Origin of the sequence: Paenibacillus sp. OK076 (assembly GCF_900110055.1) — a bacterium.
Classification (GTDB): domain Bacteria; phylum Bacillota; class Bacilli; order Paenibacillales; family Paenibacillaceae; genus Paenibacillus.
In genome coordinates this window covers 1960649-2883394 of the sequence record NZ_FOCH01000001.1, presented here as the reverse complement: position 1 = coordinate 2883394, position 922746 = coordinate 1960649, and the positions used below count along the sequence as shown (strand labels likewise).

The 922746-nt window shown below is 44.9% G+C and carries 747 protein-coding genes, 16 pseudogenes, 4 riboswitches and 2 other annotated features (1 of these 769 running past the window's edge); of the genes and pseudogenes, 281 read left to right on the top strand and 482 right to left on the bottom strand.

Annotation, left to right across the window (positions count from 1 at the left end; all coding sequences use genetic code 11):
* The first annotated feature begins 188 nt into the window (after nt 1–188).
* The 10 genes from BMY78_RS12760 (at nt 189) to BMY78_RS12720 (ending at nt 10050) form a co-directional block, all read left to right on the top strand.
* Nucleotides 189–503, top strand: coding sequence for a hypothetical protein (locus tag BMY78_RS12760; RefSeq protein ID WP_143067029.1), 315 nt, complete (start codon nt 189–191; stop codon nt 501–503).
* A 462-nt stretch (nt 504–965) separates the two neighbouring features.
* Entirely contained in the window at nt 966–2426 is a 1461-nt protein-coding gene (locus tag BMY78_RS12755) for a spore germination protein (RefSeq protein ID WP_090898936.1), read from the top strand.
* Nucleotides 2423–3538 carry a GerAB/ArcD/ProY family transporter gene (locus BMY78_RS12750; RefSeq protein ID WP_090898934.1) on the top strand — a complete coding sequence of 372 codons (1116 nt, stop codon included), beginning with the start codon at nt 2423–2425 and terminating at the stop codon, nt 3536–3538. Before BMY78_RS12755 ends, BMY78_RS12750 begins: the two co-directional genes overlap by 4 nt.
* Nucleotides 3539–3540: 2 nt before the next feature.
* Nucleotides 3541–4635, top strand: coding sequence for a Ger(x)C family spore germination protein (locus tag BMY78_RS12745; protein WP_090898931.1), 1095 nt, complete (start codon nt 3541–3543; stop codon nt 4633–4635).
* A 556-nt stretch (nt 4636–5191) separates the two neighbouring features.
* A complete protein-coding gene (locus BMY78_RS12740) occupies nt 5192–5827 on the top strand; it encodes a phosphotransferase enzyme family protein (protein ID WP_143067028.1) in 636 nt (211 codons plus the stop codon).
* Entirely contained in the window at nt 5824–6057 is a 234-nt protein-coding gene (locus BMY78_RS33740; RefSeq protein ID WP_177185729.1) for a phosphotransferase, read from the top strand. The genes BMY78_RS12740 and BMY78_RS33740 overlap by 4 nt, the downstream gene beginning before the upstream one ends.
* 237 nt (nt 6058–6294) lie before the next feature.
* Nucleotides 6295–6597 (top strand): immunity 53 family protein, encoded by a 303-nt coding sequence (locus tag BMY78_RS12735; RefSeq protein WP_256222085.1) that lies wholly within the window; start codon nt 6295–6297, stop codon nt 6595–6597.
* Nucleotides 6598–6659: 62 nt separating this feature from the next.
* Nucleotides 6660–6896 carry a hypothetical protein gene (locus BMY78_RS12730; protein ID WP_090898924.1) on the top strand — a complete coding sequence of 79 codons (237 nt, stop codon included), beginning with the start codon at nt 6660–6662 and terminating at the stop codon, nt 6894–6896.
* A gap of 205 nt (nt 6897–7101) precedes the next feature.
* Nucleotides 7102–7833, top strand: coding sequence for a hypothetical protein (locus tag BMY78_RS12725; RefSeq protein ID WP_090898921.1), 732 nt, complete (start codon nt 7102–7104; stop codon nt 7831–7833).
* A 285-nt stretch (nt 7834–8118) separates the two neighbouring features.
* Entirely contained in the window at nt 8119–10050 is a 1932-nt protein-coding gene (locus BMY78_RS12720) for a fructose-1,6-bisphosphatase (protein WP_090898918.1), read from the top strand.
* A gap of 383 nt (nt 10051–10433) precedes the next feature.
* Here BMY78_RS12720 and BMY78_RS12715 read toward each other — a convergent pair whose 3' ends face one another.
* The gene (locus BMY78_RS12715; protein WP_090898915.1) at nt 10434–11285 is read right to left on the bottom strand and encodes an aldo/keto reductase; all 852 of its coding nucleotides are present in this window, start codon (nt 11283–11285) and stop codon (nt 10434–10436) included.
* 173 nt (nt 11286–11458) lie between these two features.
* Between BMY78_RS12715 and BMY78_RS12710 the strand changes: the two genes are divergently transcribed.
* Nucleotides 11459–11908 carry a MerR family transcriptional regulator gene (locus BMY78_RS12710; RefSeq protein ID WP_090898911.1) on the top strand — a complete coding sequence of 150 codons (450 nt, stop codon included), beginning with the start codon at nt 11459–11461 and terminating at the stop codon, nt 11906–11908.
* A 106-nt stretch (nt 11909–12014) separates the two neighbouring features.
* On the opposite strand, the pseudogene BMY78_RS12705 reads toward BMY78_RS12710, so the two are convergent.
* A pseudogene (locus tag BMY78_RS12705) lies at nt 12015–12850 on the bottom strand (NAD(P)-dependent oxidoreductase).
* Between the two features lie 344 nt (nt 12851–13194).
* Between BMY78_RS12705 and BMY78_RS33275 the strand changes: the two are divergent.
* From BMY78_RS33275 to BMY78_RS12690, 3 genes are all read left to right on the top strand, one after another.
* Nucleotides 13195–13326 carry a RodZ family helix-turn-helix domain-containing protein gene (locus BMY78_RS33275; RefSeq protein ID WP_256222084.1) on the top strand — a complete coding sequence of 44 codons (132 nt, stop codon included), beginning with the start codon at nt 13195–13197 and terminating at the stop codon, nt 13324–13326.
* Between the two features lie 700 nt (nt 13327–14026).
* Complete coding sequence (locus BMY78_RS32830; protein ID WP_177185728.1) at nt 14027–14188, top strand: hypothetical protein; 162 nt, start codon at nt 14027–14029, stop codon at nt 14186–14188.
* Between the two features lie 108 nt (nt 14189–14296).
* Complete coding sequence (locus tag BMY78_RS12690; RefSeq protein ID WP_143067027.1) at nt 14297–14536, top strand: hypothetical protein; 240 nt, start codon at nt 14297–14299, stop codon at nt 14534–14536.
* A 360-nt stretch (nt 14537–14896) separates the two neighbouring features.
* On the opposite strand, the gene BMY78_RS12685 is transcribed toward BMY78_RS12690, so the two are convergent.
* From BMY78_RS12685 to BMY78_RS12660, 6 genes are all read right to left on the bottom strand, one after another.
* Nucleotides 14897–15997: a sensor histidine kinase gene (locus BMY78_RS12685; protein WP_256222083.1), complete on the bottom strand. Its 1101-nt coding sequence runs from the start codon at nt 15995–15997 to the stop codon at nt 14897–14899.
* Nucleotides 15990–16670, bottom strand: coding sequence for a response regulator transcription factor (locus BMY78_RS12680; RefSeq protein WP_090898902.1), 681 nt, complete (start codon nt 16668–16670; stop codon nt 15990–15992). Before BMY78_RS12680 ends, BMY78_RS12685 begins: the two co-directional genes overlap by 8 nt.
* Nucleotides 16671–16760: 90 nt before the next feature.
* On the bottom strand, nt 16761–17327 hold the full coding sequence (locus BMY78_RS12675) for a class I SAM-dependent methyltransferase (protein ID WP_090898899.1): 567 nt from the start codon (nt 17325–17327) through the stop codon (nt 16761–16763).
* 45 nt (nt 17328–17372) lie between these two features.
* Nucleotides 17373–17876, bottom strand: coding sequence for a DedA family protein (locus BMY78_RS12670; protein ID WP_090898896.1), 504 nt, complete (start codon nt 17874–17876; stop codon nt 17373–17375).
* A gap of 183 nt (nt 17877–18059) precedes the next feature.
* The gene (locus BMY78_RS32825) at nt 18060–18392 is read right to left on the bottom strand and encodes a histidine kinase dimerization/phospho-acceptor domain-containing protein (protein WP_177185727.1); all 333 of its coding nucleotides are present in this window, start codon (nt 18390–18392) and stop codon (nt 18060–18062) included.
* Between the two features lie 299 nt (nt 18393–18691).
* Nucleotides 18692–19327, bottom strand: a complete 636-nt coding sequence (locus BMY78_RS12660; protein WP_090898890.1) for a phosphatase PAP2 family protein — start codon at nt 19325–19327, stop codon at nt 18692–18694.
* A 371-nt stretch (nt 19328–19698) separates the two neighbouring features.
* Between BMY78_RS12660 and BMY78_RS12655 the strand changes: the two genes are divergently transcribed.
* From BMY78_RS12655 to BMY78_RS12640, 4 genes are all read left to right on the top strand, one after another.
* Nucleotides 19699–20226: a DinB family protein gene (locus BMY78_RS12655; protein ID WP_090898887.1), complete on the top strand. Its 528-nt coding sequence runs from the start codon at nt 19699–19701 to the stop codon at nt 20224–20226.
* A 410-nt stretch (nt 20227–20636) separates the two neighbouring features.
* Nucleotides 20637–21590 carry a hypothetical protein gene (locus tag BMY78_RS12650; RefSeq protein WP_256222082.1) on the top strand — a complete coding sequence of 318 codons (954 nt, stop codon included), beginning with the start codon at nt 20637–20639 and terminating at the stop codon, nt 21588–21590.
* Nucleotides 21591–21643: 53 nt separating this feature from the next.
* Nucleotides 21644–22477 carry a DMT family transporter gene (locus BMY78_RS12645; RefSeq protein WP_177185726.1) on the top strand — a complete coding sequence of 278 codons (834 nt, stop codon included), beginning with the start codon at nt 21644–21646 and terminating at the stop codon, nt 22475–22477.
* Between the two features lie 13 nt (nt 22478–22490).
* Nucleotides 22491–22916, top strand: a complete 426-nt coding sequence (locus BMY78_RS12640) for an NUDIX hydrolase (RefSeq protein WP_090898881.1) — start codon at nt 22491–22493, stop codon at nt 22914–22916.
* 102 nt (nt 22917–23018) lie between these two features.
* On the opposite strand, the gene BMY78_RS12635 is transcribed toward BMY78_RS12640, so the two are convergent.
* A complete protein-coding gene (locus BMY78_RS12635; RefSeq protein WP_090898879.1) occupies nt 23019–24410 on the bottom strand; it encodes a MocR-like pyridoxine biosynthesis transcription factor PdxR in 1392 nt (463 codons plus the stop codon).
* A 125-nt stretch (nt 24411–24535) separates the two neighbouring features.
* Here BMY78_RS12635 and BMY78_RS12630 point away from each other — a divergent pair, with 125 nt between their 5' ends.
* The 3 genes from BMY78_RS12630 to BMY78_RS12620 all read left to right on the top strand — a co-directional run bounded on the left by BMY78_RS12630 (nt 24536) and on the right by BMY78_RS12620 (nt 27740).
* Nucleotides 24536–25804 carry an MFS transporter gene (locus tag BMY78_RS12630; RefSeq protein ID WP_177185725.1) on the top strand — a complete coding sequence of 423 codons (1269 nt, stop codon included), beginning with the start codon at nt 24536–24538 and terminating at the stop codon, nt 25802–25804.
* Nucleotides 25805–25872: 68 nt separating this feature from the next.
* Nucleotides 25873–26727: an NAD-dependent epimerase/dehydratase family protein gene (locus BMY78_RS12625; RefSeq protein WP_090898875.1), complete on the top strand. Its 855-nt coding sequence runs from the start codon at nt 25873–25875 to the stop codon at nt 26725–26727.
* Nucleotides 26728–27176: 449 nt separating this feature from the next.
* Nucleotides 27177–27740 (top strand): GNAT family N-acetyltransferase, encoded by a 564-nt coding sequence (locus tag BMY78_RS12620; protein WP_090898873.1) that lies wholly within the window; start codon nt 27177–27179, stop codon nt 27738–27740.
* Nucleotides 27741–27867: 127 nt separating this feature from the next.
* Here the strand turns inward: BMY78_RS12620 and BMY78_RS12615 are convergent, their stop codons facing one another.
* Both BMY78_RS12615 and BMY78_RS12610 read right to left on the bottom strand, forming a co-directional pair.
* On the bottom strand, nt 27868–29013 hold the full coding sequence (locus tag BMY78_RS12615) for an alpha/beta hydrolase (RefSeq protein WP_090898870.1): 1146 nt from the start codon (nt 29011–29013) through the stop codon (nt 27868–27870).
* Nucleotides 29014–29125: 112 nt separating this feature from the next.
* The gene (locus BMY78_RS12610) at nt 29126–29785 is read right to left on the bottom strand and encodes a TetR/AcrR family transcriptional regulator (protein ID WP_090898867.1); all 660 of its coding nucleotides are present in this window, start codon (nt 29783–29785) and stop codon (nt 29126–29128) included.
* Nucleotides 29786–30021: 236 nt separating this feature from the next.
* On the opposite strand from BMY78_RS12610, the gene BMY78_RS12605 reads away from it, so the two are divergent.
* The 3 genes from BMY78_RS12605 (at nt 30022) to BMY78_RS12595 (ending at nt 33021) form a co-directional block, all read left to right on the top strand.
* On the top strand, nt 30022–30771 hold the full coding sequence (locus BMY78_RS12605; RefSeq protein ID WP_090898864.1) for a pentapeptide repeat-containing protein: 750 nt from the start codon (nt 30022–30024) through the stop codon (nt 30769–30771).
* A 243-nt stretch (nt 30772–31014) separates the two neighbouring features.
* On the top strand, nt 31015–31950 hold the full coding sequence (locus BMY78_RS12600; RefSeq protein WP_090898862.1) for an NADP-dependent oxidoreductase: 936 nt from the start codon (nt 31015–31017) through the stop codon (nt 31948–31950).
* A 348-nt stretch (nt 31951–32298) separates the two neighbouring features.
* Nucleotides 32299–33021, top strand: coding sequence for a class I SAM-dependent methyltransferase (locus tag BMY78_RS12595; protein ID WP_177185724.1), 723 nt, complete (start codon nt 32299–32301; stop codon nt 33019–33021).
* 231 nt (nt 33022–33252) lie between these two features.
* Here BMY78_RS12595 and BMY78_RS12590 read toward each other — a convergent pair whose 3' ends face one another.
* Both BMY78_RS12590 and gap read right to left on the bottom strand, forming a co-directional pair.
* A complete protein-coding gene (locus BMY78_RS12590; RefSeq protein WP_090898856.1) occupies nt 33253–34233 on the bottom strand; it encodes an NAD-dependent epimerase/dehydratase family protein in 981 nt (326 codons plus the stop codon).
* 176 nt (nt 34234–34409) lie between these two features.
* Nucleotides 34410–35420 (bottom strand): type I glyceraldehyde-3-phosphate dehydrogenase, encoded by a 1011-nt coding sequence (gene gap / locus BMY78_RS12585; protein ID WP_090898853.1) that lies wholly within the window; start codon nt 35418–35420, stop codon nt 34410–34412.
* Nucleotides 35421–35675: 255 nt separating this feature from the next.
* Here gap and BMY78_RS12580 point away from each other — a divergent pair, with 255 nt between their 5' ends.
* Nucleotides 35676–36239, top strand: a complete 564-nt coding sequence (locus BMY78_RS12580) for a TetR/AcrR family transcriptional regulator (RefSeq protein ID WP_306459211.1) — start codon at nt 35676–35678, stop codon at nt 36237–36239.
* A 293-nt stretch (nt 36240–36532) separates the two neighbouring features.
* On the opposite strand, the pseudogene BMY78_RS33270 reads toward BMY78_RS12580, so the two are convergent.
* Nucleotides 36533–36742: pseudogene (locus BMY78_RS33270) on the bottom strand (hypothetical protein); the annotation flags it as partial.
* Nucleotides 36743–36878: 136 nt separating this feature from the next.
* Complete coding sequence (locus BMY78_RS12570) at nt 36879–38435, bottom strand: glycine betaine uptake BCCT transporter (RefSeq protein WP_090898846.1); 1557 nt, start codon at nt 38433–38435, stop codon at nt 36879–36881.
* A 246-nt stretch (nt 38436–38681) separates the two neighbouring features.
* Between BMY78_RS12570 and BMY78_RS12565 the strand changes: the two genes are divergently transcribed.
* The 3 genes from BMY78_RS12565 to BMY78_RS12555 all read left to right on the top strand — a co-directional run bounded on the left by BMY78_RS12565 (nt 38682) and on the right by BMY78_RS12555 (nt 41371).
* Nucleotides 38682–39311 carry a histidine phosphatase family protein gene (locus BMY78_RS12565; RefSeq protein WP_090898843.1) on the top strand — a complete coding sequence of 210 codons (630 nt, stop codon included), beginning with the start codon at nt 38682–38684 and terminating at the stop codon, nt 39309–39311.
* 238 nt (nt 39312–39549) lie between these two features.
* Complete coding sequence (locus tag BMY78_RS12560; RefSeq protein ID WP_090898840.1) at nt 39550–40125, top strand: TetR/AcrR family transcriptional regulator; 576 nt, start codon at nt 39550–39552, stop codon at nt 40123–40125.
* 205 nt (nt 40126–40330) lie between these two features.
* Nucleotides 40331–41371 carry an NADH:flavin oxidoreductase gene (locus BMY78_RS12555; RefSeq protein WP_177185723.1) on the top strand — a complete coding sequence of 347 codons (1041 nt, stop codon included), beginning with the start codon at nt 40331–40333 and terminating at the stop codon, nt 41369–41371.
* A 457-nt stretch (nt 41372–41828) separates the two neighbouring features.
* Here BMY78_RS12555 and BMY78_RS12550 read toward each other — a convergent pair whose 3' ends face one another.
* Both BMY78_RS12550 and BMY78_RS12545 read right to left on the bottom strand, forming a co-directional pair.
* On the bottom strand, nt 41829–42776 hold the full coding sequence (locus tag BMY78_RS12550) for an NAD(P)-dependent oxidoreductase (protein ID WP_090898837.1): 948 nt from the start codon (nt 42774–42776) through the stop codon (nt 41829–41831).
* Nucleotides 42777–42963: 187 nt separating this feature from the next.
* Nucleotides 42964–43177: pseudogene (locus tag BMY78_RS12545) on the bottom strand (GlsB/YeaQ/YmgE family stress response membrane protein).
* Between the two features lie 154 nt (nt 43178–43331).
* Here BMY78_RS12545 and BMY78_RS12540 point away from each other — a divergent pair.
* From BMY78_RS12540 to BMY78_RS12530, 3 genes are all read left to right on the top strand, one after another.
* On the top strand, nt 43332–44039 hold the full coding sequence (locus tag BMY78_RS12540) for a response regulator transcription factor (RefSeq protein ID WP_090898835.1): 708 nt from the start codon (nt 43332–43334) through the stop codon (nt 44037–44039).
* Nucleotides 44040–44158: 119 nt separating this feature from the next.
* Entirely contained in the window at nt 44159–45463 is a 1305-nt protein-coding gene (locus tag BMY78_RS12535; protein ID WP_256222081.1) for a sensor histidine kinase, read from the top strand.
* A 126-nt stretch (nt 45464–45589) separates the two neighbouring features.
* Nucleotides 45590–46309 carry a hypothetical protein gene (locus tag BMY78_RS12530; protein WP_090898828.1) on the top strand — a complete coding sequence of 240 codons (720 nt, stop codon included), beginning with the start codon at nt 45590–45592 and terminating at the stop codon, nt 46307–46309.
* Between the two features lie 318 nt (nt 46310–46627).
* Here the strand turns inward: BMY78_RS12530 and BMY78_RS12525 are convergent, their stop codons facing one another.
* Complete coding sequence (locus tag BMY78_RS12525; RefSeq protein WP_090898826.1) at nt 46628–47647, bottom strand: alpha/beta fold hydrolase; 1020 nt, start codon at nt 47645–47647, stop codon at nt 46628–46630.
* Between the two features lie 143 nt (nt 47648–47790).
* Between BMY78_RS12525 and BMY78_RS12520 the strand changes: the two genes are divergently transcribed.
* The 10 genes from BMY78_RS12520 to pgmB all read left to right on the top strand — a co-directional run bounded on the left by BMY78_RS12520 (nt 47791) and on the right by pgmB (nt 59669).
* Nucleotides 47791–48717 carry a LysR family transcriptional regulator gene (locus BMY78_RS12520; RefSeq protein ID WP_090898823.1) on the top strand — a complete coding sequence of 309 codons (927 nt, stop codon included), beginning with the start codon at nt 47791–47793 and terminating at the stop codon, nt 48715–48717.
* 352 nt (nt 48718–49069) lie between these two features.
* Nucleotides 49070–49165, top strand: a complete 96-nt coding sequence (locus BMY78_RS33735; protein WP_371129165.1) for an IS3 family transposase — start codon at nt 49070–49072, stop codon at nt 49163–49165.
* A 149-nt stretch (nt 49166–49314) separates the two neighbouring features.
* A complete protein-coding gene (locus tag BMY78_RS12515) occupies nt 49315–49968 on the top strand; it encodes a TetR/AcrR family transcriptional regulator (protein WP_177185722.1) in 654 nt (217 codons plus the stop codon).
* A gap of 306 nt (nt 49969–50274) precedes the next feature.
* Nucleotides 50275–51207, top strand: a complete 933-nt coding sequence (locus tag BMY78_RS12510; protein WP_090898817.1) for an ABC transporter permease — start codon at nt 50275–50277, stop codon at nt 51205–51207.
* 15 nt (nt 51208–51222) lie between these two features.
* Nucleotides 51223–52110 (top strand): carbohydrate ABC transporter permease, encoded by an 888-nt coding sequence (locus BMY78_RS12505; protein ID WP_256222080.1) that lies wholly within the window; start codon nt 51223–51225, stop codon nt 52108–52110.
* A 65-nt stretch (nt 52111–52175) separates the two neighbouring features.
* Entirely contained in the window at nt 52176–53669 is a 1494-nt protein-coding gene (locus BMY78_RS12500) for an ABC transporter substrate-binding protein (protein WP_090902377.1), read from the top strand.
* A 27-nt stretch (nt 53670–53696) separates the two neighbouring features.
* Complete coding sequence (gene galA, locus BMY78_RS12495; RefSeq protein ID WP_090898814.1) at nt 53697–56171, top strand: beta-galactosidase GalA; 2475 nt, start codon at nt 53697–53699, stop codon at nt 56169–56171.
* A 61-nt stretch (nt 56172–56232) separates the two neighbouring features.
* A complete protein-coding gene (locus BMY78_RS12490; protein WP_090898811.1) occupies nt 56233–57069 on the top strand; it encodes a tyrosine-protein phosphatase in 837 nt (278 codons plus the stop codon).
* A gap of 239 nt (nt 57070–57308) precedes the next feature.
* Entirely contained in the window at nt 57309–59003 is a 1695-nt protein-coding gene (locus BMY78_RS12485) for a glycoside hydrolase family 3 protein (protein ID WP_256222079.1), read from the top strand.
* A gap of 21 nt (nt 59004–59024) precedes the next feature.
* A complete protein-coding gene (gene pgmB / locus BMY78_RS12480) occupies nt 59025–59669 on the top strand; it encodes a beta-phosphoglucomutase (protein WP_090898805.1) in 645 nt (214 codons plus the stop codon).
* 325 nt (nt 59670–59994) lie between these two features.
* On the opposite strand, the gene BMY78_RS12475 is transcribed toward pgmB, so the two are convergent.
* Nucleotides 59995–60516: a TetR/AcrR family transcriptional regulator gene (locus BMY78_RS12475; protein ID WP_256222213.1), complete on the bottom strand. Its 522-nt coding sequence runs from the start codon at nt 60514–60516 to the stop codon at nt 59995–59997.
* 126 nt (nt 60517–60642) lie between these two features.
* Nucleotides 60643–60762, bottom strand: coding sequence for a dihydrofolate reductase family protein (locus BMY78_RS33730; protein ID WP_090898798.1), 120 nt, complete (start codon nt 60760–60762; stop codon nt 60643–60645).
* A 339-nt stretch (nt 60763–61101) separates the two neighbouring features.
* Here BMY78_RS33730 and BMY78_RS12465 point away from each other — a divergent pair, with 339 nt between their 5' ends.
* Nucleotides 61102–61476 carry a TetR family transcriptional regulator C-terminal domain-containing protein gene (locus BMY78_RS12465; protein ID WP_256222078.1) on the top strand — a complete coding sequence of 125 codons (375 nt, stop codon included), beginning with the start codon at nt 61102–61104 and terminating at the stop codon, nt 61474–61476.
* 494 nt (nt 61477–61970) lie between these two features.
* Here the strand turns inward: BMY78_RS12465 and BMY78_RS12460 are convergent, their stop codons facing one another.
* On the bottom strand, nt 61971–63635 hold the full coding sequence (locus BMY78_RS12460; RefSeq protein WP_177185721.1) for a PucR family transcriptional regulator: 1665 nt from the start codon (nt 63633–63635) through the stop codon (nt 61971–61973).
* Between the two features lie 202 nt (nt 63636–63837).
* Between BMY78_RS12460 and BMY78_RS12455 the strand changes: the two genes are divergently transcribed.
* The 6 genes from BMY78_RS12455 to BMY78_RS12430 all read left to right on the top strand — a co-directional run bounded on the left by BMY78_RS12455 (nt 63838) and on the right by BMY78_RS12430 (nt 71035).
* Nucleotides 63838–65097, top strand: a complete 1260-nt coding sequence (locus BMY78_RS12455; protein WP_090898792.1) for an amidohydrolase family protein — start codon at nt 63838–63840, stop codon at nt 65095–65097.
* A gap of 23 nt (nt 65098–65120) precedes the next feature.
* Entirely contained in the window at nt 65121–66341 is a 1221-nt protein-coding gene (locus BMY78_RS12450; RefSeq protein WP_090898790.1) for an amidohydrolase family protein, read from the top strand.
* Between the two features lie 332 nt (nt 66342–66673).
* Nucleotides 66674–67606 carry an ABC transporter permease gene (locus BMY78_RS12445; RefSeq protein WP_256222077.1) on the top strand — a complete coding sequence of 311 codons (933 nt, stop codon included), beginning with the start codon at nt 66674–66676 and terminating at the stop codon, nt 67604–67606.
* 18 nt (nt 67607–67624) lie between these two features.
* Nucleotides 67625–68506, top strand: a complete 882-nt coding sequence (locus BMY78_RS12440; protein ID WP_090898787.1) for a carbohydrate ABC transporter permease — start codon at nt 67625–67627, stop codon at nt 68504–68506.
* Between the two features lie 56 nt (nt 68507–68562).
* Nucleotides 68563–70056: an ABC transporter substrate-binding protein gene (locus BMY78_RS12435; protein ID WP_177185720.1), complete on the top strand. Its 1494-nt coding sequence runs from the start codon at nt 68563–68565 to the stop codon at nt 70054–70056.
* Nucleotides 70057–70072: 16 nt separating this feature from the next.
* Nucleotides 70073–71035 carry an amidohydrolase family protein gene (locus tag BMY78_RS12430; protein ID WP_090898781.1) on the top strand — a complete coding sequence of 321 codons (963 nt, stop codon included), beginning with the start codon at nt 70073–70075 and terminating at the stop codon, nt 71033–71035.
* Nucleotides 71036–71101: 66 nt separating this feature from the next.
* Here the strand turns inward: BMY78_RS12430 and arr are convergent.
* Nucleotides 71102–71419, bottom strand: a pseudogene (gene arr, locus BMY78_RS12425) (NAD(+)--rifampin ADP-ribosyltransferase); the annotation flags it as partial.
* A gap of 76 nt (nt 71420–71495) precedes the next feature.
* On the opposite strand from arr, the gene BMY78_RS12420 reads away from it, so the two are divergent.
* From BMY78_RS12420 to BMY78_RS12395, 6 genes are all read left to right on the top strand, one after another.
* Complete coding sequence (locus tag BMY78_RS12420) at nt 71496–71951, top strand: DinB/UmuC family translesion DNA polymerase (RefSeq protein ID WP_256222076.1); 456 nt, start codon at nt 71496–71498, stop codon at nt 71949–71951.
* Nucleotides 71952–72363: 412 nt separating this feature from the next.
* A complete protein-coding gene (locus BMY78_RS12415; RefSeq protein WP_090898779.1) occupies nt 72364–72552 on the top strand; it encodes a hypothetical protein in 189 nt (62 codons plus the stop codon).
* A gap of 110 nt (nt 72553–72662) precedes the next feature.
* Nucleotides 72663–73127: a hypothetical protein gene (locus BMY78_RS32820; protein WP_177185719.1), complete on the top strand. Its 465-nt coding sequence runs from the start codon at nt 72663–72665 to the stop codon at nt 73125–73127.
* Between the two features lie 759 nt (nt 73128–73886).
* Nucleotides 73887–75053, top strand: a complete 1167-nt coding sequence (locus BMY78_RS12405; protein ID WP_090898776.1) for a cytochrome P450 — start codon at nt 73887–73889, stop codon at nt 75051–75053.
* 274 nt (nt 75054–75327) lie between these two features.
* A complete protein-coding gene (locus BMY78_RS12400) occupies nt 75328–76470 on the top strand; it encodes a glycine amidinotransferase (RefSeq protein ID WP_090898772.1) in 1143 nt (380 codons plus the stop codon).
* Nucleotides 76467–77798 carry a preATP grasp domain-containing protein gene (locus tag BMY78_RS12395; RefSeq protein ID WP_090898768.1) on the top strand — a complete coding sequence of 444 codons (1332 nt, stop codon included), beginning with the start codon at nt 76467–76469 and terminating at the stop codon, nt 77796–77798. The genes BMY78_RS12400 and BMY78_RS12395 overlap by 4 nt, the downstream gene beginning before the upstream one ends.
* Nucleotides 77799–77983: 185 nt before the next feature.
* Here the strand turns inward: BMY78_RS12395 and BMY78_RS12390 are convergent, their stop codons facing one another.
* On the bottom strand, nt 77984–79261 hold the full coding sequence (locus BMY78_RS12390) for an MDR family MFS transporter (RefSeq protein WP_090898764.1): 1278 nt from the start codon (nt 79259–79261) through the stop codon (nt 77984–77986).
* A gap of 553 nt (nt 79262–79814) precedes the next feature.
* Between BMY78_RS12390 and BMY78_RS12385 the strand changes: the two genes are divergently transcribed.
* From BMY78_RS12385 to BMY78_RS12375, 3 genes and pseudogenes are all read left to right on the top strand, one after another.
* Nucleotides 79815–80345 carry an S-layer homology domain-containing protein gene (locus BMY78_RS12385; protein ID WP_090898761.1) on the top strand — a complete coding sequence of 177 codons (531 nt, stop codon included), beginning with the start codon at nt 79815–79817 and terminating at the stop codon, nt 80343–80345.
* Nucleotides 80346–80410: 65 nt separating this feature from the next.
* Entirely contained in the window at nt 80411–80878 is a 468-nt protein-coding gene (locus tag BMY78_RS12380; RefSeq protein WP_090898759.1) for a hypothetical protein, read from the top strand.
* A 108-nt stretch (nt 80879–80986) separates the two neighbouring features.
* Nucleotides 80987–82347 (top strand): annotated as a pseudogene (locus BMY78_RS12375) (IS3 family transposase).
* A gap of 151 nt (nt 82348–82498) precedes the next feature.
* On the opposite strand, the gene BMY78_RS12370 reads toward BMY78_RS12375, so the two are convergent.
* A complete protein-coding gene (locus BMY78_RS12370; RefSeq protein ID WP_090898756.1) occupies nt 82499–83521 on the bottom strand; it encodes an MBL fold metallo-hydrolase in 1023 nt (340 codons plus the stop codon).
* A gap of 166 nt (nt 83522–83687) precedes the next feature.
* On the opposite strand from BMY78_RS12370, the gene BMY78_RS12365 reads away from it, so the two are divergent.
* From BMY78_RS12365 to BMY78_RS32815, 3 genes are all read left to right on the top strand, one after another.
* Nucleotides 83688–84698 (top strand): fumarylacetoacetate hydrolase family protein, encoded by a 1011-nt coding sequence (locus tag BMY78_RS12365; protein WP_090898753.1) that lies wholly within the window; start codon nt 83688–83690, stop codon nt 84696–84698.
* Between the two features lie 92 nt (nt 84699–84790).
* A complete protein-coding gene (locus BMY78_RS12360) occupies nt 84791–85372 on the top strand; it encodes a TetR/AcrR family transcriptional regulator (protein WP_090898749.1) in 582 nt (193 codons plus the stop codon).
* Between the two features lie 143 nt (nt 85373–85515).
* On the top strand, nt 85516–85671 hold the full coding sequence (locus BMY78_RS32815; protein ID WP_177185718.1) for a hypothetical protein: 156 nt from the start codon (nt 85516–85518) through the stop codon (nt 85669–85671).
* A 573-nt stretch (nt 85672–86244) separates the two neighbouring features.
* On the opposite strand, the gene BMY78_RS12355 is transcribed toward BMY78_RS32815, so the two are convergent.
* The 3 genes from BMY78_RS12355 to BMY78_RS12345 all read right to left on the bottom strand — a co-directional run bounded on the left by BMY78_RS12355 (nt 86245) and on the right by BMY78_RS12345 (nt 89159).
* Entirely contained in the window at nt 86245–86445 is a 201-nt protein-coding gene (locus BMY78_RS12355) for a hypothetical protein (protein WP_090898746.1), read from the bottom strand.
* A gap of 507 nt (nt 86446–86952) precedes the next feature.
* Entirely contained in the window at nt 86953–88332 is a 1380-nt protein-coding gene (locus tag BMY78_RS12350; protein ID WP_090898740.1) for a sugar phosphate nucleotidyltransferase, read from the bottom strand.
* A 17-nt stretch (nt 88333–88349) separates the two neighbouring features.
* A complete protein-coding gene (locus BMY78_RS12345) occupies nt 88350–89159 on the bottom strand; it encodes a DUF6492 family protein (protein ID WP_090898737.1) in 810 nt (269 codons plus the stop codon).
* 202 nt (nt 89160–89361) lie between these two features.
* On the opposite strand from BMY78_RS12345, the gene BMY78_RS12340 reads away from it, so the two are divergent.
* The 7 genes and pseudogenes from BMY78_RS12340 (at nt 89362) to BMY78_RS12310 (ending at nt 95910) form a co-directional block, all read left to right on the top strand.
* On the top strand, nt 89362–90126 hold the full coding sequence (locus BMY78_RS12340; protein WP_256222074.1) for a YheC/YheD family protein: 765 nt from the start codon (nt 89362–89364) through the stop codon (nt 90124–90126).
* Between the two features lie 110 nt (nt 90127–90236).
* Nucleotides 90237–90320, top strand: a pseudogene (locus BMY78_RS33265) (DNA-binding response regulator); the annotation flags it as partial.
* Between the two features lie 712 nt (nt 90321–91032).
* A complete protein-coding gene (locus BMY78_RS12330; protein WP_090898728.1) occupies nt 91033–92223 on the top strand; it encodes a glycine C-acetyltransferase in 1191 nt (396 codons plus the stop codon).
* Nucleotides 92224–92260: 37 nt separating this feature from the next.
* Nucleotides 92261–93220 (top strand): L-threonine 3-dehydrogenase, encoded by a 960-nt coding sequence (locus tag BMY78_RS12325; RefSeq protein ID WP_090898725.1) that lies wholly within the window; start codon nt 92261–92263, stop codon nt 93218–93220.
* A 416-nt stretch (nt 93221–93636) separates the two neighbouring features.
* Nucleotides 93637–93879, top strand: a complete 243-nt coding sequence (locus tag BMY78_RS12320; protein ID WP_090898722.1) for a hypothetical protein — start codon at nt 93637–93639, stop codon at nt 93877–93879.
* Between the two features lie 313 nt (nt 93880–94192).
* Nucleotides 94193–94390: a transcription initiation factor TFIIIB gene (locus BMY78_RS12315; RefSeq protein ID WP_090898719.1), complete on the top strand. Its 198-nt coding sequence runs from the start codon at nt 94193–94195 to the stop codon at nt 94388–94390.
* A 686-nt stretch (nt 94391–95076) separates the two neighbouring features.
* Entirely contained in the window at nt 95077–95910 is an 834-nt protein-coding gene (locus BMY78_RS12310; RefSeq protein WP_090898716.1) for an SPL family radical SAM protein, read from the top strand.
* A 228-nt stretch (nt 95911–96138) separates the two neighbouring features.
* Here the strand turns inward: BMY78_RS12310 and BMY78_RS12305 are convergent, their stop codons facing one another.
* Nucleotides 96139–96495, bottom strand: a complete 357-nt coding sequence (locus BMY78_RS12305) for a winged helix-turn-helix transcriptional regulator (protein ID WP_090898713.1) — start codon at nt 96493–96495, stop codon at nt 96139–96141.
* A gap of 137 nt (nt 96496–96632) precedes the next feature.
* Here BMY78_RS12305 and BMY78_RS12300 point away from each other — a divergent pair, with 137 nt between their 5' ends.
* From BMY78_RS12300 to BMY78_RS12275, 6 genes are read left to right on the top strand one after another with little or no spacing between them, the layout of a single operon-like run.
* Entirely contained in the window at nt 96633–97289 is a 657-nt protein-coding gene (locus BMY78_RS12300; protein WP_090898712.1) for an ABC transporter permease, read from the top strand.
* An 11-nt stretch (nt 97290–97300) separates the two neighbouring features.
* Nucleotides 97301–98206: a glycine betaine ABC transporter substrate-binding protein gene (locus BMY78_RS12295; RefSeq protein WP_090898709.1), complete on the top strand. Its 906-nt coding sequence runs from the start codon at nt 97301–97303 to the stop codon at nt 98204–98206.
* Nucleotides 98172–98990: an ABC transporter ATP-binding protein gene (locus BMY78_RS12290; protein ID WP_256222073.1), complete on the top strand. Its 819-nt coding sequence runs from the start codon at nt 98172–98174 to the stop codon at nt 98988–98990. The genes BMY78_RS12295 and BMY78_RS12290 overlap by 35 nt, the downstream gene beginning before the upstream one ends.
* Nucleotides 98987–99613 (top strand): ABC transporter permease, encoded by a 627-nt coding sequence (locus tag BMY78_RS12285; protein WP_090898706.1) that lies wholly within the window; start codon nt 98987–98989, stop codon nt 99611–99613. The genes BMY78_RS12290 and BMY78_RS12285 overlap by 4 nt, the downstream gene beginning before the upstream one ends.
* Before the next feature lie 3 nt (nt 99614–99616).
* Nucleotides 99617–100591, top strand: a complete 975-nt coding sequence (locus BMY78_RS12280; RefSeq protein WP_090898703.1) for a zinc-binding alcohol dehydrogenase family protein — start codon at nt 99617–99619, stop codon at nt 100589–100591.
* Nucleotides 100592–100611: 20 nt separating this feature from the next.
* A complete protein-coding gene (locus BMY78_RS12275; protein WP_090898700.1) occupies nt 100612–101031 on the top strand; it encodes an ester cyclase in 420 nt (139 codons plus the stop codon).
* 632 nt (nt 101032–101663) lie between these two features.
* Here BMY78_RS12275 and BMY78_RS12270 read toward each other — a convergent pair.
* Entirely contained in the window at nt 101664–102242 is a 579-nt protein-coding gene (locus tag BMY78_RS12270; RefSeq protein WP_090898698.1) for an isochorismatase family protein, read from the bottom strand.
* Between the two features lie 130 nt (nt 102243–102372).
* Between BMY78_RS12270 and BMY78_RS12265 the strand changes: the two genes are divergently transcribed.
* Complete coding sequence (locus BMY78_RS12265) at nt 102373–103254, top strand: TetR/AcrR family transcriptional regulator (protein ID WP_090898695.1); 882 nt, start codon at nt 102373–102375, stop codon at nt 103252–103254.
* Between the two features lie 317 nt (nt 103255–103571).
* On the opposite strand, the gene BMY78_RS12255 is transcribed toward BMY78_RS12265, so the two are convergent.
* Nucleotides 103572–104420: an AhlS family quorum-quenching N-acyl homoserine lactonase gene (locus tag BMY78_RS12255; RefSeq protein ID WP_090898692.1), complete on the bottom strand. Its 849-nt coding sequence runs from the start codon at nt 104418–104420 to the stop codon at nt 103572–103574.
* Nucleotides 104421–104647: 227 nt separating this feature from the next.
* On the opposite strand from BMY78_RS12255, the gene BMY78_RS12250 reads away from it, so the two are divergent.
* The 11 genes and pseudogenes from BMY78_RS12250 (at nt 104648) to BMY78_RS33725 (ending at nt 113855) form a co-directional block, all read left to right on the top strand.
* Nucleotides 104648–105052, top strand: a complete 405-nt coding sequence (locus tag BMY78_RS12250; RefSeq protein WP_256222072.1) for a winged helix-turn-helix transcriptional regulator — start codon at nt 104648–104650, stop codon at nt 105050–105052.
* A gap of 610 nt (nt 105053–105662) precedes the next feature.
* Nucleotides 105663–105906, top strand: a binding site (T-box leader).
* Nucleotides 105907–106015: 109 nt separating this feature from the next.
* Nucleotides 106016–107887, top strand: coding sequence for an alanine--tRNA ligase (locus BMY78_RS12245; protein WP_177185716.1), 1872 nt, complete (start codon nt 106016–106018; stop codon nt 107885–107887).
* A gap of 59 nt (nt 107888–107946) precedes the next feature.
* Nucleotides 107947–108078, top strand: coding sequence for a hypothetical protein (locus BMY78_RS33260; RefSeq protein ID WP_256222071.1), 132 nt, complete (start codon nt 107947–107949; stop codon nt 108076–108078).
* Nucleotides 108079–108308: 230 nt separating this feature from the next.
* Nucleotides 108309–108656, top strand: a complete 348-nt coding sequence (locus BMY78_RS12240; protein ID WP_090898686.1) for a winged helix-turn-helix transcriptional regulator — start codon at nt 108309–108311, stop codon at nt 108654–108656.
* A gap of 163 nt (nt 108657–108819) precedes the next feature.
* Entirely contained in the window at nt 108820–109161 is a 342-nt protein-coding gene (locus BMY78_RS12235) for a putative quinol monooxygenase (protein ID WP_090898683.1), read from the top strand.
* Nucleotides 109162–109380: 219 nt separating this feature from the next.
* On the top strand, nt 109381–109776 hold the full coding sequence (locus BMY78_RS12230; RefSeq protein ID WP_090898678.1) for an NADPH-dependent F420 reductase: 396 nt from the start codon (nt 109381–109383) through the stop codon (nt 109774–109776).
* A 69-nt stretch (nt 109777–109845) separates the two neighbouring features.
* The gene (locus BMY78_RS12225) at nt 109846–110718 is read left to right on the top strand and encodes an SDR family oxidoreductase (RefSeq protein WP_090898675.1); all 873 of its coding nucleotides are present in this window, start codon (nt 109846–109848) and stop codon (nt 110716–110718) included.
* Between the two features lie 608 nt (nt 110719–111326).
* Nucleotides 111327–111569, top strand: a pseudogene (locus BMY78_RS12220) (RHS repeat-associated core domain-containing protein); the annotation flags it as partial.
* 1089 nt (nt 111570–112658) lie between these two features.
* Nucleotides 112659–113102, top strand: coding sequence for an ASCH domain-containing protein (locus BMY78_RS12210; RefSeq protein ID WP_090898665.1), 444 nt, complete (start codon nt 112659–112661; stop codon nt 113100–113102).
* Nucleotides 113103–113204: 102 nt separating this feature from the next.
* Nucleotides 113205–113381 (top strand): hypothetical protein, encoded by a 177-nt coding sequence (locus BMY78_RS32810; protein ID WP_177185715.1) that lies wholly within the window; start codon nt 113205–113207, stop codon nt 113379–113381.
* Between the two features lie 42 nt (nt 113382–113423).
* Complete coding sequence (locus BMY78_RS33725; protein WP_143067056.1) at nt 113424–113855, top strand: DNRLRE domain-containing protein; 432 nt, start codon at nt 113424–113426, stop codon at nt 113853–113855.
* Between the two features lie 347 nt (nt 113856–114202).
* On the opposite strand, the gene BMY78_RS12205 is transcribed toward BMY78_RS33725, so the two are convergent.
* From BMY78_RS12205 to BMY78_RS12190, 4 genes are all read right to left on the bottom strand, one after another.
* Complete coding sequence (locus BMY78_RS12205; protein ID WP_090898662.1) at nt 114203–114673, bottom strand: DinB family protein; 471 nt, start codon at nt 114671–114673, stop codon at nt 114203–114205.
* A 100-nt stretch (nt 114674–114773) separates the two neighbouring features.
* Nucleotides 114774–115355 (bottom strand): TetR/AcrR family transcriptional regulator, encoded by a 582-nt coding sequence (locus tag BMY78_RS12200; protein WP_090898657.1) that lies wholly within the window; start codon nt 115353–115355, stop codon nt 114774–114776.
* Entirely contained in the window at nt 115352–115813 is a 462-nt protein-coding gene (locus tag BMY78_RS12195; RefSeq protein WP_090898654.1) for a nuclear transport factor 2 family protein, read from the bottom strand. Before BMY78_RS12195 ends, BMY78_RS12200 begins: the two co-directional genes overlap by 4 nt.
* 299 nt (nt 115814–116112) lie before the next feature.
* Nucleotides 116113–116949, bottom strand: coding sequence for an alpha/beta fold hydrolase (locus BMY78_RS12190; RefSeq protein ID WP_090898651.1), 837 nt, complete (start codon nt 116947–116949; stop codon nt 116113–116115).
* A 284-nt stretch (nt 116950–117233) separates the two neighbouring features.
* Between BMY78_RS12190 and BMY78_RS12185 the strand changes: the two genes are divergently transcribed.
* The 3 genes from BMY78_RS12185 to BMY78_RS32540 all read left to right on the top strand — a co-directional run bounded on the left by BMY78_RS12185 (nt 117234) and on the right by BMY78_RS32540 (nt 118960).
* The gene (locus tag BMY78_RS12185) at nt 117234–117800 is read left to right on the top strand and encodes an NADPH-dependent FMN reductase (protein WP_090898648.1); all 567 of its coding nucleotides are present in this window, start codon (nt 117234–117236) and stop codon (nt 117798–117800) included.
* Nucleotides 117801–117808: 8 nt separating this feature from the next.
* Nucleotides 117809–118330: a riboflavin kinase gene (locus BMY78_RS12180; RefSeq protein WP_090898645.1), complete on the top strand. Its 522-nt coding sequence runs from the start codon at nt 117809–117811 to the stop codon at nt 118328–118330.
* Between the two features lie 489 nt (nt 118331–118819).
* A complete protein-coding gene (locus tag BMY78_RS32540) occupies nt 118820–118960 on the top strand; it encodes a recombinase family protein (protein WP_143067026.1) in 141 nt (46 codons plus the stop codon).
* 149 nt (nt 118961–119109) lie between these two features.
* On the opposite strand, the gene BMY78_RS12175 is transcribed toward BMY78_RS32540, so the two are convergent.
* Nucleotides 119110–119412 carry a hypothetical protein gene (locus BMY78_RS12175; RefSeq protein ID WP_090898642.1) on the bottom strand — a complete coding sequence of 101 codons (303 nt, stop codon included), beginning with the start codon at nt 119410–119412 and terminating at the stop codon, nt 119110–119112.
* 516 nt (nt 119413–119928) lie between these two features.
* On the opposite strand from BMY78_RS12175, the gene BMY78_RS12165 reads away from it, so the two are divergent.
* Entirely contained in the window at nt 119929–120597 is a 669-nt protein-coding gene (locus BMY78_RS12165) for a hypothetical protein (RefSeq protein WP_090898636.1), read from the top strand.
* A gap of 999 nt (nt 120598–121596) precedes the next feature.
* Here the strand turns inward: BMY78_RS12165 and BMY78_RS12160 are convergent.
* A complete protein-coding gene (locus BMY78_RS12160; protein ID WP_218152273.1) occupies nt 121597–122196 on the bottom strand; it encodes a TetR/AcrR family transcriptional regulator in 600 nt (199 codons plus the stop codon).
* A 202-nt stretch (nt 122197–122398) separates the two neighbouring features.
* Here BMY78_RS12160 and BMY78_RS12155 point away from each other — a divergent pair, with 202 nt between their 5' ends.
* From BMY78_RS12155 to BMY78_RS12135, 5 genes are all read left to right on the top strand, one after another.
* On the top strand, nt 122399–123400 hold the full coding sequence (locus BMY78_RS12155) for an NADP-dependent oxidoreductase (RefSeq protein WP_090898632.1): 1002 nt from the start codon (nt 122399–122401) through the stop codon (nt 123398–123400).
* 18 nt (nt 123401–123418) lie between these two features.
* A complete protein-coding gene (locus tag BMY78_RS12150) occupies nt 123419–124198 on the top strand; it encodes an SDR family oxidoreductase (protein WP_090898629.1) in 780 nt (259 codons plus the stop codon).
* A gap of 81 nt (nt 124199–124279) precedes the next feature.
* Nucleotides 124280–124858: a TetR/AcrR family transcriptional regulator gene (locus BMY78_RS12145; RefSeq protein WP_090898626.1), complete on the top strand. Its 579-nt coding sequence runs from the start codon at nt 124280–124282 to the stop codon at nt 124856–124858.
* A 223-nt stretch (nt 124859–125081) separates the two neighbouring features.
* Nucleotides 125082–125780, top strand: a complete 699-nt coding sequence (locus tag BMY78_RS12140) for an SDR family oxidoreductase (RefSeq protein ID WP_090898624.1) — start codon at nt 125082–125084, stop codon at nt 125778–125780.
* 45 nt (nt 125781–125825) lie between these two features.
* On the top strand, nt 125826–126905 hold the full coding sequence (locus BMY78_RS12135; protein WP_090898622.1) for an alkene reductase: 1080 nt from the start codon (nt 125826–125828) through the stop codon (nt 126903–126905).
* A 347-nt stretch (nt 126906–127252) separates the two neighbouring features.
* On the opposite strand, the gene BMY78_RS12130 is transcribed toward BMY78_RS12135, so the two are convergent.
* A complete protein-coding gene (locus BMY78_RS12130) occupies nt 127253–127870 on the bottom strand; it encodes a TetR/AcrR family transcriptional regulator (RefSeq protein ID WP_090898619.1) in 618 nt (205 codons plus the stop codon).
* Nucleotides 127871–128009: 139 nt separating this feature from the next.
* A complete protein-coding gene (locus tag BMY78_RS12125) occupies nt 128010–128768 on the bottom strand; it encodes an SDR family oxidoreductase (RefSeq protein WP_090898616.1) in 759 nt (252 codons plus the stop codon).
* 503 nt (nt 128769–129271) lie between these two features.
* Here BMY78_RS12125 and BMY78_RS12120 point away from each other — a divergent pair.
* Complete coding sequence (locus BMY78_RS12120; protein WP_256222212.1) at nt 129272–129940, top strand: SDR family NAD(P)-dependent oxidoreductase; 669 nt, start codon at nt 129272–129274, stop codon at nt 129938–129940.
* A gap of 209 nt (nt 129941–130149) precedes the next feature.
* On the opposite strand, the gene BMY78_RS12115 is transcribed toward BMY78_RS12120, so the two are convergent.
* On the bottom strand, nt 130150–130314 hold the full coding sequence (locus BMY78_RS12115) for a transposase (protein ID WP_143067025.1): 165 nt from the start codon (nt 130312–130314) through the stop codon (nt 130150–130152).
* 145 nt (nt 130315–130459) lie between these two features.
* Here BMY78_RS12115 and BMY78_RS33255 point away from each other — a divergent pair, with 145 nt between their 5' ends.
* The 12 genes from BMY78_RS33255 (at nt 130460) to BMY78_RS12060 (ending at nt 148196) form a co-directional block, all read left to right on the top strand.
* Nucleotides 130460–130591 (top strand): hypothetical protein, encoded by a 132-nt coding sequence (locus BMY78_RS33255; RefSeq protein WP_256222070.1) that lies wholly within the window; start codon nt 130460–130462, stop codon nt 130589–130591.
* Nucleotides 130592–130626: 35 nt separating this feature from the next.
* Entirely contained in the window at nt 130627–130968 is a 342-nt protein-coding gene (locus tag BMY78_RS12110) for a hypothetical protein (RefSeq protein WP_090898610.1), read from the top strand.
* On the top strand, nt 130902–131309 hold the full coding sequence (locus tag BMY78_RS33720) for an S-layer homology domain-containing protein (RefSeq protein ID WP_090902357.1): 408 nt from the start codon (nt 130902–130904) through the stop codon (nt 131307–131309). Before BMY78_RS12110 ends, BMY78_RS33720 begins: the two co-directional genes overlap by 67 nt.
* A 98-nt stretch (nt 131310–131407) precedes the next feature.
* Complete coding sequence (locus BMY78_RS12100) at nt 131408–132376, top strand: LacI family DNA-binding transcriptional regulator (RefSeq protein WP_090898607.1); 969 nt, start codon at nt 131408–131410, stop codon at nt 132374–132376.
* A gap of 197 nt (nt 132377–132573) precedes the next feature.
* Entirely contained in the window at nt 132574–133530 is a 957-nt protein-coding gene (locus BMY78_RS12095) for an ABC transporter permease (RefSeq protein ID WP_192264214.1), read from the top strand.
* Nucleotides 133531–133542: 12 nt separating this feature from the next.
* Nucleotides 133543–134439, top strand: a complete 897-nt coding sequence (locus tag BMY78_RS12090; RefSeq protein WP_090898601.1) for a carbohydrate ABC transporter permease — start codon at nt 133543–133545, stop codon at nt 134437–134439.
* A 125-nt stretch (nt 134440–134564) separates the two neighbouring features.
* Nucleotides 134565–136175 (top strand): ABC transporter substrate-binding protein, encoded by a 1611-nt coding sequence (locus tag BMY78_RS12085; RefSeq protein WP_090898598.1) that lies wholly within the window; start codon nt 134565–134567, stop codon nt 136173–136175.
* A gap of 104 nt (nt 136176–136279) precedes the next feature.
* The gene (locus BMY78_RS12080; RefSeq protein WP_371129164.1) at nt 136280–137782 is read left to right on the top strand and encodes a glycoside hydrolase family 32 protein; all 1503 of its coding nucleotides are present in this window, start codon (nt 136280–136282) and stop codon (nt 137780–137782) included.
* A 29-nt stretch (nt 137783–137811) separates the two neighbouring features.
* Entirely contained in the window at nt 137812–140058 is a 2247-nt protein-coding gene (locus tag BMY78_RS12075; RefSeq protein ID WP_371129163.1) for a GH32 C-terminal domain-containing protein, read from the top strand.
* Nucleotides 140059–140262: 204 nt separating this feature from the next.
* A complete protein-coding gene (locus BMY78_RS33250) occupies nt 140263–144939 on the top strand; it encodes a GH32 C-terminal domain-containing protein (RefSeq protein WP_256222069.1) in 4677 nt (1558 codons plus the stop codon).
* Between the two features lie 165 nt (nt 144940–145104).
* Nucleotides 145105–146775 carry a glycoside hydrolase family 172 protein gene (locus tag BMY78_RS12065; RefSeq protein ID WP_090898586.1) on the top strand — a complete coding sequence of 557 codons (1671 nt, stop codon included), beginning with the start codon at nt 145105–145107 and terminating at the stop codon, nt 146773–146775.
* Nucleotides 146772–148196, top strand: coding sequence for a glycoside hydrolase family 32 protein (locus tag BMY78_RS12060; protein ID WP_090898583.1), 1425 nt, complete (start codon nt 146772–146774; stop codon nt 148194–148196). Before BMY78_RS12065 ends, BMY78_RS12060 begins: the two co-directional genes overlap by 4 nt.
* A gap of 306 nt (nt 148197–148502) precedes the next feature.
* On the opposite strand, the gene BMY78_RS12055 is transcribed toward BMY78_RS12060, so the two are convergent.
* A complete protein-coding gene (locus BMY78_RS12055) occupies nt 148503–148856 on the bottom strand; it encodes a winged helix-turn-helix transcriptional regulator (protein WP_090898580.1) in 354 nt (117 codons plus the stop codon).
* Between the two features lie 249 nt (nt 148857–149105).
* On the opposite strand from BMY78_RS12055, the gene BMY78_RS12050 reads away from it, so the two are divergent.
* From BMY78_RS12050 to BMY78_RS12005, 11 genes are all read left to right on the top strand, one after another.
* Nucleotides 149106–150191, top strand: a complete 1086-nt coding sequence (locus BMY78_RS12050; RefSeq protein ID WP_090898577.1) for an LLM class flavin-dependent oxidoreductase — start codon at nt 149106–149108, stop codon at nt 150189–150191.
* Nucleotides 150167–151294, top strand: a complete 1128-nt coding sequence (locus BMY78_RS12045) for an NtaA/DmoA family FMN-dependent monooxygenase (protein WP_090898574.1) — start codon at nt 150167–150169, stop codon at nt 151292–151294. The genes BMY78_RS12050 and BMY78_RS12045 overlap by 25 nt, the downstream gene beginning before the upstream one ends.
* Nucleotides 151295–151504: 210 nt before the next feature.
* Nucleotides 151505–152608, top strand: coding sequence for a Gfo/Idh/MocA family protein (locus BMY78_RS12040; protein WP_090898571.1), 1104 nt, complete (start codon nt 151505–151507; stop codon nt 152606–152608).
* A gap of 326 nt (nt 152609–152934) precedes the next feature.
* A complete protein-coding gene (nfsA, locus tag BMY78_RS12035) occupies nt 152935–153675 on the top strand; it encodes an oxygen-insensitive NADPH nitroreductase (RefSeq protein ID WP_090898568.1) in 741 nt (246 codons plus the stop codon).
* A gap of 139 nt (nt 153676–153814) precedes the next feature.
* The gene (locus tag BMY78_RS12030; protein ID WP_090898565.1) at nt 153815–154240 is read left to right on the top strand and encodes a MarR family winged helix-turn-helix transcriptional regulator; all 426 of its coding nucleotides are present in this window, start codon (nt 153815–153817) and stop codon (nt 154238–154240) included.
* Between the two features lie 309 nt (nt 154241–154549).
* Nucleotides 154550–154726 (top strand): hypothetical protein, encoded by a 177-nt coding sequence (locus BMY78_RS32805; RefSeq protein ID WP_177185714.1) that lies wholly within the window; start codon nt 154550–154552, stop codon nt 154724–154726.
* A 2-nt stretch (nt 154727–154728) separates the two neighbouring features.
* The gene (locus BMY78_RS32800; protein WP_177185713.1) at nt 154729–154902 is read left to right on the top strand and encodes a hypothetical protein; all 174 of its coding nucleotides are present in this window, start codon (nt 154729–154731) and stop codon (nt 154900–154902) included.
* Nucleotides 154880–155353, top strand: coding sequence for an Imm26 family immunity protein (locus tag BMY78_RS12025; RefSeq protein ID WP_090898562.1), 474 nt, complete (start codon nt 154880–154882; stop codon nt 155351–155353). Before BMY78_RS32800 ends, BMY78_RS12025 begins: the two co-directional genes overlap by 23 nt.
* A 476-nt stretch (nt 155354–155829) precedes the next feature.
* A complete protein-coding gene (locus BMY78_RS33080) occupies nt 155830–155937 on the top strand; it encodes a recombinase family protein (RefSeq protein WP_143067024.1) in 108 nt (35 codons plus the stop codon).
* 1174 nt (nt 155938–157111) lie between these two features.
* A complete protein-coding gene (locus BMY78_RS32795; protein ID WP_177185712.1) occupies nt 157112–157717 on the top strand; it encodes a hypothetical protein in 606 nt (201 codons plus the stop codon).
* A gap of 905 nt (nt 157718–158622) precedes the next feature.
* The gene (locus BMY78_RS12005; RefSeq protein WP_090898553.1) at nt 158623–159537 is read left to right on the top strand and encodes a phosphotransferase; all 915 of its coding nucleotides are present in this window, start codon (nt 158623–158625) and stop codon (nt 159535–159537) included.
* Nucleotides 159538–159644: 107 nt separating this feature from the next.
* On the opposite strand, the gene BMY78_RS33715 is transcribed toward BMY78_RS12005, so the two are convergent.
* The 3 genes from BMY78_RS33715 to BMY78_RS12000 form a co-directional block, all read right to left on the bottom strand.
* Nucleotides 159645–159812, bottom strand: a complete 168-nt coding sequence (locus BMY78_RS33715) for an aldehyde dehydrogenase family protein (RefSeq protein WP_371129162.1) — start codon at nt 159810–159812, stop codon at nt 159645–159647.
* A gap of 19 nt (nt 159813–159831) precedes the next feature.
* Entirely contained in the window at nt 159832–160020 is a 189-nt protein-coding gene (locus tag BMY78_RS33710; RefSeq protein WP_143067023.1) for an aldehyde dehydrogenase family protein, read from the bottom strand.
* 119 nt (nt 160021–160139) lie between these two features.
* Nucleotides 160140–160931, bottom strand: coding sequence for an SDR family NAD(P)-dependent oxidoreductase (locus BMY78_RS12000; protein ID WP_090898550.1), 792 nt, complete (start codon nt 160929–160931; stop codon nt 160140–160142).
* 260 nt (nt 160932–161191) lie between these two features.
* Between BMY78_RS12000 and BMY78_RS11995 the strand changes: the two genes are divergently transcribed.
* The gene (locus BMY78_RS11995; RefSeq protein WP_090898548.1) at nt 161192–161749 is read left to right on the top strand and encodes a TetR/AcrR family transcriptional regulator; all 558 of its coding nucleotides are present in this window, start codon (nt 161192–161194) and stop codon (nt 161747–161749) included.
* A gap of 635 nt (nt 161750–162384) precedes the next feature.
* Here BMY78_RS11995 and BMY78_RS11990 read toward each other — a convergent pair.
* Nucleotides 162385–163983, bottom strand: coding sequence for a PucR family transcriptional regulator (locus BMY78_RS11990; protein WP_177185711.1), 1599 nt, complete (start codon nt 163981–163983; stop codon nt 162385–162387).
* Between the two features lie 272 nt (nt 163984–164255).
* Here BMY78_RS11990 and BMY78_RS11985 point away from each other — a divergent pair, with 272 nt between their 5' ends.
* The 13 genes from BMY78_RS11985 (at nt 164256) to ggt (BMY78_RS11925) (ending at nt 178542) form a co-directional block, all read left to right on the top strand.
* Entirely contained in the window at nt 164256–165053 is a 798-nt protein-coding gene (locus tag BMY78_RS11985; protein ID WP_090898542.1) for an ABC transporter ATP-binding protein, read from the top strand.
* Nucleotides 165054–165083: 30 nt separating this feature from the next.
* Nucleotides 165084–165962: an ABC transporter permease gene (locus tag BMY78_RS11980; RefSeq protein WP_090898539.1), complete on the top strand. Its 879-nt coding sequence runs from the start codon at nt 165084–165086 to the stop codon at nt 165960–165962.
* Nucleotides 165963–165988: 26 nt separating this feature from the next.
* Nucleotides 165989–167017, top strand: coding sequence for an ABC transporter substrate-binding protein (locus BMY78_RS11975; protein WP_090898537.1), 1029 nt, complete (start codon nt 165989–165991; stop codon nt 167015–167017).
* A 62-nt stretch (nt 167018–167079) separates the two neighbouring features.
* Nucleotides 167080–167892 carry a cysteine hydrolase family protein gene (locus tag BMY78_RS11970; RefSeq protein ID WP_090898535.1) on the top strand — a complete coding sequence of 271 codons (813 nt, stop codon included), beginning with the start codon at nt 167080–167082 and terminating at the stop codon, nt 167890–167892.
* A gap of 21 nt (nt 167893–167913) precedes the next feature.
* Nucleotides 167914–169101, top strand: a complete 1188-nt coding sequence (locus BMY78_RS11965) for an amidase (RefSeq protein WP_090898533.1) — start codon at nt 167914–167916, stop codon at nt 169099–169101.
* 71 nt (nt 169102–169172) lie between these two features.
* Nucleotides 169173–170015, top strand: coding sequence for a creatininase family protein (locus BMY78_RS11960; protein WP_090898530.1), 843 nt, complete (start codon nt 169173–169175; stop codon nt 170013–170015).
* Nucleotides 170012–170878: a fumarylacetoacetate hydrolase family protein gene (locus BMY78_RS11955; RefSeq protein WP_090898527.1), complete on the top strand. Its 867-nt coding sequence runs from the start codon at nt 170012–170014 to the stop codon at nt 170876–170878. The genes BMY78_RS11960 and BMY78_RS11955 overlap by 4 nt, the downstream gene beginning before the upstream one ends.
* A gap of 35 nt (nt 170879–170913) precedes the next feature.
* Entirely contained in the window at nt 170914–171930 is a 1017-nt protein-coding gene (locus tag BMY78_RS11950) for an ABC transporter substrate-binding protein (RefSeq protein WP_090898524.1), read from the top strand.
* Between the two features lie 48 nt (nt 171931–171978).
* The gene (locus tag BMY78_RS11945; RefSeq protein WP_090898521.1) at nt 171979–173313 is read left to right on the top strand and encodes an FAD-binding oxidoreductase; all 1335 of its coding nucleotides are present in this window, start codon (nt 171979–171981) and stop codon (nt 173311–173313) included.
* A 97-nt stretch (nt 173314–173410) separates the two neighbouring features.
* Complete coding sequence (locus tag BMY78_RS11940) at nt 173411–175093, top strand: CocE/NonD family hydrolase (protein ID WP_090898518.1); 1683 nt, start codon at nt 173411–173413, stop codon at nt 175091–175093.
* Nucleotides 175094–175139: 46 nt separating this feature from the next.
* Nucleotides 175140–175580: a cupin domain-containing protein gene (locus BMY78_RS11935; protein WP_090898515.1), complete on the top strand. Its 441-nt coding sequence runs from the start codon at nt 175140–175142 to the stop codon at nt 175578–175580.
* Nucleotides 175577–176899, top strand: a complete 1323-nt coding sequence (locus BMY78_RS11930; RefSeq protein WP_090898512.1) for an amidohydrolase family protein — start codon at nt 175577–175579, stop codon at nt 176897–176899. The genes BMY78_RS11935 and BMY78_RS11930 overlap by 4 nt, the downstream gene beginning before the upstream one ends.
* Before the next feature lie 62 nt (nt 176900–176961).
* Nucleotides 176962–178542, top strand: a complete 1581-nt coding sequence (ggt, locus tag BMY78_RS11925; protein ID WP_090898509.1) for a gamma-glutamyltransferase — start codon at nt 176962–176964, stop codon at nt 178540–178542.
* A 311-nt stretch (nt 178543–178853) separates the two neighbouring features.
* On the opposite strand, the gene BMY78_RS11920 is transcribed toward ggt (BMY78_RS11925), so the two are convergent.
* Nucleotides 178854–179855 (bottom strand): carotenoid biosynthesis protein, encoded by a 1002-nt coding sequence (locus BMY78_RS11920; protein ID WP_090898506.1) that lies wholly within the window; start codon nt 179853–179855, stop codon nt 178854–178856.
* Nucleotides 179856–180010: 155 nt separating this feature from the next.
* On the opposite strand from BMY78_RS11920, the gene BMY78_RS11915 reads away from it, so the two are divergent.
* The 4 genes and pseudogenes from BMY78_RS11915 to BMY78_RS11900 all read left to right on the top strand — a co-directional run.
* The gene (locus BMY78_RS11915; RefSeq protein ID WP_218152272.1) at nt 180011–180580 is read left to right on the top strand and encodes a TetR/AcrR family transcriptional regulator; all 570 of its coding nucleotides are present in this window, start codon (nt 180011–180013) and stop codon (nt 180578–180580) included.
* An 804-nt stretch (nt 180581–181384) separates the two neighbouring features.
* Nucleotides 181385–182581, top strand: a complete 1197-nt coding sequence (locus BMY78_RS11910; RefSeq protein WP_177185710.1) for a sensor histidine kinase — start codon at nt 181385–181387, stop codon at nt 182579–182581.
* Between the two features lie 25 nt (nt 182582–182606).
* Nucleotides 182607–182927, top strand: a pseudogene (locus BMY78_RS11905) (response regulator transcription factor); the annotation flags it as partial.
* Nucleotides 182924–183631: pseudogene (locus tag BMY78_RS11900) on the top strand (family 1 glycosylhydrolase); the annotation flags it as partial. The pseudogenes BMY78_RS11905 and BMY78_RS11900, both read left to right, overlap by 4 nt.
* 584 nt (nt 183632–184215) lie before the next feature.
* Here the strand turns inward: BMY78_RS11900 and BMY78_RS11895 are convergent.
* Nucleotides 184216–185007 (bottom strand): DUF7402 domain-containing protein, encoded by a 792-nt coding sequence (locus BMY78_RS11895; protein ID WP_090898494.1) that lies wholly within the window; start codon nt 185005–185007, stop codon nt 184216–184218.
* Nucleotides 185008–185475: 468 nt separating this feature from the next.
* Between BMY78_RS11895 and BMY78_RS11890 the strand changes: the two genes are divergently transcribed.
* The 3 genes from BMY78_RS11890 to BMY78_RS11880 all read left to right on the top strand — a co-directional run bounded on the left by BMY78_RS11890 (nt 185476) and on the right by BMY78_RS11880 (nt 194061).
* On the top strand, nt 185476–190827 hold the full coding sequence (locus BMY78_RS11890; protein WP_090898492.1) for a carbohydrate-binding protein: 5352 nt from the start codon (nt 185476–185478) through the stop codon (nt 190825–190827).
* A gap of 67 nt (nt 190828–190894) precedes the next feature.
* Nucleotides 190895–191932 carry an S-layer homology domain-containing protein gene (locus tag BMY78_RS11885; protein WP_090898488.1) on the top strand — a complete coding sequence of 346 codons (1038 nt, stop codon included), beginning with the start codon at nt 190895–190897 and terminating at the stop codon, nt 191930–191932.
* Nucleotides 191933–192087: 155 nt separating this feature from the next.
* Nucleotides 192088–194061 carry an alginate lyase family protein gene (locus BMY78_RS11880; protein ID WP_090898485.1) on the top strand — a complete coding sequence of 658 codons (1974 nt, stop codon included), beginning with the start codon at nt 192088–192090 and terminating at the stop codon, nt 194059–194061.
* Nucleotides 194062–194181: 120 nt separating this feature from the next.
* On the opposite strand, the gene BMY78_RS11875 is transcribed toward BMY78_RS11880, so the two are convergent.
* A complete protein-coding gene (locus BMY78_RS11875) occupies nt 194182–195072 on the bottom strand; it encodes an AraC family transcriptional regulator (protein WP_090898482.1) in 891 nt (296 codons plus the stop codon).
* A 179-nt stretch (nt 195073–195251) separates the two neighbouring features.
* Between BMY78_RS11875 and BMY78_RS11870 the strand changes: the two genes are divergently transcribed.
* The 10 genes from BMY78_RS11870 (at nt 195252) to BMY78_RS11825 (ending at nt 214900) form a co-directional block, all read left to right on the top strand.
* The gene (locus BMY78_RS11870) at nt 195252–196409 is read left to right on the top strand and encodes a glycoside hydrolase family 88 protein (RefSeq protein ID WP_090898479.1); all 1158 of its coding nucleotides are present in this window, start codon (nt 195252–195254) and stop codon (nt 196407–196409) included.
* A gap of 224 nt (nt 196410–196633) precedes the next feature.
* On the top strand, nt 196634–197590 hold the full coding sequence (locus BMY78_RS11865; protein ID WP_256222068.1) for an ABC transporter permease: 957 nt from the start codon (nt 196634–196636) through the stop codon (nt 197588–197590).
* A gap of 10 nt (nt 197591–197600) precedes the next feature.
* Nucleotides 197601–198464, top strand: a complete 864-nt coding sequence (locus BMY78_RS11860) for a carbohydrate ABC transporter permease (protein WP_177185709.1) — start codon at nt 197601–197603, stop codon at nt 198462–198464.
* A gap of 75 nt (nt 198465–198539) precedes the next feature.
* Nucleotides 198540–200108: an extracellular solute-binding protein gene (locus BMY78_RS11855; RefSeq protein ID WP_090898473.1), complete on the top strand. Its 1569-nt coding sequence runs from the start codon at nt 198540–198542 to the stop codon at nt 200106–200108.
* 111 nt (nt 200109–200219) lie between these two features.
* Nucleotides 200220–201980, top strand: coding sequence for a sensor histidine kinase (locus tag BMY78_RS11850; RefSeq protein ID WP_177185708.1), 1761 nt, complete (start codon nt 200220–200222; stop codon nt 201978–201980).
* Nucleotide 201981: 1 nt separating this feature from the next.
* Nucleotides 201982–203586 (top strand): response regulator, encoded by a 1605-nt coding sequence (locus BMY78_RS11845; protein ID WP_090898466.1) that lies wholly within the window; start codon nt 201982–201984, stop codon nt 203584–203586.
* Nucleotides 203587–203895: 309 nt separating this feature from the next.
* Nucleotides 203896–206940 carry a glycoside hydrolase family 2 TIM barrel-domain containing protein gene (locus tag BMY78_RS11840; RefSeq protein WP_090898463.1) on the top strand — a complete coding sequence of 1015 codons (3045 nt, stop codon included), beginning with the start codon at nt 203896–203898 and terminating at the stop codon, nt 206938–206940.
* 36 nt (nt 206941–206976) lie between these two features.
* Entirely contained in the window at nt 206977–209325 is a 2349-nt protein-coding gene (locus BMY78_RS11835) for a glycoside hydrolase family 95 protein (protein WP_090898460.1), read from the top strand.
* 60 nt (nt 209326–209385) lie between these two features.
* Nucleotides 209386–210954, top strand: coding sequence for a GH39 family glycosyl hydrolase (locus BMY78_RS11830; protein ID WP_090898458.1), 1569 nt, complete (start codon nt 209386–209388; stop codon nt 210952–210954).
* 34 nt (nt 210955–210988) lie between these two features.
* Nucleotides 210989–214900 (top strand): heparinase II/III domain-containing protein, encoded by a 3912-nt coding sequence (locus BMY78_RS11825; RefSeq protein ID WP_090898455.1) that lies wholly within the window; start codon nt 210989–210991, stop codon nt 214898–214900.
* Nucleotides 214901–215143: 243 nt separating this feature from the next.
* Here the strand turns inward: BMY78_RS11825 and BMY78_RS11820 are convergent, their stop codons facing one another.
* Nucleotides 215144–216832, bottom strand: a complete 1689-nt coding sequence (locus BMY78_RS11820) for a glycoside hydrolase family 2 protein (protein WP_090898452.1) — start codon at nt 216830–216832, stop codon at nt 215144–215146.
* Nucleotides 216833–217005: 173 nt separating this feature from the next.
* Here BMY78_RS11820 and BMY78_RS11815 point away from each other — a divergent pair, with 173 nt between their 5' ends.
* Nucleotides 217006–217827, top strand: a complete 822-nt coding sequence (locus BMY78_RS11815) for an AraC family transcriptional regulator (protein ID WP_090898449.1) — start codon at nt 217006–217008, stop codon at nt 217825–217827.
* 175 nt (nt 217828–218002) lie between these two features.
* Here BMY78_RS11815 and BMY78_RS11810 read toward each other — a convergent pair whose 3' ends face one another.
* The gene (locus BMY78_RS11810) at nt 218003–218764 is read right to left on the bottom strand and encodes an SDR family NAD(P)-dependent oxidoreductase (RefSeq protein ID WP_090898446.1); all 762 of its coding nucleotides are present in this window, start codon (nt 218762–218764) and stop codon (nt 218003–218005) included.
* Nucleotides 218765–219068: 304 nt separating this feature from the next.
* Here BMY78_RS11810 and BMY78_RS11805 point away from each other — a divergent pair, with 304 nt between their 5' ends.
* The 9 genes from BMY78_RS11805 to BMY78_RS11765 all read left to right on the top strand — a co-directional run bounded on the left by BMY78_RS11805 (nt 219069) and on the right by BMY78_RS11765 (nt 231434).
* Nucleotides 219069–219653: a TetR/AcrR family transcriptional regulator gene (locus BMY78_RS11805; RefSeq protein ID WP_090898443.1), complete on the top strand. Its 585-nt coding sequence runs from the start codon at nt 219069–219071 to the stop codon at nt 219651–219653.
* A 191-nt stretch (nt 219654–219844) separates the two neighbouring features.
* On the top strand, nt 219845–222109 hold the full coding sequence (locus BMY78_RS11800) for an AraC family transcriptional regulator (RefSeq protein ID WP_090898440.1): 2265 nt from the start codon (nt 219845–219847) through the stop codon (nt 222107–222109).
* 268 nt (nt 222110–222377) lie between these two features.
* Entirely contained in the window at nt 222378–223340 is a 963-nt protein-coding gene (locus BMY78_RS11795) for an ABC transporter permease (RefSeq protein ID WP_090898437.1), read from the top strand.
* Between the two features lie 19 nt (nt 223341–223359).
* Complete coding sequence (locus BMY78_RS11790; protein WP_090898431.1) at nt 223360–224256, top strand: carbohydrate ABC transporter permease; 897 nt, start codon at nt 223360–223362, stop codon at nt 224254–224256.
* 67 nt (nt 224257–224323) lie between these two features.
* Nucleotides 224324–225979, top strand: coding sequence for an ABC transporter substrate-binding protein (locus BMY78_RS11785; RefSeq protein ID WP_090898428.1), 1656 nt, complete (start codon nt 224324–224326; stop codon nt 225977–225979).
* 133 nt (nt 225980–226112) lie between these two features.
* Nucleotides 226113–226847, top strand: a complete 735-nt coding sequence (locus tag BMY78_RS11780) for a hypothetical protein (protein WP_090898425.1) — start codon at nt 226113–226115, stop codon at nt 226845–226847.
* On the top strand, nt 226822–228795 hold the full coding sequence (locus tag BMY78_RS11775; RefSeq protein ID WP_090898422.1) for a hypothetical protein: 1974 nt from the start codon (nt 226822–226824) through the stop codon (nt 228793–228795). The genes BMY78_RS11780 and BMY78_RS11775 overlap by 26 nt, the downstream gene beginning before the upstream one ends.
* A gap of 14 nt (nt 228796–228809) precedes the next feature.
* Entirely contained in the window at nt 228810–229793 is a 984-nt protein-coding gene (locus BMY78_RS11770) for an ATP-binding protein (protein ID WP_063563841.1), read from the top strand.
* 33 nt (nt 229794–229826) lie between these two features.
* The gene (locus BMY78_RS11765; RefSeq protein ID WP_090898419.1) at nt 229827–231434 is read left to right on the top strand and encodes a hypothetical protein; all 1608 of its coding nucleotides are present in this window, start codon (nt 229827–229829) and stop codon (nt 231432–231434) included.
* A 2-nt stretch (nt 231435–231436) separates the two neighbouring features.
* Here the strand turns inward: BMY78_RS11765 and BMY78_RS11760 are convergent, their stop codons facing one another.
* On the bottom strand, nt 231437–232435 hold the full coding sequence (locus BMY78_RS11760; protein ID WP_090898416.1) for a DGQHR domain-containing protein: 999 nt from the start codon (nt 232433–232435) through the stop codon (nt 231437–231439).
* Nucleotides 232436–232576: 141 nt separating this feature from the next.
* Here BMY78_RS11760 and BMY78_RS11755 point away from each other — a divergent pair, with 141 nt between their 5' ends.
* The 7 genes from BMY78_RS11755 (at nt 232577) to xerS (ending at nt 245671) form a co-directional block, all read left to right on the top strand.
* Complete coding sequence (locus tag BMY78_RS11755) at nt 232577–232939, top strand: helix-turn-helix domain-containing protein (protein WP_063563844.1); 363 nt, start codon at nt 232577–232579, stop codon at nt 232937–232939.
* A gap of 8 nt (nt 232940–232947) precedes the next feature.
* The gene (locus BMY78_RS11750) at nt 232948–233643 is read left to right on the top strand and encodes a hypothetical protein (RefSeq protein WP_090898410.1); all 696 of its coding nucleotides are present in this window, start codon (nt 232948–232950) and stop codon (nt 233641–233643) included.
* 21 nt (nt 233644–233664) lie between these two features.
* Nucleotides 233665–237441, top strand: coding sequence for a hypothetical protein (locus BMY78_RS11745; RefSeq protein WP_090898408.1), 3777 nt, complete (start codon nt 233665–233667; stop codon nt 237439–237441).
* 126 nt (nt 237442–237567) lie between these two features.
* Nucleotides 237568–241101 (top strand): hypothetical protein, encoded by a 3534-nt coding sequence (locus BMY78_RS11740; protein WP_090898405.1) that lies wholly within the window; start codon nt 237568–237570, stop codon nt 241099–241101.
* Between the two features lie 80 nt (nt 241102–241181).
* Nucleotides 241182–242744 carry an RNA-directed DNA polymerase gene (locus BMY78_RS11735; RefSeq protein ID WP_218152271.1) on the top strand — a complete coding sequence of 521 codons (1563 nt, stop codon included), beginning with the start codon at nt 241182–241184 and terminating at the stop codon, nt 242742–242744.
* Between the two features lie 91 nt (nt 242745–242835).
* Nucleotides 242836–244440 (top strand): protein kinase domain-containing protein, encoded by a 1605-nt coding sequence (locus BMY78_RS11730; RefSeq protein WP_090898403.1) that lies wholly within the window; start codon nt 242836–242838, stop codon nt 244438–244440.
* 157 nt (nt 244441–244597) lie between these two features.
* Nucleotides 244598–245671, top strand: a complete 1074-nt coding sequence (xerS, locus tag BMY78_RS11725; RefSeq protein WP_090898400.1) for a tyrosine recombinase XerS — start codon at nt 244598–244600, stop codon at nt 245669–245671.
* Between the two features lie 565 nt (nt 245672–246236).
* Here xerS and BMY78_RS11720 read toward each other — a convergent pair.
* The 8 genes from BMY78_RS11720 to BMY78_RS11685 all read right to left on the bottom strand — a co-directional run bounded on the left by BMY78_RS11720 (nt 246237) and on the right by BMY78_RS11685 (nt 258725).
* On the bottom strand, nt 246237–248903 hold the full coding sequence (locus BMY78_RS11720; protein WP_090898397.1) for a discoidin domain-containing protein: 2667 nt from the start codon (nt 248901–248903) through the stop codon (nt 246237–246239).
* Between the two features lie 195 nt (nt 248904–249098).
* Nucleotides 249099–250748 carry an extracellular solute-binding protein gene (locus BMY78_RS11715; RefSeq protein WP_177185707.1) on the bottom strand — a complete coding sequence of 550 codons (1650 nt, stop codon included), beginning with the start codon at nt 250746–250748 and terminating at the stop codon, nt 249099–249101.
* A 23-nt stretch (nt 250749–250771) separates the two neighbouring features.
* Entirely contained in the window at nt 250772–253072 is a 2301-nt protein-coding gene (locus BMY78_RS11710) for a helix-turn-helix domain-containing protein (protein ID WP_256222065.1), read from the bottom strand.
* Nucleotides 253073–253348: 276 nt separating this feature from the next.
* On the bottom strand, nt 253349–254470 hold the full coding sequence (locus BMY78_RS11705; RefSeq protein ID WP_090898388.1) for a glycoside hydrolase family 88 protein: 1122 nt from the start codon (nt 254468–254470) through the stop codon (nt 253349–253351).
* Nucleotides 254471–254509: 39 nt separating this feature from the next.
* Complete coding sequence (locus BMY78_RS11700; protein ID WP_063563855.1) at nt 254510–255391, bottom strand: carbohydrate ABC transporter permease; 882 nt, start codon at nt 255389–255391, stop codon at nt 254510–254512.
* Between the two features lie 10 nt (nt 255392–255401).
* On the bottom strand, nt 255402–256325 hold the full coding sequence (locus BMY78_RS11695; RefSeq protein WP_090898385.1) for an ABC transporter permease: 924 nt from the start codon (nt 256323–256325) through the stop codon (nt 255402–255404).
* 56 nt (nt 256326–256381) lie between these two features.
* Nucleotides 256382–258007 (bottom strand): extracellular solute-binding protein, encoded by a 1626-nt coding sequence (locus BMY78_RS11690; protein WP_090898382.1) that lies wholly within the window; start codon nt 258005–258007, stop codon nt 256382–256384.
* A 319-nt stretch (nt 258008–258326) separates the two neighbouring features.
* Nucleotides 258327–258725 (bottom strand): RDD family protein, encoded by a 399-nt coding sequence (locus BMY78_RS11685; protein ID WP_090898378.1) that lies wholly within the window; start codon nt 258723–258725, stop codon nt 258327–258329.
* Between the two features lie 276 nt (nt 258726–259001).
* Here BMY78_RS11685 and BMY78_RS11680 point away from each other — a divergent pair, with 276 nt between their 5' ends.
* On the top strand, nt 259002–259304 hold the full coding sequence (locus tag BMY78_RS11680) for a DUF2642 domain-containing protein (RefSeq protein ID WP_090898375.1): 303 nt from the start codon (nt 259002–259004) through the stop codon (nt 259302–259304).
* A gap of 102 nt (nt 259305–259406) precedes the next feature.
* On the opposite strand, the gene BMY78_RS11675 is transcribed toward BMY78_RS11680, so the two are convergent.
* From BMY78_RS11675 to BMY78_RS11645, 7 genes are all read right to left on the bottom strand, one after another.
* Nucleotides 259407–261911: a WG repeat-containing protein gene (locus tag BMY78_RS11675; protein ID WP_090898372.1), complete on the bottom strand. Its 2505-nt coding sequence runs from the start codon at nt 261909–261911 to the stop codon at nt 259407–259409.
* A gap of 179 nt (nt 261912–262090) precedes the next feature.
* Entirely contained in the window at nt 262091–262369 is a 279-nt protein-coding gene (locus BMY78_RS11670; protein WP_143067022.1) for a hypothetical protein, read from the bottom strand.
* Nucleotides 262356–264137: a hypothetical protein gene (locus BMY78_RS11665; protein WP_090898367.1), complete on the bottom strand. Its 1782-nt coding sequence runs from the start codon at nt 264135–264137 to the stop codon at nt 262356–262358. The genes BMY78_RS11670 and BMY78_RS11665 overlap by 14 nt, the downstream gene beginning before the upstream one ends.
* Nucleotides 264138–264141: 4 nt before the next feature.
* Complete coding sequence (locus BMY78_RS11660) at nt 264142–267657, bottom strand: DUF4132 domain-containing protein (protein WP_090898364.1); 3516 nt, start codon at nt 267655–267657, stop codon at nt 264142–264144.
* A 51-nt stretch (nt 267658–267708) separates the two neighbouring features.
* Entirely contained in the window at nt 267709–268860 is a 1152-nt protein-coding gene (locus tag BMY78_RS11655) for a VWA domain-containing protein (protein ID WP_256222210.1), read from the bottom strand.
* 23 nt (nt 268861–268883) lie between these two features.
* Nucleotides 268884–271286: a DUF5682 family protein gene (locus tag BMY78_RS11650; RefSeq protein WP_090898358.1), complete on the bottom strand. Its 2403-nt coding sequence runs from the start codon at nt 271284–271286 to the stop codon at nt 268884–268886.
* A complete protein-coding gene (locus BMY78_RS11645) occupies nt 271274–272374 on the bottom strand; it encodes an ATP-binding protein (protein WP_090898355.1) in 1101 nt (366 codons plus the stop codon). Before BMY78_RS11645 ends, BMY78_RS11650 begins: the two co-directional genes overlap by 13 nt.
* A gap of 568 nt (nt 272375–272942) precedes the next feature.
* On the opposite strand from BMY78_RS11645, the gene BMY78_RS11640 reads away from it, so the two are divergent.
* The 4 genes from BMY78_RS11640 (at nt 272943) to BMY78_RS11625 (ending at nt 276408) form a co-directional block, all read left to right on the top strand.
* Complete coding sequence (locus tag BMY78_RS11640) at nt 272943–274133, top strand: cytochrome P450 family protein (protein ID WP_090898352.1); 1191 nt, start codon at nt 272943–272945, stop codon at nt 274131–274133.
* Between the two features lie 39 nt (nt 274134–274172).
* Nucleotides 274173–274523, top strand: a complete 351-nt coding sequence (locus tag BMY78_RS11635) for a hypothetical protein (protein ID WP_090898349.1) — start codon at nt 274173–274175, stop codon at nt 274521–274523.
* Between the two features lie 171 nt (nt 274524–274694).
* Nucleotides 274695–274979, top strand: a complete 285-nt coding sequence (locus tag BMY78_RS11630) for an ArsR/SmtB family transcription factor (protein WP_177185705.1) — start codon at nt 274695–274697, stop codon at nt 274977–274979.
* Nucleotides 274980–275226: 247 nt separating this feature from the next.
* Nucleotides 275227–276408 carry an MFS transporter gene (locus BMY78_RS11625; protein ID WP_090898346.1) on the top strand — a complete coding sequence of 394 codons (1182 nt, stop codon included), beginning with the start codon at nt 275227–275229 and terminating at the stop codon, nt 276406–276408.
* 97 nt (nt 276409–276505) lie between these two features.
* Here BMY78_RS11625 and BMY78_RS11620 read toward each other — a convergent pair whose 3' ends face one another.
* The 9 genes from BMY78_RS11620 to BMY78_RS11580 all read right to left on the bottom strand — a co-directional run bounded on the left by BMY78_RS11620 (nt 276506) and on the right by BMY78_RS11580 (nt 287349).
* On the bottom strand, nt 276506–277261 hold the full coding sequence (locus BMY78_RS11620; protein WP_090898343.1) for an SDR family NAD(P)-dependent oxidoreductase: 756 nt from the start codon (nt 277259–277261) through the stop codon (nt 276506–276508).
* Between the two features lie 337 nt (nt 277262–277598).
* Nucleotides 277599–279326: a ubiquinone-dependent pyruvate dehydrogenase gene (poxB, locus tag BMY78_RS11615; RefSeq protein ID WP_090898340.1), complete on the bottom strand. Its 1728-nt coding sequence runs from the start codon at nt 279324–279326 to the stop codon at nt 277599–277601.
* Nucleotides 279327–279550: 224 nt separating this feature from the next.
* On the bottom strand, nt 279551–280312 hold the full coding sequence (locus BMY78_RS11610; RefSeq protein ID WP_090898337.1) for an SDR family NAD(P)-dependent oxidoreductase: 762 nt from the start codon (nt 280310–280312) through the stop codon (nt 279551–279553).
* A gap of 172 nt (nt 280313–280484) precedes the next feature.
* Nucleotides 280485–280790, bottom strand: a complete 306-nt coding sequence (locus BMY78_RS11605) for a Dabb family protein (protein WP_090898334.1) — start codon at nt 280788–280790, stop codon at nt 280485–280487.
* A gap of 215 nt (nt 280791–281005) precedes the next feature.
* Nucleotides 281006–281254, bottom strand: coding sequence for a type B 50S ribosomal protein L31 (locus tag BMY78_RS11600; protein ID WP_063563876.1), 249 nt, complete (start codon nt 281252–281254; stop codon nt 281006–281008).
* Nucleotides 281255–281398: 144 nt separating this feature from the next.
* Nucleotides 281399–281665 carry an HPr family phosphocarrier protein gene (locus tag BMY78_RS11595; RefSeq protein ID WP_256222063.1) on the bottom strand — a complete coding sequence of 89 codons (267 nt, stop codon included), beginning with the start codon at nt 281663–281665 and terminating at the stop codon, nt 281399–281401.
* Nucleotides 281666–281832: 167 nt separating this feature from the next.
* Nucleotides 281833–282900: an NAD(P)-dependent alcohol dehydrogenase gene (locus BMY78_RS11590; RefSeq protein WP_090898331.1), complete on the bottom strand. Its 1068-nt coding sequence runs from the start codon at nt 282898–282900 to the stop codon at nt 281833–281835.
* A gap of 70 nt (nt 282901–282970) precedes the next feature.
* Nucleotides 282971–285121: an alpha-glucuronidase family glycosyl hydrolase gene (locus BMY78_RS11585; RefSeq protein ID WP_090898328.1), complete on the bottom strand. Its 2151-nt coding sequence runs from the start codon at nt 285119–285121 to the stop codon at nt 282971–282973.
* The gene (locus BMY78_RS11580; RefSeq protein WP_090898325.1) at nt 285118–287349 is read right to left on the bottom strand and encodes a glycoside hydrolase family 52 protein; all 2232 of its coding nucleotides are present in this window, start codon (nt 287347–287349) and stop codon (nt 285118–285120) included. Before BMY78_RS11580 ends, BMY78_RS11585 begins: the two co-directional genes overlap by 4 nt.
* Nucleotides 287350–287528: 179 nt before the next feature.
* Here BMY78_RS11580 and BMY78_RS11575 point away from each other — a divergent pair, with 179 nt between their 5' ends.
* Nucleotides 287529–288440: a helix-turn-helix domain-containing protein gene (locus BMY78_RS11575; RefSeq protein ID WP_090898322.1), complete on the top strand. Its 912-nt coding sequence runs from the start codon at nt 287529–287531 to the stop codon at nt 288438–288440.
* A 65-nt stretch (nt 288441–288505) separates the two neighbouring features.
* Here the strand turns inward: BMY78_RS11575 and BMY78_RS11570 are convergent, their stop codons facing one another.
* Complete coding sequence (locus BMY78_RS11570; protein WP_090902338.1) at nt 288506–289897, bottom strand: aldehyde dehydrogenase; 1392 nt, start codon at nt 289895–289897, stop codon at nt 288506–288508.
* Between the two features lie 98 nt (nt 289898–289995).
* A complete protein-coding gene (locus BMY78_RS11565; RefSeq protein ID WP_076288684.1) occupies nt 289996–290298 on the bottom strand; it encodes an ArsR/SmtB family transcription factor in 303 nt (100 codons plus the stop codon).
* A gap of 196 nt (nt 290299–290494) precedes the next feature.
* Here BMY78_RS11565 and BMY78_RS11560 point away from each other — a divergent pair, with 196 nt between their 5' ends.
* The 5 genes from BMY78_RS11560 to BMY78_RS11540 all read left to right on the top strand — a co-directional run bounded on the left by BMY78_RS11560 (nt 290495) and on the right by BMY78_RS11540 (nt 294559).
* Nucleotides 290495–291226, top strand: coding sequence for a GntR family transcriptional regulator (locus tag BMY78_RS11560; protein ID WP_090898318.1), 732 nt, complete (start codon nt 290495–290497; stop codon nt 291224–291226).
* 47 nt (nt 291227–291273) lie between these two features.
* On the top strand, nt 291274–292341 hold the full coding sequence (gene uxuA, locus BMY78_RS11555; protein WP_090898315.1) for a mannonate dehydratase: 1068 nt from the start codon (nt 291274–291276) through the stop codon (nt 292339–292341).
* Nucleotides 292338–293201 carry an SDR family oxidoreductase gene (locus BMY78_RS11550; RefSeq protein WP_090898312.1) on the top strand — a complete coding sequence of 288 codons (864 nt, stop codon included), beginning with the start codon at nt 292338–292340 and terminating at the stop codon, nt 293199–293201. The genes uxuA and BMY78_RS11550 overlap by 4 nt, the downstream gene beginning before the upstream one ends.
* Nucleotides 293202–293435: 234 nt before the next feature.
* Nucleotides 293436–294164 (top strand): DUF421 domain-containing protein, encoded by a 729-nt coding sequence (locus BMY78_RS11545; RefSeq protein ID WP_090898309.1) that lies wholly within the window; start codon nt 293436–293438, stop codon nt 294162–294164.
* A gap of 23 nt (nt 294165–294187) precedes the next feature.
* Nucleotides 294188–294559, top strand: coding sequence for a DUF4363 family protein (locus BMY78_RS11540; protein ID WP_090898306.1), 372 nt, complete (start codon nt 294188–294190; stop codon nt 294557–294559).
* Between the two features lie 58 nt (nt 294560–294617).
* Here the strand turns inward: BMY78_RS11540 and BMY78_RS11535 are convergent, their stop codons facing one another.
* From BMY78_RS11535 to BMY78_RS11505, 7 genes are all read right to left on the bottom strand, one after another.
* A complete protein-coding gene (locus BMY78_RS11535; protein ID WP_090898304.1) occupies nt 294618–295325 on the bottom strand; it encodes a M50 family metallopeptidase in 708 nt (235 codons plus the stop codon).
* Between the two features lie 48 nt (nt 295326–295373).
* Nucleotides 295374–295850: a hypothetical protein gene (locus BMY78_RS11530; protein ID WP_090898301.1), complete on the bottom strand. Its 477-nt coding sequence runs from the start codon at nt 295848–295850 to the stop codon at nt 295374–295376.
* 202 nt (nt 295851–296052) lie between these two features.
* Nucleotides 296053–297132, bottom strand: coding sequence for a metal ABC transporter substrate-binding protein (locus BMY78_RS11525; protein WP_090898298.1), 1080 nt, complete (start codon nt 297130–297132; stop codon nt 296053–296055).
* On the bottom strand, nt 297119–298012 hold the full coding sequence (locus BMY78_RS11520) for a metal ABC transporter permease (protein WP_090898295.1): 894 nt from the start codon (nt 298010–298012) through the stop codon (nt 297119–297121). The genes BMY78_RS11525 and BMY78_RS11520 overlap by 14 nt, the downstream gene beginning before the upstream one ends.
* Entirely contained in the window at nt 297958–298665 is a 708-nt protein-coding gene (locus tag BMY78_RS11515) for a metal ABC transporter ATP-binding protein (protein WP_090898292.1), read from the bottom strand. The genes BMY78_RS11520 and BMY78_RS11515 overlap by 55 nt, the downstream gene beginning before the upstream one ends.
* 50 nt (nt 298666–298715) lie before the next feature.
* On the bottom strand, nt 298716–298865 hold the full coding sequence (gene rpmG / locus BMY78_RS11510; protein ID WP_024631975.1) for a 50S ribosomal protein L33: 150 nt from the start codon (nt 298863–298865) through the stop codon (nt 298716–298718).
* A 74-nt stretch (nt 298866–298939) separates the two neighbouring features.
* Nucleotides 298940–300139, bottom strand: coding sequence for a GTP-binding protein (locus tag BMY78_RS11505; RefSeq protein WP_256222061.1), 1200 nt, complete (start codon nt 300137–300139; stop codon nt 298940–298942).
* 277 nt (nt 300140–300416) lie between these two features.
* Here BMY78_RS11505 and BMY78_RS11500 point away from each other — a divergent pair, with 277 nt between their 5' ends.
* Both BMY78_RS11500 and BMY78_RS11495 read left to right on the top strand, forming a co-directional pair.
* On the top strand, nt 300417–301451 hold the full coding sequence (locus BMY78_RS11500; protein WP_090898285.1) for a permease: 1035 nt from the start codon (nt 300417–300419) through the stop codon (nt 301449–301451).
* 39 nt (nt 301452–301490) lie between these two features.
* Complete coding sequence (locus tag BMY78_RS11495) at nt 301491–302474, top strand: TIGR03943 family putative permease subunit (protein WP_090898281.1); 984 nt, start codon at nt 301491–301493, stop codon at nt 302472–302474.
* Between the two features lie 79 nt (nt 302475–302553).
* Here BMY78_RS11495 and BMY78_RS11490 read toward each other — a convergent pair whose 3' ends face one another.
* The 6 genes from BMY78_RS11490 to BMY78_RS11465 all read right to left on the bottom strand — a co-directional run bounded on the left by BMY78_RS11490 (nt 302554) and on the right by BMY78_RS11465 (nt 309699).
* Nucleotides 302554–303855 carry a pyrimidine-nucleoside phosphorylase gene (locus tag BMY78_RS11490; protein WP_090898278.1) on the bottom strand — a complete coding sequence of 434 codons (1302 nt, stop codon included), beginning with the start codon at nt 303853–303855 and terminating at the stop codon, nt 302554–302556.
* Nucleotides 303856–304332: 477 nt separating this feature from the next.
* Nucleotides 304333–305040, bottom strand: coding sequence for a purine-nucleoside phosphorylase (gene deoD, locus BMY78_RS11485; protein ID WP_090898275.1), 708 nt, complete (start codon nt 305038–305040; stop codon nt 304333–304335).
* A gap of 146 nt (nt 305041–305186) precedes the next feature.
* The gene (gene deoB / locus BMY78_RS11480) at nt 305187–306365 is read right to left on the bottom strand and encodes a phosphopentomutase (protein WP_090898272.1); all 1179 of its coding nucleotides are present in this window, start codon (nt 306363–306365) and stop codon (nt 305187–305189) included.
* Between the two features lie 30 nt (nt 306366–306395).
* Entirely contained in the window at nt 306396–307586 is a 1191-nt protein-coding gene (locus BMY78_RS11475; RefSeq protein WP_090898269.1) for a NupC/NupG family nucleoside CNT transporter, read from the bottom strand.
* Nucleotides 307587–307857: 271 nt separating this feature from the next.
* Nucleotides 307858–308508, bottom strand: a complete 651-nt coding sequence (gene deoC, locus BMY78_RS11470) for a deoxyribose-phosphate aldolase (protein WP_063563980.1) — start codon at nt 308506–308508, stop codon at nt 307858–307860.
* 252 nt (nt 308509–308760) lie between these two features.
* The gene (locus BMY78_RS11465) at nt 308761–309699 is read right to left on the bottom strand and encodes a sugar-binding transcriptional regulator (RefSeq protein ID WP_090902335.1); all 939 of its coding nucleotides are present in this window, start codon (nt 309697–309699) and stop codon (nt 308761–308763) included.
* Between the two features lie 187 nt (nt 309700–309886).
* On the opposite strand from BMY78_RS11465, the gene BMY78_RS11460 reads away from it, so the two are divergent.
* On the top strand, nt 309887–310513 hold the full coding sequence (locus BMY78_RS11460; RefSeq protein ID WP_090898265.1) for an FMN-dependent NADH-azoreductase: 627 nt from the start codon (nt 309887–309889) through the stop codon (nt 310511–310513).
* Between the two features lie 111 nt (nt 310514–310624).
* On the opposite strand, the gene BMY78_RS11455 is transcribed toward BMY78_RS11460, so the two are convergent.
* The 13 genes from BMY78_RS11455 to BMY78_RS11395 form a co-directional block, all read right to left on the bottom strand.
* Nucleotides 310625–310975: a hypothetical protein gene (locus BMY78_RS11455; RefSeq protein WP_090898262.1), complete on the bottom strand. Its 351-nt coding sequence runs from the start codon at nt 310973–310975 to the stop codon at nt 310625–310627.
* Between the two features lie 165 nt (nt 310976–311140).
* Nucleotides 311141–312337 carry an MFS transporter gene (locus BMY78_RS11450; RefSeq protein WP_090902333.1) on the bottom strand — a complete coding sequence of 399 codons (1197 nt, stop codon included), beginning with the start codon at nt 312335–312337 and terminating at the stop codon, nt 311141–311143.
* A 78-nt stretch (nt 312338–312415) separates the two neighbouring features.
* Nucleotides 312416–313633 carry a M24 family metallopeptidase gene (locus tag BMY78_RS11445; RefSeq protein WP_090898259.1) on the bottom strand — a complete coding sequence of 406 codons (1218 nt, stop codon included), beginning with the start codon at nt 313631–313633 and terminating at the stop codon, nt 312416–312418.
* The gene (locus BMY78_RS11440; protein WP_090898256.1) at nt 313630–314469 is read right to left on the bottom strand and encodes an ABC transporter permease; all 840 of its coding nucleotides are present in this window, start codon (nt 314467–314469) and stop codon (nt 313630–313632) included. The genes BMY78_RS11445 and BMY78_RS11440 overlap by 4 nt, the downstream gene beginning before the upstream one ends.
* Complete coding sequence (locus BMY78_RS11435) at nt 314462–315379, bottom strand: ABC transporter permease (protein ID WP_090898253.1); 918 nt, start codon at nt 315377–315379, stop codon at nt 314462–314464. The genes BMY78_RS11440 and BMY78_RS11435 overlap by 8 nt, the downstream gene beginning before the upstream one ends.
* A complete protein-coding gene (locus BMY78_RS11430) occupies nt 315376–316509 on the bottom strand; it encodes an ABC transporter ATP-binding protein (protein WP_090898250.1) in 1134 nt (377 codons plus the stop codon). Before BMY78_RS11430 ends, BMY78_RS11435 begins: the two co-directional genes overlap by 4 nt.
* A 70-nt stretch (nt 316510–316579) precedes the next feature.
* Nucleotides 316580–317710: an ABC transporter substrate-binding protein gene (locus tag BMY78_RS11425; protein WP_090898247.1), complete on the bottom strand. Its 1131-nt coding sequence runs from the start codon at nt 317708–317710 to the stop codon at nt 316580–316582.
* Between the two features lie 74 nt (nt 317711–317784).
* Nucleotides 317785–319758, bottom strand: coding sequence for a hydantoinase B/oxoprolinase family protein (locus tag BMY78_RS11420; RefSeq protein WP_090898244.1), 1974 nt, complete (start codon nt 319756–319758; stop codon nt 317785–317787).
* On the bottom strand, nt 319755–321791 hold the full coding sequence (locus BMY78_RS11415; protein WP_256222209.1) for a hydantoinase/oxoprolinase family protein: 2037 nt from the start codon (nt 321789–321791) through the stop codon (nt 319755–319757). The genes BMY78_RS11420 and BMY78_RS11415 overlap by 4 nt, the downstream gene beginning before the upstream one ends.
* Before the next feature lie 25 nt (nt 321792–321816).
* Nucleotides 321817–322569 (bottom strand): FadR/GntR family transcriptional regulator, encoded by a 753-nt coding sequence (locus BMY78_RS11410; protein WP_090898238.1) that lies wholly within the window; start codon nt 322567–322569, stop codon nt 321817–321819.
* A gap of 260 nt (nt 322570–322829) precedes the next feature.
* Nucleotides 322830–323492, bottom strand: coding sequence for a class II aldolase/adducin family protein (locus BMY78_RS11405; RefSeq protein ID WP_090898235.1), 663 nt, complete (start codon nt 323490–323492; stop codon nt 322830–322832).
* A gap of 53 nt (nt 323493–323545) precedes the next feature.
* Nucleotides 323546–325048, bottom strand: a complete 1503-nt coding sequence (locus BMY78_RS11400) for a rhamnulokinase (RefSeq protein WP_090898231.1) — start codon at nt 325046–325048, stop codon at nt 323546–323548.
* Between the two features lie 41 nt (nt 325049–325089).
* Nucleotides 325090–326880, bottom strand: coding sequence for an L-fucose isomerase (locus BMY78_RS11395; protein WP_090898228.1), 1791 nt, complete (start codon nt 326878–326880; stop codon nt 325090–325092).
* Between the two features lie 407 nt (nt 326881–327287).
* Here BMY78_RS11395 and BMY78_RS11390 point away from each other — a divergent pair, with 407 nt between their 5' ends.
* Nucleotides 327288–328298, top strand: coding sequence for a LacI family DNA-binding transcriptional regulator (locus tag BMY78_RS11390; RefSeq protein ID WP_090898225.1), 1011 nt, complete (start codon nt 327288–327290; stop codon nt 328296–328298).
* A gap of 364 nt (nt 328299–328662) precedes the next feature.
* On the opposite strand, the gene BMY78_RS11385 is transcribed toward BMY78_RS11390, so the two are convergent.
* The 3 genes from BMY78_RS11385 to BMY78_RS11375 form a co-directional block, all read right to left on the bottom strand.
* Entirely contained in the window at nt 328663–329556 is an 894-nt protein-coding gene (locus BMY78_RS11385; protein WP_090898222.1) for an NAD-dependent epimerase/dehydratase family protein, read from the bottom strand.
* A 93-nt stretch (nt 329557–329649) separates the two neighbouring features.
* Complete coding sequence (locus BMY78_RS11380) at nt 329650–330366, bottom strand: SAM-dependent methyltransferase (protein WP_090898219.1); 717 nt, start codon at nt 330364–330366, stop codon at nt 329650–329652.
* Nucleotides 330367–330390: 24 nt separating this feature from the next.
* Nucleotides 330391–331371 carry a Gfo/Idh/MocA family protein gene (locus tag BMY78_RS11375; RefSeq protein WP_090898216.1) on the bottom strand — a complete coding sequence of 327 codons (981 nt, stop codon included), beginning with the start codon at nt 331369–331371 and terminating at the stop codon, nt 330391–330393.
* A gap of 174 nt (nt 331372–331545) precedes the next feature.
* Between BMY78_RS11375 and BMY78_RS11370 the strand changes: the two genes are divergently transcribed.
* Entirely contained in the window at nt 331546–332142 is a 597-nt protein-coding gene (locus tag BMY78_RS11370; RefSeq protein ID WP_371129131.1) for a bifunctional transcriptional activator/DNA repair enzyme AdaA, read from the top strand.
* Nucleotides 332139–332957 (top strand): SPL family radical SAM protein, encoded by an 819-nt coding sequence (locus BMY78_RS11365; RefSeq protein ID WP_090898210.1) that lies wholly within the window; start codon nt 332139–332141, stop codon nt 332955–332957. Before BMY78_RS11370 ends, BMY78_RS11365 begins: the two co-directional genes overlap by 4 nt.
* An 85-nt stretch (nt 332958–333042) precedes the next feature.
* Here BMY78_RS11365 and BMY78_RS11360 read toward each other — a convergent pair whose 3' ends face one another.
* From BMY78_RS11360 to BMY78_RS11235, 26 genes are all read right to left on the bottom strand, one after another.
* Complete coding sequence (locus BMY78_RS11360) at nt 333043–334149, bottom strand: Gfo/Idh/MocA family protein (protein WP_090898207.1); 1107 nt, start codon at nt 334147–334149, stop codon at nt 333043–333045.
* Between the two features lie 113 nt (nt 334150–334262).
* On the bottom strand, nt 334263–334991 hold the full coding sequence (locus BMY78_RS11355; protein WP_090898204.1) for a ThuA domain-containing protein: 729 nt from the start codon (nt 334989–334991) through the stop codon (nt 334263–334265).
* 166 nt (nt 334992–335157) lie between these two features.
* On the bottom strand, nt 335158–336330 hold the full coding sequence (locus BMY78_RS11350) for a Gfo/Idh/MocA family protein (RefSeq protein WP_090898201.1): 1173 nt from the start codon (nt 336328–336330) through the stop codon (nt 335158–335160).
* A gap of 36 nt (nt 336331–336366) precedes the next feature.
* Entirely contained in the window at nt 336367–337413 is a 1047-nt protein-coding gene (locus tag BMY78_RS11345; protein ID WP_090898198.1) for a LacI family DNA-binding transcriptional regulator, read from the bottom strand.
* A 259-nt stretch (nt 337414–337672) separates the two neighbouring features.
* A complete protein-coding gene (glpX, locus tag BMY78_RS11340) occupies nt 337673–338749 on the bottom strand; it encodes a class II fructose-bisphosphatase (protein WP_079695983.1) in 1077 nt (358 codons plus the stop codon).
* 583 nt (nt 338750–339332) lie between these two features.
* On the bottom strand, nt 339333–339899 hold the full coding sequence (locus tag BMY78_RS11335; RefSeq protein ID WP_371129130.1) for an EVE domain-containing protein: 567 nt from the start codon (nt 339897–339899) through the stop codon (nt 339333–339335).
* Nucleotides 339896–340462, bottom strand: coding sequence for a DinB family protein (locus BMY78_RS11330; protein ID WP_090898195.1), 567 nt, complete (start codon nt 340460–340462; stop codon nt 339896–339898). Before BMY78_RS11330 ends, BMY78_RS11335 begins: the two co-directional genes overlap by 4 nt.
* Before the next feature lie 66 nt (nt 340463–340528).
* Nucleotides 340529–341476: a helix-turn-helix transcriptional regulator gene (locus BMY78_RS11325; protein ID WP_090898192.1), complete on the bottom strand. Its 948-nt coding sequence runs from the start codon at nt 341474–341476 to the stop codon at nt 340529–340531.
* 258 nt (nt 341477–341734) lie between these two features.
* The gene (locus BMY78_RS11320; RefSeq protein ID WP_090898189.1) at nt 341735–342238 is read right to left on the bottom strand and encodes a (2Fe-2S)-binding protein; all 504 of its coding nucleotides are present in this window, start codon (nt 342236–342238) and stop codon (nt 341735–341737) included.
* Nucleotides 342235–344568 (bottom strand): xanthine dehydrogenase subunit D, encoded by a 2334-nt coding sequence (pucD, locus tag BMY78_RS11315; protein WP_090898186.1) that lies wholly within the window; start codon nt 344566–344568, stop codon nt 342235–342237. Before pucD ends, BMY78_RS11320 begins: the two co-directional genes overlap by 4 nt.
* A 71-nt stretch (nt 344569–344639) precedes the next feature.
* Nucleotides 344640–345554 carry an FAD binding domain-containing protein gene (locus tag BMY78_RS11310; RefSeq protein ID WP_090898184.1) on the bottom strand — a complete coding sequence of 305 codons (915 nt, stop codon included), beginning with the start codon at nt 345552–345554 and terminating at the stop codon, nt 344640–344642.
* A gap of 309 nt (nt 345555–345863) precedes the next feature.
* Entirely contained in the window at nt 345864–346508 is a 645-nt protein-coding gene (locus BMY78_RS11305; RefSeq protein ID WP_090898181.1) for a nucleotidyltransferase family protein, read from the bottom strand.
* Nucleotides 346474–347655, bottom strand: a complete 1182-nt coding sequence (locus tag BMY78_RS32790; protein ID WP_177185704.1) for an XdhC family protein — start codon at nt 347653–347655, stop codon at nt 346474–346476. The genes BMY78_RS11305 and BMY78_RS32790 overlap by 35 nt, the downstream gene beginning before the upstream one ends.
* 128 nt (nt 347656–347783) lie before the next feature.
* The gene (locus tag BMY78_RS11295) at nt 347784–349106 is read right to left on the bottom strand and encodes a 5'-deoxyadenosine deaminase (protein ID WP_090898178.1); all 1323 of its coding nucleotides are present in this window, start codon (nt 349104–349106) and stop codon (nt 347784–347786) included.
* A gap of 107 nt (nt 349107–349213) precedes the next feature.
* The gene (ggt, locus tag BMY78_RS11290) at nt 349214–350809 is read right to left on the bottom strand and encodes a gamma-glutamyltransferase (RefSeq protein WP_090898175.1); all 1596 of its coding nucleotides are present in this window, start codon (nt 350807–350809) and stop codon (nt 349214–349216) included.
* A complete protein-coding gene (locus BMY78_RS11285) occupies nt 350803–352044 on the bottom strand; it encodes a pyridoxal-phosphate-dependent aminotransferase family protein (RefSeq protein WP_090898172.1) in 1242 nt (413 codons plus the stop codon). The genes ggt (BMY78_RS11290) and BMY78_RS11285 overlap by 7 nt, the downstream gene beginning before the upstream one ends.
* A 6-nt stretch (nt 352045–352050) precedes the next feature.
* Nucleotides 352051–353364 carry a Zn-dependent hydrolase gene (locus BMY78_RS11280; RefSeq protein ID WP_090898169.1) on the bottom strand — a complete coding sequence of 438 codons (1314 nt, stop codon included), beginning with the start codon at nt 353362–353364 and terminating at the stop codon, nt 352051–352053.
* On the bottom strand, nt 353361–354767 hold the full coding sequence (gene allB / locus BMY78_RS11275) for an allantoinase AllB (protein ID WP_090898166.1): 1407 nt from the start codon (nt 354765–354767) through the stop codon (nt 353361–353363). Before allB ends, BMY78_RS11280 begins: the two co-directional genes overlap by 4 nt.
* A 40-nt stretch (nt 354768–354807) precedes the next feature.
* Nucleotides 354808–355185 (bottom strand): hydroxyisourate hydrolase, encoded by a 378-nt coding sequence (gene uraH / locus BMY78_RS11270; RefSeq protein WP_090898163.1) that lies wholly within the window; start codon nt 355183–355185, stop codon nt 354808–354810.
* Nucleotides 355185–356690 carry a factor-independent urate hydroxylase gene (gene pucL / locus BMY78_RS11265; RefSeq protein ID WP_090898160.1) on the bottom strand — a complete coding sequence of 502 codons (1506 nt, stop codon included), beginning with the start codon at nt 356688–356690 and terminating at the stop codon, nt 355185–355187. Before pucL ends, uraH begins: the two co-directional genes overlap by 1 nt.
* Nucleotides 356691–356985: 295 nt before the next feature.
* Entirely contained in the window at nt 356986–358608 is a 1623-nt protein-coding gene (locus BMY78_RS11260; RefSeq protein WP_090898157.1) for a PucR family transcriptional regulator, read from the bottom strand.
* 257 nt (nt 358609–358865) lie between these two features.
* A complete protein-coding gene (locus BMY78_RS11255) occupies nt 358866–361610 on the bottom strand; it encodes a CHASE3 domain-containing protein (protein WP_090898154.1) in 2745 nt (914 codons plus the stop codon).
* A gap of 177 nt (nt 361611–361787) precedes the next feature.
* Nucleotides 361788–363176, bottom strand: coding sequence for a class II fumarate hydratase (gene fumC, locus BMY78_RS11250; protein ID WP_090898151.1), 1389 nt, complete (start codon nt 363174–363176; stop codon nt 361788–361790).
* Between the two features lie 224 nt (nt 363177–363400).
* Nucleotides 363401–364411: an aldose 1-epimerase gene (locus tag BMY78_RS11245; RefSeq protein WP_090898148.1), complete on the bottom strand. Its 1011-nt coding sequence runs from the start codon at nt 364409–364411 to the stop codon at nt 363401–363403.
* Between the two features lie 214 nt (nt 364412–364625).
* Nucleotides 364626–365435, bottom strand: a complete 810-nt coding sequence (locus BMY78_RS11240) for an MBL fold metallo-hydrolase (protein ID WP_090898145.1) — start codon at nt 365433–365435, stop codon at nt 364626–364628.
* A 184-nt stretch (nt 365436–365619) separates the two neighbouring features.
* Nucleotides 365620–365886 carry a hypothetical protein gene (locus BMY78_RS11235; protein ID WP_083678844.1) on the bottom strand — a complete coding sequence of 89 codons (267 nt, stop codon included), beginning with the start codon at nt 365884–365886 and terminating at the stop codon, nt 365620–365622.
* Between the two features lie 214 nt (nt 365887–366100).
* Here BMY78_RS11235 and BMY78_RS11230 point away from each other — a divergent pair, with 214 nt between their 5' ends.
* The 4 genes from BMY78_RS11230 (at nt 366101) to BMY78_RS11215 (ending at nt 370397) form a co-directional block, all read left to right on the top strand.
* Nucleotides 366101–367333, top strand: a complete 1233-nt coding sequence (locus tag BMY78_RS11230) for an aminopeptidase (protein ID WP_090898139.1) — start codon at nt 366101–366103, stop codon at nt 367331–367333.
* An 83-nt stretch (nt 367334–367416) separates the two neighbouring features.
* Nucleotides 367417–368649, top strand: a complete 1233-nt coding sequence (locus tag BMY78_RS11225) for an aminopeptidase (protein WP_090898136.1) — start codon at nt 367417–367419, stop codon at nt 368647–368649.
* A 211-nt stretch (nt 368650–368860) separates the two neighbouring features.
* Nucleotides 368861–369451: an RNA polymerase sigma factor gene (locus tag BMY78_RS11220; protein WP_090898134.1), complete on the top strand. Its 591-nt coding sequence runs from the start codon at nt 368861–368863 to the stop codon at nt 369449–369451.
* The gene (locus BMY78_RS11215; RefSeq protein ID WP_090898131.1) at nt 369429–370397 is read left to right on the top strand and encodes a hypothetical protein; all 969 of its coding nucleotides are present in this window, start codon (nt 369429–369431) and stop codon (nt 370395–370397) included. The genes BMY78_RS11220 and BMY78_RS11215 overlap by 23 nt, the downstream gene beginning before the upstream one ends.
* A gap of 6 nt (nt 370398–370403) precedes the next feature.
* On the opposite strand, the gene BMY78_RS11210 is transcribed toward BMY78_RS11215, so the two are convergent.
* The 8 genes from BMY78_RS11210 to BMY78_RS11175 form a co-directional block, all read right to left on the bottom strand.
* Nucleotides 370404–370898, bottom strand: a complete 495-nt coding sequence (locus BMY78_RS11210; protein ID WP_090898128.1) for a hypothetical protein — start codon at nt 370896–370898, stop codon at nt 370404–370406.
* Between the two features lie 273 nt (nt 370899–371171).
* Nucleotides 371172–372137: an ABC transporter ATP-binding protein gene (locus BMY78_RS11205; protein ID WP_090898125.1), complete on the bottom strand. Its 966-nt coding sequence runs from the start codon at nt 372135–372137 to the stop codon at nt 371172–371174.
* Nucleotides 372130–373113, bottom strand: a complete 984-nt coding sequence (locus tag BMY78_RS11200) for an ABC transporter ATP-binding protein (protein WP_090898122.1) — start codon at nt 373111–373113, stop codon at nt 372130–372132. The genes BMY78_RS11205 and BMY78_RS11200 overlap by 8 nt, the downstream gene beginning before the upstream one ends.
* Before the next feature lie 9 nt (nt 373114–373122).
* Nucleotides 373123–374064 carry an oligopeptide ABC transporter permease gene (opp4C, locus tag BMY78_RS11195; RefSeq protein WP_090898120.1) on the bottom strand — a complete coding sequence of 314 codons (942 nt, stop codon included), beginning with the start codon at nt 374062–374064 and terminating at the stop codon, nt 373123–373125.
* A gap of 14 nt (nt 374065–374078) precedes the next feature.
* Nucleotides 374079–375035, bottom strand: coding sequence for an ABC transporter permease (locus BMY78_RS11190; RefSeq protein ID WP_090898117.1), 957 nt, complete (start codon nt 375033–375035; stop codon nt 374079–374081).
* A gap of 101 nt (nt 375036–375136) precedes the next feature.
* On the bottom strand, nt 375137–376861 hold the full coding sequence (locus tag BMY78_RS11185) for an ABC transporter substrate-binding protein (protein ID WP_090898114.1): 1725 nt from the start codon (nt 376859–376861) through the stop codon (nt 375137–375139).
* 322 nt (nt 376862–377183) lie between these two features.
* The gene (locus tag BMY78_RS11180; RefSeq protein WP_256222060.1) at nt 377184–378092 is read right to left on the bottom strand and encodes an ArsR/SmtB family transcription factor; all 909 of its coding nucleotides are present in this window, start codon (nt 378090–378092) and stop codon (nt 377184–377186) included.
* 159 nt (nt 378093–378251) lie between these two features.
* Nucleotides 378252–379568, bottom strand: coding sequence for a hemolysin family protein (locus tag BMY78_RS11175; RefSeq protein WP_090898111.1), 1317 nt, complete (start codon nt 379566–379568; stop codon nt 378252–378254).
* Between the two features lie 378 nt (nt 379569–379946).
* Here BMY78_RS11175 and BMY78_RS11170 point away from each other — a divergent pair, with 378 nt between their 5' ends.
* On the top strand, nt 379947–381803 hold the full coding sequence (locus BMY78_RS11170; protein WP_177185703.1) for an alkaline phosphatase: 1857 nt from the start codon (nt 379947–379949) through the stop codon (nt 381801–381803).
* Between the two features lie 193 nt (nt 381804–381996).
* Here the strand turns inward: BMY78_RS11170 and BMY78_RS11165 are convergent, their stop codons facing one another.
* From BMY78_RS11165 to BMY78_RS11110, 11 genes and pseudogenes are all read right to left on the bottom strand, one after another.
* Nucleotides 381997–383568 carry a sigma-70 family RNA polymerase sigma factor gene (locus BMY78_RS11165; RefSeq protein ID WP_090898105.1) on the bottom strand — a complete coding sequence of 524 codons (1572 nt, stop codon included), beginning with the start codon at nt 383566–383568 and terminating at the stop codon, nt 381997–381999.
* A gap of 239 nt (nt 383569–383807) precedes the next feature.
* Complete coding sequence (gerQ, locus tag BMY78_RS11160) at nt 383808–384299, bottom strand: spore coat protein GerQ (RefSeq protein WP_371129161.1); 492 nt, start codon at nt 384297–384299, stop codon at nt 383808–383810.
* Nucleotides 384300–384317: 18 nt separating this feature from the next.
* Nucleotides 384318–384740, bottom strand: a complete 423-nt coding sequence (locus BMY78_RS11155; protein WP_090898102.1) for a cell wall hydrolase — start codon at nt 384738–384740, stop codon at nt 384318–384320.
* Between the two features lie 159 nt (nt 384741–384899).
* The gene (locus tag BMY78_RS11150) at nt 384900–386585 is read right to left on the bottom strand and encodes a hypothetical protein (RefSeq protein WP_256222059.1); all 1686 of its coding nucleotides are present in this window, start codon (nt 386583–386585) and stop codon (nt 384900–384902) included.
* Nucleotides 386586–386789: 204 nt separating this feature from the next.
* Entirely contained in the window at nt 386790–387539 is a 750-nt protein-coding gene (locus BMY78_RS11145) for an SDR family NAD(P)-dependent oxidoreductase (RefSeq protein ID WP_090898097.1), read from the bottom strand.
* A 184-nt stretch (nt 387540–387723) separates the two neighbouring features.
* The gene (locus BMY78_RS11140; RefSeq protein ID WP_062319566.1) at nt 387724–388116 is read right to left on the bottom strand and encodes a DUF2500 domain-containing protein; all 393 of its coding nucleotides are present in this window, start codon (nt 388114–388116) and stop codon (nt 387724–387726) included.
* A gap of 323 nt (nt 388117–388439) precedes the next feature.
* On the bottom strand, nt 388440–389588 hold the full coding sequence (locus BMY78_RS11135) for a collagen-like domain-containing protein (RefSeq protein ID WP_143067021.1): 1149 nt from the start codon (nt 389586–389588) through the stop codon (nt 388440–388442).
* Nucleotides 389589–390049: 461 nt separating this feature from the next.
* Complete coding sequence (locus BMY78_RS11130) at nt 390050–390259, bottom strand: YolD-like family protein (RefSeq protein WP_256222058.1); 210 nt, start codon at nt 390257–390259, stop codon at nt 390050–390052.
* A 496-nt stretch (nt 390260–390755) separates the two neighbouring features.
* A complete protein-coding gene (locus tag BMY78_RS11120; RefSeq protein WP_090898053.1) occupies nt 390756–391988 on the bottom strand; it encodes a sialidase family protein in 1233 nt (410 codons plus the stop codon).
* A gap of 23 nt (nt 391989–392011) precedes the next feature.
* The gene (locus BMY78_RS11115; protein WP_090898051.1) at nt 392012–392380 is read right to left on the bottom strand and encodes a hypothetical protein; all 369 of its coding nucleotides are present in this window, start codon (nt 392378–392380) and stop codon (nt 392012–392014) included.
* A 398-nt stretch (nt 392381–392778) separates the two neighbouring features.
* Nucleotides 392779–392978 (bottom strand): annotated as a pseudogene (locus BMY78_RS11110) (phage holin family protein); the annotation flags it as partial.
* A gap of 220 nt (nt 392979–393198) precedes the next feature.
* On the opposite strand from BMY78_RS11110, the gene BMY78_RS11105 reads away from it, so the two are divergent.
* Nucleotides 393199–393645 carry a hypothetical protein gene (locus BMY78_RS11105; RefSeq protein ID WP_090898048.1) on the top strand — a complete coding sequence of 149 codons (447 nt, stop codon included), beginning with the start codon at nt 393199–393201 and terminating at the stop codon, nt 393643–393645.
* 46 nt (nt 393646–393691) lie between these two features.
* Nucleotides 393692–394144: a hypothetical protein gene (locus BMY78_RS11100; protein ID WP_090898045.1), complete on the top strand. Its 453-nt coding sequence runs from the start codon at nt 393692–393694 to the stop codon at nt 394142–394144.
* A 454-nt stretch (nt 394145–394598) separates the two neighbouring features.
* On the opposite strand, the gene BMY78_RS11095 is transcribed toward BMY78_RS11100, so the two are convergent.
* Both BMY78_RS11095 and BMY78_RS11090 read right to left on the bottom strand, forming a co-directional pair.
* Entirely contained in the window at nt 394599–394808 is a 210-nt protein-coding gene (locus BMY78_RS11095) for a hypothetical protein (protein WP_090898042.1), read from the bottom strand.
* 135 nt (nt 394809–394943) lie between these two features.
* Complete coding sequence (locus BMY78_RS11090; RefSeq protein ID WP_090898039.1) at nt 394944–396221, bottom strand: VPS10 domain-containing protein; 1278 nt, start codon at nt 396219–396221, stop codon at nt 394944–394946.
* A gap of 312 nt (nt 396222–396533) precedes the next feature.
* On the opposite strand from BMY78_RS11090, the gene BMY78_RS11085 reads away from it, so the two are divergent.
* On the top strand, nt 396534–397463 hold the full coding sequence (locus tag BMY78_RS11085; protein ID WP_090898036.1) for an L-lactate dehydrogenase: 930 nt from the start codon (nt 396534–396536) through the stop codon (nt 397461–397463).
* Nucleotides 397464–397636: 173 nt separating this feature from the next.
* On the opposite strand, the gene BMY78_RS11080 is transcribed toward BMY78_RS11085, so the two are convergent.
* Both BMY78_RS11080 and BMY78_RS33625 read right to left on the bottom strand, forming a co-directional pair.
* Complete coding sequence (locus BMY78_RS11080; protein WP_090898033.1) at nt 397637–398845, bottom strand: hypothetical protein; 1209 nt, start codon at nt 398843–398845, stop codon at nt 397637–397639.
* A gap of 64 nt (nt 398846–398909) precedes the next feature.
* Nucleotides 398910–402485 (bottom strand): collagen-like triple helix repeat-containing protein, encoded by a 3576-nt coding sequence (locus BMY78_RS33625; protein ID WP_090898031.1) that lies wholly within the window; start codon nt 402483–402485, stop codon nt 398910–398912.
* Between the two features lie 239 nt (nt 402486–402724).
* On the opposite strand from BMY78_RS33625, the pseudogene BMY78_RS11065 reads away from it, so the two are divergent.
* Nucleotides 402725–403811, top strand: a pseudogene (locus tag BMY78_RS11065) (IS3 family transposase).
* An 89-nt stretch (nt 403812–403900) separates the two neighbouring features.
* On the opposite strand, the gene BMY78_RS11055 reads toward BMY78_RS11065, so the two are convergent.
* The 5 genes from BMY78_RS11055 to BMY78_RS11035 all read right to left on the bottom strand — a co-directional run bounded on the left by BMY78_RS11055 (nt 403901) and on the right by BMY78_RS11035 (nt 410387).
* Nucleotides 403901–404833 carry a tyrosine-type recombinase/integrase gene (locus BMY78_RS11055; RefSeq protein ID WP_090898019.1) on the bottom strand — a complete coding sequence of 311 codons (933 nt, stop codon included), beginning with the start codon at nt 404831–404833 and terminating at the stop codon, nt 403901–403903.
* Nucleotides 404834–404860: 27 nt separating this feature from the next.
* Entirely contained in the window at nt 404861–405934 is a 1074-nt protein-coding gene (locus BMY78_RS11050) for a hypothetical protein (RefSeq protein WP_090898016.1), read from the bottom strand.
* Between the two features lie 312 nt (nt 405935–406246).
* A complete protein-coding gene (locus BMY78_RS11045) occupies nt 406247–407686 on the bottom strand; it encodes a branched-chain amino acid transporter BcaP (protein WP_090898013.1) in 1440 nt (479 codons plus the stop codon).
* Between the two features lie 542 nt (nt 407687–408228).
* On the bottom strand, nt 408229–409605 hold the full coding sequence (locus tag BMY78_RS11040; protein ID WP_090898011.1) for an amidohydrolase family protein: 1377 nt from the start codon (nt 409603–409605) through the stop codon (nt 408229–408231).
* A gap of 221 nt (nt 409606–409826) precedes the next feature.
* The gene (locus tag BMY78_RS11035; protein ID WP_090898008.1) at nt 409827–410387 is read right to left on the bottom strand and encodes a CGNR zinc finger domain-containing protein; all 561 of its coding nucleotides are present in this window, start codon (nt 410385–410387) and stop codon (nt 409827–409829) included.
* A gap of 136 nt (nt 410388–410523) precedes the next feature.
* On the opposite strand from BMY78_RS11035, the gene BMY78_RS11030 reads away from it, so the two are divergent.
* From BMY78_RS11030 to BMY78_RS11005, 6 genes are all read left to right on the top strand, one after another.
* The gene (locus BMY78_RS11030; protein ID WP_090898005.1) at nt 410524–411021 is read left to right on the top strand and encodes a DinB family protein; all 498 of its coding nucleotides are present in this window, start codon (nt 410524–410526) and stop codon (nt 411019–411021) included.
* A gap of 83 nt (nt 411022–411104) precedes the next feature.
* Nucleotides 411105–411256: riboswitch (FMN riboswitch) on the top strand.
* 144 nt (nt 411257–411400) lie between these two features.
* Entirely contained in the window at nt 411401–412381 is a 981-nt protein-coding gene (locus BMY78_RS11025; RefSeq protein ID WP_090898002.1) for a DMT family transporter, read from the top strand.
* Nucleotides 412382–412517: 136 nt separating this feature from the next.
* Nucleotides 412518–414023, top strand: coding sequence for an amidase (locus BMY78_RS11020; RefSeq protein ID WP_090897999.1), 1506 nt, complete (start codon nt 412518–412520; stop codon nt 414021–414023).
* Between the two features lie 111 nt (nt 414024–414134).
* Nucleotides 414135–414758, top strand: coding sequence for a DUF1989 domain-containing protein (locus tag BMY78_RS11015; RefSeq protein ID WP_256222056.1), 624 nt, complete (start codon nt 414135–414137; stop codon nt 414756–414758).
* Between the two features lie 112 nt (nt 414759–414870).
* The gene (locus BMY78_RS11010; RefSeq protein ID WP_090897996.1) at nt 414871–415497 is read left to right on the top strand and encodes a LysE family transporter; all 627 of its coding nucleotides are present in this window, start codon (nt 414871–414873) and stop codon (nt 415495–415497) included.
* An 83-nt stretch (nt 415498–415580) separates the two neighbouring features.
* A complete protein-coding gene (locus BMY78_RS11005; RefSeq protein WP_090897993.1) occupies nt 415581–416342 on the top strand; it encodes a YqcI/YcgG family protein in 762 nt (253 codons plus the stop codon).
* Between the two features lie 18 nt (nt 416343–416360).
* On the opposite strand, the gene BMY78_RS11000 is transcribed toward BMY78_RS11005, so the two are convergent.
* The 3 genes from BMY78_RS11000 to helD all read right to left on the bottom strand — a co-directional run bounded on the left by BMY78_RS11000 (nt 416361) and on the right by helD (nt 423379).
* Nucleotides 416361–417710: an amino acid permease gene (locus BMY78_RS11000; protein WP_090897991.1), complete on the bottom strand. Its 1350-nt coding sequence runs from the start codon at nt 417708–417710 to the stop codon at nt 416361–416363.
* Between the two features lie 120 nt (nt 417711–417830).
* The gene (locus BMY78_RS10995) at nt 417831–420686 is read right to left on the bottom strand and encodes a glycoside hydrolase family 2 TIM barrel-domain containing protein (RefSeq protein ID WP_090897987.1); all 2856 of its coding nucleotides are present in this window, start codon (nt 420684–420686) and stop codon (nt 417831–417833) included.
* A 263-nt stretch (nt 420687–420949) separates the two neighbouring features.
* Nucleotides 420950–423379 carry an RNA polymerase recycling motor HelD gene (gene helD / locus BMY78_RS10990; RefSeq protein WP_090897984.1) on the bottom strand — a complete coding sequence of 810 codons (2430 nt, stop codon included), beginning with the start codon at nt 423377–423379 and terminating at the stop codon, nt 420950–420952.
* A gap of 335 nt (nt 423380–423714) precedes the next feature.
* On the opposite strand from helD, the gene BMY78_RS10980 reads away from it, so the two are divergent.
* On the top strand, nt 423715–424560 hold the full coding sequence (locus tag BMY78_RS10980; protein ID WP_090897978.1) for an AraC family transcriptional regulator: 846 nt from the start codon (nt 423715–423717) through the stop codon (nt 424558–424560).
* A gap of 104 nt (nt 424561–424664) precedes the next feature.
* Here BMY78_RS10980 and BMY78_RS10975 read toward each other — a convergent pair whose 3' ends face one another.
* The 3 genes from BMY78_RS10975 to BMY78_RS10965 form a co-directional block, all read right to left on the bottom strand.
* Entirely contained in the window at nt 424665–425666 is a 1002-nt protein-coding gene (locus BMY78_RS10975; protein WP_090897976.1) for an NADP-dependent oxidoreductase, read from the bottom strand.
* A gap of 202 nt (nt 425667–425868) precedes the next feature.
* Nucleotides 425869–427200, bottom strand: a complete 1332-nt coding sequence (locus tag BMY78_RS10970) for a sensor histidine kinase (RefSeq protein ID WP_090897973.1) — start codon at nt 427198–427200, stop codon at nt 425869–425871.
* Between the two features lies 1 nt (nt 427201).
* Complete coding sequence (locus BMY78_RS10965) at nt 427202–427888, bottom strand: response regulator transcription factor (protein ID WP_090897970.1); 687 nt, start codon at nt 427886–427888, stop codon at nt 427202–427204.
* A 259-nt stretch (nt 427889–428147) separates the two neighbouring features.
* On the opposite strand from BMY78_RS10965, the gene BMY78_RS10960 reads away from it, so the two are divergent.
* Complete coding sequence (locus BMY78_RS10960) at nt 428148–429182, top strand: DJ-1/PfpI family protein (protein WP_090897967.1); 1035 nt, start codon at nt 428148–428150, stop codon at nt 429180–429182.
* A gap of 49 nt (nt 429183–429231) precedes the next feature.
* Nucleotides 429232–429873 carry a DUF2306 domain-containing protein gene (locus BMY78_RS10955; protein WP_090897964.1) on the top strand — a complete coding sequence of 214 codons (642 nt, stop codon included), beginning with the start codon at nt 429232–429234 and terminating at the stop codon, nt 429871–429873.
* Nucleotides 429874–429949: 76 nt separating this feature from the next.
* On the opposite strand, the gene BMY78_RS10950 is transcribed toward BMY78_RS10955, so the two are convergent.
* The 3 genes from BMY78_RS10950 to BMY78_RS10940 all read right to left on the bottom strand — a co-directional run bounded on the left by BMY78_RS10950 (nt 429950) and on the right by BMY78_RS10940 (nt 432619).
* Nucleotides 429950–431140, bottom strand: a complete 1191-nt coding sequence (locus tag BMY78_RS10950) for a glycoside hydrolase family 5 protein (protein ID WP_090897961.1) — start codon at nt 431138–431140, stop codon at nt 429950–429952.
* Between the two features lie 192 nt (nt 431141–431332).
* The gene (gene csaA, locus BMY78_RS10945) at nt 431333–431665 is read right to left on the bottom strand and encodes a chaperone CsaA (protein ID WP_090897959.1); all 333 of its coding nucleotides are present in this window, start codon (nt 431663–431665) and stop codon (nt 431333–431335) included.
* Nucleotides 431666–431716: 51 nt separating this feature from the next.
* The gene (locus tag BMY78_RS10940; RefSeq protein ID WP_256222055.1) at nt 431717–432619 is read right to left on the bottom strand and encodes a DMT family transporter; all 903 of its coding nucleotides are present in this window, start codon (nt 432617–432619) and stop codon (nt 431717–431719) included.
* Between the two features lie 161 nt (nt 432620–432780).
* Here BMY78_RS10940 and BMY78_RS10935 point away from each other — a divergent pair, with 161 nt between their 5' ends.
* A complete protein-coding gene (locus tag BMY78_RS10935) occupies nt 432781–433671 on the top strand; it encodes an AraC family transcriptional regulator (protein WP_090897953.1) in 891 nt (296 codons plus the stop codon).
* A gap of 181 nt (nt 433672–433852) precedes the next feature.
* Here BMY78_RS10935 and BMY78_RS10930 read toward each other — a convergent pair whose 3' ends face one another.
* From BMY78_RS10930 to BMY78_RS10905, 6 genes are all read right to left on the bottom strand, one after another.
* Nucleotides 433853–435208 (bottom strand): DJ-1/PfpI family protein, encoded by a 1356-nt coding sequence (locus BMY78_RS10930; protein WP_090897950.1) that lies wholly within the window; start codon nt 435206–435208, stop codon nt 433853–433855.
* 177 nt (nt 435209–435385) lie between these two features.
* Entirely contained in the window at nt 435386–436381 is a 996-nt protein-coding gene (locus BMY78_RS10925; protein ID WP_090897947.1) for an aldo/keto reductase, read from the bottom strand.
* Between the two features lie 228 nt (nt 436382–436609).
* Nucleotides 436610–437518: a helix-turn-helix domain-containing protein gene (locus BMY78_RS10920; RefSeq protein WP_090897944.1), complete on the bottom strand. Its 909-nt coding sequence runs from the start codon at nt 437516–437518 to the stop codon at nt 436610–436612.
* 16 nt (nt 437519–437534) lie between these two features.
* The gene (locus BMY78_RS10915; protein WP_090897941.1) at nt 437535–438536 is read right to left on the bottom strand and encodes a LacI family DNA-binding transcriptional regulator; all 1002 of its coding nucleotides are present in this window, start codon (nt 438534–438536) and stop codon (nt 437535–437537) included.
* Between the two features lie 135 nt (nt 438537–438671).
* The gene (locus tag BMY78_RS10910) at nt 438672–439658 is read right to left on the bottom strand and encodes a Gfo/Idh/MocA family protein (RefSeq protein ID WP_090897938.1); all 987 of its coding nucleotides are present in this window, start codon (nt 439656–439658) and stop codon (nt 438672–438674) included.
* A 1-nt stretch (nt 439659) separates the two neighbouring features.
* On the bottom strand, nt 439660–440679 hold the full coding sequence (locus tag BMY78_RS10905) for a Gfo/Idh/MocA family oxidoreductase (RefSeq protein WP_090897936.1): 1020 nt from the start codon (nt 440677–440679) through the stop codon (nt 439660–439662).
* Between the two features lie 180 nt (nt 440680–440859).
* Here BMY78_RS10905 and BMY78_RS10900 point away from each other — a divergent pair, with 180 nt between their 5' ends.
* Nucleotides 440860–441711 carry a MurR/RpiR family transcriptional regulator gene (locus BMY78_RS10900; protein WP_090897933.1) on the top strand — a complete coding sequence of 284 codons (852 nt, stop codon included), beginning with the start codon at nt 440860–440862 and terminating at the stop codon, nt 441709–441711.
* Nucleotides 441712–441868: 157 nt separating this feature from the next.
* On the opposite strand, the gene BMY78_RS10895 is transcribed toward BMY78_RS10900, so the two are convergent.
* The 4 genes and pseudogenes from BMY78_RS10895 to BMY78_RS10880 form a co-directional block, all read right to left on the bottom strand.
* On the bottom strand, nt 441869–442597 hold the full coding sequence (locus tag BMY78_RS10895; RefSeq protein WP_090897930.1) for an amino acid ABC transporter ATP-binding protein: 729 nt from the start codon (nt 442595–442597) through the stop codon (nt 441869–441871).
* A complete protein-coding gene (locus BMY78_RS10890; protein WP_090897927.1) occupies nt 442590–444035 on the bottom strand; it encodes an amino acid ABC transporter substrate-binding protein/permease in 1446 nt (481 codons plus the stop codon). Before BMY78_RS10890 ends, BMY78_RS10895 begins: the two co-directional genes overlap by 8 nt.
* 348 nt (nt 444036–444383) lie before the next feature.
* Nucleotides 444384–446525, bottom strand: coding sequence for a M1 family metallopeptidase (locus BMY78_RS10885; RefSeq protein WP_090897925.1), 2142 nt, complete (start codon nt 446523–446525; stop codon nt 444384–444386).
* A 281-nt stretch (nt 446526–446806) separates the two neighbouring features.
* A pseudogene (locus BMY78_RS10880) lies at nt 446807–448749 on the bottom strand (glycoside hydrolase family 127 protein).
* 126 nt (nt 448750–448875) lie between these two features.
* On the opposite strand from BMY78_RS10880, the gene BMY78_RS10875 reads away from it, so the two are divergent.
* Nucleotides 448876–449739: a helix-turn-helix domain-containing protein gene (locus BMY78_RS10875; RefSeq protein WP_256222054.1), complete on the top strand. Its 864-nt coding sequence runs from the start codon at nt 448876–448878 to the stop codon at nt 449737–449739.
* 24 nt (nt 449740–449763) lie between these two features.
* On the opposite strand, the gene BMY78_RS10870 is transcribed toward BMY78_RS10875, so the two are convergent.
* Complete coding sequence (locus BMY78_RS10870) at nt 449764–451149, bottom strand: MFS transporter (RefSeq protein ID WP_090897922.1); 1386 nt, start codon at nt 451147–451149, stop codon at nt 449764–449766.
* Nucleotides 451150–451260: 111 nt separating this feature from the next.
* Here BMY78_RS10870 and BMY78_RS10865 point away from each other — a divergent pair, with 111 nt between their 5' ends.
* Nucleotides 451261–452151: a LysR family transcriptional regulator gene (locus BMY78_RS10865; RefSeq protein WP_090897920.1), complete on the top strand. Its 891-nt coding sequence runs from the start codon at nt 451261–451263 to the stop codon at nt 452149–452151.
* A 70-nt stretch (nt 452152–452221) separates the two neighbouring features.
* Here the strand turns inward: BMY78_RS10865 and BMY78_RS10860 are convergent, their stop codons facing one another.
* The 4 genes and pseudogenes from BMY78_RS10860 to BMY78_RS10845 all read right to left on the bottom strand — a co-directional run bounded on the left by BMY78_RS10860 (nt 452222) and on the right by BMY78_RS10845 (nt 455396).
* A complete protein-coding gene (locus BMY78_RS10860) occupies nt 452222–452593 on the bottom strand; it encodes an iron chaperone (RefSeq protein ID WP_063565000.1) in 372 nt (123 codons plus the stop codon).
* A 123-nt stretch (nt 452594–452716) separates the two neighbouring features.
* Nucleotides 452717–453745 (bottom strand): ABC transporter substrate-binding protein, encoded by a 1029-nt coding sequence (locus BMY78_RS10855; RefSeq protein ID WP_090897917.1) that lies wholly within the window; start codon nt 453743–453745, stop codon nt 452717–452719.
* Between the two features lie 185 nt (nt 453746–453930).
* Nucleotides 453931–454524, bottom strand: a pseudogene (locus BMY78_RS10850) (YdeI family protein).
* Nucleotides 454525–454769: 245 nt separating this feature from the next.
* Nucleotides 454770–455396, bottom strand: coding sequence for a hypothetical protein (locus BMY78_RS10845; RefSeq protein WP_090897914.1), 627 nt, complete (start codon nt 455394–455396; stop codon nt 454770–454772).
* A 236-nt stretch (nt 455397–455632) separates the two neighbouring features.
* Here BMY78_RS10845 and BMY78_RS10840 point away from each other — a divergent pair, with 236 nt between their 5' ends.
* Both BMY78_RS10840 and BMY78_RS10835 read left to right on the top strand, forming a co-directional pair.
* Nucleotides 455633–456007: a BlaI/MecI/CopY family transcriptional regulator gene (locus tag BMY78_RS10840; protein WP_090897911.1), complete on the top strand. Its 375-nt coding sequence runs from the start codon at nt 455633–455635 to the stop codon at nt 456005–456007.
* Nucleotides 456008–456016: 9 nt separating this feature from the next.
* Entirely contained in the window at nt 456017–457408 is a 1392-nt protein-coding gene (locus BMY78_RS10835; RefSeq protein WP_090897908.1) for a M56 family metallopeptidase, read from the top strand.
* Between the two features lie 258 nt (nt 457409–457666).
* Here the strand turns inward: BMY78_RS10835 and BMY78_RS10830 are convergent, their stop codons facing one another.
* The 4 genes from BMY78_RS10830 to BMY78_RS10815 all read right to left on the bottom strand — a co-directional run bounded on the left by BMY78_RS10830 (nt 457667) and on the right by BMY78_RS10815 (nt 465019).
* Complete coding sequence (locus BMY78_RS10830) at nt 457667–459715, bottom strand: glycoside hydrolase family 16 protein (RefSeq protein WP_256222052.1); 2049 nt, start codon at nt 459713–459715, stop codon at nt 457667–457669.
* Nucleotides 459716–459872: 157 nt separating this feature from the next.
* The gene (locus BMY78_RS10825; protein WP_143067018.1) at nt 459873–461444 is read right to left on the bottom strand and encodes a response regulator; all 1572 of its coding nucleotides are present in this window, start codon (nt 461442–461444) and stop codon (nt 459873–459875) included.
* 2 nt (nt 461445–461446) lie between these two features.
* Complete coding sequence (locus BMY78_RS10820) at nt 461447–463282, bottom strand: sensor histidine kinase (protein WP_090897903.1); 1836 nt, start codon at nt 463280–463282, stop codon at nt 461447–461449.
* Nucleotides 463283–463357: 75 nt separating this feature from the next.
* Nucleotides 463358–465019, bottom strand: coding sequence for an extracellular solute-binding protein (locus BMY78_RS10815; protein WP_090897900.1), 1662 nt, complete (start codon nt 465017–465019; stop codon nt 463358–463360).
* A 199-nt stretch (nt 465020–465218) separates the two neighbouring features.
* Here BMY78_RS10815 and BMY78_RS10810 point away from each other — a divergent pair, with 199 nt between their 5' ends.
* Nucleotides 465219–465476 carry a GlsB/YeaQ/YmgE family stress response membrane protein gene (locus tag BMY78_RS10810; protein WP_090897897.1) on the top strand — a complete coding sequence of 86 codons (258 nt, stop codon included), beginning with the start codon at nt 465219–465221 and terminating at the stop codon, nt 465474–465476.
* A 151-nt stretch (nt 465477–465627) separates the two neighbouring features.
* Here BMY78_RS10810 and BMY78_RS10805 read toward each other — a convergent pair whose 3' ends face one another.
* The 5 genes from BMY78_RS10805 to BMY78_RS10780 form a co-directional block, all read right to left on the bottom strand.
* Nucleotides 465628–468279: an ABC transporter permease gene (locus BMY78_RS10805; protein ID WP_090897894.1), complete on the bottom strand. Its 2652-nt coding sequence runs from the start codon at nt 468277–468279 to the stop codon at nt 465628–465630.
* Nucleotides 468272–468961 (bottom strand): ABC transporter ATP-binding protein, encoded by a 690-nt coding sequence (locus BMY78_RS10800; RefSeq protein ID WP_090897891.1) that lies wholly within the window; start codon nt 468959–468961, stop codon nt 468272–468274. Before BMY78_RS10800 ends, BMY78_RS10805 begins: the two co-directional genes overlap by 8 nt.
* Before the next feature lie 98 nt (nt 468962–469059).
* A complete protein-coding gene (locus BMY78_RS10795) occupies nt 469060–470319 on the bottom strand; it encodes a HAMP domain-containing sensor histidine kinase (protein ID WP_090897888.1) in 1260 nt (419 codons plus the stop codon).
* Nucleotides 470319–471020, bottom strand: coding sequence for a response regulator transcription factor (locus BMY78_RS10790; RefSeq protein ID WP_090897885.1), 702 nt, complete (start codon nt 471018–471020; stop codon nt 470319–470321). Before BMY78_RS10790 ends, BMY78_RS10795 begins: the two co-directional genes overlap by 1 nt.
* Before the next feature lie 359 nt (nt 471021–471379).
* Complete coding sequence (locus BMY78_RS10780; RefSeq protein ID WP_256222050.1) at nt 471380–472120, bottom strand: class I SAM-dependent methyltransferase; 741 nt, start codon at nt 472118–472120, stop codon at nt 471380–471382.
* A 113-nt stretch (nt 472121–472233) separates the two neighbouring features.
* Here BMY78_RS10780 and BMY78_RS10775 point away from each other — a divergent pair, with 113 nt between their 5' ends.
* Both BMY78_RS10775 and BMY78_RS10770 read left to right on the top strand, forming a co-directional pair.
* Nucleotides 472234–473436, top strand: a complete 1203-nt coding sequence (locus BMY78_RS10775; protein ID WP_090897879.1) for an MFS transporter — start codon at nt 472234–472236, stop codon at nt 473434–473436.
* Nucleotides 473429–474070, top strand: a complete 642-nt coding sequence (locus tag BMY78_RS10770) for a TetR/AcrR family transcriptional regulator (RefSeq protein WP_090897876.1) — start codon at nt 473429–473431, stop codon at nt 474068–474070. The genes BMY78_RS10775 and BMY78_RS10770 overlap by 8 nt, the downstream gene beginning before the upstream one ends.
* A gap of 198 nt (nt 474071–474268) precedes the next feature.
* Here the strand turns inward: BMY78_RS10770 and BMY78_RS10765 are convergent, their stop codons facing one another.
* The 10 genes from BMY78_RS10765 to fba all read right to left on the bottom strand — a co-directional run bounded on the left by BMY78_RS10765 (nt 474269) and on the right by fba (nt 485047).
* The gene (locus BMY78_RS10765) at nt 474269–474898 is read right to left on the bottom strand and encodes a hypothetical protein (protein WP_090897873.1); all 630 of its coding nucleotides are present in this window, start codon (nt 474896–474898) and stop codon (nt 474269–474271) included.
* Nucleotides 474899–475237: 339 nt separating this feature from the next.
* Nucleotides 475238–476785, bottom strand: coding sequence for a right-handed parallel beta-helix repeat-containing protein (locus BMY78_RS10760; protein ID WP_090897870.1), 1548 nt, complete (start codon nt 476783–476785; stop codon nt 475238–475240).
* A gap of 50 nt (nt 476786–476835) precedes the next feature.
* Nucleotides 476836–477792: a carbohydrate kinase family protein gene (locus BMY78_RS10755; RefSeq protein WP_090897867.1), complete on the bottom strand. Its 957-nt coding sequence runs from the start codon at nt 477790–477792 to the stop codon at nt 476836–476838.
* Entirely contained in the window at nt 477789–479090 is a 1302-nt protein-coding gene (gene melA, locus BMY78_RS10750) for an alpha-galactosidase (RefSeq protein ID WP_090897864.1), read from the bottom strand. Before melA ends, BMY78_RS10755 begins: the two co-directional genes overlap by 4 nt.
* A gap of 18 nt (nt 479091–479108) precedes the next feature.
* A complete protein-coding gene (locus BMY78_RS10745; protein ID WP_076288557.1) occupies nt 479109–479933 on the bottom strand; it encodes a carbohydrate ABC transporter permease in 825 nt (274 codons plus the stop codon).
* Between the two features lie 22 nt (nt 479934–479955).
* Complete coding sequence (locus tag BMY78_RS10740) at nt 479956–480891, bottom strand: carbohydrate ABC transporter permease (protein WP_090897861.1); 936 nt, start codon at nt 480889–480891, stop codon at nt 479956–479958.
* Between the two features lie 15 nt (nt 480892–480906).
* Nucleotides 480907–482199 carry an ABC transporter substrate-binding protein gene (locus BMY78_RS10735; protein WP_090897858.1) on the bottom strand — a complete coding sequence of 431 codons (1293 nt, stop codon included), beginning with the start codon at nt 482197–482199 and terminating at the stop codon, nt 480907–480909.
* Nucleotides 482200–482269: 70 nt separating this feature from the next.
* Nucleotides 482270–483070, bottom strand: coding sequence for a DeoR/GlpR family DNA-binding transcription regulator (locus BMY78_RS10730; RefSeq protein ID WP_090897855.1), 801 nt, complete (start codon nt 483068–483070; stop codon nt 482270–482272).
* Nucleotides 483071–483254: 184 nt separating this feature from the next.
* The gene (locus BMY78_RS10725) at nt 483255–484217 is read right to left on the bottom strand and encodes a 1-phosphofructokinase family hexose kinase (RefSeq protein WP_090902309.1); all 963 of its coding nucleotides are present in this window, start codon (nt 484215–484217) and stop codon (nt 483255–483257) included.
* Nucleotides 484181–485047 carry a class II fructose-1,6-bisphosphate aldolase gene (gene fba / locus BMY78_RS10720; protein ID WP_090897852.1) on the bottom strand — a complete coding sequence of 289 codons (867 nt, stop codon included), beginning with the start codon at nt 485045–485047 and terminating at the stop codon, nt 484181–484183. Before fba ends, BMY78_RS10725 begins: the two co-directional genes overlap by 37 nt.
* 280 nt (nt 485048–485327) lie before the next feature.
* On the opposite strand from fba, the gene BMY78_RS10715 reads away from it, so the two are divergent.
* Both BMY78_RS10715 and BMY78_RS10710 read left to right on the top strand, forming a co-directional pair.
* Complete coding sequence (locus tag BMY78_RS10715; protein ID WP_090897849.1) at nt 485328–486371, top strand: SIS domain-containing protein; 1044 nt, start codon at nt 485328–485330, stop codon at nt 486369–486371.
* Nucleotides 486372–486595: 224 nt separating this feature from the next.
* A complete protein-coding gene (locus BMY78_RS10710) occupies nt 486596–487447 on the top strand; it encodes an aldo/keto reductase (protein ID WP_090897846.1) in 852 nt (283 codons plus the stop codon).
* A gap of 69 nt (nt 487448–487516) precedes the next feature.
* Here BMY78_RS10710 and BMY78_RS10705 read toward each other — a convergent pair whose 3' ends face one another.
* Nucleotides 487517–487972 (bottom strand): hypothetical protein, encoded by a 456-nt coding sequence (locus tag BMY78_RS10705; RefSeq protein WP_339852364.1) that lies wholly within the window; start codon nt 487970–487972, stop codon nt 487517–487519.
* 264 nt (nt 487973–488236) lie between these two features.
* Nucleotides 488237–489151, bottom strand: a complete 915-nt coding sequence (locus BMY78_RS10700) for an arginase family protein (protein WP_090897842.1) — start codon at nt 489149–489151, stop codon at nt 488237–488239.
* 105 nt (nt 489152–489256) lie between these two features.
* On the opposite strand from BMY78_RS10700, the gene BMY78_RS10695 reads away from it, so the two are divergent.
* The gene (locus BMY78_RS10695) at nt 489257–489619 is read left to right on the top strand and encodes a winged helix-turn-helix transcriptional regulator (protein WP_090897839.1); all 363 of its coding nucleotides are present in this window, start codon (nt 489257–489259) and stop codon (nt 489617–489619) included.
* Nucleotides 489612–489995 carry a winged helix-turn-helix transcriptional regulator gene (locus BMY78_RS10690; RefSeq protein WP_090897836.1) on the top strand — a complete coding sequence of 128 codons (384 nt, stop codon included), beginning with the start codon at nt 489612–489614 and terminating at the stop codon, nt 489993–489995. The genes BMY78_RS10695 and BMY78_RS10690 overlap by 8 nt, the downstream gene beginning before the upstream one ends.
* 81 nt (nt 489996–490076) lie before the next feature.
* Here the strand turns inward: BMY78_RS10690 and BMY78_RS10685 are convergent, their stop codons facing one another.
* The 4 genes from BMY78_RS10685 to BMY78_RS10670 form a co-directional block, all read right to left on the bottom strand.
* A complete protein-coding gene (locus BMY78_RS10685; protein ID WP_090897833.1) occupies nt 490077–491507 on the bottom strand; it encodes a hypothetical protein in 1431 nt (476 codons plus the stop codon).
* 345 nt (nt 491508–491852) lie between these two features.
* Nucleotides 491853–492695 carry a formylglycine-generating enzyme family protein gene (locus tag BMY78_RS10680; RefSeq protein ID WP_090897831.1) on the bottom strand — a complete coding sequence of 281 codons (843 nt, stop codon included), beginning with the start codon at nt 492693–492695 and terminating at the stop codon, nt 491853–491855.
* Between the two features lie 203 nt (nt 492696–492898).
* Nucleotides 492899–493531, bottom strand: a complete 633-nt coding sequence (locus BMY78_RS10675; protein ID WP_090897828.1) for a glycoside hydrolase family 11 protein — start codon at nt 493529–493531, stop codon at nt 492899–492901.
* 284 nt (nt 493532–493815) lie between these two features.
* A complete protein-coding gene (locus BMY78_RS10670) occupies nt 493816–494733 on the bottom strand; it encodes a hypothetical protein (RefSeq protein ID WP_090897825.1) in 918 nt (305 codons plus the stop codon).
* Nucleotides 494734–495048: 315 nt separating this feature from the next.
* On the opposite strand from BMY78_RS10670, the gene BMY78_RS10665 reads away from it, so the two are divergent.
* From BMY78_RS10665 to BMY78_RS10655, 3 genes are all read left to right on the top strand, one after another.
* A complete protein-coding gene (locus tag BMY78_RS10665; RefSeq protein WP_090897822.1) occupies nt 495049–495711 on the top strand; it encodes an MBL fold metallo-hydrolase in 663 nt (220 codons plus the stop codon).
* A gap of 256 nt (nt 495712–495967) precedes the next feature.
* Nucleotides 495968–496873 carry an ArsR/SmtB family transcription factor gene (locus BMY78_RS10660; protein ID WP_090897820.1) on the top strand — a complete coding sequence of 302 codons (906 nt, stop codon included), beginning with the start codon at nt 495968–495970 and terminating at the stop codon, nt 496871–496873.
* A gap of 39 nt (nt 496874–496912) precedes the next feature.
* Nucleotides 496913–498175 carry an MFS transporter gene (locus tag BMY78_RS10655; RefSeq protein ID WP_090897818.1) on the top strand — a complete coding sequence of 421 codons (1263 nt, stop codon included), beginning with the start codon at nt 496913–496915 and terminating at the stop codon, nt 498173–498175.
* Nucleotides 498176–498345: 170 nt separating this feature from the next.
* Here BMY78_RS10655 and BMY78_RS10650 read toward each other — a convergent pair whose 3' ends face one another.
* From BMY78_RS10650 to BMY78_RS10640, 3 genes are read right to left on the bottom strand one after another with little or no spacing between them, the layout of a single operon-like run.
* Nucleotides 498346–498831, bottom strand: coding sequence for a nitroreductase family protein (locus BMY78_RS10650; protein ID WP_090897815.1), 486 nt, complete (start codon nt 498829–498831; stop codon nt 498346–498348).
* A gap of 17 nt (nt 498832–498848) precedes the next feature.
* Nucleotides 498849–499433 (bottom strand): nitroreductase family protein, encoded by a 585-nt coding sequence (locus BMY78_RS10645; RefSeq protein WP_256222047.1) that lies wholly within the window; start codon nt 499431–499433, stop codon nt 498849–498851.
* Nucleotides 499434–499444: 11 nt separating this feature from the next.
* Nucleotides 499445–499927 (bottom strand): MarR family transcriptional regulator, encoded by a 483-nt coding sequence (locus BMY78_RS10640; protein ID WP_090897809.1) that lies wholly within the window; start codon nt 499925–499927, stop codon nt 499445–499447.
* Between the two features lie 241 nt (nt 499928–500168).
* A riboswitch (ZMP/ZTP riboswitch) is annotated at nt 500169–500250 on the top strand.
* A gap of 51 nt (nt 500251–500301) precedes the next feature.
* On the opposite strand from BMY78_RS10640, the gene BMY78_RS10635 reads away from it, so the two are divergent.
* From BMY78_RS10635 to BMY78_RS10625, 3 genes are all read left to right on the top strand, one after another.
* Nucleotides 500302–501153 (top strand): bifunctional 5,10-methylenetetrahydrofolate dehydrogenase/5,10-methenyltetrahydrofolate cyclohydrolase, encoded by an 852-nt coding sequence (locus tag BMY78_RS10635; RefSeq protein ID WP_090897806.1) that lies wholly within the window; start codon nt 500302–500304, stop codon nt 501151–501153.
* A 133-nt stretch (nt 501154–501286) separates the two neighbouring features.
* Complete coding sequence (locus BMY78_RS10630) at nt 501287–502084, top strand: DUF817 domain-containing protein (protein WP_371129129.1); 798 nt, start codon at nt 501287–501289, stop codon at nt 502082–502084.
* A 16-nt stretch (nt 502085–502100) separates the two neighbouring features.
* Nucleotides 502101–502913: an undecaprenyl-diphosphate phosphatase gene (locus BMY78_RS10625; protein ID WP_090897800.1), complete on the top strand. Its 813-nt coding sequence runs from the start codon at nt 502101–502103 to the stop codon at nt 502911–502913.
* Between the two features lie 117 nt (nt 502914–503030).
* Here BMY78_RS10625 and BMY78_RS10620 read toward each other — a convergent pair whose 3' ends face one another.
* From BMY78_RS10620 to BMY78_RS10555, 14 genes are all read right to left on the bottom strand, one after another.
* On the bottom strand, nt 503031–503723 hold the full coding sequence (locus BMY78_RS10620) for a hypothetical protein (protein WP_090897797.1): 693 nt from the start codon (nt 503721–503723) through the stop codon (nt 503031–503033).
* A 267-nt stretch (nt 503724–503990) separates the two neighbouring features.
* Nucleotides 503991–504665 carry a bacillithiol biosynthesis deacetylase BshB2 gene (gene bshB2, locus BMY78_RS10615; RefSeq protein WP_090902303.1) on the bottom strand — a complete coding sequence of 225 codons (675 nt, stop codon included), beginning with the start codon at nt 504663–504665 and terminating at the stop codon, nt 503991–503993.
* A 23-nt stretch (nt 504666–504688) separates the two neighbouring features.
* Nucleotides 504689–505033: a YojF family protein gene (locus BMY78_RS10610; protein WP_024631702.1), complete on the bottom strand. Its 345-nt coding sequence runs from the start codon at nt 505031–505033 to the stop codon at nt 504689–504691.
* A 101-nt stretch (nt 505034–505134) separates the two neighbouring features.
* A complete protein-coding gene (locus tag BMY78_RS10605) occupies nt 505135–506052 on the bottom strand; it encodes a deoxyribonuclease IV (RefSeq protein WP_177185702.1) in 918 nt (305 codons plus the stop codon).
* A 217-nt stretch (nt 506053–506269) separates the two neighbouring features.
* Complete coding sequence (locus BMY78_RS10600; RefSeq protein ID WP_256222046.1) at nt 506270–508741, bottom strand: family 43 glycosylhydrolase; 2472 nt, start codon at nt 508739–508741, stop codon at nt 506270–506272.
* Between the two features lie 336 nt (nt 508742–509077).
* Nucleotides 509078–510406: a family 43 glycosylhydrolase gene (locus BMY78_RS10595; RefSeq protein WP_090897791.1), complete on the bottom strand. Its 1329-nt coding sequence runs from the start codon at nt 510404–510406 to the stop codon at nt 509078–509080.
* Between the two features lie 51 nt (nt 510407–510457).
* Nucleotides 510458–512149, bottom strand: a complete 1692-nt coding sequence (locus BMY78_RS10590; RefSeq protein WP_090897788.1) for a carbohydrate-binding protein — start codon at nt 512147–512149, stop codon at nt 510458–510460.
* Between the two features lie 18 nt (nt 512150–512167).
* Complete coding sequence (locus BMY78_RS10585) at nt 512168–513028, bottom strand: NAD-dependent epimerase/dehydratase family protein (protein WP_090897785.1); 861 nt, start codon at nt 513026–513028, stop codon at nt 512168–512170.
* A 34-nt stretch (nt 513029–513062) separates the two neighbouring features.
* A complete protein-coding gene (locus tag BMY78_RS10580; protein WP_090897782.1) occupies nt 513063–514286 on the bottom strand; it encodes an enolase C-terminal domain-like protein in 1224 nt (407 codons plus the stop codon).
* A gap of 45 nt (nt 514287–514331) precedes the next feature.
* Nucleotides 514332–519887 (bottom strand): glycosyl hydrolase family 28-related protein, encoded by a 5556-nt coding sequence (locus BMY78_RS10575; protein WP_177185701.1) that lies wholly within the window; start codon nt 519885–519887, stop codon nt 514332–514334.
* Between the two features lie 123 nt (nt 519888–520010).
* Nucleotides 520011–522770: an alpha-mannosidase gene (locus tag BMY78_RS10570; protein ID WP_090897776.1), complete on the bottom strand. Its 2760-nt coding sequence runs from the start codon at nt 522768–522770 to the stop codon at nt 520011–520013.
* 40 nt (nt 522771–522810) lie between these two features.
* A complete protein-coding gene (locus BMY78_RS10565) occupies nt 522811–523629 on the bottom strand; it encodes a carbohydrate ABC transporter permease (RefSeq protein WP_024631711.1) in 819 nt (272 codons plus the stop codon).
* A gap of 12 nt (nt 523630–523641) precedes the next feature.
* A complete protein-coding gene (locus BMY78_RS10560) occupies nt 523642–524535 on the bottom strand; it encodes a carbohydrate ABC transporter permease (protein WP_024631712.1) in 894 nt (297 codons plus the stop codon).
* Between the two features lie 71 nt (nt 524536–524606).
* The gene (locus BMY78_RS10555; protein WP_090897773.1) at nt 524607–525986 is read right to left on the bottom strand and encodes an ABC transporter substrate-binding protein; all 1380 of its coding nucleotides are present in this window, start codon (nt 525984–525986) and stop codon (nt 524607–524609) included.
* Nucleotides 525987–526393: 407 nt separating this feature from the next.
* Here BMY78_RS10555 and BMY78_RS10550 point away from each other — a divergent pair, with 407 nt between their 5' ends.
* Nucleotides 526394–527509 carry a GntR family transcriptional regulator gene (locus BMY78_RS10550; protein WP_090897770.1) on the top strand — a complete coding sequence of 372 codons (1116 nt, stop codon included), beginning with the start codon at nt 526394–526396 and terminating at the stop codon, nt 527507–527509.
* Between the two features lie 133 nt (nt 527510–527642).
* On the opposite strand, the gene BMY78_RS10545 is transcribed toward BMY78_RS10550, so the two are convergent.
* On the bottom strand, nt 527643–528557 hold the full coding sequence (locus BMY78_RS10545; RefSeq protein ID WP_177185700.1) for a poly(ethylene terephthalate) hydrolase family protein: 915 nt from the start codon (nt 528555–528557) through the stop codon (nt 527643–527645).
* 280 nt (nt 528558–528837) lie between these two features.
* On the opposite strand from BMY78_RS10545, the gene BMY78_RS10540 reads away from it, so the two are divergent.
* Nucleotides 528838–529419 carry a TetR/AcrR family transcriptional regulator gene (locus BMY78_RS10540; protein ID WP_090897767.1) on the top strand — a complete coding sequence of 194 codons (582 nt, stop codon included), beginning with the start codon at nt 528838–528840 and terminating at the stop codon, nt 529417–529419.
* Between the two features lie 24 nt (nt 529420–529443).
* On the top strand, nt 529444–530070 hold the full coding sequence (locus tag BMY78_RS10535; RefSeq protein ID WP_090897765.1) for an HXXEE domain-containing protein: 627 nt from the start codon (nt 529444–529446) through the stop codon (nt 530068–530070).
* A gap of 202 nt (nt 530071–530272) precedes the next feature.
* Here BMY78_RS10535 and BMY78_RS10530 read toward each other — a convergent pair whose 3' ends face one another.
* From BMY78_RS10530 to BMY78_RS10485, 10 genes are all read right to left on the bottom strand, one after another.
* Entirely contained in the window at nt 530273–531253 is a 981-nt protein-coding gene (locus BMY78_RS10530; RefSeq protein ID WP_090897762.1) for an SDR family NAD(P)-dependent oxidoreductase, read from the bottom strand.
* Nucleotides 531254–531432: 179 nt separating this feature from the next.
* Nucleotides 531433–532656, bottom strand: a complete 1224-nt coding sequence (locus tag BMY78_RS10525) for an RNA polymerase sigma factor (RefSeq protein ID WP_090897759.1) — start codon at nt 532654–532656, stop codon at nt 531433–531435.
* A 202-nt stretch (nt 532657–532858) separates the two neighbouring features.
* Nucleotides 532859–534265, bottom strand: a complete 1407-nt coding sequence (locus BMY78_RS10520) for an outer membrane protein assembly factor BamB family protein (RefSeq protein WP_090897756.1) — start codon at nt 534263–534265, stop codon at nt 532859–532861.
* A 182-nt stretch (nt 534266–534447) separates the two neighbouring features.
* Nucleotides 534448–534996 carry an NADPH-dependent FMN reductase gene (locus BMY78_RS10515; protein WP_090902294.1) on the bottom strand — a complete coding sequence of 183 codons (549 nt, stop codon included), beginning with the start codon at nt 534994–534996 and terminating at the stop codon, nt 534448–534450.
* Nucleotides 534997–535000: 4 nt separating this feature from the next.
* Nucleotides 535001–535462, bottom strand: coding sequence for an Rrf2 family transcriptional regulator (locus BMY78_RS10510; protein WP_090897753.1), 462 nt, complete (start codon nt 535460–535462; stop codon nt 535001–535003).
* Nucleotides 535463–535468: 6 nt separating this feature from the next.
* Nucleotides 535469–536359, bottom strand: a complete 891-nt coding sequence (gene murB / locus BMY78_RS10505; protein WP_090897751.1) for a UDP-N-acetylmuramate dehydrogenase — start codon at nt 536357–536359, stop codon at nt 535469–535471.
* A gap of 113 nt (nt 536360–536472) precedes the next feature.
* On the bottom strand, nt 536473–536829 hold the full coding sequence (locus tag BMY78_RS10500) for a HesB/IscA family protein (protein WP_090897748.1): 357 nt from the start codon (nt 536827–536829) through the stop codon (nt 536473–536475).
* Nucleotides 536830–536873: 44 nt separating this feature from the next.
* The gene (locus tag BMY78_RS10495) at nt 536874–537212 is read right to left on the bottom strand and encodes a hypothetical protein (RefSeq protein WP_090897745.1); all 339 of its coding nucleotides are present in this window, start codon (nt 537210–537212) and stop codon (nt 536874–536876) included.
* A 53-nt stretch (nt 537213–537265) separates the two neighbouring features.
* Complete coding sequence (locus BMY78_RS10490; protein WP_090897742.1) at nt 537266–537571, bottom strand: winged helix-turn-helix transcriptional regulator; 306 nt, start codon at nt 537569–537571, stop codon at nt 537266–537268.
* Nucleotides 537572–537604: 33 nt separating this feature from the next.
* Nucleotides 537605–539008, bottom strand: coding sequence for an MFS transporter (locus BMY78_RS10485; RefSeq protein WP_090897739.1), 1404 nt, complete (start codon nt 539006–539008; stop codon nt 537605–537607).
* 165 nt (nt 539009–539173) lie between these two features.
* Here BMY78_RS10485 and BMY78_RS10480 point away from each other — a divergent pair, with 165 nt between their 5' ends.
* Nucleotides 539174–539833: a helix-turn-helix transcriptional regulator gene (locus tag BMY78_RS10480; RefSeq protein WP_090897736.1), complete on the top strand. Its 660-nt coding sequence runs from the start codon at nt 539174–539176 to the stop codon at nt 539831–539833.
* Nucleotides 539834–540005: 172 nt separating this feature from the next.
* Here BMY78_RS10480 and BMY78_RS10475 read toward each other — a convergent pair whose 3' ends face one another.
* The 11 genes from BMY78_RS10475 to BMY78_RS10425 form a co-directional block, all read right to left on the bottom strand.
* Nucleotides 540006–540800, bottom strand: a complete 795-nt coding sequence (locus BMY78_RS10475) for an SDR family NAD(P)-dependent oxidoreductase (protein ID WP_090897733.1) — start codon at nt 540798–540800, stop codon at nt 540006–540008.
* A 168-nt stretch (nt 540801–540968) separates the two neighbouring features.
* Nucleotides 540969–542018: an AraC family transcriptional regulator gene (locus tag BMY78_RS10470; RefSeq protein ID WP_090897731.1), complete on the bottom strand. Its 1050-nt coding sequence runs from the start codon at nt 542016–542018 to the stop codon at nt 540969–540971.
* A gap of 160 nt (nt 542019–542178) precedes the next feature.
* Nucleotides 542179–546246: an S-layer homology domain-containing protein gene (locus BMY78_RS10465; RefSeq protein ID WP_090897728.1), complete on the bottom strand. Its 4068-nt coding sequence runs from the start codon at nt 546244–546246 to the stop codon at nt 542179–542181.
* 370 nt (nt 546247–546616) lie between these two features.
* Entirely contained in the window at nt 546617–549865 is a 3249-nt protein-coding gene (locus BMY78_RS10460; protein ID WP_090897725.1) for a glycosyl hydrolase, read from the bottom strand.
* Nucleotides 549862–551880, bottom strand: a complete 2019-nt coding sequence (locus BMY78_RS10455) for a glutaminase family protein (RefSeq protein ID WP_305729128.1) — start codon at nt 551878–551880, stop codon at nt 549862–549864. Before BMY78_RS10455 ends, BMY78_RS10460 begins: the two co-directional genes overlap by 4 nt.
* Nucleotides 551881–552013: 133 nt before the next feature.
* Entirely contained in the window at nt 552014–553657 is a 1644-nt protein-coding gene (locus tag BMY78_RS10450) for an extracellular solute-binding protein (RefSeq protein WP_090897720.1), read from the bottom strand.
* A 62-nt stretch (nt 553658–553719) separates the two neighbouring features.
* Entirely contained in the window at nt 553720–554616 is an 897-nt protein-coding gene (locus BMY78_RS10445; protein WP_063565068.1) for a carbohydrate ABC transporter permease, read from the bottom strand.
* 12 nt (nt 554617–554628) lie between these two features.
* Nucleotides 554629–555555, bottom strand: a complete 927-nt coding sequence (locus BMY78_RS10440) for an ABC transporter permease (protein ID WP_082935088.1) — start codon at nt 555553–555555, stop codon at nt 554629–554631.
* 44 nt (nt 555556–555599) lie between these two features.
* Complete coding sequence (locus tag BMY78_RS10435; protein WP_090897717.1) at nt 555600–558683, bottom strand: alpha-mannosidase; 3084 nt, start codon at nt 558681–558683, stop codon at nt 555600–555602.
* A gap of 46 nt (nt 558684–558729) precedes the next feature.
* Nucleotides 558730–560931: a hypothetical protein gene (locus BMY78_RS10430; RefSeq protein ID WP_090897714.1), complete on the bottom strand. Its 2202-nt coding sequence runs from the start codon at nt 560929–560931 to the stop codon at nt 558730–558732.
* Between the two features lie 166 nt (nt 560932–561097).
* Complete coding sequence (locus BMY78_RS10425) at nt 561098–562246, bottom strand: GntR family transcriptional regulator (protein ID WP_090897711.1); 1149 nt, start codon at nt 562244–562246, stop codon at nt 561098–561100.
* Between the two features lie 306 nt (nt 562247–562552).
* Here BMY78_RS10425 and BMY78_RS10420 point away from each other — a divergent pair, with 306 nt between their 5' ends.
* Complete coding sequence (locus BMY78_RS10420) at nt 562553–564607, top strand: GxGYxYP domain-containing protein (RefSeq protein WP_090897709.1); 2055 nt, start codon at nt 562553–562555, stop codon at nt 564605–564607.
* A gap of 225 nt (nt 564608–564832) precedes the next feature.
* On the opposite strand, the gene BMY78_RS10415 is transcribed toward BMY78_RS10420, so the two are convergent.
* The 14 genes from BMY78_RS10415 to BMY78_RS10350 form a co-directional block, all read right to left on the bottom strand.
* Nucleotides 564833–565981 (bottom strand): glycoside hydrolase family 76 protein, encoded by a 1149-nt coding sequence (locus tag BMY78_RS10415; protein ID WP_177185699.1) that lies wholly within the window; start codon nt 565979–565981, stop codon nt 564833–564835.
* 162 nt (nt 565982–566143) lie between these two features.
* On the bottom strand, nt 566144–567031 hold the full coding sequence (locus BMY78_RS10410) for a carbohydrate ABC transporter permease (RefSeq protein WP_090897704.1): 888 nt from the start codon (nt 567029–567031) through the stop codon (nt 566144–566146).
* Nucleotides 567032–567041: 10 nt separating this feature from the next.
* Nucleotides 567042–567983: an ABC transporter permease gene (locus tag BMY78_RS10405; protein ID WP_371129160.1), complete on the bottom strand. Its 942-nt coding sequence runs from the start codon at nt 567981–567983 to the stop codon at nt 567042–567044.
* 118 nt (nt 567984–568101) lie between these two features.
* On the bottom strand, nt 568102–569739 hold the full coding sequence (locus tag BMY78_RS10400) for an extracellular solute-binding protein (RefSeq protein WP_090897701.1): 1638 nt from the start codon (nt 569737–569739) through the stop codon (nt 568102–568104).
* Nucleotides 569740–569957: 218 nt separating this feature from the next.
* A complete protein-coding gene (locus tag BMY78_RS10395) occupies nt 569958–571610 on the bottom strand; it encodes a sensor histidine kinase (RefSeq protein ID WP_090897698.1) in 1653 nt (550 codons plus the stop codon).
* Nucleotides 571579–572331: a response regulator transcription factor gene (locus BMY78_RS10390; RefSeq protein ID WP_090897695.1), complete on the bottom strand. Its 753-nt coding sequence runs from the start codon at nt 572329–572331 to the stop codon at nt 571579–571581. Before BMY78_RS10390 ends, BMY78_RS10395 begins: the two co-directional genes overlap by 32 nt.
* Before the next feature lie 233 nt (nt 572332–572564).
* Entirely contained in the window at nt 572565–573446 is an 882-nt protein-coding gene (locus BMY78_RS10385) for a carbohydrate ABC transporter permease (RefSeq protein WP_090897692.1), read from the bottom strand.
* Nucleotides 573447–573461: 15 nt separating this feature from the next.
* Nucleotides 573462–574352, bottom strand: coding sequence for a carbohydrate ABC transporter permease (locus tag BMY78_RS10380; RefSeq protein WP_090897689.1), 891 nt, complete (start codon nt 574350–574352; stop codon nt 573462–573464).
* A gap of 52 nt (nt 574353–574404) precedes the next feature.
* The gene (locus BMY78_RS10375; protein WP_256222041.1) at nt 574405–575679 is read right to left on the bottom strand and encodes an ABC transporter substrate-binding protein; all 1275 of its coding nucleotides are present in this window, start codon (nt 575677–575679) and stop codon (nt 574405–574407) included.
* An 85-nt stretch (nt 575680–575764) separates the two neighbouring features.
* Entirely contained in the window at nt 575765–576643 is an 879-nt protein-coding gene (locus BMY78_RS10370; protein ID WP_090897686.1) for a helix-turn-helix transcriptional regulator, read from the bottom strand.
* Nucleotides 576644–577098: 455 nt separating this feature from the next.
* Entirely contained in the window at nt 577099–578064 is a 966-nt protein-coding gene (locus BMY78_RS10365; RefSeq protein WP_090897683.1) for an MBL fold metallo-hydrolase, read from the bottom strand.
* A 105-nt stretch (nt 578065–578169) separates the two neighbouring features.
* A complete protein-coding gene (locus tag BMY78_RS10360) occupies nt 578170–578712 on the bottom strand; it encodes a TetR/AcrR family transcriptional regulator (protein ID WP_090897680.1) in 543 nt (180 codons plus the stop codon).
* 28 nt (nt 578713–578740) lie between these two features.
* Complete coding sequence (locus BMY78_RS10355; RefSeq protein ID WP_090897677.1) at nt 578741–579091, bottom strand: DMT family transporter; 351 nt, start codon at nt 579089–579091, stop codon at nt 578741–578743.
* A gap of 21 nt (nt 579092–579112) precedes the next feature.
* Nucleotides 579113–579433, bottom strand: coding sequence for a DMT family transporter (locus BMY78_RS10350; RefSeq protein ID WP_090897674.1), 321 nt, complete (start codon nt 579431–579433; stop codon nt 579113–579115).
* Nucleotides 579434–579663: 230 nt separating this feature from the next.
* Between BMY78_RS10350 and metE the strand changes: the two genes are divergently transcribed.
* The gene (metE, locus tag BMY78_RS10345) at nt 579664–581955 is read left to right on the top strand and encodes a 5-methyltetrahydropteroyltriglutamate--homocysteine S-methyltransferase (protein WP_090897671.1); all 2292 of its coding nucleotides are present in this window, start codon (nt 579664–579666) and stop codon (nt 581953–581955) included.
* 140 nt (nt 581956–582095) lie between these two features.
* Here metE and vanG read toward each other — a convergent pair whose 3' ends face one another.
* From vanG to BMY78_RS10310, 7 genes are all read right to left on the bottom strand, one after another.
* Nucleotides 582096–583148, bottom strand: a complete 1053-nt coding sequence (gene vanG, locus BMY78_RS10340; RefSeq protein WP_090897668.1) for a D-alanine--D-serine ligase VanG — start codon at nt 583146–583148, stop codon at nt 582096–582098.
* Nucleotides 583149–583200: 52 nt separating this feature from the next.
* The gene (locus tag BMY78_RS10335) at nt 583201–584007 is read right to left on the bottom strand and encodes a D-alanyl-D-alanine carboxypeptidase family protein (RefSeq protein WP_090897665.1); all 807 of its coding nucleotides are present in this window, start codon (nt 584005–584007) and stop codon (nt 583201–583203) included.
* The gene (gene alr / locus BMY78_RS10330) at nt 583973–585127 is read right to left on the bottom strand and encodes an alanine racemase (protein WP_090897662.1); all 1155 of its coding nucleotides are present in this window, start codon (nt 585125–585127) and stop codon (nt 583973–583975) included. Before alr ends, BMY78_RS10335 begins: the two co-directional genes overlap by 35 nt.
* Before the next feature lie 320 nt (nt 585128–585447).
* Nucleotides 585448–586299 (bottom strand): hypothetical protein, encoded by an 852-nt coding sequence (locus BMY78_RS10325; RefSeq protein ID WP_090897659.1) that lies wholly within the window; start codon nt 586297–586299, stop codon nt 585448–585450.
* Nucleotides 586296–586403 (bottom strand): hypothetical protein, encoded by a 108-nt coding sequence (locus tag BMY78_RS33705; protein WP_371129159.1) that lies wholly within the window; start codon nt 586401–586403, stop codon nt 586296–586298. The genes BMY78_RS10325 and BMY78_RS33705 overlap by 4 nt, the downstream gene beginning before the upstream one ends.
* A gap of 29 nt (nt 586404–586432) precedes the next feature.
* Entirely contained in the window at nt 586433–586801 is a 369-nt protein-coding gene (locus tag BMY78_RS10320) for a sigma factor (protein ID WP_371129128.1), read from the bottom strand.
* A gap of 585 nt (nt 586802–587386) precedes the next feature.
* On the bottom strand, nt 587387–588616 hold the full coding sequence (locus BMY78_RS10310) for an aminopeptidase (protein WP_371129158.1): 1230 nt from the start codon (nt 588614–588616) through the stop codon (nt 587387–587389).
* 190 nt (nt 588617–588806) lie between these two features.
* Between BMY78_RS10310 and BMY78_RS10305 the strand changes: the two genes are divergently transcribed.
* Nucleotides 588807–590081: a stalk domain-containing protein gene (locus BMY78_RS10305; RefSeq protein ID WP_090897651.1), complete on the top strand. Its 1275-nt coding sequence runs from the start codon at nt 588807–588809 to the stop codon at nt 590079–590081.
* Nucleotides 590082–590189: 108 nt separating this feature from the next.
* Here the strand turns inward: BMY78_RS10305 and BMY78_RS10300 are convergent, their stop codons facing one another.
* From BMY78_RS10300 to BMY78_RS10265, 8 genes are all read right to left on the bottom strand, one after another.
* Complete coding sequence (locus tag BMY78_RS10300; protein WP_090897649.1) at nt 590190–590690, bottom strand: GNAT family N-acetyltransferase; 501 nt, start codon at nt 590688–590690, stop codon at nt 590190–590192.
* Nucleotides 590691–590903: 213 nt separating this feature from the next.
* Nucleotides 590904–591212 (bottom strand): hypothetical protein, encoded by a 309-nt coding sequence (locus BMY78_RS10295; RefSeq protein ID WP_090897646.1) that lies wholly within the window; start codon nt 591210–591212, stop codon nt 590904–590906.
* Between the two features lie 15 nt (nt 591213–591227).
* A complete protein-coding gene (locus BMY78_RS10290) occupies nt 591228–592412 on the bottom strand; it encodes an aminotransferase-like domain-containing protein (protein ID WP_090897643.1) in 1185 nt (394 codons plus the stop codon).
* Nucleotides 592413–592601: 189 nt separating this feature from the next.
* Nucleotides 592602–593756 carry an NAD(P)/FAD-dependent oxidoreductase gene (locus BMY78_RS10285; RefSeq protein ID WP_090897640.1) on the bottom strand — a complete coding sequence of 385 codons (1155 nt, stop codon included), beginning with the start codon at nt 593754–593756 and terminating at the stop codon, nt 592602–592604.
* Nucleotides 593757–593814: 58 nt separating this feature from the next.
* Nucleotides 593815–594540 carry a methyltransferase domain-containing protein gene (locus tag BMY78_RS10280; protein ID WP_090897637.1) on the bottom strand — a complete coding sequence of 242 codons (726 nt, stop codon included), beginning with the start codon at nt 594538–594540 and terminating at the stop codon, nt 593815–593817.
* Between the two features lie 350 nt (nt 594541–594890).
* Complete coding sequence (locus BMY78_RS10275) at nt 594891–595985, bottom strand: Ger(x)C family spore germination protein (protein ID WP_177185698.1); 1095 nt, start codon at nt 595983–595985, stop codon at nt 594891–594893.
* The gene (locus tag BMY78_RS10270) at nt 595982–597052 is read right to left on the bottom strand and encodes a GerAB/ArcD/ProY family transporter (RefSeq protein WP_090897632.1); all 1071 of its coding nucleotides are present in this window, start codon (nt 597050–597052) and stop codon (nt 595982–595984) included. Before BMY78_RS10270 ends, BMY78_RS10275 begins: the two co-directional genes overlap by 4 nt.
* A complete protein-coding gene (locus BMY78_RS10265) occupies nt 597045–598391 on the bottom strand; it encodes a spore germination protein (RefSeq protein WP_090897630.1) in 1347 nt (448 codons plus the stop codon). Before BMY78_RS10265 ends, BMY78_RS10270 begins: the two co-directional genes overlap by 8 nt.
* 199 nt (nt 598392–598590) lie before the next feature.
* Here BMY78_RS10265 and BMY78_RS10260 point away from each other — a divergent pair, with 199 nt between their 5' ends.
* Nucleotides 598591–599064, top strand: coding sequence for a MarR family transcriptional regulator (locus BMY78_RS10260; RefSeq protein WP_090897627.1), 474 nt, complete (start codon nt 598591–598593; stop codon nt 599062–599064).
* Between the two features lie 157 nt (nt 599065–599221).
* Nucleotides 599222–600463, top strand: coding sequence for an MFS transporter (locus BMY78_RS10255; RefSeq protein WP_090897625.1), 1242 nt, complete (start codon nt 599222–599224; stop codon nt 600461–600463).
* Nucleotides 600464–600780: 317 nt separating this feature from the next.
* Here the strand turns inward: BMY78_RS10255 and BMY78_RS10250 are convergent, their stop codons facing one another.
* Entirely contained in the window at nt 600781–601635 is an 855-nt protein-coding gene (locus BMY78_RS10250) for an AraC family transcriptional regulator (protein ID WP_090902288.1), read from the bottom strand.
* Nucleotides 601636–601741: 106 nt separating this feature from the next.
* Here BMY78_RS10250 and BMY78_RS10245 point away from each other — a divergent pair, with 106 nt between their 5' ends.
* The gene (locus BMY78_RS10245) at nt 601742–601984 is read left to right on the top strand and encodes a chromate transporter (RefSeq protein WP_256222040.1); all 243 of its coding nucleotides are present in this window, start codon (nt 601742–601744) and stop codon (nt 601982–601984) included.
* Between the two features lie 195 nt (nt 601985–602179).
* On the opposite strand, the gene BMY78_RS10240 is transcribed toward BMY78_RS10245, so the two are convergent.
* The 8 genes from BMY78_RS10240 to BMY78_RS10205 form a co-directional block, all read right to left on the bottom strand.
* Nucleotides 602180–603190, bottom strand: a complete 1011-nt coding sequence (locus BMY78_RS10240) for an aldose 1-epimerase (protein ID WP_090897622.1) — start codon at nt 603188–603190, stop codon at nt 602180–602182.
* 219 nt (nt 603191–603409) lie between these two features.
* Nucleotides 603410–605176, bottom strand: a complete 1767-nt coding sequence (locus BMY78_RS10235) for a glycoside hydrolase family 2 protein (protein ID WP_090897619.1) — start codon at nt 605174–605176, stop codon at nt 603410–603412.
* Nucleotides 605177–605226: 50 nt separating this feature from the next.
* Nucleotides 605227–606033 carry a carbohydrate ABC transporter permease gene (locus tag BMY78_RS10230; RefSeq protein ID WP_062318999.1) on the bottom strand — a complete coding sequence of 269 codons (807 nt, stop codon included), beginning with the start codon at nt 606031–606033 and terminating at the stop codon, nt 605227–605229.
* Nucleotides 606033–606923 (bottom strand): carbohydrate ABC transporter permease, encoded by an 891-nt coding sequence (locus BMY78_RS10225; RefSeq protein ID WP_090897617.1) that lies wholly within the window; start codon nt 606921–606923, stop codon nt 606033–606035. Before BMY78_RS10225 ends, BMY78_RS10230 begins: the two co-directional genes overlap by 1 nt.
* Before the next feature lie 87 nt (nt 606924–607010).
* The gene (locus BMY78_RS10220; RefSeq protein WP_090897614.1) at nt 607011–608303 is read right to left on the bottom strand and encodes an ABC transporter substrate-binding protein; all 1293 of its coding nucleotides are present in this window, start codon (nt 608301–608303) and stop codon (nt 607011–607013) included.
* A 198-nt stretch (nt 608304–608501) separates the two neighbouring features.
* On the bottom strand, nt 608502–609431 hold the full coding sequence (locus tag BMY78_RS10215) for an ArsR/SmtB family transcription factor (RefSeq protein ID WP_090897611.1): 930 nt from the start codon (nt 609429–609431) through the stop codon (nt 608502–608504).
* Nucleotides 609432–609748: 317 nt separating this feature from the next.
* Entirely contained in the window at nt 609749–611011 is a 1263-nt protein-coding gene (locus tag BMY78_RS10210; protein WP_090897608.1) for a cytochrome P450 family protein, read from the bottom strand.
* Nucleotides 611012–611046: 35 nt separating this feature from the next.
* On the bottom strand, nt 611047–611628 hold the full coding sequence (locus BMY78_RS10205; protein ID WP_090897605.1) for a cysteine hydrolase family protein: 582 nt from the start codon (nt 611626–611628) through the stop codon (nt 611047–611049).
* A 129-nt stretch (nt 611629–611757) separates the two neighbouring features.
* On the opposite strand from BMY78_RS10205, the gene BMY78_RS10200 reads away from it, so the two are divergent.
* Nucleotides 611758–612354, top strand: a complete 597-nt coding sequence (locus tag BMY78_RS10200) for a TetR/AcrR family transcriptional regulator (RefSeq protein ID WP_090897602.1) — start codon at nt 611758–611760, stop codon at nt 612352–612354.
* A 92-nt stretch (nt 612355–612446) separates the two neighbouring features.
* Here the strand turns inward: BMY78_RS10200 and BMY78_RS10195 are convergent, their stop codons facing one another.
* Both BMY78_RS10195 and BMY78_RS10190 read right to left on the bottom strand, forming a co-directional pair.
* On the bottom strand, nt 612447–612917 hold the full coding sequence (locus BMY78_RS10195; protein WP_090897599.1) for a GNAT family N-acetyltransferase: 471 nt from the start codon (nt 612915–612917) through the stop codon (nt 612447–612449).
* A gap of 86 nt (nt 612918–613003) precedes the next feature.
* Entirely contained in the window at nt 613004–614179 is a 1176-nt protein-coding gene (locus BMY78_RS10190; RefSeq protein ID WP_090897596.1) for an MFS transporter, read from the bottom strand.
* A gap of 204 nt (nt 614180–614383) precedes the next feature.
* Between BMY78_RS10190 and BMY78_RS10185 the strand changes: the two genes are divergently transcribed.
* The gene (locus BMY78_RS10185) at nt 614384–614932 is read left to right on the top strand and encodes a TetR/AcrR family transcriptional regulator (protein ID WP_090897593.1); all 549 of its coding nucleotides are present in this window, start codon (nt 614384–614386) and stop codon (nt 614930–614932) included.
* A gap of 150 nt (nt 614933–615082) precedes the next feature.
* On the opposite strand, the gene BMY78_RS10180 is transcribed toward BMY78_RS10185, so the two are convergent.
* The 7 genes from BMY78_RS10180 to BMY78_RS10145 all read right to left on the bottom strand — a co-directional run bounded on the left by BMY78_RS10180 (nt 615083) and on the right by BMY78_RS10145 (nt 620493).
* On the bottom strand, nt 615083–615433 hold the full coding sequence (locus BMY78_RS10180; RefSeq protein WP_090897590.1) for an MmcQ/YjbR family DNA-binding protein: 351 nt from the start codon (nt 615431–615433) through the stop codon (nt 615083–615085).
* Between the two features lie 131 nt (nt 615434–615564).
* On the bottom strand, nt 615565–616287 hold the full coding sequence (locus BMY78_RS10175) for a class I SAM-dependent methyltransferase (protein ID WP_256222207.1): 723 nt from the start codon (nt 616285–616287) through the stop codon (nt 615565–615567).
* A gap of 256 nt (nt 616288–616543) precedes the next feature.
* Complete coding sequence (locus tag BMY78_RS10170) at nt 616544–616828, bottom strand: antibiotic biosynthesis monooxygenase (RefSeq protein WP_090897584.1); 285 nt, start codon at nt 616826–616828, stop codon at nt 616544–616546.
* 120 nt (nt 616829–616948) lie between these two features.
* Entirely contained in the window at nt 616949–618313 is a 1365-nt protein-coding gene (locus BMY78_RS10165) for a DEAD/DEAH box helicase (protein ID WP_090897581.1), read from the bottom strand.
* A 130-nt stretch (nt 618314–618443) separates the two neighbouring features.
* Entirely contained in the window at nt 618444–618758 is a 315-nt protein-coding gene (locus BMY78_RS10160; RefSeq protein ID WP_090897579.1) for a DMT family transporter, read from the bottom strand.
* Complete coding sequence (locus BMY78_RS10155; RefSeq protein WP_090897576.1) at nt 618755–619096, bottom strand: DMT family transporter; 342 nt, start codon at nt 619094–619096, stop codon at nt 618755–618757. The genes BMY78_RS10160 and BMY78_RS10155 overlap by 4 nt, the downstream gene beginning before the upstream one ends.
* 97 nt (nt 619097–619193) lie before the next feature.
* Nucleotides 619194–619294, bottom strand: a riboswitch (guanidine-I (ykkC/yxkD leader).
* Nucleotides 619295–619506: 212 nt separating this feature from the next.
* A complete protein-coding gene (locus BMY78_RS10145; protein WP_177185793.1) occupies nt 619507–620493 on the bottom strand; it encodes an aldo/keto reductase in 987 nt (328 codons plus the stop codon).
* Nucleotides 620494–620728: 235 nt separating this feature from the next.
* On the opposite strand from BMY78_RS10145, the gene BMY78_RS10140 reads away from it, so the two are divergent.
* Together BMY78_RS10140 and BMY78_RS10135 are read left to right on the top strand one after the other, a co-directional pair.
* Nucleotides 620729–621646 carry an AraC family transcriptional regulator gene (locus BMY78_RS10140; RefSeq protein ID WP_090897566.1) on the top strand — a complete coding sequence of 306 codons (918 nt, stop codon included), beginning with the start codon at nt 620729–620731 and terminating at the stop codon, nt 621644–621646.
* Nucleotides 621647–621828: 182 nt separating this feature from the next.
* Nucleotides 621829–622287, top strand: a complete 459-nt coding sequence (locus BMY78_RS10135) for an OsmC family protein (RefSeq protein ID WP_090897563.1) — start codon at nt 621829–621831, stop codon at nt 622285–622287.
* 155 nt (nt 622288–622442) lie between these two features.
* On the opposite strand, the gene BMY78_RS10130 is transcribed toward BMY78_RS10135, so the two are convergent.
* From BMY78_RS10130 to BMY78_RS10125, 3 genes and pseudogenes are all read right to left on the bottom strand, one after another.
* Entirely contained in the window at nt 622443–622667 is a 225-nt protein-coding gene (locus BMY78_RS10130) for an S-layer homology domain-containing protein (protein ID WP_143067052.1), read from the bottom strand.
* Nucleotides 622668–622673: 6 nt separating this feature from the next.
* Nucleotides 622674–622775 (bottom strand): annotated as a pseudogene (locus tag BMY78_RS33700) (S-layer homology domain-containing protein); the annotation flags it as partial.
* A gap of 62 nt (nt 622776–622837) precedes the next feature.
* Nucleotides 622838–624349 (bottom strand): glycoside hydrolase family 30 protein, encoded by a 1512-nt coding sequence (locus BMY78_RS10125; RefSeq protein ID WP_090897557.1) that lies wholly within the window; start codon nt 624347–624349, stop codon nt 622838–622840.
* 354 nt (nt 624350–624703) lie between these two features.
* Between BMY78_RS10125 and shc the strand changes: the two genes are divergently transcribed.
* Nucleotides 624704–626599, top strand: a complete 1896-nt coding sequence (gene shc / locus BMY78_RS10120; protein WP_090897554.1) for a squalene--hopene cyclase — start codon at nt 624704–624706, stop codon at nt 626597–626599.
* A 125-nt stretch (nt 626600–626724) separates the two neighbouring features.
* On the opposite strand, the gene BMY78_RS10115 is transcribed toward shc, so the two are convergent.
* Both BMY78_RS10115 and BMY78_RS10110 read right to left on the bottom strand, forming a co-directional pair.
* Nucleotides 626725–630105 (bottom strand): discoidin domain-containing protein, encoded by a 3381-nt coding sequence (locus BMY78_RS10115; protein ID WP_090897551.1) that lies wholly within the window; start codon nt 630103–630105, stop codon nt 626725–626727.
* A 575-nt stretch (nt 630106–630680) separates the two neighbouring features.
* Complete coding sequence (locus BMY78_RS10110) at nt 630681–631736, bottom strand: YeiH family protein (RefSeq protein ID WP_090897548.1); 1056 nt, start codon at nt 631734–631736, stop codon at nt 630681–630683.
* 181 nt (nt 631737–631917) lie between these two features.
* Between BMY78_RS10110 and BMY78_RS10105 the strand changes: the two genes are divergently transcribed.
* Nucleotides 631918–632811 (top strand): LysR family transcriptional regulator, encoded by an 894-nt coding sequence (locus tag BMY78_RS10105; RefSeq protein ID WP_090897545.1) that lies wholly within the window; start codon nt 631918–631920, stop codon nt 632809–632811.
* Between the two features lie 29 nt (nt 632812–632840).
* Here BMY78_RS10105 and BMY78_RS10100 read toward each other — a convergent pair whose 3' ends face one another.
* From BMY78_RS10100 to BMY78_RS10065, 8 genes are all read right to left on the bottom strand, one after another.
* Nucleotides 632841–634463 (bottom strand): glycoside hydrolase family 13 protein, encoded by a 1623-nt coding sequence (locus tag BMY78_RS10100; protein WP_090897544.1) that lies wholly within the window; start codon nt 634461–634463, stop codon nt 632841–632843.
* Between the two features lie 59 nt (nt 634464–634522).
* Nucleotides 634523–635416: a carbohydrate ABC transporter permease gene (locus BMY78_RS10095; RefSeq protein WP_090897539.1), complete on the bottom strand. Its 894-nt coding sequence runs from the start codon at nt 635414–635416 to the stop codon at nt 634523–634525.
* Between the two features lie 13 nt (nt 635417–635429).
* On the bottom strand, nt 635430–636344 hold the full coding sequence (locus BMY78_RS10090) for an ABC transporter permease (RefSeq protein ID WP_063565144.1): 915 nt from the start codon (nt 636342–636344) through the stop codon (nt 635430–635432).
* A gap of 61 nt (nt 636345–636405) precedes the next feature.
* Nucleotides 636406–638142 (bottom strand): type 2 periplasmic-binding domain-containing protein, encoded by a 1737-nt coding sequence (locus BMY78_RS10085; protein WP_090897536.1) that lies wholly within the window; start codon nt 638140–638142, stop codon nt 636406–636408.
* Nucleotides 638143–638487: 345 nt separating this feature from the next.
* The gene (locus tag BMY78_RS10080; protein ID WP_256222039.1) at nt 638488–640146 is read right to left on the bottom strand and encodes an extracellular solute-binding protein; all 1659 of its coding nucleotides are present in this window, start codon (nt 640144–640146) and stop codon (nt 638488–638490) included.
* 49 nt (nt 640147–640195) lie between these two features.
* Entirely contained in the window at nt 640196–641602 is a 1407-nt protein-coding gene (locus BMY78_RS10075; RefSeq protein WP_090897532.1) for a response regulator transcription factor, read from the bottom strand.
* Between the two features lie 2 nt (nt 641603–641604).
* Nucleotides 641605–643311, bottom strand: a complete 1707-nt coding sequence (locus BMY78_RS10070) for a sensor histidine kinase (protein ID WP_090897530.1) — start codon at nt 643309–643311, stop codon at nt 641605–641607.
* A gap of 158 nt (nt 643312–643469) precedes the next feature.
* Complete coding sequence (locus BMY78_RS10065; RefSeq protein ID WP_079697598.1) at nt 643470–643592, bottom strand: sporulation protein YjcZ; 123 nt, start codon at nt 643590–643592, stop codon at nt 643470–643472.
* A gap of 233 nt (nt 643593–643825) precedes the next feature.
* Between BMY78_RS10065 and BMY78_RS10060 the strand changes: the two genes are divergently transcribed.
* The gene (locus BMY78_RS10060; protein WP_143067017.1) at nt 643826–644311 is read left to right on the top strand and encodes a CcdC protein domain-containing protein; all 486 of its coding nucleotides are present in this window, start codon (nt 643826–643828) and stop codon (nt 644309–644311) included.
* A gap of 224 nt (nt 644312–644535) precedes the next feature.
* Nucleotides 644536–645717, top strand: coding sequence for a multidrug effflux MFS transporter (locus BMY78_RS10055; RefSeq protein ID WP_090897523.1), 1182 nt, complete (start codon nt 644536–644538; stop codon nt 645715–645717).
* A 322-nt stretch (nt 645718–646039) separates the two neighbouring features.
* On the opposite strand, the gene BMY78_RS10050 is transcribed toward BMY78_RS10055, so the two are convergent.
* Nucleotides 646040–646918, bottom strand: coding sequence for a helix-turn-helix transcriptional regulator (locus BMY78_RS10050; protein WP_090897519.1), 879 nt, complete (start codon nt 646916–646918; stop codon nt 646040–646042).
* A 135-nt stretch (nt 646919–647053) separates the two neighbouring features.
* Between BMY78_RS10050 and BMY78_RS10045 the strand changes: the two genes are divergently transcribed.
* Nucleotides 647054–649033, top strand: coding sequence for an alpha-amylase family protein (locus BMY78_RS10045; protein WP_090897515.1), 1980 nt, complete (start codon nt 647054–647056; stop codon nt 649031–649033).
* Nucleotides 649034–649144: 111 nt separating this feature from the next.
* On the opposite strand, the gene BMY78_RS10040 is transcribed toward BMY78_RS10045, so the two are convergent.
* The 4 genes from BMY78_RS10040 to BMY78_RS10025 form a co-directional block, all read right to left on the bottom strand.
* On the bottom strand, nt 649145–650203 hold the full coding sequence (locus BMY78_RS10040; RefSeq protein WP_090897513.1) for a threonine aldolase family protein: 1059 nt from the start codon (nt 650201–650203) through the stop codon (nt 649145–649147).
* Entirely contained in the window at nt 650200–650634 is a 435-nt protein-coding gene (locus tag BMY78_RS10035; protein ID WP_231952523.1) for a MarR family winged helix-turn-helix transcriptional regulator, read from the bottom strand. Before BMY78_RS10035 ends, BMY78_RS10040 begins: the two co-directional genes overlap by 4 nt.
* Before the next feature lie 189 nt (nt 650635–650823).
* Nucleotides 650824–652542: an ABC transporter ATP-binding protein gene (locus BMY78_RS10030; protein ID WP_090897509.1), complete on the bottom strand. Its 1719-nt coding sequence runs from the start codon at nt 652540–652542 to the stop codon at nt 650824–650826.
* 2 nt (nt 652543–652544) lie between these two features.
* Nucleotides 652545–652949 (bottom strand): hypothetical protein, encoded by a 405-nt coding sequence (locus BMY78_RS10025; protein WP_143067016.1) that lies wholly within the window; start codon nt 652947–652949, stop codon nt 652545–652547.
* A gap of 195 nt (nt 652950–653144) precedes the next feature.
* On the opposite strand from BMY78_RS10025, the gene BMY78_RS10020 reads away from it, so the two are divergent.
* Nucleotides 653145–655244 carry a serine hydrolase domain-containing protein gene (locus tag BMY78_RS10020; RefSeq protein ID WP_177185697.1) on the top strand — a complete coding sequence of 700 codons (2100 nt, stop codon included), beginning with the start codon at nt 653145–653147 and terminating at the stop codon, nt 655242–655244.
* 103 nt (nt 655245–655347) lie between these two features.
* Here the strand turns inward: BMY78_RS10020 and BMY78_RS10015 are convergent, their stop codons facing one another.
* The 17 genes from BMY78_RS10015 to BMY78_RS09935 all read right to left on the bottom strand — a co-directional run bounded on the left by BMY78_RS10015 (nt 655348) and on the right by BMY78_RS09935 (nt 677320).
* Nucleotides 655348–656289: an alpha/beta hydrolase gene (locus BMY78_RS10015; RefSeq protein WP_090897503.1), complete on the bottom strand. Its 942-nt coding sequence runs from the start codon at nt 656287–656289 to the stop codon at nt 655348–655350.
* Nucleotides 656290–656355: 66 nt separating this feature from the next.
* The gene (locus BMY78_RS10010; RefSeq protein ID WP_090897498.1) at nt 656356–658482 is read right to left on the bottom strand and encodes a serine hydrolase domain-containing protein; all 2127 of its coding nucleotides are present in this window, start codon (nt 658480–658482) and stop codon (nt 656356–656358) included.
* Between the two features lie 260 nt (nt 658483–658742).
* Nucleotides 658743–660833, bottom strand: a complete 2091-nt coding sequence (locus tag BMY78_RS10005; RefSeq protein WP_090897493.1) for a serine hydrolase domain-containing protein — start codon at nt 660831–660833, stop codon at nt 658743–658745.
* Nucleotides 660834–660867: 34 nt separating this feature from the next.
* Nucleotides 660868–662322, bottom strand: coding sequence for an alpha/beta hydrolase family protein (locus BMY78_RS10000; RefSeq protein ID WP_090897489.1), 1455 nt, complete (start codon nt 662320–662322; stop codon nt 660868–660870).
* Between the two features lie 132 nt (nt 662323–662454).
* Nucleotides 662455–663438 (bottom strand): alpha/beta hydrolase, encoded by a 984-nt coding sequence (locus BMY78_RS09995; protein WP_090897486.1) that lies wholly within the window; start codon nt 663436–663438, stop codon nt 662455–662457.
* A gap of 130 nt (nt 663439–663568) precedes the next feature.
* Complete coding sequence (locus BMY78_RS09990) at nt 663569–664555, bottom strand: alpha/beta hydrolase (protein ID WP_090897482.1); 987 nt, start codon at nt 664553–664555, stop codon at nt 663569–663571.
* A gap of 224 nt (nt 664556–664779) precedes the next feature.
* Nucleotides 664780–666147 carry a sensor histidine kinase gene (locus BMY78_RS09985; protein WP_090897479.1) on the bottom strand — a complete coding sequence of 456 codons (1368 nt, stop codon included), beginning with the start codon at nt 666145–666147 and terminating at the stop codon, nt 664780–664782.
* Nucleotides 666144–666818, bottom strand: a complete 675-nt coding sequence (locus BMY78_RS09980; RefSeq protein ID WP_090897475.1) for a response regulator transcription factor — start codon at nt 666816–666818, stop codon at nt 666144–666146. Before BMY78_RS09980 ends, BMY78_RS09985 begins: the two co-directional genes overlap by 4 nt.
* Nucleotides 666819–666904: 86 nt before the next feature.
* Nucleotides 666905–667657: a hypothetical protein gene (locus BMY78_RS09975; RefSeq protein ID WP_256222038.1), complete on the bottom strand. Its 753-nt coding sequence runs from the start codon at nt 667655–667657 to the stop codon at nt 666905–666907.
* A 131-nt stretch (nt 667658–667788) separates the two neighbouring features.
* A complete protein-coding gene (locus BMY78_RS09970; protein ID WP_090897471.1) occupies nt 667789–668862 on the bottom strand; it encodes a sensor histidine kinase in 1074 nt (357 codons plus the stop codon).
* Complete coding sequence (locus BMY78_RS09965; protein ID WP_090897466.1) at nt 668859–669533, bottom strand: response regulator transcription factor; 675 nt, start codon at nt 669531–669533, stop codon at nt 668859–668861. Before BMY78_RS09965 ends, BMY78_RS09970 begins: the two co-directional genes overlap by 4 nt.
* Before the next feature lie 131 nt (nt 669534–669664).
* Entirely contained in the window at nt 669665–670480 is an 816-nt protein-coding gene (locus tag BMY78_RS09960) for an ABC transporter permease (RefSeq protein WP_090897463.1), read from the bottom strand.
* Complete coding sequence (locus BMY78_RS09955) at nt 670477–671508, bottom strand: ATP-binding cassette domain-containing protein (RefSeq protein WP_090897459.1); 1032 nt, start codon at nt 671506–671508, stop codon at nt 670477–670479. Before BMY78_RS09955 ends, BMY78_RS09960 begins: the two co-directional genes overlap by 4 nt.
* A gap of 152 nt (nt 671509–671660) precedes the next feature.
* Complete coding sequence (locus BMY78_RS09950; protein WP_090897456.1) at nt 671661–673061, bottom strand: family 43 glycosylhydrolase; 1401 nt, start codon at nt 673059–673061, stop codon at nt 671661–671663.
* Nucleotides 673062–673117: 56 nt separating this feature from the next.
* A complete protein-coding gene (locus BMY78_RS09945) occupies nt 673118–674872 on the bottom strand; it encodes a glycoside hydrolase family 2 protein (RefSeq protein WP_305729127.1) in 1755 nt (584 codons plus the stop codon).
* Between the two features lie 362 nt (nt 674873–675234).
* Entirely contained in the window at nt 675235–676185 is a 951-nt protein-coding gene (locus tag BMY78_RS09940) for a glycoside hydrolase family 43 protein (protein ID WP_090897453.1), read from the bottom strand.
* Nucleotides 676186–676360: 175 nt separating this feature from the next.
* A complete protein-coding gene (locus tag BMY78_RS09935) occupies nt 676361–677320 on the bottom strand; it encodes an ArsR/SmtB family transcription factor (RefSeq protein ID WP_090897450.1) in 960 nt (319 codons plus the stop codon).
* 207 nt (nt 677321–677527) lie between these two features.
* On the opposite strand from BMY78_RS09935, the gene BMY78_RS09930 reads away from it, so the two are divergent.
* Together BMY78_RS09930 and BMY78_RS09925 are read left to right on the top strand one after the other, a co-directional pair.
* A complete protein-coding gene (locus tag BMY78_RS09930) occupies nt 677528–677803 on the top strand; it encodes a hypothetical protein (RefSeq protein ID WP_090897446.1) in 276 nt (91 codons plus the stop codon).
* Nucleotides 677804–677986: 183 nt separating this feature from the next.
* Complete coding sequence (locus tag BMY78_RS09925; protein ID WP_090897443.1) at nt 677987–678646, top strand: hypothetical protein; 660 nt, start codon at nt 677987–677989, stop codon at nt 678644–678646.
* A 68-nt stretch (nt 678647–678714) separates the two neighbouring features.
* On the opposite strand, the gene BMY78_RS09920 is transcribed toward BMY78_RS09925, so the two are convergent.
* A complete protein-coding gene (locus BMY78_RS09920) occupies nt 678715–679320 on the bottom strand; it encodes a TetR/AcrR family transcriptional regulator (protein WP_090897441.1) in 606 nt (201 codons plus the stop codon).
* A 281-nt stretch (nt 679321–679601) separates the two neighbouring features.
* Between BMY78_RS09920 and BMY78_RS09915 the strand changes: the two genes are divergently transcribed.
* Nucleotides 679602–681041 carry a DHA2 family efflux MFS transporter permease subunit gene (locus BMY78_RS09915; protein ID WP_090902273.1) on the top strand — a complete coding sequence of 480 codons (1440 nt, stop codon included), beginning with the start codon at nt 679602–679604 and terminating at the stop codon, nt 681039–681041.
* Nucleotides 681042–681075: 34 nt separating this feature from the next.
* Here the strand turns inward: BMY78_RS09915 and BMY78_RS09910 are convergent, their stop codons facing one another.
* The 5 genes from BMY78_RS09910 to BMY78_RS09890 form a co-directional block, all read right to left on the bottom strand.
* Complete coding sequence (locus BMY78_RS09910; protein WP_090897438.1) at nt 681076–681510, bottom strand: TetR/AcrR family transcriptional regulator; 435 nt, start codon at nt 681508–681510, stop codon at nt 681076–681078.
* A 49-nt stretch (nt 681511–681559) separates the two neighbouring features.
* Complete coding sequence (locus BMY78_RS09905; protein ID WP_090897434.1) at nt 681560–682093, bottom strand: GNAT family N-acetyltransferase; 534 nt, start codon at nt 682091–682093, stop codon at nt 681560–681562.
* 50 nt (nt 682094–682143) lie between these two features.
* Nucleotides 682144–682815, bottom strand: a complete 672-nt coding sequence (gene tenA / locus BMY78_RS09900; RefSeq protein ID WP_090897431.1) for a thiaminase II — start codon at nt 682813–682815, stop codon at nt 682144–682146.
* A 121-nt stretch (nt 682816–682936) separates the two neighbouring features.
* A riboswitch (TPP riboswitch) is annotated at nt 682937–683035 on the bottom strand.
* A gap of 46 nt (nt 683036–683081) precedes the next feature.
* Nucleotides 683082–683372 carry a hypothetical protein gene (locus BMY78_RS09895; RefSeq protein WP_090897429.1) on the bottom strand — a complete coding sequence of 97 codons (291 nt, stop codon included), beginning with the start codon at nt 683370–683372 and terminating at the stop codon, nt 683082–683084.
* Nucleotides 683373–683394: 22 nt separating this feature from the next.
* Nucleotides 683395–684525 carry an NAD(P)/FAD-dependent oxidoreductase gene (locus BMY78_RS09890; protein WP_090897426.1) on the bottom strand — a complete coding sequence of 377 codons (1131 nt, stop codon included), beginning with the start codon at nt 684523–684525 and terminating at the stop codon, nt 683395–683397.
* 242 nt (nt 684526–684767) lie between these two features.
* On the opposite strand from BMY78_RS09890, the gene BMY78_RS09885 reads away from it, so the two are divergent.
* The gene (locus BMY78_RS09885) at nt 684768–685583 is read left to right on the top strand and encodes an AraC family transcriptional regulator (protein WP_177185696.1); all 816 of its coding nucleotides are present in this window, start codon (nt 684768–684770) and stop codon (nt 685581–685583) included.
* Here the strand turns inward: BMY78_RS09885 and BMY78_RS09880 are convergent.
* The 24 genes and pseudogenes from BMY78_RS09880 to BMY78_RS09765 all read right to left on the bottom strand — a co-directional run.
* On the bottom strand, nt 685580–686221 hold the full coding sequence (locus tag BMY78_RS09880) for an HAD family hydrolase (protein WP_177185695.1): 642 nt from the start codon (nt 686219–686221) through the stop codon (nt 685580–685582). The two genes, BMY78_RS09885 and BMY78_RS09880, sit on opposite strands and share 4 nt — an antisense overlap.
* 47 nt (nt 686222–686268) lie before the next feature.
* Nucleotides 686269–686862, bottom strand: coding sequence for a DUF1349 domain-containing protein (locus tag BMY78_RS09875; RefSeq protein WP_090897415.1), 594 nt, complete (start codon nt 686860–686862; stop codon nt 686269–686271).
* A 65-nt stretch (nt 686863–686927) separates the two neighbouring features.
* The gene (locus BMY78_RS09870) at nt 686928–688172 is read right to left on the bottom strand and encodes an MFS transporter (RefSeq protein ID WP_090897411.1); all 1245 of its coding nucleotides are present in this window, start codon (nt 688170–688172) and stop codon (nt 686928–686930) included.
* Nucleotides 688173–688256: 84 nt separating this feature from the next.
* Nucleotides 688257–689288, bottom strand: a complete 1032-nt coding sequence (locus BMY78_RS09865) for a zinc-dependent alcohol dehydrogenase (RefSeq protein WP_090897408.1) — start codon at nt 689286–689288, stop codon at nt 688257–688259.
* 249 nt (nt 689289–689537) lie between these two features.
* Nucleotides 689538–690818: an aminotransferase class III-fold pyridoxal phosphate-dependent enzyme gene (locus tag BMY78_RS09860; RefSeq protein ID WP_090897406.1), complete on the bottom strand. Its 1281-nt coding sequence runs from the start codon at nt 690816–690818 to the stop codon at nt 689538–689540.
* Nucleotides 690819–690851: 33 nt separating this feature from the next.
* Complete coding sequence (locus BMY78_RS09855; RefSeq protein ID WP_090897403.1) at nt 690852–692006, bottom strand: glycosyltransferase family 2 protein; 1155 nt, start codon at nt 692004–692006, stop codon at nt 690852–690854.
* A gap of 384 nt (nt 692007–692390) precedes the next feature.
* A complete protein-coding gene (locus tag BMY78_RS09850) occupies nt 692391–693869 on the bottom strand; it encodes an Lsa family ABC-F type ribosomal protection protein (protein ID WP_090897400.1) in 1479 nt (492 codons plus the stop codon).
* A gap of 533 nt (nt 693870–694402) precedes the next feature.
* Nucleotides 694403–696103 carry an NAD-dependent malic enzyme gene (locus BMY78_RS09845; protein WP_090897398.1) on the bottom strand — a complete coding sequence of 567 codons (1701 nt, stop codon included), beginning with the start codon at nt 696101–696103 and terminating at the stop codon, nt 694403–694405.
* Nucleotides 696104–696432: 329 nt separating this feature from the next.
* Nucleotides 696433–696969 carry a GNAT family N-acetyltransferase gene (locus BMY78_RS09840; protein WP_090897394.1) on the bottom strand — a complete coding sequence of 179 codons (537 nt, stop codon included), beginning with the start codon at nt 696967–696969 and terminating at the stop codon, nt 696433–696435.
* 68 nt (nt 696970–697037) lie between these two features.
* On the bottom strand, nt 697038–697421 hold the full coding sequence (locus tag BMY78_RS09835; RefSeq protein ID WP_090897390.1) for a hypothetical protein: 384 nt from the start codon (nt 697419–697421) through the stop codon (nt 697038–697040).
* Nucleotides 697422–697606: 185 nt separating this feature from the next.
* Nucleotides 697607–698212, bottom strand: coding sequence for a pentapeptide repeat-containing protein (locus tag BMY78_RS09830; protein WP_090902270.1), 606 nt, complete (start codon nt 698210–698212; stop codon nt 697607–697609).
* A 187-nt stretch (nt 698213–698399) separates the two neighbouring features.
* Nucleotides 698400–698876 (bottom strand): hypothetical protein, encoded by a 477-nt coding sequence (locus BMY78_RS09825; RefSeq protein WP_090897388.1) that lies wholly within the window; start codon nt 698874–698876, stop codon nt 698400–698402.
* The gene (locus BMY78_RS09820; protein WP_256222037.1) at nt 698873–700912 is read right to left on the bottom strand and encodes an alpha/beta hydrolase family protein; all 2040 of its coding nucleotides are present in this window, start codon (nt 700910–700912) and stop codon (nt 698873–698875) included. The genes BMY78_RS09825 and BMY78_RS09820 overlap by 4 nt, the downstream gene beginning before the upstream one ends.
* Before the next feature lie 21 nt (nt 700913–700933).
* The gene (locus tag BMY78_RS09815) at nt 700934–701839 is read right to left on the bottom strand and encodes an ABC transporter permease (RefSeq protein ID WP_371129157.1); all 906 of its coding nucleotides are present in this window, start codon (nt 701837–701839) and stop codon (nt 700934–700936) included.
* A 39-nt stretch (nt 701840–701878) separates the two neighbouring features.
* Nucleotides 701879–702796, bottom strand: a complete 918-nt coding sequence (locus tag BMY78_RS09810) for an ABC transporter permease (RefSeq protein WP_063565206.1) — start codon at nt 702794–702796, stop codon at nt 701879–701881.
* Between the two features lie 99 nt (nt 702797–702895).
* Nucleotides 702896–704461 (bottom strand): ABC transporter substrate-binding protein, encoded by a 1566-nt coding sequence (locus BMY78_RS09805; protein WP_090897382.1) that lies wholly within the window; start codon nt 704459–704461, stop codon nt 702896–702898.
* Nucleotides 704458–705669: a M20 metallopeptidase family protein gene (locus tag BMY78_RS09800; RefSeq protein WP_090897379.1), complete on the bottom strand. Its 1212-nt coding sequence runs from the start codon at nt 705667–705669 to the stop codon at nt 704458–704460. Before BMY78_RS09800 ends, BMY78_RS09805 begins: the two co-directional genes overlap by 4 nt.
* Entirely contained in the window at nt 705669–706418 is a 750-nt protein-coding gene (locus tag BMY78_RS09795) for a FadR/GntR family transcriptional regulator (RefSeq protein ID WP_090897374.1), read from the bottom strand. The genes BMY78_RS09800 and BMY78_RS09795 overlap by 1 nt, the downstream gene beginning before the upstream one ends.
* 181 nt (nt 706419–706599) lie before the next feature.
* Entirely contained in the window at nt 706600–707313 is a 714-nt protein-coding gene (locus tag BMY78_RS09790; RefSeq protein WP_090897370.1) for a glycosyltransferase family 2 protein, read from the bottom strand.
* 146 nt (nt 707314–707459) lie between these two features.
* On the bottom strand, nt 707460–708551 hold the full coding sequence (locus BMY78_RS09785) for a Gfo/Idh/MocA family protein (RefSeq protein WP_090897368.1): 1092 nt from the start codon (nt 708549–708551) through the stop codon (nt 707460–707462).
* A gap of 12 nt (nt 708552–708563) precedes the next feature.
* Nucleotides 708564–709487, bottom strand: coding sequence for an AraC family transcriptional regulator (locus tag BMY78_RS09780; RefSeq protein ID WP_256222035.1), 924 nt, complete (start codon nt 709485–709487; stop codon nt 708564–708566).
* 18 nt (nt 709488–709505) lie between these two features.
* Nucleotides 709506–710510 carry a Gfo/Idh/MocA family protein gene (locus tag BMY78_RS09775; RefSeq protein ID WP_256222034.1) on the bottom strand — a complete coding sequence of 335 codons (1005 nt, stop codon included), beginning with the start codon at nt 710508–710510 and terminating at the stop codon, nt 709506–709508.
* A 771-nt stretch (nt 710511–711281) separates the two neighbouring features.
* Nucleotides 711282–716480, bottom strand: a complete 5199-nt coding sequence (locus BMY78_RS09770; protein ID WP_090897362.1) for a S8 family serine peptidase — start codon at nt 716478–716480, stop codon at nt 711282–711284.
* A 658-nt stretch (nt 716481–717138) separates the two neighbouring features.
* Nucleotides 717139–717309, bottom strand: a pseudogene (locus BMY78_RS09765) (YkvA family protein); the annotation flags it as partial.
* 1 nt (nt 717310) lies between these two features.
* Between BMY78_RS09765 and BMY78_RS33695 the strand changes: the two are divergent.
* Nucleotides 717311–717475 (top strand): annotated as a pseudogene (locus BMY78_RS33695) (sporulation membrane protein YtaF); the annotation flags it as partial.
* 120 nt (nt 717476–717595) lie between these two features.
* Here the strand turns inward: BMY78_RS33695 and BMY78_RS09755 are convergent.
* The 4 genes from BMY78_RS09755 to BMY78_RS09740 all read right to left on the bottom strand — a co-directional run bounded on the left by BMY78_RS09755 (nt 717596) and on the right by BMY78_RS09740 (nt 721776).
* Nucleotides 717596–718189: a hydrolase gene (locus tag BMY78_RS09755; protein ID WP_090897359.1), complete on the bottom strand. Its 594-nt coding sequence runs from the start codon at nt 718187–718189 to the stop codon at nt 717596–717598.
* Nucleotides 718161–719390: a multidrug efflux MFS transporter gene (locus tag BMY78_RS09750; RefSeq protein WP_090897355.1), complete on the bottom strand. Its 1230-nt coding sequence runs from the start codon at nt 719388–719390 to the stop codon at nt 718161–718163. Before BMY78_RS09750 ends, BMY78_RS09755 begins: the two co-directional genes overlap by 29 nt.
* Before the next feature lie 76 nt (nt 719391–719466).
* The gene (locus BMY78_RS09745; protein ID WP_090897351.1) at nt 719467–720297 is read right to left on the bottom strand and encodes an AraC family transcriptional regulator; all 831 of its coding nucleotides are present in this window, start codon (nt 720295–720297) and stop codon (nt 719467–719469) included.
* Between the two features lie 225 nt (nt 720298–720522).
* Complete coding sequence (locus BMY78_RS09740) at nt 720523–721776, bottom strand: RICIN domain-containing protein (RefSeq protein ID WP_167434799.1); 1254 nt, start codon at nt 721774–721776, stop codon at nt 720523–720525.
* Nucleotides 721777–722019: 243 nt separating this feature from the next.
* Here BMY78_RS09740 and BMY78_RS09735 point away from each other — a divergent pair, with 243 nt between their 5' ends.
* On the top strand, nt 722020–722955 hold the full coding sequence (locus tag BMY78_RS09735) for a carbohydrate deacetylase (protein WP_090897345.1): 936 nt from the start codon (nt 722020–722022) through the stop codon (nt 722953–722955).
* Nucleotides 722956–723033: 78 nt separating this feature from the next.
* Here BMY78_RS09735 and BMY78_RS09730 read toward each other — a convergent pair whose 3' ends face one another.
* Nucleotides 723034–724494 carry an alpha-L-fucosidase gene (locus tag BMY78_RS09730; protein WP_371129156.1) on the bottom strand — a complete coding sequence of 487 codons (1461 nt, stop codon included), beginning with the start codon at nt 724492–724494 and terminating at the stop codon, nt 723034–723036.
* A gap of 130 nt (nt 724495–724624) precedes the next feature.
* Here BMY78_RS09730 and BMY78_RS09725 point away from each other — a divergent pair, with 130 nt between their 5' ends.
* Nucleotides 724625–725449 carry an AraC family transcriptional regulator gene (locus BMY78_RS09725; protein ID WP_090897341.1) on the top strand — a complete coding sequence of 275 codons (825 nt, stop codon included), beginning with the start codon at nt 724625–724627 and terminating at the stop codon, nt 725447–725449.
* A 69-nt stretch (nt 725450–725518) separates the two neighbouring features.
* Here BMY78_RS09725 and BMY78_RS09720 read toward each other — a convergent pair whose 3' ends face one another.
* Nucleotides 725519–726589 (bottom strand): glycosyltransferase WbsX family protein, encoded by a 1071-nt coding sequence (locus BMY78_RS09720; RefSeq protein WP_090897338.1) that lies wholly within the window; start codon nt 726587–726589, stop codon nt 725519–725521.
* A gap of 28 nt (nt 726590–726617) precedes the next feature.
* The gene (locus tag BMY78_RS09715) at nt 726618–727727 is read right to left on the bottom strand and encodes a glycosyltransferase family protein (protein ID WP_090897335.1); all 1110 of its coding nucleotides are present in this window, start codon (nt 727725–727727) and stop codon (nt 726618–726620) included.
* 222 nt (nt 727728–727949) lie between these two features.
* Between BMY78_RS09715 and BMY78_RS09710 the strand changes: the two genes are divergently transcribed.
* On the top strand, nt 727950–728348 hold the full coding sequence (locus BMY78_RS09710) for a hypothetical protein (RefSeq protein ID WP_090897333.1): 399 nt from the start codon (nt 727950–727952) through the stop codon (nt 728346–728348).
* A gap of 301 nt (nt 728349–728649) precedes the next feature.
* On the opposite strand, the gene BMY78_RS09705 is transcribed toward BMY78_RS09710, so the two are convergent.
* The 6 genes from BMY78_RS09705 to BMY78_RS09680 all read right to left on the bottom strand — a co-directional run bounded on the left by BMY78_RS09705 (nt 728650) and on the right by BMY78_RS09680 (nt 735312).
* Nucleotides 728650–729999, bottom strand: a complete 1350-nt coding sequence (locus tag BMY78_RS09705) for a glycoside hydrolase family 30 protein (protein WP_090897331.1) — start codon at nt 729997–729999, stop codon at nt 728650–728652.
* A gap of 22 nt (nt 730000–730021) precedes the next feature.
* Nucleotides 730022–731665, bottom strand: a complete 1644-nt coding sequence (locus BMY78_RS09700; RefSeq protein ID WP_090897328.1) for a type 2 periplasmic-binding domain-containing protein — start codon at nt 731663–731665, stop codon at nt 730022–730024.
* Nucleotides 731666–731735: 70 nt separating this feature from the next.
* The gene (locus BMY78_RS09695; protein ID WP_090897325.1) at nt 731736–732623 is read right to left on the bottom strand and encodes a carbohydrate ABC transporter permease; all 888 of its coding nucleotides are present in this window, start codon (nt 732621–732623) and stop codon (nt 731736–731738) included.
* A gap of 15 nt (nt 732624–732638) precedes the next feature.
* Complete coding sequence (locus BMY78_RS09690) at nt 732639–733631, bottom strand: ABC transporter permease (RefSeq protein WP_177185694.1); 993 nt, start codon at nt 733629–733631, stop codon at nt 732639–732641.
* Between the two features lie 117 nt (nt 733632–733748).
* Entirely contained in the window at nt 733749–734771 is a 1023-nt protein-coding gene (locus tag BMY78_RS09685) for a LacI family DNA-binding transcriptional regulator (protein WP_090897322.1), read from the bottom strand.
* Nucleotides 734772–734958: 187 nt separating this feature from the next.
* Complete coding sequence (locus BMY78_RS09680) at nt 734959–735312, bottom strand: thioredoxin family protein (RefSeq protein ID WP_090897318.1); 354 nt, start codon at nt 735310–735312, stop codon at nt 734959–734961.
* Nucleotides 735313–735477: 165 nt separating this feature from the next.
* Here BMY78_RS09680 and BMY78_RS32780 point away from each other — a divergent pair, with 165 nt between their 5' ends.
* On the top strand, nt 735478–735615 hold the full coding sequence (locus tag BMY78_RS32780; protein ID WP_177185693.1) for a hypothetical protein: 138 nt from the start codon (nt 735478–735480) through the stop codon (nt 735613–735615).
* 115 nt (nt 735616–735730) lie between these two features.
* Here BMY78_RS32780 and BMY78_RS09675 read toward each other — a convergent pair whose 3' ends face one another.
* The 3 genes from BMY78_RS09675 to BMY78_RS09665 form a co-directional block, all read right to left on the bottom strand.
* Nucleotides 735731–736024, bottom strand: coding sequence for a DUF3817 domain-containing protein (locus BMY78_RS09675; RefSeq protein ID WP_090897315.1), 294 nt, complete (start codon nt 736022–736024; stop codon nt 735731–735733).
* 176 nt (nt 736025–736200) lie between these two features.
* Nucleotides 736201–737409 (bottom strand): macrolide family glycosyltransferase, encoded by a 1209-nt coding sequence (locus BMY78_RS09670; RefSeq protein WP_090897312.1) that lies wholly within the window; start codon nt 737407–737409, stop codon nt 736201–736203.
* Nucleotides 737410–737495: 86 nt separating this feature from the next.
* Nucleotides 737496–738464, bottom strand: coding sequence for a LacI family DNA-binding transcriptional regulator (locus BMY78_RS09665; RefSeq protein WP_090897308.1), 969 nt, complete (start codon nt 738462–738464; stop codon nt 737496–737498).
* Between the two features lie 166 nt (nt 738465–738630).
* Between BMY78_RS09665 and BMY78_RS09660 the strand changes: the two genes are divergently transcribed.
* The gene (locus BMY78_RS09660) at nt 738631–740064 is read left to right on the top strand and encodes a glycoside hydrolase family 1 protein (protein WP_090897305.1); all 1434 of its coding nucleotides are present in this window, start codon (nt 738631–738633) and stop codon (nt 740062–740064) included.
* Nucleotides 740065–740188: 124 nt separating this feature from the next.
* On the opposite strand, the gene BMY78_RS09655 is transcribed toward BMY78_RS09660, so the two are convergent.
* The 4 genes from BMY78_RS09655 to BMY78_RS09640 all read right to left on the bottom strand — a co-directional run bounded on the left by BMY78_RS09655 (nt 740189) and on the right by BMY78_RS09640 (nt 744010).
* Nucleotides 740189–741193, bottom strand: coding sequence for an ROK family protein (locus BMY78_RS09655; RefSeq protein ID WP_090897302.1), 1005 nt, complete (start codon nt 741191–741193; stop codon nt 740189–740191).
* Nucleotides 741194–741311: 118 nt separating this feature from the next.
* The gene (locus BMY78_RS09650; protein WP_090897300.1) at nt 741312–741899 is read right to left on the bottom strand and encodes a sugar O-acetyltransferase; all 588 of its coding nucleotides are present in this window, start codon (nt 741897–741899) and stop codon (nt 741312–741314) included.
* 82 nt (nt 741900–741981) lie between these two features.
* Complete coding sequence (locus tag BMY78_RS09645) at nt 741982–743145, bottom strand: MFS transporter (protein WP_090897297.1); 1164 nt, start codon at nt 743143–743145, stop codon at nt 741982–741984.
* A gap of 106 nt (nt 743146–743251) precedes the next feature.
* Nucleotides 743252–744010 (bottom strand): TrmB family transcriptional regulator, encoded by a 759-nt coding sequence (locus BMY78_RS09640; protein WP_090897293.1) that lies wholly within the window; start codon nt 744008–744010, stop codon nt 743252–743254.
* A gap of 171 nt (nt 744011–744181) precedes the next feature.
* On the opposite strand from BMY78_RS09640, the gene BMY78_RS09635 reads away from it, so the two are divergent.
* Nucleotides 744182–744310, top strand: a complete 129-nt coding sequence (locus BMY78_RS09635) for a DUF4023 family protein (RefSeq protein ID WP_090897290.1) — start codon at nt 744182–744184, stop codon at nt 744308–744310.
* 138 nt (nt 744311–744448) lie between these two features.
* On the opposite strand, the gene BMY78_RS09630 is transcribed toward BMY78_RS09635, so the two are convergent.
* Nucleotides 744449–746485: a catalase gene (locus tag BMY78_RS09630; RefSeq protein ID WP_371129127.1), complete on the bottom strand. Its 2037-nt coding sequence runs from the start codon at nt 746483–746485 to the stop codon at nt 744449–744451.
* A 233-nt stretch (nt 746486–746718) separates the two neighbouring features.
* Here BMY78_RS09630 and BMY78_RS09625 point away from each other — a divergent pair, with 233 nt between their 5' ends.
* Nucleotides 746719–746982 (top strand): hypothetical protein, encoded by a 264-nt coding sequence (locus BMY78_RS09625; protein WP_090897288.1) that lies wholly within the window; start codon nt 746719–746721, stop codon nt 746980–746982.
* Nucleotides 746983–747064: 82 nt separating this feature from the next.
* On the opposite strand, the gene BMY78_RS09620 is transcribed toward BMY78_RS09625, so the two are convergent.
* From BMY78_RS09620 to BMY78_RS09610, 3 genes are read right to left on the bottom strand one after another with little or no spacing between them, the layout of a single operon-like run.
* Nucleotides 747065–748678: a type 2 periplasmic-binding domain-containing protein gene (locus BMY78_RS09620; protein ID WP_090897285.1), complete on the bottom strand. Its 1614-nt coding sequence runs from the start codon at nt 748676–748678 to the stop codon at nt 747065–747067.
* A 39-nt stretch (nt 748679–748717) separates the two neighbouring features.
* Nucleotides 748718–749614, bottom strand: coding sequence for a carbohydrate ABC transporter permease (locus BMY78_RS09615; RefSeq protein ID WP_256222206.1), 897 nt, complete (start codon nt 749612–749614; stop codon nt 748718–748720).
* A gap of 40 nt (nt 749615–749654) precedes the next feature.
* A complete protein-coding gene (locus BMY78_RS09610; protein ID WP_090897279.1) occupies nt 749655–750578 on the bottom strand; it encodes an ABC transporter permease in 924 nt (307 codons plus the stop codon).
* 335 nt (nt 750579–750913) lie between these two features.
* On the opposite strand from BMY78_RS09610, the gene BMY78_RS09605 reads away from it, so the two are divergent.
* Together BMY78_RS09605 and BMY78_RS09600 are read left to right on the top strand one after the other, a co-directional pair.
* On the top strand, nt 750914–752665 hold the full coding sequence (locus tag BMY78_RS09605) for a sensor histidine kinase (RefSeq protein ID WP_256222032.1): 1752 nt from the start codon (nt 750914–750916) through the stop codon (nt 752663–752665).
* Nucleotides 752646–754256: a response regulator gene (locus BMY78_RS09600; protein WP_090897276.1), complete on the top strand. Its 1611-nt coding sequence runs from the start codon at nt 752646–752648 to the stop codon at nt 754254–754256. The genes BMY78_RS09605 and BMY78_RS09600 overlap by 20 nt, the downstream gene beginning before the upstream one ends.
* A gap of 90 nt (nt 754257–754346) precedes the next feature.
* On the opposite strand, the gene BMY78_RS09595 is transcribed toward BMY78_RS09600, so the two are convergent.
* From BMY78_RS09595 to BMY78_RS09570, 6 genes are all read right to left on the bottom strand, one after another.
* On the bottom strand, nt 754347–755990 hold the full coding sequence (locus tag BMY78_RS09595; RefSeq protein WP_090897272.1) for an extracellular solute-binding protein: 1644 nt from the start codon (nt 755988–755990) through the stop codon (nt 754347–754349).
* A 108-nt stretch (nt 755991–756098) separates the two neighbouring features.
* On the bottom strand, nt 756099–757769 hold the full coding sequence (locus tag BMY78_RS09590) for a response regulator (protein WP_090897267.1): 1671 nt from the start codon (nt 757767–757769) through the stop codon (nt 756099–756101).
* A gap of 4 nt (nt 757770–757773) precedes the next feature.
* Nucleotides 757774–759525: a sensor histidine kinase gene (locus tag BMY78_RS09585; RefSeq protein ID WP_090902245.1), complete on the bottom strand. Its 1752-nt coding sequence runs from the start codon at nt 759523–759525 to the stop codon at nt 757774–757776.
* Nucleotides 759526–759601: 76 nt separating this feature from the next.
* Nucleotides 759602–760492 carry a carbohydrate ABC transporter permease gene (locus BMY78_RS09580; protein WP_090897262.1) on the bottom strand — a complete coding sequence of 297 codons (891 nt, stop codon included), beginning with the start codon at nt 760490–760492 and terminating at the stop codon, nt 759602–759604.
* A gap of 15 nt (nt 760493–760507) precedes the next feature.
* Nucleotides 760508–761413 carry an ABC transporter permease gene (locus tag BMY78_RS09575; RefSeq protein WP_090897259.1) on the bottom strand — a complete coding sequence of 302 codons (906 nt, stop codon included), beginning with the start codon at nt 761411–761413 and terminating at the stop codon, nt 760508–760510.
* 357 nt (nt 761414–761770) lie between these two features.
* Nucleotides 761771–765628 (bottom strand): alpha-L-arabinofuranosidase C-terminal domain-containing protein, encoded by a 3858-nt coding sequence (locus BMY78_RS09570; protein ID WP_090897254.1) that lies wholly within the window; start codon nt 765626–765628, stop codon nt 761771–761773.
* Nucleotides 765629–766015: 387 nt separating this feature from the next.
* On the opposite strand from BMY78_RS09570, the gene BMY78_RS09565 reads away from it, so the two are divergent.
* Entirely contained in the window at nt 766016–768430 is a 2415-nt protein-coding gene (locus BMY78_RS09565) for an arabinan endo-1,5-alpha-L-arabinosidase AbnB (RefSeq protein WP_090897251.1), read from the top strand.
* Between the two features lie 98 nt (nt 768431–768528).
* On the opposite strand, the gene BMY78_RS09560 is transcribed toward BMY78_RS09565, so the two are convergent.
* On the bottom strand, nt 768529–769083 hold the full coding sequence (locus BMY78_RS09560; RefSeq protein ID WP_076288336.1) for a helix-turn-helix domain-containing protein: 555 nt from the start codon (nt 769081–769083) through the stop codon (nt 768529–768531).
* 133 nt (nt 769084–769216) lie between these two features.
* Between BMY78_RS09560 and BMY78_RS09555 the strand changes: the two genes are divergently transcribed.
* The gene (locus tag BMY78_RS09555) at nt 769217–769798 is read left to right on the top strand and encodes a LysE family transporter (RefSeq protein ID WP_090897248.1); all 582 of its coding nucleotides are present in this window, start codon (nt 769217–769219) and stop codon (nt 769796–769798) included.
* 64 nt (nt 769799–769862) lie between these two features.
* Here the strand turns inward: BMY78_RS09555 and BMY78_RS09550 are convergent, their stop codons facing one another.
* The gene (locus BMY78_RS09550) at nt 769863–770834 is read right to left on the bottom strand and encodes an MBL fold metallo-hydrolase (protein ID WP_090897245.1); all 972 of its coding nucleotides are present in this window, start codon (nt 770832–770834) and stop codon (nt 769863–769865) included.
* A gap of 322 nt (nt 770835–771156) precedes the next feature.
* Between BMY78_RS09550 and BMY78_RS09545 the strand changes: the two genes are divergently transcribed.
* Nucleotides 771157–772101 (top strand): alpha/beta fold hydrolase, encoded by a 945-nt coding sequence (locus BMY78_RS09545; RefSeq protein WP_244192935.1) that lies wholly within the window; start codon nt 771157–771159, stop codon nt 772099–772101.
* A 120-nt stretch (nt 772102–772221) separates the two neighbouring features.
* On the opposite strand, the gene BMY78_RS09540 is transcribed toward BMY78_RS09545, so the two are convergent.
* From BMY78_RS09540 to BMY78_RS09530, 3 genes are all read right to left on the bottom strand, one after another.
* On the bottom strand, nt 772222–772875 hold the full coding sequence (locus tag BMY78_RS09540; RefSeq protein WP_090897237.1) for a serine/threonine-protein kinase: 654 nt from the start codon (nt 772873–772875) through the stop codon (nt 772222–772224).
* A gap of 274 nt (nt 772876–773149) precedes the next feature.
* On the bottom strand, nt 773150–774631 hold the full coding sequence (locus BMY78_RS09535; RefSeq protein WP_090902243.1) for a DHA2 family efflux MFS transporter permease subunit: 1482 nt from the start codon (nt 774629–774631) through the stop codon (nt 773150–773152).
* Nucleotides 774632–774693: 62 nt separating this feature from the next.
* Nucleotides 774694–775281 (bottom strand): TetR/AcrR family transcriptional regulator, encoded by a 588-nt coding sequence (locus BMY78_RS09530; RefSeq protein WP_090897234.1) that lies wholly within the window; start codon nt 775279–775281, stop codon nt 774694–774696.
* 420 nt (nt 775282–775701) lie between these two features.
* Between BMY78_RS09530 and BMY78_RS33620 the strand changes: the two genes are divergently transcribed.
* A complete protein-coding gene (locus BMY78_RS33620; protein ID WP_305729126.1) occupies nt 775702–777375 on the top strand; it encodes an MDR/zinc-dependent alcohol dehydrogenase-like family protein in 1674 nt (557 codons plus the stop codon).
* Between the two features lie 361 nt (nt 777376–777736).
* Here BMY78_RS33620 and BMY78_RS09520 read toward each other — a convergent pair whose 3' ends face one another.
* Nucleotides 777737–778954, bottom strand: a complete 1218-nt coding sequence (locus BMY78_RS09520) for an MFS transporter (RefSeq protein WP_177185692.1) — start codon at nt 778952–778954, stop codon at nt 777737–777739.
* A gap of 322 nt (nt 778955–779276) precedes the next feature.
* The gene (locus BMY78_RS09515) at nt 779277–780206 is read right to left on the bottom strand and encodes an NAD(P)/FAD-dependent oxidoreductase (RefSeq protein WP_090897231.1); all 930 of its coding nucleotides are present in this window, start codon (nt 780204–780206) and stop codon (nt 779277–779279) included.
* Between the two features lie 396 nt (nt 780207–780602).
* On the opposite strand from BMY78_RS09515, the gene cyoE reads away from it, so the two are divergent.
* Nucleotides 780603–781526 carry a heme o synthase gene (gene cyoE / locus BMY78_RS09510; RefSeq protein WP_371129155.1) on the top strand — a complete coding sequence of 308 codons (924 nt, stop codon included), beginning with the start codon at nt 780603–780605 and terminating at the stop codon, nt 781524–781526.
* 101 nt (nt 781527–781627) lie between these two features.
* Here the strand turns inward: cyoE and BMY78_RS09505 are convergent, their stop codons facing one another.
* The 5 genes from BMY78_RS09505 to BMY78_RS09485 all read right to left on the bottom strand — a co-directional run bounded on the left by BMY78_RS09505 (nt 781628) and on the right by BMY78_RS09485 (nt 788637).
* Nucleotides 781628–783397, bottom strand: coding sequence for an ABC transporter ATP-binding protein (locus BMY78_RS09505; RefSeq protein ID WP_090897225.1), 1770 nt, complete (start codon nt 783395–783397; stop codon nt 781628–781630).
* Entirely contained in the window at nt 783394–785139 is a 1746-nt protein-coding gene (locus BMY78_RS09500; protein WP_090897222.1) for an ABC transporter ATP-binding protein, read from the bottom strand. Before BMY78_RS09500 ends, BMY78_RS09505 begins: the two co-directional genes overlap by 4 nt.
* 136 nt (nt 785140–785275) lie before the next feature.
* The gene (locus tag BMY78_RS09495) at nt 785276–786007 is read right to left on the bottom strand and encodes a Stf0 family sulfotransferase (RefSeq protein WP_090897219.1); all 732 of its coding nucleotides are present in this window, start codon (nt 786005–786007) and stop codon (nt 785276–785278) included.
* A 448-nt stretch (nt 786008–786455) separates the two neighbouring features.
* On the bottom strand, nt 786456–787280 hold the full coding sequence (locus BMY78_RS09490; RefSeq protein WP_090897214.1) for a stalk domain-containing protein: 825 nt from the start codon (nt 787278–787280) through the stop codon (nt 786456–786458).
* A gap of 121 nt (nt 787281–787401) precedes the next feature.
* Nucleotides 787402–788637, bottom strand: a complete 1236-nt coding sequence (locus BMY78_RS09485; RefSeq protein WP_090897210.1) for an MDR family MFS transporter — start codon at nt 788635–788637, stop codon at nt 787402–787404.
* A gap of 148 nt (nt 788638–788785) precedes the next feature.
* On the opposite strand from BMY78_RS09485, the gene BMY78_RS09480 reads away from it, so the two are divergent.
* Entirely contained in the window at nt 788786–790552 is a 1767-nt protein-coding gene (locus BMY78_RS09480; RefSeq protein ID WP_090897207.1) for an ABC transporter substrate-binding protein, read from the top strand.
* A gap of 78 nt (nt 790553–790630) precedes the next feature.
* On the opposite strand, the gene BMY78_RS09475 is transcribed toward BMY78_RS09480, so the two are convergent.
* The 5 genes from BMY78_RS09475 to BMY78_RS09450 form a co-directional block, all read right to left on the bottom strand.
* Nucleotides 790631–793300 carry a PAS domain S-box protein gene (locus BMY78_RS09475; RefSeq protein WP_090897205.1) on the bottom strand — a complete coding sequence of 890 codons (2670 nt, stop codon included), beginning with the start codon at nt 793298–793300 and terminating at the stop codon, nt 790631–790633.
* Nucleotides 793301–793501: 201 nt separating this feature from the next.
* Complete coding sequence (locus BMY78_RS09470; protein WP_090897200.1) at nt 793502–795886, bottom strand: polyprenyl synthetase family protein; 2385 nt, start codon at nt 795884–795886, stop codon at nt 793502–793504.
* 189 nt (nt 795887–796075) lie between these two features.
* Entirely contained in the window at nt 796076–796873 is a 798-nt protein-coding gene (locus tag BMY78_RS09465; protein WP_090897196.1) for a sulfite exporter TauE/SafE family protein, read from the bottom strand.
* Between the two features lie 732 nt (nt 796874–797605).
* Complete coding sequence (locus BMY78_RS09460) at nt 797606–798361, bottom strand: SDR family NAD(P)-dependent oxidoreductase (RefSeq protein ID WP_090897193.1); 756 nt, start codon at nt 798359–798361, stop codon at nt 797606–797608.
* 606 nt (nt 798362–798967) lie between these two features.
* A complete protein-coding gene (locus BMY78_RS09450; protein ID WP_177185691.1) occupies nt 798968–799450 on the bottom strand; it encodes a DUF6376 family protein in 483 nt (160 codons plus the stop codon).
* A 135-nt stretch (nt 799451–799585) separates the two neighbouring features.
* Here BMY78_RS09450 and BMY78_RS09445 point away from each other — a divergent pair, with 135 nt between their 5' ends.
* Nucleotides 799586–800554, top strand: a complete 969-nt coding sequence (locus BMY78_RS09445) for a bile acid:sodium symporter family protein (RefSeq protein ID WP_090897187.1) — start codon at nt 799586–799588, stop codon at nt 800552–800554.
* Between the two features lie 89 nt (nt 800555–800643).
* On the opposite strand, the gene BMY78_RS09440 is transcribed toward BMY78_RS09445, so the two are convergent.
* From BMY78_RS09440 to BMY78_RS09390, 11 genes are all read right to left on the bottom strand, one after another.
* Complete coding sequence (locus BMY78_RS09440; RefSeq protein WP_256222030.1) at nt 800644–800904, bottom strand: hypothetical protein; 261 nt, start codon at nt 800902–800904, stop codon at nt 800644–800646.
* 395 nt (nt 800905–801299) lie between these two features.
* Nucleotides 801300–802316, bottom strand: a complete 1017-nt coding sequence (locus tag BMY78_RS09435) for a sugar kinase (protein ID WP_090897185.1) — start codon at nt 802314–802316, stop codon at nt 801300–801302.
* Nucleotides 802309–803061, bottom strand: coding sequence for a 2-dehydro-3-deoxy-phosphogluconate aldolase (locus tag BMY78_RS09430; RefSeq protein WP_090897182.1), 753 nt, complete (start codon nt 803059–803061; stop codon nt 802309–802311). The genes BMY78_RS09435 and BMY78_RS09430 overlap by 8 nt, the downstream gene beginning before the upstream one ends.
* Nucleotides 803054–804166 carry a DgaE family pyridoxal phosphate-dependent ammonia lyase gene (locus BMY78_RS09425; RefSeq protein ID WP_090897177.1) on the bottom strand — a complete coding sequence of 371 codons (1113 nt, stop codon included), beginning with the start codon at nt 804164–804166 and terminating at the stop codon, nt 803054–803056. The genes BMY78_RS09430 and BMY78_RS09425 overlap by 8 nt, the downstream gene beginning before the upstream one ends.
* Nucleotides 804144–805247, bottom strand: coding sequence for an amidohydrolase/deacetylase family metallohydrolase (locus BMY78_RS09420; protein WP_090902235.1), 1104 nt, complete (start codon nt 805245–805247; stop codon nt 804144–804146). The genes BMY78_RS09425 and BMY78_RS09420 overlap by 23 nt, the downstream gene beginning before the upstream one ends.
* A gap of 186 nt (nt 805248–805433) precedes the next feature.
* Nucleotides 805434–806519, bottom strand: coding sequence for an aspartate-semialdehyde dehydrogenase (asd, locus tag BMY78_RS09415; RefSeq protein ID WP_063563527.1), 1086 nt, complete (start codon nt 806517–806519; stop codon nt 805434–805436).
* A 117-nt stretch (nt 806520–806636) separates the two neighbouring features.
* Nucleotides 806637–806918 (bottom strand) — a binding site (T-box leader).
* A 191-nt stretch (nt 806919–807109) separates the two neighbouring features.
* Nucleotides 807110–807955 carry a class I SAM-dependent methyltransferase gene (locus tag BMY78_RS09410; protein ID WP_090897173.1) on the bottom strand — a complete coding sequence of 282 codons (846 nt, stop codon included), beginning with the start codon at nt 807953–807955 and terminating at the stop codon, nt 807110–807112.
* A 147-nt stretch (nt 807956–808102) separates the two neighbouring features.
* Nucleotides 808103–808975, bottom strand: coding sequence for a UTP--glucose-1-phosphate uridylyltransferase GalU (gene galU / locus BMY78_RS09405; RefSeq protein ID WP_090897170.1), 873 nt, complete (start codon nt 808973–808975; stop codon nt 808103–808105).
* A 1-nt stretch (nt 808976) separates the two neighbouring features.
* Nucleotides 808977–809414: a GtrA family protein gene (locus BMY78_RS09400; RefSeq protein ID WP_090897167.1), complete on the bottom strand. Its 438-nt coding sequence runs from the start codon at nt 809412–809414 to the stop codon at nt 808977–808979.
* Nucleotides 809407–810393: a glycosyltransferase family 2 protein gene (locus tag BMY78_RS09395; protein WP_090897165.1), complete on the bottom strand. Its 987-nt coding sequence runs from the start codon at nt 810391–810393 to the stop codon at nt 809407–809409. Before BMY78_RS09395 ends, BMY78_RS09400 begins: the two co-directional genes overlap by 8 nt.
* Nucleotides 810394–810426: 33 nt before the next feature.
* Nucleotides 810427–812694 (bottom strand): glycosyltransferase family 39 protein, encoded by a 2268-nt coding sequence (locus BMY78_RS09390; protein ID WP_090897163.1) that lies wholly within the window; start codon nt 812692–812694, stop codon nt 810427–810429.
* A 203-nt stretch (nt 812695–812897) separates the two neighbouring features.
* Here BMY78_RS09390 and BMY78_RS09385 point away from each other — a divergent pair, with 203 nt between their 5' ends.
* Together BMY78_RS09385 and BMY78_RS09380 are read left to right on the top strand one after the other, a co-directional pair.
* The gene (locus tag BMY78_RS09385) at nt 812898–813581 is read left to right on the top strand and encodes a response regulator transcription factor (protein ID WP_090897159.1); all 684 of its coding nucleotides are present in this window, start codon (nt 812898–812900) and stop codon (nt 813579–813581) included.
* Entirely contained in the window at nt 813581–815107 is a 1527-nt protein-coding gene (locus BMY78_RS09380) for a sensor histidine kinase (RefSeq protein WP_090897156.1), read from the top strand. Before BMY78_RS09385 ends, BMY78_RS09380 begins: the two co-directional genes overlap by 1 nt.
* Before the next feature lie 148 nt (nt 815108–815255).
* Here the strand turns inward: BMY78_RS09380 and BMY78_RS09375 are convergent, their stop codons facing one another.
* From BMY78_RS09375 to BMY78_RS09340, 8 genes are all read right to left on the bottom strand, one after another.
* Nucleotides 815256–815846, bottom strand: a complete 591-nt coding sequence (locus tag BMY78_RS09375) for an HAD family hydrolase (RefSeq protein ID WP_090897153.1) — start codon at nt 815844–815846, stop codon at nt 815256–815258.
* A 42-nt stretch (nt 815847–815888) separates the two neighbouring features.
* Nucleotides 815889–816464: a GNAT family N-acetyltransferase gene (locus BMY78_RS09370; protein ID WP_090897149.1), complete on the bottom strand. Its 576-nt coding sequence runs from the start codon at nt 816462–816464 to the stop codon at nt 815889–815891.
* A gap of 40 nt (nt 816465–816504) precedes the next feature.
* Nucleotides 816505–817971: a S8 family serine peptidase gene (locus BMY78_RS09365; RefSeq protein ID WP_090897146.1), complete on the bottom strand. Its 1467-nt coding sequence runs from the start codon at nt 817969–817971 to the stop codon at nt 816505–816507.
* A 65-nt stretch (nt 817972–818036) separates the two neighbouring features.
* Nucleotides 818037–818387 (bottom strand): VOC family protein, encoded by a 351-nt coding sequence (locus BMY78_RS09360; protein WP_090897142.1) that lies wholly within the window; start codon nt 818385–818387, stop codon nt 818037–818039.
* Nucleotides 818384–818959 carry a GNAT family N-acetyltransferase gene (locus tag BMY78_RS09355; protein WP_090897140.1) on the bottom strand — a complete coding sequence of 192 codons (576 nt, stop codon included), beginning with the start codon at nt 818957–818959 and terminating at the stop codon, nt 818384–818386. The genes BMY78_RS09360 and BMY78_RS09355 overlap by 4 nt, the downstream gene beginning before the upstream one ends.
* 173 nt (nt 818960–819132) lie before the next feature.
* The gene (locus BMY78_RS09350; RefSeq protein WP_064638752.1) at nt 819133–819438 is read right to left on the bottom strand and encodes a hypothetical protein; all 306 of its coding nucleotides are present in this window, start codon (nt 819436–819438) and stop codon (nt 819133–819135) included.
* A 98-nt stretch (nt 819439–819536) separates the two neighbouring features.
* Nucleotides 819537–821291 carry an ATP-binding cassette domain-containing protein gene (locus BMY78_RS09345; protein ID WP_090897137.1) on the bottom strand — a complete coding sequence of 585 codons (1755 nt, stop codon included), beginning with the start codon at nt 821289–821291 and terminating at the stop codon, nt 819537–819539.
* Nucleotides 821276–822139, bottom strand: a complete 864-nt coding sequence (locus tag BMY78_RS09340) for an energy-coupling factor ABC transporter ATP-binding protein (protein WP_177185690.1) — start codon at nt 822137–822139, stop codon at nt 821276–821278. Before BMY78_RS09340 ends, BMY78_RS09345 begins: the two co-directional genes overlap by 16 nt.
* Nucleotides 822140–822251: 112 nt before the next feature.
* On the opposite strand from BMY78_RS09340, the gene BMY78_RS09335 reads away from it, so the two are divergent.
* A complete protein-coding gene (locus BMY78_RS09335) occupies nt 822252–822842 on the top strand; it encodes a biotin transporter BioY (protein WP_090897131.1) in 591 nt (196 codons plus the stop codon).
* Nucleotides 822843–822944: 102 nt separating this feature from the next.
* Here the strand turns inward: BMY78_RS09335 and BMY78_RS09330 are convergent, their stop codons facing one another.
* The 4 genes from BMY78_RS09330 to BMY78_RS09315 all read right to left on the bottom strand — a co-directional run bounded on the left by BMY78_RS09330 (nt 822945) and on the right by BMY78_RS09315 (nt 828905).
* Complete coding sequence (locus BMY78_RS09330) at nt 822945–824834, bottom strand: beta-glucoside-specific PTS transporter subunit IIABC (RefSeq protein ID WP_090897128.1); 1890 nt, start codon at nt 824832–824834, stop codon at nt 822945–822947.
* 214 nt (nt 824835–825048) lie between these two features.
* On the bottom strand, nt 825049–825879 hold the full coding sequence (gene licT / locus BMY78_RS09325) for a BglG family transcription antiterminator LicT (protein ID WP_090902232.1): 831 nt from the start codon (nt 825877–825879) through the stop codon (nt 825049–825051).
* A 286-nt stretch (nt 825880–826165) separates the two neighbouring features.
* Entirely contained in the window at nt 826166–827608 is a 1443-nt protein-coding gene (locus BMY78_RS09320) for a 6-phospho-beta-glucosidase (RefSeq protein WP_090897127.1), read from the bottom strand.
* Between the two features lie 466 nt (nt 827609–828074).
* The gene (locus tag BMY78_RS09315; RefSeq protein ID WP_090897126.1) at nt 828075–828905 is read right to left on the bottom strand and encodes an amidohydrolase family protein; all 831 of its coding nucleotides are present in this window, start codon (nt 828903–828905) and stop codon (nt 828075–828077) included.
* A 307-nt stretch (nt 828906–829212) separates the two neighbouring features.
* Here BMY78_RS09315 and BMY78_RS09310 point away from each other — a divergent pair, with 307 nt between their 5' ends.
* Nucleotides 829213–830943: a cellulase family glycosylhydrolase gene (locus tag BMY78_RS09310; RefSeq protein ID WP_371129126.1), complete on the top strand. Its 1731-nt coding sequence runs from the start codon at nt 829213–829215 to the stop codon at nt 830941–830943.
* Nucleotides 830944–831092: 149 nt separating this feature from the next.
* Here the strand turns inward: BMY78_RS09310 and BMY78_RS09305 are convergent, their stop codons facing one another.
* Entirely contained in the window at nt 831093–831488 is a 396-nt protein-coding gene (locus BMY78_RS09305; RefSeq protein ID WP_143067014.1) for a Rossmann-fold NAD(P)-binding domain-containing protein, read from the bottom strand.
* Between the two features lie 420 nt (nt 831489–831908).
* Here BMY78_RS09305 and BMY78_RS09300 point away from each other — a divergent pair, with 420 nt between their 5' ends.
* Nucleotides 831909–832355 (top strand): hypothetical protein, encoded by a 447-nt coding sequence (locus BMY78_RS09300; protein WP_090897115.1) that lies wholly within the window; start codon nt 831909–831911, stop codon nt 832353–832355.
* A gap of 107 nt (nt 832356–832462) precedes the next feature.
* Here the strand turns inward: BMY78_RS09300 and BMY78_RS09295 are convergent, their stop codons facing one another.
* The 3 genes from BMY78_RS09295 to BMY78_RS09285 form a co-directional block, all read right to left on the bottom strand.
* Nucleotides 832463–834430: a sucrose-specific PTS transporter subunit IIBC gene (locus BMY78_RS09295; RefSeq protein ID WP_090897112.1), complete on the bottom strand. Its 1968-nt coding sequence runs from the start codon at nt 834428–834430 to the stop codon at nt 832463–832465.
* A gap of 26 nt (nt 834431–834456) precedes the next feature.
* Nucleotides 834457–835932 (bottom strand): glycoside hydrolase family 32 protein, encoded by a 1476-nt coding sequence (locus tag BMY78_RS09290; protein WP_090897107.1) that lies wholly within the window; start codon nt 835930–835932, stop codon nt 834457–834459.
* Between the two features lie 175 nt (nt 835933–836107).
* Complete coding sequence (locus BMY78_RS09285; protein WP_090897103.1) at nt 836108–837091, bottom strand: LacI family DNA-binding transcriptional regulator; 984 nt, start codon at nt 837089–837091, stop codon at nt 836108–836110.
* Nucleotides 837092–837670: 579 nt separating this feature from the next.
* On the opposite strand from BMY78_RS09285, the gene BMY78_RS09280 reads away from it, so the two are divergent.
* Nucleotides 837671–838753: a bifunctional 3-deoxy-7-phosphoheptulonate synthase/chorismate mutase gene (locus BMY78_RS09280; RefSeq protein ID WP_090897101.1), complete on the top strand. Its 1083-nt coding sequence runs from the start codon at nt 837671–837673 to the stop codon at nt 838751–838753.
* A 170-nt stretch (nt 838754–838923) separates the two neighbouring features.
* Here BMY78_RS09280 and BMY78_RS09275 read toward each other — a convergent pair whose 3' ends face one another.
* The 15 genes from BMY78_RS09275 to BMY78_RS09205 all read right to left on the bottom strand — a co-directional run bounded on the left by BMY78_RS09275 (nt 838924) and on the right by BMY78_RS09205 (nt 866484).
* Nucleotides 838924–840597, bottom strand: a complete 1674-nt coding sequence (locus tag BMY78_RS09275) for a ribonuclease J (RefSeq protein ID WP_090897099.1) — start codon at nt 840595–840597, stop codon at nt 838924–838926.
* A gap of 161 nt (nt 840598–840758) precedes the next feature.
* Complete coding sequence (gene rhaA / locus BMY78_RS09270) at nt 840759–842030, bottom strand: L-rhamnose isomerase (RefSeq protein WP_090897095.1); 1272 nt, start codon at nt 842028–842030, stop codon at nt 840759–840761.
* Nucleotides 842031–842048: 18 nt separating this feature from the next.
* Complete coding sequence (locus BMY78_RS09265; protein WP_090897093.1) at nt 842049–844118, bottom strand: bifunctional aldolase/short-chain dehydrogenase; 2070 nt, start codon at nt 844116–844118, stop codon at nt 842049–842051.
* A gap of 250 nt (nt 844119–844368) precedes the next feature.
* A complete protein-coding gene (locus BMY78_RS09260) occupies nt 844369–845301 on the bottom strand; it encodes a glycoside hydrolase family 5 protein (protein ID WP_371129154.1) in 933 nt (310 codons plus the stop codon).
* A gap of 368 nt (nt 845302–845669) precedes the next feature.
* The gene (gene treR, locus BMY78_RS09255; protein ID WP_090897085.1) at nt 845670–846380 is read right to left on the bottom strand and encodes a trehalose operon repressor; all 711 of its coding nucleotides are present in this window, start codon (nt 846378–846380) and stop codon (nt 845670–845672) included.
* Nucleotides 846381–846501: 121 nt separating this feature from the next.
* Entirely contained in the window at nt 846502–854061 is a 7560-nt protein-coding gene (locus BMY78_RS09250) for a fibronectin type III domain-containing protein (protein ID WP_177185689.1), read from the bottom strand.
* 172 nt (nt 854062–854233) lie between these two features.
* Nucleotides 854234–854890: a carboxylesterase family protein gene (locus tag BMY78_RS09245; RefSeq protein WP_090897077.1), complete on the bottom strand. Its 657-nt coding sequence runs from the start codon at nt 854888–854890 to the stop codon at nt 854234–854236.
* Nucleotides 854891–854899: 9 nt separating this feature from the next.
* Complete coding sequence (locus tag BMY78_RS09240) at nt 854900–855922, bottom strand: SDR family oxidoreductase (protein ID WP_090897073.1); 1023 nt, start codon at nt 855920–855922, stop codon at nt 854900–854902.
* A gap of 96 nt (nt 855923–856018) precedes the next feature.
* Nucleotides 856019–856444: a cupredoxin domain-containing protein gene (locus tag BMY78_RS09235; protein ID WP_090897070.1), complete on the bottom strand. Its 426-nt coding sequence runs from the start codon at nt 856442–856444 to the stop codon at nt 856019–856021.
* A gap of 203 nt (nt 856445–856647) precedes the next feature.
* A complete protein-coding gene (locus tag BMY78_RS09230) occupies nt 856648–857601 on the bottom strand; it encodes an EamA family transporter (RefSeq protein ID WP_090897067.1) in 954 nt (317 codons plus the stop codon).
* A gap of 337 nt (nt 857602–857938) precedes the next feature.
* Complete coding sequence (locus BMY78_RS09225; RefSeq protein ID WP_090897065.1) at nt 857939–860152, bottom strand: DEAD/DEAH box helicase; 2214 nt, start codon at nt 860150–860152, stop codon at nt 857939–857941.
* Entirely contained in the window at nt 860149–861489 is a 1341-nt protein-coding gene (locus tag BMY78_RS09220) for an ATP-binding protein (RefSeq protein ID WP_090897061.1), read from the bottom strand. The genes BMY78_RS09225 and BMY78_RS09220 overlap by 4 nt, the downstream gene beginning before the upstream one ends.
* Nucleotides 861490–861496: 7 nt before the next feature.
* Nucleotides 861497–863137: a TerB N-terminal domain-containing protein gene (locus BMY78_RS09215; protein ID WP_090897057.1), complete on the bottom strand. Its 1641-nt coding sequence runs from the start codon at nt 863135–863137 to the stop codon at nt 861497–861499.
* A gap of 154 nt (nt 863138–863291) precedes the next feature.
* Nucleotides 863292–865799, bottom strand: coding sequence for a diguanylate cyclase domain-containing protein (locus BMY78_RS09210; protein WP_256222028.1), 2508 nt, complete (start codon nt 865797–865799; stop codon nt 863292–863294).
* Nucleotides 865800–865884: 85 nt separating this feature from the next.
* Entirely contained in the window at nt 865885–866484 is a 600-nt protein-coding gene (locus BMY78_RS09205; RefSeq protein ID WP_090897050.1) for a biliverdin-producing heme oxygenase, read from the bottom strand.
* Nucleotides 866485–866814: 330 nt separating this feature from the next.
* On the opposite strand from BMY78_RS09205, the gene BMY78_RS09200 reads away from it, so the two are divergent.
* From BMY78_RS09200 to BMY78_RS09185, 4 genes are all read left to right on the top strand, one after another.
* Complete coding sequence (locus BMY78_RS09200) at nt 866815–867612, top strand: Nif3-like dinuclear metal center hexameric protein (protein ID WP_090897046.1); 798 nt, start codon at nt 866815–866817, stop codon at nt 867610–867612.
* Nucleotides 867613–867780: 168 nt separating this feature from the next.
* Nucleotides 867781–868206 carry a DMT family transporter gene (locus BMY78_RS09195; protein WP_024633836.1) on the top strand — a complete coding sequence of 142 codons (426 nt, stop codon included), beginning with the start codon at nt 867781–867783 and terminating at the stop codon, nt 868204–868206.
* A gap of 34 nt (nt 868207–868240) precedes the next feature.
* Nucleotides 868241–868939: a Crp/Fnr family transcriptional regulator gene (locus BMY78_RS09190; protein ID WP_090897041.1), complete on the top strand. Its 699-nt coding sequence runs from the start codon at nt 868241–868243 to the stop codon at nt 868937–868939.
* Nucleotides 868940–868957: 18 nt separating this feature from the next.
* A complete protein-coding gene (locus BMY78_RS09185) occupies nt 868958–869443 on the top strand; it encodes a DMT family transporter (protein WP_076291148.1) in 486 nt (161 codons plus the stop codon).
* 94 nt (nt 869444–869537) lie between these two features.
* On the opposite strand, the gene BMY78_RS09180 is transcribed toward BMY78_RS09185, so the two are convergent.
* From BMY78_RS09180 to BMY78_RS09160, 4 genes are all read right to left on the bottom strand, one after another.
* On the bottom strand, nt 869538–870254 hold the full coding sequence (locus tag BMY78_RS09180) for a YebC/PmpR family DNA-binding transcriptional regulator (protein WP_064640900.1): 717 nt from the start codon (nt 870252–870254) through the stop codon (nt 869538–869540).
* Nucleotides 870255–870464: 210 nt separating this feature from the next.
* Nucleotides 870465–872186 carry an assimilatory sulfite reductase (NADPH) hemoprotein subunit gene (cysI, locus tag BMY78_RS09175; RefSeq protein ID WP_090897035.1) on the bottom strand — a complete coding sequence of 574 codons (1722 nt, stop codon included), beginning with the start codon at nt 872184–872186 and terminating at the stop codon, nt 870465–870467.
* A gap of 54 nt (nt 872187–872240) precedes the next feature.
* Complete coding sequence (locus tag BMY78_RS09170; protein WP_090897031.1) at nt 872241–874082, bottom strand: assimilatory sulfite reductase (NADPH) flavoprotein subunit; 1842 nt, start codon at nt 874080–874082, stop codon at nt 872241–872243.
* Nucleotides 874083–874294: 212 nt separating this feature from the next.
* Complete coding sequence (locus BMY78_RS09160; RefSeq protein WP_256222027.1) at nt 874295–874684, bottom strand: winged helix-turn-helix transcriptional regulator; 390 nt, start codon at nt 874682–874684, stop codon at nt 874295–874297.
* A 177-nt stretch (nt 874685–874861) separates the two neighbouring features.
* On the opposite strand from BMY78_RS09160, the gene BMY78_RS09155 reads away from it, so the two are divergent.
* On the top strand, nt 874862–875422 hold the full coding sequence (locus BMY78_RS09155) for an NAD(P)H oxidoreductase (protein WP_090897025.1): 561 nt from the start codon (nt 874862–874864) through the stop codon (nt 875420–875422).
* A gap of 191 nt (nt 875423–875613) precedes the next feature.
* Here the strand turns inward: BMY78_RS09155 and BMY78_RS09150 are convergent, their stop codons facing one another.
* Together BMY78_RS09150 and BMY78_RS09145 are read right to left on the bottom strand one after the other, a co-directional pair.
* Nucleotides 875614–880827, bottom strand: coding sequence for an S-layer homology domain-containing protein (locus tag BMY78_RS09150; RefSeq protein WP_090897022.1), 5214 nt, complete (start codon nt 880825–880827; stop codon nt 875614–875616).
* 425 nt (nt 880828–881252) lie between these two features.
* Complete coding sequence (locus tag BMY78_RS09145; protein ID WP_063563476.1) at nt 881253–882809, bottom strand: ABC-F family ATP-binding cassette domain-containing protein; 1557 nt, start codon at nt 882807–882809, stop codon at nt 881253–881255.
* A 245-nt stretch (nt 882810–883054) separates the two neighbouring features.
* Here BMY78_RS09145 and BMY78_RS09140 point away from each other — a divergent pair, with 245 nt between their 5' ends.
* Nucleotides 883055–883528 carry an SET domain-containing protein gene (locus BMY78_RS09140; RefSeq protein WP_090902226.1) on the top strand — a complete coding sequence of 158 codons (474 nt, stop codon included), beginning with the start codon at nt 883055–883057 and terminating at the stop codon, nt 883526–883528.
* Nucleotides 883529–883733: 205 nt separating this feature from the next.
* On the opposite strand, the gene BMY78_RS09135 is transcribed toward BMY78_RS09140, so the two are convergent.
* The 4 genes from BMY78_RS09135 to BMY78_RS09120 all read right to left on the bottom strand — a co-directional run bounded on the left by BMY78_RS09135 (nt 883734) and on the right by BMY78_RS09120 (nt 888537).
* On the bottom strand, nt 883734–884342 hold the full coding sequence (locus tag BMY78_RS09135; protein WP_090897019.1) for a DUF1349 domain-containing protein: 609 nt from the start codon (nt 884340–884342) through the stop codon (nt 883734–883736).
* Nucleotides 884343–884603: 261 nt separating this feature from the next.
* Complete coding sequence (locus BMY78_RS09130; RefSeq protein ID WP_090897015.1) at nt 884604–885947, bottom strand: dihydrolipoyl dehydrogenase family protein; 1344 nt, start codon at nt 885945–885947, stop codon at nt 884604–884606.
* Nucleotides 885948–885986: 39 nt separating this feature from the next.
* Nucleotides 885987–887501, bottom strand: coding sequence for an osmoprotectant update ABC transporter permease/substrate-binding subunit OpuFB (gene opuFB, locus BMY78_RS09125; protein ID WP_090897011.1), 1515 nt, complete (start codon nt 887499–887501; stop codon nt 885987–885989).
* The gene (locus BMY78_RS09120; RefSeq protein WP_090897006.1) at nt 887494–888537 is read right to left on the bottom strand and encodes an ABC transporter ATP-binding protein; all 1044 of its coding nucleotides are present in this window, start codon (nt 888535–888537) and stop codon (nt 887494–887496) included. The genes opuFB and BMY78_RS09120 overlap by 8 nt, the downstream gene beginning before the upstream one ends.
* Nucleotides 888538–889153: 616 nt before the next feature.
* Between BMY78_RS09120 and BMY78_RS09115 the strand changes: the two genes are divergently transcribed.
* A complete protein-coding gene (locus BMY78_RS09115; protein WP_090897004.1) occupies nt 889154–889516 on the top strand; it encodes an iron-sulfur cluster biosynthesis family protein in 363 nt (120 codons plus the stop codon).
* 245 nt (nt 889517–889761) lie between these two features.
* Nucleotides 889762–890538 (top strand): M15 family metallopeptidase, encoded by a 777-nt coding sequence (locus tag BMY78_RS09110; RefSeq protein ID WP_090897001.1) that lies wholly within the window; start codon nt 889762–889764, stop codon nt 890536–890538.
* Nucleotides 890539–890741: 203 nt separating this feature from the next.
* Here BMY78_RS09110 and BMY78_RS09105 read toward each other — a convergent pair whose 3' ends face one another.
* On the bottom strand, nt 890742–891512 hold the full coding sequence (locus BMY78_RS09105) for an alpha/beta fold hydrolase (protein ID WP_256222025.1): 771 nt from the start codon (nt 891510–891512) through the stop codon (nt 890742–890744).
* Nucleotides 891513–891661: 149 nt separating this feature from the next.
* Here BMY78_RS09105 and BMY78_RS09100 point away from each other — a divergent pair, with 149 nt between their 5' ends.
* Nucleotides 891662–892282 (top strand): TetR/AcrR family transcriptional regulator, encoded by a 621-nt coding sequence (locus BMY78_RS09100; RefSeq protein ID WP_256222023.1) that lies wholly within the window; start codon nt 891662–891664, stop codon nt 892280–892282.
* 258 nt (nt 892283–892540) lie between these two features.
* Here the strand turns inward: BMY78_RS09100 and BMY78_RS09095 are convergent, their stop codons facing one another.
* The gene (locus BMY78_RS09095; protein ID WP_090896996.1) at nt 892541–892816 is read right to left on the bottom strand and encodes a hypothetical protein; all 276 of its coding nucleotides are present in this window, start codon (nt 892814–892816) and stop codon (nt 892541–892543) included.
* A 130-nt stretch (nt 892817–892946) separates the two neighbouring features.
* On the opposite strand from BMY78_RS09095, the gene BMY78_RS09090 reads away from it, so the two are divergent.
* Both BMY78_RS09090 and BMY78_RS09085 read left to right on the top strand, forming a co-directional pair.
* A complete protein-coding gene (locus BMY78_RS09090) occupies nt 892947–893579 on the top strand; it encodes a nitroreductase family protein (RefSeq protein ID WP_090896992.1) in 633 nt (210 codons plus the stop codon).
* Nucleotides 893580–893789: 210 nt separating this feature from the next.
* Entirely contained in the window at nt 893790–894254 is a 465-nt protein-coding gene (locus tag BMY78_RS09085; protein ID WP_090896988.1) for an AraC family transcriptional regulator, read from the top strand.
* Between the two features lie 91 nt (nt 894255–894345).
* Here the strand turns inward: BMY78_RS09085 and BMY78_RS09080 are convergent, their stop codons facing one another.
* The 3 genes from BMY78_RS09080 to BMY78_RS09070 all read right to left on the bottom strand — a co-directional run bounded on the left by BMY78_RS09080 (nt 894346) and on the right by BMY78_RS09070 (nt 898584).
* Entirely contained in the window at nt 894346–895590 is a 1245-nt protein-coding gene (locus BMY78_RS09080) for an aminopeptidase (protein ID WP_090896985.1), read from the bottom strand.
* 101 nt (nt 895591–895691) lie between these two features.
* On the bottom strand, nt 895692–897233 hold the full coding sequence (locus tag BMY78_RS09075; protein ID WP_256222205.1) for an acetate--CoA ligase: 1542 nt from the start codon (nt 897231–897233) through the stop codon (nt 895692–895694).
* A gap of 346 nt (nt 897234–897579) precedes the next feature.
* Complete coding sequence (locus BMY78_RS09070) at nt 897580–898584, bottom strand: aldo/keto reductase (protein WP_090896978.1); 1005 nt, start codon at nt 898582–898584, stop codon at nt 897580–897582.
* A gap of 203 nt (nt 898585–898787) precedes the next feature.
* Here BMY78_RS09070 and BMY78_RS09065 point away from each other — a divergent pair, with 203 nt between their 5' ends.
* Nucleotides 898788–899633, top strand: a complete 846-nt coding sequence (locus BMY78_RS09065) for an AraC family transcriptional regulator (RefSeq protein WP_090896974.1) — start codon at nt 898788–898790, stop codon at nt 899631–899633.
* An 87-nt stretch (nt 899634–899720) separates the two neighbouring features.
* On the opposite strand, the gene BMY78_RS09060 is transcribed toward BMY78_RS09065, so the two are convergent.
* The 13 genes from BMY78_RS09060 to BMY78_RS09000 all read right to left on the bottom strand — a co-directional run bounded on the left by BMY78_RS09060 (nt 899721) and on the right by BMY78_RS09000 (nt 915731).
* Nucleotides 899721–900119, bottom strand: coding sequence for an Asp23/Gls24 family envelope stress response protein (locus BMY78_RS09060; RefSeq protein ID WP_053782092.1), 399 nt, complete (start codon nt 900117–900119; stop codon nt 899721–899723).
* A 33-nt stretch (nt 900120–900152) separates the two neighbouring features.
* Nucleotides 900153–901232 (bottom strand): AI-2E family transporter, encoded by a 1080-nt coding sequence (locus BMY78_RS09055; RefSeq protein WP_090896971.1) that lies wholly within the window; start codon nt 901230–901232, stop codon nt 900153–900155.
* Nucleotides 901233–901332: 100 nt separating this feature from the next.
* On the bottom strand, nt 901333–902784 hold the full coding sequence (locus tag BMY78_RS09050; RefSeq protein WP_076291047.1) for a HAMP domain-containing sensor histidine kinase: 1452 nt from the start codon (nt 902782–902784) through the stop codon (nt 901333–901335).
* The gene (locus BMY78_RS09045; protein ID WP_090896968.1) at nt 902762–903469 is read right to left on the bottom strand and encodes a response regulator transcription factor; all 708 of its coding nucleotides are present in this window, start codon (nt 903467–903469) and stop codon (nt 902762–902764) included. Before BMY78_RS09045 ends, BMY78_RS09050 begins: the two co-directional genes overlap by 23 nt.
* Nucleotides 903470–903688: 219 nt before the next feature.
* Complete coding sequence (locus tag BMY78_RS09040; RefSeq protein ID WP_090902217.1) at nt 903689–905116, bottom strand: 4-hydroxyphenylacetate 3-hydroxylase family protein; 1428 nt, start codon at nt 905114–905116, stop codon at nt 903689–903691.
* Nucleotides 905117–905313: 197 nt separating this feature from the next.
* Nucleotides 905314–907266 (bottom strand): ABC transporter permease, encoded by a 1953-nt coding sequence (locus tag BMY78_RS09035; protein WP_090896965.1) that lies wholly within the window; start codon nt 907264–907266, stop codon nt 905314–905316.
* A complete protein-coding gene (locus tag BMY78_RS09030; protein ID WP_090896962.1) occupies nt 907241–908011 on the bottom strand; it encodes an ABC transporter ATP-binding protein in 771 nt (256 codons plus the stop codon). The genes BMY78_RS09035 and BMY78_RS09030 overlap by 26 nt, the downstream gene beginning before the upstream one ends.
* 277 nt (nt 908012–908288) lie before the next feature.
* Nucleotides 908289–909275 (bottom strand): sensor histidine kinase, encoded by a 987-nt coding sequence (locus tag BMY78_RS09025; protein WP_090896955.1) that lies wholly within the window; start codon nt 909273–909275, stop codon nt 908289–908291.
* Complete coding sequence (locus BMY78_RS09020; protein ID WP_053782085.1) at nt 909272–909976, bottom strand: response regulator transcription factor; 705 nt, start codon at nt 909974–909976, stop codon at nt 909272–909274. The genes BMY78_RS09025 and BMY78_RS09020 overlap by 4 nt, the downstream gene beginning before the upstream one ends.
* Before the next feature lie 73 nt (nt 909977–910049).
* Complete coding sequence (nagZ, locus tag BMY78_RS09015) at nt 910050–911387, bottom strand: beta-N-acetylhexosaminidase (RefSeq protein ID WP_256222021.1); 1338 nt, start codon at nt 911385–911387, stop codon at nt 910050–910052.
* 396 nt (nt 911388–911783) lie between these two features.
* A complete protein-coding gene (locus BMY78_RS09010; protein ID WP_090896951.1) occupies nt 911784–912887 on the bottom strand; it encodes an NADH:flavin oxidoreductase in 1104 nt (367 codons plus the stop codon).
* A 196-nt stretch (nt 912888–913083) separates the two neighbouring features.
* Entirely contained in the window at nt 913084–914397 is a 1314-nt protein-coding gene (locus tag BMY78_RS09005) for a hypothetical protein (RefSeq protein ID WP_090896947.1), read from the bottom strand.
* Nucleotides 914398–914681: 284 nt separating this feature from the next.
* The gene (locus BMY78_RS09000) at nt 914682–915731 is read right to left on the bottom strand and encodes a 2,3-butanediol dehydrogenase (RefSeq protein ID WP_090896944.1); all 1050 of its coding nucleotides are present in this window, start codon (nt 915729–915731) and stop codon (nt 914682–914684) included.
* A 419-nt stretch (nt 915732–916150) separates the two neighbouring features.
* Between BMY78_RS09000 and BMY78_RS08995 the strand changes: the two genes are divergently transcribed.
* The gene (locus tag BMY78_RS08995; RefSeq protein WP_090896941.1) at nt 916151–917188 is read left to right on the top strand and encodes a LacI family DNA-binding transcriptional regulator; all 1038 of its coding nucleotides are present in this window, start codon (nt 916151–916153) and stop codon (nt 917186–917188) included.
* Nucleotides 917189–917337: 149 nt separating this feature from the next.
* Here BMY78_RS08995 and BMY78_RS08990 read toward each other — a convergent pair whose 3' ends face one another.
* The 3 genes from BMY78_RS08990 to BMY78_RS08980 all read right to left on the bottom strand — a co-directional run bounded on the left by BMY78_RS08990 (nt 917338) and on the right by BMY78_RS08980 (nt 919370).
* Nucleotides 917338–918312, bottom strand: a complete 975-nt coding sequence (locus tag BMY78_RS08990) for a D-2-hydroxyacid dehydrogenase family protein (protein ID WP_090896937.1) — start codon at nt 918310–918312, stop codon at nt 917338–917340.
* A 188-nt stretch (nt 918313–918500) separates the two neighbouring features.
* Nucleotides 918501–918752, bottom strand: a complete 252-nt coding sequence (locus tag BMY78_RS08985) for a hypothetical protein (RefSeq protein WP_090896933.1) — start codon at nt 918750–918752, stop codon at nt 918501–918503.
* Nucleotides 918753–918785: 33 nt separating this feature from the next.
* Complete coding sequence (locus tag BMY78_RS08980; protein ID WP_090896930.1) at nt 918786–919370, bottom strand: TetR/AcrR family transcriptional regulator; 585 nt, start codon at nt 919368–919370, stop codon at nt 918786–918788.
* A gap of 243 nt (nt 919371–919613) precedes the next feature.
* On the opposite strand from BMY78_RS08980, the gene BMY78_RS08975 reads away from it, so the two are divergent.
* Nucleotides 919614–920834: an MFS transporter gene (locus tag BMY78_RS08975; protein WP_090896926.1), complete on the top strand. Its 1221-nt coding sequence runs from the start codon at nt 919614–919616 to the stop codon at nt 920832–920834.
* A gap of 6 nt (nt 920835–920840) precedes the next feature.
* Here BMY78_RS08975 and BMY78_RS32775 read toward each other — a convergent pair whose 3' ends face one another.
* The 3 genes from BMY78_RS32775 to BMY78_RS08965 form a co-directional block, all read right to left on the bottom strand.
* Nucleotides 920841–920999 carry a hypothetical protein gene (locus tag BMY78_RS32775; RefSeq protein WP_175382611.1) on the bottom strand — a complete coding sequence of 53 codons (159 nt, stop codon included), beginning with the start codon at nt 920997–920999 and terminating at the stop codon, nt 920841–920843.
* A gap of 30 nt (nt 921000–921029) precedes the next feature.
* A complete protein-coding gene (locus BMY78_RS08970) occupies nt 921030–921479 on the bottom strand; it encodes an SRPBCC family protein (protein ID WP_371129153.1) in 450 nt (149 codons plus the stop codon).
* 183 nt (nt 921480–921662) lie between these two features.
* Nucleotides 921663–922746: the 3' portion of an HD-GYP domain-containing protein gene (locus tag BMY78_RS08965; RefSeq protein ID WP_090896920.1), read on the bottom strand. It continues 8 nt past the right edge of the window; only the last 1084 of its 1092 coding nucleotides appear in the window; its start codon lies off the right edge, out of view — the gene reads right to left on this strand; it ends in the stop codon at nt 921663–921665.

The window sequence follows — 922746 nt, the reverse complement described above, 5'->3', positions numbered from 1 at the left end:
TTGTCTAACTACAACTGATTAATTTGAAGTTCGGAATAAAAGGAGTATTCCCGGATTCAGTTAATTCAAAGTGGAAACTATATTATAATGACCTGTTTCGCGATATTGAGATTATTGGCTAATGCTCATGGGAAACGTCAACCTGAAAAGTCCGTTACCCTGAACAATTAATCAATACCTGTCTGGATATGTTTATTAGTCAACAATTGCCTTTGTCGGAGCTGGAGTTTACCTTCAATCAACTGGACTGGCTGTATACTTTCATCAGTGCTAAGGAGCAAACAGAGCATCGAGGGGATGAGGCAGCGGCGATGATTAACCAGGTCTCCGAACAATTAATTCAGTTCATTTTGTGTAAATCCGCTGAGGAAGAACCTTATGGAGATTTGCATAGTTTATGCGGTGCTGTATGTGCCTTGGCACTTGTTCAATCCGTGCTTCCCGAACAGGTAATCAGTGACCGAATCTTGAATAAAGTACTGGACCGTAGGCCCTTTATTTAAGGGTAATACAGAAATTCTGACGAAATTGAGATAGGACAGGTATCAGTTGATGCCTGTCTTTTTGTTTTTTGCTCCCGAGAGGAAGCCGGTGATAGATGCAAAGGGTACCTTAATGCCATCATTCCATTAATCTGGCAGCATGTTGTTCCCGATATTGCTGGTCCTGCGTAGCTGGCAATGTCATAGCTCGGTCGATTTTCCGTATTCATGAACAAGAGCGAATAATAATTAAGATTTTCAATGTATTTCAAAATTCCAATAATTGTAAGCCTGTGGTGAGGAGCGTGAATCATTTTGTACCACATGCATTCTCACCGAAAAAAGAATCCTGATCCAGATTTCTACCTCATTCTCGAACGTTGTACGGTTTAAAATACAAATTGCCGGTCGTATGATTTTCTAGTTGCAGGGTAAGATAACAACCATATGATGGTTTTGATTACTTTAATAAAGGAGAAGACCATGGTTGAAAAACACGACCCTCAAATGAAAAATCATCAAATGTCTACATGGCTTGATGATTTAAAACAGAAATTAAACCATATGGATGATGCCGAAATCATTGAGCACAGAATAGGTACCGGTGCTTCAGTCCATCTTTTATTTATAAAAACGTTAATTGATCAAGAGCGTTTAAACGAGGCGATTCTTCAGCCACTTCAGCGATCTGCTGGCCATTCGGTTTCATCATGCATAATCAATTCCAAAGTTTCTGAAGTTATATCGATTGAAGATGCTGGGCAAAAAATAATGCAAGGATTTATTCTTCTATACGATTCAGTCAACGATCAATGGCTAGGCGTACAATTGGAAAATCCTCTTGGTCGGGCAGTTGAACCTTCCCAAACGGAAACTGTTATATATGGAGCGAAAGACAGCTTCAGCGAACAAATCGATAAAAACATTACAATGTTGCGCAGGCGTTTGCCTATAACGACATTAAAAACGGAAAGCTTCACTATCGGATCACTAAGTAAAACGAAGGTTGTGTTAATGTACATAGACGGAATAATTAATCCGGAATTTGTTTCCCTTGCAAGAGAGAAAATTGAAAGTGTGGATTTCGATCAGTTTTTAGACTCCGCACAGCTTGCAGCTTTTATTGAAGATCATAACCATACAGTCTTTCCGCAGTTTCTACAAACGGATCGGCCGGATGCCTGTGCGTACGCCTTAGGTGAGGGTAAGCTGACTCTATTAGTCTCCAATTCACCGTTTGCCTTAATTTGTCCCATTACATTATTTCATCTATTTCAATCGCCAGAAGACTACTTCCTTCGTTGGCCGGTAGCCAGTTTTTTACGTTTAATGAGGTATGGAAGTTTTATTATTTCTTTGACGATGATTCCTTTTTATGTTGCGTTAACGACATTTCATTACCAAATGGTTCCACTACCGATTCTCTTCGTATTATTGGAATCGAGAAGCAAATTGCCCTTTACTCCGTTTGTGGAAGGAATTTTCATGATCGTAACGCTGGAAATCATCAAAGAAGCAAGTTTGCGAATGCCGACCAAAACCAGTCAAACTTTAGGGGTTATTGGTGGTATTGTCATTGGACAAGCAGCTGTAGAAGCAGGCTTTGCAAGTAAAGTATTAATTGTTTTGATGGGTATATCCGCTATTGCTTTCTTTTTAGTTCCCAATTATCAAATGACAAAATCCATGGTTCTGTTGCAAGTGCTTCTTCTTATCCTTGCATCGTTTCTTGGGTTGCCGGGAATCGTGATCGGGCTGATCGGGATTCTTGCACATATCCATGCATTAACGTCATTAGGTCAACCTTATTTAGCGCCGCTTTCTCCTTTTTATGGAAAGGATTGGATTGACCTCTTTATTCGCGGACCTTTGATTTGGATGAAAACGCGTCCGAATAATCTAAAACCACTACAGAAATGGCGACAGGAGAAGATGAAGAAATGAAGACTTTATCCTTATTCAATCAAACTTTCACCCTTGGCGGCATCCATTTCCTTTTATTGGTCAATCGCACGCAAATGCATTACTTTATTTTAATCATGCCGGTTTATTTGGTTCATTCGTATATGGTTTGGGGAATTGTCGCCTTGGGGTTACTGTCCCAACTTAATTTGATGATGCTGTGCAAATGGTTTACTTCCAGTTATGCAAAGAGAGGCTATCAAGGAATTGTACAGCTTTTTGGGAAACGGACAGTTCAAGTTTTCGCAATATTTGGTTTTTTGATCATATTGTTAAAAATCTCAATCATAACACTGGGTTACGTTGAAATGCTCCATAATTTTATTTATCCATCAATGAATAAAAAGTGGCTGATCTTTTTTATTCTTTCGATCAGCTTATTTGTGGCTTCACATGGAATGGAGAAAACATTGCGGTTTGTCGTCATCGCCTTTTTTTGTGGGGCTTGGATCTTAATCATGTTTATACCTTTTTTCTTTCCGCCGATTGCAAATTACCGCGATTTATATCCTCTAATACCCACCGAATGGTCTGGACAATCATGGCAGGGTTTGTTGTTTATTTGGTCGGCATTTTCCGGTCCAGTATATTTGGTCTTTATGGTTCCATGGTTAAGCTCCAATCAAAAAATATCGAAATATCTTGTCATTGGAAACATGCTGACGATTATCGAATATTCATTATTATTCATTGCTACGGTATTGTTTTACGGTTCGAACTTCTTAAACAAGATCAATTTTCCGGTAGTATATATGGGAAGATACATTCAAACGAGCGGTTTAGAACGAATCGATTACATACTTATCTCTTTCCATATGTTTAATTATGTATTTGACATTTCAATTCTTCTGTTGTGTTTTTATGGAGCAGGAAGAGTCTTTATGAAAAAAATGAATGCACGCACAACTCGGATCGGATTATTGTCGAGTTGGTTCGTCATTTTGATAAGTATCATCATAATGGATCAATGGTTATGGCAAACGGTTCCGGGTCAAAAGATGTTACTGAACATTCAAATTTGGCTCGGCGCAATCATTTATTTACTTGTTCCTACGATCCTTTTCACTGTGGTTAAACGAAAGGAGAGTATGTAGGCATGATACCATACAAGCATTATGGTTTATTGGCGATTGTAAGCCTTATGTGGATAGTCGGTTGCTCTTCTCCATATGTCGAGAACAATATGATCGAAGAGATCGCTCCGGTAGTTTTCTGGTCGATTGACAAGGGGACGGAAGGAAAGTTTAAAATCAGCACTTTAGTACCACCACTCATCAAAGAAAAAAAACGATTTCTCTCCAAGGAAGTTGATCTGTTAAAGCAGGGAGGCAAGGAGTTTAATTTAATTTATTATCGAGAATTGAAGCAGGGACAGCTGCGAATGTTATTAATCAATGAGGAACTGGCAAAAGAAGGTGGCATTGAAAAGCTGATCAATACGATATTGGTTGATCCCGATATTTCAATGCGTGTCTATTTATTGATTGTCAGAGGCGATTTTGATGAATACATAAAAAATCAATTGACGAAGCAAGAAAACCAAGATTATTTTCTTTATCGGATGTTAAAGCATTACGAGGAGCATAACCAAGGTGAAATGAGCATTGTCAATATTCATCAATTTATGAAGATGTTATATTCCCCTCTTAAGGATCCGATCGTGCCGGTTTTTCATGCGGATAAGAACAATTTCAATTACGTAGGAACGGCCTTCTTCCGAAATGATAAAGAAGTAATGGTCACTCAAGACGTAAGCGATGAAATTTTTCAACTTCTGGATAACGATCATTTCTTGAAAGTTTTGGCCATTCCAAAGTTATCTATCAGTTTAGGACGTGTTCGATCCAATATTCGCATGAAACTATCGAGTGACTATTCATCCTTGTCTTTACATGTAGGATTGAAAGGAAGAATTGAGGAATACCAGGGAGAAAAGAATATTCAAAGCGAGGAACCATTGGAACATTTAATTCATGAGATTGAGGTATACCTTGAGGAACAAACGTCAGAATTATTAAAAAGTATGCAACGGTTGAAAGTGGATCCCTTAGAGGTCGGAACACATTCACTTAAGCCGTTTTCTAAAGAACTAACGGAAGAGCAATGGTTGAAATATTGGGGAAATATGAAAATTAATGTTGACTTCGACATCAAAATACAGCCTTTAATTAATGTTGAACGGCTGTCGTGATTCAAAACAAGACAATCATTCCGAGCCGCTTGATATAAGCGGTTTTTGTTTGCAAAAAAATGGATGACTCTTGTGTCAATACGCTAGATACAGGGTTATCTACTGCTACGAAGGGACTGAGACAGCCGAAGTGGGAGCTTGCATGCTCTTTGCTGATACTTTTTATTGATACTTCGATGAATTATAGAGTCCAAACACTGATTTATACGTCATGTGAGAATAAAGAGATTTTAATCGAAACAAAATAACACATTCGTCCATATGATATTAAAAATTAAAAAAATCACTTTTTCCCATATAAGATGTAACTCTAAATAACATTAAAACCTCAATGCTCTGGTTCACTTTCGGATAAGCCAATTCACGATCCAATTGGAGAATGCGACAAACAGCAGCTGATCAGAAAATCAGCTGCTGTTTTCATTAAACGAACGGGCAGGATATCAGGGAAATAAGTGGAATTTTATATGATATGTTTTAAGCATTCACGAATGGATCGATTAGATGGTCGTCAAAATTTACGATTGAAAGAATTATGAAGCTACTTAAATTATAAATGAAAGAAGGGATAGAAGATGATACGAGAAATCAAGTATACTATCAATTATCTCGATCGCCCTTGCAGAAGCAATTTACTGAAGAGATTCTTACCGAAGCAACAAAGCGATATGACATTAATAATGACACTGTTCGTTTATTAGGGGGGTATGAAAGCTTTGTTTATGAATACCAGAAAAACAATGCATTTTTCATCTTAAAAATCTCACATACAATTAGAAGATCAAGAAATAATATACGGGGTGAAATTGAATTTTTAAATTTTTTGTCCAATAAAGGACTGGCAGTTTCAAATGCTGTTCCATCGACCAGGGGTAATATGGCCGAAGAAATTGCTGCAGAAAATGGTTCGTTCCTAGCCATTTCATACGAAATGGCTCTTGGGAAAGAAGTGTCGGATGCAGATTGGAATGAATCGCTTTACGAAAAATGGGGCGAATTTCTGGGGAAAATCCATCATGCCACTAAGGGTTATAAATGGAGCAATCCGGCGTTTAAACGACAGACCTGGGACCAAGAAGTTCAATTAAAGGCGGAGAAATACCTGCGACCTGATGATGTAATGATTTCAATTCTAAAAGAAAGATTAACAAGCTTAATTCTCTGCCCAAGTCCAAAGATACATACGGTTTGACTCACACTGATTTTCATCAAAGTAATTTTTATCTGCATAACGGAGACATTTATTTGTTCGATTTTGATGATTGCGGTTATACGTATTTCGTAAACGATATTGGGATTACATTGTATTATGCACTTTCTTATCCGTTTAAGGAATTTGAAAATAAAACGGAATATTATAAATTGTTTTTCCGCCATTTTATGAAAGGATATCTGAAGGAAAATACAATGTGTCAAATTTAAATGAAGAATCAATGAACTGGTTAAAAGAGCTTCAACGAGTAGCCGCTTCTGATGACCCTATGCTGCCGATTGATTTTGTTCAAGAATTAAAAAAACATTTATAATAGTATTTATTAACCTGGGAGCATCACATTTCACTAACGGGAAACGATAGTTCAAAATGACCTGTAGAGGAAATTAAGAATGTATCCGAGATAGACCAGCTATACTTGAAGAAATTCCGAATAAGAGGTAAGTATGATGAACACATTAAAATGGTTTCAGAACTGGTATCTTGAAAACTGTAATGGTGATTGGGAGCATTCATACGGTGTGAAAATTGATACTGTGGATAATCCCGGTTGGTCTGTCGAAATCGACTTGACAGATACTTATTTAGAAGACGTACCGTTTGAGTCAATTGAAGAAGAGAGAAATGAAGAAGATTGGTTCTATTGTATTGTGAGAGATGGAGTGTTTCACGGTGCAGGGGGAGCAACAAATTTAGAAGAGATACTAGATTCCTTTAAAACTTGGGTTTTGAGTTTGGAAAGAAGTTAATTATGCAGTAACCGAAGATGAGACATTGAAAGGTCCTTGGAGATAGTGAAGGGAGACACAAGGTGTATAGTTACAACGAATTCACCGAAGATTTAAATCTCGGACATGAAATAGAATTTATCTTGAATGATACTCATTTCTTAATCAGTTATAATGTAAGTGGTTGTTACTGTATTAAGGAAAATGAAGAAGCACAAGTTATGTACGAATCAGTTGAACAACTATTAAATCAAGTTAAGATTAATGGTAAAACATTAAAAAGTTTATGGGGAAATATCATTGTGAGTGACGTGTTTTGACTGAAATTAATCAAAAGGCCATTTCATGTAAACAAATAAAACAATCTTGATTTTTAAACCCCTGTTGATATTATCTTAGAATCAACGGGGGTTTTTATTGCATGCTTAAATCAGCGCAAATGCGCAGAAACTATGGGATAAGGGCAATTCAATAGGTAAACACCAAAAATCACGCCAATGGGAGTCATATAAGGAGAGGATCAAAATGTATCTAAAAGAATTTGATTTAGATATACCATATATTGTTGATGATGAAAATATTGAATCTATAATAAAAAAACAAAAATGTGAGTACCACGAAGCAACAAAATTAGATTATGAGTTGAATTGGAAATGGAAGAGACGTTCATTCAGATTGGAAACTCGCTGTATTACAGCGATGTATGAACGTTTATTTGGGAAGTACAAAACGAAAGATTGTTGGAAAGTCCTAATAGAATGTGTAGAAAACATTTCGGACGAAAGGATTGTTAACGATTCAGGTGTGTGTTCGGTGCCAATCCAATGTAGTTTGAATGACTTCGATGCAAAAAGTGAGTTGGAGAAAAAAAAGACTACGCTTCGACTGCTAATGGATGGGATAGAAAAACTTGCTCTAAGTAACAATTGGGACATTAAACCATTTCAAGATATCGCTTTGCAAATAGAGCAGTTAGGTTATGTTAATGAATGGACTTGGAAGAAAAACATCAAGAGCCCTAATAAGAAGTACTATGCTGAAGTCATATGCCATCATAATGTAGAAAGCATGGATATATTTATATCTATTTTACAACGAGATGGTACTCAAGTACTTTTAGAGAAGGTCATTTCAGAGCAACCAGATGAATTCGCTTATGCTAGACATTTAGGCGACCTTAAATGGGTATCTGATTTTGAAGTTGCTTTGATTAATAAAAAAGGCACTGGAAAGTTTTTGGCAACCCTAGAGCATTAATTATTTTGTCATTAGAAAGAGAGGTGTCGCGGGACAAGAACTTATTCCTATTGAAGTAAATCCATTCAATGAAATTTGTTCATATATGAGGAACTGGAGTATGATGGGGAAGGCAATGCTGATCATCACCATATAATAAATAATTTTATTTTTATTGTTAACCATACAGTAAAGAGTTACCAAAAACCTAATGCTTTTCTTCTTAGCTATTGTTCAAAAGGATTTCCCTTGGAAATTCCCTATAAAATCAATACCACATAACTTCCTTGAAGGGGGACATCTGTTTTGGATGAGCAATTTTTAGATCTACTGGCCGAGAAATATGATACGGAAGAAAAAATCATAACAGAGATCATCAACCTCGAAGCGATCTCCAATCTGCCGAAGGGAACTGAGCATTTTGTCAGTGATTTGCATGGGGAGTTTCAGGCTTTTCAGCATGTACTAAGAAACGGTTCAGGTACGGTAAAAGAGAAAATCAAAGAGTTATTCCGGAAGGTTTGGACGGATCAAGAAATCAATGATTTTGCAGCGTTGGTCTATTATCCGGAAGAAAAAATAAAGCTGGTCATAGGGGAGCTGAGCAATAAACAGGCTCTGAACCAGTGGTACAGACAAACGATTGAACACATGCTTAAGCTTATTTCTTACGCCTCTTCCAAGTATACACGCTCGAAATTGCGTAAAGCTCTGCCGGAGCAGTATGTATATATTGTAGAAGAGCTTCTATACAAGACGGATTCGACCAACAATAAAGATCCTTATTACGAGGAAATATATCGGCAAATTATATCTTTGGGCCAGGCGGACAATCTCATAATCGGCCTTGCTTATACGACCCAGCGCCTGGTGGTTGACCATCTTCATGTGGTTGGCGATATTTATGATCGGGGGCCGGACCCCGATAAAATTATGGATACGTTAATCAACTACCATTCTGTAGACATTCAGTGGGGGAACCATGATGTGCTCTGGATAGGCGCCTACGCAGGTTCTCTGGTCTGCCTTGCGAATATTATCCGGATCTGCGCCAGATACGACAATCTGGATATCATCGAAGATGTATACGGAATCAATCTTCGCCCACTGCTAAACTTGGCGGAGAAATACTATGAGGACAATCTATCGTTCAGACCTAAGCTACAGGCTGGTCATAACCTATCGGAGCAGGAAATTCTGCAGATCACCAAAATTCATCAAGCCATTGCCATGATCCAGTTTAAACTTGAAATCCCGATTATCAAGAGACGCCCATACTTTAATATGTCTGAAAGACTTTTGCTGGAGCAGGTTGATTACGACAAAAATGAAATCAACATCTGCGGCAAAACATACCTGCTGGAAAACACCTGTTTCGCAACCGTAAATCCGCAGAAGCCTGAACAATTGCTGGAGGAAGAACGCCAGGTGATGGAAAAGCTGCTGTTCTCCGTTCAGCATTCCGAAAAGCTGGCCAGACATATGAACTTTCTTATGAAAAAGGGCAGCCTTTATTTAAAATACAACGGGAATTTGTTAATCCATGGCTGTATTCCTTTGGATGAAGAAGGAAATATGGAAGAAATGCAGATTGAAGACAAGACGTATGCGGGCCGTCAGTTGCTCGATGTTTTTGAAGATCACTTACGTTACGCCTTTGCCCATCCGGAAGAGACAGAAGATCTGGCGACGGATATGGTATGGTACATCTGGACAGGGGAATGTTCCTCGCTCTTTGGAAAGAGAGAAATGACCACTTTTGAACGGTATTTTATCCAAGATAAAGAAGCACATAAGGAGAGAAAGAACCCTTACTACCATTTACGTGAAAATGAAGAGATCACTCGAAAAATTTTGCAGGAGTTTGATTTGAATCCAGATCACGGACATGTCATTAACGGTCACACGCCAGTCAAAGAAAGTCGTGGAGAGAGTCCTGTTAAAGCAAACGGAAAAATGATCGTGATTGACGGCGGTTTTTCCAAAGCCTATCAGTCCACAACGGGCATTGCCGGATATACCTTGTTGTACAATTCCTTTGGCATGCAGCTCGTCGCCCATCAGAAATTTAATTCAAAAGAAGATGTGTTATGTAACGGAACGGACGTGTTATCTCTAAAAAGATTGGTGGACAAAGAACTGGAGCGGAAGCTGGTGAGGGAAACCAATGTCGGGGAGAAGCTGCTGCGGAAAATCTCAAACTTGAAGGATCTATTAGAATATCGCTACATGAAATGAAACGATTGCTCAAAGTACACACCCGGATCAACCGTTTGAGTGCATTTGACGTAAACGCTCGTATTGGGCAGGGAAATCATCATACCCTGCCTTGCGAGCCTTTTCTTTTTTATAGAGTGATTTGACACAAAGCAGGGCATAGTGAAGGTTGGCTGAAGCCAGAAAAGTCACCAGTTAAGCTCGCTGCTATAGGCCTCCAACTGGCAATATAGGTGTGGTGTATCGCAACGAGCACGTCATCGAATAGAAGCTTTAAGCACTGAAACCCTTTCTTTTATTATGACGTTAATCGATAAGAAGATGATTATAGCACCTTCCCAAAGTTCGCTCTCCGTTAGACCAGCTTCTAGTTCACCACACGTAATATGAGGTTTTATTCAGGTTTACAGATCAATTTTCCAGTTACCCATCATTTTGGCGACTTCTGGATCGCGGTACGATAAGAAAAGACTCTCCCGTGTATCCAGCGCCGAAATTTGTTCAATATCTTCGGTACTCAACTCAAAATCGAATATGTTGAAATTTTCGACGATCCGCTCTTTATTCACTGATTTTGGAATTACAACGATTCCACGCTGAACAAGCCAACGCAACACGACCTGTGCGACAGACTTACTGTGTTTTGCGGCAATCGATGTCAGCACTTCGTTGCCAAACATGTTATTAAGCCCTTCAGCGAACGGAGCCCATGACTGATGTTGAACTCCTTGTTCTTTCATAAAGGTAGCGCTCTCGGTTTGCTGATAGAACGGGTGCGTTTCGACCTGGTTAACAGCTGGCACAATTTCATTGTGCACGATAAGGTCCATCAGACGGTCGGGCAGGAAGTTACTGACACCGATCGCCTTGATTTTACCTTCACTATACAGTTCTTCCATTGCACGCCAAGCGCCGTAGTAATCGCCAAACGGCTGGTGAATTAGATATAAATCGAGATAATCTAACTGTAGCTTACTCAAGGATTTGGTGAAAGCCAGCTTAGCACTCTCGTAACTGGCATCCTGAACCCAGAGTTTGGTCGTGATGAACAGCTCCTCACGTGGCACGCCACTGCGCTTAATCGCACGTCCAACCGCTTCCTCATTCAAATAACCGGATGCAGTGTCAATCAACCGATAACCTGCCATCAGCGCTTCATATACTGCATTCTCGCATGCTTCAGCATCTGGAACTTGGTAAACACCAAAGCCGATCATCGGCATTTTCACACCATTGTTTAATGTTACGGTTTGCATTGTAATTCCTCCTAATGTTTAAATGTAGTATGCAACAGCCCTTAGATTCAAAATTTGGGCACCTCAACAGGGCTTTCCCTTAATGGTATAGTTGCATTACAATAAACCTATCACCTTCGTGTTACACGAAGGCAAGCATACTTCGCAATTTATTTTTTCAAGGAGGTCTTCTCATGCACACCGTCAAAGAAGCCGCGCAGATAACAGGACTTACCGAGCATGCTATTCGCTTTTATACAGATAAAGGCTTGGTGCCAAGTGTACAGCGCAATCAGAATAATATTCGAATGTTTGACGAAGAATCAATCAACTGGTTACATGGGATTAAATGTCTCAAACAATCCGGGATGCCGATCGAAATCATTAAGATATATGTTGATTTCTGTCTCGAAGGAGATTCAACGATTCCACAACGTTACACACTTATGATGGAGCATAGGGAAGCAGCTCTTGCCAAGTTTGAAGAAGCCAAACAGCACTTAGCTCATTTGGAAGAAAAAACTGCTCTATATCAAGCAATAATGGAGAACCGATCCCTAGACACAACCAATCCCGCAAACTGGGATAGAATTAAACACATGCATGGAGACGTATTTTATGCTTCCTCTGCTGGTGAGGTCTAAAATATAAAAGGGTGGATAGACAGCTAACGAAATTAAAAAGCTGCTGAGATTGGTATCATTGAAGGTAAGGGAGTAGGGGACGATCAATTTTCATTGCATCAAAACATCATAACTGATTGAGCTTGCTTTCAGGCTCCTCACCATTTTCTACACGTTTTATATTCTTGATAAAGAAATCATATCTTGTTTTATGATAATTCCGACCATCAGGCATTCCTGCTGTATGGGGAGTAAGTATCACATTACCCAGATTCCGGAGCTCACTATCAATAGGAAGCGGTTCAGATTCAAAAACATCCAGGCATGCGCCTGAAATATCCCTGTTTTTTAATGCATCAATCAAGTCTCTTTCGTTGACAATGCCGCCGCGGGCTGTATTGATAAAAAGAGAGGTATTCTTCATTTTTTTGAATGCCGTTTTGTTGATCAGCTGTTTGGTTTGCTGATTCAAGGGTACATGTACACTGACTATGTCCGATGTGCTTACAAGAGTATCGAAATCCGTCAATTTCACAAAACCGTCCGATTGTACAATGGCAGTTCTCGCATACGCCAGCACATTCATATCAAAAACCTTGCAAAACGCAGCTACTTTTTTCCGATAGCGCCCAAACCAATAATCCCAATCGTTTTGCCTTTTAATTCACTGCTTGTATAGTCCAATTGATTTTCATCCATCTTGTTTTTCATGAAAGTATCAAGAAAAGGTATGTTTTTATAGTAAGAAAATATCAACGCCATTACGTGTTCGGCCACTGCCTGGGCATTCACTCCTGCAGCATTGGCCACCCAAATGCCGAGCTGTGTACAGGCAGGGACATCCACATTATCAAATCCTGCACCCGTCTGTATCAATTTTAATTTTTTGGCGTTTGAAAGCAGGCTGTGATCCACTTTAATATGTTCAGGAATGATTACCTGGCAATCTTCAATATGATGCATCATTTCTTCTCCGGGCGGGACAATTACGACGTCCAGTCTTGTGGAAAACACCTTTCATAACCGATACCATTCTTAGAATAAAACCCGTTTGATGCTCGTCATTTTATCCTTTTAATTCAATTTTATCAAGATAATCTTATCACGTTCTATTGAACCGGAATGGACTAGAACATAATTCGATTTTTGATTAGAAGAATATCTAATTTAATCGCAAGAAATCGATCAGTTGTTTTATACGTTGCCAAGCATTTTCGCATCCCTTGATAAGAACGTTAGGGAAGTATGGAAGAGTCTAGATAAACAATATACTAGCTATATAGTTTTTTTGTTGAGGTGAATTTCAAATGGATGAAATCGATGAATCAAAACAAATTGTATTACAAATTGGCGGTGCATTGAAAAAGTACAGAAAAGAAAAAAACATGACCTTAGACGATTTATCGGAATTAACAGGCGCTGTGGGTATGTTTTACTAAAACATACGGATTTCACATCTGCAGTGCGCGCAGTAACAAACCCTGCTGATCCATTGTTAAATCCAGAAATATGGATTGCTGATCTTCAACAGAGAATGGCTCAGTCAACAGATCATGATCTTAGCAGACCTTCCTCGTCTAACCTTCATGTCAACGAGCAGCGCACATTCGAAAAAAAGGAATACGAGCAATTACACGAAATTTTCGTTACCGGGCATACCGCTCTCCTCCGTGCACCGTTCCACAGACGTTTATTGGCTATTATGATCATAGGCATACTCCTATCTCTATTGGTAATCATTTTCAAAGATCATCTTTCACTAGATTCAATTGAAAGATTCTCACCTTTACTCATTATGGCCATGCTAAATCTGACAGTAGGCAGCCAGATTTGTAAGGCTCTATTCTGCCATTGTGATAAGCCGCTGATGCGTTATCCATTTTACCGTCAGCATGCGAAGCAGCACTTTCTGTTAAGATTTAGAAGTATATTAAGCATAAATCTAAATTTAGGTTCTTGTTTAGCAGTTCTGAAAAAACTCTTTTACAATCTTTGTCAGTACGTTATAATACAAACACCAAGCAAATTACCCAACAAAAAAGTGAAATACTGTAATTGATTTATGAAGTCTAAGTTACTAAAAGCGGAACATCGTGTTGGGTAATGGACACCTGTAAATAAATATGGGAGGTATGGGTTATGATCAAGAAGAAACTTTCCGCAGTTCTCAGCACAGCTTTAATCGTTTCTATGCTGACTACTGGCGTGATCGTCGCTATCCAAGGTAAAACAACGTTAGAGGTAGCGAAGACAGCAGGAGATAAAAAGGTTGAAGTTATTAAAGGTATTCAAAGCGCCTGATGCAAATTTAAGGGAATTAGAACACTCCAACAGTGTTGGTAACTAAAGAAAACTTCAGCTTGGTTAACCTAGCTGAGGTTTTTTCATTATCATTATGTATTGATGCAGATGGCCATTGGTGACAATGATTGGGACAACTGGACGAGGTTGAAAGCAAATGGAGAGGAGATGGCGGCAAGCCTGCCAGAAGTCGAACTCGTAAAAAGCATCCTGCAAGGATCTGTTCGTACTACGAGAAAAAAAAGAAAAGAGGACAAGCCCTACCAAGGTGGACGTGATCGCTTGCGCAAACAAACTGTTACATCACATTTTCGCCATCTTGCAAAAGGGCAGCCCTATCAAACATAATTTTTTCTTCATATAAAGGGAGTGCTGATATAAGACTAACACGCCTCCAGGCTTTAATACCGTAGTGATCTGAGAAAGGATATATTCTCTCATTTCCCTTGAAAAATTAAAAAACGGTAATCCGCAAATAATGCAATCAAGCTGATGGACACGCTCTTGATTCATTCTTTTCAATAAATAGGATGCATTGGAATGGAACATGAAATCAGGATATTCCACCCTAAGATGATTCCTCATGTTTTTGTCTCTTTCAAACAAAAACACTGTTGCTGAGTTTGCTAAGTTTTCTTTCATTTCGTGGTATTCATTGACATGTTCCAATCGAGCTCTGAAAGATGAAGGGACGAGTTAAGGTAAATATCACTTGACGTTGGAAGGCAAGTTTAACTGGAACGTAAATACGTTATGCGTATGTTGAAGCGTCAAGGTACCTTGATGTAGCTCCGCAATATTTTTTGCTATCGAAAGACCCAGACCTGAACCCGTTTGAATGCCTTCGCTGCTTCTTGAATAATCCACCTTATAAAAACGATCAAACAGTTTGTCTTTTTGCTCCATTGTGAGCGGCGCACTTTTATTTTCGACTTCAATGGTAATGTGCTCATGGTGCATACTCATTCGAATGTGAATCTCACCAGGTTTAAAGGAATACTTCAGAGCGTTCATGAGAAGATTATCGATAGCCCGAGCAATCTTATCACTATCCACGCAGGCCATAATGGGGGCATTGCCGATCTCTTTCTCGATATGGATACCATTCTCCTGAGCTAAAGGTTCAAATTCAAACAACAACTGGTCTAATAGCTGATATAGGTCAACCTTTTTTAAATCCAATTGGGTATCTACTGAGGTTAGACGCGTGTATTCAAATAGATCATCGAGCAGCTTCTTTAGATGCGTTGCTTTGTTATAGGTGTTCTGAATGAAGCGGTCATACTCTGCTTTGTCTTGAAATGATTCTGTTCTAAGAAGCTCAATATAGCCGATGATACTGGTAAGCGGTGTGCGCAGGTCATGAGAGATACCCGTAATCATGTCCATCTTGGATTTCTCCAGCTCACGCTCCTTAATGATCTGCATCTGCAACTGTTCAGTCATATGATTGATATTGGAAGCGACGCGTCCAAGTTCATCTTGTCGATTGACGGGTACACGGTAGTCCAGATTGCCCTCCGAAATGAATTGAAGCCCTTGCTCCAAGTGAATGATATCTTTAACCATTCGACGTGTTAAAAATAGAAAGGTTAAGATAAAAGTTAATATGAAAATTGGAGCAATAACATACGGAAGCGAATTGCGGAACCAGGCTTGCTCCCAGGCTTTGAAAACATCTATAGATAGGTAAATGAGCATATTATTGAAGCCAGCTGCAGCAATGGTACTCAAAATGATTCGGATCAAAATGTTAACCTGAATTTTCTTCTTTCGAGTTCGATGAGAAGAGTTAGATCGTTTAATCAATTTTATAACCCACTCCCCATACCGTTTTAATATACTGAGGTTCTCGTGGATTCACTTCCAGCTTTTCTCGCAGGTTACGAATATGAACCATCACCGTATTATCTGAATACCCGTAAGGTTCTTTCCATACGGTTTCGTAAATCTTCTCGGAGCTAAATACTTGTCCAGGATGGCTGGCAAGCAACACCAAAATAGAAAACTCCAGTGGTGTAAGCGAAATGTCATTTTCTTTGAGCTTCACGGAATGTTTACTTGTATCAATGACAAGGTCCTTGATCAGGATAAGTGAATTGAATTCAGCTTTGCCAATCAGTGTTTGACGTCGTAACTGAGCTTTAACGCGAGCCAGTAATTCTAGCGGATTAAACGGTTTGACCATGTAATCGTCAGCCCCGGTAGTCAGGCCTGTGATTTTATCTATGTCTTCTTCCTTGGCGGATAACATAATAATCGGAGTGGATGATACTTCTCTTATTTTGAAGCAGGCTTTGATTCCATCCATAATAGGCATCATGACATCCAGTATTATGAGTTGGACCGATGTTGTTTTAATAATATTTAGCGCTTCTTCACCATTGGCTGCTTCAATGACATGATATCCTTCGTTACGTAAATAGACATGAATGACATCACGGATATCGGGTTCATCATCAACCACGAGAACGGTATTCACAATTCAACACTCCTTTTATGACCTGTTTTAAATTGATTTATATTTCTTATAAAGGGGATAATATTCAGTGTAAACGATAGTCTAAGATGTTTAAATTGTTTCCTTTTTGCGACAGACATAAACGAACGCAGGTGGGATATTCAAAGGCACTAATTCTATTTTTTCGATGATAAAGTGCTCGGATAATATTTTTTTCATTTGAAGTGAATATTGAAAGGCGATGAATAACCCTCCAGGTTTGAGTGCCATACAGATCTGTTCTACCAACGTATTTCTTAATTCAGGCTCAAAGTTGAAGAAGGGCAATCCGCTAAAAATGTAATCCAGTTGCTGAACGCCCTCTTGATTCATGGATTCTACTAATCGAGCGGCATCTGGATAACAGGAGTATTCAGGGTATGCGGTGTGCAGATTATTTCTCATTGTTTCGTTCATCTCAAACAATAGGACTTTAGTGGAGTCCTGCACCTTTTGTTGAATATAACGAGTGATAGCACCTGTACCCGATCCGAGTTCGGCCACTGTTTTTGCCTCTAGCCAAGACGCTTGATTCACCATATTGTTGGCAAGAAACCGCGAACTGGGTATGATGCTGCCAACATGTTTAGGACTTTGAAGAAAGCTTTTCAGAAATAAAATGGGTTCATTGGAATTCATGTTTGTGGTTCCTCCGTATATGTGATGGTAAGTTATCAGACCAAGTTAGAAATGGAATAATTGAAGCGTGGATAGAATGGGAACGCCAAAGTAGATGCCCGCTGTAAAATACGTTATGGTCCATAGCAAAGCACTGGAATATGAGATGAGGGCAAATTTCCGATACTGCACGCCGCTCATTCCAATAAGCAAAGGGAGAACATATCGCACGATTGGAATGAATAAACCGAGGCACATCGCCCAATTGCCGCGTTTATTTAGAATCAGTTCAGCCTTGACGAAGTGTTTATGATGTTGAAATCTGTGTTTTATCTTGGTTCCGAATAACTTCCCTGCAAAATAAGCAAAGGTAATGGCCGTTAACAGTCCTGATAAAATACAGAAGTATGTGATCCACGAATGGATAACTCCCGTGTGGCTTAAAATGGCACCACTGATAATCGTGATTTCATTCGGAATTGGAATGCCGAAAGGCCCTAATGAGAAGGCAAAATAAAAAATCAGATATCCATACTGGTGAAGTAGCTCTAAGATCGTATTACTGATCATTGTTTTGCCTCCTCTCTTGTTGATATAGAAATCATAATGAAAAAAACTAAGGAATTAATGATCATATTTCTGAAGAAAATCTAAAGAATACATAAGTAAAGCCAAACAACTACGCTGAAGACAAAAAAGTCTTTCCAATTTACTGGAAAGACTTGATGAGGTGCATATATTCAGGAGCGGTAATCAAGTGACACGGGTATCATTAGAAGATAATCGAGCATATTGAAATAAATCATTGATTAACTTGCGTAATTGGGATGCCGCAGTATAGATTACATTTAGAATCTGCACATATTCTTCTTTGTCTTGATATGATTTTAATAACTCTACGTTTCCGATGATATCCGCCAGAGGTTTGTGCAACTCATTGGTTATTTTTTCGATCCATTCTCTTTTGGAGATCTCTTCCTCACGTTCCTTTATCATCTGCTCTTGTAGATACTCCACCATGGAATTGACCTGAAACGAGAACCCCCTTAACTCAATGAGCAGCATTGGAGGTACTCGATGGTTCAAGTTCCCCTCCGATATGACTTGTATCGCACTCTCCAAACTCATGATTTCTCTAACGACGTGATGAGTCAAAATGAAAAAAGATAATACAAAGATAACAGTGAATATGATCGGAATAAGGTATGCCAGGTGAAATTGAAATTCATACAGTTTACCTAGAGGATGGAATGCAGCAAGCAAAAATGTAAACATAAAGGTCATGAAGAAGGCAACTAATAAACTGAAACCAAAACTGATGATAATATTCATACGAATACTATTTTTTCGGAGCAGCCATGGTAAATGAATTGTCAATGTTCATATCACTCCATTTTATGAGATGAGATCGAAATGCGGGCAATGCCCGCCAACCGGAAACAAAGCTCTCCGACCAGAATACCACCCGCAATATCTGCCGCTACATGTTGTTTCACGAGCACGGTTGATACCATAATAAGAATGGAAAGGGTGGAAGTCATCGCCCATATGGCTCGTCTAAATACACGCGTTCCTCTAAGAATCAGGTAACTGGTGAGCACATGAATACTTGGAAAACAGTTGTATGGTTGATCTTGACTGTAGATGTAACTGACCATAGTGTAGATAAAGCCTTTTTCATTCCGTATATCCGGCCGATCAATCGCTGTCTGGAACAGAGCGAAGAAAATGTACGAGATCACCAGACCGCTGCAAAGTGCGATTAACGTTTGAAAGTAGGTTCTCTTGTCCTTGAATGCAAGTGCTATTAATGCACCTGTAATGAACGGGTACCATAATACATATAGGATGATAAAGGATGGGACAAAAGGGATCATGTGGTCCAGACTTGTTGCAAGACTATTGACATGATCACCAGGCCGATTTAATACACCGTAGAAAATATTTAATATTGGAACTGCTGAAAGCCAAATCAGTGAAAGCCATGCTGATTTAGTGTATGAATGATTAGAAAGCTTCAAATGCTCAACTCCTATACGGATTTATTAACGTATCCATAGTAGAGATAAACTCTGAAGAACTTGAAAGGAATTTTCTAAAGAAATTCTGAATATGGAGTGAAGTTTGTCTCGAAAAGGAGCGGAAAAAGCATTGCAGCTACCGAAATTGACCGATAGCGCAGAGATAATTTCTAAAAAAACTTTACCGATTATTCTGATGACAAGAAGGAACAAGGGCAAATGCTAAAGAAAGAATCTAATAGAAGCATCTCCACCAGGATGCCATTGAGCTGTTTTGTAGGTCTCCGTTCGAGAAGCCTGTAAAGCATAAAGGTATGTGGAGCAGTAAGAAATGATGGAATGTATTATTTAGGACAGAGAGGTGCATTGAAATTAATTTTCATTTAAATGAAGCTATTGAAATTTTGGAGCGCACGCCGCAAACTCTGGAACGTTTCTTATCTGGTCTGTCTGAAGGATGGCTGCAAAGCAATGAAGGTGAAGGAACCTGGAATACACACGAAGTGGTTGAACACTTCATTGAAGCAGAGAAGCATAACTGGATTCCGCGAGTGGAATCCATTTTATTCGAAGGGGAAAACCATCTGTTTCCTGCATTTGACCGCTTCTCCCACTTGAAGAACATTTCTAAAAGAACCGTTGAAGAGGCCCTGCAAGAGTTCGGCAGCATCAGAATGAAGAACCTCTCCAAGCTAAAGGAGTTCCTTCAATCAACTTCCTATCTTGAAAAGACTGGCCTACATCCGGAATTCGGCATCGTTAAGTTGAAGGAGCTGCTCTCTGCATGGGTCGTTCATGATTTTACGCATATGGCGCAAATTGTTAGGGTGATGGCAGAGAGATACAGAACTGATGTTGGACCTTGGAGTGCATATCTGGGCATTTTGAAAAGGAATTGATTTTCTTGAGCAACCAAAGTACGAACTTTCCACTTTGTTGAAGTGATGAAGGATAAGATTCACATTGAGAAATCAGCCGTGGACAACATACTCTGATTAAAGTCGCTAATGTAGCGACTTTTTATTTTACCGTTACACGATCGTGTCCAAGCTAAGGACAATAACTGATTTGCTAGCAAATACGTCCGGTTCAAGGATTGTTCCGTTTGCCTTAATAAAGAAAGATGAAACTCCCTTCGGCAGATTTATGAGAATCTCAAAAATTGGTATGCAAAAAAATGCATATAGTGGTACTTAAAACATTCAAAAGGTTCATGTTAGCATAAATCTAACAGCATGCTGTTCAACTATACAACAATTTAATGATCCAGCAGGAGCAATGGTTTGAGGTTGGAATGGAAGGGGAGCATATGAATGTAACAGATCCCGCAATGAACAAAACAGGCAAGCTGCCTTACGTTCATGCGATATCATTTATTCTATTGATGGTTAGTTTATCCGTATGGTTACAACATGCAGAGATTATTTTACCAGAGGTTGCAGCAATGGCTATAGCCATGTGGGTATACAGAGAACCAGGGTGGATCAGACGTCCTTCCGTCATTTTCATTGCACCGACCGTAACTGCTGCGATCGGTCTGGGCATGAATCAGTTCCAAACCAATTATCCGATAAAGGTAATGCTTACTCTATCTATAATGATGTTATTTCTGAGATTAATACACTCGAATCTTGCACCCGCCATTGCTACAGGTCTATTACCACTTGCTATTCATACAGAAGATTGGTCATTTGTATCAATTGTCTTTGTGTTCACACTGACCTTAATGGCCGGAGTTGTCGTGTTTCAGCTCCATAAAAATCTCGCAGCAAAGTCGAAGGTCCAATACAAATACATGGTAATCTTCTTAGCCATTTCACTATGCTGGCTCTGTATTTGCTGGTTACTGGGTTATGAACAGATGGCAGTGATTCCACCTATTTTTGTTGTGGTTTACGAATCGCTCCAAAAGCCGATCTACACAGCAAAAATGGCGTTTAAGCAAGGATTTACCCTAACCCTATCTGCATCCGTTGGCGTTCTCATTGTTATACAGGTGGATTCGCCGGTTCTGGCTGCGTTCATTGATATGTTTTTAGTCGTCGTGATAACACGCCTTTTTCATGTCCGAATTCCTGCCTTATACGCTATACCGCTACTAACCTTTGTATTTCCTGAAGATAAAGTTTGGAGTTTACCTCTTGTCACACTTTTTGCAAGTCTGTTTATGTTTAGCTTTGTATTGTTATACAAGTATGGGGAAAAGAGGACTTTGAACCGTAAAAATAAGGGTAGTAGCCGGAGTTCTGTGTCGCCATCATAATTAATAAATAACTCGGATTCATGGGCAGAAAGCTAAACTTGGAGGATAAACGTATGTTATTTGGCCTGATTGCAGCACTATGTTTTGGTTTATCGGACTTTATGGTTACCCAGGCCACCAGAAAGGTTCAAACTTTGCCTGCCCTGCTGGGGATTCAGTTCATTGCCTCACTCCTGCTGGGAGGGTATGTACTTACACAATCACCTCATATTGATCAAAACTCCATGGTATGGATTGGAATAGCAGGCATCAGTGTAGTCAACTTTGTAGGTACATTATTGTTATATCGAGCTTTTGAAAAGGGAACCTTGTCCATCGTTTCTCCCATCGGCTCTGGATTTGCTGTGGTGACTGCCATTCTCGCTTTTATTGGCGGTGAACGATTGCCTTTCAATTCAATTATCGGTGTCATGCTGCTGATCATTGGTGTGTTGACGGTAACGAGATCAAGCAAAAGCGTCGGACAACAAGTGACGTTGTCGGGCATACCAGAAGCCATTATCGCCTCAATCTGCATCGGTTTTTATTTTTGGGCGATCGGATACATTACTCCTCATCTGGGTGTGATTCTTCCTGTACTCGTCACACGGATCATACAATTTTTCTGTGCGTTTGTACTTCTACGGGTAAAAAGAATTCAACTCCCGCGCATAGGCCTGTCTACCGGTCTGATTCTGGTTGCAGCAGCCCTGCTGGATACAGGAGCTTTACTCTCTTTTAATATGGGACAATCCGTTGATTATACAACGAGCACAACAGCACTTACTTCATTATATAGTGTCGTTACCATACTTATGGCCGGCTTGATTTTAAAAGAAAAGCTGACGAAAAGCCAATGGGCGGGCATTGCTATTATTCTACTCGGGGTCATTATCGTAAGCATCTAGAAAGGATTATAAGATGGACAGAGTGCATACCGTTTATTCATTGATCACCAATCCGAACGATTCACATCTATTAATGGTTCAAAACAAAGGCTCAGAGGCGTGGTCTCTTCCGGGAGGTAAAGTTGAACCTTATGAAACGTTAGAAGTCGCTGCTATTCGTGAAGTATGCGAGGAAACCGGCTTACATGTACAGCTCAAAGGAGTAGTAGCTATTAATGAGTATCAAAAGAGAGATGGTTCAGAACACGGGATATGTGTAACCTTCAAGGCATGTATTGTGAGCGGAGCAGAGAGCATTTCAAGACCAGATGAGATCAGACAAATAGCCTGGATTCGTCTTGAAGAAGCGGATGCGCTAATGCCATTTTATGAGGAAAGTCTACAAGAAATCGTCAGGAAAAATGTGCAGGTATCCTATTTCGATGAAGGAATCATCTGATTGTACAATGAAATGAATGTTAATAAAGGAAGGGCAGAGGCCCTTCCTTTTTACTTGCATTTTTTAGACAGTCAGGTTAGCTGATCATAACGGCTTACTGTCTTATATAAATTGCGCAAGAGTTTGAACCCCTTCGGTAATCTGTGCCTCGTTTACATTGCCAAACCCCATGATAAGACTCTCGTTGTACTGATCTTTGCGAATGGTATATCGCTCGGCAGGGTAGATTTTGATACGATGCTCCTCAAGCTCCATTGCAGTCAGAAGATCAGCGTTTCGGCCTGGCCAAGTTGCAATAAGATGCAACCCCGCAGCATCACCCGATATTTGTACCTTTTCTCCAAACGTCTCCGTTAACGCCGTAATCAGGTGAGTTCTTCGTTTATTATAGATTCGTTTCATCCGCAAAATATGACGTTTCAGATGCCCTTCGTTCATAAAGCGGGCTAAAGTTAATTGCGATAAGGCAGGACATTGCATATCATTCGTACGTTTTAGCTGCACGATCGGGTCTACCAGCTCTTGCGGAGCTACAATATAACCAAGCCTTAGTGCAGGAAACATATTTTTACTAAACGTCCCTACGTAGATTACCCGCTCTGCATCAAGCTCACGCAAGGCATGAACAGGCATCCCGCCATAACGAAACTCACTATCATAATCATCCTCTATAATGTAAGCTCCTGAGCTTCGAGCATAGTCAAGTAATTGGAGGCGCCTGCTGATCGACAGAATACTCCCGAACGGAAATTGATGAGAAGGTGTCACAAAGATACATCTGGGCTTCACATCGGTTGGCAGCTGCTCTACACACAGACCATTGTCATCGACGGGCACAGGTATAATTCGGGAGTTCGTTTCAGCGAAAAGGTTATAAATAAATGTTGCCGTGGGGTCCTCTATTGCAACCGTTTCACCAGGCCTTAATAAAAGCTTGCTGAGTATCGAAAACGCCTGGGTTGCGCCAGCCGTGACGATAATTTGCGAAGGTAGACAGTGAAGGCCTTTGATATGGAGAAGATGCTCACAAATGGCTTGTCGAAGCTCAATGTCGCCAGCCATATCCTCCTGGTACCCCAGCATAGAAGGGGGAAGATCATGATACACATCCATTGCAGCTCTTTTCCATTTCTGGAAAGGAACATGCTCAAGAGCAGGAAAGCTGGGACGAAAATCGATAGATGGTAAGCGATTCTCAGCTGCAGGGGAGACATTCTCATTCCTTGCAACAAGTTCTTCAGGCTGTATATGTAGTGGTCTGCTTGTCCCTATATCTCTTACAAAGGTTCCCGAACCTTGTTTGCCTTCCAGAAATCCTTCAGCTGTTAACTGCTCGTATACCTCGACAATAAGGGCGCGTGAGACCCCAAGTTCTTTGGCAAGCTCCCGAGTGGAGGGAAGGGGAGTTCCTGCCTTGTAACTGCCTTGCATAATTCGGTCTCTAATAAACGAGTATACCTGTCTGGTTTTCGTTTCGTTTCGTCCGGGTTGCATGAGGGATCTCCTTTTTAATGAATTGGTATGGTTAAAACATGTCTAAAATGGCTCTAATGATAACCAATATATCATGCTATCATAAATCATGCCAATTCCAAATCCAACAGAAAGAAGTTAATCTCATGAGAAACCGTAGAACCAACTGCCTTGGAGCACCCACGATGAGTATAGCGCCTGAGACGGTATCTCCCGTACCAATCCACAAAGACTACGTATTGAATCGTTGGCTGTGCGTTGCGGCACTTTTTATGGCATCGCTCAATTTGAGACCCGTCGTTGCATCCATTGCACCTGTCTTGGGAAGCATTCAACATGATCTTGGCCTAAGTGGTGCTGTATCCAGCTTGCTCGTTTCTATTCCGGTGTTATGTATGGGAATACTCGCTCCGTTCTCTGTAAAATTAAGTGAAAGGCTCGGTATTGAGCGAGTCATCACCTGGTCCTTGATGCTGATCGGAGGGAGCACGCTATTACGCCTGTTTATCCATTCCGCTTCATTGTTATTTTTGACTACATTGTTATCGGGTATTGGTATTGCGATGATGGGACCTTTGTTATCCGGTTTTATTAAAAAGCATATGGCTGACAGTGCACCCTCCATGATTGCAATCTACTCCATGGCTTTAGCATTGGGAGCAGCACTTGGTTCAAGCCTTACTTCACCCTTGCATTGGAGGCTTCATTCTTGGCAAATGTCACTGTCATTCTGGCTGATACCTGTGATTCTGGCTTTGCCACTATGGTTCAATGTGCTGAAACGACAGCCTTTGAGTTCTAAAGCTAATTCGGCGATTTTACTTGGAAAATCATTGGAAATACCTTGGCATAAGGGAAAAGCATGGATTCTAGCTGTACAATTCGGGTTGTTATCTCTCGTATTTTATTCTCTTCTAGCCTGGCTTCCCTTAATGCTCATTGCGGCAGGTGCATCCATGCTTCACGCTGGAATTATGGTGACCTTGTTCGCTTTGATACAAATTCCAAGTGGTGCTGTTGTACAGCAGCTTCTCAAAATGCACGCTTCAAGACGGAGCTGGCTCATCGTATCCTCCCTGATGCAAGCCGCTGGTCTGTTGCTTATCTTCTGTTCAACTTATCTATGGTTTGCTGTGGTAATCTGTGGTTTGGGATCAGGTATGCTGTTTGCACTGCTTAATTTGCTTCCGGTTGAAATGACCTCCTCCCCTGAAGAGGCGGCCTCTTGGGCAGCCATGATTCAGTGTATAGGATTTCTGATTGGAGCGGCCGGCCCTTTGTTAACGGGCTATCTACATGACCGTATGGGTCATTTTAATGCAGGAATATTGGCAATGGTATTCATTTCTATAGCTATGGGGATTATATCCTTATCTATGGTATCTAGAAAAAATTCAAAAAATAAGATTCGTTGATGTGCTCAAAAAGATCGAGAAATGTCTCAATATTAGAACATAAAAAATGAACTTGGAGGTCTATATTTATGAAGATTTTCGTTGCTGGTGCAAGTGGTGTTATTGGCAGACTGCTGCTGCCGCAATTAATACAGGCTGGTCACGAAGTTATTGGCATGACGCGGAAAGAAGAGCAAAGAGAGGCCATTGAACAGTTAGGAGCCAAAGCCATTCTTGCAGATGTGTTTGATCGAGGACAAATGGTGGAAATTCTAAATGAAGTTAAACCTGATGTTGTTATTCATCAATTAACCTCATTAAGTCAAGGCAGTTCGGCAGAAAATGCGCGCATACGAATTGAAGGAACACGAAATTTGGTCGATGCAGCAAAACAGGCGAAGGTACAAAAAATCATCGCACAGAGTATTTCTTGGGCATATGAACCTGGCACGACTCCTGCGACGGAAGAAACAGCATTGGACATGGATGCTCCTATGCCTAGACATACTACAATTCACGGAGTATTGGCTCTGGAGGAAGCCGTAAAAGAAATGCCTGCGTATGTCATTTTGCGATATGGCACTCTGTATGGACCTGCAACTTGGTATGCTAAAAATGGGGATATAGCAGAGAAGATCAGTAACAAAGAAGTAAAGGCAACGGATGGGGTATCTTCTTTTGTTCATGTCGAAGATGCTGCGAATGCTGCTTTGCTGGCGCTGGATTGGCCAACGGGTACGTATAACATTGTGGATGATGAACCAGCTAAAGGGACAGACTGGCTCCCTGTATACGCTCAAGCCTTGGGTGCACCAGCACCAGATATTCAATCGGGAGCAAGCCCGTGGGAGAGAGGGGCCTCGAACCGCAAAGCCAAGAACGAATGCGGGTGGATTCCTCAATATACCACATGGAGAACAGGCTTTTCCAAGTCTTTACGATAACCTCCACATGATTAGTTATGGCCCTATATCGGAAACATCAACTTTCTAACAATCTAAACAATCTTTGCAATGAAATAACCCGTGTATCAACAAAGAAAGCAGCTGACCAGGTGATCAACTGCTTTCTTTGTTTTATATTTCATAACTCAGTAACCTGAAATTCGAATAAGTCTGAACTATCCTGCATTTTTTTAGTTGATGGCTTGGTCAGTGACCAACTAAAAAAGTATGACGATGAACCCAATAGCAATCAGCTTTAGTATAATACAATCAAAGGTGGACTACCCAACAAAATAATGAAATACTGAAATCATCGTTTCTTCACGTGTTCATCCGCTTTGTACATAACAGATATCTGAGGTATGGATCTTTTTAAAATGTTATCTTGGTTACTTCCTTTACTTGAGATACAGAATTTAAGCGCTGATAAAAAACTGGAGGGGAATGTAATGCTGGAATTAGAGTTTACAACTATAGTGGAGTGGGATGAAGCATTATGGGCGCGGATGGAGCGGATTTATCATGAGGCTTTTCCAAGCGGGGCGAAGACAAAAGGGATTTTGCGCAATATGCTGAACAGGGGGATTGGTTACTTACACACGGGCATGCATCAAGGAGAAGTCGTTGCGATGGCTGTTACTGGACTGGAGGGGAAGGCAGCGAACCGCATCCTGATCATCGATTACCTCGCGGTTGAACAGAAGCTGCGCGGGTCGGGCATCGGGTCTTGGATGCTGGAGCAACTCAGAGCCTGGGGGTTAAGAGAACACGAGATCAACGGTATGATCATCGAGGCGGAGTCCGGGAAAACCGAGGCTCATCAGGAACGTATTCAGTTCTGGCAGCGCAACGGGTTCATTCTAACCTCCTATGTTCATCAATATAGAATGGTTCCAGAGTCGTATCAGGCCATGATGCTGCCCCTGGATGGAAGCACACATGTACCTGATGATGGTGAAGCACTATTTCATTATATTAATGCTTTTCATAAGGTTGCTTACCGGAAGAGTTAGACCAACATTTATTATGTCAACGATACCTGAAATATGAGAAAGCCGATAAACGCGTAATAGGTTTATCGGCTTTGTGTTTGTACGACTAACTCTTTGAAATGCGTCTATAAGCAACCGCTTAGTTATGTCACTTGTTGCTGGTCTTCTTGATCAAGTCCACGCCATCGTATGCCAGACTTTCCACACTTGCTTCCTTCTGCAGTAAGTAATGATCAAAAAAGTTCTTTGAATAGTCTGTAACCAGATTTCGCATCTCCACAGCATCCCGTTCGCCTCTGAGTCCCTCATTAGCATAGGTAAACAGGATGTCGCAGTAATCTAGATGCGCAACACGATCAACAGAGAAATAATAGGTTGCCATGCTATTGTTAGCGCCAATTATCGCATTCATATTATAGTTAGGTTCACAAAACAGTAACAAGAAGGGTTTCTTAAGGTCGCTGTCCTGAAGGCCGAACGCACCGCTATCCAAGCCAATCCCGCAGGCGAACCGGTCGTCGTCCCGGCAAACCATCGCCGTCGTTAGCCCTCCATAAGAATGTCCGATTATGCCTATGCCGATGTCAAGCAACAATCTGCCCTTAAAGATGGAATTCAGCTCTCCAGAGTCCAGTTTGTAAAGACAATCGGCAACATACCTTACATCTTCTGCCTGTAATTCGCTATACTCTGTTAACTTGGCAAGGATCGGCAGTGCAAGCACTTTACGGCACATCTCTATGGCAGTTTCCTCGTCAGGCCGCATCTCCATCTTACCAGCCAACGCCAGCATCTCCGGATCTTCAGAAAGCGCTGTAATGGCATTCGAAAAACCCGTTGATACATTAAACAGGCGCCCATCTTTACGCTTATACATTGTGCTATTCTGATGGCCGATGCTTACCACAATATATCCGATGCTTGCCAAGTCTGTACAGATCACTGTACCCCATTCTGGAGAAACGCCCCCGCCGCAAACATAGAATAACACCGGATAGCGCTTTTCCTTCCCGGAGAGAGCAAGGTCGTCGTAGCACTGAGTCTTGATATCTATAGAGAAAAAATCCTCCCCTTTAAGATATGCAGTGACAAGTGACTGCTCCTTCAACATTTCGTAGACTTCAGGAAACATGTACGTTGATGTCGTCTTACCTTCGTTACTATCGGACGGATAGTACACAAACGCTGTCAGTTCTCTTTTGGAGCGATCTGATGCGGTGTACTCCAAATCCATCTGGGTTCGACCGACAGTATACTCGCCAATTGGTTCTGGAAATGCGTCATAAGTTCTCATATTCTTGTTCCCCTTTCATTAATAAAAGTGGAAAATGTGAAGTACGTAGATTGCGCTATGAGCGTTTTTCAAAACTGCGAACCGATTACATCCGATCTTCAGTGAATCCTGTCTACTCCTTGGTTTTCTTGAGATCACTAACCATTTCAGAATATGTATGATCTTCAAGCAGCCCATGACTCATAAAGTCAGCAAAGTACTTGCTAAGCTTATGTTGCAGCGTAGAATCCTTAATATCGAATTCCCTAAAAAACATGACTAAATTAAACTGCATGGACTCAAACATAAAAGAAATCAGGTCATCGTCAATATCCGGTCTTAGATATCCATCAACCCTCATTCGGCGTAAAATGTCCTTGATTAAGGGGAATGACTCGCCCTTCAGCACATTCAGATATACTTTAAGCAAAGTGTTTTCAGGAATGTTTAAAAATGTTTGAATGAGTTTGATTTCCAACTCATTCAGCGGCTCGGTCACAGTGTCACTAACGTTACCAAATAAGGTAGTCAGGAAAAACCGGTAAAGTGAATCTTCATTACTGTTATTAAAATACGCAGCTCTTTTCTCGGTAACATTACGTACCAAGAGACAATAAAGGTCATCCTTGTCTTCAAAATACCGATAAAATGTTCCGGGGTGCATGGACAATCGATCCAAAACCATCTTCATCGTAATGTCTTCGTAATCATTATCAACAAAAAGATGCATAGCGTTATTAGAGATTTCTCCGCGCCTTGCTTCATCTAAACGAAAGAAAGAATTTTTGGGCATAGAATACTCCTTTATTCAAAGTGTGAACTGATTCACACTATATCGATAATCAATTCACATGTCAAGTCGTATCGAAATTAGGAATATTAGTGATTGAAACTACTGCTATGTTCATTAACATGAGGTATTTTAAATTTGTTACAATATGTATAAAGTGAAAATATGAAAGTTGGTTATTAAGGTACCGCTACAATTCAGCAGCGCAATTACTTCGAGCGGGTGATAGGGTGATAGGGATGAGAAGACTGGAGTCTGGTATGACAGTAGACAACGAAATATTTACCGATATTGTCAGGTATGAACACGAAACGATAAGCGAAACGACCATAACAAATTCGAATGTTGGTTCACCTATATTTTGGAGCTGTAACCTGCATCATCTTGTATTTAGTACCTGCGATCTTACAAATGCGAGATTTTTTGCCAGTAGTACGATTGATCATTGTACATTTATTCGTTCCGACTTGCGCTCTGTTGGCATTGCCAGGAACGAAGCTGTTTTCACCAATTGCGAATTCACCGCCTGCGATATGAGAGGCATGACATTGGAGAATGCTACGTTTATCGACTGTACTTTTTATAAATGTAGATTTAGTGACCGGATTTTACAAGCGGCGAATATCGTCAATTGTTCCTTTACCGGCAAGCTAGTAGATATTACGTTTGAGGGAGATGGCCAACAAAAGCTAATCGCCAATTTTGAAAACTGCATCCTTGATGGTGTTCGTTTTGTGGGCTGTGACCTGACGCAATGTATTCCGCCAAAATCAAAAAACCATTTGTATGTAGAACAGGTATCCTCACGTGTAAAAAATGCTTTGAAGAAGATAGACGATGACCCTAATCTATCTGACGATGATCGGAAAGTACTAGTACGCAATCTGCGCAAGCTTGAGCATATGGAACAATATATTTTTAACACGGCGCATATGAAGAAAATATATGGGGATGTTTTTGTTGAGCGATTTTTCAGCAGTCTGGAATAATGCGTAAACAACTCGGCCGCGGAAAAATGTTGAGGGACACGAACATATTCCCCTTGACGATTAGGTATAAATAGTCGAAGGTATTTTGATAAATATTTAATAATTTGATTATTTTTTTGCATAATTTTATCCTAGTCGTAAAAAATAAGTAAGGATAATATTCATGAACGCTCAGTGAAAGATATATATAAATAATTGGGAATTGCACGTAACAGGCTATTAGCTTAAAGGAGTGTTATAAAAATGAAAGCAGTTGTGATTAATCAGTATGGGAGTAAAGAAGAGTTAGTTGAGCAGGAAGTGAATAAACCAAGTGCAGAAGCCAATCAAGTGGTTGTAAAACTAGAGGCTACATCCATTAATCCAATCGATTGGAAATTAAGAGAGGGTTACTTGAAAGAAATGTTTGATTGGGAATTTCCTATTATCTTAGGTTGGGATGTAGCTGGAGTCATAACTGAAATTGGTTTAAACGTTACGAAGTGGAAAGTTGGGGACCGAGTATTCAGTCGTCCTGAAACAACTCGTTTTGGTACGTATGCTGAGTATACTGCAGTTGATGAGCACCTACTGGCAAAACTACCCGATTCAATCTCATATGAGGAGGCTGCGGCTGTACCTTTAGCTGGTTTAACAGCATGGCAGGCATTGTTTACTCATGGCCATTTAGAAGAAGGCGAAACTGTACTTATTCACGCTGGCGCTGGTGGTGTAGGTATTTATGCCATTCAATTAGCAAAGTATGCCGGCGCTCATGTTATTACAACAGCAAGTGAAAAAAATCATGAACTTCTCTATTCATTAGGTGCTGATCAAGTCATTGATTACAAAAAGGAAAACTTTGAAGAGATTCTAAAAGATATCGATTTAGTGTTCGACACGATGGGTGGAGAAGTAGCTGAGAATAGCTATAAGGTGCTTAAGCCAAATATCGGAAGACTGATTACCATTGTTGGTGAACCGAATCATGATATGGCTAAGTCTCACAATGTATCAGCAAAGGGGATTTGGCTACAACCAGATGGTGATCAATTGCAGAGAATGGCAGATCTGATGGAACAGAAAAAGATTAAGTCGATTGTAGGGGCAACATTCCCTTTTAGTAGACAGGGTATTTATGATGCACATGCTTTGAGTGAGACTCACCACGCTGTAGGTAAAATTGTCATTACATTTTAAAAAAGGAAAAAAACGATAAATATTAAAATAGTGTTGTGGGACAGGAACATGATCCCATTGAAAGTCGCTAATTTAGCGGCTTTTTTTAATTTTTTTCGGTATAGCAAGAATCAAAACTTTACCTAAAGAAACAACGTTAGAACATCTAAATTGAATGTGAATTACATAATGATTTAGAATAAATAATTTCAAGTTTAAAGTTGATGAATCATATAAATGTTGTATTTATGATTATAAAATTAGAGGAGATATTCAACGAAAGTATGTGAAAATTTAATTTTATTAGGACTTTTGTTAAAGGAAAAATCTTTGACATAAGCCCTGATGGGAGAAGGGAATGATGTTTGCATGAACAGCAAGGAAACCAACGATGCTTCGTACGAAAGTGTGACAGATGAGCAGCTTCAGGATCAGTTGAAATATTATAAAGAACGAGCTCCAGAGTATGATGACTGGTGGTACCGTCGAGGCACATTTAATCAAGGCGACGAAGCCAACCAAATTTGGTTCGATGAGATCCGTACGATTAAGGAAGCTTTTAAAGCTGAACATTTTCATGGTGACTTTCTTGAACTTGCGGCGGGGACGGGCACTTGGAGTAGTCTGTTTTTAAAAGATGCCCTTATATTGACCCTTGTAGACGGTTCCGAAGAAATGCTTTCGCATAATCCGGTGGCATCTGAACCCAATGTAAGAACGATCATTGCAGATCTTTTCAGTTGGTCTCCGGATCAGTTATACGATTCAGTTGCTTTTACTTTTTGGATATCTCATTTACCCAGAGAGAGACTGGCAAGCTTCTTCACCATGGTATCACGCTGTTTGAAGCCCGGAGGGAAAATGTTTTTTATCGATGATCGAGAAGTAGCAGGAACCCGTGAGTCCCATGTAGTGGGGACATCTGGGCAAACGATGGTTCGGAAGCTTAATAATGGTGATCATGCTACTATAGTGAAGAATTTCTTTGACGATAAAGAGATCGAGCAAATTGCTGCTAGTGTGGGAATTGAATTGCATGTCCACTGCACCCCTAAGTACTTTCAGTATGGGATAGGGTCCAAAACTGTCTAAAGCCAAAACTGTCTAAAGCAGCAATTATCTCATACTTAATGTAGAAATCACTGAACTAACGGAGCACTTAAGTTGAACAAATAAAGGAGCAGTATCGCCGGCGGCGACTGCTCCTTTATTACGCTAATAGGCTTTTGATGATCCTGTAGTGCTCATGCTTACCAAATTGGCCAAAAGAGCCAGCCCAGGAAACAACTTACCACCGATTGCCGTCGTTTGCCCTCCAAAGCCCTATCGTCGAGCAGATGTTTCCTCATAGCTTTGCAAGCCGGCGTCGCGCAAAGTTCTTCCGACATAACCCAACTCTCGACGTGCAGCGGCATCGTTGACGGTGAACTCACGCCCAATCATGCGTATCATCGAGCGTGAGATCGGCGGATCGCCGTCTTTCCGTGTGACGGCCCAGATCGTGTCGAACAGCCGGCCAATGGCAGAGACGAGCCAGTAGGACAGCGAACGCATCTTATCGATGGACAAGCCCTGCAAGTTCGCAAGCGAGGCGACAAACTCACGGAAAGTCTGCCCTTCCTGATCCTTGATAAAGTAGGCATGGCCGCCTTCTCCGTGTTCAAGAGCGCATTGTATGGCTTCAACCACATTGTCCACATGGCAGGTTGAAAAAGGGTAATCACCGCGGTCGATGAACGCGAACTGTCCAGATCTGACTGCTTCGGGAAGCGCTCGGCTAAACGGATCACCAGGCCCCCAGATAGCCGGTGGGCGAAGCGCGATCGTGCGAAAGCCGGGTTTATTGGCTGCCAGAACCAAAGAATCTGCCCGTGCCTTGCTCGCCAGATAGGCGGAGAAGTGATTCGGGAAAGTCGGCGCGCTTTCATCAGCGTCGCGGATAATCGTACCGCCGTTATCCATGTGGATCCCTGCCGCACTGATGTAGACGAATGTCTTCGCACGGGCGGACTCAGCTGCCTTCAGCAAAGCTGCGGTGCCATCGACGTTGGTACGGAAGAAGGGTTCGCGAGGCCCTGAAAAGCGGAAAAGGGCAGCCGCATGCACAACTGCATCGATCATCGGTAAAACGATTGGCGTGCTGCTTTCGAGATCGGCATCGACCGGCGTCGCACCCATGGCCTTGAGTTTGGCGTGAGCTGATACAGAGCGTGTGAAGGCGAAAATCTGGTGACCATCCTCCACGAGCTTTGGGATCAGGCGGCCACCGAGCAGGCCGGTGCCTCCCGTGACGAGAATTTTCAAAGTAAATCATCCTTTCGGTTCGGAATTCAGGATATTCCGCCTGGCGGCGCCGTGGATTGATGGTATAGCTCAACCGCCGCGCCTCCGGTCAAAACCAGACTAATGCCGAACAATCGATCATCGTACTGTAGAGCGCATTCTTCATAGAATTTTCTTTCTCTCCATCTTACGATTATTTATCTAGCGATCTTAGCGAAGTGCTCCAGCGTACGAACCAATTGGGCTGTATAAGACATTTCGTTATCGTACCAAGCTGCGGTTTTCACCAATTGATGGTCACCGACAGTCAGAACTTTCGTCTGGGTGGCGTCGAAAAGCGAACCGAATGTGATGCCTTTGATATCGGAAGATACAATTTCGTCTTCCGTGTAGCCGAACGTTTCTGGATCGGAAGCTTCTTTCATAGCAGCGTTAACTTGCTCAACTGTTACCTTTGTACTCAAAACGGCAACGAGTTCAGTAACAGAACCTGTTGGTACAGGTACACGTTGAGATGCCCCATCCAGTTTGCCCTTTAGTTCCGGGAGAACCAGACCAATGGCTTTTGCGGCACCGGTGGAGTAAGGCACGATGTTCTCCGCTGAGGCGCGCGCAGCTCGGAAATCGCCTTTTGGATCCGGAGCGTCAAGCGTGTTTTGGTTACCCGTGTAGGCGTGAACGGTCGTCATCAGCCCGGATTGGATACCAAACTTGTCGTGCAGAGCTTTAGCCATAGGGGCCAGGCAGTTGGTTGTGCAGGAAGCGCCGGAAATAACGGTTTCCGTTCCGTCCAGTGTGTCATGGTTTACATTGTAAACGATCGTTTTCATGTCGCCTGTAGCAGGGGCGGAAATGACGACTTTCTTCGCTCCGCCTTTCAGGTGAAGCTCGGCCTTCTCTTTCGTAGTGAAGAAGCCTGTACATTCGAGAACAATATCAACGCCAAGCTCTCCCCAAGGAAGTTCTTCAGGATTCCGCTTAGCCAAAACCTTAACCTCTTTGCCGTTTACTTTGAAGGCTCCGTCATTTACTTCGATGTCACCCTGAAAAGTACCTTGCGTCGTATCGTATTTGAGCAGATGAGCTAACATTTTAGCGTTCGTAAGGTCGTTAATCGCTACCACCTCGACGCCTTCCACATCTTGAATTCGGCGAAAAGCGATTCGTCCGATTCGTCCAAAACCGTTTATACCTACTTTTACAGTCATTGAAAAATCCCCCTATGAGTTTTATTTATTCCAATAAGCGAACGCTAGTGATGATATAAAAATGGGCCAGCGCTATTTCATTCTAGAATGGCCTGTTGTATAATATAAAAAGAAACCGATCGGTATTTTTATATTAGCATGATATTAGTGAATTGCAAGGCGAATTGAATAATTCATTTAAAACAAATGAAATAAAAAAAGGTTCATACGGAGGAACTCATGAAAAAAGGAGACAGAACACGGGAACATATCATTATGAAATCGGCTGAAATTTTTAACCAGAGAGGATATGCGGGTACATCGCTAAACGATATTATTGCCGACACAGGAATTAAGAAGGGGGGCATCTATCGACATTTTGCCAGTAAAGACGAGATAGCGCTTGAAGCCTACAATTATGCTGCCAGTATGGTCGCCAGTAAATTTTCTGAAGCGGTCGATCAAGAGCAGTCTGCGTCAGGAAAGTTGGTTGCTTTTTTTCGTGTTTATGAGAATGTCGTCCACGATCCCCCATTTATCGGCGGATGTCCCATGCAGAATACAGCTGTAGAAAGTGACGATACGCATTTGGAGCTTTGTGGTCAGGCAAGGCAAGGGATGCATAACTTCTTGGATATGATGAAAAGTATTATTCGTGACGGCATTCAAGCTGGGGAGTTCAGGGAGGATCTGGATGTGGATGCGCTAGCATCATTTGCATTTTCCTTGTTGGAGGGAGGGATTTTACTCAGCAAGTTGGATGGGGATAACAAGCACATGCTAATGAATAAAAAAATCTTCTCGTCCTATTTGCAGCAATGCTGCTTAAAGATCGGTTAATCTGTCTTATGCAATAGCCCGAACGGGTGGTTTTTTATATTTTTCACGCAGTTGTAAGAAAGAATGCTTTTTTGTTGCAGTAATGTCGAGGAACAAAAACATATTCCCATTGAAGTCGCTATTTTAGCGGCTTTTTTATGTTATCGGTACAAGTTCTTGTCCCGAGCTAAGGCTAAGAAATTGTACCATTGATGACAAGAACATGCTACAGTCTTCAGAGTTCACTGGATTCGTTAAAGGAAGTACGATCGCAGAAAAAAGAGTTATAACCGGGCTAAAGAACAGGGCATCTGCTAGGCCTGACAGACATCTGATGCAATTGACGATCTATTCATTAGTGCGAGTGACAACAAATGTTTTAGATTGTCATCAATAAATTGATTATCGGTACTGTTGATTCCACGACCGGCAAAATGGCCCCAGATCGATTGAATTGGTTTCAAGACAGCATTAGGTATACGCTTAGCTTCGTACTTATTATCGTCCGCTGTGCACCAAATGTTACATAAAAAAAACCAAAGTTCCGATCGGAACTTTGGTTTTTTTTATGTACTTGCGTGTAATAGAACAAGGAGAAGCTTGTACTACAATTCTCGAAGAAAAGACAGGGACACTTTCTAACGAGATCAACAAGATACATTACGTGCCCGGAACTTCAGGCTGCAAGTTTTCATGTTCCTCCAGCAGTCGTTTCAGCTTTTGGCGCTGCCGTTTTTCCTTCTGACGTCGCTCTCTGTCCTCGGACTGCAGTGCCTTGAGCAGGGAGAAACACATCCCGATAAGGACAACAGCGAACGGCAGAGCAGCAACTATGGAGGCCGTCTGAAGGCCGTTCAATCCACCACTGATCAGCAACACTACCGCAATAGCGGACTGCATGATTCCCCAAGTTAATTTCACTCTTGTACTCGGGTTCATCTTGCCATCTGTAGTCAGCATGCCAAGCACAAAGGTAGCCGAATCAGCCGACGTAATAAAGAAGATCATAATCAGGAGAGTAGCGATAAATGCTACGATCGTGCCTAAAGGCAACTGCTCCAACATAAGGAATAAAGCGGTTGTCGCATCTTCCTTGACGGCTTCCGCCAGATGGGATGCATTGAACAATTCCATGTGAAGTCCTGTTCCGCCGAAGACGGAGAACCAGACAAATCCGAAAAGGCTTGGAATAACCATGACGTAAATTACAAATTCCTTTATGGTTCTTCCTTTGGATACCCTTGCGATAAAAGTACCGACAAAGGGAGCCCAAGCGATCCACCATGCCCAGTAAAATAACGTCCATGTTCCAATCCAGGTTTCTCTTGAGAACGGCGTCAATCTCAAACTCATATTAATAATATTCTGCATATAACTGCCCAGGGTTGTTGTGAAGGTGTCAAATATAAAAGAAGTTGGTCCAGTTACCAACACAAACACCATCAACAGCACCGCTATAACGAGGTTGGTGTTGCTCAGAATCTTAATCCCTTTATCCAGTCCGGAGGTTGCCGAGATTAGAAACAGTACGGTTACAACTGAGATAATGACAACTTGGGTCATAACCGAGTTAGGAATACCGAATAAGTGATTCAGCCCCCCACCGATCTGAAGTGCACCCAATCCAAGCGAAGTCGCAACACCAAAGATGGTGGAGATAACCGCCAGAATATCAATGAACTTGCCAAGCCAGCCTGCGGCAAGACGCTCACCAATCAGAGGGATAAAGGTGGAACTGATCAGCCCTTTGTATCCTTTCCGGAACTGGAAGTAAGCAAGCGCTAAACCGATGACGGTATAGATCGCCCAAGGATGCAGCCCCCAGTGGAAAAAGGAATAACGCATGGAAAGTCTTGCTGCCTGCGCAGTTCCGGCTTCTGCTCCTTCCGGTGCAGATAAATAGTGGGACAGGGGCTCGGCAACTCCCCAGAAAACCAGTCCGATTCCCATACCAGCGCTAAACAGCATGGATAGCCAGGAAATCGTAGAATATTCCGGTTCATCATCGTCATCCCCTAGCCTGATCCCGCCAAATCGGCTGAATGCCAGATAGAAAGCAAAGATCAGGAAGAACAGTGTCGCTAACAAATAAAACCAGCCAAAATTGTGAATAGAGAAGTTGTAGGCAACGTTAGCCACATCCGCCAGCTGATCAGGGGCGACGGCCCCCCATATTGCAAACAGTGCAACGATGATAATTGTGATGGTAAATACCATGAAGAGACCTCCGTTATGTAATCTTCATCCAAATTTTCCTTAGTATGTGCTAGTCCAGCTAGTAATCATTCGGAAAGCCAGCTGTTGATAAAATAAAACAAACCGCCGTGTATTGAAACAGGTGTGGTAAAAGTCCTCTTTTTCAGAGGGAAGGATTTATCAATTTTCGATCTCCCTTAAGGAGAGGAAATGTTGAATAAAAAATGATAACAAGGGGGAGAGTAGGGAGAAAAAGGTGGAAGAGCCATGTACCGTGTATCCGTTTTTGTCATCAGTCTTTTATTGTTCTTTGGAGCAAATCATACAGTCGAAGCATCGGAAATTCCCACAGCTTCTCTCATAAATGATCTACAAAAAGGTGGTTACATCCTTTATGTCCGACATGGAGATGCAACAGTGGGAGTAGATCAACCAGATTTTAGTCTGACAGATTGCTCTACACAGAGGAATTTAAGTGCGGTTGGAAAGGAACAGGCAGAGAAGTATGGTCATGCTATTCGGAAACTAAATATCCCTGTCCACTTCCCCGTGAAAGCAAGCCCCCTTTGTCGAACTCTCCAAACTGCTCAGATTGCTTTTGGTGCACAAAATGTTAAAGAAAATACATTTTGGTTAAACATATATAAACTCAGTCAAAATCTGGACACGGAAAATATAAACAGCACAATTCAAGCATTTACAAATGAAGTGGAGCAAACCGCTTCAACGAATTCGAACAGGCTTATTGTAGCTCACTCTTTTCCTAGCGGTCTGGGATTAGGAGAACTCTCGAGTATGGAGACAGTCATTATTAAACCACTGGGAGACCATAAAGGGTATCAAGTTGTTGGAAAATTGAAATTAGAAGATGTTTTACAGCAAGCTGGAATGTCTTAGATGTCGAGGGACAAGAAGAACATATTCTCATTCAAGTCGCTATTTTGGCGGCTTTTTTTATCGTTTCCTGATGGAAGGGCAAGAACTAAATCAAATGATTTAAATGAGCTTGGGCCTACAATAGTTAGTGAGGGAGAGAAGGGCTAACTCTTGTAGAGTTAAGTTAAATAAAACCATCCTCTTTGAAAAAGGAAGTAATATTTTTGACTGCGTGGTCAATAACTGATATATTAATTGCATGAGCAGACCAAGAGAATTTGATGTCGATCGTGTATTACACCAGTCTATGGAAGTGTTCTGGAATCAAGGCTTCAAAGCAACTTCTTATGAGGACCTTACGCGTACTACAGGAGTCAAAAAGCAAAGTTTATACTGTGTTTTTAAAGACAAACGATCGTTGTTCCTGAAGGCGTTGGCACTCTACCGTGAACAGGTCATAGCGAAACTGAAGGAGATTGAAGCGCTGGATTCGTCACCCGGTGATAAACTGGATGCCTTACGGTATTCACTTTTAGATGGTGAAAAAGGCTGCCAAGGGTGTCTACTTGTGAATGCATCACTCGAATTCGGAACAGATGACGAGCAGGTCACACGCGAAGCTGAGCTCATGGCAGAAGAGATTCAACTGATATTAGAGAAAATCATAAGCAGTGGCCAGAAACAGCAGTTAATTTCCAACCGGTTTACGAGTATAGAGCTTGCATCTTATCTATATAACACCATTCTTGGTGTGAGAGTTATGGAGAAATCAGGTTCATCCCGTGAACAGATCGAGACGGTTCTGCGTACTTCATTTGGCATGATCATGTCTTGATCTTTTTTTTGTGAAATTCTTGACTACGAAGTCAAAAATAATGGAAGGCGGAATAATACACCACGAAACCTTGAAGGAGGTGGGGCTTTTCGATAAAAATCGTGTATTGATTCATTTGGAAGTAACGTCTAGCTGTTAACCAGGTTTGTAGCTGTTTAACATCTCCTAGGTCAATTTATATAAAACGAAATATGTGGAGGTTATTATGAATTATTCTCAATCCGTAGAAGCATTGTTCCAACCTATAGAGTTAGGTCACCTGAAGTTATCCAATCGAATCGTAATGGCGCCGATGACGCGTCAGTTTTCTCCGGACGGTATCCCGGGTTCGAATGTTGCGGGCTATTACCGCCGCAGGGCAGAGAACGCAGTGGGGCTTATTGTAACGGAAGGGACAATAATTAATCACCCGGATGCATCCAATCAAGCCAATGTACCGCACTTTTATGGGGAAGCTGCAATGAATGGCTGGGCACATGTTGTATCTGAAGTACACGAAGCTGGCGGTCGAATTATTCCACAGATCTGGCATATGGGAGCCAAAGGTCATGTTAATGATTATTCGGAAGCTGAGATTGCTACAATCGTTCAGGAATTCGCAAAAGCAGCCTCGGAAGCGAAACGTGTTGGGTTCGATGGTGTTGAAATCCATGGAGCACACGGCTATCTGATCGACCAATTCCTGTATGAGAAAACCAACTCTCGTACGGATCGTTATGGTGGAGATATGATGGCTCGCACACGTTTTGCAGTTGAAGTGATCGAGGCTTGCCGTGAAGTAGTGGGACCGGAATTCCCGATTGTACTGCGTTTATCTCAGTGGAAAACAGATGATTATCAGGCTAAATTGGCTGAAACACCGGAATTACTGGAGCAGCTTCTCGCACCGTTGGTTCAAGCTGGAGTCGATATCTTCCACTGTTCCACACGCCGTTTCTGGGAGCCGGAATTCGAAGGATCTGATCTGAATTTTGCTGGATGGACCAAAAAACTGACTGGCAAACCGACAATCACCGTTGGATCGATTGGTCTTGATGGTGACTTTACAAGTCTGTTCACAGAGGGTAAAGGCGCAAGTAACGTCGGTATCGATGGATTGGTACAGCGACTTCAGAATAATGAGTTTGATCTGGTTGCTGTAGGACGTGCTCTTCTGGTCGACCCTGAATGGGCTAAGAAAATTCAAGATGGACGTACCGATGATCTGGTTCCATTTACAAGAGAAGCGATGACTGTACTTACTTAATTGCAGTTATACTCATTAGGAATACGTGTCTTTATAAAGAAAAGCAGTAACAGACCAATGTAGCGATTGGCCTGACCTCATTACGTGAGACAAATCAAAACACCTTCAAGACAATGAAACCTTATCGTAAAATAAGGAAATTATCTTGGGGGTGTTTTTGTAATGGCAACCAGAGTGAGTTATCCCATGAAATTAAAGATGAATGTCGAGGGACAAGAACTTGTACCGATTGTCGGAAGGGACAAGAACATAGATTAACTACCGATTAGTTAAGCTCTAAATAAACATGATGTAGTAAATCTCAATAGGTAGCGTCTTCCTTGGCTTTATCATCATGATACAACCAATGGAGTGATACGCAGCAACAGCTGGCCTGACTTAACATCACTCGTCCCCGCCCGGACTTAAATTAGATCCACGAAGCTGCGTCCAAAAGCTTATTTTTATGGCACCATAGCTATAATAACTGATTGAGCTTGCTTTCAGGCTCTTCACCATTTTCTACACGTTTTATATTCTTGATAAAGAAATCATATCTTTTTTCATGAAATTTTCGACCATTAGGCATTCCTGCTGTATGGGGAGTAAGTATCACATTACTCAGATTCCTGAGCTCACTATTAATAGGAAGTGGTTCAGATTCAAACACGTCCAGGCATGCGCCTGAAATATCCCCGTTTTTTAATGCATCAATCAAGTCTCTTTCGTTGACAATCCCGCCGCGCGATGTATTGATAAAAAGAGTGGTATTCTTCATTTTCTTGAATGCAGCTTTGTTGATCAGCTGTTTGGTTTGTTGATTCAAGGGTACATGTACACTGACTATGTCAGATGTGCTAATAAGAGTATCGAAATCCGCCATTTTCACAGAATCGTCCGATTGTGCATTGGCATCTCTCGCATAAGCCAGCACATTCATATCAAAGACCCTGCAAAACGCAGCTACTTTTTTTCCGATAGCGCCCAAACCGATAATCCCCATCGTTTTGCCTTTTAATTCACTCCCTGTATAGTCCAATTGATTTTCATCCATCTTGTTTTTCATGAAAGAATCAAGAAACGGTATGTTTTTATAGTATGATAACATCAGTGCCATTACGTGCTCGGCCACTGCCTGTGCATTCACTCCTGCAGCATTGGCCACCCAAATGCCGAATTGTGTACAAGTAGGGACATCTACATTATCAAACCCTGCACCCGTCTGTACCAATTTTAATTTTTTTGCGATAGAAAGCAGGCTGTGATCTATTTTAATATGTTCAGGGATGATTACATGGCAATCTTCGATATGATGCAGCATTTCTTCTCCGGGCGGGACAACTACAACCTTCCATTCTTGCGGAAAACACCTCGCAATATTTGATTTTGAGGTCTCGTTAAAATAGCCAACTATTAGAATCTTCATTGGTAAACCACCTTTCATAGCCTATACCATTCTTCTACCATTCTTTGAATAAAACTTATAACCAATATACGCAGCATCAAACTGTAGCTCACCGTCCATTGGAAAATCAAGATTCATACTCTTTGATTTTATGGCTGTATTTCCCATTTATCAACTGATTCTTCTACGATGAATGCTTTCGGTCCTTTTATGTGTATCCTGTACCTTGGCCAACGATGGCTGGAATAATATGAAAGCCGCCAAACACCGGCCCCTTAGCCCCAGCAGTTCCGTTTAAGCAGGAACCGATAACACCCGCAATTACGTTCCCAAGTACAACCGACCGGTAAGTCCCGCCCTATCAAGTTGCCGCTTAACCAGCCAATAAGTCCACCAACAATGAGTACCCAGAGCAGATCCATGGATTGTTCTCCTTTCTTCGGGTTTATTACAAGTTATGTAGGCTAGTGAAATGTACCTCATCTTCAAGTTGGTGGAGGAATCTAAAGTGTCTGTGCTAAGATGAGGGTGAATTATGATTCAAGCTGGGGAACAAGGCTAGATAGGGGTGTACATTTGAAGAAAATCCTAGTCATTGATGATGAAATCGCAATTCGAGATTTAATTGAGCTCGTACTGAGAAGAGAAAACTACGTCGTTCAAACGGCTGAAAACGGTAAAATAGCCCTGCAGCTGCTGGATACTTTTGGGCCGGACCTGGTGGTGCTTGACTTGATGCTCCCTGACTGCTCCGGATATGACCTGTGCAAAGAAATAACCGGAAAACGTACCGTTCCTGTGATCATGCTCTCTGCCAAAAATGAGGTAATCGACAAGGTGCTGGGACTAGAGCTAGGGGCGGAAGATTACATGACCAAACCCTTTGATAATCGCGAATTGCTCGCTCGGATCAAAGTGATTCTGAGAAGAAACGAGAGCAAGGAGGAATCAAGTGAAGGAACAGAGGTGACATCTACACGCATCATTCATGAAGAGCTTACTTTTGACCTGGAGAGCCGGAGAGTGCTGAAAAATGATGTTCCCGTCTCTTTAACGGCCAAAGAGTTTAAAATTCTGGAAACGTTACTCAAAAGACCAGACAAAATCTTTACCCGGGATGAACTGCTGCAGATCGGATGGGGATATGACTTTATGGGAGACAGCCGCAGTGTGGATATGACCATCATGCGATTACGGAAGAAGCTGGAGGATAACGCGGACGAACCGAAGTATGTCAGGACGATCTATGGATTTGGCTATCAACTTGGAGGTGGCGAGGCCTGAAGTATGCAACCCGGTTACTGCTGAATTATTTATTTTTCTCCGTGTTGTCTTTTGGCATCATCATTTTTGCGGTAAATAAAGCTATTGATTACTACAGCTTCGTTACCATTGAGAAACAGATGATGGAGAAGGCAGATCTATCCGAGTTGTCCTTCCGTGAGGTGTTGGCACAGCATAGGTCATCGTCAGGAGAGCCCCAGACCAAGGAAATTGTCAGACTTGCTCTGGAGAAGCTGAAAGCTTCAGGCAAGGAAGTACGTATCTATGACAGCTCCAAGCACTTGCTGGGCTTGGCTGTGGATGGCATCATCATTAATGATGGCAAGCCTCTTATTTTTGAAAAGAATATTGATAAAGCCCTGAGCGGCAGTTACGCCTACACCGTCACGGAAGATCATTTGCTTTATTTTGCGACTCCCATTCAGGATCAATTCTACGAAAACGCTTATGTGTATGAGTTCGTGGAGGACATTTCCTACTTTTATGCGATCATGGATCAAATCCGTTATATCCTGTTTGTAGGTGCAGGCGGATTTATTGTGCTGATTACGTTATCCAGTCTATGGATTGCCCGCAACACAACCAAGCCGATTAAGATACTGCTTAGCGCTGCGCAAAGTTTCTCCAGACAGGAGTTTCGGAGAGTTCATCTCAAACGGAAGGATGAGCTGGGCATGCTGGCAGATGGGCTGGATTCGATGGGGCGACAGCTTCATGATTACATTCAGTACCAGAAACAATTTGTCTCCAACGTCTCTCACGAGTTAAAAACACCCTTGGCAGCCATTCGTGGTTTCTCTCAATACTTGGTGGAAGGGGAGACTGAGAACAAGGAGCTTCAAAAAATCTATGCTCATCTGCTGCAGGAATCGGATCGGCTCACCCGCTTGATTAATGAACTGTTATTACTATCCCGATTCGATAAGGCTGGTGCTAACGATTTGGAAGTCGAGAAGACGGAAATGAACGAACTGATTCAGCAAGTCGCAATGAATATGGGAGCCAAGGCTAAGGGTAAAGGGATAGAGATCAGAGTTAGTCAGGCGGAGGAAGAAACGGATGATGAGGGTACGGCGAGAGTTCATGCCAACGTAAATCCAATGCTGATGTCCCATGCGATCGCCAATCTTATGGACAATGCCATCAAATATTCAGGCAGTCCATCGCTGATCGAATTGAGGTTGGAACATACGCCAAGCGAAGTAGTTATACGGATATGTGATCAAGGCATAGGCATTGCGGGCGATGAGCTGGAGCGAGTGCAGGAACGTTTTTACCGGGCGAAAAATGCAAGCACAGCAAATGGTTCAGGTCTTGGACTTTCCATTTGCAAAGAGATCGTAGAGCGGTTTAATGGATATATCGACATCGAAAGTCAACTGGGAAAAGGGACGACCGTTACAATTGTTTTGCCTCGTGCGTAGCCCTGCATCTAAATCCAAGCCTAAATAAGTAACGTTACAAGATTGGTACATTTCTGTTATGAGACTAACAAATGTTTTATTTATAATCACTTCATAAGAACAAATCACACATTTTATGGAGGGATCATGATGAAATTAACAATGAAAGCTGCAGGTTTTATACTGCTGAGTATTTTACTAACGATGGCACTAACGGGCTGTCAGTCCGGTGGTGCCAAGTCGCCAGAAGCGGCTCAGAACTCGGCTGGAAAAAACACGTCGAACGAACAGGCCAGAGGGGAAGGAACATCAAATTCTAATGCGCCTGCTTCAGAAAATTCGGAAGGACAGAGTGCTGAAGCTATTAAGGAAGGTTCGATGGAAAAGGAAGGCAATGTGGTGCTGAAGGAGCTTGCTTTTGTCTATAATGAGCAAACCATTGCGATTTCGGATACAGCGAATGAAGATCAGATGGAACAGATGCTGGGCAAACCGGAGAACCTGAAATCTCATACGTACACTGCCGACGATGGAACAAACATGGATACGTTAATCGGTTTTACAGAAAAGGTTTATACGTATCCTGGTCTGGAGATTAAAACCATCAGTATACCGGAGGGGAAACAAGACTCCATCTTTCATATCGAAATTACGGATCCTAAGTACGCGACAGTGAGAAACATTAAAGCAGGAGATAGCCTCGATACACTCAAAAATGCCTATCCTGAGGGGAAACTGCTTGGTGATGGGGCCCCTAATGAGGAGGATGACTTCCGTTACGAGCCATCCAATTATGTGGATGTGATGTCGTTTCATATCAAGGATGCCAAGGTGGAGAGCATACAGATCTATAGCCTTCTGGACTAATATTTAGTTAGCGATGTTGGTAAGCCATTCATATGGGGTGACCATTTATGGCATAAGGATCCCTTTAAATAAGGCAATTCTGAAATAGGCTTACGACCGATTCCAAAAATTTCTACATGGGAATCGGTCGTTTAAATTTAGAATTGATAATGTAGTTCATCGGCAGCAACTCTTATCGAAGGACAAGAACATAGGTAAATAGGTAAGTTCTGGTGACCTCAAATCCGATCGGTTAGGTAATGAATTCATGAGAGATATAATCGGGCTAAAGAACAGGGCATCTGTTAGGCCTGACAGACATCTGATGTAATTGACGATCTATTCATTAGTGCGAAGTGACAACAAGTGTTTTAGATTGTCATCAATAAATTGATTATCGGTACTGTTGATTCCACGACCGGCAAAATGGCCCCAGATCGATTGAATTGGTTTCAAGACAGCATGAGGTATACGCTTAGCTTCGTATTCATTATCGTCCGCTGTGCAGAAGAGATCCGTGCTTCCCGGCATGATACAGGCAAGAGCTTTTATGCTCTGAAGTGCTTTATCAAAGTCTCCATTATAGGAAGGGTTTGCACTAACATCAGCATGTTGGCCTGTCCATAACATTGCCAGAACATTATGAGGATCCATATTCATAAAGCTATCTTCCCAGACACCGGCTACAAAATCCTCCAATGTGTCAAATCCCATCTCACGGTAAAGCTCTTCTCTATAAAACGCATGTGATAGTCCCCAGCCCGCATACACCCGTCCAACGGCGCGCATGTCTGCAGAAGTCAATTGGTTTAGTTTACTTGAGTCGAAGCCGACTGCAGATAGCAGGGAAGATTTCACGCCTTCCAGAACTACATATGTGTGAGGCCAAGGTTTGGCGATTCCTCCGAAAGGTGCAATTCGTTCGACCATCTCCGGGTAACTAGCGCCCCATTGAAATGCCTGAATGCCGCCCATAGACCACCCGACGACGAGAGCAATCTTTTGAATACCAAATTTCTCGGTCAGCAGTCGGTGCTGTAATCGAACGTTGTCATAGATAGTTACCAGTGGAAAGTTAGCCCGATCGAATGGAGGAGGCGTGTTACTGGGAGAGGAAGATAGCCCATTGCCCAGCAAATTGGGAACGATAATAAAATATTTCTCTGGATCGAGTGCCATCCCGCTGCCAATGAGCCATTCATTCTGAACATGCTGATCTCCAAAAGCTGTTGGGTAGACAATAACATTGTCCTTCTGTTCATTTAGTTTTCCGTAAGTTTTATAAGCGAGATAAGCGTTTGGTAACGTCACTTCGGATTGTAAGATGACATCACCCAAATTAAAAATTTCATAATCCATCGTATAGTCGCTCCCTTCAAAATGAAAAACCACATGCTCACTGTGATCTCTTGTGCTTAGTATAGAGCCGTGATAGTCTCATTAAAAGTGAATGAAATTCAAGTCAGCATTCAATAAAATTGAAAGATGATGGGAGAACATCAATGGAATTTCGCCAACTGAATACGTTTTGCACGGTTGCAACAACATTAAATTTCACGCGGGCAGCAGAAGTGCTGAGCTACGTTCCTTCCAACGTCACGATGCAAATTAAAGCATTGGAAGATGAGCTAGGTGTGCGCCTCTTTGATCGGTTGGGCAAGCAACTCGCGCTCACAACTGCGGGTAAACGCTTTTTAACACACGCCCAAGGCGTTCTTGAAAAAATGGACGAAGCTCGTAGTGCTGTCCATGATAATGAAAAACTAAGTGGTACCTTAACGATAAGTGCGAATGAGGTTATTTGCTCCTACCGTCTTCCACCTGTCTTCAAACGGTTTCGTTCGCAGCATCCGGGAGTTCGTCTAATCTTTCGCTCAGTTCCGAATCAAGAGCTCAAGCAAACGCTCTTTGAGGGAACCACGGATATCGTTTATATGCTAGACGAACCTATTCGTTCGAGTGGACTTTCCGTGGAACCTTTGCTGGAAGAACATTTCCGATTGTTAGCTGCTCCAGATCACCCACTCGCCAAACGGACTGTGCTGCAATTGGAAGATTTTCATGAAGAAGTGTTCCTGACGAATGAGAAGGGTTGTCCATATCGAACGATGTTTGACCGGTCTTTTGAGAAAGAGGGCATTGATAACATCACGTATCTAGAGTTTCAAAGTGCCGAAGCTATTAAACAATGTGCGATCTCCGGAATCGGCATCGGTTTTCTTCCTGAAATCGTTGTAGAAGCCGAAGTTGAACGCGGAGAACTTGTTGTCCTCCCATGGCAAATTCCGGACTTGCGGGTGTATACACAGATGTTGTGGCATAAAGACAAATGGCTTTCACCAATCATGTTATCGTTTATTGAAGCAGCAAGGGAAGCTTTTCGTTTACAGAATGAGAATAAACCGTTCATTCATACTATCTGCACATAGTTGGCATTACACTGGTTTAAGCGAAGTTTCATCTCCGGAAGGAGTCATAAGTCAAAGAGAGAAATTAAACTGGTATGCCGGCAATCCGTCAGTTACTGATAAAGTAATTAATCGTGATCAGATCTGTTAAAAAGTTTACCCTCGGGACAAGTAATATCAACAAAATAAATGTAAATACACAGAAAATCAATGTGTAAAAAAGAGAGGCAGCATTAAACGAAATGTGGTATTATGCCCTCATGGTAAACAGTGAATAAAGAGGGCATGTTACAATGAACTCAAACACTGGATATCGGAAGGGATTTTGTTATGTCAACGAAGAAAGGTCAAACCGCTTTAGGCAAGGAAGCAAATTAAGGTGTATATTTCTTTATACAGCACGGAACGTTTCCAAAACAAATTGAGCGACATCTCCCCGATTGAATTTCGAGAAAAAGTCGCCTCATAATAAAATCTCTTTTTTTATTGTCTACTTGACGGGGCTATGACCATCGTAGTTACGCTTTTTTAGAAAAACAAGTTTACCAACCACACTCGTGTTGAAAACAGGACCCGTTGAATTCGACGGTATTTAAGCATGCAGGAAGGGGGATAATCGTGAATTACCAGTGGAAAAAACAGTTAGAGGAGCATAGAAATAAGCGGCGAGAAGACATTATTCAAGGCGCGCAGCAGTTGTTTATCGAACGGGGGTTGTATTCGGTAACGCTCAAAGATATTGTCGAGTTCTGCGGCGTTAGCAAAGTAACGCTTTATAAATATTTCCGATCTTTCGATGAGATTGTAATTGAAGTTCAAATCAATGTTTTAACCGATTTTTGGAGAGCTGTTACAAATAATTTACCCGAGGGAAACAATGGTTTTGAAAAAATTGGGCACCTGCTGAGGCAAATGATAGGCACTTCGAAGCAATATGCCAGTTATGTGCGGTTTATAGCCATGTTCGATACAAAATATCATGAAAATTATGCTGATGAATTCCTTGAAGGTCGATTTATATCCTTCATGAGAAGCCGCACCCATCCATATTACGAGCTACTTGAAGAAGGGATTCGGGACGGATCGATTCGAAGCGATATCGAGGTACAAATATTAACGTTTACATTAAGTAATGTCGTAATGGCTACCTTGCAACGTATGATTTTAAGAGGCAAGGTACTGCATTTGGACCAAGGAGTCGAACCTGATGTTGTTCTGGATCATATGTTAGATATGGCATTAACCTTTCTGAAGCCTCAAGCATTGAAATGAGCAATTCTACTAAAATAATGTCAATAAATGTAGATGTCCTTCTGGTATTAGAGGGCATCTCTTTTTTTTGCTTTCTTATCCCCGTCACTCCCTCCTCTATTAATGCATAAAAAAACCGCGAATTCGAAGTGTCCTGTTAATGACTGCGTTGCGTCCTATTTTTTATATTATCTTTACAATCAGATGACGTTTCCATAACATATGATCTCTATAATCATAAAAGTGTACTAGTGGTAAACAGGTGTTTACTAGTGGTAAACATAAATAAAATGAATGAGGTTAAAACAACAAGAAAGGAAAAAGCACATGAACTTAATAAGCGGAAGGAAGAGGAAGGGCAGGCTAAAACCATACATCCCGCTGTATCTGATGATGCTGCCAGGACTCATTTACATTGTAATCAATAATTACTTGCCTATGTTTGGCTTGATTATTGCCTTCAAAGATTACAATTACAGCGAAGGAATCATAGGTAGCGATTGGGTAGGGTTTGAAAATTTTAAATATTTATTTAAAACAACAGATGCACTTACGATCACCAGAAACACAATTTTATACAATATTTCCTTTATTTTTCTTAATTTGATCATTGCAGTTGGCGTAGCGATTCTTCTCAATGAGGTGAAGAAAAGGTTCTTATCCCGCTTCTATCAAAGCGCTATCTTGCTGCCTTACCTGATTTCTATGGTCATTGTAGGATATCTAGTGTATGCGATGCTGAGTACGGAAACGGGCTTCTTAAACAATACGATTCTTCCGGTACTAGGCCTGTCTGATATTTCATGGTATAGCGAACCGGAATATTGGCCCTACATTTTGACTCTCGTACATGTATGGAAAAGTGCAGGTTACTTATGTATTGTTTATTTGGCCGCGATCATCGGAATTGATCCAGAATATTACGAGGCCGCAATCATTGACGGAGCAAGCAAATGGAGACAGATCAAAAGTATCACAATTCCGCTCATTATGCCGGTTATTACAGTTATGACATTGCTTCAGATCGGGCGTATTTTTTACTCGGATTTTGGACTGTTCTATCAGGTACCACTTAATACAGGAGCATTGCAATCAACGACGAACGTGATCGATACGTACGTTTACCGTGCGCTGATGACGTCGGGTGATATAGGTATGTCCTCAGCAGCAGGATTGTATCAATCGTTTGTCGGTTTTGTACTTGTATTATTGTCAAACTATATCGTTAGGAAGATAAACAGTGACAATGCATTAATTTAAAGGAGTGAAAACTGCTTGAAAGGTAGAAATTCGATATGGCAGTGGAGTGTTAACATCATTCTGATGATCATTGCGCTCTCGTGTATCTTGCCATTTATCTTGTTGTTCATTTCTTCTATAACAGACGAACAGTCGATTGTACTTCATGGATATTCCTTTTTCCCGGAGGCATACAGCTTATCTGCCTATCGTTATTTATGGAATGATATCGAAACAATACTTCGATCTTATGGAATTACGATTATGGTTACGGTGATTGGAACGGTCATCAGCATGATCATTACTTCTATGTTGGCATATCCGTTGACACGTAAGGATATGCCCTTGAACAAATTTTGGTCATTCTTCATATTCTTCACCATGTTGTTTAATGGCGGTCTCGTGCCCACGTATTTGGTTTATACGCAATTGTTTGATTTGAAAAACACATTGTTTGCGCTCATCATACCAGGACTTTTGACTAATGCTTTTTACGTCATGTTGATGCGCACTTTTTTTTCGAACTCTATTCCAGCTCCTGTTATGGAATCCGCCAAAATTGACGGTGCAGGAGAATTCGTAACGTTTGTCCGGATTGTGCTGCCCCTATCCCTTCCGATTCTGGCGACCGTCGGATTGTTTCAAACGATACACTATTGGAACGACTGGTTTAACGGCATGATTTATATAACGGACAGTAAGCTGTACAGTCTGCAGAACATGTTAAACCGGATTCTGCTAGACATCCAATTTTTGAGCAATAGCAATTTCTCCGGAACTCAATTCGACTCATCCGCAAACATACCGACGGAGACGGTACGTATGGCGATGGCAGTCATCGGGATTATCCCGCTTCTAATTGTGTACCCTTTCTTCCAAAAGTTTTTCGTAAAAGGACTTACAATCGGATCGGTAAAAGGGTAAGGCTACTTCCGGCAAACGCCGGTTAGCATAAAGGTGGAAATTATTAGGAGGGTTTCAGTGTGGCTATGAAAAGAAGGATCATGCAGTCTGGGCTGGCAATTGTTATGACGTCGGTAATGGTGTTGGCAGGTTGTTCCACAAAGAGCGAGGAAACGTCAAGTTCTTCAGCTAGCAGTGAGTCGCCGTATGAGGTAGTGATGGCATTCCCCGGAAACGACCAGAAGGATTTGCTAGCCGTCCAGGATGAAATGAACAAGATCACGAAGGAGAAATTCAATACAACCGTCAAATTGACGCCGATTAGCGTCAGCGCATGGCAGCAGCAGACCAATCTTATGCTCGCAGGCAATGAGAAGGTGGATCTGATGCTTACGTACGCTAACACGTACGGTACGCAAGTGGCAAAAGGTCAATTGCTTCCGCTTGACGATCTCGTGGAAAAACACGGATCGGGAATAAAAAAGGTGTTGGAACCCTATCAACTCGCTGCGACCAAAATTGGCGACAAAACTTACGCCATTCCGACTGCGAGAGATATGGCTGCCAACTACGGCATCGTGATGCGCAAAGATCTTGTGGAAAAGTACAAGATCGATTTGAGCAACATTAAAACGCTCAACGATATGGATGCGGTCTTTCAAGTCATTAAGAATAACGAGCCGAATATGTCGCCAGTCGTCCCAAGAAGTCCCGGGCTCTCCATATTTACCGGCGGTTATGTTACTTACGACAGCTTAGGTGATGGAATCGGCGTACTACCGAACTACGATAATAATATGAAAGTCATGGATTGGTATGAAACGCCGGAATATGCAGATCAATTGAACGTATTGCGAAGATGGTTCCAGGCTGGTTTCATACCGAAGGATGCCGCGACAAGCAAGGCGGACGGCAGGGAATTGGTCAAGGCGAATAAAGCGTTTTCCTACTTCGCTAATATGAAGCCCGGATTTGACGCGCAGGAATCGAGACGTGTCGGCAAACCGATGGTATCCGTTCAAATGACGCCTGCTTACTCGACCACAGGCTTTATTGACTTAATGATGTGGTCGATTCCGAAAAACTCGAAAGACCCTGACAGAGCGATGATGTTCCTCGACCAGCTGTATTCCGACAAGCAGTTGTATAACTTGTTGGCATGGGGAATCGAAGGGAAGCATTACGTGAAGAAATCGGATAACGTGATTGATTATCCACAAGGCGTTGATGTCAAGAACACGTCCTATAATTTCAATGCGCCATGGATGTTCGGCAATCAGTTCCTATCCTACACATGGTCGACGGAAGATCCGGACGGTCTGAAGAAATTAGATGAATTCAATAAGAGCGCGAAAAAATCAAAAGCACTGGGCTTCATCTATAATGTGGATCCGGTGAAAACGGAAATGGCTTCGGTCAATAACGTGTTAACCGAATTCAGCATAGGATTGGAAACGGGTACGTTGGATCCGGTCGAGAACTTGCCGATATTTATCAGTAAATTAAAAGCTTCGGGCATCGATAAGATTATAAGCGAAAAACAGAAGCAGCTTGACGAATGGGCGAAAACCCAGAAATAGTTTAAGCGCATAAAGGAGCCGCTGCATATGAGAACTAGGGAAAATTTTGACCGAAACTGGATGTTTCATTTCGGTGAGGTTGGAAAGATCGTCAAGACGGTGAAAAAAGCAGGCATGATCGCGGGGTTGACAAATGCACTGGGGGAAGAGAAACATGAGCCATTTGCGATCGGCGAAGCTGCACGTATCATCCAGAACATCGCTCGAGAATATCTGGGAGATCCGAACTTCGATCTTACCCAAATGTACGGTTCGGATACACCCAAGGATAAGACCACCGGCTGGGTGAGCGTCGATCTGCCACATGATTGGCGGTTAGAACAGCCGTACAACCCGGAACGCGGTGGCGCGTTTCAAGGTTATCTGCCCAATGGAGTGGGCTATTACCGCAAGGTCTTTGAAATTCCACAGGAGGATGAAGGCAAGAAGATCATCATTGAATTTGACGGAGTGATGCGGAACAGCTCAGTTTGGGTGAATGGATGCTTCGTCGGCGATCATCTCAGCGGCTACACTAGCTTTCATTATGACATCACGGACTTGCTGAAATATGGGGATGAGGAAGGGGATAATGTAATCCTGATCCGAACGGATACAACCGGCGGAGATGAAGGCTGGTGGTATGAAGGCGGAGGCATCTACCGCCATGTCTGGTTAACCAAATATGATTACTTACATGTGGACCGCTGGGGAACCTTTATCAGAACTGAGCAAGTTGACAATGAAATGGCCGCGGTTACGATCGAAACGACGGTAAGCAACGAATATCCGCAGACGATGAAGTACGGCATCCGAACGAGTATTCTGAATCCGGTTGGGGAGCTCGTTGCCATCACGGAAACCGACTGTGAAACGCTGGGAATCGACAAACAAACGGTTCTTCAATCGGTTAAAGTAGCGAAGCCGCTGCTCTGGTCGCAGGACACGCCGCATCTGTATGAGGCCGTGACTGAACTTCTTCATGGAGGTCAAATTATCGACACGTATCGGACCGTTTTCGGGATCCGTACGGTGGAATACCGACGGGACGGATTATACCTGAATGGCAAGTATGTACAAGTGAAAGGCACCTGCAATCACCAGGATTTCGCTGGCGTGGGCATCGCGCTGCCGGACCGTGTGCATGAATATAAAATTAAACGCTTGCTGGAAATGGGCTGTAACGCTTACCGTTGTGCCCATCATCCGCCCGCCCCGGAGCTGCTGGATGCCTGCGACAGACTTGGGATGCTGGTCATGAACGAGAACCGGATCACGGAGAGTACGGAGATCAAGCTTGATGATCTGAAATCGATGCTGTATCGTGACCGCAACCATCCAAGTATCTTTATGTGGAGTCTCGGTAATGAAGAGAAGATCAGCGGCAGTTATCAAGCCAATCGGATGCTGAGGCGCACGAAGGATTTGGCAAAACGAATCGATCCCACCCGTCCTGTTACAGCGGCCAATCTAAGTCAGAAAGGCATGGACGTCGATGTCAATGGCGTTAATTATGGCGAGACCGTAATAGGAGGCCAATCGATCGGTGAATGGTTCCAATCCCATCCGGAATCCAAAGTGCTGAATACGGAGAATGTCTCCTTCTTCTCTGCAAGAGGCGTCTATGAGGATGACCCGGAAGGTGGAAGATGCTCCAGCTACGGATCGAGATATCATATGTCCGGTAAGGAGATGGATGTAGGAAATCTGGGCGGAGCTGGTGGTACGTCAACGCCTGAACGAAGCTGGCGCTATTTCTTGAATAATCGTTTTTCGGGTGGGTTATTCATCTGGACAGGTTTTGATTATCGCGGGGAGACGACGCCATTTCAGTGGCCGTCCGTGCTATCGCATTTCGGGATTCTTGATTATTGCGGATTTGCAAAGGACTCTTACTATTTCTATCAATCGATCTGGAAGGATGAGCCTATCGTTCATCTTATGCCGCATTGGAACTGGTCAGACCGGCTGGGACAGCAAGTAGAGGTTCGCGTGTATACCAACTGCAGCGAAGTGGAGCTGATACTGAACGGCCAAACCCTGGGCAAGAAGAAAGCGGATGCTGAAGCGGGTGAGATCACATTATCGTGGCAAGTAGCCTATGAACCCGGAATTCTCGAAGCCATTGCTTATCGGGATGGCGTGGTGGTAGCAATAGAGCGAAAAGAAACTACGACGGACGCGTACGCGATTCACTTGGAGGCTAACTGCTCTGAACTGCTCGCCGATGGCCAGGATGTCTCCATAGTCACAGTCTCAGTAAGGGATCAATCGGGAAGAGTGGTGCCCATTGCCAGTAATCAGATACAATTCCGTATTACGGGTAAAGGGAGGCTGCTTGGTCTGGGGAACGGAGATCCAGGATGCCATGAGTCGGATCGAGGAAATACGAGAAGCGTGTTCAATGGCTACGCCATGGCCTTGATTCAGTCACTGGATGAGGCAGGAGAGATACGCATTGAGGCGTCTTCGGAAGGGTTAGTGCCGGCCTTATTGACCCTTCGATCCCGGAAAGACCTATAGAATTGAATGATCAGTGATTATTGAAAGAATAGAATAATAATTTCGCTAAAGAGGTGCAGCTATGTCAACAAGTCAATTTACCGCATTTCCCGCCAATCGAGTCATTCCCTTGGAAGGCGTGCATAATTTCCGAGATATGGGAGGCTATCGAACGTCCGATGGCCGCACCGTAAAATACGGCCTATTCTTTCGTTCCGATCATTTGACCGGTTTAACGGAGCAGGATTTAACATTCTTGCAAACGTTGAATATCAAAACGGTATTCGATTACCGCGGAGATCGTGAATCGCACATCATGCCGGACCCGGTTCTCCCTAATGCAAAAAATGTACGGATACCGGCGAACACGGAGGATCAGCATGAACATATGAATTTTCCGGACGCTCCTGAAGGGGAGGATACGCAAGGCCATCTTATGAAAGCATTGGTTAAAAGTGACTTCTTCAAAAGTTTCAGCGCAGAAACCTACATGACGGAATTGTATATGAAACTTCCAATTACCAATCCTTCGTACAAACATTTGATGGAAGCCATTCAGGATCCGGATCGATTGGGGCTGCTGCATCATTGTACGTCAGGCAAAGACCGTACCGGGGTTGGAGCCGCGCTCATCTTACTTGCGCTGGGTGTCCCTGAACAAACGGTTATGGAAGACTATCTCTTAAGCAATGAGACGTTGCAAACGTTCAACAGAACCCTTCTTGAAAGGCTGGCTGAACATGCGGACGAAGCGATTTTGCAAAATTTGAACCATATCCTCACGGTTAACGAAGCGTTTTTGTCTGCCGCTTTGGGATCGATCAAGAGTACTTATGGAGGGTATGATGCATATTTTAAAGAGGAGTTCGGTTTGGACAAGCCCAAACGGGAGGCTCTGCAAAGATTCTGCTTGGTATAAAGGGAAGAGAGATGTCTCATTTTAACTGCGTTAATCTTCCTGAGTAATGTGGATTGGTACTTCTTTGGTTTGCCGAAAAGAAAACATATCACAATGCACGTAGACGCTTGCAGTGCGATGTGGGTAAGGATGCGCCGGACTTTGCATGGTTGAAACCGCCATATATCATTCATCCTGGGAACACTTATATACAGGGATTTGTACTTTTTTAATATTGAAATTTGGGGGAAACAAAATTGGTGGATTTAGAAGCAAAACCTTTTTATTTGCGGGAAAAAGATATTCAGTGGGTCAATGAAACGCTGGCTGCGATGGATGTGAAGGATAAGGTCGGGCAGCTGTTTTGTCCGATCGGGATAACGGATGACCGCGAACAGCTGAAAACGCTCATCGAAACGATAAAACCGGGAGGCATCTTGTTCCGACCAGATTCAGGTAAGAAAAGTCAAGAAGTACACCGTTTTTTGCAGGAACATTCTAAGGTGCCGTTGCTCATTGCAGCTAATCTCGAGTCCGGAGGCAACGGAATTGCTTCTGACGGTACTTTTTTCGGCAGACAGCTGCAAGTGGCGGCGACGGATAATGAAGAGATGGCATATAAATTAGGGCTTGTAGCCGGGAGAGAAGGTCGTGCCGTCGGCTGCAATTGGGCGTTTGCTCCGGTTGTCGATATCGATCTCAACTTCCGTAATCCGATCACGAATGTTCGGACGTTCGGTTCCGACCCAGCTCGAGTTGCAAGGATGGCAAAGGCGTATACCGAAGGTATTCAGAAGAGCGGCGTGGCCGCATCGATCAAGCATTTCCCCGGCGATGGGGTGGACGAGCGCGACCAGCATTTGTTGACTACCGTTAATTCGCTGTCTGTGGACGAGTGGGAATCGACCTTCGGCATAGTGTACCGGGAGCTGATCGAAGCGGGGGCTGAGACCGTTATGGCTGGTCATATCATGCTTCCTGGTTATTCGCGAAAACTTGTGCCCGGCATTGCCGACGAGGAACTGATGCCTGCTACGCTTTCACCCGAACTGATCGGAACGCTGCTTCGGCAGCAGCTTGGTTTTAACGGTCTCGTTGTGACGGACGCTACGCCGATGGCTGGTTTTATGATGGCTGAAAAGCGCGAGCTCGCTGTGCCAAAATCGATCGCCGCCGGCTGCGACATGTTCCTGTTCAACAAAAATATACGCGAAGATTTCCATTATATGATGAAGGGGCTCGAAAGCGGGATCTTGACGATGGAAAGACTAGATGAAGCGGTCACGCGCATTTTGGCGCTCAAAGCATCGCTTGGCTTGGATAAGCAGCAGCAGGAGGGAACGCTTGTTCCTGGTCCGGAAGAGCTGTCCATCTTGCAATGTGAAGAGCATAAACAATGGGCGAAGTGGTGTGCAGATCAATCGGTCACACTCGTCAAAGATACGCAGCAACTGCTCCCGATCGCTGTCGATTCGCATAAACGCATGCTGTTATATGTGCTTGGAGACGAAGGAAGTCATCGCAGTACGTCGATTGCACCTTACATGATTGCTAAATTAGAAGCAGAAGGGTTTGACGTCACTGTTTTCGACAATAAAAATGTGGACTTCAGTGCAGTGTTTAGCGGCGTGGAGGAGCTGCGTGAAAAATATGATTTGGCGCTCTACGTGGCTAACATCGAGACGGCAAGTAACCGGACAACGGTGCGTATCGATTGGGAGCCGCTGCTCGCCGCGGATGTTCCTTGGTTTGTGCGGGAGCTCCCGACGGCGTTCGTTTCTGTCTCAAGTCCATATCATCTTCTCGATGTGCCGCAGGTACAAACGTATATTAACGCATATTCGGGCAGTGAGACGATTATTGATGCAGTTATCGAAAAGCTGCTAGGCAGATCGGATTTTAAAGGCATAAGCCCGGTAAACCCATTCTGCGACTGCTGGGAAGCGAAGCGGTAGGAAGAACCTGTTGGAGGAATTATGAAAATAGAAGCGGTTATTTTTGATTTGGACGGTGTGCTCGTACATACCGACCATTTCCACTATCTGGCATGGAAGAGGATGTGTAGCGAGGAAGGCATCCCTTTCGACGAGTCGGTTAACTATAGGCTACGGGGCGTAAGCCGTATGGCTTGCATGGACATCATTATGGAGAAGGCGGCTCGTGCATATTCGTCGCGGGAGAAAATGCAGTTGGCCGAGGGGAAAAACGATTACTACAAAGACCACCTGCAATCTTTATCTGACGCGGACATGCCTTCTGGAGTCTTAGATACTCTGGATAAGCTGCGTGAAAAAGGATTAAAGTTGGCGATTGGATCCTCTAGCAAAAACGCTCCCTTTATTATTGAGCGGCTTGGAATTTCGCATATGTTCGATGCTGTCGTGGACGGTAATGAAATTCGCTGCAGCAAGCCGGATCCCGAAGTATTTTTGCTGGCGGCAAGTAAATTGGGGGTGCGCGTGGACCGCTGCTTGGTCGTGGAAGATGCGGAAGCTGGCGTAGAAGCGGCGTTCAGAGGTGGCATGTGGGTCGCGGCCATCGGCAAGGCCTGTATAAGCAATCTAGCCGATTATCATATCGGCCATATCGAAGAATTGCAATCCATTACTGCAAGCAGATGAAGGTAGGGAAAGGGTAGAAAACGATCCGAAAATTATATGAAATTCAAGAGAGGACGGTGTATGCAGGAATATATTCGCAGCTGGAGCGGCAATCAATGTATACTACGCCTAGTACATTCATTCTCGTTTTCAAATTACTGAGAATATCTATACGGAGTCAATACTAGAGGAAATCAAGATATTTATCTGTACATCATTCTCAATCTACCCAACAATCTCATATGGCGGGTTTGCCGGCAAGTAAGGACGGCAACATTGGCAATAAAACAGGAGCAGTTACCTCAGGCAGGCAACACTGCTCCTTGTTATATATAGAATTATCCTTTCAAACACCCTGTTTGATTAAACTCCAGATGCGTTCAAACCGCTCTTGGTAGTCTGGTGAATTCCAGGATTCTTTAAAAGAGGGAAGACTAAACACTGCAAAAGCAGATAGGATTGCCTCTGCCCGTTCAAAGTGAGGATCGTTATAATCCATAAACCTATCAATAATTTGATATGAATCCCAGAGCACATCACGTAATACCATTGGATTACTGTCCACATATTGTGTATTCAAAGCGAACATTTTGGGATTCTCGTTATAAGCGCGTTTTTTGGCATTCACAAATGCCCAAAGCCAATCGTGGAGCACTTCCTGAGGTGAGGCCGAGTTAGCCATGTTTATACTGATTTGTTCTGAAATCATGAGATGGAACCAGTCTTTAGCTACAGCTGCCCAGAGTTCTTGTTTATTTTTAAAATGCTTATAGAGTGCTGCATGAGTGATATTCAATTCATCCGCTATTTGTGAGAGTGTCACTTCGGATTTCCCCGTGCCCTCAATTAATGCCTCGGCGGTTTCAATAATAAGCTGCTGCGTGATTTTAGCCCTTTGTTATGGCAGGTGAATATGGGGCATTTTGAAGCGAGCAGTTACTGCTATACCCCAGTATCACACCGTTTTGCCAACCCTTCTTTCGTTAATTAGTCTTTACCAACCGATAATATTAGAAGTTCCGTCCATAATAGGGGCGAAGACTAGACTGATCTCATCAATTAAACCTTCATTTAGAAAGGAACCATTGATTACACCTCCACCTTCAAGTAACACTTGATCAGTACCTAAGAACGGAAGGAACGACCTATTACATCACGATCAAAAGACCCACTATGAACGCGTCGGATTATTCAAGCTAAGAAAAAAAGTCCCCACGAACGCGATCGCAAACTCAACATCAAAAGACGAAGAAGCCTCCGACCCGGTTCGGAGGCTTCTTCGTGTCGAGAAAGTCCGACTTGGTGCAAAATGAAAGAGTGAAGGGAGAAATTCAGTGAAGACATTAGGGTGTCGGGGGACAAGAACATGTTCCTATTTCCGATTAGGTGTATATTTAATCGGTATTTTGCTGTTAATTCATTAAACTAACGGGCAGATTACTTCCCGGAGGCATTGGAGCAGCCGACCTCACGGGAAGTAGTTGCAAAAATCCTCTACGCGGCGGCCGAGCTGCATACCCGTTACAAGGATCGCAAGGGTTGTCTGGGCATTCACGGCGCCTTGGCCGGCTCGGACGAAGCCGAACCAATTCGGCGAGCTCTGATTGATGCGCGTGCGGATGGAGAGGCATCGCTGCGTGCCCGTTTCGAACGGGCAAAGCAGGAAGGCGACCTGCCGGAAAATGCTAATGCTGCAGTCCTGGCTGCATACGTAATGACGGTGCTTCATGGTATGGCTGTTCAAGCCAGGGCTGACTTCTGTCGTGAAATGCTGGAAGCTATTGAGGAGCAGGCGCTATCGACATGGCCCAGTGGTAAATCTATATGACGTGTAGAATTGAGGGCGCTGAAGGTAAGCGCCCTCAATTCTTTTTAAAGTAGGTTCTTCAGTTTTCGCGGGAAACCTTATCATAAATAAGGGCAAGTTTTTTGCTGACTTATTCGTGCAGAAATTGCAAGGTATTCATTTTTTATTTCCGATAAAATTTACCTTGAAGGGTGGGAACACGATGGATTTAATCTTGTTGAGCAGAGGAAATTTTTGGTTATGCCAACAATTAGTTAAAATCGAATTAGTATAAATTCGAGAAGTAACATTCATTGTATAATGGGTTTTATTTCCAATGTAAGCCGAGGTACATTAAAGCTTTTGTTCAAGAATACGTTCGCGTCCACCTGATGGCCAACACTACTCTTCAGAAAATGATCCTCATTGGGACAATAAAGAAATTTTCAAAGCTACACACGATACTAACTTGCTTGTTTACGTGGCCTGTTCAATCTTCGGAATAACTTTAAGTGGAAAAAGAGACGATTTCCCACTTAATCTTTTTGAAGTAGTAGAGGTTCGATGGCTATCGCTATGCGTATTCGTAAGCTTTCAGCTGGATCTTTGAGTTTCACACCCAGCAGTTTTTCACACTTTTCCAGTCGATACACCACCGTATTTCGATGAACGAAAAGTTGCTTGGATGTTTCGACAAGCTGGCATTGTGTATCGTAAAAAGCGTTCAAGGTGCGCAGCAGCTCTTTTTTTTCATGTTCATCTGCAACTTGCAGCAATCCGTTCAAGGTCGCTTCATAAAATTGTTTCAGTTCGTTGTGGGGAAGCATATGGAATAAATATCCGATATCCTTTGCTTGGTAAGATTGGACGAATTGCTTTCGTTTTAGCCAGTAGCCGAATTGCATTGCATTAACGGCTTCTGTATAAGAATGTCGAACGCCGAGTACATTTGTTGCAGGTTTACCAATGCCGATAGAGAGACTCAGTCCAGTCTCATGATGGAGCTCTCTAAGTAATCCTGACAGCTGCTCGGTGAGTTTTGCCTCATCCCAACCCGACTCAGGGATAGATAGCAGAAGACAGTAGGTATCATGTTTGGTAAACATGACGAAGGAATGTTCTAACACACCAAAAAGACGTTTGATGTGCTCGTATTGCTCCTCTTGCTCCGTGATATTATCTCCTTTCGGAGACGTAGAACCCTCGTATTTAGGAAATCTTTGATGCATGTGATGCACCTCGTCATTACGCATGGTCAGTACGACGCATGCATGCCCCTTGATAAGTCCATATCTCTTGCCGCGGTTCAGCGCCTCCTGCTCAGAAGTGATGTATCCCTCGATCAGATCGGAAAAAAACTCGTTCTTGTGTCTGCGGGAGCGCTCCTTGACAGCCTGTGATTTGGTCAGCTCCATTCCAATGACGTTGGAGGCCTGCTCGAGCGTCAGACCGAAAAGGCCAGTCCATTGATCCGGCGAATGAAAGGATAACAAATAGCCTTCGTGGCGGTAAGTCTTTACTGGATATACCAGCATACAGCAACGTTCCCGGACTGATGTGTCGATGAAGCACAACGAAGTGGGGTTAGAAATATCGGGCAAGTCTTGAAGTGTAGTTACTGCGGCCGTAGTGAGCTCAGCAACACCTGTATTCTGGTTGGAGGCGGAGATGGTTTGCCATTTGTTGTTTAACAGGATGACTGGGGATGAGAACAGTTTGGACAGGGAATCGATAATGCCGGAAATTCCTTTGCCGCGCATGATCATTTCAGAGAATTTTTTGTGGATGCTGAGTGCATATTGCAGTTCGTCGCTCTTATTGTTCAGAATAACACTGGTCGATCGCTGTAAAATTTCGCCGAGGGATAGACGGACATCGGAAATTTCGATGATGGGAAATTCGTTCTGCTCCGCTTCCCTAAGGATGTCATCGGGGATCGGCAATTCAAAGCGCCTGGTTTTGATGGCCAAGCCCGAGCAATGAAGACGCTGCATGTCCCTGATCAGATGAATGAACATGTCTGGCTGCTGCTTCATGAAAAAGCCGTTGGTCAGCAAGAGCTCGTTGGGCCTCAGAAACCGAATGATATCCGGACAGTCCATAATGTTGACCGTTTGAACCTCGCGTACTAAACCCTTATGCCCCGTGATCACTCTAGCATCATCGTAAATGCTGTTATTCAACAAATCTGTCAGCAGCACATCGACCCATCCCTTTCTGGAACAAGTTGTTTTGTTGTTAAGTAATATAACACTATGATCATGGAGAGTAAATATCTTTGGTTTGATCATCCAATATTGCTAATTATTTTTATCCTTTTCATCCAATGATTTCTTATAAGGAGTGAATTATGCTTAAAGTGTTTCTTGCGTGTAATAAAAGCGTACATGGATGGAGGTTGTAATGATTGATCTTCTTATCACGGATACGGTGTTGTCCGGGGGTGTAAGGCGAATGGATGTCGGGATATCCTCAGGCAAGATTGCATTTATCGCGCCATGCGGGGAAAGGAAAACGGAAGCGTCTTGTGTAGTGCAGGGCAAAGGGGGCTTATTGCTGCCGGGCTTTGTCGAGCCGCATATTCATTTGGAAAAAGCATATTTGCTGGATTCCATGGATCGGGAGGCGGAGTCTCTCCAGGATGCGATTCGGATAACAGCCAAACTGAAAAGTTCATTCACGAAGGAGGACATGTACCAGCGCTCGCTGGCTGTCATTCGGGAAGCCGTCAGGAATGGTGTAACCCATATGCGCTGCCATGCAGAGGTTGATCCGGTTCTCGGACTCAGAGCTATCGAATCTGCTCTTCGTCTCAAACAATCCTTAAGACATCTACTGGATTTACAGGTAGTTGCCTTTCCCCAAGAAGGGGTGTTTAAGATTCCAGGGACTGCTGGGCTGATGGAAGAGGCCATTCGTATGGGAGCCGATGTGATTGGAGGAATCACTTATCAGGATGCAGACCTGGGGGAGCACTTGGATTTTGCATTTGGTCTGGCAGGGAAGTACGGAAAACCGCTGGATTTTCACGCGGATTTCTCGGTCAATTCCAACGACCGTGCCGTTGTGGAAATTGCAAAAAGGACAATTGCTGCAGGAATGCAGGGGCATGTAGCCGCCGGACATGTAACCTCGCTCGGTTCCCTCCCAGAACACGAAGCTTTGGCTATCGGAGAGCTTCTGTGTCATGCCGGGATCAGCGTCATTACGCTGCCGATGACTGACCTCTTTCTGAATGGAAGAGAAGGCCCAGAAGGTTATCATAGAGGTCTGACTCCCGTGAAACTGATGCAGGATTGTGGAGTGAATGTGGCAATTGGCGTCAATAATGTGCGCAATCCATTCACACCGTTTGGCAAGGCAGACCCGATTGAGGCCGCCTGGCTATTGGCCGTCACTTCGTACATGGGCAGCAAACGGGATGCGCTCATCTTGACTAACATGCTGACGCATAACGCGGCACAGGCGTTAGGCATTGAAAATTATGGTGTTAAGGTCGGCGCTCCGGCTGATATGGTATTGTTCCGAGAGCGGTCGGAAAGGGAAGTGCTGCTTAATAAACCGGAGGCCCGCACGGTCTGGAAATCGGGATTACAGGTAGCTTGTACTGACTCAAAACCTTTGGAATTACCGTGGTTGTCGGATGAGATCGAAACAATCTGATTATGATGTAAGGGGATGGAGTTATGGAGAAAGGGTTAACACTCGTAAAAAATGTCAAATGGTCGGAAAACCTGTTCGATCTAACGATTGATCAAGCAACAGGAATTATTGTCAGAATTGAGAATGCCGGAACTGATGGTGGTCTCGCATCTGTAAATATTGCCGATAGGGCGACAAGCGTCATTGACGCGGATGGGCTCCACTATGTACCGCCAATGGCAGATATGCATACCCATCTGGACAAGCATTTTATCGGTGAGCCGTGGAAGTCTTTGCAGCCGTTTGTCACGCTGCCCGGACAGTTGGAATTTGAGAAAAGCATGTTGGCGGAACTACCGACCGGGGCGGGAGAACGTGCGAAACGAATGTTGGATTTAATGCTTGCCCAAGGTACAACGACAATCCGCACACACGTTGACGTGGATCCGCAAATTGGCCTCTCTCATCTTGAGGAGATCTTGGAAGTGCGTGAGATATACCAAGGACGCATCGATATGGAAATTGTGGCGTTCCCCCAGCAAGGCCTGCTTCGATCTGACTCCGTTTCCGTTATGCGGCAAGCGCTTCGTGCTGGAGCTAACTATGTTGGTGGTGTGGATCCGGCCGGACTGGACCGCCGGGTGGATGCCAGTCTGGAAGCCATGTTTGAACTTGCGACAGAATTCTCTGCGGGCATCGACTTGCATCTGCATGACCCGAGTCATCTCGGAATATACACGATCAGCCGCTTCGCCGAACTGACAGAACAAGCCGGTATGTCCGGCCGTACCGCGGTAAGCCATGCCTATTGTTTGGGCCAGGTTGGGGAAACGGAGGTGCGCTCACTCGCAGAAAGGTTGTGTGCGACCGGCGTAGCCATCATGACGAGTGTGCCCATTGACAGGCCTATGCCCCCTATCAAACTGTTGATGGAAACGGGAGTATCCGTGCATATCGGTTCCGATAACATTTTGGATTCATGGAGCCCATTCGGAAATGGCGATATGCTCTCCCGTGGGTCACGTCTCGCTGAAGCATCCGGTTGGGTGGAAGACTTCTGGCTGTTAGAAACGTACAAGCTTATATCCAATGCGCCATTAACTCCAAAAGTGGGTGAACGAGGCACTTTCTCGTTGGTAAATGCCATAAATGCCATGCATGCGTTGGCGGCGGCACCTTCACGCGAAGCTGTATTTTCGGGAGGTGTGCTTGTTGGTGGTCGAATGTTTCCGAACAGTAGACAGATGGCAGCCATCCATTCGTAACAATCTTTAATATACATGAAGCAGCGCATCCTTTTTCAGGTGCGTTGCTTTTTGGCATGAAAAGGCTGATCAGATGACGTATAAAACGTTGCTTAATGCAATTTATGTGATAATACATGACACTTAAATTTAGACAGCCTTTTCTTTTGGTGTAATAATCCAAATGAAATCATTTTTTTTAGTGAATCACACCAATGACTGAGGCTTCCTTACATCGTATTATTCTTATAAGAACAATTCCGAGTCACATAAACTGACATTAACAGAATAGGAGGGATATTGGAGGAGTTACAAAAACCAAACATCATTGTTACGAACAGGGGGAGAGAGACATGCGTCGAGGTTTCCATGCAAACCGCATCCAAAACATCAGAAAGCATGGGCTGTTATTGGTCATGATTTTGCCAGGCATTGTCTATCTGTTCATCAACAATTACTTGCCCATGTTCGGCATTGTGATTGCGTTCAAAGATATCAATTTTGCAAAAGGAATCTGGGGAAGTGACTGGGTAGGCTTCGATAATTTCGCCTATCTGTTCCAAACACAGGATGCTTGGGTGATTACCCGAAACACGTTACTCTACAACGGTGCATTTATCGTGCTTGGAACAGTACTCTCCATAGCTGTGGCCGTATTGTTGAACGAGGTAAAAAAGCGATTCGCCTCCCGACTGTACCAAAGCATCATTTTGCTGCCCTATCTGATCTCGATGGTCATTGTCGCTTACTTGGTTCTGGCATTGCTCAACGAAGAAAACGGATTCGTTAACCATTACGTGCTTCCTTTGCTGGGGATTGACCCCGTGTCGTGGTATGCGGATTCCGGTAAATGGCCCTTTATATTAAGCGTCGTATATCTGTGGAAAAACGTCGGTTATACATGCATTGTTTATCTGGCCTCAATCGTAGGCATCAGCCAGGAATATTATGAATCCGCTACGCTGGACGGAGCATCCAAGTGGAGGCAAGTCTGGAGCATTACCCTTCCTCTGCTTAAACCTACGATGGTTATTATGGTACTTCTTGCAGTGGGACGCATCTTCAATTCCGATTTCGGATTGTTCTATCAGGTTCCGCTGAATTCGGGTGCACTGCAAACGACTACAGATGTCATTGACACATACGTTTATCGTGGATTGATGACTTTCGGGGATTTCGGAATGTCATCCGCTGCCGGACTTTATCAGTCCATAGTCGGTTTTCTGTTAGTATGGACGACCAATGCGATTGTTCGTCGCAAAAACCGGGATTTGGCGCTGTTTTAGCTAAGGGGGGAGGACAACATGTATTCAAATAGGATTTATCAAATGGCTGTTCACCTCGTGCTCATCATGATGGCAATCGCTGCAGTGTTTCCGTTTATACTTCTGATATCCGCTTCCCTAACCGAGGAACAAGCCATTATCAGGGATGGTTATCGTTTGTTTCCGGCTCAATTCAGCTTCGATGCTTATGTGTATCTGTTTAATCAGTATTCGTTGATTTTGCGGTCGTATGGAATTACGGCATTCATCACGGGCGTGGGCACGATCGTTGGGTTGCTGATCACAACCCTGGTCGCTTATCCGCTATCTAGAAATGTGCTTCCATTTCGTTCGTTCCTGTCATTCTTCGTATTTTTCACCCTGCTTTTCAATGGGGGGCTGGTGCCGATGTATCTGGTTTATACGGACCTCTTCCATTTGAAAGATACCATCTGGTCGCTAATCATCCCGAATTTACTGACCAACGGGTTCTACATTTTGTTGATGCGCAGTTTCTTTTCCACGTCCATTCCCGGCGAAGTCGTGGAGTCGGCCTATGTGGATGGAGCCAACGAATGGGTTATTTATTGCAAAATCGTTCTCCCGCTTGCTCTCCCAAGCCTGGCAACCATTGGTCTGATGCTCATGATTTCGTATTGGAACGATTGGTTTAACGGTCTGATCTTCATCAATGACGGAAGCCTCTACAGCATTCAAAACCTTCTTAATCGAATGTTGTCTGATGTCCAGTACTTGCAGCAAAACAGTTTGTCTGGCCAGACGGCTGTTGTCTCATCCGTACCTCTCGGCAGTGTGAGAATGGCTATTGCCGTAATCGGCGTGTTGCCGCTGATCGCAGCGTATCCGTTTTTCCAGAAATTCTTCGTCAAGGGATTGACTATTGGTGCCGTAAAAGGTTAGTCATGCTTCGTATCCGAGATGTCACATCCAAAAGCAAACATGGGGAGTGAATGAAGATGTTCAGAAAAAGATTACCTGCGGGTTTCATAAAGGTAATGTCCTTAATTTGTGCGGCCCCTCTATTGTTGGCGGCATGCGGAAATCCAGACAGTAAGGATGGAGTAGAACTTGGTAAAGCTTCAGCAACAGACATGTACGAAGTGGTCATGACGTATCCGGCTTTTGGGGATGTAACGGATGTTAAGGAAATTCAGGAAGCCATCAGTGATATTACAGCGGAAAAGGTAGGCGCCACTGTGAAGCTCTTGCCTGTTAATGGATCTAACTATGCCAATCAAATGAACTTGATGCTGGCGGGCAGCGAGAAACTGGATCTGGTGTATACCAGCGTTTGGTTCGGCCTTGAATCCCAAATCGGCAGGGGGCAGTTACTGCCCATGGAAGAATCATTGAATGAATTCGGTAAAAAGATACTGGAGGCTGTTCCGGAGGAAGCTGCAGAAGCCGGGAAGATGAATGGCGAAACATATGGCGTTCCCAGCATTAAAGCTTGGGCACTTTCTCCCAGTTTGGTGATGGACAAAGAGCTTGCAGATAAGCATGATATTGACCTTAGCGCCATAAAAACCTGGAATGATATCTCTGCTGTATTGCAGCGTATCAAGGACAATGAGCCGGGTGTCACGCCAATTGTCAGCTATACCTCGCAGGAAACACCCGGACAAGCCATGCTGAATTTTGATCCATTGGGAACAGCACCTGGCGTACTGGATTTTGGCGGGGAGGACTTCACCGTGCAGAATCTTTTTGCGACTTCGCGGTTCTCCACAATGGCTGACCTGATGCGTAATTGGTACCAAAAAGGTTATTTCAGCAAAGACGTGGCAACGTCACAGGAAACGGGGTCCAATCTGATCAAGGCAGGCAAAGCCTTCTCGTATATCCGGAATATCAATGAGTGTTACTCGGAATCGCTTGCGGCTAGGACCGAACTAGTATGCGTACCCCTTGAGGACTCGTATATGACGCGTAATAGCGTAGCTTCGAACATGATGTCTTTGGCAAGGAACAGTGAGCAGCCGGATAAGGCGATTCAAGTATTGGAACTGTTTTACTCGGACGAAGCAGTCATTAATCTGTTTACCAACGGTATTGAGGGCAAGCATTATGTTAAGCGGGATAATGACCTGATCGGCAAGCCGGAAGGTGTTACTGCAACAGGATACGATTCAAACCAATATGCCGTGGGGAACAATTTCCTGTCCTATATATGGGAAGGGAACGATCCTGACATGTGGGATCACTTGAAAGGTGAAAACGAGAGTGCCGTAAAATCAAGGGCGATGGGCTTCAGCTTCGACATCAATCCGGTCAAAACCCAAATTACCGCGGTGGCCAACGTCCAAAACCAGTATGATGCAGGCTTTCAGACAGGAACTTTTGACCCGTCAGAACTGGGTGCTTATATCGACAAACTAAAGAATGCAGGCGTAGAGAAAATATTGACGGAAAAGCAAAACCAGTTAAACCAATGGCTTGAAAATAAATAGAAGGAGCTGATCATACATGTTTAATCCTGTCATTGATGTTCACCACCATATCATCTCTAAAGAAATGCAACGAAAGCAGCGGGAGCTGGGAATGGAGATTCCAAGTTTTATGCCGAAGTGGACGCCCGAGATCGGGATGCAAAAAATGGATGTATGTGACATCTCGTTTTCATTCCTTTCAGCCCCGTCAGACCTGACGATCATCGACCAATCTTCTGCCAATGCGTTGGCACGTAAAATGAATGAAGAGCTCGCATCGTATGCTCAACTTCATCCTGAACGGTATGGTGCGTTTGCAACACTTCCACTACCGAATCCCGAAGCGGCCATGGAAGAAACCTTGTATGCATTTGATGTTCTCGGGATGGATGGAGTTGCAATGCTGACAAGTTATCAGGGGAAATATTTAAGCCATCCGGATTACACCGAATTGTTAACCGAATTAGATCGGCGCAGTGCTGTTGTGTTTCTGCACCCCATCCTCATACCGCAAAAAATCGCTGGGCTTAGTCCTGCACTGCTTGAGGGCACCTTCGATACGACGCGGGCCGTCACTACGATGGCTGTTCATCGCATTTTTGACCAATATCCATCCATTACATTCATTCTTCCCCATACAGGGGGCATGGTTCCGTATATCAAATGGAGAATTGCGCTTGCCGCCATTGGGCAAGATTCGATTCAGGTTGAAACAACGCCGGAACAATTTCAAGCCGAAATAGCCAAACTGGACCACCTTTACTATGATTCCACGTTGAACCTCGGCACAATCCAAAAGTTGATTGCGCCTGATCGGATTTTGTTCGGAGCGGACATACCATGGCCAGCGGACAGCGTCCTTCGTATACAGCGGGAGTCGGTATTCCATGAAGCACAGCAGATCAGCGAAGAAAACGCGAAGATGATCGCTTATGGCAATGCCTTTCGTCTATTTCCCCGCATTTCTAAGCTTTTTGATATAGAGAAAAAGTTAATTTAAAGTGACAGGAAACGATTAACCAATAATATAAAGAAAGCAGCGGATCAAAGTGATCGGCTGCTTTTATTCAGCTATTATTTTAAGTGGCGATTTAGATCTATATGAACGTGTTGGGTTTCCAGGAAACTTTTTATCAGTTAAGTTTGGATCACTTTCAAAATCTCCTAATGGTTCTACAATGTAGATTCTTTCTTTTGCATTGAATCTTGCCAATTCAGCACCCCATTTGGCAGCATTTAATGTTGCAGTAAAGTATATATAGTTAGAATTTTTTTCTTGGTAATTTGATAAGAATTGGTGTTCTAATAAATCACCAATTTGCAGTTCTGCTTTTGTACCATGAAAAAAAGGACCTTGATCTATGATCACTTTTTTGTCATCCATACTGATGTGGAAGATGGGCATCCGAACCATTAGAGCCTGGCGAATACGCCTCTTTCTAAATTAAGAAGTAAGTGGGGTGGTTAATGGAGAGGTCATCTGGAGAGTCGCAAATGGGCTCGACAATTCGCCGGTAACCGTCAACTCGCACAGTACTCAAAAGGATATCGGAAACGGAATGACCCTGCCTAGGGATTTCACAGAGGCTTGGGAGATCGAAGTGGTTATCCTCGATATCTGCACAGAAGTATGCAGAAGAGCCCGCAAAAAGGGGCTGATGGGTAGTATCGTATCCGTGAATGTGTCTGGAGCGGATTTTGACCACCCAACGGGTTTTAACAGGCAGGTTAAACTGTCTGATCCTACAAACATAACTGTTGATGTGTGCAAGATAGCCAAACGCATATTTCATCAACACTGGGACGGGCAACCTGTACGCCGTGTAGGCGTATCCCTTTCTCAATTATCCAACGCGGATACATTTCAACTATCGTTTTTGATGATCAGGAGCAAAAACGAGCCATTGATCAGGTGATGGACGACATTAAGGATCGATTTGGCGATATTGCCATTCTACGAGCGAGCTCCATTACGGCTGCCGGTCAAGCGATAGATAGAGCATCTAAAATTAGGGGGCATTACAAATGAGCAAAAAACTGGAGGCCAATGGATTAAGGGAATCGAGCCGCATGATGCTTGCACAACATAAAGAACGAATTATACAGCATCGTACTTGAGTTCACTATCAAGCGAAACCTCTGATCCATGAAGATGAGTGACTGAGTTTAACAATAAATTATTCCGTAAGAGGTTTACTTTCATAAAATGACACTATTGTGGAGCAAAGTGAAAGTAGATGTAACCTTAATGCTAACTGAACATATAAACGTTGATATTACTGATATGCCCAGATCACCACATTAAATTATCTCTATGGGGGGATTAAAATGAGTAAAACGAATGAAGAGTTTATTAAACAACAGCGAGTTGGCGACCTCCCGAAAGTGAAACTCATGGCTCCTTCGTTAGATGGTGGTCCTGATCGCGAAGTGACCGTTGTTTACCAGCGTACGGGGCATATATTTGAACAGAACAGCTATGATATCGTAGGAGCATATGTACAAAATCCTACGTAATATTAATATGTAAGTTTTGTTGACCAAGCTATGAAGCTACAGTACTTTTATATAGTGTTACACATCATATACGGACATCCACAAAAAGAGAGTGTGGGAGGTCCTTTTTTTTGTGGCAGAAAATGATTGTGGCGGTGAGGCAAGTGGGATCCTATTTTCATATATTTTGTCCCGAAGGAGTGACCAGTAAATACAGACTGATTGTTTACGATTCTAAGAAGGAGCCCTTTATTCCGTTGACCGAGTATGATCGCGATCAGATAAAGCGAATAAATGAGAGTTCAATTTTAGCATATCTAAACACCTTAAGACGTTCTTCTATTGGATTGAAAAGAAAAGCAGCTATAAGGGGGGCAATCGTTCAATGGGATGGTGAACCCAAAGGCGTTAAGGAAGCCGTAAGACAATATTTAATTAAAGAGATACATTGTAAAGTTCGAGGCAGAGAAAATCATGGAGGTATTCACATGACGAGTAAAAGTTCAAAAACTGTCAAGGGACAAGAACTTGTACCAATTACCGGAATGGACAAGAACATAGTCCGATTTTCGATTAGATGTATATCTAAACATTGATGACGTATATTTAATACTTCATTAAGTACCATAATGGGTTGGTTAGGTAGTAATAAAGTCGAAATACCGACTGAAACGAGCTGTTGAGGACAAGTACTTGTACTGATTGCCGAATTACACAAGAATATAATCCCATTTCCGATTAGGTGAATATCTAAGTGTGAGTGAGTAGTGAGTCTCTTTTAAAGACTAACAGGCAAATGGTTGGATTAAGATCAACGCTACGAAGTATTTCCACTGGAACTGTAATCCCATTTGGAATGGATAAAACAAGCTCGGTTAATAAGCACTTTAATAATGAAAAGGTGTCGAAATTTATAGAGGTCATTAAGCTCGGAAAGATGCCATGCTACGATCTCGTTATTATATAAATCCTAAATGAAAGAAAGATATACCAACGTTTTCTAGTATGTATACAGGGTGATGTCTGGTAACCGCCTAGAAGACAAATGCTTCTTTATTTACACAGTTACTCAAGATACACGAGTCTCACATATTTCACAATACTTCTACACATGGCTTTGGCAGTTTGAAATGGCTAGGAGGTGACTGATTTAAGATAGGAAATCAACTTATACTTGGTGGTGACAAGATTTTTAGCTAATTCACTTAACAATGATGATTTTTTTGTCTGGAATCCGTATAAAATCTTATATTTTGCTTTAAAGCAAAAAAATGTAACAAAAAAGAAGGAATTTCAACTATTTAGTAGAATTATATTCAATATATTATAAAAAATTCCAGAGAGGCTGGTGTGATATGGATAGTGCTGTACTTACGTATGATCCCTTACATCCGGACACTTTAGAGAATCCTTATCCAATCTACAAAAAATTAAGGGAAACCACGCCAATATTTTGGCATGAGAGAATGAAATCTTGGGTCTTGACTCGGCATGATGACTGCATGAAGGTTTTACAAGATTCTGATTTGTTTGCATTAGATATGAGAAGAGTTGGAGTGGAAATTTCAGATGTTCGAAAAAATTTACAGTCATTAGACCCTCCGGAAAATGGACCTTTAAGAGCTCTAATGATGAAGGCTTTCAAGTCGCAAGATATTGAGAATATTAGGGCGAAAATACGTACTTCTATAAATAGTACCTTTCAAAAGCAGGAAACGTATAAGGAATTTGATTGGATGAAAGAGGTGTCTGCTCCTCTTGCTTTAAGCTTGACTTCTATATTACTAGGAGTGGAAGAACCAGAATTGGAACTATACATGGAGATTTCTGATGCTATTGCATACCAAATGGATTCAGGATTGTCCCCTGAAAATTTTGAGCCTGGAGAACAAGCAAGAAAAAAATTAAACGAGCTAGTTGATTTATGGTTTGAGTCAAACGCTACGACCGGTATACTGCCGTATATTAGAGCGAACAGCGAAAAAGCCAATGTGCCAAGTTACTATATTAGAAATACAACCGGTACTATGTTTAATGCTAGCTTCGGTACTTTATATGCTACGTTTGGTAATGTGGTACTCGCTTTAATAAACAATCCTGAAATTCTTCAAAGTTTCAAAGACGAATCATTATTTTCATCTGGAATTGATGAGTTAGTAAGGTTTGATGGCCCAGCACAGGGGACGAGTCGATTTGCTACAAGAGACACTGTAATTAGGGGCACAGCAATAAAAAAGGGAGATATTGTACTAACTTTATTGGCTGCAGCGAATCGAGACCCCCTTGCATTTCCAGAACCAGATAAGATTATTTTAAATAGAACAAATAATAAGCACTTAGGGTTTGGTTGGGGCCCTCATACTTGCGTAGGCACTTTATTTGGGAAGTTGGCAATAGGCGAATTAATCCATTCTCTGCTTTCTGAATCAAGATGTCTTGAGTTAGTTCGTACTCCTACAAGAAGGAATACAGCAACGGTTAGGTGCATCGACGAACTCCCAGTGTTATTTAGTAACATTTAATTATTTTGATTCATACAATCTTTCTACTTGAAGGAGGTGATATCTATGATCTATACACATTAAGAGTGTTTGAGTATTACTTCAAACGGAGGTGAATACTATGATCTACACGCACTAATAATTCTCAATAGTAATACTTCTATGGAGGTGATTACTATGATTTACACGCATTAATTTAACATAACAAAAATGAGCCAGAGTCAGACAGTACATAATTATGTTAGTCTGGCTCTGAATATTTTGTTTTAAAAATATAAACAGGAGTGATTAATAGATGAAATTAAATAGCTTTGATGACTGGTCTCCTTTAAAGGAGATAATTGTTGGAACAGCCCAAAACTACATATCGCATGAAAGAGATCTATCGTTTGATATATTCTTTCATGAAAACCTTTTTAAATCGGACTGGGCATATCCCCGTTTAAATAAGTCGTCCAAAGAGGTGAATGATCTCAACTGGCAAATCAAACAAAAGTATGTTGAGGAACTCAATGAAGACGTGGAAGATCTTGTGAATTTACTAAAAAAATTCGATGTAACTGTTCATCGACCTATGATTTTACCGTTTAATCCACAAAATATCAAAGGACTTGGGTGGGAAAGTGCACCAGTACCAGCTCTAAACGTTCGTGATAACACTTTAATTTTGGGAGATGAAATCATTGAAACTCCTCCAGCTATTAGATCTAGGTATTTAGAAACTAGATTGTTAGCTCCAATATTTATGAAGTACTTTGAAGCCGGCGCGACTTGGACCACCATGCCTAGACCAATTTTAACAGACATGTCTTTTGATCTTTCCTATGCACGTGATTTAGAGACTACATTAGGTGGGCCTACTGAACCTATTGAAGATCCCGAAAGTTCTCCTTATGATGTGGGATTTGAGATGATGCTCGATGGTGCGCAGTGTTTAAGATTAGGTAAAGATATTATCGTTAATATTGCAAACCAAAATCATAAATTAGCCTGTGACTGGCTTGAAAGACATGTCGAGAACCGTTATAGAATTCACAGAGTTTATCGGATGAGTGATAACCATATTGATAGTATGTTGTTAGCACTTAGACCAGGAGTTTTTCTAGCTAGACATAAAGATCTAAAAGATTTACTTCCTGAACCGTTTAAAAAATGGAAAATGATAGTACCTCCAGAACCAAGCGCAACCAACTTTCCTACTTATGATGATGGCGATTTATTATTAACAAGTCCCTATATAGATTTGAATGTTCTATCAGTTAATCCAGAAACTGTACTAGTGAATGAGGTATGTGTTGATTTAATAAAGACACTTGAAAAAGAAGGATTTACAGTTGTCCCGGTAAAACATCGTCACCGTAGACTTTTTGGAGGAGGGTTCCACTGTTTTACTCTTGATACAGTAAGGGACGGTGGGCTGGAGGACTACACAATATGAAAATAATAATCGGAAATCATATTGAACATTCAATACTAAAATTGAGCAACGATGATCGCATCTTTTCGCAACGAGTTATTTGGTTTGCTGAAGATGGAGATTTAATCATTCTACCTTCTAAACCAGACATGCAATTCCTACAGCATGTTACATCTCTAACTGGGGTGGATGCAAACAGCCTTAAGTTTTTCGTTACGTCTAATAACAAATCCAATGAAAAACATTTTGATCCCCAGGCTTTATATGAGGAACAATTTATAAACAGCATTCGAAAAGAAATAAATAATGTAACTCAGGTATTACCAATGTGGCCATCACCTGCTATTGCACACTTTGTAGAGAAACTTAGCTTATCAGATAAATTACAAGGCGCATCCTTTTTCTTACAAAATGGAGTTGAACTGGTTAATAACAAAGCTTATTTTAGGGTATTTGCTACGGCAGCAGGCGCACCTATTGCAGATGGAAGGGTTTGCCACTCAATTGAAGAAGCTGAACTAGCAATACGAAATCTATTGTCAATTAATGATGCGGTAATGATTAAACAGGCACACAATGGAGCAGGAGCGGGGAATGAGTTGCTTATAAGAGATAAAAGTCTGGGAGTAGGTCATGTAGGGGCAGTTCATATGCATGTACTGAGTACAGCTAATGACCCTATTAAAAGTTATTTAGACTCGCGTTGGAACTGGGCTTCTGCAAATGGAAAGAGGCCTGTTATTATAGAAGAGTTCATTCCAGATGCAAAAACAATATATGCTGAATTTTTTGCTAACGATGAAGGTGTTTATTTTACGGGTTCAGGACGTTTAGGATATACTAATCAAAGGCTTGTTACAGAAATAGCTCCTTTAAGAGGTATCTCAAAGGAAGTAGAAACAAAATTAACAACTTATGGTGAATCACTTGCCAAGTTCTATCAATCCATTGGATATCGTGGTTATTTGTCTGCTGATGCAGTTATAGAAAAAGATGATAACATAGTATTCACTGAGGTAAACTCTCGCGTAGGCGGTTCTCTGCATGTTTATGATTCAATAGCTAATAAAGTAGTTAAAGCTAAAGAAGAGCCAGAAAGAACTGTAGTTCAATATCACTCCCCACTCAATTGGACACCTGTTGCTTTTGAAACTTTTCACCAATTTTTAGAAGACAATAATCTACTTTATGACTCTTCAAAACGTAAAGGAATTTTAATATCCTTACCGATTCTACTTGAGGTAGGTGGATACGTGAGTTTTTGTATTGTTTATGAAAATGAACAAGAAGAGAAGCAATATTACAGTTTATTGGATAATCATTTTAGCACAAAAAAACTCTATCTTTGAGATCTAACTAGCAAATGATTGTTATTGGAATACTAATTTAAAATATTGGTCAACTACACATCGTAGCCCTCTTAGGGTTCTTTGTGTTTTCAGAGGTTCATAAAAACCTAATAAAATTATGGTATGATTGCCTCACCTAGATTTGTGATGCAGTCATACCATAATGACTAAAGTGAACTGTCCTATTACTGAGTAAGATCCGAAGAACTTGCCTCAACCTTTTCAATTTTAGAATTATCATAAACTTTATAAAGTCTTATATATACGAGAGCACTCAAAGCAGCAAGAATTAGTATTGTACTGAATATCCCAATAGGGGATATCCATTCAGACATAAATACAGTTACAGGGGCTAAAAACCTACCAATTGTGAACTGCAATCGTGATGCTCCCATATATTTCCCTCTTGCATTTTCGGGTGCATAGTCAGCTATAAAATTATCAATGACAGGTGCTCTAACAATCTCACCGAAAGTAAAAACAATTGTAAGTAAAAATAGAATCCAAATGTTTGTGGTAAAACCTAATAAAAATGTTCCTACACCAGCGAGAACAGCTGAAAGTATAAAAACATTTTTATCACTCCACTTCGATAACCACTTCGTTACAGGGAGGACAAAGAATACAAATAAGAGTCCATTCAAACCCAGCATCCAACCTAATATTTCACTACTATTGAGCGATAAGTTAAAGTTATTCCAATTAAACAGATCTTGAGCTGGAACATAATCATTCACATAAATCGCTAAATATAAATCTAATTGCATTGTAATTATGACTCCAAGTACTCCACCAAAGAGATATAATAAGAATGGTTTATCACGAAAAATTGTTCCATAACCGCTCCATTCTTCTTTGAATGCAGCTTTGAAAGTAGTTTTTTCTAATCTTTTCAGTTCGTGGTTTGGCATGGATTCGTATACTTTTAAATAAATTGCAAGTGCATATAATAACATTACAATAGCACATGTCCACAGTAATTCACTTCGATAATTGAAGAAGAAAAATGCCCCAAGTGCTGGCCCAAGTACTGCTCCTATATTTTTAGCGGTAATAAACGTTGCAAAAACCTGTCTTCTTTCTTGAGGAGGAGTTAAATCAGCGACCATTGCATCACTCGCCGGGCCATAAACAGCGCCCCCTAGACCTATCCCTATAAAAGATATGTAACTTATCCAATCATTACCTGTAACAGCAAATCCGACAAACATTATGGCTTGGATTGAGGCACCCAATAACATTACAAATCGTCTACCCATTTTATCCGCGAGATATCCTCCTAATATGTTTCCGAAGATTGAGATTAAAGGAGGGACTGTCATCAATAATCCCGCAATGTGATTTCCTAAAGATTGACTGAAGTAAATCGTGATAAAGGGAAAATACATCCAGTAAAGTAAGTTAAATATGGTTTCCGCACTGAGCCGTATCTTTAAGTTTAAATCCCATGACTTTATTTTCATTCAATTACCTCACTTTTTTAATTTTTTTAACTGTCTGGAAAATATCGGTAGATTAAATATAGCCAGAACCCAGAAAAAAATATAGACTTTTTTTTATTTTTTTTCTATAATAATAATGTAAAAACAATATAATACATTTTTATATTCAAATGACCCAAAAAAAGAACAAATGTTCTTTTCTGCGAAAAAATTATTCATGAATCCCACCTAAAGCAAAGCTGACTTGCTCTAATCATCTGGCATGACAAGTCATCTATATTGTGAATTGTTTTGAGACAAAATGTTAACCCTTTGAAGTCGCTAAATTAGCGGCTTTTTATTACATTCGGTACAAGTTTGTATCCCGAGCCAAGCACCTGATAAATTATTATAGTTACGATTTAATCCTAGAAGGATGGTACGATAATGATCAGTCTTAAACGTATGACCGCTTGCTTGGTTTTAGCCGCATTACTATTGGGATCTACAACTGCAGTAGCCGAATCCGAGATGCAGGAGCAGAATGACAAAAATATAGCCACTTTGATGTGGAGGGGAATTCCTGGCAGAAAACATGAACGAGCACTGGGCCAAGCGTCTCTTTCAATGGGGTATCTCTGAAAATATAATTAATGGATATTCCAATTACAGCTCTAAGCCTGATCAAGTAATAACAGAGGCTGAATTCCTCAAGATGTTATACAGAGCAATGAGTATGGCTATTCCAAATGCAAGTGCAAATAGTGCATACCTACCCAGTGAGAGTTGGACAGAAGGTCTCTACAGGGTAGCTAAGCGATATAACCATCCGACAACTGGAGAAAACAACTTTGCGATGAGAATGCAGTCCATTACCAAACTACGTGCTGCCGAAATTATCAGTGCAACTCAAGGGGTTCATTATACTGGCCAATATGCTGTCGCCTATCTGATCGTACATGGATTACCAACAGTGAAGCTAATATTCCAAAGCAGTTTGATGAGGAAGGTACACTTACGAGGGCAGAAGCACTTTAATGGATACGCAAGCTTGCTTTTCATGGAAGACTTAAGATCTATGAAAGACCAAAAGTTTCTACAGATCTCAGTCTTCTTCCTGATCTGATAGACATATCTTCTGAAGTAATTCCTGATTTTAGTACAGAGCCTGTTACTGATGAGGATTTTAATTTGTACATTCTTGGCGATTCTCCAGAACTTAGATTTGGAGATTCGAAAAAATCAATTGATGTACAATTCGGAGAATCTAAAGGAAAGAATATTTTTGATTCTGATACATATCCGTTATTCACTGCACACTTTAACCAGAGTGGAGAGTTAGATGGTTGGAAAACCGACTCATACATGCAATACTCACCTAATACAGCTTCTTCACTACTTACAAAAAAAGGAATTGTATTGGGTGAAAGTACCTTATCAGATATTATAGATCGATATGGGTCATCTGGAGTGAGCGGTCAAGGCATCATAGAGTATTTTTATAAGAAGATGAGCGATGGCACCTATCAGGATATTTCAATCTATGATCCAATCCAAAATATTGAAGTTGTGTATACGATCACGTTTATTGTCGATGATGAAACCCAGGTACTCTATCATATAATGGTAACATCTTTAAAAACTGCTTTAAATTATTGATAGATCTTTGTGTTATTAAATTATCGGAAAATGAAAGAAAGCAGCTGATCAAAGTTGAACTGCACCCCAATTGTTAGACACCATCTAACAATTGGAGGTGCAGTTTTTTTGTCAAAATTTAATTCAGACTTGAAAATAGAAGCTATTCATCAATATTTATCAGGAAATGAAGGGATTAAAAGCATTGCGAAATCCTTAGGAATTAATCATGAAATCCTGCGTATGTGGATCAAGCAATACGAATATCACGGTTTAAAAGCTTTTGAAAAAACCTATACAGCTTACTCTCTAACCTATTAACTAGACGTACTCAACTATATGAACGAAAATGGGACGTCTCCAAATGAAGCTGCGGTCATTTTCAATATCTCTTCTCCAGGGGTTATTCGAAGGTGGCGCAGTCAGTTCAATGAAAATGGGATCGACGCCCTAAAACCAAAGATAAAGGGGCGTCATTGTATGACGGATAAGAATAAAAAAGGACTTCAAAAGCAAGAACCTGCTGAGGGATCGACTGAAGCTCTACAAGCTGAATTAGAACGTTTGCGTATGGAAAACGCCTACTTAAAAAAGTTGAATGCCTTAGTTCAAAACAAGGAAAAATCACCAAACAAGACAAAGCGCAAGTCGTCTATGAATTAAGGCTTGAATTCCCGGTGGTTGCATTATTAGCGTTCGCTGAAGTCCCACGTAGTACCTTCTATTACTGGGTGAAGCAGTTTGACAAGCCCGATCTAGACGCAGACCTGAAACTCCTTATTCAATCCATTTATGAGGAACATCACGGGCGTTATGGATATCGTCGTATCTGTGATGAACTAGTTAATCGTGGACATCGAGTTAACCATAAAAAAGTACTGCGTATCATGAAAGAATTAGGCTTGAAATCAGTGGTGCGTATGAAGAAATATCGTTCCTATAAAGGAACTGTAGGTAAAATTGCACCCAACGTACTGGATCGTAATTTTCTAGCAAAAAAACCAAATGAGAAATGGGTTACGGATATTACAGAGTTCAAGTTGTTTGGAGAAAAGATGTATTTATCACCTGTTCTGGACTTGTATAACGGTGAGATTATTACGTACACAGTAGGGTCTCGCCCTACGTATTCCTTAGTCTCCGAGATGCTAAATAAAGCCTTTAAACGCTTGTCCAACGAGGATAAACTCCTCCTGCATTCGGATCAAGGCTGGCACTACCAGATGAAACAGTATCGACAGGCTTTAAAGGGACAAGCGATTACCCAGAGCATGTCACGCAAAGGGAATTGTTATGATAACGCAGTAATGGAGAACTTCTTTGGCATTATGAAGTCAGAGTTTTTTTATCTTCATGAATTTGAAAGTGTAGATCACTTCAAACAAGAGCTAGCACGATACATGGATTACTACAATCACAAACGCATCAAGTCAAAATTAAAAGGCATGAGTCCGGTACAATACCGGGCTCATGCCCAACAAATTGCATAAAATATTTGTCTAACTTTAAGGGGTCACTTCAAGTGATCGGCTGCTTTTATTCAGCTAACGGGCAGGTTATATCGTTTTAGAAGAGTTCTACTAGTAACTTATAAGTCCAACTCCATTTTTTGTTTTTCGTAGGCTAGCTTCAAATTGCTATTCATTCTTGCCAAACACTCATAGGGTCCCATGGCTTGATTTGATTACCATATTTTCCGGCCAAAAAAACTTTCATGTCTTCCAGCTTAGCAGGCACCTCGTTCCAAATTGGAAGGGGAGGTAACCCTCGTTTGCTTTTCAATAGGATGTCCACTGTAACATACAAGCGTTCTGGCTGAATCCAATGAAGGAAGCGGGAAATATCAATTTGCTTGGTCAGGGACAAGGCATCAATTTCGTCATTGTAATACTTGTTGAACTCGCTGATCAGGTTCAGGAGGTAGTCTCTCTGCTCCTTCACGAAGTCCAGGCCGCAGATGGCGCCATGTCCTGGAATAACGATTTCGGGTTTAATTTCATCAATAATGCGGTCAAGCACTTTAACCCAATTGAGGGTTCCCTCTTCACTGTATGCCGTACACCCGTTAAACACGACATCGCCGGCGAACAGCACTTTTTCTTTTGGCATCCACAGCAGCAAGTCACTGTCAGAGTGGGCCGGAGCAACGTTGTAAATCATGACTTCCGTATCGCCAAGACGGATGTTGATATCGTCCTTTATCTCAATATTTGGGAGCACCCATTCTACGCCTTTCAGGTCGAATCCTTCAAATTCCGCTGCAAAAAACCGCTCGCCCGAAGTAGATTCCGGAGAATCCTTTCCTCTTCTGATGACGCTGTCCATCCAGGCAATATTTTCAGTAAGACGCTCTCTGGACGCTTCCTTGTGCATAATAATGCAAGCATCTTCAAACACTTTGTTTCCCCAGGCATGGTCGCTATTATAGTGCGAGTTCACCACATATGCGGGAGAGCCACCGTTGCTTACTTCCTTAAAAGTCTCCCGCATTTCCCGCGCATGGAACAAATCGAAGAACGTGTCATACACTAGCCCTTCACCCTTGTTGATGAACCCGGCATTGGCCCAACTGATCCCGCGATACGGCGAAATACCGGCAAAGACATCATCTGCGACTTCAAAAAATTTAACGCGAGGTTTTTGAATAATACGTCCATACTTCATAAAAATTCTCCTTCGTGTATATGTTTTTTTTGGTAAGTCATACTGACTATGTCCTCATTATAGAAAATGGAAAACAGAAATGCAAGCATGTACTTGCATGCATTAATTCCATACTGTATGCTACTAACAGAACAACATCACACTACATGGATGGAGGCGCTGCAACATGAAACTAGTAACCTTTCAAACCAATACATCCCAGGAACCTTTGTTTGGGTTTGTAATTAACGAGAGATTTGTCGTGTCTTTTGCTGCAATCATGAAAAAGCAGGGAACATTCGTTGACAGTCTTGAAAGTATGGAAAGCTATCTTCATTATTTGCCGGCAAGTTATGATGCAGCTAAGGAAATGATGCAATATGCTGTCAAACAGTTGCATCAATTCAATGAAAATGAAATCAGCCCGATTGCAGCCGTAAACCTGCTACCGCCGGTTCCGAATCCGGCTGCGCTTATCGATTTCGGGCTGACGCCAAGACATCTGAGAAATGCTGGCGTAAATCTGCTGCAAAGAGAATATACAGGGCCGGAAAGAGAAGAGCTTACAAGTAAAATTTCTGAAAAATTCCAGCAAGATCCGAATAAAGTAACTTTCAGTTATTATAAGTGTAACCATAATGCATTAATTGGCGATGGGGATACGATTCATTGGCCTTCGTACTCATCCTACCTGGATATCGAGCCGGAGCTGGCCTTTGTTACAGGGAAGGGGAACTGTATTGCAGGTTATGTTATTTTTAACGACAGTACTGTCCGCGATGTGCAGTGGCTGGATTTCCAGACGATGACCGGACCGACGCGCTGCAAAGATTTCGATCGCAGCAAAGGAATAGGACCATTTCTGGTAACGCCGGATGAAATCGACAACCCGCTGGCATTGGATGTGGATGTACGCATCGGGGAGAGATTGCACTGGAAGGGAAGCACATCCGAGTATTCTGCACACCCTGCAAAAGTGATAGAGGAGGTTCTCAAAGTTTTCACGCCACTCCCGGGCACGATTATAGGAATGGGGACGATCCCGGATTGCTGCGCAATCGAGACCGAAGAATGGCTGTTGCCCTCTGACCGAATCCAGATTACATTTGATAAATTAGGCACGCTCACGCAATTGGTGCCTGATCATGTCAAGATTACGGAACCAAGCCGCTGGGAAAAAAGAAGCGATTTACCTTAAATAAACGTTTATAAAAATGATGAATCCCTACCCTGCTGCATATACAAAACTTGTAGTAGAATAGGTTTAACATATGCAAAAGGAGAAATACAATGCAAACTTCAGACAGAATCATTGAAGCCGCGACACGGCTCATCAAAAAGAAGGGCTATCGGGGAGTAAGCACCAAAGCCATTGCAACGGAAGCTAAAGTCAATGAATCTACGATTTTCCGGCAATTTGGAAGCAAGCAAGGCATATTGGAAGCCATCATTGAAAGACATTCGGATATTCCGCAATTTGAGAAGTTGTTAAAAGAGGACGCGACCGATAATCCGGAAGTCGATCTGCTGAATGTAAGTCAACAGTACCGATTGTTTTTCCATAAAAATGCGGACATCATTTTGATTGGCATCCGCGACAAAGGAATGTTTCCCGAATTGGACAGAGTGCTGGCCGATCCGCCGGTGAAGCTGCACTCCTTGCTGGTTGAATATTTTGAACGCTTGCAGAAGAAAAAAGTTATAGCCAGACAGGATGAGCGCCTTGCCGCCATGTCTTTTCTCTCGATGTGCTACGGATTTCAGATGAGCGAGCTGATTCACGGGCAATATCAGTCCCAACTCGTCACCGAGGAAGATTTCTACAAGCACAGTGTTTCATTGTTTGTAAAAGGAATTTTGTCTCAGTCATAAGCTTTGTTGATTTATTTAAATATGCGAAAGATTGCTTTTGCTCGACTGGGTACTTGGCTGTTGCCATACCGTGGAACCTCTTCATCTCAGCATTTTTATACTCAATGACGACAGAACGCTATCAACTAGGATGGAACAAATTAATGGCAGTAGGCGCGGGCGGCGGAGCAGTAGAACGTCTAGTCGAATCATTGCAAGATATCGCTCCTGATGTTGCTAACTACATTATCGAGTTTGCATTTGGCGATATTTATTCCGGAGTAGAGACATCACAAGAGCAGGAATGTTTTAACTATTAGTGTCGAGGGACAAGCACATTGTCCCACTTAGGTTCGAGGAATCGCAATGTTGTGACAAAGAACTGACCGACTGGATTCTTAAAGATGAGTAAGAAAGAGATGTAACTGCGGCACTTTCTCCGCTTACGCATTGATTTAAAGTTACTCCAAAGAGAATCCGTTCCCAAAAGTTATACGGGAAATAGGAGTAAGAGCCCACCTAAGTATTAGGTGGGCTCTTTTAGTTATTTTTATTTGAAGAAGGATTTTTCTAAAGAGCAACATAAATGAGGTTGTTTATTTAGTAATTTCGGAGATAAAATTCGATCGGTACTCTCATGGAGAAGATCACCTTGGGATAAGCACTTATGTTCAGTATTATAACTACATATATCTTAAAACAGAAGATTCTATTTTCTGGCACGGGTGCTTGTAGGGGAGAATACCTTGTTGGAGGAGATATATTTCATTATTTTCTGAAGATAAGCACAAAAAAGGCATCTCCTGAAGGAGATGCTTTTTTTGCTTGAGTAAAAACATTGTTAGGGTTGCTACTGGGCATCATTCGTCCTAAATCGAGGAAGTATAAATAAATTACTCTCTTTTTTCATTATCTAATCGCCGACGAAATACCACAGCCGAAACAGCAAATATAATAAAAGATAATGTTGAAGCAGCAGTAACCATCTTCAACACATTTCCTATTGGGGGGTTAAACAACAGAGCAATTGAGATGATTAAAACAGCACCTGTTAAACCCATTCCCAAAATCGAGATCGCTAAAATCTTGTTCATCAAATCACCTCACAGGGGATATTACACCATTTAAAGAGACTGCCCTGAAAATTAAAGAGTTAGGGTATGTAAATGAGTGGGTCTGGGAGAAACTGAACGAGTACAATGGCTAACAATCTCATCGAGTGAATAGTCATATTAACGAATCATAAAATTGTTGAACGAGTTTAAGCGACATTTATTTAGGCTGGAAAGCTTCAACTGCGAGATCGTGCAGCAGATAAGAAGAAGTTTAAAACGATTTATAATAAAAAGCCAGCGCTTAAATGTTGGCTTTTTCTTCATATGTAAAGATAGATAAACTGAATTCGAAATCATTTATTTCTAAGAATAGAGGCGAATGTATGAGCAACCCGAATATAATAACTTTATGTCAATGTACAAAAATGTCGAGGGACAAGAACATATTCCCTAGCACACTGAGATTTGGTTTTACCCCATGTTTCGTTCGATACGCAAAGCAAATAGCCCCCACGAATGGACGGGGCTAAGATTTGAATATTCAATTTACACTCCATAGTTATACGATCCTGCACGTTCTACGATTATATTCCAGTCTTCTTCTTCAAAAAGGAGGTTGTTCTCATCCTCGGGTTCGCCGATCTGTACTTCAAGGAAGACCAACCTGGTTTCAGCGAAAATAGAATAGACGCTCTCCGAGATCATCGCGAACTGAGTGCCCAGAGTCATCTGTGTGACCTGTCCGTTGATAAGCAATTGACCGCTGCCTGCAAGTACCGTCCACGCTCTACATCCTGCCCGGTGCCATTTCAACCCGATATGTTTGCCCGGTAGAACGGTTATGTTTAATGTGGTTACAGTTGTATTTTCATCTTCTACCGAACTCTCAATGACACGATAACTGCCCCAGGTTGCTTCACCATACATCGGTTTTAATGGCAAGTTGCCCAATTGCGCTTTAATTTCATTTGAATTATTTTTGTTGGCAATGAGAATGCCGTCCGGACTTGCGGCAGCGATAATACCTGGCACGCCAATGACTTGGATGGGGTAGGGAAGCTCGTTAATAATATAGGAATCGGAGGAAGAGCCCGAGATTCCACCGTGTCCGATTACATGGGAATCTAACTCTGCGCACAGCGTATCCCAGCTTCCGATATCTTGCCATACTCCCTTATAAGGCAGGACTACGGCCCGCTGTGCCTTTTCTGCAACATGCTTGTCAAAACTGCGTTCAGGCAACGCTTCATACAGGGACGACAATTGATCATAATGAACCGGCAGCCCCATTTTTTTAATATGGGATATCATAAACTCGACGGTGAACGCATACACACCGCAGTTCCATAGTGCCCCACGTTGTAGCAGAGTTTCAGCAATAGTGGCTTCGGGTTTTTCTATAAATTGTGTTATGGGCGCATAAGCATTACGTTCTTCCCCACCCGGCAGGATGTATCCATACTGCTCTGAAGCATGTGTAGGCCTTGTCCCAATTAAAGCGATATCGGCTTGAGAATGTTTCAAGATGTCCGGCAGTAATTGGAAGTTGCTGAAAAAATCTTCACCTGCGAACACATCAGCTGGCGCGATACAGATCACATCGTCATCTTTGGCCATCCGGAAGGATTGCAGATATAACGTCGCTAAGGCCGCCGCAGTAAAAGTGCCTCGTTTATAAGGTTCCCCGATTACTGGTATTTTGCCTTGAGTATGTCGAGCCGTAATATTAGCCTGATCCTGATGTGAAATAATGAGCGTTGAATCCGTTAGGCATGAACTGTCAAGCTGGCGGCATACTCTGCTGATCATGGATTCCCTACCTCCAGCGGGTGATGGAAGTATATCTATGAACAGCTTGGAGCGAAGCTCATTGGATAACGGCCAGAGCCTTTTGCCAGAGCCGCCGCACAGCAGTACGATATGCATGGGCTTCCTCCTTAAGCTCAGGGAGCTTTACTATAGATTTTCCGTTTATGAAAGGAAAGAGAACGGTATTTAAGAGCCAGATTACGGATTTGTTGCTCTTTTAACGAAGAAGCGTTCACATTCAGACTTTTATTCATGGAACTTCTAAGGACCATGCTGCCTGGGTTCTTCGTATACATAAAATTGGCATACGTTTCATACTCGGAGAAACCAAACTGCTTCTTCTTATTGATATTGGAGATGATCGCTTTGTACCAAGGCAGCTTATGAACCGCTTCGATTTTCTGTTTTAAGGCAGAGAGTTTCGATTTGTCGAACAGCATATAATGGGTGACAAAAGAGCGCGGGCGCGGAGCTTTCATGCCTAACAACTTACGGTAGGTATTGAAATATTCCGGCTGGCTCCAGTCACGGCAGTAAAATACTGTTTTGCCTTCTACAAGAAATGAATGAGGTTTAATCAGTACGGTATCCGCATCCATGACTAGAAAGTATTTTGCCTTCACAATGGAATCTCCGTTCATTTTGAGCAGCTGCTGATATAACCAGCCTGACCGATTCCATCGGGAGGACTGGTAGTGTATCTCGTTTTTGGTTATAGGCAGGACGGATCGCTCATTAACAAAAATACAGTTTTTACGGGAACAAAGTTCTCTGATTTTGGTGCTGACCGGAGAAACAATATAAATGCCTCCAATGGGATGTTTTACATAACGGCGAATGTTATTGATGACGAGGGGAAGGGTAGCCAAATCTTTCTCTATCGCTGGTATAAGAACATCAATCTTAGGCGCATTATTCAACCGGATTCCAGGCTCGACGGACATCTTCTCAACTCCTTGCACAAATCGTGATGACTTATTATATGGTATGTGTGCAAAAGTGTTTTGGTCAGGGCATGTGCAAATATACATTTTTTACGAATAGGGCTTTTGTTGAGGGTTCCTTTATCGGTATTACATATAATGCATGCAGGATCTTGATCAAACAGCGAGCTTTGATGCGGTGGCTGAAGGGAGAGTTTACGACATGGGAGTTGATAAATTGCAGCCGTTAAGAAGCAAATGGTTAAAAACAAAATTGATCATTAATAATGAATCAATTAAACCGTTTATCCCCGACACACAGAAATATAACAAAACGAATCTGAAATCCATGATCAGCAAATATGGAATGGTCTATGTCAAACCCGAGAGAGGTACTTTCGGGATGGGTGTTATTAAGGCCGAGATGGACAGTCATCAACATTTTGTCTATCAGATAGAGCAAAAACGCCTGACGTTTGACAGCTTTGAATCGTTTTATAGCAGTCTGACTCGTTTGGTGCATAAAAGAAGTTATCTGATTCAGAGAGGAATCCATCTGCTTAAGCACAATAACAGACGTTTTGACATCCGAGTCATGATACAGCTAAGCCCGACCAAACATTGGGAAGCTACCGGAATCATAGGGCGACTGGGTCATCCAAAGAAAATCGTAACCAATTATCATAGTGGTGGTACACCGATGGATATTCACAAGCTGCTACAATCGCATGCATCCACAAAACGCAGAAATAAACTGGTTCAGGAGATGAATGAGCTTAGCCTGCGCATAGCTCGTCATATGAAAAAAAAGTACCCGTATCTAATGCAAATCGGTGTGGATATCGGCCTTGATCACAGTCTGAAACCCTGGATTATAGAGGTAAATGTCAAACCGGACCCATTTATATTCAATCAATTAAAGGATAAGACGATGTATCGCAAGGTAATACGATATTACCGCCATGCTTTCCCCAAAAAAACAGAATAACAGACCGGTTTTTTCATAGGAATGGATGGAGAAGGTTTCAAGCTCAAGAGTCGCCAATATGGCGACTTTTGAGCTTGAACTGCCTTTTAGGGTCTGATAATGCATCGTAATACATGGTGGAGAGCTTCGATGTCATCACCTTTCAATATCTGATTAAGCCAATTCAGCCGCAAGTTTTCGAGGAAAAGATGTTGCTTTGGGAGTTATTCTTGATGGTCCTTTGAAAGATGCTGTAGTGAGTAGAGAAAGTGACTTAGTGTTGAGTATTGTAGAGGGACAAGAACCTGTTAGCTTCGTTCAAGGAGTACTTGCGTGTCGGGCTGCGCGACAATGTGTTGCCGCCGATGGTGTCGAACACGACATCGACTCCACGGCCCCCCGTTTATCGCATGATGGCGTCGACATTCTTCAAAAGAAACGAGTGTCTATTATATTGAAGAGGCAGCTATTGCTACAGGCGAACATGATGATCCGAACAGCGCTGTTGGCATGGGTAATGCTAGCACCTTAAGGAGTTTATAGCTATGGAACTGTAGTGGTCAGGAGAGCCTAACCTCGGCAAGCGCTTCCGTACGGAGTCATCTCATTGCGTTTGCCGCGGAAGAATCCCGTTTGAACCGGGGTAAATCGATTGATTTAAAGGAATAAGCAAAAGAAATAATGGCTGCACAAGAAGTTCCGAGCAGCAAAAGATATAAGCAAAGATTTAGTAGCGATTGCTTCCGGGAATGGGGGAAGCAATCGCTATGTTTTTTTGCGGATATTTTTATTTTTTGTCCGCCACATGTGTACAATAAATAAAAAAGATGATACATTGAAATTAGTTTAATTCCTTTTATAACAGGTTTTTTTGAAGAATACTATGTCTCCTGTACGAGGACATACGTATATCGAGGAGGGAATGGAATGTCAAGTCAAGCATTGGACCAATTTTTAAGTTCGAGCATCGAAGATCTAAAGACTAAAGGTCTATATAACGTCATTGATACGCTGCAGGGTGCAAATGGTCCTGTTATTCGTATCGACGGAAAGTCCCTAATCAATTTGTCTTCCAATAACTATTTGGGACTGGCAACAGATTACCGCCTGATTGATGCTTCAGTTAAGGCGTCGCAGACATACGGGGCAGGCGCAGGGGCTGTGAGAACAATTAATGGTACGATGGATCTTCATATTGAGCTTGAAGAAAAACTGGCCCGTTTCAAAAAAACGGAAGCCGTTATCGTGTATCAATCGGGATTTAACTGCAATATGGCTGCTATATCCGCGGTAATGGACCAGCATGATGCGATTTTATCCGATGAGCTGAACCACGCTTCGATTATTGATGGCTGCCGCCTGTCGAGAGCCAAGGTGATTCGCTTTAAGCATTCGGATATGAATGATTTAAGACAGAAGGCAAAAGAGGCCAAGGAATCCGGTCAGTACCATAAAATTATGGTCATCTCCGATGGGGTTTTCTCCATGGATGGTGATATAGCAAAGCTGCCCGAAATCGTGAAAATAGCTGAAGAATTCGATCTGATTACTTATGTGGATGATGCCCACGGTTCGGGCGTTCTCGGAGCAGGTGCGGGAACCGTGAAGCATTTTGGATTGTCCGACCGCATTGACTTTCAAATTGGTACTCTTTCCAAGGCGATCGGCGTTGTCGGCGGTTATGTGGCGGGTAAAAAACAACTGATCGAATGGTTGAAGCTGAGAAGCCGTCCGTTTCTGTTCTCGACATCGCTACCTCCGGCTGTAATCGCTTCTTGCAGTGCTTCTGTCGACATTTTGATGAATGACAAAGAGCTGATCGAAAGGCTGTGGGAGAACGGCAATGCTTTGAAAAATGGCCTGAGCCAGCTTGGATATAATGTAGGCCAAAGCGAAACGCCAATCACACCTTGTATCATTGGCGATGAAGTAACCACTCAGCAGTTCAGCAAACGGCTCTATGAAGAAGGAGTTTACGCCAAGGCAATCCTGTTTCCGACGGTTCCGAAAGGAACGGGAAGAATACGCAACATGCCGACAGCTGCCCATACCAGGGAGATGCTCGACCAGGTGATCTCCGTTTATGAGAAAGTTGGCAAGGAAATGAAGCTGATTTAGCTGCATTCGCGGGAGTATATTTCGGGAGGAATGTCTTATGGACAAGATTTTGGTGACTGGGGCACTGGGCCAAATCGGTTCTGAGTTAGTTGTTAAATTACGTGAAATTTATGGTGTGGATCACGTTGTTGCTACGGATCTCAGGTCATCAGCCCACGAAATTACCCGATCCGGGCCATTCGAGCTGCTGGACGTGACGAATGATAAGGCGATGTTCGAAATCGCCAAGCGGTACGAAGTGGATACCGTCATCCATTTGGCTGCGCTGCTGTCGGCTACTGCTGAGGAGAAACCGCTGCTTGCCTGGAATTTGAATATGGGCGGATTGATGAATGCACTTGAAGTATCCAGGGAGCTCGGCTGCCAATTTTTCACTCCAAGCTCCATTGGATCTTTTGGGCCTTCGACTCCGAAAGACAATACCCCGCAGGATACGATCCAGCGGCCCAATACGATGTACGGTGTGAACAAAGTGTCCGGCGAACTGCTTTGTGATTATTATTTTCACAAATACGGCCTGGATACGAGGGGGCTGCGATTCCCGGGTTTGATATCTTATATGACGCCTCCCGGCGGAGGAACGACGGATTACGCCGTGGAAATTTATTACGCAGCCGTGACGGCTGGCCGGTATACATCTTATATCGCCAAGGACACAAACATGGACATGATGTATATGCCGGATGCCCTGAATGCTATCATCGAATTGATGGAAGCGGATTCATCCCGGTTGATGCACCGAAATTCATTTAATGTCACCGCAATGAGCGTCGATCCGGAGGCGATCGCTGCAGCGATTCGGGATGAGTTTCCCGGCTTTATCCTCGATTATGACGTTGATCCGAAGAGACAGGCGATTGCCGATAGCTGGCCGCATTCCATTGATGCGACGGCAGCGAAAACAGAATGGGGATTTCTTCCCCGCTACGACCTGAAGGCCATGACGAAGGATATGCTTTCACAGCTAAGCGAGAGACAAATGCTTCGCAAGGCTTAAAGTGATTATGAATTCGCTGTGCAAAGCCAGTTGAAATACAAAAGAAGCTGCATCAAGAGGTTTGGCGTTACCCGGACCTTTTGTTGCAGCTTCTTTTTCACCCTCCAGCCCGGACATTTCCGTGGTCTGTGGCTTATAAGATAAAGAACACGGCATAAAGTTTGCAACAGGACGGACCGAGGCATGCAAAATTAAAACACAGAAGTGAAAGAAAGGGAGCTGTTTATGTCGCGGGACAAGAACATGTTCTCATTGCGATAGGCGTTTTTCTAATCGTTATTTTGCCTGTTAGTTCATTTATAGATATAATGCAGATGTACAATGACACAAAGTTACCAAACAAGAGAACCCTTTGAGCCACATTAATAAAAGAATAAAATGATAGTTTCATTAATCAAGCAAGGAGTGTGCATATAATGGGTTCATTTTCGAAAGAAACAAAAGATAATTCTTACGTAGTAATTCCGTCAGAAAATGTAACTAAGATACAATTTGGAGATCCGTGTTATAACGGTTATCAACTAGCTGGGCAAGAATTCTGGGAATTAACGGGTGTCTCTTATACCACTGAAGTATCTTCGTTAGAAGTTCGTAAATACCAATACCATATGGCAGGACATCTGCATCATGCCTTATTACCGCTTAGCAAGCTGCTATAAGTTAATTTTGTATTTTGAAGAAGGAAGGGAATAACCTTGCAGGAGTACTACTTGACGCCTATAGAAATAGTAGCGATCGGTTGGGTTGTAGCACATTTTTTAAGGTAGTTCCTTTGTTACATGACAGTCTAATTGAAATGGGTATTAAAGAAGGTGTGACTCATACTACTGATGATATAGTTTCAGATGATACGATTTCACACGTTGCTCTAATAGCCGTTTACAAAAAAATGGGATTTACGTTGATAATAGAAAGTTACATATGGACTATATAGAAACAATGAAAAGATAATTTCATTGAAGGAGGTTCGGGATGAGAAACGAAGAATGTTGTCCTGAATGTGGAGGAACAAAATTTGGGGAGGGCAAGTCGCACGGCGAAGCTAGGGTATATCCTATGAAAAAGATGCTAACATTAGGATCAGATGTTACTCATGTAATTTGTATAACGTGTGGATTTATTTTAAAAAGTTTTGTTAAAGAGCCACATAAATTTGAGGATAATAAATAAAATTGTACTGCAAGAAAGGGGACCAACAGATCAAGTTCTAACTCTGCTCAGTTAAATAAAGACTAAAGGGCATAATTGCATGAAAGTAGGGAACTTTAAAAAAATTCAGTCTTTGTTGTCGAGGGTCAAGAACATGATCCCATTCAAGTCGCTATTTTAGCGGCTTTTTTATTTTATCGGTACAAGTTCGTGTCCCAAGCCAAGGACAAGAACTTGTACCGATTACCGTATTGAACAAGAACATGTTCCTACTCCCGATTAGATGTATATCCCAAAAAAGCACATGTAGTTAAAACTTGAATAGGCAGCATTGGAGGGACGGTTTTACATTTTTTAGAATACCTAAATCTAAAAAAATAGGAAGGAACCTTTTTTAATTGTTACCACCTCGGAAAGTTACCAAGCCGTTGTATCCACAGATAAGACACAGGTTCAGAATAAGGACATTCTTATAAAAACAATAGTTTAATCTTTAATGACAACAAACAACTGTTCTTAAAACGGTTGTTTTGTTGTTAACACCCAATAGTTACATTCTGGTTCCTATCTAATAAAAAGGTGCCTACTTTTCAAGTAGCATGAGAAATTTTAAGATAAAAAGAAAGGCGGTTCATGCATAGTGTGATCGTTCAATTAACTGATTAAGTGGGAGATTAAACGAAAGTAATTGAGGGGATGGTAACATCATGCCGATTGAAATCAAAGACATTGTGTCTAAGAAAATATTAAGTGAAGTAAAGGGTTATCTTGATATTGGTTTTACTCATTCGCTAAATCCCTATACAGGTTGTGCATTTGCTTGCGAATACTGTTACGTCAGAGAAATGCCAATTCAAAAGTTTAAGGATATTCCTTGGGGATTGTGGGTGGATGTCAAGAAAAATGCAGCAGAAAACTATGTAAGGGAAGTCTCTCTTCTAAGACGCAAAAATAAACCCATAAGTATATTCATGTCATCAGCCACAGATCCTTATCAACCTGTAGAGCAGAGGGCAAACATTACAAGAAGCCTATTGGAAGAAATGGATAAAAACCCACCAGATTCACTTCAAATTCAAACTAGAAGCCCTCTGGTTGCCAGAGACCTTGATATACTACTTAAATTAAAGGAAAAATGTCGGATTCTGGTTTCAATGACAATCGAGACAGATCGCGAAGATGTGAAACGAATTTTTTCACCCTATGCTCCTGGAATAGATTTAAGAGTTAAAGCCTTGAAAAAGATAAATGATGCAGGGATATATACACAAGTATCTATTTCCCCAGTGCTACCTTTTTCACCTAATTTCGCTAACATGATACAAGGTATAACTGATCGAATTTGGATTGATACGCTACTGATAGGTGATGGTCAAATGGGGATGAGATCTGAGCGTTTAAAAATGCCAAAATTATTTGCTGCGAACGGCTGGGACAAATGGTACGAGAAAAGCATTCATCTGAAAGTGGAAAAATATTTTAAGGCAAGATTTCCATCTGAAATCATTCATGTATCTAAAAACAGCGCATATCCATTTTGATTTTATATAGCCATTCATTTTGTGAGGATCTTGCCCGTTTTTTCTTCATGCAATAGAAATATTGCAGAAACTGGTGTTCGAAGATCAACTTTCTCTTACGAGTCAATGGAGGACGCATGAGTCCTCCATTGACTTAACTTGAAGATGAAAATACAGGGTTTATGATTCCATGGGAATAATAGAGGAGCTTATTTTATTTTGAAATGACGGTGGATTAACACTTCGACTTCATTCACTCTGATGAATATCGTCTGGAAGTTCATCATTGAGTTTCTGGTATCCAAGGCCCCATGTCTCCATAGAGAATATAATTGGCTTCAGTGAATTTCCTAAATCACTTAAACTGTATTCGACTCTCGGAGGAACTTCTGCAAACACCGTACGAATGACAATTCCATCCTCTTCCATTGAACGTAAATTTTCAGTGAGAACCTTTTGACTGATCTCCGGGATACTTTTACGAAGTTCTCCGAATCGTTGAGTCCCCTTCAAAAGATCCCTCATAACCAATAACTTCCACTTGTTACCTATCAAGCCAACTGTCGTTGCCACAGGACACAACGGCAACTCTTTTTTTGAAATCACTACATTATCGCCTCCAATAGTTACTATTAGGTTCCTATATAACAAAAAGGTGCCTACTTTCAAAACGAATACATTGCTTATATTATAATTCTGTCGATGAGAAAAGCAAATGAAAATGAATGAAAGGAGGAGGGAGTTTGCAAGAAAGTTTATGGATGCAACTGAGTGACTATTTTTCGAATCATATGTTAACGTTCTTGAATTCTTGGAAAGAGCATTTAAAGATCAGTTTATTGGCATTGATGGGTTCTACACTTATCGGGATTGCATTAGGTACCTTATCAACTAAATACAATCGTTCCGAAAAATGGATCATCTCGTTATTCCAAACATTACGAATCGTTCCCAGCCTAGCGATCTTACTTCTGTTGCTTCCTATCATGGGTACTGGAATTAGGCCCGCCCTTGTTGCTCTCATTATTTTAGGAATCCCTCCTATCTTAATGAATACAGTATCCGGGTTACAAAGTGTGTCCTTGTCTTTACTTGAATCTGCACAAGGTGTAGGGATGTCTGAACGACAAATCCGATGGAAAATCCAATTTCCAGTGGCTGGACCATTGATATTGACAGGGATTAAAACCGCTGCGATTGAAATTATCGCCAGCGCCACTTTGGCTGCCAAAATTGGAGCTGGTGGATTAGGAGAAATTATTTTTACCGGTTTAGGACTCAATCGAACGGATTTACTTTTAATTGGTGGTATTTCAGTAGCGATTCTGGCTATTGGTATAGGATTTATTTTAGACCTGTCTGAACGTGTATTGTTTAGATATAAATTCTTGCAAAGGTAGGGTCCACACAAATGAAAAAGAACATAAAGAAAAAATTGGTTTTAACCATTTCAATCACACTTGTTTTGTCCATAATTTTGAGTGCATGTGGTAATAAAACGAATAATCATGGATCTACTATACGAATTGGTTCAAAAGACTTTACTGAGAATTTAATTGTCGGGGAGCTATATGCTTTGGCTTTGGAGAACGCGGGATACCAAGTAGAGCGTGTTCCTAATATTGCGGGTTCCATCATTCATTCATCGATTGTTAATAACGATATCGATATGTATCCAGAGTACACAGGTACGGGGTTGTTAGCCGTATTACAGATGGATTTGATGACAGATCCGGATGAAGTGTATACAAAAGTCAAGGAAGAGTACAAAAAGCAATTTAATATCTCATGGCTCGATTATTCAAAAGCAAATGATGGAGCGGGTCTCGTTATTCGAACGGAAGTATCACAAAAATTAGGGATCAAGACCATTACTGACTTGCAAAAACATGCCGGTGAGATTCGATTTGCTTCCCAAGGAGAGGTTGACCGGCGCGCTGACGGTATTCCAGCATTGGAGAAAGTGTATGGCAAGCTCAATTGGAAATCATCCAAAGTATATGATAACAGTTTGAAATATGAAGTGCTTAGAAACAATGAGGCTGATGTTGCGCCTGCATATACCACTGAAGGTCAGTTGGTGAACAAAGACGAGTTCACCCTATTGGAAGATGACAAACAAGTATGGCCACCTTATAACTTGGCGCCTGTTATCCGTGATAATGTGCTCTCAACGGATCCCGGCATCGCTGAAGTGATCAATAAGGTTAGTTCGGTATTGGATACAGACACCGTAACCGCACTAAACGCAAAAGTGGACGTAGACAAAGAAGAATATGAAGATGTGGCAAAAGAATTTTATGATTCCATTAAATAAGGATGGCGTTAACATGACTCCAACAGCAATCGAATTCCATGATGTGAGCAAAACATATTCAGATTCCAATGCATATGCAGTTGATCATGTGAACTTGTCGATAAGTGAAGGGGAGTTTATTACAATCCTCGGCTCCTCTGGATCAGGAAAGACAACTTTATTGAAGATGGTGAATCGGCTTAACGATCCTTCCCACGGGATTATTAAAATATTTGGCGAGGATATCGCTCGAGTTGATCCTGTAAAACTTAGAAGAAAAATTGGCTATGTTATTCAGCAAGTAGGCTTGTTCCCCCACATCAATATTGAACAAAATATTGCTACTGTTCCTCGTCTTTTGAAATGGGACAAAAAGAAAATCGAAGATCGGGTACAAGAATTGTTAGCTTTGGTTGGGTTAGATTCAGAGAACTTCAAACGACGTTATCCTTCACAATTGTCCGGAGGACAGCAACAGAGAATCGGTCTTGCGCGAGCATTAGCAACCGATCCCAAAATTATGCTGCTGGATGAACCCTTTGGGGCCTTGGACGCTATTACGCGCTTAAATCTCCAGGATGAACTCTTAAAGATTCATGGGGGAATGAAAAAAACCTTTTTGTTCGTGACTCACGATATTAATGAAGCATTCAAGCTGGGAACCAGGGTTATGATTATGAATCGGGGTAAGGTTTGTCAATTCGATACCCCGAGAGAAATTGTAACTCATCCTGCAGATGATTTTGTGTACTCACTCATTCAATCTTCGAAGGAGCAAGAACGTTTCTGGGGGAACTTAACATGATCGACTATGCCATTAAGCATCCGGATAAGTTGGGAAATGCATTGTTGGAGCATGTGGAGATTCTCATTTTGACCATGCTGCTCTCTGTGATCATTGCAATCGTCTTAACCATCTTAGCTCTGGCCTCTGATAAGGTATCTAGATCACTCATTTACATGTTTTCAATCTTGTATTCCATTCCGAGCTTGGCTTTGTTTGCAATCATGATCCCTGTGACCGGATTGGGGAAAACGACAGCCATTACCGTGCTCATTGCCTATAACCAATATATCCTTCTACGTCAGTTTATTGCAGCTTTGAAACATGTTGAACCATCTGTTATTGAAGCTGCTACTGGGGTAGGTATGAGCCGATTTCAGATCTTATTTCAAGTCCAGGTACCCTTGGCAATCAAGCCTCTGTTTACTGGCCTTCGACTTGCTTCGGTAACAACCATTAGCATGGCAACCATCGCTGCCTTCATTAATGCAGGAGGGCTAGGTACGATATTAAATGATGGATTACGGACCATGAATATCGATAAGATTTTGTGGGGGGGCTTATTGTCAGCAGGACTTGCCATTGTGACGAACGCAATATTCATGCTGTTTGAGAAACGAATATATTTGAGATCGGAGAGATAAATAATGAAGGCAGTTGTATTGGAAAGGGTCTGTACCCCAAAAGAACTACAGATCACTGAAGTACCTATTCCTATAGTCAAACCTGGGTGGGTACTTGTAAAAATCAGGGCGTTTGGAATAAATCGCTCCGAAATGTTCACTAGACAGGGGCATTCACCGTCCGTTCAATTCCCGCGTATTATTGGGATCGAATGCGTAGGGGAGATTGAAGATCCTTCAGATAGCACATTTATAAAGGGAACGACCGTCGCTTCATTAATGGGAGGGTTAGGCCGTGCATTTGACGGAAGTTATGCTGAATATGCACTTATACCTTCGGACCAAGTGTATCCTATTCCTAGCGATATGAAATGGACTGAACTTGCAGCGATACCAGAAATGTATTATACCGCGTATGCATCCTTATTTGAATGTCTTCAATTGACTTCAGGAGAGATGCTACTTATTCGTGGTGGGACAAGTTCCGTAGGCTTAGCAGCACTTCAGCTAGCTAAGAGTGTAGGAGCAAAAGTTATATCAACGACTCGAGACAAAGAGAAATTTGCACTTCTCCAACAAGCTGGAGCAGACTATGCACTGCTCGATAATGAACATTTGAGAGAACAGGTGTATGCTATTGCTCCAAATGGGGTAAACAAGGTTCTAGAGTTGGTTGGTACAACGACGGTAAAGGAGTCCTTGCAATTCATCTCAGAACGAGGGATTTGTTGCATGTCAGGAATATTAGGAGATGAATGGACTCTTGATGCCTTTGAACCTTTAGTGGATATACCCTCAGGTATATATTTCACAGCGTTCACCAGTGAAGTTATCAAAGAAAGTACACTGATCTCTTTATTTGAGCATATTCAAAAACAAGGTATAGTCCCACCTATTGCCCGAGTCTTTACACTCGAGGAGATTGGAAAGGCACATCTTTTAATGGAAAGTAACACCGCAAACGGTAAGATTGTTATATCCAATGACATTTGCACATGAAAATAGAAAGGGGTTTAAATATGACGATTACAGAAAACAAACAATTGATGTATCGTTTCACGAACTTCATTAATACGGCAAGCAAAGAACTTGCTGAAGAATTGATTGCTCAAGATGCTGTTTTTTATGTACCTATGCAAAAAGAACCAATGAATGGTCCAAGTGGTTATCTCTCCATAATTCATATGATGAGATCTGGTTTTTCCGATATACAATGGACTGTTAAAGAGCTGGTAGCAGAAGGGGATCTAATAGCAGCTCATTTTGTCATGAAGGGCACACAAGACGGAGAGTTTCTCGGGTTTCCACCAACGAGAAAGAAAATTGAAGTAAATGCAATGAATTTTTATCGGATCTCTAATGATCAAATTATTGAAGAGTATGGTCAACCCGATATGCTTGGTTTGCTCCAACAAATAGGGGCAATTCCAAAAGCATAATTACATCTCCTCTTGTAAATAAATGAAGTGATCTCAGAAAATGTCGCTATAAAAGCGGCATTTTTTTGAGATCATGTGACTTGATTAAGAAATAATTGTCGAGGGACAAGAACATAGTCCGATTACCGATTAGGTGTCATGAGATTTTATCATTCGCTAATGAAATTTTTAAACATTTACCTTTTTGGTACTTTAGGTGTACTCATTTCTCTGGGATTAGATAGGTTAATTGCAGCACAAGGATATGCCAAAACAGCCATTCATATTTGTTGCTGCTGTTGTGAACAGTATCCTAGAGAGAGGGGCCAAAAGCTTTCTGCTTCAGAAAATAGACGGACGTCCAAATTATTTAATGGCTTAACTAATCCGTGTTTTTAGCAGACGAAGGTAACTCTGTTCATGGAACAACTATTAAACTCTAGACTAGAATGGATTACAAAGAATAGTGGACCAACTAAAATTAGGTAGTGATCTAAGTGTCAACAGATTAGATAAGTAACGCAAAGCAAAGCAAAGGTATGAGTGCCTTTGCTTTAACTTAGAAAGAAGGGTGTCGTAAAAATTAACAAGGTATCATTCCCGATGCGTGCTTGTTGTCGGACCTCTCATCTATTAAGTTCTTTTATGTGGATCTATGATTGAAGCGCTGCACAAGCGAGAATCTCGTCGGTAGTGCGTAATCGGCCAATACGTGGAAAGATGACTTTTCTTACGTGATCATGTTCTGCCTCGCTGAATCCGGTCATTGCGTCTATTGCAAAAATCACCTGATACCCATGAGCAAATGCTTCTCGCGCAGTTGTATCAACCCCAATTCCTGAAGCAATTCCGCAGAGTATGATCGTAGTAATGCCTCTCCGGCGTAACTGCTGATCCAGATCCGTCCCGTAAAATGCACCCCACTGACGCTTAGTAATTAGATGGTCGTTAGTAGTGACTCCAATTTCAGGCACAATTTCATCCCATCCAGGTACTAGATTGATCGCTGGCGGTTCTTGATCCAGCAGCGGATGGGGCATATCTTTGAAATCTTTCGAAGAAACACGTACGAGTCCAACGAAGGCACCAACCTCACGGAAAGTTTGAACCATGGCAGCGGCACGTTCGACAACTTGTTCTGCTGAATGAGGGGCGTACTGGTTTCCGATCCATTTCTGCAGATCGATTACGATTAATGCCGTTTTAGAAAATTGATATAAATGCTCTTTCATGTTAATCACACTCCAATTTCAATTTGATCATCCTTAATAGTAAGTTCATAAAATTGAACTTTTATTCATTGACTTGGTGTTCATAATTTTGTACTATTAGTTCAAAGTTGTCAAGAGGGGATGCTTGAGCATGAGCGTAACGAAGCAAGATATCATTTATTCGGCTTCTAAAATGTTTAACGAAAAAGGTTACCTGGGAACATCCATTCAGGAAATCGCCCAGGACTGTTCCATAGCAAAGGGCTCCGTTTACAAATATTTTCCTTCTAAAGAGGATTTGTTGTGTGAGGTTTTCGACCATTGCCAAATGGCTTATTTTGATCGGGCTGAACGTTTGAAAGATATCGGAAAGGGGAGCCCTCAGGAGAGACTAGTGGATCAGATTGTATTTCGTTTTCAGTATTTCATGGAATATCGTCATATTATGGTGGATTTCATTGATCTACCAATTACGCAGTACGAAACATTCCGCAAATTGAGAAATCACGTTCGCGAGCGAATGATGGAGTGGCACAGATCATGGCTTTTAGAAGTCTACGGCCCTAAAATTCAGCCTTTTCTCTGGGATTTGATCTTTATTTACCGGTCTTTTATTAAAGATTATCTGCAGCGCGTCATCTCCGAAGAGAATCTATTGTCCGTTGAGGATACAGCTTGGTTTATCGTTGATAAGATGGATGCGTTAGTCAACCACATGTCCAAGTCAGGTTCGAATGGACTGCTCGGGCAAAGCGCATATGATACCTTTATTCATTCAGGCTCAAACGACTGGAACGGTGAAAAAGAACGGATTACCGAAGAGTTGCTCGGCAGAGTGATTGCTATTATTGAGGCTTGGAAGGGTGGGGCAGAACGCCGTAAGGAATTGCAAGAAATTGTTCAATTGTTGAATAGCGAGATTGCTCAGACTGAGCCAAAGAGATCGGTTATTCAAGCGTTATGTGCTTACTTGGAACAAGAGAAAGAACTAAGAAGTTCAGTTATTCAGTTAAAGCAAATCGTCCTAGCATAGGTAAGGAATATTGGTGTTAGTTAGAGAAATGTGAATATTCCAATGATGATAACTATAGCTGTATATTTAAAAAAGGTTGAACAATTGTTGCTAAATCACTTCAAAGGGTAGTTCTAATGAAAGCTATCCTGCTCTTAAATAGAGCAGGGGCTCGATCTACTCGATAGGAACGTTCTTGAACACAACCGATTTGTAAAGATGAACGGCATTCGGAAGCTGTAGCTTGATACTCCTGCCCAAAAAGAGCGATGTTGCGTGAAGCCCGCGTGCGGTTAATGGTGGCATGGATGATTTTCCGTTCGTATGCGAAAGTTGAGTCATTCATAAAATCCTTCAGTAGATTTTCTCAAACTGCTGAATTGATCCAGATCATGACCGAACCAGACTTGGGAATTCGTACGGGCAGCCAATGTACGAATTTTCTCTACTGTGTTTCGATAGCCGATCAAATCATAAATTATCCCAGGCGGCTTGACAGGAGGACCAAAACTTTCCGAAGTATAGATGGCATCGGAAGATAGAATGATTCCGCCGGTTTCTGGCATGTCGATCTGGAGACCCAACATTCCCCATGTATGACCGCTTCCGAAATTCAAGATTTTGATACCATCCACCAGATCCAAATTGTCTTCTCCCGGTTTGATCGTTTTCCATTGCAGCTGGTTTTTGATCCATGCGTCAATATCAGCCCACACATAGGCTCCTTCTTTTTCATTGCGGGCGTAGGTCTGCAGTGCTCCGTTAAACTCATCCTCATGGACGATAATGGTCGCGTTCGTGAACAATTCGAGGCATCCTGCATGGTCCAGATGCAAATGGGAGGCAACAACATACTTGATGTCTTCGGGTCTAACCTTAAGCTGCTCCAATCGGTTATGCAGGTAACATTCCTCGCTTGCCACCCATGGAGACGACAGTTGGGTCGATTGTGTCCAGCGCCCTTGAGCGCCCATTGAGTTTGGGTTGCAGGCTGTATCAAACAAGATTTTCCCCTCAGGATGATCGATCAATACCGTATAAATTGGAAACTCCACAAATTGTGTCTGGGCATTCGGATTATTAATTGTTGCTGGATTATGCATGGAGATGATCCAATTTTTATCCATGCTCATTCGACCGTTATCCAATACATATAGCTTGGGATGCATCTTAATAATATTTGTCATGTTTATTTACCTACCTATCGAAGTAATCCAGTACAAGGTAACCCCTTTCGGGAGCACATCTCCTTGGAACACCCGGTTTTGCCCTTGAGCGGTGTCTTTGCTATGGCAGATCTAGCTCAAGCTGTTCAGTACTGGTATAGACATACAGTAATACAAAAAATAAAATGATATAAATAGGCACTTTAAAGTGTCCTGGGAATTTCATAGAGCACTAGGAGGGAAACTATTTGGTACATTCATCCATAACTAAACAATCTGATATTTCGTTATCCAATTGCGGCTATAGCAAGGTTCTTGACATTATCTCTAACAAGTGGACTGCACTTGTTATATATGCCATGGAAAACGGTAAAATCAGATATGGAGAAATGCTACGGAGAGTTGAAGGGATATCTAAAAAAATGCTTACCCAGACGGTACGCAAGCTGGAACGTGATGGATTGGTCCAACGACACATTACGCCTACAGTACCTCCAAGTGTGGAATATTCTCTAACAACATTAGGGGAAACATTGCTCAAACCGATGAAAGAGTTAAGGCAGTGGGGAAGAGAAAATTTCACTCAAGTTGTAGAGGCGAGGGTTAAGTATGACGTTGCTTATACTACTGGTTCAAGTGAAGCCGACAGATAAATTGATGGACTTTACAGTACTTGAAGTATCACGTTGTAGTAGCGTAGTTTTGGATATCCGCTAGACCTTGGAAGACTCATTGAAGAGGCTGAAAACGGACTATTTCAATTTGCCTAACGAGCACCGCATTATCCGGCCATGCCGAGATTCTTGAAGGGGAGCTGCCATATGGGCCGAAGATTACCCCGTAGATGATTACTGTCGAGGGACAAGAACATGATCCCATTGAAGTCGCTATTTTAGCGGCTTTTTATTTTATCGGTAGAAGTTCTTGTCCCAAGCCAAGGACAAGAACTTCTACCGATTGCCGATTAGATGAATATCTACACATTGAGTGAATACGCATAAACTTAGGAATTCTTGGAACAAATTTTATGGGTGGATTCTTGCTCGTAAGCTCGCCGCCGCAGTCCACCTCGTAAAGGTGGCGGACTCGCGGGGGGCCCGATGCATAATAAAAATCAAATAATTAATCTACACTGTCCAAAAGGATGCAAAGCAACAGAAGTGCCAATGCAGATGAAGAATAAACAAACGTATAACATATAAAAATGTGGGATTGATTTGACGAAGTAAGTTGAGTGTGATAGCATTTGGTTTAATTTAAAACGAAAAGGCTATGATGAGAAATAGTAAGTATTAGGGATTTCACAGAGAGAAGATGGTTGGTGCGAATCTTCATTGAACTAATAGTGAAGCAGTCTCGGAGCTGTGAACCGAACAGAGGAATCTCAGTAGGCTTCAACGGAGTTCCACCGTTATTCAGGAAACAATATCGGAGATATCCCGTATTGATTGAGTGCAGAGAAATCTGAATTTAGGTGGTACCACGGACATAATCGTTCGCCCTAAGTTGACATGTAATATGTCAGCTTAGGGCTTTTTTGTTTTATTCTTTTTCGTTTAAACATATGTAAAAACATTTTCCAAGAATAAATAATAATTAAAATGGAGGCATTGAGCATGGTTAAAATGACACCAGATGAGTTAAGAAAATCATACATTGACTTTATGAAAGGAATAGGGGCAAGCCAAGTACCCTCTTCTAGCTTGTTACCAGAAAATGATCCCTCAACGCTTTTTACGGGAAGTGGAATGCAACCTATGGTTCCATATTTATTGGGGGAAAAGCATCCAATAGGCAATGACATTGCTAATATTCAGAAGTGTTTAAGGACAGGCGATATTGATGAAGTAGGAGATACGTCGCATCTGACATTTTTTGAAATGGTAGGTCGATGGGAGTTTAAAGCAAATGAAGATCACTATAAGAAAAAGCAAATCGATGCCGTTTGGAATTGGCATATTAAAGAATTAGGAATTGATCCTGACAGACTATATATCAGTGTTTTTATAGGAAGTGATGATTTGAATATACAGAAAGATACGGAAACCATTCAAATCTGGTCAGAAAAATTTAAATCAGTAGGTATAGAACCTATCGTTGAAGATAATCCGTATCAATATGGGGTATCTAGAGGTGGGAAAATATTCTTATATGATGAAAAAGAAAATTGGTGGAGCCGATCCGGAAGTCCATTGAATATGCCTGTTGGTGAACCCGGTGGGCCTGATAGTGAAATGTTCTACGATCTTGAGCCAGACGGTGATTCACTGGATCATCCTGCTTCTGAAAGCGAGAGGTTTTTAGAAATTGGGAACAACGTATTTATGTGTTACAAAAAAGAAGACACAGGATTTGTAAAAATGAAAAATCCCAATATTGATTATGGAGGCGGATTAGAAAGGGTTGCAACAGCCCTTAATGGTGACAAGGATATTTATAATACGGCTTTCTTCCTTAATCCCAAGAAAAAATTGATGGAGTTAAGTGGTAAACAATATACTGACGATTTAAAGTCGTTTAGAATCATACTTGATCATGTGAGAGCGGCTACTTTTCTAATTAATGATGGTGCGGAGCCAGCTAATAGTGATGCAGGGTATATAACAAGAAGGTTATTAAGAAGGGCGATTCGTGCAGGTAAAAAAATAGGTATACACGGAAGTTTTGTGGGTGAGTTGTCTGAAGTTTATATCGATGAAGCAACAGCTTATGAAGATTTGATAGGTAATAAAAAGAAAGTTATCGAAATAGTAAATAAGGAAGAAAATCTTTTCTATAGAACTTTACAGCAAGGAGAATTTGAAATACAAAAACATCTTAAGAATAAGGGTAAAGTTACAGGTGCAGATGCCTTTTATTTTTACGAAACATATGGGTTTCCCTTGGAGTTGACGGAAGAGTTTCTAACTGAAAGTGGATATAGGATGGAGGACAAGGCGTCTTATATAGAGGCGGCAAACAAACATGCTGAAAAGAGCAGAACTGCTTCTGTGGGTAAATTTAAAGGTGGACTCGCTGAACATTCAACAGAAACGACAGCCCTGCACACGGTATCTCATTTATTACTTGCTGGTTTAAGGGAAGTTTTAGGTGATCATGTTCATCAACAAGGAAGTAATATTACTTCAGAACGATTACGGTTTGACTTCAACCATGATGAAAAACTTACGCCAGAGCAAATAGCTGAGGTGGAAAAGTATGTGAATGATGCGATTTCATCAAAAGCAGTTACCTATATTTCAGAGCTGTCTAAAATTGAAGCGAAAGAAAGTAATGTTGAAGGGAATTTTTGGGATAAATATCCGGATATCGTTAAGGTGTATACAATCAAAGATAACGAAGGGAAAGTTTGGAGTCGAGAAGTATGTGGAGGACCTCATGTAGAAGATACAACAAACTTAGGAAAGTTCAGTATTAAAAAAGAACAATCTTCTGCTGCTGGAGTTAGAAGGATTAAAGGAGTAATTAATAAAAACGCGGAACAATAGCTGATGTTTTAGGATTACCATTTGTAACAACGTTATGAGTTGCCGGGAATCCAGGATGAATGATAAAGCCGGCACTCGAAGAGGGTTTGACATCGCTTGGCCTTTCCGTTGGCGGTACCGGAGAACAGTATTCAAAGAAAAAGAGCTGGAGCAAGCCCCTGACTGAACTGGATTTATCCATTCCTAGTTAAGGTACGCGTCCAACTCTTTTTTTTCGCATTTGAATCTTGAAAAAGGATAAACAACTCAGGCATTTTGAGCAATCATTTCCCGTTAGTTTAATCGTCTTGAAAATTATCTGATTTAAACAGACCATGTAATAGCATTGATAAAAACAGACAGAATATATGGCAAGGGAGGTGGATTTAATCAACACATATACTATAATAATGGAAATAAAATAAGGGATGGTGTTTCTCAATTGAAAACTTTTTATTGTGATCTGGAAATAACCTTAGATGTCATTGGCGGAAAGTGGAGACCTCTTATACTGTATTACTTAATAAAAGGTCCTAAACGGACCGGTGAATTGAAAAGGCTCATTCCATCAATTTCTCAGAAAATGTTAGTACAGTCATTGCGGGAGTTGGAGAGTCATAATTTGATTATAAGAAAAATGTACAATCAGGTACCACCAAAAGTGGAATATGCAATATCAGAAATGGGTATGTCACTTGAACCCACTTTGCGAGCTCTTTGTAATTGGGGTCAGGATTATGCAGAGAAGACATGGAACAAGGATGAATATCGGAGATTAAATGTAGAATAGAGTAATTTAAAAAATCAATTTATGCTGCATTTTATCACAATTATCACTTTTTGGTTACTATATAACCAAAAAGTACGTACTATTTTAAAAGTGATACATAGTACATAATGAGACTTGTGACCATGAAGAAAATAAAAAAATTAATAGGAGGAGTGTTCTAACAATGTCAACAAACAGCAGTCAAATAATTCTCAATATACGTTTTAAAATTAAGCCTGGTAAGAAAGAAGCTTTCCGTGAAAGTCTATTTGCAATGATTAGCAACTTCAAGAGTGAACCTACCTTTGTCAATGCGATCGTCTCCGATGATCTTGATCATTCTGACGATCTTGTCATCTATGAGATCTGGCAGGGTACAAGAGAAAGTTGGATTCAACACGAACTTAATAAACCTTATCGTGCTGAGTATGAAGGTGCACTTACCAACCTAATTGATGATAGAATCGTAAGCTGGCTTGAACCAGTCGGTGAATGGGGAAGTACACTGACGAATGTAAGACGGTAAGTTTTTTAAAGGTAAGGATTATCACTTGCAATCCATTCTGTAGCCTCCAAATTAGAATTTTACAAATCATCTCTGAATATTTCACCGTGAAACAAGAGTCGCTCGATCTACTGCCAAACTTAATCAATGGAAGAGTTCTTGCTAGCTTCACGATAAAAGATGATGTGGACGATATGATAACCTTTTTTTCGATTATAATGTAACTTATCTTGTTACATTATGGTCAACTTACCTTGCCGTGGTCCCGAAACGCTCTCAGAGTCGGTAAGCTCGCTCGGTACTGGCGCAAAATCTGGAACACCTTTAGAAGCAGCTGAGCAGGACTTTGTAATTTTGAGCGTAATGTGGCCGCAAATGCCTATTGCTTTGTCTATGGTTCCTGACTGGACAGGCCGTGTTCTTATTGATGCTACCAACCGTTTTGAAAATATGGAACCTTTCGTTGGTGAATTATCAGGAAAGAATTCGAGTGAAATCGTAGCGCAATATGCTCCGGGTGCTCGGGTAATCAAAGCTTTTAACAGTGTTCCGATGGAATGGATTAAGAATTACACGGAAGAGAAGCCGAAGACTAGGACTTTTAGTCAATCATATGGTCATAAAACAAGTGAATGATCCGGAAGTCGTGATTGGTTTCTAGTTATAAGATAAAAGCATTAATAAAAGTACAAAGGGGTTATTCATATGGGTAAAATACTTATTACTGGAGCAACAGGTAATCTCGGCAGCAGGACACTAGAGCTTCTTCTTAAAAAAGTTCCGTCAAATCAGGTCGCTGTATTGGTACGTGATCCAGAATCTGAAAAAATGAAAAAGTTTGTTAAAGAAGGTATAGAAGCTCACCAGGGCGACTATTTTGATTATAACTCACTTCTGCGAGCTTTTAATGGTGTTGAAAAAGTTATGCTTATTTCCGCGCAAGCATTTACCGACCGCAATACGCAACATTTCAATGTCATCGCAGCTGCAAAACAGGCTGGTGTCAAACAAGTGATTTTCACGTCGATCATACGAAGAAAAAATTCAAATCTTATTGTGCCCGAAGTATCGATGTCAGACTTATTTGCTGAACAAACGCTTAAAGCATCCGGATTAGATTATACCATTTTGCGGAATCCACCGTATCTTGAAGTCATGACTTCGTATTTCGGAGATGCGCTTAAAGTTGGCGTGCGAGTACCCGCGGGTTCCGGTAAAGTAGCCGCTGCATCTCTGGACGATTTGGCGGCAGCCAACGTAGCCGTTCTCACTCAAAACGGGCACGAAAATAAGTCATATACTTTAAGTGGTAGCGAGGGAGGCTCTTTTGCGGACATTGCTGAGGCCCTCTCGGAGATTAATGAGATAAATATTCCTTATGAGGCAATTAGCGAAAAAGAATATATAGATACCATGGTAGCGAATGGCTTGCCTGTTCTTATGACTGATTTCGTATTAGGTTGGGTGCGAGCAATCAACACTGGAGAATTCTCGGAGACGTCTGGAGATCTTGAACGTCTGATTGGCCGAAAACCAATAACGTATAAAGAATTCTTTAAAATCAAATCGCCTTTCTAAAATTGAAGATTGAAAGCTGGCATGTTACTAACTTAATTCTATGAAAAGTTTAGAGTTATTTGCAAGGAAGACATACTATGGGCCGCAAAGGCAAAGTACCATCAGAATCGCTTCTGTGATCCTCAAGAGGTTCTCGATGTGAAGTTCACGACTTTTGACTACAAGCTCGCCATAGGCGATGTATTGGTCAGAGTTACAAGGAGCACATTTCCAGCTAATCGCCGCAAAGTACTCCGAACCTTCAATTAACTCCTCAACGCGATGGTCCAAACTGTTGAATATAAGATACTTCAATAATCTGTTGAAGTTTTTATGATGAGAAAAATTTTTTAGCCGCTAATCCATAAATATGTGGATTAGCGGTTCTTTGCTATTCTTCAAGAGTAAAGGATATCTGTCGCGGGATAAGAACATTGTTCTATTGCCGAAATGGATAAGAACATTGTGTCATTTCGGATTAGGTAGTTATCTAAATAGCAGCATGATGGAGTTCACTTGGCTAGAAAAAAACACATGGATTTAAGAATTCGCGTGAATAACGATTTTTTTGTATCAGGAATTAGGTTTCTTTCGATCAAAGGTAAAGACTATACAAGTCATCAGGTGATGTTGTGAAAACGGGGATTAGTGGTCAACGGTTAAATAAAAATGGTACATTCCCACGAGCAAATAGCCAAGTGAATAAATGGAATAAAGATGCAGGAAGTATAACATTCGAAGCAAAAGTGGTGAAAACTAACATGCGTAACAGACAGGAAGCCCTCGATTGGGAGAAAGCGAATGCTATGAGTCTATTGAAAAAAGGCAATTCAATGAGTAGACATCTACAACCACGTCCATGGGAAAAATAGAGGGAGATGAGTGTATTGTATCTAAAAGCAATTGATCTAGATTTCCCTTATATAATTGATGATGAAAATGTCGAATCAACTGCGACAAAAAAGGATTAAAAGTTAAATTGGAAATGGAAACGGAAACGGCGTTTATTAAGTTTGCAGACGCGTTGTATAACTGCTATGTTTGAACGTTTAATCGGAAAACAAAAAACGAAAGATTGTTGGAAAATTCTTGTGGATTGCGTTGAAAACATTTCGGATGAGAGGATTATTAATTCAGGAGTCTGTGTAGTTTAAATTAAATTTAATTTAGATGACTTCAGCGTAAAAAATGAGACAGAGAAAAAAACGACGCTCCAACTGCTTATGAAGTATCAAGAGTCCTAAAAAGAACTATAGTGCTAAGGTTATTTGTCAACACAATGTAGAAAGCATGGATATATACCTTTCTATTATGCACCGAGACGGAACACAAATACTGTTAGAAAAAGTGATTTCAGAAAATCCGAATGAATTCGCCTATGCTAGGCATCTAGGTGAGCTTAAATGGATATCTGATTCTGAAGTTGCTTTAATTGATGAAGATAATGATGGGATGGTTTCAATATATCTAGAGAATAAAATAAATTATTAAAAAATCGACAACACGACGGGGGCCTGGGAGGCGGCATTGCTGATTGGAATCGCCTTACCGGCCATCGACGAAGTTTCAAAATTAAGGAAGGGGAAATCTTATTGATGAATGAGCACGGTTGAGTAATCTACACGTTTCTATTTTAGCGGCTTTTTTATTTTATCGATACAAGTTCTTGTCCCAAGCCAAGGACAAGAACTTGTATCGATTGCCGGAATGGACAAGAACATGCTCCGAGTACCGAATAGATGTATATCTAAATAATAAAATTGAAATTTTGGTAAGGACGGTAATAAACTTCGGGATGGCAGTCTTACACATGGTTCTAAGGCGGTAGAGAGTGGCCTATGAGGATCGAATTCAATGGTCAAAGCAAGAATTACACTTGAGTCGCATCATGCGGATATGGAAAGTCTCGAGAATGTTTGGGGAATAGTAATTCATTATGAACAGAAATGGAGCGTAGAGGAATGAAAGTATTATCTATGATTCAACCATGGGCGACTCTGCTTGTCCAAGGCGAGACTCTCTATGAAACCAGATCCTGGAAGACCCGGTATCGCGGTCCGTTGGCCATTCATGCAAGCCAGAAAGTCGATAAGTTAGCCTGCAAACATGAACCGATACGTTCTTTACTCGCCAAGAATGGCTATACGGAACAAAACCTCCCTACGGGGGTTATCCTTGCAACTTGCGAGCTTTCAAATTGTTACCAAGTCATTGACGCTAATCATACGTCAGCCATTCTGGATTGCGGGAAGGTTGTGTCAGGTAAGGACATCCTGTTAGGTGATTACAGTCCAGGTTATTTTGCGTGGGAAATAGTGGGTTTCCGTCTGCTGAAGACCTATATTCCAGTGAAGGGAAAACTGGGACTATGGGAATATCCGATAGACGAAGAGTTGATGATATAACCTATGTAAAAAATTAATTAATGGGGGTTCTGACATTATTACTCATTCGCCTTAACCCTAGGTAATCTGGATTATCGCCAGGAACAGGATGGCTCCGTTTCCTTGGTTAACCCATCTACAGGCGATACTGAATATATCATATACAAACCGTTAATGTATGATTCCTTTATACCTGAAGGCTATCAACAAGTAGAGGGGGTTAATGCTTACCCTGAAGAATCTCTTTCCTTCGATATTCACTATGAATTGAAAGAAAAAAAAGGGACAGTTATACATTGATGTAATCCCCAGTCTGGCGTAGCTTAATGACGCGTCACGTGTATACCCAGTCACCATAGACCCGACCATTATCAAATTTCAACCGACATACCCAATATACGTAGTGCTTTTCCGAAACAAACTGGAGTAACAGACACAACACTAGGAGTAGGTCTATATAAAGACGCTACTAGCTCAAATATCATTCGTTCACTCATTCAATTTGATACATCGACGATCCCACAAGGAGCAAAGGTTCTAACGGCTGACTTGAACCTCTGGTTAGCGTCCGTTTCGAATAATACCAATGTGGACATCACACTGAATAGTGTCAATAAAGCATGGACGGAATACTCGGCATCTTGGATGTATGCAGATGCTACAAACTTGTGGAGTAAACAGGGAGGAGACTTCAATTCTTCGCAAGTGGCTACAACTACAGTTGGTCCTTGTGTCAATGTCGAGGGACAAGAACATAGTCCGATTTCCGATTAGATGGATATATAAACAAAATGTTAAACATCAATAAGCGGCATAATTTAGGATAGTTTTTACATTCTTACGAACAAAAAACTTGATAATAGATAAAAAAGAGGCTAGGTATTTCAGAATCGAAATTTTGGTACTGGAACTAGTCGATGCTGAGGAGAATAACTTGCACCGATTGCTGAATTGGAAAATTCCGATTAGAAAGGTGAAGTTATAAAAAAGAAACCGACCTTATTTCGATTTCAGTAGAATTTAAGGTCGGTTTGTTTTAGTGAAGGGACACTACCAATAACGAAGTAAGATAACTCAATATTTCATGGAGACATTAATTTCAACAAATTTCTTTACTAAACCTAACTGTTAATTATGCTTTTGATATTTTTAATTGTTGCCAAGTGCATTGCTTCATGGTAAATCAAAAAACCTAGCAATTGTTCTACATTTGTAAAGATAAGTCCTGTAGAAGACTTGTAATGAGGATTGATTTCTTCTTTCAATTTGTTTGAAAGTATCGATTCAACCCTTTCAATTTGTTCAGTTAACAAGTTAATTAATTGAGACAACGTTGGAGGCTCTATATTCCAATCAGTCGGTTTAGTTCCTGGATCAAACAAATTACTAAAATTAGCAGGATATTTGGTTTCTTCCCCAGTAAGTTGGAAAGCGAACTTCTCATGTATGACATACATGTGGCCTAGATTCCATTTTATATTGTTTTTCAAACCTGTTGGAATTATTTCCGAGACAGAGTCATTTATATTCCTCACATAATCAACTGCCTGACGGCGAACAAAACCTAATTGATCTGTGACAAAATTGCTCATGACATTTACCTCCCATAAAGCTGCTAAAAATCCTTAAGAAAAAATCACTTGTATTTTGGTGAGAAGAAATTCCGCCAGTATACTAAAAAAAACTTTTGTGTCAGTAACCAGAGTTGCTTTCAGAAACATAAGTTGAGACTCGTTGTGACAGATTTGCCAACGTACGTTCGAAATAGGATTCATCATGAAGTGCTCTACTCAAAATTAATCCCCCTTGGATACTAGCAATTGTTTCCTCTGAAATTTGGTCTGCAGTCTCTTTAGAGATACCTGTTTGAACTAGTGCCGCGCTTAAGGCTTCAATCCATCTTATAAAATATTGCCGAATTACAGCAGCGAATCGATCTCTTGTTTCGTCCAAAGCGAATGCACCAATAAGGCATATACGCTGACCAGATTGAAAATAAGTATCGACCTCTTGCCACATATGGTCAATGGCTGCCCGGGATTCATTCTTTTCGAGCGGTTCAAAAATGTTCTTGATAAACCATTGATCAATATGAGCAAGAATTTCAGCAGCCATCTCATCTTTTCCACCCGGAAAGAAATAATATAAGCTTCCTTTAGATAGACCTGTACGGGCTGTAATTTTACTTAAAGATGCACCCTCATAACCTAATTCACGAAATACCTCAGTAACGAGAGGGATAACATCAGATTTTTCAAAAACAGTGCGCGTCATAGGTTTAACTCACTTAGGCTTGGGTGTTCAGCGGGGCGCGTGCCGAGAGGCCAATGAAATTTTCGTTCCTCTTCCTTAATCGGCATGTCATTAATCGAAGCAAATCTACGCTTCATCAAGCCGTCGTCAGCGAATTCCCAATTCTCGTTTCCATACGATCTGAACCAATTGCCACTATCATCATGCCATTCATATGCGAATCTAACTGCAATACGGTTATCCGTAAATGACCAAAGCTCCTTGATAAGGCGATATTCCAGTTCTTTGGCCCATTTTCGAGTTAATAAAGAGACAATTTCTTGGCGGCCTGTTATAAATTCGCTCCGATTTCTCCAATAACAATCCTCAGTATATACAAGTGAGACGCGCTGAGGGTCTCGGCTATTCCAGCTGTCTTCTGCCATACGGGTTTTTTGGATTGCTGTCTCACGAGTGAATGGGGGAGTTAAATTATTCATTAAATTTTCCTCACTTTCTATACCGTTTGTATTAATATAAACCGATCGGTTTATAAATGCAAGTTTACATCCGAAATTTAATACAAATTTCGAATCGGTTCAGATTCATAATGTACCAAGTAGCCATCAATCATATGCATAATGGCTCTTTTTGTGCATTACCAATGATCAAGAGGGTGTTCATTCTTCATATGCATATCCTATGAAATAATGAAAAAGCAGGACGTCTCCCCTATAGGAGGCGTTCTACTTTTTCTCTCATTTTGTTTTTTTAGCTAAAGTCATCCGTAGAATTTAAATTAACCTTGCAAAAATTCGATCAATGCTGCATTAAATTGTTCAGAATGGGTCGCATTGAATCCGTGTGGTCCACCTTCGACAACGACCAGTTGGCTGCCAGGGATGGATTCATGAGTACGTTGTCCGCTCACCTCCAAAGGCACAATGGCATCTGAATCGCCATGGATAACCAGTGTTGGAATGTTGAACTTCTCCAGATCCTGACGGAAATCAGTAAGGGCAAAGGCAGCAATACAATCCAATGTGCCTTTAGGTGAAGCCAGAGCTGCAATATCACGGTTATAGATACGGAATGGCTCGCTCACAAGGTTTGTACGGTCTCCAGCAGCGAAAAAGTTGCTTGTAAAACCATCCAGGAATGCTAGCCGATCCGCTTTTACCCCGTTTTGGAATTCTGCAATCGTTTCATCATCCAATCCTCCTTGAGGATTATCTTCGGTTATATAGAGATAAGGGGGAACCGCGCCCGCAAATACGGCTTTAGAAACACGTTCTGTTCCGTAGGTTCCCACATAACGTGCAACTTCGCCGCCACCCATGGAGAATCCGACTAATGTGGCATCACGCAGATCAAGGTGCAGTATCAATTTATGCAAATCCGAAGCAAATAAATCATAGTCATAACCATCCCAAGGTTGAGAAGACTGACCGAATCCACGACGGTCATATGTGATAACACGGTAGCCCGCTTCAATTAGGGCAGGAACTTGTTTCTCCCAGGATCGCCCACTCAAAGGCCATCCATGAATCAGAATAATTGGTTTTCCCGCACCATGATCTTCATAATACAGTTCAATTGGTTGTTCATTCTCAAAACCTACATTTACTTTAGACATGAAAAATACCTCCATTAGTTATTATATTTTTGTTTATACAGAAGCTATAAGCTCAGAAACATGAAGGGGGCTTGTTCATGGATCGCCTCACTCTCTGTACTGCTTGTATTAGTATAAACCGATTGGTTTACACTTGCAAGTTCATATCTTTTGTGGTCTTCGTTTCATTCCGTTCGGGCTGCATGAGGGAACTCCTTTTATTCTAAATTGGTATGATCAATATGTATATTTACCCGCTATAAAGAAGCATACTGCAAAAAAATAAGACATTGGAGGTCAAAAGTATGAAAGTTGTCGTATTGTCCGGTTCGAGGATCGGCTCCAAAACCAGAATTGCTATGAATTACACCGTAAGCTCTATCCACAAAAAGTACCCGGATTCAGATGTCACACTGTTAGATCTGGCACTCTTCAATGTCCAATTCAGTGATGGACGGAATTATATGGAGTATGAAGGAGACACGAAATTCGTCATCCAAATGATTATGGAGGCAGATGTAATTGTGATCGGAACCCCTATTTTTCAAGCCTCCATTCCAGCAACACTCAAGAATATTATTGATCTGGCACCTGAAAAAGCATTCCAAGGGAAGGTTGTAAGCATGATCATTACGGCAGGCTCTCAGCGACACTTCCTGGTTGCAGAACAACAATTAAAACCTATTCTGACCTTCATGAAAGCCCAAATTGTACAAACCTATGTATTCATAGAAGAAAAAGATTTCCTTCGTAAAGAGCTCGTGAATGATGATGTCTTATTTCGTATAGACCGCTTAGTGGAAGACACCTTCATATTAGCAGAGACTTACACCAAAATCCGAGAAGCTGAAGAAGCGAAATATGGATTTTAAAGGAGCAAATGATGATGACTTATAAGGATATTACGGCTGAGTCGTTGTCTCCTGACAACAGATCCGTTGGTGAGTTAGTGATACAGGGAGATATGGAGAGAATTACACAACTGTATGGGCACCCATATACTATTAAGGGGACCGTGGTGCATGGTCAAGCACTGGGAAGAACGCTAGGCTATCCAACCATAAATCTTGGAGGGGAAGCTGACCTCTATGTATCTCCAAAACCCGGAATCTATTTCGGGACTTCAGTAATATTGGAAGGAGATCGGGAGAATGAGCAATATAACGCCATAATAAGCGCTGGTTACCGTCCTACTGTGGGTGGAGAATCTTATTTTATTGAAGCCTTTTTATTAGACTATTCAGGCGATTTGTACGGGCGGAACGTATCACTTCAATTTTTAAAATATGTGAGGGAAGAAATTACGTTTGCCAGTCTTGACGAGTTAATCATACAAATGAAATTAGATGAACAGCGCGCCAGAGATTACTTTAGCCATAGAAACCCACTGAATAAACAGTGATACAGGTTAGTTTAACTACTTACCGGGAAGAAAAAGAGACATTTAAAAGTGTCGCGGGACAAGAACATTGTTCCATACAAGTCGCTATTATAGCGGCTTTTTTTGTTTTAGGAACCGAATTCTTGTCCCAAACTGAGGACAAGAACATTGTGTCAAATCCGATAAGATGGTGACCTAGACAAATTTACACTTGTTACTTAGACTTTAGAAACCGTCCTCATTACCGATTTTATGAGTATCTAATATTTAAAAATGCTCTGGCCAACATACAGATGAAGTTCGAGAAGGTGAGGTTGTACAGCGTTTCATCCGTGAGGGAGATACATAATTTGTTAAGTTCATCACGGTTGGGGGGAATAAAAAGTAGAAAAGAGAGGCAATGGCTGATCATTGCAAAAATTCATATTGTGGTGATCGACATTAGGATTGTCGGTACGAGAAAGTACTAGGAGTTTCAGGGATAGGTCAGCTTATTATGGATCTTGTGAGATGCTTAGCTGGCTTGCAGAAGAGGAACGTAATGGCATTAAGCAAGCACAGGCTGAGGGCATTGCTGAAGCCAAGAAAAAAGGTAAACACTTGGGGCGGTCACAAATGAATTTGAGTACACTTACACCAGGTCAGTCCTGAATGCCGAGTATCTCAACTGGAAGAATAATGAGCTGTCAGCTGTAAAATTTATGAGGAGCAGGCAGTCAAGTTTAAAGAGGGAAGAGGACTTGGTGCAATTTAAGTTATTGTATTGCTTAGAGATCACAGGAATGCTGAGGCCCAAATCATCACACATAATTTAGTAGAGTGATCGTTAAACTTTTGTTGTTATTCAAATTTGTTGTTCTTAAAGCATTTGGATTTGGTTTTTCATCATCTAGTATTTCTCCTTTTTTTAATTTCTTGATTACACTGTTAATATCATCCTGTGAAGAACCATCTTCTCTCATATGTTCAGCAATTTTTTGATAATCCTTATCTGAGTAGCTAGCAGAGGCGCTGGAATAAGACGTAGGGTAAACGAGCGTACCCAGTAAGAAAAGGATAAGAGCTAATGATATGATTCTATAAGTTGGAATCTGTCTAATCAAATTTATTACCTCCCAAAATTTAGTGTGAACCGAGTATACCATTGTAAAAATTTAGTGCTAGTTAGAAGATTAGCAAATATGTACCTTTTTATTCCTTTTATCACGACTTTAATCTCTGGATTTCTGGGTTTTATGGTCTACAAATTTTCTAATATAAAGATCGGGATCGTCGTGACATTAATAACTTCTATTTTAATAGCGTATATGTTTATGGATTTATATGCTTTTTTGGGGGTTATAGGAGGATTATTGTTTTATTTCTTATTGATGCAACGTCAATTAGTTTTTCTCTGATCGAAGGTAAGGACTAGGTTATCGTTGAAACTGTAAAGGAAGTGGTACCAATGGTTGATAAGAATCTTTATCTGTTTCATAAAACTAATGGGCAGGTTAGCGTGAAGGTATGATAAGATAAATTTGAATATATTTACAATAATAAGGGGGTATAAGACATTTTTAATTCTACGGGGCAATGATTGAGTGAATGACCCTAATCATTAAATGAGAGGTGAAAAAATGAAGAAAATGTATATTGGTGCAATTGTTTTATTGCTCTTAAGTGTCCCAGTCGCAACATTTGCAGCGAATAGTGTATCGGAGAAAATTAGTATTAAAATCAACAATACAGAAATAAAAACAAAAACTGATGTGGAGCCCACAATAATCAACAACCGATTGTATGTCCCGGTTAATATATTTAGAGACGCCGGCTTTTCAGTATCCTTTAAGAATTCAACGCTCACCATGGTCAATAGAAATCTCTACTATGCTAAAAACCTAGAGGAACTAAATGCTTTTCATTATACCTTCATCAATCATTTTCAGAAAATAGATCAGGAAATAACGAATATCCTTGGGAATCTGTTATTGCAAAATGAAATTGATACCACAAAATTAATGGAGTTAATCCGTTATGTTGAAATAGAATCTAAGGGCTTTAATACTGAAAATTTCACTCCTATCATGGATTATTCTTCTTCGTTTGCTTTTGCCAGTGCAAATGAAAGTATAAATGCTTACAAAGAAGCTGTTAACTCACTTATCACGTACACTGAAGATGAGAAAAAGGAAGATTTAGAACGTTTTTATGCTCAGCGTGAAATTGCTCTCAAATATTATGCTGACTTCTCATACGATTTTGATCTTGTTTTCAAACGAAGTTATTTTAATGTGATAAAATATTGAAATAACCTTCAATGTTAAAAGATTACAACTATAATAACCTACTGTTAAGGGGAATAGCCTTTACTGTAGGTTTGTTAGATTAAAGCTATTAGCGTAATGAGGCATGATTTAACAAAGCGATCGGTGGAGCAGTGGATTGTCTTATAAGGGGGATTGAAAGCATATTACGCTCTGCTTTATGACGCTGTTGAGCTACCGGGAAACGATAACTCAATGTTACCAAGAAAGCAGCTGATCCATATGATCGGCTGCTTTTGTTCAACTAAAGAATTATGGAAACGTTCAGAGGAAATGACGGGAATTAAATTCTAATGGTAATAACTAAAGGATGATATGATGAACGAAATGATCAGAATTGATTCGATCTCTTCCTTACATGAGCATTTGGGGTATGATGACAAACCCGGATTTGATGTCGAGGGATAAGAACATGGTCCCATTAAAGTCGCTATTTTATCGGCTTTTTTGTTTTATCAGTACAAGTTCTTGTCCCGAGTCAAGGACAAGAACTTGTACCGATTGCCGAAATGGACAAGAACATGTTCCGATTACAGATTAGATGTATATCTAATTGAAATTTCCAGCTTTTTTATTAAGCTAACGGTCAGGTTAGCTCAACAACTTTTGGAGACATGGATTTATTATTATACGTAGCTGGTTAGTATGGTGATTTGAGGGTCTTCTTTCAGTCAGTTGATTCCTTATGGAAGGATGGCTAAGTTAGAAATTAAGAAGGGTGCTCGCAAATGACTGAGCTGTTAGCACCGTTGTCCGAAAGCTAGGGATTGCTCACTTCTTGGACCAACTTGCTATCACGCTTGATAATCGCAATTGGGTGTATTGTGTCCGAAATGGCCATTGCGAGATCGTAATCGAAGATTTTCTGGAAAAAGCTGTTGAATGATTGGTGATATTCAAGAATTACTTCATCATCTTCCGTTCCTTGAGGATAATTCGATGAGTGCGGCGCACTGCTCCTTGTTTTATATAGATATCATATCAAACCCCCTGTTTGATTAAACTCCAGATGCGTTCAAACCGCTCTTGGTAGTCTGGTGAATTCCAGGATTCTTTAAAAGAGGGAAGACTAAACACCGCAAAAGCAGATAGGATTGCCTCTGCCCGTTCAAAGTGAGGATCGTTATAATCCATAAACCTATCAATAATTTGATATGAATCCCAGAGCACATCACGTAATACCATTGGATTACTGTCCACATATTGTGTATTCAAAGCGAACATTTTGGGATTCTCGTTATAAGCGCGTTTTTTGGCATTCACAAATGCCCAAAGCCAATCGTGGAGCACTTCCTGAGGTGAGGCCGAGTTAGCCATGTTTATACTGATTTGTTCTGAAATCATGAGATTGAACCAGTCTTTAGCTACAGCTGCCCAGAGTTCTTGTTTATTTTTAAAATGCTTATAGAGTGCTGCATGAGTGATATTCAATTCATCCGCTATTTGTGAGAGCGTCACTTCGGATTTCTCCGTGCGCTCAATTAATGCCTCGGCGGTTTCAATAATAAGCTGCTGCGTGATTTTAGCCATTTGTATTGGCAGGTGAATATGAGGCTTTTTGAAGCGAGCAGTTACTGCCATACCCCAGTCTCACACCGTGCTGCCTACCCTTCTTTCGTTCATTAGTCTTTACCAACCGGTAATCATACCTTCAATTTATTTTAGCATATAAAATATATAGTAACAAATGTTGACTTTTGTAACCAATAATATTATGCTTGCTTCGCAAGTTACAAAACCAAACAAATGTTACTTGGTAAATTGCGTATAGGAGGATATTTTTATGAAAGCAGCACAAATTACTAAATATTCAAAACAGTTTAAAGTTGAAGTGCGCGATATCCCAGTCCCGGAAATAACGGATTACGAAGTTTTGGTTAAGGTGAAAGCTGCGGCGGTTAACCACTTGGAACTGCTTATCGCGACTGGAAGCGTGAAGTTAATCCAGGACTATGAGTTCCCACTGACACTCGGTAATGAGCTCACAGGTATTGTTGAGAAGATTGGCAAGAACGTCACGGGTTTCCAAGTTGGTGATGCTGTTTATTCACGCCTGCCGCTGCAAAAAATCGGGGCGTTTGCCGAATACGCGGCGATTCATGCGGATGCCATCGCATCCCTACCGGGTAATCTGGATTTTGTAACCGGTGCGGCTGCACCTCTAACAGGATTGACTGCCTATCAAAGTTTGCATGAAGAGCTAACACCAAAAGCTGGCGAAAGCTTGTTCATTCCGGGCGGCTCTGGTTCATTTGGCCAAATGGCTATTCCTATCGCCAAAAGCATGGGGCTTAAGGTCATCGTTAGCGGAAGTCCAACAGCACAGGAACGTACAATGGCCGCTGGAGCTGATCAATACATTAATTACACGACTGAGAACTATTGGGAACGACTTCGCGATCTTGATTATGTGATCGATACCTTGGGACCCAGTGAATTTGATCATGAACTCTCCATTATTAAACCAGGCGGTCATCTTCTGTCTCTAAGGACAGGCCCTAATAAACGTTTCGCCAAAACAATGGGCTTGCCGGGCTGGAAACAAAAGCTATTCCATATTGCCGGGGCCAAGTATGATCACAAAGCAAAGAAAAAGAAGATCGAATATCATTTTGTCTTTGTACGCAGCGATGGAGAGCAATTACGGAAAATTACTAAGATTATTGAAGAGAACCGGATTGTTCCCGCGGTGGACCCCACAGAGTTCCACATTGAAGATATCAATGAAGCTCTAAATCTTGTTGCAACAGGTCATCCTAAAGGGAAAGTTATTATCCGATTTTAAAGAAAGGGGGTGATGATCATGAAATTGAAAGGCAGAACCATTCTGGTGACCGGCGGTACGTCTGGAATCGGCTTTGCTTTTGCGAAGCGTTTGCTCGATATGGGGAATACGGTAATCATAACTGGGCGCTCGCAACAACGAATCGACCAGGTTGTAAAAAACAATCCGGGCCTTATCGGCATAGTGGCTGATGTTAGTGATCCCAATAGTGTAGAGTATCTTGCGAAAGAACTAACCATTCACTATCCCAAACTGGATATTATTATGAATAATGCAGGTATTATACACGAATTCGACTTGTTTGATGAAACAGTCACTTACGAGCACCTTACTGCAGAAATTGCCACAAATTTGAACGGGACAATCTACACGACCAAGGCATTGTTACCCCTGTTAGCTAAACAACAGGAGGCAATGATTGTTAACATGAGTTCTCTACTTGCCAATATCACTATTGCCAACGCACCTACGTATTCTGCTACAAAAGCTGGCATTCACATGTTTAGTGATGCGTTACGTGAGCAAATTCGGGCTAAGGCTAAAAACATCCATGTAGTGGAACTTTGTCCACCGGTTATTTCCGAAACCAATCTCACAGACACTTTTGACGAAGGCTTCTTGAATAAGATCATTTCTTTGCCATTAGAGAATCTTGTACATGTGGGTATTAAAGGGATGGAAAAAAATAAACTTCGAGTGAATGCAGGGTTTACGAAAGTTATGCGCTTTTCCATGAAGTTCGCTCCAGATTTCATCACACATACTTGGGGGCGAATGCTCCTTAAATCAAAGCAGTAAGCATTAATAAGTGATGACATCTTTAAAATTATTTACCGATCGTTCTCAATATGTTATATTGAATAACAGGGAGGGAACCGAATGGCAAGGAGTAAGGAATTCGAAGAGAATGTAGTATTAGATAAGGCGATGAAGCTTTTCTGGGAACAGGGTTACGAGAAGACATCGATAACGGACTTAGTGGAGCATATGGGGATTCACCGAAGAAGTTTATATGACACTTTTAGCGACAAGCACACGCTGTTTCTGAAAGCGATGGACCGATTTCACGATAAATTAAGTGCTGGGCTTGCAGGAGAGGTTAAACGCTCAAAGACTGCTGCGGAGGCATTACAGCTTATTTTCAGTTCCGTAATCTGGAGTGAAGATGACTCACCTTCCGGTTGTTTGATGGTAAATTCAGCTGTGGAATTGGCAATGCGGGATACCGAAGTAGATACAAAGACCAGAGATTTGTTTGCTTTATCAGAACAGTTGTTTAAAGATATTATTTGGTGGGGACAGCAGAATGGAGAGTTTAGCGTTGATTTTAGTGCTGAAGACCAAGCGGAACATCTGCATGCTGTTTATGTAGGGATAAGAGTAATGACAAGAACCTCCATACCCACGGAAAAATTGCAGCATATAGCCGATGCATCGATTCAACTGCTAATTAAATAATGATTAAAGATCCGACTAAGATAGTATGATTGTATCATTCCCTATGCCTTTTCTAGTATGATCGTTCTTAAATCGTTTATCTATCCTTCATCAAAATAAACTTTCATAAACGGTGCTTTATTCTCCTATTATTAGAATGATCATTCTTGAATGATTCAGCCTTTGGACGCCCGATTTTATAATGAATGATTACCATCAAAAAACAAAAAAAGGAGCTAATACAATGAACATTTCTGAACAAGTCGCATTTGTTACTGGAGCAAACAGGGGGCTTGGCCGCCAGCTTACGCTTGAACTTCTATCTAGAGGGGCTAAGGTTTACGCAGGGGCAAGAAATCCCGAGACGATCGATATTCCAGGGGTTACACCTGTAAAGCTTGATGTAACCAATCCTCAAGAGGTAGCAGCAGCTGCCAGTCTTGCTAAGGACATTACCCTTTTAATCAACAATGCAGGATCATCTACAGGCGCTTCTCTGCTGGAAGGGGATGTGGAAAAAATCCAGCTGGAATTGGATACGCATTTCTTCGGTACGTTATCCATGGTTCGCGCTTTTGCCCCGGTTATCGAAAACAACGGTGGAGGTACGGTGCTGAATATTCTTTCCGCATTATCTTGGTTCAGTGGCGGAACTGCGGGTGCTTATACTGCTGCGAAGGCTGCAGCTTGGGCATTGACGAACGATCTGCGTTTGAATTTGTACCCTCGTCAGATTAGAGTTGCAGGCTTACATGTAGGATTTATGGAGACAGACATGACAGCCGGTGTAGATGCTCCCAAATCGAACCCTTCGGATGTTGCGAGAATGGCTATTGATGGCATCGAAAGCGACAGCTTTGAGATTCTTGCCGATGATAACAGTCGAATGATTCAAGCTGGACTTTCCGGTGGAGTTGCTACTCTATACCCGCATCTTTCTTAATTACAAGTACTGTTTTGAACTAAACATTGAAGAGGAGTGTACAGAATGAACAAATTGTGGAGTGAAACCAAAGTCGGTAACCTGAAATTGCCGCATCGTTTAGCTATGGCACCGATGACACGCAGCAGAGCAGAAGAAGACGGTACGCCGGGTGAATTAACCTCCCTTTATTATGCACAAAGAGCATCGATGGGGCTTCTAATTACGGAAGGTGCACAACCATCCGATGATGGTCAAGGATACCTGTGGTCACCAGGGATCTATACGGAACATCATATTGAAGGGTGGAAAAAAGTCACGGATGCCGTTCATGCAGCAGGCGGATTTATGTTCATCCAGTTAATGCATGCTGGCCGGATGTCACATCCCGACAATACCCCCCATCATCGTCAGCCCGTTGCGCCGTCAGCGATTGCTCCCGGTGTACAGATGTTTACTGCTAAAGGAATGCAGGACATCCCAGTTCCGCGCGAGTTAAGCAAAGAGGATATTCAGACGACTATTGCCGATTTCCGTAAGGCAGCAGCAGCAGCTATTGAAGCCGGTGCAGACGGCGTTGAAATTCACGGAGCAAATGGATATCTCATTAATCAATTTATTGGTGAAAATTCGAATACACGGACGGATGAGTATGGAGGATCGATCGAAAACCGGGCCCGTTTCGCGATTGAAGTGACGAAAGCCGTTGTAGAAGAAATTGGCGCAGAAAGAACAGGCTTCCGTATTTCACCGGGAACACCTCTTGGAGGAATTCAGGATGGGAAACAAGGACCTGAACTGTATCTCTACCTGGTCCAACAATTAGCGAAGCTGGATTTGGCTTACCTTCATGTGATGCATCTTGGAAATGAAAAGCTGCTCCAGAGCGTCCGCTCCATTTGGACCAATCCACTATTAGTCAACCGGGCAGGACATGCTCTGGAGGATCTGAGTGTCGATCTTGACAACGGCATAGCTGATATCATACCAGTTGGTGCATGGTCATTAGCTAATCCGGATTTAGTAGAGCGCCTTAAAACAGGGGCTCCACTAAATGAGGCAGATCCTACAACCTTCTTCGCGGGGGGAAGCAAAGGTTACACGGACTATCCTACCTTGAAAGAATTAGAAGCACACAAGAGCTAAGGAGTAGTTACATCAAAAAAAGCAAAGAATGCAGTATTTTACAGAAATCTATGGCGTACAGACTTCACACAGGGGGATGGAGCAATGAGCCCAAGTCCCATATTTGGAAATTCAGGTATTGGTATGCTCTGAACGAGAACAGAGCGGAGGCAGAGGAGCATTCCCCAAGGGGATCATAAGCTGAGGGGATTTATTTTTTTCTTCATTAAGCTACTCGTAGATATTCGTTAGGAGATAAACCCTGATTGTTCTTCATTTCTCCAAACAAAGTGCGCGCTTACGACTAGAACGTAAATAAAACGAATACGAGGAAGTCTCATATTGGGAGATCTCTCGTATTCGTCTTTTTAGTCAGCATACTTGTTTATAATCGTATGAGCAGCCTCATCCGCTATTTGAAAAGCCTGCTCTCGTGAAATACTGAAATCAAGCAGCAACATTTTGGGCCATAGCACTTGCCCAGCAATTAGACTCATAAATTCATTGGCCGTTTTTGACGCATCCGGCAGATTTATATTACCCAATTGAACTTCATCTACTAAATATTGCGTCAATTTCTGATGCACGGCGCCTTCGCCCAGTTCATAATGAAAAAGACTGAGCTCGGGGAACTGCTTGGCTTCTGCAATGACGACACGGAATAAAGGAGCCATTCCATCACGAGTCAGCACGCATGCGTAGTCTCGTCCGAACTTTATTAATCCTTGCAGGGGAGAGCCGAGCACCGGTAGAAAGTCCCATTCGGGATCAAGCTCCCAAAAATGCTTGACGATGGTTTCAAAAATCAATTCCTTCGTCGGGAAATGATTGAAAAGTGTACCTGTAGAGAGACCAGCAAGTTTTGCAATCTGAGCTAAAGTAGTACGCGCATACCCTTTTTCAAAAAAAAGTTCTTGTGCAGCGGCAATCGCGCACGCCCTTTTTTCTTCCTTTATACGTTCATGGTAAGTTGATTTTGTTCCCATAATTCCACTCCAAAGTTGGATTTAAGTCTTATCAGAGGGATAGCACCCTTTTCTCTACTATACAACAGTTGATCGTGTTCTAAAAGAAAAAGCTGCCTAAGCACCCTCGGAGGGCTTAAGCAGCAATAGGGCTAACATATTAGAGAATCGTTTGAGCGCCATCCAGAACCAAGTCAACGCCAATGGTGAAGCGGGACTCATCCGAAGCCAGATAAACAACAGCTTTGGCAATCTCTTCGGCAGTACCCATGCGTCCAGCCGGAATCCCTTCACGAATGCGGTTAATAACCATCTCACGAATTTCGTCAGACACGCCGAGCTTGTTCTTATCGTAAAGCGGGGTATCAATCGGTCCAGGACTCACCGTATTGAAGCGAATTCCGTGAGACGATAATAAGTCGGAATTCCAGGCTTTGGTCAGGGTGGAAATGGCACCTTTAGTAGCCGCATAAGCGTTGGAATGTGCATATCCGGCATGAGAACTGCTCGATCCCATTAAAACGACAGAGGATGGGTTCGCCATCACTGGAGTCAATGCCTGCATTAAGAAAAATGGAGCTTTTACGTTGATGGCAAACAAGCGGTCAAAGGCTTCTTCATCGATTTGCTCGAATGGACGCCAGTCAGATACGCCTGCGTTTAAAAAGGCAATATCCAGTTTGCCAAAATGTTGTTCAACGCGTTCAGCCAGTTGAAGTTGAGCGTTGAGGTCTCGGGAATCTGCCTGAAGCACAAGGACTTGATTTCCGAGTTCCTTTTGTGTTTTTTCTACATTTGCCGGGGTTACTCCGGTGACAATCAATTCAGCGCCTTCAGCCAGAAATTGTTTGGCTGTCTCCAAGCCAATTCCGCTGGTGCCACCCGTAATAAGTGCTCGTTTACCATTAAGTCTAGTCATGTTAAAACCTCCATCGCAAGATACTTACAAGGACAAATATAAGCGAATAATAATGTTAAGTCAAGTAACTCAACTTTATTTATTTTTTCTTATGTGCTAAGATCACTTTGAGAACAGCAGACTGTGAATACAGAGATAAAGAAGTTTTTTTATTCGTTTAGAGAAAGTGAGAGATGGACACTAACAAATGAGGGAGGAGTAGTCCTGATGGGACATCAGCTACATAGGTTCAACGTCTGAAGATCGTTATCAAGTAGGAGAATCCGGGAGGTCTGCCAGTGTCTAAATTAGATACAAATACTCGTACAGAAGAGTATTTGTATCTATAGGAAGTCGGCCCCCGTTTGCGATTGAAGTCACGAAAACCAATCGCTGAATAATTTGTTTCAGAGAATAGAAGAAGGTTGATAAGATTTTGAACTCTTATGCAACTCTTTTTGATAATGTTGGGCTATATCATGACTATTAATGTCTCTATGGAAGGTGAGTATACATTGAAAACAATGGTAATTATCGGTGCAGGACCAGGTCTGGGATTCTCGCTGGCCAAGACGTTTGGAAAAAACGGTTTCCGTATCGCCTTAGTTTCAAGAACACAGGAGAAATTGGACAAATATGCAGAGCAGCTTGGTGAGATGGGAATTGAAGCTCAGGGTTTTGCTGCCGATATCACTAACAAAATGCAACTTATGAGAGCTTTTCAAGAAATTAAGAATACGTTCGGTACCATCGATGTCTTGGAGTTTAGCCCGCATAGTGGAAATGTTACTACAACATCTGTTCTGGAAACGACTGATGAGAGCGCACTTCAATTTTTTAACAATGTTGTCATCGGAGCTATTAATACAGCTAGACAAGTCTTTCCAGAAATGATTGAACGGGGTGAAGGAGCTCTTCTTTTCACAAGCGATCTTTCCGCAATGAGTCCAAGCTCTATGTTTGGAAATTCAGGTATTGCCATGTCAGGACTCCGAAACTATATTCTTAGTTTACACGAGCGTTTGCTTCCTCTTGGAGTATTTGTGGGTCATTTATCCATTAGTCCTTTAATCAAACAGGGTACAAGTTTTGATCCCGATCAAGTGGCTGAGGCTTGGTACAATCTGTATGATAAAAGAACAGAGGTAGAGGATACTTTTCCTAAGGGAATCATGCAATTTATCAACAAATAAATAAATGCTAGGACTTATATAAATCCTGATTATATTAGACGTTTTTAGTAACCATAACACGCGTGTTGAATATCTAATTTATGTAAATCGAATTCAAAGGGCAATTGTTCCGTAAGAAACAAACGAAAAAACGAATAAATGAAAGCTCTACATGTTTGGGTACGTTCATTTTTGCCGACTCATAGAGACTTTTGAGGAAACATAAGCGATTAAAGCGCCATATAACTGACCATAAACGGCATTTTCGTTGTTCCAAATAAGGTGGGCACATTCAGATTTTGCTTAATCCAACGGAAAAAGAGTTCGACTTCCCAGCGAGCTTTATACATTTGAGCAATTTGCTCACCGCTGACCTCCATTAAATCGGTAGCCACTCGAATTTCTCGACCCTCGTAATCCTTAAAAAACCATCACCCGGTGACGTTCCTGACTACGATTTTGGGGCGTACCTAGCTGGCATGAAATGTCCCGGATCACACCAGAATCCTTCGATGGATGTCTACGCAGGGAGCGAGGCTGGTGCAAATAAACGTTATCTCGGAGCCTGACCACATAAGACTGGTTGCTGGTTTTGAAGCGATCCAGTCGCTCGATTTTTCCATAGGCTCGATCCATGATCATAATGAAGTCGGGGTGGACAAGCTGCTCTGAAATCTTTCCATTCCCGAAGGAGGAGAAAAAGTGCCTTGTCAACGTACCGAGGAATTCAGGTCATTTATGACCGTGGGTTTCTTTTCTACATTCTGCTAATCGGGCGAATCCAGGTGAATCGCCATCTTGTTCATGTTCAGTACGGATGCCGTCATCAGCGCTGCTTCCAAACGTTAGACAGCCCTTGGACGATTGTCGATCCGGGTACTGGCGGCGGTACAACACCAACCAACCCAGGTACTGGTAATGAAGGTGGCACCGCGCCGACTACTCCAGCAACACCAGGAACTGGTGGGGCGGTTACAAACCCATCATCTGGGGGAGTACGACAAGTGGAACCAACGCCAATGGAGGAACAGAAGTTAATGGAACAGTAACAATTCCAGGACCCAAAGGTGACAATGAAGTTGAAGTTATTCCTGAAGAAGAAACAGAGCCTAAAACCTATTCTGATATAGATGGTAGTTATGCAAAGGAAGCAATTCTTTCTCTAGCTTCAAAAGGAATTGTTAAAGGTTACGCCGACGGGACTTTTGGGATCAAGAAGGAAGTAACCAGAGCTGAATTTGCAATCATTCTAAATCGTGCCTTGAGGTACACATCGTCATCACAGTATGCTGGAACGTTTAAAGATATCGATCCAGAAGCTTGGTATGTGTCAGAGCTTAACTCGGCCATTGAAAATAATTATACCTGGTCATATTCCCCCGTTCAGTAGGAAAAGTAATAGAAGAGAGCGCTTCAAATAAATATATTGAAACGTTTCCAACTTGGTGTTATGATGGATTTCATCAGAGAGATAGGCGGGGGGGTTAGATGTCAAGTATTAAAGATGTAGCCAGCTTAGCTGGTGTAGCTGTGGGAACCGTGTCCCGTGTTATTAACAATTCGGGCGCCGTTAAACCCGCAACACGCAGAAAAGTCGAGAAGGCCATACAAGAGTTAAATTATATCCCTAATGAGATTGCCCGAAACTTCAAAATGCGGAAGTCCAAGATGGTAGCCCTGCTGCTCCCGAGTATCTGGCATCCTTTTTTTTCCGAACTGGCTTATTACATTGAAGATGAGCTGGATCGGGAAGGTTTCAAGCTCATGCTGTGTAATAGCGGTGGCAAACCTGAAAAGGAATTATATTATCTTGATATGCTGCAGCAAAACAAAGTGGCGGGTATTGTCGGCATTACGTACAACGATATCGAAAATTATGTCAGCAATGACATTCCGATTGTCAGTATCGATAGACACTTCAACAAGAAAATTACATGTGTTACGTCGGACAATTATGAAGGAGGGCGCCTGGCGTTAAGGGAACTTGTCAAAGCAGGAGCCAAAAAACCGGCTTTTATGGGGAGTGTCACTTCTGTTTTCAGTGAAACCATGAATCGGAGAGAAGGTTTCATTCAGGAAGCCAGAACCATGGGGGTTGACTACGTTGTATACGAGAAGCCAGACCCGGTTTTGGACGATGATGCCTATTATGATGAGTTTCTAAAAGAGCATGGGGATGTGGATGGTATTTTTGCCATTACGGATATGTTCGCCGCCAAATATATAGAAAGAGCCGGCAGGCTGGGCATTAGCGTTCCGGAGGATGTAAAGGTCATCGGATATGATGGCATTCAGGATCATCCTTATTTCCATCCAATATTGTCAACGATCAGACAACCTGTAGAGGAGATGGCACGTACGGCGATCAGGCTGCTCTACCAAAAGATCGATGGGGAAACATTGGACCGGGAAGTTTATCGTCTTCCAGTCATATTTAGACAAGGTGAAACGACTTGATGGTTCCTGAGAACAAAAAGCTTCACCCTTTTAAGTAGTTTAGAAAAACATCAGCAGCCACGGCCGCTTCACCGGGTGGATTAGCCGGGTGACGTTTTTCTCATGTTAAATTGGAAACGTTTCAATTAATGTGGAAGCGCTTCATATAAATTGGAAACGTTTCAATAACAAATAGTAATTTTATGATGAAAGGGAGTATGACGGTGATTTCACGAGATTCCGGAGGAGAACAAACCCTGATCAAAGAAAATCGCAAAACTTGGAGTCGAATTAAACGCAACTATGAACTGTACCTGTTCCTGCTGCCGATCATTCTGGTTTATCTCCTGTTCAAGTACTACCCGATGTACGGAGTACAAATTGCATTTAAGGATTTTTCACCAAGCCAGGGCATTTGGGGCAGTGAATGGGTGGGGTTCCGGCATTTTATTGATTTTTTCAATTCTTATAACTTCTGGACGATCATGAAAAATACGCTAACACTCAGTTTTCTATCGCTTGTGTTCAGCTTCCCGGCTCCTATTATTATCGCAATTATGCTGAATCAGATGCTGGGTAAGGGATACAAGAAATTTATCCAGACCGTCATTTATGCGCCACACTTTATTTCTACCGTTGTACTCGTCGGTATGCTCCATGTTTTCTTATCGCCAAACAGCGGAATCGTGAACCTCATCATTTCCTGGTTCGGTGGAGAACCGATTCTATTCATGGCTGACGAAGGCTGGTTTCGTCCTTTATACATTTTGTCCGGGGTATGGCAAGAGACCGGTTTCGCCACCATTATTTACCTGGCTGCGCTTGCCGGGGTTAATCCCGAATTGCATGAAGCCGCGATTATGGATGGAGCCAGCAAATGGAAGCGTGTATGGTATGTGGACATTCCGTCGATCTTGCCGACAATTGTCATCCTGCTCATTCTCGCACTCGGGAACGTCATGAGCATCGGTTTTGAGAAAGCATTTCTAATGCAAAGTGACCTGAATTATGCCACCTCCAATATTATTCCGACCTATGTATATGAATTGGGGATTCAGAAGGCGCAGTACAGCTTTTCTACAGCGGTCGGACTGTTCAACTCCGTCATCAATATCATCCTGATTGTCACCGTTAACCGAATTGCCAAAAAATTAACCGAAACCAGTTTGTGGTAGGGGGGATTGACTTTGAACCAATTTTTGAAGAGAAAAAGCAGAGGAGACGCATGGTTTGACGCTATCAACTATTTCTTCTTGACCGTCGTTATGCTGCTTGTATTATTTCCGCTGTATTTTGTGCTGATTGCTTCATTTAGTGATCCCAATCTAATTTATTCAGGGGAAGTATGGTTATTACCAAAGGGGTTCACGCTCGACGGCTATGAACGAATATTCAATGACTCCTCCATATGGATCGGGTATGCGAACTCCATATTATACGCTGGCGTAGGAACCCTGATCGGAGTAGCGGTTACCGTATTTGCAGCTTATCCGTTAGCACGGAAGGATCTGGTTGGAAGGTCGGTCATCATGTGGTTTTTACTGATCACCATGTTTTTTAGCGGCGGGTTGATTCCGACATATTTGTTAATCAAGGATCTTCACATGCTGAATACGATCTGGGCGCTTGTGATCCCGGGTGCCGGTGGCATAATGAACGTCATTATCGTAAGGACCTTCTTTCAGTCCTCCATCCCGGATGAAATGAGGGAAGCAGCGTCGATCGACGGATGTTCCAACACTAGATTTTTCTGGAGTATTGTGTTGCCTTTATCCAAGTCCATTTTAGCTGTCATGGTGCTGTATCACGTCGTCGGCTTCTGGAATGGTTTCTTTGACGCTTTGATCTATTTGAACGACGAAAGCAAATATCCGCTACAACTGGTGCTTCGCAATATTCTCGTCCAGAACCAAGTAAACTCCGGCATGATGGTGGATGTCGAATCCTACGCAGCGAAGATGCGCGTAACGGAACTGATTAAATATGGAGTCATCATGGTATCCAGTCTGCCGCTGCTGATATTGTATCCTTTCCTGCAAAAGTACTTTGTCAAAGGCGTAATGATCGGCTCGATCAAGGGATGATGTTGTCATGGTACTTGAAAGGGGGGATGTGCAGCAGAATCGATATATCTGCATCCAGACCACTATAGAGTAAGACCAGGTAAGATATTCAACTTGTGGAATGATCTTGAGGGAGGTTATGCACGATGAAAACTGTATTCAAAAGAGCGGGAATTCTTATGATGGCTGGAGCTTTTGCGCTGAGTGGATGTTCAGGAGACTCCAAGAATCAGTCGGAAAATTCCGCTGCGAGTTTTAACAAAACGGGTCTTCCGATTGTGAATGAACCGGTATCGTTAAGGATGGTATCCCCGAAAGCTGCTTTGGCACCAGAGTATTCTCAAATGGAAATCTTCAAGAAGCTGGAAGAGCAAACCAACGTTAAGATCGAGTGGGAGAACATTCCGGATACCGACTTTACCGAGAAGAAAAATTTGTTGCTGGCCAGCGGAGATTTGCCTGACGCTTTTTACGGAGCAGGATTCTCAGATTACGAACTGGTCAAATACGGTGATGACGGGACCATTCTTCCATTGGAGGATTTAATCGATCAATATGCGCCTAACCTGAAAGCGCTTTTAGAACGCAGGCCTGACATCAGATCCTCGATCACGGCCCCGGATGGGCATATTTACGGACTGCCTTCTTGGGAAGAGAACAATCTTGGAACAAACCCCTTCTTTCACGTTATCAATAAAAAATGGCTCGACAAGCTGGGGCTGAAAATGCCGCAGACACTGGATGAATATACGGAAGCATTAGTTGCCTTTAAAACACAGGATCCAAACGGTAACGGCAAGGCCGACGAAATTCCGCTGAGCTTTATGCATATGCAGTGGTGTATGGATATTGCTGGGATATTCGGAGCATTCGGACTTCCGGATAACATGGAACATCGGGTCGTCCGGGACGGAAAAGTGATCTTTACTGCTACGCAGCCTGAATATAAGGAAGCGTTGAAATATTTTAATGAAAAATGGTATAAGCAGGGCTTGATTGATCCTGAATCGTTCACCCAGGACGCTGCTCAGTATCTGGCCAAAGGGAAAACAACAGTCGAAACGCTCGGCTCCTATATCTGGTGGGAAGTCGATGAGGTGGTTGGAACGGAGCGAAGCGAAGATTATGCTCTGCTGTCCCCGCTCAAAGGACCGAACGGAGATCAATCGATCGGTCGGGGCAACGGTGGCGGCCCAGGACGCGGTGCTTTCGTGATTACTAAAGAAAACCAGAACCCGGAAATCACAATGCGTTGGATCGACCAGCAGTATGAACCGTACATGGCTGCTCAAATCCACTGGGGTCCGCTGGATGTCGTATTCAAGAAGGACGAAAATGGGAAATTGGTGAACCTGCCGATTCCTGAGGGCACTTCCGCGGGCGAATTCCGTCAAAAAGTGGCTCCAGGCGCAGGCGGCCCTGGCGTCATTACCATCGAAGATTTGGGAAAAGTAGTTGATCTGGAGCCTAGAGCCCAGCAGCGCGTTAAAGACTTGGAGAAATATTACGATCCCTATATGGAAGAGGAAAACTACCCAAGTATCTTCTTTGAGCCAGAGGAGCTGGACAAAATCAATCGAATCGAGCCCGAATTGATTAAATATGTAAATACCCAGCGAGGAAAATTCATTGTTGATGGCGGCGTGGATGAGCAGTGGGACAGCTATGTGAAGAACCTGGATAAGATGGGGTTGAACGAATTGATGGAGATCTATCAAAAGGGGCTGGATCGTTATAACGCAAGTTTAAACAAATAATTATCAAATCGATGTTCATGGAATTAACAAGACGGGAAGGGGCTCTTCAATCTATGTCGAAGACTGAGGAAATGAATAAGGTAATGGAGTCAAATAAACAGCTTATGGATGAGAGATATAGACCGGGATATCATTTTTCGCCTCCATCCCATTGGATGAACGATCCGAACGGATTAGTCTATTATGAGGGAGAATATCATCTGTTTTATCAACATCATCCCTATAGTAATAAATGGGGGCCGATGCACTGGGGCCATGCCGTAAGCCATGATCTGATTCATTGGCAACATGAACCTATCGCTCTGTTCCCTGATGAGCATGGAGCCATTTTTTCTGGTTGCTGTGTGGTTGACTTTAATAACAGCAGCGGACTGTTCGCGGGCTCTCATGGATTGATTGCGATCTTTACCCAAGCGGATACTTGTCCAAAGACCGGACAGCCGCGCCAGCGGCAAAGCTTGGCTTACAGCAGCGATAAAGGAAGAACCTGGCATAAATATGAGGGGAATCCGATTCTTGCCGAAATGGATCTGGTAGACTTCCGGGACCCGAAAGTGTTCTGGCATGCACAAAGTGAGCGGTGGGTAATGACCATTGTAGCGGGAGATCATGCTCGGTTTTATGGGTCGGAAAATTTGCGTGAATGGACATTAACAGGGGAATTCGGGCAAGAGGAAGGCTCGCATGACGGCGTTTGGGAATGCCCGGATCTCTTTGAATTGCCAATCGATGACAGTGGACGTTCCAAATGGGTACTTATCATTAGCATTGGGGATAACCCTGCCTTTCCGGAAGGATCACGCACGCAATATTTTATCGGAGAGTTCGACGGAAATACATTCATCAACGACAATTCGGCTGATCATATCAGGTGGTTGGATCACGGTCGGGACAACTATGCAGGGGTCACCTGGTCAGATATGCATGAACAAGACGGACGACGTGTGATCATCGGTTGGATGAGCAACTGGAAATATGCAAACGAGACGCCAACCGGAGACTGGAGAGGCGCAATGACTCTGCCTCGCGCCCTGTCACTGACCAGTCGGGACGAGGGCATCGTGCTAACCCAAATGCCTGTCCGGGAAATAGTACAGCTGCGGAAAGAGTCGAAAAGCTGGTCTGATGTCACGGTTACGCAGGATGTCCCGTTGATGATAAAGACAAAGGATGATCTACTGGAGATTGAAGCGGACATCGATATTCGTACTGCGGGCGAGGTTCATATCAAAATGCAATCGTCCGGGCAGAGTGAAACAATCATCGGCTATGACCCTGTGCGTCAATGGCTATTCATCGATCGTTTCAAATCGGGCATAACGGACTTCCATCCTTCGTTTGCATGTCAGCATGGAGTTAGGCTGGCTCCGGAAAACGGGAAAATTAAGCTACATATCTGGCTGGATCGCAATTCGCTTGAAGTGTATGCGAATGAAGGCCTGGTTGTGCTGACGGATCAAATTTTTCCGGTTGCCCAGGTAGATCATATTTCAATAAGTACGGAATCAGGGCAGTTTGTACTGAATTCGCTGTATGTCCATACACTTCAGTCCATTCATATTTCCAATAACAACACAGGAAATACATCGAGGAGGGATGAATCGTGAACCAAATACCCAACAATCAGGGTTTGATTATGTCTTGGGCCTTCGATGAAGGAACCGGAGCCAGCACGATGGAGAGCGTCTCCCAAGATCGGGATGATATTCAGTACGTATTTACACAAGCGGAGTTTACCGAACCGTGCGATCCGCAGTGGAGAAAGGGAGTTTTGGGAAACGGACTCCTCTTCGACGGCTACTCGACTTATATTGCCCATCCGCTCAATGAGGGAGATGCGAATGGCGGGCCGCAATATCTTTCTGCGCTAAGCATCGGAGTATGGGTAGCACCGCGCTCGTATGAATGGGGAGATGAGGGCAAGTTGTCCGCCATTGTGAATCGCTACAACACGGATCGCAAGCAGGGTTATCTGTTTGGCATGTTTCGTCATGGCACCTGGTCCTTCCAAGTCGGTCTTGAAGGGGGCAGATGGGAGGAAGTTTGGTCGTCGGACGGCCATGAACTGCCTAAGAATGAGTGGTCTTACGTGAGTGCCGTGTTCGATGGGGACCAAGGGGAAATGAAGCTGTATTTGAATGGCAATGAAATTGCTTCGGCCGTCTTGCCTCGTGGTTCCCGCTTGGCCGAGGCTGTGGGCGAGGATCTGCTCATCGGCAAAAATAATCACGGCAACCTGCTGGCGGGAGTATTCAGCCTGCACATGTTTAGCGGTATCATCGATGAGCTCAAGATTTATAATCGGCCTCTGAGCGCGGATGAGGTGGCCACTTCCTATCGGCATGTGCTGGACACCTCCCATGGAGGAAGCCATCCACAATTAACATATGATGAGATCAAGCTGGATCGGACGCCACTGCTGCCGGATCGGCATAGACCGCAGTATCATGTCAGCCCGCCGGCTCATTGGATGAACGAGCCCCATGCGCCGATCTATTTTGACGGGCATTATCATTTATTCTATCAGCATAACCCCCTTGGGCCGTTTTTTCATCAGATCCATTGGGGACATTGGGTAAGTAAGGATCTGGTGCATTGGTTTGATCTTCCTGTGGCATTAGCCCCTGAAAATGATCAGCTCGCACCGGACGGGATATGGTCGGGAAGCGCGACATATGATGCAGACGGCCTGCCTGTCTTATTCTTTACGGCGGGCAATGACAGTGCTTCGCCCAATCAGAGCGTGGCGCTTGCCCGAAGCACCTATTCCCGGGATGGAGATCCGGATTTGGTTCACTGGGTCAAACACGGGGAGCCGTTGATCGTGCAGAAGAAGGGTATGGGCGTATTCGGAGATTTCCGGGATCCGTTCGTGTGGAAGGACGATGACGAATGGTTTGCCTTGGTCGGGTCCGGGATCGAAGGCGAAGGTGGAGCAGCGCTCGCATTTGCATCACAGGATATGCTGAATTGGACGTACAAAGGGTCATTATTTAAAGCGGATATTCAGAAATTCCCTTATCTCGGACCCATCTGGGAGCTTCCTGTGCTTCTTCCCCTTGGAAGCGACAAGCAGGGAGTGAACAAGCATCTTCTATTGGTGAGTCCAGTGGGACAGGGAGCGGATGTCGAGGTATTCTATTGGATAGGGCAGCTTGACAAACAAAATCTATCATTTATTCCCGATCAAGAGGAGCCGCAATTGATTGACGTCGGTGATTTCCATTTTACCGGTCCGAGCGGAATGGTTGATCCAAAGACCGGCCGCAAAATTGTGTTCACGATAGCGCAAGGTGACCGGACGTCCGAGCTGGAATATCAATCGGGCTGGGCTCATAATGGCGGCTTGCCGTTAAGCGTGTATTTGAGGGATGACGGACGGCTGGGAATGGAGCCGATTGAAGAGCTCCAATCCTTGCGTGGTGCCAAGCGGTTATCGCTCCGGGACAAATCATTGGCTGAGGCTAATATACTACTGGGGGATGTACAAGGAGACATGCTTGAGATTCAACTGGAGATGGAGCCTGGCAGTGCCAAACGACTCGGCATCAAGGTCCGGTGTACGCCGGATAACGAAGAAGAAACCCTGCTGTATTATGATTGGAACCAATCGATGCTCTTGGTTGATCGAACGAAAACGACGCTTCATCCGGGAGAAAAGTGCCGAGGGATCCAAGGCGGTAAGCTGGAACTGCTAGGGGAGAATTTAAAGCTTCATATTTATTTGGACCGCTCCATGGTCGAAGCCTATGCAAACGGATTGAAAAGTCTGACGACCCGGGTGTATCCAAGCCGTAAAGATGCTTTGGGGCTTGAGATCTGGGGAGATGGGGAATTGTTGGTTAAATCGATGGATATATGGGAGATGAAATCGATTTGGTAAAAAGAGCGCTTAGGCGCTCCTTACACCCTTTGGATAAAGGGAGCAAATCTCGGAAAATTTGTACTCTGCAGTTTGGAAGCGCTTCACATATACGTTTATCTTTTCTCTCCTTCCTTCATGACTATTCATCCTTGTTACAGGGAGAGCATGTCGAAATGCGGTATCGATGTTTTCTGAATATGAAATCATGGAGGAGGATCTTGAATGAGGAACGTAAGAACAAGGGAAACCTGGATCTCCAGAATGGTCATATGGGTATTGGTTCTCCAGCTTGTTGCTCCAGGAATATCGGCTGCAGCCGATATTCCTGGAGTAGATGCTCGGGAGGCGTTAACCCCTAAGGCTGACGAGGGGTTATCAGTTACGGATACAGTCTATCAAATCCAGAATCCAAGCTTCGAAACCGGGGATATGTCAGGCTGGACGGTTGTAAGAGGCCAAGCGTTTGGTCAGGACAGCGTATCAGACGAAACCACTTGGTGGGCGGAACAAATTCCGTACAATCAGGAAGGTACTTATCATTTAAATGGCTGGAAGCATGACGAGGCTGCAACCGGCGTTCTCCGTTCCAGCACCTTCGAGCTGGGTGGCAGCGGCTGGATCAGCTTCAAGCTTGGCGGTGCCAAAAATCCAAACAAGGCATATGTAAATATCGTGGAAGCCCAGACGGGGCAAGTCATTGCCCGGTATGGCAATAGCGCCTTCGCTGACGTTGGCTTCCCAAATCCCGATCAGGGCTTGCGGCTTGCCAATATGGAGCAATATAAGGCGAATCTTTCCGAATATTTGGGCAAAAAGCTGTATGTGGAGATCGTTGACAATGCAACCTCGGATTGGGGCGTGATCTTTGCGGACGCCTTCTTCATGTACCATGAAGCCGAGCCGGCCGTAGGAATTGCCGCCACGGATATCAAGCCGGATTTCAAACGCTATCAAATCGAAAATCCCGGCTTTGAAACAGGGAATTTAACAGGCTGGACGGTTGTAGAAGGCGAGGCGTTTGGTCCGAACAGCGTGTCGGACGAAACAACCTATTGGGTTGAAGAAATCCCGTATAACCAGGAAGGCACTTATCATTTAAACGGATTGAAGTATAACGAGGATGCGACAGGTAAGCTTCGTTCCAGCACCTTCGAGCTGGGCGGAACAGGCTGGATTACCTTCAGATTGGGCGGAGGCAAGCATACGGATCAAGTGTATGTGAGCGTCATCAATGCGGACACAGGTGAACTGATTGCCAGGTACGGTAACACCGAATTTAACGAGTCGGGGTTCCCGGATCCGGCACAGGGCCTGAGGCTCGCGAATATGGAGCAATATAAAGCCGATCTCTCCAAGTATATCGGCAAGAAGCTGTATGTGGAGATCGTTGATAATGGGCACTCGGATTGGGGAGTAATCTTTGCGGACGCCTTCAACAGCTTCAATGAACTCGTACCGGAAGAAGGAGTTATGGCAGATAACATTTTGCCGACTGAAATCCAGAATTCCAGCTTTGAAACCGGAAATTTAGAGAACTGGACCGCCCAGGGCAACGCTTTTCAAGTAAACAATGAAGCTCAAGCGGGTAAAGAAGGCAACTATTTTGCCAAATCTTCCTTGGAAGGACAGGGATCGATTACCTCTAGCACCTTCACTCTGCAGGGAACCGGGACTATTAACTTCACTGTTTTGGACATCGTCAATCCGCAGCATGCCTACGTCGCATTATATGATGCCAGTACTGACACGTTGCTTGAGAAGACCGGGGATGTCAGTACGAATAAGAAGATTTCCTGGAAAATGCAGCAATACTATAATAAGCGGCTTTATATCAAGGTTATCGATCAATCCAATCAAGCTCGTATTTCCGTTGATGCTTTTCAAGCTCATGGTACGGGTACCATTTTTCACATGAGTCTTGATGAAGACGCAGGAAAAAAGGCGCTTGAGAAAGTAAGCAATCTTGAACACGATGTGAACTATGTATTTAACAACGCCAGATACATGGACTCCAAGGAACCGAGATGGACTCCGCGCGGAGTAAAAGGCGGCGCCCTGCTGTTCGACGGATACTCAAATAATATCGAGGTCAATGCAAAGAATGCAGTTCCTGTAAGTGACGCGTTAACGCTTGAAACTTGGGTCGCGCCGCGCAGCTACGAATGGGGAGATGGAAACAAGCTGTCTGCAATCGTGAACCAGTCCGATCAGGATAAGGCGGAAGGCTTCGCGCTTGGCATGTACCGGCACGGTACATGGTCCATGCAGGTCGGAATTGGCGGCCAGTGGATTCAGGTATGGGTAAAAGATCATCCACTCGAAAAGTACAAATGGAATTATGTGGCGGCTACGTTTGACAAAAAGGATGGAATGATCAAGTTGTACCTGAACGGTGAGGAAGTGGCTTCCCAAGCGACCCCTGTCAACGTTCCGATCACACCCTCTACCGAAAACCTGATCATTGGTAAACATAATAAACCGGTAGAGTTGGCGGGGTTGTTCTCTTACAATATGTTCTCTGGACTCATTGATGAAGTGAAGCTGCAAAACAAAGTCCTCACTGATCAGGAGATCCTTGCTGAGTATGAGAATGTGAAGTCGCTTCACGGCGGTTCGGTCCCGGAAATTCCGAATGGCGATATTGATGAGGATCCAAGTGTGTTTGATGGCGATCAGCATCGTCCTCAGTACCATGCGATGCCTCCACAAAACTGGATGAATGAAGCGCATGCGCCGATTTATTATAACGGCAAATACCATTTGTTTTATCAGCATAACCCGCAAGGTCCATACTGGCATCAAATCCATTGGGGACATTGGGTGAGTGACGATATGGTACATTGGGAAAATGTGAGGCCTGCTCTTGCCCCCGAAGCGGGCACCCTTGATCCAGACGGCGCATGGTCAGGCAGTGCAGCGTATGATCGAGACGGCAATCCTGTTCTGTTCTATACTGCCGGCAATGACTCCCTGTCGCCGAATCAAAGAACAGGGCTGGCGACTCCGACAGATTTGTCCGACCCCAATCTGGAACAATGGGTGAAATATCCTGATCCGGTGACGGAACAGAACGGGAACGGCATCCATAACGAGTTCCGCGATCCGTTCGTTTGGTATGACGAAGAGGTGGATAAGTGGTATCAGTTAGTGACATCAGGTCTTCAAGACTTCAGCAGCGGCACAGCTTTGGTGTATGTGTCCGACGACATGTACAACTGGGAGTATAAGGGGCCTTTATTCGTTAGCGACAGAAGCCTGTATCCGGAGCTCGGTACGGTATGGGAACTGCCGGTATTGCTGCCGTTAGGCACGGATAGCGCAGGAAATCAAAAGTATATTTTCATGATCAATCCTCATGAGAAACCGGAGCAAGTGCCTCCAGCGAACGATGTGCAAAGAGATGTTGAGGTCTTTTATTGGATAGGCACCTGGGATCGGGATCACTTCAAATTTATTCCCGACCAGGAGGCACCCTCCAAAATGGATGTGGGCGATGGCTATTTAACCGCAGAGAGCGGTATGGTCACACCTGACGGAAGAACGGTCGTTTACTCCATGGTGCAAAATGTAAGAACGCCGCAAGCCGAATATCAAGCCGGATGGGCTCATAATCTGGCACTGCCAGTTTCCCTAAGCCTAGACGACCATGATCAATTGCGCATTGAGCCCATTCAAGAATTGCAGAGTCTCCGGGGAGATAAGGTAGTTGATTTCTCGGACAAAAATCTGGCTGCCGCCAATCAATTGATTCAAAATGTCAAAGGCGACATGCTGGAGATTGTGATGGAAGTTGATCCGGGCGAAGCCCAGAAATTTGGGCTCAAGGTGCGGCGCTCCGATAATGGCCAAGAAGAGACGCTGATTTATTATGACAAGACAAACGGGACCTTTAATGTAGATCGGACAAAAAGCAGCATTGATCCGGATGTACGCGTGGATGGTATTCAAGGCGGATACGTGGATTTGGACGGAGAGAACCTGAAGCTCCATATTTTCCTCGATCGCTCGGTTGTTGAAGCCTTTGCCAATTACAAGAAAAAGCTGACAACCCGCGTCTATGTAGGCAGATACGACTCCTTGGGCTTGCAGGTCTGGGGCGACAACGATATAACGGTCAAGTCAATGGAAGTATGGAATATGAATGCCTTGACGGGTGAACCGGCTGCTCCGGTCGATGTGCCTGACAACTGGGACAACTCCGTATACACCGATATTACGGACCTGCCTAACCATGATTTTGCCACAGGCGACTTAACAGGCTGGATAACGGAAGGAGACGCCTTCCAGAATGTCCATATGACCGATACCCAGTTTTTCTGGGACACGATTTATTTCAACCCGTCGCATAAAATTCCGGGAGGCTATCATTTGTGGGGCTTCAATGAGGAAGCCGGCGGCGACAGTTTAACGGGAACGCTTAAATCACAGAACTTCATCCTTGGCGGGAACGGTAAACTCAATTTTCTGGTCAGCGGCGGGCGCGATATCGATAAACTGTATGTTGCGCTGGTACGGGTATCGGACGGCAAAGAGTTATTCAAAGAAACCGCCACCAATTATGAAGAGTATCAACGGAAGATTTGGGATGCGTCCGCGTATATCGGCGAGGAGCTTTACATCAAGGTGGTTGACCAATCCACAGGTGGTTTTGGACATATTAACGTCGATGACTTCAATGTACCTGTTAAGGTGAATAACCCCACTAATCCAAATAATCCGACCAATTCAATCGACCCAGCCGGTCCTATCAGCCCTCCGAATAACTCTGTGGTCACCGCAAACAAACCGAGCAAGTCAGAGCAGCTTGTCATTCGAAATGGAGAAGGAAGAACGGCAGGTGGGTTCCCGGTCAGAACATCGGCCAACGATGAAAAGAACGCTCTGAAGATCAGACAGTGATGCAGAGATCGAAATTCCCGCAGAGATATTGAAGGATTTGCAGGGAATGGATAAGCGTGCCGGAAGCAAGAAAAAAGCGGATATATCCGCTTTAGGAGAGGTCTATGACTTAAATTATCGCAGTATGGAGAAGATCAACAGGTAAGAAAGGAGGGAGTATACAGTATGACTCAAGCCAAGCAAGAGCAGCCATCTTATTTATATAAGGACCTTGTGAGAAGACTGTATGACTTTGAATCGCTGGCGGTACCGCCGCAGGCGGGTGAGAAATCGGGGTGCTTCTCAAGCTTTGACCGAAGTTCTGTTTATACTGCCGAGACCGGCTTATACGAGAATTGGGGCGCCAATGATGACGGAGGGGGCTTCATTCGCAAGGAAGGGGACAGCATCGTCGCTATGGAACTTAGCGGTCCTGGCGTGATCTGGAGATTCTGGTCTGCGCTTCCGGAGGATGGACATATCCGGATTTATATTGATCATGCCGATACCCCTGTGATCAATCAGCCCTTCCGGGATTATTTTGAAAAATTCAACCAGGAAGGGCCCCCGGCCAATTTTCCGAATCTGTCGCCAACATTATCCCGCGGAAGAAACAGCTTCATTCCGATCTCCTTTCAAAAACATTGCAAGGTGCTGTTGGATAAAGGTTGGGGCGCTTATTACCACATCACTTATACTTCATTCCCTTCCGAAGTCAAACTGCCGTCTTTTGATGGTAGCATCGACAAGGAGTCAGCTATTGCACTGGCCGAAGCGGATCGGGTATTACAGCAAAGAGGAATCGATTCTTCCTTGAATACGGAAGGGTCTTCCCTCGAGAACGTAACGGTATCCGTACCAGCAGGGGGCAAGGCAGTGCTTTTTGATAAAAAGGGGGCCGGCGCCATCTCCATGATCCGGATCAGGACTGACCTTGGACGAAAGAGCGAGGAACAGCAGCGGATCTTGGTTAGGCAGTTGGCCATCTCAATGAAATGGGACAATGGAGTAGATCCCTCCGTATGGGCTCCACTGGGTGATTTTTTTGGAAGCGCTCCCGGCATCAAGCCGTACCGCTCACTGCCTCTCGGTATGAATGAACATGAAATGTACAGTTATTGGTACATGCCATTCTCGGAAGGCGCCAGGATCGAAATTGAAAATGATGGAACGCAGCCGTGTGAGATATCAGCTAATATCCGTTATTTTCCCTTAACAACATCTTATACTGACGATCTCCTGCGTTTTCATGCGAAATGGCACCGGGACGATTATCTGGATTTGGACGTGGAGCGCTTCAAGGAAGGCGGGGATCGCTGGCCGGATTGGCCTCTGCTGATGACGAAAGGCCGGGGAAGGTTCTGCGGCGTTCACCTTCACGTGTACAATACCTGGGAGAAACCCGATGAGGAAGCCGAAACCTGGTGGTATGGGCGTTGGGATCGAAAAACGATTGATTGGTGGTGGGGAGAAGGGGACGAGAAATTTTTCGTGGATGGCGAATCCTTTCCGTCCACTTTCGGAACGGGCAGCGAGGACTATATCGGCTATGCCTGGGCGGCTGAGCCTCCCTTCCCGATGTTTGACAGTGCTTTCGCCAGTCAGCCGTTTATCGAATTGGATGCGAACGGACATACCTCGGTTAGCCGATTTCATATTTGTGATAACATTCCCTTCATGAACTCCTTCGAGGGATTTATTGAAAAATATAAAGAGAATCAATGGGGCCCAAATAACCAATGTTTGTATGCCTCCACGGTTTATTGGTATCAGGAGCGGTGCACAAGCGATGATTATAGGCCTGTTTCAGTTAATGACCGCTTAGTTACTTTAAACACCAGGAGGCATAAAAGATGAAGGAATTTTTCTATCGGCCGGATAACGCATGGGTAGGAGACGTTATTCCATATTATGAAGACGGGGAGTTTAAGCTGTTCTATCTGCACGGATGGAGAGATAACTACCGGGAGGACCTCGATCACGGCTGGTATCTTGTCGGAACGAAGGATTTTGTGAATTATCGGGAAGAAGGAGCTTGCAAGATCGAAGGCGGCACCGGTCACGTTCTGAAAGTGGACGGCATCTACCATATGTTCTATTGCATATTTCCTGAAGGCAAGCAGTTGGTATGTCATGCGATAAGCAGAGACTTCAAGACATGGGAGGCGATCCCTGAGGATTCCTTTACCGCTGACGACCGAATATATGAGCTATCCGATTGGCGTGATCCCTTCGTATTCTGGAATGAAGAGGAAGGCCAGTACTGGATGTTGCTTGCAGCGATGGCAAAAGGGCCAACTAATCGAAAGGGATGCACCGCGCTGCTGTCATCCAAGGATCTTAAAGCTTGGGAGTACCGCGAGCCCCTGTACTCGCCAAATCTTCACGTGGGGGCTCACGAATGTCCCGATTTGTTTCGGATCGGGGATTGGTGGTATTTGATCTACTCCTCTTATACCGGACGATTCGCGACCTTTTACCGGATGAGCCGTTCCCTGGAAGGCCCTTGGATTACTCCAAAGGAAGATACCTTCGACGGTCGTGCCTACTATGCTGCCAAATCCGTTTCAGACGGTGAGAAGCGCTATCTGTTTGGATGGAATCCGACGAAGAATGACGATTTATTCGGCTGGAATCCGCCGAAGTCCCTTGGCAAGGATTACGACACTTGGGACTGGGGCGGGAATCTGATTGTGCATGAAATCGTTCAGCGGGCGGATGGAACCCTTGGCGTAAAAGTACCGGAAACGGTTGATGCCGCTTTCGTCAAAACGCTGCCTGTTCAATTCAATGGTATTATTGGAGAGTGGGAGTTCGCAGACGGATCGATCTCTTGCGAGTCACCGTATAGGTTTGCCGGTTGTACAACTTCGGAAGATTTACCCGATCAATGTAAAATATCGGCTGTTGTCTCATTCTCTGAACAAACTCAAGGTGTTGGGCTGATGCTCCGGACAAAAGTCACTCTAGATGCGGCCTATTATGTCACGCTGGAACCACAGCGGAACCGCATTAGCTTTCGGGGGGCGATTATGCAGTCGGAAGAGGGGGGGAAGACGTTCCCTTATGAGGTTGAGCTGGAACGCCCCGTTCAGCTTATTCCCAATCGTCCTTATGAAATCAAAGTGTATGTTGACGGATCGATATGCGAAATTTACGTGGACGATGACATTGCGATGAGTGCCAGAATGTATGATATTCTTCAAGGGAAGCTGGGCTTGTTCGTCAGTCAAGGCAGTGCTCAACTCAGCAATGTGAAAATTGCGATCAGAGAATAATATGGAAAAAGTCGAGCAGGGGACCCAATAAGAGTTCCTTGCTCGACTTTTTGAATTAAACTCTCGGAGTGCATTCCTGTCGAGGGATAAGAACATGGTCCCATTAAAGTCGCTATTTTAGCGGCTTTTTTATTTTATCGGTACAAGTTCTTGTCCCAAGCCAAGGACAAGAACTTGTACCGATTGCCGGAATGGACAAGAACATCGTCCGATTACCGATTAGATGTATATCTAACGATTAGCACATGCACTCAAAATCTCATTAAGCCTAAAAAAATCGCCAATTATTTATTCAAATTCCTCAAATTAATTATTTCCGCCGTACATTTTACCGAAGTCTTCCATCTTTTCAAGGACGGGGAGTAACTTCATTCCTTTGTCTGTTAATGAATACTCAACCTTTGGAGGAACTTCCGGATAAACATCACGTCGAATAACGCCATCATTCTCTAGTTCCTTAAGTTGCTTGGTAAGAGAGCCTTGAGAAAGATCTCCAAGGAATTTTTTGATATCCGAATAACGGCGTGTTTCATTTTTTAGGAACCACAGTATAAAGTACTTCCAACGTCCGGAAAGAACATTCTGGGCAAAGGCTATTGCGTACATATCACTTTTTTCATCCATAAACTCTTGTTCAAATCCATCATTACAGACTTTCATTGATATCTCTCCTAATCTGTAGGTACAAAAAAATGTACTAGGTTCATTTAAATTGCCCTCTTTGCAAACGAAACGGATACACTTATGATTGGATCAACAACTAAAACAAAATCATTTTAGTTTGGCTAAAGTGTCAAAATATAAACTCATTTTGGTTTTATAGTTAGCAAGCTAAGTAATAAGTATATTTTTTAATTCTATATTTAGCAAGCTAAATAATAAGTGTGAAAACAGAAAGGAGTACCTGATGTGAATACATCAATCGGACTAAAGCTTTCAATTTTAGACTTTGTCCATATCTATAACGGTACCTCGGCTACGGAGAGTCTTCAGAACGTGACAGATATGGTTCAACTAGCAGAGCAGTGGGGGTTCAACAGGTATTGGTTCACTGAACACCATAACACAACAACTTTGATGAGTACTTCACCAGACTTACTGAGTCTGCACGCAGCATCTCACACTAAAAGCATTCGGGTAGGTTCTGGAGGAATCATGTTACCAAATCATAGCCCTTTGAAAGTCATGGAGAACTTTACGCTTCTTGAAGGATTACATCCAGGGCGTGTAGATCTCGGGATTGGCCGAGCCTCAGGTACGGATGGCAGAACCATGTGGGCATTGTTAAGATCCCAAGAATTAATGGAAGTGAATGATTTTCCAGAGCAATTAGATAACTTGCTTTCCTTCTTTGCCCGTGACTTTAAAGCCAACCACCCGTTAAATCACATCCATCCTCCGGGGGATCATTCAATGGTTCCGGATATGTTTATGCTGGGATCTAGCGAGGGCGGATTACATTTTGCCTTGGAAAAAGGATTAGGGTTTGTATTCGCAGCTCATTTGGCACCACAACGCGCTATTCCTGTGTTGAGAGCTTATCGTTCGAATTTTAAGCCCTCGTCCTATTTAACTGAACCTCAAAGTATGTTAGCGACGATCGTTATTACAGCTGAAACGGAGGAAGAGGCTAAATATACCGCGGGGCCGGCGGAATTAATGTGGGCACAGATGAGTACAGGGGAGAGAAATCTTACTTTTCCTACACCGGAAGAAGCCAAAAATCACCGATACACGCCTCATGAAGAGCTGGCTAGGGAACGTAATAAGGATCGCTTTGTGATTGGAAGTGTTAGACAAGTTGCAGAGCAGCTCAGTCAGCTTTCGAAAGCAAGTTTAGTGGATGAAATCATGATTGCAGACTTTTACCCCAATCAAGAGAGCCGTAAGAAAGGGCATGAATTGTTGGCCAAAGAATTAGGCTTATCACAGGAAAATAAGCGAGCACGTGAAAAGGAGAGCATTCAACCATGGAAAAAAGAATACTTAAAATAGGAGGAATTATTGATGGCGTGGGTTGGAATTACTCGGGGTGGAGACACCCTGATATTCCAGCTGATGCCAGTGAAAATATTGAGTATTACGTACAGAAAGCCTTACAACTTGAACAGGGAAAGTTTGATCTCATCTTTTTGGCAGACGTAAGTCATATTGGACCGGGCATGATCCCACACTATCTAAGCATGTTTGAGGGCGTATCCATTTTGTCTGCACTAAGTATGGTAACACACTCCATTGGCTTGGGCGCAACCATAGCGACTTCATATGCTGATCCATTTACGGTTGCCAGACAAATCGCTTCACTCGACAAGATTAGCAAGGGCCGAGCAGGATGGAATGCAATTACATCGAATTCTGGAGGATTAGCCAATTACAGTCGGTCCCATTTAAGAAAAGCAGATCTTTATCCCATGCAAAAAGAGTTTCTAGAGATTGTTGAAGGCCTCTGGGATTCGTATGAAGATGATGCCTTTATACGTGATAAGGAACGAGGGATATTTTATGATCCGAGTAAAATGTATTCCTTAGATTATACTGGGAATTACTTTTCCGTAGAGGGACCGTTAAATATCAGTCGATCGAGGCAAGGCAGACCCGTGGTCTTTCAAGCGGGTACTTCCCCGGAGTTCATGGATAATGCTGCACAGCATGCGGAAGTTATCATGGCTCCTGGACATGATTTGGAATACCTCAAAGCATTCACTGCTGAACTGAAACGTAGAGTACAAAATCAGGGCCGTTCACCACATGACCTGTTGATGATGCCTTCTCACAATCCGATCGTTGGTAGAACGGAAAAAGAAGCCCTGGAAAAGCTAAGGGAAATCGAATCATGGATGCCTAAAGGTTATGGAATGCCTAAACCGGGGTTGATCGGATCGGCGGAGCACGTTGCTGAACAAATCGAACATTGGTATCGAGAAGGCGTCATGGATATCTTGCTCATTAGACAAGATCATCCAGCAGGATTTAAGGACTTCATTAAATTAGTTGTTCCCATCTTGCAAGATAAAGGCATATTCCGCAAGGAATATGAGGACGACACACTTCGGGGGAATTTAGGTTTACCTTACCCTGAGAATAAATACACGAAGTAAATATTAAAATTCGTTTAACAAGAGGAGATATTAATGATGAAAAACCGAATTACAGAACTACTTGGTATTGAATATCCTATTATTTCAGCTGCGATGACATGGGTTAATTCTGCAGAATTTGCTGCAGCAATGAATTAATATAAGTGATTGATCCGCCAAAGAACAGGAGCGGCTGAGAGAATATATTTAAAATAAGGGAGATGTTTTACATTGAGTAATAAAATTCGTACAGGAATCATAGGGGCTTCCATTAATAATGGGTGGGCGAGTGGTACACATATTCCAGCTATAGAGCATTTGGATGAGTTTGAGCTTACAGCAGTGGGTACGAGCAATATGGCAAGTGCGAAGAAAAGCGCAGAAGCGTTCTACGCAGATCACGGCTTTGATAACATGGAGAAGCTGGCTCAACATCCTAAAGTGGACATGGTCGTTGTCAGTATTAACGTCAAGGAACATTTTAGCGCCGTTAAAGCCATCGTGCCTGCTGGAAAACCGATCTATTGTGAATGGCCACTGGGATCGAATACAGGTGAAGCACTTGAAATGCAGGAATGGGTAGCGTCCGCAAAATTACCAAATGCGATTGGATTACAGGCCAGACAAGCCCCAGCCGTTCAGTATGTGAAAGATTTATTAGCAGAAGGTTATGTGGGTAAAGTGTTATCTGCCAATTTAAAGATCTCCATTGATGCCATGGGTGGCGTGAGTGATAAGTCCAATGCCTACCTGTTTGATCGGAAGATAGGAGGAAACTTGCTGACCATTGTAGGTGGACATAATCTGGATGCATTTACCTACATGCTTGGAGACTTTACCGAACTTTCTGCTCTCACAGCACAGCAGTTTCCTGAAGTTGAATTGGTGGATATTCAGAAAACTATTAAGAAGACGACAGATGATCAGATACTGATTGCTGGAAAATTAACGAGTGGTGCCGCTGCCAGTGTTCATATTCAAGGTGGCGTTAAACACCAGACAGGACTTACCCTTGAAATTTTCGGAGATCAGGGAACGATCGTACTGAGTGCGCCCGCATCCATTCAATTTGGATCACACCAACTACGCGGTGCAGGAGCTACTGACAACGAACTTCATGAACTAACTATTCCCGATTCCTATTACTGGGGCCCACAATCTCTAAAAAATGACTCCGGATTTGTTCTGAATATGGCTCAGGCTTATCGTAAATTCGCACAAGATATTCAAGAAGGTACAACCTTAGCACCTACTTTTGCTGATGCGGTGAAACTTCATCAATTACTAGATGCCATTGAAAAATCAGCACAGACGGGTGAACGCCAATACTTTTAACCTAAAAAACACAAGAATCCGCAGCACTCAATCACATTGTTGCTGCGGATTCTTATTGGTTAGGATTATGCATCATCTAAAGGTACAAAAAGTTGTACTAAGTTCATCCATATTGCCCTCTTTGCAGATGCAACAAATATATTTATGATAGTGTCAATGTTACTGAATAGTAAAATCATTTAACATTTAATTAGCAGGCTAATTATTTTCGGAACTAAAATAAGTGATTTCCACTATGGTGTTGCGGATTTCGATGTGCACATCTTGCAGGAGCGCGGTTTGTACCACAAGGAATATGAAATAAACGGATAGAGGAGAGGATTTTAATGAATCAGACACTTGAGTTGCTTCATAACCATACATCGTTTCGTTCTTATACATCTCAACCCCTGACTGAGGAACAGATCAATGCGATCTTTCAGGCAGCGAATCAAACTTCATCATTCAGTCTCTTACAGGCCGTTTCCATTATTCGAATCACTGATCCGGTGACTCGGAAAAAAGTCAGAAACCTTTCAGTCAATCAACCTTATATTGAAGAAGCGGCTGAGTTTTGGATTTTCTGTGCAGATTTTAATCGCAATCATCAAATTGCCCCAGAAGTGGATATTGAATATATAGAATTTCTGTTAATTGGTTCGTTCGACGCCGGACTAGTGGCGCAAAATGCGTTAACAGCTGCCGAATCTTTGGGACTTGGCGGTGTGTTTATTGGTGGGGTTAGAGCTAATATTAACGAACTATCTGAAGTATTAAATTTACCGAAATATGTGATTCCTTTGGTGGGATTATGCATAGGTACTCCAGCTGGAGATAAACCTGATCTGAAACCTCGCCTACCGCAATCTATGGTGTTGCTTGAAAATCATTACAGTTCTCTTAATCAAGAAAAACTAGCAACTTATGATGAAACGATGTTGAAGTATTATGAAAATCGACCGACAAGAGCCCCTTTCACTGTGAAAAAAGTAAAGGGATGGAGTAACCACATCCAAGATCATCTCCAGAGAAGTATTCAACCTCAAATGATGAGTTATTTGAACAAGCAAGGATTTGCAAAAAAATAGGTTTATGACAAAGCTGAATTTCCTGAACTTTAGAACTACCGATAATAGCGGTAGCTCTCTAAGGTAAATTGACAACTGTAATTTATCGTGATAAATTTAGCGGGCTAAATATTATTTGAATGACAGGAAGGGATAATTTATGACAGATGCGGTTGATTGTGATATTCGACAGTCATTAGATCGAATTTCTTCCCAGATGCGTCGGAATTATAGTGAGTCTCTTAGAGAACTTAATCTCTATGTGGGGCAAGATAATTTGTTGTATCGTCTATGGTTGGGTGATGGGGTAACCCAGATGCAGCTTTGTGAACACTTGAAATGTGAACCACCTACAGTAACGAACATGGTTAAATCATTAGAGCAGAACGGTTTTATATATCGTAAACGTGATGTAGAAGATGCGCGGATCATGCGTATCTATCTAACGGACAAAGGACAAGAATTAGAAAAGCCGGTCGATATTAAATGGAGGGAACAGCAGGAGAAATTGCTTCAATCGATTTCGACGGAAGAACGGTTGATACTAAGAAAACTCATGCAACAAATGGAGAGGAATATAGTGTGACTCTCTATTCTTTTGATTTATACTTAGTAAACTAAATATAAATCATTAAATTTCCACATGTACTCATGTCGAGTGACAAGAACATAACTTGGTTCCTTCATTTCATTGGACTCTGAACAAGATTTGGATCTGGATAACCCGCTGAATCGAAATGGGTACAGCTACGGAGTAAATAATCCTATTACATTTGTGGATGACGCTTGAAATAATCCATTTATAATATTTGTTATTGTCTTCGTTGTAAAGGTAGTCGCTAAAAAAGTAGTCAAAGCTGCTGTTAAGAAGGCTGCTTAAAAGGCTGCTGCTAAGGTGAGTAAAAAAGGCGTTGTATATAAACGTACTGATAAGAATGGCGGAAAGTATATTGGACAGGCAAAAAGTGATGCCAGATACAAAGCAAGACAGAAAGAACACGACAGAAGTAACCCTCTTGCTGAATATAAATTTAAGGAAGTGGGGCGCGCGCCAAGCGTGGGGAAGATTTGAATGTGCTTGAGCAGAAAAAAATCAACCAATATGGTGGTTTGCAAAAAAAAATGGTGGAACATTACAAAATAAACGAAATCAGATTAGTGAGAAAAGGTGAAAAGAAGACGTTATTAGCCCACCTAAAAAGAAATAGTAAGGGAGAGACTAATAATGGCAGGCAAAAAAAGGGTTAAGGTGAAGTTAGGAGATGTCTTCGCAATAAGACTTGATCAGGGTCGTTATTGTTATGGCCAAGTTGTTTCTGAAGGAAGGATATCAGATTGTATGATTGTATATGATTTGGTATCAATGGAACACCCAACGATTAGTGAAATTACGTCTAAACCAATTATTTTCTTAATACAGACTGTAAACTCTAGGATTGAAGATGGTATCTGGAGTGTAATTGGAAATGGATCAATACCAAGCATGACATTTCCGTTGTACAAAGTGGAAACTGAGGATGGGTATATGCTGGTAAATCATATGGGTGATGTTGTGAATGAAGACCCCAGTGCTTCAGAGATCGAAGAAGTCCCTGAACTGGAGTCTTGGTCACCTGTTAGTCTAGAAAAGGCAGTCAATGCTAGATTTCTAACTGGAGAATGGAACCCGTATTATAATGAGTTAATTTATACAGGTTAGTTTATGTTACCTTGATGGGCTAATTGCCCTCAAGGTTTTTTTATTATGGCTTTAGCCAGTTGAGTGCATGCATGGAACGCGCAAAACAAAAAACCACCCGCTATGTGAGCAATGGGAATTAGCGCAGTCAGTACAAGTTTGTCGCGAGACAAGAACATTGTACCATTGCCGAAAAGGACAAGAACATTGTGTCAAATCCGATTAGATGGTGACCTAGACAAATCTACACTTGTTACTTAGACTTTAGAAACCGTCCTCATTACCGATTTTATGAGTATCTAATATTTAAAAATGCTCTGGCCAGCATAAATAATTTGTTAAGTTCATCAAACGGTTGGGTGGAATAAGAAGTAGAAAAGAGAGGCAATGGCTGATCATTGCAAAAATTCATATTGTGGTGATTGACATTAGGATTCTCGATACGAGAAAGTACTAGGAGTTTCAGGGATAGGGCAGCTTATTATGGATCTTGTGAGATGCTTAGCTGGCTTGCCGAAGAGGAACGTAAAGGCATTAAGCAAGCACTGGCTGAGGGTATTGCTGAAGCCAAGAAAAAAGGCAAACCTTGGGGCGGTCACAAATGAATTTGAACACAATTACACCAGGTCAGTCCTGAATGCCGAGTATCTCAACTGGAAGAATAATGAGCTGTCAGCTGTAGAATTTATAGAGAAGCAGGCAGTCATGTTTAAAGAGGGAAGAGGACTCGGTGCCATTTAAGTTATGTATTGCTTGGAGATTCACAGGAATGCTGAGGCCAAAATCATCACACATAATTTAGTAGAACCCTTTGTTCTCTCAAGGGGAAAAGGGTTCTACTAAATTATTTTTTTGAACATCCATTAAAAAGGTTAATATCATAAGAGAGGGTTGGCTTCATTGAACATGGGATTTGTTGTATGTGACTTTATCAGCCGGTTGATACTTATTGATAAGAACCTGTGCCATCAGTAAAAGTAACTGCTATTCCATAACGATCGTCAATATGATCTCCGATTTTAACCCTTAAGGTTACACCACCGAAAACGGTATGCTTATAAGCTTTGACTTCTAACTTCAGTAACTCTATCAATTAGCAATTTTCGTCAGCCGCCATATCAACATGAAAGCGCCAAACGTAATATTTATACTATGAAGTCTTATACACCTCATGTTGCGATGCTGATCAGAAGAAGCATTCAGGAATGATGAAAAGAAAGTATTACAAAAATCAGTTGAAGCATATGTGAAAAGATTAAATTTTTTGAGCCGTTAATCTGTGCAATGATGATTAACGGCTTTTGGTTGTCGCAAAAAGGTAAGGAGGAAGGCAATGGAACAATGTTCTAACACTACTACATGGACGTCAGGGTCAGAAGCAATCACCTGTCCAAGGACAAGAACATTGTGTCATTGCGGATTAGATTTTTACCTAAATAGTATCATGATGAAGATCACGTGGCTAGAAAAAAGCACATGAATTTAAAAATTCGCGTGAATAGAGATAAATGCATTTTTAGCGAAAGAGATGCAGGTAGGACGCCGTCCTGTCCAATCATGGGCAAACATAAAGAGCCGCGCGGTAGAAAATCTTACTGAAAGGTTGCACAAATTGCTAAAATGCTCTCTGAATCTGGTTTCAATGTCGTAAGTGGTGGGGGGCCAGGCGGCATGGAAGCAACACACCTTGGGGCACTTTTTGCTGGTTGATCAGAAGAATCCCTTACTACTGCCATCGAAAAATTAGCAAAAAAGCCATACGATGAATTTCCGAAAAACATGAAAGACATTATAAGTAAAGACGGAAAAAGTATTAACGAGGAATTATTAACTAATCTGCACGGATGGATGCTTCCAGCTTGGGAAATTGCTAATGATCTAAAGAACCACCTAACACCAATAAATCGAAGTTTAGCTGTTCCAACGTGGCATTATGGTCATGAACCATTTACTCCGTTTGCCACTCATGTCGCAAAATACTTTCTCAATAGCATATGGGAGGATGTTCTTGTAACCCTTGCTTCCTGCGGGATCATATTCTCAGAGGGGAGGGGAGGAACGATCCAGGAGGTATTCCAGGATGCTGCCCAAGTTTATTACCGTGAGACAGATAATGGTGAAAAAAACACAGCTCCAATTACTTCAATGATTTTTCTAGATTGCAAGTTTTGGTCAATTCCTGAAACTCCAGATGGTAAACCTCACATGCCTGTACTGGATTTGCTTCATCAACTCTTTGTGGTTACAGGAAATATGGTAGGAGAGTTGGTTGGTTTTAAAGTAGACAAGTTAAATAATCCCCTTCGAGCAAGGATTAAATTTGACGAAACTGGCAGAGTTGGTTATGTGGAACTTGAAGATCTTCATCATTTTGCAAATGAGTAATCAAATAGGATTTGATTCTTTCTCTATTATTGCAGAAGATTAAGCTAGATGGAATGATGTGCGTTCTACAACGGGAAGCCTTTCGAATATACTAGTTACACGAAAAAAGCCGTCATTCATCTCTTGACGGCTTTTTTCATTTGAAAGTCATCTCATGACCCTAGACTCTTTGCGATATATGCTTCATCTTTGAAGGGATTTATTACATCACCTACAGGCTCAATCTCAAGATATCGAAGTTTAAAAGGATTCTCTTTAATAGCAGTTTAATGTCGTAGCATGTCTGAGAGGAAAAGTGAACTATATAATCGTTTCTTGGTGGGAAACGATCGGTAAGTCTTTATCTGGAACTGTCTTACTTATCAGCAGTATAATGCAATGACAGTAGATGGAACTTAAAAGGAAAGCTAATCAGGTCAATCATGGGAAGAAATTTTTTTAAAAAAAATATAGAGTATAAGATGTTAAGCGACCCAGATGAAACGGATCAAGAAATGATCGGTAACGGGTATATAAAAGTTACAGACGCTCAGTTTGACAAAGCATTCAATTGCTATCCACATCTAATAAACAATGAGATTACTTACAGAGATGTTCTGAAAGAAATAGAGGAACTATCGTAGAGCACTCAGTGGAGAGGTATAATTGACGGCAAAATTAGTGCAGCTTTAATGTCGAGGGACAAGAACATGTTCCCATTGAAGTCGCTATTTTAGCGGCTTTTTTATTTTATCGGTACAAGTTCTTGTCCCAAGTCAAGGACAAGAACATAGTCCGATTGCCGATTAGGCGTATATCTAATCGGCAACTTGCTCTTCGTTTCATTAAACTAACGGGCAGTTATGCGTAACTTCCAGGGAATGTAAACATCTAAATAACGTAAGGAACGAGGAGGCAGACAATTCATGGGTGGAACGAATGTTTGGGATGCGGAGTGGGAGGTTAACGAAGAGCAGGCGCGGACGCTGATCGGCAGACAATTCCCTCAGCTGTCATCGAAGCAAGTGAAGCGATTGGGCTGGGGCTGGGACAATACGGTTTTTCTCATCGGTGACGAGTACGTGTTCCGGTTTCCAAGAAGATCTATTGCAGTTGGCTCGATTCGTATGGAAGGGAAGCTGCTGCCGAAGTTGGAGGCATATATGACCATCCCCTATCCGAAACCGTTGTTTTATGGCGAAGCAAGTGACGAATACCCGGCACCATTTCTTGGCTATGCCTACGTGCCAGGAGATTTCCCAATCGGTTTGACGGAAGAACGCCGGGCTTTATCGGCAGAGACGCTGGCGAAATTTTTGCGGAGATTGCATGAGTTTCCGCTGCAGACGGCGCTGAAGTGCGGAGTTCAGCAAGATCATCGAAACTTGACGGACATAGCATCGCGCAAAGTGAAATTGGAAGGATTTCTATCGAAGGTGGTTGAACACTTGTCGCCGGAGGAGTCCGGTGTGATCGAAGCGTATATTAGCAGGCTGCAAAAGGACCGTGTCGAGGCGGTGAATGCAGTGCTACATGGAGATCTTCATTTCAAAAATATGCTTGTGAATGAGAACGGGATCGTTTCCGGCATCATTGATTGGGGCGATCTGAGCGTAGGCCATCCGGCTTGCGATTTGAGCGTTGCTTATAGCTTTTTACCACCTTACGCTCGCGGCGTGTTTTTCGAAATGTACGGAGGAGCGGACGAGGAAACGAAGCTGCTGGCGCGGCTGATCGCGGTATACATCCCCATACTGATCTTAATGCAAGCGGTCGATGACGGGAATGAAGCGATTGCGGCAGAGGCAAAATCCAACATCATGCGGGCACTGTCGGATTAGGCTCATTATTTCGTTGCGGCTATGGGGCTATGGCTATCGGCACCATTTTGTCGTTTAAAGGCAGCGATAAGGTACGATCCGCCTTCTCTGATGCCGTTCTTGTCCAGCTACAGCAATAGGTACACGATTGCGTCTTCCAATCTGCTATAGCTAATTATAGGCAAAATTGGACCGAAAAATTTCATTTGCCATAGTCGCCGAACTCCATGTGGCGACCATCCCATTAAAGTCGGTTCGATAAAGCCGCTATTCTCATCGGATGAACCGCCGTATATGATTTCTCCTTTGCCTTTCTCAATGAAGGCATTTCAACCGGTTGAAATGCCTCGCGCTCACAATGCGGCCATAATCACAGCTTTTGACGATTTCCGAACCAAAAAACTGCTTAATCGTCAGGATCAATTCGCTGATTAGCTTCACCTTCACCAATTCATGGACAAGCACATAATCGGGTGCCACGCAAGTTTGGCCCGAATTGACCATTTTCCCCGCTGAACTTTACGTAACCTAGCTGCTCTGAATCAATCTATATTTTCTTCAAACGATTTGTTTTCAAGCTTTTTAATATATTCATGGGTAGCGAGTCTCCAAAAAATCAACTTTTATTTCTTCGATGCAGGACGTCCAAGACGTTCAGAGAGGGCAGCCATAAATTTACGTGTGACAAAACGGGCACTATTGGAGATCCAGTAATTGCCGACACCGTCTATCACATAGATACGGTTTTTCTCAAGTCCACGAAAGGCGGTCTTTACAACAGACTGAGGAGTACCCGTAACGTTTATTGGCAAATTCGTAGCATCGACCTTATCGAAAAATCCTGTTTTGGTCGCTCCTGGACATAGTGCCATAACACGAATTCCCAAGTGTTTGTTCTCTGCCCAGAGTGATTCCGAGAAAGAAAGTACAAATGCTTTGGTAGCGGCATAAGCCCCCATATATGGAAATGGATAAAAAGCTAAAAAAGAAGAAACATTAACGATAATTCCATCCTTATGATGCTGCATGTAGGGTAAAAACTGAGCCGTCATATCCATGAGTGAGGTGATATTCAGATCAACCATCTCGCGATAACGTTCCATAGAGGTTTCTTCAAACCGGCCGTCTGTTCCGAATCCTGCATTGTTAATCAAAATGTTCACCTTAAGTCCAAGCTCCTTAACCTTTTCGGCCAGTTCTTCAGCAGCCCCCAGCTTTGAAAGATCACTGACTAGAGGGTAAGTATTAACTCCATAAGTAGCCTTTAAATCTTTGGCAAGTAACTCAAGTTTATCCTTCGAACGTGCAACCACAATGACATGACTGCCTCTTGCAGCAAGCTCTCTTGCGTAGGCCTCTCCTATACCAGATGAAGCACCTGTGACCAGAGCGACTTTACCTTTATAAATAATCATTAATATGACCTCCTGATTAATAAGGTTTTATGTTGTTTGTTAAAGGTTTAGAAAATATTTTCTAAATAAAATATACGTATTGAGGCTGTAGTTGTCAATAATATAGAATTTTAATTCTTTTTCCTGTGTTTTTTTTCTGATAATCACAGAAAATATCTATTTTCCATCGATTTTGTGGAATTTTTATTCTAAAATTGACATCGTTATTTTTCAGATCTATAATTTTGATAGAAAATATTTTCCGAAAAGGAGGGGTGAACATGGGTAAGCGAGAGGATATTAGAATTGCAGCGCTGGATTTAATCATTGAGGAGGGCATACAGTCCGTTACTTTCCCAAAAATTTTCAAACGAGCCAATGTTGGCTCCAGCACCTTCTATAATTATTATAAAAACAAAGAAGAGCTAGTTAATGAGCTATATAAAAGTGTACTCATGCACATGGGAGAAGTGATCATGACCGGCTATGACCCTAATCTCACAGTCTATGAACGAACCAAGGGAATTCTGAGACACATGGTGGATTACGGGCTGAATTACCCAAAAGAAATTCTGTTTCTGGAAGGATATAGCGATTCTCCTTACATCGACGAAGAAGTGAGAAATATGATGAATCCTGCGATGATTGAAATTTTTGCTGTTATCGAAGAAGGTCAGAAGCAGGGCATCATCAGCGAAATGAATCCAATGTTTTGCTGTCATCTCATCAAAGGCATGGTTGCTACTTCAATAAGGGGGTATTTGGGAGGAAAATACCCTTTTGGCGAGGAGCAGATTCGGCAAACATTGGATGCGTGCTGGAGAGCCATTAAGGTCTAGCTTCTGATATCATATTAAAACATAGAAAAGGATTCACCAGGTTTGCACCGTAATTTGATCCGCAATAAATGCCTTTGGGAGAAGTAATAGATAGTTTAGTAGAAAAATAGAATGTTATTGTAGTATTAGGATTTTTGCGTAGGTAAGGAAGAAACAACTGCTAAACGAATAAGCTGTTGCGGGACAAGAACATTGTTCCATTCAAAGTCGCTATTATAGCGGCTTTTTTGTTTTAAGGAACCAAGTTCTTGTCCTAAACTGAGGACAAGAACTTGGTTCCTTTGCCGAAAAGGACAAGAACATTGTGTCATTGCGGATTAGATTGTTATCTAAATATTATCATGACAGAACTAATGTTAAGGTCCTCAGGATTCACCATGTGATTGTTAACCCCAGGTGTGGCGGGAAAAAGCACATTAATATAAGACTTTGCCGTTTAAAAACATTTGGAATTAAGTAAATAGTTACATTTGGATGATAATTCGACTGAAAGATAACTTGTTTGAGCATTTTTGTTCAATCTGAATACTGGTTGCTCATTCGAAATTGACCCAAACTTTTCAACCAGGCCAATTCGCGGGGAGCTCTGACCGGTTACCAGGAATCGAGGCTCCTAGGTATACCCTAGACCTTTTTTAAATTTGTCTCTCGGGAGACATTAAATGCCTAAACATAAGTCCCAGCTTTAAGAGCAGCAGATGATCGGTATTCTTCATATCCAGGTTCAGCAGCCCCGAAATTTTCTCCAGCCTGTACAGTACTGTGTTGCGATGGATATATAGCTCACGTGCAGTTTCATTCACTTGGCCGTTGTTGGCGAAATAGGCTTCAAGTGTGTGCATCATCTCGCTGGTGTATTCCTCTTCTTTGTCCAGCAGTGGACGGAATAAATAAGAGCAATACCTGACCATGACCTCCTGTGGAATATGCTTGAAGAGATAAATAAATTCCAGGTCAGCAAACATGACAACCGGTTCGCTTAAACCAAGCTCCGTACTGATTCTCTCAGCATCCCCGCACTCCCGGAAGCCGTCGATGAACTCCTCCATGCCCGTTCTTACTTTACTGATAAAACATGTCCTTGTTCCGTGGTCCCATGAATGCATCAAATCCGCATACAAACGTACCGAATCCTCATACTTCCTTCGATCCTTGGCCTCTTCTTCTAGAAGGGGGAAGAGTGAATATATGCGGTTCATCACATAAAAATGATTGGATTCCAAGGAGGATGTTTTGGGATGATCCTGAAGCCTATTCTGAATCTCCCTCAGTTTGCGCTTCTGACTTTCATGGTCCCAAGCATCCGCTCTTGAGGAAGATACCATGCATACGTAAGGCGTGCTCCAAAATTTGCTTCCCAATGCTTCGGCAAATTCGAGCACCGTTTTCAAAGAGGCATTCCCCTTTAAGTAACGTTCCATGGCCGTGCCAAGACGACTGCCTGCCGCAGTAGCCTCCTGATTCTGGATGACCTCCAGATGATAGGAAAGAATAACGGCAGCTTGGTGAAAAATGCCCTCCATTTCATGTGCTTCCAGCAGATTTTCAGTTTGTATGAGCAAGTAACCGTAAGACTTTCCGTTTTTCAGCAGGGGGACCCGATACAACAGGTTGCTCGCAGACTTATAAAACCGATTGTCCTGATTCCAGGGCCAATCGCTTAACAGCTCCATATCGGAACAGCGGGTCATGTTATACAAGGTCTGTCCTTCAGAGGTAACGATGGCCAAAGGAACCCCTAAAATGCTTGTGATACTTTGAAAATAATTGGTGTACTCATCCGCCTGCATCGCAAAATCAACCAGCTTTTTCTGTGTTTCAAGCAATTCATTCAGCCGGCGGGTATCGCGTTGGAACTCGGATTGGTAGAGAGCGGTGATCTGCTCGGAGAAGGTGAATTGAAAAGGCAGCTCAATTAGGGGCAAGCCCAGTCGATCAGCTTCAAGCAGGGCTATCTCTGGTATTTCCGCCCAATATCGACCAAGCTTGATGCCAAGTCCGGAGGCCCCACGTTCATTCAGCTTTTGCAGCAAATTAACAAATTCCTCGGGTGAATCCCTAATCGCATACGCTGTAGTCAACAAGAGTTCCCCTTCTTTCATCCAGTTGATCACATCCGGCGCATCCATCAAATTGATGGAGCTAATCGTTCGAGAAATTCCTTTTTTACCGGCTGCTAACTTGCCTTCCGATAACGGGTACACCGCCAACGCATCTTCTATCGTTAAATGCATGTCAATCATTCCTCCTAAACGATACATATCTGAATCAGGTACCGGACACCACGTAACTTTTAAGCAATTATATAGGGTGTTGTCGAATTCCTGCAATCCTTTTTGTTATATGTGTGTCATATAAGTTAACCGAAAACATCAAATGTTCTGTTTTTGAACCAACGTAAAGCGTATACCATTAGATAAAAAACCAAAATTGTGTGAGGAATATTTACACGCATATTTTTTGGCTATATGATAGGACACAACTTCAAAGAGAAGAGGGGATTCAGATGCAGCTCACCCAAAATCAACAGGCAGCGACCCAAAAGGACAGCCGTTCCATGCTTGTAATCGATGATGTCGGCAAAATCTACCCCAATGGCACTGTAGCTGTGCAGCATGCGAATCTGCATGTGGGGGAAGGAGAATTTCTATGTTTTGTCGGTCCTTCCGGTTGCGGGAAATCTACCATTTTCAATATGATTGCCGGTTTGACGGAACCGACCTCCGGTCATCTGACCGTGCTGGGTACTTCCCCAAAGGAAGCACGTAAACAGAATGAAATTGCCTTTGTATTTCAGGAGCATACCCTGCTCCCGTGGGCCAAGCTGATTGATAATGTCACCATGCCTCTTACTTTGCGTGGCGTATCCAAAAAGGAGCGAATTACCGAAGGGGAGCGGGTTTTAGAGTTGGTAGGGCTGAAGGATTATATGAAGGTGCTGCCTCGTGAGTTGTCAGGCGGAATGAAGATGAGAGTATCTATTGCACGAGCGTTGATATCTCGCCCCAAGCTGCTGTTAATGGACGAACCGTTTGGCGCCCTTGATGAAATTACCAGGCAGACGCTGCAGAATGAGCTGCTAAATATTTGGGAACAGGACAAGAAGATGTCGGTTCTGTTCATTACGCATAACGTGTTCGAAAGTGTGTTCCTATCAACAAAAGTCGTGGTGATGACGCCTCGTCCCGGTAAAATTTCCGATTTCATTGATATTCCGTTTGCCTATCCGAGGGATGATGAATTCCGGACCCAGCCTGAATTCGGTGAATATGTACGCAGCGTGTCCAATGTTCTGAATCATTGATAGCCAGAAATGAGAGGAGAGGGAAGCAACATGGAAGAGATGGTAGCTAATCCAGCCGTTGAAACGACACCAGGTATCCGAGCTTCTGGGAAGGAGAATGCCCGCAGCCATCATCCGGGAGAAGAGAGCCCAGTCATCGGACTGCTGAAAAAAATTCTGCCGCCAATCGTCGTGTTTGTCCTGTTTATCGGCGGATGGGAATTAATCGTGCGGATACTCGGAATGCCCCCATATATCTTGCCCAAGCCATCCGATATTGCTGCAGCCGCTGCTGAGAACAGCGCGAATCTGATTACGTCGGTAAGCACAACCATTGTTGAGGCGTTGATCGGCTTTACGATCAGTGTAGTGCTCGGTATTTCATTGGCCATTCTACTGGCCCTGTCCAAAACGGTAGAAAAAAGCGTATATCCCTACGCTATTATCCTACAGACTATTCCGGTCGTTGCGGTAGCGCCAATTATAGTGATCTGGTTCGGAGCGGGAATAAATGCCATTGTGATCATTTCATTCTTAATCAGTTTTTTCCCGATTTTATCGAATACGCTGATCGGATTGAACTCAACGGATCAGAACATGAAAAATTTATTCTATCTGTATAATGCAAGCAAGCTGCAAACCATTTGGAGGCTTAGATTTCCGGCGGCACTTCCGTACATTATGGCAGGACTGAAAATTTCATGCTCCAGTTCGGTTGTCGGAGCGATCGTGGGTGAATACATTGCAGGCATTGGTGGCGGACAAGGCGGACTCGGTTACGGGATTACCGTTGCGGCAACCCGCCTGCAAACGCCTTATCTGTTCGCCTGCGGTTTAGCGGCATCCGCCCTAGGAATCGCATTTTTCCTAATCATCAACATGGTGTCGAACAAACTTTTGAAGTCCTGGCATGAATCAGCAATGAAATGATACCAGAACCGGGGGAGAGATCCAACATGTCCAAACATCATATGAACTTTCGTTACAAGAAATGGCTGCTGTCGGCTGCTTCTTTGATCCTACTGCTTCTAAGCGCATGCTCCAATTCCTCCGCTCTAGAATCCGCCGCCCCGGCGGGAGGGGAAGCCGGAACAGAACTGAAGCAGGTGAAACTGATCGAGGGCTGGTACGCCAAAGGGGAAGATGGAGGCTATTTTGCGGCATTGCAGCAGAACTTTTATAAGGACAAAGGGATCGACATGACAATTCAGCCAGGAGGCCCCGAGGTGTCAACCATGCAGCTTGTCGCTGCAGGCAAAGCTGAATTCGGTATCTCTTATGCGGATGAAATTCTGAAGGCGCGGGAACAGGGAATCCCTGTTGTCGGTATCCTTGCCGGTTTTCAAAGCACACCTCAGGTTCTGATGTACCACAAGGGGGAGAACATTCAGGATTTCACAGACCTGAACGGCAAAACCGTATACATCGGTACAGCGGTGCCTTACTGGGAATATATCAAGAGCCAATACAATCTGACAGATGTAAAAGAAATGAAGTATAACGGGCAGCTTGTCAATTTTATCAATGACCCTAGTTCGCTCAATCAGGGTTACATCACGAATGAGCCTTACGCACTTTCTCAGCAGGGGGTTGAGGTGGACTTTCTGAAAATCGCCGATTCCGGTTATGCGAACTATGCAGACGTTCTTTTCACGACGGAAGATTACCTCAAAGAGCACCCTGATGTTGTTGAAGCTGTCGTGCAGGCAAGTCAGAAAGGTTGGAGCTATTATCTAGACAACTATGAAAAGGTAAACCCGTTTATTCAAACCTACAATCCCGATATGACGGTAGAAGCAATGAATTATGAAGCAGTGCAGGAAAAACCCTTTATTCTTAACAAGGAATCTGAGGCAAATGGTATTGGTTACATGACAAAGGAACGCTGGAGTACTCTCCAGGATCAGATGATCAAGGGCGGAGGATTAACGAAGGCACTAGATGTTACCGAGGCGTTTACAACGGAGTATCTGATGAAGCCATAAACCTGAACCAAACGTATTTGAAGCTTCAAATCAGAAATTTCAGAAAAATGAGGGGACTTAATATGTTCAAACTTGGAAATCGAAAGAGCTATTGGCAAGTGTCCGAAACGCTGGTGGATCTAAGGCGAACGCAAAAGTACGGCAAGTCAGTAACCCTCCCTGCACAGCCGCAGGAAGTCATATTTGATCTCGAGCATACGGCAGTTATTGTCATCGATATGCAGAATGATTTCTGTACACCGGGTGGATGGCTGGATTCCATTGGGGTCGATACCTCTCCGCTCCTTAACCCGGTCAGCCGGCTGAACCGACTGATGCCCGAGCTGCGCAAAGCGGGAGTGCCTGTGATATGGGTGAACTGGGGCAACCGGGAAGACCGAATGAACGTGCCGCCATCCGTGCTTCATGTATACAATTCGAATGGGCGGGGCAACGGCATCGGGGACCCGCTACCGGGGAACGGCTCCAAGGTGCTGGAGAAAGGCAGTTGGGGAACGGCCATTGTCGATGGTCTGGATTCGTCCCCCGATGATATCTATGTGGATAAATATCGCATGAGCGGGTTTTGGGATACACCACTGGACAGTATTCTACGCAATCTTAATATTCAAACGGTGTTGTTTGCCGGGGTAAATCTCGATCAGTGTGTCATGCATACACTGCAGGACGCGGCTTGTCTCGGATATGACGGCATACTTCTGGAGGATTGCTCGGCAACAAGCTCCCCGGATTTCTGCATAGAAGCGACATTGTACAATATCAAGCAATGTTATGGCTTCGTTACAGATTCCACCTGGTTGGTACAAGAGCTGAGCGGGGGAGCGACTGCTATAGAGAGAAATACCTCGGAAGAGCTGGCATCGTTAGAAGGCTGAGCGGAAGGATGGGATGAAGCAATGAAGGACCAATGGAACGCCATTGTCAACCAGGTGAACGTTGAACCGACAGAGCAGGGTAGGCTGAACGGACTCAGCTTTATGGTCAAGGATGTGTTTGCCGTCCGTGGCAATACAAATGGCGCGGGTAATCCACGTTGGCTCCAGACGCATGGGCCCGAGGCGGAACACGCGGAAACGCTCAACCTGCTATTGCAGCAAGGAGCAAGGCTAACGGGCATGACGCATACGGATGAGCTGATGTTCAGCTTGAATGGTGAAAATGTTCATTATGGAACACCAGTAAATCCAAAAGCTCCCGATCGTATCCCTGGAGGTTCATCGAGCGGATCGGCGGTAGCTGTCGCCGCTGGGCTTGCTGACTTCTCCCTTGGAACGGATACAGGAGGATCGGTACGTGTGCCATCTTCGTACTGTGGAATTTATGGAATGCGTCCATCGCATGGCATCGTCTCCGCGAAAGGCGTTATCCCACTCGCTCCCAGCTTCGACACCGTCGGCTGGATGGCACGTGATTTCGAGACGCTGTGCCGGGTAGGAGAAGTGCTTTTTCCGCAGACAGACTCGGGTACAGGCTTCAGCCGGGTGCTCATCGGTGAGGATGCGTGGGAGCTTGCTGACACGGAGAGCAAAGAGGCGCTTACCCCTTACCTGAAGTTGCTGTGCGGCATGGCTGCGAGCCATGAAACGGTTCGCATCGCCCCGCAGGGTCTACCTGAATGGATGACCATGTTCAGGACGATCCAGGGCTATGAAATATGGCAGGAGCACGGAGCGTGGATTGAACGTGAGCAGCCGACCTTCGGACCAGATACGGCCGGGCGATTCTCCTGGGCAAGCACTGTTGAACGTGCCGATCAGGAGAAGGCAGCCAAACGCCGAGTCGAGGTGTGCAAGCACATGACTGACCTGCTCAGAACGGATACGGTGCTTGTGATTCCGACGACGACTGGAGCGGCCCCGAAGCTGAGCTTGGGCGGGCCTTTAATTGAAGAACGAAGAGTGAAAACGATGCGTTTAACCTGCATTTCCGGCTTGTCGGGTCTGCCGCAGCTTACGATTCCGGCTTCGGAGGTACTGGGCTGCCCGGTCGGTATTTCGATCATTGCCGGTCCGGGACAGGATCAACGTCTGCTGGAATGGGCCACATCCTTTCTTTCAGCAGTAAATTCAGAAGTAAAAGGATAAGAGCATCATTCGATATATGAACATGAAGCTACGCGTAAAACAATAAAGCCGCAGGAGAAAGGGTGTCAGTTATGTTTCAACGATATGAAGGAACAGCGTGGGAGGAACGATTTTTGCCCCGTCTGACAAGCAAACAGGTCAAAGAACTGCCGAAGGATAAGGCGCTGGTTATTCTTCCAGTCGGAGCTGTGGAGCAGCATGGCCCCCATCTGCCCGTATATACGGACACTTTGATTGGGGAAGCGACATTATCACAAACGCTGGAGCGGGTGCGGGCGGATAAGGAGATCTGGCTGCTGCCTCCGGTCTCGTATGGCAAAAGCAATGAACATATCGGACTTCCGGGCACCATTTCCTTATCGGCGAGCACACTGCATGCCATCATGCTGGACATTGCAGAAAGTCTGAAGGCCAGTGGTTTTCGCAAGTTACTGTTGTTTAACACCCATGGCGGCAACGTGGATTTGCTAAATACAGTATCACGAGAAATACGGATCAGAACAGGGATGATGGTTTTCTATCTCAGTCCCAGCAGTCTAAATGTGGCAGAGGATCTCCTGTCTTCCGAGGAGCTGGAATACGGTATTCATGGTGGCGATTATGAGACCTCTCTCGTGATGTCCATCAAACCGGACTGGGTGAAGAAGGAGTTCCTCGTCAAAGAGCTTCCTGATATGTCCTCTTACCGCTTTCTTACATTAGAAGGGAGAATTCGTTTCGCCTGGAAGATGGCTGATATCTCTGCTACAGGCATTGCTGGTGATGCTACAACGGCCACGCCGGAGAAAGGCAGCATTATTCAGGATAGAATCTCAACGATTTTGTCAGAGGCGCTGGAGGAACTGTGTGATTTTGAAATCACCGATGTCCGCGGGACTGAACCGGTTCAGCAGCCAGCAGGAAGCACCTTGTGAAGCTCGCCAGTCTGAAACACGGCGATGGTGAACAGGCCGCGATTGAACATGGGGAGCGATTCTTTCTTCTGGAGGAGATCAACAGGGCGGAAGGAAGCACATGGGGCACCTCCGTTATGGAGATCTTGAAGCAAGGCCAGCTAGAGGAGCTAATCCAGTGGTATCAGAGGCACGGGGATAGAGCAGTTTCATCAATCCCTTTCATACCTTCAGAAGGAGCCATAGCTGCTCCTCTCTTCCGCCACCCTCGTAAAATATGGGGAATTGGCATGAATTATGTGCAAAAAGCGATCGATCTCGCATCTACTCCTCCAGAGCGTGAGCCAGTCTGCTTCATGAAGCCAGACTCAAGCCTGATCGGGCCGGAAGAGTATATCCAGCTGACGGCTCAGGATGTGAATGTGACATCAGAAGCAGAGCTTGGCATTATCATCGGCCGAACCTGCAAAAATGTGCCGGAAGAACGTGCGCAGGAGGTCATTGCAGGTTTTGCCGCAACGCTGGATATGACTAACCAGGACATTCACGCACGGAACCCCAGATTCCTGCAGCGATCCAAGGTATTCGATACATTTTTCAGTCTTGGACCACAACTAATAACACCTGATGAAATAAGTGACCTGCAGAGCCTCGTCGTTGAAACTGTATTGAATGATGAGGTTATTCATAGCAATACGGTGTCTCACATGATGTATCATCCATGGTTCATTGTCTCGTATTTTTCACAGATGATGACTCTCTATCCGGGAGATGTGATCATGACAGGCACACCCGGGTCCGTTCGGATTCAGCAAGGAGATGTCGCCGAGTGTAGAATCAGTGGCTTTATGACGCTTCGAAATCCGGTAGGGGAAGTCGTATAAATCATCAGTAATTTTCCTTGGGGAGTGGTAATGAGATGAACAAGTACAGACAAAAGGGAACTGTCGTTTTACTCGCAGCAATATTTTCCTTATCCACATTGCTGACAGCTTGCGGGAATCAGCCAACGGCTGAGAATGCCTCTGCTACAGGGGGAAGCGAGGAACTCACGGCAATTACACAGGTGACGAACTGGTTTGCACAAGCAGAGCACGGGGGTCTGTATGCGGCAAAGGAACAAGGATACTACAATGAGGCTGGTCTCGATATGACCATCCAGGCTGGTGGGCCGCAGGTGTCTCCAACACAGATCGTGGCTTCAGGCAAGGCGCAGTTCGGACTGGCTACAGCGGATCAATTGCTGGTCGCTCGTGAAGAAGGAATTCCTCTTGTAGCGATTGCAACGATATTCCAGAAAAGCCCGCAGGGACTTATGGTTCATGCCAATCAGAACATGTCCTCCTTGGCCGATTTGAACAACCGCTCCGTATACGTGGGGACAGGCTCGGTGTTTTGGGATTTTGTGAAGAGTAAATACCAATTGGGTAACGTGAAGGAATTGGCTTATACCGGTTCTTTGGCTCCTTTTGTAGCCGATGAAACGGTTGCGATTCAGGGATATGTAACCAGTGAACCTTACGAGATGAAGCAGCAGAATGTGGACATTAATTTCCTGCTACTGGCAGATGCCGGTTATAACCCGTATTCCAATGTGCTGTTCACAACGGAGCAGTATATTCAGGATCATCCTGATATTGTGCGCGGTTATGTCGAGGCTTCGATGAAGGGCTGGGATTATTACAAGACCAATTATGATACCGTGAATGACGTCATTTTAAAGGAAAATCCTGATTTTACGAAAGAAAAGCTGAACTATGCGGCAGAAGCGCTTATCCCGTTTGTATATGAAGGTGATGCGGCGACACATGGTGTTGGCTACATGACAGAGGAACGCTGGACGGAGCTCGGAAAGCAGCTAAAGGAGATTGGGGCCTTGAAAAAGGAACCTGATGTCAGCAAAGTATTTACGGATGAGTTCTTGCCGAGTTCCTAAGAGATACCTTTAGGAAATCAGTTTTACAACATACGGGAGGGGAACCGAATGAATGAACATTGGATAGCCGTATTGAAAGAACGCATGGATCCGGAATTGCTGCAGTGGGAGGAGGCAGCCCTTGCCAAATATTCGATGGATTATCATCACTTCTCTCCTGTGCTGGCCAGTCAGCTGCAGGGTAAGGTCGCCGAGTGCATCGCCAGTCCGCGCACCGAGGAAGAACTTGACGATCTGCTCTCCATAGCAGCAGAGCTGGGAGTTCCGCTGACCATCAGGGGGAACGGCACTGGCAACTATGGCCAATGCGTTCCGGTCACAGGCGGAATCGTCCTGAATCTGGCCAAATACAACAGGGTGCTCGAAATGGGAGAAGGCACTATGCGGATCCAGGCCGGGGCCAGACTCGGCAAAATGGAATCCACTGCCCGCAAGGCAGGTTACGAGCTGCGTACGATGCCTTCCACCTTTCAATCCGCGACGATCGGCGGTTTTTTATGCGGCGGTTTTGGCGGCATCGGTTCGATCAGCTGGGGGACGATCTGGGATGGGTTGGTACGTTCTCTAAAAATCAAGACCGTTGAGGTTCATCCCCGTACCATTGAGCTCCAGGGAGACGAAGTGCTGCCTTACCTGCATACTTACGGTACAATCGGCATTTTGTCCGAAGTGGAAATCAATCTGGCTCCCCGAGTGGAATGGATGCAATGGGCAGTGACCTTTGACCGTTTTGAACAGGCTTTTCGCTTCGGGCAGTCGGTAGCTGAGGACACTTCCTTGGTGAAAAGGCTAATTTCCATCCATGAATGGCCGGTACCATCCTATTTTCTCCCGCTTGATCTCCCCGCTGACCATGCTGTCGCATTACTGGAAGTGGATACAGCCAACGAATCCCAGCTTGAACGTATCCTATCGGAGTATGGAGGTCACTTGGCTATGAAGGTCTCTGCCGAACAGTATCACAAAGGTGTAGGTGTCTCCGATTTCACATGGAATCATACAACTTTGTGGGCGCGCAAGGCTGATCCTGGCTTGACTTACCTGCAGTTGAATTTTGAACCATCCAGTGCCCTTGAGCAAATCTCATCAATGAAAAAGGAATATCCGGAAGTGATGAATCATATCGAGTTTGCCCGGCAAAACGGGAATTTGCTGATCTCCGGCCTGCCGCTGGTCCCGTTCACAACGGAGGAAAACCTGAATCGGCTGATGGAATGTTACGAGAAAAACCGGGTTGTAGTCAACAATCCGCATACTTGGGATTTGAAGGAAGGCGGGCGATCATACGCCCATGATCGTTTGTGGGAAATCAAACATCGCAATGACCCGAAGGGAATTTTGAATCAGGAGAAATTAAAGCGTTCGGCAGTTAGCGGTATCTGATCAACGGGTGACGGAAGAATGGCGCAACCTGCAAGCAATTAACGTGCCATGCGGATTTTAATAGTCAATCCGTATCTACAGCAAAGGAGCGAGTTGCATGAAATTTGGAAATGTGGTCATCCGGCGAAAGGTCCCTTGCACGATGCGCGACGGCATAACGTTGTATTCAGATATATACCTGCCGGACGAGACGGGAGAATATCCTGTGCTGCTGATGCGCCAGCCCTACGGACGGTCGATTGCTTCTACCGTTACGCATGCCCACCCCGTCTGGTATGCAAATAAGGGATATATCGTGGTAATCCAGGATGTCAGGGGACGGGGAGAGTCGGAAGGCGAATTTAATCCGTTTGTTCAAGAAGCTGAGGACGGATTGGATACCATTGAATGGGCAGCCGGTCTGTCCGGCTCGACCGGGAAAGTAGGCATGTACGGTTTCTCTTATCAAGGCCTAACACAATGGGCAGCAGCTTCCCTTCACCCCCCTTCGCTCAAGGCGATTGCACCGAGCATGTGTCCGGCAGATATGTACCACGGCTTATTTTACCCGCATGGCTCCTTCGCACTTGGCAACCATTTGCCGTGGGCTTTCCAGCTGGCTCGTGACACGGCACAAAGAGCGGGTGACTTCGAAACGGCAGAGCAATGCTCACGACTCATGCGCAGCCCCGAGGAGATGCTCTGGAAAATGCCATTGAATGAAAGACATCCGATTCTGGAGCAATACTTTCCCGCATTTTATGATTGGATCGATCATCAAGCGTACGATGAGTACTGGGAGAAGATGAACTGGATCAACGATATCGTAAAGGAACCCGTGCCTGCGCTTCATATTGGGGGATGGTATGACGGTTTCCTCATGGGCACGTTACAGTCGTTCGAAGCTCTGCAAGCTACGGCCACGCCGGATTGCTTTCATCGGCTCATTGTCGGCCCGTGGGCCCATATTCCATGGGGGCGCAGAGCGGGCGGAATCGATCATGGCGAGCAGGCGGATGGTGGTCATCATCTGGAGCAGCTGCGCTGGTTTGATTATTGGCTGAAGGGCAAGGAAGACATGGAACTGCCTGGTGAACTGCCGATCCGATATTTTGACCAATTGAGTCATGAATGGCACACGGCGGAACAGCTGCCTTCTCTATATGAGGATGGGGCCTCTCCGTCCGAATGGTTTTATCTGTCCGGGTCACAGACCCCGGCGAACGGTGCGGCAGGAGGCGGGAGACTCGAAAAGCATAAGGAAGATGTGGAGGAGGCTGTGCCGGATGTATTCGTGTACGACTCACGTCTGCCGATGCGCCTGGACTCTTACCTGCCCACCGACCGAGCTGCTATTCAGGAACGGCAAGAGATTCTGGTATACACGGGAGGACCGCTTGCAGAGGATATCCCTATTTTTGGGTCTCCGGTGTTATCCGTGCAGTACCAAACATTGGGAGGTCCGACGGATCTGGTGGCTATCCTCACGACCGTATCCGAGAAAGGGGCGGCCCGGCTACTGAGTGTGGGTCGCACGGAAATCTGCAGTGAAGGAGCAGATGATTCCAATGAATGGAGAACAGCGCAGATCCGGCTGCGTCCCTTGGCGGCCACCCTTCCGGCAGGCTCGTATGTCCGGCTTGAGTTGACAGGCAGCGCCTTCCCGTTATTCGCCCGGCATCCAAACGGTGTTAGGGACGAGATGAACAGCACGGGAACAGGTGGGTTGAAGATTGCCACCACGGCTGTTCGCAGTACAGAACAGGACATATCCTGTTTGAGGCTGCCGGTAAAAAGATAAAAAGCGAAGCGTAAATTAAAATCAGTCAAAGTGAGGTTGAATGTATATGGTGAACATTCCAGGTCTGGTTGCTGGTAACTTTGAGAATTGTCCCGTCCACAAAATTTCCGCACAGGATACGAATAAGTTCATCCTGCTGTGCGACAGGGAGCAGGTTCCTTTCACTTCATTCGTGGAGATCTTCGAGGTTGGAGGCAGAACTCCATCCAATGAACACCGGGAAGCTTATGAATATTTTTATGTGTTAAAAGGGGAGGGGCTAGCCAAAGTTGGCAACGAATATGAGACGCCGATCCGCCAAGGTTCATTCATTATCATTCCACCGGGCAACCATCACGATATTATTAACACGGGCAGCACACGTCTGTATTGTCTGACGACCATGGTGCCGGACGAAATGTTCTCGGATATGATCAAAGCGGGTCCGGCCACCGAGCTTGACGAGGAGGATCTGGCCGTGCTTCAGGCGCTGGCTACCGCACAATGAGTGCAGGGCTGCGTTTCATTAATGTATGCCTTCCGCGCCGGGAAGACCTCTGTCTTTATGAACTACAGGCGGAGGCTGGAAAATGGGTTAGTATCCGTCGGCAGGATCGTTTTCTTGATGCACGGGAGAGCGGTGCTTCCCGTCTGATGGTCCCGCACCAGGCTGGATCGGATCTGAAACGGCTCGCAGACGCGGATTGCATCGATCTGCAGGGTGGGATGATGCTTCCTGGCCTGGTTGACTGTCATATGCATCTGGATAAGGCCTTCTCGCTTGAGCAGGTGTCGAACCGATCCGGCACACTTCATGAAGCCATTCTCAATTACAGCCAGGCTGTACAGACATTCAGCAAGGAGCAGCTAGCGGAACGCATGCTGACTGCCGCCAGAATGGCACTGAGCTACGGAACCACGACCATAAGGAGCCACCTTGACTTCCCTGTTCATTTGGGGAGAGAGGTGGCCTTTCGGACAATTGAGGCAGCCTTGGAGGTACGGGAGAAGTTGAAGGGTAGTATGACTATTCAATATGCGCTCATGGTTCCGTTCCGCGGCAATCAAGAAGCTGCGGATGAGGCAATCGAGGAAGCACTGCGGATGGGAATTGATGTACTGGGCGGAGCCCCTCATCTGGCAGACGACTCTGAAAGAGAGATTGGCAGGATTTTTCGGTTAGCAGAACGTTTCGGAGTACCCATTGATCTGCATGCAGATGAAAGTGATAATCCAGGAAAAAAGACCGTACTGAGCTTAGCAGAGCATACGATTCACTACGGTTATCAGCGCAGAGTGACGGCAGATCATCTGTGCTCGTTGTCTGCCATGACGGAAAACGATGCACAGCATGTGATGGCGAAGATGAAGGAAGCCGGTCTGAACGCGGTAACGCTGCCTGCGGTGAACCTGTATCTTCAAGGACGGGAAGATCGCGGCCTGGTAAGACGGGGCACAACACGCATTCGCGAGCTGCTTGCAGAAGGCATTCCGCTTGCTGCGGCCTCCGACAATATTCAAGACCCGTTCCATCCGTTCGGCCGCGGGGATCTGATACAGATCGCCCAAATCACATCATATGCGGCCCATATGGGCAGTGAACGGGATTTAGCACAGCTGCTGCGGATGATCACGGATATACCTGCTGCAATCACGGGCTGCAACAAGTATGGAATAGAAGAAGGACATGACTGCAACTTTGTAGTCACGGATGCTTCGGATGTCACGCAGCTGCTATCAGGTACAAAAATGAGTCGCTGGGTGTATGCCTCGGGCAGATGGCAGTCTGCTTTGCATACAGCTCAGACATTCGCGTCTGAATGGTAACATGATTTGCAACAAACAGGAATTTCCGTCAGTTGAACATAGAAGAGAAAGAAGGTGGCAAGATGGTTCCACAAGTCACAGGCACACAGACGATGGTCGTCAGTCCTCATTCTTTGGCCAGTGCGGCAGGATCGCGTATTTTGCAGCAGGGAGGTAACGCCTTTGATGCCGCCGTGGCGGTGAGTGCCTGTCTTGCTGTCGTATACCCACATATGACGGGACTGGGAGGCGATTCCTTCTGGCTGACCTATAGCACCGAAGAGAGAAAGGTCAGGGCATATAACGCGAGTGGACGTTCGGGCAGTCGGATTACCGCCAGCTGCTTTGAAGGCGAGTCAGCCATCCCGCAGCGGGGACCCCGCAGCGTCATTACCGTGCCGGGTATGGTGGACGGCTGGGATGCCATATTACAGGAATATGGCTCGAAGACGCTGGCAGAGGTGCTTGAGCCCGCGATCCAATATGCGCTGGAAGGCTTCCCGCTGTCGCCGGACCAGCATGTCAATACGGCCGAGCGTTTCGATGTGCTGGCAGCTTATCCACAGACAGCCGACATCTATCTGCCCGGAGGTAAAGTTCCGGAGCAAGGCAGCCGCTTTGTGCAGTCTGCTTTGGGAAGCAGCCTGCTCCAGGTTGCAGACCAGGGCCGAGACGTATTTTATTCAGGCAGTGTTGGTCAGGAGATTGTTCGCTCACTTAAGGAGCAGGGAGGTCTACTGACACTGGAGGACTTTGCGAGACACAGAGGTGAATGGGTGGAGCCGATCAAAGGGAGTTACCGAGGGCTTGATCTTTATCAGGTCCCGCCGAATTCACAGGGCTTTACCGGTATAATGGCGCTTCAAATTCTAGAACAGTTTGATTTGGACAGTATAGAGCATGGTTCCTATGCGTACTATCACCTGCTCGTGGAGGCGCTGAAGCTGAGCTTCCGTGATCGCGATCGTTATTTGACAGATCCACAATTTTCATCCATTCCTCTGGAACAGCTGCTATCCAAATCCTATGCTGCGAAGCTCGCGGCCTGCATTGATATGGAGCGAGCCCTGCCGATGGATTCTCAACCGGTAGGTCATGATACGGCATATGCGGCGGTAGTAGACAGTGAGGGCAATGCCGTTTCATTTATCCAAAGTCTCTACTTTGAGTTCGGCTCGGCCGTGGTTGGGGGAGACACTGGTATATTGCTGCAGAACCGAGGCTCATTCTTCTCCCTGGATCCGACACATGTGAACAGGCTGGAGCCGGACAAAAGAACCTTTCATACGCTGATGCCGGCAATGGCATGCCGTGATGGGAAGCCGTATATTTTGTACGGTACCCAGGGAGGAGAAGGTCAGCCCCAGACACAGACCGCGCTGCTGACCCGCATGGTGGATTATGGCATGGCCCCCCAGACCGCTGTACGTGAACCCCGCTGGGTGTGGGGAAGAACATGGGGAGAGGCAACGCAAGAATTGAGAGTGGAGGGCCGGATCGCAGCAGAAGTGCAGCAGCGCTTACAGCTCACCGGACACAAGGTACAAAAAGTTGAAGATTTTGCTAGAGTCATGGGACATGCGCATGCCATTATGATTGATGACAATGGCTTCCTGCTCGGGGGCACAGACCCCCGCTGCGATGGTGCGGCTATCGGATGGTAAACCAAAACCAGGTGAAAGGTCTGGGTGCATACTGCCCAGGCTTTTATTATGGCTTTAGCCAGTTGAGTGCGTGAAACGCGCGAAACAAAATAACTGAAAAGAACTAATTGTATAAACCGTTATAGTATCTGTTATACAGAGGTAAGAATAAGTAAGGAGCCGTGCTGTAACACGACTCCAGTGTACATTAACTACATAAAGAGCAGTCGGCCGCTCGGTGGTGGTCGGAATAGACTGATACCTTAGGGTGGTCGGTCTATTTCTTTTCATGTAGGCAAGAAGCACCAAAATAAAAATGTCGAAAAGGAATATTAATGAAAGTGTGTCTTTGCCTCAATGCTTGGGTTTATGGTTATTTCGTGATTGAACTTGCTTTTTTTACCCATAATGTAAATTCCAATACAGACTAGCAATAATAGGATCTGAGCCAGAGCGACCAGCCACAACACTTCCGTGTAACCTCCTATAATGCAAAATATAGTATTGACTAGGGGGAACCCCACGAAAGTAAACATGATAGAAAAATCTTTTTTGGGAGTGAGTGAATAATTAACCTTCCGGTCCCAAAACTTTATAAAAGCTAATGCTAAAATTCCGATTGTAATTACAGAAAGTGTAATCAACATCACCCATTGCATATTAGAGGTTCTTTCGAAGAACGGCCCCATATAATTAAAGAAGTTAGATAAAGGTGAGAACATACACGCTAATGACAGAATGGCCGACAGAAACGGATAGATATAACCAATTGATTTACTGTAGCCTTTCTTTTTATGCCACCATTCACCAATTAGAATAAAGATGGTCCAATATCCCGCTATATAAATCCATCCTGTGAAATTCATCACAGGTTCCCCATAGATTTGAGGCTCACCGGCTAGCGGATAATAAGTCCATCTTGCCATGAGTCCATCTGTAGTCTGAAATATCTGTTTAACAGCCACCGGGTCCAATGAAAAGTCAAAAACCATAGCGCTCAATCCCGTAATAAATGGTTTAGTCCAGGACGGTATATTTACAGACTTTAGCACACGCAAAGTTGAATAAATGATCAGAAACTCAATAATAGGGACAGTAATCGGTATATTAAATAACATTAAAATACTCCGCCCATAGGCGTAAAAACCTTCCCCAAGCGATGAAGCAGTAATTTCAAAAACGGCTGCGTAAAAAAACACAAAACCTATAAACTGCAGTAGAACCGTTTTGGGATGTGTTTCCTTATCAAGGATGTAGAAAACCATTAGAACAGCAGCAATTAAGACGATAATATCTTGAATTATCCATACAGGCACTACAGTTATATCACTCATATTTCACCTCCATTTAAGTTTAAAAATAGAATTGAACGTTCAAATAAATTATAATTTCACTGTGTTACTTAAACAACAGGCTGTTCGATTGAGATATGTTAGTTATCATACAAACCACCTTAGATTTGTTCATTATTTCAAATTGGGAGGATATTATGGCAGACAAAAAAACAGATCACAGAGTGAGATATACAAAAATGGTTATCAAAGAAAGCCTGTTGAAGCTTTTGACAGAACGGTCTATCAATAAAGTTACCGTGACCGACATTTGCAGAGAAGCAGGGATTAATCGCAACACCTTTTATACACACTATGCTAATCAGTTTGAGCTTCTTTCAACAATTGAAAATGATCTTTACGAAGACATTAAGCAAGTTGGGATGAGTACTTCAAACCCTCAAACGCTATCTTTTGAATTATGTAAGTATATCAAAGCAAATAAAACGATATGTGAGGTTCTGTTCTCAGAGCATGGCGATAAAGAATTATTGGAACGAATCCTTTATATCAGTCACGATTTAACTATTGAACGATGGAAGACGGAATTAAAATATTTTGATCCACAATTATTTGAGTCCTGGTATACGTTCACCGCTCATGGCAGTATAGCTATTATTAAAAAGTGGGTGAGTAGTGGTCTGAAGGAAAGCCCCAGTCAAATTGCAGCTTTTATTGATAAAGCTACGGAATCCGTATCTAAAGCTTTTTATTCTGAAGAATTGTAGGATTTCCCCGCTTCTCACCAAAAAGCCCGGCAGCTTCTACGCAGTATGAGTGTTGAAACTCACGCCGGCAAGGTGTGCGTTATTGTATTCGTAGGTCATGTCAAAGGAATTATCCCTATCGACGAAACTGAGTTTGAAAACGGGGAGGGGGGATCATTCTTGGCTGCATCAGTTTAAACTTCTGGATGAATGCGCATTTCATGATCTAAAATTGAATAATACTTGCCCTAACTGTAGATCAACGATACCTTTCTTGTTGTCGAATAGACAGTTAGAACATGCATTTCAGTGCAAGTGTGGATATGCTTTTGCTACTTTTCATATGTCCAGTTGGAACGAATGGAGAAGCGCCTGATCAAATGAATCCTGCTGTCCTTCGTTGGGTGGTGTCGAGGGACAAGAACATGGTCCCATTGAAGTCGCTATTTTAGCGGCTCTTTTATTTTATCGGTACAAGTTCTTGTCCCAAGCCAAGGACAAGAACTTGTTCGAATTACCGAAATAGACAACAACATGTTCCTATTCCCGATTAGATAAACATCTAAGTTTAGAGATGAGTTTCTTTATGAGTGATTTAACAGACTAGGGCTTCAAGGCTAGAAGGTATTTGATAAAAACCCAACACTTCAAAGATCTAAAACCTTCCTGTACATAGTCTTGGTCTTCAGTCGAGAAGGGATTTGGCTAGCAAACGTGTAAAAAGAATTTTTTTAACGCTCTTCGTTTCTTATGTCCGAAGGGGCATGTACTAAAGTACTATTATTCATGTTGAAAAGAGGTATACTGGATACCGAGGTGAATCCAATGTGGTTTAAGAGAAGACTGAATACCGCTTCAGATGCAAAAGAACATATCGACCCTTTATCCGCTTCGCGGCTCCCTGTGTTAATATGGCTATGCCTTGTTACCACCGCAACCCTTATACTACAGACCATGTCAGCACCCATTATTATCCCGAGTGTTTTTTTCGTCATAGTGATGCTCGCCCATAGTTACTTTTACTGGATAACAGGTTCAGTCGTTGCTTATTCCAAGCCGTTATATATTATAATACAAGCAAGTTTAATATACATTAGTGCTATTCTTATGCCGGATGGCATGCCGGCGATCCTGATTGGTCTTATACCTGTATTGATCGGGCAAACCGTTGCGATCTATTTCGAAACAACAAAAGTCGTTTTCGTTGCATTTGTGCTCTATGCCATGTTTTGTTCTTTAACTTTATTTAATCGAACTGGCCCTGAGGCGGCACTGCTTGTTTTATTACTTTTACTCATGATGGTTGTAGTCATATCTTACGCGTCATTGTTTTACAAACAAGTTAATGCACGTGTCAGAACCCAAAATTTCTTGCGGGAATTAGAGCTGGCTCACCAAAAAGTAGAGGAACTTACACTCACTGGTGAGAGACAGCGGATGGCTAGAGACTTACATGACACATTGGCCCAAGGCCTTGCCGGAATTATTATGCAATTGGAGGCTGCAAGTATTCATCAAGAAAAGGGGAACCAGCTCAAAGCACAGGAGATCATACGCAATGCCATGGTACAAGCCAGACAATCATTGGCGGATGCACGACGAGCAATAGATGATTTACGCACGAAATCAAACCCTTCCATCACGCTGAGCGAGGCGTTTCAAGAGCAACTGGAACGATTCCGACAGGCGACTGGCATTACAACTGAATTTCAGGGAGAGCTCTCTTCACAGTTGAACAAAGTGCAGATGGAGCATATCTTGCATATTTTGAGCGAGTCCCTTATGAATATCGCTAGGCACGCACAAGCGAACCTTGTCAAGATAACTACCAGCCATAGCAATAATAAGTTTAACCTGAACATCATCGATAACGGCCAAGGGTTTAACACGGATCGCATCGGAAAATTACATGGCCATTACGGCTTAATTGGTGTACAGGAGCGCGCCAGACTCATTGGCGGGAGTATTGAGATTGACAGTAATGCACAAGGAACAGCTGTACACTTAAGCTTTCCATTATAATCGGTAGGAGGAGAGGGATAGCCGCATGAAGCACAAAGTCATGATTGTGGATGACCATTGGGTTGTACGAGAAGGTCTGAAGCTTATTCTGGAAACAGACGACAATTACTGCATTGTAGGAGAAGCCGACGAAGGTGTTGAAGCATTAAAACTGATGGAAATTTCTGAACCGGATGTCATCCTGATGGACCTTAACATGCCAGGGGGACTTGGGGGACTGGATACCATGAAACGGATGCAAGAACAAGGCCTGCTTATTCCCGTTATCATTCTTACCACATATAACGAGGACGAACTTATGGTCGAAGGTTTATCCCTGGGTGCCAAAGGATATCTTTTAAAGGATATATGTTAGCCTATATTCCTGCATATCCGTTAACGAGTGCTCCTGAAGATATTTTTGCTGCGCTACAAGGAGAGCGGGAGATATTGATGTTCGGAGATGTACAAGCTAGAGGGGGATACCCTTCCTATGCCGCGCAATTTTTCAAAGAGAACGACGTGGTGCTTGAAACCGAACCCGGGGATGATGATATTCTGAAGAGTTACCCCGTGGATTACATTGGTTTCAGTTACTATATGAGCCGTGCAGTTAGCGCAAATCCGAATGGGAAGGAAACGACGGCCGGCAATTTATTCGGTGGAGTGAAAAATCCATATTTGCCTTCATCGGAATGGGGTTGGCAAATTGATCCGCTTGGATTAAGAATTGCTCTAAATCTTTTGTATGATCGTTACCAGAAACCATTGTTTATCGTGGAAAATGGTCTGGGAGCAGTAGATCACGTAGAAGCAAACGACGTCATTAATGATGATTACCGCATCGATTATTTGCGGGAGCATCTCTCGCAAATTTCCAAAGCGATTCAGGACGGCGTTGATCTGATGGGATATACTAGCTGGGGGCCCATTGACTTGATTAGCGCGTCCACCGGGGAAATGAAAAAACGGTACGGATATATTTATGTTGATAAAGATAACGCTGGCGAAGGGACGCTAAGAAGAATAAGAAAGAAAAGCTTTGGCTGGTACAAGAAAGTTGTAGAATGACATAAAGTTACCAACCATGAAATCCCTTATAGAATAAGGTTTTTTTATTTTTTGGTAGGGAACTTTGTGTCAATGTATAGTGACATAAAGTTCCCTACCAGGCTGGAATTTGACATAAAGTTCCCTACTACCCTGGAGAGAAAGGATTCATAGGGTTAAATCATTTTTTTACTTTGTGTCATTTTGGTAGGCAACTTTGTGTCAGCCTTTGGAAATCTTACTAAATAAGAGCATATGAATACATTACAATAGATATCAATTACGCTAAAGGAAACGATAGCTCAATAGTACCAAAGGAGGCAGCGGATCAACATTATCGGCTGCCTTTATTGAACTAACGGACAGGATAGCTGAGGATTAATTAGGAAATGACAAAAGATAGGAATATAACCATTCATCCAATTCCAACTCGGCTGTTACCTTGTGAAGATTTATAATCCGTCGTAAGTAAATACCCGCTTGTCCTATAGATAGGGACAGGCGGGTATTTATATTTGGTGAATAAAAACTTTGACTTACTACGATTCGATAATTGAATCAGGATATGATTCTTCAATAATTTTTTCTTTATCCGTTACTACTGCTTAAATTTCTCGTCCGTATGCCTCGAACTGTGTAAGTGCTGGGAATAGTGCAGGTTCATTAGATTGAATTAATTCGCTAAGTTTCACCCATTCCACTTGCCTTGGTTCAAAGAGAATAGCCTGTGCTTTTCCGGATTTCTCAAGAGATGAAGTTATAGAACTGCCATCAGAAAAAGACAAGGTAACCTGCTTCCAGTAATTATCATGGGGGAAGTCAGCTCTCAGGTACAATACGATCTTATCAATTTCAACAAGACGTCCAAAATGAAGTGTGAATTCTGCATCTAGTCGTTGATTAATTCCCCATGATTCAAATGGCCACTCTCCATGTGAATAGGTTACCGTATTGCCATTAATTGCATTTCGGGCAGCAAACACGGCCTCACCACGCGTCTCAACATTAGCCGAAGCATGCGGGTACAACGTTGAGTTGGTATGATGATCATGTGAATTTGCGGCAAGATTTTTGTAAGTTCTAATCTCCTCAGTGGATGCAACCCGAACAGTCAGCAAATGTAGTTGACCCGTAAATGACTTGGGAGAATATGAGGTTTTCTTTTCATTAAAAGGGATGCTTAGACGGTACTCTTGCCCAGACAGATATACAAAATCCGGATTCAAAGCATCATCCAGCTGGATATACAAATAGACGCCGTCCCTGGAACTTCTGAGCACAATAGAATCTCCAGGTTGATACGGTTGATCATATACCAGATGAGTGTGGTTCGTATCGGTATGTTCGGCAAGGATAGTTCCATCTTCACGCTGTACTTCAATGGTTAAATGAATCATAAATACACCTCGGTTTGTAAGATTAGGAATGACATTAACTTTAAGGATGTAAACCGCTTTCAGGACACTATGGGACGGGTCCCAAATATCAGGCTGCGTCTAACAAAAACAACGTTCTATTACGCGAATTAAGATGAGGAACCTCAATGGATTAACAAGCCGCCGAAGCATAAATACGGTGATTTCCTCCCGTGAAGATCCGCGATTCATATGTACAATCCATTCACAATCCATATTTTTTTCAAAATTGTAGCACTCGTCTCATGAACTCACAAGAGAAATTCCCCAATTTAACGGAGAATGTGAAAAAAATAGTATTTGCCCACTTTTATCATCGGATTTTGGGTACACTTCTAACCAATTTATCTATATCTTCATGAAGAAAACATTCTAAGGGAAGGAGATATCGTTTATTTATGGAAGCGTTTACTTTTAATTCGACATTTTATTGAATCAGGAGGCTGTGAAATGAAGCAGTGCTGCAAAATTATAAAATGGATGGTTATTCGTGTGTTAGTAGTAAGTCTCTGTTTAGTTATAACTACCTTTCCAAGCAGGGTATCCGCTGATGATTCGGTTATCCATACCCAGCCTGCAATCTTGGAGACGGTAAGCCAAGAGGGATTCGTTCATCCTTCTGTAGGTTTCACTGGTGATGCACTGAAGCTGATGCAGGAGAAGGTTGCCATTGGCGCAGAGCCGTGGGCAAGTGCATTCGAGGACTTCAGGAACAGTCGCAGTGGATCACTGGATTATGATATTCGGAATCAAAGTAAGCTGGATAAAACGAAACCCGCATACACCAAGATTGACAATGATGCAAAAGCCAAGGAAGCCAAGGTGGATGCAGAAGCGGCATTTACCCACGCAGTCATATGGGCTGCTACAGGTGATGTTCGTTACCGTGAGAAAGCAATGACCATTGTTCGTCTTTGGTCCCAAATTGATCCGGGCAATCCAAAAGGATTTACAGATTCGCATATTAGTATCGGTGATGCCATGGTTAACATGGTTAGAGCTGCCGAATTGTTGCGGTATACGGAGGGCAGCGGGGAATGGGCGTGGACGGATACGGATACGACGAATTTTACGCAGAACTATCTGATGGCCTTCTACGATGGCAACTTCTATCATAACAATGGTCGCTGGATGAACCAGCATGGTATTATCACTCAGGCCTATATGATGGCTGCTATTTTCTCGGATAATCAGCAATGGTACCAAGAGGCTGTGGAGTGGGCAACAGCCAATAAAACGGCAACGTTCAAAGGGCAATCCGGTGATATTTTCCATCAGATTCGCTATGTCACACAAAATGAAAGAACGGGTGCACCTGTCGAGCCCCATGTACAACTTGTGGAAATGTTCCGCGATATGGGCCACGCTTCAGGAAATACGTCCACATTATCCATGATTGCCTACATGACTGAAATCCAGGGTACGAAGGTCAACCCGGACCCGGCTTCACCAACATTCGGAGAAGTGACGGAGGCTTCAGATGGTGTAGGAATGTTCGAATTCCTCGACAATCGGATATTGGCTGGAGCCAATGAGCTTGCCAAATATAATCTGGGTTACGATATCTTGTATACACCAGTTAATATTAGCAATGCTGTGGTTGGTGATCCAACAGGCAATTACGCTGATACCGTCAGTGATAACGGCAGAGGATTGGGGTACGCGTCTGAAGTCACATACGGATACTACATGCATCATTTGACTCAGCCACTGGATCCTGATGATGAAAGGATTAAATATCTGGCACAAGCTATCGAAAAGCAAGGTGGATTGAAAGCGATCCCATCTTATGTTCTGTTACAGGGGACCAATGACTTGGCGACAGGTGAGGTGGTTGGTCCACCAAAGCCACTAAGCAATCCGCCGTATATGGAAGTGACAGCAGCATATGACCGCTTGCAGGCGTTCGATTATGTGGGTAGGAGTGAAACCACCAGCACGAGTACGTTTCAGGATATGGACGGTATGCGTTCCGTACTGTATGACGTTCGCTATGAGAATCAGTACACATGGTATGACCTAGATCTAGACGACAGTTACAACGAGATTACGATTCGGGCTGCAAGTAATTCGAATGTGGGCACTAAAGTGGATGTAATCTTGTTGGATGGTGTGGGCGGACTTGATCGCACCAATGTTACGACAGCTGATCTTGCCAAAGGTGAAGTACTAACTACCTTGCAGGTACCGAACACCGGATGGTGGACCAATTATGCGACGGTCTCAAGCAAGCTAAGTAAGCCTTTGTCAGGTAAGCATCTGATCGCATTCAAGTATTATGGCAGCGCAAACGCATTGTCATATCAGATTGCGTTCGACTGGTTCGCATTCTCAGATGGCTATGCAGGCGATGAACATACAGCTCTGTCAGGTGTCCTCTCCGGAGAAGCTACTAAAGCTTCAGACGGTGTGAATCTGAGTGAAGGAGGGGCAATCACATTCGGCAAAATGAATTTTGATAGTGGTAACAATAGTATTGAATTACAGGCCAAAACAACAGATGCGACTGACAAACTGCTGTTATACAGCGGGGAAACACTGGTAGCAACCTACAAAATGCCAAATACGAGCAATGCTATGGTCAAATTCACCTCTGAAGTTGCATCAGCAGACTTGGCTAAGATCAAGGGCATTCATGATATCACTCTAAGGTATAAAGGCAGCTCGCCAATTACACTTAAGACATACCGGAATATTGAACGGAATCGTTTGGCGAACGTAGAAACAATTGGCAGTCAAGCCAACTTCATTGCCGATCAGGCTATTCCGATTTCCGGTACATTTGAGACAGGCAAAGAAGGCACCCGCTCTTATATTCTGACAAAGAACGAAAGCCTTGTTTATTTGAGCAAGGCCGCACTTCAAGTGGATCGTACCAAGGACAGCATTGTTTCCTTTACGGTCAGAACTAATGGAGCGGCCAAATTGCAGCTGCAAAGAGATTCATCCACTCCCCCTTTTGCTACGATCCGAGTGCCGGATACTAAAGGCGAGTGGCTTCGGGTGAGTACTAACATATCAGATAAATATGTAAAATCGGATGACTACCCAACCTATTTGAAAAGTCTTTTCCTTTCCATCATGACGGATAATGAAGACACAGAAGTCATGCTGGGCAGCTACACACTTGATCCAGCCGATACCTCGCCAGTAATCAAGTTGACAAGTGAACAAGGGTTTGAACTTACAAGCGTAGCGGCCTACGAGAATGGCGAAGATATGAATTTGAAGGTATCCATTGAAGATCTAGACTCTGTGAATGTATCTTTATCGACGGATAATCAGGATTATATTGACAGTAGTGGACTGAATGGAAAGGCAGGCGGGACGTTAATTGTTAAACCAGTCGGACTTGCGCCAGGTGAATATGTCTTCCATATCTATGCGCAGGATGATACATCCAATTACGTCGATCAGGAAGTGAAGCTGTCCATATACCCTGAAGAGGAGAATAAGGCCCCTGAAGGATTGACTGCAGCTTTAACGGGGCCGACTTCCGTACTTTTGAACTGGCAGGAAGTCAAAGGAGCAACTTACTACACCATCTATCGCAAGCAAGGAGCTGGGGGCACCTATACCAAGTGGAAAGAAACCACTTCGACTGAATTGAGCGATGCTGATCTGAAACCCGGTACGTTGTATGCTTACCAGGTAGCAGCTGGAGGCAACGCAGGAGAAACGGCAAAAAGCAGTCCTATAGATGTAACAACCCTATCTGCGATTCAGGTTACGCAATCGATGGTCAAGGCTTCATCCAAACAGTGGGATGCAAGTGACTCAACAGGAATCGGGACTCCCGAGAGTAATGGATGGCGGGCATTTGATGGCAATATAGAAACGGCACCAGATGCGTTAACCAATCCAAGCTGGATTCTGATTGATTTAGGTCAAAACAATGCACCAATCCTGGGCGGTGTAAAATTTTATCCGCGCAGTACCCATCTTAATCGGATGAAGGATGCTGTGATTCAAGGCTCGAATGATGGTACAACATTTGAGACTCTGTACACTATTGGAACCATCTCTACTGCCAAGTGGTATTTTGTGGGAATGACGAACAATAAGGGATATCGATATCTTCGGTATTACACACCTAAGGGCAATGCCAATGTGGCAGAGCTTGAGTTCTACCAAAAAGCAGCAATTGCTCCAGAGCCTAACCAATCGCCAATATTTGCCGATTTGTCTCCGGTGACGGTGACGGCAGGTCAAGAGGTGAAGCAGACGCTTGTTGCTACGGATCCGGAAGGGGATTCCATCACGTATGCGGGTATAGGTCTGCCAGCAGGAGCGCAGCTGGATACAGCTACGGGTGAATTTAGCTGGACGCCAGAAGCAGCAGGGAGCTACGTACTGCAATTCAAAGCGACTGATGCCAAAGGTGCAGCAACTGTTGCTACCTGGACCATCACGGTAAAAGAAATAGCAGAACCACAGCCAGGAGCGGAAAATTCGGCTACACTACGCGGACCATTAACAGCTGCACCGGGGCAAACGGTGGACTTGAACATCGGTGTACATGGCGTCACGAATGGTTTCACAACGGCACAATTGACCGTAACTTACGATACGTACAAGTTGCAATTCCCAACAACCGAGGACGAACAAGGACTTACTATTCTTGCTGATGGAGCAGTGACTTCTTCAGAAGAATACTTGCAAATCATCGGAACAGGGGTGAAACCGGAATCCGGTGAAATTCTCCTTATTGTGGCTAACACAAACCAGAATCAGATTAACGATTCGGGCGATCTTATCAATTTGCATGGGCAAGTCAAGACAGATGCGACCACTGGCCAAGCACAAGTCAGCTTAAGTAATTTCGAAGTTTCCGCAGACGGAAATTCTAACATGCTGGATACCTCGACAGCGTCAATCACTATTCAGATTCAAGTCGATAAGACACAGCTAACTGCTGCAATCCAGTCCGCACAATCCCTGCATGACACGGCAGTGGAAGGCAGCGATACCGGACAGTATCCGGTTGGTTCCAAAGCAGTGCTCCTTACAGCCATCGAACATGCAAGTGCGGTAACGACGAATGAGGCGGCAACCCAAGCTGAAGTAGATGCCAAAGTTATAGAACTGAATCGGGCGGTTGAAGCATTTACAGAGCTTGTAATCGGCGTAAGCAAAGCTGAATTACAACAGACGATCTTGCAAGCACAGCAATTGTCCGCAACGGCTGTTGTAGGATCATCACAGGGGCAGTACCCGTTTGAGGCCAAAAATGTATTCGATGCGGCAATTCAAAGTGCGATGGTCGTTCGCGACAACACTGGGAGCACTCAGGCCGAAGTGAACACAGCAGTCACTGCTTTGAAAACGGCCATTACTACATTCAGGAGTAGTGTTCATACTGTAACCCCTCAGCCGACAGACCATACTGGGTTGGCAGTTCAGATCCAATCCGTTCAAAAACAACTGGACAAAGCTGTTGCTGGAACAAAAATTGGTCAGTATCCTCAACAAGCCATTTCGATCCTTAAAGCTGCTCTGAATACGGCAAATGAGGTGAAAAACAATACAGCGGCAACACAATCAAGTGTTGATGAAGCATTAGCAAATTTACAATCTGCTGCAAGTACATTTGCTGCACAGATAATTACTCTTGTTCCAGGCCAGATTCAAGTCAGTATCAAAGATCTCTCTATCATTGCGAAGTATTATGGAACAAAATCAACAGATGCAAGCTGGACCGATATTGAGAAAGCAGATCTGTTCGATGGGGGTGAGATCACCATTCGTGAGTTGGCTGCTGTTGCTCAGATGATTGTTGGTGACTGGCTGCAAAATAAATAGGTATGATCAAGGGAGGGCGCACCTGTCGCCTTCCTTCTGATCATTCATGTGACAGGGAGGGTCTCCATTGAGATCGAAGACCAAGTTGAAGCAAATAGAAATAAGGAAGGTGTGGACAAGTTTCTTGGTGCTACTGATGATCTGTACAACGAGTGTGAATGCAGCCACAACAGAGCAGTTAGCGCGTCCAAGCTTTGAGTTAAAACTGAATTCTATTAATAACAATCTCGTTGAAGTTTCGGTCATCGGACATGACCTTGAGGATCTGTATGCCTATGAAATGAATCTGGAATTTGATGCAAATAGGCTTAATTTTTCCAAAGCAAGCGCAGGAACTGTTGGATATACGGTCGTGCCGAAAGCGGAGGGGAATTATCTCAAGATTGCCCATACCAAAGTGGGCAGCGTGAAAGGTGATAGTGGGGATCAACTATTGACGACCCTGCAATTTAGTGTGCAACGTGCTGGTAACAGCACGATTACACTTCAGAATATCAAGCTGGTGGACTCAAAGCTAAATATGTCTAGCATGACACCTGCACTGCAGGAGACCATACATGCGGAATCAGGGATCAGCTTCAGTGACATAACGGGGCATTGGGCAGAGGCTTCCATTTTAAAGGCGGTTGATGCCGGATTTATTGACGGGTATACGGACGGCACGTTCCGTCCTAAGCATGAGGTCACTCGCGCCGAGTTTGCTGTTATGTTTAGCAGAGCACTTAAACTTGATGTGAATGAATCAGATGCAACTTTCGCCGATGCGAACCAGATCCCGGCTTGGGCTTCCTCCCACGTGCAAGCAGCAGTGAAGAAGCGACTTATTACCGGTTATGCCGACCACACCTTCCGACCAAACGCGAAGATGAGTCGTGCCGAGATGGCATCGGTTGCTGTTCGCGCACTCGGCAAGACACAACATGATGTGACTTACGTGAATGAATTTACTGATGCAGCCGATATTTCTTCTTGGGCGAAACCTTTCATTCATGAGGCTGTAGAATCAAGCATTATGCAGGGGATAGGGAACAATCGTTTCTCGCCAAACACGAATGTGACCCGCGCAGAGGCAGTTACCGTGATCTTAAATGTGTTAAGGAATTGAATTGGTTAGGATAAAGGAAGAATGTAAGGAAAGTTGGATTTACCCTCTTTTTTCATCGAATATTGCCTGTTTTTATATGTAAATTAACAAGTAGAATACATTTGTAAGCGATTACATTTTTATCTTGTCCACATCCATCTTAAAGGAGTGATTTTATGCCACAACGGTCTACCAAAGCAAAGCTCATGAGTACTATGCTAGTCATCATCATGCTTCTGATCCCTGCGTATAGTGTAGCTTCACCGGAAACGGCAGAAGCAGCAACATTTACTCATCCTGGAATTATGCATAATGCTACGGATCTCACTAGAATGTCTGCCAATCAGAACACTGAACCTTGGAAGTCAGCATTAGCAAATTTCAAAACAGATAGCAAAGCATCCTCATCTTATGCAAAACAAGGACCCTATAGTACGGTTTGCAGGAACGATTCTACTTCAACATGTACGAGTACGAATTATGGAAATAGTGCCTTAGAGAACGATGCGAGAGCAGCTTATTATAACGCTCTCCTATGGAATGTGACAGGAACACAAGCGTATGCTAATAAAGCCATTGAGATTCTGAATGCTTGGTCGAGCACATTAACTAGCATTGCTGGAACAGATGCACAGCTTGCTGCAGGTGATAATGGCATTTTTCTTGCCAATGCAGGCGAATTGTTACGATATAGCAACTCAGGCTGGGCTGCAGCAAATATTACACAACTGGAAAATATGTTGACCAACGTTTTTTATCCTCATATTCAATCCCCGGGGGATGCAAACTGGGGTGGATCCGCAATGAAATCCATGATTTCAATCGCGATATTCACGAACAATCAGACGATGTTTGATTCTGCAATATCTAATTTCAGAACGAATGCTTGTGCTTCTGTGACGAGAAATGTTATGTCTACAGGGCAGATTTCCGAATCGGGGCGAGATCAGGTTCACGCTCTTGGTGGACTTGGCAACTTAACGGTTGTGGCAGAAATCGCCTGGAAGCAGGGTGTTGATTTGTTTGGAGATGGAGATAATCGACTCTTAGCTGGCTCGGAATATTGGTCCAATTATAATCTGGGCAATGAACCAACTTCATGGGATTCAACATACGGACGTTGTACCATGGGACCTTGGAGTGGTATTAATGGAACGGGAAGAAGTGCTACCATCGGATGGGCACAAAATGAAATCATATATGCTCACTATGTAACACGCAAAGGATTGACTGCTCCGTATACAACCAGTTATATGAATGGCATGCCAGCAACAGATACGGATGCAGCTCTGCTCACATTTGCATACAGACTGGGTACCACTACCGATTCAACGAAGCCATCAGCACCGACGGGTTTAACCGTCAAACCGTTGTCTGACAAAGTTATTAATTTGAGCTGGTCACCTTCAACGGATAATATTGCTGTAAGTGGTTACAAAATTTACAGGAATGGGACCATTGTGGGATATTCACCAACTACGGACTATACCGATGCTGGACTGACTACTTCTACAGCTTACAACTATCAAGTAAGTGCTTATGATGCGAAGTCAAACACATCTACAACAAGCAGCACGGTAAGTGCTACGACACTGTCATCTGCGAATGCACAGATCCCGTTTTCTTCGCAGGATATTGGTAGCGTCGGTGTTGCTGGAAGTTACAGTTATAGTGCCGGGACCTATACAATAAAAGGGGCTGGAAGTGATATCTGGGATAAATCAGATCAGTTTAGATTTGCTTATGTGCCGTTAAAAGGAGACCGGACGATTACAGCTCGTGTTGCCAGTCTGACGAATACCCATTCATCTGCCAAGGCAGGAGTCATGATTCGAGAATCTCTGTTTGAGGATGCCAGTAATGTGTATGCTGCTATGAAACCAGGACTCGCCGTATTCCAAAATCGGACGGCACCTGGCGCGATCACGAATTCTACGACGTCCGCAACGGTGAGTGCACCTTATTGGGTCAGAGCGACCAGATCGGGGAACACCGTAACGACCTACATTTCTGCGAATGGTGTTACATGGACTCAGACAGGTTCGTCATCCATTTCTGCTGCAAGTACAGCCTATGTAGGACTTGCGGTGACGTCTCATGCAAACACGACGCTTACAACTGCTACATTTGACAATGTAAGTGTTCAGTAGGAACAGTTGATCTAAAGCTAGCCAAATTCATTTCTCTAAATCTTATTTCAATTGAGAAACCTCCAAATTTCTGCTTTCGCTGCGGGTCTGGAGGTTTCTTCGTTGAGCAGGTTTTGAACGCTATATTTCATGGCTCTCCAACCCGCTCTTTTTTTGATTTAACTTATACTTCAAAGGTGTGACCTGGTACGTTTTTTTGAAACACGAGATAAAATGTGAAACATTCTGGAAGCCTACGTGATGACTTATGTATTCCACCGACATAGTTGTCGTTTCCAGCATATGAGCTGCTACTTTAATTCGTTTGGCAGTAAGATACTCGCTCAAATTGCTTCCAGTTTCATTCTTGAAAAGCCGGGACACATAGGATCTTGTGAAATGCAGTTGGTCTGCCAGCTTGTTGAGAATGTTAGATTCCATATAATGTTCATCCAACCACTGCATAATAAGCTCAGAATGTTCTTTCTTGCGCCGAGTAAGACTGGGTTCCGATTGATCTTTAGGGAAGATCCTTGCCATAGCACTAAGAAACTGAAGAACGAATACGGTAATTTCCTCCCGGGATTCACCTTGTTCCATGTGAGCAATTTGTCCGTAATCTTCCACACAGTAGCTAAAAAGATCCATATCTCTGCTTAAGTCAAATGCGCGCTCAATCTCACTGGAATAGCACAAACGATCAAACCATTCTCTGCGACGTGGATAGTCTTTTAAATACTGATCTATAACCACATGATCTAAATGGATCACTGCTCTTTCGTAATGACATTCATGAGTTACTTTAGCAAAGACTTTGTGTATTTCGAATGGCTGGAATACATAGAGCATCCCCGGCTTGATTGGATAGGTCTTGTTATTCATGACCACTGTACCCTTACCTTCAAATACGATCAAAAACTCGCAGCACTGGTGCCAATGATAAAAACTACTGTTTGTTTTGCTTGTTCGATGACGACCTGTCCACACCACAGGTTTTCCATGAAACGGGACTGATTCAAAACCGACTTCCATGAAAATCACTCCACACCATTTTTACTAGATTGTAGCATTGCTTTATCATTTGTCAAAAGTGCAACGGAACGGTATTTTCATTAAACGCAGCAAAACTTTTGCGGGTTTTAGCATGATACACTGATGCTGTTCCAACTAGATGATGAATGAGAATCCAAAACAGGAAAGCGGGAACCGGCATGTTAAATACAGAAGAGCAACGAGTCTGGCTACAAGATATTGAGCAACGTATTATTCAAAAATTAGACTGGGTGAGCGAAAAATCCAAAAACAAAATTCCATACACTACCGTTAATGGTGTACATGATGACCGATCTGTCGAAAATCCTAGTGGTACACATGCAGACGGGATTAACTGGTGGACCAATGGTTTCTGGGGTGGAATGATGTGGCAGATGTACTACAATACGGGTCAAGAGAAATACAAAAATGTTGCAAACATCTCAGAAGACAAGCTCGATGCGGGCCTTCAGCAGTATTACGGTCTGCATCATGATGTGGGATTTATGTGGCTACCAACCAGTGTCGCAAACTATAAACTGACCAAGAATCCTGAATCTCGCAAACGGGCGCTTCACGCTGCCAACTTGTTGGCAGGACGCTACAACCCGATGGGAGAGTTTATTCGCGCATGGAACGACATCAGTGGAGAAGACACTCGAGGATGGGCCATTATTGACTGTATGTTTAACATCCCCTTACTCTATTGGGCAACGGAAGAAACTGGAGATCCCCGATTTATGCAGATTGCCCTCAAGCATGCCGATACGGTCATGAACACATTTGTACGTCCTGACGGTTCCGTCAATCATATTGTAGAATTCGATCCGTTTACAGGCGGTGTTATAAAATCTTATGGTGGGCAAGGGTATGGTGAAGGCTCATCTTGGACGAGAGGTCAGACGTGGGGATTGTACGGATTTATGATGAGCTACATTCATACAGGTAAAAAGGAATATCTCGATACGGCGAAACGCATTGCTCACTACTTTATCGCCAACATTCCGGATAATGGAATTATTCCTATTGACTTTAGACAACCGAATGAGCCAGCATATGAAGATTCAACGGCTGCAGCAATTGCAGCTTGCGGACTTATTGAGATTTCAAAGGCAGTCGAACTTCATGAGAAGGAACTATATCTGAAACCTGCCCTTAAATTGCTGAAAACATTGGATGAAGACAGAGCAGACTGGACCACAGATTGCGATTGTATCCTCAAAAATGGATCAGCTGCGTATCATGCCAAAGAGCATCATCAATCTATTATTTATGGAGATTACTACTTTATAGAAGCGGTATATAAGTTAAAAGGAACTGACTTGTATTTCTGGTGAACTGTTTAAATTATGCATTTAATTATATTCCGCTGAGAATGAAAACGAGGGCTTGCTTACATAGCGAGTCCTCGTTTTTGGTTAACATTTTTATTACAAAACAAAGTTGTTTTTCCGTACTAACGGCGTTGGATTTTACCTCATGGGTCATTTATATTCCATGTTAAGATGATTTCACAGCAAACAAACATATAGACGAGGATCTGGAGGAGGCCTTAGACAAGGTGACGACAAACACGAAAATTCAAACGTACAGTTCCAAGAGCGTAAAGAGGACATCTACATTATGGGCTTTGATTAAACGAGACTGGTTCCTTTATTTGCTACTAGTTCCCTTTTTATTATGGTATGTCATGTTTGCATTCAAGCCGATGTACGGCATACAGATTGCATTTAAGGACTATAGCATATTCAAAGGAATTCAGGGTAGCGAATGGGTAGGTCTTCAACACTTTCAGGAATTTTTACAAAGTGAATATTTCTACAGGGTGTTAAAGAACACACTGATTATCAGCTTGTACGCATTGCTATTTGTATTTCCAGCACCAATTATTTTTGCTCTACTACTCAATGAGGTCAAGAGTTCCAAATTCAAAAAAGTTGTGCAAACGTTTACTTATATGCCCCACTTTATATCGGTTGTTATCGTAGCAGGAATTGTCACTAACTTCCTGGCTCCCGGAAACGGTATAGTCAACCTGATTATTGAAAAGTTTGGTGGCGATAAAATTTACTTCCTGGCTGATGCGAGTTTCTTCCGAACGATACTGAACTCCATGAACATTTGGCAGGGTACCGGGTTTGCGGCCATCATATATATTGCTGCATTATCCGGTGTTAATTCGGAACTGTATGAAGCCGCTGTTATTGATGGAGCGAGCAAATGGAAACGTACACTTCACGTTACGATTCCGGGAATCCTTCCAACGATCATGATCATGCTCATACTGCAGATCGGTAGCTTGCTCGAGGTTGGGTATGAAGCCATAATTCTTCTCTACCAACCGGTAACTTACGCAACTGCGGATGTTATTAGTACCTATGTCTATCGTGAAGGTATCGTAAACGGAAGGTATGATATGGCTGCGGCAGTAGGATTATTTAACTCAGTCGTTGGATTTATTCTCATCATCGCTGCAAATAAACTGAGCAAGAAATATACAGAATCTGGACTATGGTAGGTGATAGCTTATGATGGAGAGTCGTGGAGAAAAAGTATTCTATGTATTCAACTATATTATTCTGGGTTTGTTCGCCTGTCTGACCTTGTATCCGTTCTTATATGTCCTGTCAGCGTCTATAAGTTCCCCACAGGCAGTAGTGACAGGAGAGGTTCTTTTGCTTCCAAAAGGAATTACGTGGGAAGCTTATACTTCAGTGCTGGGTGAGAAAGGGATTTGGACCGGTTATGGCAATACGATTTTCTACACGGTTGTCGGCACATTAACAAGTATGATTTTGACGATCTGTGGTGCATATCCACTGGCGAAGAAAAGGCTGAAAGGCCGGACAACGATTAATTTGATCATTTCTTTCACACTGATTTTCAATGCTGGTATGATTCCGATGTACCTGAACTTCCAGAGTCTTGGTTTGCTGGATAATCGTTTTGGTATAATTATCGGGTTTGCGATAAGTACATTTAACTTTGTTATTCTGCGTACGTTCTTCCAGTCACTTCCCGAGGAGATTGAAGAGGCAGCGCGTATTGACGGTGCAGGCGATATCGGTGTTATGATGCGGATCGTGCTGCCACTCTCGAAGGCTCCGCTAGCTACAATCGGATTGTTTTACGCTGTATCGAGATGGAACGGCTACTTCTGGTCCATGATCATGCTGCGGGATGAGAGCAAGTTCCCGCTACAGGTTCTGCTGAACAGACTTGTTGTACAGATGAAACCATCGGAAAACATGATGAACGATGTTTCCTTTACAACAGGAGAAACTGTCATTTATGCTACAATCGTGGTTGCCATTATTCCGATTATCGCTGTCTATCCATTTATACAAAAATATTTTGTTAAGGGTGTCATGATCGGTTCATTAAAGGGTTAAGTAAATATCCGAATGTTGTCATAACAAGACTTCATTTTGATATAGAAGGTTTACTATCACAGAGGGGGCATTTGTGTGAAAAGAAAAGCGTCTTTATTATTGGCATCTCTGTTAGTGAGTGCGACTGTACTCGGAGCGTGTAGTTCGAGCAATACTGCGAGTAATACCACGAACAATACACAGACTTCATCCAAGGGCACTGAAGGTAAGGAAACAGCGAATCTGAGCATCTTCTATTTTGATGAAGCGGGTGTAGTCAAGATGGACTCACCTGTCCTGAAAAAGGCAGCTGAACTGACCGGGGTAACTTTGAACAACGTGGCTTCTGCTGGCGGGGAGGAGAAGCAGGCCTATAACCTGATGCTGGCTTCCGGTACATTGCCGGATATTGTGAGTTATTATACGGCGGATCTGAACTCCATTGGAGCCGAAGGTGCTTTGGAACCACTGAATGATTATATCGATAAATTGGCGCCGAACTTCAAGAAGTTTCTTGATGAACACGAAGAAGTGAGAAAAACGATTACTGCTGCCGATGGAAATATATATGCCATTCCTTTTGTCGCAGATGGTAGCGCTTCCACAGGTTGGTTTATTCGTCAGGATTGGCTGGACAAGTTGAATCTGGATATGCCAAAGACAGTAGATGAATATTATGAAGTCTTAAAAGCCTTCCGTGACCAGGACCCGAACGGCAATGGCAAAAAAGATGAAGTGCCTTTCATGCAACGTGATAACGTTGTTGGGGTATACAGCTTGCTTCCTTTATGGGATGCTTATCATTCTTTCTATATTAAAGATGGAAAAATCGTATATGGTCCTTATGAGGACCAATTCAAAACAGGAATCGAGAACATCGCTAAGTGGTATAAGGAAGGCTTGATCGACAAAGAAATCTATACTCGTTCTAAAGCACGAGAGGTCTTGTTGGGCAACAACACTGCGGGTTCCACACATGACTGGTTTGCGAGTACAGCTAACTTTAACCAATCTCTGAGCAAAGATGTTCCAGATCTCAACTTTATCCCGTTTGCTCCGCCTGCAAGTACTTCCGGCAAAGTGTATGAAGTAGGCAAACGTGCTCAGCTTAGTGGCTTCGGTTGGGGCGTTACGGCACAAAGCAAGCATATCGAAGATGCAGTAAAATATTTTGACTTTTGGTGGAGTGAAGAAGGACGTCGATTGTTCAACTTCGGGATTGAAGGCGAGTCCTACACCATGGTTAATGGCAAACCGAAATTTACAGAGGAAGTCTTAAGCCAACCGGCGGTTAATGGCTACTTGGTAGAAGCCTTTGGCGCGCAATTGCCGAAAATGGGGGCATGGCAGGACTTCTCTTATGAAGAACAATGGACGAATGAAATTGCTTTGAAAGGCATTAAGGAATACCAGGATAAAAACATCATCTCTGATGATTATGTACTGCCAACATTGAACTTCACAAAAGAGGAGCAAAAACGTCTAGATGCGTTGAAAGGCCAGATTGATACGTATTTTGCAGAGAAAGCGCAGACCTGGGTCATGGGTGGTGAAAATGTGGAGGCCGGATTCGAGGCATACAAAACTCAACTGAAAAATCTTGGTGTAGAAGAATACATCCAAATCTACAATGATGCTTACGCTCGTTACCTAAGTATCCAATAGTGACATAACAGTGTAGCAGCAATGGAGAAGCCAAACGGCTTCTCTATTGCTATATATTCTTATGCGGTTAGTACGGTATACTATGAATTATTGATCATCGGGAGAATGAATATGAAAAAATGGCTATATTCAACTACATTCCGAGAGCGCATACAATTATCACTAATTTTGTTTACGATGGTTGCTGTAGTTGTCTGCGGAGGAACATCATATCTTATTGCCTCCCGGGTACTGGAGAACAAATCGTATTCCCTTAATCAAGGGATTATCGATAAATCAGCGCAATCTTTGGAGGAAAAACTGCGCAAAATTCGCCTTGCCATTCTAACTTTTATGTCCAGCGATCAGTTTAATCAGTTGCTCAAGAGAACGGCAAAGGGCGGTGAACTCAGCTATTATGATCATTTCAAGTTGAATCAGTCACTACAAACGCCTATTTTTCAAATGAAGCTCATTGAGCCGGGCATCACGTCCATCTTGATTAACACTCCTGTTGGCGAGTACTTTTCTAACCCAGATAATCGAACTGGGGGAATTCCTTTCTCAGAGAGCAACGTATATCCTTTTTTAGAAAAGGGGCATCTTGCAGGATGGGTGGAATCACATCCGGATGATCTGTTTAGAACTGGTCAGAACGTGCTCAGTCTGATGTTTGTGCCTATCGTACAGAATGCACCGGCAGATACACATATTGTCGTTGATGTAAGTGAGAGTGCCTTGAAGGAGTACTTGCTCAAGAACAGTGGAGATGCCATTCCTGTTGTATTTACCGAGAATGGAAAACTTGCATTTGAAGCCGATTCCCTCTCCAGTCAACTGGCTGCCGACGCTGATTTCAGAAGCCGATTGAAGGATAATAAGGGACATTTTGAATATACGGTCAACCATATTCGCTATCTGGTCAATTATTCCACGGTGGCTTTTCCGGATAACTGGTTAATTGTACACCTTACTGAAAGAAATGTGCTTTTGAGAGATGTACGTTTGATTCAACTCGTCACGATCAGTGTCATCGTTATATTCGGTCTATTGGCATTGCTGGTATCACGAAAATTAACAAGTTTACTGCTGCGTCCATTAAATCAGTTACAATCCGTCATGAAAAAGGTCGAGCATAACGATTGGTCCGTTCGTTTTCAAGGCGAATACAAAGATGAGTTCACACACGTCGGCTTCAGGTTTAACAGCATGCTGGATCAGATTGAACTTCTTACTAGGGAGCGAATGGATGCACAACATGCCGAACGAATCGCCGAAATGAAGGCGTTGCAGGCTCAGATGAATCCGCATTTTTTGTATAATACGTTAAATACCATCCTGTGGAAATCTCACTCCAACAAACAGGAAGAAGTCCGAGAGATGATTATGTCCTTATCGGCTCTGTTCCGTGTGGGATTGAACAATGGGGAAGAGCTTACAACGGTGGGGAAGGAGCTGGAGCATGTAACCCAGTATTTGAAGATTCAAAAGCTATGTTATGCGAGCCTATTTGAATACACGATTGAATGTGATGAGGAGATTAAGCAGCTTTCCACGCTAAAATTGTTGTTGCAACCGTTGGTAGAAAACAGCATCCTGCATGGTTTCAAAGACTATCGAAATGAGGGACAGATTCATATCAGGGTTAAGGTAGTCAATAAGTTCCTGCAGATGAAAGTGATTGATAATGGTCAAGGCTTCGACGTTCAGGAGCATGAGGCAGATAATCCGCATTTTGATGTGTCGGATTGTGAAGGGTTTGCTCTCAGAAATATTGGTAAACGGCTTTCCTTGTACTATGGAAGCAGAGCAGAATTCAATGTAACCAGTACACCATATATACAAACTAGCATCGAAATTCTCATTCCACTTGAAATCGAGGGGGCATCTTAAGATGAAGCACACATTTTCATTGGTCATTGTGGATGATATTCCTGCTGTCGTTGATGGGATTGCACATGACTTGCCTTGGGACGATTATGCCATAGAAGTGGTGGGTACCGCGTATGATGGTCTCGATGGATTAAAGCTCATTCAAGAGAAACAACCCGATATTATCGTTACAGATATCCGGATGCCGAAACTGAGTGGCATTGAAATGATTGAGCAGGCGAAACAATCCGGTGCGAAACTTATTTTTATTAGTGGATATTCGGACTTTAGCTACGCGCAACAGGTACTCAATCTTGGCGGGTTTGATTATATCTTAAAGCCTTTTACACCGGATGAGCTGTTGGAAACGATATGCAGAGCCACGGCACAGCTGGAAAAAGAAAAAGAAAGTCGTCATCATCTCATGGATGTGGAACGGAAATTGCGCGAAAGTATGCCCTTGCTAAGGCAGGAGTACTTGAATCTACTGGTGCGTTATTCTTCCCATCCGGAAACGGTGAAGGAGAAGTGGGATTTTCTGAACGTCAACATGAATGACCATTATTTCACGGTATTTACCGTGGAGATGGATAATTATTACACGAATAAGGCCGGTGTAAGTGATGTTGAATTACAGCGATTCTCATTACAGAATATTTTGGAGGAGACGATTCGTACATTTACCGGGGCCGTTGTGTTCAGGGACGATATTAACCGGTTCGTATGTATTGTGAACGATCGTGCGGATGCTGACAATGAGGAAATGCTGAAAATCGCTGAAGCCTGCCGAGAGAATGTGGAGAGATACACGCGTTATTCTATATCCATTGGCGTCGGCACCAAGGTGGAGCATATTCATGAATTACCCATCACGTATCAGCAGGCCATGTATGCCTTGTCCTATAACTTCTACACTGGAGGTAACAGTGTATTCGCTTATCCAATCTATGCGGAGAATCACGCGACCTATGTGAAATTTTCGTCGGAAAAAGAACGTGAGTTGGTCTACTTGCTTCGTTCCGGGGCTACGAGCAAAATTAATGAGGTACTGGATGGCATTTTTAGTGAATGGAAAGACAGTCAAGCCATGCCTACACCCGATAAAGTCAAAATGTTCTGGATTGAGTTAATGGTCAACGTTCGTAATGCCATCAACGAAGATCTGGAGTTTGTAGAACCACATTTCTTCGATCGCAAGATTCATAAGCTGACATATGATACAGATTCACTGACAGAGTTACAGTCCATCGTGGCCGAAATCTGTCATATGTATTGTGAGAACATAGGCAAGAAGCAGAAAGAAACTGCACATGTGGTCATTAATGAATCTATCGCCTATATTCGAGAACATCTGCACCTGAATGCATCCGTAGCGGATTATGCCAAACAGGTACATCTAAGTACCAGCTATTACTCCAACCTGTTCAAAAAAGTAACCAACCAATCGGTATTGCAATTTGTGGTGCAAGAACGAATTGAGAAGGCAAAAATTTTGATTTTACAGGGAATGACGCTTCAGGAAGTTGCCATGGAGGTTGGTTATGATGAACGCTCCTACTTCAGCGACGTCTTTAAGAAAAAAGTAGGCATGACGCCTTCCGAGTTTAAGAAGCAATATCAAAATTAATCAGTGGAATCATACATTATCATCAAAAGGCAGAACGCTAGGGAGAAGTTCAAACTCTTGGCGTTCTGCCTTTTTTTGAAATTCAGTTGTTTTTGGGTACCATTGCAAGTGGATTTTGGCTTCTCTTGCCACCGGAAAATATATAGGATACACATAGATAAGGTTTTGCGAGGAAGTGAAAGATGCAAAATGCTGAGATACCCTAGTTTAGCTCAAGCATTTATAAAATTTTATTGAAAACGCTTTACTTTTTTCTAAAAAGTGAAATTGCTAGTTGATCCCATAGAACATATAGAGAGGAATGTTGATATGCTGGACATTACAAAACATTGGGAGGATCCAACCACTCTACACGTAAATCGGGAGGCAGCAAGAGCCTACTACATTCCATATCATGATGCTGTGAGTGCCAAGACACGAAAGAGGGGCAAGTCACCCTATTTCCAGACGTTGAACGGCCAATGGAAATTTGAGTACCATGCGAGTGTAGCTCAGATCCATGAAGCTTTCTATCAAAAGAGCTATGATGCTAGCGGGTGGGACAATCTAATAGTCCCCTCCTGTTGGCAAGTAAACGGATACGATCAGCTTCAGTATATTAACTATAACTATCCGATTTCGTGTGATCCGCCATTCGTACCCGACGACAATCCTGCAGGGTTATATGTAAGGGATTTCGAGGTGCCATCGGAATGGGATGCCAAAGAACGATATGTCGTATTTGAAGGCGTGAATTCCTGTTTCTATCTCTGGGTCAACGGTCAATATGTAGGATACAGTCAAGGCAGCCGAATACCAGCAGAATTTAATCTGTCAACCTATCTTCAGCCTGGATCCAATCGCATGGCTTTGATGGTACTCAAGTGGTGCGATGGAACTTACATTGAAGATCAGGATATGTGGCGGTATTCAGGAATATATCGGGATGTATATCTGTTGGCACGAGATAAAGCCCATATGCGTGATGTATTTCATAAACAGCAATTTACGGCAGGGGGTAATCTGGTCACACTGGTGTCGGAGATTAAAACAACAGGCCGTTTGAACGTAAAGGCTGAACTCAAAGATGCTTCAGGAAAGCAAATTGCAACAGCTGAGGGTGTGATTGAAGACAAGGGCACATTGAAACTGGACGTTGAAAAACCTGGCATGTGGAGTGCAGAGAATCCAGTATTGTACGATCTATATTTAACAGCAGGGGATGAAGTACTGCTCTCTTCTATAGGTTTTCGAACGGTAGATGTGCATGAAGGGGTATTTCGCATCAATGGCAAGGCAATCAAGCTGAAGGGTGTAAATCGGCATGATTCCCACCCATTGCTGGGACAAACCATTCCAATGGAAGCCATGATTGAAGATATCAAGTTAATGAAGCAATACAATATCAACACGATTCGGACAGCTCACTATCCCAATGACCCGCGTTTTTTGGAGTTGTGCAACGAATTTGGTATGTATGTCATTGATGAGGCAGATCTGGAGTGCCACGGCATTGGGCAGGCAGGGAACTTCAAAAATGGCTGTTACCAACAATTTTCTGCCGATCCAGTCTGGAAGGAAGCGTTCCTGGAACGTGCGATTCGCATGGTAGAGCGAGACAAGAATCACGCCTCCGTCATCATGTGGTCCTTGGGCAATGAGTCAGGCTACCACGACAATCATATTGCCATGGCTGAATGGATTCAAAGCCGGGATGAATCCAGACTAGTGCATTACGAGGGAACCGCTTCGCAATTTGGAGGACATCCAAATACCCAATTGCTGGACGTTGAGAGCAAGATGTACTTTACCTACGATGAAGTACGCAATTATGTAGAAGACAAGAACAACCATAAGCCGTTGTTTTTATGTGAATACAGCCATGCCATGGGAAACAGTTGCGGGGATTTGGGGGATTATTGGGATCTCATCTATGCACACCCGCAGCTCATGGGAGGATGTATATGGGAATGGTCAGATCACGGAATTGCTTCCAAGACAGTGGACGGTCAGTCCTACTATGCCTATGGCGGGGATTTCGGAGATTCGCCCCATGATAGCAACTTCTGTATTGATGGCCTGGTCTCGCCAGATCGAAAGCCACACTCGGGTTTGATCGAGCTGAAGCAGATTCATGCTCCAATTCGTGTAGAAGCTATAGATCTGACGCAGGGGTTATTCAGCATTATGAATCGTCATGACTTTGTAGACTTGTCCCATATCGGGCTACACTGGAAAATCACATCGGGTGGAGTCACTGTGCAGCAGGGACAAATCTGGCAGCTTGAAGCAGAAGCCGGGTGTGATCAGCACATTTCGCTTCCGTATGTGTTATCCGCCTTGAAAAGTCAGGCGGCAGAGCTAACTCTATCCTTTTGGAACAATCGGGAGACCGCATGGGCGAGCATGGGATATGAAGTAGCTTTTGCCCAATTTCTAATGAATGAAACTCAATCGCTTATCCGAGTCCAGGAGCAGATTACGGCCACCGCAATCGCTTATCGCCACATTCACGCGGAAGAGGTTCAAGGAACTCTGGTGATGACAGGTCACGGATATCGGTATGAATTTAATCTGGATCAAGGAGCATTTGCAAGTATTACACGGGAAGGGCTGGAAATGCTTGCAGAACCGCTTCGTTTCCACATTTGGCGCGCACCGATTGATAACGATACCTATATTCTGGGCAAATGGCGTGAAGAAGGGTATGACCGTGCCAAAACGAAAATATATGGAACGACCTGGGAGCAAAAGGAAAACGGTGTGTCCCTAAACGTAAAGTACGCTATAGGCGCTTCAGATCGGTATCCCATTCTGCATGGTGAAGCGATCTGGAATGTGCAACACAACGGTGTAATCCAATTGCAGAACCGTGTGAATATACGTGAGAATTTCCCTTATCTGCCGAGGTTCGGACTAGAATGGATCATGCCTGCCGGGAATGAGGAAGTTGAATATTACGGGTATGGACCACATGAAAGCTATCTGGATAAACATCGGAGCGCACGCAAAGGCAGATATCTTACACGCGTACATGATCTCTTCGAGGATGATTATGTCATGCCACAGGAGAACGGGTCTCGCTTTGGAACGGAATGGGCGATGGTTACCAATTTGCTCGGTATGGGTATGATATTTGCTTCTTCCCAGCCCTTCTCTTTCAATGCATCACACTATACACCTGAAGATCTGGCTGCTGCTTCACATACGTATGATCTTAAACCGAGACAGGAAACGGTCGTTCAGCTGGATTATAAAATGAGTGGCGTGGGTTCATCGTCCGTTGGGCCACAATTGCTGGATGTTTATCGGTTGGATGACAAAGAATTCACCTTCGAACTGTGGCTGAAACCGATCTTCAAAGAAGATGAATAGGCATGATAGTCACAGCATATGGAGAGGAGCTGGAAAATGAGCATGGTCAAGGAAAACGCTAACAGTAATCAATCTACGATATGGTTCGACGAGCCAGCGAAAGAATGGAACGAATGTCTGCCCATTGGTAACGGTACGTTGGGGGGAATGATCTATGGCGGCATCACGAAGGAAGTTATTCAATTGAATGAGGACAGCTTATGGTATGGCGGGGCTACGGATCGGAACAATCCGGATGCTGCTGCACATCTGGGGAATATTCGTGACTTACTTATGGAGGGGCATCTTCAGGAAGCTGAACGTCTTGCATTGCTTGCCCTTTCGGGAGTTCCTGAATCCCAGCGTCACTATCTGCCTTTGGGTGACCTGACGTTAACCTTTCGAAATCCATTGCCAGGGAAGATTAATGCACCTCAGTCTTACCGCCGTGAGTTGAATCTGGAGGAAGGACATGTTGCGGTAACCTATATGCAAAACGGAATATCACATCGGCGGGAAATATTCACTAGTTATCCTGACAATGCAATGATGATTCATCTGACAGCTGATCAACCAGGAAGCATCCATGTGGATGTGCAGCTGTCCGGGGGTGTACGCAAACGTCATATGGATGGAATGATTCGCCTAAGAGACAACTCTATGGCGATGCATGGAAGTACAGGCGGGGGCGGAGTCGACTACGCGGCAGCCATACAGGTACAGACGGTTGGAGGTTCGGTACAGATTCTGGGGGAAACTTTGCTGGTGGGAAACGCGGATGAAGTCTTCATATCACTTACCGCGGCAACATCATTTCGCTACGATCAACCGCTAGAGGAATGTGATACGCGTCTGCAACAGCTTGCCAGGTATTCCATAGATACATTGAAAGAACGGCATCGGAAGGATTATCAGGCATTGTACCATCGGATGTCACTCCAGTTAGGTCCAGTAAATAAGGAATTGGAGCATCTGCCTACCAACGCGCGACTAGAACGTGTAAAGGCTGGTGAATCAGATCATGGGTTGGTGGGTCTGTATTTTCAATTCGGTCGCTATCTTCTCGTAGCGAGCAGTCGGCCCGGATCATTGCCCGCCAACTTGCAGGGTATATGGAATGAACATCTTACGCCGCCATGGGATAGTAAGTATACGATAAATATCAATACCCAGATGAACTATTGGCCAGCCGAATTATGCAACCTGTCTGAATGCCATGAACCTCTGTTCGATCTGATTGAACGGATGCGAGAGCCTGGGCGACACACGGCCAAAGTCATGTATGGATGTGAAGGGTTTGTCGCCCATCATAATACGGATATTTGGGCAGACACCGCTCCACAGGATACGTATATGCCAGCTACACACTGGCCGATGGGCGCGGCCTGGCTATGTCTTCATATGTGGGAGCATTATCTGTACAGTGGCGATTTGCCATTTCTGGGACGGGCTTATGAAACGATGAAGGAGTCTGCTGTCTTTTTCCTCGACTATCTGAGTGAACTTCCGGATGGGAGACTGGTGACGAGTCCGTCTGTTTCTCCAGAAAACACCTACATGCTACCGAGTGGGGAAAAGGGGACGTTATGTTATGGTCCGGCCATGGACAACCAGATTCTACACGAGTTATTTACAGGTTGTATCGAGGCGTCGATTCAATTGAACAAGGATCAGGAGTTCCGAAATCAGCTGGTTTCGGTTCGAGATCGCCTTCCCGGAATCGAGATCGGGAAGCATGGACAGATCATGGAATGGCTGGAGGATTACGAGGAAGCAGAACCGGGACACCGCCATATGTCCCATCTGTTTGCCCTGTATCCTGGTAATCGTATTACACCTACGAATACGCCAGAGCTTAGTCGTGCTGCACGTGTAACACTCGAACGTCGTCTGGAGAACGGGGGAGGTCACACCGGGTGGAGCCGGGCATGGTTGATTAATTTCTGGGCCCGGTTGCTTGATGGAGAACAAGTCTATCAAAATCTGATATCTCTGTTAAAACACTCTACGTTACCGAATCTGCTGGATAATCATCCGCCATTCCAGATTGATGGCAATTTTGGTGCGACAGCAGGTATTGCTGAAGCGTTATTGCAAAGTCACACCGGAACGTTGTCGATTCTCCCGGCTCTGCCTCCGGCGTGGTCTGAAGGGAAAGTAAAGGGGCTGAAAGCGCGTGGTGGCTATATCGTGGATATCGAATGGTTTGCAGACGGACGACTAGTTGCCTGCATTACCGCTACACAGACCGGGATGGCCAGTATTCTGGCACAGCAGATCAACGAGATCCGACAGCAGGGAGCTGGTACTAACCTTTCCGACGATATAAACACAAACGGCGAGCAGATAACGTTGGAACTGGAAGCAGGATACACTTATGAGCTGTTCGGTAGATACCGTAACTGATTACACTGGCCGATACGCATGATTACAATACGAGAACGAATCGATAACGGAGGGGTATAGATGAATATTAATTTTCAGGGAGAATCCAAACCATTAAATCATATATGGTCAGCTTGTGTCGGGGCAGGCAGAGCCAATGAAGGACTGCGTGCAGACTGGCAGAACCACTTGTTCAAAGCAGTGAAATATGGGGGATTCCGATACTTACGATTCCATGGTTTGCTTCACGATGATATGCATGTATACAAGATCGTTGATGGACAGGAAGTGTTCAATTTCCAGTATGTTGATGCACTATTTGATGCGATGCTGGACTTGGGGATACGTCCTTTTGTTGAATTTGGCTTTATGCCAAACGATCTGGCGTCCACGGAACGTACCCAATTTTGGTGGAAAGGTAATGTTTCACCTCCGAATGATTATGCCAAATGGGCGAAATTAATCTCAAAACTGGTTGAACACTGGACCCAGCGATATGGTCTGGAGGAAGTTAAGAACTGGTACTTCGAGGTCTGGAACGAGCCGAACCTGAGTGCATTCTGGGATGGAACGAAGGAGCAATATTTCAGGTTGTATCAAGTGTCTGTCGCAGCAATCAAGGCTATCGATGACCGTCTTCGCGTCGGTGGACCGGCTACGAGCAATTTTGTTCCGGATGCAAGGTTTGATGGTGAGTTAGAAGACATCTCCACCCATTTAACACTGGTAACGGAAGACTTAGACTCGCTGGAATGGAAAGGGGTATGGATTGAGGAATTCCTCGCTTTTTGTGAGCGAAAGAAACTGCCCATTGATTTTATATCAACTCATCCATACCCGACAGACTTTGCCCTGGATGGGCACGGTGAGTTTCAAGGAAGATCCAGACATGCCAGTTCTACTAAAGACGATATTGAATGGCTGAAACGTGTGATTGCAAGCAGCGCTTATCCAGATGTCGAAATCCATCTCACCGAATGGAGCAGCAGTCCTTCTTCGCGAGATTGTAGTCATGACTATTTGCCCGCAGCCGCGTATGTGGTCAAGACGAATCTCGAAGTGTCTGACCTGATCGACTCCTTGTCTTACTGGGTATTCACAGATGTCTTTGAAGAAGTTGGCGCAGGGCCGGCGGCTTTTCATGGCGGATTCGGAATGCTGAACTTGCAAGGTATACCGAAACCAACTTTCCATGCCTATTCGTTTCTGAATCAACTTGGAGAGCATGAACTTGCACGAAATGAAGGTACGGTGATTACTCGCACAGATAAAGGAGAACTTCGCGGGTTGTTTTACAATTATCCAGAAGACTATAAAGGGACGGTACCCATGTCCGTATATCCTGATCAGACCGTAGCGCAAACAGCACAGTCCTTCGGCAGCAGCAAAACGTTCAATCTGGTCGTGGAGCAAGTTACTCCGGGGGGGCAATATGTATTGAGAACCGTCGATCGCGACCATGGCGTTGCGGTGCAGTTGTGGAATGAGATGGGTAGTCCAAATTCCCCGAGCAGAGAGCAGACCGAACAGCTGATTGCCTATGCAAATCAATTGAACGAAAGGAAATTTACGGCTGATAGCAATGGTAGACTAACACTCGATTTTAACATCGGGCCTTGGGCTATTGCCTTATTGTCCGAAGAGGTGTAACGGCAAATATGTTTAAGGGAAGGAATTAGTAATCATGGTGAAAACGCAGGAAACCGGCTCTGTGCTGACATTGGCCAAAGATTGGGTAGAACGCGCGGTGGTGGGAACTGAACCGGGACAATATGCTGAAAGCGATTGGAAAACCATTGTCACACTGGTGGAGGCAGAAGAACAAACACAGCGTGACAAATCGACGATCCGGCATCTACTCGATGGAATGGACCAATTCCTGAGCAGGGTACATTGTTCGAACCGAGTCATCAATGAAGAGAATAACCTGCTTGAATTTTCAACGTATCGACGAGAGCTTATCCGTCTTGTATTCAAAGCCCGGGCGATACTTTTAATAGACGCAGAGCAATACACAGAAGGGGCAAAGGTAGCCCTGATGGATCAAATTACACGAGCAGAGGCGGCATTGAATGGGACGTATACGGCACCATTTGTCCGTAATCGCGCTTTTATTGAGCCACGACCGGATGAGGATATACAGGCAGTGACCGAACATTGTACGATGGCACCCAGCTACAACATGGGCACGTATGGGCTCAGACCTGCTATAGAATGGTACACCTATCAGCATATTATGGCAGACTGTTATGAGACGGAGAAGGTATATGCTTCTTCCATTGGATGTGTAAACGAGAGAACAGCAGATCTGTCACGGGGTGACCTCCCAGCCGTAGAATTGGAGCCAGGCAGCATCGCCTATTTGTCATTCGATTTACCTTCTCTAGATCAACGCAGGCTTCGTCATGCCCGTCTGCGACTTGTTAATCATCATACCGATGGGAAAAGCGTAGATCTGTATGCCTTAGAACATTCAAATCATCACTTCCAGACACTGGAGCAGTTGACATACCGCCAAATTGAACAACAACCGAAGATGCAGCCCTGTGCGGATCAGTATCTACGTTCGTTCCAACTAGGCTTCGCTGAAGGTTTCAGTTATGCCGATTTATCCGAGTATGTCATTCGTTCCATGGAGAAGGGAGGAAAGCTGCAGCTGGCACTGACCCTGGGAGAGGGAGAGCTACCTTGCGGATTTTACACCTGTAACCAATCGGAACAACAAAAAAGACCTCTGATTGAACTGTTCTGGGATGAGGTTCAGGAGGATGTTTGGCAGCAAAAAGTAAGAGAAATATGCCAGCGAGCGAAGCAAGTCCTGGCGAATGAAAAGCCCGGTAGCGAACTGGGACAGGTTGACCCCGAAGCTTATCAGCAAGTACAGCAGGAATTGTCCAATGCGGAATGCTTAGCCCGATCACAGCTAAAGACAGAAGAGGTGTCTGTGTCTGGCAGTGCACTGGTTCGTCTTCTCAACGCTATGCGTCATCTTAGGCACAGCCGGGTTTTACGAAGCGATTTGCACGGAAAGTGGAATTTATTTTTCACCACTCAGGGATTGACCGAACTTCGTGAAAAAACGGAACGCAATGACGAACTCAAACGTGAATTTCAGAAGGTCAGAGAATGGTCTGAACGGAGAAGTCTGGCTGATCTGCAATCGTACGCTTCCGTGATGCAGGACGAACCGGACTGGACTTTGCTGAATAAACAATTTGGCTTGTGGACTCGCTCGCGACTGCTTACCTTCACCCCGCCAGAAAATGCAGCATCGGCATCCCTTGCCTTCGTTCTTCCTTCAGAAGACAACGAGGAGCATTACAAACTGGGTCATGTCTGGATTGATCGTGTAAGCATTCTGCCTGCACATGATGCCAATTTGGAAATTGAAAATAGTGGATTCAATGAAGGGAAGCAGCTTCCGAAACACTGGGCGCCCGTGGCAATCAAGGGAAAACCAGTATTGCACTGGGAAGACCGCGAGGAATATGTGCAGGACGGCAGTCATTCCATTTATCTGGAAAACCCGACGTCAGAAGACGAGGGGGCCTGGATTTATGACAAGGATATCCCGTTGCAAGGGGGAGTGAACCATACGCTCACGTATTTTGCAAAGGTCGAAGGAAAGTTTAAAAAGGGTGTTCAGGCTGTGCTCACATTCAAGGATGCAGTCGGCAGAGAAGTGGGTTCTTTCCACGGCATTCATAACAAGAAATCACTACCGGGCAATCCAGAGCTTAAGCTTACGGTATCTTTTCAGGCGGATGCGCTGATGTATGCCATGACTGGCGAGCGGAGTTATGCTGAGAAAGTGAAACTCCAGATGTTATGGTTGCTTAATGATTACTGTCAGGGAGTGGAGTCCTGGCTTGTTCACAATGTACGTCCTGACGGGCTGGATGCATATGGCGCAGTACAGATCGGACGTGTCACTACGCTGATTGCCACCTCGTATTCACTGATCCGGGATGCGAATGTATTCTCACAAGAGGAATACGAACGGATGATGGCTCAACTGGATTATCTGATCCGTGATCTGATGGATCTGCGTGATCGAACAGAACTTGGAGCTTATCGCGCCCAGCAGGGAACCAGTAACTGGCATACAGACATGGCGGCAGGAGCGGCGATGCTCGCACTGGCATTTCCGGAGATGCCACATGCAAGACAATGGCTGGATAATGCTAGGTTAATCCTAAAGGGCCAGCTGGACTATCACATTAACGAGGATGGCTCCTGGCCAGAGTCAATCCGTTATCTGTTCGCTGTCATCCAGCGTTATGGTACATTCGCCAAGACACTTCGCCACATGACCGGAGAGAACTGGTTTCAAGGTACTCGGTTCAGCAGTACCTTCAAATATGCGTTGTCGGTACAAACGCCGCCCTATATGTTTTTTGACAACAAAATCAGCACACCCAACTTTGGAGATCACACGCTTGATAACGGAGGCGGTTTCGCGGTTCTTGGGCTGTATGTGGATGAGATCATCTCCTCTGATCCAGAACTTGGTGCACAGGTATATGAGACTTGGATAAGAGCTGGAAAGCCATTATGCGGATTCGGCGTGGAATCGAATATGCTGGAAAACTTCTTCATGCCATCTAGCATCGATACTTTGGCCTCAGATTCAAAAACACTACATTTGGTATCGCGAAGTTTCGAAGATATTGGCTTATATCTTTTCCGCCAGAACTTTAATCGTCCGGATGAAGGATATCTGTCGGTGATCTCAAGCCGGACACCCGTAGGGCATGGACACCATGACCAAGCTTCCTTTATCTGGTATGTAAATAGAATTCCGCTTGTGGTCGATCCAGGGGTAGAAAGTTATTTTGACAGCACATTTGCATGGTATAAAGGCTCCTCCTCTCATAGCGTAATCCAGTTCTGCCATAAAGGGCAATACGTCGATATGCCTCGAGTGAGCGAAGTCCAGCATCTACGTACTTCTGATCTGTTAGATGAGATAACGATACGTATTCAGAGTCCGACAGGTCCAGGCAGCCATACTCGTCATATTGCATATATGAAAAATGGACTGGATGCCTTGATTTTATGGGATGTGATCCGGAATGCGGAAGAAGGGACGAGAATGAATCTGCCTTTAGCAGCTAAGTCAACGTCCATTAAAGGTCAGCGTGCCTTATCCAGCGGGCATTACGGTATTGATTTAGAAACAATCAGTCTGCTTCCTCAGTGTGCTGATATCATCCAAGAGTGGGGAAGAAGTTATCCCATTGCACCATTGGTGGAAGGAAATTCACAGCTGAACTATCTGAGAATAAAAGCTGGACGCAATGAACCACTACTGACTGTTTTATTTGCTCATCCAACAGGTTGCGAAGGCCTGATAACTGAACCGATTCAGTGCTCGGAAAAGCATGCGTTAGCTTACCAGATCAGGAAATTGGATCGTGTAGAGGCCATATTAGTTGTCAACACGAGTGACGAATTTGTAACAACTGAGCTGAGGTATAAACACACGTTGATGGATACAAGAAATAAGGAGATCATTCCGGAAATAAAGAGCCAGATTAGGTTATCGCTCGATGGCGGACAACTGCGCGTATTGATTCCACATTCTAACACGTAAATTACAATCGCTAAAAACTGAAGTCATGTTAGGCGTAATAAAGCAATCACACAAGAAAGCTATTTTGCAGGACTGAATGTGTCAATTCTGCAAAATAGCCCTATGTTATATATTTAAGGTGCATGATGGAAGGATGGATCACGCATGTGCTATAAATATCATATCGGAATTGTTTTCTCCTGATGATCCAGAGCACCTGTCTATCCGAGCAAAGTTTATGGCATTGTAAACATAATGGTTATCTTACTTTTTGTCTTCTCTTTTATAAATGGAGCTCACAACGTCATACGCAAGCTTGGGCCTGCGATATTCATCCACAAGTCCTTTACTATTCCGTGTGCAGGAGCGAGTCAGCAACCACCCTTCGCCTTCAGTCACTCTGCAATCACTAAATTGCCATATAAACATGCCACAAATATCTGTTGATGCTTGATATGCATTTAAGCAATTGCGCAGGATGTCAGCTTGCCGTTCTTCTGAGCCTTTTTCCCGGTTATTACTTCGAAAGCCATAAAATCCATCTGCACCAAATTCACTCATGATAATGGGTTTGTCTGCGCCACCCAGTTTATTGGCCCACTGAATGGCTTCCAAAGCTAATTCCTCAGGCTTTTCGTCCGTATACCAACCGGGATAAAGATTAAATGATACAATTTCTGCAAGATCAAAACACAGTTCCTGATCTCTGTGATGAGATGCAAAAGAACGCGGGCGACTAGGATCTAATTCGCGAATGATGGTCAGTTGTTTGGCATAATGGACTTTGCCTTCCTCCGTATTGCTGGCACATTCATTTAATATAGCCCAAATGATGATGGAGGGATGATTAAAGTGTTGTTCGACCATTTCTCGAGTTACTTGCTCACTCTGCCACGCGAAATTGGGATTACGCATTTGTTCAAGACTCAATCCTCTAGCGTGGTTCTCTTCCCAAATCACAATCCCACGCTCGTCACATAAATCAAGGAACCTTTCGTCATACGGATAATGACTCGTCCGGACTGCATTGCATCCCATTTCTTCAATTAGATCCAAATCTCTTACCATGAGCGATAAAGGAAATGAACATCCCACCATGGGATGATCTTCGTGCCGATTAACACCTTTTAGCTTGAGTTCATGCCCATTTAAAAGTAACTGTCCGTTTGAAATATTAATTTCTCTAAATCCAACCCTGTCCACTAGGTCATCTACTAGTTGTTCATTTGTTATTAGTTTGGTTTGCAACTGGTAGAGACTTGGATTGTCAAGAGACCACTCCAACACATTCGGATACGATACTGTTTGGATAAGTTCTGCTTGTCCCCCAGGCCCAACCTCACAGCTTCCTAGAATAGATTTTATTCCCGCAAGTTCTCCAATAACCTGAACTTGTTGGGGAGATTGACTGATATTGCGAATCATCACTTTCCATCGTCCATTCCATTGATTTGCTTGGAGTAGGGGAGTAAACATAATATTTTCAATGTACAAATCGCTTATTTCTTCCAAAACAACAGGGCGAACAAGGCCACCATAAGTGTAATAGTCATTAGGGAAATGTAGCGCAGATGCCTCACTAAAGGAGTTGTCAACATACACTAAAATTTCATGTTCTCCAGCAATAGCATTGGGGATTATAACTTCGAATGAAGTATAAGCGTTGTAGTGGGTTTTAACAAATTCCCCATCAAAATAGACATGGGCCGTATGACTCACCCCTTTGAATTCCAACCGGATATGGGTCTGACTGGATACCGAAATTACTCTTCTATATACAGCTTTCCCTCTATAGGTGCCAAAATGAGGGTGACTCTCCCAGCATCCTGGAACAGGTAGCTTAAAAGGAAATTCTTTTGGTCGTTCGCCTATGGTATCTACGGGAGAAAACTCCCACAGACCTTCAAGTTCAGTGCTGATCCGAGTATGATGCGTATCAAAAAGTCTAATCATTTTTCAAAATCCTCCCATGTCGAATACAATGTGCGGTAATACATTTAAGTTAACGAATTGGGAAGAGGTTATCCATGGTCAATTCGATCTTAAGGATGTATAAATCGCTCCAAATTTGATTTTATTTATCTCAACAAACATTGTAGGATAGTCTGTGTAGGAGGTTGAACGAAATGTATAATCCCTTAGATTTGGTAGTTCGAATCGTATGGAGCTCACGGAAGCAGACACCGATGGATTGGTCGGATATTCGCAACAATACGTCTGTACATACCTTTTATTGGATTCATGAAGGTAAGGGAACATTCCATACTGAAGATCAAACTTATGAGGTGATTCAGGGAATGTTATTTTATATGGAACCTGGCGCACAGATGCATATGGAAAATTCTAAAGAGTCACCCTTGACCATTAGTATGATTTTGTTTGACTGTTGTGCGGTTTCATATCAAACACCAGAGTGGCAGTTACCTCAATCTATTCACAGGATGGACATTCCATTTTACAGCAGATATCATTCAGAGCGAGCCTTACGACTAGATCATGCTTTTAATGAAATCACGGAATCGTGGTTATTAGGAAATCACTATCGTGAGATGGAAAGTTGTGCTTTGCTATTGAAACTACTTGCTATATTGCACCGCCCGGATCATTTTTCTGAACCGGGAAACACAACTTCCATTATTTTTAAGATAAAAGAAGAACTAGAGACACGGTTTGAGGAACAATTATTCATCCGAGAAATAGCAAGCAAATATGCCATATCCGAATCTTATCTTCGTAAAATGTTTATGAGTCATATTGGACAATCTCCCAAGGAATACTTAACTGAGGTGAGGCTACGTCAGTCTGAACGTTATCTGACTTATACGAACTACACATTTAAAAGAATCGCAAGACAGTGCGGATATCATGATGAATATCATTTCAGCAAGGCTTTTCGCAATTGGAAAGGTGTATCACCATCCATGTTCCGAAAGAATGAGAAACGCTAGAAACGTAAAATTTTATAGAAGTGAAAAACTTATTTACAGGCAGAATCTCCAGTAACTATATCGCCATGGATACAAAAAGAAGTGCATCGGATAACCTTTCCCAATGGGGTCAGGGCAACCAATGCACATCTCAGGCGCAAAATACACATATAGAGGAGGCCTACATTTCTGGTGCTTATCTGCCAGCCGTGTAACCGCCATCAACAGGCAAGGCAACGCCTGTAATCTGACCTGCAAGATTTGAACACAAGAAAACAGCTGCGTTGGCTTGATCCTCGGCAGTTTGCAACTTACCGGTTGGAATTGTTGATTTAAACGATGCTGCTTGTTCTGGTGCATTGTCTAACCAGCTAAGAATTGGAGTCGCCGTCATTCCCGGACAAATAGCGTTGACACGAATACCTTTTTCAGCATATTCCATAGCTACACTTTTTGTAATTCCGTTTATTGCAAATTTAGTAGCAGAATAGATTGCTTGATTCTGACCGCCGATCAGACCAAAACCAGAAGATGTGTTAACAATTGCTCCGCCGCCCGTTTTCAACATAGCTTGAATTTCATGTTTGATGGCATAATAAGTTCCATACAAATTTATTTTGACCACACGGTCAAAGTCTTCCGTAGAAGAATCCGCCATGGGGGCCGGGGGCAGTGTGATTCCAGCATTATTGTGAGCAAAATCCAGTTGTCCAAATTCCGATACTGTTGTCTGTACAAGTCTGATAATATCTCCTTCAACAGCTACATTTGTTCTAACAAAGCTTGCAACGCCTCCAAAGTCATTAATTAGTTGTACAGTTTCAAGACCTGCCTCTTTGTTGATATCAGCTACCATTACCTTTGCACCTGCTTGAGCAAATGCAATTGCACTAGCTCGGCCAATACCTGAGCCTGCTCCCGTTACGAACCCTGCCTTTTTTTCCATTAAGTTATACATTGTTATCCTCCTGCAACATGTTAATTTTTGTGTTGAATTCTTTATGTCTGGGAAAATCCTTTTCTTAGGTTGAATAACGCTGTGTTGTGTGCTTATAATTTTTAAGCAAATGAAATTCTTTATTGTACACAGATTAATCTTTGTCCATTATTAACTTGATTTTCCCAACAATTAAATTCATAATTCTGTCACATGTCAATTATAAAAGCATAAAAATTAAATTAATATAAGCAGAGTTTGTCCAATTTGTAGGATAACCTACAGATGGCACTTCATTTGTTGGATTAGAGAAAGGTGTTACGAAATGAAAACGGAACAAGATCTAAGAGTACTTAAAACACTCGAACACATAAAAAGTGGATTTTCGTTATGTGTCAGTCAAAAAACATTTAAATCAATCACAATTAAAGACATTTCAACTGCTGCGAAAGTCAATCGCTCGACATTTTATACATACTACACCGACAAGTACCATCTTCGTGATGAACTAGTTAAAGCGACTCTTCAAGACCTTGATCGTGCTATTGACCTGACGTTTATTACGTTTGACGATCAAAGTTCCTCCCAGACTCGTAGTGTTATAGTCCAGCATCTTGAGCATTTATGGAGTCAGAAAGAATGGTATCTTCTTTTGTGGAATAAAAATCTGGAACTTTATGTTTTTGAGGATATGCAGTCCTTACTGGAGAATAAAATTCGGAACATATTTACCCAAGAAGATAAGGACGAATTCTCAGAAAGAAAGGAACTTTTTGCGCGTTTGTACGCCTCCACAACGATGAGCATTTTAAAATGGTGGTATGAAGTAGCTCCGACCACTTCTGCAGCCAAAGTAGCTGACATTATTTATAATCATTGGGAATTAGGAATGCATCGGACATTTTTCTAAAGGGATGAAGACTGATTGCTTTTAATGAATTGGGAATTTGAGGTATGGGAAGGGGGGGCGATATATAGGAATGGCACCTATGTAATTTCAACTAATTGAAGGAACACAGCAGCGAAAAGCTAAAACGCATTTAAGTAAGTAAAATTGATGACCACAATTGAAACCGTTATCAATTGAGGAGAGGTGAGTGAATGAATTTTGCCGTGGTAAGAAAATGGTTGAATAATAGACCGCTATTCTTTCGTTTAGTGATTCCCTATATTGCTGTTGTTATCTTACTGGCTTCCTGCCTCGGTTTTACCTATAGTAAATCGTTAAAGATCGTTAAAAAAGATATTTTGTATGCCAACGATATGGCTCTTGAACAAACTAGGCGAACGCTAGAGATTCGTATTTCCGAGATGGAGCAGACAATGTGGGATATCGTTTCGCTTCCCTCCGTTCGTCGAGCGTTGATTATTCGCGAACCTTTCGAGCAGGCCAACCCATACCGTTTTAAAAGTGTCAGCAGTTCGCTGAAGCAATTATCTTTGAGTAATGACTTCATTCTGGATTATTTTGTGCTTTTCAAGCGTAGTAGTATGGCTGTAAACAGTGATAAAATTTATACCTTTCCACAATTGTACGAATTATACTTCCAATACGATGAGGGTTCGCGGGATCATTGGCAGGACCGATTCTTTCAACTGAACGGAAACTTCCAGCCTGCTATGCAATTGACCTTGGCTGGGAAAACTGTCTCTGGCATACCCTTCATTCGCCCAATGGGCAACGGGAGGGAAGTCCATGGGGCTCTGCTAGTTCTTATGGATAATCGGAAAATTCATGAGCTACTGGGCAGCATGCAGTTATCGGAAGGCAGCCTGTCTTATATTGCAGATCAGAAGGGGCAGATCATCAGTTACGTGTCCGGTACCGGTGTGGAAGGCCTTGTTCCGTCCGTGGTCAAAGATGTAAATCTTAAGGATATGATCACAGCATCCACCACGTCTCATCAACTCGGCTGGACCTTTGTAACTGCTCATCCCCAAGCGATTGTCGCCGAGCGTTCTCTTGAAATTACACAGTCCATTCTCTACGTGTTACTGATCTTTGTATTCCTAGGACTTGTTATCTCCATCGGACTGGCACATCGCCACAGCCTTTCCCTACACAGGCTGACCCGCCACTTTACCGAACAGAGCGAACCCAAACTGTTTTTCGGGAATGCATATAGTTGGATTGAGCAAAAGGTAGGCGGCTTGTCAGAACGTCAGCATATTATGGAGAAGTTGCACAAGGAGCAGCTTCCTATCCTTCAAACCACTTTTTATGAACAGCTGCTTAAAGGGTACTTCAGTTCTGAGGACCATCTTCAATCACTTATGAAACATGCGGGGCTCGAATTCGACAGTACCGGTTATCTTGTAATCACCATTCATTTCACAGGATATGGAGATGGCGTTGATGCGGATATATTGAGGGAAGTCGAGGGCAAAAAAATAATTGTCAAAGAGGCACTGCGCTTCAGCGATGCCGCAAAGAGCATCCACGTGCACGATTGGGATACATATCATCTGTCCATCATTTACTGTTGTGGGGACGAAGAAATTCAAGATCTTCGTTTAGTGGAACAAATTCTACTTCATATTTTAGGAAATCATTCTCTCTACCTGGAAGAAGAGCTGGATGTGGTTGTCACCGCGAGCAGTATGGTAACAAATCTATGGGAGCTTCCACATGCGTATCAGGAGGCTATGACAGCATTTCGCCAGTATGTTTGGGACCCACGCCATCGTTTTGTTTGGTACGACGGCCAGCCTGAAAACCAGTCATTTGCATACTATCCTCCCGAACTCGAAGCGATGCTTGTCCAATGCACATTGACGGGGGACATAGAACGAATGCAGGACTTGCTGCACGGTCTGTATCAAGAAAATATGGTAAACCGCAAACTGAGCTTGTCCATGCTGCAATTGTTCCTCAATGAACTTCTTGGCACGTTGGCTAAAGTGTTGATCGAATTGAAAAATATGCAAACCAGTCCGGAAGAATATGTTCAGATTCGTTGTGTCAGAGATGCTGTTGACTATTATGGACAAATTCATGACCGTTTCCTGTCGCTCGGTTCGCTCATTCACCTAAATAAACGGAGCCATAACATAGAATTGCGCGATCGATTGACTGCCTTTATTCAGAAGAACGCCTTCGATTCCGATCTTAGTGCCTCCAAGGTAGCCAGGGAATTCAACATATCATCGGCATATTTTTCACAATTTTTCAAGGAACAGGTAGGAAGCAATTTTTCCACATATCTGGAGCAACTGCGCATAGCCCGCGCCAAGGAGCTTTTGAATGGAACGGATAGCAACGTCCAAGAAATAGCCGTTTCCATCGGTTATAATTCTTCGAATTCCTTCATTCGAGCCTTTAAGCGGAGTGAAGGAAGAACACCTTCAGAGTACCGCCAAGCGTAATAGAGGCAAATCTACAGCACAGATAGAGTGCAAATATAGACTAGCAACGAAGCTGCGGAAGATTTCACATTATGATAAAAAAACTTGGCGCACATGCAGAGTGCCAAGTTTTTTTATATATAATTCGTTGTTAGAAGAACTAAATTATGTAAATCTTAAAGATTGCACATGAATCTGAAAAATGAAACTTTACGAAATTAAGCGTTTTCATTATGTTTGTTGTGTATTCGCTGCATAACCAAATATGGCATAAGGGGGGAGAAAATGAATGCAGAAGCCGCAAGTACAGGTTACAACCAGACCACCAAAAGAGATGACTGAATCCGGGCATCGTGGGAGACCCTGGATCAAAAGTTGGCAATTGTACAGCTTATTGATTTTTCCTTTAGCGTACCTGATTATTTTCAAGTATGTCCCTATGTATGGAACGCTAATTGCATTCAAAAATTATGTTCCAACCAAAGGAATATGGGGAAGTGATTGGGTTGGCCTGCTGCATTTCGAACGTTTTTTAAACTCGTATCAATTTGTAAGAATACTGAAAAATACGCTCTCCTTGGCGCTGTATGAATTGGCGGTGGGATTCCCATTGCCGATTCTGCTGGCGCTGGGACTTAACTATGTCCGAAACACGTTTTTCAAAAAGAGTGTACAGATGATAACCTATGCTCCGCACTTTATATCAGTTGTGGTACTCGTCGGAATTACAATGCAATTTTTGCAGCCTGGAACCGGAGCGTTAAACGTTATTTTAGGTTTTTTTGGGGTTGATTCTGTTCACTTTATGGCCAAACCAGAATATTTCAAAACGATCTACGTATTGTCCGGCTTATGGCAAAATATTGGTTTTTCCTGCATTATTTATCTGGCTGCCTTGTCAGCCATCGATCCCACGCTTCATGAGGCCGCATTGATGGACGGAGCCTCAAAAGTAAGACGAATGTGGCATGTGGATCTGCCAGGCATCATCCCAGTCATTACCGTTCTCTTTATTTTGCAAATGGGTAATTTCATGGATTTGGGATTTGAGAAGGTGCTTTTAATGCAAAATCCACTAAATATGCGTACATCCGAAATTATTGATACGTACGTGTACAATATCGGTCTTAAAGGAGCTGTTCCGCAGTATTCGGCAGCGGCGGCCATCGGTTTATTTAAAAATGTGGTTGCGCTTATTCTGCTTGTCATTGCGAATAGGATGGCACGACGTACAGGCAACAGTCTGTGGTAAGCATAGGGGAGGGAGAACGATGTCAAACATATCCATTCGCAAAAGTAAAGGAGATCTCATCTTTGACATAATCAATCACAGTGTGTTGATCATCCTGCTTCTGGCTGTGCTCTATCCTCTGGTGTATATCGTCAGCGCATCATTTAGTGCAAGCGAATCGGTTGTATCCGGAAAGGTCTGGTTATGGCCTGTCAAACCAACATTGGACGGATACAAGGCTGTTTTTGCAAACGGTATGATCTGGACAGGATTTATGAATTCATTGGTTTATGCGGTTGCAGGTACTTTTATCAATGTGATGTTTACGATATTGGCGGCGTATCCGTTATCCCGTCATGACTTAAAAGGCAGAGGCATATTTACTTTTCTGTTTGTGTTCACAATGATGTTTTCCGGGGGGCTGATCCCCACGTATCTCGTTGTCCGGGACTTAGGGTTGCTTGATACCCGGTTGGCGCTGATTTTGCCTGCGGCCCTGTCAGTCTGGAACATGCTCATTACGAGAACGTATTTTCAGACAACCATATCCAGAGAACTTCTGGAAGCAGGACAGATGGATGGATGCAATGACTACAAGTTTTTATTGAAAATTGTTCTGCCCTTATCCGGTCCGATTGTAGCGGTCATCTCGTTGTTTTATGCGGTCGGCCACTGGAATCAGTATTTCAGTGCGATGATCTATTTGCGCGATCCACAACTGTTTCCGTTGCAATTAGTGCTGCGAGACATCCTGATCCAGAATCAGATTGATTTTTCCACCATGAGTAGCACAGAGGAGCTCGTCAAGCGAGAAGGGATTCGAGAATTGCTGAAATATTCGCTTATCGTGGTATCTACGTTGCCACTTATGGTTGTGTATCCTTTTGTGCAGAGGTATTTTGTCAAAGGTATGATGATCGGTTCATTAAAAGGCTGAAGCATAACGTTTTGCGCTTTTGCCCTGATATACATTCCATCAGGAATCGGAAGAGAGGGGTCAGAGGATGAGAAGAAATGTACTGTTGCTCTGGATGTTAATGTTGGTTTTCGTCTTCCTTACAAGCGCTTGCTCACCTGCCGGGAACAATACTGAGTCCTCGCAGAACGAGGGAATTGTAACTGTTGAGGACAATATGACCGAACCAGGAAGTTTTCCTATCGTCAAAGAAAAAGTGACGCTCAAGGTACTTATCCGCGGAGCATCGGGGGTTGATTTTGATACAAATACATTTACAAAATGGTACGAAGAAAAAACCAATGTACACATTCAATTTGAGGTTGCTCCCGAGAATGGCTTCGAAGAGACGCTTAATCTAGCCCTTGCCAGTGGCAACTATCCGGATATGATTATCGGCATGGAGATCAAGCCAGCTACCGAGATGTTATATGGAAAATCCGGTACATTTTTGCCTCTAAACGATATGATTGAAAAATATGGCGTCAACATGAAGAAGATCTTTGATGAAAAACCGTTAGTGCAGCAAGTCATTACTGCTCCTGACGGGAATATTTACAGCGTTCCAGACATCGGGGAATGTTTTCATTGTGATTATGCCAAACGGATGTGGATCAACAAAACATGGCTGGATAATCTGGGCCTTAAAATGCCAACGACAACTGAAGAATATTATAACGTGTTGAAAGCTTTTAAGACACAAGACCCCAATGGAAACGGGAAAGCCGACGAAATTCCACTTGCGGGCGCTGTTGGAGGATGGAATACCGAAATTGAAGGTTTCCTGATGAACTCTTTTATTTATAACCCAATGGGAAGTACCCAGACAGGTATGATGCTGGATCAAGGCAAGGTTGTCGCTGCTTTCATACAAGACCCATGGAAAGAAGGATTGGCTTACATGAAGCGCCTATATTCGGAGGGATTGATTGCTCCAGAAACGTTTACGCAGGATAATGCGCAGTACAGACAGATGGGTGAGGGAGGAGATGCTCCTAGAGTTGGAAGCTGTCCTGGCGGTTTATATGGTTGCACAGCATACGGGCAGGAGCGATATAAAGAGTACGTTGCTCTTCCACCCCTAGCTGGCCCTGACGGGACGCGCATCGCATGGACGAATCCGTATGAAGGAATCACTTCGGGACGCATCGTGATTACAAACAACTCCAAATATCCTGAAGTTGCGTTCCGATGGGCAGATGGCCTATTAGATGGAGGTGAGGTCAGTCTTCGCTCAGACACAGGAACGATGGGCGAGTATTGGGACTGGGCTGAAGAGGGAACGGGAATCAATGGCAAGCCAGCAGTCTGGGAGAAATTAAAGGAAAAAACGGCAGACAGCAATGTTGGCTGGCAGACCCGTGCACCTCGTTACTATCCAGCAGATCTACGACTCGGAGAAAAACGAAACGACGAATTTCCACTGGAGGTTATCCTCTTTGAGGCTGCTAAGCAATACGAACCTTACAAAGCTGACAGCAGTCTAGTCATTCCTCCACTGTTTTATGACGAAGAGCAGGCTGCCGAACTGGTGAATCTGGAGAAGACCATTATTGATTATAAAAAAGAAATGCTAGCCAGATTCATCACCGGGGATGCTGACTTGGAAAGCGAATGGGGCACTTATCTAGATACAATGAACCAAATGGGGTTGGAACGTTACGCACAAATTATTCAGGAAGCATATGATGCCAGTCAGAAATAAGATCAAGATAATATTGCCTTAGATGGTAAAGAGCGAGCTATGGACATGTACAATTCCATGGCTCGCTCTTATATAGATAAATTTATGTATTGTTCGACAAAAAAAGTGTTTTATAGACAAAGGAGTACAGTATATGAGGTTGAATATAAAATATAGTGCTCAAAATACAAATTTTGGAGGATTGTTGCACTTGTATTCACCGATTAATAAGATAAAAAATGAAATGGGTAGGAATAGATTTTTTGTATTTAGTAGAAGGTTAAATAGAGAGGTTAGACTATACAATTCACTTCAATATGATCACTGGGTTCTGACGGAATCCGATATTTCCGTAATGAGTTACTGTGAAAGACCGTTGAAAATAAATGTATCTATTGCAGGTAAAGTTGTCGAAACAGTTTTTGATATGTGGATTAAATCAGAAAGTGAAGAAAAGTTTGTGTTTATACGTTACTCCTATGAAATAGATCCGGATAACAAACGTTCAAGCGAACAAGCAATTAATGAAATGTATGCTCAAAAAATATGGTGCGCAGATAATAACAAGACACATTGTGTTCTAACAGAAGAAGATATACGACAAAATCCCACTATTATTACAAATAAAAAAACGTTGATTCCATTTTTCACTCCACTTTCTGAAATAAAACCAGAAGTATATGAGCTGATTTATAGATCAGCTTTTAACGGCCCTATGACAATTCGTGATTTAGAAAAATCTATTCAATCTAAATATCATCCTGTCATAATTAGGAATTCTATATTTGCATTAATCCTCCATGAGATACTTACTTTTAATAAAGAACAGGATTTACTCTGTGGATTGACGGAGGTGCAGTTGAATGTCGAGAAGACGTATCTTAGATAGTATAAATATTGATCCGAAACATAAAGACATCTCAAAATGGCCAATTGTTAATATCATGCAACTTCAACCTGAAGATAGAGAGATATTCAAAAAACGAGAAGCTGCAGTGAACCTATACATGCTTCACGAAGAAGTAACTTTAGAAAAAATCACAGAACAAACAGGCGTAAGTAAAAAAGAATTAATTATTTTCATAAAGAAGTGTTTAGAATTTGATCCAATAACTGAAGCTATCTGGGGATTTAGAGCATTAATCCCTCATAAGAGAACCAAAAAGTATGATAGAAGTGCAACCACAACTTTTCTCCCACAACAGGAACAGCCCAAATTAAGTGGGGCCTTCAATCAACTCCTTGAACAATATCCAGAAATTAGAGAGAAGATCACTTCAGCATATTTAAGACGAAAAGGAAAAAATTCTACAATGCCCACAATCTCGACTGATGGGATCCATAGATTATTCCTAAGTTTGTGCAAAAAGAATGGTATAGGAATACATGACTATCCGTTTAATACAAATGATAAAGGATATCGATCATTATACCGTTTCTTTAAAAAAATTGAGAATAATCATTTTTCAGAAGGTGCAAAGCGTTACGGAATTGAAGCAGCCAGGCAATCACGGATGGGAACATCTCCAAAACATGAATTGATATTACAAAAGCCTTTTCAACGCGTTCAGTTTGATGGGCATAAGATTGATGCGATGTTTACTATCACATTTAAAACCCCTGAAGGAGACTTATTTACAGAAGTTGTGGAGCGGGTATGGCTTCTTGTAATAGTTGATGTAGCAACTCGAGCAATATTAGGTCATCACCTCTGTGTAAATAAAGAATATAACAAAGACGATGTTTTGCATTGTATTCGCAATACAGTAACCCCTTATGAAAAAAGAAAATTCTCGATACCTGGTATCGATTATGATCCTAAAGGTGGTATACCTTCGGCTGAAATTCCAGAAACGGCATGGGCTCTTTGGGATGAATTCAGCTATGACAACGGTAAAGCAAATTTATCAAATATCGTAACCGATCGTCTTTATGAAGTAGTTCGTTGTACTCTAAAGCCTGGGCCGGTCGAGGCTCCAGAAGTAAGAGGCATTATTGAAAGATTATTCCGTTCCCTTGAAGTGCTTGGATACCATAAATTAGTGAGTACCACTGGAAGCAATCCTTCTGATCCTCTTCGTAAAAATCCAGAACAACAAGCAAAAAAGTTTGATATTTCTTTATCAGAACTAGAGGAGCTAACTCATATTCTAGTTTCTGATTATAATGGTATTCCCCATAGTGGAATTAGAAACTTTTCTCCTCTTCAATTGATGAAACAACGAATTGAAAGAGGGATGGAACCAAGAGTACTTGAACCAGAAAAAAGAAAAGACGCCATTTTTTTTATGATTCAAACTAAAAGAAGAGTGAGTGGGAATATAGAAAAAGGAAAACGACCATTCATAAATTATGAAGGGGTTCGATATCAAAGCGATATTCTTAGTAATAGTCCTCACCTGATCGGCACGGAATTAACAATTGTGGTAAACGTTGATGATATACGAACAGTAAAAGTATTTTTGAGTGATGGTAGTGAGTTTGGATACCTTACTGCATATGGCATTTGGGGGATAACACCTCATTCATTACGAACAAGGAAGGCTATAAATAAATTAAAGAATGAAAGGAAAATATTCTTTACTACTTATCAAGATCCATTTCAAATCTACTATGAGTATAAAGCATCTAAAGCTAAGACTGGAAAGAGAGAACGAAATCATATCGCACAATTACAAAGGGAACTAAACAAAGCCGAAGCAGCATCTACAAATAAGCATGAAAAAGAAGAAGAGCAATTCTTTGCTCCAGATGTCCAGTCAACAGGGGATGTAAACAGTTTATTTATTGAAGAAGACGATGACGATGATCGAATTTTTCGAACTTACAACTTTTGAAAGGAAGATTTCTGATGAATATCGATGTTTCAGATATAAACAGGCCATATGTACCCCCAAAGACTCATCCCATCGAAACTGGAATTTACTTCATAGGCACTAAAGAAGTGAGAAGAATGTACAAAAATATTAAGCAATGGATTGAAAACCGAGCACCAGGCGGAATAGCCTATGGCAGACCTAGATTAGGTAAGACTTGGGCTATCGACTACTTAACAAAGGAACTACCAATAGATTTTGGTGAGAAGCTTCCTATTCTAAAATTTAAATGTGAGCAAAATTCAAGAATTAATGAAACCACTTTCTATGAAGAATTATTGGTACAGTTTGGACACGGAATCCCTTTCTCAGGAAGAAAAACTATGAAAGCTGAAAGATTAAAAAAATATCTTCAAGAGATAATCGAGAGTTCAGGAAGTAAAAGGTTAATTCTATTTATTGATGATGCCCAGCGTCTTGTTCCAGTTCAATACAATATTTTAATGGATATTTATAATTATTTGAAAGAATTCGGAATTAGCATGACAGTTATCTTAGTTGGCCAAGAAGAATTAAAGCATGTTAGATCAGGTTTTATTGCTTCAAAAATGGGACAAATTGTTGGTCGCTTTATGGTTCATGAGTACAAATTCTCAGGCGTAAGAACAAAAGATGAGCTACAAACCTGTTTAGTCGGTTATGACTCTTTATCTGAATACCCTACAAATAGTGGTTGGTCCTACACTAGATTCTTCTTTCCGGAAGCATATGAGCAAGGATTTCGTTTAGAATCATCCACAGAGGAGCTATTTTCTACTATATCCAATATTAGAAAAGAAAAAGGAATTACTAAACCTTTAGAGATACCGATGCAATATTTAACGCTTACTATAGAATATGCTTTTAAAAAATACGGTGTCTTAGGTAAAAATGTTGACCATTTGACGTCTAGCCATTGGTTAGACTCATTAGGTAAGTCGGGTTATATCGAAAATGAGCTATACAACGACTTAATTTAGATATATCAGTTCGATTTGAAAAGGTGGTTAAAAATGATTCCTGAACTAAAGGTTTACTTATCAAAGCCAGATGGTTCAATTACTTGGAATACAGATTGGATATCTGAGTTTGAATCTCCCTGGTCTATTTTTCAAAAAATTCAATTCACTAACTTACTTAATAAACGAGACTATTTTCATTTGTTTGGGACTTCAGAGACAATCAAAAAAAAGACTATTGTTGGTGCAAGAAATCATAATTTGTATTCAATGCCCAGTTTTGATGATAATAGATTTATAAACATTTTAGGATTCTCATTAAAAAAGTATAATTCTGATGTAATTAAAAACATATCTGGATTTTTGAATGATGGCGGAATGAGAGAAATGCAGGAAATTTTCTCAGGAAATTGGTATTGGAGAAAGTCTTTAACTTTTTGTTGTGAATGCCTAATTGACGGTTACCATAGTATATTGCATCAATTTGGTCTTTTTCAACAATGTCCTTTTCATCAGAAACCATTGTATGATCAATGTCCCAATTGTTCAGCCAAATATCCATATGAACTATTTAAAGATCAAACTTATTTTGAATCAACATTAACGTGTATGTGTAGTCATCAATACAAAAAATTCAACAGGGGCGTATCCCTTAATACACATTGGAAGGCGTACAGAAGTAACGATTTGTCAGATAAACTTGCTATACAATGGCTAAGTCTAAATCAGCTGCAGAAAAGTAACCTGAGCTCAGTATATCTATACCCTCACACCTCAATTAATGAGACACCCCAATTATTAAAGTTTTATCTAAATTACATCGAGAGGGATACAACTCCCGATCATTATAGCGTGGAGACCTCAGATCATCTTAAAAGGATAAATAACATTCCGTACTTAAAAGGGAAATACATTAGAAAAAACAACAGAGAATTCGAAAACATTAACACAGCAAAAAATCATATCACTTTTTTTTCAAATCATCAAAATATTGTTATGAGCGAGTTTCAAATTATAAGAAATTCAATGTTTAGTTCAGTTGCGAAACATTTAAGAAGAACTATTTTGAAAAAGCATAAAAGTTGTATTAAACGTTATACCTCCGTTATAAAAACAAAGGAAGGAATGGATATTCCTATCTGCCCTTATGCATCTGCATATGTTAAGTGGAAACAAAAGATAATGAAGATTGTACATTTTTATGATGTAGACGCAATCCCTTATAGCCGAACCAGTTTTTGTTCAGAGAATGTTTCATTTTTAGGTTATTTAGACGAAGACCCAATATTCGACATTATGAATTCTTATTTAGCTAAATTTCCTACAAAAAAAAGCAATTACTCATATATCAGTTGGTTAATTTCACACACCTATAGTTATTTATTTTTACATCTTTTCAAATTGTATCTCACCGATTCAGTTGATAAGATAATTGAGAATAAAGATTTAACTCTGAAGGAAACAATATTGGCCTTTTCTTTTCCAGGTAAGCTCTCCGATAAAGTCCAGAAGTTCTGGGACCAAAACAACCTTAATCATTATTTTTCTGAAAATGAATTGATATGTCCTTATCCTACAATAAGATCAAAGAGAAGAACATCCAACGAAGAATCATTTCATCCTATGCAACTTGCGTTAAATAGAGATAGAAGCCACATTTAGGATTAGTTCTCTAATTCCATAATTTCAATTAACTCCGAAGCTAATGTTTTTGAACTAGAGATACCTTTTAAATATTTGAAAGGTCCACTAACAGACCAGTCAATCTTTTTCAGGCGCTTTACTGACTTGATAAACTTTTGATGGTCTATTTGTGTTGAGTTTTCTTTCTTACAGTTAGACAACGCTTTGGATGCAGCCATTGCTAACGCGTCCAAACATACAATATGAGTAAGTTTGTATTCTTTATAGTTCATCCATTCATGAGGATATTCTTGACGCATTATATTGAAAAATCCAAGTACAAGATCCACCTTTTCATGTTTTGATAGTTTTGTAGTCTCAGTGTCTTTAAAAAAGTATTTTAACATGCGATAAAGATTTTGAAGAGTAATATGCCTTCCTTTACTGCGTTTACCCGTGATGCTACCAATGTGATAGAAAGGACTGTCTTTTAATATTAATAGCTCAGTAGCTTGCCAACTTAATTCATCTGATTCTCTTTTCAGGAATTTGCTTAAAGAGGTTCCAATTCCTTTGGCTTTTGTATTAATAATATCGAAGAGTTGAATTTCTTCATCGTCATCTAAAAAATGAAATGCCATGAAAGGAACATTAAGTTCTGATTGAGTTTCTTCGATATAACGTTTAATCCCACCAAGTCGATGCTGTCCATCCATTAAAGATGCTTTACTCTTACAAAATAACCTACCGAACATTGGTCTAGTAGAATCATAAGCTGTAAACTCCCACATACCAGCTGCATTCAATAAAATTGGTGTGAATAATGCGTTTTCGCCTCTGGAAAGATATAATGCAAATTCATCAACACGCTTTGGATCTACTGGCCGTTGATATCCTTTCCCGGAGGGGTCGTTGAATGGCTTAACATAAGTTAGATTCATAGCAATGGAGGTTGGAAACGAGCTTTGATAAGTGATTTTCCCCCTCATTTTTGTTTGTACTACATTTTCTATAACTATTTGATGAGGTAATTGTCTCATTAGATTCACTCCCTTAAATATATATTTTTCTCAGTAAAATATATATCTTATATTATATAATTTCTAATGGTAATATATAGTACAAGTATATTTATTTCATGCACAAGTACACCTACTCTTAAAAGAGAGGTGATTGTGCTTATGATAAAAATTAATGCTTTTGTAGGCGAACGAATAAAATCTTTGAGGAAATCAAAAGGATTGACCCAAGCTAATTTAGGGGAACAAGTAGATCTTCCACAGCCTTATATTGGTGGGATTGAGAAAGGAGAGAGGAACATATCATTAGATACCTTGCAAAAACTTCTCGAAGCTTTAAATATTACACCAGAAGAGCTATTTCGTAATTATGTCAATGATTCGTTCAACAAGGAAGCACACGAAATTCTAGATAGAATGAACGAACTTCTTGTAAATAGAGACATTGAAGAAATTAAGATAGTTGAGAGTTTTGTGAATGACATACTCAAAACAATCGATAATTTAAAAACTTCAAAGAAATAGAGGATCAAATGAAAAACAGATTACTTGATTATTACACGAATAAAGTGAGGGCACGTGTGCTTATTTACAAGAATATGCCATTTTTATTTTGGGGATATATGATCACATGTATTTTAACCGTGCCAATCTCAATTTTTTTACTAATACTGTTATTAACCGAGAATTGGACTTTGATTACGATCATATCTGCGACTGTTTTCTTTGTGTTATTTGTTTGTATACATAAACAGTTTAATAATAAATCTCGGATTATACTTAATAGAGAGTTTTCTGTTAAAACAGAAAAAGGTAAGTGGATCGACGGTTTTCATGAAGTTCAGGTTCACCTTATTACAGAATATCTAATAGAGCATAACCTCTATTCAAAATGGAAAATTGAACGTTTGATGGACTCATATAAGACAGACAATAGTAAAGACAAAATGCCGGCACTTATTGCACCAAGTATATTAATAGCAGTTCTTGCACCAAACTTAAATTATCTTCTGAAACATATTTATGGAATGAATATCTATCAATCTACCGAGGGGCAATTTGCTATATTCTTCGGTGTTTTAACTATATCCATATTTATAGTAACAGCTATAACATATTCAAAAAACCTTTTCGAAGAATTCACTGAAATTATTGTTTATAAGAAAGTAGGGCAACGTAACAATCTGATTTCTATTTTGGACGATATTCTAATTACAATAGAAAGTTAGCAACAAATAGGGGGCATGATTATGCTTGAAATAACGGGTGATGAGATCGCTCAACTTAATGATTCTGATTTGAGATCCTTAATTGGACTACTTTGTGAAGCTGACTTATCATCAATGCAACTCCAGACCTCAGGTGTGACCTGGGGAGGTAATCAAAATGCCAAAGATGGTGGAATAGATGTACGCGTTGAGGCAAATTCTTTACTAATGAACGATGGCTTCATTCCAAGACCACATACAGCATTCCAAGTGAAGAAACCTGATATGCCTCGGAGTGAAATTTTACTAGAAATGCGTCCTAACAAGATACTAAGACAAGTGATAAAAGATTTGGCCGATAATAACGGTGCTTACATAATAATCAGTAGCCAGGGATCAACTTCAGACTCTTCATTAAAAAGTAGAAAATTAGCTATGCTGGAAGCCATATCGGATTACAATAATGCTTCTCAATTGAAAGTGGATTTTTATGATCGTGAGCGGGTTGCAAGTTGGGTGAGAAGTCACCCTGCTATTGTTCTATGGGTTAGAGACAAGATTGGTCAACCAATACAAGGATGGCAAGCATTCAGTAACTGGGCAAACCATACTGAGAGCACAGAAGAAGAATATTTATTGGATGGTACGTCTCGTCTGTCTAACTCTTCAAGTGTTTCTACAGAGAGTATGGATCTGCTACAAGGTATTCATGAATTGAGAACCATATTAGGGCGACCGGGTTCTTCTGTTCGTCTAATCGGATTATCAGGAGTGGGAAAAACACGCTTAGTTCAAGCGTTATTTGATAAACGAATTGGTGAAGAAGCTCTCAATAATTCGTTGGCTTTTTACACTGATCTAGGTGATGCTCCGATTCCCGACCCTAGATCTTTTGCTGCAAGACTTAAAACACTTAGAAAAAGAGGAATACTGATCGTAGATAATTGTCCTCCTGATCTTCATAATCATTTAACTAAGTTATATGCCAATGATAATTACATAAGTTTACTCACAATTGAGTATGATGTCAGGGATGATCATCCCGAACAAACAGCGGTTTTCCGATTAGAACCTTCATCAACTGAGATAATTGAGAAAGTAATCAGTAGAAGATTTAAACACATAAATAGCGTAACCGTAAGACAAATAGCAAAAATTTCTGGTGGAAATGCACGTGTTGCCATTGCAATAGCTAGAACAATCAGTATAGGAGATAATATCTCTCATCTCAGGGATGCAGAATTGTTCAATAGATTATTCATACAACGAAATAATACTGACTCCAAATTACTCAAAGCAGCTGAAATCTGTTCACTTGTATATTCGTTCAGTATTGATACTGTTGGGCCAAACAGTATCGAAATAACCTTACTAGCCGAGTTGTCTGGAATGAGTGTATTAGAGCTTTATCAGAACATAGCTGAACTAAAGAGGAGAGATCTTGTACAGCAACGAAGCTCTTGGAGAGCTGTATTACCACATGCCATAGCTAACAAACTGGCTCAAAATGCGCTGGAGAATCTTCCTAAACAATTGATTAGAAGTACATTTGAAGTACATGCTAATCCGAGATTATTACAATCGTTTTCAAGAAGGCTTGGATATCTCCACAATAGTCAATTAGCTCAAGAGATATCTAAGGATTGGCTTTCAAGCGGTGGTCTATTAGAGGATTTTCGAAAGCTCAATAAGGATACTCTTAATATCCTTCGAAACGTAGCTCCTCTTCATCCTCAGTTAGTACTTTCACGGTTGGAGGAAATTAATGAGCAAGATAATGAATCGATATTTTTCTCGCGTGAAAATTCTGATTTCTATTACTACACAAATTTATTGAGATCCCTAGCATATGACAGCGACTTATTTGAAAGATCTACTAGGTTGCTCTGTAACTTTGCTCTAACAGAAAATGTTAACGAAAACCACAATTCAATACGTACTACACTAAAATCTCTTTTCTATATCTATCTTTCAGGAACGCACGCTTCTGTTGAGCAAAGGCTTAGGATTATATCCTGCCTCATAGAATCAGATCTTGATAATGAAGTTAAACTTGGAATATACCTCTTAGATGCATCACTAGAAGCCTTAAATTTTTCAGCTATTAATAGCTTTAACTTCGGTGCTCACGTGCGAGATTACGGGTACTATCCAAAATCCAAAGAAGAAATCCAAACTTGGTATGGAACGTTTATTGAATATGCTGTGACAATTGGTATATCGGATAAGCCATTTGCAAATGAGATAAAGGTAGTTTTATGTAACAAATTCAGAGGGCTTTGGACTAGAGCAAAAGTCTATGAGGTGTTAGAATCTGCTGTAAAACGAATTTTGGCTGCTAAAGAAACATGGTATGAAGCTTGGTATGCAGTTAAAAAAACTAAAAGGTATGATTCTGATAGAATGTCAGATGAAGTTTCAACACGACTTGACTCGTTATATACATTGTTGGAACCCAGATGCTTATATGATGAAGTAATGCTGTTAACCTTACAGGGTCAGGGATACCCCAATGATATATTCGAAACTGAAGAAGCATTTACTAAGGTTAAAACTCTTTCATATGAGCTCGGACACAAGCTTTGTTACCAAGAAGATATCCTTAACTCTTTATTAATACATCTCCTGAGTACTAATAACAGAAATATATATGATTTAGGACAAGGATTGGCCCAAGGAGCCAGTGATGCAAAAAGATTATGGACTCACATGGTAGAGAAACTGAGTGAAATTACACCCTCAAACCGAAAGTATCATTTACTACAAGGGTTCTTATATTATCTTGTATTAACTGATAAAAGTTCTGCTGAAGAAATCTTGGATGAAGCAATCGATCACGAATTGCTTTCAGAAGTCTTTCCATCGCTTCAGTCCGTTGTAATAGATACTGATGGTTTAGATCGTCTGAAGAGGTCTCTTCAGCTCGGAAAAGCACCGATTTCGTCTTTCGGAAGTTTAGCTCTAATAGAAACTCATGATATAGACTTTAATGAAAAGTTCTTCGAATTAATACGTCTTATAAGTTCAAAAGAAGATGGATTAGCTGTAGCTATAGAATTATTTTATATGCGAATTTTCAGAGATAACAAGGACTTAAGCCAGGATATCATCAGTTTAGGGCAAGAATTGGTTTTAAATTATGATTTTACTCAACGTTCATTTGAGAATCATCATTTTGTGTCTGAAATAATCAAGATCTGTTTTAGAAAAGTGGAATCTACACGTAACGCTAAACGTATTGCTACTAAGCTATATTCTTCAATCACAGAAGATAATGTGTTTTTTTCTGATCTTGATCATGTTTTTTTGTCTTTGGTGGAGGTTCAACCGCTTGAGTTTTTAGAAGTGTTTGTAAGGGACACAGAAGAGATGGATTATAGAATTGCTCACATATTTAGTGGGCAATTAAACCTTAACCCACTAAATTTGATATCTGATGAGCTGATAATCAATTGGTGTGATGTAAAGAAAACTGAGCGATACCCTTTAATGGCATCCATCATTGATGCTTATCAAAACACATCTCCATCGCAGCAAATAGAATGGACATCAATAGCAAAGTATTTGATAGATAATTATTTTGAACCGACCGTAATTCTAGAACAATTAATGCATGTTTTTCATCCAAATCATTGGTCAGACTCACTGGCTGATGTAATGTTAAAACGTCTTCCATTATTAGAAAGCTTATTGAAATACGAGAATCCAATTGTTGTAGAGTGGGCTAAGAATAAAGAGCCGATTTTAAAAAAAGAAATTAATCGGATTCGTAATTGGGAGCAAGCTCAAGAACAGAATCAAAATGAGCGTTTTGAGTGACAATTAGATACCCAGTGGAATATCAAAGATATAACCATTCTAATGCTTAGAAAAAAACAAGTTTTTAAAATGATCTAATTCAGATCTCTATGTAGGGGAAATATTTTTTGATAAGGATTGATCTTTATGAAAGATAAACAACTGAGCAATCCATTTTCAACCGGGGGCGGAGGAGTACACTTTGAGGCTCATGTCCAAGCTTCTTTTGTTACATTGATGCTTACTGGGGGAATAGTACCTTGTTTACCGCAATGGCCGGTAATCGGAATAAAGCTTCAAGGTAGAATTGATGGATTTAATACTGATGACTTAATTGTTATTGTTGAAGAACCTATTTCCAAGAGAAAAGCTAAGATGCTTGCACAGATTAAACATAAAATTGGAATTACCTATGGAGACAGTATGCTCTCAGAAGTAATGCAAGCTGCCTGGAACGATTTTAATAATTCCAATATCTTTTCCAAAGAAAAGGATGTTATTGTTCTTATTACTGGTCCATTAAATGCTACTGATTCACATAATGTTCGATGGATATTAAATCAGGCAAAACACACCAAAGACTTAGAGGAGTTTAAAAGGAACGTAACACAATCTAACTTTAGTCCGTCTAAAAGCAAAATCAAATTAGATGTTCTGAGACACCATTTGAAGTTGGCCAATAATAACACCGATATTTCAGATGATGATTTTTATTCATTCTTAAATCATTTTTATGTTTTAGCTTATGATCTCGGAGAAGAAGAGGGAATTGTGTTATCACTTTTGCATTCACATATCGCACAATTTGATAAACAATATCCTCATTGGGTTTGGCCTCGCATTGTAGATATTGTACAAACATGGAATCAGAATGCTGGAACCATTACATTTGAAAAGCTTCCAGACGATTTAAAAGAACTATTTCAACTTTCAAATGTATCTCATATACCTGACAAGCTATTGATAAAGTCTGAAAATAGAAAAGCAGATTGGTTTAATTTTAATGAAGCATCCACACTTGCTTTAATTAACTTAATAGGGATGTGGGAAGAAAACAATGAAACTGACATGAGAATTTTAAATATTTTATTAGAGAAAGATCATCCAAATTGGCTACTTCAAGCAAGAGAGATGCTTTTGCAAAATGAGAGTCCTCTCTCACTCAGTAATGGGGTTTGGAAAACAAAAAATCGAACTGATCTATGGTCGATACTAAGTCCTCGTATTTTTGACCAGAATCTGAACCATCTAAAAGGTTTAATCATATCAGTACTCTCTGAACCAGATCCTTCTTTTGAACTTCCTTCAGAAGAACGATTTGCAGCAGGAGTTTATGGGAAAAAGTTAACATACTCTTCATATATCAGAAATGGATTAGCCCAATCTTTAGCACTCTTAGGTACCCGAGGAGAAGATTTAATTAATTGTTCTGAGGGTTTGCCTGAAACGGTAACCATACATGCTATCCGCGGGATATTTGAGGGAGCAGACTGGAAGCTTTGGGGGAGCTTAAATAAATTACTCCCAGTTTTAGCAGAGGCTGCTCCAGAAGAGTTCTTGTTTACGGTTGAACAAGCATTGCACTCAGAATATTGCCCATTTGTTGAACTATTTTCACAAGAGGGTAGTGGAGTTACAGGTGGGAATTATTTGACTGGATTGTTATGGGCGCTTGAATCTTTAGCTTGGGAAGAACAATATTTAGTGAGAGTATGTGTAATACTTGGTGAACTAGCCAGCCTTGACCCTGGTGGAACATGGTCCAATCGTCCAGCCAATTCACTTACAACAATTTTACTGCCTTGGCTTCCACAGACTGTTGCACCGATACAAAAACGTAAAGTTGCTGTTAAAACGTTAACCAAAGAGCTGCCCAAAGTTGCATGGAAATTACTAATCAGTCTGCTTCCAAATCAGAAGCAGACTTCAATGGGGTCGCACAAACCGTTGTGGCGTGACAGTATACCTGAGCAATGGAGAGAAGAGACTTCCCAAAGTGAATATTGGGAACAGGTAGAGTTTTATTCTGATCTGGCCATCTCTCTTGCTAGTAAGAACACAATATTGTTAAATCAGCTTATTGATCACATCGATGAACTTCCACGTACTTCATTTAATTTGCTACTTGAAATATTGTCCTCCGAGAAAGTTATTGAACAGCCTGAAGAAGAAAGATTTTTTATATGGAATAAACTTATGAATCTCATCTCAAAACATCGTAGTTTCTCTGAAGCAGAATGGGCCTTAGATGATGAACTGATAAAGCTTCTTGAAAAAGTTACAACAAATATGATTCCTAAAAATCCAATACTCTTACATCAGAGACTATTCGGTGAATATGATCCTGATTTATATGATGATCTGGAGAATTGGGAAGAAAACAGCAAACAACTTGAAGTGAAGCGTCAACAAGCAATAATACAAATCTTAGAAATGACTGACATTTATGGAGTAATTGAATTTTCATATAGGGTGCAATCTCCCTATTACGTAGGTATAAGCCTTGGGGCTGTAGCAAGTGAAAACAATGATGAAATTTTATTCTCAAACTATTTAGAATCTGAAGATGAAAATCATATATCTTTGATGAGAGGTTACATCTGGTCACGTTATGCTAGAAACGGTTGGTCTTGGGTAGACCAGATGCACAAAGCAAACTGGAGTGTAGAAAAAATCAATCGATTTCTTTGTTATCTACCTTTCAGTAATGAGACTTGGGATCGTGTTGCCAAGTGGTTAATGGAAAACGAGTATGAATATTGGACAAAAACAGATGTGAATCCCCATCAGAAAGAATGCGATCTAACATTTGCAATAAACAAACTAATTGAATATGGAAGGCCTTTTGCTGCAATTCATTGTCTTAACGTGGTCCAACACCGGAAGCATAATTTGAATATCAAACAATGCTTGCAAGCACTGGAAGCAGGTTTATCCTCATCTGAGCCAAGCTATGTCATAAAGCCTAGTATGATCGTAGGACTAATTAAAATACTGCATCAATCTCCAGAAGTTAAATTAGTGGATCTTTTTCACATTGAATGGGGCTATTTGCCTCTACTGAATCGAGGCGGTAATAAAGTTGCTCCCAAACTACTGGAGTATCATATTTCAGAAGATCCTGAGTTCTTTTGTGAGCTTATCCGTAAGATATATCGTTCTAAAAAGAGTGAATCATTAGTCGATTCAAACGAAGAATCGCAATCAATTGCTTCAAATGCTTGGAAATTACTTCATGGTTGGCGAATCCCCCCAGGCAGTCGCAAAAATGGAGATTTTGACGATGAATTCTTCTTAAAATGGCTTAAGCGTGTCAAAGAAATTTGTTCAGACTCAGGACACATGGAAGTTGCACTAATTAATGTTGGTCACGTTCTTGTCCATTCTCCACCCGACGCAGGAGGTCTATGGATAAATGAATCTGTGGCTATTGCATTGAATGATAAAGACGCAGATCCTATTCGTAGGGGATTTAGATCTGGGGTACTTAACTCGCGAGGAGCACATTGGGTCGATCCGACTGCAAAACCTGAGCTCAAGCTTTCTGATGAGTATTCACGTAAAGCCGAAGATACTGAAAATGCAGGATTTCAGCGGTTTGCAGTTACTCTAAAAAGTATTGCAGAATTTTATGCTCGAGAAGCAAACCGAATTATGAGTAGAGAAGATGATAAAATTTAGATCTCGAGATTAATAACTTTCCAATAGTTGTTTTCTACTTCATCCGTAAGTAATTACATTCGCAGATAGGAGTGTTTATTTTGAGGTTAAGTACCACAAGTTTAGACTGGGCACTAGAACATGCTACTAAATACGGTTACGTAGAGTTTTTTCCATCTGCTTTTGAATTTGATGCAATGAGACATGACTGGTCAAACATAAGGAGCTGGCTTTCAACAACGGATTTATTTCAATGGCAAACTCGTGCTCTACGAAGATGTCTAAGTCCAAAACACCGTTATGGTTTTAGAATTTCAACCCAGTTAGATCCAGTTGACTTTTTAATATACAGTGCACTCATATATGAAATTGGAACAGATCTAGAACATAGACGCATACCTACTACTTCAGAAACTGTTCATTCTTACAGATTTAATCCCCAACCTGATGGAACAATGTTTGATCAAAATTTCACATTTGATACTTTTATTCACAAGGCGGAACGAATTGCTGATGAAGGTGGGTTTTCTCATGTAATTGTAGCAGATATTGCTGATTTCTTCCCAAGACTGTATAGCCACCGCATAGAAAATGCACTTAGTCATGCTACATCTCTTGCGAGTCACGTTAGTATTTTAAAACGTTTGCTATCTCAGTGGAACGAAAGATATTCATACGGCATTCCTGTAGGCATTGCGGCATCCAGACTTATTGCTGAAATAGCTTTAGACGATGTTGATCAGGCTCTACTTTCCGAAGGAGTAACATATGTAAGATACTGTGATGATTTTAGGATATTCTGTAATTCGGAAAGAGAGGCTCATCATCGATTATCATTTCTAGCGGAGATTTTATTTGAGAATCATGGTCTTACACTTCAACAAAACAAGACCAAAATAATTGGAGTAGAAGACTTTCTAGAAAATCATTTACGATCTGAACGTCGAGCTACTCTCTCAAGTTTGTCAGAACGTTTCGAGATGATCATAAGGGATGCAGGAATAGATCTATACAGTGACATTGTATTGGAAGACCTGACCTTTGAGCAAAGGGAACAGATCGATAACATGGATCTTGAAGATATCCTAAGAGAACAAGCAAGTAAAGACGATATTGATATTTCTCTAACTCGTTTTATATTAAGACGGTTGGGACAGTTAGATGCTACCGCAGAATTAGTTTTCGTTCTAGATAACGCAGATAAATTTTATCCGGTTTTCACAGATGTTGTACGAATGGCCAAAAGTGTCCGTTCGTTAAATGAGTCAGCTAGAAGTGAAATAGGAAGCAAGTTTTTAGCTTTGTTAGGGAATGATGCTATTGTCTCTCACCTTGAATTCCATCGCATGTGGATTTTGAATCTATTTTCCGAGAACACTGAATGGGACAATGAGACTAGGTTGCCAACTCTCTTTGGACAATTTACAGATCAATTTTCACAAAGAGAGTTAATACTTTCGATGGGAAGAGCACATCATGAGCACTGGTTTAGAGCACGTAAAAGAACTGTATTTGATTTTAATCCATGGATGAGAAGAGCGTTACTAGCTGCTGGTAGTTGTCTTCCTAAAGACGAACGAACTCACTGGTTCCGATCTCTCGAACGTAGGCTAGATCCTTTAGAATTAGCAGTCGTTAAATGGGCTCAGGCTAATCCTTTTTAATTGTAGATATCTTTGATACACTAAACTAGTGGCTATTTTTAGTTCTAAAGCAATAAAGTTCAATGCGGATAAAATTATAAAGGAGAGGCTCATGAGTTTATTAGATTATAAAATGGAAAAAGAACGAATGGGTGGAGGAGGTAATGGGAGTGTATTTCGAGCCATTGATTCTACTCAGAAAGAAGTAGCTGTTAAAATTGCACATTTTAAAAAACCAAAAGTAATCAGATCATTAAAAGATGAGATTACAACGACGCGGCTGAGACGCTTTGAGATAGAAGCACAAAAAGGATTTGAACTCAGTCAAAATGGGCAGCACGGAATTATTCCAATTATACATTACGAACTTCCATGCCAAAACACGGGTAAGTATTTTTATGTCATGCCAGTAGCAACACCACTTGAGAATATCACAAATAATTTACATGACATATATGAGTTAGTAGATATCTTTAAACAACTCGCTCAGGTTTTATTAGAACTGCATACAAGAGGAATCAGCCATCGTGATATTAAACCAGATAATATATTGTATTATAACGGTAGCTACTGCTTTAGTGATCTTGGCCTTATCGACTTTCCTGAGAAAGAAGACTTGACACGTTTAGGTGAAACATTGGGGAACCGTAAAACAATGGCTCCTGAGATGCGTACACCGAAGGAAATAGAGGATCATCGACCAGCAGATGTGTATTCATTTGTCAAAACGCTATGGATGGTGTTGGCCAAAGAAGAATTTGCATTTGATGGACAGTTTAATTTTCACGAAAATCATAAGTTGAACCAAAAATATCCAAAACAACATTTAGTTGAACTTTATGAACTTATCCAAGATGCTACATATGAGAACCCAGAGAAGAGACCAACAATGGCAAAAGTTATTGAGCGGATTGAACATTGGGAGCATATTGCGAGAGATTCAATAAGAGCATCTAGAAGTGCCTGGCAATTTGTAGAACGTTCTGTGATCGAACAAATTTCGCCAAGTACAGTAATATGGCGAGACGGGACAAAAGTAGTTGAAATCCTTCAAAAACTAGCCATTTCTAATTTTAACCATACGTTTTTACATGAGGGGGGAGGAATGGATCTTTTAAATATCGAGCATGCCTCGTGGCTTTCAGAACCAAACATGATTCAGCTTTCGTTTGGTTTGGGCACAGAACCTCATATTTTTAAATTAAAGAGATTAGTGTGGGAGTTACCTAATAATGATCCGCGATTTAGTTACTTTCGATTAGAGTTCGACACACTTGAACCAATCTTTCCCGACGTAGTGAAGTCAATCGAAGATTGGAAAATGGAAGAATACGGTGATAATGAAGTGGAATGCTATGAAAATTTAAATATTAACACCAAAGGAGAGTATGTGGCATACAACCCAGAGGATACTAGTGAGCAACAAATGTCCCGATGGTTCAATGGGGTTTTCTTAATAGTTCATAAGGGATCGGTATATAATCAAGAGATTTATATGACATACGACGGAAGGCATGCTGGTTTTAACATGGAAGAATTCAGAGGCTATATGGAAATGCTTCAAAATATCTATACTCATCCCACTCTCAGTCAATTTTTTAGGAGTATAGCTAATCTCAATCCACATGAAGATACCAATTTAAAAGAAATAAAAGAGTTGTTAATTCTGAATGACGACGAAATTAAACAGTTGCTTGAAATCTCGACCGATGAATGATTAAATTTTTTAGCGTGGGAGGGGTACAAGTGTTTCTTTGTTCCGACAAGCCAAGGACAAGAACTTGTACCATTTCTACAAGTAAATTAAAATTACGTAAAATAATAATTTGACGAATAATTACTTAGAAGTTAATTTCATTTGGGGGTGGTTGCTTTTGGATAAACAAGCTAAATTACACCTTATGGGTCGAATTGACGATAAGTTAAGTGAATTACCTTGGTATGTTACTGAATTTATTGACAGTAAGAAGCGTAAGCTTTCTACCTCAACACTTCTTAATTACTGCTACGATTATATTATCTTTTTTGATTGGCTGATTACAGAGAACTTTACCACAGTTCAAAAAAGAACAGAAATTGAATTATCCACTCTAGATACATTAACGATACGTGAAACAGAAAGCTTTTTGTCTTTTTTGGAGTATCAACTTGGGAATAATAAGCTAACAATAAACCGTAAGCTTTCTTCTCTTAAGTCCTTATTTGATTACTTACAGAATAAAGCCGAAACAATTGATTTAAAGCCTTATATACAACGAAATGTTATGGCTAAAATGGACTTGAATGCAGTAAAAGAAAGTCAGGAAACGATCGCGAATCGTATGGAAGGGAAAATACTGAGAGAAAATGATTTTGAAGCTTTTAGAGTGTTTGTAGCATACGATTATGGCGAATTAAACAAAACAAATAAACGTATCATGAATTTCCATCAGTTTAATCGTGAACGAGATACGGCAATAATTTCATTAATCTTAGGATCAGGACTTAGATTATCGGAAGTTTCCGGAATCAATCTTGAGGATTTAGACCTGACGAAATCATCTGTAAGAGTAGTCCGAAAAGGGGGAAAAGAGCAATATGTTTATTTTAGCAGCCAAGCATCCCTAGATATCGAGAATTACCTGCAGATAAGGGAAACAAGATATACCCCAGAAAAAAACGAAAGATTTTTGTTTATTTCAGCACCTGTAGGACGCAAAGGTAAAAATAGACGTTTAACACAACGTTCTATAGAAAAACTTGTTGAGAAATATGCAACAGCCTTTGGAAAGCCGGCTTTGACGGTTCATTCTTTGAGGCATTCATTTGCCACACGTTATCATATTGAGAATAATGATGTCCCAAAATTAAAGAATCAATTAGGACATTCTTCAATACAAACTACAATGATTTATACGCACTTAACAGATGATCAAATGAGAAGCGCTGTAAACAACATGGATAAATAATCCGGAGGGAGTGACATAAAGTTACCCACCAGGCTGGAGAATGACACGTAAAGTTGCCTACCAGGCTGGAGAATGACATGAAGTTGCCTACCAGACTGGAGAATGACATCAGAAAGTTGCCTACTAGACTAGAAAAATTACTAAAGGAACAGATCAAGTTCGAAATTCACTCCATTGAGGGCATGATTGCGTGAAAGTAGGGTACTTTGTGTCATTTTGGTAGGGAACTTTATGTCAATATACAAAAGTCATAGCATCCAATGGTTCAGACTTGGACTAGAATCATCAGATATACATATGTACAAAATACGAGTTTTGTGAAACAGTTGTTATAATTCAAATGAAACAATCAGTTAAATCTCATGGATAAATGTGGCTTTTTCTTTTTATAACCCCCGAGATATTTTTAATTTCGTATGGATAAATATGTGATCCCGCATATTATATTTGTCGTATCACACAACTCAGTTATCTTAAATATAATATGCACTCATTCCAGCTTTATAATGAGCGCATATTATATTTGACTCTCTGAATTTCTTTTGATTTTTATCCTACGTCATTTTTAATTCACGTGCACCCAAAATTCAATAATGCTGTTCCAGGTATTGGATTCGTTTCCTTGCCCAACATAACGAATGTATTTTGCCTGAACCGGTTCAAATTCAAATGTTTCATAAGCAGCCTGTTTTTTACTGGTCACGTTACTTAATATATTTTGGTAATTAATACCATCAGTTGATATCTCCAAATCGAAATAATTGGATCGCGTATGTCCATTATAGAATTGAATGCTTACCTGCCCTACTTGAGTCTGTTGCTCAAGCTCCAACTGCAGGTATTGTCCCTTTCCATCTGCAGACCATCTGGAGTCTGGATCACGATCGATCGTATGGATCGGCAGATTGCCATCATCTGCACTTGCCGTAACTTTGGTTACAACAGCGAACGGTCCTTCCGGTTCGGCCATAGGCTCTTTGACTTCAAATTTCTCCCGTGCCTCGACCGTTACGCCATTAAAGACGCAGCTCACGATAATGTCGACCTTTCCCGCTTTTAACGCATGGAATGTAGTCCCTTCCGTATATCCGATCGTATCATCACTCGATGTGTACGTCACAGGAACGTTCAATTCTGCAATGTTTACAATCTCCCCATTATCTAATGTCAGAAACGAAGATAATTCTCCGCTTCCGCCTGCGCTGATTGCATTCCCTGCAACTCTCCAGCCGGGTACTGCTTTATTGGGACTTATGGAGATATTCTCTGGAAGTACGGGTGTATCAGCTACCTTAAACTTCACACGCACGTTCTGGGTGTGCCCCCGATAGGATACAGTGATCTCTCCAGTTCCATTAGTTCCTTGCGGTTGCTTAATTTTAACCTTTGCATCCTTGGCATAAGCTTTTGCAGAGATGATCGGCGTTTCGGTTGTGCCATAGGGCAAAATATGAACGTAATCCGTTCTTAAGAACTGCATACCCCCTATAGCTTCGCCATTCACTAACAGGGATTGAAGCCCCAGATGAATATCTTTGATTCGTTTCTTGCTCTGGTCCTGATATAAACTTTGCGGGGATAAACGATCGCCCTGTCCAATACCTTCCGCCATATCAAATGGCAGCGTATTCGCATCCGGAATGGAACCCACAATATTAACGTTTACGCCGGTGTCCTTTCCTTTTGTTCCAATGACATATCCGTTCCCGAATTGTTCTGATTCTACAATAATGCCGGATTTACTAGGGTGTGCCGCCTGACCGGTTGTATTCCAAAACACACTTTCAGTGGTTACCACTCCATGACGATTCGTTTCGGATGATCCATAATCCCGTGTAATGGCAGAGATCCCGTCCCCGTTAACGACCAGGTTATCGATCAGGTTCGCCATGCTCAAATACATATGAAAATCAGTCAATAATGATGGCTTCTCAGAATACGAACTTTGCAGGACATTCCCGTTCGCAGAGAAGTTGGCGTATGTGAAGCTATGTCTAGCTCCTATCGCCTTACTATTCATAATGAGATTATCATTGCCAATAAATTGATATAAATAACCGTTCCCATTCGCTCCACGATACTGCGGGTACTGCATGGTTACATGATCGACTGTGACGTTCTTCGTACGATCCAGAATAATCCCTTTGGATAACAGATGATAATCTGTATTGCCCGCTGGTTTATAGGTGTTAATATTTCGAATCCAGCTGTTCGCCACTGCAATCACATTGACTGCTTTGGCATTATCAGCTTCATATCCAGCAGTCCCAACGACTTTGAAGTCATCTTCACCAAGCCCTGACTTCGCATTTTGAATGTTTGCAATCGAGAAATCTTCCAACCCTACCTCCACAATCGGATCTGCGGTCTGACTAATCGTAATATCATCACGCAGCTTCATTGGATAACGCGTCGGAATGTCTAGCGTGATCGTTTTGTTCTCCGGATCTACGCCTACAATTTGGCGATAGAATAACGGTTCTACTTTCCCGAGACGTGACGACCACTTGTTTTGCATGCCAAGTTCACGTAAGAAACCTGGCGTCGTTTCGAATGAAATGACCACGTAATCATTCACCGCCAACCCGCTTGTGTCTTCAACGGGTAGCAGGACGGTTGGATCTGTAACCGATTTGCGAAGTTTCGTGGAAATTCCGGTTTTCTTCCAATCTCCGTTACCAATCCGGATAATATCCTTGTTTTTCATATTTTGCTGTGCATTATAGATATGAGTCTTGTTCATCCCGTCACCTTTCAGGACTACACGACTTGCAGGAATGTTTAGTGAATAATCCTTGCCGTCCTGAGGGTTAACCTGATATGTACCCTTGGGAAGATACACGACACCCCCACCTAACCCAACAGCAGCATCAATTGCCTTTTGAATAGCCTGTGTTGCATCACGGCCACCTGAAGGATCGGCAAAATACGGTGATTTGGTAACGTCAATCCGTTTGTTTTTAGCCGTTTTAGGTAGTTCTGTTTCCCCGCGCTGATAACCGGCATACGAAAAGTCATGCAGAAACCTTCCCTGTTCATCTTTAAATCCAGGATACCAATCTTTTGGATAGAGTCTGCTTCTGCCATCCGTACCCAGAGACAGATTCTCACCGGCACGATCAATAGATGGCTGTGAGTCGCCCTCTGACGCTCGAACCTCCTGGATTCCAGGTACAGATAATCCAATGATCAACGTAAATGCCAGCAATAAAAATGGCCACTTTCTACGCATGCTTTCGTTCTCCTCCTTTTGGATTCCAGAGTATGTGAGCGGTTTCAAGAAACCCTATAGTCACCTCCGATCCTGCTCAAGCAAGAGTCATGTGCATGCCAACTCAGCATGTCATAACCGATTGTAGAGCACGAGGGAAAGAAATTACATGAACAAAAACGACACTTCAATGCCCATTTTATGCAATATAAGGATTTATTTAGAGGATACAGCGCGATTATATCGCTCTAACGCCTGCTGCTGAATCTCAATCGCACGATCAATCTGTAAGGACTTGATTTGCTCGACATAGGTATCAAAAGCATCCACCGGCTCAATCCCAAAAATGATTTTAAGCGACATCTCGTCCACCACTTTGTTCACTTCCTGCATGATGACTGACATTTCCGTGCTTTCTTTCTCGGTTTTGGGCAGAGTTGGTACCTGATGCAGAACAGCATCCGTACTTGACCATAACTGCACCGCCTCTTTCTGTTCCGGCAAAATATAATATTGCTCCATATATCGCGTATCCTGCACAAATGGACCGAAATAGCTCGCTCTGGTGTACATCGCAAGCGCTTGTGCCGGTGACCACTTATCAGGGTTTTTCAAAATAGTCTCGGTATACGTTGGATACCCGTCCTTCATCTTAAAACTAACACCTTCAATGCCAAAGTTGAACAGCAAATGTCCCTCAGGCCCATACCCGTAGTCCAGCATCCGTGCTGCTTCTTCTACATGATGACTGTTGCTGGATATGGCGACTCCACTGGAACCGATCGCGGGAGCAAGTTGACCAAATTTCGGGCGATCTCCTTTGTTCATGACAGGATATGGCGCTGGCACAAGCTTTGCATGGGGATCCGTCTCCTGCAAGATGGGTAGCCATGTACCGATCCCCGCACCTGCATTCCAGATACTCGCGCCGCTGCGTCCTGTGGTCATGTTTGTATCCTGAGTCTCCGAATCGACGGCGGCCAGGTTCTTGTCAATGAGTCCTTCTGCGTACCATTCACGAAATAAGGAGAGAAACGCTTTATATTCAGGTTCTTGTGCCCCAAACTTAATTTGGCCATCTTCCACGTAGAACCCCTTTTTAATACCAAATGCGCCAATAAAACCGCCGCCTTCAATACCAAACAACGGATTCGGAACACCCAGAAAAGTAAGCGGGGCGTCAGCTCCCTTTTTGTCCTTAAATGCCTGAAGCATCGTATGCCATTCGTCAATCGTGGTTGGCACATCAAGTCCAAGTTCATCCAGCCAGTCCTTCCGGATAATCGGCCCTTGATAGGTTCGCAGCTTATCATCTCCCTGGATAAAAGGAAACGCATAATAACTTCCGCTGGCTGTGCGAATCTGCATATCAATGTCTGGATGCTCCGTCAGGTACTGCTTCAGATGAGGTGCGTATTGATCAATAACATCGTTTAATCTCAGAATATATCCGTCTTTGATCGCTTTCTCCGGCCCACCGGGATAATTGCTCCACTCGTATTCAATCATATCCGGCAGTTCTCCGGACGTAAGCAGCACATTAATCGCTTCTTTGGCCTGATTGGCGGGAGGCCGGATGAATTGCAGGTTGACGCCGGTTCTCCGCTGCCACTCCTGAAAAAAAGGAACCTCATTGAAACTGGACTTAATGCTTGCTGCATTGCCATTCAATTCTGCCCAGTAAGTTAATTTCCCAGCGTCATTGGGTGCAGCAATTGAGACGGTCTGGTACTCTGATGAGCCGGAACGTTCATCCAGCTTGGCATCAGACTCTGTCCCGTTCTGATCGCAAGCAGTCAGCATGCCAAGCAGCAGGATGAATCCTGTCAACTTTGCTATGAAGGCCAACTCCCTCTTTACGTTCATGTTCCGGTCTCCTTTCATATCAATTAACTGATTTCTTTATATTTTCCGGGTGTAATGCCTTCGTATTTCTTGAATACCCGGATGAAAGTTGCTGCATCGTTATATCCGACCAATCGGGATATCTCGTTAATGGATGCCTGTTTATGCTCAATCATTTCTTTAGCCTGTCGGATACGGCACTTATGAATACAGTCCAGCAGACCCTCACCAGTCTGATTCTTGAAGAGTTTGGATAAGTAGCTGCCCTTCAGTTCAAAATGCTCACCAATAGCGTTGACGTTCAGATTCACGTCCGTATAGTTATTCTCAATATACTGTGTGACTTGGGTACTGAGATGACGCAGGGAATCCTCACGTTCTTGCGATACATTTGTTGCGCGCTTGTCAGCGGCATAGGAACATACCTCCTCAAGCAAATTCTGCAAAGCCTCCTGCATCTCCTGGATGGTATCCCCGGCAATAATATCCTCAATCCGTTGCGGGTATTGGGTTAGAATATGATTATCTCTATCCCCCAGATCATTGATAGCTTTTATCATTGTACCTACCAGATTAAAAATCAGGCAACGTGCAAGTGTGAGCGACATAATCGGTTTATCAAAATTTCGCTCTGTAATCTCGTTCATATAAGCGCTGGCTTGGTCGGTATCTCCCGCTTTGATGAAATTAAGAAGCTGCTGTTCCACCTGAAGCGGATAGTAGTAGCCAAACGGGTCATCCGCCATCGCATCACTGCGGACATCACCATAGGTAATGATGCCTTTCTTGCCTAGCACCATTTTGTATTCCATCGCGTCTACTGCTTCCTGGTATGCTTCGGCGATACCAATCCACGACGTATGGCGTCCGCTGATCGAGATCGTCAGTTCCATATCATAGCGCTCCAGGAAGCGCTGCGCTTCTGCCGCAATGTGATGAAGATCCTGGTTCCAATCCGAAGAATCCGCTTTCATATTTACAAGGCAGACCATCATATCATCGACTTCAGCCACATATCCGACGTGCTGACGCTCTGAAGCCAGTTCTTCAACCACATTGGAAATAATGAGATGGATCAATTTGTTTCGTTCGTTGATATCAATACCCGGCAGTTTTCCATAGAGATTCTCTTCATTCTCGATTACAAATAGGATAACAGCAAATTCACTTGAATACAGCGGCATATGAAAGGAACGGAATGCATCTTCATAGGGCACGAGCGTATCCTGTTTCCCTTTCAGAAGCCGATTAATCATATTGGAGCGCAGCACCTGCTGATGTTTCTGCAACTGCTGGGCAATCTCGTTCTTTTCTGAACGTGTGTTCATGATGACCTTCTGAATAAACCGAAGTTCGTTCCGATCAGCAGGCTCGTTCTGACTATTTTTGTCTTTTAGTGATTCCACGAGCTGTTGGATTGGGGAGTAATTCCGGCGCATGAAGAACCAGGTCAATACACCTGCACTAATGAGACTCACCACGATGCTGATATACGTAAAATTACGGACATATACTGCCTTTTCCCAATACAGGCTGCTGGGAATAATCAATGCATACTTCAGATCGGATACCGCGGAGTCCATGTAAAACATCTCTGATTTGCCTACCTTCGCGTTATCCAACTGAACCTGATTGCCATTCATGAATGGCTTCAATTCCTCCGATCCCGGACGATTGCTCATCAGAATCTCGTTATTCTGGTTCAGAATCAGCAGCGTGGCATCACTAAAACCTGAAATGCTCTCAATCGCTTCCTGGAACCTTCGCGTATCCGCCATGACAACAACCGTACCGGTCTCCTGACCATTCAAATCATCAGGAAGACGTGTAATGTACGCAATCGAAGACTCCGCCGGTGCTGCATTCTGATGTGGCAGTATGACGAACTGATTCGTCTCTGTACCCAGCATCTGATCCCGCCACGCTTCGAAAGACATTGCACCTGTGTTATGTAGGGTATGAAATGCCGTTCGCATATCCCGAATATTACCTGAACGGAGAATGGATTGATCTTTTTTCCACACGACGTAGAATTCATCGATGGATGCGTAGGATGTTTTATAAAGACGGAGTTCCTTTACCAGTTGGTAAGCCGTATAAGGCGCCTCTTTGGCCGGCTGATTGGAATACATCAGCGTCTGCAGATTCGGACTCCATGTCATTTCCATGTTTAACCGCTTCATCAGATCAACTTGTGTATCGATCGTATAACGCATCTGCTTCAATAAAGAATCGTTGGCCCGATGTATTTCACTCTTCAATGTCTCATTTGCTTGCATGTAAATAACCAAACTGATCAGAATCGGCACAATCAAAACAGCACTGTAAGAGACAAGCCAGGTCACAATTATGCTTTCTCGTTTTTGCCACAAATATCGAATGTTTAGCAACAACTCATCACCCAACTCTTCGTAGATTATCTATGTTTGGATCAGGAATTTATTATAACGGTCAGAGCGCAATTGGGATATAGATAAAAAGTTCAATTCGATTGACAAAAAGGATAGCAACCACCGATTTTCCCCGTCAAATCAAGCACAAATAGCCCGAATAGACTACTTTCGTCTATCGGGCATTCCGTATCAAGTGGAGAATGTTTTTTAAATATTCTTATACATTTTTTAGAAAATGCGATGCTTCCAACCGTTTAATTTGGCACTCGCCTCAACGTAGAAATAGTCACCGTATATAAGAGAGACATGCACGTTCTGACCTGCCGGTTTATGACCGGTTCCCTCGAGAAGCATACCTTCGTGCTCAGGAAGATCCCAGGTTCCATAATGATCCCGCAGGGAACTCAGGATACGTTTGGCAACGGTAGCATAGAGTCTGCCTTCCGGATCAGGAAGTACATCTGCAAGCTCAAGCAATCCGGAAGCAGCAATGGCACCAGCGGAGCTGTCTCGTGGGATCTGCTCCCCTTCTTCGGGCTCAGCACGGAAATCCCAATGCGGAACGCTATCCTCAGGCAGGCTGGAAATGAAGAAGTTCGCCACACGCTGTGCAGCATCCAGATATGCCGGGTCCTCTGTATACCGATACGTATTCGTTAATCCATATAAAGCCCACGCCGCTCCCCGACTCCATGCCGAATCCGGCGCCGCTCCCTGCCCCCCTATCGCTTCTGCACGTTCACCTGTCTCGGGATCAAAGCGAATGATATGATGCACAGAACCATCTTCCCGCACAAATTGCTTCATGACCATATCCGCATGAGCTTTGGCGATATGGCTGAAACGAGGATCTCCACTTTCCTCAGATGCCCAGAAGAGCAAAGACAGATTCATCATGGTGTCGATGATCGACCAGCCCAGCATGTCTCCATTCCAAGCCCGAATGAAGCTGCCTTTGGTATTGAAGCGGCCAGCCAGGAAGTTGGCGGCAAATAAAGCGCGCCTTGCGGCATCGGCATCTCCGGTGAGCTTGTATTTGATGACGGCCGTAGGCAGGAAATGAAAGCCCACGTCGTGATCAAAGTAGTTGTTTTCTAGGAACCGTGCCGATAGTCTTTCATCCCAATTCCATGCAGCCTCTTTATATTTCTCATCACCCGTCATATCGTACACAATCCATAATATGCCCGGCCAGAATCCCGAGGTCCACCAATCGATTCTCATGTCGTCATAGATGCCATTTGCTCCAGCGACATGCGGAGACTTATCACCTATGGCAGCAAGCATCTGATCGGCTTTACTTTTAATCTGATCCCATACTTCCTTGTTCACTTCATTTAATACGCTCATGTAACGTCATACCTCCTTACTATTCTCCAATACTTTGATTTAACCTTTCAATGAACCAACCATGACACCTTTAACGAAAAAGCGCTGCAAAAACGGATAGATGCACAGGATGGGTATCGTCGCTACCATAATCGTTGCATACTTGATGGTTTCCCCGATCTGGAAGCGATCCCCAGCCGATGCACCGGCCGACATGCTCTCTGTAGAATTGGCGATCAGAATCTCACGCAGCACCAATTGCAATGGGAACAGTTCTCTGCTCTTGATAAATACAGATGCATAGAACCACCCGTTCCACTTATCGACTGCGTAATACAGAATCATCACGGCAATGACTGGCATGGACAATGGGATAATAATACGGAACAAAATGGTGAAGTGATTGGCTCCATCAATCTTGGCCGACTCTTCCAGGCTGTCCGGTATGCCCATAAATGACGTTCGCATGATGATCAGGTTAAATGTGCTGATGGCAAAAGGCAGAATGGTCGACCACAATGTATCTAACAGGCCAACGCCTTTTACTACCAGGTACAGTGGAATCAATCCGCCGCCAAAGAACATCGTGAACACGATAAAGAACATGAACACCTTGTTCCACATCACGTTTTTACGGGATAGCACATATGCACCAAGCGCAGTCATGAACAGGTTGACGATAACGCCGAACACAAGAATAAACAATGTATTACGGAAACCTGTGGCTATACCTGGATTGGCAAGTACACTCTTGTAAGCTTCCAGGCTGAAGCCGACCGGCTTCCACAGGAGACCTTTGTTTGCTAACAGCTGCGCCGAATCACTTAAAGACGCGAATAACACGTAGAGCAGTGGATACAATGTGACGATGACGAGCAGGATTAGAAACGTATAATTGAAGATCGTAAAGATTCGGTCAAACCAACCGCTTTCCTTAATCAAAGTTACCACCTCACCATAAGCTGTTTTGACTCACTCTGCGGCTGATATAGTTCGCCGAAATCAGAAGAACGAGATTGATCACCGAGTTAAATAGACCGACTGCCGAGCTGTAACTCCATCCGAACTCCAACAATCCCTTTCGATATACGAAGGAGGAGATTACGTCAGCCGTTTCATAGGTCACCGGATTATAAAGGAGAATGATTTTCTCGAACCCGACATTCAGCATATTACCCATCCGCAGAATGAACATGATCGTAATAATAGGCAGCAATCCGGGTAGCGTAATGTGAAACATTTGCTTGAGAAGGCTCGCTCCGTCTATCTTCGCCGCTTCGTACTGCTCCAGGTCAATGCTCATCAACGCAGCGATATAGATAATGGATTCCCAACCGATCCGCTGCCATATTTCAGACAAAACATAGATCGGACGGAACAGCTCCGGCTTTTGCAGCATCGCCTGACCGTCATATCCAAGCATCATGATCAGGCGGTTGATTAAACCATCCGCGTTCGTGAAGTCCGTAATAATACCGCATATGACGACGAGAGAGATGAAATACGGCATATACGTAATCGTCTGAACGACCCGCTTGAATGTGCGCTTGCGTACTTCATTGATGAGCAGCGCCAGAATAATTGGTGCGGGGAATTCAAAGACCAGGGTGTACAAACTGATAAGAAGGGTGTTCTTCAGCACACGCAAGAAATAATAACTGTTGAAAAACTCTTCAAAGTGCTTCAGCCCAACCCAATCACTCCCCAAAATGCCCTTCATCGGAGAATAATCTTTAAAGGCAATAATTGCGCCGTACATCGGACCGTAATGAAATATTAAATAATATCCAATAACGGGAATCATCATGATGTATAAATACTTGTTCATCATAAAGTCCCGCACGAACCGGCTTCTAAAGGATTGACGATTGCTCATGATGTACCTTTTCACCTCTTTTCAATCGGGAGGGCTAGAGCCCTCCCCTTTTACAATTACCGGTTGTTGTAGCGTTCGAGTGCTGCTGTCTGGATTTCAATCGCTCGATCCAGATGTAACGATTTCATTTTCGCGACATAGCTCTCGAATTGATCCACTGGTTCGTTGCCCAGAATGATCTTGATGGTCATCTCATCGACGAGCGTGTTGATATCATTCATGATGGTCGCGTATTCGGAGCTTTCTTCAGGTGTAGGTGTGATTGAAGGCAGATTATATTTGGCGGCCTGTGTATTCTTCCATACATCAATGGCATCACGCTGAGTCTGTAATGCAAAGAACTGCTCGGCATAACGTTTGTCTTGAACGAATGGACCGTTATAGCTGCTGCGGGCATATAGTGAAATCGCTTGTGCAGGAGCGAGTTTATCCGGATTCTTCAGCAGCAAATCCGTGAATTTCGGATAATCTCCTTCCAAGTTATAGCTGACACCCTCTTCACCAAAGTTGAAGAACATGTGCCCTTCCTCACTGTAGCCGTAATCCAGCATACGAACGGCGAGTTCCGGGTCTTTGGCTGCCGTCGTGATGGCAACCGTGCCTTCCGAGGCATAACCCTGGTTAAGCTGGCCAAATTTAGGAATATCCCCTTTGTTAAGCACCGGATATGGTGCAGCGACCAGAACGGCATCCGGATCATTTGCTTCTACGAGCGGTTGCCATTTGCCGATACCTCCGCCTGCGTTACCAACACTAGCGCCCGTAGCACCCGAAGCGAGGTTGCCGTCAACGGATTTGGTATCCGCTGTCGAGATGTTTTTATCAATCAAACCTTCTTTGTACCATTCCTGGAATAACGTCAGGTATTCTTTGAAGCCTTCTTCCGCAGGACCAAATTTGACCTGTCCGTCTTCCTGATAGAATCCGCGGTTTACACCGAAGGCGCCCAGGAAAGCACCATTACCGGAATCGTTAAAGAATCGTGGCTTACTTACAACAGAGAACGGAGCGGATGCGCCTTTTTTCTCTTTAAAAGCTCTCAGGGTTGTTGTCCACTCATCAATCGTTTCCGGAACAGGCAGTCCCAGCTCATCCAGCCAATCCTTACGAATGATGGGTCCCTGGAAGACACGAAGATACTCATCTCCCCGAATGAACGGGAATACATAGTAGCTGCCACTGTCCGTTTTGACCATCTTGTCGATGTCCGGATTGTCCTGCAGGTATTTCTTCAGATTCGGAGCATACTGGTCAATCAGATCGTTCAGCTTGAGGATATAACCATCATTGATGGCTTTCTCCGGTCCACCAGGGAAATCTCCGATAAAATTGTACTCCAGCATGTCTGGCAAATCCCCGGATGCCAGCATTACGTTAAAGGATTCTCTGACCTGACCGGTCGGTGGTGCCGTGAATTTGAGTGGTACGCCGGTTTTTTCCTGCCATTTTTGAAAGAATGGAATTTCGCTGTGCGAATTTTTGACCCCGATCAAGTTTCCGTTAATTTCACCCCAGTACGTAAGCGTCTTATCCGTTTGAATTGGATAGGTTGTTGCTTCCGTTGATCCGCTTGGTGTCCCTTTATCAGCATCGCCCGTTTTACTGTCTCCGGACGAACACCCCAGGATCGTTGTACCTAATAACAGAATCATCAAACTCGTAGATAACACTTTTCTTCTCATGGACCTTATCCTCCACCTTTTGGGAATGTCTGTGCTCTACCTCAGAGTAAGGGAGAGTGCATTGTAGCGATATTCGCAAAAGATGAAATGACATGTTGATTTCGTCAGAACCAAATGATCATTTAGCCAAAACGATAGACGAATTCTCTATATCATCATCTGCAATGCATTGAATTTACAGTGTTGGCGCGGGTTTGTGAGTGTACTTATGACAGCACAAAAAACAGACCATGAACACTGTTCATCGTCTGTCACGTGGGTGAATAGGAGTGGATTGGAATATCACGAATATATTACGGCAGAGCTCGCTATCTCATTTTTAGTCCCAGACCACTTCGGTACCTGCGATAAAATCATGTATTGCACGTTTGTCTTCTCGTACAGCAACCATGATGACACTCGCAATGAAACCAATGCCGAATGTGATTCCATATACCAGTCCTGCAACAACAACTCTCATCAGCATGGTTCCAATTCCAGGGGGCTCATGTGTATCGTATTTTCGAATTCGAATTCCGCAAATACGTTTTCCTATCGTTCTACCGTACCAGAAAACGGGCAATAAAATGGAATACAATGCACTTAATATTTTGGCTATAGGTTCATCACTATCAAAGTTTCCTGTAATCAGTCCTGCGATAACCATTAACGGCAATGCAATAATAATAGCATCCAGAATACTGGCGCCGAGCCTTATCCAAAAACCTGCATTATACAAAATGTTTCCTCCAAACTTTCTTTACTAAAAAGACGAATAAATACGTTATTTAACTCCTTTCATTCTTTTGTTCTAGCTCAACATGGGTTTAAGAAGCTCATGGGAACCGGTATTCACCATCACCTATCTGGGTGTATATACTGTTCATATCTCTACCACATTACACCATTAAAACCAAGTCTAACACATTTCATTTGAAGGCCGACATGGAACACCTAAGGTATTATCATACGTTATAGATGTTTTATTATTTTAAGACCGAGGAGGATGAAGCACATGCATAGATTCAAGTACTATGGAGATCCACAAGATTATGCCTTATCCGCAGCTCCGCAATATTATCTGAATAGAGATGTACAACACAAGAATACTTTGGCATTACCGAATTATGTGGAGCCCAAATTCACCGAGCTATTATTCCAACACATAGGGTTAAAGATTGTCATCACGACAACTGTCGGCAAATTGATAGGTATTCTGGATGATGTTTCTAGTGATTACGTAACTCTTGATGTTCTTGGAAAAAAGCATCACATTCGATTATGTGAAATCGTTTATTTTGAAATAGCAAAAGAGTAATCATGAGCAAAAAAGATGTTTATAATACGCGAGGCAAAGCAGCTTTCATCCTCCCCAGTATGTGAAGTCTGTTTGTGGCATCACTAAGATGAAACATTTCATTTAAGCATGAAAAGCTTTCCAGAATGAGCCCTCTGTATTAATAATATCCTTGATCTGGGCAAAAGGAATCGTAAATGTCGGGAATCCCGCGACGTAAGGAGCGATTTCATAAGGGCTAAAGTATAGGTGCAGTGCATCCGCTGTGACAAAAAAAGGCTGATCCGGGCTGATTCCCTCATATGTGTCCGGAAAAACATAAGAGTATTGCGGATCATTCTTGATCTGATCTCCTACGATTTTGCTAAGCACCTTCACATAATCACTGTTCGGTTTAAATAAATCCTTAAGTTCATACATCTGACCGGTGCTCAGATTAATAATCGCATAGATCATCGTCGGCATGCCATGTGCAGCACCAGCCGGGTAGTTATAGCCCGTGAGTTTAAGCTGAAGTAATTGCTGTTGGTAGAACGTAATATCAAAATCTCCTGTATATGTGTAACCCAGCTTCTGATTCGCAGGGAATGGCTTCACTTGGGATAGTGCCTTTAACTTGGCATTTACTGCAAGCTGAACGGCTTGGTCCGTTAACCCTTCCAATTGCGGATAATACACGAGGTAATCCGGGTTGGGTTTATATTTTTCTTCGCGTACACGATATGGCGGGTGAAGGGGAACGATTGTATTTTGCCGCCAAATGATCTGCCCTGCCCGGTTTACATAGGATACCCGCTGGTCGACATACGCCTTAATCAGATCGGGAGCTACCCATTCGAGTGTGCCCGAGCCTTCAACACGGGGGTATCCCGATGCAGGTCGCCCATGAAGATCCAGAAAGAACGTTTGTGTTCCATTCGTGACTGAAGCCAGGCCTCCCTTGTAATTTGATACATCCGTATATACAAAATCCGAAAGTTTTCTACCAGTGACATCTGCAATTGCATAGACCGAACCGATAAAAGACTGTTTGGGGTCAATCGCTTGCCCCAGGGCCAGCCGATGTTCTCCCAGATCTCGAATGTCATTGTAGGCGGGTTGGATGGTAAATGTGCCCTGTGTATTAATAACGCCATAGATGGAGTTGTAATCCTCCGCTGTATTCACAATAGCGTACCCACCACTGAACGGAAATGCCGAAGTGAAGCTCGGCTGAATCCGGATATGACCACTTTCGTCGATATAACCGTATTTCCCTGATGCTTCTTTCTGAAAAGGAAGTAATCCGTTACCCAGAGGACCTACATAGGCATATGGATACGTTGCCAGCCGCTGACCATTTCGGTTAATTAAAGCATATTCATTTTCCTTGATCTGCACAACGGCCTTGCCATCCTGAAAATCGTTCGCTGAAGCGAACTGCGCCCGAATGACCTCATTTCCAGAGGTGTCCAAATAACCGTAACGACTGACTTCCCCGCCTGCCTGACTGTTGTCTGAAATGTAAAACAGCGCTCGCCCGTCCTTCACATCGGCAATAAAGGGATATGCCCGTTTGGTCAATACTGCGCCTTGTTCATCAATCATCTTGAACCCTTGGGCATCAATGACAATGGCCCGACCTTCTGTAAAAGAATTAATGGAATCGTATACAGGTTGAACGACAAATTGTCCGTTAAGATTGATGATGCCAGTCTTCCTGTCTTTCACTACGACAGCCAGGCCATTTCGTTGAAAGTCTTGGGCATCGTCAAGGATCGGTTCAATTCGAATACGACCTTGGGCGTCCATATAACCCCACCGGGTTCCAGTTGTCGTTCTGACCGATATCGGAAATAACCACGTCGTTTCACGCGGCCCCTCTGTGCCCATGGCTTGCCTAATCTTCTTTTCCAGCTCAAGCAGTGCTTCCCGCGAAGGGTATGGTTCATTGAATCTTAATGCTTGTTGGACCGAAACGAGCGCGGCAGGAGATAATCCGGCCATGTACTGGGCATCTGCAAGATAGTACCAATAGAAAGTGTAGTCTGGATAGTGTTCAGTCAATTGTTCATAATACTGTACGACCTTAGGAAAGTAATATGGATACACATCTGTTGCGGGCACCCAATTACCATTCTGCCAGCGGATGATCTCGACCCGATAAGCTTCACCTGTATCATGAATCCAGAGTGCAATTTCTACTTTGCCATCTCTGCCGTGGGGACCAGGCATATCGATGATTTCCGCATGGCTGTAATACAAATCTTCTGGCGCGAGATCAGTCAGTCCTGATTCTGTCCAATCGTATACTGCAAGCTTTGACCAGATCGCACCGACCTGCCAGCCGACAATGAGATTGTTCCGCGCCGTGGATGTCACAGATGCCGCTGTCAATAAGGTAACTCCATAACCCAAGCCTTTCGTCAAAGACATCTTGATCCAGTGACCCTGGTAAAATTTCAGAACAAGCAGGATTAATTCACCGCCCTGCTCATATACAGCAGCAATCTCCGGCATTCCATCTCCGGTTAAATCTGAAGCATAAATAGCCGGATGTTTGACCGGTTTATCAATGGTGACGACAGTCGCGCCAGCCGGAATATGTTGATTGACAATTTGCGTTAACAGAGGTTCACTCATGGACATGCCTGTTTCCTCCTTAAGACAGCATTCGCCTAATGTATGGGTATGCATCATAAGCGGGGATATGACATCTGAGCGAATATAACCGTTAACTTTGAAGATTCAAAAACCCATTTTACTCAAATAAAATAAAAAGAATTGCAGAGGCTCATGCTTCTGCAATTCTTTATGTGCCGATTAGTTCAGGATGATTCTTGAGTGCTGAGCTGCACATATTGTGTGAGGCGGCAATAATGAAGCAACATAAGCTCCTCATTACCGCTCCCCAAAGCGGTTTTTCGGCCCTCTTCTATCATGTGTTCCAAAATCTCGCGAAGAAAAGTCATTTGAAATCTCGAGGTCTCTACAATTAATTGTTCCAACACATCAATATCTTTCAGTGTGAATTGGGATAATCCGCGAAGCAACAGCTCTTCTGACCAGCTGCTAATCTTCTGCATCAACTGATTATAGTCTTCCAACTCTTCCCGTCCTTCCATAACCCATATCCAGTTTCAGACTGATCACTGTTGGACCCTTCAGGAAGCTGATCGGGTATATCCGTTGCTGCTCTATACGTACAAAAGCATAGAAGTCTTCGAGTGTTCCTGCTCCATAGCCAGACTCTAGCCGTTTGATCATGGTCTCCCATTCCGTTGAATAAGGAAGAGTCAGATCCAACGTCTCCCCATGGTCACTCTCCATCGTTAGAATAAGGTCCTGTGATTGCTTCTCGAAGCGATGCTCTACAACCCGGGCAACCTTGATCATCGCCAGTCGTTCTTTCGGAACGGAAAACAACTCAAATGAGCGTGCATCTTCAGCGAGTACGGAGGGTATATCTTGCATGTACTTGCCCAGATTCACCTCTTCCACTGATGTTCGTGGCAACAGTGTAAGCTTTGCGCTTTCCCCGGAGGAGAGTCTATGCTCTTCATTTACTTTCACCGAGCGAAACTGAATCTCTTCACCGGCAAATTGACGAAAAGTCAGATTGGGCAGCCATGGAGTGAAGGAACCATAATGCTCTGTATATGAGAATTGATTATCTTCATAGTATACAGCCCGCACATCGCTGTACGTATAGATTTCCGCATCATCAGAGCAATAGAAATAATAAGTGATTCCACGGTAACCGGAGCGTGTCTCCCATGCATCAGCACCCAGTCCATACAGATGCAGCTCTGGAACCGCATAGTATTTACTTCGAAAACTGCCAATGAGCTGACTTTGTTTGAACGCAGATACCTTCTCTTGTTCAAGCACCTGTAGTGCAAGATACAACTTGCTTATCCGATCAAGCATCGATTGCATGGAGAACCGTACGTGTCGGTTAAAAAATAGTTGCAGTTCTCCTTGAATCCCACGTAAACCTCGCTCAATGTCGGGAAGATGACCACTATGAGCGGCAATCGCCAATGTCTCCAATTGGGCCATATACGATTGCGGTAGACGAGCAAGTCCCGTCTTTAGCAGGCCTGTCAGCATGGAACGACATTCCTTCACTGTTTGAAGTGAAAACTTGGTATCATGGACTCTTCCACTTATGGCATCCGTATCATCCAAACCTTGCTGCATCCGATACCGCAGTATTGCTTCAAGTTTGGCCATATTACCGGCAGTTTGTTTTACTTTGCACAGGGCCTTAGCCAGACTAGCTTCTTCTGTAAACGAAACCTCAATTTCTTGTTTCACCAGACGCACCGTTAGAAGAGAATCCTCCAATACTTCAATCTGTTCTGGATATCTTAATCGGAACAGAACCTCCTCAATCAACGAAGAACGATATGATTTGATCAAAGGAGCAAGATCCGATTCAACTATCCAGCGGAAGCGGGACTTCATCCCATGGGAATGTGTATTTTGAATTTGACCTGCCTGATGAACATGCATTTTATCCAGACCAGACTCAGGTGCCAACTCTGCTGTTGACGCTTCTTCACCCTGATTTAATGTATCCTCAGTCTGATGTTCCCGTTGATAATACAAAATCGAAATCAGTACATGTTTGCAAATATTGTCTGCCGGACAGGAGCATTCCCAATGATCCAGCGTATTTTCAAGCATACAATGTGTACCATCAGTCAACTGACAATTCACAGAGGCTTCATTCCAAGTGTATTGCACAGTCACGCCATGATCCAACTCTTTCAGAGACCTTTTGTACAATCCCTTGTTAGCATATCGAATCAAATAATCCTCCGTACACAGCTTCGAAAACATCCGAAATTTCAGTTCAAATCCACTCACGTGATCAACGTCCTGACGCTCTTAAAATATCATAGATCGTCTCACTGAACACACGACCTGCAATTTCACCCAAAGCAATGGACTTGTGATCGCTATAATAATAGTATTTCTGACTGCCAGGTTTGAAGAAGTGCAGAGATTCCAGCGTGATATCTTCCAATCCTTCATAATATGAAATGCTGGTACCACTGAAGCGCAGTTCTGCGACAAGATCTCCATACTCTTTGTAAAATTCATGATACCAGCCGCCATCCTGTGCTGGACCTTTGATCCATCCGTATTTCTCCAGTGCTTTGGGGAATGCAGTGGGAGAGAAATCAGACTCCGGCAAGCGGTCATATTCAACCTTGTTTTTGTCTTCATCCTCAGGCACATGAATTTGACGATTCAGCTGCTCAAACGGCTGCTTGATCTCATAATCCTCCAGCTGCGTTTTCCATCCTTCTAGCGTAGATGGGTCCAGTTCGAGTGGATGAATCAATCCCACTAGAGATTCCAAAGGCAGCTCGTATTCATCCTCATCGACGGTATTAAACGTGCCATCCTCCATATAACGGAACGTGGTGACCAACTGACCATCTTCATATGTGCCCCATATCAGACCTACAGCAAATTTCTGCATGATTACATTCTGTACAAACAATGCTGTCCACTCATCAGCAGACCACAGCCGTTGTTTGGACAAGGACTCTTCCAGACGTTGCGCCTGGATGTTAACCATTGTTTTGAGATCCTTCTTCAATTGTGTGAAACGCGCCTTAGATTGTGCTGCAAGTTCAGCATCATCTTTCTGCGTTGGAGCAGGTAGACTCTTCACTGATTTACCCGTTTCTTCATTTACAACAACGACTTGCAGATCTCCATTCACTTTAATCAGGAATGAACGCTCCCCGTAGCTCAGCTGCATCGTCCCATTTTTATCAAAACCAAGTGTGGTGACGAGTCGATCTTCCAGTTGTTCCGAGGTAAGTCCCCTATTATCCGCTGCCAGCTGCAACGCTTCTTCAGCCGCACCCTTAACCTGGCGGTTCTTCACACTGCGTTTAATCTTGTCAATCGCCATGAGAGCAGAAGGTTCCTTAAGATAGGCCAATACTTTTACAGCATCTGCGGCAATGGCGCCTCGGCTGTTTTCTGTCCATTCCTTAATTTGGGGAGCCAAGATATTCACAATTTGAGTATCGCCAAAGAGTGCCGAGAGGTACATCACCCACTTTTCTTTCGCAGAAGCACCCACCTGAATCCACAACTGCAGCAGCTCACCAGCAAACCGTGCGAGCGACTCCTCGCTTACATATTCACGTAGTTCATTCAGTCTTTCGTTCGGTGCAGATGTATGATCTATTGATTGCACCAAGATATATTGCTTGATTCGATCATCTAATGGTAGATTGTCCTCTGAACGTATCAGAGAAGGAAGATCGTTCAAGGACAACCAGCTTAGTCTGGTCAGCTTTTTGGCATCTGCCTGATCTGCAAGTGCCGCATGAGCATACTCTGGGCTTTGATCCGCGGTATCCAGCAGAATCTGAATCAGGTTCTTCCATTCCGCAGACTTCTCACCCTTCAAAAGCTCACGGTATATATCCTTGCTATTGTCCAGACTGCGGATGGCGCTCAGAGCCATTTCTTTCACACCCGCTTTTTTCTCCGAACGATATATTGTCATGTATAAGTCCGGGTCAGGAATTCGATTGAATTCAGATAATGCTACGCCATTTGCCTTTTTGGATGAATCCTGCAACCCGGCACGAATCGCTTCAGCTACCTGTTTAGTCGATAGCTCTTGACGTTGTTCAAAGGTGATTTCCAGGATTAAGATACGTGTGTCCGTGGGCAGTTTCTTGTACTGTCCCAGAGCAAAGTCCAGATTTTGCTGAATGATCCGGCGATATTCATCCTGAGGCATCGATTTGTACTTATAATCGGTCATACCGTTGAGAGAGATCAGGCTGGACAGCAATTTTTCTTGTTTCACCTCTGGATCTTGGCCGTAAAGTGCAAGCAGCTTCTCACCGCTAAACGCGTAAGATTGATACATATCAGAAACGATATCCAGAGTCCACTCGGGATGCGTGGTCAGAATCACGAACCGACGCATCGCCTCCGAATCCAAAGGCAGGAAACTAATGCTGATCAAGTTATGAACGCGCCTTTTGTCACGATTCAGATTATTAAACAGTCCACGACTATGCGGATCTTCCCAGTAGTCCTCAAGGGAACTCTCCCCGTTTAAATATCGTGCAATCGCAATTCCCTGTCTGCCTCCATCTAATGGATGTCGAAGAGAGCTGAATACGGCTTGCTCAACCGTTTCATCCACATCTGGAACTGCGATTCCATGGTCCTCCAGCACTTTTTGAATACACAATTTGAGGAATGGTGGTTTTAATATGTGGTATGCACGAATTGCTTGTTGCGGATCATTCACAATCGTTGATTGCAGAAATTGCCATGGTATGGTGTACGATTCGAGTTCATTACGCAACATTTCAATGAGCTGATATGGCTCGTCCAGGGGCACCAGCCCTGACAGCAACTCATTGGCATTTTTCGTTCTTGTATCCATACTTAACAAATAGCGCCGAACTTCAAGTGGATAGATCTCATGTAATTGGTTTATGGCTTCGAGCAAAATAAGACCGGTCTCACTTTGGTCTTCAAGGAAACGGTGTTTGCCACCACTGATGTTAACCAAATACAACAAAGCATTGCTCAAAAGGATCATCGTTTTGTCGAACTCACTGTATGACAGCTGCTCCTTTTTGGAGAGAGAAGAATTCGAATAGTTCTCAGCTATAACCTGATTATGCTTCTCTCGCAGGAATTCATCATTTAATTCATATGCAGATCTGTTATGTTTCGTTTGGAAATTGCAAACTACCAGTGGCTCAATCAATGTATGCAATTCGTGCCGCAGCTTACTGGTATCATGGGTCATCACGTGTTGAAACAATGCAGGCAGAGATTGAGTGAACTGTTGCACCTGGGCAAGATGAGAAGGGCTATCATTGAGATCTGAATAGAGTCGAAGGAGTATCATTCCATTGATTACATCCCGGGAATTCCCCTTCAGTCTGCTCTTTAATTCATCCAGAATTTCCTTCTCTCCAGCATAACGATTGATTTTCTCCAAACGGGACAGCAACCCGCCCATCCGATCATTGGTTTTGCTCTTTCCACTCAGTCCATAAGCTTCCGAGTCGTTTCCAAGGCAGAGCGTAAAACCATCGGTTCTCCACGAATTCCTTCTGGAATAATTGGATTCCATATGAATTACAATGGCTCCCGCTCGAAAAAAGATATCTCCGTCATCCTTTTTGGCAATTTTCATGAGTACTTCTATCGTCTGGTACGCATAATGGCTGGAACCACCCAACATATCCGGAAACTTATCCGTCGTTCCCATCACATAATCAATGATTTCCGAAATTCGGTCCGTTTTCAACGAATATTCATTGGAACACACCTCTGCAAACTTCTCCACCAAAGCTTCTACTGCGCGGTCTGCGGTTAACATTACACATTCCTCCTCGAATATCAGTGTATAAATGATCTTGTATATAACCAATTACGTAATAATTTCGCCAATCCAGTCTGCCAACTCATTGGGGGTAATCGCAGCTACATGTGCACCCATATTGGATAACGTCTGCGCAGCATGTTTGTTGTACACGGTATCTCCGTTAAAATCGAGTGCCGTCAGCACAAGCAATTTGCAGCCCGTATCCAGAATATCCTTGCATGCCTTATACATGTGCTGGATCGGGTAACCCTCCTCCAAATCGCTAACGAGAATGTATATCGTTTTCCCAGGATTTTCGATTAACGTCTCACCATAACGGAGTGCCTTGGTAATATGCGTTCCCCCGCCAAGCTGCACGTTCATAAGCACATCTACCGGATCTTCCAGCCTGTCACTCAAATCGACAACCTGTGTGTCAAAAATGAACAATTTCGTTCGCAGTGCATTCAGGCGATAGAAAATGCTGGCCATCACCGAACTGTATATCACTGAATCCATCATGCTTCCGCTCTCATCCACACCAATGATGATGTCCCACTTGTTATGAGACTGGATATTCCCGTCAAAATATAGACGATCAATTACAAATCTTCGATTGTTTTTGTCATAATTCTTCAAGTTCTTGGTAATCGTCTGCTTGAAATTCAGATTGCGCAAGGAACGCACCGAACTGGATGCATAACGGCTGCGTTTCCCCATAATGCTCGCTTTGGTCTGAGATTCCAGTTTGCGTCGCAGATCTTCAACCACGACTCGCACGATTTCCTTGGCACTCTTTAACACGTCGCCTTTCATTCGTCCTTTAAATTGCATAATGTTCTTGAGCAGGTTCATATTGGGTTCGAGGGATTCCAGCAGCTTTTTGTCCGTTAACAATTCCGTTAGGCCATACCGGTCAAGCGCCTGTTTCTCCAGAATTTCTACCGTTGATTTCGGGAATAATTCCCTGACCTTATGCAACCATTTGGGAACGGATAGATCCGAAGGGCCCCTTCCTCCCCCTTTTCTGTAACCCTGCTCTTCACCGTATTCGCGATTATACAGATATCCGAGAATCTCATCGACTTCGGTATATTTAAAATCATCAGGGGAATAGTCTTCAGCATTGGACAGTCCTTCTTCGGCGGATTCACCTAGAATAAGGCGCCAACGGTTTAAGGTTTCTGCCCGATTCAGCTCAGCATTGTCTTTCACCATTTCCTTGGTTGTATTGAGCTCATTCAGATTAGCTTCCATGCGTCAAACTCCTTCCGAAGGGCTTCATCCCATGTTTTGGTCTGGATCAGCAATCGCTCGTCAACGGAAGGCCATGACATCTCTTCGTTCTCTACCTGATGCAAGCTCGCAACCCGATCCGCAATCAGGCCTGTCTCCATGGGGGTAAAGTAGGTAAACGCCAAACGAAGCTCAGGAATCATGCGAATAAACTCTTCATAATCAAGCTGCTCGATCATATAGTTCAATTCTGATAAAAGCTGATCTTCATACAAAAAAGCGTCCCGTGCTACAGAGAACACGCCCTGTAGATAAAGTGCAGTCTGCCGGGACTGTTCCTGCGATCCCCGAATATATGCACGTGCCCGATCCACGATCTCTTCTCTATGTCTGTCGCCAAGTCCTGAAGAGATGGCAATACACACCCCCTCCAGCTGTGCCGGAAGTTGGCTGTCTGACAGAAGTTCATCCAGGTGTGCCCGGAAGGTATCATCCCGAAAATGATCTTCGGACGACTCTGCCAGCATGGCAAGCAGCTTCAGTCCCTGGACAATCGCTTCATGTTCATCCGGATTCGTTCTTGAGAGCTGCATCAGTTTGTTAACGGCATTGTTATAAGCTTCAGACACGAGATTAAGGAGCTGCGGTTCCTCAGACAACCCAAGAAGTCTGCGATGCTGCTGAATTCGATTCAAAATATGCAGACTTCCACACAACGACAGGAAATTCCCATCCTTCCGGAGCGCCGACTTCACTTGTTCATACAGCTTCATTGCGGTATCCTGCAGACCCATAAGTAAAGCCTGAAGCATGGATTTAGCAAGGTCACCGCTGTGATGATCCGGTATTCCCTGCATCTCTTCTTCCATCTTGCGCGTAGCGGCTTCCCGAATTGTGCCTCCATAGAGTGAATTCTCAATCAATCGAGCCTCAATTCTTGAGGAATAGGTATATACCCACGTCTCCCGAACAAGGTTCATGTCACGCTGTGCAATCCAATCCGGGCCCGATTGTCGCTTCGCGAACTCCGGAACGAGATAGACCATACATTGAAACAATTGACTTTGCCGACGATGATCAGGTTTGGCGTATAGATCAAGTACCTTTTTATGTTGGCCTGTAGTACGAATTTGAAGTTTGGACTCTGTACAACGTTCTTTGAAATCCTCAACGATTGGAATACTGAATGGGTTGGGAGCCACTTTTCCGATGACATCCCCGGTTAGCAATCTGTGCAGTTCTTGTATTGGTTTGTCTGAAGCTAATGTAAGTTCACCCTTAACAAAGGAAGAAAGTGTTGCATCCATCAGCTCATAGACTCCGCCTTCCCTTTTTCCTCTCAGTCCTGCGAGTCCCTGAACCATACTGTACGCCTCAATAGCGTCGCTGGTTGATACATGTTCATGTCCTTCCCTCAGCTTGCGGGTTAGTCGGGATAACAAGTCCAAAGCGGTCAAATTGTACACGGAATTCTTTCGCCGAAGCAGCTGGGTCCAGATCTGTTCGTAATAATTCACGTAAGGCATGCCGCTTGCATACCCATTCAGCCGATCCGCTTCGGCAAACGTATAGACCATGGGATACATCTGCTGATGCACCGAATTGTGAGCCTTCGCATGCTCTTGCATCGTCATCTCTTCTGAGTCCGTCCCATGATTCTCGGGACTGAGGAGTCCATACGTATGAAATCCGCCAGTGATAACAAGCACACGTGCATGCTCCTGCCCAGCCTGTTTGATACGACTTCTCATATGAGCTTCTCTTGCCAAATCCCCTGTACTGTGCAAGCGCTCCGCTGAATAACACATCCGGGATAAGGTACAGTACGTGAATACATCCTGTACAAATGCCTGTGTTGACTTCCCCAGACCACCAATCTCAAATACGTTCTCCCACAACTCATCGAAACTTCGACAGTTTGTTTTCTGACATAAACGGTTAATAAACTCAGACCCTGCGAGCAAAGTTTCATCTTGAATGGAAATTTCCCGCTGTTCTGCCTTGTTGGGCTTGGAGAAATGATGATAATCCAGGTCGATAAAAGTTGCAGGGATGCTCAGCCGAGCTGCTTCTTTCAGCGCTACATATTCAGGAGAGTAACGAAGCATTGGATAATAACAGGCCGCTCTCTCCTCTTCACTCTCATAGGTGTAGTAAAGACTAACAGGAGGTAGGGTCGCCTCATCAGCCAGAACTTGAAGTAAGGGATTGCCGCTCTCAGGGCCTTCGATTAGAATGAAGTCCGGCTTGTATTCTTCAATCAATCGCAGCAAATGATAGGAACAGGCTGGACTATGATGGCGTATGGGGAAATAAACCGTTCCGTTGTTCAGGTTATACACCCGGGACTCAAATAGCGTCTGTAACTGGGCAACATCCAAATCCGCTTTTCCTGTTAACCGATCCATTTCTTTTCCTCGTAATAATCCTTCCAAATCCTTTCTTCTCTCGAACGCTCCTTCACGACCTTGGAGAAGTAGGTTTTGAGAATGGACAGATCCTTGTCGCTTTCTTTCGCTATCGTCCCTAGCATGTTTTGCACCAGCCGATCCAATGCGATTCCCTTGTCTTCGTAATAATAAGAAGTCATTGCACTCTGTACATATACAGATACAGCTTCAGCCGTACTCATGGACGCTTGGGGCGTATCCAGCTTGTAACCTTCCCGCGTCATTCCCGTGCGAAGCTCCATAAATGTCGTGGCCAGCAATTCAACCACATCCGAATTGATCTCGGTGTCTATCCCGCTATGTAATAACAGGCTGCGAGCCTGGGATTCAATAATTTTTGCTTCCATTTTCACACTGCTGATCGGTTTGATCGTCTCAAAATTGAAACGGCGCTTCAGCGCACCACTCATTTCATTGACTCCCTTATCACGAATGTTCGCCGTAGCAATAACGTTAAACCCCGGTTTGGCAAACAGCACACCGCCATCCAGTTCAGGAATACTCATCACCTTGTCACTGAGAATACTGATCAGGCTATCCTGTGCTTCAGCAGGACAACGTGTAATTTCCTCAAAACGGGTAAGAATTCCCTTTTTCATTCCGTTATACAACGGTGAGGGTACAAGTGCGGCTTCGGACGGGCCTTTATCCAGCAGCATGGCATAATTCCAGGAATATTTAATCATGTCCTCGGTTGTACCTGCCGTACCCTGAATTGTGTTCAGGCTGGTACCAGAAATGGCAGCGGTCAGCAGTTCACTGAGCATGGTCTTGGCTGTCCCGGGTTCACCCACAAGCATTAAACCCCGATTGCCTGCCAGTGTCACGACTGCACGTTCAATGAGAACATCGTTGCCATAAAATTTCCGTGTAATGGGAACCTCACCTCCATTCAACATCGCAGGCTTTTCTCTGCCAATAATAAAATCTCTGACATAGGCCGGGGACAGCAGCCAGTTTGGAGGACGTTTTCCCGTATCTTCCTCTCGTAAAGCCCTTAATTCTGTCTCATATAGTGTCTCGGCGGGTGGCTTAAGCATCTCCATCGTCAAGGTTTCTCCTCTCGCAAACAGATCGTATGTTCTTATTACGTTTTATCTTATCACAGCAGCCTTTGAACGGACTTAGAAAACGCCAAAAATGGTTGAAACGTCCTTCTTATCGGCATTCTTCCTGAGCCAATGGACATAGTTCGTAGCATAATTGTGAATTACTTATATCATTGCATCATGGAGGTTGCATTCAAAACTAATTTGAATCCTCGTTGTTGTTGTAGACAACTTCAATTTATAGGCCATACGTCCTTATAGTTCATTAAACACCACGTAATATGGTTCAAGCAGCATAAGTCCAATCTCACAAAAAAACACAGCCCAGTAGTCTGTGTCTTTACTTCATTTCTTTTGATTTTATTCCTTATTCCATGTGCTATTCTATCTAAAATTAAGTAGGCTTTCTATACCATATTTGTTAGTCAAAAACAAGGTTTCAATCCATCCAATATTGAATATATAGATGGTGCAGGCTTTTCGTATGAAGCCACCGAAATTAACATATGATCCCTTAGATAAGATGCGTAACAATACGAGCTTTTGATGAGAGGAGATTAACCATTTGAGTACTAATGAAACTTCACAGTCTGAGTTGTTCACTCAAGAATTTACACAGAACCCTTACCCCGTATACGAAAAGCTGAGACAAAATGATCCAATTCACAGAGTCCTGTTTCCTCATGGTGATTTCGGTTGGATTATTAGCCGATATGAGGATGCAGTGGAAGTGTTGAAAGACAACCGTTTCAGTAAGGACGTAGTCAAACGTTATGGACCCGATCAACAAAATATATTCGTGCATAACATGCTTTTTTCCGATCCACCTGATCATCGCCGGTTACGTGGACTCGTACAGAAGGCTTTTACTCCAAGATTGATTGAGGGCATGAGAAGCCATATTCAAGATATTGCTGACGATCTCCTGGATAATCTCAATTCCCAGGATAAGATGAATCTGATTGATGAGTTTGCATTTCCATTACCGATCATTGTCATCAGCGAGATCCTGGGTGTACCTCTTGAAGATCAGGACAAATTCCGTTTATGGTCCAATTCCATTATCGATGCGACAAGTGCGGAGCATTCCGAAGTGTTTGAGAAGCATGCCCAGGAGTTCATTGATTACCTGAATAATTGGTTTGCCAAAGTACGTGAGCAGCCGGGTGACGATCTGATCAGTCAGCTCGTTGTAGCAGAAGAATCAGGAGAACAACTCACTGAAAAGGAACTGCTTGGTGTTGTCGCTCTGCTGATCATCGCCGGGCACGAAACAACTGTCAATCTGATCGGTAATGGTGTACTTGCCCTTTTGGAGCATCCGGAACAACGCGACCTGCTGATCAAGCAGCCTGAGTTAATCCATAATGCTGTTGAAGAAATGCTGCGTTATAACGGTCCGGTTGAATTCAGCACATCTCGCTGGGCATCCGAGGACATAGAATTTCATGGACATCACATCGCTGAAGGTGAACTAGTCATTGTAGCACTGGATTCAGCCAATCGGGATGAAGAGAAATTTAAAGATGCGGATGTTTTTGACATCACTCGTGAGAAGAGCCCACATTTGGCTTTTGGCAAAGGCATTCATCTCTGTCTGGGAGCCCCTCTCGCGCGACTTGAAGGCGAGATTGCGATTAATACACTGCTTCGCCGCTTTCCCGATATGCAGCTTCAGACAGACGTTAATGAACTTGAATGGAGACCTGGCATGATTGTTCGTGGGGTTAAGGAAATTCCGGTACAGCTTAAATAAATATGTATTTGAAGAAAGGAAAGTGAGGCACCTGACTGTATGGAAATAAACACCATTGTTTTAGTCGTTTTTTTGTTTCTTATTCTTATCTTATTGGTTCGCGTCATCAGCTTGCAGACCCAGTTGAATGAATTGAAAAGGGATGTTGAACGTCTGGAGAATGGTTCAGGCCTTAACGCACACTCCCCTCTCAGTTATAACGCTTCTTCAGTGAATGTGTCTCCACTTACACCTACACCGACACACGCTGATCTGACCAAACTTGATAAAGAATTGCAGGCACTTGCAAAACAGGGCAAAAAAATAATTGCAATCAAAAAGGCTCGTGAAGCCAGAAACCTGTCATTGAAAGATGCCAAAGAATACGTTGAATATCTTGAACGCTTATAATTAGTATGTAGATAGACTTCCCAACTCCTTGCAAAGGTTTTTTGCTTTCAGTTGATTCATGTTCGACTGAAAACAACGATCTTCGCAGGGAGTTTACTTTTTTCAAAAGACATGATAAAGTTATTTCAATATTTGTAGAAATAAGAAATAAAGACGAAAGGACCGATTTTAATGCAACCCAATCCGATTGATAATGAACAGGCCGTCAAAATTCATAAAGCGCTGGGCGAACAAACGCGATATAAAATCATTCAGATTCTTTCGGGTGAAAGCAACCTATGTCCAGCTGATTTGGAGAATCGGCTTGTAACCGTGGCGCTTTCCACTTTATCTCATCACCTGAAGCAGCTTTCCGATTGTGGTTTGTTAACCTCACAAAAGAAAGGTACGTATATTTACTACACCCTGAATACAGATACTGTACAGAGATTCGCTCCTTATCTGCTGGATAGATAAAATTTTTGTTTATTATTTCTATAATACTAGAAATATCAAATCAATATATGGGTATTGATACTCGGTCTGCTGAGCCTCACCGTAGTCGTATTAATCTCCTTTTGCCATAAAACCCGGGTGCATGGATAGATTAAGTGCTCAGACTTGTTTCATGGGTGTGTTAGTTATTTCTTCATCCTGTTCTCTCGTCCTTATTTCTATATTTCTAAAAATATAATAATTATAAACAGAAAGAGGTTATATACTCATGTCTAACACATGGAAAATCTATGTCCTGGCCTTGGTCAGCTTTCTTGTAGGGACCTCCGAATATGTCATTGCAGGCATTCTGGATCGGATCTCGGACACCATGAATATATCGTTGATTGCTGCGGGACAGCTGATCACAATCTTTTCACTCGTTTATGCACTTGGTACGCCCATCATTATCGCCTTAACATCCCGTATGGATCGACGAAAGCTGCTGCTCTACTTTCTGGGACTTTTTGTCGCAGGTAACGTCTTGGCCTACCTTTTACCTGGCTATGGGCTCTTTATCGCTGCACGTATCCTTATGGCGCTGGGAGCCGGAGTCGTCGTTGTAACAGCCTTGACAGTCGCTGCCAAAATAGCGCCTGCAGGCAAACAGGCCAGCTCTATCGCAACGGTCATTACAGGGTTTACCGCATCCCTAATCGTGGGGGTTCCACTGGGAAGAATGGTTGCTGCAGCTTGGGATTGGAAACTGATTTTTGCAGGTATCGCGATTTTGGGTGTGCTTGCCATGATTGTTATTGCCTCTACGATTCCGCCATCTGAAGGCGAAGCACCCGTTCCTTTGAAAAAACAATTAGCGCTCCTTAAACAACCTCGTATTGGATTCGCGCTGCTTGTCAGCTTTTTCTGGTTAGGAGGCTATTCCATTGCGTATACTTACATTTCACCTTACCTGGTAACTGTTGCAGGCATGAACGAAACGGTGTTAAGTTCCGCTTTGCTGGCTTTTGGTATCGCAAGTCTGATTGGTTCCAAATCAGGAGGATTCAGCGCAGACCGTATGGGAGTAAAGCGAACACTCATCCTGGGAATGGCCTTGCATGTCGTAAGTCTGTTGATGCTGAACATCACGGCTCATTCGGGTGTGATCGTCTTTATTGTGTTGATTCTATGGTCCTTCTCCGCCTGGTCTTCCGGCCCAACACAGCAATATAATCTGGTTACACTGGCTCCGGAATCGTCCGGAATTATGTTGAGTCTGAACAGTTCGGTTATGCAACTGGCCATGGCTGCCGGTGCAGGTATCGGGGGAATTGCCGTCAGCGCAGTTTCATTGTCATCCATCACCTGGATTGGAGCTGCAGGGGTGGTTATTGCAATGATCATCATTATTTTTGCTTACCGTCCGGGAATTGCCACTACAGCTCAGACTGAATCTTCCAATGTGGCATGATAAAGGGTAAGCTCAAGCTTGAAAATATTAGCACACAAAAAGAGAGGCACTGTAACATTACAGTCGCCTCTCTTTCTTATGATGTCTGATAAATGCCTTATTGTGCGGTTACAGCACCATCAATAGGATAAACAGCGCCATTAATATAAGGTGCTTCGTCTCCCAGCAGGAAGGATACCAGATTGGCAATCTCTTCAGGCTTACCGAGACGTCCGGACGGAATGCTGTCAAGGGTTGCTTTGAATACTTCAGGATTATCCTTACCAAACTGAACCACCATCGGAGTTTCAATCGTACCTGGGGCAATGGCATTTACACGAATGTTTTCATTGCCGTATTCAATAGCCGCTGTACGTGTTAGTCCAACTACGCCATGTTTCGTCGCTGCATAGGGTGCAACCGCTTGAACACCCACAATACCTGCTGTAGATGCCGTATTGACGATGGAACCACCGCCTGTTTTGAGCATTTCGGTAATCACATACTTCAATCCGTAAAATACACTTCTCAGGTTAATATCAATGATTTGGTCAAACTGCTCGATAGTATGCTCAATTAATTTGATACCCGGACCAGCGATCCCGGCATTATTGAAAAACATGTCGATTCGACCGAATTCCTCGATCGTTTTGTTAACATAATTCTCTACCTCGTTCGCCTTGCTTACATCTGTTTGTACAAAAATGGCTTTACCGCCCAGCTTCTCAATCTGTTTTACAGTTTCCTGACCCGTCTCTGCCACGAGATCAACGACCACAACAGATGCACCCTTCTCAGCCAGCTTCAGTGCGGTTGCTCGGCCCAATCCACTTCCTGCTCCAGTGATAATAGCTATTTTTCCTTCGTGACTCATTTTGATCTCCTCCATGTGTGTTCGTCATCTGTCATCGGATCGATTAATTCAATATGAAGCGGTCTTGCATCGGAATGCAACATATGTAGGGTAGAAAGCTTTGAATCCTGCCTGACTTTACCTATTTTAATGGAGTTACGGCTTAAAAACAAATCATATAATATGACTACATACTATAATATTCATCACATACTACACATCTCAAGAAGGGGAATTTCTTAATAAAAGCGTGTAACATTCCCCTTCTTTTTGGTGAGACGTACAGTTTAATTTCATACATTACATAGTCAGATCGACATTTCAACATAGCACGATAATGCTAAGGCGAACGTCATCCTTATCTCAGCAAATTGGTTTTAGCCAGTTCAATCAGCTCATCGCCACGCCCATTCAGCACCGCCTTCATCATCCATAAGGTGAAGCCTTCGGCCTGTTTTATATTAATCTTCGGAGGCAGGGACAGCTCCTGACGGTTCACCACAACATCAATCAGAACAGGGCCATCATGCTGCAATGCTCGCTCTACAGCCCCTTCCAGATCAGCCGGATCTTCAACCCGTATCCCCTCCAGGCCCATCGCTTGAGCTACCATCGCAAAGTTGGGATTTACAAGCTCGGTACCGGATTCAAGCAATCCGGCAGCTTTCATCTCCAGTTCAACAAAACTGAGTGCACCATTGTTAAAGACGACAACTTTAATCGGCAGATTATGCTGTTTAAGCGTCAGAAGATCACCCATCAGCATGGCAATGCCGCCATCACCGGACAAAGAAATCACCTGTCTTCCCGGATCAGACACCTGCGCTCCAATTGCCTGTGGAAGAGCATTCGCCATGGTGCCATGACTGAATGAACCTAACAATCGGCGATTGCGGCTCATTTCAATATAGCGGGCCGCCCATACTGTAGGTGTACCAACATCGCAGGTGAAGATTGCATTTTCCGCCGCAGCATCGCTGATGACCTTGGTTAAATACTGCGGATGAATTGGCGTCTTCCCGGGTTTTCCTACGGCAAGCTCATCCAATTCTTTGCGAACTTTCTCGTAACGTTCCACACTTTTATGCAAATGTTTGTCACTATGCTCTTCCGTCAAATAAGGTAACAATGTTTCAATCGTAGCCTTCACATCTCCGCACACGCCATAATCGAGCTTTGTGCGGCGACCAAGATGTGAAGACTGAATATCCACTTGGAGTACAACCGCATCTTCCGGGAAGAATTGACGATACGGAAAATCGGTTCCCAGCATCAGGAGCACATCACAGTCCATCATGGCATGATATCCGGAGGAATACCCGATCAATCCGGTGAGGCCTACCGAATACGGGTTATCGTATTCCAGATATTCCTTGCCTCGCAAAGCAATAACCATTGGGGATTTCAAGCGATCACAGAGCTGCATCAGCGGTTCACGAGCACCGGCGCAGCCTGCGCCACACAGCAACGTAATTTTTTTGCCTTGATTCAGGAATTCCGCCAGTTTCCGCAGTTCAGGTTCGGAAGGATGGACAACAGGGTGTGTGGGATGATATACATGCTCTGGCACAGGCAGGTCAGCCGCTTCCAGAGCCGCTACATCACCTGGCAATATAATAACGGAAACTCCTGAACGAGCCACTGCGGTCTGCATAGCCATCGTAAAGGAACGCGGCATCTGTTTGGCTGTTGTAATCACCTCACAATAATGACTGCATTCCTGAAACAAATACTCTGGGTGAGTCGCTTGGAAATACTCGCTCCCGATCTCATCACTCGGAATATGAGCAGCGATGGCTAGTACCGGTACACGGTTCCGATGACAGTCGTACAGACCGTTAATCAAGTGCATGTTTCCCGGTCCGCTGCTGCCTGCACATACAGCGATACTTCCGCTCACTTGGGCATCTGCCCCGGCCGCAAAAGCAGCCACTTCCTCATGGCGGACATGAATCCATTCAATTTTCCCCGAACGACGGATGGAATCGAGTACCGCATTTAAGGAGTCTCCAACGATACCATAGATACGTTTGATGCCTGCGTTCAATAGTGCTTCGACCAGAACGTCTGCAATTGTTTTTTTCATGACAGGTCGGTCTCCTTTATTCGCTTATTTTGAGTTATGTTTCCACCGCGTTAAACTACCTATTCTTTTACCCCAATCTTTTGAAATTAGAAACAAAATCATATGTATTTATGGATATATAAAAAATCCGCTTGTCATGGACTGACAAACGGATCATGGGCTGTTATGGTTTTAAAAGTGGTTCATTGCATGTTTAGTAATTCATTCACATCCATAAATCAATATTATATGGCAGGCATCACATTGCCACCACTGACCGGGATATAAGCCCCTGTAATAAAAGAGGACAGGTCGGATGCCAAAAATGCTACCGCATTGGCAATTTCCTGATCTTCTCCCCTGCGTTTCAACGGCACAGTTTGAATATAACCCTCATCATGTCCCGGCTCACTGCTCCGGTCGCGTTCACTGATTGTCCATCCAGGAGCAACCTGGTTGACGGTAATCTGATATTCGCCTACCTCTTTCGCCAGCACACGGTACAAACCGTCCATGCCGCGTTTTCCAGCTGTATATGCAGATTGGGTGGCAAAATTTTGCATCGCACATTCCGTATTGATACCAATGAATCGACCCGCTCTGGCTTCTTTCATATAAGGGATGAATGCTTTGGCGAGATACACACTCTGCATCACACATGATTCGAACTGGCTTATATAATCATCTGGTGATTGTTCCAGCACCGTTGTCCAGGCATATTGGATGACCGCATTGGCAACCACGATATTCACATCGCCGAGGCTGGACTGAATTTCATCCCGCATCCGAAATGCCGTATCCTGCTTCGTGATGTCGCCCTGAACAATGACCGTTTTCCGACCGATGGCTTCAATCTCAGCCTGAAGCTCTCTCGCCTTCGTTTCATTATTTATGTAATGCAGCGCGAGGTCAGCACCACAGTCTGCCAACGTACAAGCGATGACCCTTCCCAATTGACCGGTTGCACCAGTTACCAGCGCCGTTTTACCTGAAAGATCCAATTTCATGTGATAAATCGCTCCTTTGAGTCACACATGTGTAATCACGAAATTTTAGCGATGAAGAAAGAAGGATTTCAAAAATAGTTTAACTCATATTAAACAAACTGGAATCTAACTGGAAAACGATTTCGAAGTTCATGTTATCTTCTGTTTGGTTTCAATGAGATTCATCATTTTATTACTTCCCGTGCGGAATGAGATCGATTTCCTGGAAGCGACTAACTTCTTTTTCCCACCGTTCTTCCACATATTTGCGGTGAACCGGGTGATCATTATAGGCATCATAGGCAGCCTGATTGGCAAATACCATCGAAAAACTGTAATCAAACTCGTTCTTTTCGCTCACCTGACGCAGGACCTGGAATTGCTCTACACCCGGAATATTCGCCAGTGCATCCGCGCTTTCTTTCAAAAATGCCTCTGCTTCAGGTGTATCTTTACCTGCGTAAAGTGTAAACGTTACCATATGGTTGATGCTGCTCATCTCTATTTCCTCCTCCAATATGACTGACTCTGTTTCCTAGTGTACATCCGAAAGTATTGTAAGCGCAATAATTGGTTGAATTAATTTTAGAGCAGTTGAATATGTAGGGGGATTAGAATTACTTTTAACTTTGGATTGCATGGGTCTACCTAACGGCATACAAACAAAAAAACCTCAGGACTAATCCCGAGGTTTTCTTGTAATGGTTGGACAACCTATTTGATGTTGTATTTACGGTTAAATTTATCAACACGACCACCGATGTCCACGTTTCTTTGTTTACCAGTGAAGAATGGGTGGGATGCGGAGCTAGTGTCCACACGGATTACTGGGTAAGAGTTACCATCTTCCCATTCCATTGTTTCGTTCGAAAATTTAGTCGAAGAACTCAGGAATTTGTAATCAGCACTTGCATCGAAGAAAATTACTGTTTGTGTCTTTGGATGGATATCAGCTTTTGGCATAATCTATTTACACTCCTTTAATATGGGTACTTCTTAGAATAGAACTAAATTTTATTATACTCTTTTTTTGGACGAAGTACCAGTCGGAATTGAAGAAACGATAAATATTTTACAATTCACTGTGATTTGCACAGGTTTCAGAGTTCAAGATAAGCCCTTCTCCAGCACATTTAGCATATATTCCAATGCTTCAAGTTCATCTCTTCCCCGTGTCTGCAATCTCACTATACTGCCATGTCGAATGGGAAGAAGCGCCATTCCCAGCAGGCTTTTGACATCTACACGATGCTCATGATTGGCATCCATAAATGACAATGAAATATCCGAGGCAAAACGCGACGCTTGAGAAGAAACAGACATCAAATCATCCCGGTGAAAATCAGAGTGAATCATAAATTCATGTGTTCTCACAACCTTCAGTTCCTTTCGCTAGATGCTGTTTAACCAATGTGGTGTGTATCATTTTATATATTAAAATCTTCAAGCATTATACCACGTTATGGAAGCTTGTTTAATCCTTTTATGACGAAAAATACAAAAAAAGAAACCCTAAATCTCAGGGCTCCTTTGAAGTAGATTCATTTGCCGTTCGGATACACCATTACCTTCAGACTGCCGCTCTTGTTGTGCAATGCCCGTTCCATAGCCTGCTGCGTCTCCTCAAGCGAATAACGGTCAGTGATCAGGGACATCACATCATGCTGGCCTGAGCTCAGAAATTCAATTCCCGCCGGATACGTATTGGCGTAACGGAAGATTCCGTAAATATCTACCTCGTTGTCCGCGATAAAAGGAACATTCAGGGCAATCTCGTCCTGTGCAGGCAGTCCTACAATAGCAAGCTTGCCACCTCGGCGGAGCGAATATAAAGCCGACTGAAGCGCCTTCGGATTCCCCGCAGTTTCCCAAGCTGTATCTACTCCAACGCCGTTTGTTAACTCACGGATCACCGCCTGTGCATCCTCGTTCCTTACATTAATGGTATGGGTGGCGCCCATACGACGAGCAGCCTCCAATCGCACTTCCTCCAGATCGGTGACGATGATGCGTTCTACGCCAAACGATTTGGCAGCTGCAACGGCCATCAGGCCAACAGGACCCATGCCCATAATGGCAAGTGTGGTGCCCGGAGCCAGTTTACTGCGTCTTGCAGCATGAATGCCAACCGAGAAAGGTTCGTTCATGGCTGCTTCTTCAAAAGACAGATGATCCGGGATCGGGAAAACCATATCCTCCCGAATGGTCATGTATTGTACAAATGCTCCATCCACCGGAGGCGTGGCCAGAAATTGCACATCGGGACACAGATTATAACGACCTTCTTTGCATGCCGTGCATCGTCCGCAGGTTACCCCGGGCTCAATGGCGACCCGATCTCCTTCTTTCAGCCGTGATACTTTTGAGCCTACAGCTGCTACGATACCTGCACATTCATGTCCAAGTATAATCGGTTTCTCAACGACAAATCGGCCAATTCTGCCATGTTCAAAATAATGCACATCCGATCCGCAGACGCCAACGGCCATTACCTGAATGAGCACTTCGTCTTCAGCCGGCTGTGGTACAGCCTGTTCTTCAATGATGATGTGCCCCGGCTCTGTCATGACAGCAGCCTTCATGGTCTTGGGTACTTGATGATGTCCCATATGTTCCCTCCTTCTCGTGTATGCCAACGTTGTTCTTTCCTACGAAGAAGATCCGACTCTTGTATCCAGATTAATATATCGCTCTTCCTTGTTCATCGGCAATACCGCTTTTGCGATAGAAGTACGTATTGATCATGTCTCGCCATTCCTTGGCATGCTCCGCCTGCCCTGCCTGTAACGCAGACACTTTATCAAATACAGTCGCATCAATTTTGCCTTCCAGCTGTCTCCAGGTCTGTGCTAATGCTTCCGCCTGCTCTGCTCCATCAAAATGTGTATCATAAATGTGCTGAATGACCGTTTTGCCAGAATGCAGAACATGTGTATACGGGACATGGTGGAAAAATAATAGCAGCTCGTCCGGACAGGAGTCTACGGATTCATATCTTTCGGCGTTTTCCCGATGGTATTGGGACGTATATCCCGTTCCACTGCTCACGGTCCGGTCCACCCCAATGCCATCACAATCGGCAAAATGGTACGTCCCCCACTTGGAATATTCATAGCCATCCACATTAGGACCATAATGGTGCTCCGGATTAACCATCCAGCCTACACCGAGCGGTGCCGTATAACTTTCATAGATATCGAGCGAATTCAAAAGCATGCCAGAGATTAGACGAACGACCTCTTCGTCATGTCCGAATGTAAGTCTGACCCACTCCTCCGCGATCTCTTCCGATGACAGCTCCGGATTCCAGGCAAGTCTGCCATATCCGTATAGATTAGCTTGAGCGAGCGGATGTCCTGTCCAGCAAGCATCCGCACCGATATTGGATACTGCGGCAAAGCCGCTGTAGGGCCTGTTGTACAGAGAACCGTCAGCAATGCGTTTGATTTCAGAACCCGGTCCCTTGGCAAACGTATCAAAATCCAATACTTCTTTCCACTGTGGGATCAGATAACACAGATGCCGCTGCTGGCCCGTATACTCCTGCGTAATCTGGAACTCCAATACCTGATTTGTGTTCTCCATTGCCCCAAACAGCGGGGATACGGCCTCGCGAACCTGAAAGTCCATCGGCCCATTCTTGATCTGCAAAATGACGTTCTCCGCAAATCGGCCATCCAGCGGCTTGAAGTGGTCATATGCCGCCCGTGCACGATCCGTGGAGCGATCACGCCAGTCTTGCTTGCAGTTATAGACGAAGCAGCGCCAAATCACCAGGCCACCAAATGGGCGAAGTGCCTCGGCCAGCATGTTAGCTCCATCAGCATGATCACGGTTATATGTGAAGGGTCCAGGCCGATTTTCTGAATCCGCTTTGATCAGATAGCCGCCAAAATCCGGGATTGCCGCATATACCTTGGCTGTCTGAATGTTCCACCATTCACGGACCTGTTCATCCAGCGGATCTGCCGTAAGCAATCCACCAATCTCTATTGGGCTTGCGTAGTTGGCGCTCAGGAACAACCGGATGCCGTACGCTCTGAATTGGGCAGCAACCTTCGCAACATCACCCAGGAAACGTTCCGTCAGGAACAGGCTCTCACGCTGATGCACGTTTACGTTATTGATTGAAATGGCGTTAATACCTGTAGAAGCAAGCAATCTGGCATAATCTCGAATACGCCCAAGATCATGTGTAAATTCCCCATTGTCATAGAAAATGGATTTTCCAGCATAACCACGCTCGATGCTGCCGTCTACATTATCCCACTGATTGATCATGCGTAATGCATTAACAGGCTGCTCTGAAATGTAACTTAATCTTCCCGCAGCAGGATGTACATCGTTAGAGTTTTCTTGCTCCAGAACAAGCTCCCTTAACAGATGAAAAGTACCATATAGAACACCTTGAGGGGTTTCAGAACCAATAAACAGCTTCCCCTGCGCCTTATCTTCGCGGATAATAAAACCTTCTCCTTGCACGGTAGAGCGCTCCGTGTCGCTGAAGGCCTGAGCCACGGTTTCTGAGCCCGTCCATGTGCCAAGCCAGATCCCTTGTGCCTCCCGGTGGGCTGATTCCGACTCACTCACTTGATTGGCAGTTTCCTGACTAACTTTCGGTTTGATGCCAAACAGCTTATCGAGTCCCTGAGTCAGTTCGTCTATTGCTGTTGATATGATTTCCTCATGTTCCACCACAGTCACGGTATGGCTCCATGCAGGGACTGCCTTTTGGGCGGCCCCTTTCACTGCGGATTGACTTTGAAGATATCCAAGCCACGCATCATATTGCGGGCCGGAGATATTGGGTTGAACGGTTGTGTTGCTCATTGTACAGCCTCCTTACTGGCATAGATCTGCTCCAGACGATTACCTTTGCCTTCGAGCAGCCATAGAATCGATGTTACTCCGCGTGGGTAATACTTGCTTCCGACCGCCACACCTGCCAGGATCTGGTCACTCCAGCACCAGTAGGATTCCTCTGGATGCAGCAGCCAGTTTACATGAGCAGCATCAGATGCCTTGCCTGTTTCATCCCATTCCACGCCCAGCAGTTCTCGTGCGATGAACTGGGACAGATATATTTTGCTGAGCCATGAGTTATTACTCGTAGAGGACAGCTTCCAGCCTCCATCTTCAAACAGGCATGTACCAGGGACAAGAACCGTTTTAAAATGGGTTCGAAGCGCTACCAGGTAAGGACCGAAACGACCATTAACATCCAGCACGCCTTCACAGCCGGTGAAGTATGGGAACACCAAGCCTTCAATAGCCGGAATGATACGGGAATCATTATTTTCGGCGATCACTGCCGGAATGTAGCCACCATTGGTTAACTGGGCTGCGATACTGGCTGCACAGCGATCTGCCTGACGTCCTGCGTGATGAGACAAATCAGCCAGCTTCTCTGCAGCGAACAGCTTCTCCAGTGCTACATAGACGGCCCAGCATTTGCCTGCCAGATAGATGTTGTTGCGGGATTGTCCAAGTGACACATCCAGGCTGTCGTAAGTGGTAATCTCGGCTCCGCCTTTGGTACGACTGCTATCCAGCCCCATCAGGCCGTTGCGTTGGTTTTCATCCGGATGATCCCGGTTCAACATGCTTTCGAAGCAATCCCGAATGACGGGCAGCATCTCTTTAACAAATTCCCGGTCCTGCGTCTGTTCAATATATACCGTTGCACAGCAGAGCCAGTTAACCAGTTCCTCGTGACTCATTTGCGAGAAGCAGTCATCAATACCCACCAGTTCATATGCCGAGTGTCCCGGACGTGAGAATACATTGGCTACGCCGATATCATGGGTGAACGTAATGCCGCCCGGATATTCCTTCTCTTCGCCAGGGAACCGCACTTGATCCGTATAACTGTAGCGTTTCACAAACCACTCCAACTCGTTACGCACGGTCCAGGGATTTAAGGCAAGTTCAAAATACAACTGATCTGCAGTCAGATCGAGTGTATTCATCATCCGGTATTCACCTTCATTGACGATCCAGAACGGCTCGCCGTCCGCATCCAGCAGTTGTGTACTTGCATAATAGCTATGAATGGAATGGGCAAGCATGAACGATTGATCTTCACTCAAAGCAGCTGTACCGAGACGTTGCTCAACTTCCTTACAGGAAGCAGTCAGCTCGTTGAAACGGTCAAGCGCATATTTCCCCGCTTCCAGGATATCTGCAAAATAACGTGTATACCAATAGGTTGTGTCTATACCCGAAGTAACGATCCCACCGCGATAAAAACAGACGGCAAATCGGTATGTACGCTTCTCTCCGGCGGGAACGTCCATCAACAGGGCAGCTGTTTCGCCCAGGCCGAACGCGAGATTCTCACGATGCTTCTCCTGCAATATCTTCTCCAGTGTAAATCCTCGAGCAGGCCATAGACCCTCATCCGCAGATAAAATGGCGGTTAGGCGACCTTGTCCAACTCCGGTTAATGACCCACCCTCAGGTCCTCCGATGATACGCATGGCTGAGTAAGGATCATTACCCTGGTATCCAAAATATGCTTTACGCTGCTGCTGTCCTTGCGTGTTATCAATCGTCATCTCCACCAGCACCGCAGGCACAAGCGCATCCATTAGTGCTTCACGATCGCCACTCAGCGGTTCGGGTACAGGACGCACAGGTGAGTAAATACGGAAAGTCAGATCACCCGCCGTCCATGTATCTGTTCCTGAAGTAAACTCGCGCGTAATCTCTTCATCGCGGAACGCTGAAATTAACGGGCGTGTTCCCTGTGCTGCAACTGCCGTTGGCGTGCTCAATTCACTTTCCGTCGAGGCCGAAGACACCTGATCTGAATCCGAATTGTCCCCTTTCTCCACATCATATCGAACGCTGGCATCTTCAACGGCTTCAAAAAATGGTAAAGCTTCGTAGTAGTCACTGTCGCGAGATTGTAAACCGATATATAAATTCTGATCTGCTGGCTTGCCAAGCTCCAGGCCTAGTCCGCCTTTGGCTCCTTTGTAACCAAGCGTAAAGCTGGCAAAAGCCCCGATCGGTGAGTGATGGGCATTATAAAAGATGGATTTGGAAGTGCTCATGAACGATGACCCCTCTCAAAATGGTTTGCATACGTTTTCATTAGCCCCATCCTACCATGGGCATTCCACCATAGACCATGGTCAAATCAATCGGATATTTACCCAAATCAAGCTAGTAGACTATAATATAAATAAAGCGGTTACATCTGTTTCTATACTTTTTATCAAGGGGGTCTTCCATGTCTTCCACCTATTTGCCTCCCGCTTTGGGAGAGAGTGTACATGAGGTGTTTTACCCGGATGTACAAACAACGGTGAATTTGTTCGCTATACATTTACGAAGTGTGGGGTCGGATTGGGATTATCCAGCCCACGAACATCCACAATATGAGCTGAATTATGTAACGGAAGGCGAGCAATACATGACCGTGGACGGCAAGCTGTATATTCAAAAGGCTGGCGAATTACTCCTGATTCCTCCAGGGAGCATTCATTCCAGCCTGAGCCATAACGGCAAGGGGTTTACGTATTTTTGCATGCATTTTGATATCGATGATCAGTTATTTCTCTCGTTGCTTGCACGAATCAAGCAGGTTTTGTTCGATGCAGATAGTCCGGTTACGCGCCAGATCGAGCCTGTACTTCGTAAATTAATGTCTTCAGCGGATAACCGGGCGGCGAGTACGATGGTACAGCGCATGCAGCTGCAATCGGCGGTATTTGAGTTGTTCGGCCATTTATGGGAGGCTGTCTCTCAGGAAGCCGCACAATTGTTCACGGATGGATATGAGAAGATCGAACTGGCCCATCAAATTCGTAATCGGCTGCAAGGACTGGTGAGTCAGCAATTTAAGCAGGGACGTGAGTCTACCAGCCATTATGGCATTGATGATATTGCAGCAGAGCTGGGCATCAGTTCCTCACATTGTAACCGTGTATTTCGGCAGGTATATGGTCAGTCTCCGCGTGTATATTTATCTGAAATGGTTCTGCATGAAGCCAAAGTTCTGCTGGGCAACCCTAAGTTGTCGGTTCAGAACATCGCTGCCATGTTAGGTTACAAGGATATTGCCCATTTCAGTCGTCAATTCAAGCGCTGGTCAGGGACATCACCCACACGCTATAGACTGGAACAGCCTGCTCCCGAATGAACTTCATCCTTTGAACATCATTCCAGTATGATATTTAACTTGCTTACGATTAAACGTCAGTTATTTTATTTTAATAGACGTTTAATCGTCTTCAGCTTGTTATCGTATGGCGGATATAAAATAGATAAGTTCAATCTGGTGCTCTTTTTGAGCACACTTTTCATATGAGAGAAGGTCTCCAGGCTATACCGCCCGTGATACGAGCCAAGGCCGGAATGTCCTACCCCTCCAAACGGCAGACGTGGGTTGGCTACATGGGTAATCGTATCGTTAATGCATCCTCCCCCAAAAGAAACCTCTCGCATCACTTTATCTTGTAATTGTGTATCCGATGTAAAGAGATAGAGCGCCAGCGGTTTCGGCCGTTTCACAATACCTGCAATCGCCTCATCTATATGGGAATAACTGATAATCGGCAGGATCGGACCAAAAATTTCGTCTTCCATTGTTGCTGCTTCCCACGACTCAGCATCAATAAACGTCGGTTCAATAAAGCGGTCTTTCTCATCGGATTGACCACCAAAGATGACATGATCCTGATCGCGCTCAATAAGCGTCGTGAGACGCTTGAAATGGGCCTTGTTGACGATTCGCCCATAGTCTCGATTGTGCTGGATATCTGTGCCAAAGAACGACTCCACTGCTGCTTTCATTTCGGTGATCAACGATTCTTTCACCTGTTCATGCACAAGCAAATAATCCGGAGCGATGCAGGTCTGGCCCGTATTGAGCAGCTTTCCCCATATAATACGCTGTGCAGCCACTTTAAGATCTGCATGCTTATCCACGATGACCGGACTTTTACCACCAAGCTCCAGCGTCACCGGAACGAGATTTTTGGCAGCGGCCTCCATGACGATTTTGCCAACCGGTACACTTCCTGTAAAAAAGATATAGTCAAAAGGCGCATGAATAAGCGCCGTGGTTGTATCTTTGGCTCCTTCGACCACTCGAACGTATGCTGGTTCGAATACCGAGCTAATCATCTCGCGTATAACAGCCGAGACGGCTGGTGTGTTCTCTGACGCTTTGAGGACTGCCGTATTGCCTGCTGCCAACGCGCCAACCAGGGGTTCAATTAACAGCTGGAATGGATAGTTAAAAGGTCCAATAATCAATACCGCACCATAGGGTTCAGGAATGATATAACTTTTGGACCCGATCAGCGCGAATTGGGTTTTGACTTTGACCGGCTTGACCCATTTCTTCACTTGCCGAATGGTGTGCGTGATACTATCCAGCATGAATCCAATCTCTGTAGTATACGATTCGAACTCACTTTTGCCCAAATCCTGATAGAGCGCCTCGGTGAGACTGGACTCATACTTCTGAATCGCCTGTTTCAACCGGGTTAGTTGTGTAATGCGATACTCTGCCGAACGAGTAGCCCCTGAGCGAAAAAACTGCCGTTGCTGCTGTAAAATTTCTTCGACTGCATGTTCGCTTAATTCCTGCATAACATTCATATACGACAACTCCTCTTCGAGTTAATGATGATTGGTTTAAACATACGAACATATAGACCACATGCCTAGGCATGTTTAACAACTCTTGCTTATAAACACTCTTCTTCCAATGCCCCAACCAATTCCTTCAATAGTTCCACCGAGGACCTTAATGAAGCGGAATAATATCGCTGTGTGCCCTTCTGTTCTACAGAGATGAGCCCTTTTTCAAGCAATAACTTGAGATGATGAGATATAGCAGGCCGTGACAGGTTGAACTGCTCTGTAATTTCATTCACTGTCATGCTGCCCTTCTCGCTAAGAGCAAGCAAAATCGCCTGACGATGATTGTCGCTAAGTACCTGGAATAAGGGGATGCAGGTTTGAAAAATAGAAATCGCTTTTTGTCCCATGGTTTCACCTCTATATGTTCTACAGATATCACAATTGTCATGTCTGTTGGTTTAAACATTTGAACCTAATGACTATAGTTTACTCCACCACCCTGCTAACAGCAAGCCGTATTCAATAAAATGTAGATTAACTTATGTAAAGCGCTTCCACACTACCATACAAGTATGGTAGTATATCCTTGAAGGAGTTGAGATTATGGAATTTCCCCCTAGGTCTTCGTCCAAAGCCGAATTATTATCATCCTTAATAAACCCGTCTTCTCGGAACAAACAGGCATTCTCTTCACGTGAGGCGGTCTATACGACGTTGAAGCAGTTGATTCTGAGTTTGAAGCTGCCTCCCGGTACCGCCATCTCGGAGAAAGAAATCTCGCTTGAGTTCAATGTAAGTCGGACCCCTGTTCGAGAAAGCTTTGTCCGTCTCGCTCAGGAAGGTCTGCTGGAAGTCTATCCGCAGCGAGGTACCTATGTATCTCTGATTCAGGTTGATCTCGTGGAGGAAGCACGTTTCATGCGTGAGCACCTTGAGCGTGCTGTCATACGGCTTGCGTGTGTGCAATTTCCAGATGAACACATGAAGATATTGGAGCAGAACCTTGCACAGCAGCAGGAATGCATACTCGAACCGGACGATGAGCGAATGTTCAGATTGGATGAGGAATTCCATAGTACTCTCTTTGCAGGCTGTAACAAAAAAAACACCTGGTCCGTGATCCAGCATATGAACGTGCATCTGAACCGGAGTCGAATGCTCCGTCTGTCTTCGGATCATCATTGGGATCACTTGCTCGAACAGCATCGTTCCATGGTTCAGGCGATACAACAGCACGATGCCCAAACGGCGGAGCACATGATGCAGGAACATCTGCATCAGACCGTTACGGATCTGGCTGTCCTGCGGGATACATACCCTTCCTATTTTCAATGATGATGGATCTACCTGTTCTTTAAACTAATCTTGATGAGGTGAATGTGATGAGAATGGTTTTTCGCTGGTTTGGAGAAGGCAATGATACCGTAACACTTGACCATATCCGGCAGATTCCCGGTGTCGAAGGCATTGTATGGGCGCTGCATGATGTACCAGCAGGTGAGGAATGGCCCATGGACAAAATTCTGGCAGTCAAAGCTGCTGCAGATCAGGCCGGGTTACATCTGGATGTAGTTGAGAGTGTTAACATTCATGAAGACATCAAGCTCGGTCTGCCTACACGTGATCAATATATTGAGAATTACAAAAAAACGATGGAAAAACTCGCCCAGGTAGGGGTTAAAGTGATTTGTTACAACTTCATGCCGATCTTTGATTGGCTGCGTACGGATTTGCATAAGGAGATGGAAGATGGCTCTACCGCCCTCTTCTATGAGAGTAGTAAAATTGCCGACATTGAACCGCTGGAATTGGTTCGACGCATTACCGAAAATTCTGCATTGACGATGCCTGGCTGGGAACCGGAGCGATTGCAGTATTTAACAGGTCTGTTCGAAGCCTATAAGGATGTAACAGAGGAAGATATGTGGGAGCACGCCCGTTATTTCCTGCAGGAGATCATTCCTACTGCTGAACGATTAGGTATTCGAATGGCCATTCATCCGGATGATCCGCCTTGGCCGATCTTTGGTCTGCCGAAGATTATTACGAGTCAAGACAATGTTCGCAGATATCTGAACTTGTATGATAGCCCTTACAATAGTGTAACGCTGTGCAGCGGTTCTCTTGGAGCCAATCCGAACAATGATATTATCGGTATGATCCACGAGTTCAAGGACCGTATTCCTTTTGCCCATATCCGTAATGTCAAAATCTACGATAACGGAGACTTTATCGAGACATCCCACCGTAGTCAGGATGGAAATGTCGATATTGCCGGTGTTGTGGAAGCCTATCACGATATTGGATTTGAAGGTTATGCACGACCGGACCATGGACGTCATCTCTGGGGAGAACAATGCAGACCCGGATATGGACTGTATGATCGTGCTCTGGGAATTATGTATCTGTGGGGCGTCTGGGACTCCCTGCAAAGGAGGTCAAAAGCATGAGTGACTTTGCCAAAGAAAGATCAACTCGTCTGGAAGGCAGAACAGCTGTAATTACTGGCGGGGCAGGTGTTCTATGTCGTTCCATGGCTGAAGAGCTCGCGCGCCATGGTGCAAGTGTAGCCATTCTGAACCGTACCGTATCCAAAGGTGAAGAAGTCGTTGCGGCAATCGAGGCTGCGGGTGGAAAAGCGATCGCTGTAGCTTGTGATGTGACCCAGGCCGATAGTGTAATAGCGGCAGCAGCTGTTGTTCAGGAGAAGCTAGGACCTTGCGACATCCTTATTAATGGAGCGGGTGGCAACCATGCCAGCGCCAATACCACGAATGAAATTTTCAGACAGGAAGATTTGGAGCAGCCGGATATCACTACTTTTTTTGATGTAAGTGTCGAGGGATTCCGTCAGGTGATGGATCTGAATTTTGTCGGGTCCCTCATCCCTACCCAAATCTTCGCAAGACAAATGATTGAACGTGATGTTCCAGCTACCGTTATTAATATTTCATCCATGAGTGCCCCTTCGCCCATGACCAAAGTTCCTGCGTACAGTGCAGCCAAAGCGGCGATTAACAATTTCACGCAATGGCTTGCTGTACATCTGGCTGAATCGGGAATTCGGGTAAACGCCATTGCACCAGGGTTCTTCCTGACTGAACAAAATCGTAATCTGCTGCTTAAGCCGGATGGCTCGCCGACCGAACGTTCAAGCAAAATCATTGCGCACACGCCAATGCGCCGCTTCGGCAAACCGGAAGATCTGCTGGGCACGCTGATGTGGCTGGCAGATGAACGACAGTCCGGTTTTGTTACAGGTACTGTCATTCCTGTGGATGGCGGGTTTATGGCTTACTCGGGCGTATAACCGCAATATTATTTACTTTTACTTGGACTGACCGAATTAAATACACGTTCAAATGATCTTCCGAAGCCTGGAGCTCTTAACCAGGTTTCGGTTTTTTTGCGTTCAAGAATAAGATTATCCAGCCTAGGAAAAGCTTGATATAGCCCACAATTATGCTGTGTGGAAATGAAGCTTGGCTCTCCAAGCATTCACATTTTCAATTTGTAAGACGAAACGAAGGAAGGTGATACATACATGATGGAAGAAACATGGGTTGTTGCTGTGCGAGCGATTATCGCCTTTCTGACCCTGATCATCTATACTCGGGTGCTGGGCAAACAACAAATGGGCAACTTGACGTATTTTGATTACATTAACGGTATTACGATTGGTTCCATTGCAGGTACATTTGCGACCGATCTATCTTCCAAGGCGTGGATTCATTTTGTGGCCTTGACCATTTTTACCACTATCACGATTATCTTTCAGTATATTACGCTGAAAAATCGTACCATCTCCAAATTGATGGACTCCGACCCTACACTGGTCATCCAGAACGGTAAAATCCTTGAACAGAACCTGCATAAAATGCGGGTGAAATTCGACGAATTGACCATGATGCTGCGGCAAAAGGATGTATTTGACATCACTACGCTGGATTATGCCATTCTTGAACCGGACGGCAGTCTCTCTGTTGTGTTGAAACCCGAGAATCAACCGGTAACCGCGAAGGACATGCATATGCATCCTGCCAAGAGCAAGCTGATGACCGAGATTATCATTGATGGCGTGCTGATTAAGCAAAATCTGGAGGAACGAAATAAAGATACGAATTGGCTCAGCGAGCAGCTCAAGAAGCAAAAAGTGACGATACAGGATATTGCTTTTGCTGCTATTTTGCCTAACGATAAATTGTATATTGATCTATTTAAGGATAAGATCACCGAAAAAATCGATATGGGCGATTATGAGGGGCCTTTCTAAATTTACATGAAGGAGGCGATTGAATGAAAACGCGTTTCTGGTTGCTGTATGTGCTTCCGATCTGCCTCATTCTTGTGTTCGTTGCGATTATGGCAAGCGGAGCCCTTCTCAAAAAGCCCTTTGGTGCTGATGATCGATTGCTTGAATCTGTACAAACATTGCAGAAACAGGTTGAGGGCAAAAAATGGACTGAAGCCAAATCCCAAATCGATTATGCGATGAAAGCCTGGGACAAGATCGTCAATCGCATACAATTCAGTGTGGAGCGTGAGACGATTTACGATATTCTGGGTACCCTTGCCCGGATGAAGGGCGGTATTGCCGCGGAGGATGATAAGGCGATCATGGAAGAAATTTATTACTTTTATGTGTTATGGGAAAATCTTGGAGATTGACCCGAGACACGCAAAAAGGCACTCTCCTTTAAAAAAAAGGAAGTGCCTTTTCTGTTTTCTAAACATTCCGCCCGCGTAATCCACGAGATTTTGACGTGCGGGCCGTGCTTTCTTTTCGAAAAAAGAGCGTAAGTGCTCCCTTCGCACACCACAGTGCAAACAGTGCAAATAACGTTCCCCAGAACAGCGCTGGGAGGAATATCTGTTGTGCCAGATTGGCTGCATCCCCTGCCCGGGACGGCTGTGTCCAGGACATGAGCCCCACATACATGGCACTAACCACGGACTCTTCCAATGTGAGGAAGGCCAGTAATAAATAATAGAATTTCGCAATTTTGGCACCAAAGATCATAATCACAACATTCAGCGCACTGAAGCCTGTAAGCCAGAGCATGCCGAATTCTCCTCTTACATAGAAGAGAAGCGACACAAGAGCTACACCCGTCATGATGCCAAGTCCCCACATGTGCCGTCCTTTCCGGTAAAGATAGAATAGCAGCCAGGCAAAGAGAGACGCCGTGACATACCCCGCTAAGGAAACCAATATAGATCTGCCTGGTGTCAGCATGGATGAATATGTAACGCCGCTGTGATCAGCGTATAATTCAATGCGCAATACTTTGCCGGATAACAACAGTGTTACCAGTGCATGGCCAAATTCGTGAATCATCGTATCCAGGTTACGGAACAATGAAGAAAACGGGATAAAGCGAGTCAGCAGCGCTGAACCTACCAGAAACAGTATGGTTTTGAGCCATTTATTCAATCGAGTCCTACCTCCCTTGCCTCCGAGTAAAAAATACATATCACTGTACTACGTGTCTGCACTATTATCGTTTCGATTCGTGAAATGTGCGGCGCAATATTGCATCCACCAGCAGAAACTCCGGTTATGACCTATGAAAAAAGAAGACAGATCATATCGACCCGTTCCTGTCTCCAGTGTAGCAAGCAATCTGCTCCGCATCTTCGACAGCGCAAAGTTCACAAAGCGATCAGCTGCCTCGTTTTGTACAAGTGTAACATAGGCATATAGGGAATGATCTATCGGTTCATCTAGTGGGCTTACACCAGCGCAAGAAAACTCGGTACGTACGCCCGCTCTGTGAAGCAAAGTCAAGGCAGCGACCAGCTCGGCATCCACTTCGACATCGTTCCAAATCTCCGTTCTTTTCGCTTCCACGGTCTGTTTCTCGCGTTCCGTCCACTGCATTAACTCCAGCTTGCGTCTTCTCCATAGATGGGCAGGCTGCTGGCTTAACAGCACTTCCTGTTCTTCATGTATATCCATAAGGCGTTTCCTCCCGTTCCCCTCATGATCTCCGTCACGTTGAACAACGAAAAGAGCACATCCCTGTGCTCTCTGCGTGGCCAAAGGCAAAGGAATGGCTGTGCCATTCCTCAGCATGTTGTATTATTGTACCTTTTTCGATGACAGGCATCAAATGGGTTTTCTTTTTACGTAAATTCAACTTGTTAAAGAAACACAAATGCTATTCATTCAGCGCCAGCTTCAGTGCCTCCAAATTCTCCCGCATTACGCCGATGTAATCCTTTCCTGCTGCGATCTCCTCTTCTGTTAACCCTTCAATGGGGTTCAACACAGCCGTTTTGGCGCCTACTTCACTGGCGATAGTCTCTGACACTTTGGATGAAACCAATGTTTCGAAGAAAATCGTCTTGACCTGGTGCTCCTTGGCAAAATCAATAACGGACGCCATTTGCGCTGCGGAAGGCTCTTGTTCAGGAGACAGACCGGCAATCGGTACTTGCTGCAGACCGTATTCCTGTGCAAGATAGCCGAATGCAGCATGCTGTGTGATGAAATCTTTACGTTTGCTGTCTGCTACTGCTGCTTTGAAATCCTGATCCAGTGCCTCCAGTTTGGCAATGTAGGCATCGGCATTTTGCTTGAATTGCTCCGCATGTTCAGGCGCAGCCTGTGCGAGTCCTGCCTCGATATTCCGAACTTCCTTCACAGCAAGTGCAGGTGACAGCCAAACGTGTGGATCAAGGCCACCGTGATCATGATCATGTGTATGTCCCTCTTCTGCCTCAGCGTCATGATCGTGATCATGCTCCTCCGTTGTGGCTTCATCCGCATGGTCATGCGTGTCCGTTGTATCGGCATGTTCGTGATCATGCTCATCTTCTTCCGATCCTTCCAGCAGATCGATGCCATGACTCGCTTCCACTTGAATGAGTTTGGCATTGCTCAGACTATCTGTAACTTGATCGATCCAGAATTCCATTCCCGCCCCATTATAGACAAGCACATCCGCTTTTTCGATGCTCGCAATATCCTGTGGTGTCGGCTCCCAATCATGCGGCTCCATGCCCGCTGGAACGAGTGTATGAACATTAGCCAGATCGCCCGCTACATTTTTGGTGAATTCGTACATTGGATAAAAGCTGACTTCAACGTTCAGTTTCGCTTCTTCAGTCTCTGCTGGTACCGGCGTGTTGGCCGAGCTGATACCGGAATCGGAAGCGGACTGATTTTGTCCACAACCGGCTACGATAAGTGTAAGACTAAATAATAAGGCAAGAGCTGATTTTTTATTGAATTTCATGTGGCGTATTCTCCCTTGAATGTATGAATAGAGTCGCACGTTGTTGTTTTCTCTCTTTACGATGACGTTTACGGTTATATCGTCCAATCAGCTTTTGTGCTGATATTCCAATCAATAGAAAGACCAACAGGATGAGAGCAATCGTTCCTCCCGGTGGTGTGTTGAGATGGTAAGAGGTTGTCAGTCCGCTAAAAATACCGATTAATCCGGTGACGACAGCAATAAGGATTGCTGCTGCAAAGCTGCGTGACAATCTCAGTGCCAGAGCAGCGGGCAGTACAATTAAAGCAGACACAAGCAATACGCCAACAATCGGCATGGCTGAAGCAACAGTCATTCCTGTCAGGACAGCAAAGGCAAAGGATAAACCTTTAACCTGAATGCCTCCAATAGAAGCTGTCTCTTCATCAAACGTCAAATTGTACAGTGGCCTTCTGAGTACAATGAAAAAAATCAGTCCGATGACGCACACAGCTGCCATAATCCACAACTGCATATCACTAACGGCAACGATGGAACCGAACAGGTAAGAGCTGAAAGTCTTGGACAAATTGGTTTTCAGACTCATGAGCACCACAGCAAGGGCCAGCCCCGACGTCATAATGATCGCTACAGGTACTTCGCTATATGTCAGGTAATTTCGCCGGAGTTGTTCCACCAGCAATGCGCCGATAATCGCAATCGCAAACCCACAGATCACTGGGTCCAGGTTCATCACAGAACCTAGAGCAACTCCTGCCAATGAAACATGGGATAATGTATCCGCCATCAGCACCTGCCGTCGCAGCATCAGATAAACTCCTAAAATTGGAGCAATGACTCCGATCAGTCCGCCTGCCCAGAAAGCACGCTGCATGAATTCGTACTCAAACACTGCCACTCCTCACTTTCTTGCCGTTCCAGGGTAATCGTCCGATCCAATCGATTGCCCATCTCTTCCAATCCGTGGGTGACCATAATAATGGTTAGTCCATGGACGTCTGCATAATGGCGCATCAGATCATAGAACCCTTCACGGCTGCGCCGGTCCATGCCTGTAGTCGGCTCATCCAGTACAAGCACCTGCGGCTGGCCTGCCAAGGCTCTGGCAATGCAGATTCGCTGCTTTTGTCCACCAGACAGTTCGCCAACCCTGGCGTTGCGGTATTCCCACATGCCGACTTCCCGCAAGCTTCGTTCCACAATGGCTTCCTGCTCGGATGTAAATCTGCGGAACAAGCCGAGTTTGCGGTAACATCCGGATCGCACCAGTTCGATCACCGTACTGGGAAATCCACTGTTGAACGATGCTACCTGTTGGGGTACATATCCGATGTTCAGCTTACTGCCACGTACGGACTGTGCATTCATATGTACCGTGCCGCTCCAGGGCTGTAACAGCCCCAGCAGCAATTTCAGCATGGTTGTCTTCGCAGAACCATTCGGTCCTGTAATGCCGACAAACTCCCCCACATGAATATCCAGCGACAGTTGGTCAATGACGGGCTCTTTGCCGTATCCGAATACCACATCACGCATGGAAGATAGAATCATGGTTTTTCCTCTTTTCGTAAATATTACGATGTAAAAATGATAAAAAAATTTTATCTTGTTTCCCGGTGAATGGTCATCTTCTTCAATCGTGGTGAATACTTCTTCAATTCGATCCGTTCCGGATGGTTACGTTTGTTCTTGGTAGTTGTATAGTTGCGATCTCCGCACTCGGTGCAGGCTAAAGTTACAATGACTCTCATGGATAGGGCCTCCTTTGATTTATTTAATCGTAATTATTACTATTTGATGAGTTTAGCCCATGCTTTTACGTTTGTCAACTCCATGCAGGAAATGGATCTTTCAGTTCTCGCCAGTTCATTAGCATCTCTTCGTCGGTAAGGAGCGTCTCATCTAACGTCCGTTCGATCTCCAGTCGGTCCATATCTATCCCGATGAACACCAGCTTCGTAACCCGATCGCCCCACTGCTCATCCCAATCCGGAATAGGCGGAAGTGTATCACCAAAATGCATTTGTCGCTCTTCGTCACTCATTGCGCCTACCCACAACCCGGCTGGTCCCAACTGCTTGGATGTTCCCGCATGACTGAACGACACCGCCATATGGTTACGTGTAGCCAGCCACATTAAGCCTTTGGAACGTACAATGCTATCAGGCCATTTCGCAATCCAGCGCAGCAAACGTTCCGGATGAAACGGACGTTTCCGATGGTACACAAAGGAGTGAATACCATACTCCTCTGTCTCGGGTGTGTGTTCTTCCTTCATTAATTCGCGGATCCAGCCCGCAGACTGGCTTGCTTTTTCAAAATCAAACCGTCCGGTATTCAATATCTCCCGCGGGTCAATCTGTCCATGTGTAGTGCGAATAAGTCGGGCTTCCGGCTGCATCGCGTGCAGTGCTTTTTCAAGTTTGAGCAGCTCCTCTTCCGATACCAGATCACACTTGTTCAATATCAGCACATCACAGAACTCAACCTGATCCGTCAGTAGATGAACGATCCCCCGTACATCGTCCTCTCCTGCTTCCTGGCCCCGATCCTTCAACGTTTCTTTGGAGTAGAAGTCGCGCCAGAACTGGGCAGCATCCACTACTGTCACCATCGTATCGAGCCGCGTAAATTTCGTTAAATCAATTCCCAGCTCTTCATCAATATACGTAAATGTCTGGGCAACGGGGACTGGCTCTCCAATACCTGTCGATTCAATCAATATATAATCAAACGAACCATCCAGCGCAAGCCGCTCCACCTCTTTCAGCAAATCCTCACGCAGCGTGCAGCAGATGCAGCCATTGGACATCTCCACCAGCTTCTCATCAATACGTGACAATCCACCACCATCCCGGATCAAGCCAGCGTCAATATTAACTTCGCTCAGGTCATTTACAATGACAGCCACTCGCATGCCCTCCCGATTATGGAGCACATGGTTAAGCAATGTCGTTTTGCCTGCACCCAGGTATCCACTTAATACAGTCACTGGAACTCGGGGTTGTATCTGTTGTTCTGTCATTTCCATTACTCCCTTCCATTTATCCTTTTTAAACTAAAAAATCGGAATGCTTATGTAGCTTCCACTTGACCGTTAGACTGAAAATAACCATTCTTTAATAGTAATTATTACGATTAATAAAACAAACTATACCTGAACCTCGTTTCTTTTGTCAACCTAACAAGTTTTGGTCCAGATATGTAAATCGTAAAAATGTTGATTAATTATAGGGAACGAGTATGATGCGGACGGTACAAGCATATATTTTACCAAAGTCCCGGTTCTGGAGGTTTATCCTATGAAAATGGCAGCCCATCTTAAGCTCCTGTCATTCCTGATTCCCTGTGCATTTCTTGTTCCCGTGTTGATCACGATGGCTCCCAATTTGAAAGAGGCGTGGAACAGTGAAGCCTTACAAAATATGAAAACCGTATTTATCAGCATTTTTCTCGAAGCCGCTCCATTTCTGCTCATAGGGGTGCTGTTATCTTCGCTAATGCAGTGGTTTGTTTCTGAGGAAATGATTCGGAAACTAACGCCCAAGAACCCCGTCGGAGGTGTGCTGGTAGCCGGTCTGCTGGGAATCATTTTCCCGATCTGCGAATGTGGCATGATCCCGGTCGTGCGACGGCTGATGCATAAAGGCATGCCGCCCTATATCGCGGTGACCTTTATTCTTAGCGGCCCTGTTGTAAATCCAATTGTCTTTACCGCGACCCTGCTCGCTTTTCCTTCCCATCCCGAAATTACGATCGCCCGTATGGGACTGGCGTTTGCTGTAGCAGCTGCCATCGGTGGTCTGGTGTATATGTTCGTCCGTCAGAATCCTTTGCGTAAACCGAAGGCTACAGTGACGGAGGTCAAGACACATCCCGGATTTAAAATGGCACAGCCTCATTCCCATTCTGCCGATCATGATCACGCGCATGATAAAAACTGGCGCAGCTTTTTCATCCATGCGGGTGACGAATTTGTCGATATGAGCAAATATTTGGTGATTGGTGCGCTAATAACAGCCTGCATTCAAACCTTTATCAGCCGCAGTGATCTCATTTCTCTGGGTAACGGTCCTGTCGCCTCCTATGCCTTCATGATGGGCTTTGCGTATGTATTGTCTCTCTGTTCAACATCCGATGCGTTCGTAGCCTCAGCCTTCTCTCACACGTTTGCGTTAGGGCCGCTATTATCCTTTCTTGTTCTCGGTCCAATGCTTGATTTCAAAAGCACATTGATGCTGCTCTCCACCTTCCGCACCCGGTTTGTTATTGGCTTGAGCCTGGCCATTATTGCTTTAGTTTTCACAGGGTCATGGTTGATTAACCTTTTAGCATGAGCATTTATGAATGTATTTAATGATCAAAGAGGTGATTACATGAACCATCCGGGTTATACAGTGACCAAATCTCCGGTTACCAAATCTCACCCTATCCAATGGCATAACCTGATTCGTGCGCTGTGGATCGGCGGGCTCGCTGTATACATCATTCATTTGAATACAACGGATTCTCTTCATTATTACCTGGCTCCGACGATGCAGCGACTGCTTCTCTGCTGCCCTGTTCCCTTTTTGTTTATTGCCGCCATCATGGGCTGGCACGGACTATTCGGTAATAACCAGCTCCATTGCGACTGTGAGCATCCACCTCCTTCAGGATGGGTACGCAGCTCGCTGATGTATGGATTGATTGCCATTCCTTTAGTACTGGGTTTTCTTATGCCCGACCAGGCACTAGGCAGTTCCATGGCCAGTCAGAAAGGCATGTCTCTATCCTATGGACCTCCGGAGATTCGTCGAAAAGAACCCTTACCTGATACAGCAGAACTGGACATTAAAGATCTATCCAAAAAAACTGCACCTGTCGGATCATCTGTGCCTGCCACGAAAGTACAATTTGTCCCCCCGGATGAGTACAGTCGTGAATTTGCCGAACTCGCAGATAAGTTATATGCGGAATCGGTCATTAAGGTATATCCTGAAATTTTCTCCGAGACATTGGGTTCGATCGATATGTTCCAACGACAATTTGCAGGCAAGGCCATCAGCCTTACCGGGTTTGTGTATCGAGACAAAAGCATGGATCACAAATCTCATTTTGCATTAGGGCGATTTCTTGTGATGTGCTGCCCGGCAGACGCGGCGCCCTTTGGCGTGATGATTCATGTCCCAAATGCAAACAGCTATCCTACAGACAGTTGGGTACAAATCGATGGCACCATTGGATCGGCTCAAGTGAATGGAGAGGATACCATTGAGATTCAGGCGTCGAAAATAACTCCAGTCGATCAGCCAGCCACTCCTTACATTTATACCAGCGCAGATTCGGTGAAGGCGTATGATAAGATACAGAATAAATAAGAAAAGACCCGAAGCTATGGAATGCATGGCTTCGGGTCTTTAAATTCAGGCATAAGGTTAATCTTGTTTGCCTGATATATTATTCAGTTACGATATCATGCACCAATACAGGTGCATCCGCATGATCTGCAATGGTAATGTTTTCTTTGATCTTCGCGATTACGTCTGCTACGTCTTCACGATTCGCATGGATCGTTACGAGGGATTCGCCAGCTTTAACCGGGTCACCCACTTTTTTGTTGAGCATCAAGCCTACAGCCAGATCGATTTCGGATTCTTTCGTTGCACGGCCTGCGCCGAGCAGCATTGCAGCAGTACCGATTTCGTCAGCAACGATACCAGCTACATATCCGTCTTTATCCGCTGGTACTTCAACCAGATATTTCGCTTGTGGCAAGCGATCCGGGTGATCTACAACTGAAGCGTCTCCGCCTTGATTTGCCAGGAAGTCCTTGAATTTATCCAGTGCTTTACCGTTCTGAATCACTTCTTTCAATTTCTCCTCAGCATGCTCCAGGGAGTCTGCTTTGCCAGCAAGGAATACCATTTGACGTCCAAGCGCCAGACAAAGTTCTTCCAGATCCTTCGGTCCTTTACCTTGCAGCGTAAGAATGGCTTCTTTCACTTCAAGCGCGTTACCGATAGCGAGGCCCAGTGGTTGGGACATATCGGAAATGACAGCCATTGTTTTACGTCCAACATTGTTACCGATGCTTACCATGGCATGTGCCAGTTCTTTTGCATCTTCTGTTGTCTTCATGAATGCACCAGCACCCGTTTTGACATCCAATACGATCGCATCTGCACCTGCTGCAATTTTCTTACTCATGATGGAGCTGGCGATCAGTGGGATGGAGTTGACGGTAGCTGTAACGTCACGCAATGCATAGAGCTTTTTGTCTGCCGGCGTGAGGTTGCCACTTTGACCGATAACGGCAACTTTATGTTCATTAACGAGGCGGATGAACTCTTCTTTCTCCAACTCAACGTGGAAACCTGCAACAGATTCCAGTTTGTCTGTTGTACCACCAGTATGACCCAATCCACGTCCGGACATTTTGGCAACAGGAACATCCAGAGCAGCAACGAGCGGTGCCAGTACCAGCGTTGTAGTATCGCCAACGCCTCCTGTGGAGTGCTTGTCTACCTTGATGCCTTCGATTGCGGACAGATCAATGGTCTCGCCCGAGTTCACCATCGACATCGTCAAATCTGCGCGTTCCTTATCGGTCATATCCTTGAAGAATACGGCCATCGCCCAAGCACTGACTTGATAATCCGGAATTTCGCCTTGTGTATATCCTTGAACAACAAAATCAATCTCAGCTGTTGTCAGTTCTTTTCCGTCGCGTTTCTTAGCAATAATGTCTACCATTCTCATGATGATCTCTCCTTCGTTGTGGGTGATTTGTATAGAACACTTTGTGCAGAGTCCGTTCCGGCCCCGGATCGTTCTTTTGATCGCTGTTGTCTCCAAATTTCTTTGAATAACCTTCGATAAGGTTGAAATTCAGAGACAAAGGCGTACGCTTCGCTTCTTCAGAATCGATTCCGGGTCCTTCACTACGTGCTTCAAACAAAAGTTTCGATCAAAATCAATTGATTATTGAATATAATATGCAACAATATCATGTTGTCATCTTATAGAACACTTTGTTGTTAACCCGTTCCGGCTCCGGATCGTTCTTTTGATCGCTGTTGTCTCCAAATATTCTTTGAATAACCTTTGATAAGGTTGAAATTCGGAGACAAAGGCGTACGCTTCGCTTCTTCAGAATCGATTCCGGGTCCTTCACTACGTGTTTCAAACAAAAGTTTCGATCAAAATCAATTGACTTTTGAATATAGAATGCAACAATTACAGCGTAATTGCTGTTTCCAGTGCTACGACCATCATGTCGTTGAACGTTTTTTGGCGCTCTTCGGCGGAAGTCTCTTCGCCTGTCAGCAAGTGGTCACTTACAGTCAGGATCGTGAGTGCGTTTACGCCAAATTTGGCTGCGAGTGTGTACAGCGCGGTTGTTTCCATCTCCACGCCCAGTACGCCGTGCTGCATCAATTTTTCAGTCACTGAACGGTCGTCACGATAGAAAGAATCGGAGCTGAATACGTTACCGACGTGAATTTTCATGCCTTTGGCCGTTGCGCGGTCATAGGCTTCTTTCAGCAGGGAGAAAGTCGCAATCGGGGAGAAATCATATCCACCAAATACGAGCTTGTTCATGCTGGAATCGGTACATGAAGCTTGAGCAAGGATAACATCACGAACACGAACGTGTTCTTGCATACCTCCGCAAGTTCCTACACGAATCAGGTTTTTCACACCGTATTCGCTGATCAGTTCATTTGCATAGATGCTGAAAGATGGAATCCCCATGCCCGAGCCTTGAACCGAGATACGGTGTCCTTGATATGTACCCGTAAATCCGAGCATTCCGCGAACTTCGTTGTAACAAACAACATCTTCAAGGTACGTATCTGCAATAAATTTTGCACGCAATGGATCTCCTGGCAAAAGGATTGTTTCTGCGATCTCTCCGGGTTTAGCTCCAATATGTGTACTCATAATTAAATCTCCTCCAGTTATCCATATGATTGAATGAAGGGCAGGAACCGGAGCAGCCGAAGCTGCCCCATAGGTTATCCTGTCCGAAGTTATGTTTCAAGAAAATAACAGCTTTCCCCATGTTCAGTTGAAGATAAAAATGTTGACTATTTCAAATCCTTCAGGAAGCTTGTACCATATTCCGGCAGTTTCACGCCGAAGTTCTCAGCTACTGTTGCACCCACATCCGCAAACGTGCTGCGCAGTTCAAGCTTTTTACCCTCGCTGAAGCGTGGGGAGTACACAAGCAGTGGCACATACTCACGTGTATGGTCCGTGCCACGGTAGGTTGGGTCATTACCATGGTCAGCTGTGATGAGCAGCAGATCGTCGTCCGTCATTTTGCTGAAGATTTCCGGCAGACGAGCATCATACTCTTCAAGCGCCTGAGCGTAGCCTTGTGGATCACGACGGTGACCGAACAGGGCATCGAAGTCAACCAGGTTCAGGAAGCTGAGTCCAGTGAACTCCTCATCCATCGTTTCGGACAGCTTGTCCATGCCGTCCATGTTGGAGACGGTACGTACAGACTTGGTTACCCCTTCGCCATCGTAGATATCTGCGATTTTACCCAAAGCAATCACATCAAATCCACCATCTTTAAGTTCATTCATCACGGTACGGCCAAAAGGTTTGAGCGCGTAGTCATGACGGTTAGCTGTACGCTTGAAGTTACCCACTTCGCCTACAAACGGACGGGCAATAATGCGGCCCAGCATGTAAGGATCGTCGAGAGTAATCTCGCGGCAAAACTCACAGATTTCATACAGTTCTTTCAGTGGAACAACATCCTCATGGGCTGCAATTTGCAGAACCGAATCTGCGGAAGTGTATATAATCAGGGCTCCTGTTTTCACATGCTCTTCGCCCAATTCATCAATGATTTCCGTGCCGCTGGCCGGTTTGTTCCCGATCACTTTACGGCCTGTTTTTTCCTCAATGCGTTGAATCAACTCATCTGGGAACCCGTCTGCGAACACACGGAATGGCGTATCAATGTACAGGCCCATCAGTTCCCAGTGACCCGTCATGGTGTCTTTGCCTCTGGATGCTTCCTGCATCTTGGTGTAAAAAGCTTTTGGCGCGTCCGCTACAGGGACACCTTCAACTTCTTTAATATTGGACAGTCCAAGACTGGCCATATGCGGCATGTTCAGACCTCCGCGTTCACGTGCAATGTGACCAAAGGTGTCGACGTCGAAATCATCGAATTCCGCTGCATCCGGCGCTTCACCAATTCCCACTGAATCCATAACGATCAGATGTACTCTTTTGAATGTTGACATAACTTAAGCACTCCTTCCAATAATCCGGCTTTACAAGAACAGTCCGGCGATGATCGCAGACAGCACGCTGACAAGCGATGCACCGTAAAGCAGTTTCAGACCGAAGCGGGCCACCACATTACCTTGTTTCTCATGAAGTCCCTTCACCGCCCCCGCAATAATACCGATCGAGGAGAAGTTGGCGAACGATACGAGGAAGACAGATACGATCCCTGTTGTTCTGGCAGACAATGTAGTCTGTTTGGTCAGATCAAGCATGGCAACGAATTCGTTGGATACCATTTTGGTAGCCATAATACTTCCCGCTTGAATCGCTTCTTTCCATGGAACACCCATAATGAAGGCAAATGGTGCAAACACATAACCAAGCAGTTCCTGGAACGAAATGCCGAGCACTGCACTGAAGATCCCGTTAACGAGTGCGATCAAAGCAACAAAACCGATTAACATTGCAGCTACGACGATCGCAACTTTGAAACCATCCATAATGTACTCGCCCAGCATTTCGAAGAAGGATTGTTTTTCCTCTTCCTGTACTTCCAATATATCTTCTTCCGGGGAAACCTCATAAGGATTCACGATGGAAGCAATGATAAAACCGCCAAACAGGTTCAGCACAAGCGCCGTAACCACATATTTCGGATCAATCATGGACATATAGGCACCGACAATCGACATCGATACCGTGGACATCGCCGAGGCACACAAGGTGTACAGCCGATGTTTAGGCAGCAACCCAATTTGTTTTTTTACAGAAATGAACACTTCAGATTGCCCCAATACAGCCGAAGCAACCGCGTTATATGATTCCAGTTTGCCCATTCCGTTGACTTTGCTTAATACCAGACCAATATATTTTATAACAAAAGGCAAGATTCGGATATACTGCAATATCCCAATGAGCGCTGAGATGACGACGATCGGCATCAATACACTGAGGAAGAACGGGGCGCCCCCACTGTCTGCACCAACGGTAGTCAAGCCACCGAATACAAATGAGATACCGTCATTCGCATAGCCAAGCAAACTTTCAAATACGGTCGCGAAACCGCCAATCAAAAATGTACCTACTTCTGTGTTCAACAAAGCGTATCCCAATATAAGTTGAAGAACAATCATGATGATTAGTGGACGATATCGGATCTTCTTCTTACCGTTGCTGACCAGATAGGCTAGTCCAAATACAACAAGTATACCAAGAAGGGCAATTAGGAATTTCATTCTATCTCTCCTTTGAAGGTAGTTAAGCCGGATGTTCATTCAGCTCAAAGGTTTCCCATTTATGTGATGAATTAACCTTTCAGAAAACGGTTGAAGCGCTTACAATAAATTCGGTTTTTATGATCCTGTTTTAATTAAAATATAGAAAATTGGGATCAGCTTTAAAACTTGTTCTCCACATCCATCGAGAGATATGAAGAACAAGTTAAACCCTTTTAAAGCATCCAACCATTCCATCTAGCGAAATTTATCGAGCGAAGTTACTCACGAATTAATAATTAGATGTAGATTGTTCGCCTTGCATGATTTTCACACCAGAGCTGGCACCAATCCGAGTTGCTCCTGCATCGATCATTTTTTGCATATCTTCCAGACTACGCACGCCTCCGGAAGCTTTAACACCTACATCCGGACCTACGGTACGGCGCATCAAAGCGATATCTTCTGGTGTTGCTCCACCCGTAGAGAAACCAGTTGATGTTTTGACAAAATCAGCTCCAGCTTTTACTGCTGCCTGACATGCACGTACTTTCTCTTCATCCGTCAACAGACAAGTTTCAATAATGACTTTCACCAAAGCTTTACCCGCTGCGGCTTCAACAACTGCACGGATATCTTGTTCAACAACGTCATCTTTACCGTCTTTCAGAGCGCTAATGTTGATGACCATATCCACCTCAGTAGCACCTTTAGCGATGGCGTCTTTGGTTTCGAATGCTTTGGTCTCGGAAGTGGAAGCTCCCAAAGGGAAACCAATCACGGTACAAATATCTACGCCAGTCCCTTGAAGCTGTTCAGCAGCATAAGCAACCCAGCCCGGGTTAACACATACAGAAGCAAATTGATATTGTTTCGCTTCTTCGGTCAATTTGGCCATTTCACTTTGTGTTGCATCTGCACGAAGCAAGGTATGATCGATCATTTTGGCTAATTGTGGTGTAGTCAATTAAATCTCCCCTTATCTGAACTAGTTATTTTCTATATCCCTACCCTAACATGAACATATGTAAAAATCAATATGAACTTTTGTTCAATCTTGAGATTTAAACACATTCCATAGAAACTTCATTAAACATGTGACTTCGCTCACTGGGATGAATCGTATAATATAGCTTCTGCCTAAGAAAGCAAAACATCCGCCCATGTCGCGTGGCAGATGTTGTCATCCATTGAATTATAATCGGAGCAAAGCCTGGGCTGTGTATTGGTCTGTTACCAAAATGTTGGCGTAATGACCTTTGAGCGCAGCATGAATCGCTTCTATTTTACGTTTGCCCCCGGCCACGAGAATCGATTTTTCCTTATTTCGCAGCTCGGCCAGATCAATTCCGACGGTTCTGTTGTTAATTTCTTCACTGATCAATCGGCCCTCGGCATCAAAAAAACGTGAACAAATGTCACCCGCACCTGAATGCATCAGCAATTGCTGTTCTTCTTCATTAAAGTACCCCAGTCTGAACAAAAGTGCATCTTCCTTCACTGTACCTACGGTAAACATGGCAATGTTCGCCTGTCGGCCAAGCTCCACAATCCGGCCAATATGTCGGTCAGCTTCCACCATTTTTTTGACTTCAATGTTGTCGAAGATCACAGGCAAAGGCAAATATCGAGGAACTGTATGGAAAGCTTCCGCAAATAAATGAACAATTTCTGCTGCATACGTATTCACATGGGAATGGCTTACGCCTCCCTTAAGTTGAACCACTTCTACGCCTTTGACCTGCTTGGGACGAAGCTGACGGGCTACGGCGTTCATCGTTGTCCCCCAGGTTACGCCAATAATGTCCGCATCCTGCACCGTATCATGTAAGTAATCTGCTGCTCTTTTGCTAATATGCTTCAAAATTTCTTCATCACTCTTCAACGGGGCAAAACATACAAGCGCAGTATCCAAATTATATTTGGCCTTGAGCTCCCCTGAGATAATGTCGATATCCTCCAGCGGATCCATGATTTCAATGCGAACGTAACCGCGATCTTTCGCAAATTGAAGTAACCGAGATACCGTTGGACGTGACACGCCCAGCCTGACCGCAATATCCTGCTGGCTGTAATCCGACTGATAATACAATTTCGCTGCTTCAATGCTTAATCGTTGCTTCTCCAGATCCATTCCCATATGCGCTCATCTCACTCATTCCTATTATCGTTCGAATTCACCGTACACCATTGTATTATACATGATTGAGTACCAGGTCACTATCCAGGTATAAAACGTTACAAACGATGCATACTACATCGGTCGCTTATTAATGTCGGCCCTTTTTGACAAAAAAACATCATAGAGAGGAAGAACCGTTATGTCTACATTATTGTATATTACTGCCCATCCTCATGATCATGAAACATCCTTCAGCATGGCTGCAGGCAAAGCGTTTGTGGATGCATATCGTGAAAGCCACCCCTCAGATGAGATTATTCATCTGGATTTGTATCGCTCAGATATTCCTCATATTGATGCAGATGTGTTCAGTGGTTGGGGTAAGCTTCAATCCGGCAGCGAATTGACTTCTGGAGAACAGGCCAAGGTCCAACGATTGAATGAAATATCCGATCAATTTGCCGCGGCTGACAAATATGTTTTTGTAACTCCGATGTGGAACTTCTCTTTTCCTCCAATTATGAAAGCTTACATCGACTCCATCTGCGTGGCTGGTAAAACGTTCCGTTATACGGAACAGGGCCCGGTCGGACTGCTGTCCAACAAAAAAGCGTTGCATATTCAGGCCCGTGGCGGCATTTATTCCGAAGGACCTGCTGCCCAAATGGAATCCGGACATCGGTATTTGAGCATTATTATGTCTTTCCTGGGTGTTCCGAAGCTTGAAGGCATATTTGTGGAAGGACATAACCAGTACAAGGAACGGGCAGACGAGATCAAACGGCAAGCCATAGAAGAGGCACGTACACTCGCCAAACAGTTTTAATCTTCATTACAAAAATACAGCAACAACACAAAACCCGCATGACAACCCCTGAATTATTAATTCCATAGGGCGGCATGCGGGTTTTATTTTTTTATGTTAAACAATAGAGCTTTATTGATGTCCAGCGCTGGCACGGCTCATCGTTTCAAGTTTACGAGTAATGGCATGGCGGTCTACTTTCAGTCCCCAAATGGCTTCAATAATCTGTTCTTTTTCTTCGGGACCATCGGCATTTTTCAGTTGCAGTAACAGATCGTGCATCTGTTCGTTAATATCTTCAAATTGACTCCAAAGATCCTGTCTGACCTCGGTTGAATCCAGATGACGATTAGCATCCACTTCTTCTTGCAGTGCTTGCAGAATGGCCTCTTTCCACTCCACATCACCCAGCTGTTTCGCTATGTTCAGGAGATCCAGATAATCGTCAACAAGAAGTGAGTTCAATTCAGCATGTGTTTTCATCGTTTATTGCATCCCCTTTGCATCTATTTACCCAGTATTATACTCGGTATTTCGGGATATGCAAGACTTGTCGAAAAAAGTTAGTTATTTTATCAGGGACTATTGGATGATTATGGGCCAAAATGAGTGCTTTATTAACAAACTTTTGATCTATGTTTCATTTTGTTAAAAATTAAGCTTGCTATGTTCCTGTACCCTTTCTACAAGCAACCGACACAGAATAAAGCCGATTACCACATACACACCAATCATGCCCACAATGCCAATCCAACCCAGATGGTTGTAAAGTAGTCCCCCTCCAGTTCCACTGACACTTGATCCCACGTAGTAGAAAAACAAATACAAGGCATTGGCCTGGGATTTGTGCTGATCCGCCACGAGACCAACCCAGCTGCTTGCGATGGAATGTCCGCCAAAGAAACCAAAGGCAAACAGGGCAAGTCCAATGATTTTGACCCACAGCTCATGGTGAATGGTACAAACTGCACCGGCCAGTATAATACCCAGCGCGATTCCAAGGACATTGGATCTTCCATACCGATCTGCAAGCCTACCCATCCAGGTGCTGCTCAACGTACCCATAAGGTACACAACAAAAAGGCTGCCGACAACGGACTGGCTTAAATCGTAAGGTTCTCCTGTCAATTCAAATCCGATGTAGTTGAACAACGTCACGAAGCCCCCCATCAGAAGAAAGCCCAGTCCATATAGGCATAGTAGCCTTGGATTCCGACACTGTGACCACAAAAGCGGAATGATTTTTTTGAATCCAGGAGTCGCTTTGACAAAATGGCGGGATGGCGGGATAACAAGCCAGAAGATAACGGCCGCACATAGGCCAAGAATACCGATAAAACCAATTGCAGCACGCCAACTGAGCCAGTCAGTGATCACGCCGCTGATAAAACGACCAGCCATACCTCCAATCGAATTTCCGCTGATATAGAGGCCCATAGCATATCCTAGACTGCCAGGCTCAATCTCTTCGGAAAGATATGTCATAGCTGTCGCGGGCAGTCCGGCAAGTGCAATTCCCTGGAGAATGCGAAGCAGAAGCAGCTCGGTATATCCAGGGCTAAACGCGCTAATTATAGCAATAATAGATGAGACTATTAACGCTGCTGTCATAATAAAGCGTCTTCCCAATGAATCGGACAAGGAACCGATGAACAACATGGTCAGCGCCATGGCAATTGTTGTAACTGAGAGGGTAAGACTGGAATGTGCTGGCGAGATCGCAAATGCCTCGCTAATCTCAGGCATCAGGGGCTGGAGGGTGTATAGTAATCCAAAAGTCACAAAACCTCCGGCAAACAGCGCAAGGCTAATGTTACGAAACGTCTTAGTTCCCTGCTGAATCATGATACTCCAACTTTCTCGACAGGAATGCTCCATAATCGGCTGCTGACTGATCGCTTGGCTGAAGCCTTCCATTAATCATTATTTGATAAACAGTTTTCGCTCCATATGGGTCAAAAACTCATATCCATCCGCAGTTACAACAACCGTATCCTCAATCTGGAAGCCACCAGCGCCGAGCTCATAATAAGGTACCTCCACACACAGTACCATGCCGGGCTCCAGTATACGCTGGTCACCAGGAGAGAGGGTCATATCGTCGTACAGTTCCAAGCCAATGGCATGACCAACATGCTGACGTCGGTAATGCGGAATTCCCTCACGCTGCACGCGAGACACAGCCGCATGAAATACGTCGGAAGCCTTGACGCCAGGGCGCACGGTTTCAAGTGCCGTCTCCCATCCGCTTTTTACAGCATTAAAATGCTTTGTCATCCAGGGAGTTGGCTCTCCTGCTACAACGGTACGTCCTGTATCTCCCCAGTATCCTTCCAACTGCAAGCACAGATCAAAGCGGATCTGATCTCCTGACTCGATGGTATGAAAATAATTTTCGATGAGCGGCAGCGCACTGCGCGGACCCGCCCCTACCGCAGTCATTGCAGGTGTCCCGCCTGCTCTCATCACAGCCAGCCGATAATGGTCGGCAAGCTGCTTCTCATGAACACCGGCTGCGATCAGATCAATCAGCTCTTGCTCAATTCTCTCATTTACTTGGGCAGCCTGTCGGAGCTGCTCAATCTCGAAAGGTGTCTTAACCAAGCGGATTTGACGAAATAGCTTGTACGCGTGAACAACCGCTCCTTGAGGAGCATCCTCCTTGACCCGTGCCAAAAGTTCAGGAGCAATTCGCATCTCATCGATTCCAATCGGTTGATTCTCGATGTCGAGCTGTTTCAGTGCAGCCTTAAGCGCTTCTATAGGCCCCGGATGAATGACTGTCGTTTGTAGCAGAGAGTAGAACAGATCAATATCATCCGTAGAAGGTTTGCCTTCGATCGTACCTTCCACGAAGAAGTCACTGTAGGCAAATATATCTACTCCCGTGATACCAAATTGAGCCACAACGCCCAAACGATTCGTCGGAATGACGATGCATGGTCGAGCGGATCGATCGGCAGGCAGAATGGCGTAAATCTGCATTGTCCAATTGCTTGCGCGTAGCTGGGAGCCGATGACATAGTGAATATTTTCCGGAGTTGTTGCGATCAGGGCACTAAGCCCCTGGGCTTTCATCACGTCTTCCGCCCGGTCCCGGTTTAGACCCGAGCTATGGGATATATGATGTGAATTGTTCATAATCCAGACCTCCTTTTGTTTTTCCTGCCCCCAAACAAACTCTCAAGTCCGGGTACTGAGCGCAATACCAGCTTGATGATCATGAACAAGGCCAGTGCAAAAGCGATAAGTACGACAGATACAACCGCGATCGTTGGGTCCTGCCACTTCTCCATGTACAGGAACAGTTGTATTGGCAAGGTGTAGCTGTCCTGACGAAGCAGCAGTAATGCAGCCTCTACCTGGTCAAAAGTGAAGACAAATGCGATTGACCCTGAAAGGAGCAGAGATAGCCTAAGCTGTGGCAATGTGATTGTAAAAAAGATACGCAGTGGACCTGCTCCAAGGTCTGCAGCCGCCTCTCGGTGTGCGGGCTGCAGGTTGGCCAATGCACTGCCTACAAGCGTTAGCACGAATGGAAGCACGATGACCGCTTCACCCAAAATAAGAGCTAACAATCCACCTGCAATATGCATTTTGGAGAACAAAATTAGGTACGCAATACCGAGCGTGATTTTTGGCATAACCATTGGGGATACAAAAAAGGCTCTCAAGATGCCAGCACCCGGGAAAGGGTAATGCACGATAGCCAGCGCCACAAGTGTTCCGGTAATCAGCGCCAGCAGTACCGCTCCTGTGGAGGCGATCAAACTGTTCTTAAATGCAACCAGAAATTGAGTCTGCTCTCCCAGATTCGCATACCACTTCAGGGTAAGACCTTCCGGCGGGAATGTACTGGCCGATCCGGAACCTACCGATGTCAATAGGATCATAAGCAATGGTAATAGTAGGTAAACCGCCACGGCCCCTGCAAATATATAGAGCAGCAGCTTGGTGAACCTGTTCGATTTAACCATAAGCCTGCCCTCCCTTCCGGGAACGACGGAACATCATCATTTCCGCTCCTTTATTGACCAAAAGTGAAACGATGATGGAAGAAACGAGCAAGAATATACTTGCTACCGCAGCCATCGGCCAGTTGGTATCCAGTGTTCGCTGGTAAATAAATACCGGGAGTGTCATGACTCTGCCTCCACCAATCAGTTGAGGCGTTGTAAAGGCCGTGAGGCATAGCGTGAATACAATTTGGACCCCGCTAGCAATACCTCTCGCTGATAAAGGCAGGGTAATCGTCAGGAATGTCCGCCAGCTTCCTGCTCCCAGATCCTGAGCAGCCGCTTTCAGCGAAGCGTCACTTTGTGACAATACATTCAGGATCGGAAAGACCATGAATGGCAGAAAAATATGAACAAGTGCGACTATTACACCAGTCTCGTTATATATCATACTGAAGCCTTCATCCGTGATTCCAAGTCGTATGAATATCCAGTTCATGAAGCCCTGTTTGGATAGCAACAGCTGCCAACCATAAGATCGAACAACCGCGCTGACCAGCAGCGGAAGAAACGTAAGCAGCAGCAGCAATTGCTTCATGCCCGGTTTCTTCAGGCTGGCAATACAATAGGCTAGCGGGTATGCAAGCAGCAGGCTCCATAGTGTAACTTTGAAGGCAACGCGAAATGTGGTGCCTATCAGCTTCCAATAGTAAGGATCGGACAGAAAAGCCCGATAGGCATCCCACTCCCAGCCCCGGATGAGCTTGCCATTTTCATAGATATCAAAACTGTACCTGCCAAAAATAAGCAGACCACCTAGATACACGATGCCCATCAGGACGAGAGCAGGCAGCAGAAGCAGCAACTGGGTAATCCACCGACGGTTTTTGGATGAATACAGATTCACGATCCGATCCGCAATCCGATTCATATCCCTTCCTCCTGTACCCGATCATGCAGCAACGGTTCGGATAACAAGAGCGCGTCCTCCGGATCAAAGCCAATCCGAATCGGCTCCCCCGGGCTATAACGAGAGGCTCCCCGCTGGTGCAGTACACTGGCCTGAACCAGAAACCCCTCAGCAATCTGGATCGTGTAACGGATATTTGCCCCGCCGTATACTGCTTCTATGACACGACCATCCAGCTTGTTCAGGCAAGAGTTTGCATCCTCTCCAAGACGAATATATTCGTTGCGAATGGACAACGAGTGCTGGGCACCTACTAGGGCAACCGGGGTGCCCTCACTTGTCTTCACCAGCAGCGAATACCCGAAGCATTCAACCTGGATTCCATTCTCCTCCTGTCCAAGCACCGTTGTAGCCAGAAGGTTGGTATCGCCGATGAACTTGGCCACGAAGCTGTCTGCCGGTCTTTCATAGATTTCATCAGGTGCAGCATATTGCAGCAGCTTGCCAGCGCGCATGACACCGATCCGGTCTGACATATTCATGGCTTCATTCTGATCATGCGTTACAAAGATGAACGTACCGCCGAACTCTCGTTGTATGCGTTTCAGTTCGCGCTGCATATCCAGACGCAGCTGCATGTCCAGTGCGGAAAGTGGCTCATCGAGCAGCAAAACTTCGGGTCTGTTGATTAATGCGCGAGCAATGGCTACGCGTTGAGCCTGCCCCCCGGACAACTGGGAAACAGCTCGTCTGCCATAATCCCCGAGTTGTACCAGCTCTAACATTTCGTGTACCTGTCTCCTGATATCGGCTTTCGGTAACTTCTTCACCTTTAGCCCATAAGCGATGTTGTTGAATACGTCCATATGCGGGAATAGCGCAAGCTGTTGAAAAATCATGTTGCTGTTACGACCATAGGCCGGAATGCCGGTTACATCACGACCTCCCAGCAAAATGCTCCCCTGATCCGGTTGCTCAAGTCCGCCAAGCATCCGCAGAAGTGTTGTTTTGCCGCAGCCACTCGGACCTAACAGGGAAACGAATTCTCCCTTCTTCACCTGCAGTGATACATGGTTAACCGCGGCTCGCTCTCCGTAGGTCTTTGAGACTCCTCTTGTTTCAATGGAAACGGGTTCTTGTTCACTACTCATTTTTGTTTCCCTCCCGTCCATAACGGGTTCGAAATAGAACCCGTTATCGTGGTTTGTCTGAGACCATCATTTATTGAAGTTTGGTTTTGACGAGTCGGTCCCATAGTTCCTTCCAGGAAGAGCTGTTCTGAGCAAGAACATCCCAGTCCGGATTGATCCCGTTACTCTGTGTTTCCACGGAGAAGGAAAGATCGTCCTTGTACTTATCCGGAACGGCAGCAGTTGTGCTGGTTACCGGTGTACCTGTTGCTTCAGCGTATTGTGACAGCGCGTCTGCGCTCAGCAGCTCATTAATAATTTCGTTGGCTACACGTGTCTGCTCAGGTGTTGACCCCTTCACAACCTGAAGTGTGTACGGGAAAGAAATGGCTCCTTCGCTCGGATACGCTACAGCGAGTGGAGAACCGCCATCAATCCATGTCTGTGCAACCTGTGCACTGAAAGGAGCAATCAGAGCATCGCCCGACTCCAGGAGAGCCTTCAACTGGTCATTGGATGTAACCAATGTGCCGATCTGGTCACTGTGATCTGCCCAGAATTGGAATGCTGGCTCAGGATTCTCATACGATGCGCCAAGCTCCTGTCCTTTGACTGCAAGAAGTGGAGAAATATAGGAATAGAACATGTAGTCCCAGAGTGCGGTTTTGCCTTTGAATTCCTCGTTATCCCACAGATCGTTCCAACTTGTTGGTGGTGTTTTTACAAGGTCTTTGTTATAGACGAGAGCGAAGCTCGAAACTCCCCACACGACACCCTTATTGTCAGGCTTGTGGAACTGATCCGGGATATCCTTGATATTGGTCACGATGCTTGTATCCAGTGGCTCCCACATATCATCGTTCAAGCCTTTTGCCGTCGCATCTGCATTAAAGTAACCAAAGTTGACAACCGGATTGTTGGGATCTGCCTGCTTGCCAGCGACCATTTTCGGATACATGACTGCGTTGGATGATTCCTCAAAGGTAACCTCGACGTTTGGATGCTCTTTGACGTAATTTGCAACCACTTCTTTTGGAACGACATCCTGATTGGAGCCAGCCCAGATAAACATGGTCAGTTTAACCTTGTCTCCGCTTCCTCCGTCGGACTCTCCTGCTGTATTGCTGGAGCTGCTTGCTCCACCGCATGCAGAAAGCACCAGTGTACCGGCCAGTGTTAGTGAGGCGAGGCTGAGAAAGCGTTTCTTGTTTGATTTAAACATGCAAAATTCCCCCCATCGATTTAGTTGGTTTTATGGATGTGACAAAATTAGATCGTTTTCCTTCATGTAACTGATCACTGCAAACCTATTTTCTGACGCAACCCTTCCATAATGCCGGATATCTCATGTGGTGCTACGGAAACGGCCGCTGTTTGCTTCTCTTCCACGACTCCCATAGTCTGACGCTTCAGGTAGTCTCTGAGTGCCAGCGGAACATTCAGCAGTGCCTGATTCAGCGATACCTGCATCTCGTCAGTCCATATGGCCTCGAACTGTTTCCTTGTCCAGCCATAATCGAATTCTTCCTGCTGTCGTTCCCACTTAGCCCGCAACTGTCTGGTCTCACTCTCGTTCAGGTTCCGGCCTTCTATGACTACACCATACAGTTCAAGAGCCTTTTCGGTAGATACCAGCCCTCTTCTAACATCCTCCAGAACCAGCAATGGATCCCGATCAAATGGATCACCATAACCACCTCCACCCTGTGAAAGAAACGTCACCGTCTCTCCGGGTTGGAGCAGCAACTCATCAATTCTTCCCAGATGATGTTCACTTGCACGTCCAGCGTTGAGAATCGCTTCCCCATGGGTACCTACACCTCCGCCAAGCCTACCCCACGGATGAAACTCCATACGCTCCATATTTCTGGCGGTCATTACGGTATCTGGTGTAAGAATTTTGACACACAGGTCGATTCCGCTTCCACCACGGAAGGTTCCAGCACCAGCAGAATCAGCACGAAGGCCATAATGCTCTATGAGCACAGGCATCTCGGATTCTACTGTTTCCGCAGGAATATTTCGAAGATGACCCACTGCAAAATCCATGCCATCAATGCCGTCTTTCATCGGTCTTGCTCCTGAACCGCCACATATCGGCTGGATCACACCAACCTTTTTCTTGCCATCTGATGCATCTGTCATCGCCATCATTACGATGCATGCCTGTCCGGCTCCTGCAGCGGGGACCTTGCTGGCCTGGGCTTTGCCAAGAGCACCTGTGATGACATCCATTAGCCGAATAAAGGTAGCTGCTCGTGCGCCAACCGCTGCCATCGGCTCCGGGTTGAGAACTGAAGCCGGTGGTGCGTAATTTCGAACCATGCGAATCATGCCCGAATTCCATGGAATCGTTGGATCGAGCGTACGGAAATAACGAATGAGTGCGGGAACCAACATGTAATGCCCCTGTTGATTGTGTGTAGGAATATTGAACGAAGCTCTGACCTGAGGGTCGGTTCCGCTAAAGTCCAGATGAATATCACTGCCCGCAATTGTCATTTTGCAGCGCAATCGGATGGGATAACCGCCAGGGCCTTTCTCAAGATAGTCCCAGAACTCATACGAACCATCCGGGATCTCCTGTACGATGGCGCGTGCCTTCAACTCAGCGTATTCCAGCAAATGCTCAATACCCTGCTGAATTCGCTCTACACCGTAGCGGCCGATAAGCTCTTCTAGTCGCTGCTCCCCCCGATTCAAGGCTGCCATCAGTGCCTTGAGATCACCGAGGTTTTGCTCCGGAATGCGGCTATTGTCCAGAAACATACGAAGTATTTGCTCATTAAGAACGCCTGCTTCATACAGCTTGACTGGAGCAATACGAATGCCTTCCATATGAATATCGTAGGCGCTTGGAGATACGCTCCCCGGTACCTTACCTCCTACATCGGATGAATGAACGAAGCACATGCCATATGCGATGATTTCCCCTTTGTGAAAATAGGGCTTGATCAGATGAACATCCGGTAGATGTGTCACCATGCCTTTGGTGGAATAAGGATCATTGCAGATGACCAGATCGCCTTCTTTCCAATCTGAAATACTATTTATCGTCGCCGCTGCGGGGATGCCAAGAGACAGATTGTAACCCGTCTCCAATGGCGACCCAAACGTTTCCCCGGATGGTGACAAGAGGTAGGTTCCAAAATCGCCCGTTTCTTTAACAAAAGCGGTGAATCCCGTGCGCAGCACGACATTGGCCATTTCCTCCACCGCAGCTTGAATCCGGTTGTTGAAAATTTCAAGAAAAACCTTGTCGCCAATCATTGCTCCACCTCCCCAATCACATTCCCGTAACCATCCCGATATACCGTAAAGCCAGGCGGGATGAAAATGGTTGTATCATATTCCTCCACAATTATGGGCCCGTGAATGGGCATATCCAGTGGGATCTGTCCCCTCTTTAGAACTTTTGCTGTTCGCTGTTCTTGGTCAAAAGTGATAATCCGTTCTTCTGCTTCACTCTCATCGAAAGGTAACTCTGCCGGAGATGCTGTGCTTTGGGTGGGCAGAATGCCAACAATGGTCGCTCTCAGACTGACGAACATCACATCAGCTTCCGGCTGGCTGATGCCAAACACATTTTGGTAGTACATATCGAAATTGTTCCTTGCTTTCTCAGGATCGGCGATTTCTTCGGATGTGAGCGCAACCTCCAAATCAAAGGCCTGACCTTCATAACGCATGTCAGCGCTATATAAGCAATAGATATGTTCCAGTTTCACTCCGCCGCGTGCTTCCTCCTCAACCCAACTACGCCCCTGATCCTCCAGTCTGGTGTATAGATTCGATAACTCGCCAGGCTCAAGCGTCTGACTGCTTTTGTGCAAGGTATGAACGAAATCATTGCGAAGGTTGGCAACCGTACAGCCCATGGCACAAAGTGTTCCTGGAGATGGTGGGATCAGCACTCGGCGAATGCCCACTTCACGCGCCATGAGAAAAGCATGCATCGGCCCAGCTCCACCATAGGCGAGCAGCGTAAAGTCACGGGGATCAACACCCTTGCGTGCCATGAGCGGCGAGAACTGGGCATACATATTGGCGGTGGCCACATCAAGAATGGCCTGTGCAGTTTGCGTGGGACTTAGTCCAAGTCGTTCGCCAAGATTGCCAAGAGCACGTTCTGCAAGCTCGGGGTAGAGACGCATCTGTCCGCCAAGGAATCGATCAGCCTGCAAAATGCCCATTTGCAAATAAGCATCCGTTGTTGTTGGCTCTTCTCCCCCACGATGATAGGAGGCTGGACCCGGATTGGCTCCTGCGCTTTGTGGTCCTACCTTGAGTACACCTACGGAATCGAGCCAGGCAATGGAGCCCCCACCCGCTCCAATCGCGGTTACATCCACAGCGGGAATGATGACTGGAAAATCCCCAACCTTATTCTCGGTAGAATAGGCAGGCTCTTTATCGATGAGGGCAACATCAACGCTTGTCCCGCCCATGTCGAACGTGATGACTTGATGAATGCCGGCCTGCTCGGCAATATGGGTTGCGGCGATTACGCCGGAAGCAGGTCCGGACAGAAGAGTACGTACAGGCTCTTTGGCCGCTCTGGCCGCCGTCATGATTCCACCATTGGACATCGTGGACAGCAAATTGGCTTTCAGACCGTAAGCGCCAATTCCTTCTTGCAGACGAAGAAAGTATGATCCCATACGTTCTCCGACATATGCATTCATGGCCGTGGCGAGTGTGCGTTCGAATTCACGCTGCTGCGGCCAAATGGCACTGCTTCTGCAGAGAAACAGGTGCGGATGACGTTCCCTGATTAACTCTTCCGCGAGCTGCTCATGATCAGGATTGACATAAGCGTGCAAGAAACTGATCGCCAAGGCTGTAACCCCCTCTTCCACCAGCTCGTCTACCGCTTGAAGCAGTTGCTCCTGATCCAGTGGTTGAAGTATGCTACCGCTCGCAAGCGCTCGCTCATCCACTTCCTTAACGAGATGTCTCGGAACAAGCGCATCGGTCTTGTCACCATACAGATTGGTAGTATCCTCGAGTCGCAGCCTCCGAATCTCGAGAATATCTCGGAACCCTTTGGTGACCAACAGACCTGTAACTGCGCCGTTACGCTCAATTAGGGTGTTAACACCAAGCGTTGTTCCGTGTACAAACAAATCGATCTCATGAAGATCGATTCCGCTTTCCTTGAGCTGATCAAGTGCATTAAAGATCGCCTGTTCCGGAGCTGCTGCAATCGATGGCGTCTTTAGTGCCGCAATCACCCTGCCATGATTGTCCATAATCAGGGCATCCGTGAATGTGCCTCCGATATCTATCCCTAATCGATACATTGTTCTCACAAGCTCAACTCCTTTATCACCGGGTCTCATCCGAAGTTATATTAAGGTTCTGCATGGCAAAATATCGTTTGACATCCTCAATCATCTGGTTAATATGATTCACCATGGCCGCTTCAGCCTGTTCCGGGGAGCCCGCTGCTACAGCCTCCAGAATCCGCTGATGGTCCACAACCAGTTCGCTTCCTACTCTTTGCCTAATATAAGCTGTTTCCAGGAAATCACGGCTTGTCTCCCAGACCAGTTCAACGGCATGCAGCAAAATCTGGTTTTGAGCCGCATAAGCCAACAGCCTGTGAAATTCCCGGTCCTCCTCATAAGGAATAATATTCTGGGAAAGCAATTGATGCTGGGTAGCAATGGAGGCTTCCAGCAGCACTATGTATTCTTTTGAGGCTCTTTGTGCTGCCAGGGAAGCAATCTCCCGTTCCAGAGCCCTTCTGGCTACAAGGACATCGAGCAGAGCCTTTTCACCGGAATGGTTCAGCATCTGAATGAGCTGGGAATTCACACTCTTTTGCTGTAAATCCTTCTCCAGAATCTTGATTTGCTCCAGCCCCTGTTCGGTCAGAATCCTTCCCTTCCGTCCCTCCAGTATCGTGAAACCTTCAACGTCCATCTCCATAAGTCTTCTTCCGATTGTAGCCTGACTTAGACCGTACGTTTTGCCCAGGGTATGAACCAACGTGCTGGCCCCGATGGGAGCGCTCGCGTCCCGAAGCTGCTTCAGCAGTTCGTATTCCAACTCCAATTCGTTTAGTTCAGGACCCACTAAATTCACTCCTCATATATAAATATTTGTATTTCTTTTATTGTTACTCACTGATGATTAACGACAGTATACCTTCAATTGTCAATATTTTCAATAATTCTTACCCAATTACTATGTATTTTTTTCGACCATGTACTACCCGTTTGATCCAAAATAAAAAAAGAGCAATTCACATCCTGTATTCCAGATTTTTCTGGAGGACGTAATCTGCTCTTATTGAGATAACCTTCTATATACTTCGTTTAATTATAAATATTCAATTATGACTTGAGTTGTTGCAGCAGCTGTACGCGGTAGGCTTCACTTTCAAGAGATTGGATCTCTTTGTATTCTTCCGCAGTAAGCACTTTTGGCTCCCCTGCTGCCTTGGCGATCATGTACACCTTGGCGCTTTCCTCCACCACCTGGGTGCGGTAGTAGGCTTCGCGCAGGTTTTTACCTGTCGTGACCAATCCGTGGTTAACCAGAATAAGCGCTGTGTGATCTTCAACCTTGGCAGCCACCGCATCAGCAAGAAGTTTGGTCGTGGGCAGAACATAAGGAACAAAGCCAATATCTCCCACCAGTGCAGACTGATCAGGGAACAAATGAGGCAATTCATCGAAAACAAGACTCAGAGCGATGGTGTATGCCGGATGTGTATGCACAATGGCTTGAATATCAGGATTGACCCGATAGCTATACAGATGCATCAACACCTCGGAGGAAGGGCGTGTCGATCCGGCACGTGTCTCTCCTGTCGCAATATCAATCGCGATCCATTCGTCAGGCTCCAGATCCTCTAGTGCGTAACCACTCGGCGAAAGCAGCATCGTTCCTTCGGAACGAGCGCTCAGATTGCCCCCTGGTCCTACCACCAGCCCCTGAGCAACCGCTCTGCGGGCATATTTGGTCAATTCTTCCCTTACCTGTTGTTCAGACATGTTCTGCTCCACTCCTTTGACTTTTCTTTTTGAGCATTTTACCAAATGCTCATCTAATTGGATTTGCTCGCCAATGTTTGATTCAGATTTTGGTATCTTACGTAGGCTTCCTGCCACCTTGCGGTGTCTTCTGGCTCATAGGTTTCGGGAGAAAAGGAAGAAGCCATAACTTCTCTCACCTCGGACAAGCTGCTCACTTCGCCATGTGCCAGGAATTGCAGCATGCAATTTCCGGCTGAAGTTGCCTCGGCAGGACCCGCTATCACCGGAATTCCTGCTGCATTCGCTGTAAATTGACACAATAAGCGATTATGCACACCGCCACCGACCATATGAATCACTCGTGGCCGGGTGCCTGTAATTAGCTCCAGTTCATCCAGAGTCTGTCTGAACTCCAGTGCCAAACTTTCGAGAATACAACGCACAATGGCTCCGGTCGTTTCGGGTATTGCTTGCCCGCTGGCACTGCACTGCTGCCGGATTCGCTCTGGCATGTCGCCTGGTGCCAAATACACTCCATCACCAGGCGATACAAAACTTTGATGAGCGGTTGCCGAAGCAGCGAGCTGGACCAGCTCCTCATGGGTAAAACGTTGATTCTCCCGTTCCCACTGCCGTTTGCATTCCTGCAATAACCACAGGCCTGAGCGATTCTTCAAGGTTCGCACTTTGCCATTTACCGTGCCCTCATTGGTGAATCCCAGTTGCCGGCTATGATGATCCAATACAGGATTGTCGCGTTCCACGCCCATGAGTGACCAGGTGCCACAGCTGATAAAGGCAAATTCCGAATCTGTTGCAGGAATGGCTGCCAATGCAGATGCTGTATCATGTGAACCTACCGATATCACTTTCATTGGTTCAATCTTCAGCTCTGCGCACAAGTCATCCGTTAACTGCCCCAGCACCGTGCCTGGCTGTACGAGAGGTGGGAATAACGTATCCGGAATACCCAGTCGGCCCATCAATTGTTCATTCCAACGGGCATCTCCGGCATGCAATAGTCCGCTTGTACTTGCAATTGTGTACTCGCTGGCCTGCTGACCAGATAGATAATAGTTAAATAAATCCGGCATTAATAACATGCGCACATCTGGCCGCAGAACTTCCGAGTGCTCGCGCACACTTCCAAGCAGTTGAAATACCGTATTGATCTGTTGTGGCAGGACGCCGGACATGGAATATAACTCTTCTTCATTCACCATGCGCAGGGCTTCTTCCATCCACTTCGCATTACGCGATTCCCGGTAATGGCGTGGGTTGAAACATAATCTTCCCTCCCTGTCCACTAATCCATAGTCGACTCCCCATGTATCCACAGCGATGGAACGGACCGGTTGGGAGATGCCTTGCATGCCTTTTACAATCCCTTGTTTCAGTTCGTGGAAAAGTCGCAGGAAATCCCAGTACAATCCATCTCCCAGGTGTACAGGATCGTTACTGAATCGATGCACTTCCACTAAAGAAAGCTTGCTCCCGTCAAAAGTCCCACGAACCACTCGGCCGCTTCCGGCGCCGTAATCGGCAGCAAGCACATGCGTTGCTTGAGTTCCCATCTCTCATGCCTCCTTCGCTTCTGCGACAAGCCGTTTGGATGTTAACGATATAACGGTCCAAAGACGCTGCATGCCCGGTAATCGGCACTTTCCGGTTCACTTGTGCCGAACAGTCCCCAGGCACGTGGACGGAAAATCTCGGATTCCGGTACATTATGCATACTCACCGGGATACGAAGCATGGAGGCCAGTGTCAGGAGATCTGCTCCGATATGTCCATAAGAGATGGAGCCATGGTTCGCGCCCCATTGATTCATTACTTCATAAACCGAAGTAAAAGCTCCTGAGCCCGTCAGAACAGGTGCAAACCAGGTGGATGGCCAAGTCGGATCTGTCCGCTGATCCAGCGTATCATGCACATCCTCAGGCAGATCGACCGTGTAACCTTGAGCCACTTGCAGTACCGGACCAAGTCCTTTCACCAAATTGAGACGCGTCATCGTAACAGGCATACCGCCCTTGGTCAGGAAATCAGCCGAATAGCCGCCGCCCCGGAAATATTCTACAGATGCCGGACGCCACGAAGTGGCTTTCAGGCAGTCCTGAACTTCTTCGTCTGTAATTTCCCAGAAAGGCTTGAGCACAGGCTCACCCGCTCTTGATTGTTGCCCTGTACCGTCCAATGCCGCAGAACCGGAGTTGATCAGATGCAGAATACCGTCCTTTGCCTTTCCTTCCAACTGGTGCCCTGTCACGCGTTTTACCGAATCCGGGCTCCAATAGGTGCGTACATCTGCGAAGATTTGCGCGGTATGGGTAAGCAGGGAACCAAATAACATGGACACACCATTCAGGCTGTCGTTCTCTGTTGCCACCAGATAAGGGGAGCGTTTGCCATTCCAGTCAAAGGAAGAATTCAGGATGGACTCCAGAAAATCACCGTTGGGTGAATGATCCGTCCACTGTCGTTGTCCCTGAAACCCGGATACAATTGCGTGGTGGCCCATGGATTCTTCAGTGAATCCCAGCTCCGCCAGCTTCGGATTGCCAGCCATCAGGTCACGTACGATCTGCGTCATTTTCACAACCGTTTCCCATTCATACTCTTTACGTTTGCGATCTGTTTGCAGATGGGCAGGATTGTTGTCAGGTCCTTCACTACAGTTCTCCTTCACCCAAGCCAGTGCCAGCTTATACTCCTCAGGATCGTAGATTTCTTCTTCTATACGACGAGTAAGTTCACTCATATCCACATATTCGTTCCGCATGCCCAGATACTCCTGGAAAAAGGAATCGTTCACGATGGAGCCGGCAATACCCATGGATACCGAGCCGATGGACAGATAAGCACGTCCCTTCATGGTTGCAGCGGCAAGACCCGCACGGCTGAAGCGCAGCAATTTCTCACGAACGTCATCAGGAATCGTCGTATCTCCTCCGTCCTGAACATCCTCGCCATAGATACCAAAAGCCGGAATTCCCTTCTGTGCATGGGCAGAGAGTACTGCTGCCAGATATACTGCGCCCGGACGTTCGGTTCCGTTAAAGCCCCAGATCGCCGTAGGAATGGAAGCAGACATATCCATCGTTTCTGTTCCATAACACCAGCAAGGTGTAACGGTAATGGTCACACCCACGTTGGAGCGACTGAATAGTTCCGCTGCTGCCGCTGCCTCGTTCACGCCGCCAATACAGGATTCGGCAACGACGCATTCTACCGGTGATCCATCGGGATACCGAAGTTCTGCTGCGAGCAGTTCGGCAACGGAAGTTGCCATGCGCATCGTCTGCTCTTCCAAGGATTCACGAACACCCTTGCGTCTGCCGTCAATTGTGGGACGAATACCAATCTTGGGAAATGCCTGTTTATAACGATAGTCCTGATGTGTCATACTAAAACGTCCTCCTTCAATGGTTTCATAGAATAGGTACGAATTACTTGTGACTTGTCTGTTTGTAGTTTGATGGGGCCAATTAGGATTCTGTTCCTTCTCTTCACCGATACCCGAGGTAATACACCACGATTGCATGTCAACGGTCAGTTGTTTTCTTATTATGAATGCGTTTACAAATACTTGATTAAATAAACCGCTCTATATTATTGACTCCGTTCTGCTGTCCTGTGATGGAGTATGAAGGAAGCGATATGAGCAAAAATGAAGAACGGTTAGACTGAAATACATCAATTTTTTTATAATTAGGGTTATCGGTAACCCTAAGATAGCATGAGCCTATGTTGCTGTCAATCGGCATTATCCTATAGAATGGAAAGACTATGTTGCGGAAAGGTTAGATCCTATTGATTACCATTTATGATATTGCCAAAAAAGCCAACGTCTCCGCTATGACCGTCTCCAAAGTCATTAATCAAACAGGTCGCATCAGTCAGGCGACACGTGAGCGTGTACAACAGGTCATCGAAGAACTTGGTTACATACCCAACTCGAATGCGCGCAGTCTTGTGCTGCAACGGACTCAGATGCTGTCATTGTTGATTACAGATATTACGAATCCCTTCTATACAACGCTGGCCCGGGGGGCTGAAGATGCTGCCAATCTGCGTGGGTACCGTCTCTTGTTCAGCAATAGCGACGAGGACTACGACAAGGAGAAAAATTATGTGGAAACCATTCTGTCTACCCGCGTCGATGGTGTACTGTTTGCACCTGCAGGGGACCGCTCTCTGAATCACCTGAAGCAGCTTCAGGAACGCAATATTCCGTTTGTTATTTTGGACCGCACTGTCCCTGGAATCACATCTGACGTTATCGCTGGAGACAGCCGGGATGGTGCGCTTCAATTGATTCGATATCTGACGAATCTGGAACATCGCTGCATTGCTCTGGTTAATGGTTCTTCCGAGGTTTCGACTGCGCGGCTGCGAGAAGAAGGATACATGGAGGGGCTCCGGGAAGCCGAGCTGCCCTTTGATGAAGACTTAATCCTTCGAACGGGCTATCGGGATTTCAGCGATGAAGTAGGTATCGACAGTTTGCTTGCACATCCACACAAACCTACAGCCATATTTGCAGCAAATAATATGCTTGCCATTGGCGTCATTCGACTTTTACGTAAACGGGGGCTGCGTGTTCCTGAAGATATCTCGGTCGTCTGTTTTGATGACCTCGATCTGGCTTCTGCCTTTGATCCCTTTCTCACGGTTGCTGCACAGCCTGCCTATGATTTCGGTGCCATCGGCATGCAGATGCTCATCGACCGAATTGAAGGTAAGGCTCCCGAAGAACCGCAGACCGTTATTATGCCATCAGAGCTGCGTATTCGCGCTTCGGCCTCTATACCTTCCCAATAAAGAGGAAAATCAATTGAAGATCAACTCTGACTTGAGAGAAACTGTTTTGTTGAAGCAAATAAAAACAGGACGCATCGGAGAGTATCTCTCTGACCGCGTCCTGTTTTTTATTAATTGTACCTCTTATATATATGGAATTTATATAAATTGAACTAAGCATTTACACAAGAACGTAGAGGCAGAAATAACCTGAAGAAGCGAAGCTAAAAGCTTTCTGAAAGAAAGCTGCATCGGAAGCATACGCTTCGCCTTTATCCCCGGATTTTCCCCTTTGAAAATGGGAATCCAAAAAATCTGGGGATAACAGCGATCGGAAGGTTGTTCTGTCATCGGAGTGGCAAGTGTAAATATTCTTTAGTTCCATTTATCCCTCGGATTGAAGTGCCAGAGCAACTTCGCGAACCAGACCCGGGAACCAATCCATTAATGCTTCGAACGTATATCCCGCCTGCTCTGCTTTGGACGTATCCATAGTCCAGGATTCCGAAATTCCAAAGGGTGACATGTCTTCTTCGATCGTTTCCGTCAGTACCTGGGATTGCATGCCTGTTACCGTTTCGATCAGATGCATCATCGCGGAAAGGGTTATCGCTCCTTTGGAAGCTGCATTCACAGGTCCAGTCATGGATGAATGTCCAAGCCAAGTGAGAAATCTCGCGGCTTCGGTGGAGTTGATAAAACCAATCTCGGCGTTCGGATTGGGCATGCCGATAGGTTTTCCTTTTTGCACATGTTCAATATGAAAATGGAGTCTTCGCGTGTAGTCATCAATTCCGAGTACAATCGGAATGCGCATCGCCGCCACCGGGAAATCCGCTTCCTGGAAAAACACAGCTTCCGCTAAGCGTTTACCCTCTCCATACGAGAAATCTTCATGGCTTCCATATTGCACCGGGTAGGTGTACGGATCAAAATCGGCTTCCGTAAATCCAGGTCGAGGATCTCCATATACGGAGAGCGTTGACGTCAAAATGTATCTTTGGGTACGCCCCGCAAAAGCTTCGCAAGCCGACTTCGCCGCATCCGGCGAGTAACAGATGTTGTCATAGACAATATCCCACATGTCGGTCTGCGCAACCTCGGCAAGAGATTTCGGGTCCTCTCGATCCATTTTAATCCGATTGACCTCGGGTCCAAAGTCTACATTCGTTTTGCCGCGAGTTGCGACGGTGATTTGAGACTTTCCTTCCCACAGTAAATGATCAACCAGACGTTTGCCGAAGAACCGTGTCCCACCAAGTATAAGTACTTTTTTCATCCGATAAAACCTCCTAACCTGTTCTGGTCATGCGTATCCTATTAAAACCTTCATGAATGAAGTGCTGTCTGTGCTGTTGCAATTCAGGTATGTTTACCGGGATTTCACAATATGGAGCATCGTGTGTGCTCCACGCTGGAATTCGTATAAAGTTTTCTCTTCAGATGTAATATATCCGCGTTCTTCCAGTATAGCCTTTAATTGATCCATATGCTCATAACGCTTGCCAGACAAGTCTACCGTAGGAAAAATACGCAGCTCCCGTTTGCTCACACGCAACAGCTCAAGGATCGTCTGAAGATGGAATTCGGCATCCAGACGATCTGCATACGTAAACAGGAAATGCGCAGACAACGTCAGGTCGAATTGTTCATCGGCAAAAGGTAACTCCGGCAGTACAGAAGCCACATAACGGTCAGGGAAACGTCTCATATCCGCTACACAATCGGTGATTGCACGTCTACGTTCTTCTTCCAAGCCATGGATCGAACCGAAATCATCCCATCTATATTTGTCTTGTACTTGTTCCATTTGTTTCATCGTATGTTCAATATCCTGAAGTCCCTTCACTTCCAGTTGGCCGATCTCATGTTCATAGGCAATATCCGCTGCCATGGGATCTGCACCCCACTTTCGCGAATGGCTGCTGAATGAACAAGCCCCACCTGGACAATCGAGAATAGACTTACCTTTAATTTCTTCCACGGTCAGGTTGAACATCTTCATATATTCCTCGAAGGTTCGCCCGATAAAAATAATCTGTGCCAGCTCCAGGCCGGCTACTCTGCTCTTCTGCTCATCTCTGCTCATCTCGTCTCAGCTCACTTTCCAGAATTAATCGTTAGGAAAAACAAGACCAATCTGCTGCCGGATCTGATCCATCACCTGCATGGTAACATAGGAGCGTTCATACGTGTTCATGTCCGATTCCTTTTTGCCCTGCTGAATCAGATTGACAAACTCCTCCACTTCATAATACATCGACGGGTAAATTTGCTCGGCAGTGAGTTTTTCCACCGTACCATCATTGTAGCGTATCTCCGCATGTTCGGGTGAACCAATTTTGTCAATGAGGATGCTGCCGCGTTCGCCCATAATTTCACTTGGAACATGAGAATTGGAGATTTTGGAGTACGTCACTACCGCCTCCATCTCATCATAATTTAGAATGACACTGCCTTGTCCATCTACCCCGGATTCCAGCATTAATGCCTGGGATTGAACTTGTTTAGGCTCGCCAAACAACGTAATCAATGGATAGAGACAATACACACCAAGATCCATTAACGCTCCATTAGCAAGATCGGGTTTGAACGCATTCAAGACGATTCCTTCCTTATACTTGTCGTACCGGGAAGAGTACTGGCAATAGCTCGCCACATATTTACGTACCGGGCCAATTTTATGTAGGTGAGATTGTACCATTTTGAACGAGGGAACAAGGGTCGATTTCATCGCCTCCATGAGCAGAACTCCATGTTCTTTCGCTGTATCAATCATACGACGGACCTCTGCCCCATTGGCAGCCAAAGGTTTCTCGCACAGTACATGTTTGCCGTTTCTCAGAAACAACTCTGCCTGCTCCGCATGAAAGGTATTGGGTGTTGCAATGTACACCGCATCAAGACCATCACTCGTCGCCATCTCTTCGAGGCTGGTGAATCGAAGTGCAGCCTGATATTGATCTGCAAATGCATTAGCTTTATCTTCAGTCCTTGAGTATACGGCGGTCAATTCGAATCCTTCGACTTGTGCAGCGGCCTCAAGAAGTCTCTCTGTAATCCAGTTGGTACCTACCACGCCAAAACGAATCATTCAATCTACCTCTTTCATAAATAAATTTCACGCTTAAACAGCTTGCCATCCTGTACATTGTAGCCTATATTTCATTCAGATTGAAGGGATGTCCTTTTCCAACATATTGATATCTTGCTTTTTTGTTTGAAACTTCGTCCATCTCCGTAAATCAGGGGTATAATAAAACTTGAGGTGATTCTTTTGGAAAGTCACAATTCCTATCAAACAGATTCTGTTCCTATAGATGACAAACAGTGGAATGCCATTATCCACAACGACAGCAGCTTTGATGGTAAATTCTATTACGGTGTCAAAACAACAGGCATCTTTTGCCGACCTTCCTGCAAGTCGAAAGCACCCAAATATGAGAATGTCTCTATATTTAACAACCCTGAAGAAGCATTAGCTCTACATTTCCGTCCATGCAAACGGTGCAAACCAACGGGCGAGCGAATCCCTGATCAGGAATGGATTTCTGTTGTAACAGACTATATTGAACATCATTTTGCCGAGCCTCTAACACTAGATATTCTTGCAAATGTGAGTCACGGGAGTCCATATCATCTGCATCGGGTGTTCAAACGGATTACAGGTCTAACTCCGGTGGAGTATATTCAGGAAAAAAGAGTCACCGAAGCCCGGAAATTGCTTGAAAGCACCCGGCTCACTGTTTCAGATATCGGTCGACAGGTTGGCATAGCCAATCCGGCGTATTTTATTACTGTATTTCGAAAACATACAGGCAGCACACCTGCCAATTATCGTGAACAAAGGCGTGATCCATCATGAAGACCAATTTGGTATACAAAGTACCTAAAACATTGCTGAACAAAGGAACCGGGTTCCTTAATGGTTATACGCATACGCTGAATCCCTACACAGGCTGCGCTTTTGGCTGTTCCTACTGTTATGTAAGGCAAATGCCCGTCTCTTTATTTCGTAATGAACCATGGGGCAGCTGGGTTGATGTGAAACAGGAAGCCGCCAATGTGTTTGCCAAAGAGCTGAAGCGTGCGAAATCAAAAGGTAAAGTCACTCTTTTTATGTCATCCAGTACAGACCCGTATCAACCCATAGAATATAAGGAGCAAATCACGCGGTCTTTGCTAGAAGTCATGGTCCAGCATCCACCTGATTTTATATTGGTACAGACCCGAAGTCCATTGGTGACCCGAGATATCGATCTGCTGCAAAAGTTGGGTGACCGGGTCCGGGTTAGCATGACCGTGGAAACGGATCTGGATGATATCCGCAAGCAGTTCAGTCCTTCAGCTCCGCCAATCGCTGGCAGATTGCGTGCACTGGAACAACTCCGAGATGCCGGTATCCCCACACAGGCTGCTATTGCGCCAGTATTACCCAGCAGCGAAAATTTTGCAGCCATCCTGAGGCCGCTTGTTGATCGTATTTGCGTTGATGATTACTTTATGGGAGATGGCAGTGAGGGCAAACGAACCCGGAGACTTGGCATGAAGCCACTTTACGAACAAGTGGGCAAGGAAGATTGGTACAGTCCTGAGGCATACAAAATGGTAGTCGAGCGAATGAAGGCACATTTTGAGGAAGATGAAATTTGGATTAGCCAGGCCGGATTCGAACCCTGAAACCCTGATCATGCCTTGATATAAAATGAAAATAGACCTGCTTCCCTCGCATCGGGAGTCAGGGCTATTCTTCTAACTTAATCGATTATTGATCAAGTGTGTACAATGGAAGATCTGCCGGCAGTGCAGCTGGGCGCTGACATGTGCTTTCCATTTTATAAAAAGTCTGCTCATCCGAAGAATCATGGAATGCCCACATGGCTTCAAGTACATGATAGGCCAGCTCTCCACTTGCTCTGTGAGCGCGACCGCTGCCCACTGCATAAGCCATATCTGCAACACCGATGCCACGTGTATTTTCCTGATATCCTGGAAGAAGAGGCACCTCAGTCCACTCCTGATCTCCCATCAACCGGTAACGAACCGGACCGCCGAATGTGTTTGGATCAGGAACCTGTAGGGTTCCATGGGTGCCGTATACTTCAATCGGTGGCAATACACTTCCGCCAAATACGTCAAAACTCGTAATCAGCGTGCCGATAGCTCCCTGCTCAAATTGCAGCAATCCCGCTACATGCGTCGGAATTTCTACAGGGATGCTCTGACCCCGCTTTTTCTCACTCGTGATCGTCCGCTGCTCCATCGCTTTGCCCGTCATGCCAGCAATGGACTTGATTGGCCCAAGTAATTGTACTAGCGCAGTCAGGTAGTAAGGCCCCATATCAAACATCGGCCCACCACCGGCTGCATAGTAGAACTCCGGATCGGGATGCCAGTGCTCATGCCCACGGCTCATCATAAATGCGGTAGCTGCCACAGGTTTGCCAATGACACCATCCTCTACCACTTTGAGTGCAGTCTGTATGCCTGAACCAAAGAACGTCTCTGGTGCACAGCCTACCAGCAGACCTTTACGCTTGGCCGTTTCCAGAACCGTCTGACCTTCTTCGCGTGTAACGGCGAGTGGTTTTTCCACATATACATGTTTGCCTGCTTCGAGCGCTCTCAAGCATACATCCGCATGAACGGCAGGGATTGTCAGATTGATAATCAGGTCGATCTCAGGGTCTGCCAAAATTTCATCTACCGTATATACGTTAGGAACAGAATAAGCAGCTGCTTGCTCCTCTGCTCTGCTCCGGTCAAGATCCGCAACCGCAACAAGATCGAGCACCTCAAATCGGTGACAGTTCTCCATATAAATACCGCTGATTTTACCGCAGCCAATAATGCCTACTTTCATTGTTTTCATGCTTGGACTCCCTTTCTGTTCCCACTGGATATAGCGCTTCCATAAAAACTCTAGATGGCTGTGATGTGGGGCAATATTTTTTCTCAACGGATGTGAATTAGATTGAATATAATTTAGTGACTTTGGTTATCAGCCATTCCTGTGTAAACTTCCGCCAATTCGTTCGTACGGCTATGCGCAAGTGCTTTACCTGCGGCAGTCCATTTGAAACCACTACGCATCATTTCAGTAACTTGTTTCATCTCCACAATATCTGCATGGTGTCCGAGCGAATTGTAGAACACACGGCCTGCACCCCAGCGCTTGGTCCAAACGACTGGCATATCTACTGGGCCATTGGCTGCGTGAGGACCGTTAACAATTGGGAAACGTGTTGTTGCCAGCACTTCCACTGCAGGGTCCACATGCAGGTAGTACTGTTCACTTTTCACCTGGAAATCTTCAATATGATCCAAGAGCGGACTGGAACCACGCTTCATGTTTACCGTGTACTCCACGCCGTCGTTCCCTGGATGCGCAACCCACTGTCCACCCGTCATGAACTGCCAGTCGACGTTGTTGCGGAACGCATCACACATCCCGCCATGAAGACCCGCAAGACCCACGCCACTCTGGACAGCCGCAGATACATTATTGACCAGTTCCTGTTCAATCTGCCCCATCGTCCACAGCGGAATGATTAGGTCCAGACCCAGCAGTTTCTCTGCATCCGCATAAGCTTCCAATGTATCTGAGACTTCAACCTCGAATTGTTCTTCCTTCAAAATGCGTTCAAAAATTGCTGCTACCTGCTCTGGTTCATGTCCATCCCAGCCGCCCCATACGATTAGTGCTTTGCTCATCACTGATCACTCGCTTTCCGGAAGTTAAGTTATTGTCATTCTCTATCGGACCTTACGCAAACTCAAGACCTCTCCGAGGTCAACATCCTAGCTAAAATCTAGTTTATTTATTTCAAATGAGTGCCACCATGATGTCCACTTCGCAATTCAGTGAGTGGCTCAATACTTACATTTCTTCTAGCGACACCCAGCGGCGCTCTGTAACGGAACGTTCAACGGCTTCCAATACTGCTTGACAGGCAACCCCATCATGGAAACTTGGCTCAGGCTGCCGTCCTTCGGAGATCGCAGTCACCAGTTCCAGCATTTCATGTGTGAACGTGTGCTCGAATCCAATCGTATGTCCTGCAGGCCACCACGCCTCAGCATATTTGTGTGCCGGATCAGTCGCCAGAACACGGCGGAAGCCCTGCACATCTTCATCGTCATTCGTAAAATACACTTCCAGTTCATTCATCCGTTCAAAATCAAACCGAACGCTGCCCAGACTGCCGTTGATCTCAAAGGAGTTGGTACTGCGATGACCTGCTGCAAAGCGTGTAGCCTCGAAGCTTCCCAACGCACCATCTGCAAATCGTGCCAGGAACAAAGTGGCATCATCTACCGTCACTTCGCCCTTCGGAGCATCTGCGTTCGAACCGCCTTTGGCACTAAGTCCGGTCATTTCCGAAGCCAGCGGCCGCTCTTTAATGAACGTTTCGCTCATCCCGATCACTTCCTTGAATTCACCCACCAGGAAACGTGCCAGATCAATTAGATGTGCGCCAAGATCGCCATGCGAACCGGAGCCGGCCACTTCTTTTTGCAGACGCCACACCAGCGGGAACGAAGGGTCCATAATCCAGTCCTGAAGGAAAAACGCACGGAAATGATAGATTTTGCCCAGACGTCCGCTTTGCACCAATTCTTTGGCCAGCTGCACAGCAGGAGAGAAACGGTAGTTGAATCCGACCATGTGAGCAACCCCTGCTTCTTCCACAGCCTGAAGCATTTCACGTGAATCAGCGAGCGACAGTGCCAGCGGTTTTTCACAGAACAGATGTTTACCTTGGCGAGCGGCTTCCAGCGCAATTTCCTTATGGGCATCACTTGGAGCGTTAATATCGATCAGATCGATGTCATCACGTCGCACCAGCTCGCGCCAATCCGTTACACTTTCAGACCAGCCGAACTGATTGGCAGCCTCCTGAACTCCCTGCTCGTTACGTCCACAGATTACCGACATATCGGGCTGCAGCGGTGCAGACGGGAAAAACATCGGCAGACTGCGATAAGCATTGCTATGGGCTTTCCCCATAAATTTGTATCCAACCATTCCGACACGAAGACGATTTGACATGGTCATTTCCTCCTTTGGAATATAACTAGCAATGTATTAATTACGGATTGAAGAGGTACGGATAATCAGTTCCGTAGGCAATAACTGCCTTGCAGTTTCTGAGGGAACTTCGGAATTCACTGATGCAGCTGCTGCCCCCAATGATGCATGAATAAGCTTGGATGCAGCCAGTTCACCCATTTCATAAAAGGGAACCCTGACGCTGCTCAGCGGCGGAACCGCCATCTCGGCTGCATCGGAGTCATCGTAACCCACAAACGCGGGGAAATCCTGAACCTTGATCCCACGCTCACGTAAACCATGCATAACACCGATCGCCATCCGATCATTCGCAGCAAATACAGCGTCAATCTCGTCAAGTCGGGTTGCGATGGTGGCAGCTGCCTCCACACCGCTTCGTCTGCTGTAATTTCCCTCCAGCAATAGACTGGAATCCACCTGCATTCCGGCTTCATTCAGCCCGATCTGGACGCCCCGAAGCCGCTCCTGACTGTTGGAATAGCTGTCTGGTCCATTGAGAAAAGCAATGTTCCGATACCCTTGATCGGTAAGGTGACGGATTGCCTGCCTGCTGCCCTCCACATGATCGGCATCCACTTCCATGAATGATTCGCCTGCAAAGTGCTGGCTCATAATGCAAAAGGGATGTCCTTCCTGCTTAAGCTGCTGCATGGCAGCCAGTTCCCCATGATCATCTCGCGCGCCGAGAATGATGCAAGCATCCACTTTCTGACGGCGGAACAGATCCGTATAATTCATCACTTCACCCGGTGTCCTGAACATGACTAGCAGGTCCATGCCGTTGTCCCTGGCTTTGCTCCCAATGCCGCTCAGCATTTCCGAGAAGAAATACGCCGAGAACAAGTGCGCCTTCGGAACATAGGGCAGCACCACGCCAAGGTTACCACTTTTACTTCTCGCAAAGCTGCGGGCCAGTGCGCTGGGCACGTAACCCAATTGATCGGAAGCTTCAATAACCTTGCGGCGGGTTTCCTCTTTAATAGGACCAACGCCATTAAGAACTCGGGAAACTGTAGCTTCCGAAACACCGGCAAGATCAGCCACTTCTTTACGGGATGCCATGGATCTCACCTCCTTCATGTTTCCTGAACACATGCAAAACCGGTGCCATGTATCAATTAATTATGTACGCGCGTACATCTTCTCATGTGTTGTAACCGTTGTCAATGCTTTTAACACAAAAAAAGATGGGGATTTGTGTAAACAAATTCCCCACCTTTTGCTTACTATATTTTCTTGTAACTTGTCCTACATTCCCTAATGATTCAACTGTCTACAAATTGTTATTTATTGGCCCAACTAACTAGAGCCCATACCTGCATCAGGTCGTCACGCCGTTACCGACGGATGATTGACTGAACTCAGCCTGTTCCAAAATAGTGACATGACTTTGAATGCGATCCGAAGGCTCAGGTGTCGATTGAAGCTGCCGCACTTTGTGCAACACTTCCTTATTAGGAAGGAAATGCTGAGAACGGATGAAACGAATGGTTTTGGTTTTGGCACGCATGACAATGGAATCGGTCTCTGCCCGGTCATCTGCGAGGTAACGCACTCCTCCAAGAATCTCACCTGGGGTAACACCAGTTGCTGCAAAAATGACGTCTTCCGTGCCGATCATATCCTGCATCGTTAATACTTTGTAGGGATTATCGATCCCCATTTGCAAGCAGCGCTGGAATTCATCTGCGTTCGCAGGCATTAGGCGACCTTGAATCTCGCCCCCCAGACAGGACAAGGCTGCTGCTGCAAGTACACCTTCCGGTGCTCCGCCTGATCCAACATACAGATCAATTCCTGCCTCTGGAAAAGCAGGTGCCATCGCACCAGCAACGTCACCATCACTGAGGAACTTGATTCGCACACCAACCTTGCGTAATGTCTTGATTGTGCTCTCATGTCGTACACGGTCCAGAATCATGACAGTTAGATCAGAAATGTTTTTGTTCAATGCTTCAGCAGCTTTCTCCAACGTCACTTCAACCGGGTCTTCGATACTGACCTTGCCCACCAGAGCCGGCCCTACAGCCAGCTTCTCCATATACATATCCGGTGCGTGGAGCAGGTTGCCTTTTCCCGCCACTGCAATAACCGATAAAGCGTTGTTCAGGCCCTTGGCTACGATCTCTGTACCTTCCAAAGGATCTACAGCCACATCAACCTCGGGTCCCTCAGCGTTCCCGACTTCCTCGCCGATATACAACATGGGTGCTTCATCCATTTCTCCTTCACCGATTACCACCGTGCCGCGGATGGACACGGAATCGAACATGGCGCGCATAGCCAAAGTAGCCGCCTCATCTGCACTGTTCTTGTCGCCCCGCCCCATCCAGGGTGCTGAAGCTAACGCAGCCAATTCTGTTACTCGGACAATTTCCAACGCCAGTTCGCGTTCCATTTTTCCCACTTCCTTTCCAGTTTCCAAAAGCATACATTGAAAGCGGTACTAAATCCATCGCAAATCCATATGAAATTGATCTAAAACGGGCGTAATAGCCCGATTTTGAGAAATGAGACCATTCTGTCCCTCGTCGATAAATGAACACATTTACACACGAATGAACATGCCATGTTACAGGTCTACTCCACCGGATTATATCTGGTTTGTAGCAGTGTCTTCATCTTTTTTTTCGATACTCCATATTCATTGCGTTGAGTGTGTCTCAGGAACAGATTAGTGCAATAATAATTCATATAACAACGTTATTTATGTAATTAAACTTACATTGCCAAAGAGAATTATCATCCATTCCCACGTTCCTCGAAAACGATTTAATTAAGGTTGCTACAACCATTCTGCACTTTCAACGAAACAATATTGAAGACCTTATAAGTGAGGTTTATCATTCAAAAATTCGAACTGAAAATCCACCTAAATCCTGCTCTATCCACCCCTTAAACATGGTTAACAATATAGATACAGCTTATGGATGTCATCGAAAATAATAAGTTTACATAATAATTATTACGTTGTTAAAAATTCAATTCTTTTTATTTCCCGTCAAAAGGTTTTCTGCCTCAGTCCCCAACATGGCAACTGCAATTTTCAGAAAATCCTCTCTTTGAATCTGCAAATGACCATATCTAAAAGGATATCCCCATCGCGCCTGTCCCCTAGTAAGGATCAGTTGATCCAGTAAATCAGCGATCTTCACCTGCTGACAAGGATAATAGTGAACATTCCTCCGATGCGGTACAAAGGAATCCGACACATGGTACGTGTACACCTGATCGTCTATTATACGCCCTATGGCGGTAAATGCTTGAAGTACCTTGCCTCCTTGCATGCTTGTTCGGGGCGAATAATAGATCAGCCAGTCTCCTGCATTCATTCTTCGCAGTGAAGCTACCTTGCCGTGACAGAGCTGGGCGAAGCCCCCTTCCACCCCTTTTTCCACATGGGATGCAGACACGACCCCGATCCAGTAGCGGTTTCCTTCATCAGATTCTGCTTCTATATCTAACTGATGGGACAGAAATTCTCTCGTATGAGTCTGCTGAATTTCTGTATTATTTGCCATCAAATCATGCTTTGCCTGTTCATTCATCTCTGCACCTGTTCTTCCCATGCCTTTTTCAAACGCTCAAGCTGCAAGAAATGATGACGATAATGCATCTCCACCAATGCAAACCATTCCTCAGCATTTAAACCACCGAACCTAGGATGTGGCAACGTAGATTCCAGCGTTGTTCCTTCCAACAGCACTTCTAATCTCCGAATTTCATCCCTGACCTCATTAAATCCTTGAATTATTGTTTCTCTTCCATCCGGTTGTAGTGGAGTATACTCAGGAGAAGCAGGAACGTGGATACGTATTGGTGGAAAACTTGCTTGCGCAAAAACAACTTCCCCTGTTTCTGTTTTCCCCTGGTTTTTCTTCTTACCCGAGTTCTCGTCTGGGCTTATACAAAGTTGAACATTGGCTAAATGCATTTTCATCGCAGACTGAATTAAATGCTGGTACATCTGGCCCACCGACCACTCAGTCTCACTGGGTTTGTAGCTTAACTGAGCATCGCTCATCTGCTCCAGTTCCTGCAAATAACGTTCCAGCGTCAGTTCAAAATCTCGTCGAATCTCATCGTTGTTCCTTGTTATTTTCGTTTCCATACCAATACACAGCTCCTTCAATCGGTTATAAACCGATCATACACAAACACTACTGACAACGTTATGTCAGTAGTGTTTAAGGAGATTGCTTGCTTCCTCGCGAATACGGATTCTCAACGATTCAGGCTCCAAAACCAGAGCCGAGGCTCCCCAGCCAAGTATCCAACGCAGTACATCTTCTGGATGCCTTACACGAAAATCTGCGTATAATCCATCTGTTTGCAGCTCTGCTTTCTCCATGTAGTAATTATTCGCTTCAATCACTCGATCTGCAATTCGACCATGAAACCATGCACGGACATGAACATCACGGTTGTCAGGTGGTGAGTAGCTATGAATATTAAAATCAGGAGGAAGATCGAATGAATCTGTACTAATCTCCAGATCGCTCATCCGGGATATACGAAAATGACGAATCTCCTGTCGCAAATCACATCGGGCAATCAGCATCCATGAACCTTGCATCCAAAGCACCCCGTAAGGGGAGGCCAAACGAATGGTCTTTTGCACGGTTTCATTCATAGTTCCAGGTTTATGGTAATGAAAACGAATTTTGAGCTTAAGCTGCATTGCCTTGCGGATGATTCCCATATGTTCGATCTCTCGCTCGCGTGCATCACTGTCAGGTGAACGAAGTAAACGGATACCCTGTTGTATCTGCCCCACCTCTTCCCGAAGAGGCACGGGCAGGATGGCTTCAATTTTGGAACGGGACGTAAGAGATGTACTTTTGTAGTAGTTATCGAAGCGCTGCTCCACAAAATCAAGTCCGATGAGAAGTGTTACCGCTTCTTCAGCTGTGAAGCTGATCGGAGGCAAAAAGTATCCTTCCATAAGCGAATATCCTACTCCGGGTTCTCCCACCACAGGAACTCCTGCCTCACATAACGCCTGAATGTCTCTGTATATGGTTCGGACACTTGTTTCAAACAAGAGGGCCAAATCTTCCGCACGTTGAACCTTCCCCCGCTGCAGCTCAAGTACAATGGCCAGCATACGATCCGATTTGTTCACGAATCATCCCTCCTTGTGTGTAATATCAATTACACCATCTTCATAGGACATTTATTATAAGTAACATATGGTCAAATGAAAAGTATACTAACGAACAAGTTTTCGCAATGCCCGCATCGAACCATTTTCGTATGTTGTTTCATCAAACAACAACAACAACAACAACAGCAAAGACCAACCCCCAGAACATAGGTTGGTCTATAAAAACTCTTATGATATTGAAATTCAGAGAAAGCTCTGACCTCACTTCTTCCATGATCATGGGGTAGAACCCACCCTATCGCGCTCATCGATCACCTTGTTTACCGCTCGTAGTATTCCTCCATATCCAGTGCAGCGGCACAGGTTGCCGCATAATCCCGTTTCAATCTGTTCCTGACTTGGCTGCGGATTGCGGTCCAAGAGAGCCTTGGTGGAAATGACCATTCCGGGTGTACAATACCCGCATTGGAAGCCGCCCTCTTCCACAAAAGCCTGTTGAATTGGATGTAACTCGCCTTCCTTTTCACCGAGCAACCCTTCTATTGTTGTTATCTCACTGCCAGCACATTGATAAGCCATTACGAGACAGGAATTGACAGGCTCTCCATTCATCAGAACCATACATGCACCGCAGCGGCCAACTTCGCAGGAAACTTTTGTTCCCGTCAGATTCAAATGCGAGCGCAGTACGTCCACTAGACGGGTCGTTTGGGCGATGTGCAATTGTTTCTTTTCCCCATTCACAACGGCTGTCCAGAAGTTGCTCAAAGGCTCAGTCATGATGAGCTCACTCCTTCCTGAAGCGAGACGCTAAGTGGTTTGATTAGTTGATCTCGTGGAACCGGTAAACGATTAACCCACACCCCGGTAGCCTGATGAATTGCAGCGGTGATGGCCGGAGCAAGCGCCACCGAACCAATCTCGCCAATGCCCCGCGGTCCAAAAGGATCGCCCTCGGGCAGATCTTCAATTGCCTCCACTTCCAGGTTGGTGTGAATGTCGCGAATCGTCGGAATCAAGTAGGTGTCCAGATTGGTTGTCATGTAGCGGCTGTCTTGCATCACAGCATCCTCGGTCAATGTAAAACCCAACGCCATTACGCTCCCGCCTTCGATCTGTCCAATGAATCCCATTGGATTGATGACAGGGCCAGCAGCTACCACATGCCTCGTATCCAGCAATTTGGCTTCCCCGGTTAGCGTGTTTACCTCCACCTCTGCTGCTACCGCAGCATACGTATATAAATAATGCCCACCTACAACATTGTCCGGCGTGGTCGGGTATTCAAATTGAGTATCAAAAATCCATTCTTCCGCTTCTCCATGCTTCGCCAGATCAACGTAAGAAACAAGAACTTTGGAATTCATCGTCGGTTCATTCGCTGTAACTTCTGGAGAAAGCTGATCCTTGCGCCATACTCCCTCTATTCCAGTAATCAGTTCGTCAGCCGGAATTCCTGACAAGGTAGAGGCTACCGACAAGATTTTGGAGCGGAATGGTGCCTGTAATCGCTGAAGAGCCATCCAGGCCATCGTCGTTGAACGCGAAGCGGTGCTTGAACCACTGTGCGGCACTCGATCCGTATCCCCAATGATGATGCTCAGATCGGAGGTTGAGCAGTGGAACAGATCGCAGAGCATCATTTCAAGCGTGGCGATGAGTCCCTGACCGAATTCTTCGTAGCTGAATGCCACTTCAATCTTACCTTCGGCATTCAGGGATAGACGACCGCCCGCCGGATCGGGTATGCCATAACCCAACCCTGCCCCGTGCATGGCGATGGCTGCACCCACACCACGTTTAATCCAGGTAGGCAGAGAAGGTTCTACCGGGGGATGCAGATGCTTTTGCCATAATTCCGAACGATCCATCGCCTCCCATACTTGCGATAGTCCATCCGTGACCAGAATCCGTTGATTCAATGGCCCAGGATCGGACTTTTCCCTCATGTTGCGTCTCCGAAACTCCCAAGGGTCCATATTCATAATCTCTGCGAGTCGATCCATCTGACCCTCTATTGCAAAGATCGCCTGATTACCGCCAAATCCCCTGAACTCTCCCGACACGCCATTATTCGTATACACCGAGACACCCTCCACATCTACGTTGGGAATCGAATAAGGCCCGAGACAGTGTTCTGTGCAAAAATTCAGGACAGGTGCTCCCAGCGTTGCATATGCTCCGGTGTCTGCGGTAATGCGGACTCGGTGAGCCTGGATCATGCCTTCACGGCTGATTCCGGTCTGCATCTCAATTTTCATCGGATGGCGCTTCAAGCCTGCACGTACGGATTCTTTGCGTGAATTGTGCATTTTCACAGGACGTCCGCACCTTAAAGCAAGCAGTGCTCCATAAGGCTGTACATTCAGCTCATCTTTCCCGCCAAAAGAACCGCCTATCGGAGAGGAGATCACCCGGATATCCTCTTCGGAACACCCAATGATTCGGGCAAGCTGCATTCTGTCCTTGTAACCATGCTGTGTAGCCGCGTAGACATGGAGTCTGCCATTCTCATCAGGAACAAATAAACCGCCTTCTGTCTCCATATAGGCGTGCATCTGACGAGGGGTATAATAAGTCTCACTCACAACATGTTCGCATGCAGCAAAGCCCTCATTTATATTGCCTCGTTTGATTTCGGTACGGTGTAACACATTGCCTGCGCCATGTTCGTGGAGCTCTGGTGCACCAGGTGCCAGTGCAGCTTCTGGGCTGTCCAGTGGAGTCCATTCCTCATACTCAATCCGGATGGCATCCAGAGCGAGCGCTGCACGTTCCGGGGAATCCGCAGCAACCGCGGCAATGGCATCACCGATATAACGAACAACATCCTCGCAAAATACAGGCTGATCCGGAGTTGCAATGCCAAACAGGTTCAAACCGGGCACATCTTTGGAGGTGAGTACAGCAAATACCCCCTCCATAGCCTCCGCTCCGGTAATATCGATAGACAATATGCGGGCATAAGGATAAGAGCTTCGAAGGACCCTTCCGTGGATCATATCGGGCAGCGTCATGTCTGTCAGATATTGAAGCTGTCCCGTTACTTTGCCTACCCCATCTGGCCGCAGATGCCAACGTTTCCCACTACTATTCCGATTCAACAGCATGCTCTCTCTCCCCTTTCTCCCTTTCCAAAATCTTTTAGGCTCACGCTTTGCTTCTTCAAAATGGTTTTCTTCTATAAGCGAAGTGCTTCCCAGAGTCCGGCACCGAGCAAATTACCTGCCGTTTGTTTGCGATACTGTTCTGTAGCGAATGCATCACTATACGTTTCGAATTCCGCCATCACTGTGGCAGCTAGAGATGAAGCTTGCATAACAGAAGCCTCCACGCCAAGAAGCAGTTTTTCCGACTCAGGAAGTCTCATGGCCATGCCTGAACCTCCACCTGCTGCGATTGCAATCTTATTCCAACGACCATCTGCGCCCAATTCTCCGTGAAATGCAATCGTCACCAGCGATGCTGTAAAGGTCTCCCGCCGACCCAGCTTGCGGTAAAATGAAATTTCACGCGTTACAGATGTCCGTTCGCTCGCGACTTCAAGGAAAGACGTATGTTTCATCGGAATATGAATGGCGATTAACACATCATTCGGGTTGCGACTGCCTTCACGACCGCCGTTCAGCCAGGAGGAAAGACTGCGCGTCTCCATGCCATTGTCCGTCATCCAGTACAGCTGTGCATCGTAGACAAGCAGTGCGGGAATGGAGTCGCCTACTCCCGATACAATGTTTCCGCCAATTGTCGCCATATTCCGAATAGAAGGAGCGGCGATAGCGTTCATTGCAGATTGTAAAATGGGCAGCTTTTGCAGAAGAACGTCTGTGGCACAATGACTTAATCGCGTCACTGCTCCAATGACCAGATCATCTCCATCCACATATACGCCGCTTGCACCTGGAATACGAGCAAGGCTGATCATATGCTCAGGTACAGGAAAGAGGCCGCCCTCCCACTGAGTACGCAATAATGTGGCCCCTGCTGCATAACAATACTTTCCGGACAGTTCATTCTTTAAAGCTTGAAGTTCATCCAGATTAACGGGCTGCCAAACGGTTGGCTGCGCTCCAGACCCATATGCCGGCATGACCATCCTTCCATCTCCCTTCTCTACCTGGAATCTGTCTGCGGGGTGTTGGATATGAACGAATGATCCAAATAATTCTTCAAATCATATGGGACTGCAGCAATAAGGTCAATTATCTTCACATCATTTTGGATAAATGTATAAATAGATTCTTTGATTTGTGCCTGATGCATTATTAACTCTCCAAAGCTAACACAAGCTACTTCATAACCCGTTAGATAAAAAACAATAAAGAGGCCAACCAGACGGTCTGGCTGACCTCATTACTTCAAGAAATAATACACAAGGAATCGCTCCTTCTGTCTTGATTTTCATTCATTTTATGCCATTCACATAATCCAAAATGCGCTGCAGCTCTGGTTCGGTATCCGCATCCCAAAAGCTAAAATCAGACAACGATACATGCGTGCCTGCATACTTGGCATTGCGCATGATTTTTCTCGCCCCCTCATCTCCGCTGAGCGACAAAAGAGGCCCCAGCATATGCTCACGAAAGGCGACCGGAGGCTTGCCTCCACCGCCATCCGTAGCTGCTGCATAATCACACCGTTTGTTGGCTGCTAACGTCTCAGCAACCCTGTTAATATCTTGTGCCTGCAATAACGGCTGATCTGCCAAAATCATCATCACACCTTCTGGCCTGTATGCCATAGCAGACAGAATGCCGCAGTGAAGGGACATGGCCATACCGTATGCATAATCGGTACAGATTGCAATCTGTAGCTTCGTCCTCGTATCTGGAGTACAGCCATATGACGCTTCATTGAGCCACATGGAGGGGATCCATGCCAATGAATCCTCGGGTTTGACCACACAAATGACTCTCTCCAAATCGGAATTCAAGGCGGATTCCAATGTCCATGCGGCCAAACATCTTCCGTCAGGCATGACGATAGACAGTTTATCCCGCCCCATTCGGCTGCTCTTACCTGCCGCTAGCACGATGCCCGTCAGTCGCATGTGCAATCCCCCTCTGTGCGTTGCGACACTCTGCGGCAACTACTGTACGTTTACAGGAAATAAGTTCTGCTGCGATACTGATTGCGATCTCTTCCGGTCCATCAGCACCAATGGTCAAGCCGACGGGTGAATGCAAATGTTTTAGCGGGGGGAGATCGTTAAGCAAACGTGCTGTCCGTGTTCTGGAGCCCATAATACCAAGGTATGCATAATTCCGATCCTCAAGTAATTCAAGAAACTCCCGTTCTCTCGGAAATTGATGACTCATCAATACGATATAATCCCCGCTTTGGATATCCAGTACATGCATGATCTCACGAGGGAAACCATGAATAAGTTCAACCCCCGGAAAGCGTTCAGCGGTGCATAAGGTTTCTCGCCAATCTGCTACGACCACATGAAATCCTGCTGATTTTCCCAGAAGGGCGACCGGAATTACATCATTTCCGGCTCCAATGATAATCAGACGGGGTTTGGGCTCATATCTTGCAGAGATCTGTAGAGGGACATCCCACCGCTCTGCCTCAGTCAATCCATCCTTCTGAAGATTACTCTCTCCAGAATTAGATGCAGTAGCATCAGCTTCTGACGAATGAATAACGACCAACGATAGTCGCGGTATCGGTGTTTCCTCTATAATCATTGTATTTATTGGACCTAGAGAAGCTCCTTTGGCAACTGGAGAAGGGTATAATGATGTCTTGCTTTCTGCATCCTCAGCAGGCTGAATCACATAATGAATCCGTGTGTATTGATCGTAGAATGAACGGGTTAGCTCCACAGCTGATCCAGATTGAAAATACGTATGCATACGGGACAAGATCGACCAGAGTTCGCCACATACCGGCTCTAGCAGCACTATAATCAACCCGCCGCAGCCAATCGTTTCCCCCCAGGACAGATCATCTTCCGGACGCATATCATACTCCACGAACTCCAACTGCTGTGTAGACAGCACACGGTCCACCCTAGCCTGCAGATCACTCTCCAGACAACCCGGACTGATACTGCCATACATCGCACCATCTTCGGTCAAAAGCATAGAGACACCCTGCTTACGGTAAGCATGACCTTCTACCTTGACCGCTGTTGCGAGAACGCAGCGCGGCTCCCCCGCTGCAATTGCACACAGATCATGCATTTCCATCGTTGTCTCCATCCTTTCAGGGATTTGAATCCGAATCCGAAGAAGCGACTCAGTACTTCTTAGCGAAGATTGAATGTCCAACTTCTGCTCAGATAGTTATTGGATGAGTTTCGTCTGGTTGCTGTTGATTAGATACGTTTCATCAATCTTGCAATGCTTTTATCCGATTCACGAAGCACGATGCCGCGATCAATTGTTTGAATCTTCCGGTTTTTGAGCACGATACTTCCATCAATAATAACGGTGTCTACACAGCTGCGAGTTGCGGAATAGACCACACGGGAGTACACATCAGTCTCATAGGAAGGGTACGTATGAAAATCATCCAGATCCAGCAGTAACATATCTGCTTTTTTACCCACTTCCAGACTGCCGATTTCCTTGGACATTCCGAGTACTTCCGCTCCACCCATCGTCGCCATGCGCAGCACTGTCCGAGCGTCCATCACTGTTGGACCATGAGGCACCTTTTGAATGAGCGCGGTCAGGCGCATCTCCTGGAACATATCCAGATTGTTGTTGCACGGCGCACCATCGGCACCAATGCCTACCGCAATCTGACGATTCAGCAGATCGGGAATATCTGCTATACCCGAGGACAGTTTCATATTCGATCCAGGGCAGTGGGTGACTTTTACCCCGCGTTTGCGAATAATCTCCTTCTCTTCCTCACTCAGCCACACACAGTGGGCAAGCACCAGTCTTGGAGTAGCCAGACCGATATGATCCAGATAGACAATGTTGCGCATGCCACGTTCGTGTTCTACCAGTTCGATCTCGCCACGATTTTCGGAGGCATGGGTGTGCACTTTCACATGGTACTTATTCGACAGGTCACGTACCTCAACCAACAATTCTTCGGTGCACGAGACGACAAAGCGTGGACAAAATGCATACTGAATGCGGCCACCGCCGAATCCGTTCCATTTCTCCAGCAAATCGACACTTTGTTGCAGCGAGGTAGCCGTATTTTCACGCAGCGGTTCAGGAACTTCATCCCCGTGATCCATCATCACTTTACCGGAAATCACCCGAATGCCGCTCTGTGCCATCGCCTGAAAAGCCGAATCGGTATGATGCACGGTCTCCATATCCAAAATCGTCGTTGTCCCGCTGGAAATCAATTCGCCCAAGCCGAGCATTGCCGAGTAATAGACTGACTCTTCATCATGCGCCGCCTCAAGCGGCCAAATGCGTTGACGAAGCCAATCCATCAATTCCAGGTCGTCCGCACGTCCACGGAACAAAGTCTGACACAGATGAATATGCGTCTGGATAAAACCTGGCAGCAGCACTTTGCCTCGAGCATCAATGACCTGATCTGCCTGAACATCGATATGTTCTGCAATCTCTTTGATTTTGTTATCCTCAATTATCAGATCTCCCGTAAATACATCCTCTTCTGCATTCATTGTGACGAGTTGTGCACCTTTTAGCAGGATCGTTCCCATGATAATCTCCCCCATCCGTATCTATCTGCGTAAATTTACTTATTCTGATCCTGCACAATGAGGATAATCTTCTTTGGATCTATACTTGATCCAGTACATAAATCACGTTACCACCCGATAGCCATGCCATCTCCTCTGGGGTCTGCTGCTCCACTGATCATGCCATCTTCACGGATGACAATCCCTTGCGACTGCCCCATAATCCCGTCCCACGGCGCTCTGGCTTCGACGTTATGCCCCCATCGGGCAAGCATGTCACACACGTCGTCATGATAACGGTTCTCCACTCGCATCGTGTCACCTTCCTCGCCCCAGGTACGCCCATACACCCAACGCGGCAGCCCAATGGCTTCCTGAATGTTCAGACCATAGTCCAGCACCCCCGTAAGAACCGATAGCTGTGTCTGAGGTTGACCCTCACCGCCCTGCGTGCCTACGAGCATATATGGTTTCCCGTTACGAGTGACAAGACCCGGCATTAGGGTGTGGAATGAGCGTTTACTGGGTTCCAATACGTTGGCGTCCTTCGGATCAAGCGAGAAAAAGGACCCGCGGTTCTGCATGATCACACCTGTATCTCCCGGCACATAAGCAGCGCCAAAATCAAAGTACAGGCTCTGAATAAACGAGACGGCATTGCCTTCATTGTCCACAACCGCCGCATAAGCCGTATCCTGACCCATCATTTTGGACAGAAAAGGCTGTGCCACAGGTGGAGCGGACTGGATCTCATTCCATAATTCATCTCCATAAGCCTTGGACAACAGATTTTCCAGCGGAATATCCCTGAATTCCGGGTCTGTGAGATACCGATCACGGTCACGAAAAGCCTTTTTGACCACTTCAGCCATCAGGTGATAAAACTCGGGGGACGTACGCGCCACGGACGATAGATCAATATGTTCCAGCATATTCAACATCATCAGCATCGAGAAACCCTGTGAATTGGGCGGCATCTGATGGACTTGATAGCCACGGTAATCGGTAGTGATCGGCTTCACCCAATCTCCCTTGTGAGCTGCGAAATCCGCTGGAGCAAGCATGCCGCCATCCTCACGAATAGCCGAAGTTAGCTGCTCCGCCAGTTCCCCGGTATAAAAAACATCGCGTCCGCCTGCCTGAATCAGGCGAATAGAGGTGGCAAGATCAGGCTGCTGGAGCAGGTCCCCTTCCTGCAAAAGTGTACCAAAAGGGGCAAATACCGCTCGCAGCGGTGTATGCCCCATAATGAAATCCTCATCACGTTCCAGCCACAGGCGCAGATTTCGGGATACAGGGCATCCTTTTTCTGCATATTGCGCAGCTGGTTCAAGTAACTGTTCCCACTTTAACTTCCCATAGCGGGACCAGACTTCCCACCATGCATCTACCATTCCAGGAACGGTAATCGCACTAAGCACGCCTCGTTGAGGAATGGCGCTCATCCCCATCGCTTTGAATGTGTCTGCATGAATGCCTGCTGCTGAACGACCGCTTCCGTTGTAAGCAGTTATGTCACCACTTGCTCCATCATGAATCAAAAAGAAAGCATCTCCGCCAAGTCCTGTCATGTGGGGGTAGACTACGCCCAGTGCGGCACTTACAGCGACAGCAGCATCATAAGCGTTACCCCCTTGCTGAAGGATTGCGCTGCCAACCGCACTCGCCAAATAATGCGGGGAGGTGACCATCACCTCCCTGGATATCGGCATCTGGTTCAACATAAGACACCCTCCTTCCCGGCATACACATCCAGAGCTGCCTGCACGGCTTCCCCTGCTGGCAAGGTGTGGCGATGACGCAACAGGACAGCCTCCAGGGCACCCAGCACATGCAGTACATTTTTGCGCTGGCAGCTGAATCCCATTGTACCAATACGCCAAATCTTGCCTTTCAATGGTCCAAACGAACTGGCAATTTCAATACTGAAATCGTTCAGAAGCATGCTGCGTACCGACTCTCCGTCTATGCCTTCCGGAACTTCGATACAGGTGACCATTGGAAGTTTACTGGACATGTCTCCATACAGTTTGAGCCCCATGCCCTGAATGCCCGCGACTAACGCACGTTCATTGATCCGATGTCTCTGGAAACGCGTATCCAGACCTTCCTGAAGCAAAATCCGCAGCCCCTCGTGAAGACCGTAGAGCATCGAAGTTGCCTCTGTATGATGGTTTAACCGCGCCGAGCTCCAGTAGTCCTGCAACTGGCTTAGGTCAAAATAATTGCTGGCAATTGTACGGCCTTCAGCCCGAGCACTTGTCGCATCCCGGAGTCCCCGTTCGACGGTTTTGCGACTCATCAGCTTCTTCTCCACACGACTGTTATACGTTAATGGCGCCATCCCGGATGGAACGGACAAACACTTCTGCGTTCCACCCATCACCGCATCCAGATACCAGGCATCCGTCTCCACAGGTGTACCGCCGATTGTGGCAACAGCATCAACGACGAGTAAAATATCAAGTTCGCGGCAGGCTTTGCCAATCTCGGCGAGAGGCTGCATTTGCCCGGTTGATGTCTCGCCGTGAACAATCGCGACCAAACTCGGCTTATGGGCATGGATCGCCTTGATAACCTCTTCGGGATCAAAAACCGTTCCCCATTCTGTTTCAAAAAAAACAACCTCTGCACCACAACGTTCCGAAATTTCAACCAACAGATGTCCGAAGCGTCCATAGATGGGAACCAGCACCTTGTCCCCCGGTTGAATCAGACTGACCAACACAGCTTCAATACCTGAGCGGGATGTGCCATCTACCGGATAACACCACTCATTATCTGTCATGTATAGTTCACGCAGCATGGCCATCGTCTCATTCATCAGGGAAGTGAACTCCGGATCAAACTGCCCCAGGATCGGGAAGGACAATGCCCTAAGCACTCTTGGATCGACTTCAACTGGCCCCGGTGTCATGATCGTCCGCAAGGACGGGGACAATTCTTTATAGTTGGACATCTTCACTCAACTCCCGTAACCGTATTTATAGAGTAGCTGAACCAGAACCCGGAAACCTTTCATCAGGTCCTCTTCAGCTGTATATTCAAGGGGATTATGGCTAATTCCATCCTGGCTGGGGACAAAAATCATCGCCGTAGGACAAGCCGGCTGAAAGATCTGCGAATCATGTCCTGCGCCGCTTGGCATGTGAATATAGGATAACTGCTCCACTTCACAGATAGCTCGGATGTCTGACGTAATCTGTTCGTTCATCGGAATAGGGGTGACAGACAAGTGCTCCTCCCAGTTCAGTCCGAGCTGTTGCTCCGCTGCGATTCGGCTAAATTCCTGTAGCATGTGCTGCCAGCATTGGTTGATGCTCTCTTGCCTGATATGCCGGATATCGAGCGAGAATACGGCTCGGGATGCAACAACGTTACCGATCCCCGGATCAGCTGTTATTCGTCCAACAGTAGCTACAAGTGGTTCTCCCGCTTCAAGCGCAATGTGTCTTACAGCAGTAATCATCTCGGCTGCACCTGCAAGTGCATCCTTACGCCAGGTCATCGGTGTAGTTCCGGCATGATTGGCTTCGCCACTTACTGTAATGCTAAAGCGTTTCTGGCCTACAATATCCGATACAATACCAATCGAATGGCCCAATCGTTCAAGGACCTGACCTTGCTCGATATGAAGTTCGATAAACGCACCGTAGTTATGTGAAGCCGATCTATAGCTGCTATCTGGTCCAAAGCCTGCATCACGTATCGCCTGTGCAAAGGTAATGCCTTCCTGATCCTTCAAATGCTGAACGTCTTCCAGCCCGCTTACCCCCGTTATACTTCGTGATCCCCAATAAGCGAAGGGGAATCGACTACCTTCTTCCTCACATAAGGACACGACTCGAAGTGTTCGTTTGGGGTCCCCAAAATGTTTCTGTAGATACTCTAGGGCGAGCACTCCCGCAACTACCCCATATGCGCCATCATACTTTCCACCATGTACCACCGTATCGATATGGGACCCCGTAACAATCGGTGCCGCTTCGATTTCTTTTTCCACTCCTGAACCCACACCTCTACCGTGCAGAGTTCCATACAGGTTGCCTGATTGATCGAATTCCGGTGCCAACCCTTTCTCCTGCATTTTTTCCGCAAGCGCATGCTGTGCCTTACACCATGCTTGGTCGTACAACAGACGTGTCACACCTCCTTGGGGATCAGCGCCATATGTAGACAACCAGTCAAGCATGCCTTTCAGCTCCACCTGCTCCAATTGCGGCAAAGGCTGGATGGGACGTTCCGTCCACGAAGGCGTGTGTACTTCAAAATCCGTCATGATCCCCCCTCCATTCCTTCAACGCCAACCGGAACAGATGAGTTAGCACGGATAAACCGTCCCACAGGTTCATCCGATAATCCTGTTTTTGAACTGTATACTCGTGTGCCCCGGCAGAACACCTCTGCAATGCTGGAGGAAAATGTGCGTCCCACATAAGGACTCTGTTTATGTGTGTAGTGCAGGTCTTCCGCATTTAAGGTGGTACTCTTCTTCCAATCAATCAGTACCAGATCCGCGTCCTTGCCGATGGCAATCTCACCTTTGCTCTCCAATCCAAGCCTTCTGGCAGGTTGTAGAGCCAGGATTCTTCCTAGCAGCGGAAGGGCTACATTTCGCTGAAGATGTCCTTCCTCCAACATGAGCAGCAGCGTGCTTTGTGCCCCAGAGATGCCACCCCAGATTTCAAAGAAATGATCAGATTGTTTCATCGATGGCGGACAGGGTGAGTGGTCAGATGCAATAACATCAATCAGACCTGCTTCCAGCGCATCCCATAACCGATCTTGCTCAGCCTGACTCCGCAATGGCGGCGCACACTTGGCTACAGCTCCCAACCGGACAACATCTTCATCTGTCAGCGTCAGGTAATGCGGGCATGTTTCAGAAGTTACATCCAGTCCGCGCTGTTTCGCCGCTGCAATCAGATCAAGCGCTTCCCGTGTACTGATATGCACAAAATGCAATGCACATCCGGTTTGCTCCCCATACTGCAGCGCTCGGGACACCGCCCGAACCTCCGCTTCTGCTGGGCGAGATTGCACGTAATCCATCGGGCCGATTCGTCCATCTGCAATACTTCTTGCTCCAAGCTCAGCAACCATCGCTTCGTCTTCGGCATGAAGCGCCAGCACACGGTTTAGTTTTGTAATCTCGTACATGCCATTCAAAAGTGTATCGTCATCCGCTCTGGCGAAGATGTCTTCCCCTTCTCCACCAGGTTCGGACATAAATGCCTTGAATCCCGCCGCACCTCTTTCGGCCAAAGACGCAAGCTCAGACAGATTAGCGGGAACGAGTCCTCCCCAGAACGCATAATCAACATAGGATTGACCGCTGGCTGCTTTCATTTTCAACTCCCATGCCTCCGGTCTTATCGTTGGGGGGACACCATTAAGCGGCATATCAACATACGTCGTAATTCCACCAGCAGCCAGTGATGCTGATCCAGATTTGAATCCCTCCCAGCTCGCGAGTCCAGGTTCATTGAAATGGACATGAATGTCCACCGCCCCTGGCATCACGGTGAGGCCATCTGCTTCTATTATTTCAGTGTCTTCATCACCCTCCAGGTGTGAGGACACAGCAGATATTTTTTCACCCGTAATCCCAATATCCAGTTCCTCCACGCTATCTCTCAATACAACCCGGGCCCCCCGGATGATCATATCTAACTTTGTCATATGGATGACCCTCCCCTGATCAGAACCGGATTCATAGATTTCAGCTTCCCCGGTATGTACTGTAACCACCTGGCGCAATCAACAAAGGAATGTGGTAGTGACTTGCAGCATCCGATACGGCAAACCGAATCGGTACAACTGTCCATAATGTCTGCCCCAATTCTTCAAGAGATCGCTGTGCGTAATACCCTTCAACGTTGAAATGAAGCTCATAGACCACTTGCTCAAGCTTCCCGCCTTCAAGTAACGGAGCATCCAGACGCCCATCGCTATTAGTCACCGATTCAGCAACTTTCATTCTACTTTCCTTCTCGCCATCCCTATGCAATACAAAAAGTTCAACCCGCACGCCCGCGGCCGGAACGCCCTTGGAAGTATCCAGCACATGCGTAGTAATCCGTCCTCCAGCCACCGACATCATGCCTCCCTTTCTTTCTTCGAGCCCCAATGGTCATCCTCAAGATCATCCCTTGTCATTGAGAAGCTTTGAAATCCATAAGGAGGTCTGCCCTCCGTGAATACCTTGCCTTCTCCTTCTTTGACTTCCTCCAGCACCGTTTCCCATGTCCGATTGTTGGATTCAAATGAAACCTCACTAAGCTGTCCAAATCGACGCAAGAGCCTAAGTCCAATCTGGTAAATCAGATGCTGAATGGATGCCGAGCGACACGCATGGAACACGGCAGCAGCTACATCTCTTACCTGCTCCGCCGCTACATAACGTCCGCACTGATCGTCTATGCCATCTCTCGGGTCTTCGTAACGCCAATTGATATTCAGGAAAATGAATAGTGGACGGTCCCATGTCTCGGGTAAGGTGGTGTACTCATCCTTGACGAAACCGGCAAATTCACTGCCTTTGACCTTAATAAGCCTGATATCTGCGACACCACTGAAATGATTGCTTAGCTCGACCTGATTTCCTTTTCGCTGCGCTTCAATTGCAGCCGTAGCCCGATCATTCTGGGAATAACGGAATACCAGCTCGCTTGCACGAAGGCTTCCCTCTCTGCGAACAGGCACATCTTCAAAAGGAATCTGATCTGCTGTCATCTGAACTTTGGTCATCTGCGGATATGTCTCCAGAAAACGTCGGCTGACATAAGCAAGGAAACCTTCGACTGTAGCTCCGGAGTAATCCGCAGCATGTTTCAGGATGAAATTCTTCATTGAATCCGTTGCAACGACGAGAGAATTATCTCCTTCGACAAAAGAAGGCAGAAATTCCTCGCCTTGAACGGCTACTTTAATGTTCATTCCGAACAGGATATTATTACGTCCTGTAAATGGAGATTCCGGTATGGCCTGAATATCCGTCAACGGTTTGGCGTATGAACGGTACATCCATACATCTCCCTTGCCGTAATACATGGTCCGCTGCTTTACTTCGGTTGGCTTTAATTCAAATTCATGTTCATGACCAATCTGCACCAGCCATTGCTCCAATCGAATGGAAGCAATTTTGAACACTTCCTTCAGGGCGGTCTGGAATTCTTCCTCTCTTCCTCTCCGATTGCGCTTCCTCATGGACTCCAGAATGGACTGAGCTGTGTGACCTTTCACGGCCAATATAAAAGGAAAGCCGAATTGGCTTGTATATTCTTTGTTCAATTTGCTAAGCTCGTTATATTGCTCCGCCGAAAGTGAATCAAGCCCTGCCCCAGCCTGTTCCTGAACAGAATTGCTGCTCATGCTGATTCGCGCCCCGAGATCCGGGTGATTGCAAAGCAACTGCAACTGGACCTTTTCATCGGAGGATTGCACTACGTTTTTCATCACCTTCATCAGGTGTTCAAAAGAGTCGAATGGCCGTGAAGGCCAGGAACGCTCCGCCACCCAAGGTGATTCTTCGAATAGTCCGCCAAACGTATGCACGAACTGTGTGATAGACCAGTTGTTAACGAGTTTAATGAAGTCGCCCATGTTAGAACCTCCGGTCTTCTGTGGATTGTTGTTCTTCATTTTAAGTGTCTCTCTGTACTGCGACAATAATATTTACGCAATTTTGTAATATAACATAACATCAGTTCTGTGATTTGTTATCAGTGCACGGGATTTGGTTGTTCAAATGTAATGAAAAGCGAAAAAAACCGCATTTCCTCAAGGGAAATACGGTTTTATCTAACATGCCTGCTTCATTGTCATGCTGCACAACACTTGTTTTGGATAATGGTTATGACCATAAAAGTATTAACGTATTAAGGGGTCAAACTTTAGATTAATGATGCTGCGAATACGGCCTAGCCGCTGTTTTATCCCGCACAAACTTGCGGAAGGTGAACACCAGCTTTAATTTCAGCAGATCATTAGTCTTCTTAAAGTCCATTTGCAGCAAACTCCCGACTTTCTCCATCCGATAGGTAACGGTGTTCCGATGCACAAACAGCTGCTTCGCAGCTTCGTTAATGAGTCCATCATTCTCGATAAAAGATTCCAACGTATTCATCAGTACCTGATTGGGATCGCCGTCCCTCGCCAATAAAGGCTCAAGTACTTTATTGCAATAATTCTCCATGATGTTATCCGGAACATGTTGGAATACATAGGCGAATTCCAGCATCTCAAACTGGAGAGCTCGATCCTTCATCCCGAAACGGCGAGCCAGTTGGCGGGTATCCAGACATTCCTGATAGGCTTCGCGCAGCGACTTCGGCTCATGCTTCATTTTGCTGATCCAGAACCGGGGTGCAGATGCTCCCTTGGCTTCCTGTGCTGCAAGAACATCCCCGAACCGATTTAGCAGGAATGCTGATAATTCCTCTCCATAATCCCGTCCTGTTGGACAGGTATAGATGGAGAGTATGCCATCTTCGATCTGAAAATGCTGTGAGGCCGTGAATTGCATAAGCGGATTGTACTGCAACTCGCGGTGAATCTGCTTCAGCAGCTTCCCTTCTGCAAATACAGACGGTTCCAGCGTGATCAACACACATTGATAAGTCCCCTGGAACAGATGAACGCCTTTATTCTCGCTGAGCTTGGTGAGTTCCTCTACCGTCATTTTGTTTTCTAGATATTGGGTTAGCAGCGTACGCATCTCATCCTGAACGGTGGGATTAATGTGTTCTCGATAGGTCATATCCATATAGAATGCCAAGACATCCGCAGCCTGCTGAAATAATTCTTCCTCTGCTCTAAGAGATAGCGCCGAGTCTGTAAAGACGAGCAAAAATCCGTATTCTTCATCATTCTGCTTGATGGGTACCCGGTGGCAGCTTCCCTGATTCCATTTCACACGGTGCATGACGGATTTCCAGGGCCAACCCTGTACTACCGCATCTCCTGCAATGCCTTCGCTGCCATACAGCACATGGCCGCGGGAGCCAATAACCGCAAGCGGATAATTTAACACGGTAGCCAGTTCGGCAAATACATTCCGATGCGGTTGCTGCTGCAATGCAAACTGCATCAATTTTTTCTGCTTTTGCACCACCTCGTGCAGTAACCGATTGCTGCGTTCATGTTCTGCCTTGAATAACGCATTCATCTGATCGGAAAATGTAAACTGAAACGGCAGTTCCAGCAGCGGTAACCGCAGCCGATCTGCTTCCTCGATAATCCCTTGCGGAATGGCCTGCCAGAATCGGCCCAATTTAATGCCAAGCCCGGCACAACCACGTTCGTTCAGGCGGCGCATCAGACGAAGTGCATCGGTCTCGTTGTCTTTCATGATAAATGCGGTAGTGAACAGCAGTTCTCCGGATTTGATCCAATCCGCTATATCTGGAGCGTCCATGACGTTAACGGATTTCATCATCCGTGAAGTCCCTTCCCCACCCGCAACCAGTCTGGCCTCAGACAACGGGTACACCTGTAAAGCCTCTTTAACCGTAAGTTGCATGGACATTACCTCCCATATATATAACGCAATAAACGTTTTATATCCTTAACATGAACGAAAACAAAGGTTATTCACTTGAACACACCCATTATTTTGAAATAAACCTCGATTGTTGTTAAGTATTATAACATCAATTTCATCCGAATAGCTTACATGAGAAAAAAAATAAAACCCATGACACAATTGCAGCAATCGTTGCGCAACGGGCATAGGTTTTATTTTGGAGTTGATACAGGTTGAATTACAAACGAAAAAGATCAAATTCCCAACGTTTCATGACTCAGCCATAATTTCATCCGAGACAGTACCTCTTTTATATTCAGCGGTTTGCTAATATAATCCGAGGCCCCTGCTGCAATACATTTATCACGATCTTCTTTCATGGCTTTGGCAGTCAGAGCGATGATAGGGAGCTGCTTGAGATTTAATCTCTCACGGATCTGGCGAGTGGTCTCATACCCATCCAACTCTGGCATCATGATATCCATCAAGATAATATCCGGATTCGCTTCTCCGCTCTCTAACATCTCCAGACACTCGTAGCCATTCTGAGCTGTAATCACCTTCATGTTATACTGCTCAAGGGCATTTGCCAACGCATATACATTTCGAATATCATCATCGACAACGAGAACCTGACGACCATTCAATAATGATTCTTCCAGTGGAGTCAGTAACATCTCGATTTTGGTTGAATTCATTGCTGAAGCACTGTTAATTTCAGGATCAGTCACGGCAACCTCGTTCAAGAACAATCTGGGGTTCTGCATAACCTCAGGCTCTTCCCTTCTAAGTGGGAGGAATAAAGTGAAGACACTTCCTTGTCCTTCACGGCTCGTTGCTGAGATTGATCCTCCCAACAGATTGGCAAGGGATTGAGAGATCGACAGTCCCAGTCCAGTTCCGCCGTATTTTCGGGCTGTGGCTCCATCTGCCTGCTTGAACGCATCAAAGATCTGCAGCAGTTTGTTCTCAGCAATGCCAATCCCGGTATCACTAACCGAGAAGGCTATAACCTCCTTCTCTGCCCCGCTGTCTTCCAGATTGGCCAGACTCACTCTGGAGATGGTTAAGGCCACTTCACCTTCATTGGTAAACTTGAATGCATTGGAGAGCAAATTCCGCAAAATCTGGTGTAACCGCATCTCGTCGGAAACAATTGTTTCCGGAAGAGGGCTTTGAAGCTGAATCCGGAAATCAATCCCTTTTTGCTCCGCCGTTTTCAAAAAATATTGATTCATTGCTTCAGGCAGGGTTTCAAGATGCACATCATCCAAATCCACTTCCATCTCCCCGGCTTCCACCTTGGAAAGATCGAGAATATCGTTAATCAGATTCAACAGGTCCTTACCTGATGCATGGATCACCGAAGCATATTTCTGTTCTTCACTGTTTAAGTGCTGATGCTTGTTCTCAGCCAAAATCTCGGACAGAATCAGCATACTGTTCAGTGGAGTACGAAGTTCATGCGACATATTCGCCAAGAACTCAGACTTGTAACCAGAGCTTGTCCGCAGCTGATCCGCTACTTTTGCAAGTTCACTGGCAGAAGTCTCTGCCGCATTTTTCTGCATTTCCAGACGCTCGTTCAGTATATGCAGCTCTTCTGTTTGCATATGTAATTCTTCCGTCTGAGATACCATCTCTTCAGTCTGTGCCTGCAGTTTCTCCGATTGAGCCTGCAATTCTTCATTCAACACTTGGGATTCATCATACAAATGCTGTAATTCCATGCGTGTTATGGTGGAATGAAGAGAAACCCCGAAGATTTCGATCAGTTCGGTTAACAGCTTTGTTTCCTTTGGTTCGATTGGCTTCATGGAAGCAAGTTCGATAACAGCTATCGTTTTACCTTCAAATACCACCGGCGCTACTGTGAGTGATGCAGCTGACGCTTCACCAAGTCCCGATGAGATGCGAATATAATTTTGAGGCAAGTCGTTCATCTGCAAAACTCGCTTCTCAATCGCACTCTGACCTACTAATCCCTCACCCGGTGCAACGGATACTTTACCGAGGGAACGCTCTTTCTCTCCATCTGCTGCATACGCAGCTACACGAATGAGACGATTCTCTTTCATCGCATATAACACGCCATAAGGGGCTTCTAGCAGGATCGCGACTTGGTTTAGAAACAACCTTGACAGTCCCTCCAAACTTGTAGGGTTCTGCAGGAGTGTAGCTATGCTGGCAACCTGATCCTTAAGTCGATTCTGTTCCTGTACCGTGTCCAGCAATAAGTTCGTCTCTTTACCTAAATCACCGACCTCATCTTGTGTACGGACAATAATACGCTGTGTGAGATTGCCACCTTGTGATATGTCGCTGATGGTATGTTTGACTTCACGCAGGGTCTTGACGATATTGCCCGAAATGACGAGCGAAGCGGCAACAGATAGTCCGGCAACGGCAGCCCATAAGGTATACATAATGGTAAGCAATGTGGAGCTTCGTGCTGCGAGCTCTTTCACCCGGCTTTCCGTCAGTCGCAACTCTGTATTGCGGAAGTTCTCGAACTCGGATCTTAACAGATCCATTTCACTTTTCCCTGGGTCGGAATGGAAAAATTCAATGACTTTCTCCTGATCTCCTTGTTTCTTTAAGGCCACCGAGGCTGATCCGGCAACATCAATCCAGCGGACAATATGTGTATTGATGGTTTCCAGAGTCTTTTGCTGGGATGGGTTATCACTAACCAGCTCATACAGTTCGGCATAATTGGAATTCCACTGGGTTAGCGCTTGATTGTAAGGTTCCAAATAACTTTCTTCCCCGGTAATCATGAATCCCCGCTGTCCTGTTTCCATATTTAGAACATTTTTCTCAATGGCATTGGTCAGGTTATGCACTTCCAGGTCGTGGTGGCTGATAAAATCAATTTCCTTCTGCGATGCATCAATTTGGGCAGATAATACTAGCAAAACGGCACCAAATAACAACACAACCACTAGATAGCCCAATAGAATTTTGGAGCGAATCGTAAATCTTCTCTTTTTCGACAACGCAGAAACCTCCAATGAAATAAACAGTTCCGATCAATTAAAAAATAGTCGCATATGTATTTTATATGTATACGTATAGACTGACAAGCATTAGTTCAAGAACATCACGAGCTAAAAAACGACCTGCGTATGCAGGTCGCTTGTTTATTGGAATGAAGTTCGCATGATAATGACTGATTAAGCTTTCGGGGCAATCATTTTCGCTGGATCAACATACTGATCGAATTGTTCTTCCGTAAGCAAACCTGTCTGCAATGTTGCTTCCTTCAGAGACAGTCCTTCCTTATGCGCAAGCTTGGCAATTTTGGCTGCATTCTCATAACCGATATGCGGATTAAGAGCGGTAACCAACATAAGCGAGTTATTCAAATTGTGTTCAATCTGGCCGAGGTTAGGCTCAATGCCCACCGCACATTTATCGTTAAATGCAACGATGGAATCAGCAAGGAGCTGAACAGATTGCAGGAAGTTATAGATAATAACTGGTTTGAACACATTCAACTCGAAGTTACCCTGACTTGCCGCGAAGCCAATCGCCGCATCGTTCCCCATGACTTGCGTAACCACCATGGTCATCGCCTCGCTCTGGGTTGGATTCACTTTACCTGGCATAATGGAGCTGCCCGGTTCATTCTCTGGAATACGAATCTCTCCTAGACCACTGCGTGGACCACTAGCCAGCCAGCGAACATCATTGGCAATTTTCATCAAGTCAGCTGCAAGCGCTTTAACTGCACCGTGGGCATAGACTACTTCATCATGACTTGTAAGCGCGTGGAATTTGTTGGGTGCGGATACAAAATCTTTGCCAGTGTGCTTGCCAATTTCCTTGGCTGTATAATCACCAAAGTCAGGATGTGCATTAATTCCGGTTCCTACAGCTGTGCCACCAATTGCGAGTTCTTTCATATAATTCACACTATCCCGGATCATGCGTTCACTCTTATCAAGCATCGCTTCCCAGCCGCTGATCTCCTGACCGAGTGTAATTGGCGTTGCATCCTGAAGATGGGTACGTCCAATTTTGATAATATCTTTGAATTTTTCGGATTTATCTGCAAAGGTGGCTTTTAGCACCGCAATTGCTGGCAAGAGCTGATCTTCAACAGCAAGTACCCCTGCAACATGCAGAGCCGTTGGGAATGTATCATTGGAGCTCTGGGACATGTTCACATCATCATTCGGATGCAGACGTTCTTCCTTGCCCTTTTGTTCAAGCAGCTGGTTACCCAGATTGGCAATAACTTCGTTTACGTTCATGTTGGACTGTGTTCCGCTACCCGTCTGCCACACCACGAGCGGGAAATGATCATCAATCCGGCCAGCAATAATTTCATCAGCAGCATAAGCGATTGCATCCGCTTTGGCAGCGGACAATTTACCTAATTTATGGTTACTGGCAGCAGCGCTTTTTTTCAAAATGGCAAGAGCACGAACAACTTCCATCGGCATATGCTCGCGACCAATCGGAAAGTTCTCCTTGCTGCGCTGCGTCTGAGCTCCCCACAGCCTGTCGGCTGGTACTTTCATTTCACCTAACGTATCTCTCTCAATGCGGTATTCCACTTGCTTTTCCTCCTCCAAAAAGATGGTTTGGGTCCCTACAAAAATACGTATACATTCTTTTCTTCACAGCATCTTGCATCTGTTGATTCCAAAGTCATCCTTGGGATTTATGCAAAATACTTTTATGAGCAAAGCTTGTGTATCTTGTCATATTATACATGATTGCCTGACCGGTTTTCACCTTTTCGACAAAAATGTAAGCGTGACGCAAATCCTTCGAGTATTTATTTTTGCGCTTTGATCGGATAAAGACGGCTGGCTTGCTCGAATAATTCGCCCGGCTCAAGACCAATAAGACCGATCTCTTCAGCAGGAATGCCTTGTACATTCGGAGCGTTAACCAGGTTCATCTGAGGCTCAGGACAGAAGAACCCACCAGCCATGTTGTTATTCCAGATCATCCAGTGCTTGTAAGACGTCCCGACATCATATACCAGCTTGTCACCGGTACGATGATCGGTAAGCTCCATATAGTTGCGACCATTTTGCGGTTCAGCCGTGTAGTGGTTGTCCATGGCTGCAAAAAACGGATTAACGCCCTCACCTTTTAATTGCTCTTCCTCTGGTGTAAGCGGTTGAAATTGTCCCGTAGGCAAAGAACGTTCATTCAATTCACGACGCTGACCAATCGTTATTTTAGCCGTGTAATCAGATGCCTGGCTTTCCGGTGCAAAAGGAACGCTAATGGCTGTATGGAATGCGAACAAATTCGGCATACGTTCTTTCCCGTGATTGCGGACATTCAATTGCTGCTGAAGTCCCAGACTACTCAGTGAATAACGGAGCGTCACTGTGAAGGTGAACGGAAGGTACTTATAGAACTCATGTCCTTCTTTCACTTCCTGACTGAGCACAACATAACTCTCCAGCTCGTCAGATCCGTAGCCCACAACCTTCCACTCGGCATCATGCAGGAATCCATGCAGGTGGTTGCCTGTAGCTGGTTCGTTTACAGGAAGTTGATAGACTTCACCGTTCCAGGGGAAGCGACCATCCTCATAGCGATTCGGTGGGGAAAGAATCGGAATACCGTATACGGCAGGTGCAGCCATAAATTCGTCCATATGTTCCAGGTCCGGCTCACGCAAATAACGGAATCCCTGCTCTGTATCACGAAAAGCGACAAGGTTGGCACCCACGCTCGGAATAACAGCCGCTTCGAATTGATTAAAACGAAGCCAGACGGCTGGTATACCTCCAAATTGTTCTTCGAAAGCTGCATTTTGCTGTGTCATCGTTATATGTACCTCCTGCATACTAAGGTTATATTATACGGCTCGACTATATCATGACCGCGCACAAAATACCAATCTATGATAGAGAACAAATTCATGATAGAACGACAAAAAAGACAGCTACGATGCTCCGTGGCTGTCTCCATCCCCTAAAGCTGCCGTAATGAAATCATTCCTGATTTCAATGCTATGCCCAAGCAGCGCATCAGTTCGCTTAATCCACATATTTGTCGTGATCCGGGATGGCACTCTCTTCAAAATCAAGATCGAGCCGCTCCAGCGAATCTCTCAGCATTTCTCCGGTTAAGGAATGTCCGTGCCCGGTAACAGCAACCATGGGCTCCAGTCTTCGAATATGCTGAACCGATCGATGGGCCGCTTGCCAATCCGTCGTGAAATATGCGGGTGGACCGTGTAACTGTTTGTCCTGAAGCAGCACACTCCAGAGTGATTCCTGTTTCACGGTCACGATGGCGTCTCCCGCAATCAGAATACGGTCTTCTTTTCGAAATAGCGACACATGGCCCGGTGTGTGACCGGGTGTATGCAGCCATTCCCAGCCAGAAACACCTGGGATGGAATGATCATCCGGCAGACTGAATATCCGATCATCCAGATTAATAGCTTCATTAGGATAAACAAATGACAGCCGTGCCATCAAACCGCCACCTACAGCAGGGTCTGCCGGAGGGTAATCCTTCACACCTGTCAAATAAGGCAGTTCCAGCAGGTGTGCGTACACCGGGACACCCCAGAATTGTTCCAGTTCGATGACGGTCCCTACATGATCAAAATGACCATGTGTCAAAATAATCGCAGACGGTGGACCAGGAAAGCGTTCAGTTGCAACATGAAGAATCTGATCAGTGAAACTCGCCATTCCAGTGTCCACGAGCACCCAGTTCCTGCTTCCAGGCTCCCCGATGAACACAACATTAACGAACAGTGTACGCAGACTGAGGATATCGTGCGCGACTTCTTCAAGTCCCGTCATTCCTGCTGTAATCAGATTGTCAGATGCCATTCACGGTTACCTCCCATTCAGGCGGATTGTCTCTCTGGTTCCATTCATCTGTCATAGACTTCCCTTTTCTGGAGTAACTATTCCTTATTCCCAATAAAATAGACGGTGGACGCCCTGTTTCAGGCATACACCGTCTAGTATAATCAGCTGCATTCCATATTAGAACAAGAACCTCTCGGTCCTATTATGCAGGGAAAGCGTCCAGTGCCGCATCAAGCAGCTGATTGTACATATCGTCATCGTTTTCCAGCAGCTCGTCCATACGCAGCAATTCGTCTTCATCACCGGATTGTTCAGTGAAATGCAGACTATAATCCCAGTCCTTGCCGTTCTTGCTCATAAACGTAATCTCATAAACGGACTTTTCGCCTTCTGCACGAAAAACCGTATTTCCCACATAATTCTTCTCATCTTCACGACGCATCTCTGCACGAATAATCTCAATATTCACAATCGTTCTCTCCTTTAATCTCTCATCAGTTGCAGGTCTCCATAATTTATGGTAAACCTAGTTTGGTAATTATTATTGGTTAATTGTACAATATATATCGTAGCAACGTATACCTTATTCAATGAGGGAACCATACTGACTCCTTACATACCTGTAATGAGGACTATAATAACAAACAGCTACGACATTATATCAAACGGGAGGAACAAATAGCATGAACCATTTTGAAACGAATTTACAACAATATGCCGAACTGGCAGTCAAAGTCGGTGTCAATGTGCATCCTGGGCAGACTCTCGTCGTGAATGCACCAATCTCGGCAGCGCATTTTGTACGCCTGATCGTTAAAGCCGCTTATGGCACAGGTGCCAAGCTGGTCAAAGTGAACTGGAGCGATGAGGTTATTACACGTCTTCACTATGATCTCGCACCAGAGGAATCCTTCTCCATTGAACCAAAATGGTTTGCAGGGGAAATGACTGAACTCGTAGAAGAAGGTGCCGCCATCCTGCATGTGATCGCAGAAAATCCAGACCTGCTGGCAGGCGTTCCTCAAGAACGGATCGTGACTAGTCAGAAAGTTCGCGGTAAAGCGATGGAGAAATATCGTTCCTATCAAATGGCAGACAAGTTCAGCTGGTCCATTGTGGCTGTTCCTTCCCCTGAATGGGCAGCCAAAGTATTCCCTGATCTCCCGGCAGAGCAGCAAATCGATAAATTGTGGGATGTCATCTTCAAAACCGTACGCATAGGTGAGCAGGATGCTGTCGCAGAATGGAAAACACATTTGCTGAATCTCGACTCCCGCGCAGATCTGCTTAACGAGAAGAAATACAAAAAGCTTCACTATACAGCCCCTGGCACAGACCTGACGATCGAGCTTCCTGAAGGCCATCTGTGGGTATCCGGTGGCAGCATCAATGAGCAGGGACATGTCTTCGTTGCCAATATGCCTACAGAGGAAGTGTTCACCGCTCCATTGAAAACCGGAGTTAACGGCACAGTTCGCAGCACCAAGCCACTGAGTTATGGTGGCAACCTGATCGACGGCTTCTCCCTCACTTTCGAAAATGGTCGAATTGTCGATTATACTGCTGAACAAGGACTTGATTCATTGAAAAGCTTGATCGAAATGGATGAAGGCGCACATTATCTGGGCGAGGTAGCTCTCGTTCCACATCAATCACCGATTTCGGATACGAATATTTTGTTCTATAACACGCTATTTGATGAAAATGCATCCAACCATTTGGCTATCGGTAACGCCTATGCCTTCTGTCTGGAAGGTGGCAAAACGATGTCCAAGGATGAATTGATCAGCCATGGCATGAACTCCAGTCTCACTCATGTGGATTTCATGATTGGATCAGGAGAAATGAACATTCACGGTGTCACTTCCGAAGGTAGCGAAGAGCCAATCTTCCTGCAAGGCAACTGGGCTTTCTAATTTAAAACGGTGTAAATGAGAGAGAGGGTCACTCCTCTCTTTTCCTGCGTAAGCGGGGAATTCATGATATGGAGGAACTTGATATGTTGAGTTTTGAACAAAAACTGGATCGTTATGCTGAACTGGCTGTAAAAGTCGGAGCCAACGTTCAGCCCGGACAAATCTTCGTGATCAGCGCGATGATTGATACAGCTGAATTCGTGCGTTTGTTGGTGCGTAAAGGCTACGAGGCTGGAGCAAAAAAAGTTATCGTCAAATATGGAGATGAAGCTGTTAATCGGCTGCGCTTTGAAATGGCGCCTGAGGACTCCTTCCAAGACCCGCCGAAATGGCATGCCGCTGAACTTGAAGAGCTGGCAGCGAACAATGCTGCGTTCTTGACTGTATTGTCATCCAGCCCGGACCTGCTGAAAGGCATCGATCCAGAACGCATTTCCACCCACCAGCGTACATACGGTCAGGCGATGTCCAAATATCGTCAGTACCAGCAGGCCGACAAAATGAGCTGGACAGGGGTAGCATGTCCTTCCCCGGATTGGGCCGCCAAAGTATTCCCTGACCTTCCCCCTGCCGAGCAGATGAAACAGCTCTGGGAAGCCATTTTTGCCGCTGTAAGAGCCGATCTGGAAGATCCTGTAGCGGCTTGGGAGCAGCATATCGAGCGCTTGGAGCACAAAGCCGTTGCCCTGAACAGCAAAAAATACAAAGCTCTGCATTTTGTCTCACCGGGAACCGACCTTACGGTTGAGCTTCCAGAAGGACACATTTGGGCGCAGGCGGGTAGTATAAACGAACAAGGCACTCGTTTTGTGGCCAACATCCCGACAGAGGAAGTGTTCACCGCACCTGCTAAATACGGGGTGAACGGCAAAGTGTCCAGTACCAAACCGCTTAGTTATGGCGGAAGTATCATTGACCGCTTCTCTCTTACGTTTGAAAACGGACGCATCATTGATTTCCATGCCGAAGAAGGACAGGATACACTAGAAAGACTCATCAATATGGATGAAGGCTCGCATTATCTCGGCGAAGTTGCGTTGGTGCCCTTCCATTCTCCAATCTCAGAAAGTGGTATTCTCTATTACACAACGCTTTATGATGAGAATGCTTCATGTCACCTCGCTATCGGTAGTTCCTATGCTTTCAATATTGATGGTGGCAAAACCATGTCAACCGAGGAGCTTGCAGCTCGCGGCATGAACTCCAGCATTACTCACGTAGACTTCATGATGGGTTCGCCGGAAACGAACATTTACGGCGTTACAGCCAATGGCGAGCGTGAAGCTATCTTCCTGAACGGCGACTGGGCATTCTAAGCCAGTTTCTATTATTCTACGATTATTAAATAACACATAGAGGCCGCACTCCTGACCATAATTTACTTGGTTAGTGAGGTGGCCTCTCTTTGATTCGGCTATACTTTTTCTGCATCTGTCGGACGAACCTCCCATTGTATCGCTTCCATATAATGTTGTAAAATGAAATGATACCAATGTTTGTGGATTGTTCACCAGAAAGGAGAACATCATGGCCAATCGGCTCCAATTACTCTTAGCCTCAGATTTCCATAATTTGAGCCCTCAGCTTCAAGAAGAAGTGTACTACGAATATTATAATATGGTACATGGTCTTATCGTTTACATCATCAAAGAGCGTGCTGCAGCAGAAGATATCATTCAGGAAGCTTTTATCAAAATCATTAAAAACAAACCTCTCTTCGACAACGAAGTCAAATTGAAAGCATGGCTGAAGGTTGTCACACGAAATACCGCCATTAATTATCTGAGAAAAAATAAAAATAACCGTAACCAACTGGATACGGATAGTGTTTTTATAGATATGGAGACAATTAATCAGACGGCAGCTTCCGTAGAGAGCACGGTGGAGACTCAAATGATGCAGGAATCCATCGAGTTCTATCTGGAACAGCTTAAGCCGGAATATCGTGTACTCGTGGAGCTGCGCTGGAAAGAGGGTCTTTCCTATCGGGAAATGGCTGATCTGCTTGATACATCCGAAGAAATTGTGAAGCAACGTTTGTTCAGAGCCCGCGGAAGTATCAAAAAGAAATTACATAAGGAATGGGGTGGAAGCATTGAGCAAAGGCAAGTCCGATAAGCATATTGATTCATTCGATTCAGAGCTGGAAGACGATTTTTTCGATGCCGCGTTTGATATGGCTTTTGACGAAGCCTTCCATCAGGCTGTATCTGCTCCCCTAGATCCAAAGAATACAAATTCCCAAGTTATGCATGATTCCTGGCTTAAAGTTGAATATGAAATTAATAAGATTAACGCACGCAAAAAAAGAAGGCGGACCTTGCGGCTTTCTTTCGTTATCGCCGCTTCAGTCGCCTTAGGTGCAGTTTTATTCAGTGTTCCTACGGACACACAGGCAGTGTCCCCTTTTGTGCAAACGATCAAAGATTGGGGTAATGGAATGAAATCCATTATCATTAAAGACCGCACAAACGAAATTGTTGGATTGGATCCTTTAGCTGCAAAGACGTCTGCACCACCTGAGCGTGGTATCGAGGACGCTCCTCAAATTCCCCCTGAAAATTATGATGACAATCCCTATGAATTCGATATAGATTCAACACAAATTTTGGTTCCTGTTGAAGTAACTGAAGAAGAAGCACGCTCAGGGTTTATTGGTGACTTTCTACTTTCAAATGTAATCCCCGAGCGATTTACCGACATCAAGTTCGAGCTGATGCTTGATGCAGAGTTGCCACTCCCTATAGACAGTAATATTAAATCAAACCATATGCGAGTACTCTACACTGGTAAAATCAAAGATAGACAAGAAGAAATATTACAATTTGATTATGCCTGGATCCAACCTGGTGAAATAGTTGAAGGTCCTTTACTTCGAGAGACAAGTGTCGTTAAACTGGGCGATGGTAGCGAGGCTTTTATGTCAATTGGCCCTCGTTATAACTCTTTTCAATGGATGATGGGTTCAACCAACGTCAGCTTGTTCGGTACTCTCAGCGAAGAAGAGATGTTATCCATTGCCAATAACCTTCAGAATCAAAGGTTTCCTTGGAACAGTCATTAAAGTTGACTAGAAAAGCACATTTGATGATGTATGTGTGCTTGTTTCAGTTTTTGAGCCATTATTTGCGCTGTGAATGCTCACCACACGATAATAGTAACCAGTTATAACAGTCCAGCTGGAGCTTGCATCCAATGCCGAAACATTATTTTTCGTGACAGAATTCGATTTATATGTGACCCAATCGGATCCTGTCCATCGTTGGAGACTATACTGTACCGTTATACTGTTCATTTTGGTGTAAGTTGTTGTCGTTGTACTCACCAATGCAGTGAGTCCTCCTACAGGAATAACATTGCCACTTGCTTGATAAATGTTCTCGAATTGAGCCAAGCTCTGAATGCTTTGGCTCTCCGGTGGTGGTGAGGTCAAGGCTACGGGTTTAACACTCGAAATATCTGGAGTAGCTTCGACTTTTCCATCAGGTATTGCTAAGATCATGGGTAAAGTTAATGCGGCTGCTAATGTCACCTTTAAGAAAGGCTTCAAACTCTTTGTCATCATTTAGTTCATTCCTCCAATTTCATATTTTGGATATTCATAGGTGTTTACGCAATGTGAAACTATATGGTTTCAAAAAAAATCCTTTTTAAAATAGTAGAGTAGAGTTATGGAGAAGTTTGGCTCAAAAGCGTTATCGAGTTTAGAAGAAGATAAATCTCACATGAAAGATGCACAAATGAGGAGAACCTCTTGCGTATACATCAATCCAAATAAATACACCGTCATTTTATGCCGACCTCATCATTCATGCTCCATCGTCGCAATACCGATGCTTCAGACCAAATGACAGGCTACAAAATGATCCGCTCCAACGTTCCGATACGCTGGAATTTGCTGCTTGCAGATATCTTCTGCCCATGGACAACGTGTATGGAATTTGCAGCCAGTTGGCGGATTCACCGGACTGGGGATATCCCCTTTAAGCACAATTCGTTCCCGTTTCAATTTGGGAATCGGCACAGGTACAGCGGATAGCAAAGCTTTTGTATACGGGTGCAGTGGATTGCCGAACAACTCATCTCTGGAGGCAGTCTCGACCATGGAGCCCAGATACATTACTCCAATGCGATCACACAGATGTTCCACCACACTCAAATCATGCGAAATAAACAGGTAAGCAAGGCCGCGCTCTTGCTGAAGCCGTCTGAACAGGTTGATAATCTGAGCCTGAATGGACACGTCCAGTGCTGATACCGGTTCATCTGCGATAATCAGTTTGGGATTTAAGATCAAAGCTCTTGCAATCCCGATCCGCTGTCGCTGTCCGCCAGAGAACTCATGGGGAAAACGGTCAATATGATAAGATGACAATCCGCAGGCTCCGAGTACTTCCTTAACAAGATCACGCACCTCGCTTGCGGTCGCCAATCCGTGATCCAATACAGCCTCTCCGATCGCATCACCAATACGTATGCGCGGATTTAGTGAACTGTAGGGGTCCTGAAAAATCAGTTGAAGCTGCGGACGAATCTTCCGCACTTCCTGCATAGACAAATGATGCAAGTCAACACCTTGAAAACGAATCTGTCCTTCCGTTTTTTCCGTTAAGCGCACGATCGTTCTTCCAACGGTGCTCTTGCCACTTCCGGATTCCCCGACTAATCCAAACGTCTCGCCTTCATGAATCGTGATGCTGATATCATCAACCGCTTTCACATGGGCTACTGTACGATTCAATAAGCCTTTGCGCACTGGAAAATAGGTTTTGAGATGTTCGATTTCCAATAGAGGTTCAGACATGACTCAACGCCTCCTCATACAGCCAGCATGCAGCCTTCTGTCCGGGCCCAAGCTGCTTCAGCGTAGGCATTTGCGTGGTGCATATCGACATACAGTGCTCACAACGATCAGCAAAATGGCAGGAATCTTTTAAGGATAGCGGATCAGGTACATGTCCGGGTATCGAATACAATTCGTCCTGCCGTTGATTGATAATCGGCTTGGAGCGAAGCAATCCCTGAGTATATGGATGTTTGGGAGATTCAAACAATTGCACAACTTCCCCCTCTTCCACCACTTTGCCTGCATACATGACTACGACATAATCCGCCATTTCGGCTACAACGCCAAGGTCATGCGTGATCATCAAAATAGAGGTTCCTGACTGGGACTTGATGTGCTGTAACATATCCAATATCTGCGCTTGAATCGTCACGTCAAGAGCGGTGGTTGGTTCATCCGCGATTAACAGTTTCGGGTTACATGAGATGGCAATGGCAATCATAATGCGCTGGAGCATACCTCCACTCAGCTCGTGCGGATAACTGTTCGCAATCTGTTCCGGGCGTGAAATGCCAACTTCGGCAATCAGCTCAACCGCTCGTGCGCGAGCCTGCTTTTTACTCATTTTCAAGTGTACAATCAGCGGCTCCATCAATTGCTCACCGATCTTAAGCACGGGATTCAACGAGGACATCGGTTCCTGGAAAATCATAGAGATGTCATTGCCCCGAATGGCACGCAGCGAAGATTTACTTTCACGAAGCAGATCCCGTCCACCAAAACGAATTGCACCGCCTACCACCTTGCCTGCAGGTTCCTCAATCAATCCCATGATTGACATGGCGGTTACACTTTTGCCACAGCCCGATTCACCAACGATGCATACCGTCTCCCCTTCTCGTACGTTCAGGCTTACACCGTCTACGGCTTTGACATGGCCTTCTTCTGAGTAAAAATGAGTTTCAAGATGTTCAATTTCAATCATATTTTGCATGAGGCGTGCTCACCTTCTCTTCTGTTTGGGATCTAATACGTCTCGAAGACCATCACCAAAAATATTGATCGCAATAACGGTCACGAAAATGGACAGCCCTGGCGGAATCCATAACCACGGATGCTGTTGAAAATCAATCATGTTGTTGGCCGCATCGATCATATTGCCCCATGTAGGCGTTGGTGGCATGACACCGAGTCCAAAAAAGCTGAGTACCGATTCGCTGAGAATGGACCCTCCGATGTTCAGAGTCGCCATGACGATGAGAAGCGGGACAATATTGGGCAGAAGATGGTGAAACAGTTTGCGACGGTCACGCAAGCCAAGAACAACAGCAGCCTGCATGAATTCACGCTCGCGCAAGCTTAACATCTGTCCCCGTACCATTCGGGCCATACCGGGCCAGTTGACAAAACTGAGCATCAGCATGACGATATACATTCTGGAATCCGGCGGAACTTTCCAATCCGATAACAACGCACCGAAAATGAACAGCAGCGGCAGTCCCGGGATCGTGAGCAGCAAGTCAGCAATCCGCATAATGACCTGATCAACCATGCCGCGATAATATCCGGCGATAGCTCCAAGCAAGGAGCCGATAAATACGGATAGAACCATGGAAGCCAAACCAACAGTGAGCGAGATACGACCAGCCATCAGCACACGGGTGAGCACATCCCTGCCGAGCGCATCTGTGCCAAGCCAGTGATGAATGCCGGGACCTTGTTTCATCGCTGTCATATTGATCTTGTTATCGGTATAAGGTGAGAACAACGGGCCAATGAAACAAGCCACAAACATCAATAAAACTACGATGAATCCGCCAACAGCAAGTTTGTTCTTGAGCAGTCTTCGGATCGACAATTTCCATAAAGAAGACTTGGGTGGAACCTTTAAAGGTAAGGCAGCTTCTGCGGCATTTCTCGTTACAGGCGATGAAGAGATTGTCATGTTCAAAGCCCCCCTTATTGCAAACGGACACGCGGATCTGCGATGTGATAGAGCACATCAGACAGCAGCGTTCCAATGACAGTCAGGATGGCGATGAACATGGTAAAGCCCATCAGCAGCGGATAATCCCGCAGCGAGAAGGACTGCATATATAACTGGCCGATACCGGGCCAGCTGAATATTTTCTCAATAATCAGTGAACCGCCGAATAAGGACGGCAGCTCGAATCCAATCAGTGTTATCGCAGGCAACAGAGCATTGCGCAAGGCATGGGTATATAACACTTTGCTTTCTTTTAAACCTTTGGCTCGTGCTGTTCGAATATAATCCTGTTTGATCACATCAATCATATTGCTGCGGAAGTAACGGGTAAGTGAGCCTACCCCAAGCAGAGTCATCACAATTACAGGCAAGGTCATGTGCTGAATCACCTCTTTGACATAGGCCAGACCGGTAGCATTACTTCCCGTGGTCATCATGCCCCCTGGAGGCAACCATTTTAGGTCAACCGCCAGCAGTTTAATCAAAAACAATCCGATAAAGAAAGAAGGCACGGACATGGCTGCAAATATGCCTATCATCACAAAAGTATCGAACCACGAATACTGCTTATAGGCAGCAATCACACCGATAATAACCGCGATGAACCAGGTCAGGAACGTGGTCACAGCAGCTAACAGGAATGAATTCCAGATATATTCGTTAAACAGCGCGAGCACGGGTTTTTGTTGTGCCAATGAATATCCGAAGTCCCCGTGTACAGCATTTTTCATCCAGATGAGATACCGTTCGATAACAGGCTTGTCCAGTCCATACAATTCTCGCAGCTCGGCCTTGCGCTCGGGACTTAATTTAATGTTGCTGGAGATGTAGTCGCCAGGGGTAAGTGCATACAGGCTGAAGATAAGAACGGAAGCGGCCAGCAAAATAAGAACCATATATGTCATCCGTTTCACAATGTAAGTGCTCATATCAGGCTCCTTATCAATGCGTCCCCTGCATCTGCGACATCGCAAACACAAGGGACATTTTGTTTATTCCAGTATTGATGTTTCTTGATTCATACCCCTGCTTATTTCAGAGACCATTCCGGCAAGCTGGTTGCAATCCCGCGGTATGGACTGACAGAAAGTCCATCGATGCGACCGTTATAGGCGTAAACTGTTTTTTTGTAACTGGTGAAAATGACAGGCAGCTCATCGTTGAGCAATTGGTACAGCTCTTTGTATACTGCCTTGCGTTCCTCAATGTCTGTCGTAGCCAGACCTTTGTTGTACAGCTCTTTCACTTTGGGATTGTCGTACCCTTTAAGCTCGCCATCCACAAATTGCAGTACCCCGTCTGAAGGATCCGTTAACATCGGTGTGGAGAAGGAAGCCACGTCGTAATCGCCGCCCTCCACTTTGGAGACAAGTGAGTTGAAATCGGCAAACACTTCAGGCTGGAACTGCACACCAATCGCTTCAAAGTTTTCTTTGGCTACAGCAATGAAGATATCTGTGGCCGGACTTTTCGTTCCGAGGAAATGCAGGGACAACTTCTTCCCGTTTTTCTCACGGATGCCATCCGCTCCAGGCACCCAGCCTGCGTCGTCCAGCAATTGATTAGCTTTGTCCGGATCATAGGCGTATGGATTAATACCTTCTTCCGTATATGACCAGGAAATAGGTGAAGTCGGGATGTTGGCAACAGCACCTGCCCCTTGGTTTGCGTCCACATAGATGGACTGACGATCCAGGCCATAGGTGATGGCTTGACGTACTTCTTTTTCCTGAAGCTGTTCATGCTCCAGATTAAGCTGTAAATATCCGTATGTACTTGGTGTGTAAGGCAGAAGGTTGAGGTATGGGATTTTTTTCAGCTTATCAATATTCTCTTGGGTAGCCGTGAACGAAGTGAAGTCGATCTCTCCGGTCTCAATAAACTGCCAGGTGTCTCCTTCCGATGTTATATATATGAAATGCTCGGTTTTTGGTTTGCCCTTGTAATAGAACTCGTTGGCAACGAATCGAACTTCCTGACCTGGAATGAACTTTTCAAGTTTATAAGGGCCATTGCCTACAGGTGTTGCATGAAGATTTTTAATGTATTCGAGCTTTCCGAATTGATAGTCTTTGCCGTAGTAGGCTTTGGACAATACCTCTGAGCCCAATGTAAGCAGAGCAGTTGCGTTTGGTTGTTCCAGGGTGACCGAGATCGTTAACGGATCAATGACCTTAATACCCTCAATGTGATCTGCCTTTCCTTCGGTATACGCTTTCCCGCCCTTCACCTTGGTGGAGAAAATATCAAATCCACCGTCATATGACTTGTCATGCAGAATTGTCCATGTAAAAGCAACATCATCTGCGGTGAGCGCGGAGCCGTCACTGAACTTGGAATCTTTTCTTAGATGAAACGTGTATGTACACTGATCGTCGGACACATCCCAGCTTTCAGCGAGATCAGGAACAGGTAAACCTTTCTCATCTACGGTTACAAGTGAAGCAAATAGCAATGAAGCCACGTTGCCATCATATCCACTCTGATGGAAGTACGGTGTGAAAGCCCCGCTGGGATCCGTAAGTCCCACAATCACCGTATCCGTTCTTTTTTTTGCCGTCTCAGGTAATTGATTCAAGTCCGTTGCCTGAAATGGCGCATCCAGTGCTGCTGAAACCGGAGTCGCTTGAGTGCCCGAATTTGTTGTTACGCTTCCAGCAGTATTGGTCTCTGCTCCCCCACCTCCAGCACATGCCGATAACACAATCGCACTGCTGATGATTAATGATGCCACGGATAAACCTTTCACTCTCATAAAATCCTCCCCAATTCATAAATGATCCATTTTTTTCTCGCTCAGCCGTTCCTAATTCCCGAAATAATCCAGAATATATACAATTCCTATGAAATTAGTAAGGTATAAGTTCGATAAGCCCTATTATAAGAACCACATTCGGTTCTGTAAATAGAGAACCACAAAAAAATATTTATATTAAACCCATTAATATCCACTTTAAAGCGATAAAATAGCCGTATGTTTTGCGCGGATTTCCTGAATAAATTTCAGTTCGGCCACAACAAACATACGGCTGTATCGAAGGAATACTTTTTTTCTAAAAACCACATTTTGATAAACGTTATTGCTCCAAATAATTCATGACATTCGGCAAAATTTGTTCCAGAGCATGAAGACGAAGTGAATACTCAACCAGACTCTCTCCTTCAAAATGCGCATAGACCAACCCTGCTCCACGAAGCTTGGATAGATGGTCATGAGTAATTCCTTTGGAGAGCTTCAAGTGACGAACAATTTCAATAAATGAACGTGGTCCCTGATGCAGAAAACGCATGATTTTCAGTCTGTTCTTCTCTCCCAAGCTGCGGATTACACGCAAATGATGGGTCGGAATATACTCATGATCTCCCATATACAATCTGGAGGAATAATGGCACAGCAGCGTATCCCCAAAATGCAGGATGACATTTAGCGGCTGAAAATGAAATTGTGGCACAAGCAGTAGTCTATCCAGCCCCTTCATGTCCCGGAACATCAACCCGTTGGTCGCATCGTCGAGTACCTCTTCCTGAGGCGATTGACTTAACTGTTCCTTGCGGTTCTGAACCTCCTGGCGCAGATGTTGTAAGATGGCGGGATCAAGCAAGCGAAAATATTGCTCATTCCAGCCGGTTAAAACATAGGTCATCTTGGTCTGGAAAGCAGCGATATCATCCGTATACGGGAAACTGTACTTGCTAAAAATGTCATGAAGGTCAAGCACTGTTCGTTGGCTGAACCATTCAATAAAATCCTCCGGCTCCTCAGCTTCCACTCGCAGACAGACAAGCAGATACATCCATTTCCAATCATCATCCACGTTCATATGTTGCAAGACAGCAGCAAGCTCAGGGGTTAGCTCTCCTTCTATTTCTTGGGCCCACGCTGTGGATAAATCAATCTTTTTATGCGATTTTCGGCAAATATATGTATGCAAACTGGCCATGAATTCAAATACAGGTGTAAATCCAACCTCAATGCGATAGCTCAATCTCAACCTCTCCTATCTTGCAAGGTTGTTCCATTATACCCTGTTTGAAGCCGTGCATGCTACGATAATAGGGTAAACAAAAAGCCGCACAGTGAAATAATCCACCGTACGGACTCTCTATAGACCGGGATCTCCTGTCTCCAAAAATAATACTTTGGATTAGGCGCCTTCGCCTTCAACCATCAGATCCAGCTTAATCACATTTACACGCGAAATCCGCTTATGCTCGGTCTCTTGAATTACAAAGACATATCCACCATACTCTACCGACTGCCCTACTTCAGGTGGGATGGTTTCTACTCTGGAGTATAACCAGCCGCCAATCGTATCATAATCCGCCCGGTCCATATCCAGCCCAAAGCGCTCACTAACCTCTTCAATCAGCATAAGGCCGTCAATGGAGTATTCCATCTCATCCACTTTCTCAATCGCCGGACGCTCCTGGTCAAATTCGTCTTGAATCTCGCCCACAATCTCTTCCATGATGTCTTCAAGCGTTACAAGGCCGGAGGTTCCTCCGTACTCATCAATCAGGATTGCAATCTGTGTCTTGCTGCGCTGCATCCGCTTGAGCAGGTCACTGATCGGAGTGGAATCGGGTACTGCGAGAATCGGACGAATCACCGAGATGGTATCTGTAAGCTGAGATCGCATCAGGTCTTTAATGTGAATAAATCCGATAATATGGTCTTTGTCGCCGTTATAAACCGGATAACGGGTACGCATGCTTTCACTGGCAATTTCCAGATTTTCCAGCATGGACTGATTGGCATTCAGGCAGATCATTTCCGTCCGCGGAATCATAATTTCACGGGCGGTTGTTGCCGTAAAATCAAATATATTATCAACAAGCGCCAATTCAGTATTGTCAATTAAACCGCTCTTATTGCTTTCTTTCATCAGAATGCGTATTTCATCTTCACTATGCGCTGAGTCATGCTCCGAGGCCGGTGCCATGCGAAATACTCTCAGCAGGCTGTTCGCCATACCATTCAATGCCCATATAAAGGGATACATTAATTTGTAAAAGAACGTAAGCAGCGCCGCAGACCATAACGTGATCGTCTCTGATTTGCGGATAGCCATCGTCTTGGGAGCAAGTTCCCCGAGTACAATATGCAAAATCGTAATAATAACAAAAGCAATCGCAATGGAGATGCCGTGTACGTATACTGGACCCAGTCCAAATGCAGTAAACATGGGCTCTAACAGGTGAGCAATCGCTGGCTCTCCCAGCCACCCGAGTCCAAGTGAAGCAAGCGTTATACCCAATTGGCACGCGGACAGATAAGCATCCAGGTTGCGTACAATATTGGAAGCATAAATCGCATTTTTATTACCTGTCTCCACCAAAGCTTCAATCCGGCTGCCACGAACTTTGACCATCGCGAATTCTGCCGAGACAAAGAAACCATTCATCAATACAAGCAAAGCAATTAAAAATAAATTTAATATACTCGGTAAGGGGTCACTCAAATTATCATCCTATTCGCCGTCATTCTTCGGCAAATAGGTCCACCTCCTTCGAAAATGTAGGATATTTGCCATTCTGCCGCTCATATGCAGTTTCAACTTCCCAATGCGTTCACCTCCACCTTCTTCTGTCGAATAACAAGGATATGCTTCTTTTATTATATTATTCTACACTACACAGTCAATCCGTGTCCTATGACAACGAAATGATGCATACGGGCTATTTCGTTAACAAATGTATCGAATACGCCGTTTTTTTTACGTTTTACTAACAAATATATGCATCTTCTTGCTTACGGTTTAATTTTTCTCTTACGCTCAGTTAATCATTCAGCTATATACTTCCAAATAGAACAACAAATTGATCTCGGAGGTATGTTCATGAAAAGCCATCATGCTATGAAATGGAATGCTCTACTACTCAGCGCGGCTGTTGCGATTACAGCCTTGCCTTGGCAGGTCAATGCTGAACCCGTATCTGCCCAGCAACAGACGGCCCCCGCCGCATTTACCATTTTACCTATTGACCGCGCTCAGATTCTGGCAGGCCAGAAGCTCGATTTTCGGGTTGAGCTGAACGGTGCCAAGCTGAAATCGAATGACATTAAAATCCAGGTTAATGGCTTGTCTCCGGACAAATACTTCGGCAAGTCCGGAACGTGGACAAGCAGCACCGACTTGAGCACGGAATACACCATCCGGGATGTTACTTTTAAAGAGAGCGATTCCATTGTGGTAACCGCGGAAACGATTGCTACAGGCAAGCGTACATATTCAAGGGTCGTATACCAAGTGTTTGATCCTTCCAAAGACACGGCCCTACTAACAAACGGTGAGCAAGCCAAAAATGTCGTTCTGATGATTGGCGATGGCATGAGTGCCAATATTCGCACCGCCGCTCGTGTTGTATCCAAGGGTATTAACGAAGGCAAATTCAAGGGTTGGCTGGAGATGGAGCAAATGGATGCTATGGGCATGGTCACGACGTCTGGTATGGATTCCATCGTCACCGATTCGGCCAATAGTGCTTCCGCTTATGCAACTGGCCACAAAACGGCAGTCAATGCCGAGGGGGTCTACCCGGACAATACACCAGACCCTTTTGACGATCCGAAGGTGGAAAACATCGTTGAGCTGGTCAAACGCACCCGTGGCATGGCTACTGGCCTTGTAACGACTGCGGATGTGACAGATGCAACACCTGCTGCAATGGCTGTACATACACGTAAGCGCGGTGAACAAGAAGCGATCGCAAGTATGTATCTGAATGAAGCGAATCGACCAGATGTTATTCTGGGCGGTGGACTGGAGTGGTTCCTTCCAGCAGCTGACGGCGGAAAACGCAAAGATGGACGCAATATTGTGGAGGAGTTCAAAAAAGAAGGATATACCTATGTTACAGATGCAACGAATCTGGACAAGTCTGCCTCTACCAAATCTTTGCTGGGATTATTCCGCAAAGGCAACATGAACGTATATTATGACAGAGAATACACGAAGCCCAACAATACCGATATTGTGGGCAAGGACACGGACCAACCTACATTGATGGAAATGACCGACACAGCCCTTCAGGTACTGGAACAGAATAAAAACGGATTTTTCCTGATGGTCGAAGGTGCATCGATTGATAAACAGGCTCACACGATGGATTTTGAACGTTCCGTATGGGATGCAATTGAATTCGATCAAACGGTGGGTCGGGTTAAGGAATATGCGAAAAAACACCCGGATACGCTCGTCATCGTCACATCCGACCACGGTCACTCTCTTACCCTCAACGGAACGTATAATACGGAAGCCGCCAAAGGTAAATCGGGCGACGAACTCCGTGAGTTGATCGGCACATATGCTGACTCCAAGTTCCCGACGTACGTGGATGCAAACGGAGATGGCTTCCCGGACAATCCGGATTCCGAATGGAAGATTGCTGTTGGCTGGGGCAATATGCCGGATAACAATGAGGACTATCTCGCTAATCCGGTACCAATCAGTCCTACCATCCAGGACCCTAATGTGAAGGACAAAACATGGTATATCGCTAACCCGGACAAAGATCCGGACGGTGTTCACTACACGGGTAATCTGCCTCATGATGAAGGTCAGGAAGTCCACACATTCGACGATGTGCCAATCAATGCCTCGGGACCCGGGTCACGCCTGTTCTCAGGCTATCACGATAATACGGACGTGTTCCGCAAAATGGTAACCGCATTGAAGTTGGATGCGTCCAAGTAGAATACGGTTGAACTAACAAAAGAGTATCCTAGCTCATGCTCAGGCATGGCGGGATACTCTTTTTTCATGATTTTATGGATAATGAGATCAGATGCATGTTAGCTTACCAATTAATGTTCACTGCCACTACTGCTTTTACTGCTTTTACTGCTTCTATTGCTTTTATTCAGTTTCTGATTGCATCCATCATTCTCTATAAAATCACTACGTTCTCATTAACGGTGTCCCAGCGCCACGGCGTGTCTTCCCCTTCGCCTATTTGAAGACCGCCAATCCAGGATCTATCTTGTCTTAATCGTGCCCAATCTGCTTCCCCGCTCAGCACCTGAATACCGAATTCGGTCAAAGACAAGACACCATGGCGGAATTCGTCATGATGCTGCTGGAAGGTAGGAAAAGCTTGTACACCCCTTATTTGAAGTAAAGCATGAGGTTCCTCCGTCATTCTCTTCAGATGAGCCCAGTACTCCAGATCACCCATTCCCAAGATATGCAATTGATCTCCAACATGCTTGAATAATGAATAAGGGCTACCCACGCCCTCTCTTACGGCCTCCAGTGTGGATTGCTCAATTATGCCCAGTCCGTTCGATACAGAAGGCAGACGGGACAGGTGGGCCTTGAATGCAGCATGTGCAAAAGGGAGCACCGATGTATTTTTCAGCAAGTAGTCCTTGTGATCCTGAATGTCAGATGATGCATACGCTGTCCAAAACTCACTGCCAGCCTGAATTTCCTCTGCCCCCATCACGTGCCAGGTACCTGATAAACGTCCGATCTGTGAGGGTGTAAGCTGCCCAAGCCCCCGAAAATGTTCTATTTCCGGATAGGTATCGATGCATAACAGATTCAGCTTGCTATTCTTCAGGTCCTGTCCCTTGAAATAGTGCAGCAAGTACGATAGCATTGCCTGATCATAGAGGTCATACTCAAACCACAGGACGATCTCCTCATATTGATGGAAAGAGCGAAGTGTCTGCTCAAGTTCCTTGATTTTCAGATATTCCGTCTGCGGAATGCCCAAGTGCTGCTCCAAATATTGTGCACGTTCACTTCGATCCTTCTCATTCCTCATATTTCTCGTTATCGGTCCAAATGAATAGAGCTCTCGCCAGACCAAAATTTCACCTTGAATTCCGCTTTGTCTTAATCGTTCTGCCGCATGATCACCATTCATAATGTGAAGCATTCCTTTTCCTCCTTCGTATAAATCACTAAATACTGAAATCACATCCGCCACAGGCAATGCACGTCTGAGCCTGGATCTGGCGTCATACAACCGTTTCTTTAGAGCCGGAACATGAACCCCGAGGAATTCCGACATCTCCTTGAGGGAGTAGCCCTGAAAATAAAACAGTTCAACAGCAAGCTGCATGGAGGTTGGCAAAATGGAAATCGAATCTCGCAGAAGGCGATGCACCTCTCCTTTCAAAGCCTGTTCTTCGGGATTATGAGTCTGATCCTCTTCTTGAATTACATCCTGAATCTCCAGAACCGGGACAGTGCCATGCTGCTTACGCCTCATTAGACGGTAACACTGTCTCTCCACGATAACTTTGAACCACCCGGGAAAAGCATCGGGATTGTCCAGTTTGGACAAATTCGCAAAGGCCTCTGTGAACGCCTCTTGTACCACATCTTCGGCCAGGAACGTATCCCCTAATTTTTGATAGGCGACAGCCAGTGCCATCCCGCGAAATTGCGTCACCAGCTGTTCATAAGCCTCGGCTTGCCCCTGGATTGCTCCCTCGATCCATGTCTTCAATATGTTTTGCTCCTTCCTGTGCGCTTGCTGCTTGATGTATTTATCTTTAAGTGCCTTGATTTGAGAAAAAGGTTACTTCTGTTTAGGTTCATTTTTTATTTGTTTATTTGTTTATTTGTTTATTTCTTTAATGCTCTATACCATCATATAGGAAAAGCTGCCCCGTTTGCGTAATAACATCCGCATTCGAGACAGCCTGTGTATGGCCGTATTATATTATGTTCTCTTTTCCCTGCTAATTAACGTCTGCTTGGTTGTTGCGGATAGTTCCCGATCACACCTGGATATTGATACAACAACGGCTCATCGAATGTGGCGTAGTCGAAATTGACCATCAAAAGCATGATCCGTTTTCCAGTGTTCGGGTCACTGATAATGATATGGTCACGACCAGCTGCTTCCAGAATACCTTGGAAAATGCGGGCATTCCACTCTTTGTTTCCTTCGTAAGTCATGTAGAATGTTCCACATTTACCCAGGTTAAGCCGTAAAATATTTTCGATGTAGGATTGTTCAAACTGTGGCGCAGTTGTGGTTGCAACTCCACCCGTAGGTGTCATTGGAGCACCGCTTGATACGAGCGGAGGTACGCTTGTGGAGCTAGGTGAAACCATGCCTGGAGTTGGCGACATCATCGGCATTCCGTTACCAATTTTATAGGATGTTCCTTGGACTTGCGAATTGGCCTGTTGGCCCATAACCTGTGTTGGTTGATAAGGCTGGTTAATCATCATGATTCCTCCCAAAATTTAATATACGGATGGACAGTCTTCGCCTGTCGGACTGAAGAAACAATGCGCCTTGAAGCGGCCTGTATTTTGCTGGTTATACCAGGTTGGAGGGCATTCCCCCACGGGACGGAAAAACCACAGAGAGTTGCTGGCTGGCCAGAAGCGTTCACCATTAATGACACGCTGTGCCAAGCGTATTTCTGATTGTCTTGCCCGTTGGTAGAAGTACCCTTTTTGCGTAGACTCGAAGCCACCCGGATTCTGAAACACCATTCGATTAATGTCCCGAATATCACCGAAATCCAAGCAATCACCAAGCACCCGGTTTACCCCTACATTGCCTACAAGCAGCATGCCTTGTTCGCCGTCACCTTCAGCCTCCGCTCTCATCAGTCTAGCGAGCAGCTTGACGTCTTCCGAGTTGGCTTTAATAACAGCCATATCCTGTTTCCTCCCTTGTTGAACCTCTTCATCACCGTATATAATATTGTGCAGATGCCCATTCGGTGACACGATTTTATTTTTTTACCATAAAAAAAGCCCGGAACCTCACCTTATGTGAAGTCCCGAGACATAACATTTCCTATATAACCTGCCTATTCAGGGCTTGGCTTGAATCCAGTAATCGTATGCATGTACAATATTGCCTTTGTAGGCTTTATACTCGCTTAACAGATCTGGAAGCAGTGCCAGCTGACGCTCCATCTCCGCTGCTCCCTTATCATAAAATGAAATATGTCTACCTTCAAAATTCTCTTTCATCTCCACCGAGATCAACAGCGGTTTACCCAAACGATCCGCAATTTTCATTTCCTGACTGACCACGTCGGCAATTCCATTGGAGCCTTCGGCAATGTTGCGGAATGCCATCAGAGAGACGTGATCCAGCGTTGTGATCATGTATTCACTGACAGACATGTCTCTTCCCGGTAACGGGAACGTATCCAGCCAAACGGCCAGATCGGCACTCGTTTCCAGATCACTGTCCTTTTTCGTCTCTTCATGGAAATAAGCAATATTGGCAGCCCATTCGGTCAGCAGCGTATCCCGATCATTTTCCCATTCAGGTAAGGTGTATGGCTCAATATCGAGATGGATTCCCTTAAAACGTTCATCCGGTTCCGATTCGGCGTTATAATTTTTCACATAGTCGATCAAGCGTTGTATCCGTGGCCGATTTTCCTTTTTACCCCAGATTGGATGGCCGCCCATAGCGTGAACCTCAATACCTTGAGCCTGTGCACGTTTCACAAAACTACGATAGCTGGAATACGGTTGATCCAAATCAAGCCGGACGTATAACCAATTAATGTTTTGCGCTTTGGCGAACTCCAGAATGTGATCTCCACCGTCATTCGTAACCTGAGAAGCCTGCCAGATATAGGTTCCTCGGATTTCAGGTTGATTGGATGGATTCTCTGGTAATGGTACTTCCCCTGGCTCCAGCTGCCCCCAGTACACGATGTCATGCACAGCTGAACCTGCATAGGAAGCATGATCTGTGAATGCAGATGCCACTTCACTTAAGACACTCTCCAATTGCGCCGCACCTTTGCCAGCAAAAGTCGTGAACTCTTCTCCAGGCATCGGCTTGGTGTTTACGCCAACGGTAATCGAGCCATTTCTGGCGTCAGCCCATATCATTTCTTGTTCTACCAAACGTATAATTCCATTGTTTCCTTGCGCACTGTCACGGTAAGCGAGCAGCGTAATATGATCAAATTGTCCGATAAACCAGTGTGACAACGACTCGTTATCCGCATCGTCAGTCGTTCTGCTACCCGTCACCGTGTAAGAATCCAGCCAAAAAGGCAAGTCGACATTCACTTCAACCGCCCCATCCTTTTTCACTTGTTCCAGCAAGAGCTTCATATTGACAACCCAGGACTGCACCAGCGGTTTGGCATCTTCTTTCCACTGTGGCAATACATAAGGTTTGATATCCAGGTGAAGGGCGTCAAATCGCTCTTCCGGCTTTGCGGCCAGGTTATACTTACTCACCCAGGACGCCAGCTTGAGCATCGGACCTTCACGACCGCTGACTGCCCATGACGGATCTCCACCAAGAGCTTCAATTGCAATTCCAGCCTTGCTGGCTTTGGATATAAATGTATGATAGACCTCCTCTGACAGATTCATATCCACATTCACATATAGTCTGTTAATCTTATGTTTAGCCGCATTCTCCAGCAGCTCATTTCCTCCATCACTGACAGACTTGGCCTGCCATACCCAGGCTGCTCGTATATCTGCGTCAGCTTCAGCAGTAGATTCAAAGCCTGTCATTATAATCCCTCCAATCAGCAGTAGTAGCCAAAACACTTTCCGGGATGAGTTCCCGAACATAATCTCCCTCCATTCCTGTACTGTGGTAAAATCACATTTATTATAGCAACCGAGTTATCAAAATCAAATAAGCCCAAGTGCTTAACTTGGGCTTATTTCTGCTATGTTTTCAAAAGTTTACAATTGACCGGAGAAATCCCGGTACTAGTCCTCATATATCATTTTTCGGGTCATGCCCCCATCAATAATCAGGTTGGTCCCTGTGACAAAGGTATTGCTCGGATCGGACAAATATAAACAAGCACGGGAGATATCCGAAGGAACGCCTACACGTCCTGCCGGGTGCTGTTCATGGTCCTCTGGCTTCAATTTTTCAACATTGCCTGTCTCAATCCATCCCGGACTGATACAATTGACCCGAATTTTGTCCTTACCCAAGGAGACCGCCATCGCATGCGTCAACGCCACGATCGCACCCTTGGATGCAGCATAGGCCTCTGTTTCCGGCTCTGACATGAAGGCACGTGTTGAGGCCATGTTCACAATCGCTCCACCATTTTCGTTGTGCTTCATATGTTTGGCTGCTTCCCGACTTGCGAGAAAGCAACTTCGCACATTGGTATTGAGTATATCGTCCCACTCTTCCAGCGTTAACTCATAGGGAGATTTCCATCTGGAGACACCTGCATTGTTTATGAGCACATCAATCTGCTTGAATTCATCCATTGTCGTTTGAATGAGGTTCGTTATATCCTTCTCTTGACGTACATCACATTGAACAAAAATCGCTTCTCCACCTTCATTGCGAATCGAAGCTGCCGCCGCAGCCCCTTCCGCTTCCTCATAGTCGGCAAGTACGACTTTAGCCCCTGCAACCGCATAGGCCTCAGCTACACTTCGACCGATTCCTTGAGCTGCTCCCGTCACAACCACGACTTGATCTGTAAATGACATCATTAGTTCCTCCTCTATTGGGATGGTCCATTCATCACATAAGTCTACATCAACTCACCGAATATGAACCATAATTTGAATAAAGTCTCTTCTTATATACAAACACGTTAACCCCATTAAGAAACGCTTGTCCATAAAAGAATATTAAAAAAAGCTTACGCCACTATGGCGCAAGCCAGCCGGTTTATCCGCGTACACGCTCTGAATACAAACGATTGTAGCGTTCAAAGCCTACATAACGCGTTCCCTTGAAAGAGAGTCGACCTTCATCTCCCTCCGCGCACAAGCCGTACTCATCACCATTCACCTTGAATTCGAGACGATCCCCGCTCTCCACTTCAAAAGTGATGTAATATAGCGTACGGGCTGTACTTCCTGGTTCGGAGTGCGACTGACTCATCTGCATTCTCCTGCTGGTAATCCGTGAAGGTACAGTAAGCAGAGGCTCTGAGTTATTGCGCCCCCATCTCCATACCTCTTTCCCTACCGACAGAAGAACAATACCTATAATCAGGACAAATACTACCGGAAAGACGGTTCCAAAAAAATCAAACATCCAGGATGATTCAATGCCCATGTCTCTCCCCTCCGTTCATCAAACCTAGGACAGCCGGAGTCTTGACCCGTCTCCTGTAATATATATGCACGTTAACAGGGAACTTGTTATTCCGATTCAAATTGACGGGAGATCTGATTAACCTATACGTCTTTGTTCAAACCAAATGAAGCCAGTTATGTAGCCAGATCATCTCGTTCAGCTTTCCTTAAAGATCCAACGTTGGCTCCAACTGAGATAACAGCCTGATGAAAGACCGGTATCTCAGTCAAGCTAACCGATGTTATCATTCTGAATGGCGATCTAAGCAGATCCCAGACAAGCAATATAGATTTTGATCAAGTTTAAGCTAATTGTGTGATGACAAGATGTGCCGATACCGGTCTTGTTCCGCCTGCAAGAGGAGTAATCGTTAACGCTGTTGAATTACCCGCGGGGTTCCGTACGGTCAGTATTGAGTTAATAACGGTTGTTTGTACTAAGGCTACCCCTACAATCTGAGATGTTCCTGTTGCACGTCCAACGACCGTTGGAGCCAAGTCAGCACCATTGAGGGTTAGTATGAGTTGCCCCGCTTCATTGATACTCACTTGAAATAGTACTTGATAAGTGCCTATCGCTGCCAGATTGAATGAGCTAGGTCCCGTACGAGTAATTGTCGTTCCACTAGTTGGACCATCTTGGGGAAAACTTACATCCGTACCTGGAGCAACCGTTGCGGCATTATCAGGGGGCATCAGCGCAAAGAAATCAGCAAATCCCAGAACTCCTCCGGCTGCACCTGTAGCTCCAGTAACACCCGTTGCTCCTGTGACGCCTGTTGGACCAGCAACACCTGTCGCACCTGTCACCCCAGTGGCACCCGTTGAGCCTGCCACTCCTGCCACTCCCGTGGCACCGGTGGAACCCGTTAGACCCACAACACCAGCTGCGCCTGTCACCCCAGTAGGCCCCGCTGGACCTGCCACTCCTGCAACACCCGTAGCTCCAGTGACACCGGCTGGACCCGCAACACCAGCTGCGCCCGTGGCCCCAGTCGCACCAGGAAAGCCTTGCGGTCCAATAGCGCCAGCTGGGCCGGGCACACCCTGAGGTCCTTGTGGACCCACAAGTCCTTGTTCCCCAGGAATACCCTGCACGCCCATCGGTCCGGCTGGACCAGCCAGTCCCTGTGGACCCATGGCTCCCGCTGGTCCCGGTTGACCTTGAGGTCCTTGTGGACCTGGAGGGCCTCCGGCTGGACCCTGAGCTCCAGGTGGTCCTTGCACCCCTTGCTGGCCCTGAATTCCCTGTACGCCCTGAATTCCCGGAATTCCCTGTGGTCCTGTGGGACCAGTAACCGTAGGCGTAATAATTTTCACTTTAGGCGGCGGACATTTAACCTTAACTAATTTCTTTGCCACCTTCACTTTGCAATTTTTTCTTTTAGATTTGCAAGGATATACCGTTACCTTTTTTCTCCTAGATCGCTTCTTTTCTTCTGAACTGCTCATCGTTTGGACACCTCCCTATAGACATAGTTTAATGTACGTATGTCGTTAGTTTAGTGTATGGACGGAAAACCATTCTCAACTAAACTACAACCTATATTTAGGAAAAAAAGGCTATTTGCTTGGTAGATTAGCCCTTTTTAAGAGGAATAATGCAAAAAAAGACTCTGACAGCGTTAGCCGACAGAGGTATAACATTCCATATTAATAAAGCCAAGCCTGTATAGAGTTGGCTGCGGAAAGGCCTCTACACAATCCAAATTTATAACAATTCATATGAGCTTATCTGAGAAGTAAACAAGCAGTGACACTCAAGCTTATTGTTTATTCAAACACCCAAAAAGAAACGTCCCCGTTTAGAGACGTTTCTTAATGAATTGACGGTAATATTAAGAATATTGGATACTCATCCTATGAGTCTAAGCGTACATCAGATCCATCTTACTGCTCTTTTCTATCTGAATTCAACTGTAGTCTTCATCACCACGTACAAGTTTAACTCGTCTGCTTTGCCTGTCGATTGATTCCACTACTCCCTTTATCTCTTCATCGTCGAACGGATTGAATACAGTCAATTTGATTGACCTGCGTTCCTGATACGATTCGAAGATAGCTTCTTCAATGAGCTGGATCTCCTGTTCGTCCGGTACCGGCTTTCCTCGTCTTTCCTGCACAACTCATTTCCTGAAGAAAGGCCTCACGATGTTCGGGAAGAATAATTCGAGATCCTTCAAAAATACCGTTACCTGTCAATTTACTAGCCATACTACACACGCCCCTTAATACTCAGTCCAGTAATTTATATTCGATGAATTGGTTGGCGACATTGCCTTGGGCAGCTTAGGCTTTTTCCTCTTCTCGCTCCCATCCCTCCAGGATCACAATATTGGCCGTATTAGACTTATCCTCCCAGCGTATGGATACGTCGTTTTGTGATCTTGCCGCTTTGATCCTCATAAATAATCTCAACCAACCCAAGTATTTAACTGGCATGTTCATCCTTTCGATAAGAACATTTGTTTGCATTATATGCGAACTCACGTTCTTTATACAACAAGAAAAAAGCCCCATTAACTTAGAGCTACTACGATGTAAGTTTCGCTCTAAATTATATGTGACAAGGATAATAATATTGTGGGCTAATCCTATTTATACATCATTATTTGCCAACTAAGACCCAAAGTAAACATCGAGCTTCCCAGTAGGAGGAGTTGTTGCCATCCAAACTGCTGCCAGATTGTCCGGAGCATATGTTGTAGCAGTAATATAATCTCCTATCAACACAGTCGGTACTGGAGAATTGCCATTGGGATTAAATGAGGTTGTCGTGAGTCTGCGGTTCGCAAAGGTAGCTCCTCCGTCAAATGATTCAGCAACATAAACGTCTAAAAGAAACCCATTGATTTGATTCGAATAATAAATGACCCTTATTGTTCCCGTGAATGGCGACACAGTAATGGATGGAAAGAAATTTTGTGAACCTGCTGGTGCTCCGGTAATACTAACGGGATCTGACCATAAAAGTCCATCTGGAGATTTACACAAGAAAATATCGGTGTATCCATTCCTTGCATCGTTCCAGGTCGCATAAACAGAACCACTGTTTGGCCCATTGGATATATCAGCACCCAAACTCAAATTTGTCTGCACTCGAAAAGCATAATCGGGAACGGGTAATGGCGAAGGTGCGGGTACCACGGAAGAAATTAATGTAGATTGTCGATTAACCGGCGGTTGGAATGAAGCTCCTCCATCATAAGAGATTCTTAATAAAGCATACGGAGTATCCGGGCCTGTAGTAATATATCCTGCGTATACTTCGCCACTAAATCCAACTGCAATAGCCGCTCTATCATGAAAACCTCTGGGGCTTGAAATTCGGCTTGGAGTTTCCCATGTTACTCCCTGGTTCAAAGATCTTTGCAAAAAAATAGATGAGGCCAACGTAGCAAGAGGGGTGTAGCCAACATAAGCATTCCCTCTGTACGGACTCCCTGGAGAGCGATCTACTGCAATAAAAGGCTCATCATTATGAACAATAAGGCCATATCCCTTGTTCACAAATACTGGAGGTGACCAAGTCACTCCATCATCCAGGGATGTATAGCTAATAATCGTACCATCATTGTCTCCGTTAAATATGTGAACCGTCACAATAAACGTGCTCGGAAAGGTATAATCAATGGTTGGGGCTTCTGCACCAGCATATCCTGCAGGCTGCTGTAAAATAGTAGTCGACCATGTCTGTCCAGTATCGGTAGAGCGATAAAACCCTATAAGTGTAGGGCCTGTACTTGTATCAACAGCAACGGCACACATAATATTAGGAAGTAACTCGTTGGAAGCGATCGAGGGTTCAAATTGATTCCCACCGAGTGCACCTGTAATATTAACAACTGGCAAATCGCTTACCTCCATTTCGTTAATTAAGGGATGTTGGTAAATCTATCAACCCATATCATTTCAGACTGTAACACACGTTGAATAACTCCACCTGTTGAATCTACACCGTATACATGAATAATTGTACTCGTAGCACTAAAGTAGTCACTTTGAACTTCATAAAACGCTGCTGTAATGAGCGGGTAAACAAGTGTCCGGGAGACCTGAGGTCCAATTTGGAATAAATCATGACCGATAGGAACTCTTGCATTTTGAGTTGTATCCCATTTAAATACTTCTAGTTCAATGTTTGCAGGAATATTAAGAGAGTCGTTTATACAAGTTACAATAATCTGGGTGGCCATACTTCCACTTGTTGGCGAGTTATAAATCAATCCCGTAGAGTTTGGCATTGGAATTAACCTCCTCTCATTTGAAAAAATGAGAATTTTATTACAATAATATTGTACGTCAACATTCATTTGAGTGGCTCGGCTTCTGTATAGATACAGTATTTAAATACCCCCTGCTATCCCTGTAGGGGGGCATGCTCACAAGTACAAGTAGGAGGTAGACCCATGAATTAAATATATGTTAAAAAAATTTAAAAGTGCCACAAATTTTTAGATTGGGAATGCAACTACCTTGAAGTACAACAGCACAGGAGACATCACTTACATTTATGTGAAGTAGGGCAGATAAATATTATCAAGCGGTCCAGATCCTCAAACGATTACTGGGCCGCAAAGCTGCAGCTGAGCTGCGGTCAAACAAGCACCGGACGCGTTATGTGATTAAACAATACATGTAGAAAAAAATGGCCATCTCCCAAGATACCGTCCACCAAGTGCCCAACCGCGACCATGGCAAAAATAAAGACCTTCGGGCAATCCCGATAAGGCCAATTTTACTCTTAAGTTTTCCAGTAGCTCCACCTGCAGCAACACCCGTCAAATAATCCAGTATTACAAAGAACAGCAATACTCCACGCACAGCAGACCAACCCCCAAATTATGCCGCTATTGAAGCTGTGCGTTTCATCATAACCAAGTCAATAGTCAGTACATCTTAAATCTAAAAGTATGATTTATATGCTATTTAGCGTCCATCATTTTGTTGATGAAGCATAAATTAGTTTTATAGTTCAATGAAACTTCTTGCCTTTAAGCGGATAACTCTTTCAAACCAGAAACATATGATATTTCAAAATAATAGATTGGAGGAAAACATTATGGTTCGTACGCTTGACGCCCGGACTTCGCTTGGGTCTAACGGCGTTGCTCCGTTTAATGTCCCGCTCGTTCCAAATACTCCTACTTTGGTGGGTATCGTTGGTCTGAACATTGTTAATCCAGGATTAGTTATTCGCACTCAATTTAACGGAACCTATCGGATTTCGGTAGCAGATTTGTCCTCACAACCTTCTTCCATTCGATTTGAAATATTCAGAGGCTCGACTCATACAGGTACCCCGATTTATGTCGTTTCCCAACCTATATTTCCTTCTGAGGGAAGCATACTGGCAAGCTTCGATGGTTCTGATTTCAATGTGCCTCCTCCTCCTACCGGGCAGCTTATCTATTCTTGTTTTGTGACATTTGTTCCGGCATCTCCATCAGAGCAAGCCAGCCGCGTTGGCCCAGAATGCTTCAATGCGGTTGTATACAGCGACGATTAACTCAATGCTAAAAGGACTCTATGAAAATAAGGAAGGAGGAAATTTCATGGTTAAAACGTTAGATGCACGGACTTCCCAAGGCTCCAACGGACAGAACATTGTAACCCCCAGCTTTACGAATGGAGTCCCACAATTATTCGCTCAGGTTGGACTACAGGTAAATAATCCAGGGATGGTTATCCGGACGTTTTTTTCGGGTATTGTTGAAGTTACTGCCGATCAACTGCCTGTTAACGGAAATCTTGTCATAGAAGTTTACCGAGGATTGGGTAGTTCTCAGCAGCTTGTTTATCGTGCGGGTACAATCGTTCTGGACAACCCATTTTTCAGTCCTTGCGTGTTAAGCTTTTCCGGTTCAGATTATAATGTGACACCACCCGTGAATGGGCAGCTTGTCTATTCTGTGTACGCTATATTCACTTATAATCCAATTTACAATGTTAGCAACCTGCGCCTAGGACCTGAAAGTTTCAATGCTACAGTTTATTCCAACGATTAATATAAATTTCAATAATAGTTAGGAGTTAATTTCGCGATCATTTTCTCACTTTGTATTTATTAGTTCTAAAAAGGAGAGCTGAACTCATTATCTCTCCTTTATACTGTAATTCATTTTCTAACAAACAGATTCCTTACTAAACTCAATGTCTTTCAATAATTCTAACGCCAATGCGGTTGCTAAGATTTTAATTGCCCCAAGCTTAATTCTTCTCAATTGATTTTGCAACGAGTGGGTCATCGAGATGAAAAAAATAACTCTGGGATTATATACTCATGTCACTCAGAAAATGCAAAATAATGCGGACCAAAAATTAAAAAAACATTTTGCTGAAGTGTTAAAAATGAGTGTGCTGCAGGAAATGTGATTTTTTTTAGTGATTTTTTAAAATAAGAAAGCCCCCTGTTGGGGGCAAAACGTTGATATATCAGCTTTTTTTGATCAGTTTTGATAACTAAGCGTACATCAGATCCATGAACCCTCGGGTTACTTCCCCACCATCCGTCTGCTCCGGTTCATCTGCCTGTGCGTATTTCGCCATGCAGGCTTTAACTTCTTCCTCGGTGGTACAACGGTTGGCATCATCACATGTGTAGCATAATTGGAGCATGTATCTGGTTAACTCGTCCGCTTGCGTGAATTGAGCTTGTTCATTCGTTCTCATGTTCATCACTCCCATCTCTTCTTGAATTCAATATAACATCATTTGAAGGGATTTATTGTGATTTAATTCACAAGGTAAGTGAAATGAAAAGAAACCCGCAGGTTCCTCTTCTAAAGACGTTCTATTCTAGAGCAATTATAGTACTTTCCAGCGCACACCGCCGTCTACGGTTTGCAGCAACAGCGATCTTTTGGCATCCGTATTTTCGACCAAAATCCAGCCTAGTTTCGAAGAAACCATTTGGAGCTTGACGATCTCCGGGTATTCTTTGAGAATGTTTTCCAATACTTGACTTGCAGGAAGTGCCTTCCATGTCTTGCCAGCATCTTTCGTATAATAAGTCTTTTCATTCTGCATGACCCAGCCTTCCGAAGAATTCAGAAATGTAGGAGTCAGACCACGATTGATTCCGGTTTGTTTATTCAAACTGAACGTTGATAACTGCCAGCTCTCTCCACCATTGGTTGTGAAAAAACCGTTGAATTTGGTGCTTTCCCCTTGAGAACAGGATATCGACATCCAAGCTGTTTGAGCTTCCCGTCCAAAAAACTGTGGAGAGCTGATATTAAAATTACCACATCCGTTAAATTTGTTTCGGTCAAAGAACGACGGTCCCGCCTTCCAATGCTGGCCACCGTCCGCTGTAACGTACAATTTTGGCGTACCGAACTCTAGAGCGGTCAAGAACCCGTGATCCGCGTCCGAGAAAGTCAACCCAGTCGTATACCCCCGTGTAGGGATCTCCGCAGATGCTGGTTTGCCGTCCTCGTCACTGGATGTCATCTGATTCCAGGTAATACCGCCATCTTCTGTAAGATAGAGTTTCTTGTCTTGCTTGCCTATGGAAGTATCCACTGTAGTCAATATCCAGCCTTTTTCAGGAGAAACAAATGTAATGGCCGTCACCTTATCCGTCTTCGACAAAGAGGACAGGCTCCAGCTCGCTCCTCCGTTGTTCGTGCGCAGCACCATTGTATCTGTTCCGCCCATTCCTTCACGAACAATCCATCCATGTGTACGATCTACAAAATAAATGCTTTGTCCATATTGCGGATTAGCAGGAAACTGTACATTTTCCGAAGGTGAGATGTTAGTCCAGGTACTTCCCTGATCCTGAGTATAATACAGACGCAGGGCGTTCCGCGTCACTCCCCATGCTAATCCACCGTTACCATTAAGCAACTGGAAATCGGTTAAACGGGTCTGAATTTGATATTTGGCTGTATCCGCAGCTTGTGTACTGTTTGCGGGGGGAACAACAGTTAAGGTCTGGCCCATATTCCCGTTATCTTCTTGCTCCTGCGGAGGCTCTGCCACCGGGGTCTCTACCGAATCGGTGCAAGCCGCGAGCAGTGCAGCTATGCCGATAAACAGCAGTGCTGTCTGCGCGATTTTGATCCATTGCGAACGCAAGTGGTTTCCACCTCTCTCATCCAATAAGCAGGCGCGCATGCCTGTCCATTCATGTTGTTTTTACGATTCATCTGAATCCACTTCTCCTATTCTACCACAAACGATGTCGAAAAGGTTCATCTCCACTCCCTGGAAGCAGACAGCGATCTTTTTGCTGCATCTGTTTTTTCTATAAAACATAAACCAGGTTTTCGACGAAATTTTCCGTAAAAAGACATGAAATGTGAAAAAGTTTATAGACACGACTCGCTTTTCGCACGCTTTTCCCTTAATATGAATGGAAGTATACCCCAAAAAGGAGAGGATATGAAAATGGTAAACAGTGCAGCGCTCAAACCAAGTCGTGTCGTTATTGTAGGCATGGGTGCGGTGGGAACAACAACAGGATACACGCTGATGTTAAGACAGCGTTCGTCCGAGTTGGTATTTGTGGATGTGAATCATGATAAGGCTACTGGCGAAATGCTGGATATGAACCACGGTCTCCCTTTTACCGGAGGCGTTAAAGTCTGGGCAGGCGATTACTCCGACTGCAAAGACGCAGACATCATTATTATTACAGCGGGTGCTTCCCAGAAACCAGGAGAAACTCGCATTGATCTGCTGAAGAAAAATGCAAGCATTTTCAAAGAGATCATTGAACGTATTACTGAAGTTAATTCCCATGGTATTCTTTTGATTGCAACGAATCCTGTAGATATTTTGTCCTATACCTCATGGAAACAAAGCGGATGGCCTGCTTCTCGCGTAATTGGTTCCGGTACGTTACTGGACAGTGCACGTTTCCGTTACCTGATTGGTAAAAACAAAGGAATTGATCCACGCAGCATTCACGCTCATATTATCGGGGAGCATGGCGATTCTGAAGTACCCGTATGGAGTCTCGCCAACGTTGCAGGAACGAATCTGGAGCTGGATGAAGAAACACAACAAGATATCTTCGACCGGACCAAAAATGCGGCTTATGAGATTATTAATGCCAAAGGAGCCACTTCCTATGCAATTGCGCTTGCTTTGGACCGAATTGTAGCTGCCATTCTGGGCAACGAAGGCTCCGTACTGAACGTATCCACATTGCTGGAAGATTATAATGGCGTATCAGATGTATATCTGGGTGTTCCATGTGTGGTTGATCGCAACGGCGTGCGTGAGATTCTGCCACTGCCTTTGAATGAGACGGAGAAAGTCGCTTTCCAGGCCTCTGCTAACAAATTAAAAGAACAAATCGCTGGATTGGAATAGTATACTTAAAAACCAGTAAGCACCTGAATTCCCTTAATAACGGATATTCAGGTGCTTACTATTCATATAATCCACAAATAAGTTTACATAATATATCTTTTGTTAATCTTTAATTTATATATTTTTGTTCCCTCCTAATTATCAAGATGCTACCACACTGTAGCTGATAATATTTACCAACTCTCAGTTACTCTAAATACCACATCAACTGTGTTCGAACCTGCACCACCAATATTCGATACGGCTAAAGTTACAACCTGATTTTCCGGAAGAGTGAAATTCAAAAGTTCTGAAGAGGCCAATATTCTGGTATTCCCTGCTCCCCCTCCTGTAATGCCTTGAAACACCACTTCTCCTCCTGTAATTGTTGTAGAGATATTGTTGACCAGCAGTGCGGTTTCGCTATCAGGAATAATGGTTGTAGCCGTGGGATAATTAACAAAAGATCCATTTAGCGTCCCCCCCACAAGAACTTGGTAACTTAGATCAACGGATGAAATAATATTGATTTCTTCCAAATTCACCTGTACCGAATTCGTTCTAGCTGAACCTGCTGGAAACACAGCTTTTCTAGTAAATGAAATGACAGGCGTTATTGTTGATGTCACATTGGTAATTCTTCTTCGTTCGGAAGTGACTCTATAGGTTGGATCATATTTTCCAATAATACTATATTGTCTTCCTCCAACAAATATACTATAAGCAGCACCGGTTCCATTATTAGCGATTTGTGCTCTTAATGGAAGATTCGGGTCCACAAAACTTGTTTGACCTGTTGGGGAGAATCGATGAACGGTTATTACCTCTTGCGCTAAAGTTACGGGGTCAGGTATGACAACTCTAAATTCGATCACTCCGTAACCATACCATGTGAACATGATTTGAAATATATTGCCTTTAGACAAATTTAATGTCGCTCCGCTTGGTCCTGTCCCGTTTAATGGATCTACGTTCCATAAACTTTGAGGAACTGTTGTATCAACTCCAGCTCTACGTACGGATACGAAAACATTTGTACTATTCACTCCAAAAAAGGCTCCGTTTTGAGTATCAAATAATCCCCATTGTCCAACTTGGCTACCCGTAGGTAGTGAAGGGATACGAACGCCTATTCCTGCCTCCCCTGCATAACCTGGTTCATATCTCCCCCGCAATACACTTTCTAAAATGGCTGAGTCTATTCCACTGGCAGTGTTGCTTAAATTATATTCAGTCGCATCATTTGTAACCGTGCCAGCCCCAGTAGTCGTTACTACATCTCTTAGAATCGATAGGCCATATACAGAAGTTAACTCTACGATCGGAGTTTTTTGTGTTACGCGCAGCTCATCGAATTGGGAACTGACATTTGGTCCAATATTGGAGATGATAATGTCTGACAATGTTTTTCCTCCTTTGCAGAAAGAGGGAGAAGAAGTGAATATTCTTCTCCCAGCTTTTTATTGACTACCATTCTTCAGTGACACTAAAGGTTGCTGTGACAGAATTCGTACCGCCACTTAAGTTGGCTACAGCCAGTGTGATAAATTCAGTGTCTGGTAATTGAAAATTCAATAATGAAGCAGAAGCTAAAATTCTGGCACTTCCTTCAACGCCAGCTGCTAGGCCTTGCAATAGTACTTGACCTCCAGTAATGGTCGTTAGCGTACTATTTACTAACAGACCTGTCTCCGAGTTTGGAATATTCGTCGTTGCCGTTGGAAAAGCTGCAAAGGCTCCATCAATTGTTCCACCTAATATGATCTGGTAGTAAATATCATCTGATGTTACAAGGTCGATCCCTTCAAGTTTTACACTGACTGAATTCGTTCTGCCCGAACCTGCTGGGAAGGTTGTTTTTCTTTGGAAGGCTAATATCGGTGTAAGGGTTCCTGTTGCAGTTACGGTTCTTCTTTCAGAAGTAATTCTGAATACGGGACTATATCTACCCACAATACTATATTGTCTTCCTCCAACAAATAAATTAAGTGCAGAGGCCGTTCCACTATTCGAAATTTCTGCACGGAGAGGAAGATTAGGGTCGGCCAGACTCGTTTGCCCGGTTGGTGAAAATCGCTGAACGGTAATTACTTCTTGCGCTAAAGTCGTAGGATCAGGAATAACGACTCTAAACTCAATGACACCATACCCGTACCAAGTATATAGAATTTGAAATATATTTCCCTTAGCCAGACTAAGCGTCGCTCCACTAGGACCTGTTCCATTTAATTTATCAACATTCCAGGATGCTTGAGGGATAATGGTGTCAGAACCTGCTCTTCTAACTGCTACAAATATTCCATTTGCAACACTCTGACCAAAAAACAAGCCATTTTGGTCATCAAAAAATCCCCATCTTACCACTTGTGTCCCAGTAGGCGCAACAGGTAACCGGACACCTATCCCTGCTTCTCCAGCATACCCTGACTCGTATCTTCCTCTCTCTGAGCTTTGTAGAATGGCAGTATCTGCTCCAGATGCTGTTGTGCTTAATTGAAACTCAGTGTTATTACTTCCAACCGTTGCAGCTCCCAGTGTGGTTACGATGTCTCTTAGGTTAGATAGACCATACACCGAAGTCAATTCAATGATCGGCGTTTTTTCACTTGTTCTTAATTCGCTAAACTGAGAGCTAACATTTGGGCCTACCCCCACTATAGCTACAGTAGGATCAACTGTGCCTGTTGAACCAGTAACCCCAGTAACTCCAGTAGCTCCAGTAATCCCAGTAGCACCAGTAATTCCAGTAGCTCCAGTAGCTCCGGTTACCCCGGTAGCTCCGGTTACCCCGGTAACTCCAGTAACTCCAGTAACTCCAGTAACCCCAGTAACTCCAGTAACTCCGGTAACCCCAGTAGCTCCCGTTACCCCGGTAGCCCCAGTAACCCCCGTTACTCCACTAACTCCACTAACTCCAGTAACCCCGGTAGCCCCAGTAGCTCCAGTAACTCCAGTAGCACCAGTTACTCCAGTAGCTCCCGTTACTCCGCTAACTCCAGTGACTCCGGTAACCCCAGTAGCTCCCGTTACCCCGGTATCTCCGGTTACCCCGGTAGCTCCAGTATCTCCAGTAACCCCAGTAGCACCAGTAACTCCAGTAGCACCAGTATCTCCAGTAGAACCAGTAACCCCAGTAGCTCCAGTAACTCCAGTAACCCCAGTAGCTCCAGTAGTACCAGTAACTCCATTATCTCCAGTAACTCCGGTGACTCCAGTGATCCCGGTAGCTCCAGTTACTCCGGTGACTCCGGTGACTCCAGTGACCCCGGTAGCTCCAGTAACCCCAGTATCTCCGGTAACTCCGGTAACTCCAGTAACTCCAGTAACTCCAGTAACTCCGGTAACCCCAGTAACCCCAGTAGCACCAGTATCTCCAGTAACCCCAGTATCTCCAGTAGTACCAGTAACTCCATTATCTCCAGTAACTCCGGTGACTCCAGTGATCCCGGTAGCTCCAGTTACTCCGGTGACTCCGGTGACTCCAGTGACCCCGGTAGCTCCAGTAACCCCAGTATCTCCGGTAACTCCGGTAACTCCAGTAACTCCAGTAACCCCAGTAACCCCAGTAGCTCCAGTAACCCCAGTAACTCCAGTAACTCCAGTAACCCCAGTAACCCCAGTAGCTCCCGTTACTCCGCTAACTCCAGTGACTCCAGTGACCCCGGTAGTTCCGGTTACACCAGTATCTCCGGTAGCACCAGTAACTCCAGTAACTCCGGTTACCCCAGTATCTCCAGTAGCACCAGTATCTCCAGTAACCCCAGTAACTCCGGTAACCCCAGTAACTCCAGTAACTCCAGTAACTCCGGTAACCCCAGTAACCCCAGTAGCTCCCGTTACTCCGCTAACTCCAGTGACTCCAGTGACCCCGGTAGTTCCGGTTACACCAGTATCTCCGGTAGCACCAGTAACTCCAGTAACTCCGGTTACCCCAGTATCTCCAGTAGCACCAGTATCTCCAGTAACCCCAGTAACTCCGGTAACCCCAGTAACTCCAGTAACTCCAGTAACTCCGGTAACCCCAGTAACTCCGGTAACCCCAGTAACTCCGGTAACCCCAGTAACTCCAGTAACTCCAGTAACTCCAGTAACTCCAGTAACTCCGGTAACCCCAGTAACCCCAGTAGCACCAGTATCTCCAGTAACCCCAGTAGCTCCAGTATCTCCAGTAGCACCAGTAGCTCCAGTAACACCAGTAGCTCCCGTTACTCCAGTAACTCCAGTAGCTCCAGTAACACCAGTAGCTCCGGTAACCCCAGTAACTCCGGTAACCCCAGTAACTCCAGTAACTCCAGTAACTCCAGTAACTCCGGTAACCCCAGTAACCCCAGTAGCACCAGTATCTCCAGTAACCCCAGTAGCTCCAGTATCTCCAGTAGCACCAGTATCTCCAGTAACACCAGTAGCTCCCGTTACTCCAGTAACTCCAGTAGCTCCAGTAACACCAGTAGCTCCAGTAACCCCAGTAACCCCAGTAACCCCAGTAGCTCCAGTAACCCCAGTAACTCCAGTAACCCCAGTAACCCCAGTAGCTCCCGTTACTCCGCTAACTCCAGTGACTCCAGTGACCCCGGTAGTTCCGGTTACACCAGTATCTCCGGTAGCACCAGTAACTCCAGTAACTCCGGTTACCCCAGTATCTCCAGTAGCACCAGTAACTCCAGTAACCCCCGTTACTCCCGTTGTGCCATTTGCTCCTAACAATTCTGAGGATACGATACGGTGAGGCGTTACAAGCTGTCCTGCAGAATTTTTTCCCCATACTGATATTTCTATTTGCTGTTCTGCGACACCACTTGTTGTAAAGACAAATTCAAATACATCTAGATTCGCAAAATAGTTCTTCGTAATTGCTTGATTTGGATTTATACTAATTAGTTCAAGTGCGTACAGAGTTCTGGTCCCATTCAAATAAAATCCTTGAATCAAAATACTCGCATTATTGACCAGATCCCTATTATCGATCTTAATCGTCAACTGTTGCGTTGGCCTTACGCCACTAACCGGATTATTCTCAATAGGTCCAGTTGATAAAGTAGCCATATTATACCCCTCCCCTCTTAACCATTTCACTCACTCAAATACCTCAACTTATTTCATAAGGTATTCAAATTTTTGCTAAGAGTGAGACCATCGCATAATTCAGCATTTGAGAAGTAAAAAAGCCTGTCACTTGGACAGGCTTCTTGAACTGACCCCATAACGTGAGACAAATCAAAACACCTTCAAGAGAATGAAACCTTGTCGTAAGATAGGGAAATCATCTTGGAGGTGTTTTTGTAATGGCAACCAGAGTGAGTTATCCCGTGGTGGATAAGCTCGGAATACGAAATAAGACACAGTTAGAAACGTGGATGAGATGGTATCGAAATGGAGAATTGTACCGCTTAGAGCAACCGGTTGGAAAGCAATATAGCTACGGAAAAGGTCCAGAACACACGACAGAACTCGAAAAAATCAAAGCAGAAAACCGATTTTTGAAACAACAACTGAATTTGCTAAAAAAGTACAAGGAACTGGAAAAGAGGTGGAAGCAGAAGTCGTTATTGCTTGGATCGAGTCCATTCGAAAAGAAGTAACCATATCGGAGGCTTGTGCATGGCTTGGAATTGCTCGAGCGACTTACTACCGGTGGAAAGCAACCGGGGAGAACAAGCGTCCAGATCCGATGGTGGAGAAAGTAATTCAGCTTTGTACTCAGCACAATTTCCGGTATGGATATCGAAAAATCACTGCCTTGCTCCGGATTGAAGGCCCCATAAATCATAAACGAATACAGCGGATTATGCAGTACGAGAGCTTACAGTGCCAAGTGAGGATGAAAAAACGAAAGAACACGGAGCAACCTGCAAAACCTGCGGAACATCTTCTAAAACGCAAATTTCATGCAGAAGCTCCTTTGCAAAAACTGGTGACCGACATTACTTATTTGCCGTTCGGTAATAAAATGTTATACCTTTCAAGTATTTTGGATCTGTACAACGGAGAGATTGTCGCTTACAGTATAGCGGACAAGCAGGATACATCCTTGGTTTTGGATAAGCTGGATCAACTTCCAAAGCGGACAAATATGCTGCTCCACAGTGACCAAGGTAGCGTGTATACTTCTCAAGTTTACCAGACGGTAGTAGAGGAAAAAGGCATTACCATGAGCATGTCCCGTAAAGGAACGCCTAATGATAATGCCCCAATGAGTCGTTTCATTCCACACTAAAGTCTGAAACGTTCTACCTCGAAGATCTCATGTGTACAACGACGGCCATCGTTGAACAGACCGTTCGAGACTACATCACCTACTATAACTTATTTCGGATTCGAGCGAAACTAAATAACCAGTCTCCGATAAATTTCCGAAGACTGGCTGCTTAAACTTGCAAGGTGTTGGATCCCTGTCTCACAAAAGGGGTTCAGTCCCTCTCTACCATTACTTTCTTCTATTATATAAACGAGCTTCTCTTTTACATATCAGCCACAAACGCAGGAAGTTTGACATCCAGCAAGGCCATCGCTTCTTCCTTCTCACGGCTGGTTACGTGGGTGTACACCGTGGTCGTTTGAATGGAGGAGTGACCCAACAGCTCCTGAACCGTTCGCAGATCTGCTCCACGTCTAAGCATCATGGTCGCGAATGAGTGACGCAGTTTATGACTGGAGTAGTTCACACGCTGATTGGAGGCTGATTCCTGCTGAAAGCGTTCAAAGGTTTCGGTCGATATAAGCTGAATACTGCGAATCGACAATCGTTTCCCCTTTTGCGAGACGAATAATGCCTCTTCTTTCGCCCGCCATGGATCCACTCGCTCCTGAAGAGCCTGGGATAACAGTTCGGCAACGGTCTCTGGCACAGGCAATGTACGCCATTTTCGGCCCTTACCGAAAACGTCCAGCGTGCGCCGTTCCGCATTATAGTCTTTGCAGTTCAAGGCATGCACCTCTCCGACCCGCAATCCCATGTATCCCATGAGTAGAAAAATAGCCAGGTTTCGTGTACGATATTTGCCCTCCACCGATTGCAAAAATCGTTCCAAACCGCTTTCGTCAAGGAAGACGGGGGCACGATTTTGCTCGGTTTTGGATTTCTTGATTCCGGAAGCGGGGTTATTGGTCACCAATTCAAGCTCAATCAATGACTTATAAAAACAGTTCACCGCTGCATGTTTCCGATTCCGCGTCGAGTCACTGACCCCTCGTTCACGAGCTCGGGACAAGAACGATAAAACATGAAGTTTTTTGACCTGATCCAGTGACTTTCCATGAATAGAGACGAGAAATTCGGCAACGTCACCTGTGTATGATTTTATCGTATGTCCCGTGTACCCCGCATCTTTCATCCATATATGAAAAGCTTCAAGCTCATCGGCGTATTGCTCCTGAATCTCTTCGGTCATCATCTGTGTTCGTCACCACACTTCTATTTATTAATCTACAATTACGACATCTATTAGTGGGATGATCGCCTCGGGCTGTCCCTCGGTGCGGGTGAGTACAAATGAAGGCAGTGGATTTTCGTGCAGTCCATTCACTGATTCACAGATCTGAACATACAAGTCCATATGCAACGTCTCCCCTTCACCCGCAACATCGATGACAGGCCATGCTTTCTCAGTACATGATGGCCAGTATGCCAATTCGTTTATCGGTACGATACTTAATCGTTTACTTTCAGGATGCACACGGTATATTCCCGTGGTCTGAGGTTCATCACCCAGCTTGTCTACCGAAAGTATAGTTCTCGAATGTTCATCTGGAGCTGAATATATTGAATAACACCATGGTGTTACTCCCCAGGCAATCGCCATGAGACCGTCCTCCAGCAAGGTGTCCGAAAGGTCACCCTGACTGAATTGTTCAATCAGATTATGGTTTCCAGAACCGATCAGATCTTCTACACGTTTCGCCATACGAGGCAGATCTGCGAGAATAAAGCCACCACTGCCGTAGGAGTCAAACACATGATTATCCCGTGTCCAGACCTTCTCGGGTACAGCGTTCATCTGTACAACTTCGGCTGGAAACAGACATATCGCTACAGTTACCACCTGAGCATATTTCACCATGGCTTGCTGCTCGGGCTCCAATGGTCCCTCTGCGATGCGGGGTGTTTTGACATGCAGTGAAATTCGCAGCTCATACTCCCCTTCTGCAAAGTCACCCCAATTCAACATGATCGGATGATCTATTCCTTCAATGGGAGTGAGTGAGCATGTACTATCTGGTCGCAGAGCAACGGTATATTGTGCAAATCCCAGCTCTTCCCCATATATGATAATGGCATCTTGCCGATCCAGCGGTGCATCCATATGCTGTGCAACTACCGATACTTTGCGTCCATCCTTCAAGCGGCGCTGCGGATCAATATCTAATTGAAATTCATTTGTGTCTTCTGGATGTGAAAGGACTAGCTTCGTCTCGGCAAGTACGGCTGAGTCAGCCAATGCAAAACCGAAATTCGAATTTTGGTGATGTTGATTGGTATGTAATGGTGTGTTCATGATACATCCCCTCTCCTATGTCTGATGGCATGTCACACCCCCAAATATATGTCATATTTGCCCTGACCGCAACCCCGGTTCCGCTCACAAGGACAGATATATGACTTATTAGATACCCATATATAACCTTAAATATTACCGTTTTTTTCATATCAAACGAACAGCTCACACAAAAAAAGCCCCATACCGCGCCGCTTTGGCGATGCAGTATGAGACAATACAGTTGACTCTATTATCGTATAGTTTCAGTGTGACAAATAAATTTACTTACTTTTCACGATATCTCTACAATATAGGAATCAGCTATGACAGCTATTTCCCCTTTGTTGTTTTGAACGAGTCCGATATACGCCGTGCCGGATTCAAATGACTGTGATGACGACCGTAGGCAAAGTAGATGATTAAACCAATAATCAACCAGCCGAAAAACGTAATCCAAGTCAGAGCCGCAAGACGTGTCATGAGATACATACAGCCAACAGCACTTAGAATAGGAATCAGTGGAACCAAAGGCACGCGGAATCCCCTTGTCAGTTCCGGGTTGTTTTTCCGCAATACGATAATCCCCAGACTCACAACCGCGAAAGCGAACAGTGTTCCGATGTTGGTCAACTCTGCCAGATGGCCAAGTGAGATGAATCCCGAGAATAAAGCGACGATGATTCCAGCAACCCAAGTTCCCGTAGCAGGTGTTTGGCTTTTGCCACTGACTTTGGAGAATACCGGAGACAACAGTCCGTCCCGTGACATGGAATAAAGCAAACGTGTCTGACCATACATCATAACAAGTAATACCGTGGTAATTCCCGTAATCGCTCCAAGCGAAACAATCCAGGACAAGCCCTTCAACTGCACAAATTCAAAGGCAAAAGCAACCGGATCGCTCACATTCAACATGTGAAAGGGCACCATTCCTGTCAGGATTAACGATACCACGATGTAAAGTACGGTGCAGATTGCAAGGGATGCAATAATACCGATCGGCAAGTCCCGTTGAGGACGTTTCACTTCTTCCGCAGCTGTAGATACCGCATCGAAACCAATGTAAGCAAAAAATACTGTTGCTGCCCCTGCGGTTACCCCTGAGATGCCAAACGGAAGAAACGGTTGCCAGTTATCTGGCTGTACATAGAACACACCCACACCGATAAAGATCAGCACCACGATAATTTTAATCGCTACCATGATTCCGTTGGCACGAGCAGCCTCTTTCACCCCACGGGTGAGCAGGAATGTAATGATTAATGTGATCGCCGCTGCGGTGACATCAAAATAGGTTCCTTTTTCGGGACTAAATGCACTGGTGAGCGCATGGGGGATTTGCAACCCGAATCCGGACAATAACGTTTGAAAATATCCAGACCAGCCGCTGGCAACAGCCGCACTCGCAAATCCATACTCCAGAATAAGATCCCACCCAAGAATCCAGGCAATGACTTCGCCAAAAGCGGTATAGCTATACGTATACGCACTTCCTGAAGCAGGCACACTGGATGCAAACTCCGAGTAACACAAAGCAGCGAAGGCGCAGATAATACCTGCCAGCAGAAAAGACAGTACCAAACCGGGACCTGCATATTTTGCGGCAGCAACGCCTGTGAGTACAAAGATACCCGTACCGATAATCGCACCTACCCCTAGAGTCATCAGATCCAATGGGCCAAGCACCCTTTTCAACATATTGCTTTCGTTATCTCCGGTGGCAATCGGCTTTTTTCTAAACAGGGAAGATCGATTCTGGTTTTGATTCATACACAGTTTCCTCTCGTGTTGAAAATATGAATGTGTCCTATACTTTACGAATTTTGGTTTGGTTCATCTGTTCTATGAAAAAGCCCTTTGTTCTATCTTACTAGCCAACTACAAAAATCTATTGATTTCTACACTTTGTCGCGTTGCTTTGTTAAATTTATTTTGGGAAGATCGTATATTTTGTGCGATTCAGGCGGAAATTATCATGATCTGTTGGACAGGGACGAATATGAAAATCGATTTAAACGAAAACTGCGTATAATTTATATTATGCGCAGTTTTTTAACCCCTTTTTTCTATAACAAAACATTATTAACTCGTTGTTACATGCAACTATGTAAATAGAGTGACTTTTCGCCTCTTTTTGCGGTTTATTTCTTGCTCCCTCTGTCATGACGCACCATAAACAGGTACGCCAAAGAGCCGCATATCCGTATGCGGCCCACACTCGCAACACTATTAGATCCATAATTCAGATAAGGACATCCACTCTATTGAATTCTGAAAAAGAATTACTCTTTCATTCACATGGATCATCTAACTTATGAAAATACAATTCGCTCTGCATCCGACATCCGATATTGAGATAGCAGATATTCCTTGCTGTCCAAAGCCTTCCGACGAACCTCGTTCAGATCGACATGCAGCAGCTTGCCTTCACGCTTCACGGGCCGACCTGCTACAAACACGGTATCCACATTCGATGGATTGGCAAATTGAACGACGGCTCCAACCGGATCATGCACCGGGAACAAATTAAGGTCGGTGGTTCGGATCATAATCAGATCTGCTTCTTTACCTGGCGTAAGTGTGCCTATCTTTCTTTCAAGTCCCAGAGCCTTTGCTCCAGCAGAAGTTGCAAATCTTAGCACTTGACTGGATTGCAGATTTAGCTCCCCAGGCATTTCACCTTGTTGCAAAAGTTGTTCATTGCCTCTGGAACGCTCGGCCTGAAGTGCAAATTTCATCTGGGAGAACATATCCCCACCTGTTGATGTTACAACATCCACTCCGAGCGTTGGAGTTCCTCCATGTTCGAGAAAGTACCCCGTTGCCGGATACCCGTGCCCCATCATCATCTCCACTTCCGGTGTAACAGACAGTGAGGCGCCGCTATCGGCCAACATTTTATACTCATCCGTATCCATCGTATTACCGTGTACGACGTTCAGACTTGGGCTCAGTAAACCAGCCTCATACATTTTACTTATCGAACGATCTACAGATCCCCAGCTTCCAAAGCCAACATGCATGGAACATATCGCATCCAGCTCTTGGGCAAGCTGAATTTCCTTCACTGTGGTATCCCAATGGCTGAACTCCGGTCCACGAATAGCTAGGCCGAACGTAAGCAACTGATCCCGTGAGGAAAAATACTGTTCCTTGATTCTTCTCACATCATTCGAATACGTCAGCTGGCTCTCTCTGTTCCAGTAGGTAGTCTCACCCGGTACACCATAAGCGAAAACCGACCGAATCCCCGCATCCTGAAGTCCGCGAATCAGTTCATCCGTGTGCTCCGGTGAATACGGCATACTCCAGTCAAGTAGCGTGGTCACTCCTGCGTTAAGCGCTTCCAATGAACCTAGCAAATTGGCGATATAGCTGTCTTGTGGCCGGAGTTTACTTCCCATCGCCCCATAGTAGAGATTTTGCAGATAGACCGGCAGTGACCAGTTCGTTCCCGCTGTTTTTACAAGCGACTCCCACACATGCCTGTGCGTATCTACAAGTCCAGGGAGTATGATCATCTCCGATGCATCTATCACTTCCGCTTCCGTGCAACTCAGATCAGGCTGAATAGCAGTAATAAGAGAATCCTCAATGAGAACATCCGCCCGCTTATATTGACCCACCGACGAATCCATAGACAATACACAACCATTTTTCAGTAGATAACTTGTCCCCACAAGACACATCTCCAATCATTGTTTTTTTGTTGGATATACGCTTGAATCCCGAGTGTTAATCTCTGACTGAATTGAATTGAATTGACTGAACTACTAACTGAATTATTTTAAGTACATATATATTATATAGCAGTTATTGGTAACATGCAATTTCTGGATTTAAATATTTTCTTTGGAGTATTTTCCTGGTTGTCGCAAAGTACAGCAAATCACACTTTCAGTGTATACGCCTACTCTTGCTGCTGTTCCTTCTTCCGTTTTGCCCGAAACCTTCTAACCTTCATCAGATTACCACACATCTTGTCATCACAATATTTCTGGGTTCTACTGCGTGTATCGTCATAGAAAATCCAGCGACAATCTGCATTGTCACAGATACGAATTCTTCCCCCATCCCCTTCAACTACTGTGATTGCAAAATCGGCTGCGACCTCTGCCATGACCTGCTGCCAACGAGTTCCCACAGGAATAAGTGAAAGTTTCAGTCCCTCATCTCCAGCGTTCAGTATTCTTATGACTTGACCTTCCTTCATCTTGGCGTTAAGCCATTCCTGATCTTTGCTCGATAATGGATTTCCTTCAGATAAACGAGTTGCAAGAGCCTGCAATTCATTTCTAAAGTTTCTCAAGGCTTCCTCCTCTTCAGAAGAAGCAGGTACAGATGCATTCAGTTGCCATTGTTTAAGAAATCCTTGCTGCCATTCGGTTTTGCCAACCCTGTCCTCTGAACGATCCCCACCACGCCAGTCGTGGTAATCACTGTTCACAAAATCAGTCCATAGTCTATCCATACGTACCTCCGCTAAATTGTAACTTCCTAAAACGAAAAAGATAGTTACAAACATTCATGTTTGGGTTATATTAATTGTAACCACATTTTTGCACTTTAGCTAGTTACCATGAACTTATTTTAGGGAGGAAAAATCAATGACTACAACAGCAACAGAACTATTGCTCATTCAGAAAGATGATACCTGGGATCAATGTAACTGGATTGTGCCTTTATCCAAGGCAATCGAAGGACTGACTGCTGAACAGGCAACCTGGGTTCCATCATCCGGTGGATTAAGCATCTGGCAGTTGGTCAACCATATGTATTACTATAATCATCGTTTGTTGAGTCGCATTCAGGGCAAAACACCCTCCGGTACACCTGCCGAAAACAATGAATCCACCTTTGGAGATCCTGGCGACCCTTCCGATACCACTGGCTGGAGTACACTTATGCAAAATACAACACTATTAGCCGGACAGCTTCGTGATCAGCTCGCTTCATTAGAAGAATCTGATCTTGAAGCCTCTTACATGAATACGGATGAAAAATGGGCACATGCACTTGCCCGCTGGCTGCTCCACGATGCGTATCATGCAGGACAGATTGTATTACTACGCAGACAACAGGGAAGCTGGAATATCATATTCTAAAAAAACACTTGAACTGCTAGCGCTTACAGGAATAAGATGGACTTATTAATGTTACAGCTTGTTCAATACACAATATAATTGAATAGGATCTTCGGGGTAGGGTGCAATTCCCAACCGGCGGTGATGTTCTTCGGAACCAGCCCGCGACTCGCTGTTTGACCCAATGTAGGGATTCAGCGACTGACTTGGTGTGACTCCAAGGCCGACGGTACAGTCCGGATGAGAGAAGATCAACACATTAACATGCCGTTAACGAAAGGCTTATTTTCGTACGACATGTCAATGATTGAGCCCCCGTTTATTTGGTGTATACCAAAACGGGGGCTTTTGTCGACTTTGCCAACTGAAGATTCCGTGTTCTGACGAAGGAGTCCTGAATATGGAAAAGACCCAACATGCATCAACAGTTTACCTCAAGGAACGAAGCAATACCGGATTCTGGCTCGTCGTGCTTGGCGCCGCCCTCTGGGGTGTAGATCCGCTGTTCCGCATTATTTTGCTTAAAACGATGACCTCCACTCAGATTGTACTGGTGGAACATATTATTGTCAGCCTTGTAGCTATTCCCGTGTTATGGAAGTTCCGGGCTGATCTGAAAAACCTGCGTGCACGGCACTGGATTGCCGTGATCTTTATCTCCTGGGGAGGATCTGCTCTCGCTACAGTATTGTTTACCCTTGCGCTCACGCATAACGATCCCAACACGGTTTTGTTATTGCAAAAGATGCAGCCGCTATTTGCGATTGTTCTGGCTAAGCTTTTGTTGAAAGAAACATTGCCTCGTCGCTTCGGTGGACTGTTTATCATAGCACTTGCAGGAACATACCTGCTCACGTTCGGATTCACTCTTCCCCTTGGCAACTGGAACAATTGGATTCATGCAGGCAGCCTGTTATCACTGGGTGCAGCTGCCTTGTGGGGCGGTTCAACGGTTATGGGGCGGCTGATGCTGGGGCAAACCCGTTATGAAACGGTCACCTCCCTGCGCTTTGTCGTAGCCTTGCCACTGCTGATCTTTATGACGTGGAACGAAGGTGCTGCCTGGACATTCCCTTCCGCTACAGGTGAACAGGCGGCTGTGGCACTTAATATTCTGGGTCAGGCCTTACTGCCAGGCTTACTGAGTCTTCTGTTATATTACAAAGGTCTCTCTTCCACCAAGGCCTCAGTTGCAACACTTGCAGAACTGAGCTTCCCGATGGCCGGTGTACTGGTAAACTGGATTGCATTCCGTACTTTAATTACCTGGGAGCAGCTGTTGGGTTTCATCCTCATCTGGATCGCCCTATTCGCCATCTCCAAACAGCAAGAACGCTCAGCGACTCCGGCTGATGGTGCACCAAAGCTTCGTACAAATTAAATTTTATATAAAAGCCAATCAATTAAGGCACTGCACATCCTTCAAGATGTACAGTGCCTTTTGTCTTTTCGCTATTCCGGTGTTACGATGACTTATGAAATAGTAGATCAAGTTAATTTAGAGAGGAACGATCATCATGTCTTCATCTTCATCATTTTCATATACATCCTACGATGCCATAGGTTTGGCTGAGTTGGTTCGCGCACGGGAGATATCCCCTGTCGAATTGCTGGAAGCGGCGTATGCACGCCTGGAAGAAGTGAACCCACAGCTTAATGCAGTCATTCGTACATATGAAACACGCGCCCGTCAGGAAGCGAGTATGGTTCGCCCGGGAGAGCAGCCCTTTGCCGGCGTGCCCTTGTTATTGAAAGATATCTCTCAATCCCTAGAAGGTGAAATTCTCACCTCGAGTTCTCGTCTTCTCCGTGAGCATCATGCACAGCGGAATTCCAATTTCGTATCCCGTCTGCTTGATGCAGGCTTCATTATCATTGGACATACCAATACGCCAGAATTTGGCCTGAAAAATATTACTGAGCCCCGCCTTCACGGTCCAAGTCGAAATCCATGGAATATCAAGCACTCGCCAGGCGGTTCAAGTGGAGGCGCCGCTGCCGCAGTAGCTTCGGGTATTGTACCCCTTGCGGGAGCCAGTGACGGTGGCGGTTCCATCCGAATCCCTGCTTCATTCAGCGGCCTGTTCGGACTCAAACCTACACGTGGGCGGACACCTGTTGGACCGGGCGTTGGCCGTCAGTGGCAGGGTGCTTCGATTGATTTTGCGTTGTCCCGTTCCGTTCGCGACAGTGCTGCTTTACTGGATACACTGCAAGTGATTCAACCCGAAGCTGCGTTTCATGCCCCCCTCTTTCCAGGCAGCTACTTGGCTGATATGCACTATCCTCATCAACGCAAATTGAAGGTTGCATACACGACAGCTTCACCTGTAGGTACACCTGTGAGTGATGAAGCCAAAGAAGCCGTTTATAAGATGGTTCGCTGGCTGGAAGAACAAGGTCATGAGGTTGAAGAAAAGCTGAGTCCGGTTAATGGTGTCAAACTGATGGAGAACTATTACATGATGAACAGCGGCGAAATGGCGGCGATGATCTCTTCCATGGAACGTTCTATGGGCAGAGCTTTAACCTCTGATGATATGGAGATCGAGTCCTGGGTTCTGGCTGAAGCCGGCAAAAAAGTATCCGCTGCCGAGTTCGTACATAGTTTGGCCGAATGGGATGTTGCCGCAGCTCAGATGTCCACATTGTTTGAACGGTATGATTTTTATGTCACACCTGTCAATGCTTTTCCAGCACCCAAAATCGGCGAATTAACGCCTCATGATGAACAGATTCAACATCTGATGCGTATTAGCGATTTGGACAAGATCCAGCAGCAGCAGTTGATTTATGAGATGTTTGAACCAAGTCTAACCTACACTCCATTCACTCAGCTCGCGAATCTGACGGGTCAACCCGCCATGAGTGTCCCTGTGCATCTGACTCCTGAAGGTCTCCCCATGGGTGTGCAAATTATGGCAACGAAAGGCCGTGAGGACTGGTTGCTTCATCTGGCCGGTCAGCTGGAAACATCCGAACTATGGGTCGGCATGAAGGGTAATCCACTGTTTCCAGTATAAACACTGAATACAACCTATATCATTTTCAAAGTGAGTTTTATGTTTGCCTAAGTGCATGAAAGCCATGTCAGCTCCGCATACTGAAAGCAAAAACAGCGGAGGATGTGACGAATGAATATGAATACAGCGGAACGCCATAAACAGTCTGTTCGTATCCCGGCCAAAACGGGTTATGCCGTCAAGGTAACTAAAGGTTCATTAATTCGGGTGACCGATTTGGAGGGTCAGCAGGTCGTTGATTTTGTTGCATATGATGCTCAAAATGCCAATAATCGACTAGACCCTGGTGTAACGATGGATGTGCTGCGGTCCTACCGGATCAAACCAGGACAATCCGTGTATTCCAATCAATATCAGCCACTGCTCAAGATCGTTCGTGACACGGTTGGTGTTCATGATTTCTTCAACTCCGCCTGTCGTCCGGAAATGTATGAAGTGTTATATGGCAAAAAGGATCATGCCAGCTGCTATCATAACCTAAATCAGGCACTTGAACCGTTCGGGATCTTGCCGCCGGATCAGCATTATCCGTTTAATCTGTTTATGAAATCAGTCGTAGATGATCTGGGCAAAATTGATGTCGTAGCTCCAGATTCGCGCGCCGGTGATTATGTGGAGATGGAGGCATTGACCGATCTGGTTATCGGTTTATCCGCCTGCCCATGTGAAGAAAGCTCATGCAACGGATATCACTGCACAGCCATCCAGCTGGATGTAGAGCCGATAGCAGATTAAGTGATACACGGCTTGTTCTAATTTGCTCCAGACGGGAATACGATGACTTGTACCCATATGTGTATGACTTACCGGTACAATTCGTCTAACCCGTTAAGGAGTGAACGCGTATATGTCTGTACTGTTTAGTTATATTATTCTGGGAATCTCACTATCCGCTCCAATTGGTCCGATTAATGCCGCTCAGCTGGATCGCGGAGCCCGGCACGGTTTTATGCATGCCTGGATTTTGGGACTGGGAGCCATGTTTGCCGATTTGGTGTACATGCTTCTGATCTACTTTGGAGTTGCTCATTTTCTGGACACGCCGTTCATGCGCTCGTTTCTTTGGTCTTTTGGCAGCTTTATTCTGGTGTATACCGGTGTGGAAACACTGTCCAAGTTAAAAGACGGCATCCAGACCTCTTCTACAGCGGAAGCAAAGATTGGAAAATCCTTTGTCTCTGGCTTTCTCATGGCTTTATCCAATCCCCTGAATATTTTATTCTGGCTGGGCATTTACGGCTCAATTCTCGCTACAACGGTGAAGCATACCGACACCGCTCATCTGCTACTATACAGTTCTGGTATTTTCATAGGAATCCTTGTTTGGGATGTCATCATGGCTGGCATGGCCAGCCGATTTCATAAACGCAGCAACGAAACCATTTTGCGCTGGATCTCCATCATCTCAGGTATCTGTCTGATCGGTTTTGGCCTGTACTTCGGGCTTGAAGCAATACGATCCATCTTTTTCTGACATAAAAACTACACTGGACAGTCACCCAACGCCTTCCGCATTAATACGTTAACGGTATCATGTGGAATGGAGTTGGGGAATTCATGGCAGAGCTGTTCAGTGCCGATGAAATAAATGCATCATTCAAAGGTCTACCCGAATGGCAGCAGGACGCATATTCTAAATTTGCCAATATGATTGCAGATGAGGGGAATACGTATCCTTGTGTACCCGGACGCATGGGTTTTCTTTCAGGACATCTAAGATACGGATTCACAAGGGATCCACGTACACAAGCTTCTGCTGAAGACATGGCGGAATTGCTTCGTCAATATGGGCCTGTTTCCCGGGATACGGGACACTATGCTTCTTTGGTTGTCATATGCGAAACACCGGATGATTTGAGAAATAACACAACGGTAGAGCAGTATCAGTCCTTGTTCTGGGAGATGCTTAACCGGGTAAGCTCACTTGATACTGCCTCCTGGCCTGAACATATTTCGACTGATCCGCATGAAGCCACATGGGAATTTTGCTTTGGCGGGGAGCCATACTTTTGTTTCTGTGCCACTCCCGCGCACGAGCTTAGAGCCAGCAGGCACTTCCCTTATCTTATGTTTGCTTTTCAACCACGGTGGGTATTTGAATCGATTAATGACAGCACACCTCTTGGCCGGAAAATGAAAACCTTGATTCGCAAACGTTTGGCAGCCTATGATGCCGTTCCCGCTCACCCTTCGCTCATGTGGTATGGACAGCAGGATAATCTGGAATGGAAACAATATTTCCTGCCCGATGACGAGCAGACCCCTTCCAAGTGTCCCTTCATGCGTATGAAGCAAGCCATGAGTAAATTAACGAAATAGCTGATATAAGACACCCATTCAGGACTTGGATGGCTCAGTAGAGGGTGACGGTCGCGGTTTTCGTACTTTGTTTACAATGTAAGTAATCAAGGCAATCAATGCAACAAGACCTATACTGGCCAGCAGACCTCTTCTGCTGGCTTTTTCCATGGCTGTCCCAGCTACTGCAGCTAGGATAAGAATCATAGCAGTCCATACTTTGATGCGATTCCAGCTTGTTGGCTTCATTTTCTTGATATACGTGATACAAATCAGAAGCCAGGTATACATTAATACCAAGCTGCCTGCGGTTGTTACATATTCAAACAGGCTCTTAGGCATCCATAACGCCAGGAGAGTAGAAAGGATTAATCCGGCCGCAGTGCATCCTAATGCATATAGGGGCATGTTCTTTTTTCCCCAAGTCTTCGTAAACATCTTCGGTGCATCTCCGTCTTCACCCAGTTTAACCAACATGGACGTAATCGCATAGATTGAAGCGACCATCGTGGAGAACCCGGCGATAATCAAAATCCCATTCAGAATATGAACCACGACCGTAAATCCAATCGATGACATCGCTTTGACGAGAGGACTCTCGTCCGGTGTTAATTTAGCAGCAGGAACCAGAAGAAGGATTAAGGCAATCGCCACAACATACAGCGTACTGACGGTTAACAACATCACTCTGCCTGATTTCACTGCGTCCTTAGGTTCTTTCAGCTTGGCTGCCATTAAACCCATGACCTCAATCCCGGCAAAGGCAAAAAAGGCATAAATAAACCCGGTCCACACGCCTTTTATTTGGTGAGGGAACCATTCATTCGTTATTTTCTGCGGTGTAATCTTCACATCTAACCAGCCCAGACAAGCCGCTGCTGCAATCGCGATGAAAGCAACCGTTGCGGCTAACTTGATTAAGGCCAGCACATTCTCCGTTTGAGTTAACCCTTTCGCTCCCAATGCGGCGATGAATAATCCAATGCATGCATATACCGCAACAAACGTCCATAATGGGAATTTGGGAAACCAAAATTGAGAGAACAATCCAAGCGCCGTTAATGAACTGCCCATGATCAGCATTTCGGAAGACCAATACATCCATCCGCTTCCGAAACCGGCCCACGGGCCGAACGCTTCACCGGCATATGTTCGAAAAGCCCCTTCTTTCGGATCTTCTGCCGTCATCTGTGCCAATGCTCCAAATACAAAATAGGTCCCCGCGGCAGCCAGCACCAAAAGTACTAGCACGGATAAACCGGACCAATGAATAGCCAGACTTGTTCCGAGGAAAAATCCGGTTCCCAGTGTACATCCCGCTCCGAATAAGGAAAGACTAATCCAGCTCAGTTTCTCTTCTTCTTTTTGATGCACATGATTTTTCTTCATATGTATCCTCCTTCATGCGTACCCCATTACGGTTTACATATGATGGAGGTTTTATGTCATTAAGGCAGAAAGAAATGAAACTGGTATTTCATTTAGTTTACATAATAATAGCTTCGTTAACTAAATCCATTTCTTGCCTAACAATTGTTGAAGCTCAACCAGCTCTATCTTCGCTTCCGGTTGGAATTCCTCACTTTTTACATATTGTGCAAGGCTGTAAAGGAATTGCCGCCCTTCCGTCTGGCTAATCAATTTATCATAATTGATGGCCCCAACCAACAGCTTGCCTTTTCCAACCTGGCATTCAAACAGCAGCCCCAGCTTATGATTACGTTCAAAATTATCGATGGTTTGAACGAAAGGCTGAACATTCTCTGCGACGTTATCCATAATAATAGAACGTGAATTCATAACGATGTGCCACCAAGGATACGTGGAATACGCCTCACTTGGGAAGTGCTTCAATGCCGGGTGCGCGTTATCGATTAATAGACCAAGCGTGCCAACGGGAACTTGCTTGTTCATGCTTTCCGAAATGGATCGGAACATCGGATAAAACCAGAAGTCGGTACAATATGTGCCTTCGATTGAATGTTCGTTATCCTCCAGTGTTGGGAGTAACAGCACACTCTCGCCTTGTTCCAGTAAGTGAATGACTTCATCGGACAATTCCTTATAAATATGGTCATGTTCAATAGCTGTCACATCATGTTCAGGATATACCCATAGGTCATACTGCTTCCGAATATCGGTACCTGGAATATACAGGGATAGAGTGATTGGCGTCATCTTTTTCACATCAGGCAGCTTGAACTTTATTTGGCCAATCTCAAACCAAGTTTCTCCAGAGACAAAGGAAATGTCGTCTTTTCCTTTTGCAATTCGCTGATCCGAATCACGCATTTCCCACTCCACAGCATGACCCATCAATGAATCTGCTCGGTTGTACCTTAATTGAATATGGGCATTGAAATCTTCACCCGAATTGTAGTTGTATTTTTCGAATCGGGCCAGAAGGACAGCATCCGAGCAATACGTCCTCCACTCCTCGGGAGTAACTAGCCCTTTCGAATCCATGAAGGCATCCAAAATGCCTACCAGTGCTGTTCCCTGCCCACTAAAATCCTGAAGATCGAGCAATTGAAATCCTGCCAGATGATTGGATCGAAATGCCGCCTCAAGCTCCTCCTTATAGCAGGCTACTGCAAGTTTGCCAGAACTTTTGAAAAAGGGTTCAGCCAGATGTCCCATCCCTTTGGATTGCAAACGTTCCCGAAACACCTCGAAGTTTTTTGCCTTCAGTGACCCGGTATACTTCTCGATTTCTTCATAATTCGGATACATGGCATATTGTCCAATTTCGTGGGAAATGACGGGCAGATGTGGAATGAGCTGTTCTTCAACAGAAGCGGCCTTCACGGTCTTGGCTTCCGTGCCATATTGAATTTGAATCTCCGATTCTTCTCCTTGAATTCCCTCACTCACCAAAGCTGTCCTATCTGGCAAGATCATGTCGTCGTAGTCCTTCAGGGTACCAGGCACGTCGGTTTGCACATGACCCAACGGGGCATCACACATGGCATAGGAGCCGCGGAAAAGTCTATCTTTGGAAAAGCGTACACCACAGTAAAAATCTTCTTCCTCTAGAATAACCGGAGTGAACTGAAAATTGTTTGAACCCTGGGTGTACAGATGGCGTGAATCAAATGCTCTATACGCTTTGATAATGGCATTCAGTCTTTCTTTACTGCCCCAGAGTTCATTACCAAGTGACATCATTACAAAAGAAGGATGATTCCCATACGCCTTGAGCATAGCAAAACCTTCACGAATGAGATAGTCCTGTTCAGCCTGATTATGCTGTGGGTCAAGTTCATCCGTGATCGTTCCCCAGAATGGCAATTCGGGCTCCATATAGATGCCAAGCAGATCTGCAGCAGTGAACGCAGCTTCAGGCGGACAACAGGTATGGAAACGATAATGATTTATACCATAGGATTTGGAAATGCTCAGGATTCGCAGCCATTCATCCACATCGGTTGGCGCGTAACCTGTAAGCGGAAAGATTAGACCATCATGTTTTCCGCGAAGAAAGGTCTTCCGACCGTTGATGGTGAAAGCATCTCCATTAGCTTCAAAATCTCGCAGTCCTGCTATGATTTCGGTTGTATCCAGCACATCGCCATGTTCCCCCAACAGAGTAAGGGTCAGCACATACAGATGTGGGTCTGAATCACTCCAGAGCAATGCGTCGTCTCCCATCTTGTAGAGCACATTAACTTCGTCCTTGCTGCATGGATAGGTTTGCTCATTCACCACATGATTTCCATCTGATGGCTTATATCCATGAGTCTCTTTTAAAAGGGGCTTGAAGGTTTGCGCAGTAACAGACAATACAGTACCTGGTATGCATTTGGACAATGTACTTGTGATTCTGAAGGTTCGCTCTTTAGCATCGGGATAGATCTGTACCTCACCCATGTGCACGTCGTCGTAAAAATGAAGCTCCAGCTTTCCGGTTATTCCGTTCCAGTTGGTCTGGGTATCAACGGATGTAAGATGTCCGCCTTTCGTCGGATAGTCCGTATTGTCGACCCGGATGGTGAGGGTGTGTTTCCCCTCCGATAACCCTTCCGGCAAGCTGTACACATGAGGGGTGTTAAGGCTATTCTGCGCTCCAACTTCTTCACCATCGACCCATAACTTGGTGATGCGCGTGCGTTCCAGATACAAACTGCATTTCTTGCCAGCAACCGTTGCCGGTATATCAATCTCCCGTTTCAGCCACACCCAACCTTCAAAAGAATATTCATCGGTTAAAGACCCAATGTGAGCTACATGATTCTTTCTTCCTTTACGTGCATGAGAAGTCGTGTTCGGCAGTGTTATGGTATCGTCAAATGGGCCTTGTACGCCTTGTTGATGTTCATCCAGTTGAAGCTCCCAGCTTCCCTGTAAATTCATTTGGGTTAACATGATCTTAGCTCCTCTATACTTTATGTATGCAATCTATTCTTCTGGTTACGTATTTCTATTATATAACTGTAATCTTAGTCCACCCATATAATAAAATTTATGATGAGTATAACAATATGGAAATAATCCAAAGGCTGCAGCTAACAAATTCGTCTATATTAATGACATATAAAATCTAAAAAAGTCGCCTTAAAGGCGACTCGTTCTACTTGTTTGATTGACTCCATTCGTATACGCAGCTAGATCAGACAATACGAGCATGTTTATTCCGTTGTAAAGGTCCCTGATTCCTCATACAAATCGGCTGGCAAGGCCTGTATGAAAGGCGACCAATCGCACGTCGTGTATAGATGAAGGCGATGCATAGCGCGCGTACACGCCGTATAAAGAAGCTTGCGTTCATTTTCTCGACCATAAGCTCCAGAGGAAGCATCATACACCAAGACTGCATCGAACTCTACACCTTTGGCGAGGTACACAGGGATGACCATTACACCTTTTTCAAAGTTGAACGTTTCCTTCGTAACGAGCTGCAACGTTTCGCCTCCTTGAACCTGTAACGACTCATGGGCCTTGAGGCTTTCGGCGGCGGTCTTCGTAATAATAGCGATGGAATCAAAGCCCTCGGCTCTTAGCGCCGCGATATCTGCCACCATTTGTGCATCCAACCTCTCTCTGTCGTTGCTTCTTGTCAGCAGGGGCTTTAGGCCTTTTCTTTCAAAAGGTACAATTTCATCTCCGTCTGGAAGCATCGCTCTTGTAAATTCAACAATCTCCTTCGTAGAGCGGTAACTGCGTACTAGGGAGAAAAGGCTTGTTTCGGCTTCACCGTAGAGACGGACCAGTGGTGAATCAGCTGCGGTCAAATGGGTAGCCTGCGTGAAAATCGCTTGCCCGAAATCGCCGAGCACGGTCATGCGGGCTCTTGGGAACAGCTTTTTGAGATATTCATATTGAAATGTTGAATAATCCTGACCTTCATCAACGAAGACATACTTGATTTCTGTGTTCGTTCGGACACCTTCAATCAGTTCTTTAACATACAAACAGGGAGTCGCATCCTCATGGAATAACTCGTTCCGGAGCAGGCTGTCCTTGGTTTGACTGCATATCTCAGGCCATAGCGCAGGGATAACCGCAGCATTCGTTTTCTGCCGATAAGTGGCTTCGTCAACAAACAATTCGCCATATATGCCTTTGATATCAACAAACGAGAATTTCTTGATACCTTTTCTTAGTGGGCTAAAACGTTCTTTCACGATCTTGCGGCTGAGCAGGTCCTCCTCCTTCTGAGCAAAGTCAAAATCACCTTCATCTTCCCGACGCTTTTTGCTTATTTTCTCGCGAATTTGAGCGTATTGCTCCGCGATATCGAATACTTCCTTATCTTTATGCAGCATTTCGAAGATATCCGCATACTGATCGTTGTCGAGATAATTCAATTCTTCTTGCACCCACGCTTCTTCACGTTCCATCCGTTCCAGGGAAGCCAGCTCTTTCAGCAGCCATTCCTGCAAAAGTACAACGCGATTTAGCAAGGGCAGGAAACGATCATAACCGTAAAATTTGGCTCTCATTTGCTCCGCAGTAATCAAATCACGGTTCCGGAAGCGAATGCTGTTGAATCGCATGCCTTCCTGCCCCAGCCAGTTTCCATAGTTCTGCAAGGCTTGCAGAAAAGCATCGGAGGCTTTATATTCAATCCCCTGAAGCCGAGCCTCATAGCCTGGAGCTTCATGCGCGGTCAGTACATATTCAATCTGATCAAACACATCCTCCGGACGCAACGAAGAGCCGAGCCAGTAGTCGAGATATTGTTGAAAAGTAGTCTGCTGCATATTATCTTCACCGAGCTCCGGAAGAACAGTGGAAATATAACTGCCAAACATCGGATTCGGTGAGAACAGGACGATCTGATCAGCACTGATCGTCTGGCGGTGTTTGTACAATAAGTACGCCACTCGCTGCAAGGCTGCGGAAGTTTTACCGCTACCGGCTGCTCCTTGTACGATAAGCATTCGGCATGTGTCGTTACGGATAATGGCGTTTTGTTCCTTCTGAATGGTTGCCACGATGCTTTTCATTTGTGAATCCGCACCTTTGCCGAGCACTTGCTGCAACAATTGGTCACCAATCGTTTCATTTGCATCAAACATGTTGTTGATTTGTCCGTTTTGGATCTGAAATTGCCTTTTGAGCTCTATTGTGCCTTCGATTCTTCCGATCGGCGTCACATAGGACGCTATGCCGGGGGAAGAGTCATAGTACATGCTCGCAATCGGTGTACGCCAATCATAGATCAGAAAGCTCAATCCGTCTTCGTCGACAAAGGAAGATACGCCGATATAGATCTGATCGTTGTGGGCCAGACCTTTCTCTTGAAAGTCGATGCGGCCAAAATAGGGGGACGGGAGCAGACGTTTCATGTTATTCCATTGCTGCGTCAACCGCATGTGACCCCGTTCCCGCTCGGCCAATACCGCGGACTGCTGGTTAATGGTGTAGAAGGTCTCTTCGAAATCTTCTTGGGTGCTAGTATTGATCGTTACTTCTTCCCAAAAGCGCTTGCGAATTTCCGAAGCCTGGTCCCACATCCCGGCAACCTCTGGCTCCAATTCTGTGATTCTGGCCTGTAGTTTGTTCCTTACAGAGTCCAGTCTTTCCTGTTCCAGCTGCCACTCTTTTGTTTGCATCTCTCCGAACCACTCCTTTTCCTATTTTTGGGATGAAAAAGAGCATTGACAAATCAAAATTCCAGATGTAAAATTAAAGTAGGGATAAAAACAAGTACATACTTTATTTTTTTTGTCAATGGCGCTAACGATTATATCATAGCGTTATTTTTCGTTCAATTCTTTTTTTTCGTTTGCCAAAAGATGGCCTTTGAAATCATCAGGGGTCATCTTTTTTTTACGTGTGGATTGGGTTTTCCCTCTCCTCCTTCCCTAACCGGACAAATTAAAGCACATAATGACAGGTTCTTGAATCAGTTTTCATCTATTATTGGAATCAAGGAGTGGTTCATCGTATGAACTGGATCGAATCATTACAACTAGCTATTGCTTATATCGAAGATCATTTGTTCGAAAATATGACTATGGAGCAAATTGCAGCTCAAGCTCATATTTCTCCCTTTCATTTTCAACGTACGTTTGCCTTATTAACTGATGTTACGGTAGCCGAATATATCAGACGAAGACGGTTAACCTTGGCAGCCAATGAACTTATACAAAGTGATCAAAAAATCATTGATCTGGCGCTCAAGTATGGTTATGACACTCCTGAATCTTTCTCCAAAGCTTTTCGGAGGCAGCACGGAATTGCCCCCAGTGAAGCGCGTAAGAACAGTACTTCTATCAAATCGTATAATCGTTTGGTTATTCAATTAAGTCTAAAAGGAGCAGAACCGATGAATCACAGAATTGTTGAACAAGATGCCTTTACCGTAGTTGGGATAAAGCAGGCTTTCTCTTATATTGATGGGGAAAACTTACGAGGCATAGCCAAGATGTGGCAGGATGCGTATACGAGTGGTACAGAAGATCGTTTATTTGAATTGAATAATGGTGTAATTAAGGGGTTGCTAGGCGTCTGTGTGGATCAGAACGAAATCCAGGTGAAGCAGATGGAATACTGGATTGCTACGGCGTATGATGGTGAAGTACCTGAAGGGTTATCCTCATTCACCTTTCCGGCTTGCAAATGGAGTGTTTTTGAAATCGAAGGTCCGATGCCAGAAAGTATGCAGCGCTTATGGAAGCAGATTATCTCCGAATGGTTCCCTTCCAATCCTTACGAGCATGCAGGTATACCCGAGCTGGAAGTATATCCAGGACCGCACCAGCCACCTCAAATTTGGATACCGATAAAATAAAAAGAAATCCAATTTGGGTTTTGATTCATTACTCTGTCCGATCAGAAAAGTATCCGTTCTTGTTCTCCATTCGGACAAGAACGGAATCCATCTCTATTGAACTCTTACTTCATTTTAATGATGACCTTCCCTTTGGCACTTCCCCCTTCGAGATACTGAAACGCTTGCCCGACATCTTCAAAATCATAAACCTTATCAATAACCGGTTTAATGAGACCTTCCTCCACGTAACCCTTTATTCGCTCTAATTGAACCCCGCTTGGTTTCATAAAGAGAAAATGATAACTTGCTTGGTTTTTCTTCTCAAGAGTTGTAATCTTATGGCTCACAATCGATAGCAGTGTGGTCTTTAACCAGCCCAAATTGGCTTCTCGCCCGAATCTCGCGTTTGGCAAGCCGGAAATGGATACTATTTTTCCATGGGGCTTAAGTACTTGAAAGGATTTTTCCAGTACCTCGCCTCCTAATGTGTCATACACCGCATCATATTCCGACAGCATTTCTTCAAAATGTTCTTTACGATAATTGATAATACGGTCCGCACCAAGGGATTGGACCAATTCGTAACCTCTATCGCTGGCAGTAGTGGCGACGTAAGCTCCCATTAATTTGGCCAACTGGATGGCGAACGTGCCAACCCCTCCTGATCCTGCATGAATTAATATTTTTTGGCCTTTCTGAAGCTTCAAAATATCGTAAAAAGCTTGATATGTCGTAAGACCGACCAGTGGTATGGATGCTGCTTCTTCAAAGTTTAAGTTTTGGGGCTTCAGCGAGATGTCTTCTTCATGGACAGCAATGTATTCAGCCAAAGTTCCAATTCGGTCTTTACGAGGTCTGCCATATACCTCATCTCCAGGTTTATAAGCGTTCACCTGTTTACCAACCTTGACCACAACCCCGGAAAAATCATTCCCAAGAATCAATGGCATCTTATAATTCAACAAGAGCTTTACCTTGCCCTCTTTTATTTTAAAATCAATCGGATTTAAGCTTGCTGCATGGATTTCCACCAATACATCATGATCTCCGATTTGAGGAGCAGGCATTTCTTTCTGTATCAAGGGAACATTCTTCCCGTATTTCTCAATAACCATAGCCTGCATTTAAATCACTCCATTACGTTTAAGAGTTTAAACATATGAACATATTATATCTAAGACGTTAACAAATCAAGCATAATATCAGGATATCCAGACTGGAAGCTGAGGTCAGGTTTACCTCTCTTCCAGTCTGAAGTCAAAAATCCACGTAATACATGTTAAATAACCAACCATGGTTTTAGGAGATAAGGAGTTGCCGATCATTTTAATTCAAGTCAGCTAGCGGTAAACATCCTGTTAGAACTGCTCCACCGTCAGGGTGGTTGCTTACCATAAGTTCGCCTCCATGTTGCTTCATCATTCGTTGTGAGATCGTTAATCCTAATCCACTGCCTCCAGTTGCACGACTTCGAGACGTTTCCCCGCGATACAGAGGTTCAAAAACGCGCTCTAATTCTTCGAAAGAGAAACCAGGTCCGGTATCACGGATCATAAACCTGATTTTATTGCCGTCTTTACAGCATTGGACTGTTATTGAGCCACCTGATGACGTATATCTAACCGCATTCTCCAATATATTGTTCATCGCACGCTCCAATACATACGAATCTCCGTTAATCAAACAACCATCAGTTAATTGCTTTAAGATAGAAATATGTTTCTGCTCAGCTTGTGGACTCACACTCTCTATCGATCTTCGGAGGATCTGTGTTAAATCAAGCGTTCTCGTGTTAAGTTCACTTTCCAAGTACTCCATTTTTGTAAAAGTGAAGAGGTCCTCAACCAATCGATCCAATTGGGCGGATTTCTCTTTGCATACGGCAATATACCGTGTGACCTTCTCCGGCGACTGAGCTATACCTTGTTCCAATCCATCCAAATACCCCCGCAAGGCAAACAACGGTGTGCGTAAATCATGTGCAACGGCAGCGATGACAAATCTGCGTTCTTCCTCGAGCTCCGCTTGTTTCCGGTGGGATTGCTCGAGTCCTTTTACCATAACCTCAAATCCGTCCCGGACTTCGGCGATTTCCGTAATTCTGGAGTTGGGTAACTGCACTTCCCAATGCCCTGCTGCAATTTGTCTGGCCGCCTTGCTCATCTTCTCAAGTGGTTTAAGGAGGAATCGTCTCATTTCAACTCCAACCACAAAGAAAGCAAGCAGCAGCCCAATAAATGCTGCAAGCATTGGAACTCCGTTGGATTTGGGAAGATAAAGAACTACCCTTCCCAGTAATTGTCCATCTTTTATGACAGAAAACTGCTCAGTCGACGATAATCTACTATGATACTTTTGGGTGGAACGATATATTTCCGAATTGGACGCAGATTCAATCACCACATCCATCTTTGCTTTGCTCAACTTGGTATGAAGTTCGTTTTGCCAACCGGTATCCGTCCATTTATCCGTGCCAGCTTCAATCGTGTGAATCATCTCGCTCAGATGTCTTTGCAGCGTTTTATTTTGCTGTTGGCTAGTAGAGATGCTAAACGACTGAGTGTCCATAAAGTGAGCCGTGACAAAAAAGATCCAAGGCATCGTAAGCAAGAAGAATAGGCAAAGCATAGTAAATGTACGAATGCGAAGTTTTCTCATGTTACACTCCCTCAAAGCGGTATCCTACTCCCCACACGTTGATGAGGAATTGTGGATGGTTTGGATCGGATTCAATTTTTTCACGAAGCCGGCTCAGATGAACGCGAATGGTGTGCCTGTCGCCTACACCCTCCCAAAACTTTGCAAGCAGTTGTTCGTAGGAGAAAACCTGCCTCGGGTGTTCCGCAAATAATCGCAACAACTCATATTCTTTCGGTGTAAGCTCGACTTTCACCCCTTCAATCAGGACCTCTCTTGCTGTCAGATTCAACTGGATGCGTCCATAATCCAAGATCTTCCCTTCCATGGGATGCCTGGAAGTAGTGCGTCTCAAAACGGCTTTCACTCTGGCCACAATTTCCCCAGGCGAAGCAGTTTTGACAATATAATCATCCCCGCCGAGTGTCAAACCACGGATCTTGTCCACATCATCACTGCGGGCACTCAAGAATAGGATTGGAACATTGCTGTCCCCTCGAATTCGACGGCATAACTCAAATCCGTTTTGTCCCGGCATCATGATGTCCAGAACAATACAATCTATCGAATGTTGTTGAAGTATGGTCCACGCTTGCTCCGGTTCACAAGCAGTCTTTACATGGAAATGATCGTTCTCTAGAAAGTCTCTTAATAGTTCGACGATACTCTCGTCATCATCAACAACAAGTATCGTATGATAATTACTCATGCTTATCCCACCTCTGCCATCTAGTTTATCATTTTTTCTTCCATTACCAAGATGAAGCTGTACTCTGTGATGATTTGTTTATCGTTTTGTGACCTTTCTACGACTTTCTTTGAGATATTCATTTGTTATGATTCTACCTGTTAGCAAGAACGACCTGTATCCTACTTCGTCCAGTCGAATGGCTAAAGGAGAAATTGACGACAAGGAATATCACTTGCTGAAAGATCTTTTGACAAAATATAGTTAAGGGGATGGGTTAATGTTAACTGTTCAAATCGTCTTATTTGACGGCTTCGACCTAATGGATGCTATTGCACCTTACGAAGTATTTTGCGCGGCTTCCACGTATACGGACAAGGCACTCAAGGTAGAACTGGTCACGGCTGAAGGACCAAGAGCTGTGACAAGCGGTGTGAATGGATTGACAATCGAAGCGATCGACACACTGGACCCGGAACGTGAGGGTATCATACTTGTGCCTGGTGCAGCTGGTGATGTTGAAGGAGATGGTCCAGACTCGATTCCAGCTATTCTGGGCAAAGCCATGAATACGGGATTGACCACTAAGGTCAAGGCAGCTCTCGAACACAAAGACATCGTAATCGCTACCGTCTGCGGTGGTTCCCTTTTGTTAGCCATGGGAGGAGTCCTGGAAGGCAGACATGCGGTAACGCATCATTTGGGTATGGATTTACTTGGTGCGACTGGGGCAATTCCTGTCCCGGCACGCGTAGTGGATGATGGTAATCTGGTTACTGGTGGCGGTGTGACCTCGGGACTCGATGTTGCGCTGTATCTGGTCGAACGTGAACTGGGACCGCGTATTGCACACGTGATAGAACAGTTGTTTGAGTATGAGCGAAGAGGAACCGTTTGGAGAACGAAAGGCATGATACCCAGCACTCACAAGTCGTTAACGGACAACGAACCAAGCATTGTCATGAATCAAACGACAGTAATCTCGGACATATTGCCTAACGAAAAAACACAGACATCCATCTTTGACGGTAATTGGGACACAACAATCGCTACACCTGTAGGTAAGCTGGAGGTCAAGCTCTACATAACGACAAGTTCCAATGTGATTCAGGGCACGGCCACACAAGGTGATGAAACAATCCCTTTTGTGAACCCTGTACTCTGCGACAACAAGTTGACCTGGTCCCTGCCGATTACCAAACCCATGCGTTTGAATCTTAAATTCGAAGTTGCCGTGGATGGAGATCAGATGAGCGGATTCGCTAAAGCTGGCCTTCTTCCTGCTTCCAAATTAACTGGAAAACGAATAAACTAGCCTGGTTGTCATATTGCACAAAAAGGAATCTCGGGGGTTGTAGGTGAATATGAAGAAACGAGGAACATTATACGGATGGCTGGCCTGTGTCAGTATTTTATTTATTGTGTATGCTTTGGTGAAGAACTATTGGATAGACCCACAAGCCTCAGACTTTTTAAGCCACAAGACGGGTTTAAAGCGTGAGCTTCATCTTCCGATCTGGCTGAATGTCATGTACGTTCATGTTGCATTTGCATGTTTGGCCATGGCGTCTGGACTGGTCAACTTCTCTAATCGGATTTTTAAAAAGAGCCGCAGGTTCCACCGTATAAACGGTTATGTTTACATTGTATCCGTAGTGCTTGTTGTACTGACTTCCGGTTATATGGCACCTTACGCCACTGGCGGGAAAATAAGCAGTATGGGCTTCAATGCGCTTAATATCATCTGGCTGTTCATTACGATTACGGCTCTCATTCAGATTAAACAGAAACGAATGATCCAACACCGGAACTGGATGATTCGTAGTTATGCCTTCTGTTTCACGAACATGTTGATTCACCTCATCACTTCCCTTCTTCATCAAGGTTTCGGGTTGGTTTATGCTGCAAGCTACATTATAAGTATTTATGGCTCTATTGCTTTGCTGCTAGTTATTCCAGAATTCATTATCAGAATGAACTTCAAATTAAGAACAGCCCCCGAATAATTTTTCGGAGGCTGTTCTACATTCTAGCTTTAGTAGAATAAGTGAGAATACATTGGTGATCCTTCTCTTCTCTATTTCAATTCGTCAGACTTGCTCTTATCTCATTCCAGAGTGGATTGTCTGCCGTACCGCGTGCAGGCTGCTCCCCTTTTTCAATGGCATCCCAATACTTCCAGTTGGGCTTCTCACTGCCTAATTCATAATCCATCCCATCCCACGTATCTTCGCGAAATGCATAGAAAGCCCAATGCCATCCGTACTCATTAAAGATAGATATCAGATCCGACATGTAGCGATCTGCACCGTGAACCATTCGGTTCGTTCCGAATTCGGAAGCTATAATCCGGTTCGCAGGTATGTTATGATCGGACGCCCACTTGGCGACAGGCTCGACAAATTGTTTCAGGGTCTGACGGTCAAACTCTTTTTCCGTCTCGTCATTTCCGACCTTTACGCTCCCCGGATAAGAATACGTAAATCCTTTTTTCTGGTTCTGGCTTGTCATCTCATAAGGCTCATACATATGAAAAGCATACAGCACGTTAGGATCATCCATCGGCTTCAGGTACGTAAAAGCCCAAGGTGTTGCGTAGAGACCCGAATCTACAATGATGGGAGTTGTCTGGTCTACCGTCCTGATCTCTTTGGTTATCGTGTCATAGAGTGAATTCAGATCAGCTGCGGTATGTTCCACTTTGGCATACCACTCCGAATAATCCTGTGTCCAGAAGTCATGAAAGCCCGTACCCGTTTCCGGATGAGGTTCATTAATCAGGTTATAGCCGATGACGGCAGGATGATTTTTCAATCTTGCTGCAAGATCCTTCCAAAACTGAGCGGCCTGTTTGTGATATTCAGTATCATTCCAGATCCGATCATCGTTCTTGGCCCCGTTGAACTGCCGCCAGCGATCTCCCGGTAAGCTAAGCACTGTAATAATCACTTTCATCCCTTTAGCCTCGGCGGCGTCAAGATCCGCTTTGAGTCGGGCAAAATCCTCTTCCACGATACCTTCGTACTTATCCGAACTGCCTATCAAAAAGTCTGCGTTAATATGTTTATCCGGCTTATCGTTGAACAAAAAATCCCGATCCTTACTCCACTTATCGGGCGCAAGCCGGACGAACTCAATGCCCTGTTCCTTGGCTGCTTCATAGTTATCTGGAAGAGATGTGGAGTTCATAAAATTAGTCCCTTTTCGCTGTTCATTCCAGTAGCTCATTTTCTCCGAAGGAACAGCCTGCTTCTCCTCCTGACTGCTGTTCATCCCTGAAATCTCCAATGGCTTTGTCGAAACAGAGTTAGAACTGCATCCACCTAATGCAACCAAAATGGCCGCCGAGAGTAAAACATTTTTTCCGATGGGCCAACTCGACTTGGTTGATATTTTCTTCATGATCAATCACCTCGATAGCCATCTTACCTGTTGTCTGTTACGCCAATATGACAATATGATCTATTATCCAATCGGTGTTCCGTCAGGCAGCTCGATATCTGGTTTTAACAGAACGACATCCCCTTTTTCGGGTATTCCTCCCAGAACCAATACTTCTGATTTAAACCCGGCTATCCGGCGCGGCGGAAAGTTGACTATCCCTATGACTTGTTGTCCGATCAGTTCCTCTGCTGCATATCTTTTGGTAATTTGTGCACTGGAATTTTTTATTCCAATCTCTTGTCCAAAATCAATCTCAAGTTTGATCGCAGGCACTTTCGCTTCTGCAAAAAACTCAGCTTTTGTAACGGTTCCGACGCGAATATCCAGTTTCAAAAAATCATCAATAGTAGCCATATATATTCTCCTCTTCTACTTGTCTTATCGTTTTCGTTGTATAAATCCACGTCAAGCTCGAACTTCAGAAACGGTATATCGCCAGGATTTTGCCCAAAAATACCCCCCCATGCCAAGTACAGTCATCATCCCGCCTATAAATTGAAACAGAGAGATGGTTTCTCCCAGAAATACAAAGGCGAGTATGATTGCAAGAACAGGCTCTCCAATAATGCCTACAGAAAGCGTCGTTGCACCTAAAGATTTCAATAATAGATTAATAAGAAATTGTCCAAAAATGGTTGGAATGATGGCAAGCAACAAGAAATACATCCAATCTGAAGTGTTATATCCGGTCAGGGAGATATGATTAATTAGACTGTAGATAAGCAAGACAATCCCCGCAAGGAAGAAGACAATAACGCTGTACACATTTGCATCGATTTTGTGACTGACTTTTTGTCCAGCAAGCATATATGCCGAAACTGCGATGGTACCCAATAAAGATAATCCATCTCCGATCAGTGCCTCTCTAGATACTCCGATGTCACCCCATGCGATAATAACTGACCCTGCAAGGGCTGTGACCAGACATAGAATCGTAACCATGTTTGCTTGTTCCTTGAAGATGAAGTATGACCCCAACATTACAAATAAGGGCTGCAGCGATAAAATGACCATGGAACTTGCAACGGAGGTATGCACCAATGACTCCATCCAGCATAAGAAATGTAACCCGAGAAAGAGTCCGGCTAACAATACAACACTCCAATCTTTTTTGCTCATCTTAAGGTTTCGAAGACTTTTCCAAGGAACAAAAGGAAGCATTAGTATTACCGTTATGAACAATCTGTACATCCCAGCTACAGAGGTTGGTGTCTCTGAGGACTTTATTAATATGGAAGATATCGAGATGGACAAAATGCTGATAAAAAGCAACAGGTACGGATGAGGCGGATACAACGATTTATTCATTTTCATACTTACTCCTTCAACATGTTCTATCCAAATTCTGTGCACAGGATTATAGTGATAAAACAAAGATTGGATATAATAATATCATCGTTAATGTTTTATTTGTGTAATAATATCGCTATATTGTATATAAATATCACCATTTGAAAGGATACATTTAAATGTCAAAGCAGCTTCACGAGACGATTCTTTTCCCTGATGCTTCATTTCCATACATTATGTACACAGCTAATTCCGAGAAAATTATTCCTGAAGGTAGAGGATTTAATGACTTGCATTGGCATGAAGAACTACAGATTACATTGGTTACTCAAGGAAGGTTGGTTATACAGGTTAACGGTGTTGATCATGAGTTACTGGCGGGTCAAGCTATCCTAATTAATAAGGGAGTCCTGCATGTTACAACCCATCTGACCCACAACGGTCAATATGTGAGTTTTAATTTCCCTGAAAAGCTGTTAGCCTTCTACGCAGATAGTGCCATGGAGAAAAATTATGTTTTACCTTATACAGACTCTTCACTGGTGTCGCTGGTAATCAAAGGGGATGTAGAATGGCAACAGAATGTGCTAGATATGTTATGGGATATGAAAAAGAGATTTGATATGACAAAAAAGTGGGGATGGGAATATGAGGTTTCGATCAAAACCGTTCAATTGTGGCTAATTTTGATTCATAATATTACGCTTCCCTCCGAGGAGGCGCCCAAATATGTAAAGCTTCAGCAAGAGCGCCTTCAACTCATGCTCAGCTATATCCATCAGCAGTATTCAACGAATATCACACTGCAAGAAATTGCTGATACAGCACATCTGAGCATCTCGGAGTGCACCCGGAGTTTTAAGAAAACCATTCATATGACACCGTATGATTACTTAATTAAGTACCGGATCAAGAAAAGCGCGGAATTACTAATTTCAACTGATTATACAGTAACCGAAATAGCTCATAGGGTTGGTTTTAATCATGTAAATAACTTCATTCAGTCTTTCAAAAAACATCAAAACCAAACACCTAAGAGTTTCCGGAATTCGAGTAATGAGATTAAATAGTAGATATACGAAAAAGGAGACCATCGAAGAGACTTTCCCTTATGAACTGAATCCGGCTATTTTAAAGAAATAATTAAAAAAAGAGATTAGGTGGCTCATAATTAGCCACCTAATCTCTTTTCCATTAACCTGATTAGTCTTACTCACTTCTTCGTTTAGAGAACATCTTAATTTGAGGCCATTAGGATTTCTTTTTCTTGCGTATGAAACGCAAATCAATATAGAGAATAATAAGAAAAGTCAGTACGCCGAGCAGCACAGGAATGAGAAACGCTTCCAAGGAAAAGGCGCTGCCCTTCAGGTTCAGGTGATCGGACGCACGATATTCAAGGCGCTTGGCAGCAAATTTCGCAGTTCGGATGTCCTCTTGTTCTGCCAGATCTTCGAAAGCAGGTTCCATTGCAAACCGTTCTGATGCATCACGATGCAGAAACAGCAGTTCCGCACGATTACCACTGTTTCTCCAATTATTGATGTCCTCAGCGGCGACAGAATCCGCATTTGCACCGACAATAATCATTTTCTCCAGCTTCGGCACGTTTTCAATCTGATAGCGCGCCACGATGTTCAGTCCATGCTTCGTTACAATGGGGTCATTTTGGTTGGAGACGGTCAGTGTCCTTGTAGTACCGGAAGCACCATACGTATCAAAAGCGGAAGACAAATCCAATTCATCTGCTCCGTTATACAACAGCACCCCGGCCTTCACCTTTTTCCATTGAAAAGCATTATTCATTATGTACGAAATATCGCTCAACTTGGCATTAAACGGCTTCATATGCGGGTTTAAGACGTAATCATATGATGGATAGTTCATCTGCTCTGCTACCTTCTTCGCAGACGCATCACCCAATTGATCCGAAATTACACGAAGTGTTGCATCAATACCGGAAGTTAGACCCGCGGAAGATATAATCGAGCCATGTTGAACATAACGCTGATCCTTCACCCACTGGATTTCGGGATATTTTTTGATGAGACGGTTAACGTCACCCCAGTGCGTTGCGGCAGACTTGCCATCCAGCAAACCCGTATCAGCCAGGTTTTCTGCTCCATTACAAATGGAGAGTAATGTTGTGTTAACACTTGAGTGCTTCTGAATCCACTCACGTACAGGTGCGTATTGGTTTTCGTCCAACATTGGCATAAATGGAATGACAATGATGTCCGGACTTTTTCCGAGCAGCGTATCCATCTCAGCAAAAGAATAATGCGGGATTACATCAAGTCCCCCGGTTAGAGACTTAATTTCCCGATTGGGTGCAACACCGTACACATTGTAAGCTTCCGTCATCGCAAACATCTCGTACGGAACTAGAAAATCAAATACTTCGGTGACCTCGTTTGCCAGCAGCACAGCCACTGTCGGTTTGCTGGCGTCATATTCCGGCACTTGTACATTGTTTAATTCAGGAGCGGATGTATCGTAAGTCGACATTCCTGAATTCATCGTGCTGATGAACCCGATTGTTCCTCCCCCGGCCACCACAACAACTATAATGATCAGATAAATCATGAAACGTAATACAGACTTCATTTTGGATTCTCCTTCTGGTTATAAATGATTTACCTATGGAATTATATCAATCCAAAATGAAGTTATCGTCTGTCTGTGGTCGGTTAGAGGAACTCGACTAATGTCGGGTGTTACTACTAGACTCTAAGCTATTTACTTTGTAGTAAACGTACCCATTAACTCATCTTCAGCATATTGCTATGACTTAAATCCAGCATTAAGTCCATATACCGGATGAGGTACATACGGTTCTTCCAAGCTCGCCATTTCTTCTGATGTTAATGCAATCGACAGAGCTTCAACTGCATTTTCGAGATGGGATGTCTTCGTAGCGCCAATAATCGGAGCTGTAACCGGATTCTTGTGCAGCAGCCAGGCAAGAGCGATTTGTACCCGGGGAACGCCGCGTTTTTCAGCGATTTCTGCTACCTGCTCTACCACTAATCGATCGGTGCTGGCTGTTGCATCGTATTTTGCCCTTTGAACCTGATCCGTCTCGGAACGCTGTGTGGTTTCCTGCCAATCTCTGGTCAACCGTCCAGAAGCAAGTGGACTGTAGGGAATTACACCGATTTTCTCTTCCTGACAAAGAGGCATCATTTCCCTTTCCTCTTCACGGTAGATCAGATTATAGTGGTTCTGCATCGATACAAAGCGGGTCCAACCATTTCTCTCGGCGACATATAAAGCCTTTTGGAATTGCCATGCAGACATGGCTGAAGCACCAATATATCTTGCCTTGCCTGCCTTCACCACATCATGTAATGCTTCCATGGTCTCTTCGATAGGGGTATGGTTGTCCCAGCGGTGAATTTGATATAGATCTACATAGTCGGTTCCCAATCTCTTGAGGCTCTTGTCAATCTCACTCATAATTGCCTTTCGAGAAAGTCCGGCGCCATTCGGACCATCATGCATACGGGAAAACACTTTTGTCGCAATGACAATTTCATCTCGATTAGCGTAGTCCTTGAGTGCCCGACCCAGGATCTCCTCACTTGTTCCGCCTGCATATACATTGGCTGTATCAAAGAAATTAATGCCTAACTCCAACGCTTTTTGAATGACGGGACGACTATTCTCTTCATCCAATACCCATTGGTGAAACCCTCGTCCCGGTTCACCAAATCCCATGCAGCCAAGACAAAGTCGAGATACATCCATGCCTGTATTTCCTAATTTCACATATTCCATTGGTTAATCCTCCTCAGCTTTTGGGTTGCGACAACATGTAACGCATGAGACAACAATAACAAGAAAATAGATGCATTTCTTTGCTGCTAAGCTCATTGGATTTGTTTATTTAGCTCATTTGTTCTCGAATAATGAAAAAAAGCGTCTCACGATATTTATCGCGAAGCGCTTTACTCAACAGTGGTACATCGTTTCTTGTTTATAAAGTATGGACAGATTAAGCTGGCTTTATGTGATTTTTGCCTTGCTTCGTTTGCATTGCTGTCTAAACTCCGAGGGCGGAAGCCCGAACTGAAGCTTAAACACTTTGGAAAAATGGGCAACGTTTTCGAAACCTGTTGAGAAACAGACATCGGTGACGCACAATGATGTCTCTGCCAACAGTTTCTTGGCTTTATGCAGCCTCTGATTACGAATCCACTTCAAGGGTGACGTGTGGTATAGGGCCTGAAAATCCCTTTTGAAGGTAGACAGGCTTCTGCCAGACAAATAAGCCAGATCGCTTATAGAAATGGGATTCGTAATATTCTCCTCTATTATTTTGCCGAAGTCGCTGTTTTTATCATGATTTGGTTGCAGAAGTTGATGTAAAAATCGATCATTGGCGTGTGCCAGATGAAACAGGAGTTCCATGAATTTAAGCCGGATCAGTCCGTCTTGTACCTCGTCTGGATTTTCGAAATAGGGTTTCAATGATGCTATATATGAGCGGGTGAGTTCATTGACCGGTATAATTGACACCGGCACGATTTCATTCACGGTATCCGTCGGTTTGAATCCAGAAAACTGAACAAACTCCGCAAGCATATTTTCGTTAAGGAAAAACATCATATAGTCCAGCATGAACTCAGATCCAGGTTCACCCGACTTTATGTAATCAATACGAATCGATTGGTGAAGAAACACCATTTCATTACTTCGCACAGTGTACTCCTGATCCTTGAAGCGAACCGTGTATACGCCCGATATAACGAACAACAACATGTGATCTTTCAGAAAATAGGAGCCTGTTGTCCCCTGTGTATGCAAACAGAATTGAATGACGGATAACCCATTCTGCTTTAAACTTCCTTGTTTGTCTGGAGCACGTTCCAGTCCTTGTGGTGCTTTGATGATCTTTCCGTTTCTCATGGACATGAACAGTCCCGCCTTTTTAGCTTTTAATAATAGAATAACAGGAAACGGAGTCACGCTCGACACACTGTATATTGATCTTATAAGTAGACTCAACAGTCTCTCCTTTTAACATCTGAATGAGTACATGTCCAGCAAAGGAGCCTGCATCTGTTTTGGGTTGGCGAAAAGTCGTAAGAGGTGGATTTAAGTATTCAGTTACATGTATGTTATCAAATCCAATAATAGATAGATCTTCGGGTATGGAAACCTGGTGTTCTTTGAATGCCTCTAAACCTCCAATGGCCATTTCATCATTCGCAAAAAAGACTGCCGTTGGAAGCTCTCCCTCCATTAGCAACTTGGCTGCGTCGTAGCCACCTGTTTTCAGAAATTGGCCGCCAAGTCTCCAATTCTCATTCTCTTCCACCCCAGCTTCATGCATAGCTCTCAGATAACCCTGATATCGCATCAGATTACAATCCGAACTTAAAGGTCCACTAATATAGGCGATTGCGCGGTGACCTTTATCCAGAAGGAAACGGGTTGCCATATAACCACCCTGCTCATCATCCATCAGAACATTTACAATATGCTTACTATGAAGTTCCCGGTCCATCACAACAATTGGAAACCCCGTTTCGGCAGCCTGCAACAACAACTCATCTTCAATATTTTCAGCGATTACAATCACACCGTCCAGCCTTCTCTCTCGGATAAAGCGTGCGGCTGTCGATCGCTCCCCGCCTAAAGAACTGCATACGATGAGGTCATATCCCTGACTTATGGCGCTGGATTCAATTCCACTCACCAAGTCGGAAAAATAGGGGACAGACATATCATGAACGATAACTCCGATCGTTTGTGTGTGTTTTCCCTTTAATTCGGATGCGGCTCCGTGCTTGATGTAATTAAGCTCACTTGCTACTGCAAGTACTTTCTGTCTTGTATGCTCACTTACATGTTTTTTGCCGTTGAGTACATAGGATACAGTTGAACTCGCGACACCCGCTAACTTTGCTACATCTTTAATCGTTATCATTAAATACTCCCCAAGAAGACTGTTATTGGTTCACTGACATATGAATTTTTTATATCTTTCACCGCATTTTAACACAGTCATCTTGGGAAATGCACAAAAAGATACAATACAATCATTCTGGAATTTCAGAATATATTATCGATCAGGTCCAAATACAAGATTGGCGGATTGTTTGGCTTGTTCAATAACCTCCATCACCTTCTCGCTATGCTCTAACATAGCTGTGACTTTCTCCAGATCATGTTCACGAATCATACGCTCGAATTCAACAAACTCGTCATACATACGATGAGGATGATCCTTAATATCTATTCGAATCGGCGTTTCCTTATGAAGCGCAAGATCAAAGGATTCACATTTGTTGGTCGAGCTCGTCATATGAATATACCCTCTATTGCCCTGGATGTTCGTTGCATTGGGAGCTGTGCTGTCTTTGGAACCAATGCACACACACTTGAACTCACGGTAGTCCAAAAGCAACATGCCTGAAGTGTCAATCCCGCGTTCCATGTTGGCCCAGTATTCCACCTTCTTCGGGCTTCCGAAAAGCCCTACGACCAGATGAATATTATACAAATTAATATCCATCAAGGCTCCACCAGACATTTCCGGATTAAATGCCGGCAGCACTTCTCCAGCCTGAAAAGCCGCATAGCGGGATGAATATTGGGAATAGTTACACTCCACAATTTTGATGTCACCCAGTTTGCGCAGATTCTCCTTGATGGACAAATAGTTCTTCAAATATTGGTTTGTGATGGCTTCAACCAACACCAGCTGTTTTTGCCGTGCAATCTCTTTAAGTTCAAGAAATTCTTGAAAATTGGAAGTGAACGGCTTCTCACAGATCACATGTTTGCCGCCCAATAACGCTTCTCTGGCATATGCATAATGAAGATGATTTGGTAGTCCGATATAGATCGTATCCACTTCATCATTTGCAATCATATCGCTGTACTCCGAATATATTTGTGCAATACCATACTGTTCTTGCAGAAACAGCAATTTATCCTGATGAGCAGGTCTGGAACATATGGCCTCCAACGTAATCGCAGGAATTTCATGAATAAAGCTCAATAGATCCCTTACAATCATTCCGGCTCCGACAATTCCCAGTTTCATATTAGTTACACTCCTCCATACCTTTTTCTAATATTTCCATAACCGCGATCGTTTCTTGGTCTTGAATCACTTTTTCTTTGCCATGGTTGATGGCTTCATAGATATCGTCGTACACTCTTGCATAATCGCCTTGTTCAGAAGTTACTTTTTCTTCATGATAGATTCCTTCGTCATCCAGATACGTCAGTACGCCATAGTGCTGAGGCAAATCCTTACCAAAATCGGGATGTCCTTTGGGAAGGTAAAATAACTTCAGATGTTCCTCTTGACGATCCTCCGTTTGTTTTACGAATACCCCCTTTTTGCCGTATACTACAAAACTCGGGCGTGGCTTTAAGCGGAAAAAGCTGGATTTGACTGATACTTTCAGCGAAGCGTAATAAAAGTCCAGATCGAAATAATCATTCATTCTGCCAGGCCCCAGCAATTGACGAACATCGTAATGTATTTTGTCCGGTTGCCCGAAATAGGATAATACCTGATCAATGGTGTGAACACCGTGCCCGTATAAATAACTTTTGTATTTGGAAAAATGGGTGGTAGCATTCGGGATCTCCGGTCGATAATAATCGTAATGCATTTCCACTTCCAGCAAATCGCCAAGCTTTCCTGATTCAATCACTTTCTTGGTCGTCAGAAAATCCGAATCATATCGTCGGTTCTGATAACATTGAATCAAGAGATTTTTTTCTTTGGCGTACTGGAAAATGGATTCGGCTTCTTCTTTGGTCAGCATAAAAGGTTTCTCCACAAGTACATGTTTTCCATGATCGAGTGCCATCTTTGCATACTCATAATGGGATTCGGTATGTGTACAGACCACGACCAACTGAATGTCATCGTCATTCATTAAAGCTGCAAGATCATCTGTATACAGAACACCAGGCGCTTTCTCCCACTCCGTTTTCTCTGGATGACGGGCGTATATCGTTTTTACTTTCAAATGATCCCGATTCAATGAAAAAGGAAGATGATAACGATTTGTACTTTTGCCATTGCCAATGTAACCGATGGTCAACATATGAATTCCCCCTCAGGCTCTTTTTCATTTATTATAGAAGAAGAAAATCCGCCGGAGGGGCTTTGAAGAAATTACGGTACATTTGACCAATATTTTGTATTTCTCATGCCCTCTTTTTAAACAAAATGTTTACTGAACGCTCTACATCAACATTATTTCAATGATTCCGGGGTGAACCTGTTGAAAATATTGACCCAACTAACAGACATGAACCACTTTACACCAAATGAAAAAAGCATCGCTTCTTATATTCTGACTCATAAGGAATTAATGCTTCACTTGAATATTCAAGAGCTTGCCAAAGCTACATACACGTCACATTCTGCCATCAACCGCTTGACTCATAAACTTGGACTTTCGGGGTTTAAGGAGTTCAGCATAAAGCTTGCTCGAGAGTTTCAGCAGGATGCTCAGAACATCTCCAATATCGATCCCAATTATCCGTTCGCTCTTGGTGAATCTTCACTCCAGGTGGCAAAAGATATAGCTGAACTAATGAAAGAAACGATTGAGAAAAACTTTGCTTTTATGGATGAAGCCTCTCTAACAGAAGCAGCCCATTTGCTGGATCAGGCAAAACGAATCTTCATCTATGCGTTGGGGGATTCTCAAATCCGCGCGAAGAGTTTTCAGAATAAATTGATTAAAATCAATAAATACGTCGTGATTACAACAGAGCTATCTGAATGGGCTTACCATACCATCAATCTTACGGCGCAGGATTGCGCCATTTTTCTGACCTATCATGAAAAATCGCCCATTTTCCTAAAGGCAGCTCAACATTTCTCGCGTGAAAAAATCCCATTTATTACGATTACCGCGAATCATCAAAGTGAGTTGGCCAAGATGAGTACGATCTGTATCCAGGTGCCGAATGACGAAACAAAACATGCAAAGATCGGTACGTTTTCATCACAAATTGCCTTTGATTACGTGTTAAACGTGATTTATTCCTGTATTTTTCAAATCGACTACGCCAAAAACATGCAAATGACTACATATTCGTTGAAGAATTTCCAGTTGGATGAGTAATATGAGAGGGGGCCCTATTCTTGCGTCTTCCCTGCTAACAGAGGTTGCTGCCGCTGTCAAAGTGATGGAGAGACATCAGACCGGGTGTAAAAGCAGGAAATTACAACATACCAAAAAACCTTCAAGAACGAATTCTTGAAGGTTTTTTGGTATGGTTTTAGAGTACTTTCTCGAGGAAGCTGATCGTCCGTTCATTTTTTGGATTTCCGAATATTTCATCAGGAGTGCCCTGCTCTACAACATATCCACCGTCCATGAAGACAACCCGATCCGCAACTTCACGGGCAAAGCCCATTTCATGGGTCACGATAATCATCGTCATACCTTCGCTCGCAAGATCCTTCATTACACCAAGGACTTCGCCTACCATTTCGGGGTCAAGTGCCGAAGTTGGTTCATCGAATAACATAACGTCCGGATTCATGGCAAGCGCACGAGCGATCGCTACGCGTTGTTTTTGTCCGCCCGAAAGTTGGTTGGGATAGCTGTCTGCTTTATCCGACAAACCAACCCGATCCAGTAAACGGAGTGCCGTATCGCGTGCTTCCTGTTCTTTTAAAATCCCAAGTTCTCTGGGGGCAAACATAATATTTTTGAGCACGCTAAAATGAGGAAACAGGTTAAAGTGCTGAAATACCATACCTATGTTCTCGCGAGCTTTGTTAATGTTCGTTTTGGGATCATTTAAATCCCGATCATCTACGATAACCCGTCCAGCTGTGATCTCATCTAACTGGTTAATGCAGCGTAAAAACGTACTTTTACCTGAACCTGAAGGTCCAATGACACAGACAACTTCACCTTCGTTGACCGATATATCGATGCCCTTCAACACATGATTCGTGCCAAAACTTTTCTTTAATCCTTCTACTTTAATTTTACCCACGACGAACCCTCACCTCCAGGTAGTCAGCAATTTTAGTCAATGTGATGATAACAATCAGGTACATAATCGCAACAGTCAACCAAATGTCGAAAGAGGCGAATGTTCTTGCGATGACAATCTTACCGGATTGCGTCAACTCCACCAGACCAATGACGGACAAGATCGACGTATCTTTCAATGTAATAACCATCTGATTAATAAATGAAGGAATCATAACCCGTATGGCCTGAGGGATTACAATCTTTATCATCGCTTTGCGATAAGGAAGTCCCAATGAACGGGCTGCTTCCATCTGTCCACGATCAATCGATTGAATACCCCCACGAATAATTTCCGTTACGTACGCCCCTGCATTCAGACTCAACGTCAGAATGGCGGCCAGGAACAGTGGCATGGTGAAGCCCATCGCCTGAGGAATTCCGAAATAAATAAAGAATGCCAGGACAATCAACGGTATCCCGCGGAAAATATCCACAAATACAGTAGCAACAATTCGAAGGAACTTATTCTGACCCACTTTCATAAAAGCAAAAATCAAGCCGATGATAAAGGCGAAAAACAGCGAAATAATCGTATACAAGAGTGTTTTCCCCATACCTTTGAACAGCACAGGTAGAGATTTTTGAACTAATTCCCAACGACCCTGGTTTGCGACAGTGGCATTCTCGCCAACATATTCCTCGGTAATGCGCTTAAATTCACCGTTAGCCTTGATATTCACTAATCCTTCATTAAACATCTTTAGGAGTTCTTGATTCTGTCCCTTGCTTACCGCAAATCCATAGGAAGCGCCGTCTTCTCTATCGGTAACGGTTTTCAAACCGTTATTCTGTTTTATCCCAAATCTTAGGACAGGTTCATCTTCAAAACATGCAACCGAGTTTCCAGTTTTCACATCATCATACATTTGCGAAGAATCATCGAATGGAACAATGGTAAAGCCGTATTTTGAGGCGATGGATTCAGCAAAGCTGTACCCTTCTGTGCCCGTTTTCACAGCGACCTTTTTACCGCGGAGATCTTCGTAGCTTTTTACGGTATCATTATTTACGCTAACACCCATTACGACGCCTGATTGATAATAAGGTTCTGAGAAATCAAACTTTTGTTTTCGTTCATCTGTAATACTCATCCCGGCAATGACGCCATCCACCTGATTGGACTCAAGAGCTTGCACAGCCGCATTAAATCCCAGCGCTTTGATTTGATAATTGAAGTTCTGATCTTTGGCGATCGCATCCAGCAAATCCATGTCGATGCCTACATAATCCCCATTTTCATCTTGATATTCAAACGGTGCAAATGTGATGTCCGTGCCGATCACATAGGTTTTACCTGAATTGGAGTTTGCATTGGCATCCCCCGACCATCCGGATAACCCCGCCACTAGGAGCAGAATTATTGATAGTACATAAAATGAGACCTTGGTTGTTTTCATATGTCCTCCTCATCTCGGTGTTCTCCGAATTCTGATCATTTTCTTGTCATTGATGTTACTGTCGTACAGTTTTAGGTGTCTTTGCACATTATATTGTTATTATTTGCAGTATATTAACAATCAATGCTTTCCCTAACATTCTTCACTTTCCTCCGCAACGTTTTATTTGACAATCCACTTAAAGATCCACGTTATATTTACCCTTCAGGACAGGTTTTAAAAACCTAAATTGAACTTAAATAAAAAAGCCGCCATATAGGCGACTCTGTAACAGACAATATGATGATCATCCAATGACAATTGCAAAAGGAAATTTTAATCTTTCTTTATAAGAATGAACACTTCGAGTTATTCCTCAACAAATAATTTTGAAAGTGGATTTTCCACTTTTTTATCCAATGTTACCTTGCCCGTCTTGTTCAACATATAGTACTGATAATAAGCGCTGCTGAATCCAGTGGATTCCTGCATCTTCATCATAAAGGGTTCAAGACTCCCACTGCTCAGATGATCTTCATTCCAGAAATAGTGCAGCATCAAACGATTTTGATTATAAGGGTGTTTGATCACATAGGCTCCAGCAACTGACGGTTGGTTCATAGTCGTTTTCCATTGAAAACCGATATGGTTAGCACGGTCCATAATGCTGGATTTTAAAGCTTGTACAAAACCATTTGATTTAGCACTACCAAGTACTATTAGGTTGCTGGTAGCCAATTCTTTTTTCATTTTTTGCTTCAAATCCTGCCGGTCCCGGATCACGTCATACTTCACTCCGCTTAAATCCAGAAGAGTTGTTAGTTGGTTTACCATGGCTTCCTGTTGTTTGTTCGCTGACTTGCTCACCTGATCACTGACCACAATGGCTAATGGCTCACCTTGAAGGGCTTTATCCATCACACGGCTCATCGTTTCAAAAGGTACATTCGGAACCTGAGTTAATGCTGATTCATATAGCGATTGAAACTGATCATGCAGATATGCCGTTTTTTCCTCATTCGACAGTTGATATTCGGGCTTCAGCACAAAATTGGGATCATATAAGGCTTTATTCATATCATTTCGCGTCTCTTTCCCCAGTACATCTTCTATCGTTTGCAGAAGTCCGTCAATCGTAGCATTTTGATACACATAGCGTTTAAAATACTCTTTCATAAAGGCATCGAATTTTTCTTCCCCGACGGAACGGTACAATTGGTATATTGCTTGGCGGCCTTTATCGTAATAAACTGGGCTTGCCCAATCTCCCACCTCGTCATTGGTTGAAGCAATGGCCTTATCCACCGTGGAATCGTCAAATTGGATAGACTTAAAGCCATTCATCGTGTCCCCCTGCTTCTCAGAGAAATACACTTTAGAGAAATCTGCAAAGCCTTCGTCCAGGAAAGACTCTGTCTCCGAATTATTCCCGATTAACGCATGAAACCACTGGTGGGCGATTTCATGCACAAATACGGTGTCTTGTTCTGGAGCAGAATTTATTCCGATTTGCCCCATTTGGATAAGTCTTGAATACTCGATAGCTACACCTTCTACATACGATTCAACAATCCGGAATTCAGGATAAGGATATTTACCGTATTTATCACTAAAAAAATCAATGGCTTTGAATGCTTGATCAATATATCCATCAACGATTTTTTTCTTACCTGGCTGGTTGTCAAAATAATAATACTCTACGGTGAGGCCATTCCGGGTTACGCTGTCCACTTTGAAGTTCGGGCTGGCAAAGAAAGCAAACTCCCTCGTATTCTCGGCTACGGTCGATACCACTTTGCGTCCAGTCTCTGCATCATCCCGTGTGGTTATCGTACCAGGCATCACTACCTGATATTGATCGGGAACATTGAACTGAACTTCATAATCCGCGGAAGTATAATAATCCGTTTCGAATGTTTTACTATAAGGTTTGGTATCCCATTCATGCTTGGCCTCATCATAGACTGACATTACAGGGAACCCATGAGCCCCATTGATAATATCTTTGTAATACGATAACCGCTGTGAGCCATAGGGAATCTTCAGATTAAAGTGGACTTGAACCGACACGGATTCACCAGGCTGAAGGGGTTGCTCCAATTTCACCGACATAGCTTGGTCTTTATTACTGAAATCAAGGGCTTGCCCACCGGTCGTCACCTTCTCAATATCAATTCCTCCAAGAAAGTCTTCCGGTTTCTTATCAGGGTTATTTTTGCTAATCTCTTCATTGGAATGTTTAAACATGGTCGTCTGTGTCGATTCCGAAAGGTTGGCATCAGCATAAGTATGAAAAACCAGTTGCTTCAATGTATCTTTGCTTGTATTGCGGTAAGTAATGGATTCACTCCCCTCGATCATCATCTTCTTCTCATCCAGCCGGGCTTGAATTCGATATTGGATAGGCGCTTGAGCCTTAATATCTTTATTGGCTTGTGAAATAGCTGATACAGGAGCTGCATTAGCGGCAGCACTACCCGTACTTATGATCGGGCATGCGGTCAGAATCATAGCGAGTGCGCTGATAGCTGTTATTCTGATTCGATTTGATGTGTATGAACGTGAATGATAGATATAAATCTCTCCCTCGAATGATTTTTGAAGCTCAGAGGCAAGTATAGAAGATCAACCTTACATTGGTTTAATGCGTATCTTAAATTTCGTTTAAAAAAAGAAGCTGTTTGTATTAAACGAGCATGACCATAAAGCAAAAAGTCGCCATTTAGGCGACTTTTAGTAATTGTGTCTCTTTACCGATTTTCAATGAAAGGTGTCACAAACGAATTATAGAATCAGGTACGAAGCCAAACATTCATTTCTCCGGCTTGTCGATTGCCCCATAAATAATAAGGGATTGCTGTGAGTTGTACTGGTTTGACGTTTTTGTTTAACGGCTGGTAAGGTTGATTATCCAACCACACGGATTCATCCACAAGTAGCCCATCAACTTCTACAGTAATGCAGCCACCAAGCAGTTCAGGCGTTTCGTGTTCTCTCAACTCTGGCTCCTCTGCGAATGAGAGTGAAGACAGTGAAGATCCATTATCCACTTGCTCCAGGCAATAAACGAGTGGGCCGCGTTGGATGGCAGCTTTCCCAGCATCTGGCCGGATCAGAGGATGAGCAGCGATCAATTGGGTCTCTAGTGGCAATATCCACTCTACTGTATCACCATCGGACCAAGCACGTTCCATTTTTGCATAACCATTATGCTTACGATAATGTTGAGGTTCTCCGTTGATCTTTAATATTGGATCCTGACTTTGAAACCACTGAGGAATGCGGACTGCAATCTCAAATGGAGCAGCTTTAGCATCATTACCAGCCAAAGAAATCGAGAACTCCACCTTTCCATACCACGGTAATTCAGATCGTTGATGTACTGTTACTTGCAGACCGTCTCCTGTCACCCATTGAAGCTCGCTACCGATAAACAAGTGCACATACACCGTTTTTCCGTCATTAGATATGTAATAAATATAATCATGAAGTGAACTCAATAAACGTGCCACATTAGGCGGACAGCATGAACAACCAAACCATTTCTGCCGTACGGGCTTCACATGATGTTTGTCTGGATTTTTTTCACTTGCGTCCGGGTATACCTCTAGTGGATTTACATAGAAGAAATGTTGTCCATCTTTGGACATGCTGCCAAGTACATTATTGTATAGTGCTCTTTCCATGACGTCAGCATAGTCACTTTTGGCTTCCAATTGCAGCATCCGACGTGCCCAGAAAATTAGTCCAATGGAAGCACAGGTCTCTGCATAAACCGTATCGTTAGGCAGATCATAGTCAAACGTGAATGCTTCCCCCAGATGTGTTGCACCTATGCCGCCGGTATATACATTTGCTTGCGCGTTGTATTGATCCAGAGCCGCTCACAGGCTTCTCGCAAACTTGAATCATTCGTGAGGCGTGCCAAATCGGCCATGGCGGTGTACATATAGACTGCTCGAACAGAGTGACCCACAGCGACCGTTTGTTCTCTCACTGGCAGATGAGACTGATATACCTCAAGATTGGGAGTCCCCTGTGACCAAATATTTTTCCTTCCCCGGCGTTCCCACTCTTCCACGAAATAACTTGGCTTGTTACCGCGCTCATTAATGAAATAACTGCTCAGATTCAAATAACGTTGTTCTCCTGTAACGTTGTACAGTTTAACCAGAGCTAATTCAATTTCCTGGTGCCCGCAATACGCCTGAATTTTACCTTGCTCGGTTCCAAACAAGCTATCAATGAGATCGGCGAACCGACATGCGATGTCGAGAAAAATGCGTTTCCCTGTCGCATGATAATATGCAACTGCTGCCTCTATCATATGTCCAGCACAATATAGCTCGTGAGCTTCATACAGATTGGTCCATTGACTTCCAGGCTCTTTAATGGTGAAGTAGGTATTTACATATCCATTATCATGTTGAGCTTGACCAATCAGATCAATCACTTCATCAGCGATGCTCTCCAGCTTGGGATCAGGATGGTTACCGATCGAATAAGCAACCGCTTCCAACCATTTGTAGAGATCACTATCCTGAAATACCCATCCCCCGAATTCACCTTTCTCCAAGCCAGCTGCAATTCGGAAATTACGGATGGCATAGCTCGGCTCCGCGCCTTCGATTCGGTCATTTAGCGCTTCCCATTGATAAGGAATGACAGTCTGACGGACTAATTCGGAGTATTCTTTCCAGAAGGTGTCTTGAATGGCTACTTTGGCTTTTCGCATTATGGAATTCCTCCTATAAAATTGACTCTTGTGGTTTTCAATTATAAGCTGTGATTACATGGGAAAATAGAATTGAATTGAACTTTTTTCTATAAAATTTAACACTAATAGGGAGGGTTATCTGTTTTGAATGGAGATGGAATCATAGAGCTTAACGTCCCCCAACTCCCCTATTATCTAGGAGCAGGACGTTCTGAATATGAAATCGGAGATCAACATCCGAACCGGAAAAAGCTTGGTATCTACGATGTACTGATTGTGGTCAAGGGAGAATTATATATTGGAGAGAATGATCAGCAATGGACTTTGGTAAAAGGAGACTCACTAATCCTGCTGCCAGAAGGAGAACACTATTCGGTCAGGCCGTGTTCACAGAAAACGGTATTTTACTGGCTGCATTTCGAGCATGTTGAAAGATATGAAAGCTTGCTGACCTCTTCTGATTATGAACCGGAGTTGCAAGATTCCTCCAGACCGTTTGGCAATCCTTATACGTTAAGGCTTCCTAAACATTCGAAATTAGCCAATCCACAAGCGGCTTTCAATCTTCTGGAGCAATTATTGACACTAGAAATGGATAGCTCCTTTTGGCAGGAGCAGCGCTTGCTAGGTGAATTGCTTTCCATACTGGAAGAAGGCAGCTTGCGGGTTATGGATTCCGTGCAGACACGATTAGCAGAACAAGCAGCAATATATATTCAACAGAATTATAAGACAAAGGTCACGAATGAAACGTTGGCAGCAGCTCTCCATTTTCATCCCAACTATGTTATCCGCTGCATGAAGATGAAGTATGGTAAAACACCAATTGAATATTTAAATGAACTTCGTTTAGAACGTGCAAAGCGATTACTGGTTACTACAGACTGGTTGATTGATCGCATTGCAGAAGAAGTGGGCTTTCGTTATGCTCCATACTTCTCATCCTGTTTCAAACGGTATATCGGGTTGTCTCCGCTTCAATTTCGAAAGCAATATATGACTACGTAATGATATGAATTATGAGATTCGGCACTATAACGTCTGCGTTGCGGATGATTTCTGGCGTCGTAAGGTCATGATGATTAAAGATGCAGCTAATACTGTCAGGATGATTCCAAGCGTTTGAAATCCTATAAAACTGAATGTGTCTCCCATGACAATTCCAATCAACAACGATGACAAAATGGTCCCCAGATATCTCGATGTATTAAAAATACCTGATGCGACACCGATCATATCTTTGGGTGTGCTTTTAAACAAAGCCGCCTGCATACCAACACTGTTGAGCCCATTACTTATACCAAATACAGCTAAGGGCAAAATGACATTCACCACTGGTGAGTCTTTATCCAATGCCACAATCAAGATGGACCCGCACGTCATTAACACCGCTGAAACGATCAAAGCTGGCCGCGTACCTGATTTGTCAATCCAGCGTCCGGCGAGAGGAGAACTGATGAGTGAACATAAACCAAGGGTTAGCATCAATAGTCCTGTATGAACTTCGTTCAGATGGCGTACCTGCTGTAAATAAGATGGCACACCAAAAAACAGAGCGTAAAACAGAGTGTTAACCAGCATAAATTGTACATTCACCCAGGTCATTTCGGGATATTTGGCAAATACCCTCAGCGGAATAAAGGGGGACGCTGTTTTCAATTCATGTCGGATAAAACTTGCTAATGCAAGCAATCCGATCCCTCCTGCCATAAGGTGCCAAGTTAAAAGATGTCCGATTGATTTAACGGAAAGCACGCTCATTAGCAGAGTCACCAATGCGACGGTGAACAAAAGTATGCCGGGCGCATCAATCAGCAGGAACCATTTTCTGATGGACATGTCGCCATAGTTGGATTTGAGGGTCGCTTCTTTGGGAATGGTTTTCCAGGCGAATATAAAGCTTGCGATTACCAATGGAATATTCACTAGAAAAATACTTTGCCAGTCCCACCAATGAATCAATACACCGCCAATAAAAGGGCCTACCGCGGCTGCACCAGACAGGAACATCGCAAGGATAGACAGGGCAGCAGCCTGTTTCTCAGTAACGTGGATTCTTACAATCGCCATTCCGACGGCTACCATCATGCTTGTGCCAACAGATTGAATGATCCGGAATACGATAAGCCAAGAAAAGTCTGGAGATAACGGAGCTAACATGGAGGAACCAAAGACAACAACCAGACCGATAAGGAATATCTTTCGGCGGCCGAACAGATCACTGCACTTGCCCATGACCGGTTGAGCCACAGCACTTGCAATGTAAAAGGAAAAAATAATCCATGACACGGTCGTAACATCAAGTATAAACTCCTGTTGTAGTCTTGCAATTGCTATAGATATCATGGAGGAATTGAGCGGATTCAGCATGATTCCCAAGCCCACAGATATCATTAACCATATATTTCGAGCATTCATTATGTATATCCCTCCTTCTTCTGTTGTCATCTTAATGGAATCCCTTTATTTATTCCAACGCATTTTATGTTATGATTTGATGAACTAAAAGGAATAAGAGAGTGGTGCGAAATGGAACTTCTTCAGCTACGCTATTTTCTGACGTTAGCCCGATGTGAACATGTTACAGAAGCTGCGGGTAAGCTGCATGTCACTCAATCCTCACTGAGCAAGACGATACAACGTTTGGAGGATGACTTGGGTGCACCGTTATTTGATCGATTGGGCAGAAAACTGCGGTTAAACGAATTCGGAAGAACATTCCTTCGACGGACCGAAAAAGCCTTATTCGAATTGGAACAGGGAAAACAGGAAATTGCTGATCTCTCCAACCCGGATCACGGTACACTTCAATTGGCAGTGACTACAGCAAGCACATTACCAGGAATCCTGCGGGAATTCCGAAAAAATAAGCCGAATGTTCAGTTTCATGTACAAATGGTTACGTTGGAAGACATGTGCACGCTTCTCCACCGAGGCGAAATTGATTTTTGTCTGTCTTCCCCTCCAATCCAGGGAGATGATATCGAATGTCAGATGCTGTTCCAGGACCCAATTGTAGTTGCTGTGCCTCTCGGTCATCAATATGCGAATCGAAGGAGCATCACAATAGAAGAGCTTAAGGATGAGTGGTTTGTGGGGGTGAAAAAAGGATATGGTATTCGTGATCTGGTGGACTCCAAATGTCAATCCGTCGGATTCGTACCGAAGTATGTTTATGAAGGAGATGAGCCTGCAAGATTAACTGCACTTGTGGAGGCGGAGATTGGGATTGCCTTTATACCCAATACAGCAAGAAACCCGCAGGAACGAATTGTATATCTCCGGATCGAGGATCAGAACCTAGTGAGGGAAATTGCTTTATTGTCGCATAAAAACAGATATATCTCGAAAGCAGCTATCGCGTTTCGCAGCGTAGTCATAGATTATTTTGGTGCAATGTCCAAACCAATTGCTGAATAACCCATTACAAAGACCCCGCTCACCGACGTAAGTGAGAGCGAGGTCTTTTGTTGTAGGCTATCGATCATGCCTATTTCCGCCAAAAGGTTGAACAGTCTGCTTTTTCCGTAATGTTGAAATCAATCATTCGTTCCAGTAATGAAAAATCAACCGGTCCATCCCACCGGATACGCACCAACTCCTTGGTGTGCTCATAGCCGGCCTTCACAATTTCATCGGAAAAATGATTAATCCCTGCCTTCTCAGGCGCCACAGCCAAATGATGTTTGGATACACTAAATCCAATAATAAATGTGCCATGATCGGTAAACATGGGCTGATTCCACGCTATTTTAGGTACTAAATTTGGGTACTTCTTGATAATCCATTCTAAAACTTCTTCCGTACGGTCCCGATGTCCCAGGTTATCAATTCGTGCTAGATATTCTGCAAAAACGTCCATATTATCTTCTCCTAACCAAGATTTATTTCGCATACTTCATCTCATATTATCATGAAAATGAAATTGAAAAACCCTTTGGTCCAGATTCGCCAAAGGGTTGAAAAAATATATATTACTCAAAGACTACTTCACCGAAAGCAGGCTGTCTGATATAAACTTCAGCTGACCTTCAAGCGATACAGGGTCGTTGTATGTATCAGAGGTCGGATCAAGCTGGAACACATGGCCCTCTTTGACCGCAGTTAGGTTTTTCCACACCGTATTATCGTAAACAATCTTCGGATCGGTTGTATCTCCTGACCACGGGCTGGTGAAGATGATGTCGCCTGCATATTCCGGTAACACTTCCATCGAGATTGAAGCCCAGCCTGTGCCACTATCAATTGCCTCTGTCTGAGCCCTTTTTGGTGCCTTGAGACCAAATTCGTCATAGAGTATTTCACCACCACGACCGTAATTATGACCAAATACAAATAATCCTTTGGCGTATGGATTCAAAATGGAGACTGTACGATCTCCTACAGCGGCAAGCACTTTTGGCTTCAACCCATTGATCTTCGCTTCCCATTGTGTGATCCAGTCTTTTGCTTCGGCTTCTCTATTGGTCAGCTTGCCCATCTCCAACATGAGATCCTTGAAATTGCGCTTACCATATTGTAACTGTACCACTGGTGCAATCTGCGACAACTTGTCGAGACCCTCTGTACCTGTGTATGCGATGATCAGATCAGGCTTTAGGCTGATTATTTGCTCCGCTGTTGGCTGCTCTCCCAGATCTGTTGTCCCCTGACTTTTGAGCTGGTCCTTGATGTACTTGTTGTTTATTGCACCTGACAAGGCTCCGACGACTGGAGCATCGAGTGCAACAAAGTACCCTGTTGAAAATGCGGTCAGATCGATAATCCGCTTCGGATTTGCAGGTACTTCCACTTCACCTGCATCCGATTGATATGTAACAGTCTCTCCTTCGGCACCTGTTGTTGTATCGGCGTCAGAAGCAGAAGTGGAGTCAGTTGATGATTCCATGTCCGTAGCTTCGGTTGTAGTGGTCTCCGTTGTATTGCTTGTCATTGCGGCCTGACCGCATGCACTTAGTACAAGTAATATAAAGAGAGCAGACAAAAGCCATATCGAGTTTCTTCGTTTCAGCAAAATAAACCCACCTTTTTCAAATGATATTGATAATCGTTATCAACGATACCATGCAATAGTACATTTGACAAGATGATTTCATATTCGACAGATGAAAAAACAAAAAAACACCCACTAAGGCGGGTGCTTCGATGCATATAAATTAATTTCAAAACAAAACAGGCTGTTTCCTGTACATTAAAGGTTTAATCATTCAACCCTTTTCCATCCAGAATTTGCTGCGTACATTTCTCCACCCTGGACACACGGGTTTTGGATTGCTTCGGTTGGGAAAAATAAAAAAGGTATGCCCGTTGACGTCCAGGCGTCAATGCTTCAAATGCGGTTTTCAACGCAGGATTTTCATCCAGTTTAGTTTGAAACTCTTCTGGAACAGCATACTCTATATTCTTTTTGAGTTCCACTTTCAATCCGGCCTTTTCAACCTCAATGGCTTCAAGAATATACTCTTTCAGGATAGCTTCCATGTCAACGATTTGTTGAAGATTAGTGAACCGGATTTGGCGAGCAGCTTGTACATTTTCTGTTTGTTGGATTAGAATACCTTGCTTATCTTTTAACAAGGTTCCTTTATGGAAAAGAAGCGCACAATATTCCTTAAATCCATGAATGATAACGACGTTTTTATTTTACAACGTGTAGCAAGGATGCATCCACTTAAAGTCTTCGGTCAGCCCGCAGGAAAGAACGATCTCTCTTAGCTTCTCCGATTCTTGCTTCCACTTCTTTGCTTTGTTTAAATATTCATCAACCTTGGGATTAGTTTTATTAGTTGTCATCAGGAACCATCCTTCATCATGCTAGTCATATTGTTGCATTTCTAAAATGATTCTTCTCTTACATATGATTGCCAAGAAAAAGCAGTTAATTTCATTCAAAACCATGTGTGTCGCTTAAATATTATGACACCATTTGGCGTCTGGTCAATACTAACTATTTTTCAACTCATATACATATGTCCTTTGTCCCACCTCTTATCCCTAACTAGGAAGCCGATATTAAAAGAACCAAAGTGAGAAAGTCCCTAGGATTTGGCGTATTGTAAAATTGCCGCCGCTGCGCGGATTCGCAGGCCCTCTTCTTCGCTATGCAATGCCTTTTTTAGAACATTGAGTGCTTCTTGAATAGTAGCTTCATCTACTCTAACTGAGGAATGATTATCTCCTTCAGTAGCTACAGAGGTGATCGAAACCCAGGGCTCCAGTTGAGCCTGCGTAATTGAGTGTTCGAATTTCGCAATGATTGAGTAATGACTCACAAGTGCAAGTACTTTATCATTTAACTCTGCTAAGGGAATGCGCCCCAGCCAGGTAACTCCCCGTCGATGGCATATGTATTCCTCTCCGGTTCCGTTGGAATCATCGTAAAAATAATCGCCCAAATCCCCTACATATGCCCATTCATCATCATTTATCAAAACATAGTCCCCGTCCTGCATGACGTAGGCAAAAGTATGGAGCGTGTCCAGGACATCACGAAGCTCCGTCTTTCCTATCCTGTAGTGTTGAACTAATTGCTCTGTCCATTCTTCTGCAGGCTCGTGCTCCAAATCTCCTGTCGCAGGCCAACCAATGCCGATAAAGTTATTCTCCAGAAACGACTCCGTCCAATCGATCTCTTGCAGTGTGGCTCGTATATGAAACAGATTCATGTGGTTCCTCCCCAATAGTGATTTCAGGATTTAAGACTAAGTATATACTCCAGACATTCGTCGCTGCATTAAAATTAATCAAAGATTAAGCTTATAGCAGTACAGACCTGACTCTGTTTTTGCAATATCCATGCAACACTTGACTACCTACTACACGTTGTAGTAACTTGTATGTACTACGTAGTGTAGTAATAACCTTCGATATGGACGCATAACGAAGTTAAGGAGTGTTCACCGTGAACCATCTGCAAAAATTATCGGATACTGAAATGGAACTGATGGAAGTGATCTGGGAGTGTGAGCCACCTGTCACCTCCACCGAACTGCTGACCATGTTTTCCCAAAGGGGTAAAGCTTGGAAGGCGCAAACGATCTCTACCTTTCTCTCTCGGCTGGTAGACAAAGGGGCCCTTACAGCTACAAGGGATGGACGGACCAACAAATATGTGCCCCGTATTTCACCCGAAGACTACAAGCTATTGGAGGCACAACAAGTTCTGGATGGATTATATCAAGGCTCTGTAAAAAATTTGATTTCAGCTTTGTATGATGGCGACAAGCTCTCAGATCAAGACATTGCAGAGCTGAGACAATGGTTTTCAGAAAAGTAGGTGTAATCTATGAATACCATTCTTGTATTACTGTCTACGCTGACTGTTGCCGGAAGTGTCGTTGTCGCTTTCATTCTGTTATTGCGCCTTGCTCCCTTTCAAGTCTTCCCTGCAAAATGGCGTTTTGGAATTGGGAAAATGGCTTTAGGCTTGTATCTATTGCCCATTTTTCTGGTCTTTAATTGGATGTTTTCATTGTTCCCATTCAGTACTACAGTAAACGAGTTACCCATAACTGCTCAACATGTGATACCTGGATCATTTCATCCGACGCCTGCCATTCAGGTACAGACCATTCCAGCAAACACAGCTCTCACTTTTATATGCTTATGGGTAATCGGGGCCATAGCTTTTGCAGCATGGCAAACATATTGTTACCACAGATTTATCAAGACATTAAAACTTACGCGAACCAGCGTTCCAATGACCGGCGAAATTGCTATGCTGCTCCCTGCAATCAAGGAGAGTCTGGGTCTCAAGAGCGAGGTTCGACTCGCTTACAGCGCTCTGATTCGCAGTCCTTTTCTTATTGGGCTGAGGAAACCTACTATTTATCTGCCTCTGAAGAATTCTGCAAACGTGGATATACGTATGGTGTTCCATCATGAACTGATCCACCTGAAAAGGAAAGATCTATGGATCAAGGCGCTCATATTAGTAGCCCGTGCATTGCATTGGTTCAATCCATTGGTTCATATGCTTTCGAAAGATATTCATACGTGGAGTGAACTGTCCTGCGATGAAGAAGTCGTAAAGGGAATGTCCCTTGCGGATCGTAAACGCTATGGGGAAACCATCCTGAACGTAGTGGCAGGATCAAGGAATCTACCTATACAATTCTGCTCCTCTTTATCCGGGGAAGGCAAACAACTAAAAAGGAGATTAATATTTATGCTTAACGTAAAAAATGTGAACAAGAAAACCTTTGTTATAGCGATATCGACGCTATTCGCCGTTGCTGCAATTAGTACAGTGACAACCGCTTGGGCTTCGAGCAATACTCCGAGGGTGGTTGCGAGTGAAGAAGCTTCTGCAGTAACGCGCCCATCGCAGCAAACGGATGGCCGCGAAGATGCTCCTACAGTAACACGTCCTTCTGCTCAAGCCGCAGTCCGTGATGAAGCTTCTGTAGTAGCACGCCCAGCAGCTCAAACGACACCTCGTGATGAAGTTTCTGTGGTACCACGTTCGGATGACCAAGTAGTAGCTCGGGAAGAAGTTCCTGCAGTAACTCGTCCATCGGCTCAAGAGGTAGTTCGTAAAGAATCTCCTGTAGTAACACGTCCGGCAGCTCAAGAGGCAGTTCGTGAAGAAGCTTCTGTGGTAACTCGTCCGGCAGCTCAAGCCACAGTTCGTGAAGAAGCTTCTGTGGTACCAGCGCAAGCAGCTTCCCGTCATTAAAAGCAATTTCATGAAATTACAAAATAAATAGGCTTGGTATAAAGACTCCAAACAGCACCCTTCGTTCAACAATTGGACCAAGGCTGCCCAGTATTGTAGAGAAGAGAGTTTTCGCTTGAGACTAACCGGCTACCTGCTCAAATAAGAAAGACCAACAACATTTTTGTTGTTGGTCTTCCCTGTCTTCTCCGTTCATCTTGCCTCATCACCGAAAACTATGGTGAGTCGCCTAGACACGACTCCAAAACAGCTGTTTTCTTACTGTTCTTTATACACACGTACATAATCCACTTGCATGGTTGCCGGGATATCGGACGCGTTCGGAGTACGGCCGCCGTCAAAGTTTCCGCCGATTGCCAAATTCATAATGAGATAGAACGGCTCATCAAATGGTGCATTCGGATTATTCGGTGCAGCTGCGGAATACCACTGCTCGTTAGTCACTTTATAGAAAAACTTGCCGTCGACATACCATTTAATGTTATCCTCTTCCCAGACTACCGAGTATACATGATAATCATTGGCAAAAGTTTGCCCTTCCGGGAAGTGATAATCGCCGCCCGAATACTGGTTCCCGGGCCATTGTCCACCAAAGTGTATGGTACCGCTTACTGATCCAGGCAGACGGCCTCTCGCTTCCATAACATCAATTTCACCTGATGCAGCCCAAGTGCCGTATACCGAGTCTTGTGGAAGCATCCACAGTGCTGGCCATACACCATCACCTGTAGGAAGCTTGGCACGAAAATCGACTCTGCCGTACTTCAAGGACAGTTTATCCTTGGTGTTAATCTTTCCTGAAGAATACTGTGCATACCGATTCGGGTCTTGCGGAAAAGATTTACTGTCGTTCATGGCTTTGATATTCAGCTTTCCGTCCTGTACATAAATATTTTGGGTGCTGTTTGTGTAGTGCTGCAGTTCTGCATTTCCCCATCCCCAAGTAGCGGGATCGTTATTGAGATAATATCCTGTTTCATAGTTCCATTTACTTGTATCCAGCGCAGTTCCGTTAAACTCATCCTGCCAGATGAGGTTCATGCCCGCGATTGCCGGGTCGGTTGGTGTTCCGATCGCGATATCCTCTTGATCGGATACATCTGGACGCGGAGCATTTGGATTGCCGATAAAAGTATAGTTGACGAAGTTGTTGCCAATATTTCCACCCGCCTGTCCGTTCAGCGGATAGCCGATACGAATCTGCATATTTTCCTGGATTGGCTGGAACCAAAGACCATAGATATAATCGGCCCAGTATCCCCACTGGTTGGCATCCGACATATTGTTGTAGCCATTTCCGGAGTATGCAAATTTGCTCTGACTGGAGTTACTCAAATCCACCCATTGGCCATTGATATTAATCTGGTATACGAAATTACCAAGTTCTTTGGCGATAGGCGCACCCCCATCAATTTTGGGAAGCGGAAGTCCAATGGAACCATTCGCATCTGCCGTGAAGGTTGTTCCTTCGTATGGCGTAATGACATATGAATTTCTAGTAGGTTCATTAAAGGTAATTGTATAAACAAGGTTAGCTGAGGAAGTCTTTGATTCCAATTTGACGTTGATCGATTCCGTTACGTTAAACCAGTAACCTCCTCCACCGTCGGTAAATTGGCCGAAGTTGTGATCATAAATCCAGCCGCTGGCTGCATTATTGTCAATATCAATCCATGTGCTGCTGTTTACAGGTTTTACATATACCTTCAAATCATCCGCTACGGCTTCATACGTTACCGCAGAATCATTGTTGAACGTTGGATATGTAAAGCCTGCACCGCCTGTGAAACTTGCTGTAATTTGCGGGCCTTGTGTTGGATTCATCGCTGTGATGGTTGTTTTGTTAATGTTTTGGAATACAAGTTGATATTCAAGCTTGACGCCATTCGCTTTGGAGTACAGTTGAATTTCGGTTGTTGCGGAAAGGGTGAACCAATAACCATTGAAACCGCCATCGCTCCAGTGCCCCCAGTTCTGGTTATAGATATAACCTCCGGCTTGATCAATATCAACCCAGTTGTTACCCACTTTCACATTAACACCCACGTCACTGTAAACATCATTCCAGGTAGCGGACCCCCCATTGAACTTAGGCATAACAAATCCGTAGCTGGCTTTGCCAACGCCGGATTTTGAAATAACAGGTCCATCTGCCGGTGAGAAGTACTCCATTGAGGTAACGGTCGTTCCAGCTGCTTGAACTTTCGATGCTGGCAGCACGCCAACACTAGCCAGCATCACAACCGCTAGGAACAAGCCAAGTACCTTTTTCATAACCCGTTTCTCCGTAAAGTGAGATGGTTTCATAATTGCCCTCCTTTGATAGGATCATAGTTTCTCCCAATCTATGCGCATAAAGGTAATCGCTTACATCGGGGAATATCTTTATTCTATCGAATGGCATAATCCGCTGAAAGGTACAATTATTTTTGTTGTATCCCATTTTTTTGGGTTTTGATTCAATTTATAGATAGGTACTGTGGTATTGCACTTCACGTTCTCCTTTTTGGCGCATCATTTGTCGATATTCTGTGGGTTGGATATGCATCGCAAGGCGGAACGCCCGCGTAAAGCTTTTATAGTTTTCATAACCAACCATAGCAGCAACTTCAACAATCTTATGATCGGTTTCGGCTAGGAGTCGCCTCGCTTTATCCAAACGTACATCTCGCAGGTATTCGGCAAAACCTTTGCCAATATTCTTCTTGAACAGATTTGAGAAATAAGCGTAATTAAGCGACACATGATTGGATACCATCGCGAGATCCAGCGGCTTATGATAGCTTTCGTGTATAAAGCGGATGGCTTCATTTAATTCCTGCGAATTGCGATAGCTGCACTTATATTCAAAATAGAACTGATTCAGCCGAAGCAGTTGCTGTTGCAGCGCTTGAATATAATCCCGCATCCCAGGATAATCAAAGAGATTACGCAAAGATTCAAGATCCAGCGCTTCTTCCCCCATGTAGGGGCGAATAACTTGTTCATACTCCTCCATCATCTGCACTGTTGCGCCGCAGAGCTGCTGGGTGTAGCGAATATGATAGCGCTGCAGCACATTTTTGTGAAATATTGCGGAAATGCCCTGAGCTATTCTACCACTGTTGTCGGTCCCCACAGACTGGAACAGATCATACAGCTCTTCATAGGGAAGTTGCCACTGCTGCTCCATATGCTCAATATGTGCTGGCAGAATGATACATAGATCCGGAAACAGGTAACTATGACGGTATAGCTCAAGCAATTGTGCATAGCTGCCAGGCAGCGTTTTTAATCCTTGCTGCGGGTCAGTCATAACGGTTATCGCGTCGATCATTCCTTCCTTGAGCCCCGCTGGCAAAGCATCCGGATCTAGCGCTGCATTCACTGCAAGAATTAGGTACGGGCTGTGCTGCAGACAAATACAACCTTGTCTACCAAACACACCATAAGCAATAGCTTCCATGCTATGGACACTGCTCGCCCCCGGCTGGTTAATCCAGCATTTCTCCCGCAGCAAGCATAGGCGATAATGGTGCCACAGTGCAGGAGTTTGTTCCTGAATTTGGAGAATCCAGGCTTCATCGTTTAACGCACCCTGCATAAACATTTGTAGCCCTTTACGATCTGTCTCTCGTGCGAGACGGGAGACATGCTGCATACTGTGCGTAAGGGCCTGCCGTGTCTGGATTTCTTGCCATACATGCTCCAGTGAAGTTTGCAGATCCTCTCGCTTCAGAGGCTTTAACAAGTATCCCTTTGCCCCAAATTCGATGGCTTTTTGGGCATATGTAAAATCACTATAACCGCTAATAATAAGGTATTCCACCTCAATGCGCTCCTCTTTGGTCTGTGCCATCAGTGCCAGCCCGTCCATGTCCGGCATCCTAATGTCAGTAAGAACGATATGAATGTTATGTTTGCGCAAAAGGATTAGCGCCTCCATCCCGCTTGCGGCACAGTAAATGTTGTTCAGCTCCAGAGGAAATTGATGCAGCATCGCCTGCAGACCGTCACGTATGTGCTTTTGGTCGTCCACAACCAGAATATTGATCACTCCTACCACCCTCCAAGATTTACATTTTCCCAAGGTAAACGTATCGTTACACAGGTATAAGCGCCTTGAACACTATCAATCCAAAGACCGCAGTCCTCGCCATAATGAAGCTGCAGCCGTTTATTCACATTTTCCAAACCGAGTCCGTTCTTGCTGGTAACCATCGGCGAATCCGAGTCTCCCCGCAGTGCCGCTTGCAGTCGAACTAACATCTCCGGGTCTAATCCCTCTCCATCATCTTGTATGTTAATGAGCAAGCGGTCATTCTGCACTGAAACGGTGATCTGAATACACACACTCCCGCCTGACGGCGAAGCGTGATGCACTGTATTTTCAACGATGGGCTGCAAGCACATTTTAGGAATAGTATAGCGGAGCACCTCCTGCGGGAGATCTGCCGTCAATATGAAGCTGCCGCCTTCCATTAAATTAATAAATTGAATGTAGCTTTGAATGTTGGCAAGTTCCTCACGAAGCGCAACAGTATCGCTGCGCCACTGCATGCTGTAGCGAAGTTGCGAACCTAACGATACCAATGAATTCGCAATAGCGGGTTGCCGTTGAACCTCTGCGATCATTCGAATAGATTCCAGTGCGTTATATAAAAAATGAGAGTTGATTTGCGAATGCAGGGAATGCAGCTGTGCGTTTTTGGCGATCAATTGTTTGTCCACAACCTGCGTCATCAGATGTCTGACCTCATGCAACATTTTGTTGTAGCTCACAGCCACTTCATCGATCTCATCCCCTCTTTCGTTCTCATCAAGGCCGGTATCAATCATTGCATCCAGTTGCCCTTTTCGTACTTGACGCATTGAAGCCAGTACGCTGTCCAGCCGACGGAAAATGCGCCGAGTTGTATGTGATACGATCAGCATGATGAGCAGCAATACACATAATGTAATCGATACCACAAATGCGTACCAGCTTCGTGGCCCCTTCATCAATGCCTGATGAGAGGCGATATCGACCACATACGTGTTTAGCGGAGCGATGTAGCGATATAGGGCATAGTAGCTCTGATCTCCTAACTTAATCTTAACGGGATTCTCCTGTGGCAGTACATCCAACTGACGATGAATACCGTCAAGGATATCGTTCAGTCCTTCTCCGGCTTGTCGAGAAAACTCATGCTGGGGATTATACACATATTGGGGAGGATCGCTTTCGTTCATCAAAACAGAAAAAAAGTCTCCCTTGCTCTCCTGGAGCAGATCACTGAAAAACATACGATGCGGGACGCGAATTTCCATAATACTAGGTCGTTTTTTCTCCTGACCCTGAAGGCGAACCAGCCGGTAGTAGGATAGTGTATGTTCACCATTCTTAAAAGAAAATAAGCGGTAAGCCGCACCACCTTCATCCCGAAGCTTTGTCCAGTAATCCTGCGGCCAAAATTTCTGATAATGATAGATTTCAGGCCAGATTTCATACAAGTTTGGGTTATCCACGTAAAAGCTGAGCTCACTAATCATCGCATTGCTTTGAATGATGTTTTGCATTTGCTCAAATTGGTTTTGCTTAAATTTCACCAGTCGCAGTCCATCCACAAGCATATTGGAATGAATAAAATCTACAAATGACTTTTGAGTGAGCGCAGTGTTGGAAGCGTTCTCAATGATATCCATTCTACTGCGCAATTGTTCGTTTAACCATGAAACGTGACTGTTGCCTGCTGCCATAGCGTCCTTGTATAGCTGGGTTTCCTGCATCCGAATATATAAAAAGGATACCAAAATAACAGGTATGGCAATCATCAGGCTAAATGCCAGAAACAGCTTTTGGGAAATACGGGCATTGCGATAAAGCTTCCTCAATCTCGTTAGTAGGTATTTCATTCTGATGTATTCACCACCTTTGTTATACCATATATTACCTGTTATCTGATAGAGAGCGAGGATGTCAGGGAATGGTTATTCAGCCATCTTGGCTTTTCGCGCCTCCAGCTCTGTCTGACGGTATTCCATCACTTGATTAAAACCGTAATTCACACGGCGGGTTAAGAAATTTTCGAAAATTTTATCAAAAGCAGCTTCATCTTTGGCCGTAATCAGTTCAGGCAGCACTTCTTCCCAATTCTGAGAAATACGCGACCAGGATAAGGCTATATCGGAATCTCCTACAGGATCAATTCCCTTGTAGATGCCGCTGTCCATATCCGCCTGTTTGTTCGCGAAATCCTCCATTTGCTTAACCGATGGCGCCTTCTCCGGTCTCCACTGGTTAACGAAGGCAGGGTTTCGCAGCATCCAGTAAGTATCCATGATGCCGTATTCCTTTTCTAGCCGCTCCCTATCCGTGTCAAGCAACTGGACCATTTCCGCCTTCAACTGCGGTTTCCCATTCACCATCGCCCATGTTTCGCCTTCTTTGCCGAGAAATACATCCCTTTGCCCTTCTTCGCTGGCCAGATAGGTCAAGAAGCGGATGGCTCGTTCAGGATTCTTGGTGGATTTGCTAATCATCGTAACCATCCAGCCATCCATGCTGCCGGGGAACAGTTTGGCGGATTCTCCCCTGCTGTTCCGGGGTCCATCTACAGCAATATAGTATGAACTCTGATTCGTACGGACTGCCAGCTTCGAATTGAGGTCTGCTATGTCTGTCCATTCTCGAATCATCATAAAATATTGGGCATAGTTGGTTTTTTCCTGCACCTGTGCGCTGGAGTCGACCAGGAAATCAACGTTAATCAGGCCCTGCTCGTAAGCGGTACGAAATGTTTTCAGCCACTGAATATAATCGGGATCTGTCATTCGGTCGTATACTTTACCGTTCTGTTCATGGGGGATCGCGAGCAAATTTTGCAAATATTCGGTCATCCCGTAAGATGCATTCCCCTGTGCCCAAAACGGACTGATCAGTTGGCCTTTATAAACAGGATATTGATTCTTCAGCAATTGCAGTGCATTTAGAAAACCTTTCGGCGTGCTGAGGTCCGGTTTGCCCATCGACTCATACAGATCTTTACGTACGAGAAAGGTTTGGTTCGCTCCCGTCAAACCGGTTGCACGCATCTGTTCGGGACTGTACGCATCATTGGGAATGACATAGGTATGGCCATCTTCCTGCCGATACCATTGTAGAGCACCATCACCTGCTACCTTGTAAAAGTACGGATCATACTGCTTGGCTAGCTCCTCCAGAGGATAGATGAGATTGCTCTCCCGAAGCTTGTTAACCGCACTTTCCCAGGAGCCGATGGTTATTAAATCCGGCAGACTACCGGTCGTCAACATCCGTGATAACATCTCGCTTGGTTCACCAGTTGATACTTCAAATTCGATATTGACCCCTGTTTTTTGGGTGACATATTCGGAAGTCAGGCTTTCACCCCAAGTGTGTCCGTACCATTCGGCTCCAACGAACCACGTTAGATTCACGGGTGTGGTATCCAGCTTCCATGCCGGTTCTTCCGGATCCATACTGAGGCTCTGCACAAGCTCCGTTGAGTCAGCCTCTGTCATTGCAGCACCCTTATCTTCCGATTGTTCTGACTCGGAACAAGCCGCCAAGCCTGACATCAGAAACATCATCAACAAGGCTAAACTAAAAGGCCTTCGAAATATGAACATTCGAGCTCCTCCTTTCTATACCGGCCAACTCCAATCCCCATCTGCATCTGCACCAGCATTCATACGAGTGGTGGTACAACCGATTTTACTACCCTTGGATTAAAATGGAAATGATTTCATGGTTGATTCTCAGATGATCCGCAACATTCCGCCTGACGAAACATAACTTGTAATAAACCAATGGAAGGGAGACCAATTCTTGTATCTAATCTGGATACTCATTGTCGGTGGGCTTATTGGCTGGTTAAGCGGCAATCTGATTGGGCGGGACGTGCCGGGAGGCGTGCTTGGAAATATCATTGCTGGCTTTATTGGATCATGGTTAGGGTATGAACTGTTGGGACCGAGGGGGCCGGTAGTGGGTGGATTTCATATCATACCCGCGATCGTCGGGTCGGTCATTGCTCTCTTGATTTTCTATGCTCTGGCGCGCGGTGGAGCGTTCCGAAGACGTTAACAGACGTAAGACGTAAACCTGTTGTATATTGGATAATCCTGATCAGAGACGCTGTGACATTAGCGACTTTCACCGGGGTTATTTTTTTTGAAGAACCGCCCAGTGAATGATCGCCAATGACATGCTCTAGCAGACAGGTTTTCAACAAGGTCTAGTTTTCCCCGCGTAACCCGTCAGTAATTTTAACACGGCCTAGTCGTCTCAATGGCCAGTAGGACGCCATCAGCGTGGCGGCGATGGCACCCAAGCTGGCCATGCCGATGCTGCTCCAGGGTATGACCCATTCCAGCTGTACAGCATTTCTCATCAGATAGGCCACCCCATAGCTCAAACCTGTTCCCAGGAGGCTTCCATAAACTGCTGCGAAGACACCGTAAAACACTCCTTCCAGGAGAACCATCTTACCAATCTCCCTTTGAGTCATACCAATTGCCTTCAATACGGCAAATTCTTTTGTTCTAAGAATAAGATTGGTGCTGACGGTATTTAAAATGTTCAGAAAGGCAATCGCGACTATTACACCGATAAAGCCATACAGGAATATATCCAAGGTCTTGGCGTCGTTTTGGTCTTGTTTCATTTCTTCTACCCGATCACGATAACTATAGGCTGCATCCTTCTGGACAAGGCTTTTGAGATAACTGGTAATGGGCTTGTTGTCTGCCTCCGGATTAGCCTGAATTAATATTCTGCCATAGGAATTATCACCAGTGATGTTCTCTATCACCTGGGGTGTCGTTATCCATTCAAGAACTGCACTTTCCCCATATCCCTTGGAGAGCGGCTCTTTATCTGCTATTCCCACAACGGTAAGCATCTTGTATTCCCGATCTCCTTCCAGAGATCGTACTGGAATCCGGTCCCCTACCTTGAAGCGGGTTTGATCAATGATCATACGCTTTCCTTGTTCTGTTGTCATGCTGATTTTTTGGATTACGATGACACCATTTTCATCGTTCATTTGGCTTACATTAATGCTTCCCGAAGTCAATTTAGTTCGAAGTTCATGAAGTCCGTTAATGCCGTAAGACACCAGATAGTTGTTGTCTGTCCGATATCCGTTCTCCTTTTCAACCGTGTACATCCCCTTCCGATCCTTGTAATACTCAGGGTTCACCTTTTCTTTTGGAATGATCGCCTGAACCTGATGATTATAAAATGTATAGGCTTGGTCAACCGCATCAAGTGTGGTCATATTGGTGTACACAGCGTTCGGGATGCGTTTGGACGCCCCCTCATACTCCAGCGAATAGGAGTAATCAATGCCGGATGCGGATGTTGTCTCCAGATAACTCGCCAGCCCACTGAATACGATATACAACACGATGCTAATGATCATGGAGAATGCCGTGATCCGAAATCTTTTTTTGTTACGCCGTATATTTCTGCTGGCGAAGCGTCCTTCGAAACCCAGCCATCGGCTACTCATATAAGATTGGCGCTTGAAGCTACCCGGTTCTATTACCGTACTACCCGAGGCTTTCAGGGCTTCAAGTGGTGAAACGCTGGAAGCCATCTTGGCGGGTCCAAGGGCTGACACATAAACAGTCAATAATCCTAACCCCGCTGCAGCAACCATAACGGGTAGTGAAACAATCATATGCATATCGTTCAAGAAGCCTAACGTCAGCAGGCTGATATTATAAAACAACACTTTCATGAGAATCGTTCCTGTAAATAAACCGATGGGAATCGCAACTAAACTAAGAATGGCTGCTTCCTTCAATACGATCTTGCGAATCTGATCTGGTGTTGCACCAATACACCGAAGCATCCCGAATTGTGATATGCGCTCCAGCACCGAAATATGGAACGTATTATATATGACTGCGCTCGTGCATCCCATAATAATGAGAACAATTGCTGAAAATGCGAGAAGCGAGCTTTGGTTAACATTTTTATAGGTACTCTTTCCATACAGCTTCAGCAACTCATTATTAAATTCGATGCTTGCATTCTTGCTGACCGCTTCCCGATTCAATGCCTGGGCAGCACCCTGATCAACTTTTCCCCAAGCCAGGGATGAAAGAATGGCCTCACTCTTCTCGCGAATGTTGTCCATTGATTTCATGGTGGCATAGATAAAATACGTTTTGGACGGATCTGTCTTTTGATGATCGTCATACGTAATGGCTGAATAGATAAAGGTTGACGACCATGTCACATTTTTGGCAGGCTTCATAATCCCTACAACGGTATACTTCTGTTTGGTTCGCGGCTGGAACTTCTCATCCAGATCCCAACCGTAATCACCGATTGTATTAGCACTCTTCACCTTTCCAGTGGAAGCCACAAGCCGATCACCGAGGTTCAGCGTGATGTTGTCGCCGATTGTCGGCTTGGAAGCAAAATACTCCAGACTCCAGGATGACAATATAATTTCATTATCTTTTTGAGGCAAACGGCCGCTCTCCAGCTGAATCTGCAGCTTATTCATCGCCTCTGAATCGTATCCTTTGACATTTAAATAGCGATAAGGCGCAGAAAACGGATTTTCCTTTTTCTCTTTTTCACTTGTAGAACTAATCGCTGCATAACCGACGCGGTGAAGGACGCCTGCACTGCCTATAACAGCGTGGTTGATAATACGGGAAACGTCCTTCCCAGGAACTCCCTTGAATGAAACCTCATAATCCCCGTATTCCTGTGTTGTCTGTCGTATCAGCTTGTCCTGATAACTAATGGCGAGTGTTCCGACAGCGGTGAGAAGCGTTACCGATAAAATGATTCCGACAATGGTAAGTATGGAACGTTTTTTCTGACCGAGCAGATATTTCTCCGTAAGTCTCGTATACTTATGCATCGTGCTTGCCCCCGGATTGCTGCATCAGAACTCCATCTTTAATGTTTACGATTCGATCGGCTCTTTGGGCGACATTGGAATCGTGCGTAATCATGATCAGCGTTTGATTATATTTCCGGACTGAGAAGGTGAGCAAATCGACGATCTCTTTACTGTTTTTGCTGTCCAGATTACCTGTAGGTTCATCAGCCAGAATGATGGATGGTTTGTTAATCAAGGCTCGACCAATAGCTGTACGTTGCTGCTGCCCGCCAGACAACTGGTTTGGCAGATGAAGTTTTCTGTCACTCAGACCGAGTACGTTCATTAATTCGTCTGCGTAGCTTTCGTCCGTTTTTTTGTTGTCGAGCAGCATCGGCAGCTTGATGTTTTCTTCAGCACTCAATACCGGAATCAGGTTATAGGCCTGAAAAATAAATCCAATTTTGCGTCTTCTGAATATAGCCAGATCTTTCTCACCAAGAGAATACAAATCTGTGTTATCAATGATCACTTGACCACCAGTTGGGCGATCCACACCACCAAGCAGGTGCAGTAAAGAACTTTTCCCCGAACCACTGGCACCAACAATGGCGACAAATTCCCCCCGTTCAACCGTTAAGTTGATATTCTTCAATGCTTCGACCCTTGCATCGTTGCTTCCGTATGTTTTGCATAAATCATGGGTCTTTAAAATTTCCAAGACATGTGCCTCCTTTAGAGTTGTGAATGTTTGCTGTAACTTATATTAGTTATTATAGGCACGGAAGCTTACGTTAAAGTGAAGAGGAAGCTTACGTTTTAGTAAGCTTCCTCTTCATGCACAGTTTTAATGAATGTAATTCTGAATTCGGAACCCTTCCCGGGTTCACTCGATACCGAGATGGTGCCTCCCAGACCTTCAATAATTGATTTGGTCAGGGATAGACCGACTCCTGTACTATGCGGCTTGGCGTTGCTCCTCCCTCGGTAAAATCTGGTGAATACATTGGGTATCTCCTCCGGTTTGATGCCTTCCCCTTCATCCCGAATGACGATTGAATCAAACAATGAATCCTCTTCCAGTGTAATATACACCTTGCCCGACACCGGGGAGTGTTCAAGCGCATTTTTGGTCAGATTGATGATGGCCTCGGTTAACCATTCTTCATCCGCGTGCAGGAACATCTCTTCCCCGCCCCGAATGAGAATGGTCTGTTCCTTTTGTTCTGCCAAGGCATGCAAAGATAACGCCGTTGACTCGACAATGTCTTTTGGTCTGACCTTTTGCTTGTGAAAAACAATTGCACCCGCTTCCACCCTTGCCAGCTTCAACAAGCTGATGATCAGCCACTCCATGCGCTCAATCTGTTGCCTGCTTCGCTCCAGAAAAATTTTTCTTGTCTCCAATTTCATTTCGGAATTATCCAGCATGTTTTCATTAAAAATAAGCAGGGATGCCAAAGGTGTTTTGAGTTGATGCGATATATCCGTGAGCAGATGGCTTAGAAATGTTTTCTCCTGTTTAAGCTGCTCCACACTATGACTCAGTCTGCCTGCCATCAGATTGAAGCTGTGGCCAAGCGCACTGAGATCCCCCTCCATGCTTTCCGGTAAGGAAGTATCAAAGCGACCTTCAACGACCTGCTCTGCTGCAAACGCAACATTGCGAATTTTGCAAAAAAGTTTGCGGTACTCCCAAAATAAAAGCAACAATACAGGGATACCAAACAGAAAACAGATCACTGCAGCATTCACAGGCAATCTTGTGCCAGAGAGTGCAGGCTGATCTTGAATCGTCATCTGTTCCGTATACCCGTATTGGGACAATATCCGTTTACCCAGTGCAATGTCCTTTTCATTCGCACCCTGAGTAACATGATGAATGAGCTGTGGTTCCAGCTGGGGCTCCTTGCTCAGGACTTGTCCAACGAAGGCTGCCTGTTGATGAACAATGGCATCATTGATTTTTTGAAGCTGAACGTTCATCAGAAAATATACGCATAATGCCAAAAAAAGCTGCAATATGATCAACTTGGCGGCGACAGACTTCCATTCCGGATTACGGATCACTTCATGCATCAGCTGTATACTCCTGTCGTTTCAGCATTCCATTTGTATCCAACGCCGCGAATCGTAACAATATATTGAGGTGCAGCGGGAGTCTGCTCCACTTTTTCCCTAAGTCTTCGAATGTGCACCGACAACGTATTGTCGTCAATGAATTCGCCGGAGACATCCCATAATTTTTCAAGGATTGAGGTTCTGCTGCAGATTTGCTTTGGGTTGGACATCAGCATCAGGAGCAGCCGAAACTCCATGCTGGTCAGCAAAACTTCCTTTTTATTTTTGAGAACGGCCCCTTCAAGGACCCGAACTTCAAATTCACCGGACCTCCATATATTCGACTTCTGTTCAGGGTGAGGATGACGCCGCAAAACCGCTTTGATTCTGGAAAGCAATTCCTTGGTGCGGATCGGCTTGGTCATGTAATCGTCTGCACCCAGATCGAGTCCCGCGACCACGTTGGTTTCTTCGTCCAGTGCAGTCAGAAAAATAATAGGAACCTGAGAATCCATGCGAATATCCCTGCACAATTCATATCCTGTTCCATCAGGCAAATTAATGTCCAGCAGAATAATATCCACTTCCGTCTGTGCGAGCGCAGCTCTGGCTTCCTTCAGGCTTCCGGCATGAACGACCTCATAACCTTCATTCGTCAAGGTATACTCTATCCCGAATACAAAATTTTCGTCATCTTCTACAAGTAAGATGCGTTTCATCCAAACACCCCCATTATAGCGTAACCTTATCTATCCAAGCGTATGTGCTCAATCATTCTACTAAATGGACATATTGAATTTCAAGAGACGGAATGTCTACGTGCTTTTGAAATACATACATTGGTGTTCAACACAAAAAGACAACCGATGCGATGCCACGCATGGATTGTCTGACAGGAAGAATTATAGAATGAGCAGTCCAGACCTATCGTATACACACGTTCAGAAACAAGTGACAATTTTTCATTCACGGGCCGCAAATTTATGAAATCCATCGCTTCAACAAACGAGATACAACCGCATTTTTATATTGTCATGTCAAACCTTTCCCTTTCTTCTTATGTAATCTCAATTCAACTTTATACTTTCCTGCATACGCTGATCACTAGCGGGCTTGATGGTTCAAAAGATGTTTTATCCCAGTTCGCATATTGATGTTCTACGATAAAGCCATGGCTTGTCAGCAGATGCTGAAGGGCCTTGTTATCCGTAAAGCGGCAGGCAATTCGAGATATGGTTTTGCGGTGTCCCCAATCCCGAATCGTAACCCAGTGCATGATCTGCTTCCCCGCATCATAGGTTTGGGTTCCGGATACCTTGACGGTGACGCCATCCGTATCGACAAACGTGCCCCAACTCTCTTCTTCCTCGTCAGACAAATCATTGCCTTCCGGGTTTCTCATCTCAAAAACAAATATGCCGCCAGGCTCCAGATGGGCATAAACGGTTTGCAGCAACGCAATCTGATCCTCATCGCTCAGAAATGCCTGAAATGCGTTTCCTGTCAAATAAATCATGGAAAAGCGCTGATCAGATTCAAAGGTCCGAGCATCTGCTTCAATAAATTCAACCGGCAGATCCTTCGCTTTGTGCCGCGCATAAGCCAGCATGGGCTCTACGATATCCACACCGGTTATCTGAATGCCCGCTTCGGCTAAATAAATGGTGGTTAATCCGGTTCCGCAAGCAAGCTCAAGCACGTTCCCCGGATGGCTCTTTGCCAACTCAAGGAAAAAGTCATACTTGCCGGTCTCACCGCCAAATTCCAGATCATAGTTCATGGGCTCCTGGTATTCTTCCAGATTGTTGTGGTCAATCAATAAGTTTCACCCTTCTTCCAAAAAAATGTATTTACAACTGGGATTATAGCATATTATGATGGTTTACAGATTGTAAAGGTTAACACTGTGTAAACAAAGGAGAATGTTTCATCATGAGTTCACTACCCAAGTCCGTCCGATTCCCGCTTTTTATTCTCATGTTAAATCTGTTCATTGCCTTATTGGGGCAAGGCATGTTGATCCCCATATTGCCTGAGTACCTTAAGCTTTTTCATGCAGGAGGTACGGTTGCCGGATTTTTGGTAGCTGCATTCGGAGCTGCTCAATTCCTCTTCTCTCCACTCGGAGGACAATGGGCTGATCGCTTTGGACGAAAAAAATTGATTATGGCCGGCATGTTTCTTGTTGTTGTGTCGGATATCATATTTGCATTGTCCACCTCCCTGCCTCTCCTCTATATCGCACGTTTCATCGGCGGAATCAGTCTGGGTTTGATGGTTCCGGCCAATCTGGCCTATGTTGCCGACATTACAACACCGGAGACCCGGGCAAAGGGCATGGGTTATTTCGGTGCCGCCATGAACCTCGGTATGGTGCTTGGACCCGGTCTTGGCGGCTTGATTGCGGAGATGGGTGTGCGCATGCCCTATTTCTTTGCTGCCGGATTGGGACTTGTTGCAGCCTTGCTCACGCTGCTGCTTCCTGAGACACTTCCGCCTGAGAAAAGGACGAGCTCTCATTCGAAAGGGAAAGGGTTCGCTATCGGAAAACAATTCTGGAGTTCATTCCAGGTTCCCTATTTTGGCTACTTGTTGATTATTCTGGTGATGACCTTTGGTCTGATGAGCTACGAGACGGTCTTCTCTCTTTTTGCCGAGCATAAATACGGCTTTAATGCTTCAACCATCTCCATCATCATTACGATGGGAGCGATCATTGGTATTGTAGTGCAAATTTGGCTGCTGGACTTCATTGTGAAAAGAATGGGAGAGATCAAGCTCATTCGCCTGTCCTTAATCATTACACCCATTGCGCTCTTGCTGATGTTAATTAAGGTCAACCTGCTGTTCTTGTTATTCGCATCGGCACTGTATTTTGCTTTTAATGCTTTTTTGCGGCCGACAGTCAGCTCGCTTATTTCCAAAAACGCAGGAGATCGACAAGGATATGCATCCGGATTAAATACAACCTATTCCAGTCTTGGTACGGTGTTCGGCCCTCTGGTAGCCGGTCTGCTGTTTGACAAAAACGTGAACTTCCCGTATATTTTTGGTGCCATTATGCTTCTGGCCGCATGTTCCCTTACGTTGAAAGCACATCGTTCCAGGAAAGGACTGCCCTATACAAGTGAATGAAAACTGGCATCAGCAGATAAAGAACCAACATCGTGATGATCTGATTGAAGCAGGCAAGGAGCTCTTTTTGAAGTACGGATTGCTTCAGGTGAAAATCAAGGACGTATGTACCAAGGCGGAGCTTAGCCGAGTGACGTTCTACAAACATTTTCAATCGATGGATGAGCTGCTGCTTACGGTACAGATGCAGCTGGTTGAGAAATTAACGGATCATGTCAGGCATGCCGCTATCCCGAATGAGAATGGTCGTGAGCAGCTTGCAGCTATGTTGAACGCGTGGGTCCATTTTGCACAGAATCATCCCGACCATATACGCTTTATTCAATTATTTGATATTAATTATGAGGTTTATGATTTTCATCCGGAGTTAAGAGAAGTGTATGACCGTTTCACCCATAACGGTAAGGAAAATCACTTCCTGCTGGGGGCACTAACTACAGGGATTGCTGATGGCAGCATCCAAAATCCCTCCCCTCCGCTCAAGCTTGCACAGTTTATTTTCACGGTGATGATGGGCATGCTTCAGAAAATGGTTACAAGCCGCTCCAATGACCTTTACCCTCCGGATGATCAGATGACGGAGCAATTGGTGCATATGCTGCTGCATTATGCGTGTAACGAGGATCAGAGATAAGAATGACAGGAAGATACGGAATCAAAATGATTCACAGAAAGAACAGTCAGGTAAACTGCACTGAATTAGAATGTACAAAAGAAGCCCTTCACGAAATGGTTGCATGACACGTCCATGCTACAAAGGAAGGGCTTCTTTCAATTGTTGAGAGCGCAACTGTACTAGACTCTTCATAATGCGGTTCTTTGATGGTACGTGTTATTCTTCTGCATAACATCTTTCATACTCTTTAACCAGCATATAACGCTGGGCACCGTTGGTGGCACTCACTGCTTCCTCAGCGTGCTGAATGGCCATCTCACGATGACCTAATTTACGTTCAATTTCGGCCAGCAGTGCAGATTGCATCCATCGTCTTCTAATGGATTTCAGGTGCTCCCTGGCTTGCTCACCCATCCCTTCTTCTATAAGTAGACATGTTTCGTAATATGTACGATAATCGGATCTGCGCATATTGGGTACGGCTTGCCGAACAATAAACATATCCTTGCGATAAACACCGTAAGCTGCCTGATATATCGCTTGCATTGATTTATTCGTTGAATTGTTTCTGAGTTTCTCCATCGTGATTTCGACTTCTTCATCAAGTCTGTTGGCAGTCACATAATAAAAATAGATATAGGGTTTATAATGATTTCTTCGTAAAAAATTCTCTACACGATCCATCCTTTTTTCCCAAGCCATGGGATACCAAACGTAAATGGTAAAAGCAATAAGAGTGGTAGCAAGCATCATGCCTGCGACCAGAAAAATCGATTGTCCATTCCACAGCATCACAAGGCCAAAGACAAATAAAGCAGCATAATACACAACTTCCCGCCTATCCATTTCTATCTTCACCTCCCTCCAACATCCATATTAAATAAGCATCTAGTATATCAGAATAAACTCCGCAATTGTATAAATTTAGGTGGCCCATGTATTAGCATCAATCACAGGGACAAATATGATCGTTGCACCATTAAAAATGAGTTGGATTTGGTTAGGTTCCAACCCATTTGTTTCTCCGTTGCACAAAAAAACGAGCAGGCCACATAGGTGACCTGCCCGTTAACTTATTGAATCAGCGGACAAAAATGGATCCGTTCGTTAAATGAGACAGTCGTAATCGAACAGGGTTTGTCCACCATGGATACTTGTATCTTTCCATTCGTTCGATTATAAGTCTCACTCGTAAGCACCGATATTCACGGCAGCTCCCTGTACTCTCGGTTTCCCCTCAATATCCAGTGTTCCGATAATGGCATTGTCCGTGTTCCCGGCATCAATCGCTGGAGATGAAGATTGAAGATGGAAATCGTATGCTGAAGCATTCACAAATTTGGGATCAATGAACAAGGAATGCGCGTCATTGCCAGTTCCCGTTTTATAAGCGGAGAATCCTGTATAATCTTTATTTTTCCATGTCCAGCTCGCTCCATTACTGCCGCCAGGGGCGAAATAAAGATTATAATCCACAACGTTTCCGGAATTCTTGGTGTATTCATTGTAAATCAATACATCTGTGGAGCTGGCTACGAAAATGTTGTTCTTAATTACGTTGTTTTGCGTGTCATACTGAACGAAAAGCTGGCCGCTGCCATCGCCAAGCGTATCATTTTTGTATACGGTATTGTTAACGATCTTACAGTTTACTGTGGAGCCGCGTTTGGTATCATACCCGCCCATCGCAATGCCGGTGAGTCGGTTGTTGTAGACTGCGTTGCTGCGAACAGTAATATTGCTGGTGGATTTACCGGCGTGCTCGGACGCAATCTCGATACCGATATCATTGTTGTAGCTGTAGTTCTGTTCAATAATACTGTCCTTGCCACCATCGACATAAATGCCATCGGCCGCATTACTGTTATTCGGAAGTGACTTTCCATAAGAAGGATTATTGTTTGAAGAGATATTGTAGACCTTGTTCCCCTTCACGAGTCCATTCCGTACCTGATCGTTAGCCGTATTCGGTGCTTTCCCCTCAAAACCGATGAGATCAATACCGATGTTGTCGTTATCGTGAATGACATTATTCGTCACCGAGAAGGTGTCCACGTTCCCGTTAAGAACCAGCGATTCGCTGGAGCCGAGCACGAGATTGTACAGTTCATTACCATTAATCGTAATATCGTGGATGGAGTCCGGTGCCTTTGTACCATATACGGCGATCCCATGTGCATCACGACCCAACAGATCACTGCCAGTTGGAGTGGCTGTGTTCTTGATATCATGGACTTTGTTGCCCGACAAATTGATGAAGCTGCCTGATCCGTGAACATAAATGCCTACGGGCATGACGTCCTTGGTAGCTGTAGTATAATTGCGAATTTCAAATCCCTGAAGGGTAACGTAATTTACATCGGTCAGGTCAATCAACCCTTCAATCCCACTAACCGAAAGTCCTGTGCCATCAATAATCGGAGTCTCCGTGCCATCGTTAGTGAATACAATCGGTCCCTGTGAAGCGGAGCCTGAGCGGGTGATCTTCAGCTTCTGGTTGTACACGCCGCCACGAACATGCACTGTACTGCCTGCTGGAACAGCATCCGCTGCGTGCTGAAGGGTCTTCCATGGCGCGCTGCTTGTTCCCGCATTGGAGTCATTTCCGTTTGTCGCCACGTAGTAATCCGTACCTGCTGCACCAGCAGATGAGGACCATTCAATTCCTGAAACCAAACCTATCCCTACTGCCATACTTAATCCCACCAGCAATGTTTTACCGAATTTCAACATATCCTCAGCTCCCTTTGATCCATTTGGTTGTGTTAGATTAAAATCAGGATTTATTGTTCATGTTCAGCCTGCAAAAGAAGCACAGATTCCATCGTCGGCAGGCTTCCTGTGCCACCAATGCCAAGTGTGGACAATGCTCCACATGCATTGGCAAATTGCAGCAGTTCACCGCTTCGCATCCCAAGCAAGTATCCATATATGATGCCTGCGTTGAAACAGTCGCCTGCTCCAGTCGTATCGACTGGGGTCAACGTGTAAGATCTGGCCGATATTGTACTTTCGTCCAGTTCGCGTAGTGTAGCACCTTTTGACCCTTGTTTGACCGCTACAATTCCTGCCACAGCAGGAAGCATGGAATCAAGCACATGGCTTACCCCGTCGGCAGGGAAAATGTGCAGCAGTTCATCCTCACTGGGAATAAACAAATCCGTCACGGTCAGCAGTGAACTTATCCCTTCTCGGTCCCATTGATTGGATACATCCCAGCCGGTATCAAAAGACGTGCTGATTCCATCTGCCCGCAATCTTGTAAAGAGCTCTCTCCAATGAGGTCTCATTCCATCCTGCAAATAATAGGAACCAAAATGAAGATGCGTGGCCTGCTGCAACAGCGAGTCTGGAATATAATCCGGTTTCAACAACGGGATGCTTCCAGCGTATGTTAGCAACCCGCGGTCGTCAGGTGTGGAGAGCGAGAGGGTTACCCCTGTCTTGATGCCAGACAATCGCGTTACATGCTCTGTATTCACGCCCATACGCTGCAGCTCAGCTATACAGAATTTGCCGAAATCGTCATCTCCCACTACGCTAACGAATCTCACATCCGCTCCCAGGCTTGCCAGCGCACAGGCCGTTATTGCTGAAGAGGAACCAAGTACTATCTCGAAGCCATCAACCATTTTCTCCCGATTCCATTCCGGCATGACATCCGTTCCCGATACAATAACGTCTACATTTAGCTCGCCAGCGATGACAACAACGGGACTTGTTTGCTGTCTCTGCATCATTTCAATACCGGAACAAATCCCTGTTCCGCCTCATACAGTTCATCGAACATACTTCCGATCTCCTCCAGGGAGCATACGGCAGCAGTTAGCGGGTCGAGCATCAGTGCATGACGAGCCATTTCCCTGTCGCCCCTCCGCACAGATTCCACAGCCAGATCAAAAAAAGCCATGTTCGAGCGGCACAATGCGGCCAAATGCTCGGGCAATCTTCCAAAGCGACAAGGTTGAATGCCTTTCCCATCAACGAGACAGGCCACTTCCACCACACCATCAGCCTGTAGATTTTCAATCAACCCCCGGTTGGGAACATTACCATAAATGACCTTCGGCTCATTCTTCAATACTGCTTCGATGATCGTGGCTGCATATTCATTGCTGGATTTCAGCTCAAGCGGTGCCGTTCCTTCAAGCTGTGAAACGATCTGCTCATCATTCTCTCTCCGCCAGATCGGCCAGTTGTCAGCGTAGAACCCCGTAGCTCCGTTATAACCTGTATTGCAGTGCTTGTCGATAAGCGATTGGCGTTTGCGGTAATACGGGATATATTCCGAGAAATGGCCGCTGGATTCCGAGACGAAAGCACCCAGGTATTTCATCGCATCGAAGCGGACCGGGTCCTGCCGCAGCAGCTCAGGAGTTTGAATGTTCTCCAGCAGTACAGGATACAGATCCCTCCCGGCGTGCGACAGTTCCACAAACCAGGACATGTGGTTAATGCCTCCGGCTTTCCATGACATCTCTTCATAAGGAACTCCGGCATATTCGGCCAGTTGAGCCGACGTATTCTGAATGGAGTGGCATAGTCCCACTACCGGGATATCCGTAATGCGGGAAGTCAGGAGTGTAACCGCGGACATCGGGTTGGTATAGTTCAGAATGATGCAGTCTGGGCAGAGCGCTTCGATATCCCGTACGATCTCCATCCAGCTGGGAAGGGTACGGAGTGTCTTGAACAGTCCTCCAGGTCCCAGCGTATCACCAATGCACTGCTTTACCCCGTATTTCAGCGGAATTTCATATTCATAACGAACCGTCTTCAGCCCGCCTACTTCAATTTGGTTAATCACGAACTGTGAACCGCCGATGACCTCTCTGCGATCCGTAGAGGCAATCACCTCCCACGTCTTCCCTGTCCGTTCCACGATCTGAAGCACCAGCCTGCGTGCCAACTCAAGCCGCCGCTCGTCAATATCAACCAGGGCAATGGTGCCACCCTCCAAGCCTTCAATCAGCAGGATATCCATAGCGATCTCTCGCGTAAATGCACTGCCTGCTCCGATAATTGAGATTTTAGTCATAACTCTTCTCCTCACCCGTTATTTCATGCCCGTCATAGCTAGGCCTTTGATAAATTGCTTCTGGAAGATCAGGAACATTATAATAACCGGTATTGTAATCAGTACCGCAGCTGACATGACGACGTTGTAATTGACCTGGTGCGTTCCGTTAAAATAGACCAATGCCAGCGGAACGGTCATCTTGCTCTCATCATTTAATACAATCAGTGGCCACAGGTAGTTATTCCAGGAGTTCATAAACGTGAATATCCCCAACGCTGACAGCATCGGCAGAATAAGCGGCATAACGATGCGAAGCATCAGCCTGAATTCACCAGAACCGTCCATCCTCGCTGCCTCCAGCAGCTCCTGTGGAATCTCTTCTATGAATTGTTTAGCCAGAAATACACCGTAAGAACTGACCAGATTGGGCAAAATAATCGCCAGCAAATGGTTAACCAGTCCAAGCTCAGCAGTGATCAGATACGTGGGAATCATAATAACCTGAAAGGGAATCATCATGGTTGCCAGGATCAGAATGAACAGCAGTTTCTTGCCTTTAAACTGATGCTTGGCAAATACATATCCGGCTAGAGCGCTGGTAAACAGGGTGACCACCGTTATGATGACGGAAGTCACCAGACTGTTCAGCAGCCACGTAACAAACGGCGCCTCGCTAAAAACCGTTCGGTATCCGTCCAGACTCGGCTTACTTGGAAAAAAACCGCCGGAACCCGAGACGATGTCCATGTTACTTTTCAGCGATGACAGCACCATCCAGACATAAGGCAAAAGCATAACACAAGCTATAACTGCAAGAACTGCGATAGTAAACCCTTCCCACAGGCTGAATTTACGCGGCATCGGCTTCTTCTCCCCTCTCCTCTCAATGTTCCCATTGCGTGCGTCCCCATCGAAGTTGCAGCAGCGTCACAAGCAGAATGATCATTAGAAACACGGTTGCCATAGCAGATGCGTACCCCATATTGGAGCTGGAGAATGCCTGTTCATAGATTTGCAGTGACAGCACTCGTGTTTCGTTGAAGGGTCCGCCCTTGGTCATAATCTGAAATTGTGGGAAGGCCTGAAAATAGGAAACAACTGTCGTGATGGATACAAACAGCAACGTTCTGCGCAGCAGTGGCAGTGTGATGTGAAGAAAGACATGCCATCGGCCCGCCCCCTCCAGCGTTGCTGCTTCATAGTACATATCCGGGATGGAATCCAGTCCCGCAATGAAAAGAACGATATTATAGCCAATATCAGCCCACAAGGTCATCATGATGACGGAGTAGAGCGCATAATGCGGATCACTGAGCCACTGGATCGGCGCCATATTCAGCTTAGCGAGAATCATGTTGAACAAGCCGTCATTGTAATTGAACATGGTATTCCATACGATGGCCGTTCCCGCCAGCGGAGCGATCGTGGGAAGAAAGAATACGGTCCGAAAGCCATTTTTAAGCCACGGGATACGGACTCGCTGAATCGCTGAAGCAATTAAAAGCGTAATGACAATGTTGATCAATACAGCGATAAATACAAATTTGAAGGTTACCCACAGTGACTTCAGAAAGATGGAATCCTGGAACATGCGGATATAGTTCTCCGCCCCCACAAATATCGCGTTTGAGCTGAGCGGGTCATACTTGAATGCGGACAAGCCCAGGCTCCACGCGATGGGAAGGAAAGCAAACACCCCGAACAGAAGCAAGATCGGTACGAGTGAGATGATGATGAACCTTCGTTTTGCCCTGTAAGCTGTTGACTTTACCGCTGGGTTAACCTTGTCCGCCTTGTTGGTAGATATAGCAGTACTCATGCCCCAGCACCCCTATCACTTATGTTGATCCTGATTATTGTTGATCGTCTGTTCGATATTCGCCAATCCGTCCTCGACACTCTGCTTTCCACTGGCCATCAGCTGGAAATTGTCGTTAACCTGCTTGAAGAAGAAATCTCGGTCTGCTATAGGCCCGATCCATTGACCCAACGCCAATATGTCCAGCGAAGGCTTTAGATGAGGATTGTTCTTCAGAAACTCCGGGTTTTCGGCAATTTCTTTTTTGGCTGGAACGGTAAAAGTGTCCGTATTCCATGTCGAGAGATTGTCCTTCTCCGAGATGAATTGGATGAAATCAAGTGCAGCCTCCTGCTGTTTGCTTTTCTTGGACACCGCAAGCCCCCAACCGGATTCGGCAGCAAAAACGGGCGGATTTTCCGTAAAGGAAGGTACCGAAACGTATTCAAAATCATCAACCTTATAGTTGTTCTGTCCCGCAGCAATCGTCCAGGGACCGCGATAGGTCATGGCTGATTTCCCCTGAAAAAAATAGTCAGAGGTATCCAGCTCACCGCCAAAAGTGGTTAAATCCGTAACTTGATCATCGGCCACGAGCGAGACCAGGGTGGACATCGCTTTCTCCGCCTCCGGTGAGTGGAAATTAACATGTCCGTCTTCACCCATAAAAGTTGCGCCTTGCTGCAAAATAAGGGATAAGAAAGTAAATGTAATATTGTCTGCTGATACAAAATCGAAGCCTTTGACTTTGATGACATTGTTCTCGCGGACAGTCAATTTTTTGGCGTAATCCACAAGCTCTGTCCAGTTGGACGGTGCGTGATCGAAGCCTTGGTCTTTGAGCATCTGCGGGTGAATCAGCATGCCACCGTTCTCAATGTTGTATTCAAGTGGCAGCCCGTATAGCTTGTTATCCCGCAAATATCCCCCCAAGGGGGCATCATAGTACTCTTTTTTCACATTTTCACTATCAGGGATTTCGACAAGCAGATCGTTCTTGGAATATTCGGGTACCCACGTGCCGAAAAATTCGGCAATATCGGGTGGTTTTTTCGCGGAGAATGAGGCTTTCAGCTTCTGGCTGTATACATCATATGGAAAGGTCTGATACTCGATCGTTATATCGGGGTGCAAGGTCTGGTATTTGGATATTAATTTCTTGTATGCGCCCACAATGGCGTCTTCCTGATGACTCCAAAAGACCAGCTTCACCTTGCCTTGCGGGTCTGCGGATGTATCGCCGCCGGATGAGGAGGAGCTGGAACAGCCCGCTTCAGCGAATACAACACAAACCATCGCAATGATTAGCATAAACTTGGAAAAATGCATTCGCATATCCTCCCTTGTCCTGCAAATTAGCCAGCATATGAAGGGAAGGGCGTTTGAGTTTTACGCGTATTTATATAGAAGCAATGGGGTCTGTCGCTGTATGTATTGCAATCTGATGCTCCCGGCACGCCTGCTCAAACCATCCCTCCGGCTGTTTATTCGTAATTACCCCTGTCACCTGTGTTAAGGGAGCAATCGTAAACAAAGCACTTTTCTCAATCTTGCTTTGATCGAATACAGCATAAACTTCGCTGGAACGTTCCATTGTTAATTGGGCAATACGAGCTTCAAGCTCGGAATGCATCGAAAAGCCGAAATTTTGCGTTACTCCGTCCACCCCGAGAAACATTTTCGTAATGTTAATTTTGTCGATCACACTTTCTGCCAGCGGACCGCATAACTCGTAGCTTTTGGAACGCATAACGCCGCCAATAACCACGACCTGAATATCTTCGGCATCAGCCAATTCATAAGCGATATTCACCGCGTTGGTGACAATCGTAATATTACGTTGCTTTTTGAGTGCTTTCGCAATAAAGAACGTCGTTGTACCTCCCGTCAGGCAGATAATGTCTCCCTCTTTAACAAGGGATGCGGCCGTGGCAGCGATCCGTTCCTTATCCATCCGTCGGAAATCGCGTTTCGCTGCAAAAGGCAGCTCCGATACCGCCGACGTCAGACCCCCTTCATATATGGCTCCCCCATTTGTTCGAATAATCTCGCCCGCTTTTTCAAGTGCGTCCAAATCTCTTCTTGCGGTTGCTTCCGAGCAGCCAACCGTCTGGACAATCTCTTGCAGCGATATTTTTCCATGCGATTTAATCAGTTCCAATGTTTGTGCTCTGCGCAGTTCACCCTTTGAATATTGCATAAGTCTCTCCTTTAATATGTCTGGGCCTGCATGATATCCGTTAACTTCAGCCCGTGCTAGCTCTATTGTGTAGGATGAAAGGATGGATTGCAATATGTCGACGTGAACTGCATCCCATAAGAAAAGCATCTCTCTAACGGTTATTCATGAGGGATATGAAGCCAATTTTCCAAACCTTCAATCATCATAAAGGTATAATTTGCACCTGATGTTCGTACTCCTCAAAGAGAACATAGTCGATGTCACCTGCTTTGGAAGACATTGCATTCGCAGCAGCAGCAGCGACAGCCGTACGCAGTCTGGATTCGGCCGAATCGCCGCGCTCTCCTGCATATGCCATGCCGGCAACAAAAGAGTCTCCGCAACCTACCGTATTCACAGGCTGAATGGATGGCGGCTTCACCATATATGCTTTTCCGTTTAAAATAGCCAAAGCACCGTCACTGCCGAGTGTTATGCACACCTCGTCAATGCCTTGATCCGCCAACATGTGCGCTGCACGGACCCATTCGTGTACGTCTCTCGGCTTCTGCCCCAGCCACTCGGCCAGTTCCAGCTCATTTGGCTTCACGAAATGGGGCGTTGCACTCAGCCCAATGCTGAAACTTGTTCCACCTGTATCCAGAAAGGCTCTCGCGCCTGCTGAACGGACAATACAAATCAGTTCTGCGTACAATGTGTCCGGTGCACCTGGGGGTAAGCTTCCAGACATAATAACTGCACTAGACTGGATGGCGAGCTCCTGTACTTTTTCCTTGATCGCTTCAACTTCAGCTTCTGACATATTTGGACCCTGCCCAAGCAGCTCGGTAGAGGTACCACTGGAATCATCCACAATGTTGAGGCAGACTCGTGAGTCTCCCGCTGATTGGATAAAAGCAGTCGGTATCCCCCGTTCAGTCAGATTTCTCTCAATAAATACACCGTTATTACCGGCAATAATGCCTGTAGCTGTGACTTCACCGCCGAGCTGCCGGATCACCTTGGCTACGTTATTGCCTTTGCCACCTGGCTCATTAACCTGTCTTGTCACCCGATGCACTTGACCTACGCCAAACTGGTCAACGTACAACGTCCGGTCGATGGCCGCATGGAGTGTGACCGTGGTAATCATCGGACTACGCCGGCTTTGCCAGTGCTTCCACATAACCGTATTTTCTCCATGGCAAGCCGTTTAACTGCTTCCTTCGCCGGAGCCATGTATTTACGTGGATCATTCTCTTCCGGATGGATTACAAATACATCTTTGATAGCTTCGGAAAAAGCAATACGCAGCTCTGTGGCTATGTTTACCTTGGACATCCCCAGTGCAACCGCCCGATGAATCTGTTCAGCTGGAATGCCCGAACCACCGTGCAGTACCAAAGGAACCGATACTCGATTCGCAATGCTTTCAATTCGTTCAAAATCTATGTTCGGCTTTCCTTTATAAATACCGTGTGCGGTTCCGATCGCAGGAGCGAGGGTCGTTACGCCGGTGCGTTCAACAAACTGCATGCAATCTTCCGGATCGGCCAGGGAAGCATGCTGTTCCTCAACGACAATATCATCCTCAACGCCGCCGACCTTGCCAAGCTCCGCCTCCACGTTTACGCCAGATGCCTGGGCAACCTCCATTACTTTACGAGTTAGGTTCACGTTGTCTTCAAAAGGATACATGGATGCATCGATCATAACGGAGGTATAACCTGCTCGTATGCATCGGATAATCGTTGAAAAATCAGTGCAGTGATCCAAATGAAGTGCGATGGGGATATCCGTTAAGTCCGATGCGGTCTTAGCCGCATGAGCAATGTAATCCGGACCCAAGTGATTGACTGTGCCCACCGTAGTTTGAATAATGAGCGGTGATTCGGTTTCTACAGCCGCTTCAACGACAGCCTGAAGCATCTCCAGGGTATGAACGTTAAATGCAGCGATGGCGTAATGGTCCCTGCGAGCGGTTTGCAGCATTTCAGTGGACGAGATCAGTGGCATATCCATTCCCCCTTTTAAGGTTTCGTCGCTCGCGACGATTTGAACGATCCTGCACCTCCCTTCACGGGTCAGATGAGACTGGGAAACATTTGATAATTTCTAGCTTGTGATCATAATAATCTTTTTATTTGATTAAATCAATCATTATTTTGGAAAACTATTGCAATTCAGTGGGTTATAAAGGCATAATTATGATTAACACAATCATTTAAATATATATTTGATCGAAAAGATCACAAACTGAAGTTATCAATCTAAACCATTCCCGGGAGGTATTTTTATGAGTTTGACGTATCGTGAAGTAAAAGAACAATATAAGGCCCTGCAGCAGACCTACAACTATGTACTGGCCAAGCGCACGGAATTTACTGCCTTTGTCCAAGCGCAAGGGATTACCTCTGTAACCCTTGTTGGCGCCGGGTCCAGCTATTGCTTGAGCGAAGCGGCTGCTTTTTCCTTCCGTTTGCGTGCCGGCCTGCCTGCAATGTCACTTGCCGCCGGTGATCTCATGCTCCATGCAGACCGCTATCGTCCCATGCTGGAGGGCAGCCTGATCATAGCGCCGTCACGATCTGGCAGTACGAGTGAGGTCGTTGAAGCGCTGCGTTTACTCCAGTCCGATCAACGTATTCCTTTATTAACGATTTCTTGTGTAACGGACTCGCCGTTATCCAAAAGCGCCGACTTCCCTCTGGAACTGCCCTGGGCTTTTGACCATAGCGTTTGCCAGACCCGCACCGTAACCAATCTGTATGCAGCCAATCTGCTGCTTGCCGCTTTTCTTGCTGGTGATGAGGAGCTGATTATCGATATGCAGGAAGCGATTCATCAAGGTGAAGCCTACATGGCACGTGTAGAGGACAGTATCCGCCGCGTCTCCGACTTCAATTGGACGAACGCAGTCCTGCTCGCAGACGGTGAACTTCAAGGGCTGGCAGCCGAGGGTGCCATCGCTCTGACCGAGATTGCCAAGACACATGCCCACGCATACCATCTTCTTGACGTTCGGCACGGGCCTATGGTCACTGTGGGTTCGGATACTTTAGTGATCGCCGCCTTGTCGGACAGTGGTATGGAGCATCAGCGCAATCTGTTGAGAGATATTAAGGAGCGTGGAGCCACCATTATTACGTTTGCCGATCGGGCTATGGGCATCCCGCAGGAGTTCATCGACCTTGAGATCACAACTAGTCATCCGCTTAATACAGCGGTACGGGGGATCCCATTCATTTTCATCTCGCAAATCGCTGCTTTGGCAAATGCCGAACGCCATGGTATTAACCCAGATCAACCCGATGGGCTGGTGGCCTGGGTCAAGCTGTAAACAGAAAAGTTAGCTCTTTCGATTGGCTTGGTCGGTTGAAAAATGGGAATTTCAGAGGGAGATGCAAAGACTTCTATTCGAGCAGAATAGAAGTCTTTTACTTGAAGGTCAAAAATCAATTTTATACGTCCTGTGAGATAATTAGGCAAACATTTGGTATGAATGATATAACGCTAGAAGTATGATTGGGTACATAATAAACCTATAAGAAGGAGGGCTTTAACATGGAAAAAGTAATACTTAACAATGGTGTAGAGATGCCCATTATGGGTTTTGGTGTTTATCAAATTGCAGATCAAAATGAATGCGAACAAAGCGTTTATGATGCCATTATGGCAGGATATCGCCTGATTGATACAGCTGCCTCGTATCTAAATGAAGAAGCCGTTGGTCGAGCTATTAAACGAAGTGGCGTACCAAGAGAAGAGTTATTTATCACTACGAAACTTTGGGTTCAGGATACCGGATATGAAAATACTAAAAAAGCATTCGAGAAATCTCTGGAACGATTGCAATTGGATGTGCTGGACCTGTATTTAATTCATCAGCCATTTGGGGATGTGCATGGCTCTTGGCGCGCTATGGAGGAATTATATCGTGAAGGAAAGGTCCATGCCATTGGAGTTAGCAACTTCCAGATGGATCGTCTGATCGATCTAATCATTCATAATGAGGTAATTCCTGCGGTAAACCAGGTTGAAACGCACCCTTTCAATCAACAAATCGAGAGTGCTGCATTTATGAAAGAGAATCATGTTCAGATTCAATCCTGGGCGCCTTTTGCTGAAGGCAGAAATGATCTGTTCCAGAATGAAGTGTTAGTATCCATCGCGAAAAAAGTAAATAAATCCGTTGCTCAGGTCGTATTACGCTGGTTGACACAAAGAGAAATCGTGGTCATTCCGAAGTCTGTTCGTAAAGAGAGAATTGTTGAGAACTTCAATATCTTTGACTTTGAATTAAGCCAAAATGATATGGAATCGATTACTGCATTAGATACGAAGCAGAGTCTGTTCTTTTCTCATAACGACCCAGAAATGGTGAAATGGCTTGGTACACGTAAACTTGATATCTGACCCTGTATATTGATAAAAAAGTCGCCATTTCTGGCGACTTTTTGTGTTCATGCCATACTCAACGGTTTACTACAACCCAATAAACATATTTCTGCTGAACGGTCCCCAATTTCCACCGGAAAAACCAGATTCACCCTCCAAATTGACAAAGCATGGAAGCAAAATATAAAGTACTCCCATAGTCGCGTTAACGTTGAAGGTTATAACAAATCTCGTTTTGGAATTATTAATAGGAGTTATCATCCCCCGATCAGCGCGAATCGAATTATCTTTCGTGATGGCTTCTCCCATTCCTACACTGGCTATATCCGATGGACTAGACATGTTACTTCTTATCCAATAGTTCGATATGTTGGTTGCTGATGCTAAATCCGCTGGCTGATCGTACGTCACTACAATCTGATTGGATGCGACTTGCCTAACCTCCACAACTACAGGATGAGGAATCATGGCTTCCCTTTCTCTCCCGCCCACGTTCTCGATCCAATAAGGATGTGCTGTATTCGAATGATGATTAATTGACATAAGATTAAATACCTCCATGACTGACTTCAATAGTCATTTGTCCTGAGATAATGTATGTAGGTGAATGACCAATGGTGTCTTACAAAGCACCCCAGATCACCAGCCATAGCTTCAAATCCTCAGCACCCCAATGTTATTTAAGGTTTTATCTCACGTACAGTCACCAAAAAATACACTTCACACAATGATAAAGTGTTTAGTGTATTTTGGGGTCAGCCTATTACTCTAATATAATAATTGGGTTGATGAGTATATGAAATCATATTATTTATTTAAAATAGGTATTTCACCCAGCAAGTTTTTCAAGTTAATTGAATCCCATGGCATATGCTCGGTTATACCCAATCCCACGACATCAGCTTCTTCCGATAGTTCTTTGAGCAAGTGAAGGAGCTGAGGGATTTGCAAGCTTCCCGCAGGAGAGAACATATACGGTCCTTCAGGATTCGCGAATAACAAGGAGCGAAAAGCCTTTGGATCAAGCACATCTAGATCCAGGTGAATAGCCAGATGTTTAATGCCACTCTCTTTGATCCACTCTTTGATGGATGCTGTACTTTTCGTTAATTCTTCGGCTCCGGCAGTTTTTATGCCAAGTCTTTGAATCATTTCAGTATCTGATTCTGCAGTCGTTATACCTAATCGTTCAAACGCTTCTGAGATCACTTCTCCCTCCTGTTCTGTAGGTGTCGCCAACCCTGCGATAAAGACATTTTCAGGTTTCAAAGGGATTTTTACATGTTTTGCAAACTCCTCATCCCCTTCTCCCAAAAGATTCCCCAGAGGTAGCGTATGTCCGTTATCATATCCCTTATAACCAACCAAATCACTGTGCGCATCGATCCAGATCAAGCCTAATTCTCCATGATACCGTTCGTTTAAATAGGCAAACGGAGCTTGTTCGACCAAGCAGTCTCCGCCAAACATAACGATGCGGTCAGGCTTGTGAGCATAAATAATATGCTCGGCTGCTTCCAATTGTTCAATGAGCTGTTTTCTCCCATTTATACCGTTCTCATTTTCCAGTGGAGTTCCATCATATGCTTGTACAGGAACTTGAATCAGGGGTTGATCATTATCAGGAGCCAGCCAGGCAAGCAGTTCCGCCCCAAAAGAGTAGTTAGGATTATTCCCCCCTTGCCATTGGGGCATTAACAGACGTATTGTTTTTTGATTCATGTTTTTCTCTCCTTTACTTCAAAGTAAGGTTAGTATAAACTGAACGCAAATCAAAAAGTAGTACGCACTATTATGACAGGTACTACCCGAAAGGATAGCATAAATATGAGCATGGCTGAATATCACGGCAAGGTTAAACATATTCAAGATACGCCTTTTGGCTATACATTGTCTGTCATTGGCGGCAAATGGAAGATGGTCATTATTTATCTTTTGGCAGAAAACCAACCGGTACGCTTTAATGAACTGAAAAGACAAATTGGAGCAATTACCTTTAAAACACTGAGTTCTCAACTAAAAGAATTGGAAGCGGATGGTATGGTCGAACGGAAAGAGTATCCTCAAGTCCCGCCTAAAGTCGAGTACAGACTGACTGATAAAGCGGAAACGTTATTACCCGTTCTGGAAGGTTTATGTGAGTGGGGAGTACAAAACCAAAGTGAAAGAGATGTGTTGGAGGATGATTAACTTTAGAAATAAAACCTATCGCTGTACCTCGGAAATTGTCATGAGCTTACTTAGCGGCAAGTGGAAAATTTCTATACTCAATCACTTAACTAAAGGTCCCATTCGGTTTAATGAACTACAGCGACTTCTTCCGGACGCAACCCAACGCATGATTACGATGCAGCTCAGAATGCTTGAAAGCGACGGTCTGATTATTCGCAAGGTCTATCCGGTTGCACCAGCAAAAGTAGAATATTATTTGTCCGATCTGGGTGAGGAACTGGCCCCCATGCTGCAGATGTTGTGCAAATTTGGCACGACTTATATCGAGAAATTCCCCGACGAAGTATCCTGCGACAATGATGACTCTCGCCGCGACATCGTTAACGTAAATTAATGTATTCATAAATTTGACGGCAGCAGCTCTGTACGTATACGCTGCCGCCGTCATCTCATCTGTCATGAATGGTTTAAGGCATTACAACACCAGAAATTGCGTTCCATACCCCTTCCCAGAAACCAAAGCTGCTTCCAGCTCCTCTTGATCTCCTTTGTCCAATAACACCACATTTTCGGGATACAGCTTACCTAACAAAGCCCACTGTACAAGTTCATTTCCGCCTGTTGGTATGACATGGACTCCATTATCCGTATTTGTCACCAATCCGGAATACGACAGAATGTCTGCTACCTGATGAATACTGGTCGATGTTCGCTTCACAGCAGCATCCTTGGAATGGTTGTCCTTTTCAGGCCGATATGAAAATCGGTGTCCCCTGAAAAGCTGACCGAGATCCACACTAGATGATGCATGACCTTCTCTCTCCACACTGAAACGCACGGTTGTTCGATCTGACTCTGTATTCGGAAGCAACCGGGCGATGGATGGAAGATCACTTTGATCTTCTGAAATGTCAAGGTGATCCTTGCTGCCAGGTATACCCGTTCTTGCTTCGTTACGTGGTGCTGCATAATAATCGTCATATTCATATTCGAATGAGATGGCAACTATATCTTGTGTCTCTTCAGTCTTAATGGTTTGTACCGGATGCCACTTGAGAAGATAACGTGTAGCCTCGCCAGCCGACTCTCCCAAGCCAGCTGGCAATATGGTCCCCAAAGGATATTGAAAGCCGTAACCAGCAGAGGTCAAACCTGAGCTAAGCACACTCTGTGCATACTGGACAATCCCCTTGTGAGTTAATTCCTTCCCGAGCAATTGAGTTAAAAAGACTTTACGGGCAGGCTCCAGAAAACGTAATCCTTTGAATTGTGTGTGTTCCTTGACTTCAAACGGGACTTGTTCCCAATTGGCAAAGGGAAGTAATGCATCCCGCAGCAATACAAATTGGTGCAAGTATTCATTATATAACTGCATAACTCTTGGTCCCCCAGCAGGTCCCCAAACCTGAGCAATTGCTTCCGGTATTAGGGTATGACCGTAGCAATGACTTCTAAATTCCAGTTCTCCAAGGGTTTCCGGTCCATATTGCGCCAGTGCCCTCTTTTCAGTATTAATCTCTCTTGCCCAGAGGACCAATTGTTCACCAATGCGTGCCGCCTGTGCCGTAATTTCAACACCCGCTTTATCCTTCAAAGCTAAAGGTCCAAGCGGTAGTGATGAAAGATCACCGGAGATCGCCAAATTGGCTTGAAGGCTATCCAATAACACCGAAGGATCACCGCTTATCGGTTCACCCAGCTGAACCAGTATTGCCTCAAGCAGTTTATCCAGCTCTATGACGACCTCTTTTGCTCTATATATGCCGTCAGGCAATTTCCAATCCAAAGCCCCATTCTCGCGTGATCTAATCGAGTCCTGTGAATATGCTCCAATGTGGGACTCAACATCTATTTCATTTCCCCATACGATCCGTTTATCTTTCAAGTGAAGCTGATATGCTGGCATGTTCCCCACCCCTTCAGTACGATTTTATATCGAACGACGATTCAACTTGCCCTTCGAATGTTAGATTATCAGGTGTCCTGATCGTTGAACAGTACGCACTTTTTTGTATGATCCGATCATTTTTGTATCGTAGGATACTTTTTGATCCTGCAAAATAAAGGGTGGATTTGTACGACAAACAATGCATCACATTTCCGATCCTGTGCATTAGAATGAAATACAAGCATTTCAAAAAGAGATGCCCTAGCTAATCTACATTAGCCTGGGCATCTCTTTAAGTTCAACGACCTACTTTGCAGCATATGAGGCCGTCCTAAAATATTTGGTTGCTTTACAACGTTTAGACTATTCTCCGCGAACCACACGAAAACCCTGATCCGGACCAAAACCATTTGCATCGAATTTGCCTCGAAAAGCGATCTCGTTATTGTTGAGACCGCCGATCCAGCCCCCGCCCTTCACAACCCGAAATGAAGCGATTTGACTCTCAGCATCGCTGTACCAGTCCCAGCACCATTCTCTTACATTGCCAGACATATCGTAGATTCCAAGCTCGTTGGGCTTTTGGGTACCAATCGATTTGGTTTTGTTTTTGTTGCTCTCTATGGCAGGCCAGTTCCAGTCTCCAGTTAAGATTTTGTCCCCGGCGTTCTTCCAATACCATGCGACTTCATCGGCGTTGTTGCTGCCGCTGTATGTGTAATTCTTGCTCTCCTGACCTCCGCTTGCGGCATATTCCCATTCCGCTTCTGTAGGCAGTCGGTAACCGTTAGTTCCCTCATTAATGGTCACTGTCCATTTTATATTATCGTTCTCATTCTTATTATTCAGGTCTTGCGTATCCTTATCGATGTTGTAATACGGCTTTAAGCCCTCTTTTATACTTCTTTGATTGCAATACTCTATTGCGTCATACCAACTCACCATTTCTACTGGTAATTGATCTCCTTTGAATCCAGAGGGGTTATTCCCCATGACATCTTCCCACTCTTTTTGAGTTACCTCATATTTCCCGATATAAAAGTTCTGAAAGGTCACACCTTTTCCAGCGTAAAATGACTTGCTGCTCTTAAACGTCCCGCCTTCCACGAATACAAGATTATCTTCTTTTTTAGGTTTATCCTGCTGCGAACAAGCACTGATTACTACCGTTATTGCTATTAAAAAAAACATTAATAGCTTTCTCATTGAAAAATCTCCTTTAAGCTAATGGGAAAATAATAGGCTATGATGCCTGTCATTCGCATCCGGCAACGTCGAAGACCGTTTATTTGACTGAAACGGCCTTCAACATATCCGGACTAATGGTAGAACTGAGGAAAAGGTGTTGAGCCTATCCCTAATGTATAAGAAACTGTTTCACTTTCATAAAATGGCTTAATTTGGATCACTTACCACACCGTTACATTGGCACTTCCGCTACTTTGATATCCTTCTGTCGCCAATACTTGATAGGACCAGCTGCTACCCAGATTCATTCCTTTGCTTTTCCAGGCGTTCACATGGTTGCTGAATGTAATCGCAGAGTTGACCCCAGTCGCTCTCTTCGACTGCCTTACACTCCAGTACTGGGCAAAGGTTTGTGTGCCATCAATAGAAGGTGCGTTGTATCGCATCGTTGTATAAATATCATACGTGCCACCATCACTGTTTACTGTACCTTTGTAAGTTCCGGTTGGTCGATACGTTCCCCAACTATCTACAACGTAATATTCAATGAGTGCATTTCTTGTCCACCCGTAGAGTGTCAAATACCCATTGCCGGATGGTGCAAAGACACCTGCATTATAGTTAACTGTCCGGTTTGGAGATCCCACATTCCAGCCTTTACCAACTACAAAGTTCCCTGTATTTTGCCATGTTACACTGTAATTACCGCCTGATCCATTAACAGCATTAACTGTTCCGCCGCCATCGGTCCAATTTTGCCAATAATCTGTCGCACTTGAGGTTGCCGCAAAGACCCCAAAACTCATGGAAGCTGCCAACACGACCGTCAACATTTTTTTGCCAAATTTAAACATATTATACCTCCCAATATGATTGTATTTGTCCTATCTACTACTTTCGTCTCATTCTCGGTTGAAGTTCTCTTAACAATTGACACTTTTTTCCTTTAACCTCCTTTCTGACTAAATTATAGAATGATAGCGGTTACATAAAAACCTGATAAACTATAGATTAATCTCTAATAAGTTTAGATTTATGTCTGCTTTCCTTCTAAAAATCGACTTGTACCTACAAGAAAACAAATATGTAAAAAGCCGCCCAGAAGGGCGGCTGAGAAAATAAATGCTATGCTTGGAAATTATATAATCCTCTCAACTTCTACTGCGTCATCTGTACCCTCAACCCACATATAATAGCGTGTTTTATCTTTATATATGCGTACTTTCGGATACAACGAATAGGATTGCAGGCTAAAAAAATTCGGCTCAACTTGCTTCCATACTTCACCATTTAAGAGTTGATAACTATTCCTTATACTGTATCCATTAAAATATTCGATCTCAGTATCAACATAATCAGTCACATTGTTTTGGAGATAATCTAAATAAGTGCTAAGAGGCTCCAATCTATTTATTTCTTCATTTAGCTGTGAGAATGGAACCTTTATATCTATGAATCCCTCTGACAATTCTGCAACTTGAGAGGGATAAAATCGAACAATTATACCATTATCGTAGTAATAAAATGGTGTGGAAGAGTTTATTGGAATATCATATATACTCTTTTCATAAATTGTAATTCCCTTATTATACTTGAGCTGAAGGTTATGAGATAAAATAGACATAAGATTGGCCTTTTTTTGATCAGAATCTACTACATCGTATAATGTAATTTGGTCACCTGTTGCAAGATCAAAATTATAAATAATGGATACATATGTTCCTATATTATCATCGCTGTAATTAAGTCCATCTGTGTAAGCTACAGATAATATTTTATTATTATTGTACGTTGTTTTCACGCTCGTTTTGTACCAAGCTACACTATTATTCTGTTGGAGTGCCTTATTGCCATTAGCTACTTCTACTGTATGTTCCTTTAAAGTATCATTTATTTTTTTTATAACTATTGCATTTCCACCACTAATTTGAACATACGGTTGACCTTTATAGGTATGTACAGCGGTTTTAACTGTTGTTGAAGCTTCCGTTGAATTTGATGAGAATAATACGTAACTCGTTAAGAATAATAGTGTTGCCAAGATTAATTTCTTCAATATGACCTTGCACCTCCAACATTTCTATACCATCTGTGTATTTACTCAATAATAAAAGTTTACCATTTTGAATTCAGTTTTTTGCTCAAATTATTGTAGCTGTGTAAGCTAAATGATCTCCCCTCCTTTTTTTTATTTTACCATTAATTTTATTTTTGAAGGAACTGTCTATATCTCAAAATGTCATCTTAACACTTTTTTTAAGAAGTTATATCCTCCCCTTCCCTTTTTTCTATCCCATATCTTTTTAGGAACTTGATTCGTTTACAAAGAGATACTTTACTTATCAATTTCTTTCTACGGAGGACGAATATTATGGAAATTTCAAAGGGAGTCGAAATGCTCCATCTGGACTATCACGGGAATGTGATCCACCCTATTCTTTTAAAGGATCATGAAATGACTATTCTAATAGACACTGGTTTTCCAGGTCAATTTGAGGATTTACGTGTGGCAATAGAGCAGGCTGGCGCTTCGATAGACCAACTAAATGCGGTGATTTTGACCCATCAGGATGTGGATCATATAGGGAATCTTCCGGAGATTTTGCAGACACGTGGCAACGCTATTAAAGTATATGCACACGAACTGGATAAGCCGTACATCCAAGGGGAACTGCCTCTGATCAAAGATAGTCACCTGAACAATCCCCCCAAGGGCACAGTGAACATTACTTTAATAGATGGTCAGGAACTGCCGTTTTGCGGCGGGATTCGCGTTATTCACACGCCTGGGCACACACCCGGTCATATCAGTCTTTATTTGAAGGAAAGTAAAACGCTCATTGCTGGGGACTCCATATACAGTGTAGACGGTATGCTTGGGGGAATTCACGCTCCGACTACACCGGATATGAATGCAGCAAAGCTCTCGTTGAAAAAGTATGCAGATCTCGACATTACATCTGTCATTTGTTACCACGGGGGATTAAGTAATGTAAAAGTGAAAGATCAGATCGCAGCACTCATCCAAGATTAAAATTTCAATATACACTTTTGGAGAGTGAGAGTATAAATCAGTTATTTTAAAATCGGACTGCTCATTTTGCTGTCAGTATAAATCATAAAGACGATTCTTCAGGTGCTCGCCCACCCGTGGAACGTCTTTTTTCGTTGAAGAGAATAGGTAACTCTTTGGGCATTTTTGTTGCAAACTTTTAACTGTTCGTATACAATGAAACAAATTAGTAGTTCTATAAATATAGAACAAGAAAGACGAGGGGAAAATTCGAGCTATGAACTACAAAGTGGAAGTTGATTTCGCGCCCATTTATGAATGTGTAAGCAGCCTGACGGTTTTCATGAGCAAACAGAATCACAATGCTCTGGATGCTGGAAAACTATGGGTCAGAGAAGTACAAGATCGGTTCGCACCTACCAAACTGCAACAAATGCGGGAGACGATGAAACTTGTAGGCGATTTTAGCCTTGCACCTTATATTTGGAGTTGTCCTGGAGAACGGTCAGTTAGTGGTTTTTTGGATTGGCTTGAAGACCTAACCACAGGCCAGCTATATGACATCGCTGCTAACGTGAAGTTGTCCGTTCCCTCCAATCTCCCGGAACTGCGCAGTCGGACATCCGAAGCGCTACGTGAATGGGATGCCCACTATTTCAGTCAAATCGATTCGGCGATTATCGAAGGCCTTGCCTTAGAAGCTGAAACCAGACGGTCCAGTCTTAACGGAACCAATGATCTTGAGGTCTATGAGGAAGCAACGGAAGGTATGCGTCTATACCCTACCCCTCTCCTCAAACAAGTGATTCTAATCCCTCAATATCATGCTCGTCCCTTTGTCACCTCAGCCATCTTTGATGAAGTGATTTTCACCAGTTACTCTGCCGATATTCTCCCACCAGCAACGGGCCGGCCTGAACATCGGTTATTGCGTCTAACACGAGCATTGTCCGATGAGACCAGATTATACATCCTCCGCCTGTTGGCTGGAAAGCAGTTAACATTCACTGAGATTGTAAGCGAGGTTAAACTTTCTAAGAGCACAGTACACTACCACCTGATTTCATTGAGGGCAGCGGGGCTTGTCATCGTGCATTATAACCAGAAAACGACCTCTTACAGCTTACGTCTTGAAGCACTCAACAAGCTTTCGGAACAGATCTCAGCTTATATTGAAGAATGATGATAATGCCCTTTAACCTACACACACGGAGGAACACTCATGCTTAAGCGCAGTTATTATGGTTTACTAGCTACGGTCACTCTGAGTTCATTTGGTGACGTATTTGGTCTTCTGGCTATGGAATGGCTTGTTTATGAAATAACCGCATCTAAGATGGCCATGGGTGCGATGGCACTAAGTTTTAGTATTCCAGAAGTGGTCATTCGATTGCTTGGCTCGCCGTTATCCGATCGGTTACACCGTGGGCGGTTCATGGCAGTGCTTGCTTCTGTTAGGTTGCTTGCTCTCTTATTACCTCTGACTCTGGGACTCGTAGGCCACTTGCAATTATGGCACCTTTTTCTGGCCGCAGGACTAAGCGGAGCATGTTCTGCCCTATTCATGCCCACCGCAATGGCCATTGTTCCCGGAGTATCAGATGAACGCAAACTGGTGCGTGCATTCGCGGTGATCGACGGTTGCCGTAATGCAGCTGCATTGTTGGGCCCAGCCTTAGCCGGAGCACTTACTGCCATAGCTGGGGCATTGCCAACGCTGGGCATTAACGCCGTTTGTTACACCGCCGCCATTGTCACGTTGCTCTATCTGCCCACAATGCAGAAGCCAGTAGCAGCCAAGTCCTCCTTTTCAATTAAGGCTTATCTCAGAGATATCCATGAAGGCTTCTCCTTTTATCGTAGCTTCCCGGCCATGCTTTCGATTATGGGAATGGTTTCGATCAGCAACATGTCTTCTGTAGCGATCTGGACGATGATGATTCCTTTTGTTCGCGAAGTGTTAGATCGGGATGCCGCTGCTATGGGTACACTCACCACGGCTTCAGCATGTGGCACATTAATAGGACTTTTGGTCATCTCGTGGATAGGTGAAATCAAAAGACGACGGACAGTCATGCTGTGCAGCCTAGCCGCCATTGGGCTTTTTAACGCCTTACTGGGCGTATTCCCAAGTTACCCGTTTGCGCTCGTTGCTTTATGTGCTGCTGGTGCAGCAGGACCTTTCTTTAGTTCTCTCAGTTCCTCATTGCATGGCACGCTTGTCCCTGGACCTCTGCAAGGCCGAGTCAACTCAATACGGTTTCTCATTGGTGGTGGACTACAGCCTGTAGGTGCTTTTGCAGGTGCAGCGGTTGCAGAACTCTATGGTCTGCCTTTCTTATTCTTGTCTTTGGGCCTGCTCCCATTGCTTTGCTCAGCCGCCGCAGCTTTCCTTCCAAACCTGAAGAATTTAGATGGTGATTTATCTACTTTACAGAATAGAACACAATTTAATTCGTATAACAAGGAAATTAAAACATTATAGAAATATCATTTATATAAAATAGATGAATCTCTCGATTAGTCGTGTGAATCCGTTCTAGCTAACTTGTAAATTACAAATCGGATACACACCCCATAAAAAAAGAACGACAATCCCGATCAAGGCATTGACGTTCCTCATTCATTTGATTTCTCTTCCCTACATCTTGCACGCTACAACAGTTCGAACTGAAGCTGAGGTTCAGTTATCTCAGCTTTCCCTTCGGGCTGTTCAGTGCCATATCCCAATTCCAGAACCGCAGCAATGCGCTCATTGCCCAGCACGCCGAACGTTTCAGCACGACTCCGGTCGTACATCCAGTCATGCAACGTACTGCGCACACCCAGGCCCTGTTCATGGGCAAGCAAACGGAAATTTTGGATCAGACAGCAGACGGCTGCAAAGTCCTCTTCCCGCTTATGATGATCCGCCTCTTCCTTCACCAGGACAAGAAGATAGGCTGGAGCGTACTCCTGCAATCCCTGCATGAGTTTCCCATTACGGTTATCGGCAAAAATAAATCGCCACGGCTCACGGAGTCCATCATTTGGCGCCCAGACCGCGTGATTGAGCAATTCGAGAATTAGCTCCTGCGACACCGGTCGATCCAAAAAGTCTTTTGGACTGTGTATGCTTCCTAGCAGATCGGTCAATTCCATTTTTACATCCTCCCCTTCTATGTAGTCTGACCCTGCAATACAGTCCACTTCTGCTCAGCTGGTGTTCTTTTTCGGCTTCTTGGCGCTTTGTCGTAATATCCCATATGAAGAATGCCAACAAATCTTTCATCCTCACGCAGTCCAATTCCTCTGAAAAAGCCTTCATTCTGAATCATGGACTCTGTATCCCACAGCATTCCTAACCCTTGTTCCCAGCCCAACAGTTGGAAGCTCTGCATCATCCCGCAGGCAGCCGCATAATTGCGGTCATTGGTCAGACGATCCGGTCCTACAGTCGACATAACAATGACGTGAGCAGGAATATCGGTAAACCTCTTTTTAAACACATCCAGCAGTTTTCCCGGAATCAACTTGCCGAGTTTGCTCTGCGACATCTCTTCCAGCATGCAGTCCACCAACCGTTTGCGTGCTTCGGGAGTACCGGCATAAACAACACGCCATGACCCAGCTTCAACAGATGGTTGAAGTCGTGTGGCCTTGTGCAGCAATTCAACAACCAACTCCTGCTCCACCGGTGCAGAATTGCATTTACGAATACTTCTTCGTTCCCTGATCAATGCTGCCAGACTCAAGTGTTTCACTCTCCTTCAGTTTATCTGGATTCCATATGCATGCTGCTGTCTTGAAGAAATTGATGTATGATTTTCAGCTCCGGTTCCGAATATTTGTCCAAAGCACGATAGAACCGTTCAGCCTCAAGCACATGTAAACGTTCATGTAGTTCAAAGATCTTTTTTCCTTGCGGCGACAACCGGAAATAGCTCTCCTTCTTGTTGTCATTCATTTTCGTACGTTTGACGAAGCCTTCCTCCAGCAGTTTGTTGCCGATCTTGGTAATGCTTGCTTTGGACAAATTCATCGCGTCGGCAATACCTGTGTTGTTAATAGGCTCATGCTTGCCAATGCAATCTATCATATGAACCGCGGTCAGGTGCTGAGGGATTTTGTCGATGCTTTCCCGCTGGGCGATACTTAGAAAATGTTCAATTTCCGTATCTTTGTGATTCTCATATACATGTAAAAATCGAATAAATTGGTCATACACTAACTGTTTAGTTCGATCGTTTGAATCCATTCAGTTATCGCTCCTTATTTACTAATAAACAATAAAAAAACTTTAAATGATTAAACTAATACAGGAATTCAATATAAAATAGTTTACTGGTTAACAATATATCACAACTGATAATCGTTATCAACTATATGACGAAGATTGTGGCTACCCGGGAAACTAATCCCCCATACAAATCAAAGTGAAATCCATTAACTATTGAACAATTCTTCTTTTTCAAGTACTATCAATCTAAACAATTTAAACGATCATATGTAACTGGCGAACACGGTGAACCGTGAGGGAGCATATGGTTTTGTAATAAGCCGTACGCCTGGGCAGAGGTAAGGAATATTTATTTCCTTGCCTCTTTTTTATGTTGAAAGGGCGATGTGAAAATGAGTACTGACACACTGATCTTAAATGGACAAACGGTAGCGGATTTTATGAAGGAAGACATGGCCTCGAAGGTTGCTATTCTGAAGGAAAAAGGCATTCAGCCTTGTCTCGCTACCATTCTCGTCGGAGATGATCCTTCCTCAGCAACCTATGTGCGTATGAAAGGAAATGCTTGTGCGCGCTTAGGCGTGCATTCCATTAAGGTCGTTCTTTCTGCGGATACCACCACAGATGAATTGATTCAAGAAATTAACAAGCTCAATGAAGACCCTTCTGTACACGGTATTTTGCTTCAGCACCCTGTACCGAATCACATCGATGAAAGAGCAGCTTTTGATGCCATCAGCATCGAGAAAGACGTTGATGGTGTAACGACCCTTGGTTTCGCACTTAATGCTTTTGGAGAAGCCGAATTCCCTTCCTGTACCCCACAGGCTATTATGCGTATTCTGGATTTCTACAATATTCAGATCGAGGGCAAACATGCAGTTGTCATCGGAAGAAGTCCAATTCTGGGCAAACCTGTCTCAGCCATGCTGCTAAACCGGAATGCAACGGTGACGACCTGCCACTCCAAAACCGTGAATCTGGAGGAAATCGTGAAGCTTGGCGATATCATTATCGCAGCCGTAGGCAAACCCCTCTTTGTTAAAGGAGACTGGATTAAACCAGGCGCTGTCGTTATTGATGCAGGTTATAACAAAGGCAATGTCGGAGATGTGGACTACGAAGCTTGCTTCGTTCCTTCTTCAGCAATTACACCTGTACCGGGCGGGGTTGGTCCAGTAACGATTGCGACGCTCATCGAACATACGATTAAATCTGCCTACAAGTTGTCTGAAAATGCATAATTGAATTAGCGCAAAAACCAGGTCCCTCCAGTGACGAGGGGCCTTATTTGTATTTGATTAAGCTCGAATTGAAAATAGGAAAATATATAGATCTTTTTTTCTCTTTTTACAATCGGACCATATCTATATTATTATGAACAAGGCTTGGGAAGGAGATAAGCATAACTTGAAACCTTTAGTACAGCTCCTGCATTTTGGTTATCATCAGGCGATGAGTTGCATTTTTCCTGTGGCGATCTTTGGAACGTTGGCCCTTTCTAGCGTAATTCAGATACCCTTTCTTTATCGCTATGATGCCATTCTGCTTGTTTTATTAACAGTCCAATACCTTATGTACCGGAGCGGATTGGAAACACGTGATGAAATCAAAGTTATATGTATATTTCACGTGATTGGATTGGTACTGGAGATGTATAAGGTGTGGATGGGTTCCTGGTCATACCCTGAGCCTGGTTATACCAAGCTCTTTGGTGTCCCTCTTTATAGCGGATTTATGTATGCAAGTGTAGCAAGCTTTATGTGTCAAATATGGCGCAGATTGCGTATGGACATGACAGGCTGGCCGGGATTTGCATCTTCGGTTCTGTTAGGGGGAGCCATCTATATCAACTTTTTCACACATCATTTTATTCCCGATTTCCGTTGGTGGTTGACCGCTCTTGTATTTATTGTTTTTCGAAAAACATGGATTATCTATCGGGTACGATTAACTACCTATCGAATGCCGTTAACACTCGCTTTTATCATCGTCGGTTTTTTCATCTGGACCGCTGAAAATATAGCTACATTTTTTAACGGCTGGAAATACCCCGACCAGCATGATTCCTGGCAGCTGGTCAGTTTTAGCAAGATCAGTTCATGGTTCCTTTTGGTGATTATTAGTGTCATCATTGTGGCCCAACTGAAATATGTCAAAGCCAATCGAAAATAATAAGTAGGAGGATATAATGGAAGACTTTATTTTATGGTTGAAATATGTGTTATTAGGTATCGTACAAGGGGCTACAGAGCCTATTCCGGTTTCTTCAAGCGGTCATTTGATTATCGTTCAACGATTGCTTGGCATGGAGCAGAACGGATTATCCTTTGAAATTTTGACGAACACCGCCTCACTGATTGCCATTATGTTTATCTTTCGGGAAGATATCAAAAAGCTTATTGTAGGAGGCTGGCGATTCCTAGTTTCTCGCAATGCGGAGTACAGAGCAGATTTTATGTTTTGTGTATACATAATTATTGGTACCCTGCCTGCTGCGATCGGGGCTGTGCTGTTCAAGGATAAAATTGAGGAAATCTTCACTTCTGTCTATACGGTTGCGATTAGTTTACTGATTACAGGGGTTGCGCTATGGCTCATTCGAAACCTTCGTGGGCGCAAAAGAGATGGAGATTTGTCTGTGAAAGACGCCATACTGGTGGGTCTGGCTCAAGCAGTGGCTCTTATTCCGGGAATAAGCCGCTCCGGTGCAACAGTCATTGCATCTATTGCTGTAGGGATGAAACACGAAACGGCGTTGAAATTTTCCTTTATGCTCTACATTCCGATTAGCATCGGCGGGGTAATTTTAGGTGCCTCTGACATCGTAACCGATCCGCACCGAGCGCAGTTGGCTATCCCTTACATTTTAGCGTTCATTACGACCCTTATCGTAACCTACTTTTCAATGAGATGGTTCATGGGAATTATGGCAAGAGGGAACTTGATTTACTTTTCATACTATTGCTTTGTCGTCGGAATTCTTTTGCTTATTTTTTTGTAAACTCGAATTTCCTTGCAACGTATAAGGGAACAACCCTCAACAGTGGGTTGTTCCCTTTTTATTGTTTTCCAAACTTGACGATCCCCGCCCTACTCGCAGATTCCGTACGAATACTCATTAAAGCTCTCCAACAACCATGGAACCCATGCCATTCGGGTCATCCATTTGTTTATGGGTGACGAGCTCTCCATGTTCGTTGAATCCCTTTATTTCATACGGAATTGTTGCGGACGAGGGTAGTGATACAAACCAGATTATGCTTTCCGGCCCCACCTCAACCATCTTGCCTTCGGTAACTACTGGTTTCTCATCCCCCTCGAACTCGACAGTTACACGCTGAATAGCTGGGTCTAATATATGTCCAAACAGCATAGGGAAAGGTGTCGATATATGATTCAATTCAGGTATGCTCATATAATCCATTGCAGACGTGAATTGAGATGATTCACCAATAGAATATCCGCCACCCCAAGCCCACTTCCATCCGAATATTATTTTCCGAGCATACTCCATCTGAAGATTGCTGTTATTCTCTTGGCCGGATTTTTGTTTAAACAAAATTATGCCCCCGTCTACCGGTTCTTGATGAATGATGTGTAATGAATTATCATTATTTCTAAACTTCTGAATCGCTTCTTCAGCAGTTTTCCCTATAGGAATATGCATCGTTTCACTCATTCCCATTGCTTTGGACATGCGCCGATCGGCTAGTCCGCCAGGTCTGTCATTCACATAAACAAATGCGATGCATGATATGAGCAAAAGTAAAATGAGTATCGCAGTAATTCGAATAATTCGTTTGCTTCGCATTTTTGGTCTCCCCCCCTGATATCAAATCATAATTTTCTGTTTGCGGCCGTGTCGTTTCATGGGTTTCCTCATTCTCTGTCATGGGAGTTGAAACCGACTCATTGGTTTGTAGAACGAAGTTCTTTCAATTGTATCACTCTTTGCAGGAACTCATCAGATTATCTCCCTCACTCCAATTAACACTCAAACAACATCACATGTTTAAAACGAAAAAAAGTCGCCATAATGGCGACTTTTTACGTGAATTAGATTGTACAGATTGTAAAATTAATCGAACTTATAGGTCCAAAATGCTTCTCTTCCAAACCGATTTCGGATTTGTTCATCGTCCAATTTCCCCTTGCCGACAAGTTCCGGCGCTTGGAATTGTGAACGGTGAGCTCGAATCGACGCCATTTTCTTGGCAAGGAATCCGCTCACGTCTTCAATCACATCCGCTTTCCCGATGCTCTCCTCGTGATTGTTCGAGAATGCACAGCAGTAGACGATAGGTCTCTCTTCAGCGGGTAATCGGCCAATCGTTCGCGTAACCGCAGCTCCGGTTGCATCATGATCGGGATGTACGCTATACCCGGGATAGAACGTAATGACCAGTGACGGTTTAAGCTCCTTGATGAGCGCCAAAATGTGGCCATCTAGCAGCTCAGGGTCTTCAAACTCGATCATTTTATCATGAAAACCGAGCATCCTTAAGTCTTGAATACCAATCGCATTGGAGGACTCTATGAGTTCATCCTTACGGATTATTGGCAAGGTGACCCGGTTGGCAAATGGAGGAATGCCCATATTACGTCCCATCTCCCCTAGAGTCAGGCAAGCATAAGTGACTTGAGCACCGCCTTCTATGTACTTCGCCAACGTTCCCGAAGCAGTGAATGCTTCATCATCCGGATGGGGAAACACAACTAAAATGCGCTGATGTTCAATCTGTTTGTTATTCATGCTTATTTGATCCTCCGCTTTCATCAGAACAATTCCCGACTAAGTTGTAAAGCTACAACCAGCTTTCCTTGACTATCGTGACCAGCCAGGATGAGTCGTTCTTGTTCCAGCTCGTCAATGTGTGTAAGTCCTTCAGCGTATATCCAGCCGTGAGTGGTTTTTAAACCAACTCGGTATGGGCCTGTGCCCGAGATAGATCCTTGCGTATATCGTATGACCGCATTGGAAATGAATGCCGACCCCGGATGCCTTGTGCTATCGAAGTGACTGGCGTAAGCACCTGACGTGAGTTCGAGGTGTAAATATAGGTCCTGATCGAGAAGTTGATTGATCCGGTGTTGGATGTCTTGAGGCTCTATTGGCTGCATGGCGGCCTCCTTTTTAGTATAAAATAACGTTCTACATCCATTTTAACATATGTCCCGTGAGAATAAACATGGAATGAGTGAGCGAATGTTTAGAATACTCTCTATTTACTGTTTTCTAAAGAATCCTCTTCCTTCTGCACGGGTTCGGAGCACTCTCTTCTTAACAAGGCAATTTCATGTCGATAAGGTGCACTTTTATATTTTATTTTGCCAATCGACGGCGTCTCAAGCAGTTTCGGAAGTGACACGAGCTGGGGATGATGTACGATATAATCCAAAGCCTGGAGTCCGATATGTCCGTGTCCGATGTTCTCATGGCGATCTTTCCTCGATCCCCGCACATTCTTGGAATCATTGATGTGCAGTACTTTCAAGCGATCAAGGCCAATTACCTCGTCAAACTGCTCAAGTACCCCATCAAAATGATGAACAATATCGTATCCGGCATCATGAACATGACAAGTATCCAGACATATGGAAATCCGTTCATTCCGCTGCACGCCATCGATAATCTTTGCCAGTTCTTCAAAGCTTGTTCCGCACTCTGTTCCCTTTCCCGCCATCGTCTCTAACGAAATCTGTACCTCCGGGTGATTATCGTCTTGTAATACTTCGTTTAACCCCCGAATGATTTGTCGAATACCGATGTTCAATCCAGCGTTTACGTGGGCTCCGGGGTGAAGAACAAGCTGATTTGATCCAAGCGATGCCGTTCGTTCGATCTCATCCCGCAAGAATTGTACGCTAAAATCAAACACCTCTCGCTTGTAACTGTTGGCGAGATTAATCAGGAATGGAGCATGCACGACAATATTGGAAATGCCGTGCTGCTTCATGTGCAAATGACCTGCTTCTATATTATATTGCGAAATAGGTTTTCGTTTCGAATTCTGCGGTGCGCCGGTGTACATCAGAAAAGTAGATGCACCATAAGAAGCGGCTTCTTTACTAGCCTGGAGAAGCATCTCTTTTCCTCCAAAGGATACATGCGATCCAATCAGCAGATCACTACTTTTCATTACCAACCACCCTCTCCTGTCGAATCCATCATTCAATTATCAATGAAATGGGTTGGATTGGCTAATGGGAAATGACGGTGGTGAAGGAGATCAGAGGAAGGCACTCCCGGGTTGCAATAACTTGTATAGTAAAAGCAAGAAAGCCGCCAATTGGCGGCTTAATATGCATTCCAGTTCTCGTTACAATCATTTTCATCCTCAACGCTTGGCTTCCGGTTCAGGGAGTAACCGATACGTTATCGAAATGTGTATGCTTGTTTGCCGTTCTAACACCGATTTTGCCATGCGTGAACGGATTCAGGCTGTTGTCTGTATAATCGATCTTCGGGTTGACCATATCATCCACATAAACTTTGATGTTTGTACCATTAACGGCAACTTTCATATGATACCAGGTATTGGTGGAATATGACTGCGCGTTGCTCTTGAGGAGTGCCCAATTATAATTCATCTTGCCCAGACTGACTCCGCTAGTGGTCAGATAAGCATAATATCCTTGTAGAGCATCATAATTGTTCTGGCCTAGCTCTGTGCCATGGGATGGATTGGACACTCTGACAAGTAAACCCCCATCTCCCCCCGAGTCAATCATCTTGATATCCGCCTCGACCGTATAATCCGCCCATCCTGTATCCCCAAATGTCGATTTGGCAGGTCCGGTGCTCCCTGCACTGTATTCACCATTCTCTACAGCCCAGGTTCCTTCAAACCGTGTCCATCCATTGTCGTCGCCGTCGTTAAAATTATCACTTACACTTGTCACATCAGCATTCTTATGAAACGTCATTCTTGAGAAATCAGCTTCGCCTGTTACGAATTCAACCTTTAATTCCCGTTGTCCAGCGTTTAAATAGACCTTTTTCTTGGAAATACTTTTCCAATTATCCCATCCGCCCGTATTAGGTACATTGACGATACCCGTTAAGTCAGTCGAACCATCCCACACTCGAATCTGAGCCCCGTCCAAAGAAGTAGCCATGCGAAAATCAATATTGTAATACCCACTTGACTCCACGTTTACTTTGTATTTGTACCATTCTCCGGTCTGATTCCAGCCCAAGTTGAACAGTCCTTCGTTATTCAGGCGAATATCCCCGGCATCAGTCCGATAAGCCCCGCCCAGGTTCCCAGCCGTTGTATCGTGATAAGCGACACCTTCGCCTCCTTTCATATAATGAACGGCCTCGATTGTACCTGGAATTGGCTTGGAGGCATTCCATGCACTGCTTCCGTTTACATCGTTGTTAAAAGCAGTATAGCCGAAGTCCGCATGCGTATCCTCTGTCAGAACACCAATTTTGCCTGCTCCTATATTGGCGGTACGCATTGCTTTGAACATACCATCTACGTAGTATTTAAACGTTGATCCCGATTTTTCTATCCGTATGTTATGCCATTTCGAATAATTGAAGTCGGCAGGCAGATCGAATGTTTGCCAAGCCTGATCTACACCGTTAATTCGGAAAAATGTCTCAAGTCTTTTGTTTTTCGAACTGATCAGCGCAACACCGTAATTGTTCTCATTCGTATAGGAGAATGTAGCGCCGTATCTCGGATTGGTGGACGTTCCCCGGTTCATTTCCTTCATGTTAAATTCAGCTGTATAATCCGACGCGCTGCTCGAAGCGGTCACTTGTTTATACCAAGTTGAGCTGCCCATTGAATTTTGCCACATGAGTTCCTGATTGTAGATGCCCCAATTACCACCGTTCACGTTGGACCACTTGCTTCCGATTGCAGAACGATCGAAGTAGTCATAGAACACAGGCATTTCTGGATTGGGTTGATCCGTTGATGTCGGACCTTGCACAATCATCTTGTCGTTATTCCATACAATTCGGTCCATGTTCAGATGCCGCAGTGGTCCAATTATTCCGTTACCTTCCAAATTGTGATACATCATATAGTGAGTGTCCAGATTAGGTCCTGTTACTACAGTGTTGTGTCCTAATCCCACGGTTGGACCCTCTGTACGAATTAATACCGGGTTAGTGCTATCCGTAACATATCCGGACCTCGGACCTGTGGTGCTAACAGCCACATCGACCCGATATCCTTTGCTAAATACATGGTTACCTGTATAAGTCATATAGTATTTTCCATTTCGTTTGAAGACGGTTGAACCCTCCGTCCAGCCTCCCATCCCCACTCCTGTTGACGCACTCACTCCGATCTCAGTCGGACTGCTCATCGGTGCTGCATCTATGCGGCCCTGTGCTGCGTGATAGAAGCTGAACGAGCCATCATCGTCAATGAACACATTACCGTCAATCGACTTTCCAAGGTTGCCCGTTACTACATTGAAGGGTCCGGTAGGACTTGTGCTGCTCAGCACGTAATGTCCTTTTCCGGCAGGTGATGTATACATGTAGAACATGCCATTCCAGTAAACAACTTCAGGAGCATAAGCTCCGTGCGTAATGGGATCTGTTGCAGCTAATCCACGGTACGACCAATTCACCAGGTCTTTGGAGCTCCAGACTTTGACACCGTCGTCCGTATCTCTTGTGCTTACATACAGGTAATAGTATCCATTAAATTTCAAAACATAGGGGTCCCCGAGTCCATATTGTCCCCATTCATCCGGTAACGTTTGCGGATTTTGATAGGCTGTGGCAGGGAGTGGCACTGACGAAACCATTAATAAAATGACCAACAGCGTGAACATGAATCGACGACTCTTCCTCACATGATTTCCTCCTAGTCTGTTTTTTTGTTACCGCTTACAAATACATCAAGGTTCTCTACGTGCGCTTCTGTCTTACATCCGAAGAACTTGTTTTCTTCTGCACAACGGTTAACCCTCATAACCGTAGGTACAGACATAATCCTGTCTCTTCATCGGGTGTTGAAATCTAGCATAAAGTAAGCCGTTACAAATAGAAATAACATTTCGTTGTCATTCATTTGGCATTTTGTTGGAAAAAAGGGCTTATCTTTTTTAGAACTCACTCGTTCATATTTACAAGAAAAAACCTCAGGAAAACTCTCCTGAGGTTTAGACGTCTATCCCGTTTCTTACGTATTAATCCAACAACGGCGTAACGGTGAGACTTAAAAGATTGATCTCGCCATGTCCACCTGAAATTTTAATTGTGTTAACATTGCCTGGCTCCAAAGGAACGGTGATATTGGTGATTCCGCCGAACTCCTGCAAACCGCCAGTGGATAGCGCATTCAGCAAGGAATAGTCCTGGTCATTGACCGTCAGATGCAATTTGGCTAGTCGTTCGCCTGTCGCATAATGAAGCTCAATCGATGCTCTGCCGCCTTCGCCTCCATCTATATTTTTGAACAAGGCGTACGCTTCTGAGGATTGAAGATTCCCGACAACGGTTTGCCCGGATTGCAATGTCCTGATTTCAGCTCCTCCAAAAACCTGACTAGCTGCACCCGCATAAACCCTCCGGGGCTGGACAGGAACCGGGGCTGGACCGACGGAGGACACACCTTCCCTTGTCTGAACCACAGGTCTGATGGAACCATCTTCATCGAACTCCAGATAGTCGATACATACGCTGCGCAGCGTACCTTCTCCAGAGATCGCTTGATTGTGATAAAAAAGATACCATTGCCCTTTGAATTCCACTACAGAGCCATGGGTTGTGGAACAGCCTGTCGGCTCCAGAAAAATCCCTCGGTACGTCCATGGGCCAAGCGGATTCTCGCTTGTTGCGTATCTCATACGGTTGTTGTCTTCCAGATTGTCCGCATAGGTAAGATAATAAAGATTGTTTCTTTTGAACACCCAGGCCGCTTCGTGAAAATCCTCAAGTCCTTGCATTTCTGTCATGCCGTTCTCCAGAGACATCATATCTTCATTGAGCTTGCCTCCCAGACAGACACTTCCCCCACCATAGTAGATATAGGCGCTATTGTCATCGTCTACGACTACACACGGGTCAATCAGTGCAAACCCGCCAAGCCCCTCGATATACCCTTGATCCGTAAAGCCATGCGCTGGATAGCGACTGGTGGCAACCCCGATCTTCCAGGAATCATTCCAGTTCGAATCACTTGGATGCGGATAATAGAAGTAATAGGTCCCATTCTTGTATGCACAGTCAGGCGCCCACATGAAGCCGCCCTCCGGTCTGCCCCAGGAAACGTCGTCTGAACGGAGTATTTCCCCTTCATCCAACCAGTGAACCATATCCTCCGAGGAGAAAACATGATATCTGTCCATGAGATCGCATCCTCTGGCTGGGTCCATGTCATGAGATGCGTAAATATAAATTTTACCATCATTCCATACATGGGCCGAAGGATCTGCTGTATATATCGATGTGATTGCCGGATTCATGGATGTAGTCTTTTGGCCTGTGGTTTCAAAGTCAATATCATTAGTAGTCATTTTATATCCTCCTGAACGTATACGAACTTGTTAAATCATGCCATTTGGGCTCTATCGATGACTTGTTGGATGGTTTGCCGTCACTGGAATCTGGTTTTTGAACATGCGATTGATATCTCCTGCAAGTCGGAGGTAAAAGTCAGAAGATACGGCAACACCGTCGGCATCCAGCGTCAGAAAATATGGATTGGTTGGAATCATGGAGCTGTTCTCTGCCGCCTTAGCAATGGCAGTACCTTCATCGTATTCGTCAAACATCGCAACATATCCGGTATTGATACCTATACTCTTCAGATTGTAGGCCTGCCTCCACATGAAGTCACCATGCAAACGCGGGATTTGGTTTTTTGCACCACCGGTCATGTTGGACCATGCGAAACCCGGCCAGATAACGGGCTGATAATCAATTCCATTCTGCTGGGTGAAGGCCAGGTCAGGCTGAAGTAAATTTGTTTTGAAATTGTCGGCTTCCTGAATATTACCGAAGCGGCCAACGGACCAAGGCGAGATCATATCCAACGATTTGTAGACGTTCATGAAGTCGGATCGGGAGTCATTGTTACCCGTTCTCCAATACGTAGGCACGCCGCCGATCACATAGATCCCCTGGTTTTTGAACCAACCGATCAAATCGGCCGCCTCTGCTGCAGTACCTGGCCGATCCGTGAAGCCAATACCCCAGATACAAACAACCATCTTGCCGTTCTGTTTTGCATAGGCCGAAGATGATGGGAGGTGCATGTTGTTCACAACATTGGTCGTCCAGTCATGCTTAACTGCCTGTACCCAATTGCTCGCATTCATGCCGGTAATGTCATACATGACATAGAACTTGCGATTATAGGATTCCGCGGCATTCTTAACTTTGACGGCCACGCTGTCCCGGTTGCTTTTCCAGTTGTTAGGTGTGTCACTCTCATCTGCGCCGAACCGTTGCAATGCTGCACCGTCGATATTGTAGGTTTGCATCCACTCAAAATGTTTGTTGACTGTCTCCTGATCGTATGAGGAAAACAATTTGGCAGGAGAACCATTACCAAGGTTCGCCAGACTTGTCTGATACAGCTTGGAATATTCGCGAAGGTCTGGATACAACTCGAAATTCACGTTGCTATTTGCTGATGGCGCACTGCTATTTTTGGACCAGTGCACCCAGCCTCCGTTCGGCGAGCCATCTCCGGCTGCGTTGAACCAGCCTTGATACCCGGCATACAGTTTGCCTACGACATCGCCTCCGCTGCCTGAGGAGGAAGCACTGAACTTGAACCAGAGTAGGTTGAACAAATTTCCGGTTCCGCCAGTGAATTTAAGATAGACCGTGTGTACACCAGTGGCACCACTGATCGACCCCGACTTGGTTTGCCAGGATTGCCATCCACCCGTGCCTGGAACTGCAACAGTACCCGCAAGTATCCCGTTTAGGCTATCCAGACGGACCTCAATCGTACCGCCACTGTTATTACTGGCCACTCTCACGTCGATTGAATTGGCACCGCTGCCAAAATCCACATTGTTGAATACAATGTAATCGCCGTTGTCGATAAATGCGACATTTTGCCCTCCTTCGCTGGAACTTTCCAGTTGGACTCCGGATTGACTGTTATAACTGGAAGCCTGTGTTTGATTAAACGCGGAAGCTGCTGATACGATGGAAGGAGAAATAGACAAACACAACGTAAGAATCAATAATGCCGCACTTGCAAAAGCCAAAACCTTCTTGTTTTTTTGCATGAAATTTAGCATAGTATCCCCCTATTCATATTAGTTGCGCGTAAGCTGCTCCTGTTCTTCATCCGCCCACGAATGCATCGGACCACCCCAGGATAGAACGTTTTTCACCATTCCATTACTAACAATGGCTTCTCGATTAGAGAAAGGTGTTCGTAGATCTTTGACATCGGGATAGAAGGTGGCGAGCAATTCTGTCGTTTGGCGATCACTTAACGTATCATTAGCAGTAACATTAACGTGAACAGCCCCATCATAATCAGCGTGCAGAGCAGCCAAACAAGCATCCACGGCATCCCTGATATCAATGTAGCTCCACAATATGTGCTTGAACGTTTCCGCTTTCGCAATAGCCAGATGTCTGTACTCTCCTGGTCCAACAATCATTGAAAAACGGAGGGAAATCACCTGCATCCCGCTTCTCCGATGAAACATCTCGGCAGTGACCTCATTAACGATCTTGGACAGGCCGTAACATTCCTGCGGCTGTTGCGGATGCTGTTCATCCACCGGGAAATAATCGGGAGCGAAGGGTTTGTTGGCCCAGGCAAATCCGTAGGATGATTCACTGGAGCCCATGACCACCTTTTTTATACCGAGCAAAGAGGCTGCTTCCAGCACATGGTATCCGGAAAGTGTATTATTAGCGAAAATGTAGGTGTGTGGGTAGTGAAGCGGCGCAGGAATCGCTGCCAGATGGATAATCGCATCCACTCCGGCAAGCGCTCCCACGACTTGACCATAATCGTTCAGATCGACAATAATCTGTCTGCAACGCACCCGGTCAGATAGGTGTTTATCCAGCGATACGACATCATGACCTTGTAATTGCAGCTTCTCAATGACCTGTGAACCCAGCTTTCCGCCTCCGCCTGTAACTGCAATCGTCTTCATTCCTATATCTCTCCTGTCTGTTCTTGTCACTTCGTTAGGGTCGCACCAATGTCCCATCCGCTTTGCGGTCCAGAGGATACGGCCGATGATATTTGTTGGGATCCCATGAGTCACTTCGTAATGATTTGGCCTTCACTTCATCCAGTTCAATGCCCAGTCCCGGTTTATTGGAAGGATACAGATATCCGCCCTCTCTGACGATATGTCCCGGGAATGCCTGCAACTCATGAGGTTTAAAATGATTGATTTCCTGGATACCAAAGTTCCACAGGGCCATATCCAGATGGACAGCAGCTGCCTGGTTAACAGGATCATTCTCCCCACCCTCCTGCCAGGCTGTTCGTACTCCGTAGGCTTCGCCCAGCGTAGCGATCTTGCGACAAGCGCTGATTCCGCCTGCTTTCGATACCCGAACTCTGATAAAATCGATCAACTTCTCTTGAATCAAACCAGTCCACTCCTGAGGATTAACAAATAATTCTCCCACGGCCTGCGGCGTAGCACTCTGTTGACGAAGCTGTCGATACCATCCGATCTGTTCCGGCGCAAGTGCATCTTCCAGAAAGAATAGATGATAAGGCTCCAGCCGCTTCGACAGCTGAATGGCATGAATGGGAGATAAATGCTCATGCACATCATGAGTAAACTGAATCCCATTACCAAATTCCAGACGCAACTTCTCGAACATGTCAGGGATGGCATGCAGATACGCATGTTCATCGAATACAGGACCGCTGCTCCAGGGCTCGCGCGGCAAATTTGCGTCCTCGCCGCTGACAAATCCCCCGCCACCGTAGCCTCCCATTTGCACTCGAATGACCGTGTATCCTTCTTCCATAAAACGAGAAACGTCTTCTTTCAACTCGCTGATATCAGCACCTCCGGCATGGCCGTAACAGGGAACTGCCGAACGGCAGGCCCCTCCTAACAATTGATATACCGGCAGATTCGCTTCCTTGCCCTTGATATCCCACAGGGCCATGTCAATTCCACCAATGGCCGTATGAAGTATTGCCCCATTTCTCCAATATCCGCTCATATGCATGAGATGCCACAAATCTTCAATCTGGGATGCATCCCTTCCTACGAGTAATGGTGCCAGCAGTTGCTCGATGACCTGTACCACCGCTTCGGGATTATAAAGATCGGAAGCAGAACCCAATCCGTAAAGACCATCCTGATCCGTCGAAATCTTCACAATGGTCCAGCTTCCGTCGTGCCTTGTACGTATGCATTCTATCCGTGTAATTTTAGCCATGTGCTCACTCTCCTCATCTGCTCCATTTCGATCCTATCGGAAGATTTAAGGCAAACGGTTGTATAAACGATACAGCAGCACTGCGGTCTCAGCACGAGTCATTGTATCTTGCGGATGGAAGCTGCCATTGCTTCCTTCCATAATGGTTGATCTGGTTAATGAATCAATGGCATCGCGGGCATATGCCTTAATCAAATGAGCATCTTTATAGTCATTCAGACCGGATTCACCTTCAGGAAGAGGCTGCATACCGATAACTTGCATAGCTCGGTAGATCATAACCGCTGCTTCTTCCCGGGTAATTGGAGACGATGGCGAGAATCGATCCGCTCCTGCCCCTTGAATGATGCCCAGCGTTCTTGCGATATTTACGGACTGTTCGTAATAAACATGCTCAGGTACATCCGCGAAGCGTTCCACCTTGGTTCCCTGATCAGATTGTAATTCTAAGGCATTGGTAAGCAGAGTTACGAAATCTGCTCGGCGGATCATGGTTTGAGGCTGATATTCTGCCTCTGACATTCCACGAATAACCCCTTTGGACACTAGAACTTCGATGGCATGGCGGGCCCATGATAGCTGCTGTATATCCTGAAATGTTCGATTATCCTGAGTAATTGCGTAAACTCCGTTTTGCCGTGTTTTGAAAATCATTTGTTCCGATTTTTTGTTGAACTTCCCATTTGGAATGGGGATCATTTGCCCGTCATCTGCGATACGTCGTACTGCGAGTTTTTCCGGGTCCAACAGTTCAGTTACATTAGGCTGATAAGGCAAACTTACTGTGATTGGCGTAATGGTATTTTGCCATGCAACGGATTTGCCATCCGATATCACAGATAATGAAATTGCAGGCCGCTCTCCTAAGTCTGATTTCAGCTTGTCACTCCAAGAGCTTCGTTCAGCCTTACTTAATACCAAGGTAATACGCTCTCCAATCGTTCCTTGGGTATTGGCCAGCAAATGGCTCGGAACCAGCAGCACTCCCCATGCTGTTCGCATCTCCAGCCAATGGGTAGATGGTGTTTCCTGCAAAAAGCTGGATGGAAGTGTCAGAGCATACCCTGCAGCACCATCCACGGATTCGATGTCTACAATCAGCTTCTTTTTCCCGTCCTGATCAGGGGTGATGCGGTTGAATGCATCCTCCATCATCTTGTTGGTGAGCTCGGCTGTTGCCAATGCAGCAGCTTTATCCAGCTTGGGCTGAAGCTGCATTGCAGCACCAGAAGCGGCGGGTGTTGGTTCATTTTTCCCTCCAGTCGTAGAGCCCCCTCCAGCACTTGGCTGCGAACCAGAACCCGAGCCTGGCTGTGGATTGGGGCCCCCGGGATTCGGATTGGAACCTGATGTAAGAGCAGCGAGTCTCACGAGTAATGAGGACTTCAACGTGCCGCCAGGTAGCAGAGTGACGAAGTTGGCTGCTGTATCTATAGAGGTAACATCTTTCTTTTGCTCCGCAGCATGGACACTCGCCTCGGCCGATTGCTCCAACAATGTCACGTAATCTCCCGTAAGCAGATACAAGTTTCCGAATAATCGTGCATCTTTACTTGTACCGATCCCTCCATTAAACTCCATAAAGCCTGATCGTCCTTCGCCATCGTTTTCATTGACAAGCAATGCAAAACCGATAGGTTTGTCAGGTTGGAATGAATATCCTTCCTGATGAAGTGCTGCAAAAGGCAGCGTAATTTGATAATGAGTAATATGGGTCGTCTCGTCCCGGGTGATGTTTGCTGAAGCGGATTCCAATAATCCTGTAGCAATGCCTTCCGGAGCTCGCCATCTCCATTTCGTGACGACACCTTCCTGATTCAGTGCAAAACCAAGCTCATTCACCTGTTTGCTGGCCGCACCATCCTTTTTGCCAAGGTCAATACCAAGCTGTAAACTGTCTCCTTGCCATATATCGCCATTGGTATTGGATTGATGGTGAATATCGTCCTTGACGTCCACCTTGAGAACCAAATTTTCCGCATCCCAACTTGCTTTAGCTTGAATGCTGAGGTCATTCGGACCTCCCCAGCTTCCACCGACACTGTTGTAATGATCGGGACTGGAAACCTCAATGAATGGCAGCGTTCCAACAGCATCTTTTTGTGCCGCAAAGGATTGTGACAGTTTGACTGAAGTCTCATAACGGAATCCGTTTTCAAGCGTTACTCTGAATTTGAGCAAGTCACTTGATATATAGGGAAGCGCCACATCCATGCTTTTCCCAATGCCCAGCCCCTCGAATCGTACTGGCTTAAACATCGCCTTATACACACTCGGTTCAATCAGTTCGATCTGCCCTTGAAGTAAAGCCTCACCTGCAACATTAGTCAAAGTCAGCGTGCTTCCGGGATCACCTGGTCTGGATGGATCATACCCAAGCTGGTTCAGTTTGAGTGCCAAAGGAAACAGATTGGTCCCCGTCACTTTTCCAGGAGGGGCTTCATTCTCAATCTGAAAACCGCCATTAAACAGGTTGTTGGATATCACCATCTTCTCTACGTTCGGACCTGCAACCACATGATTCGTACGTGGCTGTTGAAAATAGGAATTGTAGAGGGTAATATCACCACCGATTGCATTAATGCCGATTTCACCAACGTTCGTGAAGTTCCCCTGCTGTATGCGGATATCTCCTCCGTGAATATCAAAGGATCTTGTTGTGTCTCCCCACATGGACGTATTGAAGAACACCGCTTTGGAGCCGAAGTCTGGCCCAACCTCCACGTATACCTTGTCTGTTGTACTCATGGAAACCAGCTCTGTATTGATAAACGAAAGACCAGCTGTTCCCGCATGTTGTAATACGGCTCCCTTTTTACTGCCATCCGTACCATGACCAATAACGACAGCTTCGGGCCCTCTTCCATTCTGTTCTTCAAAATGAATACCGTACTTTGATCCATATACAAATGTATTGAAAATAACCTGATTGGTAACATCCCCAATACGGAAGGCGTCCAGATTCTCTTTTTGATAATTCCAAATTTGATTAAATTCTTCATCATTCGATGGATGATTCGGATAATTGTTCCGACCATAATAATGCGGATTGAACTGCACATTCCGCATGTATCCTCCGTCTGACCCGCCACCAAGATATATGCCTTCCTTGAGCGGTGATCCCGCTACATAATCGATATAATGACCACTTGTATCATGGGTGCCAAAGTCGACAGCCTGATAAGGATTAACCAAGGTTGTATCGATCAGGTATACGTTTTTCCCTTGACCTTGCACAGTCCAGGCATAAGGCTTCACCGGATTGGCATCAGACCATGTTTGTTGATCGTAATAGACGGATAATCCGCGTAATCCTGCTGCTTCCTCTAGCTGAATGAAGGCATCGGCATCCGGAGCATTTTCTCCATAGTTTGTAAAGATAACGGTTCCATTCCCGATCGTATGATGAGGTACATCATAATTGCCCCGCAGTTCTACGGCAGTCGGGACCACCAAAGCCTGTTCAACGCGGTATATGCCAGCCGGCATATAGACCGTTCCTCCACCTGCTGCTTCGGCATCATTCAATGCCTGTTGAATAGCTTGGGATGAATCCGTACTCCCTGTGTTATCAGCCAAATAGGGCTGGCTCACTACGTTAAACAATTCGCGAGTTCCCGGCTTGGGCTGCACTGCAATATCCACTGAAGGAACATTAGGGATCGTTTCCAACACCAAATCTTCTTCCTGATGGATGTTCAGTTCCGCCGAGGTACTTTCATCGTTCACCGCAAGGTTGCCTTCGTGTCCGGAATGTATGGCATTAATTGTTGCCACATCTCCCTGAAGAAGCAGGTGCCGATCCGGCTTGGCGAAGGTAGAACTGCCCAGTATAATGGAACCACTCTTCGCAACTATGGCGTAATCTCCGCTTCCTTCACTCCAATTCTCGAAAGAACTGCTCTCAAAGGACAACGTTCCACGCCCTTCATTCACAACCGCATGTTTGGGCTCCCCGCCCACTGTTACGCTGTTAAACTGGGCAATGGAGTGAAAGCCTTCCGTTGCATAAATGGCAACAGGATTCGGACCAGCACTCGCTTGGAATTGACTGTCTGTCACCAGCAATCCATAATCATTGACGCCTTCAATCTTCAGCGCTACGTTGCAGTCGTCGATCTGAATTTTGTACAGCTGCGCATTGGCTGTTTCAAGGCTTCCTCTTCTTGTCGTGATTCGTATCCCTGTCTTATAACCCGAGATATGAATATTCGACATATACTCCCAATCCGAGCGCCCCATTACAATACCTTCGGATTGCTGTATCATATATTCACGCAATTGAGACCGTTCAGGTGCTCCTGGCAAACCAGAGTTCGCCCATACATCCGGGGACAGGTGAAGCCCTTCCATTCTCCCAATGTCTGTTGTGAAATCCAGAAAGATACCGGTTTTCAGTGTGGTGCCGTATACATCCTTCACGTAATGAAGTTCGTTCCATTCCGGGCCAATCTTAATCCCTTGGTATGCATTGACGAGTGTTACATTTTTCACCGTGGCACTGTCACCTGGAAGCTGTTCCATCGTCCATGGATAGGCCACCGGGTTATTCATATTCTGTTCGGGATACCAGATCGACACATGTGTTACCCCACTGGAAGGCTCCATCTTTATGAAGCTGTTCCCGTTAGCTTGACCTTTGCCGCCATATACAGCAAGGATTGTACCTTTGACTAACCCGCCATACTCGTCGGGATTCCCCCAATCTCCGCGAAGTGTAACGCCTGTTGGAATAACCAGCTCTCCGGTTAATTTATAGGTTCCAGATGGTACGAACACAACTCCGCCACCTTGGTTTCCGGCTATTGCCAGCGCTTCTTTGAAAGCTTGAGTATCGTCCGAGACACCGTCCCCTATTGCTCCATAATCGGTTACGCTCCGATCTGCAATGACGATATCTGATGTAGGGAATTCCGTATCATAGACCTTCGTCTGAGTATCTCCCTGTTGCTGAGTTTGCTTATGGACGGTTACTTTGGCCAGATGAAGTTCCGGATTGTTGGCTGGTGCCCCTGCACCGCTAACCCCGATCCGGAAATCCGCATCATGGGTGCGGTTACCGAAATTGGCATCGCTGAGCTTGAAGGTATGTGTCTTCCAGGTTCCCGTATTTTCATACCGGAACAAAGGAGCATCCTTGAAACTGGATTGCTTCGAATCGTATTGCAGAGACATCGCACCACTATCGCTATCGTAATATTCAACAGTGACGAACACGTCCTGATCGGTATTTTCAAACAAATATTCATCCGCAACATTGAAGTAAAAATACAGGATGTTATCGGCCGGATTTGTTGGATTCACCGTCTGATTGGTTTTCCAATACGCCTTGCCGTCAAACATCCCCACTTGAAGCCCTGCTGAAGGTCCATCGCCGGGACGAGCCGTTATGCCCTGCTGCACAGGAGTTTCCCCCAATGTAATACTTACTGAGTCAGGTGACACATCATTTGGATGGACGTCTCCCTGTTCAGTAATATCTCCCCCCTCTGCTGCCGCATGTGTGGTTGCTGGTGTGATGTATAGCCCTGAACATAACATGACAATCGTCAACAGCACTGAAATGGTACACCTGGCACCTAACCTTAATCGTTTGTTCACAATCGTACCTCCCATTCACTTGATCATGTAATCAAGCTGCACGAAAACAGGGTTGTCGTATGTGGAACATGATGCATCCGTTTTCAATCCGCAGCAGTGGAGAGAACTCCAAGACTGAATTGTTTATATTAAACGTGTTGTGGGTTGAATACCGATCGTCTGAATTTTTGCCGGTCCCACATTCAAAGCATAACTTCCCTCATCCGCTACCTTCATGGCTTCACCTTGATCTTCAACAATTGTACTTTCGTACACTTCCTTAGCCTCAAACGAAGGCGTTACCTTCAGTGAAGTCGTCTCCGATGATACATTGAACACCCTGAACAGCATGTCATCATTTGCCTCGCCCCGTTTAAGCGCACTAAAAGCGAGATGATCGCCCTCCCATTGCAAAAACTCGTGGGTAGCGGGTAACGTTCCACCATGTACCCCTGTCTGTTGAACAGTCCAGGGAACCGGGAACTGGTACGCCTGCACATAAGCATCGGACTCAATAACATCCAAATCATGTGAGATGAGCTCCATTTCCAGAATGTGCTGTCCGAGACATTGGGCCTCTGGCGTTGAAAATACTCCCCAATCCCCAAGCTCGCGTACCCCACGCAGCAGTGTCACAGCAATGGTATTCTGATTAGCCAATACTTCGTACTCATTAAGACCTTTATTCGCAATCGTCAGCCCTTCACGACCATTGCTGATACTGACAAATGCATTTTGATGCTGCGCATTGCTCGGATTTCTCCATTCCGCTTCCGGCTGTATCGGGCGCTTTGCCAGTTCGTAAATAGAGTCAACGGTAACATGACTTGCTTCGAGTCCCGTTTGGAACAACATGCGAATTCGATGATCCTGAACCGTGTTATCGATATAGCTTTTAATGCCAACCGAACGTCCTGTTTTTTCAAGGCTTAGCTCTGTACGAATGCTCACCTCCCTAGTTTCATCAAGCCGCCGGGATTTCCGGTAACGAAATGGAACCATGGAGCGGATCTCTTCATCCAGCAGTTCATCTGCGCCTGCCGGAAGCTTCCAGTTATGCACGATCTCATAAACGGCTTTCAGCGGTGTATGATGCACCAGCTTAATCTCGGCAGGCAGTCCCCGAGTAGTCAACGGAACTTCCTGATCCGGTTGTCTGTACATATACTCATTTCCGATATCCCCCGTATCCTCATAAATGCCAAGCCCTGTATAATGACGACCGTTCACTTTATCCAACATGCTAAACGATCCATCCCCCGCAATCTCGATCCGCACATAATCGTTCTCCATCACTTGCTCATCTGTAACAAGTTCAGTGGTAGTCAGTTCGCTAAGTGCATTCTCTCCAGAAACACGCTTAGGCACAAGAGCAAAAGTATGATACCCAAAACCCGGGATGTTCTGGACATGAAGCTCTACATCCACTTGATATGCCCAGTAAGGTTGACGGAATCGATCATCTGGCAAATCATATCCAAATGTCGGTCCAACGGGTGTGATTACGGCTTCCACTTGCTTGCCTTCCGCGTTCAATACAACCCAATCGTTCGAGTCAAAGGCTTCATATTCGCGCTTAAACTCCTGATACTTTTCATGCGGAGGCTGGTGGTCAAAGTACCGTCGCTCAACATCCATCCTAGTTACAATCACATTGGATCGACAATGTCCCGAAGTGTTAAACACTACAAAAGGCAACGCACAATCTGCGTCAAAGCCAGATGTATCCACAGATTCGGCTATTGTACGAGCACTCTGAACCGATATGGCTTCCGCCACTTCTTGCGATTTGGCAAATCGGGTCATCATTTCCCTATGGACCTCGTCAACACTGCACCCGCAGATGCTGTCATGAGGATGATTCTTCAACAATGTCTTCCAGGCATATAACAGCTCATGCCGTGGATAAATGCCTGTGGACAGAGAGGCCATGACTGCCAATGGCTCAGCCACTTTCTCCAGTAACGTCTGACTTTTTACATTTTGCTGTTTGATATATACCCTTGCTGAAGCAGTATTTACAAGTGTGATCCAGCCGTCGGTCCATTGGCTTCGAAGTTCACCGCGAATGACGTCCAATGATTGTGGTTTCACTTTTTGCAAAGCCTGAATGTACTCAGGAAAGCTGGAATGACGAAACGTCACGTCTGGAATAATCTCGGTGGCCGTCTTTAACGCTTGTGTCAGATCCTTCTGAAGCGGCTGATGATCACATCCGTTCATGAACAGGAGTTCCGAGCTTGAAGCAAACTCTTCTGCTGCAGCCAGCTTTTCGGCCCAGTAAACTTTCGCCTTCTCTGGTTCCACCGGAATTTCCATGCCGTTGTTGTACCAGTTGGCGAACAGGATCGCCAGTACACGAGTACCATCGGGTGATTCCCAATACATCTCCGAGTATTTGGAGGTATGTTCATTGCCTGACTGAATTTCGTTATTGAACCCAACAGGCCTCACTCCACGTCCATATACAGCTACCTCAATGCCTGCCTGGCTAATGAGCTGTGGTGCCTGCCCCATATTGCCGAAGGAATCCGGGAAATATCCGATTTTCGCATATCCTCCCATTTGTTCTGAGGCTTGAATCCCAATTAACAGATTGCGTGCATTGGCTTCACTGCTCACGAGGAATTCATCTTGAAGGATGTACCATGGACCAACGATCAGCTTGCCCTCTTCAATTAACTTGCGGACCTGATTCGACCTATGCGGCATGATTTCCAGGTAATCCTCCAGTACAATAAACTGCCCATCCAGATGGAAATTCGTAAATTCCGGATCATTTTCAAACGTCTCGATTAAATTCTCCATGAGCTGAACGAGCAACATTCGGTGCTTCTCGAAGGATAGATACCACTCCCTGTCCCAGTGAGAATGTGCGACAATATGCGCGGTTTTTGTAGTCATTCATTTCATTCCAATCTTGTATGATTTAGTTGATGTGTATTTACATTTTCACTGAACCTACCGTCATGCCCTTGACATACATCTTCTGCATGAACGGGAAGGCAAGCAGGATTGGAATGACCGTAATCAAAGCCCCTGCCATGAGTTCATTCCATTTCTTGAAAGAAGATGAATCCAGATACATGAGTCCCATCGGTAACGTAAACATATCACGGCTATCCACGATGATCATCGGCCACAAAATATTGTTCCAGCTTCCGATAAAGTTCAGAATCGCAATGGTTCCGATAGCTGGCAGCGCTAATGGCAGATAGATTCTGTAGTAGATTTTGAAATTGTTGCATCCATCCAGTACGGCGCTCTCGTATAACTCATGTGAGATTGTGCGGAAGTAACTGGTGAATAGGAAAATGGCGAAGGGTGCAGCACCATTAATCATGGGTAGAATCATGCCAATATACGTGTTTTGCAGCCCGAGATTGGTCATGTTGATATAAAGCGGAATCAATGTGGTTACCCCTGGAACGAGCAGCAAGGCAATAAACGTGTAGTAGATGAATTTTTTGCCCCGATAAACAAATTTGGCAAACGAATAGGCCATCATGGTATAGATGAGAATAACGCCTATAATCACGACTGCACTTACGATCACGCTGTTGATGAAAAACTGATAGAAATTCAATTTGTTCCATACGTCACCAAATGTGGACCACATCGGTGCAGCTTGTGGAAACGGACTCTGTGGATTGGCTAGTGCATCCTGTGATGTTTTCAGCGAAGTGCCGATCATCCAGACAAAAGGATACAGGCAGGTCAATCCGTACAAGATTAGAATGATATGCTTAATATATTTGACCATGTGCTCCTCCTTTTAGATGTCTGCCTTGAATGAGCGAATACTGAATATGGCAATGGCACCTGTAATCAGAAATGATACCCATCCGATTGCGCTGGCCAGACCATAATCATTGTTTAGAAAAGCTGTGCGGTACACGAGTGTACCAATAACCTCCGAACTGCCAGCCGGTCCGCCGCCCGTCATGATGAACACATTCTCAAAGGCTTGAAAGGCTCCGTTCACCATCTGAATGACGGCAATAAGCGTGATGGGCTTCAGTAACGGCCAGGTAATTTTCAATATCATGGTTGTTTTCTTGGCACCATCCACACTTGCTGCTTCATACAGTGTCGGATCAATGGAAGTCAGACCAGCGTAGTACAGAATCAGCGTCCCAGGCAGACCGCCCCAAATTGATGTCAAAATAATACCGAGTAAAGAAGTAGACGAACTCCCCAGCATTCCACCAGGTACCGCAAGGAAATCCAAGCCCATCCATAAGAAGAGTGAGTTGAATGCTCCACTTGGTTCAAATAAACCTTTCCATACATAAAAGATAGCTACGCCAGATGCGATCATCGGCAGAAAATAAATTGTCCGGTACCACGTAGCTGCCTTCGTATTTTGCAGCACAAATGCCAGCACAAGTGCGATTGGAACGACGACCACAACCTGTGAAACCGCAATAATCAGATTGTGCAGAACGGCATTATAGAAATTCCGGGTTACAATCGGATCATCACCGAGCAGGAACTGACGGAAATTCGCCAGACCTTCAAACCTTGCTGTGGAAAAATCGATCCCCGACCAGTTATAAAAGCTGAGCATGATCGAGAATCCGACCGAATACACGCCGATGGCAAGAAACAAAAGCACGCCAGGCAGTAAAAAAAGATACGGCATCCACTTATTTCGACTTTTTATCATGATCAATCACCTTTTGCTCTCAATTTGGCAACCGACAGCCCCTTACGGGGCTTGCCGATTGCTTTGGTGTTCTAGTTCCCGCTCGCTTTCAGACTTTCCATGGTGTCGTCGAACTTCTTGGCGACTTGTTCAGCAGTCATCTTTTTCTCGATCATGGATTGCATGGACTGGGCATACACTTCCCACTCTTTGTGCTTGCCACGATACGTATTGATTGCAGGTGAAGCTTGACTGTAAGGGCCAGGCTCGGCAGCGAATGCTTCTGAGATTGATTTCAGGTTCGGGTCCAGATCATTTGCACGATCACCCAGATTCAGCGCAGGTACTGTATACGCCGCATTAGCAAAAGCAACAGCAGCATCCGGATCACCTGTCAGGAATTTAATGAAATCGAGCGCTTCAGCCTTGTTCTGCGAATCTTTATTCACTGACAACATCGTTAACGTGAATGGATCAGTCGTCCAGCTGTTAATTTTAGATCCTTCAAGCGGGGGTACAGGGAAGGTGAAAATATCGTCAGGACTCATTCCCATAGCCAGCAGCGTAGACATTGTGAACGAACCACCGAGATCGAAAGCGGCTTTGCCAGCAGCAAACGCCTGGTCTGCTCCATCAATATCCGTTGACAAAATTCCCGGCATCAGCAGATCTTTGTTTGCCAGTGTCTCCATCGCTTTCACTACCGGCAGATTTGAAGGGTCGCTTAGTTTGGACTTTCTTTCGAGCAGATCGATGTAGCCTTGAGGTTCGTTCAGCATGATGGACAGTGCCGAACCGGCCCAGTTTTCCCACAGATCAGGCAGCTTTGCACCAAACACAAGCCCAGGAGTACCTGTTTTCTCTTTGACAGTCTCCATCATGGTGACGAACTCTTCCCATGTTTTGGGCGCTTCAGCTGTCAGCCCTGCTTCTTCGATCAGCTTCTTGTTGCCATAGAACGTAAAGAATCCTCCGATATCAAGCGGCAGTCCGTAGAACTGTCCAGTCTTCAGTGACTTTTGAATGGTGGTGGCATTCTTGTCTTCTTTCCAAGAGTCAACCTGACTCTGTGTAACGATGATCGGGTCCATTGCAGCACTGTAATAGCTGTTCAATAGATCATCGTCGATTTCACCTGACAGTTCGAGCACTGAGTTCTCGATGGAATCGCCCGCCGTTGCCCACCAGTTCACGATATCCGGCAAATTTTTGGAATTGGCTGCTGCCTGGAATTTTTGGCGATACGTATCATCCGGTGTAAAGGTCTCAAGTTTGACTTTGATCCCTGTTTTCTCTTCATACAATTTCGCGGCTGCTTCAATTCCTGGCGTGTAAGCAACCTTCCACGTCCACATCGTCAGCTCTTTACTCGCTTTGGGTTCCGTCCCCCCGGACTGCGCGTCACCGCAAGCGCTTACAATGAGTGAGAAAACAGTTAACAAAGTAACGATCATGCCTGCTCTTTTTTTCATCCCGCAACCACCCTTATTTTTAATTTTGGTTCGTTTCTGGCTTAATGAATATCCCACGACAACAAATTGGCGTTAAAAACTGCTGCACCCCCTTTTTGAATGAAGGAAGACTTGCGAAAAAATTTGTGGTATTACAAAGATTGTGAAGGCTCATTGGAAACGCTTTATCCAACAAACTTTAAAAACAATATAAACAACATACTTTTACTTGTAAATGTTTATTTTTAGATACAACTTAATGAGGTTCAGTCCTAACAAATTGTTTATTTATAAGGTTTTTTCATCATATTTGTTCGTAATTTTAATCTTTTTGTCTTACATACTTGTTATTGATTTTTAACACTTGTATATGTTGTATTAATATAATATATTTAGAACGAACTAATAGTGAATGGAGATAAAATGCGATGGTGAGAACCTTCAAGCCAATGTACAAGAAAATCGAAACATATATCATTGACCAGATTCGAAGCGGAAATTGGAAACCGGGCAGCCGAATTCCTTCCGAAAATGAACTGGCTGAACAATTCAGTGTGAGCCGTATCACGGTGAAAAATGCCCTCACTGCTCTGGTCGATAAAGAAGTGGTCTACCGACTTCAAGGCAAAGGCACCTTTGTTAACGATCACAGCCCCGAGGAGATTCATAACATCACTTCAGCAGTGAAAGAGCAGCTCACAGCACCAACAATCGGGTTCCTTCTCCCCCGTCTCGACAATCGGTTTACCGCCAATCTGCTGAGTGGAATTGAAGACATCCTTTCAGAGAATGGCTATCAATTGTTATTTGCCAAAACCAATGATTCACAAGAGACGGAGATTCTCAAAATCCAGGAAATGAAACAGGCAGGCGTCCGAGGACTAATTATCTATCCCGTTGAGGGTGAGCACTATAACAATGAGATTCTTGCGCTTACGCTAAATCGCTTTCCGCTTGTCCTTCTGGACCGTAATCTAAAAGGGGTTGAGACCAACTCCATCAGCTCGGACAACCATGAGGCAGCTATTCAGGCGGTTAAGCATCTTCATGAGCTTGGGCACAGGCGAATTGGCTTTATTTCCACTCTTGCTGAGGGGACATCAAGTATTGAGGACAGATTGCATGGGTATGAGAAAGCCTTGGAGGACCGTCATATTCTGATTGATCGCAGTATACAGATGACACGTCTGGCCATGAGTGACAGCGATGAAGAGGTTATCATGATGATTCAGAAGTTCTTACAGGCAAATTCGCAAATGACGGCCCTTCTATCCTCCAATTTCAGCCCTCATGTTATTCAAGCGGCGATGCAGATGGGAATCTCTGTACCTGAAGATTTATCTGTCGTGTTCTTCGATGATGTCGAATTTCCTGAGTTTTGTATCATTCCTCCCACGGCTGTTGTCCAGCAGGAACTTGAACTCGGACGAGAAGCGGGCAGAGTCATTCTGAAACAAGTGGAGAATCCAAGCAGTGAGTATCTTCAGGTTAAGTTACCAACGATGCTTATTCCCAGACAGTCAACAGCAAAGGCGAAATCATAGTTACCGTTATTTGGATTCAAAAAGGATTCCTTTACTGAAAACGTTTATAGTAATCCAATGAATGAGAGTATTACGAATTACGAAGAAGGACCCTTCCATTTCAGAAGGGTCCTTCGAGCTGTGTGAACCATGACTATTGTAAATTTGCGGAAGTAACATCCTTCCAATGTTTATTCGTTCCTATTTCAGCATGCTTTCCAACAAAGGCCGTTTTTGCGTCCGAATCATTCATTAATTGATATCTCATCCAAGCTGTCAGATAACCTCTATGCTGCCCGCCATCCTGCTCTATCGCTGTATGTGCTGCGCCTTTAGCCATGGCCATTAAGACCGGAAGATCCGGATTGGTATTCTCAAACGCCAATTTGTTGGAATCTGACGGGGAGATGATGAAATCTCGGGTTCCCCCTATAACAAAAAATGGCACCTTCAGCGCTGATGTATCATACACATCCTCTGGATCACAATATTTCAGATCAGGCAGAGCAATCGAAACTACCGTTTTGATGAGATCCCCGTTCTCAAAATTGGTATGAGCGTTAATCACACCTGTTGATCCCTGGGAATGCCCTGCCGCACCGACCTGATCTTTTTGAATCCTGTGATAAAACGGACTGACTGTCACTTCATTTTCATTGAGCATATATTCTATCGCGGCCATAATTTCTTTTCCTGTACCCGTGGTTTGGCTATATGTATCGATGACAATAAATCCCCAACTGGCCAGGTGTCTTAACAACTGATCATAATTGTCAGGTAATGCCCCCGTTCCGTTGCCCCAAGCGATGACCGGGTGCAAGACATCCGTTGATTGCGGAGAATAAACCCTGTAGAGCTTCTCGCCTTGTTTGTCCTTGATCTCCAGCGTATCTACCTCGTACGTGCCGGGCAGAGCATATTTTTCTTCAACACTTCCGGCTTCAAAAGCAGCCGATACCGAATTTACGAGGAAGAAGGATAGTACGCAAAATGCAGCGATCAAAATACCGACAACACCCGTTATCCATAGAAACCACTTGCTCCGAATTACTCTTTTCACTTGTGGCATACAATCTCCTCTCACATTAAAGCAGTATACGTACGTAAAACATACCACAGGTATAGCGCTTTTTGTTTAGAGATATTTTTGTTACATCAACCTTTTCGCATTTCATAATAGAACACCCACGAAAAAATGAACATGCCTTAACGAAAGGCTTCGCTATGATGTTTCTTAGTTAATGGTCAATAATCCAAATGTATGACTTGCAATATTAGGAAATCGTGCTAATATAAATTTAAACACTGTTTAAAACATCGTTTAAATGACTTTATTGGAGGTTTTACATATGGAACCAGACAAGAAAAGTGAAACAAAAGAAAAGATTATGCAGGCCACACTGGAGTTCACCAAACAAAGTGGATTTGAAGGCATCACCATTCGGAAAATTGCCGAAGCCTCTGGCACAAATGTATCCCTAGTTAATTATTACTTCGGCTCCAAAGAATATCTGATCAGTGAATCTATTAAAATGATTCTGAGCAGCTTTCAGCATACCTTTGCTATACTCGATGAATTATCCATCCCCGCCCGAGATCGATTAAAGCAATTCTTAATGGATTATTTACAAGTCATCCGTGAATATCCCGAATTATTATCCAGAATTATTCTTATGGGTTCAGCAGATTTCTCATCTCAACAGGAGTACGGCTCATTTTTAAATTTAATGGGGTTCCCCAAAGTTCAAAATACATTAAAAGAGATCACTGGAGAACAACAACCGGAAAGACTGACCACAATGATGACACAAATTTTTGGGGCGCTTTTTCTCCCCGCACTTATGAGCCCTATTCTGGAAAAAGGTGCTTCTGTGAAGATTGCTCCTATAGATGCACAAATAGACTTGCTCTTTGAAAAATACTTTCATTAAAAAATAATGATGGAGGTGATTCAGTTGAACATGTTAAGAAAACATTGGCAGGACTTGGGATTGATCATTGCATTCCTTGTATGTATTTATCTCATCTTGGATTGGGGAACACTTCCGCGCATTAACAGCATTTTGTGGTTAAGCTTTATTGCCATACTCCTGCACCAATTTGAAGAATATCGATGGCCGGGTTACTTTGCAGGCTTGTTTAATAAAGTTTTGTTCCAAAGTAAGACACCTGAAAGATATCCGTTAAATCAGCAGTCAGCCATGATTATTAATCTGATTATCGCCTATGTGTTTTATTTACCGCCCGTATTCTTCTCTTCCGTTGTATGGTTGGGTTTGGCCCCTATATTAATGGGATTTTTTCAGATTATCTGGCATGGCATCTTCGCCAATATAAAGGCAAAAAGTATATATAATCCCGGATTATTTTCAGCGATATTTCTGCATTTGCCAATTGGAATCTGGTACATTAAAAGTGCCTATGAACAGAATATGTTAACACCAGTAAATTGGATGTGGAGCACCATTTATTTTGTTGTAGCTGTCTATGTTTTAATTGTTAAAGGCAATATGTGGCTGAGAAACAAAAACTCTGTTCATCCTTTTTCACAGAAACAATTAGGATCTTATACTGAAAAATAAATCTATGACTTCAAATATAAATAAACGCATTGAGTCCATGGACTCGATGCGTTTTACATTTCTCTTTTGAAATGATTAAGTTTCTAAATCTTGAACTTTATTATAAAACATTTTTTACACAGGATGCTGTTCACGAAGGGCATTTCCAACACAAAAAAAGCCGCCATTTCAGGCGACTTTCCTCGTGAACAGAAAACAGATCTTAAGAGATTGGTAAATCCGTTTGAGTCAACTGGGCGGAAACTTCCCATAGACGACGGGCTTGCTCAGGATCGATAGCATAGTCCTTGACTCCAAAGAAGGCTCCATCCGCAGGAGCTGGCTCACTGATGTCACAATCCTCGCAATACACGCCACCTTTTCCCTCAAGTTGCGGAGATGTCGCTGCCCATACTTGCGTTGCTGCCCCTTGCTCTGGCGTTTTAAAGTTTGGATTGGCAACTTGACCAGACTCATCAATCCAGCCCAATGCGATCATTTCCTCTTTCGGCATATGTCGTTGCAGCGGCGTCAGAATTCCACCCGGATGTACAGAGAATGCACGCACTCCCTGATCTGCACCACGTCTATCCAGTTCAACGCTAAACAAAATGGTTGCTGTTTTGGACTGTCCATATGCAGGAAACTTTTCATAGCCGTTCTCAAACTGCATATCGTCCCAGCGAATGGGTGAGAAATGATGCCCTGTTGATGCAACGGATACAACCCGTGCTCCTCCATGGCTGACAAGTGAAGGCCATAATAAGTTAGTTAGTGTGAAATGTCCAAGATGGTTCGTAGCAAATTGTGCTTCCCAGCCCGGCCCTACGCGAGTCTCTGGACAAGCCATAATCCCCGCATTCAGGATCAACATGTCGATACTCCGGTGGCTTGCCAGAAAACGATCGGCAAAAGCACGGACACTGGTGAGATCTGCGAGGTCCATTTCATCGATCTCTACACCAGCTAGTCCTGCAAGAGCCTCTTTGGCGATGGCTGGCCGACGTGCGGTTACAACAACCTTGGCTCCAGCACGAACGAGTGCACGTGTAGTCTCCAGACCCAATCCGGAATATCCACCCGTGACGATGGCAAGTTTTCCGGATAGATCCGTGTTACTCAATACTTCCTCAGCTGTTGTGCGATGGTTGAATCCGGAACCGATTTTATGTTGTAAGGTTTTTGACTTGTTATCCTGGTTCATCAAAATAATCTCCTTCCAGATGTGTCTTCCTCAAGTTTACAGCTTAGAGTGTACTCTAAGTCAAATATGAACGAATTCCTCTACCTCAATGCTCCAAGACTTTACGAATACAAAAAAAGCCCGATTTATCACCGAGCCTATAAACAAAAGTATAAGGTTGTATTTCTATTATATTTCTATTATATTTCTATATACTTCACCCATTGCTCATACAGTTCAGTCTCACTACATTGAAAGATCCCTTCAAAATCTTGAGGATTACGAATCAGTTTGTTTAATGCCTCTATCCCGTATCGCTCAACCACAAATTCCACCATCATATAAGAGAACTGAAAACCTTTCATTGTTTCAAAATCCCACGTATCGTTATTTAATTCATCAAAAGATGGAATCGACTGGTTACGAATATTATCTTCCGTTGATCCTTTAATGAAATCTTGGGACATCTGTTTAGCTTCATATCCCCCAATGCCCTGTCTGATCCATTTCGGAGCTGCAGGATTAATATCGCTGATTAGCCACATGGAGAACAAGTGGACTGTGCCTTTCAGAATGGATTGATACGTATGCTCCGGTCCCGGCTCCAATGGAGAGACAATTTTCAGAGTACGCCCTTCATATGTGCCCATAAACCAATTCGGAGCATCTGTTTCGCCGACAGCTTGATGGAACGTTGGCAGATCAGGATAAATTTCAATAACTACCTTTTGTGATGGATGATGTTTATATTTGGTCGACACTCGTTCAACACTATTGTTGAGCTCATCGAACAAATCTTGATGCACTTTCTTCGTACGATCATTCGTATCTTGGTTTTCACCTTTATTTACAATGGAAATCAGGTCTTGAATAGACATGATGGCAATATCCCCCCACTCTTTCAGTTCTTTTCTTAATTTCTCCAAAGCCCGGTACAATCTGTTCTTTACTGCACTTTCCCGTCGTCCAACAATCTTGGATATTTCGGGCAAGGTGCAGTCAACGAAAAAGCGTAATGCAATAATTTCCTGATCAATCTCATCCAGCTTTTGTAACGCAGAGCCAATATCAATGCGAATATCAACATGTTTCGTAAATTCAAGAGAGATCGATTGCGATTCATAATCTGTAAAATCATAAGGAGATTCTTTTTGTCGCGATAACCTGCGATATTCGTTCTTCACCGTGTTCTGAGCAATCTTAAAGATCCAGGTGAATAGATTAGAGCTTCCTTTAAAACTGTGAATATTTTCGACCGCTTTCAAAAACACCTGTTGGGTCAAATCATCTGCAACCAATGGATTCAATTTCAGTGAGAAGTATTTGCTGATTCTCTGACGATATTGCTCATACGTGTTCTCAAAGATGGCGATGCTTTCCTGTTCATCCGGATAAACAGGTTTCGTGTCATGAGCTCCTGACATGGTGGGGAACCTCCTCTTGATTTACATTTAATTAGACACCGGAGGAAGCAAAAAAGCCACGCATGAGAAAAAATTATTTTTGGCTATTTCACCTCTTTAGTATGAATTCTGTTTTTTTGAGATAAAAAATAAACAAAGGCAGCCGATCGCAGACCCGCTACCTTTGTTCTTTTCTTTTATGAAAACACAACTCAGCCTTTGCTTATCTCAGCGATGCGGGCAGCTTTACACCGAGGAGTTTACCCTCCGCCTGTATTATGATCATACCATCTGTCTTCAGCGTCGCTTCGTGTAAATCTGCCCCGGTGGTTACCCGAAAGACGGGTGTAGCAGTCAACATATTAATCCCGAACATTGTTCCGTTACGCTGCGTCCGGTACATTCCTTTGCCGTACACGCTAATTTGAGCAACAGGGGCGTCGCCATACCACTTGATTTCCTGTCCATTCACCAGCTTGATACCCGCTAGTTCTCCCGTTGTTTCATTTTTGTATATCAGCCTTTCCTGCACGATACCAAGCGACAGCCCGTTTTCTTTATAAAAAGGGCGCGGATAAGTCCGAAGAGGATCCGCATTAGCTGTATATTTGTCAAAGTTGTATTCCGCCACCCGATCTCCTTGTTCAATGTATACCTTTCCATTGCTTGCAAATACACTCCCATACCCATAGTCATACGGTGGATCACCATTCATTTTCCAGTTATATTCAAGGCTCCCCTTTTGTACGCCAGTCTTGAGGTTATAGGCATTCACACTCACTTTACGTTCCGGTTTTGATTGATATTCTGTCAGTTTGGAAGAATGATAATCAACCGAATACACGAGACCGTCTTTAATTTGAAGTGCTTCTCCTTGACCGAAATCGTCCCATAACTTTTTGCCTGTCTTCTTGTCATATGCATTTAGTTGAATGGACGTAAGTGCCCCCTGTACATAAAAGGTTCGAAGCACAACGCCATTAGATTCCTCCAGGTAGTCGGTACCGTTTCCTTCACCAAGCGGCTCGTCAGCCCTCCACTTCAGCTTGCCCGTCTTCATATCAAATGCAAATGTTGTACTGCCTTGGATAATATAAAGCGTATCGCCCGTTGGAACTAACATTTCTGTACGATATCGTGTATCGATCCAGGTGGATGAGCCTGATTGCCAAATTGCTTTTCCTGTCTTCGCGTTCAAAGCATAAGGCTTATGCTCCCCAGTAAGACCGTAAATGACGTTATTATGATAAACAACATAGGGTTTTAATCCTTTTCCGTATGACCATAGCCGTTTGCCTGTCTTTGCATCCAATGAGATCAGTTTGCTATCAGCGAAAGTGAATACCTTACCCTCTTCTGCTACTGCCTGATGACCAATATAAGGTTCGTTCATATTCAAATAATTGTCCACCTTTGCAGTCCAGGAAGGCTTAAGTTCTGGTACCGAAATCCCCATGTAGGAATACCAGTTGCGTACCGAAACATCAGGTGCGTCTGCATGTGCTTGAGACAGAATAACGGCGTTCCCCCCCAGAGCAAGAAGCCCCACAGCTGTAAAGCTTGCGACGATACATCGGAATAGTTGACCTTTCAAATTCGTAAACGGTCGATTCTTTTTCGTTTTGAGCATAATACCCTCCATTGTAATAGTTTCTACATTAGTTACCTTAATAGATGTGTATTTCTTGAGAGAGTTATCGTATCTATAATCTTTATGAATATAACGCATTGAATTGCTTAAGAGTTACACTCGTGTTAAACGATTCAAATTGATTTCAAAACAAAAAAGCCGCCAAATTGGCGACTCCTTGTTCAGCAGGATGAAGCTTTTAATTGAATCTGCATAAAGATCAATTCCTCAGCCAATTTTTCCAGCCGACTCAGGGCTTCAATATCTTTAATGTTATTCTCAGCATCAAAATGATCACTATTCAGATATACATAGCTTGGGGCGACATAGGAGCGAAAAAAGCCGGCAATCGGTTTTAATTGATTTTCCACAACCAAATAATGCTGATAGGTGCCCCCGGTTGCTATGAAACCCATCACTTTATTGTAAATGCTCTGCACAGGCAGAAGGTCGAATACATTTTTCAGTACACCTGTCAGAGAGGATTGATAAATGGGTGTGCCGATCACGTAAAAGTCGGCATCAATCATTTTTTGGACCACCGACTGGGTGTGTTCATTATAATCCTCCAACTTGCGACCATCGCAAAATTCAATCTCTCTATAATCTCTTAAATCTATGAGTTCCACTTCAACTTCGGGATGATTATTTTTAACGAATTGGAGTACAGCATCCACACCCACTGGTGTCTTTGATCCAATCAGTGACCCGGACAATCCGATTAATTTCACGACATTAACCTCCAATGATTTCTTCTTCATCATCAAACGACTCCACGGTTTCCAACGCACATTCCTTCATCACATGAAGCATGCTGCCTAGGGTGATTTTTTCTAACTGCTGCATTAACTGTTGTTCACTTTCTATGAAAATGCTTGCGAGCTGTATATCTACCTCGGTTGTTAAATTCCCTTTTGTCATCATGGATGGTTTGGGAATCTGAAGCGGTTTGGAAGATACCAGGGTGTACACATCTTTCAAGGTTATCTCATACGGATCTTTGGACAACACATAACCACCTTCAATACCTTCCTTTGCCTTAACATATCCCACTTTTTTGATCGAGCTAAGGACTCGGCGTATCCTCGCCGGGTTCACCCGAATCCTTTCAGAGATCTGAGTACTGGTTAGCTTCTCATTTTCATGTGAACTAAGGAGAACCAGAATATAGATGACAACACTTAGCTCACTGTTCATAGCAGCCTACTCTCCCAAAATAATGACTTCCGTCTCCAATTCAATATTAAATTGGTCACGTACTGTTTTTTTAATTAATTTGATTAATTCCAAATAATCATCAGCAGTGGCGTCATCTGCATTAATGATAAAACCAGCATGCTTCTTGGAAATTTCCGCCCCCCCAATGCGAGTGCCTTGTAAATTGCATTCTTGAATGAGTTTTCCAACATAATGTCCCTCAGGGCGTTTGAATACACTTCCGCAAGAGGGGAATTCAAGGGGTTGTTTGGATTCCCGTTTAAACGTTAAATCCTGCATGGTACTGGAGATGATATCCTTGTTCCCTGGTTTAAGCTTAAATTCGACTTCAAGTATGATGTATTGATCCGCTCGGAAGATACTGTTTCGATAACCAAGCTGCATGTCATCTCGGACCATGTTAAGCAACTCTCCATTTTTAGTAACCACCAGCGCTCGCTCAACGACCTCATCCATCTGACCACCGTAAGCTCCCGCATTCATATATAAAGCGCCACCTGTACTTCCGGGTATTCCACATGCAAACTCCAGACCCGTTAAGCTGTTATCCAAAGCAGTACGTGACACATCAATAATGTTGGAACCACTCTGTGCGACAATCTTGTCTCCACAGACTTTAATCTGATCGAATTGGCTCAAAGAAAGCGTTATTCCGCGCACGCCCTGATCTTTGATGATGACATTTGATCCTTTTCCAATAACCGTCAGCGGTATTTGATGTTTTTTTGCAATGTTAACCGTGTTAACAATTTCTTCTTTCGTTGTAGGTTGGATAAGTATGTCTGCTTTACCACCCAGTTTTATATACGTGTGGTCTTTTAATGGCTCGTTCCATTTCAATTTTTCCAAAGGTATGTGGTTTTCAAAAATATTCATGACATTCTCTCCCTGAGTTGAAAAGACATGATTGCACGATCGGCGAATAAAAAGCTCCTTCATTGTATGTTTAATATGAGATATTGGTTGAAAATATGCCGTCATCCTGACAATTAATCACATTTTTTGACCTCACCACGGTAATTTGCCATTCGGAAACTGGCCCCGCATCCACATGAAACTTTTGCATTAGGGTTATTCATGGTGAATCCCCCTAACATTCCACTCTCTTCGTAATCAATCTCAAGCCCTTCAATATATGGAACCGTATTGGTGTGAACCAATATACGAAATAGACCTTTATCTAATATGATATCCCCTTCTGCTTGCTGTTCATCTACGATAAGGGTATAGGATAGACCACTGCATCCACCCTCATCCACACCGACTCGGAGGAAAGAATCTTGGGTATCCGCACTTGCCAGGATTTCAACGATTTTTTCTTCTGCTGCTTCACTGACTTGAATCATTGTTATACCTCCCTGGAGCGTATTTTTGGCTAACCTATTGTTTTTCAAACGCAGCCCATTAAAATCTTAATGATTTCTTCAGGACTCGTATATGCATTAAAATAACGACAACCTATTGATTGCAGATGGATAGGAATATCCATAAGTTCCAGAGACCCGCTATACAATATCACTCGATATTTCTCGGGAAATTGTTCTATAAGCAGCTTGATATTCTCCAGATTCATATCTACGATGATCACAGAATTATCCGGAAGATGATCCATGTTACCGATCACATCACGAGTAGCGTCCAGTACATGTAACGACGGCTCGGTTTGAATCAACAAACTTAAACTTTTAACAATGTGATGCGTATCGGATAGGATTAACACATGGTTCATTCAGAAAACCTCCGGATAAAATGATGATCGCAAATGCAGGATATTCCTTTGCGCTAATTCATATTTGTAGTAAACCAGTCCATCAAACAGGGTATGAAAGCAGCTAGAGCGGCCCCTTTGGGTGTAAGTTCATACATGATCTGTATGGGATGTGTCAGGGCTGTTCTCTTTACCAACTGATCATCCTGAAGACCTTTCAATCGTTTGGATAGGATCGCTTCTGAGATGGAAGGCACATTTTCGTAAATCTCGCTGAATTTCTTAGGACCTTGCGAAAGAGTACATAGGATATGGATCGTCCATTTCGTCCCGATAATACGATAGGCTGTGAAAAGTTTCTCGGTATCCGAAGTCAACATCGCATGAACACACCTTCCTTGGCTTACCCCCGTTTATTTGTTTTTCCAGCCTAACAATTGCAGCCCGGTTCTTACTTGTTCTGTTACTTGTGTAATCCGAGTACTGGCAATCAAGCTCAAGACAATCAACACCAGATGAAAACCCATCGTTACGATTAATCCAGATTGCAATGACATCCCCCCAGCTTGACACACCACCAGGATGGAACCGCCGATCCCGATGACTACGCCCGGTGTAAACGAATCTGCAAATTGCAGATTTGCCGAAGTTTTACCAACGCCGCCCTCTCCTGTTTGGGAAAACGCCACAACACCGCTAATCGGATGTGCTAATCCAATGCCTATTCCAGCTATGATCTGGCCTATAACCGCTACGGTAACGGTCACCACAGGAACCCAAAATACGATGGTAATTCCAATGGCAAGCAGCAGTACACCCAGAATAATTCGTGTATGACGTCCTCGGCCCTGATCTGCTGAGTCCCAACGCCCTTGCAAATAAGCAATGACACACCAGCTCAGTGCAGCACTTGCTACAATTAAACCGGCCTGAGAAGGTGTAATGCCTTTCACCTCAATTAAAGCCAATACCAAGAAATTTTGTGTACTGGTATAAGCAGCGAAGAACAGTCCACGCGTAGCGAGTATAGCGGGCATACCTCTTCGCAAAGCAAGCGTTCCTTCCGGCAGCAGTTTGCGCAGTGGGTATACCATCAGTACTCCCCCGATAAGGACGATAACAAATCCAATAATTGACGGAAGCTTGCCAAGTCCCACTAATAAAGTCCCCGTACCTATCGTTAATAGCAGCGCCATCCATGTAGCGGCAGATCCTTGCTCCCCTTTTGCTGGCTGTGATTTTAATTTCGTAAACGCAGGTAAGCTAAGGAGTGCTGAAATCAACAGGATCGGCAGGATCCCCCAGAACACAAAACGCCATGACCACAAATCTGCAATAAGCCCTGCAACATATGGACCAAGCATGGACGGAAGAACGTAGGCCGTACCGAATGCTCCCAGTATCTTGGCACGTAATTCATCAGGATAACTTAAGGAAATGGCCGTGTACACGCAAGTCATCATAGCTCCGGCACCCAAACCCTGCATGGCACGTGACGCGATCATGGTATACATATCTCCTGCCATTGCGGCTGCGACCAGCCCGACAATAAACAAAAGAAGTGCGAGCGTAAATGGTACTGCGGGTCCCCTCCTATCAATAATCCTTCCAACAACCAAGGTGCCGATAATCTGTGCAAGCAGATATGTACTGAATATCCAGCCAAACAGGTTAAGACCGTTCAGGTCTCCAGCAATGGAAGGAGCAATCGTCGTTACTGACAAACCTTCAAATCCAACAGCCATCACTGACAATATAATTCCTATCGATAATGCAAAATAACGCGGACTGAAAATACTTTGAGAATGGGACGACATGATATGTGACCTCCAAGAGATTTTTATGTATACACCGTATCCGGATACTTAGTAAACATTTTACTTTACAAAGTTTAAACTACAGTTCGTTTTTGACTTTGTCAATGTTTTTGTTTAAAATGTATGGAATAATGAAGATTCAGTTGTTTAAAAAGGAGGTTCACCATGAGCCGGGATCAAACGAAAAAGGATGCCTCAACCAGTACCCGAAAAGCAATCATTAACCTGCTTAAGCATCAGGGTGGAATGGATGTGGTGGCACTCTCCTCCCAATTTGCGTTATCTGGAATGGCTATTAGGCAGCACTTAAATGCACTGAAAGAAGAAGGATTGGTTACTTTCGAAGAAGAGGCTCGTCCCATGGGTCGACCAACCAAGCTATGGAGATTAACCCCAGCTGCTGATCGTTTTTTCCCTAGTGGATATTCGGAGTTATCCGTCAGTCTGATCAATTCCATGAAAGAAGCTTTCGGAAATGAAGGACTGGACAAGCTGCTGAGTGTGCGGAACAAGAACATGCAAGAGCAATATCTACAGTACATTGGTGATGCATCCGGCGTGAAGGAAAGGCTGGAGAAACTGGCTGAAATTCGAACAAATGAAGGTTATATGGCCGAGATTAAGGATCAAGGCGATGGTAGCCTCTTATTTATAGAAAAGCATTGTCCAATCTGTGAAGCTGCGGCGGTATGTACCGGGTTATGTAAGAATGAATTGCATTTATTCAAAACGGTTCTGGGAGATCAAGTGCATATTGAACGTGGAGAGTATATTTTGGCAGGTGGAAGAAACTGTATATATACCGTTAGAGAACATCATTCCTAACAAAACAAACATACTTGTGTAACTATAAAAAAAGCCGCCAACAGGCGACTTTCTGAATGGTTATGTTTTGTTCCCGTTAAAGTCGATTAAGCTTATGGATATATAAAACGAAAAAAGAACCTTGGGCTTGGCTCAAGGTTCTTTACGTTCAGTTGTATAGTGAAAAGCAAGTTTAGAAGATAGTTGGCACCATTCCCCCATCCATACGAATTGGAGAACCTTTGAATGCCGATGCATACGGACTGCATACAAATGTGGCCAATCTGCCTATCTCATTAGGCTTGATAAATCGTTGAATTTCGGATTGAGGCAGGTTTTTGCGCATAAAATCCTTCTCTTTTTCTAAAAAAGTCATCGATTCATCAGGGTAGATGCTCTCAATGATTTGTTGCACATTTTCAGAGAGGGTTGGTCCTGGCATGATTGTATTGACGGTAACTTCTGTTCCTGCCGTTAATTTCGATAAACTTTTGGACAACGATAATAACATCGATTTGGTCATGCAATACTGAGGCATTTGTCCTGAAGGCATGATGGCTTCTTCACTCGCAATAAAGATCATGCGGCCATAATCATTTTGCAACATTTTTGGCATATAAAATTTGGACAATGCATTTGCAGCGAGCACATTCGTACGGAAGTATTTCTCCCATACCTCATCGCTGATATCTTCATATTGCATCATTTCATAAATTCCCATATTGTTCACTAGGATATCAATTTGGGGGTATTTCTCAAATAAGGCTTCTCTTTGACCTATATCCACCAGATCAGCTGTAGCTTTTTGAGGCGAGGTAGCGGGAAAATCGGATCTCAGTTCATGAACCGTACGCTCAACCTCTGCATCATCCCTTCCATTGATGAGTACATTAACCCCTTCTTTGGCAAGTTCAATGGCAATGGCTTTCCCGATCCCCTTCGTCGATCCTGTAACCAAAGCTGTTTTACCGTATAAACCCATATCCATATCACACTACTCCTTTTATGATCTTGTAGCGGCAAGCTGATTCGTTATCATGTTATAAACAGTCTTGTGCTCCGGATAGGATTTATATTACCTTGTCTACATAGCCGAGTAACTAGCGTGTTACGCCAAAGTTCTTGCATAACACGCCAAATGATATAAAGCAATCAGTTAATGAAGCGTTGATGATTTTGGCGGTCCTTCGGATAGCGAATTCGTTCCTAAATATTCCGTACGCCAATTCGTTGGCGTATCCCCTTCCCATGAACGAAAGGCACGGTAGAACGAGTTCTGGTCTTCATATCCAATTAAGAAAGCTACTTCTTTAATGTCCAGTGTAGGGTCGGCCAAGTAAGCTCTTGCCTGCTCATGTCTGGCTTGCGACAACAGATGCTTGAAACTTGTATTCTCTTCTGTAAGGCGGCGCTGCAAGGTGCGATCGCTCATACCCAATTCCTTGGCAACGACCTGAATGTCGGGGCGACCTCCTGTAAGACTGCGTTTCAAAATCCATTTGACCATGTCTGTAATAGAACGACTGCCCTGCTGTTCGTCCAGCGATCGGTCCAGGGCGGGAGTAAGGATTTCCAGCAACTCTTCGTTGTATGAAAGAAACGGACGGTCCAAATCTGTACGATGTAAGGTGAGCCGGTTACAGGTTGCACCAATCCGAATCGGGCAGCCAAAATAAGTCTCAAGGGTGTGAACATCGCCCATGGTGTGCGAAAATTCAACAAGCCGCGCAGTCAAAGGTTGACCTGTTCCCCGGCGCCCCAGTTCGAGGAGAAATGCCAGTGTGACTCCAACCAGCAATGACGGACCAGAGTGTTCGTTAGTTAACCATTCCAGTTCAATTGAACAATCATCGCCCTCCTCAGTAATACGCAAGCTTTCAGGAGGGCAGAGCTGTTTGTAGCGAGCCATTCGTTGTAGTGCATCACGATAGTCACGTGCGTGGTAGGTCGCTAAGACGCTCGGTGGGTATTTCCCTGTTTCAAAGATGGTTGCTAGCTTGATGATTCCTTCGGCAGTGTCACCAACGAGATCGGAATATGCCTGCCAGATCGCAAAATATTGAGCGGTCGTGACAGCTGGTTCAGTTATAATCGTGAGCGGTAGTTGTGCCTTGCGAGCTACATCATGGGCGGCAATCCCTAATTGATGCAAGCCTGTCCAAAACCCTGCCGGGAATTTAATCCGCTCAGAGGTGTGAGACTTCATAGATACTCCCCTTCTTGAAATCTTTGTTGCTTAATGATTCATCCACTGTACAGGGACTCTGATTCTTTTGCAATGTCACTAATATTTCCTGATCTCCAGAATAAAACAAGAAACCAGTGCGGAAACTTCCGCACTGGTTTCGAGGGAATTCGATATAGCGTTATTTCGATTGTTCAAGAAGTCCAACAATAAGTGTAACTGCCTCAGCCCGGGTAGCTGTCTGCAAAGGAGCAAATCGATTGCCACCTACACCGCCCACCAGACCTGCTTCCACGGCAGAAGCTACATAGGATACTGCCCATGCCGGGACATCCTTGGCATCTTTGAAATCCAGTTTCGCATTGGAATTCGTTTGAATTCCGCCAGCGCGTGCAATCATAGTTACCATCTCCGCCCGGCTCAGCGTCTTGCTAGGGCCGAACGAACCATTTTCGTAACCATTGACGATGCCAGCGGATGCAGCTGCTGTAATATAAGGCTTCGCCCATGAAGGAATCTTGTTATCATCCGTATAGTGAATACTCTCGCTTACGGTATTCAGATTCAAGGCACGGCCCAGCATCGTTATGAACTCGGCACGTGTGACTTTCTGATTTGGACGAAAGGTCTGATCGCCATAACCATTCACGAATCCAGCCGCCAGGGCTTTATCAATTGCAGATTTTGCCCAGTGTCCGTCTGTATCTTTCAACGCTGGCGCAGTGCCTGTGCTTCCGTTATTACCTGATCCAGTACCCGGCTGGTTGCCGGAATCAGTTCCGCTGCCGGTACCGCCGTTCGAACCGTTACCGGTTGTTGTATCGCTACCGGTTCCTGAGGAGGAGCCATTACCACTGCCGGAACCATTACCTGAACCTGAACCGGAGCCGGGATTCGATGTTCCCGGATTGGACGTTCCTGGTCCCGGATTCGATGGTTCCGTCTTCTTCACAATACCGAACTGATCAACAATGAACGGGTCTGTTCCCTTCAGATTTTGGTCAATTTCATATGTTACAGCTGTCAGTTTGCTGCCGTCAATCGTAATGCCCACAAAATTCTGGACCTGACTGCGCATTGGACGACGGCTGTCATTCGGATCAGGACCATATTTGGCTGCATGATTCTCATCTGCAAGTTCAAAAAGACCGTAATAAGCATCACCGAGACTTGTGCTCGGATTTTTGTAATACACTTTTGGACCAGCTGTTGCCGGAATTAGATAGATCGAGCCATTCGGATTTACAGAGTATTCGATTTTCTCTCCATTCATCACCTCGGTGATGATTTCCGGCTCCCGTGCTGCACCCTTTTGATCAATCGGTTTTGTGCGGGCGTAGATATGGTCATGCCCCTGGAGAACAAAATCAATGCCAAGCTCCGCCATGATCGGTGCAATTTTGGTGCGTACTCCATTGGGTCCCATAATGTCGGAATCGGTCGCATGGTTTGACGTCGTGTATGGCCCCTTGTGAATGTTCACAATAATCCACTGAGATCCATTCTTCTTGGCAGCCTGAACATCTTTCTTCAGCCACTCGACTTGCTCTAATGAGAAGTTGTCATACTCATCCGAGTCCTCATTGGAGTTCAACACAACAAAATGCGCATTGCTGTAATCATACGAATAGTAAGCTCCCGTCTCCGTTGCGGAATTCACCGGTGTCTGGATATTGAAATGATCGATAAACGCATAATTTTTGTCCTCATGATTCCCTGCGGACGGCACGATGGTTGTGTTTAAGAGGCTTTCCTGCGAGTGCCCTAGCAGCCAGTTCCACTGTTCCTCTTTCACACCAGTATCCACGATATCCCCGTTATGAACGACAAATTGTGCATCCGGTACGGTAGCCAATGCTTTGGCCAATGTCTCCGAGGACAGAATTGCCTCATCCTCTTCCTTCGCTTGTGTATCCGCCAGATCAATGAAAGTGAATTTGCCTTTTTCCGGTGCTGTACGGAAGGTACCTGTCTCGCTCCATACTTGTTGGGAAGCATCCCCTACACGGAAATAATAGGTCGTATTGGCTTTCAGATCTGTCACTTCTGCTTTGTGCATCAGTTCTGTAGGCGCATTCGCAGGCTGTGCAGAGCGCCCTTGAACCGATTTGGCTTGTGTGAAATCAGGTGTTGCAGATGTTTTCTCCACAACCTGAAGGTCGCTATTCGTTACTTGATCGGAAGTGTACCATGTGAAGCCTTTGCTCGTGGTAGGATCTCCATGGAACGTTACCGTTACCTTGTTTACCTGTTCTGGAACAGGAACGGTATCCGATTTCTTGATGATCCCGAAAGTATCCACGATAAATGGTTCAGCATTATTTTTATTTTTGTCAATCTCATACGTTATGGCGGACAGCTTGTCTCCATTAATAGTCAAGGAGACAAAGTTCTGTACATAACCTCTAGCCAAACTTGTAGTGTCACCATATTGCCGTGCGTGGTTTTCTTCCGCACGCTCGAACAAGCTGAAGTACGCTTCACCAAGTTCAGTTTTCTGGTTTTTGAAGTATACTTTGGCTCCTGCTGTAGCCGGAATCATATAAATGGTTCCATCTGGCTTAACTGCGTAATCGATACTCTGTCCATTAAAGGTCTCCGTTATTTTGGACACATCTTCAGCGGTACCATCGCTCTTGATTGGCTTCGTCCGTGCATAGATATGGTCATGTCCCTGAAGGACCAGATCAATCCCCAGTTCGTTCATGAGCGGGGCAATTTTTTTCCGTTCACCGTTCGCACCAATAATGTCGCTATCCGTGGCGTGATTCGATGTCGTGTACGGACCTTTATGGATATTCACGATAATCCACTTGGCTCCTGCGGCTTTTGCTTCCGCTACATCCTGCTTCATCCATGCGACTTGCTCATTCGAGAAGTTGGCGTACTCCGTTGAATTCTCATTGGAGTTCAATACGATAAAATGGGCTTTGCTGTAATTATACGAGTAATATGCGCCTGTTTCCGTTGCAGCACCGTCTGGCTGCTTCACATTAAAATGATCGTAGAACGCATAATTTTGATTCTCATGATTGCCAGCAGATGGTGCAATGGTCGTGTTCATGAGACTGGCTTGCGAATGACCAAGCAGCCAATTCCATTCTTGTTCTGAAGTACCATTCTCTACAACGTCTCCGTTATGGACAACGAATTCAGCATTAGGAACCGTTGCGAGTGCTTTGGACAGAGTTGATCCAGACAGGATCGCCTCATCCTCTTCCTTCGCTTGTGTATCCGTCAGGTCGATAAAGGTAAACGCTCCGTCAACCGGAGCCGTTTTGAACGTTCCAACTTCACTCCATAGGCCCAGTTCCTGATCACCAACACGGAAAGAATAGGATGTATCTGGCAAAAGCCCCGTTGCTTCCGCCTTATGCACCATTTCTCCAGGGGAGTTGGAAGCTACGGTTGCACGTCCACTGAAGCTTTGGGCCTGACTGAAGTCGGCAACGCCTACTTGGTTCGGCACCACTTGAACAGTGCTCTGTGCAGATGCAAGAGGCGTATACCAAGTGAAGCCTTTGCTACTTGTTGCATCCCCATAGAAAGTAACCGTTACTTTGCTGATATCCAGCGATGGTGCATTAGCCAAAGCTTTAAGTTCCATGTCAAAATACAGGTCCGAGCTGCTGTCGCTCTGTTGATGTACTTCGACTGCAATTTCGTTTGAGCCATCACGCAAATTGGCTTTCATCGGCGCAGTGAGGTCAACATCCTCATACATTACCGGCAAATCCTTACCAGAAGTTGCTTTGGTAGAGTAATCAATCTCGCCGTTAGGCATGCCAAAGCGACGAACTTCCACACCATTCACATAAATCACTGCACCATCGTCAATACCAAATGTGCCGAGAATTTGTCCGTAACCGTCAATTTGTTCCTTGTTAACGTTTAGGTTGGTCCGGAAATAGGTAGTGCGGGGTTTTAATTTTTTGTCCAGACCATAGCTGACTACCGTTTGGAGAGATCCAAAATAGGAAGTGCTTATGCCACTCCCGTTGTCTTTGTAACCAAATGGAGCCGGTCCCGAATTCCAAGATGAATCATCGTATGAAGCACGCCATTCCGCTTGTAGATCCTGACCCTGATCGAAATAATGCCAATTGGCATTCCGCTGTAACAGTATCTCAGGCTCAGACATTGATGCGGCCTGGGCTGAATGGACTCCCCCAAATCCCGCAAGCCATCCGAATACCAAAGCAATGGATAACAGGATGGATAACACTTTTTTGTAAAGGTGACTGATCATAATTCTCTCCTTTGTATGTATGATTGGTTGGCTTATGTAACTCCAAACAGGCCAAGCATAACAAGTAGAGATCAGCATCCGGTAAGCGTGACGTAAAACTTATGTAAACTCTTACATTTATTTAACTTATAATATATGTAATATGTTTTTAGTTAACATAATAATTAATATGGTTTCTCACTCCTGTTTGCACCAAAAATATAGAGACTATTTTTAAAGGTTTGAAGAATAACTGGGTTCAACTATACTTATTTCCAGCGTAGTTAAGCTCCGTCTTTCGAATTCAATGCAAAAAAAGCCGCCAATATGGCGACTTTATTGTGTTCATATTCTTCCCCGACGAATCCAAACCCTAAACCTGAAACGTACATTATTTTAATAATTTAGTTACAAGTTTTACCGGACCATTTATGCCCGAAGGTAGTGATGACTTTCCGTATAGATTCTCCAGTGTATTAGCCACATGAATGTCGATAACATTATTACCTGGCACCATGTAAGGCGTGACGTTCCAATGATAGGGTGGCCATAACCGGATGCCAATCTGTTCCCCATTCACGTATAGGCAAGCCGTCTCTTTAATGTCTTCTGCTTCCAGCCAAATTTCATTTCCCGGATTCAAGCTGACATCAGACAAATCCAGTTGCTGCGAGTACACTCCTGCTCCCGAATAGAAAGGATAACCTTCAACGTTCCAAACCCCAGTCATTTGTTCTGGCTCAATGGTTAATGTAGTCTGATTTTGTATAGCAAATGAACCAACCAGATAAACAGGAAAGGAAATGGCTGGCATAGGTTCCAGCAATGAAACCGTGAGAACTTCAAGCTCATTCTCGCCTTGCACCAGATGTTTGGTAATATCCACACCAGCGTAATGAGTATCTTGCCACAGTGAGGGCCGAAGTGCTTCCATCCGTACTCCATTAACAAAGATTTCAACATTACGTCTGCGTTGGAGGAAACCAATATGGGATGGGATTTTTTGCTCAATATCGTCAAGGATTAGCTCAATCGTGAAGATCCGATCAGTTCCAGGTTCTTTTAAAAGGACTTCATCCCACTGTGATTTCATAAACTCGATCCACTCTTCTGTTACGACAAATGTTGTCCGGTACGTGTTGACTTGGCCTGGCATTGTTGCATTCATTCTGGAATGACGATCATTCAATGTGACGTGCCACCGGTCCAACACAAGCACATTGGGATCGACGGTCTGAAACTGCCAAGGATCACCTAACACCAACACATCGGTGGTATGTTGCACTTTATGATTTATAGGCTCTTGCGGTTTGGGATGCGTCGAATCTTCAGTGTGAAGCGGATCAGGTACATAATTAGGTCTAACGGATAGAACACGAAGCTCTCCCGGTACAAATGTTAGAACAGCATCATGACTCACCGGGTTTATACTCCCGTTTTCCAAGTTCCATTCTTCCATCTGTTCTTCAATGTGTTCTTTCACAGGGTTTTGATGGAGTTGAATGGTCACGGGCTGCTCCGACCAGTTCATCAGCCATGTGTGCACATGATCTTCAAATTTGCGTTCAACGCTAATCAGATCCTCAGCTTGCCCCTCGATCTGTTTCCAGGCAATAGTTGGTGATGATGTCGTTAACTCTCTTAACTGAACACAAAAGGTCATAAGTGTGTCGTTATGAGCGGTGTTTTTCATGGAATAGAATAGGCTGCACCCTTTGCCCACCGCTTGTAATTTCCCTGGCTGAGGATCGGAGCCATATAGTTCGTTCATATACTTCCGTAATTCGGGATCTTGGCGCTGTCGCTCACTATCACAAGGAATTGCCCCAACCGCAATAAGCGTTCCACCGTGGTTTACAAAGGTCACAAGCTGTTTTGCAATAACTATAGACATGACCGTAATTTCCGGCAAAATTAAAATTGAATATTCGTTTAGTACTCCGTTAAACTGATATCCTCCAGCATGAGTAATCTTTGCCTCTCTGAGCTGACACTCATCCACATAATCGTAATCAATGGAGCTGCGCAGCATGCGATCTGACAATAACGAGAACACTTGATCCGCAGCTGGATGCTTTTTCGATTCACCGGATAAGAACATCTGCTCATATACCGTTTGGATCGGTGATAACAGAAGGACTTCAGGTGTACGCTTCGTGAAAGAACCCAGTACACTCAACCGACCAAGATAATCGGCAAAAGTCCGATAATGCGGCCAATGCGGTGCATGCTTGAATTCGGTAGGTGGAAAGTCTGTTTTCCGATACCCTGCAAACGAATAGTAAAATGCATGCGGGATAAACAAATTAACACCCAGAAATGCCATGAAATTGGCATCAAGCCGCCTTTGTCGCATGGCATAGGCATGACCGCTCGCACCAAATGACTCGCAAATAACTCTTTTTTTTCCATCCAACTGTGCGACAGACGCGGCCGTCTTTACGGATACGATACGATGTGGATTCTCCTTTGTACCGATTCCATGTGTCAGGTAGTCCACACCCGCATAATGGAACTGCTGCAATACACGGGTTTGATTACCCTGCGACCGAGCTTGCCCCCAGACGGGTTCTTCCAGCGTATGGCCGATGTACAGCAAGCTGTGTGATTCACACCACGAACGAATAGCTTCATGATAACCTTCCACATACCAACGGGTAATCGTATCATAATAGTCCTGCCTCGCAGACCTGCTGCCATCGGCCATACCATATAACAACGCGCCTAATCTTGGAATCAGATCATATCCGTTCTCCTGCTCATAACGCTCCACCATCCCATGTGTCCAAGCGAATACGATTCCGGGCAGAGTTGCATTCACATCCTGAACCGACGTTCGGATGGCTTCGACTCCAAAAAAACCGTCATGGATCATGAGCCCAGGTTCATCCGTGAATACACCTTGAATGGTCACTCCGAAATGAGGCTGAAATTGCTGAAACGGCTCGTATGCCGACTGAATGAAAGCTTGCACGGCTTCCGGGTTCAACGTGTCCAGATAATACCCTTTTGCAAACGTGATCCCTTCAGCAATTTCACAGGACCAGCAGGCAAGTATAATATAATTCTCGTCGGTTTCAGGCCTCCATTTCTGTCCGCATAACTCTGTAATATCCTCAGGTTGATCATATATCAGCCATTCCCCTTCTTGCTGGATGGCACGATAAGCGAGAATTGCGATGAGTTCATTGTTAGCGTAGGTGGCAAAATCGAGAGATAACATTTCCTGCTGTGCATCGTGTACATATCTTCGTTCCTCAACCCTCAAGTATCTCATCCGATATTCGGGATACTGTCTCGTCAGCTTACCTCCCAGTGTTCCACTCGGCCAATTGTCCTCATCATACAGCCAGACCACCATATCACGCTTCTGGCACTCTTTTGTGCAGAAATCCAGCGTATCCATGAACTCCTCTGACAGGTACGAGGCCTGCATCCCGTGACGCGCATGCAATACAACACCGCCAACACCGGCTTCAACCATGGATTGAATTTGGTTTTCCAGCTCTGGCTTGGTAAAACTGTGGTTCAGAAACCAAAAGGGCTGTGGCCGATACGTCGCCTCAGGATTGTTGAACAGCTGTTGTAATGCATGAATATCCGTGATTTTCAACTCCAATTCATCATCTGGTCTCATCATGATTTTGATACAGATGTCTTTCTCAGCAAAGGAATGAAAAACCCACCGACAACCGACCTATTTTGAAAATTTAACTGCTTTCCGGTGATGGTGTCATACCAGTCTGTTACAGGTACACGGCTCGAAGTTTCATTCATAAAGTCCCACAGAGGTGAGATCATCTGTTCGAATTGAGACTGCGTTTCGCTCATGGAGGCACACCATACGAGCCAATCAGACTTGGTGTATGTCTCACGGCTATCCAGCGGTATACCATATCGATTCTGTTTTAGCTGATAATGCGCCAACTCTATAGCAGCCACTTCTTTGGGGAAAAGGTTGAAGTCCAACAGACGATCCCACACCAGATTGTATTTCATGCTCCATGATTCATCCGAGCTGTCAAAAGTCAGCTTGTAGTGATCACCTGCTGTCGCCATGGATGACCACTCCTCTGCCATTTTTGCAGCCGCTTCACGATAAACGGCACCATCCGGCAAACCAAGTTCATCACACATATACGCATAGGCGGCAATGCCTAATATCGCTTTAATCGATAAATTCGCATTGTGCGCCAGATGTCCGGCGAAGTCGTCCGTGCACAGTTGATTGTCAGGGTCCAGTCCATGTTGCAGCAAATATGAAGCCCACGTTGTGAGAAGTCCCCAGTGTTCACGTGCAAATTCCGCGTTCTTCTCATACTTGCATACCGTTGCTGCCATCAGGAGCATATTGCCACATTCCTCGATAGGCATCTGGTATTCAAGTTTGTTCTCTCCGTAAACCTGGCCGTTAGCTTGAGGGTATGTCCCCACGTCATGTGGAGCAAAATCAAACGTCCACTCCGAGCTTTCGGCATACTTATAGATTGGACGCATCATACCTTTGACCAATTCGGTGTTATACCTCAGGAACAACGGAATCGACGGGTAGCTCACATCCACCGTCGCGATACAGCCGTTACTAAAATTCTCTTTGGAGAAAAATAATACTTCTCCTGCTTCATCAGCAACCAATTTATGTGCAGCAATCGCTTGCCGATAGGTTAATGCCAGAATGTCTCTATATTGGTTCCCACCTGCAGCCTGACTCTCCGTTAAGAGTTCCCGATTAAAGCGGGCGCACCGTTGTACTACCTCCTCATATTGATCCGCTGCGTTTACCAGCATCTGCTCAAATGTCACACCATCTTTCTTCCAATACGCATTCAGCGGTTGGTGAAAATATTCAATCGCATGAATATCATCATAGGCGAGCATCAAGTAGCGGGATGCTGGCTCTTCATGGATAAGACCCAAATCCATTTCAGTTGCCATAATGGCCATATCGCCAGATATGAACTTTGGCTGGATAGAATCATCTCCTGTCTTAAAAAGACCTGACCGGGCATACTCCTCACGCTTGGATACCGCATGGATGACCGATTGAGATTGATGAGATCGCTGAATCACCAGATACATATAACCCCAGTCTATTCTCGTATCATCTCCGGCACGTTGTAATATAGGTTGTTCCACCGTTCCTATAGACATGGCGTGTAACTGTTCATTAATTACATGAGACTCCCAGGTGACTTGCTGATCAGGAGTATGTACACACCATTCACCTGTCACATCAAAATAGATTTTCACTTGATGGCCTTGACCATCTATCGCTCGAACATGGAACGTAACATACGTCACAGGTCTGGATAACAGCTCAAGATCATCAAGCAATAGCGGTGTGGTAAAATGAACCTCAAGTTCGATGCCTTCTCCTTCAAAGGTGTAACGGGTAGTTACAGGCTCAACGGTAAGATTCGTCTGAATGAGCACATCAGGCTCCTCAATGGCTGAATTTTCGTGAACGCCTACTTTCCCCATAAACCTTCTGATTTTGCCGTCAATGACAATCATGCCAACCATACCTTGAGTTTTGTTCGTCCAGTGCCTGGTGTGATCATCATAGAGATGGTCCGCAGCAGACCATACGCTAAAATAAGGGTCTACCGTGATCAAAGGTACGGATGGTGGTCTAAACGTTGTCATTTGTTTCATCTCCTTCAATTCATTTTTTCAATGTAAACTGTGCTTCTTGATCCAACAGGGAAAGGCTTCGCTCGCCTTGTTGACCAAGGCGCTGCAAAGCCTATTTGATTTCCGCGATAATCGGTAATTTAATCCTTCAGCATCAGTTCGGCATTTGAACAGTTACGATATCTTTCCCTTTCAGATTCTCATTGGTGAACTGCATCGCTTGGTCGTATCCGGTCTTCCGAAGCTGTTCCCTGAGGTCGTTGATAATGCTAAGGGCCGCTTCATCCGATTTTGCAAAAATGGCTTCCTTCCAGGCATCTCCCATCCGGTCCATGGAAGGCTTCAACATTTCCCATTCCGGTGATTTGGTGATCACATCGCCCGGGTTATAGGCTGTAATTACATGAATGCCGTTTGGACGCAGGATTTTCCGGGCATTTTCCATGGCATCGAGTCTTTCCTGGTCTGCCCAGATGTCGCCGCCTGCTGCCGAATTAATCCGGTCAAGCCCCGTAATCGATTCCAGTCCGATGGTGATACCTTCGTTCTTGCGAACTTTACCGGTCTGATCTGCTGTAAACTTATCAAACCATTCTTGATTCGGTACAGGTTTGCCATCCTTCATATCCCAATGAACCCCTTGAACTCCGTACCGGGCCAGCATGAAGCCTTCGTCAGAAGCCATGTAATCGAGAAACTTGAGCGCTGCATCTACACACGCACCCTTGCAGCTACTGGTGATGGCCGTTACGTTGTTGCCTTGAATGCCAAGATCAACAGGCCGGCTCGGGTCAACATCTGCCCGCTCCAATGGTCCAAGCGGGATGTAATCGCTTCCAGGATGTGAAGTAACATATTCTTTGGAGGCGTCCAAAATGGCCGGATAATGTGCGGCAAGGATAGCGATGCGTCCTTGATTAATTTTTTCCTTGGCGATGGGATCTGTTTGAGTAAAGGCTTCGGGGTCCATCAGCCCTTGCTCAACCAGTTTACGATAGAACAACGTGTATTCTTCATATCCTTTGGTGAAAAAATTATGCTCTACCGTTCCGTCACCTTTGTCTACATAGCTTGCTCCCGAATAGAACATTGTGTTTCCGATGCCTACGGACCATCCGTTACTAAAGCCGCCCAGTGGAAACACGGGCTGGCCGCTCTCCTTCAGGTTGGCATCTTTGATTTTTTGGAGGAAGTTATAGAAGTCTTCCTTCGTCACGACTGACTGAGGGTCCACGCCGACTTTCTTGGCGATATCTTTACGAACATAGAAACCATACAGCCAATCCATGCCATCTTCGTTCGTCGCGGGCTGATTTTGTAAAAGTAAATATTTCTTGCCGTCATACGCATCTATCGCTTTTTCGTATAATGCTGGCGGCACATTTTCTTTCGCAATGGATTTCGCCAGGTTTGGGTAATCCCCCAATTTATCGGATATATCTACCAGCTGCCCCTCTTTGGCAGCCTTGATGATCCCGTCCAGCTCGCCGCCCCATGCAGGTCCGGTGTATATGTCCGGCAAATCCTGAGTGGCGAAAATCTGGTTTACTTTCTCCGTCTCGCTGCCTTTCGTATACTCCCACTCCAAGGTAACGCCAGTTTTCTCTTTGATGACTTCCTCGACTGGGGTCATTCCATTATCCGATCCACCTGAGCCATTCCAATTGTGCAAGATTTTCAGTGTCTTTCCGTTCTCCCCTTCCCCATTCCCTGATGAATCCGTGCAACCGCTCAGCAAACCTCCAACCATGATGGACACGAGCAAGATGGATACGCTTTTCGACCAAATCCTGTTCAAACCAATCGCCTCCTTGAATAAATGATCTCGGTAAAGCTCTAGCAAATTCAGGTCAGGATGATCTACCCTTTAACCGAACCAATCATAACCCCCTTCACGAAATATCGTTGTAGAAACGGATATATACATAAGATCGGGAAAACCGTAATGACAAGCAAGGCCATTCGAAGTGATTCAGGTGTTGCTCCTGCTCCGCCGACTCCACCAACCGTCTGCCCACCCTGCTGTGCTGCACGCTGCATCGAATTGGATAACGCCTCTGCTTCTGTCAGCATTTCTTGCAGTAGGGTCTGCACCGGTATCAAATCTTTGTTCGAGACGTAGTAGGCGCCCGAGAACCAGTCATTCCAGTGGGCTACCCCAATGAACAGCGAGATCGTTGCAAGTACCGGCCCGGAAAGAGGCAGAATGATGCGTACGAAGATTTGAAAATCACCATACCCGTCAATACGCGCCGATTCCTCCAGCTCCTCCGGTATGCCTTGTAGGAATGTCCGAATAATGATGATATGCATGAAGTTGAACAACAAGGGCAAAACGTATACCCAGAAACTATTAATCAGATGCAGTTTTTGCAGCGTAATGAAGAATGGAATAAATCCTGCACTGAAAATCGTAGGCAAAAAGATGTAAAAGGTAAAAAAGGAGCGACCTGGCAATGTTTTTTTGGAAAGTGCATAGGCCATGAGTGTACACAATACAACGTGGAGAAAAGTACCCAGCACGGTGCGCATAATCGTAATTTGATAGGCTTTCCAGATCCGTGCGTTATCGAATACCTGAGCATAGTTATCCAACGTGAATTGGCGGGGAAGAAAATAAATCGCGCCTTGCATCGAATCCTTACCGTCATTCAGTGAATAAGCCAAGATATATATAAACGGGTAAATCATCGAAAACCCAACCAAAGCGAGAAAGATATAGTTAAGTACCGAGAATAAGGACCATTTTCGTTCCATAAGGTCACCTCCTTAGAACAGGGATACATCACTGACTTTGCGGGCGATGCGATTAACGGTTACAACCAGAATGAGTGCGATAACACTTTGGAATAGTCCGACAGCTGCAGCGTAACTGAGACGCCCCTCTCGTATCCCGGAGTTAATGGCATGCACGTCCAGTACACTGCCAAGACTTGCGGTTGCCGGTCCATTCAGGAGAAGCAGTTGTTCATAACCTGCGCTCATCAGACTGCCCACAGCGAGTATGAATAATATGATTGCTACATTGCGGATACCTGGAAGCGATACATGCCACATCTGCCTGAAGCGTCCTGCACCATCCATTTTGGCAGCTTCGTAAAGCTGTTGATCAATACCCGCAATCGCGGCCATAAAGATGATGGAATTCCAACCGATATTCTTCCAGATGTCTGAACCAACGATCATCTGATAGAACCATGTTGGATTGTTCAGGAACTGGATCGACTCCGCTCCAAATGAACCCAATAAGTCATTGACTGGCCCCCCGTACGGCGTTAGGAGCCGTTGCATCAGCGTAACCACGACGATCCAGGATACGAAATAAGGCAAGTAAGAAAGGGTCTGAACCGTCTTTTTGAATTTGATCATTCGGACTTCATTTAAGAGGAGTGCAAGAATGATTGGCATCGGAAAGCCAATTAGCAGTTTCATGAGACTGATGATGATCGTGTTACGGATGATGTCACCGGATTGGTAGTAATTGAAGAACTGTTGAAAGTACTTAAGGCCTGCCCATGGACTTCCGGTGAATCCGCCCACGAAATTGTAATCCCTAAAAGCAACCTGAATTCCATATAGCGGTACATAGGAGAACAGGAAAAACCAGACGATTCCGGGCAGCATAAACAAATAAAAGAGTTTATGCTGCCAGATTCGCTTCATCAATCGATTGTTGCTCACTCGTGTCTTGATCACATTCCAACCTCTCCTTTCTCATGATGGACGGTCAACCATCCCAGCTATAGCTGTCCTAGCTTCAATCGTAACGTGATAATCTCAAATGGCATGAAGGATAGAACCATCTCGGATGCTCCTGCAAATGAAACGGGTGAAAGGATATTTTCCATAAGATCAGTCGTCCAGGCTTCTGTTATATGGAATCCAAGATGTAATGCCGTGGTGGCATGTGTTCCCGAAGTTTCATATAGACGGACGATGATGTCGTCTCCATCCTCGGCTTGTTTGACGGATTCCACCATGATGTGCGGATGGTCCGGCTGAAGAAATGCTTTGGAATACGGAAGCGTACCGTTCTGCTTCGCAGATACAGATGATAAGGAAACGGTACGAAGCGGAATGTTCAGTTCATTACCTCTTCGATAGATCTCGGCCTGAACATGGTTGCCTTGATGCGGATATAACGAGTAGGTGAACGTATGCTCCGCACGATCCGCTTCCGGATCAGGATACGAGCTGCTGCGCAGCAGATTCAGACCAAGCACATTATCGATGGCTCTATGACCATATTTACAATCATTGAGGAGGGCGACTCCATAATCAGGTTCCGATAAATCAATCCACTGATGAGCACATATCTCATCCTTGGCGAAGTCCCACATAGTATTCCGATGAGTGGGTCTGGTCAAACTGCCAAATTGGATCTCACAGTGAACCTGATCTGTACGGATATTCACCGGGAATGAAGTACGAAGCATTTTCCCGTTCTCTCTCCAATCCACGGTCGTCTCGAAATCAATACGTCTGCTGCCTTCTGTCAGAACCACGGTCTGGATCAGAGTGGATTCTCCATAGTTATATTCGAAGACCAGCCCGACTTTTGGACCCTCACGAAGCTCGCGAATGTCATGAAGTGTTAATGGCATACCTTTATGTGCGGAATAGTCATGACTGAAATCCCAAGCATCTCCTTCGTCGTGATACACACGAAGTGCATTTCCCGGAAGATCTTGCGGAATGACTTCCCGAGCTTCAGACTTGTCCCGGATGGAGATAATGGCTCCATTCGGATCAAACTTCACGATGAATGTGTCGTTCTCCACACAGCGTTCTTCAGCGGAAACGCAAACTTCCGACTCTTGTATTCCCGGAACTAACTGGGCGCATGATGCAATCTCATCTATAGCATCCTGGTCCACATGATCTGAGACCAGGGTGTATCCCATGGATGGAACCTGAACCTTACGCCAGCTTCCATTCGTGTGAATCCATTCCTGACGGTCCCAAGGCAATGAATTGAATATCACCACGGAGGAGCTGGATGAGGAATCGACATTTAATGAGATCTGGGCTGCCATATGGCTGTAGGTTTCGTTGATCATATTTTCTGTCTGGTCTAAAAGATATTCATAACGTAAGAGTGACTCATCGTACACACGCTTGATGGAAGACCCGGGAAGGATATCATGGAACTGATACAGGAGGACTTCCTTCCATATCGTTTCCAGTGTCTCAGACGGATAAGACTTGCCAAGCTGTGAAGCCACAAGTACTGAGGCGAACTCCAATTCGCGCAGTGCTTTCTCCATTTTCCGGTTATACCGCTTGCTTCGCGCCTGACTGGTCAGGGTTCCTTGATGCTTCTCCAGGTAAAGCTCACCGCGCCATGTCTGGAACCGTTCACGTTCTTCATTAAGCCGTTCGAAAAATTTCCACGAAGGCTCCTGTATAACAGGGGACAAACCAAGCAGGTTTTTCTCCCGTGTCAGCCGCTCCAAATGCTCTTCGCCAGGCCCTCCGCCTCCGTCTCCTATACCAAAGAGCATAAGTGCATGGTTAGATACATTCTTATCCAGATACCCCTGTTCAGCTTTGATGATCGAACGCGGAGCTGCCGGACTGTTGTACGTATCCTCTGGCGGCATATGCGTTAATACAGCTGAACCATCAATTCCCTCCCACAGAAAGGAATGATGGGGATGCCGGTTGTACTCACTCCAGGAGAGCTTCTGAGTCATCATGTAATCCACACCGGATTTCTTTAATAACTGGGGCAAACTTGCCGAGTAGCCGAATACATCAGGCATCCAGAGCGATTTCATTTCCTGCCCAAATTCCTGCTGAAAATAACGCTTGCCATACAAAATCTGGCGTACGAGTGATTCACCACCAGGCACATTGGTATCCGATTCTACCCACATGGCGCCTTGCGGTTCCCATCTGCCTTCACGTACACGTTCCTTGATCTGCTCATACAGCTTGGGATAATGCTGCTTCATCCAGTCGTACAGCTGCGGTTGGCTTGCTCCGAACACATAATCGGGATAACGCTCCATCATGCGAAGCACAGTTGAGAACGTTCTAGCTCCTTTACGGATCGTTTCACGGATCGGCCATAACCAGGCCAAGTCTATATGAGCATGACCCACAGCGCTAAGGGTTAAGACGGGATCGCCTCCCTCTAGGGATAGCTGTTCATTCAGTCGTTTCTTCGCCTGCTCGACATGCTCTTTGGAGAAATCGGTTAACTGTACAGAAATGTCATAGAGCGTCTGATAAATTCTCTCCTTCCGAGCGGAACCGTCATGGAGCTGCTCTGCCGTTTCCAAGAGCACCTCGGTATCGTAATAAAGCTCCCGAATATCTTCCCTGCAGAAGGCAATGACTGCTTCTTTTAACGTGCCTCCCCGATACTTGCCGAACAGATCGTTATTGCCTGCATCTGCCCACACTTCAACTTCCTGTCCATTTACAGATGTCTCATGGAGCTGCACGACTCGTTTGCCAGGCAGACCTAATGAAAAATCAAATTCGGAGTTAATCGTCGTCAATCCTTGGATAGGTGATCCTTCATGGTCAACCAGACACAGCTCACCGTTGACATCCAGCAAGAGGACCGTGGTTTGGTTACCTGTTACTGCTGGAAGATTACCTGCAAAACGGAACCAGGCACAGTCCCATAACTCTCCCCATTGTTCTCCTTGCTTGAGTGTCACTTTCGTGCCGGTCATCCGTTCCTCGTAAGGTACGGGCTCTGGCGTAACCCAAGCATTCACTTCCAATTCGGCCATCGGCTCATATATGGCTTCCCGAAGTTTATTTAACATCTGTTTTAACCGTTCTAGCCTTATCGGTTCGTATGGCATGCTAGCATACTCCTCTCTGTTACATCAATCAGGTTGTATTGTGAATTCAGGAAGTCCAGCGGACTTGAACCTCTGCATTGTTCTCGTTGCCATGTTCGTAATGAAGAAGCACTGTCTTTGAATCCGGTTCCCAATCCCACACGACAGGCGCCGACTGCTCTTGAACCACATACTCGGCAGATAATGGTTTGGCATTGCAGTACAGCCTTGCTGTTGCCTTCATGTTGGCAGGCCCTTTTGCAATGAATCGAAAACCTGTGGCTGACTGGGACAGACCTTCTATTCGGGAAGAAGCAGCAATGACGGATACTTCTTCAGTCGTTGGACGTCCCGCTTCAATATCATAGAGCAAGGCTTGCTCACCCGGATTCAGGGTCACCTGGCTGAGCACAGTGAGCTTGGAATCAAACAAATCCACAATCGGACCTGGAATGACTACTGCATCTTCGCTGACCGATTCATCGAGAACGGATACGACTTGATAAGGACCTCGTCTAATTTTGAAATAAGGCTTCGATTCCCACTGTAGTTCTGCTCCATGGACAACTTCCATCGTTTCTTTGACAGATTGGCGCAGCCGATCAGCCCCTGCTTTGGATAAAGTGAAGTCAGCCGGATGTTCATTCAACCAGCAAACTCCCCCTTTTCCTACCGTATTGACACCTTCCCTTGTATCTTTCAGACCTAACTGTTCAAACAAATGTGCTCGAGGGGAGTTATACGTCGGATCTGACTGCCCTTGCTTGCGGTCATGATTCCACCACGCACGAATATCGTGATACGGGTCGCTGTCATCGCCAACATAGATTAACGCTCCGCCTGCCTGTACCCACTGTGCAAGGGCATAATGAATGTCCGGATATTCCGGTTTGATAAATTCATAGCTCAGTATGAGTACACGATAAGTTGCCAAGTAACCCGGATACCGCCTTACATTATCCAATTGAAGTGGACGGACCGGAATACCATGTTTCAATAACGGTAGTGTCAGACCGTAAAAAGGAGAGAAATCGAGCAGTTCTGTATCGCCATTCTCCTGAAATCCTTCAGGATCTGTTCCATCGTATTTGCCGGCATGAGGTGCATTGGGATCTGGCTTCATTCGTTGAAACATCGCTGAGTCTGCAATAAAAACACCAACTTGTAATGACTCCTCATCTGTTTCAACATCCTGATTCATGTTACCAAGGGTGTGCATGACTTGGAGCAAAGTTGTGGCATAGTCTGACGGAATTTTCTCCTTGCCAGAGCCATCCTCGGATGGATAAGTGCCTTGAAAGATTCGTCGTGGCCAAGGTGCGACTTCATAATGGGCAACCCCGGGATGCAGCAGTGAGGCAACCACCGTTTTTAAATAGTTCTGGCGGTAATCAGCCCAGGTGTAATTCGGGTTATCCTCGATCGGATCATGCAGGAACCACATTCGTCTGTCGGTCCCCCGAACCAGTTCCTGCATGACGCCGTATTCAAGGTAAGCGGTTTCAAACGTACGTTCCTTACGCAACCCTTCATACACATTGGGGGTTCGGGATGTCCCGGTCCAGATCTGTGCAATATACCCATCGATGGAGGGCAGCTCTAAGAGCTGAGATTGTGGACTAACAATGCGCCACTGTGTGTAATTAATCAGACTATGGGTCGGAACATAAAAGCGAAGAACACGATCATAACGTTTTAACGCGTAGTCCTTCATCTCGGCACATAATCGGTCCAGGACACGTGTATATAAATATGCCTTTAATTTGGAAGCTCGAAATTGTGCATCAGGTGAAGCATGTGGCGGAATCCAAGGCTCTTTGTAATACAACTGCCATTCCCGTTTAAAAGCTTCCGAATAGCCTCCGTTTACCCAGAATTCAGGTTCCTCCAGATGGATGGCTTCCACACCGGCGTCAACGGCAATACGTATTCGATCCGCTATGTAACGGCCAAAGGAAATGGTAGGCACCATGTATGGAATAACTGGTTCGCTCCCATGAAGAATCATGCTGCCTTCCCGGTCCATTTGAGCTTCATCCCAATGTGTTGCCCCATCGACCTCGCCATCCAGATAGCTGTTGTAGGTCCCCCAAGCAACTCCTGTCATCAGGTGAACCACATAGCCTTTTTCTTTCCACTTCCGAATGCGTTCCTGCATCGACTCATCAATCCCGTAAACCATCACAAAGTCCGTCTGCAGATCATAATCGGGATGGTAAGCAGCAGATTCTTGAAATCCGGTACGCTCTTCCTTTCGATCTCGTGCCATCTTCTTATCCTCCCCAGCTCGTATTTGATTTGGGTTGCAATGTATGACTATCCATCTTTTTCTAGACTATAATATATGATATGAATATATTCAATATGTTTTTTATACAAACCTAAAAAAACCTTCTCCGCTTCTCTACGGAAAAGGTTTTCTTGTCTTGTGAAAATTAAGCTTGAGAAACCGTTCCGGTGGTTTGACGTACAACCAACTGGGGTTCAATCAGCATTTTGCTATAACTTTTCGCTTCCCCACGACCACGTAATACTTCAAGTAATTTAACAGCGGCCCGATACCCCATATCCCGCTCAAACTGCTTCACATGGGTAAATATACTGAATTCCTCCACGATGGAGGTGGGATCATCGAAGCTTACAATCGATACATCTTCAGGCACTCGAAGTCCTGCTTGCTTGGCCATTTGATAGATTTGCACACCTAACCTGCCGTTAAGCGAAACATAGGCTGTGACCATTCGGTTTTGGATATATCGATACAAAGGGTGCGCCTCCGCCTCCTTAAGTTCACTTAACGGCTGGAAATCCGTGATCATATGAGCAGGATTGATTAACGCGCCCTTGCCTTTTAAAGCCTCAATATAACCTTCGATCCGCTCCTGAACCGTAACTGTCTGAAGAGGTGAATCGGAGCAAATAGCGATATCCCGGTGTCCAAGCTCCCATAGATGCTCCACAGCCAGCCTCGTGCCCCGTCTGCCATCTGCAGCAATATAATGTGTCTCGACCCCTGGCAAATAACGGTCCATCAGTACAAAAGGAAAACCCGAGAGCTTCATGCCGAGGATTTCCTCGTTGTAGTTCTCTTCATCAACAGGAAAAATTAACAGACCTTCTGCTCCGAGCGCCTTCATTTCCTTGATGACGTCCTTCTCTTTATCCACCTTGCCATGCGTAAACATGATCATGCTGCGATATCCTTCCTCACGCAAGGCTTGCTCAATGCCCTCAACGAGCCGAATGGCAAAATAATCATGGATGGAGGGCACAATGATGCCAATCATTCCCGTAGACAGCGTTCCCTCTCTGCCCTTTATCGTGGTCGCTTGCGTTGAGGCCACAGAAGCACTATCTGTTTCTTCAGCTACAAAACTGCCTTTCCCCGGCACACGCGCAATTAACTTTTCATTGGCTAATCCGGTTAAGGCATTGGCAACCGTAATTTTACTGACCTGAAACTGATCCATCAGTTCCTTCTCTGTCGGTATGCGATCACCGGGTTTCATATTTTCTTGAGTTATGACATGTCTGATATAGTCCTGGATTTGTTGATACAGTGGAATTCGATCATTTGTACTCATTTTGATCACATCACCAATTCATTCATAATATTTGAGATATATAATATATCCTTTCACCTGCAAGTGCAATAAACAAGCTGCGCTTATCTGCAGTTGCAAACAACATCTCCTTGATATCATCGCATTAAATATGCCTGATTTCCAGGAAATATGGGAAGTTTTGTCGAACCTCTTGTAAAATTATATATGAATATATTTAATATGTGTTGGATAGAGATGTGTGGATTGGCTTTTGACCAAAAAAGGAGGGTGGGTATTACGAAGGCACAGCTCTAATTCTTGACTAAAACAAGGAGTGAATTCGCCATGGCTCGTAGATTCACGATGCTCTGTTTAGCTCTCATATGCGCTTTTTCATTAACCGCCGGCGCTGCTTCAGCTTCGGAAACGGATGTACAGACAGCCAAACCTGATGGGTCCAAACACCGTGAACTGCCAAGTTTCAAAAACCCGAAACATTTGGACGCAGCCGACATCTATGATGCGCCAGGTGACATCAAATTGTTGCTGGGAACATTACAGGGAATCGTTAACAGAGAACAACCGCGAATCTATCTGATTGAGTCCCAGGAAGAAGGAAAACTGACCTGGCTTAAGGACATCAAGGTGCCTTACACGCTTCATCAGGATTATTGGGAAGTGTTCTCTGCTTATCGCAGCGAAGTCAAAGGCATGGTTGTATATGATCCCGAAGTACCTGATTCGATCAACGTAGCAACCACGCTCGCAGGACTAAAGAATGCTGTGGTTGCAAGTCCCGAGTTAGCAGCCAAATTGTCCAAAGCGCCTTACAAATTAAAGATTATGGATGACCTGCGGGGTAAATTCAATAATCGAATGGATGCCTATACCTGGCAATATGAGAATCTGTGGAAGAAAACGAACCACCAGATGTTAATTGGACTTGATCCGGATACAGCGATTCGCATCCCGTCCGGCATGCCTGAATCCTTTGTTACGATCGCGGAGGAAAAACAACAGATTCGGGATGCAAGCAACCGTGATACGTATTCCCTGGATCTTTCTTCACTCTTGGGAAAATCTTCGGTATATCTCCGATTTGATGACGCCTTTACTCAGGATGGCTGGGGACCGGCTGTACATGAGGTTACGGTCAAGGCGGATGGAAAAGAGATCGCAAACTTCATCGCAGGAACACCGGAAGAAGAACAATTCCTGTATGATAGACAAAATTCCAAGGTCGCTGAAGGTCAAGGCGGCCACCGTTTCGCCGATAATGGCAATTATTTTGTGTATGAATTCACTCCTCCGGCAGGTACTCAGAATCTGACGGCTGAAGTGGACATGTGGAATCAGTATAAAGTATCCGCAGGTAATATCCGCCCTCTCTCCGCTGAGCAGCGGGAGCCCTACGCATATTTAAGGGATTATGCAGTCGCTAATAAAGCGATGGTATTCTGGTTGGATTCCAATGTGCCTGAGCAAAAAGCCCTCTTCGAGAAGATCATGTCTGATGTAAAACCCGGAACTCCCTACCTTGGCTGGTTTAGCAATGATGTCGAAGGTGAGTTCAGCTCCGTTGAGATTGCATCTCGATATGGCGTCTATGTTCTTGCAGCCGATTGGTTCAGCAACCTGACTGTTTTCTCGGGAACCAAACCGAAGCTCACCCCGGTGAAAAAATCTCCGCGACCTGCACTGGAGAATAAAATCTATGTAACGTATACCTTTACGGAAGGCGATAATTTTCAGTATAACCAGCATCGGATGCGTGTGATGTGGGATGATCCGGCCAGAGGTAAGGTTCCGATTAACTGGACTTCAAGCCCGCTTCTCTACGAAGGTGCACCAGCAATATTGAATTATTATGTGAACACAGCAACCCCGAATGATCTGCTGATCGCAGGACCGTCCGGTGCAGGATACTTCTATCCAGGGGCTTGGCCCGACACAAGCTTCCGGCAATTTTTGCAGCAAACCGAAAAATATATGAAAAAGACCGGCATGACCATTCCTTATGTGTTGAACCGTGTAGACAGCGAGAATGTACCTCTCACGCCATTTAAAGCCAAGGCTTACGCGCAGGATTACAATGCACCCGGCTTATTCATCAGCTACGAAGACAACTATGGAGTGGAAATCGTTGACGATAGCCTGCCCGTATCCACAATTCGTGGGATAAGCACCGTACAGGACGGATTACAGGTGCTAAATGATGCGAAGGCGAATTGGGATGGCAAGTCTCCGTTGTTCGTTTCTCTTGGATTGCTTGCATGGAGTACGACTCCATCCGATGCACTGGCGATCACTGAAGAGCTCGGATCGGAATTCAAGGTGATCCGTGCTGACGACTATTTCTCCTTAATCCGAGAAAGTTACCACTTACCCGCGAGCAAGTAATAACCATACTTACAATGAAATTGCAGACGCCTAAAAGCATCGTACCCTGAGATATCGGGTACGATGCTTTTTTCGGATGAAACCTCACCGCTGAATTACCATTAGTTCAACAATAACACCGGAACATAACAGCACCGCACCACATGATCTTTCTCTTGGAAAGACTCAGGCAGGCGCTGGCCTCGAATAATTACTATCCTATTACCCTATCTTCCACTCAAATGCCTACTTCTTCACTGGTTTACCCGGTTTACCTGGCTTATCCGCTTTGCCTGCTTCCAGCTTGGCAGCCCCTTCCAGCAGAAATACGCCGCTGAGCTGAGCGGTAAGGTCGAGTGGGTTCTGGGCTGCTTTGCCCCAAGCCTGACCGAATAATCCAGTATCCCGGCTACCTTTCAGCAAGGCATCGGCGTTGCGATAAATCGCCTTTTTCAGGCTTTTGCTATGCCCGACTTCATACATCTCAACCATGTAGCGGATCAGTATGCCTTTGAACAACGCACCGTCCCCGTCGCCGTCCTCTTTAAATATACCCGTCTTCTCATCCGTTAAGGTCTTCAGAGAACCTGCTGCCGTTTTCTCGGCATCTTTCAAATACGTCTTCTTCCCTGTTATCCGGTAGAGTTCAACACCTGCTCCGATAAAAGTACCCTGATTGTAAGTGAAGATCCATGCTTCATTCACATCCAGTGTGCCATCCTCCTTCAGCACCAAACCATCCGCTACCAGCCCTGTTTGAGGATTTACCAGATATTGTTTCTCCCAATCATATATTTTTTGGGCCCACTCCAGATCCCGCACATCGCCAAAACGTTCATACAGCCTTGCAGCCAAGATGGCGGCAGGCCCGCTGGAGCACGCATTTCGGTTATATCGCTGATCCTTTTTCCAAGCCATACCCCCAAGCTCATCATCCCACCAGGCGGTCTTGATGTCATCCCACAACTCCAATACGTATCCCTTCATCTCTTCACTGCCTGTTGCATCATACAGACGAAGCCCGGCAAGCGCGAGCCATTCCATATCATCGTAAAATTCATTGTGAAGTGAGCCGTTGCGTGCAATGATACTACGAACAAGCTCTTCCGCACGTGCAGTGTACGCCTTGTCTCCTGTACGTTCGTATCCGTCCACCAATGCATCGACCGCATGAGCCTTCCACCAGTAATTTAAGGCCTGTTCACCTTCGGGTGTTGATGGATAAGCATTATTCATCATTTTTGATGCATCATCCCAGTAATATTCATACAGCTTCTCTTGCGCCCACTGCGCCTGATCGGCATAGCGATTTTTGCCGCCGCTTGTTGCCCCCATGGTGGTGACCAGAATAAGGCTGAGTACCAGCGTGAGGCTCACCATTTTCCTTTTGCTCATCAGATCCCTTCCCTTCTCAAATTGATGTATAACTAACAGTTCACTCATAAAGCAGGGTTAATCCTTCGCTGCATCTAAGTTCGCGCCTGTCCCTTACGTGTTCCTTGTTCCTTCACCCCCTTCCACATTTCTCAGGCAGAACGGCTAATGATAAAACCAGAATTACTCTTTTACGGCTCCGAGTACGATACCGTGGATTAGATAACGTTGCAGAAAAGGATAAATCAGCAAAATGGGAATCATGGATACCAGAATCTTGGCAGAATTCAACGTTGTGTTGGAGATTTTATTGAACTGCTGCAGCTGTTCGACCGAAAGATTCTGCATCTGATCGCGTGTGAGACTCAGCTGTTGCAGGTAGGTCTGGAGCGGGATTTTGGAGCTGTCGTTAATCAGAATGATCCCGTCAAAGAAATTGTTCCAGTGCCCCACAATGACAAACAGCATGATTGTTGCCAGACTCGGCATGGAAATGGGAATGAAGATTTGGAGCAAAATTTTAAGTGGACTGGCACCGTCAATGAATGCGGCCTCTTCCAGTTCCTTTGGAATTCCCTTGAAGAAGTTCATGAGGAGAATTACATTAAAGACAGGAACTGCCCCCGGCAGAACTAACGCCCAAATGCTGTTGATCAACCCCAACTTGCTGATGACCATATACCAGGGTACGATTCCGCCGCTGAACAGCATTGTAAACACAATAATCCACATATATGTGTTTCTCGATCTGAATTGTGTGACGCTTCGTGACAACGGGTAGGCCATGAGAATGGTCAAAAACATGTTGATTGCTCCTCCAAGCACCACCCGCTCGACCGAGATCAGAAAAGCCTTCCAAAACTTCGTATCATTCAGAATCTGGCCATACGATGAGAAATTCAGCTCCACTGGAAAAAAATAGACTCGACCTGCATTAACAGCTGTACTACTGCTGACAGACACCATAATGGTATTGACAATCGGCGCCAAGGACATGAACGTAATCAGAATTAACGCAAACATAATCAACAGGCGGGATAGCCTGGAGCCGAGCGATTTGGATTGAATCATGCTAACCCTCCTAGAAAATTCTGTACCCCGCATACCTCGAAGCCAGTCTGTAGGAAATCACGATCAGCACAAAGCTGATTACCGATTTCATCAGTCCAATTGCTGTCGCAAACGAATATTGCATGTTGATCAGACCCATACGGTACACAAAAGTATCAATAATATCACCCGTTTCATATACCAGCGGATTATACAGGTTAAACACCTGATCAAAACCTGCATTCAGTACATTGCCAAGACTTAGCGTGCCCAGCAGTATAATTGTCGGGAACATACCCGGCAGCGTGATATTCAGCGTCTGTTTCCAGCGACTTGCGCCGTCCATTGCGGCAGATTCGTACAATGCAGGATTAATTGCCGTTAATGCAGCCAGATAAACTATCGTCCCGTAGCCAAATTCCTTCCACGTGTCCGTCACAATGAGCAGCGGCCTGAACCAGTCATTGCTCGCCAAGAACATAATTCGCTCCAAGCCTAGAAACTCAAGGAAGTTGTTCACCATGCCATCGAAAGAAAAGATCATGGTCAGCATCGTGCCCAGAACCACCCAGGACATAAAATGCGGCAAATAGACGATGGTTTGAATCGTACTCTTGAATACTTTCAGACGCACCTCATTTAACAGCAGAGCGAATACGATAGGTACAATCAACCCTAGAGCAATCTTTCCAACTGCGATGACCAATGTATTAATGAAAATCTGCTTTGCGTCTGGCAGTTGAAACATATACGTGAAATTGGATAGCCCTGCCCATTTGGACCCGAATATTCCTTTGGCAGGAATGAACTTTTGGAATGCCATCACAACCCCGAACATCGGTACAATTGAGAAAATGAAGAGCATGATCATGCCAGGCAGCAGCATAAAATGATAGGTCATTTCGTCAAAGGTTTTACGTTTCTGTTTCCTCCCGTAACGCACTTCCCGCTCTTGATTAACGGTTGTTTCCATTTGCGCCATTGTCCTTTCCACCTCCACCATGCCTAATTGGACAGGCTTTATCGGCGAAAGCCCGTGCGGAAGTCCTGAAGTCCACCATCAAGCTTCCGCACCTAAGCTCACGCAATCGTTATCTTTTGCTCATCTCGTTAACTTCTTCTGTAATCTCATCGCCACCCGTACGTTTCCAAGTGTCGACAAATGTATCGAATTCATCTACAGGCGCTTCTCCCATAATGATCTTGAGCATGGTTTCCTCTTCTAGCTTCTGCAGATTCGCCCACTTCAGCTTCATCGTCTCGGTTGTTCCGTAAAAGCCTGCGGGGATCACTTCCAGGTTCGGATTGTTTGCCTCACGCTGCCCTTCGATCCGGGAGAGGTATTCACCATAGGTGTTTGCATCAATCGCATTTCCTTTCTCTTTGAATTCCTGATAGGCCTTGAAAGAAACCACTCGATCTTCCTGAACAGCAGAAGCATCACCTGTCTCATCTGCTTTGATCAGATCATCGTAATAACGCTTGAGCACATCATCATAATCCACTTGCATCGGAATCTGGGTAGGATCATTGTTCCAGCGGCTTGCATCGGTCAGCAGCTCGTCAGGATGCTCTTTTTTGTAATTGATCGCGTCCTCCGTTAAGGAGTACAGGAAATCCGTTGTTAAATTGACTGATTTCATTATTGCTTCAGGATGTGCAAAGTCCTTCTTCACAACGACGATACCACCGCCCACCGGGTCTTGCCGGATCGTCTTGAACTTGCCATTCTCATCCACTGGTGCGGATACAGCAACCCAGACTGCTTCTGGATCTTGCTTAATGGAGTCCTTGTAGTTGGTGTAGCCGATCCACCATGGATTAAATACCATTCCGGCCTGTCCGTTGATGACGAGAGCTTCCTTCTCTTCATTCGATCGGACAGCAAACTGTTTATCTATTAAACCTTCTTTATACATGGCGCTCAGTTCTGCCAGCGCTTGCTTTACTTCAGGCTGAACAGATCCATACTCAACCTGACCGTCTTTCTGTATCCAGTTCATGGGGAAGGCACCGTGCGCAGCAAAGATCGGCGTAAAGTTCATCGCATTGGAATCCATGACCATGCCTACCGTTTTGCCCGTTCCCGAGACATCCTTCTCTACAAATGTTCTCGCGAGATTCCATACATCCTCGACAGATTCCGGCAGCTTCGCACCGACCTTATCTACCCAGTCCTTCCGGACCCACAGCAATTGGTGCTGGTTTCCGATATTCGTCATGGGCAGACCCATGATCTTACCGTCCACCTTCACCTGATTTAACAGCAAATCTCCGTAGGAACCATAAATATTTTTAACACCCTCGGATGCTGTCTTCTCGTAAACCTCTGTCATGTCGGCAATGAGATCGTTATCCACCAGTTGATTAAATATTTCACGGCTGACAAGCATTACATCCGGCAGATCGCCAGTGGTCATTGAAAGTGACAGCTTCTGATCCATATCATCTGTTTCCCAAGCTACCTTGGCCTTGACATTCACCCGGTCTTCTACATAGCGTGTAGCCAGATTGTTTTCAATGGTATCGCCGGCAGGCAGGTTGTTCACATGATTGGTATTTCGGCCAATCGTAAATTCCACGGGTGTCTCATATTTACCATAAGGTTCATAGTCCTGTTGTGAAATTTGAGGTTGTGCGCTTTCGTTATCGCCTCCGGTACAGCCACTGATTACAGCCATCATCATGCTTCCGATCAGCAGTGCAGCCATCTTGTTGCGCTTCTTCATCCTGTCATCCCCTTTATCTGATTTGCTTTTGATAACCAAATTGTATGCGTTTTCATAAATGGCGTATATGCCACATTTTTCGGATATGTAACACTTTTTTTATGACCTCCAATTCACTTTATTTATCTGTATTAAAAGATTCTTACAGGAAGAAATAAGCGGTTGCCACAGCAACCGCTTCAGTACTAATGCTATGTTTTTAATATAACTGCACACGATCATGTGGCAGGAAGGACGATTGACACTTCCGTTCCGCTGCCTGGCTCACTGTGAATAACAAGCCCGTAATTCCGACCATAATACAGCTTAATTCGGTCATTAACGTTCCGAACACCACATCCGCCGTTCTCTCCTGTTAACAAACCTGCTGTCTGCATCGGCGTCATGCCAACTCCGTTATCACGAACGGTTAATTTAATCCCCTCTTCCACCCGGCTAACCGCAATGTGAATGTGACAATCGGACGCATCTGCCTCCACAAATCCATGCTTGATGGCATTCTCCACAATCGGCTGCAAAATAAAATGAATCACCTCGGTATGTAATACCTCGTCATTGATATGATAATCCACATCAAATCGGCCATCGTTCATGATGAGCTGCAAATCCAGATATGCCTTAATATGCTGCACCTCAGCCTCAATGGTGGCCATATTCTTCCCCTGGTTAAGTGTGGTCCTATAGAAACGGGCTAATGCAGATACCATATAACTCGTCTCGATATCCGCCCTTTTCTCGGCCCTCCAGCGTATAAATGAAAGTGTGTTGTACAGGAAGTGAGGGTTGATCTGGCTGATTAACTTGTTATATTCACTTTCCTTCTTGGCAATCTCGGCGTGATACACCTGTGAGATCAGGCTGTTGATCCTTGTCAGCATTTTACCGATACCGTTAGTCAGCTCACCAAATTCATCCCTGGATGAACTTCGGATCATCACATCCAGATTGTTCCGCTCTACCTTGTCCACCTTGTTCTTGATATGGATAATTCTTTGCGTAAAGTTATTAGAAATGACATAAATGAGCAGGAAGGTAATCATCAGGCTGAGGATGATGACAAACAGCGTAATTTGAAAAATACTCATTGCATTGGCGTACGCATTGGTATTCAGCAGATTATAGTGAATCGTCCAGCCGTTGTTGGCGAGTGAGCGGCTAAGACTTAGATCGCCAGATTCCCCAACGTTCGAACCTGCGGCCACAGCAGCACGCTCGTGGTTTTCCTGAAAAATCACATGCTGCTTCGCATCCTCAATATAAACGGCTACATGTTCCGACAGATTGTCCAGATCTGCAAAGATGCGATCATGCTGAATGGAGATCACCATGAAATTGCTGTCTTTCGGATTGCTGATCAATTCCTGAACGAGATAAAGCTTCTCCCCATCCACAATCCAGCGCCTGCCTCGAAATCCGTCATACCAGGACTTGCTCTTCAGATCCCCGATTGGCAAAATATTATTGCGGATTCCCAATAAATCCCCGGACGTATAAAAGGTAATGCCTTCAATATCATCATCCATCAGCCGGATGTTCGAGATCAACGGCTCGAGAATGTCCCGGAAATCCAGGTACATATGATAATAATTTCCCTCGTAGTCTTTCGTAAATATTTGCGATAAATCCCGATTAAGCACCATGAACTCACTTAACGTGTTATACCGATTAATCTTATAATCCATAATGTTAGACACCTGGTCCAGACTCGCTTCTGCTTCGCTCCGCAGCTCCTTCATTTGAATTCGGTAGGACTGAATGAAGGAGAGCAGTCCAAGCAGAAGAATCGGAATGAGTGCAATCACCAAATGCGACAGCAGCAGCTTGTTGCGGAACCTGATATCATTGAATTTGCTCTTGATCCATCCGATCATGAAGCACCCCGCACTCTCTGAACTGTAACGGACTGACACCGAACCTGTTTCGGAACAGCTTGGCAAAATAAGAATGATTGTCGATGCCAACGGCCCCTGCAACATCATTGATTTTCATATTCGAATGAGCGAGCAGATGGCTTGCACGCCGCAAACGATAATCGGTCAAATATTTCGAGAAGTTTTCCCCGGTCTCTTTTTTAAACAAAATGCTCAAATACCCTGGCGATAAATAAACATCATGGGCTGCCTCGGACAATGAAATATCTCTCTGATGGTTATCCTTCACATAATCCTTCACCTGTCGAATGACCTTCGATTCCACAGATTCCGGTTCGGGACCTCCGGCATAAGCACGTATTTGCGTAATATCTTCCATCACCTGTAAAAACTCTTCCTTAACCAGTGGCTTGAGCAAATAATTCACTACACCCAGCCGAATCGCGCTGCGGGCATATTCAAATTCATCATAACCGCTGCAGATGACAATCTTTATATTCTGCTGTGTTTTCCTGGCTTGTTTGCTAAGCTCCAGTCCATCCATAAGCGGCATTTTGACGTCGGTGATGAGGATATCGATCGCGTTCTGAACCAGAATTCGCTCTGCGCTCATCCCGTTCTCAGCTTCCAGTACTTGAAAGGGAAAGCTGTAGTGAGAGATCAAATCCTTAATGCCTTCTCTTTGAACGCTCTCATCGTCAACAACAAGAACATTAAACATCGTGACATCTCCTTTGCAAGTGAAAGTGAAGAAAACGATAAGTTGGAATATCTTTTTTTCCATGGTATGCCAGTCATATCGTAGTATATCATAGATTTTTGGAAAGGCTTTCAAAATGGTATTTCGCCACCTATCAGGCAACAATGTCCATGATATAAGTCCCCAGCGATATAAAAATCTTACCTGAAATAGCAAAAAAGCCGCCATGAAGGCGACTATTTTCCGTACACATGCTATCCTTTAACCGCACCCAAGGCAACGCTGCCTATAATTTGTCTGGAGAATATCGCAAAGACAATGATAATAGGCAGAATCGAGATCGCCACACCCAAATACAACAGTCCGTAATCCATTCCATAATATCCTTGCACCAGTGCAACGAGTACCGGAAGCGGATATTTATCCAGGGAAAAGAACAAGACCAACGGCGTTAGGAAATTATTCCAAGAACCGATAAAGGTGAATATGCCAAGGGCCGAGATAGCCGGGCCCAGAATGGGCAAAACAATCTGATTGAACGTGCGGAACTCCCCTGCACTATCCACACGTGCCGATTCAATAATCTCGTCCGGAATGCTGCTCTCCATAAATTGTTTAATAAAAAATACATTAAATGCATTCGCCGCTGCCGGCAAAATGATCGCTGCATAGCTGTCCAGCAAGCCTAGCGTACTGAACAGGCGATACATCCCGATCAGTGCGAGCTGCCCAGGCACCATCATGGTCGCAAGCAAAAACAGGAATAGCCCGTTGCGACCTTTGAATTTGAACTTCGCGAAGCCATATGCCGTCAGGGAACCGATATACAAGGATAGCACCGTAGACGTTCCCGCAATGAAAAAGCTGTTGGCAAACCCGCGCCAGATGTTGATTTTGGAAGCCATGTTCGTATAATTATCCAACAGGAACGGTCCGGGCAGAAACGTAAATGTCGATGCAATCGTTGCATTATTATGAGTGGAATAGATGAGCATGAGATAAAATGGAATGATACAGATCACGGCAAGGCTAATCAAACATAGATAAATAATGACTTTGCCCAGTGTCAGACGCCTTACAGTATCGTATTGCTGTATAGTGACTTTTGGTTGTTCGACTGGTTTGACGGTTTGCATTTCATTTCCCCCTCCCTATGCACGGCTCTTGCGCTTCGTCATCATGAAGGATACGACCGATAGCAGGATAATGATGATGAACAGACAGAATGCAATGGCCGCCCCATAACCAAAACGTGTACTTTGGAATGCCACATTATACAGATACATAATACTCGTCATGGCTGCACGATCCGGGCCACCCGTTCCATTCGTCAATGTAAACGGCTGATCGAAAATCTGAATGCCCCCAATAATAGACGTGATCATCTGAAACAGAATGATTGGGCGCAGCATTGGAACGATGATATGAATGAAAATATGTTTCTTTTTCGCCCCATCCATTTGAGCGGCTTCCTGCAGAGCGGGATCAATACCCTGAAGGCCTGCCAGATAGATGACCATGGAGTAACCAAAGTATTGAAAGAACAGGATGGATGAAACGATCAGTCGCATAAACCAGGGATCATTTTTCCAGTTAATCGGGTCATTGATCAGTCCTATTTGAACCAGAAAATGATTCAAACCGCCGGATTGCCAATCAAAGATCAGACTTACAAGCAGGCCCAATGATGCTGCGGTAACGATATTGGGGAAGAAATAAACTGCTCTGAAAATGTCTCTTCCCTTAAGCAACTTGTCATTGAGAATAAAGGCGAGTACAAGCGAAACGGTAAGCTGTGGGACTACAGAGACACCCCAGATAAACAGGGTATTAAATAACGTCTTGTAGAACAACGGATCTTGCAGAACAGCAATATAATTACCTATTCCGACGAAGTCCGGCGTAGTAATCCCGTCAAAGTTGGTGAAGCTGATATAGAGAGAATACAGAATGGGGTATAGTCCAAAAATGGCGAAAAGAATAAAAAACGGAGCAATGAAATAGTATCCGTAATGGTCTTTGCGGATTGACTTGGCAAACATGATTTGTACCCCCAGTCATCGGATGATTAAAAGGTATTTGCTTACTTCTAAGCTAATCCACTTCCAGCTCCGGAAATCTCAGTTTGACATCACGCTTGATTCGTTTTACGGCTTCTTCTTTGGTTAGAATGTCGTTATTGAGATACAACTGGAGTACATTTTTGAAGATGTCATTGTTAATGATTGAGTCATATTTAGTTCGCTCATATACCGGGACCTGCTTGGCTGCTTCCGAGAAAAATTCAAAATGCTTCTGCCCTCCCAAATACGCTGAAGATACAGAACCTGCAAGCTGATCATTCACGACCATATTGCTTGTGAAATAGTCCTGTTCCTTCGCAAGTTCAGACAGAAAGTCATGATTAAAGTTATAAAACTCAATAAACTTCCAGGCCAAATCCTTTTTGTCACTTTTGCTGTACATCGCAATATAAGTTCCACCGGCACTAAAAGCGGATGGACCAGGCGCAAGACCCCACAATCCTTCGGTATCGGGAGCGTTCGCCTTAAAGGTGTATTGCAATGCCCAGGTTGCTCCAGGATAGAACATCACTTGGCCTTTTTGCATCGAAGCCGCATATCCGGCACTACCATCATCCAACTCTGCAAGCACATGCCGCTGACGGGCTTCACGAACAAGGTCAAGCACCTTCATGTAGGTAGGATCGATGACTAACTTGCCATCCTTAACCCAAGGAATACCATCATATGAATTGGATATCGCATTCCAGTTGGCAAGGGCGTGAACTTTATTTCCACTTTGCTGCTCTACCCTTTCTCCAATCTCGAATATCTTCTCCCATGTATCAATTTGCGGCCCTACCTTCTCCGGATCGTCCGTACCCAAGTATTCTTTAGCCAAATCTCTCCGATAATAAATGCCCCCAGGCGTTCCCTGATAACCGATTGCTCTAACATTTCCTTCACTATCCTTCTCATTGGCCTGCACAAAAGCGTACTGCTCTGAAATCAGTTCATTGGCGTTGTACGGTGCTGCCGATAAATTCTCCAGATAAGGCACATCAATCAGCTCTCTTATATTTGCATTCTCGATCATAAACACATCCGGAGCCTTGGACGTTGTCTGTAAGGCGGACTTAAGCTTGGTGATATAGAAATTGCCCGGAATATTAACAAAGTTCACCTTAATGTCCGGATATTTCTCCTCGAATTTCTCAATGGCATAACCTGCTTCATCCGTAAAACTCCAAACGGTAATTTCTTCCTGCTTGGGCTGGTTGGCTCCATTGGGTTGGCAGCCGGACACCATTATCACTGCGCTTACGAGTGCAATCATGGAGATATATTTAAGCTTAAACTTCTTCATGGGCCCCCTCCTTCAAAAAGGAAACGCTTACAATTTATTAGAGTATATGGATTTTGGAGAAGGCTTTCTCTCCAAATATTGTGAATCATCCTTCATATGTTGTGATATTTGTACGATGCTTCTTGCGAAATTCAGACGGAGTGCAGTCATTATATTTTTTGAACAGACGGTTGTATGAGTTCACATTGTTGAATCCATGACCAATGGCAATATCCAGAATGGATTCTTCGCGAAACAATAACGCCCACTCCGATTTGATGATTCTAAAATGATTCAGGTATTCCATCAATGTGATTCCTTTAATCTCTTTGAACAATTTACATACGTGAAATTTGCTGAATTTGATGTGCTCTGCGACCTGATCGAGTTTAATGGGTTCAGCGTAGTGCTCCTCCAGGTATTCACAGACCGATTCGAGAAATTCGAATTTTTTGGAAGGCGTACAGGGCCAAGCTGAAGTTATTTCATCTGTAATCGGTGCCTTTGTACGCAGCATATGAACAATGAGATCATATAATCTGGCCACCATTAACCAGCGATATCCCGCCTGCCGATCCTTCTCTTCATTTGCTAAGGCATCTATATATTTCCCAAGGTTTTTCTCATGACAAAGGCTGCACGGGATGACCGTTGTTTTATTGAAAAGCTCACCCAGGTCCTGGGTTTCTCTTTCGGTTGTGAAGCTTCCCGTTAATAATTCCAGTCGAAACAGGATAATGGTTAAATGATCTGTACCTGGCAAGAAACAGTGAATGTCTCCGGGTTTAATAAGCAGCACATCTCCGTGTTCAAGGCTAAATATATGGTTATTGATGCCAATTCTCGCGCTTTTCCCATTGACTACAACCATTTCAACCTCTTCATGCCAGTGTGCGGCAAAATTAAACTGTTCCTCGGTATGAATCACCCGGATTGGAAAACCCTCTGTCATATGACCTGTTTCAAGAAAAGTAGGTACACCCATCGAATCACCCTTTCCACATTTTCCAGCGTAACAAGGATCTATATAAATTGAATTAAAGAATATTTACACTTGCCACGCCGATGACAGAACAACCTTCCGATCGCTGTTATCCCCAGATTGTATTGAATCCCTTTTTCAAAGGAAAAATCCAGCGATAAAGGTGAGGTGTATGCTTCCGATGCAGCTTTCTTCCAGAAAGCTTTTAGCTCCGCTTCTTCAGGTTATTTCTGCCCTCTCCGTTCTCGTGTAAATGTTAAATTCAATTTCTAGTTATCATTATTATGCATCAAGTATAGCTGTCCCTTCTAATCGAGCTTAAAAAAACAGTTGGAGAAACAAAAAAACTCCCCAACATTTGTTAAGGAGCTACTGTACTGATCTATCTATTTACAATCGGTTGCGAACACGCACGCCATCATAAGTCAAATGAAGCAATTCGGTTTCTTGGGACAGGTTCAATCTTTACCCGTTTTCTTGATCCATTCGTAGATGCTTTGCAAATTGGACTTGAAATACGTAGTAAAAAACCAGTCCTGATAGGCTAATGGTACAGTAATTTCGTCCAAACTTTGGTTTCTTTGAGCAGCATCAGTCACGATTTCCAATAAATCCGTTATGTAAGCTCTGACTTCATGCAGTGCGTTCAATGAGCATACTTCTCCATGCCCCGGTACGATGATTTCTATATCCAGCTGTTCCACTTTATCCAAAATATCCAGCCATTGCTGAGGATTCGCATACATGAGAACCGGATGATGTTTAGATAACACCAGGTCGCCCATTATGGCAATTCTGTCTTTCGGAATATAGACCAGGGCATCACTCTGGGTATGACCTCCGCCAAAAGTAATAAGTTCAACACTGCGCTTACTGCCATGAATAGTCATGTGCTGATCAAACGTTAAGTTCGGCAATGAATATACCAGGTCGGGGAGCATCTTCATATATTCACGATCACTGGCATTATCCCATTGCATTTCCTGTCTTAACTTTTTGTTCGTCTCTCGTTGTATTTGTTCATCAAGTTCGTCTATAGCTTTATAAATCGCTTCAGGTTTTGCCAACTGCTGCATTATTCTGTTCCTTACAAAAGTATCCATGATTTCGCGAGTAATCGATGTGGAAATAATCTGTGCTTCAGGGACAAATACTTGATTTCCACATGTATGGTCACTATGCCAATGCGTATTAATTACATAAGAAGCCTTTCTTCCGGTGAGGTACTCAGTCGCTGCCTGCAAATCCTCTGCCGCCTGTATCGTCGTGAATGTGTCCACAACTAGCGTTGTATCACCTAAATCAACGATTGTGGCATTACCCAATGAACCTGAACCGGGAACTGCAACCGCAGCAAATACACCCTCAGTAACCTCATTTAGTTGAAAATGCCTTGATCCTGCGAAAGCCATTATTCGGCTCATTATGCAATACCTCTCCTTTCTGATTTCAACTCTGTTTTATTGCAATTCTAATTAAAAAAGTTCCCGGGCTTCAAATATGAAAAAAAGAGTTGATGCACAGCATTCTCATTTTGCTTCGAAAGACATCTTCATGAGTCTTTCTTCTACTTGATTTCGAATATCCTGATCCAGGATTCCAACTCCGAAAATCTCGGAAAACCATAACCCGTCTGTTGCTAACTTGATAATAACAGCATTCACGGGATCAATGCCATCGTTTAAAATTTCTTCTTGAAGAACGTTATTTTTTTCATTATACGCTGCAAGTAATTCGGGCTTTGAGAATAATACCGCCAAAAGCGCAGTACTCAAAGCTGCAGTCGTTTGGGGGTCATGGAAGGTCGTTTCGATATAAGCCCTGCTCCATTTCCCGACTTCGTTTATGCTTTCGCTTGATTTTTGCTGTAGTTCAGAGAAGAACGTATCCCCGAATTCCTCGATCATGGCAGTAACGATTGCTTCCTTATTGGGAAAATGATGAAGCAATCCGCCTTTGCTTACTCCCGCATGTTTAGCAACAGCTTCCAGCGTCAATTTCTCCATGCCCAAATGTTCGACAATATGTGATGCTGATGCCAGTAGCTCATGACGTCTTGAATTACTTCTCATACAGATCTCCTCCTTCATGTACGTTTATTTAAGACTGACTTGTGTTTGATGATTTGGCTGGACTTTTGGATAAGTTTAAAAGTACTACACCTCCGATAACCATAATGAGTCCGATTCCAGAAAGCATGTTGAACGGATCATTCCATAAAATGACGCCAAGCAAGGCGGTTATTGCTGTCCCTACACCTGCCCATATGGCGTAAGCTGTGCTCAAAGGAATTGTTTTCAAAGTCATTGTCAAAAAATAAAACGATAACGCCATGCCAACAACAAGTCCAATTGAAGGTAGCAGATTGGTGAATCCAGCCGATAATTTTAACATGGTAGTACCGAAAACCTCAGCAATAATGGCAATGGCAAGTGCAAAATAACCCTTCATTATTCATCCCTCCATTCTTGCTCAGCTATGAGCCAATTTCATAATCACAACCCCAGCAATGATAAGAATTAATGCTGAGATTTTTCTGAGGTTCACGCTCTCTTTATAAAACACTATGCCAACGAGTGCTGTAAGAGCAGTTCCCACACCCGACCACGTTGCATATGCGGTACCAAGCGGAATGGTTTTCAAAGCCAGTGAAAGACAAAAGAACGCTGTACCCATTCCCAAAATCAATCCTACTATCGGAAGTTTCTTTTGGAATCCGTTTGATAATTTCATCATGGAACTACCAAACACTTCAGATACAATCGCTAAACCCAATAAAAAATATGCAACCATCTCTCATTCCTCCTCCCACATACGTAACGTTATTCAACTTCCATTTAACTATACCGTCTGGACGGTTTTCTGTAAAGTTTTATAATAACTTAATGTTTGTCATTATTACTTGCTTTCATGCTACACCGGTATAGCCATAGGCTATAGCTAGATATAACTTAATGGAATTACATTATAACTCCGGATATGTGATAACTTTTTGGTAACATATTGTAGAGGAGTTTTACGTCATGGCAAAAAGCAGTGTATTGGGATATCCACGAATTGGTGCGGATCGGGAATGGAAGAAAGCCTTGGAGGCATTCTGGTCAGGCAAGCTCGAAGAAACAGATTTTCAAGCAAGATTGCAGGAGATTCGGTTAGATCACCTGCGCAAGCAGCAAGAAAAAGGTATCGATCTTATTCCTGTTAATGACTTCAGTTACTATGATCACATTCTGGATACTGCCGTTATGTTCGGAATTGTTCCAAAACGGTTTGCATATGACGGTGGCGCTGTACCTTTGTCCGTCTATTACGGAATTGCCCGGGGAACGAAAGATGCAGCCGCAAGCGAAATGACAAAATGGTTTAACACAAACTATCACTATATCGTGCCTGAACTGGACGGTGCTTCCCCTGCCCTAACGGAAAATAAACCCCTTCTTGCTTATCGCGAAGCCAAAGAGAAGCTCGGTATTGAAGGCAAACCGGTTCTTGTCGGACCGTTGACCTTCCTGAAGCTGTCCAAAGGATACGATAAGTCCGAAACAAACGCTTGGCTGGACCGCCTGCTTCCACTCTATGTACAAGTGCTTCAGGAGCTTGCAAATGAAGGTGTTCAGTGGGTACAGATTGACGAGCCAATCCTCGTTACCAAAACAAGTGATGCTGACCTACAGCTGCTAAGTAAAATTTATGAGACGTTTGCAGCTGCTGTACCAGGTCTAAACATTATGCTGCAGACCTACTTTGAATCCGTAGAGAACTATAGCAACATTGTTGCCCTACCGGTTCAAGGTATCGGACTTGATTTTGTACACGGGGCTACGGGTAACATTCAGTCCATTCAAGCGTCCGGTTTCCCTACGGATAAAGTTTTGGGTGCTGGGGTTATTGACGGCCGCGGGATCTGGAAAGCCTCTTTGCCAGGAAAACTGAAGCTGTTGGATGAACTGGTTGAACTCGTAACACCTGAACGTTTAATCGTGCAATCCTCATGCAGCTTGCTTCATGTTCCGGTAACGACAGAGCGTGAAACTAAACTCACATCCGAACTGAAAAATGCTCTGGCATTTGCAGATGAAAAGTTAGACGAGATCGTTCTGTTGACAAAAGCATTGTCTTCAAGAAACGCTGAAATCATCGCTGAAATTGAAAATTCTGATCGTACGATCCAGGCTCTTCAGCAATCCGAAGAGCGTAATCGTGTTGCTGTTCAAGAAGCCGTGGCAACACTCAGCGTTCAACAGCCGGAACGTTCCCGTCCGTTTGCCGAGCGTCATATCGCTCAGCAGGACAAATGGAAATTGCCACTTTTCCCGACAACGACTATCGGCAGCTTCCCACAATCCGCAGAAGTGCGTAAAGCACGTCAATTGTGGCGTAAGGGTGAGTTGAACAATGAGCAGTATGCTGCTTTCATCCGGGATCAAATTGATATCTGGATCAAAATTCAGGAAGAGATCGAGATCGATGTTCTCGTACATGGTGAGTTTGAGCGTACCGACATGGTAGAGTTCTTTGGCGAAAAACTTGCAGGGTTTGCCTTCACACAATTTGGATGGGTACAATCATACGGTTCTCGTTGCGTAAAACCACCAATTATTTTCGGAGACGTTGCATTTACCGGAGAAATGACCGTTGAAGAAACCAAATACGCACAGTCCCAAACACAACGTCCTGTAAAAGGTATGCTTACTGGACCGATCACTATCATGAACTGGTCATTTGTGCGTGAAGACATCCCGCGCGAGCATATCGCATATCAATTGGCGTATGCACTGAGACAAGAAGTCGAAGCACTGGAGCAAGCAGGTATTGGCATGATCCAGGTCGATGAGCCAGCGGTTCGCGAAGGACTGCCGTTGAAGGAAAACGAGCAAGCCGATTATCTGGCTTGGGCGGTCAAAGCTTTCCGTATCTCCACTTGCACGGTTCAAGACACAACTCAAATTCACACACATATGTGCTATTGCGAATTCCATGACATGATTGATTCCATCGAAGCGATGGATGCCGATGTTATTTCGATCGAGACATCCCGCAGTCACGGTGAATTGATTCACAGCTTTGAGTTGAACACGTATAAACTGGGCATTGGCCTTGGCGTATATGACATCCATAGTCCACGTGTTCCAAGTGTGGATGAAATGACGAGCATGATTGAACGCGCCTTGCGTGTATTGGACCCTAAATTGTTCTGGATTAATCCGGATTGCGGTCTTAAAACTCGTGGGCTCGAAGAAACCGTTGCTTCCTTGCGCAACATGGTTGATGCAACCAAGATTGCTCGTGAAAAGCACGTTGCAGCAACGGTTTAAGTTGAATAGATAAAGAACTCAAGAATTCGTTGATAAAAGGCGGACATTCCTATGCTATGGAATGTCCGCCTTTTAATATCATCTTTACGCTGCCATAATGAATCCATCCAATCCCCGTTCAACCGCAAGTTCAACCGATCTCAGTTCTCATCAATGGCGATCTCGATGAGCTGGTTAAGAATATTTGCATAAGTCATGCCGCCAGCTTGGAGCATGTTGGGATAACGGGAATTCGATGTGAAACCAGGTATCGTGTTGACTTCATTGAACACAATTCTTCCGTCAGCGGTCAGGAACATATCTACTCGGGCAAACCCTCTGCATCCAAGCGTTTTATAAATAGTCAGAGCGCTCTCCTTAACCTTCGTTTCAATGTCTTCATCAATGCGGGCTGGCAAGTGAATCTTCGAACTGATCAAGGAGTACTTTTCCGAGAAGTCAAAAAAGTGCCCCTGTAGTTCAATCTCATCAATTACACCAATCATGGGATCAGAATTGCCCAATACAGCACAACCCACTTCAAAACCGTTAATATTTTGCTCAATGACAACTTTGCTGTCGTGTATGAAGGCATGTTCAATTCCGGTAATCAACTCTTGCCTATTGTTCACCTTCGAAATGCCTAATGATGATCCTGATCTAGCCGGCTTAACAAAGAGTGGGAAGCCCAGTGCTTCTATTGCTGGTAGCGCTTCTTCCATCCGTTCACTCCGTTGTATTGTAAGGGAACGCGGCGTATCTATACCTGCTCCCTGCACCAGTTTATGAGCCAGTTCCTTGTCCATACATAACGCAGAGGATAACATGCCACATCCAACAAACGGTATACCCGACAGTTCCAATAATCCTTGCAGGGTTCCATCCTCACCGTATTTGCCGTGCAGCACTGGAAACACAACATCGATCGTTGTTACATGATATTCTGTATGCACAAGCTCAATTAGTCCTCTGACTTCTCTACTCGGCGAGAAAAAGGATGGGATACAACTCGGATGCAAATGCCATCGATCATTGCGAATATCCTCAACCGTTCCACTATATCGGAGCCAAGAACCTTGCTGTGTAATTCCAATTAACACAAGATTGTATTTTTCGGTATCCAAATTTTCAATCACTGAAGCGGCCGAGCTCAAAGATACGTTATACTCACCTGAACATCCGCCAAACAATACCGCAATCGACTTCTTCTGCATCATAAGAGCCTCCTAAAATGTGATATGTCTGAATCATCCTTATTGCTATAACTTAATTTTTAGAGAATGTCGTAACAATGAATCCTTCTCGATTCGTTCCTGATATGCGATAAGAATCACAACTCATGATCGGGATATGACTAGATATCCCTTTATCTGCGGGAACATAATAGATATGGATTGCCATGTCCTTTTCTTTAATCGTAAGCTGCTCTCCAGAGTACCGATATTGCTGTACAAAATCGATGTACTCCTCTAAACATAGATTGTTCTCTTCCATGATTTTGGAATGGGGATATCCTACATATCTAAAATGCCATGGCTCATAAGCAATACGCGTGATTGATTCTTTTTCTTGTTTATATCGAAGGATAAAACCGAATTGAATGGCATGTTGTCTGAAGGACTTGTAAATGCCCGTATCCGGAAAGGAAGGAGCAATAAAATCGATATTCGATTTCAATTTCCCCACATCGACAGCCAACCCCGTTTGGTGTTCACTATGGTCAGGCAAGGCTACGTATTTGGAAGTATATTCGGAACCCTGTTCTATCAAACAATCATGATAGATTTGGACTTGATCTTCTTTTGTGCGATATGCGCTGACGGCGACAATTTCATCCATCCCCCCACAAGCTTTAAGCAGAGCATGAAATTGATTGAAGCACTGCTTCTCCAGAAGCATCTGCTTATTTAACTTCTTTATTGAAGGCAAGGAATCCAATGACTCTAATTCATGTACTTTTACTTGCCTTCTGATTGGGTTTTGATCATTTATTAACACTAAGTGCCCTTGAAATAATTCTTCGTTACTTACGCTGATTTCAATATGTTTTTGTACGACTTCCCGTGATTTCATGATGAAGTACCCCACCTTCTTTATACATTCGTAACACTCTGTCCGTGATCGAACTCGTTATTTCTTGAGAGACACCACCGATATGATGGGCCAGTTCCTGAATCGGAATTTCCTGCTCACCTGAATAGCCAATGAAGGTCACCTTTGATCCTTCGGGAAAATACATCGGAAGCTTGACCATCAATTGATCCATGGAGATTTTCCCTATAATTTCTGCACGATACCCTTCCACTAACACCTCCGAATTTTGCATTCTCTGCGACCATCCATCGGCATAGCCGATAGGCACTGTTCCGATCCATTGATCTGAGTTTGTTTGGTAAGCATTGTTGTAACCCACATATTCGCCTTTTTTTAATTTTTTCGTTTGTAATAATCTACTGTGCATACTGAATGCCGGATTGAGTTGGATGTTAGGCACTAGTTTTTCCGGATAAAAGCCATAGATTGCAGCTCCTATTCGAGCCATATCCATGCACAATTCCGGGAATCGAAGTGCTGCAACACTTCCCGCACAGTGATAATGACTGATGGGTATCCGTGACATACTGCTCCACTCTTTCATTTCCAGGAAGTGTTGAATCTGAAGCTGTAGATAACGGTTGTCTTCCTCACCTGCTGTCGCGAAGTGGGTATAGAACCCGTCGACTACTACATCTGGTGCTCTAAGCCAAGGAACCATTTCAAGCCACTCTTCTTGCGTGCGTATACCGATTCGCCCAAGTCCAGTATCCATTTTCACATGCACAGATACCTTATGCGGGGTATGAACAGGCTTGTATTTTCTCATCTCATGAAACCATGACGCCTGTGTAACGGTAAGCATCAAATCATGTTCCAAAGCCAGAGGTACAAGTTCGGGACGAATCGGAGTCAAAATAAGAATCGGTTGTTTTAAGCCGGCAGTCCTAAGGCGAACGGCTTCTTCAATGAAGGCACACGCTAAATAGTCCGCACCTGCCTCTACTGCTTCTTTGGCTGTTTCAATATCTCCATGCCCGTATGCATTTGCTTTAACAACGGCCATTAGTTTGGTCGAACGAGGTAGAAATTTGCGGATCTGTATGACATTCTCGCGAATTTGCGTTAAATCTATTTCAGCCCAAGTATCTCGATACATCCGAAGGATCTCCTCAACCCAATAGATGGTATATTTTTAATTACTATTTTCAATAGATCCGCATTTGCACTTTTCATTGTTTGGCCTCCTAAAGGTGTGAATACAGTGCGTTGAATTGATTTAAGTGTATATTAAGGCTGCTACAGCTCCTATCGATCAAACTTACACAAAACTGACAACGTTGTAAGATTACTGATTTGCACCTCTCATAGTTGCAACAAAAAAAAGCCGCCAATAGGGCGACTCGTAAAAGATAACGGAAATGAACTTCGATAATAAAGTCTACAAGAAGAAGCCTGCGTTAAGGCAGGCCTCTTTCATTATTGTGGATTTTCATTACTCATCCAACTGTCGACATGCAGTGGTTCACTGTAGTCCTCCCGGTCAGTAAATTCTTTCAGGTGTTTCTCTGCATCTGCATGGTTATCGAAGGCACCCATAACGACGGTGAATTTCCCATTTTGGGTCTGTACAACGCTGCTGTCATCGGCAGAATACTGTTCAGCCAACATGGCCAGTGCTTCACCCTGCTCCATGTCTTCGCTACGTACAAAGAAAAGTTCATGTGATTGCGTTGTCTTCCCGTCGGAAAAAAGCTTCAACTGAAAATATCCGGGCTGCTGATACTCTGACACGGAATAATCCACATCATCCTTAAGTTCAACCACAAAGCCAATGGCGGAATCATCCAAAATGATATTTTGATAGACATCTTTTACATTCTTAAGTGCTTTAATGTCCTTCTCCAACTTGTCATAATCCAGATGACGCACCCCGTTGAAGGTGAAGATCAAGCGATTTGGTCCTTCTTTGTGATCCACAGTATACGATGGAGCAGAGGTGATCTGTTCACCATCGATCTGAAAATTAATGTTTAGTGTATCCGATTCTTTGGTCGTTGTAACCGAAACCCCATCTGTGCGCTCTCCGCCACCACCAACTTGCAGAATTTTGACGACAGAACCTATAACAGGTACATCGGATAATGCCTTGGCTACACCTGGAACGTTAGCTGTTATCATCACCGCAGCACAGGCAGCAACCAGGGATGAACTACGCCAGATCATCATTTTTCTTCGCTTTTGGTTTCGTGCGCGCTGACGGGCTTGCTGAATAACTCCGGAAAGGCCGGATGGAATATTGATCTGTTCATATCTTTCTTTTCCTGTCATGTAAAATCAACCTCTTCCTTGGTTAGATGTTTTTTGAGTTTGTTTAAGATCTTATAGAACCTGGTCTTCACCGTGCTTTCCGGCAAGGACAGTACCTCCGCCATATCCTTGAATCGCTGATCCTGGAAAAATTTCAAAACGATAAATGCCCTATCTTCGGATGCAGGTGATCCAGTGCTTCGTATAAATCCCATTGCTCTTCAAGCCCCATGGAACTCTCTTCGGCTGCAAATGGTATGGTGCTGTCTTCCATATACGTGTATTTCTTCTTTCGTCTGATGTGATCCAGAGAACAATTGATGACAATCCGGGTCATCCAGGTTTCAAAATAATCAGGACTCTTCACTTTTTCATAAGATAGAAAACCTTTATACGAGGCTTCAGATATAATTTCCAATGCTTCCTGTTCATTTTTCACATAAGAGAACGCGAAGCGATAAAGCTTTTCTTTACATGCCTCCAGACGATCACTGAACTGCTGTTCAGTTAGTGCTGTACTCACCTTGCTCAGTTTGTCCACCCCCGTTGCGACTGTATATTTTGATTATTGCCGCATTTTTAATAAAGCTTACTTTGTATGTTGTTTCGCATGTTAGACAGCTGAGAGTCGAAAATAGTTTTAAAGAAGATGAATTTTTTTATCTGGGAACAAGAACTTATATCGTCCCAAACGAAAAAAGCCGCCAATAGGCGACTTCTTTTCTCTTTCTTCATTAGGAAGAACAGTAATTGCATATGCCCTCTTGCCCCAATCAGTCTCCAACCCAGCTCAAGAATGGACAACTTATCTTTTAGAGCCATGTCCATAATCAGCTGTACCCTGCTTTTCATGTCATTGGATGCTTCCACAGGATCTGGAATGTCTGGCAGCTGGCCTTCAACGGGATATTCCGAAAGGTCTAATCCATGTCTGCTATTTGTGCAATAGTCCTTCCATACATCGTTTGTCCTCGACGCAGAACCTCACTGAAAATTACGTTCTTTGAGGTAAATTAGGTATAGATATTGCCTACGCTAAGTTTTGCTGCCTTGGCGATATCGTTAATATTGGTTGAATCAATTCCACATTTAGCCATGTCTTATAGTGCTAAGCCCAGTTACCGTTACGAAACACAGGTTCCAGGCCTCCGTTTTCAAGATCTCCATCAATGTCCATATGAGCCGATCCAATCATAAAATCGACATGAATGAGGCTTGTGTTTACACCGTTTGCCGCCTTTTCCGCTTCAGTCATCTCGTTCCCTCCCTCAAGACAGAAGGGATAAGCATTACCGATCGCAAGATGGTTGGATGCATTTTCATCAAAAAGAGAGTTGTAAAAAACAAGCCCTGATTCCGAAATGGGAGAATGATGCGGCACCAACGCAATCTCGCCCAGATAGGATGCGCCTTCGTCGATGCTAATTAATCTTTTTAGCACCTCAAGCCCTTGCGTTGCTTGAATATTAATAATTTTCCCGTTTTCAAACGTCAAGGTGAAGTCATCGATTAGATATCCTTCATAATTTAGCGGCTTAGTACTGCGAACCGTGCCGTTCACCCCCTGCTTTAACGGGGCAGTCCATACTTCTTCTGACGGAATGTTTGCCAAAAATGAAACACCCTTTTCGTTGATGTTATCCGCATCACTAACCCAGATATGTTTAGGCGACAATTCTATCCGTAGATCCGTACCGGGTCCACGATATTGAAGTGCTCTGTATTGTTTACGATTAAGCTGATCGGTCTTGTTTCTAAGCAGCTCAAGATGTGTCTTCCATGCCTCAACGGGGTCTTCCGAATTAATCCGCCTAACGTTGAAGATAGCTTCCCACATCGTATCGATCAAGCACTCTTCGGCAACATCAGGAAACACCTTGGCAGCCCATGCTGTTGATGGAACCGTAACTATAGACCAACTGACCTTGTTGGACATGCCGTAGCTGCGAAATTTGGCTAATGCCTTACCCTTGGATGCATTCAAATTCATGATCCGCTGTGGATCTATTCCGTGCAGAAGATCGGGATTGGGTGCAGTGATCGTCAGGAAAGCGGCATTATTTTCGGCAAAAGTCTCCCAACCGGCTGCCCGGAACGCCGGGTATTCGTGGAACACCGAATCCGGTGCAAGTTCATACTTTAAACGCATAATCTCATCATCGCTCCACTCGATATAGACATCATGAGCGCCGGCTTCATAAGCATGTTTCACAACTAGTCGAACAAACGGAGCAGCCGATATTGGCGCGGTTATGACAAGCGTTTGTTCCCTCTGAACATGAACACCAACGTTGACCACAAGTGCTGCATAACGCTCCAATTTTTCACGAAAGTCCAATTGCATTCTTCTCCTCCTCCTGAATCCTGACTAAAATTAATATCACTGGTTTAATTATTACTCTTCAAAAGGCTATCATATCTTGTAATTGGAACTCTATGAAAATTTTGCTATACTATTTTATGCTAGATTACCGTCCAGATGAGCTGCAAATCTACTATATTTGATGAGTTGGAGGAATATAAAAAACATGTTACATACACGAATAGGAAAAACTGCTGCTGCCGCTATTCTTGCCATATCCTTGCTCGGAACTACTGCAAACCTTAATGATGCCTATGCTGCACCCGCCATTTCGGTCTTGCTGGATGATGTTCCTCTGAAATTCGATGCAGCCCCTCTGATTGATAAAGGTGTAACCTATGTCCCTTTCCGGACAGTTGGCGAAGCCCTGGGAATTAGCATTACATGGAACAGCAAAACGCAAACCGTGAAAGCGATTGGAAAAGTAAAAGGTCAGGCGACGGAAGTCCTGCTTCAAGTGGGAAGCACTACAGCAACCGTCAATGGAGAAAAAGTTAAGCTCGCAGCGCCACCGGTTCAGCGTGAAGGTCGTGTGCTTATTCCACTCAGTTCGTTCAGTAGTCAGTTCGGTGTTAATGTAGGCTGGAACCAATCAACTCGTACCGTTTCTCTTGTTTCACCTCAACGTGAAATGCATTTGAGAGCCTTCTACGCGCTGCAATCCTATAAGGAAATCGATTTGGTGTCATCCATGAACTCCGTTGCTTTTGGCTGGAGTCGCATCGATCGTGAAGGTCAATTTACGCTTCAGGGTGATGAGTATCAAATTCCTGCTGCTGCCGGTGACGTTACCCCTCAATCCATCGTTGCTGATGCAGCGAATCAGAGTATTAAACCGTATCTTATGGTTTATTCTTTGGATGGAAACGGAGAACTTACCAAGGTGCTAAGTGACAGCAGCATGCGCCAGAAGTCCATTGAGGGCATAACTGCTGCCATCGCTGAGAATGGTTTTGGAGGGGTTGTTCTTGATTTTGAAGGACTAGGTTTTAAGCTGGACGCTGTAGAGCAGCAGAAGCTGCTGAACAATTACGTCAAGCAATTGAAGGATTCCTTGCCTAAAGACATCGCCCTATCTTTGGCCGTACCTCCATTAAATAGTGCATATAAAGGTTATGACTACAAAACGCTCGCTTCATTGGCAGACGACATCATTATTATGGCTTATCAATATAATCCGGTCGGCACCAAAGCGCAGGTTCCCGAGCCGAACAGCCTTGTGGATCAAGCCATCCAGCTTGCGTTAGATGCAGGCGTTTCGAAACAAAAGCTTTTGCTCGGTATCAGCTTAAATAGTGAAACCTCATCTTCCATTGATGATAAACTGGGTCTTGCCAAGCGGTATGATCTCAAAGGTGCAGCCTTCTGGCGCCTTGGTTTATTCCGAACCTACAATAATCAGATGGAAGGCGCTGTCAATGCTTCTGTTATAAAAGAATAAAGGAATTCCGTTATTCTTGAATCCATTAGCTTTTCACACACCAAAAAAAACGAACCGAAATCTCTGGATGCGAACAAGAGGTTTCGGTTCGTTTGTTATAGATGATATCTATGCGTTCAATGAGGAATGCTCGTTTCTGTGGCTTGCGCTAAGTACCAGATCTTTCTGATAGGCGAGTACCTGGTCCCAGTCCCCGTGGAAAATCGGTATCCGATAGTACCCAACTCTTTCATAAAGGGCCGCTGCCTCAGGCTGCTTGGGGCCAGTCTGCAGCTTCAGATTGGTATAGCCAAACTCCAGCGCAAGACGCTCTGCTTCGGCAAGAATGGCCTGTGCCACACCCTTGCGACGGAAATCCGAACGTGTATACATGCGCTTGACCTCCACGGATGTAGCATCAAGGGGTCTGATGGCTCCGCAGCCTACCGGATATCCATCCAAACGCGCGACAATAAAGGCTGCTCGCGGTGTCTCCACATCGGATGGCTGAAATCCCGCCGTCCCATCGCCGCCATATAACAATCCCAATTCTTCGCTTAGCTCCTTGATTAATAGTTCTGAATCCTGGCTTCGTATATCTTCGGCGGCAGCAAGCACGATTGACGACATTGCGTAAAACCCCTTTCCCTCATTGGATTTATTGGATTTTGTGATTTATATAAATTATCACGAACAGGTCCTGAGCGTCAATTCCCCATCGATTGAATATTTCAATAAGCAAACTGAAGAGTAGGTACAGAGTAAAAAAGCCGCCAGATTGGCGACTTTCTCCATACGTATATGATTACAATTGAACAGACGCATTGGATTCCAATTCCCTGCTTACCCTTCAACCACATCAGCTCGTAAATCCGTTGCAACCTCGATCATTTGTGGAACAACAGCTTCATTGACTATGGCAACATACAGATCTCCCATATACAGACGAAATGGAATCTGCTGGTTCTCATACGTCCACATGAAGAAATCCCCATCGATGGACATGACACTCTCCGGTCCCTGGATGGTAAGAACAGGTGAGTACGTAAAGTCCGGTTTGGATGCAAAATACTGTTTGCATTCTTCCAAGGAGATGGATTGCTCCGGGTTATTATCTTGCATGGATCGAGTGATCCGAAAACGTTGATTCATGAAATATGCCTCCAATTAGAATTTGTGCAGAACCTGTCCCAGAATTTCGATGCCCTTCACAATTTGCTCATCGGAAGGTGTTGAGAAATTAAGTCTGATGGCATTGCAGGGTTCGTTCTCATCGACGAGAAAAGCAGTGCCCGGAACAACCGCTACACCTTCCGCAGCAGCTGTTTTGGCATAATCCAGCATCGGGATATGAGCTGGCAGATCACACCAGAGGAACAGCCCTCCATCCGGTTGGGTAAAGGTAATGGATTCACCCATATGCTCCTTCAGCTTGTCAATCATCAAGGCAGACTTCCTGCGATAAATCGCACGGATACTGCTGATATGCTCTGCATAGTTATACTCAGTCATGAACTTGTGTGCCAGAATCTGCGGCAGCATGGCTGTATGTACATCCTCTCCCTGTTTGGCAACAACCATCTTCTGAACAACCTCGGAAGGAGCCAGAACATAACCAACACGCAAGCCAGCGGACAGAATCTTGGAGAAGGAACCTACGTAAATAACCAGACCTTCATCATCCATCGACTTAATTGTCGCTACATCTTCTCCGCGAAAACGAAGTTCTCCGTATGGGTTATCTTCCAGAATCATGACTCCATACTTCTTGGCAAGATCATAGATTGCCTTGCGTTTCTCCAGGCTGGTGGTAAAACCTGTAGGGTTTTGGAAGCTCGGAATGACATAGATCATCTTTACATTCTGCTCGGTTTGCAGGGCATGCTCCAGCTTCCCGATATCCATACCGTCCGTCTCCATCGGAACGCCGACCAAGTTTGCACCTGAAGCCCGGAAAGAGTTCAGTGAACCGATAAAGCTTGGGCTCTCACAGATAATCGTATCCCCTTCATTACAGAATACTTTACAAGCAAGTTCAATCCCTTGCTGTGCGCCAGATACGATGAACAGTTCATCCGATGTTTTACCCGTGTCAAAGCCTGCCTTCAGGTGTGTAGTCAATGTATCCCGCAGCGGGGCATAGCCTTCGGTAATTCCGTATTGCAGTGCTGTTACCGGGTCCTGTTCCAGAATCGATTGGGTGAATGTGCGAATCGCCTCAATAGGGAATGTCTCCGGAGCGGGGTTCCCCGCCGAGAACGGAATTACATTTTGACCCGAAGAAGCCTTCAGGATTTCACGAATGATGGATGGCTGTAATGCAGCAATCCGGTTGGAAAATGAATAGTTCATCTTAAAATAATGCCTCCCGAATTCAAATCAGACTCTTGTCTGTATAACTACAATTAGATTCTATTATACGAGTATTTGGCAGATTTCTAAACGGTCTCGTCAAAATTGGCAGAGAAACAACAAAAAGAGGCTGACATATGCCGCCCCATGCTCCTAAGGTTTTACTTTATGGATGTCACTATGCTGCATCTATGACCGATGCACAAGATTGATTTCCGATAATCGTGTTGCCTTCACGAGATAAGTCGCCAGCCCAGGAACCATCCGGGCCAAACCAGGATAAAATTTGTTCGTTTTGGCAAAAGCCAGCTTCTGAATCCGTCGTGCACGCCGGAGCAGTCGGGAGAATTCGTGATGAGCTTCCTTCGAATACCCGTGCTGCCACTGCTTAAAGCTGATCTTCCTGTGAAGATACCTGTCCGTCCATTCAGCACACAGCAGTGAGGAACGAAGCGCAACGGACATCCCGTCACCACACAAGGGAGGGATCATCAGCATGGCATCTCCAATATGAGGATATTGGGACCACGGTTCAGGAACATTGGATAGATGGAGTGGTGCAATCGAGACCTGTGTTCCTTGGACTGGACTTCCCTCCGCAAGCCTCGCTGCCAATCTTTCGTTGGTCAGGGATGCAGCCAGCAGAATATCCTTCACAGACTTGCCGCTTCCACGCACCGCATCAAGGGTCAGCAATGCAGCTACATTAGCGATACCCTCCTCAATCGGCGAAATGCCGACATACCCTCCCTTGCAAAAATACAACTCTACCCGCGGCGGGATCGTGATTCCCCGATAGTGCGATTTGACACCCACATATGCTGTTTTATCCCGCAGCTCGGCTGGCGAGGTCATCCCGCGCGGCTTCTTCGAGCCATGGGCTCCAATAACGGTTTTTGCTCTATACTGAATCTCGTCATTTCCTTGTTTGGCTTCGACTTCATAGCTATAATCCTCTAACTGCCGAATGTTGGTTATCGTTGCCTTCGTAACGATCTCAACGCCTGCGGCTGTGGCCTGCTTGTGCAAATTCCGATCCAGCTCATATCGGCTAATGCCGTAGGCCAATCCCGGCAGAGGCGCCTCGATCTCCCCGCCCTGAGGCATAATGATCTTGGCATGATCCATGGTACTTGGCTTTATCTCTTGTTCACTAAGGTTGATCCCCAAATAATCCAGCATTTCCGTTGTCTCAGGCGACATAAACTCACCGCATGTTTTGTGACGTGGAAACTCCTGCCGATCCAACAGCAGTGTGCGGTGCCCTTGCCTGGCAAGCTGCAACGCACAGGTACTGCCGGCAATTCCAGCTCCGATGACTATGGCATCCATTGGTTCAGACACGCAAGAACACCCGCCTTTCATTGTCCATTTATGATAACTGCCTATCCATATAATGTAGCTATGATAGCTTCCCATGGTGGGGTATCACGACCGAATAGCGGAACAAAGGCTTCCATTCATAGGTCATCGTGTCATGGTTCAACTGCTGCTTCAAGTCCCGCCAATCGCTTCCCGTGAAGCCTTTTGCAACAGACAGCGGTCCATCATGACGAATATACCGATTGCGAGAGATCATTCGAGTGGTTATCCAGACAGCCGCATAGGATACAGGATGGCGATGAATATCATTAATGACAACGCCATACTTAGAGGCACGCAGCATATGCGAGACCATCTCCACGAGTTGCTTTCCTTCAAAATGATGGACAAATTGCGAGCCGGTCACGATGTCTGCTGAGGCATCCGGCAATTCCCTGACATCGGCACGTCGAACCTTGATTCTCGGTTCATTCATGAATAGGTTTCTCGCTTCCTCACATGCTTCCTCAGTCAGATCGACCAGAGTAATCTCAAGCTTAACTCCCTTCTGGTCCGCCCAGTGCAATAGTTTCTGGTTTACATCACCTGAACCCGCTCCCACATCAAGAAGAGTCAGCGTAGTTGGACTGCCTATCGCTTTCCATAACTTTTCCACCCCTGCACGGGTTGGCGCGGGAGCAGCAAATATTTTGTTCAGCCGCCTCAGATGTTTGAGCGCTTCGCTCAATTCTTCTCCCCCCATGGAGAAATCGTCCATCAACTCGTCTTCCCTTGCCCGTACGGATAGTGTTCTAAAGAAGGACATGATTCCGCTCCTTTACAGCTGTATAGTATGAATGATTTTCTCCAATTAACAATTATCCCCTTAACCAAGCCTTATACTCATTAGAGCTGAGCTGGATATATTATTTTACGAAGAGTTATCCAATCTCAGAATGCTTAATTTCATTACTCCTTAGCCTACATATTGTTTTTACGGGGCCAAATAAACGAATTCTCAGCAAAATGGATAGCAGACTTAGTATGAGAATCTTTCATAAGAGGAACGTCACGCTTAACCTTTGTTATATTATAAAAAAAGTCGCCACCAGGGCGACTTTATACGGTATAACGTTTTTCCTGCTTATAGCTGATAGCGAAGTAAACAATACTAAACTATTTTTTTAACATTTTCCCCTGACTCTTATTATCGTTGGCATTCTCTTTAAAATAAATCTCGTTCAGAACGTTGACACGAACGTTGATATCTTGCTCAAGCTTCGGAAACCACTCGGTTTTCCATTCCTTTAACTGTTTCTCTGACATCTTGGGACGGAATATCATGCCAATCCCTAGAACATCCGATTTTAAGGAATGAATCTTTCTCACGGTTTGATTGAATTGTCTGCTCAGTTGTTCCTTCATTTCTTTCTCAATAACCGCATTGCCTTTTCCTTCAGGACTTTCAGTAATGACGACATCAAGCGTAATATCCGTCTGGATTGAAGGGCCTTTTTCCGACCACTGGGTCCTATGTTTGATTTTGGCATCCTGAATAAGAACACTCGTGTTCTGAGCCACTTCAATGGTTCCCCCTGAATACTTCCCTTTAAATAAATTAAACAAAAGCGTCTCTTCCTGATTCAGTGTTCCTACCATGCGGTCATTCCGCATGACGGCCGTGCCTCTAAAGGTGAACAAGGTTCGAACACCGTTTTTGAGCATTGGAATGGCCATGTCTTCCGTATATGAATTCTCGTTTTGGTAAGCTTCCCATATGCGAACGATGGATTGATTGGGCGTCCACCCGGCATCCTGGCTAAAGAAGTCATAGGAAGAAATTTCAGGTGTTGGCGATATTTGGTGGTACATCGTCTTCTCAAAATCACCGTCAATCACCGCCACCAAGCCCTTAATCGAAATATCGTTCGCTCTGACGGCAAAATCGATAATGTTTTCAATCCCCTGTTCTGCTACTTTTCTGTCGATTAGCATCAGCCTCAAATGTACCAATTCGATGCTTTTTTCGGAATCCGTACGTATCAAATCAATCGCTTTGCTAATGGATTTGGCCTCTTTGTCAAGAATTTGGGTTTTACCTGATGCATCAGGGATTTGGAGTACAATCCTGTACTTCTCCGTCTTCCCCTTCCCCACGCCCATGACAACAGGCAGATATTGCTTGTTAATATCCTTGGTATCCCAACATCCCGAAAGTAACATGATCATAGATAGAGCTACAATCAGAGTCTTTATGGTGCGCATGTTCATGTACTCACCTTCTTTCGCTGCCATTGCGCGGCGAGGAATACAATGATTGGAAAACCGATAACGCTATAAACGCAAAAGAAAGAATTCAGGTACAGGTATGAATTCAATGCGTTGACATCCGGTATCAACAGACTAATCACGTACAAGGATAAGCACATCACGGAAAGAACCCATAATCGGTTGATTTTCGGCATAAATAGCTGATGCAGCAGCGCCACCAGAATCCAGAGTAAAACAGAAACCTTCAAAACGCCGAGAGCACTGGAGGCCACCACGTAGAAGCTTGGAAGCCAGTCAAATACAACCCACTCCAGATCAATGGTATCCGACGCCATGAGCATGGGATATTGCAGATTGATTACCGTTTCCTGTCCGAATACAAGAAGTGGAACATATACAGATCCCAAAGCAAACACAAATATGATACCCACCGCAGCAGCTGCTTTGCCAAAACTAAGCCGTTGTTTGGAGGGAATCATGCCAAGGAATAAAAACCCCGCTAAAATTACCGTACATACATAGAAATCTGAATGAGAGAAAAACGACATTCCGCTATCCCAAATCGGAAAAATGTAGCTGATTCTGAAATTCTGGATGCTGATCATCATGGAAAAGAATATGAATGGCATCAAGAGAATACATAATCCGATGCTGGCCCGGATCATTACGTTAAGTCCCTTCCAAATAGCATAAAAACAGAGAATGATAAAAAGTGCCGTTGTTGCTGCTGGCGGTGTTCTCTGTAGTAATACGGCTTTAATCTCGACTGACTGAAAGTACATAAGTAACATCAGCTCGATATATAGGAAGATCAGCATCGGCAGAACGATCAGTCTCGTTGCCCACTTGCCCAGTGATTCATTACAGATGTCCACCACTGTTTTCCCCGGAAACTGCGACAACGCCTTTAAGTACATCCATAGAACCAGCAGCTCTGCCAAAAAGAGAATCGTTATGGGTTCCCAATGTCCTTTGGAAGTCGCAGAGATGATGCGTTCAGGGAAGATGGCAAAGATCGAAGCGAGGTGAAGCAGAACAAACATGGTTAGAATCTGGGCTTTATTCATCCGAAGCCTTTCCTTTCACGCTTAAACTTAAGTAGGGAACGGAGAACGTATTCAACGAGGCAAAATACAGTATAATCCAAATCATCGCAGCCTCAAGGCCCCATATCCCGAAAAAGGAACTGATAAGCATGACAACGTATTTGTACATTCGAATTCCGGTCGTGTTCATATAGCCTGCCAATACAAAGTTGGCAATTGCCGAGGCAACCAGAATAATAATTAATAGATTACTGACGAGTTTGGCCTGAACGATGGCTTGTCCCAACAGAATACCGCCAATCATGGTTATGGTGGGTCCAATGTTTTTGGGAAGTCGAATGGTGGCCTCAATAATCATCTCCAAAAGCAGCATAACCAGCAGCATTTCGATCAACGAAGGATACGGAACCCCTTCCCTGCTCTTGGCTACTGTAATGGCTAACTGGATTCGCAGCAATTCCGGATTTACCGAATTCAGCACGATATACAAACCTGGAAGCGTAACAGCCAAAAGTGCGCCAATGGCCCGTACGGTTCGTAAAAACACTTGAAACAAATACGGGTAGTTAACGTCCAGCGTTGTTGACCATAGATCCGTGATGATGGCTGGAAAAGCAAAGGCAAACGAAAACTGATCAATTAAAATAATCACTTTTCCGTTCATCAGATTCTGTACCATCTCCCCAGGTAGCTCCGAAGAGATATACGTTGGAGTTAAGGAGAATTTGGGATGCCCCAGCATACGCATCAGATCCCTTACCGTAGTCAATTCCTTGTCCTTGTTTTGTTCCAGCTTATCTCGAATAGACGCGATGACCTTGGCTTGGGCAACTCCCTCCAAATACACCATGGCAATTTTCTTGGTAGACCGGGTCCCCGTTTCTCGTCGTTCAATAATCAAATCCTCGGAAATCATCTTTTTCCGCAGCAAACCGATGTTTTTATTAATATCTTCTGTAAAAGCATCGTATGCAGATTGAAGGGGATTCTCACTCTCCGGTGCGCTGACAGAACGCGAAATGTCAGTATGCTCCGGTTCCATGACAGCTGCCATCCCTTCTGTGCTGAACAGAACAAGCTTTCCGTGCAAGAGATGACCGCATATCTCATCCATTGACATGGAGGCCTCTTCTTCAAATGGCCTGAACATATTTTGAAATGATCCATTCTCACTACCACTAGCTGCCTGATTAAGCGTTGACAATGTTGATGGAAGATCGACAAGCGTCTCCATGTAATATGCTCTGAATTCCTGATCCGCGATAACCACGTTTTTGCTTAGGAAATCCGAACTCTTTTTGAAATGGTCATGAAGTTGCTTTTCTATATCGTGAAGATCTTGTTCATGGATTCGCTGCAAATTTTACCACCTCTTCTGAAGTAGTATGTCGTGAAGAAAAAAAGTTTATTCAGAAAAGCACCTTCACTTTATATGCCCCAATTGAAAGTTAATGCTGGGTTTATTTAATCCATCCTGAGGTAAATTATGTTGTTATTTTTGAACTGGAAACCAAAATTTAATATAATGTTGTAATGCACCAATGGTGGGAGGATAGGCCATGAACAAAGAGGAACAGGTCCTATTGGGTTTCAGGGACTTATATAACAAGCTGGTTTGGCTTAATAAAGATAAGATGGAAGAAAGTCTTAAGGGTTATAAGCCTTCTGAAGTACATTGCATCGAATACATTGAAAAAAATGCAGATTCCAATGTAACAAAGCTTGCGGAGTCCTTCTATATGACTCGAGGTGCGATAAGTAAATTAACGAAGAAGCTCATCGAAAAAGGCCTGATCGAAAGCTATCAGAAGTCGGATAACAAGAAAGAAATTTATTTTAGGCTTACGGAGCAAGGGAAAGTCATTTATCAAATCCATGAGGACCTGCACAACGAGTTTCACGAGCGAGATAAAGCCGTATTTGAACAGGTAACCGACGAACAATTTGACAGTATGCTTAACTTCGTGGACAAGTATAATCGGCATCTGGATGCAGAAATAAAGAAGCTGGGTACAGATCTGAAGTCGGAGTAAATCTGAATAATGAAGTTAAACTTAAGGCAGCCGGACTCTATTTTTGAGAACAGGCTGTTTTTTTATTGTTATTATTTTGTTGACAAGGAAACAAAGCAGCTGTACGATATTAATGTTTCCAAGGAAATAAAATCACGCCTTCTGAGAGGAGAATTGAATGTTTAAATTTCGATTAAGATCACAACATACACAGAACAAAGAACAAACCATAAACAAACACGCTTTATTATTCGGTCTGATCTCTGTGTTCCTTTGCGGGATAGGCTTCAGTATTATCGCGCCTGTTGTCCCATTCTTAGTACAGCCTTATATAAGCAGTCCAGGACAACAAGCTATCGTTGTTACACTGCTGACCTCTGTTTATGCCTTTTGCGTATTTTTTGCGGCCCCTGTACTTGGAGCTCTGAGCGACAAATATGGCCGTCGTCCATTGCTCCTGATATGTCTTTTGGGTTCCGCAATCGGATACTTGGTTTTTGGCATAGGTGGAGCTCTCTGGGTACTCTTTGTGGGGCGTATCATCGAAGGGATAACCGGCGGAAGCATAGGCACAATCTTTGCATATTTTGCAGACATCATCCCACCGGAACAGAGAACCAAATACTTTGGATGGGTAAGTGCAGTTGTAGGTGTGGGCACCGTCATTGGCCCGACTGTAGGCGGATTACTCGCCAAAATTGATTATTCTGCACCCATGTATTTTGGAGCAATCATAACTTTGGTGAATGTGATATATGGATTCTTTTTTATGCCGGAGAGTCTTGCCAAGAAAAATAGACTGAAAGAAATTACAATGGCAAGACTTAATCCATTCATACAGCTTGCAAATCTGCTTTCCATGAAAAACTTGAACAGATTACTGATCTCAGCGTTCTTACTTTGGATCCCCAACGGATCTTTACAAGCCGTTTTCTCACAATTCTCAATGGATACTTTCAATTGGAAGCCTGCAATCATTGGACTTATGTTCTCCATTATGGGTGTCCAGGACATCCTCTCACAAGGTCTCATCATGCCCCAGCTTCTGAAAAGACTTAGTGATAAACAGATCGCCATTCTTGGAATGGTTTCAGAGATTATAGGCTACAGCCTCATTGCGTTATCTACTTTGTTCTCATTCTATCCACTGTTTATCGTGGGCATGTTTATCTTTGGTTTTGGTGATTCGATCTTCGGGCCTTCCTTCAATGGCATGCTTTCCAAGTCTGTCGACTCTAGTGAACAAGGAAGGATTCAAGGCGGGAGTCAATCTCTTCAGGCATTAGCTAGAATGATTGGTCCTATCATTGGAGGTCAAATCTATGTATCCCTTGGTCATGCAGCTCCCGCTATTATGGGTGTGATTCTTATCGCAGCGGCCATACCTGTTTTGTATAAGCGAACGCAAATGATTATTTAAAATGCCTGCTTTCATCAGGCAAGTATCGGATTGCTGGGAGTCGAGACACCATAGAACAGAGAATAGGGTTTCAGAACATAGGTACAGGTACTGAAACCCTATTTGTCTATAGTCCGGGATGTCAAGATAATGGATCCGCCTTTCCAAACTCCAGCACATCGATGGATGAAGGATGTAATACGTAACCACACTGCCAATTCTCGGTCAAAACACTTCGTTCTGTGTACTTCATATGATCGGGTTGAAAGGCGGGGAGCAATTTTTCAGCATCCAAAAAAAGTAAGCGTTCCCCATACCGGACATCGGCATGTTCAGGATCAGCTAGAGGTTCTCCGCATCATGATTGGAGGTACTTTATAATAGATTTTGAATGCTCTGGTAAATGAATATATATTCGGATAACCGAGCGACAAAGCAATCTCCGTAACGGTAACATCCGTATCCTTTAGAAGCTGTTTGGCCTTATCCATTCGTATTCTCTGCATGAATTTTAACGGGGGCAGACCAACCTGAGTGGTGAACATGTTGGAGAAGTAAGAACGATGTACCCCTGCGAAGTCGGCGACCTGCTGCACGGAAATGCCCTCTGTTGCATGCAATTCCATGTAATTCATGCATTCATGAATCCAGCCAGCCAATTCTGTAGGCTGTCCATAGTTGGTGTCTGGAACAAGACTGGCTAACAATCCATATACCAACCCGTGCAGCTCCAGCGATACTGCTGGCTTCCATCGTTCCACACATGCCAATGCATGAATTAAACGTTCCGACGTTTCCTGGACCTGAGTGGATATCATCTGTTTGCCGAACGGATTTTCAGGAGTCAAACCAGCCAGCTCCAATAAAGGTTTGACTTTAGGACCATCCAATGCCAGCCAGTTCATTTGCAGTGGAGATTCCGAGGGAAGCATGTGATAGTAATAGGTTCTCCCGGGAAACAGACAGAACAGATCATTCTTCTGCAAGTCTACCCGCTTGCCATCAAACTCAAGACTGACCCTACCTTCATACACAAAATGAAGACTATAACACTCGATACGTTTGGGACCAACCCGATAATTGGATTTCGCTATACTTCGCCCCGCCCGGACGGGCCAGATGTGTTCCTCTTTATCCAAATAACCTGGCTTATAGTCGATGAATTCTGCATGCTCATACTCATATTCCTGCATCATAGGGACCTCCCTCCTTCTCCTATTTTGTTTGATCGTAACAAAATGACAATAAAAATATAACACCGGCTATTTTGTTTAAGTAAGACGAATCGGAGCGATTAAGATGTATTGGGACCTGTACATGATGTTTATACGTGTGGGTCTCGTTTCATTTGGTGGCGGTTATGCCGTTATTCCGATCATTCAACACGAGGTAACGGAAAAAGGATGGCTGACAAGCGCTGAATCCCAACAAACTGTAGCGCTGACCGTTACGGCTCCTGGCTCGATTGCAACCAAAGCCGCAACGTTGATTGGTTATTGGACGGCAGATTATATCGGAGCCGCTGTCTCTCTACAGGTATGATTTTGCCTTCACTCGTCGTAATTGTGTACTCTCCGCCTTATTCTATCGGATGCACGACAATTCATGGGTAAAGTCCTCTTTATATGGCTTGCGCCCAGTGAGGACGACTGGCTAAATTCACTGTATTCAATGGTTTTTAAAAGGAGCAGCGATCACAGCATTAGCTGTCCTGGCTGCTCCCCTTCATATCTATTTTTACGATTGACGCAAATATAATCTGCTCGTTTCCTCCCAGATCTCTCCCGGCTGCAAACTAAATAATCCAGCTTCCTCGGCCTGCATATCCAGATTAGGTGCATTCACGAGATTGATCTGGGGTTCGGGACAGAAAAAACCTTCTTTCGCATGATTGTTCCAGATCATCCATTGTTTATAGGAAGTTCCCACATCGTAGATCAGTGTCACCCCATTCTTCATATCCTGAAGCTCCATCCGGTTTCTTCCATTTTGCGGTACAGCAGTGTAATGGTTATCCATTTCTGCAAAGAACGGATATACCCCTGAGTCACACATCTGCTCTTCCTCCTGAGTAAGGGACTGAAAACGTGTCGTTGGCAGCATACGTTGATCCAACTCCCACCTGTCTCCAATGGTCAGTTTAAGCTTGCAATCACGGGCCGATCCTCCCGGATTAAAGGGAGCGTTAATTGAGGTATGAAAAGCGATCAGACACGGCATGCGGGAGCTTCCATGATTGCGAATCCGGACATGCTGCATGAGTCCATCGCTGCTCAGCGAGTAGCGTAATGTAATACTGAATTGAAAAGGAAAGCATACGTATACCGGATGAGATTCATCAACCGTAATGGACACGGAGACATGGCTTTCTTTCTCGGTATGTCCATACTCATCCACAACCCAGGGCGTATTATACAAAAATCCATGCAAATGATTGCCTGTTGCTTCCTCATTGACCGGAAACTGAAGTGTCTGCCCGTTCCAGGCAAACCGCCCGTCCTCATAACGATTCGGTGGAAACAGAACGGGGATTCCATGAATCATGGGTCTTGCCTTGAATGATTCCATCTCTTCCGGTGACGGTTCATGAAGGAAGCGAAGCCCTCGCTCAAGATCACGATAGGCGACCAGATTACCACCGATCTCCGGCAGCATAACGGCCTCACTGGAACCAAAGCGAAGGTAAATGGCCTTTTCCCCTTGAAAATCACCTTCCCAGGAGCTACTTATCTCCTTTGTGTTCAACATACGTTTCCCCTCCTTATTTGCCAGCGGACAATGGATAATGTCCTTCAATGGCCCAAATCTGTTCCATCGGCATCTTGGGCTATCTGTCATACGTCAGCAGACTATTGATCTCCTGCTCCACATCCGTCAGCTGGTGTAACAAAATCCTTCTACTACGGGAGAATCCAATAGCGGCTGTACTACGGCATGCAATCGCTGTGCATGATGTTCAGCTCCCTGTCACCCCAGATTAATCTTGCGGATCACTTCCAGTGGCACTTTCGGTTTACGGTCTTCCGTTAACAGACCATTAATCTCCTGCTGCACATCGGTGACTTGTGTATAACAATAGCCCGAGATATAAGGAATGGCTTTAATCGCTTCGGTGATGGAACGGAAACGTTCAATAAAGGCTTCAACCGAGTCCACCTGATTGCCATAACCCCAGCCTTTATCCGACTGAAAAGCAATACCACCGAATTCACTGATGATAATGGGTTGTCCTTTATAGTGGTAACCTTCAGCAAATGCAAACTTCCATCCATTGGAAGCAATCTTATTATTCACGATCAAGTCCTTATCCTGATACCGTTCCAGAAAAGCTTCTCCCGTCTCCACATAATCATGGATTGTCAAAATATCCGATACCGTATGCTCCCAACCGTCGTTGGTAATGACCGGACGATACGGATCAATGGCTTTGGTCAGATGGTATATGGATTGCGTGAATTGCTGCTGCCTTACCTCGTGACCAATCGTCGGTATTCCCCACGATTCATTAAATGGCACCCAGGTAATGATGCTTGGATGGTTGTATTGCTGGGGTACAATTTCAAGCCATTCTTTGGTGAATCTACTCACGGCCTCATCATTAAACTCGAAGGTAGCTGCCATCTCTGACCAGACCAACATGCCTTTTACATCACACCAATACAAAAAGCGTGGATCTTCCAGTTTCATATGTTTACGAATTCCGTTATATCCCATCTCGGCAATTTTATCGATATCCTCAATCAGTGCTTCCACTGAAGGTGGGGTCAGATGGCTCTCCGTCCAATATCCCTGATCCAGAATCATTCTTTGATACAACGGAGCATTGTTCAGCAGAATTTGCCCATTTTCAATCGATATTTTTCGCATACCAAAATAGGAATGAACCCGATCGATTTCTTTCTCATCTTCGTACATCACGAACTCGATATCGTACAGGTTCGGTGAGCCCGGTGACCATAACGACTGTTTCCACGGCCCGCCTGCTTCATGTTTCACACTGGCTTCCACGGTCATCCAAGGTCTGTCTGGAGACAGGCTGATGGTTTGCACATGCTGACCCTTCAGCTCAATCCGTGTCTCCAAACGCAAATTGTTCTTGCCTTCGATCCCATTCAATTGAAAGTCCAAACGAATCATATGACGATCGATATCCGGTGTCATCTTGACTGCTTCAACCCTTGCTTCACTCACATGCTCCAGCCAAACACTTTTCCATATTCCCGTACTTTGCACATAAAAACATTCAAAATTGTCATCCACCCAGCGTTGTTTCCCCCGAGGCTGCATCGCACTCTGACTGTCTTCTACTTCAAGCACAATGTTATTCTCCGAGCCGTAACTGATATAAGGGGTAATGTCGAATGAAAACGCAGCGTACCCCCCTTCATGTTCACCAACAACCGTTCCGTTCACCCAACATTTTGCGCGATAATCCACTCCCTGAAAATGCAGAATGCTCCGCTTTCCTTTTGCTTCCTGGGGAATCTGAACACTTCTGCGGTACCAGACCAGAGGATGAAATGTCTCAATCCCGATACCGCTCGCTTGGGTCTCATACGTGAAGGGAACCTTGATTTTCGTCCCTGCCGGGAACTGATTCTGGTTGTACCACTGCTCGCTTTCACCCGCCTGATTGTCATCAAAACTAAAATCCCATTCTCCATTCAAATCCACCCACTCATTGCGTACGAATTGTGGTCTTGGATAGTCCTTGTTGTAAAATTTAGTTGTCATCTTGTTCTCTCCGATCTCCTCTGTATTTGGCTCATAGGCCTGAAAAAGTGTTAACCCTTAATACCGGACATGCTGATACCTTTAACAATCTGTTTCTCAAAAATGATAAACAATATAATGATAGGAACAGAAGCCACTGCATTGATAACCATTGGTTTAACGTAATCTTCTGAATACTGACCCATTAGCGTTGGGATACCCATTGGCAGCGTAAACAGATTATCATCAGTTATGGAAAGGAATGGCCATAAGAAATTGTTCCACGAGCCGATAAATGTCAGAATCGCCATGGATGCCATGGCCGGACGTGTCAAAGGCAGCATGATGCTGGTAAAGATTCGCCAAAAGCCTCCACCGTCAATTTGCACACTCTCCAGCAGATCATTCGGAACGCCATCGAAGAAGCTTTTGAGCACGATGACAGCTACAGGCGAAGCCAAAGCAGGAATGATCAATCCACTGTATGAATTCAGCAAATGAAGATCCTTGGCTACCTGATAGAGTGGAATAATGGTTGCTTCTCCGGGGATAAGTAATCCACCAAGAATGAAAAAGAAAACAAATGTACGGAAACGAAACGGTACTTTGGACAGGGCAAATCCAGCCATCGCCGCGAAAATAACAGTTAATACGGTCACAACCACTGCGACAAACAAACTGTTAACCACCCACTGTGACAGCTTTGTCGTTGTCAGAATTTCGTTATAGACAGCAAGTGAGTAAGGCGGTTTAAACCAGTCCAGGACCGTAATAATCTTCATGCCTTCTTCTTTAATGGAGACCATCAGCATCCACACTAGTGGGGCCGCAAACATAACCGCCATTAACGCAGAACCTGTGCGATATAGCCATTTCATTAGTATTCCGCCCCTTTCCGGTTAGTCATCCAGTATTGCAGCGCCGACAGCACCAGCAGGATAACGAATAAAATATAGGACATCGTTGCGGCATAACCCAGGTTATTGTTCTTGAATCCGGTTTGATAGATCAGCTGAATAATTGGGCGTGTCTGATCCAGCGGTCCCCCGCCAGTAATAACATAAATTTGCATAAAGACCTTGTATGAAGCGATAATTTGCAACATGGTAATGGTTTTGGTCAGTGGCGTCAGATAAGGAAGCGTAATCCTCCAAAATATTTGTGTATCACTTGCACCATCCAACCTTGCTGCTTCATAAATTTCATCCGGTATTTCCTGCATGGCGGAAAGATACAAAATAAAGTTAAATCCAACTGTCCACCACAAGGTAATTACGGTAATAACGACCCAGGCGAGTCCGGTCTCCGTCAGCCAGAAAATTTCGGCATTTTGAGGCAATAATCTGACAAGGTGCAGGACGGAATTGACAAACCCGGTATAAGGCTGAAATACGAATAAACCCAGATAAGCTGCGACGGCGACGGAGAGTACGCTTGGTATAAAGAAGATGATCCGGTAGAACTTTTGCAATGACGATTTTCGGTTGGCGATCAAGGCCAGCAAAATCGCGAGCATAATCATGGTCGGTGTACTCAAGAAAACAAAGAAGGTTGAATGCCAGATCGCTTCCCAAACCTCTCTGTCCTGAAACACTTTTCGGAAGTTATCCAGGCCAATAAAATCCATTTTCTTGATCAGCGTCCATTTGTAGAAGGTCATCTCCACACCTTTAATCATGGGCCAGATCGTAAATAAACCATAAATAATTAAGAATGGAAGCAGAAATACCAGTGCCTGCATATCCGCCCTCATTTTTTTGATCTTCATATGCGTCTCCCCTTTGATTGGCACGCAAGCCAGCGATTTCTTATCTAGAGATGGTGAATGCGCAGGCTTGCGTGACCCGTCTTCCTTCTATTCACTCACTATTTTCTGAATGGCTGTCTCCATGTTGTTCATGGCATCTGCCGGGGTCATCTTGTTCGCCCATACTTCATTCAAAAATTTAAAGGCAGCTTCATCGCGGATTTGTGCATTTTTGGTGGAATGTTTGCTGAATTTAACTACACTTGCTACTTCGGAATAATCACTGCGGTATGGCAGATCCTTGAATTCCTGTTTTTCCAGCACGGATGGCTTGGATGGAATATGTCCGGCTTTCGCCCAGACCTGACCATTGTCAGCAACCCAGTCAGCAAAAGTCATCGCGGCTTTTCGCTTAGCCGGGTCCTCATCCTTCGTCAGTGGCAAAACAATGGTGTGGGAATCTCCCCATGTTGCTTCCTGATCGTAGAATTTCGGAATTGGCATAGCTCCAAACTCAAGTCCTTTGGTGGATTCCCATGTTCCTGTCGTCCAAACCCCTGTCATGATAATAGCGGCTGTTCCACTTTGAAAATTTTTATAGAAGTCCGGATCATTTTTCTTGATATAACCTTCGGTATAAAGCTTCTGGATGTAGTCAGCGGCTTTGATGCCTTTCTCTTTATCAATGGCTGCGGACTTCAGATCGTCCGACACCACGTCGTTACCACCCAACTGGGAGTACAGCGACCACCACAAGCGGTAAGGGTCATCATTATTATTGGATAATGCAAACGGGGTCGTTTTGGCAGGCAGCTTCTCTTTTAAAGTTTGAAGGAAACTCACAAACCCGTCAGCCGATTGCTCCAGGATCGGTTTTCCGTCTTCACCAAGCAAGCCTGCATCTTTTAGCAATTTTTTGTTGTAGAACATGATAAAGGGATGGGTGTCAATGGGGACTGCATAATGTTGACCTTCTACAGTAACCGCATCCAAGAGATTCTGGTTATAGGTGCTCCAGTCTACACCTGCATCCGTAGCCGGAGTATCAAGCTCTGTGACAACCCCTTGATTGATCAGATCGGGCAGTCTGGAGGAATGGGAAATCCCGATGTCCGGTCCATTACCATTACCAACAGCAGTAATGAGCTTCGTATAATACTCACCCCAGGCCAATTTGGTATTCTTCACTTCGATGTCCGGATGGGCTTTGTTGAATTCATCGACTAATGTCTGCATGTTTGCGCCATCACCACCATCGAACAATGTCCAGAAGGACAATGTCACTTTTCCATCACCAGAGCCACTATCACCTGCCTCATTACTGCCTCCGCTACATGCACTTAAAACGGTTGAGAATGAGAGCAATAATGTCAGTGCTAACCTGCCGATCTTTTTTTTCATGCGAGTATCCCCTTTACTCTAATTTGTAGATACAAACGATATAATTGTTTTATTACATTATTACTGTATCTATAGGGGATTATATAAGGGTGTTTATCTTTTGTCAACGCTTTCAAACATAATTAATGTAATTATTAAATAAAAAAAGACCTTAGTTACATAATATCTGCAACCAAGGTCTTTCTTCCTCATCTCATTCTAATGAATGGCATAATGTACAGTCATCTTGATATTTTGGTCATAATCTCCAAATTGTCGTCCAAAGAGATTTATGCCTCCTTGATGAACCGCATCCGGCTTGATACCGATTCGCACCCTTAACTTATGGCTGTTTTGAAGGTTAAGCTGAGCCAGATCAACTGCTGAAATTTTCTCCATATCCAGCGTCGTCTTGTTTTTGTCCACTCGCCATGTCTTTAATAAACCATACTGTGTTGACCATTCAAACCACCACGCCGGGTTGAGCTTTCCACGCCGATCTCCAAAGTCACCAGGACATGTCCACATGCCAATTTCCACACCGTTAATCCATACAGAGATATCGGAAGGCCAATTATGATCATAGTTTGGCGCTTCAGAACATATTTCCATAGACAGTTCCAGCGATTCGATTACCGCTTCTGCCGGAATCTCCAGCGGCATCAAATATTCGACATATCCCTTTCGAAACCACATAATCTGCGCTCCGACATGCTTCGGATGATAAAAGCTTGCAGGTTCATCCTCTCGAATGATCATGCCCTCGCCATTCGCCATACCGCAAGTGGGTGACACTTCACAATCACTATAATGACCGATAGGCATATCCACTTCGTACACCTGGATGTCGCCTTTGGGAATTGCTTTCTCCAGATTAAGAGCAATATGAATATCATCGTAATTGCGGCTGCATACTTTCATCGCCCCGCGAGAGGCAGGCAGCAGTTCCGTATTAATCAGCCTTGCAGCTTCCAAAACCTTGATGTTGCTGGCTACCGTGGATACAGGAAGTTTGAGAGCTTCCGCGATTTCAACGATATTCAGGTTTTGGGAGATCAGTAGTCGGAGAATATCCACTCTGGATCGAGTCGATAACGCATGCGTGACCGTGACCAGCTCATCTGGATTATCAAAACTCAACTCAAGCATTCGTTCACCACCTCTTATGTATTATGGAACAGGAAATATAAACGTAAAGTTCAATTCAGTCGATAATATTGTAACAAAACATTTATTTTGTATCAAATTACTTTTCACTTCATCATTCTTCTTCGTTTTTCATACAATTCCCCGTTAATGTGCGATGATCGATCTGACATAAGATCAAAATCAAACCGCTTTATTTCTGGAGTGTTGCCTATCGTTATGTAACTTATAGCTAACACAAGAAATCCGCCAAACATGGCGGATTTTTTGGGTATATATTTTTCTTCTTACAAATAGAAGCTTATCTCTAACTCTTGCTGCTAAAATGCGACAGGTAAGGCAACCAAGCTCTGCGAACTTAGTGCCAAATGCCACTTAATGTGTTCCCGAGGAATATTAAGTCGCAGATTAGGCATGCGTTTTAACAAGGTTGTAAAGGCGATATCTCCCTCCACACGAGCAAGTGGAGCTCCCAAGCAAGAATGAATGCCATGACCAAAAGCCAGATGACGATGAATATGACGGGCAACATCCAGATCCTCTGACTGTTCAAATTGAAGTTCATCCCGATTGGCTGATTTCAGCACGGGGATGACCATATCTCCCTTTTTGATCTGTTGCCCTGCCAGCTCTATATCCTCAGTCGCAAAACGAGGTCCGGCAATGGTTGCAGGCCCGTTAAACCGCAGCAATTCCTCTACAGCAGAAGGTGCCAGACTAAGATCAGCCTTGAGCTTCTCCAATTGTTCAGGATGATCCAATAACATTATTGCACCCGTAGCAATCAGATTGGATGTCGTCTCGTGCCCAGCAAAGATCAATAATGTAATCATGGATAACAGTTCCGGTTCACTGAGTCGATCGCCCTCTTCTTCTATAGCAATCAATTGGCTGATCAAATCATCTGCAGGATGTTTGCGTTTCTCAGCTACCAGCTGTGCGGTATAGTCACCGAAAGCTCGGAGGTGTTCCTCCACTCCCGGTTCACGCACTCCGAGACCCAGACCATGTGCAATTGCGGAGGACCAGGTCTGGATCTGCGGGCGATCTGCTTTAGGCACTCCCAGCATATCGGATATCACATGAATCGGTAAGGGATAGGCGTAATCCTTGACCAAGTCCATCTCGCCCTGTGCTTGAACCTGATCCAATAATTCATCAGCGATCTGCTGTACACGTGGACGAAGACTTTCCATGTATTTTGGGGTAAAGGCTTTGGAGACCAGTCGGCGTAATCTCCGATGATCAGGATCATCTACAGACAGCATCGATTTTCCGGTAAAGAACGTTGGAGGAGCATCTGGATCTATGTTTTCCACATAGGCTTTCAGGATATTCTCATTGCCGTCAATGGAGAGTGGGTCTACTGTGAAGTGGGCATGATCTTTGAGTACCTGTGACGCTTCTTCCATTCGTGTGACCAACCACTGCCCGCGATCTGTACCACCCATTGGCAAGGATACTGGAATAACAGGACCTGTTTCACGCAATTGCTTGATCAGTGAAAACGGGTTTTCACCACTATCCCCACTAAACAGGCTCAGTGCTGCTTTTTGTGAAACATTAAGATCTAACTCACTCATAATTACCATCCCTTCGCTTCGACCATTTTATTGGTTTACATTAATGCATTGATCCAATCATCTACAGCCAGCACATCAGCTTGTTGGGGGAATACGCTCTCTACAAGAACTCGATGAACTTCAGGGTCCCTATCCAGACAAGCATCAGAAAGTACAGTCAGCGCGTAATCCTTATCCGCCGCCTCACACAAGGTAGACAGCACTACTCCACTTGTTGCGATACCGCTAAGAATAAGTGTATGAATGCCATGGGATTGAAGAAGTGTTTCCAGGTTGCTCCCTGAGAATCCACTGACGCGGAACTTGTCCACCACGAGCTCTCCTGGAAGCGGCTGTACCGATTCGTGAAGGTCCATTGCCACTTTCATCGCCGGATTAGCTTCGTTTCCACCATCGCGGCTTGACTTTTTTCCAAACAACTTGTTACGCTCACTGATTGGAGGGGAATCCTGGCGATGACCAACCTTCACAAAAATCACGGGTACGTTATGTCTACGGGCTGCTTCTACCGCTTTCTGAAACGGGAGCAGTTCATCCTCGTGCTTCGCATATTGCGATACAATGATGTTCTGCATATCCATGACTAGAAGTGCAGCTTGGTTATGATGACTCTCCATGGGTTGCACATCCCTCTCATTTTGTTTAAAATCAAGAGGAGAACTCTCCGCTTAACCTCTTCTTGATATTAAACGGAGGGTTCTCCCCTTGTCAAATTTTAGACGTTGAAGGATAGGAAGTGACAGACAGTGGATAGAACCAATACAGCCTCTCGCTCGGAACGACGGGATGCCGCCGAAAATCGCCAACGTATTTTGGATGTAGCTAGCAAACTATTCGAGCTGCACGGCGTCGAGCGGGTCAGCATGAACCAGATCGCTTCCGCAGCGCAGATTGGAGCGGGTACCTTATACCGACGATACCGCAATAAAAGTGAGTTATGTATGGACTTGATCAAAGATAACGCAGCGCTGTTCTTCGATGATGTGGAGATATATTTGCAGGAGAACGCACAGCATCCACCATCTGAGCGATTGCGGGGTCTGCTGACGTTGTTTATCCAGTTTAGAGAGAAAAATGCGGAGCTGCTCTCGGGTATCGAGAATGCAGTATATCAAGGATCAGAGTCCAGAACCTCAAGTCCTCTTTATGACCAATTGCATCAACAGCTATTCGGATTATTCGAAGAGATGGCAACAGGGAATGACGAATCGCAAGCCATCAGTTTGTTCAAAACGGACATGCTCCTGACCGCCATGAGTAATGATTCATATCTGTTTCAAAAAAACGTGCGCGGCAACTCTCCCGACCGCATTGTGGAGCAGCTCTGTTTGACGTTTCTTTAACGTATATGGATATATAAAATGCAAAAAGCCTAATTCAATGTCGGCAATCTGCCGCTAGAACTAGGCTTTTGGTGCATCATGAGGTGTGAATATTATAATGTTTTGATATACCATGCATCACAAGCGAAATGCTCTGTTGCATTTAACGGATCATCTAATGGAATAAAACCGTTCTTGATATAGAACTTGTTGGCTGCGACCATGTTGTTAAGCGTCTCAAGATAACATTGTTCATAGTGTTCTTTGGCAAAATCAAGGGAAATCTGAAGCAATTCATATGAGATTCCGGTGCCTCGTGCTTCTTTTAATGCATACATCTTCTGCAATTCACAAATATGTGAAAATCCCTCCACGGGTCCGATACCGCAGCCAGCTACCACGGTGGAGTTATGCTCAACCACCCAATACCTGGAGCCCTCGCGCTGATAAAGATGATAAAAATCGCCCAGATTCGGGTCAGCCCACGCTGTTCCTGACTTATTGGCCCCGAATTCGATCAAACAACTTCGAATTAAAGACTCTACTTCTTGATTATCTTTTTCTTCTATCTCTCTAATGAACATGCAGTAAGCCTCCGCATCATGAAATAATTGCTGCTCTTCACTGCACAAATTATACTACAATTCTGATTTAACACACTACCATTCAACTACAATGAAACAGAGTCACTCGTTTTGGCAGGCAGTGTCTGTTTGATCTTCAACAACCGTCTTACATAGATTATGAAAAGCAGAAAAGAAACCTGGACTGACAAAGCACTGACCATAAACAATATGTGATAGCTCATGTATTGGGATACCAGTCCCAAGGCCATGGCACCCAGCCCGATACCGAGATCAGTCGCCGTCGAAAAGAAGGCATTGGCCGCCCCTTTCCGATCCTCGGGAGCGAGGCGAAGCGTTATGGCCTGAAGAGCTGGCTGAGCGGAACCAAAGCCGATCCCGTACAGAACTGCTGAAGCGAGCACGCCAAGTAAACTGGTTGCAAAGCTAAGCACAATCAAAGCAATGATCGTAATGATCAGCGCCGGGACAATGACTGCTGTGTCTCCTTTCTTATCGGACAGCTTTCCGGCAATGGGCCGGGATAGCGCAAGTGTCGCGGCATAAACCAGAAAGAATGTGCCAGAATTGACTTTGATCTGCTCCGCAAACAAGGGTACAAATGTAGTAATTCCCCCATATGCAATGAAAAGAAAAAAGATTGGCGCCATCACAGGCAAAACTGATTTTTCGAAGATTTGGATTTTCTTTCTGTCCGTATGTGGTTGAAATGGCATTTTGGCTCCCAGCGTCAAAAGCAGGGCTACGACGGACAAACCAACAGCAAAGAGAAACATCGTCTGATATGATGTGCCTTGCATAATCCCCAGACCGATCATAGGGCCAACCGCCATGGCTAGCGTCATTGAGGTGCTAAACCACCCCATACCTTCCCCGCGCCGAGCGGATGGAATCAGGTCAGTCACAGCTGTCATCATGGAAGTTGTGGATACAGCCCAGCTCATTCCATGTATGATACGAAGTCCGATCAGCATGATGATTCCACCAACCCAGTTGTACATGTACATCACCAATATAAATAGAAGCAGCCCCCCAATCATAAACGGACGTCTGCCGAATCGATCCAGTAGTCCACCCACAAAAGGACGAAGGATAACGGAAGACAACATTAAAGCTCCCATGGCCAAGCCCACCTGTTTTTCATTGCCACCCATCTCTTTAATGAAGAGCGGCAGTGTAGGATACAGCATATAAAATGCAGTAAATAAAAAAAGCAAACCCAGCGTCATTAGAATAAATGACTTTGTCCATAAACGTTGCATCATTCATCCCCCCAACTGTTGTTATGATATCTATGATGCGATCTGATCTTGTACAAAAACAAATATTGATATATTAATGAACATCTGTTAATAATTATAAACAGAATGAGTAAGGTTACCATTGTTAATTGGACTTGTTTCGTTAATTAGTGAACATTAAACATAAATTTGTTTATTATCTTTAGAAAGTTTGGTGAGAATCACATGACCAAAGTGGATCGAAGAATTCGAAAATCACAAGAAGCCATCAAAGCAGCAGTGATTGAATTGATGTCAGAAAAAAATTTCGATGATATCACTCTACAGGATATTTCCGATAGGGCAGACGTTAGCAGAGGCACCATTTATCTGCATTACGTAGATAAGTATGATCTGTTGGACAAGCTCATTGACGGGCATATCAAAGAATTAAGTGAAATTTGCCATTCGGTTGCCGACTTGGAATGGAAAGAATCCATCATTCCCTGGTTTACCTATTTGGAACAGAACTACTTGTTCTTCTCGACGATGATGGCCAGTAAGGGAGCGGTACAATTCCGCAACCGCTTGGTTGAGTTTCTTAATGAGGATTTTAAGGAGGAAGTACACTTATCTCAGGCCAGAAAATCCGGATTAAGTGAGGATATCATCCTCCAATATGTGGTCATGTCTTATGTAGGGGTCGTTGAGTGGTGGATCAAGAACGAAATGCCCCATCCACCCGAGGTCATGTCTGAGCAATTAGGAGAATTAATCAAAATGAATTTGGGGTAACGTGCAATGTGCACGTAACTAAAATAGCGGTAGTCTCAGGATATGAAGTTAACATCCTGGGACTACCGCTATTACTTTTTGAAAAAAGCTGATTTTTCTGCTAGTGGCGCCGAACACCTGCTGCCTGAATTGTTATTGCATGTGGACTAATTACGATATGGATTCCAAAAGACTCTTGGACAGCGTTTTGACAACCAAGTCGTATGAATGGTCAATCATGACAAAGATATCCTGCTCCGACAAGGAACCATCTAGAACAATGGTATTCCAATGCTTTTTGTTCATATGATACCCCGGTTGAACGGCTTCATGCTGCTCTCTCAGGTTTTCCGCAATGATCGGATCACATTTTAAGTTCAAGCGAGCGTTATCCGCCTTGTCCTCAAACATAAGTGCAAACATTTTCCCTGCAATTTTGATAACAACCGGATCGGCTCCGAAGGGATAATCCTTCGTTGCACCTTTTTTCTTCAAACAGTACTCTATAATCTTATTCTTCAATTCAGTATCTCTCCTTTGCGCAGAAGACAACAACTTTTCCTACCCAATCTAATGATACCGAATGTACGTTTGCATGTAAATATCAAGCATTCCATTTCAACTATTCTTCCAGTAATAGAGAAATTATCTTCTCAGACAGGTTCTTTAATCGCTACGATACGTAATCGGGTAGTGTCGAGAAACCATTGACCTTCTCGCTCAAAGTGGGGCTTAACCTCAGTCAAGATAGCTTGATAAATTGATTCCATGTCTGCGGAGGAAACATCTTTAAAGAAATAATCAGTGAAACTATCTAACCAATTCCGAAGCCCTTCTTCTTCTTTGAGCGGAGCAGGCTTGTCAAAATACTGAGCGAATGTGACACGAAAGCCGTTCTGCTCCAGCAGGGTGGCGTATTCACCAAGACTAGGATGATACCACGGATTCCGTCCTGCCCATGTATAGCCATGCTCTTCCAAAACCTGTTTCATCGCAGTGGTCAAGATGGAGACATTGCCACTTCCGGCAAATTCAGCTACGAATCGCCCACCTTCGCGCAGGGCCAACCAGATGGATCGGGTTGTAGCTGCAGGATTATTGATCCAATGTATAGCTGCATGTGAGAATACAGCGTCAAAGGGTATATTGGTCCGATATTGAGAAGCGTCTTTCACCTGAACATTCAGGTCAGGGTACTTCTGTTGGGCAAGTGACACCATTCTCTCCGATAGATCGATACCTGTCGGTATCGCTCCGGCAGCTGCGATCTTGGCTGTCAAATCTCCGTTGCCACTGCCGATATCCAGAATACGTTCCCCGGTTTGGGGCTGCAATAAGGACAAGATATCCACTCCCAGATTAGATAAGAAATCCATTGAATGAATTTGGGGTACTGAAGTATGACTTTTTTTGAATTTTTCATCACTCATGAGTTCAACCTCCTTTATAGACCTTAGATATCTATAATAGCTTTAATAATTAAAACCTGTCAACTTGCGTTCTTAAGACTGCATTATAGTATTTATTAAAAAACCTATACATAGAAATGATGCGACAAAACTTCAATGGACATACAAACAAAAAAACCAATCCCATGAGAGAAATCATGAGATCGGTTTTTCATCATTCGAATTAAGCATTCGATACTCTAGCTGTCTTCACTTTCTGTACTTCGTACATATTTACCGTAGTGCTAATCAGATACTCGGGTTTCTCCTGTCCTCTTTTCTCCCGATGACCTTTAATATGCACATCACTCTTCTCCCAATTCTTCCATGCTTCTTCTGATTCCCAACGAATTAGCACCATTACTTCTTCGTGTTCTTTACTCTTTTTATTAACCATTACACTGAAATCAATCAGTCCCGGCATTTCCTCTACAGGGCTAGGGGCACTACAACATTGGCCTTGGGACATTTTTTTAAGTTCCACTCTATTATTCTGTTCTTATTGAGAATGATTATCAATATCATATCGATTTTGTGTTCATAAAAAAAACCTCCTCCACGAAGTGGAGAAGGCATTTTGCTCGTTTTTTTAGAGAGCTTTATTCACTTTGCTGCTCTTTGGTTTACTGTGACTTGTACTATTGTGGTTTGGTTTACCGCTATTTGGCTTACTGTGATTAGCTTTACCGCTCTTCTTAAACCACTCGGATTTAGGTTTGCGAGCCGGATTCGCTTTTGACTTCGCTGGTTTATCAGCTGCAGATTTATGGGTCGCAGACTTTGATGTTTGATTCGATTTTACAAAAGTAGGCACACTTGTCATCGGATAAGGATGATTTTTCACTTCAGGAATGGTCTTCTTGATTACTTTCTCGATATCCTTCAGGAACGGAAGCTCTTCCTTTTCACAAAAGGAAATGGCCATTCCGCTATGCCCTGCTCTGCCCGTACGGCCAATTCGGTGAACATACGTTTCTGGAATATTAGGAAGGTTGAAGTTGATTACATGTGACAGCTCTTCAACATCAATGCCCCTTGCGGCTATATCCGTCGCCACCAGCACTCGTGTAACTCCGCTTTTGAAATTATTTAGAGCTCTTTGACGCTCATTTTGAGATTTGTTGCCATGAATGGCCTGCGCCGTAATATTCACTTTGGACAAATCGCGAGTTACACGGTCAGCTCCACGCTTTGTACGGGTAAACACCAGTGCCGAAACAATAGATTTATCCTGCAAAATATGATTCAACAGACTCTGTTTTTTGCCATTTTCCAATAAATACACAGACTGTTCAATTCGATCCACTGTGGAGGATACGGGCGTAATTTCTACTTTTACCGGATCAACAAGCAGCGTTTTTACCATTTTTGTAATTTCCGGAGGCATTGTAGCTGAGAAGAACAACGTCTGTTTCTTGCTCGGCATCTTGGCGATAATCCGTTTAACATCATGAATGAAGCCCATATCCAGCATACGGTCTGCTTCATCAAGAACCAGTATTTGCACATGTTTCAGATCAATGCGCTTTTGATTGACCAAGTCAATCAGTCTACCAGGCGTTGCAATAATAATATCTGCACCTTGATTAAGGGCACGCTCCTGGACTTTTTGTGAAACGCCTCCCACGATTGCTGCACAACGAATATCGGTGTAACGGCTATATGCCTTAATATTATCTGAAATCTGAATCGCAAGTTCTCTTGTTGGTGTTAAAATCAATGAGCGAATATGACGTGCGGCTTTGGGGCCATTCGACTTTTCGCTTAATAACTGAATGATAGGCACAGAAAATGCTGCCGTCTTGCCTGTACCTGTTTGCGCACAGCCAAGCAAATCTCTGCCTTCCAATACGGCTGGAATCGCCTGTTCCTGTATAGGTGTCGGGGCAGTATAGTTTGCTTTGTTCAAGCCTTCCAAAATTGCGGGTATAATATTCAAGTCTTTAAATGTCATTAGGTCTCCTTAATTTACGCAACAAATATTCATTTGACGTATATCTCATTTCAAAACGTAACACATAAGGATAACATTAAAAAGCACTTCTGTATATTATATTTTCAAAATCAAGTCCCGAACCAATCCATTAACTTACCAGTTTCAACCCTACTGCTGATCCAAGCACCATGGCAATAAACAGAATTCTTAACGCATTTCGAGGTTCTCCATAAAATATCATGCCGAGAATAGCTCCCCCGGAAGCGCCGATTCCCGTCCATACGGCGTATGCCGTCCCCATCGGAAGAGTCTTCATCGCAATCGATAGGAACAGAAAGCTTAGTCCAAAACCTGCAACCAACAGTATAATTGACATCAGGTTACGATCTTTGTGCAATTTATTAATCATCATAACCCCAATCATTTCAAAGACACCTGCCAAAATAAGATATACCCAGTTCATGATTCATATACCTCCTTTGTTTTTCCTTTGCTTAGAATTTTAAGACCGATTACACCCAATAAAAGAACCCCAATGAGCAGCATTTTCCCAGATTGAATCGCCGCATCGAACAATATAATCTCTGCCAGTACAGTTCCTGCTGTACCCAATCCAACGAATACTGCATATACCGTCCCTACATCAAGTGAGCGGGAAGCCGCAATCATCAAGGTGAAACTGACAATAATGGCAATCAGTGTAGCCCCCCACTCCAAAAAATCACTGGCATGTTTCAATCCAATGACCCAACCGACTTCAAATAAAGCTGCAATAACGACGGACAACCAGGTTTTGTTCATTTCTATCCACTCCTTATCAAATTTTGCTACGTGTATTATTCGTTACATGAAGCCAAAATAAAAAAAGCCCGGGAAACAAACTGCATTAAAGCAGTTCATCTCCCAGGCTTTTGTCCCTCCGTGACACAACCAATAGGCTGTGAGTTTTCTCTCGGACCAGACCGACATAACTGTCGCGGAACCCTAGAAAACATTTGAATATTTTGATGTGACTCCAATTATACACAATTCTTTTTGATTGGCAACATCTGAAGTTAATTTTATCCAATAACTGAGATACAATTCTTTGAAAATCGGATTTTCTTCCCATTTGATCTGGGACTCCAATCTCTCGATTACAATTTTCTTCACTTGGTTCGATAAGCGTTTACTCAACCTTTCCACCCATCTTTCTGGCATACTAAAATGGATCAAAGACCCGTTCTTCTCTCCAATTCTTCCGTATATCTTGAACCCAACAGGGTGATTTTTGAAGCTGCATCATTAATGCTCTGTACATCTTCGTTTGTAAGTTCAACGTACGCCGCATCCATATTTTCTTTGAGACGACTTGACTTGCGCGTTCCCGGGATCGGTACAATCCACGGTTTCTGGGCTAGCAGCCAAGCAAGTGCGATCTGTGCAGGGGTGGCTTGGATCTTATCCGCCTTCTCTTTTAACAGATCAACCAGCACATGATTGGCCTCGAGGGCCTCTGGAGTGAAGCGTGGCAGAATATTACGCAAATCCCCATGATCAAACGTTGTTTTCGCATTAAAACTTCCCGTGAGATATCCTTTACCCAAAGGACTAAAAGGGACAAAACCAATACCGAGCTCCTCAAGCGCTGGAATCAGTTCTTCTTCCGGACGTCTCCACCATAAGGAATATTCGCTCTGAACAGCAGCGACCGGCTGAACGGCATGCGCACGTCGAATCGTGTTCACGCCAGCTTCCGATAACCCCCAATGCTTCACTTTACCTTCTCGAATCAGATCCTGCACGGCTCCGGCAACCTCTTCAATCGGCACATCCGGATCAACACGGTGCTGGTAAAACAAATCAATTGCCTCGATCTTAAGTCGTTTGAGAGACTCTTCGGCAACTTTCCTGATCTGCTCAGGACGGCTATTCATTCCGCTCTGTTTGCCACCTTGAATGTCAAATCCGAACTTCGTCGCTATGACAACCTGATCGCGTACAGGAGAAAGTGCTTCGCCGACGAGTTCTTCATTGATATATGGACCATAAACTTCAGCGGTATCAAAGAAAGTTACGCCGCGTTCAACAGCTTCACGTATGACCGCGATCATCTCCGTTTTGTCCGAAGCTGGACCATACCCGTAGCTCATTCCCATACAACCAAGCCCAATTGCCGAAACTACCAAGCCGCTATTTCCAAGTGTCCGTTTTTGCATCATATAACTTCCTTTCCTGATCTAATTTGTAAGCCTAACTTACCTTGAGTTTATTTTTCCTTTTGGGATCAAACTGGATTATTCAGCCTGCCAACTTACTATTATTATGCCGAACTGAAGGAGCGAAGCGGTATATCATTTGTCTTAATTGATTGCCTGATCCTCTCAGGCCTACTTTTGTCTAAAGTCGTTAAGTCTTATAATGAAGCAAGAACAACTCGCAAGGAGGATATGTATGTCCGATAACGCAGTTCAGAAGAAACAGGAACTCACCGAACTAATCAAACGTCACTCCATTCATAACAGTTCTAAGGAAACTGCAATCCCTTCCCTGTATGTCTATCAGCATTCCAGCATAAGCGAGCCTGCTTACCGGGTTTACAAGCCTTCCTTTTGTGTGATCGTTCAAGGCTTGAAAGAAATCTTGCTTGCACAGGAAAGATTCAAATACGGACCATCCAATTATCTCATTGCTTCCATGAACCTGCCGGTGATTGGTCAGATTATTAAAGCATCCACTGATAGGCCATACCTGGCTCTGAAGCTTGAGTTTACAAAGAACCAGATTCTTGAAGTACTGAATGATTGTAATATTAAGGTCACGTCTAAAGAAAACGCCAGACGTGCCCTATTTGTTGGACAGATGGAGCCCTCCATTCAGGATGCTGTACTTCGATTGGTTCGGCTGCTGGATACACCGGAAGAAATCCCGTTCCTTGCCCCACTGTATACGCGAGAGATTCTGTACCGGCTTTTGCAGGGACCTTATGGAGCTGAACTGGCCCAGATTGCCGTGGAAGGCAGCAGCAGCTATCGAATTCGAGAAGCCATTGAGCATATTGTTCGGCATTGGGAGCAGCCTTTTCGGATCGAAGATCTTGCGGAGACAGCTAATATGAGTGTGTCCTCGTTCCATCGACATTTCAAAGAAATTACCGCCATGAGCCCACTTCAGTTTCAGAAGCAGCTAAGACTTCAGGAAGCACGTCGACTCCTCATGGCTGAGTCAGCTGATGCTGCGGATGTAGCGTTCCGGGTTGGTTACGAGAGTGCGTCGCAATTCAGCCGAGAGTACTCCCGCATGTTCGGCGCGCCGCCGAGAGCAGATATCCAACGTTTGAAGGAAAAATATGATCATATTATGAGTGAATAAGTACACCTGCTGAAAAGTTGAAATGTTAGAGAAATGGACAGCCATTAGGCTATCCATTTCTTAATTTAAAGAGTGAATATCTAATTCTATTCCCATCCTTATATTGACAGCTTGTGATTCATGGAACTATAATCCTTACTAAACCAAGTTACATACCATGTTTTATAAAGGAGAGGTATCGGATGGCTAATGTTCAGACTTTCAAAGCTACTGCCCATCTACAGGATGGGGTTAAAGTGATCACTAAAGCAAGACAATTCGAACTGATCATCGATGAGCCAACAAATCTCGGGGGTACAGACACAGGAATGAATCCTGTAGAAGCTTTACTTGCCTCCCTTGGCGCATGTCAATCCATTGTGGCCCGGGTCTATGCTTCCAAATTCGAGGTAGTCCTTGATGATTTCAGAGTTGAAGTTGAAGGTGATCTGGATCTTGACGGATTTTTTAACCGATCTGATGTACGTCCCGGTTATTCTGATATTCGATACACCTTCTATATTAAAACCAGCTCATCTGAAGAAAAAGTTGAATCATTTGTACAATTTCTAGAAAGTAAATGTCCTGTGGGTGATACGATTTCCAATCCGGTAAATACCAAACTCAATCGTGTCATTATCGAAAATGGGATATCGTTGTAAAAAACGAATGAACCAGATACAAAGAGAAATAAGCAATATAAAAACATACACACAATACAGAAAGGCTGCTCTCCAACAAGTTAAACTTGCTGGAGAGCAGCCTTTCTAAAATCTTGAATTTATTTTGTTAATTTATTTTTTAATTGTTTTGATCATTATTTTGTCAATTGAATAGTTCTTTCGATGAGTGTAGCGGCTTCTGCGCGAGTTGTATTCCCTTTTGGTTTCAATGTTCCGTCAGGATAACCGTTAACAAGCCCATTGGTAATGGCCGCAGCAAGTGCTGAACAAGCCCAGCTGGATATTTCAGCACCATCGGAGAAGCTGATAGTACTATCTGAATCCGCGATCTGCGCTGCACGAACGATCATTGTCGCCATTTGCTCGCGGGTCACCAGTTCATCTGGACCAAAGGTGTTATCAATATATCCATTCACAATGCCCAGACCTGACGCAGTGGAAATTGCGTCTTGCGCCCAATGCGTCGTAGTATCCTCAAATTCGCGGCCCCTAGCTTGCTAGATGCGGGAATCTGAATTCCTGCTATCCCTTAAGAAACATTGCCATACCATTTATACGTCATGGCGGACTTGCCTGGAATGGTGACAACGAAGCTTTGGCTGCCCCATTGGATCTTTACATTTTTCGACGAACTGGAAGAGTTATAGGCAACTACCACTTTGGAACCATCCGGATTGCGGAAAGCCACATTTTTGACTTCAGATCCGGTGTTGCTGTCAATGCGGTATGCATTGGGTACTACAAATTTACTAAAGTGACCCAGCAAATAATATTGTTTGTGATATGTCACATTATTTTCAGGAGCGTCATTACGGTTGTCCGAGTTGCGGATGGTAATCATGCCTTTGTTCGTGTTGTTCGGTGAAAGCAATGCCGGACCGTCTTTTTGATCCAGAGCAGCATTCCAGAGAATGATCGATTTGGACCAGTTTCTTGTAATATTAATGAACTCGTTCATCATATTATCGAAACCTGATGAGGTACCATTCTGCGGATCATTCCAGTTGCCGAAACCACCCTCCGTGAACCAAATTTCCTTGTCCGGGTGACTGTTATGCATGGAGGTCATGGTCGATCCGTCCCCACTGTCATAATGGTGGAATGCGCTGCCGGATACGTAGCTGCCCTTGCCTGCGTTCTTCAGATTCGTAATGACCTGGTTCGGGAAGTTCCAGTCCAGAAAGTTGTGGTCGAATGCAATAATCTTGGTGTTGATGCCGGCATTGCGCAGTGTTGGTCCAAGATAATCGCCGATAAAGCCCGTCTGATCCTGTACATTCATCCCCATGGAAGGATAATGGGATGGCTCGTACAATGGCTCATTTTGCAACGTAACAGCATAGATGGGTACACCTTCAGCCTGGTAGGCTTCAATGTATTTTTTGAAATAATTCGCATATGTTCCGTAGTGTTCCGCTTTCAGTTTGCCGCCGTTCAGATTGTTGGAATATTTCATCCAGGCAGGTGCACTCCATGGGGAACCCATGACTTTGATATTGGGATTCTTAGCGAGTGCCGCTTTGACCATGGGCAAAATGTAAGCCTTATCCCGGTCGATCGTAAATTGATTGAGTGAAGTATCATTTGGCGTATCGGCATAAGTGTAGGCGGCCCAGGCAAAATCAGAACTTCCGATCGGCTGTCTCAATAAACTAAGCCCAATGCCTGTGTTACCAAACAACCTCTCCATCACTTCCGCGCGCTTATTGTTATCCAGCTTGTAGTTCATGAGCCATGCGGAAGCATCCGTTAATGAAACTCCAAATCCATCCATCTGCTGATACGTTTTGTTCTCATTTACCGTAATGGTAACATCGGCATTGCCTGAGTTGCTGCTGAAGTTTTTGGATGCAATCTTGGTAAGTCTCGCATCTGTTCTAAGTCCAACTGCTGGTTCGGAGTTGGGGTCTGAAGTTGAAATCCATACCTCCACCTGTTCACCCGCTGCATGCGCAGTCTTGGGCATATATGAACCATATGAACCCGCCGTTACCAGAAAAGTGGACAGCAACACTAAAGCACTCTTTTTCCATATCTTCATCAACATATCTCCTTTAATTTGTTATAATTTGAGCTGCCAAATATTGAATACTACAAAATGAAATCGATTTCATTTTCAAAAGCATAAAGTCAATTTTTCAGTTATTGCATGTTGTTGTACTACCACCTCCTTTTTGAAGGGTATCGGAGAAAGATATAGATCAAAATCTTGTAAGCGTTAACAAAGATATTTATACACTTTATTGGAAATAATTTCAACAGTAAAATTCATTTTTTTATTAAAAATTATAGAGAACCCCTGAATAGACTGGATTTTACGCTCCTTCTGCTCCTCATTTCCCTTGGTCTACCATCATATAATACAAAAATGACGTACTCTGGAGGTATCCCTGGAATGAGCCATGTACTGAGCACAATAGATAAGGAAATAAGTCGGATGACGACTTCCTTGCTACAACAGCAGCGACAAGACGGCTCCTGGCATTTTTGTTTTGAGAACGGTACAGTTATTGATGCTTATGTCATCATTCTCTTTCGGATATTGGAAGTCCCGAATGAAGCGCTGATCCGGGAATTGCATGATCGCATCCTTAACGAACAGCAACACGATGGATGCTGGAGATTGTACGCCGATGAAGAGGGTGGAAATTTATCCGCATCGGTTGAAGCCTACTACGCCCTGCTATACTCCGGGTACAGCCAGAGTACGGACGAGCCAATCCAGCGGGCCAAACAGTATATTCAGTCCCAAGGAGGTATCGGGAAAGTTACCAGCATTTTGACCAAAGCGATACTTGCCGCTACTGGACAAATGAAATGGCCTTTATCCATCTCTATGATCCCCCTGGAGATACTGATGTTCCCTACCTATTTTCCCATCAACTATTTTGAATTTTCCGGTTATTCCAGAGTTCACCTCACTCCCATGCTCATTATGGCAGACTTACGTTTCGCCCTTGCAGCCCCCCATGCCCCCGATCTGTCTGATCTGACCGACTTACGAAATGTTGCAGATGAGCCAACTGCTCGCGGATATCAGGAAATGCAGGACGACATTCTAAGCGGGAGAAGCCGACTGCTTGGTAACCCTCGCCACATCCACAACACTGCAAGAACGAAGGCGGAACAGTTCATGATAGAGCGGATTGAATCGGATGGCACATTATACAGCTACGCTAGCAGTACAATTCTCATGATCTTTGCCCTATTGGCCCTAAAATACGATAAGCAGCATCCCCTGATCACAAAAGCCATAACAGGACTCACGGCAATGCAGTGCCGTTCTTCTGGAGGCAAAACAACGATTCAAAACTCCCCATCTACCGTGTGGGATACGGCCTTAATCACCTACGCATTGCAGGAGGCTTGTCTTACCGATGACCATTACGCTATTCAACTCGCGGCCTCCTATTTGCTCTCCCGTCAGCAAGATAAAACAGCCGATTGGAGCATCCATAATCCGAATACAGTCCCTGGAGGATGGGGATTTTCGGAGTCGAATACAATCAACCCAGACGTAGATGATACAACAGCAGCTTTACGGGCTATCCGAAGCTTGTCCACTACTCTTCCAACGTTTCAGAAATCCTGGAATCGCGGGCTGAATTGGGTCCTATCCATGCAAAATAAAGACGGTGGCTGGCCGGCATTCGAAAAAAATACGAACAAGGAGATGCTCACCTGGCTCGCCATCGACGGTGCCAAATCTGCGGCCACAGACCCTTCAGAGGCTGACCTGACAGGACGTACTCTAGAGTATCTCGGAAACTTTGCCGGGCTTGACACCAGGCATGAATGGATCAATCGTGGAACTACATGGCTCATTCGAAACCAGGAGAAGGATGGCTCATGGTATGGAAGATGGGGCGTATGTTATATCTACGGTACCTGGGCAGCATTAACCGGTCTTATGGCCGTTGGGCTACCTGCAAGCCATGATACAGTGCAAAAAGGAGCGCAGTGGCTCTTAAGCATCCAGAACTCCGACGGTGGCTGGGGAGAATCCTGTCAAAGTGACCGACTCCTTCACTATGTGCCATTAGGGGAAAGTACCCCTTCTCAGACCGCTTGGGCACTTGACGCACTAATTGCAGTCCAACCCAAACCTACACCTGAGATGAATCAAGGTATTCTAAGGCTTATTGCATCAATGTACGAGAACGATTGGAGAACCACTTATCCAACAGGAGCTGGTCTGCCCGGGAACTTTTATTCCCATTATCACAGCTATACATATATTTGGCCTCTTCTCACATTAAGTCACTACAGAAGTAAATATGGGGCATCTTGAAAACTTACTTTGCGCGGCTATTTTTTCAATATTTCAGATCCGGATCAATGTTCACCCATACTTCATCAAAGTAACCTAAAAAACAGGGAACTCTTAGAGCTCCCTGTTTCTGTTTGATATAAATTTTATTGAATGATCAAATTAAAGCCATTTTGAATCTGATTCACATTAGGGTTGGCAATGTTGCTTGTTGTCAGATTATTGAATGTGGCAGAACCGTTACCCGTATAGGTGTAAATTGCTGCACCTTTATGTGGGGTTGTGAACCTAGATGTCTCAATGCCGTCCAAACCAGTACCATTAATGTTGATGTTATTAAACACAATGTTCTGGAAACCGCCGCCGTATCCGAATTGAACGGCACTGCGCTGCGTGTTGAGGATATCAATATTGGTAAACGTTACGTTCTTGATGGAATCGTTGGAAGCTTCGAGATCAATAGCTCCGCGTTCACCATTGTACAGATCTTTACTTGTGCCGCTGTTAATGATCGTTGTATCGGAGAACAGAATACCTGTGTTATTTTGGAAATGGTATCCAGGGAAAACAGTGTTCATCCGGATCGCCGAACCGCCAACCGTGTCAACAATCAGGTTGTTGGTTGCCTTATGTCCGCTGCCACCAAAGAATGCAATGCCTGCTGCGCGCCAGTTATTCTCAATCGTGTTGAACGAGAATGTATTGTTCACACCGGCAGGCGCACCATTCACGTTGCTGGTCCATACGGCCAGACCATCATCACCATTGTTGCGGACGCTGCTGTTGCGTACAGTCGAATTGCTCGTGCCTTGGGCAAAGTTGACACCGTCGGCAAGGTTGTTCCGAATACGACTGTTCTCGATCACAAGGCCATCGGCAATGATTGCAGGAGTGTGGGCGTAATCCCCTACCCAGAAACCACATTCAAAGTGCTCGACCCATACGTTGCTGACCTTTGAATTTTTACCAAAATTGTCCATAAAGCCTTTGTAAACTGCATTCTCGTTATAGCGCGAACGCAGCATGGAATTCATATAAATATTGCTGAAATCCAGCTTGCCCTGCACACGGAAAGAAATCCCGCCTGAGGCTGCATTAGGGTTGGTAAATTGAATGTTCGTATGCCAGATGCCTGCACCTACAACGGTGAGGTTGTTAATCATATTTGTCGGCGTACCAATTTTCCACATATTGCCCAGATGGAACGTGCCCTCAGGGATATATAGAGTCTTGCCTGTGGATACCGCGGATTGGACTGCCGCTTCGAATGCGGCAAGGTCATCTTTTCCATCATTTGCAATCGCACCGAAATCGGTTACAGAGACGGAGTTAGCCGGGCGCGGGATTACCGCTTGAACGGGTTCGATTTCGAGGAAATCCACACCGTATTCCAGGTTATCTCCATTGTTTTTCTGAATACGAATGGTGTCTCCAGCTTTTAGAGGTGTATCCAGTTTCCAGTGCACTTCATCAAAACGGAACAACGGACGTCCGGCACTTGGCGTATCCCCCGGATGATCACTGGAGAAGTACTGCCAATTGTAGTAGGAGGTCAAAGGAACCGTTTTGGCCTTGGTCCCGTTAACATAGACGTCAAGTGCGCCGTTAAGACCCATGCCATCTGTGGAATCCGGCATCGTGAATCGCATGGTTACACCTGCGCCTCCCTCCCCTTGTCTAACCGTCCATTGTGCATAGGAACCGTTGGAAGGAAGAGCGATATAGCGCTGGCCAGAGGCTTCCGAAGCCGTCAGAGCCTGATCAAAGGTCGGTGCGGATTTCAATGCGGCACTGCCACCACGTGTAGCATCATCCGTATCATACCGGGTATAAGGCATGCTTGCACCACGGGCTGAATATACGTTCAAACTTGTTGTAGCGACGTTATTCGTTTGTTTGACCGGAGCTTCATTGTTGTCCACTGCTACGGTAGTTGTCACATTGTAGTTACCGGTTGCAGCATTCCAGGTACCTACATTGACATTGACCGAAGCTCCGGGTGCCAATGTACCGGTATAGGAACCACTATACGTCTGAAGCGTTGCTCCGGCAGCATTCTTGAGAACCACTGTAACTCCGTGTGTACCACCTGCGGAGGCCATGTTGCCTTGATTTTTCAAATTAACTGTAAATGTTACTGTACTGTTTGCTGTAGGGGTTCCTGGACTCCAAGAAACCGTGCCTACCAGATCAGAACTTGTAATCGGTGCAACCACCAAAGAAGAGGTGTGTGTGTAACTGTTGTTTCCTTCATTCTCTTCGATGATCTGGTTATTCTCATCTACCTTGGCACTGAGCGTATATGATGCAGCTGCTTTATTGCCAGCATTAAGCGAGACCGTAGTCGAAGCCCCTGCTTGCAAAGCAGCTACAGGTGAGGAACCCGCCAGTTCGTTGTTCAGATAGAAGTTGACGCTTGAAGCTGGAGAAGCGGCAGAACCAATGTTTTTGACGATAGCATTAAGAGTGACGGCATTGTTCTCCACTGGAGACGATGGAGACCAGGACATACCTGTAATCGTCAGATCAGGATTGGGTGCAGGTGTACCGAATACCTGAAATTCAGCAATTTGCCCGGCAGGAGCGCCCGAGTTCGCGGTAATGTTCAATTGCAGACGTTTAACCGTTGCTGTAACGGGAATGGTCACTGTGTTACCGGAAGCCGGATTGAATGTATATGATTGGGCGGAAACCAGATTGCTGAAGGTTGTTGTATCCTGGTTATGTCCAAGCACTTGAATAGTCTGTGTTCGGGTGCTCCAGACCGGATCCGGGTTCAGTTTAAGTACAATGGATGTAATCTGATGATTGGAGCCGAGATCCAACGTCAGTGAGCTTGGATTGCTGCCCCCTTCCCAGTACGAATTGATATTGTTATCGTTTGCATTCGCAGCTACGAAAGATAAGGTGCTGGACGATGCAGTTATCGACTTCCCGATGGCGATGTTGCTTCCCTCTGTAGGGATTGGGGGATCCACAGGATCGGGGCCAGGTAGCGTTGGTCCCTCACTGCCTGGACCGTAAATTTCAAATGTCGACAGTTGAGCTGCCGGCCACTCGGAATTGCCCGTTACGCTTAAGCGAACGTACCTTGTCTCAACAGCAGGAAAATCGATAGTAACCGAGTTCTCCCCCACCGATGGATTAAATACATAATCCGCAGAAGCTACGATATCTGTGAACGATGAACCGTTCGTGCTGCCTTGCACCGTTATCGTTTGGGTTCTCTTTTCCCACACTTTCGGAAGCTTCAAAACAATTTGGTCCATGGTGGTATTGGTGCCAAGGTCCACTTGAATCCATTGGGGGAACGCACTATTGGTACTTTCCCAATAGGTTGCTTGGTTATTGTCAATCACATTGGTCGGGATGTATGTTTGGTTGTACCCGCTCGCGGTCACCTGTTTGCCCTGTGCCAGGTCCGGCCTTTCGGCTGCTGATACAGGAGATGGAAATCCGACACTCAGGAATACGTTCGAGATCAGCATCGTTAATACGATTGACCACATCATGTACTTGTTGCGCAAATTCAATTCCTCCTCAGGTTATTAGCAAAATGGTTTTTCAATGAAAATGGACGGTTGATCTGCCTCATTCTTTCGCTGCGCCGATCATCACCCCCTTATCAAAGTACAAGACAAAAAAATAGCAAAGGCATACAACAAGGCTTGCGAAACCGAAATGCGTAACCGCCACTTAACTTGGGGAGTTTTTTGGAGAGCTGATCTGTTTTACCGCTTTCTTTTGTCATTTCTGGAATAAATTTATTATAAACCGCTTTCATTTCTCCTTATCGGACTCCTAGAGACGGTATTCGGACTTCTGATGTTCCTTTTTGGATGTTTTCGAGCAGCCTTGAGGCTTGCGAGCAGAAAGTACATCGTTATCCAGACTTTCCTGTGTGCATTCCAGACTTTTGAACCAAAAGAGGGAAAAATTTATATTTTTTTCAAGTGATGGATTTATACTATTCCTTTTGTGTTCGTTCTGGATCTGATGACCATCACCTCTCGAACAACAAAAAGCACACATTGATCCACTAAGGGCCACTGCGTGCTTTTTATTAACGTTATGAAGGGAATACCTAGGTTTAAGCACATTCCTAGTTCAGGCCAAAGCCACGAACAAGCATGAATCCGAGAATGGACAACACCATAGATCCCAGCAGTCCTGCCAAAAAAGGTTTCTTGCCCAGACGACGGAAGGTTGCAATATCCACACCCAACCCCAATCCAGCCATGGCCATCGCGAGCAGCATATAGGAGACAACCAGAAGTCCTGAGATCATCTCTTGCGGAATAATACCCAGCGTGTTTAACCCACTCATAGCCAGAAAACCGAAAATGAACCAGGGTACTGGCAATTCACGCCACCGGATTCCTTTAGATGATTTTTGCTCTCCCCCACGCGCCTGTCGTCCACTCCACAAGCCGATGATCAACGCAATGGGCACCAGCATGCTGACCCGAGTTAGTTTCACGATGACTGCCATATCCAGTGCTGTTTGCCCTCCAGGTGCAGCCCCAGCAATGACATGTGCCACTTCATGAAGCGTGGCGCCTGTGAATATGCCATATCCATTCGCACTTAAACCCAATACCGGGTATAGCAATGTATAGACTAGAGTGAAGATTGTGCCCAATATCGCCACCGTGGCCGCACCTACTGCTGTTTCTTCATCTTTGGCCTTGATCTGTGGCGCAATCGCGACCACTGCCGCTGCACCGCAGATGGCTGTTCCACAAGCGGTTAGCAGCCCTATTCGTTTGTCGATCTTTAACCACTTGCTGAGTCCGTAGACAACAAAAATCGTAACAATAACATTGATTGCCGCTAGCGCAAAGACTTTGTAGCCTGCATGGACAATATCCAGAAGGTTTAGTTTCAAACCCAGCAGGATGATGCCGAACCTTAGCAATCGTTTTCCGGAAAAGGATATCCCTGATTGAGCGTTCAGTGGAACGCCGCGCACCGCCCGGTATAGGATACCTAGCAGAATTGCAATTACCAGTTGACCCATAATATCTAAGAGTGGTAGATAACCCAGCAGCTTGGCGATAAACGAGAGCAGTAAAGTCAGTCCGATCCCCTGCAGAAATCCCCTGTTCCTAACACCGTTTATGTTTTTAACGAATTTCAATTGTGTCTGTAAAATCATAGCTCCACACTTCCTTATTGGATAAGTATATCCTCACTATAGAAGCAGACAGAAAGGAAGTGAAATATGAATCTGCGATCCTAATCATTACAAAAACTTATGATTGATTGGATATCTTATGCTAAAATGAGTTCACTAGGCTTATAACGATGAAAATACACTACTTAAATGAGGAATTATAATGATAACTGATGCGTTAAAAGTCTTCGTTACCGTTGTAGAACAAAGCCATTTCTCCAAAGCCGCAGAACTGCTGAATCTGTCCCAACCGGGGGTGAGCCTGCATATCAAAAATCTGGAGAATGAGCTGGGAGCCAAGCTGCTGCATCGTTCGCCAAAGCAGGTGTCCTTGACTGAAGCGGGGACGATCCTCTACAAACATGCCAAAGTCATTCAGGCCCGCTACGATGAAGCACGACAGGAGATCCAGATGCTGCGGGATGAGGTGACCGGAAGCATTCAGATCGGGGCCAGCTTCACCATAGGTGAATATATTTTGCCTAAGAAGCTGGCAGAATTCGCAGCGCAGTATCCGCAGGTCAACATCCAAGTTACCATCGGCAATACCCAGGAGATTCTGTCGGCGGTTAGGGGCAATCAACTGGATATCGGATTTGTGGAGGGTGAAGCACAAGCCTCGGCAGAACTTGACGTTATCCCTTACATGAAGGATGAGATGATCGTAGTAGCTCCTTCCGGTCATCCCCTCTCCGGTTCCGTCGTGGTAGAGCAAAATATGCTTCAGGATCAGGTCTGGGTGCTTCGTGAGTCGGGTTCAGGAACACGCGCGTTTAGCGATCATTTTATGGAAGAGACTGCGATCCGTCCCAAGCGGTCCTATGTCTTCACCAGCAGTCAGGGTGTGAAGGAAGCTGTTGCTGCGGGACTCGGAATTGCAATGGTATCCAGATGGATTGTTCATAAGGAGCTGGCAACCGGGGAAGTCGAAGAACTGCGAATCAGACAACTGCATCTGGAACGCAGCTTCTCCATCATTCGTCTCATCGAGCATTCACATTCCATGGCGCTTGACGTTTTCTTGCAAAAGCTTCTTTTCGTCAAAAAAGAGGGTTGAAGGCTATTTGCCTTCAACCCTCTTTTGAACTACACAAGCAGATACATTCTTGCTTCATAAGGACGAAGTGTGTTCTCTGAAACAACGTCCGAATAGTTACTAATCAATAAACTTTTATCTCCTGCAAATTCGCTTGTAAGCTGGAATGGAATAACTTTGCCGTAAAAGTTGCACAGGACTAGCAATTTGGTTTCACCAAGTGTTCGTGTGTAAGCGAAGAGGTTCGTGTCTTCCGGGTACAGAAGTTCATAATCCCCATAGATGATCACTTCATGCTCTTTTCGCAGCTGAATCAGTGTTTTATAGTAATGGTAAATGGAATGCGGATCATGTATAGATTCTTCTGCATTAATCTCCGTGTAGTTCGAATTCACCAATATCCATGGTTTACCTTCCGTAAAACCCGCATTTTCGGAAACATCCCATTGCATCGGCGTACGTGCGTTATCACGGCCTTTTGCATAAATGGATTCCATAACTTCTTCCTCAGCATACCCATTCTCGACCCGTTCCTTATACAGATTCAGCAACTCAATATCACGGTATTCTTCAATAGGGTAACGAACGTTCGTCATCCCTAACTCTTCACCCTGGTACACATATGGTGTACCTTGCATGCCATGCAGAAGAGTCGCCAGCATTTTGGCAGACTGCACACGATATTCCCCGTCATTTCCCCAACGGGACACGATCCGCGGAAGGTCATGGTTGTTCCAGAACAAACTGTTCCAGGCTTCGCCCTTCAGCTCGGTCTGCCATCTGGACAACACTTTCTTTAATTGAAGCAGATCCAGCGGCTGGAGGTCCCACTTGCCTTTTCCCTCCTGCTCATCCAGGCTGATATGTTCAAATTGGAAGACCATGGATAGTTCACTGCCGTCCGGGTTGCTATAAAGCTTGGCACTTTCGGGCGTTGCTCCCCAGGTTTCTCCGACGGTTAGCAGATCACCCTTTTGGAATGTCTCTTTACTGAGTTCACGCATATATTGGTGTAGATTTGGCCCATTGCCTGTAATTTTATGATCAGGCTGTTTGCCAATCAGATCGATAACATCAAGACGGAACCCGCCCACGCCTTTATCCATCCACCATTGAATCATATCGTATATCTCCTGCCGTACCTTGGGGTTCTCCCAGTTAAGATCCGGTTGTTTAACAGAGAAAAGATGCAGATAATACTGTCCCAGCTCGGGCACCCATTCCCAGGCCGATCCACCAAACGTTGAACCTAAATCGTTGGGAGGTGTGCCTTCCACACCATCTCTCCATACATAATAATCGTGGTATGGATTATCCTTGCTTTTCCGGGCTTCCTTAAACCAGGGATGCTCGTCGGATGAGTGGTTAAGCACCAGATCCATGATAATTCGGATGTCCCGCTTGCCTGCCTCCTGAATCAGCAATTCCATATCTTCAAGTGAACCAAACATTGGATCGATATCCTGATAATCCGAAATGTCATACCCGTTGTCATCTTGCGGCGATTTGCACACTGGTGACAGCCAGATCGCACCGATGCCAAGATCCTTCAAATAATCGAGTCGGGATAATATACCTCTCAGATCCCCGATTCCATCACCATTGCTATCTTGAAAGCTGCGGGGATAAATTTGATATACGACAATTTCTTTCCACCATTTTTTATTTCCCATATGGAACCACCTTTCTCTTGAACCAGTTTCTGCTCATCCGGATTCTGTTCCATTACCTATTATTCTTTTACCGAACCCACAACAATGCCGGTTACAAAATATTTTTGTAGCAGCGGATAAATCAGCAGCAGTGGGATGACAGCCACTACGATTTTGGCTGCATTTAGATTTTTGTTTGAAATCTCAGTCAGATTGCTGAGCTGAGCAGAGTTCGTGCCGGATTGAAGAAGCTCTGCGATATTCACGTTAAGCGACTGAATATAGGTCATTAGCGGATAATTGCTAACTTTGGTCATATAGATTAATCCACTGAAGAAATCATTCCACGTGCCCACGATACTGAACAGGGATACGGTCGCCAGCGCAGGAATAGACACGGGCACATATACTTTGAACAGGACCTGCAATGCATTTGCCCCGTCGATGAATGCCGCTTCTTCAAGCGCTTTTGGTACTGCGGCGAAGAAATTCATTACAAGAATGACACTGAATATTGGGACAGCACCCGGCAGTACAAGCGCCCAAATGGTATTGAGCATATCCAGGTTTTTGATCAACAGATAACTGGGGATCATGCCCCCACTGAACAGCATGGCAAAAATCATGATATTCATATATATATTTCTGCCCTTAAACTCCCTTTTCGATTTGGACAGCGGGTAAGCCATCAAAACAATAAGAATCATGTTGAGTACTAGGGATAGAGCCACACGTAGAACGGAAATGCCAAAGGATCGCCAGAACTGCGCATCATCAATAATTTTTGAATAAGCGGCTGTTGTAAACTTGACGGGTAACAGACCTACGGCATTGGCCGATACGGCCTCACTGCTGCTGAATGAAATCGCAACGATATTCCATAATGGAAGGAGGCAGATCAAGGCCAGCAATATAACGATGGCGTAGATGACAAACCGGCCCATTCGGTCTTTCAGGCTTGCGGAATAAGACACAAGTTTCGCCTCCTTAGAAAATTTTTCTGTCGGTGTATTTTTTGGCCAATTCATTGGCGGACAATAATAGAACAATACCAATCACTGACTTGAACAACCCAACTGCCGTACCGAAACTATACTGTCTGCCAACGAGACCAATCCGGTATACATAGGTATCCAGAATATCGCCCGACTCATAGACAACCGGGTTATACAGATTGTAGATTTGATCGAAGCCTGCGCTCAAAATATTGGTCAGACTCATGACCCCCATGAGCAGGATAATAGGCAGCATACCCGGCAACGTAATATGCCATACTTTTCTCCACCAGCTCGCTCCATCTATCCCTGACGCTTCATATAGACCCGGATCAATTGAAGTTATTGCAGCCAAATAAACGATGGAGCTATAACCGAATTCCTTCCATACGTCCGTCCCGATAATCAGTGGCTGGAACCAGGTGTTGCTTCCGAGAAAATTAATATTTTCCAAACCGAAAAAGGCTAAAATCTGATTTACACTTCCATCCAGGCTGAACATGTTAACGACCACGGAGGCCAGAACAACCCAAGACAAAAAGTGAGGCAGATATACAATGGTCTGCACGGATTTTTTAACAAACTTAAAGCGGATTTCGTTTAATAAAATGGAAAAAATGATAGCCATCAGTGTGCCGAGTAGAATCTTGGCAATGGCAATCACTAACGTATTACTGATCACTTGGCCGATGTCCGGCAGCTTGAACATATAAATAAAATGCTTGAGCCCAACAAACTCCGAGCCAAACATACCTTTGGCTGGTACATAATCCTGAAACGCCGTAATGACACCAACCATTGGAATGTAGCTGAATACGAGCAAAAATAAAATGCCTGGCAGCATCATCATATGATACATGGCACCCGTGCCCAATCGGTTTCTTGCTTTATATTTTTCCTGCTTCATGGATGAACCCCTTTCCTGAAGAAAGGCTGCGTAGCGCAGCCTGTCAGCAGTGTTAGCTTAATTATTTTTGGGATGTAGTCTCGGCTTCGATCTCCTGAATCACTTGGTCTCCGCCTTGTTTTTTCCAATTAGTGACGAATGTTTCGAAGTAATCCAACGGTTCTGCACCCGTTATGATTTTGATGAAAGATTCCTGTTCCATTTTGGTCAGGTTAGCCCATGTCTGTTTCATGCTTGGTGTAGTTCCAGAGAACGCTGGCGTCATCCAGTTGAATTTGCCTTCCTGTGTCAACTTATCGATCAGCCCCACTCCGTTCATGCGTGAGTGATATTTAGACCAAGCTGTTACATCATCCGTATCCTGGTCTTTCAAGTACGTTTGGATACTGCCAATATTGTTCTTGGATTCCGTTGTACGGACCTGATCCAAACCGATCTCGCCTTTAATTCCACGAACAACGTCGGAGTAATCATCCAGCAGGGATGTTGCCGAGTTGACTTCAATATTAAAAGGTCTGGTTGAACCGTCTACACCGCTTTCCAGATACTTAGCTGCCTCAGGCATGGTAGTTGCGACATCTTTGTCATTTGCCAATTTATCGTAGAACAGATTAATAATTTTAATCGCGAGTTCCGGGTGTTCATATCCTTTTCTCACTACGATAAACTGACCGGATGGATTGGCGTGTGCCACGTTTACCTTACCGTTTGCATCCTCCAGCGTATAAGCCGTGAATTTTGCATGTTTATCCATCTGCTTGACACTGCTCAGTCCCCAGTCTGGAATATGCCACGGTCCAAAAGCAATCCCGCTCTGACCATTGGTGTAGAGTGCAGTGATATCGTCAAATGTACGGGTTCCAAATTGCGGGTCAATGATACCTCTCTTGAACCAGTCGGCCATAATGCCCAGCATCTGCTTGGTTTCCTTTGTAGTGGAACCATAAACGATGCTGCCATCTTCACCCTTCATCCAATATTGAGGATATGCCCCTTCGGTTGAAGCAACACCCAGCATGGTATAGGCAGAACCGTTATAGTCCGTCGTATTCAAGGTGTTCACAAAAGGAATACCGACCGGTTTCCCGGTTTGCCCAGGATCTTTTTTCAGGAACTCTTCTGCTGTTTTCTCTACATCTTCCAGCTTGATGGCACCGTCTCCGTCAGCATCGAGTTTGATTCCCAGCACATCCAGCCAATCCTGACGAACCCAAACCATCGTTGGTGCGGAGTCCAGAGAGGTCGCCGGAAGGCCCATCAGTCGGCCATCGATTGTGGCATTGTCCAGTGCACGGCCATCGTAGGAGTCGTAAATCTGCTTGATATTATCGGTGGCATATTGTTTGTATACCTCTGTCATATCTTCAATCAGATCATTATCAACCAGTTCTTTAAGTTCATCCTTGGAATCGACACGCATCATATCAGGCAATTCTCCGGAAGCGATTGCAAGAGAAACCTGACGACTGTAATCTTCACCGTTAGCCTCAAATTGGTCCTTAATTTGTGCATTAAACGCTTCTTTGACCAGACGGGTATACGCATTGTTCTCATATGTATCTCCAGCCGGCAATTTCGGGTTCGCCGTTGTAACACGCCCCATCGTTACCGCCACTTCGTCTTTATAAGCACTGAACGGATCTCCAGGCGTTACCTCATATTGACCTGCATCCTCAGCAGTCGGTGGATTGGAAGCTCCCCCACAGGCTGCAAGGACGGATACCATCAATGCGGACATGGACAGCACTGCCAGTCGTTTTGTCAACAGCTTGCTTTTTATTGACCAATTATTACTCATCAAATTCAACTCCCCTTCGTTCTGATTATTTCTCTATCATGTTGTTTGCGCTTTCATTATAAAACTTGGAGAAGCTTTATTGAGATAGGGATTAAACGCTAGTTTGGATAGAGAAATGTGTACACATTTTGCTAAGATCAACGATCAACATTAACGAAGTGAACATTTATCTTACCTGCCGACTTACATTTGTCTATCCTCGTTAATAAGAATGGGTAGACAGCGAGTGTGGCACAACGAAAAACCGGCAAACTCCTAAAACAGGAGTCTGCCGGTTATGAATGATCTCGAATTTAGTACACAAATGTGTAGAATTGTAAAATTCAGCGTATATAGGTTAGCAACTCACCGTTGATTCAGGGATGCAGATACTTCAGCAGTTACTTGATCGCCACCTTGTTCCTTCCACTCCTGTACAAATGGATCGAATGATTCGATCGGCGCAGTCCCTAAAATAATTTTCAGAAATGTATCATGTTCCAGCTTGGACAGTTTGCTCCACAACCTCTCCACTGCTGGGGTACGTTTGTAGGTAAGGCTTCGAACTTTATGGATATTCGGATCAAAGAAGTTTCTTCCACCCACAAGCAGTGAATAACCACGCATAAAATTCTCGTTGTGCTGATCCCAGTACGAAATGCCAAGTTGATCATAAGGCTTTAGCTTGGTTTGTTTTATCGTCGAAACTGTATTTTCCAGCAGCTTATATTCGGACTTGTCCTTGAAATCGGCTGGGGTTTTGGTTCCGGCCAGAATATCCTGCACGGCTTTGGATTCATATCGAGCTTCATCTGCCGGGGCAAAGAAATTGCGGCTCAGCATAAAACTGGTACCATACTTGAACTCATCCCGAAGGTACAGATTGTTAATCTTAATGATCGCTTCGGGATGAGCATACCCTTTGCGAACCACCAGGAAAGAACTTGAGGGATTATCCACCTTCACACGAAATGCTCCATTTGCATCCAGTGGGAGCGCGTAAGCCTGCCAGTTCGCCTTGGGATCATTCAGCCAAGCGCTTGGGAGCGGCCAGTATCCTGCAAAGAAACCTTGAAAGAACATCCCAGCCTGTCCGCTAATGACGGTTTCCTCTGGTTCTTTTCGGATGCCCAGATCTGGATCAAGCAGACCTTTGGCATACATATCACGAAGTCTGACCAAAGCGTCCTTTGTCTCTGGTAGAATCGAACCGTATACAGGTTTTCCATCTTTTTCGAGCCAATATCCGGGGAAAGCTCCATAAGCCGAGAAGATCGGCGTTAGATCAAAGGCAAAAGCGCTGTTGTTAAAATCGTTAAACAGACTTGTGCTTGAGGCAAGCCCGATCGTATCCCGTTTCCCGTTCCCATCCGGGTCCTGCTCCACAAAGGCCTTCGCTATTGCTTCCAATTCGTCCACCGTTTTCGGTGGTTTTAATCCAAGACGATCGAGCCAGTCCTGCCTGATCCAAAGCATACTGAAGTCCTCCGCCGTCACAGACGGAACAGCCATCATTTTCCCTTCAAAGGTCACTTGTTCCAGGGCCAATCCATGGGTGCTGTCGATGATTTTCTTCATCTCAGGTGAAGCGCTGCTTGCATATGCCTTGGTCAGATCTTCAATTTCTCCCGCTTTGACCATCTCATTCAACTGAACCTGATTAACAATCATTGCATCAGGCAAATCATTGCTGGCAATAGCCAGATCGATTTTCTGTCCAAAATTCTCCTTGGATACCTGCCACATGACCTCGACATCAATGTTAAGGTTTTGCTTAATCACCGTTTTCCACTTATTCTTTTCTACGGTCTCTCCTTCGGAGAGATCCGTACCTGTGGGGTCAACCACATATCCCAACCGGATGGAAACGGGATGTTCATATTTGCCAAATGGTTCGGTGGCGGCAGTGTCAGGTGTGCTGGTCGCTGGTCCAATTGCCGTTTTCCGAGAGTACGAAATACTGAAAAATACGATACCTGCAATCAAGCTGACGACAACAACACACACAGCCATCTTCTTGATCATTACTTTCCCTTCTTTCACCGGATCGCCAGTCGGTTGTGCGGAGCGTACACTATTTGTCCGTTCTGCCTAATTGTCGATATTCACTAGGCAGCACACCTGTCAGTTCGCGAAAGATTCGGCTGAAATATTTTTCATCCGTATAACCCACCCGCTCTGCAATCCAGAAAATCGTGTTGTTTGTGTTCAATAAATACTCTTTCGACTTCTCTATACGTATATATCGGGAATAATCGTTAAAGGTTTTCCCCATGATGTCCTTGAAGCATTGGCTGAAATAGCTGCGGCTAATATTCAGTTGCTGGGACAGCCCTAAAGCTGTAAAAGCCTGATCCAAATCATTCTGCATGATCATCACGGCTTTTTTCACCCCATCAATCATTTCCTGAGAATACGAGGTCTGTTCATCCGCCTTTCGAATACTCTCAGCGGTCTGTTTGATCCACTGTTCCACTTCGTACCAGGATTGAAAAGAATGGATCATTGAGATTCTTCCCAGCGTAGTCTGGGCAAAAAGATGGTTCCACTCCATGACCAGGGAGTACAGTAATCCCATCAGCTGCCCTTTTTGCAGCCGTAGAGATCTAAACTCTTCAACAAGCTGGTTATAATAATGATCGTTATGCGTCCACGGAGAGAGAAACCAACTTCGTTTAATACGATCCATATCCTCATCCCGAGGTTCTATTGGAAATGTGTCTTCTTCGTTCATGGAAACGACAATAACCGGATCTTGGGGTTCATATGCATAAAATAAGGACGTTTCTGTATAATTCATAATCCAGTTTTGAATTTGCGACCATGTCCGTTCCTGTACATCGGACATCACCAGTAGCGCAGCTTGAGGAACTTGATTCACGTATTTCTTCAGTCTATCGAATAGCAGCTGCTCATCATCCAGAGGTGCTGCCCACATCCAGCTGTTCCGTTCCACTTCAAATCGGACCTCGTCTACATTGGATTCGATTTCAATGGGCCAGTTCTGGCCGGACTTTCGGTCCAGTGAAACCAGTGCATATACTTTACGGTAATGGACATTGGTTTCACCTAGCTGCGGCAGCTTTCGTCTTGTATTCGTGAACTCACCAATCCGGGTATGTATTCGATTCAGTACATGTTCGAATTGTTCCTTCTCAAGCTGGACTTTGGCTATATAGTCGATCGCTCCCAGCCGAAGCGCTTCCTGAATATAATCAAAATCCTGATGAAGAGTAAGCACGACAATATGAAGTTCGGGGTAGAGCTGCCTTGCGGCGCGCATCAGTTCAATGCCTGACATCACGGGCATCGCAAGATCCGTTAACATCAGATCCACCGAGTTGGATTCGAGAAAATCCAGCGCCTTAGCCCCGTTACTCGCTTCTCCAACAACCTCCATGCCGAACTCGTTCCACGGCATTGCGGAGCTTATTCCTTTTCGCACCAATTTATCATCATCCACAATCAATACCTTAATCATGCCTAGATATCTTCTCCTTTGATCGGAAGTATAAGCAATATGCTTGTCCCTGTTCCCAATTCACTTTCAATCACCAGTTGAGCTTGATCCCCGTATTGTGCTTGTAACATGCGGTGAACATAATTGAGCCCGATGCCCATCCCTACTTTTTGATGATCTGCTACACGATTGTTCAGAAGTCTTTGAATCGCTTCCTCCGTCATGCCTGCTCCATTATCCTGAATCATGATGTTCAGCGTTTCTTTGCGTGTTACTTCAATTTGAATAAAACCTTCGTCGCTCAGTCCATGGTAAAGTGAATTTTCAACCAACGGCTGTAGAATAAAACGAGGTACCGGTATTTGAAGCACGTGCTCATCAGCCGAGATGCGCACATCAAACTCAAAGTCATATCGGATTTGCTGCAGGATCAAGTACTGTCTAAGCGCGTCAATCTCCTCTTCCATCGTCGAAACCTGACCTAATTTGCCCAAATTGTAATACAACAGCTTATTCAGGGACTGTACCAGCTTGTCGATCTCCCCTTGTCCATTCATTACCGCCAGCCAGTGCACGGTATCCAGCGTATTCATCAAAAAATGAGGATTGATCTGGTACAGCAGCTTCTCCACTTCAAGGTCTGCACGAATTTTCTCTTTCTGCTGCACCTCTTTAAAGAGGTCACCGATTTGATGCTGCATATTCGAGAATTCACCTAACAGAAAATCAAATTCTGGAATCTGCGTGCGGGCCTGGCTACCTGTTGTTTGTGGATTTTGAGACATTCCGTTGATCTCTGAATGGAACAGACCGAGGGGTTTATAAACCATCTTCCACAGCAGCCAAGCCAGAAATACGGTGAAGCCTAGGAAAAATAAAGCGACCAGCAATATTTGAAGCAACCACTGATTTTTCTCCTGTTGATACTTGGCCTGCGAGATCACCGACACAACGCTCCAGTTCTGGGTAGAATCCTGTCTGAACCAATGATAATCGCGAGCTATCCCGTCCGATGCTGCACCCTTCGATAAGCTGGAGAAATTCTCCCCAACTTTCATCGCTTCCGGGATCTCACTGTACACAATGTTTCCCTCTCCATCGAGGATCAAGTGGGATAAATCTCCTTTGTACTGATTGTAACCCAATATATCCTGCGCAAGGTGAAAACCGGATTCGACGTAAATATACACATCGTCCCTCTGGGGTAATTTTACCTTCCGCATGGCGGATAAGACGAGCTGATCATCAAACCGGTTCATACTGACATGAGGACCATAATAGGTAATCCCATATGCTTTGGAGAGCACAGGCAAAGATTCGGGTGCAAAACGATCCTTTATGGGAAAGTTTCCAAACTGTGTGGAGCTATCCTTCTGAAAATAATACAATGTCAAACCTATATTCGGGTTGGTAAACGTGACGACATTTAATTCGCTTTTTAGTTCATCCCGAGTTTCAATCAATTCAAATATATTGGAGGATGGCTTCAACACCTCATCCAACTTTTTGCCTAGTGTACCACTGTAGGATAATTGCTGTGTAACATGATTCAGGTTGGTGATCGAATTCTCCAGTGAGGAAGTCACCTGCTGTAAATTGCTCCGAATGCCATCATCGATCTTGTTCGCAAAAATGGAATCAATGGTGTAATAGGAAATTGCAAATATACTAATGAAGGGAATAAACGCACTGAGAAAAAACAGCAAAAAGATCCTTTTTTTAAGTGTCATTCCAACCTATTCTCCTTACCTTCATCCATTCTATGTTGAATGCATAACTCCATAATTATAGATTGATAATTCAATATGTCAAACGCTTTCAAATTGTAATCAAGACAAAAAGACCCTGCCAGCGGAATGCCGGCAGAGTTGTTCATAAGGTAAAGGTATTAAACCAAGAAAGCTTTAGAGATGATGACCAACAAGATGAACAGAACAAGGATTGCGCCGATGGATGTGAAACCACCGTATCCACCAAGACCTCCAACATTTCCATATCCTACTTCACTCATGTAATCTCCTCCTCTTTTGTGTTATGTCATAAGGTATTCATATCGTTGTGTATTGACAAGGCTATTGAGACAATCATCAAAAAAAGGGCTCTGTCCGCTTATGCAGCAGACAGAAGCCCCCATCATCACAGGAAGATGACAAAAGTCACCTTAAACGAATTACTTTGTACACTGATATAAATTTTAAAAATCCTCGATACTTAGGTTACAAAAAAACAGACGAGGTGCTTACCATGAATCCAATATCTTTAACAATTTCATTATTAATTGTCGTACTTATTTTGAAGGGCGTGATCCAGGGCAGCAAAAAGCCATTGCACGAATCAGGTCGAAAACTATTAATTCCGATCCTCTATATCTCTACATCTTTGTTTGAATTGTTCGACCCTACATTGGTGCTTACATCAGGCAGAATGATTAGTTCGATCGCTATAGGTGCAATTCTGTCGATCCCATTAATTCTGGTGACGCAATTCGAGCGGAAATCGGATGGCAAGATGTATTATAAAAGAAATGTATCTCTTTATGTTTTAATTATTGTTATCTTCTCGATCCGATTCTTTGACTTCTTGTTCATCTCAGGCATTGATCCCAAGACTCTTGGATTCCTGAATAATGTAGTTGCCCTGTCCTATATTGCCATTTGGCGAATAGCTAGCTTCATTAAATTTCATAATTCCAAGTCTAGTACGTTCAGAGCTTGGGACAAAACTGCTTAATCGTACGATTAGCTAGAGCTGGTTGACTTGGCATATCAAGCATGTTAACCTAGGCCGAGTATTAACAATGATTGTCAAACCCTCCTACTCTTATAATGATGAAAGGTAATTCAACAAATGATGATTTATAGTCGTCTCGCCATCATGATGCCCCCCTTTCCCTAGCTAGGCTCATATTCTTGTTGTCATAACAGAGTATAAGCTTGTAGGAGGGCTAATATATAATGAAGAAATATGCTGTACCATCTTTGCTTTTAATGATTGTTCTTATCGGTTTTCCACAAATCAGCGAAACCATCTACACTCCATCTCTGCCAGATATCGCAGCAGCACTTGGTGTATCTAATAGTTCCGTACAATTCACGTTAAGCATCTATTTTATAGGATTTGCCTTGGGCGTCTTCTGCTGGGGCTGGCTGTCCGACTTGATAGGTCGTAGGCCTGCAATGCTGGGCGGTCTCATCGTATATGGGATCGGGAGCTTGATGTGCTTTTATTCGGAATCGATTCAGTTGCTTCTCGTCGGCCGTTTCGTACAGGCTTTCGGTGCCGCAACTGGCTCGATTATCACCCAAACCATGCTTCGAGAAAGTGTATCGGGAGATCGAAGACATGCGATGTTTGCCCAAATCTCTGCTGTCATTGCATTTACGCCGGCAGTTGGGCCACTTATTGGTGGTTGGATTGATCAGGCCCTTGGCTTCAGATGGGTATTCTTGGCGTTAGTACTAATGAGCGTTTTGTTGTTCATATATGCTTTTCTTAAACTGCCGGAGACAACGAATGTTTCTTTACGATCCAAAGTCGCTATACTTCCGGTTGTTAAAAAGATGCTCGCTATGCCGCGCGTAATGGTGTTTGGCGTATTGATCGGAGGTATTAACGGAGTTTTATTTAGTTATTATGCCGAAGCTCCCTTCATCTTCATAGAACACTTTGATCTGTCGCCTGGCGTTTATGGTTTTCTGGGCATTATTGTGGCCTTGGCCTCAGTGGTCGGAGCAATGATCTCAAAACGATTATTGACCGTTTACACACCGGAAAAGATCATTCGTCTGGGTTGTCTGGTCATGACCAGCGGTGCTCTGCTCCTGACCCTTGGAAGCAGCTTGTCTATGCTGCCCAATCTTTTGCAGATCATCTGCATGTTAACTGCCATGTTTGTTCTGTTGATTGGCGCAGGTATTGCTCTGCCCAATTGTCTAAGTCTTGCGCTTGTTCATTTTCAAGATGTAATTGGCACAGCAGGTGCTATATTCAGCTTGGGCTACTACTTGCTGGTAAGCCTTACGACATGGGGAATGGGTGCTCTGCATAACGGTTCATTGCTGATGATGCCTTTATATTTTCTAATCATTAGCGGCGTAATGTGGTTGCTTGGCAAAAGATTTATCTCAGAAGAATAATCTATTAGGATCATTCATTAGGATCATAAATAATACGAAGAAATGTCCCGGGGCACATTTCAACAAAACAGAAGCAGTCCAGTACTTTTATCGTATCTGGGCTGCTTTTGTTAATTTTATTGAACATAAAGTCTGAAAGCCACATCGGCTTATCCAAAGATCTTAAATACTTTATATTCATATTCATATTCATTGCCCTAACTTTGAAGGTTCCACGCATATACGGAAGAAGCGAAAGTTCAAATCTTGAGCATTTGAAATTCCCGACATTGAATACGTTATCTTCCACCGTCCTTTCGGGCGGTTTTTAGTTTGATCACATCTATTCCATGAAATACAACTGATGCTTTTTGCGGTATTCTCCAGGCGTGAGGGAAGTTTGACGTTTGAACAACCGTGTAAAATAGTTATGGTCCTGCAGTCCACACAACTCGCCGATACGCTTCAGCGGAAGCTCCGAATGTGCCAATAACCGCTTGGCCTTCTCCATTTGCAGGTGATGCCTGTATTGAAGCGGGCTCATCCCCGTATACTGCTTCAGGCAGCGAGCCAGGTAATCAAAATGATAAAGCAGATCATGCTCCATCTGTCCGGAATCAAACGGCTGCTCGAGGCGTTGACCAAGATAAGTTGCCACTTTCTCGCTTAGAAAATAGGAGCGAGCCTGCGGGCTGTTCTGTCTCATTCCCTTCTGTAATTGCAGCAGGAATTGGCCCAACAGAACATGAAGCTCGAAGGAACGCTGACGGGTGAGTACATGGTGCAGCTCAAGCATTTCTTTCAGTATCGGCTCCAGGTTACGTAGATCCACTACGGCGAATTTGGGAATTTCAATGACTCCTGGGGGAGCCTCAATATCCTGGTCTGTTTGTTGAAGCAAAGGCTGCTCCCAAGTCGTCTTTTCTTTCAAAATCATCTTTTGCACAGAGGACAGCTGGAAATGAATCCAGTATACTTCCGTCTGCACATCCGTTGGTCTATAGCCACGGTGGTCTTTGCCAGGTTCAAGAACCAGCATCATACCTTCCGCAATCTCGTAACGGAGGCCATCTTCCTCCATGTACAGCGCTCCTTTGGCGCAAATAATAAGATCGAACACATCAAAGCTACGCTGGGCATGCTGCATCCCCGGCTGCCATTCGGTGTGCCCAATGGCTGCTAATAGCGGAAACGGCGGAACTTGAAGTTCAAGTACAAGCATTAGATTCTTCCTTTGTTCTAAATGTAGATAATGTGCTATATATAGTCGTAATTGTCAGCTGTATCAAAGCTGATGATCGATTAGAGTGGTAGATATAATATGATTCTATCATTTAATGACCAGGGGGAAGCAAGCATGAAATTTCGTCAAGTTCATCTCGATTTTCATACGTCAGAAGCCATTGAAGGCATTGGCCGTGATTTTTCGAAGCAGCAATTTCAGGAGATGCTCAAAACCGGGCATGTCGATTCCATCACCATATTCTCCAAGTGCCATCATGGCTGGGCCTATCATCCGACTACCGCCAATCAAATGCATCCACATCTGAATTTCGATCTTCTGGGTGCCCAGATTGAGGCTGCTCATGAGATAGGTGTGAAGACTCCGGTCTATCTCTCCGCTGGCCTTGATGAGCGGCTCGCCCGCAAACATCCACAATGGCTCATCCGCAATCAGCAGGAGCAGATCAGTTGGACAGCCGACTTCATGACGCCAGGATATCATCAATTTTGCATGAATACCCCTTATCTTGACGTTCTCACCCTACAGGTCGAGGAAGTCGTAAAGAAATATGATGTGGACGGAATCTTTCTCGATATCGTTGGTGTTCGGGAATGTTATTGTCAATATTGTGTTGCCGAGATTCGCTCACAGGGCTCCGATCCACGAAACATTCAAGATATGAAGAAACTGTGGGAACAGACGTATACTCGTTATGCTAATCGAATGAATGAGACTGTGCATGCAGTGAAACCCGGATTACCCGTGTTCCACAACAGCAGTCACGTCGACCGTGGGCGGCGGGATCTCGCCCATGTGAATACCCATCTGGAGTTGGAATCGCTACCAACGGGCGGCTGGGGCTACGACCACTTCCCGCTTTCTGCTCGTTATGCGCAGACATTGGGCATGGATTTTCTCGGCATGACCGGAAAATTCCATACGTCCTGGGGCGAATTCGGTGGATACAAACATCCCAACGCGCTGCGTTATGAAACTGCTCTGAGTCTTGCGAACGGGGCACGCTGCTCCATTGGAGATCAGCTGCATCCGGGTGGTCAGATGGATCATGCCACGTATTCGTTGATCGGGGAAGCTTACCGTGAGGTAGAAGCGAAGGAAGAATGGTGTCGAGATACTACGGCTATTGCCGATATCGCATTGCTGTCAGTTGAGGCAGCCTTATGGGAAACCGGAGGCGATCCTCATAACCAGCACATGCACCACCACGATACCGGAGCTGTAAGAGTTTTGCTGGAAGGCCACTTTCTCTTCGATGTGGTCGATCTGCAGGCTGATCTGTCCAAATATAAAGTTGTTATTTTGCCGGATGCCATTAGCATTACAGAGTTAATCAAAACCAAACTGACAGCCTTTCTTGCCGGGGGCGGCAAAATTCTGGCCACTGGCCGTTCCGGTCTCTCACCGGATGGAACGGGCTTTGAATTCGATTTGGGCGTAGAATATCAGGAGGTTTCCCCATTCCGTCCCTCCTATTTCCGTCCGAATTTTGAGCTTCCTTCGCTGCGTACAGCCTCTTTCGTCATGTACACCGAAGGACAGGACGCAGTGCCCACGACAGACGGCATCGTACTTGGCAGTAAGGAAAATTCATATTTTAACCGTGACTTGTTCACGTTCTGCTCTCACCAGCATACCCCTTCTGATCTGCAGGAATCGGGAACTGGCATGGCTGAGGGTCAGGATGGAATCTATATCGCATGGAATGTTTTTGAAGATTATGCGATGAAGGGGAGCTTGGCTGTCAAGGAAATCATCTGTTACGCGCTGGACCGTTTACTGAGTAACAACAAGTCGCTAATGACCAATCTGCCTGCGCAAGGGGTTACCACGCTGCAGATGCAGACGAACTCGAACCGTTGGGTGAATCATCTGCTGTATGCCTCTCCAGTACGTAGAGGACAAGGTGTAGAAGTTATCGAGGATATCCCTCCACTTATCAATACAGAGGTGACGGTTGCGGCGGCTGAAAAAGTACAGGAAGTGTATCTGGCGCCACAGAACCTTAGTCTCCCATTCAATCAGGTGAACGGGCTCGTGAGCTACACGATACCACAATGGTCCTGTCATCAAATGGTCGCGATTCAATTTTAGAAGTGCATTTTTGGAACATAATAACAGCAGACAAAAAAAGTCGCCATCAACATGGCGACTTCTTTTTTGGCGTTTTACTCCGCCAATGTACTATCCTTTAGAGATTAATGACTATACACAGGCTTTCAATTTGTTCAGACTCTGGGAAATATCGCGAATCAGTAAATCCACATTTTCCCGCTGAGTTGCCCAACTGGTACAGAAACGAACGACGCTGTGAGTGTCGTCCACCTTTTCCCAGAATGTGAACGAGTAACGGCTGCGTAAATCCTGAAGCAGGTCATCTGGCAGAATTGGAAATTGCTGATTGGTTGGTGAATCATATAGGAAAGCAATGCCTTGCTCCGCAAGTGAATCATGAATCAACATGGCCATGTCCACCGCATGTTGGGAAATTTCAAGATACAGACCATCTTCAAACAGCGTTTCAAACTGAATCCCCAGCAATCTGCCTTTGGCAAGCAGGCCGCCTTTTTGTTTGATCATATAACGAAAATCCGGCTTGAGCTTGTCATTCAAAATGACTACCGCTTCCCCCATCAATGCTCCGATCTTGGTTCCGCCAATATAGAATACATCACACAGGCGGGCGAGATCCGCGAGCGTCGTATCACAATTCCGGGAAGCAAGAGCATACCCAAGACGTGCCCCATCAATAAATAACGGGAGACTACACTGTTGGCTCACATCAAACAATGCTTGCAGCTCTGCCTTGCTGTACATCGTACCGTTCTCGGTAGGCTGGGATATGTAAACCATTCCGGGCTGGACACAATGCTCCGGAGACGCATCATTCCAATGAGCATCATAGACCGCTTTGACCTGATGTGCTGTGATCTTTCCATCTTCACTTGGTACCGTAATCACTTTGTGACCTGTGGCTTCGATCGCTCCTGTCTCATGGACCGCGATGTGGCCCGAAGTCGCTGCAATCACGCCTTGGTATGGACGTAAAATGGAGGCAATAACCGTTGTATTGGTCTGTGTACCACCAACCAAAAAATGCACATCCGCCTGTTCATTTTCACAAGCTTGTCGAATGAGACTCCTCGCCCGATCACAATGGGCATCTTTACCGTAACCGCTCGTTTGTTCCATGTTCGTTGAAATCAGTCTTTGCAAAATGCGCTCATGTGCGCCTTCGTTGTAATCACATTCGAATCGTATCATCGTCTTGTCTCTCCTGCTCTTTTGTTCAACTTATCCTGAATATTCATCATTGAAGCGTAAACTTCTCTGATCTCTTCCTCATCCAAACCTTGCATTAACTTCACAATCTGCTGATCTGAACGTTCATTCAACTCACCGTAAAGCTCCTGCCCTTTTTCAGTCAGGCGAATCAAACTAACCCGGCTGTCAGCGGCCGAATCTACTTTCATCAGCAGCCCTTCTCTGGTTAGTTTACTTACAATTCGACTCATGTAACTGCGATCAATGGTCAGTGTATCCACCAGATTGTTCGCAATGCTCTCCCCTTGAATGCCAATTTCAATAATGACCCTTGCTTCGGCGAAGGAGTATCCCGTTCCCAGGATATGTTTATCAAGTACACCGAGTATATTGGTATAAAAACGGTTAAAACGCCGCATTTCAGTCAACATATCTGCATTTATTTGCTGAGAGTCGATGTCAAACCCTCCCTTTTAGTGGACATTGTCAACATTATGATAATTCGTTTAGTGGACGTTGTCAACAATATAATATTGATGAACCTTATAGTCTGAATCAGTGTCACTTTATTGAAAAACAAAAAAACAAACCGCGCAAATGCACGGTTTGTTTTTCGGCTATCAGGAATGGCTGTATTGAACCTGGTGAAGCCTGCTGTATATCCCCCCTGCAGCGACCAGTTCCTCATGGTTACCCTGCTCTGCAATACCATCAGCATTGACTACCAGGATGCGATCTGCATTCTTGATGGTTGTCAGTCGGTGTGCAATAACAAGTGTTGTTCTGCCCACTGACAGTTCCGCCAAGGACTTCTGGATTAACGCTTCGGTTTCGGTATCCAGAGCGGACGTTGCTTCGTCCAGGATGAGAATCGGTGGATTTTTTAGGAACATGCGAGCAATGGACAAGCGCTGTTTCTGACCTCCGGAAAGTTTGACACCACGTTCGCCGATGACTGTATTGATCCCTTCCGGCAAACTAAGAATCAATTCTTCCAGAGATGCACGACGGGCTGCATCCCAGATTTGCTCGTCTGTTGCCGTTAAATCGCCATACGCGATATTCTCCTTAATTGTGCCTGAGAAGAGAAATACATCCTGTTGAACAATACCGATATGTCTGCGCAATGATTCCAGCTGAACCTCACGAATATCCATCCCGTCAACAGTGATCCGGCCTTCCTCTACTTCATAGAATCGTGGAAGCAGACTGCAAATGGTCGTTTTACCTGCACCGGAAGGACCCACAAATGCAACGGTTTCCCCTGGATTGATGGACAGACTGATATTATTCAGAATACGTCGATTTTCCTCATAACCGAACGAGACATTTTCGAAGCAAATATCTCCTCGTACGCTTTTTAGCTCAACGGCATTTTTCGCATCGGCGATTTCCGGCTCCGTATCAATGATTTCCAAGTAACGCTTGAAGCCGGCGATCCCCTTTGGATAACTTTCGATGACGGCGTTAATCTTTTCAATTGGACGGAAGAAGATATTGGACAAGAGCAGGAATGCCATGAAATCACCCATATCAATTCTACCATCGATAAAGAACCAGGCACCGCTGATCATAACAAACACAGTAACCAGACGCATCATCATGTAGCTGACTGATATACTCTTCGCCATCGTTTTGTAAGCAAGCAGCTTTGTTTTACGGAAGTTCTCGTTGTCTACGGAAAATAGTTTTTTCTCATGCTCTTCGTTAGCGAACGATTGTACGACACGAATTCCGCCTACGTTGTCTTCAATACGGGAATTGAAATTCCCCACATCGCCGAAGAGGCGCCGATAGGTCTTCGTCATGCGCCCACCAAACACGATAATGACCCAGGCCATGATTGGAATGATGATAAAGGTGATCAATGCAAGCTCCATATTAATGTTCGCCATGAGCCAGAACGAACCGATTAATGTCATCACTGCGATGAAAACATCCTCCGGTCCATGGTGAGCCACCTCGCCAATATCGTTAAGATCATTCGTCAGATGACCAATCAGATGACCCGTTTTACGATTATCGAAGAACCGGAAGGATAGCTTTTGCAAATGAGCAAACATCTTCGAACGCATGTTGGTCTCAATGTTAATACCAAGCATATGTCCCCAGTAGGTCACGACATAATTCAAGACCGTATTCAGCGCATAGATCGACAGCAATACAATACATGCGAGGATAATGAGCGGCCAATCTTGACCTGGCAGCAACTCATTAATGAACTTGCTTACCGCAAGTGGAAATGCCAGCTCTAGTAAACCAGCTATTACTGCACAACCAAAATCAATTAAAAACAGTTTTTTGTAAGGACGATAATATGAGAAAAAACGACGAATCATTCTTATTCACTCTCCAGATCCTGATTAGGGCTTTCTTCTTCAAGTTGTAATTCAAAAAGTTGGATATATTCATCAATAACCTGGTCAATGGCTTTCAGCTCTCCACTAATCATTTGGTGAATATTCCTGAACTCCTCCTGACCAAGCTGTCTGGCCAATGTGGCTCTTCGGTTCTGCATTTGTTCCAAAAAGACAAGTATTCTTCCACGTCGAAACGTTTGTGCCCCGTTACCCCGTTTTCCGTGATGTTCGCCATGTCCTCTTCCGCGTCTGGAACGTTCACCTTGTTTTTCTTGTTTTTCTTGTTTCTCTTGTTTCTCTTGTTGCTCTTCTTCCCCGCGACCGCGTCTGGCTCGCTGTCCATGGCGATCAGGTTGCTCGTTCTCATTTATATGTCTTTCTCTCATTTGAGAAGCACCTCCAATTTCGTATACATCTGTATACATTTCGTTTATGTATACGATTGTATACACAACAAACTGTTCTGTCAACCCGTATTTTTCCATTTTTTCAGGTCAATTCATATTCAGTTCATCGCCCTAGAGTACACTAACTCAGGTACCACCACAGAGATTCCCAATTCACAGATAAGACAGGAGAAGATGAGATTGACACTGAAAAAACGAACTTCATTCGCGGCGGTAACCCTGATGTTAACCATGTTAGCCCCAATGTCTGCTCTCGCCGCACCGGCAACCAGTACCAGCAGTAACCTTACGTATGATATGACCCAAAAAGTGGTGATGGAAAAGAGCAAGCTCCTTACCGAAACATATGGTACAACCAGTGTGCAGTATGCACTCATGGATGAGGGAAAGATCGTGATCTCCGGACAAGTAGGCCAAAATGACCCGGAGGATCGTATCCCCCTTTCTTCTAATACAATGTATGGCATCGGTTCAACCAGTAAAGTGGTGCTTACCGCCGCTGTGATGAAGCTGGTTGATGAAGGCAAGATCGATCTGGATGTGCCGGTTGTGAACTATATCCCGGAATTCAAAATGAAGGACAATCGTTACACAAAAATTACACCTCATATGCTGCTGAATCATTCATCCGGGATTCTTGGAACCTCAAGCGGTAGTGCCATACTGTATGGGGACAATGATACCTATGCACATGATACATTTTTGGATCAATTGGCCGAGCAAAATTTGAAGGCAGATCCAGGAGCCTACTCGGTGTATAGTAACGATAGCTTCACATTAGCTGAAATTCTGGTCGAAAGAGTTAGTGACATGAGCTTTACTGCATTTATACACAAATATATTACAGAGCCCTTGGGCATGAGTCACACCAAAACACCGCTGGATCTGGTTGACCCTAATCAAATGGCAGTAACTTATTCCCAGCCGGAAAAGAAACAACTTCCACTAGAGAACACGAACATGATTGGCTCTGGAGGCATTTACTCTACTGCAGAAGACCTGGTTAAATTTTCGCAAATCTTTACAGGAGAGATCAAAGGCATTCTTTCTAGTGAGTCGGCAAAAGCGATGACGCAGGAAGAATACAAAAGAGGCGTGTGGCCAGAGGACAGCGATTCATCTATTTCGTACGGGTTAGGCTGGGATAGTGTAAACCTGTTCCCATTTAGCGAATACGGGATCAAGGCACTTACCAAAGGCGGGAATACGATTGCCTATCATTCGTCATTAATTGTACTTCCGGAATACAACATGGCTGCAGCCGTTACCTCCTCAGGTGGGTCGAGCACCACCGACCAATTGATCGCGAGTGAACTGTTGCTTAGCGCACTTGAGGAAAAAGAGATTATTAAAGCGCGGAAGCCGGATAAATCATTTGGCGCACCTGTAAAAGCAACCATGCCGAAAGAACTAACGCAGTATGCAGGCATTTATGGGGCTGTTGGCAGCTCGTTATTGAAGTTGGAAGTGAATGATGAAGGGCAATTAACAACGTCTCTGCTATTATCGCCGAACAGTACGGAACAAAAGTATACGTATACCGCAGATGGCTCTTTCGTGAACGAGCAAGGTACAGAAAAGTTGAAATTCGCCCAAGAGGATAACGGGAATACCTACCTGTGGTCTCGCTCGTATCAGTCGGTGCCAGGGCTTGGACAAATCGCCTCCTCGGAATACAAGGCAGAAAAGCTCGAAACCAATACATTACCCGAAGATGTAACAGCCGCTTGGCAGAAGCGCGAAGGCAACATTTATTATCTGGTGAATGAAAAATACACCTCGACGGTATATGACAGTACAACGCCGATCATCCCTATTCATATGTTCAATGAGGCACCAGGGTATGTGTATACCAATAAAATTATGGATCCAAACCTGGCCGTGAACCAACTGCAAATTCCAGGCTTGGCGGGCAGGGATACGATGGAATATAAGTTCTTCGAGAAAAACGGCGTGGAATACGTCTCAGCAGGAGGAAAGGTCTACGTCAGTCAAGAACTTGTAAGACCGCTCTATTCGGGGAAACAATCGAAGACAACGATCCAAACGAATGGTTATGCGACATGGTACTCGATACCGGCAGCCGCCACAGGTAAAGTGATGACAGTAAAAATGCCTTCGAAAGGTGCTTTCACTGTATATGATCAGACGGGTATCAGTACGAATCATACCGTGGTAAGTGGTGTAAATGAAGTTACATTACCTGTAAATGGTACGATTGTATTTGCTGGTGAAGCTGGTTCAAGGTTCGAAATTACGTTAACTAATCAATAATAATGAGTATGGAAAATACGCCCCTTCCCCGGTGTTCTACTGGGGAACGGGCGTTTCGTTCTTTCTGAAATCAATTCTGAAAGGTACTACGTTGATTCTAAGTTTATTTCACTTCATTCATAAACTTCCTGAAGTTTTCGACTATTTCTTTGGATCGGGTATGGTGTAAATAATGCCCGCCTTCGAATGTCATCACTTTACCATGTACAGAATTTTCAACTTGCTCTTCATGCAAAGGTATCCATCCTTCCGTTTCCGTATCATTCGCTTGTAAGAAGAAAATCACAGGCAGATCTTTGGGGAAGGTCAAGTTCTCAGTTACTTTGAAGTTAGGAGCAAAGTTTTCGCCTTCACTCAGATTGTTCGGATTAAACGTATTTTTGAGTGAAAGGATTCGAATTTGCTCTCTGGTTTCATCATCAACATCGGGTGCAATCAGTTGATCAGGGGCCAATTTCATTAACAGTCGGTAGAATCCTGATTTTTTAAGCAGTTTGTACGTTCCGGTTGGGAATGGATCATCGTTACCTCCCTGCGTTGGGACACTGCTCTCGATGCCGACAAAGGAAGTTACTTCGTTTGCATATTTGTTCACATAATCCAGTCCGTATATCCCTGAAATGGAGTGAGCCATGAGCGTGTAACGTTGAATACCAAGTTGCTGTAACGCTTCATGAATTTCACTAACCATATTTTCCGTAGTACGCTCTTTTTCAGTAATGTCACTTAATCCATAACCGAAAGGTTCAATGACAACGACTTTGTAAAATGGAGATAGCTCATCGATTAACGGTTTAAAATCGAGGGCTGGGGCAGGTGTTCCGTACCCCGGAAGCAATACCACGGTTTCTTCACCTTTTCCTTGGATCAACACATTCATGTTTTTCCCGTCAACCGATACGGACTGACCATAGGGTTTGATTTTCCCTGCCTCCGACTTGTTGCTAAATACATTTACAAAATAAACAGTGGCAATAAATAATGCAAAAGCGATAACTATGGCTCCGAATATTTTGAGCAAAATGATTAATATTTTTTTCATCATGATGGTATTCTCCTGTTGAGTTCGTTTGTTGTACCGCCGCTTGAATCTCTATTCATTTATATTAATTTACTTTTTTAATGAAATTTCAAATTGGGAGCCAGCCTCACCTGCAAATACAATACGGCCGTTTTCGGGTAAAACAACAACATTCTTACCGCTAACCACGCTGTGATTAATACAAATTCCGTTCTGATCATAGATAGCAAAGGCTCCTTTTGCAGGTAACTTCACTGTCATGACTTTTCCTTTCGCAGTAGCGGGTACCGAAAACCATTTGGCATATCCATCTGCTTGAATGGTTGTTGCGGATTGTTTACCGGAATAGATTGGTTTCACCAATCCCTCACTGGCGAATACATAACCTGAAAATGTAAGATACTCTCCTCCGTTCTTTTTGGAGAAATGAATGTCCATCGGTTCTCGTCCGGCACTACCCGGAATCTGCAATTGATTGGCTGCTTCGCCTGCTCCAATAATCTTATTATTGGACATATACCCTGGATTCTCTTTATTCAATTGAATAGGCAGGATCGATGTAGCATTAAGATAGAGCATTGATGTGTATTTCGCATTCACCAGATAATATTTTTTACCATCACGCTTTGCCCATGCAGCGTTAATCTCCTTGGGTAATGTATTGGCTTTGAGTTTTTCCGCATTATATTCTGAGAGAGCCACCTGTCCGAGTCCTGGAACGGAGATATAAGATCGAGACCACAGGTAGGTATTCCCATTTTTCTCCACAACGAATTTCAACTTTTCTGTACCATCATCACTCACAAAAGTACCATCTGATGTATAGGTGTATTCTTGAACCGGATTACTTGGAGCCGTGAGAGAGGAGAGCGTCATTTGTCCTGCCTTATTTATTTTGATCTTCGTAACTGAATTATTGCCACCATAATTCCCTGCAAACTTGGAGATTTCTTTAGGCATATCAGCCTTCACAGGTACACCAAATGATTTTTTCGGTTTCCGTTCTTTAATAATGCCCTTTTCTTCAAGTGCGCTAAGTAATAACTCACTCGCAATGAATTGATTGGTTATGCTTGCTCCGCCTGAAGAGATCACGGCTGCAGCCATGTTGTATTCCGGAAGTACGACGAGTGAAGAATGATAAGATAACGTATCTCCACCTTTCGTAACAGCCTTGATGCCGTAGTCACTGAATGGGAACAAGTCCACACTATCCCACCCTAATCCGTAAGACATAGAAGAATCACTATCCTCTGGCCACATGCCTCTTCTGTATTCTTTTTGCTCCATGGCTTCTACCGACTTGTTGGAAAGAATCCCTTTGACCTCTCCTGTGAAGATTTGCGAAAATTTCACCAGATCCTTAGCGGTGGAATATATGCCTCCTGAAGCAATGATATTATAATTCTCGCGTGGAAGCTGCCCCTTATACAAAGGAGAGTAGATTCCCGCCATTTCTCCCGTATTAACTATATCCTGTGGTGTTTTGGTATGATTCATTTTCAGAGGCTCTGTAAAATATTTGTGTATAAATGCCGTAAAGCTCATACCAGTGACTCTCTCAACCAGAATTTCAGCTAATGTAAATCCATCGTTAGAGTACACCGAATACGCACCTGGCTCTGCCATCAGATTCTGGGTCGCCAATTGATCCAAAAAGGTATCATGTGCATAGGTATCATTGTCCCCATACAGTATAGCACTACCGACAGAGGTTCCGAAAAGCCCGGCCGAATGATTCAGCAACATACGGGGTGTAATCTGTTTGTATCGTTTATCTTTCATTGTAAAATCAGGCATATAGTTCACAACAGGCACATCCAAATCGATCTTGCCTTCATCAACCAGCTTCATTACAGCGGCTGTAAGCATCATTTTACTGGTTGAACCAATGCCATAGATTGTGTTCGAAGTAAGAGGTACCTTGTCGTTTAGATCGTTCTTGCCCGTTTGACCGGACAGCGTAATCTCTCCACCATCAATGAGCGCATATTGCAGACTCGTCGTACCGTACGTTTCAGTCAGCAACTTAGCTTTTTCGATTACGGTTTCCTTTGTTGTCTCATACGTAAGGTTAATGCTGTTACTCGTGGCAGTCGGTGCGGCCATTGCAGATAGCGGGGCTAACATGGTTAACACTAACGTTAAAGCTGCAATTGAAGTTCGTTTTTTGACTGTTCTCCTGACCACGTTCTGCATTTTCTCTTGTTGTATCATCTGCATCTTCTCCTGTCATTATCTCTGTATTAGAGTATCTTGCTTTGGTGCTAAAAAAAGCTTAACCCATACAAATGTACTCTTCGTGACGTCTATATGAACCGAGTATGAACAGGCGAACTAATTTGAGTACATGATGATTTACGATCCTTAATTCTTCCTTTTTTTCGCCATAAAAATATCCCCTCCAAGTGTCACTTGAACCCTCCTGAATTTATGAGGGTTTTTAAGTGTCTACTTAAAGGGGACGAAGACTTCGTCTATTTCAATGAAATTTCAAATTTGGAGCCAACCTCACCTGCAAATACGATGCGGCCGTTCTCTGGTAAAACAACTTCATTCTTACCACTGACCACGGTGTGATTAATACAAATCCCCTTTTGATCATATACGGCAAAGGCACCATTTGAAGGCCGTTTAACGGTCATAACTTTTCCTTTCACAGTTGCTGGTACCGAAAACCATTTGGCATATCCATCTGCTTGAATCGTTGTTACAGATTGTTTTCCCGAATAGAGTGGTTGAACAAGTTCCTCACTGGCGTATATGCTACCTACAGCTGTGATGTACTCCACTCCGTTCTTTTCGGCGAAATAAATCTCCTTGGTATCACGTCCAGCCATGCCAGGGATCTGAAGCTCAGTGACTGCTTCGTTTGCTCCAATAATCTTGTTATTGGACACATACCCCGGAGTCTCCTTACTCGTATGAATCGGGAGAATTGGTGACGAATGTAGATAAACTGTTGATGTATATTTCTCATTCACCAGGTAATATTTTTTACCTTCACGCTGCTCCCATGAGGCCGTAATATCCTGGGATAATTCATTGGCTTCCAGCTTCTCCATTTTATATTCGGAGAAAGCCAATTGTCCAAGTCCTGGCAAGGATATATAAGATCGATACCACAGATAAGTCCTTCCATTCTTCTCCTTAACGAATTTCAACTTTTCCGTGCCTTCATCGTTAACAAAAGTACCATCCGCTGTATAGGTGTATTTTTGAGCCGGATGACTTGGAGCTGTGGGTGTGGATACAGTCATTTGTCCAGCAGTATTCATTTCGATCTTCTTAACCGAATTATTGCCGCCATATATACCTGCATTCGTGGCTATTTCTTTAGGTACATCTGCCTTCACTGGTACACCAAACGATTTTTCTGGCTTCCGTTCTGTAATAATCCCCTTTTCTTCAAGTGCGCTGAGTAATAATTCACTCGCAATGAACTGATCTTTGGCACTTGTCCCACCTGATGAGGTAACGGCTGCAGCCAGATTATATTCCGGCAGTGCGATTAAAGATGAGTGATACGATATGGTATCTCCACCTTTCGTAACAGCCTTGATGCCGTATTCACTGAATGGGTACAAATTTACACTATCCCACCCTAACCCGTAAGATATAGACGTATCGCTATCCTCCGGCCACATGCCTCTTTTGTATTCTTCTTGCGCCATGGCCTCTACCGACTTACTGGAAAGAATGCCCTCGACCTCTCCCGTGAAAATTTGTGAAAATTTCACAAGATCTTCAGCAGTGGAATAAATGCCTCCAGTAGCGATGATATTATAATTCTCTTGAGGAAGCTGGCCTTCAACCAAAGGAGAATAGATTCCCGCCATTGCTGCCGGATCAACCACATCCTGTGGTGTTTTGGTGTGATTCATGTCCAGAGGCTCTGTAATATATTTGTGAATAAATGCAGTAAAGCCCATGCCACTAACTCTTTCGACTAGAATCTCCGCTAATGTAAAACCATCGTTACAATATACGGAGTACTCTCCTGGATCGGCTTTCAGGTTTTGATTCGCCAATTGATCTAGAAACGTATCATGTGAATACGTATCATTATCTCCATACAATGTGGCATTGCTTCCAGTGCTGCCCAACAGACCGGAAGAATGATTCAACAGCATGCGCGGTGTGATTTGTGTGTAGCGATGATCTTTCATCTTAAAATCAGGTAAATAGTTCACAACAGGCAGATCCAAATCCATCTTTCCCTCGTCAACTAGTTTCATCACAGCGGCTGTAAGCACCATTTTGCTAGTTGATCCTATGCCATAGATTGTATTTGAAGTAAGAGGCACCTTGTCCCTTAGATCGTTTTTGCCTGTTTGAGCGGACACCACAATCTCTCCACCATCAATAAGGGCATATTGCACACTGGTCGTACCGTACGTCTCGGTAAGGATCTTCGCTTTCTCCGCTACAATTTTCTTGGTTGCTTCATACGTCAGATTGCTGTTGTTACTCGTAGCTGGTGCGGCCAGTACTGACATTGGAGATAACATCATTAACGCCAGAGTTAAGGCGGTGATTGACATTCGTTTTCCCTTTTGTCGTCCCATTCACATCATCTCCTGATTTAAATGTTTAGGTTGATTAAAGTTCTTTGGGATCTATAAATTTCACCTCTGGATACAAGTCGCTCGGTCCCAGAATCAGAGTGCCACCCGTTCCTTTCAATTGCTTATTAAAGAAATCAAGTACATATTGATTTACGATGTTTGCTCCTCTTTTACCATTGATGTCTCCTGTGATCCCGGACAGTTTAACCAGCTCCGAATAGAATTGAAGATCCGTGAAATTGAAGTGCTGGGTTCCTTCTATATAAATCACATTTCCCCCATGTTCAATAACATTTTTCATAATGTGCAGCTCATCTGAAAGAAATTTATTTACTTCGTCATCCGAATTTCTATCATTTTCAAAATTGACTAACCAGTCTTTAAAACTTCCCGATCTGATGAACATAAACGGCTTGTTTATATCATCTCTATTTTCTACTTCATTCAGTGACCCGTCCATATTAACCCCGGCCTTGATTCGAGGATCCAAATACGTTGCATTAAACGCCGTTGCACCCCCAAAAGAATGCCCCATCGCACCGATGTTATTTAAATCCATTTTCCCTTTGAATTGACTTTCAATTGCACCTGAATTCAGCTTTTCGATTTGATTGATTACAAATTCCACGTCTTTTGTCCATATATCCCCAATTTCTCTGCGGTCATCTATGGTTGTCATCTTTGTTGTATAGCCCGTTACACGGCCATCCGGAAAAAGGGTCGCAAAGGTGCTGTACGTATGATCGATTGTCGCTACGATAAACCCATGACTGGCCAGATTCTCCGCCTGTGATGCTTGTAGAACTCTACTGGTTCCCATACCATGAGATAGCAGTACCACGGGATAAGGACTTGTGGAAGGTAATATTTCTACATTTTCATAAGAGTTGGTTTGACTATACTTCAAGTAGTCGAGCAAAAATTCGGGCAGTTTTAAAGAAGCAGAGAAGCTCTTAATATACGTTTTGAACATTTCTTTATCATTTGGAAACAGCGTGTCACGCTTGTTGTTATTCATGTTCTCCGTAGGATACCAGACTTGAACCATTAGTTCCCTCTTGTCGCTCTGATCTTCAGTTAAGACTTCGTCTCTGTTCTGGTCCGTAAAATGAAAGGTTTGAGTACCCACTTTCTCTGGACCATCCGGCTTCGGCAAATTAAATACAGGTAGGTATACAGACAAAGCAGTAGATATCACAAGTAGAATGACGATTAAGGAAGATAAACTATATTTCAAGAACTTCCCTATTTTTAGATTCACCATTTTTTCGGAATGCCTGAGTAAAACTATGATTATGAATAGAGCCGTCATGATATATACCAAAAGCAGCTGCCATCTGTATCCCTCAACAAACAATTGAACTAATAATATAACGCTGCTTCCTATACCCAAACCCAAGCCTGTTTTCTTAGAACTTCTTTTAATAAATAGTAGGTCTATGAGTAACGCGAAACAGGATAGAACTAAAAGTATTTCAAATAATCTCATGTTGAATTCCTCTCTCTTTCATCACGGACATCATCCGAATTGGATTTACTATGGAAAAACCGCCCCGCAGGACGGTTTTCATATTCGTTCATACACACCTGGTAAGTCAAAGAGTGTACGTTTACACCATATTTATTTCGCTTCGTTCATAAAAGCTCTAACATCTTCAGCAATTTTTTTGAATTGAGTATGGTGTAAATAATGTGAACCATCCATTGTGATTACTTTCCCATGTACCGAATCTTTGATCTGCCCTTCATGCAGCGGTATCCATCCTTCTACACCTTCATTATTCGCTTGTACAAATAGAAGAAGTGGAAGGTCTTTAGGGAAGGTTAAACCTTGAGCACCTTTAAAATTGGAATAAATATGATCCATCTCGTTTAATGACGTGGGATTATACATATTTTTATTCGAGATCATTCTCATTTGCTCAACGGTCTGATCATCAAATGCCAGTCCCTCATAGGGGTCTGCACTCACTTTCATCATTAATCTTAAGAGACCTGTATTTCTAAGAAGAGCAAACGTTTTTAATGGGAACTTCGCATCTGTAATACTTGGTTGGGTGGAAACACTACTGTCAATACCGACGAAGGCAGTTACCTCATCCGGATATTTGTTCACATAATCAATGCCGTAAATACCTGCAATAGAGTGACCCATGAGCATGTACTGATGAATATCAAGTTGCTGCAGAGCTTCATGAACTTCACTTACGATATTTTCTGTGGTTCTTTCTTTTTCTGTTCCATCACTTAATCCGTAACCGAAAGGCTCAACTGCAACAACTTTGTAATATGGAGATAATTCATCAATAAGCAGCTTGAAATCAAGCGCTGGTGTTGCTGTTCCAAAACCAGGCAGAAGCACAATCGTTTCCTTGCCTTCACCTTGGATCAACACATTCATATTTTTCCCGTCTACAGATACGTGCTGACCATAGGGCTCTATCTTTTTCGCCTCTGAATTACTACTAATCACATTTGTGATATAAACAATACCTAGAAATAAAATAATGGCAATTAAGATTGCTCCTAGTACTTTAAGTATAATATTTCGTACTTTCCTGGCCCTCGATCCATTCTTCGCTTTCTTTTCCTCTGGTTGTGTCACTCTCATCTTCTCCTGTCTTGAACTGTTTGTTGGGTTCTCTTCTCTGCTGCTAATTAAATCTTAACCCGTGAAAATGTACTCCCCGTGACGTCAATATGAACTGAATATGAACAAGCAAATAAATTAATATTTACCGGGACGTCATAAATCCCCTGAATTTTTCCGCAATTTCTTTGGCATGGGAACGATACAGATAATGATTCGCTTCCAGCAGCACCACTTCACTATGCACAGTGTTCTCTATTAGCTTCTCATGCTCGGGAATCCAATTCTCCGCTGCCGGATGATTCTTTTGAATAAAGAAAAGAACAGGGAGATTTACAGGGAACGTTAGCTGTTCAGCTGCTTTAAAGTTAGAATACATGCTCTCTGCCTCATTTAATTGAGTGGTATTATACATATTTTTTCGGATCAGAATGTTCAATTGTTCTTTGGTCTGCTCATCATATGGTAGTCCATCATAAGGGTCAGCACTCAGTTTCAATTGTACTCGCGCAAATCCTAAGTTACGGAACCATTTAATCGGTTGTGTATCTGACGAATCAATCTTCTGTTCACTTATCGCTGGAACACTGCTATCCAATCCCACGAATGCACTTACTTCGTTTGAATATTTGTTCACATAATCCAGACTATAGATCCCCGATATGGAATGACCCATCAGGATATAGCGATCAATATGGAGACTCTGTAACGCGTCATGAATTTCACTTACGATATTTGCCGTACTGCGTTCCTTTTCGGTCTGATCACTTAATCCGTAACCAAAAGGCTCAATAACAACGACTTTATAATATGGGGATAGCTCTGAGATAAGCGGCTTAAAATCAAGTGCGGGTGACGCTGTTCCAAACCCTGGTAAAAGGACGATCGTTTCTTCTCCTTTTCCTTGAATGCTGACATTCATCTGTTTTCCATCTACAGACACGCGCTGTCCATACGTTTCCATTCTTTTTTGCTCCGAATGACTGCTGATTTTGTTAACGCTATACACGGTGGCCACGAAAAGTAGGATGACTATAACGATTGCACCTAATACTTTAAGCAAAATGTTCAACACTTTTCTCGTTCTGGTTCCACCCCACGGTTGCTTCTCTGTTTCTTGTGTCACACTCATCTGCTCCTGTCCTCATCTGTTTACTGGCCGTAACAAGACGTTAATCCAAGCCTAACCAACTCAGATGTCCTCATCATGACGTCAATATGAACTGAATATGAACAAACCAAAAAAACCACGTTTCACATGCGCGGCAGCTTGCATGTGAAACGTGGCCTGAAAATATGGTTTAAACAATGAGATGAATATTCTACACTTCCACATTATCCTGTAAGTAAGCCTAACTATTCCGTTGGTGGAGTGATGGGCAACGTAACAATAAAGGTCGTTCCCTGACCAGGTTCACTTTCTACTCGGATGTCCCCTTGATGAAGCGATACAATCTGTTTAACAATGGCAAGTCCCATACCACTGCCGTCATACTTGCGACTGTGAGATCGATCCGACTTGAAAAATCGTTCGAATATGCGCTTCTGGTCTTCAAGAGGGATACCGATACCTGTGTCGGAGATTCGAATAATCACGTTCTTGATATCCTGCTTGGTGCTGACGTGAATTACGCCCCCATCCTTGGAAAATTTGATACCGTTGCTAAGAATATTCGTCCATACCTGGTTCAACTGGTCGTGATCAGCCAAGACTTTAACGGCTTGGAGATCCAGCTCAAAGTGAATGTTGCGAGCAGACCATTGCGGCTGTAGAGTAACAATGACCCGTCTGATCTGTTCATCCAGGCTGAGTGTGCTAAGTCGCGGTTGCTGTGACTGTGATTCAAGCAAACTCAGCTTGAGCAGATTATCACTCATTTTGGACATCCGCTTCGCCTCGGCGATGATAATCTCAAGATATCGGCTTCGTTCTAGCTCTGAGAGATTTACTTGTTTCAGTGCTTGAGCATAACCGGAGATTGAAGTCAGCGGAGATTGAACCTCGTGCGACACATTCGTTACGAATTCCCTGCGCATCTGCTCCAACTGCTGCAAATCATGCATCATTTCTTCGAAACTGCGCGCCAGTGTGCCCAGTTCTCCAGTTTGCTTGATATTCAGCTTGACGTTGAAATCTCCAGCAGCGATCCGCTTCGTTGCTTTTGTCAGTTTTTTGATCGGTCTAACCAAAAATATGGAAGCAATCAGAATGATAATACTTCCTACAATCAATGAACAGGTTGCAAAGATCGAAGCCCATTGGACGACAAACAAGGAGGAAGGTGGAGCGAGCGTCTCAAAAAACATGGCTTTCGCTCCCTTTTCCGTTTTCACCGGCAAACCTAAAAGAACTGTGGCAATACCGTTCGGATTGTCCTGGACCACGCCCCCATCTAACACTTTCTTTAGTTGCTCCTTCGTCACCGGGGCCGATTTATGTCCGTTAAGCTTTCCATAAGACTGGAACTGACCGGTTGCATCGTAAATTCGAATATGATACGAATTCAGTAGCTTCATTTCACTGACAAACGATTCAGCTTCACTTAATGGAAGGGTCTTGTAAATCTGCACGACATCCTGGCCGAAGTTACGTATGTTAATTTGAGCATTTTCATTCAATTGATCTTCGAATATCATCGTGGACATAAAAAAAGAAATGACCGTGCCGGCGATAACGGAGACCAGAAATGTCAGGACCACACGAATATATAACGATCTAATCATTCGTAAACCTCAAGCCGGTATCCCAGACCTCGGACCGTTTCGATCCGAAAATCGGATGTCGTCGCGAACCGTTCACGCAGGCGTTTAATATGTACGTCTATTGTTCGATCATCACCAGCGTAATCAATGCCCCAGATTTGATCGATCAATTGCTCACGTGTATAGACTTGTCCTGGTGTTCCAGCAAGCTTATAGAGCAATTCGAACTCCTTCAGCGGCAGCGTAAGTGACTCTGTTCCTCTCGTCACCTTGTAGGTTTGTCGATCCAGAATGACGTTGCCGAAATGGATCGTCTGCGTGGAGCCGATTTTGTATCGTTTCAGTAATGCTCGGACACGAGCCGTGAGCTCCAACGGATCAAACGGTTTCGTTAAATAATCATCGGTTCCCAGTTCGAAGCCCTTCACCTTCTCCCAGGTCTCGCCTCTCGCAGTCAGCATGAGCAACGGAAGATCAGGATTGGCTCTTCGCAGCTCTTTGCATAACGTCCAGCCATCCATGACAGGCATCATGATATCAAGCACAACAAGATCAACATGGGTTGAGCCGTATACAGTCAGTGCCTCTTTGCCATCCGCGGCTTCAGCCGTTTCAAATCCGTCATTTCTCAAAAATAAACAGACGAGTTCACGAATATTCGGATCATCGTCAGCAACCAGTATTGTAGGCATGTGTTTCCTCTTTTCCTGTTTCCATGTCATGTAGTCGTAACCATTATACTATTATTGATTTTTATAAAAAGCAAAAAGCAAGTAATCTAATCACGCCATCCCCTCAAAGTTTTCTGCATCCCTGCCTTGTTATGAAGAAACTGTTTCACACGAGAGCCGTTGGCACCAGATGGATGAGGGAATCCCCATAAAATTTTCCCTTCAACTAACCTATGTTCATCTAGCAATTGATGTAGTACAGCCTCCACCGACTTTCCTAATGGAATAATAAGAGGATGATTTAACTGTTCCAATTCAGGTAGAAATGACTCAAGTACGGCTTGATACAAAAAGGCATTTTGAGGAATGGAAGGCTGATGTCCATTGTAATTTTGCTTATTTACCAGGACTGGATACCGAATCAGAGAAGTTGTATGTAACAACGTACAATCAGCTTCAAATAACCTTTGCACATGGGGCACTCTTACATATTCATGCAAGCCTATTTCCTGGAGCATTTGAATCAAATTGCTGCGCATGGAGCCCGCCATTCTTGCCGCTATTTTGGCTTCTTTACAGGCTTGCTCATATGAGTTGTGTGCTTTCAAAGCCTGGATCGCCGTTCTATAAGCAATTTCCATCTGCTTCCAACCTGGTGTGATGCCAACAAGCATGACTTTTGCGGCAGGATTGATATATTCATTATGCGGGGAGTAGAACATCTCTACCGCTCCCGAAGAGCTTAATTTCAGATCATTAATCAGCAGCTGTGCTTTGGAGTATTTAGGTTGTATCGGGAATGAATTCATCACGTCAATCAAACGCTGTTGGTGAGTGGAAGATATCAGCAGAATACTCACTCCTTACGGACTTATGTAATGGCTACCCTGCAGCTTATCACTTATATACCTTATTTTGTACAATATCAGCAGAATGAATTGAAATAAAAAGGGGAATTGACGGACACGTCCATCGATTACCCTTTTTATGATTATGAATGGACCGGTAGTTGTACAGTAAATGTCGCACCTTCCCCCGGTTCACTGAACACAGAGACAGTGCCCTCATGCATCTCCACAATTTTATGCACGATGGAAAGTCCCAGCCCACTGCCGCCCAAGGCACGTGTACGGGATTGATCCGCTTTGTAAAACCGTTCGAATATGCGAAGCTGATCCTGCTTGGTAATGCCGGGTCCGCTGTCAGTAATACGCACACTGACCTTGCCTTCACCTTGCGTAAGGAAAACATCAATTTTACCGCCTTCTGGCGTGAACTTGATTGCATTATGAATCAGGTTGATCCACAACTGAATCATCAAGTCCTCATCAGCAAATATTTCAACTTCCTCCAGCTCTACGTTCATATCAATTTTTTTGTCATCCCATTGGGGTTCACAGGCCAGAACCAGAGTCACCAGCTGCCGATCCAAGCGGTAAGATGATTTGTGAGATGCATGCTCGGATGAATCCAGAACGGCGAGCTTCATTAAATTATCACTGAGTCTGGACAAACGAACACATTCCGTCTCAATGATCGTCAGATACTTTTCCCGTTTCTCCTGGTCCATATCTTTATTTTTCAGCGCTCTGGCGAAGCCACTGATTGACGTGAGCGGTGATCCGATCTCATGTGATACATTCGAGATGAATTCCTGACGCAGATCTTCCATCACTTTGAGATTTGCCGCCATGTCATTGATGCTTTCAACTAACTGCACATACGGGTGGGGATTTCTCTGTCTCCCGTTTCTATTAGCAAATTCAGGATCCAGATTCACACGAAAATCCCCCCGGGAAATGCTTTTCAAAGCCTGAATCATCTCATTAAAAAATTCATACTGCCTGCCTTTAACCAGCGGACCGATAATGGTAATGCATATTCCAAAGAAAATGAACCCAAGCATGGCATTGATCAGAAAAGCAAGCAATTCATGTGGTACCCATGGGATAAAGGAATACACATATCTCGTAAGGTAGAAAGCTGCTGTCCAGCAAGCAAACAGAGCCAGAGATACCAGAACGACGTTTCTGGCAATATGAAGAAATCCAGCCTCCTGCTTCATTGTCGTACCTCCAGGCGATAGCCCAAACCTCGCATGGTACGAATGACGAAAGCATGCTCTTCCTCCGGAAACCGTTCACGAAGTCGCTTGATATGCACATCAATCGTTCTCTCGTCCCCTTCGTAATCATAACCCCAGATCTTTTCGATTAATTGATCACGGGTAAAGGTCTTGCCAGGATAACTCGCAAGGGTGAATAACAGTTCAAATTCCTTGCGTGGCAACACAATATCCTGATCACCTTTCTTGCACTCAAACGTATCACCACGCAGGACCAGTTCACCAAGCAGGATCACTTGTGAAGTCATAATCCGATAGCGTTTCAATAAAGCCTTCACTCGGGCAACCAGCACCAGCGGATCAAAAGGCTTCACCAGATAATCATCCGTCCCAAGGGTAAAACCTTTGATGATCTGCGAGGTTTCTCCTTTGGCCGTCAACATCAATAGCGGTAGATCCGTCTGCTGCCGCAACTGGCGGCACAATTCCCACCCGTCCATGCCTGGCATCATAATATCAAGAACGACCAGGTCAACCTTATGGTCAGCGAGTAATCGCAATGCATCCAACCCGTCAACAGCCTCGAGTACGTGCAAACCTTCCTGCTGCAAGAAATGTCCTACCAGCTCTCGGATATGCGGGTCGTCATCAACGACCAATATGCTTGTCAATGTGACCACCTCCATTTTTTCAACCTTGCCTTATACTCCACATTCTGTCAAGAAGAAGACCTTATACCATGAAGGCATAACGTCTCTTTCCTGACATACTAGACTTTTTAGCAAAATTTGATGATTTCCAATTACGTTCTGCGCATATATGCCCGTACTGTCAATGGTGCAAAAATGGCTACAATAACCGCAGCTCCGGCAAGGCTGGTCACCAGATCTGAGCCCATTGTCCCTTGATTCGCCAATTCCCGTACAGCCGAGACCAAATGGGATATCGGATTGACATTAACTACCCACTGAAGCCAATTCGGCATCGTATCTACCGGAACGAAGGCGTTCGAAGCAAAGGTGAGCGGAAACAATACGAGCATGGAAATCCCTTGTACACTGGACGCTGTACGTGCAATAACACCGAGAAAAGCAAAAATCCAACTGATGGCCCAAGCGCACACAATAACCAGCAATCCTGCCATGGCGACATGACCCAATCCACCTGCAGGGCTATATCCTAATAAATATCCAATTGTAAAGGTAAGGAACGTTGCAATGGTATAACGAATTGTGTCAGCCAGCAATGCTCCGGCCAGTGGTGCAATACGTGCTATAGGTAATGATTTGAATCGGTCGAATACCCCTTTATCCATATCCTCACGCAATTGCACACCCGTAACGACTGAGCTTGTAATTACCGTCTGCACAAGTATACCCGGAATAATGACCAACAAATAAGCTTGAATATTTCCCGAAATTGCACCGCCAAAAATGTACGTAAACATCAATGTGAAAATGATCGGCTGTAACGTCACATCGAATAATTGCTCTGGTGTTCGTCTAACCTTCAAGATCCCGCGATAAGCCATCGTTAAGGAATTCCGGAAGGTTTTTCCAAAGCTTGTGTATTTTCTCAGCTTACGGCTTGGGTTTTGTTTCGCTGTTGTACTATTCATACTTGCAACTCCTCCACTGCTTTTGATTCTTGAGACGTATGAGACGTTTTGCCACTCGCATCTTGGCCCGTAATGGTAAGAAATACTTCATCAAGTGTAGGTTTCTGGACACTCATCTCAGCCAGATCAATGCCTGCCGAACGGAAGGCAATCAGCAGATCTGCTGCAATATTCGCATTTGCCATCGGCGCAGTAATCTTCCCTGCTTCCGCTGATACGCTGGAATCTGTCCGAAGGATCTGCTCCACAATCTGACGGGCGTGTTCAATCCGTGTCGGTTCCTGGATGCGCAGTTGAAGTGAGGCAGTGCCAACGGAGGCTTTCAAATCATCTACCGTGCCTTCGGCCACAACATGACCCTGATCAATTACGGCAACGCGGTCTGCCAGTTGATCCGCTTCATCAAGATATTGTGTGGTCAGAAGCACCGTTGAACCAGTCTTGACCAATTGGCGAATCGTATTCCACATCTGTGCACGTGTCCGTGGGTCAAGTCCAGTCGTCGGTTCGTCCAGAAAGATCAGCGGCGGCTGAGCAATAAGACTTGCTGCCAGATCCAGACGGCGGCGCATACCTCCCGAGAACCCTTTGATCGGACGTTTCGCCGCCTCCGTCAAGCCGAATTCTTCGAGCAGCTCAGCGGTCTTACGTTTCGATTCTGCTCGGCCAAGACCCAGGAGCCGTGAAAATATCATCAAATTTTCGTTGGCACTAAGTGACTCGTCAACCGATGCATATTGTCCTGTAAGTCCAATCAATTGACGTACGATATGTGACTCCTTCACCACATCATGCCCAAATATTTTGGCTGATCCTCCATCGGACCGAAGCAGCGTGCCGAGCATCCGAATGGTTGTTGTTTTCCCTGCTCCATTCGGGCCCAGTACGCCGTAGATCGTACCTGCCTTCACGTTCAAATTCACACCATCGACTGCACGTTTATCTCCAAAGATTTTTACAAGCCCCTCTGCTTCAATGGCCCAATCTCCAAGTTCATTACCTGTTGCTCTTTGCTGTGTATTGTTCAATTGTGGTTCCTCCCATATCGTTTATAGGGGAAGAATATCGTACTTTTATGAACTGAATATGAATGGAATCAGAAAGTTTTCAATTTCAAAACGCAAAACCCCGCCAAGGTCCAAATGGACCTCAGCAGGGTTCAGATCGGATTTATGATTCTCTAATTTGCAGGTTTGATATCAAAGAAGTCCAATTCTCCATATCCTTCACCTTTGGAGAAACGAATTTTGTTCACACCAGCCTTTAGCTGAACTCTCGCTGTAGACAGCCCCCAATTCTCCCATCCCTTGTTCGTAATGTAGAATGGGCTGGCTGTACCTTCATTCACACTCAGCAGCAGATTGGACCATTTTCCACCTGCTGTGCCATTCGCCGTCCTTGCCAGAAGAATATATTGCCCTGCAGCTGCTGCATTGACGTTAAATTCTACATAGCTGTCCGCCGTATCGATATGACCAGCTTTCATGCCGCCTGAACCAGAAGGACTCTGGGACGCATAAGCAATCCCCCCAAAGGTTCCCTCTTCTCCTTCATATCGAACGATTGACTTTTCTCCCGAAGGTAAAGCAATAGGTGCGTTGGGATTCACCGGTGTACCCAAGTTCGGGGTCTTGTCAGCATTCCAGGCGAACTTCTGTAGGCGAATCTCACGATTCCATCCGGAATTATTGGATTTCGCTGTATGATATATGATCCAGTCCTCAGTCCCATCAGGCGATTTCGTAAAAGAATGATGACCTGGACCATACAAGCCGTTGCCCGATTGGAAGATAGGCTGACTGCGCTTGTTCCAGGATGCCGGATTCAGCAAATTGCTTGAGGCGTTGGCGGTAATAAGCCCCAGACAATAGTCGTTGGTCCAACTACCACTTGCTGAGTAGACTAGACTGATAACTCCGTTTCGAACGATTACCTGCGGTCCCTCATTTACATTCGGGGAATGATTGGTTTCCCAGGCGTAGGTTGGTCGTGCAATTTCCACGCGATTTGAATCGATCGTCCAGGGATTGGTCATATGGGCAATGTACAGATTCTGCCTTACATTCGCATCTGCTTCCCAACCCGACCAGATGAAGTAGAGCTGTCCATTCACCTGTAATACCGTCCCGTCGATGGCCCACTTGTTGGTGGAGTCCGTAATCTGTCCTTTGTATTGCCAGATTCCCTGTGTAGGATCAGCTGACGTATTTTCCATAACATACATGCGGTGATTGACGTTGTCTCCATCATCCTTGGCATAATAGATGTACCATGCACCGTTGATGTAATGAAGCTCAGGGGCCCAGATGCCGCAGCAGCCGGTATTCACCACTGTGGTTGGAGCGGCATCAATGGTCGTTAATTGAGCTGACTTCCAGATGGTAACGTTGCCACCTGTTGTTTTGGTGAAATAATAGAACCCGTCTGTGTGCTTATAGACCCATGGATCTGCTCCATCTTGCATCACGACATTGTAGAAGTTATTTTGCACGGTGGCTGCATGCGTCGTCTGTCCCATTGGGAAAATAAGAAATGCACATAAGGCCAGCAACCATTTGTTCCTGTAATTGATTAGTTTCATCTACAGTCACGCTCCTTAACGGATGATGGATCATGCACGCAACTAACCTACAACGTTCAATCTTCAATGGCAGCCTTGCGGGAATTAATGCGACGAATCGTTTCCGGGTCGAATTTAGGACGACGGTCATAAGTGTACAGTCCATTCACTTCCTGTTCCACATCGTATAGCTGGGTATAACAAAATCCGAACATGTTCGGATGGTCCAGCAGGACGTTGGTTAAGCCCTCATAACGTGCAATGAAAGCTTCTTCGGATTGCGGTCTGTCCCCGTAGCCCCAAGCTTTCTCATCTTGCTGATCGGGATTCCACCAGATACCGCCATACTCGCTAATAAAATAAGGCTGGCCCTCATACGTCTGCCGCTCCGGAAACGTATTGAACACTTCCCCGCCGCTTTTCATCGGTTCATATCTGGCCCGGAACGTTTCCGGGTTCTGATCATAGTCATGCAAATCGAAGATATCCGTCACCACATGAAAATTACCGCTGGTATCAATGACAGGACGTGTCGGGTCCATACGTTTAGTCATCTCATAGACAATGCGGAGCACATCGTTATCCTGCCGCGTTCCATCGCGATCCCACGTTTCGTTGAACGGACACCAGCCGATAAGCGATGGATGATTGAAGTCACGTTCCATACCTTCAATCCATTCCGGCAGGAACCGGGCAAGGCTTTCGGTCGTTGTAATATCCTGTCCCCAGTTGGCATGTTCTCCCCATACCAGGTAACCAAGCTGGTCAGCCCAATACAAGAAACGTGGTTCGAACATCTTTTCGTGCAATCTCGCTCCATTAAAGCCAAGCCCCATGGAGATCTCGATGTCCTTGCGCAGATCCTCGTCGCTGGGTGCCGTGTAGATGCCATCCGGGTAAAAGCCCTGATCCAGCACAAGCCGCTGAAAAACGGACTTCTCATTGATGCGAAATGCCATGCCATCCAGCCTTACCGTCCGCAGTCCGAAATACGAGCCTACTGTATCAATGGTCTGATCCTGCCCATGCAGATTTAACTCCAAATCATACAATCTGGCATTGCCCGGCTCCCATAAATGGATTTCGGATAATGGGACAGTAAGCTTCACAACAGGTCCATGAACAACCGCTGTTGCCGATCCAACATCCTTGCCGTCAAAGCGGGCAGTTGCAGCCAGTTTCCCTCCAGCAGCGTTACCGCATATTTTCACTTCCAGGTGCACACATGCATTATCCGGGTCAGCGGCGACTTTCATGTCGGAGAGATACACCTCTGGCACCTGCTCCAGCCACACCGTTTGCCAGATGCCGGTCGTCCGCGTGTAATCGCAGCCATGCGAGTGGAATCGTTCGCTCTGCTTGCCTCGCGGCTGAAGTCCTGAACGCACATCGTCTTCTGCATAAACTGTGACTACATTCGTCCCCGACGCAACATACGGTGTGATATCGAAATGGAATGACGAATAGCCTCCCCGATGTTTACCAACGGCTTTTCCATTGACCCAGATCTCGGCTTCGTAATCCACAGCGCCAAAATGGAGCAAAATGCGTCCATTCATCCAGGCATCCGGGATGGAGAACTCACGTTTATACCATACTGCTGCCATAAAATCGGTATAGGCCACCCCGGACAGTTTACTCTCTGGACAGAATGGAACAGTGATTGTTCCAGAGAGGTGATGTTCGGACTGTTCATAACCTCGTTCTTTTCCACTTTTGCCATGATCCATTTCGAACTGCCAAGTTCCGTTCAGATTGATCCAATCGTTACGTACCCACTGAGGGCGAGGGTATTCCGGGCGTGGTGTCAATGTCATCTTGTCTTTATTCATACGTAAATCACTCCTATTAACCTTTGATTGAACCGATATATGATTTTCTGGATTTGAATCAAATTATAATTACACAATAATTAGATGTCAACGTTTTCAATTTATTTTCTTGTAATAAAATATATCTGTTATTATTACTTACATCTCCTTCAAACAACATGATAAAGTTATTTATCAACTGGATCAAACCATTAAAACGCTGTTACAATGCGGTAAAATCCAGTTCAAAGCCAAAAAAAATTATTACTTTCTTGGTCTATTGAAAACATTCGTTTTTATCATAACATTTATCTATTTCGTTTTTAATTACAAAATATTTGTAACTATAGGCATACCCATCCCCTATTCTTGAGTCTTATGTCTTACTCTCCCGATGGAATTGGGAGCGCATGATCATCGCTGAAAGGCACACCAAAATCAGGTGTTCCATCCCTGTTCCATTCAATTTTTTGTATGCGTGTTGCCCGTAAGCCGGTATCAGCACCCGGTGCCGGAAGAGCATGAAATACGATCCAGTCCTCCAGACCATCCGGTGATGTAGTAAAGCTGTTGTGCCCTGTCGCATATACACCATTCTCCGCACTCTTCCGAAAAACGGGCTGTGGTGACTTGATCCATGATGAGGTCAGCATCGGATCATCTTCTTCATTCATGGTCAACATGCCAAGTGCATAATCATCCGACCAGGTTGTGCTGGCCGAGAAAATCAGAAAAACTCGTCCATTGCGAAGCAGCGTAACCGGGCCTTCATTAATCGCCATCCCGCCTTGCTTTTCCCACGAAAAGGTCGGAGCTGTTAACAGCACATGGTCACCTGTCAGAGTGTAAGGATTAAACATCCGCATTATATAGATCGCTGACCCATAGTCCGGAAAATGACCGTAGCCTGCGTACAGAAAATAGAGTTGACCACCCAGCTTCAGCACGGTACCATCCAGACCAGGGACAGGAGTGTCCAGAGCCCCCTTCCATATCCACTCGCCATCCATGGGATTTGAGCTTTCATTCTCCAGCACGCAAATCCGCCGTGAATCGTCCCCTCCCCCATCATTGGCGGTATAGTAGATGTACCATTTCCCATTCAAAAAATGGATTTCCGGCGCCCATAAATGATGGCTGTAACGCCCGCCAGGCTCCGGTGACCAAATGATTTTTCGCATCCCTTCGTCAATCTGAGATAGTCGGGTGGATTGTATAAGCTCCAGGTAATTAGAACGTGTCCGCATAAAATAATAATAACCATCGACATGCCTGTAGACCCATGGGTCTGCGGATTGCAGTGCCACCGGGTTACGAAATGTACTGGTTTTCATCTTTTTCCTCTCCCTTCCTGTCGCGCTATTTTCTATTATCTGGCAGGATTTGTTTGCAGACAACAGTGTTATTTCATCATAAGCATGTGAACGGGACTTGGATATACCTTCACCCTGCTCCAGATGAAACAAGTTTGGTTTAAACCGCTCGATACTCACGATAAATGAAGTACCGTTATTTGGCATATCTCGGATGCTTATCACCCGCATTCATCGTATACCTTACCTGCATAATAATGTTCTGTTCATGATCTCCGAACTCATGCCCAAACAGATTCATGCCTCCCTGATGTCTGGCATCCGGATGGATTCCAATGCGTAATCTTAACTTGGGTTTATCCTCCAGATCAAGATCTGACAGGGACACATCCGAGATTTTCTCCTGATCCAGCATGGTCTTGTTGCTGTCCACACGCCATTTTTTGAGAATGCCATATTGTGTGGAACCATCAGACCACCAAGCCGGATTCAGTTTACCACGGCGGTAGCCCAAATCTCCGGGACTAGTCCACATCCCAATCTCAGTGCCATTCACCCAAACGGAAATATCCGAGGGCCAATCATTGTTATAGGTCGCTACTTCAGAGCAGATTTCCATGGATAATTCCAAAGCTTCAATCGTTGCACCTTGCGGAATATCCATAGGAAGCAAATATTCCAGATAACCTTTTGCCAGCCAGATGATCTGAGCGTCAATATGCTTGGGATGATAGAAGCTCGCCGGATCGTCTTCCTTGAGAATCATTTCCTCCGTACTCGCCATGCCACATGTTGGCTCAACTTCACAGTCGCTGTAATGCCCTATCGGCATCTGTACTTCATAAACATTCGTCTCCCGTGCGGGAAAGGATCTTACCCGATCCAGGGCAATATGAATATCATCATAATTGCGGCTGCAAACCTTCATGGCCCCGCGAGAGGCCGGGAGCATTTCCGTATGTATTAAATTCGCTGCCTCCAGCACTTTAATATGGTTGGCTACCGTTGACACCGGCAGGTTAAGTGCTTCTGCAATTTCGATAATGTTTAATTTGTTGGCATTTAAAAGCTGGAGAATGTCAATCCGGGAACGAGTTGACAGGGCATGTGTTACAGTTACCAGTTTTTCCGGGTCGTTAAAGCTGAGTTCCAGCACGTATTTGCTCTCCTTTGGAAAATATTAATTAAAAATAATTCTACTGAATAAGAGGAATAAACACAATGTTGCCATGAGTAAATCATGCTTGCGAAAGAAAGCATTTGAGAACATTTTCCACGTAATCTTTTCTATAGTAAAGGCAATGAATAGAAGTAATCTGCATTTCTTGCATTTATTGCATTTCTTTCGAAAGGAAGGTTAAACGTGATAAGTGAAATCAACAGCTGGATTAGGCATATTGCTTCTAACTATATATTGATTATTGCGGCAGCTTTCATTTTCTTTGCGATTAAGGCTGTAATTGGATTCTATACCTACAAGCATTACAACAAACAATTGGACCATCTTCACCATAAAGTCGATCTGCTCATTCAGGAGCAGCAGCTTCTCGCTCAGCAGTTTTCCGTTCCTAACGAAAACAGAGAAATAACGCAAAAAGAAGACCACCTCGAGTCTTCATCGCAAACTCCTCTAATGTGAGCTTCTATCTTTTATCCATTTTTAACCACATGAGAAGCAAATGAAAGCATCATTTATACAGGATTACATACAGTCAGGGATGAACATGTCTAAACTTAATACGTGGACCATATGGTTTACTATGGTATGCTTGAACACTAGACTCATTCTTTGCACATCGGGGTTTCGTTCGGGAGGGATACAGTGAATTGGATACGTCCAGTGAATAGAGGGGAATCTGTCTTTAAAGTTAAAAATAATCGCATTATCTACTTTGCAAAATTATCTATTCCACTCAATGCCCTTATCGCAGTTGGAAAAATATTTTTGGGAATCTTCTCGCTCTCCTTCTTTTTATGCATTAACGCCTTTTATAATATCGGCATCGCTGTTGCCAAATATTACGCAGCAAAAGCACATGAGGACTCGAATCTTACTGATTCCAGCCCGGAGGATATTCTAAAGAAACAATACGCTGCATACCGATTTATAGGCAATATTGTACTCGCTTCAAGTGTGGTCTACATCATCTATTGCAGCAAGTTATTGTTCTTTACAGGCAGTAGGACGCATTACCCTCACTATGTCGCCTTCATTATAGCTGCCGTTACTTTTACTGAAATCGCCGTTTCTCTTGGGGGCGCCATTATGGCGAGACGAAATAATGAACCGGTCATCGAAGCCATCAAACTGACGAACTTCTCCTCATCATTGATCTCACTTTCTTTAACACAAACTGCAATCATGTCATTTTCCTACAAAGGAGATCCTACCTTTTACAATGGACTGTCCGGAATCATTTTTGGTGCTCTGGCAGCACTCATCGGGCTGTATATGATATTACGAACTCCGACAGTAGAATAGCCCTTTTATAATCTGTTGAAAAGACATCCGCGTATAGTTGAGCCTGACTATAGCTGGATGTTTTTTTGTTAAATCAAATCATTGTAAGAATACGCACGAATTAATGAGAACTGTTTAGCTAGAAAATGCGGTGCATAAGGCATGTCATTGCGAAGCCAGGATACAATGGTACCAATCAGGGCTGAGGAACTGTACCAGATGGCGATCTCCTTATGAATACCCGCTTGTGCAAGAGAGTTCCCCAGCTCCAAGCTTTCGATCTTGGCCGAAACGAGTTTCGATAGCAATTTCAACAGCCTCTCCGTAAAAATAGGCGTTCGTCTGGAAGCGAGAACGACGCGATAGAATTTGGAATGGTCAGCAAAGTGTTCAAGCAATTTCACTAGCACTGGCCAACCATCGTCTTTGGCAGCATCCTCAAATTGAGGAGCATGTTCCTCCACAATGCGTTCAATGTTCTCAATCATCTCATCCGCCATTTTCTCCATCATGTCTGTGATATCCCGATAATGCAGATAAAAGGTCACCCGATTGATCGTCGCTCGTTCTGCAATTCGATTGACGGACAATTTCTCGATGTCCATTTCCTGCAACAGATCTACAAAAGCATCACGAATCAACTGTCTTGTACGAAGTATACGAGGATCTGTAGCAGACTTCTTATCGTTTTTCATGCAAAATCACTCCTCAAATTTTGAAAATTACAATTTTAAATGATCAGTCGTTTATTTCCGAATTAGACGACATATTTTATTATTTCGTAAAATAAGCAACGAAAATACCCAAAATCGTAAATTGTAATCTGCGGGAATATGTATATAATTCAATAGATACAATGTAAACTATACAACACGTTGTAAATTTAGTCACGTGTGGATTGAAAGGATGGAATGGATTGAGTCAGGCTAGATTAAAAGAAAGAGATGATGTAAAAAAGGGCCCCATACTGTTTGTTATGATTTTGGGTGCATTTCTTGCCACATTGAACCAAACCGTTATGAGTGTGGCAACGCCGGAGCTGATGGGTGATTTTAATATCTCAGCAGCAACAGCCCAATGGTTTACGACAGGCTATATGCTGGTGAATGGAGTCCTCATTCCCATCACAGCCTATTTCATGCAACGCTTTTCGACACGGCAATTATTTCAAGCTTCGATGTTTATTTTCCTCATCGGTACGATTATATCTGCCCTTGCGAGTAATTTCGGTACATTGTTAACAGGACGTATGGTGCAAGCAGCCGGTGCTGGTATTATCATGCCATTGTTGATGCATGTCATTCTTACCTTGTTCTCTCCTGAGAAAAGGGGCGCCGCGATGGGTATGGTCGGTTTTGCCATCATTTTCGCTCCGGCCATTGGGCCAACCCTTGCTGGTTATATTCTTGAGCACTACACATGGCAAACGATGTTTTACGGGATGATTCCACTAACCGTTATTGTTATTGGTTTTGCGTTTGTATATCTCAAAAATGTATCTGAACGGGTCAAACTCAAATTCGATACGCTCAGCGTACTGCTGTCCACGATTGGATTCGGCGCATTGCTGTATGGCTTCAGCCGGGCGGGAAGTCTGGGATGGTCAAGCGCAGAAGTCATCATATGCCTTGCAGCAGGAGTTGTTGCTCTTGGACTGTTCACATGGAGACAGCTCGCGTCTGCAAATCCCCTGCTCGATCTGCGGGCTTTCAAGTATAATATGTTCTCTCTGACCACGATCATTAATATCGCGATCACGATGATCATGTATGCTGATATGATGTTGCTTCCTTTGTACCTCCAAAATGCACGGGGTTACACGGCATTGGAGTCCGGATTATTATTGCTTCCAGGGGCGCTTGTCATGGGCTTCCTGATGCCAATAACAGGTAGATTGTTTGACCGGTTTGGCGCAAAATGGCTGGCGATTATCGGGATGGTTATCACGATCGTAACCACTATTGGTTTCATTGATCTAACCGATTCTACCAGCTATACCTACCTTGTATTAATGTCAACAGGTCGTCGTATTGGTATGGCCCTGCTGATGATGCCAATCCAAACGGCAGGTTTGAATCAACTGCCTCCAAGACTTGGGCCACACGGTACAGCAATATCCAACACCGTCAGACAGGTAGCTGGCGCTGTGGGTACTTCATTGCTTGTAAGTGTAATGACCAGTCGCACAACGGCACATGTACAGGATATGGTGGCAACGGGGGCAGCCAAAGGCTTAACCCAGCAGCAGTTGGGAATGGAATCCATGATCCAGGGAATTAATGATGCTTATGTTGTCATTATCGGCATTGCCGTTGTCGGATTGCTACTTTCCTTCTTCATCAAACGTACCAAACAAGCAACGGAGGAAGACTCCAAGCAGCCTGTAAGACAAAAAGTCTCGATGAATACAAATTAAGAACAGCATTTACATGAATTACATCATGTAGAGCCTATTGTATCGTATACCAAAAGCGGCAGATCAGGACCCTAAGTTTTACGTCCAATCTGCCGCTTTTTTGTGTATGAAATAATAAAATAAACCGTAGCCTCTCCACTGAAGTGAGAACTTCCGCGCTAACGTAGAATAACTCCACAACCAGCTTTGTTTCTGGCAACATCATCGGGACCATAATCTGATCCACCAGTAGATCAAAATCGGAAGCATAGCTTTGGCTCTCCAAATCTTTGCGAATCATCATGTCTTCCTGTACACGCTGCTCCAGAATGGCAAGAATACAATCATCCTTTGAACCAAAGAATTTGTAAAATGTTCCTTTGGACACACCTGACTCGTCTAGAATCATTTTTATGAAAGTGTTGGTTACTCCATGTTTCTCAAAGAGCACAAGTGCTGAGTCCAATAACATTTGTTTCCGTTTATTCATAAGTTCCCTCTGGATGAGTTAGGCGGTTCACGTTACGATATTCAACACTCTACTGCAAATCCACTGCAAACATCACATGTTCCTTCCAAATTCCCTTGATTTTAATATTCTGACGGTCCGTTTCCTGGAAGCCCGCTTTACGCAACACTCGAATTGATCCGGCATTGTCGGGAAGTGCACCTGCCTCCACTCGTTTTATTCCCCCGTCATTCACGGCAAAATTAAGTGCTAGCCGCAGAGCTTCACTCATGTATCCCTTACCATTCTGGGCCTGATCAAGCACATAACCAACAATCCATTTGCTGATGGAATCCAGTTCAAGTTCGAACAGAGAGATCTCCCCAATAAGCTCATGCGTATGGTTCAGGAAGATCCCGAAAGAGTACCGTTTCCCTTCTTCCCTCGCCTTGTTCCAGCCTTCAAGAAGGGCTAACTGGCCCTCCAGTGTATAGAATGTCTCTGATCGTTCACTTGCCGATATCTCTTCGAAAACAGCCCGGTTACGGAACTGCAAATCCAGCAGTGTCGGTGCGTCCTCCACGTTCAAAAATCGTAAATAGATGCGTTCCCCATGATTGTTCATCTGTATGTTCATCCTTGTCTCTGGTTGTAATAGATTTGAGATTTCATTCATCAGAAGTACGAGAGTTGCTGATTATAAGCCATTTCCCAGAACAGATATTCAAATTCAACACTTCTTCTGAATATGTCTTCAATGGCCTCCAGTTCCTGCTCGGTTTTATGTTCACATAATGCATCCAGTGTATCATAGAACCATTCGAATGAGTCGCGGAATTCATCACTTGCATAATTTTCGATCCACGTCTGATAGAAATTGCCCTCTAACGAATCTCGATATTGTTCTTTTAATCTTGTGGCATAGTCGTAATACGTCCACGCACAGGGGAAAATGACGGCGATGATTTCGGCAACACCACCTGTTTGTGCAACACTCATCATATTCGACGTATACGCCTTGTTGTACAGAGATGGTTTGACCGTATGATTTTCATCCAGCGTAATCCCAAATCCCTTCATATAATTTCGATGCAAATCCATTTCTTCGTACAGAATAGCGTGTTGAATCACCGTAAAGTTCGTCATCAGTTTTTCATCTGTCGCCTTCACCGCACCCATGGCAAAAATCTTCGCATATTCAATCAGATAGGTATAGTCCTGAAGAAGATAAAACTTAAACGCTTCCTGATCCAGTGTGCCTTTCCCCATTTCGTGTAAAAAAGGATGGTTGTATCCATCTTCCCATACGATTCTGGACTTATCTTTTAACGTTCTCGAAAATGACATGATCATTGCTCCTTTTATTAAAATCATAATGTCCCCGCTTCACACCCAGCTATCGCGTTCTGTCCCCCAAAATGCAGACCAAAAAGCCCTTGACCTATTTTCGGCAAGGGCAAAATAACATGAGTACATGTCATTTGCTCCCTACGTCAGTATTAACTAACAGGTTCAAAGGGTCAGGTTTTAACCTTCTCAACTGCGAACAGTCCCCCTGCAAATAGCTCAGGCTTATTACAACATGTGTTTTTCCAAATGTCAAACTATTCCTATTAATCTTCAAGTTCCCCTAAATCTTCTTGCAAGTTCTTAAGTCGGGTCCGGATATCCTTAATCATCCTTTGCAATCTGTTTAACTCATCCACCCATTGTTGCTCATTAGAGACGTTCGTCGTTGAAGTTAAATGATACGCCGGAGACGTCCTCAACTTGTTTAAATCCGATTCGTATGCCCGCCGCTCTTCCTCGGCCTTTGCCAATTCCTCCTCGGCGATGGCAATCTGGTGCTCCAGATAGATGATATCTGAGGAGTAGCCGTGAGATAAGCGCTGTGAATATGTCATAGTTCACCTCATTTCTGATTAATCATTTCTGATCAACCATAGCTTTTCCAAGGTCATATGGCTGAATATCGATATCTAACTCCATACCAAGAGCCAACATGGCCAGTTGACTTCCAATAAAAGGCCCCATCGTTAAACCGGAAGCTCCAAGCCCGTTGGCTGTAATCAAGCCATTCCAACCTGGGACAGCACCCATTACCGGAAGAAAACCTGGTGTAAATGGACGAAATCCTACTCTTACTTCCTGAAACGTGCTATCAGCTAAACCGGGAGCCAGTTCCAATCCTTTATTCAAAATTTCCTGCATTCCGCCTGCGGTTACTCTTGTATCGTATCCTTCAATATCATTTTCGTGAGTCGCTCCGATCACAATCTTCTGTTGATCAAAGGCTAACAAATATTGATCCGAAGGAGGCATGACTACAGGCCAGTTCCCAGTGTCCTTTCGATCGTGAACCTGCAAGTGCATAATTTGTGCCTTCTGATAATGAACCTTAAAATCAATGCCCAAGGGCTTCAACAGTTCATTAGCCCAAGCGCCAGCACACACAATAACCTCGTCAGCCGATATGACTTTACCGTCCACAACCACTCCAGTTACTCGTTCCGATTCATATTGAAGTGTCGCGTCACCATTAATCAGGACCGCTCCATTTCGTTGAGCCGATCGGATTAACGCATCACGCAGCGCACGCCCGTCAATACGCGCGGCTCCGCTGATGTAGACTGAATGAAAGCTCTCCTCCAGAAGAGGAAAACGCTCATGAGTTTCTTTTGCATCTAGACAGGTAATATCGGCAATCTCCGGTGCATCTTCTTTACGAAGGTGTGCCCTCTCCTGCATCTTGTTAATTTTGTCCACATCCGTATGAATACTAAGAGCACCCACTTGAGCGTAACCTGTTTCCGTTTCCCCTTCACTCTTGAGTTCTTCAATCAACCCGGGATAAAAACGTGCACCCGCCTTGGCAAGCTGATACCAATCCTGATTACGGCGCTGAGATAACCAGGGAGAGATGATCCCGGCAGCAGCATCCGTAGCCTGCCCTCGATCTTTCCGGTCTATAAGAAGAACTTCCGCACCCCTTTTTGCCAATTGATACGCTGTGGAAGCCCCAAGAATTCCTGATCCTACGACGATGACTTTCTTCATGACTGCATCCCTTTCCTAAATCACTGTATCCATTATAGCGTATACTATATGGTCTGATAATGGCAAAGCATCGACATGATGATACGTGTTCCTAAAAGGTTTTCGATAAGTGGTTCATCGAAGTGAATAGACCGTTTAAATTAATGTCATTTATGTAATATAATTCAAATCATGTTTCTTTTAACGCTGTATCTTCGCCATTTACGCACACGACCTTTAACGAAATGAGGAATAACACAACGATGCCGAAACCTAGTACGGGGAATTCACTGGATACCGATATGCCGCTTATGATTACAGGTCAAAATCAGCTGACTGTAGATGAATTAATGAATTGGAACGGTCATTCACGGGATTACAGTATTGTGCAGTGTATCGGGGGAACAGGGAAAATCACAGCCCAAAATCATGAGTTTTCAATTCGGGAAGGAACAGCTCTTATTCTGTTTCCAGAGGTGACATATCGTTACGACAATCTGAGTGATTCATTGTTGTTCGATTGTCTGTCTTTTAATGGCTATTTATTGCCCCGGTTTCTGCATACCTTGCAGATCGGGGAGCTGCGCGCCTTCAAGCCGGATGGAATGCTTCATATCCTGTTGCATGAAATAACGTTGGCGCTGCAGTCCCGACACAAGGATCAGATCTGGCACGTATCCGCATTGCTGTACATGCTTCTGGTCAGGTTAACGATTGATGGCGATCGTTATGGTACTTATGAACGCTCGGATGCCCGATTAAAGCTGGGCGGACTAGTTACTTTTATCAAGCAAAATTATGATCAGGATATCTCGCTCTCCATGCTGGCTCAGCAAATGGACGTCACCGAGCAGCATTTGAATCGGATATTCAAAAAGGAATTCCAAATGACTCCGCTTGATTATCTGACACGATATCGGTTATTGAAAGCGAAGGAAATGCTTGTCCATGACGCCGGAATAACGGCCCACGAGATTGCTCGGGCTGTCGGTTTCAACAGCGCCAGTTATTTTGGATCCGTATTCAAAAAATATGAAGGGATCTCTCCTATTGAGTTACGCAAGCAATACCAGGGTTAAAGAATCTCCATCGTAATCTCTGCCAGCGAGGTTAACCGCAGATCATACTTCGAGAATTCCAAATTACGTGTTACCTCGTTAGGCACAATGACACAGCGAATTCCCGCGGCTTTGGCTGCCTTCAGTCCATTCGGCGAGTCCTCGAACACAACCGCTTCGGATGCCCCGATCCCGAGACTCTCCAGAGCAAGCAGATACAATTCCGGGTCCGGTTTGACCCGCTTCACATCCTCAGCTGTATGAATAACATCGAATAGTTCGAAAATGCCGAGTGTACGCAAATAACCATGAACCCAATCCCGGGTAGAGCTGGAAGCAACGGCAAGCCCAATCCCTTTTTTACGGGCAGACTGGAGCAACTCATGCACGCCTGGAAGAATTGCTGCCTGTCCAAGGTAGGCTTCGTATTTCTGTTCAGAGAGCAACTTGATATGATCGTGATCGATCGGTTTTTGCAGCGCTTGCTCCAGATATTGAAAAGGATGAAATTCTTCAAATGATGTCCCTACGTTCTTCGACCATAGCTCCAGGCCAAGTTCAAGTCCATGCTCTTTATAAATATCGCGAAAAGCATAGAACCAAGGTGTCTCCGTGTCCACAATCAGTCCATCAAAATCCAAAATAAAAGCTTTTACCATTCCGCTTCTCTCCCTCCAATGATCAGCCGAATGGCAGGGAGATGGGCTTAGAAGCGTGCAGTCACGTCCGGACGGGTAACATTCATCGATAAAAAGTGACAGGTGCATCCCGTTCCGGCTGGTGACTGTCCAACAACTCCAGCCCGAATCTCCCCCTCTATCGGCATGCCGAAATATCGAATTAATTTCCACTCCACCCCATCGGGTGAATAAAAGAATGAAATGCAGTCCTCCACTTTACGTATGCGCAGATAAGGATTGGTTACGGGAACTTCAACCGAATTGCAATCGTCGGATGAACCTTCCTTCGTTACTACCGACACAATGGTAGCCGCTTTTCCATCATATTCAAAACAAAGCTTGCACCAGTTTCGCTCATCCGCCATCACCATCAAACATCCGGAATCATATTGGTGTTTCATGTCCACGGTTAGCTGGGTCGTCATTTCAAAATCGTTAGGCACCGGCATCGACAGAAATGGCGCGGTTGCACGGATATGCTTACCCGCTGGGTCCTGGAAAAAGTCCGTATCAGCCTGAGCTTCTACAATTAGAACGCCTTGATCGGTATAAGACCAGGTCTTCGGCTCATTAATCCAGTTCATTTGGTTTCTTGTTTCTGTTGCAAATACGTTTGTCATTTCTATGCCTCCCAGGTTCATTTTCTGTATTATATATTCGTTTCATATACAGAAAACCCCTTCTCCTACATATTTTTGTAAGTGCTAATCACTTGGGAGTGTTTCTGAGGATCAGGGAGGAATAACATAATGACCATGAGTACGATGTAAAGTGCAAGAATGACACTGAACAACAGCACGGGATTATAGTGATACAGCAGACCTGTCAGGTAACCTGATGGAATCGCTGTTAACGTCATGACGGTCTGCACCGCCGAGAACATATCCGCTTTTTCATGTGTACCTAATCGGTTCATAAGCAGTGAGTCCCGATACGTTTGCAAGATGAAATTGCCTGCCGCCAGTACAATTAGAGTCAGAAATAACATGGCTATATTCCCCGCAGGTATCAACAGAAAAAGTATTGCCCCCACTGTACTCAAAATGATCGAGAAACTGACATACTTTTCTTCTGAACGCCGTTTCAGACGCGGGATAATGACTAAATACAAGAGCATGACGGTTACAGCGGTGACGACCGGGATAAATGATATAATCTGATCATTGAAGTTTAACTGTTCCTTGAAAAAAATTACCTGGAAAAAGTTCAACTGCAGGATCAGATTGGATAGCACCGTGATCAGAATAATCGGTAAAAGCCTCCGTTTATAGAACGATTTGCCGAAAAGTCGCAGACTGGAAGCCAGACTCTGGATCACCCGGGTTTGGCTATGCATTCCCATAAGTTCCTTCCCTACTGCGGTCTCATCCGTATATCGGTTGCGAATGAAGAACATGACGGTCATGAGAATGCCACCGACAAAATAAATACTGGCCAGTGTTGGCACAATGCCAAAATCGGCAATCACTACCCCGGCGATCGGTGTCAGTACTCCAGCACCCGTAATGATCATGTTGAGAATGGCGAATACCTTGGATCGCTTGTGTTCCTCAACATCCTCAATAATTAGACAGTTGAAGGAAACGGTCACAAATTTGGAGGTTGCATTCAGCAGGTAAGCGATCAGAAACAACCAAAAGTTCTGGGAGAAAGCCCAGATGAACATGGGAACACTCCAGGCAATCAGATCAAAGATCAGCGTTGTTCGCTTGCGCCCAAGCTTATTCGTGATTGAACCTGCAAATAACTGAAATATAAAGGCAAAATAAAGATTCACCGAATTGATCAAACCAATTTCAATATCCGAAAGTCCGGCTTCCTTCATATATAAAGGAGCATAAAAAAGAACAATCGTGCCCGGGATGGCCCACACCGGTTCAAGTAAGATGGAGTACCGCGGATTTCTCGGCAAATCCTGTAGCAGCTTCAATCGATATCTCCCCCCTTTTCTGCGGTGTTTCACCGCTGCGAATACCTGCTTTTCGCAGCGGCAAAACCGCCAATATCTACATGCTTACAAGATCAGAGCTGTTTTAACCGAATTCATGGGCAATTTCTCTCCGGTACGCAGATGATATCCGATTGTCCCATTGAATGCCTGTTCATAATCACTCAGCAGTTCCGTAGAGGTAACCATTTGCTCCAGTTCCGGAATACTTTGTGCAAATTTCAATGCTGTACTGATCATCGAGTGATTAGCTACCGCACCAATGATACTAATGCCATCATTAATCACGGCAGTTGATTTAAACGTCACTTCATAGCTGTCGTCATAACCCATAGGAATGATCTTGCCGCCTTTGGCAATCATCTCAAATCCTACATGCAGCTGGTTACCAACCGCGTCCACTACAATATCAAACTTCTTGTTATTATTGATCTCGTATACTTTATCCAGTGTCAGATCCTGAGGATAGAACACATGATCCGCGATCTCTGAAGCGAACTCTTTGCGGAATGGATCAACTTCCGTGCCTACAGTAAGCCTTGCCAATCGTTTGCTCACAAGCTGACACAAGGAACCTATTGCACCAGAACCGAGGACCAGTACAGAGTCACTTGGCTTAGTCCCTGCTTTCATGAACGTCTGAAGTACACATCCGAGTGGTTCGATCATCATGGCCGTTTCCCAACTCATGGAATCCGGTATGGGGTAGATATATTTCTCGTCCCCAACGTAATATTCTGCAAAAGTACCGTGAGTGGTCATACCTACTTGGTAGTCATCAAAGTTTTCGCAATAGATGAACAAACCTTCACGGCAATAGGAGCAGGTACCGCAAGATTGCGTGGGATCAACCAATACCCGATCACCCACCTTGAAACCACGAACTTCGTCGCCCACCTCAACCACTGTACCTACACCTTCATGACCAATAATCGTTCCTTTATTCGCCGGAACTTTGCCTTTGACAATATTCAGGTCTGTACCACAGATGCCTGAACCATAGATTTTAATCTTTACCTGGTTTGGCTTGTGTATGGTTGGCTCCTCAATATCCTGGTAAGTCACCTGTTTAAGATCCTGATATACGAGTGCTTTCATTGAATATTCCTCCTAGTCGATGTTTTATATAAGTTGAAATAAAGATTTTACACAATCCACTCCGATGACAGAACAACCTTCCAATCGCTGTTATCCCCAGATTCTTTAATTCCTTTTTTTAAAGGGGAACATCCGGGGATAAAGGCGAGCGCTCCGCTTTTTCAGGTTTATTCTGTCCTCTCCGTTCACGTGTAAATGAATAGTTCAACGAATATAATTTGAATAAAATTTTAAACGTTTTCGTAAATCTCAATTCGAAAGGTGTTCCTGTTTCAGCATCTCTTTCCAGTCGGAAAGTGTCTGCAAGAGAGCTTCCTCCACCCATAGCAATTCTTCCCGTGTATGTGCATCAGAGAAAATTAAGTACCCTTTGGTAAAAATTCCGAAGTGGGCCATTCGTTTGACCATAAACTCACGGAAAGGATCGGTATGGAAGTTTTCCTCCGAAATAGAGCTAATGGAGAAGCTTGCATAGGTCCCCTTCAGCACCAATTGATCGGTTAATCCAAGAAGCACGAGTTCAGCTTCGATCAGATCCATAATCCGAATGGTAGCCTCGCGCCAGCTAGGCCATACTTTAGCGCTTTTCATCAATCGCTCACATGCAATCGCTGCCGCGAGTGCAGTGGTCTCGCTGGAATGGGCGTTGCTGAATCTGACCTGTCCTGATAATGACATCAAATGTTCCGGTCCCATTACGGCTGCGAGTGGCAGTCCATTCGCCATACCTTTGGAAATACAGAGCAGATCCGGCCAGATGTCATACTCCCCAGCTGTAGCTTGCTTGCCCATTCGAATACCGGAGGTGACTTCATCAAATATGACAATGATATCCAATGACCGACATAGGGATACAACTTGCGCCAACGGCTCACGTTTCCATTCATTTGGACAAAGGACAATGCAGGCGATATCCTCGGGAGAGGATTGGATTTGGGCCTCGATACGCTCTTGTGAGGGCTTGTCTATCCAGATCGTTGTGCGCTCGATATCCACGGGGATGCCTCGCTCTTTCGTTTCGCGGCCATAGTATCCATAGGCAGACCAGTCATGCCACCCATGATAGGCCGTCGCGATGACCCTGCTTTTGCCACTTCCCGCACGAGCCAGACGTACGGCTCCACTAACTGCATCGGCGCCGCTTTTGGTGAATCGCAATGAAGGGTAGCGGCCTTCAAACCGCTCCAAAATCAGTTCAGCGCATTCAAGTTCAATGTCAGCAGGAATCGAATAACTTGTCCCTTTTTTCAGCTGATGGATAACGGTCAGTTGAACTTCGTGCCGTGCATGTCCCCATGGCGCCGTACCCATGGCCATCTCACAATCCAGCCATTCATTTCCATCGATATCTATAAAACGGGAATTGCGTGCTTCTGCGCAGCATACGGGTGTATATCCCGGAAATAATCGCTCTGGTGCTTTGGCTAACGTACTGCATCCGCTCGGAATGACCTTTTCGACATGTTCCAACCACTCCAGATTCCGTGTAAACCTTACGGCACGATCCAGCGTGCTCTCTTTTGATTTCACCTTTGGTTCCTCCCTGTTTACTTGGTTTGTGAGTTAGCGAACTTTGGAGCCAGGCCAGCAGCCGTCATATATACGATCCATGGTGATGACATTGCCATACAGATCAATGATCAGATCTTTAGCCCGATGAGCGTGTCTCATCTCGATCCAGTAACGGTTTTCCAGCAACCGGGCGAAATTGTCCACCAGAAACAGTAATCGGTTCTCGCTATGAATCAACTCCTTGCCCAGAACCTGCGGCAGCCAGATAGCACCATTAGAGTTAAAGCGGTTGGAATAGTCACGTACCTCAGCAACAGGTGCAATGTCAGCTTCCTCCAGCTTGGTCCAGAACGTTTCCGCGTCACTGCGAACCTCTGCAAGATCAATGCCAACGATCGGCAGATGCTGATATTCACTCTGGCTATCCATTTGTTCTTTCAGATGACCGAATACGAATGGCCAAACATCGGCCTCAATTTCCCCACCCCACTTTTTCCAGAAACGTGCCAGATTGTTTTTCCGGTTGAAGTTGCGGTGAATGCCACTGCTCCGTTCCCAGTGATAGGCGAGAATATTCGGATTAATGACCGTATCATATCCGGCTGACCGTGCTCGCATCTGATAATCAAAATCCTCATATCCGTTAAAGAACTTCTCATCCAGCTCGCCTACCGTTTCATATACTTCCCTCTTCATGCCGAACATGGCGAATACAACAAGCTGAACTGAAAAAGTTTCCTTCGGAATATCATCAGGCGATGCGTTCAGGAATAAGTGGCGGCCAATTGTATCAGCAAATGCAATACCACAATGCTGCACACCTCCCGTTTGCGGATAGAGCAGAACACCGCCAATCATACCGATCGTAATGTCGCTGTCCATCGTCTCCTTCATCATTGATTGCCAGTTCGGTTGAAGGATCGTATCGGAATCCAGAAAGAAAATATAATCACCCTCTGCTCGCCGAAGTGCGCTGTTGATTGATACAGCACAACCGAGTGGAAAATCATGCTGAAGAATTTCAATCGTTACCCCTTCTCTAACCTCTTGTTTCAGTTTCTCCAAATGCTGTAAAACAGCAGAACCGGAACCATCGTTGATAAAAATGATTTGAGTGGACGGGCTGACGGTCCGCAGCAATGAATCCGTAAACAGGTTCAAAATGTTATAGTCCTGGTTAACTGGCACTATAATGGTGTAAAGCATGGAATCCCTCCTGTTGGATATGATGGAATGCGTGCAAAAGCGAGTTGAAACGGTATCGCGTTTAGTGCGGATTATCGACCTCCTTGTCGCAAATTCGCTGTCTTAATTTGGTAATAATTTGAATCTACTAGAAATTTATATCATTTTTTGTAAGTTTGAAATCTTAAATTCTGAACTCTGTTAAAATTTGAATATGTACCCAAAGAAAAAAATTGTTCCTTTCAAGTATCGCGGATAGCTCTCCACGCAAAAAAACACCTCCAAAGTGAGTCTCGTATCCAATGACACGACTGACTCCACAATGGGGTGTTTATATTGCATTATTGTATGTTGTTGTAAGGTAGCGGCTCTTAGGAATTTATCCCTTTTATCTTTACCTTTTGCTCATAGCTCGATAATTCTTGTTGCAATATTTGAGCAAAACTCACTGTCATGCTCTACAAACAGAAGGGTCGGGGAGTACTCCAGCAGCAAGTCTTCAATTTGCATACGAGAGATGACATCAACAAAGTTGAGAGGTTCATCCCAAATATGCAAATGGGCTTGCTCACTGAGACTTTTAGCAATCAGCACCTTCTTTTTTTGGCCTGCGCTAAACGTCGAGATATCTTTCTCCAATTGCAGCCTGGAAAAATCCAGCTTTCTTAGGATCGATTTAAACAAGCTTTCATCGATTCCCTGTGTGACAGCATAATCCGATAATTGGCCGCTGAGATCAGACGTGTCCTGCGACACATACGAGATCTTAAGTTGGTGATCCTTTCGAAAATGACCTGTATAAGGGATGTCCTCACCACAGATCAGTTTAAGGATGCTTGATTTCCCCGATCCGTTTTTACCATAGAGTGCAATCCGATCCCCCTTTTCAACTGTGAAACTCACGTCCTTACATACCGTATTGGAGCCATATGCAATCGATACATGTTCCAATTCGACAAGTTCTTTTTTGTGAAAATCCAGTTGATGAATCTGTAGACGTTCAGCACTCTCAATATTTTTTAGAAGTTTGGACTTTTCTTGGATGGCGGATTGCTGCCTCTGCTCAATATTTTTGGAACGTTTCATCATTTTGGCAGCCTTGTGTCCAATATAGCCTTTATCCACCTTTGAACCGGAATTTCTCGTACCATTTTTGGTTCTTTCCACTTCATGCGACCATCCACCCGTCCGTTTGGCAGAATCGGACAAACGCTTGATGTCCTTAATTAACTTCTCATTACTTGCAAGTTCAAACTGATCTTGCCTTTGTTTATTTTCCCACCAAGCGGAGAAATTCCCTCTCTGAATCTCGATGTTATTTTTATTAATGGACAGGATGTGGTCTACGCAGTTATCCAGAAAGGATCGATCATGTGACACCAGAATAAATCCACTTTTGCTGCGAAGATAATTACTGACGAGTTTTCTCGCATGAATATCGAGATGATTGGTAGGTTCATCAATGAGCAAAAATCGATTATCCTTCAGGAACAAGGCAGCCAGCATGACCTTCGTTTGTTCGCCATTTGATAAGGAGTCGAAAGGCCGATAAAGAATATCTTCCGAAACCTTTAACAGGTTAAGCTCTCTGACAAGCTGCCAGTGCAAATATTCAGGATAGACCTCTTCAATGACATCGAGGGTCATAGCTCTTTTATCCTGAACCTGAAAAGGAAAGTACTCAAAGCTGACATTCGCAGAAATAGTTCCGCTGTATTCATATTTACCAAGCAGCAGGTTGAGGAATGTCGTTTTGCCTCTGCCGTTTCTTCCGGTAAAGCCCAATTTCCAATCGGAATCCAGCTGAAAACTCACATTTTCAAATATATTATCGTAACTGCCATCATAGGCAAAGGTTAGGTTGCTAACGTTAATTAAAGACATAAAGATCATCCTTTTTATGTGAAATATAAAAGTTAACCGACGTGAAATTTACCACGACATGGTCCCTCACTTTATATTTGAACATAATCAGAATTTCAATCCGCTCTTGCATGAATGACATATCCCTCGTGTCAGAGTGATTGGAATATCCTCAAATGAAAAAACGCAAAAAAGCGCCATTCACCGGTGCTTTTTTGCGTTACATCAACCTGACTATGATAAAGAAACCTGGCGCCTGAGAACTTAACGCCAAGATAATCTATGCATAGGAGGATTAAGTGCCGGTTTCTGATTAGTTATGTTGTGAACCATGTCAGTGTTCATGTTCGTTGACAGGTTCACATAAACATCTACAACCTCTAATTCAGTCATCGCTCTATCCCCCTTTAAAAGCTCAACAATTTAATATCAGAAACTTAACATGGAATACAGCCATGGGTCAAGGCGAGAAACAAATCGTGCCGCTTTTAAAATCCAAATCCATATGATTAGACCCACAAGGGTTTATAGTCACCACGCACTGTATTCAGTTATTAAACGGCCGCATAAAGCGGTTTGTACACCGGATGCCACATGGCAGCTTTTACAGCCTCTTCAACGTCTTTCAGCTCTACACGCGCAACGCCATCTTTCACTGCCGCCTTGGCAACCGCCACTGCGACTTTGAACGAAACAGCATGCAGCTCTTTCACTCTAGGCAGAAGAGGAGCACCTGGTGCAGACGAGTCTACCGAATTAGCTACGGCCACTGCAGCTGCGGTGAACATGTTTTTGGTGAATTTCGATGCTTTCGCTACAATCGCTCCCAGACCCAAACCAGGGAACACAAAAGCATTATTGGATTGACCAATTTCATACAATGTGTCATTAAACATGACAGGTTCAAATGGACTGCCTGTTGCAATCAGTGCTTTGCCATCCGTCCATTCAATCAAGCTTCTTGGTGCTGCTTCGGCAAGCGAGGTCGGATTGGACATGGGCATAATGATTGGACGTTCCACATGCTTCGCCATTTCTTTGATAACTTGTTCATTAAAAGCACCTGTCACACCGGACGTCCCGATCAGGATCGTTGGTTTGATCTGTTTCACAGCTTCCAGCAGACTGACCTGCCCTTGCTCATTCAACGCCCAATCTTTCACTTCCGCAGTTTTACGCACATATGGTTTCTGGAATTCAAATAGACCTTCCGTCTCATCGGTAAGGATTCCGCGGTAATCGAACGCCCAGAAACGGCTCTCCGCTTCCTCCTGCTCAAGCCCTTCCTCCATCATAGCGTCACGAATCTGATCTGCGTTACCAATACCAGCGGCCCCCGGTCCAAATACCAGGACACGATGCTCACGAAGAGGCATACCCGTCACTTGAACTCCGGACATAATCGCCGCAAGTGTGACCGCACCCGTTCCCTGAATATCGTCATTAAACGTAAGGAGTTCTTCCCCGTATTTCTGAATAATATTTCTGGCATTCACGCTGCCCAGGTCTTCCCAGTGAAGCAGGATATCCGGGAACCACTTTGTTGTTTCTTTCACAAAGGCTTCGATAAATTGCTCATATTTTTCCCCGCGAATACGTTCATGGCGATTACCTACATACAATGGATCATTCAGCAATTTGGGATTATTGGTTCCAACGTCCAGCACAACAGGCAATACACGGCTTGGATCAACGCCTACGGCTGCTGTATATACTGCGAGTTTACCAATGGCAATTTTAATGCCGCCAACGCCCCAGTCTCCGATGCCCAGAATACTTTCCGAGTCGGTCACCACAATCAAATCCACATCTCCCGCATGCAATCCACTGTTACGGAAAGCTTCCTCCAGCCCATCCATGTCATTGATGGATAAATATAGACCTCCAGGTCTATGGTACTGATGGCTATATTCTTGAATGGCTTGTCCGACCGTAGGTGTATACACAATCGGCAGCATTTCACTAAGATGATCTTTCATTAGACGGTAGAATAGTACAATATTTCGGTTGAACAAATCACTGAGCATGATGCTTTTACGCAAATTATCCGATTCATTCTGCAATTGCTGGTATACCCGACTTACTTGTTCTTCAATATTTAAAACCATCGGTGGCAAGATGCCATTCAGGTTAAGCTCTCTTCTTTCTTCTTTGTTAAAGGCAGTACCCTTGTTCAACATGGGATTGGACAGAACATCCTTGCCTTTCAAAGAGGTTTTTAAGTTTCCATCAGAATCTACAAAAAATGAGTTCATTTACTGATTGCCTTCTTTCATGATGTCTGTTGACGTTTTAACGCCATTTTAATTTATTTTTAACACTTAATAACTTTTAGTTAGTTCAAGATCTTCCGATGACAATTATAAAATATTTTCTATGTCATGTAAACGAACTCATGAAACTTCCATGAATGAAATTCAATTTCATTTCGATAAATAAAATTTATCACCTTGTCATTTTTCAACAAATTCATTTTATGAATTTATACATATCTCACGCCAAAAAGCCACGATCTTCGTGGCTCCAAGCGGTGTTCCTTTCTGAATGTTCATTTCCTAATCTTACATTGATCCAGATGCTGTAGTCAGTACAGATATCCTAAAAAATCAAGTTCTCCCTCACTCCAAGGCAATGTTCCGACTTCTTTAACCATTAATCCGTCGATCTGCTCAATTCCAACTCCAATTGTAGTTAAGGTCTCATGGTCAATTTTCAACCACTTACAGGTGTTGCTGACCATTTTGAACCCATTTTTGCTATACAAGCCCTCATGATCAGCAAATAATAGCACAAAATCAATATGCCCTCTGGACAGCTTGTCCACTTCTGATAGCAACAACGAACCGATTCCTTGAGAGCGATATGCTGTCGAAACACACAGATCAATGACCCCCAGCACTCTTATTGCTTTTCCATTTAAATTCATCATTCTGTAATCTAATCCTACATGTCCAATCAGTTGATTATCTGGGTTAAATGCTAATATTCTGCAATGTGGAATTTGTTTAAAAAACAAACGGTCCTCCGGATAAACATCTGGAAAACTGGCAATAAGCAATGCCTGAAGATGCGTTGACCTTTCTTCGTTCAAATCCATATCATAAGCTTTAACTAATTTCAAAAAAATGTCCCCCTAAATTAAATCGATTTCTGTTCTATATTTGTCTCAGCTGAGTTTTAAAAGTTCAATTACGGCATGTAAGCACCTTCTACTTCAACCTTTCGTTCATTTCCGTTTGCTATGTATCTTACGTGAATGACATTTCCTTTCTGAAATTGTGGAATATGTGTAACCGGGATATATGTCTCTACGACAGAGGGAAAGGTACGGCCGTCAACTTGGGTTACGGTCAAATCCAGTCGTACTCCCGGCCTTCCATCCATACTGGATGAAGTTTGTGTAATATCATGAATAACCGCCTCCGCAGGAATCCCTTCCATTAAAACCCTTTTTCGAGTGTGTTGTATCTGTTTGTTGTTACGGAGCATTTTAAATATCATAACCATAGTGATCGTGCCTGTTATAAGCCCAAAGCCAATAATAGCAACAATAGTAAATAAAGTAGTCGTCATAATGGCCTCCTTTTATTTGAAACTTATGTTTATTAGTTCTTGATTATATCTCTTATTCCTGCAAATTTGCTTGAACAGGAACATCTTCATGCCAAAAAAGCCACCTTGTTGGTGGCTTCATGCAGTTTATGAAGTTTTTGAATTGTCTATAATACTGGCATGAACTGTAGCAGTATATGTTCAACTTAGTCTACTTTCGCACCATATGAGCGTACAAACAGAACCGCTTGTTCGCGATCCAAACGTACGCCTTTAATATCCAATGATTTCAGATCGATTCCTTCCAGATTAGCGCCTCTAAGATCCGCTCCTTGCAGCTTGGCTCTGCTTAAAACTGCTCTTGTAAGATCACAGTCTCGCAAATCCGCTTTGGTAAAATCCGTGTCCGTAAAGTCCGCTTCAAAGAAACGAATTCCTCGCAAATCCTGTTTACCCAATCGGGTATGTCTCAGATTCGTATAAGACCAATCGCCCTGACTTAGTGTGATACCATCCATTTGTGCACCGGAAAAGTCCGACCCCGTCATTTTGCAGGAGGTGAATTTGGAAGCGAAAAGATTAGCACCACCAAATAAGCAGTTTTCAAAAGCCGACTCTCTATGGATTGAGCCATTCATTGAAGCGCCTTTAAAGTCACATTCGATAAAACGGCAGTTGCTAGTCTCGATTTCCTCCATCGAAGCGTTCATAAAGGTACACTGTTTGAAAACACAACTGACCAGTTCTCCATACCGCAAGTCACGTCCTTCAAAATGTACACCTTCATACTCTTGATCCTTATATTGGTACATCACGTACACCCCATCTTGTATGATTATCATGTTTTCCCCATTAAAAAGCTTTTTATAATATACCATACGGCTGTCAAGTACCTGCTTAAAAGCCTGCAAAAGTCAAGTTACTTTTTTTTGAAAAACGTAGCTACTCAAATAAAAAAACCGCGAAAATCGCGGCTTTTGGCTCTATAACTGTTTTTAGCTAGTACTTCAATCGGATATGAACAGGGATGGGAAACGATGCGTCTCTTCCCTTGTCTCTGTGCTCGTCTTTGTTTTGTTCTTCTTCTTTCACAATCCACTGTCTGCCAACCATCAATTGCAGCAACTCGATCTCTTGTAAGGTCAGGTAAATATGTTTTAGTGACAGTCCCTCCTGGATATAATCCTGTTCTACCTTGAGGTTAAACCGGAAATAGAGCAGTCTTTTCAGGGCGTTAATATGCAAAAATTTGAATTCATAGACTCTGCTGCGTATGGCCTCTTCCCAGTTGTCTCCTATCTCAGCTGCTGTGTCCAGTCTCTCCACCAGATCCATCGTTGGTTCCTTGATCTTGGATAACAACGAAGAAAAGTCTTTTCTCTGTAAACAATCAATCATTAATTCGCTCGGTTCACCGCTCGTTAGAACATTTTCCACTAACATAGCTACGGGAATGGATAACCGAATACGGCTCATGCTCCGCCCTCTCCATCTCTGAGGTATTGATTAAACCAGGCATTTACTTGTTCAAAGCTATCCACGCGCAGCGAGGGTTTTCCGCTTTTGAGCAAAGTATGATTGGAGCCTGGGTATCGAATCAGTTTAGTCGTTTTTCCATATCGTTTTAACGTGGTATATAACTCCTCCGCCTGTCCGATCGGTGTACGATAATCTTGCTCTCCATGCATAATCAGAAGTGGCGTTTGAATCTTGTGCGCATGAGCAAGGGGAGAACGGGACCATAACATGTCTGCATGTTCTGTCGGATTGCCACCAATTACGCCCTCCACATAAGAGATTCCAATATCACTGGTTCCATACAAGGACAACCAATTGGATATACAACGCTGCGTAACTGCCGCCTTAAATCGATGGGTATGAGCAACGATCCAGTTGGTCATGACACCTCCGTAACTACCTCCACCTATACCAAGACGTGTTTCATCCAGAAAATCATATGTTGCCAGTGCATAGTCCACCGCCTCAAGCAGATCTCGACAGTCTCCCCCGGCAAAATCTCCTCGGCAAGCTCTGGCGAATTCCTGCCCGTACCCCATACTTCCTCGGGGATTCACCCATAGTACGGCATACCCCTGTGCAGCAAGTGTCTGCATTTCGTGGCTGAAGATGCCTGTATACATGGCATGCGGTCCACCATGAATCTGTAATATCATCGGTACTTTGGTATCCGATTCCTGCATAACCGGCTTTAACAACCAACCCTGGATCGGCCATCCGTCTGACGAAGTAAACTCGATACGTTCAGGTACATTGACTTCCAAGCCTGCCAAAAATTCATCGTTTCGCCGGGTGAGTCTGAACATGTCCCCACTGTTAATATCCACACGGTACAGTTCTCCAGGGTGATCCTCAGTCAATGCACCAATGACCAGCGTCTTACCATCAGGTGACAGGGTATATTGATATACATCCTTCTCCCCGCTTCCCGTCACGGATTGACAATGCCCATCCTCGGTGATTTGATACACGTCCACATTTCCACCCTGGGTACCCAGTACATATGCCGTACGTTGCGCATGATGGTCATCCATCAGTGGCGACGGGGATGGGCTTGCCGATTTCATGTCCCCAAGTGCTGCGTTCCCCAACTGCATATCGACATCAGGTGCCAGCTGCTTTGGAATACCTCCACTACTCGGCACTTCATATAGTCTATTGTGACTGCCACTGCCGTACTCTCGGTCGCTGGCAATCAGAACCAGTTGCTCTCCGTCGGGTGAATATGCGAACTGGCTCACCTGAAGACTGGAATCCGTTACTCTATACTGCTCGCCGTTTGCCAGATTGACAGTATGTACGTCTGCAAAGTACAACAGATCCGCATCCACTCCCTGATCCTGTACCTGTTTGGAAATGAAGGAAATAGCCTGACCGTCTGGCGACCAGACCGGAGCAGTAACATTCCATGGTCCGGTTGTGATCTGTCTAATGGTTCCACTTCCAATCTCATATACAAACAGATGGCTATTCAGACCATCCCACCAGCCAGAGCCTTCTGCCTTCGGTGTCGTGCGCTCAAAAACCTTGCCCCTCAGGGGAGATACTTTAAGTGATTCGTCTATCTTTGATGTTTTGTCAGCCATTGCTTCTTCTTTGCCTGCTACAACTTTGCTAGTAAACGCAATATACTGCCCATCCGGGGACCAGACAAATTGTAAAAGCTTGCGCTCAGACGAGATGAGATTTATAGCCTTTGTATCACCTGACGCAAGGGTCCACAATCCTTTACCCCCACTTTCCAATCGTAAAAAAGCGAGCTGTGTTCCATCTGGTGACCAGGAAGGATATGAATCCTTTACTCCATCTGTAAGCGGCTTGTCCCCACTACCTTCAAGTGAAACGCCACGAATTTGCGTAATATATTCATTTTTCTGCTGATCAATCGTCTGTTCAACGTACGCCACCTGACCATCTTGATTGATTACAGGCTGGCTAACCCAGCGGTAATGATATAAGTCCTCTGGCAAGATCGGTCTTTTATTCATATCCATGGCTATCCCCTCCCGTTCCTCTTATTTCTTGTTTGTATCCGTACGTGGATCAAGTACATCCCGCAGCCAATCTCCCAGGAAAATGACACCCAGAACCGTCAGGGTAATTGCCAGTCCAGGGAAAGTTGCCACCCACCAGCTTGTTGCTACATATTGCCTTCCATCACTGAGCATACCTCCCCAGGAAATGTCAGGTGGCTTAATGCCCAGACCCAGGAAACTGAGCGAAGCTTCCATAATGATCGTGGTCCCAACATTCATACCGCAGATCACGATAAAGGAAGATAAAATATTCGGCAGAATGTGTTTTAGAATCAATCTCCCATTCTTGGCACCAATCGATCTGGCAGCGTGAACAAAGTCCCGTTCCTTGATACTCAACACCTCACTGCGGACTACACGGGTGAAAGGAACCCAGTTCGTCACACCGATAACCAAAATCAGCGTCGTAATCCCTGGCCCCACAATAGCCATTACAACGAGCATAAACAGAATGGTAGGGATGGCCATGAATGCATCACCTACGCGCATAATAACCGCATCCAGCCATTTTCCGTAAAATCCGGACAAGAGACCAAGAATGGCACCGATGATTCCGGACACGATGACTGCTCCCATACCTACGATTAATGAAACACGCGCACCATATACGATTCGACTCCACATGTCCCTGCCCAGATTATCCGTACCCAGCCAGTATTCAGCCGTTCCCCCATCAAGCCAAGCTGGAGGTTTAAGGCGATTAAGGGGATTCACTGCTCCAGGATCATGACTCGTTAACAGAGGTGCACATATGGCGATTAACACAACCAACAATACGAGCACAGCGCCAAATATTCCGGTCTTGCTGATGATCAGTTGTCTCCAGATGTAGCGAAGTCCTGTTGGTGTACGTACATTCTCATGTTCCTGTTCTGCACCCGGCATTGGCATTTCATTGCTGCCTGTCATCGATTGCACCTCCTTCTAATCGTATTTAATGCGTGGATCAAGCAGCCGGTAGGCCACGTCCGTCAGAATATTCGTTACAACCACGATAAACGCAATGACAAAAACAGCGGCCTGTACAATCGCCATGTCATGGGTGTTGACTGCAACAACCAGCAACTGACCCAGCCCAGGCCAGGAGAATACCGTCTCCGTAATCAATGTTCCACCAATCAAGCTTGTAAACTGCAAACTCATAATCGTTACGACCGGAATCAATCCGTTACGAAACGCATGTTTGCCAATCACGACCATCCGGCCAAGCCCCTTACTCCGTGCTGTACGAATGTAATCCTGACTCAGAATTTCCAGCATGCTAGAGCGAATCAGACGAGTCATCTGAGCAGCAAGCCCGACCCCTAGTGTAAAGGCAGGCAATATCAGATGTGATACTCCGCCGCGGCCGGATACAGGCAAAACTCCCCACATCACGGAAAATAACAAAATGAGCATAATGCCCATCCAAAAGTTCGGCATAGCTTTACCGATGACCGATATACCGGAGATGATCAGATCGGTAAACGTATTTCGTTTGACTGCTGATGCAACTCCAAGCGGTACAGCCATAACAATGGCAAAAAACATCGCTGCAACAGCCAGTTCAAAGCTGGCCGGCAATCGTTCCAGTACAAGCTGTAAAGCCGGTTCTCCATAACGGAAAGATTGACCAAAGTCACCCTGCAATGCGCTGCCAAGGAACTTCATATACTGTGTGTATAACGGCTGGTCCAGTCCGAGTGCCTGCGTTAATACAGCGCGGTCTTCCGCAGTAGCTGTTTCAGGCAGCATCAGAGCTACCGGATCACCCGTGACGCGGACCAATATAAAAACGATCAATGAAACAATGAACAGAACCGGAATAACCTGCAGTAGTGACTTAAGTACATATTTGCCCATTTCTCTATCCACCTCCTTTTAAAAAAGAACGACAGGAACGTGGTACAGTCCCTGCCGTTCTCGGCTTATCCTTGTCATAACAGGTTGTTCTGTCTGATGTTACTGTGCAGGTGTAATCTCGTCAGCATAGAACATTTCATCGCTACGCGGCTCGAAGTTCACACGGCTATCGATACCATAAACTCCTTCCATTTGGTACAAATACACAGCCGGACGATCTTCAGCAAGAATTTGTTGTACTTGCTGGTATTCTTTCTCCCTGGAAGCCGGATCCATGTTAACCAGCGCAGACTGGAGCAATTTCTCCACTTCCGGATTGTTATAGTCCGACTCACCTTTGGCTTCGTCCAACATGTAACGATTGTAGTTATTGGAAGCATCAAAGAGGGAGTTCCCAATTCCGATCATGAAAATTTCCTTGAATGATTTGGAACTGTAACGTTCACTGAAAGCACTTGGTTCAAGCACGTCCAGATTAATTTTGAAGCCCACTTGCTCCAGCATTGCTGCCACGACTTCGGCAGGCTCTTTGTATTGAGAAGATACCGAGATGGTCATCTCCGCTTCACCTTCTGCGTAACCTGCTTCCTGCAACAGTTGCTTCGCCTTCTCTTGATCATACAGTGATGTTTTGTACAACGAAGGATCTGCCCCGAAGTTGCCAGGTGTTACGGATGTGCGAGTCACGATACCTGCACCTCCGGCAATGCTGTCTACAATACCCTGCTTATCAATCGCTAGATCAATAGCCTCCCGAACCTTCGGATCAGCTGTGACGCTGCCCTCTGTTTGGCGGAAAATCAACTGAAGTACACGCTGAATCGGCGCTTTGACGATCTTCTTGTCTGCTTCGCCTTCAATGCGGGCAACATCTGTCGACGGAATAGATGCTGCGATATCAACACCACCTGCCAGCAGTTCAGATACACGTGTGGAAGCTTCGGGGATGACACGGAATACAACCTCATTCCATTTCGGTTCACCATCGAAGTAATTTTCATTTTTCACAAGTTCAACCCGATCATCTTTTGTCCACTTCCTGAATTTGTACGGACCTGTGCCAACCGGTTGTTTAAGGAATTGATCAAAACCATTGTCCTCAATATATTTTGCTGGCAAGATGCCTGCCCCCATTTTGGATAGACGATTAAGCAGCAACGGATCTGGTCCGTCGGTAATAATATCTACCGTATATTCATCGACCGCTTTCACTTCAACAATGTTTTTGAAGTAGCTGTTTTGTTTCAGTGTACTGTCTTTGGCTACGCGCTCCAGTGTATACTTTACATCCGCTGAGGTGAATGGATCACCGTTATGGAAGGTCACGCCTTCACGCAGCTTGAAGCGCCAGGTTGTGTCATTCACTTGCTCCCATGAAGTTGCGAGACCTGGAACCTTCTTCTGTTCACTATCATTTTTGATCAGATAATCAAATACGTTGACCAGCACCGCTTCACTGGATGTATTATTGTTGTTGTGCGGGTCAAAGCTCTCAATATCCGTAGCAGCTGCAATGGTAAGTGTAGTGCTGGCAGAAGTACTACTGCCCGATTCACTTGATGCCGAATTGCTATCCGTGCCAGTGCTCTTGCCACCACAAGCGCTCAGTACCAGTACTACAGCCAATAATGTGATCCACATGCTAGTCCATTGTCTTTTTTTCATTTTCCATGCTCCCCCTCAGAAGTTGTGTGTCTTGACAAATATTCAAGTGCTACGGCCGACAGCATGCCCACACCATACGGCATGGCCGTCTCATCCAGATCGAACATCGGATGGTGAAGCGGATAACGAGTTCGCTCTTCCTCGTTCCCTGAACCCAATCGGAAGAAAACACCCGGAATCTGTTCACAGTAGAATGCGAAATCTTCGCCGCCCGTGGACGGCGGAATAATGCTCCGTCCCTTCGCCCATTCGAGTCCGTCAACGGTCTCCGTAAGCAGGTCAACCATACCCAGATCGTTAACTACAACGGGGTAACCATCGCCATAGATGACTTCATGACCCGCCCCGAACGAACTGCACACACCACTTACAACCTGTTTAATCAGGGCTGGCATGCGTTCGCGAATGGCTGGGGAGAGTGTTCGAACCGTGCCGATCATCTCAACCTCCGGCGCAATGGCAGTTCCCATGTAGCCTCCAGTTATTTTACCGATCGTTACCACAACCGGCTCCAGCGGGTCTACCATACGACTAGCCAGATTCTGTAGTGCAGTGATGACCTGAGCAGATACAGCAATGGCATCGATGCCTTCATGCGGGCGGGCAGCATGTCCGCCCTTGCCAAGTATCCGAATCACCAGACGATCTGCCGAGGCAAACGCCACACCTTTGCTAACCCCGATGGTACCCGTATCTTGTCCTGGAGTCATATGTAGCCCTGCAATCGCGTCCACCTTTGGATTCTCCAGTACTCCATCCTGAATCATGGCACGTGCACCTGCCAATCCTTCCTCCGCAGGCTGGAACACAAATTTGATGTTGCCCGATTTCGGTCGGCCAAGGCTTGTTAGCAGCTCAGCCGCCCCCATTAGAATGGTTGTATGAGCGTCATGCCCGCACAGATGGGCCTTGCCTTCTACCTGTGAGCTGTACTCAGCCACCTTTTGGTCCTGAATTGGCAATGCATCCATATCTGCCCGAAGTGCGAATGTAGGCCCTTCCGTTTCTCCCCGCAGCACTCCTACGACTCCTGTTTTCCCTACCTTACGTGTTACTTCAAGACCCAGACTTTCCAAGTGTTTGGCTACGATCTCTGAAGTTCGAAATTCTTCATAGCCAATTTCCGGATGGCGATGGAAATCTCTCCGCCAGGCAATGAGTTTGGGCTGAAGTGCTTGTGCGCGTTGATATAGTTGTGATTGTTCCATTAGTTCTCATCCCCTTCTTTTTCATCGGATTCTGAAACGAGTCTGGCATAGATTGCATCAGCCGAGAATTCAATGTGTTTTTTCATCGTCTCCCGGGACTTGATGCTGTCATGTGCTTTCAGCGCTTCAAGAATCTCCATATGTATCCCATGATTGAGGGAGCGAATTCGGTCATCATAGGGCATCAAGTCCAGTGCCGGATTAATTTTTGTCCGGATTTGTCTAACAGCCGTCTCACAGTACGGATTACCGGATGCCTTGGCAATGGTCAGATGAAATTTCACATCCAGGGCCCGGAACCATTCCCTCGTACAGTGAGGTTCAATACTTTGCTCCATATAGGCTTCAAGCAGTTCCAGCTCGCCTGCGGTGATCCGCTCAGCAGCCAAAAAAGCCCCCTCCGGCTCGATAATGGTCCGGTATTCAAACACTTTCAGCATCTGATCCCAATCCCGCATAATTTCTTCTCTTGTGCGTTTATGAGAATTCGCTGTCAGTGGCAACACAAAAGTACCACCTTTGGCCCCCACGCGTTTCTCGATCAGGCCTTTTTCCTCCAGCGCAGATAACGCCTCGCGAACCGTAATTCGACTGGCATTAAATATCTCGGCAAGGTCTCGTTCGGAAGGAAGCTGTTCTTCACTCATTAATTCTTTGAGTATGATGGCTTCTTCAAGTTGCTCCCTTATAAATTCACTAACCTTTTTGGTAGATACTTTCTCAAAACGAAATGAAAACGTACTGGACATGTAAACACTCCGATCTGTAAATGGTCTAGACCTTATACCATTAATATAATTCCGACTAAACAGATATGCAATACTTTTTTTTAATGAATTTATAAATAGTTTTCAACTCAGTCTGTTTTCCAAGCAAAAAAGGATGCATCTGCATTAGACAGACACATCTTTTTAGTTTGAATTATTATCTTTATAATTCCTTATCTGCATATGATCTGAAATTTCCCGTAACAGCTAACCGTTTGCTTCCTGCTAGGTAAAAGCTATCATCTGCTCTCCAGGTATGACTTTGTTTATTTTGTCTCCGGTGATACACATAGTTATATGGTGACGTAGCATAGGTTTTGAATCCTCTTTTTCTGCATTGTCTTAGAAAGGTTACATCTTCCCCAATGGAACGGTCCGTGAATCGGACCTTCTTTAATACTTCCCTTTTGAACAGAAGTGTTCCGCCTTGTATGAATTCCACATGTTTATTCTTTTCTTCGGGTGATCTGACAAGCAGCGTTTTAGAAGCACCCAAGTAAACCAGACATGAATGTTTGCCCACAATATCGCTTTTGGTTCGTATTAGACCATTCACTTGTTCTTTCAAATAAAATGGTGAATAGTAGTCATCATCATCAAATTTGGCGATCAACGAGAATCGGGCTCGGGTAATCCCTGCATTCAGGCTTTGTCCAAGCGATATGCTTTCTGGTACTTGATAAACGCTAACATTCGCATGTTTTCGAACGCGATTTTGATATAATTCCAGATTCATGCTGTCATGATTCAAAATGATGATAAGCTCTTTTCTCTTATAGCGCTGTCGATTGTAATTTTGAAGGATGTTGTCAAAGAATTGTGGCCGATTGGTACATACAATAATGGACACACCGTTTCCCGTTTTATTTCCAGTCATGACATACCCTCTTTTCTGCACATATATATTTTTTCATCATACGTTCAGAAGTAGAGAATGGTATAGACGAATCAATAGCGTATAAAACACCAAAAAACCCTCTGTCCTCAAAATCAGGACAAAGGGTTCTTAAATTCATGATAGGCTTAATTGGATTCGTTCATGTAAACGGCTTTACCTGTACGTGCGGACTCATAGAGTGCCTCCAGGATCTGTGAAACCACCAAAGCCTGTTTAGGCGTTACAACTGGCTCCAGATCTTTATCGATCGCTTCAATCCATTTTCTCATCTCTACATCCGGTGCACTTTCACTCTTTCCATCGTAGAAAGCGACCCCGCCTGCACTCAATTCAATTTCGTTGGTGTACAAACGGCTGAATTTCTCGCCATTGATGCGCAGGCCATTCTTCATATCTGCACCCGCTTCGCTTCCGCTCAAGCTGCATTTCGCTTCATCCACGTCCAGTGAATTGAGCGCCCAGCTGGATTCCAGCATAATTGTCGCGCCATTCTCCATTACGATCATACCGAAAGCGGAATCTTCAACCGAGAATTTTTCCGGGTCCCACGGGCCCCATGCATTCGCTGCATTTTCTCTTTGTGAAAGCTCGTGATACGTTGTACCCAGAACAACCTTCGGTTGATAGTTATCCATCATCCACAGCGTCAGGTCAAGTGCATGTGTACCGATGTCAATCAACGGTCCGCCGCCTTGTTTCTCCTCATCAAGGAAAACACCCCAAGTTGGTACTGCTCTTCTTCTGATCGCATGTGCTTTGGCAAAGTAAATCGAACCCAGTTCGCCAGCTTCACACAGCTGCTTCAGGTACAAGCTGTCTTCTCTGAAACGGTTATTGTATCCGATGGTCAGTTTTTTACCCGTACGCTCGGCTGCTTCAAGCATTTTTTGCGCTTCAGCAGATGTCTTGGCCATTGGTTTTTCACACATCACATGTTTGCCAGATTCCAGTGCAGCAATAGAAATCTCTGCGTGAGAGATATTTGGCGTAAGAACATGAACAATATCAATCGTTTCATCCTGAAGTAATTCTTGATAATCCGTGTATACTTGTGCTTCGGCACTACCATACTTTTCTTTGGCTTCTTCTGCACGTTCCTGAACGATATCGCAAAAAGCAACCAGTTCTACTTGATCTAGCTTGCTCAAACTTGGCAGATGTTTGCCGTTTGCAATCCCGCCACAGCCAATAATCCCTACACGATACGTTTTACTCATTTCTAATCACCCTCACTTTTGGTTTGGTTGTTTCATTTTACGGAAAGCCGATGGGGTCATCCCCAGACGCTTGCGAAATACTGCATGCAAATAATTTGCATTGGTAAACCCTGAAGCCAGGGCGATTTGTTCGATGGAAACATTGCTTTCTTCCAGATTGCGGCACACCGCGCGCAGGCGAATATCCTCCAACACACGGCTGAAAGGCATTTCCGGCTGAACCTGATAAAAGATGCGTTGCAGTTGTCTGCTGCTAATATGCAGCTTCTCCGCTACATTTTCCAGCGTTACCGCTGAAGGATGATTCGCTTCCATATACTGAATGGCATAATCATACCTGTACACAGACATGTCTCGCACAGGAGCTTCCGCCCGATTCCCCCCGATATCGTAGGCTCGGACGGTCTTCAGTAGAATGCTGATCACCTGCTGTTTAATAGACGTGTAATATCCGATCAGTTTACGGTCACAAGCCTCATAGGCTTCCAGAAAACAGTTCATGGCGCGATGATAATCATGTACCGGAGCAAGAGGAAGTGTTCTAAGCTTTTCGATCGTTTCCTCTGATTCTGCTGCCTCCCACGGATCTACATCCTCTCTGGGATGTTCAATAATATCCACGTGCAGGCATAATTCATCCATGGCCTCTTGGGAATCCGCCTCCTGATAATGAACAAGACCCGGACCCGTTAAATACAGCATGCCTTCAGAGAGCGGATGCATCTCATCCCCCAAAATGACTTTTCCTTTCCCTCTCGGGATGAAATGGAACTCGAATTCCGCATGGTTATGAAAATCAACGATTCTGCCTGCCGGAAAAGAAGTCAGATGAAATCGCAGAACCCTTATCTCGTAATGTCCCCACAGGATCGAGACATCCAGTCTTTCCAGGATATCCTGTCGTTCAAGCATCTTCTCAAAAGGATATCGGCTCAATGTGGCACCTCCCAATACCTATCCCTGTAACTCTTTCAAGGAGATTTTGCGCCCTTCCTTCGCAGAAAGGTTGGCTGCCTCCATCAGGCGAGTTAACTGAGTAGCCGTCTGCAAATTCTCGGTAGCCATCGTATCATTCTGAATATGGGATACCCACTGGCTGAATGCGCTTTCTCTTCTGTCCAGCAAAGGAATCTCCGTCCATTCTTTCTGTTGATCTGAACCCACATTCGTACGAATTAATAGCTTATTCTCCGGTGTTCCGTATAACAATGTGCCCTCTGTACCATGAACCTCTATCGCAAACGGCGAATGACTGTTCACAAATCCAGCCTCAACTACACCGATCGCTCCGGAATCCGTAAATAAGGTGGCTACCGCGTTATCTTCCACTTCTTTTCCAGTAACATATCCAAAATTAGCATTAACCCCTGTCACCTCTTGACCCAGGAACAGATTTGTCAGATACATCGGATGACAACCGAGGTCAATTAATGCTCCGCCCTGGCAATCTTTCAGATCGTAAAAATGCTCAGGCAGCCAATTGGCAATCGCACCGTTATGCGAGAGACGCACACGAACATAAGTCACCTTACCAAGTAGTCCTTGGTTCAGAACATCTTGAATCGTTAATGTATATCCATCGTTCAAACGCGGTAAAGAAACCGTCATTTTCACTCCGTTATCCTGTACATCCGAAATGATCGTATTTACTTCTTTAATGGTTGAAGCGATCACTTTCTCTGTAAAAATGTGTTTGCCCGCTTTCGCGGCAGCAGTGATCACATCTTCGTGAAGACGTGTCGGTGCATCCACAATGACGGCATCGATGTTGTCCTGTGCCAGCATATCTTCAAGCGAAGCATAGAAGGGTACGTTCAGACGTTCAGCAGCTTCCTGTCCACGCTCGGCATCTTCATCCCATACAGCAGCCATCACCGTATCTTCGTGCTCCTGAGCCTGTTTAATGTAATCCCAGGCATGTACGTGCCATAAGCTTATTTTACCTATTCGAATGGTCACTATGATTAACCTCCATACTATATGATATTCTGACATCTAACTATAAATTAACACAGACCTGATCTAATTTTAATAGGAACTTACGACAATAACTATATAAAATTACGACACGAATTAGAATTACCTTCTGAGAATAACAAGCAAAAAAAAGCTTCCTGTTCACCAAGTGGTGAGGATAGGAAGCTTTCTCTGCATGTAACCGTTCGAAATCAAGGATGTCCAAAGTTAGGTTGAAGATTTTATGGCTTGTGATCTGTATGGCGGAAATACCGGATTACCTGCGGTACATCGTCATGTCTTTTAATTGTTTAAAAATATAAGGGTCCTGCTTGGCATTCACTTCAATGATTCAGGGTTTCAGACTTTGGTCAAGTCCAACATCCACGCCAATTCTCTAACATCCCATATCTGGTTATCATAGATTTTAGATTCACCTTGTTAAACTTTTGTGTAACAGGTATGAACGGTTTTATTGAATCATTATTGATAAGCTGCTTTGTTTTTAGCCATTTGCTTCTTAATGGGTATGATTTCTCAATACCCACAGCTGGTTCCTCCCGTTTTCATATCCAACACATCTCGCTATTACATTAAGCTGATGCATCATATGCAATATCATTGAAGAATCTTAGGCAATACTTCTTGAATTTACACACAAAAAGCCGACAAGCCCCTATCTTTGGGCTTGTCGGCTTTTCAACTTAACAATTTCAAATCATCGTTTCCGTTTCCATTTGAAGCTGGATTGTACGCATCTCCATGATGCTTCGATTAAGGCAGCAGATTTTCGTCAGCTGGCACATTTGTGTCTGGAGCTTGTGCTGCAGATACGAACAACCGTCCTGGCGCTTCCGCCTCGACTTTGTTTCCTGCTTCATCCTGCGCACGGATCACGATCACTCCACCCTCAAGCACCAGCGAAGATGCCGTGGTATAGGTGCCTGAATAATGACCAGGTTCTGTTTCCACCAATGGAATCTCTGCACCAGCCTGTGTGCTCAGATTGGATGGCAGTTCGATCCGGAAAGAAGCCTGCAATTTAGGGACACTATCGAACGAAACCGTTACGGTTTCTCCTGCCACAATCCGTACATCCTCCGCCGGAGAGATATTGGTCAGTTCAGGCAAAGACGTTTCCACATAAACCGTCCGTGTCACGGTTGTTTTATTGCCTGCAATATCTGTCGCAATGATTGTGATTGTGTTCTTGCCCTCATTCACAAGTACGCGGTGATTAAAGCTTCTGTCTTGCTCCAATTTCACCTTCTGTCCGTTAATGGTCACTTTGTCGAGGAATTGGTCCTGTACATCCCCCGTCACATGAACGACTTCTGTGTTGGTTCGGCTTCCTTCCTCAGGTGTAAGAACCGTTAACACAGGTGCTGTCTGATCCAAGATGATGACAACTGGAAGGGAGCGGTCTGTCGTTTTACCGTTAACTACTGCCTCGGCAGTTATGGCATTAACCCCTGCACGAAGTTTAACATTCAGCTTGAATTTTCCATTCTCCACTGTCGTTGTTCCGGCTAGTTCTTTCCCGTTATATATCTTGATTTGAGCCCCAGAAGCTGGGGAAGTTCCCGATACATCAAATGTCGGCTGGTTGGTATAGGTGTTCGTCGGTTGCGTGAGTACTGGTGCATTGACCGGATATTTCACTACTGCACGAATCATATAGTTACCCTCTTCTGCTGGTGCAGTACTCCATACACCGCCTACACGCTGCCAGCTCCGACCTGCATTCACACCATTTTCATCAGTTGCCAGTCCCGGTGCGCTCGTTCCGACAGCAGTCTGTACATAGACGATATAGAAATCACCTTGTACCACTACAGGTTCAGGAAACTCAACGGTTGTCCACTGATCATTGCGCAATGCGGTACCATCGAATGGTCCTGCCAGCAATCGGCCTGGCGCTCCACCCGATCCAGAGGCATCATAGACGGCATATTTAAATGCCGTTCCACCTGGTACTGGCCATTGTGTATTCCAGAATCGAAGTGATGCACCTGTAAGCTGTGCTGTCTCCAATTCTGGCGTCATACGTACAGCCCATGCGTTATCCGCGGCCACAAAGGCTCTTGCATTTTCAGCCGTTCCATCGTCATAAGCGATTTCACCAGGAAATCCGATAAATGGTTTTAAGGCAACTTTCGCTTCGACTGTACCGTTTCCAGGTACCGTTACGTTTACAGTTTTGCTATAATAGTCCGTCGCGATGACCGACAAGGTATAGCTTCCTTCCAGAACATCCAGAACGAATTTGCCGTCTGCTCCTGTGCGAACAGCGCCCACTTGAACATCTTCCAACACGAGAACGGATGCTCCAGCTATAGGTTTTCCTGTCCGTTCATCGCTCACAATACCTTCAATCTTACCTTGGGGGATGGTTTCCAGATTGAAGTTGGCTGTTGCTCCACTACCGTCCGTGATCGTTACCGTCTTCGTCTGAGGATAATATCCATAGGCCTCAGCCTTCAACGTGTAATCACCCGCCACGTGAGTGAAACTGTATTTGCCTGTTGTCGGGTCCGTCTTCACTGAACGCCCTGTTTCCAGAACGGTAACCGTTGCACTTGCAGGCAAGCTTTGCGGTGTCACAGAACCTGTGCCAGGTTTCTGCACTTCTGGCTGCTCCTGCTTGGTTTTATTGAACTCAGCCTTGTCCGTGCTTGAAACTTTGTACCAAGGAGTATCATATTCCGGCTTAGGCTTGTCACTGTTCAGAACAACCGCAGTATCTTTCGTAACCGTCTCAGCGGCGATACCCAGAATGCGGAAGTCATCAATGTACCAGCCTTGCTTGACAACACTGCTGTCCGAAGTCAATCTGAATCGGAATTGAACTTCATTTCCTTTCAATGCAGCCAGATCATAGAATACCGGAGTCCATTGTTTTCCATTGGAAGAATGAGAGAACTTGCCAAGCTCAGACCATGTGTTGCCACCGTCTTTCGTGGCTTCAACATAACCGTAATCATATCCACTTTCGATTTCATACCAATGATTGAACGTCAGCGTAGCTTGATCCACCTGGGTTAGATCCACGACTGGTGATACCAGAGAATAGTTAGAACCGTTCTCATAGGTGCTGTCCAGATCGGTTGCCCATACATTCGGCGAAGAAACCGCACTGGCAGGTCCAACGACGGGTACTCCGCGTTCCCACTCGTCCTTGGTTCCCGAATGAGTCCACCCATTGTCACTGTTACCATCAAAGTGATCGATGAAGATATCTTCAGGGACCTCCACCGTAATGGATACCTCATTCGACTTGTCACTCTCATTGCCACTATAATCAAGAGCGGCTACCGTATAAAAATAAGTCGAATCTGTTACTGTAGCCGTATCCGTAAATGTCGTTGCAGAAGTATTTCCGAGCAATTCATAACCTGAGCCTGAATTTGTTGAACGATACACGTTGTAGGATTTCAGATCCTCATCGTCCGATCCCGTCCAGGACAAGTTTACGTTCCCCAGAATGTCGGCAGAAGCGGACAATCCGCTTGGTGCTCCCGGAGCAATATCATCTGGAGCTTGTACTGAAAAGTCATCGATATACCAACCAGCCTTTTGAACAGAATTGTCACTGGTCAGATTAAATTTGATAAATACCTGTTGACCGGCGTACTCACGCAAGTCAATATATTGCGTTTTCCAGCCTCCACCGGCACCTGTAAAGCTCAATGCCTCTTCAAATGCAAAATCACTATCCTCTGTTGCAATATACACTTTGCCAAAATCGATGTTGCTCTCCAAATCATACCAGTGCTTGAAGGTTAATAATGCTCCCTCTGGGCTCTCGGTAAGATCAATTGGTGGTGCGAGCAAATAGGCATTGCTGTTGGCTGCATAAGTACCCGTCAGATTGGTTGCAATCAGCTTGTCACCAGAGAAGGCACTTCCCGGTCCACTTGTTGGTGCTCCCCATGTCCAAGTGTTGCCAACTCCACCCGAAGTAAAGCCCAGATTGTTTTCCTCAAAATCCTGCAGATACCCAGGCTGGACTCCATTCGATACTGCGACCTTGTAAACTTCACTCTCAAATCCGTTATTGCCATAATCATTGACCCGGATATAATACTCCAAGCCTTGTGACTCGATCAAAAATGCCGGAATTGTCGCTGTGTAGGTTCCATCTTTGGCATCCCCAGCTACTCGATTCATCGGCAGATATACGTACTGGCTCGTACCTGTTGTTTTGGCAAAAGCCTCCACTGTGGTTACCCCGACATTATCGGTAACACGCGCAGACAGTGGAATATCAAGCCCGGAAAAAGCAGAATTGACAGGCGTATGTTCCAGGACCGGCGCTTCCAGATCGTCACCTGCTGTAACAACTCTGCCGGATACCGTGCCTATGCCTTCAAGGACGGAGCCCACAGCATCCAGTGCATTGATAATGCCATGACCGTAGCCGTTATTAGGCGAGGTTGGATACCGGCTGTCTGTTCTCGGTGTTGCTGTATCCATAATAATTTGCTCCAACTGATCAACCGTAAGGGAATGATTGGCTTGAAGCAGGAGTGCGGCCAGTGCAGTAGTATGCGGGCCTGCCATGGATGTACCGTTCCAGCCCCCCTCATATACTCCGCCCGGAACAGAGGAACGGATGTTAACACCTGGAGCCGAAACTTCCGGTTTAATTTCCTCATAAGGGGAAGGACCAAGGAGGGAAAAAGAAGCCAAGTTCCCGTTGATATCCGTTGCTCCCGTAGCAAAGCTCTCTGGATAGTTCGCAGGGTTTGCAACCGAACCTGGGCCTCCCGGATTCGTCAGTGTCACATTCCCGGCTGAGAATTCCGGAAAGATCTGTGCATCACGCCAGGCCTGAACCATTGGACGGAACCACTCGTCCAATCCTGGACCACCACCCCAGGAATTGTTAACCACATCCGGGGCAAGCTCAGGATGCAAGTTTCCTTCAGCATCCACTGGAGCAATCAGCCATTGCCCGCCATCCAATATAATGGCATCAGTGGTACTCGGATTGAAAATCCGGACTGCAATCCATTTTGCTCCAGGAGCTACCCCGATCTTGTTGGTGCCGTTCGCTTCGGAGCCTACCATGGTACCCATCGTATGTGTACCATGACCGTCTCCATCCGCAGGAAGGGAGGCATGGCTATGGGGATCATACCAGCTTAGCTCAGGATCAACGACATTACCCGAAGCATCAAGCCCTCTCCATTTGCTGCGGAGCGCCGGATGGGTATAATCCACCCCGCTGTCCAGGTTGGCAACAACGATTCCTGTACCGTCGATTCCTCTATCCCAGACTGCTGGCGCATTGATAGAATCAATGTTCCATTCAACGTTCTCTGTCTGCAGGCTCTTATCGTTAGCAGCTGCACCTTCCTTCGACTCTGCCTCTTTGGCTGGTGCCTTGGCAGACTCCGTTGCCGGAGCAGCTGTTGCATTTTCGCTGCTAATCTCAGTTTTCTGCATATAACGCTGCTCGTTAGGCAGTATTTTATCCACCTCGGGAAGAAGTGCAATCTGTTCCATGACATCCTTCGTACTTGTTACTGCAAGTGCGTTAACGATGAAATAACTTTTATAATCTTTGACTTTGCCAAGGTCAAGTTCCTGTTCAAGAAAACTTTCCAGGGAGTACTGGGATCGCGAGGCCGTTTCCCGCAGAGAGCTGACAACGGTACTTCGCACGGACAGTTTCGTTGCCGAAGCCGTTTGCTTTTCGATTGTTGCCTTTTGCAAGGCTTGTTTGGAGACAGAGGCTGTATCTACCTGTTCTTTCATTTTCACCAGATAAGTAACATAATCATTGCTCTCAAATTCCTTGCTCAGCTTGGCGTTGACTTTAGAGGTGGTGATATTGTCCGAGCTGGATTTCATGTCGATCTTCTGCGATGCGGCGTTTTCAGCTGAAACCGGATGAATGATAGATAATGCAAGGAGAAGCGACAGGCCCATGGAAAGCGGCTTGCGTAAACGATTCATCTTTATCAAACTTTTCCACTCCTTTTACCCGGTTTTTGTAATACAGCGATTCACTGTATCCATTTCTTTAAACGAAACGATGATTGAAACGGCCTCCACTGGACAGACTTATTGCGTTTATTTACACCAAGCCTCACCTCCTTTACAGGACAGGTAATGAAATTACATCGTATGTGAAAGTTTATAGATAGCCAATTTCAGCTATATGAAAGAGGTGGATTTCAGATCAATCCATCTTGTGCGCGGAAGTTTATTTGCATGCATTTAAGGAGGGTAATCACCGGCGTTAGCAAGAACGCATACTTTACATGGGAGTATTATGGATCTGAGTAGATCAGGAGATTTCTTTGCCTATGTACAAACCAACACTTAAAATTACATATAATATAAAATTTAGAATCTAATTGTATATTTATGGTATATTATAGAGTCACAAAAAGAGATATACAAGCACTTTTATAGAAAATAATAGAAAATAAGCCTTTTTAATGCTTTTATAAGTCTAATGACTCTCCCTTATTCGTCCGCTTTTCACAAATGCGAACAACTCGGCTTTTTGATTGTCCCAGACAGTTCTTTATAACTATGTCTGATTCATTTGGACATCAAAAAGAACGACGTGAGAAACTTCACGCCGTTCTTTGTAGGTTCTCCCAAGCCAATCATGTTATGTGCGCTGCTTCAGACGATCCAACACCAGATACACAACGATCGCATCATCCAGATAACCAATCGGAAAGAGATAGTCGGGAATCAGGTCGGCAGACGAAATAAAGTATAACAATGCACTGCCGATCAGAGAACGATCATTCTCAGGTGTAATCTCATCACAGTATTGAATTTCCCTCACCGCAGTGATCGGCAGTTTTGTTACCGTATGGTTTGGTGTGTGGATGGGGTCCAAAGCGGCTAACATTCGTATTGGTTCATTCACATTGGGACAGTTCGGAACGCTTGTCAGCGGGATTCTCTTATTACTGATTGCAGCCAATAATTTGTTCTAATCATTTATGGCAAACTCCAAAAAAGGAGATATCTGATCAGATGTCTCCTTTTTGAGCATTTTAGAATTTTGTTGATGGAAATTGTCTTGTCAGAATCCTTGGCTATATACCCGGCTTATCTTATTTCAGTGCCGTAACCACTTCTTCACTGGAGCGAATCCGACCCAATCTGGGGAAAATGGTTTTACAAACGTAGTCATGCTCTTCCTTGGTAGCAGCTGTCATTGCATCTTCTACGAAAATCTGTTGATAACCATGCTGATAAGCTTCTCTGGCTGTAGTATCCACGCCGATTGACGTGGAAACACCACATAATACAATGGTATCTATTCCCCGACGGCGCAACTGTAGATCAAGATCCGTACCAAAGAAAGCACCCCATTGACGCTTGGAAACCGTATGATAAGGAGTATGGGCAGTCATTTCAGGCACAAATTGATCCCAGTCTGCGCTAAACTGAATCGCTCCCCGTTCCATATCCGTCTTTGGCTTTAACATGTCTTTTCCATCAACGGACGATACTTTTACAAGCACGACAAAGGCTCCCTTTTCCGTAAAAGCCTCTGCTAACTTGGCTGCATTCTCCACCACCTGCTCACCTGTGCGTGGAGCCTGCAGCGGGCTATTCACAATCCCCTTTTGCAAATCAATCACAACCAACGCTGTTTTTTCAGCTGAAATTTGTTCAGCTTCTGCTTTGTTCAAGTTTTCCATGATCTTCTCTCCCATTTGTTTCAAGTTTTCTGTATACCTTAAAATACACCCAGCCAGCATTGATCCATATCAATGCACTGGTAATGAGAAACACATATCGTATTCCCATCCAGGCGGCCACTTGTCCACCCAAAACGGCACCGCCGAATACACCCAGATATCCTGCTGACATATTAAAACCAAACATTCTACCTGTCAGGGAAGCCGGTGTAATTTTTTTGATCAGCGTATTCACCGAAGGAATCAGTCCGGCTGCTGCCAATCCCAATAAAAAACGCAGACCCATCAATTGCCACGGACTCGTTACAAAAGCCTGCGCTATGAAGAGAACTCCGGCAGCTAGAAGAGCAGCCAGTATTACTTTCTGCGCACCTATTCGGTCCGATAGCTTGCCCATTCTTGGTGCCGCAATGAGATTGGCGAGTCCTGATGCCGAGAACACAATTCCGGCCAACAGAGCAACATGCGAAGTGTTACCGGAAAGCTGCGTAATATACACGGTAATGATAGGCTCCACCGAATATAAGGCCACAGTGAGTACAAAAAAAGTAACAAACAAGTGAATCGTCAGACTTTTCTCGGGCACTTTTCGCCAGACTTCCCTGAGGCCAAGCACCACCTTGTCCTCTCGCGTGAACGATTCCTTCACAAATAGAGCGGTCGTAATAAAGGCGACCATCATCAGACCACCCGTTATAAAAAACGAATTCTGGAGGCCCCAATTTACCCCAATGAACCCACCAATTGTTGGACCGATCAAGGAACCTGCGATGTTGGCGGTTGAAAGTGTGCCCAAAGCATAGCCCGCATGTTTGGAATCGGTTTGGGTCGCTATCAGCGTTGTACAGGCGGTGCTATATCCTGTGATGGCACCCTGTAGCAGCCGAAGTCCAATGAGCATGTACACATTCGTTGAGAACCCCATACAACCTACCACTACAGCCATGCCCAAACTGGCTCGAAGCAGCATCGGTTTTCTTCCCCATCGGTCGGCAGCCGCTCCCCATATGGGGGAGAAAATGGCGGAAAGCACAAACGTGATGCCAAAGGCAATTCCGGAGAATTGGGCAATCGCTGCTGAGTCATTCACACCAAGCTGCTTGATGTACAGCGGCAAAATCGGTGCGATCTGACTCATGCCTACTCCGGTCACAAACATTCCGAACCAGCATACAATCAAATTTCTTTTCCACAGCGGCATATCAACAAGCCTTCCTCCTGCTTCAGAATCATATCCTCATCTTAGCGATCAGAACGGCTATGCACCATGCATTATGTTAAACTCCATGGACATTTTTGCTGTAAAATTCCGATGGACTCATTCCTTCCAATTGTTTAAAAAGCCTACTGAAATAAAACTCATCCGTGTAACCAAGTAACTGCGCCACCTCTTTCACTTTGTTGTTTCCTTCCAGGATCATCTCTTTCGCCTTATCCATCTTCAGTTTGTTAAAAAATTCGATGATGGAATATCCTGTAATCTCTTTGAAGGCTCTTGATAAATACGGGGCAGATAGCTGCACCAGCTCAGATAATTCGGTCAAGGTGACTTTACGATGCAGATGTTGATTCATATAGTTAATGATCTTTTCCACTTTCAAGGATGTGGCGTAATTACGATGACGTTTTTTTATATTTTGGCCGATCGCGATAATCAATTGCTGTAGTAAGGACTTGGTGCTAAACTCATAACCCGGTAATTTCGTATACCAGGTGTCTACCATATGTTTAAATACTTCTTCCAATTGATAATAGTCCTGTAATTGCTGGACAGCGGGCAAGGGAAACATCTCAACGTCCTCGTTTACAGTCCATATATTGTCATTCTGCTCGATCCGGACATAACTGAAGTGAACCGAAAAAAAACTTATGGGATTCTTAAGGTCAATCTCTATCAAGTGAGGGACATCCGGCTGAAGGTAGATCAGGACGCCTTCCTGAATGGTATGTCTTTTCCTATCAATGGTAATTTCCGCTTTGCCACCTGTAATAAAAATGAGTTCGTGATGTTGGAGCGTCCTCACCCCTTTATTTGAAAATGTCCGAAGTTCATTCGGTTTCCTTGAGTTGCAGTATAAAATATGGAAAAAGAGCTGATCTATATTCATGGTTCCCTCCACGCACATATCTTTCATTCAATCCTGTTTCTGACGAAGATAAACCTAAACGAACAAAAAAACAAGCTGCCTCCACTAAAATATGGATTGCAGCCTGCTTCGTGATTTTTTATTTTTTTGATCATCAAACGAAATCAGGTGATGTTCACGCCACCACTTGCATAGCCGACAACATCAAGTTTTGTGATGAATACACCTAAACGTATTGCCATTTAATTAATTCAATTTGTTAAACGACCATCGTTGTGCATCTGTACCATTATCATTCCATTGCTGGATTGCAGCCCCATCCGCCGTTGAAGAGCTCGACACATCTACTGCCAATCCATTCACCTTTGAAATGATTTTATAGTAACCGTTACCCGCATCCTGGATGCTCCACCTTTGGGCGTTAGAGCCGTTATCATCCCATTGCTGGAGCTGTACGCCGGGTGATGCTGTTGAGTTAGGCACATCCAGAACTTTTCCGCTGTGAACAGCCGTGAGTTTATAGAAACCATCTCCAGTGCTGTCGACCCTGAACGTTTGGTTACTCGCACTATAGTTGGTCCATTGTTGTACTTTGGCTCCGCTTGCCGTAGATACATCCACGATATCCAACACTTTACCGCTTGCTTTGGAACCGATCGTATAGAGGCCTCCGCTGACAATGTTCGGTGTACTCGCTGCTTGATATACCCGCACATAATCCACCAGCATTTGTGATGGGAAAGGTGTTGCATTATTAGGGCTTCCAGGCCAATTCCCGCCCACAGCCATATTCAACAGGAGGAAAAACGGACGCTGGAACTCCTCGGTGTTGCCTGTTCCATTTTCGATGTAAAACTCATTGAATTGTTTGCCATCCACAAACCATCTTATATATTTGGAATCCCATTCGATGCTGTACACATGAAATTGGGAAAAATCAAGATTCTCCGATATCTTTCCATAATCGGCATGCCCGTTAGCATCCCAGTGCACGGTACCGTTTACAAAAGCATTGTTGTTGACCCGCTCCATAATATCAATCTCTCCGCTCTTGGGCCAGCCGACAGAATTAATGTTACTTCCCAGCATCCAAAAAGCAGGCCACAACCCCTGACCGGACGGCAGCTTGATGCGTGCCTCAACCTTCCCGTAAGTAAAATCCTTCAAACCTTGGGTTTTGATTCGTGCGGAGGTATAGCTGCTGCCATTGTAATTTTCTTTGCGTGCAGTGATGACCAGATTGCCACCTGTAACTTGCAGGTTCTCGGTGCGATTCGTATAGTACTGCAATTCATTATTTCCCCATCCACCGCTGCCGGTACCAATCTCTGCAGACCAATTCGACGTATTCAGAGAACTTCCATTGAATTCGTCACTCCATACCAAATTCCAGTTGGTCGCTGCGTTGGTCGTCGTGCCAGGCAGCAAAGCGATTAGGAAACTGAACAACACCAGCGTACTTACGATTTTTCTTTTTTTCAACAATCTTTCCCTCCCCATATTAACGGACCGATTCTGAACGGGATACCCCTATTTTTCTCAATCCGTAACAACGTTTACATTAAATGTATTCTACCTGCGACTCGATTATTTCTACCAGCGAACATGATATATCCTGGACAAGAAAGCATTCGAAGTATTTTATCAGGCCTGTGCGAATGAACGGTCCATACCTTGTGACCTTTAATATATTAGGAAAATGGAAAATGATTCGTTCTCAACGTGAGGAAGGAGATCAGAGGTATGAGCAAGCAAGTGATCATTAATGCGGATGATTTCGGGCTGTCTCCCGGCGTTAATGAGGGAATTATTCAAGCGTATCAGGCGGGTGGAATTACGAGTACCTCGATGATGGTGAATATGCCGGGCTTTGATCATGCACTGAGTTTAGCCAGGTCACTGCCGGACCTCGGAATCGGTTTGCATTTTAACCTGACTTACGGGAGACCCGTGTCCGATCCGGCCCTTGTGCCTTCTTTGGTGAATCCTGACGGTTCTTTTCATCATGGCCAGTGTGGTTTAATACGAGACTTCGCTGATATTGCCAAAGAACTCGATGCTCAATGGAACGTTTTGGTTCAAGCGTTTCTTTCACCCACACATCTCGATTCCCACCAGCTGCTGCATCAGAACGATCCCATCATATTCAAAATCATGGCGGAGAAAGCCATCCGTGAAAACATCCCGCTTCGGAGATCACAAGTCCGGCACGCAAGCCCTGATATGCCAGCCCCTCGGATGACGGATACGATTCTGTTGGATACTTATGGAGATCATGAGGGTTTGCAGCGAATGCTTCAACATTTATCTACGCTCCCAGATGGCATAACCGAGATTGTATGTCATCCGGGATATGTCGATGATGCTCTGCGTGAAATCTCCAACTGGCTGGACATTCGCGAGCATGAGCTTGCCGTGTTTGTCAGTCAGGATGTTCCCCGAACGATACAGGCGTTGGGCATTGTGCCAATAAACTACAGAGCGTTGATGGAAACTACGGAAGAACCATGCGAACTGCCACCAATACAAATGACATCCCCTCTCAAACCAATAGAAAAAAGGCGGCCTCGTCATATGCGGCAGCGCTTATTGAAGCGGCAGCGTATGGCGAAGGTACGTCGTCTGTCCAAAAAGCGAAGAATGCTCCGTCGATCTTCTTCAACCCGCAAACGAGTGTAATTCATTGCTGAATCGCACAAGGAATAGGGCTATAACCAGTACATATCGCTGCTGGTTATAGCCCTTTGATCTTTTCTCTTAATCCAGCTCTATTTTAAATACAACGGGTGAGCCGCTATGCACGTTCCTTGTCGTGATCGTCAAGGACTCTTCCGTTCTGCTCCATTCCGGTTGTTCCTCGAAGCCCAATACCTGAATGTCCCTAATCAGTCCATGGAAATGATGAGAGTTTTCCTTCAACGAACGGATATGAACAATCCCGTTCTCCGGGTAGGCCATAACCGTGGCATAAAGGCAGCTTTCTTTTACAGTGAAACGAATGTCCTCACTTGTAAAGATCTTGGTCTCGCCATCTGTAAATTGTCCTTCCTTCACCTCGGTCGGCCCTTCCCCATACGTTCGCCAGAACGTCGTGTCATAGATCGCCTCGCCATTCACTTTCAGCCATTGACCTATGGCAAGCAAAATATCTCTGTCTTCATCCGGGATGCTGCCATCTGCTTTTGGACCGATATTCAGCAGCAGGCTGCCATTTTTACTCACGATATCGACGAGATCCCTAATAATCTCATCCGCTGTTTTATAGTTGTTGTTTTCTGTATAACACCAGGAATTTTTGGCGACAGCCGTATCCGTTTGCCAGAAATACGGTTTCAGATCGGCGAATTGTCCACGCTCCACATCGGGAACGGCACAGCCGAGCATAAAGGCATCATGTTTATAGTTAATCGCTACCGGAATGCCCCACTCTTCACCTTTGTTATAGTAGTAGGCGCTGAACTTTTTCAAGTAAGGTTTGAACGCTGCCGTCTGGATCCACCAGTCAAAATAAAAAACGCTCGGCTGGTATTGATCCACCAGTTCACAGCAACGAATCAGCCAATCTTCCAGATATTCATCCGTTGGAGGTGAGCCGTATATGTCCTGATGATCCGGTTCTGGCATGGCAGGCCAGTAGAAATCACCGCGTTTGAGCGGCTCCTTAACATCTGAATCAAATTTTTTTCCATGGGACATGAAAAACCAATGTTCAGCACGGTGTGACGAGACACACAAGGTAAGTCCCTGCTTCTCATACGCGACCTTCATCTCACCCAGCAAATCCCGTTTGGGTCCCATTTCATATGTGTTATAGTGAGAGATGGAGCTTTTGTACATTTGAAAGCCATCATGGTGCTCCGCAACAGGCATCACATATCGGGCTCCTGCTTGCTTGAAAAGTGTTGCCCACTCGTCTGCGTCAAACTTCTCGGCGCGGAACATCGGAATGAAATCCTTATAGCCAAACGCCTTGGGATGACCATAGACAGCAAAGTGATGCTCATACGCTTTGGAGCCCTCGATATACATATTTCGTGAATACCATTCACTGTCATAAGCAGGGATCGAGTAAAGACCCCAATGTATGAAAATACCGAACTTGGCGTTCTTGTACCACTCGGGAACCTCGAATGCGCTAAGTGAATTCCAGTTGTCCTTATACTTACCTTCGGCAATCGTTTTGTCGATCTGCTGCAAATATTCATTTTTGTCCAGCATTGTTCTCATTCGGTTCTCATCCCTTCCGTTATCGGCTGCACTTGTATTGTAGTAGCTGATTGAACAGATAAACATGCAGAACATTAACTTTTGCTTGGACAATACTAACCTTGTAGGGGAGATGAGGATCATGAATCATCAGACACTGCTCACAAACTACCTGTCCAATCTGCAAATTGAATTGTTCATGGTCAACTTCAATCGCTGCGATACGGATTGGCGGGACATCGATTACACACCCGATTACAGCAAATTTTATTTGATCTGTGAGGGCGAGGGCTGGCTCAAGATCGGCGATCAGGAGTATTATCCTGCACCGGGACAGCTTTTTTTGATGCCGGAAGGGGTCACGCAGTCTTATTCTGCCATCAGTGATCGTCCTTTTCTCAAGTACTGGTGTCATTTCAGCGCGAAGGTTGGAGGCATCAACCTATTTCAAATTTTGAACTTCCCCCACTTCTGTTCATCGGATCGGCCCGAGCTGATACAGGAAATATTCAACAGCATTCTTGATTACGCCCGATCCGGTGAAGTCTATGCGCATATGATGGCAAAAAGCAAATTAATAGAGTTGTTGTCCCACTACATTATGCATGTGGATCAGGAACAGATTAGTTATATCAATGTGCCTGTTGTGGAGAAAATATCTGCGATACTGGCCTATATTGATTCCAATATTGAAGAAAATATTTCTGTCCGGGATCTGGCTCAGATTGCATACATGCATCCCAATTATTTCATTCGTTTCTTCAAACAGCACATCGGTGTTCCACCCATGCACTACATTGCCAGCAAAAAAATGGAAAAGGCAAAAGAACTACTGACCTGTACGCCAAAAACAATTACTGCCATTGCAGAGCACCTTGGGTTTAGTGACTTATATTACTTCTCCAGGCAATTTAAAAAGCATACTGGTCTTAATCCAACGGAGTACCGCAAACAAATCATGGTCTGAACATCGACAAAGATGACATCATTTCACTTGCCCAAAAGCAAATGGAGCCCCACACAGGGAACTCCATTGTCATATCTTGCTGCGCTTGCCCGCTTCTTGCTCAACCACTCTTTTGACCTCTCTCAAGTAGGCGTACCCATAATCGTCATCGGGTTCAAGGTACGCCCCTTCCGCCCACTCATTCCATGCGTTGACAAACAGGAAGCCACTGCTGTTCAATTCCCTGGCTCTCGTTATCTGTCGCGATAAATACAAGCCGAATTTTTCAGGAGTTGACCCTACTGTACTTTGTCCATCAATCGATCGGCGCGGTGTATTGTCCCAATTCACAAATGCACCAGGATATACGACTTCCCCGTTTCGGTGAGGTGTTCTTTCGAGAATGGATGACCACACTTTATCGTAGTTCACCACAATGTGCTTCTGCCCCTGGATGTCCAGTTCAATCCAGATTCCATTCATATGACCATGTGCAAACGTATAGTGGGGCTCAAATTCCATGCTTGCGTCAAAGACAGGTTGATTAAAGGTAGGAAATCCACCGATCGTCTGCACAAAATGAATACCCTCCAGCCCGTGTTCTATCGCAAGCCTACGCCAATAATGAATCATTTCCTGACATCGAGGTATGCTTGCAGGCCGATAAATCAGAAATAGCGGTTTTCCCTCTACACGAATGTATCGTTTGTCCTTAAACGCTCTGATTAGATAGTCGAAATGTTGTTTCCAGTCACTCTCTTCCCCGTAGTCCTGAGAAATAAGAATATCCGATTCGCGTCCATCCCATTTGCGTGTCCACGTTTCATTAGCCCATGACAAACAAAAAGGGAAATCCGGTTCCCCACTTTCCAAAATCTCATCAAACGGCTTTTCAAGCAATCGTTTTCCTTTAAACCAGTAGTGATAATAACAGAATCCGTATATTCCGTACTTTTTGGCCGTGTCAGCCTGCCATTTGCGTACTTTGGGGTCCGTTAAATCATAGTAGTTCTGATGCAATGGCTTTTTGGGTTGCAGATGGCCTGGATAAAGGGGGATTGTTTTTTTTACATTGGTCCATTCTGTAAACCCGTCCCCCCACCACATGTCATTCTCCACAATCCGATGAAATTGAGGTAAGTGTAATGCAATAAGCTTCAAGCAGGACTCCTCCAATTAACAGACATATTCATTGGAAAATAATATCCATAAGCTGCAAACTTTTATGAAGATAGGATTGATTGTACTTCATATAAGAAAGTGCCCTGGAGGCAGCTAATCTTCGTTGATCCACATGGTCCCAATAATGTCCAAGCTTCTGTACAAGCTCTTCAAATGTTGCATAGCGTTGGAAATCATCCGTGTTCAAAGGGCCGCTTGAAGAAGCCGAAATAAGTTGAAATGTACCGCACGCAGCTGCTTCCATGATATGTCTAACGGAAGAGTTGTCCTGAACAACAATTTTGGTGCCGTTGTATAACTTTTCCGGAATTTCATGAGGTTGCACGGGCACAAATGCACCGAATCTCTCCCACCCCTGTCCTTCAACTCGCACTCTTTTATCCGATAACCACGCATGAGTGGCAAGAGCAAACAGGCAGCTGCCTGGGTGTGCATCCCCAATGATATAAACATCGGATTCATATTCTCTTCCCACCACCTGTGGACAGAACACAGCGGGATTCGGTGGAAAAGGTATGGCATGGCATGAGACATTCCCCATATGCTGATCCGAGGGAATCTGGGTCGAATGCTGTGTAAACACATAATCAAAAAAAGGGATGATTGATTCCATCTGTTTTACATCCGACTGGTCCGACAACCAAATCGCCTTTTTGGCAGATGATGTCCTCAACGCCTCCAAATTCTGATTCGACAGAGCATCTTCTCCATCCAGTACCAGAATCAAATCCAAATCCTGCCCCGCCGTATGATCTGCCAACGACTGAATCGTTTTGATTTCATTAACATATTGAACCAAATGCCTCAAGCTCTGTTCAATCAGAATAGAGTTCGCAGAACCTTTTCGTTCTATTGAAGGAGTAATCAGGAGGACCTTCAGCTGTTTATACTGAACACGGGGAGAATCCGAAATATTCCCATTGTCTTCACTAGCCATGGACTGTTCCTTACCGTCCTGAATCATTTTCATAAGATGCTGTTGCAGATCCGATTGCTGTAACACCAGATGACGCCGGATTGATTTGAGTTTTCGGTTCAATGTTGCGTTCATTTGTCTGAGGTATACCTGATTGGGATGCTGGACAGGACGCCGACTCTTTGGGGACTTGGCTGGCATACGCCTCCTTTTTTTGATGACCATACCCTCCAATCACGAAGCGGATTAACTCTCATTGCCTACAATATGCATTTGTCTTTGGCTAGGTTTCTATTGCCTCATTTTTAGGTGTATAACTATTCAAAGATGGGCTTCACCCGTGTCTTTAAATGTGCCACAACCCCGTGTCCATCCGGTTCTTGTCCTCATAAAATATATCAAACCAGATAGGAGTTGATATGATTGCCAACATTCGATAGCATTCTTGTCACGGGAAATCAAACCATTAATCAGGATTTGCAGGTAAACGGTAATGTAACCATTGGCTTGGATCTGCAGGTGAATGGAGAACAGACGGTTGCTGGCAGCTTGCAGATTAACGACAGCTCCTCCATTACAAATAATCTGGGTGTCGGTGGGGTTATCGAGGCAGGAGACAGTGTAAAAGCAACAACTCAGCTCATGGCGATGAATCAGCCGACTCATCCAGTTGCCTTGCCACTCATCCAGCAGCTATTATATTATAATCCCGGTGTACTTAATCAGCCGGGTCTAGTATTAACAGGCACCAGCGGGAATAAGTATGTTCTGTTTATTGATGAGAGCGGAGGAACACCAAATCTAGCGATTCAACGCGTGTAGGTTTCGCACGTAATATAGGCCGTAGTATAAAGGGGATGTCCCAAAAGTCATGAATATGACGATGGACATCCCCTTGTTATCGTTATTTTGTTTTAACGAATCTGGTACACGCTATTTGCTTCTATTAGCCCAGTTCTGCGATCTAACGAATTACAGAGACGTTATTTCGTTAATGGGGCCAATTTTTAAGGTTATAACCCCGTTTTGTGACGGAATAACGTCACTGAGGTTCGCTAAAATGTGCATTCCTTGAAAATTCGCCGTTTAAGGTATAGTAGGTTCGTTGGCACCTTAAGACGACTTATTCAGGGTTGATCAAAATGGACAAGGCCCCTTTGGATTCGAGTTGGAAACTTAACAGTTCTGCTTCTCTTAGATGAACCTGCACATTTCCGGTCTGCTCCCCATCATTGAATAGAACGACGGCAATCGAACCATCCGTATTTTTGAAGGCAACCGAACGGATGGATGCCTCATTGGAGGAAGAGTCAATCCGCACAGCCTTTGGACGAATCAATGCACTGAAATGAGCCAGGGCATAATAGTCCAGTGTATAGGTAAGCTCTTTCGTTTGCTGGTTAACCTTCACAATGCCGCGGCACGTACTTTTCCCGAAGCCAGGAACGGTAGGACCGTTATTCTCATCCAGTGCCATATTCCAGAGCACAAAAGATTTGCTGTAATTGCGAAGAATCTCAATACCTGTTCTGATCACATTGGAGAAAGCTTGTTCGAATGGAGGAATCCATTCCCCGCCTGATCCTTCGGTGAAGTGTACCTCTTTACCAGCAAAGGCTTCATACACCTTAGTTTGTGCCGAGGCCTCGCCCCCATACCAGTGCCACGCGACTCCATCTACCTCTTCTGCCGCCTCATCAAGTACTGTCAGCGGATAATCCGGACGATCCCAGTTGTGATCATAACAGAGGATTTTGGTTTGGATGTCGTTGCGGACCAAAGCCGGCTTGAGATGATTTTTGATAAAGTCTGCTTGGGCTTCAGCTGGCATCAACATGCCAGGATAATGTCCTGGTTCATAAAGTGCCTCATTCTGTGGTGTTACTGCATGGATAGGCAATCCATGGGATGCGTAGGCTTGAATATATTTCACAAAATAGTCGGCATATGCCGGATACCACTCATGTTTCAATTGACCTGTAATCATGGAGCCGCTAGTTTTCATCCAGCCCGGGGCGCTCCAAGGAGAAGCGAACAGCTTCAATTCAGGATTCAGCTCCAAAGCCTTTTGAGTCAAAGGAATAACATCCGCTTCATCGTGTGCAATGCTGAACCCGGATAATCCCGGGTCCGTTTGATTTTCTGGCAGATCATTATAGCTGTATACGGTTCTGGCATAGTCGGAAGCTCCCATCGGATTGCGGATGACCGACAATCCAATGCCTTCCTCGGGATGGAACAACCGGGTCATGACTTCAGCTCTCTGCTCTTCGCTTAATATCTGGTTGATCAGATAGGCAGATGAGTCCGTAAAAGAAGCCCCAAATCCATCCATTTCCTGATACGTTTGCTGATCATCCAGAAGGATGGTTGTAGTCTCCTTGCCGGAGTCCTGCGGTTTTAATTGATCCTGGGAGACGGATACAAACAATGCATCTTCTCCCGTGGATTTGTACATTTTGAATTTCGTCATATGCTTTCCCTCCATATTCCTCTTATTGGATACCCAATTTCTCTTTATTTTGCTTCATTTTCTCACTACGGACCTTCACGATGTCATCCCAACGGTTTTCACCTAAAAATGACTTGTAAGCAGCGAGTGCATTGTCAAAAGAGGCATCATCTTTGGCACGCACCATGCTTACCAGTGTTGAATTCCACTTGGCGTTGATCGCTGACAACGCACGTGCTTCAGGTGTTCCTTGATTCGGACTAATATTCTCCAGAATAAAGTGTGGTTTCAGTTTGCCTTTGCCCCACTCTTGCATTTGTTTAATCGCTTCCGGGAATGCATCCGCACTCAGTACTTTGTGACGGTCATGACCAAAGAACATGAATTCGCCCATCCGGTATTCCTTCTTGAATTTGTCCGCATTGTGCAGCTGCAGATCCTTCACAGCTGGCAGCAGCTCAACCGTACCGTCTGCATTCTTTTCATACGTCTCGCCTTCAATACCATAGTTCATCAGAAGCTGACCTTCTTCACTCAGCAGATACGTAAAGATTTGAATGGCTTTAGCTGGATCTTTGGCGTCTTTGGAGATGAAGTTGATCATCCAGCCTGTAATGCCGGATTGATTGAGTGTTGGTGCATTACCCTTAGTGCTTTGCGGTCCATCAACGGCTACATACTCTTTGCCTTCATTGGCACTCAGATAAATTTGCAGATTTCCACCCTGTTGAGGTGTGCCATCCAGCAGCATCGTTGCATATTTTCCAGATTTCACTTTTTCCTCAAAAGCCGTACCATCATCAGCAAAGCTGTCATCACTGATATTTCCGTCTCTGTATACCTTATTTAAAGTCTTCAGCCATGTAAGATAATCTTCATCCTGATTGCGATCATAGAATTCTCCATTTTCAGTTTCAAGCGGCACACCAATGAAGTCTTGCAACGTATCTCCGAGTGAACCTGTTCCTTCCCCGATTGAGTTAAAACCAAATGGAATCAGCGTTGGGAACTTTTCCTTGATCTGTTTCATCACATTTTCGAATTCCTCTGGCGTTCCCATGACAGGGCTTCCCAAAGCTTCGTACACATCTTTACGGATGATAAATGCCGTTTTGGCCGGGATGTTGCCACTATCATAATCGGCCTGAGTATTGGAGTAGTTCGGATAGCCATACGTCTTGCCATCAGCCAGCTGGAACCAGTTCAGGGTATCCGCAGCTGCGACTTTGTTGAAGTATGGATCATATTTCTCCGCAAGATCATTCAGCGGCAGAGCCCAGGTTGCAGCTTTTTGCACTACAGGAGAGTTGGAGTCAAACACGGTCAGCAGGTCAGGCATGTCGCCACCGGCAAAGAACGTATTTAATTTCGTGTCATCACCAGTAATGAATTTGATATTGATGTTCAGATCTTCCTTGATCTTTTTGGTCACAATATCTTTGCCGAAATCCGTGTTCCACCAGTCCGCATTAACATACCAGGTAAGGTCCGTGACTTCTTCCTTTTTATCGAGCTGCCACGCTGGTTTTTCCGGATCGACTGTATAGCGGTCTTCAATGGAAACCCAGTTGCCTTCGCTTGAACCCCCTGAGCCACCACTGCAGCCTGTAATCATAATCACCGCTGTCAGCAATGCCGCGCACAGTTTAACGCCTTTTTGGCCTGCTGCCTTATTCATCTTGAACATATTGTTTCCTCCTTAAGGTTAGGTGAGAAATATTGAATAGAGCGAACTTTCGAACAAGCTTGGATTTCTTTTACTCCTTGACTGCTCCAAGCATCATACCCGAGATAAAGTATCTTTGAAGTACGGGATAGATCAGTACAATCGGCAGCGTGGTAATAACAATCGTGGCCAGCTGTACCCCTTTCGTCGTTGTTTCGATGACTGCCGAGCCGCCCACATTTTGCATGGATTGTGTTTGGGATTGAACAATAATCTCGTACAGCATCATCTGAAGTGGATACAGCGACTGATCGGTAATGTACAACTTGGTTGTCATAAAGTCATTCCATTGCCCCACCCCATTGAACAATGCAATGGTTGCCATCGCTGGCATGGACAGCGGAATGAAGATTTTGAGGAAAATATGCCAGTCTCCAGCACCATCGATTTTGGCTGACTCCTCCAGGGAATCCGGTACATTCCGGAAGAAATTCATCAGAATGACGACATCATAGAAGCTGAACAATGCCGGAATAATGTACACCCAGAAGCTGTTGAGCAAGCCGAGTGATTTGATTAATAAGTACGTTGGGATCATTCCGCCTGAGAAGAACATCGTGATAACCCCCATGGCAACGTACAGTTTACGGCCACGTATGTACTTTTTGCTCAGACCGTAGCCGACCATGGCACAGAAGAACACGTGTGTAACAACTCCGATTGTTGTTTTGGATACGGAGATGAAGAACGCCTGCCAGATGCTCGAATCGTTGAACACGGCTCTATAGTTCTCCAGCGAGAACTCCGGTGACCAGAAGATGAACCCGCCTTCCGCCAAAGCCTTGCCCGAGCTAAAAGAAGAAATGATGACATTCCAGAGCGGAACCACAATAACGACAGTACAAATAACGAGTAAAATAATATTTAAGGTATCAAAGATCCGACTATCGAGATCTTCTTTAGCCACCTTTCCATTCACACGGGATGCCTCCTTCTACAGCACAGATTGATTATCGTTTAATTTGCTTGTAATTTTGTTCGCGGTGACCAGCAGAATAACGGACACGATCGAGACGCCCAGACCAACCGCGGTAGCATACGAAAAGTCACCCTGTGACATCCCCATACGGTATACATACGAATTGATAACTTCTGCCTTATCACGGTTTTGCGAGTTCATCAGAACGAGTGTCTGGTCCAGATTGGAACCAAGTAAACCGCTTACAGTAAGAATCAGATTAAGGCTGATGATCGACTTCATGTTAGGCAATGTGATATTCCAGATTTGTCTGAGACGGCTTGCACCATCAATTTTGGCAGCCTCGTAATACGTAGGATCAATCTTCGACATAATTGCCAAATACAGAATCGTTCCCCAGCCGGCCTCTTTCCAAATATCGGATAAAACTGCAATCCACCAATACTTGCCTGCATCCAGCAAAATGTTCTGCGGTTGCGAGATCAGTCCCAAGCTGAGTAACAGCTGATTAAATAATCCCGTTGTTGAAAACCAGGTGATCAGCATACCGCCCAATACAATCCAGGACAGAAAGTGAGGCAGATATGAAACCGTTTGCACGAACTTTTTGAAGCGTCCGCTGTTTAATTCATAGATCATGATCGCCAGGATAATAGGAATAACGAACCCGATACCCAATTTCAAAAAGCTGATCCCCAGCGTATTCACTACAGCATCCCAGAAGTATTTGTCGGACATAATGATTCTGAAATTTTCCAAACCGACCCACGGTGCGCTAGACAACGTATCAATGACGGTGTAATTTTTGAATGCAATCGTCAATCCGTATATCGGAATGTAACAAAAAATAATCATAAAAATGATGCCAGGTATAATCATCGATTGAATTTCCCATTGTCTTCGATAATCGATGACAAACTCTTTTACTTTTTGTCCAATTGGCTTCCTTCCCCCCGGTCCTACAGGCTTTTTACCGGTGGACGACGTCTCTACGGCTAATTTACTCACGCTCTTTTGCTCCCCTCCAACTTAAGCATTCCATCATAAAAACGTTTTTATTTTCCGACAAAAAAACCCCCTAATCTCAAATCTATAATTAAAAAAGACCGGAAATGATTGAATCACCTATGTTGAAAAATCACTCCGGTCCATCTTCACATGACTTGAACCCCGTATGATCAGTTCACCCGCCAGTTTCTGTGAAACCCCATGTTCCTTCTTCTTGATCATGCGAACCAGGTGATTGACCGCCAGGATACCCTGCCTTGCAATCTGGTTTCTTACCGTACTTAATGGCGGGGAAAAATATTGGGCAATATCAATATCATCGAAGCCTACTACACTTACATCCTGAGGAACTTCGAAGCCATGAGACTTCAAGGCATGAATGCAGCCAATTGCACTTACATCATTTCCTGCAAGAAAAGCATCAGGCAGCTTGGCAGGATGCAGATGAAGAAAAGATTTTACCGCACTGTAGGTGCCCTCTTCCTCAAAATATCCCTGTAAGATGTAATCATCATCCATTGGAAGCTGGTACTCACGCAAAGCGGCCAGATAACCATCTCTACGCTGATTACTGTCAAACATGGTGTCCACGCCGGATATGTAGGCAATTTTCTTGTGTCCCAGTCCAATTAAATATTTGGTCGCTTCGTAACCCGCTACATAGGAGTCAAAAATGACGCTTCCCATCGTATCGCTCTGATAGACCCGATCCAGAAATACAGCCTTGATCTTGTCTTTCTCCATAGCGATAATATCCTGCTCATCAATCCGCAGTTCTTCGTAGATGATGACACCATCCACACGTCGACCCAGAATATTACTCATAATGACCTGCTTATCCTTGGTCACAAACACATTGAGCCCGTAACCCAGACGATCGCATTCGCGAGACATGGATTCAACCAGCTTATAAAAATACGGACCCGACACACTTGTGGTGAAAAAGCCCAGCATCTTGGTTTGCCCGGATTTTAGCAGCTTGCCGTTCAGGTTGGGAACGTAGTTTAAACGCTCAGCAACCTTCAGGACATGTGATTTGGTCTCTGGGTTTAAGACATCCACGCCGTTCAAGGCGTTGGAAACCGTAGAAATGGATACCCCGGCTTCCCGTGCAACATCTTTAATTGTAATCTTTCCCATAATTTTTTGGTCCTTTGCTATAAAAACGTTTTTATATATTTTAAATTAGCATAAAACCGTTTTCAATACAACACTTTTTCTTTTAATTTTTTTTCACATTCTTTTGCTATGATCATGGCATGGCTGCTTAGCACTGTCGTTAGAGACAGATATGTAAAAAAGCAGCTCCTCTGTGAGCTGCCGATAATCATGCTTCTTGTTCCCCATTCTGCGTGTACATATGATAAATTTGTTGTACCTGCTCTTCCAATCGATGCAAGCGAACAAAACGATCAGCTCGAATATATTCCTTCTGCTCCACCAACATAATCATCGTGGGAACTGTGAAAATAAGAAACCTGGACGCCACCTCTTCCACTTGGTTGGCATTGATGTGGGCCAGATACACCATCGGATAAGGTTCAAGTAACTCCCTAATCTTGGGAAGTAAAGCATGACATACACTGCACTCTGGCCTTGATACATACAAAAAGACCAATTCATATTGTTGAATCATCTCTTCGATCATTTCTATGGATGTTATGTCATTAAGCTCTCTCATAAGGATCATCCCTTTCGGTCAGTTGACAGCTAGAGTTAAACCCTAGTTTATCACGAATGTCTAACTGTACAAATCTCGCGCTCGCCTAAACTTTTCTTTTCAAACACAGCCTGTTTGCATTAAAATATAGTTGGAAGATCATCCCATATGAAAAGAGGTTATTGTATGAAAAAATCATTTCTTTTTCTGCTTACTGCCCTCATTGCTGTTATCTCCTTCTCCGCGTATGCACCTGCATCTGATGCCTCTGGTAATATTGGAGTTAGCCTGCTATCGGATCGTGAAACAGGCACCGTAAAATAACGCGTTCACACTCTTTCCAAGAAAAGAATTTGCACAGAAACGAGCAGGCGACCCGTTCGGATAACATCCGGAGTTGGTCGCCTGCTGTCATTGTCATTGTTCTTTTCTGCAACCCTTACTTCCAGTCTCTCTTGCGAAGATAGGACTCGAATACAAAAGTTCCAAAAGGCAATAAACCTGCTACCAAGCCCATGAACCAGCGTGAAGCTTTCCACTTCTTCACAACAGCCAAATGTACAAGCGTGATCAGATATAGTGGAAAAAGAATACCGTGAATCATACCCATAATCGCTACCGGGGAAGACATATCGGCAAAATATTTTAGCGGCATGGCTACAAAAATCAACAGCAGTAAGGATACACCTTCCCATATGCCTGCAATTCTGAATCGACCTGTGACCGTCTTCATCCTGTTCAATCTCACCTTTCCAGCGGATAGTATGTGAATTATGTAACTTGTTACAAGATGTTTCAACTTGAAGCCACATCATCTGTACTAATGCAGCTTCATTTGAAACGTCTTGTTCAGTATACCGCATGGTTCTGGTTCGGAAATGCTTCAATTTTGAATAATTAATGACTGAACTATCCGTGCAGGTGATGTTGAGTTTTAAATTCGAAAATCGCATCAACAGCATAATGATATCCGCCTGATTTTCGAAAGGATTCCCTCAGATTCGCAGCAGCTCTCTCAAAAGAAGGAACCTTCAACACATGATCTACCGTTTCATGGAGCTGATTGGCAGTCAAGGTTTGCATTTGTAAGCTGATGCCTGCTCCCCTGCTAACAACCTGCTCAGCGATGATCGGCTGGTCCGCGCTCTGAGGGAGTACAATGAGGGGAACCCCGTAATATAAACCTTCATTGGTACTGTTCATCCCGCCATGTGTGATAAATAATTTTGCGGACTGCAATACATCCATTTGTGGAACATAACGTTTAACGATAAAATTTTCCGGAATTGCTCCCAGTGCCGTAATTTGTGTTCTATCCCCTACAGACATGACAATTGTATGTTCGGTATTCCCCAATGCTTCCAAGCAAAGCTTATAGAAATCAAGAGCCTGGTTAAAAATTGTACCCAGTGAAATGTAAATAGGTCTTTTCCCTTTAATTGCTTCCATGTCGAAGTCTTCATGCGTTAATCTGGAAAATATAGACGGTCCTACGAATTTATAGGTATGGTCGAATGCATCTCCATAAGGCTGGAATTCCCTTGTTGTATATACGATGGTAAGCGGTGCGGGATTGCAAAACACTTCGTAGGGAGAAGCAATCTCTACATCATATTTTTCTTGTAACCTGCTCGTCAGACTATGGAATGTATCGTTTATAGGTTGAGCGATTTCGGCAGGAACATTCAAGAAAAAGTGTTGCATCAAATGATTGAATGATTCTTCGGTCTGCGCAAAAGAAGTGCATGAATTAATTGCAGGCAGCTTCAGTATTTGCGCAAGCAAACGTCCGCAACCAAACATGGAATCATGGATGATGTAATCAAATTGTTCACCCTTAATCTGTTCAAGGACACTCGGAATGACGATATCTGCCGTAAGCAAAAGACCGTTGACTCGTTCAAGCAAATAATCTCTGCCACCTGAGACAAAAGCTTTAATAAATTTTTGACCGTCAAAGGTTCGGACTACAGCCCCTGTCTTTTCCATACGTTCCCGATACGCTTCTATAGTGAAGTACACAACCTCTTCCCCGCGTGAAATAAGCTCTTGTACCACACCAATCGTTGGATTGACATGTCCCTCTGATCCACCGTTAATAAATAAAACACGTGCCATAATTATCCCTCCTTTGTTATACTACGTGCTTCAAATGGTGTAAGAATTTTCGTAAGCAATGACGTACTTCCCCCAAAAAATAAATATTAGGTAGTCGCACGTTCTATCAGTTGAAATTCCAATTGCCGAGGCTGCAGCTCCTGCTTGCCAAGGACGGCCCATAATTGATGAAAGGCCTGCGTAGCCTGTTCTGCAATGGGATTATGTATAGTGGTTATTCCAAGCACACGAGACAAATCAATGTCATCGAAACCAACAATGGCAAGTTGTTCGGGAACTTGTATATTCTGTTTGCGTGCTTCGGACCAGATTCCGATTGCTGCATAATCATTCGAACATAACACCGCTTGAGGAAGTTCTGGTCCACTAGCCATTCTTCGCATCGCCTCTTCGCCATCAGATGAACTGAACACGGAATATTGATAAGCTTCACGCAATACAGGCAGACCCTTATCTGCCATAAATGATTCATAGGCTTCCCGCCGACTCTGGGTATTCAGGCTTTCTGCTCTGCCAAAGGCATTGGCAATGCGTATATATCCTTTGGACACCAGATGTTCAAGAGCCAGCCTGTAGCCTTGTGCCTGATCCATAGCCACTGACGGAATTTCGTCATTCCCCATCCGCTGCCAGGATACAATCGGACCATACTCGCAATAGGATTTCAGTTTGTCTGGATGATTGACACAGGTCATAATCACCAATCCATCCACCCGTTTACTCCGCAGATCCTCGAACGCCTGCAACTCAATCTCTTTATCTCCACGCGAAGTATAGATCAGGGTCTGAAATCCATAATCCATCGCTGTATCAATGAATTGATTCATGAACGTAAGGATAATCTCGTTGGTTGCGGATGTGACAATTCCAATTTGCTTGGTCTGTCCAGTGGATAACGAAACGGCATTTCGGTTCGGGATATAGTTGAGCTGTTTCATAATGACCGTTATTTTCTGCCGGGCCTCGTCACTCACATGCGGCGAATGATTAATTACTCTGGACACCGTGGCTTTCGAGTAGCCGGACAGCTTCATAATTTCATCGAACTTGGACACATGAAGTCTCCTTTCTTGCTGACTATCTATAATGATTTACAGTTTGCCTCAAAATAAATAAAAAGTAAAACTTGACGTGTAACCCGTTCCAACGTTTAAGCTTTTTTTATACAGTGCTGCCGTATGTGACATCCACAACGAATTCTTAACGATTGGAGCGATACTTATGAGTCAATCTCAACATCCATCCTTTAATTTCCCCAAAAACTTTCTGTGGGGTGGTGCGATTGCCGCCAACCAGGCCGAAGGTGCATATAATCTAGGTGGCAAAGGATTGTCCACTCAGGATGTGGCCCCCAAAGGTATTATGGGTCCCATTACCGAAGAACCCACTGAAGATAACATGAAACTGATCGGGATTGACCTGTATCACCGTTATAAAGAGGACGTCAAGCTGTTCGCCGAGATGGGATTCAAGGTATTCCGCACCTCCATTGCTTGGTCCCGTATCTTCCCCAAGGGCGATGAGCTGGAACCCAATGAAGAAGGTCTTCAATTCTATGATGATCTCTTTGACGAGTGTCTTAAATACGGAATCGAACCCCTCGTCACCCTTTCACACTACGAGACACCTCTCCATCTCTCCAAAGAATATGATGGCTGGGTCAATCGGAAGATGATCGGATTCTACGAGCGTTATGTGACTGCCGTATTCAAACGTTATCAAAATAAAGTGAAATACTGGCTCACATTTAACGAGATCAATTCGATTCTGGAAGCACCCTTCATGAGTGGTGGTATCTACACACCAAAAGAGAAGTTGAGCAAACAAGATCTTTATCAGGCAATTCATCATGAGTTTGTAGCCAGCGCTTCTGCTGTGAAGCTCTGTCATGAGATCATCCCAAATGCGCAGATTGGTTGTATGATGCTCAGTATGCCGACCTATCCGCTAACACCGAATCCCGATGATATGATTAAAGTGATGGAATTCGAACACAGCAATTATTTCTTCGGAGATGTGCATGTGCGAGGCCGTTATCCTGGATACATGAAACGTTACTTCCGTGAAAATGGAATCCAGATTCAGATGGAAGATGGCGATGAAGACATGCTGCTCCATACCGTCGACTTTATTTCTTTCAGCTATTATATGAGTGTCTGCCAAACGGCTGATCCAGATAAACAAGTTGCAGTGGAAGGTAACCTGCTTGGCGGTATACCTAACCCTTACTTGCCTGCAAGTGAATGGGGATGGCAGATCGATCCGCAGGGACTGCGGTATGTGCTGAACATGTTCTATGACCGTTATCAGAAACCACTTTTTATTGTGGAAAACGGACTGGGTGCTGTGGACGAGCTTATTACCGGACCTGATGGTGAGAAGACCGTTGAAGATGACTATCGCATTCAGTATTTAAATGATCATCTCGTTCAGGTCGCAGAAGCCATTGAAGATGGCGTTGAAGTTATGGGATATACGTCCTGGGGTTGTATTGATGTGGTCAGTGCTTCGTCAGCACAATTGAAAAAGCGTTATGGTTACATTTATGTTGATCGCCATGACGATGGTTCAGGAACACTCGAACGTTATCGCAAAAAGTCGTTCCACTGGTATAAAGAGGTGATTGGCAGCAATGGCAAGAGCCTGAAACATTAAGCATATGATATACCTGTAGCAGGTGCAAACTTGCGCTCCCCCAGCAGAAATCAAGTACAAGCATTGGGTACCCGATGTATTGATGCATTGTTTTCTGCTGGGAATTTTTTTTCATATAGTACGTTCAGTTAAATTGGACCAAGGCTGGCTCCAACGCTTTCAATGTTAACCATCTCATTCCGGCTTCAAAGTCTTCCTGGAAAGAATCGATCAGAACAAGGCCAGGATCGGATGGCATCGACAGCTTGGCTTGATACTTTTCCCATGCTTGAATAACTGCATCTTGGTCAACCAACTTCTGATAGATTACTACCTGGTCTGGAGCAAGAATTGCATTAACCGTTTGAATCATTTTGCATACCGTTTCAATAAACACTTCCTCTTCCACTGGGCTATACCAATCCACTCCCATTGGAAGGTATTTGACTTCCCCGGCCATGCCAAGTTTTCCTTTAATCACTTTACCGTTCAGATAAATGCCCATGCCTGGAGGATATTTGGTTGGAAAATACATTCCGATGACACACAGGTCCTCGTCCAACTCTTGTTTGGCGCAATATCCGCTAATTGCAGCATTCACATCATTTTCCATGATGACTGGTAATCCGAACTGTGCTTCAAGATCTTCAGTCATTCGGATGCCTTCTAACTGCCGGTGACTGCTCACCGTAATTTCCCCATTCACGGTTTGCCCTGGAATACCAATACCGATCACTTTAATGGAATCATGCAGAGCCAATACGTTCCCAATGATCTCATAGAAGTGTTTCTGATCAAACGTAGGCATCGTATATTCTTCTCTGAACACCATGTTATCCTCTAGGTTAATGACGGTGGCCGTAATCAGGTCCTGCCCTTGCTTTTCGTTGATATACATGACCAAAGCCAAGCTGAAATCGTAATTATATCGGTAGGTTAACGCCGGTCTCCCCCCATTGGAAGGCACTGTCTGATCTTCAAACAGTTCACCCAGGTCACACAACTCTTTTACCAGTGAATTTACAGTTACGACACTGAGCTTGGTCAAGGAGGCCAGTTGTGGCTTGGTTGCTGTTTCCACCCGTTTCATGACCTGGCGTACATGGTTTATATTAATTTCTTTCATCAAATACGCGTTCGCTATTTTCATAAGCACCCCTACTCCATAGTTTCTTCTCCAATGTAGTAACTATACAATATCTCCAGAGGTATTAAAAATACCCGATGAGAACATCGGGTATTCTAAGGGTTTCGTATACACTTGGTAACTAGCTTCTGCTATACTTCGTTTTGTCTGCTTCCGTTATTTTGCGAATCACTCTGCATGGATTACCCGCAGCAATTACATCAGAAGGAATGTCTTTGGTAACTACACTGCCTGCCCCGATGATTGTATTATCTCCAATGGTCACACCCGCAAGCACAGTCACGCCGCCACCGATCCATACATTATTGCCCACTGTGATGGGACCTACAATTTCAAGACCTTCGTTACGTTGTTCCACATCATAAGGATGCCCCGCAGTGTAGAATCCACAGTTCGGAGCAACAAAAACATTGTCACCAAACCGGATTTTGCCTCCATCCAGCATAACGATATTATGATTGCTATAGAAGTTCTCACCAATTTCTATGTTATAGCCGTAGTCACATACAAACGGCTGCTCGATCAGGAAACGATCCGTCGTTTTTCCAAGCAGCTTTTTGAGCAGCGCTTCTCTCGCGGCGATCTTGCCTGGATGAAGCTGATTATACTCGTAACAAAGCCCCTTCGCGTACATACGCTCATCAATCAATTCTTTGTCGTAATTCGCATTATACAGCAGTCCCAGTTGTGATTTCTCTTTTTCTGTCATGAATTCTTGTGCCTCCAGCTCTTCTCTATATATTAAAATACTTTATAAAACTATTTTAATTATAGGGGTTAATTTCAATTAATCAAGTAACCGTATGAACGGTTTGCTCCTTGCGACTAATTGCATAAACGGCTGACACCAGACCCATCAGGATCAGAATCGACCCCACCCATCCTGTATACATAATGGAAGAATGATCGATAACCACCCCGCCAATATAGGTACCGAGAGCAATACCGGCATGTGCAATGCCTGAATTGGTGCTAATTAACGTTTCAGCCGTTGCCGGTGAGGTTTTGATAATCAGACTATTCTGTACCGGGGTAACCGTCCAGCTTAAGGCACTCCATATACTTAGCAGAATCAAGAAAGCAATTAAAGGCAGCCCGGTACTAAACGGAATAACCGCCATGCTTATAATAAAGGGGATCAGCACGATAATAATGGCTTTGGCCGGGTGCAAGCGATCTGATAAGATGCCGCCAATGCCGCCGCCTGCTACGGCAGCGATACCAAACATCATATAGATAAAGGTGACCATGGTTGAACTGGCTCCCAGCGCTTCCTGGAGAAATGGTGTGAAATACGCATATAACGTCAAGTGCCCTGCGAGCACAAGCAATGTTGTAACATGGATTGCCAGCATTTTCGGATTCCATAGAGCCGTAAGCTGCTTCTTCAGAGATACGGCCGGAATCGGCTGCACACGATCCATGGCAATGCCAATGGCAACCATGACTACTGCAGTTAGAATCGCAATCAACATAAACACTTCACGCCATCCGGCGAGGTTACCTACAAAGATCCCGAGAGGTACACCCAAAATTAGTGATGCACTTCCTCCCATCGTGATAATTCCCACGGCACGCCCTTTATATTGAGGCTCCACAATACGTGCAGCGAGCGTTAGTGACAGAACAAAAATCAATGAGCCCGTTGCCGCCCCCAATGCTCTGCCTGCCAAAAGCATATAGAAGTTGACACTAAAGGCAGAGATGAGATTACTGATTAGAAAAACGAATAAAGTGCACATATAAACTTTTTTACGTTCGAATCTGGCCGTCATATTTAACAAGATAGGCGCAGATAACGCATAGACAAGTGAGAAAATCGAAATTAAATACCCGGCTTTGGCCAAGGTCAAATGAAGATCTGTCGCAATCAAGTCCAGAATCCCGCCTAATATGAGTTCAACGGTACCCACTACAAAGGCCGCGATTGCCAGAACATATACTTTTTTATTCATTTTTGAAGCCTCCTCAAAAGTTACAACTACGATAGTAACTTAATCACGAGAAGATTTCAATACAAAAAAGCTATTCTCAGAAAGAATAGCTTTTGGAACCATCAGTTTAATAAATTAATCGTGCCAGCAAACGTGCAATTTCTTCATCCTGAAGCAGATGATCACCGAATCTTTTGGTAATTTGAGTAAGAGCGACGTCATGATAGAAATAATCCGTCATGGCTTTAACAATCGGTTTGGACGTAGTCTTGATGGCCTTCCATGAAGCATGCTCGATCCCTGCAAACAAAAGATATTCATGGTCAACAATAATTAGCTGCGATGGCTCAAGCTTACTGTCCTCAAGCATGGGTATTAACGAATATTTATGCGTTAAAGACGTTTGCAATCCGCCTACAGCCAAAACCTCAACATGTACCCCTTCAGCCTCTTTTTGCTCCAGCAGCTCCCGGTACTTCTCCATTTGCTCGTTCCACGCCAGAAAAAGGATAGATGAATCCGCTTCTTCAATAAGCTGTTCAATATTCGATGCAATGGATGATGCATCCTTCAACGTCCAGATATGTTCATCTGTGAATGTACGTTTGATTTTATATGTCTTTAACTCCTCAATATCCTTCTCAAAGTCGGCCCTTATTTTGAGGATAATGGACTGAAGATCAACCGCCATGTACAATTTTTTCTTCCCATGCATGGTGGTTAGGACCGTTCCCTTATCAATAAGCCGATTAAGCACTTCGTATATTTTAGCCTTAGGTACATTGGAATAATTAACAATCGAGGTGGCATCGAGCGGCGCATCCTGTGCAAATATAGCCTCATATACCTGACTTTCATATTGTGTAAAACCGAATTTCTGCAACATGGTTCGATTCGGGCTCCTTCTTGTTTTGTATCGTTCTATACAGTTTAGACGCCTGAACTTCCCATGTCCAGTTTATCCCACCATTCCTTCGTACCCAAATATAATGACCTCTCAATGGGTATATTAACATTCAGGCTACGCATTTTTATTTTGAAGGAGGTGTGCTTAAACATGGAGAGTACCCATGATTTTGTGAAAAAAGTGAATGGGAATGCCGAAAAAGCACGTCATAACAAAAACAATGGTAAAGGTACGCCAACAGACAAACTGCCAGCAAAGCAGCACAGCACCAATAAATAAACTTGTAATGGCATGTCATCATGTTAAGGGGATAAGTTAAGTGAATCGCTCATCTTTCTTTCAGCAAGAAAAGGACCTCTGGAGAGAGATCCTTTTCTTGCTATTCGTGATTTGACCTTTCAAAAGCTTCCCGGCTGTCTACGTTCGATTCCAGAAGCGTTGTTGCGTCATGGCTTGAATGAATTGTTCTGCAAAAGCCGCAGGTTGCTGCTCCACAATGACACCAGGTTTGCCGATAATACCGGCTGGCTGGATCAGTGCTGCACCGGTTGGTGTGGCTCCTATGGGCTTAAAATGATTATACGTTTCAATGGCATAGGATCGGGTGTATTTTTGAAAATATTCATCTTGGTTCTGTCCTCCAACAATGAACAGTCCATCGTATACCAAGGGTGATCCGGTTAGGAAGCTATCGTCCACTTTGAGCTCCACACCTTCTGTTCCATGCACCACACCCTGTCTTTCATGAACAATGACCGGACGAAGCCCTGCTCCCTTAAGCTCATTCAAAATATATTGCGTGCTTGGACCATCAAATCCTTCACCAACAATCACCCCGACACGCAGTGTCTTGGGAGAAAATACGGTATTGGCCATACTTAGCGCAGGGGAGGACTTTGTCACCGTAGATTCGGAGACGTTAGGTACAGCGACTCCAAGTTCGCGGGCCAGAGTGGTTGCCAGCTCTGTGCTGATATGGCCCAGCATATCAACGACCTGTTGACGAATCGAAACGTCCTTAACCTTCCCAAGCTCAAACGTGAGCGCCTGAATGATATGACTCCTCTCCACACCTGTCATGCTGTTCCAGAATAAACGGGCCTGCGAGAAATGATCCAGGAAGCTGGGTGCTGTTTTCCGTTCCTTGAGTCCTTGCACCGTGGAAGGGTAGGTTACAAATCCACCTTTGGTACCGGGCACAGTATAGGGAGAATTATTGGCAAGAGAGTTATCGTGATAGGCGACTCTCCCCCGATCAATCGTGTAACGGGAAGCGCCGTCTCTCTGGTTGTTATGTACAGGGCATACGGGACGATTGATAGGTAATTCCTGATAATTCGTGCCCACCCTTGCCAATTGTGTATCCGTATACGAGAATAGTCGGCCTTGAAGCAGTGGATCGTTGCTGAAGTCAATGCCACGTACAATGTTGCCTGGATGGAATGCCGACTGTTCCGTTTCTGCAAATACATTTTCGACATTTTGGTTAATCGTCATTTTGCCAATGATTCGTACCGGAATGTCTTCTTCAGGCCATAACTTCGTTGCATCCAAAATATCAAAATCATACTTGAATTCATCTGCTTCCTCCAGCACCTGTATTCCAAGTTCGAACTCCGCGAAGTTGCCTGCATTGATATTCTCCCACAGGTCCCTGCGATGAAAGTCCGGGTCCGCCCCGCCAAGCTTCTGCGCCTCATCCCACACAAACGAATGCATGCCAAGTAACGGCCGCCAATGAAATTTCACGAATCTGGATTTGCCTTCTTTGTTTACCAGCCGGAAGGTATGTACCCCGAATCCCTGCATCATTCGAAAGCTTCGCGGTATCGTGCGATCCGACATAATCCACATAACCATGGCTGCCGACTCCTGATTATTCGCAATAAAATCCCAGAAGGTATCGTGCGCAGTGGAACCCTGTGGAATTTCATTATTGGGTTCCGGCTTCAATGCATGAATCAGATCCGGGAATTTAATCCCATCCTGGATGAAGAAGATCGGAATATTGTTGCCCACCAGATCAAAGTTGCCTTCTTCGGTATAAAATTTTACTGAGAACCCACGTACATCCCGATTCGTTTCGTTTACTCCTTTGGAGCCTGCAACCTCGGAGAAACGAACAAAGAGCGGTGTTTTCACACCGGGGTCCTGGAGAAAATGGGCCATCGTTAACTCTTCAAGTGATTCATATAATTCAAATTCACCGTAGGCTCCGTATCCCCGGGCATGCACAACTCTCTCCGGAATGCGTTCACGGTCAAAGTGCGACAGTTTCTCACGCATCAGAAAATCTTCAAGCAGCGTGGGTCCGCGATCCCCCGCTTTTAGCGAGTTGCTATCATCCGATATTTTAACCCCTTCATTGGAAGACATCTCTTTTCCGTTATTATCCCGAAGAAAGGCATTTCGCTGCTCTATCTTTTTGTTCTCATCCATGGGTTCCTTGCTCATTCCAATCACCTCCAGAATAATATGTATGGGCTTGGAAGTAGACTTATGATTGACCGGCACACCATACTTTGGTCCGAATCATGTGTGTGAATTACAAATATGAATAACATGAGCTTGGATATGAGGCATAGCTGATAATTGTCCATTTATTAAACATCGCATCTTCTGTCTAGCACCTCCTTCATCTACTTTTCATTTACTATAAAGAATCTAATAGAAAAGAGATGATGAAGATGGCATGTGTAAAGGCTGTTCCACAACCGGATTTGGTATTGATTTATTGGTCCAGAAACCCGCTCGTTCCTGGTTCTGCACGCCGAATCAGAAGTGTCCGTGTGATTGGAAACACGTCCCCTTGTACCTTCACACTGGTGCGTGGTGCATTGCTGATTAATGCCTTAAACTGTTTGCTGGATAATGATATCGGTTTTAAAGTGGTCTATAGCAAAAAAACATCGAGCATCAGTGGCGTTTTATTGTTAAAACGCAGATCCTAAACGAACAAACAGGTGCCCTCCTTCAATAAGGAGACGCACCTGTTTGTTATTTAATCAATGAATGATGTAACTGAACTCCACTCTATTTGACGTTCATATAACGTTCGAAGGCATTATTACGGATGGTCAGTAACTGTTCAAGTCCCATATCATTCAACTTTTTGATATAAGCATCCCAGCCCTCTTCGATGCCGCCTTTGGTTACCCACTGTGCACGCATCGTTGCTACATAACCGTCAATATCCGTTGTCAGTGTTGGCAGCTCCTGGAACTCTTCTGCATTGTACATAACCTTTGGATAAGGTGTCGTTACATCCGCACTGCCCAACTGATCGATTTGCAGCTTGAGTCCGTCACCTGCTTTTGGATTAAGTTTAATTTTTTCTTCAAAGGAAGGGCTTACATATTTGGGCCCAAAATCACGCAGGGATTGATCCCAGTACCATGCATCGGCGCTGGTGCCTGCTGGCGGGTCCATCAGCGTATATGTGCCATCATCATTTTTCTTGATTACAGTTCCGATCGCACCCCAGAAATTCTGAATGCTGGCTTCGTTGGAATAGAACTGATCCGCCCAGCGTGCGGCTACTTCCGGAACAGTACATGAACTTGTAATGAGCAGTTCATTACGGGCCAGATTCATGCCGCCAGGATCCCCTGGCTGATAGCGTTTGCCATCAGGTCCGGCAATAGGCGCAATCGCTTCATATTGGTCGCTCCACTTTCCAAACACAGCATCGGGTGTCCACTGATTGCTGAAGCCAACGATTGGAATATCTGCATTTTGCCATTTGGCTGATGTCATTGTATTGTCTTGGGTGAACAGTTCCTGATCAATCAGGCCTTCTGAATACAGCTTGTGTGTATAAATAAGAGCTTCTTTATAGGCATCGGTCGTTGGGAAGAAGACCGGTTTACCGTCCTGGACAATCATACTGCTGGCATTAATGTCAGTGATTCCGAATGGATTCAGGAAGTCCACATTCAGACCCGTTTCCGTGTACGGAATTTCGTCCTGTTTTCCATTTCCGTTCGGATCTTTTTCCTTAAACGCTTTCAACACCTGGTACAGTTCTTCTGTTGTCGTTGGTGCTTTCAGCCCCAGCTTATCAAGCCAGGCCTTATTAATTACAGGCTGGTTCCGGCTCTTCGGACGGGCAGGCAGTCTTGTTGGCATGGAATAGATTTTGCCATCAGGAAACGTGCTGATTTTCTTCATGTCTGGTGTCTCTTCCATCGCAGCCTTCAAGTTGGGCATATATGAGTCAATGTACTCATCCAGTGGACGGAAATAGCTCAGGTTGTTTACAATGTCCGAATCGCTGAACACCTGATCACCTAAGATAATGTCCGGGAGTGTACCACTGGCAAGCATTATGGATTTCTGCTCACCCCAGTCATTAGAGGACATGACCTGCCACTCAATTTTCACATTGGAATCCTTCTCCAAATCCTTGAGCCATTGATTCTGAGTAAAGGTGTCGCCCATATTCCCCCAACGAACCGTCAGTACCTTGAGTGTGACCGGTTTATTGACAATTGGCAGACCTTCCTGATTAAAATCGCTTGATACCGTAGTCTCCGCAGGTTCACTACTATTTCCACTACTACAGCCAACCACGCTGACCAACATCACCGACGCGAGAAGCACGCTGCTCATTTTGGTGAATAACTTCTTGCCTATCTTTTTCCCCATTTGGGAACCCCCTTGATTGGTATTGAATTTCAACCTGCCCTATTCCTTCACTGCGCCGATCATCACCCCCTGATTGAAATACTTTTGGATGAACGGATACACACACATGATTGGAATTGTGGCGATAATAATAACGGAATATCTCATCAAATTGGCAAGACGCAGAGCAACTTGTGCCGCTTCTCCTGTACCCATGCCGGACTGCATCTGATTCGTGATGAGGATATTACGTAAAATTAGTTGCAGCGGATACAGATTCGGATCTTTCAGATAAATCAGAGCATTAAAATAGGAGTTCCAATACCCTACAGCAATCCATAGTCCAAGGACTGCGATGATTGCTTTGGACAGCGGCAATACGATGAGTACAAAATACCGCAGGTTTCCACAGCCATCGATCTGAGCTGCTTCCCATAAATCTCCCGGAATACTGGTCTGGAAAAATGTCCGGGCGACGATCATGTCGAAAACCACCACGGAGAACGGAAGCACCATCACCAGGAACGTGTTATAAAGATGGAAGTCACGGATCGTCAGGAAGGTTGGAATCAAGCCGCCGCTGAAGAACATCGTAAAGATAAAGAACAGCGAGAAAAATTTGCGCCCAACCAGATCTTTTCTCGATAATGCATAAGCCGCCGAAATATTAACGACAAGCCCGAAGAGCGTTCCCACCACCGTATACAGAATGGTATTTCGATATCCGATCCAGATGTTCTCGTGTCGCAGCAGTTCCCTATATCCTTCCAGCGTAAAACCTTTCGGAAACACCCACACCTGTCCGTTAGCCACAGATGAAGGATCACTGAACGAGGCGATGATTATAAAATAGATTGGATAAATGATAGCTATTAGAAAAAGAACTGCAAAGGCATACAGTACGACTTCTGCAATCGAAACACGTGATCGACGTTTGGTTCGGGGAGCTCTGGTCATTGCTGCCGGTTCCATAACACTCATCTTGTTTGTCTCCCCCCTACCATAGACTGTTTTCACTGTATTTCTTGGACAATTGATTGACCAGAATAAGCAAAATGAAATTAATGACGGTATTAAACAGGTTGATTGCTGAGGAGAAGCTGTATTGGCTGCTCAGCAACCCGATTTTGTATACATAAGTGGACAGAATCTCACTTGAGAGAATGTTCAGGTCATTCTGCATCAGATACACCTTCTCAAAGCCTACACCGAGTAATCCGCCCACCCGCAGAATAAGCAGTGTAATGGCCGTCGGCAGCAGCATCGGAATATCGATATAACGAACCTTATGCCATCGACTTGCTCCATCTACCGTTGCCGCTTCATAGAGGCTTGGGTCTACGGCGGACAGCGCGGCAATGTAGATAATGCTGTCCCAACCGACATGCTGCCACACGTCAGACCATACATACACACTGCTGAACAGAGCTGATGAACCCATTAAGTCCGGTGCTTGTGCTCCAAACAGCTGATACATATTGCCAACAAGTCCTGTACTTGGCGAGAACAGAATCAGCATCAATCCGACCATAACTACGGTTGAAATAAAGTGAGGCATATAAGAGACTGTCTGAAAAAACCTCTTGAACCTCCCTGCTCTCATCTGATTCACCAGTAGTGCAAGCATAATTGGAATCGGAAAAGTAGCCAAGCTGTACAGACTGATCACAAGTGTGTTACGAATCGTATTCGTAAATTGATAGGATTTAAAGAATTTCTCAAAGTATTTGAATCCAGCCCAAGGGCTGTCTCCGATCCCAAGCGCCGGACTGTAGTCCTTAAAGGCGATTAATACGCCGTACATCGGCTTGTAGGCAAATAAAAGTGTCAACAGAACCGCTGGAAAAAGCAAAACGTAAAGGCCCCAGTTTCGCCTGATTCTCTCCAACGTTCTTCCCATATAAAGTGGATTGGTCCTCATGGTTCTTCCTTCCCTCCTGTAAATATACTGATGCTGCTCTCCCGTAGGACCTGTCATCTCTGGAATAGCTTCAGTATAAACTGCTTCACATTGGGTTTACCGGACCGCTAAGGACGTTATTCGGACTTCTATGGTTCCATCCATGAACTTTACAAGTAACCAAGACGCTTACGAACAAAAATCATATCGTTATCCAGACTTTCGTGTGTGTAATCCGGACTTCTGGATCAAAAGATGCAATTCTTTATGTTTTTTTCAAATAAAGGTTTTATACTATTCCTGAGATATTAAAGCGTATTCATAACCAAGCAATCAAGAAAGTGGTGCATTGTTCCATGGCAAACCTGAACGCGATCAAACCCTACCCCATCCGGCATTATATCCGTATGATGTTCGTCATTTCTTTTGTTGTGCTCATCTTGGATCTCGTGATCAGCATTGCTTCCATCTCCATGGTCAAACAGCAGTCCACCCAATACTTGCAGGATGCGGCCGATCTGTATATCAACCGCATTAATCACGATTTTGCGTACATTAATCATTTCATGGGGTGGACACTGGCCAATGACGAGAATCTCGACAACATGAATACATATGGCGTGAACAGTATTCCGTTCCTGAAAGCCAACGAGAAATTACATTTGCTCTTCGCCGAACTACAGCGAAACTACGGGCAGTCGTACAATTTCTTTTATTATTTGGAGAATAGTGAATACTTCCTCAACTGCGCGCCAATAAGCATCTCCTATTCGGATTATTCAGAAGTAAAAAAGCAGATCATTACACTCACCCGGGATAAAGGTGTATATGAGAAGTTCTATTCCCATTGGACACCAATTCACGTGAACGGCACTTCTTATCTTATCAATATTGTGCCGTACTACAACCGTTATCTTGTTGCCTTAATATCCGCAGATGAACTGATCGCCCCTCTCCAGCAAATTAATCTGGGTGCCAACGGATACGCCTCTCTGGTAGACGAGAATGGACTGCAACTTTCCGGACCTGCGGGCGGGGATCACATACCAGAAGAGAGACACTCCTTTCTCGATCTGTTCCAGTCTCATAATATTGTCAGCAGCGAGTTCTCCAATGCAGCATTCAGCGTGCATATGGCCATCAAGTTTGGCACATTCGAGAAAATCATGGTCGCTCAGCTGCTCATCATGCTGCTTTTTCTGATCGTGACCTCCACGTTAAGCGCAATCATCATGTTTTTCAGGAGAAATTTGCTTGTTCCCATTCAGCGATTCTCCAAAAATCTGGCGCGTATTAACGAAGGGGATGAAGCGACAGACTTCAAGAGCAGCCGGATTATGGAGCTGGAGCAGGTCAATGCACAGTTTAAAGAACTGGTAGGCCAGATTAAACGATTCAAAATCGATCGCTACGAGCAGGAATTGGAGAAACAAAAAATACGACTGGATTATATGAAATTGCAGATTAAGCCGCACTTTTTCCTGAATTGTCTGACGAGCATGTACAGTATGGCACAGATGCAGATGTACGAGGAAATTGAGAATATGGCCCTGGCTACGTCCCGATATTTCCGATATATCTTTCAAAGTGGGGAGAATTTCGTTCTTCTGGAGAATGAAATTGAACATGTGAGAACGTTTCTGGATATCCAGAAGTCGCGTTACCGCGATGCTTTTTCCTATCGCATTGAACATCCAGATATGATCACGGGCATCGCAGTGCCACCACTCGTCATACAGACATTCATCGAGAATGCAGTCAAGTATGGGGTCTCTCGAGACCGGGAACTATGTATTACTTTATCCGTGACGGAACAACGACAGGAAAGTGGCGATCATGTACTCATCCAGATTTCGGATACAGGACCAGGCTTCAGCCCAGATGTTCTTGACGCTTTGGTGCGTGGAGAAGCGCTGGAACAAACCGGCGGCAACCGGATCGGCATTATGAATACCATCCAACGTTTGGAATTGTTATATCGAGATGAAGCAAATATTACGTTTGCAAACGACGCAAGTGGCGCTCGGATCACGCTTTCCTTGCCTAAAATGATACTGAATTCAGATACTCCGGGAGAGGTGACAAACCATGAATGCATTGCTGGTTGATGATGATTATTTTGTTGTCATGGCTTTGGAAAAGAAAATTGATTGGGAGGCATTGGGGATTCATAGAATATTCACAGCCTACAATATTGCGCAGGCCAAGGAAGTGTTGCAAACTCATCCTGTACAGATTCTCATATGTGATATTGAGATGCCCCAGGGTAGCGGGCTGGAATTACTCGCATGGGTCCGGGAGGAATCGCATAATGTACAGACGATATTTCTGACCAACTATGCCGATTTCAACTATGCCCAGAAAGCAATCGAGCTGCAAAGCTTTGATTATTTTCTAAAACCAATCGAGTTTGACAAGTTAACGCTTATTATTCAAAAGGCAGTTGCTAAAGCCCGCGACCAGCAATTCATTGAGAAAGCCATTCATGAGGGTGAGCTGTGGCAGAAAAACCGAAGCAAACTGATTGAGGACAGCTGGCGCAGGCTAATCTCCGGTAAAGCTTTTCCTTCCAGCCCTGCCAACGTCTCTGCCTTTTTGACAGAACAAAATCTGCCTTATGAAACAACCGATCTGTTTCTCCCTATTCTGGTTAACCTGTTTCCGTACGATCATACGCTGGGCAAGACGGACAAGAACCTGTTCGATTACGCGTGTTTGAATGTAATGGTTGAGCGGTTCCAGAACACGTTGTTCTCCATTGAAGCCATTATCGAAATCAAGGATCATAACTGGATGATTATTCTAAAATGGAACGGGGCGCCGGATGCACAGCTGATCGAATCCATGTGCGGTTTGTTTATCCCCGAGGTTAATAATTACCTAAAGTCTGATGTTTGCTGTAGTATCGGATTCTCTCTACCACTGGGTCAGATTCGTCATACCATCAACGAGTTGTTGCTTATGAATGAAGAACGAATCAAACACCGCAACCAAACCTTTTTACTGGAAAACTATAATAGACCCGAGTTGAATTACACCCCACCTGATCTGGGATTACTGGAGCAATTGTTGAATGAAAATCGCTTCCAGGCATTTCTGGATGAAACGGGTCGTTACATGCACCAACTGGTCCGTGAAGGTGTGGTGGGTACCGCTGTACTAAGTTTGCTGCGTCTTGATCTGGTGCAACTTGTGTATGCCCAATTGAAAAGTAAGGAGATCGAAGTGCACAAGCTGTATATGGGCAAAACGAATGATCAATTGTTCATGCAATCTCTGCATTCTATTGAAGATATGCAATCCTATATTGCCTACCTGGTTAATACGGCTGCGGAATATCTGAATGTTGCCGAACAGCCCAAGTCGGTTGTACATGAGATTACCCATTATATACGCACACATTATGGAGAAGATTTAACGAGGAATAATCTGGGGGAGATGGTCTATCTGAATCCGGATTATCTGGCAAGACTGTTCAAGAAAGAGATGGGAATATCACTGGGCCATTATGTCATTCATACCCGTCTTGTGGCGGCCAGGCACTTACTGGAGACCACCGCACATTCGGTGCATACCATTGCTGGAAATGTCGGTTATACCAACTACTCTCACTTTACCAAGCTGTTTAAGCAAGAAATGGGCTGCAGCCCCAATGAATATCGCAAAAAGCAGAAAGAAGGCTCTCATGAAACCGGATGACCTTTCTCGCTTTTAATACAAAATGCCACCCTGCGTATCGTACGCAGAGTGGCATTTGCTGTTTTAATGTGCCTTTACCTTTACTATGCCTTATTTATTTGCATTAATGACCTCATTCACTTCCTGAGTGATCTGGTCACCACCAAGCTTTTTCCAATTTGCAACAAATTTATCGAACTCGTCAATGGAGAGGTTGCCATAGATGATTTTCAGAAACGTCTCAGCGCGCAGTTTATCCAGGGTTGCCTGTTTCGTGTTCATGGTTCTGGTCGGGGCGTAGATAAATTCATTCATGACAATGAGGTCGTTATCCCGATAATATTTAATGACGCCCTGCGAGCTTTCCGGTCCAAAAATGCGTTCCATATGCCACTTATCCAGATTGCCATTGCGGTAATCCATAATATCATCGTAGAACAGCTTCGCTTCAAGCTCTAATCCGGATGTATCTCCCGTTTTGAGCGCCTGCTCGACTTCATCCTGTGCTTTTACGTTTTTGTTGGCAGGCAGATTGGACACAGTCGCATTATGAAAACCAAGTCCGGTCAAGCCGTTCAAATACGCAGCACGTTCTTCCTTGGCTGACTCACCGAACATTTTCTCTGCCTGAAAATTCAGCAGCTTGATCAATGCTTCCGGGTGCTCATAACCTTTACGTACGGCAAATATGCCGCCCAAGCTTAGGTGGTTCTGCGTTTTGGCAGGTTGATCATCGATCGATTGAACCGGGTAAGGCAGCCAGTCCACGTTCTTATCCTTCTTGATCATGCTACTAACCTGAAATGGTGCCCATTGTGGCAGGAAGAACATGCCTGATTTGCCTGCATTCACATCTTCCATCATCTTCGTAAAATCCTTCACTCCAAACTCAGGATCAATAACGCCCTTCGAATACAGATTTTGCAGCTCGCGTAACCCTTCCTTCACCTCAGGCTGAATGGTTCCATTCACAACCTGACCTGAAGCATCCTTGATCCAGGTTTCGAGATAACCATGATAACCGAGCAGGAACGCATTAATTGGCAAATCCTTGTTGAGTGCAATACCATACGTATCCTCTTTGCCATTTCCGTCCGGATCTTCAAAGGTGAAGGCTTCCGCAATCTTGATGACGTCCTGCATTGATTTTGGCGCTTCAAGCCCTACCTTCTTTAACCAATCCTGGCGAATCCAGATCATATCCGAGGAATCCAGCGAGCCTGGAAAACTCACCATCGCGTATATCTTGCCATCTTTGGTTACTGGCTTCAACCCTGCTCCGTCCTCAGCAGACATAAATTCCTTGACCAGATCGGATGCATACTTATCATAGACTTCTGTCAAATCTTCCAGCATCCCCGCTTCATGCAGCTGCTCGAACTGCACAGCACTTACTTTCAATACATCTGGCAAATCGCCACTCGCCAGGGTAACGTTCATTTTGTCGTTATAATTGGCATCCGGGACAATCCAGTCATAGGTGACATCGATGCCCAGCTCGTCCTTGTATCCTCTGGTCCAAATGTTATTGGCGTGTGTATCGCCCTCAGCAAGTGATTCTTTCCCGGTTTCATTCATGGTTGAAGTTAATTTGATGGGTGGATCATATTTCGTAAGCGGACCTCCGGCATCCTGCTGTGTGTTCGGCTGGGCTTCATTCTCAGCATTCCCCGTACCAGATGAACAAGCTGCAAGCGTGGTTGCCAGAACCATGGTTAACGTTAACAGTGCGAATTTCTTTAATGACATGTTCATGCGAATCCCCCTTTTTATTCCTCCCGTGAGGTATATAATGATTGTATAAAGAAAGCGCTATCACTTCGAGTGTACCCCGTTGACATCTGGTATCTTTGATTTACCATTTCAGACTTGATCTAACTTTTTTTGATCCCGATATTCCTGCGGCGTGCAGCCGGTGGCTTTTTTGAAGAAACGATAAAAATAGTGCTGATCACTAAATCCGACCTTGGCGGATATTTCATGCATTTTGCAGGTGGAGCCGAGAAGTAATTCCTTGCTGCGCTCAATACGCCGGTCGTGAATATAGTCGGATATGCCTTTGCCAGTAATACGTTTGTACCAACGGGACAGATATGACGGATTGAGGGAAACCTCCTGTGCAATTCGGGTTAGCGATAGGTCATCCTCCAGATGGTGCTTGATATAATGATGAATGGTAATGAGAATCTGCGACTGATCATGGATGCGCGTAACACTTCTTTTGGAGATGATCCATTCATATGCCGATTGATAGAAGACCACCAGATCAGACCAGGGCGTATGGATGTCAAAATGAAGCATTCGAGACAGCGCAATTTCCTCCATTGCTGATTCGTACAAGCCCAGTTCATGAACAAGCTCAATCAGTGCATTACCTGCGCCTGAATAGATCTTCATTCGAAAGAATGGGTCCTGAAGCCCTTCTTTTGCAGCCTCTGTCCATTTGTGAAACGACTCCATCCACTCCCTGTCACCTGCTGTAACAAGCTGCCTGATCTGATCCAGATGAAGAATCGCAACACTCTGCTGATTCAAAATATTGGGAGTGTACGGCGAATCATGCTGCACCTTGACGCGAAGAAGCTTCTCCATCCCAAGTCCAGGGCCCTCATGGATCGACAGACGTAACTGCGCAATCGCCTGACTTAACTCCATCCACTCCACCGCCTGTTCACTCACCATAATGGAGACGGAGAGATTCAGACAATCCGCACAGGATTGCTGCACAGACTCCAGCGTTCCATAGACGAAACGCAGCGTCTGTTCCCACTTCTCCTGCTGTCCCGTATGGAAGCTCGATGGCTCCGTCTTGGGCTGAACAAAGCAGGCGATCACCTGATAATCCAGATCAATGGCTTTGACCTTGGCCTTATCCTGAAGCAGCTCCTCCGCAACATTGGCAACCGCATAGCGAATTAAACTCCGATCCGCCTGGGATTGATAGTTATTCCACTCCTCAACCCGTATGATGACCGGGATTACCGGCTCGTTGGACATGAAAGGTAGCTGGACCGCATCCAATTCTTCCTGAAGCGAGGCGATATCATGCCTTTCCGTTCGTTTTAGGAGATCCAGCAGTAACTGTCTCTGTAGCTGCGGCAGCGCTCTGGGCAGCTTGCTGCGAAACCAGGCATGCTGGTAACGGAAATCATTTTCCTCCGATAGTTGTGTTAAGGCCCGCTCTACCGCTGCACGAATATGACTCATGCCCTCTGTTTTTAACAGGTAATCCACGACACAAGGGTTGCGTATCGCTTGATGTGCATAATCAAATTCGTTATGACCTGTCAGCAATAGCACTTTGCATCGTGGCCAGCGATCCATAATCTTCTCGATCAGCTTCATGCCATCCATACCGGGCATACAGATGTCGCTCAGCACGATATCAATTTTGACGGAATTCAACCACTCGATTGCTTCAAAGGCAGAGTATGCCTTAATGATTTCCATATCCTGAAAATCCGCTCTTTGAAAGAAAGCATAAAGACCATCCAAAATAACCGGTTCATCATCTACAATTAACATCCGCTGCATACGATTACTCCCGTCTCCATGGAATATTTAAAATCATGCATAAACCGCCCAACGCACTGCGCTGCGCACTAAGGCCATAGCCCGTCCCAAACTTGATCCTTAAACGTTGATTCACATTCATCAGTCCCGTAATCTCTTCATTCCCATGTCTCTGATTCGCAGATTCTTGAAAGGATGCTTGCAGGCTGCTCAGGATTTCATCCGATAATTGATCGCCATCATCTTCTATCCGAACGGACAACTTGTCATGTTCGACTTGATAGGATAATTTCAGAATCCCGCCCTGACTGCGTTTGGCAAGGGCATGCTCGAAGACGTTCTCCACAATCGGCTGAATAATGACTCGGGGAATGGTGATGTCTCTATACTCCCTGCTTAGTTCCTCCAGTTGCAGTTGGACTCTTGAGCCAAATCGGATTTTCTGAATGGAAGCATAGACCAAGGCATGGTCCACTTCTTCACCAAGCGAAACCTCGGAATGAGAATCCCTGGACATATACCTGAAATATTGACCCAAATAATCGGTAAATTCCTGAATCAATTCAACATTCTCGACCTCGGCCATTTGCTTGATGCTGAACAGACTGTTATATAGAAAATGAGGCTGAATCTGGGACTGCAAATGTTTGAGTTCTGCCTCGCTGGTTCGAATCCGGGCAACATAATTTTCATCAATCAAAATATGTAAGCGCTCTATCATGTGGTTGAAGCGAGAGTATAAATAACCGAATTCATCGCGTCTGGATTGCGGAATATGAATACTGGTCTGACCTTGCTCCGCCATTCTGAACCCGCGAATGAGCACAGATAACGGCTTGTGAATGGACCTGTAGATCGAAAAAGAGAAGATCATAATGATAACAATGGAAATAAGCGTCAACGTCCATAGCCATAGGTTGTACTGTTCCAGGGGTGCTTGGAGCACATCATTAGGGATGCTGGCTGTCAGCGTGAACGAGTGATCGGGATCATATAGCGAATAATACAGATATGCATCGGATTGAAATCTCGTCACTTGCATGGATTCTGCTGAATCCGGTGATACCTTTTTCAATTGTGCGGCCGATACAGGTTCATCCGAAGAAGAAATGAGCACATGGTGCTGCTCACCGAAGCTCAGTGTAATATCACTGCCTCCTGTTTCCGCGAGCTGCTGTAATCTGTGCTTCAGTTCTTCCGCAGACAAGCGGATGCCTAATATAAAATTGGGCGCTTCCTCATGATTCATGTTATACGGATTGCTTTTGAGAAAATAAAGATTGTTATCCGAATAAGACAACTCACCATTCAGATTTCCCATAGTTGCCAGCAGATCCTTCCATTCTGAATCCTCCACATTGCGAATTCCGTCCACTGCGCTGACCCGTTTATGCAGAGCCGGAACGTAATATACCACATCGCTGATATAGGGACTCGTCACCATGATCTGCCCCAGCTTGTTGTGGATATTATTGAGACTGGAAGTCACTTCATATCTGTTCATAATGGCAGCTCGTGTACTTAGGGTAGACATCGTTTCATCGAACGAGAATTCGGTAACAAGTCCACTCATTCGCTCCAGTTCAAATTGCAGATGATTGTGGTAGAAATACAACTTCGATTCATGCGCCTTCTCCACTTCCGTCTGCATTTGCTTGGAGCTGGTATGCGTGATCATAATGCTGATCCCATATAAGGGCAAAATGACGAGCACAAAGGCAATCATCAGTTTGACGACGATGGATGCATTTTTCCAGCCACCCACTGCAAATCTCATTTCCCCTTCACTCCTGTCCTCAACGGCGAAAAGGAGCCGGAAATCGGCTCCTCCCATTGGTTTTCCTCCATCGATCTTATCCCTTTACACTACCGACAACAAGTCCATGAACGAAATACCTTTGCAGGAACGGATACACGAGCAGAATGGGTATAACGGACAAAAAGATTTGGGACGCCTGGGTCGTTCTGTCCGACACCTGACTTAACAGGGTTGCATCCTCCAGGGTCATCATCTCACTCTGAATCATCGTCACTTGCTGGAGCATCGATTGCAGATACGTGGCTAGTGGATAACCTTCCGGACTTTTCATATAGATCATGCCGTCAAACCAAGCGTTCCAGTGCCCCACCATGGCAAACAATGTGATGGTTGCAATACTGGGCAATGAAATAGGAAGGTAAATGCTCCATAGTGTGCGGAAATGGCCTGCTCCATCCATCCAAGCCGCCTCTTCCAGCTCCTTCGGCAAACCCCGGAAGAAATTCAGCATAAGCAATACATTAAAGATCGGAACCGCTCCCGGTAAAATCAGGGCCCAGATCGAATCCAACAGACCTGCTTCCTTAACAACTAGATAACCCGGAATCAATCCACCACTGAACAGCATGGTAAAGACAAAAATCCACGCATAGAACGTTCTTGAACGAAACTTCGCTGCCTCTTTGGAAAGCGGATAGGCTACAAGAATCGTGAAAATCAGGTTGGTCGCAACTCCGAGTACAACACGGAGAAGACTTGTACCGAATGAATTTAGAAACTGCTGATTTTCGAGAATGTATTTATACGAAGACAAGGTGAAGTCCACCGGCCAGAATGTGACACTCCCCGCCTTGACTGCATCACTCGAGCTAAAAGAAATTGCCAGAATATTCACAATGGGAAACAGGCACAGCAAGGCAAGAAGGGTCAGGATGACATAATTCATCCCCAGAAACCAACGATAGGCTCTCGAAGCGTGATGCATGTTCTTGCCTCCTTTCTAGAAAATCCGATAATTGGCTAATCGATAGGCGAGGAAATAACCCAGCCCGATAAAGATAAACGAAACGACTGACTTAATGAGACCTAATGCGGTTGAGACCGAATATTGTGCATCCTGCAGACCGATCCGATAAATCATCGTATCCAGAATGTCTCCGGATTCATAGACGAGCGGATTGTAGAGGTTGAACACTTGGTCAAAACCACCGTTAAGCACGTTACCCAGACTCAGTGTAACCATTAGAATCACGATGGGACGAATGCCAGGAAGCGTAATATGCCAGGTCTGCTTCCATCTTCCTGCTCCATCCATTACAGATGCTTCGTACAGGGATTTATCAATGTTTGTCAGGGCGGCCAAATATATAATCGTGCCAAATCCGAATTCTTTCCATTGGTCCGTAATGACGAGTATGTAAGGAAACCATTCGTTACTGGCCAGGAATTGAACAGGTTCAACCCCTATCGCCTTAAGCAGCATATTGACGATCCCGGTACTGGGGGATAATACATCCACAATGATTCCAGCCAAAATGACCCAGGAGAAGAAATGCGGCATATAGATAACCGTCTGAATCGTTCGTTTAAAGCCTGTTCTGCGCACCTCGTTCAGGAGCAGGGCCACAAGTACCGGAATGACCAAACCGGACACAATCTTCATCACGGAAATAAATACGGTATTCCATACGACCTGTCCGAACCCCGGCAGATCAAACAGATACCTGAAATTGTCCAGGCCGACCCAGTTCATATTTTTGAATCCGGCAATGGGAGAGAAATTCTGAAAGGCAATGGAGAGTCCCGCCATCGGAATGTAACCGAATACAATAATGATGATCAGTCCAGGCAATATCATGAGATGAAGCGGCACGTTTCGTATAAATTGTTTGTAGTTGGAACGCATAAGCTGTCTCCTCCTTCAAATTCATTATAGAATCCGTCAGGAATCGGCAATAGTGTAGGCTATTTACTTTAGGTATCTTTTGTTGACTCTCTTCCCGAAACACCAAAAAACCGCGAGTATCGCGGTTCTAAGGCTGCATCAGGTTATTATTGAGATATTAACTATATAATTTGTACTAGACATTTACACGATAACGGAGAGGTCAGAAGGAATCTGGAGAAGCGAAGCGTTCGCCTTTATCACCGGATTTCCCCTTTTAAATAAGGGATTCAAAAAAATCTGGGGATAACAGCGATCGGAAGATGGTTCTGACCACGTAGTGACTTTGCGTGAAAAATACTGGTTCAACTTATATAATTAGTTCTGGACATCCATAACCAGTACATTGACCGAATGAGCAGGAAGCTGCAAAACAACCGAATCCTCCTGCAGATGTATCACTTGTTCTTGTGGAACAATTTTCTCATCATTCTTCTGGTTCACATTAGGCACATGTAGCAATTCTTCATTTCCGCCAAGTGTTATCCATTTCGCAACAGAGGTAACGCTCAGATTCTGAAGGCAAATTCGGGTTGCTTTGTCCACCCCGTCTGCGTTCACCAGCTTCACATACACATGCTGCGCATCCCTCGTAACGGAGTGAAATACGTCCCGGTTGTACGCTTCCAGCTTGTAATCCAGAATTCGGCTGGTCGTGTGACCATCGGTATACGAGCAGATCAGATTCTTCCCTGTGTCACCACCATAATTGACCGTAATCGTATAATTCGTATCGTTCTCCAGCGGTTCATAATTAGCTGCCCGGAGATTACCCGCCGCGGAACTGGAAGAATAATCACCGAGTGTGTATCCTTCTACACCTTGTTTATATACTTTGACTCCCGTTGCATTGCCGCCATATCCAATTGCGTACTCGATGGCATCCTTTTTCTCAGGTGATATATCCGTCAATCCCACACCGATGGTGAAGCCATCCTCACCCGCTATGCGCTCCGCCTCGACTTCCACTTTATAATTCGACCATTCATCATTCAGTAGATATAACCCATTCAGACCGCTTGACTGCGCTTTTAAAATCAGTCCTTTTCCCGTCTCCAGCGTATATCCTGCCGATCCCGGAATCCAATTCCACGCCTCATTCAGAGCTGTCCGCTCCCTGAAATCTTCTGTAAACAGCACGCTGCCATCCTGGTTCGATGTGACCGTAATCCGTTTCACCACAATGTCCGCATTGCCTGTCGCAATCTCGATGCCTCCACGTGAAATGAGTGCTATCGGTTGACCCTTGCTGTACGTTGAAAATGAAGTGCCCAGCACCTGTTCACCCACATACTTGGCAAATAGTTGCTGCACATAATAATTCGGTGTATACCACACCGTTTCATCATCAAACCAGATGCAGTCTGGCGTCCAGCGATAGGTGCCGTCCGTCAGTACTTTATTGAACAGCGGTGCATAGGCAGCCAGGCGAACAACATCCGCATTATTTTCAAAGCCGGTCATGACCGCCGCTTCTGCGATCGCACCTGCCAGTGTATTTTTGTCCGTGGATGCATATTCTCCCACAAATACCTTGGATGTCTCTGTCCAATCCATACTGCCGTCTTCATGATAAGCCCGCTCATAATAGTTGTAACGGTCCACGTTGTTCAGCAAATAGTCATTGGAGCGATAGTAGTGCTCATCCGCAATGGTATCCATATAGTTGTCCTGATTCTCATACCAAGTGACCGTCTCCTCGATGACCTCTTTGCCATCTGCAAAAGCCACCTGAGCTGATCCGGTCAGATTGCCGCTCAGGAATTTCCAGCCCTGCTGGTACGCATCATCGTCTGCTTGGGCCCCAACTGTCGAAATGATATGAAGCTCATGATCAGGATAATTACGTTTCATATACTCATCAATTGACGTCTTGAATACTTCAAAGTTGGCAAAAAATTCGGTTCCCCAGTTCTCATTACCTACGCCAAGATAACGCAGATCGAATGGTTCAGGATGTCCCATGCTGCTTCGAATGGCAGCCCATTCGTTATGTTCAATATCCGTGCTGAGCGCGAAATCGATCAGGTCTGTAAAGTTTCGGATATAGTAATCCCTCAAAGCGCCACCCGCCGGGTGTGCGTAATCTGAACGAGCCTGGCACAGAACGCCACAGGCCATGACCGGAACCGGAGCAGCATTCAAATCTTCTGCCAGTTGGAAATACTCCATATAGCCGAGACCCATCGTCATCATGTAACCCCAGACGTTATAGTTCTCTTTGCGGAGCTCCACCGCTCCAACCGAATCCTTCCAGTCATACACATTGTCCCAAATGAACGAACCTTCGGAAATACAGCCCCCCGGAAAACGCAGAAACTTCGGATGCAGATCGACAAGGGCCTGAACCAGATCTTTCCGGAGTCGATAGTTCGGATTCCCGGTGTAGTTGGCATGTGCTGAAGCGGATACACCCTGCTCTTTCGGATCGGCTCCCCATACATTCTGAGGAATCAACGACACCATGTCGATGGAAATGTCTCCTTCAAAGGTAAGTGCCAATTGCCCCAGCGCGGTCTCCGTCCCGGTCAGGGTCACTTTTGAATGGGGGCTATAGCTATGTGAAGAATTGGGATGAGTCAACACATGGCTGCCACTTGCATGACCGCTGATCTCGGCATGGGCTACAAGGACGCGGGTATCGGAATAGTCAATCCCGTACTTCTTCCATGTGTTACCGTCCTCAACTTGCAGCGTAACTGAATCACTGATAGCTTCACCGTTACTGTCCTGCAATTGAATCGTAATCGTCCCCGCGGATACTGCCTTGGCCCAGACGGTAAAATCATATGCTTCCCCTTTCTGGATGGACATGGCACAATGCTGATTGGAATCCGAGAATCCGCGATTTCGAATGGTCGCACCCGTCTGAACCGTTACATAATAAGCGTTCACTTCCGGGTCTTCTACGTTAAGATGAGTGTTTATTCCATCGGTATGCTGTACGATCATTTTCTCGGTATCCCCTGACCAGGCAAACAAAGGATCACGGTTCCGGCCTGTCGAACAACCACATTCGCCAGAGTCATGCGAGTACGTATCGAATGCAAAGGATTCGAACGAACGGTTCTGAACTAACTCCGCATAGATTCCCCCATCTGCTGCATTGTTGATATCCTCGTAGAACAGGCCGTACATCACTTCACTAATATCCGCCACATGCTGGTCCCCATGGATTGTAACGGTATAAGGCGGAAGATGTTCTGGCACAACGGACACATCAAAACTTTTGTTCAGCGTATTCCCACCTTTGGTTAAAAGTGCGTTCAAACGAATCTCCTGTGCTGAGCTCAGGGGTTGAACTGCTCCATTCGCTGACAGAACTTCTGGCTGACTTGAGTTCCATTGAACGTTTACCTTGCCCCCCAGCAAAACTACAGGCAATGACACGTCTTTGGTAATAATCCGGGCTGGAGCAGACAAATATTTATCTCCTGCCAGCTTCACGATCTCTTCATCCGTCAGGGACTCGCACATGACTTCGATCACTTCATCCATGGACAGAGCGGCCTGATAAATCCGAAAATCGGACAGCGAGCCTGCAAAGTCCACATCTGCCGCATACTGAGAGCGTCCAATATAATTGCGGCTATAATTCGCTGGCTCTACGAACGAATCAAACCATCTGCGCAGCTTGGCATAATTGCCACTGGATGTCTGACTGATGGAACCGTCAGCCACCTTCTCACCATTCACATATACAATGGGACCCGCACTGCTGCGTGTGCCGCCCTGACTGCCAGCTACGGACAAAGCAATATGCATCCATTCCCCACTGGCAAATCCGCGTCCCGGGTCTACAACCAGATCATCGCCTGCATATAACGTGCCTCGCATCTGACGAGTCAGAAATAAATAGGGACCCTTCTCGCCTTTACCGAAGTCGAAAATCCGCTCCCACACATTTGATCCCTTGCCCAAATGGACCCATGCTGCAACCGTCACTCCAGTGTTGTCGCTTACATTTTGCAGTAAATTCGAAGGCAGCTCCAAATAGGATGTTCCGTTCGATCCTCCGGTAAAAGTCACCGCCCATCTGCCATTCACTTCAGAAATGTGGGGCGATTTCTCTCCTGCAGCAGCTCCAACGTGCCCGTTCCCTGAACTATCCTTGCCAATGTCGGCTGCATCTTCAAACTTGTAGTGTGCAATTAGTTGATTATGAAATGTAGTCATGTTCATTCCTCCTATGTAGCATAAATTATCGTAGGTAAGTCTTCTTTAATTCGTATAAATATAAATTGATTAATAAATTTATAAACACATGATCTAATCGTATAGTATCTTATTCCGCGTAAAGATTTCAATCCCAAAATCACAAAAATCCTTTGTATGATAGGAATTATTTCGAATACATCGACCTTTTGCCTATCTCCCTTTCCATCTTAAAGTCACTCTAACCCTGATATTTATGGTTTACAAACATATAAATTGATTGATAATATATCAAATGAAAGCGCTTGATAATTGATGAGAACCCAAAGGAGGGCTGCCCGACCAAATAACGTTTACGGCAATGCATAGGGTTATTTTTCATTTCAGGTATTGGGAAAGGGGAAACGTATGAAACGTTATTGGGTAAGCGTACTTCACATTTCTTTACTGAGCTCTGCACTACTTACGACAACAGCTTTGGCTCCTGTCTCCGTATTCGCGGACAGTCCGGGGGCAATCAGTTCCAGCCCGCAAGTTTCCACATCCATTGAAAATGCGGTTCCAGCATTCAGGAATGTTTCCGTTCATGACCCTTCCGTTATTAAGGTGGGTGATACCTTTTATATTTTTGGTTCACATCTTCAAGTGGCAAAGTCCAAGGATTTGATGAATTGGGATTCGGTCGCATCCGGAGTTACGGATGACAACCCTGTTGTCCCTAATGTAACCAAGGAATTCGCTGAAGCCCTGCAATGGGCGCAGACGGATACGTTATGGGCAGCAGATGTCATCCAGTTGGCGGATGGCAAATTCTATATGTACTATAATGCGTGCAAAGGGGACTCTCCCCGCTCTGCGTTAGGCGTTGCTGTGGCAGACAACATTGAGGGGCCTTATAAGGATCAGGGTATTCTGCTCAAATCCGGCATGTGGGATGAGATCAGTGAGGATGGCACCATATATGATGCAACCATACATCCGAATGTGGTCGATCCCGATGTATTTTTCGATAAAAACGGCAAGCTCTGGATGGTATACGGTTCCTATTCCGGGGGGATTTTCATCCTGGAGATGGACGAAACGACGGGGAAACCACTCCCTAATCAGGGTTATGGCAAAAAACTGACTGGAGGCAATCACAGCCGAATTGAAGCACCTTATATGCTCTATAGTCCCGAAACCGACTATTATTATCTGTATCTGTCCTATGGCGGATTGGGTGCTGACGGGGGATATAATATTCGGGTAGCTCGCTCCAAAACACCTGACGGCCCTTTCCTCGATGCTGAAGGAAACGATATGATCAACGTCAAGGCGGACAAGGACAAACCCTTGTTTGATGACCGCTCGATCGAGCCTTTTGGCGTCAAATTGCTGGGGAACTTCCTGTTTCAAAGACAGATCGGTGACCCAGGCACAGGTCAAGGTATCGGCTATGTATCACCAGGACATAACTCCGCTTATGTTGACGCTGAAACGGGAAAACAATTTCTGATCTTCCATTCCCGCTTTCCAGGACGCGGAGAAGAGCATGAAGTACGCGTACATGAGATGCATATGAACTCGGAAGGATGGCCTGTCGTTTCTCCTTACCGCTATGCGGCACTAGAAGAAAACACTGCCGAACTGACAACCCAGGAGGTTGCTGGTCAGTACAAATGGGTAAATCACGGGAAGGAAATCACGGCCGAGATCAAATCTTCACAGACTGTTCAGTTCACAGCAGATGGGCAGATTAGTGGTGCGGTGACAGGAACATGGAGTCTTGAAGCAGACAATCAGGTGCAAATCACATCGAATAATGTTGTGTATAAAGGTGTCTTCACGCATGAATGGGAGCCAGATTCCCAAAAGGCGGTTCTGACCTTTAGCGCTCTCTCCTCCTCTGGCGTGGCAATCTGGGGAAGTCAGATGGCTGCAATGAAGGATCAGGATATTGTCAATGCGGTGAAAAAGGATCTGAGTATCGGCGACACAGGGAACGTATTCTTCAACCTGTCCCTCCCGATCAAGGGAACTCGTGATGCAGAGATTACGTGGAAATCCTCCAACACCTCTGCGCTGTCCGCTACCGGAGTAGTGAATCGTCCTCGCACGGGTAAGGGAGATGCCAAGGTGGCATTAACGGCAACGATTCGCAAAGGTAGTGCGGTAAGCTCCAAATCGTTTAACGTTATCATTCCACAGCAAGCGGTTAGTCCTTTGCTTGGAGAATATACTTTTGAACAAAAGAAACTTGCCAAAATCGCACAGGATTTCAGCAAAAATAAATATCATGGACAAGCCTTTAATGTGGTGACTTCTGCTATTAGCAGCAAGAATCAGGCTGCTGCTTTTAATGGAACCGACAGCTACATCCAGCTGCCCGGAATCATTACCGATACGAACGATTTTACCTTTAGTGCATGGGTCAACTGGAGTGGCGGCGGAGCCTGGCAGCGAATTTTCGACTTTGGAAATGGCCTGACCCGACATATGTTCCTTACTCCCGCTCAGCATACCGGAGCTCTGCAATTCACCATTCATAATCAGGGACGGGATCAGAGCCTGATTGCTGCTGAACCGCTGCCCTCCAATCAATGGATGCATGTCGCTGTTACCCTTCAGGGAAATACCGGCACGTTGTACGTGAATGGAAAAGCTGTAGCAAGCAGCACGGAAATCACGTTTAACCCGAAGGATCTGCAAGTGACGGAAGCTTATTTGGGCAAAAGCCGCTATACAGCCGATCCTTTCTATAAAGGCTCAATGGATAACGTAAAAGTATATGATAAAGCGTTAACCTCTACAGAAATTCAGCGTCTGGCAAAAGAAAAGCCTTAATTTATTCAAAGCCTTACGCATGGAATTGATTTGAAATAACAAAAACGCCAATCTATCGGTCGAATTCACAGACTGTTGTATTGGCGTTTTATTTCATTTCACTTTGAATAATGAATGACCATGCTTAATTTATTCGCAGAGGCTCCCGAATTTTTATAGCCATGAGCCTTATCCGCGCGAAAACGAATCGACTCCCCTTGTTTTACCGTATAATCCTCCTCCCCAACCCGAATCGTTACTTCTCCTTCAAAAACCGTAATAAATTCCTCTGCCCCTTCTATATGCGGTTCAGCATTCAAAGAAGACTCTTCATCCATTTCCATCATGTACATTTCAAAACGCCGCCCCTCTTCGAAGGTAAAATGCGGATAAATGCGAATCTTCCCCTCATCCTCCATCAATGCTTGAATATCACTGCCAGTTACAACTGTAGTATCCGACTTCGGCTCGTGGATCAAGGCGGTAAAAGAAATTTTCAGGCCGTTTGCAATTTTCCAGACTGTCGCAATTGTAGGGTTGGATTCACCCCTTTCAATCTGACCAAGCATCGTCTTGCTGATTCCCGACATCTCGGCAACCTTGTCCAGACTAAGCTTTCTTTGTTCCCTGAGCTGCTTCAAATTCTGTGCCAGAACAACATTAATGTTTTTCAATATTAAGTCACCTCTGTTTAAAAAATTATATTGTGCTATATAGCGTACATATTGTACAATTATAAAGAACGTGCGTTATAACGTACATTCCATTTAAATATAACATACAAGAAGAATGAAATGTGGAGGACTTATGAATATCTTACCGTTACTGACTTACGCAATTGTGGCTTCATTCACTCCGGGTCCCAACAACATCATCGCCATGACGCACGCAAGAAACGAAGGATTCAAGAAAATACTTCCGTTTATTGCCGGTGTAGCAGCTGGCTGCCTGCTTATTATGTTTCTGTCCAGTTATTTCAACCTTATTCTGCATCAATACATCCCTAGGATCAAACCTGCCCTGAACGTATTGGGATGTGTATACATGATCTATTTGGCGATCAAAATCATGCGCAGTAAACCTGTGAATGCCAAAGATCCAAAGGTCAATCGTTTTACGTTTCTCTTTGGCTTCACCCTGCAATTCATCAACCCTAAAGTCATTCTGTATGGTCTTACGGCCATCTCGGTATTTGTTATGCCTCTCGGAGACTCTCATGTTCATATGATCGTATTTTCGTTACTTCTAACGATCATTGGTATTAGTGCTAATATGACTTGGGGGTTATGCGGTATGTTATTTCAGAGCTTTTTATTGAAATATGAGCGTCCTTTTAATATCGTGATGGGTGTTTTGCTCATCTATAGCGCTTTATCCATTTTAAAATAAATGCAAGAGAAAAAGCGTCCTCCCCTCTCATGAGTTGGACGCTATTTTATTTATTTCAAATTACCTAGTTTGATCTCCACCACGGTTGGCTTGGGTAAGCTCCCATATGCAGTACAACCTTCTCACCGATTTTGGGCGTTGCAATGGAGACATTCAAGGCATGTGCAGCCTTGGTGATCCGTTCAACCGGCTCGTTCCAGGCATGATAAGCAAGCGTAAATGCGGCCCAATGAATCGGAATGAGCAGCCCTCCCCTTACATCCAAGTGTGCCTGTACCGTTTCTTCCGGCATCATATGAATGTTGGACCAACGCTCATCATATTGTCCACATTCCATCAGGGTCAGGTCAAAGGGTCCATACTTACTGCCGATCTCCTTAAAATGAGGACCGTATCCGCTGTCGCCGCTAAAGAAAACCTTCGTTTCTTGTCCAGCAATAACCCACGAACACCATAGTGTCGAATTGCGGTCCAACAACCCCCTGCCCGAGAAATGTCGCGCCGGCGTGCAGGCTAATGTCAAACCTTTGAAGGATAGCTCATCCCACCAGTTATGTTCGGTAATCTGTTCCGAGGGCACACCCAGTTGAATCAGTCTTCGACGCACGCCAAGGGGGACGATAAATCGCTGCGTTTTATTTTTCAATCTGCGGATGGAGGAATAGTCCAGATGATCATAGTGGTCATGCGATATAATGATTGCATCCAAGGCTGGAAAGTCCTCGGGTTGAATCGGCAGGTTAGTGCTGTATCGTTTCGTACCCGCCCAGGATACAGGAGATGGACGGTTGCCCAGCATCGGATCAAAGAGCAATCTGTGTCCTTCAATCTCAAGCAAAAATGCGGAATGACCGAACCATGTCACCTGTGGATGATCGGATACATGCAGCGATTCCGCTGGTTCATATTTCTCCACAGGAATATCACCCGCAGGTCTTCGCTCTATACTTCTCCGCATGGAATCTTTCAACATGCTCACAAGGGAGCTGAAGCTCATACTTGCCGATGTCGGTACCTGATTTTCGTATTTTGTCATTATTCATACCTTCTGTTCTCTATAATCAGTCATTCAAGCAATAATTCAATCTTGAGTAAAACAGGAGTAATATTAGCCTTTATATTAAATCATTGCTCGTTTATAATCAATTTGCCTTGAAGAGGTTGAACGTCGAAGATTTAAAGCCCACCGACGAGCATCTCCACAGGACTATATCACTAATAACTATTAAAAAAAATAATTAAGGTGGAATTAAGACTCTGTTTTCTCTCCAATAAGATTGGGCATATATGATAGAGAAAATACAACAGAGAGTATGTGAGAGAACATGAAAAAGTGGCGCAAGAGATTCGTTAAATTTTTGATATTTGACCTCGTGATCGTTCTATTGCTCCTGAGTACCGGTCTCATCTACCAACAAGTGGGTGCGAGAGAGGACGCAAAAATACTTGTCCCTCCTGGAAAGCTGTACAAGGTACATGGTGACAATATGCATTTATACACTGGTGGAGAAGGTGATGTAACTGTAGTACTTGCCTCCGGCTGGGGTACTGCTAATCCCTATGTGGATTATTATCCATTATATGAAAAGCTCGCTCCCAATACAAAATTCGCTGTATATGATCGCTTTGGATACGGTTATAGCGATAGGACCGACAAAAAACGTGATGTCGATACTGTGGCCGATGAATTGCACGAGTTATTAGAGGTATCTGGGCAAAAACCGCCATACGTTCTGGTGGGGCACTCCCTCGGCTCGTTGGAAACGCTCCGGTTTGCGCAAAAATATCCGGATGAAGTACAAGGTATTGTCATGATTGATGGTGGAAGTCCAGAACATTACGCCAATGACACTAGCGATACGGCAAGTGTGATTGGTGGCTTCATGAACCAATTCCGGATCAAAACCGGTTTGCTTCGTTTGAGTTTACAGTCTGACGCTGTTGTGGAAGCCTCCAATGCCAATCGTAATGAGCTGAAACTTGTGCCCGATAATCTGAAGAAATTGGATACCACTGCGCTGTTGCACAACTATGGGAATGCGAACACGGTGGATGAGTTACGTGAAATGTCTGCCAATGCCAAAGTTGTCGTTGATAACAAAAAGCCCTTCCCGTTTCCGCTTACCATACTGACCGCAGATTACTTCGGAGCAAGTGAACCAGAATGGGATAAAACGCAGGCTGAATTTACATCCTGGTCGGAACACTCCAAACATGTAACTGTTAAGGATACCGAGCATTATATTCATCAATATCACCCGGATCTTGTTGCCAATGAAATATTGGAACTGGTCAAGAAATAGACTCCCTGAACCAACATTGAATAAGCAGTACAAGGAAACGTTAAAAAAGCAATACCATTTTTTCAACATAAAACCCTAACGATTCGGGTAATCGTTAGGGTTTTTATTTCGTTAAAATCGTTATTGTGCTAAGGCCATTCTCGGTGTATGCGATCTGAAATGTGCTAAGGCCTCTTGGACCTCCGTGGTCGTAAGACCGTGTCGATCAAAATAATGCACGACCTCCTCCAGATCAGTTTCATCGCCGCTGTAAATCCGCTCAATTTTCCGAATGATATTATGTTGTAATCGCTCCCGCAACCGCATACAACTGACAGGTTCACATAGCCAAAAATCAGTTCGCTTGACCTCCCCTGTTGCAGTCCATAACAAATTTTCATATCGAATGACGTCCCAATCACGATAACCTGCCTGAATCTGTTGAAGTTCTGTTGAAAACAGATCATATATCAGATTGTGCGGTATGTGTCCGTACGTTGCACGATACTCGCTCAGATTGAATCCTTCAATCCATTCTGTAAGCACAAAATTCCCAGAAGCGTACGCATACAATTCAGGAACATGAGGGTTGTTTTGCAATGACAAGAGCGCCTCACACTCCAATTCTCCATCCACTTTTCCACGAGGTGTATACACCTTAAGGCAGTATTCTTGTAAACGATAGACTACCGACTGTTTTCCCATTAGCGAAGCTTGCATGGTCAGATGACCATTTTTCTCATAGCGATCTAGCAGATGTTCAATATTCGCAGGTACAGATTTAACAATTCTCATAAAGACGTCTCCTTGATTATAAAATATATTCTAAAACGTTTTCTTCTATCCGTTATTATTAATCTACTCTCTATATTATCTTTAAAATTTCATATGAACATATACTATTTCGCCAGAACATGAACTATTTGCTTTCATCATCAAGATTTTTTCTATCCACCTAGCAGGTTTATTTTCACTCTAATGGTTGGAACCCGTTTCATGTCAAGGTACAAAAAAACGATGCCCTCCTGTTGTAGAGAGAGCATCGTTTCATTTCATATATGGCTTTCAATTAATGCATAGGACCTTGTTGTCCCTGCTGAGCACCGACCTTCACTCGTTTCACAAAGATCGAAATGATCAGTCCAATGACAGCAAGAACCAGTGCGAAAACAAATGCATTTTGTACACCGGATGTGAAACCTGCCAACTGATTTTCTGGACTCTCAGGGTCTGTCACACCGCTCAAGAAGCGGGTCTGACCTGCGCTCAGTATACTTACCGCAACAGCTGTACCAATAGCTCCCGATACCTGCTGCAATGTATTCATGATCGCCGTTCCGTGAGGATAAAATGCAGGTGGCAATTGATTCAAGCCGTTGGTTTGTGCAGGCATCATGATCATTGAAATACCGATCATCATAAACACATGCAGCGTAATAATTTTGCTCAGAGTCGTAGTTGGAGTAATTCCTGTGTACATGAAGAGTACAACAGTTACGATCGCAAGACCGATAATCACAAGCCACTTCGGACCGAATTTGTCAAACAGGCGTCCCATAACCGGGGACAAGAATCCATTCAGCAAGCTGCCTGGCAGCAGTACCAGACCGGCAGTCAGTGCCGTTACCGCCATACCTTGTTGCAGATACATCGGCAGGATCAGCATGGATGACAACATCATCATCATACAAAGGAAGATCAGAATCAAGCCGATTGTAAACATTGGATATTTGAACGCCCGCAGATCCATCATCGGCTGTTTCATTCGCAATTGACGGATGCTGAACAGCAGCAAAGATAATACTCCGATAACCAATGTGGCTACAACGATAGGACTGGTCCAGCCACCGCCACTATCCCCATGTCCTCCTGCACTACTGAATCCGTACACGATGCCACCAAAACCAAGTGTGGAAAGTACAATGGAAAGAACATCAATTTTGGGCTTGGTCAAATTCGAAATATTCGGTAAGAACAGCAAGCCGCATACCAATGAAATAATGAAGAACGGCAAGGAGATCCAGAAAATCCAGTGCCAGCTCAGATTGGCCAGAATCAGACCCGAAATACTCGGACCACTTGCTGGTGCAAACATAATAACCAAACCGATCAATCCCATGGCAGCGCCACGTTTTTCAATCGGGAAGATAACCAATATGGTGTTGAACATTAGTGGCAGTAACAGAGCCGTACCTACAGCCTGCAATACCCGCGCCACCAACAGAATTTCAAAGCTCGGTGCAATAGCAGCAACTAGCGTTCCTGCAATCGAAAAAATCAGAGAAGTTGTGAACAACTGTCTCGTTGAAAACCATTGTAACAGCATACCGGAAACCGGCACCAAAATACCCAAAACGAGCAAATAACCTGTTGTTAACCATTGAATGGTCGTTGGTCCCACTTCGAGCAAGCCCATAAGCGGTGTCAATGCCACATTTAGTGCTGTTTCACCGAACAGACCAATAAAACCGCTAAGTAGCATGGCGAATAAAATCGGAAATACTTTATATTGTTTTGTTTCTTGTTGATCCTGTACAGAACCAGCCTTCATGGAAGCCTCCACGATCCCATCCTCCTCAAACGATCTGACGATTTCTATTTCTCTTTACGAAGCTATTGCTTCTCTTTTGCATTCTTCGCCACAACGGACAAATAATCAGCAGCCGTCAGCAAGGGCTGTTTGTCCTGGTTGGTCAAGCTGATAATCAACGCGCCCTCCATTAAGGAAATGACGAGTAGTCCCATCTCTTGTGCTTTCTTTTCACCTATGCCATCCAAAATCAGATGTTTCGTAATGATACGCTGCCATCCGGCAAATACGTCCTGACAGGCAATTCGCAATTGATGACTGATGCATGAGGTTTCCACGGCAGCCCAGAAACTAAATGGAAGAAAACCTGTAAAACCTGCCGCTTCCGTTTCAATCGCCAAGTCATGAATAAATTGCTGAATCGCATCCCCCGTATTATCATGAGCAGCAAACACTTCTTCAAACTTCTGCAGAATGTTTTCATTGGCTTTTTGAATGCACTCGTGAGCGAGCTCTTCCTTGCCATGTGGGAAATAATGATATAACGAGCCTTTTGGCGTACTGCTCTCCTTAATAATCTGATTTAGACCGGTCGCATGATATCCTTGTGAAAAAAACAGTCTGGCTGCTGTGCTGACGATGAGTTCTCTAGCATTAGACTTTTCACTCAATAAAGCCACATCCTTAAATGAATTATAACAATCGGTCTATATAATTAAAACCGTTTCGAAAACTAGTGTCAACCCTATTATTTAGGCTGATTCGCATGAAAGCATTTTCATATTAGTTTCTATATGTATAACTATTTTTTTCTCATTATCGCCTTTTTTGCACTCAGATCTGTGAAAACAGTGAACTTTTCAACATATCCGAATAAACATACATCAGTGTGAATTACACTTAATTCCATTGTGAGAAAAGGAGTGAGAAAATTTGGCAGTCTTGCTTACTGGCCCTATTGATAATAGTCCTGTACGGGGTAAGGCCTACCCAGACCGTTTCAATTAAAATTGAAAATCAGAATACTGTGAATGCTGCAACGATACTCATCCAAGGATATTCATTAACTACCAGCAGGATTTTATATGTAAGTGAACAATTTACGATCTTACCCGGTGGTAGCTACTCGAGATTATTTTGCCAATATTAGCAGCTACGAGTACGTTGTTACTATTACGGGAGCATCCCCCCAGGACAATTTAGTTTCGATTTGGGGTAAAAACAGTATCGGTGCTTTGGTTGCTGCTCACCGACTCGTTTATTCCGAATTATTTGGCAGCGAGAATTCTATTGGAGCTACTGGAGCGACAGGAACGACTGGCGCAACAGGACTTATGGGTGCGACAGGGGTCACAGGCTCTACGGGCTCTACAGGTGCGAAGGGCCTTACTGGAGATACAGGAACGACTGGAGCGACCGGCGGATCAGGTCCTACCGGGACTACAGGCATTTCCGGCTCGACAGGAGTTACGGGTGCAACAGGAATTACAGGCTCTACAGGAGTAACAGGTGCGACGGGTCTCACTGGAGATACCGGTACGACAGGTGCAACGGGGGCAATGGGCCTTACCGGAGCGACGGGTATTTCCGGCTCGACAGGAAACACAGGGGCAACGGGGGCATCAGGAAACACGGGGACAACAGGCGTTACTGGAGATACGGGGGCGACAGGGGCAACTGGCGCAACTGGTGCGACGGGCCCTACCGGAGCGACGGGTATTTCCGGCTCGACAGGAGCTACAGGAGCTACGGGGGCAACAGGAAACACAGGGACAACAGGCGTTACCGGAGATACGGGAGCGACAGGAGCAACTGGCCCAACTGGTGCGACGGGCCCTACCGGAGCGACGGGTATTTCCGGCTCGACAGGAGCTACGGGAGCTACGGGAGCTACGGGGGCAACAGGTCCCACAGGTGATACAGGTCCATCTGGCGGCCCAGAAGGCCCTACAGGTGCAACTGGTGCGACGGGTATTACAGGAGCCACAGGAGCCACTGGAGCTACTGGTACCGGAGCTACTGGAGCTACTGGCTCTACGGGAGCTACGGGTACAGTTCAACCCAATCCCTTTGATGTGTATGTTTTGCAAGGCGCGGTGGGTGGAGATGGAACGCAGGCCAGTCCTTTTGGAACGATTCAACAAGGTGTAACTGCGGTATCTCCAACGGGTACTGTTCATATTCTTGGTGGAACATACCCCATCACTACGAATATTACCATTAATAAAGCTGGAATAACGCTAAAAGGTTATCCAAGTACAGTCATCCTTTTGCAAGCTGCTGTCATCCCTTTCACCATCATTGGAAGCGGAGTAACTGTAGACGGATTAACGATCACGAGTGATAACCCTTATGCTGTTGAGTTTATTCAATTAGGCGGGACCAATCATACCGTAAAAAATAATACGATATTTGGCCCACCTCAAGCAGGCCCCTCCTCAGGTTGGGTCGTCAATCGGGGGCTCGTGACCCAGATCGGAAACATGACCGGATTGATTGTAAGAAATAATATTTTTTATTCTTTGCGTCAGCCAGCCTATTTTAACCCGAATACAACCGGAGAAATTATTAGCAATGTTGTTTATAACACCAGAGGATTTGTTAATGATCAGGCCATCATGGTCTTCTCTGGAAATTCATGGGGCAGCCCAGTAAATGCCGTGGATATCGCACTGCTTGTAGGCACAATAACAGGACCTCCTTTCGACCCACTTACTGATTTGAGCGCCAACAATAGCTCTGCAACAATTCAGGATTCACGGTAAGATTCTCTTTGGAATTGAGTAAACTTAAATTTCATTGGAGGGCGTATGCCCTCTATTTTCCATCTCTCATTTTCGAAAAAAGTTCTTTAAGACTTGCATCAAAAATCATTTTATCTTCTAAAATCAGCTCACACTTTCATAGAAGTTGCTCACGTACAGACCTTTAGCTGAATTTACGGCTCGTTTACCAGCCCATACATCCTGTACGTAACGCCCTTCCGATTGAAGCTGATTGATCCTATCTTATGCCAATGATTCTGTGATTCTGCACACAACAAAAAAAAGCGAGAGTAGTTCCTCGCTTTTTTTGTGTATCATTTTTTAAATGGGATGTTTAAGTCTTATTACACCCCTACTAGCTCTACCCATTTAGAATCCTCTTTTTCAAAATACGATTCACTTGCTCTGAGTTGGCTAGCATTAGGATAAGGAAAACAAGTACAACCAGCGGGAAAAAGCCGATATTGGTTTTCGCAGCAAGCACGCCAAAAAGCGGAGGAAGCAATGTAGTTCCTGTGTATGCCAGTGCCATCTGGTATCCCATTAATCGGGCAGAATTCGCTTTGCCGAATCGAGCTGGAGTTTCATGAAGAAGTCCGGGATAGATGGGTGCAAGCCCCAATCCAATCAGCATAAATCCAGCCAGCGCAAACGAAATCGATAATGGAAGCAATAAAATGACTCCACCCACAATGGCGGTCACTTGACCCGCCAGAATTAATACCCGATTTTTTATTTTTAATGTGATAAAGCCTGTAATCAACCTTCCTATCGTAATACCACCGTAGTATAAGGAGATCCATCCTGCAGCCGTTTCTGCCGAGATATTTCTTGCTCCTACCAGATAGCTGGCTCCCCATAAACCGACCGTCGTCTCGACGCCACAATAAAACAGAAATGCGATCAGGGAGTTTTTGACTCCCTTAATCTTCAATACATTCCGTTTGGGTCTATCCTCACGCTGTACTAACGTGTTGTCTGCTTGCACATGATCTGTTTCGTTGTTCAGACTCGCACTCTCCCGACTTGCAGCAACACGCTTCCACAACGGCAACGTGGCAAACAAAATCAGGACTAAACAGCACTGGACCACGGCTACAGCTGTATACCCGCTTCTCCAGGAATGATGTTCCGCAATGTAATACGACATAATAATCGGCCCTGTCGTCGCGCCAACACCCCAGAAACAGTGCAGCCAGTTCATATGGTGTGCTTTGTAATGCTCTGCGACATAATGATTCAGTGCGGCATCCACGGCACCGGCCCCTAGACCGAGCGGAATGGCAAGAATGACGAGCCATACCAATGAAGGTGCGAAGGAAAATCCAAGGAGTGCTCCGGCGGTCAAACAACAGCTAATTAACGTAACCTTGCCTGTTCCCCATTTTTGAATAACCGTGCCGCTAGCCAAGCTTGAGACGATAGTTCCCCCTGCAACGACCATCGACAGAATTCCTGCTGACCCAAACGAAGCGCCAAGTTCAGGCCACATGACGGGCCAGGCCGAACCAAGCAAGGAGTCCGGAATCCCCAAACTGATAAACGCAAGGTAGATAATGATAAGAAACCAAGTTGCCATAATTAGATCCCTTCCCTGCATATAAATTAAAAGTAAATGAACACAATAATGCTAGTGAACTACTTTATTTATATGCTTTATAAAGTTATTTTATTATATTGCGTCAAAAATTTTTCTTTGTCAATAGATCGTATCAGCCAAATTAACACAGCCGCCGATCTAGTTGAGAACTCCAGATCAGCGGCTGTTTTTCGACATAAGAAAAAGGCGGCTATTGCCGCCTCCTTTTTAACGTGTCTTCGAATACTGGGCCTGCCTTCTTCATAAATCATGCCCTTCAGGCAGCAGTATATCTTGAAAGATGAAATTGTACATCGTTATTCTATGGGTTTAGATGTTTACCGCGCTCATCCCAGGCTTCCATATTTAGCTCACTGTTGATCGTTACAGCGGTTAATGCACCAAGGGACGCCGCAGTAATGGCCTGGTACAACTCCGATGCTGCATCTCCAGCGCTGAACAGACCCGGTACGGTTGTTTTGCCGAAATCATCTACAACGACTGTACCCGCATCCGTAACCTCACAGCCTATCGTCTGCGGCAGTTCTGATCCAGCCGTTAGTTTCGGTCCAAAGAAAATCCCCGTGCACGAGATTTCGGTACCATCGTCTAACACCACTTGCTGCACCATACCATCGCTTGATTCAATAGATTGAATTGGAGAGTCCCATACCGGGACACCATGCTGCTTCAATTCCTCCCGCTGCTCATCCGTCAATTCATCAGGTCCATTCGTGCAAATGGTAAACTGGCTTGTCCAGCCCGAGATCGTCTTGGCCATATGAAATGCCTTGGCTCCATTCACAATGATGACAAGCCGTTGATCTCTTAATTCCCATCCATCGCAATAAGGGCAGACAAAAGCACTCTTGCCATATACCTCTTTCAACCCGTTAATATCCAGCGGCAGGTCTTTTTTCCCTACTGCAAACAAAATTTTCTTCATGTGATAGACGACTCCTTGGGCCGTTGTAACTTGAAAATCACCATCTGTTCCTGTCACTGAAGTCGCTGTGTCCCCTACAAAATGAACGGACGGGTAAGCGCTAATCTGTTCTTTCGCAACCTTCCGAAATTCACGTGGACTTGCACCATCTCTTGTCAGAAAACCGTGTGTTTCACGCGTAACCCAATTACGGGGACGTTCATCATCTATGACCACAACATGTTTGCGAGCTCGTCCTAGTACAAGTGCAGCATTAAGACCCGCTGGTCCTCCGCCTATAATTAATACATCCATCTTTTGATCCATATTTAACACCCTTTCCAGATATTCAATGTCCTTTATTGTTACAAAAAAAACCTATACTGATTACATCCTGCCTCCTGCAGCTGTTCTTTAATAGAAACAATGCAAGACGAGATCACTTAATACCATTAAGGATCTCTTATATCTACAATAAACAAATAAAGCTCAACATGCAAGAAAAATATGCTTCTCTTGTTATCCCTGCTATTCGGTTTCAATGACCTGTATCACAGAAAATCATTTTTAACAATTAAAAAAAACCTTGTTTTTAAATTGTTCACAATCAAATGACATTATTTTAAATACTAAATCGTTAATTAATTCACATACTGTATTGAGTGCTATAATAAAACCACGAGATATATAAGTATAGATATAGGAAGTGAGTTCTTGAAAACATTGCATAAAGGGGCACGGTCCGAAATCAGCCTGGAGTACACTAGCTCGATTCCGAAAGTATTTTTTGATACGATCAAGATCGGAATCATCAAATCCAATCTGATCGCCATGTTTGCCGGTTTAAGTTTGGCTTTGTATGTATTTGATGCATCTATTTTAGCAAATATTGTACCCATTATCCTATCTGTTATCGGGTCTTCCCTGATTATTGGAGCGGCCGGGGTGTTTAACAATTTGTATGATCGGGATATCGATGCGATCATGGAACGCACCAAAACACGTCCAACGGTAACTGGTCGTGTAGATACCAAAACAGGTTTGATCCTCGGTATTGCCATTACGATTATCGGGGGCATCATGTTGTATATCGCTTCCCCTTCGGCTGCCGTATTCGGCATATTGGGACTGCTGTTGTACGTGTTCCCTTATACGATGTGGACCAAGCGGACAACGGTATACAATACGGAAGTAGGAAGTCTTTCAGGCGCTGTTCCTCCACTCATTGGTTGGGCAGCCATTTCACCTGAGCTGGGTCACTATGAAATTTGGGCTTTGGTCGTTACCATGCTGTTGTGGCAGATGCCTCACTTCTATGGCATTGCCATTCGGAGATTCGATGAATACAAAGCGGCTGGTGTTCCCATGCTTCCTGTTGTAAAAGGAATCAGACGGACATACATCCAGACGAATGTTTATCTGGTATTGTTGCTATTCTCCAGCTTCTTGTTCTGGCCGATGAGTCCGTTTATTGCCATTGTTGCGTTTTTGGTAAGCCTGGCCTGGCTTATTCTTAGTGTGGCAACCTTCGATAAGAAAGAAACCAAGAAATGGTCACATAAAATGTTTATTTTCTCCATTAACCACATTACGATCATCTTCCTGGTCATCATTGCGTATTCATTGATTGCACAGCTGATCAAATAAAGGTGGACCCAATGAGCAATAATAAAAGCCGTACAGATCTTAACTCTTTCGAAAAGAGTTGTCTGTACGGCTTTTTTCATTTTTTTATCGTATATCTTATCCTATCCCACTTTAACCGGTGTTTGTTCACCTTGCCAAAGCAGCTGCATCTCTTCATTAGTGGCAAGCAAATCTGATAAGCTGCCCTCGGCTTCAATTCGTCCATCCTTCATGACGAGGATATGATCTGCCTTCGCAAGTGCTGCTCTGCGGTGAGATACCGCAATACAGGTGACATCTGGCTCCTGGAACAAACCTTCCCAGACCTGTTGCTCGGTTTCCACATCCAGCGCACTGGACAGATCATCGAAGATGAACAGGTCTGCTTCCGTCATCAGCATGCGTCCGGTAGCCGCGCGTTGAATCTGACCACCCGACAGCATGACACCTCTTGGACCTACGGACGTTTCGAGTCCTTGATCCAGGTTCTGGATATCCTTATCCATAACAGCCAAACGAATGGCTTTTGCAAGTGCCATATCCGTACGTCCCTGTTTGCCCTGAACGATATTCTCTTTCAGCGTATCACTGAACAGTCGGGGTACTTGCGGCGTATATGCTGCTCTTGGCGGCATCAGGAAGGTAGCGGGATCTACATCTGTACCATTCCAGCGAATCGTGCCTTCCTGTTTGGGCAGCAGTCCAAGAAGTGTGCGGACCAAAGTCGACTTGCCAGAACCGATCCGTCCAGTGATGACAAGAAATTGCCCCCGCTTCACGCGGAAGCTGATATTTTGTATTCCATTTGCAGAATGAGGATATTGGTATGCCAGATTGTTGATTTCCAGCTCTCTTAGCTTCTCTTTGGGATCTCTCTGTTCATCAGGAAGCTCAGGCGGATCTTCATTCAGATACGTCTCTCTGAAATCCATGATCCGGTCTTCCTCACCAGGACGAAACAAGGTTCGCATGCGGTCAAAAGATACTTTGAGCCGTTTATGCTGGAATACCATATAGCCAAACAATGAAATACTAAAGCCAATATTGGCAAGATAACTGGTGAACAAAGCAAAATTACCTACGGTGAAATTGCCGGATTTCATCTCGGCCGCACACATCAGGAGAATGAGACCTGTACATATACTGAGCACATGCTGATTAAGTGATCTCATCCACTGTTTGAACAGATTATCCCGGAGTGCGGCTTGACGACGTTCTTCATTCAGTTTGTTAAAACGAGTAGAGACATGCTCTTCTGCCTGCCCAAGTTTCAGTGCCTGCACAGCCCCAAAGGTTTCGGCAATGAAACTGGTGATACGTCCTGTCGACTCACGATTGACCTGAGCATATCGACGAGCCCGATTACCAGACAAGTTATTCAGCAACGTTACGACTACCAGTGGCAAAACAGCTACCAAAGTGATTTTCCAGTTAATGTTCGCCATAATGATGATGGATACGATGGCGAACACAAGCCTTCCCCAGAAATCCACCCAGGATTCTACGTACTCAACCACTTCATCCACATCATCCCGAAAGCGACTCATCGCTTCTCCCGGTGAAGCTGGCAGATTACGTCCTGGCCAGCGCATAATACCAGCGAGCATATTGGTACGCAGAATGGCCTGAATATGGTAAATGTACGTAATCCATGCATAGAATGCAGCAAAAAACGTACCTACTCTTACTGCCCTGATCAAAGCAATGAAGATCAGGGGAGCTGCCAGCCACATATAATCACTGGAACCCGCCGTTGCCCGGTCAAAGAACCACTGCATCCCGATCCCTATTGCCAGAGGCAAAGAATGAAATATGCACCATGACAATCCGTTGATCAAAAATAGAAAAGGCCTGAATCGAAACAAACGGCCTATAAATCCTGTTACATTCACGCCAATTCCTCCTCTCGCCCCGTAATCAGCAATCTGGCATAATGTGACGACGGATTGCTGGCGAGTGCTTCTCTGGCTCCGAATTCCAGTACCTTGCCATCACCCAGTACCATAATCTGATCGACCTTTTCCAAAGTAGCCAAGCGATGTGCAATGATAATTCCCGTACATTGCTTCATCAACTGATCAATGGCAGACTGAAGCATGCTCTCTGTAGCGGCATCCAGCCGTGAGGAAGGCTCATCGAGAATAACCAGGCTTGGTTCAGTCAGAAATACTCGCGTCAAGGCAAACAATTGAGCTTCCCCTGCGGATAATGAAGAACCGCCTGCCTTCAGATGGGTGTCCAACCCTGCAGGCTGTGATTCAATCCAGTGACTTAATCCAAGTCGATTCGTTGTCTCCTTAATAATCTGATCCGAGACGTCCTGGTTGAACAGCGTTAAATTGTCTCGCAACGTACCGTCGAACAGCTGTACATCCTGCGTAACCATACCAACCCTGTGGTAGAGTGCAGGCAAGGTAAGCTCTGAAATGTCTTTGCCCCCAACTCGAATCGTTCCGCTATCCAGATTATACAGGCGCAGAAGCACCCGACTGAGACTTGACTTGCCGCTACCTGTACGACCGATGATGCCAAGCCGTTCGCCAGGTTTAATGGCAAAGTTAATATTTTGTAACACAGGTTTATCCTCGTTATAACTGAAGTTCACCTGCTTGAATTCCAGACCAAGCGGCCCTTCTGGCAGCTGATCCTCTTTTCCGTTTTCGATCTCACTGCGCAAAGATAACAGCTCTCTTGACCGAAGCATGCCGGATTTGGCCTTCTGAAACTCTTGAACCTGATCGCCCAACATCTCAATCGGATCATTAAGCATCTGGGTGTATTGATATATCAGAAACAGGGTACCGATGCTAATGATGCCTTGCATGTAGTAATGAACACCAAGCAGAAGTACTGCCGTGACTGCGAGTGCGAACAGAATGACCGTTGTATTCCATGGAATCACCCGAAGCAGCCAGGCTTTCCTTCCTTTTTGAAATACAACACGCATCGTACGATAAAAGCGATTCATCACATACGGGACATGCCCGTTCGCTTGAACATCTTCAATTCCCGCAATACGCTCTTCAATTAATCCAAACAAGGATGCACTCGCTTCCCGCTCATTTTTGGAAGAGTTTACTCCCAGATTCCGAATGAACACCATAAACAGAATCGATAACAATGTAAACACCGTCATGACGATCGCAATCGGGATGTTTACGGTGAACATAAATCCGAGAATTCCGGCAAGCAAGACAAAGCTTCCCACCACCTGCACAATAAACATCGCGAAGAAGTTGGAGATACTCGTCACATCACCATCCACCCGTTCAATCATTTCTCCCGGCGTCTTCACATTATGAAACCGCATATCCAGACGCAGACAATGCTTCAGGAGATCTCCCCGTAACCGGTTCGTTGCTCGCCAGGCCACATCATTCCCCAGATAACTTACGGCTACTGTAATCAATTGATTTACGACGGCAACAATTAGAAACAATCCGGCAAGCTGGATCAGGTTAGAAAGGATTCCCCCACTTGCCGCTGTATCAATGAATCGTTTGATAATCTGTGGATTCAGGAGCTGCAGCCCTGTTGACGTTAGCAACATCACCATAAGTATGGCCAATCGGCCTTTGACTGGTTTTAGATATTGCAGCAGCCAGGACATGGAGCGTTTCTCTGTTTTGGGCATAGCCCCTCACCCCTTCGTATAACATTTCTTTTCATTTTGGTGATTCAAAGCATTTTGCTCCCTCACTAAGATGAATCATACATAACAACAATAAATGCAACGTTTCCAACTCGTGGATGAATCTTACCAAGTGTATTTACCATTTAACATTCTCCCAATCTCTTTGGCATTCTTCCCGAAATCTTTGCACCCATTGTTCAGAAATCTCGTCTGCGATCGGGTCAAAGAACGGGGGCGATACGGTTACACCGTCAGTCTGAACATCCAAAAAATCTAGCACCTGCATGACGGTCCCTTCGTAATCCTGTATAAAATCCTCATAAACAATTGTCAGCGGCACAATGCCTGACTCGGACAGAAAGTCTTCAATTGCTGCTTCGCACATATTACTCTCCACAAGCAGATGTTTAATCGCATCAAAATTATATTGATCTGCAATATCTTGTAACTGAGGGCTGTCTCCGTGCTTGCGGTGCCATTCACCCGAGACAATGGCTCTCCACCATGACACAGCCAATCTGACTTTGTTGCGACGCGTCATGTAAATGTGCTTGGTGCAATTAGGGAAGCCCGTACTCCATACCTCAGCCCGCGATAACGTTGTTGGCAGACTATAGAGACTGCGGAATGCGTCAATCCATCGTTGTTCAAAATTAATTTTGATGCCGAATACTCCGTTCGACGTTGTTCCCTGATCCCAGATCCGTTCCAGATCTTCACGCTTTAATGTGTCTGGGCTCTTATGCTGATAATGCAACCACTCCCTCGGATATCCTGCGACACCCGTAGAACTTAAGGCTTCACCCAGCAGAGTACTGCCGGTTCGTTGGGAAAACCAAATGGTATAACTTTGAGCAGGTCGTTTCATATCGCTGCCTCTCTTTCTCCCCTTAGGGGTGATTTCCCATCAAAAAGTACTACAAAACCTCCCTTCTATGTGCAACAAATTGGGTGGAATGCATGCAAAAAAGCCATAGATGAACTAATGTTCATCTACAGCTTGTAACAATAAGAGAACCATATGAAATAAGAAGCGTTTCCGGATTTCTCCTCTGCACGCAATAATGATGAGCGTCCACGACAGGGGGTGCACAAACATGACTGTCTAAACGCCAACACAAAAAAACATTGGTTAAGTCACTTGCTCATGCGTATTCAGTTATCGATTCAGAATGCGCCCTGTCTGGAACATGTTCATCTTAACCACCCGTCACACATATTTGTTGTTTATTGTAATCGCTCCACTGTAATCCGTCAAGATAATATTAACTCAATTGTTATTTCCTTCATGCCACTGAACATCATATGCTACGATTTCAACGATCATAACCCAAATAGGGAATTTCTCTGAGATTAAACATTAACTGATTCACTTTCCATACTCCATTACTGTAAACAAGTTCAATATTTCGATCATTTACATAATGAGAATCACCCGTTAATGTGTTTCCGATTACGAACGATTGGGATAATGTCGCTGTTGTACTGCTTGTGTAATAGACGGAGGTCTCTGGAGCATCGTACACCATCCAATCACTTACGAGATCCTGCCTTTTGAGAATAAATTTGATTAAATCTTCAGTGAAATAAGGCTTGAAATACGTACTGACCTGCTTAATCTGAGACAAGCCTGAAATTTCATTCAATTTCTCTGACAAAACATTTATTCGTCCCTTGGTTATTTTCACAGAATCAGGTATCTGAATGGTCTCCTCTTGCATACTCACTATCATGTTTTGTTTATTCAAGTGGATGATTGCCTGTTTAGTTTGTGGATTCCACTCTAGCTTGGCTCCTAATATTTGGCTGACAAATCGCAGCGGAACGTATGCTGTATTTCGAATTATTTCAACAGGAGAATCCATTTTGATGATCTGTTCATTCACTCTCGCATTTTTAAAGTTAACCACAAGCCAAATTTCTTTTTCATCCGTTTTAATTCGAATGCTTTTCCCTTCCTTATACCACGTTACATCTGCCCCCAAGTTGCTGGACACAACCCTCAAAGGAATTAGCACCCGGTTATTGGACAATACGCCAGTCCCAATCTCTAACGTGTCATTCTCAGCTAAACTCGGCGTTGAAAACGCGGCAAACATAACACACGCCAGCAATGTTAAGGTGAACTTTTTTAATATCATTTGGAACCCCCATGAGGAAATGTTTAACTAATTAACGCTGATTTCTCAATGAAAGTTATGGTCCCCAAAAAAAAATTAAAACAGCTAATGCTTATGTGTCATACAACTGGCATCGCTTAAGCTAGGCACTCACTTGTATGGGTGTGGTCTCCTTCTCCCTGACTACAAGACGCTTATGGGCTACGATAAGAAAAGGCAGTCCAAGTGCAGTGGTCAGGGCCAGCGGTACAAAAACGAACAGACCATTCCCCGTCCCAAATTGGGTTAATAACAGACCTCCCAGAATCGGTGCCATGACGCTGCCCAAGTTATTGAATCCAATTGTGCCAAAGTACGTCCCTTTCCATTCGGGTTTGGCAATACGGTCAATCAGCACATCCATCATGGTGAACATGAGCACTTCCCCAATGGTGAACAGAATGACACTGATCATCAGCAGCATAACGCCTTCAGCTATGCCAAACAGGAACAGACTTGTAGCGACCAGCACGTTTCCAAGAATGAGAGGTACAACCGGTGGGAATTTGCTGGCCACCCGCACAATCGGGAATTGGATTACAAGCACAGTCAACGCATTGAGTGAAAGCATATAGGAAAACACTTGACTTCCATGTTCAAAAAGAGGATTCTGGGCCACATACTGAGCCAGGGTCGAGCTAAAGTGCCCATACCCGAGCACGCAAAACGTAGTTCCGATAAGTACTGGCAAAAATACACGGTCGCGTCCCGTAGTAGCGAGTGCATCTCGTAAACGAGGTGCAGTGACCTGAACATGTTCCGGCAGATTTGCGCGCTGCAATCGAAATTGCAGGAACAAAACCAGGCCGTAAACGATATATACCAACCCGGAGATCATGAACGGAAATGTAGACTCCGCTGATCCAAGCTGAAGACCGATAATAGGTCCAAACACGACACCCAGATTAATGGCCGCATATCTGAGGTTGAAGACAAGCAGTTTATGTTGTGGTGGAGTAATATCCGATAGAAGTGCACGTGACGTGGGCTCAAACACGGCGCGGCATAAACCGTTTAACGTATTGGCCACAAAAAATACCCACAGGTGCTCAGCTGCTGAAAAGATGAAGAAAACACAGGCCCAGCCAAATACGGAGACCATCATGACCACTTTGCGGCCGATTCGATCGGAAATGTAACCTCCATAAAAGCTGACCATAACCCCCGCCAGAGAACTAACCGCGACGGTAATTCCAGTCTGTGTGGGTGTAGCTCCCAGTACCTGAGTCAGATAAATGGATAAAAACGGGATGCTCATGGACGTCACCAGACGTCCAAACATCGTTCCAACAATGATGGTCCAGGCTAAAGGGTGAATTTGACGTAAATGCTGCTTCATGCGTATGGTTCTCCTGTTCTAGATGATTTTGTCTCAGATGGGCTACCTATGCCCTATCCCTTTATGTATAATTGTATGGATAAAAGGGGGAAATAAAAGTGTAAGAAAACGTGAGCACATTTCACCCTTTATGAAGGAGCACATTCATATGGATACAGCAACAACCCATTATTTGCGTCTTGCCAGAGCAAAAGAACTTGCTCTTCAATTTCATGAATCGGTTCCGGTAACGATCGAGAGCCTTTCCGCTGCCCTATGCTGCACCCCACGCAACGTGAAGTTTATTCTGCGCAAGCTGGAGGAACAAGGCTTTATTCACTGGCAGCCCGGGCGAGGCCGGGGACATCATTCGGAGATGACATTACTGCGCAGTGTGAATGAGGCACTCGAAGAGAGCTTTCTGGAACTCATGGGCAGAGGTAAAATGAAGGAAGCGATCGAGTTGATCGGCAGCACAGAGAAGAACGACGCTCTCCGGGAACCGCTGCTGAATTCATTGAATAAACAGATGGGATTCCAAAGTCATGTTGAAACAGCTTCCGGTCAGGATGTGCTTCGCATGGTGAGATCACGAAGATTGGCAGACCTTGACCCTGCTTTTGTGTATACTGCTTTTGAAACCTATCTGCTTGGACAGGTATGCAGCACGCTAATCACCTATGACGCCAAAACAGGAACCTTCCTGCCGGATCTGGCGCATATGTGGGAGTACAATGAGGAACAAAGAGTTTGGACTTTCTATCTGCGCAAAGGTGTACGATTCCACCATGGTCGGGTCATGACATCCCGAGATGTCCAATCTGCATTGCAACGCTTGCGCACTGTAGACAGTCCATTCATTTGGCTATACCGGGATATTGAGCATACCGAAGTTGTCGGGGATTACTGCATTCGTTTTTATCTAAGTCGGCCTAATCGCTTCTTCCTGAACTTGCTTAGTTGTGTCTCAATGACGATTCTCCCCTATGATGTCGATGTAACCCAACAATTGATTGGTACCGGACCTTTTCGGATCAATGAAATAAATGAAACGGTACTGGTCATAAGCGCATTCGATGCCTATTATGGAATCCGTCCTCATCTGGATCGAGTAGATATTTGGTTTGTACCCAATCTGGGTCCTTATGAGCGCCATTATGAGTTGCCGGGAACAGACCGACTGAAATTAGCTACAGACGATACAGGGACCAACAGTGTTGATTATCCAGCATCAGGATGCCGATACATGCTGTTTAATTTCCGCAAAGCCGGTATTCACCATCAACTGGAATTTCGGCAAGCCATGCGCATTGTATTCGATCCCGTCGCTTTGGTAAGGGAACTGGGCAGCAATCGAATTACACCGGCAAACAGCTTTCTTCCCTGGAAAAGCGCTGAGCATGCTTGGAGCGAGTCTTCTCTTGAGGATGCCCGTGAGCTCCTGCACATCAGTGGATACCAGGGAGAGAAGATTATCCTTGCGTATACTGTGGCTAAAGACCAAAAAGAAGCAGAATGGCTTAAACAACGCGGAGCCTCCATCGGCTTATGTATTGAGCTGCAACCCTTCGTTGAATTTCCCAATGTGAGGGATACAAGCGAAGCCGACCTGATTATCGCAGAAGAAGTTTTGGAAGATGACTGGCAATTTGGCATGATTAATTTCTTCATCAACAAACGCAACTATTTTCATATTTGTTTATCACCTGATTTACAGTCCGTATTTTATCAACAAATGGAGAATTTCCTTCAGCAAAATGAAGAGCAAAGGGCGTTGCTGCTCAATAAAGCAGAGGATTTGCTTCGCGATAACTGCTGGATATTGTACGGCTGCCACATGAATAAAAAAGCCCTGCTTAATCAAAGTCTCTTTGGCCTTCATACCGCTGAGTTTGGGTTCATGGATATCTCCAAACTATGGATCAAAAATCAGTAATTTAGTGATTCCCGGAATGGGACATAGCAAAAAAAGCCGCTAACATATCTATCGATAAGTTAACGGCTACATTGCTAATCAAAAGTCCCTTCTTACGGAATGTTGAATTGAATGGTATGCAGTGGGATGATTCTTTATTTGGTAAAACTCCTCCATCACTTGCATAATGGATTCACTTTTAATTGGTTTGCTTACATACGCATCCATTCCAGCCTTCAGACATTTGTCCATATCCCCTCGAACTGCGTTTGCAGTAACCGCAACAATATAAGGGCATGCCTCTGGCCGGATTGATTCCTTAATCGCTTTGGTCGCTTCAAATCCATTCAGTCGAGGCATGTGCACATCCATGAACACAATATCGTACGAACTTCGTTTGACAGCTTCCACTGCCTCTAAACCATTCACGACATGATCAACAAGATGTCCTTTCTTCTCAATCATCCGGCGCAGAACAAGCTGGTTCACCTCATTGTCCTCCGCAATCAGAATTCGAAGTTGATCCGTTTTATTCTTTTTCTGTTGTAGATCGTATCTGTTGAATTCCTCCATGTTGCTGGTTTTAAACGACGCTGTAAACATAAATGTGGTCCCCGGATCGCCGGACTCTTCAATCCAGATATCACCCTGCATAAGCTCTACAAGCTTCTTGCTGATGGCCAGTCCAAGTCCCGTACCTTGAGGCTTGCGTGTCATGAAATTCTCCAATTGGTAGAAGGCTTCGAATAAATGCTCCCTTTTCTCCACTGGAATTCCAATCCCTGTATCCTTCACCTTGAACTGAAATTGAATGTCATTGTATTGTTGTCCGGTAACCTTCACCTCGATTTCAATACTGCCTTCCGGGGTGAACTTCACAGCATTGCCGATGATGTTGGTTAGGACCTGTTTTAGACGGTAAGCATCCCCAAACACGGGAACAGGAATGGCGTCATCCAGGCTTAGACGAAGATCCAACTGCTTCTCCCGAATCATTGGCGTTACGATCTTAACCGTCTCCGTCACAATTTCCTTAAGATCGAAGGGTTCATCCATCAAATCGGTTTTACCCGACTCTATTTTGGAAAAGTCCAGAATATCATTAATAATCGCAAGCAACGAATCCCCGCTTTTTTGGATGATTTCAATATATTCCTTTTGTTCTCCGCTAAGTCCAGGTGTGTCCAGAAGCAAGTCCGTCATCCCAATTACTCCGTTCATGGGTGTACGGATCTCATGGCTCATCATCGCCAAAAACTCACTTTTGGCCTTATTCATTCGTTCAGCAGTCTCTTTGGCTACAAGAAGCTTTTTCTGTTCCGTAATATCCTTCGCAATTAAGTAGAACCCTACGTTTTTCTCATTAATAATGATAGGGGCAAGCGTTGCCAAAACTTCTGTCTCAGAACCATTTACGTGCTGAATAGCATTGATTTCTTTTTCAGCCATCTCATACTGGCTATTGAGAATCAGTCCCAGATGATACGGTCCGATAAACCTGCATATACTGGTTCCGATCATTTCCACAACCGGGCATCCCGTCATTTTCATAGCTACCGGGTTGGCATTTATGATATTGCCGTCCATATCAAAAGAAATGATGGCATCATGATTATATTTCTTGAGTGAAGTATAACGTTCCACCGACTCCTGAAGCTTGAATTCGACGAGTTTACGCTCTGTAATATCCTGCAAAGTCCCGTTTAGCTGTATCGGTCGTTGATCCTCATCAAAGGTAATTAACCCTCGCAGATGAAGATACTTTTCTTTACCATTTGAGCCCAGATGCCGATATTCAAAATCAAGCGGTTGGCCTGTTTTCACCCATTCAATACAGTCCTTCAACCGCTGCTCCTCCGCCTGTTCCATGAATGCAAAGATATCGCTGGCCTTATACTGCTTATTGTTATCAATTTCAAACATCTCGTATATTTGATCGGACATTGAAACATGGCCACTCAGCATGTTCCACTCCCAACTGCCAATCATGGCTATCCGTTCAGCCTCTGCACTAATTTCCTCATGTTTCTTTCTCTCCGATATATCGCGCCCAATGGCAAGGATTTGTTGTTCTTGCCCAGGCTCCCCGATAACCTTATATGTGGTTTCAAACCATAGACTGTGCCCATCTTTATGGCGAGCCTGCATATTCAACATATGACCTGTGCTCAAATCGATCTGTGAGACACGTTCCAGGTCCTGTGGGTGAAAAACGGCAGTATTGTTATTGCCAACCACTTCTTCTGGAGAATAACCAAGCAGATTATAAATAGAAGGAGAACAATAGCGACAAATCCCGTCAATGGTCGCAATATAGATGATTTCTTGTGCATTATCAGAAATAAGTTTGAACATTTCTTCCGTTTGAAGCAGCTTTTGTTCGGTTGTTTTATGATCCGTAATATCTACAACATGGCAAATAAAATACAGAGGTTCTCCACTGACTTCGTTCATAGCCAATGAGACATGTAGTGATATCCATACAACATCTCCATTTTTCTGAATATAACGTTTTTCGAATTTGTACTCTTGCGATTTACCTTCACACAGTTCGCGCTCGTACATCAGATCCTGTGCAAAATCATCGGGATGGGTGATATCCTTGTAATGAAGATGGATTAATTCTTGAGCTGTATAACCCAGCATTCTGCAAAAAGCAGGATTCACTTTCATCCACTGTCCTGTTGGAGCAACAAGTGCAATCCCAATAGGTGCTTGATTATAAATCTGCTCAAACAATTCGTGATGATCGACCTTTTGAACCTGCATCTTAAGCTCTCCTTTTGGTGTATAAACACAATATTTGCTTAATACCCGAATTTTTCATTGTTGAAACATCTCATTTTCTAAACGTTTGTGTCATTAAAGCAAAATAAGACCTGGATTCTATTCACATGGAATCCAGGCAACTTTGTTTTATTTCATATAAACCAGCCTCAGATGGGAATGGGATGTAGTCAAAATAAGATTTTACCGCTCCCGTCCAATGATGTAATCCAACAGATGCCTCAGAAAAGAAATCGGCTTTGGCATTTCGTTCAGCGCATCGGTTGCAAGACAATAGTGCTCCCACATCTCTTTCTTCGCGCCATCTTCACCCAAAATGGATACAAAGGTTGAGCTATTGTTCCGTACATCCTGACCTGCCGGCTTTCCGAGTACCCGATGATCCCCTTCCAGGTCCAGCAGGTCATCCTTAATTTGAAAGGCGATACCCGCATGATACGCAAACTTCTTTAAGGATGCAATCTCCGCTTCCTTCACTTGAGCCAGAATGGCTGGCATCACAAGTGCAGCCTCGAAAGCAATACCTGTTTTGTAGAAACAGATCATGTTCAATTGTTCAAGGGACAGCGTTTTTCCTTTAGCATTCAGATCCATCGCCTGTCCCATGCACATATCCTCTGCTTTTTCAGCGGAATATTGAATCAGGGTAAGCACGGTTGAGGCATCAAACTGATTGAGGGAAGATTGCTCGCCAATGGCCTTTTGGATGAGAAATAAACCTGTCAATTCCGCTGTTGCGCTGTTGTGCACCTGATGTAAGGTAGAGCGCCCCCGCCGGGTCGAAGCATTATCCTGGGTCGGCAGGTCATCAAAGATCAGTGAAGCGGTATGCATGTATTCCAGTGATCTCAGAAGAGGAATGATAGATGATTCATGCAGACCATATTCACGCACACCCATCACCCAGGTCAGAATCGGCCTTAGCCGTTTTCCATCTCCTTGAAGACTGTAATTCGCAGCATCAATAAGCGTGCCTTTCATCTCTGGAAGACCACCCGGCTTGGATATCTGTAATTCAATATTGATCTGTTCACGAACCGTGCGAATCGTATCCAGAAAATCCTGTTTTTCGCGCTTGTCATTCTGCAATTGGAGGATGACCTGATCCCGCAGCAATTTATCTAGGAAATCCACATCATCGGCTTTTCGCACCATTTGTTGAATGAGGCGATTGAATTCCGGTTGTCCGGAGGCAAAGATGTTCATCACTTCGTTGTATTGTTCCTGACCCAACCGCTCTTTACAACGCTTAAGTCCATTAATAGCACGATCCAGTATGACCTCACGAGTCTTCGCATCGGAATGATACACCTCATGAATCAGATAAGAGATAACCGCCCAGTATAGCTCATACGGATTAATTAAATCGGGCCGCAGGTCACGATACTTCAGATAGTAGGTATACGGAGTCACGGCTCCTTCCTCCATATCGTCAAACATATCCGCGAAATCGTCTGCGAGCTGATTATATATGCCATAGTAGAACGTCCGCAGATCAAACCCTTCATCCGCCGATGCACTAAGCACAGAACGAACAATGAGTCTGGAGGATGAGGATTTAATAATAATCGGGATATAAAGTTCTTCATTGGAATAATTCGCGTTGGACAATTTCTTGGCACGGTCTATTTCCTGAGACTGAAAGAATACATAGGATTGCTCGAAGAACGTACGCTGCGTCTCAGGGCGCTGGTAGTTCTTGATATACTCGAACGCATCACGCAGCTCGCCATGAACATATTGAATGACTTGGAGATTGGCTCCCTTCCATTCGCCGATATCCGGTACGATCCCGGTGAGAAGCGCATTCCGAATCAAGAGAGAATACTGCTGCTTCTCTTGCGCAGTCAACGCCTGCGAATCCAGCAGGTCATCAATAAATGGATAGGTCAGTCCGTAAGAATAACCAAGCCGAATTGCAGCATCCAGCCTCTCGGAACGCTCTGCCTGGGGAGTCTCATCATTCATATCATCGTTCACATGCAGAACAACGCCAAGAATGATCTTGAGAAGCTTGCGCTGCGCCTGTTCTGCATCCAGTTCTTTGGGGATATTGGATGCGACATTTTTTAATTTGCTGATGACCCAGATAACGGCTGTTTCCACGTTCTCCTTCTGAGCCCAGCGATACAAGGCAGCCAGACTGATATAGTCCGTTTTTCCCTTGCGTCGGGTTGTATTTGAACGCATAAAGTACGCTTTGGTATCCTGAGCAACACGCTGAATGCGTGCTTGGGTGTCCGGGGAATCCAGTGCTTTGCCCAGATCCCGCATATAGATGTAAGAAATACTCCGATCCAAGTAATCATCCAGTTTTCCTGCAACATTCAGCCAATGGATATATCTATGAGCATCCCGGGAATCCGGTTTTCTTTGACTTGTTGATAAAAAAGATAACCAGGAAAACGGTTGAATATGTTTCTTTTGCCACAACTGAATATCTTGCGTAAGGGCAGTTATATACGTGTTATTCAGAAGTTGTTCATGAAGAGAAGTAAAATACTGAGCGGCCTTCTGCTCAGCCAGCCGATATCCTGCATCAGCCTGATCTGTAAGTACGTTATTCATAGGATGGTTACCTCAACTTCTCATAATGTTAAACATGTATCCATGAAAGGAGTTTGAGGGTGCTCCATGGACGAAAACTGATGTGAATTCATGCAACAACAAATTCGCCAGCTCATGTTCATAACCTTTATACGGCATTCCATCCGTTTGGTTACGAAATCGTCATGGTCGCTTCTATCCTATGCGGTTTTACAAAATGGAAGACCATACCTTCACTGCTGTAATGGCGATAAGAACCATCAGTCCGTACCGAAGCAGTCTCACATTAATCATTGAACTCACTTTGGAACCGAGAGAAGCTCCAAGCAGACTCCCGATCACCGTATAAATGATGGGCTCCAGCGGAATGTCTCCACCCAGAATCTTGCCCACCACCCCACCAATGGCGGAGATGAACACTATCGCAAGTGAAGAAGCAATGGTCGTCCGGGTAGGGATCTTAAGCACGGTGAGCATGATTGGAATCAATATAAAAGCACCACCCGCACCGACAATTCCCGAGACGATCCCCACGGCAAGAGCCGATCCTGCCGCAACATATGTGTTGAATGTCAGCTGTCCAGCCGAGACTTCTGTTCCCTTACCAGGGATCAGCATGAGCACAATCGCGATAATGGCCAGAATGCCATAGATCAGATTGATGACTTCTCCATTCAGATGACCGGATATGAATCCGCCGATCAGACTCCCAACCAAAATACTGGAGCCCATGTAAGCCACCAGACCTTTATGAATGAGAACTTCACTCTTTTTCCCGTTCCCTGTTCTTCTAATGTAGGCAATCACACCAGCAAGTGAGGCAAAAAACACCTGAAACATGCTGATCGACGACACCTCATGTGCGGTGAACGGTTCCAGCCCCATGAGAGAAGGTACATACAACAACAACGGGTAATTAATTATGGCTCCACCAATACCCAGCAAACCGGAGAAGAAGGAACCGACCAGACCCAGTATAAACATGATGACAAAAAGCAGAGTATCCATCGGTTTTTCTTCCTTTCTTGCGGTGTGAAACATGATGCAAAAAACAGTATACGCAGTTAAAATAATCAGCTATAATAAAAACCAAGTAAATTAATCCGAAATGAGTGATTAAGCATGTTTAACGTGTTGAAGACTCTTTTTGAAAATAAATGCCCGCTATGCAACGAAAAATTACAATGTCACAGTGATGCGTTATGCGCAACAAAAACATGCTCACACTGTCACTACAAAGAAGAGAGTTATGGCTCTCTCGGTGTGCGTATTGTCTATGACACCACAAAATGATAAAAGACGCATGTCCACTTATTGTATCATGATCTCTGAACAACCGGGATGACTATATAAAATTATTTTCATAATGAATACTCTTCGTATATGGAATACAAAAAGGGGATGTCCCATAAGTCATGAATATGACAGGGGGCATCCCTTGTTCGTGTTATTTTGTTTGAATGAACCTGAGACACGCTATTCGCTTCCATTGGCCCAGATCTGAGAACTAACGAATCACAGAGACGTTATTTCGTCGATTTGGTCCATTTTTCAGGTTTTGGCAAAGTGTTATGACGAAGTAGCGTTACTGAGGTTCGTTAAATCTTGCCAGCGTTGATGATCCGCCTTTTAAGGTGCGGTAGGTTCGTTAGCGCATGGAACGAGGAAGAATTCCTTTTGAGATAGCCTCTTATCCTTTTATTTTTCGGAGACGGACTGGACTATTTTACAGCTCAAATCTTATTTTGTTTTGAAGCTGAGGAATCCATCATCTACCGCTATCGTTGTACCATTCACTGCACTGGCAGCGTCACTGAACAGGAAGGTTACAACACTCGCAACTTTCTCCGGTTGAATGAGCTTTCCCCGCATATGTTGCGTGGCAAGCGCATCCTTCATCGCTCTGTCATCACCCAGAATCGGTGTCTCGATGAAGCCTGGCGCTACACCAACCACACGAATGCCATGTTCAGCAAGTTCCAAGGCACCGGATTTGGACATCATTACGACAGCCGCCTTGGCTGCATTGTAGTTAAAGCTTCCCACAGCGGCAATACTTCCGTAGATCGATGCTGTATTTACGATGGTGCCTTGTACATTCAGTTCAACCATTTTTTTGGCGCCATAATACATGCCGTAATACACACTGTGCTGGTCAACATCGATTACTCTGTGATAGGATTCCGGGTCCATCTCCAGAAATGGCTTCACAAGTCCAATGCCCGCGTTGTTGAAAATACCGCTCAATGTTCCGTATTTCTCTACGGTCCAGTCGATCAGGGCCTTGATCTCGTCTCCTTTGGACACGTCTACTTTGTATGCTCCGGCTGTGCCACCACTAGCTTCAATCTCAGATGCAAGCTTTTTGGCACCCTCTTCGTTATAGTCTGCTATGACAATCGTTGCACCCAGATCCGAAAGCTGAAGCGCTGTTTCTTTACCAATCCCACTCGCTCCGCCGGTGATAATGATTACTTTTCCATTTTGTTCAGACATAACGCAGGTCTCCTTTGATAAGAACATATTTTGTACACTAAAGTAAGCAACTATATTTTCCTCTGTTCTTTAATCATATTAAAAGTATCACCGCTTCTTCAAACTATGGGAAATGATTTCTCTATTATGAGAAAAATGTCATATCCAGCACACAAATCCATTACATAGTCTTGCTAGTGTGAAGTTAAATATTCATCCGATTCGGAAGCAGAATCGAATTTTTCCTTACTCATAAAAAACGCAGCCAACAGAGTAATAATAGCTGGAAAATGACCCCAATGACCGCCGTAAAGTCATCATTTTGCCTTTGTACGAAAACAAGGAAGAGGGTCAGCAGCACATACCTCACCCTTCATGCCGCTATGGTTAATCTGGCTTCCACTTACACAGAGGAAGAGCTGGAACTTATTAAAGGGTTTCTGAGTAAAGCAGGAAACGTCCTGGATGAACAGATAGAAGATTTAAGCTCCAAAATCCGTGGCAAATCAACATCTTAATATTAGAAAAATAAAAAGGACGAAATCCGCAAGTGATCAAAATCACTCCGTTATATCGTCCTTTTTGGGCATGAAGCCCCTTTGCTCTAAGCCTAACATGGTTTAACTCTTAATTGGATTGGTTCCCCAGCCCGCTTAACGGATCTTTTAAACCATTAATATTGGTGATCAATTCGGGAATCCCTGTCTTTTCCCAGTTTTCTGCCGTAAAGCCCTGCTCTGCAAGCGTGTTCTCAAATTGACCCACCACTTCGGTTAATTGATTGTTGTAACTGACCAGATTTTCATGAATGCTTTCCCCGATCGCTGGTGCTGTCAGCTGAGAGAATTCGCTGGCTTCCGCCTGAATCTGATCTATTTTCTCCTGTACCTGGTTTGTTATTTCCGGGTTACTCACCGCTCCTGATGCGAGTTCTTGCAGATCGGCTCCGGCGTTCGATACTTGCTCTATATAATCAGTAGCCCCACTAACGTAATTCAAACTTTGATTCGCTTGTTCTATAACAGAACAGGCAGATAACACAAGAATACTTGACGTAATAAGGCCTGCCATCATCAATGTGTGCTTTCTTTTCCGTTTGATTATGACCATCTCCCCTTCTTCAACTTGAAGTGTTTCTTCCAAATTTATGATAACTGCTCCGTATGCTACATTGCAAATGGGTCTGCACTCAGCGTTATTAACATGTATAATAAAGGAATCATACGGTAAAGGGATGTCATGAATATGCTTCAGGCCTTAAATGTACGCTTGAACCGCATCATGCCACTGATTACTCCAATCAGTATTATTATTGGCGTTCTTTGCGGGAGTCTTCTTTCTTCTTATACCTTTTTGTCGCCATGGCTTTTTGCGTTCATGACGTTTGCCGGAAGCATCAGTCTCGGGATACGGGATTTTGTGAACGTGATGAAGAAGCCTTTTCCGCTATTTGTTTGTCTGTTTATTTTACACTTGGCGATGCCTCTCATTGCTCTGGGCATGGGTCATCTCGTTTTCCCAACGGATGCCTACACGATAACTGGCCTTGTGCTGGCTGCCCTTATTCCGACAGGTGTGAGCAGCTTTATCTGGGTTAGCATCTATCGGGGCAATATCGCGCTGACGCTGTCAATTATCCTGATTGACACCATACTTGCTCCTTTCGTCGTACCTGGCGTGTTATCCTTGCTGATCGGCACTAGCGTATCGTTGGATATAGCAGCCATGATGAGCAGTTTGTTCTGGATGATCGTTGTCCCTTCCTTGCTTGGGATGCTTTTGAATGAATGGACCAAAGGGGCCATTGTTCCGGTCTGGGGGCCCAGACTGAATCCGTTCTCCAAATTGTTCATGGCAGCGGTTGTCGCAATTAATGGCTCTGTTGTTGCTCCTTATTTATCTGACTTTAACTGGCAGCTTGCTGGTCTGGCAGCGATCATTATTTTTCTGGCCTCATTTGGCTATGCTCTGAGTTACTTCATTGCCCGATTACTCGGTTGGAATGAAGCCGATCAGGTCGCACTTGTGTTCAACGGAGGCATGCGTAATATTAGTTCGGGAGCGGTGCTTGCCGTATCGTATTTCCCTCCACCAGTAGCCGTCCCGGTTGTGCTCGGCATGGTATTCCAGCAGATGTTGGCCTCGCTTGCAGGATATCTGCTTGGACGCCGCTCGCAGACGCTTCACAATGCTGATAAGACGTCTGCAGCCTAGTACAAAATAAGCAAAGCAAAAACGCCGACCATATGGTCGGCGTTTTTTTGGGGTATCACTATACACTATTTGCTAATTCTTCTTGAAAACTAATAATTCGAATCGTAGAACGTTGCTGAAACACCCAGAACAACGAGAAGTATCCATATTACAATTCCAATCGCTGCCCACAGCAATGCTGCTTTGGCATAATTGGCTTTGGAAGGGTTAGAATCTCCAAATGCCCATACAAACAACATAATAATGTTTACAAGCGGAATCGCCATAAGGAACAATGTGAGCATCCAACTACCGAAACTTACTGGCTGTGGTCCTGGCTTATGTACTCTTTGACTAGCAACTTCTGACATAATATTTCTTCCTCCTTTCTTCTTCATTTCAATTGCTACCTGCTAAGACAATCTACTTCTACTTTATAAAAGAAAAGTTTGCCGTTAATAAAAATACCGGAAATCTCATGAATTTTCAATGTAATATTTACCATATCAGTTTTAACATCAAATTTTTATTACATATCCTCCATCTCCAATACACAAAGGACCTGCAATGAGTGACACTTTGAAGTAAAGTGCCTATCCTACAGATCCCCGTACACTCTATTTCCATTTTCCTCACACTAATTCACAAGGGTATCACAACGATTTCAGAAAGCCCACAATTCTGGAGGATCGTACCGAGACAATGTTAATCGAGAAGAAGATCAGCATCTATCGCTCATACGTTCCAGGCATTTCCCACTAAAATATTACCTTGTTACATCACGCACGATGCTGTTCCTCGCCTGTATGATGTCTCCAGCGGAAGCCATCGGTGTATCACCTGCTACGGTATGCGCCAGCATTCCGGCTGTTGCAGCAAAAGAGATGGTCTCCTCTGGCATCCAAGCCTCCAGTTCACCATACATAATACCGCTTGCAAACGCATCGCCCGCGCCGATCCGGTCATAAACGGAAAAGGTCAACGGCTCGGAATAGGCGAACGCCCCTTCCTTGAACAGATAACCCTGTAGGCAGTGTCGGTTATCGCTGTATATGGTACGATGCGTTCCGGCAAGGGTACGCACGCCATACCGTTCGGCAACGACGGGAATGAGCTCATTCAGCTGCTCTTCCCTCTGTACTTTATCCGTATTCAGCCCCAGAATATGAAGAGCATCCCGCTCATTCATCAGGACGATATCTGACAAATGCAACATTTCCTCATAGTGCGGCTTCGCCGCGACATAACCCTGATCACCCCATAGAGCTGGACGATAATTACAATCAAAAACAACTGTGCCGCCTTGTTCTTTGACCGCCTGTGCCAATTTTTTCATCGCCAGTCTCACCGAATCATTCATCGCCAGCGTGATTCCGCAGAAATGAATAGCATCCATGCCCGATGCAATTGTCGCAAAGGGATACGTGCCTTCTGAGGCAATATTAAAGCTGCTCTCCATCCGGTTAGAGTAGGTCACCCGCCCAGGTCTGGCCCCATAACCATTCTCCAGAAAATACATCCCGATATACTGCCCTCCGCGAAGCACATACTCGGTGCTCAGGCCCAGTCCGCGCAAATAGGATTCGGCGGCATCACCCAGCGGATTGACTGGAAGCCTCGACACCAGCAGGCCTGAGTATCCGTAACGTGTCATCGCCGATACTACATTGACCCCACTGCCCGAAAAGGAGTATTTCAGCAGATTACTCTGAATCAACAGATCATGTCCCGGAACTTCAAGTCGCATCATGACTTCGCCAAAAGCCCCTACGCGTTTAACCATACTTCTTCGCCAGCATCTTCATTGATGCATATAACGACTGCACATCACGTACAAGGGTCAGACCCTCCTGATCAATAATGGAGGAATACACATGTGGAATAACCTGCGGAACCCCCGCCTCCAGTGCAATTTCGAGAATGGCTTCAAAATTATCCATATCTATGCCACCGGTAGGCTCTAGCGCAAAGTCTGCTTCAGCACACGCTTTCGCTACTGCTCGCAGCTCCTCTTCCCTTTTCAGACCCTGCATCGGGAAATACTTCAACGCATTGCCACCCATATCCCGCACCAATGCGATGGCAGCGTGCACAGGCACGACGGCAAGCTCGGATTGGGCAGCGCTCACTGGCCCCGTCGAAATATTGACAAAGCCCGGCTGACCTGTCGGGGAGACGAGACTGTTAATCCAGCTGTCCCGGTCTCCGAGATTTGCCCGTGTCGCACCGACTGCCGGAAATACCTGATTGATATGACTGCCCGGAAAATGTTTGACGATTTCGGCGACGACAGCAGCCTGCCGATTGTCTCCGGCACCCAGTCCAATTGAAACGGCATTGTCAATTTCACGGCCATAGGCTTCCATCGCCTCGACTGCTTCTGACACAGTAGCGTAATCCTTGGAAAGAACACCGACGAGAACATGGCCCTCAGCCGCATCAAAAACCTCTTTTGCATTCGTAATGTCCTTGGCAAGCACATTCAAAGCCACCCGATTGTTATAAAATCGTTTTGCGATCTCAGACATGTCCTTCTCCTCCTGTCAGCTGTCGAATTCGATCTTCAATGACACGCATGTCATCCCCCATCAACGGGCGTGGATCAATATCGAAATACCCCTGCCTTACGCCATAATCACGTGTATAAATGGCGATAGGTCCGCCCCTCAGCTCCTCATTGAGCTGTTTGGCACTGATCCCCGCCTTCGCCTCGTCGACCTGAATGCGCCCTCTGTAAATCGCTCGGCCCGCTTCGTCCTGAACGATCGATACCTGAATCCCGGCTATCTGATTGAGTGACATTAGCGCCTGCAAGGAATCCTTTTCCTGCTCACTATGGTCCGCTTTGACTGCATATTCATCCAAAGCCTGAAGCAAGCCAAACGTAGTTTCTTTACCAACCTTCATACTGCGCCCGATCCCGTGAAGCTGAACCTTCAACCATTCGATATAGGTTCGTTTACCTGCCACAATACCGGAAGTTGGGCCTTCAATGGCCTTGGATCCGCTGTAAATGGCTAGATCCGAATACTTCACATATTTGTGCAGGTCCTCTTCCGCAGCCGCATCGACTATGAGGGGTACCTCGCACTTCTGGGCAACCTGCCAGGCCTCCTCTACGGAAATCATGTTTTTCTGTACCGCATGATGGGATTTGACGTACAGGATGGCAGCCGTTTTGTCGGAAACCGCATCAGCGATATGCTCAGCCCGACCTTCGTTGGCATATCCGGCTTCGATCAGCTTTCCACCACCAAGGTAAACCATCGTCTCCACAGGAGCTCCGTATTGTACATTGTGGCCTTTCAGCATAACAATTTCATTGTTCGTAATGACTTCCTGATGCAGCTTCAAACTTGCGTGGCGGTTACCCTTTGTTACCATGGCAGCTACGGAGAGCGCGATGCCGCTTGAGGCGGAATTGACAACAACGGCCGCTTCGGCACCGATTAGACGGGACACATAATCCCCTGATTTGTCTACAAGGTCTGCGATTTCCACATAACTCTGCCCACCTTGCTTCATGGCGTCCATGACTGTGTCCGTCGGTGCCGATACGCCGAGAATACTCATCCGGCCGCTGGCGTTGATAACACGTTTCAGTCCATATTTAACATTCAATGAATTGCTCACCCACAATCACTCCTTTTACTTCAATTTGACGGCTGGCTATCTTGCTTACGCCCTCGGAGTCCACAAGCGTTACAAGCTTGTCCACTACTTGAAAAAGAGTCAAATTAGCTTCATCACCTGCCTGAATCCTCCCCAGCTGCGGTCTGCGCAGCCACTCTGCTGCCCGTACGGTCACTCGATCTATCGTCTCGCTCAACGAGTAACCAAGTGCCAGAAACTTGCTTAACAGATTAGCCATGCTGTAGACCGGGCCGTTCAGGCGATTGCCCCTGTAAATATCCGTACTGATTGTATCCGGGTCAATCCCATGCTGCTTGGCAGCTTCTGCAACCTGAAATGAAAAACTCGCTGTCCCATGTCCTACATCCAAATGCACCCCACGCTTGATGGCATCCTGCAATACTTCCAGCGGCGCGCCGCTATCATCGAACAAATTATTGCTTTTTCCATTCAAATAGTGAGTGACTACATCACCATCCTGTAAGATCGGCATCACCTCACGAATATCCGGTGGGGCTGATCCAATGTGAACCATAAGCGGCAGGCCTGTTTCCTGCGAAAACTCTCTTGCCAAATACAGCGGCTGCAGGCCGTTTTTGCCGACCACACTTCCACTGATTCTCGATTTTAATCCCACGATGAACTCAGGATATGCCCGGGCAGCCTCTAGCACCTTGTCCCGATCAATCCAGTCCAGATTCGACAATTCGTCAGTACGCAGTAAGCCGAGTCGAGATATGTTCAAAAAGGCAAACAGCCGGGTAGCCGCCTTATGAGCGCTTATCGCCAGATCGCCAATTCGATCAGCCCCGCAGCTGCCTGCGTCCACAATTGTAGTAACGCCCTGCTTTACACCAATTTCATCCATATCGTCCCCATAAGGATCAAACTCTGGAAATGCATGCACATGCATGTCGATCCATCCGCTGGATACGTATGCTCCAGGCGACTCCCACATCCGATCTCCCGTTGCCGTTCCGCCAAGAGCGATCTTCACAATCCTGCCTTTATGGATTACTATATCTACCGCTTCATCGCTGCTTGTAAGACGGACTCGACGCAATACCAGCTGACCGTCCATCACAATCCCCTTCCTGTTCTGGAATATTGGATTCACCTGTTCCTGCTTCATATGTATTGATATGAAAATACCCCTCTGTTCAACAAAAATAAATTCATCTTTCCAGATGCTCATACTCTTGTCTACTAAAAGGGGTAGCCTGTCAGTCATATTCTATTACTTCTATTCCTATTTCCACAATCCTGTTTATTTCGGCTGAATATATCCTTCAGCTTTGAGCAATTCAGCGATCAGTACAGCACCGCCTGCTGCTCCACGCAGCGTGTTGTGAGACAGTCCTACAAACTTGTAATCATACAGGGAGTCTTCGCGCAGTCTGCCCGTAGAAACACCCATACCGCGCTCGATGTCACGATCCAGCTTCGTTTGGGGTCTGTTCTCTTCTTCGAAATACGTAATGAACTGTTTCGGTGCGCTTGGCAGACCCAGTTCTTGCGGACGACCTTTGAATTGCAGCCAACGGTCCAGAATTTCTTCTTTGGATGGTTTTTTCTCAAAGGATACAAAAACTGTCGCCAGGTGACCATCTGTTACCGGAACACGAATACATTGTGTTGTAATTAATGGGGACGACGCTTTTACAATCTCATTATTTTGAATGCTTCCCCAGATGCGAAGCGGCTCCTGTTCACTTTTCTCTTCCTCGCCACCGATGTATGGAATCACGTTATCCAGCATTTCCGGCCAGTCGGTAAAGTTTTTACCTGCGCCAGAGATCGCTTGATATGTGGAAGCCACCACTTGAGTTGGATTGAACTCACGCAACGCGTGAAGTGCAGGCACATAGCTCTGAATGGAGCAGTTTGGTTTAACTGCGATGAATCCGGTTTTCGTTCCAAGACGTTTGCGTTGAGCTTCAATCACGTCCAGATGTCCCGGGTTAATTTCCGGAATGACCATGGGTACGTCCGCTGTCCAGCGGTGAGCCGAGTTGTTGGAAACAACCGGAGTTCCCGTTTTGGCATAAGCCTCTTCGAGCGCTTGAATTTCATTCTTTTTCATATCTACAGCACAGAATATAAAATCAACCTGGCTCGCAAAAGCTTCCACTTGGGAAGCATCCTGCACAACGATGTTTTTCACGGCTTCCGGGATCGCAGCAGCGAGCTTCCATCTGCCTTGTACGGATTCTTCGTATGTTTTGCCTGCCGAGTTGGCACTTGCTGAAATAGCCGTTACTTCAAACCATGGGTGTTCATTGAGCAGATCCACAAAACGCTGACCCACCATCCCCGTTCCTCCAACGATACCGACTTTCAATTTTGCTGACATAAAATCATCATTTCCTTTCGGTGTGAGTTTCCTCTAATTAAACACTATTCAGGCATTTCCAAAGCGTGTAGCCAACATCCCGGAAAAACCAAAAAATCCCATCCCCAAGACAAAAGTCTCAGGGACGAGATTGTTACACTCGTGGTACCACCCAGATTCGCCAATATGTCGCCATACCAGCCTCTTCGAGTTAAGGATAACCGCACGCACTCCATCTTGCCGCATCCGCATATACTCTCGCTCTGTAACAGGAGCTCCTGTCACACCATCCCTCGATCATGAAAGTTCCGATGTGCTGCTCTGAGTCTTTATTCAACAAAAAATTCTTTACCCCTTTTCAGCTGCCGGAGCTCTCTGTGAAAGAAACCTTTTATCTACTCATCTCTTCATCGCATTTGATATTGCGATTATAATATCAAAATTACTATCGTGAAGTAAACACATTTTTTTAGATTTTGGAATTTATACGTTTTCAGCAGAACTGAACAGTTCAATTATCGCAACAAAAATTGCAGCTACACGCGGTCTGTCTTCTGTGTAAGTACGTCGATAGACGTTTTTCTTATAAATTGCTGCAAATGGCTATTTCTTTACTGCTTTTTGGCAACAATCGCATACGTTCCCAGTGGTCTCCCAGGCCCCGTCGCATGATGTGACCTAAGTAATTTCAGTTCGGAAAGAAGAAGTGTTTTTACTTTGTCCGGGATCGGAAGCATTTGCAGTTCCACAGGCGCTTCTGCCAGTGTCATTTCGGTTTCCCAACGACCGTCCTGCAGCTCGGAAGAATGGATCGAAATCTCTTCCTTAATTGTCCAGCCCGCCGCAGAGACAAGCTCTTGGATATCCTCCGGTGTAAAAAGCGTGCGCACATTGGAGAAGCTGTTCTCCTTGTAACACTCGACCTGGGACTGAATCAGAACGGATAACCAATGTGAGAGCTGGCTCACATCAGTAACTCGTGTATCCCATTCAGCGAAACATAGCTGATGTCCCCACGTCCTAACCTTGCTAAGAATCTGGGCGAGTTCGTCAAATGATTTTAAGTACCATGAACAATGGGAAAGTACAATCACATCAAACTCATTCTCGGCGAATTGAGCCTGATCACTTAGGATGTCAAACTCATAATCCATTCGAATTCGGTCACCCAGCGGAGATTTCAGCAGCTTGGCTGCCGCTTCCCCTACGGTCAGTGGTGCACCATAATCCTCTGGTGCAATATCTACACCATGAACGTACCCATGCTCCCCAACCAGATGTGCAAGCACGGCCGTTGTATCTCCCTGACCACAACCGATTTCCAGAACGCGGCTGCCTTCCTTGATTCCCCAAAAGAGTCCCAGTTTCAACCGATGCTCGGTCTGAATGTATTGAATGGCGGCGTTGTCCTCCACGTCCATATACTGAATAAGATCCCTGATGATAGTCTCACTCATGATTCCTCACTCCTCAAAGAGTAACTTGAACTTCCTGCTCATTGTAGCGTGACAGGCATCATTGTACAAGGCTGGAGTCTATGACAGGACCATTGCACGGAGGAGCCCCTCCTACAGCAGATCTAAACCTCTGCTACATATCAATCCCTATGCCCACTGCGTTGCAAGCTTCTGAAGATATGGTGTCAGCATGGGCTGTAGTTCCTTACGCATCAGTCCAATCTCCAGGATCGCCTGAATATATCCGAACTGATCACCAATATCGTAGCGGCGTCCTTCCAGTTCAAGAGCCAGTAATTCCTCCACCTGGCTTACTTCTTTCAACGCATCCGTTAGCTGATACTCCCCTCCCGCCCCTCTCTCGATTCGATCCAGAATGGGAAAGATGGAAGGTTTCAGAATGTAACGTCCCATCACAGCTGTTCGGGAGGGCGCTTCTGCAATGGAAGGTTTCTCTACCAGATTGGTGATCCGGTGAACCCGATCCTCTGCCCCTTGTGAATCGATAATCCCGTATTTACTCACGTCAGCAGGTTGCACCTGCCGCACGCCAACAATCTGGCTGCCTGTCTTTTCATATAAATGAATCATCTGTGCGAGCGCTGGTGGATCTGACACCATAATATCATCACCAAGCAGTACGGCGAATGGATCATCTCCCACAAACTGACGAGCACATCCAATCGCATGGCCTAATCCAAGCGGCTCTTTTTGCCGGATAAAATGAATACTCGCCATCTCGCTGATCGCTTGCACTTCTTCCAATAGCGCTTGCTTGCCTTTGGCATACAGGGAATGCTCCAATTCAACCGATTTGTCAAAATGATCTTCGATTGATTTTTTATTGCGTCCGGTTACGATGATAATATTTTCAATGCCCGATTGTACCGCTTCTTCCACAATGTATTGGATGGCCGGTTTGTCCACTATCGGCAGCATTTCTTTGGGTTGTGCCTTGGTTGCAGGCAAGAATCGGGTGCCAAGCCCCGCTGCCGGAATGACTGCTTTTTTAATTCTCATATTATGAAATACTCCTTTCATTAGCATCAGATGAAGGGTCAGATCCTTGAACAGGCTCAGCCCGGAACACCCAATACCGACTGGCGATATAGTTTATAACCATGCCCGAGAGAGTCGCCAGTATTTTACTCATGACAACGCTCCAACCTAATGTGCTATTGCAGATGTACAGAATCAGAGAGGATAACGCCAGAACAACTAGATTGGTAATTACAAAACGTATGATTTCGTTTTTTTTGCCCTGTCTTCCCGCATTCTGAAAGGTCCATCTGCCGTTCCACCAGTAACTGTTCACGACCCCACAGCTATACGAGATCACCTGGGCAATTAGAGCATGTGCGCCTGCGGCAGCGAGCAGCGTGAATACCATCGCATCCACTGCCGTATTCAGGACACCCACAATTCCGAACTTAAATATAGTGACCAACCGATTAGTCATGATGAGCAACTCTGCCCGTTAACCGTGACTGACTCGACTGACTTTCCACCTGATACACATCTCTTATGATATAGAGCGGACGCGCCTTCGTTTCATCATAGATTCGGCCAACATACTCGCCAAGAATGCCCAGCATGACCAATGTGAAGCCGTTAAAAATCAGCATGATGCTGACCATTGAAGGCCATCCTTTGATCGTTGAATCGGTAAATATCGCTGAAGCGATGACACTTAGCATATAGATGAAGCCTCCGATGGATAAAACAGCTCCCACGTAACCTGCAAGCTTGAGCGGTTTGTGTGAGAATGAGGTGATGCCGTCCAGACTCAGCTTCAGCATGCGTTTTAGCGGGTATTTGGTCTCCCCTGCCAAGCGTTCATCCCGTTCATACTCAATGGCCGTCTGACGGAATCCCACCCAACTGACCAGACCGCGGACAAATCGATTTTTTTCAGGAAGACGTTTCATCTCATCACATACCTTGCGATCAATCAAACGGAAATCACCCGTGTCCACTGGAATATCCGTATCCGTCGACGCACGCAGTACACGATAGAACAGGCTTGCCGACCATTTCTTGAAGCGGGTCTCCCCGCTTCGTCTGGTCCGACGGGCATAGACAACCTCATAGCCCTCTTTCCACTTGGCGATCATGTCCAATATCAGCTCGGGAGGGTCCTGAAGATCCGCATCAATAATGACGACTGCATCGCCTGCTGCATAATCCATCCCTGCCGTAATTGCGATCTGGTGACCGAAGTTGCGTGCAAAATCAATCAGCTTCACACTCTCGTCCCAACGGGCGTAGTCACGGATCATCTGTGCACTTTGGTCCACGCTGCCGTCGTTGACAAAGAGAAGCTCGTAGCTCTCTCCCGTACTGCCCATGACTTTTTTCAAACGCCGATAGGTCTCCTCAATCACCGCTTCTTCGTTATACATTGGAATGATAATGCTGTAACGGCACTTTTGAGCCATGTTCGTTCCCTCCCTTGTACCATTTGATCACGCTTATAATTTCACTTCATATAAAGTGGTTTGACCACCGAAACCGAAACCGGAACCCGAACCGCTATCCGTACCTGTCTTCCACTCTGACGTTGGAATTTCGGTACCATGCTCCTTGATCCAGTCACCGATATCCGAACTGCCACCTCGGCCGCCCATGCCACCTACCATGAAGTATTTCACCTGTCCACTCTTCACGAGTTGTTCCAGTTTTTCCGGGGTATACACCGGATCTGAGCCGGAGAATCCGCCAAGCGTAATGACTGCTTCATTCTCATCGATGATATATGGGGCTGCCTGGTTATAGTCCGTTGTTGCAAAGAGATAGGTTTCACCTGTGTTATGCTCTCTCAGATAATTCAGTGTTGTGATGTCCACTTCTTCGTTGCGGTTTCCCGCTCCACCTCGACCACCTGTCGTCGGCAAGCCTCCTCCGCCATTCATGTTTCCGCCTGAATTCGGAGGTGTTCCCATGCCCGCATTGTTCGGGTCAGCTTCATCGGACGATGGAAAAGCCTGATCGGTGTTGGTGTCATTTGATGTATTCGGCTGAGCCATACCCATACCGCCACCATTGCGATCACCTTGTCTATCTCCCATCGCCATGCCCATTCCGCCGAACATCCCATTGGAACCTGTCGGTCCAGCCGCCGGAATCATGCTGTTGCCTCCATACGTGATAGGGGTAAAGGCCCAATAGGTCGGACCGATCAGCATGACCATGAAGCCTGCGATAATCAAACCCTGTTTCCATGGATGTGAACGATTAAGCATCACAATCAGGATAACCGTAATCAGAATGCCTGCAATTAATTCAGCTATAGACCAAGCTGCCCCGATAGTTTCGTTATACACCTGCATGATATACCAGCCGAAGATGGTCGTAAGCAGTACGGATATCGGAAGCAGCCAGGCTTGCCAGCCATGGCGTTCACGGTACGCCGTCCACATGGCTGCAAATCCTGCTCCGGTTAATGCCGCTACTGGAGGGGCGAGCATAATCAGATAATATTGATGGAAGAAACCAGCCACACTGAAGAAAGCAGCTACCGGAAGCAGCCAGGCCAGCCAGAACAAAGCTTCCTTATGCTTCTCGGTTATATTTCTCCGTTTTAACCCTGCAAATATGGCGATGCAGCCAAGCAATACCATCGGCAAAAGCCAACTGGCCTGACCGGACAGTTCGGTCTGGAATAACCTCAGAGGACCTTTCTCCCCGGTACCAAACATGCCGCCCATGCCACCACCGCCGCCATTACCACCACCGAAATTTCTTCCATTAGGCATCTCGCCACCGTTAGGCATCTGACCACCCGGGAAAGTCATTCCATTCATGCCACCCATTTCACCATTTCCCGGTGCATTGCCTGTTGGAGCCGAGCCGCTGGCCGAATGATCAGATGCTGAGGTCTGGGAAGCTGCGTTGCCACGGGCCTTGCCTTCATTGGAGGCGTTTGGCATGCCAGCATTCGCTGATCTGTTCTGTTGCCCTGTGAGACGGGATAAGCCGTTATATCCAAAAGCCAACTCCAGCACTGAATTGGTTTCACTGCTGCCGATATAAGGCCGTTCATCTGTAGGTATTGAATCCACGGTGACTGCCCAGGATAAGGAAACGACTGCCAGCACCGCCGTACTTCCGATCAGCAGAATGATTTTTCTTCTCCACTTTGCATTGAATGCAAGCAGATAGAACAAGTAGAAAGCCGGAAGAATCATATAGGCTTGCAGCATTTTCATATTAAATGCAAGCCCAATAAGTGCAAAGGCAACCAGGATACGCCACGTACTGCCTTGTTTGCTTCCCTTGAACAAAAACCATGAACCCAGCAGCAATGTGAATACCAGCATGCTGTCAATATTGTTGGTGCGGCTGACTGCTGCCACAACAGGAACAGTCGCCATTGCAAGTGCCGAGATTCGCGCTGCGGCAAGACCAAATGTAGGCTTGACCATGAAATATATCAGCAGCACCGAACCGATCCCCGCTAACGCTTGCGGTAAAATAACACTCCATCCATGCAATCCAAAAACGTAAGCAAAAGCGGTTTGAATCCAGAAGACAACCGGTGGTTTGTCTACGGTTACCGAACCAGCCGAGTCAAGCGATGCATAGAAAAAGTTATGGAAATTCCTCAGCATGCTCCCGACGGCGGTCGTATAATAGGAATTGGCATATTGGTCGTTCCAGATGCCATACCCGTTCAGAAATGCCGCCAGTAAAACAATCGGCAGAAGGACAAGGTCAATCCTTCGTTTGGCGTTATTCAATCTCAATCACTCCTTCAAATTCTTCATGTCTACTATTGTGACAGGCCAAAATAAAACTGGGATGAGTGCCCGCTGAATGTTGCCTGAGGATAACTTGCAAACTTTTCAGCTAATTTTCAGTTTGGCGAGCGATAATACAGCATATAGACCTCTAGAATTGAGGGTATGTAATTGATGGATTTAACGGGAGGGAACGCCTGCTTATGAAGCTAAGTACTGGCATTAAAATACTATTGGCCGATGATGAACCACATATTTTGCAATTTCTGGAGCTAGGACTAAGCAACGAAGGATTTGACGTACGTACGGCCCCGGATGGAGCCGCTGCGCTTGAATTGGCACTCGACTTTCGTCCACATATGGCCATTCTGGATGTCATGATGCCCGAGATGGATGGGTTTGAGGTTGTTGAGCGTCTGCGCAAGAGCGGGGCTCACGTCGGGGTGATCATGCTGACAGCCAAAGATGAAGTCGAAAATCGGGTAAAAGGCCTATGGCTTGGTGCTGACGATTATATGATTAAGCCTTTTGCGTTCGATGAACTGCTTGCACGGATTCAGGCAAGGCTGCGTAATCAGTTTCCTTTATTAATAGGGGCTGTGACTCATGGCCCATTCCGAATTGATGATCAACGCAAAGAGATTACCTATCACGATCAGATTCTGGAGTTATCTCCAACCGAATATGAACTATTAAAATTCATCGTGCTCAATCATGGTATTGTCCTGAGTAAAGCGACCATTCTGAACCGCGTGTGGGGATATGATTTTGGTGGAGAAGAGAATATTGTGGAGGTGTACGTCCGCTCCTTGCGTGACAAACTGGGGGATAAAGAACATAAGCTCATTCGTACACTTCGAGGTGTCGGATACAGGGTGGATCTCTGATGGTCTCTCTATTAAAGAAAGATAAACATCTTTGGACATGGCTGCATCAATGGATATCGCCACGTTCGCTCCGCTCTCAATTACTTGCACGCTCCCTGTTCATTCTGGCTGCTCTGCTATTGTTAATTGGCATTCTTCAATTCTGGATTATGGAAAGCTTTCTGTATCGCAACCAGGCGAAAACCATGGAAGAGCAGCTCATGTCCATGCCTCCTGTGTGGCTCGGATCGTCTTCACGAAGTGGTGCGACAAACAATCCTTTTGGCGGGCAATCCGGATCAGATCCAAGAGGATCAGGCAATCGTTTCTTATACATTCCTGATCGTTCACTGGCTTTATTTGATAATCAAAGTGGCTTCGAGGATATTTTTGGTGAAGACGGTCTGACAGCTCCTCGCTTGACGTCAGTTGAATATCAGAACATTACAGATCGGATCAACGATAAACAGCATGTTCCGTACCGGATTGTAACGGATAATCAAGGCAATGAGCAGCTAATCGTCTTCTCTTCGCCTGGACCGCGTAATCGCGGCTTACCCATGGTGCAGATGGGCACGGCTACGAAACCGCTAAAAGATCTGATTGTGAAACAGCTTCTGATCTTCTTGATGTTATCCCTGCTGGCTATGATGGCCGGACTCGTTCTATACGCCAAAGCACTTCGCCGGACGTTAATTCCATTGTCCAGTATGGTAGATACGGTGCAACGAATCGATGCAGGCAGCCTGGCTGAACGTCTTCCTTCTGTCCAGGGACAACAGGAAGTGGATCAGCTGGCGCTTTCATTTAACGGCATGCTTGAGAGGCTGGAAGACTCGTTTGAAGCAGAACGGGAGTCAAAAGAACAGATGCAGCGTTTTCTGTCCGATGCTTCCCATGAACTACGTACCCCTCTTACCTCCATTCACGGATTTATTGAGGTGCTCCAGCGTGGCGCAGCCTCCAACAGCGAGCAATTATATAGCGCACTGAACAGCATGTATGGTGAATCGGTGCGGATTAACAAACTTGTAGAAGATCTGCTGATGCTGACCAAGCTGGATCAGGCGCCTCACCAGGAGCAGGAAGTCATCCAACTTGACAGTCTGCTGCTCGAAATGCAGCCACAGTTGATCATGATGGCTCAGGAAAGACAGGTTCATCTCGACCTGACCGCTGAAGTTCATGTAATGGCCGATGCTCACAAATTAAAACAGGTTGTACTCAATCTGTTCCACAATGCAGTGCAGCACACCGATTCAGATCGGGGAACCATCAGTATTTCGTTGTATGCCGCTCAGCATAAAGCCGAGTTAACCGTCAAAGATAACGGCTCTGGGATTGAACCGGAACATCTCCCTCATATCTTTGAACGCTTCTATCGCACAAGCTCTTCCCGTTCCAGAAAACAAGGAGGCGCGGGTCTAGGGCTTGCCATTACCCGTTCGATTGTGGAATCGTATGGCGGGAAAATAACAGTGCGCAGCCAATTAGGAGCAGGAACGGAATTTACGATTTTGCTGCCTTTGGTCAAGAGCGAAGCCTAGCTAAACGAGGCTTGTAAGACGACGCTTTCGGTTTTATTGCGGCACTTATCGCATGCTAAATAACCTTTTCATTTCTGCGGAGAAATGAAAAAGTTATTTGTTTGTTATTGGATTGGTGGAATGGTGAACAGTGCCTTTGTATCAAGGGTTATCGTGGGTATGCGAGCCATTCGTCAATTTCAGCAATCCATTGATGCTGTTCATCAGCAAGTAATGTTTCCCATCCCAGCTCAGCAGCAGGCTTCAAATTTTTAGCCTGATCATCCACATATATAATACGTACATCCCTGTCTAGATGAGATTGTACAAGTTCATATATCTCTATATTGGGCTTGCAATATCCGACCTGATTGGAAATGGTTATGCTCTTGCAATACGGCTGGATCAACGGCAAAATAGCTTGAATCCATTCATGACAATGATTGCTCAAGAGATGAAGTTCTGCCAGCTCGCTCCATCGTTCAAGACAATGCATGGCAGGTAGCAACTCTGTTGTGTGATCAAGCAATTCATAGGCATACATCTTATCCATCTTGGGATATTGGGTTTGCATCCAGATCCAGAACTGCTCCTCCGTCAACCTTCCTGTCCACAAATCCTTACGTATAGCACTCAATTGCTCGATTAAAACAGGAAAAGGCGTACCTGCATACCTAGCAAGCTCCTGCCAGAATGAAGAGGAAAGATTGGTGATCAGAACACCGGCCAGATCTAAAACAAGTTGGGGTTTGGAATCCATGGGATCACTCCTGTGCAGTCATCTTGATTCATTACTGTAGGGTTATCGTGGGTGCTTCAACAGTTGGTAATGGTTGTACGGTTCATTCTCGATTTCAATCCAATTCAAATATTCAAACTTGCATTTCTGTATTACCTTGCTGGATGCCTGATTCGTTAATAAAGCGATGGCATTCAATACTTCAACGTTTGTATTTTCAAATAAATACTGCGTTATTCCTTGTACTGCCTGCGTTGTAAAACCACGGTTCCGGAAGTGTTTCGAAATGCCGTACATAATCTCCCGATTGGGCGCTGGCAGTTCATCCTTGATCCCCGAGCAGCACCATCCGATGAACTCATCATTTTCTTTGAGCACAATAGCCAACCGTAAACAGAGGTTTCCGATGTCTCCTCCGGCCAAAACAGCTTGTTTAAAATTCTGATTCTCAGGGATTTCGTACTGAGTGAGCCAAAGGGCTCTCTCTTCAACTGTCGCATTCCAACCCGGCAAAAATTCGTAAACCTCCGGTTGCCAGGTGATTTCCTGCAATTTCTGCAAATCCTCAGGTCGATACTCACGCAAATAGATATCTTTGCAATCAATGATTAATTCATCACTTTGTATAATTTGTTTCATATATGCCTCTTTTCATTGCTTTTATTGGTTTATTGAGAACCTAATTTTCTTTACAATATAAGGCCGTGTACCATTGCCATAAGGGCAATGCGTTGGCTGTTATGGAGTCAGGATCTTGCGTTTTTTCAAGTTGGGGGAAATACTCTGGGTATTGAGCCATATATTCGCTGACACACCATCGAACTGACCAATTGATATCTGTCGCCCAGTTCATCCAATTATGTATTTCCTCCTTTGGAGCATTTTGCAATAACCCATGCATATACCACCCCCTTACGCCACCTTCTTTTTCATGCAATAAGCACTCCCAATAAAACTGCCGCTCTTGTTCGTTCATTGGTTCACGGAGGGTTGATACCGCAATTTTACGAACAATAGGGGACGAATCCTCAGTGAAATCCCATAACTCTTCTCGTGATAATACATTACTCCGAACTAGCATAGTTAACGCAAGCGCTCTTTCAATCTCATCCACCGAATGAATACCCATAAAGGGGTTTTCAATACTTGTAATTAGTAAAGTATTTGGTATGTACATTGGCCCATCAGCAGTTTTCAGATAACGTATCGTATTAGCAACATTAATTCTCGGAGCAGGGTTATCGTAACTCTCAAATGTGTCACCATGCTCAACCAAGGCGCGCCTCAACATATCGGAACTTAGTTCCGGAAATTGAGAGAACAAATGGGAGGCAACACCAGCGACAAGCGCAGCAGCTCCAGATGTTCCTCCATAATAAGATACACTGCGATCACGTTCTTCCATTTTATAAGAAGGAATTGTAAGATGTAGTCTGGGTGCCAAAATATCGGGTCTGAAGTGACCGTCTCCATTTCTGCCATAAGGTTCATCCGGGAAAGAAACATGTGATGAACGATCAGCCTTTCCACGATCAACGTAGCCACCAACCGCTAAATACTGTATTGGCGGCATAACGTTATTTAAACGTGTATTTCCATTCGAGCAAATAACCAGAATCCCCTGTTGAACGGCTGAATCCAGTGCTTTTACTGTCGAGTTTTCTCTCGTATTCTGAAGATGAACTTCATTATCTAATGCCTGCCAACCCGTGCTTAGAATAATTTTTATATTCCAGTCGATTCCATGTTCAAGGATCCAGTCGATTCCTTTTTTCAGACGTTCTCCTTCTCCTGCTGTAAATGCTCCATGATCAAGAACGATAAATGTGGCCGCTGGTGCAATTCCGATATGTGTCATTCCCTCTAATCGGATTGGCTCATGGGCCAAAGCCAGCACACTCATAAGACCATGCTCACCTTTAAGGTGATCTTCCTCCCCGTTATTAGTTGAAATGTCCTTCATGGTGACGGTCAGATTTTCATGTACGGTAACACATTTAATTCGAGTATTTAAGTGATTTATGAGATGATGTGGCTTGATTGAATCAATAATTACGATCCCTACTCCCTGACCTGAAGTATGAAAATCAGGCTGTTCAGAAAAACCTAACCTTTTCCATGTTGGATCGGGTATTGCTCTATCCACACGATCACCTCAGATTTGGATATTATTAAAACAATTTCACCTCTTGCACATTGTCAGTATCCTAACTAACATTTGCATACCATCAACCAATTCCCGTCTGGATCTTGAAAATTAAACCATTGTTCATGTTCTATTGGTGTTCTTATATTTACATTTTTGGAGTGCATAAACGCATAGGCTTCCTCAATGTTGAGTGTATCAAAATGAAATGCCGGGGTTTTAAATGTATGATCCTCTGAATAAATTTTGCTATCTAGCACAATACGTGTTCCATTCATCGGAATAATGTACAGATGACCAAATAAAATCTCCCCGTCAACAGGCAATCCTAATATATCGCAATACCACTCACGTGCCTTTTCAATATCACGAACAGGAATAAACACCGTACTGATCTGATTTAAAATAGGGCTCACGCCAGTCCCCCCTTATCAATAAACTCGTCTTTGGTTAATCCGAACAGGATCATATCCTGGTATTTTCCATCGGTATAAATCACCTGACGACGCACGCCCTCCTGTACACATCCAAGCTTTCTCATCATGGCTGCGGAAGGTTCATTGCCTTCGAGAACAGAATCATTGAATTTATTAAGCCTACGCTCGAAAAAGGCATATTTGAGCAAAATTCGAATGGCTCTCGTCCCGTATCCTTTTCCGCGATGATCCCTGTCAATTTGAATTCCAATGCTAAAGGTACCATTCCGCTCATCGATGCTGTTCAGGTTCAGGCCCCCGACATTCTCACCATCCATATTTTCAATCGTGAACATGATCCGTCCCCTGTCTAGAGAAAAATCGGAGAAGGCTTCCGTAAATTTCTTCGCCTCAGCATTCGTAGGTGGCAGTTCTACCTCACATTCCAGTAAACGACGAGCGGGTGAATCAAACCGGTTATAATAATGATCCTCCCAATCTTCCTCACGCAAAGCACGTAATCGAACCTTATCATCCTGCCAAAAATAATCGCTATAGTTAATCTCTCTCATTCTGATATCCCTCGCTTGGCCATGAATTGTTATCAATTTAATATGAGCTACGCCTATGATAACCCATATTGTGGAATTTGAGGAGAATTGTTTTCATCAACGATACAACTAAAAATAGCCCCCGGACAGGAAAATCCTGCCGAAGGCTATCATCTATTTTATATAATACGTCTTTACGATTCTTCTTCTTCCGGGTATTGAGGCTTGGTTACATTATCGGGAACCGTTTCATCGTAAACGTCCTGACCGGGATAATCCCGAACTTCCCCTTCGTGCAGCTCATGATTTTCATAATCGAAACGATGCGCGGTCCTTTGATCCACTCGCCATGGCGAGCTTTTGCCAAGAGATTCAGACATTAGAGATGAGCCGTAAGGACCTTCAGGGAACTCTTCGAGTGTGATATCATTTCGCTGCGACTCCACCGTGGACACATCGGTATATTCTTGCCTTTCTTCTTGCAAAAATTTATCCTTCATCGTTCGTCCCTCCATATCTGCTTCGTGGTGATCAAAGCATGTTTATTTTGAACGGAAATGAAAGGATTTATGCATGAACCATGGCTAAAATCCATTCTTCAATCTCTAATCCAGATATAAAATACAAAAACAATAAGTCCGAAGATGCAAATCCATGTATCTCGTTTGGACCATACCAATAAGGAGGAACGTGCTCCAAGCAGGGAATTCTCTCTAACTTTCCGCATTTCCATCGCAATTGTCATATCTTCTGCACGCTGAAACAGCGCCATGAGCAAGGGAATGACCATTGGACCAAGATCACGCACACGTACCGTATTCGGTCGTAATGCAGCTTTGCCGCGTGCCCGGACGATCAGCGAGAATCGCTGCCATTCACTCCAGATCATCGGGATAAAACGAAAGATTAAGGACACGGCGAGTGCAAACGACGACACGGGCAGTTTAATTTTTTTGCCGATACCAAGCACCCAATTCAGTCCCTCGACCATGCGACCATAAGGTGTAGTCAGTGAAAACCAAAGACTTGCCAACGTGACGATAAACAAACGATATACATTCAGTAACGTCCCCTCCGCCTGTATCAGGGAAAATCCGAAATGCAGACCGCCACCTTCTGTAGAAAGAGTCGTCCCTGACAACGCGGTTGATACGATAAAGAACAGTACGAGCGGTTTCATTAATTTCAAGCATCCCATAAGTGCCTGCCGTGGCAGCACAACGAGCGCCAAGATGACTGGCACCAACGTAAGGGAGAGACCTAACCAGTGGTGTTGAAGCATCGTAGCGGTCACGAGTAAAATGTATAAAATCCATTTCAGACGCGGGTCCATAGCACCATACAATCCTCTGCTTGATCCTGATTCAACGTGGGCGTATATGGCCTCCTGTGTGCCTTTTCCTCCCGAAGTATCGGAGCTTGTTAAGGCAAGCTTTGCTTCATCTATTCTGAATTGATCCTCATTACCAATAACATCAACCTTCGGCTCTAAAGGCTCATTGACGGACTGAACGATACCTTCAGCCATTTCCTCCGGAGTCAACGCAGTACACGGAAAATGAATGCCCGCCGCCGCAAATTGTTGTGCCAGTTGCATAGAATGTGGCAGACCAATTCCGGCAAGCTCCAGCAGATCTGGCCTTGTATGAATTTCCAGTGGTGTGAGATCAGCAACCAGACGTCCCTCTTGCAACAAAAGAACCCGATCTGCATGCGGCAAAAATGTGTCCAGGTCGTGTGTAGCCACAATAGCTCCCTCACCTGCAGTTCGATGCTGATCCAATGCATCCAGCAGCATGACAACACTTTGCGCTTCCAATCCGGCGCTGGGTTCATCGAGTAATAGCCATGAAGGCTGCGTCGCAGTTCCCAAGGCAAGCCCTAATCTTCTCCGTTCTCCCCCACTTAGTGCAAAGGGGGATCTGTCCGAATGGAATCTGTCTCCCTCTCCCTGACCTGCTGGGGAATCCCAACGTTCCAGTGTCTCGGAAATCTGCTTTTTCTTTTGTTCATCCGGTAGCCGATATGGACGCAGGGAATAAGCAAATTCACGCCCAATGCTTCGGGCGAACAGCTGTTGCTCTGGGAATTGAAAGACCAACCCCATTTGCAGCAGAATGGACTGTGGTACTTTCCCGTTCTGCCAGAAAGGCTGTCCGTCCAGCTTGAGGCTACCCGTATCTGGCGGTTTTAGACCGGCGATGGTTTGCAGCATTGTGGTTTTGCCTGATCCTGTGCAGCCTAACAATAAAGTAATTTCGCCACGGTTCAGTCGGACAGTGATATCTTGAAGCAGCGCTCTTTTGTCAGGTTGTGATGAAACTATACCTACATGTTCTAATTCGATTGCCAAAGCGTTACCTCCTTAACCAACTGCTCTGGTCGCAGAGGTGTTGCATGTTGCAGCATACCTTTCTGTTTCAGGAGTAGAGCCGTCTGCACTGTAAAAGGTGGAGCAAGCCCAAGCTGTTTGCAGGGAGAGGGTTGTTTTACTTCTTTTCCAGCGTCAGCCGCTGTCTCTTCCTTATCTTTCCCATAAAAGAAAGCCGCAGGCGCTCCATCGTAAACACAGCGTCCCTGCTCCATGGCAATAATTCGATCGCACAAGGTCGCTTCTTCCAAATGATGCGTAATCCAGATTACCGCCGTCCCTTGTTGGACAATGGTTTGAACTACCGCTTCCATTCGTTCTCTGGCTCCCGGATCAAGCATGGCTGTAGGTTCGTCCAGAATGAGTACATCCGGCTTGGCCGCCAGCGCTACCGCGATATTAAGCAACTGCTTCTGTCCTCCAGACAGCATCGATATCGCCGCCTGTGGCGGGTGTTCAAGTCCTACCGTATGTAATGCGTGCTCTCTCCGACGTAATTGTTCATCAGGAGATTCCAGCAGCGAAGATAAGGCAAAATGAAATTCCTCCTCAATGGTATCTCCAAGTACCTGCGCATCAGGCTGCTGGAGGACTCCACGAACAACCAGTTCTGGAGCAGCCTTTCTTTCTCCGCCGGATAGCGGAATGAATCCAATCAGCAGTCCAGCCAGTGTACTTTTGCCGCTACCATTGGCTCCCACAATACTTATCCATTCTCCCGGAGCTAATTTCAGCGAAACTCCATCCACTGCCTTACGAACACGTCCTGACTCGGACGCATAATGAACACGAACTTGATCCAGTGTAATCAAAGGTGTAACGTCTTGCATCGCAAATTGGTCCTTTCCCTTTTGAATCTTTTGTGGTACGATCCAAATCGTTAACCACATCCGTTTAATCGGTTAACAATAAGATTACCAAAATTGAAAGGAATGTTCAAACATGAAATTATCTTTGCGAGGTATTGTTTTCAGCGCACTCATGGCAGCCATACTTGTTCTTTTTGGTTACATAAGTATTCCCATTGGTTTCTCTCCTGTGCCGATTACATTGCAAACACTTGCGGTTATGCTGGCAGGCGGACTGCTTGGCCCATTATATGGTTTTCTAAGTATCGCTCTGGTCGTCATTCTGACTGCAATTGGATTCCCGCTTCTGCATGGCGCAGGCGGACTTGCAGTACTCCTTGGGCCTACCGGGGGATATGTCATGATGTGGCCCTTCTCCGCATTGCTCATTGGGTTATTACTCAGCAGAATCAAACTGAACGGATTCGTTGGTTATTTCCTGGCCTTTATTGTATTTGAGGTATTTGGTTCAATGTTGATCTATGTTTCGGGCGTGCCATGGCTGGCCTATGCTTACAAAATGTCGTTACCCGAAGCCATGATACAAGGGTTCTATCCCTACATCATCGGTGATCTGATCAAAGCCTTGTTCGCTGCGATCATCATCGCACCTGTACGCATGGTCTTCCCTCCACAACGACTGACAGGCAACATGAACTCAACGGTTGTAAAGGTTGAATCCTAATCGTAATTGGTTAGCGTAAGCTTGAACTGAAATTACGAACAAAGCCGCGTCCACGTAAACAGAAAACGTTCTGTTCCACGTTGGACACGGCTTTTGTTATTTCTACTCTTGTTCCTGTCCTTTTCCACCATACAGGGTAAGTAACGGCTCTTGTACCCGAACTTGTCCCGTAATCAAAGGAACTACTTCCTCATAATTCGCAGAATTCGTAACAATGATAGGGGTTACCGTATGATAACCAGCGGCCTTGATTGCAGCGATATCGAATTCCAGCAGCAAATCTCCTGCTTTAACCCGATCACCTTCCTGAATATGTGATGTAAAGTGCTGACCATCGAGCTTAACGGTATCCACTCCGACATGGACCAAAATCTCCGCACCTGTATCTGATACAACAGCCAGGGCATGTTTCTTTTTGAAAGCCACGGTAATGGTACCGTCAAAAGGAGCAACGACTCGGCCAACTGCCGGCTCAATCGCAATGCCTTTGCCCATCGCACCGGATGAAAATGCCGGATCTGGCACCTCAGTCAGTTCAACAATGGTCCCCTCAATCGGGTTTAGAACTTCTTGATCAACGGAATCCGCTGTTCTTACTGATGGAGTGGTAGATTCCGTGCTTTTTTCTTGTTCTTCCTCTTCAACCGGATCTTTGAATCCCATAATGTACGTCAATGCAGCCGAAACAACAAAGGACACGCAGATCCCAAGAATCAGTCCAGGGAAACCCTCTCCACCCGGTCCATAGAAGATCGGCAAAGTCAACAGTCCTGGAGCGCCTGAAGCGAATGCCTGAGTACCTGCTTGACCAATGATGGCTCCACCAACGGCACCCCCGATCACTCCTGCGATAAATGGACGTTTGAGTGGCAGAGTAACACCATAGATGGCAGGCTCCGTAATCCCGAACAAGGCTGTCAGTGTAGATGAACCCGCCAGCGTTTTCAGCTTTTTATTTTTGGTTTTCAGCATAACACCGAATGCAGCACCAGTCTGTGCGAAGATGGAAGCCGTCGCAGCCGGTTTGACACCATCACGTCCATATACAGCAACGTTATTGATAAATACGGGAATGAGCCCCCAGTGAATTCCGAAAATAACGAGCAGCTGCCAGCTTGCACCCATAACGGCTCCTGCCAATAACGGACTGAATCCAAAAGCGGCCACCAGTCCTGATGCAATGGCATTACCTACATATACTCCAAATGGACCGAATACGAGCAGGGTAAGAGGAACCATAATGACTAGCAAAAATAATGGAGTGACAAAATTTTTCACACTTTCGTGAAGAACCTTATTGAAGAATTTCTCCAATTTGCTCATGACGATGACTGCCAGAATAATAGGGATAACGGTAGATGAATAATTCATCAATATCACAGGGATACCGAAGAAATCGGTTGGCGTTCCCTCCGCCTTGAGCGTGACGATGGAAGGATAGATTAATGCGCCAGCAATGGTCATCGCCACAAACATGTTACCCTGGAATTTGCGAGCGGTTGTAACCGCTAACAGCAAAGGTAAGAAATAAAACAAGCTGTCTGCTGCTGCAAATAGGATCTTATACGTGGTTTCTGTCGTTTCCAGCCAGCCGACATTACTTGCAATGAGCAGCAGCCCTTTCAATATACCGGCTCCCGCCATTACCCCTAGCAGCGGTGCGAATATACTGGAAATCACATCGATAATGCCGCCTAAGCCTTTTGCGGACTTCTTGGACTTTTCCTTTTCGGAAGAGTCATCCAAAATGTTGCTGATCTGACCAATGGCGTTATAAACCTCAGGCACCTTATTGCCAACGACCACCTGAAACTGTCCCCCGTTTTCCTTGACTGCGATGATTCCTTCTGTCTTTTCCAGCTTGGCTTTGTCTGCCTTGGCGTCATCTTTCAATACAAACCGCAAACGTGTTGCGCAATGTACCAGTGATACCACATTTTTTTCCCCGCCGACAAGCTCGACGATCTCTTTTGCGAGTTTTTCCTGACTCATGATGTGCACCCCCATATTTACTAAAACAGGCATCATACCGATTTTTTTGCACGCAAAAAACCTAAGCCTAGAGTAAGGTTTGGACACATGGGTCCTGCCTTCTCATGACTTAGGTTTTGCCTGCATAACCAGTAACAATCCCAGTTAAATCGTATTCAATTCCTGTTAATCTCATATTATTATGATTTAACCAAATTTGTCAACATTTTAATTGTTATCGATTAACGACCCGTTCAATGTGGACGGTCAGATACAATTTCTCTTCGTTGGTAAGCTGATGGTTGTATTCCTTGTTGACGAACATTTCGATTTTCTCCGTACATGCCGCCGCTTCCGGGTGCTTCTCTTTGATCATGTCGTAAAAGTGGTCATAATTATTGTCATAATGCGTGCCGCTTAATACCCTCTGGGAGAAGAACTTCAGATGCGTAATGAAGCGAAAATAGCTGAGAGACTCCTCATCGAATTCCATCTTGAAGTGATATTTCGCTATATTAATAATCTGCTGAATAAACTTCGTGATGTTCATCGTTGTAATGACTTCTTCATTCATCTCCGCATTGACAATGTGCAGGGCAATATACGCAGCTTCATCCGGTGGAAGCTCGATATGAAGTCTGGACTTGATCTGCTCCAGCGTTTTCAGACCCAGTCCGAACTCCGCCTTGTACAGCTGTTTGATTTCCCACATCAGTGCATTCTTGATTTCTACTCCTTCACGATATCGTTCAATCGCAAAGTTAATATGATCTGTTAGGGAAACGTAAATATTTTCATTCAGGTTACGGCCCAGATTTTCTTTGGCGTAGGTAATAATTTCTTCCACAATTTCGATCAGTTCCATAGGCACTTCGCGCAGCAGCATTTTGAAATTGTCGGATGTCTGCTTGTTTTTAAGCGCAAATACTTTCTGGATGCGGGTCTCGTCTACTTTATCCCCCGGCTTTTTCTTAAAGGCAATCCCACGCCCCATCACTACAAGCTCTGCTCCATCCGCTTGATAGATGCTAATGACGTTATTGTTGATAACCTTTGCTATTTTCACTTCAATCCCCCCGTCACGATCCACTCTCTTGGCAGTCATATATCGCCTTTTGGGCATACAAAAAAAACCTGAAGCATCACAAAATAAACAAGACATGTCGGTCTGCTTTTTTTGGTGCTTAGGTTTTGCCTACTTCAAGTAGTAACAATCCCAAAACGATATAATTGCGTCAAGTATAGCGCGAAGAGACACATATGTCAACGCTTTCAACGAGGGAACAATCGGAAGTTCCATGAAGCGTGGTCCTTCCGATATGATATGGAGAATATCCCTCCTCTTCCCCTGCTTATTCCGATTCTAAATTGCTGCCATCGGATTGAATTACATTTTTGTACCAATAGAAGCTCTTTTTCTTGATCCGCTTCAAATCACCCTTACCTTCATTGTCACGGTCCACATAGATGTACCCATAGCGTTTTCTCATCTCGCCTGAAGAAGCGCTGACAATATCGATAGGGCCCCAGCTTGTATAACCGATGATCTCTACACCGTCCTGCAGAGCTTCACCCATCTCGACAACATGGCGTTTCAGATAATCAATCCGGTATTCATCATCAACCTCACCATCAGGGGTAACCACGTCATTGGCTCCAAATCCATTCTCTACAACAAACAGCGGTTTTTGATACCGGTCATGCAGCTGATTGGCTGTAATACGGAAGCCTTTGGGATCAATCGTCCAGCCCCACTCCGATTTGGCCAAATAGGGATTGGCTACAGAACCAAATACATTGCCGCTCGTCATGTTTTTGACGACTTCCGGGTCTGTGGAGGTTGTACGACTTGAATAATAACTAAACCCGATATAATCAACCGTATGGTTTTTCAGAATTTCCGCATCACCTGGCTGCATGGCAATATTCAATCCATGATCCTTGAAGAAACGTTTGGCATAGCCTGGGTACTCTCCACGCGACTGAACATCAATGAAGAAGTAAGACTCCCTGTCTTTCTCCATGCCCTGGAACACATCTTCCGGATTACAGGTATAAGGATAAAAGCTTCCTGCCGCAAGCATACAGCCGATCATTGCGTCCGGGATGATCTCGTGACAGGCTTTAACCGCCAGTGCACTTGCCACCAGTTGATGGTGTGCTGCCTGATACTGAATCTCTTTGACATGATCACCATCCTTGAAGACCAGACCCGCACCAAGGAATGGCAGATGCAGCAGCATGTTAATTTCGTTGAACGTCATCCAGTATTTCACCTTGTCCTTATAACGGCTGAATACAGTTTTCGCGTAGGTTTCGAACAGAGTCACCAGCTCACGGCTTCTCCAGCTGCCATATTTCTCAATCAGATTAACCGGTACATCGAAGTGAGCAAGTGTTACTACAGGCTCGATGCCATGCTTCAACAGTTCATCGAATAATCGATCATAAAATTGCAAACCCGCTTCATTCGGCTGTGCATCTTCTCCGGTGGGGAAAATCCGTGCCCAGGCAATCGATACACGCAGCGCTTTGAATCCCATCTCCGCAAATAGCGCGATGTCTTCGGGATAACGATGATAGAAATCAATCGCTTCATGCGAAGGATAAAACTCGGTTTCCAGCGGGGTTAATGCAGGGACATTACCCTTCATGATGCTTCTGCGATTCTCTCCTGTCGGCAGCAGGTCAACAATGCTCAGCCCTTTGCCATCTTCCAGATAAGCACCCTCTGCCTGATTGGCAGCAATGGCTCCACCCCACAAAAAGTCTTTGGGAAACTTAAAATTAGTCATTCGTATTCTCCTTCCAAATATGTAATTCTGTTATCCGCTCCAATCGCATGAAACATGAATAAGACAAAATATTTAAGTTGAACTACACATTTACTTCATAAACGGAGAGGACAGATAAAATCTGGAGAAGCAACGCTAAAAGCGTTCTGAAAGAAAGCTGCTTCGGAAGCATACGCTTCGCCTTTATCCCTGGGTTTCCCTTTAAAAAGGGAATCCAGAAATCTGGGGATAACAGCGATCGGAGAATTGTTCTGGCAGCGCAGTGTCCAATGTAAAATCGTTCTTTCAACTTAAATACAAAAAACCCGAACCAGCCCGAATACACGTTGCAGTGTATACAAGCCAGCTCAGGTTATGCCCATATCGGTAACATTCCCAGATCACAATTATGCGGATTGGTTAAAACTTTAACAAGAATTAGGGGACCTGTCAACATCGTGCAGCCTGATTCTGCTGTCTAATTCAATCACGATAACTGATAAAAGGTAGCACAGGTGCCGCCGAATATCATCTGCTTCTCTACCTCAGACATGCAAGAAGTATGCTTTGTGATAATCTCAAGCACTTGAGCATATGTACCAGCCACCGTACATACAGGCCAATCCGAGCCAAACATCACCCGATCTGGACCAAAGGCTTCTAAGGCGATATTCAGATAAGGGGCAAAGTCCTCCTGTTTCCAGTTTGTCCAATCGGCTTCCGTTATCATTCCAGATAATTTGCAGTATACATTCGGTTGTTCTGACAAAGAGTATAGCGCTTCCTTCCAAGGGGAAACCGTTCCTGCCTTAATATCGGGCTTCGCCAAATGGTCAAGTACAAATCGCTGTTCAGGAAACATCTTAACCAGCTCTACAGCATAAGGGAGCTGCTCCTTGGACACGAGCAGATCGTAGGCCAGATTATATTGCTGTAGCAAAGCAATTCCGCGCTGAAAATCGTCACGCAATACAAACTGGACATCCGGTTCATCCTGTATTACATGACGCACCCCCTTCAGCCAAGGGCTTGATGCATACTTCTCAAGTTGATGCTCAGCTTCTACAGAACACAGATCCACCCACCCCACAACACCCCTGATGAACTCATGCCGTTCTGCCAAGTCCAGAAGCCATTCGGTTTCCTCCAACGATTGTCTAGCCTGTACCGCCATACAACCGGATACCCCTGCACGGGTTAACAGAGGCTCCAAATCTTCTGGAAGAAACGATCGTCGAATGACGCTCATCTGTTCCTCGATCCAACCATATTCACGAATATTATAATTCCAGAAATGTTGATGCGCATCCAGTCTCATTTAATATCCCCTCCTGAGATTTATTTAACTTCAACCACGGATGTAATGCAACGCTATTTATTTGAATGAATTTAGAATAAAATAATCCATTAATCACTAATTATGACATGGATTTTGTGCTAATTACGGGGGTGTTTACTTTCGATGAATCGTGCTATATTTGCATTTCAGAAAACGTTTTCAATACTTAATTTGGTGGTGATTCCATTTAAATCTATCCAGAATCCTGTTCTATGCCGAGCTTAAATCTTCATTTTTTTTGTAAGCGCTCTATATTAGTTCAACAATAATCATTACAAAGGAGAATATGTTAATGAACAAAAAACGCAGATCGTTCCTCTCGCTCACTATCGTAACGGCAATGATTCTATCCCTGTTGTCATCCGCCATCGCTTCTGCTGCTACAGATGAATCTATTCAGGCAAGTGCGGCCGCTGCTCCAACGAATATTCAGTCCTATGTTAATGCGATGGAACCGGGCTGGAATCTGGGAAACTCGCTGGACGCCGTTGGTACAGATGAGACGGCCTGGGGTAACCCGCTGATCACTCAGCAGCTGATTCAAAATATTGCTAATCAAGGCTACAAGAGCATTCGTATTCCAGTGACCTGGCAAGCTCATATAGGAGGAGCACCCAACTATACAATTGATACCGCTTACATGAATCGTGTACAACAGGTTGTAAACTGGGCGCTTGATGCCAATCTGTATGTCATGATCAATATCCATCACGATTCATGGCAGTGGATCAGCTATATGGAGAATGACCATGCCAATGTTCTTGCTCGTTACAACTCAGCCTGGACTCAAATTGCAAACAAATTCAAAAACTCATCCACGAAGCTGATGTTCGAAAGTGTAAATGAACCACGCATCACGGAAGGTGGTACAACGAATACCGCTACTGCTTACGCTTTGCTGGATGAGTTAAATGTATCTTTTCATAACATCGTGAGAGCATCGGGGGGAAATAACGCAACACGTCCATTGGTCCTGCCAACGATGCATACCTCTTCCGCTCAACCAGATCTGGATGCATTATCCCAGACGATTGCGAAATTAAATGACCCTAACATTATCGCTACCGTTCACTACTATGGTTTCTGGCCATTCAGCGTGAATATCGCAGGGTACACCAAATATAATGCTGAAGTGCAGCAGGATATTATCGATACATTTGACCGAGTGTACAATGCATTCACAGCCAAAGGTATTCCGGTAATCGTCGGTGAGTATGGCTTGCTCGGCTTTGATCAGCACACAGGTGTCATTGAGCAAGGTGAGAAGTTAAAATTCTTTGAATTTATCGGCCAGTACCTGCGTCAGAAACAGATGACCACCATGTTATGGGATAATGGACAGCATTTTGGCCGTACCAGCTTCACCTGGTCTGATCCGGATCTGTATAACACGATGAAAGCAAGCTGGACTGGTCGTTCCTCCACAGCTGAATCCGATCTGGTTTATCTGAAAAAAGGGGCTGCAATTCAGGATAAAACAGTAAAATTGAATCTCAATGGCAATACATTTAGCTCTCTTGCTAATGGCAGCACAACTCTTGTTCAAGGTACAGATTATACGATCAGTGGTGATGTGCTCACATTGAAATCAAGCCTGTTAAGCAGACTGACCACGTCCGGCAATCTTGGGGTTAATGCCAAGCTGACCGTCAAATTCAACAAAGGCGCAAACTGGAACCTGAATATCATCAAGTATGATACGCCTAAACTGAGCAATGTAACGGGCACAACGAGCTCGTTTGCGATTCCGACAACCTTTAATGGCAATCAGCTGGCCACCATGGAAGCCACTTATACAAGTGGCGGAAACGCAGGTCCGCAAAACTGGACTTCGTTCAAAGAATTTTCCTACACTTTCAGTCCGAATTATAGCAGCAACGTGATTGAATTGAAACAAAACTTCTTCAATGAAACGAATAATGGCGAAGTTATTCTCAAGTTCCACTTCTGGAGCGGAGACGTCATTACGTACAAAATAACGAAGAATGGTTCCAGTGTAGTCGGAATCTCTTCCTAATAGGGTTTCACAATTCAATGTATAGCACATAGGAATCAGCACATAAAAATTCACGAAACGTTGTGTCCAGGGCAACAGGCTCCGGACACAACGTTTTTCATTGATACTCGGTTCATCGGACTGGCGACAGGAACCCATGATCAGGTGATTCACAATAAAAATGAGACATCTCCACTCCGGCTGTGAATGACATATGTCGCTCCCAGACCTTTATAAACCAGCCCAACAGGAGCTCTGTTGCTGGAAACAACGTAGAGTTGTTGCGGACACAAGCTGCGACACAGCTCAATGTCCTGACAGCACTGCGGCAAGTTATTTTCAAATACAAAGGCGTGTTTCACTACAAATTCTGGCGAAAGCTGATTACGGAATGCCATTTCCTGAATGTAACGCACGGTGACTGCACCAAGCGACTGAAATTGTTCCCCCTCCTCTTCGCTGTGTACAAGCACGACAACCGCAAATCCCCTTTTCAATAATACATCGACAAAATTCTTTCCCGCCTCACCGTGTCCTGTTGATACCACCATCATTGCTTCATCCATTGCCGCCAACCTCGCCTTCACATCAGATCCTGCAAATGCCATCTGGAGTACGTTATGTGCGAATCATAGTCCTCTGTCTGCATCTCTGCAATTGAACTGCATGCGATTTCTGCACCGTTCTGATCGATTCCAGACAATCCAGGTGAGCAATTCTTGCCTAATCTCCTCTTTTCGCAGTCATGCGGCATGTTGCTTGGTCTGTCATGAGCGGAAGAAAAAATCGAGATAATGGAGTCCAAAACGCAGATATATCTCTTGTTAATCGCTTACATGTGTGGATTTCAAATCAAACATCGGAAAATCAGGCTTATATCCATTCCGGTTGATTTTACTTAAACTTTGTTCAGTCGTAACATAATCCGCAGGATAACAAAAAAAATAGAAACAATAAGATGATTTTGCCTATGGAGGTTGGAGCGTGTGATTGCAAGTTGTGATGTGAAAATTCGACCGGAGATTCGTGTTGATGCCCGGATTAGTTCCATGGAGATTATTCGGTACGATATGCAAAAATTACCTTTCATAGCGCGGGAACATGCATCAAGCTACTGCGGATTGTTCAAAATCTCATGCGGGAATGTTCATGGTTTTGCCGAATTTGAATTGCCTGCAGGTTCCCATCCCTCTGATCTGGTAAAATGGGCTTCGGTGTTCAGAGCTTTAAAAGGTATGGAGCTGTCACAGGTCAAGCAATATATCCAGCAGTATCAAGAGCTATGGGGAAATGAACGCATGCTGTTCCTGCACGAAGCCGTCAGCAATTTGCTTTTCAACCTGGAGCACGCCAGCACATCTGATGTGATGTTAAGCCGGGACGACATTCGTGCCTTTCTGATGCAATACGCACTGACGTATTATTCTTTTTGACACCTTCCATTAAGTAAGAAAAGATACATAAAAGTGCAAAGAAACCCTGGTGATATACACCGGGTTTCTTTGCATTTTCCAACCTGTCTTTTTCAAAGGTTTTACGCTTATTGCGGTTCAGTAAATTTCACAACGATTAGTGCTTCTCCATTAGCTTGAACAGGGCCTGTCATCGCTGGCATCACCTGCTCGATTCTATCATTCCCATTCGGGATGAGCACAGGTGTAATCAATGGCAACCCTGCGGCCTGGATCGCTTCCATGTCAAATTCAATCAACAGTTGTCCTGCAGTTACGGTATCTCCGCTATTCACATATGCGGTAAAGCCTTCCCCCTTCAGTCCAACGGTATTAATTCCAATATGCACAAGCATCTGAACACCTGTTTCATGTTCCAGGATTACGGCATGTTTGCTCTTGTTCATCACATGAGCGATGACGCCGTCAAAAGGTGCAAATACTTTGCCCTCAGAAGGCTCAATAGCGATCCCTTCTCCCATATGCTTTTCCGAAAATGCAGGATCAGGAACCTGCTCCAAAGCAACCGCTGTGCCTGTGATGGGTGATGCAATCTCCAGCATAGCTACCCTCGCACGATAGTTAACAGCCTGGCTGGCAGATGAGTTTGACTTTTGCGACAGCACTTCCGTCTTGCTCTCTTCTCCTGCATTGCTCGGAACTTCCTCCGCAACCGGCTGATCCTTATATCCGAAGAACCAGGTAAGTGCAAATGCAATTCCCATGGCTACCACGTTGGACAAAATGTACAAAGGCAATTGGCTGTTCAGATACAGCAGGGTGCCCGGAATAACCGTCACCGCCATACCTGTACCTTGCAAATGGAACAAGGACGCGATGAATCCACCGACAGCGCCTCCGACAAGACCCATGATAAACGGTTTCATATACCGCAAGTTAACCCCGAAGATCGCAGGTTCAGTAATCCCTAGAAATGCAGAGAATGACGAAGGCAGTGCGAGTGCTTTCAGCTTTGTATTTTTGGTCTTCAACCCCACTGCCAGACAAGCTGCTCCTTGCGCAGCCATAGCACATGTAATAATCGCGTTAAACGGATTAAAGCCCGTTTTCTCCAGTAATTGAATCTCCAGAAAGTTAAAGATGTGATGTACACCGGTAACAACAATAATTTGATGGAAGAAACCAATAATAATGCCCGCAATACCGAATGGCAGTCCCAATACGGCTGTCGTCCCATGCAGCACCCACTCCTCAAGAGAATGGAATACCGGACCAATTGCGAAGAGCCCCAATGTAATCATGACCGTCAGCGTAATAAAAGGAGTCAGAATTAAGTCTAGAGCCTCGGGTACGCGTCTTCTCAGAACCTTCTCAAACTTCGCTCCGATCAATCCGACGAAGAATGCAGGCAGCACCGAACCCTGATACCCGACCACCGGTATGAATCCGAACATATGCAGCGGTTGTGCTGATCCATCGGCCACAGCGTATGCATTCGGCAGCGCCGGATTCACAAGCATTAGTCCCAAAACGATACCGAGAACTGGACTACCGCCAAACACGCGGAACGCAGACCAGGCTACGAGTGCAGGCAGGAATGCAAATGCCGTGTCCGTCAGGATTTGAGTAAATAACAGGAAATTGGGCGAAATGTCCTCCGGTGTTGCACCGAACAGCGATAGAATTTCATTTTGAGTGAGCAGCCCGCGCAGACCCATGAATAGCCCCGTTGCTACAAGCACAGGGATGATCGGTACAAATACGTCACCGAACGTGCGAATGGCCCGTTGAAAAGCATTACCTTCCTTTTTGCCCTGACTCTTCACGTCTTCCTTGGAAGATCCTTCGATGCCCAGCTTCTCAACCTCTTCAAATATCCGGTTCACTGTTCCTGTTCCAAAAATGATCTGATACTGGCCCGAGTTGAAAAAGGCCCCTTTGACTTTGTCGATGTTCTCGACCTGCTTCTGATCGATCTTGTCCTTGTCATTCACCATGATCCGAAGACGTGTTGCACAGTGTGCAAATGATGCGATATTTTCTTTGCCCCCGATGGCACGAATAACGTCCTGGGCAATCTGCTGATTATCCGACATGGTCCTTCATTCCTCTCACGTTATATCTAATAATCCCATTTGGATGCCTGAAATCCTGCCTTGCCTCCATGTGCAAAGAAGCGAATCTCTGTGCTATCCTTGCTTGGAAAGATACGGCTAGTGAATACCTCTTCTCCATCATTGACAAAGATCTCAACAGAAGAAGAATCCACAAATATATGGAACTTAAGCACGTCTGCATTCAATGTGCAGCGCCGTACATTCCCGTTCTGTTCCGCAAGCGTTGCGCCTGATTGCGAGCGATCCAGAATTACTTTCTGATTCAACCGATCATACTGCACCACGGTCTTCTCTTCTGCACTCGCCCGTAATTCAATGCCTACAACCTCTGCCTCAACACCAAGGATTTCACATTCCAATTCATAAGCCATTCCAGCAAAGTCTGCGAAAGATCGAGTCTCATGATCAAGTGTGAATTCCATATGAGTTCCTTCAGAATTCCCACGCAGCTTCACCATTTCAGAAACTGGCTGCTGAATTAACTTCCCCTCCCGGAGTGACAACTGCCGCGGAATCGTCAAGCAATGTGCCCATCCACTCTTATCTGTCGGATACTCCAAATCGGGAAGTCCCATCCAGCCCACCAAAATTCGTCTTCCATCCGGCGCCTGCATCGTCTGCGGGGCATAAAAGTCAAACCCACGATCCAACTCCTGAAATGGACCATGTTCGAAGTGCCTTGTCTGAAGATCCAGTGGTTCACCAATCAGATAACCCGACTGAAAAATGTTGTGATACTCATCTCCCTGACTCTCTATACCTTGCGGCGAAAAGATCAGCACACCCTGACCCTGCATCTCCAGATAATCGGGGCACTCCCACATGTAGCCAAAGTTAGGTAGTCCAGTGTGAATCTCTCCAAGAAATGTCCAGTTTCTGAGATCTGACGAGCGATATAATACCGTGCATCCCGTTTCATCTACACGCTGGGCTCCAATCACGCAATAATACATGTCACCCTGCTGCCAAACCTTGGGGTCTCTGAAATGTTCCGTGTAGCCAGAAGGTACTTCTGAGATCATAGGTTGATGCACTTTGGTTATTGAACCGCTTTCATCCATAATCGCCAGACACTGATACGGATGCCTGTTCCAGTTCTCATCTCTTGTATTGCCTGTGTATAGCAGATTGAGCTGGCCATCTTTTTCAATAGCACTGCCCGAATATGCCCCGTGTGAGTCATATGTGTCGCCCGGCTGGATTCCAATTCCGACTTCTTCCCAGTGCACCAGATCCGTTGAACGGGTATGGTACCAATACTTCAATCCATGCTCGGTTCCGAGTGGGAACCACTGATAGAACAGATGATAATATCCCTGGTAATAGGAGAATCCATTAGGATCGTTAAGCAGTCCGGTTATCGGCTGGATATGGTAATGCTGTCTCCATGGACAAACAGAAATCAAAGCTTCCAGCTTGCCTATTTCTCCAGGCTCTGCCTGCTCGATTCGTCTGTAGCGTTGCTCTCTAGTCATTTTCATAAAAAGTGTTCTCCATCCTAGCGAAAAGTAAATCAAATCCAAAAAATTAGAGGAACCGGTTCCAACACACTCAAAAAAATAATTCCATATGGCTTTTCGCCTGCCACCTTGTTCCCATATCCGTATTGGCATCCAGTGTGGAACCGGTTCGATGGAATTATCATAAAGGATTCATTTATATCTTGTCAACGCTTTCTCGTGGAATAATCTCCACATCAAGAATCGTGCACTGCTCCACTGGCTCGCCTTGTACCAGACGAATAATGTGTTGGGCCGCCACTTGACCTGCCTCGAAATAATGATATTTTACGGTCGTTAGTGTAGGATGAATCATCTCGGTAATTTCATAACCGCCAAATCCGGTAACCGATAAATCCTGAGGAATTTGTATCTTATTGGAAAAAGCAATCTTCATCACACCCAGTGCGATGTTATCTGTTGCGCCCACAATAATGGTCGGTTTGCTTTCTTTCAAAATCGCTTCTGCGGTAATGATAGCCTCGGACATTTTGAAGCTTGTCTCATAATACGTCACATCACATCCGCCACATTCGTCAATCGCACGCTTGAACCCCTGTTTGCGATGGATACCCACCGCCTGATCTCTCTCGGTAACGCCAATATAGACGATTTTTCGATGGCCCTTTTCCACAACATGCTTACCCATCTCATACCCCGCCTGATCATCATTATGAACCAGACTGTGCAGATGTTCATGCTGCTGCCCTACCAATAGCACCGGAATTCCGATGTCTTCAACGGCTTTGAGATGTGCGTCCGTTACTTCTGCGGCAAGCAGAATAATGCCGGATACCTTCTGTCTGGCAAAGTCATATATGGCATCAATCTCGCGCTGCATATCCTGGCTCGTATTCGCGATCAGCATCTGATACTGATTATTTCTTAATTCTTCATCGATACCTATCAATGTCTGAGAGGTTGCAAAGGAATCCAGACGAGGCACAACCGTTCCAATAATGCTGGTTCTTTTGGCCTTGAGACTCTGTGCAAACGTATTGGGTACGTAATTGTATTGTTTAATAATGCGCTCAATTTTCTGCCGTGTATCGTCACTAACAGAACCACCATTCAGGAAACGAGAGACGGTGCTCTTCGCCACGCCTGCCATTTGGGCGATATCCGAAATCGTTTTATTCATAACTTCTCCTCTTATTCTCATTCACTTGAATTCACTTATATTACCTTATATTATACTTCGAATGGCAAACCCTTGCGAATACTATTCCCATGGAGATATTAGTAAATCTCACAGAAGACTGGAAGTGGATGCTTAATGCGCCACGGTAAAGCGTTATTGATGCATGGCATTAATTCAGCTTCTTGCAGATAAGTAACATGAGATGCTAGTATAACTTCAATTCATAACGTGCATCATGAACTACAGAACAGAATATCAATATTCATACAGGCTATGACGGAAAGAGTACGCGGAGTTATCGTTCATTACAGGGACGCGGTGCCGAAGACTGAGAGCACCCGAAAGGAACACGCCGCCGAAGTTCACTCCCGAGCCGATTGCTGAAGAGCTGCTCCTCATGGATATAGCTTCTAGGACAATCCGTTCCTTGCGTTAAAAGGTCAAAGTGAGAAACAGATCGGCTGTATTCAATCAGCAGAACCGTTTCTAATTAGGGTGGTACCACGGCTTCTTCGTCCCTTACGGATGAAGGGCCTTTTTGTGTTTTTTTATAAATCTAAATTGAAGGAGTGGATCAGCATGGATCAAAGCAAGAACTTGGAACAATTAAGAGGCCGATTGAGTGAGATTAATCATAACCTCCTGCACTTGTTGTCAGAACGGGCCCAAATTACACAGGAAATTGGTCAAATCAAGGAAAAACAGGGTGTACCCAAGTTTGATCCGGTTCGTGAAAAAGAAATGCTGGAGGAACTGACTGCCGCCAATCCGGGACCTTTCCAAGACGATGCCATCAAACTTCTGTTCAAACAGATTTTCCAAGCTTCCCTGAACCTTCAGGTCGACGAACATAAGAAACAGCTGCTCGTTAGCCGCAAAAATCAGCAGGAAGATACTGTCGTCTCCATCGGAAACGTCAAGGTTGGCGCTGGTAAACCGATTCTGATCGCCGGACCGTGCTCGGTTGAAAGTTATGAACAGGTACGCGAAGTTGCCGCAGCGCTGAAAGAAGCCGGCATTACTGTGATGCGCGGAGGTGCATTTAAACCTCGTACTTCTCCATATGACTTCCAGGGACTTGGAATCGAAGGATTGAAAATTCTGAAGGAAGTTGCCGATGAGTTCGGATTGAAGACCATTAGTGAAATAGTACATCCAAGTCATATTGAAGTGGCTGGCCAGTATATTGATGTTATCCAGATCGGTGCACGTAACATGCAAAACTTTGAACTGCTCAAGGCTGCCGGGGATGTTCAGATTCCTATTCTGCTCAAACGTGGTTTGGCGGCAACCATTGATGAATTCGTTCATGCTGCGGAGTACGTTGTCTCCCGGGGAAACAAACAGGTTATGCTGATTGAACGCGGCATTCGCACCTATGAAAAAGCAACACGAAACACACTAGACATCTCAGCTGTACCGATTCTGAAACAGGAAACTCATTTGCCTGTGCTTGTGGATGTCACCCACTCTACCGGGCGTAAAGATATCCTTGCCCCATGTGCCAAGGCAGCTCTTGCAGCAGGTGCGGATGGTGTTATGGTTGAAGTTCATCCCAATCCGGCTGTAGCCCTCTCGGATAGCGCACAGCAATTAAATATCGAGCAATTCCACCAGTTCCTCTCCTCTGTGAGACAATCCGGATTGCTGAAGGATCAATAGGTCATTAACAATAAATAACAATAAAAGCCTGACTGAAATGTACGGTTCATACGAAAAACGGTATGATCCTACATTTCTCAGGCTTTTGATCATCATAATCTTAATCTTATTTTTAATTCACATCTTATTCTTATCCTTAATCTCTTTACATCGGCCCTGCTCCATTATTCTCAAACCTCAATAATAATGGGCAGAATCATCGGTCTTCGTTTTGTCTGGGCGTAGATGTAATGACCGATCTCGTCTTTCAGCTTTCTTTTGATCACATTCCACTGATTCGCCCCGCTTCCGGTTAACTCATCCATCTTGTTCTGAACCAGCTCATGAAGCTCTTTCATGAATTCTTCGGAATCCTTCACAAACACAAAACCTCTGGAAATCATCTCAGGTGCTCTCACCATATGTTTCTCTGTTTTGCTCAACGTAGTCACAATCACCAGCATGCCATCGGATGACAGCTGCCGGCGATCACGCAGCACGATATTCCCGACATCGCCCATGATCAGACCGTCGACCAGACTGTTGCCTGAAGCAATTTGGGGGCCAGGAGAAGCCACGCCGTCTTTGTACTGAATCATATCCCCATTGTTCACGATGAATACGTGATCCCGTTCGATGCCTACGGACTCCGCCAGTTGTCTATGCTGATACAGCATGCGGAACTCACCGTGAACAGGAATCAGGTAATCAGGCTTCATCAGGGTCAGCATCAATTTGAGTTCTTCCTGACTACCGTGTCCTGATACATGCATACCTGCTGCTCCGCTTGAACCGTAAATGACGCGTGCTCCGAGCACATACAGATTATCAATGACATGCGCAAGATTTCGTTCGTTTCCAGGGATCGCCCCAGCAGCTATAATGACGGTATCTCCAGGTGCGACCTTCACATGAGGATGCTTGGAGGCCGCCAAACGGGATAATGCTGCCATCGTTTCACCCTGACTTCCCGTACAGAGCACAACGACCTCATCAGGTGGAAACTGGTCCGAATCAATAGCCTCTATGAGCAGCCCCTCAGGTACATCGAGGTAACCCAGTTCACTGGCTACAGCCACTACATTAATCATGCTTCTGCCCAGCAGAGCCAGCTTGCGTCCTGTTTCGAATGATGCATTTACAATCTGCTGCACTCTGCTTACATTGGATGCAAAGGTTGAAATAAACACTTTTTGTTTGGCACGAATAAACGCGTCCAATATGTGGTCACCTACGACACGCTCGGAAGGAGTGAACCCGGGTCTCTCTGCATTGGTGCTCTCGGACAACAGCACATGCACACCTTGTTTGCCAATCTCGGCCATACGATGCAGATCGGGATAAGGCCCATTTACAGGTGACATATCAAACTTGAAATCCCCGGTATGCACGACATTTCCCCCAGGTGTCTGAAAGAAAATACCCAGGCAATCCGGTATGCTGTGACTCGTCGCAAAAAAAGAAACCTGAATTTCACCCAGCGTAATGCTGGATTTGGAATCAATCGTATGCAGATCGGCTTTGCGCAACAGCCCATGCTCTTTGAGTTTCAGTTCAATTAATCCACGTGTCAGTCTGGATGCATACACCGGGATATTGATCTGTTTTAACAAATAGGGAATACCGCCAATGTGGTCTTCATGTCCATGAGTAACCACAAGCGCCCTCACCTTGTCCTGATTTTCCAGCAGATACGTCACATCCGGAATGATGAGATCAATGCCCGGCAGCGTTTCATCCGGGAATTTGGAGCCACAATCGATGACAATGATGTCCTGATTATACTGGATAAGATACATGTTCTTGCCTATTTCATTCAAGCCGCCAAGTGCTGCGATATACAATTTGTTGTGGGCGAGATTCAAATCCGATTCATCCTCCTCTGCGTTGCAGTAATAGGCAAACGATACTTTGCATTTTTCTATGTATTTTTAGTATGGAAATTCTGACCGCGGTTATGCATTTTGCATTTTTTTCATGCAAAAAGGCCACAGCAGAGAGCTTCTCTACTGTGGCCTGCATCATCCTATACGAAAGATTTATCTCGTTGAAGCAAAACTTCCTGCTCATAAGTTTTGATCTTAGCAATCCACTGTTCACGTACAGGTACTTGCTGTTGTTCGCAATAATAATCCCAGATCGCGCCGAAAGGATAGGACTTAAACTCTTCTGTCAAAGCAAGACGAAGGGTGTAATCTCCTTCCAGTTCCGCTGATTTCAGCGCATCCACAGGTTCCAGCATCGCACGCAGCAATGCTTTAATCGTGTTGCGTGTGCCAACTACCCACGCCGCAACCCGGTTGATGCTGCCATCAAAGAAGTCGAGTCCGATATGTGTCGTTGGAAGCAGATCATGACGTACCAGTTCGCGGGCTATTTCCAGCAGCTCATCATCCATAATGACAACATGGTCACTGTCCCAACGCATTGGACGGCTGACATGCAGCAGAATGCCGTTGGTGAACAGGGCCAGTGAAGACAGTTTGTTGGATATGACTTCCGTTGGATGAAAATGTCCAGCATCGAGGCAGATTAACGTATCATTTTGCAGCCCATAGCCCATATAGAATTCATGAGAACCAACGACATACGCTTCGGAGCCGAGGCCAAACAGCTTACTCTCGACCGCATCCAGGTGATACTTGGGATCAAGCTTCTCAGCAAACACCTCATCTAGGGAATCCTTCAACCGCTTCCGCGGTGTCATCCGATCGACCGGATTATCCTTGAACCCGTCCGGTACCCACACATTGGTTACACAGGTCTGCCCCAGCTGCTCGCCAAAGTAAGCGCCAATGCGGCGGGATGCTTTGCAATGATCAATCCAGAACTTGCGAATCGCCGGATCGGAATGACTTAGCGTGAAGCCGTCACTTGATTTTTCATGCGAAAAGCACGTTGGATTAAAATCCAGGCCAAGCCCCTGTTCTTTGGCCCATTTTACCCAATTCTCATAATGCTTCGGCTCAATCCGGTCCAGCTCCACTTGTTCGTCCGTATCTGCGTAGATGGCATGCAAATTGACCTTATGTTTGCCCGGAATCATGGAGAAAGCTTGCTCCAGGTCTGCCCGAAGCTCTGCAGGTGTCGTTGCAGCCCCCGGATATTGACCTGTAACGGATATTCCGCCCGTAAGTTCCCCGTCTTTATTGAGAAATCCTTTCACATCGTCCCCTTGCCAACAGTGAACAGACACTTTGATCTCCGCGAGCTTCTTCAGCACTTCATCCGTATCAATTCCATGCTGAGCATATAATGATTTGGCTGCTTCATATGCTTGCTTGACCTGATTTTCCATGTGCGAGAACCCTCCTTATTATCGTGTAAATGCTGCTGGCACACCGCCATCAATCGTCATCATGCAACCGGTTGTTTTTTCCGATTTGGAAGAGGCAAAGAAGGCGATGCCTTCCGCAATATCTCTCGGATAAATATTGACGAGCAAAGTTGTACGTTTGCGATAGTACTCTTCCAGTTGATCCGGTTCGATACCATAGGCTGCTGCACGTTCATTTCTCCATGAACCGTTCCAGATCGCTGAACCTTGCAGAATGGCATCCGGGAGAATCGTATTTACACGAATGCCGTATTCTCCACCTTCAGCCGCGATGCAGCGGGCCAAATGAGCCTCAAGTGCTTTGGCCGAGCTGTAAGCAGAAGCGCTTTTACCCGCATATACCGAGTTTTTGGAACCGATAAATACCATACTACCGCCAATTCCCTGCTGTTTCATCAACTTGAAGGCTTCACGCGCCACGAGGAAGTACCCTGTACCCAGCACGTTCATATTCAAGTTCCACTCCTTCAACGATGTTTCGTCAAATGGACTGGAGGTGGCCAGGCCTGCATTGTTCACGATAATATCCACGCCGCCATATTGTACGGCAACTTCGGCATACGCAGATTGCACGGCTTCCTCATCGGTCACATCCATCTTCAATGCATATGCGCGATTAGCACCATATTGATCGTTAATTTCCTGAGCTACCTTCTGCGCTCCTTCAAGGTTAAGGTCCGCAAGAACGACATGTGCCCCTTCGGATACCAATCTGCGTGCAGTTTCACTTCCAATTCCACCAGCACCCCCGGTAATAAACGCCACTTTGCGGGAAAATTCAGTCTCCGCTGGAGCCAGCGATAATTTGTATAGCTCAAGCGGCCAGTACTCCACATTGTAGGATTCATTGGCACTGAGGGATACGAATTGGCCCAGACTTGTCGCACCGCGCATCACCGCAATGGCTCTATGATACAATGCCCCGCTTACCTGGGACAGGGCCCAGCTCTTGCCTGTGTTGATCATGCCCACACCGGGGATAAGAATGACGCGAGGTGCAGCTTCGAACATCACGTCACCTTCATTTTTGTTGCTCTCAAAATATTGTTGATATTGCTTTTTGTAGGCGGCCACGCCCTCTACCAGCTTGGATTTCAGCCCTTCAATATCCTCCGCGTCCGGTGTCCAATCGATGAATAGAGGTACCACTTTGGTATGCACCAAATGATCCGGGCATGCCGCGCCTACCTGTGACAGCTTCGGTGAATCCACTCCACCAACAAAAGCAAGCACATCCTCCTGATCGTCAAAGGACAAAATCATTTTTTTGCTATCCGATACCGCTCCCCGAATGGTCGGCATTACTTTGGATACGATCTGGCGACGCACTTCTGCCTCAAGCGCAGGATGCTTCTCTCCGCCAAACAGAGTTCCTTCGTTCACACGTGCTTCAATGAAAGCTTCCGCTTCATTAATAATTTTGATCGTCTGCGCGTAACATTCTTCCGATGTTTCTCCCCAAGTCACAAGCCCGTGCTTCTCCATCAGAACCAGTTCCGCATTCGGGTTCGAGAATACGCTTTCAGCAATCATCTTGGATAGTGTGAATCCCGGACGCACATAAGGAACCCATACAAATCGATCCCCGTAAATCTCTTTCGCCAGTTCTTTTCCGTTATCTGCACAACACAGACTAATAATCGCATCCGGATGGGTATGGTCCACATGTTTATATGGAAGGAATGCATGCAGCAGCGTCTCAATGGATGCACGCGGGTGTTTGGAATCGATCATGCAGTGCCCCAGATATTCGACCATCTCTTCATCCGACATGGATTCACGTTCGATTAATGGACGAATGTCTTCGAGTCCAAGGCCTGTAAAATGCTTCGCCTGCATGGAAGCCAGGTCAGATCCACTACCTTTTACATACATCACTTCTATATCACGGCCGCGAAAATCTTTCACCGTCGTTTTGGTAGACGTGTTACCTCCGAAAATGTTACATACACGACGATCTGACCCAATCAAATTGGATCGGTAGACCAGCTGCTCCAGTCCGGTTGTTTTCTCCGAAGCCTGTGATGAATTCCATAAACTCTGTACCATTTGTTCCCCTCCGATAATGTTTGTTTTATTCCTAATCAGAGTTTATCATCTTTGTTTTGTTTTGAAAACAAAAGATTTTAAATATAAACGGAAAAATTCAAAAGAGTTTCTGTTTTGATGATTTTTCTTTCAATAAAAAACACCCTGACGTGTTGGTCAGAGTGTTTGGAAGAGAATTTTTGGTCAGAACAAGCTTAATGTCACTAGTTGATTAGATGAATCTTTTTAGAAATGCTAGACCCTATAGACCTTAGTAGATCCCTGCTTTTTTTGAAGTATTTTTAATTCCATAAGTGTCGTTCACAACCGTGTTTCCAAAGGATGTCAAACTTCCGTTAGGACCTGTAGCCAAGTCCAAATAGTTCAAATCGGAGCTGTTGCCATACCAGGACCATGCGAGCCAGCCTACCCCTTTTTCCTGACCATATTTCATGATTGCATATTCATCGACGTCTCCGTTCGTGTGGTATCCACCGAATTCACCAATGATCAGGGCCAGACCTTTGTTTAAAACGCTTTCCATGTTGGCTTTTACGGTTGCCGCGTCTTTACCGGCATATTCATACATGTGAATCGAGAACACAGTATTTTTCTGTGTATCTGCTGCAAATACACTTTGTCCATAATCCACGATGGATTGCGGGTATTGCCCCCAGCCTGCTGCATCCACGATCAATGTATTGTTAATACCGGCATTTCTCAGCTTGGGAATTGCTTTTTTGTATCCGTCAGCCCAGGCACTGCCGTTCCATGTTCCATACCATTCGTTCGCAATATTTACGATAACCCTGTCTTCTTTGCCAATGAGTGCTTCCTTGATGCTAATCCAGTAGTTCACTGCTGCATCCAACGAATTATAGTCATCCTTACCTGTTGCATCATGTACTTCAAGGACCGTAATCATTTTGTTTGCGCTTACAACATTAATGATGTTTTTAACAGAGTTCAGATCGTCTTTGGTGTACTGCACACCATTGGAGAGCACAATCCGTACGGTGTTGGCACCTGTTTTGGCAATCGCAGGAATCGCCGTGTTCAGGTCGCTCTTAAACCATGAATGTCCATGATTGACACCTCTCATAACAAATGCCTTGCCAGTGGAATCGTACAATTTGCCTCCACTTACATAAAATCCTGTAGCAGCAGACGCTTTGGGTGCAGCACTCCCCAGAATCACCAACATAAGTGCAGCTATTACGGTAAAGACTGTACACTTTTGCAACTTGACCATTCGTTAGAACCTCCTACATTTTTTTGTTTATTTCAATTAACCCTGCTCAAGGCAATAAGTTAACTAAAATCAAGAGTAAATCATCATTAAATAAGGTTATCATTAAGAACATACAACTTCATAATAAGATAAATAATTTAATTATATTTACCTTATCGTTAAGGTTATGGACATATAATAAAATGAAAACGCTTACCGGTCAAGTTATTTTTACCATGAAAAGGAATGAAATTTTGTGCTCCACAGCAAAGAAAGTACCTCATTCACCGATAAAAGAAGTGAACAGGTACTCTCTTGGTCATATGGATGGTCAATGGATATCATCTGCGCCGGGCAAAATCCACAAATCTGAACTTGTCGGGGCGATGCCTTGCTTCTGTGAACTGGAATTGACTCGCGTCCTCCAGGTAAACCTGGCTCCTTACCACAACTACATTGTGGAACCCTTCGAGATCAAGCAACTCCCTATCTTCAGCGGTAGGCTCCTCCACCAAAATTTCCTTTTTGGCAAAAGAGATGGTCAGCCCGAGTTCTTCCTCAATGTACTCGAAGATAGAATCATTACATATTTCCCTGCTCAAACCGGGAATAAGCCTCTGGCTTATATGGTCCTTATCGAGGATGACATGTTCGCCATCCACTTGCCGTACACGTCTGATCTCCCAGACCTTTTCATTCAGGCCAAAATTGATTTTCTTGAACAAGGCCTGATCAACCTTTTTTTCTTCAAAAACCTTAACGTACGTTTTGGCCCGATGTCCCATTTTTTTAGCCAGTTCCTTGAAGCTAACGAGACCTGAGATAGGAAAATCAATTTTACGTATATCCAAAACAATGGAGCCCTTACCTTGAATTTTCTGAATATAACCTTCTTCAGACAGCATTTTCAGCGCTTTGCGAATTGTCTCTCTGGACGTTTGATAACTTTCCGATAAATCCAGTTCCGAGGGAAGCAGCGTGCCAGCTTCAATTTCTCCAGTCCGAATACGAGCTGCGATATCTTCATAGATTCGGATAAATTTATTATTCATCATTCATCACCACTGTCCATTACCCTTTTTTTATCATATTAGCAACCTATTATAACATTAAAAGTCGAATAACGGATAATGTCGCAACTATCGATGATGAAATGATGAATTGACATGTGATTCAATCCATGTCTTTTACGTCAAATTTTGACGCGTTATCCTTACCATCTATGTCGCTACTCGTTCCTTTATCATCCATAGTTGGATTCTCTTCCTCCATAGTTTGGTTCTCTTCAATAATACGGATCAGCTTGTTCAGTCGGAAGATGAGGGCTGCCGCCTCGGATCTGCTCAGATGCTGCAAGGGACGGAAACTGCCATCTTGGTATCCCGTAAGCATATACATTCCAGCAAGCTCTTCAACCTCTTCTTTGGCCCAATCGGATACATCCATCTGATCCGTAAAAGCACGACGTGAAGTTGCGGGTTCCGGCTTGATTTTGCGAATAACATTCGCGATGATCTTTGATGCTTGTTCCCGGGTTACCAGCGCATAAGGTGCAAATTTACCATTCCCCATACCATGTACCATACCACGACTTACGGCTGCTTCGATCTCCGGAGCAAACCAATCCTGATCGTTCACATCCTGAAAAGCATTTTGATAATCCGCAGATGTGTCCACACCCATTAATCGCACAATAAGTGCTGTGAATTCAGCTCTTGTAATGGGACGACGGGGTTCGAAGCGGGTTTCACTCACACCTTGAATGATGTTTTGCTCTGCCAGCCATATAATCTGATCTTTATTGAATGTTTGACCAATATCAATGAACTTGATCTCTTTCTTGGCTGTTGTTTCCGCTTTGTCATTTTGCTCTGGTTGAGACACAACGGACTGGGCATCCTCCGGTTTGGAGGAAGTTACAGGTGAACCGGCCCCACTTCCGTTTGAAGGTGGATACGGCATAGTCACAGCCACGGCCTGCTGGCTTTCACTTTTTTCCCCGGCTGAATTTTCAGTCCACAATATGACATCATAGCGCTGCCCACCCGTTAATCCTGTCCAGATGTAGCTTCGATCCTTTCCACGATAAATCTCCCGCCCACTACTAGAAAGTACGATTATTTCATTCAAAGATTCCAACTTCCAGCTCAACGCAATGCTGCTTGTACTCTGAGAGGTGGCTGAAACGGTGAATTCTTCTGATGGCAATGTCTCGAACTCAGGTACATTAACTGTCTCTCCGTCTCCCGCCTCATTAAAAGGCACAATAGAAAAGTCTGGATAGCGCTGGGCACTTTCCAATTCAGTCACATGTATCGACGTTCCCATTGTTGTCGCAATCAGCTCGTCTTTCCGATAGATGCGATAGCCTGCTGCCCCAGGAATCATATCCCATACAATATCTGCACCATGCTGAGCGCGTTCTTCCACTTGGGGTGGAGAAGGAATTTTGCCTGGCAGTGTTACTGCTGTTAGATTAAAGCCGACCTCGCTCTTACCGGAAGCATTAACGGTTTTGATGGTGTACACATAATCTACACCAGACTCAAGCCCCCGGTCCTCGTAATAAGGCTCGTCAACAGACACTCGGCCGATCTCCGCACCGTCACGTTCAATGATGAATTGCTCAGCCCCCTTGACACGGCTCTTTTCGAACTGAAGTTGTATGCTCTCCTGTGTCGAACGATATTCCACTTCTTTGGGAGCTTCCGGTTTGGTTAACAGCGTATACTCGAGCTTATGTGATATATCCCCCTGCTCGTTCTCGGTATACAATTCGATGGAGTAGTTCGTTCCGCCCTGCAGCTCATTTACGATATACTCTTTTTGTTTACCTCTATACAGCTCGATACCATCCATTAGAACCACAAACGTTTCGTTGAGATAAGGGAAATCCCACTCCAATCTGGCATGCTCCGTCTCCGGATATAGCTTTATCTCAACAGAATCGACATGAGGCAGGGTGAAAAATGGAGCAACGACCATTGGACTTCCTTTACCTGCCGTATTATAAGGAACGATCTGTACTTGATCATATTGAGCTGCGCTGGTAAGTCCATTAAGGGTAACCTCAGTCAAATCATTCTCTGTAATGGTTGTGAATTCGTTATCCGCTATCATTACAATGTAACCCTCTGCCCCTTGGACCTTTTTCCACTTAATCACTGCTGCCGTCTCTTCAATTACATCTGGGTGCAGCGTTTCCTTAATTGTTGCAGGCAGCGTACGCAATTGAACATCAAATCCCGTATCGCTATCGCCCGAAGCATTCGAAGTCTTAACCGTATAGGTGTATCTCTCTCCCGGCGTCAGGTCACTATCTTCATAAGAAATGCTGTCAGCCGGAATACGGTCAATTTCAATACCATCTCGCAATATGATCAACTGTTCTGCTCCTCGTGTGGCGCTGCCACTCAGATCCAGCTTTGCCGATTGATCGGTTACGGCAGCAATACTTGCTGTTTGTGGGGATATGGGCTTGGTCAACAAAAGAACCTGAACAGGAGAAGAACGGTGACCATCCTCATTCATGACAGTAAGTTCAAACGCATACGTTGTGCCATCCAATAAACTGGCGAGATGGACCGATGGTTCGGACACAGTCTGTACTTCCCCCGTGGTCTGATTGCGTATTTCATATGCGGCAGCTCCCTTTACTGCTTCCCACGCCAAATCAAACGCGTGCGTTCCCTTGATCACCGTAATCCCATCTGAGGATAGTGGCAGGGTTTGAGTTGTTATTCCATAGGTAAGGGAAGCACCCGAACCACTTGCATTAACCGCCCGGATCTTATACGTATATTTCGTGCCTGGCAACAAATCCTCATCTACGAATTGGGTTTCACGCGCATCCATGCGAGCAATCTCTCGCCCATTGCGTTCAATGATGTATTCGTCTGCACCCTTAACTCCTGTTTTGGTAAAATCAAGATTAATACTGTTTTCCGACACTTCCAATGCCTTAATCTCCACTGGTTTCTCAGGCAATGTCAGTACAGATACATTCGTCGCTTCGGATGAGGTCCCTTGTCTGTTCATGGCAACAAGTGCGTAATGATGCATCGTTCCATCCTCAAGTCCTGAAATCAGTGTGGTCAGCTCTGTTCCACGGTAAATCTCTTTGTTCCCCTGTTTAATTACATACTCCGAGGCACCTGCTACCGCAGCCCATGACAAGTTGGCTTTATGTACCCCTGGTTCAACTACGATTTCTGAAGGCGATGCTGGTTTGGATAATCGAATCAAGCTGGCGGACTGACCGACTCCAGACGTGTTCAAGCCCTGTACTTCCACTAAATACTCCATGCCTGGTGACAATTCTTCAGCCGTATAGGCAAGTCCAGAAGTTCGACCCACTTCGGCCCCATTGATACTCACAATATAGGATTCGGCTGTATTTACAGATTCCCATTCCACACCAATGCTCGTTTCATCCGTATGTGTTACTGTGAGTCCTTCTGGTCTGGTTGGCAAAGTAAGAAGTTCACCGCTTGTGGGTGCACCGTAACCGGCTGCATTTCCGGCCTGCACCTGATACGTGTAGTGGCGGCTGCCAGATAACTGATGGACTTCAAGCTGTGTATCTGATATCTCATAACTCTGCCCCTCAAGAACGACCCGGTACTTCGTCGCTCCGGGTACTGCATCCCATCTGAGTGTTGCTCCTGTTTCAGTCGGCTGAACAAAGTGAAGACCTGAAGGACTCTCGGGAAGCGTCGTTCCAGATACTCGATTGGATTGACCTTGTCCACTTCCATTGCCTGCCTGAACGTCCACCTGAACCAACGTTCCCGCGGTCAATCCCGTTAGCAGATATTCATGGGTTCCAGCAAGCAGCGTCTCTCGCTTCTCCCCATTCACAAAGACTTCGTATCGCTCCGCGCCTCTTACAGGATCCCAACTTAGACGCATGCTCGTTGTTGTAGCATTATCTATACTCAAGTTTTCAATGGCCCCCGGCAATGTCATCAGCTTCTGCAAGCTTGTTACCGGGCCTTCTCCTGTCTCGTTTGCGGCCAGCAATTCATAGCTATACTCTGTTCCACTATCCAGACCTGCGTCCACATACTCCGTTTCCAATCCTTCGTAGATTCCTGCTCCACTACGTGAAAGGCTGTAATACGTGGCTGAAGTTACCGTCTCCCATCCCAGAGAGATCTCATGCTCCCGAATCTGCACTGCCTCAAATTCACCGGGTGCTGCAGGCAATGTCAGAAATCCCGCCCTGCTGCTTTCTCCCGCACCACTCTCATTCAGAGCTGTGACCGAAATCGTATGAATGCTCCCCGGGACCAGATTGGTCAAGTACGGAATATTGGAAGAATCGGAGATCGTCTGGTCATAAACAATTCTTCCATCCGAAGTTGCAGCCGTGATACGGTACGCAGTAGCCCCTTGAACCGAATCGAAATGCACTTCTGCCAGCCCAGGCTGGGAATCGACTTTTCGAATTTGTAATGATGCCGGTGCTGCCGGGATTGTCAGTGCACGGACAGCTACTGCATCACTTATGCCAGTGTGGTTTCGAACTCTCACTTCGTAATCATAGACTTGCCCACCACTTAGGGAGTCATCAATGTGCGTATGTTTTGGATAATCCAGTGTCCACAACTGGCCTGTCGTTTGGTTTATAATTTCATACTGATACCCGTCGGTATACCATTCTCCTGTCGGCAAATCCCATGTAAGTTCTGCCGAAGTCTCACTGATCTGTGTGATGCTCACATTTCCCGGTTGCTGTGGTTTGCGCTGGATCTGATAAGGCGCCGATACCGTCTCATATGTATTCCCTGCCACATCCATTGTTTTGGCATGGATATACCAAATGCCTTCGGATTCAATTGAAATTACAGGCTCATTCGAGCGAGCTTCATTCCAGTTGTCTGGCGATAAGGAACTGTTGGTCACATTGTACAATCGCGAATTCTCATTGATACCCGAATCAGAATCTTCATATTGAACGGTAGCAGATATATTAGTGTCACTCCAGCCTTGTCCATTCGGTGTAAATGTAACCGTTGGAGCAACCTGATCGACATAAGCCGTACGACTAATCTCCTTGCTAACGTTTCCGACAGCATCTCTCGCTCTGGCTCGAATGACGGTGGGACCGTTTGAACTCACGGTGCCTGAGTTTCCTGCAATATACGGGGCCCCATTCAAACTATATTCATACGAAATGGAATGTTCGTCTACGCTGCCAGCAATCGTAAATTGTACAGCTTCCTTGCTCCAGCCTGACTGACTTAATGTAATAACCGGTTCTGTTGGAGCGGTCTTATCCAATCGAATGATTGCTTTCGCAACAGTACTTACGTTCCCTACCTGGTCAAGCGAGCGCGCATATACTGTGGTTTTTCCTTCTTTGGTAACCTTCACTTCTCCAGTGTAATCGATCCAGGGGCCTTGTTCGTTTAGACGATATTGGCTTTTGGCAAGTCCACTGCCTGTATCTTCACCACTGGTGATTTCAAAAGACACATCCTGGTTTGTCCATTCATCATCACTGAGTGTAATCTTTGGCTCATCAGGGCCAGTCTTGTCAATTCGGGCAGTGGCTGAAGTTGACGCACTGACGTTAGAGGCCCGATCCACACTTCGCGCCTGAATCTCGGTTATTCCTTCCGTATGGATAGTAAATGGCTCTCGATAATCGACCCAAGTCCCTTCACCTCCAAGCCTATATTGCGTAAGACCCACTCCGCTTGCTTCATCCGTACCTGCCGTTAACGTCACCGTTACTGCCGAATGGGTCCACTCCGGAGGATTTAACGAAATGACGGGAGGTGTCGGAGCTGTACGGTCCACTCGCGCTGTAACCGAAGCCTCCTGTCCTGTATTGCCAAATGCATCTATACTGCGTGCAATTATCAGCGTGTTTCCTTCAGAAGCAACCGTAAAGGGAACAGTGTATTCCTTCCATTCTCCTCCAATCCCTAGTTTGTACTGTGTCTTCTGCACACCACTTAAGGCATCCGAACCTGCTGTAATCGTAACCAGGACATCTTCCTTGGTCCAAGAAAAAGGATTGACTGCTAAAGAGGGAGCGGTGGGACCAGTTGTGTCCTTTGTGATCTGACCTGCAGAGGCAAATGCAGTCTGTATGCCTTCTCCATTCAGTGCTGCTACATATACGTCATATATTCCGTCTGCAAGTCCAGTTAGCGCAAGTTCAGTCCGAGTTGATGAAGTTGTACCCGATGCAAACACTTGTCCGACAGAGTTACGTATTTCCGTTTTGTAATTCGTTCCCGCAGGATTGCCATTATTGTTCCAACTAGCCGTAACGGAGTTACCCGACTGGCTCACAGCTGCATCGCTTGGTGTATTGGCCAATGTAAATTTGCTAGCTGGGCTTGAATACCCCGTATAGGAACCGACCGAATTTTTGGCGCGCACAGCAAAAGAATACGGGGTATTCGGTGTAAGCCCGGTCACCTGACGACTATTGGATGTACCTGTATCGAAGCTCTGATTCGTCGTTACATTTTTCAGTTCATATGTCACGGAGGCATCATTCGCCTTCTTGTCCCAATTCACCGTTAGATTATTATTGTTAACCGATGTAAATGTTGGTGTTCCCGGAACCACGAAACTTTTTACCGTGAAATTGACCGTGCCCGCTGAGGAGACCCCTCCCTTGTCATCCATAACCCATACCTGCAACGTATGTGCACCATCTGCGAGCGTGTCAGGCAATGTGTAATTCGTGTTAAACAACTGATTGGAACCTGTAGCCGTCATTTGTGTCAACATATTTTCGGAGCCTCCGTCGATTGACCATTTGACAGTCAGAAGATCTCCCACATCCGTATCCCGGGTTGTACCGGAAATTTGGAGCTGTTCTCCTTTATAGTAGGTCTGGCCTGAAGACGGAGCCGATAGTGCAAAAGAAGGCGGTGCATTTTTGGGGCCAATTCCCACGATCGTCGAAAATTTGCGTGAAGCCTGGTTGGCAGTTGCTTTACCGTCCCACCAAAACTGCGCAGCAGTATCCGTTGCGGTAATGGTCTGGCCTGGCGTAAAGGAAGATGGAGAAGAACCACCTGTCAGCTGTGCACTGTCCGGGCTATTGTACTGCCCCATGAAAATGCGATCCGCGTCCACGACGTTATACGTGTTAGCATAAAAAGCGGTTACCTGAACTCCACCACTGTAATTGCGCCAGCCGTTCTCAATCACTTCAAACGGAGAAGCATCGTTGCCATTCACCATCGTATCCCAATAGAACGTACCTCCCAGATTGAGCGTAGAGCCGCTGCGATTAACAGCCTCCAGTTCCACCTTCATATAACCGCCCTGAGATGTGGCATTCACAATGGATACGCGCAAAATATACTCTACATTGTCTTTCTGCCTGGACATTTCGATTACATTATTATTGATTCGATAATAATTAAGGGGCAGCGACTTAAAATTAACTGGTGTTCCGTTATGATCAATAATGGTGGATACATTCCCTGTATCACCACCGTAGAATACATTTGTATTTGGAAGCAACACAATTCTATATTTGCCATCACTATTCATCTCCACTTTCACCTTGGAGGATTGAACAGCCTTCATGCTGGAAGTATCGGATACAATACTGATGGTTTCCACCGCTTCAGCCATAACGGCCGTTGAACCCCATTCGACCAGCATGGCTTGGGGTGACAGCAAGGCAAATGCCAGTACCACTTTGCTAAGCTGCTCGGCCTGTTTTTTTATACGTTTCTCAGATTTCTTCTTCAACGTCTGCTCTCCTTTTCTGCACACACAAAAAAGGAGGCACCCCAACAAAGGAACAAAGTCCTCTGTTGGGGTGCCTCCCCTAACAAGTGTCATTTTTTCTTGATTATAACGATTCAAATAACGAAAGTAAATACTTAAGAAGGCTGAATTTTGTCAATTCACGATTGATTGATTATAACGAATGGCTGAGAAACCATTTGTACAACTCCGGGTTTTCATACGTTTCTGTCCAAGCATCATGATCCCCTTCAGGGTATATCGTCAGCTTCACATCCGCATTCAACGCTTCAAGCGCATGAACAATTTTCTCGGATTCCGTTACATAAACGACGTCATCCTTTGCCCCATGAAACGCCCATATCGGCGTATTACGCAGTTCTTCCGCTTTGGAAGGGTCCGCTCCCCCACATACAGGAGCCAATGCAGCAAATGTATTGGGGTAAAAGAGTGGCAGATCCCATGTACCATACCCGCCCATACTCAGACCTGTAAGATACACCCGGTCTGGGTCAGCTGCTTCGGTTTCCAAAACATGTTCCAGAAGGGCCATAACAGCTTCGCGATGCATACCCCAAAATTCGTCCACAGGACATTGCGGTGAAATCACGATAAACGGGAAACTCTTGTCCTGATCGGCAATAAGCGGAACCCCGTTTGCTTTAAGCATTTCCAGATCATTACCGCGTTCCCCGGCACCATGAAGAAACAAAATGACAGGCCATTTCTGGTCCTCTGCAAGTGGTTCCTCCTTCTCAGGAATGTGCAGCAAATAATCCAAAGTGACGGTTTTGGTGATTTCTTTTACCAGTCGATGCCCGGTTTGCGACATATGCTCGCCTCACTTCTCATCTCTAATTTTCAGTAACGCTTCATCCAATGCTCCAACCACCTTGTCACACCATGCATCAAATTCGGGATCTTCGGTCTGCAATTCAGGATGTGCAAGAATATATTCTATGGTACTCCGGATTCCTTGATCAGCCCGAATGGTTGCCACAAATTCCGGAACAAGCCTTTTTAATTTACTGTTATCAAATACAACCGTATTCGCCTTGTCTCCCAGCAGACCGCCGCGAAGATCCTGATCACTGCACGCCGCCAAAAACTCGGAAGATACATGCACCGCATGAAGCTTGACACCAAGCACTCCTGCAATAATTTCATAGATCTGATTCCAGGTTACTGACTCATCTGAGGTAATATGTACCGATTCACCAATCGCGTGAATATTGCCCATAAGGCCAATAAATCCTTTGGCAAAATCACGGTTATGCGTTATGGTCCAGAGAGATGTGCCATCTCCATGAATGAGTACGGGTTTATTTTCACGTATGCGCTTGAGGACCTGCCAGCTTCCCTCTGCTCCATGTACACCGAGAGGTACAGAACGTTCACTATACGTATGACTTGGACGCACAATGGTGACCGGAAATCCTTCTTCACGATACTGTTTCATCAAATAGTCTTCACAGGCAATTTTGTTGCGCGAATATTCCCAATACGGATTGGATAATGGCGTACCTTCCGTGATCCGATAGTCAGCAAGTGGTGTCTGATAGGCAGATGCCGAACTGATAAATATAAACTGCTTTGTTTTATCTTTGAACAAACGGTAATCTCTCTCCAGCTGTGAAGGTACAAACGCGATAAAGTCTGCGACAACATCGAACTCCAGGTCGGCAATCAGCTCCGCAACCCGTGCTTCATCGTTAATATCGGCTTGCAGCACTTTGATTTGCGCAGGCAAATTATCATTTTGATTTCCTCGGTTGATCAAATAAAGTTCGCAGCCTTGCTTCGCAAGCTGATCGGTAATTGCTGTACTGATGGTACCTGTTCCTCCAATAAAAAGCGCTTTCATATTTGGCCACCTCCAGATGAAATTGATCACTAGTCCATGATATCATGCACACAAAAGAGGAGCAAAGATTCATTGAAGAATCTTTGCTCCTATCCATTATATGACCTTAATTGTTCCGTAAATCATGTACATACCGCAGTGAATTTCATATTCACCAGGTTGGACATCCTTGTCAACAGTGTAATAGTTGTTTCCTTTTTGCATATAAAGATCCATGCCCAGCTTGTCAGCCGCTACCGATTTAACATGCGTAACCTTGCGGGTAAGGATAAAGTTAATTTTGGTTGGAACCCCGGATTTAACTTCAATAACATTAGGTTCAAAGCCGTCGTTGCTTACATTCACATCAATAACTTCATATCCCTTCAAGTCTTCTGCCGTCTCGACTTTGGCCGTTACGGCACTTCCTGAGCCTGGGGACATATCCTTGCCCATAAAATACACCATAAACGATCCAAGCAGCACAACTACAACAAGACCCAGCGTTAGCCAAGGCCACATTTTTTTGATCCAGCTGTTCATCTCAACGCTCCTCTGTCTATGTTCCCATTCTATTAATACTCTTCTTTAGCATACCCCATCCAGTTAAAATTGAAAATGACTCGAATGGGCCATATCGATGGTACGTTACTTAGCCCAATAAATATATTCATCCAAAAAGAGCCTGAATCACTCAGGCTCTTTCAGCTATAGCTATTGTCTTGATCGTTCTATCTATTCACCAATCAGGAATATATAGGTGTATTTCGACTTCGTCTCATCCGTAACTTATAGATCTCTGGCAGCGCTACACCAATCAGCACTATGATAACCCCGATCCATTGCAAGGCGCTCACATGCTCGTGAAGCACAATGGATGAGAGCAGGACTGCGATTGGGAGCTCAACCGCTCCAAGAATTCCGGCCATGTCGCCACCAATATGAGGCACACCTACTGCGAACAGTACGGGTGGGATAAAAGCTCCGAAGAAGCCCAGTAACAATCCGAAAACAAGCAGCTGGCTCCAAATTAATCCGTTAAACAGGAATGTCGGTGGGAACAGGATGCACAGCAAGACCAGACCCCCGGTAACCATCCAGGCACTGCGAAAAGCCGGATGTGCCGTTGGAACCGCTTTTCCACTAAACAGTACAAACAGGGAGTAACTTACAGCCGCCATTAAGCCAAGCGCTATGCCCAAGCCGTTAAACTCTCCGAGTCCTTGTTCCAGAAAACCAGCTGCCAGCAATGTTCCACCGAACAGGATAATCAAAGTCAGGAATGTTACCTTGTCAGGACGCTGACGTTTGCTCACCGCCTGAATCAATACGCTAATCCACGTAAATTGGAACAAAAGAATAATGGCCAATGACGCGGGAATATACCGCAAAGACTGATAATAGACAAGACCGGTAATTACCGTTGGAGTCCCTGCAGCCATCAATAGCAAACGCTGCTTCCACGTTAATTTCTGAAGCGCTTTTGCCACGGCTGCTGATGGTTTTCCATCGGCCTGTGATTTTCGTTTCATTCTAAACTTCGAGTATAATGCCAGCATCCAGGACAGAATGAAGCCCGTGATCAGCTGTGTGCCCACGACCTCTCCAAGTTTGTACCCTTCGCCGTAAGCCAGAACCACAATTGTGGATAATATGCCATAGCTCATCGCTCCAGCGAGAACGGACAGATAATATTTCATTGTAAGTAAACCTCCTGATGATCGAAAAATGCGTCCGCATGTTTGATCCATGCCAAGGTCACAGACACCATCCAAATGCAAAAAATCCTAACTACGAGCAAGGAATACAATGATTCCCTGGCATCGTAGTTAGGAAGTATAGGCTTCCCGTAGAGACCCTCGCCCTGTGTACACTTTCGGCCTGCGAGGTTATACGAAATGAAATATGCATTTGTTGTTTGCGGTTCGTGTGTGACGACTTTTCATATATTACATGGGAGGTGAGGTGGTGTCAACCCTGATTCACAATTTAAATTTCTTTAATTCAAATTAAAGACAAAACACATGCGTTATTGCGTCATTTCACAGATGAAGAATCCCATGTTAACGTTTGCTGTAATCCTTCTTTGAGCCCATTTAAATCCAATCCATCCACTGCAAAGGCCACTCGGATCAATGGAGGAGACACAAATTCATCATATTTACCAAGATACGGTGCTTCATCTTCTGAAAGCAACGCAGATGCGTCTTCTGCTGCTCGACACTCACTCATGATCTCGGCCAAAAGTGTGCGACCATCCACTTTGCCTGACACGACAAAATAATAAGGCTCCATAGGTACAACAGATCGCAAGGCTAGCTTGTCAGACAAGTTGTGCTTCATTAAACGTTCGAGTGTGCGGAAAGACTTGCTTCCCACCCAAGGTAATACATACAAGGAATCTCCTCCTGCTGGAATGACAACCTGCTTCAATAATCCACTTTCACGCGCAAGTCGACGGGCGCGCTCCAAACGATTTACCGCTTGCGGAGATAGATACGGATATATCACTGTGTCTGACAGTACTTCTCGCATTTTCTGGACGACCGTCGTATGAATGTCCCCACCCGCACCAAGCCATAACGTATCCACTTTGCCTTTGGCCGCCTTGACATACACGGATTTATGCTTGTGATCCACCTCTTCCACTTTCCACAGCTTTCCGGCAAGGGAGAAACAGTATCCAGGTGGCGGCACGGTTGTAATCGACCCGATCTCCTCGGAACCGTTCAGCACTTTGTGCTCTTCATCATCTTTGAACACCGCGTAAAAGCGATAGTTATTGACGGTTTTCTCACCCGTAAGCCCGATAATTAATGTCCGATCTTCTGTCCATTGCAGATGATCAGTCTCAATCAAATAATTCAGAAAAACCTGATATTGATCTGCACGAATCTGCGCGAATGGTGCGAGTGAAAGGATAGCCTCAGCCAGTTCTTTGGGTTCAGCCTCCCCCATGCTTTTCAGCATGCTCATCGTCTGATGATAGAGCACACCCATAGGCATCTTACGAGCCTCAAGCGGTTCAACCCACTTGGTCTTAACATACAATTCAATCACAGCAATCGCCCTCATCAGTGTCCATGGCATTCGAGCAGGCAATTGGGCTTCCTCATCCTCTTCTTCCGGACATACAAATAACATTTCGGAAGCCATATCCTCGCGCCTGCCTGATCGTCCAAGACGCTGTACAAAGCTTGATGCGCTATACGGTGCTCCAAGCTGCACAACCCGCTCCAGCTCACCCAGGTCAATGCCCAGTTCCAACGTTACGGTAGCCGCAGCAACTGCTGGCCCTGACCCGGTTCGCAAGGCTGCTTCGGTCTCTTCTCTCAACATGGCGGAAATACTCCCATGATGAACATGGAATACGTCCCGCTCCTGTCTCCGTGCGGCGACACGTCGCATCTCAAGTATAGTAACTTCGGCATCCGTCCGGCTATTGGTGAATATTAAAGCTTTTTTGCGATGTGTACTCTCATAGATGAAGTCGTAATAGACTTTACGTGCGTTATGCAGATGTTCCGCCTGTTCTTCATCCCGTGCATCCGGAAACGAAAAATGCTCCACTCGCAGACGCAACTTGCGACCACCGGGGGAAGAAACCACCTCCACCCCCTGGTTAGTTCCAGCAGCGAGCCAGGCTGTAGCCGCATTATAATCACTTAATGTTGCGGATAATCCGACTCTTCGCGGTTTACATCCAGCCATACGCTCAATTCGTGCCAGTTCACTCAATACCTGAATACCTCGATCCGCTCCCATGAATGCATGAACCTCGTCAATAATGACATACCGCAGATCATGAAATAACGCCGGAATGGCATTGGGACGATTCATCAGCAGACCTTCAAGCGATTCAGGCGTAATCTGAAGCACACCGGAGGGACTTCGCATGAGACGTGTTTTCTCTGCCTGAGGCACATCTCCATGCCAGTGCCATACCGGAATATTCCCCTCGGACAGCAGATCCTTTAGTCGCTCGAATTGGTCATTAATCAGTGCCTTAAGCGGCCCGATGTACAAGATGCCCACGGATTTGGAGGGCCGTTCATACAGCTCGGTCAGTGCTGGAAAAAAAGCCGCCTCCGTCTTGCCGGAGGCTGTGCCTGCCGCAATCAGCATATGATGCGGGGTATGAAAGCAAATATTGCAAGCTTCAATCTGGGCAGGCCGAAGTGATTCCCATCTTTTTTTATAAATAAATTCCTGTACAAAAGGGGCCAGTCGATAGAAAGGGTTCTCACTCATAGTTCAAACTCCGCCAGAAAATCATCCAGAGCATCCGGAGATGATGAATCCGTTCCTTTTCCTGCTTCCGGCGGTTTAACTGCTCGCTCACCAAGCAATTGAGCATAAATCACTTCGGGATTCTGATGGAGCGTGTGCAGCACATCCATGAAGTCCCGTACCACTTCACGTGTAGTCAGTAACTCATCCGCACCGAGCCGGTTAACCGCTGTTTGCATAAAACCAACTAAATCCTCATCCGTCAGACTTGCACTGTACCCAAAATGCAGGGCATGAATCTGACGCAGCTTCTGCAGCAGAATCAAAATCTCTTCATGGGATAACATCGTAAGTTTCAGGATCGGTCCGGTATAATTCGCATATTCTCTTGCTGCATAGCGACCATCAATAAGTCTGGAGCGAAGCGCTTCATAACTAAAGAGTCCGCGTCTTTCATCCTCCACAAATTGTGGTGTGCCGCCTACAAAAATACCCAGGTGTTCTGCTTTGCCCTGCATCGTATCATTGAACATGGTAAGCAGCTTCTCGTAGTTGCTTTGCCGGGAGATGCTGTTTGTAATTTTATAAAGATTCACCGCTTCATCTATAAACAACAGCAATCCTTTATAACCGATCCGTGCCGTAAATTCGGACCATAATTTGAAGTAGTCATACCAGTTATCATCGTCAATGATGACGCCGACAGCCAGCTCTTTCTTGGCTTCCGTTTTGGTTGCGAATTCGCCTCTCAACCAGCGCAGCGCAGCCTGTTTGCGGTCATCATCCTCCAATTTATAGCCGTTCCAGTACGAAGCCAGCACCTTGGCAAAATCAAATCCATGCACCAAATTCTGCATTTCGTTTGTCACTGCATAAATCTGCTTCTCAACTTCAGCAGGAAGAGCCGGATCATCCGGGCGCAACCCCTGACTCTGCATCGCTTGTTGCTGAAGACCGGCAATCCATTTTTGCAAAATCGGTTCCAGTGCCCCGCCATCTGGTCGTGTACGAGTAGACAGACGAGTCATCAGCTCACGATATGTTGCGAGCCCCTGACCTTTGGTTCCCACCAGTCTGCGCTCAGGTGACAAGTCGGCGTCTGCCACAACGAATTCGCGATCCATCGCATAGTTACGAATCATCTGCAACAGAAAGCTTTTCCCGCTTCCATACCTTCCTGTAATCAGCTTAAAAGCTGCCCCGCCTTCTGCAATATTGTCCATATCCCGCAAGATCGCGTCCACTTCAGACTTCCGACCAACAGCAATCTGCTCCAGTCCGATTCGTGGCACAACGCCTGCGGTCAACGAATTCACTAGTGCGGTAGTCAGCCTCTTCGGTATTTTAAGTTCTGCCACTGCCCAATCACCTCTTCACATGTTCAAACACATTTATATAATCGGAAACTATGCGATCACCATCAATCAGTAGATCACCAATCGTTTCCATAGCCATATCATTCATTTCATCCAACAGGAGTGCAGGCATCGTGCCGTATTGCTCAGCCACCCGCATCAGGTCCGTATCCGGGTTGACACCAAGCAAGGCATAAATTGCCTGTACATGCTGCGAAGACAGCATTTCAGAGAACTGCAACCACTCTTCATCCAAATCAGCAGAAAAATTCGCCTCCCATTGTAATGATAATGGCTCGCTAATCCCGCTTTCATGAACTCCGTAAGTTTTAAGCGCTCCCTCAAAGCCAACTTCCTGTTGGTCAGACTCCTCAGCTCTTTCAGTGTCATCCGTTGAATTTTGAATCGCCACAGGAGCTTGGCTGCTCGCATTGTTCGCATCCTCATCTTCGGAGGTACGATTTTCCTCGATCATGAGTGCTCTGCGCACATATTCACTTTCCTGCTGCAACGATGCAAGTTTCTCCGCATCAATGCGGACTATCGGTTGCTCTACTACTGGCATTTGCTCGACTGCAAAGGCTTTGTCCAGGTAACGTTCAATCACATTTGCAAGCTCAGGTTCAAGGGTCTTTCCACGAAGTCGCCCTCGGAAACCGAGCAGTTCACGGCATTTATTTTCCGTGCATCGAAAAACCCGGGTTACAAACTGGACAAAATCTGCATGCTCTCCAATCGGAACATATGTTATTCGAACCGATTTTCCATAAATGGAGTCGTCATATACGGCCTTTCGAAACAACGTACGTTCGATCGTCCTTTCATGATTTAGCTCAAACTGATCCAATATGCCGACCTTGCGTGTATGCATCAGATAAGAATCCACCAAAGCCATGACTCGGGGAATGTACTGTTCCAAAATTTCTTTGCCGCCATCCCTGTAAAATTTGCTGAGCGTAATGTCATAGTCATAATATCGTTGTAACAGCTTCAGCGAGATATCCGATATATTGCTGCTTAACAGCCGGTGCAATTCCTTATCCAAAATCTCCGGTGGAAGATAGCCACTCGAAAGCTCCACCATCTCGGATAATGACATGTTCAACTCATGTACGAGATCATAATCAATAATCCATTCCTGCATGTATACATCCAACTGCGGAAGCCGTTCACGATAGTTGATCCATAGCTCTTTTAATTGGTCATAACCTTCCTGTGGTTCCTGCCAACCAATTCCGTTGATCAGCTCATAAATATGAACAAACAGATAGGACAGATCCGTATCAGGGAACCGTCCTTGCCGGACTTCCGTCCTCCAATACATATACCAATGGCGCTGGGGTTCGTTCATTACACCATAAGTCGGCCAATAACTCATAAAAGGAACCCAGGGAGCCTGCTCCCCTTCCACTTCCATGAGTTGCCTTGCTTCCTCCACAAACCTTTTCTCCGAAGACAATATGCCGCCAGGTAATCTTATATCAAAATCAGCACGGACAATCGTTGAACGATCAGGAACCGGGACTGCCGCTGTGATAGGCTCTTCGCTCAGATCAATTTCCATAAACTCCAGTTGTCTTGAATCCTCTTTCATTTGATTCCGTTTCACCGTCCTCCACATGCGAATACGAACAAGTGTATCCATATTCATTATTATAACACTTGTCCTGGGCCTGCGGTTATGAAAATAATACTTTCCGTTTGAATAGAAAAAAGAAAGGCATTTAAACTGATATCCAGTTTAAATGCCTTCCCTCTATACCATTTTGCTGCACCCTTTACAGTAAGGCTAGTAAAACCTCGTATCAAACCACGATAGCCCGATTTTTCCCGTCACTCTTGGCTTGAGCAAGGGCCTGACTGGCTTTTTCAATCAGATTTGAAATCATCAGCTTTTCTTCAGGAACCATTACCGCACCGCCAACGCTAACAGTGACCACGTCACTCGGGCTGGACAGATCTCTCTGAATTTGAAGTGCAAGCACATGTTGTCTGATTTCTTCGGCAAGCTCCGCTGAACGTTCTGATGTTGCATTCTTCAGTTTCAACATGAAGGTTCCTCCCCGAAGACGGGAGATGATGGCATCATTCTGCTCACTGACCACCGCCAGCACTTCTCCAATCCACTGCAGGCACAGATCGCCACCTTGAAGTCCATAAGATGCATTATATGAACGGAAATCGTCGATATCTATAATTATCAGTCCCAAGCTGCATTTCTCCTGCAAACATTCATTCCAATCATCCTGAAGCTGGGCTTGGAATATGGTTTGAAGCGGCATGTCTGTTAACGGATCTGTATTGAGATAGTTCTGGAGCTGGCTGGTTGTCTCCGTATAATGATCCTGATCATGATTCGATGCGCCACTGTTCAGAAGGACCATCACTGAGGGTTTGCCTGCATGTGTAACAGAAGCCAGTGTAATCTCAAGCAGCAGGGACGTGCCCGTTGCTGTGGTGAAGTACGCCTGGTTAGTAAACAGACGCGTATTATTGAGCTTCAGTTCCTCTAGGTTTTGCTGCAAAATCGTTTTCGTCTTGTCAGGCACAAATCCCCTGAAATCCTTGCCGATGAGAGATTTGGAATTTTCATAACCAAGCAGTTCGGCTGCCTTGTTATTGCAATAAATGATGAACCCGTCCGTCAACGTAAAAAAGGCTACCGGTGAAAATTCCATCAACTGCAAATAGCGCTGCTCATTTTGTCGTAAAATACGTGCATTTTGCAACGCTTGCTCTTCCGCCTGAACGAGCTGGTTTTCCGTCTGACGACGCACGATGGTTTTGAGCAATGGCAGCACATTCAGTTCCTTCGTTGTCCACGGATAAGAGGTAGACTGGACGACCTCTCTCCATTTTTCGAAGGATTTCCGGGGAGAGAGACGCATGCCATCATCGGTTCTGATCACCGCTTTGGCTGGATCACCTGCCCAATCCACAAGCTGAACCACTTCAGGCCGGAACCAGATGATATAATGATGCTGCCCAGGGGATATGGCAACATAAACAATACCCGATGCTTTTTCCTTGTAGGCTTTAGCAGGATCATACTCCAAACTCAGCTTGGAGGTGTGATAACTGTAATCTTCCGACTTGCCCGCAAGCCATGCAGCCAATTCCCGTACTTGCTCTTTTGCTGGCGTATCGCCATATAGCAGCAGCTTATCCTGATAACAGATCGCAGCTCCCGAAGCATCCATAAGACTCAGTAAGGTCTGCTCTTCGCCCTGCAATTCTTCAATAATCCTCGCTGGACTTGTATTCCCAATAAAAATATTAGCAATTTGGGTAGCCGCTTCACGTGACCTGATCTCAGCCTGATATTCATCCAGCTGCTGACTTTGAAACAGCTCACTTGAGAAGAATGAACCCAAGAAGTTACACAAGTTCCGAACACGATGAGGTATATATCTGGCTGAATAATGGTGACATGTTATCAGGCCCCATAGCTGGTTGTCATGAATCAGAGAGATGGTTACGGTTGCGCCGACACCCATGTTCTGCAAGTACTCAATATGCAAAGGGGAGACACTGCGCAGAACCGACAAGCTCAGATTGAGCGGTTTGCCGGTCAAGGGTTGAAGCAAAGGCACGATCTCCACAGGAGTATAATTCACGTTCACGATGGTGCGCAACCAATTGCGCAGGTACAATTCACGTGCCTGTTTGGGAATATCTGACGCAGGGTAATGGTGCCCGAGAAACGGTTCGAGCCCTTCCTCACGTGCTTCTGCGATGACCTTCCCATTCCATTGCTCGTCAAATTCATAGATCATGACCCGGTCATACCCAAGCATTTCTTTCACTTGCTCGGCTGCAATCTGACTCGCTTCGACCCGATTGTCCGTACTTTTAAGCCGGCTGAAGAAGCGGGAAATCCACTCAAAATCATTCCCCTCCATATTTCCATTTTCATAGGAGGGCTCCATTTCCAAAATGAATAGGCCTTCACTCTCATGAATGACAGAAGTGAAGACCTTCTCATTTCCGGATACGTTGATCGTGAGATCCATATATTGCAAGTCTGATGTTACAGATGAACTGAAGGTGCGTGCCAGTACCTGTCTGATATTATCTTTGCCTATCAGATGTTCGAGTGGAAGGCCCAGCACCTCTTGCGTAGTAAGACCGAGATGTTCCTCCGTATTTTGGCTGCATTGTACAATAGTCGGTATATTGTTGGTGCTCACAGCCAAGAGCACACCATGAGGTTGAATGAAGCCGGGGATATGAATAGGTTCTTTGTCGCAATTGTTTAGATCAATTGGATCATTGGTGTACGTACCCTGATTGAGCAATGTACGGTTAAGCATATTATTTTCTTTCCTGGACTTCGATTCGGGCATAGCCTGAAAAATCCCCTCTCATGATGTGATAACTCTTATTTTCACTTACAAACTAATCTGTATTTGTATTGATCCACTGATCAAGTAATCGGAACGTTTCCGAAGCCGTATGAACCATAATGTCGTGATCTTCTTCCGCCGTGATGGATTGTCGCAGTAATTCCGTGAACTCCGCCCATCTCGGTCTGGTTTCTGTACCATAAGCATTAAAATATTCCAGCCCCCGATCTGCTTCAATTGGCAGGAACTGTGACAAACGTTTGGTCATAATCTGACCTCCATTCGTAGATCCTTCAATGACGTATAAATAACCGAACAACCTTGCTGGTGTCGAGATATCCGGAAGATTCTTACATAAAGGCACCTGGCTGATTTCCTCTTCACTGGCACCCAGATTCCGCAGGTCATTTTCAAGCAAATTTGCTTTGCCTCTAATCCCGATATCAAGTCCGGTGCTTTCCCAAAAAGGCTGCTGTACAGCTTGATCTTCCAATGGTTTCAGGAACCCGTAAAACTTCTCCAGATATTTCTTATACTCTCCCAAGCTAACGGTTTGATTCATAATAGCCTTGGCATACTCGTTCTGTTCCACTTGTCTGTGATAATGAGCTGTCTCACTCTTCAGACGTTCCATAATGGTACTGGCTGTCATGTAATCATCGCCCTTCTATGTCGGATCTCTTCATCAGAATTAAGACTTATACTTAACTGTATGTTCAATGTAGGTTTGAATGGATACTCCATTTCATCTAGATAAAGATTCTATGTAAGTATACTTTTTCTTGTACGAGAAAACTATATGAATCCAGCATCGTTACATTTTGAATACGATTGTTCGTTGTTATATTAAACAGCTACCTATCATCAATTCCGCAGCTGTCCGCCCATCTTTCTTTCAACAGGAAAAAGTCCATATCTATGATGCTGTTCATCCATCAACATGATAAACTGTGCATATCCTATTCTTGGAGGTATGAAGTATATGAATATAACCATTCAACACATAATAGATCACCTTACCGCCAAAGTTGAACTTCCAGAAACCACCGTGGATCAACTGATTACGGGTTCTCCCAACCAAACGATCACAGGCGTTTTTGTAACTTTTATGCCTACACAACATGTGATTGAGCATGCCATACAGCGTGGGGCTAATCTGATTATCGCTCATGAACATCCCTTCTATAATCATCATAGCCATACCGATTGGCTGGCTGATGATCCAGTTTATGAAACCAAGAGAAAGCTAATCGATAACGGTGGAATTGCGATCTATCGCTGCCATGATGCAATTCACCGCTTTCACCCGGATGGCATTACGGAGGGATTGGTTCAGGCATTAGGATGGTCCCCTTATGTGGTACAGCGTAAACCGGAAGCTGACATTCTATCCTTTCCGGAAGGAATGACAGTTCAGCTTATTGCGGAACATATTAAACGTTCGCTTGGGATCGAATATGTACGCCTAGCTGGTGATCCAAAGATGGTATGCAGACGAGCAGCAGTGCTTGTTGGTTTTCGAGGCAACGGCAATCTGACCATTCCTTTACTTCAACAGGAAGAGTTGGATCTGATTATCGCAGGTGAAGGATTCGAATGGGAGACACCGGAGTACATACGTGATGCTGTGCAGCAAGGAAAACAAAAGGCAGTTCTTATGATCGGTCATGCCGAGAGTGAAGCTGTCGGGATGAAGCTTTTGTCAGAAAGATTGGCTACAGCTTTCCCGGAATTGCCTGTTCATTTTATTGGTGAGCAACCGGTGTTTCAAGTATTGTGATCTTCAGAATGACGAGCCATCCTGGGTTCTGACTGGATTTTGCGGAGGGTTTATTGTACTCTAAATGCTATGACTTCTGAGCTGAGGACATTTGTCCTTGGCTTTTTGAGTGGATATATCATTTAATAGAAATCGAAGAAGTAATGACGCGACAAGGAGAGTACAACCATGAGAGGAATTATTTTTGCACTATTAGGCGGTGCATGCATTACCCTGCAAGGGGTTGCCAATACCCGAATCAGTACGGACATGGGAACCTGGCAAGCCGCAACCATTACCCAACTCACTGGGTTCATTCTGGCGGCTCTGATCCTTGTATTCGTGCGGGACATCAACCTGCAAGGATTGAAGCAAGTCAAGCCCATGTACTTGGCAGGAGGCGCGTTTGGTGCAGTAATTATTTTTAGCGAAGTCACGGCTATCCAGCAAATTGGGGTAACTTTTACGATCTCCGCCTTGTTGATTGCACAGCTATTCCTGACCTTTCTGGTCGACAGTAACGGATGGTTCGGTGTCGTGAAGCAGAAAATGAAACTACCGCAATTTCTGGGTATCGCACTAATGGTTACGGGCGTCATTATTATGAAGCTGTAGCTGGTCGAGTATAAAGTCGGGGGTGAAATATATTATGGAAGAATTTCAGAATGAGCATCAATTGCTGCACTATTTAAAACAGTATCATCTCGAATCGGTATTTCACGAGCCCCTGCGTCCGCATATGACGTTATGCCACTTCGAGAAGTGCGAATTGATCTGCCGTGAAGGCGAAACATCCGAATATTTATATGTGCTGGTTGAGGGGAAAGTCAAAATTTTCACAACCTCACCACAGGATAAAACACTCGTTCTTTGCTTCAAAACACCGCTTGAGGTGGTTGGTGATATCGAGTACGTTCGGGAGAGCAACATTGTGAACACCGTACAGGCGGTCTCTCCTGTCGTAATGCTGCGCATTCATTATCAATGGTTAGCTGAACTTGCCAGCGATTACGCACCCCTGTTGAAATTTCTGCTCAAAATTATTTCCCACAAGTTTTATATTGATTCGAACTTCTCCAACTTCAACCTGATGTATCCGGTCGAGGTTCGATTGGCCAGCTATCTGCTCTCCATCTCTACCGAAGAAGCGGGGACTGTTGTCCACGAAGAACTGGACGCCTTTAATTTGACAGATATCGCGAATCTGATTGGTACGAGTTATCGGCATTTGAATCGGGTGATTCAGAAGCTGTGTGCAGATGGATTAATTATGCGGGATCAGGGCTTTATTATGGTCAAAGATCGGGCAGGTCTGGCAGAAGTGGCGGGTCACAACATCTATGAATAAGGAGATCTCTATCCTATGATCATTACAGGTATTTTGCTAGCGTTACTGGCAGGTTCTCTTGTCAGTCTGCAGACCATCTTTAATAGTAAGGTAAATGAACGTACCGGCTCGTGGTCCACAACAACGATGGTGCTGTTCACCGGGTTTATTGCATCGTTTCTGATTTCTCTAATGGTGGAGGGCAAAAATACGTTTAGCTTCCAACATATGCAGCCCTGGTACTGGCTTAGTGGAGCCATCGGTGTTGGGGTGGTCTTCTGTCTCGTTCAGGGGATGAAGCTGCTTGGTCCCACATTTGCGATCTCTATCGTACTTACATCCCAGTTAAGTTTCGCCTTGCTGTTTGATTCCATGGGATGGCTTGGACTGGAGCAGATCCCATTCTCGTGGAACCAGCTTCTGGGCGTTCTTGTCATCGTTGGCGGTATTGTGTTATTCAAGTTTGGCGGTAGCAAATCGGCAAAATCGAAAAAATCTCCTGGTGCATTGCAATCCGATTCATAGGAGAACAATAAAAAGAGTGTCTGTCCAATCCGTAGATTGGCTAGACACTCTTTTTGGCAATCGAATCACGTTCCGCTTAATTCGTTTAGTTCGCTTAAACGAACTCTACGTTGTGGTACACTTGCTGAACATCTTCAAGGTCTTCAAGCGCATCGATCAGTTTCTCGAACTGGGCTTGTGCATCCTCTGGAAGTTCAATATGATTTTGCGCCAGCATCGTCAGCTCGGCTACGGTAAATTCAGTAACACCGGCAGCTTTAAATGCTTCCTGTACAGCGTGGAATTGATCCGGTTCTGCATATACGATCACAGCATCGTCTTCGTCCACGATATCACGTACATCCACATCTGCTTCAAGCAGAAGTTCCAGTACTTCCTCGGAGTTTTTGCCTTCTACCCCGATTACCGCTGTAGGATCAAACATATAAGCAACTGAACCACTCACACCCATGTTGCCCGCGTTTTTGTTAAATGCAGAGCGTACTTCGGGTGCAGTACGGTTCACATTATTCGTGAGGGCATCCACGATAACCATGGCACCATTGGGCCCGAATCCTTCATAACGCAACTCTTCATAATTTTCGTCCCCGCTGCCTTTTGCCTTTTCCATGGCACGGTCAATAATGGCTTTGGGTACGTTATACGTTTTGGCACGTTCCAGCACGACTTTCAGTGCGCGGTTCGCTTCCGGGTCCGGTTCGCCCTTCTTGGCAGCTACATAAATCTCAACGCCGAATTTAGCATAGACCCGGCTTGTATTTGCATCTTTTGAAGCTTTTTTTTCTTTAATATTATTCCACTTACGACCCATATCGTTTCCGCTCACTTTCAACATATAATCTGCTTTCTACCTAGTCATTATATCTTGTTGGGCGTACTTCAACAAGTTTAGACTCACGAAAAAATGGTAAAAGGCAAGTCGATCTCACCTTGCCACGTTCAGAAATCCCAAAGGGAAACGATCCAAAAACGCCAAAGAAGCAATTCCCTAGGGAATGCTTCTCTTCACGAATTCATCTAATTAGGCATGAAACTGCTGACCGTCCAGCACTTCAGGCACATAACCGGCACGAATGACGAAATCTCCAAAATGCTCACCATCATGGCGCTCTTTGGCATATTGATTCACCATTGGAGTCAATGTATCCAAAATTTCGGCTTCGCCAATATTTTCTTTGTACAATTTGTTCAAGCGATGACCGGTAAAACTTCCACCGAGGTACATATTGTATTTTCCCGGAGCTTTGCCGATAAACGAAATCTCGGCCAGCATCGGTCTTGCGCAGCCGTTCGGGCAACCCGTCATACGAATGACAATCTCTTCGTCTCTCAGCCCCGCTTCGTCCAGTACAGGCTCCAGCTTGTCGATCAGTGATGGCAGATACCGTTCGGATTCCGCCATGGCAAGACCACAAGTCGGAAGCGCCACACAAGCCATAGAGCTTCTGCGAAGCGCCGAGTAGTGAGCACCATCGGTCAGATTGTATTGCTCAATCAGTGCCTCAATCTTTTTCTTCTTCTGGCTGCTTATGTTTCCGATAATGAGATTCTGATTAGCTGTCAGACGGAAATCTCCGGTATGGATTTTGGCAATTTCACGAAGACCTGTCATGAGCGGATAACCGTCCACATCCTTCACACGTCCATTTTGAATGAACAAGGTGTAGTGCCATCTGCCGTTGCTGCCTTTCACCCAACCGTAACGATCTCCATTATGTTCAAAATGGAACTCACGCGCCGCATCCAGCTTCCAGCCGAGACGACTCGTCAGTTCTTCCACGAACCAGGCGAGGCCGCGGTCATCGATTGTATATTTGAAGCGAGCATGTTTACGCACTGCACGATCCCCATAATCACGCTGAATCATAACCGTCTTCTCCGCAACATCAATCATTTGCTCTGGTGTACAGAAACCAATGACTTTGGACACCTGAGGGTACGTCTTCGGATCACCATGAGACATCCCCATACCACCGCCGACAGATACGTTAAAGCCTTGCAGCTTGCCGTTCTCTACAATAGCGATAAAGCCGAGATCCTGCGAAAACACATCTACATCATTGGATGGCGGAACGGCAATCCCGATTTTGAACTTACGCGGCAAATACACTTTGCCGTAGATCGGTTCTACTTCTTCATCCGTGTCCTGTGAATCGATAATTTTCTCTCCATCCAGCCACAGCTCATGGTAAGCACGCGTGCGTGGATCAAGATGATTACTCACCTGGCATGCCCATTCATATACTTCAGCATGAATATCCGATTGATCCGGATTCGGGTTACACATGACGTTCCGATTGACGTCACCACATGCAGCCAGGGTGCTGAGCAACGAATCGTTCACTTCCCGAATGGTATTTTTGAGGTCCCATTTAAGCACACCATGCAGCTGAAATGACTGGCGCGTCGTCAGACGAATGGTTTCATTCGCATATTTATGTGCTACACGATCCATCATTAACCACTGTTCGGGTGTAACAATTCCTCCGGAAGCACGCACACGCAACATGAATTGGTACGCAGGCTCCAGCTTGGATTTATTCCGCTCATTACGCAGGTCGCGGTCGTCTTGCATATAACTGCCGTGATGTTTCATCAGACGGTTATCGTCCTCAGGAATCGCACCACTGATCCGATCCGCCAGCGTTTCAGTCAGACTTCCACGCAAGTAGTTACTTTTGATCTTTATATCTTCCACATCGCTGTTCGTGCGCTGCGGGTTAAGTAAGTTATTATAAGCCATGCTGCTTTCTCCTCTCGTATCTCCGGGATGCCTCATCCGGCATATGCTCTGTAATTAATATACATCCCGCTGATACCGTTTTTCCTGCTGCAAACGTGTCAGATATTCCGCTGCCTGTTCAGGTGTCAGGCCACCCTCTTGTTCAAGAATGGTTGCCAGTGCAGCATGAACATCATGTGCCATTCGTTTCTCGTCACCACAGATATATATAACTGCGCCTTCCTGTAACCACTGATACAGCTCTTTACTATGTTCCAGCATGCGATGCTGCACATATACTTTCTCTTCTGCATCACGGGAAAAAGCGACATCCATCTTCGTAAGAACGCCGTCTTTGAGCCAGCGCTGCCATTCAGTCTGATAAAGGAAATCGGTGGAGAAATGCTGATCACCGTAGAACAGCCACGTCTTGCCTTCTGCACCTGTCTCTTCACGCTCTCCAAGGAAAGATCTGAACGGAGCTACACCTGTACCTGGTCCAATCATGATGATTGGAGCATCCGGGTTCTCCGGCAGTTTGAAGTTTGGATTTTGCTGAATGAATACAGGCAATGTATCCCCTAATTCGACTCGTTCAGCTAGATGAACAGAGCACACACCGTAGCGCTCTCTGCCACGTGATTCATAACGTACTGCACGAACGGTAAGATGAACTTCATCCGGGAAAGATTTCGAACTGCTTGCGATCGAATATAGACGTGCCGGGATTTTGCGAAGCACAGCTACGAACGCTGCAGCCGGAATACCTTTAAGCCCATAATCCTGTACCAAATCCAGCAAATCACAGCTGTTCATGACTTTCCGGAATTCCGAATCATCTGCAAGCAGGGCGGGCAACCCGCTACCCGGGCTCAGCGTTGCCAGTTGCTCCACAACGGGTCTTGTAACAGCAGTAATTTCGAAATAACGCAATAATGCTTCACGTACAGATACCTGGTCTCCACTTTTATTCACCGTAACGCGCTCATCCGCATTCCATTCCATGGCTGCAATCAGCTCATCAACAAGGCGTGGATGATTCTCAGGGAATACACCGAGGCTGTCGCCCGGCTCGTAGTCCAGATTGGAACCTTCCAGAGACAATTCGATATGACGTGTCTCGCGGTCCGATCCTCTGCCGTTCAGGTTGAGATTTTCCAGCACTTCCGCTTTGAATGGATTCGTCCGGTTGAACTCGGATTCACCGCTGCTTACTGCCGCTCCAACCGCTTCACTGGTTACCGCTCCCGCAGCAGCAGGTGTGCTGCTGAGTGAAGCAAGCACATCATTCATCCACTGTGCAGCCGCTTCATCAAAATCAACATCACAGTCCACACGTGGTACAAGCGCTGTTCCTCCAAGCTCTTGCAAACGAATGTCAAAATCCTTTCCTGTCTTACAGAAGAACTCATACGAAGTATCTCCCAAAGCCAATACGGAGTAACGTAATCCTTCGAGCTTCGGAGCCCGTTTGCTATGCAGGAACTCATGCAGCGGAATTGCATTATCCGGCGGTTCGCCTTCTCCATGTGTGCTGACAATAATGAGAAGATTTTCTACTTTTTTCAGTCCGTTCGGTTTGAAATCTCCCATTGACGACAGCGTCACCTGAAGACCCTGCTCTTCCAGCTTTTTCGCCAGTTTCTTGGACAGTCCACTGGAGTTCCCGGTTTGTGATCCAAAGAGTACCGTAACTTCCCTGGACACCACAGCAGGTGCGCCTTCAGAAGTAGTACCTGCAGAAGATGCAGGCTGTTGTTCCACACCAGCAGGTGCAGCTACTGCCGCAAATCCCTGAATAGCTGTCAGATATCCGCTAAGCCACGTTTTCTGTCCATCGTTCAATGTAGGAATAAGGCGATTGAGCAGCTCAACCTGTTCCTGATTAAAAGGGCTGTTTGTCACTTGAAGTTCCACCATTTGCCACCTCGCGCATTACGTCAATTTTAATTCCTACTAAAATGATCATATTAATTTCTACTCTCTTGAACCTACCATACCCGATGGTAAGGGTCAATTTCGATGATTTTATGGTATTTATCAGTTTCACTGATAAAGGACAAAAAAACAACAAATACCCTCCTCCTCGATTCAGGAAGGTTTTTGTTGTTTTTTTAATTTAGGAGCAGTTAGTTCGAAGTCGACAGCGGAATATATTCGCTAAAATGATTCTCCAGCACTTTATTTTTATCTCCATATACTCTGTCCAGATGATTCTCTCCCCACAGACAGATGCGGTCGATGATTGCCTGCAGTGTTAAGCCATACTCGGTCAGCTCATACTCTACCTTGGGCGGAATCTGAGGATGAATAATCCGATGGATGATTTCATTCTTTTCAAGATCACGCAGCTGCTGGGTAAGGACCTTCTGGGTAATGCCAGGGATGGCTCTGCGAAGTTCACTTGTTCGTTTTTTACCTGATATCAGTTGATGCAGAATAAGAATCCTCCATTTTCCACCGACCAGTTCCAGCATTGCCTGTACACCGCTCTCATATTTTTTCAATTCCTGTTCCAATCGTAATCCCCCTTAAATCACATATATGTATATCCATTATTAAAAGTAACCGAAGAACCTCAAGGTATCTACAGCACTCGAAGGTGCGTACTTCTCAAAAAGATGTCATGAAACTTATAATAACATTGGTCAGAACGTTAAACCAAAAAATAAAGGAAAAAGGATGGTTACTCATACATGAAAATCAAGCTGGTTGTTACTCACCCAAGACAGGACTCCCTAACATTTGCCGTGATGAATCGTTTTATAGAAGGTTTAAAGGAAAATGACCACGAAATCGATATCCTTGATCTGTATCGTGATGGATTCGATCCGTTATATAGCGTAGAAGATGAGCGAGATTGGCAAAATCCTGAGAAGCAGCATGCCCCTGTGATTCGCAAAGAGCTGGATCGTGTTCTAGCGGCTGATGCCATTGTATTTATTTTCCCGGTATGGTGGTACAACGTTCCTTCCATGCTCAAAGCTTATCTGGACAAGGTATGGAACATGGGGCTGCTAAACAAGGCAAACTCTAAAAAGGCACTCTGGATTGCACTAGCTGGAGGAACGGAAGCTTCATTCCATAAATACGATTATTACAATATGATTTCGAATTATCTGAATAACGGGATCGCGGGTTATGCAAGAATGCAGGAATCCCGAGTCGAGTTTCTCTATGAAACCATTTCAGAATCCAAAGAACATATCGAAAGCTTGCTGGAGCAAGCATACCAAATCGGCAAACATTACAATTAACAAATCGCAGACATTACAGATAATAATTCGTAGAATCTACAGATAACAACTTTAAAACGACATTAAACTACTCGTTCGTTGAGTTAATTACTTATCGCCCATGGCGGCGCACAATCCAGAAGGCTTACTCCAACCTGAGTTCCAGGTCAAAGTAAGCCTTCTTTTTCACACGCTACGATGCTGGTGTATCATCATTTCTTCCATACCAGTTTGCTCATCATCGCATATAACAACGTAGCCGATTCGGCTCGGGTTGCTTCGGCAAGTGGTTTCACCTCATCGTTGTACCCGTGGGCGATGCCCAGATCCACAAGTAATGCCACACTATCCCGGGCATAAGAGCGAATCTCGGAAGCATCACGGAAACGAGTAAGGTTATCTGTTCCAGCCTTCTCGGAGTCAACCAGTCCAGCCGCCGCAAGTGCCCTCACTGTCAATGTCATCATCTCCTGACGAGTGATCGTGGACTCTGGCAAGAAGCGCCCGTCACCTTTACCACTGGTGATACCTAGCGAACGCGCAGCTGTGACTGCTTCGTAATATGAAGCCTTTTCGTTTACATCAGTGAACGCATTTCCGGAAGATGCTTTCAAACCCAGCGCAGTCATCAACCACTGCATGTATTGGCCACGGGTCATCTCCTGTTTTGGATGCAACTGCGTGGAATCACCACTTGCCTCAGCATCAATTACACCTCGGACAGCCAAAGCCTCCATTGCTTTCTTGGCCCACTGCACTTCTGCAAGATCTGCGAATGTCTGCTCCACAGGCACAACAGCATAATTTCCTGTGAGTGATGTTACGGAAAATACAAGCTGCCCGCTTTTTTGATCGTAGTAACTTTGCGGCAATGGTGTTGCCACACCGTTCGCACCAATGGCAAATGCTACAATCCGATCCTGCTGATCATTTTGTGATGATTGGTAAGGCAGACGAAGGTTCAACTCGCTTTCCGATGGCCATGATTGACCATCCAGTTGAAGTCCAATCTGGACGCCATATTGCGTGCCAAGCTGATCTGCGACTGTTTTTGGTAGCTCCGTTCTGACCAATCGGATGGATGCGATCCCATCACCAACTATATCCTTCGTTAATAGTGTCGCAGGAAGCTCCAACATCCCCAGCTCTGTAACAATGTTGAACACATGTGACTCACCCTGATCTATTAACGCAGAGGCAGGCAGAGATACTTCATATGCCGTTGCTCCCGAAACCGGCTTCAGCCGAAGTTCGACCAAGCGCTGACCCGCATATGTTGAAGGGGCAACTTGAAAAGCCTCTTTAATCGTTGAAACATCCACGTTAGACTTCACTACACCCTTCTGGTCAGACTGTCCCTGCAACTCCAGAACGGAACGGTCTTTCTCCGGTTTAGGTTGTGGTACAGCATTCTCTGCACTTGGGTTACCACTTCCTGATTGTCCGCCATTGTTGCCTGAACCAGAACCATTTCCTGGATTTCCACCGGAATTGCCGCCTGAACCAGGGTCCGGGCCTCCTGGAGAAGGAACAGATGCCGGCACCTTCAACGTCAACGGTACAGTCAGGGCACTACTGTCGTCAGAAGTTCGAGTAATTTCCAACGCAAGTAGTACTGTTGTTTCCTTAGATGGTGGGACAATCGTTCCATCGGTTTGAATGACCGACGGTACCGAACTGGAAGCGATCTTCACCGTGAAACCTTGTGGCACGGATGGTAACTTCAGTTTTTTTGCACCTGCGGAAGGCTGTTCCAGTGCCGTAATCCCTGTTGCTACATCCGCAGCGCTCTGCTGAGCCGTGTGCACCTGATAAGCGGAAGATACACCTCTCAAGGATTGCCCCGTCGCATCCAAAGCTTCCACTTTGTAATAATATTCCGTGCCGGGGTTCAATTCACTGTCCGTGTACTCCCGTCCATTGCCGCTATAGACTACCTTGTACTCACCTTGCTCACGATCTGAGCGGTAGATCTTGTAGCTTGCTGCACCAAGATAAGCATCCCACTGAAGCGTTGCGCTCGCTGAATCGAACGTCTCAGCATGAAGGCCAGCACTATCATTTGCAGGTGGTACGGCGTCAGGCTTAACGATCATAATCCAACTAATCATCGGGTCCTGCGATGCCGTATTGCGCACGGTCAACTCCAGTTTGTTGTCCGACACGCTGATGCCTTTATGGGCTCTAACGCTGGCAGGAGTAAAAGTAACTGCACCAGTGTTGGTGCCATTGATAAGGAAGTTCGCTTTGCGCGATGCATTGGTCCACGGATCGTTGAATCCGGCGTACACATCGTATGTTCCGTTTGACACATCAAATCTATAGGTTAAGTCCGTGCCTTTAGGTGAATTGCTGACATTGCCACCGTTCAGATAACGCACAGTCGAGAATATATCCCCGCCATTCGAACCGGATGGCAGTGCATCTACGCTGACATAACCCCAATTGCGTCCCTCAGCCGGAGCGTACATCTGATCCGCCGTTCCCGGGTTGGCAAGCGTTCCTTTCATATAAGCACCCATGAGACTGTAATCAGCCGTTTCGTAACCTCCGCTATTCACGAAATATAGTGTATTCTCCGGAATGACGTTTACACGAACAGCCTGCTTTTTGTTGTTATATTCCGGTGTCGTTACCTGTAACGTGAGCGGTCCTGGCTTAGCAAAATCTTCTGTCGTCATGACCCGGTTATCAATTGTCCATACGGCTGGCGTTGACACCAGTTCACCACCGTCGTGTACATTCAATATCGTTGGCAGGGATGGTACTTTGCCTAACGCCACGGCTTCTGGCAACGGATCAGCAATATCAACCTTGCCCATCGAATTCAGCAGATCAGGTGTCCAGCTGTTATACCACTTGATCGCGATGTCGGAGCCTATTCCAAACTCAATGGGCAAGAACACGTATTTTGCAGCGTCATTCGAGAAATTGCCACCATTCCACGTATCCCCCACGTAAATGAACTTGCCTTTTTCCGGATCGACCGGTATGACGGATGTAGTCTGTGTGCCGAATGCCTTGCCTGGATCGGGATCGCTCGGCAACGTACGCACGAACGGATTGGTCTGCGTTGACCACGGGCCAAAAATGTTATCCGCCACCGTCACTTTGTTTTCGTTAGGGGCCCAGCCGGAAGCCCCGGAAGTCAAAATATAATATTTCCCCTGATACTTAAACATCGCCGGTGCTTCGCGTTGCCCTCCCGGGAACACACGCACGTAATCTACACCGTATTCCGCCTGATAGGTGGAATCTCGTACCGGATTGCCTTTTTCATCCGTTCTTCCTTCCTTATGCCACCCTGTTACGTCACTATAGTCTTCATTCAGTTTGGAGATATATAACGTCAGGTTTTCTTCGCTCGAGTAGATCAGATAACCGGTACCGTCATCGTCCTTGAACAACGTCATGTCACGGGCCATGCCCTTATCGCTTGGGAAATAATCTTTCTCCCCTTCCGGGGCTCTGTCCATCCGGTAACTCTTCTGATACACAAAAGGCCCTGTTGGAGAGTCGCTGATTGCGTAGCCAGCCCGCGCCTTACCGTAATTCGCATTATCGTTATAGGGGTCCTTGTCGCCGTCCATGTGGGCCCACATCACGTATTTCTTCGTTTTGTCGTTATAGATCACCTTTGGTCGTTCAATGATCCGTCCTTTGCGGATATCTGCCCAGATATCTACGCGGTCTTCACGCCCCGCATACAATTCGGAGATCAACGGGTCATTATCAAAATCATCCATGGATTGAAGTGTTGTTAGAGCCATGCCTCGGTCCGTCCAATTCATGAGATCCTTCGATGAATACACACGCACACCAACAGCTGGCCAGCCGCCCTTATGATATTCGCCATACCAGTAATAAGTCTCCGTCTGTTCATCATAGAAAAAGCCAGCCCCATGCGCATCGATCGGCTTCCCGTCCAGATCTGGCCACAGTTGCCCTGGTGTAATGCTTGTGCGAACTGTGGCAACACCCAACGGTGCGGATGCTGGAGAAGTCACACCGTCCACGGTCGCCTGGATCATGTAAAAATATCCTGTGCCCATCGTCAGACCACTATCGTTAAACGTGCTTTCATTGCCACTATATACCTGCTGATACGTACCCGTAGCGCTGGTAGACCTGGAGAGCTTATATGTTACATTAGATCCAGGCAAGACATTCCACCCCAGAGAGATTGATGTGTCCGTCACAGCTGTGGCAGCGAACTCTGCTGGAGAGTCAATGGAATATGTCGTGGCTTCTGCAACAGTGGCAGCTGACTCACCAGCTGCATTAAAGGCCGTCACACGATAGCTGTAGCTGGTGCCCGGCTCAAGTGCATTATCCGTGAATGTTAGCCCTTTACCTTCATAGATCTGCTCGTATTGCTCACTGCCAGCTTCGGCCCGAACCACGCGATAACCAGTTGACTTGTCCACGGCGGACCAAGATAGCTTCACGCTTGTGGCATTGAGTGCTTCGGCCTTTAATTCGCCAGGAGCCTGTGGTGCCGCTGCAGTCGTCCGAACTTCCAGCGGAGCAGTCCACAGTGACTCGGTTAGACCTCCGTATTCATAAGCGAGTTTGTAATAATACACCGTATCCCCGCTTAATCCTACATCCGTGTGTCCCAAAGATCCGGTACTAGTTACCAGAGAATAACCGCCTTCAGGCGTAGAGGAACGGTACAGGCGATAGGCTGATGCACCCGCGATTTCAGACCATTGCAGTGAAACCGAAGACGCCGTCTGCTCAGCAATAGAGAGCTGAATATCGTTCCCAGGCGGTTGCTCGGCGATGATCACGTCATCTGCATGTACCGACTGCCACTTATTCCGAATGCCTACGGTACCTGACCCGTATGTAGTATCGAACAGATCAAATACTAACCGATCGGAGCCGTTTTCTGCGATATACCCGCGAATGGTGGTACCTGATAGCACCACTTTAAGTGTGTACCATGTATTTTTGGCAAACGCATAATCCACCGTGTTCAAAGTAGTATCTGTTCCGTTCACCCGTTTGGAGAAAACGAGTTTATTATTGGGGACCTGCATTTGAAAATAGTAAAAGTTGTTCTTATCCTGAAACCGCGGCAATATTCCCGGATACCCCTGACCGGCTCCCGAGTAAAAGCGCATGGACACGGTCATGTCCGACATGGAGTCTCCAGTAGAGATGATGCCTTCATTGGTGTCACTCTGGAAAAGCGTGGTGTTGGACGTATCTGTCGGGTCCGCGAGTACTTCCCAATTGCCTGAGCTTACGTTCCACGCAGGTGATTCCGTGTAATTCCCATCCGAAAAATCGTCCTGAAGCAACGTGGCGGGTATACTGCTCAGATCGGCATACGCCATACTCGGCAGCATCAACGGTCCGGAAGACAGCGCAAGGGTTGCAGATAACATAAATATCATTGGTTTCCTGAGTTTATCCAATGTTCATTCTCTCCTTTGGCGTGAAAGATGAAAGCATGGTTCTTGAACGCGCGGTGTTGTTATTCAGCCTATCCTTCTCAGCAGCCAGCGGTCAGTACAAAGCGTGGTCCACCTCCTCATTTTAATGAAACCGGTTTCATTGAAGTGCAAAAAAAGACCTGTCTTCCCTTCTAAGTGCAATGATACCCATACGGAATACCGTGTCTTTCTTGCCCCTATGCAGTGAAACAGGTTTCTAATATATAAATGTAATCGCTTTCTTGGATTATATTATTGCCTTATTCAAGCTGTCAACTGTGAATTCAACTCAAACATTTTTCGTTAAAACCACGCAAAAAAGGCGCGAGTTCTGCCTGTTTTGCAAGCAAAATTCGCGCCTCTTCTCACCCTCCGAGCTTATGCAAGCTCGCTCGTATTGTATTATCTTAGAATACTTTCGTGGTCCACGACTCACAATTCCATGTCTCTGTAACCACATCACGATAGAATTCAGGTTCGTGAGAGATCAGCAGAATGCTGCCTTTGTAGGCTTTGAGTGCACGTTTCAACTCTTCCTTCGCATCAACGTCTAGATGGTTCGTCGGCTCATCGAGTACGAGCAGGTTCGTTTCGTTATTGATCAGTTTGCAGAGACGCACTTTGGCTTTCTCGCCACCGCTCAGTACCGCGACCTTGCTCTCAATATGCTTGGTAGTCAGTCCGCATTTTGCGAGTGCTGCACGCACTTCAAATTGGGTATAGGAAGGGAACTCCTGCCAGATCTCTTCGATACAGGTATTGTAATTCGCATCCTTCATCTCTTGTTGGAAATATCCAATCTCCAGATGTTCACCCCGCTGAACGGTTCCTTCCAAAGCTGGAATCTCACCCAGAATGCTGCGCATCAGCGTTGTTTTACCGATACCGTTCGCACCAACGAGGGCGATCTTCTGTCCACGCTCCATACGCAGATCCAGTGGTCTGGACAACGGTTCGTTGTATCCAATGACAAGACCTTTTGTTTCGAAAATGAGCTTGCCGGACGTTCTGGCATCACGGAAGTTAAACTGTGGTTTCGGTTTTTCCTTGGCGATTTCGATAACATCCATCTTGTCCAGCTTCTTCTGTCTGGACATCGCCATGTTGCGCGTAGCCACACTTGCCTTGTTCCGGGCCACGAAGTCCTTGAGATCGGCAATTTCCTGTTGTTGGCGCTTATACGCCGACTCCAGCTGCTGTTTTTTCATCTCATGGACTTCCTGGAAGTGACTATAATCGCCCACATAGCGGGTGAGATCCTGATTTTCCATGTGATAGATCAAGTTAATTACACTGTTCAGGAACGGGATATCATGCGAGATCAGAATAAAGGCATTCTCATATTCCTGCAAATAGCGTTTCAGCCATTCGATATGCAATTCATCCAGATAGTTCGTAGGCTCATCCAGGAGCAAAATATCCGGTTTTTCAAGCAGCAGCTTGGCGAGCAGTACCTTCGTACGTTGTCCACCACTAAGATCGTTTACGTCCTTATCCAGACCAATATCGGTCAGACCCAGACCGCGTGCTGTCTCGTCGACTTTGGCATCGATCATATAGAAATCCTGGTTAGTCAGCGTATCCTGAATCGTACCTACGTCCTCCAGCAGCTGTTCCAATTCCTCTGGAGTTACATCGCCCATCTTGCCATACATATCATTCATTTCCTGTTCCATGTCGAACAAATACTGGAATGCTCCACGAAGAACATCACGAATGGATTGTCCCTTGCTGAGCACAGCGTGCTGATCCAAATATCCGACACGCATGCGTTTGGACCACTCCACTTTACCTTCATCGGGCTGGAGTTTACCCGTAATAATGTTCATGAAGGTGGATTTACCCTCACCATTGGCCCCGATCAGACCAATATGTTCGCCTTTCAGGAGGCGGAAAGAAACGTTGTTAAAGATAGCACGGTCACCAAAACCGTGACTTAATTTTTCCACATTTAATATGCTCATTCATGACACCTTTTCTATATAGACTTAATTCTTTGTATATTATAAGCGTTATATCATGCACAACTCAACGCCATATTGTAAATTCACCACCATCTTTCGATGAAATGTCCTTCGTTTTGACCCCTGATCCTCTCAAACTGATATCAATGACATTTGCCTTATAGGTATGGATGGGTTAAAATTTTTCCTTAAACGACTTACTACTATAAGAATGGAGCTCTCTTGGAGAGCATCAGGTGAAAATCATGATTGAAGTGAAACAATCCAAATTGGGTAATGGTGAATTTAACCGCGGCGTATTTGCGACCGTAGACATTCCGAAAGGCCAGCTGATCCATCAGGCTCCGGTTGTCCCTTATCCCAATGAAGACCACGAACATGTTGAGAAAACAATTCTCGAAGATTACGTATTCGAATACGGAGCCAATCATACGGCTATCCTGCTGGGCTACGGCAGTTTGATCAATCATTCTTACGAGCCTAATGCCACCTATGACATCAACTTCGAAAACCACACCTTTGACTTCTATGCCTATAAAGATATCAAAGCCGGTGAAGAAGTATTGATCAATTATAATGGCGAGGAAGATAACATGGACCCATTATGGTTCCTGGATGATTACGAGGAACGTATGCGTGAGCTGAACGAAACAAGTGATGGTGAAGAGGATGCTGATGACATCGAGTCTGGCTCCAAGAACACGGATTCAAGCAAATAAACAAGACTTCGATGATAAGCTACAGCAGCAGTGCAGCATCATGTGAAAAAAAACTTAAATAAACCCCAACATAATCCGTTGTAGGCTTGATAAATTAACCTATGGCGCTGCCTAATGCAAACGAAAACAAGCAAGCCCTCCACAAAGGAAGACTTGCTTGTTTTAGGTATGTTGTGGTAACGTCACATTCCCAACCAAACCCATCTTAATCGACAATAGGTGGGTCAGTGTGCAAATCCTGATCCGGTTCAGTCAATTTCCATTTGGTAAACGCAACCTCAAACCCGGCACGCTTCGGTGAACAGAGAAACGGTCCTGCCTGTTTGTTCGTTGGATAAGCAAACCGAGCAACCCGAATTGTGCGCCAAGGATGCTCGTCCGTGCGGGCACGAATGACTACGGATTCGTCGTGGTACGAAGCCCGAATGGTAACGATGCGACCACCCCACTCCGGTACAGGTGAGAGCGACCAATCGGAAAATCGATCCGTTACGACCGCCCCTACATGAGCCACGCCGTCATTTACTTCAACCCCCGCCTTGATCCATTGATCCTGGCCATGCCAAAGCATTAATCCTGCCTGATCATATAATTCCGTGAATGAACTCAGATCGAACGATACTTCGATTGCCTTGGTTCCATCCCATGGAGCAAGCATGGCATGCCCATTCTGATGACAGAAACCATAGAAGGTCTTCTCCCAGAAGTCACTGCCCTCCTGTGCCTCCACAATCAGACGGTCACCTTCCGTTCGTGCCTGAACCGGCTCGGTGGTCCACTCGGCTTCATGAATCCGATGAAAATGAACTGACATGATTCTTCCCTTCCTTCCACATTCACGTCTTGTAACCTCGTTACTATATAAAATGAACTGAAGACTATAACACTCTGATACTTCAATTGCAGAACCATCTTCCGATCGCTGTTATCCCCAGATTTTTTTGATCCATTTTCAAATGGAAAAATCCGGGGATAAAGGCGAACGCTCCGCTTCTTCAGATTGGTTCAGCACTTTCCGTTTCGTGTAATCTTCTTTTTACTTTATATAGACACAAATTACAACACATGAGTTCATCTAGAATAAAGAGCCCATATCCGATGCGGCTGTAGGATATGCAAAATTCATGGTGTTTAGCTGATCGGTCGTCAAATCGAACTGAATAGCCATGGCGAAGAGGTTAATCAGTTCTTCTGTTTTGCCACCCAATACATGAGCACCCAGGATACGCCCTGTTGCCTTGTCGATTACGACTTTGGCCATGGCAAATTTTTCATTCGTACGTTTATAAGTATACCATTTTGACATGTCATTTACCTTCACCTCGAAGCCCTCTTTTTTGGCCTGCTCCACAGTAAGACCTACAGACCCCAGGGATGGCACGGTAAATACAATCGAAGGCATTACTTTATAATTAGGTTTGTTATGATTGCCTTCAAGCAGATTCAAGGATACTGCGCGTGATTCCTGGCCTGCGAGCGGAGTCAACGGAAGCCCTTCCGTTGCGGTAACATCGCCCGCCGCATAGACTCTTGGATTGCTTTCGCTTTGCAAGTACTCATTAACGGAGATGCCTTTTTTCGTATAGCTGACATTTCCCTTCTCCAGTTCAAGCCCATCTACATTCGGAATACGCCCTGCACCATGAACGACAAGTCCACACTGCCATTGATGATCAGCCCCATTGCGGGTTCCGCTAACCACATACGAATTTCCCTGCTGACGAATCGCCTTCACTTCCGCATTCAAGTGCACGTGAATGCCTACCTCTTCGGATTTTTGCAGCAGTAGATCCACCAGCTGTGAATCAAACTGCTCCAGCGGCTTTTCCCCTCGATGAATAATATGAACTTCCGTACCAGCTCTGGCCGCAATATGGGCAAATTCAAAAGCAATGTAACCTCCACCCACCAGAACCAATTTATCCGGCAGCTGTTCCAGATCAAGAAAATCATCGCTGTATCTCAGATGCTCTGCCCCATCAATAGGAAGTGGCGCCGGACGCGCCCCTGTTGCGATTAGAATATGTTTCCCCTGCAGCACTTCGTCCCCTACACGAATGTGATCTTCGTCGACGAAAGAAGCCTTGCCATGAAAGGTGTCCATCCCGGCCTGCTTGAACTTATCCTCGCTTGCTCTCGGAATACTCTCCGTAAACGTTCGCTTGAACGCCATAAGATCCGACCACTGAATAGAGGCGTTACCTTCCACTCCTTTGCCCTTCATTCGTTCATTCCAGTCGATAAGTTCAGCCGCTCCTGCAAGTACTTTTTTGGGATCACAGCCCCGCAACGCACAGGTTCCACCAAACTCTCGTTCATCAATCACGGCAATGTTCCATCCGGCTTCGGCGCAGCGGGATAGTACAGAGCTTGCAGCGCTCCCGGTTCCAATCGCGATCAGATCATAAGGTTGTGTCATGGTAGTTCCTCCTCTTCATGTATAACCGTGAATATCAAGCTATAGTAACCCTGCTTTTTGCAAATAATCTGTTGCCACTTGTTCTGGACTGGCTCCATTAACGTTCACTTCGTAATTCATTTGGCGCATCTCATCATCCGTGATCCGACCTGCAAGTTGATTCAGCACCTCCACCAGCTGCGGATATTGGTCTGCCGTTTCTTTGCGGAGCATCGGTGCTCCCTGATATGGCGGGAACAATTCCTGATCATCCTCCAGCACAACGAGTTTATACTGTCTCAGTTCACTGTCTGTGGAGTAAGCATCCAGCAAATTGATATCTCCGCGCTGAACGGCTGAATAACGCAGTTTCGGTTCCATTGTGGCTACGTTCGGGAATTTGATGCCATATTTCTTCTGAATTCCAACATATCCGTCTTCCCGATCAGAGAATTCCAGTGTGAATCCCGCCTTGATCTGCTGCTGTACCGCCTTGAGATCTGATATCGTCTTCAGATTATACTGATCGGCAACCTTCTGAGGCACGGCCAACGTATACGTATTGTTGTAATCCATCGGGTTCAGAAGAACCATATTGAATTGGCTCAACATCCCGTCTCTTGCTTGTTCATACACTTCTGTGCGATCAGTGCTAACTGCGGTTTCCTTCATAAATTCAGAGATGGCGGTACCCGTAAACTCTGGATAAATATCAATATCACCTGATTTCAGTGCATTGAACAGAAATGTGGTTTTTCCCAATCCTGGTTTCAATTCAACCTTCAGATCGGTATCTTTTTCAATCAGCAATTTGTACATATTAATCAGAATCTCCGGTTCGGCACCCAGCTTGCCGGCAATAACCAGATCTTTCTGCCCTCCACGGGAGAGCCAAGGAATCGTGATTACCAGAATGGCAACCAGAGCGAGTGTTCCAAGAGTGACCAGCGTTTTCTTGAACGATAAACGTTGGAACTGGCGGAGCAGCACATCAAACAAAATGGCAAGCAATGCGGCCGGGATGGCTCCCAGAATAATCAATGCAGTATCATTTCGATCGATACCAAGCAAAATGAGTTCACCCAGACCCCCTGCACCAATCAGGGCAGCAAGTGTTGCTGTACCTACAATCAGAACCATTGCGGTACGAATCCCTGCCATAATGACAGGCATCGCGAGTGGCAGCTCCACTTTGGTCAGACGTTGACGACTGTTCATGCCCATTGCATTCGCTGCCTCGACCATGGAAGGATCAACTTCGGATATGCCTGTGTACGTGTTGCGAAGTACGGGAAGCAGGGCATACACGACAAGTGCAATAATCGCAGGAAGTGTACCAATGCCGAATAACGGAATGAGCAATCCGAGAAGGGCCAGGGAAGGGATCGTTTGCAATACGGCTGTAACCCCAATAATCGGCTCAGCCACTCTTGGCTTACGTGTCAGGTAGATGCCAAGCGGGATCGCGATCAGAACGGCAAAGAACAACGCGATAAATGAGATTTGAATATGCTCAAGCAGGGCAGATAATAACTGTCCATTGCGCTCGCTGAACACTTCCGTAAATCTACTCATGTCCCTCACCTCGTTCCTGCAACTGCTCGGACCAGTACCGGATCAGATCGGCTCGACTGACTTCCCCTATAATCTGGCGGTCTCTCTCAACCAGTAAATGGTCATGGGCAGACATGATCTCCACAAAATCCGGCAGCGTAATCGATACGGGAACAGCCGTTTTGGCTGACTTCGGAACATGCCCGGGTGAGAGCGGTGACATGATCGTTTCAAGATCAAATTTTGAAGACAGTCGTTCTTTTTCGCCGGATACCTTTTGTATTTCATACATTGGGGCGCCCCCACCAGATTCAGGCTGCAAACTCCTCTCCGGAGCTGAACTACCAACAAAGTCACGTACAAATTCATTCGCTGGCTGGTGGATTAGTTCTTCCGGGGTGCCTACCTGTAACACTTGCCCATCCTTCATGATGCAGATACGATCCCCCAGCTTCATCGCTTCCTGAATATCATGAGTAACAAACACAATCGTCTTCTTCATCTGACGCTGAATGTCCAGAATATCATCCTGTAACTTCTCGCGGCTTATCGGGTCAAGTGCACTGAATGGTTCATCCATCAGTACAATTTCGGGATCGGCAGCGAGTGCACGCAATACACCGATTCTCTGTTGTTGTCCACCAGATAGCTCAGCAGGCTTCCGATCACTGTATGTGGTACCTTTCAGTCCGACCATGTCCAGCAAAGTATGTACGCGCTCCTTGATTTGCTCTGACTTCCACTTTCGGAGTTCAGGAACAACCGCAATATTTTCGGCAATCGTCATATGTGGGAACAGTGCAATCTGTTGCAGCACATAACCGATATTCCAGCGCAATTCATGAATGTTATATTCATCGATAGGTCGTTCGTTAATTCGTACGGTCCCATCTGAACGCTCGATCAGGCGATTGATCATTTTGAGCATTGTAGTTTTGCCGCAACCGCTCGGACCAATCATGACGAACAGCTCTCCCTTATTAATATTGAGATTAACCTGACGCAGAGCATGGGTTCCATCAGGGTATTGCTTGGATACATTTTCGAACTGAATCATCCGCTCTCTTCTCTCCTTTTATCAAACAATCATTCTCATCTATTTCCCCAAAAGCGTACACATATAATCACCGTGCTGAGTGGGGTATTGTTGTTTCAGTAGAAATTGGAATACGAACGGGTTCCTCCAAAGGTTGAACAATCAGCAAAAAAGACGGGCCTTCCGGCACCGTCTTCTTATTATTCAGCAGAATTTGCTTCCAATATTTTTATAATAATTCTTCTATGATTCCCCTCATTGCATATGCACAGCTCATATCATTACGGGGCCGGAAACCCTGTAAGTTGCTGGCATGTTCAGTCGTTTATTGGATCAGTCCATACAGCATGAATCTTTATCAGATGCGGAATTGAGGAACAGCATGATTCAGGCGGGAATGTCGGAAGATTACGCCGGTTATATAGGTCCGTCTTCATCAACGGAAGCACTGCCAAGCAATACGAATCGTTTAACGCCGCCCATAACGCTTCCTTGATGAACGGAATCATTACGGCTTCCGGTGATCAGTCAAGAAAATAAATGCTTCGATTTTTGCCAAAGTGGTATAATGACAGTAGAAGTTGAATTCATTCATTTACCATTACGATCATGCCAATATATAAAGGAGTGTAGCGATATGCATATTCAAATTACAGATTTGGCTGCTGCGCGATTAACTGAAAGCCTGAATGATCAGCCCGGTTATTTCAAAGTGATCTATGATATGGAAGGTTGTGGCTGTAACGGAATTATCGCCATACTTATCGTGGATAAACCTGAAGCTCTGGATGTACAAATTGAAACCAATCTGGTGCCATTCTATGTCGATCCGAAGCAGCAGCTAAACCTGGAGCAGCACATGAAGCTCGATACGGAACCCAACTATCCTTCTTTCAAATTAAGCAGTGATTCCGGTGTACTCAGCAGCAATGTGCGTGTTCGGGATGCCCGCGCAGTGGCTGTTGGAAGCTCCAGCAATTCTGTTTCATGCGAGCTGTAATCCAAAGATTTGTGGCTGATATAATGAGCATTTGATTCGCCTATCTATGTATACACAAAGACTTTGCACAAAAGGTGCAGAGTCTTTTTTGTGTTCTTTTTCTCGCCAGACAATTAAAAGCTATGAATCTCGCAAACTTTGTTTACAACTCGGAAACAATTGGAGAACCTATGGATATAATCCTCTAGTATACTCGGTATATAACAAATCACGAGATTGATATAACCCGAGGAGGAACACACATCATGAAATCTTTCACACGTAAATCCATCGTATCCACGATACTTATAGGTTCTGTCGTAGCAGGCTCAGCATTCACCACGCTGCCCTTCACTAAGGAGCTGAATCCAGTCGCATCTGCTGCCAGCTCCAGCTTTACTCAATTCCTGCACGATAATGCACCTGGACGCACAATCAAAACGAGCAGCAGCGGTGTGGCAACGGTAACGAATCTATCAAGCACGGTTGTGCTTGTAAATAAAAAGAGAAACCTGCCTTCAACTTATGCACCTCAGGATCTGGTTGTTCCTAACATTCCATTCAGCTTCTCCGGCTCCAGTCCGAAAAAGCAAATGCGTAAAGTAGCTGCCACAGCAATCGAGAACTTGTTCGCAGCAGCGAAAAAAGACGGCATTGATATCAAAGCGGTGTCCGGTTATCGCTCTTATGCCACCCAGAAATCCATTTTTGACCGTAACGCAAGTATCAAAGGCGAAGCCGTTGCCAATAAAACCAGTGCTCGTCCTGGACAAAGTGAACATCAGACCGGCCTCGCGATGGATATCTCCAGCGCATCAGCGGGATATGATTTGCAACAAAGCTTTGGAAACACCAAAGAAGGCAAATGGCTGAAAGCCAATGCCCATAAATACGGATTTATCATTCGTTATGGCAAAGATCAGGAGAAACTGACAGGCTACTCTTATGAGCCATGGCATGTGCGTTATGTTGGCGTATATATTGCGGGGGAAATTACGAGTCAGAACCTTACACTCGAACAGTACCTGGAGCGCGCCAAATAAACAGTAGAAATTTGATGACAAAAGGTATTCATTCCACTCTCATATGACTATCGTATGTAAATGACAGATACAATGAACAGGACGGAATCCGATTTCGGGCCCCGTCCTGTTGCATTATATCTACAACGTTTTAATCGTTCTCCAAACCAAATAGATAAGGATCAGCTCAACCATATTGATGTTAAGTTCGATTCATAGCAGATTTAAGGTTTACTATTCAGCTCTGTGCTCCATTCCTCTACAGCATCAACAACCTGTTTTAATTGCTGCGCTTCCTCAATCGCTGGATCATTGTCCCCTTTTTGTTTCCCATAAGAGCCAAATTGCCCATGATTCCCTCCTTCTACACTGACATACAAAGTGTCATCAGGTAGATTAGTTTTGGCACTTTCCCAAGCTTCTTTATTGAGAACTCCATCTGCTGTACCTGTAATTTGCAAAACAGATAAATCTGTGCTTTTTATGGAGCCGCCCTCATCCGCATAAGAAGCCAAGAAAAATACACCCTTAAGCTTCTCACTGTGTTCTGAAGCATATCTCGCTGCAAATGAACCTCCTAAAGAGTGTCCCCCAATAACAAATGATTCGTCTGGGTGTTCTTCAAGAAAGGAGTCCGCTTTATTTTGACCAAAAATGGCTAGATTCAGTGGCATTTCCGCAATATATACGCGATGCCCCCGTTGAGCCAGTTCTTTGGCAAATGGTGAGTAGCTTTCCGGTTCGACTAGACCTCCAGGATAAAAAATAATATTAGGTTCGATTACTTTCCCGGTTTGTGGCTCAAATTTATAACCGTCTTTGACCTCTGTTACTTTGACCTGATCATCGTTCTGAAATGCGAGTTCCGCTTGATTGGAAGGACTGTAGGTTATCGAATTGAGGTATACCAATAAACCAATGATTACAATTACGATGAAGGAAACTCCCCATATCATTATTTTAGTCCATTTGTTTTTCTTCTCTGTTTTTGCCAAAGTTAAAACCTCTTTCAAACATTATTTTGGATTAGGTTATCATTGCATTGCTGCTTCAGTTCTAGTAAATTATATTTACCGGTAAGTAAAATTACAAGTCTAATCTTATTCAATGGATAAGTTGTCATAAAATATTCACGGAGGTACTGATGAAAATGAATACAGATTCACAACGCTCACCAGGAAGACCTAAACAATCAGAAGATGATTTACCCGTACAAGAAATCATTCTGCAAACGGCCGCCAAACTGTTTATGGAGCATGGGTATGAACCTGTTTCTCTCCAACAGATCGCTAAAGCTTGCAATGTGTCTAAACCATCCATTTATTATCACTTCACCAGTAAACCGGAACTTTTTAAGATCGCGGTTACGACCATGTTTAAACATGTGCACCAAACGACGTCACGATTATTAAGAGAAGCAGACAATCTGGAAACAGGACTGCTACATGTGGCAGAAGCAAGGTTAGCTAATCCTCATGCGGAGATTGAGACCCTGCTCAGAGAAGCGGAGAGATATTTGAGTGAGAAACAGATCGAGGAAATCAGAGCAGCGGAAAATAAAATTTACATAGAGCTGGCTGATTATTTTAAAGATGCAATGGATAATAACCTTCTTCGAAGCAACAATTCCATGCTACTTGCCCAAACCTTTTCAACAATGATGGTCATCGGCAATAAGGAAGATACATTAAGAGCACATGATTCCACTTTAAATTTGGGCAAGGAGATTGTCGAAATTTTTTTGCGGGGTACGATGGTGAGATGACAGGCCACCAGACTTATTTAAAAATAGTGTTCCTATCTCCTCGTTCGGGGTTGGAGCAGAATACATGGAGGGTAATAAAGATGAGACGTGATATCAGAGGTTAAAGCGTCTGCAAAATGCTAAACTAAAGGAACCTCAGACACGTTATAACGGGATTTAGGCATATGTAACGTTTTTTGGAGCATTTTAGCAAATAACGTGTCCGGTGTTCCTTACGATTGAGAAAGAAAGCCCGGGGCCCATAAGCCGTCCTATTCCTTAAGTAAAGAACATGCTCATGCTCCCTGAACCTTCCTGCCGGCCTGCTATTTTTCTGAAAACGACTGGCAGCCTCTTCACACTTTCTGTTCCAGCCCAGGAACCAACACCAGCAAGAAGTGCATTATGAAACAGATAAAGCGCCACATTGTAAGCGAGGGTACCCAATACCATCTCCACCACCAGAAAACGTTTCAACGTGGAGGATTCGATAACGTATACTTGAAATTCATTTCGCGACTTTCCAGCCCTGTACCTTGTGATAAATGTTCTCATGAATCACCTTTTCTGTTTTATTTTATCGTATGGCAGGCAGGTCTTGTCTTATTCTAAAATAATACTTACATAAAGTAACTTAGTGTGTTATAGTCAGCTTATAAACCATACATAAGCGAGGGAAATTACTATGAGTGAATTGGAGAATCTGGTCAAAAACCGTAGATCGGCCGTTATTTTTGAAGAAGGAATTGAGATTCCAGAGTCAGAATTGCAAGAGATGTTTGCCTTGAACAAATTCGCACCTTCCGCCTTTAATCTACAACATACACACTATCTTGTGCTTACGGACCCGGCCCAGAAAGAGAAAGTATACGAAGCTTCCCAGCAATATAAAGTTAAAACCGCCTCTGCGGTCATTGTGGTATTAGGCGATGTTAACGCACACCATCACATCCGCACAATCAATGAGGGCCTGCTGAACCTTGGCGCGCTTACTCCGTTCCAATACGAGCAAGAATCACAGAGCGTCATCGAATTTTACGAAACGCGGGGAAGGTTCTTCCAGCGGGAAGATGCAATTCGTAATGCCAGCCTGTCAGCGATGCAATTGATGCTGATCGCTCAGGATCGTGGTTGGGACACCTGCCCCATGATTGGCTTCGACGCGGAAGAGTTGCAACGCAGTCTGGATATTCCCGACCATTATGTCCCTGCCATGCTAATTACAATCGGCAAAAAGTCGGAAGCCAAACAACGTCCGCGCGGATACCGCAAACCGATTAACGAATATGTCAGCTTCAACAAAATGCATGCCGAATAACTTGGGAATGTGACATCCGTAACTTTTCACTGATTCCATTACAAAAGAGAGGTCGATGATCATATCATCGGCCACTTTCCTATATTCCCAGAATAAACAAATCACACGTCAAACTAACCAGTCTTTTCCCAAAATACATATGAATATTTTTTTATACCATGATAGCATTCGAGATGTAACCCATAACTGTAACGAAAGGAATGAAAATCAATGGAATTCTACATCGAAAACCTGCCAACCTCCCGGATTGCTTATGTACGACAAGTGGGTCCGTATGGTCCTGCTAACAGCCACGCGATGGAGACGTTAAAGACTTGGGCCAGATCCGAAAGCCTACTTACAAGGTCGACCATCTTGTTCGGCATTCCGCAGGATAACCCGGAAACCACCCTCCCCTCTCAATGCAGGTATGATGCTTGTATTGTCATATCGAAGGATTATGGCCTGGATGAGTCGACTCCCCATCTTGAAGAAGCTGAACTTCCTGGCGGGCAATACCTGGTTTGCAAAATCAAACATACAGCAGAAGATGTGAAACAAGCCTGGACCGAGATTTTCCCGTATTTGCAGAGCAATGGTTATATCATGGACAACAAACCCATTATGGAAAGGTATGCGGGTGATCTGCTTCTTCTGGATTTTTGCGAAATATGTATACCCGTTAAGCCGCTATAAAATCATTCAAAGTTGTGGATGCCAAAAACAACAAAAGCGACTTCAACGTTGAAGTCGCCTTTGTTTATAACCTATTTCCGTATTTCACCAATTAAAATGCCCAGTTCCCTTTGCGGAATACAGGTTCCACCGTACCATCCTGCAGCTCACCATCAATGTCCAGCTCTGCGGAGCCGATCATAAAGTCCACATGGGTCAGACTGACGTTGCATTCATGTTTCAGCAATTCCTCGTTAGACATCGTCGTACCATCCTTCATATTGAATGGATATGCACTTCCGACGGCCAGATGGCAAGATGCATTCTCATCAATACCGGTATTATAGAAAATACGATTCAAGTTGGAAATTGGGGAATCATGCGGCACCAAGGCCACTTCGCCAAGATAACGTGCACCTTCATCGGTAGCAAACAAGTTTTTTAGATGCTCTTCACCCGAAGCTGCCGTAAAAGCAACAACCTGTCCATCCTTAAACGTAATTCTCATCTGGTCTACAAGTTGTCCATTCAGGTTCAGCGGCATCGTGCTGCTGACAAACCCGTTGACTCCACTGCGCTTCGGCATGGTAAATACTTCTTCTGTCGGCATGTTCGCAACGGTATACACACCTTGCTTGTTTTCGCTACCGCCGCCACCCCAGATGTGGTTGTTCACCAGCTCAATTTTCAAATCCGTTCCGGGTGCCCGGTAGTGCAGGCTTTTATAATTTTTCTTGTTCAGCAAATCACTCATGGCATTCAAGGTGTCCAGATGTTTTTTCCAGTTCTGAATAGCATCTCCGCCATCGACACGGTTCATTTTGAAGATGGTATCCCACATCACGTTAATACGATCTTCCTCTGGAATGTCGGCAAACACTTTGTTCGCCCACGCCTTAGTTGGCGCTTTGATCAGACACCAGCTAATTTCGTGGTTACGCGTATATTTCGAATATCCGCGACGTGCATGAGCCGCCGCTTTGGTTGCACGCGACACGTTGTCGGAATTGATGCCTTTGTACAATTCAGGGTCAGGTACTTTGATCGTAAGGGTAGCTCCGCCTGCTTCGGCAAACTTCTCCATCATTTCCCCCTTCCAGACTGGGTAATAATCGAAGCTGTCATCAGAGCCATGTTCAAAACGACTGCGTGTAATATCGTCGTCATCAAAATCAACCTGTACATAATTGGCGCCAGCCGCATACGCTTTTTGCACGATCAGACGGGTGAATTCCAATGTTTCGATGGGTGCCGTTACGAGCAGATCCTGTCCCTTCTGAATATTTACGCCGACTTTGACAACCAGCTCTGCGTATTGTTCCAACGACTTTTCAAAGGTTTGTTCAAAATTACTCATGGTTGTGTTCACTCCTGTTTCATATTTGAATATTCAGAATCGATTCCTTCCCCTTCACTACTTATGCTGATATTTCCAACTATATTTTTTCACGCAATTATTTAAGCCTTGCGTTTTTCTTGCTCACGCAACTCGATCCGGCGGATTTTACCTGAGTTTGTTTTTGGCAGATCGGCTACAAACTCGATTTTGCGTGGATATTTGTAGGGTGCTGTCCATTCCTTCACATGGTTTTGTAGTTCACGCGCCAGTTCTGGTGATGCGAGAGACTCGTCTCTCAGCACTACAAATGCTTTCACTACGTTACCACGAGTCTCATCGGGACTTGCAACAACGGCGCATTCCTTCACACTGGCATGTTTCATGAGCGCTTCTTCCACCTCGAACGGTCCAATTGTGTAACCTGAGCTGATGATGATATCATCACTGCGACCTTCAAACCAGAAGTAGCCTTCTTCGTCTTTGCGTGCGCGGTCACCTGTTACAAAATAATCCCCACGCTGATTCGCTTCCTTCCGGCCCTCATCCTGATAATAAGCACGGAACAAAGCTGGCATATCCTTATGCACGGCGATATCTCCTACTTCACCAGCAGGTACAGGTTGTCCTTCTTCGTTGATGATCTCAATGAGGCCTGGTGTAATGGACTGCCCCATAGAACCGATTCGTACGGGAGCATCTTTCAAGCTGCCGATCAGCAGCGTGCTCTCGGTTTGTCCATATCCATCCCGGATCGTCAGGTCAAAGTGACGCTGGAAAATTTCAATTACTTCCTGATTCAGCGGCTCACCAGCAGACACCGCGCTGCGCAGTGCGGACAGATCATGGTGACCCAGATCGTCTGTTTTGGCCATTAACCGATATTCCGTCGGCGTACAGCACAAGACGTTGATCTGATGCTCCTGCAACAGTTCCAGATAACGTTTGGGTTGGAATGATCCATTATAAACCAGTCCGGTTGCCCCTCTTCCAAGTACGGACAGAAACGGACTCCAGATCCATTTTTGCCATCCAGGTGCTGCCGTTGCCCAGACCGTATCCGAAGGCTGAATATCCAGCCATAACGATGAAGCGATCCGCAAATGGGCGTAACCCCAACCATGACTATGTACTACGCCTTTTGGATTGCCAGTTGTACCGGAGGTATAAGCGAGAATAGCCATATCGTCACGATGTGTTTCCACCGCAGCCATCGTATCGGACTGGCCTTGCATTAACTGGTGTACATTGACCCAGCCTTCTCCAGGTACGCTATCATCACCATTTGGTGATGCAACGATGCGATGTGCCAACGCTGGCAGATCTGCATTTATCTTTTCAACTTCAGCAGTCGTCTCGGACCAGACAATGACAGCCCGGGCCTCGGAATGCCGAAGACGATACTCCAGATCTTTCGCACGCAGCATTTCGGAAGAAGGAATAACAGCAATGCCCAGTTTCAGGCAGGCAATGTATATAACATAGGCAATAATCCGGCGTGGTACCATGACCAGCACCCGGTCGCCCTTCTCCAAACCAAGATCACGCAAGCCTCCAGCAAGACGATTTGCCTGCTTCAATAACTCACCATAAGTGATCTCTTCCAATTCTTTATGATCGCTTAGCCATCTAAGTGCAACCCGATCCGACGGGTGATTCTCCATCTCGGATGTCAGGTTATAGGTTTCAGGCGAAATCCACTGTTGAAAATTCAAATGGAGCCTCTCCTTCATATTTCAAATGTATAGCATCTATATATTATACCCTAAATCCTAGGACCTGGTGCTATGATATGAAATAGTTTAAGAAAAAAATAAACACAGGTCAATTAAGACGAAGCTCTAAAAGGTCTATCTCTACATATAAAGAATGATATGTAAGACAAAAAAAGTGTCCTCCCGACTACAGGAAGACACCTTCGTTATCCCAACATATCTATAACAAATGGATCCATTTAATCATCGTAGACATGACTCTGAATTTCCAGAGTCGTATCTCTGCGTTACAATCTTACCAAGCGTAGTTTCCGATGCCATTCAAGATGCTTTCGATTTCACTCAGCTCTTCCGTTGTCAGGTCTGGTGCCTGAAGTGAGGCTACGTTTTCTTCGATCTGGGACACACGGCTTGCGCCGATCAAGGCAGAAGTAACTCGGTTACCACGTAAAATCCAGTTCAGCGCCAACTGGGAGATCGTTTGACCTCTACGTTCAGCAACCGCCTGAAGTGCTTCGAACTTGGCGATCCGTTCGTCCGTATAGGCTTCTTTTCTCAGATTGCCTGTTGGATTGGCGCGCTCTTCCTTGATCTTGTCCACATATTTATTCGTCAACTGTCCCCGGCCAAGCGGACAGAATGCGATCGCTCCTACGCCGTGCTCATCCAGCACATCCTGCAATCCATCCTCAATCCAGCGATGCAGCATCGAATAGTTTGGCTGGTGAACCAGGCAAGGTGTCCCAAGACGACGCAAAATAGTAACTGCTTCTTTCGTCTGTTCGGCATCATAGTTGGACAAGCCTACATACAGAGCTTTACCCTGTCTAACGATATGATCCAGCGCAGTCATCGTTTCTTCGATCGGTGTCTCCGGATCTGGACGATGATGATAGAAAATATCTACGTAATCCAGTCCCATCCGGCTGAGACTTTGGTCCAGACTGGCAATGAGGTTTTTGCGAGAACCCCATTCGCCGTATGGACCGTTCCACATATGATAACCCGCCTTGGTTGAGATGAGCAGTTCGTTGCGGTAAGGACGCAGATGTTTTTTGAAAATGACACCAAAATTCTCTTCGGCTGATCCTGGAGGTGGTCCATAGTTGTTGGCCAAGTCAAAATGGTTAATCCCCAGATCGAATGCGCGCAGGATCATCTCTTCCTGAATATCCAGGGTGCGATTTCCACCGAAGTTCTGCCATAAGCCAAGGGCTATTTGCGGCAGTTTGATTCCGGTTCTGCCAGAGCGTGCATACTTCATTTCACTGTATCGTTGTTCACTCGCTGTATAAGGCATGGTTAATCTCTCTTTTCCTGTAAAAGTTATTGAATACCCTTTCATCTTAGAGACTTTCCATGTAAAACGATATGGCATTTCACTACAACGATATGGAAAAATGATTGGTATCTTCATCAAATGATATTTATAAAACGATTCCTTTCCACCTTTTATATGTTAAAATGCAAGGTATAACGACCTCATAACAGGAGTGAATAGCCTTGATTACGTATATGTGCAAAAACAATCACTTTCAGGAGCTGCAGCTCCTTCATTACGGCACAGAAGCTTGCGCACCCGGTCACCACTTCGGCCCGGCCATGCGGGATTATTACAAAATCCATTACATATTGGACGGCAAAGGTACCTTCGAAGTCGGAGGCAAAAAGGTTACGCTGCGTAAAGGCCAGGGATTCCTGATCGTCCCCCATTCGGTCGTTCATTATGAAGCAGATCAGAATGACCCGTGGGAGTATAGCTGGGTTGCTTTCCAAGGAAGCACCTGCCCGTCGTTATTGCAGCAGGCTTGCTTGTGCGAACACCATCCGATCTTTGAGATGGGCAATGAGGATGACGAGATGCGCTCCTGTCTGCACCGCATGATTAGCTCTCGCAACACCCATAAGGGATGGGAGATCAGCATGACGGGATTGCTCTTTCAGTTTTTCTCCATTTTGATTGATCGGGCCAGTGAGGACAGACCTATTCCGTTCCAGGACTATACAAAAGAAACCTATGTCACTCAGGTAATGGATTTCATTGAGATTAATTATGCCAATTCCATAACCGTTCAGTCCATTGCGTCTCATGTTGGGTTGCAGCGCAGTTACTTGTGTTCCCTCTTCAAAGACAAGATGGGCACCAGCATTCAGTCTTATCTGGTCAATTACCGCATGCGCAGGGCGGCTGAGCTGACGCTGGACCCGGCTTTGACCATTGGGGATATCTCCCGTTCGGTTGGATATGCCGACCAGCTGCTTTTCTCGAAAATGTTCAAAAAAGTTATGGGCGAAGCCCCTACGTATTATCGCAAACACAAAACAGCACGTTCCCATTTATGCAGCTAATGGGAACGTGCTGTTTTTGTATTTTTACACAGGATATCACTACCTGTTTATGACTGAATTCCATTCGTTCGTTCTGCTCGTTTTGCTTTAAACTTGCTCCTGCATGGTCACGCCTACCACTTGAACTTTAATTTCATTCACCATAATGCCTGTTAATTGCTCGACAGCTTGCTGCACATTATGTTGAAGTTCCTGACAGACTTCATGCATCTTTTTGCCAAATTGAACATTGATTCGCAGTTGGATAGATGCCTGGTCATCTTTTATCGCAACGTCAATCCCTTTTTGCAAGCTCTTTCCGCTGATGCTCTTGGCGATTCCTTCGGTAAGACCAACAGACATGGAGGATATTCCCTCTGTAGTCTGAGCAGCCATGCCAACAATTTTGGATACTACATCATTGGAAATATGAATGGCGCCCATTTGAACAGATTGCGGCTCAATATACTCAGGTTCAGTGTATGGTTGTGGGATGATTTCAGACATGATTTCCACTCCTTCTATATCATTTATACATGTTTAAGCATTTTGCCATTTGTCCTTGAAGAATAGCTGATAGATTCGAACCAAAATAATTTTAACGATCATATAAACAGGGATGATAATCAGAATGGCAATAATGCCGCCCAGGTCCCCTGCACCGAGCACCAATATAATGGTGGTAAGCGGGTGAATATCGAGTTTTTTGCCGAATACATACGGTGCAACCAGATTATCCTGAATTTGCTGTGCGACCAGAATAATAATGAGTGACCAGATCGCAACCGAAGGGGATACCACAAGTCCCATAATGACAATAGGAACGGAAGACAGGATCGCCCCGATAAACGGAACAAAGTTCATAATGACCGCAATCACGGTTAACAGCAGTGCATACGGGAGACCAATGATCAGGAAACCGATATACATCAGCACGCCCAAAGCCAGATTCACGAGAACTCGTCCAACAATAAAGCCGCTTAACGCCTGATCGATCTCAAGCACCACGTCACGACTGTCTTTTTGGAAACGTTTTGGTGCAATGTGCACCAGCTTACGACCAAATTTCTCGCCCTGCTTCAACATGTAGAACAATATGATCGGGAAAGTGAACAGAACAATCGCAAAGCTTGAGATGAGTGAGAAGAATCCACTCACATAGTTCGTGACAAAGGTGAAGCCTTTGTTAATGTAATCCGTAATCTGCGAAAACGGGGTCGACCCTTCCGGGAACAAAGCCGTAATGACACCGTTCTGTTCCAGCTCTTTAAGCTGCAAACTCAGTGAATTGATCAGATTTGGTGCGTTTTCTACCAGGTTGATCAACTGCTCGCGTAGTGACGGCCATAGTCCTATAATAAACAGGGCGAACAGTATACCAAACACCAGATAGATCAGCAAAATGCTGAGTGTGCGATTCAGCTTCTTTTTTTCCATGTAATTGACGAGCGGCCGCAGCAGATAATAAAAGAATACGGACAGCATCATCGGCACGGTAATCACCGTAAGCATGGTAACAAGCGGTTGGAAAATAAAGCTGACACGTGATAACAGATAGATATTAATCAGTATCAGTGCCAGTGCAATACTGAAACGTACAAACGAATTTACTTTGAACAAAAAGTTTCCCCTCCACTTAACCTTTTCTATATGAGCATTTTGCAAATGGTGATCAGAATGACAACATGTTTATGTCAACCTTATCCTTTATGTCGGTTCTTTATTTCGGAATCTGTATAGTGAACACCGTCGTCTCCCGTCCACGCCGGGAAAGTGTCAATCGTCCACCCATTTTCTCGGTGTTCCGCCGCGCAATTGCCAGTCCAAGCCCCGTACCCCCGGTTCCCGTACGAGCCTCATCCCCGCGTACAAATGGATCAAAGATCGTTGCCCACAACTCTTGAGGGATACCCACACCGGTATCAGCAACCTCAATAACCACATGGTTGTCCAGTGGGATTAACTCCACACGCAGCTCCGTCCCCCGCGGGTTGTAGGACAAGGCATTTGTAATCAGGTTCTGAATTACTCTGGACAAGAGCTCCGGATCATACCTCGCATAGATCTCTTCATCAGGAACGAGCACATGCAGGCCAAAATGGTTCTGCTCAATCTCACCATACGTATCCGCCATAATCTCACGAACAAATTCGCCGATTTCCCGCTGCTGAATGTGCATACGGAAGTCAGGTGAATCCACTTTGAGCAATTCCAGCATATTCTGAATCATGCGCGCGACCTGAACGGACTTGTTGTAGATATATCCCAGGTATCGCTGCTGCCTGTCCTTATCTTCCCCTCGCCCTTCCACCAAAGCCTGGGCGTATCCTTGAATACTCGTGATCGGGGTCTTGAGATCATGCGACAGATCCACAATTAATCGCTGTTTGCTTTCTTCGGCATAACGTTTCTCCGCAGAAGTATTCTCAATGACGTCCGCCATATAATTGAAGGTTTCTCCAATCTGGACAAATTCCCTCTCTGCCGAGATGGACATGCGCGTACTATAATTCCCCTGGATCATCTGGGTAAGACCTAGAGAGAGAATACTCAGCGGCTTTTTGATTCGCCGGGCGACCCAATAGCTGTAAACAAATATCAGCAGCAAGACCAATCCGATTCCGATCATAATGTAAAACGATAACGGATGCTTCAAATTGGTAATCAGCTGATTATCATTAATTCGCACACTGACCAAGTCACGCGGAATCTTCAGCAAAACGTACTTTGCAGCTCCCTCTGTTGAAAGCGGACTAATGGAGTAGTAGTATGGCTGTTCGTTTCGGTTTTCGAGTCCTGCATATAGCTCGGCTTCACTGTATTGAGTGAACGTATCCTGCTTGTCCCCGATATAACGAATGACCTTCCGCTCCGCATCCAGCACTTCAATCCATCCCCCGCTGTCCTTGAGACGCTGAATCTCGGTATTATTGGCCTCATCGGAACTTCCGGACAGCCACTCGTTCTCCAGTTCGGTCACATACACATGTGCCTCCACATTCAGATCAGGATCCACGACCTGATCCGAAATGCGGAAATCGACCACATCCAGATTAATGATAATGTACACGATGGCTACCAGTAACAACAAAAAGAAGTTAAAAAGCAAAAAGTCCAGTGTCAGGGACGTTTGCAATAGTCTCTTTTCTCTAGCTTTCCATGGGCGCTTCAATTTTGTATCCCAGTCCCCTTATCGTTTTTAAATATTCCGGTTGCCTGGAGTCGCGCTCGATCTTCTCCCGAATGTTACTGATATGTACCATTATCGTGCTGTCCTCGTGAGCGTAATAATCTCCCCAGACGGCTTCGTATATTTTTTTTCGGGTAAAGACACGGCCTGGCTGCTCCAGCAGAAGCTCCACGATTTTGTACTCTGTAGAAGTCAATGTCACAGGTTTGCCCGAGCGAAAAAGGATACATTGGGATCGATCAAGCCTGAGTTCACCCAGCACAAGATTTAACTCCTTGGCAGCAGGCACGTCAGGTGCATCAAATTGATTGACTCTTCTGAGCAAAGCTTCCACTCTGGCGACAATCTCCAAAGGATTAAAAGGTTTGGAGATGTAGTCGTCTGCACCCAGTCCGAGTCCAAGGATTTTGTCGTGGTCCTGGCTTTTGGCCGACAGGAACAGAACAGGCATATGATGTGTGGTCCTGATTTGTTTGATCAACTGGAGTCCATCCATTACAGGCATCATAATATCCAGTATGACCAGATCAATCTGAGTTGAATGGATACACTCCAGCGCTTCTACCCCATTAACGGCTGTCACAATGTTGTAATCCTTCTCGAGGTACAACTGAAGCAGTTCCACAATTTCGGGTTCGTCATCTGCAATTAATAGTGTGTATCTCATGCGAATCCTCTCATTCCTATTTCAATAAATTCAGTTTTCAAACGAATTCGTATCCGTACATTCATTTGTTATTGTTCATATGTCTATACGTTACTACTATATACTACGTCTCTTAAATCAATCTAAACCATTTCTAAAGATAACCTAAATAAAAAGCCCGGGCATCAGGCCAGAGCTTCAAATATAAAGCTAAAATAAGTAAAGTTTCAGTACCATTCATCACTGGCTACGTAACCAGGGTTCAACCCGGGCATATAATCGGTCCTTATCATATTGCACATACTGACTCGCCCGATTGCGCACCGGGTCACCGGCATAGAAACGTTCATACAGATCATGTCTGGCTCCCAGCGGACTTCCTGTCAGCTCCCAGGCGAGCTGGAATAACCGAATCTTTTCTGGTGCCTGCATCGTTACGCCTCCAAGATACTTGTTCATCATGGGGCTGATACTTCCTTCGAGCTCCTGCTTCCCGGAAGGGATCTGAATAAGGCCACCTGCGGCAATCGTCTTCAAAATCTCAACAGCACGCGGGTAATAACGGTTCCCCAGATTACGGGCTGTTTCGATATATTTGAATGATGGCAGCCAGTTTCCATGAATATCCGGTGCAGCCTGAGCCTCGGATGCGATGATGAGTCCTTCAATCGTATGCATCTGGCTGATCATCTCCCCGAGCTGTTCCTGTACATTCAGGAAGGAATCCACTCCAATCTCCTTGGCAACGGAAGACGTGATGGCTGTAATGAATTCCAGCTTTGAATGCAGCCGAATAATGCTCTGATGGTAAGCCAGACTGGAGGATGCCACGTTGCAGCGAATCTGCCATACCGCTTCCGGATTGTTGTGCAGCAGTACACGCTCCCAAGGTACAAACACATCGTCAAAAAATAATACAGCATCCATCTCATCATACTGACTACTGAGCGGATGAGCAGTATCTGACTCTAAAGTTGCAAAAGATTCTCTACATACCATATGTAATCCTGGACTTCCTGCTGCCACAATAACCATATGCGCCAATTCCGGGCGATGTCCGGGAATGCGCTGAATCGGATATGCAATGATATCGTCCGCATATGGAGCAGCAGTCGCCACCATCTTGGCCCCACGAAGGACAACGCCCTCCGTATTGGTACGAATGATTCGCAGCATTGCATCTTCATCTTCCCCAACGGGCAGAGCGCGGTTAATCTGCGGGTCACGCTGGACTATGGTCAGGAAGGCATCCTTCCGTTTTGCCTCCTCATAATAGGCAGCGATTTTACCACCATATGCCGGGTCATATACAGCCATTGCATCCCGTGTGGCATACCATCCGGTCAGGCGGGACCGGGCGTAATCCGAGAGACGGCTCATTACACCATAGGTGCGATCAGACCACAATCGAAAGGCTGCCGCCCTGCTGCTGATCTCCTGAGCACTACGGGGTACTCGAAAAGCCTGGTGTACATATCCATTCGTCTGCTCATCCCAATAAGCCACTGTCTCTCTCGTGTCCGCATCATCCACCAGATTGAACAGATCTTCAATCGTTTGCAAGGTTCCCCGGAAGGCAGAATGCTCTGTTACTCGAATACGTTCTCCATCCAGCCATACATTCCGTTCGTCGTTCAACCGCTCCAGATAAGCTTGTCCACGGGACATCGTTAAGCTCAATTGTAATCCTCCTTCTCAGTTAGAAAGGCTAGGAAACTCAATAGTGTTGATGGTTTTATTCATTTCAAGAGTCAAGCTACATCGAAATGATACATACTGTATCTATTGAAATAGTACTTTGCTTTCGAGGAAAAAGTCAACAGACACCGAACCTAAGGTCCGATGCCTGTTCTATTAAAATTATGTTAGATCAGTTTGGCATACATATTGCGAAGATAACGCCAGCGTACCAGCAGGAAGAACAGAATCTGCATGGAAGCAAATACCAGGAAAATGCGCAAAGTATAACCCATGACGGAGAAATCTACTAACTGCTGTAATGCAACAAAGGCCACGGAGCTGTGGATAATGGCCAGGACGATTGGCAAGAAAAACATTAACAGCAGCTGTCTGGTTACGATGTTGCGAAGCTCCGGCCGACTCAGTCCCATCTTACCAATCATGCGGTACTGCTCTTCATCCCGTTCCAGATCTGCATATAACCGGAAGTAGGTAAAGCTTGCAGCAAAGGTAAAAAAGACGATGCCAATCAATCCACTCAGAATAAGGATAATGCCATTGGTTTGTTTGGAATTAAGCCAATCCAGCACGAGAGCGCTGATCTCGAAGTAGCCCCGATTACTTGAGTCATTTTGAATGGATTCAATCAGATCCGGCGCAAACTTCCGCGTCCCCATCCAATCTGTCACAACAAATTGCGTCTTTCTATCGGGATAATAATTTTCATCAGCCTCGATTTGAATATTAAATTCCCTATTCATCTTGTCGTACAGCTCATTGGATACCACATAAACTTCCCTTTTGAATTCAACAGGGATGACGATATCGGTTGCAGGTGTTGTTAATCTGACCTTTTCCTGAACTTCCCACATACTGATATTTTTCTCAGTTGAACCCTGCCCGGCTTCTGCTCGTAATGTCTTGCGACTCGTAAGATTGCCTGGAGTCATAAAGGAATCGTTCACATTCTCGAGAGTTCGCTCTTGGTAACCGAGCGCCTTGGCAAGATGATTATATTCACTTAGTTTGATGATATAGTTCCCCTCGTCATCAAACAGCGGAGTATAACTACCTTTCTGGTACGGAACCTCATTATCGATCAATGTCTCCTCGATCTTCCTGATGTGCCGTTCTGCGCCAGGTGTATCCCATGAATTTTGGTAGGTAAACGCATATGGATTTGACATCGATGACAATCCCGGATCGCCGATCGCCAGCATCGTGCCAATGCCTGTAAAGGCAGAAGCCGAGATCACACTTACCATAAAAAACATGACGGCATTATCTTTCATTCGATAGGTAAGTTCGGACAGAAACAGCAAATTCGTTTTGCGGAAAAACAAACGCTTATTGCTTTTAAGCGCCCGAATGGCATACACACTAAGTTGGGTGAATAACAGATACGTGCCTGCAATAACCAAAACCACACTGCCAAACAGCAAAGGGAAGGAGTATGTGATCCATACAAAGGCAAATACACCTGCATATCCACCCCCAATGAGTATGACGGAGAGAAGTGCTAAAAGACGAGAGGCCTTTGGCTCGGGTTTTGGTTTTTCCTCTGATTTTACAAGGTCAATCAATGACCCTTTTCGCATTAGCAGAGACGAGCTCAGCGCAATCACAACAAACAGCAGCAGAAATGCTCCGACAGTAAGTGCGATTGCTTTTAATGGAAAATAGAATCGAAGACTTTCCTCCACAGCCAGCATCGAACCGCAGATCAACAGGATCAGCTTGGCAAAGATCATTCCTAATCCAACGCCTGCCACAATGGCAGCGAGTCCAATGCACAAGTTCTCCATGAATAACAGTCGGTTCATCTGTTTACGTGTCATGCCAATGATTTGAAATATGCCGAATTCTTTTTTGCGCGTCTTGAGAAATGAACCTACGGAATAGAGTAGAAACAGAAACGAAAAGATGAAAATAACGATTTCAGCAATCAAAAATCCCTGATTCGCAAGCATGGTCACTGTCCCACTTGAACCCTTCAGTCCATCCTTCAGATCCGGGTGAAACAAAAGCAGCGCATACGTAAAAAAGATCATGACGGAAAACGTACTGCTCAGGAAATGAGCCAGATAAATTCGTTTGTTCCGAACAACATTATTAATGGCGAACTGGCGAAAATTCATGTCCTGAGCCTCCCATCAGGGATAATACGTTGATGATTCGCTGATAAAACGTTGATCGGTTATCTCCATAGTGAATTTCGTTGTACAGTCGTCCATCCTTAATAAATACAACCCGGCTGCAATAACTTGCCGCAACAGCGTCATGCGTGACCAGCAGCATAGTGGCCCGATCTTCCTGGTTGCGACGCTCCAGCATCTCCATTACATCACGCGCTGCCTTCGAATCGAGATTTCCTGTAGGCTCATCAGCCAGCACCAGCTTGGGAGAATGGATCAGGGCTCGTGCGATTGCTGTCCGCTGGGCCTGACCTCCGGAAATTTCATACGTGCGTTTGTTCAGCAGAGAGGCGATGCCCAGCTTCTCTGCGAGTCGATCAACACGTTCATTCATCTCCTCAACCGATACTCCGTCGAGCGTAAGCGGCAGGACAATATTTTCTTTTACCGTGAGTGTGTTGAGCAGGTTAAACGACTGAAATACGAATCCCAGCTCTCGGCGTCTGAACAGAGCCAGTTCATCGTGATCCAGTTCAAACGGGTTCTTTCCTGCAATCTGCAATTCCCCTGAAGTCGGGTGGTCAATGGTTGAAATCATGTTTAGCAATGTTGTTTTGCCGCTGCCTGATGGACCCATGATGCCGACGAATTCACCCTCCTGAATACTGAGATCAATTCCTGACAAGGCTTCGTATGACACGATCCCTTTATAAATTTTGCTAATCTGTTTCACTGAACATATCTCCATAGGTTAATGGCTCCTTTTAGATTTCGGATTTGAATTATACGAAGTTGAACTGAACTTCTTCGCCATTCGAGGTCGTTCTCTACTTTCTGACTTCAGTCTATCGAAGTTTCGACCATTCTCCTATGGATTAACCTTTCATCTTCATGACATTATTGTAAGGTTATACAGTCTCACTATCCGACAATCATCCTCTCATATGTAGAAAACGAGAAAGACGCCGATCCCTATCAGGGCACCAGACGTCTTCTCATTTCATTCCGCATTATGCGCTTTATATTTAGGTTTCAAATGTAATGGTTACCGTTGTCCCTTCTCCCTGAACGGATGTAAGGTCAATCTGATGATTCATTCGTGTCAGGACATCCTTCACAATATACAGTCCCATCCCCGTGGATTCTTTAAAATGTCGCCCATTCTCTCCGGTGAAAAAAGGCTGGTACACTCGGTTAAGATCCGACTTGGGAATACCCACTCCCTGATCCTTCACTTCAAGAATGATGGATCGTCTGGATTCGTAAGCCTGAATGGTTACCTTTTGCGCTTTTCCCCCGGAAGAGTACTTGATGGCATTGGATAACAGCTGTACGAGGACAAACCGAATCCACTTCGCATCCGACTGGACCATTAACGCAGAATCAATTTTCATCTCGGGATATACGTGATTGCGAATGAAGAACCGTTTCAGCTCATGGATGGCTTCTTCTCCGGCGGCCTTGAGGGATATCGGTTCCACACTGAAATCCTGTTCAAATGTCTCCAGCCGCGCCATGTATAGCACGGTTTCCAGCCCTCGTCTCATCTGGTCTGCTTCCTCTCGAATGCTGATGAAACGGGCGTCCTCATCCTCCTGATCCTCAACCGTCAGTTCAATGACGGACAACGGTGTCTTCATCTGATGAACCCATTGATTCATAAAAGTCAGGTATTCCTGTTGACGCTGTTCCAGACGATGCAGATGCGCATGATAATGACCGTACTGTGAGTCCAGCAGTTCTGACAATGCCTGCGGCAAGGGCGCGGGCTCATTCAGTGGAACAAATTCTTTCAGATCATTCATTCGATGGGACATCCGGGAATAAAACATGCGATGGGACAGATACCGATAAATGAGATAGGCTGCATATAGGACTAACCCCAGAGATACCGCATACGCGGCCGTTAACCAGTGGTCATAGCCGTCGTACCAGAAGACCGCAACCACGGTGAACAGCATAACGATTACCCAACAAGTCAGTACAATATGTTCTTTGATAAACAACTTCATGAGGGTGACGATGCCTTCCAATTACTGTTGAGTCGATAACCCGAACCTCGTACCGTCTCCAGCGCATCTGTAATTCCCAGCTCAGTCAACCGTTTACGAACTCGGGTCACATTCACGCTAAGTGTATTATCATCCACAAAGGAATCATCCCACAGCTTTTCCAAGATGGTTTCACGGCTAACCAGTTTGGGACTCCGACGCAGCAACGTCTCCAGCAAAATGGTTTCTTTCTTGGTCAGCTGTATCTTGCGGTCACCGAGCTCCATCTCCAATCTTTCCAGATAAACAGTTAATCCATCCAGCTCCACCTTTCGCTCTTCATGACGCGCAGCGTAATCGCCATACACCCGGCGCAGCTGACTTCGAATTTTGGCCATGACAATCTCATGCTCAAACGGCTTCGTAATATAATCGTCCGCACCATTCTCCAGCGCCATGACCTGATCCATCTTGCCACTACGGGCCGAGATGAAAATAATCGGACAAGTGGAGATGGAGCGAATTTGGCGACACCAATAGAACCCATCGTAACTCGGCAAGTTGATATCCAGCAGCACGACATGCGGCTTAATCTGTTCAAACTGCTGGACGACCTGCTCAAAATCCTCAACCGCAACGGCCCTGTCACCATATCTCTCGATATGGGATTGAAGTAAACCCGCAATCTTCGGATCATCTTCAATAATCATTATCGTATACATAAAAAGGTCTCACCTCTAACCTGTCATAATGGAATATGCAATTCTCTTTCCAAAATCATAACACAGGTGGGTACTATCGGGCATCGACCTTCTTGCGCCAATCCACAATGTCAGCGTTCAGCTGCTTCAAATCTCCAGATGGCTGCTGCTCATCGGACAAGTTATACTTCTGTTTCAAAGCCAGAATTCGATATACACTTTCATTAATTCGAGATTCTGAAATTTTTCCTGACTTCACCGCACTCTTCAGCGTATCAAAAATAGTCTTGGCACTCTCATAACTGTGAGCTACCAGCAGAATATCGCTCCCTGCCTGAACCGTCGCCACGGCAGCATCGTTCAGCTTATAATTTTTCGCGATCGCGCCCATGCTCAGATCATCAGTGATGACCACACCGTCATACTTGAATTTGCCACGCAACTGCTGACCAATAATGACGTCCGACAAGGAGGCCGGATGGTCGGGATCCAGCTTCGGAAACAGAATATGGGCTACCATAACCGCCTCCACCTGTTCCTTCACCGCTGCCTCAAACGGAATCCACTCCAGCTGGGCAAGTTGCTGTTCCGTTTTGTTCACGACAGGCAGATCCAAGTGGGAGTCCACTGACGTGTCTCCGTGACCGGGAAAATGCTTCACCACCGGAATAATCCCTTCGCTGCGCAGCCCTTTCATTTCGGCTATACCCATTTGGGAGACCAGACTGGCTGAACTTCCAAATGAACGATCCCCTATCACCGGGTTATTCGGATTACTGTTTACATCCAGCACTGGAGCAAAATCGACGTTAAAACCTACCAGTTGAATTTGTCTTGCTAACAATTTGCCCATCGTTTCAGCCAAATCAGCATCCTTCGTCTTGCCCACTTTCCCATTGGAGGGTATAGTCTCAACCGTTTCCGGCATACGACTAACTTTGCCACCCTCCTGATCCACACTCATGAAAATTGGAACCGGATTGGAACGATTGGCATCCTTGATGGATTGTACGAAGTTTGCTGTTCCTGGCACGGTTGAGACATTATTGGCATAGAAAATAATCCCTCCCACCTTCTGATCCGTGATCATCTGTTTCGCTTGAGCATCCAAAGTGGTTCCCTGAACACCCGCCAGAATCATTTGTCCGATCTTCTCATCCAAAGACAATTGGTCGAGCTGCTCTTGTACCGGATCTTTCTCTTCCTGCGTAGGCACTGTATTCTGTTGATCATCCTGACCATTCTGATCTTCTGCACCTGCGTTTGAATTCGCATTCGTCTCCGTTCCGGCATTATTGTTATTTTGGTCTGACGAGGAAGGCTTCTGTGACTGCCCACATGCGGATAAGAGCAGGACTATTCCGAATAGCAGGAACAACATTTGAAGCATGTTTATGTGTTTGTTTTTTAACTTGCGATTATGGTAATACAAGGATGGTCATCCTCCTTAAGAGTTGTTGTCATTCAGGCTGAGTGTGGTTCAGGCATAACCTTATCATAAGGTGGTTCATTTTCAAAATGGAGACAGCCCAAGTACAAATTCTTAAGATGCAGCCTGAATGACGCAAAAAAATTTTCCCCTTGTGGGGTTAAAGTGTGGTATCTCATGGTGTTATTCCTTGGGCGTGTGTGATTGGAGGGGATGAGATAAGGTGTCAGCGGTGCAAAAAATGGTTTTCTATTGTGAATTTTTCATATGTTGAAATTGTTATTATAGTGAGGTGAAAAAGCCGCCTTTCGGCGGCAATATGTTTTATTTTCGTTGTTGTAGTCGTTGGTTTTCGTTGCTGTTGGCATTTGTTCTTTCCAAGCCTTAAAGATTATTCTTTTAATAGAGTGTTTTCAACACTTCTGTTGTAAAAGGGACGATTTCGGACTGGCTGCCTTCGCGAACTTTGTTTGGCCATTCCGGATCACTCAGAAGTACACGCCCCAACGCGATCAAGTCAAATTCATTATTCTCCATTTTCGCGTTCAACTGATCCAGATGAGCGTCACCCGTTCCCTGGTTTTCGTTCGCTCTGTCCACGAATTCCGCTTCAAGCCCTACTGATCCAACGGAGATCGCCGGTTTGCCACTTATTTTCTGTGTCCAGCCTGCAAGATTCAGCTCTGAGCCATCAAATTCCGGCAGCCAGAATCGACGAGTCGAGCAGTGGAAAATATCTACACCTGCCGCCGTGAGGGGTGCAAGGAATTGCTCCAGTTGTTCTGGCGTTTCCACCAGACGTGCGTCATAGTTCCCCATTTTCCATTGGGAGAAACGAAGTACAATCGGGAAGTCAGGACCTACTGCAGCACGGCATGCTTCAATAACTTCAACTGCAAAACGCGTGCGCTGTGTCAGATCGCCACCGTATTTATCCGTACGACGATTGGTCTGCTCCCAGAAAAATTGATCAATCAGGTAGCCATGAGCCCCGTGAAGCTCAATACCATCGAAACCGATACGCTGCGCATCAGCTGCAGCTTGGGCATACGCCTGGATAATACCCTTGATCTCGTCCTCTGACAAAGATTCTCTCTCAGGTTCACCTGCCATGCTTATTCCCGATGGGCCTACCGGCTCAGCTTCTGCATTGGGCAAATCACCTGAACGGCGGGCTGTACCTACATGCCATAATTGTGGCATGATTTTGCCACCTGCCTCATGGACAGCCTTGACTACATTCGCCCAACCCTGCAGTGATTCTTCGCCATGGAACAACGGAATGCTTGCGCCACTAATGGATGAGGGGTGGTTAATGCCCGTTCCTTCCGTAATGATCAGCCCTACACCTCCGGCTGCTCTGCGACGATAGTATTCCACGACCTCTGGTCCGGGTACTCCTTCGGGTGAAAATCCACGAGTCATAGGCGCCATGACGATCCGGTTGGACAGGTCAAGCTTGTCCGAGGTGAATGGTTTAAACAAAGCTGACGGTACATTCATTGTGTATTGCTCCTTTACGATCAGATTGGAAGAAAACATGTAAACTTTCTTGCACAAAAAAATAGAGCAAGTTCAATGTAGCTTCTTCTAAGAAGTTCTACGATTTCAGCCTGCCCTACTTTTAACCCAAAACCGCCCTCTCTGTAACCAAAAATGTGGATGAAGCATAGTATATAATCCATAATCTTCCTTCAAATTAATTAGAATTAACAGGAATATCATTGCGATTAACTCTGAGCAGTTTGCCTGATGAAGTGGATAGAACATCCGGGTCTGTGCCCAGCCCAAAGTAGAAATCACCTTCGTGTTCTTCAAAAGACCTGGCGTACGTGTCTTGGTTAAAACGGAGAATTTCATTCCATGTGTTCAGATCTGTCGATTGATACACCCGGTTTATATAGAGATTCGCACTTTTGCGTGTGTAGGTAAGCACATAGACTTTCCCGTCCCGAAGCAGTAGATCCGTAGGAAGAGCTTGAGTATCTGGCAAAATGACGCGTACTGCCTGATTAATGTCGGTCATGACATTCAAGGATTTGGGTAATAGCTGCCCATCATTGAATACCCCTCCGGCAATATAAAGCAGCTTATTGTTGAAATTAATGTTTTTCCCTATTTTATTATACGGCACTGTGCCGGTTTGGTAGGATAAGCCTGGGAGCATTTTGCTACCATAGATGACGACATCTTTCTTTTCAAACTTCTCATTAATCTCTAATATATTGGTTTTATCACCCCAAATTTTATTGGCAGGATACATCATGCCTGATGCATATAATTTGCCCTTGATTTCAAATAACGTATATGCCCTGAAGCCAAACGTGTTGATGGTCGCGAATTTTTGCCATGTTTCGCCTTGATCATGAGAGATTAATACAGTAGGTTTCTGCTCGGTGCCCAGCGCTGCGAACAGTTTGCCCTGATAGAACGCCAAATCATATACGTGTACACCTAGCGGCAGATTGCGATACTTTGTCCATACATCTCCATCTAACCGGTAGAAGTTTCCCATATCCCACTGCTCACCATCCGAATCATTTCCGGGAATATATAATTTGTCGTTCAGCACTTTATAAATGTCAATCTGTTCCTCATCCACGTACAATTTGGTCGAAGGAACGATGCTCGGATTACTACTGGTGACGGACTGGGTTATAAATTTGGGATGGGCTGTATCGTAATAAATGACTGGAATAGGACCCGCATTAGGTGAAACACCCAAATTACTGCTGTTCCCATGACCCATATATATTTTCCCTCTGTACAGCTGCAAGTCCCAGACATTATTGGCATACGGTGCTTTCTTAAAAGGTTTTCCAAGCAACTCGATCTTGGACGTCACATCGGCTGATGTGATAGGCGTGCTAGACACCTTGGCAAGTGCCCGTTCGGCAGTCGGCTGCTGATCGGTTGAAACATTGTTTTTGGGTTTCGAATTCCCCATAAGCAGCCAGCCCATGCCTGCAACAATCGTCAAAATCACGGCTGCCCACTTCGTATTCCTCTGCATGTCCGCTTCCTCCTTCATTTTTTATGAGATAACACCTTTATATCAAAATGATACAAATTGTATCTTTTTATATTATGTAAAATGGAATGTACTTGCAACAAATTCCGCCCGCTCTGTGCAAAAAAAATAGACAATCGCATCCGAAGATGCGTTGTCTATTTGTCATTCATTCGTTGTGGCGCCTACCACTTACGCAACAGCTCAAGTTGAACTTCAACTGGGTGACTGTTGCCATTCGTTGACTTCCACCCTATTAAATTGTCTTGTTGTATGGCTTGGTAAATTTACTCTGCTTTTACCAGAATTTTAACCTGGTTTTTCTCTTTCAGCAGTGCTTCAAATCCATGCTCCACCACTTCGTCCAGGCTGATTCGTTTGGTTACCAGCTTGTCAGCTGGGAAGAAACCTTTAGCCATCAGGCTAATCACAGCCGGGAATACGTCACGGTAACCGATAATGCCATTGACCGTACGTTCCTTCATGACAATGGAGTTTGGCACAATCGGTGCTTCCTGTTCAAAAATGCTGACGATCATCAATTCACCGCCAATACGCGTTGAATCAATCGCTTGTTGCAGTACGCGCGGTACACCCGTTACTTCATAAGCTACATTTACGCCGCCTTGCGTACGTGCATGAATTTCGTCCACCACATTGTATTGTGTAGGGTCAATAACAATGGCACCAAGTTCTTCCGCTTTGGCTTTACGTTCCTTGGATAATTCCACGACATAAATATCCGATGCGCCAGAAGCTTTCAACGCTTCAATAACCAGCAACCCGATAGGACCCGCACCAAAAACAGCGGCAGTGTCGCCGACTTTCAGCTTGCTTTGACGAACCGCATGAAGAGCTACTGCGGAAGGCTCCACCAACGCTCCTTGCTCGTACGAGATGGAATCAGGAATGGCGTGCACCATATATTCCTCAGCTGTTACATACTCTGAGAAACCTCCTCCTCCACCAGCCAGGCCCAAGAAACCCATCTGATCGCACAAATTGTATTTCCCCTGTTTACAGGCTTCACAATGACCACATGCATAAATCGGTTCGACCACTACGCGGTCACCTGCCTGAAAACGTGTCACACCTTCTCCTACTTCAACGACTTGTCCTGAAAATTCATGCCCCATCACAACAGGTGCTTGTTCCCCTGTTAGCGGATGCGGCGCTTGAGCCGGAATGAAGATTGGGCCAGCAGTATACTCGTGCAAGTCACTGCCACAGATCCCACACCACTCCACTTTTATTTTAACCTTCCCCTGTTCAGGGCGGGGTTCATCAATATTTTCGAGACGCAAATCTTTTACTCCATGCCAACGCAATGCTTTCATTTGTTTCATCTCCCAGATCATAATTTTTGATATAATCGGAAACGTTTCCGTAAGTTAAATATGTCACATTTTAAATAGGCTGTCAAACATAATTTGTCACACATATGTCTATCTTATGAATTTTACGTCGATAATTCTGGTGAAATGTCAGCGTTTTCAATATATCTAAAGTTTTTGCTCTGTGGCTTCCTCTCCGTTCTCGTGTAAATGTTTAATTCAATGGATATAGAATAATACGCTATTTATCTCAACTCCCCTTAGGTTCTTTTGGGAAACCCAACAGACATCTCTGAACTTTCAATCGTATTCACAAGATACTTGTTGGCTCAAATGTTATAATCAAGGTATAGGATTGACATTCCATTCGTACATATTTTCAAAATTCGGAATCGTTTCCGATGAAGTGAGGTTAACTAAACGTGAGTAAAGATCAGAAGGTTACGATCAAGGACGTTGCAGAACTTGCAGGTGTAGGTATCGCTACCGTCTCCCGAGCCATTAACAATTCCGAAGGCATTAGCAACAAAACACGGGATAAAGTCTTGCAGGCCATTGAGGAGCTTGGATTTGTCCCCAATACCTCTGCCCAGAGTTTGAAAATACGCCAGACGCATCAGATCGCACTGGTTGTACCTGACATACGCAATGCCATCATTCCCGAGATCTCTTGGTCTGTTGAACAAACGGCGAAGCAGCACGGGTATCATGTGGTTCAAATCAATACGGCGGGTAATGCACGAACGGAACTGGAAACCATTCGTACGATCAAAAAATTGCACGTGGACGGACTTGTTTTCATGCCTCTGGCTTATCCCAAAACGTTGCCTGGCTTAATTGATAAAGCTCCTCTTCCCATTTCCATGATCAATTACGGTAAAAAGCTGGACCCCGGCATGAAAGCAGATGTTGTTTCTCTTTCACAGCCTGAAGGGAAACTGGTGATGGAACATCTGATTAAGATTGGCCGGACCCGCATTGCATACGCTGGTGCTCCGAAAGATATTATCGAAGAGCGTTATCGGGCTTATGAGCAGGCGCTCGGACATGTAGACATCTCGCTTGTTTACTTCGGAGAAGATTTTTCATTGAATACGGGGGCTAATGCAGCGGATTATTTCTATGGGCTGACTCACATGCCAGATGCCGTATACGCGATTAACGATATGGTCGCCATCGGACTGGTAAATCGGTTTAAAGAACTCGGCGTTCGTGTCCCTGAAGATATCGCTGTTGTGGGTGTTGATAACAACCAATGGACTACCGTTACGTCTCCGCAGATCAGTTCAGTCTCGATCATGGGCGAAGAAGTGGCCAGACTTGCAACGGAATTGCTGTTAAAACGGATTCGAGAGATGAGCACCACGGATTACGAGCATATTCAATTTGAACCACGGTTAATTGTGCGCGAGTCCAGCGTAGCCATGATCCGCTCATCTTCACAAGGACCACGCGCATAAGAATCATTGCGAAAACACCGGATGTAATGGACAGTCCCAACCATCGATAAACACAAAAAAGGTGTTCACCAGGAATAAATTCCGTCCTGAGAAACACCTTTTTTTTATCTTCATTCACACCTTTTTATCTCAAACCCACCTCCGAGCAATTACTTCTTCGAATGCAATTGTCTGATCGGTGTTCCTTTCATAAACATCTCAATATCCTCTACGGTATGGTTAAAATAAATGGCATAGTTGCCTTGAGTCACATAACCCAGGTGCGGTGTTGCCAGCAGATTGGGCAGTGTACGCAACGTATGATTCACAGGAAGAGGCTCCTGTTCATATACGTCCAGGCCCGCCCCGGCAATCCACTCCTTCTGTAAAGCTTCGACCATCGCCTCTTGATCCACAATGCCTGCACGGGACGTATTGATCAATAAAGCGGTATTTTTCATCCGTTGCAGCTCGGCTCGTCCGATCAGATTACGTGTCCGATCACTAAGCACTAGATGGATGGAAACAATATCGCTTTGTTCCAGCAGCTGTTCCTTGGTCTCTGCCCATTGGACGCCCTGTTCCTCCGCTCGTTCCTGTGTCAAATTCTCACTCCAGGCGATCACGTCCATGCCAAAGGCATGGGCAATCTCTGCCATCCGGCTGCCAATCTTGCCTAGTCCGAGCAATCCCAATGTCTTTCCGTACAAATCCATGCCAACTGTACTCTGCCAATTCCGATTGGAACGCAGTGCGTTATTTTCAGTTACCAGTTGTCTGGACAGACCCAGTATCAGCGCCCATGTGAGTTCAGTCGGAGGGTTCGAGCTGCCTTCCGTGCCGCACACGATTACACCGCTTTCTTCCGCAGCCTGGAGGTCAATGGAGGCATTGCGCATGCCGCTTGTAACAAGAAGCTTAAGATTGGGTAATTGAGTTATCACAGATTCAGGAAAAGGTGTACGCTCACGCATCAAGACAATAATCTCAAAATCCTGCAGTTCCTGAACGACCTTCTCTTCTGATCCCATGTAATTATTGAACGTCTGAACTTCAACCCGATCCAGGATAGGAGTCCAATCTGCTGAAGAAAGGGCTACATTCTGATAATCATCCAATATGGCACAACGCAACTTCGTCTGCATGGTTGAATCTCCTCCTCAATATGTGCATCATCGAACAAGGTTTAACATGTTTCTCGCATATGTAAATCATATGATACATCCTAATTTTATCTATACCCTATCTGTATTGTATCAACTCAGACCCGCTCTGCCCAATGTCCTCAGACACAAAAAAGAGCAGGAACACGCTCCCGCTTCTCTCTTTCACATCAAAACAGTTTGAAAAGCAACGCCGTGATCAAAATGGCCATCGCTACTAGAAACAAGGACCGTATTTTCGCAAAAATCGTATCCAATTTCGATTGGCTATTCTCTGTCAGGGAACCCACAATAGCAATAAAAGCAAGCACGGCAATTACAATCAAACTGAACTCGATGATCCCCATCCCACCGTACGTTGTTAGCAGCACACCTATAATGTATAAAACGACAAGGTAGATCCTATGAATATAACGCTCCATATGAACACCCTTTCTAAAAATGAAATTGCTCCCTCATCCTTCTAACAACGATAACGTAACCTTAATACTCTGCTGCACAAATGAGCGATCCGGCTCCGATTTCATCATTACGGTCAATCCAATCATCGATACCACCAGAGATTTTGAGAGATCATTTGCGTCAAGGTCGTTAGACAATTCCCCTGTTTCCTGCCCCCGTTCAATCGTCTCCTTGAAAATCGCCGCCAGATACATCTGGTGCTCGCGTGTCAGAACAGCGAATTTGGGGTCATGCGGAGCCAGTTCAACCATCGTATTGATGCAAAAACAGCCGTGACGAGCATCTGTCACATCCCCTTCCGCTCCGATATGTTCAAATAAAGCACGGAAGGCTTCTTTTACAGAGGATGTATGTTGAAGCCTGAATCTGACCTGAGCAGCATGCAAAGTCGTATATCTGCGAAGTGCCGTTTCAAACAATTCCTTTTTGTCACCAAAAGCCGCATATAGACTGGGGCGCTGAATCCCCATGACTGTTGTCAAATCACTTAAGGATGTCGCTTCAAATCCCTTATCCCAAAAAATCTGCATTGCCGCTTCCAGTGCCTGATCCGTATCAAATTCCCGTTGTCTAACCATGTATTCACCCTCTTTGTGTATCGATCAGTATATAACTATTTTAATCTACATCCCATTCCCATGTCAATTTCATCTCAATTTATAAAAAGAAAATTAAACATTCCACTTCAACTCTTGACATCGTGTGAAAGCGTGAAGTATGTTTATTCCGAATTGTAATGTACTGATCGGTATATTTATATTCAACAGTGTTCTTTCTGCTTCCCTACTTCCCACATTCGAATACAGAAAGGTGAATCATTCATGCAAAATGCATCTCATCAAGCACATCCCTTCAGCGAAGGACGAACGAGTATGTCCCGCCTTGTGGCGCTGTTATTTGCCCTGTGCAGCGGACTGGCGGTAGCCAACATTTATTATGCCCAGCCTTTGCTCGACTCCATTGCGGACGAGTTCAATATCGCGCATTCATCCATTGGCATCGTTATTACCGTAACGCAGATTTGTTACGCCCTCGGATTGTTATTACTCGTCCCTCTTGGTGATCTATTGAATCGGCGCAAGCTGATCATGATCCAGATGCTTTTATCGGTAATCGCCCTGATTGCTGTCGGTACCTCATCATCCAGCCAGGTTCTATTTATTGGAATGGCTGCGATCGGGTTGCTTGCCGTGATTACACAAACACTCGTTGCCTTTGCCGCCTCCCTGGCTGCACCATCTGAACGAGGGCGTATCGTCGGTCTGGTCACAAGCGGAATCGTCATCGGTATATTACTGGCGCGAACCATAGCAGGCACCTTAAACGATTGGATTGGCTGGAGATCGGTCTATCTCTTCTCTGCCAGTCTGACATTACTGGGGATTATCGCCCTGTTTCTTGTACTGCCCAAACACGAACCCAAGCGAGAGAAACTCACCTATACCCAATTAATCGTTTCTGTCCTGCAACTATACCGGGAGCTGCCTATTCTGCGAACACGCGGCGTTCTCGCCACGTTGATCTTCACAGCCTTCAGCATCCTATGGACTTCCATGGTGCTGCCGCTTAGCGCTCCCCCCCTTTCCCTGTCACATACTGCTATCGGAGCCTTTGGTCTTGCGGGAGCTGCTGGTGCGCTGGCTGCTGCACGTGCTGGAAGACTGGCTGATCGGGGATTGGGACAAAAGACGACGGGTGTTGCTCTTGTCATATTGCTTCTATCCTGGCTGCCCATAGGCTATGTTCACCACTCTGTATGGCTGTTTGTAGCTGGGGTAATTATGCTGGACCTTGCCGTACAGGCCGTACATGTCACCAACCAGAGTCTGATCTATGAAGTCCGTCCTGAGGCGCAGAGCCGTTTGACAGGCGCTTACATGATCTTTTATTCGATTGGAAGTGCTACCGGCTCCATTGCTTCTACTCAAGTGTACGCATGGGCAGGTTGGACTGGCGTTTGCTGGCTGGGTGCAGGCGTGAGTGCCGCTGCGCTTCTGTTCTGGACCATTGACCGGTATATTCATCGGAATTCGGATCAATAAATAAACTTAATCCAGCTTATTCCATACCACGATAAACAGCGTGGCTAACGGACCAAATAACAGAGAAATCAGAAACCAGTTACGACCACTTCTGTTTTTTCCCTGAGCAAGTCCGGCATTAATAAGAGCAAGTGTACCCCAACCCACAAAATATTCGTTTTCCATCAAACATCATCTCCTCCTGACAGATCAGCTCTATCTATTCTCTAGTAACGTCTTTAGCTTCAAGTTACGGCTCTCCAGGAAAGCCAGCATATACCTCTTGAGTACAATTCGCTCTGCAACCCAACCCAGAACACCAAGGGGAGCTTCAAATCTCAGTGTGTCTCTCATACAAGTGGTCTGCTCGCCAAGCTTGCTGAAGCTGTGTTCATGTCTCATGCTCTTGAAAGCACCTTTCTCCATCTGATCCACAAAAAGATATGGCCGATTGTACTCGGCGATCCGGGAAGTCAGCTTCTGCCTTATCCCGAAATGGCTTGCTTCAAAAGTTACCGTATCGCCTTCACCAATTCTGCCCGTTGTAACACCCGCTACAGCCTGCTCACGGGTATGTTTCCAGACCGTCCGGGTATGAATATCAATATCCCGCGCATAGTCAAAACACCGCTCAATCGGGGCATGAATTGTAATCTCGGTTACCACTTCAATCAAGGACGATCTCTCCTTTTCCGCTTCTGTTTCCTAAAAAGGAAGATTAAGGTCTTTGCAAAAGTATACTCCTGGTCACCATGAAGAACAACGCAGTGCGTCATATAAATGAAAAACGGGTCCCCTGTCATCGTACAGGAGGCCCGTTTTCGGTATGAATTCATTCGTTATTCAAACTTAGATAATTAATTCATTAATGGCAAGTGTGCGTTCTTTGGACAGATCACGATATTGTTCCGATTCCACCTTGATCAGTGGTTTGAAAATATCGGAAGTATTGTTCATGACAATAACACCCCGCTCGCCGTTGCTCAGCAGTACTTGTTTGCCAATAAAATTAGGAAGCAGATGCTGCATCAAGGCCTGAACCGGCTTCTCATTCAATTTGCCGAATCCCATCGCATAAATATCGCGCAAGTTGTTGATCAGGTTCGGATTGCTGCTTCCGTGACTGCCCGATCTCATCCCGATGTATATGTCAGCGACAGATACGATCTGTGTGTATGGATGGATTTCGCCTTTCTTCAGTTGCATCGGATATCCGGTACCATCCTCCAGTTCATGATGCTGAAGAGCTACCAGCGCTGTAGCTTCATCCGTCATGGAACTTTTGATAATATCATGTCCATAGATCGTGTGACGCTGCAATTCGAGCTGTTCATCTGCGGTTAACGGTTCCATCTTGTTGCGTATCCGATGGGATACCTTGCATTTGCCGATATCATGAAGATAGCCACCACGACTGATCTGATAACTTTCTTTTTGGGAATAACCAAGCCAGTTGGCCAGGTAAAATGATAACAGCCCAACCTGAATGGAATGCGTGTAGTTATTGACATCATCCCGTTCCAGCATCATCAGGAGATGTACGACATCCTTTTGCTCGTCCAATCCCTCTACCATCGGTTGAAGCGCATCGTCCACCATGGTTGCGTTGAACTTACCCACCGTCAGTGCTTCGAGAAACGCAGATTGATAGTTATGTACAGTTTGTATAAATTGAGATTTCATTTCTTCTTCAGGCGGTTCTTCCTTGGTGCTTGTGCTTGCTCCAGATGCAAATTTTGCTGCAGCAGCAAAGAATTCCGCTTCCGTGATCTCTTCCTCGCGTGGTTCAATATCCACATAGTCTACGCGGTGCTGCATCAGCAAGGTGATATCTTCACTTTTGATCACAGTACCCTGACCCAGAACGTGTAATCCCGCTTCGCTGAATGTATCCGCAGTTAGACGGTCTCCATCTTGCAGGTTCATAATATGG

Coding starts and splice junctions, on each gene's coding strand:
- BMY78_RS12760 (WP_143067029.1), top strand. CDS start 189: ATGTTTATTAGTCAACAATTGCCTTTGTCGGAGCTGGAGTTTACCTTC.
- BMY78_RS12755 (WP_090898936.1), top strand. CDS start 966: ATGGTTGAAAAACACGACCCTCAAATGAAAAATCATCAAATGTCTACA.
- BMY78_RS12750 (WP_090898934.1), top strand. CDS start 2,423: ATGAAGACTTTATCCTTATTCAATCAAACTTTCACCCTTGGCGGCATC.
- BMY78_RS12745 (WP_090898931.1), top strand. CDS start 3,541: ATGATACCATACAAGCATTATGGTTTATTGGCGATTGTAAGCCTTATG.
- BMY78_RS12740 (WP_143067028.1), top strand. CDS start 5,192: ATGAAAGAAGGGATAGAAGATGATACGAGAAATCAAGTATACTATCAA.
- BMY78_RS12735 (WP_256222085.1), top strand. CDS start 6,295: ATGATGAACACATTAAAATGGTTTCAGAACTGGTATCTTGAAAACTGT.
- BMY78_RS12725 (WP_090898921.1), top strand. CDS start 7,102: ATGTATCTAAAAGAATTTGATTTAGATATACCATATATTGTTGATGAT.
- BMY78_RS12715 (WP_090898915.1), bottom strand. CDS start 11,285: ATGCAAACCGTAACATTAAACAATGGTGTGAAAATGCCGATGATCGGC.
- BMY78_RS12710 (WP_090898911.1), top strand. CDS start 11,459: ATGCACACCGTCAAAGAAGCCGCGCAGATAACAGGACTTACCGAGCAT.
- BMY78_RS33275 (WP_256222084.1), top strand. CDS start 13,195: ATGGATGAAATCGATGAATCAAAACAAATTGTATTACAAATTGGCGGT.
- BMY78_RS32830 (WP_177185728.1), top strand. CDS start 14,027: ATGATCAAGAAGAAACTTTCCGCAGTTCTCAGCACAGCTTTAATCGTT.
- BMY78_RS12690 (WP_143067027.1), top strand. CDS start 14,297: ATGGCCATTGGTGACAATGATTGGGACAACTGGACGAGGTTGAAAGCA.
- BMY78_RS12675 (WP_090898899.1), bottom strand. CDS start 17,327: ATGAATTCCAATGAACCCATTTTATTTCTGAAAAGCTTTCTTCAAAGT.
- BMY78_RS12670 (WP_090898896.1), bottom strand. CDS start 17,876: ATGATCAGTAATACGATCTTAGAGCTACTTCACCAGTATGGATATCTG.
- BMY78_RS12650 (WP_256222082.1), top strand. CDS start 20,637: ATGAATGTAACAGATCCCGCAATGAACAAAACAGGCAAGCTGCCTTAC.
- BMY78_RS12645 (WP_177185726.1), top strand. CDS start 21,644: ATGTTATTTGGCCTGATTGCAGCACTATGTTTTGGTTTATCGGACTTT.
- BMY78_RS12640 (WP_090898881.1), top strand. CDS start 22,491: ATGGACAGAGTGCATACCGTTTATTCATTGATCACCAATCCGAACGAT.
- BMY78_RS12635 (WP_090898879.1), bottom strand. CDS start 24,410: ATGCAACCCGGACGAAACGAAACGAAAACCAGACAGGTATACTCGTTT.
- BMY78_RS12630 (WP_177185725.1), top strand. CDS start 24,536: ATGAGAAACCGTAGAACCAACTGCCTTGGAGCACCCACGATGAGTATA.
- BMY78_RS12625 (WP_090898875.1), top strand. CDS start 25,873: ATGAAGATTTTCGTTGCTGGTGCAAGTGGTGTTATTGGCAGACTGCTG.
- BMY78_RS12620 (WP_090898873.1), top strand. CDS start 27,177: ATGCTGGAATTAGAGTTTACAACTATAGTGGAGTGGGATGAAGCATTA.
- BMY78_RS12615 (WP_090898870.1), bottom strand. CDS start 29,013: ATGAGAACTTATGACGCATTTCCAGAACCAATTGGCGAGTATACTGTC.
- BMY78_RS12610 (WP_090898867.1), bottom strand. CDS start 29,785: ATGCCCAAAAATTCTTTCTTTCGTTTAGATGAAGCAAGGCGCGGAGAA.
- BMY78_RS12605 (WP_090898864.1), top strand. CDS start 30,022: ATGAGAAGACTGGAGTCTGGTATGACAGTAGACAACGAAATATTTACC.
- BMY78_RS12600 (WP_090898862.1), top strand. CDS start 31,015: ATGAAAGCAGTTGTGATTAATCAGTATGGGAGTAAAGAAGAGTTAGTT.
- BMY78_RS12595 (WP_177185724.1), top strand. CDS start 32,299: ATGAACAGCAAGGAAACCAACGATGCTTCGTACGAAAGTGTGACAGAT.
- gap (WP_090898853.1), bottom strand. CDS start 35,420: ATGACTGTAAAAGTAGGTATAAACGGTTTTGGACGAATCGGACGAATC.
- BMY78_RS12580 (WP_306459211.1), top strand. CDS start 35,676: ATGAAATCGGCTGAAATTTTTAACCAGAGAGGATATGCGGGTACATCG.
- BMY78_RS12570 (WP_090898846.1), bottom strand. CDS start 38,435: ATGGTATTTACCATCACAATTATCATCGTTGCACTGTTTGCAATATGG.
- BMY78_RS12565 (WP_090898843.1), top strand. CDS start 38,682: ATGTACCGTGTATCCGTTTTTGTCATCAGTCTTTTATTGTTCTTTGGA.
- BMY78_RS12560 (WP_090898840.1), top strand. CDS start 39,550: ATGAGCAGACCAAGAGAATTTGATGTCGATCGTGTATTACACCAGTCT.
- BMY78_RS12555 (WP_177185723.1), top strand. CDS start 40,331: ATGAATTATTCTCAATCCGTAGAAGCATTGTTCCAACCTATAGAGTTA.
- BMY78_RS12550 (WP_090898837.1), bottom strand. CDS start 42,776: ATGAAGATTCTAATAGTTGGCTATTTTAACGAGACCTCAAAATCAAAT.
- BMY78_RS12535 (WP_256222081.1), top strand. CDS start 44,159: ATGATGGAGAAGGCAGATCTATCCGAGTTGTCCTTCCGTGAGGTGTTG.
- BMY78_RS12530 (WP_090898828.1), top strand. CDS start 45,590: ATGATGAAATTAACAATGAAAGCTGCAGGTTTTATACTGCTGAGTATT.
- BMY78_RS12525 (WP_090898826.1), bottom strand. CDS start 47,647: ATGGATTATGAAATTTTTAATTTGGGTGATGTCATCTTACAATCCGAA.
- BMY78_RS12520 (WP_090898823.1), top strand. CDS start 47,791: ATGGAATTTCGCCAACTGAATACGTTTTGCACGGTTGCAACAACATTA.
- BMY78_RS12510 (WP_090898817.1), top strand. CDS start 50,275: ATGAACTTAATAAGCGGAAGGAAGAGGAAGGGCAGGCTAAAACCATAC.
- BMY78_RS12500 (WP_090902377.1), top strand. CDS start 52,176: ATGAAAAGAAGGATCATGCAGTCTGGGCTGGCAATTGTTATGACGTCG.
- galA (WP_090898814.1), top strand. CDS start 53,697: ATGAGAACTAGGGAAAATTTTGACCGAAACTGGATGTTTCATTTCGGT.
- BMY78_RS12490 (WP_090898811.1), top strand. CDS start 56,233: ATGTCAACAAGTCAATTTACCGCATTTCCCGCCAATCGAGTCATTCCC.
- pgmB (WP_090898805.1), top strand. CDS start 59,025: ATGAAAATAGAAGCGGTTATTTTTGATTTGGACGGTGTGCTCGTACAT.
- BMY78_RS12455 (WP_090898792.1), top strand. CDS start 63,838: ATGATTGATCTTCTTATCACGGATACGGTGTTGTCCGGGGGTGTAAGG.
- BMY78_RS12450 (WP_090898790.1), top strand. CDS start 65,121: ATGGAGAAAGGGTTAACACTCGTAAAAAATGTCAAATGGTCGGAAAAC.
- BMY78_RS12445 (WP_256222077.1), top strand. CDS start 66,674: ATGCGTCGAGGTTTCCATGCAAACCGCATCCAAAACATCAGAAAGCAT.
- BMY78_RS12440 (WP_090898787.1), top strand. CDS start 67,625: ATGTATTCAAATAGGATTTATCAAATGGCTGTTCACCTCGTGCTCATC.
- BMY78_RS12435 (WP_177185720.1), top strand. CDS start 68,563: ATGTTCAGAAAAAGATTACCTGCGGGTTTCATAAAGGTAATGTCCTTA.
- BMY78_RS12430 (WP_090898781.1), top strand. CDS start 70,073: ATGTTTAATCCTGTCATTGATGTTCACCACCATATCATCTCTAAAGAA.
- BMY78_RS12415 (WP_090898779.1), top strand. CDS start 72,364: ATGAGTAAAACGAATGAAGAGTTTATTAAACAACAGCGAGTTGGCGAC.
- BMY78_RS12405 (WP_090898776.1), top strand. CDS start 73,887: ATGGATAGTGCTGTACTTACGTATGATCCCTTACATCCGGACACTTTA.
- BMY78_RS12400 (WP_090898772.1), top strand. CDS start 75,328: ATGAAATTAAATAGCTTTGATGACTGGTCTCCTTTAAAGGAGATAATT.
- BMY78_RS12395 (WP_090898768.1), top strand. CDS start 76,467: ATGAAAATAATAATCGGAAATCATATTGAACATTCAATACTAAAATTG.
- BMY78_RS12390 (WP_090898764.1), bottom strand. CDS start 79,261: ATGAAAATAAAGTCATGGGATTTAAACTTAAAGATACGGCTCAGTGCG.
- BMY78_RS12385 (WP_090898761.1), top strand. CDS start 79,815: ATGAACGAGCACTGGGCCAAGCGTCTCTTTCAATGGGGTATCTCTGAA.
- BMY78_RS12370 (WP_090898756.1), bottom strand. CDS start 83,521: ATGAAGTATGGACGTATTATTCAAAAACCTCGCGTTAAATTTTTTGAA.
- BMY78_RS12365 (WP_090898753.1), top strand. CDS start 83,688: ATGAAACTAGTAACCTTTCAAACCAATACATCCCAGGAACCTTTGTTT.
- BMY78_RS12360 (WP_090898749.1), top strand. CDS start 84,791: ATGCAAACTTCAGACAGAATCATTGAAGCCGCGACACGGCTCATCAAA.
- BMY78_RS32815 (WP_177185718.1), top strand. CDS start 85,516: ATGGCAGTAGGCGCGGGCGGCGGAGCAGTAGAACGTCTAGTCGAATCA.
- BMY78_RS12355 (WP_090898746.1), bottom strand. CDS start 86,445: ATGAACAAGATTTTAGCGATCTCGATTTTGGGAATGGGTTTAACAGGT.
- BMY78_RS12350 (WP_090898740.1), bottom strand. CDS start 88,332: ATGCATATCGTACTGCTGTGCGGCGGCTCTGGCAAAAGGCTCTGGCCG.
- BMY78_RS12345 (WP_090898737.1), bottom strand. CDS start 89,159: ATGTCCGTCGAGCCTGGAATCCGGTTGAATAATGCGCCTAAGATTGAT.
- BMY78_RS12340 (WP_256222074.1), top strand. CDS start 89,362: ATGGGAGTTGATAAATTGCAGCCGTTAAGAAGCAAATGGTTAAAAACA.
- BMY78_RS12330 (WP_090898728.1), top strand. CDS start 91,033: ATGTCAAGTCAAGCATTGGACCAATTTTTAAGTTCGAGCATCGAAGAT.
- BMY78_RS12325 (WP_090898725.1), top strand. CDS start 92,261: ATGGACAAGATTTTGGTGACTGGGGCACTGGGCCAAATCGGTTCTGAG.
- BMY78_RS12320 (WP_090898722.1), top strand. CDS start 93,637: ATGGGTTCATTTTCGAAAGAAACAAAAGATAATTCTTACGTAGTAATT.
- BMY78_RS12315 (WP_090898719.1), top strand. CDS start 94,193: ATGAGAAACGAAGAATGTTGTCCTGAATGTGGAGGAACAAAATTTGGG.
- BMY78_RS12310 (WP_090898716.1), top strand. CDS start 95,077: ATGCCGATTGAAATCAAAGACATTGTGTCTAAGAAAATATTAAGTGAA.
- BMY78_RS12295 (WP_090898709.1), top strand. CDS start 97,301: ATGAAAAAGAACATAAAGAAAAAATTGGTTTTAACCATTTCAATCACA.
- BMY78_RS12290 (WP_256222073.1), top strand. CDS start 98,172: ATGTGGCAAAAGAATTTTATGATTCCATTAAATAAGGATGGCGTTAAC.
- BMY78_RS12285 (WP_090898706.1), top strand. CDS start 98,987: ATGATCGACTATGCCATTAAGCATCCGGATAAGTTGGGAAATGCATTG.
- BMY78_RS12280 (WP_090898703.1), top strand. CDS start 99,617: ATGAAGGCAGTTGTATTGGAAAGGGTCTGTACCCCAAAAGAACTACAG.
- BMY78_RS12275 (WP_090898700.1), top strand. CDS start 100,612: ATGACGATTACAGAAAACAAACAATTGATGTATCGTTTCACGAACTTC.
- BMY78_RS12270 (WP_090898698.1), bottom strand. CDS start 102,242: ATGAAAGAGCATTTATATCAATTTTCTAAAACGGCATTAATCGTAATC.
- BMY78_RS12265 (WP_090898695.1), top strand. CDS start 102,373: ATGAGCGTAACGAAGCAAGATATCATTTATTCGGCTTCTAAAATGTTT.
- BMY78_RS12255 (WP_090898692.1), bottom strand. CDS start 104,420: ATGACAAATATTATTAAGATGCATCCCAAGCTATATGTATTGGATAAC.
- BMY78_RS12245 (WP_177185716.1), top strand. CDS start 106,016: ATGGTTAAAATGACACCAGATGAGTTAAGAAAATCATACATTGACTTT.
- BMY78_RS33260 (WP_256222071.1), top strand. CDS start 107,947: ATGATAAAGCCGGCACTCGAAGAGGGTTTGACATCGCTTGGCCTTTCC.
- BMY78_RS12235 (WP_090898683.1), top strand. CDS start 108,820: ATGTCAACAAACAGCAGTCAAATAATTCTCAATATACGTTTTAAAATT.
- BMY78_RS12230 (WP_090898678.1), top strand. CDS start 109,381: ATGGTCAACTTACCTTGCCGTGGTCCCGAAACGCTCTCAGAGTCGGTA.
- BMY78_RS12225 (WP_090898675.1), top strand. CDS start 109,846: ATGGGTAAAATACTTATTACTGGAGCAACAGGTAATCTCGGCAGCAGG.
- BMY78_RS12210 (WP_090898665.1), top strand. CDS start 112,659: ATGAAAGTATTATCTATGATTCAACCATGGGCGACTCTGCTTGTCCAA.
- BMY78_RS12205 (WP_090898662.1), bottom strand. CDS start 114,673: ATGAGCAATTTTGTCACAGATCAATTAGGTTTTGTTCGCCGTCAGGCA.
- BMY78_RS12200 (WP_090898657.1), bottom strand. CDS start 115,355: ATGACGCGCACTGTTTTTGAAAAATCTGATGTTATCCCTCTCGTTACT.
- BMY78_RS12195 (WP_090898654.1), bottom strand. CDS start 115,813: ATGAATAATTTAACTCCCCCATTCACTCGTGAGACAGCAATCCAAAAA.
- BMY78_RS12190 (WP_090898651.1), bottom strand. CDS start 116,949: ATGTCTAAAGTAAATGTAGGTTTTGAGAATGAACAACCAATTGAACTG.
- BMY78_RS12185 (WP_090898648.1), top strand. CDS start 117,234: ATGAAAGTTGTCGTATTGTCCGGTTCGAGGATCGGCTCCAAAACCAGA.
- BMY78_RS12180 (WP_090898645.1), top strand. CDS start 117,809: ATGATGATGACTTATAAGGATATTACGGCTGAGTCGTTGTCTCCTGAC.
- BMY78_RS32540 (WP_143067026.1), top strand. CDS start 118,820: ATGCTTAGCTGGCTTGCAGAAGAGGAACGTAATGGCATTAAGCAAGCA.
- BMY78_RS12165 (WP_090898636.1), top strand. CDS start 119,929: ATGAAGAAAATGTATATTGGTGCAATTGTTTTATTGCTCTTAAGTGTC.
- BMY78_RS12160 (WP_218152273.1), bottom strand. CDS start 122,196: ATGGCAGTAACTGCTCGCTTCAAAAAGCCTCATATTCACCTGCCAATA.
- BMY78_RS12155 (WP_090898632.1), top strand. CDS start 122,399: ATGAAAGCAGCACAAATTACTAAATATTCAAAACAGTTTAAAGTTGAA.
- BMY78_RS12150 (WP_090898629.1), top strand. CDS start 123,419: ATGAAATTGAAAGGCAGAACCATTCTGGTGACCGGCGGTACGTCTGGA.
- BMY78_RS12145 (WP_090898626.1), top strand. CDS start 124,280: ATGGCAAGGAGTAAGGAATTCGAAGAGAATGTAGTATTAGATAAGGCG.
- BMY78_RS12140 (WP_090898624.1), top strand. CDS start 125,082: ATGAACATTTCTGAACAAGTCGCATTTGTTACTGGAGCAAACAGGGGG.
- BMY78_RS12135 (WP_090898622.1), top strand. CDS start 125,826: ATGAACAAATTGTGGAGTGAAACCAAAGTCGGTAACCTGAAATTGCCG.
- BMY78_RS12130 (WP_090898619.1), bottom strand. CDS start 127,870: ATGGGAACAAAATCAACTTACCATGAACGTATAAAGGAAGAAAAAAGG.
- BMY78_RS12125 (WP_090898616.1), bottom strand. CDS start 128,768: ATGACTAGACTTAATGGTAAACGAGCACTTATTACGGGTGGCACCAGC.
- BMY78_RS12120 (WP_256222212.1), top strand. CDS start 129,272: ATGGTAATTATCGGTGCAGGACCAGGTCTGGGATTCTCGCTGGCCAAG.
- BMY78_RS12100 (WP_090898607.1), top strand. CDS start 131,408: ATGTCAAGTATTAAAGATGTAGCCAGCTTAGCTGGTGTAGCTGTGGGA.
- BMY78_RS12095 (WP_192264214.1), top strand. CDS start 132,574: ATGACGGTGATTTCACGAGATTCCGGAGGAGAACAAACCCTGATCAAA.
- BMY78_RS12085 (WP_090898598.1), top strand. CDS start 134,565: ATGAAAACTGTATTCAAAAGAGCGGGAATTCTTATGATGGCTGGAGCT.
- BMY78_RS12080 (WP_371129164.1), top strand. CDS start 136,280: ATGGATGAGAGATATAGACCGGGATATCATTTTTCGCCTCCATCCCAT.
- BMY78_RS12075 (WP_371129163.1), top strand. CDS start 137,812: ATGTCTTGGGCCTTCGATGAAGGAACCGGAGCCAGCACGATGGAGAGC.
- BMY78_RS33250 (WP_256222069.1), top strand. CDS start 140,263: ATGAGGAACGTAAGAACAAGGGAAACCTGGATCTCCAGAATGGTCATA.
- BMY78_RS12065 (WP_090898586.1), top strand. CDS start 145,105: ATGACTCAAGCCAAGCAAGAGCAGCCATCTTATTTATATAAGGACCTT.
- BMY78_RS12060 (WP_090898583.1), top strand. CDS start 146,772: ATGAAGGAATTTTTCTATCGGCCGGATAACGCATGGGTAGGAGACGTT.
- BMY78_RS12055 (WP_090898580.1), bottom strand. CDS start 148,856: ATGAAAGTCTGTAATGATGGATTTGAACAAGAGTTTATGGATGAAAAA.
- BMY78_RS12045 (WP_090898574.1), top strand. CDS start 150,167: ATGGAAAAAAGAATACTTAAAATAGGAGGAATTATTGATGGCGTGGGT.
- nfsA (WP_090898568.1), top strand. CDS start 152,935: ATGAATCAGACACTTGAGTTGCTTCATAACCATACATCGTTTCGTTCT.
- BMY78_RS12030 (WP_090898565.1), top strand. CDS start 153,815: ATGACAGATGCGGTTGATTGTGATATTCGACAGTCATTAGATCGAATT.
- BMY78_RS12025 (WP_090898562.1), top strand. CDS start 154,880: ATGGCAGGCAAAAAAAGGGTTAAGGTGAAGTTAGGAGATGTCTTCGCA.
- BMY78_RS33080 (WP_143067024.1), top strand. CDS start 155,830: ATGCTTAGCTGGCTTGCCGAAGAGGAACGTAAAGGCATTAAGCAAGCA.
- BMY78_RS32795 (WP_177185712.1), top strand. CDS start 157,112: ATGAAAGACATTATAAGTAAAGACGGAAAAAGTATTAACGAGGAATTA.
- BMY78_RS12005 (WP_090898553.1), top strand. CDS start 158,623: ATGGGTGGAACGAATGTTTGGGATGCGGAGTGGGAGGTTAACGAAGAG.
- BMY78_RS33710 (WP_143067023.1), bottom strand. CDS start 160,020: ATGGTCAATTCGGGCCAAACTTGCGTGGCACCCGATTATGTGCTTGTC.
- BMY78_RS12000 (WP_090898550.1), bottom strand. CDS start 160,931: ATGATTATTTATAAAGGTAAAGTCGCTCTGGTCACAGGTGCTTCATCT.
- BMY78_RS11995 (WP_090898548.1), top strand. CDS start 161,192: ATGGGTAAGCGAGAGGATATTAGAATTGCAGCGCTGGATTTAATCATT.
- BMY78_RS11990 (WP_177185711.1), bottom strand. CDS start 163,983: ATGCATTTAACGATAGAAGATGCGTTGGCGGTGTACCCGTTATCGGAA.
- BMY78_RS11985 (WP_090898542.1), top strand. CDS start 164,256: ATGCAGCTCACCCAAAATCAACAGGCAGCGACCCAAAAGGACAGCCGT.
- BMY78_RS11980 (WP_090898539.1), top strand. CDS start 165,084: ATGGAAGAGATGGTAGCTAATCCAGCCGTTGAAACGACACCAGGTATC.
- BMY78_RS11975 (WP_090898537.1), top strand. CDS start 165,989: ATGTCCAAACATCATATGAACTTTCGTTACAAGAAATGGCTGCTGTCG.
- BMY78_RS11970 (WP_090898535.1), top strand. CDS start 167,080: ATGTTCAAACTTGGAAATCGAAAGAGCTATTGGCAAGTGTCCGAAACG.
- BMY78_RS11965 (WP_090898533.1), top strand. CDS start 167,914: ATGAAGGACCAATGGAACGCCATTGTCAACCAGGTGAACGTTGAACCG.
- BMY78_RS11960 (WP_090898530.1), top strand. CDS start 169,173: ATGTTTCAACGATATGAAGGAACAGCGTGGGAGGAACGATTTTTGCCC.
- BMY78_RS11950 (WP_090898524.1), top strand. CDS start 170,914: ATGAACAAGTACAGACAAAAGGGAACTGTCGTTTTACTCGCAGCAATA.
- BMY78_RS11945 (WP_090898521.1), top strand. CDS start 171,979: ATGAATGAACATTGGATAGCCGTATTGAAAGAACGCATGGATCCGGAA.
- BMY78_RS11940 (WP_090898518.1), top strand. CDS start 173,411: ATGAAATTTGGAAATGTGGTCATCCGGCGAAAGGTCCCTTGCACGATG.
- BMY78_RS11935 (WP_090898515.1), top strand. CDS start 175,140: ATGGTGAACATTCCAGGTCTGGTTGCTGGTAACTTTGAGAATTGTCCC.
- BMY78_RS11930 (WP_090898512.1), top strand. CDS start 175,577: ATGAGTGCAGGGCTGCGTTTCATTAATGTATGCCTTCCGCGCCGGGAA.
- ggt (WP_090898509.1), top strand. CDS start 176,962: ATGGTTCCACAAGTCACAGGCACACAGACGATGGTCGTCAGTCCTCAT.
- BMY78_RS11920 (WP_090898506.1), bottom strand. CDS start 179,855: ATGAGTGATATAACTGTAGTGCCTGTATGGATAATTCAAGATATTATC.
- BMY78_RS11915 (WP_218152272.1), top strand. CDS start 180,011: ATGGCAGACAAAAAAACAGATCACAGAGTGAGATATACAAAAATGGTT.
- BMY78_RS11910 (WP_177185710.1), top strand. CDS start 181,385: ATGTGGTTTAAGAGAAGACTGAATACCGCTTCAGATGCAAAAGAACAT.
- BMY78_RS11895 (WP_090898494.1), bottom strand. CDS start 185,007: ATGATTCATTTAACCATTGAAGTACAGCGTGAAGATGGAACTATCCTT.
- BMY78_RS11890 (WP_090898492.1), top strand. CDS start 185,476: ATGAAGCAGTGCTGCAAAATTATAAAATGGATGGTTATTCGTGTGTTA.
- BMY78_RS11880 (WP_090898485.1), top strand. CDS start 192,088: ATGCCACAACGGTCTACCAAAGCAAAGCTCATGAGTACTATGCTAGTC.
- BMY78_RS11875 (WP_090898482.1), bottom strand. CDS start 195,072: ATGGAAGTCGGTTTTGAATCAGTCCCGTTTCATGGAAAACCTGTGGTG.
- BMY78_RS11870 (WP_090898479.1), top strand. CDS start 195,252: ATGTTAAATACAGAAGAGCAACGAGTCTGGCTACAAGATATTGAGCAA.
- BMY78_RS11860 (WP_177185709.1), top strand. CDS start 197,601: ATGATGGAGAGTCGTGGAGAAAAAGTATTCTATGTATTCAACTATATT.
- BMY78_RS11850 (WP_177185708.1), top strand. CDS start 200,220: ATGAAAAAATGGCTATATTCAACTACATTCCGAGAGCGCATACAATTA.
- BMY78_RS11845 (WP_090898466.1), top strand. CDS start 201,982: ATGAAGCACACATTTTCATTGGTCATTGTGGATGATATTCCTGCTGTC.
- BMY78_RS11840 (WP_090898463.1), top strand. CDS start 203,896: ATGCTGGACATTACAAAACATTGGGAGGATCCAACCACTCTACACGTA.
- BMY78_RS11835 (WP_090898460.1), top strand. CDS start 206,977: ATGAGCATGGTCAAGGAAAACGCTAACAGTAATCAATCTACGATATGG.
- BMY78_RS11830 (WP_090898458.1), top strand. CDS start 209,386: ATGAATATTAATTTTCAGGGAGAATCCAAACCATTAAATCATATATGG.
- BMY78_RS11825 (WP_090898455.1), top strand. CDS start 210,989: ATGGTGAAAACGCAGGAAACCGGCTCTGTGCTGACATTGGCCAAAGAT.
- BMY78_RS11820 (WP_090898452.1), bottom strand. CDS start 216,832: ATGATTAGACTTTTTGATACGCATCATACTCGGATCAGCACTGAACTT.
- BMY78_RS11815 (WP_090898449.1), top strand. CDS start 217,006: ATGTATAATCCCTTAGATTTGGTAGTTCGAATCGTATGGAGCTCACGG.
- BMY78_RS11810 (WP_090898446.1), bottom strand. CDS start 218,764: ATGTATAACTTAATGGAAAAAAAGGCAGGGTTCGTAACGGGAGCAGGC.
- BMY78_RS11805 (WP_090898443.1), top strand. CDS start 219,069: ATGAAAACGGAACAAGATCTAAGAGTACTTAAAACACTCGAACACATA.
- BMY78_RS11800 (WP_090898440.1), top strand. CDS start 219,845: ATGAATTTTGCCGTGGTAAGAAAATGGTTGAATAATAGACCGCTATTC.
- BMY78_RS11795 (WP_090898437.1), top strand. CDS start 222,378: ATGCAGAAGCCGCAAGTACAGGTTACAACCAGACCACCAAAAGAGATG.
- BMY78_RS11790 (WP_090898431.1), top strand. CDS start 223,360: ATGTCAAACATATCCATTCGCAAAAGTAAAGGAGATCTCATCTTTGAC.
- BMY78_RS11785 (WP_090898428.1), top strand. CDS start 224,324: ATGAGAAGAAATGTACTGTTGCTCTGGATGTTAATGTTGGTTTTCGTC.
- BMY78_RS11780 (WP_090898425.1), top strand. CDS start 226,113: ATGAGGTTGAATATAAAATATAGTGCTCAAAATACAAATTTTGGAGGA.
- BMY78_RS11775 (WP_090898422.1), top strand. CDS start 226,822: ATGTCGAGAAGACGTATCTTAGATAGTATAAATATTGATCCGAAACAT.
- BMY78_RS11770 (WP_063563841.1), top strand. CDS start 228,810: ATGAATATCGATGTTTCAGATATAAACAGGCCATATGTACCCCCAAAG.
- BMY78_RS11765 (WP_090898419.1), top strand. CDS start 229,827: ATGATTCCTGAACTAAAGGTTTACTTATCAAAGCCAGATGGTTCAATT.
- BMY78_RS11760 (WP_090898416.1), bottom strand. CDS start 232,435: ATGAGACAATTACCTCATCAAATAGTTATAGAAAATGTAGTACAAACA.
- BMY78_RS11755 (WP_063563844.1), top strand. CDS start 232,577: ATGATAAAAATTAATGCTTTTGTAGGCGAACGAATAAAATCTTTGAGG.
- BMY78_RS11750 (WP_090898410.1), top strand. CDS start 232,948: ATGAAAAACAGATTACTTGATTATTACACGAATAAAGTGAGGGCACGT.
- BMY78_RS11745 (WP_090898408.1), top strand. CDS start 233,665: ATGCTTGAAATAACGGGTGATGAGATCGCTCAACTTAATGATTCTGAT.
- BMY78_RS11740 (WP_090898405.1), top strand. CDS start 237,568: ATGAAAGATAAACAACTGAGCAATCCATTTTCAACCGGGGGCGGAGGA.
- BMY78_RS11730 (WP_090898403.1), top strand. CDS start 242,836: ATGAGTTTATTAGATTATAAAATGGAAAAAGAACGAATGGGTGGAGGA.
- BMY78_RS11720 (WP_090898397.1), bottom strand. CDS start 248,903: ATGCGTAGAAAGTGGCCATTTTTATTGCTGGCATTTACGTTGATCATT.
- BMY78_RS11715 (WP_177185707.1), bottom strand. CDS start 250,748: ATGAACGTAAAGAGGGAGTTGGCCTTCATAGCAAAGTTGACAGGATTC.
- BMY78_RS11705 (WP_090898388.1), bottom strand. CDS start 254,470: ATGAGCGTATTAAATGAAGTGAACAAGGAAGTATGGGATCAGATTAAA.
- BMY78_RS11695 (WP_090898385.1), bottom strand. CDS start 256,325: ATGAGCAATCGTCAATCCTTTAGAAGCCGGTTCGTGCGGGACTTTATG.
- BMY78_RS11690 (WP_090898382.1), bottom strand. CDS start 258,007: ATGAGAAGAAAAGTGTTATCTACGAGTTTGATGATTCTGTTATTAGGT.
- BMY78_RS11680 (WP_090898375.1), top strand. CDS start 259,002: ATGCATAGATTCAAGTACTATGGAGATCCACAAGATTATGCCTTATCC.
- BMY78_RS11675 (WP_090898372.1), bottom strand. CDS start 261,911: ATGTCCATGAGTGAACCTCTGTTAACGCAAATTGTCAATCAACATATT.
- BMY78_RS11660 (WP_090898364.1), bottom strand. CDS start 267,657: ATGTTAACCGCAGACCGCGCAGTAGAAGCTTTGGTGGAGAAGTTTGCA.
- BMY78_RS11655 (WP_256222210.1), bottom strand. CDS start 268,860: ATGGTGAAAGACAATGCTGAGCTGAATCGGGCAGAAACCTTAAACCGT.
- BMY78_RS11650 (WP_090898358.1), bottom strand. CDS start 271,286: ATGGATCGGTTAACAGGAAAAGCGGATTTGGATGTTGCCCAGTTACAG.
- BMY78_RS11645 (WP_090898355.1), bottom strand. CDS start 272,374: ATGGAGATGCTTAAGCCACCCGCCGAGACACTATATGAGACAGAATTA.
- BMY78_RS11635 (WP_090898349.1), top strand. CDS start 274,173: ATGGAAATAAACACCATTGTTTTAGTCGTTTTTTTGTTTCTTATTCTT.
- BMY78_RS11630 (WP_177185705.1), top strand. CDS start 274,695: ATGCAACCCAATCCGATTGATAATGAACAGGCCGTCAAAATTCATAAA.
- BMY78_RS11625 (WP_090898346.1), top strand. CDS start 275,227: ATGTCTAACACATGGAAAATCTATGTCCTGGCCTTGGTCAGCTTTCTT.
- BMY78_RS11620 (WP_090898343.1), bottom strand. CDS start 277,261: ATGAGTCACGAAGGAAAAATAGCTATTATCACTGGAGCAGGAAGTGGA.
- poxB (WP_090898340.1), bottom strand. CDS start 279,326: ATGAAAAAAACAATTGCAGACGTTCTGGTCGAAGCACTATTGAACGCA.
- BMY78_RS11610 (WP_090898337.1), bottom strand. CDS start 280,312: ATGAAATTGGATCTTTCAGGTAAAACGGCGCTGGTAACTGGTGCAACC.
- BMY78_RS11605 (WP_090898334.1), bottom strand. CDS start 280,790: ATGAGCAGCATCAACCATATGGTAACGTTTACACTTTACGCAGGTAAA.
- BMY78_RS11600 (WP_063563876.1), bottom strand. CDS start 281,254: ATGCCAAAAGCTGATATCCATCCAAAGACACAAACAGTAATTTTCTTC.
- BMY78_RS11590 (WP_090898331.1), bottom strand. CDS start 282,900: ATGGGACATCATCAAGTACCCAAGACCATGAAGGCTGCTGTCATGACA.
- BMY78_RS11585 (WP_090898328.1), bottom strand. CDS start 285,121: ATGAGCAACACAACCGTTCAACCCAATATCTCCGGCCCGCAATATGAT.
- BMY78_RS11580 (WP_090898325.1), bottom strand. CDS start 287,349: ATGAGCACTTCCAAATCCATCTTTTATAATGCCCATCACTCACCGATC.
- BMY78_RS11575 (WP_090898322.1), top strand. CDS start 287,529: ATGTCTTCCACCTATTTGCCTCCCGCTTTGGGAGAGAGTGTACATGAG.
- BMY78_RS11570 (WP_090902338.1), bottom strand. CDS start 289,897: ATGCAGGAATTAAGCGAACATGCAGTCGAAGAAATTTTACAGCAGCAA.
- BMY78_RS11565 (WP_076288684.1), bottom strand. CDS start 290,298: ATGGGACAAAAAGCGATTTCTATTTTTCAAACCTGCATCCCCTTATTC.
- BMY78_RS11560 (WP_090898318.1), top strand. CDS start 290,495: ATGGAATTTCCCCCTAGGTCTTCGTCCAAAGCCGAATTATTATCATCC.
- uxuA (WP_090898315.1), top strand. CDS start 291,274: ATGAGAATGGTTTTTCGCTGGTTTGGAGAAGGCAATGATACCGTAACA.
- BMY78_RS11550 (WP_090898312.1), top strand. CDS start 292,338: ATGAGTGACTTTGCCAAAGAAAGATCAACTCGTCTGGAAGGCAGAACA.
- BMY78_RS11545 (WP_090898309.1), top strand. CDS start 293,436: ATGATGGAAGAAACATGGGTTGTTGCTGTGCGAGCGATTATCGCCTTT.
- BMY78_RS11540 (WP_090898306.1), top strand. CDS start 294,188: ATGAAAACGCGTTTCTGGTTGCTGTATGTGCTTCCGATCTGCCTCATT.
- BMY78_RS11530 (WP_090898301.1), bottom strand. CDS start 295,850: ATGGATATACATGAAGAACAGGAAGTGCTGTTAAGCCAGCAGCCTGCC.
- BMY78_RS11525 (WP_090898298.1), bottom strand. CDS start 297,132: ATGAAATTCAATAAAAAATCAGCTCTTGCCTTATTATTTAGTCTTACA.
- BMY78_RS11515 (WP_090898292.1), bottom strand. CDS start 298,665: ATGATTCTATCTTCCATGCGTGATGTGGTATTCGGATACGGCAAAGAG.
- rpmG (WP_024631975.1), bottom strand. CDS start 298,865: ATGAGAGTCATTGTAACTTTAGCCTGCACCGAGTGCGGAGATCGCAAC.
- BMY78_RS11505 (WP_256222061.1), bottom strand. CDS start 300,139: ATGACAGAACAACAGATACAACCCCGAGTTCCAGTGACTGTATTAAGT.
- BMY78_RS11500 (WP_090898285.1), top strand. CDS start 300,417: ATGAAAATGGCAGCCCATCTTAAGCTCCTGTCATTCCTGATTCCCTGT.
- BMY78_RS11495 (WP_090898281.1), top strand. CDS start 301,491: ATGAACCATCCGGGTTATACAGTGACCAAATCTCCGGTTACCAAATCT.
- BMY78_RS11490 (WP_090898278.1), bottom strand. CDS start 303,855: ATGAGAATGGTAGACATTATTGCTAAGAAACGCGACGGAAAAGAACTG.
- deoD (WP_090898275.1), bottom strand. CDS start 305,040: ATGAGTACACATATTGGAGCTAAACCCGGAGAGATCGCAGAAACAATC.
- deoB (WP_090898272.1), bottom strand. CDS start 306,365: ATGTCAACATTCAAAAGAGTACATCTGATCGTTATGGATTCAGTGGGA.
- BMY78_RS11475 (WP_090898269.1), bottom strand. CDS start 307,586: ATGAAATTCCTAATTGCCCTTCTTGGTATACTTGTTGTATTTGGACTA.
- deoC (WP_063563980.1), bottom strand. CDS start 308,508: ATGATCGATCATACCTTGCTTCGTGCAGATGCAACACAAAGTGAAATG.
- BMY78_RS11465 (WP_090902335.1), bottom strand. CDS start 309,699: ATGGATCTGGAGAAGCAACGATTAAGCATTGAAGCAGCGAAATTGTAT.
- BMY78_RS11460 (WP_090898265.1), top strand. CDS start 309,887: ATGTCTACATTATTGTATATTACTGCCCATCCTCATGATCATGAAACA.
- BMY78_RS11455 (WP_090898262.1), bottom strand. CDS start 310,975: ATGAAAACACATGCTGAATTGAACTCACTTCTTGTTGACGATTATCTG.
- BMY78_RS11450 (WP_090902333.1), bottom strand. CDS start 312,337: ATGATTCAGCAGGGAACTAAGACGTTTCGTAACATTAGCCTTGCGCTG.
- BMY78_RS11445 (WP_090898259.1), bottom strand. CDS start 313,633: ATGAACAATTCACATCATATATCCCATAGCTCGGGTCTAAACCGGGAC.
- BMY78_RS11440 (WP_090898256.1), bottom strand. CDS start 314,469: ATGGTTAAATCGAACAGGTTCACCAAGCTGCTGCTCTATATATTTGCA.
- BMY78_RS11435 (WP_090898253.1), bottom strand. CDS start 315,379: ATGAATCGGATTGCGGATCGGATCGTGAATCTGTATTCATCCAAAAAC.
- BMY78_RS11430 (WP_090898250.1), bottom strand. CDS start 316,509: ATGAGTAGTGAACAAGAACCCGTTTCCATTGAAACAAGAGGAGTCTCA.
- BMY78_RS11425 (WP_090898247.1), bottom strand. CDS start 317,710: ATGTTTAAATCAAACAAGAAACGCTTTCTCAGCCTCGCCTCACTAACA.
- BMY78_RS11420 (WP_090898244.1), bottom strand. CDS start 319,758: ATGATTGGCGACAAGGTTTTTCTTGAAATTTTCAACAACCGGATTCAA.
- BMY78_RS11415 (WP_256222209.1), bottom strand. CDS start 321,791: ATGTATCGATTAGGGATAGATATCGGAGGCACATTCACGGATGCCCTG.
- BMY78_RS11405 (WP_090898235.1), bottom strand. CDS start 323,492: ATGTCTGAACAACAGGTAAGGGAAGAATTGACCAAATATGCCCGCAGA.
- BMY78_RS11400 (WP_090898231.1), bottom strand. CDS start 325,048: ATGGGAACTCAAGCAACGCATGTGCTTGCTGCCGATTACGGCGCCGGA.
- BMY78_RS11395 (WP_090898228.1), bottom strand. CDS start 326,880: ATGACACATCAGGACTATCGTTATAAACAGGCATTTCCCAAGATTGGT.
- BMY78_RS11385 (WP_090898222.1), bottom strand. CDS start 329,556: ATGAAAAAAGTACTTATACTTGGTGGGACACGGTTCTTCGGCAAACGT.
- BMY78_RS11380 (WP_090898219.1), bottom strand. CDS start 330,366: ATGAGCAGAGATGAGCAGAAGAGCAGAGTAGCCGGCCTGGAGCTGGCA.
- BMY78_RS11375 (WP_090898216.1), bottom strand. CDS start 331,371: ATGATTCGTTTTGGCGTGGTAGGTACCAACTGGATTACAGAGAGACTT.
- BMY78_RS11365 (WP_090898210.1), top strand. CDS start 332,139: ATGAAGACCAATTTGGTATACAAAGTACCTAAAACATTGCTGAACAAA.
- BMY78_RS11360 (WP_090898207.1), bottom strand. CDS start 334,149: ATGAAAACAATGAAAGTAGGCATTATTGGCTGCGGTAAAATCAGCGGT.
- BMY78_RS11355 (WP_090898204.1), bottom strand. CDS start 334,991: ATGAGCAAAGCACTAATCGTATGGGGCGGCTGGGATGGACATGAACCA.
- BMY78_RS11350 (WP_090898201.1), bottom strand. CDS start 336,330: ATGTCAAATCGTCTTCGTGTCGGAATGGTTGGATACAAATTTATGGGG.
- BMY78_RS11345 (WP_090898198.1), bottom strand. CDS start 337,413: ATGGCATCCCGTAAAGAAGTGGCTGATCTTGCCGGTGTTTCGGAAGCT.
- glpX (WP_079695983.1), bottom strand. CDS start 338,749: ATGGAACGCGAACTGGCGTTGGAAATTGTCCGAGTAACAGAATTGGCT.
- BMY78_RS11335 (WP_371129130.1), bottom strand. CDS start 339,899: ATGAATGAACAGGCAAAGCATGATTTGATGGCAAATAATACAGAAATT.
- BMY78_RS11330 (WP_090898195.1), bottom strand. CDS start 340,462: ATGGAAACGAAAATAACAAGGAACAACGATGAGATTCGACGAGATTTT.
- BMY78_RS11320 (WP_090898189.1), bottom strand. CDS start 342,238: ATGACTGAGCCTTTGAGCAACTTCTGGACAGCCGTTGTGAATGGGGAA.
- pucD (WP_090898186.1), bottom strand. CDS start 344,568: ATGCTGTTGAATCGGAATAGTAGTGGGAAACGTTGGCATCTGCGGCCA.
- BMY78_RS11310 (WP_090898184.1), bottom strand. CDS start 345,554: ATGGTCATGCCGGCATATGGGTCTGGAGCGCAGCCAACCGTTTGGCAG.
- BMY78_RS11305 (WP_090898181.1), bottom strand. CDS start 346,508: ATGCGACTGACGGGCATCGTGCTAGCGGCAGGTAAGAGCAGCCGAATG.
- BMY78_RS32790 (WP_177185704.1), bottom strand. CDS start 347,655: ATGGAAATGCATGATCTGTGTGCAATTGCAGCGGGGGAGCCGCGCTGC.
- BMY78_RS11295 (WP_090898178.1), bottom strand. CDS start 349,106: ATGGGAACGATCCTGCTAAAAGGTGCACAACTCGTCACAATGAATGCA.
- ggt (WP_090898175.1), bottom strand. CDS start 350,809: ATGTTGAACCAGATGCCGATATCCAGGGAGGTGATGGTCACCTCCCCG.
- BMY78_RS11285 (WP_090898172.1), bottom strand. CDS start 352,044: ATGTCCAACTATAAAGAATTGTCCCCGTCCTTGCGGACGATCATGACA.
- BMY78_RS11280 (WP_090898169.1), bottom strand. CDS start 353,364: ATGACGGATTTTGAAGTACACACGCCTTCGTGGACGGAACGTCCCATC.
- allB (WP_090898166.1), bottom strand. CDS start 354,767: ATGACAAAGTTAGATATGATCATCCGGGGGGCCCGGGTTGTATTGAGA.
- uraH (WP_090898163.1), bottom strand. CDS start 355,185: ATGTCGGTGGCTGGAGGACGGATTACTACGCATGTGCTGGATACTTCC.
- pucL (WP_090898160.1), bottom strand. CDS start 356,690: ATGGGCGACTTCATTAAACTCGTTAACAACTGGTCTATCACACAGTTC.
- BMY78_RS11260 (WP_090898157.1), bottom strand. CDS start 358,608: ATGCAACTTACGGTTAAAGAGGCTTTACAGGTGTACCCGTTGTCTGAG.
- BMY78_RS11245 (WP_090898148.1), bottom strand. CDS start 364,411: ATGACACAGCAAAATGCAGCTTTCGAAGAACAATTTGGAGGTATACCA.
- BMY78_RS11240 (WP_090898145.1), bottom strand. CDS start 365,435: ATGGCATCTGACAATCTGATTACAGCAGGAATGACGGGACTTGAAGAA.
- BMY78_RS11230 (WP_090898139.1), top strand. CDS start 366,101: ATGAACCATTTTGAAACGAATTTACAACAATATGCCGAACTGGCAGTC.
- BMY78_RS11225 (WP_090898136.1), top strand. CDS start 367,417: ATGTTGAGTTTTGAACAAAAACTGGATCGTTATGCTGAACTGGCTGTA.
- BMY78_RS11220 (WP_090898134.1), top strand. CDS start 368,861: ATGGCCAATCGGCTCCAATTACTCTTAGCCTCAGATTTCCATAATTTG.
- BMY78_RS11210 (WP_090898128.1), bottom strand. CDS start 370,898: ATGATGACAAAGAGTTTGAAGCCTTTCTTAAAGGTGACATTAGCAGCC.
- BMY78_RS11205 (WP_090898125.1), bottom strand. CDS start 372,137: ATGTCTGAACCTCTATTGGAAATCGAACATCTCAAAACCTATTTTCCA.
- BMY78_RS11200 (WP_090898122.1), bottom strand. CDS start 373,113: ATGCAAAATATGATTGAAATTGAACATCTTGAAACTCATTTTTACTCA.
- opp4C (WP_090898120.1), bottom strand. CDS start 374,064: ATGACAATCTCTTCATCGCCTGTAACGAGAAATGCCGCAGAAGCTGCC.
- BMY78_RS11190 (WP_090898117.1), bottom strand. CDS start 375,035: ATGAGCACTTACATTGTGAAACGGATGACATATATGGTTCTTATTTTG.
- BMY78_RS11185 (WP_090898114.1), bottom strand. CDS start 376,861: ATGAGAGTGAAAGGTTTATCCGTGGCATCATTAATCATCAGCAGTGCG.
- BMY78_RS11170 (WP_177185703.1), top strand. CDS start 379,947: ATGAAAAGCCATCATGCTATGAAATGGAATGCTCTACTACTCAGCGCG.
- gerQ (WP_371129161.1), bottom strand. CDS start 384,299: ATGATTAACCAGCCTTATCAACCAACACAGGTTATGGGCCAACAGGCC.
- BMY78_RS11155 (WP_090898102.1), bottom strand. CDS start 384,740: ATGGCTGTTATTAAAGCCAACTCGGAAGACGTCAAGCTGCTCGCTAGA.
- BMY78_RS11150 (WP_256222059.1), bottom strand. CDS start 386,585: ATGACAGGCTTTGAATCTACTGCTGAAGCTGACGCAGATATACGAGCA.
- BMY78_RS11145 (WP_090898097.1), bottom strand. CDS start 387,539: ATGTCATTTACAGATCAAGTCGTGGTTGTGACGGGAGCAGCTCAAGGA.
- BMY78_RS11140 (WP_062319566.1), bottom strand. CDS start 388,116: ATGGGCATTGAATCATCCTGGATGTTTGATTTTTTTGGAACCGTCTTT.
- BMY78_RS11135 (WP_143067021.1), bottom strand. CDS start 389,588: ATGAGCAGTTCAGAAGAAAAGAAGCGATCTAGGAGAAAAAAGGTAACG.
- BMY78_RS11115 (WP_090898051.1), bottom strand. CDS start 392,380: ATGCCAAACTCTACGGGATTGATTTATAACTCGCCAACAAGTGGAAGT.
- BMY78_RS11105 (WP_090898048.1), top strand. CDS start 393,199: ATGGTTCGTACGCTTGACGCCCGGACTTCGCTTGGGTCTAACGGCGTT.
- BMY78_RS11100 (WP_090898045.1), top strand. CDS start 393,692: ATGGTTAAAACGTTAGATGCACGGACTTCCCAAGGCTCCAACGGACAG.
- BMY78_RS11095 (WP_090898042.1), bottom strand. CDS start 394,808: ATGAGAACGAATGAACAAGCTCAATTCACGCAAGCGGACGAGTTAACC.
- BMY78_RS11085 (WP_090898036.1), top strand. CDS start 396,534: ATGGTAAACAGTGCAGCGCTCAAACCAAGTCGTGTCGTTATTGTAGGC.
- BMY78_RS33625 (WP_090898031.1), bottom strand. CDS start 402,485: ATGGCTACTTTATCAACTGGACCTATTGAGAATAATCCGGTTAGTGGC.
- BMY78_RS11055 (WP_090898019.1), bottom strand. CDS start 404,833: ATGATGACCGAAGAGATTCAGGAGCAATACGCCGATGAGCTTGAAGCT.
- BMY78_RS11050 (WP_090898016.1), bottom strand. CDS start 405,934: ATGAACACACCATTACATACCAATCAACATCACCAAAATTCGAATTTC.
- BMY78_RS11045 (WP_090898013.1), bottom strand. CDS start 407,686: ATGAATCAAAACCAGAATCGATCTTCCCTGTTTAGAAAAAAGCCGATT.
- BMY78_RS11040 (WP_090898011.1), bottom strand. CDS start 409,605: ATGTGTCTTGTGGGGACAAGTTATCTACTGAAAAATGGTTGTGTATTG.
- BMY78_RS11035 (WP_090898008.1), bottom strand. CDS start 410,387: ATGGATAGACTATGGACTGATTTTGTGAACAGTGATTACCACGACTGG.
- BMY78_RS11030 (WP_090898005.1), top strand. CDS start 410,524: ATGACTACAACAGCAACAGAACTATTGCTCATTCAGAAAGATGATACC.
- BMY78_RS11025 (WP_090898002.1), top strand. CDS start 411,401: ATGGAAAAGACCCAACATGCATCAACAGTTTACCTCAAGGAACGAAGC.
- BMY78_RS11020 (WP_090897999.1), top strand. CDS start 412,518: ATGTCTTCATCTTCATCATTTTCATATACATCCTACGATGCCATAGGT.
- BMY78_RS11015 (WP_256222056.1), top strand. CDS start 414,135: ATGAATATGAATACAGCGGAACGCCATAAACAGTCTGTTCGTATCCCG.
- BMY78_RS11010 (WP_090897996.1), top strand. CDS start 414,871: ATGTCTGTACTGTTTAGTTATATTATTCTGGGAATCTCACTATCCGCT.
- BMY78_RS11005 (WP_090897993.1), top strand. CDS start 415,581: ATGGCAGAGCTGTTCAGTGCCGATGAAATAAATGCATCATTCAAAGGT.
- BMY78_RS11000 (WP_090897991.1), bottom strand. CDS start 417,710: ATGAAGAAAAATCATGTGCATCAAAAAGAAGAAGAGAAACTGAGCTGG.
- BMY78_RS10995 (WP_090897987.1), bottom strand. CDS start 420,686: ATGTTAACCCAAATGAATTTACAGGGAAGCTGGGAGCTTCAACTGGAT.
- helD (WP_090897984.1), bottom strand. CDS start 423,379: ATGCAAACAAAAGAGTGGCAGCTGGAACAGGAAAGACTGGACTCTGTA.
- BMY78_RS10980 (WP_090897978.1), top strand. CDS start 423,715: ATGAACTGGATCGAATCATTACAACTAGCTATTGCTTATATCGAAGAT.
- BMY78_RS10975 (WP_090897976.1), bottom strand. CDS start 425,666: ATGCAGGCTATGGTTATTGAGAAATACGGGAAGAATGTTCCCTTGATA.
- BMY78_RS10970 (WP_090897973.1), bottom strand. CDS start 427,200: ATGAGAAAACTTCGCATTCGTACATTTACTATGCTTTGCCTATTCTTC.
- BMY78_RS10965 (WP_090897970.1), bottom strand. CDS start 427,888: ATGAGTAATTATCATACGATACTTGTTGTTGATGATGACGAGAGTATC.
- BMY78_RS10960 (WP_090897967.1), top strand. CDS start 428,148: ATGTTAACTGTTCAAATCGTCTTATTTGACGGCTTCGACCTAATGGAT.
- BMY78_RS10955 (WP_090897964.1), top strand. CDS start 429,232: ATGAAGAAACGAGGAACATTATACGGATGGCTGGCCTGTGTCAGTATT.
- BMY78_RS10950 (WP_090897961.1), bottom strand. CDS start 431,140: ATGAACAGCAGTCAGGAGGAGAAGCAGGCTGTTCCTTCGGAGAAAATG.
- csaA (WP_090897959.1), bottom strand. CDS start 431,665: ATGGCTACTATTGATGATTTTTTGAAACTGGATATTCGCGTCGGAACC.
- BMY78_RS10940 (WP_256222055.1), bottom strand. CDS start 432,619: ATGAATAAATCGTTGTATCCGCCTCATCCGTACCTGTTGCTTTTTATC.
- BMY78_RS10935 (WP_090897953.1), top strand. CDS start 432,781: ATGTCAAAGCAGCTTCACGAGACGATTCTTTTCCCTGATGCTTCATTT.
- BMY78_RS10930 (WP_090897950.1), bottom strand. CDS start 435,208: ATGAAGTCTGTATTACGTTTCATGATTTATCTGATCATTATAGTTGTT.
- BMY78_RS10925 (WP_090897947.1), bottom strand. CDS start 436,381: ATGGAATATGTGAAATTAGGAAATACAGGCATGGATGTATCTCGACTT.
- BMY78_RS10920 (WP_090897944.1), bottom strand. CDS start 437,518: ATGTCCATGAGAAACGGAAAGATCATCAAAGCACCACAAGGACTGGAA.
- BMY78_RS10915 (WP_090897941.1), bottom strand. CDS start 438,536: ATGATAACGATTAAAGATGTAGCAAAGTTAGCGGGTGTCGCGAGTTCA.
- BMY78_RS10910 (WP_090897938.1), bottom strand. CDS start 439,658: ATGAAACTGGGAATTGTCGGAGCCGGAATGATTGTAAGGGATCTATTG.
- BMY78_RS10905 (WP_090897936.1), bottom strand. CDS start 440,679: ATGTTGACCATCGGTTACATTGGCAATGGCAAAAGTACAAATCGTTAT.
- BMY78_RS10890 (WP_090897927.1), bottom strand. CDS start 444,035: ATGAAAACAACCAAGGTCTCATTTTATGTACTATCAATAATTCTGCTC.
- BMY78_RS10885 (WP_090897925.1), bottom strand. CDS start 446,525: ATGATTCTGACCGCATGCCCGATCATAAGTACGGGTAGTGCTGCCGCT.
- BMY78_RS10870 (WP_090897922.1), bottom strand. CDS start 451,149: ATGAATGCTCGAAATATATGGTTAATGATATCTGTGGGCTTGGGAATC.
- BMY78_RS10865 (WP_090897920.1), top strand. CDS start 451,261: ATGGAACTTCTTCAGCTACGCTATTTTCTGACGTTAGCCCGATGTGAA.
- BMY78_RS10860 (WP_063565000.1), bottom strand. CDS start 452,593: ATGGACGTTTTTGCAGAATATCTAGCACGAATTGATAACCTGGGACAT.
- BMY78_RS10845 (WP_090897914.1), bottom strand. CDS start 455,396: ATGAATCTGTTTCATATACGAGCCACACTGCAAGAGATCGATTGGACG.
- BMY78_RS10835 (WP_090897908.1), top strand. CDS start 456,017: ATGAATACCATTCTTGTATTACTGTCTACGCTGACTGTTGCCGGAAGT.
- BMY78_RS10830 (WP_256222052.1), bottom strand. CDS start 459,715: ATGAAACCATCTCACTTTACGGAGAAACGGGTTATGAAAAAGGTACTT.
- BMY78_RS10820 (WP_090897903.1), bottom strand. CDS start 463,282: ATGAAATACCTACTAACGAGATTGAGGAAGCTTTATCGCAATGCCCGT.
- BMY78_RS10815 (WP_090897900.1), bottom strand. CDS start 465,019: ATGTTCATATTTCGAAGGCCTTTTAGTTTAGCCTTGTTGATGATGTTT.
- BMY78_RS10805 (WP_090897894.1), bottom strand. CDS start 468,279: ATGCATAAGTATACGAGACTTACGGAGAAATATCTGCTCGGTCAGAAA.
- BMY78_RS10795 (WP_090897888.1), bottom strand. CDS start 470,319: ATGCATGAAGTGATCCGTAATCCGGAATGGAAGTCTGTCGCCGCCAAG.
- BMY78_RS10790 (WP_090897885.1), bottom strand. CDS start 471,020: ATGAAACGCATCTTACTTGTAGAAGATGACGAAAATTTTGTATTCGGG.
- BMY78_RS10775 (WP_090897879.1), top strand. CDS start 472,234: ATGAGTTCACTACCCAAGTCCGTCCGATTCCCGCTTTTTATTCTCATG.
- BMY78_RS10765 (WP_090897873.1), bottom strand. CDS start 474,898: ATGGATAGGCGGGAAGTTGTGTATTATGCTGCTTTATTTGTCTTTGGC.
- BMY78_RS10760 (WP_090897870.1), bottom strand. CDS start 476,785: ATGTTGAAATTCGGTAAAACATTGCTGGTGGGATTAAGTATGGCAGTA.
- BMY78_RS10755 (WP_090897867.1), bottom strand. CDS start 477,792: ATGATGCAGAGACAGCAAACAAGTCCCGTTGTTGTCATCGCTGGCGAG.
- melA (WP_090897864.1), bottom strand. CDS start 479,090: ATGACTAAAATCTCAATTATCGGAGCAGGCAGTGCATTTACGCGAGAG.
- BMY78_RS10745 (WP_076288557.1), bottom strand. CDS start 479,933: ATGCCGCGTAAATTCAGCCTGTGGGAAGGGTTTACTATCGCAGTTCTT.
- BMY78_RS10740 (WP_090897861.1), bottom strand. CDS start 480,891: ATGAGTACTGCTATATCTACCAACAAGGCGGACAAGGTTAACCCAGCG.
- BMY78_RS10735 (WP_090897858.1), bottom strand. CDS start 482,199: ATGCATTTTTCCAAGTTTATGCTAATCATTGCGATGGTTTGTGTTGTA.
- BMY78_RS10730 (WP_090897855.1), bottom strand. CDS start 483,070: ATGCAATATTCAAAGGGTGAACTGCGCAGAGCACAAACATTGGAACTG.
- BMY78_RS10725 (WP_090902309.1), bottom strand. CDS start 484,217: ATGTGGAAGCACTGGCAAAGCCGGCGTAGTCCGATGATTACCACGGTC.
- fba (WP_090897852.1), bottom strand. CDS start 485,047: ATGCCACTGATCTCGTCCACTGAAATGCTGCAAACCGCTCGCAGGGAC.
- BMY78_RS10715 (WP_090897849.1), top strand. CDS start 485,328: ATGAGTTTGACGTATCGTGAAGTAAAAGAACAATATAAGGCCCTGCAG.
- BMY78_RS10710 (WP_090897846.1), top strand. CDS start 486,596: ATGGAAAAAGTAATACTTAACAATGGTGTAGAGATGCCCATTATGGGT.
- BMY78_RS10705 (WP_339852364.1), bottom strand. CDS start 487,972: ATGTCAATTAATCATCATTCGAATACAGCACATCCTTATTGGATCGAG.
- BMY78_RS10700 (WP_090897842.1), bottom strand. CDS start 489,151: ATGAATCAAAAAACAATACGTCTGTTAATGCCCCAATGGCAAGGGGGG.
- BMY78_RS10695 (WP_090897839.1), top strand. CDS start 489,257: ATGAGCATGGCTGAATATCACGGCAAGGTTAAACATATTCAAGATACG.
- BMY78_RS10690 (WP_090897836.1), top strand. CDS start 489,612: ATGATTAACTTTAGAAATAAAACCTATCGCTGTACCTCGGAAATTGTC.
- BMY78_RS10685 (WP_090897833.1), bottom strand. CDS start 491,507: ATGCCAGCATATCAGCTTCACTTGAAAGATAAACGGATCGTATGGGGA.
- BMY78_RS10680 (WP_090897831.1), bottom strand. CDS start 492,695: ATGAGAAAGCTATTAATGTTTTTTTTAATAGCAATAACGGTAGTAATC.
- BMY78_RS10675 (WP_090897828.1), bottom strand. CDS start 493,531: ATGTTTAAATTTGGCAAAAAAATGTTGACGGTCGTGTTGGCAGCTTCC.
- BMY78_RS10665 (WP_090897822.1), top strand. CDS start 495,049: ATGGAAATTTCAAAGGGAGTCGAAATGCTCCATCTGGACTATCACGGG.
- BMY78_RS10660 (WP_090897820.1), top strand. CDS start 495,968: ATGAACTACAAAGTGGAAGTTGATTTCGCGCCCATTTATGAATGTGTA.
- BMY78_RS10655 (WP_090897818.1), top strand. CDS start 496,913: ATGCTTAAGCGCAGTTATTATGGTTTACTAGCTACGGTCACTCTGAGT.
- BMY78_RS10650 (WP_090897815.1), bottom strand. CDS start 498,831: ATGGAATTGACCGATCTGCTAGGAAGCATACACAGTCCAAAAGACTTT.
- BMY78_RS10640 (WP_090897809.1), bottom strand. CDS start 499,927: ATGGATTCAAACGATCGAACTAAACAGTTAGTGTATGACCAATTTATT.
- BMY78_RS10635 (WP_090897806.1), top strand. CDS start 500,302: ATGAGTACTGACACACTGATCTTAAATGGACAAACGGTAGCGGATTTT.
- BMY78_RS10630 (WP_371129129.1), top strand. CDS start 501,287: ATGAACAAGGCTTGGGAAGGAGATAAGCATAACTTGAAACCTTTAGTA.
- BMY78_RS10625 (WP_090897800.1), top strand. CDS start 502,101: ATGGAAGACTTTATTTTATGGTTGAAATATGTGTTATTAGGTATCGTA.
- BMY78_RS10620 (WP_090897797.1), bottom strand. CDS start 503,723: ATGCGAAGCAAACGAATTATTCGAATTACTGCGATACTCATTTTACTT.
- bshB2 (WP_090902303.1), bottom strand. CDS start 504,665: ATGAATAACAAACAGATTGAACATCAGCGCATTTTAGTTGTGTTTCCC.
- BMY78_RS10610 (WP_024631702.1), bottom strand. CDS start 505,033: ATGCAGCCAATAGAGCCTCAAGACATCCAACACCGGATCAATCAACTT.
- BMY78_RS10605 (WP_177185702.1), bottom strand. CDS start 506,052: ATGAAAAGTAGTGATCTGCTGATTGGATCGCATGTATCCTTTGGAGGA.
- BMY78_RS10595 (WP_090897791.1), bottom strand. CDS start 510,406: ATGACTACTAATGATATTGACTTTGAAACCACAGGCCAAAAGACTACA.
- BMY78_RS10590 (WP_090897788.1), bottom strand. CDS start 512,149: ATGCTAAATTTCATGCAAAAAAACAAGAAGGTTTTGGCTTTTGCAAGT.
- BMY78_RS10585 (WP_090897785.1), bottom strand. CDS start 513,028: ATGAAGACGATTGCAGTTACAGGCGGAGGCGGAAAGCTGGGTTCACAG.
- BMY78_RS10580 (WP_090897782.1), bottom strand. CDS start 514,286: ATGGCTAAAATTACACGGATAGAATGCATACGTACAAGGCACGACGGA.
- BMY78_RS10570 (WP_090897776.1), bottom strand. CDS start 522,770: ATGACTACAAAAACCGCGCATATTGTCGCACATTCTCACTGGGACAGG.
- BMY78_RS10565 (WP_024631711.1), bottom strand. CDS start 523,629: ATGGTCAAATATATTAAGCATATCATTCTAATCTTGTACGGATTGACC.
- BMY78_RS10560 (WP_024631712.1), bottom strand. CDS start 524,535: ATGATAAAAAGTCGAAATAAGTGGATGCCGTATCTTTTTTTACTGCCT.
- BMY78_RS10555 (WP_090897773.1), bottom strand. CDS start 525,986: ATGAAAAAAAGAGCAGGCATGATCGTTACTTTGTTAACTGTTTTCTCA.
- BMY78_RS10550 (WP_090897770.1), top strand. CDS start 526,394: ATGGTGAGAACCTTCAAGCCAATGTACAAGAAAATCGAAACATATATC.
- BMY78_RS10545 (WP_177185700.1), bottom strand. CDS start 528,557: ATGCCACAAGTGAAAAGAGTAATTCGGAGCAAGTGGTTTCTATGGATA.
- BMY78_RS10540 (WP_090897767.1), top strand. CDS start 528,838: ATGGAACCAGACAAGAAAAGTGAAACAAAAGAAAAGATTATGCAGGCC.
- BMY78_RS10530 (WP_090897762.1), bottom strand. CDS start 531,253: ATGAACCAGGATAACAAGTCAAAAACCTTACAACATAAAATCGGTTCC.
- BMY78_RS10525 (WP_090897759.1), bottom strand. CDS start 532,656: ATGTCAGGAGCTCATGACACGAAACCTGTTTATCCGGATGAACAGGAA.
- BMY78_RS10520 (WP_090897756.1), bottom strand. CDS start 534,265: ATGCTCAAAACGAAAAAGAATCGACCGTTTACGAATTTGAAAGGTCAA.
- BMY78_RS10510 (WP_090897753.1), bottom strand. CDS start 535,462: ATGAACAGTGAGCTAAGTGTTGTCATCTATATTCTGGTTCTCCTTAGT.
- murB (WP_090897751.1), bottom strand. CDS start 536,359: ATGAATATTTTTGAAAACCACATACCTTTGGAAAAATTGAAATGGAAC.
- BMY78_RS10500 (WP_090897748.1), bottom strand. CDS start 536,829: ATGATTCAAGTCAGTGAAGCAGCAGAAGAAAAAATCGTTGAAATCCTG.
- BMY78_RS10495 (WP_090897745.1), bottom strand. CDS start 537,212: ATGAACCATGTGTTAATCCTATCCGATACGCATCACATTGTTAAAAGT.
- BMY78_RS10490 (WP_090897742.1), bottom strand. CDS start 537,571: ATGTTGACTTCGGATACCGAGAAACTTTTCACAGCCTATCGTATTATC.
- BMY78_RS10485 (WP_090897739.1), bottom strand. CDS start 539,008: ATGTCGTCCCATTCTCAAAGTATTTTCAGTCCGCGTTATTTTGCATTA.
- BMY78_RS10480 (WP_090897736.1), top strand. CDS start 539,174: ATGAGCCGGGATCAAACGAAAAAGGATGCCTCAACCAGTACCCGAAAA.
- BMY78_RS10475 (WP_090897733.1), bottom strand. CDS start 540,800: ATGGATATGGGTTTATACGGTAAAACAGCTTTGGTTACAGGATCGACG.
- BMY78_RS10470 (WP_090897731.1), bottom strand. CDS start 542,018: ATGAAGTCTCACACCTCTGAGCGGATTAAATTCCCGGCAGGGTTTTGG.
- BMY78_RS10465 (WP_090897728.1), bottom strand. CDS start 546,246: ATGATCAGTCACCTTTACAAAAAAGTGTTATCCATCCTGTTATCCATT.
- BMY78_RS10460 (WP_090897725.1), bottom strand. CDS start 549,865: ATGATGAGACCAGATGATGAATTGGAGTTGAAAATCACGGATATTCAT.
- BMY78_RS10455 (WP_305729128.1), bottom strand. CDS start 551,880: ATGAAACAAATGACAACGTTTAGACCACCATCCGTACCTTTGATCACG.
- BMY78_RS10445 (WP_063565068.1), bottom strand. CDS start 554,616: ATGGAACGAAAATGGTCCTTATTCTCGGTACTTAACTATATCTTTCTC.
- BMY78_RS10435 (WP_090897717.1), bottom strand. CDS start 558,683: ATGCCATACGAACCGATAAGGCTAGAACGGTTAAAACAGATGTTAAAT.
- BMY78_RS10430 (WP_090897714.1), bottom strand. CDS start 560,931: ATGGCACGAGATCGAAAGGAAGAGCGTACCGGATTTCAAGAATCTGCT.
- BMY78_RS10425 (WP_090897711.1), bottom strand. CDS start 562,246: ATGAGTACAAATGATCGAATTCCACTGTATCAACAAATCCAGGACTAT.
- BMY78_RS10420 (WP_090897709.1), top strand. CDS start 562,553: ATGGCTCGTAGATTCACGATGCTCTGTTTAGCTCTCATATGCGCTTTT.
- BMY78_RS10415 (WP_177185699.1), bottom strand. CDS start 565,981: ATGAGCAAAAGGAAAATGGTGAGCCTCACGCTGGTACTCAGCCTTATT.
- BMY78_RS10410 (WP_090897704.1), bottom strand. CDS start 567,031: ATGATTCAATCCAAATCGCTCGGCTCCAGGCTATCCCGCCTGTTGATT.
- BMY78_RS10405 (WP_371129160.1), bottom strand. CDS start 567,983: ATGGAAACAACCGTTAATCAAGAGCGGGAAGTGCGTTACGGGAGGAAA.
- BMY78_RS10400 (WP_090897701.1), bottom strand. CDS start 569,739: ATGAAGAAGCGCAACAAGATGGCTGCACTGCTGATCGGAAGCATGATG.
- BMY78_RS10395 (WP_090897698.1), bottom strand. CDS start 571,610: ATGATCGGATGGATCAAGAGCAAATTCAATGATATCAGGTTCCGCAAC.
- BMY78_RS10390 (WP_090897695.1), bottom strand. CDS start 572,331: ATGTTTAATGTTCTTGTTGTTGACGATGAGAGCGTTCAAAGAGAAGGC.
- BMY78_RS10385 (WP_090897692.1), bottom strand. CDS start 573,446: ATGCAAACCGTCAAACCAGTCGAACAACCAAAAGTCACTATACAGCAA.
- BMY78_RS10380 (WP_090897689.1), bottom strand. CDS start 574,352: ATGTTTGCCAAGTCAATCCGCAAAGACCATTACGGATACTATTTCATT.
- BMY78_RS10375 (WP_256222041.1), bottom strand. CDS start 575,679: ATGAAGAAGTTTAAGCTTAAATATATCTCCATGATTGCACTCGTAAGC.
- BMY78_RS10370 (WP_090897686.1), bottom strand. CDS start 576,643: ATGGGTGTACCTACTTTTCTTGAAACAGGTCATATGACAGAGGGTTTT.
- BMY78_RS10365 (WP_090897683.1), bottom strand. CDS start 578,064: ATGAGCCGAATAATGGCTTTCGCAGGATCAAGGCATTTTCAACTAAAT.
- BMY78_RS10360 (WP_090897680.1), bottom strand. CDS start 578,712: ATGAGAAGTAATTCAAGACGTCATGAGCTACTGGCATCAGCATCACAT.
- BMY78_RS10355 (WP_090897677.1), bottom strand. CDS start 579,091: ATGAAGGGTTATTTTGCACTTGCCATTGCCATTATTGCTGAGGTTTTC.
- BMY78_RS10350 (WP_090897674.1), bottom strand. CDS start 579,433: ATGGTTGCATATTTTTTATTGGGTTTAGCGATTGTATCTGAAGTGTTT.
- metE (WP_090897671.1), top strand. CDS start 579,664: ATGGCAAAAAGCAGTGTATTGGGATATCCACGAATTGGTGCGGATCGG.
- vanG (WP_090897668.1), bottom strand. CDS start 583,148: ATGCAGAAGAAGTCGATTGCGGTATTGTTTGGCGGATGTTCAGGTGAG.
- BMY78_RS10335 (WP_090897665.1), bottom strand. CDS start 584,007: ATGAAATCACGGGAAGTCGTACAAAAACATATTGAAATCAGCGTAAGT.
- alr (WP_090897662.1), bottom strand. CDS start 585,127: ATGTATCGAGATACTTGGGCTGAAATAGATTTAACGCAAATTCGCGAG.
- BMY78_RS10325 (WP_090897659.1), bottom strand. CDS start 586,299: ATGACAGGAAAAGAAAGATATGAACAGATCAATATTCCATCCGGCCTT.
- BMY78_RS33705 (WP_371129159.1), bottom strand. CDS start 586,403: ATGGCGGAGGTACTGTCCTTGCCGGAAAGCACGGTGAAGACCAGGTTC.
- BMY78_RS10305 (WP_090897651.1), top strand. CDS start 588,807: ATGTTACATACACGAATAGGAAAAACTGCTGCTGCCGCTATTCTTGCC.
- BMY78_RS10300 (WP_090897649.1), bottom strand. CDS start 590,690: ATGTCGTCAATCGTGCTTGCTGCCGCCGAAGATATACGAAGCCAGGAT.
- BMY78_RS10295 (WP_090897646.1), bottom strand. CDS start 591,212: ATGAATCAACGTTTTCGGATCACTCGATCCATGCAAGATAATAACCCG.
- BMY78_RS10290 (WP_090897643.1), bottom strand. CDS start 592,412: ATGAACTATTCATTTTCCAACCGGATTGCTGCATTACAGCCATCCATC.
- BMY78_RS10280 (WP_090897637.1), bottom strand. CDS start 594,540: ATGTCCTTCTTTAGAACACTATCCGTACGGGCAAGGGAAGACGAGTTG.
- BMY78_RS10275 (WP_177185698.1), bottom strand. CDS start 595,985: ATGAACATGCGCACCATAAAGACTCTGATTGTAGCTCTATCTATGATC.
- BMY78_RS10270 (WP_090897632.1), bottom strand. CDS start 597,052: ATGAATAAAGCCCAGATTCTAACCATGTTTGTTCTGCTTCACCTCGCT.
- BMY78_RS10260 (WP_090897627.1), top strand. CDS start 598,591: ATGAACAAAGAGGAACAGGTCCTATTGGGTTTCAGGGACTTATATAAC.
- BMY78_RS10255 (WP_090897625.1), top strand. CDS start 599,222: ATGTTTAAATTTCGATTAAGATCACAACATACACAGAACAAAGAACAA.
- BMY78_RS10250 (WP_090902288.1), bottom strand. CDS start 601,635: ATGCAGGAATATGAGTATGAGCATGCAGAATTCATCGACTATAAGCCA.
- BMY78_RS10245 (WP_256222040.1), top strand. CDS start 601,742: ATGTATTGGGACCTGTACATGATGTTTATACGTGTGGGTCTCGTTTCA.
- BMY78_RS10240 (WP_090897622.1), bottom strand. CDS start 603,190: ATGTTGAACACAAAGGAGATAAGTAGCTCCTGGGAAGGTGATTTTCAA.
- BMY78_RS10235 (WP_090897619.1), bottom strand. CDS start 605,176: ATGACAACTAAATTTTACAACAAGGACTATCCAAGACCACAATTCGTA.
- BMY78_RS10230 (WP_062318999.1), bottom strand. CDS start 606,033: ATGAAATGGCTATATCGCACAGGTTCTGCGTTAATGGCGGTTATGTTT.
- BMY78_RS10225 (WP_090897617.1), bottom strand. CDS start 606,923: ATGAAGATCAAAAAAATGAGGGCGGATATGCAGGCACTGGTATTTCTG.
- BMY78_RS10220 (WP_090897614.1), bottom strand. CDS start 608,303: ATGAAAAAAAAGATCGGCAGGTTAGCACTGACATTATTGCTCTCATTC.
- BMY78_RS10215 (WP_090897611.1), bottom strand. CDS start 609,431: ATGCTTGAGTTGAGTTTTGATAATCCAGATGAGCTGGTCACGGTCACG.
- BMY78_RS10210 (WP_090897608.1), bottom strand. CDS start 611,011: ATGAGTGAGTTAGATCTTAATGTTTCACAAAAAGCAGCACTGAGCCTG.
- BMY78_RS10205 (WP_090897605.1), bottom strand. CDS start 611,628: ATGGAGAGTCATCATAACCAAGCTGCACTTCTAGTCATGGATATGCAG.
- BMY78_RS10195 (WP_090897599.1), bottom strand. CDS start 612,917: ATGTTCATTAGAGAGATAGAAGAAAAAGATAATCAAGAAGTAGAGTCT.
- BMY78_RS10190 (WP_090897596.1), bottom strand. CDS start 614,179: ATGCAACGTTTATGGACAAAGTCATTTATTCTAATGACGCTGGGTTTG.
- BMY78_RS10185 (WP_090897593.1), top strand. CDS start 614,384: ATGACCAAAGTGGATCGAAGAATTCGAAAATCACAAGAAGCCATCAAA.
- BMY78_RS10175 (WP_256222207.1), bottom strand. CDS start 616,287: ATGGATTTCTTATCTAATCTGGGAGTGGATATCTTGTCCTTATTGCAG.
- BMY78_RS10170 (WP_090897584.1), bottom strand. CDS start 616,828: ATGTCCCAAGGCCAATGTTGTAGTGCCCCTAGCCCTGTAGAGGAAATG.
- BMY78_RS10165 (WP_090897581.1), bottom strand. CDS start 618,313: ATGACATTTAAAGACTTGAATATTATACCCGCAATTTTGGAAGGCTTG.
- BMY78_RS10160 (WP_090897579.1), bottom strand. CDS start 618,758: ATGAACTGGGTATATCTTATTTTGGCAGGTGTCTTTGAAATGATTGGG.
- BMY78_RS10155 (WP_090897576.1), bottom strand. CDS start 619,096: ATGAACAAAACCTGGTTGTCCGTCGTTATTGCAGCTTTATTTGAAGTC.
- BMY78_RS10145 (WP_177185793.1), bottom strand. CDS start 620,493: ATGCAAAAACGGACACTTGGAAATAGCGGCTTGGTAGTTTCGGCAATT.
- BMY78_RS10140 (WP_090897566.1), top strand. CDS start 620,729: ATGTCCGATAACGCAGTTCAGAAGAAACAGGAACTCACCGAACTAATC.
- BMY78_RS10135 (WP_090897563.1), top strand. CDS start 621,829: ATGGCTAATGTTCAGACTTTCAAAGCTACTGCCCATCTACAGGATGGG.
- BMY78_RS10130 (WP_143067052.1), bottom strand. CDS start 622,667: ATGGCGACAATGATCGTTCGTGCAGCGCAGATCGCGGATTCAGATAGT.
- BMY78_RS10125 (WP_090897557.1), bottom strand. CDS start 624,349: ATGAAGATATGGAAAAAGAGTGCTTTAGTGTTGCTGTCCACTTTTCTG.
- shc (WP_090897554.1), top strand. CDS start 624,704: ATGAGCCATGTACTGAGCACAATAGATAAGGAAATAAGTCGGATGACG.
- BMY78_RS10110 (WP_090897548.1), bottom strand. CDS start 631,736: ATGATTTTACAGACACAATTGAAATTCGTTAAAAACATAAACGGTGTT.
- BMY78_RS10105 (WP_090897545.1), top strand. CDS start 631,918: ATGATAACTGATGCGTTAAAAGTCTTCGTTACCGTTGTAGAACAAAGC.
- BMY78_RS10100 (WP_090897544.1), bottom strand. CDS start 634,463: ATGGGAAATAAAAAATGGTGGAAAGAAATTGTCGTATATCAAATTTAT.
- BMY78_RS10090 (WP_063565144.1), bottom strand. CDS start 636,344: ATGAAGCAGGAAAAATATAAAGCAAGAAACCGATTGGGCACGGGTGCC.
- BMY78_RS10085 (WP_090897536.1), bottom strand. CDS start 638,142: ATGAGTAATAATTGGTCAATAAAAAGCAAGCTGTTGACAAAACGACTG.
- BMY78_RS10080 (WP_256222039.1), bottom strand. CDS start 640,146: ATGATCAAGAAGATGGCTGTGTGTGTTGTTGTCGTCAGCTTGATTGCA.
- BMY78_RS10075 (WP_090897532.1), bottom strand. CDS start 641,602: ATGATTAAGGTATTGATTGTGGATGATGATAAATTGGTGCGAAAAGGA.
- BMY78_RS10070 (WP_090897530.1), bottom strand. CDS start 643,311: ATGACACTTAAAAAAAGGATCTTTTTGCTGTTTTTTCTCAGTGCGTTT.
- BMY78_RS10065 (WP_079697598.1), bottom strand. CDS start 643,592: ATGAGTGAAGTAGGATATGGAAATGTTGGAGGTCTTGGTGGATACGGT.
- BMY78_RS10060 (WP_143067017.1), top strand. CDS start 643,826: ATGAATCCAATATCTTTAACAATTTCATTATTAATTGTCGTACTTATT.
- BMY78_RS10055 (WP_090897523.1), top strand. CDS start 644,536: ATGAAGAAATATGCTGTACCATCTTTGCTTTTAATGATTGTTCTTATC.
- BMY78_RS10050 (WP_090897519.1), bottom strand. CDS start 646,918: ATGCTTGTACTTGAACTTCAAGTTCCGCCGTTTCCGCTATTAGCAGCC.
- BMY78_RS10045 (WP_090897515.1), top strand. CDS start 647,054: ATGAAATTTCGTCAAGTTCATCTCGATTTTCATACGTCAGAAGCCATT.
- BMY78_RS10040 (WP_090897513.1), bottom strand. CDS start 650,203: ATGATACGATTCGAATGTGATTACAACGAAGGCGCACATGAGCGCATT.
- BMY78_RS10035 (WP_231952523.1), bottom strand. CDS start 650,634: ATGTTGACTGAAATGCGGCGTTTTAACCGTTTTTATACCAATATACTC.
- BMY78_RS10030 (WP_090897509.1), bottom strand. CDS start 652,542: ATGATTCGTCGTTTTTTCTCATATTATCGTCCTTACAAAAAACTGTTT.
- BMY78_RS10025 (WP_143067016.1), bottom strand. CDS start 652,949: ATGAGAGAAAGACATATAAATGAGAACGAGCAACCTGATCGCCATGGA.
- BMY78_RS10020 (WP_177185697.1), top strand. CDS start 653,145: ATGAGATTGACACTGAAAAAACGAACTTCATTCGCGGCGGTAACCCTG.
- BMY78_RS10015 (WP_090897503.1), bottom strand. CDS start 656,289: ATGATGAAAAAAATATTAATCATTTTGCTCAAAATATTCGGAGCCATA.
- BMY78_RS10010 (WP_090897498.1), bottom strand. CDS start 658,482: ATGATACAACAAGAGAAAATGCAGAACGTGGTCAGGAGAACAGTCAAA.
- BMY78_RS10005 (WP_090897493.1), bottom strand. CDS start 660,833: ATGGGACGACAAAAGGGAAAACGAATGTCAATCACCGCCTTAACTCTG.
- BMY78_RS10000 (WP_090897489.1), bottom strand. CDS start 662,322: ATGAGATTATTTGAAATACTTTTAGTTCTATCCTGTTTCGCGTTACTC.
- BMY78_RS09990 (WP_090897482.1), bottom strand. CDS start 664,555: ATGAGTGTGACACAAGAAACAGAGAAGCAACCGTGGGGTGGAACCAGA.
- BMY78_RS09985 (WP_090897479.1), bottom strand. CDS start 666,147: ATGATTAGATCGTTATATATTCGTGTGGTCCTGACATTTCTGGTCTCC.
- BMY78_RS09980 (WP_090897475.1), bottom strand. CDS start 666,818: ATGCCTACAATACTGGTTGCTGACGATGATCCGAATATTCGTGAACTC.
- BMY78_RS09970 (WP_090897471.1), bottom strand. CDS start 668,862: ATGAAGCAGGAGGCTGGATTTCTTCATATTGCCAGAAACGTCGTTCTG.
- BMY78_RS09960 (WP_090897463.1), bottom strand. CDS start 670,480: ATGAATAGTACAACAGCGAAACAAAACCCAAGCCGTAAGCTGAGAAAA.
- BMY78_RS09950 (WP_090897456.1), bottom strand. CDS start 673,061: ATGAAACTAATCAATTACAGGAACAAATGGTTGCTGGCCTTATGTGCA.
- BMY78_RS09945 (WP_305729127.1), bottom strand. CDS start 674,872: ATGAATAAAGACAAGATGACATTGACACCACGCCCGGAATACCCTCGC.
- BMY78_RS09940 (WP_090897453.1), bottom strand. CDS start 676,185: ATGAAAACCAGTACATTTCGTAACCCGGTGGCACTGCAATCCGCAGAC.
- BMY78_RS09920 (WP_090897441.1), bottom strand. CDS start 679,320: ATGAAAAACGATAAGAAGTCTGCTACAGATCCTCGTATACTTCGTACA.
- BMY78_RS09915 (WP_090902273.1), top strand. CDS start 679,602: ATGATTTTGGGTGCATTTCTTGCCACATTGAACCAAACCGTTATGAGT.
- BMY78_RS09910 (WP_090897438.1), bottom strand. CDS start 681,510: ATGAATAAACGGAAACAAATGTTATTGGACTCAGCACTTGTGCTCTTT.
- BMY78_RS09905 (WP_090897434.1), bottom strand. CDS start 682,093: ATGAACAATCATGGGGAACGCATCTATTTACGATTTTTGAACGTGGAG.
- tenA (WP_090897431.1), bottom strand. CDS start 682,815: ATGTCATTTTCGAGAACGTTAAAAGATAAGTCCAGAATCGTATGGGAA.
- BMY78_RS09895 (WP_090897429.1), bottom strand. CDS start 683,372: ATGACATATTCACAGCGCTTATCTCACGGCTACTCCTCAGATATCATC.
- BMY78_RS09890 (WP_090897426.1), bottom strand. CDS start 684,525: ATGAAGAAAGTCATCGTCGTAGGATCAGGAATTCTTGGGGCTTCCACA.
- BMY78_RS09885 (WP_177185696.1), top strand. CDS start 684,768: ATGCCGAAACCTAGTACGGGGAATTCACTGGATACCGATATGCCGCTT.
- BMY78_RS09880 (WP_177185695.1), bottom strand. CDS start 686,221: ATGGTAAAAGCTTTTATTTTGGATTTTGATGGACTGATTGTGGACACG.
- BMY78_RS09875 (WP_090897415.1), bottom strand. CDS start 686,862: ATGACAAACGTATTTGCAACAGAAACAAGAAACCAAATGAACTGGATT.
- BMY78_RS09865 (WP_090897408.1), bottom strand. CDS start 689,288: ATGAAAGCACTCGTATATCAGGATCTTAAACAGGTGACTTACCAGGAT.
- BMY78_RS09855 (WP_090897403.1), bottom strand. CDS start 692,006: ATGCTTTACACCATTATAGTGCCAGTTAACCAGGACTATAACATTTTG.
- BMY78_RS09850 (WP_090897400.1), bottom strand. CDS start 693,869: ATGTCTTTAATTAACGTTAGCAACCTAACCTTTGCCTATGATGGCAGT.
- BMY78_RS09845 (WP_090897398.1), bottom strand. CDS start 696,103: ATGAACTCATTTTTTGTAGATTCTGATGGAAACTTAAAAACCTCTTTG.
- BMY78_RS09835 (WP_090897390.1), bottom strand. CDS start 697,421: ATGACGACTACTTTATTTACTATTGTTGCTATTATTGGCTTTGGGCTT.
- BMY78_RS09830 (WP_090902270.1), bottom strand. CDS start 698,212: ATGTACCAATATAAGGATCAAGAGTATGAAGGTGTACATTTTGAAGGA.
- BMY78_RS09825 (WP_090897388.1), bottom strand. CDS start 698,876: ATGAGCCGTATTCGGTTATCCATTCCCGTAGCTATGTTAGTGGAAAAT.
- BMY78_RS09820 (WP_256222037.1), bottom strand. CDS start 700,912: ATGGATATGAATAAAAGACCGATCTTGCCAGAGGACTTATATCATTAC.
- BMY78_RS09815 (WP_371129157.1), bottom strand. CDS start 701,839: ATGCCGGGTGCAGAACAGGAACATGAGAATGTACGTACACCAACAGGA.
- BMY78_RS09810 (WP_063565206.1), bottom strand. CDS start 702,796: ATGGGCAAATATGTACTTAAGTCACTACTGCAGGTTATTCCGGTTCTG.
- BMY78_RS09805 (WP_090897382.1), bottom strand. CDS start 704,461: ATGAAAAAAAGACAATGGACTAGCATGTGGATCACATTATTGGCTGTA.
- BMY78_RS09800 (WP_090897379.1), bottom strand. CDS start 705,669: ATGGAACAATCACAACTATATCAACGCGCACAAGCACTTCAGCCCAAA.
- BMY78_RS09795 (WP_090897374.1), bottom strand. CDS start 706,418: ATGTCCAGTACGTTTTCATTTCGTTTTGAGAAAGTATCTACCAAAAAG.
- BMY78_RS09790 (WP_090897370.1), bottom strand. CDS start 707,313: ATGACTGGAAATAAAACGGGAAACGGTGTGTCCATTATTGTATGTACC.
- BMY78_RS09785 (WP_090897368.1), bottom strand. CDS start 708,551: ATGAGTAAAACGTATCGTGTAGGGATTATTGGCTGTGGCGGGATTGCA.
- BMY78_RS09755 (WP_090897359.1), bottom strand. CDS start 718,189: ATGGAAAACTTGAACAAAGCAGAAGCTGAACAAATTTCAGCTGAAAAA.
- BMY78_RS09750 (WP_090897355.1), bottom strand. CDS start 719,390: ATGCCGCTGTGGAAAAGAAATTTGATTGTATGCTGGTTCGGAATGTTT.
- BMY78_RS09745 (WP_090897351.1), bottom strand. CDS start 720,297: ATGAATATAGATCAGCTCTTTTTCCATATTTTATACTGCAACTCAAGG.
- BMY78_RS09740 (WP_167434799.1), bottom strand. CDS start 721,776: ATGGGGAGGGAAAGATTGTTGAAAAAAAGAAAAATCGTAAGTACGCTG.
- BMY78_RS09735 (WP_090897345.1), top strand. CDS start 722,020: ATGAGCAAGCAAGTGATCATTAATGCGGATGATTTCGGGCTGTCTCCC.
- BMY78_RS09730 (WP_371129156.1), bottom strand. CDS start 724,494: ATGCTGGACAAAAATGAATATTTGCAGCAGATCGACAAAACGATTGCC.
- BMY78_RS09725 (WP_090897341.1), top strand. CDS start 724,625: ATGAATCATCAGACACTGCTCACAAACTACCTGTCCAATCTGCAAATT.
- BMY78_RS09715 (WP_090897335.1), bottom strand. CDS start 727,727: ATGCCAGCCAAGTCCCCAAAGAGTCGGCGTCCTGTCCAGCATCCCAAT.
- BMY78_RS09705 (WP_090897331.1), bottom strand. CDS start 729,999: ATGACGAAATTCAAAATGTACAAATCCACGGGAGAAGATGCATTGTTT.
- BMY78_RS09700 (WP_090897328.1), bottom strand. CDS start 731,665: ATGTTCAAGATGAATAAGGCAGCAGGCCAAAAAGGCGTTAAACTGTGC.
- BMY78_RS09685 (WP_090897322.1), bottom strand. CDS start 734,771: ATGGGAAAGATTACAATTAAAGATGTTGCACGGGAAGCCGGGGTATCC.
- BMY78_RS09680 (WP_090897318.1), bottom strand. CDS start 735,312: ATGAGAGAGCTTAATGACATAACATCCATAGAAATGATCGAAGAGATG.
- BMY78_RS32780 (WP_177185693.1), top strand. CDS start 735,478: ATGAAAAAATCATTTCTTTTTCTGCTTACTGCCCTCATTGCTGTTATC.
- BMY78_RS09675 (WP_090897315.1), bottom strand. CDS start 736,024: ATGAAGACGGTCACAGGTCGATTCAGAATTGCAGGCATATGGGAAGGT.
- BMY78_RS09670 (WP_090897312.1), bottom strand. CDS start 737,409: ATGGCACGTGTTTTATTTATTAACGGTGGATCAGAGGGACATGTCAAT.
- BMY78_RS09660 (WP_090897305.1), top strand. CDS start 738,631: ATGAGTCAATCTCAACATCCATCCTTTAATTTCCCCAAAAACTTTCTG.
- BMY78_RS09655 (WP_090897302.1), bottom strand. CDS start 741,193: ATGAAAATAGCGAACGCGTATTTGATGAAAGAAATTAATATAAACCAT.
- BMY78_RS09650 (WP_090897300.1), bottom strand. CDS start 741,899: ATGACAGAAAAAGAGAAATCACAACTGGGACTGCTGTATAATGCGAAT.
- BMY78_RS09645 (WP_090897297.1), bottom strand. CDS start 743,145: ATGAATAAAAAAGTATATGTTCTGGCAATCGCGGCCTTTGTAGTGGGT.
- BMY78_RS09640 (WP_090897293.1), bottom strand. CDS start 744,010: ATGTTGCAGAAATTCGGTTTTACACAATATGAAAGTCAGGTATATGAG.
- BMY78_RS09635 (WP_090897290.1), top strand. CDS start 744,182: ATGGAGAGTACCCATGATTTTGTGAAAAAAGTGAATGGGAATGCCGAA.
- BMY78_RS09630 (WP_371129127.1), bottom strand. CDS start 746,485: ATGAGCAAGGAACCCATGGATGAGAACAAAAAGATAGAGCAGCGAAAT.
- BMY78_RS09625 (WP_090897288.1), top strand. CDS start 746,719: ATGGCATGTGTAAAGGCTGTTCCACAACCGGATTTGGTATTGATTTAT.
- BMY78_RS09620 (WP_090897285.1), bottom strand. CDS start 748,678: ATGGGGAAAAAGATAGGCAAGAAGTTATTCACCAAAATGAGCAGCGTG.
- BMY78_RS09615 (WP_256222206.1), bottom strand. CDS start 749,614: ATGACCAGAGCTCCCCGAACCAAACGTCGATCACGTGTTTCGATTGCA.
- BMY78_RS09610 (WP_090897279.1), bottom strand. CDS start 750,578: ATGAGGACCAATCCACTTTATATGGGAAGAACGTTGGAGAGAATCAGG.
- BMY78_RS09605 (WP_256222032.1), top strand. CDS start 750,914: ATGGCAAACCTGAACGCGATCAAACCCTACCCCATCCGGCATTATATC.
- BMY78_RS09600 (WP_090897276.1), top strand. CDS start 752,646: ATGAATGCATTGCTGGTTGATGATGATTATTTTGTTGTCATGGCTTTG.
- BMY78_RS09595 (WP_090897272.1), bottom strand. CDS start 755,990: ATGAACATGTCATTAAAGAAATTCGCACTGTTAACGTTAACCATGGTT.
- BMY78_RS09590 (WP_090897267.1), bottom strand. CDS start 757,769: ATGCAGCGGATGTTAATTGTAGATGATGAACCGGTTATTTTGGATGGT.
- BMY78_RS09585 (WP_090902245.1), bottom strand. CDS start 759,525: ATGAGATTTGCAGTGGGTGGCTGGAAAAATGCATCCATCGTCGTCAAA.
- BMY78_RS09580 (WP_090897262.1), bottom strand. CDS start 760,492: ATGCATCACGCTTCGAGAGCCTATCGTTGGTTTCTGGGGATGAATTAT.
- BMY78_RS09575 (WP_090897259.1), bottom strand. CDS start 761,413: ATGCGTTCCAACTACAAACAATTTATACGAAACGTGCCGCTTCATCTC.
- BMY78_RS09570 (WP_090897254.1), bottom strand. CDS start 765,628: ATGACTACATTTCATAATCAACTAATTGCACACTACAAGTTTGAAGAT.
- BMY78_RS09565 (WP_090897251.1), top strand. CDS start 766,016: ATGAAACGTTATTGGGTAAGCGTACTTCACATTTCTTTACTGAGCTCT.
- BMY78_RS09555 (WP_090897248.1), top strand. CDS start 769,217: ATGAATATCTTACCGTTACTGACTTACGCAATTGTGGCTTCATTCACT.
- BMY78_RS09550 (WP_090897245.1), bottom strand. CDS start 770,834: ATGACAAAATACGAAAATCAGGTACCGACATCGGCAAGTATGAGCTTC.
- BMY78_RS09540 (WP_090897237.1), bottom strand. CDS start 772,875: ATGAGAATTGTTAAATCTGTACCTGCGAATATTGAACATCTGCTAGAT.
- BMY78_RS09535 (WP_090902243.1), bottom strand. CDS start 774,631: ATGAAGGCTGGTTCTGTACAGGATCAACAAGAAACAAAACAATATAAA.
- BMY78_RS09520 (WP_177185692.1), bottom strand. CDS start 778,954: ATGGCAACTTGGTTTCTTATCATTATCTACCTTGCGTTTATCAGTTTG.
- BMY78_RS09515 (WP_090897231.1), bottom strand. CDS start 780,206: ATGGATCAAAAGATGGATGTATTAATTATAGGCGGAGGACCAGCGGGT.
- BMY78_RS09500 (WP_090897222.1), bottom strand. CDS start 785,139: ATGCCCAAAACAGAGAAACGCTCCATGTCCTGGCTGCTGCAATATCTA.
- BMY78_RS09495 (WP_090897219.1), bottom strand. CDS start 786,007: ATGAAACGACCTGCTCAAAGTTATACCATTTGGTTTTCCCAACGAACC.
- BMY78_RS09490 (WP_090897214.1), bottom strand. CDS start 787,280: ATGATATTAAAAAAGTTCACCTTAACATTGCTGGCGTGTGTTATGTTT.
- BMY78_RS09485 (WP_090897210.1), bottom strand. CDS start 788,637: ATGAAGCAGCATTTACGTCAAATTCACCCTTTAGCCTGGACCATCATT.
- BMY78_RS09480 (WP_090897207.1), top strand. CDS start 788,786: ATGGATACAGCAACAACCCATTATTTGCGTCTTGCCAGAGCAAAAGAA.
- BMY78_RS09475 (WP_090897205.1), bottom strand. CDS start 793,300: ATGCAGGTTCAAAAGGTCGATCATCACGAATTGTTTGAGCAGATTTAT.
- BMY78_RS09470 (WP_090897200.1), bottom strand. CDS start 795,886: ATGAATAACGTACTTACAGATCAGGCTGATGCAGGATATCGGCTGGCT.
- BMY78_RS09465 (WP_090897196.1), bottom strand. CDS start 796,873: ATGGATACTCTGCTTTTTGTCATCATGTTTATACTGGGTCTGGTCGGT.
- BMY78_RS09460 (WP_090897193.1), bottom strand. CDS start 798,361: ATGTCTGAACAAAATGGAAAAGTAATCATTATCACCGGCGGAGCGAGT.
- BMY78_RS09450 (WP_177185691.1), bottom strand. CDS start 799,450: ATGGTCATAATCAAACGGAAAAGAAAGCACACATTGATGATGGCAGGC.
- BMY78_RS09445 (WP_090897187.1), top strand. CDS start 799,586: ATGCTTCAGGCCTTAAATGTACGCTTGAACCGCATCATGCCACTGATT.
- BMY78_RS09440 (WP_256222030.1), bottom strand. CDS start 800,904: ATGTCAGAAGTTGCTAGTCAAAGAGTACATAAGCCAGGACCACAGCCA.
- BMY78_RS09435 (WP_090897185.1), bottom strand. CDS start 802,316: ATGGTTAAACGCGTAGGGGCTTTTGGCGAAGTCATGATGCGACTTGAA.
- BMY78_RS09430 (WP_090897182.1), bottom strand. CDS start 803,061: ATGTCTGAGATCGCAAAACGATTTTATAACAATCGGGTGGCTTTGAAT.
- BMY78_RS09420 (WP_090902235.1), bottom strand. CDS start 805,247: ATGGACGGTCAGCTGGTATTGCGTCGAGTCCGTCTTACAAGCAGCGAT.
- asd (WP_063563527.1), bottom strand. CDS start 806,519: ATGTCAGCAAAATTGAAAGTCGGTATCGTTGGAGGAACGGGGATGGTG.
- BMY78_RS09410 (WP_090897173.1), bottom strand. CDS start 807,955: ATGAGTGAGACTATCATCAGGGATCTTATTCAGTATATGGACGTGGAG.
- galU (WP_090897170.1), bottom strand. CDS start 808,975: ATGAGAATTAAAAAAGCAGTCATTCCGGCAGCGGGGCTTGGCACCCGA.
- BMY78_RS09400 (WP_090897167.1), bottom strand. CDS start 809,414: ATGACTAATCGGTTGGTCACTATATTTAAGTTCGGAATTGTGGGTGTC.
- BMY78_RS09395 (WP_090897165.1), bottom strand. CDS start 810,393: ATGGCTCAAAAGTGCCGTTACAGCATTATCATTCCAATGTATAACGAA.
- BMY78_RS09385 (WP_090897159.1), top strand. CDS start 812,898: ATGAAGCTAAGTACTGGCATTAAAATACTATTGGCCGATGATGAACCA.
- BMY78_RS09380 (WP_090897156.1), top strand. CDS start 813,581: ATGGTCTCTCTATTAAAGAAAGATAAACATCTTTGGACATGGCTGCAT.
- BMY78_RS09375 (WP_090897153.1), bottom strand. CDS start 815,846: ATGGATTCCAAACCCCAACTTGTTTTAGATCTGGCCGGTGTTCTGATC.
- BMY78_RS09370 (WP_090897149.1), bottom strand. CDS start 816,464: ATGAAACAAATTATACAAAGTGATGAATTAATCATTGATTGCAAAGAT.
- BMY78_RS09355 (WP_090897140.1), bottom strand. CDS start 818,959: ATGAGAGAGATTAACTATAGCGATTATTTTTGGCAGGATGATAAGGTT.
- BMY78_RS09350 (WP_064638752.1), bottom strand. CDS start 819,438: ATGAAGGATAAATTTTTGCAAGAAGAAAGGCAAGAATATACCGATGTG.
- BMY78_RS09340 (WP_177185690.1), bottom strand. CDS start 822,139: ATGCAAGACGTTACACCTTTGATTACACTGGATCAAGTTCGTGTTCAT.
- BMY78_RS09335 (WP_090897131.1), top strand. CDS start 822,252: ATGAAATTATCTTTGCGAGGTATTGTTTTCAGCGCACTCATGGCAGCC.
- BMY78_RS09330 (WP_090897128.1), bottom strand. CDS start 824,834: ATGAGTCAGGAAAAACTCGCAAAAGAGATCGTCGAGCTTGTCGGCGGG.
- BMY78_RS09320 (WP_090897127.1), bottom strand. CDS start 827,608: ATGACTAATTTTAAGTTTCCCAAAGACTTTTTGTGGGGTGGAGCCATT.
- BMY78_RS09315 (WP_090897126.1), bottom strand. CDS start 828,905: ATGAGACTGGATGCGCATCAACATTTCTGGAATTATAATATTCGTGAA.
- BMY78_RS09310 (WP_371129126.1), top strand. CDS start 829,213: ATGTTAATGAACAAAAAACGCAGATCGTTCCTCTCGCTCACTATCGTA.
- BMY78_RS09305 (WP_143067014.1), bottom strand. CDS start 831,488: ATGGATGAAGCAATGATGGTGGTATCAACAGGACACGGTGAGGCGGGA.
- BMY78_RS09295 (WP_090897112.1), bottom strand. CDS start 834,430: ATGTCGGATAATCAGCAGATTGCCCAGGACGTTATTCGTGCCATCGGG.
- BMY78_RS09290 (WP_090897107.1), bottom strand. CDS start 835,932: ATGAAAATGACTAGAGAGCAACGCTACAGACGAATCGAGCAGGCAGAG.
- BMY78_RS09285 (WP_090897103.1), bottom strand. CDS start 837,091: ATGAATAAAACGATTTCGGATATCGCCCAAATGGCAGGCGTGGCGAAG.
- BMY78_RS09280 (WP_090897101.1), top strand. CDS start 837,671: ATGGATCAAAGCAAGAACTTGGAACAATTAAGAGGCCGATTGAGTGAG.
- rhaA (WP_090897095.1), bottom strand. CDS start 842,030: ATGGAAAATCAGGTCAAGCAAGCATATGAAGCAGCCAAATCATTATAT.
- BMY78_RS09265 (WP_090897093.1), bottom strand. CDS start 844,118: ATGGTACAGAGTTTATGGAATTCATCACAGGCTTCGGAGAAAACAACC.
- BMY78_RS09260 (WP_371129154.1), bottom strand. CDS start 845,301: ATGTTGGTGATTCTGGGGAGTGCTGCACCCAAAGCGTCTGCTGCTACA.
- treR (WP_090897085.1), bottom strand. CDS start 846,380: ATGAATAATAAATTTATCCGAATCTATGAAGATATCGCAGCTCGTATT.
- BMY78_RS09245 (WP_090897077.1), bottom strand. CDS start 854,890: ATGTCGCAAACCGGGCATCGACTGGTAAAAGAAATCACCAAAACCGTC.
- BMY78_RS09240 (WP_090897073.1), bottom strand. CDS start 855,922: ATGAAAGCGCTTTTTATTGGAGGAACAGGTACCATCAGTACAGCAATT.
- BMY78_RS09235 (WP_090897070.1), bottom strand. CDS start 856,444: ATGAACAGCTGGATCAAAAAAATGTGGCCTTGGCTAACGCTGGGTCTT.
- BMY78_RS09230 (WP_090897067.1), bottom strand. CDS start 857,601: ATGAAATATTATCTGTCCGTTCTCGCTGGAGCGATGAGCTATGGCATA.
- BMY78_RS09225 (WP_090897065.1), bottom strand. CDS start 860,152: ATGAGTGAGAACCCTTTCTATCGACTGGCCCCTTTTGTACAGGAATTT.
- BMY78_RS09215 (WP_090897057.1), bottom strand. CDS start 863,137: ATGAATATGGATACACTTGTTCGTATTCGCATGTGGAGGACGGTGAAA.
- BMY78_RS09210 (WP_256222028.1), bottom strand. CDS start 865,799: ATGCTTAACCGTACATTGCTCAATCAGGGTACGTACACCAATGATCCA.
- BMY78_RS09205 (WP_090897050.1), bottom strand. CDS start 866,484: ATGACAGCCAGTACCATTATGGAACGTCTGAAGAGTGAGACAGCTCAT.
- BMY78_RS09200 (WP_090897046.1), top strand. CDS start 866,815: ATGAATATAACCATTCAACACATAATAGATCACCTTACCGCCAAAGTT.
- BMY78_RS09195 (WP_024633836.1), top strand. CDS start 867,781: ATGAGAGGAATTATTTTTGCACTATTAGGCGGTGCATGCATTACCCTG.
- BMY78_RS09190 (WP_090897041.1), top strand. CDS start 868,241: ATGGAAGAATTTCAGAATGAGCATCAATTGCTGCACTATTTAAAACAG.
- BMY78_RS09180 (WP_064640900.1), bottom strand. CDS start 870,254: ATGGGTCGTAAGTGGAATAATATTAAAGAAAAAAAAGCTTCAAAAGAT.
- cysI (WP_090897035.1), bottom strand. CDS start 872,186: ATGGCTTATAATAACTTACTTAACCCGCAGCGCACGAACAGCGATGTG.
- BMY78_RS09155 (WP_090897025.1), top strand. CDS start 874,862: ATGAAAATCAAGCTGGTTGTTACTCACCCAAGACAGGACTCCCTAACA.
- BMY78_RS09145 (WP_063563476.1), bottom strand. CDS start 882,809: ATGAGCATATTAAATGTGGAAAAATTAAGTCACGGTTTTGGTGACCGT.
- BMY78_RS09140 (WP_090902226.1), top strand. CDS start 883,055: ATGATTGAAGTGAAACAATCCAAATTGGGTAATGGTGAATTTAACCGC.
- BMY78_RS09135 (WP_090897019.1), bottom strand. CDS start 884,342: ATGTCAGTTCATTTTCATCGGATTCATGAAGCCGAGTGGACCACCGAG.
- BMY78_RS09130 (WP_090897015.1), bottom strand. CDS start 885,947: ATGACACAACCTTATGATCTGATCGCGATTGGAACCGGGAGCGCTGCA.
- opuFB (WP_090897011.1), bottom strand. CDS start 887,501: ATGAGTAGATTTACGGAAGTGTTCAGCGAGCGCAATGGACAGTTATTA.
- BMY78_RS09120 (WP_090897006.1), bottom strand. CDS start 888,537: ATGATTCAGTTCGAAAATGTATCCAAGCAATACCCTGATGGAACCCAT.
- BMY78_RS09115 (WP_090897004.1), top strand. CDS start 889,154: ATGCATATTCAAATTACAGATTTGGCTGCTGCGCGATTAACTGAAAGC.
- BMY78_RS09110 (WP_090897001.1), top strand. CDS start 889,762: ATGAAATCTTTCACACGTAAATCCATCGTATCCACGATACTTATAGGT.
- BMY78_RS09100 (WP_256222023.1), top strand. CDS start 891,662: ATGAAAATGAATACAGATTCACAACGCTCACCAGGAAGACCTAAACAA.
- BMY78_RS09095 (WP_090896996.1), bottom strand. CDS start 892,816: ATGAGAACATTTATCACAAGGTACAGGGCTGGAAAGTCGCGAAATGAA.
- BMY78_RS09090 (WP_090896992.1), top strand. CDS start 892,947: ATGAGTGAATTGGAGAATCTGGTCAAAAACCGTAGATCGGCCGTTATT.
- BMY78_RS09085 (WP_090896988.1), top strand. CDS start 893,790: ATGGAATTCTACATCGAAAACCTGCCAACCTCCCGGATTGCTTATGTA.
- BMY78_RS09080 (WP_090896985.1), bottom strand. CDS start 895,590: ATGAGTAATTTTGAACAAACCTTTGAAAAGTCGTTGGAACAATACGCA.
- BMY78_RS09075 (WP_256222205.1), bottom strand. CDS start 897,233: ATGGAGAATCACCCGTCGGATCGGGTTGCACTTAGATGGCTAAGCGAT.
- BMY78_RS09070 (WP_090896978.1), bottom strand. CDS start 898,584: ATGCCTTATACAGCGAGTGAACAACGATACAGTGAAATGAAGTATGCA.
- BMY78_RS09060 (WP_053782092.1), bottom strand. CDS start 900,119: ATGTCTGAAATCATCCCACAACCATACACTGAACCTGAGTATATTGAG.
- BMY78_RS09045 (WP_090896968.1), bottom strand. CDS start 903,469: ATGAGATACACACTATTAATTGCAGATGACGAACCCGAAATTGTGGAA.
- BMY78_RS09040 (WP_090902217.1), bottom strand. CDS start 905,116: ATGTCCCGTGGACAAGCTTATCTGGAGCGGTTGAACGACGAACGGAAT.
- BMY78_RS09035 (WP_090896965.1), bottom strand. CDS start 907,266: ATGAATTTTCGCCAGTTCGCCATTAATAATGTTGTTCGGAACAAACGA.
- BMY78_RS09030 (WP_090896962.1), bottom strand. CDS start 908,011: ATGGAGATATGTTCAGTGAAACAGATTAGCAAAATTTATAAAGGGATC.
- BMY78_RS09025 (WP_090896955.1), bottom strand. CDS start 909,275: ATGAAGTTGTTTATCAAAGAACATATTGTACTGACTTGTTGGGTAATC.
- BMY78_RS09020 (WP_053782085.1), bottom strand. CDS start 909,976: ATGTATACGATAATGATTATTGAAGATGATCCGAAGATTGCGGGTTTA.
- BMY78_RS09010 (WP_090896951.1), bottom strand. CDS start 912,887: ATGAATGTACCGTCAGCTTTGTTTAAACCATTCACCTCGGACAAGCTT.
- BMY78_RS09005 (WP_090896947.1), bottom strand. CDS start 914,397: ATGCAGAGGAATACGAAGTGGGCAGCCGTGATTTTGACGATTGTTGCA.
- BMY78_RS09000 (WP_090896944.1), bottom strand. CDS start 915,731: ATGAAAGCATTGCGTTGGCATGGAGTAAAAGATTTGCGTCTCGAAAAT.
- BMY78_RS08990 (WP_090896937.1), bottom strand. CDS start 918,312: ATGCAGACGAAGTTGCGTTGTGCCATATTGGATGATTATCAGAATGTA.
- BMY78_RS08985 (WP_090896933.1), bottom strand. CDS start 918,752: ATGGAGCGTTATATTCATAGGATCTACCTTGTCGTTTTATACATTATA.
- BMY78_RS08980 (WP_090896930.1), bottom strand. CDS start 919,370: ATGGTTAGACAACGGGAATTTGATACGGATCAGGCACTGGAAGCGGCA.
- BMY78_RS08975 (WP_090896926.1), top strand. CDS start 919,614: ATGCAAAATGCATCTCATCAAGCACATCCCTTCAGCGAAGGACGAACG.
- BMY78_RS32775 (WP_175382611.1), bottom strand. CDS start 920,999: ATGGAAAACGAATATTTTGTGGGTTGGGGTACACTTGCTCTTATTAAT.